Origin of the sequence: Zhihengliuella halotolerans (genome assembly GCF_004217565.1) — a bacterium.
GTDB classification, from domain to species: domain Bacteria; phylum Actinomycetota; class Actinomycetes; order Actinomycetales; family Micrococcaceae; genus Zhihengliuella; species Zhihengliuella halotolerans.
This window is the reverse complement of record NZ_SHLA01000001.1, coordinates 1,261,648-2,175,251: the sequence shown is the minus strand read 5'-3', so window position 1 is coordinate 2,175,251 and position 913,604 is coordinate 1,261,648. Positions and strand designations below refer to the sequence as shown.

Sequence of the window (913,604 nt, the reverse complement as noted above, 5' to 3'; positions counted from 1 at the left end):
GTCGAGGGGGTGGCCCACGCCCTGCGCCGGGGGTCGATGAACCGGGCCATCCCGGAGCGGTACCTGCTCTACCTGGACCTGTCGACGCCGACGCCGGTCGCGGCCATCGCCGTCGGCGACCTGGACGAGGCGACCCACGTCAGCTGGCACCTCTCGGGCGTCGGCATCCGTCCCGACACGGCGATGTGGGGGACCGTGCGGGAGGTGGGGCAGGTCGTGCTCGAGCAGCGCCGCGTCGGCGCCGAGCGCCCGGCCGGCATCGTCTGGCTCGGCTACACGCCCCCGGTCTTCGTCGAGGCGCTCTTCCCGGACCGGGCCCGCGCCGCCGTGCCGCGCTTCGCCGCGGATTTCCTGCAGTTGTTGACGTTTCGCCCCGACCGGCCGCACATCAGTTTCGAGGGCCACTCCTACGGCGCGGCGGTCGCCGCGCACGTGCTCGAGGCCATCGCCCAGCGGGACCGGCATCAGCGGCCCAGCCGGGCCGTCGTCGAACTGTCCCGGCTCGCGCGCGAGGAGCAGCTCGTCAAGGCCTTCATCATGATCGGGTCCCCGGGCATCCCCGCCCGGTTCGGCCGCGACCCGGGCCGACTCGGCATCGGCGAGGACTGCGTGTTCGACGCCGTCGCCCCGGACGATTGGATCGCCCGTTTCGGCCGACTCGTGGGCCGGGTCCTGCGCAACCGCAGTCCGTTCGGGCGCCGCCTGCCCGTCTCGGCCCTGCCCGAGCTGGGGCTGCTCCCCGTCACGGGCCACAACTCCTCGCACTTCGTGCCCGGACGCAGCCAGACGACCTACGGCTACCGCGACGCCGGCACGCGCAGCTTGCGCAACATCGCGCTCGTCACGACCGGGCAGGAACCCGTCTGAGAGCGGACCCGGCGGGTTAGGGTGGGGCGCATGCACAGCACCGATCTGACGCCCGCGACGTTCGGCCCTGCCGGCGACCGCTGGCTGTTGAAGTACGTCGTCGACCTGCCCGTGAGCCGCTGGGACGCGTGGATCGCCGTCACCACCCGCGACGGCCTCGGGGCCTGGTTCCCGGCGCGCGTGCTGGGGGAGTGGACCCCCGGGCGCGAGCTGACGTTCGCGTTCGATGACGACGACGAGCCGACCTACGGCGAGGTCGTCGACGTCGATTCCGGCCGTCAGCTCGCCTTCACGTGGGATACGGACTCGCTGCGCCTCTCCCTCGAGGAGTACGACGCCGGCACGCGCCTGACGTTCGCGGCCTCGATCGGGTCCCGGGGTCGGGGCGCCCGCGACGGGGCGGGGTGGCACGCCTGCCTGGCCGCCCTGCGTGAGTCCGTCGGCGGCTACGTCGAGGACGCCGACAAGGACACGGGCCGGCTCTTCGCCCTGTACGCCGAGCGCTTCGGCCCCGAGGCGTCCACGGAGCGGCCTCCGGCCCCGGAGTAGGCCCGTAGATCAGTCCCGGCGGATCGTCTCGTCCATCATCCGCGCGATGATGTCGTTCATGGCCAGCAGGCCGACCAGCTCGTTGCCGCGCACGACCACGAGTCGGTTCAGGTGCAGGCTCGTCATGAGCGCCGCCGCCTGGCGGACGGAGAGCTCCTCGCCCACGGTCACGGCCGGCTTCACGGCGGAGTCGTAGACGTTGAGCAGGTCCACGTCGCCCTCGTCGGCGACGATCGCGCGCAGCAGCTCGGTGAAGCTCAGCAGACCGTAGGAGTCGTGGGCGTTCTGGCGCTCGACGACGAGACTCTTGACGTTCCTCGCGCGCATCGTCGCGAGGGCCTCTCGGAGGGTCGCGTACGGGGAGACCGTGACGACGTCGGGGACCATGAGGTCCTGGACTTTGAGCACGGAATCCTCCTGTGCGGGCGGGGCGGGAGAGCCGGGCAGCGACGTTGCGTCGTCGTCGCGCCGCATGTACTCCTCGAACTTGACCAGCTGACGCGTTTCGATCCCCGTCAGGTGGTCCACGGGGACGTTGAAGGCCATGCCGTGCGAGTTGTCCCCGTCGCTGAGGACCTCGTGCAGGGCCTTGAGGATGGGCGTGGCTAGGTGCGTGCCGACCACCATGAGCAGCACCGATTGCGAGCCCTCGAAGGTGAGGCCGAAGAAGGTCTTCTTCAACTCCCCGCCGATGCCCTTGCCCGTCAGGATGGTGACCCCGGTGGCGCCGGCCCGCTGGGCGGTCTGGATGGCCTCGTCCTCGAGTTCGGGCGGAGTGATGACGACGACGGCGGTGAATTTCATGCGCGGTCCTTCCGCAGACGGGGAAACCTCTCCAAAATCAAGGTATACACCAGGACGGAGATGATCGGGAAGATCGAAGCGAAGGCGATGAGGCCGAAGCCGTCGATGAGGGGGTTCCTGCCCTCCACGGCACTCGCGAGGCCGATGCCGAGGGCGGTCACGAGGGGGACGGTGACCTCAGAGGTGGTCACGCCGCCGAGGTCGAACGCCAGCCCGGCGATGCCTTTGGGCGCCAGGGCGACGAGGACGATGACGACGGCGTAGGAGCCGAAGATGACGTAGTGCATGGGCGCGCCCACCAGGATGCGGTAGACCCCCAAGGTGATGCCGGCCGCCACACCGCCGGCGACGAGCAGCCGGATGACCGTCGCGCTCAGCGGGGTCGGCGAGACCTCGGCGGCCTGATCGGCGATCGCCACGAGCGCCGGTTCGGCCATGGTGGCGGCGAACCCGATGAGCAGCGCGAAGAGCAGGATCATCGTGTGCGAGTCGCGCTCGATCAACTGCTCGGCCATCTGCGTGCCTAGGGGGAAGAGCCCCAGCTTGAGGCCGACCACGAACGCGTAGAGGCCGACGAGCACCATGACGAACCCGACGGTGACCCGCAACGGGTGGGACAGCCGTCGTCGTAGTGCCACGTACTGGAAGAACAGGACGACGAGGACCAGCGGCAGCACGTTGCGGACCATCTCGCCGAGCCCGAAGAGGTGCTCGACGGGCCACGGGACGCCGCCGCCGGCCTGGGGCGCCGCGTCCGCGGGTGCGGGCCCCGCGGTGCCGAAGGTGTAGACCCACCAGCCGTAGAGCTGGACCCCGAGCATCGGCACCATGACGCACAGAGCCACCAGGCCGAACCCGTCGGAGAAGGGGCTGCGCCCGCGGATCGAGTTGGCCAGTCCGATCCCGATCGCCGCGATTAGGGGCACCGTCACGACATTGGTCGTGACGCCGCCGGAGTCGTAGGCCAGGCCGACGATCTCCTCCGGGGCGAGGAACGTGACCGCCAGGACAATCGAGTAGCCGACGATCAGGATGCGGTGGATGTGCCAGCCCCGGAGCACCCGGAGGATCCCGAGAATCAGGATCGATCCCACGGAGAGGGCCACGACCATGCGCAGGGCGAGGCCGTTGACCCGCCCGTCGCTGACGAGCTCGGCCTGCTCGGCCACCGCGATGAGCGCCGGCTCCGCGATCGATGCGGCGAACCCGATGGCGAATCCGAACGGGAGCAGGAGCCCCAGCTTGCCGCGCCGCGTGAACTGGTTGGCCAGGTTCTTGCCGACCGGGAAGACGCTCAGGTCCAGCCCTTGCAGGAAGAGCGCGATGCCGACGCCGACGATCAGCAGGCCGGCGGCCAGTTGGAACGGGTCCTCGGGCATCCGGCGGAAGACTGCCAGTTGGAAGAGCACCACGACGACGATGATGGGCAGCAGGTTCCGCAGCGCTTTGAGGAATTCGCGCGCGAAGTGGCCGAGGTGCTCCACGGAGAATCAGTTCCTCTCCTGCTGGGCCGACGAAGTGGTCCGTCCTCCAAGTTTCGGCTACGCGGGACGCGGAGTCCACCGTTGACAGACGCGAAAGAGCCCCGCGGCGTCCGTGGAGACGCGGCGGGGCTCTTCTGGTGCGGTGTTCGTCGGGCTACTGGCCCAGGTCCCGGCGCATCTGGTTGATGCGCTGCACGTTGATCTCGTGTGTTGTCACGTCCTCGCGAGTCCATGCGGTCACGCCCTGCAGTTCTGGCATGTCCGAGGCGACGAAGACGGGGTCCTCACCCCGTTTGGCCTGGGCGGCGTAGTGCTTGAGCAGCTTCATCGCGACCCCGCCGAGCGCGAAGATCGCGATCAGGTTGACGAGGGCCATGAGGCCCATGATGCCGTCGGCGAAGTTCCAGACGACGTTGACGGTCGCGAGTGCGCCGACCATCACGGCGGCCGTAGCGAGCGTCCGGTAGGCGACCATGACCGCCGGGCTCTTCGTCATGAAGGCGATGTTCGCCTCGCCGTAGTAGTAGTTTCCGATGATCGAGCTGAAGGCCAGAAGCAGGATGATGACGGCCAGCAGGATCGAGGACCAGGCGCCCAGCGACTCGGTCAGCGCGTTCTGCGTCAGGACGATGCCCTGGGCCTCGCCGACGGGGTCCGGGACGGCGACGAGGATGATGAACGCGGTGACCGAGCAGATGATGAAGGTGTCGAAGTAGACGCCGAGGGTCTGCACGAGCCCCTGCTTGGCGGGGTGGGTCACGGCGGCGGACGCGCCGGCGTTGGGGGCCGAGCCGAGGCCCGCCTCGTTGGAGAACATGCCGCGCTTGACGCCCTGCATGATCACGGCGCCGAGCCCGCCGCCGATGGCGGAGTTGAAGTTGAAGGCTTCGGAGAAGATCAGGCCGATCACGCGCGGCAGCTCGGAGATGTTCATGACGACGACGACGATGCCCAGCAGGATGTAGAGCAGCGCCATCGCCGGCACGAGCGCCTGGCTGACGTGGGCGATGCGGCGGATGCCGCCGAAGACCACCAGCGCGGTCATGACGGCGAGGACGACGGCGATCGTGATCATGAGCGACGGGTCGTCAGTGCCGGCGGCGCCGGTGACGGCCTGGGCGATCGTGTTCGCCTGCAGCGACGAGAAGGCGAGGGGGAAGCAGATGATCAGGATGATGGAGAAGATGATGCCGAGCCAGCGGGCGTTCAGGCCCTTCTGCATGTAGTAGGCGGGCCCGCCGACGTAGCCGTCGGGGCGCTTCTCCTTGTAGAGCTGGCCGAGGGTCGACTCGACGAAGCTCGAGGCGCCGCCGATGAAGGCCATGGTCCACATCCAGAAAATCGCTCCCGGCCCACCGATGGCGACCGCCGTGGCGACACCGGCGACGTTGCCGGTGCCCACGCGGGATGCCGCGGAGATGGTGAAGGCCTGGAAAGCCGAGATCGACTTGGGCTTTCCGTCGGGCCCGATCAGGGCCTTGTCGGAGAGCGTCTTGATCATGTTCGGGATCATGCGCAGCTGCACGGCACCACTGCGGATGGTGAAGTACAGGCCGACGAAAGCGACAACGGGAAGGAGGATCCACGACCAGAGCCAGCCGCCGGCGTCGGACAGCAAGCCCTCGAGGAATTCGTTCTGGAAAAGTTGCATGACGGCGAATATACCTCGGCGCTATGGGTTGGGACACACCAGCCTGTGACCGCGGACTACTTCCTCCGGTAGGTCAGGTCGTAGATGGACCGGCCGACTTTCAGCGCTTTGGTTTCGAAACTGGTCTGCACGCGGCCCTCGAAGCGCGGCGCCCAGCCGTCGTGCACGTTCTCGAACTGCTCGTCGGGATCGAGGACCTCGCGCATGTGTTCGGCGTATTCCTGCCAGTCCGTGGCCAGACGCCAGAGGCCGCCGGGTTTCAGTGCCCGTGCCACATGCGCGGCGAAACTTGGTTTCACCAGTCGTCGTTTGTGGTGTTTGGATTTGTGCCACGGATCGGGGAAGAAGACCTGGACCTCGTCGATGGAGCCGGGTGTGAGCAGGAACTCGAAAACCTCGGGTGCGTTCGCCTGGATCGTCCGGATATTCGTCAGGCCCAGCTTGCCCGCCCGGAGCATGAGCTGCGCGAGCCCGGGCGTGTAGACCTCGACCGCCAGGTAGTCGCGCTCGGGGTGCTCGGCTGCCTGCGCCACGAGAGCCTCGCCGAGCCCGGAACCGACCTCGACTGTCAGCGGTGCGAGGCGCCCGAAGACGGACTCCTGATCGAACTTTGCCTCGCGGTCGACGGAGGTGTCGGCGATATCGCGGGGCACCTCGTAGAGGTACTGGTCGGCGTACGCCTCCCACGCTCTTAGGCGGCGGCCTTGGAGGCGGGATCCGCGGCGCACGAAGGACACGGGTTCGGTGCGGTAGTAGCTGGGGTCGTCGACGGCGCGGCCGGAGGTGGGGCGCTTGCGATCTTCCGGAATGTTCATCCCTGACAGGTTACCGCGAGATCCGGGGGCGATCAGGGGAGTCCCCCATGGTGGTCGGCGAGACGCTGGGGCACAATGAGGATCATGAAGACCACTCTTTCTGCCGTCCTGAACGTGATCTGGTTGCTCTTCGGCGGGCTGTGGCTGGCCTTGGGCTACTTCGCCGCCGGCATCCTCTGCTGCCTTCTCATCGTGACGATCCCCTTCGGCATCGCGTCCTTCCGCATCGGCCTCTACGCGCTCTGGCCATTCGGCCGCACGATTGTCGACCGCGGCCCGAATGTCGGGTTCTTCTCCACGATCGGCAACGTCATCTGGATCATCGTGGCGGGCATCTGGATCGCGATCGGCCACGTCATCACTGCGATCCCGATGTTCATCTCGATCATCGGCATCCCGCTGGGCATTGCCAACCTCAAGCTCATCCCGGTTTCGCTCGTGCCCCTCGGCAAGGTCATCGTGCCCTCAGACGCCGTCCTCCCGACCTACCAGCGCGCGTAGCGGGGAAAGGTGTGAACGCCGTGAAACCGGCAGCGGTGAAACCGACCTCCATGACTTCGCTCGTGACGTGCCTCTGGTTCGACGGCGACGCCCGCCGGGCCGCCGAGTTCTATGCGTCTGTCTTCCCCGGCGCGAGCGTCGGCGACGCGATCGCGGGTGATGATGCCGGCGGTGAGCCGTTGACCGTCGACTTCGAGATCGGCGGCACCCGGTTCGTGGGGCTCAACGGCGGCGACCAGTTCACGTTCAACGAGGCGACCTCCTTCCAGGTCCTGTGCGAGACGCAGGAGGAGATCGACTACTACTGGGAGGCCCTGACCACCGGCGGCGAGCCGGGCCGCTGCGGCTGGCTCAAGGACCCGTTCGGCGTCTCGTGGCAGGTGGTGCCCCGCCGCCTGATCGAGCTGTTCGCCGACGAAGACCCTGACGTGCGCCGTCGCGTGACCGAGGCGTTCATGCCGATGAGCAAGCTGGACCTCGAGGCGATCGAGGCGGCGGCGACGGCGCGTTGACCGGGCGCGGCTGGCGGCGGGTGGCGAAGTGAGTTCCATGGCACAGGAATAGATCTTCCCCTGGCAAAGTTGAGTTAGGTAGACTCAAGTTTGAGTGGTTCGTCCTCCAGAGAAGAGAAAGGAAACGTGAGTGGACAACAAATTCACCACCCAGAGCCAGGAGGTGCTCTCCGCCGCCGGAATGAACGCCTCGACCGCAGGCAACCCGCAGATCGAACCGGCCCACCTGCTCAAGGCGCTCATGGACAAGCGCGATTCAGTGGCCGTCGCCCTCCTGAAGTCCATCGACGTCGACCCGGACATCGTCTCCACCAAGGCCAGCGCGGCCATCAAGGCGCTGCCGGCGTCGTCGGGCTCCTCCGTGGCCCAGGCGCAGTTCTCGCGCCAGCTGCTGCAGGTCGTTCAGGCGGCCCAGCAGGCCAGTGCCGAGGCGGGGGACTCCTACGTCTCGACCGAATTCCTGCTCATCGGCCTCGCCCTCGACTCCGGCGCGGCCGGGGACGCACTCCGGCAGGCCGGTGCGAGCGCCGAGGCCCTGCGCGCCGCGCTGCCGTCGATCCGCGGCGACCGCACCGTCGACAACCCGGATCCCGAAGCCACCTTCCAGGCCCTCGAGAAGTTCGGCACCGATCTGACGGCGATCGCCCGCTCAGGCAAGCTGGACCCGGTCATCGGCCGGGACACCGAAATCCGCCGAGTCGTCCAGGTGCTCTCGCGTCGGACCAAGAACAACCCCGTGCTCATCGGCGAACCCGGCGTCGGCAAGACCGCCGTCGTCGAGGGCCTCGCCCAGCGCATGGTCGCCGGTGACGTGCCCGAATCCCTGCGGGGCAAGACGCTCATCTCCCTGGACCTCGGTTCCATGGTGGCCGGCGCCAAGTATCGCGGCGAGTTCGAGGAGCGGCTCAAGGCCGTGCTCGAGGAGATCAAGAACTCCGATGGGCGCATCGTGACCTTCATCGACGAGCTGCACACCGTCGTCGGCGCGGGCGCCTCCGAGGGAGCGATGGACGCCGGCAACATGCTCAAGCCGATGCTCGCCCGCGGCGAGCTGCGTCTCATCGGCGCCACGACTCTCGACGAGTACCGCGAAAACGTCGAGAAGGATCCGGCCCTCGAGCGGCGCTTCCAGCAGGTCTACGTGGGGGAGCCGAGCGTCGAGGACACGGTCGGCATCCTGCGCGGGCTCAAGGAGCGCTACGAGGCCCACCACAAGGTCCAGATCGCCGACGCCGCGCTCGTTGCCGCTGCCACCCTGTCCAACCGCTACATCAGCGGCCGCCAGTTGCCGGACAAGGCCATCGACCTCGTCGACGAGGCGGCCTCGCGCCTGCGCATGGAGATCGATTCGGCGCCGGAGGAGATCGACGCGCTGCGCCGCGCCGTCGACCGACTGACCATGGAGGAGCTCGCGCTCGCCGATGAGACGGACCCGGCCTCCGTCGAACGGCTCGCGGCCCTGCGCTCCGACATGGCCGACAAGAAGGAGCAGCTGGATGCGCTCAACGCCCGCTGGGAGGCCGAGAAGGCCGGCCTGAACCGCGTCGGCGACCTCAAGGTCCGCCTCGACGAGCTGCGCAGCCAAGCCGAGAAGCTCCAGCGCGAGGGCGACCTCGAGAAGGCGTCGCGCATGCTCTACGGGGAGATCCCGGGGCTCGAGAAGCAGCTTGCCGAGGCCCAGGAGGCCGAGGCGGAGGCGGGCGATCGCGATCTCATGGTCTCCGAGGAGGTCACCGCGGAGGACATCGCCGAGGTCATCAGCGCGTGGACGGGCATCCCGGCCGGGCGCATGCTGCAGGGAGAATCGGCGAAGTTGCTCGCGATGGAGCAGTTCCTCGGCGAGCGGCTCATCGGCCAGTCCCAGGCCGTCGCCGCCGTCTCCGACGCCGTGCGCCGGGCTCGGGCCGGGATCTCGGATCCCGACCGGCCCACGGGCTCCTTCCTCTTCCTCGGCCCGACGGGCGTGGGCAAGACGGAGCTGGCCAAGGCGCTCGCCGACTTCCTCTTCGACGACGAGCGGGCGATGATCCGCATCGACATGTCGGAGTACTCCGAGAAGCACTCGGTCTCGCGGCTCGTCGGCGCGCCTCCCGGCTACGTCGGGTACGACGAGGGCGGCCAACTCACGGAGGCCGTGCGCCGCCGCCCGTACTCCGTGGTGCTTCTCGACGAGGTGGAGAAGGCCCACCCCGAGGTCTTCGACATCCTGCTGCAGGTGCTCGACGACGGCCGGCTCACCGACGGCCAGGGCCGGACCGTGGACTTCCGCAACGTCATCCTCGTGATGACGTCGAACCTCGGTTCGCAGTTCCTGGTCGACCAGACCATGGAAGACGCCGCCAAGCGCGAAGCCGTGATGAGCATCGTCAACACCTCGTTCAAGCCGGAGTTCCTGAACCGCCTCGACGAGGTCATCATGTTCGATCCGCTCTCGCTGGAGGAGCTGGGCTCGATTGTCGATTTGCAGGTCCGCGCACTCGGCGCGCGGCTGGCCGAGCGACGCCTGACGCTGGAGGTGAGCGAGAGGGCCCGCGAGTGGCTGGCGCTGAGCGGCTTCGACCCGGCGTACGGGGCGCGGCCCCTGCGCCGGCTCGTCCAGCGCGAGATCGGCGACCGGCTGGCCCGCGCCCTGCTCTCCGGCGGGATCGCGGACGGCGACGACGTCGCGGTCGACGTCGTGGACTCCGAAGGTCAGCCAACCGGCCTCAGCGTGGAGCGCGCTTAGCGATCCGCAGCGCGCGTGAGCCCGCCGCCCGGTCGTGCACCTGCGGCGGGCCCGCGCGGGTGGCTCAGGAGTCGGCGTCCTTCGACGTCTCGTCCTCGGACTCCTCGGGCAGGAGCGATCCAGTGACCGTTTCGTCGGCGGACGTCAGCGTCAGGAAGCAGGCGACGGAGCGGTCCCCGGACTCCCACGAGCCGCTCGTCGGCTGGCTGAACTGGTACTCCCACGAGTAGGACGTCAGCACGCCCGTCTCGAGTTTGATGTCTTTGCAGGCCTCGGTGGCCTTTTCGGTGGTTGCCGGCTGGCCGGGGTAGGGGATGTCCTGCTCGAGTTCGGCTGTGCCGATGAACTGGGCGTTGTGCGCGGTGGTGCACTCTACGATCGTCGCCGCTTCCAGCGGGCTCGTGAACTGGGTCAGGCAGTCGCCGACCTCGAAGGCCGAGGCCGGTGCACCCCTGGCGATGATCCCGTCGATGCCCGGCTCGGTGTTACGTACGACGTCGTCGTCGGCTTCCGGGGCGGGAGTGCCGCCACCGAGCTTGACCACCGCGTAGACCACGAGCAGGACGACGGCGGCGATGCCCACCAGCAACCAGACTCGGGAGGGGCGGCTGGGCTGTGTTTCGGCCGGCTTCGGAGGCTGGTAGGGGGAAGACTCCGGTTCACGGGTGGGTTCCACGTGGCTCCTGCTCAAGCGGTCGGGACTCGGGCGATGATATCTCTACCACCATAGACGGTGCGGATCGGCGTGCGTACGTGCGCCGGCCATGTCGGGATAGGTCACACGGCGACCGCGATCCCTCCCGAAACATGTTAACCTTGGAATACGAACGATCCAGTCACTTAATCCGGAGCCTCCCTCGTGACGGAGGGACCAACTCCGGGTCACTACCGCGAAGGGGGTCTCGCCATGGGGCGCGGCCGTCAGAAGGCAAAAGCAACACGGCAGGCCCGGGACATCAAGTACTACTCCCCGGCCACTGATTTGTCTGCCCTCCAACGCGAGCTCGGTACCACCGGCCAGGCGGCGGAGCAGCACGACGATCCCTTTGAATCGGAGTACGCGGACAAATACGCTGATGGCGACGATGAGGACGAGCGACGCTTCGGTTGAGCAGGTACTCGTGAACGGGGCCGGGAGTGGCGAAGACACCCCCGGTCACCGTCGTTTAAGCGGCGGCGGCCGGACGGCCGAGCTGGCCATCAACACGGCCCACAAGGCGGCCCTGCGCTCGATCGCCCGCGTCGTCGACGAGACCGCCGAACCACAGGACCCCGCTCGCGCCGAGGCCGGCATCTATGCGATGCTCGCGGCCCGCGACGTTCTCGTCATCACCGGTGCGGGAGTCTCGACGGACTCCGGCATCCCCGACTACCGCGGGCCCAACGGGTCGCTGAAGCGGCACCGCCCGATGACTTATCAGGAGTTCAAGCACGATCCCGCCGCGCGCCAGAGGTACTGGGCCCGGAGCTTCGTCGGCTGGCGGCACATGCACGCCGCCGAACCCAACCGCGGCCACTACCTGCTGGCGGAGTTCGAGCGGCACGGGTGGATCAGCGGCATCGTCACCCAGAACGTCGACGGACTGCACGCGGCCGCGGGCTCCGAGAACGTCATCCCGCTGCACGGGGACCTCTCCCTCGTGCGGTGCCTGAACTGCGGGGCCGTCGAGGCGCGCCCGGACCTCGATGCGCGGCTCCTGGCGGCCAACCCCGGCTACCTCGAGCGGATCGATCTCGACCCGTCCGCGGTGAATCCCGACGGCGACGTCAGCCTTGACGGCCGGCACGTGCGCGCCTTCACAATGGTCGGCTGCCTCACGTGCGGCAGCGTCGAGCTCAAGCCCGACGTCGTCTACTTCGGAGAGAACGTCCCGGCCGGGCGCAAGCGGGAGGTGGCCGACCTCGAAGCGGCCTCGCGCTCCGTTCTCGTCGTCGGCTCCTCGCTTGCCGTGATGAGCGGCTACAAGATCGTGCTGGATGCCGTGCGCGCGGGCAAACAAGTGGGCATCATCAATGGCGGCCCGAGCCGTGCCGACGCCAAAGCGGACTGGCGCTGGCGCGTCCGTGTCGGCGCCGCCCTGGAGCGCCTACACGAGGACCTACTCTAGGATTTCCCCGGACGACGGCCGCCGTCGTCCAGCAGATAAACCGCCAGGACCTCCCGGTACCGGCTGTCGCCCCCGGGGCGCATGTCCACCAGGGCCGCCTCGGCGACCTCGAAGCGCTCGCCTCGCCGCAGGCGCCCCGTCGTGTGACTGACGTGCGGCCGGTAGCCGTCGAGGACGTGCCGCGGCCCGGGCAGGCTGATAGCGGCGTCTGGGTCCTTCGTCTGCGCCGCATGCAGTTCCCCGTGCAGGATCGACAGCGTCTCGGCTTCCTCGAGGAGGGAGACCGGCACCTAGCCCCCGCGGCCGAACCGGGTTCCCGCGGCCAGCGGGCGGACGAAGACCACCACAACGTAGGAGCCCGTGGGCCCAGTGTGCCGCAGGTTCAACCCGCCGGAAAGACCGCGGGCCCGGCACCGTATCGGTGCCGGGCCCGTCCGGGGCGTTCGCGTCAGCCGGCGTAGGAGCCCTGCATGAGCACCGCGCCGCCGTCGACTCCCTTGGCGCCCTGGACGAAGTCCGTGCCGGCCGCTGCGGCGTCGTCTGTGGTCTTCGCGATCGACCCCATGACCCAGCTGGCCACGCCGCGCTCACCCAGGCGGGCGATGGCGGCGTCGGCGGCCGAGGCCTCGACGATCGCGATCATGCCGACGCCGAGGTTGAGGGTGCGCTCGAGGTCAGCCTGCGGGACGCCGCCGAGCTGAGAGACGAGACGGAAGATCGCCGGCAGCTCCCACGTGCTGCGGTCGACCGTGGCCATGAGGCCCTGCGGCAGTACGCGCGCGAGGTTCGCGGCCAGGCCGCCGCCGGTGACGTGGCTGAAGCCGTGCAGCGGGGCGACGCCGTCCTTGTTCAGGGCGTTCACGAGGTCGAGACAGTCGGCCGCGTAGACCTTGGTCGGCACGAGGAGCTCCTCGCCGAGCGTCTTGCCGAGCTCGGAGACCTCACGGTCCAGCGCCCAGCCGGCGTGGTTGATCACGCGGCGGACCAGGGAGTAGCCATTGGAGTGGATGCCGGAGGAGGCCATGGCGATGACGACGTCGCCCTCGCGCACGCGCTCCGGGCCGAGGACCGAGTCGGCCTCGACGACGCCCGTCGCCGCGCCGGCGACGTCGTACTCGTGTTCGCCCAGCAGGCCAGGGTGCTCGGCGGTCTCGCCGCCGACGAGCGCGGTGCCGGCGATGGAGCACGCCTCGGCGATGCCGCGGACGATGTCGGCGATGCGCTCCGGGACGACCTTGCCGCACGCGATGTAGTCGGTCATGAACAGCGGCTCGGCGCCGACGACGACGATGTCGTCGACGACCATGCCGACGAGGTCGTGGCCGATCGTGTGGTGGATGTCCATGGCCTGAGCGATCGCGACCTTGGTGCCGACGCCGTCGGTCGAGGTCGCCAGCAGCGGCTTCTTGTACGTCAGCAGGCGCGAGGCGTCGAAGAGGCCGGCGAAACCGCCGACGCCGCCGAGGACCGACGCGTTGTGGGTCGCCTTGACGGCGTCCTTCATGAGTTCGACGGCGCGGTCGCCCGCTTCGACGTCGACGCCTGCGGAGGCGTAGGTGATACCTGCGGACTTGCTCTCAGGGGCGCTCATGCGGCTTTCGGTTCCTTACGTCGGTGGGGTGTGGCGCGGCTCAGGCGTGGGTTTCGGCGGTGCGGTCGGCGTCCGTGAGGGTGGGCTCGAATTCGGCGTCGGGACCCGGGTCGCATCCGCCCTCGGGGCCAGCGGCGGGGTTCTCGAGCAGGTTCTTGCCGAGCCGGTCCGCGTGCGGCAGCTCGATCGGGTAGTCGCCCGTGAAGCAGGCCGTGCAGAGGCGTTCGCGCGGCTGCTCGGTGGCCTCGATCATGCCGTCTTCGGAGATGTAGGCGAGGGTATCGGCGCCGACGGACGCCGTGATCTCCTCAATCTTGGCCCCGTTCGCGATGAGCTCGGCGCGCGAGGCGAAGTCGATGCCGTAGAAGCACGGCCACTTGATGGGCGGCGAGGAGATCTTGACGTGGATCGCGGCCGCGCCGGCCTCGCGCAGCATCCGCACGATGGCCCGCTGCGTGTTGCCGCGGACGATCGAGTCGTCGACCACGATGACGCGCTTGCCCTTGATGATGGGCTCGAGGGCGTTGAGCTTGAGTTTGATGCCGAGCTGGCGCAGGGTCTGCGAGGGCTGGATGAAGGTGCGGCCCACGTAGGCGTTCTTGACGAAGCCGTGCGCGAAGGGGATGCCGGATTCCTCGGCGTAGCCGATCGCCGCGGGCGTGCCGGACTCGGGCACGGGGATGACGATGTCGGCCTCGGCGTCGTTCTCGCGGGCCAGCTGGCGGCCCATCTCGACGCGCGCCTCGTAGATTGAGCGGCCGTTGATCGACGCGTCCGGGCGGGCGAGGTAGACGTACTCGAAGACGCAGCCGGCCGGCTTGGCCTCGGCGAACCGGCGGGAGCGGACGCCGTCCTCGTCGATCGCGATGAGTTCGCCGGGCTCGATCTCGCGGATGAAGCTGGCGCCGACGGTCGCGAGGGCGGGCTGCTCGGACGCGACGACCCAGCCGCGGTCCAGACGGCCCAGGACCAGCGGGCGGACGCCCTGCGGGTCGCGAGCGGCGTACAGCGTGCCCTCGGTCATGAAGACGAAGCTGAACGCGCCCTTGAGCTTGGGCAGCAGCGCCATCGCGGTGGACTCGAGCGTCGCGCCCTCCTGGCCGCGCAGCAGCGCCGTCACGAGCGCGGTGTCGGTGGTGTTTCCCTGGGCGAGCTCGCCGCGCAGGTTATCGCCCTGCTCGGCGCGGACCATGTCCATCAGCTCGGCCGAGTTGATCAGGTTGCCGTTGTGGGCGAGGGCGACGGTGCCGGCGCTCGTCGCGCCGAGCGTCGGCTGCGCGTTCGCCCAGTGGCTGGCGCCGGTGGTGGAGTAGCGGCAGTGCCCGACGGCGATGTGGCCGCGCATCGCGTTCAGGGTGTTCTCGTCGAACACCTGCGAGACCAGACCCATGTCCTTGTAGACGTTGATCCGGTCGCCGTCGCTGGTGGCGATGCCCGCGGACTCCTGTCCGCGGTGCTGGATCGCGTACAGACCGTAGTAGGTCAGTTTCGCGACATCCTCGCCGGGTGCCCAGACTCCGAAGACGCCGCACTCGTCCTGCGGCCCCTTTTCGTCGGGGAGAAGATCATGATTGAGCATTCCATCGCCACGCGCCATAGAGCCCATTCTCTCATGTGCCGGAGGGTAGTCGATGAGCCGGATCACGGTGCGTGATGGACGTCTCTTAGGTCACTCAGTAGCTCCGTAAACTAGGCTTCGGGGCCGCGGTTTGCGTCGTCGTCGCTGATCTCCTCGGCCCGCACCGTCTTGGCCTTCTTCAGCAGCACCTTGTCGACCAGGAGATAGGCCAGCGCGGCCAGGAAGACGCCGACGAGGCCGAAGAACACCATGAGGAACCCCGCGACGGCGCCGCGCGTGAACTCGACGTGCGGCTCACCCGAGTACGCCGAGACGAGCGCGAGAACGATGCCGACCGCGGCGCCGGTGCCGATGAACGGCCAGAACTTGGGGGAGCGGCGGACCTCGACGTCGATCGAGGCGGGGCGGTTCTCATTCTCGTGCGAATCCATGTCCGGAATTCTACCGAAGATAGAAGATGTTCCGGTGCGGCCGCTGGCCGCTTCAGAAGAGCGGCAGCACGCCGGCCAGGTCCGCGCGGATGCCGGACGCCGAGACTTTCCCCGACTGCTTGGCGTCGTCCCAGCCCAGTCGCCCGGTCGCCATCGCGAGCCAAACGCCCGCCGGCATCTCGACGACGTTCGGCGGGGTCCCGCGCGTGTGCCGGGGCCCGGCGATGCACTGGGCGACGCCGAACGGCGGCACGCGCACCTCAACCGAGTCGCCCTCCGCAGCCTCGGAGAGCTCCTCGAGCGCGTAGCGCACGGCCGTCGCCAGGGTTTTGCGATCCAGCACGACGGCGTCGGCCGCCGCCAGCACCGTCTCGGCCGACGCCTCGGTGTCCGCGTCCAACGCGCGCAACCATGCGCGCACGGCGTCGGAGCCAGGCTCGGGTGCGATCCGCCGTCGTACTCCCATGGCGTCAGTCCAGCAGAGCCACGACGGGCGCGGCCAGCCGCACGCCGCCGACGGGCTCGCCGCCGCCGAGGACCGGGCGCATTGCGCGGCTGAGCACCGGGCCGAGCGCGCCCGCGGGCACGACTCCTGCGGCGGCCAGGAGCGTGAGCCCCACCAGGGTCGCGCCGCGACCGTTCCCGTCGAGCATCTTGACCGCGCACGCCGTGCCGTCGGGGGCGCCGAGGATGAGCACGCCCTCCGCGCCGAGTTTCGCGATGATCTCGAGGTCCTCCATCACGACCGTGTTCTCCTCGCCGTGGCCGTGCACGGCCCACGGGTAGTCGAGCATCGCGGTCGCGATGGTGGCCGCCCGCGCGTTGGCGGACTTGTCCGACGGCGCCGCGGCCAGCCGGCCGGTCGCCCGGGCGAGGCCGCGCAGCGAGATCGCGGGCGCCGGGGCGCCGCAGCCGTCGACCGCGACGTGCGCGACGGACTCGCCCGCGTACTCCTCGAGGATCTCGACGACGCGGAGCTGCAGCGGGTGCTCGGCGTCGAGGTAGGTCGCCAGGTCCCACCCGTTCTCCACGCACGCCCACAGGAACGCGGCGTGCTTGCCGGAGCAGTTGAAGGCGAGGCGGGACTTCTCGGCGGGAAGGGTCCGGCCGCCGATGGCCAGCTCGCCGCGGGTCAGAGCGGTGCGGGTTCCCCCGTGCTGCGGCCAGGCGGCGGGGCAGCGCAGGTCGTCCGCGGAGAGTCCGGCGGCCCGCAGCATGCCGTCGGCGACCTCCATGTGCTCGGCGCTGCCGACGTGGCTCGCGCACGCGAGGGCGACCTGTTCGCCGACGAGCGGCGCGCCGGCCTGCATCGAGGCGAGCGCCTGGAACGGCTTGAGCGAGGACCGCGGGAAGATCGGTGTGGTGGTGTCGCCGAGCTCGAGCACGACCTCGCCGGCGGGATCGACGACGACGGCCGAACCGAGGTGCCGGGATTCGACGAATCCGTTGCGGTCGACGACGGCCAGGTCGACAGCGTCGTCGGTGGTGAACGTTCCGGAGCGGGGAGTGGCTGACATGCTCCCCATTCTCCCCTACGCCGTCCGGCGCCGGCGTCATTCCGGGGCTGCGTCGGGGCCGGGTTCGGGGTGGCGCCCGTGTGGATGCCCGAGGGGCACGAGTCGTTATTATGCGTCGTGATCTCGCCTCTCGACAGCAGTGAGTGACGATTCGACGGGGCGGAACAGCTCTGAGCGACGAGTCGACGGGGCCGAGGAGCAGCTACTAACGACTGGATGGGGCGGGCCGCGGCGAGCGACGCTTCCGAGGGATGCCCGGAATCGTTGCCGTTCGGCGGCGAGCCGAGGAGCGCCCGGCGTCATCCGCGGGACCCGACTGCCGTGCGGTGCCGCATGGCCGGTAGGCTTGGGCCTCGTGAAGGTTCTGGTGATCGGCCCCGGAGGCCGCGAGCACGCTCTTGTCCGTTCCCTGCTAGCCGACCCGTACGTCAGCGAAGTCCACGCAGCCCCCGGCAACGCCGGCATGGCGCAGGACGTCGCGACGCACGCGGTCGACGCGCAGGACCCCGCCGCCGTCGTCGCACTCGCGAGGACGCTGGAGGCCGACCTCGTCGTGATCGGCCCGGAGGCGCCGCTCGCCGCGGGCGTCTCCGACGCCGTGCGGGAGGCCGGGTTCCCGGTCTTCGGGCCGTCGAAGGCGGCCGCCCAGTTGGAGGCGTCGAAGGCGTTCGCGAAGGACGTGATGGCCGAGGCCTCCGTCCCGACCGCGATGGCCCGCGTCGCGACCACTACTGCCGAGGCCGCCGATGCGCTCGACGCTTTCGGCGCCCCTTACGTCGTCAAGGACGACGGGCTCGCCGCCGGCAAGGGCGTCGTCGTCACTGAGGACCGCGCCGAGGCCCTCGCGCACGCTGAATCCTGCTTCGCCGCGGGCGGCACCGTGGTCATCGAGGAGTTCCTCGACGGCCCGGAGGTCTCGCTGTTCGTCATCTCCGACGGCAAGCACGCCGTCCCGCTCTCGCCCGCACAGGACTTCAAGCGCATTTTCGACGGCGATGAGGGCCCCAACACCGGCGGAATGGGCGCCTACACCCCGCTCGAGTGGCTGCCGGCCGGCTTCGTCGACGAGGTCATGGAACGCGTCGCGTACCCGACCATCCGCGAGATGGATCGCCGGGGCACCCCGTTCGCGGGCGTCCTCTACTGCGGCCTCGCCATGACGAGCCGCGGCCTGCGCGTCATCGAGTTCAACGCCCGCTTCGGCGACCCGGAGACCCAGCCGGTCCTGGCCCGACTGAAGACCCCGCTGGGCGGCGTCCTGCTCGCCGCCGCCAAGGGCGAGCTCGACGACGCCGAGCAGCTGCACTGGCGGCCCGAGACGGCCGTCGGCGTCGTCATGGCGTCGGCGAACTACCCCGATTCCCCGCGCAAGGGCGACGCGATCGGCGGGCTCGCCGCGGCCGCCGCGCTCGAGAACGTCTCCGTGCTGCACGCCGGCACCTCGACCAACGACGCCGGCGAGATCGTCACCTCCGGCGGCCGTGTGCTCGCCGTCGTCGGCCTCGGCACGGACCTCGCTGCCGCCCGCGCGACGGCGTACGACGGCGTCGCGCGCATCTCGTGGCAGGGCGCCCAGTTCCGCCGCGACATCGCGGAGAAGGCGGCACTCGGCCAAATCCGTGTTCCCGGTGTCGCGAAGGGCCGGCACGTGGCCGAGGCCTCCGCGGCGGGGGAGAACGCCTGATGGCCGGGTTCGAGACCGACGCGCCCGTCCTCGACGGCTGGAAGCACGTCTACTCGGGTAAGGTCCGCGATCTGTACGCGCCGGCAGACGAGTCCGTGACCGACCGTGTGCTCGTCGTCGCGAGCGACCGCATCAGCGCCTACGACTCCGTGCTCGCGAGCGAGATCCCCGACAAGGGCAAGGTCCTCACCCAGCTGAGCCTCTGGTGGTTCGAGCAGCTCGATGTCGCCAACCACGTGATCTCCACCGACGTTCCGGCCGAGGTCGCCGGGCGGGCGATGGTCTGCAAGCGCCTGGCGATGTACCCCATCGAGTGCATCGCCCGCGGCTACCTGACGGGCTCCGGCCTGGCGGAGTACCGGGCGTCGCAGACGGTGTGCTCCCTGCCGCTGCCCGCCGGGCTCGTGGACGGCTCCCGCCTGGAACCGGCGATCTTCACCCCGAGCGCCAAGGCCGAGGTGGGCGAGCACGACGAGAACATCACCTACGCGCAGACCGTCGAGCGGGTCGGCGCGGAGGTCTCCGCGGAGCTCAAGCGCCTGACGCTCGACGTCTACACGGCCGCGGAGGCCATCGCCCGCGACCGCGGCATTGTCTTGGCCGACACCAAGGTCGAGTTCGGGCTCGACCCGGCAACGGGGGCCATCACCCTCGGCGATGAGGTCCTGACCCCCGACTCCTCCCGTTTCTGGGATGCGGAGACCTACGCGCCGGGCCGCGCGCAGCCGTCGTTCGACAAGCAGTTCGTGCGCGACTGGCTGACGTCCGACGCCTCCGGCTGGGACAAGACCAGCGGCGTCGAGCCGCCCGAGCTGCCAGCTGAGATCGTCGAGAAGACCCGCGCCCGCTACATCGAGGCCTACGAGCGCCTCACGGGGCGGACCTTCACCGCGTAGCGCGGCACCGCCCCGTCAGCGTCAGCGCAGGGAGTCCTGCCACGCGTGGTGCAGGGCGGCGAAGCGACCGCCGGCGGCGATGAGCTCGGCGGGGCTGCCGTCCTCGACGACGCGGCCGTCGTGCACGACGAGCACGCGGTCGGCGATCTCCACGGTCGAGAGCCGGTGCGCGATGATCAAGGCGGTCCGCTCGCCGAGAAGCCGTTCGAGCGCCTGCTGGACGAGCCGCTCGCTCGGGATGTCGAGCGAGCTCGTGGCCTCGTCGAGGATCAGCACCGTCGGGTCCGCGAGGAACGCTCGCGCGAACGAGATCAGCTGGCGCTGGCCCGCCGAGACGCGGCCGCCGCGCTTGTTCACGTCCGTGTCGTACCCCTCGGGCAGGGACTCGATGAACTCGTGCGCCCCCACGGCGCGGGCCGCCAGCACGATCTCCTCCCGGCTCGCTTCCGGCTTGCCGAGCGCGATGTTGTCGGCGACCGACCCGGAGAACAGGAAGGCCTCCTGGGTCACCATGACGACCGCCCGGCGCAGGTCCTCCTGCGAGAGGTCGCGCAGGTCGACGCCGTCGAGTGTGAGCTCGCCCGCGCTGAGGTCGTAGAACCGGGCGATGAGCTTGGCGAGCGTCGACTTGCCGGCGCCCGTCTGCCCGACGACGGCGACGGTCTGCCCGGCCGGAATCGTGAGGTCGAATTCCTGCATGACCACCGGGCCGTCGCCGTAGCCGAAGACCGCGTTCTTGAACTCGACGGTGCCCTCGGCGGTTTCGAGCGGTTTCGGGTGGGCGGGTTCGACCACGGTCGCGCGCTCCTCGAGCAGCCCGGAGACCTTCTCGAGGGCCGCAGTCGCCGCCTGGAACGAGTTGTAGAACATGGCGATTGCCTCGATCGGCTGGAACACGCGCTTGGCCGTGAGCAGCAGCCCGACGAGCGAGCCGACGGCGAGCGAGCCCTCCAGCACCCGGAACCCGCCGACGAGCAGCACACCCGCAACGGTGAGGTTGCCGATGAGCATCAGGACGGGCTGCAGGACGCCGAAGAGGAAGATGCTGCGCAGCGTGTTGTCCCGGTACTCGTTCGCCACCCCCGTGTAGGTGGCGTCGCCCGCGGCCTCGCGGCGGAACGCCTTGACCGCGCGGATGCCGGTCATTGTCTCCACGAACGTCGTGATGACGCGGGCCGAGAAGACCCGGGACTCACGGTAGACGAGCTCGGAGCGCACCTGGTACCAGCGGAAGATGATCGCGATCGGGAGAGCGGCGCCGACGACCACGAGGGCCGTCTTCCAGTCCAGGATGAACATGCTGATCGCCGTGAAGAGGATGAACGCGACGCCGGAGACCAGCTGCGAGATGCCCTGGTCGAGCAGTTCGCGCAGGGTCTCCAAGTCGGAGGTCTGCCGGGAGATGACGCGTCCGGAGGTGTAGGTCTCGTGGAATTCGAGGCTCAGCAGCTGCGTGTGCCGGAAGACTCGCAGCCGCAGGTCCAGCAGCATCGCCTGACTCACGTTGGCCGCGGCGTAGGTGTAGACGCCGAGCAGCCCGCCCGCCACGATCGCGGTGACCACATAGGCGCCGCCGACGAACCCGAGCGCGGCCATGTCGCCGTCGATCACGCGCGGCAGCATCGAGTCGATCGACCACGCCACGAGCAGCGGCAGTGCCGCCCTCGCCGCGGCGGAGACGAGCACGAGCAGCGCCGTGAGGACCAGCCGGCCCTTGATCGGTCCGGCCAGGGTTTTCAGCAGGCGCAGGGAACGACGCCGGACGCGACGCCGGTCTCCCGCGTCCAGGTCGATGTTGTCTTCGCCCGCAACGCCGGTCAAGCCGCTCATGCCCGACCTCCTTCCGTCGTCGTTCCTTCGGTGTTTAGCACGTCCTCGACGCTGGGTGGTTCGTCGCCGGCGGCGATGACGTACCGGTAGTGCTCGCTGCGGGCGAGCAGTTCGGCGTGGGTGCCGACGTCGACGATTCTGCCGGCGTCCATGAGGGCGACCCGGTCGGCGAGCATGACGGTTGAGGGTCGGTGCGCGACGATGAGAGTACTCGTGCCCTCGAGCACGGTCCGCAGGCGGGCGGTCACGGCCTCCTCGGTGCGCACGTCCAGAGCCGAGAGCGGGTCGTCGAGCACCAGCAGGCGGGGCTTGGCGGCGATCGCCCGCGCGAGGGCGAGGCGCTGGCGTTGGCCGCCGGAGAGCGAGAGACCCTCCTCGCCGATGAGGGTGTCGACGCCGGCGGGCAGCTCGTGCACGAAGTGCGCCTGGGCGACCTCGAGCGCCTCCGCGAGCATCTCGTCCTCGCTCCGGCCCGGCTCCGGGCGCGCGCCGAGCAGGACGTTCTCCCGCACCGAGGAGGAGAACAGGATCGAATCCTCGAAGGCGACGGCGACGGCGGTGCGTAACGCTTCGACGTCGTACTCCCTGACGTCGAGGCCGTCGAGCTCGACGGAGCCGGACGTGGCCTCGTAGAGGCGTGGGATGAGGTGCATGAGTGTGGACTTGCCGCAGCCGGTGCCTCCGACGAGCGCCATGGTCTCGCCGGGGCGGACCTCGAGGTCCAGGCCGTCAATCACGTTCGCGTCGGCCGGCGCGTCCGGGTAGCCGAAGGACACGTCGCGCAGGACGAGGTGGCCGGTCGGGTCGGCCGGGACACGCGGGGACGGCGGGGAGGTGATGGTGACGGGGGAGTCGATGACCTCGTAGTGGCGGTCGAGCGCGGTCTTGGTGGTCAGGGTCATGCCGAGCAGCATGCCGATGCCCTCGACGTGTCCGGCGAGGAACGCGGCGGTCGCGAAGAACGCGGCGAGGTCGCCGACGAGGAGCTGCCCCTCCGCGGCGAGCCAGATGCCCGTGAAGAGGCCGATGCCGAGCGTGACTTCGGGCAGCGCGACGACGAGGGCCATGAACCCCGCGAGTGTGCGGGCTTTGTGGATCTCGGTCTCGCGGAGTTTCTGGGCCTGCGCGTGGAATCCGTCGAGTGCCTCGCGGCCGCGGCCGAACGCCTTGATCACGCGGATGCCGTGCACGGCCTCCTCCACCGTGGTGGCGAGGTCGCCGGCCTGGTCCTGACTCAGACGGCTGGCGTCCCGGAAGACCGTGCGGAACTTGAAAGCGCGGATCGTGATCGGGATGGCGCCGGCGAGATAGATCAAACCGAGGATCCAGCTCGAGCTGAACATGAAGGCGAGGCCCGCGATGACGGTCAGAGACGAGACGACCAGCATGATCGAGCCGAAGGCCAGCCAGCGGCGCAGGAGCGACAGGTCACCCATCGATCGGGACAGCAGCTGCCCGGAGCCCCAGCGGTCGTGAAAGGCCACGGGAAGCTGCTGCAGGTGTCGGAAAAGGTTCAGCCGGAGGTCGGTCTCGATTTCGGCCGTCGGGGAGATGACGAAGATGCGGCGGAGCCAGACCAGCAGGGCCTCGAAGATGCCGAGGAGCGCGACGATGCCGACGCCGAGCCAGACGGCCGAGGCGACGCCGTCGCCGTCGAGGACGGTGTTGACGAGCCAGCCCAGCACTCGGGGGATGGTGAGTGCGACCACGCTGGCCAGAAGCGCGCAGATCGAGCCGAGCACGAGCCGCGCCATGATGGGGCGCAGATGGGGGACAAGTCGACCAAAGGTCTCGGTCAGCGTTGTGGTCCGGGGGCGGGTTTGGTCGTTCTGTTGGTGGTGCACCAAGGGGACAGCCTCGATCGATGTGTCAGAAGTGGGCGGCTGGTACGATTGGGCGCAGCACGGGAGTGGTTGGGCTTGCCCAATTGGTTTCAGCCCCTAGTCTGCCACTTTCTGAAGTCTCTTCAGGGGATATTTCAGATATTACGACGTGAGATGTCGGCCAAAGGTGCGCGGCGCCGGGCGCTCCGGGTCGTTTCGCTCAGAACGCGTCTCCCGAGCCCCTGTCATCGTAGGCGTCCCTGGCGGCTTCGACGTCGGCGATGTGAGTCTCGGCCCACGTGCCGAGGGCGGTCAGGGGCTCGCGCAGGGTCTGTCCGAGTGGCGTCAGATCGTACTCGACCCGCGGGGGCATCTGGTCGTACGCGGTTCGGGAGACGATTCCGTCGCGTTCCAGATCGCGCAGCGTGTCTGCCAGAACCTTCCCGCTGATCCCGTCCACGGCCCGTCGGATCTCCCCGAAGCGCAGGCGCCCGTCACTGAGGGCGATCACGATCATGGCCGTCCACTTGTTGGCGATGCGCGCGAGCGAAGTGCGGGACGGGCAGGTAGAGACCATGACGTTCCATGCCGGCGAATCATCCATGAGGGGCTCCCGAAGTCGGTTACGTTGAGGTAACAGGTTACCAGTGGTTACTTTGAGAGTGTTCGTACCCGAGACTACAAAGGATGATTCGATGAATGAGCACACTCCGGCCGCCGTTGCCGCTGCCTACTTCGAGGCCCTCGCCAGCGGCGACGTGCCGACCGCGATGGCGCAGCTGAGCCCGCAGGTCGTCTGGCACCAGCCGGGCGCCAACCGTTTCTCCGGCGAGCATGCCGGCGTCGAGGGCGTGGGGGCTCTGCTGGGCGGGATGATGGAGGCGAGCAACGGTAGCTTTCAGCTGGCCGTGACCGGACCGGCCATGGTCAACGGCGAACTCGTCGCCGTACCCGTCCGTTTTAGCGGCACGAATGCGGACGCGTCGATGGACATGGCAGGTGTGGACCTGCTGACCGTCCGCGACGGAAAGATCGCAGCGGTGCACCTGTTCTCCGCCGACGGGGCCGCCGAGGACGCTTTCTGGGGGCGTGTCTAACGTCGAGCGGTGAGGCGCAGCAGGACCCCCTCCGGGCGGCAGGCGATGCGCACCGGGGCGAAGCGGGAGGTGCCGATGCCCGCGGAGACGTTGAGCGGGGTCGTGCGGCCTTCGTGTTCCCACACGGTCAGGCCGCGCGCACGCCACGTCGGCAGGTCGCAGTTGGAGACGAGCGCGCCATAGCCCGGGATGCAGACCTGTCCGCCGTGGGTATGGCCGGCGAAGATGATGTCAGCCCCGGCATCAGTGAATTCGTCGAGGACCCGCTGGTAGGGGGCGTGCGCGAGCGCGATCTTCACGTGCGGTGCGTCCGAGCTCGTCGCTGAGCCGCGGGGCCACCCGGCGAAGGCGTCGTATCCGAGGTGGGGGTCGTCGACACCCGTGAAATCGATCCGGAGCCGGCCGTGTGGCACTGACTGGCTGCGATTAGAGAGGTTGATCCACCCGGCCGCACCGAACAGTTGGTGCATGGTCTGCCAGTCCAGACCGACGCGCTCAGCGGGTTCCTTGTTCGACGAGGGGCCGGCGAAATACTTGAACGGGTTGGCCGGACGCGGGGCGAAATAGCAGTTCGAACCCGGGACGTAGACGCCGGGGAAGCGCAGGAGCGGATCCAACGCGTCGATGAGCGGGCCCACGGCCTCTTTGTGGCTGAGATTGTCGCCGGTATTGACCACGAGGTCGGGTTCCAATTCGGCGAGCGATCGCAGCCAGGCCGCCTTGGCGCGTTGGCCCGGGACCATGTGGATGTCCGAGAGGTGCAGCACCGTGATGTCCGGGACACCGGGCGGCAGAACGGGGACTGACTCATGACGGACGGTGAACTGGTTGCGCTCCCAGAGCCCGTAGCCGAGGGCCGCCGCTCCGGCGACTGCGACCGTACCGGCGACGGTCGCCCCGCGGCGCAGGCTGCGGATCAGTGCTTCTGCCATGTTCAGTTGATTCCCCGCGTCCTAGTCGTCGTTGTTGCCGTTCCCGTTACCGTTGCCGCCATTCCCGTTGTTGCCGTTGCCGGCACCGGGACCGCCGGGGGTGGTGTCCGTGTTCCCGGAGTTCGAGTCGCCGCTGTCCGAGGCGTCGCCCGAGTCGCCGCTGTCCGAGTTGTCACCCGAGTCTGCGCTGGAGTCGTCCCCGGAATCATCGCTGTCATCGTCATCGGAATCAGAACTCGGGGCCGGCTGCGGGGCGGGCCTCGAATCGGCCTGGCCGAACGCTGTGGCCTCGTAGTTCGGGATGACCTTGCTCATGTAGTCGAGCCAGAGCGGTGCGGCCCACGTCGACGAGTCCGGACTCGCGACGGTCTGGCCCTTGACGGTGATTCCGCGGAGGTCAACGCCGGGGCCGGTGTGGCTGCCGACCCAGGTCGCCGTCGAGATACCCGTCGTGTAGCCGACGAACCAGGTCGACGCGGCCTGGTTGCTCGTTCCGGTCTTGCCCGCAATGGGGGCGGAAATCGTGCCCTTGGCGACGCGCTGCGAGGCGATCTTGCTCAGGGTGCCGTTGAGGTTGCGCACGATGTCGGGGTCGATCGCGTTGCGGCACGCCGCGGCCGGCACCTTGTATTTGTTGCCGGCTGCGTCCTTGACCGAGACGAGCGCGCGCGGCTCGCAGAATTCGCCGTTGTTCGCGAAGGCAGCGAAGCCCGCGGCCTGGGAGAGCGGGGTCACGTCGGCCGTGCCGAGGACCATGGACGGGTTGGCCGGGTTGATGGCCTTGGGGGCGCCATCGTCGTCGCGGGCTGCCTGATCCACGATGCCGACGTCGTACGCGGCGTTGGAGATGTCGCACAGGTCGAGCCGGGCGGCCTGCGCGACGGTTGCCGTGTTGATGGACCAGTAGAGACCCTCGTCCACCGTCATACTTCGTTTGTAACCGTCAGTGAAGTTTTTCACGGGATAGCCGCCGAAGGCCCGAGTGGACCCGCCCGGCATACACGATGCCTTCCATTGGAATTCGGCCGAGTAGTTGTCGACGCTGGCGTCAATCCGGTCCCACATCTTGCGACCGGACTGGAGCCAGGCGATCGTCGTGAAAGGCTTCATCGTGGAGCCGCCCTGGAAGCCGTTCGAGCCGCCGTATTCGCGGGCCACGTTGAAGTTGTAGACGGTCTCCGCGCCGCTATCGCCCGGGCCGTATTCCTTGTTCTGGGCCATCGCGAGGATCTTGCCGGTGCCGGGCTCGACCGAGACGACGGCGCTGCCCAGGTCGGAGGGATCGTCGGCCGGGACGGCCTTGCGGGCGGCGGCGATAGCCTCCTTCTGAGCGTCCACGTCCAGCGTCGTCTTGATCTCCAGACCGCCGCGGAAGAGCAGGTTCTCGCGCGCCTCGACGGTCTCGCCGTAGGCCGGATCGGCGAGGATCTGGTGACGCACGTAGTCGCAGAAGTGCGGGGCGACGTTGGAGGCGATGCAGCCGGAGTTGGTCGACTTCGGCTTGAGCTGGATGTCAGTCGCGACAGCCTCGTCGTACTCCTCCTGCGTGATCGCCTGATTGCGCAGCATGGCCGCGAGCACGGTGTCGCGGCGCTTCTGCGTGAGCTCCGGGTTCTTCTCCGGGTTGTAGACGTTGGGGATCTGCACCATACCCGCGAGCATGGCCGCCTCGGGGATGTTCAGATCGGCGGCCGACTTGGAGAAGAACCGCTGCGCTGCGGCCTCGACGCCGTAGTTCCGGCCCGAGAAGAGCACGAGGTTCAGGTAGCCCTCGAGGATCTCGTCCTTGCTCATCTGCTTCTCGACGGCGATCGCCAGCTTCATCTCGCGGAGCTTGTCGCCGTAGTCCTTGGTGCCGGAGATCGTCAGCTCCTCCGCCGGAATGCCCGCGAGCACGCCGGAGTTGATGATCTGGTTGTTGACGTACTGCATCGTCAACGTGGAGGCGCCCTGCTCGCTGGAGGAGGTGAGGTTGGACGCGACCGCGCGGAGCGTGCCGCGCAGGTCGATGCCGCCGTGCTCGTAGAAGCGCTCGTCCTCGATGGAGACGATGGCGTCCTTCATGGGCTGGGAAATCTTGTCGATCGACACCGGCTTGCGGTTCTCGGAGTAGAACGTCGCGAGGGTCGTACCGTCGCTCGCGAGGATCTTCGACGGGACGGAGAGCGGATCCTGACGCAGTTCCTCCGGAAGTTCTTCGAAGAACTCGATGCTCGCGTTGGCACTGGAGCCCGCGAGGGAGGCGATCGGGACGAGCAAACCCGCCGCCAACACACCACAGATCGCGCTCACACCGAAGAAGGCAACAATTTTGCCGAGGGTGGTTGCGGTATCGAACAAAGGAGATTTACTACCGGCCATACCCATCAGTCTAACTGGAGCGACTACCCTTGCCGGTATGACCACTTGGGAATACACCATCACGCCACTGCCGCTGCACACCCCGAAGGACGTCCTGGACACGTGGGGCTCCGAGGGCTGGGAGCTCGTGTCCGTCACTCCGGCCCCCAACGGCACCGGGCATGTCGCGTACATGAAGCGCCCGAAGCAGTAACCCCTTTCCGACAAGGAGCAGTATGGAAAATCAGACGACGTCGAACTCCGTTTCGGCCATCGAGAACCGCCTGGCCGAGCTGGGACTGACGCTGCCCGAGGTGGCCCCGCCCGTCGCCGCGTATGTGCCGGCCGTCACGAGCGGGAACCACGCCTTCACCTCCGGCCAGCTGCCGTTCTTTAAAGGCGAACTCCCAGCCGTCGGAAAGGTTGGCGCCGACGTGACCCGGGAAGCCGCCAAGGAGATGGCAGCTACGTGCGTCCTGAACGCCCTGGCCGCAGTGAAGTCGGTCATCGGCGATCTGGACCGGATCACCAGGATCGTCAAGGTCGTGGGATTTGTCTCCTCCGATCCTTCCTTCACCGGCCAGCCGGGCGTCGTCAACGGGGCCTCCGAGCTGCTGGGCGAGATCTTCGGTGAGGCCGGCATCCACGCCCGCTCCGCCGTCGGCGTCGCTGTCCTGCCACTCGATTCTCCGGTCGAAGTTGAACTGGTCGCGGAATTCTCCTGACGGCCGCCGTCCAGTAGGCGGAGCGCGCACCCTCGGTGCGCGCTCCCTGGGCGCGCCCGCGACGGAAACGCTCAGCCGCCACTTCGAGCTGCCGCTGGACCAGCAGCCGGCCGCCGAGAACTGGGTGAACCACGGGGAGCGGACGCCGCGTGCTGCGCGTCGCGCCTCCTCCGTGGTGCTTTTGCGCGACGGCACCCACGGCGTCGAAACGTATCTCGGCTACCGGCGGGGCAACTCGCCGCTCGGCGCCATCGCCTTTCCGGGTGGCAGCGAGGAGCACGACGACGACGCGGCCGTCGCCTGGTTCGGGCCGACCCCGGGCCAGTGGGCACAGAAGCTCGGCATCCTGGACCACCGCGAGGCCCGTGCCCGAATCGTGTGCGCCGCCCGCGAGCTCTTCGAGGAGACCGGGGTGCTGCTCGCTGGCGCCGACGAGCTCTCGGTGCTCGAGAACTGCTCCAGCAGGGAGTGGATGGAGCTTCGCCAGGCGGTTGCCGAGCAGGACCTCTCCTTTGGCGAGCTGCTCAACGGCCGGGGCCTCGGTCTGCGCACCGATCTGCTGCGCCCGCTGGCCCGCTGGTTCAGCCCGGATTTCGCGCACCGGCGGTTCGACACGTGGTACTTCGCGGCGGCCATGCCCGTGCGGCAGCAGGCGAGCCTGCTCGACGGCAAGGGCACCTGGGCGGCGTGGAAGTCGGCGGCCGCCCTGCTGGAAGAGCGATCAACGACGGTCCTCGGCGACGAAGTGGCCCACCGGGACACTGTCGGAAAGACGCTGAGCCAGACGACGGTGCCGGCCGTTGAGGTCATCTTGGAGAAGATCGCCACGACGCGCGGAACGATCGCCTACCTGGCCCACCGGCGCGAGCTCAGGACGTTTCACCCGCAACTGGTCGACGCCGGCGGAGAGTTCGTCCTCGAGGTTTCCGTGAGCACGGCCAGCGAGGGCGGGATCTGCTGGCGCTCCAGATAGGACCGGGCACCACCGGATTGGCGAACCGGCCGGTGCTACTGCGCGGGCCACTCCACAACGAAACGGCCGCCCCACCCTGAAAGGTGGGGCGGCCGTCGTCGTACGGGCGGCTCGGCGCCTAGCGCGAGCGCTGGCGCAGGCGCTGGATGTCGAGGATCACGACGGCGCGCGCCTCGAGGCGCAGCCAGCCGCGCTGAACGAACTCGGCCAGGGCCTTGTTGACGGTCTCGCGGGAGGCCCCGACCAGCTGGGCCAGCTCCTCCTGCGTGAGCTCGTGGGCGACGAGGATTCCGTCGGTGGCCGGGCGGCCGAAACGGTCGGCGAGGTCCAGCAGCGCCTTGGCCACGCGGCCGGGAACGTCGGAGAAGACCAGGTCGGCCAGCGACTCGTTGGTGCGGCGCAGGCGGCGGGCGAGGGCCTGCAGCAGCTGGATCGACACCTCGGGGGAGGTCTCGATGACCTTGCGCAGGTTCTCGTGGCGCAGGCCGGCCAGTCGCGTCTCGGAGACCGCGGTGGCGGTGGCGTTGCGCGGGCTCGGATCGAACAGGGCCATCTCGCCGAAGAGCTCGCCGGGGCCGAGGACTGCCAGGAGGTTCTCACGGCCGTCCGGGGCGGTGCGGCCCAGCTTGATCTTGCCGGAAACGATGAAGTACAGCTGGTCGCCTTGGTCGCCCTCGCGGAAGACGGAGGCGCCGCGGGAGAGGTCGACCTCGGTCAGTTCGTCGGTAAGGGCTGAGAAAACGTCGTCGCCAAGCGTCTGGAAGAGCGGTGCGCGGCGAAGTACCTCGATGTCCATGGAATCTCCTGTCCAAAAAAATTGATAGCGCTACCGATCATTCTGCCGTACGGAAGGCCCTTGTGACGACTTCCACACGGCGAGCCCGTGTGACGTTGGTGTGAATTAAGCTCAGAGCACTCCCAGATTGGGTGCGTAAAATCGGGAACAATGATTTTCGGATTCAGCTGGCTCGACATCATTCTGGCCATCGTGCTGCTGTCGTTCCTCGTGTCGGGGTGGCGACAAGGCTTCTTCGTCACCCTCGGCCGTATCGTCGGCCTGATCGCCGGTGCCGTCGCGGCCTTCTATGCGGTGCCCGTGGTCTCCGGCTGGGTCCACAACGCCGGCTGGCGCCTGTTCTGGGTGGTTGCAGTCGCCGTCGTGCTCGTCATTCTCGGGCAGGGTATCGGCACGGCGTTGGGCTCCAGGATCCGTCTGTGGCTTAACTATCCGGCACTGAAGTCCTTCGATCGTCTGATGGGCGCGTTCGTGAATACTGCCGTCGCCGCCATCGTCGTCTCGGCGCTGTCCTTCTCCGTGGCCGCGATGGGTATCCCCGTCTTGTCACGGGCCCTCGCGGACTCGAAGGTCATCAGCACCATCCGTGAGTACACGCCCGAGCCCGTCGACGAGGCCCTGGCGAACGCCCGCTCAGCTGTCATGGGCGGGACGATCCCGGAACTCATCGACCCGTTCGCCCCGACCGAGAGCGACCCGGCGCCCGAGCCCGAACAGCTGCCCGGCGGTCCGGGGATCGATGCCGCGGCGGACTCCGTGGTGAAGGTCAGCGGCACCGCCTTCGAATGCGGTATGAACCAGACGGGAAGCGGGTTCGCGGCCGCCGAGGACCGCGTCATCACCAACGCGCACGTCGTCGCCGGGGTCACCGATCCTGTCGTGACGACTCGCGATGGCCGCGCACTGCCCGCGACCATCGCCCACTTCGATCCTGCGGCCGACCTTGCGGTGCTGGAGGTTCCAGGGCTCGGCCTGAGCCCGATCCCTGTCGGCCAGGACCTCGAGAAGGGGCGTGCCGGCGTGTTCATGGGGCACCCGGCCGGCGGTCCGTTCCGTGCACTGGGTGCCACCGTGCAGTCGGTCAAGGACGTTCCGGTCCAGAACATCTACGGCGGGGAGCCGTCGACGCTGAACATCTACCAGCTCGGTGCGGACATCGAGCAGGGAAATTCCGGCGGCCCGCTCGTCGACGAGGAAGGACGTCTGATCGGTGTCGTCTTCGCGAAGGCGCGCGGCGCTGACGAGGTCGGCTACGCGCTCACCCTCGAGGAGGTCGCACCGCTCGTCGACGCCGCCACGAGCTACGACGACGTCGTCTCATCCGGGGCCTGCAAGGCCGCCTGACCGCTCGGTCCGGGTGGTCGACTAGAGGGACCCCAGTGCGCTCAGGCCGAGGACGGCCAACGTGCCAAAGGCGGCGCCCCAGATGACAATTGAGATCGACTGCCAGATGATCACCTGGTTCTTCGCTGCTCCGACGCCGACCATGAGCATCGACGTGATCTGACTCGGAAGCACCCACTGTCCCAGCAGGCTCACCCCCGGAACGCCGTACCGGTTGAACAACCGCAGGAACTTCTGCTGCCCCTTGGACGGTTCGCGACGAGAACGCTCTGCGAGGCGGCGCTGGATGCCCGCGCCCAGGGTGACCAGCAGGAACATGCAGATCCAGTTGCCGACGATGGCCGCCGACACCGCGACCCACACGGGCAGCCCGACGAACACCCCGATGACTGCTCCCGCGTACGACTCGACAAACGGGATGGCGCCGGCCAGGACGATGACGCACGACTGCAGCCAGGCGGGCAGCGGCTCGGCCAGGTCTTGAAGCCAGTTGATGAGGTCCATGGTGTTCTCCTTGTCAGTTCATTTTTCGATCTGCAACAAGTCCACCAGCCTGACGCGGTGCCGCGTAGTGCCGCAGTGGCCCTGATCTGCCGGGAGGATCACATGCCAGCCCCCTGACATATGTCACTGCCCTACGCTGGAGCCATGACACTGCCGAGCACCATGAGCGAGCGCAACTCCCGGCGTGCCTTTCACACCTTCTGGTGGTGGACCTGGGCCTCGCTGATCTTCCTCTATGCCGTGATGTACTTCGTGACGTTCGCCCACTTGGTTATCGGCAACGAAGCCGCCGGTGACGGCACGGCCGTGCGCGTCTACGGCACGGTGCAGCTGGTTCTGCTGGTGGTCTCGGCGTTGACCACCTTCAAGACGTCATTGCGTTTCCGATCCGGTTGGCCCGACGACGGCCCTACCCCGTGGCACACCGTCGCCGCGGTGGGCGTAGCCCCGCTGCTGCTGGCCCTGAGCTCTTGGGGGAACGACGACGGCGGCCTCGCACCGCTTCTCCCGTTCTGGCTCGCGGTCTCCCACATCGCCGGCCTGCTTCCGAAGCCCGGCCGCTGGCGCCTCTTCTGGGCCGGGCTGGCGTTGGTCGTCGCGATCGCGGCGGTCTTTCGCATCCTGTACCCCGGCGCTGCCTGGTGGGTCGAACTGGAATCGACGCGGGGGACGTCGGACAGCCTCTTCGCCATCACCTACGGCATCCTCATCCCCGCGGTCGTCCTGGGGTCGGTCTGGTGGTGGGACGCGATCGTCCGGTTGCAGCGAGGCCGTGCAGCCGAACGGGAGCTGGCCGTGGCTCGCGAGCGGCTGCGCATCGCAGCGGATCTTCATGACATCCAGGGGCACCACCTGCAGGTCATCGCGCTCCAGGCCGAGCTGGCTGAACGCCTCGTGCAGCGCGACCCGGCGGGCGCGCTCGAGCAGATCGGCAAGGTCCGGCTGGCCGCGTCCGAGGCCATGGGGGAGACTCGGGCCGTCGTCAGCGGCTTGCGCCAGGTCGGCTTCGCGACCGAGGTGGAGAACGCGGCCGACGTGCTCGGCGCGGCCGGCATTGACTGCACGGTGCACGGTTGGGGCCACGAACTCACGGGCGCTCCGCGCGAGGCCCTCGGCTGGGTCATCCGCGAGGCCTCCACCAACATCCTGCGCCACGCCCAGGCCACTCGTGCCGAGCTGAAGCTCGTCGAGACCGGCGAGGACGTCACGCTCACGGTGACCAACGACGGCGTCGCGCCCCGAGCATCGGGGAACAGCGAGTCGGAGGCCGACGACATGGATTCGTCGGGCCTGCTGGGACTGCGCCGCCGCATCGAACAGCTGGGCGGCCGCTTCGAGGCGGGCGCCCGCGGGGACGAGTTCGTGGTCACGGCGACGGTCCCGGTCGAAGCGGTGGCCGCCAGAAGCGTCGAGTCGGCCGTCGGCCGCGGGGTGCAGGCATGATCCGGGTGCTCGTCGCGGATGACGAGGACCTCATCCGCGGGGCGCTCGTCGCACTCCTCGAGCTGGAGGAGGACCTCACCGTCGTCGCCAGCACCGGCGACGCCGAGGAGGCCGTCGAGCTGGCCGCGCAGCACCGCCCCGACGTGTGCGTCCTGGACCTGGAGATGCCGCCGACGGACGGCGTCGTCGCGGCGGCGGCGATCCACCGTCGAGTCCGGGCGCGCACGCTCATCGTGACCCGCCACGCCCGCCCAGGAGTTCTGCGCCGGGCCCTGCGCGAGGGGGTGAACGGGTTCGCACCGAAGTCGATGCCGGCCGAGCAGCTCGCCCAGGTCATCCGCGATGTCGCCCGCGGGAAGCGCTACGTCGACCCGGAGATCGCCGCGAGCGCCCTCACGGGGGAGAAATGCCCGCTCAGCGACCGCGAGCTCGACGTCCTGCGGGTCGGCCGCGACGGCGCCCGGATCTCGGTCATCGCGGCTCACCTGCATCTGGCGGAGGGCACCGTGCGAAATCACGTCTCGTCGATTCTGGCGAAGGTCGGGGTCGAGACTCGGCACGAGGCAGCGCGGATCGCGTGGGAGAACGGGTGGATCTGAGCCCCGCCGGGGACCGCACGGACTAAATCGACTGGCCGTCCTCAGGCCAGTGGCCGTCGGCCTCCCAGTGCAGTTGCGCGCCGTGCTGGTGCGTGTACGCCTGCGGCACCCCGTCGAGCGTCATGACGAACATGCCCGCCCGCTCGCGGGGGACCGCGACCTCGCCGTCGGTCGCTTCGCCCATGAAGAACCCCTCGTTGGCGATCCATCGGCAGTCGAGCGCCGTCACGAGCTCCACGAACGCGTGGCGCAGTTCCGGCGGCAGGTAGGACGTCACCGCCGAGTGGTAGACGACGGCGGTGTGCGCGTCCGGGACGGCGCCTACGAGGGCCTCGACGTTCTCGAGGAGGTCGCCGCGGATCAGCTTCACGGGCCCGCCCGGGTTGTCCTCGGGCAGGGCGGCGAGCACGTCGAGGCCGGCGCTCAGGCGTGCGAGGCGCTGTGTTTGCCCGGGCCAGACGAGGCACTTGAGCCAGCGGGCCGTCTCCGGGTCCGCCCCGTCGAGCGGGTTCAGGTCGACGCCGGTCCGCGAAGCGACCTCCGGCAGGCGGGTCGGCAGCGGCGGGTCTCCCGTCGTCGTGCACTCGAGGAGCGGCGCGCCCGCGGCGAGATTCTCCGCGCCGAGGACGCCACCGCCGTCGTACCGGTACGCGAAGCGGTCCGGCAGCAGGCACAGCCCGGCCGAGGGGCCGAGCTCGATGAGGGCGAGGGGTTTGCCCGACTCGGCGCGGATCTGCTCGAAGACGGGCAGCAGGGTGGCGCAGCGGGCGGGCTCGTTCGTCTGCGTCATGCGGACGGCGAGCTCGGCGGCGACGTCGTCCCAGCGCTCGCGCAGGAACGCCGCGAGGATCTCGAACCCGGCGTCCGGGCAGCCGAGGAAGCGCGCGACGGCGAAGACGAGGTTCGGCTGCTGCTTGCTCGGCGGCAGCGAGGCGATGAGCTCGATAAGGGTCTCGTCGGCCGCGACGCCGTGGGCCCAGTCGGCGTAGAGCGCCGAGTGCGACGGGAACCAGACGCGCGCGTACTGGGTGAACAGATGCGTCGTCGCCTCGCGGGCCCGCCGGTTCACGGTTACTCCTCTGTGAGCAGGTGCGCCAGCTGGGCGATCCCGAGCCGGTAGCCGTTGGTCCCGGCGCCGATCACGATCGAGCGGGCGACGGGGGAGATGAAGGAATGGTGGCGGAAGGCTTCACGCGCGTGCACGTTGGAGATGTGGACCTCGATCACGGGAAGCTCGATGCCGGAGACGGCGTCGGCGAGGGCGATCGACGTGTGGGTGTAGGCGCCCGGGTTGAAGACGACGCCGGCGTGTGTGCCGCGGGCGGCGTGCAGGGCGTCGACGAGCGTGCCCTCGTGGTTGGACTGGAGGAACTCGACCTCGAGCCCGTGACGGGCGGCCTCCTCGCGGCAGAGGGCCTCGACGTCGGCCAGGGTCTCGTGACCGTAGACCGCCGGCTCCCGCGTACCCAAGAGGTTGAGATTCGGGCCGTTCAGGATCAGGATCGTCTGCTCGCTCATGGGCCCATATAAGCACACGTCACAGCCCGGTGGGCAGTGGAGGGTGCGCAGCGCGGCCATGATGACGGGCCGGCTGGCGCGGCACCGGGCGCGGAAAAGGGGCCGCGACCGGCTATGGTCGCGGCCCCTTGGGAGCGGTCAGGAGCGCATGTCCTGGGCGATCCGAGTCATGACGCTCGGGTCCGCCAGCGTCGAGGCGTCACCGGCCTCGCGGCCCTCGGCGACGTCCTTGAGGAGACGGCGCATGATCTTGCCGGAGCGGGTCTTCGGCAGTTCCGGCACCACCAGGATGTGGCGCGGCTTGGCGATCGGGCCGATCTGTCTCCCGACGTGGTTGCGCAGTTCGGTCACGATGTCCTCGCCCTCCTCGGCGCCGCCGCGCAGGATCACGAAAGCGACCACGGCCTCGCCCGTCGTCGCATCCTTCGCCCCGACGACGGCGGCCTCGGCCACCTTCTCGTGCGCGACGAGCGAGGACTCGATCTCCGTGGTGGAGAGGCGGTGGCCGGAGACGTTCATGACGTCGTCGACGCGGCCGAGCAGCCACAGGTCCCCGTCCTCGTCGAACTTGGCGCCGTCGCCCGCGAAGTACATGCCGTCGAAACGCGACCAGTACGTCTCCTTGAAACGCTCCGGGTCGCCCCAGATGCCGCGCAGCATCGACGGCCACGGGTCGCGGATGACGAGGTACCCGCCCTCGCCGTCGCCCACGGACTCGCCCATCTCGTCGACGATGTCGATCGAGACGCCCGGTACGGCGACCTGGGCCGAGCCCGGCTTCGTGTGGGTCACCCCGGGCAGCGGGGCGATCATGTGCGAACCGGTCTCGGTCTGCCACCACGTGTCCACGATCGGGGCCGGGTGCTCCTTCTTCTCCCCGTTCTTGCCCGCGTTGGAGCCGATGACGTCGCGGTACCACATCCACGCCTCGGGGTTGATGGGCTCGCCGACGGTGCCGAGCACGCGCAGCGAGGAGAGGTCGTAGCCGTCCGGGATCTCCCGGCCCCACTTCATGCACGTGCGGATCGCGGTCGGTGCCGTGTAGAGGATCGAGACCTTGTACTTCTCGACGATCTCCCACCACCGGCCCTGGTGCGGGGAGTCCGGGGTGCCCTCGAACATGACCTGGGTGGCGCCGTTGATGAGCGGGGCGTAGGCGACGTAGGAGTGGCCGGTGACCCAGCCGACGTCGGCCGTGCACCAGAAGACGTCCGACTCGGGGTGCAGGTCGAAAGTGTCCTTGTGGGTGGCCGCGGACTGCACGAGGTAGCCGCCCGTGGTGTGCAGGATGCCCTTCGGCTTCCCCGTGGTGCCCGAGGTGTAGAGGATGAACAGCGGGTGCTCGGCGTCGTGGGCGATCGGGGTGTGCTCGCCGCTCGCGGTCGGCACGACGTCGTCCCACCACTTGTCCAGATCCGCGTTCCAGTCCGTGGGCTCGCCGTTGCGCTTGACGACGACGACGTGCTCGACGGTGTGCCCTGGCGTGGCGAGGGCCGCGTCGACGGCGGGTTTCAGGGAACTCGGCTTGCCGCGACGCCACGTGCCGTCGGCGGTCACGACGAGCTTCGCCTCGGCGTCGTCGATCCGCGAGCGCAGGGCGTCGGCGGAGAAACCGCCGAAGACGACGGAGTGCACGGCGCCGATGCGCGCGCAGGCCAGCATCGTGATCACGGCCTCGGGGATCATCGGGAGGTAGATGGCCACGCGGTCGCCCTTGGCCAGGCCGAGCGACTCGAAGGCGTTGGCGGCCTGCTTCACGGCGGTCGTCAGTTCGGCGTAGGTGTAGGAAGTGGAGTCCCCGGTCGCGCCTTCGAAATGGATCGCGACCCTCTCGCCGTTGCCGGCCTCGACGTGGCGGTCCAGCGCGTTGTACGCGGCGTTGACCTTGCCGCCGACGAACCACTTGGCCACCGGGGCGCCCGACCAGTCGAGGGTCTCGGCGAAGTCGGTGTCCCACGTGAGCACCTCGCGCGCCCGTTCGGCCCAATAGCCCAGCCGGTCGGCCTTCGCGCGCTCGTACCGGGAGGCGTCGGCGATGGCGGCCGCCGCGAATTCGGCGCTGGGGGCGAAGGCGCGCTCTTCATGCATCAGGTTGTCCAGCGTGGAGGTCGCATCAGTCACGACGGGTCCTTTCAGTCACAGGGATGCCGCTTCGGATCGGCTGTGTCTCAGGTTACACACCGTCGGGCCGCCGGTGTGCCGACCGTCACATCCGCAGCCGGTGGGTGGGGGCGATTCTGCGTTGAACGGTCCGGCGGCCTCGGGCGAGCGGGCCTCGCCCGATAAGCTCGTAGCCGAATCGCTGTCCACCACCGCAGGAGCCGCACGATGACCACGCCAGCCGGCACGCCCGACGAAACCCTGGCCGACGACGCCGTCCGCGTCGCCGGACCGTTCACGCTGCGCGAGGTCGTCGTCCTGATCGCCGCGGCGCTCATCCTCATCGGTTCGCTCATTCCGTTCGTGGCGGGCACGCGCATCGTCAACGCGTGGGTTTTCAGCCAGACGCAGTTCAACCAGGTCGTCTTCCTGCTCGGGCCGCTGCTCGTCGCGGCCGGGTTCGCGTGGCGCCGCCTCGCCGGCCGCACCCGCGTCGCGCTCTTCTCACTCACCCTCGACCAGTGGGGGTCAGTGCTCGGTTTGCTCGCCGCCGGCTACTACTTCTTCGCGGCCGTCACGAGCATGAGCTTCTCCTTCCTGCTGTGTTTCGTCGGCGCCCTCGCCCTCGTCGCGAGCACGACGACGGCGCACGTCGTCGGCGGGTTCGCCGCCGATTTCGTTCCGGGGGAGGGCTACCTGCTCGCCCGCGACGTCAAACCCTCGGCTCCGGCGGCCGTGGAGCCGGCCCCGGCCGCCCGCGGCGGCGAGACGCCCGCGCAGGCCCGCCCCGCCGTCGTCGTGCCCGAAGGGTCCGCGCCGGCGCGCGGGACCGGAACGGCCGCGGCTGACGCGGCCGTTCCGACTGACGAGGCGGTCCGGGGCGACGCTGCGCCCGGTCCCTTCTGGTTCGCGGTGCCGCACCCGCGCGAGGCCTTCGACGAGCAGACGGGGATGTGGGCGTTCACGGTCGAGCCCGGCGGTTGGGTCCTCGCACTCGCCGACCGCGGCGACACGTTCCTGATCCAGCACCCGGACGGACGCGTGGGTGTGCTGCGCGAGACCGACGGAATCGAGCGTGCCTGACGTGGCGCGCGAGGAGACCGCGCTGGGGCTCAAGCGCCGGGCCCGCAAGACCTACCGGCAGCTCGTCGAGGCGTACCCGTACGCGGTACCCGAGCTGGATTTCGCGGCCCCGTTCGAGCTGCTCGTGGCGACCGTGCTCTCCGCGCAGACCACCGACGTGCGCGTTAACGCGATCACGCCGGCGCTCTTCGCCCGGTTCCCGGATGCGCGCGCGATGGCGGCGGCACCGGTCGGCGAACTCGAGGAGCTGATCCGGGCGACCGGCTTCTTCCGGGCGAAGGCGGCGAACCTGCTCTCGCTGTCGCGGCAACTGGTCGAGCAGCACGACGGCGAGGTGCCGGGCCGGCTCGAGGCTCTGGTCGCGCTGCCCGGCGTGGGGCGCAAGACAGCGAACGTCGTGCTCGGCAACGCATTCGGTGTCCCCGGCATCACCGTGGACACCCACTTCGGGCGGCTCGCCCGCCGGTTCGGCTGGACGGAGGAGACGGACCCGGTCAAGGTCGAGCACGAGGTCGGCGCCCTCTTCGAGCGGCGCGACTGGACGATGCTCTCGCACGTCGTCGTCTTCCACGGGCGCCGCGTCTGCCACTCCCGCCGGCCCGCGTGCGGCGCCTGCCCGGTCGCGCACCTGTGCCCGTCGTTCGGCGAGGGGGAGCGCGAACCGGCGGCCGCACGCAAGCTGCTCAAGTACGAGCTCGCGCCGGGGCGCGAGGAACTGCACGAGTTGATGGTCGCCGGGCGCACTCGGCGCGAGCTGCGCGCCCTGGGCTACGGGCTGGACGCGTGATGGAGCGGCCGGGGCCGGAGACCGGGACGCTGCGGGGCGCCCGTGCCCAGCTGGAGGCGCTCGCCTCCGCACACGAGGTCCGGGGAGCGGGGCAAGCCGCGCCGCGGCGGCTGCCGGAGTCGTGGCGGTTCCGTCCGCTGGACCCGCAGACCGTCCAGCGCGCGGCCGTGCTGATCCTCTTCGGCCGGCTGGACGACCGACCCGCGGAGCACCCGCACGACGTCGTCCCCGAGGAGCTGGACGTGCTGTTCGTCCAGCGCGCCGACACCCTGCGCAAGCACGCCGGGCAAGTCGCCTTTCCGGGCGGGAAGATCGACCCGGAGGACGAGGGGCCGATCGCGGCGGCGTTGCGCGAGGCCGAGGAGGAGACGGGCCTGGACCCGGCCGGCGTGGACGTCCTGGGGGCGCTGCCGGAGACCGAGCTGCCGGTGAGCGATTTCCTGGTGACCCCGGTGCTGGGCTGGTGGGCGCGGCCCTCCCAGGTGTGCGTGGTGGACCCGACCGAGTCGGCGCACGTTTTTCGGGCGCCCGTCGCCGACTTGCTGGACCCCGCGAACCGAGTCAGCGCCGTCATCGTGCGCGACGGCGAGAAATTCACGTCGCCGGCGTTCCTCGTTCAGGACATGCTGATCTGGGGGTTCACCGGCATCGTCGTCTCACGGCTCTTCGACGAGCTCGGCTGGACCCTTGACTGGGACGAGACGCGCGAGCACCGCGTGCTCTGAGCCCTACTTGGCCTGGTCGTAGGTTTCGACGACGGCGACCGTCACTGGGGTCTCGACGAGGTCGGAGCGGAAGACGAGCTCCGTGGCGCGGGCCGCGGCCTCGTGCACGATCTTCACGACTTCGTCGACCTGTCCCTCGGGCACGTGCAGCATGACCTCGTCGTGCAGGAAGAAGACGATGCGCGAGCTCAGGTCCGGCAGCCGCCGCCGAATGCCCAGGCGCAGCTGGCCCAGCCAGCACAGGGCCCACTCCGCCGCCGTGCCCTGGACCACGAAGTTGCGGGTGAAGCGTCCCCGGCTCCTCGCGATCGAGTCCGCACGCGACTGGTCGGCCGGCGTCGCGTCCAGGGAGTTGGCCGCGCGGCGGGCGGCGACGAACGCGTCGTCCGGACCGGGGGAGCCGCGGCCGAGGAACGTGGAGACGCGGCGGCCGGCCTCGCCTTCGCGGGCCGCGTGCTCGATCAGCCCGACCGCCTGCGGGTAGGTCTTGGTCAGCTGCGGCATGAGCCGGCCGGCGTCGCCCGTGGTCTGCCCGTACATGGCGCCGAGCATGACGATTTTCGCGCTCGCCCGGTCGCCGCCGAACCCGCGGTTGGCGACGGCCTGGTAGAGGTCCTTGCCGGTGGAGGCGATCGCGAGCGCCTCGTCACGGCTCATCGCGGCGAGGATGCGCGGCTCGAGCTGGGCCGCGTCGGCGACCACGAGTCGGTGCCCGGGCTCCGCACGCACGGCCGAGCGGACGGTCGCCGGGATCTGCAGCGCCCCGCCGCCGCGCGCCGACCAGCGGCCCGTCACGACGCCACCCACCGAGTAGTCCGGCCAGAACTTGCCGTCGCGCACCCACGCTTCGAGCCACGCCCACCCGTTGGCAGTGAAGAGCCGGGAGAGTTTCTTGTAGCGCTCGAGCACTTCGAGCGCCGGGTGCTCGTGGTCGGAGAGCTCCCACTGGCTCGTGCTCGCGGCATCGACGCCGACCCGGTGCAGGGCGCGCAGCAGCTCCTGCGGGGAGTCCGGGTTCAGCTTCGGCGCCTGCAGTGCCGCCCGCAGTTCCTCGGCAACCCGTTCGAGCTTTGCGGGCCGATGCCCGTCCGCCGGCCGCGGCCCGAGCTGTTCCTCGAGCAGCGCCTGGTGCGCGCGGGTGCTCCAGGGCATGCCCGTCGCGCGGATCTCGGCGGCGATGAGCGCGCCCACGGACTCGGCCGCGAGCAGCAGCTCCAGCTTGCGGCCCGCCGTCGTGCCCGGAATGGCCGCGCGCTGGGCGGAGAAGTCGCGGCCGACGTCCTCGACTGCGGCGCCGCGCGGCGCCGGGGCCGCGAAGAGCGAGCCCTGAGCCGCGGGCTCCGGCCCGGCCGGGGCCGCCGCGTCGAGATCTCCGCCCGTGGCTGCGCCGCGGCCCGCCGCGTAGTCGCCGCCGGCGGTGGCCGGGGAGTTGCGCAGAATGTTCCGGCACAGGCCCAGGTCCCAGCACCGCTCGACCGTCATCCCGTCGGTGAGGAAGAGCGCGTACCAGTACCGGGTCGATTCCCAGACCCAGCGCAGGGCGCGGGCCTCGGCCCAGGTCACCAGATCGCCGATGTCCTCGTAGGAGAAAGTGAGCGGGCCGGCGAGCGGACGCAGGGACTCGTCGAGAATGAGCACAACGCCGACCGGCACCTCTTCGGCCGGCTCGCGGCCCTCGCGCAGTGACTCCTTCTGCGAGGGCTGCACAGAGCGCGGGTCCTCGCCGCGCAGGGCGTGCACGTCGAAGACGCCGGCCTCGCCTTCGGCGTGGGTGGCGACGAGGAGATAGCGCGGAACGGCGCCGTCGGGGAGGGACGAGGTCAGTGGCACGCCTTCATTGTGGCAGGCCCGGGCCCCGGATTGGCCCGGGACTCCCCGTCCACAGGCCGCGCGGCGCGTTCGCACTCTCCACAGCGGACCCTTGGCCGGTGGCGCGCGCCGAGACGGGCGCGAACAGTGGGGCCATGACAGATCGCCCCTTCGTTGCCACCAGACCGCCTCGGGCCTCCCGGCCGCCAGCCGGTTCCGCCCCGCCCCGACGACCGTCGGCCGCGCTCGTGACCGCCGACGAGCGGCTGATCGACCACGTGGCCCTCGTCGTGGCCGCGGCCGGAACCGAGTTGCGCATCGATTCCGGAGCAGGAGGCCGATTAGCCGGCGGCGACGCGCACGAACTCGTCCTGCTGGGGGCGGACCGCCTCGAGCAGCTCGACGGCGCTCCCGGACCGTTCCGGGGGGCGGGCGACGCGGTCCTCGTCGGGTGGGCCGGCGACCAGGAGAGATTGTGGCGGGCCGCAGCCGCCCATCCGGGCACGCGGGTCGCCGTGCTGCCCGACGCCTCGGCATGGCTCGGCGAGTTCCTGGGCGAACGCGGCCTGCGCGGCGGAGCGGGCACGGTGCTCGCCTTTGCGGGCGCGGTCGGCGGGGCAGGAACGACGACGGTGGCGCTGCTGGCGGCCTCGACCGCGGTGCGGTCCGGGCGCAGCACGCTGCTGATTGACGCGGACCCGGCGAGCGGCGGGATCGGCCATCGCCTCGGCATGGGCAGCCGCGGTCTCCGCCCGCCGGAGCCAGGCGGCGGCCACGGGCAGGCACGGGCTTCGGGCCTGGCGTGGGACGATATCGCCTCGGCCGACGGGCGGCTGCCGCCGCACCAGCTCGCCGACGTGCTGCCGTCGACCGGCGGGCTCTCGTTCCTGACCTGGTCCGCGGCCCGATCGCCGGAGTCGCCTGAACGCGCGGAGCCCGTCTCGGCGGGGGTCCTCTCCGAGGTCGTCGCGTCCGCACGGCAGGCTTACGACGTCGTCGTGCTCGACAGCGGCCGAGCCGGCCCCGGGCCGCTGGCCGGACACGCGTGGGGCGCGCCCGACGCGGCGGTCTGCGTCGTGCCCGGCGACCGGCCGTGGTCGCTGACCGCGCTGCCCACGGAGCTCGCGTGGCTGGCGCTCGTGACGGGGCGGCTGCCGAGCGGGCACGATGCCTTCACGGTCGCCGCGGAGGCGGGTATGCCGCTGCTGACGTACGTCCCGCCCCTGCGGACGATCCGCCGGGCATCAGCTGACGGGGCCGTCCTCGAGCTCGGGCGACACCGGGTGACAGCGCGGGCGATGGCGCCGGTCGCCGCACTCTGGGAGCGCGGTCGAGAACCCGAGGCGGCCGCATGAACCGCCGGGTGGACGAGCGCCTGCTCGAGACGGTGCGACTGCGCGCGATCGAGCAGGGCGGACGCGTCAGCGGCGCGGACGTCGCGGAGGCCGTGCGGGCCTCCGGCCTCGTCGTCGGCAGCGGCACCGCGACCCACGTCATCCGGATGCTGCAGGAGGAACTCACCGGACTCGGGCCGTTGCAGAGCCTGGCCGACGCTGACGGGGTCAGCGACGTGCTCGTCGACGGTGATGGCGCCGTCTGGGTCGAGGCCGACGGCGTGCTCTCCCGGGCCGAGTACACGTTCGCCTCGGCCGAGGACGTGCACCGGCTGGCCGTGCGGCTGCTGGGCAGCGGCGGGCAGCGGCTCGACGAGGCCGAGCCGTTCGGCGACGTCGGCGACTACCGCGTGCACGCGGTCTTGCCGCCGGTCGCAGCGCGCGGACCGGTGCTCTCCATCCGGGTCCGGCGCCGCCGGCGGCTCGGGCTCGAGGAGGTCCTCGGCGCCGGCAGCGGATGGTTCGACCTGCTGCGCACAGTGGTCGACAGCCGCCGCAATTTCCTCGTCAGCGGCGGGACGGGCAGCGGGAAGACCACGCTGCTCGCCGCCATGCTCGGGCAGGCCGGAGAGGCAGAGCGCCTCGTCGTCTGCGAGGATGCGCGCGAACTCGAACCCGAGCACCCGCACGTGATCAGCCTGCAGTGCCGCAACGGCAACGTCGAAGGGGCCGGCAGGGTCGGGCTCGCCGACCTCGTCCGCCAATCCCTGCGCATGCGACCGGACCGGCTGATCGTCGGCGAGTGCCGAGGCGCCGAGATCCGCGACTTCCTCGCCGCGATGAACACGGGCCACGACGGAGCCGGCGGGACCCTGCACGCGAGCTCGTGCGAGGCCGTGCCGGCCCGCTTGTGCGCGATGGGCGCCCTGGCCGGGATGAGCGGAGACGCCACGGCCCTGCAGGCGGCCGGAGCGATCGACTTTCTGATCCAGATGCGCCGACCGGGACGCGGCGCCGCGCGCCGCGGGCCCCAGACGCTCGCCGTGCTCGAGCTGGAACCGAACGGCGCGGGACACCGGATGGCCACCCGCATTGTGGCGCACGACGATGGCACCGGACCGCGCTTCGAGCCCTCTGCCGCCGCGCACGTCGCGGCGCTGGTTGCCGCGGGGATGCCCGAAGCCGTCGTCCGCTGGGCCCAGGACGGTGGGCCGGCGTGAGCGCACTTGCCATCGCCGCCGCGACGCTCGCGGCCGCCGCGGCCGCCTGGATCCTCGGCACTCACGGGCCCTCGCGGAATGCCTCCGTGTCGCGGGAACGGCCGCGCGTGCTGGCCCCCGGCCGGCGCACCCTGGCGCGGTGGCGGGAGACGGTACGGCCGGAGCCGGCCGACATCGAGGAGCACGCGCGGGCGCTGCGCCAACTGGCCGCCCTCTTCGACACCGGGCGCACCCCCGAGCGGACCTGGCACCAGCTCGGCCGCGCGTGGGCCGGCACCGGCATGCGAACGGTCTGGCAGGAGAACGCCGGTGAATCAGCTGAGACCGGATCGCGGGCCGCGCGCGACATTCGCGCCGCCGCCATCGCCGCGCAGACCTCCCACGGGGTCGGCCAGCGCACGTCAGCCGGGTTGGCGCTGCACGCTGAACACTCCGACTTCGGCTGGGTCTGGGAACGCGTGGTCTGGTGCCTCGAACTCTCGGAGCGCACCGGCGCCCCGCTGGCGGGCCTCCTCGAACGGGTCGCCGAGCAGCTCGAGGCCGAGCAGGACCTCGGACGAGCCCGGGCGACGGCGCTCGCCGGACCCCGCACGACGAACCGGATGCTCGCCCTGCTCCCCGCCTTCGGGCTGGCCCTGGCGATCCTGCTCGGCGCCGACCCCGTCGCCGTGCTGACTGGGCACCCGGCCGGACAGGCCGCGCTCGTCGCCGGCGTGGGGCTGTGGGCCGGACACTGGTGGTGGACGCGCCGGCTGTTGCGGGCCGCCGCCGGTCAGGAGCGCCCGTGACGGGGGCGTTCCTGGCAGGCGTGCTCGCCGCCGCGGCCCTCTGGGTCTTCCTGCCGTCCGGGCCGCGCGGCAACGCCGGACTCCGCCGGTCCGAGGGAGCGAGCGGCCCCGCCGCCTCGCGGGCCGGACCGCGGCGGGAATCGGCCGACGTCGCGCTCCTGCTCGAACTCAGCGCGAGCCTGCTCGCGGCAGGACAGCCGGTCCCGGGGGTGCTGACACACCTGGCCGAGACGGTCCCGGGCTGCGCGGACCTACGCCGCGTCGCTCGGGCGCTCGAGCTCTCGGTCCCCTGGGAACGAGCGTGGGAGGGTGCCCCCGTGCCCTTCCGGCCGCTGGCCCAGGCGCTCGGCTTCACTCACCGGTCCGGGGCAGCCGCGGCGACCCTGTTGCGCACCACCGCCGCCGAGCAGCGGCGCAGCGCGGTGCGCCGGGCCGAGAAGGAGGCCGCCGCGCTCGCCGTGCGGCTCGTCGTACCACTGGGGGTGTGCGCATTGCCGGCGTTCGTCTGCATCGGGATCGTGCCGCTCGTCGTGTCCCTGCTGCCGGACATGTAGACGCGGGCGCGGCCGACTCCCCGTCCACAACCAGCCAACCCGGGAGAGTTGTCCAGATCCCGCCCCGGGCCGGCCCGCCGGCGGCGCACGCGACCGATGCTGGAGGGGAGCCGTCAGCACGGCGGCTCACGCATCCACCAGGAAAGGACACACCATGAAACAGAATCGAATCCCGGCTGAAGCCGCCCCCGTGGTCCCGGACAACGTCGTCGCGTTGGCCGATCATCGGCCCCCGCAGGACGGAGCCGAGAACGACGCCGAGCGGTGGCGTGAGCGGCTGGCAGCCGAGGCGGGCATCGCGACCGCGGAGTTCGCGATCGTGACCTTCGCGGCGGTGGCGTTCGCCGGGCTGCTGGTCGCCATCCTCTCCAGCGGCGACGTCAGCGAGATGCTGATGGCCCTGGTTCGCAAGGCCCTGCAGGCCTGAGGCGGAGATGGTCAGGAACCGGCACAGGGGACCGTTGAGCGGACGGTGCCCCGGCGGGTCCGACACCGGCAGCAGCACGGCGGAGGTCGCGGTGCTGCTGCCGACCCTCGCGGTGCTGCTCGCCTTCGCACTCGGCGCCGGCGGGCTCGGGATCACCCAGATCCAGCTCGAGGAGGGAGCCCGGGCAGCGGCCCGCGAGCTGGCCCGTGGCGAGTCGGCGCCGTCCGCGTCCGCGGCCGCGCGCCGCCATGCCGGCGGCCAAGCCCGCATCACCGTGGAGCCCGGGGGCGAGTATTCGCGGGTCTCGATCGCCCGCGACGTGCGGATCCCGCTAATCGGCAGCCACGTCGTGACACTCAGCGCGGACGCCGAGGCCAGGACGGAGGCCGCCCGTGGGGGCTGAATGCTACCGCGGCGCCGGGGACCGCGGCGCTGGGAGCGTGCTCATGCTCGGTCTCTTCGCCGCGGTGCTCCTCGTCGCGGCGGCAGTGCTCACGCTCGGCTACGCGGCGGTGCACGCCGCGCGGGCAACCACCGCGGCCGATCTGGCGGCGCTCGCAGCCGCTGACACGGCCCGCGGGCTCGCTTCCGGTCGGCCGTGCGAGGTGGCCGCGGACGCCGCTGCCCGCAACGGTGCGCGGGTGAGCTCGTGCGCGCTCGGCGATGCGGAGGGGACCGTCGTCGACGTCTCCGTGGTCGTGCCGCTCGGGGCCGGACTCGGGTTGCTCGAAACTGCGGGCCTCGAGGCACGGGCCTCGGCGAGGGCCGGCCCGCCGCCGGCGCCGTGGCGGTAGGAGGATCAGCCCGCGTCGCGCAGCAGGCGTTCGAGCAGCCGCTCGGCCCCGGCCTTGGAGAGCGGGTTGTTCCTGTTCCCGCACTTCGGTGACTGAACGCATGACGGGCAGCCCGACTCGCACTCGCAGGAGCGGATCGCCTCGAGTGTCGCCGTCAGCCAGTCAGCCGCCTTCCGGTAGCCGCGCTCGACGAAACCGGCCCCGCCGGGGTGGCCGTCGTAGACGAAGATCGTGGGCGATTCCGTGTCGGCGTGGATCGCGGTCGAGACGCCGCCGATGTCCCAGCGGTCGCTCGACGCGACGAGCGGTAGCAGCCCGATCGCCGCGTGCTCGGCGGCGTGTAGGGCGCCCGGGATGTCGCCCGCGACGAGCCCCGCGGAGAGCATGTCGGCTTCCGAGATCGTGAACCAGACCGCCTTGGTGTGCAGGTCCCGCGGCTCGAGATCGAGCGGTTCCTCACCGAGAATCTCGTTGCTGGAGATGGATTTCCGCTGGAATCCGACGACCTGGGTCGTCACCCGCACGTCGCCGAAGTGCACCCGCACGCTGCCCCAGTCGCGGGTGAGCGTCTCCTCGAGGACCTCCACCGTCGTGAGGTCCCGCGCCTGCGTGTAGTAGTTCGGGTTCGCCCGCCGGACGAGGATGCAGTGGTCCTGCTCGTTGAGCTCCTCGACGACGTAGCTGGCGCCCTGGTGAACGTACACGGCATCGGGGTGCGCCTGGTAGTGGGTCTGCGGCGAGTCCATGCTCCCGAGCAGGGCTCCGGTCTCGAAGTCGATGATGCTCACGGGCCCGCCGCCGTCGGCGCGCAGGTTCACCATCGCCGCGGCCGACTCCGGGTGCGTCCAATACCAGCCCGAGGGTCGACGGCGGAGGTAGCCGCGCTCGACGAGCTGGTCCAGCAGCTTCTGGGCGGTCGGCCCGAAGAGCGCGACGTCCTCGGGCCGCAGCGGCTGCTCCGCGGCGGCCGCGCACAGATGCGGTCCCAGCACGTAGGGGTTCAGCGGGTCGAAGACGGTCGCCTCGACCGGCGTATCGAAGATCGCCTCCGGGTGGTGCACGAGGTAGGTGTCGAGCGGGTCGTCGCTCGCGACGAACACCGCGAGGGCGTCCTGGCCGGCCCGTCCCGCGCGGCCGATCTGCTGAAAGAACGAGGCCCGCGTCCCCGGCCAGCCGGCCACGAGTACCGCGTCCAGGCCGGAGACGTCGATGCCGAGTTCGAGGGCCGGAGTGGAGGCGATGCCGAGCAGCTCCCCGGCGCGCAGGCGGCGCTCGAGCTCCCGGCGCTCCGCGGGCAGATAGCCGGAGCGGTAGGCGGCAACCCGACCGCGCAGGCCGGGGTCCACCTCGTCGAGCATCGACTGCGTGATGGAGGAGATCGTCTCGGCGCCGCGGCGCGACTTGATGAACGAGATCGTGCGCACCTGCTCGCAGATCAGGTTCGCCATGAGGTCGCTCGTCTCGGCGATCGAGGTGCGTCGCCGCGGAGCGCCGTTCTCGCCGAATTTGTCGGTCAGCGGCGGCTCCCAGAGGGCGACGGTCTTCGCGCCGCGCGGGGAGAAGTCGTGCGTCACGGCGGTCGCGTCCGACCCGATGAGGCGGCTGAAGGACTCGTCGGGATCCGCGCTCGTCGCCGAAGCGCCGATGAAGGCGGGGTCCGCGCCGTAGTGTTCGCACACCCGCCGCAGCCTCCGCAGCAGGTTCGCCACGTGGGAACCGAAGACGCCGCGGTAGCTGTGGGCCTCGTCGATGACGACGAACGCGAGCCGCTTGAAGAACCGCGACCACCATGCGTGGTTGGGCAGGATCCCGTAGTGCAGCATGTCCGGGTTGGCCAGCACGAAGTTCGCGTGCTCCCGGATCCAGCGGCGCTCGGTCTGTTCGGTGTCGCCGTCGTAGGTCGACGCGCGCACCGCCGGCAGTCGCAGTGACGTGACGGCCTCCAGCTGGTCCGCGGCGAGCGCCTTCGTGGGCGCCAGGTAGAGCACGACGGCGCCGTCTCCGTTCGGGCTCGCCTCGCCGGCGGTGAGGATCCGGTTGACGGCGGGCAGCTGGTAGGCCAGCGACTTGCCGGAGGCGGTCCCCGTCGCGAGGATCACGTGCTCTCCGGCTTCGGCGGCCATCGCCGCCTGAACCTGGTGCAGCCACGGCTCGCGGATGCCGAGGCGTTCGTAGGCCGAGACGAGATCGGGGTGGGTCCAGGCCGGCCACGGCGCGTGCACGGCATCGGCGGCCTCGAGGATCCGGGTGTGCTGCAGCGACTCCGGGGCCTTCCCGTGCCCGAGGAGCGGGATCAGCGAACCGTGGCTGACCTGGAAGCCGGAGGCCGCCCGCCCGGAGGCGGCCGGCGGATGCTGATTGCTCAGTTCTGCGCGGCCTCCACCGTGACCACGTTTCCGAGCGTCGTCCAGCCCAGATACTTGTAGAGTTCCTGGCCGTCGACGGTCGCGATGAGCAGGCCCTCGGAGACGGCGTGCTCGAGCGCGAGCGCCGCCAGCGCCCGCATGACGAGGGAGCCGAGTCCGCGGCGGCGGAAGTCGGGGGAGGTGATGATGCGGTCGAAGACGGCGTAGTCGTCGACGACGGCGACGTGGCCGCTGGCGACGACGATGCTCGGGTCCTCCTCGAGGTGGACTGAGACATAGGCGTTCGTGCCGTCGCGCTCCGTCTGGATCACGAAGCCGTCCGGGCTGCGCGGGTCCTCGACGTCCTGCTCGTCCATGGCGGTGACCATCAGGACCTCGTCGGTCTGCTGGAGGGCGAGGCCGGCGGTCCGGGCGGCCTCGACGAACGCGACCGGGTCGTTCACGAAGGCGGTGAGCCGGCGGGCCGGGTGCTTCGACAGGGTGCCGGCGATCGCGACGAGCTCCTCGTTCGTCGGCTCGCAGACGACGTACTCCCAGTCGCCGATGGTGTCGTGGCGCAGGGCAGCATGGACGCGGCCTTCATGCCGGTTCTCGTAGCCACGGCCGGAGGACCAGCCGGTGACCCAAGTTCCGATCAGTTCATCGCTTGCGAAGGATCCCATGGGATGACCCTACCCCGAGTCTCGCCCGTGATGCAGGGTCGGTGGCCAACTGTTGCCCAACCGCAAAGCAACGTTAACGTCGCAGGTGAGCGCCGCCGTTGTGCTATCCGGACGGAGCCGACGTCGGCGGCGGGCGACCCGCTCCGGAGCGGGGAGAGAGGGCCACGTCGGGCACCCCGGCGGCACGGCCAGTACCCTTTAATGCGTGGCTTTGAACCGAATCGTCCTTTTCTACGCGTTTGCCCCTCTGCCGGACCCGGAGGCGGTCCGCCTGTGGCAGCGCTCGCTGCTCGAACAACACGGGCTCCGCGGGCGCATCATCGTCTCCGAGCACGGCATCAACGGGACCGCCGGCGGCGAGATCCGGGCGGTGAAGGCCTACGTGAAGGCGACCCGCGAATACCCGGCGTTCAAGAAGATGGACATCAAGTGGTCCGAGGGCTCCGCTGAGGATTTCCCGCGCATCTCCGTGAAGGCCCGCGCCGAGATCGTCTCCTTCGGCGCCCCCGACGAGCTCGAAGTCGACGCCGACGGCGTGGTCGGCGGCGGCACGCACCTGCGCCCGGAGGAAGTGCACGAACTGGTCGAGGCGAAGCGGGCCTCCGGCGAGGAGGTCGTCTTCTTCGACGGCCGCAACGCATTCGAGGCCCAGATCGGCAAATTCAAGAACGCCGTCGTGCCCGACGTCGAGTCCACTCACGACTTCATCGCGGAACTCGACTCCGGCAAGTACGACGATCTCAAGGACAAGCCGATCGTCACCTACTGCACCGGAGGCATCCGCTGCGAGGTGCTCTCCTCGCTCATGGTCAAGCGCGGCTTCCGCGAGGTCTACCAGCTGGCGGGCGGGATCGTGCGCTACGGCGAGAAGTACGGCGACGCCGGGCTCTGGGAGGGTTCGCTCTACGTCTTCGACAAGCGCATGCACCTGGAATTCACGCCCGATGCCGTCACGATCGGGCAGTGCGTCGGCTGCCACGCGCCGACGAACAAGTTCGAGAACTGCTCCAACCCGTCCTGCCGGAACCTGCGCCTCTTCTGCCCGACGTGCGCCGCCGACGACGCGCTGCGGCTGTGCACCGGTTGCGCCCCGGCAGCGCTCGAGGCCCGCGCGTGAGCGCCGTCGCGCCCGACGCCCCCGTCAGCGACGACCAGGCGCGTCTCGACGCGCTCGCCGCCGACCTGCGCGAGGCACGCTACTACTTCGACGACGTCACCTCCCTGCTGGGCGCGGAAGCGCATGGTGCGCTGGGCCGGGACCAGACGGTTCCGGCGCGGATCGCACTCGCCGCCGTCCGAGCCTCCGGCGCCGAGGGGCACGAGCGGTCGCTGGCCGTCGTCGTCGACCTGTTCCTGATCGGCGAGGCCGTGCCGTCCGAGGACGTCGACGCCGCCCTGCCGCGCACTGGTGCTGCGGGTCTGGCCGCGCTGGGATTGGCCGATCTGCCCGGGGGCAGCGCGATCGCCCGGGTCGACCTGCGCCCGCACGCCTCCGACGCCGACGCGGAGCTCTGGGTCGCCTCCGACCTCGGCTCGCACCGCCGTACCGGGGTGCTGCGCGCCGACCACGTCCTGGGCATCGGGCAGGCGTCGCTGACGCTCGCGCAGACCACGATCCGCCGGCCCGCGGCGCGCGCACTCGACCTCGGCACCGGCTGCGGCATCCAGACGTTCCACCTGCTCGCCCACGCCGAGCACGTCACGGCCACCGATGTCTCCGAACGGGCGCTGGCGTTCACCCGGTTCAACCTGCTGCTCAATCACGCCGCGCTCGGCATCGACCCGGCGAACCTCGGCGGGCGCGTCGATCTGCGCCGCGGCAGCCTGCTGGAGCCCGTCGCGTCCGAGCGGTTCGACCTGATCGTCTCCAACCCGCCATTCGTGATCACCCCGCGCGCACCGGGGGAGGGGGAGCGGTTCACGTACCGCGACGGCGGCCTCGCCGGCGACCGCCTCGTCGCCGACCTCGTCAGCGGGCTGCCGGGCCTGCTGACCCCGGGCGGCTCCGCCCAGCTGCTCGCGAACTGGGAGATCCGCGCGGAGGACGAGCAGTGGTTCGACCGCCCGGCGGCCTGGCTCGGGCGGGCAGCCGCGGCCGACGTCGACGCCGAGGCCTGGTTCATCCAGCGGGACGTGGAGTCGCCGCTGCAGTACGCCGAGGTCTGGCTGCGCGACGCAGCCGAGTCCCGCGATCCGGAGCACTACCGGCGCCGCTACGCCGACTACCTCGCCGACTTCGCCTCGCGCGACGTCGAGAGCATCGGCTTCGGCATGGTCTGGCTGCGCCGGCCTGCCGGGCACGACGACGGCGCCGACGTCGCGGCCCGCCCGGTGGGGCGCCGGTTCGAGAGTATCGAGCACCCGATCGAGCAGCCGCTCGGCCCGCACCTGGCGTCCGCGATCGCTGCGGCCGACTCACTGGCCGCAGCGGGCGCGCTGGGCGGAACCGAAGACGAGGCGGACGAGGCGCTCGGCCGGCTGCACGTGGTCGTCGCCGACGACGTGACCGAGGAGCGCCACCAGCGCCCCGGCGCCGAGCACCCGGGCGTGATCCTGTTGCGTCAGGGTGCCGGTCTGCGCCGGACGTCCCTGCTGAGCACGGCGGAGGCGGGGCTCGTCTCGGCGTGCGACGGCGAACTGAGCATCGGGCAGATCGTCTCGGCCATCGCCGCGCTGCTCGGTGAGGACGACCCGGAGCTGGAACCGACGCTGCTCGCCGGCGCGCGGCGACTTATTCTCGAAGGTTTTCTCACTCAAACTGTCCAGAGACGCTAAGGTTTCCGCTATGACCTATCACACGTGCAGCGTCGGACGGACCGGGATCGCGCGCCAAGCCGCGCGTCCCTCCTCCGGTGGCGACGTGAAAGCCACCCGGAAGGTGTCCCACCGTGCCTCGCATTAGGACTGACAACCCGGTCGTCATCAACGACCCGCAGGCGATCCGAGCCCTCGCGCACGAGGCGCGGCTCGAGGCGTTGGAGGAGCTCTTCGCGTCGCAGTCCAGCCGCACGGCCACGGAGCTGGCCTCGCGCTGCAAGCTGACGCCGAGCGCGATGAGCTACCACTTGCGCGCACTGGAGAAGTACGGCTACGTGGAACGTGCCGCCAGCGAGGGCGACGCGCGCGAGCGACGCTGGAAAGCGGCCGGTGACCGTCTGATCGTCGAGTCGTTCAACCAGACTCCATCCGCCAAGAGCGCCTTCCTTAACGTCCAGCTGGGCGCCTTCCGCGAGCGGCTCGCCGCCGAGATCGCCCGGCGCGAGGCCGAAGCGAAGTCCGGGATCGAGCCGCCCGCGGACCGCGCCCCCGTCCTGACCACCGGCATGGTCTTCCTCAACGACGAGAAGCGCCAGGAGTTCATGACGCGCGTCTACGACCTGATGAAGGAATACGAGGAGATGGCCGGCCCCGAGGAACGAAGCGTGGACGCCAAACGTGTGTACTACATGCTCTCCATCCTGCCGGAGTTCGACGAGGTGGAAGCGACCTCCGGAGAGCAGCCGTGGACGCGGCCCGGCTTGCCGAAGAGGTAGAAACCGCTAACCTAGTGCGAGTATGAGCGGGATTCGTGAAGTTCACGGGCCCCATCCGCTCGTCCCCGGCAGCTAATAGGAGTGTTGTGCCCGCCAAGGCGAAGGTAAAGACCGGCAAGAAGCTAGTCATCGTAGAGTCCCCGGCCAAGAGCAAGTCGATCGCCAAGTACTTGGGCGAGGGCTTCGTCGTGGACGCTTCCGTGGGACACATCCGTGATCTGCCGCAGCCCTCCGAGCTGCCCACCGAGCTGAAGAAGACGTCCGTCGGCAAGTTCGCCATCGACCTGGACAACGACTTCGAGCCGTACTACGTCGTGAATCCGGACAAGAAGAAGAAGGTGTCCGAGCTCAAGGCCGCGCTCAAGGACGCCGACGAGCTCTATCTCGCAACCGATGCCGATCGCGAAGGCGAAGCCATCGCGTGGCACCTGCTCGAGGTGCTCAAGCCCAAGGTCCCCGTGCACCGCATGGCCTTCACGGAGATCACCAAGGAGGGCATCGCCCGCGCCCTCGACAACATCCGCGAACTCGACACGGACCTCGTCGACGCGCAGGAGACGCGCCGTGTGCTCGACCGCCTCTACGGCTACGAGATCTCCCCGGTGCTCTGGCGCAAGATCGCCCGCGGGCTCTCGGCGGGCCGCGTGCAGTCGGTCGCGACCCGTCTCGTGGTGGAGCGCGAACGCGAGCGCATGGCGTTCCGCGCCGCCGGCTACTGGGACCTGACCGGTGAGTTCGCGACCGGCGCCGGCGAGGCCTTCAAGGCAAAGCTCTCCTCGGTCGACGGCGCCCGCGTGGCCACCGGCCGCGACTTCGACGACCGCGGTCAGCTCAAGGAGTCCCGCGGTGCCAAGGCGAGCGCCGGCGTCGTGCGCCTGGACGAGGAGGCCGCAACCTCGCTGGCCACCGGCCTCGCCGAGGCGGAGTTCGCCGTCTCCGGCGTCGAGACCAAGCCGTACACGCGCCGCCCGGCCGCCCCGTTCACGACGTCGACCCTGCAGCAGGAGGCCTCCCGCAAGCTGCGCTGGTCCTCGCGCAACACCATGCAGATCGCGCAGCGGCTGTACGAGAACGGCTACATAACGTATATGCGTACCGATTCGGTCGCGCTGTCGAACGAGGCCATCGGCGCCGCCCGGCGCCAGGCGAAGGAGCTCTACGGCGACGAGTTCGTGCCGGAGAAGCCCCGCTACTACAAGGGCAAGAGCGAGAACGCGCAGGAGGCCCACGAGGCCGTGCGCCCGGCCGGCGACTCGTTCCGCCGCCCCCGCGATGTGCGCAGCCAGCTCTCGGGGGACGAGTTCAAGCTCTACGAGCTGATCTGGAAGCGCACCGTCGCCTCGCAGATGGCCGACGCCAAGGGTTCGACCGCCTCGGTGCGCCTGATCGGCACCGCGACCGACGGCCGCGCCGCCGAGTTCGCGGCGTCCGGCACCGTCATCACCTTCCGCGGCTTCATGGCCGCCTACGAGGAGGGTAAGGACGTCTCCGAGGAGGAGAAGGAAGCGGCCGACGGCGAGCGCCGCCTGCCGCAGCTGGCCGAAGGCGACGCCCTGGGCGCCTCCGGAATCGAGGCCTCCGGGCACGAGACCACGCCGCCGGCGCGCTACACCGAGGCGTCGATCGTCGCCGAGCTGGAGGCCCGCGAGATCGGCCGCCCGTCGACGTTCGCGCCGACCATCACGACGATCATGGATCGCGGCTACGTGACCAAGCGCGGCAGCGCTCTGGTGCCGAGCTGGATCGCGTTCTCCGTGGTCCGCCTGCTCGAGGAGCACTTCGGCCAGTACGTGGACTACGGCTTCACGGCCCGGCTCGAGGACGATCTCGACGAGATCGCCAAGGGGCACAAGGGGCGCGGCGCCTGGCTGCAGCACTTCTACTTCGGCGACGCCGAGGTGCGTGGTCTGCGCGACGTCGTCGACAACCTCGGCGACATCGACGCGCGCGCCATCAACTCGGTCGAGATCGCCGAGGGCATCGTGCTGCGCGTGGGCAAGTTCGGCCCCTACCTGGAGAAGCCGGTCCCGGCCGATTCGCCGGAGGGCACTGCCCCGCAGCGCGTGAACGTGCCGGAGGATCTCGCACCCGACGAGTTGACCGCCGAGAAGGCCGTCGAGCTCATGGAGCAGCAGGGGCCGGAGGAGCGCGAGCTCGGCATCGACCCTGAATCGGGGCGCCCGATTGTGGCGAAGGACGGCCGCTACGGGCCCTACGTCACCGAGGTCGTCACGGAGATGACCGACGAGGAACTCGAGGCGATGCCGACCGAGTACTACAAGAACGGTAAGCCGAAGCCGAAGAAGAAGCCGGCCAAGGTCAAGCCGCGTACGGGCTCGCTGTTCAAGACCATGAGCGTCGAGACGGTTACCCTCGAGGAGGCCCTCAAGATCCTGTCGCTGCCGCGCGTGCTCGGCGCGGACGAGGAGGGCAAGGAGATCACCGTGCAGAACGGCCGCTTCGGCCCGTACCTGAAGAAGGGTACGGACTCCCGGTCGATCGAATCCGAGGAGCAGATCTTCACGATCACGCTCGAGGAGGCCAACGCGATCTACGCCCAGCCGAAGCAGCGCGGACGCCGCGCGGCCACCCCGCCCCTGGCGGAGTTCGGCGAGGACCCGACCTCGGGCAAGGCGATCGTCGTCAAGGACGGCCGCTTCGGCCCGTACATCACCGACGGCGAGACGAACATCACCGTCCCGCGGTCGTCGTCGGTGGAGGAGCTGACGCGCGAGAGTGCGATCGAGCTGCTCGCCGAGAAGCGCGCCAAGGGGCCGGTCAAGCGCGGCGCCAAGAAGGCGACGACGCCGGCCCGCAAGGCACCGGCCAAGAAGCCCGCGGCCAAGAAGAAATAGCCGGGAGGTAGAGCGTGCGCCTGGGAGTCCTGGACATCGGTTCCAACACCGTCCACCTGTTGCTGGTGGATGCTTACCCGGGCGCGCGCCCCGTCGCGTTCGCTTCGCACAAGCGGCCGCTCTCGCTCGTCGCGTACCTCGACGACGGCGGTGCGATCAACGAGGCCGGACAGCGCGAACTGCTCGACTTCGTCCTTGAGGCCAACGAGTTCGCCGTCAAGCACGGCGCGGTCGACATGCTGGCGTTCTGCACGTCCGCCATCCGCGAATCCGCCAACGGCGTCTCCGTGCTCGAGCGCGTCGCGACCGAGACCGGAGTGCACCTGACGGAACTGACGGGCGAACAAGAGGCCGGCATGACGTACTACGCCGTGCGGCGCTGGTTCGGCTGGCAGGCCAACAACATCCTCGAGCTCGACATCGGCGGCGGCTCGTTCGAAATGGCTGTCGGCACCGACGAGTTCCCCCGCATTGCCCGCTCGGTGCCGCTGGGCGCCGGCCGGCTGACAAGAGACTGGCTGCCGGAGGACCCGCCGTCGATCTCCGACATCAAGGCCCTGCGCAGCCACGTCCGCGAGACGCTGGCGGAACCGGCGGCCCAGATGCTCGCCTCGGGGAAGCCGGACCTCGTCGCCGCGACGTCCAAGACGTTCCGCTCCCTGGCACGCGTGACGGGAGCCGCTCCCTCGGGGGAGGGACCCTACGTCAAGCGCGTGCTGCGGCGCGAGGACCTGAAGCTCTGGATGAACCGGCTGGCCGCCATGACTCACGCCCAGCGCGCGGAACTCCCGGGTGTCTCGGCCCTCAGGGCCCCGCAGTTGCTCGCCGGCGCGATCGTCGCCCACGAGGCGATGACCGCGATGAAGGTCAAATCCCTCAAGATCTGCCCATGGGCCCTGCGCGAGGGCCTCATCCTGCGACGTTTCGATCACCTTTTGCTGGACAGCCCGGCACCCTACGGCGATACGGTGGGGGTGGGGCACGTTGAACTGCTCAAGCAGCAGCGACGCGAGCCCGGCGTCTCACCGTCGGCGGCGACACCGTCCGACGTCGGCCGGAGGGACGCGCACCAGTTGACCGCCTCCGACGGGAGCCCAGCATGACCGCCGTACCGCCCGTGGTTCTCTCCAGTGCATCCGTCTACCCGCTGAACGTGCACGACGCGTTCTCGGTCTCCCACGATCTTGGCTACGACGGCGTCGAAGTCATGGTGACCGGCAACAAGATCTCCCAGGACGGGCGTCAGCTGCTCTCCCTCGTCGAGCGTTACGACCAGCCGATTTATGCCATCCACGCACCGACCCTGCTGCTCACGCAGCAGGTCTGGGGCTCGGCGTGGAACAAGATGGAGCGCAGCGCGCAGCTGGCGCGCGAGGTCGGGTGCGACGTCGTCGTCGCGCACCCCCCGTTCCGCTGGCAGGGCACCTACGCGACGGGGTTCGCGGCCGGCGTCAAGCGCATCTACGAGGAAACCGGCGTGCGGATCGCCGTCGAGAACATGTACCCGTGGCGCGCCCGAGGCCGCGAGGCCAAGATGTACCTGCCGCACTGGAACCCGGTCCCGCAGCCCTACGACTTCGTCACGTGGGACTTCTCGCACGCAGCGATCGCGATGATGGATTCGCACCAGGCGTTCAAGGATCTGGGGGAGCGGCTCACCCACGTGCACCTGTGCGACGGTCTGGACAACGGCAAAGACGAACACCTCGTGCCCGGCCGCGGCACCCAGCCCGTCACCGAGGCGATGCACCACCTGCGCGACTCGAACTGGCAGGGCGTCGTCGCCGTCGAGGTCGCCACCCGCGGCGCCAAGGGCGCTGGCCGCCGTGAGGAGTGGTTGGCCGAGACTCTCGACTTCGCACGCACTCATCTGGCTCGGCGAAACGAGGAGCCGGCGCCGCCCGGAGGGGAACAGGCCGGGGCCCGGTAAACGCTCCCCGGCGCGGCTGGGATTCGGGAGAGTTCGTTGACACAATGGCCAGATGCCCGACAACAACACTGCACAGAACTCGACCGCTGACCTGAAACTCGCCTTCCTCGGCACCGGCTCCATGAACGGCGCGATCATGCGCGGGATCATCGCCTCCGGGCACGCACCGGAGCGCATCACCGCGACCGTTCGCACCCCCGCGAAGGCCGTGACCCTGGCGGAGGAGACCGGCGTCAACGCCCTGGCCACCGAGAACGACGCGAACGCGAACCTGACCGCCGTGGCGGATGCCGACGTCGTCTTCCTCGGCGTGAAGCCCGTCGGCATCCTGGACCTGTCCCGGGAGATCGCCGGCGCGCTCAAGCCGACCGCCGTCGTCGTCTCCGTGGCCGCCGGCATCACCGTCGCCGCGCTTGAAGCCGCCCTGAAGGACGGCCAGCCCGTGGTCCGCTCCATGCCCAACACGCCGCTGACGGTGGGCTTGGGCGCCGTAGGCCTCGCTGCTGGCGCGGGCGTGGACGAGCAGACGCTGGCCGACGTCGTGACGCTCTACGCGGGCGCGGGCGTCGTGAAGGTGGTGCCCGAGGACCTCATCGAGGCCGTCACCGCGGTTTCGGGCTCCGGCCCCGCCTACGTCTTCTACCTGGCCGAAGCCATGGCCGCCGCGGGCGAGAAGCTGGGACTCGACGCCGAAACCGCCCGCGAGCTGGCGTCGGCGACCGTCGCCGGGGCCGGGCGCATGCTCGCCGAGCCGGGGGCGGACCCGGCCCAGCTGCGCCGCAACGTGACCAGCCCCAACGGCACGACGGCGGCCGCGCTGGACAGCTTCGCAGCCTCGGGCCTGGAGGAGATGGTCTTCAAGGCCGAGACCGCATGCGTCGAGCGCTCCCGCGAGCTCACCCGCGACCTCAGCAGCTGACGTTCGGAGCCGGCCGAACGAGAGGAGCCCTGCAGCGACGACGTCCGTCGCGGCAGGGCTCCTCCTGGTTACGGGCGGGCCGCGAAGCGCTCGAGCAGGTCCACGTGCCCGGAGACGATGAGCACGTCACGGCGGCTCACCTTCGTGTCCGGCTGGGCGTAGGTGAAGTCCTCCCCGGGGCTCTTGACGCCGACGATCGTGACGCCGTACTTCGAGCGGACCTGGGATTCCCCGAGCGTGAAGCCCTGCGTCTCTTTCGGCGGGTACATCTTCACGATCGCGAAGCCGTCGTCGAACTCGATGAAGTCGAGCATGCGGCCGCCGACCAGGTGCGCGGCGCGGACACCCGCATCGGCCTCCGGATAGACGACGTGGTTGGCCCCGATGCGCGTGAGGATCTTGCCGTGCGCCGGGGTGATGGCCTTGACCCAGACGTGTTCGGTGCCGAGGTCCACGAGGTTGACGGTGATCAGCACCGAGGACTCGATGGAGGTGCCGACGCCGACGACGGCGGCGCTGAAGTCCTGCGCGCCGAGCTGACGGAGTGCGTCGATATCGGTCGCGTCGGCCTCGACCACGTGGGTCAGGATGCTGGAGTATTTCTGCACGAGAGCAGCGTTGCGCTCGATCGCGAGGACTTCGCGCCCCTGCTTGACGAGCTGCTCGGCCACGGCGGAGCCGAAGCGGCCCAGCCCGATGACGAGGACAGGTGCGTTGTGGTCGGTGCGATTCTCAGCCAATGATCGGCCTCTCCTCGGGGTAGTGGAAGCGCATGTCGCGCTGGCGCGTCGACAAGGCGGCGGCGAGGGTAATCGTACCCACGCGGCCCGCGAACATGAGCGCGATGAGCACGTATTTGCCGGCGGGTGGAAGCTCCGCGCTGAGCCCCACCGACAGCCCGCACGTCGCGAAGGCGGAGATCGTCTCGAACAGCACCCGGTCCAGGGGTTCGTCGCTCAGCCACAGCAGCAGCGCACAGCCGACGGCGACGAGCGTCGCGCCGAGCACGACAACGGAGAGGGCCACCCGCATCGCGCCGTCGGGGATGCGGCGGCCGAACGCGCGGATGTCGGAGTCTCCTCTGGCCTCGGCGGCCATGGCCAGGAAGAGGATGGCGATGGTCGTGACCTTGATGCCGCCTGCCGTCGAGACAGAGCCGCCGCCGGCGAACATGAGCGCGTCCGTGACGAGCATGGTCGAGGCGTTCATCTCATTCTGATCAATCAGGGAGAAACCACCCGAGCGGGTGTTGACCGAAGCGAAGAGCGCGTGCAGGACCTTGTCCCAGAAGCCGAGGTCCGCCATGGTCGCCTTGTTGTTCCATTCGAGGCCGCCGAGCACGACGGCACCGACGATCGTCAGCAGGAGGCTCACGACGACGGTGAGTTTCGCATGCAGCGACCACTTGGTGAAGTGGTGGCGGAACGCGAGCAGGACCATGAGCACCGGGAAGCCGAGGCTGCCGATGAAGACCCCGACCATGACGGGCACGACGATGAAGGGGTTGGCTTCGTATCCTGCGAGGCCTTCCGGATGCGAAACGAAGCCGCCGTTGTTGAACGAGGAGACCGCATAGAACGAGCCGTGGAACAGGGCATCGGAGATGTCCCCGTCGGCGATGTAGAAGGCCGGGATCAGTAGGACGGCGAGTGCCAGCTGGATGACCGTGGTCGTCGTGATGATGATCCGCAGCAGCGTGCCGACCTCGCCGAGGCGCCCCGTGGACTCCGCGGCCATGGCCTGCTGGGTCAACAGCTTTCCGCGCAGACCGAGGCGCCGGGAGACGGCCAGGGACAGGATCGAGGCGAGAGTGATCACGCCGAGCCCGCCGACGAACATCGCGATCATAATCACCACGAGCCCGAAGGAAGACCAGTGCTCGCCGGAGTTCACGGTGGTCAGGCCGGTCACGGTCACGGCGGAGGTGGCCGTGAAGAGAGCGTCGTGGATGGGGGTGACGGAGTTCCGCTCGGAGGAGACCGGCAGTGAGAGCACGCCGGTGAAGACGAGGATCACGAGGAACAACGCCGTGAGGAAGAGGCGCGAGGGCGATTCGGCCGCGACCGAGTCGACGGCGTCCCGGAGCCGGCTCAGGGTGCGCGCGGGCCACGAGATATGCGACGTGGGCGGCGGTGCGGGCATGCCCCCACCATAGTCCACGCGCGACGCGCGCGGACGGACCCGCACTGCGCGCCCGCGGGGCCGGCTGCGCGTCGACGTCGCCGGTCTTCGATAGCCTGAGACGGTGACGAGAATTAACGGAACGGTCCCGGCCGCGACGACGCTGACGTGGTGTGAGGACATGATGGAGTATCGCTTCAGCGCGACCCATCCCATGGACCCGCGGCGCCTCGACCTGACGGTGCGTCTGGCGGAGGCTCTCGAGGTCCTCGGGCGCGAACAGATCACGGTCGCCGAGCCACGGGTCGCGACGGACGAGCAGTTGCTCACGGTCCACGACGCCGACTACATCGCTGCGGTCAAAGCGGTCGGCGAGGACCCGACGACGCCGGACCCGGCGCGCGGCCTCGGCACCGAGGACAACCCCGCCTTCGCCGGCATGCACACTGCGAGCGCACGGCTGGCCGGCGGGTCGATCGCCGCGGCGGAGGCCGTCCTCGAGGGCAGTGCGCTGCACGGCGTGAACTTCGCCGGCGGCATGCACCACGCCGGGCGCGGCACGGCCGGCGGCTTCTGCATCTACAACGATGCCGCCCTCGCGATCCGCCGGCTGCTCGACGGCGGGGTGCGGCGCGTGCTCTACATCGACGTCGACGCACACCACGGTGACGGAGTCGAGCAGATCTTCTGGGACGACGACCGGGTCCTGACGCTCTCGCTGCATGAGTCGGGGACCTCCCTCTACCCGGGTACCGGGTTCCCGAACGAGATCGGCGGCGCCGCGGCACAGGGGCGGGCAGTGAACGTCGCGCTGCCGGCCGGTACGGGCGACTCCGGGTGGCTGCGCGCCTTCCACGCGGTCGTGCCGCAGCTGACGGCGGCGTTCGAGCCCGAGGTGATCGTCAGCCAGCACGGCTGCGACGGTCACGCCCGCGACGGGCTGACCAACCTCAGGCTCAGCGTCGACGGCCAGCGGCAGAACATGCTCGACGTCGCCCAGCTCGCAGATCAGCATGCCGAAGGACGCTGGGTGGCCCTCGGCGGTGGCGGGTACGACATCACCCACGTCGTGCCGCGCGCGTGGACACACCTGCTGGCGATCGCCTCCGGCCAGCCGGTTCCGTTGCTGACAGCGGTGCCGGCGTCCTGGCGCGACCACGTCCGGGAACGCTACGGCCTCGAGGCTCCGCGGCTCATGGGCGACGACGCCGATACATGGTGGCGTTCGTGGGAGGTCGGCTACGACCCCGCGGACGCCGTCGACCGCGCGATCATGGCCACCCGCAAGGAGGTGTTCCCGCTCTACGGCCTGGATCCCTGGTTCGACTGAGGCGGCACCGGCGCGTCGAAATGTTGCGCCAAAAAATGCCTGGCGGCGTATATGCGGATAGGGTGATGTACATGGTCTACGAGTCAGTCTTCCCCGTCCTCGCCGAGCCCACCCGCCGCCGCATCCTGGAGGAGCTCTCCGCGGGTGACCTCGCCGTGGGCCAGCTGGTCGAGAAGCTCGGCGTCAGCCAGCCGACGGTGTCGAAGCACTTGAAGGTCCTGCGCGACGCCGAGCTCGTCTCTACGCGCGCCGAGGGCCAGCGACGCTACTACCGCCTCGAGGCGGCCGACCTGGCCGCAGCGTCCGAGTGGTTCGCCCCGTTCGTCGCCCGAGCGACGCCGGAGCCCGCCCCCACTCGCCCGGCGGCCCTCCGGCCCGCGGCACCCGTGCAGCCCGACGCCCGGCCCCACCATCAGCCGGCCGCCAGGGAGACGCCAGCGGCCGCCGTCGTGCCCGCGAGCGCCGGCGCCGAGGACGGGACCGGTTCGAAGGAATTCGGTCGAACGGTCAACGCGACCGTCGAGCAGGTCGCCGACCGCGCCCAGATTCTCTTGGGTCGGCTGCCGAAGCCGAAGTTCGGGCGCCGCCGCTGAACGCGTCGACGGCTTTCGTGACGGGGCCGATTGGACGTCCGGCCCCGCGCATGTATCCTGAACGACATGAACACTCGTTGGTATGCGTATTTTGCGTCGGCTCTGGAGGGGCCCGCGGCTAACTAGCGCATCCAACTCACCTTCAGAGCCGAGAGGACCCGGGCACCAGCCCGAGGTCCTTTTCTCATTCCTCAGGCTCTGCTGGTGACACGGTAGGGCCGCTCACACCGAAAGGCCGACCATGACTGTCACCGAACGCGGCACCGCCACCGCAGAGGGCTCGTCCCACTCCACCAACAATGTGCGTGTGTCTCAGTTCTCCCCGCTGCCCACACCGGGCGAAATCCTCGCCGAAATGCCCGCAGGTGACGTCCTGGAGTACCGGATCGAGCGTGCCCGCCAGGAGATCCGCGCGATCCTCGACGGCGTCGACCGCCGCCTGCTCGTCGTCGTCGGCCCCTGCTCGATCCACGACGTCGACGCCGGCCGCGAGTACGCCGCACGGCTCGCCGAGCTCGCCGAGAAGCACCGCGAGCACCTGCTGATCGTCATGCGGACTTACTTCGAGAAGCCGCGCACGACCGTCGGCTGGAAGGGCCTGATCAACGACCCCGAACTCGACGGGTCCCACAACATCGCCGCCGGCCTGCGCGCGGCCCGGCAGTTCCTCCTCGACGTCGGCGAGCTCGGCCTGCCCACGGCCACCGAGTTCCTCGAGCCGATCAGCCCGCAGTACGTCGCGGACCTCGTCTCGTGGGGCGCCATCGGCGCCCGCACCACCGAGAGCCAGATCCACCGCCAGCTGGTCTCCGGCCTGTCGATGCCGGTCGGCTTCAAGAACGGGACCGACGGCGGCGTCCAGGTCGCGATCGACGCGTGCCAGGCCTCGGCCGCGCCGCAGGCCTTCCTCGGGATCGACGACGACGGCCGCGCCTCCCTCGTGGCGACTCGCGGCAACCAGGACGCCCACCTGATCCTGCGCGGCGGCTCGGACGGACCGAACTACTCGGAGCAGGCCGTGGGCGCCGCGTCCGCGAAGATGGCCGCCGCCGGAGCGAACCCCCGCGTCGTGGTCGACGCCTCGCACGCGAATTCCGGCAAGGACCACGAGCGCCAGAGCGTCGTGATCGGCGAGCTCGCCGAGCGCATCGCCGCCGGCGACACGGAGATCGCCGGACTCATGGCCGAGAGCTTCCTCGAGCCCGGTGCCCAGAAGTTCACGCCGGGCCAGGACGACGCGGCCGACCTGGTCAGAGGCCAGTCCATTACCGACAAGTGCATGGGCTGGGGGCCCACGGAAGACGCGCTGCAGCTGCTTGCGGACGCCGTAGCACGAGGCCGGTAGGGCCGGTCCCGGGGCGGCTTTCGGGCAATTCACAGCAGTGCAGGGGTTTCACTTTCTCCCCACGGGCCACTATTGTTCTATTCGAGGCGGCACGGGTTCGTGCGGCCCTGACGCTCCGAAGACCACCGGATGGCCGCACGCCGCGGCGGGCCGAAGCGCACGGAGCGGGACGAATGCAGTCAGGAGAGTTGTGACAATGGCGGAAGGCCAGAACTTCGCGGACGCTCGATTCATGACGGTGGCGGAGGTCGCCGACGTCATGCGCGTCTCAAAGATGACCGTCTACCGCCTGGTGCACTCCGCCGAATTGCCGGCCGTTCGCTTCGGCCGCTCCTACCGCGTTCCCGAAACCGCGGTGGAGGAATACCTGCGAAAGGCCCGCATCGACGGGACGTCGGCCACCGCTTGACGTCTCTCGGCTCGACCCCGGGAACAGGTGTGTCCGCGAGGACTCCTTTAAGCGGGTAATCTGTTAAGGAACGTTTGACGTCCGTTGGTTGCGCTCGTGTGCCTTCGGCCGGAACGCAATCAAGTGATAGTGAGGAATTTATGGGCTCCGTTATCAAGAAGCGCCGCAAGCGTATGGCGAAGAAGAAGCACCGCAAGCTGCTTCGCAAGACGCGTCACCAGCGCCGCAACAAGAAGTAAGCGGCTCGCGGCAGACGCCGCGTGTGCTCCTGCGGGGCGCGCATCCTCTTCTGGATGTGCGCCCCGCAGGCGTTTAAGGACGACGAAGCGGCTACCGCCGGCGGGCGAAGCGGCCCAGCGTCCGCCACGCGCCGTACGCGGCGCCTGAGGCCGTGAGCGCCTTGAGGCCCCAGATGGCCGCCCGGCGGCCGGCGCGATAGTCGTAGATCGGCCAATTCTGTTCGGCGGCGTGCCGGCGGAGCTTGGCATCCGGGTTGATGGCCACCGGGTGCCCGACGGCCTCGAGCAGGGGGATGTCGTTCGACGAGTCCGAGTACGCCCAGCACTGCCCGAGGTCGAGCCCCGTGTGCTCTGCGAGCTGGAAGACGGCCGCGGCCTTCGCCGGTCCGTGCAGGATGCTGCTGACGAGCCGCCCGGTGTAGAGGCCGTCGACCTTCTCGACCTCGGTGCCGAGCGCGCCCGTGAGCCCCAGACGCGTGGCCATGACCTCGGCGACCTCGGTGGGCGTCGCCGTGACGAGCCACACCTGCCGTCCCGAACGCAGGTGCTGCTCAGCGAGGGCGCGAGTGCCGGGCCAGATGCGGGAGGAGATGAACTCGTCGTAGACCTCATCGCCGATCTCCGTCATCAGGGATACCGATATGCCGCGGGCGATGCTCAGTGCGGAGTCCCGGACGGAGTGGATGTCGCCTATCGTCTCGCCGCGCAGCGTGAAGAAGAACTGTTTGATGGCGAAGGAGGCGGCCTGCCGGAGGCTGAACAGCCGTCGCCGGTAGGTGTTCCGGGCCACGGCGAAGAGGCTCGCGCCGCGCATCATCGTGTTGTCGACGTCGAAGAAGGCCGCGACGGAGTCCCCGGTGCCGTGGGATGGGGCGGGGGCGGCGGCACCGTGGCTCGGCTGGGGCATGTCGCCAGCTTAGTGGAACGGGGGCCGGGACGCGGGCCGGCATGTGAAACGCCTCACCGACTCACGCGGCGTTCGTGACTCGCGAGGGCAGCGGAAATACGGCCGACACGTCCGGGACGATACATTGGAGGCATGATTTCAGCCGACGGCGTGCACCGCGTGGAACTCGTCACGCGCCGGGGCTGCCACCTCTGCGAGGACGCCCGGAGGACGGTGGACGACGTCGTCACCCGCCTTGGGCTAACGTGGCGGGAGCTGAGCATCGACGACGACGCTCAGCTGCGCGCACGCTTCGCCGAAGAAGTTCCGGTCCTGATGATCGACGGCGTCCAGCGGGACTTCTGGGTGATCGATCCGGACCGCTTGGAAAGGCTGCTGAAACCGTGACAGACGCTGCTGAGACTGGGACCGACCGGCTCGACGACGACGCCGCGACCGGAGCGTTGCCCGACGCCGCAGCCACGGGCAGAGGCCTGCCCGAGGCCACGCTCGAGCGGCTGACCGTGTACCTCCGCGTGCTCAACGCCGCCGAAAGCGAGGGTACTCCGACGCTGTCCTCCGACGTGCTCGCTGGCGCGGCCGGCGTGAACTCGGCGATCCTGCGCAAGGACCTGTCCCTGCTCGGCGGGAGCTTCGGCCGTCGAGGCGTCGGCTACGACGTGCCGCGCCTCGCCGAACACCTCGCGACGACCTTGGGCCTGCGGGAGCGCTGGCGCGTGGCCATCGTCGGCGCCGGCAACCTCGGCCGCGCCCTCGCCGGCTACGCGGGCCTGCGGCACAACGGGTTCGAGTTGACCGCGATCTTCGACATGGACCCCGACGTCGTCGGGCGCACCATCAACGGGCTCGTCGTCCGCCCTGCGGAGTCGCTGGAGGCGGACATCGAGGCCGAGCAGGTGAACATGGCGGTGATGACGTTGCCGGGCACGGCCGCCCAGCGCGTGTGCGACCGGCTCGTCGCGGCCGGCGTGCGGAACATCCTGAACTTCGCGCCCGTGGTCCTGCAGGCCCCGGACGGGGTCAACATCCGCAAGGTCGACATGTCCCGCGAGCTGCAGATCCTCGCCTACTACGCGCACCAGGGGATCGGACACCAGGACGCGGTGCCCGCCGAGGACGTTGACGCGTAGCCGCGTACCCCACGGAAACGACGAAGGGGGCCGGTTCCGCTCGGAACCGGCCCCCACGGGCGCGACGGCGGCGGGTCAGCGCCGGCGCTTGGCCTCTTTGGTCGCCCGGATGTAGTCCGAGGAGGGGCGCATCCAGGCCAGCACGATGCCGGCGGCCCCGAGGAGGACCGTGACCGTGCTGAGGATGTCTCCGCCGAAGAGGCCGATCAGCGAAATCGCCGCCAGGACGGTACCCGTGATGCGGGCGCCGTTGCTGCCCTTGCGGATGAAAACGGCGATCAGCGCGTAGAGCAGCACGCCGATGGCCATGAAGACGACGGCAAGCGTCTTCGACATCTGCGCGAGGGCGGCCACTTCCATCCCGGCGACCTCGAACTGCTGGCGCAGTGTCGCGTCGGAATCGATGACTTCCTGGAGCATGCGTGTGAGCTCGTTGACCGGCGTGGCCATCATGATGATGCCGGTGAGCAGAGTGAGCGCGCCAGCGGCGAGGATCAGGCCGAAGGCGACCATGATCTGCTTGGGCGGAGCCCCCGGCGACCCGGCCGGCTGCATGCCGCCGGCCGGGGCCTGGTAGGGACTCTGTTGCGCGTAAGGGCTCGGTTGCCCGTAGCCCGAGGGGGTCCCGGCCTGGCCCGGCTGACCGTAGGCCCCCGGCGGGGGAGGCGGGTACTGACCGGGGGTGTGCCCGTAGGGCGTCGGATCGCCCGCGGGAGGCTGAGGCTGCTGCGGCTGCTGGCCTTGCGGCAGGCGCACGCCGTACCGCGGCGGCTCCTGGTCCTGCGGTCCGGGCTGGGCGCCCTCCTGCTGCGAGGGTTCGTTGTTCTCGGGCCGGTCCTGGCTCATGGCGCTCCTGTTCGATGGTCCTGCCCCCAGCCTATCCGGACCTGCGGGTCCGAGACGGAGTGTCGCAGCGAACGCGTCAGGGCGGATTCAGGCTTCGGACTTCACCAGCGAGAGGTCGAGGATGATCGTCACCTTGTCGCCGACCAGGACGCCACCGGCTTCGAGCGCGGCGTTCCACGTCAGGCCGAACTCCTTGCGGGAGATCTGCGTGGTCGCCTCGAACCCGGCGCGGGTCAAGCCGAAGGGGTCCACAGCGGTGCCCTGGAACTCGACTGCGAAGTCGACCGGGTGCGTCGTGCCGCGGATGGTCAGATCGCCGTGCAACGTGAATTCGCCGTCGGTGCCCTGCAGGTCTTTTCCGGTGAAGGTCATGGTCGGGAATTCCGTGGAGTTGAAGAAGTCTTCACCCTTCAGGTGTGCGTCGCGGTTCTCGTCGCGGGTGTCGACCGAGGCGGTCTGCACAACGGCCTCGAGGGTCGACTCGGCGACGGAGTCGGCGATCACGAGGGTCCCCTCCACGTCGCTGAAGCGGCCGCGGACCTTGCTGATGCCCGCGTGGCGGACGGAGAAGCCGATCTCCGAGTGCGAGTTGTCGATGGTCCAGGTTCCGGTGGTGAGTGCTGCGGGGATGGTTGCGGTGGTCATGAGTACTCCTGAGGGTTGTTCCGGGTGGTTGGTCGGTCGCAGGCGATGCGACCTTGATGCCAGCGTAATACATGCATTTGCATATAGCTACCCCTCGGGCGTGAAATTTCGTCATGTTCATCGAGGAGGGGACTGCTCGAAGCGGGCCCCTTCGATCCGACTGTTCGCTGGCGGCGAAAGGCTGTCGGCGTCGTCGTTTTCTACAAAACGTCGAAGTCAAGCGGTGGGTCCGCCCGCCGGCTCCTGCGGGCGTTCCGAAAGCGGGCTGTGACTGGCGGCGGGCGTTTAGGAGAGCACAGGAAGCAGTGAGAGAATCGGGGTCATGGCTCTTGCAACCGTTCACCTGATGCGTCACGGGGAAGTGCACAACCCGGATCGTGTCCTCTATGGCCGCCTGCCCGGCTACCACCTCTCGGAGCTCGGCTACGAGATGGCGGAGAGGGCAGCCGCCTATTTCACCGCCCGTCGCGAGAACGGGGCGAACATCGTCTCCGTCGCCGCATCGCCGCTGCTGCGCGCGCAGGAGACCGCCCGGCCGACGGCGCAGGCGCTGGGCCTGGAGATCGACGTGGAGCCGCGCATCGTCGAGGCCGGCAACCGTTTCGAGGGCATGTCGGACGTCAAGAAGCGGCTGCGCGATCCGCGCCTCTGGTCGCTGCTGGTCAATCCGATCCGGCCCTCGTGGGGCGAGCCCTACCGCGAGCAGGTCGCCCGCGTCATGGAGGCCGTCAGCGAACGCCGCGACCGCGCCGTCGAGCTGGGCGGCGACGGGGCCGAGGCGATCCTCGTGGCCCACCAGCTGCCGATCTGGGTCACTCGCCTCGCGGCCGAGCGCCGCCCGCTGGCGCACGACCCGCGCCGGCGCGAGTGCAGCCTGGCCTCCATTACGAGCCTAGACTTCGACGGCGACGAACTCGTCGCCGTCCGCTATGCCGAACCGTGTGCCGACCTGCTCGCGCAGGCGGCCAACCTGCCCGGCGCCTGACCCCCGACGTACAGCGAACACGACTGAGATGCTCAACTCCCACCTGTCACATTCAGCGGATGGCCGCTCCGGCCTGAACCGCCGCGCCCTGCTGCGCGCCGCCGTGCTCCTGACCGCTGCCGTCCCCCTGGCCGCGTGCGGGACCGAGAACGACCCGCTCTCCGACGGCGTCTCGAACAGCAACTTCATCGCCGGCGACGGCTCGGTGGAGGTCTACGACGAAGCCGAGCGCGGGGACCCCGTCCAGCTGACCGGCACGTTCTACGACGGCGAGTCGCTCGACTCCGCCGACTGGGTCGGCCAAGTGACCGTCCTGAACTTCTGGTACGCCGCGTGCGCTCCGTGCCGCGTCGAGGCGCCGCACCTGACGAAACTCGCCAACGAGTTCGACGACGCCGGTGCCGCCTTCTACGGCGTCAACGTGCGCGACCAGGAAGCCACCGCTGCGGCCTTCGAGCGCACCTACGAGATCCCGTACCCCTCCGCGCCCGACACGGACGGGTCGATCCTGCTGGGCCTCACGCAGTATGTGAACCCGCAGGCCGTCCCGACCACCCTCGTGCTCGACACCGAGGGCCGGGTCGCCGCTCGCGTCCTCGGCGTGGCGGAGGAGGGCACCCTGCGTGCCCTCATCGAGGACCGCATCAGCGAGGGCGCGTGAACCCCTTCGCCGAGATCGTCCAGGACGGGTCGCTGCTGCTGGCCATGCCGGTCGCGATCCTCGCCGGGCTCGTCTCCTTCCTCTCGCCGTGCGTCCTGCCGCTCGTGCCCGGCTACCTCGGGTACGTCACGGGGCTCACCGGGGCCGACCTGGCCGAGCAGAAGCGCGGCCGCATGGTCGCCGGGATCGGCTTGTTCGTGCTCGGCTTCACCGCGGTCTTCATGCTCGCCGGAGTCCTCTTCGCGCAGATCAGCATCTGGCTCCGCTTCGAGGGCGCGTGGGTCACGCAGGTGCTCGGCGGCGTCGTCATCCTGCTGGGGTTCGTGTTCATGGGCGGGATGAACATGTTCCAGCGCACCCGCAAGCTCGGCTACCGACCACCCGCGGGGTTGTGGGGGGCGCCCGTGCTCGGCTTCGTGTTCGGCCTCGGCTGGGCGCCGTGCATCGGCCCGACGCTGGCGGCCGTCCTCGCGATCAGCTCGGGGGCGAACCCCGACGTCGGCAAGGGGGCGGCGCTGACTTTCGCCTACTGCGTCGGGCTCGGGCTGCCGTTCATCCTGATCGCGCTCGGCCTGCGCCGCGGCATGGGCGCGCTCGCGTTCTTCCGCCGGCACAAGCGCGCCGTGTCCGTGTTCGGCGGTTCGATGCTGATCGTGCTCGGCGTCGTCATGGCCACCGGGCTGTGGGGGACATGGGTCGCCGAGCTCCAGAACTGGTTCGTCAACGACGTGAGGCTGCCGATCTGATGGCTGCAGAAGACAACGTACGCGAAGAGCGCGCCAACGAGGCGCAGGGCGCCGGGGGTTCGAAGCCCGGCAGGAACGCCCGCCGTGACGACGTCGCCGCGCCGGCGCTCGGCTTCACCGGCATGCTCCGATGGGGCTGGACCCAGCTGACCACGATGCGCACCGCGCTGTTCCTGCTCATGCTGCTCGCGGTCGCCGCCGTGCCCGGCTCGTTGTTCCCGCAGCGGGCCGCCAACGAGGCCGCGGTCACCGCCTACCTCGAGAACAACCCGACCTCCGGCGAGTGGCTCGACCGCTTCCAGCTCTTCGACGTCTACTCGTCCATCTGGTTCTCCGCGATCTACCTGCTGCTGTTCACCTCGCTTATCGGCTGCATCCTGCCGCGCACGAAGAAGCACGCCCAGGCGATGCGCACCCCGCCGCCGCGCACGCCGGTGCGGCTCTCGCGCCTGCCGGAACACGGCACGCTCCCCGTACGCCCCGCGGAGGGCGGGACGCACGACGACGGCGACACCCCGGCGTCGTACGAGGGGCGCAACGCCGCGATGCGCCGCGCCGCGGCCGTGCTCAAGAAGCGCGGCTACCGGGTCGAGGAACGCGCGGCCGGCGACGGGCAGCCGGTCGCCTCCGTGGGCGCCGAGCGCGGCTACCTGCGCGAGGTGGGCAACCTCGTCTTCCACGTCTCGCTGGTGGGCATCCTGGCCTCGGTCGCCGTGGGCGGCGCGCTCGGCTACAACGGGCAGCGGATCCTCGTGGAGGAGGAGTCCTTCGTCAACACGATGGTCTCCTACGATTCCTTCAGCTCCGGCACGGCCTTCAGCCGCGATTCGCTCTCCCCGTTCTCGATCGTGCTCGACGACTTCGAGGTCACCTACGATCGGGAGACGAAGAGCTCGTTCGGACAGCAGATCGGCTTCGACGCGACCGTGACCACGCGCGAACCGGGCGGCGAGGCGCAGCAGCAGAGCCTGCGCGTCAACCACCCGCTGCGCATCGGCGGCGCCTCCGTCTATCTCGTCGGCAATGGGTACGCGCCCGTGGTGACCGTGCGGGACGGCAACGGCGATGTCGCCTTCAGCGGGCCCATGCCGGCGGTGCCGCAGGACAGCGTGTTCACCTCGCTCATGGTGCTCAAGGTCCCGGACGCGCAGCCCGAGCAGCTCGGGTTCGTGGGCCTGTTCCTGCCGACCGCGGGCGAGGCCAACGGCGTCGGCATCTCGCTCGACCCGTCGCCGGCGCTGCCGCAGCTGCAGTTGAATTCCTACACCGGAGACCTCGGTCTCGACGACGGCGTCCCGCAGAACGTCTACGTGCTCGACACCGATGAGATGACCGAGCTCAACAGCCGTAATCTGGACGCGGGCGGGCTCGTCATCAACCCGGGGGACACGGCCGAGCTGCCCGATGGCAAGGGGTCGATCTCCTTCGACGGGCTGCAGCGCTATGTCGGCCTCGACATCCACCACGACCCGGCCAAGATCCCCGTGCTCGTCTTCGCCGCGCTCGCGCTCGGCGGCCTGGCCGTCTCGCTGTTCACGCCGCGGCGCCGCGTCTGGGTCAAGGTCGCGACCGCCGAGGGCGCGGGGCGACTTACCATGGAATACGGGTTGCTGGCGCGCGGCGAGGACCCGCGCCTGACGCACGAAGCCGCCGAAATCAGCCGCCAGCTCTCGGCCGCCGCGGCCGAAGACCGTCCGGGCGCGCCCGGCAAGGATCAGGAGTAGCAGATGTTGCCAACCATCAACGAGGAACTCGGGGCGTACAGCGACCTGTTCATGCTGCTCGCCGCGTTCGCCTACGCGGCCGCGCTCGTCGCGTTCGCCTGGGACATGGCGAAGTCCAACGCGACGATCCGCGCGCTCGAGGCGGATGTATTGGCCAGCGAGGCGAAGGAGCTAGCGAGCGTCGGCGCGGCGGGGTCCACCCCGTACGCCGCGTCGGCTCCCGGCGGCGACCGGCCGTCGTCGTACCAGCTCGTCGACGACTCGATGGACTACACGGCGGCCTCGGCGAAGCGGAACGTCGCCCGTGTCGCCGTCGTGCTCACGTGGCTCGCGGCCGTCGTGCACCTGGCCGCGGTGCTCACGCGCGCGGTGGCCGCCGGGCGTGTGCCGTGGGGGAACATGTACGAGTTCCTCTCGACCGGCGCGCTGTTCGTCGCGCTCGTCTACCTCGTGGTGCTGCTCAAGAAGGACCTGCGCTTCATGGGTGTCTTCGTGACGCTGCTCGTCACGGTCATGCTGTGCGCGGCGACGATGGGCTTCCCCACGCCGGTCGGCCACCTCGTGCCGGCGCTGCAGTCCTACTGGCTGATCATCCACGTCTCCATCGCCGTGCTCTCCTCGGCGCTCTTCACGATCACGTTCGTCGCCAACGTCATGCAGCTCATGCAGCATCGCCGCCAGACAACGCTCGAAGCCAACGGGCGCGACATCATGCCGTTCCTGCGGCTCGTGCCGAGCGCCGGCGCCCTCGAGAACCTGGCCTACCGGATCAACGCCGTCGCTTTTGTGCTGTGGACGTTCACGGTCATGGCCGGCGCGATCTGGGCCGAACACGCGTGGGGCCGCTACTGGGGCTGGGATCCCAAAGAGGTCTGGAGCTTCGTCATCTGGGTCGTCTACGCGGGCTACCTGCACGCGCGCGCTACCCGCGGCTGGACGGGCGTCCGTTCGGCCTGGCTGAGCATTGTCGGCTACGCGTGCCTCATCTTCAACTTCACGGTCGTGAACATCTACTTCGACGGCCTGCACTCCTACGCCGGAGTCTGAAGGCTGCACGGTGCGTGCTTGCCACGGGCACGCACCGCGTGTAGTTTTACCTTCGTTGGTCGCCGACCAGCATCCCCGCAACAGACGCGCGTCAGGAAAGGAAGCACCATGACCGGCATGAAGCATCGCCCCGCAACGGCTGACTTCCGCGCGCCACGCCTACTCGAGGCGGCGCAATTCGAACGCGCCTACCTGACGTTCGGCCTCGAGCGCTTTAACCAGCGCTCGGAGAAGAACAGCGGACACCCAAGGTTGTCGGTGCACTGAGGCGAGTTCCTCGCCTGCCCCGCAACCGTCGTCCGGTGCGGGGCTTTTTTCTTGCCTGAATTCCGCGTGACCTCGTCGACTGCAGCGACGAGCACGCGTTCTCGCTTTCGGCCCCGCACCGAAATCAACCGAAAGTGAAACCATGGAGAGGATCAACGGCCGGCTCGTCAACTGGGCGTCCATCTTGGACGCCAAGACGCGCGAGCAGGCCGAAACAACGTCACGCCTGCCCTTCGTCTTCCCGCACCTGGCGCTCATGCCGGACGCTCACCTGGGCAAGGGGGCGACCGTCGGGTCGGTGATTCCGACGCTGGGGGCCATCATCCCCGCAGCGGTCGGAGTGGACATCGGCTGCGGCATGATCGCTGTCAAGACCGGCTACCGGGGCGATCAGCTCCCGGCCGACCGCCGGCCCCTGCGCGAGGCCATCGAGCGGGCGATCCCGCTCTCTGCCGGGCACTACAACCGCAAGGTCGTGGACACGGCGCGCCCGCGGATCGAGGAGCTGACCCGGCTCGCTGCTGAGGCCGGCTTCGATCCGGCCGCCTACGCCGGCAATTGGGAGCTGCAGCTCGGTTCGCTGGGTTCGGGCAACCACTTCATCGAGGTCTGCCTCGACGAGGAGGATGCCGTCTGGCTGTTCCTGCACTCGGGCTCGCGCGGGGTCGGGAACAAGATCGCCCAGCGGCACATCAAGGTCGCCCAGCAGATCGCGAAGAAGTACTGGATCCAGCTCGAGGACCCCGACCTGGCCTACCTCGCCGAGGGAACCGACGAGTTCAACACGTACATCCGCGAGCTGCGCTGGGCGCAGCGGTTCGCCCTCCTCAACCGCGAGGAGATGATGGACCGCGTGATCCGCCAGTTCGGCGAGTGGGTCGGCGGCGACGTCGACGAGGTGGAGCGCATCAACTGCCACCACAACTTCACCGAGCGTGAGACGCACTTCGGCAAGTCGGTCTGGGTCTCCCGCAAGGGCGCCATCCGCGCCCGCGAAGGCGACCTCGGCCTGATCCCGGGGTCGATGGGGACGGCGTCGTACGTGGTCGAGGGCCGCGGCGACAAGGTGGCCCTCGAGTCCTCGCCACACGGCGCGGGGCGGGAGTACTCGCGTACGGCGGCGCGCAAGACCTTCACGATCGAACAGCTGCGCGCGGCGATGGAGGGCATCGAGTACCGCGACACGGACGCGTTCATCGACGAGATCCCCGGCGCCTACAAGCCGATCGATCAGGTCATGAGCGACGCCGAGTCCCTCGTGACGGTGCGGCACCGCCTGCGCCAGATCGTGAACGTCAAGGGTGACTGACACCGGGTACGACGACGGCGGCCCCTGAACGCGTGGGCGTTCGGGGGCCGCCGTCTCCCGGTTCCGGCCGGGACCGCTGCGTCAGTTGTTGCGCGGGTCCGTGGTGGGACCGCTCGGCGCCGGGCCGCTGCCGTCCTCGTCGTCGGGCTTGCCGTCGTCGTCCTTCTTGCCTTCGCGCTTCTTGAGTTCTTCCTCGCGCTTCTTCAGCTCGGCGTCCTTGGCCTGCTGCTCGCGCTCCCACTCGATGCGGCGCAGGAAGGCGGCGTCGTCGTCGGGCGCCGACGTCCGCGAAGAAGATCCCGGGGCGCGGTACTGTTCCGGCGCTTCGCCGGAGCGGGGCCGGCCGAGGAAGAACCACAGCAGGGCGCCGATGAGCGGAAGCAGCAGGATCGAGAGCACCCAGGCCGGTTTGGAGATGCTGCGCACCGAGTACGGGGGCGTGCGGAGGCAGTCGACCAGCGCGTAGATGATGACGAACAGCGCGATGATCGAGGCTGCGATTGCGAGGCGAATGACCATGTGTCCAGTTTAGTGGAGACGGGGCGACGCGCGGACCGCCGCCGAAGATCGGCGGGCTAGACTTGGCGCGTGCAGTTCTTGAAATTCACCCTCCTCCGCCTGGCCCTGTTCGCCGCCGTCTTCTGGCTCCTCTACTGGGGGATGCGCTGGAATCTGTGGGTCGCCGCAGGGATCGGCCTTGTGGTCGCGTTCGCGGTCAGCTACCTGTTCTTCAACCGGCTGCGTCTGGCCGCGTCCGCCGACCTCGCAGCTCGGTTCTCCGGAGCAGGCGGCCGGAAGAACGAGGTCGCCGACGACGACGCCGCCGCAGAGGATGCGGCCGCCGAGGCGGCCGAGCGCGAGGATCCGGAGCGCGGGCGCAGCTAACTGTTGCGCAGCACCACCGTGATGGCCATGCCGACGGCGAAGAGGCCCGCGTAGCCCAAATTGATCACGCCCGTCTGCTTGAGCACCGGGATGAGCGCGCCGCGCGCGGCGTTCTCCTCGTGGCCGGCGCGCATCATCGTCAGCGACGGTGCGATGCACAGCGGCGCGATGAGCGCGACCAGCATGAGCCACGGGTGCTCGGCGAGCAGCAGCAGCGGCAGCAGGAGCGCGGCCGCGAGCATCAGCACGTAGGTCGCGCGCGCCCACTCGTCGCCGAGCCGCACCGCGAGGGTCCGCTTCCCGGCCACCCGGTCGGTGGGGATGTCGCGGACATTGTTCGCCATGAGCAGCGCCGAGGCGATCAGGCCCGTCGAGATGGCCCCGACCCAGGCCGGAGCGGTCAGCTGCAGCACCTGCGTGAAGGTCGTGCCGAGCGTCGCGACGAGCCCGAAGAACAGGAACACGAAGATATCGCCCAGGCCCTGGTAGCCGTACGGGTTCTTCCCGCCCGTGTACCCCCACGCGGCAAAGACCGCTGCCGCGCCGACGAGCAGCAGCGGCCAGGCCTGCGAGACGACGACGAGCGCCGCACCCACCAGCGCGGCCAGACCGAAGCACGCGAAAGCCGCGTACTTCACGTGTTTCGGCTCGGCGAGCCCCGAGGCGGTCAGGCGCAGCGGGCCCACGCGGGCGTCGTCGGTGCCGCGGATCCCGTCGGAGTAGTCGTTGGAGTAGTTGACGCCGATCTGCAGCAGCAGCGCGACGGCGGCGGCCATGAGCGCGCGCACCCAGTGGAGGCTCTCGTCGACGTCGTAGGCCGCGGCCGTTCCGACGATGACGGGGGCCACCGCCATGGGCAGCGTGCGCAGCCGGGCGCCCTCGATCCACTGGCCTGGACTCGCCACGTCGTCTCCCTCGGGTCGGAATATCGTTGTGTCAGCGCCCCATTTTCCCTCCTCGGGGCCGCGGGGCGAAATCCGGGAGGCGCTGCGGCACCTCAGAACAGTGCGACGACGGCCCGGCGGTCCGGTTTGCCGTTCGCGAGCCGCGGCAGGGCCCCGACGCGGAGCCATCGCTTGGGCACGGCCGGGCCGCCGAGCTCGGCGCGCACGAGTCGCGCGAGCGACTCCGCATCGGCATCGCCCGTGTAGGCGCACGCGACGGCGGCGCCCCACTCCGGATCGGGGACCCCGACGACGATCGCGTCGCCGGCGTCCGGCACCGCTTCGAGGACCCGCTGCACCGCGGCGGCCGAAATTTTGACGCCCCCGGTGACGACGACGTCGTCGACCCTGCCCTCGACGCTGACCCGGCCGCCGTCGGACGGGTCGAAGGACCCGAGGTCGTCGGTGAGGAACCAGCGTTCGCCCGTCATGTCCGTGCTGAAGTGGGCGTTCGTGCGCTCGGGGTCGCCGATGTACCCGGCCGCGACCATCGGGCCGCCGAGCGAGAGCCGGCCGTTCTCGGCGCGCACCTGCACGCCGGGCAGCGGGACGCCGTCGTACACACAGCCGCCGCACGTCTCGCTCATGCCGTAGGTGAGGCGGATGGTGAGCCCGTGCTTGGCGGCCTCGGCGCGGACGGCGTCGGGCGTGCGGCCGCCGCCGACGAGGATCGCGTCGAACCGCTTCAGGACGGCCAGCGTGGCCTCGCTCGGGTCCGCCAGAAGGCGCTGCAGCTGAGTCGGAACGAGCGAGGTGAGCCGGACGCGGTCCGTCATCGCGGCGGCGGCCGCGGTGAATGCGTCGGCCGTGAAGGGCGTATCGACGTCGAGCCCCACGGGCGCCGTGCCCGCGAACAGGCTGCGCGTGAGCACGGAGACGCCGGCGACGTAGTGGGTCGGCAGTGCGAGCAGCCACTGGCCGTCGGCGCGCAGGTGCATTGCGGTGGCCTCGGCCGAGGCGGCGAGCGCCTCCACCGTGAGCGCGGTCCGCTTGGGCTCCCCGCTCGATCCGGACGTGCGGATCACGACGGCGGTGCCCGCCGGGGCGTCGTCGGGGTGTGTCACGATCGGGTCGCCGGCGATGCCGGAGTCGACGGGCTCGACGGGCGGGCCCTCGTCGAGGGCGTCGGCCAGCTTGGCGTACAGGGACTGCAGGGGAGCGGAGAGCACGGGGCCTCTAGAAGTAGTAGGGGTAGTCCGACCAGTCGGGGTCGCGCTTGGCGAGGAAGGCGTCGCGGCCCTCGACGGCCTCGTCGGTCATGTAGGCCATGCGGGTCGCCTCGCCGGCGAAGACCTGCTGGCCGGCCAGGCCGTCGTCGGCCAGGTTGAACGCGAACTTGAGCATCCGCAGCGCCTGCGGCGACTGGCGGGCGATGTCCGCGGCGTAGTCGAGGGCGACCTCCTCGAGCTTCTCGTGCTCCACGGCCTCGTTGACGGCGCCCATGGCGACCATCTCCTCGGCGGTGTAGGTCTTCGCGCGGAAGAAGATCTCGCGCGCGAACTTCTGCCCGACCTGGCGGGCCAGCAGGGCCGAGCCGTATCCGGCGTCGAACGATCCGACGGTCGCATCGGTCTGCTTGAACTTGCCGTGATCGCGCGAGGCGATCGTCAGGTCGGCAACGACGTGCAGCGAGTGTCCGCCGCCAGCGGCCCAGCCGTTGACGACGGCGATGACGACCTTCGGCATCGTGCGCATGAGCCGCTGCACCTCGAGGATGTGCAGGCGGCCGGCGCGGGCCGGGTCGATGGTCTCGGCCGACTCGCCGTCGGCGTACCGGTAGCCGTCGCGGCCGCGGATGCGCTGGTCGCCGCCGGAGCAGAAGCTGTGGCCCGCGTCCTTGGGGGAGGGGCCGTTGCCCGTGAGCAGCACGGTGGCGACGTTCGGGGTCATGCGCGCGTGGTCGAGGGCGCGGTAGAGCTCGTCCACGGTCTTCGGGCGGAATGCATTGCGAACCTCCGGGCGGTCGAACGCGATGCGGACCGTGGGCAGGTCCCGCACGACGGCGCCCGCATGATCCCGTTCCACCTGGCGGTGGTAGGTCATGTCCTCGAAATCGAAGCCCTCCACCACGCGCCACTGCGTGGGATCGAAACCGTCGGAGACCTTCTCGGGCAGTGCATTCGCTTCAGCATTCACGCTCCCGAGTCTATCGCTCGCGCGCTAGCGCGCCACGGCCGCGTGCGTCGGGTTTCGGCGCGGTCACGGACGCCGCTGGTTGTGAGTTGTGTCTCAGGCGGGAGGGCTCGGGTGGCGCGATCCCGGGCATCCGCCGTGGTGTTCCGTCTCACGGGGTGCTGCGACGTTCCCTACACTGGACTGTCGCGATCCGCGACCCCTGAGAATATTTTGGCTCTACCATCCCAAGGAGTCCGTGTGTCAACGAGCACTCGAGAGTCCGCGCCGCACGGCGCGGGCCAGAACGACGGCGGCAACGGAGCCGCCTCGAACCTGACGAGCGAGGGTTACCAGAAGTCGCTCTCCCGCCGCCACGTCCAGATGATCGCCATGGGCGGGGCGATCGGCGTCGGCCTCTTCATGGGCGCCGGCGGGCGCCTGGCGTCGACCGGCCCGGCCCTGGTCTTCTCCTATGCGCTCGCCGGGTTGATCGCCTATTTCCTCATGCGCGCCCTCGGCGAGCTGATCATGTACCGGCAGACCTCCGGTTCGTTCGTCAGCTACGCCGGTGAACTCTTCGGCCCCAAAGGGGCGTTCGTCTCCGGCTGGATGTATGTCTTGAACTGGGTCATGACCGGCATCGCCGAGCTCATCGCGGTCGGGCTGTACTTCCGGTTCTTCTTCCCGAACGTGCCCGTCGAGATCTCGGCACTCTGCGCCCTCGTGTTGCTCGTGGCAGTGAACCTCTTCAGCGCCAAGGCCTTCGGCGAGGTCGAGTTCTGGGCCTCCTTCCTCAAGGTCGCCGCGATCCTCATCTTCCTCGCGGTCGGCACGGCGCTCGTGATCATGAATGCCCAGGTCGGCGAGTCCCGGGCCTCCGTCGACAACCTCTTCGCCGCCGACGGCGGCATGTTCCCGGCGGGCTTCCTCGTCTCGATCCTCGTGCTCAACGCGGTCATCTTCGCCTACAACGGGGTCGAACTCGTCGGCATCACGGCCGGCGAGATGAAGAATGCCGAACGCGAGGTCCCGAAGGCGATCCGCGCCGTCGTCGTCCGCATCGTGGTCTTCTACATCGGCTCGGTGCTGCTGCTCGCGATGCTGCTGCCCTCGGACCAGTACAAGGCGGGCGAGAGCCCGTTCGTGACTGTCTTCGCGCAGCTGGGTATCGGCTGGATCGGCGACCTCATGAACTTCGTGGTGATCGTCGCCGCGCTGAGCTCGTGCAATTCGGGGCTGTATTCGCTCGGGCGCATCTTCCGCACCATGGCGAACAACGGCCACGCCCCGTCGTGGTTGACGCGGATGAGCGCCCGGCACGTGCCGTACGCGGCGATCCTCGCCGTCGGGGCGGTCTATCTGGTCGGCATCCTCGTCAACATCTGGCTGGGCGGCACCTATGCCTTCGACCTGGCCCTGAACACCGCCTCGATCGGCGTCCTGTTCACGTGGGCGACGATCTTCGCGTGCCAGATCATGCTGCGCCGGCAGAAGGGCCGGGTCTCGAAGCTGCCGATGGCCGGCTCCCCGTGGACCAGCTGGGCCGGCCTGATCTCGCTGACCGTGATCGCGTTCCTGATCAGCTTCGACAAGATGGTGGACCCGGAGACGGGGGAGGTGTTCCGGCTCGGGCTCTACACGATCTGCTGCGTTCCGGTGATCGCCGCTGCGCTCTGGATCGGCTGGCGCAAGGTCCGCCGCAACGCGACCGCCGCGGGTCTGGAGAACGAGCGGATCGACGCCTGAGTCGGGCCGCAGGGGAGGGGCCGCGCGCTCACGTGATGCAGAACTCGTTGCCCTCCGGGTCCGCGAGGGTGTGCCATGAGAACGGCCCCTGCGTTTCCGTGTAGAGGAACGTCGCGCCGCGCCCGACGAGCCGATCGCGAATCTCGTCGCCGAAGTGCAGGTCCAGATGCATCCGGTTCTTGCCCGCCTTCGGCTCGGGCACCAGCTGGAACAGCATCCGCCCCGGTCCGTCCGGCTCGCGGACGACTCCCATTTCCCGCCAGACGAGGGCGCCCCGGAAGACGCGGGTGTCCGCCTCGGTCGCGTGGCCGTCGGCGATCATCTGGCGGATGAAGGCCTCATCGGTGGGCTCGACCTCCCAGCCCAGGGTCTCGGCCCACCAGGCGGCGAGTTCGTGGGGGTCGGCGCTGTCGAGGACGAATTGGATCGTGGGTCTCATATCGACAAGGTAGGCCTGGAGCGACGCCGTGGCAAGGGGTTGGCGCCGACCGTCGCGTTGCGGCGGGAAAGTCCTGACGGTTGACCGGCGCCGTGACGAGTGACACTATTAGTGAACGAACGGTCAGTAAGTCACGCGCGGCCTGGCTCGATGGCGAGCGCCGCGGATGCCGAAGGAGCACTCATGGCAGAAGCATTTCTGGTGGGCGGCGCCCGCACCCCGGTCGGCCGGTACGGCGGGGCCCTGAGCTCCGTGCGCCCGGACGACCTGGCCGCGCTCACGGTGCGCGCCGCCGTCGAGCGCGCCGGGATCGACCCCGAGCTCGTCGACGAGGTGATCCTCGGCAACGCCAACGGGGCCGGCGAGGAGAACCGCAACGTCGCCCGCATGGCGTGGCTGCTCGCGGGGTTCCCCGACGCGGTCCCCGGGATCACGGTCAACCGGCTGTGCGCGTCCGGGATGTCCGCCATCACCATGGCCCAGCACATGATCGCCGCGGGCGCCGCGGACATCGTGGTCGCCGGCGGCGTCGAGTCGATGTCGCGCGCCCCGTGGGTCATGGAGAAGCCGACGACGGCGTTCGCCAAGCCCGGTGCGTCCTACGACACCTCGATCGGCTGGCGCTTCCCGAATCCGGCCTTCCTCTCCGGGGAGCTCTCCCGCGACGGCAAGGCCACCTACTCGATGCCGGAGACGGCCGAGGAGGTCGCCCGGGTCTTCGGCACGAGCCGCGAGGACTGCGACGCGTTCGCGGTGCGCTCCCACGAGCGGGCGATCGCGGCGATCGAGGCCGGCCGCTTCGCTGAGGAGATCGTCCCGGTCGAGGTGGCCGGCCGCAAGGGTGCCGTGACCGTGGTCGACACCGACGAGGGCCCGCGAGCCGGCACCACCGCGGAGGTTCTGGCCGGGCTGCGCCCCGTGGTCAAGGGTGGCGAGGTGGTCACCGCCGGCAACGCCTCCACCCTGAACGACGGCGCCTCCGCCGTCGTCGTGGCCTCCGAATCGGCGATCGAGCGGTACGGCCTCACCCCGCGGGCCCACGTCGTCGGCGGCGCCTCGGCGGGCTTGGCCCAGGAGATCATGGGCGTCGGCCCGGTCCCGGCCACCCGCAAGCTGATGCAGCGCACCGGGCGCAGCCTCGGCGAGCTGGCCGCCGTCGAACTCAACGAGGCGTTCGCCTCGCAGTCCCTCGCGTGCATGCGCGAGCTCGGGCTGGATGAGGGCATCGTGAATAACGACGGCGGCGCGATCGCCTTGGGCCACCCGCTCGGCTCCTCGGGCTCGCGCCTGGCCATCACGCTGCTCGGCCGGCTCGAACGCGAGGCCGCCCCCGGCGCCCTGGGCCTGGCGACGATGTGCGTCGGCGTCGGTCAGGGCTCGGCCCTGCTGTTGGAGCGGGTGTGACCATGACCGAGCCCCTGAATGATGCGCTGTTCACCACCCTGCTCCTGACCGAGACCGACGACCGGCTCGGGGTGCGGCTGCACCGCCCCGAGGTCCGCAACGCGATCGACCAGGCGATGGTCGACGAGCTGCACGCCGTGTGCGCCCACCTCGAATCGACCCCCAAGATTCTAATCCTGGCGGGCACGGCCTCGCAGCCGCCGAGCGAGGAGAACCCGAGGGGTGTGAAGGGGATCTTCGCCTCGGGCGCGGACATCGCCCAACTGCGCGAACGCCGCCGCGACGACGCGCTCGCGGGCATCAACTCCACGCTCTTCGACCGCATCGCCAAGCTCCCGATGCCCGTCATCGCCGCGCTCGACGGTTACGCGCTCGGCGGCGGGGCCGAGCTCGCCTACGCGGCCGACTTCCGCATCGGCACCCCGGAGTTGCGCATGGGCCAGCCGGAAACCGGCCTCGGCATCATGGCGGCCGCCGGTGCGACGTGGCGGCTCAAGGAGCTCATCGGCGAGCCGCTCGCCAAAGAGATCCTGCTGGCGGGCAAGATCCTCACGGGCGAGGACTGCCTGCGCGTCGGCTTGATCACCGACCTCGTCCCCGGCGACGAGCTGATCGACGCCGCGCGCGCACTCGCCGGACGCATCGGCGCCCAGGACCCGCTCGCCGTGCGGCTGACGAAGTCCGTTTTCCACGCCCCGCGCGAGGCGCACCCGATGATCGACACGCTGGCCCAGGGCATGCTCTTCGAATCCGAGGAGAAGTTCCGGCGCATGCAGGACTTCCTGGACCGCAAGAAGAAGTAGGAGCACCATGACCGAACAGCAGCTTCCCGCCCGCGTCGGCGTCCTCGGCGGCGGCCGCATGGGCGCGGGCATCGCCCACGCCTTCCTGATCAAGGGGGCCGACGTCGTCGTCGTTGAGCAGAACGACGACGCCGCCACCGCGGCGCGCGACCGCGTCGCCTCCGCCGTGGCCAAGTCCATCGAGCGCGGCCTGCCCGAGGGCGACCACCTGGACCGGCTGGCTGTCAGCACCGACTACGCCGCGTTCTCCGACCGTGAGCTCGTCGTCGAGGCCGTCCCCGAGGTCTGGGACCTGAAGGTCGCCTCGCTGCGCGCCGTCGAGCAGCACCTCGGCACCGACGCCGTGCTCGCTTCGAACACGTCGTCGATCTCCGTCTCCGCGCTGGCCGGCGAGCTCGAGCGCCCGGAGCATTTCCTGGGCCTGCACTTCTTCAATCCGGTGCCGGCCTCGACCCTGATCGAGGTGGTTGTCGGCGAGCGGACCGACCCCGCCCACGTCGAGGCGGCCCGCGGTTGGACCGGAGCGCTCGGCAAGACGCCCGTCGTCGTCAACGACGCCCCCGGGTTCGCGTCCTCGCGGCTGGGCGTGGCGATCGCGCTCGAGGCCATGCGGATGGTCGAGGAGGGCGTCGCGAGCGCCGAAGACATCGACAACGCGATGGTGCTCGGCTACAAGCACCCGACCGGACCGCTGAAGACCACCGATATCGTGGGCCTGGACGTGCGGCTCGGGATCGCCGAGTACCTGGAGTCCAAGCTCGGGGCGCGGTTCGCGCCGCCGCAGATCCTGCGAGACAAGGTGGCCGCCGGCGAGCTGGGCCGCAAATCGGGCAAGGGCTTCTTCGACTGGAGCTGACCCGGCGGCGCCGACCGACCCCGACCCCGACGCCACGTGAGTCGATGTTGGATTTGTGCCCCCGGAAGAGCAGTAAGTACTCATGGTTCACGGAGTGGGTGGCGTCTTGTAGCGTGGAGCGGAGTAGGCCGCGATCCGGAAGGCAATGGAAATGAGGAATTTCCTGCAAACAGCCGTCTTTGTTGTTGTGCTCCTCGCCGTCGCTGAGGCAGCTGTGTGGGTCCTTGAGGTGCCGCGTCTGTCTGCTTTGATCGTTGTGTTCGGACTCGGGTACGCCGCTAAAACGGGTGTGTTGGCATTACTGCGTCAACACGCTTCTCGCTCGCAAACGCCGGCGGAAGAGACCTCGGCAGGTCGCTAAGCTGGCGTCATGGATTTACTGACCACCCCTACGCTTTCCGGGGCCCTTGTCACCCTCGAGCCGCTCGCGGAACATCACCACGACGGGCTGGTAGCTGCAGCGAGCGACGGTGAGCTGTGGAACCTCTGGTACACCAGCGTGCCTCGCCCCGAAGAGATGGCGGCCGAGATCGAGTCCCGACTGGCCCGCCAGCGCAGCGGCGAGATGATGCCCTTCGTCGCAGTGGGTGCCGGCGGCCAGGTGTTGGGGATGACCACGTTCGCGAACATCGACCTCGAGTTGCCGCGCGTCGAGATCGGCTACACGTGGAACCGGGCGTCGGCCCACGGCACTGGCACCAACGGGGAGTCGAAGCTGCTGCTGCTGACGCACGCGTTCGAGGTCCTCGGCTGTCCCGCCGTGGAGTTCCGGACCCATTGGATGAACCACCAGTCGCGGCAGGCTATCGAGCGTCTCGGCGCCAAGCTCGACGGCGTGCTGCGCGCCCATAGGAGGACGGCCGACGGCGCGCTCCGCGACACGTGCGTCTACTCGATCGTTGCCTCCGAGTGGCCGCAGGTCAGGGCGCACTTGCGGCACCGGGTCGCGCGGTACGGCGCATGACGTCGCCCATCGCCCACTCGAGCCTGCCGTGGGACGGAGCCGTCAACGCCCACCACGTCGCCGGCCGGCTGTTCCGCATGGGCCGGCGTGAGTGGCTCACGGCCGCCGGGTGGCAGGACATGTACGACGACGGGGTCCGCGCCGTCGTCGACCTGCGCAACCCCGACGAGCGGGTCCGGCGTCCCACCGATCCCGAGGTTCCGGCCGAACTGCTGCCGGACATGCGCATCCTGTCCGCGCCGACTGAGGACCAGGGCAACGCCGAGTTCATGGCCCGGGTGGGCCGTTACCTGAGCGATCCGGCCTACTACGCGGTGAACGCCGAGATGTTCCCCGACAAGATCGCCGCGGCGTTCCGGGCGCTGGCGCAGGCGGGCGGACGCGGGGGCGGCGTCGTCGTGCACTGTTCGGCCGGCCGGGACCGGACGGGGCTCATCGTGAGCTTGGCCCTGAAACTGGCGGGACGCGAGGAACTCGTCGCGGACCAGTACGCGTCGGGGTTGCGCGGCATCAACGCGTGGCACGCGGTCAGCCCGATCAAGCACCCGTACGAGTCCCACGTACCGGAAGAGCAGCTCCGACAACTGCTCGGTGAGAAGCTCGAGCGTCTGCACACGTTCCTCGCCGCGACCGACGTCGAGGGACTGCTCCGCGCGCCGGGCGGGGACCGCGCCGCCGGGCTGAGCGACGCCGAAATTTTAGCGGTCGCGAACCTCCTCGACGCGTAACGGCGTCGGCGTTGCGCAGGGGCGGAGAGATGCGGACTCCGTGGTCGTTCAATCCAATGCGCAACGAGAAGTGGCGGTCCGAATTCGTTTCGGACCGCCACTCGTCATTGCGGAATTGCTAGGCGATCGGGTTTTCCAGCGTGCCCGCGTAGATGAGCCCGCCGGCCTGGTCTCCCAGGTCCAGCATCTGCTGGTTGTTCCGCAGCTGCAGCCGGTTCAGGCAGGAGAGGGAGAATCCGTCGGCGAAGAGGCCGAGCTCGTCGAAGTCCGCCGCGAGCTCAGGGTTCCGCTCCCGGTAGGCGCGCAGCCGCTCACGGACGACACCCCAGAACTCCTCCTCGGTGATCAGCCCCTCGCCCGCGAGCAGGGGCGCGAGGAACCGGAAGAAGCAGTCGAAGACGTCCGTGAAGATCGAGAAGACCCGCTCCTCGGCCGGTACGTCCACGCGGATGCGCTCGATGTCCTCGGGTAGCGGGGTCCTCGGCCCGATCACCGCGACCTCCTCCGCCAAATCCTTCATGAGCATCCGGTCCGGCAGGCCGTTGCGGGTGACCAGGATGATGTTCTCGCCGTGCGGCATGAACACGAGGTCGTAGCGGATGAGGAAGTGCACCAGCGGGACGAGGTACGCATCGAGGTAGCACTGCAGCCACGCCTCCGCGCCCACCCCCGACCGGCGGATCATGGCCGCGGCCAGCGAGTTGCCGTCCGCGTCGACGTGCAACAGGGACGCCATGGTGGCCAGCTGCTCGTCCTCGCCGATCCGCTCGGCCGGGGACTCGCGCCACAGCGCGGCCAGCATCTTTCGGTACGCGCTCGTCGCATCGGTTGCGGACTCGAAGAGCGGGCTCCGGTAGCCGACGGCGGCGACCTCCTTGAGTAGCTCCACGCGGCGCTCGTGCAGCTCGGCGTCGGAGGCCACGACTTCCTCGAGCCACTCGTTGATCGCCGGCGTCGACTCCATGTACTTCGCGCTCAGCCCGCGCAGGAACCCCATGTTCACCACCGACAAGGCGGTTTTCACGTACCACTTCTCCGGGCTGGTCCGGTTGAAGAACGTCCGGATCGACTGCTGCGGCTGGTACAGGTCATCCCCGGCGCCCAGGTGCACCATCTTCCGTGTTGCGACGTCCGGGGCGAAGGTCACCGCGAGCCGGTGCTCCCACTGCCACGGGTGCACCGGCAGGTACAGGTAGTCCGCCGGGTCGAGCCCGGTGCCCGCCAGCGCCGCGGCCAAGCGCGCGTCGAACGCGCCGAGCGTCCCGGTGCCGAGCTCGGCGGCCAGCAGGTCGCGGTGGGCCAGGCCCTGCACCGCGTCGTACCGCGCGCGGGAGGAGTGCAGCGCCACCCACTCGATCGCCACCGCGCTCCCGGTCTCCGGCGCGTAGTCCAGGTAGTCCTGGGCGCCGAGCCCGAGCCGGCCGTTGTTGGCAACGAAGCACGGGTGCCCCTCGGTCATCGCCGCCTCGATGCGCTGGAAGTCGACCATCGGTTCGCCGGTGCCGGCGGCGAGCTCGGCGGCCGAAGCGGTCGAATGCAGCTGCTTGTAGCAGTGGCTGGCGAGCGTCGAACCGAGCTCCTCGACGTACGTCGGAAGCTGCGCGTCGGAGATCCCCAGCACCGTCTGGAACTGGACGGCGAACTCCTGCGCGTCGACGCTCTGCGCCACCCCGCCAGCGGTGTGGGTGAGCGAGTCCGCGTCCACACGCCAATGGTTGAGCAGGTGCCGCGTCGCGGCGAAGGCGTATTCGTGCACGACGCCGTCGCGCCCGGTTCCGCGCAGCACGTACGTGCCGCCGTCCGTCGCCTCCGGCTCGAAGATGCGCTCGTGGGCGAATTCGCCGATCGCCTTCGCGACCACGTGGCGGTTGGCGGCGGCCCAGCGCACCGGGTCCAGATGCGCGGCAATCGTCGACGCGGCACCGGTGGCCCGGGCGAAGTCGTAGCGGTCGCAGAAGGACAGGAGCGCGCGCTTGGCCGGTTCGGATCCGAACGGCGGCAGGTCCACGCGGCCGAGGGGGCGGAACCCGACGCGGGAGTTCAGTGCGTGCACGGCCGTGTTCGCGGCGTCCGGCTCCACGACCACGCGCACCACGGACGGGTCCGAGAAGACGTGGGTCAGCGCCGCAGTCATGGCCGCCTCGCTGAAGCCGGGCACGGGGGACTCGGCTGCCGGCAGCAGCAGGTGCAGGCCGGCGTCGCCGTCGCGATGGGCGTACTGCCCGGCCAGCTGCGAGTGCGCCGGGTCGTAGACCTCGGCCAGGAACTGCGGGACACCGTCGCGTTCGGCGATCAGCGCGCGGTGGTGTGTCTCGGCGTCGAGGCGCTCGTACTCGGCGCGCACCTCAGCTTCGGTCGCTTCCGGCATGCCCCAGAATCGGGCGTGCTCGGTGGCGATCCAGGAATGCAGCAGGGCCGCGTCGGCCTGCGGTGCTACTGGACGGAAGGTGATCGACGGCGTCGTCGCGCGAGTGCCGGCGGTTGCGGTGGTCTCGGTGGTCAGGGTCATCGGGTGGCCTCCTGGCGGGGTGCGGCGCCGGTTTCGGCGGGCGCGGTGGCGGGTGCTGCGTCGTCGTACTGATGGGTGGTGCCGGCGGCGGGTTTCGATGAACCGAACTCCTGGTACGCGATGCGCTGCTCCACCGGATAGACCTCGCGGGAGGCGATCCGGTTGATGATCACGGAGTTGCGGTAGGCGCCCATGCCGAGGTCGGGGGCGGTGAAGCCGTGCGTGTGCAGCTCGGCGTTCTGGACCAGCACGTCGGAGTGGACGCCGATCGAGTACTCGCGGTCCACGTCGAACCGGCCGTCGGGCAGCCGGCGAATGCGGTCCTCGATGCCGGACAGGAAGCCGGGTTCGCGGTAGCCGTACCCGGTGGCGAGCACGGTGGTGTCGACGTCGAGGGCGTGCGCCCCGCCGTCGTCGTCGTTGTGGACGTTCAGGCGCAGCCCGTCGACGCGGGAGGTCAGCGTGTCGAGCGACGTGGCCGCCATGAGGCGCACGCGCCCGGGTGCGGACTCGACGTCGCGCATGTACATGAGCTCGTGGATGTGGTCGATCAGGTCGGCGTTGATGCCCTTGTAGAGGCCCTTCTGCGCCGCACCCAGAGCGTCGCGTCGGGACGTGGGCAGGCCATGGAAGTGGTCGATGTACTCGGGTGAGGTCATCTCGAGCGTGAGCTTGGTGTATTCGAGCGGGAAGAACCGCGGCGAGCGCGTCATCCAGACCAGCTCGCGCGGCTCACCCGTCTCCTCGTGTGGGGTGTCCACCCAAGTCTCCAGCAGGTCCGCGACGACCTCGGCGGCGGACTGGCCGCTGCCGACGACGGCGATCCGGTGCCGGTCGGCCAGCTGCGTGCGCCGGTGCGCGTACTCGCTCGTGTGGAAGGCGTCACCCGTGGCCAGCGCGACGGGGTCCACCGTGTCCGGGACCCACGGCTGCGTGCCCGTGCCGAGCACGAGGTTCAGCGCGCGGACCGTGCGTGCACCCGCAGGCGTCTGCACGGTGACCCGATAGGAGCCGTCTTCGTGGGTGACGTCCGTGACCGTGTGGCCGAAGCGCACCGAGTCCAGCCGGTGCGCTGCCCAGCGCAGGTAGTCGCTGTATTCGCGGCGCAGCGCATAGAAGTTCTCCCGGATGTAGAAGGGGTAGAGGCGGCCGGAGGCCTTGAGGTAGTTGAGGAAGCTGTGCTCGTTGCTCGGATCCGCGAGCGTGACGAGGTCCGCCATGAAGGGGACCTGCAGGTGCGTGCCGGGCAGCATCATGCCGGGGTGCCACGTGAAGTCGTCGGCGGCATCGAACACCGCCACGCGCAGGTCCGGGGCGCCGGTCGCGAGCGCGGCGAAGCCGAGGTTGAACGGGCCGGCGCCGATGCCGACCGCGTCGAACACCTGGCCGTCCGTCAGGTCGGTCGTGGGGGACGGGATCAACGTGCAGCCTCCTCGGTCAGGCGGGCGCCCGCGACGACGACGGCGGTCAGCACCGCTTCGAGGTCGGCGAGCGTGGCGCGGGGGTTCAGGAGCGTGAGTTTGAGGTGGCGGGCGCCGTCGACGGTCGTCGCCGCGACCATGGCCTCGCCCGAGGAGTAGAGGGAGGCGCGGATTTCGTCCTGCAGCGCGTTCAGAGCGATGGCGGCCCCGGGGGCGGCGTCGTCGTGCCCGGCGGGCACGAAGCGGAAGACGACGGTGCTCAACTGCGCCTCGGCGGCGAGTTCGAGCTCCGGGTGCGCGGCGACGAGGGAGGCCGCCGTGGCGGCGAGATCGATCAGCTCGTCGAAGAGCGCGCCGATCGCCTCGGCGCCCATCGACCGCAGCGAGACCCAGAGCTTGAGGGCGTCGAAGCGGCGCGTGGTCTGCAGCGACTTGTCGACCTGGTTCGGCACGGTGCCGGCCTGCCCGGCGGGGTTGAGGTATTCGGAGTAATGGGTGATGTGCCCGAAGTTCGCGCCGTCGGCGAGGAGCAGGGCGCTCGAGCCGATGGGCTGGAAGAAGGACTTGTGGTAGTCCACGGTGACCGAGTCGGCACCCTCGATGCCGGCGAGTCGGTCCCGGTGGCGGGAGATCAGGAGGCCGCAGCCGTACGCGGCGTCGACATGGAACCAGGCACCGTGCTCACCCGCGAGGGCGGAGCACGCGGCCAGCGGGTCGATGGCCCCGAAGTCGGTGGTGCCGGCGGTGGCGACGATCGCCATCGGGGTCAGGCCGGCGGCGGCGTCGGCGTCCACGGCGGAGCGCAGCGCAGCCGCGTCCATGCGGTGGGCGGAGTCGGTCGGGACGGCGACGACGGCGTCCTCGCCCATGCCGAGCAGGGTGGCGGCTTTGGAGATGCTGAAGTGCGAATCGGCCGAAGCGTAGATGCGCAGCCCGGCCAGGCGCTCGGGCAGCGAGCCCGTGCGGGACGCGACCGCGTGGTTGCGGGCGATGAGCATCGCCTGCAGGTTGGACTGCGTGCCGCCCGAGGTGAAGATGCCGTCGGCGTCCGTGCCGAGGCCGATGAGGTCCGCGGTCCAGCGCGTCAGGCGGCGCTCGATGAGGGTCGCGCCGGCCGACTGGTCCCACGTGTCCATCGAGGAGTTCACGCTGGTCACGAGTGCCTCGGCGGCGACGGCGGGGATCAGGACGGGGCAGTTCAGGTGCGCCTGGTAGCGCGGATGGTGGAAGTAGACGGCGTCCTTGAGATAGAGGTCCGCGGCCTCGGTGAGGGCGGCGTTGGTGCCGCCGAGCGGGGCCGAGAGGTCGACGGCGTCGATGCGCGCGCCGAGGGCCTCCGGCGTGGGGCCGGTCGAGGGGCCGCGGGCGCCGGCGACGGCCGAGGCCGCCAGCAGCGTCGCGGCACCGGATTCGGCGATGAACTGGTGCACGGTCTCACCGGCCAGCAGCTGGTTGGCGGCCGCCAGCGGGTGCTGCGGGACCGCGGAGGCGGCGGCCCCGAGGGGGACGCCGGTGCGGTCGGTGATGCTCACGGGGGTCATGGACTCTCCTGATGATTCGATCCCTGACAAGTACGGAGGCCGAGGCGGTGGTGGGCTGGGGGAGTCCGCCGAAACTTCGACCTTTAAGTAAGGCTTGCCTAATGCGATGACATTAAGCACATACAAGTGGTTCCTAATTCAAGTCCCCGCGCCCTCACGTGTCGGTCATCACGTCCGAGCGGGTCCGCGAGTACTGGTTGACAAAGCCCAATGGGATGGCGGAAACTGAGGTCCTCCCGTCGTCGAGCAAAGGCATTCCGTTGAAGACCGTGCGCACCCTCCGCTGAATCGCGCCGCACCCGCCGGCGCATCCATCTCTTCCCGGGAGCGCCCCATGTCTTCAACCCCCTCGTCAGTACGTCCTCGCATGCCGCGTCACGATTCGTCACGGGCATCCCTGCGGCTCGACCGCCTCGGTTTCGTCTGGCCCGACGGCCGCCGCATCTTCGACGAACTCACCGCCACGCTGACCGGCACCGTCGGCCTCGTCGGCCCCAACGGGACCGGCAAGTCCGTCCTGCTCAAGCTTGCCGCCTCGCGCCTCGCGCCGACCGAGGGCGGCCTTTCCGCGCCCGACGACGTCGCCTACCTCCCGCAGGAGACCACCCTGCGCACCGGCGACACGGTCGCCGATCTGCTCGGCATCGCCGGCCGGCTCGACGCCCTGCGCGGAGTGCTGGACGGCGGGCTCGAGGGCGACGAACTGCTGCGCGCCCTGGAGCTGGTCGGCGACGAGTGGGACCTCGAGGAGCGCAGCATCGCGCTCTTGGCCGAGTACGGGCTGCCCGTCGACGGGCCCGGGTTCCTCACCCGTAGCGTCGGGACGCTCTCCGGCGGGGAGGCGATGATCGTCGCGCTCGCCGGCGTCGAGCGCGCGGGTGCAGCCCTCACGCTCTGCGACGAGCCGACCAACAACCTCGACGCCGTCGCCCGCGCCCGGTTCTACTCCGCCGTCGAGCGCTGGGGTGCGGGCCGCGGCGACCGCACCCTGGTGGTGGCCAGCCACGACGTCGAGCTGCTGCGCCGCGTCGACGCCATCGCCGAGCTGCGCCCCGTCGGCGTGCGCTCGATGCTCGCCGAGCGGGCGGAACTGCGCACGTTCGGCGCTTCGGGGACGGCGGACGCGTGGGAGGTCTACCGTCAGGGCCTCGCGGCCGAGCGCGAGAGCGCCGAGCGGCGCGTGCGCGAGGCGGCCTCTCACCTTGCAACCGAGCGCCGGCAGCGAATCGAGGCGGAAACCAAGCTCGCCCGCAGCGCCCGCTCGGGCCGGGCCGCCGCCGACAGCATGCCCAAGATCCTCGCCAACGCGCGACGCAACCAGGCCGAGGCCACGGCCGGCCGGACCCGGACCATGATGGCGGGCAAGGAGGGGGCGGCCCGCGCAGACCTCGACGCCGCCCGGGAGGAGCTGCCGGCGGACATCGCGATCAGCATCGACCTGCCGGACACCTGCGTCCCGGCCGGGCGCACGGTCCTCGATCTTCCGCTCGCGAGCCTTGACCTGCCTCGCGACGCAGTAGTCGATCAGTCCCCCGTCGGCGGCGCAATCCTGCACCTGCGCGGGCCCGAACGCGTGCGCGTGACGGGGCGCAACGGGGCCGGCAAGTCGACGCTGCTCGCGCAAATTGCCGACGCCGCCGTCGTGCCGGTGGGCTGGTTGCGCCAGCGCCTCGGTGGCGGCGACGGCTGGGAGGGCCTCAACGACGACGCCAGCGTGCTCGCGAACGTTCGCTCCGTGCTGCCGGGCTCGACGGAGGCGGAGGTCAAGGCTCGACTGGCGCGCTTCCACTTCCGCGGTGCGCGTGTGGGCGAGGCGGTCGGACAGCTCTCGGGCGGGGAGCGCTTCCGGGTCGCGCTCGCGCGGATCCTGTTGGCGGACCCGGCTCCGCAGCTGCTCCTGCTCGACGAGCCGACCAACAACCTCGACCTCGACTCGGTGGACCAGCTGGTCTCCGCGCTCGAAGGCTTCGGCGGGGCGCTGGTTCTCGTCACGCACGACGACGAGTTTGCGCGCCGAGTCGGCCCGGGCACCGAGTGGCGCGTGGGTTAGTGCTCCGGGGTCGGCCCGAGGGAGGGGCCGGGGACCATTTCACAGGGGACGAGGGTGTGGGGGAGGGGCGAGTCCGGGGCGGTGATCCGGTCGATGATGGCGTCCACGCCGAGCCGGCCCAGCTCGACGGCGGGGGCGCGCATGAACGCCAGCTCCGGGTCTGACATCGTCGCGACGGTTTCCGAGGAGACGATCGAGAGCACCGAGAGGTCCTCGGGGACCCGGGCACCGGAGCGGCGCAGGCCCGTCATGAAGCCCGGGCTCGCCAGCTCGTTCATGATGATCACGGCGGTGGCGTCCGGGAAATCGGCGCGGAAGGTCTCGCCCACGAGGCGGCCCGCGCGCGGATTCTCGCGGCAGTCCACTAAGACCCCCGTCAGGCCCGACTGCGCCAGGGTGTCGTGGAAGGCGCGGCTTGCCCGCGCGATCGCGCCGTAGGCGTGCAGGGTCGTGGGGCCGGAGTGGTCGTAGATGAAGGCGATGTTCGTGTGGCCGAGGGTGACGATCTGCTCGACCGCTTGCACTACCGTCTGCTCGAAGTCGATGTCGACGAAGGGTAGGCCGGAGGGGTCCTGGGTGCGGCCGATCAGAGCGAAGGGCGTGCTCCCGCCGCGCAGGGCCTCGACGCGGGCGTCGTCGAGCTGGACCTCCATGAGCAGGACTCCGTCGATCAGGCCGCTGCGTGTGAGCTCTTCGATTTGCGCGGCCTCATTGGCGGCGGGCCAGAGGACGAGACTGAATCCGCGTTCGCTCGCGCGCTCGGCCGCACTCGTGAAGAAGCGGGTCGCCGTCGCATGCAATTGGCGCTGGAGCGCGGGATAGAGGAGCGCGATGATGTCCGTGCGGCCGCGGGCCAGGGCGCTCCCGGCCGGATTGCGGCGGTAGCCGAGTTCCGCCATGGCCGCCTCGACGCGCTCCCGCGTCGCCGCCGTGACGGGCTTCGTCTTGTTGAGGACGAAGGAAACGGTCGCGATGGAGACCTGGGCGTGCCGTGCGACGTCCTGCATGGTGGCCATGACGCCCTCCTTTTTCGGGTTCCACCTCATTATGCCTGCCGGTAAATCGCGGCGGGTGTTGACAATGTGAATCGCATCACTCCATACTCGACTCCAGACAAGTTAAGCGCTTAACCGGTGGGGTGTCAACGCGATCGAGCGGACACACCGCCGGGGGAGGAGAGGAACGGCATGACAGACGCGAAGAGTGCGCAGACGCTGCGCATCGGCCTGATCGGGTACTCGTTCATGGGCAGCATCCACGCGGCGGCCTGGCAGAGCGCCCCGAAATTCTTCGATCTTGCCGCCCGCCCCGAAATCGTCGCCGTCAGCGGCCGCGACGGGACGCGGGCCGGGGAGTTCGCGACCCGCTTCGGGATCGGGCGGGTCGAGACGGACTGGCGGCGGCTGGTCGAAGCGGACGACGTCGACGTGATCGATATCTGCGTGCCCGGCGACCTGCACGCGCCGATCGCGATCGCCGCGCTCGAGGCCGGCAAGCACGTACTGTGCGAGAAGCCGCTGGCCAACACTCCGGAGGAGGCCGCGGCGATGGTCGCGGCGGCCCGGGCGGCAGCCGATCGGGGCGTGAAGTCCATGGTCGGCTACAGCTACCGCGGCACGCCGGCGATCGCGTACGCCCGGCGCCTCGTTGAGGACGGGCGGCTCGGGCAGATCCGCCACATCCGGGCCCGCTACCTGCAGGACTGGATCGCGGACCCTGACTTCCCGCTCGTCTGGCGGCTCCAGCGCGAACGCGCCGGCTCGGGCGCCCTCGGCGACATCGGCGCCCACTTGGTTGACATGGCCGCCTTCGTCACCGGCCAGCACCTCGCCGAGGTCAGCGCCCTGACCGAGACGTTCGTGAAGCAACGCCCGCTGCCGGAGGCCTCAGGCGGCCTTGCCGCGACGGCCGGCGCGGGCAGCGGTGAGGTCACAGTCGACGACGCCGCGCTCTTCACGGGCCGGACTGACGGCGGCGCCCTCGCCTCCTTCGAGGCCACCCGCTTCGCCGCGGGACGCAAGAACGCGATCCAGTTCGAGGTCAACGGGTCCGCCGGATCCGTCTACTTCGACTTCGAGAACCTCAACGAGCTCTGGTTCCACGACCACACGCTGCCCGCCGCCGAGGCCGGTTTCCGCCGGATCCACGTGACCGAGCCCGACCACCCCTACGTCGACGCGTGGTGGCCGCCCGGGCACGGGCTCGGCTACGACCACGCGTTCGTGCACCAGGCCGTCGGCTTCGCCCGGGCGATCGCCGGAGGCCCCGCCGCCGCCCCTTCGTTCGGCGACGGCGACTACGTCCAGCGCGTCCTCGCTGCCGTCGAGGCCAGCGCCGCCGATGATTCCCGGCTGACGCCGGTCCCCGCCGCGGGCGCCTGAACCGCCCGCGCTGCGCACCTTCCCTCTGATGTACACACCCGACACAGGAGCACCCATGCAGAAGAACACCCCGCCCACCATCCGCCGGCGACTGCTGTCCGCGGCGGCGACCGCCGCCGTCGTACCGCTGGCCCTGACCGCCTGCGGCGGCGGATCCGGCACGGCCGGCTCCGACCCCGACACGCTCACCGTCCTGGACTACTACAACAACGAGCCGGACAAATCCCTGATGCAGGCGGCCATCGACGACTGCGGCGCCGAGATCGGCGTGAGCATCAAGCGCGAGACCGTGCCCGGGCAGGACCTCATCCAGAAGGTGCTGCAGCGTTCGTCCTCGCGCACGCTGCCCGACGTCCTCATGCTCGACAACCCGGACGTGCAGGAGATCGCCCAGTCCGGCGGGCTGACCCCGCTGAGCGACTACGGTCTCGACACCTCCGGATTCGCGCAGGGCATCCTCGACGCGGCCTCCTACGAGGGCGAGGTTTACGGGCTGGGCCCGGTCGTGAACACGCTCGGGCTGTTCTACAACGTGGACATGCTCGAAGAGGCCGGAATCGAGCCCCCGCAGACGTGGGACGAACTGAAGTCCGCGGCCGAGGCGCTCACGGAGGGGGACCGGTACGGGCTCTCCTTCTCCGCCGTCGCGACCTACGAGGGCTCGTGGCAGTTCCTGCCGTTCATGTGGTCCAACGGCGGTGACGAGACGGACCTGACGACGCCTCAGGTCGCCGAGGCGCTGGAGCTGTGGGTCGACCTGGTCGAGTCCGGCTCCGCGTCGGAGTCCGTCATGAACTGGTCCCAGGGGGACGCCAAGGATCAGTTCGCAGCCGGCAACGCCGCCATGACGATCAACGGCCCGTGGCAGATCCCCGCCCTGGAGGAGTCCGGCATCAACTACGATTCCGTGCAGGTTCCCGTCCCCAACGCCGGCGAGACCCCGATCGCACCGCTCGGCGGCGAGGTCTGGACCGTGCCGGCCACCGGGGACGAGGCCAAGCAGGCCAAGGCCGCCGAGTTCGTCGCTTGCATCTCCGGCGAGGAGAACCAGCTCGAGATCGCGAAGGCGACGTTCAAGGTGCCGACCCGCACGGACCTGATCGACGAGTACGTCGAGGAGGTCCCCTCGATGGAGGCGTTCGCCGAGCAGGTCCGCAACGCCCGCTCGCGCACCGGCCAGCTCGGCACCGAGTGGCCCGCCACGGCGACGGAGATCTACACCGCCATCCAGCTCGCGCTGACCGGCAAGGCCACAGCCGAGGAGGCTTTCGAACAGGCCGCGCAGGGCTGACCCCGTGAGTGAGACGCACACTCAGGTGAGAGCACATCCGGGAGCGCCGACCGCCGCGGCGACCGCCGGCGCGCCCGGCCCCGTCCGCCGCCGACGGCTGCGACGGGACGACGTCGTCAAGTTCATGTTCGTCGTCCCGGCCGCCGTCTACGTGGCCCTGTTCTTCGGCTACCCCGTCGTGAAGAACGTGGTCATGGGGTTCCAGGACTACACGACCGCGACGTTCTTCACCGGCGAGGCCCCCTGGGTCGGACTGACCAACTACGTCACAGCGATGAGCAGCCAGCTCTTCGTCCCGGCCCTGTGGAACACGGCCGTCTTCACTGTCGGATCGATCGCCGGGCAGTTCGCGATCGGGCTGGCCCTGGCCGTGTTCTTCCACCGCAAGTTCCCGCTCAGCGGGTTCATGCGGGCCGTGCTGCTGCTGCCGTGGCTCCTGCCGCTCATCGTCGCGAGCGCCACGTGGCGCTCGATCATGGAGCTCGACGGCGGCATCCTCAACCAGGCGCTGCGCGGCCTCGGCTTGGACGCCGTGCCCTGGCTGACCGACCCGGACCTGGCGCTGACCGCGGTGATCCTCGTGAACATCTGGGTCGGCATCCCGTTCAACGTCACGATCCTCTACGGGGGTTTGCAGGAGATTCCCGAGGAGCAGTACGAGGCCGCAGCGCTCGACGGCGCGACCGGCTGGAAGGCGTTCTGGCACATCACGCTGCCGAACCTGCGCGGCGTGATCTCGGTGGTGCTGATCCTCGGCGTGGTCTACACGCTCAAGGTCATCGACATCATCCTGGGCCTGACCAACGGCGGTCCCGCGAATGCCACCCAGACCATCGCCATCCGCTCCTACCAGTCGTCCTTCGTGGACTTCGAGTTCGGCGTCGGGGCCGCCTTCAGCAACGTTCTGATCGTCATCTCCCTCGTCTTCGCGCTCGTCTACCTCCGCAGCACGCGCCGGTCGGCCAACTAGAAAGGAGTACCGACATGACAACCCCCGTCGCACAACGCGCCGACTTCCGGCCCACGTCCCTGCGCTCCCGCAAGGATCTGCGCTACACGGTCCTCGGGGCCGTCTTCGTGGCGGTCATGCTGTTCCCCGTCTACTGGATGGTCAACGCGTCCCTGCAGCCCTCCGGGAACACCCTCAACGCCGACTTCTTCCCGCTCAACCCAAGCTTCGCCGGGTACGCGACCGCGATCGCCGATCAGGGGCCGAACCTGGTGACCTCGCTGATCGTCTCGCTCGGGTCCGTCGTCGTGTCCCTCGCGATCGCCACCCCGGCCGCCTACGCGCTGGCGCAGTTCCGCTACCGGTGGATCAACGTCGCCCTCCTGATCATCCTCATCGCGCAGATGATCCCGGGCATCGTCATCGCCAACGCCCTCTACGCCGCCTACAACACCCTCGGCCTGCTGAACACGACGCTCGGGCTCATCCTCGCCGACGCCTCGCACTCGATCCCGTTCGCGATCCTGATCCTGCGGGCCTTCATGCAGGGGCTGCCGCCGTCGATCCTCGAGGCCGCGCGCGTCGACGGCGCCGGGCACGTGCGGGCGTTCGTCTCGATCGCCCTGCCGGTCTCGCGCAACGCCGTCGTCACCGCCGCGCTGTTCGCGTTCCTGTTCGCGTGGAGCGACTTCCTCTTCGCGCTGACGCTGACGACAACGGACGAGCTGCGGCCCGTGACCCTCGGCATCTACCAGTATCTGGGCACGCAGGTCTCCAACTGGGGTGCCGTCATGGCCACGGCCGTGCTCTCCTCGCTGCCGGCGATCGTGCTGCTCCTGCTCGCTCAGAAGTTCATCGCGGCCGGTGCCACCGGGGGCGCCGTGAAATAGCGCCGCCGACTGCCGCACATCATACGAATTCCACGAAACGAGGTAACCACCATGAACGGAAACACCACACCCGAGCCCCCGATCGACGTCGTCGTCTGGGGCGAGAACCGGCACGAGCAGGTCCAGCAGAAGGTGCGCGACATCTACCCCGACGGCATGCACGCCACCATCAAGGAGGGGATCGAGGAGAACCTCGGGGCTCGCGCCCGCGTCCGCACCGTGACCCTCGACGATCCGGAGCACGGTCTGACGGAGGAGCTGCTCGCCGGCACCGACGTTCTCGTCTGGTGGGGGCACGCGGCCCACGGGGAGGTCGCCGACGAGATCGTCGAGCGCGTGCACCGCCACGTCCTGGCCGGGATGGGGCTGCTCGTCCTGCACTCGGGCCACTGGTCCAAGATCTTCACCAAGCTCATGGGCACCACGTGCACGCTGCGCTGGCGCTCCAAAGACGACCGCGAACTCGTCTGGACCGTCGACCCCACGCACCCGATCGCCCGCGGCATCCCGCACCCGTTCGTCATCCCCGCCCAGGAGATGTACGGCGAGCAGTTCGACGTCCCGGCCCCCGACGAGCTCGTGTTCCTCTCCACGTTCACCGGCGGCGAGGTTTTCCGATCGGGTATGACCTACCGCCGCGGTCACGGGCGGATCTTCTACTTCAGCCCGGGCGATCAGGACTACCCGGTCTACCACCAGGAGGAGGTGCGGAAGGTGATCTCCAACGGCGTCGAGTGGGCCAAGAGCCTGCGCACCGAACGCGAGACGCCGACGCTGTTGCGCTACGATGCGGAGGACTTCTACAACGGCCACGGCTACGAGGGGGCGATGGAGAATTGACCGCGTTCGCGACGATTCCCGGCGGAGCTCCGATCCGCGTCGTCCAGGTCGGCGCCGGCGGCATGGGGCGGAACTGGCTGGGCGCGATCACGGCGAACCCCGACGTCGAGCTCGTCGGCCTCGTCGACCTCGATCTGGACGCCGCCCGCGCGGCGCTCGATGCTCTCGCCGCCTCCGGCGTCCCCGGGACGCACGACGTCGTCATGGGCCGGTCGGTTGCTGACGTCGCCGCCCGCTCCGGCGCCCAGGCGGTCGTCAATGTGACGGTGCCCGTCGCCCACCGGCCGGTGAACGAGGAGGCCCTCTTCGCCGGGCTGCCCGTGCTCTGCGAGAAGCCGGCGGCGCCGACCGTCGCCGAGGCGCTCACGCAGGCCGCGTCCGCCGCCGTCGCCGGGCAGCTGCTCATGATCAGCCAGTCCCGCCGCTACTTCGCCGCCCTCGACGCCCTGGTGGCGCAGGTCGGGAGCCTGGGCGAGATCGGGACCGTGGACTGCTCGTTCTTCAAGGCGCCGCGCTTCGGCGGATTCCGCGAGGAGATGGACCACGTCCTGCTCGTCGACATGGCCATCCACCACTTCGACGCCGCCCGCCGGCTCATCGGCTCCGATCCCGTCGCCGTGTACTGCGAGGAGCACAACCCCGGCTGGTCCTGGTATCGCGGGGCCGCCAACGCGTCGGCGGTCTTCGAGTTCGCCTCCGGCGCCAGGTTCGTCTACGCCGGCAGCTGGTGCGCGCCGGGAGCGGAGACCAGCTGGAACGGGAGTTGGCGCGTGAGCGGCGAACGCGGCACGGCCCGCTGGGACGGAGACGGCGCGCCCGTGGCGCACCTGCCGCCGGCGCCAGTAGAAACCGCGGTGCTCGAGCCGCGGGCCGAGGAGACGGCCGGGGCGCTGGCCGAGTTCGTCGACTGCCTGCGCACGGGGCGCTCACCCGGGACGACGGCGGCCGCGAACGTTCGCAGCCTCGCGATGGTCGAGGCAGCGATCGCCTCGTCCGAGTCGGGGCACCGGGTGCTGATCGACGACGTCGTGGCGGTGTCCCTGGCTGCGGCCCGTGAGCGCGAGGAGCGGCCGGCGGTCCGGGCGGAGCTCGACGCTCTGGGAGCGGGCGCGTTCGCGGGCTGACGCCCGCGAAGGTCAGCCGACGAGGTTCGTCAGAGTTCCCGAGGGTGCGCCGAGCAGGCGCTCGGCGAGGCCGTTGAGGGCGCTCGTGCGCGTGGCGGGACGCCAGTGCACGAGCGCCTGCGCGTTGAGGCCGTCGATCATCCCCAGCAGGTGCCAGGCCGCCTCGTCGGGCGTCTCGACGGCGAACTCCCCGCTCGCGACACCGGCCGCGATCACCTCGGCGAGGGCCGCGTGCCAGGCGTCCATGACGTCGCGGACGCTGGCCGCGAGGCGTTCGTTGGTCCGGCCCAGGGTCCACGCCTCGACCCAGACGAGCGTGACGTCGTCGCGCGTGGAGTCGAAGACCGTGGCGAGCAGCTGGGCAAGGCGTCGGCTCGGCGTCGGCGCCGAGTCGAGGATCTCCCGGACCTCCTCGAGCTCGGCGCGCGTGATGCGCTCGAAGCACGTGGCGACCAGCTCGTCCATGCTCGAAACATAGTGCGCGACGAGGCCCGGAGCGACGGACGCGGCGGCCGCCACCGAGCGCAGCTTCACGGCGGAAAGCCCCTCGTCGCAGGCGATTTTGATGGCGGCGTCGACGATCTCGGCGGAGCGTTGGGCGGGTGGCTTGCGGCCGGTCGGCCGGCTGGTGGCTCTTGACATGATGAGTCCAGTGTAGTTAAGGTCACAGTCAGTTGTTGATCACATGATCAATAAGCGACCGACAGTCACGAGGACCTGACGCATGAGCAACGAACTACTGACGCAACCGCCCGAGGGGGTGCCCGCGGCCCCGGCAGCAACCCGGTCCCCGGCGGCGACCGCGGGCGGCGTCGGGCACGTCGAGACGCACGGGCTGGACTACATCGCCCCGTCCGAGCGCGGCGGCTCGCCCGTCTCCCTGTTCTGGATCTGGATGAGTGCGAACGTCCTCTACCTCTACTTCGTGATCGGCGGCGGCCTCGTCCTGCTCGGTCTCTCGGTTCTCGAGGCGCTCGCCGTCACGGTCGTCGGCAACCTGTGGTGGGCGGTCGTCGGCTGGCTGGCCGTCAGCGGCCCCGCCGCGGGCGCGCCCAGCGTCACGATCATGCGCGCCATGTACGGCATCCGCGGCAACCGCATCTTCGGCGGCGGGCTCGGCGTGCTCATCGGCCTCTTCTACGAGGTCATCAACATCGCCGTCGGCACCTTCGCGGCCCTGGCCCTGCTGCCGATGCTCGGCGTGCAGCTGACCGGGCCGGGTGAGTGGGTCGTCCTGATCGTGGTGGCCTTCCTGAGCTTCATCTTCAGCGTTTACGGCCACGGCACGATCATGGCCCTGGCCCCCTACTTCTCGGCCGCGCTCGCGGTCGCCTTCGTCGTCCTGGGCTTCTTCGTCCTCGGCGCCGCCGACTTCTCCTACACCGCTCCCGAGATGCCGGCCGGCGAACGCTGGGCGCTCATCGCCCTGGGCTACGCGATCGTCGCCTCCGGCCCGCTGTCCTGGGGCACCGGCGCCGACTACTCGCGCTACCTGCCGGCGAACACGCCGCGGCGCGGGGTCATCTGGTGGACCGCGCTCGGCGGCTTCATCCCGGCCGTCGTGATCGGTTCCCTCGGTGTCGTCGCGGCCACCGCGATCGACATGACGGACCCGCAGCGGACCATTTCCGAGATCGTCCCCGGCTGGTTCACCCCGATCTTCCTCTTCGTCGTCCTGCTCGGCACCATCACGAACAACGTGCTCGTGGCCTACTCGACCGGCCTCTACGCGCAGGGCCTGGGCCTGCGGCTCTCGCGCGCCACCACCGTCGTCGTGACGGGGCTGGCCGCGACGGCGATGGGCGCCTGGCTCGTCTTCGCCGCCCCCAGCTTCCTCGACACCCTGAACGCTGCGCTCGAGCTGAGCGTGAGCGTGCTCGGCCCGCTCGTGGCGATCTATGCCGTCGACATCCTCCTGCGCCGGAACCGGTACGACGGCGTCGCGCTCAACGACGAGTCCCGGGGAAGCGCGTTCTGGTACAGCCGCGGGTACTTCACTCCGGGTGTCGTCGCGATGGTCGTCGGCACGTCCGTCTCCCTGCTGCTCGTGAACTCGACCCTCTTCGTGGGTCCGATCGCCGCGGCCCTCGGCGGCGCCGACCTCTCCGCGCTCCTCGCCCCCGTGATCGGCGGCGGCGTCTACGCGATCCTCTGGCGCACCACCGCGCCCTACAAGAACCCCGCCCTCCGTCCCGACGCCACCGCGCCGGAGACCGACCGAATGGAGAACGCCGCATGAGCTGGCGCATGCCCGCAGAGACCGCCGACCACGAACGCACCTGGATGGCGTTCCCGCGGCCCGGAACCACCCTGGGAGACGACGCCGCCTCGGCCGAGGAGGCCTACGCCGCCTGGACCGCCGTGGCCCGTGCCGTCGCCGAGTTCGAACCCGTGACGATGGTCGTCGACCCGTGCGAGATGGACCGGGTGCGCAACCTGCTCGGCGGCGACGTCGAGCTGCTCGATGCCCCGCTGGACGAGTTCTGGATGCGCGACGTCGGCCCCACCTTCGTCGTCGACGACGAGCGCCCCGGCGTGCTCGGCGCCGTCGACTGGATCTTCAACGGTTGGGGCGCCCCGGAGTGGGCCGAGTGGGACAAGTCGGCGAAGATCGGCGCGTTCGTGGCCGAGGCCGCCGGCGCCGAGCGCGTGCCCTCCCTGCTCGTCAACGAGGGCGGTGCGATTCACGTCGACGGGGCCGGGACGGTCCTGATCACCGAGACCGTGCAGCTGGACCCGGGCCGCAATCCGTACGCGACGCGCGAACTCGTCGAGGCGGAGCTGGCCCGCACGATCGGCACGACCAAGACGATCTGGCTGCCCCGCGGGCTGACCCGCGACTACGAGGACTTCGGCACGCGCGGCCACGTCGACATGGTCGCCACGCTTCCTGAGCCGGGACGCCTGCTGCTGCACCACCAGACGAACCCGGAACACCCGGACTTCGAGGCCTCCCGCACCCTGCGCGAGTTCCTCTCCGGCCAGACCGATGCGGCCGGGAAACCGTTCGATATCGTGGACGTGCCGGCCCCGTCCCAATTGCGCGACGATGAGGGATTCGTCGACTGGTCGTACGTGAACCATCTGGTGGTCAACGGGGGCGTGATCGCCTGCGGATACGACGACGGACCCGCCGACGCGCGTGCAGCTGAGATCCTCGCCCACGCCTACCCAGGCCGCCGCGTCGTGACCGTGCCCATCCGCCCGGTGATCGACCGCGGCGGCGCTATCCACTGCATCACCCAGCAGCAGCCCCGCCTGACCGGCGTCGCGGCTTCCTAGAGGAGGGCACCATGAGCCACTATCCAGTCGTGGAGGCCACGATCGCCCGGCTGCGCGCGGACCTCGCCTCCGGCGCGGTCACCGCAGTCGAACTCGTCGCGGCGTACCTCGCACGCATCGACGCCTTCGATGCCTCGGGCCCGGAACTGAACGCCGTCGTCGTGCGCAACGACGAGGCGCTCGCCGAGGCCGCGGCCTCCGACGCGCGCCGCGCCCGCGGCGAGACGCTCGGCCCGCTGGACGGCATCCCGTACACCGCGAAGGACTCCTACATGGCGCGCGGCCTCACCGTCGCCTCGGGATCGCCGGCGTTCGAGCACCTCGTCGCGCAGCGCGACGCGTTCACGATCGGCCGGCTGCGCGCGGGCGGGGCGATCCTGCTGGGCCTGACCAACATGCCGCCCATGGCCAACGGCGGCATGCAGCGCGGCGTGTACGGCCGGGCCGAGAGCCCGTACAGCGCCGACTGGCTGACGAGCGCGTTTGGTTCCGGCTCGTCCAACGGCTCGGGCACCGCCACGGCGGCCAGCTTCGCGGCCTTCGGCCTGGGGGAGGAGACGTGGTCCTCGGGGCGGGCGCCGGCGTCGAACAACGCGTTGTGCGCCTACACTCCCTCCCGCGGGGTCATCTCCGTGCGCGGGAACTGGCCACTCGTGCCGACGATGGACGTCGTGGTGCCGCACACGCGCACGATGGCCGACCTGCTCGAGGTCCTCGACGTCATCGTCGCGGACGACGCCGAGAGGCGCGGCGACTTCTGGCGCGTGCAGCCGTGGGTCGAGATCCCGGCGGCCTCGGCCGTGCGGCCCGCCTCGTACCCCGTCCTCGCGGACGGTCCCGCCCCGCTGGCGGGCAAGACCATCGGCGTGCCCGCCATGTACATCAACCAGGACGACGACGCCGGCACCGGCCCGGCCTTCCGCGGCCTCGACGGTGTGCGCGGCATCGGCGGCTCCACCGGGCAGCGGATCGAGACCCGGGCGAGTGCAATCGACCTCTGGGAAGCCGCGCGCGCGGACCTAGAGGCGGCGGGCGCGACCGTCGTCGTCGTGGACTTCCCCGTGGTGACCAACTACGAGGGCGACCGGCCGGGGGCGCCGAACGTCGCGACGCGCGGGCTTGTGAGCCCCGAGTACCTGCGGCGCGAGATCGTCGACCTGTCCGTCTTCGGTTGGGACGACTTCCTGCGCGCGAACGGCGACCCGAACCTGAACCGCCTGGCCGACGTCGACGGGGAGCGAATCTTCCCGCACCCCGACGGGGCCCTGCCGGATCGGTACCACGGGTTCGACGACGACATCGCGTCCTACCCGGCGCACGCGGCTGAGCACCCGGTGACCGACGTGACGCAGATCCCCGAGCTGGAGGCGGGCGTGCGCGGGCTCGAGGAGACGCGCCGCGTCGACCTCGAGAAGTGGATGGACGCCCGCGGGCTCGACGCCGTCGTGTTCCCCGCCGTGGCCGACGTGGGCGCCGCGGACATGGACGTGAACCCTGCCTCCGCGGAGGCGGGCTGGCGCAACGGCGTCTGGGTCGCCAACGGCAACCTCGTCCCGCGGCACCTGGGTATCCCGACCGTGACCGTGCCGATGGGGACGATGGCGGACATCGGCATGCCGGTCGGGTTGACGTTCGCGGGTCGCGCCTACGACGACAACGCACTGCTGGCCCTGGCCGCCGCGTTCGAGGCGACGGGTCAGCGCCGCACGGTTCCGCCGCGCACGCCCGAGCTCGGCTGACACGCCTGCCGGCTGCCAACGCACAGCGAGCCCGGAAGCCATGACGGCTTCCGGGCTCGCGGTTCGTTCAGGCGCTGACGGTTGCCGAGAACACCTCGCGCCCGCCCACGAAGGTCGAGACGATGCGCGAGGTCAGCAGCGACTGCGGCCCGTCGGTGAACGGGTCCGCATCGAGGACCGCGAAGTCCGCGTGGTAGCCGGCGGCGATCATGCCGCGGTCGCCGCCGTCCCCGACGGAGATCGCCGCGTCGCGGGTCGCGTGGCCGATCGCGCTCGCGAGCGGCAGTGCCAGCTCGGGTTCGACGGGCTCGAAGGAGGCGTCGAGCGCCGAGTGGCGCGTCGTGGCGACGTACATGTTCCCCAGCGCGTCGTGCGGGGCGGTCGGGGCGTCGGTCGAGAACGCGAGCAGTGCGCCGGCGTCCTCGTATTCGCCCCACGCGAAGCCCCGGGCCGCGCGCTCCGCGCCGAGCATGGCGTCCCAGTTCGGCCGGACCGCCGCGTCGGTGTGCACCGGCTGCATCGACGCGGTGATCCCCAGGGCTGCCAGACGCTCGGCCGTGCCCTCGGCGGCGTATTCGAGGTGCTCGATCCGGTGGCGGCGCTCGCGGTCCCCGTTGGCGGCGACAGCGTCCTCGAGCGCGTCGATCGCGTTCGAGCTCGCCGCGTCGCCGATCGCGTGCACCGCGATCTGCAGTCCGAGCCGGTCGGCTTCGACGACGGCCGGCCGCAGCGCGTCGAGCGGCCAGATCGGATCGGCGTTCGACCCGTCCGTGTAGGGCGCGCCGAGCGAGGCGGTGCACGCGTCGATGACGCCGTCGGAGATGAACTTGACCCCGACCACGCGGAACGAGCCGCCGAAGTCGCGCCCCGCCAGCTCCGCCGCCCGCCGGATCTGGTTGTTGTTGCGTTCGGCGTCGCCGTGGTTGTCGATGAGCCAGTGCGCGGCCAGGCGCACGGGCAGGTCCCCGCCGTGCCGGGTGAGCGCGCGTTCGACGGCGGCCAGGTCGGACTCGCCGAACGCCATGTCGACGGCGCCGGTCACGCCGGCGGCGAGATAGGCGTCGAACGCCCGGTCCAGCGCCACGTCGCGGTCGGCGTCGGTCGTGTGGGTCTCGAGGTGTGGCCAGACGATCTGCGACGCGGCCGTCTCAAGCAGCAGGCCGGTCGCGCGCCCGTCGCCGTCGCGGACGATCCGCCCGCCGATCGGGTCCGGGGTCTCGTCGGTGATGCCGAGCTCGTCCAGCGCGGCGGTGTTGACCCAGCACGAGTGCAGGTCGTTGGCATCCAGGTAGACGGGCACGTCGGCGACGGCGTCGAGCATCGCCGCCGTCGGAGCGCCGCCGGGGACGGAGTCGAAGAGCCAGCCGCGGCCGAGGATCCGCGCAGCCTCGGGGTCTGCGGCGCGGGCGTCGGTGATGCGTTCCTGGATCTGCTCCAGGTTCCGGGCCGAGGTCAGCTCGACCTTCCCGAGCGCCTGGCCGGTCATCAGGAGGTGGGTGTGGGCGTCGATGAATCCGGGGACGACAACGCGGCCGCCGAGATTGACCGTCGCGGCGGCTGCGTCCGCCCGGGCTGCGGCGCCCTCCTCATCGCCGACGAAGACGAAGCGTCCGCCCTCGACGAGTGCGGCCTGGGCGCTGGGGCCGTCGGCGCCGGGTTCGGCGGTGAAGATCCGGGCGTTGCGGTAGAGGGTCTGGTCCATGGTGTCCTCGCGTTGTTCAGGAGGGGGAGCGCGCGGTGGCTACCCCAAAACTAATAGTATTAGTTACGAGTATGGCGCACCTCACCCCGAAAGGGAACCCGTGGAGCGGGGTTTGCGCTGGAAGGTTGCTGAGAATTGGACACCGGCTGCCGGTATCCGTTGCGGCGAGGGCGGCGCCGGGCATAACTTGGTCCCAGCGACGCCCGGTGCGGCGGCGCCCTTCTGTGGACCGAGCGCGGCCCCGCGGCCGCAAGGAGGCGGAGATTCAGATGCTGACTGGGGCGGATGCGAACGGACCGCACAAGTTCGTGCAGCTCTTCTTCGCGCTGGTCCTCCTGCTGATCCTCAGCGGTTGCGGGGTGAGCATCCCCGCGGACCCGGACGGCACCCTCGACTCGGTCCGCGGCGGGACGCTGCGCGTCGGTGCGGTGCCCAACGGGGAATTCGTCGAGGTCTCGGGGCCCGCCGGACCCCGCGGTGCGGTCGGCGAGGAGCAGGTCTCGGGGTCGGAGGTCGATCTGGTCCGCGGCTTCGCCGACGAGCTCGGCGCCGGAATCGAGTTCTACGTCGCCGGCGAGGAGGAACTCGTGAGGCGGTTCGACGACGGGAGCGTCCACCTGGTCATCGGCGGTCTGACGGACAAGACCCCCTGGGAATCCGACGCCGGCGTCACGCGACCCTATGCGGAACGAGTCCTCGGCGGCCAGAAGCGGAAGCTCGTCATGCTCGTGCCGCCAGGGGAGAACGCCTTCACCTCCGAACTCGAGCGCTTCCTCGACGCCAGCGCGGCAGGAGCCGCCCGATGAGAGCGATGACCGGCCAGCAGCACCAGCTCCCCGAAGACGTGCGCGACAAGCTGGCCCGCGCCGTCCGACTCGAGTGGATCACGCTGGGCTATCTGGTTGTCACGGTGACGCTCGTGACCATGGTCATGGGCAATTCGCAGGCCATGAAGACCGCCTGGGTGGAGGACCTGCTCTCCGCGGTCCCGCAGATCGCCTTCCTGAGCGCCCTGATGTACACCCGGCACCGCCGCAACCCGAAGCACCCCTACGGGTACCACCGGGCGACCGGCGTGGGGCACCTCGTCAGCGGCGTCACGCTGGCAGTCGTCGGCGCCATCATGGCCTACGAGTCCGCTTCGGGGCTCCTTAAAGCGGAGCATCCGGCAATCGGAACCGTCCAGCTGCTGGGCCACACGGTCTGGCTCGGCTGGCTCATGGTGGCCGTGATGGCTGTCATCGCCGCCCCGGCGGTGATCCTCGGCCGGCTCAAGGCGAAGGCGGCCGGCCCGCTGCACAACAAGCTCCTCTACGCGGATGCCGACATGGCCAAGGCCGACTGGACCACCAACGTCGCCTCCATCATCGGGGTCCTGGGCGTGGGCGTCGGCCTGTGGTGGCTGGACTACGCGGCGGCGCTCGCCATCTCCGCGGGCATCCTCAAGGACGGCGCCGTCAACACCCGCAACGCGGTCCTCGGCCTGCTCGACGCCCGCGCCACGACCTACGACAACCGCAAGCCGGACCCGATGATCGGGGAGATCGAAGCCGCGGTGGGGCAACTGCCGTGGGTGCGCGAGGCCGCGGCCCGCGTCCGGGACATGGGCATGGTCTTCCACATCGAGGTCTTCGTGGTGCCGCGGGGCGCGGTCGGCCTCGACCAGACGGAGGAGGCCCTGGCCAGCGTCGAGGAGACGGGCTGGAAGGCGCACGACGTCGTCGTCGTTCCGGTGCGCGAGCTGCCGGACTACCTTTTCGACGGAGCGGCGCGCGAAGAGTGATCCCGGCGCCAGCGGCTCAGCCCGCGGCGAGCCAGTCGAGCAGCTCGCCGGTGCCGAGGACCGGCTGGCGCAGCTCCCGGCTCAGGATCTCGAGCGACGCGCCGCAGCGCTCGGGATCCTCGGACCCGATCGCGTCGGACGCATAGGCGACGCGCAGGTTCTCCGCGAAGGCGTCCGCGCCCGTGCGGCTGATGCAGCTCTGCCCGGAGACCCCGGCGATCGCGATCCGGGTGCACCCGCCGATCCGCAGCCGCTGGGCCAGGTCCGTGCCGTGAAAGGCGCTGTCGCGGATCTTCACGAGCCGGTGCCCGTCACCCAGATCGAGCTCCTCCAGCGGTTCCGCCTGCGTGCTGCCGGCGAAGTTGAAGCCCTGATCGTCGTCCAGCATGCTCAGCGTCCACGTGGACTTGTCGCGGGCGTGCTCGGTCACGACGTGGAAGAGTGCGGCGCCGCGGTCCCGGGCGGCCGCGGCCAGGCGGTTCGACTCCCGCACCAGCGGCTCCCGGATCCGCGCGAGGCCCGGGTCCTCGAAGAACCCGTTCTGGAGGTCGATGAATACGACGGCGGCGCCCACTCGCTCTCCTCATCTCGCGTGCGGCCGTGCCCGGCTGGCGCGGACCTGACGAGACGGATTATTCCGTACGCCGGCCCGCGCCGGTAGCGTCACCGCCCGGAGCAGCGGAGGGCCGGTTCAGACGGTCGGCTGGGAGGTGAGTCGCGCGTCGTCGTCCCGGGTGTCGGCGGTGCCAGCGCTGTCGTCCCCGGTGCTGTTGTCACCTGCACCTTGTCCGGCGGCGGCGGCTTTCGCGCTGCGGCTGATGCGGCTGGAGAGCGCGGCGACGGCGGCCGTCGGGACGGCGAGCACGACGCTCACGAAGCCGAGCGTGATCGTGAATCCCTCCGGGCCGAGCGCGCCGAGGATCGCGGCGCCGATGACCGGCGTGAGGCTCGAACCGACGAGATAGGTGGCCAGGAGGGGGCCGGACCAGCGGCCGTCCGCCGAGAGGGCCGCGGCGACGGCGACGAAGTACATGAAGGACAGCGCGTAGACGGTATTCCAGGCGATGAAGACGACGATGAACGCGGTGGGGGTCTCGACGAATCCGGTGGCCGCTTTGAGGGCCCCGCCGACGAGCAGGAGCACCACGAGCGGGACGGCGCGGCCGAGGCGGTCGCCGATGACCATCAGGACGATCGAGCCCAGCAGGCCGCCCGCCGTCGCGCCGCTGAGTGCCAGACCCAGCCCGGCCGGGGTGAGGTCGGCCTGCATCTCGCCGACCGCGCCGGCCATCGCCCAGAGGGAGTCCTCGCCGACAGCCCAGAGGGTGAAGGTCACGAGCAGCACCAGGCCGGCGGTCAGGAGGCGGCGGTCGGCGGTCTTCGCTGAAGCGGGTGACGCCGGGCCCTGGCGCATGGGCACCGCCTCGGCGATGCCGGCGGCAGCCGAGGAGCCGATGGTCGGGGCTTTCGGAAGCCAGCGCGAGAGGGCGAGGCCGATGAGGCAGAACAGGGCCAGTGAGCCGAAGACGCTGATCGGCGCGATGCCGAGCACCGGGATCACGGCGAGGACGACCGTGATGATGCCGCGGTTCGCCAGCCCGTTGAAGCCGGCGATGCGATCGGGGTCGCGGAAGGCGGCGAACGCGGCACCCGAGGCGGCGACCGCGCAGCCGACCCCGGCCCCGCCGACGAGCAGACCGGCGATGATCACGGCCGGCGCAGGGACGAGAGCCGCCGTGCCGAAGGCCGCCAGTCCCAGCGCGAGGCCGCTCCGGGCGACGACGTGTCGGCGCGGTCCGGCGCACAGCGGGGCCACCGACAGCCCGACGACGGCGGTCAGCAGCAGTACGCCCGTCACGGTCCAGCCGGCGGCCAGGAATTCGAGCCCTGCCGCGTCCTCTAGGGCCGAGATCATGTAGGGCGAGAGGTTCACGCCCAGGTAGCCGGCGATGCCGATCAGGAAGGTCGCGGATGTGGTGCCCGGGCGCATCGGGAGGCGCGGGTCGGTCGTGGCGGTGCTCATGAGATCTCCGTAACTAATGCCGTTAGTTTTTACGAGTATGACGCACGTCACCGAAAATGAAAACCCCTTCTTTCGTGGCGTTGTCCGTCACACCGCACCGACCGGCGGGTAGCGTGGGAGGGCACGACGCGCAATCAGGGTCGTGGCGGGACGACAGGAGCAGGAGCATGGGCAGGCCGGTGCAGGCACGACTCTCACCCGAGGCGATCGCGGACGCCGCCGTGGCGCTCATCGACTCCGGCCATCCGTTCGGGCTCAATGCGGTGGCCCGACGTCTCGGCGTGAAACCGCCGTCGCTCTACAACCACGTCGACGGGATCGACGGCATCGTCGAACTCGTCCGCGGCCGCCTCGCGGCCCACTACCTGGTCGACGTCGACGAGGCCGACGAGGAGGTCGGGTGGGACGAGGTCGTCGAGGCGATGCTCCGGGCAGAGCGCCGCATGTACACCGAGCACCCGCACGTGCTCCCGCTCATCGCCACGAGCACCGTCCGCGACGAGGGTGTGATTCACGCCTACGACCTCAAAGCGACCCAGCTCGTGCGCGCCGGCTTCCCCGAGTCCGAGGTGCTCGTCGTCGTGCAGCTGCTCGACGCCTTCGCCCTCGGATCCGGGCTCGACTACGCGGCCCCGGACGCCGTCTGGGAGCCGTCGGGGCCCACGGTGACCCTCGGTCGCCTACTCGACGCCGGCCCGCGCGGCCGCGAGCGGAACGATCAGGCCTTCGAGATCGGACTCGGCATGCTCATGGCGGGGCTGCGCGAGCGGCTCGCCGCGCACACTGCGCACGCGTAGCTCGGCGTCGCCCCCTACCAGGCGTGGCCCAGGAGGTCGGCGAGGAGTTCGTCCGGGTCGGCCAGCGGCGCTGTCGCGGGCAGGCCGTGGGCTGAGAACCATGCGTGCACGTTCTGGCAGTCGCGTGCCAGCAGTTCAACGCCCTGCTGGTTTCCTGCCAGATCCACCAGCTGCGGCAGGTCGATGACCACCAGGCGCTCGCCGGCGACCAGCACGTTGTAGGGGGAGAGGTCGCCGTGCGCGAAGCCCATTCCGGCGAGTCGGCGCATCGCGTCGACGAGTTGCTCCCAGAGGTAGACGGCCAGCTCGGGGCCCGGGCGGATCTGATGCAGTCGCGGGGCTGCCGCCTCAGGTGAGCTCGGGTCGGCGATGAACTCCATGAGGATCTCCAGCCCGCTCCATTGGACTGGATAGGGAACCGGAACCCCGGCCTCGAAGGCCATGCGCAGGTAGTTCCATTCCGAGGCGGCCCACCGGCCGGCCTCGACGCTGCGTCCGTAGGTCGAGCCGGCCTTGAGTGCGCGGGCGTCGCGGGAGCGCTTGACGGCGCGGCCCTCGTTGTAGATCGCGGCCCGGCGGAAGTTGCGGTGCTTCGGGTCCCGGAAGCGTTTCGCCGCCAGCAGCGCCGACTGGCGCGGGGTGGCGCGCTCGAGCAAGAAGACGTCGGCCTCCTTGCCCGTCTTCAGGACGCCGAGTTCGGTGTCGATGGCGGCCGCGTCCTCGATGACGAAGTCGGGGTACGGCTCGGGGCCGCGCTGGAGTTTCTCGACATCGGGCCACGTGGAAAAGCGTTGGTCGGGTTCGAGCGCATCGTCGAGCATGTTCCAGCCGGCGGGCCGGTCGGGGAGGGTGCGTGAGTGAGTCATCCTGCTCAGTGCACCACGACTGATTGGCTTAAGTCAATGACTTTCATGGTGCGCACGATGCGCGGCACAGGTCGCGGGGCGGGTGCGAAGATTCGCATGAAAATGATGAAAACGTTTGCGCATTTAATGAAAACAGCGCCCAGCCGGTACCGCTGGTCGGGCGACACGAGTCCCCTAAATTAAGGGATCTCGGAGAATTTATAGACCTGTGAGGTGTGGACAAGATGTAGGTAAACGCTTACAGTCGTGTCTCAGGTCACATATCGTCAATGGTGTTGCGGTGGTGGCGTCGCCCTCCGGGACTGCCGGGCGGGCGGAGATCCAAGCAAGGGAGCTGAATCTATGAGTGAAGTTCAACTGTCCAGACGCGGGAAGGGCGGGCCGTCGCGCGGCCGGATGTTCAGGGCGCTGGCCGCCGCCGGAGCCGTCGGCGCGGTGGCGGCGGGGCTGCTCGGTGGCGGCGCGCCGGCGTCGGCCGCGACTCCGGACAACAACGGCCGCGGCGTCGTGTTGAATCTCTTCCAGTGGACGTGGGACTCGGTGGCGGCCGAATGTGCGTCGACGATCGGCGACGCGGGCTTCGGCTACGTCCAAGTCTCACCGCCCGCCGAGCACATCCAGGGCGACACGTGGTGGACCTCCTACCAGCCGGTGAGCTACCAGGTCGAGTCCAAGCTCGGCACGCGCGCCGAGTTCGCGAACATGGTCCAGACCTGCAACGGTGTCGGCGTCGAGGTCATCGCGGACGCGGTGATCAACCACACCACGGGAGCCGGGCAGTCGGGCTACGGCACGGCCGGGTCCTGGTATGCGGAGGACGACTTCCCCGACTACTCCGCCCAGGACTTCAACGACTGCCGTGAGAACATCAGCGACTACTCGGACCGCTGGGAGGTGCAGAACTGCCGGCTCGTCGGCTTGCAGGACCTGCGCACCTCGAGCGGATACGTGCAGCAGAAGATCGCCGACTACCTCGACGACCTGGTCTCCCTCGGCGTCGCGGGTTTCCGTATCGACGCCTCCAAGCACGTTCCCGCGGCGGACCTCGAGGCCATCAAGTCCCGCATGGTCAACTCCGACGTCTACTGGGTGCACGAGGTCATCGGCGCCGCCGGCGAACCCATCACCGAGGACGAGTACCTCGGCAGCGGCGACTCCCACGAGTTCGACTACGCCCGTCAGCTCGAGCACGACTTCGACGCCCGGATCGCGAACCTGCGCTACATCGGCGACAACAAGCTCCCCTCCGACCGGGCCGGCGTCTTCGTCTCCAACCATGACACCGAGCGCAACGGCGAATCGATGAGCTACCAGTGGGGCGCCAAGTACACGCTCGCGAACACGTTCATGCTCTCCTGGCCCTACGGATCCCCGACGGTCTACTCCGGCTACGAATTCTCCGACTTCGACTCCGGTGCGCCCGGTGCCACCGCCGCATCCGTTGACGACGCCGAGTGCGACTCCGGTGCCTGGACCTGCGAGCAGCGCTGGCACGAGATCCAGGGCATGGTCGGCTTCAACAACACGGTCGGCGACGCCGAGGTCACGCGCTGGTGGGACGACGGCGGCAACCACATCGCCTACGGCCGCGGCGACAAGGGATACGTCGCCATCAACAACAACGGCCACGAGGTCAGCCGGACCTACTCGAGCGACCTGCCCGCCGGCGACTACTGCGACGTCATCGCCTCCGGCGACTGCACCCAGACCGTGACCGTCGCCTCCGACGGCACCTTCACCGCGACCCTGCCCGCGTACGGTGCGCTCTCCCTGCACGTCGGCGCGCCTGCCGGGTCGACGCCCGTTCCCGGCGACGGGGACGATGACGAGGCCGGGGACGTGAGCGTCTCGGTGCGCGCCGAGACCACCTGGGGCCAGGACGTGCGCGTCGTCGGCAACCACGGCGCGCTCGGCAGCTGGGACCCGGCCGCCGGCGTCGTGCTCTCCGCCTCGGACTACCCGCGCTGGACCGGAACGGTGGACCTGCCGGCCGGGACCGCGTTCGAGTACAAGTACGTCAAGTACGACGACGGCACCGCGGTTTGGGAGTCCGGCGGCAACCGGGTGGCGACGGTCGGTCCCGACGGGTCGCTCGAGCTGAGCGACACCTGGCGCGACTGATCCGCCCCGAGGTGTGACGAGGCCGCGCCGGCCCCGGGAGGATCGGGGTCGGCGCGGCCTCGTCGCGCCCGGTGCGGGTGCGCGGAGGCTGGGCCGATCGTGTGATCCCTGCTACTCTGGGTGTTGATTACTGACCGATCGTTCAGGAAGGAATTGTCGCCGATGACAACCCAGACGGCCCACGAGGCGCCCCCCGCCGCCCGCCGAGCCCCGATCGTCCCCAGCTACGTGGAGGACGCGTGGTGGACCCCCTCGGACGACAGTCGCACCACCGACGTGCTCGACGCCAACACCGGTGAGCCGGTGGCCCGCTTCGGTTCGCAGGGCCTGGACCTGGCGGCCATGGTGGCGCACGCTCGCGGAACGGGCCAGGAGGAGCTCGGGAAGCTGACGCTGCACGAGCGGGCGCTCAAGCTCAAAGAGCTCGCGATGTTCCTCAACGAGCGCCGCCAGCAGCTCTATGAGGTCTCCTTCGGCACGGGCGCGACCAAGATCGACTCCATGGTCGACATCGACGGCGGCATCGGCGTGCTGTTCACCTTCAGCTCGAAGGGGCGCCGCGAGCTGCCGAACTCCAACGTCGTCCTCGACGGCCCCGCCGAGCCGCTGTCCAAGGACGGCTCCTTCGTCGGCACCCACGTCTACACGCGCATCCCGGGCGTCGCCGCCCAGATCAACGCGTTCAATTTCCCCGTCTGGGGCATGCTCGAGAAGTTCGCCCCGGCCTTCATCGCGGGCGTCCCGACGATCGTCAAGCCCGCAACCCCGACCGGCCACCTCACCGAGGCCTGCGTGCGCCTCATGGTCGACTCCGGCATCCTGCCCGCCGGCTCCCTCCAGCTCATCTCCGGTTCGGCCCGCGAGCTGCTGGACGTCATGGACTACCGCGACATGCTCTCCTTCACCGGCTCGGCGAGCACGGCCAACAGCCTGAAGTCCCACCCGAACGTGATCGACGGCGGCGTCCGCTTCACCGCCGAGACCGACTCGCTCAACGCTGCGATTCTGGGCCCGGACGCCGAGCCCGGCACCCCCGAGTTCGACGCGTTCGTCAAGGCGGTGGTCACGGAGATGACTGTCAAGGCCGGCCAGAAGTGCACGGCCATCCGCCGAACCATCGTCCCGAAGGGCCGCGAGCAGGCCGTCGTCGACGCGGTCTCGGCGCGCATCGCCCAGCGCGTCGTGGTCGGCGACCCGCGCGGAGAAGGAACCACGATGGGTGCCCTCGCCTCGCTCGACCAGCTCCGGGACGTGCGCGGCGCGGTCGAGGCCATGCTCGCCGCCGGCGGCGAACTCGCTTACGGGACCCTCGACGCCCCCGTCGTCCGCACCGCGGGTGGGGACGACGCCGTCGTGCCCGCCGGTGCCTTCATGTCGCCCCTGGTGCTGACGTGGGACGACGTCGACGCCGAGGCCGTGCACTCGCAGGAGGCCTTCGGCCCCGTGACGAGCGTCCTCGGCTACGAGGACGTGAACGACGCCGTCCGCCTCGCCGCTCGCGGCGCCGGCTCGCTCGTCGCGACCGTCTGCACCAACGACCCGGAGACGGCCCGCGCGCTGACGGTGGGCATCGCCGGTCACCACGGCCGCGTGCACATTCTCAACCGCGAGACCGCCCGTTCCTCGACGGGGCACGGCTCGCCCGTTCCGCACCTCGTGCACGGCGGCCCCGGTCGCGCCGGCGGCGGCGAGGAGCTCGGCGGCATCCGCTCCGTCAAGCACCACATGCAGCGCACGGCCCTGCAGGGCTCACCCAACCTACTCACCGCGGTGACCGGCGTCTGGCACGCGGGCGCCGACCGCGTGATCGCCGGCAGCGAGGCATTCGGCGCCGATCCTTCCAACACGCACCCGTTCCGCAAATCGCTCGCCGAGCTGCGCGTCGGCGACGCGTTCGCCTCCGACCTGCGCCGGGTGGACCTGGAGGACATCCTCGCCTTCGCCGAGACGACCGGGGATACCTTCTACGCGCACACCGACGCGAAGGCGGCCGAGGCCAACCCGTTCTTCCCCGGCCAGGTCGCGCACGGCTACCTGCTCGTCTCGTGGGCGGCCGGGCTGTTCGTCGAGCCGGCGCCGGGGCCCGTGCTCGCCAACTACGGGCTCGAGAACCTGCGGTTCATCACCCCGGTGGCCGCCGGCGACTCGGTGCGCGTGACGTTGACCGCGAAGAAGATCACCCCGCGTGTCACCGACGAATACGGTGAGGTCGCGTGGGACGCGGTCCTGCACAACCAGGACGGGGAGATCGTCGCGAACTACGACGTCCTGACCCTCGTCGAGAAGGAAGACACGACCTACAAGAACTGGGCCTGACCGACGAGTCGAGCGGCGCCGGGTCCCTTTGGGAACCGGCGCCGCTTTCGCAGTTTCAGGTGGAGATGAGACCCGGATCTCGCTAGGTTGGCTAGGGACCAGAGTTCTGACGACCGATATCTGAGGTGTCCAGCATGACTGCGCTGTCAAGATTGGCCAAGCGGTGGGGGCTGCAGACGAGCTCCTTCCTCTTCTTCGTTTCAGCCGGAATCGTCGTGGTCTTCGCGGCGCTCACCATTGCGTTCGTGGAGCCGATGGGTGACGCCTTCGGTGCCGCTTCCACCTGGCTGCTGACCAACCTCGGTTGGTTCTACATATTCGGTGTCTCGGTCTTTCTCCTCTTCCTGATCTATCTGGCGATCAGCCGCTGGGGGCGGGTCAGACTCAGCGAAGAGGACGAGGGGCCGGAGCACTCGGACAAGGCGTGGTTCGCCATGCTGTTCGCGGCCGGCATCGGAACGATCCTGATGTTCTGGGCGGTCGCGGAGCCGGTCAATCATTTTGCGAACCCGCCGCGGGCCGGCGTCGAGCCGTCGAGCATCGAAGCCGCGCAGGAGGCGATGGGTTTCACGCTCTACCACTTCGGTCTGCACACGTGGACGATCTTCACCCTCCCCGGTCTGGCCTTCGCGTACTTCATCCACAAGCGGCGCCTGCCGCCTCGGGTCAGCTCGATGTTCCAGCCGTTCCTCGGTGAGAAGATCCACGGGCCGATCGGGCGGGCCATCGACGTCATCGCGATCGTCGGCACGGTGCTGGGCGTGGCGGTCTCGATCGGTCTCGGTACGCTGCAGATCAACGCCGGCCTCTCCGACCTGCTGGGCATCAGCGAGTCGGCCGGCGCCCAGCTCATCATCATCGGCGTCGTCACGGGCGTGGCCATCCTATCGGTGGCGGCGGGCCTGAACCGGGGCATCAAGGTCCTGTCCAACACCAACATCCTGGTCGCGATCGGCCTGCTGCTGTTCGTCCTCATCACGGGCCCGACCCTGGTGATGATCAAGGGCACCGTCGAGAGCGCGGGCACGTACCTCTTCATGCTGCCGGAGCTCATGTTCTGGAACGACACCTTCCACGACACGGGCTGGCAGGGCAGCTGGACGGTCTTCTACTGGGCCTGGACCATCACCTGGTCGCCGTTCGTTGGCATCTTCATCGCCAAGATCTCCAAGGGCCGCACCATCCGGCAGTTCATCACCGGTGTGCTCGGCCTGCCCACGCTCTTCACGATCGTGTGGTTCGGCATCTTCGGCATGGGCGTGTTCGATATCGAGATGAACGGCGACGGCGGGCTGGTGGAGCGCGTCGTCGACCAAGGGGACATCCCCGGCGCGATGTTCGAGTTCCTGACGAACTTCCCGCTCGCCACGCTCACCTCGTTCGTGGGCATCGTCCTGGTGGCGGTCTTCTTCATCACCTCCATGGACTCGGCCGGCCTGGTTCTCGATACCATGACCAACGGTCACGAAGATCCGGCACCCACCAAGCAGCGCGTCTTCTGGACGTTCTCGGTGGGCCTGGTGGCCGCGGCCCTGCTGATCGCCTCCGGCGACGAGGGACTGTCGGTCCTGCAGGATTTCATCACCGTGGTCGGCTTGCCGTTCTTCGTGCTCGGCTTCCTGATGATGGCCAACATGCTCCGGGCGTTGAAGGAGGACGCCGGCGAGCTGCCTCCGCTGCGGACCCGCCGGTGGCTGCGCGTCCTGCCGCCGGAGGAGTGGCTGCGCCGCCGTCGTGCCGGAACCGTGGAGGACGCGGTGATGGTCCCCGAGCCTGTTCCGGGCACCGAACCCGAGTACTCGGACGACCCGGTCGAGTCGCCTGCGGACGCGGATGACGCGGGCATCGCGGATGAAGCGCCGGCCGGCACGGGCGGGCGGGGTGCCGCGGACGACAAGTGAGACGAGCCGGCCCCGGCACGACGGATCGTGCCGGGGCCGGCTGGTGTGTGTGGCGGCGGCCTAGTAGGCCTTGACGCGCTGCTCCACGATGATGTGGATCAGTGCGAAGGAGCCGTTCCTGCTGGCCTCGAGGGCGGCCTCCACGGCCGCCGGCACGTCGGCGTCGCGCTCGACGCGCACGCCGAAGCCGCCGAAAGCCTCCGCCATCTTGGCGAAGTCGGGATTCAGCAGCTGGGTGCCTGAGACGCGCTCGGGATAGTCGCGCTCCTGGTGCGTACGGATCGTGCCGTACTCCTGGTTGTCCATCACGACGACGAGCGGGGTCGCGCCGTACTGCGCGGCGGTGGCCAGCTCCTGGCCGTTCATCAGGAATTCGCCATCGCCGGCGATCGACACGATGGTCCGGCCCGGGTAGTTCAGCGACGCGGCCACGGCGGAGGGAATCGAATAGCCCATGGAGCCGTTGCGGGCCGAGAGCATCGACGCGTAGCCGTTGGTGGGGAAGTAGCGGTGCGCCCAGTTGGTGTGCTCGCCGGCGCCGAAGGTGACCATGGCGTCGTGCGGCAGCTTCGGGACGAGGTTGGCCATGAGGGTAGCCATGCGCGCCTGGCCCTCGCCCGGGGCCGCGTCCGGCAGCGCGGCGAACTTCTCCTGCTCGCCGCGCATGCGGCCCGTCCACTCCTTCCAGGACTCCTTGACGTCCAGATCCATGCGGACGAGGTCGCGCACGAACACGTCCGGCTTCGCGACGATCTGGTGGGAGACGGGGCCGGAACGACCGCGCAGCGACGGGTCGATCGTGACGAGGAAGTTCTTCTGGTCCCAGTTCTGCCGGATGTTGAAGCCGTCCGTGATCACGTCGCCGGGGACGGTGCCGACGAAGACCAGCAGGTCGGTCTCCTCGAGCAGGTCGTAGGTCGGTTTCGGGCGGCCGTAGCCGATCGGCCCCACGTAGGAGGGGGAGTCGAACGGGACCGTGCCTTCACACCGCCACTCGGCGGCGGCGGGGAGATGGTGGGACTCGAGCCACTTCGTGAACTCGGCCGCGCCCTCGTCGGTCCAGTCGTTTCCGCCGAAGATGAACAGCGGCTTCTCCGACTCCTTCAGGGCCTCGTTGAGGGACTTCCAGTCGGCGACGGTCATGCCGCCGTAGGCAACGGGGATCGGCGGGTGCAGCCGGGCCGGGACCTGCTTCTTGATGATGTCCTCCGGCAGCCCGACGACCACGGGACCGGGCCGGCCGGACACAGCGGCGAACATCGCCTCGGCGACGATCTCCGAGGCGCGCTCGGCGTGGTCGAGCACCATGACGCGTTTCGCGCCGGTGCCGAACCAGGCCTTCGGATCGAACTCCTGGAAGGCCTCTTTCTCGCGGTGCTCGTAGGGTATGAGGCCGACGAAGAGGACCAGCGGTGTGGAATCCTGCCACGCGGTGTGCAGCCCGACGTGGGCATTGGCGGCGCCGGGGCCGCGGGTGACCATGGCCACGCCGGGCACCTGGTGCATCTTGCCGTCGGCCTCGGCCATATAGGTGGCGCCGCCCTCGTGGCGGCAGACGACTGTGTCGATCTCCGAATTGTGCAGGCCGTCGAGAACGTCGAGGTAGCTCTCGCCCGGGACGACATAGGTGCGCTTGACGCCGTGGGCCTCGAGCGTGTCGACGATGACGTGACCGGCGGTCTTGGTCGGGGTGTCGACGGATCCGACCAGATCGGCCGGAAGCGTTTCAGTCATGGAGGTAGTGCCTTTCGCCATTGAAAGTCAGGGACCACTCCAAATTACCGCAAGAGGCTTGTCAGGGACGAAGCAGGGTGGTAGCTGTGACGAAAAGCAGGCCCCGCGCGCATCATGTGACGCGCGTGGGGCACAAAGCGCGCGGGCACGACGCCGTCGCCGGCACCGACCGGGGCGGGTCTCAGTCGCGGTAGGGGCTGGGCGGATAGGCGGCCGCCGAGCCGCCGTCGTCGTGCTGTGCAGCCGAGCCGGGCCCGCCCGGCTCGGCGCCGGAGCGGCGCAGCGCGCCCCACACGAAGAACCCGTAGCCGGCGACGAGCAGCTGCAGCACGAGCGTCAGGAGCGTGCCGAACGGGGGAGTGCCTGCGAAGAGGGTGGCGATGGATCCCGCCGAGCCAATGACGACGGCGATCCACGCGGCGCGCACGCCGTTCGCGATGCCCACGAACGCCGCCGTGACGACGGCCGTGGCCGCGTACGCGAGCCAGATGCGGCCCGTGGCCGCCCCGAACGCATAGCCGTTGAACAGGAACGGGCCCCACTGGGCGGCGGTGAGCAGGAGCGCGACAACGACGCCGGTGAGGACCCGGCCGGCCGTGAGCGGCGCGGGCGCGACGGCGCGCGTGAAGCGGCCGCGGAGATCGAACGAGCTGAAACGCCACAGGCCGTAGGCCGCGACCGCCAGGGCCGGGACCGCGAAGTACAGGCCTTCGTAGCCGAAGGAGAGCGCGAGCACGAGCGGGCCGGCGAAGACCGCGAGGATCTGCGCCCACCAACCGAGGTCGTTGCGGTGGGCCAGGAGCATGAGGGCGACAGCGGTCAGCAGGCTGCTGATCGCCGCCAGCGCGACCTGGGTTCCGGAGTCGGTGCCGAACGGCTGATTGAAAAGGGTACTGAAGAGCTCATCCACGACGAGTCATCCTACCGTCGAAGGCTGTGCGCTGCCGACGCGTCTACTTGCCGCGGGTGTGCAGGCCGTCGAGCATCATGCCGATGGCGTGCTCCTCGAGCGCCTCGGCGCTGACCGGGCCGTCCGGGCGGTACCACTCCACCAACGAGTTGATGGTGCCGAAGAGCAGGCGCGTGGTCGTGCGCGGGTCGATGTCCTCGCGCAGCGACCCTTCCTGCTGCGCCGCGACGACCAGGTCGGAGAGCCGGCGGTCCATCGCGCGGCGGCGCTCGAGCGCCGAACGTTCGACCTCGGTATTGCCGCGCAGGCGCAACAGCAGCGTGACGTACTGCTGGCGCTCGACGAGGACGCGGATCGTGCCGCGGAGGAAGAACTCGAGCCTCTCGCCAGCGCTGCCGGCGCGTGCGCGTTCGTCCTCGCCGACGGCCTCGAGCGGGGCCAGCGCGTGGTCGAGGGCGAGCCGGAGCAGGTCGCCCTTCGACGGCACGTGGTGATAGATCGCCGACTTGCTGATGCCGAGGTTCTCGGCCAGCGTCCCCATGGAGGTGGCGTCGTAGCCGTGCTTGTTGAAGACCTGCACCGCGATGTTCAGCACGGTCTCCTGATCGTAGCCGGGCCGGCCGCGGCGCGCGCCGTCGTTGTGGCCGGATTCAGTGTCGGTCGTCGTGGGCATGGTCTCTATTCTTTCACGCGGGTCCCGGTCTACTTCTCGCGCAGGTCGTGGATGCGCTTGAGCTTGCCGACTGATCGCGGCAGGGACTCCGGGTCGACGACGTCGATCCGGCACGTGGAGCCGACATGGATCTTGATGAGCTTCTGCAGTTCGGCTGCGGCGGCTGCGGCCCGATCGGAGCTGCAGTCGTCGCGGCGCTCGACCTTGACGGCCAGCTGGTCCATGCGCCCGGGGCGGGTGATCTCCAGCTGGAAGTGCGGGGAGAGGCCGTCGACCTTGAGGAGGAGCTCCTCGATCTGGGTCGGGAAGAGGTTCACACCGCGCAGGATGATCATGTCGTCGCTGCGGCCGGTGATGCGCCCCATCCGCCGGTGCGCCGGGCGGGCGGTGCCCGGCAGCAGGCGCGTCAGGTCGTGGGTGCGGTAGCGGATGATCGGGAGGGCCTGCTTGGTCAGGGACGTGAAGACCAGTTCGCCGTGTTCGCCGTCGCCGAGGACTCGCGTCTCGTCGAAGGCGTCGACGATCTCGGGCCGGAAGTGGTCCTCCCAGATATGGGAGCCGTCCTTGAACTCGTCGGACTCGCCGGCGACGCCGGGGCCCATGACCTCGGAGAGGCCGTAGATGTCGCAGGCGTCGAGGTCGAACATCTCCTCGAGCTCTCGGCGCATCTCGGCGGTCCACGGTTCGGCGCCGAGCACGGCCTTCTTCAGCGACGTCGCCCGCGGGTCGAGGCCGGCGCGCTGCATCGCGTCGCCGATCGTCAGCAGGTAGGTGGGCGTGCAGAGGATCGCGTCCGGGGCGAAGTCCTGGATGAGCGTGATCTGCTTTTCGGTCTGCCCGCCGGACATGGGGATGACGGTGGCACCAAGCTGTTCGGCGGCGGCGTGCGCGCCGAGCCCGCCGGTGAAGAGTCCGTAGCCGTACGCGTTGTGCACGCGCCAGCCGGGCTTGACACCCGAGAGGCGCAGGCAACGCGCACCGAGACGCGCCCAGTTCTCCAGGTCGCTCTTGGTGTATCCGACGACGGTGGCGCGACCCGTGGTGCCGGAGGACGCATGAATGCGGGCGACCTCCTCCCGCGGGACGGCGAACATGCCGAAGGGATAGGTCCGGCGCAGGTCCTCCTTCTCGGTGAAGGGGAACTTGGCCAGATCGGTGAGCTCCTTGAGATCCGACGGGTGCACGCCGGCGTCGTCGTACTTCTCCTTGTACAACGGGACGCGGTTGTACGCGTAGGCGAGGGTCTCCTGGAGTCGGGTCAGCTGGATCGACTCGATCTGATCCCGGCTCATCGTCTCTTCCGGATCCAGCGGGTTGGGCAGATCCGGGATGGTCTCGGCGGGTGCTTGCGTCATTGCTGCGTGCCTCGTCTCTCGCATGCGTGGTGGGTCGGGGGTTCAGCGTTTGGGGATGGTGCGGGAGCGGCCGCGGAATTCGGCGAGCAGCTCGTCTTCGCCGCCGGGTACCGACTGCAGGATCTGCACGTCGTAGAGGCCGCTGCGCCCGCTGGTGGCGCGGCGGTCGGCGATCGCGGTGAGGGTGCGGCCCGGGATGCCGGGGCGCAGGAAGTTCACGTCGACGCCGGAGGCGACGGTGATCGTGTCGGCGCTGCCGTGGTGCGGGTTGCACGCCAGGGCGAACGTGGTGTCGGCGAAAGCGAAGATCATTCCGCCGTGCGCGATGCCGAAGCCGTTGAGCATCTCCTCGCGCAGTTCCATGCTGGTTCTCGCGTGGCCGTCGTCGAGGTGGAGGACCTTCAGGCCCAGCCAGGCGGCGGTGCGGTCGTCGGCGAGGATCGGGTGGTCCAGTATGGGCCGGCCGTGCATGTCCTCGGTTGTGGCCTCTGCCATCAGCGGACCTCCCTAATTATTTACCGAACGATCATTAGGTAACACCGAAAGTGTGAGCTGCGTCAAGTATCGAGGCGGGTTGTGACGAATCTCCGGGGTCGACTCGAGGGGCTCGGAGGGAGGCGTGCATAGATTTGGCATACCAAACTGCGATAAGCTGTGCCTGTAAACAACTCGTCCCGGAGAGGGCTGGTCCCATGACATTGATTCTCACGGCCTCGTCGCTGCAGGCCGCGATCGACATGCCGTCAACCGTCGCGGCCATCGAGGGCGTCTTCGGCGCCATCGCGCGCGGGTCCGCCGCTCAGCCGACCCCGCTGGCGATGCAGGTCGCGCCCGCCGATTCCAATTTCCTCGTGATGTCCGGGGTGGCCGCGGCGGAGGAGCTGGCTTCCGTGAAGCTGCTGGCCGACGTGCCCTCGAACGCCGGGCGGGGGCTGCCCACGCAGCGATCGACGATCATGCTCAGCGACCACGTCACCGGCGAAACCCTGGCCATCCTCGACGGCCGCGTGCCGACGCGCATCCGCACGGCGGCGGCTAGCGCGGTGGCGAGCAGGCATCTGGCTCGCCCCGGTTCCCGGGTCCTGGGGCTGGTCGGCGCGGGGGCGCTCGCGGTGGCTCACGTCGAGGCCATGCTCTGCGTCCTGCCGATCGAGCGGATCGTCGTGTGGTCGCGCACGAGCGAACGCGTCCATGGGTTCCGCGACGCCGTCGCGCATCACGGGCTGCAGGTCGATGAGGCCAGCAGTGTCGAGGAGGTCTTCGCCGAGAGCGACGTCGTGTGCACTCTGACGCCCTCGGTCGAGCCGATCGTGCGCGGCGACTGGTTCCGCCCCGGACAGCACGTCAACGCCGTCGGCGCCCGCCCGCGGCCCGGGGAGCGGGAGATCGATTCCGCGGGCATGGCCCGCGCCCGGGTGGTCGTCGACCACCGGGGGACCGCCGAGGCGAAGTCCGGGGAGTATCTGCTGGCGCTCGCCGACGGCGCGATCTCGAGCACCGATATCGTCGGGGAGCTCGGGCAGGTCATCAACGGCGACGTCATCGGGCGCGTGAGCGATGACGACGTCACGCTCTTCAATTCGGTGGGCATCGGTCTTCAGGATCTTGCTGTCGGGCGCCTAGCCTACGACCGCGCCCGCGAGCTGGGGCTCGGATACGACGTCGACATGTCGAACTAGCGCCGGGGCGCCGATACCCTAGGATCTCGAGGAGCGACTCAACGCTTGAACGACGGGGAGATGGAGGGACTGTGGCGGCTGGAGCCGGATTCACGTCGGAGGCGGTGCGCGTCACCGAAAGGATTCGCAACGAGATTATCGACGGAGTACGCGCGCCGGGCAGCAAGCTCGTCGAGCGCGACCTCGCGTTGGAGCTCGGCGTCAGCCGGCTGCCCGTGCGCGAGGCCCTGCAGGCCCTCGTCGCCGAGGGCATCGTGACCCCTCGTCCGCGGAGCTGGGCCATCGTGCGCGAATTCACGGCTTCGGACATCGCCGATCTCATCGAGGTGCGCGCCTCGCTCGAGGTCCTGACGTTCAAGCTGGCGGCGCAGCGGCATACGCGCAGCGCGCTGGCCGAGCTGCGGGAGGCGCTCGACGACGAGGTCCGCTCGGCCGCTGCGGGCGAGGCGCGGGAGGCCCGCCGCGCTGGTGTGCGCTTCCACGAGATCGTGACGCGAATGGCCGGAAACGAACTGTTGCTCGAGGTGCAGGCGTCGCTCTCCGCTCGGATGCGCTGGCTCCTGTCGCAGCATGACGACCTCGAGGGTATCGCGCAGGAGCACGCGGAGCTCTACGAGGCGATCGCGAGCCGCAACGTCGGCGGCGTGGAACCGCTGGTTCTTGCACATCTCGAGACCAGCCGCGCCAATGCCGCGGAGGCGACGGGACACCGCCTGGCCTGACCGTGCGGCGGATTCTCCGGGTTCATCACGCACCGTTTTGGTATACAGTTTAGGCGTGCCTTGAACATCCGTCGGGAAGGAAGCCCCGTGCTCATCCGCAATGTCCGCCCTTGGGCGGCAGAAGCCACAGACGTCCATCTCGAGGGCGACAGGATTTCGGCGGTCGTCCCGCACGATCCGCAACGCGAGCCGGGCGCGAACGACGTCGACGGGCGGGGCCGCATCCTGATCCCCTCCTTCTCCGACGTGCACGTGCACCTCGATTCGACGCGCATCGGACTGCCCTTCCGCGAGCACACCGGCGGGCCGGGCGTGTGGGCCATGATGAGCAACGATCGGGCGAACTGGCGCGAAGCGGAGGTCGGGCTGAACGAGCGCGTGGCCGGCACTCTGGAGCGCATGATCGCCCGCGGGACCACGCGGGTCCGTTCCTTCGCGCAGGTCGACGTCGACTGCAGGCTCGAGAAGTACGAGGCCGTCGTCGCCGCCAAGGAGAAGTTCGCGGACGCGGCCGACGTCCAGATCATGGTCTTCCCGCAGGCCGGGATCCTGCGGGAACCGGGGACGGAGACGTATCTGGAGGCCGCGCTGCGGGCCGGCGCCGACGTCATGGGCGGGATCGACCCGTGCCAGCTCGACCGGGATCCGGCGCGCCACCTCGACATCGTGTTCGATCTGGCGGAGAAGTATCAGGTGGACGTCGACATCCACCTCCACGAGCTGGGCACGATGGGTGTCTTCTCCACTGAGCTGATCGCCGAGCGCACGCGCGCACTCGGCATGCAGGGCAAGGTGAACATCTCCCATGCCTTCGGGCTCGGCGGCGTCGACGAAGCGACGACGCGGCGGCTCATCGAGACCTTCGCGGAGCTCGACATCTCCTGGACCACGGTGGCGCCGAGCGTCACGGACCACCTGCCGATCGCCGCATCGACCGTGGCTGGCGTGCGGATCGGCCTCGGCGAGGACGGCCAGCGCGACTACTGGAGCCCCTACGGCAACTGCGACCTGCTCGACCGGACCTGGCAGCTGTCCTTCGTCAATGGCTTCCGCAAGGACGAGCTGATCGAGCACGCGCTGGCCATCGCGACGATCGGCGGTGCCTCGATCATGAGCCGCGACGTGCCGCGGCTGGCCTCCGTGGCGGATCGGCCCGGCCTCGCCGTCGGCGACCGCGCCGACCTGGTGCTGGTCGACGGCGAGACGATCGCCTCGACCGTCATGGACCGCGGCGCCGATCGCACCGTGATCCACGACGGCCGCGTCGTCGCCGACGGGCTGAAGGTCCTCTCCGTCGCGAAGAGTTACTGAGCCGCGCCTTCCTCAATCCGGACGGCCTCGCGCACCCCGTCCGCCGACGGGTAGACGCCGGGGAACAATTCCCCGGCGTCGCGCCCGCGGTAATCCCGCTCGGAGTACGCCGCGACCATCTGCTCGAAGAGCGCCTGCCCTTCGGCCCGCAGCGCCTCCAGGTCGATTCCCGGCAGTGCTCCGTCGACGACGACGGGGCGGCCGGCCACGTACGTGTCGGTGACGTTGCGGGCCGAACCGTTGAGCACGAGCGTGCGCAGGGGATCCTCGAGGGTTCCGTCCCGGAAGTCGGACAGGGAGGCGACCATCAGGTCGGCCTGGGCTCCGGGGGAGAGGCGGCCGAGGTCCTCGCGCCGGAGCGCCCGGGCACCGCCGAGCGTCGCGGCGTCGAAGAAATCGGAGATCTTGCCGGCGTCCAGCCGCTTTTCGGCCAGGCGGGCCAGGTGCGTCCCGACGTCGATGCCCTTGATGAGGTCTGGCGGGAAGGAGTCCGTGCCGAGGCACATGTTGACCCCCGCCGCTTTGAAGGCGTCGAACGACTTGAGCGCCGAGGAGTAGTGGAAGCTTGTCAGCGGGCAGTGGATGATGCTGACGTCCTTCCGGGCGAGAACGTCCAGGGGCGCACCGTCCTCGGTGGCGCCGGGTTCGAGCGCGTCGATGACGATGCCGTGCGGGATGAGGATGCGGGCGTCGAGGAGACCGGAGTCGACCAGCTGCTCCAGCGTGGTCCGGCCCGTGAGCCGGGTCAGGAAACCGTCCTCGGCGGGGGACTGGAGACAGTGCAGGCGCACCAGGGCGTCGCGTTCGACGGCGGCGCCCGCGGTGGAGCGCATGAGCTCGTCGGAGAGCGTCTCGATCCGGCACGGCAGGAGCACGCCGGTCACCAGCGGATGGTCGAGCTCCGCGGCGTAGTCGAGGTAGCGGAGGGCGTCCTCGAAACCCTTTCGCCCTTCCTCCTCGTCGAAGAGGATCACCCGCTGCCCGTCGTCGTCGGTGACATTGATGCCCGAGCGGTAGGCGGGTCCGAGGAATCCGCGCAGCCCGATGTCCAGGCTGGTCTCCGTCATGCCCTTCAGCTCGTCGAAGGTCTCGGCCCAGGAGCTGTGGATCTCCGAGGCGATCGGCATGTAGGTGGTCACACCGTGCAGCGCGAGCTGGGCCAGGGCGAACCTGCGCACTGTCTGCCGCTGTTCGGGCGTGAAGACGTCGCGCCGGCGGTTCTCGAAGTAGTCCCGCGACCACTGCAGCCCCGGGGCGGTCTCCGGTGTGGGCCACGAGTCGAAGATCATGTGGTCGATGTCGGTCAGGGCGTCGAGGTCGATCAGTCCGGGCGTGATCAGGCTCTGTCCGAAGTCGCGACGTTCGTCGACGGGACCGTCGTATCCGGTGCCGACATAGAGGACCACGTCGTCTTGCAGGACGATGTGTCCGTCGGTGACGAGCACGTGCTGCGTCCCATCGAACCCGAGGATGTACCGGGCCGTGAGTTGGGTGATCAAAGTTCCTCCAGAGCCGTAATTTTGTATGCCAAAGCTAGCAGTTGATGGGCGTGAACCGCGGGCGGCACCGTTGCCGAGCGCCGCTGGTGCTTGAAATTCCGAATCGCCGCCTTGTTCGTCGACGTGATCCAGCTTACAGTTAGGTATACCAAAACGGGAGTGCGGGCCTTCGGTCCGGCATCAGCGAGAGGCATGGCATGGAAAAGGAATCCACCACGGAGGTGGACGCGGCGTCTGTAGCCGCTGAACCGACCCGGACGCGATCGCGGCTGTTCACGCCGACCGCGCGGCAGTGGGGCTTGATGATCGTCCTCTCCACGGCGATCTGCGTGGTGGCGATCCTGCTCGGCACCCACAAGATCGAGGTGGGGAACGCGGCGATCGTGCTCATGCCGATCCTGTGGGCCGTCCTTCTGGGCGCCGTGATCGGCGTCCAGCGGCTGCGGCCGCTCTCGGGCGAGAGCCGTGCGGTCTCCTCGGTGCTGCTCGATGTCAGCATCGTCCTGTTCCTTGCTGCTCTGGGCGTCAACGTCGGACCGGCCCTTGTGGAGCTGACCGACATCGGGCCGGCCATCATCCTGCAGGAGGTCGGCCACATCTTCGGCACCGTGCTGCTCGCGCTGCCGGTTGCCGTCGGACTGGGCCTCGGACGAGTCGCGATCGGCGCCACCTGGGCGATCGACCGCGAGTCCTATCTGGCCTATGCCCTGCAGAAGTTCGGCGTGAAGTCGCCCATCTACCGCGGAGTGTTCTCCGTCTGGCTGCTCGGCAGCGTGTTCGGCGCCGTCTTCGTGTCGCTGCTGGCCGGCCTGCTGGGCGGTACCGGACTCTTCGATCCCCGTGCGCTGGCGCTCGGGCTCGGGCTCGGATCGGGCTCGATGATGATGGGCGGCGTCGCGGCGCTGTCGATCATCTACCCGGAGAGCGCGGGGGAGATCCTGGCGCTGGCCGCGCTGTCGAACCTGGTGACCAATCTCGTCGGCTTCTACGCGGGCGTCTTCCTGTCGCTTCCGCTGGCGCAGCGGCTCTACAAGTTCTGGTCGAAGGTCTTCCGCCGGGACGACGAGGGGCGCCGCCTGGGCGGGAAGAAGGCCGAAGCCGCCGAGCGGCGAGCCCGGGAGGTGGATGTTTCGGCCGTCGTCGTGGATCCGGAAGTGAGGATGAAACCCAGGACCTGGATCTTCGCGTTCGGCGTCACGCTGGCCGTCGGCCTGCTCCTGAACTTCGCCGGAACCAAGAGCATCCGTCCGGCCGACGTCGCCGGCATCCTGGTGCTCGGCGGCCTGACCGCGGTGGCGTTCCTCCTGGCCCGGAAGTTCCGTTCCGTGCCGCCGAGCGTCTGGGTGCTGGCCCTGGCGACGCTGGTCACGGCCCCGTTCATGCCGACGGCGCCGGCCGTCGTGGCGGTGACCGAGCATCTCGACGCGCTGTTCGTCGGCCTCGCGTCGATCGCCCTCCTGGGCCTGAACCTCGGTCGAGACGTCAAGGCGCTCAAGACTCTGAACTGGAAGATCGTCATCGTCGCGATGATGACGTTCTCCTCGACCTTCATCGCCGCCGTCCTCCTGGCGGAGATGGTCATCAACCTCTAGCCGGAGGATGAGGGGCGAAGGCCCGGCGACACCTGGCGGTGGCGCCGGGCCTTCGTTCTGCCGCGAGCCGTCACAGCCCGGCGTCGACCCGTCGGCGATACTTGTCGCATGGCGTGCCGAAACGGCCGCCGTCGACGACGAGGAGAACACGTGATCGACACTCCGCCGGTTTCGAACCGGCACCGGGCGCGCCGCAGGTGGATGATCGGGGCGGCCGCCGGCGCAGCGGCTCTCCTCGCGGCGGGCGCCGCCGTCGGCGTCGCCGGGTACCTCGGCGCCTTCCACACGATCACGGCTGCCGACTTGGTGACCTCCGATGCCCGGATCCATCCGGTTGAATCGACCGCGTCGCTGTGCGACGAATCGTTGCCCTGCGTTGAGGCGTGGCGGACCGACGTCGGCGATTACCTCCGTTTCGGCAGCGTGGGCGAGGCGGAGTATTGGGAGGTCCTGCTCGGCGACGACGGGCGGCGATGGAAGAACATCGTGCTGGATCTGCGCGCCGCCAGGCCCGGTTTCGAGGAGCAGCGCTACGCGATCGACGCCCTGTTCAGCTACCGCGACTGGAACTAGCTTCCCGCCCCAGCCTGAGGATGTACTCAGCCGCCGCCGCGATGGCGATCTCGAGGCCCCGGAGACTGCGGTCGGGGTCATCGCCGTGGCTCGCCGCGCGGGCCAGGGCCGGAACCTCGGCTCCGTCGGGGATCCACAGCGGGGTCGGCGCCATGGAGTCAAGGGCCGAACCCAGGACGAGGATGTCCAAGAACGTGAGGACGTCCACCTGGTCCTCCGTGGGGATCCCGGCCTCGTTCAGGAGCTCGAAAGCGGCGTTGTAGAGCTTGAGCGTCGTCTCATCGTCCACGGGCTTGCGTACCAGCAGCGAGAGCGCCTCGGGGAAGATCGCCATGGAGGCCCGGTAGGCGCGGACCCACTCGGCGAATCGGTCGCGCCAATCGCGATCGGTTGCCGCGAACGGCGCGAGGTCGATTCGTTCGTAAAGGACGGCGCGCATCAGGTCGATGATCTCGTTCTTGCCGCCCTTGACGTGGTGGTACAGCGAGGAGGCGTTGACTCCGAGCTGCTTCGCGATCCCGGGGATCGTGAAATCGCCTTGGCGCTCCACGAGCCCCAGAGCCGCCTCGGCGATGATTCGGGGCGAGAGGATGTTCTGAGCGGGACGCGGCATGTCGTCAGTATTTCAGACCGCGTCCCGCCACCTGCCGCAACCTTCTCAGAAGACGACCACGGTGCGGCCCCTGGCTCCCGCGCGCATCGCGTCGAACGCCCCGTTGACGCCGTCCAGGCCGACGCGGTGCGTGATCAGACGGTCCACGGGCAGTTTCCCGGCCAGATAGAGCGAGGCCAGGAGGGGGAAATCGCGTCGTGGGACCGTGGATCCGTAGTTGGACCCGATGAGGCGTTTGCCCTCTTCGGCCAACGCGAGCGCGTCGATGGCCACGGGCCGGTCCTCGGGGGGAAGCCCGACGACGACGCCGGTCCCGCCGCGGGCCAGCAGCTCCGGCATGCCGGCGATGGATTCCGGACGGCCGATGGCCTCGAACGCGTAGTCGGCGCCCCCGTCGGTCGCCTCCCTGATCTGGGCCGCCGCGTCGTCGCCGGCCCGCACGAGGTGGGTGGCTCCGAAGGAGGCCGCCAGTTCCAGCGCCTCGTCGGTCACGTCCACGGCGACGATCGGGTTCGCACCGGCGAGGCCCAGGGCCATGATGATGCTCAGCCCGACGCCGCCCGCGCCGATCACCACCGCTGCGCGGCCCGGTTCCACCCCGGCGTCGTTGACGACCGCGCCGAAACCAGTGGAGACGGAGCAGCCCAGCAGCGCCGCGATCTCGAACGGGACGCCGTCGGGCACGACCACCGCCGCTTGTTCCGGAACCACGGTGTATTCGCTCATTGATCCGACCGCCAGATAGGGGTAGACGGGTTCCCCGTCGCGGGTCATGGGGGAACTCCCGTCGGGCAGGAGGCAGGTTTCCGAGTGCGAACCCGTGCAGACCCACGTGCGTCCGGCCGCGCAGGCCCGGCATTTCATGCAGGGTGCGAACCACGCGAGAATCACATGGTCGCCGGCCCGCGCGGTCGTGACTCCATCGCCGACCGCGACGACGGTTCCGGCGCCCTCGTGGCCCATGACGGTGGGCGACGGCATCCGCCAGTCCCCGTCGAGCACGTGGCGGTCCGAACCGCAGACGCCCGACGCGCCCATGCGAACGAGGATCTCTCCGGGGCCCGGATCCTTGACGTCGACATCGACGAGGTCGAGGACGGGGGAGCCGACGTGCAGAGCGGCACGCGAGATGGTGGTCATGGAGTCTCCTGGGTGTTGGAAGGGAGCGTGGGGCGTCCCCGGTAGAGGAGGCGGAAGGCGATCAGGTAGAACGCAGCGGCGACGACGGCCGCCGGCAGTGTCGCCGTGATGACGGAGAACGCGGGAAGCGTCTCCAAGGTGATCGGGTTGTACAGCCAGAGGTAGAAAGCGGCGCCCACGACGACGGCCGCGATGCCCGCCCAGTTGACCCCTCCGGAGAAGGCGTAGAGACTTCCGCGGCCGGCCAGATGGAGCTCGCGCAGGTCGAGGCTCTGGCGACGGAGGACGAAGTAGTCGGCCAAGGCCACCCCGCAGATCGAGGTCAGGAACGCCCCGGAGAAGAGGACGAACGTCATGAATTGCTCGTACATGAACTGCGGGAAGAACGCCATGATCGCCGGCAGCACGAAGAAGGCGGCGGTCAGGTACTTCCATGGGATGCGCGCGAACAGCCGGCCCGACGACTGTCTCAGTGCGAGGACCGTCGAGTAGACGATCGAAGACATCGACGTGATGTTCGCGAACCCGATGAAGACGAGGATGGCCGCGCCCAGAACGGGACCGCCGAGCGGCACCATCCAGACGGTCGGGTCGGAATCGCCGATGGTCAGCGCGGCCGCGAGGCCGACGGCCTGGGCGATCAGCGTCGCGACGAGCAGGCCGCCGTAGGCCGGCCAGAGCGCGGCCTTGCGGTGCTTTGTCATGCGCGCCAGAGAGCCCATGACCGGGTACCAGGACACTCCCACCCCGACGTTGAACTCGACGGCGACCATGAAATTCAGGGTGTCGTCGTCGAACGGCGCCAGCGGGCCGGCGGAAGCGAGCGAATCCCAGCTGGTCGCGGAGACGAGGACGATCATCATCAGGACGGTGACCACGGCGAGACCGGGTGCGACGTACTTGTTGAGGCGGCCGATCGTCACGGGACCCCGGGAGAGGACGAACCACGCGATGGCGATCGCGGCCAGCGCACCGACGGTCACGAGCGGGCCGTACTGGTCCAGCTCGGTCCCTGCGGCGGCGCCGACGACCTGGCTCGTGGCCCGGCCCGCCATGACCGCGAGCAGCGAGGACCAGCCCATCTCGGTGATCAGGATGATCGTGAAGACGATCGCGCCCACCCCGACGATGCCGAAGGCGCCACGGAGCAGCGTGTACTGCTCCGAACCGTAGCGCTGCGAGGCCGGAACGGAAGCCAGCACCATGAAGCAGAGCCCGATGGCGTTGCCGATGAGCATCGCCGCGATGCCATCGGCGAACCCGACGAGCAGCGCTGTGGACCCGCCGACGAGGAAGGCCCAGGTTGCGATGGCCAGCGCGGTGTTGACCCAGGTGAAGTCCCATCCGGACCAGGTCCGTTCGGCGGAGAGGAGCGGGAAGGTCCCGATGGTCTTCTCGCGTTCGAGGTCGGCGGATACCCCTGGATTCTGGTCCACGCCGGTGCCCGGTCCGCTCACAGCGCCATCACCGCCACCCCGATGAGGCAGGCGGCGACGGTGACGCCGACGTACAGGGCCAGTTCGCGCGGCGTCAGGACGCCGCGGCCGTCGTGGGAGTTCTCAGCGGAGTCGATGATCTCGATGCGCCGCTCGAGCTCGACCGCAACGGGCCGCGGCGTGCCGCCGGCGACCATCCGGTCCACGAAATCCTTTCGTGGCTGACTTGTTGGCGACATGTCTGCGCTCCTTGTGTGTCATGCGTGCTGGGCCCGATGCCCACAAACCAAATCGCATTTGGTTTAATAGTGTTGCCTGTGATCGGGGTCTCGTCAAGAGGGGTCCGGCAGGCGTCACACGAGAGGAACCCGCCGCATGAGAAAAGTGCACGTAGCCGAAGAGAGCCCCGAGACGGGGGCATCGGTGTCCGTCGCCGTCGCCCAGGCGGAGGCCGTCGTCGGCGATATCGAAGCGAACTTGTCGACCCTCGCGGCGCTGATCGAGCGCGCGGCGGGCCAGGGCGCCGACGTCGTCGTCACCCCGGAGTTGTTCGCGACCGGCTACGATCCGGCGGGCGCGTGGCGCCACGACGGAGCGGCGATCCGCGACGCGATCGCGGGCCTCGCCCGGGCCTGCGGCATCGCGGTGATCGGGTCCACCATCGAGACGCGGCATGACGACGGCGGCCCGCGCCACTACATCGCGGCCTCCTTCTTCTCCGCGTCGGGCCGCGAGCTCGCCCGCAGTCTCAAGGCGCACCTGTTCGGAGCAGCGGAACGCGCGCACCTGGGGACGCTCGGCTACGGGTCCGTCTTCGAGTTCAACGGCCTCCGCTGCGCCATGGGAACCTGCTACGACGTGGAGTTCCCCGAATTCGTCCGGCACGGCGCGCGCGCCGGCGCCCAGCTGTTCCTCGTGCCCACTGCGGTCCCGGCCCTCCACCATCAGGAACCCGGGCGGGGCCCGGCCTGGAGCTACGACGCGACGCAGACATCGCTCCTGCAGGTCCCGGCGCGCGCACTGGAGAACGGTGTGGCCATCGCGTACGCGAACCACGCGGCGGCCGGGTTCACGGCGCACAGCTGCATCGCGACGCCGTACGGGCGCAACGCCGCCCTCATCGAGGCGGGCGAGGGTGTCGCCGTCGTGCGCGTCGACGCGGCGAGCATCGACGCGGCGCGGCGGCTGAACACCTACCTCGTCGATGTGGACCGGCCGGGGCTGCGGAACGAGTGAGGCCGGGCGCCCCGTCGCAACGGGGAGCGCCCGGCCTCAGCGCGGCGTGGAGGGTGCCGCGGCCCTAGACCTTTTCGGTTGCCCCCAGCGCGTCGAGGACGTAGGCGTAGTCCCACGCGCGGTCCTTCCAGCCCTCGTAGCGCCCGGAGGCTCCGCCGTGGCCGCCGTCCATCTCGATCTTCATGACAATCGGCTCCGTGCCGGTCGTGACCTCGCGCAGCTTCTGCACCCACTTGGCCGGCTCGACGTAGAGCACGCGCGTGTCGTTGAGGCTCGTGACGGCCGCGATCTTCGGGTACGGCACGGGGGCGATGTTCTGGTACGGGGTGTAGGACTTCATGTACTTGTACACGGTCGCGTCCTCGATCGGGTTGCCCCACTCCTCCCACTCGAGCGCGGACAGCGGGAGGTCCGGGTCGAGGATCGAGGTCAGCGCGTCGACGAACGGCACCTGCGCCACGATCGCCCGGTACAGCTGCGGGGCGAGGTTCGCGACGGCGCCCATGAGGAGCCCGCCCGCCGAACCGCCCATCGCGGCGACCCGGTCCGGCGCCGCCCATCCGGCCTTGACGATGTGCTCGGTCACCGCGATGAAGTCGGTGAACGAGTTCTTCTTCGCGAGCTTCTTGCCGTCGTCGTACCAGGACCGCCCCAGCTCGCCGCCGCCGCGCACGTGGGCGATCACGAAGACCACGCCGCGGTCCAGCACGGAGAGGCGCGGAATCCCGAAGGTCGGATCCATGCTCATCTCGTAGCTGCCGTACCCGTAGACGAGCGCCGGGCTGCTGCCGTCCGCGGCCACCGAGGCGTGGCGCATGATGGTGACGGGGATGCGCGTGCCGTCGGCCGCCGTCGCCCAGTCGCGCTCGGCGACGTAGTCGTCGGCGTTGTAGCCGTTGACCGGCGTCTCCTTGCGCAGGGTCAGCTCGCCCGTCGCGAGCTCGTAGTCGTAGATGCGCGGCGGCGTGAGGAACGAGGTGTACTCGACTCGCACGAGCGGGGATTCGAAGTCGGCACCGGCGAGCGAGGCGGTGTACAGCGCCTCGTCGAAAGCGGGCTCCACGGGTTCGCTCTGGGCCTCGGTGCCCAGACCGACGAGCGGGAGGATCTGCACGCGCTCGGTCGTGTCCCGGCGCAGCCCGACCAGCAGGTGGGTCGCCGTCACGGCCGTGCCCTCGATCTTGACGTCGTCGCGGTGGGCGAACACCGTGGCCCACTCCTGCTCGGCGAACGGCCGGGCGAACTCGGCGTCGGCGACGAGCGAGACCATGTTGTTCGGCGCCTTCTCGACGTGCGGGGTGCGGTTGCTCGTGACGACGTAGTGGCGGCGCCCGTCGATCGAGACGGGGTCCATTGAGTGCAGCACGCGCTCGTCGCGCGAGAGCAGCAGACGCGGCCGGGCGTCGGGGTCCGAGATGTCCAGGGTGTGGGACTCCGAGTATTCGGAGTTGCCCACGGAGATCAGTAGTTCCGTGCGGTCGGGGGAGAGGTCGAACCCGGTCCACATTCCCGCGTCCCCCTCTTCGAAGAGGACGACGTCGTCGATCGCCTCGGTGCCGAGGACGTGCACCTTGATCTGATGCGGGCGCCACGTGTCGTCGACGACCGTGTAGTACACGCGCTCGCCGTCCGGGGAGAAGGCCAGACCGTAGAAGACGCCCTCCACGGTGTCGGCGAGCAGCTCGCCCGTGCGCAGGTCCTTCACGCGGAGGGCGAAGCGCTCGTCCCCGGCGTTGTCAACGGCGTACGCGAGCAGGTTCCCGTCCTCGGAGACCGCCATGCCGCCGAGGGAGAAGAAGGGCTGGCCCTCGGCCTCGGCATTGCCGTCGAGCAGGACCTGCTCGCCGTCGATCGGCGTTCCGCTCTCGATCACGGGCGGGGTCCAGTCGGCACGCGCGTCACCTGTGTCGGCGGCCGCGACACGGCACTGGACGAAGTACTGCTTGCCCTCCTCGGTGCGGGTGAAGTACCACCAGCCGCGCTTCCGGGCAGGGACGGAGAGATCTGTCTCCTCGGTGCGGTTCTTGATCTCGGCGAAGATGGCGTCCCGCAGCGGCTGCTGGTGTTCGGTCGCGGCAGCGGCGTACGCGTTCTCGGCCTCGAGGTGCGCGACGACCTCGGCGTTGTCTTTCTCGCGCAGCCACTCGTAGTTGTCGACGAAGGTGTCGCCGTGGTGGGTGCGCTCGGTCGGCACCTTCTTGGCGCGCGGGGGAGTGGCGCCGGCGTGCGGCGTCGTCGTGGTGGCGACGGCCAGCTCGGCGTGGGACGGGCCGCGCTCGGCGGGGGAGCTGGCGGACAGCGTGGGTTCACTCATGGACCCATTCAACTGCAGACGCCCCGATTCCGCGCGGGTGCGCGCGCCGTGTTCGCCGATAGCGGCATGCCGTAACCCGTAGCGAGGCGGCGCGCAGCCCTCGGAGCCTTGTGCAATCGAAAGCGCGGGATCAGCGCAAGAAATACGCAAGAGCGGTGCCGCTCGAAGGTGGCCCTCATCACTTGCGACCGGTCGCCCGGGGCGCTTGCTCCAGTGAGTACGGGGATGTCGTGGATCGCCCGGTCGGATGGGATACCGGCAGGCTTTCTTGAGGTCGGTTACTGAACCGTAGATTCGCTCCATTCACCTACTACTTCAGAAAACAATGATTGGGGAGTCCGCATGGGGATGGAACGTCGAACAGTGGTCAAGGGCGCGGCATGGAGTCTGCCGGTCATCGCGGCGGCGGTAGCCGCACCGGCCGCGGCCGCGTCTGACGGGGGCGAGGCCGCGTGCGTGCCGACGCAGATGCATCTCGACTGGGCGCGCGACTACCGGCGGACCGGCGCGACGGCGGGGTCCGCCGCGGTGGGCGACGGCGGCACGCCGATCGCGCTGACCGTCACGCAGGCCGGCATCGGGGCGAATACGCGCACGGGCAACCAGGCGCGGACGGAGAACCTCAACCTGGCCGTGTCCTCCTTCGCCGTCGGCGGGACGGCGAGTGCCGGCCTGGCCATCCACCAGTCGCCGATCAGCAACTCGCGCAAGGCCGGGTCGACGTCGTCGGCCGCGCGCATCGCAGAGAACTCGCAGACGATCCGCTTCGATTTCAGTGAGCCGGTCGATCGGCTCTCGTTCCTGATCACCGACATCGATGCGGCCGCCTACGACTACTTCGACCGCGTCGTCATCGAATCGGGAGCCGCCTTCACGGCCTCCAGCGGCGGCGGCAGCATTGTCGCGGGATCTGGTACGACGACGGATCCGTTGCGCGCTGGCCGGATCGAGCCCGTCCCAGAGACCAGCGGGCGGGCCAATGCCACCGTCTCGTTCCTCGAGCCGGTGACCTCCTTCAGCCTCACCTACCAGAACGTCGAGTCGCGCTCGAACTCGCGCATCGACGGCGACCAGGCGATCTTCCTCTCGGCGCTGAGCTTTACCACCACCTGCTGAGACGGCGCCGGCCGGAGCTGCTCGGGCTCCGGTCGGGTGTGGTGTTGACCACTCGGGCGGGAACGCATATCCTGAACGAACGGTCAGTAAATAAATCCCGAGTGAGGTAATGATGGCTGAGCACCACACCAGGCAAGCGGCGGAGGGCAAAGGCGCCCACCTGTCGGCCGTGCCGTCCGAGGAAGAGCGCGCCGGGCAGGCGCGCTTCGACGAAATCATCGCCAAGGACTCGCGCATCGAGCCGCGGGACTGGATGCCGGAGGGTTACCGCAAGACCCTGACGCGGCAGATCTCCCAGCACGCGCACTCCGAGATCATCGGCATGCAGCCGGAGGCCAACTGGATCACGCGCGCTCCGAGCCTCAAGCGCAAGGCCATCCTCATGGCCAAAGTCCAGGACGAGGCCGGCCACGGGCTGTACCTCTACTCGGCCGCCGAGACGCTCGGCACCCCGCGCGACGAGCTCAACGACCAGCTGCTCTCCGGGCGGGCCAAGTACTCCTCGATCTTCAACTACCCGGCCCGCACCTGGGCCGACATGGGCGCGATCGGCTGGCTCGTCGACGGCGCCGCGATCGCCAACCAGGTGCCGCTGTGCCGCGCCTCCTACGGCCCGTACGGCCGCGCGATGGTGCGCGTCTGCAAGGAGGAGTCCTTCCACCAGCGCCAGGGCTTCGAGATCCTGCTCGAACTCGCGAACGGCACGGCCGAGCAGAAGCAGATGGCTCAAGACGCCGTGAACCGCTTCTACGAGCCCTCCCTCATGATGTTCGGACCACCCGACGGCGACTCGCCGAATTCGCAGCAGTCGATGGCGTGGAACATCAAGCGCTTCACCAACGACGACCTGCGCCAGCGTTTTGTGGGCATGATCGTCGAGCAGGTCAAGGTCCTCGGGCTCACCCTGCCGGACCCGGAGCTGCGCTTCGACGAGACCGCGGGCCAGTGGATTCACAAGGAACTGAACTGGGACGAGTTCAAGGCCGTGATCTCCGGCCACGGGCCGTGCAACGCCCAGCGCCTCGCGCGCCGCCGCGAGGCCCACGAGAACGGCGCCTGGGTGCGCGAGGCCGCCGCGGCGTACGCGGCCCGGCAGACCGAGAAGGTGGCGTGAAGTTGACTGAGAACACCAGCTGGCCCCTCTTCGAGGTCTTCGTGCGCTCCTCCCGCGGGCTCTCCCACGTGCACGCCGGATCGCTGCACGCACCCGACGCCGAGATGGCCGTGCGAAATGCGCGCGACCTGTACACGCGCCGCAACGAAGGCGTGTCCCTGTGGGTCGTGAAATCGGAGGACATCATCACCTCTGATCCCGACGCCAAAGACCAGTTCTTCGAGTCGCCCAAGGGCAAGGACTACCGCCACGCGACCTACTACACCAAGAGCGAAGGGGTGAAACACCTGTGAACGCCTCCAACACCCACATCACGGAGGGCATCGAGGACGACTTCGCCTCCTTCGGAGACATCACCGCCTCCGCCACCCGCGTCACTCCCGGCAACGCGCTGCGCCCGGAGGACATCGCCGTGGCCGGCGAGGGGCCGGCGTCGGACGCGGTGGCCGAGTACGCCCTGCAGCTGGGCGACGACGCCCTGATCCTCGCCCAGCGGCTCTCCTGGTGGATCTCGCGCGCCCCCGAGATCGAGGAGGACGTGGCCCTCGGCAACATCGCCCTCGACCAGCTCGGGCACGCCCGCTCGTTCCTGATCTACGCGGGCAAGCGCTTCGGCAAGACCGAGGATGAACTCGCCTACTGGCGTGAGGAGGACGAGTTCCGCTCGTGCCACCTGGTCGAACAGCCGAACGGCGATTTCGCCGTCACGATCGTCCGCCAGCTCCTTGTCGCCGTCTTCCAGAACCTGCTCTACACGGAGCTGACACGGTCTAGCGACGAGACCATCGCGGCCATCTGCGCGAAGGCCGTCAAGGAGGTCGACTACCACCGCGACCACGCCATCCAGTGGACCTTGCGCCTCGGCCGCGGCACCGAGGAGTCGGCGCGCCGCATGCGCGTCGCCCTCGCCGATCTCTGGCCGTACGTGGGCGAGCTGTTCGTCGACGAGCAGCTGCACGACGACGTCGGCACCGCCGGGGCGCGCCCCTCCACGCTGCGTGCGGCGTGGGACGAGGAGATCGCGGCCGTCCTCGCCGACGCCGGGCTCGACGTCCCGCAGGTGCCCGACGCGATGGCCCGCGGCCGCCACGGCGAGCACTCCGAACACCTGGGCTACCTGCTCGCCGAGATGCAGGTCCTCGCCCGCAAGCATCCCGGCGCGAGCTGGTAGAAGCGGAACGGAGCAGCCATGGCGCAACAGGCCGTTGACACCCAGCTGTGGGAGATCGCCGCGCAGGTGACCGACCCGGAGATCCCGGTCCTCTCGATCGAGGACCTGGGCATCCTCCGCGAGGTGCGCCGCGAAGGCGGCGACGCCGTCGTCGTCACCATCACGCCCACCTACTCGGGCTGCCCGGCGATGGGCACGATCCAGGTCGACCTCGAGCGCGCGTTCGCGGCGCACGGGTACACCGCGCGCGTCGAGCTCGTGCTCACGCCGGCCTGGAGCACTGACTGGATGACCGAGTCGGGCCAAGCCAAGCTCGAGGCCTACGGCATCGCCCCGCCCACCGGGAAAGGCCATGCAGGCCGCGTCACGCTGGGCCTGGCTGTGAAGTGCCCGCGCTGCCATTCGCTCGACACCAAGGAACTCTCCCGCTTCGGCTCGACCTCCTGCAAGGCGCTGTACCAGTGCCGGGAGTGTCTGGAGCCCTTCGACTACTTCAAGGTTCTGTCATGACTGAGACTGCAACAAGCCGCCGGCGCGCGGCGTTCCACACCCTCGACGTGGCCGAGGTCCGCCGGCTGACCGCGGACGCCATCGAGGTGACGTTCGCCGTTCCCGAGACGCTCGAGGGCGAGTTCGACTACCTTCCAGGCCAATACGTGGCGCTGCGCAAGCGCCTGCCCGACGCCGAGGGCAATGTGCAGGAGATCCGCCGCAGCTACTCGATCTGCGCCGAACCTAGGCCGGGCGAGATCCGGGTCGCGATCAAGCGCGACCTGGGCGGGGTCTTCTCCACGTGGGCCAACGAATCGCTGACCGCCGGCGAGAAGATCGACGTCATGAGCCCGACCGGCGCGTTCATCTCCAAACACCGGATGACCGGGCTGAACGATCCCGAGTCGATCGATACGGACATGGAGGACACCTTCGTCGCCGTCGCCGCCGGATCCGGCATCACCCCGGTGCTCGCGATCGCCCGCACCGTGCTCGCCGCGAACGAGAACACGCGCTTCGACCTGATCTACGCGAACCGGGCGGCGATGGACGTGATGTTCCTCGAGGAGCTCGCGGACCTGAAGGACCGCTACCCGTCGCGGTTCGCGCTGCATCACGTGCTCTCGCGGGAGCAGCGCATCTCGCCGCTGCTCTCGGGCCGCATCGACTCCGAGAAGCTCACCGCGCTGCTCGAGAACGTCATCCGCACCGATCAGGTCGACGAGTGGTTCCTGTGCGGGCCGTTCGAGCTCGTCCAACTGGTGCGCGACACGCTCGCAGGCAAGGGCGTGCCCGCGGATCGGGTGCGTTTCGAGCTGTTCACGACCGGCAAGCCGACCCGGCCGGAGGGCCACATCGGCCGCGCCGTCCAGGACGACGACGGTGAGAACTTCGAGATCGAGTTCCGTCTGGACGGTCTCTCGGGCGAGGTGAAATCGCCTGTCGCCGCGAACGAGACGATCCTCAACGCGGCCCTGCGCGTGCGCCCCGACGTGCCGTTCGCGTGCGCCGGCGGAGTCTGCGGCACGTGCCGCGCGAAGGTCACCGGCGGCGACGTCAAGATGGCCGAGAACTACGCGCTCGAAGAGGACGAGGTCGACGCCGGCTACGTGCTCACGTGCCAGACCCGCCCGACGAGCGAACGCGTCAGCGTCGACTTCGACGCCTGACGCCCGCCTCCGCGCACTGTCCGTCGTCGTCCTGCCGGCAACCACCCGAACCGCAACCCCCGCAGCCCCGTCCCGTAAACCCCGCAACCACTGGAGTCATCGTGATCGACCTGAACATCGCGGACGGCATCGCGACCGTCACGCTGAACGCACCCGAGAAGATGAACGCGCTCGACGTCGCGGCTCTCGCCGAGCTGTCCCAGGCGTACGACGACGCCGCCGCGGCTGCCGAACGCGGTGAGGTCAGGGCCCTGCTGCTCAAGGGGGAGGGGCGCGGCTTCTGCGCCGGTCGGGACATTTCCGGCGTCGTACCGGCTGATGACGATGTCATCGGCTACTTGGGGGGCACAGTGCAGCCGGTGCTGGAGAAGATGGCGGCGTTCCCGGCGCCGACGTTCGCGGCCGTGCAGGGCGCGTGCCTGGGTGTCGGGCTCGGGCTGGCGATCGCGACCGACGTCGTCTACGTCGCTGACAACGCCAAGATCGGCTCGCCGTTCGCGAATCTCGGCGCGACGCTCGACTCGGGTGGGCACTGGCTGTTTACCGAGCGACTGGGCGCCCACCGGACGCTGGATCTGATCTACACCGCGGAGCTGATGAGCGGCGAGCAGGCCGTGGCTCAGGGGCTGTTCAGCCGTTCCTTCGCCGCCGACGAGCTGTACGAGCGCACCGAGGAGATCGTCGCCCGCGTCGCCTCCGGTGCCACGGGAGCGTTCCGGGCCTCGAAGGAGCTCGTGGCGCAGATCCGCGACCAGCGGCTGGGGCTGTGGGCCTCGATGGCGAATGAGAATCAAGCCCAGGCCGACCTGTGCGACACGGCGGACTACGCCGAGGGTTTCGCGGCCTTCCAGGAGAAGCGGAAGCCGGCCTTCAAGGGCGAGTAGGGGGGCGATTCCAGCCAGGGAAAGCCCGCAGGATTGTCGGCGGAGGCACGCTCTACTGCCTCGGCAGAGTGGAGGCGACAGCGGATCGGAAGATCCTGCGGAAGCACACGTACCGACGAGTGCACCGGCACTGAGCAGCTTGATACCCACTGCGCCTCGAGGACTCGTTCCACGCCCGCCCATTCGTAGGGCTTCATACGTTCGAAGGTGCCCTTGTCGATCAGGTGCACCCAACCGGGTTGGAGTAGGTCCGTTCTCTGGTCGCTGCCGGAGAGAGACAAGAAGTAGTGGGGTGGTGTCCAGGCGCCTTCCGATTCGATGTGGACGCAGGAGTTGAGCATGCCGTTGGTCGAGGGGCCGCGCAGTGCGTAGCACATAGCCCATATCGCGTCGGAGGAGCCAAAGACTGCCCGGCGTTTACTGAATTCGTCTGGGCTTCTGTCCAGGGGCGCCCGGGGCTGCAACTCATCCAGGCCCCCACGCTGCGTGCCGTGCAAGAGAAAGCCGCCCCTCTCTGCCGCCCATTGCAGAACTTCCCAGAGCGGTTCATCGTGGCGGAGCAGGGCGCGGTCTCCCGTGCTGATGAAACGCTGCCAGCTCTCGGCGCGCGGCTGGGCTCGCCGTGGTGGCGCGGCCTCCAGCCAGGGTGGAATGCCGGGCTGGGCGCTACGAACGCTCACGTGGGGGTCTCCTCGTCGATGCCGGGACTGTCGTGGCAAAAAGAGAGTCCTGCGCTGTAGAACGGAGGATACCGCACCGTATCGGGGCCGTTCGTCGATTCTCTGACAGGTTGGACGCAGTCCGGTCTTCGATGGCGAGTAGAAGTACGTAGAAATCTTCCATCAACTATTCACACAGTCGAGCAGATCTTCTAAAATGGAGGTATGACTCAGCCGCAGGAGTTCAGGGTTCATCTCGGGGACACGGTCCTCGCGGTGAAGCCGGCTGCGTCCAGTGAGGCAGGCGCTCTCGTCGGCGCCCCGGCGCTCGAAGCGGCCCTCGAGGCACTGGGCCCGAAGGATCTGCTGCAGTTCGCCGAGCAGTTGCGTCGATTCGCCGAGGCGGCTGGTTTCCGGGCGGCAGCGGCACTGGAAGACGTGACGCGGAGCCGCATCTCTGCCGACCTCGAGGAACTCGGGCAGTCCTCCCCGGGGATGCGGACCTCTGTGGGGACCGGCCGTCTCGTCCACGATGCTCCGGAAGAGGTTGTGGCCCTGGAGATCGCGGCCGTGCGCGGCATCGCCCGGATGACGGCCGCCCGCGAGGTCGGGCGCGCTCGGACGCTCGTGGACGACCTGCCCGACGTGCTGAGCAGGATGGCCGCCGGCGGTCTGGGCCCCGCCCATGCGCGGTCCGTGGTGGACCTCGCCGACAAGATCGAGCCGGAACGCATCGCGGAGCAGGACACGGACGACCCGGCGGCATGCGAACAGCACGAGCGCCGGGTGGAGGCCAGTCGGCGCGAATGCCGCCGGCGCCGGCAGGCGTTCGGTGCCGACCTGCTCGAGCGTTCCAGCGGGAAGACTCCCGGTCAGCTCGAGCGATACGGCAAGCGACGGCTCGAGAAGGAGCTCGACGAGCCCTTCGCCCAGCGTCATCGCCGCGCGGCCGATCGCCGGTTCGTCGCCGTCGACGCCGACGAGGACGGCATGTGCTTCCTCAGCGCCTACATCCCGACCGTAGCGGCCGAGGCCATCGACCGGCGGCTGGCGGAGTTCGCGGCGGCGCAGAAGCACCGCGACGCCGTTGCCGGGGATGAAGACGAGCGCACTCTCGCCCAGGTCCGCGCCGACGCCTTCATCGACATCCTCCTCTCCGGCCCCGAGGCTGTCGGCCTGCAGAACGTCAAGCCCGAAGTGACAGTCACCGTTCCGTCGACCGTCTTCCCGGGATTGGCGGTTCTGGCCGACCAGGGCGGCTCGGCTCCGGGCCTCTTGGACGGCGAGTCGCTCGCCCCCGGGGCCGACCTGCCTGAGGCCGAGCGCTTCGGATCCTTCGGCCTCGATGAACTGGCGGCGATCCTGCCGCAGGCCAGCACGTGGACGCGGGTCGTCACGGATCCCTGGACCGGGGCGATCACCGCCTTCGACGCCGAGGCCTACCGCCCACCCCGGGCGCTGCGCCGCGCGCTCGCACTGCGCGACCGCACGTGCCGGGTCCCCGGGTGCGGACGCCGGGCCACCGCCTGCGAACCCGATCACGTGATCGAGCGCCAGGATGGCGGGAGGACGGAGCTGTCGAATCTTGTCTCGGTCTGCAAACGCTGCCACCGACTCAAGTCGTGGGGGCTCCTGACTTTCGACCTCCACCCCGACGGGACTCTCATCGCCGAGACCTGGTGGGGGACGCGGCGGAAGACTCTGCCCGATGCGCCCTGGGCGGCATGGCCCATGGACTCGCCGCCGCCCCGAAGCCGGGAAGCAGACACCGGGACGCCGACGGCGCAACTCTTCATACTCGAATCACCCATCGACCTCGGCAAGCCTGCGCCCGCCAGTCACCGGAGCAGTAAGGACGACGAGGAGTTCGCGGAGATCGTCGCTCGGCTCGAGCGAAGTCTCGTGTCGTTCATGGAGCCGTGCCCGTTCTAGCCGTCCTGGCAGCGTCGTGTCCCTGCGGCTGGGAGAGTAGGGTGCAATGCGCAGGGAGCCGAGAATTCCGCTCCCGGTGGGCGGAAGAGGGAGTGGAATGTGGACGAGTCCACCGCAGAGGAACTGACCGTGGGCCAGCTGGCCGAACGCAGCGGGCTAGCCATCTCCGCGCTGCACTTCTACGAGCGCAAAGGCCTGATCCACAGCCGTCGGACCTCGGGAAACCAGCGCCGATACCCGCGCTCGGTCCTCCGCCGGGTCGCCGTCGTCCGTGCCGCACAGCGTGCCGGCATCCCGTTGAGCACCGTCGCCGCGGCGCTCGCCCACCTGCCCCGCAACGGAGTACCCAGCAGGACGGACTGGCAGCGCATGTCGCAGGCCTGGCGCGACGAGATTGAGGACCGGATCATCCGCCTCGAGCACCTGCGCGACCGGCTCGATGGCTGCATCGGCTGCGGTTGCCTCTCGATGACGAGCTGCGCCATGGTCAACCCGCACGACCGGCTCGGGGAACAGGGTCCCGGAGCCCCGGCTCTTGACGTCTGACCACCACTCGCGACTGTGTGACGCATCACATTCGCCGAATGCGCCTTGACCTCAACCGAGGTTAAGGTTTTAGCGTCGATGGTGTCCGGGTAACACTCCGGACGCCGACCAACGAAAGAATCCGCATGACCGCACCCACCGCATCCGCAGCCGACTCGACGCTCCCGGGCGCCGAGCCGCAGCATCCGCTGCACGTGACCAACGAGCTCTTCCGGATCGCCTTCCGCCATCATCCCGCCGGCGTGGCCATTGTGACGGCCGCGAACCCGGATCCGGTCGGCATCACGGCCTCGTCGGTCGCCTCGGTTTCCGCGGACCCGCCTGCGCTCTCCTTCTCCGTCTCTGGCGGCCGGTCGGCCGGGCGGGTGGCGGAGGCGGACACCGTCGTCGTGCACCTGATGGACGCGGCGCACGTCGACACGGTCACCGCCTACGCCACCACCGGCACCGAGCGCTTCGCCGAGGGGACCTGGGAGCCGGCCGTGACGGGGGAGCCCGTACTCAAGGACGCCCCCTGGGCGCTGCGTTGCAAGGTGATCGAGCGGGTGCCGGTCGGCAGCTCCATCCTCGTGGCCGCGGAGGTCCTCGAGATCCTCCGCGGGGAGCACAGCGAGCCGCTGGTCTATCACAACCGGGCCTTCCACCGGCTGACAGAGACGTCATTGATTCAATCTCGTGACGCGGGCTGACTAGGCTGATATCGAAGGTCTGAATGTTGATTCAGAACGACGGCGCCGGCGCCCCCGGCGCTGTCACTCAAGTTGTGGGCGGCCCACCCGGGCACACCGGGGGTCGCCACGCCGCGGGCGCAGAAGCGGACGCGGATCAACGAAAGGAACGGGCATGACCGAGAAGTACACTCTCCCCGAGTTGAACTACGATTACGCGGCGCTGGAGCCGAGCATCTCCGCTCGGATCATGGAGCTGCACCGCTCGAAGCACCACGCCGCGTATGTCGCGGGTGCGAACACGGCTTTGGAGCAGATGGCCGAGGCGCGTGAGAAGGGCGAGTTCGGTGCGATTCCGAAGCTGTCCAAGGACCTCGCGTTCCACCTGGGTGGGCACACGAACCACTCGATCTTCTGGCAGAACCTCTCGCCCGAGGGTGGGGACAAGCCGGTGGGTGAGCTGGCGGCGGCGATCGATGACGCGTTCGGTTCGTTCGACGCGTTCCGTGGCCACTTCACGGCGGCGGCGATGAGCTTGCAGGGTTCGGGTTGGGCGTTGCTGTCCTTCGAGGGGCTGGGTGGGAACCTGGTCATCGAGCAGCTCTACGATCAGCAGGGCAATGTGCCGGTGGCGTCGACGCCGTTGTTGATGCTGGATATGTGGGAGCACGCGTTCTACCTGGACTACGTGAACGTGAAGGCGGACTACGTCAAGGCGTTCTGGAACATCGTGAACTGGGCGGATGTGTCGGCGCGGTTCGAGGCGGCTCGTGCTGGTGCCAAGACGCTGATCACTCCGGGCGCTTAGGCGTCTTCTCTCCTGGGTGTTCCGGTGGTTTCCGGGGTGCTGTGGGGGAGTGGGGAGGCGGTCGTGGACCGGGGGTGATGCCCCGGACCGCGACCGCCTTTCTCGTTTCAACATGGCCGAAGGGTGAAATGGTGGGTGAAATCGGGCGCCACAGGGGCCGAATGGAATCGTGAGCCTTCAACCATTTGCCAACATCATTGGAGCGCGTTCAATCGTGCCCCCGCCCGTTCACGGGTTCGGGGATCCGCACGGCGGAGTGGCTCAAGCAGGCCATACCCCCCTCTGAGTCGGTTTGTCCCACTCCGCCGTGCTCCCCCGGTCTTCTTCCGCCCCGCCGCTAGTAGCGGGTGTCGACGTCCTCGAAGACCAGGAAGGTCTGGGTGTCGAGCACCCCGGGCATGCTCTGCAGCTGATCAAAGATCACCTGGCGGAGCTCCGCGTTGTCGCGTCCGCGCACCAGCAAGATCACATCGAAGTTCCCTCCGACGAGGCCGATGTGATGAACCTGCTTGATCGCCGCGAGCCGCTCGCGCATCTCCCGCCACGAATGCTGGCGAAGCTTCAACGTCACGTAGGCCGACGCCGTCAGGCCAGCCTTTACCGGATCGATCACCGCCGTGTAGCGGGTGATGACCCCCTCGTCCTGCAGCCTGTTGATCCGTGAGTATGCGTGCGCCCGCGAAACGTGCGCCTTCTGCGCGATGGCGGTGACCGATTGCCGGCCGTCGCGCGCCAGCTCGGCCAGGATGCGCTCGTCGGTTGCGTCGAGTGCTACGGGGTGCGGCTGCATGGGTGTCCTCCAGAGTTTCTCGCCGCCGGCGGCGTTCGGCGGCTGGTGCAAGTCGTCTACGGCGCAGGGTGTAACGCCAATCACGGTGACGATCCGTCCACAAGAATACTCCGTTCGAATCCAATCCTCTGTTCTTGGACCGGAAACCGGATACGAAGTGATCGTCAGGGCGCATACTTGATCGCAAGAACGCCGTGCGGTGTGGCCTGCGTCATGTCCGCCGGCCGCACTGCACTCAGGCCAGCGAAGGAGATCACATGGGAACGCCACCGATCGGCGCCGACGCCCGCGAGGAGGACCGCGCCGCCTACCTGGACGAGACCGCCCGCAAGTTCGGCATCTCGGTCGAGGACTATTTGCTTCCGACGGACGGCTCCATCCGGATCCTCGACGAGACCGGGGCCCTTCGCCCGGTCGGCGAGCAGGGCACCGCACCCGGGCACGAGTACCCGCTGCCGGAGGCCGGCGACCTGCTCGAAGCGTATGAGGCGCTCGTCGTCGGCCGCCGGGTCAACGACCAGAACTCCGCGCTCGTGCGCCAGGGCCGGATGGCTGTATACCCGTCGAGCCACGGGCAGGAGGCCTGCCAGGTGGCCGCCGCGCTCTGCCTCGGCGCGGACGACTGGATGTTCCCGACCTACCGCGACTCCGTTGCCGTGATGACCAAGGGCATCGACCCCGTCGAGACCATGACGCTTTTCCGCGGTGACTGGCACGGCGGGTACGACCCCAAGAAGTACAAGGTCGGCATCCAGTCCACCCCGCTGACCACCCAGCTGCTGCACGGCGTCGGCGTCGCCCACGCCGCCAAGCTGCGCGGCGAGGACACGGTCGTCCTCGCGATGTGCGGCGACGGCGCCACGAGCGAGGGCGACTTCCACGAGGCCCTGAACTTCGCCGCCGTCTTCAAGCTGCCGGTGGTCTTCTTTGTGCAGAACAACCAGTACGCGATCTCGGTGCCGCTGGCCCACCAGACGGCCGCACCCTCGCTGGCCCACAAAGCGGTGGGCTACGGCATGGCCGGCGAGCGCGTCGACGGAAACGACCTCGTGGCGCTGCTGGCCGTGCTGCGCCGCGCCGTCCGCCTCGCCCGCGACGGCCACGGCCCGCTGCTCGTCGAGGCGCACACGTACCGCATGCAGGCGCACACCAACGCCGACGACGCGACCCGGTACCGCCAGGACGCCGAGGTCCAGGAGTGGCTCGCCAAGGATCCCGTCACCCGGATGCGCGCCTACCTGCGCAGCGAATCGGTGCTCGACGACGCCGGCGAGGCCCGGATCGCCGAGGCAGCCGAAGCGATGGCGACCCGGCTGCGGGACGGGCTCAATGAAGACGTCGCCCCGGACCCGGAGGATCTCTTCCGCTACGTCTTCACCGAACCCACCACCCAACTGCAGGAGCAGCGGGCCCGCCTCGTCGACGAGCTGGCCCGCGACGCCGCCACCGAGACGGAGGGAACCCGATGACCGTCACCACCTCTTCCGATGCCAACGGCAACGTCAGCGCGGCCACCGCCCGCGCGAGCGAGCGTGCCGCCGAGCACGCTGAGGCCGCGCAGCTGCAGCCGGTGACGTTCGCCAAGGCGCTGAACACCGCCCTCGCCGACGCGCTGGAGGCGAGCGACGACGTCGTCCTCTTCGGTGAGGACATCGGCACCCTCGGCGGCGTCTTCCGCATCACCGACGGGCTGACGGACCGCTTCGGCGAGCACCGCTGCTTCGACACTCCGCTGGCCGAGTCCGGCATCGCCGGCATGGCGGCGGGCATGGCGATGAACGGGATGCGCCCGGTCATCGAGATGCAGTTCGACGCGTTCGCCTACCCGGCGCTCGAGCAGATCTTCAGTCACATCGCCAAGATGCACAACCGCACGCGCGGCGGGCTGAAGATGCCGATCGTCATCCGCATCCCGTACGCCGGTGGCATCGGCGGCGTCGAGCACCACTGCGATTCGTCCGAGTCCTACTACGCCCACACTCCGGGCCTGAAGGTCTACGCGCCGGCGACGGTCGCGGATGCCTACCGCATGCTGCGCGAAGCCATCGATTCCGACGACCCCGTGGTCTTCTTCGAGCCGAAGAAGCTCTACTGGTCCAAGGATCGGCTCGACCTCGACGCCCTGCGGGCTTCGTACGACGACGGAGCGCCCGCCTCGCGCTCCGAGGGCAAGGCCGTGATCGCCCGCGAGGGCAGCGACGCGACGCTCGTGGCCTACGGGCCGTCGGTGCCGACTGCGCTTGCGGCTGCCGCGGCTGCAGCCGAGGAGGGGCGCAGCATCGAGGTCGTGGACCTGCGCACAATCGTCCCGCTCGACGACGCGACGATCACGGCGTCGGTGCGCAAGACCGGCCGCGCCGTCGTGGTGGCGGAGACTCCGGGCTTCGCGTCGGTCGCGAGCGAGCTCGTGGCCCGCATCCAGGAGCGCTGCTTCCACTCGCTGGCGGCCCCGGTGCTGCGCGTGACCGGATTCGACGTGCCGTTCCCGGCACCGAAGCTTGAGGAGTTCTTCCTGCCGAGCGTGGACCGGATCCTGGACGCCGTCGACGAACTGCAGTGGGAGGGATGAGCATGTCCGTCAAGACGTTTCTGCTGCCCGATCTGGGCGAAGGCCTGACCGAGGCCGAGCTGCTGAGCTGGCACGTCGCCGTCGGCGACACCGTGCGCGTGGACCAGCCGATCGCCGAGGTCGAGACCGCGAAGTCCGCCGTCGAGGTCCCGTGCCCGTTCGCCGGGGTCGTCCAGGAGCTCTTCGGTGCGCCCGGTGACACCCTCGACGTGGGCAAGCCCCTGATTTCCGTGCTGCCCGAAGGCGCCAGCTTGCGGGCGCCCGAGGCTCCGGATGAGGCGCCGGGGGCCGCGCAGTCCTATCGCGAGGAGGAGCGCGCCGGCGCGTCTCCGGCGGCGTCCGGCAGCGCTGGCGATCCGGAAGACGGGGCGGATTCCGGTTCCGGCAACGTCCTGATCGGATACGGCACCCCGGGCGGTTCCGGGTCTACGCGCCGCCGCCGCATGCCGAAGGTCTACCGCGAGGTGGTCGACCCGCGGTCGCTGCCACCCGGCGAGACGTCGGCCGCTCCCGCGCCCGCCGCCGAGCCGGGTCTCGCCCCGCGGGTCATCAACCCGATCGTGCGCCGCCTCGCCCGCCACCATGGCATCAGCGTCGCGTCCCTGCGGGGCTCGGGCGACGACGGGCTGATCCTGCGTTCCGACGTCGAGGCGGCCATCGCGGGTGCTGACGGCGTGAGCGCAGAGGACACGACGACGGAGCGCCCCGCCGTCGTGTCCGGACAAGCCGCAGTGCTGCCGGCTGCGGCAGGGGCGACCGACGCGCGGACCGGACTCGGCATCGCCGAGCGGATCCCGGTCAAGGGGGTGCGCAAGACGATCGCGGCCGCGATGACGCGCTCGCGCACCGAGATCCCCGAAGCGACAGTGTGGGTCGACGTCGACGCGACCGCGCTGCTCGAGCTGCGGGCCTCGCTCAAGTCGACGCCGGCCGGTGCACCCGGGCTGCTCGCGTTCATCGCGCGCTTCGTGGTCGCCGGCCTGGCCAAGTACCCGGAGCTCAACGCCCGGATCGAGGACGTCGACGGCGGGCAGGAGCTCGTCCGGTTCGACGGCGTGAATCTCGGCTTCGCCGCGCAGACCGACCGCGGGCTCGTGGTCCCGAGCGTCGAACGCGCCGACGCGCTCAGCGCCCGCGAGCTCGACACCCGCGTGCGCGAGCTGACCGCGAAGGCGCGCGAGGGCAAGTGCTCGCCGGCCGAGCTCACGCGGGGCACGTTCACGCTCAACAACTATGGGGTCTTCGGCGTGGACGGATCCGCGGCGATCATCAACTACCCGGAAGCCGCGATCCTCGGAGTCGGGCGGATCATCGAGAAGCCGTGGGTCGTCGGCGGCGAGCTGGCCGTCCGCCACGTCACCGAGTTGACTCTCGCCTTCGACCACCGCGTGTGCGACGGCGGCGTGGCCGGCGGCTTCCTCCGCTACGTGGCCGACGCGATCGAGAACCCGGGCTCAGTCCTGGCGGATCTCTAAGAATTCTCTGCTAGCCCGGTCGGCGTTGTCTTGACGCCGGCCGGGCTTTTCGCGCGCCTACCTCAAGGGCAGCGCAAGAAATTTTTTCCCGATTCGGACACATCGTCAGGCCCGAAACGACGCCGATCGGCCGGTTTTAGGAGCCTCGCGTCCCCCTTTGTGTCGATGCCGAATCGGCGGGATCGCCGTCGTGGTGCGGATCTGGGACGAGCAATCAGGTGTGATGTGCGTCACTATCGGCCGCGGCGCCGCGTGTCCACCCGGTGCAGACTGGGCGGTAACGTTAAGACACGTTGTGCGCGCCTAACTTGTATCGAACGCTACAGAATGTGCACAATAATGACACTCATAGGGACGCCGGGGGTCGCGACTCTTGAGGTACGAGAGACGCCGATTTCGTGTTCACGCGAAGTTGGTCGGCTCTTCACCCGCAGTCCTCGCAATTTCAGCAGCACGCGAGGCGATACCAAGAAGGGAACCACCCACCATGGCAGACCGCATCAAGCCATTCGCCATTCTCTCCCCGGACCGTGACCGCAAGGACGGCAAGCCGCGCCGCAACGTCGGGCGCCCCGCAGTGATCGACCCCGACGCGACGGCAGCCTGCGCGCTGCGCCTCTTCGACGAGTTCGGCTACGACGCCGTGACGATGGAGCAGGTTGCCAAGGCGGCCGGTATCGGCCGCAAGAGCCTCTACCGCTACTTCGCCTCGAAGGCCGATCTGGTCTGGGGCGGGAGCCTGCCCGTCGGGTCCAAGGCCACGGCCATGCTCGAAGGCAAGAAGGGCAAAGACGCCGAGGCGGCCTTCGAGACGCTGCGCGAGTACGCCCGCGTCGGCACCGAGGACCTCGATCCCGAGGTCACCCGCATCCGCCTTCGCCTGACCAACCAGCACCGCGAGCTGGCCGGCTACGGCTATGGCTTCCTGGCCGAGCGCGGCCGCATCATCTCCGAGTACCTCGAGCGTTCGGGCGTCGAGCAGCCCCGCGCCGCCTACCTCGGAGCGGCCGTCATCTCGGTCATCCACGCCGCGTGGGTGCTGTGGGCGCTCTCCGAGGACTCCGATCCGTCGCCGTACCTGGAAGACGCCATCGGCGTCGTCCTCTAACCGGGCGCCGGAGCCCGCGTGCAGGGTTTCGACCTGCAGCACATCGGCCGGGGACTCGCCTTCGCGCAGTCCCTGGCCGAACTGCGTTCAGCACTCGCCGCCCCGGCCTCCCGCGCAGTCGTCCAGGCACCTCCGGGTACTGGCAAGACCACGCTTGTGCCGCCGCTCGTCGCCGAGCTCGCCGCGGGCGACGGGTTCACCGGCAGGATCGTCGTTACGCAGCCCCGTCGGGTCGCCGCTCGCGCCGCGGCCCGCCGGCTGGCGCAGCTGACGGGAACGCGCGTCGGCGACCTCGCCGGCTACAGCGTCCGCGGCGAGTCCCGCACGGGCGCGGCGACGCGCATCGAATTCGTTACCGCCGGCATCCTGCTGCGCCGCTTGCTCGCCGATCCGGGCCTCGAGTCGGTCGCCGCCGTCGTGCTCGACGAGGTGCACGAGCGCGCCCTCGAGACCGACCTGCTGCTCGGCGTCCTCGCCGACGTGCACGCGCTACGCGGCGGCGGCGACGGCGACCTGCGGGTCGTCGCAATGTCCGCGACCGTCGACGCGCCGCGCTTCGCCTCCCTGCTGGGCCGGTACGACGACGGCGGCCCGGCCCCCGTGATCGACTCGCCCTCGGTGCTGCACCCGCTCGAGGTCCGCTGGGTGCCCATGCCGTCCGCGCCAGCGGCCCGGTCCACCCGCGGCGGTCCGTCGAACTCCTCGCACCGGCTCGACGAGCGCGGTGTGCGCCGCGAGTTTCTCGACCACGTCGCCGCGACGGCGGCCGACGCCCACGCGGCGGCCCTGGCCGCGGATCCGGGCGTCGACGCCCTCGTGTTCGTGCCCGGCGCCCGGGAGGTCTCCCACGTCGTCGCGGCGCTGGCCCGGCGGGCGCCCCGCACCGAGGTCTTGGCTTTGCACGGGCAGCTGCCGCCGGGTGAGCAGGACCGCGCCGTTGCCGGTCGGGTGCCGGGGGAGAAGCCGCGCATCGTCGTCTCGACCGCGCTGGCCGAGTCCTCGCTGACCGTGCCGGGCGTGCGCCTCGTGATCGACGCCGGCCTCTCGCGCGAGCCGCGGCGCGACGCCCGCGGCATGAGCGGGCTCGTCACCGTTTCGGCCTCCCGGGCCGCGTGCGAGCAGCGCGCCGGCCGCGCAGCTCGCCAGGGGCCCGGGGTGGTGGTGCGCTGTTTCGATGAGAAGACCTTCGCCGCCGCCCCCGCGTACATCACCCCCGAGATCCAGACCGCGGACCTGACGCAGACCGCGCTGACACTGGCTTGCTGGGGGTCGCCCGGAGGGAAGGACCTGCCGCTGCCCGACGCGCCGCCGGCTGCCGCGTTCGCCGACGCGGAGCTCGTCCTGCGCGGCCTCGGCGCCCTCGATGTTTCGGGCCATGCGACGGACGAGGGCCGCCGCCTGGCCTCGGTCCCGGCCGACCCGCGCCTGGCGCGCGCCCTGTTCGACGGCGCCGGCCGCGTCGGCCTGCGGGCCGCGGCGGAGGTCGTGGCCCTGCTCGCCGGGGACCTGCGCGCGTTCGGCATCACCGCCGCCGGCGGCGACCTGTCCCGGGCCCTCGCGTCGCTGCGCGGAGCGCGCGGCCCCGAGCGGGGGCGCTGGGACGACGAGGTGCGGCGGCTGCGCTCGCTCGCCGCCGACGTACAGGACTCCTCGGCGCGGACCGGAGAGGGGCGGGCGGCCGGCGAGGCGGAGACCGGATACGTGGCGGCACTGGCGAACCCGGAGTGGATCGCGCGCCGCGTCAGCGAGAACGAGTACCTGCTGGCGTCGGGCACGCGCGCGCAGCTGCCGGGCGGCAGCGCGCTCGGCGGGCACGAGTGGCTGGCTGCCGCCGAGGTCGCCCGCCAGGGCAGTCGGGCGCTGCTGCGGGCGGGCGCGCCGATCGGTGAGGACGTCGCGCTGGAAGCTGGCGCTCACTTGCTGACCGACCGGGTGGAGGCCCAGTTCGACGGCGGCCGCGTGCGGGCGCGGCGCGAGCGCCGGCTGGGCGCGATCCTGCTCGAGTCCACCCCCGTGAAGGCGACGCCGGAGCAGGCGCGGCCGGCGGTCGTCCGGGCGCTGCGGGTTGAGGGGCTCGGGTTCTCGGAGAAGGCCGAGGCGCTGCGCCGGCGGATGGGCCTGCTGCACCGCGTGCTCGGCGACCCGTGGCCGGACGTGGGTGAGGCCGTCCTGCTGGAGCGGATCGAGGAGTGGTTCGCCCCCGAGATCGAGAAGCTGGCCGCCGGGGCCGACGCGCACCGCATGGACCTCGCCGAGCCGCTGCGCCGGCTGCTGCCGTGGCCGGCGGCGGTCCGGTTCGACGAGCTCGCGCCGGAGCGGATGCGCGTGCCCAGCGGCAACACGGCGCGTGTGGAGTACCCGCCGGTCGACGACGCGACGGCCGGGGAGTCAGCCGGCGGCTCGAGCGCGGGTGCACCGGGCGCTGAGGCCGACGGCGGCGACCGGGTCGACGGAGGACAACGGCCCGCCGGCAACCGCCCCGTCGTCGCGGTGAAGCTGCAGGAGTGCTTCGGCTGGGCCGAGACCCCGGCGCTCGTCGACGGCCGCGTGCCCGTACTCTTCCACCTGCTCTCGCCGGCGGGACGGCCGCTCGCGGTTACGGGAGACCTGGCCTCGTTCTGGTCGGGGCCGTACGCGCAGGTGCGCGCGGAGATGCGCGGGCGCTACCCGAAGCACCCGTGGCCGGAGGATCCGTGGACGGCCCCGGCGACGGCGAAGACCAAGAACCGGATGTAGCCACAGTCGGGATCGCGCGGCGGCTCAGGCCTCTTGCAGCCGCAGCAGCCGGGCGTTGGCCTCGCTCCAGTGCTGGACCATCGTCGGGCCGCCGTGGCCGTCCTGTTCGTCGATGATGAGCGTGGACCCCGGCCACCTCCGGTGCACTTCCACGGCCGTGAGCGCGGGGCCGGAGACGTCGCGTCGCCCGTGGATGAGGATGCCCGGGATGTCGCGAAGCCGGTCCATGTGCTCGAGCAGCGGCGGGTCGGCGAAGCCGTCGTTGGACCAGTAGTGGGTCACCAGCCGGGCGAACGCGAGCCGGTACGCGTCGTCGTCCCAGCGCGGATCCCGCGTGAAGCCTCCGGCACCGATCGAGACGTGCACGTCCTCCCACTGGGCCCACTCCCGGGAGGCGGCGTCCCGTACCGCCGGGTCGGGTGAGTTCAGCAGGCGATCGTAGGCCTCGACCAGCCGGTCCCGGCCACGTCGGTACCCCGTGCCCGCCCGCTCCGCGTGGGTGGCGAACCGGTCCCACGCCTCGGGGAAGACGGCGCCCACGCCCTCCGTGATCCAGTCGACTTCTCGACGGCTCGTGGTGGTGACCGCGAACAGGACGACGCCGGCCACGCGGTCCGGGTGGGCCTGGGCGTAGGCGAGCGCGAGGGTCGACCCCCAGGAGACGCCGTTGACGACCCAGGATTCGACGCCGCGTGCTTCGCGCAGCGCCTCGATGTCGCGGATCAGGTGGGCGGTGGTGTTCGATTCGAGACTGGTCGCGGGGTCCGAGGCATGCGGGAGCGATCGGCCGCTGCCGCGCTGGTCGAAGCCGATGACGCGGGCGCGGGACAGGTCGAAGCGGTTGCGGTATCCGCTCTGGCCGCAGGTTCCGCCGGGCCCGCCGTGCAGGTACAGGGCGGGCGCGCCGGACTCCTCGCCCCACTCTTCCCAGTAGATCCGCTGCCCGTCGGCGGTGGGCAGCATGCCGTGCTCGCGCGGAGTTTCCTTCATGGCCTGGCTCCTCCGGCTCTACGCGTCGACCGGCTTCGCCGCGGGTACGGGCGCCACCGACTCGCGGTGGACCACCCGGCCGGCCAGCGTGTGCCGCACCGGTTCGGCCCCCGGGGCGGTGAGCCGCGTCAGCAGCGTCTCGGCCGCGAGCACGCCCATGTCGTAGGCCGGCTGCGAGATGACCGTGATGGGCGGGTCGACCAGGGAGGACCACGGCATGTCGTCGAACATCAGGAACGAGACGTCGTCGGGGACCCGCACCGCGTCGGCCCGCAGGGTCGTCAGGACTTCGAGCCCCACCATGCTGTCGGAGGCGATGAGGGCCGTCGGGGCGTTCTGGAGAGATGTGATTTCGCGGGTCGCGGCGTGGATCGCCTCCGGGGTTGAGAGGTTCAGGCGGATCCACGTCGGATCCACGTCGATCCCGGCAGCCGCGCAGGCCTCGACGATGCCCGCGAGCCGCTCGGCCACCGACGAGTTCGTCAGCTCGAGGTCGGGTGTGTAGCCGCCGGGGGCGTCCACCGCGGAGAGGAAGCCGATGCGCCGGTGGCCGGCGTCGATCAGCTCCGCAGTCGCCTGCCGCGCCAGTCCGCGCAGATCGACCTCGACCGAGTCGACGCCGAGGTGCGGGATGCTCCGGTCGAGGAAGACCATGGGCCGGCCCGAGTCGAGCGCGCCGACCAGATGGTCGACGTGCGCCGAACTCGCGGGCGAGACGACGAGGCCGTCGACGCGCTTGTCGAGCATGACGCGGACCGCGTCCTCCTCGACGTCGACGCGCTCGCCCGTGTTGGCGAGCACGACGTCGTAGCCCCGCCGCCGCAGCGTGTCGGAGAGCCCGCGCGTGGCCAGGCCGAAGAACGGGTTCTCCACGTCGCCGATGACGACCCCGATGGTCTGCGAGCGGCCCGTGTTCATGCTGCGGGCCAGCGCGTTGGGCCGGTAGTTGAGCTCCTCGGCCGCGGCGAGGACCTTCTGCCGCACGGGTTCGCTGACGGCCCCGTAGCCGCCGAGGGCGCGCGCGGCCTGCGCCTTGGAGACCTTGGCGGTCCGCGCGACGTCGGCGACCGTCGCCGGTCGCTGCCTGTTTGTATCGCTCATGAAAATTATTCTCCGACCCCTTGACTGCCGTCTTGGTTCGACTGTAGCTTATTTCACATCCCAATGAGACCGGACTCACTCAATATTTGCAAGGTTGAGACCGGACTCATCTCATCACGACAGATCGGATCGCACCGTGAAGTACAACCTCAAGACCCGCACGCTCGGCGCCGCCGGTGCCGCGGCCTTCGCGATCGCCGCGCTGGCCGGCTGCTCCACCTCCGGAGCGGAGGCCGAGGGCACGGCCGCGGAGAGCCCCTACACCCTGATCCAGCCCGACAGCATCCGCGTCGCCAGCATCGGCGACGCCAAGCCGTACACCTACACCGACGCCAGCGGCGAGTTCACCGGCTTCGACGTCGAGCTCTTCACCGACGTCGCCGGCCGCATCGGCATCGACGACGTGGTCTTCACCGGGCAGGACTTCGCCGCGATCCTGCCGGGCGTGGCCAACGGACAGTTCGACGTCGGCGCCGCCGCCATCGGCATCACCGCCGAGCGCGAGCAGACGGTCGACTTCACCGACGGCTACCTCGCCGGCTACCTCACCGTCCTGACGCCGGAGGACTCGGGCGTCGGCTCCGCCGATGAACTCGACGGCCGCCGGCTCGGCGTCGTGCAGGGATCGCTGCAGGAGGCCTACGCGGTCAAGAACTTCACCGAGACGGACATCGTCCGCTTCCCGGACAACAACACCGCGGTCAGCGGCATGAACAGCGGCTCCATCGACGCGCACTTCCTCGACTACGAGGCCGCCAAGGACTATATGGAGCAGTACGGCCACGTCTCGGCGGCCGACATCCCGTCCTTCGACGCCCCGGCCGGCTTCGCGGTCGCCAAGGGCAACGAGCAGCTGCGCGACGACCTGACGGCCGCCCTGCACGAGGCGATGGAGGACGGCACCTGGAAGGAGCTCTACGAGAAGTGGTTCCCGGGCTCGCCGATGCCGGACCAGTACCTGCCGAGCGCCGAACAGAGCGAAGCGGCGACCGACACGAACGCCGACGGATGATCTCCGCCCCCGGCGCCACGCCAGCCACCACTGAGAGGGAGTAACCGACGTGGATTTCCTAGACAACCTGTCCCGGACGTTCCTGGACTTCGAGGCCATGGCGGAGGTCTTCCCGCACCTGCTCACGACCGGCCTCGTCAACACGATCGTCCTGTCCATCGCCGCGACCGTGATCGGCATCGTGGCCGGCATGGTCCTGGCGGTCATGGGCATCTCGCCGCTGCGCTGGCTGCGGGCGCCGGCCCGCGTCTACACCGACATCTTCCGCGGCCTGCCCGAGATCCTGACGATCCTGCTCATCGGGCAGGGCTTCTACCGGATCAGCGCGGACGTCTTCGGCCCGTCGCCCTACCCGCTCGGCATCCTGGCCCTGAGCCTGATCTCGAGCGCCTACATCGGCGAGATCTTCCGCTCCGGCATCCAGAGCGTCGAGAAGGGCCAGCTCGAGGCCTGCCGGGCGCTCGGCATGAGCTACGGCAAGGCGATGGCGCTCGTGGTCATCCCGCAGGGCATCCGTCGCGTGCTGCCGGCCCTGGTCAACCAGTTCATCTCGATCGTCAAGGCGTCCTCGCTCGTGTACTTCCTGGGCCTCATGGTGGGTGAGCGCGAGCTCTTCCGCGTCGGCCAGGACGCGGCCGTGCTGACGGGCAACCTTTCGCCGCTCGTCCTCGCGGGCATGTTCTACCTGGTCATCACGGTGCCGCTGACGCACCTGGTCAACTTCTTCGACGACAGGTTCCGCAACGGCCGGCGCAAGCCCACCGGCCCGACCAGCGGGCTCAAGGAAGTCACCGAACTCGAGGGCAAGGCAACGACGGAGGCTGCACGATGAGCACGAGCGAAGCGAAGACGACGGCGGCCGGCGAGGTCGTGTACGAGGGGTCCAGCCTGGACCTGCAGGATCTGACGATCGCGTACGGCGAGGTCGAGGTCGTGCGCAACGTGTCCCTGTCGGTCCCACCCGGGACGACTACGTGCGTGATCGGCCCGTCCGGTTCGGGCAAGTCGACGCTGCTGCGCGGCATCAACCGGCTGCACGAGCCGAAGTCCGGGGACGTGCGCCTCGCCGGCCGCTCCGTCCTGAAGGACAAGCCGGACGACCTGCGCCTGCGCATCGGCATGGTCTTCCAGCACTTCAACCTCTTCCCGGACCACACCGCCCTGGAGAACGTGGCGCTCGCGCCGTGGCGGGTCAAAGGCCAGTCGAGGTCGGCGGCCCGCCGGCTCGCCGAGGACCGGCTGCGCGAGGTCGGCCTGGGCGAGCGCATGGACCACCGCCCGCGCGACCTCTCCGGCGGTCAACAGCAGCGCGTGGCCATCGCCCGGGCGCTCGCAATGCACCCGGAGGTCATGCTCTTCGATGAGGCGACGTCCGCCTTGGACCCGGAGCTCGTCAAGGGCGTGCTGCGGCTCATGGCCGAGCTCTGCGAGCGGGGGATGACCATGGTCGTCGTGACTCACGAGATGGGCTTCGCCCGGAAGGTCGCCGACCAGGTGGTCTTCATGGACGAGGGCGAGGTCGTGGAGGTCGGGCCGCCGGAGCAGATCTTCGACGACCCGCACTCCGACCGCCTGCGCACCTTCCTGTCCGAGGTGCTGTGATGGTGCACGTGATCAGGACGGCCGTCCTCGGCTTCGGGACCTCGGGCCGGATCTTCCACGCCCCGTTCCTCGCCGCCGACGACCGCTTCGAGGTCTCGGTGATCGCGACGCAGGATCCGGGCCGCGCCGAACAGGCCCGCAGCGAGCACCCCGGCGCTCGGATCGTGGCGACGGCGGCCGACGCCCTGGCCCTGGCCGCGGACCTCGACCTGGTGGTCGTCGGCACCCCTCCCGGGACCCACTTCGACCTCGCCTCCCGCGCGATCGACGCCGGCCTGCACGTCGTCGTCGACAAGCCGTTCGTCGTCCGCTCGGCCGACGGCGCCGAGCTCGTCCGCCGTGCCGAAGCCGCCGGTGTCGCCCTGACGGTCTTCCAGAACCGGCGCTGGGACGCCGACTTCCTGACGCTGAAGCGCCTGCTCGACGACGGCGAGCTCGGCGACCCGCTGGTCTTCGAGTCCCGCTTCGAATGGTGGAAGCCCGAGGGCATGAGGGACTGGAAGGGGCGGACCGACGTCGCCGACGGAGGCGGCATCCTCTACGACCTGGGCCCGCACCTGATCGATCAGGCGCTGCACCTGTTCGGGCCCGTCGAGTCCGTGCACGGGGAGGTGACCCGGCACCTGGCGACCACCGACGCGGACGCGGACGACGACGCCGTCGTGCTGCTGCGGCACGCGAACGGCGTGAGCAGCCGGCTGACCATGAACTCCGTCTCCGCGGCCGCGGGACCGCGCTTCCACGTGCTCGGCACCCGCGCCGCCTACACCAAGCACGGGCTCGACCGGCAGGAGCCGCAGCTGATCGCGGGGCTGCGGCCCGGTGACGACGAGCTGGGGCGCGAGCCCGGGGAGAACCACGGCGTGCTGACCACGCCCGAGGGGCCCGCGCGCATCGCACCGGAGCGCGGCGACTACGCCGGCTTCTACCGCCGGCTCGGCGACCACCTGTCCGGCGACGGGGCGGTACCCGTCGACCCGCGCGACGCGATCGCCGCACTCGAGATCATCGAACGAATCCACGGCCGGTGACGGCCGCTGTGAAAGGAAGAACCATGACCCGCAAGCTGAACACCGCCGTCGTCCTGGGCGGCGGCATCATCGGCGTCTCCGCCGCCACCCACCTGACCCGCCGCGGCGTGGCCGTGCGGCTCGTGACGGACGCGGATCCGGCCTCGGGGGCCTCGGGACGCTCGCTGTCCTGGCTGAACTCGGCCGGGGAGCGGTCCAAGCCGTACCACGACCTGCGCATGGCCGGCATCGACCGCTACCGGACGCTCTTCGCCGCCGACCCGAGCCGCGACTGGCTGCGGTTCGACGGCGCCCTGTTCTGGCCGTCGGCCGAAGAGCCGCGGGCCGCCGCCGACCGTCACGAGTACGAGTCCCGCCACGGCTACGACTCGCACCTCGTGACCCGCGAGTCCGTCGCAGCGCACACGGGCGACGTGGACGCGTCGGCGATGGCCGCCGACGGCGTCTTCAACCCCGGGGAGGGCTGGGTCTCGCTGCCGCATCTCATCGGGCACCTGCTCGAAGAGTTCGCCGCCGCCGGGGGAGAGCTGATCACCGGCGCCGGCGCGTGCGAGGTCGTCGTGAGCGACGGGCGGGCCGCCGGCGTGCGGACCGCCGCCGGAGAGGAGATCACGGGCGACGCCGTCGTGGTGGCGTGCGGTCCGCAGACGCCGGAGGTCGTCGCGCCGCTGGGCGTGCGCATTGCCGACGCCTCGCCGCTGTCGCTGGTCGCGATCTCCGAGCCGCTGGCCACGCCGGTCGCGACCGTCATGAACACTCCGCGCGCCGCGATCCGGCCGAATCCGGGCGGGACCGTCGCCGTCGACCACGACTGGTACGAGGAGTCGATCCGCGAGGTCGACGGCGGTTACGAGATCGACGAGGACGTTGTGGACGAGCTCATGGCCGAGGCCGCGAAGCTGCTCGACGGCGTCGAGTCCCTGCCGAAGGCCTCCTGGAAGATCGGCAAGAAGCCGATCCCCGGCGACGGCGAACCGGTCTTCGGCGAGCTCGAGGCGGTGCCGGGCTGCTACGCGGCGTTCACGCATTCGGGGGCCACGCTCGGCCTGCTCTCCGGCGAGCTCATCGCGTACGAGCTGACGACGGGCGCGAAGCACCCGATGTTGGAGACGTTCCGGCCGGAGCGCTTCGCCTGAGCGCCGCCTGATATCGAGGGCCCGGCCGGCTGTGCATCCCGTGTGAATACGGGTGTGCAGGCGGCCGGGCCCTTTACCGCGGCCTTGCCGAGTCGTACGCTCGAAGACACGCGGCAGCCGTGTGCGCGGCCGCTGACAGGAAGGTGGAATCATGCCGGTCATCAGCGTCGTCACGGACCTGGAAGCGCTGACGTACACGGTGACCGCCGAGTTCCCGGCGCCTCCGGAGCGGATCTGGCAGCTCTGGGCCGACCGCGAGCAGCTTGAGCGCTGGTGGGGGCCGCCGACGTGGCCCGCGACGTTCACCCGGCACGGCATCACCGCCGGCAGCGAGGTCCGCTACTTCATGACCGGGCCCAAGGGTGAGAGGGCCGCCGGCTGGTGGCGCATCCTCGAGGCCGGTCCGCCGCACGCCCTCGTCTTCGAGGACGGATTCTCCGGCGAGGACGGCGAGCCCTCCGGCGAACTCGGCAGCACCCGCAACACCGTCGCGATCGACGCGACCGAACTGCGGGCCGGGCGACCGGGCACGCGTATGCGCTTCGTGACCGCTTTCGAATCCCTCGATCAGTTCAACGAGCTCGCCGAGATGGGGCTCGAGGAGGGCCTCAGGGACTCGATCGCCCAGATCGATGGACTGCTCGACGGCGCCGCCTGACCCCGCCCCCTGACCGGACCCTGCCGGCCCCGTGAGTCCTGCCCCTGAGCGGTGCGTTCTGTCCTGCGGCGCGGGCGCGGCACCGATGCCGTGTTCAGGTTGGTGCGCGATACTTTTCCCACGGTAGGAAACAGATCGACGCGGAAGGGGTGGCTCGGCATGACGGTGGAGCAGTGGTCCGGAACCGGTACCGAACTCGCGGAGCGGATCAAGCTCAAACGCCCCCGTCACCTCGTGGTCATCTCCCGCGACAAGTACCGTCCCCACCTCTATCTCGACACCGACGAAGTCGCCCGCCAGGTCTCCGGCTCGGCCGACGTCGTGATCGTCGACAACGGCCGCACCACGTACGAGCTCGAGGAGGCGCTGCCGCCGGGCGACACCGTCTACGGCAACGCGGGCCGCGTCTACCCGGGCGATCTGCTGGGCCACTCCCACCGCTATCCGTCGGTCCCGATCCTCGCCGAGCGCGCGGACCTCGTCGCCCAGCGCACCCAGGACCTCATCAACCTGGTGCACGGCATGCCCAAGCTGCGCAGCGAGCACCAGCGCGCCGCGGCGGCCGCGGCCGAGGCGGCGGTCGCGGGCACCGTCGTCGGCGTGCACGACTCCGGCGAGGACGCCTTCGTGCTCCTCGAGAGCGGCGCGGTGACAAGCCTGCGCCACGACTCGCTGGTCCCCGGGGTCCGCCTCGACTGGTACGTGCCCGAGCAGATGCAGGTCTCCGGCACGCTCACATCCGCGGGCCTGAACCTGCGCTCGTCCCTGATCAAGCAGCAGATCATGGACGTCTACTCCTACGGCGACGTCGTACTCGCCCTCGTGAAGAAGGTGCGCGAGGACTACGCCTACCTCGAGCCGCTGCCCGGCGACAGCATCCGCGTCAGCCGCACCGACGTCACGAGCAACCCGCAAGACAGCCTGGCCGACTTCCTCACGGTCGGCGAAGTGGTCCCGGCCCGCCTCGTCTCCAAGAAGGGCAAGCAGCGCCTCGTCCTGCACGATGTCGACGAGGACGAACCCGTCCGCGAGGCGCCCGCGCTCATCACGGGCGGCCCGCCCTGGCTGGTCTACGGGCGCAACCTGGCGCCCAAGCACGACGACGGCGCGCACGCGGGCGCCGAGTCGGCCCCCGAGGCGCGGGGGGAGCACGAGGACGGTGCGGACGCCGCCGGCGAACTCCAGACGCCGGCCGCGCCCGCGGAGTCGATCGCGGCGGGTGCGGGAACCGCAGAAGCGCCGTCCGGCGTCGTGCAGCTGGCAGGCCTGGACGCCGAGCGGCTCGGCGAGCTCTCCGGCGCGGTGGGCGAGCTGCTGCGGGAGGTCGCGCCGCTCAAGGCGCTGCTGGCGGGGGCGCAGCGCGGGCTGCTCGGGCAGTCTGGCGGATCGGACGCCGGACTGCGGGAGCAGTTGCGCGAGCAGCGCGCGGAGATCGTCAAGCTGCGCGAAGAGGTCGACCGGCACAAGCAGCAGGTGCGCGACATCCGCCGCCGGGCCAAGGGTGCGAAGTCGCAGCCGTCGGGGCGGCGCGGGCTGCCCGTGGACGACTTCGCGACCGTGGAGGACGCGCTGCGCTTCGAGGTGTACGTCGAGTGGGTGAGCCGGGTGGACGCGGCGGAGAAGCCGCACTTCCCGCTGCCGGATCATTACGACGTCGGCGAGAAGTTCGTGGATTCGTTCATGGCGCTGCAGCCCGAGGCGCAGGGCAAGACGCTCAAGGCCCTCGTGGACATCCTCACGGGCCGCGCCCACAAGATCCCGAGCCGGCAGGTGCACGCCCTGCGCACGGGGGACGGCGGCGACGATCCGCAGATCGAGCGGGCGGACGGGGCCCGGTGCTTCCGCGCCTCGGTGGAGGTCAACGCGCCGTCGGCGCGGCGGGTGCACTATTGGAAGCTGCCCGACGGGACGATCGAGCTGCACGAGGTCGTGATCCACGACAAGACCACGGTGTGACATGGGAGCCGGCACGCTACGCGGGTGAAACAATCTCCTGCTACTTTGTCGAACTATGAGACTCACGGACCGCGAGCAGGAGAAGCTCATGATCGTCGTCGCCGCCGACCTGGCGCGACGGCGGCAGCAGCGGGGACTGAAACTGAACTACCCCGAGGCGGTCGCGATCATCACCTACGAGCTGGTCGAAGGCGCGCGCGACGGCCGGACCGTGGCCGAGCTGATGTCCTACGGCTCCACGATCCTCACCCGCGACGACGTCATGGAGGGGGTGCCCGAGATGATCCACGACGTCCAGGTCGAGGCGACCTTCCCCGACGGGACCAAGCTGGTCACCGTGCACGACCCGATCCGCTCCGCGGATGGGGGCCGGCTGTGATCCCGGGGGAGACGATCGTCGCCGACGGCGAGGTGACGCTGAACGCTGGGGCCGCGACCGTCGTCGTGCAGGTCACCAACACGGGCGACCGGCCCGTCCAAGTCGGCTCGCACTTCCACTTCTTCGAGGCCAACGCGGCGCTCGACTTCGATCGCGCCGCCGCCCGGGGCTTTCGGCTCGACATCCCCTCCGGCACGGCCGCCCGGTTCGAGCCCGGCGACCGGCGCGCGGTGCAGCTCGTCGCGATCGGCGGCCGCCGGGCCGTGTACGGGCTGCGGAATCTGACCGACGGGGCCATCGAAGGAGAACACGCGTGAGCAACCAGGTCTCCCGCCGGCAGTACGCCGAGCTCTACGGGCCCACGACGGGCGACAAGGTGCGCCTCGCCGACACCGAACTCTTCCTCGAGGTCGAGCGCGACCTGACCGTGTACGGCGAGGAGGTCGTGTTCGGCGGCGGCAAGACGATCCGCGACGGCATGGGGCACAACGGGCGGCTCACCCGGGACGAGGGGGTGCCGGACACCGTCATCACCAACGTGGTCATCGTCGACTACACGGGGGGCTACAAGGCCGACGTCGCCCTGCGCGACGGGCACATCGCCGCCATCGGCAAGGCCGGCAACCCCGACCTGCAGGACGGCGTCGACATCACGATCGGCGTCTCGACCGAGATCATCGCCGGAGAGCGCAAGATCCTCACCGCCGGCGGCATCGACTCCCACATCCACTTCATCTCTCCGGACCAGGTGCCGACGGCGCTCACGAGTGGGGTGACCACGATGATCGGCGGCGGCACGGGCCCGGCCGAGGGTTCGAAGGCCACGACCGTGACCCCGGGGCCGTGGCACATCGCGCGCATGCTGCAGGCGGCCGAGTCGCTGCCGGTGAACATCGGACTGCTCGGCAAGGGGCACGCGTCGGCGCTCGAGCCGCTCGCCGAGCAGATTCGCGCCGGCGCGATCGGGCTGAAGATCCACGAGGACTGGGGTGCGACGCACGCGGCGATCGACACGTCGCTGCGGGTCGCTGACGAGTACGACGTGCAGGTCGCGATCCACACGGACACGCTCAACGAGTGCGGGTTCGTCGAGGACACGATCGCCGCGATCGGTGACCGGGTCATCCACACATTCCACACCGAGGGGGCCGGCGGCGGGCACGCCCCGGACATCATCGCGATGGCCGGACTCCAGAACGTCCTGCCCTCGTCGACGAACCCGACGATCCCGTACACCCGGAACACCGCCGAGGAGCACCTGGACATGCTCATGGTGTGCCACCACCTGAGCCCGGACATCCCGGAGGACGTCGCGTTCGCGGACTCGCGCATCCGCCCGGAGACCATCGCGGCGGAGGACGTGCTGCACGACCTCGGCGTCTTCTCGATCATGTCCTCCGACTCCCAGGCCATGGGCCGGGTCGGAGAAGTCGTCTCGCGCACGTGGCAGCTCGCGGACGCGATGAAGCGCCGCCGCGGACCGATCGGGCCCGACGGGCCGGAAGAGGACGCGAACGATAACTTCCGCATCCGCCGCTACGTCGCGAAGTACACGATCAACCCGGCCCTGGCCCAGGGCATCGCGGACACGGTCGGCTCGATCGAGCCCGGCAAGTTCGCCGACCTGGTGCTGTGGGATCCGGCGTTCTTCGGCGTGAAGCCGGACCTGATCATCAAGGGCGGGCAGATCATCTCCTCCGTCATGGGGGACCCGAACGCGTCCATCCCGACCCCGCAGCCGCAGACGATGCGCCCGGCCTTCGCCGCCTACGGTTCCGCGCTGTCCGACGCCTGCATCACGTTCCTCTCGCGCGCGGCGGTCGACGCCGGCGTGCCGGAAGAGCTCGGTCTCAAGCGCCGGATCCGCGCCGTCTCGGGCTGCCGTGACGTGCGCAAGGCCGACCTGAAGCTCAACGACGCGACCCCGGAGATCACCGTGGACCCGCAGACCTACCGGGTCGAGGTCGACGGCGAGCACATGACGTGCGATCCGGTCGACGTCGTCCCCCTGGCCCAGCGCTACTTCCTCTTCTGACCCGTCACCACCCGCGAAACGAGCGAACCCACGATGATCGTCACCGAAGTCGTCTGCAACCTGCACGACGCCGACCCCGCCGAACGCGAGGCACTGGCCGGCCTCCACCACGAGAAGGTCACGCTCTCGAGCGCGGAGCTGACCAAGCGCGTCCAGCGCCTCGAGACCGACCACGGGCGCAGCTTCGGGCTGCGCCTGGCCGGAGGCAGCTCCGACCTGCGCGACGGTGACGTGCTGATCCGCGAGGAGGGCAACGTCGTCGTCGTGTCCGTCCTGCCCACCGACGTGCTCGTGATCGCGCCGCGCTCGGTTGCGGAGGCGCTCTTCGTGGCGCACTCGCTGGGCAACCGGCACCTGCAGGCGCAGTTCTTCGGTGCGGAGAGCGAGTACGCGGCCGAGGTCATGGTGGTCCAGTACGACCACACCGTCGTCACCTTCCTGGAGGACCACGGCGTCGCGTTCGCCCGCCAGGAGCGCGTCATGCCGGTCCCGTTCCGCCATGCCGAGCACACCCACTAGCACGACGGCGGGGCCCGCCAGGGTGCCCGCGACCGCCGACGCGGCGCTCGGCTTCCTGCTCCAGCTCGGCGACTCCGCGCTACCGACCGGGGCGTTCAGCCACTCCTTCGGCATGGAGTCCTACCTCGCCGACGAGCGCATCGCCGGGCCCGACGCCCTGCACGAGTGGCTGCTGGCCTACTTGGACACGCAGCTGACGTGCACGGAGGGCCTCGCCGTGCGCTGGGTCGCTGACGAGGAGAAGGACGCGCACGACGTCGACGCGCTGCTCGAGGCGGCGACCGCGCCCGCGCAGGTGCGCTTGGCGAGCCGTCGCATGGGCGCCCAGCTGGCCAAGCTCGCGCCCGAGCTGCTCGGCGCCGCCGGCGTCGTGCCGGAACCGCCGGGCGGGCGCTGGCCCGCGCACTACCCGGCGGTCTACGGGCTGCTGGGCGCGGCGGCGGGCGTGGCGACGCCGGCGCTCGTGCACACGTTCCTGATGGGCTCGATCGTCTCGCTCGTGCAGAACGCGGTGCGCGCCGTGCCGCTCGGGCAGTCGGCCGGGCAAAGGGTCATCACGGCGCTGCGCGCGCCGGCCGCCCGGGCCGCCGAGCGGGTCATGCTCCTCGACGAGGTCGACTTCGCGACGACGGCCCCCGGCCTCGAGATCGCGCAGATGCGGCACGAGCACCTGCGCGCCCGCATGTTCATGAGCTGACGGCCGGTCCCCACCGGGCTCAGGCCAGCCGGCGCAGCCTGGTGTACGGCGCGTACGGGAAGACGAGCTCGGTGAACGTCGCGACGCCGCCGGCCGCGTAGACCTCGACGACGCACGCGTCCACGACGATGCGCAGCTCGAGACTCCCGGCGGCTTTCGACGCGTCCGGGATCGGCGCGGTGTCCACCGAGGCGAAGTCCGCGTGGAAGACCTCAGCGGCGGAGCGCGTGCGGTCGCAGGAGAAGGTGCCGGCGTCGGCGTCGACGACGATGCGCAGGTCCTCGCCGGCGGGCCCGTCGGCGGCGTCGAGGACGAAGGTCGTCACCGACCCCGCGGACAGCGGCGCCGAGGCGTCGAAGACCAGCACGGCGGTGCCGTCGTCGTGCTGTGCGACGGCGTCGGCCGCGCCGCCGAGCGTGAGCCGCACGGCGTCGTCGGGCAGAACCGGGAGCTGCCGGAGCACGTGGCGGTCGCCGCGGGTGCGCGTCAGGCCGATCTCGCGCACGAGGGACATCGCCGAACGCCAGGGCGCGGTGGGTGTCTCGTTGGCGTAGTCCCAGTTGCTCGCCCAGCCGATCATGAGGCGGCGGCCGTCGGGGACGTTGGAGAAGGAGACGGCGGCGTAGTAGTCGCGCCCGAAGTCGAGCCAGTCATAGTCCGCCGGGTCGGTCGAATCCGTGAGCCGCTCGGCCGTGAAGCGCTCGCCGTCGAAGTCGCCGACGAAGTACTGGGTGCCGGAGCCGCCGGCGATCCCGCCCGGGTTCAGGCTCACGATGAGCACCCACCGGGTCTCGTCGGTCCCCTCGACGCGCAGCGGGAAGAGGTCCGGGCACTCCCAGACGCCGCCGACGGCATGGGCCGGTCCGAAGTCCGAGGCGCGCGTCCAGTCCTTCAGATCGGGTGAGGTGTAGACCGCGACGAGGTGTTCGGTCGCCTCGACGACGAGCATGACCCAGTGCCCGTCCTCGCCGCCATGCCAGAAGACCTTGGGGTCCCGGAACTCGGCCGAGCCGATGTCCAGGACGGGGTTGGCCGCGTAGCGGGTCCACGTGGCGCCGGCGTCGAGGCTGTAGGCCAGCGACTGGGTCTGCAGCGCCGGGCCGTCGGTCGCGACGCTCGTGTAGATCGCGACGAGAGCCGTCTCGCCGTCGCCCGCGAAGCCGGCCGTGTTGTGGTGGTCCACGACCGCGCTGCCGGAGAAGACCAGCTCGTCCTCGGTGCAGGGGATCGCGACGGGCTGCTCGGCCCACTCCACGAGGTCGGTGGACGTCGCGTGCCCCCAGGACATGTTCCCCCACGTGCTGCCGTGCGGGTTGTTCTGGAAGAAGAGGTGGTAGACGCCGTCGTGGAACAGCAGGCCGTTGGGGTCGTTGAACCACGTGTCGCACGCGGTGAAGTGGGCCCGCGGCCGCGGGGTTCCGGCGGCGGTGCGTTCGGCCGGGCGGTCGTCGGTCATCGTTCCTCCTGTGTGCTGCGTCATGTTCCCATCGTACGCCTAAATCGTGTCAGGTACACGTTCGGCCTCGTCACGTCACCCTGATCTGGGCGTCGGCTCGGCTATCGTTGCTGACGGTACGGCGCGCCTGCCGGGCAGGCGCACCGCGAGCGACCCACCGAGAGGACCCACATGAGCGACCCCGTCGTCATCGGCATCGGCGGCCCCGTCGGCGCCGGCAAGACCCAGCTCGTCGAGCGCATCACCCGCGCCATGAGCCACGAGGTCTCCATGGCCGCCATCACCAACGACATCTACACGATCGAGGACGCGAAGATCCTCGCGGCCTCCTCCGTGCTGCCGCTGGACCGGATCGTCGGCATCGAGACCGGCGGCTGCCCGCACACGGCCATCCGCGAGGACACGTCGATGAACGAGCAGGCCATCGAGGAGCTCAAGGCCAAACACCCGGACCTCGAGGTCATCTTCGTCGAGTCCGGCGGCGACAACCTCTCGGCGACGTTCAGCCCGGAGCTGGCGGACTTCTCGATCTACGTCATCGACGTCGCGCAGGGGGAGAAGATCCCGCGCAAGGCGGGCCAGGGCATGATCAAGTCCGACCTGTTCGTCGTGAACAAGACGGATCTGGCCCCGTACGTGGGCGCCGACCTGGGCGTCATGGAGGCCGATTCAAAGGTCTTCCGCGGGCAGAAGCCCTTCTGCTTCACCAACCTCAAGACGGACGAAGGCCTCGACGGCGTCCTGGAGTGGATCCGCCGCGACGTGCTCATGCTCGACCTGGCCTGAGCGTGGGCCTGCAGCGGGAGGCGCCCGAGCGCCTCACGGGTGAGCTGCGCGTCGCCGCCCACCGGGTCCCGGGCTCGGAACGCACGGAGATCGGCCGTCAGTACCACGCCGGCGCCCTGCGCATCCTGCGCCCGCACTACGCCGCCGGCTCCGGGCAGGCCGTCCTCACCGTGGTCAATCCCGGCGGCGGATTCCTCGGGGCGGACCGCTACGAGATCGAGTACGACGGCGGCCCCGGCTCGTCCGTTCTGCTCACCACCCAGTCGGCGACCAAGGTCTACCGGACGCCGCAGGGCCCGGCCTGCCAGGAGCAGCGCTTCACGCTCGCGCCGGGCGCGGTGCTCGAGTCCGTTCCGGACCCGGCGATCGCCTACCAGGACGCCTCGTTCGTGCAGGACACCGAGGTCGACCTCGCGGACGCGACGTCGCACTTCTTCGGCGCGGAGATCGTCACGCCCGGCTGGGCGGCCGACGGCACGTGCTTCCGCTACCGCGACGTCCGCCTGCGCACCACGGTCCGCTCGGGCGGCCGCCTGGTGCTGCTCGACAACCTGCTGCTGCGCCCGGCCGATGCGCACCTGACCGGCCTCGGCTGGCTCGAGGGCCGCACCCATTACGCATCCGTCGTCATCGCCGGGGCCGGGGCGGGGGAGGAGCTCCTGGCTCAGGTCCGCGCGATCTGCGCCGAATACGCGCACGACGACGCCCCCGGCGGCGCGGCGGCTACCACTCTGGCGGCCGGAACCCCGCGCGTGCTCGCCGGCTCCAGCCTCACGGCCGGTGCAGCGGACGCCGCCGCGGTGCTTGTGGTCCGGGCCCTCGCCGACGGCACGGACGTCCTCACCGAGTTGGTGCACCGCCTCGGCACGGCGGCCAGGCAGGCGCGCACGGGGACCCAGGCGGTGGGCTGGGACCTGCGCAAGTACTGAGGCCGCCGTCGTGCCCGTGGCGCCCGCGACGGCCGACCGAAACGTGATCGTCACAGGTGGGGCCTCGATTTCACGCGCCGGACACATCCGAGTGACCGGATCGGACACACGGGATCCGTAGATTCGTCGCCATGAGTTTGACGACGGACGAACACGATAAGAGCGGCGGCCTGACAGCGACCGCACCGCAGGCCCCCGGCACGAGCGAGACGATGGCGGCGGCCAAGGAGTCGCTGGAGGACTACACGCTGCGCTTCGCGCCGCGCTCCTACCGCAAGTGGACCCCGGCCGTGGTGGCCACGAGCGCGCTCGGCGGCATCGCCTACCTCGCCGACTTCTCGATCGGCGCGACGATCGGCATGGCGTACGGGACAGCCAGCGCCGTCGTCGGAATCCTCATCGCCGCGGTGATCATCTTCACCACGGGCCTGCCGCTGGCCTACTACGCGGCCCGCTACAACCTCGACCTGGACCTCATCACGCGCGGCTCCGGCTTCGGCTACTACGGGTCGATCGTCACCAACATCATCTTCGCGACCTTCACGTTCATCTTCTTCGCGCTCGAGGGCGCGATCATGGCCCAGGGGCTCGAGGTCGGGCTCGGCATCCCCAAGTGGATCGGGTACGCGGTCTCCACGCTGATCGTGATCCCGCTGGTCATCTACGGGATGAAGACCCTGGCCAAGCTGCAGGTGTGGACCACGCCGCTGTGGCTCGTGCTCATGGTCATCCCGATGGTCTACCTCGTGGCGCAGAACCCGGACTCCGTGGCGACGTTCTTCGCCTACACCGGCGAGTCCGGCACCGGGGGTGTCAGCTTCGCCTCGGCCATGCTCGCTGCGGGCGTGTGCCTCTCGCTCATGGCGCAGATCGCCGAGCAGATCGACTACCTGCGCTTCATGCCGCCGAAGACCCCGGAGAACTCCCGCAAGTGGTGGACCGCCGTGATCATGGGTGGGCCGGGCTGGGTCGTGTTCGGCGCGATCAAGCAGATCACGGGCCTGTTCATCGCGGTCTACCTGATCGCCACCATGACCCCGGGCGCGGACGTGAACGCCGCTGAGCCGGTCAACCAGTTCCTCGGCGTCTACCGGGAGATGATGCCGGGCTGGCTCGCGATGGCGCTCGCCGTGATCCTGGTGGTCATCTCGCAGATCAAGATCAACGTCACCAACGCGTACTCCGGCTCGCTGGCCTGGACCAACTCCTTCACCCGCGTCACCGGGCGCTACCCGGGGCGCATGGTGTTCGTCGTCGTGAATCTCGCGATCGCGCTGATCCTGATGGAGGCGAACATGTTTGACTTCCTCAACACGGTGCTCGGCTTCTACGCGAACTGCGCCATGGCCTGGGTCGTGACGGTCGCGGCCGACATCGCGATCAACAAGTACCTGCTCAAGCTCTCGCCCAAGGCCCCGGAGTTCCGGCGCGGCATGCTTTACGCGGTGAACCCGGTGGGCTTCGTCTCGATGATCACCTCGGCCGTGGTGTCGATCGCGATCTTCTTCGGGGTCTTCGGGACCGCGGTCCAGCCGTTCAGCCCGCTGTTCGCCGTGGGCCTGGCCCTGGTCCTGACCCCGGCCCTCGCGATCGCCACCCGCGGCAGGTACTACTTGCGCCGGGGCGACGACGGCATCGAGCTGCCGATGTACGACCAGCACGGCAACCCGGTCGACGACCGCCTCACGTGCTGCGTCACGGGCCTCGAGTTCGAGCGCCCAGACATGCTGGCCTCAGCTGTGCCGGGCCCGGACGGGGAGAAGCAGTACATCTCCTCCCTCGCGCTCGCCACGGACAAGACCGGTGTACACGTGCTCCCGGCCGACCCTCCCGTCCGGTGAGCGCCGTGGAGACGCCCGCCGCCCGGCGGGCCGGAACGATCAGGATGGCGGCCGCTGTCGTCCTCTTGAACATCATCGCGTGGGGGCTCTTCTTCGGGTTCGTCCTGCCGCACGACTACCTGGTCTCCGATCAGCGGGTCTTCGGCGTCGGGATCGCGGTGACCGCCTTCATGCTCGGCGCCCGGCACGCGTTCGACGCGGACCACATCGCGGCCATCGACAACACGACGCGCGCACTCATCCACCGGGGCCGCCCGCACGCGAGTACGGGCTTCTGGTTCGCGCTCGGCCACTCGACCGTGGTGGTCGCGGCGGTGGCCGGGCTGGGGCTCGGCTTCCACCTGCTGGCCGGGCAGCTCTCCGACGACGGGTCGGCGCTGAAGTCGGTCTCCGGCATCTGGGGCCCGGCCGTCGCCGGCACCTTCCTGGTCGTGATCGGCCTGATCAATCTGCAGGTGCTTGTCGACCTGATGCGCGCGCTGCGGCGCTGGCGCGACGGCGAGGGGACGCCGGGGGAGTACGAGGAGCACCTGCAGCGGCGCGGTCTCCTGGCGCGGCTCGTCGCGCCGCTGGCGGCCCGCGTGGACTCACCCGTCAAGCTGTACCCGCTCGGGCTGCTGTTCGGGCTCGGTCTCGACACGGCGGCGACGATCGGGCTGTTCGTGATCTCGGGCGGCGCCGCCGTCGCACTGCCCTGGCAGGCGATGATCGCGCTCCCGCTGCTCTTCACGGCGGGCATGGTGCTGTGCGATTCGGTGAACGGGGCGCTGATGGGCGGCGCCTACCGGTGGGCGGCGCGCGAGCCGCACCGCAAGGCGGCGTACAGCGTCGGGATCACCACGCTATCGGTGCTCGTGGCGTTCTGGGTCGGGGCTGTGGTGCTCTCCGGTCTGGCTTCCGAGGTACTAGGCCTCGATGGCGGCGCCATCGCGTGGCTGGGCTCGCTGGAGATGGAGAGCTTCGGCCTGGTCACGGCCGGTTTGTTCGTTCTGGCGTGGGCCGTCTCGTGGCTCGTCTGGCGGGCCGGCCGGGCAGCGCCGGCCCAGGTCTCGGCGTAGCCGAGTCCCGGAACGGAGCGTCTCGAACCAGGCCGCGGTCTGGAGGCCTCCTCGTGGGCTTGGCCCGCGTAGGGTCAGTGTCCGCGGAAGTCCTGCGGCTTCTTGGGGCCGCCGTCGTTCTCATTCGAGTCGTCGCCGGATTCGCCCGGCGGCTGTCCGGCCGAGTCGGTCGCGCGTCGTTCCTCCGCGGCCTGCTCCTGGGCGAGCTTCTGCTTCATTTCGGCTGCTTCTTGCCGGGCCTGGTCGGTCGCGTTCTCGCCGCGCCCGAACTTGTCCTGACCGGTCATTCCGTCGATTCCCATTGCTCCTGCTCCTCTCCCGCTTCGCAGGCCTGCCGACCACTTCGCGTTCAGTTCGCCGGCGTCGTTCTGAGCTGCCATATCGGAGCCCGCCATGGAAGCGTTGACTAGCGCTGACGATTTCCACGCTAACTTCCAGCGGGGCCCTTGGCCAGTGTTCCGGAGGCTCTCCCAGAAACCGCTCAGCTGGTGCCGCGGGGGAGAGGAAACGGTGCTGAAAAGCTCAACTGTTAGATAACGGCGGCTGGACCTTCCGTAAAGTGGAGCCGAGAAGAGACAGGCGCCGGGGGTTCATCCGGCGGACGAAGGGGAGTGGCTTGGGTAATTCAGTCGAGGCGTGGGTCTGGCCGGCCTACATCGGGATCCTCTTCGGATGTCTCGCCTTCGCGGCGGTCCTGATCCCGGTGGTGATCTACCAGTACCGCAGGTACGGCGGCTTCACGTGGCTGCGCTTCCTGGGCGCGGCCGCCGTCGCGATCTACGGAGCGGCGCTGATCGCCTACACGCTCCTGCCGCTGCCGGTCGCCTCCGATCTCATCTGCCCGCCCGGCACTACGGGCCTGCGCGGCATGCTCGCCCAGGCCCAGCTGACCCCGTTCCAGTTCCTGGACGATATCTCCCGCGGGACCGCCGGCATGTCTCTGCTCGAGCGGCTGAAGTCGTTCGTGGTCCTTCAGGTTGTCTTCAACGTGATCCTGTTCATCCCGTGGGGCGTGATCGCCCGCCGCTTCCTCGGGTGGGGCGTCGCCGGCGCCGTCTTCACGGGCATGCTCGCGACCGGCTTCATCGAGCTCACCCAGGTCACGGGCGTCTACGGCATCTACGACTGCGCCTACCGGGTCGGCGACGTCGACGACCTCATCGCCAACACCGCCGGCGCCCTCCTCGGCGCGCTCATCGCCCCGCTGCTGCTGTGGTTCATGCCCGAGCGCCGGCAGTACGAATCCCGCCGCCTCACCCCGCGTCCGCTCACGGTGTGGCGCCGCTGGTTCGGCATGGTGATCGATCTGGTCCTCTTCGGCGTCTTCGGCGGCGTGCTCTCGGTGCTCTACGGGGTGTTCCTCATCTGGACGGAGGTGCCCGAGTCGTCGTGGGTCGTCGCGCTCACCGGTTACGTGCTCCCGGCGCTGCTGGTGTTCTACCTCCCGGCGCTGGCCGGCACGGGCGGATCCCTGGGCCAGCGCGTGGTCTGGCTGGGCGTCACCGCCCGCGAGCCGGGCACAGGATCCCGGCACGACGACGGTGCCCCGCCTTCCGCTTTCCCCGTCGCCGGGGTCGGCCGGCGGCTGGTGCGGGCGAGCATCGTAGGCGGGCCGTACGCCGTGCTCACGATGATCGGCGAACTCTGGGAGAGCGACTTCGCCGGTCTGGCCAACGGAGCCACCGGCCTGCTGCTGTTCGTCGCGTTCGTGTCCGTGATGGCAACGTCGACGCGGCGCGGGCTCTCAGGGGTGCTCAGCGGGACCTACCTGGCGGATGTACGGCGGCGGTGACGCGGTTCCCGAGCATGGATAGGATCAATGCGTGGGCGACGCCGAGTATCGTGGACCCGGAGGACATCGTCGAAACGTAGGGAACAAGCGCGTGTCAGGAACTGCGTCCTGCTGCGGACCTTCCGCCCCCGCCGACCGGAAGAGTGACAATGGGTGACGATCACTGGACTTATCAAAGTATGCAGGCGGCCACCGACATTTAGGGATATACAGAATTTGCGACGGGCGCCGATCATCCGCTGGACCGGGACAGTACAATCGACCACCAGGCGCAATGTGCGTAGCTGAGTCGCATCCTGCTGGTACCGGCTCCGGACCCACAAAGAGAACAGGCCCGCGTCTCACCTAGCGAAGAGGACCTGTCGTGTTGCTTCTATGATTCGGGTGCTCTCGCAGACTCTCGAACCTCACAGCACAAACCCACGCCCGCATCCCTGGGCAGAGCAACCTTTTCCACAGGTCGCAGTGTTGAAGCAAGAGCAGCCTCACTTGATCGTATGATCGTGCGCATGAACTACGAACGCTTCGAAGGACCTGACGGGCTGGAAATCCGCGTCCCGATAGACGAGGGATACCGGACCTGCGCCGAGTGCGGCGGCGACTGCGACCCAGAGCCCACGGCTCTCGATGGGTTGGGAGTGCGTATCGCGTTCGTCTGCCCAGAGCACGGGGTGCATTCAATGGTCGACCCGTTCGAAGACAAGCGCTAACTGGCCGGGGCAAAACTACAGCCCCGGGAGTCCGAACCGAAGGGCTCGAATGGTCGCCGGGGCGTTACACGTTCAGGTTACGTGAGCCCCGGCCGCGGCTTCAAGCTCGCCCGTATGGGCAGGGATCGGCGCTGCGGCCTATCCGTCCTTTGTCAGACCGAGCCGCTCCCTCAGCCGGTGCGCCTCTGCCTCGATTTTCGCGAGCCGGGTCTTCGGCTTGGTTCGCTCCGTTTCCGCTCGCTTCTTCGACGCAACTCTCGCGCTGCCTCTCGGAACCAGCCAACCCACGCGTTGGTAGCCGGTGATGCGCCGCGCAAAGTGGCATGTATGGCACTTTGCACGGGCTCCGGTCGGGGATAGCGCGAGTCCAACATTCTCCGCATGTGATCGAGTTTCGGCCCCCTACTGGCCATGCTTCGTCGCCCAGAACGGACCAGAGAGCCTCGAATTCGCGCCGCAACACCGAGGCCCGTTCCTCGGAGACCAGTTCTGGCACGACCTCGGGACTCCAATCCACGTCGGTCAGGACGTTGTCGCACACATGACCGCAGGCCAGACGTACGCGCCAGAAGTCCGAGGAATGCGGCTCGGGTTGCCCTAGCGCGGCCCAGACCTCTGGGGTCGTGTCGTCGGGGCAATCCTCGGGATCAGCCTCGAAATGACTGACGCGTCGGTCCATCCAATCGACGATGTCGCGGTAGACCGTCTCGACGTCGCCGTGGTCGTTCGAGCACCAGAACTCGCCCAGGGGGGGGGGGGGGGGGGGGGGGGGGGGGGGGGGGACGTCTTCGGCGGTCGGGCAAGTCCACGGATAGGCATCAGGGAAAACGTACTTCCCGAGCGTGAAGAGTTCTCGGACACATCCGCACGCAAGCTGCACCATCCAGCAGTACACGTCCACCGCGTTCGGGACAAATAAGAACCAGAACTCCGGCTTGTATCGGCGTTCAGGGCCGCGACGGTCTCCTCGAACGCCTTCAACGCCTGCGTGCGGGGCCGCACCCGCCCAGGCTCGCGCATCAGGAGCGCAGCTGGCACGAAGGAGGGTTCGTCGTGATCCGTCCTGTTCACGATGCCGGCTCGGATCCATAGGCTTCAGGGGCGGCTCGACCTCCGTCACCATTGATCAGCGTCAGAAGCGAGACATCGAGTGCCGTCGCCGCGGCGACGGCTTCGTCGAGGCGAGGTGCCCGGGTCTGCTCCTCGAACCGACGGACGAGCGTGGGGTCGATCGGCCCGCCGAGGAGTACCGCGATTCGCAGCGAGAGCGCTTCGCGCTCGAATCCTGCTTGCAGTCGTTCCGCCCGGATGCGTTTGGCGAAGACGTCGCTGGGGGGAGGTGGTCCATGCCAGTACTCCTTGCGGTTGGGCGCCCAAAACAGGAGTGTCACGAACGTGGGAATGGTGCGCCGCAGGCCTCTATGAACGCATGGAGGCCATCGGCAGCCCTGTCATCGGTCGCAGGCGCGTAGTCCTCGGGTTCGAAGTACCCGGCTTGCACGTAGAGTCCACCGGCCTTCGTGGTCAACTGCGCCGGGGCGAGCGACTTGTCGTCCCACATAAGCTCGTTCCCGGACATCATTCCGGACATCGTCGTCTCTCTCATCATTCGATCGGAGTTCTCGCATGAGGCCTCACGGAAGCCAACGTTCGAGCCGGCGACGGTCAGCTCGACCATGACCCCGCACTCCTGGTGGACCGGGTACTAGGTGCCGTCCTCGATCGGCTCCGACTGAGCCTGCTTAGAGGAGGACGTGTCGTCGCAGCTGGCCTCGAACGCGTCGAGCAGGGTCGTGCTGGTGTCGGAGTCGTCGCTCACGTAGACCTTGTCGCCGATCGCGATCGACGTGTCGCTCTTGGTGACGGACTCGGTGCCGTCCGCTCGTTGCGGCGATCGCTGCCCGCGACGGTCCAGACGATCTTCGAAGCGTCCTCTGTGAACTCGCCGGTGCTGGTGACGTCGGCCTCCTCGTGGACGCCTTCGCACTCTTACTAGTGGCGCGTGAGAGTGTTGCTTTCGATCACGAGTTGGCCAAGGTCGGCGGTCCTGTTGACGTCCTGGGTGTAGTAGATGCCGTCGGCGCTGACAGAGCCGGTCAGTGCCAGGACGATGAAAGCGACTCCATGAGTGTGGAGCTATGCCGGCTCCTGTACCCGACCTGCGCGCGCTCGGCGTGGAGGTCGCGCGCCTCCGCCGCGAACGGGGTATGTCCATCGATCGCTTGGCGGAAACAGCTGGCATCCACCGGAAATCGATCATCGAATTCGAGGAGGGCAGGGACGCGGCCAAAATCAGTACTATTCACGGCATCGCGCATGCCCTCGGCGTCCCGCTGCCAGAGCTCGTCATGCCGGTGTGCGCTCGGCACCCAAAGTCGGTCGAGATGCCGACTCCACTCGTGGATCGCTGATTGCACCAGACCCTCGGACCAAACCGGGGCGCGACAATCATCGAACCGCGATGCTCGCCGCCGGCAGAATACGATTACCTCACAAGTTGACGATGAAGCGTCGTTGACGAGTCGGCTAGACAACGAAGCCTGAATTGCCGTGTCGCGCTTCCCGTCTCGGCAGGGCGAGCACAACCACGTCGAGAGGCCACGGGAATGGCGCGCACCATTTATCCTTCTCACGATGACTGTTATTAGCTGTAATAAATATTGTAAGTTGAAGAGATCTGCTAGTTTTGTTAGATGGCTACCGAGCAGGAAATTTGGTACGGACCACGTACGCTGACAAAGGTACGACAGGTGTGCATCCCTATCGAACTTCTACGCGCGCTGAAGCTCGACGTGGGTAGCGAGGTTCAGTTTGCACTAAGTGGTGACGGCCGTGAGATTCGCGTCCGACCCACGGGGCGCACCCGGTCTGAAGAGGACGAAAGTCGGTCTGGATGAACTCGGCAGGGGCGTCCCGCCGTATGTCGGTCGTTGTATGGTGAACGTGTCTCGCGCGATACGCGCCACCTCCACCGGACACTGCCCGATCGAGTGTCGTCCCCAAGATCCCACGGGGGCCAAATTATGATATGTACGAACGTCCGGCCTGACAGCTGGATCGAATCTGAAGGAGTGACGCGCATGTCCGACGGCCTGACCAGCATTGACCTCTTCGCGGGGTGCGGCGGGCTGTCCCTTGGCCTCCACCGCGCTGGGTGGACAGGAATCTTCGCCATTGAGCGTGATCCGATGGCATTCGACACCCTCCGTAGCAACCTCGTGGACGACGATGCCCCCTACCGGGCGTACGTGGACTGGCCCGAATGGGTCGACAAGACGCCGCACGACATCGACACGTTCGTCGGAGACCCCCAGATCGTCGAGCACTTGCGCGCCCTTCGCGGTAGCGTGACATTGGTCGCAGGTGGTCCGCCTTGCCAGGGATTCTCGGTAGGCGGCGCGCGCGACGGGGCGGACGAACGCAATCACCTTGTCCACCGACTGCTCGAGGTCGTTGACGCAGTGCGGCCCAAGATCGCGCTTATCGAGAACGTTGAAGGGATTACGCGGCCTTTTCGCTCCAGGCCCCGGGAGGGCGCGACAAGCTCGGTCGCAGAAGATGTCGTCGTCGCCTTCGAATCGCTTGGCTACACGGCCGCATTCGGCATCGCCAACGCGAGCCATTTTGGGGTACCCCAGACCCGTCGGCGCGCTGTCATCATCGGCGTGCGCGACGACCTCGGGGTCGAACCGTCCGATTTCTTCCGCCACCTGGAGAAGATTCAGGACCAGCACCTCATCGCCAACAAACTTCCGACGGATCGGCCTGTGACCGCAGCAGAGGCCCTCGGGGACCTCCACAGCGGCCAGGAGCGCATTCCTAGCCCCGACTCGCCGAAATTTGAGACCTCGGCCTATGTGGACGCCAAGAGCGAGTTCGCCAAGGCACTGCGACGCGGCATCCCGACCGGAGGACTGCCGGACTCTCACCGATACACCAAGCACGGCGAGCGAATCCTCGAATTATACGAGCGCGCGCACGGGACCCAGCCCAAAGGTCGGCTGTCGAAGGATTTTCTTCTCTCCATGGGCACCAAGAAGGACAAGAAAGTCCTGATCGACCCCGACGCTCCTGTCTCGACCATCACGACACACCCCGACGAATTCATCCATTACGCGGAGCCGAGAAATATCACAGTGCGCGAAATGGCACGACTGCAGTCGTTTCCAGACGACTTCCAGTTCAAGGGCCGCTATACGATTAACGGCCCTCGCCGAAAGTTCGACGTCGCGCGGTGCTCACAGGTCGGCAATGCTGTTCCGCCGCTGTTCGCCGAAGCGATCGGACGCGCCCTCAAGGAGATGTTGAGTGACTGACGACGCTGCCCTCGAGGAGGAGGCGCAGGGGTGGAACCTCACGGCAGTCGGCGCATTCCTCTCGGCCCGCTCTGAAACCGATGCGGAAACCGCATGGATCGAGGCCCTGCCAAGGCTCAGCGAGCATTTCACGCCCGATCTCTGGGGTTCCGGCACCAGCGTCAACCCGTACGGACAAGGCGCGCACAGCAATCTATATAACGTCGAGTGCCAACGAGACTTCCGTGACTGGCTGCAGTCGAACGGCGTCACGCCGGAAGAATACGCGCAGGCAGTGGGTCCTGTGCAGTACGTGAGCTTCCAGATGCACCTCCTGTCTCTGATGGACCGCGCCCGGAGCAACAAGGGCTGGCGCGTCCGCGTCATCGGTTTCCCTTCGCTCGGCGTAGTAGCGTGCGGGCTCGGCAGTCACTACCAGGGCACGCAGAACCACAATCAGATGGGTCGTGCGTCCCAGCTGATCAGGGCACGCGCTCTCGAGGTGCTCACTGGCTCGTCCAAGTCAGCTCTCGAAGCATGGCCATCCGCTAGCGCCGAAGACTGGGAGGAGCGAGGCCTCTTGGCAGAGCCCGTCCTCAGCATCGGCGACCTCAACATTTCGACCTACGACGAGGGCCGCGGCGCGAAGCTTAGAATGGTCCGCAACACCACCGTCAAAAAAGAGCTCGCGACGTTCTTCGCTATTAAGGGGATGACCGTCAACACTTTCCTAGAAGAAGGCGCTGAGCATCTGGACATCCTGCGGAGCATCGCCCTTGAGCTCGGACGCAAGGAGCCCTACGCGTGAGCAACCCATTTGCCGATACTGAGGCCTTCGAGGCGCTGCGCACCGCCGCGCTCGACGGAGACGAGGCTTTCGAACGGTACCGACGCCGGGAAGCTGCATCGGCGCGGCGTCAGGTCGCGCGCTTGGTTGAGCTACAGCTATCCGCGAGAATCGAGCGGATGGTTGAGGTGGCCATCGCCGCCTCGAGAGCGGTGCTCCTAGTCGGACCACCCGGGACAGGAAAGACCGAGATTCTCGAGCAGATCGTAGACCGTATCGACCGCGATCCAGCCCGATACGGCTTCACCACTGAAGGCATTGATGCCGCGTGGGTCACACCTGAGGAGGAGTGGACCTTCGAGAAGCTCGTGCTCGGCGAGACGGTAGAAGACGGTGAGATCCGGAGCGTGGAGGGAGACCTCCTGCAGGCTATCGCCAAGAACCAGTGGCTCGTGCTCGACGAAACCAATCGCGCCGATATGGACCGCGTCCTGGGCGGCGTCCTGACCTGGCTATCGGGCAAGAAAGTCCGAGTGGGCAGCCGAAGGGCTGCCGGCGAACCCATCGTCCCGGTCTACCTCGAGTGGACCGACCAAGCAGAGTGCCAAGTGCGGCTCCTCGACACCCCACCATCCGTTGAGTATGCAGCGGGAGCCGAATGGCGGCTTCTCGGCACGTACAACGCCGTGGACGCGCAGCGGGTGTTCAGAATGGGACAGGCCCTCAGCAGGCGTTTCAAGCACGTCCCGGTTCCGCCTGCCTCACCGCAGGACTTCGAGCGCATCATCGCCGGACACGTCTCGGACGAGGACCGACTCGAATGGTTCGTGGACCGCGTGACCCGTCTGTACGCCGCGCACCTTTCTGTGGAGGACGCGCAGATCGGTCCCGGTCTGTTGATCGACGTGCCAGCCTACGTCGAAAAGGGGCTTCAGATGGCGTCCTACGACCGACCGAGCGTCGAGGGGGACAACAGCTCTGCCCTGGCGGACGTCTCACCCACCGACGACAGCGAGGACGCGTTCATCGAAGAGCTGCTCGCCGAGGCCTACCTAGTTTCGGTCGGGAATCTCGTAGCCAAGTACGAACCGGATCTTCTGGATGAGCTCGGAATGAGTATCGCGAGATCCGAGTCCCTCACCCCCGCCAACTGGCTCTGGGTGAAGGAGAACTTGCACGCGATGCGGGCTTGACATGTCCGCCACGATGACGCTGACCGTCGACGAGGAGGGCCTCCGACGGGTCTTGTCGGAGTGGTCCGGAACCGGGAATCTCTACCGCGCTCTCGCCGCCACCTCTGAGGAGGTCGCACGCGATTGGACACCCCGGGACGTCGAAAGGAGAGCGATGCGGATTCTCCTACTCGAGTGCAGCCCATTGCTGCGAAGATGGCCGAAGTCTTCTAAAGCATGGATGGATCATTTGCCGACCATTTCGCAGCGACACCGCTTCTGGTCGGAAGTACCTCAGTCCCGGGTCGACTGGGCGAAGACACGTCGGCGCGGATGGCCGCCCGAGCACTTCGCGATTCGCAAGCGGCACCGTTCAACCGACCAGGTGACCCTTAGTGTGCTCGCCTGGACCCTAGGACGATTGAAGGGGGCATTCGAGGCTTCGCAGAGCCTGACGAAGTCGCACGCGACCGCTACGGAGGAACTCTCAAACGACGTGCAACGAATCATCAGCCACACGTTGCCGTTACTGAACTTGCTGGACGAATCTGACGAGGGCGTTCCTTCGCGGGACTCGATTCGTGCTGCACGGGGCGCAGGGTGGCCCTGGAACGCCGTCGCGGACGTTGCCGAAGTCTTCGTCGCGCTTGACCAAGGCGGCGCTGAAGCCCTCGCCCGACGGTTGCTGCGCCCCGACGGATTCCCCGAGTCACTCTTCCAACTGAGTGTACTAGGCGGCGTGCTGGTCGCCGCACACGAGCTCGGCGCTCAGTTAACGAGCTTGCGCCCTATCGGCCACATGACCGACGGGCCGGTGTACCAGATCCAGATGCCTGGGCAGGAGCCCTGGGACCTATGGTGCGAGGCCGCGCGTTGCTGGAAGGCATACGGTGTCGAAGACCATTACCGCGACATGGCAGCCGCCCTAACAACGAGCGAACGGGCCCCCTTTCAGGCCAGAAACATACGCCCCGACATCGTGCTGGCTCGTCCCAGCGACCGCGCACTCGTCTTCGAATGTAAGTACCCGGGCGAGAGCCTCGACTCCGGGTACGTGGCGCATGGCATGTATCAGGCCGCGTTCTACGGTCACCAACTCGTGCCGGCCTTCTCAGAGGTTGCTGGTTACTCTATCGGGCCTTCGGAACTCGTGCCAAAGCACGAGGAGCGAGTCGTCAATGGGATCGTCGTGGGGCTGACCAGCCCACGTTCTCTGCGGCACCTCGTGGCAAGAGCTATGCGCACCGAACAACTCGGGGCGTGATCTCCAGCGACGCAAGGGCGTCCTATGGTGGACTCGGATATTGGTCGTACCAATAAGCCTGATCGCGATCCCACTTTGACCGACCCGGCACCAGCAACGCGCGCGCCGAAGCGATCGACGGTTGCTTCGAACACCTCCGTGGGTCCGCGCCAGGCTTCCGAAACCTCTCCCACTACATCGCCCGCAGCGTCCTCGAAGTCGGAGGACACAGACCACGTCTACGCCCTTATTCATAATGAGCACCTATTTGACCGGCTCTCGGGTGAGACGTTCTTTGACTTGCTCTGGGAGCAATTTACTACCCCAGAGAGTTTTGGCTATTTCGTTCCTTTGGCCCGTGTCATCACAGTCGGTAGCAAGCGACCGAATAGATGACCAAACTTGCTTAGTCTCCTTGGCAATTTGCATGATCGTATCTGGCGATACTAAGTAGACGTTTCGATTGGCTGCGGGGACGGCGTCTGGCTTCACAGCCATTTTAGGGCTGATGATCACGCTGAAGCTTCCTTCTGGGTAGTTCTCGAGCTCTTCGTCATTGGCAACCATGTCGAGTTGAGTGTTTGTCTGGCGGACGTAGGTTGCACTGATAGATCCACCGGATAGTTGCTCGCTCTTTGCCTCCAGCGTGATCCACAATTGTGGCAGTAGCCAAACACTATCCGCCCTTGCACTACCTTCCGGTTTGAAGGTTCGCATTCCCAAGAACTTGCCCAATGCGGTAAGGCCACGTTCGTATTTGTCTGCGGCAGTCTGGCCAAGGTCAGCGATCATCTGCGTGAGCTGAGTCTGCAACTTGGTTGAGCGAATACCGGATGCCGCAAACGCGTGAACAGCGCCTACAGCCTCGTCGTCCCAGGCGTCGAGCGTCGGAATGGTTGTCTTGTTTCGCTGTATCTCCTTCAGCCACGTAGTTCCAAATGAGGAATTATGGGCGTAGTCGAGATATTCCTGAGCTTTTAACCCGGTTTCAGCACCTTCTGCAGCCGCTAACGCTAACCATGAGTGAGCAAGATAGGCCCACAGGGACCGATACGGAGTAAGCTCCGTGCCGTTCAGCCCAGCGTGTACCTCCATCGCAAGTTGTCCGGCGGCTTCCCACTGCTCGGCCCAAGCCTCGCGCCAAGCCATGACTTCCTTACGTGAGGAACTTGCCAAGGTGCCGGACTCCGCATACTGCCTGACCTCTGAATCTTCACGCCATTCGATGATCTGCGGCTCCGCCTGTTTCGCCCATTTGGCGTCCTGATTAAGTGCACTCTTTGTCAGGGCCAGGAGTATTGTCTCCGTGACGCTATCGCTCGTATGCAAACCGAACCGGATTTCCGCTTGGAGTTCCCTAGGCATCGATTCGATATTTTCGTCTCTGGAAAGAAAGCGTACCAACGCCTCATCTTGGACGACGACGACAGAATAATCTTTCGGGCCTCTCGTGCATCGTCCGAGCCCCTGAACAACGCGTGTTCGAATTCGTTCCTGGAGCACGCTCCTTGCACGGAGTTTCGTCTCGAAGAACCTATCTTGAAGATGGCTAGTGCCTGGAAGTCCGTGAATTAGCATCATCCGGCAGGTGTCATCTGCGAGATCCATACCGTCGTACCTGTTGGCCGCCAATAGGGTACCAGCCGTTGATTCAGCAAACTTCTTGAACTGCCGATCTTTTACACGGAAGATTTCATCCTCCGGAATATTCAGGGCTGTTGCGATCGCCTCGGTCGTTTCAGTGTCCTGACTCAAGACAAGACGTTTGTTGGCGAGATCAAGAATTTGTTTGGTCAGGGACTCGTGATCTTCGGGCAGGGCACCAGGAAGTTGGGCTGATTCCGCGAGGCTCGGAAAAACAAAGAATCTACGGCCGCTTCCTGCCTTCTCCCAGGCCTCCGGAACGCCGATCTTTTCGATTTTGGGCCGTCCGAAAGCACGCTCGAGTTCACCACCTCCACCGATCGTCGCCGATAGGTATATTCGCTGCACTGGATCCACGAAAGGATGATGGTCAAATGTGGGCGGAATCATCGGGCGTATGTACCATTGCGAATTATCGACGAAGAAAAGGCAAGATGAAAGATGTGGAACTACACGCCTAACGGCCCATTTTAGGTTGCCGTCCTGGGTAATCGCTTGCGACAGTACCTGAGCCAGAGAGGACTTATTTTTAGCGATGATCGATAATGGGAGCATGCGCACCTCAGGTTCGAATTCTTCATTCGCGTTCTTGTTTGTGAGACGTTCGATCATCAATGGGTCGAGGTCATCGCTAAGAGCATCGAAAATCTGCTGGTAAGCGTCGATCTTTTTCGGGATTCTGAGTGCCCAAGCTTCGGCTACATAGCCTTCTGCCGCGTGCGCATCGTCGAAAATGATCGATTGCGCGTCGGAAAATTTCGAATATTCATTAAAGATATGGCTATACGTGGTGATCGCCGTCGCTTGGCATCGCGTGTAGGCATTCAGGTCACCTCCAGCCCAAGCTGTGTTGCTCCCAATTAGAAGCACGGTGTTCAACCCCTGTGCTTCGGCGGATGCATGTACTTGCTCCGCCAATTGCTGCGTGGGGCATGCGAACAGGGTTCTGTGTGAGAGTGCTCGGCGTCGCCACTCCGAGATGAGGAGACCAACTAGCGTCTTGCCTGAACCTGTAGGTAGTTCCAACGCCACGTCAGTGTCGTTCTTGTGAACCTTAAAGTAGGTTCGCAGTTGATCAGCTTGGTGTGCCCATAGGACCGGCGCGCGGGTCGGAATCTTAGGTAATGATCCAAAGAGATCCTCTGGACTCGCGGGCGGACGCGACGGGCGCGTGCGTGTGGGAAACGATACTTCCTGGTGGGTCATCGTATAGCCCTTAACTGTGGTATTGACTACAGGTTGACTAACTCTTTGTCGCGCAAACCCCAAATTATGCGCCACCATGGTTAGCTTGCCAACAACGATACGTGCTTGGGTACGGAACTGCGCCCTTCGAAACTCGTGTTGTGTCCCCTTCCCAGTTGAATGGACATTCGAAGTCGACCTGAGGCGGACCTCGTTAGTGCCCCAGCGCGTTGAGGAGTTTACTGGCGTCGCTTGTGAGTGATGGTTCGGCGTTGATCTGCTCGGTCCCCGAGACCGATCATCACAGTTCGCAGGGGCTTGAGCGTGTTGATGAGCTTTTCTGGCTCACGCCCGAGGCGTCTTTCAGGTACCGCGCGACAGCGAGAGCGGAGAAAACGATCGCCAGGTGCGCTTCAACGGAATCTCCGGGGCCGGTAGATGTCCGTTGGGTGCGCAGATCAGTTATGAACATGCGTAAATATTGTTCTACGCGCCAGAGACCGTGGTAGCTGGCGATGACTTCGGCCGCGCTCATCTTCGTGGAGTCAATGTTGGTCCTGTAGTCGTTCCACTCGACGCGGTCGCTGGCCCGCTCGTCGCAGGCCTCGTCGAAGCGACGAGTCCCGGATTTCTCGGTGATGAAGCGAGCCTTCTTCGGGGGCCCGGTCGCCCTCGATGATCGAGATCGCCGGGACTGGACCACGGCACGGGTCGGTTCCTGCTCCGAGGTCATGCCGAGGTCCAGGGCCTGCTGCCCGGGTCGGAGTTTCTGGCGCCCGGAGTGCGTCAGTGCCTGCAGTTCGGCCTCGGTCCGAGCCGAACCAGGATACTCGAGAATCCACCGCGCGCTAGCGATGCTTCTCGACGATCTGTAGACGGTCGCCCCTGACGCGGTCTTCACTTTCGGCGGAAACGGGCTCGTCCTCTCAGAACATCCCGCAGACTAGTGCCCCAAAACTGTCGGATATGGGGCGCTGACTAGGAAAAAGCACTAGAGGGCCCGAGGGGCAGGTCAAGCGGTCCAACTCAGGTTTGAGATTGGTGACTAAGGGCGTACGCAAAGAAGGGCGGAGCTGGGGTGTGAGCAAGATGTCTCATGCCAGTCTTCCACCTCGGACACCATCAGGAACGGTAAGGCAGAGTTTTCAAGTCTGGCCCGGGGCTACGACAACCCGAAGAACGCCACCGCGAGGAGCGGGAGCAGGAACAGGAGCAGCAGGAGCCAGCCCAGCATCATGACCGCATTGAGGATGATGCCCCACGTGGCCACCGACTTGCCGGCTGGTTCCTTCATGAGGCCGATGATGCCCATGACCACGCCGACGATCGGCACGACAAACGTGAACCCGAGGGCCACGGGGCACAGCCCGAGGACCAGCGAGGTGATGCTCGCGCCCCGGGGCTCGGTCCGGATCACGACGGGCGGCTGCTGCGGATACGACATGTCCCCATGATAGATCCGACTAACACGGGCGGGGGAGCGGGGCCGCCGGTTAGTGTGGAGATGAGCGCCGCGGCGCAGACCTGACCTCTACGGGAGACGAGATACACGCCATGGAAATCATTCAGAACGTTTTCGTCGTCACGGGCGGCGGCAACGGGATCGGCCGCGAGGTCGTCCTGCAGCTGCTGGGCCGGAACTCGCGCGTCGCCGCAGTCGACCTCGACGCCGGCGCACTGGCCGAGACCGCCCGCCTGGCCAATGCGGGGGAACTGTTGAGCACCCACGCCATCGACATCACCGACCGCGAGGCCGTCGGCGCGCTGCCGGCCGCCGTCAAGGAGGCCCACGGAAAGGTCGACGGGCTCATCAACGTCGCCGGCATCATCCACGAGTTCACGCCGCTCTCCGAGCTCGGCTGCGAGGTCATCGAGCGTGTGATGAACGTGAACTTCTGGGGCACCGTCAACACCTCGCAGGCGTTCCTGCCGGAGCTTGAGTCCCGCCCGTACGCCGCGATCGTCAACGTGTCCAGCATGGGCGCACTGGTTCCGTTCCCGGGACAGAGCGCCTACGGGGCGTCGAAGGCAGCCGTGAAGCTGTTCACCGAGGGGCTGCGGGCCGAGCACCAGGGGACGAAGCTTGCCGTGACCGTGGTGTTCCCCGGCGCGATCTCCACGAACATCACGGCCAACTCCGGCGTCGAGATGCGCCCTGCGGCCGTGAAGCCTGTGACTGCGGTCAAGAAGGGCAAGAAACCCAAGAAGCACAAGGAGCCTACGCTCACGAGCCCCGAGGACGCCGCCGCGGAGATCGTCCGCGCTGTCGAGACCGGCAAGCCGCGCGTGCTGATCGGCAAGGACGCCGTCATGATGGACCGGCTCTCCCGGCGGCTGCCGGCCAAAGTCGTGACCATGGTCGCCAAGAAGATGGCCCGCTACTTCGAGTAGCGGGCCGCGGGGCAGGCCGGCTGCTCTGCGGGGCGGGTCGGCTGCTCGGCCGGGAGTTTGGTCCGGTAGGTCAAGTGTCCTGCGGGCTCGGGTATTGCACCAGGTTGGAGAAGACCACCGGTCCGTCGCCGTCGTTGCGGTAGCCGTGGGGCACGTCCGCCGGGTGCGTGGCTGCGTCGCCCTCGGTGAGCACGTACTCCTGATCGAGCACGCTCAGCGTCAGCTCGCCCGAGGCCACGTGCACCAGCTCGCGCGTCCCGCCCGGGTGCGGCTGCCCCAGATAGCCCTCGCCCGGGGCCATGCGAAACTCCCACAGCTCGGCCACGTTAGCGCCCGGAAGGGACCCGGCCAGGTGGGCCGAGCCGCCGTCGTTCCCCTGCCAGATGCGCGGTCCCTCGCCCGCGCGGATCACGCGGATCTGCTCGCGCGGCTCCGTCTCCACGAGCGCGACGAAAGAGACGCCCAGGGCGTCTCCGATCGAGGAAAGCACCGCGATCGACGGGTTCGCCTGCCCCTGCTCGATCGTGACCAGCGTGCGACGGCTGACGCCGGAGCGGTTCGCGAGGTCGTCGAGGGTCCACGCGCGTTTGTTGCGCAGCGAGCGCACGCGCTGGCCGATCAGAGCGGCGATGTCCTGGTTCTCGGTCACGTGATCCTCGTCGGTCGTGGGCAAGGGCGGGGTTCAGTCTATCCGGGGCGGACAAGGGAGGCCTTCCAGATGTGGGCGCGCCCCGCTACGTTGAGGACATGACCTATGCAAATGTCGGCCTGCTCGAGGCCACCCCCGGAAACCGCGACGCCCTCGTGGAGATCCTCACCCGCCCGTCCGCCGAGCTCGCCGACGCCGGCTGCCTGCTCTACGAGGTGGGGGTGAATGACGAAGACCCCGAGGCCGTGTTCGTGTCGGAGCTCTGGGTCAGCGCAGAGGCCCACGCCGCGTCCCTACAGCTGCCCGGGGTGCAGGCCTCCATCGCCGAGGCGAGGCCGATCCTGTCCGGGCGCATGGAGGGCATGCGCTTCGAGGTGGCGGGCTCGCCGCTGCGGGAGTAGGCGGCGTCCCATCGACATCAGCGCTCGTTGCGGCGATGTCTCACTCGGTGTTCAAGGGGACAAATACTCGTAAGCGAGCCTGTCGTCGACGCGCGCGATGTGGCTGTAGTCCTGATCGCAGGCGAGGACGGTGGCCTCGTTGAGGATGGCATACGAGGCGATGAGAATGTCGGTTGGGCCGGCTGCACGATGCAGTCCGTGAGACCAGAGCGCCTGCTGGATGCCCAGAACGAAATGTTCGTTCGGATGGTGCTCGAGTGGAAAGCCCAGCATGATCGCATCAACGTAACGCTCGTGTTGATCTGGCGGGGCGGAGTGGCAGAACTCCAGTACCTGGGGTGGGCAGGTGACGAACGCGTCCGATGGGCTGGCAACGATCGCGTTGACCCGGGCAAGAACACGAGGAACTTGCTGGGCCACTCGGGACCAGACTGAATTGTCGACCAGGTAGTCGGTCATGCTTCTACTGGGCGTCTCGGTGCTGGTCAGGCTGCCCGGGCTTGATCGTCGGTGCATGAAGGCCCGACGGGAGGTCGGCCAGCTGGCTGATGGCATCAACCATCTGCTGCTTGGACTTGTGCGCGATCAGGCGTCGGAGCGCTAGGTCGACCACCTCGCGATTGGAGCTTGCGCCGGTCAGGCTCCGGGCCTGCCGGAGCAGGTCGCCGGAAATGTCGATGCTTGTAATAGCCATGATGGGAACCTCCTCTATATAAACCATTGTATATCGACGGCCTGCGCGACGCGAGAGGCTGTGACGCCGCTCATGGTGATGCACTTCATGATGCAGTATGTTGCACGCTGCGATATCGTGGGTCGGTGACGAACTACCGCGATCTCTTCCGTACCCGGGGTGTGTTCCGCATCGTGGTCTCGCAGCTCATCGCGCGATTCCCGGCGGGCATGCTCTCCCTCGCCGCGCTCATCCACGTGCAGCGCCAGCACGACTCCTACGCCGCAGCAGGCCTCGTCCTCGCCGCGCTCGCGATCGGCCAGGCCATCGCCGGACCGCTGACGAGCCGCATCTTCGGCCGCTTCGGCATGTTCCGGGTCATCGGCGTCACCCTGACGATCGCCGCCCTCGCCACCGTCTCGCTCGCGATCCCCGGACTGTCCGTGCCGCTCTACGCGGTCATCGCGTTCATCGCCGGCGCCTCCACGCCGCCCATCCAACCGGCCGCGCGCTCGCTCTACCCCTCGCTCGTCGCCCCCAAGCAGCGCACCGCGCTCTTCGCGTTCGACGCCTCCGTCCAGGAGATCATCTGGATCTTCGGCCCGGTCATCGTCACGTTCCTCTCGCTCTCGATCCACAGCGCCCTCGGCATCCTCGCTGCTGCGGCCCTGCTGGTCACCGGCGGGATTTGGTTCCTGACCGCCCCGCAGGTTGTGCACGCCGTCTCTGGCGAGCCCACCGGGCGCCTCGGCTCCGTCCTGCGCTCGCACGCCCTGCTCATGGTCCTCGCGGTCGGGTTCGTCATCTCCGCGGCCACCGCCATGATGGAGGCCGCCGTCGTCGCGAACTTCGGCCACGGCGGCGTTCAGGCCGGCGTGATCCTCGCGGCCCTGTGCGCCTCGTCGCTTGCAGCCGGGTTCCTCGTCGGCCAGCGCCGGCTCACCCGCTGGTCGCTCGCCAAGCGCCTCGGCCTCGTCGGCGTCGGCCTGGCCCTGGCCTCGATGCAGACCGGCTTCTGGTGGGTCCTCGCCGCCGGCGTCATCGCCGGCGCGGGCATCGCCCCGGTCATCGCCGCCATCACGCACATGACGTCCACGGCGGTCGCCTCGTCCGACGTTGCCGAGGCCTTCGGCTGGAGCACGACGGCGCAGCTCGTTGGCATCGCCGGCGGCAGTTCCGCCGCGGGCGTCCTCATCGACGCCTACGGCGGGCAGGTGGCCCTCGCCGCTGCGGCCGCCGTAACCTTCGCGGGCGTCGGCATCGCGTCGTTCGTCGGCCGGGGCCAGCCGCCGTCGCGCCGCGCCCAGGAGGGCCCGACCCGTCCGATCCCGCGCGTCACGCCCGTCGGAGCGTAGCGCGGCCGATTCGCGGAGCCCGTCACTGTTCCCGGTCGCCCGGACGCGGTAGCGTCTGCGTATGGATGTCATTTTGATCCCCGGATTCTGGCTCGACGGCGCTTCCTGGAACCCGGTCACGCGCGATCTTGAAGCCGCCGGCCACCGCACACTCGCCATGACTCTGCCCGGGAAGGAGTCGCCGATCGCCAGCCGACACGGCATCGGCCTGCGCGACCACGTCAACGCCGTCGTGGACGTTCTGGACTCGATCGACGCGCCGGCCGTGCTCGTGGGGCACTCGGGCGGCGCCGCGATCATCCAGGCGGCCGCAGACGCTCGGCCGGGCCGCGTGGCGCACTTGATCTACGTCGACGCCGTGCCCCTGCCCGACGGGGGAGTCATCAACGACGAACTCCCCGCCGTCGGCTGTTCCATTCCGCTGCCGGGGTGGGAGGTGTTCGACGACGCCGACCTCACCGACCTGAGCGACGAGCTCCGCCAGGAGTTTCGGCGCATGGCCGTCCCGGAGCCGGCGCTCGTCGCCAGCGAGCCGCAATCCGTGCGCAACGACGCCCGCTTCGAGATCCCCGCCACCGTCATCGCGTGTGAGTTCTCCGCGGCCCAGATCCGATCCTGGATGGAGGCCGGGGCGCCGTTCACGAGCGAGCTCGCCCAGATCAAGGACCTGAGCATCAAAGAACTGCCCACGGGCCACTGGCCCCAACTGACCCGCCCGGCGGAGCTGGGGCGGCTGCTGGCCGACGTCGTCGGCTGACGGCTGCGGGTGTCGTTCGGCCGGGATCGCCGGCCGGACGCCTACGTCCGGGCGGCCTCGGTCAGGAACTCCGCGACGAGCGGCGCGAGCGACGCGCCGGCCTCCTCCGGCTCCCGTTTGAGGCCCTTGACGTTGAACGAGTGGTCACCGCCCTCGACCCACGTCAGCGCGGCCTTCCCCGGCTGCGCGTCCTCGAGCTTCGCGGCCACCTGCTCCATCAGGTCGACGCGCGCGAACGTGTCCCGCGTGCCCTCGACGAAGAGCTGCGGGATCCCGATGCCGTACAGGTGCCCATCGCGCAGCTTCTCCGGCTTGCCCGGCGGGTGCAACGGGTAGCCCAGGTGCACGAGTGCAGCCGCCTCCATACCCTCGGCCACCGCCACTGACGCCATGCGCGCCCCGAAGGACTTGCCGGCCGCCACGATGCGCGACGCCGTCGTGGCCTTCTCCTTCGCCGCGTACGCGAGGACCGAGTTCCACGTGCCGACCGCCAGCGGCGGGCGGTCCGGGAACTTCTTCCCGGCCTCCATGTAGGGGAAGTTGAAGCGCAGCACGGCGTATCCGAGCCCGGCCAGGGCCTCGGCGAACCCCGCCAGGAACGGGTGCGCCATGCCGGCCCCGGCGCCGTGGGCCAGCACGACGACGCCGCGCGGCTCGCCGTCCGCGGGCTCGGCCCAGAGGCCGCTCACCTCGGTCTCGACGAGGCCCTTCGGGGTCTCGGCGGCAACGGGGATGGACACGGGGATGCGCGTGATGCTCATGGGGGACATTCTGGCATCCGAACCGGTCCCGAATTGATGCGGTACAGGTCTTGAGCCCGGCGCGGGGCGGGTCTACGATCCGAAGTACCAGCAGGGGCGGGGCACGACGGACCGCCTCTGGAGGTTGGAACGGGAAGGAGAGGCCATGAGCACGCAGACCGAGAAGCAGGTGGGTGACCACCGGTTCGCCGATCACGACTTCGGCTCCGAGGACCTGGAACGCGAGCACCTCGACGAGCTCAAGCACCACGCTGAGGACGAGGAGCACCGCAAGGAAGCGGCCGCCAAGACCGGCTTCGACGAGATCCACGAGGACGACAACTAGCTGTTGTTGGCCAGGAGGTTGTTGACGGTGACAGCTCGGGTTGACCTTCGAGTTGGTTGAAGCTCCATGATGGTCGTGTGACTGATCCTGATTTGATGCCGATTGGTGCGTTCGCGAAACGCGTCGGACTGACAACGAGCGCCTTGCGGTTCTATGACGATGCTGACGTGCTCCGACCTGAACTGGTGGACCCGTTAACGAGTTACCGGTTCTATGGTGAGTCCCAAGTATTGCCTGCCTCGCAATTGCGTCAGCTTCGCGAGATCGGGATGCCGTTGTCGACTATCGGGCGCTTTTTCACCGTTTCTACTACTGAAGCTGCACTACTCATCGACCAGCAGATGGCGAAGGCCAGCGCAGAAGCCGCCTCAGTGCAACGGACGGCTGAGATGCTTAAGGCCTCCCTCGTAGCGGACCCCGGCATCGTGATCGGTGCGCTTTCGGGTCCGGTCATCGCGGCGGCGATCGACGAGGTCCTGGCATCGACTGTTCACGACCCGGAGGCCCCGGCCTTGGCGGGTATCCGTTTGGAAGCCGACCCCGGCTCAATCTCACTGACAACGACGGATCGGTATCGCCTAGCTACAAGAACGCTAGTACCTAGCAAGGCGTCTAGTGTTTCGTGGTCAGGGACACTGGTGGGCGAAGATGTCCAAGCGACGCTCTCCTGGCTGCGCCGAAGCCCCACGGTGACACTAGAAGTGAGCGAGCTGAGTTTTTACTTTCGCGCGGAGGATGGGGTCGCCCACTGCCGCCTGCACACCGAAATCTTCCCTGACTACAGGCTTCTTTTGGGCTCTTTACCTGAAGTGACTCATCGCCTCACTATCGAGAGGCGGCAGGTCCTTAAGGCTCTCGAGCACGCGCCGGCGACGATCGGACTGCGGATCTCGGGCGGCCGGTCCAGCTTGCTTTTGTCGGGTACGGATATGGCTCTCAATGGCACAGCGAAGGGTCTGGATGTGACGGTGTGGTTCGAGTTGACAACGTTATTTCCCGCGTTAAGGCATGCACTGGGCAACGACGTGCTGATTGATCTGCGTGGGACTTACCAGCCAGCCACCATCCGATCGGCCGACGATGGCGATCTCACCACACTCGTCATGCCCTGTCGAGCCGGTCTGCCCGATCGGACGACCCCAACGGCGTGAGGTGCAACTGTTCTACAAAACCATGCCCCGAAAAGACCTCAAGAATAGAACCGAACTCATGACAGAATCTGCCGCAACATCCGACCTGACAATGGAAGCAATTGGAAACGCAGCGGCTTTAGGCCGTCAAGGCGAGCAAGAGTCGGCCCGACGCAACCTGCTGGCGATCTGGCAGCAGATAGGCCCGGTGGGCGATCCGCTCCACCGGTGCACGCTCGCTCACTATATGGCTGACCTCCACCAAGAGCCGGCAGAAGCGCTCATCTGGGACATTCGCGCGCTTGATGCTGCCGATTCGTTGACCGATGATCGCGCCCAACAACACCATGCCAGCCTCCAGGTGGCCGGGTTCTACCCAAGTCTCTATCTCAACATTGCCGACAACCTACGCCGCCTGAGCGCGTTCGAAGTGGCCGCCAAATACATCATCAATGCCAAGCAGCACAGTTCTGCTTTGCCCGAAGGTCCCTATGGTGCGACCATCCTTGAGGCGATCTGCGAAGTCCATAGGGCCATCGACAACCGCGACACCGTCCGTCGAGACTCCGATCCCGGAGCGGCCGGGTGACCCCCAAGAACGCCCCGCTGACGCCGGAAGTCGCCACCGGCTCATTGCGTGTTGTCGCACCCGCTCGACTGCTCACGTCGCCGCCAAGAGGGGCATCTTGCGTGCGACCGCTGCGAAGTGGGTAAACCGGTATAAACAGCACGGAGACGGCGGCTCATCGACCCGAACGGCGAATCGAATCGGCAGCCGCAGACGGTCATCGCCCAACGTCCCGGCCACATGGTCCATATCGACGTGAAGAAAGCCGGCCGTATCCCTGACGGCGGAGGACGGTGCGTCCACGGGAAAATAGCTCCGAGGTAAAGGCGGTTGTGGGCACAAATACGCGAGGAGTCAAGACCGGCTACGTACTCCTGCACTTCCTCCTGCACTTCGCGATCGACGGCCACTCCAGGCTCGCCTACACCGAAGCCTGAGAAGACGAGAAGGCCGTCACGGGCGTCGGGTTCCTCGATCGCGCTAGAACCTGGTTCGCCGCAGATGGCATCACTCCGATCGAGCGGTGCCACCACATCCTCGCTGTCGAGTTGCTCTATGCCCACACCTGGCGCTCAGAAGACGAACGGACTGTCGCGCTCGGAGTCTGGAACCGGCACTTCAATTACCACTGACCGGACCGCGCGCGCCACGGAAAGCCACCCGCATCGGCGACGCCGTCGCGCCTCAACAATGTCCTGGCCTCCTACAACTAACCGCCGCCCCGACCGGGCGTCTCCGCCTGCCCAGCACGCGGTCGGCCGCCGGGTGGGGTTCTCGGTTGTCCGTCACCCGATTGCGATCACCACCAGTAGGTCGGGTAGCGAGGGCCGCCGACCCGCGAACGGAACCAGCCGGCGCCGGCGAGCACGAGCGAGGCCGCCGCAGCGCACAGGACGAAAGAGGCCTGGTCCGTGGTGGCCAGGCAGCCGATCACTGCGGTCGCGGCCGCCGGAGAATGCGCCGTCCGCGTCGCGGCCATGACGCCGAGGGCCAGCGCCCCGGCGATGGCCGCCGCCCACAGCGAGTGGCTGATCCAGCCCACGCCTACGCCGATCAGGGCCGAGAGAACCTGTCCGCCCACGACGTTCCGCGGCTGCGCCAAGGGCAGGTTCGGGGCGCCCGCCACGAGCGCCATGCTGGCTGCCATCGGCGGAATGAGCAGCTCGTGCCCGGTGAGCAGGCCCATGGCCACCAGGGTTCCGAGGGCTGCGGTCGAGGCGAGTACCGACGTGAAGATCTGCTGCCAGGGTGGGCGAGGCGGTGCACTGGGTCGGGATGTGGCAAGGGCGGGGGTGGACATGGAGCTCCTGACTCTTGGCTGGGGCTGTCGCTGGGAGAACGACCATTCTCCCGGTAGCGTCGAGCGTAGAGAATGAGTATTCTCTACGTCAAGACGCCGTTCGAGTTAACGGTGGGCCGGCAAGGCGAAGGGACTGGTCTGTGGAACTGGAAGCGGCGCGCGAGGTGCTCCTGGATGCGGCGGAGCGGGAGTTCTACGAGAAGGGCTATCAGGCGGTCTCCATGGCCGACCTGCGGGGCGCTTCCGGAGTCTCCCTGAAGCAGATTTACCGGAACTTTCCCGGCAAGGAGGCGCTGGTTGTCGCGATGCTCGACCGGCGCGACGACGCGTGGATGGGTGCCCTCTCTTCCCGGGTGGAGCTCGAGGTCGAACCCGCGGCCAGCGTGGGGGCGGTCTTTGACTGGCTGGGATGGTGGCTCTCCGGGGCCGGACATCGGGGGTGCGCATGGGTCAACGCCTACGGCGAGCTGGGTGCGCAGTCACCTGAGGTGACTGCGGCTGTCCGCCGGCACAAGGATCGGTTCCGCGGATACCTCGGCGAAATCGTCGGAGCCGCCGGCGGCGGCGAAGCCACGGCCCGGGCGGTGTTCCTGCTCGCCGAGGGGGCGATGGTCGCTGCCGGGATCGCGGGGTCGGTCGAGTGCGTCCCCGCCGCGAAAGAGGCCGCGCTGCGCCTGCTGGAACCCGTATGAGCTTCCGGGCCGGCGTGCCGGATGCACGCAGACGGCGCATGTCAGGGCCTAGAGTGGCCGTATGAGCGAAGAATTCCAGGCGAGCCAGTCCTCTCTCGAGCGCCCGGGCTCGGCCGCGACGCCGGCCGATTCGGACCGTCTGCCGCCCGTTGATCAGGGTGCGGCGCGCGCCATGTGGAACGAGTACGTGGCGGCGACCGCCGTCGTGCCGGAAGAGTCGAGCGACTACATCGCCGAGTGCTTCGGCGACTCACCTGCGCTCGCGGACGCGCTCCTGCACGCAGTCACCCACGGCGCGAAGCGGGCGACCTCGTCTCTGCTCGTCGAATACGTCGAGGAGGGTGAACCCCGCCCTGAAATCGGGGGCCACTGGGTCGTGTGCGACGGGTCCGGTGAGCCGGCGATCATCGTGCGGACCACCGAACTGATGCTCGCGGCTTTCGACGACGTCGATGCGGCCTTCGCACATGACGAGGGCGAGGACGATCGCAGCCTCGAATCCTGGCGCCGCGAGCACGAGAAGTTCTGGCGCCGCACGCGCGCCGCCGCCGGACACGACTGGCGGCCCGAAGACACGCTGCAGCCCGGCCAGGAACTCGTGCTCGAGCGCTTCGCCGTCGTCTGGCCGCCGGAGTTCGCCGATCGCGGCGCCGCAGCCTAGCTTCCGGCCGACCTAGCGGGCCGGCACCCAACCCATGCAGTAGTCCAGATTGGCGATGACCGTGCGCACGGCGGCGTCGGCGTCTCCCGCGGCGATCGCGTCGACGAGGTCGTCGTGGCCGGCGGTCAGGCAGCCGTCGAAGCCGTCCTCGAGCCGCTGGACCATCTTGGTCCCGTGGAAGACATCCCCGAAGCTGTCGTAGAGCTCGAACAGCAGCAGGTTCCCGGACGCCTCCGCGACCCGCAGGTGGAACGCCCAGTCAGCGGCCGACCACGCTTCGAAGTCCCGGGCGGCCCATGCCGCGCACCGCTGCTGCAGCAGGGAGCGCAGCTCCGAGACGACGGCGGCATCCGCCGCGCGGGCGGCGAGCCGCGCCGTCTGGGTGTCGAGCGCGAAGCGCGCCTGCAGCACGTCCTCGTCCGAATGCTCGCGGTAGACCCGCTGCGCCGTGCCGCTGATCTCGCTCGTGGCCCGGACGTACGTCCCGTCCCCGCGCAGCACCTCGAGCACGCCCGTGTGGGCCAGCGCCTTCACCGCCTCGCGCAGGGTGCCGCGGGAGACTCCGAACTCGGTGACGAGTTCGTGCTCCGGAGGGATGCGTTCGCCGACCGTCCAGCGCCCGGAGGCGACGGCGTCGCGCAGGCGGGAAACGACCTCGCCGGCCAGCGGCGGGCGTAGCGAGGATGTGCTCATTTGCTCTCCTCGACGACAGCGACCAGAGGGATCGGGGCGGTCGCAGGACGTGAGCGCCCGTAGTTGCTGATCCGGTAGCCGAGCACGAACTGCACCAGAGTGAGCGTCACCAGGATGATCAACGGGATCGTCCAGGACCCGAGCGCGCCCTGCAGCAGGCCGAGGCCGAACGGTCCGGCGGCCGCGATGAAGTAGCCCACGGACTGGGCGAGCGTGGAGAGCGCCGTCGTCTCGCTGGCGCTCTCGCCGCTGCGGCTGATCATGAGCATGAGCAGCGGGAACAGACCGAGGCCCAGCCCGGTCAGGATCGCCGGGACAACCGAGTACTCGACGGGCAGCACGAGCAGGGTCGTGAAGCCCGCGACGGAGCACGTGCAGGTGATGAGGAATGCCGAGCGCAGCAGGCGCGGCTTCGAGGCCATCCAGAGCATGAGCAGGACGGTGGGGATGCTGACCGCCTGCACGAGCCCCAGCATGAAACCGGCGGTGGCGGCGTCGAGCCCGCGGGAGATGAGCATGTGCGGCAGCCAGCTCAGCAGCGTGTAGACCAGCAGGGCCTGCACCGAGAAGAGGGACGTGAACAGCAGGCCCTTGCGGGTCGCGAGCATCGGCCACGGCGAGACGTGCGGCTGAGCCGGGCCGGCACCGCGGCGGCCCGCGAACGCCAGCGGGAGGAAGAGCACGAGCGCCAGCACCGCCGGGACCGCCCAGGCGGCCAGTCCCAGTGTGGGGGAGCCGAGGCGTTCGGCGATCGGCACGCTGAGTGCGGCCGCCGTCGTCGCACCGACCGACATCGTCACGCTGTAGGTCGCCGTCATGGACGCGGTCCGGTGCCGGTGGTACTCGCGAATGAACGCGGGCATCGTCACGTTGCACACGGCCAGGCCGGACATGCCGAGCACCGTCCCGGCGAGCACCAGCCACGTCGATTCGAACGCGCGCACCGCGAGCCCGAGCGTGAGCATGGTCAGCGCGAGCGCGAGCGCCCACTCGAGGCCGGTGCGCTTGACGAGCCACGCGGTCCCTGCCCCGGCGAAGGCGAAGCACAGCACGGGGATCGTGGGCAGCAGCGCGGCCACGAGCGTCCCGTAGCCCAGCATGACCTCCAGGTCATGGAAGAGGGGAGCTGCCGAGGCGATCGCGGCGCGCAGGTTCAGGCCGACCAGCACGACGGCGGTGATCGCCAGCAGCCCCGTCAGCCACCGCGGGCGGCGGGTCGTGCCACTGGTCGGCTCGACCGCGATCGTTGCGGCGCTGCCGGAAGCCGTCGGCCCGGGAGGTTGCTGCGTTGCCTCAGAAGTCATGCCTAAACATTAGACGTTTGATGTTTGAGGGCGCGAATTTCGTGATCGACGGCACCGCGGGGCGGGCGTCAGTCCTGTTCGCGGCGCCGGACGATTTCGTTGATCCACGCCGGGGCGAACGGCGACGTGCAGCCCGGCGGCGTCGGATAGTCCTTGAGGACGCCGAGGCGCTCCCCGATGTCCAGCGCGCGGGCCCGCTGCCGCTCGTGCTCGATGCCGATCTGGGCTAGGCAGGTGTTCATGGCCCACTGCAGGCGGGCGGGTGCCTCGCGCATCTCCGACTCGATGGTGTCCAGCAGGCCGGAAAGGTCGAGTCCGTCGGGGTCCTTCGCGACGCGCTCCGCGGTGAGTGCCCAGCCGGCGCTCGCGACCACCGGGTCCGCGTCGTCCGTCCAGGCCGTGCGCAGCTCCTCGGCGTGCGTGCTCTTCTTGACCACGTAGTTCACGAGCCAGTCGTGGACCTTGGGCGCCCGCGCCGCGCGCAGCATGGTGTCCAGCTCGTCGCGGGTGAACTCCTTGGGGCGGCAGATCAGCAGCGCCAGCAGGCGGGCCGCGGTGTCGTCGGTGGCCCACAGTTCGGTCGCGAGCGGCTGCTGCTTTTTCAGGCGCTTGGCGACGGCCCGCAGCTTCGTCAGATTGACCCCGTGGTCGTCGCCGCGCTTCTCGTTCGCCTCCCGCATCTTCGGGTCCGCGTGTCCGGCTAGTTCAGCCATGACCTCGTCGAGTTCCGTCTGTCCCATCTCGTCCTCCTCTGGCCAGTTTGCTGGTGCCAGCTTATGCCCGGACGCCGGGCGGCGTACGTGCGCTTTCCGCCGCAGTTGAAGCCGCCTGTGTTGATACTGAAAGCGCGCGGTCGAGTCCCTGAAAACGTTCGCCGTCCCATTGACGAGGGAACCGGAGGCCTGCCTACTCTGGGCCTACCGACGAGATCCGGAGGTGGGACATGCCGAAGGAAGAGCGGGACGATACCCCGCAGATCAAGGACGACGAACTCTACGAGGAGCTCCGCGACGACGGTGCCTCCAAGCAGAAGGCCGCACGCATCGCCAACGCGGCCGCCCGCGACGGCCGATCCGCCGTGGGGGAACGTGGAGGAGAGTCGGGAAGCTACGAGGACTGGACGGTCGAGGAGCTCAAGGATCGCGCCCGCGAAATCGGCGTGACCGGCTACTCGGACATGCGCAAGGACGATCTCATCGACGCGCTCCGCAACTCGTAGCGCTGTCGCCACACACGCCGAACCTCAACCGACGGAGGAAGCATGATGAGCACAGATCCTTACATCGAACCGGACGACGACGAGCCCGGCGCACCGCCGCTCGACGGACGCGACTCCCAGCCGGGAACCGGCGGATCCCAGGACGAGCCCTCCACGCTCGACGAGGAGGATCCGCTGCGAGACGCACTGGACCCGATCGACGGCGACCTGCTGCTGCCGCCGCCCATCCCGGACACCCCGCGACCGGACCCGGACGAACTGCCCGACGGTTCCGGCGAAGAAACAGCGCGCGGTGCCGAAGGACCCAACGACGAAGAGGAGCGATTCGATGCCGGATGAGACGACGACCGACCTCAACAACCCCGTCACCAAGTACCCGAAGCTCTCCCCTCCCCAGCAGGACCAGCCGGAACCCGGGCTCGACGCGAAGCTCGAGCCGCGGGCTGACCTCGGCGAGAAAAGCTACCAAGGTTCGGGCCGGCTGGCGGGACGAAAGGCCCTGATCACGGGCGGTGACTCAGGCATCGGCGCGGCGGTCGCCATCGCCTACGCCCGGGAAGGCGCCGACGTCGCCATCGCCTACCTCCCGGCCGAAGAAGAGGACGCCCGCCACGTCCTCGAGCAGATCGACGCTGCGGGTCGCACCGGGGTCGGACTCCCGGGCGACCTGCTGGATCTCGACTACCGGGGCCGGCTCGTGGACGATGCGGTCGAGGCCCTCGGGGGACTCGACATCCTCGTCAACAACGCAGGCAAGCAGATCTTCGCCGAGCAGTTGGAGGACCTCGACGACGACCAGGTCGAGCAGACCTTCCAGGTCAACATCATGGCGATGTTCACGCTCTCGCGCGCCGCGCTGAAGCACCTTCCGGCCGGCGGGGCCATCATCAACACGACGTCGATCCAGGCCTACGAGCCCTCGGCTCACCTGCTCGACTATGCGACGACCAAGGCGGCCATCAACGCCTTCACGAAGGGGCTGGCCGAGCAGCTCGGCCCGCGCGGCATCCGCGTGAACGCGGTCGCACCGGGGCCGATCTGGACGCCGCTCCAGGTCTCGGACGGGCAGCCGAAGGAGCGCTTGCCGACCTTCGGCCACGACGTCCCGCTCGGGCGGGCCGGGCAGCCGGCCGAGCTGGCGGCGGCCTACGTCTTCCTCGCGAGCGAGGACGCCAGCTACGTCCTGGGCGAGACCCTCAACGTGAACGGCGGCAAGGCGTCCCCGTAAGCCCTACCTCGCCCCCTCCCGCAGAAACAAGGGCCGTCCCCCACGTTGTCGATGCGTGGGAGGCGGCCCTTGGCGTGGCGGGGGATCAGCCCTGTTCGATGCGGACGAGGTTGCCGGCGGGGTCGCGAACGGCGCCGTCGCGCACGCCCCAGGGCTGATCGGCAGGTTCCTGCACGATTTCAGCGCCTGGCGTCTCGGCAATGCGAGTGAAGGTCTCCGCGAGGTCGTCGGATCGAAGGTGGATGCTTCCGAGCTCACCCTTGGCCAGGAGCGCGGCGATCGCGTCTCCACTCTCCTGCGACCGGCCGGCCCGCGGGTGAAAGAGGACCAGCTTGACGTCGGGCTGAGCCGCGGAGACGAGGGTGATGTAGCGGAAGCCGTCGTTCTCCACCTCGAACCCGATGTTCAGTCCCAGCGCGTCTCGGTAGAAGGCGAGGGCGGCGTCGGCGTCGTCTGCGTATACATGGACCTGACTCAATGAAATGTTCATGTTCTGAACGCTACGGGGCCTACCGCGTGGGCGCTTCTCCAGAACTGCTCGGTTTCCGCGGCGTCGAGTTCAGCGTCGGGAAGAGGGATAAGCGAGCGCCATCTCAACGAACCGTTTCAGTGGTTCACGTGGCAGGGGCTGGTCGACGTGAAGCAGGATGGCACGGTTCTTCGAGTACTGGAGTTCCGGATACAGACGGCGAAATGTGCTGATCAGGGAGGTCCCGCAGTGAACCAAGACGGCGATTTCGGATTCGCTGGGCGTGCCCAAACGTACGGCTGTGCCCTTGCCGGGCCTGAGGGCTGCGTAACTCGGCTGCCCCCACTTCACCGTCTCGGTCAGGCGATCACCATCCTCGAAGGTCGCCGCCGTGGCGAAGATGAGGGATCTCAACTCCAGCAGCACAGCGCGGGGAGCTTCCGAGTAGGAGTCGAAGATCGCGCGAATGTCCTCATCCATCGGAGGCGCGGCTGTCCTACTGTTCTTTTCTGGCACGTGCGGGCACCTCCAGTGGCAACCACATTTCTGTCTGGAGGTCATCGGGGGCCGTATCGCGCGGCAGATCGACGTAGCGCTCGATCACGGGTCGATCAGCCAGAGCATATCCACTGTGAGGGACCCAGCAGCCGAAGAGCCAGTCGTATTTCGCCGGCATATCGGCGTAGGTGCCGTGGTGGGGGAGAACGGCGTAAATTCCGCCGCCCAACGTGAATGGTTGGAGATCGGCGGCTCCCGGAGAGAGGGGATTCGGTGGCCCCACGAATTCCGGTGGGCGCCGGTAGCAGGCCAGTGACCGCAGGTCCTTTTCCGGTGTTCGACTCGGATCGCTGAAGAAGACACCGAAGAGCTCTTGGTCTTCAACCGCCATCCCGTGCGCCGCGTACCAGGCTTCGAGATCGCGAAACGCTTCGTCGATGCGAATGTAGGGGCCGCGATGAGCGACGGCGAAACACTCGATTTCCGGGGTGTGCCGGACGTCTACGGAGAATGCATGGGGGTCAAGGTTCATGCTGGCTCGTCTGAACGGCGCATGCGAGCCAATCTTCCGATAGCGAGCCGGAGGCATCCCGAAAGCGGATGTGAAGACCCGGGTGAACGAGGCGACGTTAGGGTATCCGCACGTTTGGGCGACCTCGGCAATTGGGGCGTCCGTATTCGCCAGTGCGAAGGCGGCGCGTTGCAGACGCAGGCGCTTGACGAATGAGGCGAGCGTCTCCCCGTAGGCTGCCGTGAAGACGCGGTGCCAGTGTTTGGGGGAAAGGCCCGCTACCTCCGCCAGACGGATGAGATCGAGTGGCTCGTCCAAGTGTTCGGCGACGTGGGTGACGACGGCGTCGAACCGCTCTTCGTAGTCAATCCATCCGCTTCTCTGCATGGCGCTAGTGACAGCTCCCTTCTCCATTGCGGGGCTCTCTGAGCCCGAGGTTGACGCTGGCTTCGCCGTCTTCCGTGTACACCTCGTATTCGCAGATGAACGTTTTCGCCGAGTCGTCGAAGGCCCAAGCCTGTTGCCAGGCCTCGACGATTCGAGTGCTGTCGTTTTCTGGTGCGTCGAATGCGGCACGTCGCGACGATGGAATCGAGAATAGTCCCCATCCGGGCGGGGCTGGTGAACCAGGATCCACCGAGACTCCGATGACGAAGGAAAACCAACCTTCGTTGTTGATGCCGGAGTTTTCGAGATTCGTGTAAACCGCGTAGACGTCCGCGGATATACGTCCGGGAATGCTGGCCATCAGGTCCGAGTCGATGACCTCTCGCCACAGGGCTGGGATGTCTTCAGCTGCTCGTTTGCCGTCAGTGCGGATGTGGCGGCCGAGGATCGTCAGCGGCGGATTGGTATGGATTCGCGGTTCGTCACTCATGAACCCACAGTAGATCGACACGACTTTGCAATTTGGGCTGCGCGCCGGGCTGCGAAGCAGGCCGGGCGGTTCGGTCCCACACGCCTATGCGGGGGAGGCAGGCTTCCGCGGACGCGAGATCGCCATGACCTGGCAGACCCGCAGGTCCTGCATAGCGGTATGGTCCCGGTCCCGGTAGGCGCTGGGGGATTCTCCGACGAGCTGGGTGAATTTCGAGGAGAACGAGCCGAGGCTCATCGCGCCGACGGCGAAGCACACGTCCGTGACGGACATGTCGCCGCGGCGGAGCAGTGCCTTGGCGCGCTCGATGCGTCGGGTCATCAGATACGAGTAGGGGGTCTCGCCGTAGGCCTCGCGGAAGCGGCGGCTGAAGTGGGCCGGGGACATGAACGCCGTTCTGGCGAGCGCTGGCACATCGAGGGGTTGCGCGAAGTCCCGGTCCATCCGATCCCGTGCGCGCCGCAGCCGCCTGAACTCGTCGAGGCGTTCCTCGGACATCGGAGTGGCCATGGGTTCATTATGTCCCCTCGGCGCCGTGGCGGCGAGGCCTGAATTCGCAGATAGACGCACGTCAGCGCCCCGCCGGTGGCGGGGCGCTGACGGACGGAACTGCGGGATTACTTCTTGAAGTGCTCGGTTGCCGACTTGGCGGCGTCGGAGATCTTCTCGCCCGCCTGCTTCAGGCCGGCCTCCGCCTGGTCCTTGAGGCCTTCGGCCTTCAGCTCGTCGTCGTTGGTGGCGTCGCCGGCGGACTCCTTGGCCTTGCCGGAGAGCTCCTGGGCCTTGTTCGAGATCTTGTCTGAGAACGACATGTCTTCCTCCTGTTGGTGGTTTTCCGGGTGGTCTTGTGGTCAGTCGCTGAGTTCGCCGGCGTCGTTCTCGAGGTGGCTGCGCATGAACCACTGGAAGAGCTCGAGCTTGCCGGTCTGGGCGATCAGCATGTCCTCGGTGATCGGGTCGATCTCCGCGACGACGCCAATAACGTCGCGCTGCGAGGAGATGACTCCGTTATAGACGTGGTCCAACGCGGCGAGGTGCTCCTGTGTACTGCCGCGTCCGACGTCGTAGTCATCCCATTCACGCGTGGCGACAAGGGCGCCCGGCAGCCCGTTCGGCGGGACGCCCAGGGTCGCCATGCGCTCGGCGATCTCGTCGACGAAGCCGCGGACGAGCTCGATCTGCGGGTCGAGCATCTCGTGCACCGAGATGAATCCGCGCCCGACGACGTTCCAGTGGGCGTGCTTGAGGGTGAGCTGCAGGTCGTTGAGGGTGTGCAGCCGCTCCTGCAGGGCGGCGCCGACGCGATGCCCGTCCTCGAGCGAAAGGCCCGGGACGGTGAAGCGGGAGTCGTTGGTTTCTGCCATCTGTACCCTCCTGATGCGTGACAAATGCTGACAACCGCCACGCTAGCGCCGCAGGCCGTGAGTGGCTAGTGGGCTGGGAGGATTCCCAGATTCTAGTCAGCCTCTGTTCACCTTCGCGGATTCGAGGACTAAAGTTCGCCGTATGACGGGACCGAAATCCCGCCGCGAATTCGGCGCGAGCGGGAGTTACGAGCGGGACGAGAGCGATGCCGAGCGGTTCGACAGGAACTGGATCGAGCTGCTCCAGGAGCTGCGCGTCATGCAGATGGGAACGCAGATCATGACCGCATTCCTCATGACGCTCCCGTTCCATTCGGCCTTCGGCGACCTGAGCGACTTCCAGGTCGTCGTCTACGTCGTGCTGCTGGTCTCGGCCGCGCTCGTGACCGGGCTGCTCATGGTGCCGGTGGCCATCCATCGTCGGTTCTTTCAGCGCCGGGTCAAGCAGCGCACCGTCCGCTACGGGCATCGCGTGGTGCGGATTTCGACCCTGGCGGTCGGGCTCGTCATCAGCCTCGCCGTGTTCTTCGTCGTCGATGTGGCGCTGCATCGCACGGCCGCCCTCTGGATCGGCGGCGGCGTGCTGCTTGCCGGCCTCTTCATGCTGCTCGTCCTGCCGATGATGCTGCGCCCCCGCTCCTAGCGGGGCGTGCACTGCCCCGGGAATATCCGATCCGCCTCCGCGGTTTTATATGCAAACGCATAAATCGACGGCGGCCCCGGCCGCCAAGAGAGGAGTCGGCCATGGGAGCCAGCAGCGCAGCCGCCAACACCAACGCAGCCGCCATCAGGAACATCGTCGTGGTCTCGGGCGGGCTGGGGGTCCCCTCGACGAGCCGCATGCTCGGCGACCGGATCGCCGAGGCCGCCGCGCAGTCGGTCGAAGCACTCGGCGGGAACGCGCGCGTCGACGTCGTCGAACTGCGCGAATACGCCGGCGACATCGCCAACGCCATGGTTTCGCGCTACGCGAGCCCGCGCCTCCAAGCCGCGATCGACGTGGTGACCGACGCCGACGCGCTCGTCGCCGTGAGCCCCGTCTTCACCGCGTCCGTCTCCGGGCTCTTCAAGTCCTTCCTGGACGTGCTCGATCCGAGCGCTCTGGCCGGCATGCCCGTCGTCCTGGCCGCCACGGGCGGCTCGGCCCGGCACTCGCTCGTGATCGACTACGCCCTGCGGCCCGTCTTCGCCTATCTCAAGGCCGACGTGATGCCCACCGGCGTCTTCGCCGCCCCCGGCGACTGGGGCGGGGAGGGTGAATCCGGGAACGACGGCGACGCACTCACCTCCCGCACCCGTCGCGCCGGGCGCGAGCTGGGGCTCGCGCTCACCGCCGGTGCGACCGGAGGCCCGGCAGGCGCGGTGCCCGGGGCGAACGTCGGCGCGAACAGCGCCGAAGCTGCGGGCATGACGTCGATGCCGTTCGAGGATCTGCTCGCGAGCATCAACGGCAACCGCGTTCGAGTCTGAGGCCCCGACGCCGGATGCCGCGGGATCGCTGGACCTGACAGGTCTCGCTCCCGGTCCTTGACGCGGGGCGACCGCGCGTTGACGCTGCGCGCAGCGGACGGCGGAGAACCCCCGGCGGCGGGCCGCCGTCGTCGTCGCGCGTTAGCATGGTCACATCGGAGCGGCCGGCCCCCAGGGGCGGGCCGCGACTGTGACAGCCCGCCGGACCCCGGCGGATTCGCGACGTGGCGGAAGGCGCATGCATGCTCAGTGACGAGACCATTACCGAGATCGCGGACGAACTCGTCGCGGCCGGGAAGAACCGGACACCGGTCAAGCGACTCACAGCCCGCTATCCGGAGATGACCATCGAGGACTCCTACCGCGTGCAGAACCTGTGGCGGAAGCGCAGCGAGGAGGACGGTCGCCGGCTCGCGGGCCGCAAGATCGGCCTGACCTCCCGCGCCATGCAGATGGCCACGGGCATCACCGAGCCCGACTACGGCATCATCTTCGACGACATGATCCACGAGACCGGCGTCGAGATCACATGGGCCGACTACACGCACCCGCGCGTCGAGGTCGAGCTCGCGTTCAAACTCGGCCGCGACATCACCGGCCCGAACGCCACGATCTTCGACGTCTTCGATGCGACCGACTACGTGGTGCCTGCCCTCGAGATCCTCGATTCCAGGATCGAGATGGAGGGGCGCACGATCGTCGACACCATCTCCGACAACGCGGCCATGGGCTCCATGGTCATCGGCGGCAACCCGGTGCGGCCGAACGACGTCGACCTGCGCTGGGTCTCCGCGATCCTGTTCAAGAACCAGATTGTCGAGGAGACGGGCGTCGGCGCCGGGGTGCTCAACCACCCGGCCTCCGGTGTGCACTGGCTCGCCAACAAGATCGCCCCGCACGGCGACGGGCTCAAGGCCGGCGAGATCATTCTGGCCGGTTCCTTCACGCGACCCATGTGGGTGCACGAGGGCGACACCGTGCTCGCCGACTACGGCCAGCTGGGGACGGTGGCATGTCGTTTCGTCTAGAGCCGCCGAAGTCCTTCAAGGATCTGTTCGCCGGTGAACCTTCCACCGGCCGTCCCGTCGCCGGGATGTTCGTGTGCTCCGGCGACGCCGGAGCGGCCGAGATCTGCGCAGGGTCCGGTCTCGACTACGTGCTCATCGACGCCGAGCACGGCCCCGTCAATCTCGAATCCGTCCTGGCTCAGCTGCGCGCGGTCGCCGGCTACGACTGCGTCTCGGTGGTCCGCGTCCCGTTCAACGACCCCGTGCTCATCAAGCAGTTCCTCGATCTGGGTGCCCAGTCCCTGATCGTGCCCATGGTCAACACGGCCGACGACGCCGCGGCCGCCGTCTCGGCCGTCCGCTATGCGCCCGCCGGCGTGCGCGGGGTCGGCTCCGCGCTGGCCCGCTCGGCCCGTTGGAACCGCGTGCCGGACTATCTGGCGCGCGCCGACGAGTTCATCACGCTGCTCGTGCAGATCGAGTCAGCCGAGGCCGTGGCCAACGCGGCCCAGATCGCCGCGGTGGACGGGATCGACGGCGTCTTCATCGGTCCGTCCGACCTCGCCGCGACGATGGACCTGCTCGGCCAGCAGGACCACCCCGACGTCGTCGCGGCGGTCAAGCGGACCATCGCCGACGTCAAGGCGGCGGGCAAGATCGTGGGAGTCAACGCGTTCGTCGAGTCGCAGGCGCGTGAGTACATCGCCTCCGGTGCCGACTTTGTGAACGTGGGGGCCGACGTCGCGATCCTGGCCCGCGGCTCCGAAGCCCTCGCCGCGAAGTACATCGGCGACGACTCCGGCACGGGGCCGGCCAGCTACTAGGCGGCCGGTAGTCGCAGAGGTGGACTGCCATGCCCGCTAGACGCGGGCGCCCGCCGTCGCGATCGCGGACCGGTAGTGCCCGAGCAGCTCGTCGCACAGTACGGGCCACGTCCGGCCCTGGACCGAGGCCCAGGCTGCCGACGCGAACGCCTGGCGCTTGGCGTCGTCGTACGCGAGGTCCGTGACGTGGCCGCGCAGGTCGGCGAGCCTCCCAGGCGCGTATAGCCAGCCGGTGCGGGAGTTGTCGACGAGGTCGAGCGGTCCGCCGCGGCCGACGGCGACGACCGGCACCGCGCAGGCCATGGCCTCCTGGATCGTCTGGCAGAAGGTCTCGGACTCGCCCGGGTGGACGAAGATGTCCAGACTCGCGACCATCTCGCCCAGCTCGTCGCCCCCGAGGAACCCGGCGAAGTACGCGCCCGGCAGCAACTCCTGGAGCTGCGCCTTGAGCGGTCCCGAGCCGACGATCACGAGGCGCGTGTCCGGCAGGTCGGCCAGTACCGCGAGGTCCTCCACCTGCTTCTCCGCGGCGAGGCGCCCGACGAACCCGATGAGGCGCTCGCCGTTCGGCGCCAGGCGGCGGCGTAGCTCGCCCGAACGCCGCGCCGGGGCGAAGCGCTCCGTGTCCACCCCGCGGCGCCACATCCGCAGCCGGGGGACCCCCGCGCTGGCCAGCTGGGCCATCGAGTAGCTGCTCGGCGTCAGGTTGATCGTCGAGGCCGCGTGCATTGTGCGCACGTGGTTCCAGAGCAGCTGTTCGAGCCATGGGGCGCCGTAGCGCTGGGCGTAGGCGGGGATCTCCGTCTGAAAGACCGAGACCGTCGGCAGCCCCAGCTGGTTCGCGGCCTGGATGGCCCGCCAGCCCAGCACGAATGGGCTGGCGACGTGCACGACGTCGGGAGAGACCCGCTCGAGCAGGCGGCGCACCCGGCTCACGGTGCCCGCGGCGACCCGCACGTTCGGGTAGCCGGAGAGCGGCAGCGCCGGCAGCGCGTGCACTTCGAAGCCCTCGACGACGGCGGGCGCCTGCTCGGCTGCCCAGGCGGGGCCGGCCCAGCTCGTCGCGGGGGCCACGACGACGGCCTCGTGACCCTCGCGGCGCAGGTGCCTCAGCAGCTGCAGCACGGAGTTGGTCACGCCATTCATGTGTGGAAGGAACGATTCTGCAATCACAGCGATCTTCACGCTTCAAGCGTCGCGCCCGCCGGTGGCGCGCGGGTGAACACCCCCGGAGGCGGCGGTGAACACTTCGCGAGCACATTACCGACCGTCTGGCCGGTCTGCCGTACGCTTGCTCGGGTGGACGCGATGATTTTGACGATGACGCTGGTGCTCGTGGTGGTCGGCGCCGTCGCCCAACGTGTCGCCGGGCTCGGCTTCGCGATGCTCGTGGCCCCATTCCTGGTGCTCCTGCTCGGCCCGCACCACGGCGTCTTCGTCGTCAACGTGTGCGGGATGATCTCGAGCCTGCTCATCATCCCGCGCGTCTGGCGCGACATCGACTGGTCCATGTTCCGCTGGCTGACCCCCGCCGCGCTCGCCGGCACGATCCCCGGCGCGCTCATCGCCGCCGCCCTGCCCGCCGGGCCGTTGTCCCTGGTCATCGGCGCGGTCGTGCTCGCCGCGCTCGTCCTGTCGCTGCTGCTCAGCCGGGCCGACGTCGTCGTGACCGGCAGGCCAGTGCGCGTGGCGGCAGGCGTGCTCTCCGGGTTGACCAACGCGATGGCGGGCGTCGGCGGCCCCGCCGTGAGCGCCTACGCGGTGCTCGCCCGCTGGCCCCAGCGGCCGTTCGCGGCGACACTGCAGCCGTTCTTCGCGGCCATGGGTGCCGCCGTCATCATCACCAAACTGATCCTCGATCCCACCCAGGCACCGGAGATCGGCTGGTGGGTGTGGGCGGCGATCACCGTGGCGATCGTCGCGGGCATCTTCGGCGGCGAGTGGGTGCAGCGCTACGTCTCCGACCGCAGCGCCCGCATCTTCGTCCTCTTCGTCGCGTTCGTCGGCGCGTTCACCGCGCTCGGCAAGGGCCTGGCCGACGTGCTCTGAACCGTCGTCGTGTGGTGCGCTTCGCCCGAGTCGTTCGGCCCCGCCGCGCACTGCAGGTGGCACGATTGGAGACGATGAACAAGCCGAGCCTGAACGAACGCGCGCGCACCGTCCTGCGCGAGGGCATCCCCATGCCCTTGTGGCTCCAGGGCGCCTTCGAGCTCCTCCAGAGCGCGATCATCTCCTCGCTGCTCGTCGTGATCCCGCTGGTCGCCGTCTGGTTCGCCGGCGGATTCGAGGACCTGAAGCTGGACGATCTCTTCCGGCTCTGCGGGCAGGCGTGGCTGCTCATGCACGGGGTCCCGCTGCATTTGAGCCTCGAGGACGACGGCGGTGCGGCCCTCGCCGGCACGCTCTCGCTCACGCCGCTCGGCCTGGCGCTCGTGCCGTTCCTGCTCTCGTGGCGGGCCGGACGGCGCATCGCCCGGGCCTCCTACGCAGACCAGCTCTGGCAGGGACTCGCAGGGGCGCTCGGCGCGTATGCGCTGTTCGGGCTCCTCGTGGGTTTCGTCGCTCCGACGGCGGAGGTCGCGATCGGATTGGCGAGCGCGGGCCTCATCCCGCTGGTCGTGGCCGGGGCCGGCGTCGTCATCGGGTGCCGGCGGGAGGCCGGCTCGTGGGCGCGGCTCGTCGGCGTGAACCTCGTGGACTGGATCGCCACCACCAGCCAGCACGCCCGGTGGGCCGGTTCCTACGCATGGGCCGTCGTCCGCGCCGGCGTACTCGGATACTTCGCCTCCCTGCTGTTCGCGTGCCTCGTGCTCGCGGCCAGCCTCGGCACGCGCTGGGCCGAGATGTCGAACGTCTACCAGCAGCTGAGCACGGGCGTGATCGGCGGCATCCTGCTCACGATCGGTCAGCTCGGCCTCATCCCCAACTTCGCCTTCTTCGCCCTCGCCTGGGTCAGCGGCGGCGGCTTCAGCCTGGGCGCCGGATCCACGCTGAGCACCCTCGAGACCACGGTCGGGCCGCTCCCCGCGGTGCCCCTGCTCGCCGCGCTGCCGACCGGCGACGTGCTCTCCTCTGCGTGGATGTTCATGGCACTGCCGGTCGTGGCTGGCTTCCTCGCCGGCTGGTGGTTCGTGCGCGAGGGCGAGGATCACCTCGACGACTGGTGCGCCCTGAAGGTGCCGTACCGGTGGCTCTCGCTCGCGATCTCGACGCTTCTGTTGGGCGCCTTCGTGGGAGCGGGGGCGGGCCTGCTGTCCATGGTTGGCAGCTGGATCTCGATGGGCTCGCTCGGGCTCGGACGCCTGACCGAGATCGGGCCGGACCTCTGGATGACCGCCGCGTTCCTGGGGGCCGAGGTCGCCGTCGGCACGATGCTGGGCACGCTTTCGGGCCCGCTGCTCGTCCCCGACCCGGTCTTGGACGACGACCACGGGCGCTCCTGACGCACGCCTCCGCGGCGTGCCACGATGGGCACGGACGACAACGCACACCGACGGGAGGGAGCCGGACATGCCGACCGAAGACCGCCGCGGGGCCTCCAGCACGCCGGGACGGGGCAACGGGGCGCAGGCCCTCGTCGAGTCGCGCGCGCTCATCGCCGGCGGGCTCGCGGCGCTGTTCGCGCTCGTCGTCGGGTTGGTCGGGTTCGAGGGCTACCGTCCGTCCCTGGCCGGGGACCGTTCCGTCGCCGTCTTCGCGGCGGTCACGTCCGGGATCGCCGCCGGCGCGGGCTTCGTGGCCGGCTACCTGCAGACGATCCGCGGCACGCACTCCTGGCTCTCGGCCCGGCCCCTGGCCCGGCAGATCGTGGACGGGGCGGCCCTCGTGGTGGTGCACGCGTCGATCGCCGTCATGTCTTCGCTCGTGGTCTTCCGCATTTTTCAGGACGCTTTCTTCGGCCTGACCGTGGACTCCTACGCTGGTGGCGTGATGCTGGCCATTGCCGCGGGCATCGCCGCGTACGCCTCCTACGATTCGGGCGCGCGGATCAATGCCTCGACCATCGCCCTGCTGCTGGCCGGCTTCATGGCCTCCGGCATGCTGGTGAGTATGCTCGCGGCGGAGAACCCGCTGTGGTGGCACATCATGTTCAGCGAGCTCGGCACCGGTACCGCGGGCCAGACCTCGTTCTGGACGTTCAACACCACGATCACGACCTCGGGCGTCATCCTCACGACGCTCTCCGCCTTCGTCACGCGCGACCTCAAACTCTGGGCCGACGCGCTCGACCGGCGTGACGAGGCCCTCGGCCGCGCCCGGCGCCGGTTCCTGCGCCCCCGGGCCGCGGTGGTTCGCTGGAGCCTCATCGGCATCGGGTTCTGCATGATGGGCATCGGGCTGGTCACGCTGCACGCCTCCGAACCGGTGCACACGTTCTTCGTGCGGCTGCTGACCGCGATCCTGCTCGTGCTGCTGCTGGGCATCCCGCTGTGGGCGCCCGGCTACCCGCGGGCGTTCTACGTGTTCACCTACGGCGCGGTCGTCCTGCTCGCCGGCGCCGCGTACCTGTGGTTCCCCCTGCGGTACTACAACCTCACCGCGCTCGAGCTCGCCGCCGCCGGCATCGTCTTCAGCTGGCTGGTGGTCTTCATCCGGAACACGACGGCGGTCACCGGCACCGCCGCCGCGCCCGGCCACGAGGAGACCCAGCCCGTGAACGGGGCGACCCCGCCCGAGCCGGCGTCGTAGCTCAGGCCAGCTCGAGGTCGTGCAGGTGGTGCGCGATGTCGTGCCAGGCGTAGCGGGAGAGCGTTTCGACGGTGAATTCGGAGCCGTTGCTACGCAGCCCCCGGCGGCCGATGTCCCGGGCCAGGACCGAGTCGAAGGCATCCGCGAGACCCCGCCCGGCCGAGGCCAGCTGGATCGCGACCGTGCGCGGATCCTGCTCGAGGTACCGGTCCTCGCGCGCCGTCGCATCCTGGTCCCAGTCCGGGAACGTCGGCACGTCCTCGCGCAGCATCAGGTCGAGGCGGTAGTGCATGATCCGGAAGACGTCCCGCACGTGGGCCGCGTACTCCAACGGCGACCAGGTGTTCGGCTCGGGCCGCGTGCGCAGCGCCGCGTCGTCGTCGGACGTGTCGATCAGCAGTTCGCGCCAGGCCGGCAGGCAGTCGCGGATCGCCGCGGCCACGTCCTGCGGAGACATCGCGGAGACGTCTGCACCGCACTCGGGGCAGGTCTCGGCGAGGACCCAGGTCCAGTCCTTGGAGTCCGGCACCCAGCCGGCGTTCTCGGCGGTGTTCTCTTCACGCGTGCTCATGGTGGAAGCGTAGCCCGATAAGCTGGTGCGCATGCGAATCGTGGCTTTAGTCTCCGGCACAGGATCCAACCTCCAGGCCGTCATCGACGCCGTCGCGGCGGGCCGCCTCGACATCGAGATCGCGGCCGTCGGAGCCGACCGGCCGGGAACGAAGGGGCTGGAGCGCTCCGCGGCCGCCGGCATCGAGACGTTCGAGGTGAACTTCAAGGATTACGCCGACCGCGGCGAGTGGAATCATGCGCTGACGGCCAAGTGCCTGTCCTACGAACCCGACTACGTGGTCTCCAGCGGTTTCATGCGCATCGTCGGCGAGGAGTTCATCGACGCTTTCGACGGCACCTACCTGAACACGCATCCGGCCCTGCTGCCGGCGTTCCCGGGCGCCCACGGCGTCCGCGACGCCCTCGCCTACGGCGTGAAGATCACCGGCTGCACGGTGCACATCGCCGACGCCGGCGTCGACACGGGCCCTATCCTCGCCCAGCGCGCTGTCGAGGTGCTCGAGGACGACACCGAGGACTCTCTGCACGAGCGGATCAAGGTCCAGGAACGGGAGCTCCTCATCGAGGTCCTGGCGGAGCTGGCTGCACGTAGGGCCTAGGCTCGCACGGCCGTCGTCTCGGGCGCGGCTACGGGCGCACTGCGGCGTAGAGGAGCATGTCGCGGCGGACGCCGCCGATCTTCTGGTAGCTGCGCAGCATGCCCTCGGCGGCGAATCCCGCCCGTTCCGCTGTCCTGATCGAGCCGATGTTCCAAGGCTCGATGTACAACGCGATCCGGTGCAGCTCCTCGATAGTCCAGGCGAAGCCCACGAGTGCAACGAGCGCGGCCGTGGCGTGGCCTTTGCCGCGGGCCGCGGGAGTGACGGCGTAGCCGGCGCTCGCCCGGCCCGCCGAGAGCTCCTTGAGCCACAGACCGCAATGGCCGACGGCCGTGCCCGTTGTGGACTCTGCGATGGTGAAGGAGAAGCCCGCATTGTCCACGTACCGCTGCTGCTGTCGGCGGACCCAGGCCAGCGCTTCCGCATCGTCCGCGGAAGGGGTCAGCGTGCCGATGGAGACGACGTAGGGGTCGGTCGAGAGCTCGCGGGCCATGGCGGCGTCGTCGTCGCGCACGGGGCGCAGCAGCACGGCGCCGCACGCGGGCGGCACCTCCGGCCAGGGCGGAAACGGCGGGGACGTCATGACCCCATTGTGCGGTGCGGCGAGACCGGCGGCAACGTAGCGTCGTTCGACGGGGCTGTCCGGCTCGCAAGCGCGAGTGGATGGCGATCAGTGCTTCCAAGGGCTCGGCCCTGGGCCTACGCTGGGTAGGACCGGACAACGAAAAGAGGCTGGACGCCATGCAGACTGTTCCGACTGAGGTCGATCCGCGCTCCTTTGTCGCGGACGTCGAACATCCCGTCCGGCGAGCGGATGCGGAGGTGCTGCTCGAACTCTTCGCCGACGTCACCGGCCAGGAGCCGGTGATGTGGGGGCCGAGCATCATCGGATTCGGCGCCTACCACTACCGCTACGCGTCGGGGCGCGAGGGGGACGCCCCCGCCGTCGGGTTCTCCCCACGGAAGTCCAACCTGGCGCTCTACGTCCTGATGCCGGGGGAGCGATGCGCGGGGTTCCTGGCCCGTCTCGGCAAGCACAAGCGGAGCGTGGCGTGCCTGTATGTGAACAAGCTGGCCGACATCGACATCGACGTGCTCCGCGAGCTCATGGCCGAAAGCTACCAGTACACGATGACCGTCATGCACCAGGAACCCGGCAGCGGCGGCGTGACGAGCCGGGCTCAGCCCCGCTGAGGCTGTCTACCCCATGCGGATCACGTTGCCGGTGACCCGCCGGCCCGCCTCCGAAACGAGGAACGCGGCCAGATCGCCGACCTCCTCCGGTGCGGCGACTGAGAAGAAGTTCCGGTCCGCGGCCACGGCCTCGCGGACCGTGTCGTTGACCCAGCCGGTGTCGGTCACTGGTGGGTGAATGGCGTTGGCGGTGACCCCGAACGCACTGAGCTCGAGGCTCGCCGCCAACGTGTAGTTGACGAGGGCCGCCTTCGCCGCCCCGTAGGAGACCTCGCCGGGGAAGCCCTTCTCCCCGCCGGAGGTGAGTGAGATGATGCGCCCCCAGTCGCCGCCGCGGGCCTGGAGGCGGGCAGCGAACTCGGCGATCATGAGGGCGCCGGCACGGGCGTCGACGGCGAACTGGCGGTCGTAGGTCTCCGCCGAGACCCGGTGCAGGAGACGGCCCGCCCAGTCGGCGTCGGCGTCGACGAACGTGTCCTGGAGCGACGCCGTCGCATTGTTCACGACGACGTCGACCCCGCCCCAGCGGGCCTCGGCGGCGTCGAAGAGACGCGGAATCGCCGCCGCATCACTCAGGTCGGCCTCGACGGCAGCGGCCTGCCCGCCGCGTTCATGGATGCGGGCGACGACGTCGTCCCCGTCGCTCGCGTGGAAGCGGCGCAGGGCCTCGGGCTCGTGCTCGGGCGCCTCCAGCCGCAGGTACGTGATCAGGACCGAGCACCCCTCGGCGGCGAGCCGCTCGGCGATGGCGGCCCCGATGCCGTGATTGGCCCCGGTGACGATGGCGACGCGGCCGGGCGCGGCCGTGCTCTGGTGCACGTGTTGCTCCTTCGGGGACGGCACGCGCCGTCGGATCCTCGCTGCTGCTGGCTGGTGGCTACTGAACGTCGGAATCGGGCGGGGCGATCCGGATCGACCGCTCGGCATCGACCGAGGCGACGCCCTCGATGCTGGCGAATGCGACGCGGCAGTCCCCGCCGGCGCTGCCGCAGACGATTCCGAGGGTCTTCAGGACGCGGTCGACTCGCAGCCCCGCTGATTCCAGCGCGGCCGTCACGTCGCCGATCTGCGCCCGGTACTTCTCCTCGACGGTGACGATCCATTCGACGTCACCGGGAGGCGTTCCCTCGTTCGTCTGCTCTTCGCCCACGGGGCCAGCGTACCGCCGCCGGCCCGGCGCGTGTAGGCCCCGGGGCGAAGCGTCAGGCGATACGCGGGCGTGGACCTGACGGATCGCCGTGGGGCAGCACGCGCTTGACGATGTCGGTCAGGCTGACCACTCCGATGAACCGGCCCTCTGAGAGCACGGCCACGAGTTGCTCGCTCTCGCGGCGAACCGCAGCCAGCGCCTCGTAGACCGGAGTGTCCGCGTCCAGCGTGAAGGCCGGACGGACCAGCTCGCGGACCGGGCGGTCCGCCGGTTCGAGCAGGGTGTCGCGCACGTGCAGCAGACCGGGCGCGCCGGAGCTGTCGCCGTCCACGAGGATCCGCATGTGCCCCGAGGTCGCGGCAGCGTCCTGCACGTCGGAGACGACGGCGGTGGCCGGCACCTTGGTCGGGCGTGCACCCGGCGCGATGAGGTCCGCGACTGTCAGGTCTTTGAGACTGATGACGTCGGCGAGGTGGCTGCCGAACTCCCGGTCGAGGGCGCCCGCCGAGGCGGACTGCTCGACAAGTTGGCGGATGGTCTCGATGTCCTGGCCGCCGACGGCGGCGCGCTCCACGGGCGTGACTCCGGTGGCGCGGACGAGCCGATTGGCGATGGCGTTCACCCAGAGCAGGAGCGGGCGCAGCGGCCAGATGAATCCGCGGGCCGGCAACCCGATGAGCTTCGCCGACGTTTCCGGGTGCGCGATGGCCCAGGACTTCGGCGCCATTTCGCCGACAACGAGGTGCAGGAAGGTGACCAGCAGCAAGGAGAGGCCGAACGCCGTGCCGTCGGCGAGCTGACCGGGCAGCCCCCAGGAGAGCAGGATGGGTCCGAGCCAGGCGTCGATGGCCGGTTTGGTGACGGCGCCGAGGGCGAACGTGCACGCGGTGATGCCGAGTTGGGCACCGGCGAGCATGATGGTCAGCTCGTTGACGCCGCGCAGGGCGGCACGAGCGGACCGGCTGGTCGGAGCCTCGGCTTCCAAACGGTGGTGCCGGGCGCTCAGGAGCGCGAACTCGATGATGACGAAGAAGGCGCTCAGGACGATGAGGGCCGTCGTCACCAGCGTGACGATCATAGGGCTGTTCATTCCTGTGCCTCGCTGCTCTGGGTCGACGACTCCTGGTTGTTCCGCCCGGTTGCGGATTCGTCGACTTCGACGAGCCGCGCTGACAGCCGGTCCGGCACATGGCGCGCCACGGAGAGAACGTCGACCTCCAGCGTGCGCCGGAGCGGGGTCTCCGAGACGAAGTCGCCGGGCTCCGGCTGAAGCTCGACGGACACCGTCGACCCGGGCACGGGCAGGCGGCCGACGACGGCGATCAGGAGGCCCGCAACCGTCTCGTAGTCGCCGACCGGTACGTCGTGCCCGATAGCCCGTTCGAGTTCGTCGATATGAACCTCACCGGTCAACTGCCATGAGCGTCGATCCGCGTCGGCCTCAATCGAGACGGCCGGGGAGACATCATGCTCATCGGTGATCTCCCCGACGAGCTCTTCCGCCAGATCCTCGACGGTCAGGACGCCCACGAAGCCGCCGTGCTCGTCGATGACGCACGCCAGTTCATTGCGGGAGTCGACCAGCTGGGCCAGTGCGTCCGGCAGCGACATCAAAGTCGGCAGCACGAGCGCGGGACGCATGAGGTCGCCGGCCGTGGTGCCGTCGTCGACAGAGGCCTGCAGGACGTCGTCCAGATGGACGACCCCGACCGGCTCGTCGTCGGCGATCACGGGGTACCGGGAGTGCGCATCCGCCATGAGGGCCTTGACCTCTGCGAGGGTCGTCTCCGGGGCCACGAGTCCCGTCTGGGCGCGGGGGATCATCGCATGCTCGATGTCGCGATCCGGGAAGTCGAGGATGCGGTCGATCAGGACGGAGAGCTCCTCCGGGAGGTCCCCGCTGTCCCGGGAATCGGCGATGATCTGCTCGAGGTCCTCGGCGGTGGCCGTGGTGTCGACGTCGTGCACCGGCTCGATGCGGAACAGCCGCAGGAGCGCATTCGCCGACCAGTCGAAGACCGTGATGAGCCAGCCGAACACGGTGAGGTAGACGAGTGTCGATCCGGCCAGACGACGGGCGAGGGGCTCCGGGTCCGCGATGGCCAGATTCTTCGGGTACAGCTCGCCGAAGATCATCTGCACGATCGTCGCGACGGCGAGTGCGAGGACGGTGCCGACGGAGATGCTGACGGCTGCCGGCACTCCGACCCCGCCGAGCAGTTCGCCGAGGGAGCGGCCGATGAGCGGCTCCGCGACGTAGCCGATCATCAGGCCAGTCACCGTGATGCCGAGCTGCGCGCCGGAGAGCATGAACGAGGTGCGCCGGGTGACCTTCAGGGCGCGTCCTGCGACCTTGTCACCGGAGGCCGCGCGGGAGGCCAGACGTGACCGGTCGACGGACATGTAGGCGAACTCCTGGGCCACGAAGTAGCCGTTCGCCGCGATGATCGCCGACATGACGACAACGCCGAGCAGGAGGATCAGGAGTGGTTCAAGCACCGCGTCTCACCCCCGATCGGGGAGGACGTGCGGACGAGTGGTGCGGTTCGGTGGTGCGAGTCGAGCTTCGACTATGACCCGGGTCGTCGGACGACCGGGGTGCGGCAGAGGATCTATCCACTGTCTTGTAATTCACGCTCCGTGATGTAGTTGTCGTGAACGATAGTATGCCACGGGCCGGGCGCAGCCCCTTGTCTCCGGAGCCTGCCCCCGGGAATTTCCCAGCTAGATTTCAGCTGGAGGAGGGCTGACGGACAGGCCCGAACCGACGTCGACCGAGGGCAGCTGGAGGCGTTCGGCCTCTTGCACGATCTCAGCCCAGAGCTCGCGACTGCGGAAACCCGTGGCCTCGGCGAGCAGTGCGGCGACGCCGGCGACGTGAGGGGTCGCCATCGAGGTGCCGCTGATGGTGTTGTAGCGCTGTTCGCCGGGCCAGGAGGAGTAGACGTCCACACCGGGGCCGGCGACGTCGACCTGCCCGCCGCGGCCCGGCAGCGTGCGGGCCGAGAACTCCGCGATGCCCAAGGAACTGTCGAGTGCTCCGACCGCCATCACGAACGGGCTGTTCGCCGGGGCACCGACGAAGCCCTCGTCGCCCGAGCTGCGGCGGGCGTTGTTCCCGGCGGCCGCGATGATGAGCGAGCCCTGCGCGAGCGCCGCCCGTCCGGCGGCGACATACGGCGGATGCACCTCGCGGACGTCGGCGCCGAGCGACATCGAGATGATGGCGCACTCGTTCTCGAGCGCCCACTCGATGCCGGAGAGGATGGAGGTATCGGAACCCGAACCGGAATTCCCCAGCACCTTGCCCGAGTAGATCTCCGCGCCCGGTGCGACGCCGTAGCCGCGCCCGCCGTCGAGTTCGCGGGGGCCGCACGCCGAACCGATGCAGTGGGTCCCGTGGCCGTGGCCGTCGCGAGCGTCCTCGCCCTCGATGAACGACTCGGCCGTCACGGTGCGCGAGGCGAAGTCGGGGTGGTCGAGGTCGAATCCCGTGTCCAGCACGGCGACGCGGATCCCCGCGCCCGTGTACCCGGACTCGACGGCACGGACCGCCTGCACGCCCCACGTCAGCCGCTCGGTGTCAGCGAACGACGCCGGCGCTGCCCCGCCTGTCTCCGGCGCGAGGGCGTGGTAGGTCAGCTCGGGGACGACACGCAGGCGACGATGCGATGCGAGGCTCTTGGCCTGGAAGGCGCCCAGCTTGCCCGATTCGCCGTCGACGACAGCGATGCCCAGGCGCGGGAAGTACGTGTCGGTGCCGAAGCCCTCGGCGCTCAGGAGCCCGGGCGCGTCCGAGGCGAGGGCGTCGACGTCGTCGGTATCGAAGACCACGACGAAGCGGTTCGAGGCGGCGGTGACGGAGTAGGACTGGTTCGGCTCGTACATTACTTCCTCCTGACTGGGGCGGCGGCCCCTGGCGGCTCTAGTGCAGAACCCTGCCTCTAGTCTCCGGCGCGAAGCGACTCATCCACAAGACCGAGGCGATGACCAGCACCGCCGCGATCAGGAACGAGTTCGCCAATCCGATCACGGGCCAGGCGGCCGCGAAGACCAGCGGGCCAACACCTGCGCCGACCCGGCTGAAAGTCGAGGCCCAACCGAAACCGGAACCGCGAAGATCCGTGGGGTAGAGCTCTGAGACGTAAGCGTAGAGAACGGGTATGGCAATTTGGATCACGAAGCCGAAGACGAGCAGCCAGATGACCGCCGCGCTCGGATTGCCGAGCGCGAACGACGTGATGATCAGGATGATCGCCGCCAGCGGACCGGAGACGCCGAGCAGCCACTTTCGCCCGACGCGCTCGACGAGCAGCGCCGAGACGACGACGCCGAGGAGCCCGACCCCCGCCATGCCGGCCGTGCTGAAGAAGGCGCGGATCTGACTCATGCCGGCGTCGGCGAGGATGGTCGGCATCCACGTCAGGGCGAGGTAGTAGACCAGCAGGACGGAGAAGAACAGGGACCAGGCCGCCGTCGTGATCTTCCAGTCGTAGCGCCAGACCTTGGCGAGCTGCTCGCCGACCGATCCGGCTGACAGGCGCGGCGCGTCGCGCGGATCCGGCAGGGTGTACGGCGTCTCCGCGGCACCGGTGCGCGCGACGAGGTCGTCGATGACCTTCGCCGCCCGCGCGCTCTGGCCCTGGCGGATCAGGTACATCGGAGACTCGGGGACCCCACGCCGGACCCAGAACACGAGCAGCGCCGGCAGGACCATGACCACGAGGATGAGCCGCCAGTTGTCGAACGTCGACTGGATCACGGCGGTGACGAAGAACGCGAGCGCGGCGCCGATCGGCCACCAGCCGTCCATGGCGGTCAGCACGCGGCCACGGGCCTTCGCCGGCGTGAACTCGCCGACGAGCGCGTAGTCGACCGGGATGCAGCCGCCGAGGCCGATGCCGGCGAGGAAGCGGAACAGCACGAAGAGCTCGAACGACGGCGACAGTGCGCCGGCCACGGTGAACACGGAGAAGATCAGCAGCGTCCACGCGAACGCGTTCTTCCGTCCGATCCGGTCCGCGATCGTCCCCCACGCGAAGGCGCCCACGGCCATGCCGATGAGGTTGGCCGTGCTCAGCAGCGCGGCCGTGCTGCGTTCGAGGCCCCACTCCTCGCTGACGAGGGGGATCAGGGCGCCGTTGAGTGTGACGTCCCAGGCATCGAACATGAAGCCCAGGCCGCCGATCAGGAAGATCTTTCCCTGCACGTTCCAGCGCCACGGCAGGTTCTGCACGACGGAGGCGCCCGTGGGCAGCTTGCGGTATTCGTTCGTCAACGAGGTTCCTTGATGTCACGGGTGAGCGCGCCGCAACCGCGGCACGCTCCTAGGCTATCGGCCCGGCGCGGTTCCCGTGAGAGCCGCGACACTGGCTATGCTGTGGCGCAGAGCACAGCAGACGACGACGTGCAGCTTGGGGGCCGTGTGCGCGTCGGACAGCAACCCAGGAAGGCACCTCCACCTGTGAGCAACGAATCGCACTCCGGCCGCACGCCGGCAACCCCGCCCCCGGCCGGCGGCTTCGCGCCCGCCTCCGAACTCGAGCCGCCCAAGAAGTGGAAGGTCGTCGGACCCGGGCTCGTCGTCGCCGCCACGGGCGTCGGCGCCGCGGACATGGTCGCCACGCTCGCCGCGGGCTCTCGTTACGGCTACGGCCTGCTGTGGGCCGTCGTCGTCGGCGTGATCCTGAAGATCGTCCTCGTCGAGGGCACGGCACGGTACTCCATCACGACCGGCAACACGATCCTCGAGGGCTGGCGCAAGCTGGGCCGCTGGCCGCTCTGGTATTTCGGTCCCTACATCGTGATCTGGGGCTTCGTGTACGGGGCGTCGGCCATGTCGTCGACGGCGCTGCCGCTGGCCGCGCTCTTCCCGGCCGTGCCGCTGTGGGTCTTCGCGATCGGCACCGCGCTGCTCGGCTTCGGGCTGGTCTGGATGAACCGGTACTCCGTCTTCGAGAAGATCACCGCGATCCTCGTCGGCATCATGTTCTTCACGATCGTCGGCCTGGCCGTGATCGCAACGCCCAACATCCCGGAGATGTTCACCGGCTTCGTCCCGCTGCTGCCCGAGGGCGGGATGCTCTACACGCTCGCGCTCGCCGGCGGCGTCGGCGGCACGATCACCCTGGCCGCGTACGGCTACTGGCTGCGGGAGAAGGGCTGGTACCAGCCGAAGTTCATGCGCGTGATGCGCCTGGACAACACGATGGCCTACGTCATGACGGGCATCTTCGTCCTCGCGATGATGATCGTCGGCGCCGAGGTCGTTCGCGCGGCCGGCGTCGCCGTATCCTCCGGTGACCAGGGGCTGCTGGACCTGACGAACGTGCTCGAGGTGGAGTACGGCGTCGTGATCTCCAAGGTCTTCCTCATCGGTTTCTTCGCGGCGGCGTTCTCCTCGATGCTCGGCGTCTGGAACGGCGTCTCGCTCATGTTCGCCGACTTCTGGGCCAACTTCCGCGGCAAAGGCTCGGACCACTCGGACGCCAAAGCCCACGGGAAGTACTTCCGCTTCTACCTGGTCTGGCTGACGTTCCCGCCGATGCTGCTGCTCATGCTCGGCAAGCCGATCGGACTCGTGCTCGCCTACGGCGTCATGGGTTCGCTGTTCATGCCGTTCCTCGCGATCACCCTGCTGCCGCTGCTCAACGGCACCCGGTGGGGGATCCCCGCCGAATGGCGGAACCGGTGGTACACCAACACGGCGCTGGTCATCACCGCCGTGCTGTTCGTCTGGCTGGGCCTCTACGAGCTGGTCTCCAGGGTGAGCGAGGTCTTCGCCGGCTGAGGTCGTTCCGGGGCCGGATAAGAATACTTTTCGGTTAATCTGGCCCAAATGAGTGTCAAGTCACACCGGACGGCGGTAATGTCTGGTTATGGAACTCGACTGGAATCTCCTCGAACGCGAGATCCGTTCCGCCGCGGTCAGGATTGCGCGGGAAGTGGTCTCGGAGCACCCCGGACAGACGTTCTACGGTCTGGCGCTGGAGGTCACCGCCACCGCGCCCGATGCCGCTGATGTCGCTGCTGACGAGCCGTTGCGGTTGCCCGTGCTCGCCCTCAACTCGGAGCAGGCGCTCGACCGCGACCTCAGCGACGAGGAGCGCCAGCTGCGGGCCTACGATCAGGAGCTGGCGGCCGGCATCGACACCGACCCGGTTGTCGCCGACCCGGTGGCCGATGCTGATGAGACGACGGACGAGGACGAGACTGACGCGGCGGGCGAACCCGTCGACGCCGAGGACACCGACCTGCTGAAGGTGGACGATCTCTCCGACGCGGAGGACGCGCGGGAAGCAGTGGAGGACGACGACGTCGTACTGGATCCGCTGGACGCTCCGGTGGAGGAGGGCGGCGGGTTCTACTCGCGGCGCTGGGATGCGAGCTCGTGGCACTGGTGCTCGATGGATCTCTTCGACGACGACCATGTCGAGGCCTGGAACGAGCGGCTGAACCAGGCCGCGGCCGAGCACGGCTGGGAGAACACCGTGCGGCAGTATTACCGCACGCTCATCGCCGCGGTGATCGGGGTGCGGCAGGAACTGGACCGCAAGCGGCTGCACCTGGTCGCCTTCGTCTCCGACGAGGACCACGCGGAGAAGCTCCTCCAGAAGTGCCTGACCGAGGAGCAGCTGCAGGAGCACTTCCCCGAGCTGATGAACCTCGACGCCGAAACCGTCGGGTAGCTTCGCCCGCGGGGTTCCCGCCGTGCGCGCCCCGGCCTATGGTGGAAACAAGGGCTGGAGGACCCGTGCACCGACCGGGTTCGCGACCGACCCCTCGCAGTGGGAGGTATCGCATCATGACGACTACCAGGACCAACACGACGACGCGCGCGGCCTTCCGCTGCGCGGCTCTGGTCGCGGCGGGCACGCTGTTTCTGGCCGGCTGCGGAAACGGCGCTGGCGGCGGCTACGGGGGAGGCACCGGGGCGGAGGAGACCACGCAGGCGCCCGACGACTCCATGGCGGCCGACGTCGACCTGTCCACGGCCGAGACGGACCTCGGTACCGTGGTCACCGACGGCGACGGGAACACGCTCTACTACTTCACCAACGACACCGCGGGCGCGGGCGAGAGCGCGTGCACCGGCGACTGTCTGACGGCGTGGCCCATCGCGGTCGCGACCGGTGCCGAGCCCGCCGTCGACGAGGCCATCACAGCTGAGGTCGGCACCATCGAATCGCCCGACGGCCAGCTCCACCTGACGCTCGGCGGCATGCCCCTCTACTACTTCGCGCAGGACGGGGCGCCCGGCGACGCCAACGGGCAGGGCGTGAACGACGTCTGGTACGTCGTGGCACCCGACGGGGAGATGATCACCGACGGCGAGTAAGACGCGTCACGTCTGGTCCCGCCGCGGAGGCAACACTTCTCGGCGGTGGTTGCCGCGCGGCTAGACTGAGGTGACCGACCCGAAGACACCTCAACGCAGGAGACATCTGTGAGCGAAACCGTCCTGGACCGCGTTCCCATTCGCCGGGCCCTGATTTCCGTCTACGACAAGACCGGGCTGGAGGAACTGGCGCAGGGGCTGCACGCCGCGGGGGTCAAGATCGTCTCCACGGGCTCGACCGCCTCGCGCATCGCCGCCGCGGGCGTTCCCGTCACGGAGGTCTCCGAGATCACCGGTTTCCCCGAGTGCCTGGACGGCCGCGTGAAGACCCTGCACCCGCGCGTGCACGCCGGCATCCTGGCCGACCGCCGCCTGGACGACCACGTGCGGCAGCTGGCCGATCTCGACGTCGAGCCGTTCGACCTCGTCGTGGTCAACCTGTACCCGTTCGTCGAGACCGTGAAGTCCGGCGCCGACCGCGACGCCGTCGTCGAGCAGATCGACATCGGCGGCCCCTCCATGGTGCGCGCGGCCGCGAAGAACCACCCGTCGGTGGGCATCGTCGTCGACCCGGCCAAGTACGGCGAGGTCGTCGAGGCCGCGGCCTCCGGCGGATTCGACCTGAAGACCCGCGCCCGGCTGGCCTCCCTCGCGTTCGCGCACACGGCGGCCTACGACACGGCGGTCGCCCGCTGGACCGCAGCTCAGTTCGGCGACGACGACGCCGACGAGGTCCCCGCCTTCCCGCCGTACGCCGGTCTGGCCCTCGAGCGCTCGGAGACCCTGCGCTACGGCGAGAACCCGCACCAAGCCGCCGCGCTCTACGTCGAGGACGGCGCCGAGCCCGGCATCGCCCAGGCCGAGCAGCTGCACGGCAAGGCCATGAGCTTCAACAACTTCGTCGACGCCGACGCCGCCGTGCGCGCCGCCTACGACTTCGCGGAGCCGGCCGTCGCCGTCGTCAAGCACGCCAACCCGTGCGGCGTCGCCGTGGCCTCGCCCGGCGCAGCCGACCCGATCGCCGACGCCCACGCCAAGGCTCACGCGACCGACCCGGTCTCCGCGTTCGGCGGCGTCATCGCCGCCAACCGCACCGTGACCCGGGGCATGGCCGAGGCCGTGAAGGGAATCTTCACCGAGGTCGTCGTGGCGCCGGGCTTCGAGCCGGAGGCCGTCGAGGTCCTCTCGGCCAAGAAGAACATCCGCCTTATCGAGCTGCCGGAGGGTTTCGCCCGCGACACCGTCGACTACAAGCAGGTCTCCGGCGGCATGCTGCTGCAGAAGCGCGACGAGATCGACGCCGAGGGCGACGCCCCCGAGAACTGGATTCTGGCCGCGGGCGACGCCGCCGACGAGGCGACGCTGGCGGACCTCGCGTTCGCGTGGCGCGCGGTGCGTGCGGCGAAGTCGAACGCGATCCTGCTCGCCGCCGACGGTGCCGCCGTCGGCATCGGCATGGGGCAGGTCAACCGCCTGGACTCGTGCCGGCTGGCCGTGGAGCGGGCGAACACGCTCGGCGTGGCCGTCGACTCCGGCGCTGACTCGGCCGGCGGGGCGGAGAACGTGGAGAGCGGCTCCGCACCGGAGCGCGCCCGCGGCGCCGTGGCCGCCTCCGACGCGTTCTTCCCGTTCGCCGACGGTCTGCAGATCCTGATCGACGCCGGCGTGAAGGCCGTCGTCCAGCCGGGCGGCTCCGTCCGCGACGAAGAGGTCGTCGAGGCCGCCAACGCGGCCGGCATCACGATGTACTTCACGAACGGCACGCGCCACTTCTTCCACTAGGAGGAGCTGCACGAGCAGTGCGACGGCGGGCGGCGACCTTCGGGGCGCCGCCCGCCGTCGTCTATCAGGCGCCGACCGCGGCGGTGAGTCCGCGCAGCGGGCTGTCCCCGGCCAGGAACGGGAGCCGGGCGGCCCCCTCGAGCGCGTTGGCCGCCGGTTCACGGATGTCGACGCCGGGCCAGCGCTCCCGCAGCCGTGCCGTGAGTCCGGCGTGGACCCATTGGCCGTGCAGGACGCCCCCGAGCAGGCAGACCGCGGGGGAATTCGACCCGGCCAGGCCCACGCGAGTCAGCCCCGTCTCGACGGAGCGGGCGAGCTCAGCGGCGGCATCGTCGCAGATCGCGGAGGCCACCTCGTCCGTGTCGGCAAGCCGAGCGACGTCGGCGGCGAAGGCGGCCGTTCGACTCACCCAGTGTGGGTCGGACTGCAGGGCGATGTAGGCGTGTTCCAGGTCCCCGAGGTCGGCCCGCACGATCTCTGCCAAGCCGGTCGCCGGGCCCCGGCCGTCGTAGGCGCGCATCACGGCGTCCAGGGCGCGGCGGCCGATCCAGTACCCGCTGCCGGCGTCGCCCATGCTGTGCCCCCACCCGTCGATCCGCGCGGTCTCCCGCGCACCGACGGCGAGCGTGACGACGCCGGTGCCGGCGGCGACGACGGCGCCCGGCGCGTCGCCGAGGGCCCCCGCGTACGACGTCACGGAGTCGTGCGCGACGTTGACCTGCGCGACGCCGAGCCCCCGGGTGGCGCCGAGGAGGTCGCGGGCCGTCCGGCCGCCGTCGGTGAGGCCGCTCAGCCCGGCCGAGACGACGCCGAGTGTTGCGCCGGTCTCCTCGACGACCTGCCGGACGACGTCGGCGACCTGGGCCGCGATGGGCCGGTCGGTCAGCAGCCCGGGAAACTGCAGGACGGGGCGCCCCGGGACCGGGGGACCGTCCAGCGTGCGCAATCGCGCACGAATCCCGCTCTGGCCTCCATCGATGGCAAGTGCAGCATGATCCACGGTGGCGCTCCTCGCTCGTCTGCCAGCCCCGATGACGGGGTGGCTCATCTCATCCAGACTATCGCCGCGCGCCCGGCGGGGACGAGGGCTGCGGGCCGGCGGGCGTCGTCGTACTGGGAAAGGGTGTGAAACCTGAAGATGGGATCGGGGGCACACTCGGGTAAATTGGGGGTGTTTGATGCAGCGTTCGACAAGGGCCTGCAGACCATGACACCCACAGACCCTGAGGGAGATGCCGCGCCAATGGCAAAGATTATCTACACCCACACCGACGAAGCGCCGATGCTGGCGACCTATTCGTTCCTGCCGATCGTTGAAGCGTTCACCTCGACCGCAGGTGTGGAGGTGGAGACTCGGGACATCTCGCTCTCGGGCCGCATCATCGCAGCATTCTCCGACTACCTCGCCGAGGACCAGCGCCAGCCCGACGCCCTGGCCGAGCTGGGCGACCTGGCGAAGACGCCGGAAGCGAACATCATCAAGCTGCCGAACATCTCCGCCTCGGTGCCGCAGCTCAAGGCCGCCGTCGCCGAGCTGCAGGCCGCCGGCTACGCGATCCCGGACTTCCCGGAGTCCCCGGCCTCCGACGAGGAGACGGACATCCGGGCCCGTTTCGACAAGATCAAGGGCTCCGCCGTGAACCCGGTGCTGCGCGAGGGCAACTCGGACCGCCGCGCGCCGCTGAGCGTGAAAAACTACGCCCGGAAGAACCCTCACCGCATGGGCGCGTGGTCGCCGGAGTCCAAGACCAACGTCGCCACGATGGGTGAGAACGACTTCGCCTCCAACGAGAAGTCCGTGGTCATCGAGGCCGAGGACGTGCTGTCGATCCAGCAGGTCCTCGCCGACGGCACGGTCAAGGTGCTCAAGAAGAAGCTTCCGGTCCAGGCCGGCGAGGTCGTCGACGGCACGGTCATGCGTGCTGCCGCCCTCGACGAGTTCTTGGCCGCGCAGATCGTCCGCGCCAAGGAGGAGGGCGTGCTCTTCTCCGCGCACCTGAAGGCCACCATGATGAAGGTGTCCGACCCAATCCTCTTCGGCCACATCGTCAAGGCTTTCTTCCCGGCGCTGTTCGCCAAGTACGGCGAGGACCTGGCCGCCGCGGGCCTGTCCGCGAACAACGGCCTGGCCTCGATCCTCAACGGGCTCGACGACGTCGCCGAGGACGTGCGCGAGGGCATCAAGGCCGAGATCGCCAAGGGCCTCGAGGAGGGCCCGGCGCTCGCCATGGTCGACTCCGACAAGGGCATCACCAACCTGCACGTGCCGTCCGACGTGATCGTCGACGCTTCGATGCCGGCCATGATCCGCACGTCCGGCCACATGTGGGGCCCGGACGGCGAGGAGGCCGACACCCTCGCCGTGCTGCCGGACTCGTCCTACGCGGGCGTCTACCAGGCCGTGATCGAGGACTGCCGCGCGAACGGCGCCTACGACCCGACGACGATGGGCACCGTCCCGAACGTCGGACTCATGGCGCAGAAGGCCGAGGAGTACGGCTCGCACGACAAGACGTTCGAGATCGCCGAGCCCGGTACGATCCAGATCCTCGACTCCAAGGGCGACGTCCTGATCGAGCACGAGGTCGCCGCCGGCGACATCTGGCGAGCCTGCCAGGCCAAGGACGCCCCGATCCGCGACTGGGTCCAGCTCGCCGTCCGCCGCTCGCGCGAGTCCGGCATGCCGGCCGTGTTCTGGCTCGACGAGAACCGCGCGCACGACGCCAAGCTCATCGCCAAGGCCAACGCCATCCTGGCCGAGGAGGACACCGAGGGCCTGGACATCCGCATCCTGAACCCGGTGGACGCCACCAAGTTCACGATCGAGCGCCTGCGCCGCGGCGAGGACACGATCTCCGTCACGGGCAACGTGCTGCGCGACTACCTGACGGACCTGTTCCCGATCCTCGAGCTCGGCACGTCCGCCAAGATGCTCTCGATCGTTCCGCTCATGGCCGGTGGCGGCCTCTTCGAGACGGGTGCCGGCGGCTCCGCGCCGAAGCACGTCCAGCAGCTCGTCGAGCAGAACTACCTGCGCTGGGACTCGCTCGGTGAGTTCTTCGCGCTCGTCCCGTCGCTGGAGAAGTACGCCGAGCAGGGAGATGCCCCGTCGGCGAAGGTGCTGGCCACCGCGCTCGACGCCGCGACCGCCACGTTCCTGCTCGAGAACCGCTCGCCGGGCCGCAAGCTGGGCACCATCGACAACCGCGGTTCGCACTTCTACCTGGCCATGTACTGGGCCCAGGAACTCGCGAACCAGACGGAGGACGCGGAACTCGCGAAGGTCTTCACCCCGATCGCCGAGGCCCTGACCTCCAACGAGGAGACCATCGTGGGTGAGCTCGCCGCGGTCCAGGGCCAGCCGGTCGACATCGGCGGCTACTACCGCCCGGACGACGCCAAGGCTGCTGCGGCCATGCGTCCGTCCGCCACGCTGAACTCCGTGCTCGACGCGCTGGCGAAGACCCCGGTCCTGTAACCGGATCCCGCCCGGCACGACGACGGCGCCCCGCCGTCCGCTTCACGCGGACGGCGGGGCGTCTCGCGTTGGCGGCCGAATCAGCCGGCCGGGCCACGGCCATGGGGTCGATACGGTCGCACGGTGCGGCCTCTCACCTGGGGTTCGTCTTAAGCCCCGGACGGTGGCGCGGAGGCGGCCAGGAGCTCCCGCGTGTACTCGTGCTGCGGGTCGGAGAAGACGCGCTCGGTCGCGCCGGATTCGACGACGCGGCCACCGCGCATGACCAGCAGCCGGTCGCTGACGTGCCGGATCACGGCCAGGTCGTGGGAGATGAAGAGGTAGCTCAGGCCGAGGTCCCGCTGGAGGTCGTCGAGCAGATCCAGGATCTGCGCCTGCACCGAGACATCGAGCGCGGAGACGGGCTCGTCGCACACGATGACCCGCGGTCCCGGCGCCAGGGCCCGCGCGATCGCGACGCGCTGGCGCTGACCGCCCGAGAGCGAACGCGGGTGCCGGGCCGCAGTACCGGCCTCCAAGCCCACCATGTCGAGCAGTTCCCCGATCCGACGCCGGTGGGCGCCCGCCCGGCGCGTCCGGCCGCCGGAGACGGCGTCGGCGAGCAGCGCGCCGACGGACATGCGCGGGTCGAAGGAGGAGAGCGGGTCCTGGTAGACCGCCCCGAGCTGCGGGCGGTGCGGCCGGCGGACCGACTCGGCCACGTCGCGTCCGTCGCCCCGGTCTCCGGCAAACGGCGTCCCGAAGAGGTCGACACCTCCCGCGTCTGGGGCGAGCAGCCCGAGCGCCATGCGCGCCGTCGTCGTCTTGCCCGATCCGGACTCGCCGACGATCCCGAGAGTGGTCCCGGCGGCGAGCGAGAACGAGACGTCGTCCACGGCCCGGAACGCGCGCGCCCGGCCCGCCGCATCGCGCGTCGTGAAGCTCTTGACGAGCCCCGTGGCCTCCAGCGCGGGAATCTCCGGGGCGGCAGTCCGGGCGGTGCCGGGAGGTGCCGCAGCGCCCGCGCGCGGGTCCGGGGTCGGGGGCTCGGCGCGCGCCGCCGTGCCGGGGCCAGCGTCGCCGTCCGCCGCGGAAACTGGGCCCAGCCGCGTGCCGCGGGGCTTTCCGGCGGGCACGGCCGCGAGCAGCATGCGCGTGTACTCGTGCCGTGGAGCGGCGAGGACCTGGGCGGTCGGCCCGGACTCGACGACCTTCCCGGCGCGCATCACGAGCACCCGATCGGCGACATGGGAGACGACGGCGAGGTCGTGGCTGATCAGCAACTGGCCCATGCCGGCCGATGCCGGCGGATCACCTGCCCGCAGATCCGTGAGCAGGTCCAGCACGCGGGCCGCGACGGTCGCGTCCAGAGCCGTGGTCGGCTCGTCGGCGATCAGCAGGCGCGGCGCGCCCGAGAGCGCCGCGGCGATGAGCGCGCGCTGGCGCATCCCGCCGGAGAGCTCACCTGGCCGCAGCGCTCCGACGTCCGCGCCGTCGGGTCCGTCGTCGGCGAGCCCGACGGCGGCGAGCAGCTCGCGCACGCGCTCCGCCCGCGCCGTGGGGGAGAGGCGTGTGTGCAGGCGCAGGGCGTCACCGATTTCGCGGGCGACGGGGCGCAGCGGGTCGAGCGAGGTCAGCGCGTCCTGCAGAACGAGCCCGAGCTCGCCGCCGCGCAGCCTCCGCCAACGGACCGCATCGGTGGACACGCGGCCGTCGCGGCCGCGCAGATCGTGCCCGGCGATGCGGAACTCCTCAGCGCTGACGCGCACCCGGGAGCCGCGGCCGCCGTCGGCCAGGCCGACCAGCGCGCGGGCGGTCACCGACTTGCCGGACCCGGACTCCCCGACGAGCGCGACGGACTCTCCGGGGTCGATGCGCAGGTCGAGGCCGGAGACGACGTCGTCGCCGCCGAAGGTGACGCTCAGCCCGCGCACGTCGACAAGCGGCTCGGCGGCGCTCACGCGGCGATCCCTTCCGCGCGCCGCTGCAACCAGCGTCCCAGAACGGTCGCGGACGCGGCGACCAGCACGATCGCGAGCCCAGGGAAGACCGTCATCCACCAGGCGACTGTCAGGTAGGTGCGCCCGGCCGAGAGCATGGCACCCCACTCGGGCGCAGGCGGTGGGGTGCCGAGCCCGAGGAAGCTCAGCGCCGACGCCCACACGACCGCCTGCCCGACCCCCAGAGTCGCCAGCACGGCTACGGGACCGAGCGCGTTCGGGAGCAGGTGCCGCAGCAGAATCCTTGTGCGCGAGCGTCCGAGCACGCGCGCGGCCTGCACCATCTCCGCATCGCGCAGCCGCACGACCTGGGCGCGGATGATGCGCGCGTACCCGGGCGCCGTCGACAGGCCGACCGCCACGACCGTCGTCGTCACGCCCGGGCCGGCGAACGCGATGAATACCAGCGCGAGCAGCAGCCCCGGCAGCGCGAAGAGCACCTCGAGCACGCGGGAGATCGACGCGTCGATCCACGCCGGATGCACGCGGCGCCCGCGCCGGCCCGCGGTGAGCCCGGCGGGCACCCCGAGCAGCAGCGCGAGCCCCAGCCCGACCCCGGTCGCGGCGACGCCGATCGTCAGCGAGTCGCGCGCCCCGTGCACGATCCGCGTGTAGACGTCCCGGCCCGACTCGTCCGTGCCGAACACGTGACCCGGCCCGGGCGCGCTGAACGCGGAGGCCGGGTCGATGCCGAGCGGGTCCAACGGGGCCAACCAGCCCGGCACCGCCACTGCGGCGGCGAGCAGCACGACGACGGCGGCCGCTACCAGCGCGGGCAGGGCGCCTGCCGCCGCGGACGCCCGGGCGAGCCCGACGGCGCCGGCGCGCACCACGGGCGAGGACGGCGCGCTCACGGGCGACCACCCGCGGGGGCTGGCTGGGGGGTGGAGGCGCGCAACGCCGTCGTGCGGGCGGATCCCGGGCGCGGGTCGACGAGGCGCTCGACGACGTCGGCCGCGGCCATGACCACGACGTAGGTCAACGCCGAGACGAGGACCACGCCCGTGACGAGCGGGATGTCGCGCACCGTGACGGCGGAGAGCAGGGTGCGGCCGAGGCCGCCGCGGGCGAACAGGGCCTCGACGACGACGGCGCCCGAGATCAGCGATCCCAGCGCCCAGCCGGAGAGCGAGATACCGGGCAGGGCCGCGTGCCGCAGTCCGTGGCGCAGGAGGACGTCAGCCTCGGACTCGCCGCGGGCCCGGGCGGCGAGGGCGAAGGGGCTGGCCAGCGCGGTCGCGAGGGATTCGCGCATGACCTGGCCGAGGAAGCCTGCGAGCGGGAGGGCGAGCGTCGCGACGGGCAGCACGAGCCCGGCGGCCGAGTCGGTGGCGACCGGCGGCAGCCAGCCGAGCCCCGTCGCGAAGACGAGGACCAGGATGCTGCCGAGCCAGAAGTGCGGTACCGCCGCGGCGAGGATCTCCAGTCCGGAGCCGAGCGCGTCAGCGAGGTGGGCCAAGCGCGGACCCGCCGCGAGGGCGGTGAAGAGGGCGGCCGCCACGGCGAGCACCCAGGCAAGAGCCCAGGCGAGAAACGCGAGGGTGAGCGTGCCCGGCAGCTGCTCGGCGACGACCTCGGCGACGGGTGCCTTGAGCGAATAGCTCGTGCCGAGGTCGCCGCTCGCCAGATTCGCGAGCATCGTCCCGTACTGCACGGGCAGCGGCTGGTCGAGACCGTATTCGGCGCGCGCGAGGGCGAACGCCTCGGGGCCGGCCTGCGACCCGGGGCCCCCGACGATCGCCTCGACCGGGTCCCCGGGCACCAGCCGGATGCCGATGAAAACGAGCGTGGCGACGGCCCAGAGGACGAACAGCCCTCCGGCCAGGCGAGTGAGCAGCCAGCGCAGATATCTCATGGGTCGTCTCGGCGGGCCCGGCGAAGGACCCGCCGGCGGGTCAGTCGGCCAGCCAGGCGTTGTGGAAGACCGGGGTGGCGACGGCCGTTGTCTCGCCGACCCCGTGCAGGCCGGCGCGGTAGAGGAAGTGGTTCTGCTGGTCGTAGAGCGGCAGGATGTAGTACCCCTCGAGCACCTTCGCCTGGACCTCCGCGTAGAGCGCGGCTCGCACCTCGGGGTCGTCGGCACTGGCGGCCTCCTCGAGGGCGGCGTCGATCGCCGCCTCACGGACCATCGCGTGGTTGGCGAAGTAGCCGGACGGGGCCGGCACGGTCGAATCCGAGTGGAAGAGGATCCGCAGCACGTCCGGACCGACCTTCGTGTACGGGGCGGAAACCAGGTCGTAGTCGTGTTCGCCGAGCGCGCCGTACCAGCTGCCCAGATCCAGCAGCTCGGTGGTGACCTCGATGCCGGACTCCTTGGCGGTGGCCTGCAGCTGCTCGAACAAGGACTGCTCGGCGGGCACCGACTGGTTGGTCGAGACGGGCAGGTGCACGCTCAGGCGCTCGCCGTCCTTGACCCGGTAGCCGGCGTCGTCGGTCTCTCTCCATCCGGCCTCGTCCAGCAGGCGAGCGGCCTCCTCGGGATCACGGGCGAACAGCGACTCGTCGGCGTAGCCCATGGGCTCGACCGAGGACAGCGGGGAGTAGGAGCGTTCGGCGCTGCCGAAGAACAGGGAGTCGTCGGCGGAGTCGACATCGACGGCGCGGACGAAGGCCTCGCGGACCCGGGCGTCGTCGAAGGGGGCTTTTGAGGAGTTCAGCTCGATCCGGTTGGAGGCTCCCGGACGGGGAGCGTCGAGGTGCTCGATGTCGGCGGACTCCGCAGCGGAGGCGATGGTATCGGGCTGGGCGTTGTCGATCATGTCGACGGTCCCGCCCTGCAGCGCCGAGTAGCGCGTCGCGGACTCGGGCACGAATCGCCACTCGATGCCCTCGAGGTAGGCGGCACCGGTATGCTCCGGATCGGCGGTGGCCGCGGGATTCGGGACGGTGTAGTTCTCGTTGCGGACCAGCGTCACAGCGTCCTGGCGCTGCCAGTCCTCGACGACGAAGGGCCCGGTGCCGATCGGGGCGGCGCAGTTCTCCTCCTGGCTGCGCTCCAGGCCAGCCGGCGACATCATCGCGTTCCAGGGCTGGGTGAAGGACTCGAAGAGCGCGGCGTCCGGTGCCGAGAGGTCCAGGCGCAGGGTGGCCGCGTCGACGACCTCCATGGACGCGACCTTCTGCATCGCGAGATAGCCCGTCGACGACGTGGTCGCCGGGTCGAGGACGTGCTCGATGTTGGCCTTGACGGCCTCGGCGTCGAAAGGCGCGCCGTCCGTGAACTCGATGCCGTCGCGCAGGTGCAGCGTGATGGTGGTGCCGTCGTCGGACACGTCCGCCCCTGACGCGAGCCAGGGCACGACCTCGCCGTCCTGGTCCTTCGTGTAGAGCGTCTCGAGGAACTGCGAGGCCAGCAGGGCCTGCGGGTAGTTGCCGCCGACGTGCGGGTCGAGGCAGTCCGGCTCCGCGTCGCCCGACGCGTAGACGAGCGTGCCGCCGGCGACGGGCTCGAGGGGTGCGGGTTCCGGTGCCCCTGCCGAGCAGGCGGAGAGGGCGAGAGCCGAGGCGAGGACGACGGCGGCGGACGCGGCAGCGCGCCTGCGGGACTTCTGCATGAGACCTGGTTTCCTTCACGTGATGCGAGTGGGCGCGAAAGGCCCCTTCAAGGGTAGTTCAACGCCCGAACGGCCCGATCCATGCCTCAGGGAGTGATCGAGGCCGTCACAAAAGCGTGGTCGTGTTCCTGCCGGAGCACCGCCGGTGCCAGAGTTGAGCCCATGCCCAACGAACAATCGAGCTCTCCCGTGTCCGCGGAGAGCACCTCACGACAGGATCGCGGCGCCCGAATCGCCGTGACCCTCTTCCCGCTGCTCATCATCGGCGGCGGCGCGCTCGCTCTGGCCGTGCCGACGCCGTTCGTCGACCTCGCGTTCTTGATCAACCCCCTGCTCATGGTCATCATGTTCGGCATGGGGCTGACTCTGTCCTTCCCGGACTTCGCAGTGGTCTTCCGCCACCCGCTGCCCGTCGCGCTCGGTGTGCTCGCGCAGTACGGCCTCATGCCCCTCATCGGCTGGGCGATCGCCGTGGCGCTGAACCTGGACCCGGCGCTTGCGGCCGGCGTGATCCTCGTCGGCTGCGCCCCGGGCGGCACGGCGTCGAACGTCGTCGCGTACCTCGGACGCGGCAACGTGGCGCTGTCGGTGGCGATGACGAGCGTCTCCACTCTGCTGGCGCCGCTACTGACCCCGTTGCTCACGCTCTGGCTGGCGGGGCAGTATCTGCCGGTCGAGGCCGGGTCCATGGCCTTCTCGATCGTCCAGATCGTGCTCATCCCCGTGCTCGGCGGGCTGCTGCTGCGCACGCTCTTCCCGCGCCTGGTCGAGGCCGCGCTGCCCGCGCTGCCGTGGGTCTCGGTCGCGGCGATCACGTTCGTGGTCGTCGTCGTGGTGGCCCGCAGCGCGGACGCGATCTTCGCGGCCGGCCTGCTGATCCTGCTGGCTGTCGTGCTGCACAACGCGGCCGGGCTGAGCCTGGGCTACGCCGTCGGACGCCTCTTCGGCCTGCCCGTCGCCTCGCGGCGGACGATGGCTGTCGAGGTCGGCATGCAGAACTCGGGCCTCGCCGCAGGCCTGGCCGGCCAGTACTTCGCCCCGGAGGCCGCGCTGCCGGGCGCGATCTTCTCCGTCTGGCACAACGTCTCTGGTGCGCTCGTGGCGGCCTTCTGGCGCCGCCGCTAGTATTCCCGACGCAGACGAAAGGCGTGCGACGACGGTTCCTGGAGCCGCGTCGCATGCTTTTCGTCTTGTACGCCGTCGAGAGTGGAGTCGCCCCGAGGACCTCGGGCTCGAACGTGGCTGCCGCAGCGCCGCTGCTACCGGATCAACAACCAGCCCATGGCCAGCTGCAGCGCAGTGGCGATGGGGATCATCAGTGGCAAGAAAGTTTCCCACGGGCTCCGGCGGAGTCGGCGCTTGGTGTCTCCGGCGGCAGCGTTCGGCAACGGGCCAGACAGCGGCGACTCGATCGGATCATCCGGGGAGTTTAGGCCGGTGCGCCCGAAGAAGCCCCACATCAATCCGCCGAGCATTGCCGCCGCCCCCAGCGTCAGAGCCCACATCGGCGGGAACTCCGCGACGACGTTGTCCCAGATCGCCGCGGCGAATACGAAGAGCCCCATGTTCAGCACCAAGGCGCCAAACGTCAGGACAGGGTGCCGAACGAGGAACCGCAGCACGGGCTGGGCCAGTAGAGCTACCGCGATGACCTCCACGGTCAGGGTCGCAGCGATGAGAGCCTCGCCGGATGTGAGATTGAAGAGGCTGCCGCGGCGCCAGTCGGTGAAGCTCCAGAGCAGCAGAAGCATGCCCAGGATCTGAACGAGGACGGGCGCGACGACGCGCACCATGACGATGGCAGTGTCCTCGACGGAGGGAAGCTTCAAGCTGCGGGCGTAGGTGACGGGATCACCGAACGTGTCTTCCGGCCGCTCGCCGCTCTCCGCACAATGTGAGTTGACCTCAGCGAGGGCATCTCCGATGCGGGTACCGTCGACGCCGCGTAGACGCAGTTCCAAGATCATGTCACCGGCCCACTTCGTCTCGACGTGGGGCGCGAACTGTTCCTCGAGCGACGTCGGCCGGGTGTGCAGTTTGTTCACTCTGGGGAGTCCCATCGTCATTCCTCTTCCGTGGTGTCGGTGCGGCCTCTGCCGGTGGCGATGAAGTGGCGAGTGAGATCCGCGAATTCCGCCCAGCGTTGCTCGCTGGATTTGAGCTCGGAGCGACCGTCGTCGGTCAGGACGTAGTACTTTCGGCCGGGCCCGGCCTCACCGGCACGCCACTCGGCGGTCACCCAGCCGGCTTCTTCTAGCCGCGTGAGCAAGGGGTACAGGGTGCCACCTTTCACAACACCCAGCCCGGACTCGGCCAGACGCTGGGCGATTGCGTACCCGTAGATGGGGCCGTCATCTAAGGTGCGGAGGACACACGTGCCTAGCACGCCGCGCATCCACTCACTCGGCCAGCGTTGTTCGGTGTCGGACATGACTAGATAGTAGCTCTAACTAGTACGGCTGTCTATATAGCAACGCGGGTCAACGAGAATCGCCGTATAGCCGGCGCCGAGGCCGATGTGGGAATCCTCGAGGGTGGGCATCTGGCGCCCGCGGGATGCCTACGTGGATCTCGGTGCGCCGAAGCCGTGGGAGTCAGGTCGCGGGCGACCTGTCGTTGGCGGTGCGCCCTTCACACGTCGATCACCTTGCGGCGACGCAGCGCGGGCACGAGCCCGGCCATCGCGAAGAGTGCGCCGACGGCGATGATGTAGCGGAAGTCGACGACGTCGATGACCGCCGCCGCGCAACCGGCGGCGAGGGTCTGCGTGCCGTTGGCGAAGACATTCGCGGCTGCCGCGCCGCGCCCCTGCAGGTGGTCGGGAAGCTGGAGTTGTCGGATCGTCGCCGCGGCGATGATGACCACGGTGATGCCGAAGGCGAAGGGGAGGATGCCCAGGATCGTCAGCCAGAGGACGCCCGTTGTCTGCGCGGCGTAGCCGAGGCCGAACGCGAACGCGCCGAAGCCGAGGGTGCGGGCGAACCCGAACCGGTTGAGGATCTTCGAGGCGTTCAGCCCCGCGATGATCGAGAAGGCGCCCTGCAACGCGACGGCGACGCTCAGCGCCTCCGGCGGCAGGCCCAGGCCGCGGTCGACAACGGCGAACGTCGTCGAATTCGTCATCCCTCCACCCACGCAGGCCAGCCCCATGATGACGGTCGCGATGCGGACGGCGGGGCGGGAGGTGATCGCCCCGAACCCGGCCAGCGTCTGGCGCATGAGCGAATCGCCCTCGTGCTCGCGCACCACCGGCCTGGGGGAGACGCGCAGCAGCAGCAGCGCGCCGAGGAGGAAGAAAATCGCGGTCGCGTAGACCACCGGGGCCATGCCCCACAGCCCGAAGACCGCGGCGCCGGCGAGCGGGGCGACGATCCGCAGGCCGTGGTCGACGCTCGCGAACATCCCGTTGGCCGGAGCCAGCAGGTGCGTCGGCATCAGGGACTTGAGCAGGCCCGACTGCGCGCTGGCGTTCACGAACCCGCACGTCGCGTATAGCGCCATGACGACGTAGACGATCCAGAGCCAGCCGCTCGGCTCGACGAACAGCAGCGCGAGCACCACCGCCGCGGTGAGCGTGTTGTTCGCGATCATGAGCCCGCGCCGCGGCACGCGGTCCGCCAGCAGTCCGATCCACGGCGAGAGGATCGCCGGCACGCCCATGACGAGGAAGACGCTCGCGGCGAGCGCGTCCGAGCCGGTCATGACCTTCATCCAGATCGCCGCCGTGATGTACAGGGCGGAGTCGCCGAGGTTGCTGACCGTCCAGGCTGCGAGCAGCCGGCGGTATCCGGGGTGGGCGAGCAGCTCGCGGTTTCCGCCGTGGGCGGGTCTGGACGACGGCGGCGCGTCCGTCGTCGTTTCCTCCGCGGTGGGCGCGGGAGTAGTCGGCTCGTTCATGAGCGTTCCTTGCGGCGGGCGTCGGCGACGTCGAGGGTGAGGGCGCCGAACAGGTGGACCCGGCGCGACCCCTCCGGACGGGAGCCGGGCTCCTGGCCGCGGCCGGCGAAGCGCTCGGCGAGGCCGAGGAGGACCTCGCGCACGTCGGCCATCTCCTCATCGGTCGCGTAGAAGGACGACGTCGTCACGACGTTGCGATTGCCGTCCTCGGTCGTGAAGGACGGCAGCTGGGCCATGAAGTCCTGCAGCCGCTCGGCCTCGCGGCGAATCGACAGAGCTCCCATGGCGGCGACGGCGTCCGCTCCGCCGGGTTCGTCCGGATCGATGGCCTGGGTGAAGGAGCCGTACACCTTCTTCCAGGGCTTCTCGCGGCCGGAGCGCTCGCCGGGCTCGATGAATCCGTGCTGCGCCAGGGAGCGCAGGTGGAACGAGCAGCTGGCGACGGACTCTCCGGTCGCCTCGGCGCATTCGGTGGCGGTGGCCTGCGTGACGGTGCCCAGGAAATCCAGTAGTGCCAGTCGCGTCGGGTGTGCGAGCGCGCGGATCTGGGTGGGGTCGGTGCTGACCTTCTCGCCGGGTTTCGGGGTGTAGTCGTCTGGTTCCATGGCGCCACTCTACCTACCTAAAGAAGTCTTTAGCAAGACTTCTTTAGGATTAGTTCGGCGCCGCAGGATGCCGCGCTACTGCTGCGTCGCGGAGCGGTGGGCAGCGGCCAGTTCCAGATAGGTCGCGGCGTTGGTGCCCAGACCGGCGACCTCCTCGTCGGTCAGCTCCCGCCGCACCTTGGCCGGCACGCCGGCGACGAGCGAGCGGGGCGGGACCTGCGTGCCCTCCAGCACCAGCGCTCCTGCGGCCACGAGCGACTGTTCACCGATGACGGCCCCGTTCATGACGGTCGCGCTCATGCCGATCAGGCAGCCGTTGCCGATCGTGCAGCCGTGGATCACGGCGGCGTGGCCCACGGAGACTCCTTCGCCCACCGTGCAGGGCACGCCGCGGTCGGCGTGCACCACCACGTTGTCCTGCAGGTTCGTCCCCGCCCCGATGCGGATCGCGTCCGAGTCGCCGCGCACGGAGACCCCGTAGAAGGCGCTGGCCCCGTCCGCGAGGACCACGTCACCGCTGAGCACGGCGGTCGGAGCGACGAACGCTCCCGCGTGGACGACGGGGCTCTTGCCATTGATTTCGATCAGGTGTGCCATGGCACTCAGACTACTGCCGCCGTCGTGCAGGTTCCGCGCGCGGAACTAGAATTGCCCGCATGCAATGCGACTACTACGACGCCGGCCGCTGCCGCTCCTGCTCCCTGATGGGTCAGGACCACGCGGAACAGGTCGCCGGCAAGGAGGCGCAGTGCCGCCACCTGCTCGCGGCGCACCCGGACATCGAGTGGCTCGAGCCGTTCGCCGGCGCCGAATCCGGCTTCCGAAACAAGGCCAAGATGGTCGTCTCGGGCACCACGCGCCACCCGCGCATTGGCATCCTCGACGCCGACGGCCACGGCATCGACCTGCGGCGCTGCGGCCTCATCACCCCCGGGATCGCCGAGGCGCTGCGCGTGCTCTCGAACCTGATCCGCGCGGCCCGCCTGACCCCGTACGACGTGCCGACCCGCACGGGCGAGTTGAAGTACCTGTTGGTGACCGAGGCGCCGTCGGGCGAGCTCATGGTGCGGTTCGTGCTGCGCAGCGAGGCCCTCGTCCCCGTCCTGCGCGAGCATCTGCCCGGGCTCATCGAACGCCTGCCGGCCCTGCGCGTGGCGAGCGCGAACCTGCAACCCGCGCACAAGGCGGTGCTCGAGGGCGAGACCGAGATCCCGCTGACCGCGCAGACGTCGCTGACGATGGAGGTCAACGGCATCGGCCTGCACCTGCTGCCGCGCAGCTTCTTCCAGACCAACACCGAGGTCGGCGCGGCGCTCTACCGGCAGGGCGCGGCGTGGGTCGACGAGGTGGGGCCCGCCAGTGTGTGGGACCTGTACTGCGGGGTCGGCGGCTTCGCGCTGCATCTCGCCGCGGGCGTGGGAAGAGCAGGGTACGACGACGGGGCGTCCCGCGCCGGCGCCCGCCCGGGGCGCCGCGTGAGGGGGATCGAACTCAGCGCAGAGGCCGTCGCGAGTGCCGAACTGACGCGCGACGAGCTCGGGCTGGACGGCGTCGAGTTCGCGGCCGGTGACGCCACGGCGTTCGCGCTGGGTGCGAAGCCGGAGGAACTGCCGGAGATGGTCGTCGTGAACCCGCCGAGGCGGGGGACCGGGGCGGAGCTGGCCGGATGGCTTGAGGCGTCGGGGATCCGGCACGTGCTCTACTCGAGCTGCAACGCGGTGACGCTGGCGAAGGACCTCGAGCTCATGCCCTCGCTGAAGCCGGTCAAGGCGCGCGTGATGGACATGTTCCCGCAATCGAACCACTATGAGGTCATCACTCTGCTCACGAGGGCGGCGTAGATCGGGGGAGTGTTGGCCATACGACGAGCTGGAAATTCGCGCCGGGCGGCGTGGGCTGGTCTGGCCGGGTTCTGTGTTGTCGCCGCGTACGCGCAGGTCGGCGTGCTGCAGTTGCTCGTGTGGGAGCCGCTGGCCGCGGCGCCGGGCGCCTCGCTCGACGAGATCCGGGCCGCCGTCGAGCAGGCGGGTGAGTCTCTGTACGAGCCGGTCGTCGTCGGCTGGGCCGTTATCGGGACGGTGCTGGCTGCCGCGGTCCTCGCCGGGGCGCTCGCGCGCCGCTTCTCGGCCCACCAGACGCTCGTGCTGCACCTCGCGCTGCTCGTGCTCGCGGCGCCGTCGTACCTCTTCGTGTCCTTCGGTCCGGGGATGGCGCTCGGCGACACCTTTGTCACGTCGGGCAGCTATCCCCCGTGGGGGACGCTCCTCTACTTCGTGAGCCTCGTCGCGTTCGCGGTGTTGGTGCCGGCCAGCATGTTGGCCGCGCGGCGCCCTCGTGCCTGACTAGTTGAAGACGACCGTCCGGGTGCCGTCGAGCAGGACGCGGTGCTGCGCGTGCCACTGGACGGCCGTGGCCAGAGTGCGGCCCTCGACGTCGCGTCCCAGGGCCACGAACTGCTGCGGCGTCTGCGCGTGGTTAACGCGGATGACCTCCTGCTCGATGATCGGGCCCTCGTCGAGGTCGGTCGTCACGTAGTGCGCGGTCGCGCCGATCAGCTTCACGCCGCGCGCGTGCGCCTGGTGGTACGGCTTGGCGCCCTTGAAGGACGGCAGGAACGAGTGGTGGATGTTGATCGCCCGCCCGTTCAGCTCGCGGCACAGGTCGTTGGAGAGAATCTGCATGTAGCGGGCCAGCACCACCACGTCGATCTGGTGCTCGGTCACGAGTTCCAGCAGGCGCGCCTCGGCGTCGGCCTTGTTGTCCTTCGTGACCGGCAGGTGGACGAACGGCACCCCGTAGAACTCGGCCATCGGGCGCAGGTCCGCGTGGTTGGAGACGATCAGCGGCACCTCGATCGAGAGCATGCCCGCACGCTGCTGGAACAGCAGGTCGTTGAGAGCGTGGCCCTCCTTGGAGCACATGATGAGCGTCCGCGCCGGGCGCTCGGCGTCGAACACGTCGAGCTGCATGCCGAAAGCCTGCGCGACAGGCTCGAGCGAACCCCACACCTCGGCCTGCGTCGCCTCGGTGGCGACGGCGACGCGCATGAAGAAGGTCCCCGTCTCCGGGGACTCGAACTGCTGCGACTCCGTGATGTTGCAGCCCGCCTGCAACAGTGCGCCGGAGACCGCGTACACGATGCCGGGCTGGTCTGTACAGGAGAGCGTCACGATGAAGTTTCGTGCCGCGGGTGCGGTAGCAGGGGTGTTCTCGCCAGTAGATGATTCGATGCTCACCCCCACAAGGGTAGTCGCCCCGTCGCCTCCGTGCGCGCGGCGGGTGGCAGTCGAGACGGAGAAGCGGGCCCACGCTGCGGCTCCGCCGGCTGTCATATGACACCGCTGTGACGCGAACGTGACGGGCACGAAATCGAGGCCGGATCCTCGGGCCCATCTCCGATAGAGTAGAACCGTCGCGACTGGCGTGAGGTGGATAACCACCAGGGAGCGGCACCATGAGACCTATCCGGACCGCGCGCCTGGGCCCAGGGTCGAGCAGGGGCCTGCCCGCCGAAGACGGTGGATGCGCTACCTGCTGCCCGTCCACGCCGAAATAGAACTGCCTTCTCGACAAGGAGCAAAGATTGAGCACTGACTCGAACGTGACCAACCGTTCCCTCGCTGAGCTGGACCCGGAGATCGCCGCGGTCCTCGAAGCCGAACTGGGACGCCAGCGCAACACCCTGGAGATGATCGCTTCCGAGAATTTCGCCCCGCGCGCCGTTCTCGAAGCGCAGGGCTCCGTGCTGACCAACAAGTACGCGGAAGGCTACCCGGGCCGTCGCTACTACGGCGGTTGCGAGCACGTCGACGTCGCCGAGAACCTGGCCCGCGACCGCGCCAAGGAGCTCTTCGGCGCCAAGTACGCCAACGTTCAGCCCCACTCGGGCGCTTCGGCGAACGCCGCCGTCCTGGCCGCGCTCATCGAGCCGGGCGACAAGATCCTCGGCCTCTCGCTCGCCCACGGCGGCCACCTGACTCACGGCATGAAGCTGAACTTCTCCGGAAAGCTCTACGAGGTCGCCGCCTACGAGGTCGACCCCGAGACCTTCACCGTCGACATGGACAAGCTGCGCGAGCAGGCCATCGCCGAGAAGCCCGATGTCATCATCGCCGGCTGGTCCGCGTACCCGCGCCAGCTCGATTTCGCGAAGTTCCGCGAGATCGCCGACGAGGTCGGCGCCAAGCTCTGGGTTGACATGGCGCACTTCGCCGGTCTGGTGGCGGCCGGGCTGCACCCGAGCCCGGTCCCGCACGCCGACATCGTCTCGTCGACCGTGCACAAGACCCTGGCCGGCCCGCGTTCCGGCCTGATCCTCACGAACGACCTCGAGCTGTACAAGAAGATCAACTCGAACGTCTTCCCGGGCCAGCAGGGCGGGCCCCTGATGCACGCGATCGCCGGCAAGGCCGTGGCCTTCAAGATCGCCGCCTCCGAGGAGTTCCGCGAGCGCCAGGAGCGCACCCTCGCCGGTGCTCGCGCCCTCGCCGAGCGCTTGAGCCAGGCCGATGTCGCCGAAGCCGGCGTCTCGGTCCTCACGGGCGGCACGGACGTGCACCTGGCCCTCGTCGACCTGCGCAATTCGGAGCTCGACGGCCAACAGGCCGAGGATCTTCTGCACGAGATCGGCATCACCGTGAACCGCAACGCGGTCCCGTTCGACCCCCGCCCGCCGATGGTGACCTCCGGTCTGCGCATCGGCACGCCGGCTCTGGCCACCCGCGGCTTCGGCGAGACGGAGTTCATCGAGGTGGCCGACATCATCGCCACCGCGCTCATCAACGGCCAGGCAGCGGACAAGGAGGCCCTGAAGGCACGCGTCGACGCGCTGGCCGAGGCCTTCCCGCTCTACCCGGGCCACGAGGAATGGTGAACGAGGCGGGCACCGGCGCGATGACTGCACAGAAACTCAACGGCAAGGCCGCTGCAGCGGCCATCAAGGACGAACTGGTCGAGCGCGTCGCCGCGCTCAAGGCCAAGGGCGTCACCCCGGGCATCGCCACGGTGCTCGTCGGCGCGGACCCGGCGTCGCAGCTCTACGTCGGCATGAAGCACAAGCAGTCCGAAGCGATCGGCATGAACTCGATCCAGCGCGAGCTGCCGGCCGACGCCACGCAGCAAGAGGTCGAGGCGCTGATCGATGAGCTCAACGCGGACGATTCCTGCCACGGGTACATCGTGCAGCTGCCACTGCCCAAGCACCTGGACACCGACGCGATCCTCGAGCGCATCGACCCGGCCAAGGACGCTGACGGCCTGCACCCGACCAACCTCGGGCGCCTGGTCCTCAACGTCAACGGACCGATCGACACCCCGCTGCCGTGCACGCCCCGCGGCGTGATCGAACTGCTCCAGCGCAACGACTACGATCTGGCCGGCAAGCACGTCGTGGTCGTCGGCCGCGGCGTGACGATCGGCCGCCCCATGGGTCTGCTGCTCGCGCGACGTTCGGTCAACGCCACCGTCACGCAGGTGCACACCGGCACGCCGGACATGGCGCCCTTCCTGCAGCAGGCGGATGTGATCGTGGCCGCCGCCGGCGTCAAGCACATCGTCAAGCCGGAGCACGTCAAGCCGGGCGCCGCAGTGCTCGACGTGGGCGTGACCCGCGAAGACGATCCGGAGACGGGCAAGCAGAAGATCTACGGCGACGTGCACCCGGGCGTGGCCGAGGTGGCGGGCTTCCTGTCGCCGAACCCCGGCGGCGTCGGCCCTATGACCGTCGCGCTGCTCATGACCAACGTCGTGGAGGCGGCCGAGCGCCAGGCCGGCCTGGCCTGACGGCGGTCCTTCCAGCACGACGACGTCCCCGCACCGAAAGCGTTCGGTGCGGGGACGTCGTCGTTGCGAGGGCGTCGACCGCGTGGAAAGGTGAAGGCATGGACGCTGACAACGACTCCCCACGGACGGACGCGCTGGTCCAACTCGCTGCACGGCACGGTCTGACGGTGCGCCCGGACGGGATGCGCGTCATCGAGGCCGGGCTCGATTACCAGGTCGCGCTCGCCACGGACGACGATGGTGACGGCTGGGTGCTGCGCGTGCCGCGGCGTGCCGATGTGGCGGCGAAGATCCAGGACGAGCGGCGCATCCTCGACTTTGCGGCCCCGCACCTCAGCGTCGCGATCCCGGATTGGCGGATTGCCACCGGGGAGCTCATCGCGTACCCGCTGCTGCCCGGAGAGCCGGGCCTGACCCTCGACGACGACGGCGCGCCCGTCATGCACTTCGACTCGGACGCGCCGGCCTACCTGCGGTCCTTCGGCCGGCTGCTCGCCGAGCTGCACACCGCGGACGTGGAGGAAGCGCGTGGTGCGGGCCTCGTCGTCGAGACGTCTGAGATCGTCCGCTCCGCCTGGCGTGACCGCTTCGACGCCGCAGTGGCCGAATTCGACGTCCCGACTGACGCCCGCGAACGCTGGGACCGGTGGATCGACGATGACTCGATGTGGCCCGAGGACATGCGGTTCAGCCACGGCGAGCTCTACCCGGCGCACCTTTTGCTCGGGGCCGACGCCGGGATCCTCGCGGTCCTCGACTGGACGACGGCCAAGGTCACCGACCCGGTGGCCGATTTCGCCCTGCAGCAGTCGTTGTCCACGCCGGAGGAGTTCGGCATCCTCCTGGACGCTTACCGGGAGGCCGGGGGAGCGGTGCCTGAACGGCTGGCCGAACGGGGAACGGCGCTGCTGTCGGCCAGCGCGCTCGCCTACGTCGAATTCGCGCTCCTGACGGGCGAGCAGCAACACCGCGAGGCTGCCCAGGCCTTCCTCGACGCCGGCTGAGCGAGCGCATCAGGCGAGGTTGCGTGGCCTGCGCAGGTATTCGGCGACCTGCGCGTTGAAGCCGAGGACCAGCCAGTAGCCGCTCACGAGCAGTGCCAGGCCCTCGACAGCGAGGGAGGCCACGGCGAGTCCGCCGGTGGCGAGCAACGGCGCGGAGGTGGTCAGGCTGAAGGCGTAGGTGATGATGGAGAGGACCGCGAACACCATGCCGAGGACACGCGCCCAGTTCCTGCGGTGATAGAGGCCCTTGATCACGAGCACATAGGCGGCAAGGCCGCCGACGGCGCTGCCGCCCGCGATGGCGAGCGCGACCGCCTGAGCCAACTGCACCGCCGTCTCGTCGGTGGGCGAACCGGCGGAATCGAGCTGTTCGCGCATCGTGTCCGCGTCCAGCGCACCGAGGACGCCCGCGGCCACGGCGATCATGAAGAGGAGCAGCGAGGCGATCGTGAGCCGCTTCAGCCGGGTGAACTCCGCCGGCTCGCCGCCGGCCGTCTGGCGCGCTTCCGGTGCCACGGGATGATCGCTCATCGGTGCGTGTCCTTCCGTTCTCCTTCCGGCGAGTCTTTCAGACGCGCGGGGTTCGGGCGTCAGCCTTGAGGACGATGTGGACGCGCCGATCACTCCAGCACGACGGCGTCCCCGCACCGAACGCGGTTCGGTGCGGGGACGCCGTCGTGCTGGATGTGCCGGTGGCCTAGGCCAGAGGGCTCGGCTTGCGCAGGTACTCGGCCACCTGCGAGCTGAAGGCGAGCACCAGCCAGTAGACGGTCACGAGGGCGGAGACGATGCCCAGGATCGTGGTGAAGACGGACGTGCTGGCGACGGTCGGCATGAGTCCGCTCGCGAAGAGGCCGATCAGGAAGCCGACCAGCGAGAGGATCGCAAAGATGATGCCGAGGACGCGTGCCCAGTTCTTGCGCTTGTAGAGGCCGATGATCACCAGCGCGTAGAGGCCCAGTCCGACGACGAGCGTGGCGATTGCGGTGCCGATCGCCACGCCCTGTGCGGCCTGGAGCATGGCGTCGTCGACGGTCGTTCCGGACATCTCCATCTGCTCACGTATGGCGCTGTTGTCCATCGCGGCCGGCAGGGAGACGAGTGTCGAGATCAGGTAAAGGGCCGCCGAAACGAGTGTCAGCTTCTTCAACATCGCGAACTTCGAGGGCTCGGGTGCGGCGGTTTCCTGGGGCTCGGGCGCCACGGGGTAGTTGCTCATGGGTTCTATTCCTTCCGTTTGTTCCGGTACTCTGCGGTTAGTATCGCAGATGGGCGCCCCTTGAGCGTCAGTCCTGAGGACGATATGCGTCAGGGCCGCTCGATGTGACGTCGGCGTCCGATTGGCTTGTATCAATCAGTGACTCGGCGTACGCTCGCTGTGTGTCCGAAACCACTCCTTCACTTCGCCCGTCGCCCGCCGGCTCCGCCACACAGCCGACCGAGGCCCCGCCCGTCGTGATCCGCGCCGAGAACCTGGTCAAGCGCTACGGCGACTTCACCGCCGTCGACGGCATCTCCTTCGAGGTGCCCGCGGGGGAATCGTTCGGCCTGCTCGGGCCCAACGGCGCCGGCAAGTCGACCACCATGCGGATGATCGGCGGCGTCTCGCAGCGCACCTCGGGCCACCTGGAGATCATGGGGCTCGATCCCGAGGAGCAGGGCCCTGTGGTCCGCGCCCACCTCGGCGTCGTCCCGCAGCAGGACAACCTGGACGAGGAGCTGCGGGTCCGCGACAACCTCATGGTTTACGGCCGCTACTTCGGGCTCTCACGCGCCTACCTGAAGCCGAAGATCGCCGAGCTGCTCGACTTCGCCCAGCTCGTCGACAAGGCGGATGCGCGCGTCGACGACCTCTCCGGCGGCATGAAGCGTCGCCTGACCATCGCCCGCTCCCTGGTGAACGAACCGAAGATCCTGCTGCTCGACGAGCCGACCACGGGTCTCGACCCGCAGGCCCGCCACGTGCTCTGGGACCGGCTCTTCCGGCTCAAAGAGCAGGGCGTGACCCTCGTGCTGACCACGCACCACATGGACGAGGCCGAGCAGCTGTGCGACCGCATCATCGTCGTCGACGCCGGCCGCATCATGGCCGAGGGCTCGCCGGCCGAGTTGATCCGCCGCTTCTCCACGCGCGAGGTCGTCGAGCTGCGCTTCGGCGCAGACCGCAACGCCGCCGTCGCACGCCGGATCGAGGATCTCGGCGAACGCGTCGAGGCCCTGCCGGACCGCGTCCTGGTCTACGCGCACGAGGGCGAGGCGGTGCTCGAGGCCGTCGCCGCGCGCGGACTGCACCCCGTGACCTCGCTCGTGCGCCGCAGCTCGCTGGAGGACGTCTTCCTCAAGCTGACGGGGAGGTCCCTCGTTGACTAGCACGACGACGGCGGCGGGATCGGCCCGCCCGGCGCCCCCGGCCGAGGTGCTCGCCCGTCGCAGCGCGATCTTCGGGGTCTGGTACTTCGCCGAGCACCAGCTGCTGGCCATGCGCAGTTACCTCTCGGTGATCATCGCCTACTCGATCGGCCATCCGCTGCTGTACCTCGTGGCGATGGGGGTCGGGCTCGCTTCCCTCGTCGACGCCAACGGCGGCGGAGATTTCGGCGGCGTGGACTACCTGGTCTTCATCGTCCCCGCGCTGCTGGCCTCGGGGGCGTTCATGGCGGCCTCGAACGAGTTCACCTGGCCCATCATGGACGGCTTCAAGTGGCACCGCCTCTACTACGGCCCTCTGGTGAGCTCCCTGCGGCCGTGGCAGATCGCGGCCGGACACACGCTCGCGGTGACCATCCGCCTCTTCTCCCAGTCGCTGGTCTACTACCTCATCGTGGCCGCCTTCGGCGCGGTCCCGAGCGGCTTCGGCATCCTCGGCGTGCTCACCGCGACGCTGGCCGGACTGGCCATCGGCACCCCGCTCATGGCCTACGCGGCGACCATTCGCGAGGAGAAGGCCCAGTTCGTCATGATCCAGCGCTTCGGCGTCATGCCGCTCATGCTTTTCTCCGGAACCTTCTTCCCGCTGACCAATCTGCCGATCTTCCTGCAGCCGATCGGCTGGCTCTCGCCGCTGTGGCACGCCAGCGAGATCGGGCGCGTCTTCAGCTACGGGTACGACGAGCCGCTCTGGCTCTCGACCGTGCACGTGGTCTACCTCGCCGCGCTCGCCGCCGGGGGACTGGCTCTGGCGTTCCGGACCTATCGGAAACGGTTGGTGGACTGAGATGGCGCAGCAGACGATCCTGCTTTCCCCCAGCCGCCGCCCCTTCGCCGGGCTCTACTCCGGGAACGTGCGCGCCGTCGTCGCCCGCGGACTGATGGCGCTGAAGACCAACAACTGGGCCGTCTTTGTCTCCGGGTTCGTAGAGCCGGTGCTCTTCCTGGCAGCCATGGGCATCGGGCTCGGGCCGCTCATCGGGGCGGTCGCAGGTCCCGGCGGCGCCGAGATGAGCTACGGCGCCTACATCGCGCCGGCCCTGCTCGCGGTCTCCGCGATGAACGGCGCCATCTACGACTCCACGAACAACGTGTTCTTCAAGCTGCGCTTTTCCAAGCTCTACCAGAACATGCTCTACACGTCGCTGGGGCCGCTCGACGTCGCGATCGGCGAGATCTACCTGGCCCTGCAGCGCGGATTCCTCTACGCAACCGGATTCATGATCGTCATGAGCTCGATGGGCCTGGTCACCACGCCGTGGGCCCTGCTGATGATCCCGGCGTCGGTGCTGGTGGCGTTCGGCTTCGCCGCCCTCGGGATGGGCATCGCGAGCTTCATGAAGCGTTTCCAGCATCTGGATTGGGTCAACTTCGCGCTGCTGCCGATGTTTCTCTTCTCAGCGACCCTGTACCCGCTGTCGGTGTACCCGGAGGGCATCCAGCTGTTCATCCAGGCGATGCCGCTCTGGCACGGGGTCGAGCTCATGCGCTCGCTCTCCGTCGGCTACTTCACGACGGCGATGCTCGGGCACGTGGCCTACTACGTGGTCATGATCGTCGTCGGCGTCGTCTTGACGACCGCCCGTCTGCGCAAGCTGTTCCTGACCTAGCCGGACGACGGCGTTCGGTCGCCGCGGCGCCACGGGTCAGGGTACGTTGTGTCGTATGAAGCGCCTCGTGATGTCACTGCCGCTGGCCGGCCTCCTGCTGCTGACCGCCTGTTCGCAGACGGGGCCGTCGGCACCGGTGGCGTCGAGCCCGACACCGAATCCTCCGGGCGCCGTCGGGCAAGCCACCGAGGAGGAGGTGGGCGCCGGCTGGGACGAGGTCCCGGACACGCCGATTCCCGACGAAGCCGACCTGAGCGACGCCGAGCGAGCGGAGTTCCTGCGCCTGCCGGCGACCGACGCCGCGGGCCCGGCGTCCTGCCGCCCGGAAGACCTGACCGGGCAGCTGCGGTATTGGGACGCGGCGCTGGGGCATCGGTTCGGTTCGATCCTGTTGCGCAACGACGCCGACACCGACTGCACGCTCTCCGGCTTTCCAGGTCTGGGGGCGCGCGGGGAGTGGGGCAACAAGTTCCACGTGGAAGCTGAGCAGGAGCTCTATCATCGGCCGAAGGAGCACCTCGCGCGGGACGTCGACGGCGAGGCGCCGCCTCCCGTGACGTTGGCGCCGGGGGAGATCGCCGAGGCCTACCTCGAATGGACCGGCGCCCTCGCCGGCTCGGGGTCCGAATGGGCGCAGACGCTCTACGTCCAGACCGATCGCGACGCGACGCCCGTCGCCGTTCCGATGGATCGGCAGGCGATCGTCGAGGATCCGCAGGACCCCATGGCGCCGGGGGAGCCCCTGTCGATCGACATCGGGATGTTCACGAAGCTGCGCGTCGGCGCGTTCGAGACACCAGACGAGCATGCGCTCCGGCTGGTGGGCGAGCACGAGCTCTTTCCGCCCGGAGACACTCCCTGACGCCGGCGCCGGATCAGTCGTCGCGCCCGCCGCAGGCCTTCTCAGCGCCGGCCGTCCGGAGTAGCGTGAAACCACGACCGGCGCGCGACGACCAGTAAGGAGCAGGCCATGATCGGTGCATGGGAATCGGTGGTGTTCGATTGCGAGGACCCGGAGGTGCTCGCATCATTCTACGAAGAGGTCCTCGGCATGGTGCGAGTCCAGACGGACCCCGACTGGATCACCATCGGCGACGGCCCGGACCGGCCGGCCATCGCGTTCCAGCGTGTCGACGTGTACGTCCCGCCCGAGTGGCCCGGCCACGTGCACCCGCAGCAGGCCCACCTGGACATCAAGGTCCGAGACCTGGATCTGGGGGAGGAGCAGGTGCTCAAGCTGGGGGCGACATCGATGAACGCCGGCAGCGAGAGCTTCCGGGTCTACCTCGACCCGCAGCGACACCCGTTCTGCCTCGTCAAGTGGTGATCGCCGGGTCTGTCCCCGGGGCGGTGCCCGAAATCGGTGCGGTGACCGACCGTGCGACGATGACGAAGACGGCCAGCGCGGCGACGACGACGGCCAGACCGACCAGCGTGCTGCCGGTCAGGGCCAGCGCCAGGTAGCCGAGCGTCGCGCATGCCGTCGCGCTGAGAACGTACGGCAGCTGGGTGACCACGTGCGTGATGACGTTGCAGCCCGAGCCGGTGGCCGAGAGGATTGTCGTGTCGGAGATCGGGGAGGCGTGGTCGCCGGCGACGGCTCCGGCCAGCACGGCGCCGAGAACCGGCAGCAGGAAGGCCGGCTCGTCCATGCTGTTGATGATGCCGCCGGCGATCGGAAGCAGCAGGCCGAACGAGCCCCACGAGGTGCCGGTCGCGAAGGACATCGCGGCGGCGACGAGGAAGACGACCGGCACGAGGCCGGCGGCCGAGAGGCTCGAGGCCTCGACGAGCTGTCCGAGGTAGTCGCCGGTGCCGACTTGGGAGATGAGGTCGCCCAGCATCCAGGCGGGAAGCAGGATGGCGATCGCCGGCAGCATCGACTTGATGCCCTCGACCCAGCCGCGGCCGAACGTCGAGACCACGAACTCCGGATTCCTCCGCGTGTTCCGCAGGTAGTAGTAGACCGCGGAGGCGAGGCCGAGCGCGCCGCCGAAGATGAGCGCGGCACTGGCGTCCGTGGCCGCGAGGATGTCGATGACATTCCAGGATCCGGAAGCGCGCTGGCCGGTCCAGACGATGCCGGCGAACACGCCGACCACCAGTAGGGCGAACGGCACGAAGAGCGCCCGGAGCGCCCCCGGGCAGTGCACCGGGAGATCATCGGAGAGGTGGCCGGGGACGGTCGCCGCCGGGTCGAAGACGTGGCCGTCGGTGATCGCCCGGCGCTCTTCGGTCCGCATCGCGCCGAGATCGATCCGGAAGAAGATCACGAGCCAGACCATCAGCGCCGCGGCGATCGCGTAGAAGTTGGCCACCGCGGCCCCGAGGAACGCCTGCACGCTGCTCAGCGACAACGTCGACGCCGCCAGGATCGGAGCGAGGATGCCCATGATGTAGGCGCCCCAGCTGGAAAACGGCGACAGTACGGAGACCGGCGCCGACGTCGAATCGATGATGTACGCCAGCTTGGCGCGCGAGACGCGGTGCTGGTCGGTCACCGGCCGCGAGATCTGGCCGACGGCGAGTGCGTTGAAGTAGTCGTCGATGAAGATGACGACACCCAGGACGGCGGGCAGAACCATCGATCCCGGCCGTGCGCGGATGCGCCGCAGCGCCCAGGCGGCGAACGCCGTCGTGCCGCCGGACATCAGCACGAACGCGGCGATGACGCCGAGCAGCAGCAGGAACACCAGAATGTAGACGGACCAGGTGTTCACCGCGCCGTCGGCCCAGAAGATCGCGGCGAACGAGCGCCACACCGCGCCCAGGGCGTCGAGCGGGTTGAGATCGTGGACCAGCAGGGCCGCGGCGACGACGCCAGCGCCCAGGCTGATCAGCACCCGCTTGGTGATGATCACGAGCGTGAGCGCCAGCACCGGCGGGACCAGCGTCAGGAGGGGGTACGACGTCGTCAGGTCGGTCATGGCGCTTTTCCTTCTGAGTCGTCCGCGTAGATTCGGCCCGAACGAGGGCCGCTGCGCTGCCGGGGCCGGCACCTGAGATTAGCAGAGCGACGTGAATCGGTGTCCCGGTTGGACGAGTCGCACCGTGTTCGCCTGCGGCCCAACCGGAGGGATACGCCGCCAGGGTTTGAGACAATGGGGGCATGCAAACTCTTCCCGGCGGATCGGCCGCGACCAACGCGGCTGGAAAGAACAGGACCATGCAGGAACGCAAGCTCACCATCAAAGCCAGCACGCTCGCCCTCGCGGTCATGGTGACGGTGTTCCTCGTGGCTGTCGTCTTCGCCGCCAACCAGAACGATGTGATCGGCTGGCTCGTCGTCATCATCTCCCTGGGCTGGCTGCTGCTCTCGGCGTTCCTCGTCTTCGGAATCTCCCGCGGGGCCAAGAAGGTTCACGAGCAGGTGGCGGGCGTGCGTGCCGACATGGCCAAGCAGGGTGGCGGGTCGACCACCGTGGTCGACGAGTCGACCAAGGCGCGCGACATGAAGCTGGACCACTCGTTCAAGATCGTCGAGGTGCAGGTCGGCGTCGTCAAGGAGTACCTGGACCAGGACGGTGACGAGGCTCGCGGCATGGTCGATCGCGCCCTCGAAACCATCGAGATCACCGCGCACAACGCCCGGGGAATGATGAAGGACGGCAAGGGTTCGAAGGCTGGGGACGGCGAGCCGATCTCCGGCGACATCGTGGACTAGTCCACGTTGCGGAACCGGTAATGTGGTCCAGGTGAGTGACGTCGAAACCGCTGAAACCGTGAAGTACTCCGCCAAGCCCGCCGGCGCCCTGCGTGTGGCGTCCGTGAACGTCAACGGAATCCGGGCCGCCTACAAGAAGGGCATGGCCGATTGGCTCGTCGACCGCGACGTCGACGTGCTGAACCTGCAGGAGGTCCGCGCCCCCGACGCGATCGTCCGCGAGCTGATCGGCGAAGGCTGGCACGTCGTGCACGCCGAGGCCTCGGCCAAGGGGCGCGCCGGCGTCGCGGTCGCCTCCCGGGACGAGCCCGTGGCGGTGCGCGAGCACATCGGCGAGGTCTACTTCGCTGATGCAGGTCGCTGGGTGGAGGCCGACTTCCAGATCGGCGGCGAGACGCTGACCGTCGCGAGTGCGTACGTGAACTCCGGTGAGCTCGGGACGCAGAAGCAGGACGACAAGTACAAGTTCCTCGAGGCCATGATCGTGCGGCTGCCGCAGCTGAAGGCCGCGAGCGACCACGTGCTCGTCACCGGCGACCTCAACGTGTGCCACACGCCGCGGGACATCAAGAACTGGAAGCCGAACCACAACAAGCGGGCCGGCGTCATGGACGAGGAGATCGCCTACTTCGACCGCTTCTTCGGCGAGGAGATCGGCTTCAAGGACGTGGCCCGTGAACTCGCCGGCGACGTCGACGGACCCTACAGCTGGTGGTCTTACCGCGGCCAGGCGTTCGACAACAACGCGGGTTGGCGCATCGACTACCACATGGCGACGCCGGGCCTGCTGGCCAAGGCAGGCAACGCCGTCGTCGACCGCGCCCCGAGCTACGACACGCGCTTCTCCGACCACGCCCCCGTGGTCGTCGATTACCAGTTCTAAGCCACGCACCGAGGAAACCATGACCGCTGAAGCGACCAGCACCCACCGTCCCCGCGTCCTGTCCGGGATGCAGCCCTCCGCCGAGTCCCTGCACCTGGGCAACTACCTGGGCGCCCTCGTGAACTGGGTCAAGGCGCAGGACGACTACGACGCGTTCTTCTTCGTCCCGGACATGCACGCGATCACCGCCCCGCACGATCCGGCCGCGCTGCGCGAACGCACCCGCCGGACCGCGGCGCAGTACATCGCCGGCGGCATCGACGTCGAGAAGAACACGCTCTTCGTCCAGTCGCACGTGCCGGAGCACGCCCAGCTGGCCTGGGTCCTGAACTGCATCACCGGGTTCGGCGAGGCCTCGCGCATGACGCAGTTCAAGGACAAGTCGGCCAAGGGCGGCGTGGAGAACGCCGGCGTCGGCCTGTTCACCTACCCGATGCTCATGGCCGCGGACATCCTGATGTACCAGCCGCACGGCGTCCCGGTCGGTGACGACCAGCGCCAGCACGTCGAGCTGGCCCGCACGCTGGCCAACCGGTTCAACCACCGCTTTGGCGAGACCTTCCGCGTGCCGGAGGCGTTCATCCCGGGCGAGGGCGCGCGTATCTACGACCTGCAGAACCCGACGAAGAAGATGTCCAAGTCGGCCGAGAGCCCCAACGGCCTGATCAACGTCCTGGACCCCTCCAAGACGATCGCCAAGCGCATCAAATCGGCCGTGACCGACGACGAGACGGTCGTCGCCTACGACCGCGAGAAGAAGCCGGGCGTCTCCAATCTGCTTGACATCCTGGCCGCGGTGACCGGCCGTAGCGTCGAGCAGATCGTGCCCGAGTACGAGGGCAAGATGTATGGGCACCTCAAGGTCGACGTCGCCGACGCGGTCGTGGCCGAGGTCGAGCCGGTGCGCGAGCGCACGTTCGAGCTGCTGGACGACCCGGCGGAGCTCGACCGCCTGCTCGCCGTCGGTGCCTCGAAGGCGCGGGCCGTCGCGGCGCAGACCCTCGACGACGTGTACCGCAACGTCGGCTTCCTCCAGCTCGGCAAGGACGCGGCTGCCGTCGTCAGCCGCGCCGGTGCGGCCACCGCCTGACCCACAAGGGAAGCCGGAATCACTATGCTGGCTGATATGGAGCAACGCGACGAGCGAACCGGGCACGGGGGATCCCGGTTCAGTCTGGGCATCGTGATTTCGCTGCCGCCTGCGCTGGGTCGGCGCATCGGCAGGTTGCGGTCCGGCTTCGGCGACCCGTTCGCCGATTTCGAATCGCCCCACATCACCCTCGTCTCGGGGGCCGCTCGCGGGCCGTGGTCCGAGGCGCGCCGGCACGCGCAGCGGGTCGCTGCAGCCGCCGACGCGTTCACGGTCCGGCTGCACGGCACCGCTAGCTTCCGCCCAGCGAGCGAGGTCGTCTACCTCAAGATCGCGCAAGGGGCCGAGGCGTGCCGAGCGCTGCACGCGCAGCTCTGCGACGGCCCGCTGGAACACCAGGTCGCGTTCGATTACCACCCGCACCTGACCGTTGCGCACGACGCGCCGGCGGAGGGAATGGAGCGTGCCCTGCACGAGCTGGCGGATTTCGACGTCGAATTCCTCGTCGACCGCATCGGGCTCTTCACGACAGACCACGACGGATACTGGACGCTAACCGAGGAGCTGGCTCTTGGCACGGACGGACGCGAACTCTAAGAAGTCGATGAGCACGGCACGGGCCTCCTCCGCCGAGATCGAGGCCCTGGACCGGGCACATCTGCGCCGCGAGGCCCTGAGCAAACGCACCGACGTCGGCCGGGCCAGGCGCGAAGGGCGGCCCCTCGTCAAGCGCGTGCTGGCCGTGGTGATGTGGCTGCTGGCCGAGCTCAACGCCCTCCGGCCGATGCGGGTCTGGACCGTCTACAGCAAGCGCCACGGGCCGCTCATGGCCGCGGGCGCCTCCTACCGCATGTTCTTCTCCATCGCGGCGCTGCTCGTAGCGGGCTTCTCGATCTTCGGCATCATCGCCTCGGGCAACAAGGAGCTCCAGGACACGATCATCAACACCGTCGCCGAGAGCACGCCGGGGCTGATCGACACCGGGGACTGCGGCCGCGACAGCTGTGGCCTGGCGAAGCCGGAGGAGCTTTTCCGCAGCCAGCGCGGGTTCGGGTGGGCGCTCGTGATCTCCACCGCCGCCATGCTGGTGACCTCTCTGGGGTGGATCAACGGCCTGCGCGAGGGCATGCGCGGCGTCTCCGGGCTGGCCCCCGTGGCGATGAACCCCGTCGTCGCCAAGGCGCGGGATCTCGGCGTCCTGCTGGTCCTCGGCATCGCGCTCGTGCTCACCAGCGGTCTCGGCTTCGTGGCCGGCGCGGCCCTGGACTGGATTATCGAGCTGCTGAACATCGCTTCCTCGTTCGGCCAGATCGTGACCCGTGTGACGCCGCTGTTCGTCATGCTGCTTCTGGACATGCTCGTCGCCGTGATCCTCTTCCGGTTCGCGTCCTCGATCGAGATGCCGCGGCGTGCCCTGCTGGAGGCCTCGCTCTTCGCGGGACTCGGCTCGACGGTGCTGCGGTACTTCTCCTCCGAACTCCTCGGCAGCGCGGGCAGGAACCCGCTGCTCGCCTCCTACGCGGTGATCCTGGGCCTCTTCATCTGGTTCTTCCTGCTCAGCCAGGTCTTTCTCATCGCCACCTCGTGGGGAGCGGTGCGCTCCGTGGATATCGAGGCGGAACGGGCTGCGAACGGCGGAGCGCGGGCGCTGAGCCTGCGCCAGCAGGCGCAGCTGCGCAAGTCCCAGTCGTCCCCGTCGACGGCCGACGAAGGGTGGAGCGGCTAGCTGTCGAAACCGTGGCCGAGCAGGTCAGACGCGGCATCGACCAGCAGCGCCAGCATGTCGTCGCCCGTGAGGCCGTAGGTTTCATTGGCTGCCTGCAGTGCCAGCCCGTCGACGAGCGCGAGCAGCAGCTGGGCCTGACGGTCAGCGGGCCGGGTGGCCCGGACGAGCCCCGCGGCGTGCGCCTCCTCGAGCACGTCCAGGAAGAAACGGCGCCACACCTCGAGCGCCGTGTTGATCTCCTGTCGCAGAAGCGCGTCGCGGCGCGCCGCCGCGTATAGCTCGAGCCAGAACGACCAGGCCTCCGCGAAGGGGCGCTCGCCATGAACAGCGAAGACCAGTAAGCGCCGGATCCGCTCCATCGGGCCGGTTTCCGCCCGGGAAATCGCGAGCCACTCCTGCTCCGACTCGTGGATGCGCTGCCGGGCGGCGGCGACGATCAGCTCCGAGCGCGTGCCGAAGTGGTGCTGGATCATGCCGACGCTGCAGCCGCTGGCCTTCGATACCGCGGACAGTGTGCAGCCCGCCTCCCCGGAGCCGGCGATGACCTGCGCCGCCGCCTCGAGGATCGTGCGGCGCCGGGTGTCGATCTGGGTGGCGGAAACCGCGTACCGGCGGCGCCCGTCGTCGTCCGGGCCCGGCATCAGCGCCGGGTCCCCGCGAGGACGCTGCCGTAGCGTTCGAGTGCGCGGCCGAGGCGGCGCGCGCCCTCCTCCAGCTGCAGCGGGGCTTCCAGCGAGTAGGCGAGCCGGAGCCGCCGGGATCCGGTGCCGTCCGCGTAGAAGGAAGCGCCCGGGACGAAGACCACGTGTTCGTCGACGGCGTTCTCGAGCAGGTCCACGGCGCTCCAGCCTTCGGGGAGGGTCACCCAGCTGAAGAAGCCGCCGGCGGGGCGTGTGAGCTCGGCGCCGGCTGGCAACAGCGGCGAGAGCGTGTCGTTGAGCGCCCGCGCGCGGAGAGCGTATTCGGCGGCGGCGCCGGCGACGCCCTCGCGCCATCCGCCGCGGGTGACGAAGGTGCGGGCCAGGTCCTGGCTCAGCACGGACGCGCAGATGACGTTCGCCTCGCTGGCCAGCTGCAGGGGGCGGCGCAGCCAGGTCGGGGCGGAGGCCCAGCCGACCCGCAGGCCGGGAGCAATGATCTTCGAGAAGGAACCCAGGTAGATCACGAGCTCCGGATCGAAGGAGTGCAGCGGCGGCACCTGCCGCTCTTCGAAGCGCAGCAGCCCGTAGGGGTTGTCCTCGATGATGGGCACCCCGGCTTCCCGGCAGATCTCGACGATCTCCGGCCGGCGCTCGGCGGCCAGAGAGATGCCCGTCGGGTTGTGGAAGTTCGGGATCGTGTACAGGGCGCGCGGGGCCCGGCCCTGCCGGGTGAGCTCGTCGATCCGTTCGCGCAGGGCGTCAGGGCGCAGGCCGTCGTCGTCCATGTCGACGTGCTCGACGCGCACGCCGGCGCCGCCGAAGACCCCGAGGGCGCCGACGTAGGTCGGGCCCTCGGCGAGGATCGTGTCGCCACGGGTGAAGAGCAGTTTGGTGATCAGATCCAGCGCCATCTGCGATCCGGCGGTGACCTGGACCGAGTCGGCGGGCGCGGTCACCGCCTCGGCAGCCATGAGCTCGACGATCGCCTCGCGCAGCCCGGAGAGACCCGTGCCGGAGCCGTACTGGAGCACCTCGTCTCCGTGGTCCGTGATGGCGCGGGCAGCGGCCTCGGCCATCCAGCGCGTATCGCTGAGGCGGAGATCGGGGTTGCCGCCGGCCAACGAGATCATGCCGGGTTGCATCGACAGCTCCCAGACGTCGCGGACTGGAGAGGGCAGGTATCCGACGGCGGCGTCGGACAGGAACAAGTGGGACACCGGAGGTCTCCTTGAGGTCGGGGCCGTCGAGAACGGCCCACGGGTGGGGACCACAGCATAAGTTGCTTGTATTGAAATTATCAACAGGCTGTCACGGGGTTTCCCTTCAGGCCATCTGCCGGTAGTAGTCCTCCTTGACCAGCTCGAGGTGCTGCCACGCCGTCAGGCGCAGGACGCCCGGGAGTGCGCGCAGGGTGTCGAGGCGTCCCAGCAGGTCGCTCGACGTGGCGGCCGCGATCGTGGCGACGACGTCGAACGACCCGATGCATTCTGCGGCGAACTCGATCGCCGGATCCTCCTGCAGGGCGCGAAGGACATCGGAAGAGTCCGCCCCGAGCGTGATGCCCAACCCCATCGAGAGCTGGCGGCCCAGCGCGCCGCGGGTCTCCACGGCGCTGATGGTGACGATTCCCGTGGCGAGCAGCCGCTGCACTCGTGCGCGTACCGCCGGCGCGGACAGGCTGACCGCACGGGCCAGCGAGGTGTAGCTCGCGCGGCCATCGCGCTGCAGCAGCTCGACGAGGTGCCGGTCGATCGCGTCGGTGCCGGAGACGCCGTCGTACCGGGGGATGAAGAGCCCCTTGAGGATTCCGGTGTAGCGCTGGGTGCGCACCTCGGTCACGCCGGGGGTCGAGCGGACGCGGTGCAGGGCGGCGCCGAGCGCCTCGTTCGAGTCCACGCGGACCTCGAGCACGATGTCGTGCAATCCGCCGACGCAGGAGACGAGCACTGCCTCCTCGATGCCGGCGAGGGCCCGGGCGACGGGCCGCGCCGCGCGGTCGATGGCGATGGAGAGGTGGGCGATGACCGTCTGCCCGACGAACGCCGGGTCGTAGGCGGCGAGAACGCGGACGGTGCCGCCCCCGGTCAGCGCGCGCAGGCGATCGGAGACGAGGGAGCGTGGCGCGTCGAGTTCTGCGGCCAGCTGCTGGATGGTAGCCCGGCCGTCGCGCTGGAGAGCGCGGATCAGGCGGGCATCGAGTGAGGTGTCACGCTCCGAAATCATCCGAAAAACCCCGTTCTGCTTCGCTCGGAAGAGAAGCAATAGGCAGCGGAGGCCAAATGGCCCAGTTCTGCATCGATTATTCGTCGATGTGAAACAGAAAGAAAGTCCCGGGCGTGGTTGGACGTATTATGCGTGTTGTGGGCTGTGTCACGCGCTCCTATGGTTGTCGCACAGCCCCGGCCGAACGGGGCGGTCCCCTTGAGGAGAATGCAATGGATGCGAACCCCAGAACGAAGTCCGGATTCGATCACCGGCAGGCGCGCCGGGCCGGCACCGCCGCGTTCGTCGGTACGGCGATCGAGTGGTACGACTTCTACATCTACGCTACGGCTGCGGCACTCGTCTTCGGGCCGCTCTTCTTCCCCGAATCCGATCGGATGGTCGGGATCGCGGCGGCCTTCGCGACCTACGCCGTCGGCTTCTTCGTCCGGCCCCTCGGCGCGATCATCTTCGGACACATCGGAGACCGCTTCGGGCGCCGCCCGTCGCTGGTCATCACCCTGCTCGCGATGGGTCTGGCCACCGTCCTGGTGGGCGTGCTGCCGACGTACGACCAAGTTGGCGTGTGGGCGCCGGTGCTCCTCCTGGCGCTGCGCGTGGTGCAGGGCCTGGCTGTCGGGGGTGAGTGGGGCGGCGCCGTGCTCATGGCCGTGGAACACGCCCCGGAGAAGCACAAGACCTTCTACGGCGGCTTCCCGCAGCTCGGCAACTCGGCCGGCGCGCTGGCCGCGACCGGCACCTTCTCGGTGCTGTCCGTACAGGGCGACGACTTTCTGATCGACGGCGGCTGGCGGATCCCGTTCCTGCTCTCGATGCCGCTGATCCTGCTCGGCTTCTGGGTGCGCTACCGGCTCGAGGAGTCGCCGGTCTTCGACCAGTCGCGCGACGACCAGCCGCAGCAGCTCCCACTGACGTACGCGCTCAAGACCAACTGGCATCCAATGCTGCTCGGCATCGGCATGGCGGGCGTCTCCACGGGCGGGTACTACATCGTCACGTCCTTTGCGACGGCGTACGCGACCGACCCCGCTGTGGGACTGAGCGAGACGCTCGTGCTGAACGCGCTGGCTGCGGCGGCTTTCGTAGAATTCGTGACCACCCTGGCCATCGCCTGGCTCGGCGACCGGTACGGACGCAAGCGGGTCGTCATGATCGGGGTCCTCGGCTCGGGAGCGCTGATCGTCCCGCAGTTCCTGACGCTCGGCGGCGGCTCGGTGTGGGCGATCTTCGCGGCCTTCATCGCCATGCGGCTTGCCATGACCGCCACCTACGCCCCGGTCGCCACCGTGATGGCGCAGATGTTCCGGCCGCAGGCCCGCTACACGAGCATGTCCCTCTCCAACGGCATCGCCGCTGCCATCTGGGGCGGCCTCGGCCCGGTGACGGCGACCTGGCTGTACGTCCAGACCGGCACGATCTGGTCCGTCATCGTCCTCTTCCTCGGGATGGTCGCCGTCTCCGCGGTTTGCCTGCACCTGGCACCGCAGCACATCGACCCCGCCCCCGACGCCGGAGAGCGCCGGGACGCGAACGACGAGTCCGCCGAACTCGGCGTCTGACCTCACACCCACCACACCTACCCCCACCGGAGGAACTTGTGAGAAAGCTCCGCACGTTCGAATCGTCGCCAGTCGACTATGTGCCGCAGTTGGTTCGCGCCGCGACGATCCACACGATGGATCCCGGCCGCCCCCGCGCCACCGCGATGCTGATCCATGCCGGCCGCCTCCTCGCCGTGGGGGACGCGACCGACTGCTACGCGGCCGCCACCGGCCTCGGGCTGCCCGCGCCGACCGAGCAGGACCTGGGCGACGCCGTCGTCGTGCCGGGATTCGTCGACGCGCACGCCCACCCGCTGATGTACGGCCAGCTCAAGACCTGGGTGGACTGCGGCCCGGGCCGGGCCGCGTCGATCCCCGAGATCATCGAGTTGCTGCGCGAACGCGCTGCCGAGACTCCCAACGGGCTGCCGGTGCGCGGCTACGGCTACGAGCACGTGAATCTGGCCGAGGGCCGGCACCCGACCCGCCACGAGCTGGATCAGGTGGCGACCGACCGGGAGGTCTACCTGATGAACGCGTCTGGACACGGCGGCGTCGTCAACTCCTTCACATTCGAGCTGCACGGCGTCACTGATCAGACCCCGAACCCCGCCGGCGGCGAGTACTTCCGCGATGAGCACGGGCAACTGACGGGCGAGCTCTCCGACGCGGCCTGCAACATCCTCACCGGGATCGAGGGGGTCAAGGTCGGCCACCACGGGCCCAACTTCCATCTGGCGGACGCACCCGAGGAGCACCTGCGCCAGCTGCGCATCGCACAGGAATCGTTCCTGGCCGGCGGCGTGACGACGATCGGCGACTGCCAGGTCTCCCGCCGCGAGTTCGACATGTACCTGCGATTGGCCGAAGAGAATCAGCTCAAGGTCCGGGTCAACATGTACCTGCTTTCCCATCTGCTCGACGAGGCCGCGGACATGGGCCTGCACGGCCAGTTCGGCAACGCCTTCCTGAGCTTCGCCGGGTTCAAGTTCTACGCCGACGGGACCCTCGGCGGCTGGACCGCCTATTTCCCGGACGGGTACGTGGGCGACCCGTGCCGCACCGGGCAGCTCTATCACGACCCCGCCGACTACGCCGACCTGATCTCCAAGGCCCACGGGCTGGGCCTACAGACCGCGACCCACGCGCAATCGCCGACGGCGCTCGAGATGGTGATCGGAGCGATCGAGCGCGCCCAGGGCGAGCGGCCCGACGCCGACGCTCGGCACCGGATCGAGCACTGCGGCCTGCCGACCCCGGAGCAGATCCGGCGGATGTCCGCCGCGGGGATCCTGCCGGTCAATCAGCCGCAGCACTACTACAACTGGGGCGAGGGCGTGAAGGACGCCGTTGGCACGCCGGGGGAGCGGTTCAATCCGCTGGGCGAGTTCGTGGATGCCGGGGTGCCCGTGACCATCAGTTCCGACGCGCCTGTCGCCGAGCCGCTCCCGCTCGAGGCCATGCAGGCCGCCGTGACCCGCGTGACCCGCAACGGCCACCGGCTCGGTCCCGACGGCCTGCGCATCACCGCGCGGCAGGCGCTCGAGGCGCACACGATCAACGCGGCCCGCGCGCTCGGCCGCGAGGACGATCTGGGCTCGCTGAGCCCCGGCAAGCGCGCGGACTTCGCGGTGCTTGCCGCCGACCCGCTCGCGGCCGACCCGGAACTCATGTCCCAGATACCGGTCCGACAGACGTGGGTCGACGGGGTGCGCCGCTTCGCCGCGGACCCCACACCCAGCACGACGACGAAGGAGGCACAGCATGTCTGAGCAGCAGCAGGAGGCGACCGGGGTGATGGACCTGCCGGCCGGCGTCGTGCGCGAGAACGTGGGGCTCGACGTGCTCACGCTCCTGCGGGACTACGGGGTGGACACGATCTTCGGCATCCCCGGCACCCACAACCTCGAGTTCTACCGGCACCTGGAGCCGCTTGGCTTCCGGGCGGTCACCGCCCGCCACGAACAGGGTGCCGGCTACGCCGCCGACGGCTGGGCCCAGCAGACGGGTCTGCCGGGCGTCGTGATCACGACGAGCGGCCCGGGGCTGCTCAACGCGCTCTCCGCCGCCGGCACCGCCTACTGCGAATCGCGTCCGCTCATCCTGCTGTCGCCGGGCGTGCCGCAGGGCCAGGAGTTCGCGGACAAGGGTGCGCTGCACGAGACCAAGGACGCGACGGGGGCCGCCGGGGCGATCGTCGAGTGGTCGCGCCGCGTGACCAACGGGGCGGAGGCGGTGCAGGGAATCCACGACGCGTTCGAGCTCTTCCGGCACGGCCGCCCACGCCCTGTGCACCTCGAGATACCACTCGACGTGCTGGAGGGGCCGTCACGCGTTCCGAACGGCGATCTGGTCGCGCGCCCGCCGCGCCCGCCGCGGGCCGCCGAGCCCGCGAAAGTGCACGACGCCGTTGCCGCCCTGCGTGGTGCCCGGAACCCGGCGATCCTGGCCGGAGGCGGGGCGCTACGCGCCGGTGCCGATGTCACCCGCCTCGCCGAGGCGCTGCAGGCGCCCGTCGTGACCACGCTGAACGGGAAGGCGGCGATCCCGGAGACGCATGCGCTCTCCCTCGGGTCCGACGTCCGGCTTCAGGCCGCCCAGCACCTGCTGGAACGGGCTGACGTGCTGCTGATCCTGGGCTCGAAGGTCGGCGAGGCCGAGCTGTGGTTCCGGGAGCTGGAGCCGGGCGGCACCGTGATCCGAGTGGACATCCTCGAGACACAGCTGGAGAAGAACACCCGGTGCGACATCGGTCTCGTCGGCGACAGCGCCGCCGTCGTACCGCAACTGCTGGCGGGGCTGGAGGGCCACGAGCCCGGCCCGGCGCCCGCGCTGGGTGGGCTGCGGGCAGAGCTGCGGGAGACTGCTCGGGCCCTGTCGCCCGAGTTCGCGGCGCTCGCCGGCCAGGTGGCCGCTGCGGTTCCGGCCGACGCGATCATCGGCGGCGACTCCTCGCAGGTCACCTACTTGGGCACGGCGAGTTTCGTGCCGCAGCAACGGCCGCATTCCTTCTTGTACACGCCCGCCTACGCGACGCTCGGGTACGGGCTGCCCGCCTCCATCGGCGCGAAGATCGCCGCGCCCGAGCGGCCGGTGGTGTGTGTCATCGGCGACGGTGCACTCATGTTCGCTGTTCAGGAGCTCGCGACGGCTGTCGAACAGCGGCTGGACCTGGTCCTGGTGTGCGTCGACAACGGTGGTTACGGCGAGATCCGCGCGAACGAGACCGACCGCGGGATCGCGCCGGTCGGAGTGGACCTGGTGCAGCCGGATTGGGTGGCGCTGGCCGGTGCTTTCGGCGGGCGCGGCGTGCGCATTTCGCGCGCGGACGAACTTGCACCCGAGATCGAGGCCGCAATCGCCGGGGGCGGGGTGCGGATGATCCACGCGCCGGCAGAACTCTTCGCCGTCTGAGACGGAGCGCGGGCCGGGCGGCGGCGGTTACTCCGAGGCTGCGAAGTACTGCTCGGCCCACGCCGCGATCATGTTCGCGGCCCGCTGGCCGTGCACGCGCTGGGTGAGCAGGTGGTCGGCGCCGTCGAGGGAGAAGAACGATTTGGGGTGCTTGACCTTGACGAAGATCTTGCCCGCGTTCTCGAGGCCGACGGTGTTGTCGGTCGGGGCGTGGATCACCATGAGCGGGGCGCGCAGGCTGGCGATCGAGGCGGTCAGGTCGTGGGCCTGGACGTCCTGGATGAAGGCCCGCGTGATCTCGAGCCGGCGCGGGCCCAGCTTGAGTTCGGCGCTACCGGAGGACTCGATCTCCTCCATCAGGTGCTCGAAGTTGTGGATCACGTGCCCGGGGTCGAACGGGGCGCCGATCGTGGCGACCGCGTTCGGCTGGATCTCCCGGGCCGCCGCGATGACGGCGGCCCCTCCCATCGAGTGCCCGACGAGCAATTCCGGCTCGTGGCCGAGATCGCGCAGCGCCTGCGCGGCCCGGACGGTGTCCTGCACTTTGAGGCTGAACGAGGTGTCGGCGAAGTCGCCCTCGGATTCGCCGAGCCCCAGGTTGTCGAAACGCAGCATGCCGATCCCGTGCTGGGCCAACCCGCGGCAGACCCGGGCCGTCGCCAGCGAATCCTTCCCGAGCGTGAAGCCGTGGGACATGATGCCCCAGCCTTTGACGGGGCCCACGGGCTCGTCGATCGCGGCGGTCAGTGTCGCGCCGGACGCGCTGGTGAAGGTGATTTTTTCGCTTGCCACGCACACAGTCTAGGTCTCCGGCGGGTGGGGAGCCCAAACGACGACGGCGGGGCCGGCGGACTCGCGATGAGTCCGCCGGCCCCGCCGGTACTTCAGCGGCTCCGGGCTAGATGGAGCGGGCCAGGACGGCCTGCTTGACCTCGGCGATGGCCTTGGTCACCTGGATGCCGCGCGGGCACGCCTCGGTGCAGTTGAAGGTGGTGCGGCAGCGCCACACGCCTTCCTTGTCGTTGAGGATCTCCAGGCGCATGTCGCCGGCGTCGTCGCGGCTGTCGAAGATGAAGCGGTGCGCGTTCACGATCGCAGCCGGGCCGAAGTACTGCCCGTCGGTCCAGAACACCGGGCACGAGGACGTGCACGCAGCGCAGAGGATGCACTTGGTCGTGTCGTCGTAGCGCTCACGGTCCTCAGGGGACTGGTAGCGCTCGCCCGAGGGTTCGTGGCCCTTGGAGACGAGGAACGGCATGATCTCGCGGTAGGACTGGAAGAACGGCTCCATGTCCACGATCAGGTCCTTCTCGACCGGCAGGCCCTTGATGGCCTCGACCGTGATCGGCTTGTCCGTGTCCAGGTCCTTGAGCAGGGTCTTGCAGGCGAGGCGGTTGCGGCCGTTGATGCGCATGGCGTCGGATCCGCAGATGCCGTGGGCGCAGGAGCGACGGAAGGAGAGCGAGCCGTCGTGCTCCCACTTGACCTTGTGCAGGGCGTCGAGCACGCGGTCCGTGCCGAACATCGTCAGCTGGAAGTCCTCCCACTCGGCCTCCTCGGAGACCTCGGGGTTGTACCGACGGACGCGCAGCGTGATGTCGAACTGGGGGATCTCGCCGCCGCCAGCGCTGGCCGCGAGGTCGATCTTGGATGCTGGTTCTGCTGCTTCAGTGGTCATTAGTACTTACGCTCCATCGGCTGGTAACGGGTGAAGGTGACCGGCTTGGTGTCGAAGCGCAGGCCCTTAATGCCCTGCATCTCAGCGGTCTCGTCCTTGTACACCATCGAGTGCTTCATGAACTTCTCGTCGTCTCGATCCGGGAAGTCCTCGCGGAAGTGACCGCCGCGCGATTCCTCGCGCCCCAGAGCGGACACGGACATGACCTCGGCGAGGTCGAGCAGGAAGCCGAGCTCCACTGCCTCGAGTAGATCCAGGTTGAAGCGCTTGCCCTTGTCCTGGATGCTGATGTTCTTGTAACGCGCGCGCAGGTCCTCGATGTCCTGGACGGCCTTCTTGATGGTCTCTCCGGTGCGGAAGACCTGCATGTTGGCGTCCATCGTGTCCTGCAGGTCCTTGCGGATCGCGGCGATGCGCTCGGTGCCGTTGCCCTGGCGGACGGTCTCGAGGAGGGCCTCGGTGTCGCCCAGCGGGTTCTCCGGGATCTCGACGAACTCGGCGGTCTTCGCGTACTCGGCCGCGTAGATGCCGGCGCGCTTGCCGAACACGTTGATGTCCAGCAGCGAGTTCGTGCCCAGGCGGTTGGAGCCGTGCACCGAAACGCAGGCCACCTCGCCAGCGGCATACAGGCCGGGCACCGTGGTGTCGTTGTCCTGAAGGACTTCACCCTGGATGTTGGTCGGGATGCCGCCCATGACGTAGTGGGCCGTCGGGAAGACGGGGACCGGCTCGGTGTACGGCTCGACGCCGAGGTAGGTGCGCGCGAACTCGGTGATGTCCGGGAGCTTGGCGTCGATGTGCGCCGGCTCCAGGTGCGTCAGGTCGAGCAGGACGTAGTCCTTCTCCGGGCCGCAGCCGCGACCCTCGCGGACCTCGTTGGCCATCGAGCGGGCGACGATGTCGCGCGGCGCGAGGTCCTTGATGGTCGGGGCGTAGCGCTCCATGAAGCGCTCGCCCTCGGAGTTGCGCAGGATGCCGCCTTCGCCGCGGGCCGCCTCGGAGAGGAGGATGCCGAGGCCGGCGAGGCCGGTCGGGTGGAACTGCACGAACTCCATGTCCTCGAGCGGGATGCCGCGGCGCAGGGCGATGCCCATGCCGTCGCCCGTGAGGGTGTGGGCGTTCGACGTCGTCTTGAAGACCTTGCCGGCGCCGCCGGAGGCGAAGACGACGGACTTGGCCTGGAAGACGTGCAGTTCGCCGGTCGCCAGGTCGTAGGACACGACGCCGGCCACACGCTTCTGCAGGTAGGTCGAACCATCCTCGCGGGTGGCCTCTTCCTCGACGGTGAGCAGGTCGAGTGCGTAGTACTCGTTGTAGAACTCGACGTTGTGCTTGACGCAGTTCTGGTAGAGGGTCTGCAGGATCATGTGACCCGTGCGGTCGGCTGCGTAGCACGCGCGGCGCACCGGAGCCTTGCCGTGGTCGCGGGTGTGGCCGCCGAAGCGGCGCTGGTCGATCTTGCCCTCGGGCGTGCGGTTGAACGGCAGACCCATCTTCTCCAGGTCGAGCACCGCGTCGATGGCCTCCTTGGCCATGACCTCTGCTGCGTCCTGGTCGACGAGGTAGTCCCCGCCCTTGATGGTGTCGAACGTGTGCCACTCCCAGTTGTCTTCCTCGACATTGGCGAGTGCAGCGCACATGCCGCCCTGCGCGGCGCCCGTGTGGGAACGCGTGGGGTAAAGCTTGGTGAGTACCGCCGTGCGCGCGCGCTGGCCGGATTCGATGGCCGCGCGCATGCCGGCGCCGCCGGCGCCGACGATGACGACGTCGTACTTGTGTACCTGCATACCGGTTGCTCTCTCTTTTCTAAAAGCTGGTTCGGCCGGAGGCCGGGATTACTTGCAGACCTCGAGCGGGGAGCCCGGAATGCACGGGTCGAACGTGAAGATCACCAGGGTGCCCAGCACGATGATGACGATCGTCGAGAAGTACAGGACGGCCTTCAGCCAGAAGCGGGTGCGGTCCTTGTCGGCGTAGTCGTTGATGATCGTGCGGACGCCGTTGGTGCCGTGCAGCATGGCCAGCCAGAGCATGGCGAGGTCCCAGAACTGCCAGACGGGGTTGGCCCATTTGCCGGCGACGAAGCCGAAGTCGATGGCGTGGATGCCGTCGCCCATGAGGAGGTTGGTGATCAGGTGGCCGAAGATCAGGACGATCAGGAAGAGGCCGGAGATGCGCATGAAGAGCCACGCGAGCATCTCGAAGTTGCCCTTCTTGCCGGGGACCCGGTTGTACTTCTTGTCGATCCGGCCGGAACGAGGAGGAACGAATTCTGTCGTCGTCGACATGGCTTAGTGACCTCCGAGCGCGAGGGTGAGGTGGCGGATGCTGAATCCGATGGTCGCGACCGCCCAGACGATGAGGACGCCCCAGAGCAGCTGGCGGTGGAACTTGGGCCCCTGCTTCCAGAAGTCGACGAGGATCAGGCGCAGGCCGTTGAAGGCGTGGAACAGGATGGCTGCGACGAGAGCGGTCTCGCCGAAGGCCATGAGCGGGTTCTGGTACGTGCCGATGACTGCGTCATAGGCGCCCGGGGACACTCGCACGAGGGAGGTGTCCAGGACGTGTACCAAGAGGAAGAAAAAAATGACAACACCGGTAATCCGATGCCCGACCCAGGACCACATGCCTTCGCGGCCGCGGTAGAGGGTGCCTGACGAAGTCTTCGACACTGAAATAACCTCCATGCATCGCAGGGCGCTTGTGCGGCTTCCGCACAAAGAATTAACGCCGGTGCGTGAGCGTTCTTGCCCCGATCTTAGTGCACGAACATAATCCCCCTCATCCATTCCCGCACGGCATGTGACGAGGCTCACGCCGATGCGGGGGAACCCGCGGTAATCCGCGGATCTTCAGGGCAATTCCGCAACAAAAGCATGTGCTAAATAGCGGCCAGCCTGCACCGAAAACGAAACTGCGTCGTTTAGCCTTTTAGGCATGGCCACTGACATTCTTGATCGTTTCTACGGCGTTATTCCCGCAGGCGGGGTCGGCACCCGACTCTGGCCGCTCTCCCGCGCTGCGGCACCGAAGTTCCTGCACGACCTCACCGGCAGCGGCAGCACGCTGATCCGCGCCACCTACGACCGGCTCACCCCGCTGGCGGGGGAGCGGATCATGGTCGTGACCGGTACGGCGCACCGCGGCGCCGTCTGCGAGCAGCTCCCCGAGCTGGGCGAGAACAACCTGCTGCTCGAGAGCGAGCCCAAGGATTCCGCTGCCGCCATCGGCCTCGCCGCGGCCATCCTGCACCGCCGAGACCCGGAGACGATCATGGGATCGTTCGCGGCGGATCAGGTCGTGGGCCCGCTCGAGGTCTTCCTCGAGGCCGTACGCGAGGCCGTGTACACCGCGGCGAGCGGGAAGATCGTCACGATCGGGATCCGGCCGACCCTTCCCGCCACGGGTTTCGGCTACATCCGGGCGGGCGCGCGGCTGAACATCGCGGGGGCTCCGAGCGCAACGGAAGTCGCCGAATTCGTCGAGAAGCCCAGTGAGGACGTCGCCCGCTCCTACCTCGCCAGTGGCGACTACCTCTGGAACGCGGGAATGTTCGTCGCCCCGACCGCCCTGATGCTCTCGCATCTCGAGCTCAACCAGCCGGAGCTGTACGCGGGGCTATGCGAAATCGCCGACGCGTGGGACACGGACGAACGCGACGCCGTCGTCGAGCGCGTCTGGCCGACGCTGCCGAAGATCGCCATCGACTACGCGGTCGCCGAGCCGGCAGCCGCCGCGGGCGACGTCGCCATGGTGCCCGGGGTCTTCACGTGGGACGACGTCGGCGACTTCGCCGCGATCGGGCGCCTCAACCCGGCGAGCGAGAACAGCGACCTCACGGTCCTCGGCGAGGGCGCGCGGGTCTACTCGGATCAGGCCTCGGGCGTCGTCGTCTCCGATTCCAAGCGCGTGATCGCGCTGATCGGCATCGACGACGTCGTCATCGTCGACACCCCTGACGCCCTGCTCGTGACGACCAGGGACCACGCCCAGCAGGTCAAGCAGGCCGTCGAGGCGCTCAAGGCCTCCGGCGAGGTCGACGTCCTCTGATGCAACCCGCACATGGCGGGCCGGCGAAATCAAAAGCGGCCCGCCGCCGTCGTACGTATTAAGGTGTGGACTGTGAATGGCTCAGGCGAGAACGCAACCAAGCATCCGGAAGGCGCGCCCGGCCGCGCCCTGACCACCGCGGGCGTGCCCGCGGTTGGCCCGTGGGTGGACCCGCTCCTCGAGGACCTCGTCGCCTTCCGGCGCGACGTGCATGCGAACCCGGAGCTCTCATTCCAGGAGCACCGCACCACGGAGAGGGTCGTCGACATCCTCACCGATGCGGGCCTTGACCCGCAGCGGCTCGAGGGGACGGGCGCGTGGGTCGACGTCGGGGACGGCCCGGTCGCGCTCGGCTTGCGGGCCGACATCGACGCGCTTCCCGTCGTCGAGGAGACGGGGCTCGACTACGCCTCGGTTACCCGGGGCGTGTGCCACGCGTGCGGCCACGATATTCACACGACCGTCGCGCTCGGCGTCGCGCTCACGCTGAAGAAGATGCACGACGCCGGCAAGCTCGCCTCCCGCGTGCGCGTGATCTTCCAGCCCGCGGAAGAGCGGATGCCGGGTGGCGCCCTGGCCGTGATCGAGCAGGGTGTGCTCGACGACGTCCCGCGCGTGCTGGCGCTGCACTGCGACCCGCGCATCGACGCCGGCACGATCGGCACCCGCATCGGCGCCATCACTTCCGCCGCCGACACCATCAAGCTCGAGCTCACCGGGCGCGGCGGGCACACCTCGCGCCCGCACCTGACTGAGGACCTCGTGTTCGCGCTCTCCAAGGTCGCCGTCGACGTGCCGGCCGTCTTGAACCGCCGCGTCGACGTGCGCAGCGGCGTCTCGGTCGTGTGGGGGCAAATCAGCGGCGGGTCTGCACCCAACGCCATCCCCTCCGCCGGGTATCTGGCCGGCACGATGCGCTGCCTTGACGCCGAGGCGTGGGAAGCCGCCGGCGACATGCTCGACGACGTCGTTCAGCAGGTGGCCCAGCCGTTCGGCGTCGACGTCAAACTCGAGCACTTGCGCGGCGTGCCACCGGTCATGAACGCCCCCGCGGAGACCGAACTCATCGAATCAGCCGCGCGCGCCGAGATCGGCGCCCACGCGATCGTCCTGACGCCGCAGTCCATGGGAGGCGAGGACTTCGCCTGGATGACGCAGAAGGTCCCGGGGGCGATGCTTCGCCTCGGCACACGCACGCCCGGCGGCGAGACCTACGACCTGCACCGCGGCGACTACGCCCCGGACGAGCGGGCGATCGGCATCGGCGTGCGGGTCATGGCGGCTGCAGCCGTGCGCGCCGCGCTCGAGGCCGCGACCGGGCGGCTCGCGGAGTAGGGCGGATTTCGCGCCGTCGGTGGCCCCGCCCGGAGAATCCTCTCGTCGGGGTACGAGCTGGCGCGGGCCCCGTTGGCGCACTGACGCGCAGGTCAGCGCCGGAACCGCCAACTCCGCTACTGCCCGGGCGGGCGGCAGGGCTACTCCGGGGTATTGCATGCAACTGTCATTCATGGTTGTATAACAAGTCACAGCGAAGAGTGGTGCACATCACCAACATCGGATCGCCCGTTTTCCGCGGCGATAGGCTGACAGGACGCACGCAAGGGCGTTACTCTTTGTTACATTCACCACCTTCGGTGGGGACGCATCCGCAGCCCCTGCCGGGTCTCCCGCCGACTCGCACCGGTGTCCCGAGACCCGTTCCGGAAGGTGGTCATGAGGGGCTAGTTCAACGGAGGAACATTGAAGAATTCACTGCGTATCAAGAGGTCCACTGGCGTCGCCGCCGCCGTTCTCGGCGTCTCCGCGCTGGTCCTGTCGGCCTGTGGCGCCGCACCCGAGGAGGGCAACGGGGGCGACGTCGAGCCGATCGACTACACCGCGTGCATGGTCTCCGATGAAGGCGGCTTCGACGACGGTTCGTTCAACCAGGCGTCCCACGAGGGCCTCACCCGGGCCAAGGACGAGCTCGGCGTCGAGACCCGCGAGGCGGAGTCGAACGCCTCGACCGACATGGGCCCGAACATCGACCAGATGGTCGACGCCGGCTGCAACATGATCATCACGGCCGGCTTCATGTTCGAGGATCTACCGCTCAATGCTGCGGAAGCCAACCCGGAGACCAAGTTCGCGGTCGTGGACTACGGCTACGAAACGGTCCCGGAGAACATGCGCACCCTGAACTACAACACGGCTGAGGCAGCCTACCTGGCCGGCTATGTTGCGGCCGCTTACTCGAAGTCCGGCAAGGTCGGAACCTTCGGCGGTGCCGAGATCAGCACGGTGACCGACTTCATGTTCGGCTTCGAGAATGGCGTCGAACGCTACAACGAGGACAACGACGCCGACGTCGAGGTCGAGGGTGTGGACACCTTCGTCGGCGACTTCTCGAACACCGTCAAGGCCAAGCAGATCTCGGAGAACTTCCTGCAGTCCGGCGTGGACGTGCTGATGCCCGTCGCCGGTCCGCTGGGCCAGACCGCGGTCGATGCCGTGAACGAGTCGGCCAGCGAAGACGACGCCGTCGTCTGGGTCGACACCGACGGCCACGAGTACGCCAACGGCGGCGACACCGCGGTGCTGACCTCCGTCATGAAGAACATGGGCCTGACCGTGTTCGAGTCCATCGAGCAGGACGTCAACGAGGAGTTCGCCTCCGAGGCGTACGTCGGCACCTTGGAGAACGAGGGCGTCGGCATCGCCCCGTTCTACGACTTCGAGGCCGACCTGCCCGACGGCCTGCAGGGCGAGCTCGACGCGCTGCGCGCGGAGATCATCGCCGGCGAGGTCGACCCGCTCGACTGATCCACCGTCCGGACGACGGCGTGCGGCCGGGGGCGAATGGATCGCCCCCGGCCGCACGCACGTCTCGGCGGCGGCAACTCACACAGGCCATGGCAACAACGCTCGGGAAGACCCCATGAAACTGGAACTCAAAGGCATCACGAAGGCCTTCGGCGACTTCGTAGCCAACGACGGCATCGACCTGGTCGTCGACGAGGGCAAAGTGCACACCCTCCTCGGCGAGAACGGCGCCGGCAAATCGACACTGATGAACGTGCTCTACGGGCTCTACGAGCCGACCGCCGGCGAGATCCTCGTCAACGGCGCCCCGGTGCACTTCCGCGGCCCCGGGGACGCGATGGCCGCGGGTATCGGCATGGTGCACCAGCACTTCATGCTCGTTCCGGTGTTCACGGTCGCCGAGAACGTCGCCCTCGGCGACGAACGGACCAAAGCGGCCGGCATCCTCGATCTCGACAAGACCCGCCAGGCGATCCGCGAGATCTCGGAGAAGTACGGATTCCACGTCGACCCGGACGCGCTCGTCGAAGAGCTGCCCGTCGGCGTCCAGCAGCGCGTCGAGATCATCAAGGCGCTCGTCCGCAAGGCCGACCTGCTCATCCTCGACGAGCCGACGGCGGTGCTCACGCCGAAGGAGACCGACGAGCTGATGGACATCATCCGCCAGCTCAAGGCCGACGGCACCTCGATCATCTTCATCTCGCACAAGCTGCGCGAGGTCAAGGCCATCTCCGACGACATCACGGTGATCCGCCGCGGCAAGGTCGTCGGCAACGCGGACCCGACCGCCGACGCCATGGAACTGGCCTCGCTCATGGTCGGCCGCGCCGTGGACCTCTCGCTCGGCCGCCAGCACTCGGACGGCAGCGACGTCGCCCTCGAGATCCGCGATCTGACCGTCATCGACGACCTCGGCGTCCCGACCCTCGACCATGTCTCGCTCGACGTGAAGAGGGGCGAGATCCTCGCCGTCGCCGGCGTCCAGGGCAACGGCCAGACCGAACTCGTCGAGGCCATCATGGGCCTGACCGAGCGCACCACGGGCTCCATCCGCCTCGACGGACGCGAACTGCTCGGCCGCTCAACGAAGGAGATCATCAACTCCGGGGTGGGCTACGTGCCCGAGGACCGCAGCACCGACGGCGTGATCGGCGACTTCACCATCGCCGACAATCTCGTGCTCAACCGCTACGACCGCGCCCCGGTCGCCAAGGGCGGTTCCCTGCAGCCGAAGTTCATCGCCGAGAACGCCGACGCAAAGATCGAGGAGTTCGACATCCGGACCCAGTCGGCGATGCACACGGCCAGCCAACTCTCCGGCGGAAACCAGCAGAAGGTCGTCCTGGCCCGCGAGTTCTCTCGCGATCTGAGTCTCTTCATCGCGGCGCAGCCCACGCGCGGCGTCGACGTCGGCTCGATCGAGTTCCTGCACCGGCGCATCCTCGCCGAGCGCGACAAGGACGTGCCCGTCGTCGTGGTCTCGACCGAGCTCGACGAGGTTGCCGAGCTCGGCGACCGGATCGCCGTGCTCTTCCACGGCAAGGTCATGGGCCTGGTCCCCGGCAACACCAGCCGCGACGTGCTGGGCCTGATGATGGCCGGCTCGACGGCCGAGGAGGCCTTCGCGGAGGCCGAAGCGGCCAACCTGGCCACGAAAGAAGACGACGAGCCGCAGCTGCCCGGAGGCATCGCATGAGTTCCACCACCCCATCTCTGACCGACCGGTTGCGTCGGTCCAACGCGTTCATCTCCGTGCTGGCGATCTTCGCCTCGTTCGTCGTCGGCGGCATCCTCATCGCCATCACCGACGAGAAGACGGCGTCGTCCGCGTCCTACTTCTTCGCCCGCCCGCTCGACACGCTCGCCGCCGCGTGGGACGCGGCCGCGAGCTCCTACGCGGCCATGTTCCGGGGAGCGGTCTTCAACTACGACGCCGGCACGTTCGCGGCGATGATCAAGCCGCTGACCGAGACCCTCACCTACGCGACCCCGCTGCTGACGGCGTCGCTTGGTGTGGCCGTCGCGTTCCGCGCGGGCCTGTTCAACATCGGCGCGCAGGGCCAGATCATCCTTGGCGCGATCTTCGCGACGTGGATCGGCTTCACGCTCGACCTCGCCTGGCCCGTGCACTTGCTGATCGTCGTCATCGGCTCCATTCTCGGCGGCGCGCTCTGGGGCGGGATCGTCGGCTGGATCAAAGCGCGAACGGGCGCGCACGAGGTGATCCTGACGATCATGCTCAACTACGTGGCGCTGAATCTCGTCGGCTACCTGCTGAGCACCCCGGCGCTCCAGCGGCCCGGCTCGACGAACCCGGTCAGCCCGCGCATGCATGAATCCGCGATGTACCCGGAGCTGCTCGGGCCGGACTTCCGCCTGCACGCCGGATTCCTCGTCGCTCTGGCCGCCACGGCGTTCGTCTGGTGGCTCATGAACCGCTCGACGCTCGGCTTCGAGATCAAGGCGGTCGGCTCCAACCACCACGCCGCGCGCACCGCCGGCATCAACACGTTCAAGGTCACCGTGCTGGCCATGGTCATCGCGGGTGCCATGGCCGGCCTCGCCGGTGCCGCGCAGGTCAACGGCACCGAGCGCTTCCTCACCGAGTCGGTGGCGGCGTCCATCGGTTTCGACGCAATCACGGTTGCGCTGCTCGGCCGCTCCAATCCGATCGGCGTGTTCTTCGCGTCGCTGCTCTTCGGCGCTTTCCGCGCCGGAGGCGGTGCGATGCAGATCGCGACCGGTACGCCGATCGACATCGTCCTCGTCGTGCAGTCTCTGATCGTGCTCTTCATCGCGGCGCCGCCGCTCGTGCGCTCGATGTTCGGGCTCGGACAGCGGAAACGGAAGAAACCGAAAGCGCCCGTTGCGGTCGCCGCCACCACCGGAGGAGGAGAGAAGTGAGTACTGCAACCGCCTCCGCGACCGGCGCGGTCCACGTCATGAACAAGCGGGCCCTCGCCCTCTACGGGCTCGGCGCCGCCGTCGCCCTCGTGCTCTTCGGCTTCCTGTCTCCGGGCGGGACGGCTTCGTTCCGCCTCTCCTCGGCAGGCGACGCGGTCCAGCTGCCGCTGCTGACCCTTCCGGTCACCGCGACCGGGTGGCTCATCGCGATCCTGCTCGTCGCCGGCGCGGCCTACGCGTTCTGGAGCGAGAAGACGGCCCGACGACTGGCCGGATGGGTTCCCGCGATCTTCGCGCTCCTGTTCGTGATCGGAATCCTCGTCTGGCTCGTCGGTTCCTCCCGGGCCTCGGCCATCTCCCTGCTGTCGCTGCTCACTGGCTCGCTCGCCCTTGCGCTGCCGATGGTCTACGGATCGCTCGGCGGCGTGCTGGCAGAGCGCTCCGGCGTCGTGAACATCGCGATCGAGGGCCAGCTGCTCCTCGGCGCTTTCGCCGCGGCCCTGGGCGGTTCGCTTTCCGGCTCGGTGGTCGGGGCGATGGTCTCCGCGGCGCTCGGCGGCGTCGTCGTCTCCAGCCTGCTGACGCTGTTCGCGGTGAAATACCGTGTGAATCAGATCATCGTCGGCGTCGTGCTCAACGTGCTCGTCTCCGGCCTCACCGGCTTCCTCTTCGGAACCCTCCTCTCAAGCAACCGGGCCCTCAACTCGCCGCCGCGCCTGTCCTCGTTCGCGATCCCGGGCCTGAGCGAGATCCCCATTCTGGGGCCGCTGCTGTTCAACCAGACGATCCTCGGCTACTTGATGTTCGTCGCCGTCGGCGTGTTGTGGTTCGGCCTCTACAAGACCCGCTGGGGCCTGCGCGTGCGCGCCGTCGGCGAGCACCCCAAGGCGGCTGACACCGTCGGCATCAACGTGAACCGCACCCGCGTGATCAACGTGCTCATCGGCGGTGCCGTCGCGGGACTCGGCGGCAGCTTCTACACGCTCGTCTCCGTCTCGCAGTTCTCGCGCGACATGACGGCCGGCACCGGCTTCATCGCCCTCGCCGCGCTGATCTTCGGGCGCTGGAATCCGATCGGGGCGTTCTTCGCCTCGCTGCTCTTCGGCTTCGCGACGAACCTCCAATACGTGCTCAGCCAGGCCGGCACCGACGTGCCGAGCCAGTTCCTGGCGATGTTGCCCTACGTCATCACGATCTTCGCTGTCGCGGGGCTCGTGGGGGCCTCGCGAGCTCCGGCGGCGTCCGGCCAACCGTATGTGAAGGATTAGCCCGTGGAAACCGAGACGATGACCGACGCCGATTGGGGGCGCCTCCAGGAGGCCGCCGTCGACGCGATGCGCAGGGCCTATGCGCCCTACTCGAAGTTCCCCGTCGGAGCGGCCGCGCTGACCGACGACGGGCGCCTCATCAGCGGCTGCAACGTCGAGAACGCGGCCTACGGCGTCGTCCTCTGCGCGGAGTGCACGATGATCGGGCAGCTGCACATGACGGGCGGCGGCCGACTGCGCGCGTTCTACTGCGTCGGCGGCGACGGCGCGGTCCTGATGCCGTGCGGCCGGTGCCGGCAGCTGCTCTTCGAGCACCGCGCGCCGGGCATGGAGCTGATGACCGTCAGCGGGATCAAGACCATGGACCAGGTCCTGCCGGACGCGTTCGGCCCGGACGATCTCGTCGAGTACTGACCCACCGAAAGGCACATCATGAGCAACGAAGCGTTCGACGCCGTCGACATTATCCGCACGAAGCGCGACCGCGGGACCCTGTCGGAAGCGCAGATCGACTGGACCATCGACGCCTACACGCGCGGCGTGATCGCCGACGAGCAGATGTCGGCGCTGAACATGGCGATCCTGCTCAACGGCATGGACCGGGCGGAGATCGCCCGCTGGACCGCCGCCATGATCGCCTCGGGTGAGCGCATGGACTTCTCGTCCCTGCGCACGCCCGCCGGGGCGGTGAAGCCCACGGCCGACAAGCACTCGACCGGCGGCGTCGGCGACAAGATCACGCTGCCGCTCGCCCCGCTCGTCGCCGTGTTCGGCGTCGCCGTCCCGCAGCTCTCCGGCCGCGGCCTCGGCCACACCGGTGGCACGCTCGACAAGTTGGAATCCATCCCCGGCTGGCGTGCGGGTCTGTCCAACGACGAGATGCTCACCCAGCTGCAGGACGTCGGCGCCGTCATCTGCGCGGCCGGCTCCGGGCTCGCGCCCGCGGACAAGAAGCTCTACGCGCTGCGCGACGTGACCGGCACGGTGGAGGCGATCCCGCTCATCGCCTCCTCGATCATGAGCAAGAAGATCGCCGAAGGCACCGGAGCGCTCGTGCTCGACGTGAAGGTCGGCTCCGGCGCCTTCATGAAGGACGAGGCCTCCGCGCGCGAGCTGGCCGAGACGATGGTCGCGCTCGGCACCGACGCGGGTGTGAAGACCGTCGCGCTGATGACGAACATGCGCACCCCGCTGGGGCTGACGGCCGGCAACGCGATCGAGGTCGAGGAGTCTGTCGAGGTCCTCGCCGGCGGCGGGCCCGCCGACGTCGTCGAGCTCACCGTCCGCCTCGCCGAGGAGATGCTCGCCGCTGCGGGCGTGCACGACGCCGACCCCGCTGCCGCGCTCGCGGACGGCCGCGCGATGGACGTGTGGAACGCGATGATCGCCGCCCAGGGCGGGGACCCGCGTGCCGCGCTGCCCGTCGCCAAGGAGTCCGAGGTGCTCTACGCCCCGGCCGACGGCGTGCTGGCCGAACTCGACGCGCTGCAGGTCGGAGTCGCGGCCTGGCGGCTCGGAGCCGGGCGCGCCCGCAAGGAGGACGTGGTCCAGGCGGGGGCGGGCGTGAGGATGCACGCCAAGCCGGGCGACGTCGTCCGCCGCGGTCAGCCGCTCATGACCCTGCTGACCGACACCCCGGAGAAGTTCGACCGGGCCAAGGAGGCGCTGGAGGGCGCCGCCGTGATCGTCCCCGAGGGCGACCGGCCCGACCAGCGGCTGATCATCGACCGCATCGCCTGATCTGCACCTGGGGGATGACCCGGGCTCGCCCCTGAATCCTTCCTGAGGGGGAACCGAAAGCGGCCGTGACGCGTCAGAATAGAGGAGAGGCGCCGCCCGCATCGGGCGCAGGCGCTGTAGGACACAGGCGAGTAGCAAAGGGGCACGCGTGCTCGAGGTGATCAACGACGCGATCATGGCCGCGTCCGGGGAATGGTGGGTCCTCGGCGTCGTCTTCCTCTTCTGCGGGATCGACGCCTTCTTCCCGATCGTTCCCAGCGAGTCGCTGCTCGTCGGGCTCGCCAGCGTCGCCGTGACGGCGGGAACGCAGGACCTCGTGCTGCTCGCCGTTCTCGGCGGCGTCGGGGCCTTCATCGGCGATCAGGTGGCCTACCGGATGGGAGCCGCCATCGGCGTCGACAGGGTCCGCTGGATGCGGGGGCCGCGCGCGCGGAAGGTGCTCGCCTTCGCGCGGAGGGAGCTCGTGGTTCGCGGGGCACTGCTCATCTTCACCGCGCGGTTCATCCCGCTGGGCCGCACGGCGGTGAACTTCACGGCCGGGGCGACGAAATACCCGTGGCGCCGGTTCGCGATGCTCGATGCGATCGCCTGCACCGTCTGGGCTGCGTACTCGGTGGCGATCGGCGCACTCGCCGGTCGCTGGTTCGAGGAGCACAAGCTGGTCGCCGTCGTCGTGTCCGTGCTGGTCGCCTTCGTGATCGGCTACCTCATCGACCGGATCATCTACGCGCTGCTGCGGCGCCGTCAGGTCCGTCGCCTGGCCCACGGCCCGGCACCCGACGGGGTCGAGTCCTGACCCGCGACCGTCAGGTCTGCTTGAGGGTCAAGTGCCCCGCGCGGGCGGGGACCACGCACTTGGAGAGGTAGAAACCGGCGTTTCCGCGCGCCACGGTCTGCGTCAGGACGAGCACCGGGTCGTCGGCGGCCAGGGCGAGCGGCTCGGCCCGTGTCGCCCCTACTGGCGCCGCCGAGATCTCGCACGTCCCGCGTCCGAAGCCCGGTCCCAAGGCTCGGATGAGCCGCGCCAGCAGGGTGGATTCAGACTCGGTCTCGGTTGTCGCAGCGATGATCGCCTCGGGTCCCTCGACTGATGAGAGGGCGACGTGCTCCTGCAGATGCGCGACCGGTTCTCCGGCGCGGGCGAGCACGGATTCGAACAGGATCGACGCCGCGCCGTTGGCGAGGCCGATCCGCTGGGAGACGAAGTCGGACGCGGGCTGGTGGGCGATCGTCTGGGAGACGAGCTCCGCGGGCCGGCCCTCGTGGGAGAAAACGTCCTCGTAGGGGTGGACGCGTTCGATGCCGATGCGGGGCAGCGAGGGGGAGACGAACCGTCCGACGCCGCGGCGGGCGCGCACCAGGCCGTCTTCCTCGAGCAGCATGAGGGCCTCGCGGACGACGGTCCGGGAGACGCTCATCAGCTGGCCGAGTTCGCTTTCCGTCGGCAGGAGTGCCCCCGGCGCCAGCTGGCCGTCGCGGATCGCCTCGGAGATGCGCGAGTAGGCGGCGACACGCAAGGGCACCCCAGGGGTCGCTTGGACGGGCTGCGCCCAGGGGAAGTCGCCGGGAGAGTACATGCCACCTCGAGTCGTCGAATGTTGGTGCGGTCACATTCAGTCTAGGTGAGGAGGACCGAGAAGTCCGGTCACGGCATTGCACTTAGTTGTCATTCATGGTTGTATAACAACTCACACGCAAGAGTGTTGGACATCACCTCACGAAGGAGTGGAGAGCCGTGCCAGAACCAGTGACCGCGCAGAGTGCAGACCGGGGAGCCGTCGCCGCAGCGCGCGCCGCGGCGACTGGAACCGAGAACGGTGCCGGCAGCGGCGGACGCCGGGCCACCGCCGTCCTCGTGGCCGTCCTGCTGCTGGGGGTCGTTTCCTTCCAGCTGAACGCGTCCATGGTGACGCCGGCGCTTCCCGATATCGCCCGGCACTTCGGCGTCGGCCCCGAATCCGTCGCCCCGGTGCAGTCCCTCTTCTTCCTCGCCGGCGCGATCTCGGGCCCGCTGATGGGCCGCTGGAGCGACTTCATCGGCCGGCGCACGGCGCTGCTGCTGGTCATCGGCGTCATGTCGCTGGGCACCGTGCTCTGCCTGCTGGCCCCGACGCTGCCGGTCCTCGTCGCCGGGCGTTTCCTCCAGGGCTTCTCGAGCGCGATCTTCGGGCTGAGCTATATCGTCATGCAGGAGAACCTGTCCCGCGCCGCCTTCGGCACCTCGGTGGGCGTCCTGGCCTCCATCAACGGCGGGGTCGCCGGCTTCGACGGCTACCTGGGCGGTTTGATGACGGAGGCCTTCGGGTTCCGCTCGATCTTCTGGGTCATCCTCGCTCTGGCCGTCGTCGCGGCGGTCGCCATCGTCCGCGTCGTGCCCGCCAAGCACGCCCAGGCCTCCACAGGACGTATGGACTGGTGGGGCGCGGCGCTGCTCTCCGCTTTCCTCATCGCCCTCACGTACTTCGTTAACAGCGGTTCCGAATCCGGCTGGGGCTCGCCGAAGGCTCTCACTCTGCTCGCGGTCACCGGTGCCGCGTTCGCCGCCTTCGTCTTCGTCGAGAAGCGCCGGAGCAGCCCCCTGATCGCCGTGCACCACTTGCGTTCCCGTCCCGTGTGGACCGTCGTCGCCTGCACGGTCCTGACACTGGCGGGCATCTTCGCGACCATGAACTTCACGATCGTGGTCCTCAGCCAGGACTCCGACTACGGGTTCGGGCTCGAGCCGTCAACGGCCGCGCTCCTGTACCTCACGCCGGCGGCCCTGATCGGCGTCTTCGCCGCGCCCTTCGCCGGCTGGCTGACCGCTCGCATCGGATGGATCACGACCCTGCGCATCGGTTCCGGCGCCACGTTGCTGGCCGCCGCGTCGGCCGCGTTCTTCGTGGAGGACCGCTGGCTTGTCCTCGCAGCAGTCGCCGCCCTGGGCATCACCTACAACGGGTTCTTCCTCACGGCCATCAACGGGCTCTCGGCGCTCCTGTCGCCGAAGGAGGCGCCCGGAACGCTGCCCGGGATCAACGGCGCCTCGTTCGGCATCGGGGCGAGCCTCGGCGTCGTCCTCGTCGCCCCGACCGTGGCTCGCGCCGCCGACGGCGGCTACGGACCCGCGCTCTGGATCTCCGTGAGCATCGCCGCCCTCGCTTTCGTCGTGGCCCTGCTGGTGCCGAAGCCGGCCGCCGCCTAATACCCTCCCTGTGAAAGGACCCGACATGGACACCCTCCCCGTCTACCTCGACTGCGACACGGGCATCGACGACGCCCTCGCCCTCGCTTACCTCATGGCCCAGCCGGAGGCCGACGTGCGCGGCATCGGCACCGTCAGCGGCAACACCGACTCCGGCACGGCCGCGCGCAACACGCTGGACCTCCTCGCCCTGCTGGGGCACGACGACGTCCCCGTCGCCGTCGGCGAGCATGACTTCTTGGCTGCCCCCTACGCGGGAGGCGCCCCCCACGTGCACGGCGCCAACGGCATCGGCGGGGTGCAGCTCGCGCCGGCCGATCGTCAGGTCGAGGCCGAGAGCGCCGCGGAGATGCTCGTCTCGCTCGCCCGCGCCTCCGCCGGCACGCTGCGCGTGATCGCCATCGGGCCCTTGACGAACCTCGCGCGCGCTCTCGAACTCGAACCGCGCCTGCCCGGGATGGTCCATTCAGTCACCGTCATGGGCGGCGCGGCGCTGGCCCCGGGCAATGTCACCGCCGTCGCCGAAGCCAACATCGCCAACGATCCCGAGGCCGCCCACGCCGTGCTGACCGCCGGCTGGCCCGTGAACCTCGTCCCCCTCGACGTCACCATGGCGCACCTCTTGGAGGAGCCGCACCGGCAGCGGCTCGCGGAGTCCGAGCGGCCCGCGGCCCAGGTGCTCGCCTCGATGCTCGGGCATTACTTCGAGTTCTACCGGGACATCTTCGGCCGCGGCTGTTCGGCCATGCACGATCCGCTCGCCGTCGCAATCGCCTTGGGCAGCGTCGTCGCGGAGTCCGCCCCGCGGGTGCCCGTCGTCGTCGACACGAGTGACGGGCCAGGCCGCGGGCAGACGGTGTGCGACCTGCGTGGCAAGTACCGCGGATACGAGGACCGCCGCGGGGCGACGTGCAGGGTCGTCCTGCGGGTCGACGCGGACTTCTGCGAGCACCTCACCCTGTCCCTGACCGAGCCGGCGACGTCGGCACCTTCGCCCGCCGCGGCGTGAGCTCGCGGCCGGGTCGCGGGGTCCCCGTGCGACCCGGCCCACCCCTACACTTGGAGTTGTGACCAACGAGATGATCCACACCGTGTACTCGCCCGAATTCGACTTCCGAACCCTCCCCAAGGTCTCGCTGCACGACCACCTCGACGGTGGACTGCGACCTGCCACGATCATCGAACTGGCCGCCGAGATCGGCCACGAACTGCCCGCCACCGAGGCGGAGGAGCTCGGCCGCTGGTTCTTCGAGTCCGCGGATTCCGGTTCCCTCGAGCGCTACCTCGAGACGTTCGACCACACCGTCGCCGTCATGCAGACACGCGAGGCCCTGACCCGCGTCGCCCGCGAGTTCGTCGAGGACCTCGTCGCAGACGGCGTGATCTACGGCGAGGTGCGCTGGGCACCGGAGCAGCACCTGCGCGAGGGGCTCAGCCTGGACGACGCCGTGGAGGCGGTGCAGGCCGGGCTCGAGGCCGGCATGGCCGACGCCGAGTCTGCTGGCACTCCGATCCAGGTCGGCCAGATCATCACGGCGATGCGTCACGCCGAGCGCAGCACCGAGATTGCCCAGCTGGCCCTGCGCCACCGCTCCCGCGGCGTCGTCGGCTTCGACATCGCCGGCGCGGAGAACGGCTTCCCGCCCTCCCGCCACGCCGAGGCCTTCACGCTCCTCGCCGAGAACATGTTCCCGGCCACGGTGCACGCGGGCGAGGCCGCCGGCCTCGACTCCATCCGCGAGGCCCTCGTCACCGGCCACGCGACCCGGCTCGGCCACGGTGTGCGCGTCGCCGAGGATATCGAGATCGAGTTCGGGGGAGTAGACGACGACGGCGAACCAGTCGACGAGTCCACCGGTCTGGTTTCGCTGGGTCCGGTGGCGAACTGGGTGCGCGACCGCGGTATCGCGCTCGAGGTCTGCCCGTCCTCCAATCTGCAGACCGGCGCGATCGCCGAGTTCGGCGACAGCATCGAATCGCACCCGATCGACCTGCTGTACCAGACGGGTTTCAACGTCACGATCAACACCGACAACCGCCTCATGTCCGGCGTCGGGCTCTCGGACGAGTTCGAGCTGCTCGTGGAGGCCTTCGACTACGACCTCGACGACTTCCTCGAGCTGACGCTCAACGCCGCCGAGGCCGCGTTCCTTCCGCTCGAGGAGCGCGAGGTGCTCGTCGACTACGTGAACCAGGCCTACGCTGCGCTCGGGGCCGGCGACGACGAGGATGCGGACGACGAGTAGCCTCCCCGCCATGGCCCAGCAGCCGGGAGCCGTCGAGCGGCTCGTGCAGATCATCGCCGAGTTGCGCCAGCATTGCGTCTGGACGCGGGCGCTGACGCACGAGTCGCTCGTCGAGTACCTCGTCGAGGAGAGCTACGAACTCGTCGAGGCCATCGAGGAGCGGCACCCGGACGATGAACTTCGCGGCGAGCTCGGCGACGTCCTGTATCAGGTGGTGCTGCACTCCGCCATCGCCGCCGAGCGCGGGTCCTTCACGATGGAGGGCGTCGTGAACACGCTGAGCGAGAAACTCATCCGCCGCAACCGGCACGTCTTCGCCGCCGACGGTTCGCTGCTGGGGGACTACCCCGACTCCATCGAGGAGATCATCGCCTCCTGGGACGCGGCCAAGCGGGCCGAACGCCCGGAGCGGAGGGACCCGTTCGCGTCGCTGCCGCGGCACCTGCCTGCGCTGACGCTCGCCGACAAGACGCTCGGGCGGGCCGGACGCGCCGGCGCGGACGACGCCGTCGTACCCGCGGTCGGCGGGGGAGCGGCGGGTGCCGACGCGCCCGGAAGTGTTACCCCGTCGACGGAGGCGGAACTGGGCGAGCAGCTGCTGCGGACCGTGGATCTGGCTAGGCGAAACGGCTGGGACGCGGAGCGCGCGTTGCGCGGCGCCGTCGCACGCTTTACCGAGGACGTCACACGCGCGCTAGGCTAGGTGATGTGGCCCACCGGTGTGCCCAGTGTTTCGGCCAAATACAACCTGTTTGAGGAGTTCCTTCCATGGCCCTGATTGATGCCATCCACGCCCGCGAGATTCTCGATTCCCGCGGAAACCCGACCGTCGAGGTCGAGGTCCTGCTCTCCGACGGTTCCCTCGGACGGGCCGCCGTGCCCTCCGGCGCCTCCACCGGCGAGTACGAGGCCGTCGAACTGCGCGACGGCGACAAGGGACGCTACCTGGGCAAGGGCGTGCAGAAGGCCGTCGACGTCGTCATCGACGACATCCAGCCGGCCCTGATCGGCATGGACGCGACCGACCAGCGCGCCATCGACCAGACGATGATCGATCTGGACGGCACCCCGAACAAGGCCAAGCTGGGCGCCAACGCCATCCTGGGCGTTTCACTCGCCGTCGCGAACGCCGGCGCTGAGGCCTCCAACCTCCCGCTCTACAAGTACCTGGGCGGCCCGAACGCCCACGTGCTGCCGGTCCCGCTCATGAACATCCTCAACGGCGGCTCGCACGCCGACTCCGACGTCGATATTCAGGAGTTCATGATCGCGCCGATCGGCGCGGCCACGTTCTCCGAGGGCCTGCGCTGGGGCGTCGAGGTCTACCACTCGCTGAAGTCCGTGCTCAAGGAGCAGGGCCTGGCCACCGGCCTCGGCGACGAGGGCGGCTTCGCCCCGAACCTGCCGAGCAACCGTGCGGCCCTCGAGCTCATCGTCGAGGCGATCAAGAAGGCCGGTTACACCCCGGGTGAGCAGATCGCCCTGGCCCTGGACGTCGCCTCCTCCGAATTCTTCGAGGACGGCGCCTACCAGTTCGAGGGCAAGGCCCTCTCGGCGCAGGAGATGAGCGACTACTACGGCCAGCTCGTGGCCGACTTCCCGCTGGTCTCCATCGAGGATCCGCTGGACGAGAACGACTGGGACGGCTGGAAGACCCTCACCGACGACATCGGCGACAAGGTCCAGCTCGTCGGCGATGACCTGTTCGTGACCAACCCGGAGCGCCTGGGCGACGGCATCGGCCGCGGCACGGCCAACTCCCTGCTCGTGAAGGTGAACCAGATCGGTTCGCTGACCGAGACCCTGGACGCCGTGACCATGGCCCAGCGCGCCCAGTACACGACGATCACCTCGCACCGCTCCGGCGAGACCGAGGACACCACGATCGCCGACATCGCCGTGGCCACCAACGCCGGGCAGATCAAGACCGGCGCGCCGGCCCGCTCCGAGCGCGTCGCGAAGTACAACCAGCTTCTGCGCATCGAGGAGGAGCTCGGCGACGCGGCGGCCTACGCCGGTCGCGAGGCCTTCCCGCGTTTCAACGGCTAGCAGCCGGTCTCAACGCGTAAAGTCTAAGGGGAGTCGTCCGTTGGGGCGGCTCCCCTCAGGCGTCCCCGGAGCAGGGCGGCTGCCCGAGGCATAGTCGAAGTGTCCCCTACTGTTGCCGAGTCCCGTCAGGAGCCAGCCGTGTCGACCCGCCGCCCGAACATGCCGCGCGTGAACCGCGATGCGCAGCGTGCCGCCGAGCGCCGGGCGGCCGAGGAGCGGGCGGCCGAGGCGCGCGCCGCGGAGCGAGAGGCAGCCGAGGAGCGGGCCCGGCGGGAGTCCGCGAAGAAGAAGCCTGCCAGTGCGGCCCGCGGCGGCGCCAAGGTCGTCAAGCTCCCCAAGTCCCAGGCCCGGCTGCGCGAGCGCGCCGCGCTCTCCGACGGGATCCGCTCCGGCGGTCCGCGCTCTGGAGGTGAACCGCCAACGGCCCGCGACAACGTCGACCCGGTGCCGATGCGCAGCTTCTCCGGCCGGCTGATCGCGCTCGCGGTCGTCCTGGCTGCTGTCACGATCATGCTGCTGCCGACCGTCGGGGTCTACATGGACCAGCGCGAGGAGCTCCAGGAGCTGCGGGCCAACATCGCGCAGCTCGAGGAGGAGCAGGACGGGCTCGAGACACTCATCGCGCGTTGGGAGGACCCGGCCTACATACGTCAGCAGGCGCGCGAGCGGATAAACTTGGTGATGCCCGGCGAACGCAAGTACATGGTCGTCGGGGAACCGGCACCCGAGGAGTCCCCGCTGCCGGAGAACGCCAGCCCGTCCGAGGTGCGCACCGATCTGCCGTGGGTCGACGCGCTGTGGGACTCCGTCAAGCGGGCGGCAACCGACTAAAGACGACCTTCCAGAAGGAGACCCGTGCCCGAGACGCCCGGAAACGGCGGTCAGCCGACCGAACGCCACGAGACCCTCGACGCCGAACAGCGCGTGCCGACCGAGCAGGATCTGGACACGCTGAGCCGGCAGTTGGGGCGCCCCGTGCGCGACGTCGTCGAAATCGGGGCCCGCTGCGTGTGCGGGAACCCGCTCGTCGCGACGACGGCCCCGCGGCTGAGCTCGGGCATCCCTTTCCCGACGACGTTCTATCTGTCCCACCCGGTGATCACCTCCGCGGTGTCCCGGCTGGAGGCGGCCGGCCTCATGGCCGAGATGAGCGAGCGGCTCGAAGGTGACGAACAGCTGGCGGCGGCCTACCGCGCCGCCCACGAGGACTATCTCGCCGCACGCGACGCCATCGGCGCACGCACCGGCGTGGGCGAGGTCCCGGAGATCGCCGGGGTCAGCGCCGGCGGCATGCCCAGCCGCGTGAAGTGCCTGCACGTGCTGGTGGGGCACTCGCTCGCCGCCGGCCCCGGCGTGAACCCGCTCGGGGACGAGGCCATCGCCGGCATCGCCGAGTGGTGGACTGCAGATCGCTGCTATTGCGGCGGCGCCTGGCCGACCACGGGCGAGGCTCCGAACCGCGATCGGAGCCGCCACGTCAAGACCCAGGAGCAGCAGGACGTGGAGGCGAAGAAGCGCGACCGGGCCGAGGCGCGCCGCCGTCGTGCCGAACAGGAGCAGGAAGACTCCGGGGCCGAGTAGACTCCGGACCGAAGCGAATCCGCGCCGCCCGGGTCCCGGACCGGCCGAACCGACCAGGAGGTCACCCATGCGCGTCGCCGCCATCGACTGCGGAACGAACTCCATCCGTCTGCTCATCGCCGACGTGATCCACGACGACGGCGTCGCCCGCCTCGAGGACGTGGCGCGCGAGATGCGCGTCGTGCGACTCGGCCAGGGCGTCGACGCGACGGGCCGGTTCGACGATTCGGCGCTCGAGCGGACGTTCGCGGCTCTCGACGAATACCAGGAGCTGATGACGCGGCACGATGTGCCGGCGACCGCTGTGCGTTTCGTCGCCACGAGCGCGACCCGCGACGCCGAGAACCGCCAGGAGTTCATCGACGGCGTGCGCGAGCGCATCGGTGTGGAACCCGAAGTCGTCACGGGTGACGACGAGGCCGGGTTGAGCTTCGCCGGCGCCGTTTCGGTGCACCCGCCCCGGGCCGGCGAGCAGGTGCTCGTCGTCGACCTCGGCGGCGGCTCCACCGAGTTCGTTCTCGGCGACGAAAAGGGCGTCTCCGCCGCCCGCAGCATCGACATGGGCTGCGTCCGGTTCACCGAGCGGTTCCTGCACGGGGACCCGCCCACCGACGAGGAGATCGCCGCGGCCGAGAGCGAGGTCGCCCGCTTCATCATCGAGGTCCAGCGGGACGTCGACCTCACGCGCGTGGACCGCCTGATCGGCGTTGCCGGCACCATCACGACCATCACGGCGCACGCGCTCGACCTGGACGAATACGTCCCCGAGGAGATCGACGGCGCCGCGCTGCCGCTGGGCGTCGTCGCGGCGGCGGCCACCGAGCTCCTGGAGCTGCCGCGCGAGCGACGGGCCGCTCTTCCCTTCATGCACCCGGGGCGGGTCGACGTCATCGGCGCCGGCGCGTTGATCTGGCGGTCGGTCGTGCGTCACCTCGCGACCGCGACTGGCGGCCGGGTCGTCGCGGCCGCGACGAGCGAACACGATATTCTCGACGGGATCGCTTTGAGTGTCCCCGTCGTCGCGCAGTAGCCGCGCCGGCCGGCGGACCACCCGCCGAGCCGCACCTGTGAGGAGTATGGATGGCCCAGCACGCCGCCCGATCGAGTCGGGGCATGCGCCGCCCCCTGGGCGCGCTTGCCGTCCTGGCCGTCGCCGCCGGTACGGTCCTGATCGGCCCGCCGGCGAACGCCGCTCATCCGCGTGACAGCCAGTACTGGCTCGAGGACTACGGCATCGAGGAGGCCTGGAAGACCAGTCGCGGCGAGGGCGTGAAGGTCGCCGTCATCGACACCGGGGTCGACGATTCGCACCCCGACCTCCGGGGTGCCGTCGTGGGCGGCACCGACTCCTCGGGCGCCGGGTCGTCCGACGGAACCGAGGCGATCGGCCCGCTGCCCGAGCACGGCACGCTCGTCGCCACCATGCTCGCCGGGCGCGGGAACAACGAGACCGAGATCAAGCGGGCCGAGGCCGACGCCGAACGGCAGGACATCGCCTACAAACGCGCCAAGAAGAAGGCCGAGGAGGAGGACGAGGACCCGCCGGAGAAGCCTGAGCCCATCGAGATCCCCGAACCGGGCCCCGGCGACGACGGCATCATCGGTGTCGCACCCAAGGCCGAGCTACTCACGGCCTCGGTGTGGCTCGGCGCCGAGAACCCCGCGGGGGTGGGGATCGAGGAGCAGATCCCGAACGCGGTGCGCTGGGCCGTCGACCAGGGTGCCGACGTCATCAACCTCTCGATGGGGTCGACGAGCACCTCCTGGCCCCAGTCATGGGATGAAGCGTTCCTGTACGCCGAGGAGCACGACGTCGTCGTGGTCGCCGCGGCCGGAAACCGTGCCGGCGGCATGACGCAGGTCGGCGCCCCCGCGACCATCCCCGGCGTGCTGACCGTGGCGGGTGTGGATCGCGAGCGCGAGGCCAGCTGGGACGCCTCGACGCAGGGCATCACGATCGGAGTCTCGGCCCCCGCTGACCCGCTTGTGGGCGGGCTGCCGGGCGGCGGCTACGCGGGTTGGTCGGGCTCCTCCGGGGCCGCGCCGCTCGTGGCCGGCGTCGCGGCACTGATCCGCTCCGCCGAGCCCGACCTGCCCGCCGCCGACGTCATCAACCGGATCCTCGCGACCGCCGACGACGCGGGGGACCCGGGTTTCGACAACATCTACGGGTACGGGATCCTCGACGCCGAGGCCGCGTTGACCACCGACGTCCCGCCCGTGGAGTCCAATCCGCTCGGCACGATCGCCGAGTGGATTCGCGTACATCGCCGCGCGGACACGGACCCCAGTACGGAGCCCGCGGCACCCGACCAGGAAGCTACCTCCAGCATCGACCCCGTCGATGCTCCGCGTGCCGCAGCCCCGCCCGAACGGGGAGAAGTGCTGGCGCCTGCGCTGCTGTTCGGGTTCGGTGCGCTGGCGCTGTTCGTCGTCGCCTTCGGCGGCGCCCGAATGGCGCGGACCCGCCGGCTGCTGCAGGCGCAGCGGGTCAGCGAGGGCACGATCGCGGATGCGGAATGGAAGGTGGGGCGGGGGCACGACCCTTTCGATGATCTGCCCGAGAAGATCAAGTGAGGCCCGGCCCCGTCGCCTCGTGAACTTTTTCACCCAGCCCAAGTGAATGTTTTCACAAAAGGCCGAAACCGCGCTATGCTGGACGTATGCCTAACACTCACCAGCTTTCCGACCGTCCGCGCATCCTCGTCGTTGGCGGTGGCTACGTCGGTCTCTACGTGGCGAAGAAACTGCAGAAGAAGGTCAAGGCCCACGGCGGCATCGTGACCGTTGTCGACCCGCTGCCGTACATGACCTACCAGCCGTTCCTGCCGGAGGTCGCCGGCGGGCAGATCGAGCCGCGCCACGCGATCGTCTCCCACCGCACCCACCTGGGCGACGCCGAGCTCGTCACCGGCCGCGTCACGGCCGTCGATCACGATAACCGCAAGGCCGTCGTCGTGCCGACCGAGGGCGAGCCCTTCGAGCTCGAGTACCAGGACGTCGTCATGGCCGCAGGCGCCGTGACCCGCACCTTCCCGATCCCGGGCCTCGCCGAGAGCGGCATCGGCCTGAAGACGATCGAAGAGGCCGTCGCGCTGCGCAACCAGGTCCTCGAGCGCGTCGAGACCGCATCGATGCTGCCGGCCGGTCCGGAGCGCGAGAGCGCGCTGACGTTCGTCGTCGTCGGCGGCGGGTTCGCCGGCATCGAGGCCATCACCGAGATCGAGGACATGGTCCGCAAGGCCGTCTCCAAGAACGACCGCGTCGAGCAGGACGAGATCCGCTTCAAGCTGGTCGAGGCCATGGGCCGCATCATGCCTGAGGTCACCGCCGAGCAGGCCGAATGGGTCGTGGACCACATGCGCTCCCGCGGCATCGAGGTCCTGCTGAACACCTCGCTCGCCAAGGCCGAGAACGGCAAGCTGGAACTGACCGACATGACGGACAAGTCCTCCGCCGGCACCTTCGGCGCGGACACGCTCATCTGGACCGCCGGCGTCATGGCGAACCCGATGGTTCGCTCGACTGACTTCGTCGTCGAGCAGCGCGGCCGCCTGGTGACCGGGCAGGACCTGCGCCTGACGAACGAGGACCGCACCGAGGTCATCGAGGGCGCCTGGGCTGCCGGCGACATCTCCGCCGTCCCGGATGTGACCGGCGGCCTGCCGGACGGGACCTGCGTTCCGAACGCCCAGCACGCCGTCCGCCAGGCGAAGCTGCTCGCGAACAACATCTACGCGCACCGCTATGGCGTCGGCCGCATCAAGAAGTACGTGCACAAGAACCTCGGCGCCGTCGCGGGCTTCGGCTCCTGGAAGGGTGTCGCCAAGGTCATGGGCATCAAGCTGAAGGGCGCACCGGCCTGGATCGCCCACCGCGGCTACCACGGCCTGGCCATGCCGACGTTCGAGCGCAAGTTCCGCGTCGTCGGCGGCTGGTTCCTGTCCCTCTTCTTCAACCGCGACACCACGCAGATCTCCGATCTGCAGGATCCGCGCGGCGCGTTCGTCGAGGCTGCGACGCCGAAGCCGAAGCCGGAGGCCAAGAAGGACGACGCCAAGGCCGAGGCGCCGAAGGCCGAGGCGAAGAGCTCGACCGCCGAGGCCGCCGACAAGGCCGAGGTCGCCGCCTGATCCGAGTACAATAGCGAGGCGCCCCCATAGCCCAATTGGCAGAGGCAGGAGACTTAAAATCTCTGTGTTGTGGGTTCGAGTCCCACTGGGGGTACGCCGCGAACAACGCATTCCCGAATCAGCCCCGCGAACCGGTCACGCCGGCCCGCGGGGCTTTTTCGTGTCCGCGCACCGATTCGGCTCTGGGCGCAGCTCGACACCGGGAACCTGAGATGTCTGCCACCCGTTGAACCGGTAGGCTGAGATGCAAGAACAACTATCGAGGAGCACACTCATGGCACTTGGGGGAAACCCGGTCTTCAGTTCGCGGAACTTCCGTGAGCAGACGGGAGGCGGCGTGGCCGCCGGCCCGCGTTCGTCGCAGGACATGAGCGCCGACCAGCTGCGCGATCTCTACAGCCAGCCGTCCGCGTCCCCGGCCCAGACCGGCCGCATGACCTACGGCGACGTCATCAACAAGACGATTCTCTGCTTCGTCGGCATCCTGGCCGGCGCCGTCGTCGGCTGGCAGCTGCCGGGCCTGATGCTCATCGGCCTCATCGTGGGTCTGGTCCTGGGTCTGGTGAACAGCTTCAAGAAGGAGCCGTCACCGGCCCTCATCATGCTCTACGCGGTCGCGGAGGGCCTCTTCCTCGGCGGGCTCACGGGCGTGCTCAACGCGCAGTTCCCGGGCATCGCCACCCAGGCGCTGGCGGCCACCCTCTCGGTGTTCGCCGTGACGCTGGTGCTCTACCGCTCGGGCAAGTACCGCGCGACGCCGAAGATGACCCGGATCTTCATGATCGCGATGGGTGCCTACCTGGTGTTCTCGCTCGTGAACCTCGGCCTCATGATGTTCGGCGCGATCGAGGGCATGTTCGGCATGCGCGATGGCGTCCTCGGCCTCGTCATCGGCGCCCTCGCCGTGCTGCTGGCCACCTATGCGCTGGTGCTCGACTTCACCTCGATCCAGCAGGGTGTCGAAAACGGCGCGCCCGCCAAGTACTCGTGGTCGGCGGCCTTCGGTCTGACCGTGACCATGGTCTGGCTCTACGTCGAGATCCTGCGCATCATCGCGATCCTGCGCGGCGACGACTAGTCCCAACATCAGTACGACGACGGCGCCCCGACGCGTCCGTGTTCCCCCGCCGCCAGGCGCAGGGAAACCGGCGTCGGGGCGCCGTCGTGTTTCCCGGACCGTTCGACACCGTGCGCGCCGTGGCCAGCGAACATGCGTCAATCTGACCAGCCGCGACCCGAAGGTGTCACGCATTCCGCGCGTTTCACGTTTGAGCGCTAACGTGGTGCCATGACCGCGCGCGAGTATTCACCCAGTAGCATGTACGCACCCTCGACTCCATCGGGCGCCTGCATCTCCGGCGAGCAGTTCTCCATCCGGCGCGGGGGAGCGGAGGCCACCATCGCGGCCCTCGCCGGCGCCCTGCGCGTCTACCGCCGTGAGGGCGTCGACCTTGTCGAGAGCTTCGACGCGGAGTCGACTCCGCCGTTCGCCTCCGGCATCCTCCTCGCGCCCTGGCCGAATCGCGTGGCCGGCGCCGTCTGGGATCTCGACGGCGCGCCCCAGCAGCTCGACGTCACCGAGGCCGCCACCGGAAATGCGATCCACGGCCTACTGCGCAACACCGGCTACCGCGCTCTCGCCCATGAGACCCACGCGGTGACGCTCGCTGCGGAGATCTTCCCGCAGCACGGCTACGGCTACCGTCTGACGCACACCGCGCGCTACGAACTCGACGCCGACGGCCACCTCTCTGTCACCCAGCGTCTGGCGCACCACGCCTCTCTCGGCGGCGGCCCGGCCCCCGCGGCCCTCGGGGCCCACCCCTTCCTGCGCGTCGGCGACGTGCCGACGGACGATCTGCGCCTGACGACCTCCGCCACCACCTTCCTACCGGTCGACGCGGCGATGATCCCGGTCGGCGTCGAGGACGCCGCCGGCGACATGGACTTCCGCGCCGGCCGCACGCTCGGCGGCTTCCGGACGGACACCGCCTTCAGTGGACTCGAGCTCGACGACGACGGCCGATACCACCACCGCCTCGACGCCCCCGACGGCCGGGGAGTCGAGCTCTGGGCCGACGCCACATGCCCGTATGTGCATATCTTCGTGACCGACAAGTTCCCGGGCCGGGAGGCCGCCATCGCGATCGAGCCGATGACCGCCCCGGCCAACACCTTCAACACCGGTGAGGGGCTGACCTGGCTCGCTCCCGGCGAGGAGCTCGTCGCACGTTGGGGAATCACCTCGTGGCTGTAGCGCCCGAACCGGGCGCCCCGCCGCGCCGCGACTCCGCCGACTACGTGTCCTTCGGTGTGCGCATCGCCGCGTCCTGGGCATGGCGCGTGGCCGTCGTCGTCGGCACTACCGGCCTTCTCGTCTGGATGCTGGGCCACCTCTCCTTACTGGTCGTCCCGCTGATGATCGCGGCTCTTCTCTCGGGGCTGCTCAGTCCGATCGTCTCGCGCCTGCGCCGGTTGCGGGTGCCCGTCGGCATCGCCGTCGGGATCACGCTGCTGGGTTTCCTCGGCCTCGTCACGGCGCTCGTGACGATCGTCAGCCGGACGATGGCCCGCGGGTTCGAGCCGCTCTGGCAGCAGGCTGTCGCCGGGCTCGAAACGGTCGAGGAGTGGATCTTCACCGGGCCCCTGCAGTTCTCCAACGACGACATGGCCGACCTGACCAACGAGACCCTCGAGCAGCTGCGCAACAACAGCTCCGAGATCCTCTCCGAGGCGCTGTCCTGGGGTTCGACGCTTGGCCACATCGTGGCCGGAATCCTGCTGGCGCTCTTCGCGCTCATCTTCTTCCTGCTCGAGGGGCAGCGGATCTGGGCGTTCATCGTCCGCCTGCTGCCCGCTGATGCGCGGCGACCCGTCGACGGCGCCGGGCGCCGCGGCTGGAAGAGCCTCGTGAACTACGTGCGCGTCCAGCTCTTCGTCGCGTTCGTGGACGCCGTCGGCATCGGCCTCGGCGCGGTCATCCTCGGGGTACCGCTCGCCGTGCCTCTTGGAGTGCTGGTGTTCCTCGGCTCCTTCATTCCGATCCTCGGCGCTCTCGTCACCGGTACCGTCGCCGTGCTTCTCGCGCTCGTGGCCAACGGCTGGGTCAATGCCCTGATCATGCTGATCGTCGTTCTCGCGGTACAGCAGGCCGAGTCGCACATCCTGCAGCCGCTTGTGATGGGCAAAGCCGTCAGCCTGCACCCTCTGGCCGTCGTGCTCGCGGTGACCGGCGGAACTCTGCTCGCCGGTATCGCCGGGGCGCTCTTCGCCGTCCCGCTGCTGGCGATCGCGAACGCCGTCATCAAGTATCTCGCAGACCGCGGCTGGGAGCGCGACCCCGTGTTACCGCCCGCGGCGACGGGACCACCCGTCGATCCTGCGCCAGCGGCCGGCGCACCGCCGGCGTCGGACGCCGCGTACGCGTCGTCGTCGTCCGTCGACGACTGGCCGGCCCCCGCGGACCTGGACGGCGAGGAGCCGTCCGTCGCACAAGAGACCAGCAGCAGAAGTCCGAGTGAGAGGCACGGAGCATGAGCCCCACCGACACCCAGAAAGTTCAGATGAGCACCCACGAAGCACTACCCGTGTCCCTGTCCGACGTCGAATCCGCCGCCGAACTGCTCTCCGGCGTCGTGGATCGGACGCCGGTCCAGCATTCGAGAGCCCTCGGCCTGCTGAGCGATTCCGAAGTGTTCCTCAAATGCGAGAACCTGCAGCGGGCTGGCTCGTTTAAGGTCCGCGGTGCGTATGTGCGTATGGCGCGCCTTTCCGCGGCCGAGAAGGCCCGCGGCGTCGTCGCGGCCTCGGCCGGAAACCACGCGCAGGGCGTCGCCCAGGCGGCACGCGCCCTCGGCATCAAGGCGCGGATCTACATGCCGCTCGGTGTCGCCCTGCCCAAGCTCACCGCGACCAAGGACCACGGGGCGGAGGTCATCCTGCACGGCCACAACGTCGACGAGGCGTTGGCCGAGGCCAAGCGCTATGCCGACTCGAGCGGCGCTGTGTTCGTGCACCCTTTCGACAACCCGGACATCATCGCCGGTCAGGGCACGATCGGCCTCGAGCTGCTCGAGCAGCTGCCGGACGTCGACACCGTGGTCATGGGGGTCGGGGGCGGCGGACTGCTCGCCGGCGTGGCCACGGCGATCAAGGAGAAGGCGCGGGAGCTGGGTCGGGAGATCCGGGTCGTGGGCGTGCAGGCCGAAAACGCGGCCGCGTACCCGCCCTCGCTCGCGGCCGACGCGCTCGTCCCGCTCGAGAAGGTCTCCACGATCGCCGACGGCATCGCCGTGGGCACGCCGGGCCAGCTGCCCTTCCAGATCATCAAGGAGCTGGTCGACGACGTCGTCACGGTCTCCGAGGACTCGCTCGCCCAGGCGCTCGTCTTCCTGCTCGAGCGCTCGAAGCTCGTCGTCGAGCCGGCCGGCGCCGTCGGCGTCGCCGCGATCCTCGAAGGCAAGCTGGCCGAGGCCGGCATCGACTCCAAGAAGACCGCCGTGATCCTCTCAGGCGGCAACATCGACCCGCTGCTCATGCTCAAGGTCATCCAGCGCGGCCTGTCAGTGGCCGGCCGCTACCTGACGGTCCGGATGATGCTCGACGACCGGGCCGGCGAGCTGGCGACGATCTCCCGCGTCATCGCGGAGTCGGACGCCAACGTGACCCGCGTCGACCACACCCGCATCGGCGGCTCGCTGTCGATGGGGGACGTCGCCATCACGATCGACATGGAGACCAAGGGGCACGTGCACTCGGAGACGGTGTTGAACAACCTCCGGGCCGAGGGCTTCCAGCCGGTCATCGTCAAGCTCTAGCGGGGGAGCGGCAGCACCAACGACGACGGGGCGGTCACCTGCGAAAGGTGACCGCCCCGTCGTCGTGTCGCGCGTCAGGCGTCCTGTGAGGCCTTAGCGCTCCGTCGGTGCGCAGCGAATGCCGTCGCGGCGGCCGCGACGAAGAGCGTGAAGCCTGCGAGCCAGCAGATGCCGGCGAAGTTCGCGAGCGGACCCGCGCTCGGCAGGATCACGAGCACGCCGAGGAGCAGCAGCACGAACGGTGGGCCGATGAAATGTGGAGAGGGCTTCTGAGTCATGCGCGCCTTGCGTTGGCTGTGGTGGGCTGCGATTCGCCGCATTCCCTGGGCGGATACGACGGGGCGGCCACCTGAAAAGGTGACCGCCCCGTCGTCATTGGTGCTGGGGTGCGCGGAGGCTAGCCCGTGAAGGGCTTGGCAGCGAGGATCTCGACCTCGATCTTGCGGCCGTTGGGCGCCTGGTAGGAGAGCTTGTCGCCGATCTTCTTGCCGTGCACTGCGGCGCCGATCGGGGACTTCTCGCTGTAGACCTCGAGGTCCGTGTCTCCAGCCACCTCGCGACTGCCGAGCAGGAAGGTGGTCTTCTCGCCGGCGATGATCGCCTCGACGAGCGTGCCGGGTTCGACGGTGCCGTCGTTCGCCGGCGACTCGCCGACGTGCGCCTTCTCGAGCAGGTCCTTCAGGTACAGGATGCGCCCCTCGGCCTTGGACTGCTCCTCGCGGGCCGCGTGGTAGCCGCCGTTCTCCTTGAGGTCGCCTTCGGAACGCGCCTGCTCGATGCGGTCCACGATCTCCTGGCGGCCCGGACCCTGCAGGTGCTCGAGCTCAGCGCTGAGGCGGTCGAAAGCCTCCTGGGTGAGCCACACTGCGGCTTCGTTGTTCGTAGACACGTGTCTCTCCTTGGTATGTCATGGATCACGGAAAATATCCGTGAGTCATTCGAAGTATCTTAGCGAGATACGGGGAAAGTCCCAAAGAACGCGGCGTCACCGTGTCGGAAACGGGCAAAACGTGCGTCGGCCGTCCGCTGTGGTTACAGTCCGCAGTCCTCCGCGGCGCTTTGCTCGCTACAGCGACCAGCAATCGCCAACGTTACCCGAGACGCCGAGGTATTCCGTGCGCACTTCCACGGTGCGCCGCGTGGATTCGCGTCCGTTCTCGCCGCTGGCCTCGAGCGTCACCGTTTTCCATCCGACGACGGCGTACGTATCGTCCAGCACCTGCACCCCGCACTGCACGACGTCGGCCGCGTTCTTCTCGACGTGGAAGGTCACCTGGGCACTGGTCTCGGACTCGATCTGGAACGCGACGTCGTCGTAGTTGATCTGGTGGGTGTTGGCGATGCCGGCGTAGGCCGCCAGCCCGACGCCGACCACGAGAGCGCCCGCACCCAGCCCGATTTTCAGGCGCCGGCCCAGGGGCCGCTTGGGGGCGCCATAGCGATTGGCTAGGCTGGGAGCAGGATCGGTGGATCCGGCCCCGGCGGGCGCGGTCGTCGCGTTTTCGGAGGATCGGGAAGTCATCGGCACCAGTTTACGTTGTCGGAGGGTAGGAGGGTGTCGCGCGAGCCGCGCGTCACCCGGCGACGCCGACGGCGTACAGACGAACATGGTTTGAGGGAGACGCACGCGCGTGGACAATTCTCGGAAAATCCCAGTCCCAGACTCGACGGGGCTTCGGCTCCTTGCGGTGCATGCGCACCCGGACGACGAGTCGAGCAAGGGAGCGGCCACGATGGCCGCCTACCTCGCCGCGGGAGCCCGCGTTATGGTGGCTTCATGCACCGGCGGCGAGCGCGGCGACATCCTGAACGCGGCCGTCGGCGAACTAGCGCACGCCCACCGCGATCTGCCCGGCGTCCGGCGCATGGAGATGGCGGAGGCGGCGGCCGCGATCGGCGTGGAGCACCGGTGGATCGGCTACGTCGACTCGGGCCTGCCCGAGGGCGAGCCCCTGCCCCCGCTGCCGCCGGGGTGCTTCGCGTTGCAGCCCGTCGAGCGGGCCGCGGCGCCCCTGGTGAAGCTGATCCGCGAGTTCAAGCCGCAGGTCATGACGACTTACGACGAGAACGGCGGCTACCCGCACCCGGACCACATCCAGTGCCACAACGTGTCCGTCTTCGCCTTCGAGGCCGCGGCCGACCCGGAGTTCCGTCCCGAGCTGGGCGAGCCGTGGAGCGTGGCGAAGCTCTACTACGACCGCGGCTTCTCACCCGATCGATTCCTGACCCTGCACCGCGGCATGCTCGACGCCGGGATGGAATCGCCCTACGCCGAGCGGGTGAAGTTCCTCGAGGAGAATCCCGATCACGAGCTGTTCAGCTGGGTGAAGAGCCACCCGACGACGACGAAGGTGTACGCCGGGGAGTTCTTCGACACGCGGGATACCGCGCTACGGTCCCACCGCACCCAGATCGACCCCGACGGGTTCTTCTTCGCCGTTCCCAACGAGGTTGCCGGCCTGCACTACCCGTGGGAGGACTTCACGCTGGCCCGGAGCCGCGTTCCGGGCTACGAGCTCGCCGACGATGCGCCGGAGTCGGACCTCTTCGAGGGACTGCGCTGACCGGAACCACTTCGACGTGAAGTAGAACTGCGGGCGTAGAATGGTGTGGGGCCTCGCGACGTCGGCCCCGCACCGCGCCCTGTAGAGAAAGTGTGAGCAATTCCGTGAACTTCATGCTGGTCCTGGCCTCGGCCGATCCGTCCCTGATGGAGGCGCCCACCGGGGACGCCGCCCGTTCCATCGGCCCGGGCTTCGTCGGGTTCGTCGCGACGGCCTTCATGGTCGTCGCCGTCATCTTCCTGATCCGCGACATGGTGCGCCGCATCCGCCGCGTCCGGTACCAGGGCGAAGCCGAGCAGCGCCAGAGCGACCTTATGGACAAGGGCAAGGCGTACGGGCAGTACGACCCCGAGGCGGAGAAAGCTGCCGGCACCGACGCGGAGGCCAACGGCGAGCAGGGGCAGCCCCCGCGTTCCTGACGCTCCGATTGTGGCTCTGCCGCGCCGGCGGCGTGGGTGCCACAATGGCCGCATGACGAATCGACTAGCGGACGCGCATTCGGCCTACCTGCTCCAGCATGCGCATCAGGGAGTCGACTGGTGGCAGTACGGGTCGGACGCGTTCGCCGAGGCCGACCGCCGCGACGTGCCCGTCTTCCTCTCCATCGGCTACGCAGCCTGCCACTGGTGCCACGTCATGTCCGCCGAAAGCTTCGACGATGCGACGATCGCCGACTACCTCAACCGGAACTTCGTCGCGGTCAAGGTCGACCGCGAGGAGCACCCCGACGTCGACGCCGTCTACATGGCGGCCACGCAGACCCTCACCGGCCAAGGCGGCTGGCCCATGAGCGTCTTCGCGCTGCCCGACGGTCGCACCTTCCACGCCGGCACCTACTTCCCGCCCGCACCGCGTCACGGCCTGCCGTCCTTCGGGCAGGTTCTCGCCGGCGTGAACGAGGCCTGGAGTCAGCGCCGCACCTCCGTCGAGGAGCAGGCCGGCCACCTCGCCGCGCATCTCGGCGACATGGCCGACGCCCAGCGCGACCTCCTCGGCCTCTCGACCCTGCACGACGCCGCCCCGGGAGCGCTCGAACCCGTGCACGCCGCCGTGCTCGCTCGGCTCGCAGCCGACGAGGACACCACCGGCGGGTTCGGGCCGGCTCCCAAGTTCCCGCCGTCGTCGACTCTCGACTACCTGCTCGAGCTCGCCTCCGCGGGAGAGCATCCCGAAGCTCTGGAACTCGCCGGTCGCACGTTCGAGGCGATGGCCGCCGGAGCCCTCGTCGACCACGTCGGCGGCGGCTTCGCCCGCTACTGCGTCGACGCCGCCTGGCGCGTGCCGCACTTCGAGAAGATGCTCTACGACAACGCCCAGTTGCTGCGCCATGCCGCCCGGTTCGCCGCACTCTCCGACGACCCCGACCAGCGGGATCTCGGCGCCCGGCTCGCACGCGGCACCGCGGGCTGGATGCGCCGCGAACTACTGCTCACGGACGCGGACGGGCGCGCGGCCGGCCTGGCCTCCTCGCTCGACGCCGACACCGTGATGGACGACGGCACCCACATCGAGGGCGCCACCTACCTCTTCAGCCGGGCTGAGCTACGCGAGGCCGGAACGCGCTGTGACGTCTGGGAGACGCTCGAACCGCTGCTCGCCGGCCGCTCACCCGAGGAGCCCGCGGCCCCCGCGGGCCGCGTCGACGCCCCCGGGTACGACGACGTCCCGGTCACCGTGGCCTTCGAGCGTGTCCCCGACGCCGCGCAGTGGCGGGCGTGGGACGCCGTCGTGCCGACGCTGCGTCAGGTGCGGGCAGGGCAGGCCCAGCCGCGGCGGGACGAGAAGGTCGTCGCCGGCTGGAACGGGCTCGCCGTGCGAGCGCTGGCCGAAGCCGGGCTGCTGCTCGAGGAGCCGGAGATGTTGGACCTCGCCGCGCGGTTGGGTGAGTACCTGTGGCGCGAGCACTTCAGCGCCGAAGACGCCGCACTGGCCCGGCTCGCCTACCGCCCCGGCGGCGGCCTGCTCGAGGACTATGCGGGAGTCGCGCTCGGCTTCCAGGCGCTCGCGACGGTTGCGGGGCACGTGCCGCGGCAGGGCGCCAGCGCGGATGTCTCGGGCGGGGCGGATCTGGAGGCCGGTACCGCGCCGGGCGAGTGGGTGCGGCGCGCTGGTGAGGTGCTGGCCGCGGCTGAGGGTCGGTTCGGGCTGGCCGCCGGCGGGGAGGCGCGGGACGCCCCGAAGACTGAGCTGCTCTCAGCGGCCCGCGGTGGCCGGGCCCCGATGGAGGGACTGGATTCAGCGACGCCGAGCGCGCTCGCGCTGTACGCCACGGCCCTGCTGAACCAGGGCGGGTTCGAAGCGGAGCCCGCGAAGGTCGGGCGCGCGGGCGAGCTCGTCGACCACGTGCGGCGCGTGGGCGCCAAGGCCCCGGCGCAGTTCGGAACGGCACTCGCGGCCGCCGTCCGCGTAGAGCGGGATGCGAGCCTGGCCGTCGCCGGCGGCACCGACGCCGAGCGGGCGGCGTGCCTTCGTCTCGCCGTGCGGGGCGGGGCGATCGCGCTCGAGGCGGACGCCGACGTCGTACCCGAGACGCGGGACGCACCCGCGCTGGCGCGGGGCAAGACGCCCGGCGCCGACGGAGGCCTCCGCGCCTATCTGTGCCGCTCACACGTGTGCGCGGCGCCCGTGGGCGACGCGGCCGCGCTGGAGGCGGCTATGTGCCGACGACCGCGATCATGATCGCGATGTAGTGGCAGACGAAGCCGCCGACCGTGAACGCGTGGAAGAGCTCGTGGAAGCCGAACCACTCGAGATGCAGGTTGGGGCGCTTGAGCGCGTAGATGATGGCGCCCGCGATGTAGGCGGCGCCGCCGACGCAGACGAGCACGGCGGCCGGGACCGACGCGGCGAAGAAGTCGCCGATGAAGATCAGGGACGCCAGCCCGAGCAGGATGTAGACCGGCACGTAGAGCCAGCGCGGCGCATGCGTGAAGAACAGTCGGAACGCAATGCCGGCCAGCGCGCCCGACCAGACGCCGGCGAGCAGCCAGGTCGCCTTGTCCTGGGGCAGCAGGAAGGCCGCCAGCGGCGTGTAGCTGCCGGCGATGATGAGCATGATGTTGGTGTGGTCCAGCCGTTTCAGGACCAGCCTGACCTTCGGCGACCAGTTGCCGCGGTGGTAGACCGCTGAGACGGAGAACAGCAGCAGGCCCGTGAGGGCGTAGATCGAGGTTGTGGCCTTGCCGAGAGTACCCGGGGCGAGGGCGATGAGCACGATGCCGGCGGCGAGCGCGATCGGGACCATGGCCGCGTGGATCCAGCCGCGCAGACGTGGCTTGAACTCGTCGAGGTTGCTCCGCTGGATCTTCAGCCGGTTGCGGAGCCGGCGGGCGGACGCCGTGCTCAGCGGTCGGCCGGAAGGGGCGCTGTTCTGCATGGATCGAGCCTAACTTACTATTCGGTAACAATCTGTGGTGCGCGTCTCGATCAGGGCGTGACGCGGTTCGGGTCCCCGGAGGCGGTAGCGTATGAGGGTGCACCACGGGCGCGAGGTGACGGAAGGGGGCGCCGTGAAACTGCCGACGGTCCTCTACCGTTACTACGAACGACGGCTGACGAAGTTCCTCACCCGCGAGCTCCCTGCCGACAAGCTGCCCGCTCATATCGGGATGATGGTCGACGGCAACCGCCGATGGGCCAAGCTTGCGGGGGCGCCAACGTCGCACGGACACCAGGCCGGAGCCGACAACATCCTGCAGTTCCTGGACTGGTGCGACGATCTTGGCATACGCAACGTCACGCTGTACATGCTCTCGACTGACAACATGAAGCGCTCGACCGCGGAGCTCGAGACGCTGGTCTCGATCATCGCGAACCTGCTGGACCGGCTGGGGGAGAACCCGAGCCGCCGGGTCCACCCCGTCGGCGCGCTCGAGCTGCTGCCCGACTACCTCGCCGACAAGCTGTGCGACCTCGCGGACCGCACGCACGGGGCGGGCGGGCTCGTCGTGAACATGGCGGTCGGCTACGGCGGGCGCCGGGAGATCGTCGACGCGATCAGGGAGCACGTGCGCACCGAGGCGGCTGCGGGGCGCAGCGCCGAGGAGATCGCCGACGCGCTCGTGATCGACGACATCTCCCGCTACCTCTACACCCGCGGCCAGCCGGATCCGGATCTGGTCATCCGCACCTCAGGCGAGCAGCGCCTCTCCGGCTTCATGACGTGGCAGAGCGCCTACAGCGAGTTCTACTTCTGCGAGGCCCTCTGGCCCGACTTCCGCAAGGTCGACTTCCTGCGGGCCCTGCGCGACTACGCGCGCCGCCAACGCCGCTTCGGCTCCTGAAGACCGTGGGCGTCGTCGGGCGTTTACGCGGAATTCACGGCGGAAACAGCGGAAAACCCTAGGCAAATTACAACCATGGGATTAGCGTGGGCGTCAGGACGGTAAAACGCCGCCCCACCGGAAACGCCACCTGAAAGAGCCCGATCATCTGCATCTTGCTCAGCACTCCAGGGAGGCCGGTCCCGGCCTCACGGCCGCCCGGCGAACCCGAACCAAGCCGCCGGAGGCCTCGCGCCCTCGGCGGGCGAGAGATGGGGAGTGACTGTGGCTGCAGAGACTGAAACCACCAACGAGCGCACGATGCCGGATGGGGAAGTCCGGGATCAGGGCGCGTCGGATCCGATGACCGGGCCGCTCGCGGCCGCGGCCGAGGCCGCCTCGGTCGCCGAACGCCAGAGCGTCGGCACCAAGTCGTACGTGCTCGATACGTCGGTCATGATTTCCGATCCGAAAGCGCTACTGCGCTTCGCCGAACACGAGGTGATCGTCCCGATCGTGGTCATCGCGGAGCTCGAGAAGAAGCGGCACGACGGCGAGATCGGCTACTTCGCCCGGCAGGCGCTGCGGCTGCTCGACGAGATGCGCGTGAGCTCCGGCGGTCTCGACAAGCCGATCGACCTGCCCGGCGGCGGGTCCCTGCGCGTCGAGCTCAACCACGTCTCGACCGAGGTGCTGCCCGTTGGTTTCCGCGGCACCGACAACGACTCGCGTATCCTCGCCGTCGCCAAGAACTTCGCCGACGAGGGCCGCGACGTCACGGTCGTCTCCAAGGACCTGCCGATGCGCGTGAAGGCCTCGGCCATGGGTCTGCAGGCCGACGAGTACCGCAACGAGCTCGTCGCCGACTCCGGCTGGACCGGTACCGCAGACGTCTCCGTCGTGGACGACGACGTGAACGACCTCTACAGCGGGGAGGCCGTGCACATCGCCGAAGCCGCCGTCATGCCGACCAACACGGGTCTGGTCCTGCAATCCAGCCGCGGCTCGGCGCTCGGCCGGGTCGGCGACGACGGCCTGACCCGGCTCGTGCGCGGGGACCGGGAGGTCTTCGGCGTGCACGGACGCTCCGCGGAGCAGCGCCTGGCCATCGACCTGCTCATGGACCCGACGGTCGGGATCGTCTCCCTCGGCGGCCGCGCCGGTACCGGCAAGTCGGCCCTCGCGCTTTGCGCCGGCCTCGAGGCGGTGCTCGAGCGGCGCGAGCACAAGAAGATCGTGGTCTTCCGCCCGCTCTACGCGGTCGGCGGCCAGGAGCTCGGCTACCTGCCCGGCTCCGAGAACGAGAAGATGAACCCCTGGGCGCAGGCGGTCTTCGACACGCTCGGCGCGCTCGTGAGCCCGAACGTCATGGAGGAGGTCATGGAACGCGGCATCCTCGAGGTGCTGCCGCTGACCCACATCCGCGGGCGCTCGCTGCACGACTCGTTCGTCATCGTCGACGAGGCCCAGTCGCTCGAGAAGAACGTGCTGCTGACGGTCATGAGCCGCATCGGCCAGAACTCGAAGATCGTGCTCACGCACGACGTCGCCCAGCGCGACAACCTCCGGGTGGGACGGCACGACGGCGTCGCCGCCGTCGTCGAGACGCTCAAGGGGCACCCGCTCTTCGGGCACATCACGCTCACCCGGTCCGAGCGTTCGCCGATCGCAGCGCTCGTCACCGAGCTGCTCGAGGGTCCGCCGGCCTGACGTTCCGCGCCTGCCCGGCCGCGTGGTCAGGGCAGGCGCAGGAACGCGGCGACGGAATCGTGGCCTGAGACCCCGAGCTCCCAGTCGGGGCGCCGAAAGGTCTCCGGGCTCACGTGCACGTACTGCACGTCTTCGACCTGGTCGCCCCACAGCTCGCGGCGCACCCCGTTCGGGGTGTAGCCGAGGGAGCGGGAGACGCCGAGCGAGGCCTCGTTCCAGGCCGCCGCCTCGGACCCGGCCGCCGTCGCCCCGAGATAGTCGAACGCGTAGGCCAGCCCTGCCGCGCGCATCTCCTTGCCGAGCCCGGCGCCCTGCGCGGAAGAGCGCAGCCAGGAGCCGGTGCCGACGCAGCGCAACGCCCGGAAGCCGGTGGCCGTGATGTCCTGAACGCCGACGAAGGTGCCCTCCGCCCAGACCCCGAGGGGCAGCGTCCACGCGTCCGGGTCGGTTGCTGCGCGGGTGCGCCACACGTGTACGGCCGTGTTGGTCGGCAGCTCGGTGGCGGTCGCCGACGTCCAGGGGAAGGAGAACGGATTGCGCTCGGGCGGGTGGATACCGGAGAGAGCGGCCTCGATCATCGCTTCGAGATCTTCATCGCGGATGACCCGCAGGCGCAGCCGCGGTGTCCTCAGCTCCAGGTCGAAGAGCGGCCAGTGCCCCGTCACCACTCGCCGACCACCCACGGGATGTGGTCTCGTACGTCCGTCAGATCCACCGAGTGCTCGACGAACAGGTCGTCGAGCATGTACTCGTCGACGGCGTGGATGCTCAGCGAATGCCCCGCGCCCGCACTCTCGCCGTCGAGCACCTCGGCCTCGACGCAGACGCTCGTCGCTGCGTCGATGCGCACGCGGGTGCGCGGGGCAGGAGTGCCCAGCCCGATCAGCGGCTGGCCCGCGTGCGCCGGTTCGAAGGATCGGTTCGGAGTGAGGACGGCCTCCATCGCGGGGCGCCCGGCGTGCGTGACCGAGGCCAACCCGTGCAACTCGACGACGTTCTCGAACGCGGTATCGACCGGCACGTCGGAGTTGCCGGCCAGCTCCACGGGGTCAAGCATCGCCGCCCAGCGCCCGTTGCCGAAGACCGGGTCGCCGTACTTGGCCTCGGGGCGGCGCTGCACGAGCCCCTCGTCGTCGTAGACGGGTGCCACGAGACGAGGCGGCAGGAGCCAGGGCGAGCGAGAGCCCGTGACGTAGAAGGCGTCCTTGGAGTCGTTGATGCGCGTCGTGCTGAACAGCAGCCGGGCGTCGTCGGACTCGACGCGCAGGGCATCCGGGCGGCGCAGCCACGCGTTCACCCGGGGGACCGGCACGACGTCGTCGGCCCCCGCGTGCGGGGCACGCCATTCGACGCTGAAGCGCAGCGACTCCCAGCGCCACGGCGAGGAGCGGCAGAGGCGGCGGAACCGCGTGGCGTCGCCGCCCGGGACGTTCACGTCGTCCAGAGCATTCGGGGTAGCGGCATCGGGGGACATATCCACAGCCTAAACCTTCGCGCCGGTGACGTCACCGGTGGTGCAGTAGCGTGATGGGTATGGTCTCCGTGTTCTCCGCGTACGCGTCCAGCATCCTGTCCCTGTGGCTGCTGGCGCTCGCCGTCGTCGTCTTCGTCTTCCTCGGCACGCGCTTGGCGATCATCGACGCCCGCACCCACCGGCTGCCCAACCGGATCGTGGGTCCCTGGTACCTGGTGGCTGCCGCGTTGATGGGTTCGGCAGCCCTGTTCGCCGGCCAGGGCTCCGACGCGTGGCGGATGCTCGCCGGCGGGGCGATCCTCTTCGGCGTGTACCTGGTGCTGCACTTGATCCAGCCGAAGGGCATGGGCATGGGAGACGTGAAGCTGGCCGGCGTGCTCGGCATGCACCTCGGCCTGGCCAGTTGGCAGCACCTGCTGCTCGGCACGTTCGCGTCGTTCCTGCTCGGCGGCCTCTACGCGATGGTGCTCGTCCTGACGAAGAAGGCGAACCTGAAGTCGTCCATCCCGTTCGGCCCGTTCATGATCGTCGGCACCGCGGCAGCCCTGCTCGTCGGGTAGGCGTCAGGCGTCGGCGCTAGTCGTCTGCGGTCGGGCGGGCACGAGGTGCAGCGCCTCGACGAGCGGTGCGAGCTCCGGGACTTCCTGCGCGCGCGCGAGCGTGGCCTCCAGGACGGCGTCGTGCGTCGGACGCGCCGCCGCGAGCAGCTCCCGGCCTGCGCCGGTGAGTTCCGTGTAGATGCCTCGGCGGTCGTCCGCGCAGAGGATGCGCGTCAGGAGGTTCCGGTTCTCGAGGCGGGTCACGAGGCGCGTCGTCGCGCTGCTCGAGAGTGCCGCTGCGCGGGCCAGCTGGCTCATACGCATGTGCCAGCCGTCCTGGCGGCTCAGAGCGTCGAGGACCGTGAACTCGACGACCGACAACGAGTGGCTGGACTGCAGGCACTTCTCGAGGTCCGTCTCGATCAGGGCGTGCAGGGCCGTCAGCCGGCGCCAGCCTCGGGAACGGATCTCCACGGCGTCGTCGGCGATCGACATTCGGCTGCCTCCTCGTGGCGTGCGGCCTCGGATCCCGGAGTGGGCGAGGTGGTCGTCACACAATACCACCTTGCGCCGATATAAGGCGTGTGCAACTATTTATTTGCACACGCAATCATTGCATGCGCTGGTTATCACCGCAGGTCGCCAGTTTCTCGCTCATCATCCAGAAGGGGATTTTTCATGCCCGCAGCACTCATCGCGCTCGCGCTCGGCGGTTTCGGCATCGGCCTGACCGAGTTCGTCATCATGGGGCTCCTGCCCAACGTGGCCCGTGATTTCGAGGTCACCGAGACCCAGGCCGGATACCTCATCTCGGGTTACGCTCTCGCCGTCGCCATCGGTGCCATCGCCGTCACACTGGCTCTGACCCGCGTCAACCGCAAAGTCGCACTCCTGGTGCTGCTCGTCCTCTTCATCGCCGGCAACGTGCTCTGCGCTGTGGCCCCGACCTACGACGCGATGATGGTCGGGCGCATCGTGGCTGCGCTCTGCCACGGGGCCTTCTTCGGGATCGGCGCCGTGGTCGCGACCACGCTGGTGCCGGCCGCCAAGCGGGCCGGGGCCATCGCGATCATGTTCGCCGGTCTGACCATCGCCAACGTTCTCGGCGTGCCTTTCGGGACGTTCCTGGGCCAGGCCGCAGGCTGGCGCTCGACGTTCTGGGTGATCTCCGCCATCGGCGTGCTCGCCTTCGCCGGCATCTTGCTTCTCATTCCCTCGATCCGGGCCGAAGCGTCGGGCAACCCGCTGCGCGAATTCCGGATCTTCAGCCGCCGCCAGGTGTGGCTGTCCATGGCGGTGACCGTTCTGGGCTACGGCGGCATGTTCGGGGCCTTCAGCTACATCGCCTACACGCTGACCGGTGTCTCGGGGTTCTCGGAAGCGGCCGTCCCGTGGCTGCTCGTCGTCTTCGGCGGAGGGCTGTTCGTCGGCAACTTCGTCGGCGGGTGGGCAGCTGACCGCCACCTGGGCAGGACGCTGCTCGTGGTCCTGGCCGCACTGCCCGTGATCCTGGTGGTTTTCGCGCTGACGGCGCAGAACCAGCTGGCGACGGTGGTCGCGCTCGTCGTCATGGGCGGCTTCGGATTCGCCACCGTGCCCGCGCTGCAGATGCGCATCATGAACCACGCGGACGACGCGCCGACGCTCGCCTCGGGTGCCAACATTGGAGCGTTCAATATCGGCAACGCGCTCGGTGCCTGGGCCGGAGGCCTGACCATCGCGTGGGGCCTGGGATACACATCGCCGCTCTGGGCGGGCGCCGCGGTCGGCGCGGTCGGCCTGGCTGTCTTCGTCGTCGCGGCCACGGCCCGCGGCGGCGAGTTCGATCGGCGCCAGCTGGCCGAGAACTTCACGGCCGCGGCGTAGCCGGAGCTCGTGGCGCCTGAGCGGCCGGGCCGCGCCGGTATCGCCCCGGTGTTGCTACGCGTCCGGTCCGGTCATCGTGGTGACGTCGAGGGCCTCGTCGAGCTGCTGCTCGGTGAGCTCGCCGCGCTCGACGTAGCCGAGGGCGATCGTCGCCCCCCGGACGGTGAGCGACTCGGCGACCGCCTTCTTCGCGATCTCCGCCGCGTTCTCATAGCCGATGAGCTTGTTCAGCGGCGTGACGATGGACGGGCTCGCCTCGGCGAGGAAACGCGCCCGCTCCTCGTTGGCCTTCAGCCCGTCGATCATCCGGTCGGCCATGAGCCGCGCGGTGTTCGTCAGCAGGCGGACCGATTCGAGCAGGTTCGCCGCCATCACCGGGATGCCGACATTCAGCTCGAAGGCGCCGTTGGTCGAGGACAGTGCGATCGTGGTGTCGTTGCCGATGACCTGGGCGGCGACCTGGATGGCGGCCTCGCTGATGACCGGGTTGACCTTGCCCGGCATGATGGAGCTGCCGGGCTGCAAGTCGGGGATCGCGATCTCGCCGAGGCCCGTGTTCGGCCCCGAACCCATCCAGCGCAGGTCGTTGTTGATCTTGATGAACGAGTAGGCGATCGTGCGCAGCTGCCCCGAAGCCTCGATGAGGCCGTCGCGGTTGGCCTGGGCCTCGAAGTGGTTGCGTGCCTCGGTGATCGGCAGGGACGTGTCTTCGGCGAGCAGCGCGATGGCCTTGGCCGCGAACCCGGGCGGGGTGTTGATTCCCGTGCCGACGGCCGTGCCGCCGAGCGGGACCTCCGCGACGCGCGGCAGCGCAGACTCGATGCGCTCGATGCCGTAGCGGACCTGGGCCGCGTAGCCGCCGAACTCCTGGCCCAGCGTCACCGGGGTCGCGTCCATGAGGTGGGTGCGCCCGGACTTCACGACGGACGCGAACTCCTCCGCCTTGCGCTCGAGCGAGGCCGCGAGGTGGGCGAGGGCCGGGATGAGATCGGCGGTCAGGGCGCTTGTCGCGGCGACATGCACCGACGTCGGGAACACGTCGTTCGAAGACTGCGACGCGTTCACGTGGTCGTTCGGGTGCACGGTCTTGGTGCTGCCGTGGTTGAGCAGATGGCGGGTCGCCAGCTCGGCGAGGACCTCGTTGGTGTTCATATTCGACGACGTGCCGGAGCCGGTCTGGAAGACGTCGATGGGGAAGTGCTCGTCGAACTCGCCGGACGCGACCCGGTCGGCGGCGGCGATGATGGCGTCGGCGACGTCGCGGTCGACGACCCCGAGAGCGGCGTTGGCGCCGGCCGCGGCCTTCTTCACGCGCGCGAGGGCCTCGATGTGTTTGCGTTCGAGCCGCTTGCCGGAGATGGGGAAGTTCTCCACGGCGCGCTGCGTCTGCGCTTTGTAGAGCGCATCCGCGGGCACGCGGACTTCACCCATGGTGTCGTGTTCGATCCGGTACTTTTCACTCGTCGTCATTCTCACCACGTTAGACCCGTCGCCGCCTCGCCGACTAGGGGCTGGGCCATAGTCGGGCGTGACGAACGCGACGGAAAGAGGACGTGGAGCTCAGACGCTGCCGTGCTGGCAGACCAGCTCGGCCTTGCCCTCGGCCAAGCGGTAGGTCACGCCTGCGATCGCGGTGCGGCCCTCCTGAACCGCCTCGCTGAGGCTCCGGGACATCTCCAGCAGCCGGGTGGAGGTCTGCTTCACGTGCTCGACAACCGTGCTGTTGACGTCCTTGACATCCTGGCGGCGGGCGGCGACGACGCTGGGGGTGATGCGCTCGACGAGGTTGCGGATGTATCCCGGTGGCATGTCGCCGGTTCGGTAGGCGTCGATTGCGGCCGTCACGGCCCCGCAAGAGTCGTGGCCCAGGATGACGATGAGCGGAACGTTGAGGACGTCGACCGAGTATTCGAGCGATCCCAGAACCGCCGGATCGATCACCTGGCCGGCGGTGCGGACCACGAAGACGTCGCCGAGCCCGACGTCGAAGATGATCTCGGCGGCGAGTCGGGAGTCGGAACAGCCGAAGATGACGGCGAACGGGTTCTGGGCGTCGACGAGTTCGTCGCGGCGCGCGGCGTTCTGGTTGGGGTGGGCGGTCTCGCCAACGACGAAACGGGCATTGCCCTCCTGCAGCAGTTTCCAAGCCTCGGCAGGGGTCAGCGCGGAATTCTTGACTTCAGACATGACTCACAGGCTAGCGGCAGTCACGGCCGGGCCGTGAGTTCTGTGACCGGCAGCTACTCCGCGAGGACGGCCAAAGCGGCGGCCTCGAGGGTCTCGGGACCGGAATCGCTGGCGAGCAGGACCGTGGTCCCGTCCACGGTACCCACGAGCGTGACGTGCGGGGCACCGTCGTCGTCGCGCACCGAGCGCTCCTCCCACACCGCCCCGCCGATGCGGCGCTCGCCGGTGACCGGCGCGGACTCGGCGTGTTGGGCGATCCAGGTCGGGTTCGCCGCGTCGGTCTGCTTGAGCCAGACGAAGCCCTCCTCGTCCGTCACATAGCCGACCTCCCAGTAGGCGACCCCGTCCGCGCCGCCGGACTGCCAGCGCGCGAAGTTCGGGTACCAGCCGGCCGGGACGGCCGCGTCAAGCGGCGTGAAGCTGGCGGACTGGCCCGCCTGCGCGGCGATGCCGGAGACGTCCACGTCGGGATCGTAATTGTTTTCCTGGTTGAACGGGTTCATGAACATCACGGGGATCACCACCGCGAGGGTGAGCAGCACCGAGATCACCATGCCCTTGAGGGACTGGTTGGCGCGCTTGGCCTGGGATTCGGTCAGGATCGGCTTGGGGAGTTGTTCGTCGCTCACTTAACTATTGTGACGGATGCCCGCGCCCGGAGGCGACGCGGGGCCGTACTCGATATGATCGATGGCGCGGGGAGCGCCCGCGAATACATCTCAAGGACGAGGACCGTAGTGACTGAAGACACGAATTTCGCCCAATTGTCCCCACGACTCTCTCTCGGCGACGCCGAGCCGGACCGCAACCTCGCACTCGAACTGGTGCGCGTGACCGAGGCGGCGGCCATCGCCTCGAGCCCGTGGGTGGGTCTCGGGGACAAGAACGCGGCCGACGGCGCCGCGGTCGACGCGATGCGGTCGCTGCTCTCGACGGTGAACTTCAACGGCGTCGTCGTCATCGGCGAGGGTGAGAAAGACGAAGCCCCGATGCTGTTCAACGGCGAGCACGTGGGCAACGGCGGCGGACCCGAGGTCGACGTCGCCGTCGATCCCGTCGACGGCACCCGGCTGACCGCCCTCGGCATCAACAACGCGATCTCCGTGCTGGCCGTCGCCGAGCGCGGGGCGATGTTCGACCCGTCGGCGGTGTTTTACATGGACAAGCTCGTCACGGGGCCCGAGGCGGCCGACATGGTGGACCTGCGCCTGCCCGTGAAGCAGAACCTGCACCTCATCGCGAAGGCCAAGAACAAGCCGATCAGCCAGGTCACCGTGTGCGTGCTGGACCGCCCGCGCCACCAGAAGCTCATCGAGGACATCCGCGCCGCGGGCGCTCGCACCAAGATGATCCTCGACGGGGACGTCGCGGGCGCCATCGCCGCGACCCGCGAGGACACGGGCGTCGACGCCCTGATGGGGGTCGGCGGCACGCCGGAGGGCATCGTCTCCGCGTGCGCGATCCGCGCGCTCGGCGGCGTCATCCAGGGCCGGCTCTGGCCGCAGGACGACGACGAGAAGCAGCACGCGATCGACGCCGGCCACGACCTGGACCGCGTGTTGACGACGACCGATCTGGTCACGAGCGACAACTGCTACTTCGCGGCGACCGGCATCACCGACGGCGACCTGCTGCGCGGCGTGCGCTACAAGAACAGCACCATCCGCACGCAGTCGATCGTGATGCGCTCGAAGTCCGGCACCATCCGCTTCGTGGACGGCGAGCACCAGTCGAAGAAGTGGGAGCCTTACACCCGCTGAGGCGGGCGACTACTGCACGCGCGGCGGCAGGGTTACGGCGTAGGCTGTAGCGCTGCCGCCGTCGTCGTCTCCGGGGGTGGCGCGGGCGCTCTGCGCCAGGCGCGCGACGACGGGGGCCGCCGTCGCGGGCAGGAAAACGGATTCGCCGCGGGAGACGAGGACGTCGCCGGTCGGCGCGTCCAGCACGAGCGCGCCAGAGGTTACGAGCACGACAGCGGGGCCGCGCTGATCGACGGGCACGTCGGAGCCGGCGCGCACCTCGAGGACCTGCAGCTCGAACTCCTCGAATCCGGGCCGGTAGATGCGCTGGCCGAACTCCGTTTCGTTGGGCTCCACGAACGGGACCGGCAGCGGCCGGAAGTCGACCGTGGCCAGCAGCTCGCCCACATCGACGTGTTTGGGCGTGAGCCCGCCGCGCAGCACGTTGTCCGAGCTGGCCATGACCTCGATGCCGAGCCCGCGCAGGTACGCGTGCACGTTGCCGGCCGGCAGCGCGATCGCCTGCCCGGGGGAGAGGGTGACATGGTTCAGCAGCAGCGAGATCAGCACCCCCGGATCGCCCGGGTAGTGCCCGTTGAGGGCGTCGAGCTCGGCCAGCCCGGGATCGATCCGAGCCCCGTCGGCCCGCAGGCGTTCGACGGCGGCCGGCGCCTGGGCGACGAGGTCCAGGACCGGCGGCGAGACCTCGCGCGTCCGCCCGCCCAGAAGGGCGGTGAAGGCGCCGGGGAGGTCGCCGGCGCCGAGCAGGGCGCCGATCTGCTCCGCGGCCTCGCGGGCCGACTCGGAGAGGGCGCCGGAGTCTGCGAGCTGCGCGAAGAGGCCCGCCGCGACCCGCGGCTCGCGGAATCCGCAGAGCGCGGTGAACTCCGTGAGAGCCAGCAGCATTTCCGGCTTGTGGTTGTCGTCCTTGTAATTGCTGTCCGGGTGCTCCGCTGCTAGCCCGGCGGCCTGCTGGGCGGCGAAGCCGGCGCGGGCGCGCTCCAGGGTCGGGTGCACCTGCAGGGACAGAGGAGCGGCGGCCGCGAGCACCTTGGCCAGGAACGGCAGACGCCCGTACCGGGCGCCGGCCTCGTCGCCGAGGTGCGCGACGGGGTCGGCGGCGATGACTTCGTCGAGGCGCACGGCGCCGTCGTGCTGTTCGGCGGTCGGACCCAGTACGAGCGACGGGGCGCCGGGGTGCGCCCCGATCCACAATTCGGCCTCCGGTCCGCCCGAGGGCGCGCGCCCCAGCAGTGAAGCGATGAGGTCCGTGGAGCCCCACGCGTAATCGCGGACGGTGTTCTCTAGGTGGTACACGGCGGCTCCTGGGAGGTGATCCTCGCGGTGGGGAGTGCGGTCAGGTCGTGCATTCGTCGTTGTCGCCGGCGATCAGCTCCAACAGGCCGGTCTGCCCGGTCTGCTCGAGGTAGATCAGGTAGTCCTCGGTGATGGGTGAGCCATCCGGCTGAGCCGTCGGAGCCTCCGATCCCCAGCCCGCGATGTCGTCCTGCTTGTCCGTCGCCTCGGTGGACCCGGCCGTGTCTCCGGCGTCGGAGCTTTCGCCACCGGTGCCACCGTCGCCGCCGTCCTCGTCGGAACCGCTCGCACCGTCATCCGACGAGTCCTCGCTCGGCTCGGGCTTCTCCTGCGGTGTCGGCTCGGGGGCGTCGCCGGAAGCCGTGAGCAGGATCTCGTCCACGCGCTCCTCGATCAGGCCGAAGTCCGGGTAGGTCGAGAACCTGTCCGAGCTCGTCCCGAAGTCCGGCGCGCCAAGGGTGAGGCGCTCCATCGGGCTGTCGCGGGCTTTGTCGGCCAGATTCAGGAAGCTGCCGAGCTGGTCCTGAGGGATGTTGGTCTCCACGAGATTTTCGCCGGCGGACATGATGTCCCCGAATCGGGTCAGGACCGTCTGCGGGTTGAACTGCTTGATCATGGCCTGCTGCAGGCACTGCTGCCGGCGGATGCGGTGGTAGTCGGTCGTGAAGTAGCGGGACCGGGCGAACCAGAGGGCCTCGGCCCCGTCCATCTTCAGTTCCCCGGGTTCGAACCAGCGCGTGCGCACGTACATGTCATCGCGCTGCGGGCCGCGGAAGGGAACCCAACCGCCGGATTGAACCGTGACGCCGCCCATGGCGTCGATGAACGTCTCGAAACCGGCCATGTCCACGAGGACGTAGCCCTGGACCTCGACGCCGGTGATGCCTTCCGCCGCGTCCATCATCGCCTCGGCGCCCGCGTTGGAGCCCTCCGGGTAGACGTCGGCGTAGCTCTGCTCCACGACCGGGTAGAGGGCGTTGAGGATGCACTCGTTGCCGCAGTCGAAGCCGGTGGGGAAGACGTCCGCGAGCGGGGAGCCCGCGGGGAAGGGCGCGTTCTGGAAATTGCGGGGGAAGGAGATGATCGCGGTCTTGCCGGTCTTCGCATCGACGCTGAAGAGCATCATCGTGTCGGGGCGCAGGCCCTCGCGGTTGGCCCCGGCATCGCCGCCCATGACCAGGATGTTGTAGCGGCCGTCGGCGGGCTCCATCTCGGGTCCGGAGGCGAAGACGTTCTTGATCGTGTCGCGGCCCGTGTTGAGCATGAACGAACCGTAGCCGAGCGCGCCCGCCGTGCAGACGAGGGCCAGCACGGTGGCGCCGACGAGGATCCCGCGCGCGCCCGGGGCGAGCAGGGTGGGCCGGATGATCGCGATCGTGTTGATGAAGAGCAGTACCCACCCGATGGCCAGCAGGAGCAGGAGGATCGCGAGGGTGAGCTGCGCCGAAGGCCGGGCCAGCAACGAGATCAGGATGGCCCGGTCGAACACGTAGACGGCGACCGTGAGGATCAGCAGGGTCCAGCACGTCAGTGTGACAACGAGGGCGCGGCGGCCGATGCGCCGGTTGCCGGCGACCACCTGCGCGCCGCCGGGTACGAAGATCGTTAGGAGCAGGAGGAAAAACGCCCGCTTGGTGCGGACGGGAGCTGGCGCCTGCTCGGGATTCCGGACCGGGTCGGTGAGCCGGCCGCCGGGGTTCGAGGGGTTCTGATTCGTCGAAGGCTGCATGGGGTCTCGGCTAGCGCCCGTCGCCCGCCCGCTGCTCGGCGATGCTCGCGCGCAGCGCGGCGCCCTTGTCGGCGGCCACCTGGCGCAGCCCGGCGGCGAAGTCGACGAGGTCCGAGCGGAGGGCGGCCGCCTCCTCGCCCGCGCCGGAGGCCAGGATCCGCGCCGCGAGCAGCCCCGCGTTGCGCGCGCCGTTGATCGAGACGGTCGCCACCGGGACACCCGCGGGCATCTGGACGATCGAGAGCAGGGAATCCATGCCGTCGAGGGTCTTCAGCTGGACGGGCACGCCGATGACGGGCAGCGGAGTCACGGAGGCCAGCATGCCGGGCAGGTGGGCGGCTCCGCCGGCGCCGGCGATGATCACGCGCAGTCCCCGCTCGTGAGCGGTCTTGCCGTAGCTGATCATGTCCTCGGGCATGCGGTGCGCGGAGACGACGTCGGCCTCGTAAGGGATGCCCAGCTCGTCGAGGGCTTCGGCGGCCAGACGCATCGTCGGCCAGTCGGAGTCCGATCCCATGACGACGCCGACCAGTGGCTGCGTGGTGCTCATGCTCATTCCTTCGTTCTTGGACCGGCCGTGGTGATGGTGACCGGTGGACGGGGGTGGCGGGCGCTTACTGCCCGTCTCGGATGAGGGCGGCGACGCGGTTCGCGCGCTCCCGCACGGAGGCGACGCTCTCGCCGGGCTCGGCGACGACGTTGATGTGCCCGATCTTACGGCCCGGCCGCACGGACTTGCCGTAGGCGTGGATCTTGGCGCGCGGTTCGGCGGCCAGGGCCGCCTGATACATCGAGTAGAGGTCCTCGTTGGCGCCGCCGAGGTAGTTCTTCATCACGGTGCGCCCACCCAGGGGACGCGTGTCGCCCAGCGGCAGATCCAGCACGGCGCGCAGGTGCTGCTCGAACTGGCCGGTCACACAGCCGTCCATCGACCAGTGGCCGGTGTTGTGCGGCCGCATCGCGAGCTCGTTGATCACGAATCCGGCGCCGTGGCCGGGCGTTTCGAAGAGCTCAGCGGCCATCGCGCCGGTGACGCCGAACTCGCGGGCGATCGTCAGCGCCGCTTCGCGGGCGGCCTCTTCGACGGCCGGGTCGAGCTCGGCCGCCGGGGCGATCACCTCGTCGCAGACGCCGTCGACCTGAATCGTGTGCACGACGGGCCAGGCGCGGGCCTCTCCGCCCGGGGTGCGGGCCACCATGGCGGAGAGCTCGCGAGAGAAATCGACCTTTTCCTCGGCGAGCAGGGCGTCGAAGCGGCCAGCGTCGAACCAGTCGGCGCACGCTTGGGCGGCAACGTGGTCCTCCACGATGCGCACTCCCTTGCCGTCGTAGCCGCCGCGCGGGGTCTTCAGCACGACGGGCCAACCCGCCTCGTCCCCGAACGCCACGAGCTCGGCGACGGAGGCGACGGCCGCCCAGCGCGGGTTCGGCAGCCCGAGGGCCTCGATCGCACGGCGCATGACCAGCTTGTCCTGGGCGTGGACGAGCGCGCTCGGCCGCGGCTGGACGTTCACGCCCTCGTCGATCAGGGTCTGCAGGTGCTCGTTCGGCACGTGCTCGTGGTCGAAGGTGACCACGTCCTTGCCGCGGGCGAAAGCGCGCAGGGTCTCGAGGTCCGTGTAGTCACCCACGGGCGCGGAGGACACCGCCTTCACCGCGGACACGTCCGGGCCTTCGGCCAGAACGTGCAGATCGAAACCAAGATGGACAGCTTGGGGGGCCATCATTCGGGCCAGCTGTCCGCCACCAACAACGCCAATCACAGGAAAACTCACCCGCCCAGCCTACCGAAGCCGGCCGCCGCTGCCCGCCCGGTGACGGAAGACACCGGTCATTTCGGCTGTATTCACAGAAAACGCGCAGCGGGCACACCTAGACTGATCGCTAACGTGCCCTCCGGCCGGGTCCGGCGTCTCACCGCCGCGCCCGGGTCCCGGCGGGGCGATCGAACGCGTGGAGGAATATGTTCAGGGGACTCATCGAGCGTGTCCAAGGACTCGTCTCAATGCTCTGGCGCGAGGTCATGAAGTTCGGAACGGTCGGTGCCGCCGCCTTCGTGGTGGACAGCAGCATCTACTTCTGGCTGATGTCAGGTCACATGGCCGGGTCCGAGGTCAAGGCGAAGATCGTCGCCGGCGTCGTCGCGACCTTCTTCTCCTGGGGCGCGAACCGCTACTGGACGTTCCGGCACCGCCGCCAGGCCAACATCGCCCGCGAGCTGGTGATGTTCCTGATCATGAACGCGATCGGGCTCGGGATCGCCGCCGCGTGCGTGTGGGTGACCAAGTACATGCTGCACCTGACGGACACGACCAGCCTCTTCATCGCCGGCAGCGTGGTGGGCCTGATTCTGGGCACGATCTTCCGTTTCTTCGCCTACCGCTTCTGGGTCTTCACCGCCGAGTTGGACGCGGAACCCGAGTTCGCCCACGATCACGAGCTGCTCCACCCGAACGAGCGCGACGCCGTCGCAGCGGACGCCCCCGCGCCGGGCCCGCGCGCGTGAGCCCCGTTCACTCCGGCTAGATCCTCCGCACGGCCCGTTCCTGCGCGAGCAGCGCCTCGCGCGCCTCGACGCCGCGACCGAACAGGACCAGCGCGTCACCGCGGCCGAACTGCACGACGGCGGCACGAAGGGCCGCGCCCAGCGCCGGCTCGTCCGCCTCGTGGTCATCAGCGACGAAGGCAGCCGTTCCGCCGTCCCCGCCTGCGGGCGCAACGAGCTCGCCGAAGGTCAGCGTGCCGAGGGCGGTCGTCAGCGCCCCGGCGCCGGCGGCGACCGATTCCGGGAAGGCGACGTCGCCGAAGCTCCGCACCTCCGCCGCGTAGTCGAGAGCTCCAGACGGCAACTCGGCACCGAAATTCAGGGCCAGCGAGCCGAGCGCGACGGCCAAGATCTCGTCGGCCTCGACCGTCTCCGGCGCGTCCGTGACGACGAGGTCGGCACCCAGGTCGGCGGCTCCCTCCGCGTCGGAGATGACGACGCGAGCGCCCAGCTGCCAGGCCGCGAACGCCAGCGCCAGAGTCTTCCAGTGCGCGGGCGCGGCGAACGCGACGCACGTCCCCGGGCCGGCGTCGTACTCCTCGGAGAGGAGGTTGGCGGATTTGGCGACCCAATTGTCGAACACGCGGCCAGAGAGCTCGACGCGCTCGCCCGACGGCCCGTGCCAGATGAGCAGGGGAGAGGGGCTCGCTCGCAGCGGAGCCAGGATCGACTCGATACCGTGTAACGATCCGTTCTGAGACGACATTGGCAAACTCCTCGTGATGCTGTGAAAACCCTGAGAATCCGCGGAAGTAGAGTCTTCCGTGGTCTGACGGGGATTTCGCCCGGCGTGGCGTGCGACGACACGCGGTGGATTGGTCTATAAAATCACCTGCCCGCTTGACGGAAGGTGAGTTACACAAGTGTAATTAGTCCCGTGGAACACTCATGAGCTTCCCTCATACGTTCTCACGAGATGACTCGCACTCGAGTTGAGAGCCAAGGCGCTGATCGCGCTGGTGGCGGAATACGAGAAGCAAGTACAGCCGAACAGCAAGTCGAAGGGCTCAACAATGGGGACACCAGAACGCATTCACGAGCACAATACGAGCCAGGCCCAGGCCTCGAAGCACTACGGCTCCCGAGGGGTGCCCGCCGATTGGTTCCTCGATCCGGCCGACGACGCGGCTGCCGAACGCTTCCGTGAGGCTTCGGATCTCAAGCTCGAGGATCAGGCGACCGCCTTCCTCGCCGCGCACGAGAGCGCCGAGGGCGAACCCGCCGTCGAACCGGCGGAGGGCCTCGTCGCACCAGTGCGCGAACTGCCGGCCGAGAAGGAGGCCGAGGGCGCGCCGGAGCGCGGCCTGTGGCTGAACCTCCTCGGATACGAGGAGGATGAGGGCGAACTCGGCTGGCAGACCGAAGCCCTCTGCGCCCAGACCGATCCCGAGGCGTTCTTCCCGGAGAAGGGCGGCTCGACCCGCGACGCCAAGAAGGTCTGCGGGGCGTGCAACGTGCGTTCCGAGTGCCTCGAATACGCGCTGTCCAACGACGAGCGCTTCGGCATCTGGGGCGGGCTCTCCGAGCGCGAGCGCCGCCGGCTGCGGAAGCGAGCGGTCTAATTTACGAGCACCTCCGCGTCACCGCCGTCGTTGCAACGCGCGACGGTGCCGCCTTCCTGCCCCGCACGTTGGAGGCTCTGACGGGTCAGTCCCGCCCGGTCGACCGTTTCATCGGCGTCGACGCCGCCTCCCGCGACGAGTCCGCCGACTTGCTGCGCGCCCACCTGCCCGCCGACGCGACGATCGTTTCGACGACCGCGCACGGTTTCGGGCACTCCGTCGCCGCCGGCCTCGCCGCCGGACCCGAACCGACCGGAGCGCCCGAGGCGGAGTGGATCTGGCTGATCCACGACGACTCCGCGCCCGCCACGGACGCCCTCGAGAAGCTCCTGGACGCCGTCGAGGCGAGCCCATCGGTGACGATCGCCGGCTGCAAGCAGCTCGACGCCGACCGTCCGCGCCACCTGCTCGACGTCGGCCTCTCCATGAGCCGTGCCGGCGAACGCCTGACCATGATCGAGGCCGAAGAGCTCGACCAGGGCCAGCACGACCGCCGCTCCGACACCTTCGCCGTCAACTCCGCCGGCCTCCTCATCCGCCGCGACGTCTGGTCCGCGCTCGGCGGGTTCGACCGCGCCCTGCCCGGCGTCGGCGACGATCTCGACCTGTGCTGGCGCAACCGCCTCGCCGGCCACCGCGTCGTCGTGGTGCCGCAGGCGCGGATGTACCACGTCTCCGACGCCGTCAAGCAGCTGACCGGGCCCTTCGCCGCCCGCCGTTCGCAGGTCTACCTGCGCCTCAAACACGCGCCGCTGCCACTGGTCCCGTTCATCGCACTCTTCGCCGTACTCGGTGGGCTCGGCCGCTTCCTGTCGGGCCTCGTCACGAAGGACCCGGGCCACGGCGTCGGCCAGCTCGGCGCGTCCCTGCTGGCCGTCCTGCGGCCCGTCAGGCTGATCGCTTCCCGTCGCTCGGCCGCGCGGACCAGGAAGCAGCGCCGCTCCGCGGTCGCCTCCCTGATGACCCGGCGGCGCGATGTGCGCGAGCACCACCGTCACCTGCTCGCCGGCCACGAACTTGAGTCCGCACCCGGTGAACCGAACGCGGCCAGCGAAGCCTCCAATCCTTCCGGCGACGACCGCGACGACTTCGCCGAACTCGTCACCGCCAGCCGTACGAGTGCTGCCGTCAGTGCGCTGGTCGCGGTCCTCGTCACGGCCGGGCTCTCGCTCGTCGGCCTGCGCCACCTCATCGGCGCGCAAGCCCTCACCGAGGGATCGATGCTTCCGCTCTCCGCCCGGCTCGGCGACATCTGGGACAACGCGACCGATTGGTGGCAGGCCACGGGAAGCGGCATGCCGGGCGCGCCCGACCCCTTCGACTACGTACTGACCCTTATCGGCGCGGCCGGCGGCGCGGCCCCGAACGTGGCCGTCACCGTCTTCGTGCTCGCCGCGATGCCGCTGTCCGCGCTCTTCGCGTGGCTCGCGCTCAGCGCTGTGACCGGCTCGCGCGGCATTCGCCTCTTCGGCGCCGTCGCCTACGCCCTCGCGCCCACCCTTCAGGTGGCGCTGGGCAGCGGCCGCCTCGGCGCCGTCGTCGTGCACGTGCTGGCCCCGCTCGTCGCGCTCGGCGTGATCCGCAGCATCGGCGGTGCCCGCCGCCGCGGCCTCGTCACGCTCGACGACGACGACGCGCGGTCCGCCCGTCGCCCGGGCGTCGCCGGAACCATGTCGTGGACGGCCGCGGCCGGGGCCGGACTGGCGTTCGCACTCGTCGTCGCCGCCGCGCCCGCGCTCCTGCTGCCCACCATCCTCGCGATCGCCGTCGTCGGGGTGGCCGCCGGCCGGCGCGCCAAGAGCCTCTGGTGGATTCCGGTGCCGGCGCTCGCCATGGTGGCGGGTCTGGCCGTCTCCGCGTTCACGAACCTGCGGGTGCTTCTCGCCGACCCGGGTGTGCCGCAGGCATTCCACGCCGCGCCGTCCTGGCAGCAGCTGCTCGGTTTCCCCGTGAATCTGGATACCTCCGTGCCGCCGGCAGGGCTCGCCGCCCTGCCCGAGGGCGTGCCCTGGCTCGTCGTCGCCGCGGTTCTCGTCGCACTGCCCGCGCTCGCCTTCACGGTCGTCGGCGCGCTGGGCCCGGACCGTGCCGGCTGGACCGCACGCGGCGCGCTGGCCGCCGTCGTGCTGCTGCTCGTCGGCTCGGTCGGCTCCCAGCTGATCGCCACAAGCATCGACTCAGGCCGGGCGGTGACCCCGTTCACCGGGCCGTTCGTCTCCGGCATCGTCCTCGCATTGCTCCTGGCTGCGGCCGTGGGGGCGGGACGCCTGCGCTTCGGCGAGGCGCCGGGCCTGCGTGCCCAGGCACGCGAGGGCCGGGCCGCGCGCACCTGGGCCGGAATCGCGGCCGCCTTCGCTGCGGTCTCCGTCCTCATCGCCGGTGCGGGATTCCTCGCCGGCGGCGCTGGATACGGCGCCGAGCCGCAGCTGACCGCGACCACGCCGCGCAGCCTGCCCGCGACGGCCGCCGATCGCGGGCGGAGCGCATCGGAGTCCCGGACGCTCGTCGTCACCCAGGGCGAGGGCGGCGTCGTGCAGACGTCTCTCGCCTCGGGTGCGGGTTCGACCCTCGACTCCGTCTCCGCGGTCGCCGAGGCCGACGGCTACTTCGGCCCCGTCCTGCAGGCGGAGCGCAAGCAGGACGATGATGCGACGACCGTCCTGCGCGGCACCGTCGCTTCGATCGTCTCGGGGCAGGCGATTGACCCGCGCGCCGACCTCAGTGCGCTGGGTGTCGACTACGTCGTCCTCACCAACGTCGACTCCTCCGGAGACTACGTCGCGTCCCAGATCGACGTCGTCCCGGGCCTGGCCTCGGTCGGCCGGACCGACGCCGGCTGGCTCTGGCGCGTCGACCCCGTCCAGGCCGGCGGATCCGAGGAGTCTGGCGACTTCACGGCCCGCGTTCGCGTCGTCGGCTCCAATCTCCAGACCGAGCACCTGGTCGCTTCCGACCGGGCTCGGGTGTTGAACCAGGACGTGCCCGCGGGCTCCGAAGGGCGCCGCGTCGTCCTGGCCGAGCGCGCCGCCACGGGCTGGTCGGCGACCTACGACGGGCGCCCGTTGCGAGCCACGACCCTCGGCTGGGCCCAGGCCTTCGAGTTGCCGGCCGAGGCCGGTCGCTTGAACATCCAGTACTCCAACCCGTGGGCGATGCCCGTGCTGGCGGTGCAGGGCCTGGTTCTGCTCATCGCCTTGCTACTCGTCCTTCCGGTTCGGGCCCGCCGCCGGGCCGCCCTCGTGCAGCCGCGCTGGCGCACGAGCGACCACGTCTCCGATGAGCCGGACGCGGAGCCGGACGACGATGCGGAAGCGGACGAGCATCTCGCCGCAGACGCCGAGCCGGCGGTACCGGCGTCGACGACGAAGGAGCAGCGATGACGGAGAAACCAGAGCCGACGACCGGCCGGGCCGCCCAGCGCGGCACCGGGGCGGTCGAGAGCCGACGCGCCCGCCGGGCCCGCCGCCGCCGGATGCGGAAGATCCTCGCCGGCTCCGTCGGAGCTCTGCTCGTGCTCGGCACAGGTGGGGGAGTCGCGGCCGCCGGGTTCGTCGGACTGCCGACCGCGGCCCACGACCTCGGCATCACGCAGTCCGAGGTGCCGGCCGGCGAGGCCGTCTTCTCGTGCCCGCCGGTCCCCCGCATTGTGGAGGGAAGCACGGCGGAGGGCACCGACCCGGAGTTCGCTGCTGAATCGGATTCGGCCGAGTCCTCCCTGCGCGCCCTCGTGGTCAGCGACGCCGCCGAGCGGCTGCCCGGCAGTGCCGTCATGACGCTGGAGGGCGAGAGCATCGAGCGGCTCGCCCCGCAGCTGGATGAGGCCGAGGCAGCCGAGGCATCGGGGGCGAGCGCCGAGGGCTACAGCGGCCAGAAGGCCTCCGTTCAGGACAACGTGCGCGAAGCCGGATGGGCAGTCCTGCGCGCGCAGCCGTTGGGCGGCCTCAAGTCGTTGGCAGGGCAATCCCGGACCTACCGCGCGGACGACGGCGATCTGGCCGGATTCGCCTCCTCCTCCTGCCGGTCGCCGTCGAACGACGCGTGGATCACCGGCGCGTCCACCGAAGTCGGCCGTACCGCGCTGCTGATGCTCGCCAACCCCTCGGCCTCCGCGGCAACCGTCGATCTCGACGTCGTCGGCTCCACCGGCCGCGCCGATGCGGGCAACCTCCGCGGCATCGTGCTCGGGCCGGGCCAGACCAAGAACATCGTCCTCGCCGGCTTCATCGCCGAGGACCCGGCGGTCAGCGTGCGCGTGCGTTCCACGGGCGCACCCGTGAACGCGGTCGTTCAGCAGTCGGTCCTGCGTGGCCTCACCCCCGGCGGCGTGGAATACCTCGAGCCGGGCGAGACCGGAGGCACCTCGCAGGTCGTGCCCGGCGTCGTCGTCCAGAACGAGTCGAACACCCCGGAACCCACGGGTGACCTCGCCGACGCCCGGCCGGAGCTGCAGATCACCAACCCCGGTTCACGGGACGCCGAGGTCAACGTGCGGATCTTCCGCACGAGCGGCGAAGTCGACGTGCCCGGCGGCGCGACGGTGGAGGCGCCCGCGGATTCCGTGATGACCATCCCGTTGGACGAGCTCGAGGAGGGAACCTACACGGTGGCCCTGCAGTCGAGCGAGACGGTTGTCGCCGGGGCACGCTCGGTCCGCGGCACCGAGGACAGCGGTCTTGACTTCGCCTGGGCGGCTTCGGCCACACGGTTGGGCAACCAGCACGTGCTCGCCGTGCCGCGCTCTGCCCGCACGCATCTCGTGTTCGGGTCGGCCGGCGGCGCGTCCCAGGTGACGATCCGCCCGATCATGGCCGACGGCGGGATCGGCCGGGCCGAAACGATCGAGCTCGACGGCGCCGCGACGGAGCTGTTCGACGTGCGGGACCTGGACCCCGAGCCGGTCGCCTTGCTGATCGATGCGGCGGGCGAGGCGGTGTACGGCGCGCAGCGCGTGCAGGCCAGGAACAACGGCATCTCGACCCCGTCGATTCCGCGGGCCAGCGAGGGCCAGCGGAGCATCGCCGTGGATGTGACGCGCTAGGGACCGCGCAGGTGGCTGCGGCCGTACGTAGAATCGACCTGCTCCGGGCTGAGGTTCAGCAGTTCGGCGACCAGCTCGATCACCACGTCGTGGACAAGTTCCGGCAGTTCCGCCGGCGACGGTGACAGTTCCTCGATCGGCCGCCGAAAGAGCACGACCTGCTGCTGTCCGGCCACGGAGCGCTGACCTTCCGGCGTGGAGATCGACTGCGGACCGACCCGGAGGCTGCGTCCCAGCGGCGTCGCCTCGCCGCGCGCCGTCGCCCGGTCCAGCCCGGGTTTGTCGGGCGCGAAGGCGACCATGAACTGGATCGAAGCGATCCGGGTACCATGCAGTTGCTCGAGCCGCATGCTGGACTCGGCGACGAGGTCCTCGAACCGGTCCTGCCGCGTCCGCGCACCGGGCAGTGAGAGTGGCATCATCGGCCCGCGCATGCCGCGGCCGTGCCGGTTGCGGCGGCGCTGATGGAACCCGCGCCCGCCCGAGGGGCGGTGCTCGGGGCCGGAATCGAACGTGAATGAACCCATGTTCCGAGCCTATCCCGCCGGCCGTGCCGCTCCAGCGTTCCGCGCCGGGTTGCGGGTAGGGTGGGGGCTCGTGGGATCAAATCGTCTGTGTTCGCGTTCGGGCTGCCAACAGTCGGCCATCGCTACTTTGACGTACGTGTACGCCGATTCCACGGCGGTGCTCGGCCCGCTGGCCACGTACGCGGAGCCGCACTGTTACGACCTCTGCGCCGTCCACGCCGGCCGGCTCACGGTGCCGCGTGGCTGGAACGTGCTCCGCCTCGACATCCCCGACGCCCCGCGTCTGGCCTCCGATGACCTCTCCGCCCTCGCCGATGCCGTCAGTGAACGTGGCGAGGCGCCGGCCAGCGAGGTCGACGCCGTCCGGACGACGGGGTCGGCCGGCGCCGACGGCGAGGACCGCCGAGCAGCCGACCAGCAGTTGACACCGCCGGCTGGCTCCGGCGTCGATTCCACGCCGCAGCCCGGAACGAAGCCGCGGCTGCGCATGCTGCACGACCCCAGTCAGTAACGGTTGCGCCGCGCGGCGGTCCCTCGGTCGTCGTGGCCGCGTCAGCGCATAGACTGGGACCATGGCCCATCTTTCTGCTGATCTGCTCAAGATCCTGCGCTGCCCTGTCACCGGGTCCGCACTCGAACGCCGCGGCGACGAGCTGGTCTCGACGCGGACAGACGACGACGGCGAACGCGTCGTCTATCCCGTGCGCGACGGAATCCCCGTCCTCCTGCCGCCGACTGCGGCGTAGACCCGCCGGCGCTCCGGGCGAGCTCAGCCGGAGAAGAGCGAGGCGGAGTCCGTGCGCTGATCGACCGCCTCACCCTGTCATGTCGACCCGGCCGTGACCCTGACGTCGCCTGCTCGCTCGAGTTCATCGAAGCGCACCGCGTCCGCCATCGTCACGGCGCCGCGTAGTTGCAGTTCCACGAGACGTTCTGCGGCGATGGCCGCGAGCCGGCCGGTGGCCCCGGATTGACCCTCGCCTGTGGCGGTGAGCATCGACGTCGATCCCCGTCTAGCTGCCGTGACGCTCCAGGCCCGCCCCCCGAGATGCGGGGCGTGGCGGAGCAGCGGAGCCAGGGCGGGGACGGCGCCGACGAGTCGCAGTGCAGCTGTCGCGATTCTGCTGTCGAGTGCGAGCCAGCTGCGGACTTCGATTCCGAGCGGGCGCCCGATGAGCAGGTCATCGGGGAAATCGGCCCGCAGGTGCTCGCGCAGCGTCCCGTCGGGAGTCCGGAAGCTCCGTCGCTGGCGGAGGTTGGCGACCGGAGCAGACTCTGGCGCGGCGTACACGTTGTTGCCCGCAAGGCGCGCAGTCCACTCCACGGCTGCAGGGCCGTGGGATTCGCCTGCGCCGAGCACGATCGTCACGTCGATCTCCTCTCCGGGCTGCGGGTGGAGGGCGCGGACGAGCACGGTACTGAGCCCGGGCGCGATGCCGGCACCAAGCAGGGCCGCGCCTCCTTCCGGAACGCCTGCGGCGAGTCGTTCGAGGTGGGACGCGGTTGCGGAGACGTCCACGAGCGGCGTCGCGCCCACGGCCGCCTGCACGGCGGCGGATTCGATACCGCTCGCGTCGAGGACCACGTCGACTCGAGCTGCCTCACGTCGCAGCCGCGCAAGTCCCGTCGAAGTCGTCGCGTCGATCGCGATACCGTCCTCCGGGGCGGACCGGCCGGCGCCGACGACGTCATGCCCGACGCGTCGCAGCGCGACCGCTGCGGCGGATCCGACTGCGCCTCGCGCCCCGAGCACGAGCGCCCTCATCTGTCCGACTCCGACGTCACGCTGCTCGAGCGAGCCACGCCAGCAGTCCGTAGCGGCGCCGGGCGCGCCGAGCCTGAAGCGGCATGCGCCCAGGGGAAGAACACTGTCCGCGTGACCACGGCTTGCAAGAAGAAAGGACGCACCGAAACTCCAAACGTCTGGTTGGGAATCCCACGGTAAGGGCGACAGTCGAAAATTGCAACTAAACGGTTGGACTCGTTAGGCTGAGCTCATGCCATGGGACACGGAGGCAACCCGCCGCAAGCTCCTGGACGCGGCGACCGCGCAGTTCGCCCGAGTGGGCCTGGCCGGTGCCCGCGTCGACTCGATCGCTCGCGAAGCAGGAGTCAACAAGGAGCGCATCTACCAGTACTTCGGCGACAAGAGCGGGCTCTTCGCCGCCGTGCTGGCTACTGAGGTCGAGCACCTGCTCGAGGGGATCTCCGTGGCGGGAAACGGTGCGAGCGCGCTGGGCCACGTCGCCGGCGCCCTGCACGACAGGGTCGCAATGCGCCCGCATCTCGCCCGCCTCCTGGCCTGGGAGAGCCTTGAACTCTCCGAGCCCGTATCCGCCGAGAGTCGCGCTGAAGGGTGTGCTGCCATGGTCACCGCTCTCGCTGACGCGCTTCCGCACCACGATCGCGCGCACGCCGGCGAGCTTCTGTTGAGCCTCATCTCGCTAGTTCTCGCCGATCGCTGTCTGCCTCACGTCACAGCACTCGTAGCGCCGGGCAGCACCACCTCTTCGCGGCGGGCGGCCGTCGTCGCACAGGCTCGCGCCCTGGCGGCGACCGGAAGCTGAGCTGCTCATCCCGGCGGACCTGCCTCGCGCCACCCGCGGGTCATTCGTCGTCCCGGACGCCCCTGCGGTCTAGGGTGGGAAGGGACGTATGCCACGAAAGGAACTGCATGAGCGAGAAGGCGAAGAGCGGAAACACGAGCGAGGCGGCCACCGAGCCGATCGCGCGCCCGACGGGCCCTCGTGCCGAGGACGCTCCGAAAAGCACGGAGTCGACGAACACCGCCGCCTTGCCGCTGACCGAGAGCCGTCGTGGACGCCGCTCCGCCGACTCCGCCCAGGATGCGACCGACACCGGGGAACGCAAGACGGTGGGAGCGAGCGCACCGGCACCGGCCGACATGCTCGACGCGGCCGCCGCGGAGCCGCGCCGCGAGGCCGGATCGGCGACGAAGATTCTGCGTTCCGCTGAGGCGGCCGCCGCCCGCGCGACTCCCGAGCCCGTCGCCGTGCCGGCGGCGGACCCCGCCGACAGCAAGCGTCGCGGAGACGCGCGCGAGGCCGCGCTGCGTGCCAAACCGCTCGGGCCGCGCATCGTGCAGACCCTGCTCGCGATCGTCTACCCGTTCCTGCTGCTCATCGGCGCGCTCAAGGCCGTCGCCAGCCCCTGGTTCCTGTGGCTCGAGTACCACCGCCCCGGCTTCCCCGCGGACGAGTACGGCTGGGATACCGCCCAGCGCCTGACCTACGGATCGTACGGGGTCGACTACCTCAGCAACGCGGCAGGGGCCGGGTTCCTGGGCGGCCTCACGGCGGCCGATGGTTCCCCGCTCATGACGGAGTCCGAGGTCGCGCACATGGCGGACGTGAAGGCCGTGATCGCCACAAGCTTCGCCACCGGATTCGTCCTGCTGGTTGCTGCCGTGCTCATGGCCGGGTTCCTGATGAAGCGCTATCCGGGCGGAGTGCGCCGGGCGCTGTTCGCCGGCGCGGTCGGCACGCTGGTCGTCGCGGGGGCCCTCGCCGCACTGGCTGTCATCAACTGGAATGCCTTCTTCACCGGGGTGCACGCCCTGTTCTTCGCCGACGGGACCTGGACGTTCCAGTACTCCGACACGCTGCTGCGGCTCTATCCGGAGCAGTTCTGGATCGACGCGGGCGTCGCCGTCGGCGCGCTGGTGCTCCTCGCCGTCGTCGTGACCCTCATCGCGACGTGGCCGACGCGCGCTCGCCGCGACCGCGCGCGCTTCACGCTGAACGGGCGCCGCGTCGCCTGAGCCCGGTCCGCTCCCAGCTGCGCGAACGCCCCGTGGAAAGACGTCCTTGTCCTGAAGTCATTCGGACGTTTTTCCACGGGGCGTACGCCGGGTCGGCCGGTCAGCGGCGGTAGAGGTCCTCGATCGCCTCGGCGCAGGTCTCGATCACGGCGGTGCGCTTGAGCTTCATCGACGGCGTCAGGTGGCCGGACTCCTCGGTGAACTCGTGCTCCACGATCGTGAACTTCTTGACGCCCTCGGCGTGCGAGACCGTCTTGTTCGCGGCGTCGACCGCCGACTGGATCTCGGAGAGGACCTCGGGATTCTCCGCGGCGGAACCGAGGTCGATGCCGCGGGCCGCGGCCCACTTCGGCAGCTCCTGCCGGTCGAGGCTGATCAGGGCGCCGATGAACGGGCGCTGATCGCCGACGACGACCGCCGTCTCGACGAGGCGGGACGCGCGGATCAGCTCCTCGAGCGGCCCCGGGGAGACGTTCTTGCCGCCCGCGGTGACGATCAACTCCTTCTTCCGGCCCGTGATCGAGAGGAACCCGTCCGCGTCCAGCTCGCCCAGGTCCCCGGTCGCGAAGTACCCGTCCTCGGTGAACGCGGCCGCAGTCGCCTCGTCGTTGTCCTGGTATCCGGCGAAAATGCCGACGCCGCGCAGCAGCACCTCGGAATCCTCGGCGATCCGCACCGTCGTGCCCGGGATCGGGATGCCCACGCTGCCGACTCGCGCGGAGCCGACCTGGTTCACGGTCGCCGGCGCGGTGGATTCGGTCAGGCCGTAGCCCTCGAGCAGCTGGATGCCCGCCCCGCGGAAGAAATGTGCGAGGTCGTCATTCAGAGCGCCGGCCCCGGAGATCGCGTAGCGGGCCCGCCCGCCAAGCACGGCGCGCAGCTTCGGGTAGAGGATCCTATCGAACAGGGCGTGCTGAGCGCGCACGGCGAGCGGCAGCTTTGCGCCGGTGCCGCGGGCCGCGGCGTCGCGGTGCTTCGAGACCGCAATCGCGACCTGCTCGGCCCGGGCGAAGATCCGACCCTTGCCGGCGGCCTCGGCCTTGGCGAGGGCGCCGGAACGGATCTTCTCGAAGATACGGGGCACCGCGAGCAGGAACGTCGGCCGGAAGCTCGCCATGTCGCCCATGAGCTCGGAGACGTCCGGGCCGTGGGCGACGGTCGTGCCGGAGTGCACGCAGCACTGCTGCACGGCACGGGCCAGCACGTGGGCGAGCGGCAGGAACATCAGGGTGCGCGAGCCCTCGTGCACGACCTCGCGCATGTGGGGGACGAGATTCACGGCGACGCCCGCGAAGTTGCCGTGGGTCATGCGGCAGCCCTTGGCGCGGCCCGTCGTGCCGGACGTGTAGACCAGGGTCGCGACGTCGTCGTACCCGGCGGAGGTCCGGGCCGCCTCCAGCTCCGTGTCGCTGACGGCCGAGCGCGCGCCGGCCGCGAGCAGCAGCGCGAGGTCGCTGCCCGCTGTCAGGCCGACGGAGACGACGCCGCCCGTGGCCTCGCCGGCCGCGGCGCCTCCCGCGACGCTGTGCGCCTCGTCGAAACAGTAGATCTCGACGTCCTCGCCGAGCTGCGCGACGGCGGCCTCGACGATCGCGGCGCGTTCGGCGGACTCGGCGAAGACGTGGCGGGCGCCGGAGTCCCGCAGGATCCACTCCACCTGGTAGGCGGAGCTCGTCTCGTACACGGGCACGCTGACCGCGCCGGCGAACCAGATCGCCTGCTCGACGAGCGCCCACTCGAAGCGGGTCCGGGACATGATCGCGACCCGCGCCCCCGGGGCCACGCCGAGGTCGATCAAGGCCTTGGCGAGGCGGCGGACGAGCGCCACGTACTCGGGTGTGGCGATCTCGACCCACTGGCCGGAGCCGTCCTTCGCGGCGTAGATCGCCGACGCGGAGTCGGGGTCGGCGTTCTCGCGGTTCAGCCGGTCGATGAGGAGCTGGGTCGTGTTGTAGGACTTGGGCAGTTCGACGAGCAGGTCGGTCCGAGCTTCGCGCACGTTTCTCTCCTGATGAGGCGGCAGTCGGGCAACAGTCTAGCCAGAGCGCTGGTGCGAGCCGCTCACCTCCCGGGCCGAATTATCCCCAGCTGGGCAGCCACACCCGCAGATGCCATGCTTCGTAGCTGATCGTCTGGCCCGTCCAGACCGGCCAGAAGAACGCGGAGAGCGCGATGGCCAGAGCCATGAACACCCCGACGACGGCGATCCCGGCGCGACGGCGTTCGGCCGCCTCCGCGGTGGCCGCGTCGTCGTGCGGGCTCGCTTCGGCGACCGCCGGGAGCCTGCCCAGCGGCGGGCCCGTCGGCGTGCCCGGCAGCAGGGGTGGCCCCGCGGCGCGTGCGGGTCCGAGTGCGAGGCCGAGCGCGTAGGCCAGGGCGAGCATCATGAACGGGTGGAAGGAGATCGTGTAGAAGAAGAACATCGTGCGCTCGGGATAGAACCACCACGGCACGAACCCGGCGGCGACGCCGGCGAGGATCGCCCCGGCGCGCCAGTCGCGGGCGCCGGCCCAGTAGAACGCGACGACGAGCAGGGCGAGCGCGGCCGACCACCAGATCAGCGGGTTCGGCAGGTCCGTCACGACGCGGCTGCACGTCTCGAACGCGCAGCCCTCGGCGGCGGTGGGGGAGTCGTAGTGGTAGAGGACCGGGCGCCCGGCGAAGAGCCAGGTCTCGGGGCCGGACTCCCACGAGTGATCGGAGCCGAGGCCGCGGTGGAAGCCGTAGGCGCTGCGGTGGTATTCGGCGAGCGAGCGCAGCGCGTCCGGCACGAGCGGCCACGCCTGCTCGGGGTTCTTTTCCGCCCACTGCCGGTGGTAGCCGCCAGCAGTGCGCAGCCAGCCCGTCCACGTGGTCAGGTAGGTCACGGCCGCGGCCGGGATCATGGTGAAGAACGCCGGGATCCCGTCGCGCAGCAGCCCCGAGACGCCCCAATGCCGGATGCCGGCGGCGCGGCGGGCTCCCACGTCCCACAAGACCGTCATGAGGCCGAACACGGCGACGAAGGCGAGCGCCGACCACTTGGTGCCGACCGCCGCGCCGAGGAGCACCCCGGCGAGGATCCGCCACGGCCGCCACGCGTTCCACGGCCCGTAGAGCAGTTGTCCCGCCCGGCGACCGTGGTCGGCGGCCGCGGCGGCCGCGGCGACCTTCGCGGCGAGGCGCCGGCGGCCGTCGTCGCGGTCGAGGAGCAGCACGTAGAACGCGGCGAGGCAGAAGAGCATCGTGAAGACGTCCAGCAGGGCCGTGCGCGACATGACGAGGTGGTGGCCGTCGACGGCGGTGAGCAGCGCCGCGATGCCGCCGAGCAGGATCGAACCGAGCAGCTTCCGGCCCACGAGGTAGACGAGCAGGACCGACAGCGTGCCCGCGACGGCGGGGGCGAACCGCCAGCCGAGCCCGTTGTCGGCGCCGAACGCGAGCATGCCGAGCCCGATCAGCCACTTGCCCAAGGGAGGGTGCACCACGTAGGAGCGTTCCTCGAGCGGCTGCGGGTTCCCGGCGAGGAACGCCTCGTCGGCTCCCTCGTCGGGCCACTGCCGCTCGTAGCCGGACTGCAGCAGCGTGAAGGCGTCCTTGACGTAATAGGTCTCGTCGAAGATCAGGTCGTGCGGGGCGGACAGATTCACGAGTCGAAGCCAGGCGGCCAGGGCTGTGATCAGCGCGGGCACGAGCCAGAAAGCGTGGCGGGTGGCGAAGGCCGACACCCGGGCCAGCGGGGCCGCGGACGGTACCGCGGACCAGGGCGGGGCGGTGCGGCCGAGCAGCCGCTCGCGCAGCGGGGTCCGGCTCGTAGCGGCCTCGGGCGACTGGATCCATCGGGTCACCTGGCCACTCTATCGGCCGCGGCCCCCGGGGGAGCTGACGTGACACGTTAGCGGTAGGCTGGCCCGGTGGCACAGCGCAGCAGTGAAGAGACCCCAGAGAACTCATCCACCCCGACCGCACCGGGGGGCGGAGCACTCGCCGAGTTGGTGCCCGGGAGCGGGACGATCGTGCTCGCCGCGACCCCGATCGGCAACCTCTCTGACGCCTCGCCGCGGCTCATCGAGCTGATGCGCACGGCCCACGTGGTCGCCGCGGAGGACACTCGGCGCCTGCTGCACCTGGCCAACGCGCTCGGCGTGCGCATCCCGGGGCGGATCGTCAGCTACCACGAGCACAACGAGGCCTCCCGGATCGCCGAGCTGCTCGAGACCGTGCAGGCCGGTGCGACCTTGCTCGTCGTCTCCGACGCGGGCATGCCGGCCGTCTCCGACCCGGGTTTCCGGCTCGTCGAGGCCGCCGTCGCCGCCGATGTCGCGGTGACCGCAGTGCCCGGCCCGTCCGCCGTGCTGACCGCGCTCTCGCTTTCGGGTCTGCCGACCGACCGTTTCACATTCGAGGGTTTCCTGCCCCGCAAGACGGGGGACCGCGCCGCCCGCCTCGCGGATCTGGCCGACGAGCGCCGCACGATGGTCTTCTTTGAGGCGCCGCACCGGCTCGCGGCCATGCTGCGCGCGCTCGCCGAGGCCTTCGGTTCCTCGCGGCAGGCCGCCGTCGCCCGCGAGCTGACCAAGATGCACGAGGAGGTCCGGCGCGGCCCGCTCGACGCGCTCGTCGTCTGGGCGGAGGAGGGCGTGCGCGGTGAGATCGCCGTCGTCGTCTCCGGGAAGACAGAGGCGGATGCCGAGGACGACGTCGACCATGTGGCCGCTGTCCAGGCGATGATGGATTCGGGCGTGCGGCTCAAGGATGCCGTCGCCGCCGTCGCCGAGCGGGACCGCATCTCGAAGCGGGAGCTCTACGCCGCCGTCGTCGCCGCCCGCCAATAAGTCACGAAGCGGCGCGCATCGTACTCCGATTTTCTCCGCCCGCGCCCGTCGCCTAGATTTGGCGAGAGTTGTCAATGCATCGATACACGGGAGTTAAACAATGACGATTACGCCCGAACGCGAAGCCGAGCTGCTCGCTTCCGTCCCGACCGGCCTGCTGATCGACGGCGAGTGGCGCGACGCCTCTGACGGCGGCACCTTCGACGTGCACGACCCGGCCACCGGGAAGGTGCTCGCGACCCTGGCCTCGGCGACGAGCGAGGACGCCCTCGCGGCCCTCGACGCGGCCGACGCCGCCCAGGGGCAGTGGGCGCTGACGCCGGCCCGTGAGCGCTCCAACATCCTGCGCCGTGCCTTCGACCTCATCAATGAGCGCGCCGAGGACTTCGCGCTGCTCATGACGCTGGAAATGGGCAAGCCGCTGGCCGAGGCCCGCGGTGAGGTGACGTACGGCAACGAGTTCCTGCGCTGGTTCTCCGAGGAGGCCGTGCGGGACTACGGGCGCTACCTGACCACGCCCGAGGGCAAGAACAAGATCCTCGTGCAGAACAAGCCGGTCGGACCGTGCCTGCTCATCACCCCTTGGAACTTCCCGCTCGCGATGGCCACGCGCAAGGTGGGCCCCGCGATCGCTGCCGGTTGCACCATGGTGCTCAAGCCCGCCAAGCTGACCCCGCTGACGAGCCAGCTGTTCGCGGCGACGCTGCTCGAGGCGGGCCTACCGGCGGGCGTGCTCAACGTCGTCTCGGGCAAGAGCGCCTCCTCGATCTCCGGTCCCGTCATGGCCGACCCGCGACTGCGCAAAGTCTCCTTCACCGGGTCGACGCCGGTCGGCAAGCGCCTGCTCAAGGACGCCGCCGACAACGTGCTGCGCACCTCGATGGAGCTCGGCGGCAACGCCCCGTTCCTCGTGTTCGACGACGCGGACCTGGACAAGGCCGTCGAGGGCGCCATGGCCGCCAAGATGCGCAACATGGGTGAGGCGTGCACCGCAGCGAACCGGTTCCTGGTCCAGGACACCGTCGCTGAGGAATTCACCCGCAAGTTCGCCGAGGCCATGTCCAGCCTGACGCCGGGCCGCGGCACCGAGGAGGCCTCCACGGTGGGCCCGCTCATCGACTCCGGCGCGCGCGACGACGTGCACGCACTGGTCTCCGACGCCGTCGCGGCCGGGGCCGTGGCGGTGACCGGCGGTGAGCCGCTGGCCGGCGACGGCTACTTCTACGCCCCCACTGTGCTCGGCGGCGTGCCCAACGACGCGGAGATCCTGCGCGAGGAGATCTTCGGCCCGGTCGCCCCCGTGACGACCTTCTCCACCGAGGAGGAGGCGATCGCGCTGGCGAACGCGAGCGAGTACGGCCTGGCGTCGTACCTGTTCACCTCCGACTACGCGCGCATGTTCCGCGTCGCTGAGCAGATCGAGTTCGGCATGGTCGGCTTCAACGCGGGCGTCATCTCCAACGCGGCGGCTCCCTTCGGCGGCGTCAAGCAGTCGGGCCTAGGCCGCGAGGGCGGCTCCGAGGGTATCGCCGAGTACAGCACCGTGCAGTACATCGGCATCGCCGACCCGTACGCGAAGTAGCCGGTGCGCGCCGGCGGGCGGGCCTGGCTAGGATGGATCGCGTGTCTGATTCGCGCGTGACCCCTGGTTCGACCCCGCCCGCCTTCGTGTCCCCGGAACCGCCGGGGAGCGACGACGTCTCGGCGGGACTCTCCGCGCAAGAGGCCGAACGTCTGGCCGCCCAGGAGGCCCGGCGTCGTCGTCGTTCCGAATATCCCCCGGCACCCGAGCCGCTGCCCGTGCCGGTGCCGGACAACCACACCCACCTGGATGCGCGCGCCTACCGGATCGACGTGTCCGTCGCGGATGCCCTCGACACGGCGAACGCCGTCGGCGTCCCGGGCGTCGTGCAGGTCGGCTGCGATGTGGAGTCCTCGCGGTTCGCCGTCGAGGCCGCGGCCGCCGATCCGCGTGTGCTCGCCGCGGTCGCGATCCACCCGAACGACGCCGCGCCGCTCGCCGAGGCTGGCGGGCTGGATGCGGCGATCGCCGAGATCGACGCCCTGGCCGCCCACGAGCGCGTGCGCGCGGTGGGGGAGACGGGCCTGGACTATTTCCGCACCGGGGAAGAGGGGCACGGCGCCCAGCGCGCATCGTTCGAGGCGCACCTGGACATCGCCGTGCGGCGGGGCAAGGCCGTGCAGATCCACGACCGCGACGCGCACCACGACGTCGTCGAGGTTCTCCGTGCCGCACCGCGGCTGCCCGAGCACGTGGTCTTCCACTGCTTCTCGGGGGACGCGGAGCTGGCGCGAATCTGCAACGACAACGGCTGGTACATGTCATTCGCCGGCACCGTGACGTTCAAGAACTCGACGGGGCTGCACGCCGCGCTCGCCATCGCCGACCCGGAGCTGGTCCTGGTCGAGACGGACGCGCCGTACCTGACGCCTCACCCGTACCGTGGCCGGCCCAATGCCGCCTACATGATCCCCTACACGGTCCGGTTCATGGCCGAGCACCTCGGGCGCGACCTCGCGGAGCTCTGCTCGGTCCTTGCCGGCAACACCCGCCGCGTCTACGGGGAGTTCTAGGACGGCACGGAGTCGGCGACGACCCCGGCCAGTGCCGAGATGTACTCGGCGCCCGTGGTCGGACCCGCCGCGATGGAACCGTCGGGGGCCACGAGCAGGGCCGACGGTGTGTAACGGACGCCGAGCAGCTGCTGGATGGCCAGGCTCTCGTCCTCGAGGACCAGGTCGGCGACCTCGGGGTGCTCGGTGGCGAACCGTTCCGGTTCACGGGAGACGAGGAGGCGCACAGCCACCCGGTCGCCGAACGCCGCGCGCCAGTCGTCGAGCTCGGCGAGGACCTCGTCGCACGCGCGGCAGGACGGGCGCATGAGGATCAGCAGGGTCGCCCGCCCCTCGAGCGCCTGGCGCAGGCCGCGCAGCGCCTCGGACCCGGCGGGGCGGACCATGACCTTCGGCAGGGGCACTCCGGTCAGGTCCTCGGGCTGCGCCTCGTCCAACGATGCCGGCGCCGGGCGTTCGCTGAGCAGGTGTCGCACGGGGGCGGGAGCCGTTTCCTGCACCTCGGCCGGGGTGCCCACGCCGATTGCGCCGTCGTTTCCGCCGCGTGCGGACCCCGGGCGCCCTGCGGCCAGCCGCCACGCGAACGGCACCGCCGCGGCCACGACGACGGCGGCGAACCACCACCAGTCACCCGCGCCAAAGGCCAGCAGGTCGGAGGGCACCGAGCGGCCGGTGGCCGCGAAGACCACGGCGCCGGCACCCAGGGCGACGAGCCCGACGTTCCGGACCAGGTCCCAACGAGTGGCCGGCCCGCGGCCGAACCGGCCGAAGCACGCGCACTCCTGCGGTTCGCCGGCGCGGAGCACCGCCGCGACGAGCCACGTGTAGAAGAGGCAGAGCGCGAGTGCGGCCACGGCGGCGACGAGTCCCATCGGCCACGGCGCAAGGAGCCCGACGGCCACGAGGATTTCGCCCCACGGGTGCAGCCGGCGCACCCACGCGTTGTTGACGAGCGCAGGCACTCCAGGGCCCTCTAACCTAGCGCCCGTTACCTTTTCTTGAGATTCCGTCGTGACCTTCGCCACGCCCGCGACAGTGAAAACGAGGGCCAGGGCAAGTGGAGCGATGACTAGTGCGAACGTCGACATGAGGACCATTGTCGCACTGCGGGTCCCGCGACCGTCGAGGGTGTCCCGCGCGCGACGCCGGCCGTTTGCTGTTTGTGACTTGATAACGAAACGGTTACGGTAGAAGAGAATAAACCGGGATCGGGGAAGGTTTCGGGCATGCCGCCCTCGTGTGCGGCACCAGCATCACTCGCATTGACCATCGGTGGTTTGGACGTTCCGTTCGTACGTCCAACCGTGCATTCTGCCGCCGTGCTCCCCGTGCCTGGACGGCAGAACAGTAGGGATACTCATGAAGAACGCTTTTCGGAACCGCTGGGTGAAGGTCGCGGCCCAGGCCGTGGTCCTCGCCGCACTGATCGTCGGCGTCGTCTCCTATGTCGGAGCCTCCAAGACCCTCGCCGTGACCGTCGACGGTGAAACCCAGTCGGTCACGACCTTCGGCAGCACCGTCTCCGACGCCCTGGCCGCCTCGGACATCGAGGTCGCGGACCGCGATGAGGTCACGCCCGCTCTCGACGCCGCCATCGAGGACGGCACCGAGATCTCCGTCAACCGCCACAAGAGCGTCGAGCTCGTCGTGGACGGCGAGCAGCGCACTGTTGGCACGACCGGCGTGACCGTCGCCGACGTCTTGGCCCAGCTCGGCCTTGAGAAGGACGCCGATGTCTCCGAAGGCATCGACATGGAGCTCGCCTCGCTGAGCTCCGCCATCGAGATCCAGACCCCGAAGGACATTACGTTCGTCGTCGGCGGCGAGGACGAGAAGTTCACGACGACGGCCACGACCGTCGAAGAGGCACTCGCCGAGGCCGAGGTCCAGGTCGGTGACGACGACATCGTCGGCCCCAAGGACCTCAGCACCGAGGTCCGCGACGGCATGAAGATCCGCGTCATCCGCGTGAGCACCGAGACCCGCTCCGAGACGAAGGCCATCGCCCACGAGGTCAAGAAGGTCAACGACTCCTCGATCGACAAGGGCGAGACCAAGGTCGAGACCAAGGGTAAGAACGGTGAGCGCGAGTTGACCCACGAGGTCGTCCTGCACAACGGCGAGGTCGAGTCGTCCAAGCTCGTCGCCGACGAGGTCGTCACCGAGCCCGTCACGGAGGTCGTCAAGGTCGGCACCCGGGTCGAGGAGAAGGCCGCCACCTCGAGCTCCTCGTCCTCGAGCTCCAGCTCGTCCTCCGGCGGCGGCACGACGGCGTCGGGCCCGAACTCGGGTACGTGGGCCGCACTGGCCAAGTGCGAGTCCGGCGGCAACTGGTCGATCAACACGGGCAACGGCTACTACGGCGGCCTGCAGTTCAGCGCCTCCAGCTGGGCGGCCGTGGGCGGCACGCAGTACGCGCCGCTGCCGCACCAGGCCACCCCGTCGCAGCAGATCGCGGCAGCTGAGCGCCTCCGCGCCAACGGCGGCTGGGGCCACTGGCCCTCCTGCTCCGCGAAGCTCGGCCTGCGCTAGGCAGCCGGACCGGCCCAGCGCCGGGCAGCGAACATGCGACCCCGCGTGCGGATCCTCCTCAGGGATGATCCGCACGCGGGGTTTCCGCGTCCCGGGGGTGTCGCGCTGCGCCGCGCTGGCGGGTGTGATGGACGCTCGAGGGTAACCAACGGCGGGAGAAGACATGAAGAAGACGGTGTGGGCGCTCGTGATCGTGGCGGTGCTGCTGATGGCGGCGGTCTATCCGGCCTCGGCGATGCTCCTCCACGGACGCGCTGAGAACTTGTGCGCGGCATCGCCGCCGGGGGAGGAATGGGGTGATTCATCGCAGGTGGACTTCGCGCCGAACCCGCTTCCCAATTTTCGGTGTCGAGTCGAGTTCGCGGACGGGCGAACGCACGAATACCGCATGGGGTGGATTCCCACCTATCGGCCGGGGCCGTCGGGCGCCGGCGACGATGCACGAACGCCGACCGCCTGGGAGGGAATGGGGCCGCCACCGGGGTGACGAACTAGGATAGACCCCGTGACTTCTGATGCAGCCCAGCCCGCCTCCAGTGCGCCGGCCCCGCTTCTCGGCGCGACCGAGATCCGCCGCCTGGCAGACGAACTCGACGTACGACCGACGAAGACTCTCGGCCAGAACTTCGTGATCGACGGGAACACCATCCGCCGCATCGTCGCCGCCGCCGACATCTCGCCTGACGAGATCGTGCTCGAGGTCGGCCCCGGCCTCGGTTCCCTGACGCTCGGGCTGCTCGACGCCGCCGCGCGCGTCGTCGCCGTCGAAATCGACCCCAAGTTGGCAGCGCGGCTGCCCCGGACCATCGAGGAGTTCCGCCCGGAGAAGGCGGCGTCCCTCGACGTCGTGCTCTCCGACGCGATGCGCGTCAGAGAGCTGCCGCACGCGCCGACCGCCCTGGTCGCGAACCTGCCCTACAACGTGGCGGTGCCCGTGGTGCTGCACCTGTTCGAGCACTTCCCGTCGCTGCGGCACGGTCTCGTCATGGTGCAGGACGAAGTCGCCGACCGGCTCGCCGCGAAGCCGGGCTCGAAGATCTACGGCGTGCCGAGCGTGAAGTCCACCTGGTACGCCGACATGCGCAAGGCCGGCGTCGTCGGCAAGAACGTCTTCTGGCCGGCGCCGAAGATTAACTCCGGCCTCGTCGGGTTCTCCCGCCACGAACCACCCGTGACGCCGGCCAGCCGCGAGCAGGTCTTCGCGGCCATCGACGCGGCCTTCGCCCAACGCCGCAAGACCCTGCGCGCCGCGTTGGCCGGCTGGGCCGGCAGCGCCGCGGCCGCCGAGACCGCGCTGCGCGCCGCTGGGGTGGACCCGCAGGCCCGCGGCGAGAAGCTCAGCGTCGAGGAGTTCGCCGCCATCGCTGCCCACCACCCGGACCTCGCCGGCGACGCCGCGTCGGGACCGGGCGCATGAAGTCTTCGGTGACGGCCCGCGCCCCGGGCAAGATCAACGTCTTCTTCCGCGCCGGGCCGCCGCGGCCGGACGGCTACCACGACGTCGCCAGCCTCTACCTGGCGGTCAGCCTCTACGAGGACGTCACCGCCACGGTGCGCGACGACGACGGCGTCACCGTGCGGCTCTCCGCCGACTCGACGGCCGTGCGGGATCCCGAGGACTTCCCGCTCGACGCCGACAACCTCGTGGTGCGGGCGGCGAAGCTCCTGGCCCGGCACACCGGAGCGGGCACCGGCGTGGACCTCGAGGTGACCAAGCGCGTCCCGATCGCCGGCGGCATGGGCGGCGGCTCCGCCGACGCGGCCGCGGCGCTCGTGGCGTGCAACGCGCTGTGGGGCACCGGTCTGACCCGCGAGCAGCTGTGCGAGCTCGGCTCGGAGCTCGGCGCGGACGTGCCGTTCGCGATCACCGGCGGCGCCGCCGTCGGCCTCGGCATCGGCGACGAGCTCTCGCCGCTGCTGCTGCGCGACCGCAGCGACTGGGTCGTGCTGCCGGCGAGCTACGGGCTCTCGACCCCGGCCGTGTTCAAGCAGCTCGACGCCCTGCGCGCCGACGAGGACGTCCCGACGCCCACCGAGGTGGATGCCGACGTCGTGCTGGCGCTCGTCTCCGGGGACCACGAGCGGCTGCCGGGCCTCATGCACAACGACCTCGCCCCCGCCGCCGTGAACCTCGCCCCCGAACTGGGGCAGGTGATCGAGGAGTCCCTGCGCGCCGGTGCGCTCGCCGCGATCGTCTCCGGGTCCGGCCCGACGACGGCGCTGCTCGCAGCGGACGCGCACCACGCCGCCGAGCTGGCGCTGCAGTTGCAGGACGAGCCCGGACTCGCCGCGCATGCCGTGCACGGCCCCGTGCCGGGGGCGCAGATCATCTAACGCGGCGCCGTCGCAGCAGACAGAGAAGAATCAACAGCAGATCTAAGGACAGAATGGCTCACTTGCTCGGCGCGCAGGACCTGCGCGTCTCCTTCGGAACCCGCACCGTGCTCGACGGCGTCAGCCTCGGGGTGGACGACGGCGACCGGATCGGCATGGTCGGCCGCAACGGCGACGGCAAATCCACGCTGATGCGCCTGCTCGCGCTCGAGCAGACCCCCGACGAGGGGCGCGTCACCCAGCGCGGCGGCCTCCGGGTCGGCTACCTGCACCAGTCGGACGTGCTCGACGGCGACCTGCCCGTCGGCGAGGCGATCGTCGGGGACGCCGCTGACCACGAGTGGGCGTCGAACCCGCGCGTGCGCGAGGTCATGGGCGGGCTCGTCGAGGAGGTTGACTGGCACGCGCGCGTCTCCTCGCTCTCGGGCGGGCAGCGCCGCCGCGTCGCGCTCGCGAAGCTGCTCATCGCCGACCACGACGTCGTCATGCTCGACGAGCCCACCAACCACCTCGACGTCGAGGGCGTCGCATGGCTGGCCCGGCACCTGAAGTCCCGCTGGCGCGCGAACCAGGGCGGGCTGCTGCTCGTGACGCACGACCGCTGGTTCCTCGACGAGGTCTGCACGCGCACGTGGGAGGTGCACGACGGCGTCGTCGACCCGTTCGACGGCGGCTACGCCGCGTACACGCTGGCCCGCGTCGAGCGCGACCGCACGGCCGCCGTCGTCGAGCAGAAGCGCCAGCAGCTGGCGAAGAAGGAGCTCGCGTGGCTGCGCCGTGGCGCCCCGGCCCGCACGGCGAAGCCGAAGTTCCGGATCGACGCCGCGAACGCGCTCATCAACGACGTGCCCGAGCCGCGCGACACCGTGGCGCTCGCGAAAATGGCCACCGCGCGCCTGGGCAAGGACGTGATCGACCTCGAGGACGTGTCCCTGTCCTTCGGGGAGAGCACGCCTCTCTTCGACGACGTCACCCTGCGCCTGGCACCCGGTGAGCGCGTCGGCATCGTCGGCGTGAACGGCGCCGGCAAGTCCACCCTGCTGCGCCTGCTCGACGGGCAGATCGAGCCGACGGGCGGGAAGATCAAGCGCGGCAAGACGGTGCGCACGGCCGTGCTGACGCAGGAAGTCACTGAGCTCGAGCCGCTCGCGGAGAAACGCGTGATCGAGGTGATCAACGAGGAGAAGACCCGGTTCGAGGTCGGCGGCAAGGAGATCTCGGCGGGTCAGCTCGTCGAGCAGCTCGGCTTCACCCAGCAGAAGCAGTGGACCAAGATCAAGGAGCTCTCCGGCGGCGAGCGCCGGCGCCTGCAGCTGCTGCGACTGCTCATCGGCGAGCCGAACGTGCTCATGCTCGACGAGCCGACCAACGATCTCGACACCGACACGCTTGCCGCCGTCGAGGACCTGCTCGACGGCTGGCCGGGCACGCTCGTGGTCGTCAGCCACGACCGCTACCTGCTCGAGCGCGCGACCGACCACCAGCTGGCGCTGCTCGGCGACGGCAAGATCCGGTTCCTGCCCGGCGGCGTGGAGCAGTACCTCGAGCTGCGCGAGGCCGGCGACACCGCCGCCCAGCGGGCGGCCTCGGGCACGAATTCGCCCGCCGCCGGTGAGCAAGCGGGCCAGGCGTCGTCGTCCGGCTACAGCGAGGCGGAGAAGCGCGAGGCGCGCAAGAGCGCGAACCGGCTCGAGAAGCAGATGGCCAAGCTGGACGCGCGCGCCGCGGAGCTGGAGCAGAAGATGGCCGCTGCCTCCGCGGCGATGCGCTTCGACGAGCTGACCGCCCTCACGTCCGAGCTCGGCGGCGTCAAGGACTCCCACGACGAGCTCGAGACCGAGTGGCTCGAGGCCGCGGAGATCGCCGAGGGCTGATCTCCGCGGCCGTCGGGATCAGCGGGCCAGCCGTACGACGGCGGTTCCGCCGGCCCCCAGCTGCAGCGTCCCGCCCGTTGCGGCGCCCGTGAGCAGGTCGACGCCGTCGACCGGGACCTCCGCGTCCGCGTCGGAGTGGTTGACGAGCGTGAGGTAGTCGCCCGCCTCCCCGCTGCGGGCGACCGCTTCGACGCCCTCGGGCAGGCCGGCGGGGGCGAGGCCGGCGTCCGCGTAGACGTCGCCCATGACGGTCTCGAGAGCGTCGGCGTCGAGCCGGGTCGAAACGTACCAACCGGTGCCCCGGCCGTGCTCGTTCCGCGTGATCGCCGGCTTCCCGGTCCCGGGGCCCTCGGCATAGGTCCCCCGTACGGCGGCGCTCGTGATCCGGAGGTCGTCGGCCCATTCGTCGGCGTCGAGGCGGTGGGAGGTGCCGTCGCCGGCGGCGTAGTCCACGGCCGCGCTCGAACCGGTGCGCAGCGGCAGGAACTCCTCGACGTCGCAGCCGAGCACCTCGCGCAGCGGGGCCATGAACCCGCCGGCGTGCACGGCGTCGTGCTCGTCCACGATGCCCGAGAAGTAGGAGACGACGAGCGTACCGCCGCCGGCGACGTACCGCGTGAGGTTCGCCGCGTCGTCGTTCCGGAGCAGGTACTGCGAGGCCGCGACGACCAGTTTGTAGCCGGAGAGGTCGGCGCCGGGCAGTGCGAAGTCGACCGTGATCCCGTCGCGCCAGAGGCGCTCGTAGAAGGCGCGGATGCGCTCGCGCGGGTCGAGATCCTGGACGGGGCGCCACTCGAGCGACTGCGCCCAGAACGATTCGAAGTCCCAGAGGATCGCGACGTCGGCCCGGACCCGGGACCCGCGGGACTCGGCCAGGCGGCCCAGCGAAGCGCCGAGCTGCACGACCTCCCGCCAGACGCGCGAGTCGGTTCCAGCGTGCGGGACCATCGCGGAGTGGAACTTCTCCGCGCCGGAGCGGGAGGCCCGCCACTGGAAGAACATGATGGCGTCGGCACCGCGGCCGAAGTGGGCGAGCGAGTTCCGAGCCATCTCGCCCGGGCGCTTGGCGATGTTGCGCGGTTGCCAGTTCACGGCCGAGGTCGAGTGCTCGAGCAGCATCCACGGCCTGCCGCCGCCGACGGAGCGGGAGAGGTCCGCGGCGATGGCCAGCCCGATGTGCGCCTCGGGGTCCGCGGCCGTGAGGTAGTGGTCGTCGGAGACGACATCGACCTCCCTTGCCCAGGCCCACAGGTCGGTCGTGAACTCCTGATTGGCCATGAAGTTCGTCGTGACTGGTTTGTCCGAGTGCGCCCGGATGGCGTCGCGCTCGGCGATGAAACACGCCCGCAGCTGGTGGTCGCTGAACCGCTTGAAGTCCAGGCGCTGGGCGGGGTTCACCGTGGTCGGCGCGGCGGCGGGGGCGCCCACGTGTTCCCAGTTGCTGTAGTGCTGGCCCCAGAAGGCCGTGCCCCACGCCTCGTTGAGGCCCTCGAGGCTGCCGTAGCGCTCGCGCAGCCAGTCGCGGAACGCGGCCACCGCATGCGGCGAGTAGTCTTCGGCCACCGGGACGCCGTATTCGTTGTGCACGTGCCACATCAGCACCGCCGGGTGGTCCCCGTAGCGCTCGGCGAGGGCCGAGGCGATCCGCACGACGGCGTCGCGGTACGCCGGTGCCGAGTGCGAAACCATGCCGCGTGAGCCGAAGCCGAGGACCTCGCCGTCGCGGTCGACGACGCGCGCGTCCGGGTGCGCGGCGAAGAACCAGGCGGGCGGGGAGGCCGTGGGGGTGGCGAGGTCGACAGCGATGCCGTTCTCGTGCAGTAGGTCGATGACGGTGTCCAGCCATTCGAAGTCGAAGACCCCCTCCTCCGTCTCGAGCAGCGCCCACGAGAAGATACCGATGCTCACCAGGTTCACGCCGGCGTCCTGCATGAGCCGCACGTCCTCGTGCCACGTCTCGCGCGGCCACTGCTCAGGGTTGTAGTCGCCTCCGTAGGCGATGTGCTCCAGGGCGGGCCAGGGGGATCGGTCGTTCATGAGGGCGCTCCTTCGTGAGTGTGGGGGATGGCAGGAGGTTCGCCCGGCTGGCACCACCTGTGACCGGTCACAGGCTAACGCAGGTCGGCTGGTAATGTACATCCCCATGGAACCTTCGAGCCGAACGGCCCGGCCGACGATCAGGGACGTCGCCGCCGCGGCAGGCGTCTCGCGGGGGACGGTTTCGAGGGTCATCAACGGCGGCCACTGGGTCTCACCCGAGGCACGCCGACTCGTGGAAGACGCGATTGCGGAGACCGGATACACCGTCAATCAACACGCGCGCAGCCTCGCGACCGGGCGGGCGAACTCCCTCGCCTTCCTCGTAACCGAGCCCCAGCACCTCCTCTTCGAGGACCCGACGTACTCGCTCCTGCTGCGGGGCGCCACGCAGGCGCTCGCGGAGCGCGGCATGACGCTCGTGCTGCTCATGGCCGGCACCGAGGGCGAACGTCGCACGACATTGGAGTACTTGCGCGCCGGTCACGTCGACGGCGTCCTGTTGATCTCCTCCCATGCCTCCGATCTCTACATCGGTGAACTCGCGGAGGCGGGCGTTCCCGCTGTCTGCAGCGGCCTTCCTGCCGGTCCTGCCGCAGGCGCCCCGGCCGTCTCCATCGACGAGGACGCTGCTACTCGGGCCATGGTGCGGCACCTGCGCGGGCGCGGCCGGCAGCGCATTGCGCATCTGGCCGGACCCGCGGACACCCCGGGCGGGCGGCTCCGGCATGAAGCTTTTCAGGACGAATTGGGGGAGGGGTACGACGCCCGGCTCGTCGAGGCGGGTGACTTCGGGCGCGCCTCAGGCGCGGCGGCCATGGAGCGGCTCCTGGCCGGCGGTGCGGACTTCGACGCGGTCTTCGCGGCTTCGGATGCCATGGCGGCGGGGGCGGTGTCCGTCCTGCGGCGCGAGGGGCTTCGCGTGCCGGACGACGTCGGGGTCGCCGGCTTCGACGATTCCGGACTGGCAGAGGCTCACGACCCTCCCTTGACGACCATCCGCCAGCCCTGGGAAGAGATCAGCCGGGAGATGGTCGCGTTGCTGCTCGAGGCGGTCAACGGAGCCCCGGCCCGGCAGGTCATGCTCCCGACCACGCTGGTGCAGCGCGCAAGCACCTGAGGGCATGACGCTGACTCCCGGCCGCCTGGCCGCGACGGCCAACGTTGGAACTTCCAATACACTGGGTTCCAGTCACCGTTGGGGGGAGAGCAGATGGTCAAGGCGCCTGAGCGCAGTGTTAGACGTGCCGCACTGGTTTACACGGCTGATCACGTCCAATTCGATGGTCAGACGTACCCGTCCAACGGCGAAGGCAACTTTGGCATCGTCGCTCCGAGGCAACGTGCCTGGGGTGCGACTGCGGACCGGATGGAGATCGGCGCAAGCGTCGTGCAGCGGATCAGTGTCCGCGCCGGGCAAGGGACACTGGTTCCCGGTACGCGTCAGGCGGAGCTCCTGACTCTGGGCCTCGTCGAGGAAGGGTCTCTGGAACTGAGCCGGGAGGGTGGAACCTCATTCACCGCATCTGCGGGTGATGTCTTCCTCTACCGGACCACCGAGCGCTACGACGTGGTCTGGAACGAGGATGTCGTGCTCCTGACCGCGGGCGTCCCGCTCGACGTCATCGACGAGTTCGGTATGGACCATGGCGTCGTCGATGGGCCTGTCGGGGCCGAAACCGGTCTGCTTGAGCCGACGCTGCGATTCCTTGGCGCGGCTGCGGACTTGGACGAAGGCGTGACGGCGCTGGACGCCTATTTCGTTGAGAAGCTGATTCAGGAGATGTTTGGTGCCTTGCTGCTCACGAGCCGTGGGCTGCGGGACGCCGTCGAGCGGGACGCGCCGGGACTGTACGACCGTGCCGTCGCGCTGATCACCGCTCGTCGCGCGGAATGCGACCTCACGCCGGAACGGATCGCCGGCGAGTTGAACGTGTCACTGCGCCACCTCCAGCGCGAATTCTCGCGGCACTCGACGTCGGTCGCCGCCACACTGCGCAGGCTACGCGTCGAGCAGGCGATCCACCTGCTGGCCGACCCGCGCTACGACGTGCTGGCAGTGCCGGATATCGCCTTCCACTCCGGCTTCGCCTCGCCACAGTTGCTTCGACGGGCGCTTGCAGCCCACGGTTGGGGGTCGCCGCTCGACATCCGTTCCAAGCGCCGCAAACACGCCGGCCTCGCGACATAGAGGACACTTTGCGCCATTAATGCTTCCTTATGCGCCAAGTGATTCCCCTCCCACTAGGGGAGAGGGTCGGCGTGAGTTTACCTGTACGAGGTGGCATCTTGCGTTTTCGTTGAGGTTTGCTCATGGAGACCTCCGCGCGAGGCCTGCTGCCCTCACATGTACATATTTCAAGGGGAGGCTTTTGATGGAAGAGAACAACAAAGCACAGGGTATCGGTCGGCGCGGTATCGTCAAGGGAGCGGCCTGGTCCGTTCCGGTGATCGCTGCGGCTGTCTCGGCGCCGATGGCGGCGGCCTCGGTCGTCGAGGCATGGGACGTGCGCGTCGTAGGCAACCCGGGTGTCCTGAACCTCGTTGCACAAGGGTTCGACGTCTTCAACGACGGCACGACCGAGGTGCCGGCCGGAACCCAGTTCCAGCTGAGCACCACGGGCATCTCACTGGATGTGCTCGGGTCGGACGGCCTGCTCGGGATCCTGGACGGTACGGTCTTCGGCATCGTCGAGATCGGCGACCAGAACAACGCGACGATCCAGCTCGACGAGCCGATCGTCGCCGGTGGCAGTGCCCGCATCAGCTTCGGTCTGCTCAGTGTCAACGTTGCTGCGTCGTTCACGCTGACCCTGCTGTCCACCGAGCCGGAAGGCGCGGTCGCGTCGAACAACTCGGACTCGTTCAGCTGCACGCTCATCTTCTGCTCCTAGTCGTTGAGGTGGTGCGCGCGGCGCATCTGCGTGAAGGCCGGCGCTGCGTGCGCTGGCCTTCACGCCATTAACGAGGAAGGATTCACCCAATGAGCGTTCCTGCAGCGGCCAGCGCCGCAATCCCGACGAGCCCACCCGGCCGGATCCCTGCCCTCGACCTAGCCCGCGGCATCGCCATCCTGGGCATGTTCTTCGCCCACGCGGCCCCTGTGGCGGCCGAGAGCCCGCTGGCCCTCAAAGCCCTCGCCGCAGGCGCTCAGGTGACGGCGCCCCTGTTCGTCATGCTCGCCGGGGTCTCCATCGGCCTGATGTCCGGAGGGGCGACTCCTGTTTCCCGTGGGCGGCGGGCGGGCACCATCGCCCAGTTGGCCCGTCGCGCGGGAGCGCTCATCCTGATCGGTCTTGTGCTCTGGCAGTTGAACTCGCGCATCGCAATCGTCATCGACTACATCGGCATCACGACGTTGCTGCTCCTGCTCGTGCTCTTCCTGCCGCGTCTCTGGCTGGTCGCAGTGGCGGCGGCCGCCGTCGTCGCCTCACCGATGCTGCACGAGTGGTCTCTAGCGAGCGGCCTCGCAGCCGAGGCGGCTGCCAACCCGGTGACCGCGAAAATCGTCTCGTGGCTGTTCGCGGGCCCGAGTTACTGGGCGCCGATGTTCCTCTTCTTCGCGCTGAGCGGCCTGATCCTCGCGCGATCTGATGTTCGCCGCCCGGCCACCGCTCGCTGGTGCATGCTCAGTGGGCCAGGCCTTGCCTTGCTGGGCGCCGCCTGTGCCGTCCTGACCGCCGACTCGGCCCACCCCGGTTCCAATTCGACGGCGGGAAATCTGGTCGCGATCGGTTGCGCGACTTCCGTCATCGGGTTCCTCCTGTGGATCTACCGACGCCAGGTGGGAGGATATCTGCCGCGAATGCTGGGTCCCGTCGAGGCTGCCGGGCGCATGCCACTGACGATCTACACGCTGCAGGTCTTCCTCTTTGCCGGGTTCGGGCGCCTTTTCGATGTGACCAATTCCTGGCCGTTCCTCATCGGCATCACGATTGTGAGCCTGGTCGGCGCTTGGGCGTGGATGCGCTTCGTCGCTTCTCAGGGGCCGCTTGAGCGTGTGGTGTCGTGGGCTTCGGGCCGATCGAAGTCCACTCGGCAGTTGGCGCGTTTGTAGACTCTGGGATCGTCGACTCCGGCTGAGATTTTCGGCACGATCGACTGTGAGCGACACCATACGCGACACAAATGAGGCATTTCGTGCCTACTATCGAGTAGTCGGATGCTCAGGTTGTTTTCAGTCTTCTAATAGGGAGAGGCGGGAACAAACCCGCAGACTCTATAGAGGGGGACAGCGTGCATCAGCACAATGCAAAGAATGATGGGATCGATCGGCGTACAGTCGCCAAGGGGGCGGCCTGGAGCCTTCCCGTGCTCGCCGCGGCCGTTGCCGCGCCGCACGCAGCAGCATCCGTCGAGCCGCCGGTTTGCCCGGAGTGCTTCACTGCGGGTATCGGTGCGGCCTTCACGGCGCAGTCGATTGTCCTGGGCAATACGGGAACGTTGACGATCGCCACCGTGCTCAACGTCAGCACGGAAACGTGTGCGGACCTGAGCCTCTTCCAGCCGGCGTACACGGCGGTCATGACCAGCGCCACGCTCACCATGACGGACGGATCGGTGCACACGTCGGCTCTCGGGCTCGGAACGGGCGTCGGCTCGTTCGGTGCGATCAGTGCGTTCAACTACAACGGCGTCTTCACCGGTATCAATTACCCGAACGATGCCATCCCGCCCTACGGTCCCACGGCGCCGGCACGTTTGTGCGTCGATTTCGAGATGATCGTTGTCGGCCTTCCGAGCCTGCTCGAGCTTCGCTGCCCGGTCTCGATCTGCTGGGACGTGACCGGCATGGTCTCGCTGGGCACGGTCATCCTCGGTGCTGGCACGGTCAACCACACCGGTGTCATGGCCGCCGGCTAAACGGCTTCATGCTCGAGTCGGGGCGCTCCTCGGCCAGACCTGATCTAGGTCGGCCAGGAGCGCCCTGATTTTTTCTGCTCCGACGACGGGCTCGATGGCGAACTTGGCGTCGTGGCCGATCAGGATGGCCGCCGGATACTGCTCCAACCCGATGAGGCGGGTGTTGGTTCGCGCGCTGTCGAGCAGCACGTCGCGCGGCTCGAGCGTGGGCGGGACGTTGCGTGCGATCTCGTTCTCGTTGACCACGAAATGTACGGGCCGCGCGGCAGGATCAGTTGACCTCCAGGCGAGGGCAGACTCCATGGCCAGCTGACTTTCCGCGTGCGAAGCCTGGACGAATACGAGAAGGATAGCGCCGGACCGTGCTGTACGGGCGAGTGGAAACAGAGAACCCTCCAGTGTCCTCAGTCCAAGTTCGCCCGCGTGGCGGACGACGTCGACTTTGTTTCCGGCGCTTTCGTAGGTGTCGCTGGTGGTCGCGCGCACGCCAAACCACACGATCGCGGCCAGTGCGACGACGGCGAGGGCGGACAACCAGCCGTGGCTCCATGGAAGCGCCCCGCTGCCGGTCACTGAAGTGACCAACGCGAGCCCCGAACCGGCCGTGAGGGCCTGATTGCGGCGAATAGTGTGGACCGACATCTTCGAGACGCTCTTGCCGAAGCAGTTGCAGCTGGCCTGTTCCTTGCGCGCGACCGCTGCGGAAACCATCCACCAGAAGCAGGCGAAGACTGCCGTGCTGGTGACAAGAGCAGCCGTGAACCACCATCCGGGGGCAAGGAGCAGAGCCAGCGCCAGGAGAGTCTCGCCTACGGGCAACGCCATCGCGAGCCACCGGTGCCGTAAGACGGGAGGCAGACGGAACGCCTCGAACGATTCCAGGGTCGCTTGGGGGGATCGAAACTTTGCTTGAGCCGCGAAAAGCAGGACTGCTGCCAGGAGTGCCGCAGTGCCGGCAGATATGGCAGCGAGTGCTATGGAGTTCATATCGTCGATAATACGGGCACAGGAGGCGCGTTGGCCTCCGCGTCTCGCGCATATGGCAGAATGGATGATCGTGTTCCGTGGTAGTACCGCGGATGCGGTCCGCCTTGGTGTAACGGCAGCACGCCGGCCTTTGGAGCCGTGCAGTCTAGGTTCGAATCCTAGGGGCGGAACACAGTGCGCGGATGAACAACCGATAGACTGAGCCGGCCCGGTCGCTGAGACCAGGCCTACGCAGTCGACCGCAGGGAGTAGAACTTGAGCGTGGAAGCCAACGCACCGGCCGCCGTCATCGTCTTGGCAGCAGGTGCCGGTACCCGGATGAAGTCCGCCAAGCCGAAAATCCTGCACGAGATCGGCGGCAAGTCCATGGTTGGCCACGCCATCGCCGCAGCCCGCAGCATCGCTCCAGAGCGCCTCGTCGCCGTCGTCCGCCACGAGCGCGACCGCGTCGTCGAGCACCTCCTGCGCATCGAGCCGGACCTGACGATCGCCGACCAGGACGACGTCCCCGGTACCGGCCGCGCCGTCCAGCAGGGACTTGAAGCCCTGCCCGAAGACCTCGAGGGCACCGTCGTCGTCACCTACGGGGACGTCCCGCTCCTCACCGGCGAACTGCTCGGCGAGCTCGTCGCCGCGCACCAGTCCGACGCCAATGCCGTCACGGTCCTCACTGCCCGCCTCGAGGACCCCACCGGGTACGGCCGCATCATCCGCGACGACGACGGCTCCGTCGCCGGGATCGTCGAGCACAAGGACGCGAGCGACGAACAGCGCGGAATCGACGAGGTGAACTCCGGCATCTACGCCTTCGACGCCGATGTGCTCCGCTCGGCACTCGGACAGGTCACGGTCGACAACGCCCAGGGCGAGATGTATCTCACCGACGTGCTTTCGATCGCCCGCGCCGGCGGAGGCCGCGTGGCCGCCGTCGTCACTGACGACGCCTGGCAGGTGGAAGGCGCCAACGACCGCGTCCAGCTCGCCGCGCTCGGCAAGGAGATGAACCGCCGGGTGTGCGTCAAGTGGATGCGCTCCGGCGTGACCATCGTCGATCCCGACAGCACCTGGATCGACGTCGATGTGGCCCTGAGCTCCGACGTCACCCTCAAGCCCGGCACGCAGCTCCACGGTTCGACGGCGGTCGGCACCGACGCCGTCATCGGTCCCGACACGACCCTCACCAACGTCCAGGTCGGCCGCGGCGCGAGCGTCAAGCGCTCGGACGTCACTGACTCGACGATCGGTGCGGGCGCCAGTGTCGGCCCGTTCGCCTACGTGCGCCCCAAGACCGAGCTCGGGGAGGCCGGCAAGATCGGCGCGTTCTACGAGACGAAGAACGCCAAGATCGGCAAGGGCTCCAAGCTCAGCCACCTGGGTTACTCCGGTGACTCCATCATCGGGGAGTACAGCAACATCGGCTGCGGCAACATCACCGCGAACTATGACGGCGAGACGAAGCACCAGACGGTCATCGGCTCGCACGTTCGCACCGCGTCGAACACCGTCTTCGTCGCCCCCGTGACCGTCGGCGACGGCGCGTACACCGGCGCCGGGGCCATCGTTCGAAAGAACGTCCCGGCCGGTGCCCTGGCACTCTCCATCGCTCCTCAGCGCAATTCCGAAGGCTGGACGCAGGTCAAGCGCCCGGGCACAGACTCCGCCGCAGCCGCGACGGCCGCCCTCGGCGCCACGGATGCGGTCGGCTCCTAAAACCCCTCTCAAGCATCCACCACTTACCCCAGGAAGAGGCCCCATGACGGAACTGCGCCGCCCCGATGACAAGAAGATGGTCGTGGCATCAGGCCGAGCCCACCCAGAGCTCGCCGAGGAGGTCGCGAAGGAACTGGGCATCGACCTCCTCCCGATGAGCGCGTACGACTTCGCCAATGGCGAGATCTACGTGCGCTCCGGGGAATCGGTCCGCGGCAAGGACGTGTTCCTGCTCCAGTCGCACCCCGCGCCGCTGAACAACTGGCTCGTGGAGCAGCTCATCATGATCGACTCGATGAAGCGCGCCTCGGCCCGCCGCATCACAGTCGTCTCCCCGTTCTACCCCTACGCCCGCCAGGACAAGAAGGGGCGCGGCCGCGAGCCGATCTCGGCCCGGCTGATCGCCGACATGTACAAGACGGCCGGCGCGGACCGCGTGATCAGCGTGGACCTGCACACCGCGCAGATCCAGGGCTTCTTCGACGGGCCCGTCGATCACCTGGTCGCGATCCCGCTGCTGGCCGACTACATCCGCGGCCGCGTCGGTTCCGACAACGTCACGGTCGTCTCGCCCGACACCGGCCGCGTGCGCGTCGCTGAGCAGTGGGCGGACCGCCTCGGTGGAGTCCCGCTGGCGTTCGTGCACAAGTCCCGCGACCTGACCGTCCCGAACCAGGCCGTGTCCAAGACCGTCGTCGGCGACATCAAGGACCGCACCTGCGTCCTGATCGACGACATGATCGACACCGGAGGAACCATCTCCGGTGCCGTCCGCGTTCTCAAGGACGCCGGCGCGAAGGACGTCATTATCGCGGCCACGCACGCCGTGTTCTCGGATCCGGCTGCCCAGCGCCTGTCGGAGTCCGGGGCGCGGGAGGTCGTCGTGACCAACACGCTGCCGATCCCGTCCTCCAAGCGGTTCAATAAGCTGACCGTCCTCTCGATCGCCCCGCTGCTGGCCCGGGCGATCAAGGAGGTCTTCGAGGACGGTTCCATCACGAGTCTCTTCGACGGCGCGAACTAGGCGCCGGACCGCCGCTTCGCCCCGAGGGGCGCCACCCGTTCGGTGGCGCCCTTCAGCGCATTATCGGGCGCCTGCGTGCCGATATGCTGGTGGGGTGGTCACACTCCTCACCGTCTGCACCGGCAACATCTGTCGCTCCCCGTTCGCGCACCTCTGGCTCGGCAACCGCCTCGACGAGATTGCCCCCGGGGCATTCACCGTGGCGAGCGCTGGAACGATGGGCCTGAGCGGCCGTCCCATGGACGAACGCAGCGCCGCGCGCCTCGCCGCCACCGGCGTGCCCGAGGGGGCGTATGCGGCGGGAACCTTCGCTGCGCGCCGGCTCGGTGATGCCGACGTGGCCGGCGCCGACGTCGTGCTGGCGCTCTCCCGAGAACACCGCGACGCGGTTATCCAGATGAGCCCGCGCATGCTCAAGCGGGCCTACACGGTACGCGAATTCGCCCGCCTCCTCACTCGCGTGTACGCCGAGGCCGGCGACGTGATCCCCGGCGGTGCGGCACCCGATCAGGTCGCGGTGCGCTGGAAGACGCTCATCAAGTACGCGACGCTCTTTCGTTCGGGCGCGAGCGCGCCGGGCGAGGAGGACGACGTCGTCGACCCCTACCGCTGCGAGGACGGCGTCTACGACGAGATGGTCGAGCAGCTGCTGCCGGCCCTGGAGACGATCGTCGAGCTTGAGCGGGTCGCGAGCACTCGCTCGTAACCCCCGCACAGAAGAAGGCGGCCAGTCGATTTCTCGACTGGCCGCCTTTTCGTTTGTCTGGGGACGTCTCTAGCGGACGTCTTCTCGGGGGCGGCGGGCGTGCCGGACCGGCTGGCCCGCGCCGATGGCCTGCGCGAACTCGTCGTCCGCGACGGGCACGTCCGGGGTCGGGGCCGGAGCCGGAGCGGACTTCTTCTTGCCCTTCGCGGCCTTCTCTTCCGAACTCGTGTAGTAGTAGTACTTCCCGTAGTACCCGTACTGCGCCGAATCCGCGCCCGTGGTCGGCACCTGGTTGAGGATCGTACCCAGAATGTGGGCGCCGACCCGTGTCAGGTTGCTAGTGGACTTCTCCAGCTCGTCGACGGTCGTGTGGCCGGCCTTGATCGTGATCAGGGCGCCGTCCGCGGCCTTCGCCAGGATCGCGGCGTCGGTGACGGGCAGCAGCGGCGGCGCGTCGACCAGCACGATGGCATCGCGCGAGAGTTCCGCGAGCAGATTCTTCATGGCCTTCGAGCCGAGCAGTTCCGACGGGTTCGGCGGGATGCGACCGGCGGCCAGCAGCTCCAGGGCAGGCGCGTCGGTGTAGGGCATCAGCACGTCGTCGAGATCTGCGGCCCCAGAGAGCACGTCGGTGAGGCCGGCGCCGGCGGGCAGGTGGAACAGGTCCGTCAGGACCGGGCGGCGCAGGTCGGCGTCGATGAGCACTGTTCGGCGGCCCGTGGCCGCGATGGCGACGGCAAGATTCGCCGAGATCGACGACTTGCCTTCACCCGGGACCGAAGAGGTGACGACGATGACGCGCGGCGGGTTGTCGACGTCCATGTAGGACAGATTGGTGCGCAGTTCGCGCAGGGCCTCGGCGAAGGCATGCGCGGCACGGTCGCTCGTCTTGGCGTTGCCGGACTCGACAACCTGGCGACCGCTTGAAAGCCGATTGTCGGCCGGGATGGTTCCGACGACGGCCTGGCCCGTGCGTTCCACCGCCTCGACGGAGCGGATCCGCCGGTCCAGGTGCTGGCGGATGAGCGCGTAGCCGAGCCCGAAGGCGAGGCCGGCGACGCCGCCGACGGCGAGGGCCAGCTTGGTGTTGGGGGAGATTGGCGATTCCGGCAGCGCCGCCCGGCCGAGGGGGACGATGCGCACTAGCGACGGAACGGCTTCGTCCTCGAAGCCGGCTGATTCGATCTTCTCGACCTCGTCGGCCAGCACCTCGACCCAGGCGTTTGCGATCTCTTGAGCTTCAGAGGGATCCGTGGAACGAGCGCTGACGCGGATCTCGGCCGTGTCGGAGGGTACCTGGACCGTGACGTCATTGAGCAGTTGGTTTTCCGCTGTGGTGAGCTCGAGCTCCTCCTTGACGGCGGCTGCGACCGGGCGCGTACTCGCGATGGACGAGTACGACGTGGCCTTGGACTTTGCGAGGTTGTCGCCGGCGGAGGCGAGCCCGACGTTCTCCGCCCCGCCGGTCGTCACGAGGCCGGAGGACGAGGCCTGGTAGATCTTCGGCTGCGTCAGAGTCCATGCGAATGCGAGGAGTACGGCTGCGAGCAGGATGGCGAGGATGCCGCGCCAGTAGCTGCGCACCACGGAGAAATAGTGGCGCAGGTCCGGGCCGGCCGTCGTCTCGACGTCTTGTGTATCCAATATGTCAGTCCCTCGGAAGAAAGCGCTCGTACTGGTTGTCGCGCGGCGAGGGACCCGCTATCCCCCCGGACCGGCCACGGCCCAATACGCGCAACGGAGTGAGCGTGCTAAAGCGTGTCTTGGTGATGAGTCTAGTCGTTGTGGGAAACGCCGGAGATCAAGTGGCGTCCGGCGAGTTCGTCGAGGAAGGCACAGACCTGCCCGAAAATGGCCTCAGGTGCGACGTCGTAACGTGCCGCAAGTCGTTCGACGAGGGCCTCGGTGGTGCCCCCGGCTGCGACCTCTTCCCAGACGGCAGCACCTGTTCCGGCGAGGATGAGTGGGACCTCCTGCCCGGGGCCGAGGGGCAGGACGGCGTAGCGCCCCTCATCCGGCGAGGGGACCTCGGCGACGTTCTCGGACCGGGACCACACGGTTCTGCGTTCCATGGCGGCGGCAGTCATGTCCCCATCCTAGGGGAGGCGGGGGGGCCGCGCCCGCTCCGGGCGAGGGGAGCCTCGTGTCCGTTCGAGGCCGGCACCGCTGGTAGGATGGTGCGGAATGCCCAGGCGAGGGAGCGGAACCACCCGGTACCGCTCCGTGATCGACGAGGTTAGAGGCCGCACTTGTGTGCCGGCCCCAGAATTTCGAAGGCGTCACCGCGCAGTCAGAGCTACGACAGGCTCCGCGCGGGCTCGACGCAACTGATCGGCACCCGGGCGTGAGTACACACCACGCACAGATGGAGTCACCCATGACTGATCAGATTCAGCTCCCCGTAGAGGTCCGCACCGAGTTCGGCAAGGGCTACGCCCGCCGTGCGCGCGCCAACGGCCAGGTCCCCGCGGTCATCTACGGCCACGGCACCGACCCGATCCACGTCCTGCTGCCGGCTCAGGAGGCCTCCCTGGCCCTGCGTCACAGCAACGTCCTGCTGGACCTCGACGTCGAGGGCAAGTCCCACCTGGTCCTGACCAAGGATGTCCAGCGCGAGGCCATCCGCGGCTTCCTGATGCACATCGACCTCCAGGTCGTCCGCAAGGGCGAGAAGGTTTCCGTGGACGTCAACGTCCACGTCGAGGGCGAGATCGCCGCCGGCGGCCTGCTCGACCAGGAACTGTTCTCGGTGAACATCGAGGCCGAGGCAACGCACCTGCCCGACTTCGTCACCTTGAACGTCGAGGGCAAGGAAGTTGGCGACATCATGCACGCCTCCGACCTCATCCTGCCCGAGGGCACCGAGCTGCAGATCGACGCCGACGCCGTCGTCGCGACCGTGCACGCGCCGCGCGCCGAGACCGCTGCTTCGGCCGACGAGGCCGCCGAGGGTGGAACCACCGCGTCCGCCACCGAGGCCAAGTCCGCCGAGTAAGACTCCGCTTCATAGATGTCTCAGGACACCTGGTTGGTAGCCGGGCTCGGGAACCCCGGGCCCGGCTACGCCAATAACCGGCACAATATCGGCCAGCACGTCGCCGACGAGTTGGCGGTCCGGATCGGCGCCAACTTCAAGACCCACAAGGCCCGCGCGCAGGTCGCCGAAGGGCGCCTCGCGATCGGCGGTCCCCGGGTCGTCGTGGCCAAACCCATGACGTTCATGAACCTCACCGGCGGTCCCGTGTCCGCGCTGAGCAAGTTCTATTCGATCCCGCCGGCGAACATCGTCGCCGTGCATGACGAGATCGACATCGACTTCAACACGGTCAAGCTCAAGCTCGGTGGCAGCGAGGGCGGCCACAACGGGCTACGGGACATGTCCAAGGCCCTCGGCACCAAGAACTACGTGCGCGTGCGCGTCGGCGTCGGCCGCCCGCCCGGGCGAATGGACGCTGCCGCCTTCGTTCTCAAGGACTTCAACGCGGCCGAGCGCAAGGAACTGCCCTTCCTCATCGACGACGCCGCCGACGCCGTCGAGCTGCTCATCGGCTCCGGACTCGAGGCCGCACAGGCGCGCTACTCGGGCCGCTAGCGCGTCCCGGTGCATCCCCGCGGTCTCCGGGTTAGGGTCGACTCACGTGTCAGCGGCACCCACAAGTGGGATGATAAGGGCACAAGTTTGTAGCGAAATTAGTTTTCGACCGAAGGACAGGCCCGTGGCCGCAGCACAGAACGTTTCCGAGGCGTCCTCCTCCCTCGACGCCGGCACGCAGCACGCCGAATCCCTCGACGCGCCGGAGGTCGCGCGCCTGCGCGCCGACTTCCCCATCCTGGCCACGCAGGTCGGCGGACAGCCGCTGGTCTACCTTGATTCGGGTGCCACCAGCCAGAACCCGCGTTGCGTGATGGAAGCGGAACAGCAGTTCTACGAGCAGTTCAACGCGGCCGTGCACCGCGGAGCACACACGCTCGCCGTCGAGGCGACGGACCACTTCGAGGCGGCACGCGCCGCCGTCGCACGCTTCGTCGGCGCCGCCGAGGACGAGATCGTCTGGACCTCGAACGCCACCGAGGCGCTGAACCTGATCACCTACGCGTTCTCCAACGCGTCCATCGGGCGCGGAGGGCCGGACGCTGAGCGCTTCCGCCTCGGCCCCGGCGACGAGATCGTCGTGACCGAGCTCGAGCACCACGCGAACCTCATCCCCTGGCAGGAGCTCGCCTTCCGCACCGGCGCCGACCTCAGGTACATTCCGGTCGACGCCACGGGTGCCCTGCGCATGGATCTCGCGCCGGAGATCATCACCCACCGGACGCGCATTGTCGCATTCACCCACGTCTCCAACGTGCTCGGCACGATCACCGACGTCGCGGCGCTCGTCGCGCTGGCCCGCGAGGCCGGCGCGTTCACGGTCCTCGACGGATGCCAATCCGTGCCGCACCTGCCTGTGGACGTCAAGGCCCTGGGCGTCGACTTCATGGCCTTCTCCGGGCACAAGATGCTCGGTCCCACGGGCATCGGCGCGCTCTACGGGCGCCGCGAGCTGCTCAACGCGATGCCCCCGTTCCTGACGGGCGGGTCCATGATCACGACCGTCACGATGGAACGGGCAGAGTTCCTCCCGGCCCCCAACCGGTTCGAAGCCGGCACTCAGCGTATCTCGCAGGCCGTCGGCCTAGCCGCCGCCGTCGGCTACCTCGAGGAGGTCGGCATGGGCCGCATCGCCGGATGGGAGGAGCACCTCGGCGCGCGCATGGCCGAGGGGCTCGCCGGCATCCCCGGCATTCGCCTGCTCGGGCCCGACGGACTCGCGCGCATCGGCACCGCCACGTTCGACGTGGAGGGGGTGCACCCGCACGACGTCGGCCAATTCCTCGACTCCCGCGGCGTCGCCGTCCGCGTGGGTCACCACTGCGCCCAGCCGCTGCACCGGGCGCTCGGCGTGACGGCCACGACGCGTGCGAGCACCTACCTGTACAACACTGAGCAGGACGTCGACGCGATGCTGAGCGCCGTCGCCGACGTCCGTGGATTCTTCGGAGCGAACGCATGAGCGGCCTCGAGCAGCTGTACCAGCAGATCATCCTCGACCACGCCAAGCGCCGCGTCGGCGACGGGTTGCAGGAACCGGCGACGGAGGGCGGCCGGAGCGGAGAATCCCACCAGCACAACCCGATCTGCGGCGATCAGATCCGGCTGCGGGTCGAACTCGACGGCCGGCGCATCGCCACTGTCTCCTGGGAGGGTAACGGCTGCTCCATCTCGATGGCTTCCGCGTCCGTCCTCACCGAACTCGCCGAGGGCCTCGAACAGGATGAGCTGCTCGAGCTGATCGACGTCTTCCGCGAGCTGATGCGCTCGCGCGGCAGCATCGAGGCCGACGAAGAGGTGCTCGGCGATGCCGCGGCCTTCGCCGGGGTCGCGAAGTTCCCGGCCCGCGTGAAGTGCGCAATGCTCGCCTGGGTCGCGGCCGAGAACGCTCTGCTCGCGGCCGCGTAGGGACGATGATGGGAGAACAGGAAGAGCCTCGGGTGCCGGCCGCCGACGCAGAGGCGCCCCAGGAGTCAGCCGCAACGAAGCGCCGCTGGCCCGCCGGCGTGGGGTTCGCCCTGAACGTGCTCGTCGCACTGCTCGTCGTTTCCCTGGTACAGGGCTTCGTGGTCAAGGTCTTCAACGTCCCGAGCGGCTCCATGGAGCAGACGCTCGGCGTCGGGGATCGGATCCTCGTGAACCGTCTCGCCTACGGGGGAGCGGATCCGGAACCGGGCGACGTCGTCGTGTTCGCCGCCGCCGGCGACTGGGAACCGGCCGCCGCGCCGAAAGGGCCGCTGCGCCGGGCCGCCGAGTTTTTTGGCGATCTGACCGGCATCGGCCCCGCGAGCCACCACTACCTTGTCAAGCGCGTCGTCGGAACCTCAGGGGACACGGTCGAGTGCTGCGACGATGCCGGCAGCGTCCTGCTCGAGGGTGAACCGCTCGATGAGCCTTACATCCACAACGACTACCCGTTCGAGCCGGGTGTCCAGGATTGCACGAGTGACGTGCGCTCCCTGCGCTGTTTCGGCCCCCTCGAGGTGCCGGAGGGCTCCTTGCTCGTGCTCGGGGACCACCGCTCGAACTCTGCAGATTCCGTCATCGGCTGCCGCGGCCGCGATCCCGGCGATGGGGAATGCCTGCGTGCCGTCGACGCGGACACGGTTGTCGGCCGGGTTGTGCTGAAGATCTGGCCCTTGGGACGCGACGGGCTCGACTAGTCGACCGCGCGACTGGTCTCGAGTAGGCCGTGAGCGACCATGTCCGCCACGTGCGCCTCCAGCAGCTCTCCCGCTCGCGGGTGCTCGCCGGCCGCCGCGACAACGGCTGCCAGCAGGTCGTCGGCCGTCTGCCACGCTGCCGCGGCCTCCCAGAGAATCGGCCCTAGGCCGTGCAGGACTGCCAGCTCTTCGCCGCAGAGGACGGCAACGGCGTCGTCTTCGGCCTCGGTGATCCGCACGGCGTCGGCGGGGACGATCCTCCGGTACTGCAGCGTTCCGGGCACCGGCGGCGCGTCGCTGCGGGTGAGATCCACCGGTTCCCACCCGCCGCCGGCGACAGTCGGGGCAGCGGCCAGAAGCTCGCTCGTCAGCTCGGCGAGCTGCGCCGACTCGCCGTACTCCAGTCGCAGGGCCCCGCCGCACGCGTCCAGCGTCCGGCACAGCTGGACCAGGCCGCGGTCGAGCCAGGCGAGGCCGGAGGTCTGCGGGCTCAGGTGCTCCAGAGCCTCTGCCAGAGGCATGGGCTGCGCGACGGCGGAAGCGCGACCGGGCTGGCGGTCAAGGACGGCGACCCGGCTGAGCGTGGCCCCCTCGACTGCGGGCAGCAGTCCGAGCTCGTCTGGCGCGGCCTGATCCTTAGGGCGCAGCCCGGACTCCGGCAGGAGCGAGAGCGGTTTGGGGAACGGGCGGACGGTCCGGGTCTCGTCGACGGCGACCGTCTCATCGGTGAGATAGGCGAACGATCGTCCCAGGGTGCGCGTCGCCGTCGTCTTGCCCGTGCCGCTCTCGGCAACGAGCGCAATGGCGCGCCGGGTGACGGGATCCGCGAGGGCCGCCGCGTGAAACATCAGCAGCTCGCCGCGGCCGGACTCGATCGCGCGGCTCGTCGCCGTGTAGACGAGCTCTTCGTGGAAGTTGGCCCAGGCCTGCTGGGGTCGGCGCACGAGTGAACCCTTGCGGTCCCGGGCGTCGATGGCGTCGACGGGCAGTAGCCGGGCGTCGCAACGCGACCACGCGGCCGCCAAGAGCGCCGCCTCGGAGGGAGAGAGGTCCGTCGCCGTGATCCGGCCGCCTAGGACGCGGGCGGTGAAGGCGAGTGGCGCGGCCGGGGCCGTGCCGGAGTCCGCGCTAATTGCGCGCGTCCAGCCACGCTTTGGCCGCGCCGGCCTGCAGGTTCAGGGCCTTGCCGAGGTACGGCTCGGCGGCAGAAGCGATCTTGCCGCCCATGAACGGGATGCTGGAGGTGACCTTTCCGTCCAGTTCGACGACGGTCTCCCCGCCGCGCGCGACGAGCTTCTGCGTGGCCTTGACGTCCACGGGGGCGCCGGCGACGTCGATCGTGATGGTGGCCGTGCGGCTGCCGTCGGCGGCCGGGGCTGACCAGGATTCGCGCTGGGTGACCGTCATGGTGGCGCCGACGAACTTGCGGGCCAGGTCGGGCAGGCGGTCCGTCGGTACGGCGCGCACGACCTTCAGGTCGAAGGCGCCGGTCACCGGGCCCGTGACCTCGAAATCCGTCAGACGACCGCCGGCCTTGGCGCTGACCTCCTGCACGAACTCGCGATCGGCAAAGACCGACGCCACGGCGTCGGCGGGGTAGGGCAGGGTGGTGCTGGCATTCAGGGCCACGAGGCGCTCCTTCGGTCGTTGCGGCGGGCGGGGGCCGCCGGAGCGGATGCATCCCGGCCGCCCGGGTCACTGTCCCCATGCTATGCGAGCGGACGCCGGATTCCGGCACGCGGGACCGTGGCGCGGTAGGCTGGGAGGGCTTCCCCGGTATCGCCGCAGCAGTGCGGGTGCGACTCGTCGTCCCCGCCGGCCGACGATCACCGGGTTTTCGTGTTGCGCAACCTGGCACCTGTGAAAGGCAAAACCCATGTCCCTGTCCGGTCTCCGCGCCGCGCTGTCCGCCGACTCCACGTACGCCAGGATCCGGCAGTATGCGTCGCGCCCCTTCGACTCCCGCAGCCAGAACCTCGAGGTCTCCGCGCCCACAGGCCTGCGCGCCGCGGTCGTCGCCGAGGCCGTCGACGGGCTGGCCGCCGGAGGAGCGGGCGGGGCCGACGCCGTCGTGCTGGCCGTCACGGCCACCGGCCGCGAGACAGAGGACCTCGCCGCCGCGCTGGAGGCCTACCTGCCGGCGGCGTCCATCGCGCAGTTCCCGTCCTGGGAGACGCTGCCGCACGAGCGCCTCTCGCCGCGTTCCGACACGGTCGGCCGGCGGCTCAACGTGCTGCGCCGGCTGGCCCACCCAGACGGCGGCCTCAAGGTCGTCGTCGCCCCGATCCGCGCCGTCGTGCAGCCCCTCGTCGACGGCCTCGGCGACCTCGAACCCGTGCACCTGGCGGTGGGGGAGGACCGGGAGTTCTCCGCCGTCGTGAAGGCCCTGGCCGAGGCCGCGTACTCGCGCGTCGACATGGTGACCCAGCGCGGAGAGTTCGCCGTCCGCGGCGGCATCCTCGACGTCTTCCCGCCCACCGAGGACCACCCGTTGCGCATCGAGTTCTTCGGCGACGAGGTCGAGCAGATGCGCTGGTTCTCGATCGCGGACCAGCGCTCGCTTGACGCCGCCGACGGTGGTGCCCCGAGTGCGCTCTACGCGCCGCCGTGCCGCGAACTGCTCATCACGCCCGATGTCATGTCACGCGCGGCCCGGCTCAAGGAGGCGATGCCGGCGGCCGCCGACATGCTCGAGAAGATCGCCGGCGGCGTCGCCGTCGAGGGCATGGAATCGCTCGCACCCGTGCTCGCCGAGCGCCTCGTCCCGTTCGTGGGACAGCTCCCGGCCAACTCGATCGCTGTCGTGATGGAGCCGGAGCGTGTGCGCTCGCGCGCCCACGACCTCGTTGCGACCAACGAGGAGTTCCTCGCCGCGGCGTGGTCGACGGCGTCCGACGGCGGCAGCGCGCCCGTCGACCTTTCGCAGGCCGCCGGGGTGGCCGAGGCCCTCGACGCGGGCGGCTTCGCCGACCTCGCCGACACGCTGGAGACCGCGCTCAAAGCGGAGGTCTCCTGGTGGGCGATGACCTCGCTCGAGCGGGACGAGGACGTGGTGCTCGACATCGACTCCCTCGCCGTGAACGCCCGCGAGCCGCGCGGCTACCGCGGCGACGTCGCCGAGATGATGGAGTTCATCGGCTCCCGCATCCGGGACGACTGGCGCATCGTCGTCGCCACCGACGGCCCGGGGCCGGCCCAGCGCCTCGCCGAGCTGTTTCACGACGCCGACATCCCGTGCCACCGCGTCGATTCCCTCGAGGCGGAGCCGACGCCCGGGCTCATCGAGATCACGACGGCAGTCGCCGGGCGCGGGTTCGTCTTCGACGGGCTGCGCCTCGGGCTGCTGACGGAGGCGGACCTGCTCGGCCGCTCGAGCGCCTACGCCCACGGCAAGAAGGGCCGCAAGCTGGCCGCCAAGCGGCGCAACGCCGTCGACCCCCTGCAGCTGACCGAGGGCGACTTCGTCGTGCACGAGCAGCACGGCATCGCGCGCTTCGTCGAGCTGATCCAGCGCAAGGTCGGCGGCGCACAGGCGGCCATGCGCGAGTACCTCGTGCTCGAGTACGCGCCGTCGAAGCGCGGCGCCCCGGGGGACCGGCTGTTCGTCCCGACCGACCAGCTGGACCAGGTCACCCGCTACGTCGGCGGCGAGGCGCCGGCGCTGTCGAAGATGGGCGGATCCGACTGGTCCAACACCAAGTCCAAGGCCCGGCGCGCGGTTAAGGAGATCGCCTCCGAGCTGATCCGCCTCTACTCGGCGCGCATGGCCAGCCGCGGTCACGCCTACGCGGCCGACACCCCTTGGCAGGGTGAACTCGAGGCCGCCTTCCCCTACACCGAGACCCCCGACCAGCTGACGACGATCAATGAGGTCAAGGAGGACATGGAGAAGTCGATCCCCATGGACCGACTCGTCTCCGGCGACGTCGGCTTCGGCAAGACGGAGATTGCCGTGCGCGCCGCCTTCAAGGCGGTTCAGGACGGCAAACAGGTCGCCGTGCTCGTCCCGACGACGCTGCTCGCCCGCCAGCACCACGAGACGTTCACCGAGCGCTTCGCCGGATTCCCCGTACGTGTCGAGGCGCTCTCGCGCTTCCAGACGCCCAAGGAGTCCAAAGCGATCCTCGCGGGGCTCGTCGACGGGACGGTCGACGTCGTCGTGGGCACGCACCGACTGCTGAGCGCGACGGTCGAATTCAAGGACCTCGGCTTGGTGATCGTCGACGAGGAGCAGCGCTTCGGCGTGGAGCACAAAGAGGCGCTCAAGCACATGCGTACCAACGTCGACGTGCTCGCGATGTCCGCGACGCCGATCCCGCGCACCCTCGAGATGAGCCTGACCGGGATCCGCGAGACGTCGACGCTGGCGACCCCGCCGGAGGAGCGGCACCCGGTGCTGACGTACGTCGGCGCCTACACCGACCGGCAGGTCACCGCCGCGATCCGCCGCGAGCTGATGCGCGAGGGGCAGGTCTTCTTCGTGCACAACCGCGTCTCGTCCATCGACTCCGTGGCGGCGAAGCTGCGAGAGCTCGTCCCGGAGGCCCGGGTCGAGGTCGCGCACGGCAAGATGAGCGAGGCACAACTCGAGCGCATCATCGTCGACTTCTGGGAGCGGAAGTTCGACGTGCTGGTCTCGACGACGATCATCGAAACCGGCCTCGACATCTCGAACGCGAATACGCTCATCGTGGACCGGGCCGACGCCTACGGCCTGAGCCAGCTGCACCAGCTGCGCGGCCGCGTGGGCCGTGGGCGCGAGCGCGCCTACGCCTACTTCCTCTGGAATGCCGAGAAGCCCCTCGGCGAGGTGGCGCTGGAGCGGCTCAAGGCTGTCGCAGCGCACAACGAACTCGGCTCGGGCTTCCAGCTGGCAATGAAAGACCTGGAGATCCGCGGCGCGGGCAACCTGCTCGGCGGCGAGCAGTCCGGCCACATCGCCGGGGTGGGCTTCGACCTGTACCTCCGGCTCGTCGGCGAGGCCGTCGCGGACTTCCGCGGCGACGCCGAGGAGAAGCCGGTGGAGATGAAGATCGAGCTGCCCGTGAACGCGCACCTGCCGCATGATTATGTTCCCGGCGAGCGGCTGCGGCTCGAGGCGTATCGAAAGCTCGCCGCCGCGATCGACGGCGACTCGATCGATGCCGTCGTCGAGGAGCTCAAGGACCGCTACGGCGAGCCGCCCGCCGCGGCGCAGAACCTGATTGCGGTGGCCAGGTTCCGGGTCAGGGCCCGGGCGGCCGGCCTGACCGACGTCGCCAGCCAGGGCAATTTCGTCAAGTTCGCCCCGGCCGACCTGCCCGAGTCCAAGCAGATGCGCATGGCGCGGATGTACAAGGGTGCTCAGGTCAAGCCGGCGCTGAACAACGCCGTGCTGCTCCCGAAGCCCAAGACCGCGCCGGTCGGCGGCCGGGATCTCGCCGACGGGGAGATCCTCGACTGGGCCACCCAGGTGCTTGCCGCCCTCTTCGAGGGCTGACACGCCCCGTGTCCGTCCGCGCCGGACGGCTCCGGCGGACTAACCTGAAAATGCAGGAGCGGCGTGTTCTTCGGGCCACGCCACGGCGTGCGGAAGAGGGGAGTGCGATGGTTCCGAAACGTGTCCGGTGCTTCGTCGCGGCGGCGGTCCTCGCCCTCGCCCTGAGCGGGTGCGGGCTCTCCGGTATGGGGGCCGATGAGCCCGCGGCCGGCCCATCGTCGACGCCTGAAACGGAGCCCCCGCCTGCTTCCGAACCGGCGCCCGACTCCGAGGAGAAGGCGCTCGAGACGGCACGACTCCAGGTGGCTCAGTACGACTACGCGGCCGCCCTCGAGACCGTGGAGGGACTGGAGGGCGAGATGGCCGAGGCCGTGCGCGCCGACGTGAAGGAGCAGCAGGGCCGGGCGCGCGAGTGGCCGGACAACGCGACCGTGCCGCACTTGTTCTTCCACTCACTGATCGTCGACCCCGAGCGCGCCTTCGCCCCCGGCCCCAGCGCGCAGGGTTATGACGATTACATGGTTACACTCGACGAGTTCGAGGCTGTGCTCGCCTCTCTCTACGAGCGCGGCTACGTCCTCGTCGACCCGCACGACCTCGCCACGATGCGGGACGGGGTCATGACGGCAAACCCGATCCTGTTGCCCGAGGGCAAGAAGCCTCTCGTCCTGTCCCAGGACGATGTCAACTACTACGAGTACATGACCGGCGACGGGTTCGCGACCGACCTGGCGCTCGACGACGACGGTGCCGTCACCAGCACGTACATCGACGCCGACGGCGAGGTGCATCGGGGCGCTTACGATCTGCCCACCGTCGTCGACGCCTTCGTCGCCGAGCATCCCGACTTCTCCTACCGCGGCAGCAAAGGCGTCCTCGCGGTCACCGGATACAACGGCGTGCTCGGATACCGGAGCAGTGCGACCGAGTACGGCACCGGCGCGGCCACACGGAAGGCCCGGGCCGAGGCGAAGAAGGTCGCGACGGCGCTCAAGGATTCCGGCTGGATGTTCGCGTCCCACACGTGGGGGCACCTCGGCATGACGGACGCGTCGATGGCGCGCATCACCCGCGACGCGGAGCGCTGGGACGCGGAGGTGCGGCCGATTATCGGAGACACCGACCTGCTGATCTACCCGTTCGGGGCCGACATCAGCGGTGTGCCGGCCTATTCCGGGGCGAAGTACCGGTACCTCAAGTCGCTCGGCTTCGACTACTTCTTCGGCGTCGACGCCACGAGAACTCACTGGGTCCAGCAAACCGACGACTACCTGAGGCAGGCGCGCATCAACGTCGACGGCCTGACGTTGCGGGCGGAGCTCGAGGGCAAGCGCGACGTCCTCGGCGCTTTCTTCGACGTCGAGGACGTCTACGACTCGGCTCGTCCGGACTAGTCGACCGTCTCGACGCCGTCCTTGCCGCCCCATTCCGAGAGGAACTCCTCGCGGGTGAGGTTCTCGAGGTCGCGTCGCACCAAGGCGAGCAGACCCTCGGCCTCGTCGATATTGTTGCCGGTCACGCGCAGGACTTCGGCGTCGTTGTCGATGCGTCGGACGACGACGGTCGCGCCCAGCGCGTCCGAGCCGTCCCCGCCGAGGAACGCGTCGGCGATGCCCGCGAACCAGCGGCCGGCCGCCTTGAAGGGACCGTCGGTGGCCTGTTCGTAGCCGGCGTCGTAATTCTCGGACGCGTGGTGCTCCTCAGGCTGTGCGGACGATGTCACAATGTTCCCCTTCCTCACACGGACCCGGGTTCGCGGGCCTGCCTCCAGTCTATGGCCGGAACGGGGAAAGGGGGAGCGTGTTAACGCCGAAGGGGCCCGCGATGTCAATCGCGGACCCCAAAGTCAGACATTGTTTCTAGGCGGTGCCGTTGTCGTGCTTGGAGACCTTCGACGCCGCTTCGCGGACCTTCTCGGCGACTTGAGGAGACTTCTCCTTGACGTAGGAGGCGACCTGCGGGGCCTTCTCCTCGACGGCGGACGTCACGCGCGAGACCTGCTCCTGCGTGCGTGGATCGTCCCACAGCTCGGAGGCCTTGTCTCGGATGGCCTCGTACTTCTCGCGACCTGCCCGTGCGCCCAGCACGTACCCCAGGGCGGCGCCGGCAAGAAAGGTCAGAATGCGCATGGTGGCCTCCTAAAGACCTAGCGGGTCAACGGCGCGAACTGCAACCGTGTCGCCCCTACAGTAGGCACACCTGATGTGCCGGGCGCAACAGAAGACGCGTTAGCGCTGTTCCTGCTGCTCGGCCTTGATCTCGGAGCGACCCATGATGCCCTGCGGGATCAGGAAGGCGGCCGTGGCCAGGACCAGGCAGGCGATGCCCGGGAGCCAGGCGTTCTCCAGCGTCCAGAAGCTCAGGGAGTAGAGGGACCCGAGGAACAACGCGAACATCACCACGAATGCGGCGACGTTCGAACCGTGGTTTCCCTGGCCCGAGTAGGCCTTGTTCTTGCCGTCCGAGTACACTGTCACGCTCCTTGTATGGCCCGACCCCGTCCATCCGGGTGGGCGCCGACCTGTGCGGTCGCCTAGTAGGCGGCCGAAGATTGTTCGCCCTCTACAATAGCAACTCCGGAGCTCGCCCCGAGCCGCGTTGCGCCGGCCTCGATGAACGCCTGCGCGTCCTCGAGCGACCGGACGCCGCCGGAGGCCTTGACGCCGAGATCCGGGCCGACCGTCTCGCGCATGAGCCGCACGTCCTCGACCGTCGCGCCGCCGCCGCCGAATCCGGTCGACGTCTTGACGAAATCGGCGCCGGCCGCCACCGAAGCCCGGCAGGCCAGGACCTTCGCCTCGTCCGTGAGCATGGCGGTCTCGATGATGACCTTGAGGATCGCGCCGCCGGCGTGCACGGCCTCGGCGACCGCGCGGATGTCGGCGACCAGCGCTTCCTCGTCGCCGCGCTTCGCGGCGGCGATGTCGATCACCATGTCGATCTCGTCGGCGCCGGCCTTGATGGCCTCCGCCGCCTCGAAGGCCTTGACGGAGGTCAGGGTGGCGCCGAACGGGAAGCCGATCACGGAGCAGGTCAGGACGTCTGAGCCGCTCAGCGCGCGCGCCACCGCGGGCACCCACACGGGGTTCACGCAGACGGATTTGAAGCGGTACTCTTTGGCCTCGGCGGCCACCTTCAGGACGTCCTCTTCAGTCGCGTCCTGCTTCAGGAGCGTGTGGTCGATGTAGCTGGCGATGTTCGTCATGGTTCCTTTCAAAGGGGTTCGTGGCCGGGGCTCACGCGTTGAGCGCTGCGGCAATATCGTTCTTCACGGCGGCGAGCCGTTCGCCGGCCCGCTCGCGGGCGGCGGGCAGGTCGGGCACGGAGGCGACCGGTTCCACCACTTCGAGGTAGGCCTTGAGCTTGGGTTCCGTCCCGGACGGGCGCACGATCACGCGCGAGTCGTCCCCGCTGACATACAGCAGCGCGTCGGTCGGCGGCAGGTCCCCACCCGTGCCCAGGTCCTGCGCCCGGGTGATCGGGGATCCGGCCAGCGACGACGGCGGCGCCGCGCGCAGGCGCGCCATCATCTCTCCGAGCCGGGCCAGGGAGTCGACGCGGACCGAGAGCTGGTCGGTCGCGAAGAGGCCGTGCTCGACGGCGAGCTCGTCCAGCCGCTGCGGAAGCGACCCGCCGGAGGCCTTGAGCGAGGCGGCCAGGTCGGCGAGCACGAGCGCGGCGGACATCCCGTCCTTGTCGCGCGCCAGGTCCGGGGCGACGCAGTAGCCGAGCGCCTCCTCGTACCCGAAGGTCAGGCGCGGGACTCGGGAGATCCACTTGAACCCGGTCAGTGTCTCGTGATGCTCGATCCCGTGCGCTGCTGCGATACGGCCGAGCAGGCGCGAGGAGACGATCGAGTTCGCGAACACCGGCGCTGCTGCGCCGTCGTCGTTGCCCGCGGCGAGGCCAGAGGCGATGCCCGAGGCGACGTGCGAGCCGAGCAGCGCACCGACCTCGTCCCCGCGCAGCATCCGCCACCCGGAGCCCGGGACGTCAACCGCGGCGGCGCAGCGGTCGGCGTCCGGGTCGTTGGCGATCACGAGGTCGGCGCCCACGCGCTCCGCGGTCGCGAGAGCCAGGTCCATGGCCCCCGGCTCCTCCGGGTTCGGGAAGGCGACCGTCGGGAAGTCCGGGTCTGGTTCGGCCTGCTCGATCACGGGGGTGACGTGGGAGAATCCGGCACGGTCGAAGACACCCAGCATCGTCGCGGAGCCGACGCCGTGCAGCGACGTGAGCACGATACTCGTCGCCGAACGCTCGGCGCGGTTGGCCTCGGTGGCGGGGGAGAGGGCGACGACGGCGCCCGCGTACTCGTCGGCGATCGACTCCGGCAGCACCGTCCATCCGTCGTCCGCGAGCTGGATGGCCGCCAGCGGGCCGTCGTAGTCGATCTTCGCGGCGATCGCCGCGTCGGCGGGTGCGACGATCTGCGCGCCGCGGCCGGCGTCGTCGACCGCGCGCCCGCCGAGGTAGACCTTGTAGCCGTTGTCCCGGGGCGGATTGTGGCTCGCGGTGACCATCACGCCCGCTTCGGCGTCGAGCGCTCGGACCGCGTAAGCCAGCACGGGCGTGGGCAGGGCCGAGGGCAGCAGGAACGCGTCGATCCCCGCGGCGGTGAAGATCGCCGCGGTCTCCTCGGCGAAGACGTCCGAGTTGTGCCGAGCGTCGTAGCCGATCACGGCGCGCGGGGCGTAGGCGCCGGCGGCAATGCCGAGCAGGTGCGCGGCCAGTCCGGCCGCGGTGCGGCGGACAACAACCCGGTTCATGCGGTTCGGCCCGGCACCGAGTTCGGCGCGCAGGCCGGCGGTGCCGAAGGCGAGGGTCGTGGCAAAGCGGGACGTCAGGTCTGCCCGGGCGGCGGCGTCGCCGGCCTCGGCGGCCTCGAGCACCCGGGCGAGATCTGCCGCCGTCGTGCTGTCAGGGTCTTCCCCGATCCAGCGGCGGGCTTCGGCGACCAGATCCACGGGCGGGTAGGTGCGGGCGTCGTTGGAGGCGCTCATGTCCGCCCCTAGGCTCGCTCGACGATGCTGGCCAGCAGCTTCGAGATCCGCGGCCCGGCTGCCTGCCCCGCCTCGAGGACCTCTTCGTGGCTGAGCGGTGCGTCGCTGATGCCCGCGGCGAGGTTGGTCACGAGCGAGATGCCGAAGACCTCCAGGCCGGCGTGGCGCGCGGCGATGGCCTCGAGGGCCGTCGACATGCCGACGAGGTCGGCGCCGATGGCCTTCGCGTAGCGGACCTCGGCCGGGGTCTCGTAGTGCGGGCCCGTGAACTGGGCGTACACGCCCTCGTCGAGGCTCGGGTCGACCTCGCGGGCGATCGCGCGCAGCCGCGGAGAGTAGAGGTCCGTCAGGTCCACGAACGTGGCACCCTCGAGGGGGGACGACGCGGTGAGGTTGATGTGGTCGCTGATGAGGACGGGAGTCCCGGGGGCCCAGGCCGGGTTCAGCCCGCCGCAGCCATTGGTCAGCACGAGACTCGCGCAGCCGGCGGCTGCGGCCGTGCGGACGCCGTGCACGACGGCGCGCACGCCGCGGCCCTCGTAGTAGTGGGTGCGCGCGCCGAGGATGAGCAGCCGCTTGCCGTCGCCGGTCAGGATCGAGCGGATGGTCCCGACGTGGCCGACGACCGCCGGTGCATGGAACCCGGGCAGGGTCGAAGCGTCGAGGGTGTGGGTCGTCTCGCCTAGCAGGTCGGCCGCGCCGCCCCAGCCGGAGCCCAGGACGAGGGCGATGTCATGCGATTCGACGCCGGTCTGCTCGGCGATGGCGGCCGCGGCGCGGGCCGCGAGGTCAAAGGGGTCCTCAAGATTTTCACTCACGAGCCCTAACCTACCCGCAATGAGGGGCTTCGGCACGTGGGCTCGGGACAGGAAATGTGCCGCTTTTCACCTCGATCGGCGTGCAACCGGGGCGGCTCTGGGGGAGAATGGCCGCGTGACCTCATCGCATACTCTGATCAACACCCGCCTCGTCATCCTCGGCGGCGGCCCCGGCGGCTACGAGGCCGCCATGGTGGCCGCGCAGCTCGGTGCCAACGTGACCGTCGTCGAGCGCCAGGGCATGGGCGGCTCCGCGGTTCTGACCGACGTCGTTCCCTCCAAGACCCTGATCGCGACCGCGGACGCCATGCGCCGCGTCGGCACCGCCGTCGACTTCGGCGTGCGGGTCGGGGCCGACGAGGCGACGGCGGATCTCGGCCTCGTCAACGAGCGGCTGCTCAGTCTGGCCCGCAGCCAGTCCGACGACATCCACGCCGGGCTCGAGCGCGCCGGCGTGAAGGTTCTGCCGGGCGCCGGCCGCCTGCTCGACAACCGCACGGTTGAGGTCACCGCGGACGACGGCGGAGTCCAGACCATTGAGGCCGACGCCCTCCTGCTGGCCGTGGGCGCGCACCCCCGGGAGCTGCCGACGGCCAAACCGGACGGCGAGCGGATCTTCAACTGGACGCAGATCTACCACCTGCAGGAGATCCCGGAGCATCTGATCGTGGTCGGTTCGGGTGTCACGGGTGCCGAGTTCGCCTCCGCCTACAACCTGCTCGGCACCAAGGTCACCCTGGTCTCCTCGCGCGACCGCGTCCTCCCCGGCGAGGACGCCGACGCGGCGAACGTGCTCGAGACCGCGTTCGAGCGCAACGGCATCACGGTGAAATCCCGCGTGCGTGCCGAGGCGGTGGACCGCGACGGAGACGTCGTCAAGGTGACCCTGTCCTCCGGTGAGGTCCTCGAGGGCAGCCACTGCCTCGTCGCCGTCGGCGGCATCCCGAACACGGCCGACATCGGTCTCGAAGAGGCCGGCGTGCAACTCACCGACGCGGGCCACATTAAGGTCGACGGCGTCTCCCGCACGACCGCGCCGAACGTCTACGCCGCCGGTGACTGCACGGGCGTCTTCGCCCTGGCCTCGGTCGCGGCCATGCAGGGACGCATCGCGATGGCGCACCTGCTCGGCGACGCCGTGAAGCCGCTCAAACTCACTGAGGTCTCGGCCAACATCTTCACCTCCCCGGAGATCGCCACCGTCGGCGTCTCCGAGCAGGAAGTCGCCGAGGGCAAGTATCAGGCCGACATCATCAAGCTGAACCTGGCGACCAACGCCCGCGCGAAGATGATGAACGTGCAGGAGGGCTTCGTGAAGATCCTCGCGCGCAAGGGCTCGGGCACGGTCATCGGTGGCGTCGTCGTCGCACCGCGAGCCTCCGAGCTGATTTTCCCGATCGGCCTCGCCGTGCGCAAGCGCCTGCACGTGGACGATCTCGCTGAGACGTTCACCGTCTACCCGTCGCTGGCCGGATCGATTTCCGAGGCGGGACGCCGCCTTCACGTGCACCTTTAGAGGGTGCACCCCCTGGCGCCGCGTTGCGTCCGGGGGCCGCAGCGGCCCGTCCACCCACGCCGGGTGGGCGGGCCGTCGTCATGCCCGGCGGTGTGACGCAGGACACGGCGCGTCGCCGCGGGGTGTCCACTATGTGGATGTACGGTCCAGAATGTGGCATTAGTTGCCTAGGATATTGGTCCTGATCGCCGCAGAAGCATTCACTGCACCACGAGAGAAGGAAATACCGTGTCAGCACCAGTCGCTAACGTGCCGAAGCAAAACACGCGCGGCCGCGTTATCTTCGCCAGCTTGATCGGCACAACGATCGAGTTCTACGACTTCTACATCTACGCCACCGCGTCCGTTTTGGTCTTTCCTGCGCTCTTCTTCCCGGACGCCACCGAGATCAACGCGATCCTCAGCGCGTTCGCGATCTTCGGCGTCGCCTTCGTTGCGCGCCCTCTCGGCTCCATCGTCTTCGGTCACTTCGGTGACAAGATCGGGCGCAAGGGGACCCTCGTGGCCTCGCTGCTGACGATGGGCATCGCGACGTTCCTCATCGGTTTCCTGCCGGCGGCGCAGGGCAGCTTCGTGATTCTCGCACCCATCATGCTCGTGATCTTGCGCTTCGCCCAGGGCCTCGCGCTCGGCGGCGAGTGGTCCGGCGCGGCGTTGCTCGCCACCGAGAACGCGCCGAAGGGCAAACGCGCGATCTACGGCACGTTCCCGCAGTTGGGCGCCCCGCTCGGCTTCATCATCGCGAACCTCATGTTCGTCGGCCTGCAGCTGGGTCTGACTCCGGAGCAGTTCCAGGACTGGGGCTGGCGCGTTCCGTTCGTCCTCTCGGCGGTCATGGTCGCCGTGGGGCTCTACGTTCGCTTGAAGCTCGTCGAGTCGGTGTCCTTCACCAACGTCGTGGAGCAGAAGAAGGTCGCGAAGTCGCCGTTGGCCACCACGTTCAAGCACCACTGGCGCCCGGTCGTCGCCGGCACGTTCATCATGGTTGCGACCTACGTGCTCTTCTACCTGATGACGTCGTTCACGCTCACCTACGGCACGGCCAAGACGACGGAGCAGGCTGCAGCCGCTGCTGCCGAGGCCGGCGAACCGTTCGACGCGGCGGCATTCGTGCCGGGCCTGGGCATCGAACGACCGCTCTTCCTGACCATGTTGATCATCGGTGTCGTCTTCTTCGGTATCTTCACCTTGGTCTCCGGCCCGCTCGCGGAGAAGTTCGGCCGACGCAAGTTCCTCCTCCTCGTCACCACGAGCATCCTGGTGTTCGGCGGTGCATGGCCGCTCTTCTTCGGCCCGGGTACCGCCGCGGCCATGGCCGGCCTTGTCATCGGCTTCACGCTGATGGGCCTCACTTTCGGCCCGATGGCGGCGATCCTGCCCGAGCTCTTCCCGGCCAACGTCCGCTACACGGGTTCGGCCGTCGCCTACAACCTCGCGTCCGTGATCGGCGCGGCCCCGGCCTCGTTCGTCGCGATCGCGCTGTGGCAGGCGGGCGGCGGAAACACCGTCCTGGTCGGCGTCTACCTGGGCATCGGCGCCATCGCCACGCTCATCGCGCTCTGGCTGACCCGCGAGACGCGCGACGTGGACTACGACAACAACGTCGCCTAGCTCGACCCCGCGTCGCGTCTCACCGCCGACGGCGGAGGGTCCAGTACGACGAGACGCGCACGCGGCGGTCCTCGAGCCCCCAGCCCGCCACGGTCCGGGCCATCGCCTTGCACGCCCCGCGCTCGGCGTGGATCATCACCGAGCCGCCTTTGGGCGGACGATTCAGGTCGGAGAGTGCGTCGGCAAGCAGGTCGGTGGTGCCGGGAGCAGCGCCGTTGCGGTGCAGCCAACGTATTTCCAGACCGGGCGGGTGCCGAAGGTCCAGCTCGCCGTCCGCCCCGGCGGCCTCCAGCAGGGCGACGCCGCGGGCGCCGACCGGCAGCGACTCCAGAGCCGAGCTGACGGCCGGCAGCCCGGCCTCGTCGGCGGCGAAGACGTGGAACGCCGATCGAGGATCGGGCGTGAATTTGCCCTTGGCCGGTGAGATGACCAACGCGGTGCCGGGTTCGGCCGCCTGGGCCCAGGCCGAGCCCGCGCCCCCGCCGTGCACTGCGAAGTCGATGGCCAGCTCTTCGGCGTGGAGGTCGACCCACCGAACCGTGTAGGAACGGGTGCGCGGCATCTGCTCCCGCGGCAGCTGCCGGCGCAGCTCCTTCATGTCGTACGGCGGCTCCAGCCCCATCTGTGGATCCGCGACATAGACCTTGACGTACTGGTCGGTGTGACGGTGGGGGCGGAATCCGGACAGGTCCGGGGCGCCGGCGACGACCCGGACCATACACGGGCCGAGCCGCTCCACGCGCTTCACGCGCAGGATGTGCTGTCCCAGCTTCCGCGCTCGCTGCAGCGCGTCGCCCGACGGCGGCGGACCGTCGTCGGACGAGCGATCCGTCACGGACCCGGCCTCGGCGGCGCTGCACATCATCTCCTGCGCCACGAGGCGTGCCGCGGCGGAGGCGGTCTTCTCCGCGGCCGCCGAGAGCTCCTTCGACCGGCCGCGACCGGCCGCCCCCGCGCGCTTCAGTGCCTTTTCGGCCGTCTTGCGACCGGCCTTGGCCCCGGCGCGCTCGGCCTGCCGCAGCACGTCCAGGAGCAGCCGTTCGCTGCCGGTCGACGACGAGTGCCGCTTGTCCTTCTTGCGCTTGGACACCGCCGCACCTGCTCTCGATTCGTCGTTCGGAGCGTCTCGCTCCGTACCCCTGAGTGTGCTCGCTTCGGTGCGGGCGGGCAATGGGGCGGCGTTGGCTACTGCTTGAGCCAGGCGGTCGTCGCGCCCGGCAGGCTGCGTCCGTCGAGCTCGGCGCTGGCGACGAGCACGTCGCCGTCGGGCAGTTCGACGTCGTCGCCGCCGAAGTTGGTGATGCTGACCCAGCCGTTGGGACGGCGGAAGGCGAGCACGTCCTCGCGGCCGGTCTCGATCCATTCGAGGGATTCGCCGGCCTGCAGCTCGCGCCGGAGCCCGAGCGCGGCGCGGTAGAGCTCGAGCGTGGAGCCGGCCGCTCCGTCCTGAGACTGCTCCGAGTGGTCGGCGAACCACTCCGGCTGCGGGAGGTGCGCGTCGGAGTCGCCGAAACCGAACGACGTTCCAGAACTGGTCCAGGGGATCGGGACCCGGCAGCCGTCGCGGCCGAGGCCGTCGTATTCCGCGCCGCGGAAGAACGACGGATCCTGCCGTCGATCGGCCGGGATGGCGGCGACCTCGTGCAGACCGAGTTCCTCCCCCTGGTACAGGTATGAGCTGCCGGGCAGCGCGAGCATGAGCAGGGTGGCCGCGCGCGCCCGACGCACGCCGCCTGCGCGATCGAGCTCATCTTCCGGGCCGCCGGCCGCGACCCACTCGACGCCCTGCTTGACCTTGCGCCCGTTCAGCGGCGGCAGGCCGTAGCGCGTCGCATGGCGCGTTACGTCGTGGTTTGAGAAGACCCATGTGGACGACGAACCGGTGTTGCGCGACTGCTCGAGGTTCTCGGTGATGATGCGGTGGAACTGGGGCCCGCTGAAGTCGGCCTGCAGTAGGTCGAAGTTGAAGGCCTGGCCGAGGCCCTCGGGCGATGCGTATTTCGCCCGGCGCGCCGGCGAGTCCACCCAAGCCTCGGCGACGGCGGTGCGCGGTGGGTCGTACTCGTTGAAGACTCTGCGCCAGTCGGCGTAGATCTCGTGCACCTCGTCACGATCGGCGAGCGGGTAGTCGCCGGAATCGCGGTCCATCGAATCCAGCTCCGCCTTGCTCGGCAGCACCTCGGGCAGGTCCTTGACGAGCAGGTTGGCGACGTCCACGCGGAAGCCGTCGACCCCGCGGTCAGACCAGAAACGCAGCGTCTTCAGGAAATCGGCCCGCACCTCGGGGTTATCCCAATTCCAGTCGGGCTGCTCGGGAGTGAACAGGTGCAGATACCACTGCCCGTCCTCGACTCGTGACCAGGCCGGCCCGCCGAACGCTGCCGTCCAGTCCGACGGCGGGAGGTCGCCGTTTTCGCCGAGCCCGTCGCGGAAGATGTAGCGGTCGCGCTCGGGCGAGCCCTTCGGGGCGGCGAGTGCCCGCTTGAACCACTCGTGGCGGTCGGAGGAGTGGTTGGGGACGATGTCGACGATAACTTTGATGCCGGCGGCATGCAGGGCCGCGGTCATCTCATCGAAGTCGGCGAGCGTGCCGATCTTGGGGTCGACCTCGCGGTAGTCGTCGACGTCGTAGCCCCCGTCGGCCAGAGCCGAGGGGTAGAACGGGCTGAGCCAGACGGCGTCGACACCCAGTGCGGACAGGTACGGGACCTTGGAGGTGATGCCTTTGAGGTCGCCGATGCCGTCGCCGTTGGCGTCGGCGAAGCTGCGCGGGTAGATCTGGTAGACGGCGGCCTGGCGCCACCAGTCGGGGTCGTCCATGCGGTCGACGACGTCGCCCGCGGGCAGGCTCGAGGTCAGATCGGTGCTCATGGGAGTGTCCTTCGGATCAGAGTTTTCGGATGTGTCGCGAACGAGGGCCCGCCGGTACGGACGGCGAGCCCTCGCTGCTTTGCGGGCCCGAGGCGGACCCTGGTTCTGCGCTGCGGATCAGGACTTCACGGCGCCTTGGGTGACCCCGGAGAGGACCCAGCGCTGAGTGAAGATGAAGACGATGATCGCCGGGGCCATCGCCATCAGATAGGAGGCGAACGAGATGTGGTAGTTGCTGCTGAACTGGCTTTGGAAGAGCTGGTTCACCACGGGCAGCGTCTGCATTGCCGGATCGGAGATGATCATCGACGGCATCATGAAGTCATTCCAGGAGAACAGGAACGCGAAGATGCCCACGGTGGCGGCCATCGGCGAGAGCACCGGGAAGATGACCTTCCAGAACGTCTGCCACGTCGTCGCACCGTCGATGCGGGCCGCTTCCTCCAACTCGTGCGGCATGCCGCGCAGGAACGTGGTCAGCAGGAGGACGTTGAAGCCCAGCATGAACATGATGTGCAGGATGCCGACGCCGAGTGGCGTATCCAGGCCGACGAAACCGCTGAGCTTGATCTGCGAGAGCGCGAGGACCGGGAACGGCAGGAACATGGCCGCCAGGACGTAGAAGAACGCGAACTTGAAGAACTTGCGCTCCCAGTTGGCGTGGATCGCGTAGGCGGCCATGCTGCTGATCAGCACGGCGCCGGCGACGGCGATCGCCGAGACGAAGACCGAGGTCATGAAGGTGACCGGGAAGTTGGTCATCCGCCAAGCCTCGATGAAGCCCTCGATGCTGAGCGGGCTCGGCAGGGAGAACGCCTTGCCCTCGACGGCCTGGGCGCCGGTCTTGAAGGCCATGGACACCGTGACGAACAGCGGGACCAGCACGGCCAGGGTGCACACAGCCAGCACGATCGTCAGCGGCAGGTTGAACTTGTCCTTGCCGAGCCGCGCCTTGGAGCGGTTGGTGGGGACCTTTCGGGTGGTCCCGATCGAATCGATGCTTGAGGTCGACATGGTCACTGGTCCTTTCGGCGCATCAGGCGCAGCTGCACGACGGCGATGGCCAGGGTGATGAGGAAGAAGATCGTGGCGGTAGCCATCTGGTAGGCGTAGTCGCCGGTTTCGAAGCCGGAGAAGATCGTCATGGCCACCGATCGCGTCGAGGTGCCGGGACCGCCGTCGGTCAGGCCGATGATGATGTCGTACGCGTTGAGGAACCCCTTGAACGTGAGGATGACGTTGATGACGATGTAGCTCGCCATGAGGGGGATGGTGATCATCTTCATCTGCTTCCACGGGCCGGCGCCGTCGAGGGCCGAGGCCTCGTAGAGGTCGCCCGGGATGGCCAGGAGGCCGGCGATGTAGATCAGCATGGCGCCGGGAACGGCCTGCCACGCGGTGACGATCACGATGGACAGCCAAGCCAGGTTGGGATTGGCGAGGATGCTGTCCTCGAGCGGGCCGAAGCCGACCGCCTGCGCCGCCGTCGGAAGCGTTTTGGCGAAGAGGAACTGGAAGACGAACGCGATGATGATGGGCGAGACAACCATCGGGATCACGAAGATCGCCCGCATGGGCACGCGGGCCCGGATCTGGGCGGTCAATCCCACGGCGAGCAGGAACGCGATGAGGTTCGTCGCGATGACGGTCACCGCCGAGAACCAGATGGTGAACCAGAAGGACGCCATGATCGCCGGGTCGGTGAACATGAGCTCGTAGTTCGCCAGCCCCACGAAGTCCCACTCGCCGTAGCCTACCGAGTTGGTGAAGCTGAAGAAGATGCCCATGACCGCTGGAAGCGCGATGCACAGCGTGAACGCGATCAGCGTGGGCAGGAGGAAGAACAGGTGGGTCTTGTCGGGCCGGCGCTTCGGGGTCGGCCTCAGCCCGGCCGGCGGGGTGGCCGCCGGCGCTTCAGGTGAAGTGAGGGACATGATGCTCCTAGGGTGATCCGCCGGTTAGGCGCGCTTGGCCAGACGTGCCCAGTCGGCGTCGAGCGTGGCGAGCATGCGCTCGAGGCTGGCTCCGTAGACGAGGTCCTGGCTGTAGTTGTAGAAGGGGATGGTGGTCGGGATGCCCTGGGACACGCCCTGGTAGACCGCGCCGCGGTCGACGTACGGCTGCATCTGAAGAATGCGCTCGTCGGTGACGGGCGGCGCGTCGGTGCGCACGCCGAAGCCCAGAGCGTGTTCGTTGTAGGGATCCTGGATCTCCGGTCGAGCGAGGAATCGGAGCAGCTCGCGGGCCTCGTCCTTGCGGTTCGAACCCTCGGGGATCCAGAGGGCGAGGTCGAGGTTGACACGGACCTTGTTGTCGGCCGGGTCCTCCGTCATCGGCAGCGGGAAGGTGCCGACCTGCGCGTCCGGATTGATCTTCTGCACCTCGACGAGCGCCCAGGGCCCCTGGAAGTACATGGCGGCCTCGCCGTTCGCGAAGGCGTTGTTGCCGTCGCCGTAGTTCCGGCCCCTCGCGTCGCGCTGGTGGTACGGCAGCAGGGTGAGCATCTTCTCGAGCGGTTCGCGGAGGACCTTGCTGAAGGAGACCTCGGAATCGGGCCCGACATCCGGGCCGATTTCTCGCAGCTGCTGGAAAAGACCGATCACGTCGACCATGCCGCCGACGGTGTAGTCCACGAGGCCCTGGACGATGGTCCAGTTGTCCGCCCACGTGCCGTAGATCGGCGTGACGCCCGCGTCCTGGAACGTCTCGCAGGCGGCGATGAACTCGCTGTGAGTCGTTGGAACCTCGACGCCGTGCTCGTCGAAGATCTCCTTGTTGTAGATCACGGCCGCAGACATCATCGAATAGGGCAGCACCGAGAGCCGGCCCGGATACGAGGGGTAGAGTGCCATCTGCTCCTTCACGGAGTCGGTGATCGTCGCGGCCTCGGGCAGATCCGAGAGGTCGCTGAGCTCTCCGCGTTCCTGGAAGCGCGCCATCTCGTAGTTGTAGAGCTGCAGAGCGAGGTCCGGCGGAGAGGCCCGCACGAACTGCCCGTTGAGGGTGGCCTCGCTGGTGTCGTGGATCGGCCGGATGTCTGGGAATTCGGCGTGGAATTCCGCGAGCAAGTCCTGGATGTACGGGATGACTTCGCGTTTGGTCTGGTAAAAGCGGATCGCGGTCGCGTCGCCGCCGCCTCCGGAACACCCGGCGAGGGTGAGTCCGGCGAGCCCTGCGGCACCGGCGAGAAGACTCCGCCGCGAAACCGTCGATGGTGGGAATGAACCCATGCTCGTCTCCTTGGGGTCGAGTCCGATGAGAGGTAGATCGTCACAAGGTGTAGTGATGTGCACCACACCGTATCGGGCATAAATTTAGCATGTAAATATAAGTGCGTCTATAATTACAATGTGCATGACGTCACAGAACTCCAATCCTCGGACCCGAACCGGTGGAAGCGGGCCGCCGCCGCCCCGGATGGTTCGTTCGTAGCGCCCCATGCGCGCGCTGAGACCTCCTTCGGGCGAGAGCAGCAGAACGACGAACCGGTCTCTCCGCGCACGCTGAACGCGCGGAGACTGCTCACGTTCGCCTGGCCGGGGCAGCCGCTCACGGCTACGGAATTCATGGAGGGTACGGGTCTGACCCGTGCCACTGTGCTGTCGGTCTGCCGCGACCTCGCCGCGGCCGGGTGGTTCGAGGAAGTCGCGGACGCGCGGGCCGCAGGCAACTACGCCAAGGGCCGCCCCGCGCTGCGCTACGTGTTCCGGCCGGATGCCGCCTACGTCATCGCGTGCGACGCGGACGAGGACGATTTCACGGTGGTGGTCACCGACTTGCACGGCGTGGAGCTCGTGCGGATCCACCGGAACATCGGGGCCACCCGGACGGCGGATACGCGGCGCCAGCTCCTCCTCGACCTCGTCGACGAGGCATTGAGCCTCGCGGACGTGGCACCGGAGCGTGTCTCCGCGATCGTCATCGCCGTACCCGCGCCCGTAGACCCGGACGGGGAGTCGCCCGCGGACGAGGATGAGAACTACTGGAACAAGGTCAACCCCGGATTCATCTCACTTTTCGATGGCCGCGGGTGGGAGGTCCTCGTCGACAACGACGCGAATCTGGCGGCGCTCTGCGAAGCCGCAGAAGGTGCCGGCGTCGGCGTACGATCCTTCGCGACCCTGCTCTCCGCGGAGCGGTTCGGGGCGGGAATCGTCGTCGACGGAAGGCTCTTGCGCGGCAAGCACGGGGGAGTCGGCGAGATGAGGGTCCTCGACATGGTCGTCGGCGTCGAAGCGCCGCACGGCCTCCTGCGGCGCGTGCGCTGGGAGATCCGCCAACTCGCCGAGGCGGGCGAACTCGCGGGCGAACTCGCCGCTCTGCCGCCAGCTGAACGGGGAGCAGAGGCCGTCTTCAGTGCGGCTGAGCGTGGCGACGCCACGGCCCTGCGCATCGTCGACGCGCTCGCGGGGAGGCTCGCCCCGGTGGTTCAACTTCTCTCGGGGCTGCTGGACTTGGATCGGATCATCGTGGCTGGTTCGATCGCGGCCTCCGCCGAACCGGTCCTGCGGCGGACCCGCGAGATCATGGGCAAGGGGTCCCTGCTCGGGTGGGCGGACCTCGTCGCGTCGACGCACGGTTCGGACGTGGTCCTTCGCGGCGCGGTGTCCTCGGCGATCGCCCTCGTGCGCGAGCGAGCGCTGTTGAGCGAAGCCGCCTCGGCCGTCTCAGCCGGATGAGACGACGACGGCGTCGCCCCCGCGCTGGGGCGACGCCGTCGTCGTGCCGGGACCGTCCGGGTCAGTCGGCGATCGTCGCGATCGCTGCGCCCGCGTTGACCGTTTCGCCCACGGCGGCGGTCAGCCCCTCGATGGTGCCGGCCTTGTGCGCGGTGAGTGGCTGCTCCATCTTCATCGCTTCGAGGACGACGATCAGATCGCCCTCGGCTACCGTATCGCCGTCCTGCGCTGCGACCTTGACGATCGTGCCCTGCATCGGCGAGGTCAACGCGTCACCGGAGACGGCCGCCGTCGCTCCGCCGCGGGAGGAGCGCTTGCGCTTGGCTTTCCCGGCCTTCGCCGGGGCTGCGGCGGCACCGAGTCCGGCCGGCAGGACGACCTCGAGGCGCTTGCCTCCGACCTCGACCGTGATGGACTGGCGCTCGCCGTCGTCTTCGGCGGCCGGTGCGGAGTCGGCGGCGGAGAACGGGGCGATGCTGTTCTCGAATTCGGTCTCGATCCAGCGCGTGTGCACGCGGAACGGGGCCTCGGTGGGGACGAACGCGTCGTCGGACATGACGGCGCGGTGGAACGGCAGGACCGTGGGCATGCCCTCGATCGTCATCTCGGCCAGAGCGCGTCGGGCGCGCTGAGCGGCCTGCTCGCGGGTCGAGCCGGTGACGATGAGTTTGGCGATCATCGAATCGAAGTTGCCGGAGACGGACTCGCCCTCCTCAACGCCGGAATCCACTCGCACACCTGGGCCTGTGGGCAGCTTGAGGGCGGTGATGGTGCCGGGGGCCGGCATGAAGTTGCGTCCGGCGTCTTCGCCGTTGATGCGGAACTCGAAGGAGTGGCCGCGGATCTCCGGGTCCGTGTAACCGAGCGCCTCTCCGCGCGCGAGGCGGAACTGCTCGCGGACGAGGTCGATGCCGGTGACCTCCTCGGAGACCGGGTGCTCGACCTGAAGGCGGGTGTTGACCTCGAGGAAGGAGATGACGCCGTCCTGACCCACGAGGAACTCGCACGTACCGGCTCCGACGTAGCCGGCCTCGACGAGGATGGCCTTCGATGCCGCGTAGAGGCGCTCGTTCTGCTCGTCCGTCAGGAACGGCGCGGGCGCCTCCTCAACGAGCTTCTGGTTGCGGCGCTGCAGGGAGCAGTCGCGGGTGGAGACGACGACGACGTTGCCGTGGGCGTCTGCCAGGCACTGGGTTTCGACGTGGCGCGGGGCGTCGAGGAAGCGCTCGATGAAGCACTCGCCGCGCCCGAACGCCGCGGTGGCCTCGCGAACAGCCGACTCGTAGAGTTCGCCGATGTCCGCGCGGTCGCGTGCGACCTTGATACCGCGGCCGCCGCCGCCGTACGCGGCCTTGATGGCTAGGGGCAGGCCGTGCTCGTCGGCGAAGGCGACGACTTCCTCGGTGCTCTCGACAGGGTCCTTCGTGCCGGGGACCAGAGGGGCGCCGACCTTCTCCGCGATGTGGCGGGCCTGAACCTTGTCGCCGAGCTGGGAGATGGCCTGCGGGGGCGGGCCGATCCACGTCAGGCCGGCGTCGATGACGCGCTGGGCGAACTGGGCGTTCTCGGAGAGGAAGCCGTACCCGGGGTGGATCGCGTCGGCGCCGGAGGATGCCGCGGCGTCGAGGATCTTGTCCATCACGAGGTAGGAGTCCGCAGCGGTGCTTCCACCGAGGGCGTAGGCCTCGTCGGCGAGGCGGACGTGCAGGGCGTCGCGGTCCGGATCGGCGTACACGGCGACGGAGGCGATGCCCTCGTCGCGAGCGGCGCGGATCACGCGGACGGCGATTTCGCCGCGGTTGGCGATGAGGACCTTGGTCAGCTTGGCCATGGTGTGTGCGGTCTCCTTCTCTTGAACACGAAGGAGCCTACCGGCAATTGTGGGGTATCAACGCATCAAACCGATGTTTTCCGCGTGCCGCCCGTCCATATTTGTAGGTTTTCTACAATCGCGCGGTGCGTGGCACTCTCCGTCCACTGGACGCGCTGACGGGCGGAGTTCTCCACGGGGTGCTGGCGCGCCGTGCAACCGTCGGTGGACAGGCTGCAGGATCGGTTCCCATGGACTTTCCGCTCATCTCCACCCGGCTCCTGGGCGACGACGGCGCCGCGACGCTTCGGGCCTACCATCGGGGAGAGCTTCTGCGGCTCCGCCGCAGTGGCCCGTTCGCTTCCCGGGCACGTCCTCATGCTGCGCACGGCCGCTTCGGAGCGAGCTGGCGCAGGTTCCGCTGGACGGGAAGTTCCAGCCTCGTGGATTCGGCGTACGTCACCGGTACCTTCCTCCTCCGCGGGTGCACGGGCTGCGGGAGGGGTCTCCATCTCGGACTTCGTCGACACCGTGGCCCAATGCGCCGGGTACCTTCCGTTCGATGAGGCGGTCATCATCCTGGATGCGGCGTTCGCCGGCCGCGCCAGATGCTCAACGGACAGGGCGTCGGTGATCGCCCGGGTTCCGCACGTCGTCGAACGCCGCAAGGCGAGACGGGCCCGGAGAGCCATCGACTTCGCCGACGGGTCGTCCGAATCCGCCGGGGAATCCCTCAGCCGCGTCCTGATCGACCGATTGGGCTTCGTCGCTCCGTGCACTCAGTACAGGGTGCAGGACGGCGGCAAGTACATCGCCCGGACCGACTTCGGCTGGCCCGAGTCGGGGGTGGTCGGTGAGTTCGATGGCGCGATCGAGTACGGCCGCTTGGCGGCGGCGGCCGGTCGCGACGGTGGTTCTGTGCTAATGGACGAGAAGGTGCGGGAGGACCGAATCCGGCGTACGGGCACGCGCGTTGCCCGGTGGATCTGGAGGGATCTACTGGATCCGGTGCGGCTCGAGGAGATCCTGGTCCAGGCAGGACAGAGCCTGTGCAGGGGCCGGTCCTCTGGCCCGGAGCGGTGGTCAGGACCAGAGGTCAGTAATCGTCAGACCCATCGGATCCAGGAGGTCCCGCAGCGTCGAGACGGAGAGCCCCACCACCGCGTGCGGATCGCCCTCGACGCGTTCGATGAACGCCGCCCCGCGACCGTCGATCGTGAATGCACCCGCACAGTGCAGCGGCTCGCCGGTCGCCACGTACGCGGCGATCTCCTCGTCGCTCGGCCGGCCGAACGTCACCGCGGCGGAAGCCACCGCGCCGACGGTCACGCCGGTGCCGGCGTCCTCGCCCGATTCATCGTCCGTCGCACGGTCGTCGATCAGCCAGTGCCCCGTGTGCAGCACACCGGTGCGCCCGCGCATCGCGCGCCAACGCTCGACGGCGACCTCCTCGGTGTACGGCTTGCCGTAGGGGACGCCGTCGAGCTCGAAGACCGAGTCGCACCCCAGCACGACCGCCCCGTCCGCGTCGCCGCCAGCGGCGACGGCCTCGGCTTTCGCGCGGGCCAGCAGCAGGGCCGTGTCGGCGGGGGAGAGGTCGCCGAAACGCTGCTCGGCGTCGGCCACTGCGGCGGTCTCGTCGACGTCGGAGACGAGCGCCTCGAACGCGATTCCGGCGTCGCGCAGGATCCGCGCCCTCCCCGGCGACTTGGAGGCGAGCACGAGCAGCGGAAGTTCGGCGGTGGCGGGCACGGGGGCGGAGTTCTCGGTCATGCCACCACCGTATACGTCCGCGGCCCCTCGCCGGCGCGGGCAGCGGGCACGACGCCGGCGCTACACCCGCGTGCCGGTCGCCGGCAACTCGCTCGTGGCCGGGGAGGTCGGGCTGTTTGCGTAGAACTCGCCGTCCGGGCCGAAGGCGTCGTCCAGGCCGAGAGCGTCGTCGGCGTCGGGAACCTCGGCCCGCGCGGTCTGCAGCTTGGCCCCCTCCACGTCGACGTCCGGCAGGACCTTCTCCAACCAGCGCGGCAGGTACCACGCGTGCCGGCCCAGCAGGTGCATGACAGCCGGGGTGAGCGTCATCCGGACCACGAACGCGTCGAACAGCACGCCGAACGCCAGTGAGAAACCGATCGCCCGGATCATCGTCATGTGGCTGAAGATGAACCCCGCGAAGACGCTCGTCATGATCAGCGCCGCAGCGGTCACCACCGGGGCCGCGTGCCGGAAACCGGATGTCACCGCCTCGCGCGCGTCCTGGCCGTGGGCGAAGGCCTCGCGCATTCCGGAGACGAGGAACACCTGGTAGTCCATGGCCAGGCCGAACAGGATGCCGGTCAGCAGGATGGGCAGGAAGCTCATGATCGGCCCCGGCGAGGCGACGCCGAAGATCTCGCCGAGCCAGCCCCACTGGTAGACGGCCACCGTGGCGCCGAAGGCGGCGAACAGCGAGAGTAGGAAACCGGCTGTCGCGAGCAGGGGCACGACGACGGAGCGGAAGACCAGCAGGAGCAGGATCAGTGACAGCCCGACGACGATGCCCAGGTAGAGCGGCAGTGCCTCGGCGAGCTTCTCGGAGACGTCGATCTGGCCCACGACCTGCCCGGTGAGGGCGACCTCGGAGCCCGTGGCCTCGGCGATCGCGCCCTTCTCGGCGCGCAGTTCGTGCACGAGTTCCTCGGTCTGCTCGTCGGAGGGGCCGGCTGCGGGGATGATCTGGACGATGCCCACGGTGTTCGCCTCGTTCGTGGAGACCGGGACGGCCGCGACGACGCCGTCGATGTCCCGCAAGTAGTCGGCGACGTCGAGATTCGCCTCCAGCGCGCCGTCCTCGTCGAGTGCGGCGCCGTCGTCCGTTCGCGGCAGGTCGACGACGGCCAGGAGCGGCCCGTTGTAGCCGGCGCCGAAGCGCTCCGCCACCTCGTCGTGGGCCGTCCGTGCACTGGAACCGACGGGCTCGGCGCTGCCGTCCGGCAGGGCCGTGCGCAGTTCCAGCGCCGGCAGCGCGATGAGGCCGAGCACGGCGACGGAGACGATCGTCGTGAGCCACGGTCGGCGGGTAGCGAGGGCGCCCCAGCCGCGCTTCGTCGTCGTACCCTGCGCGTCGCCTCCGGCCGACGCGCCGGGGTGCGGTGCGGCCGCCGACTCCCGGGCTGCCGCGGCGCGGGCGCGGGCCTTTTTGGACAGCAGCCGCTGACCGAGTGCTCCGAGGATCGCCGGGGTCAGGGTGAGGGCCATGACGACGGCGACTGCCACTGTCAACGCCGCCGAGAGGCCGAGAATCGAGAGGAACGGCAGTCCCGGGACCACGAGGGCGGCCAGCGCGATGACGACGGTCAGCCCGGCGAAGACGACGGCGTTGCCGCTGGTCCCCGTCGCGCGGCCGATCGACTCCTCCAGTTCCATCCCGTCGAGGAGCTGACGGCGGTGGCGGTGCACGATGAACAGCGAGTAGTCGATGCCGACCGCGAGGCCGAGCATGAGCGCCAGCGCGGGCGTGATCGACGCCATCTCGATCACGCTCGACAACGCCAACGTGGACCCGACGCCGACTGCGACGCCGAGCACCGCGACGATGAGCGGCAGGCCCGCCGCGACGATGGTTCCCAGCATGACGAACAAGACGATCGCGGCGATCGCGATGCCGATGATCTCCGCGGCGCCGAAGACCTCGCTGATATCCTGGATGATCTCCTTCGAGTACTCGACGTCGACACCGGCGGTCCCGACCGAGTCTGCGACGCGCTGGATCTCCTCACGCTCCGCCGGGGTCAGGGCGTCGGTCGAACCGACGAACTGGATGGCGGCGGCCGCCGTCGTCCCGTCCGCCGAGACAAAACGCAGGCCCTCGCTCGACGCCGCCTGGCGGGTTCCGAGGCTGATCTGTGCTTCGGCGTCGGCGAGTTCGGCTTCGCCGTCCGCGAGTTCGGCTTCCGCCTCCGGGATCTTCGCGGCCTCGGCGTCGAGTGTCGCCTCGGCCTCGGTCAGGCGCTCCTCGTTGGCGGCGATCTCCGCTTCGCCGGCTTCGATCTGCGCCTGTCCTTCGGCAAACTGGCGCTCGCCGGCGGCCAGCTTCGCCTCGCCGTCGGCGAGTTGTGCGGCCGCGGCGTCGAGCTCCGCTTGGCCCGCGGTGAGTTGCGCGGAGGCGGCGTCGAGTTCCTTCTGGCCGTCTGCGATCTCCGCCTTCGCGGCGTCGAGTTGACGCTTGGCGCCGGCGAGTTCTTTCTCGCCAGCGGTCAGTTCCTTCTGCTTCGCTTCCAGCGCGGCGCGACCCGAGGCCAGCTCGGCTTGGCCCGCGTCCAACTGCGCGCCCGTCGCCGTCAACTGCTCGACGGCGGCGCGGCCCTCGTCGATCTGCGCTTGTGCCGCGGCGACCTCCGCATCCGACATCTCGCCGGACTCCGCGGCGGCGTCCAGTTGCGCCTGACCGGCGTCGAGCGCCTTCGTCGTGTCCGCGAGGGTGCTCACACCGAACTGTGAAGTCAGTCGGGCGACGCCGGTCTCATACTGCTCGCGGCCGGCGTCGAGCTCGGACTGGCCGTCCGCGAGATCCCGCTCGGCGGCGGCGATCTGCTGCGCGCCGGCCTCGGCCTGCTGGACGCCGGTTCGGTACTCGGCGAGACCGTTCTGGTAGTCGGCGCGGCCCTTCTCGAGCTGCTGCTTTCCGGCCTGGTATTCGGCGCGGCCGTCCGCGAGCTTCGCCTGGCCGGCCTCGTATTCGGCGCGGCCGTCGGCCAACTGGGCGCGGGCCTGCTCGAGTTCGGGGCGCGAGGCCTCCAGCTCGGCGCGCCCGACGTCGAGTTCGCTCTGGCCGGCCTCCAGCTGTTTCCACCCGTCGGCCACTTCAGTGCGTCCGTCTTCGAGCTGCTGCTTGCCATCGGCGAGCTGCTGCTTTCCGTCCTCGAGCTCGGCGCGGCCCTCCTCGAGCTGCGTGCGGCCCTCGTCCAGGTCGGCCAGGGCATCGTCGAGCTGCTGCTGCGTCTCGAAGGGATCGCGGGCCTCGCGGACCGGATCGAGCTGCTCGAGCTCGCCGAGGGCCGCGGCGACCGCACTCCTCTGCGCCTCGGTGAACGGCTGACCGTCCTCGGTCTGGAAGACGATCGTGCCGGTCCCGCCGGCGGCCTCGGGCAGTTCCTCCTTTAGCCGATCCAGGGTCTGCTGCGTTTCGGTGCCCGGAATCGAGAACTGGTTGGTCAAGGTGCCCATGAACAAGCCGGCGCACAGGGCGACGATCGTGAGCACGGCCGCCCACGCGGCGATGAACCACCAGCGTCGGCGGAAAGCGGCCCGGCCGAGCCGGTAGAGGAAGGAAGCCAAAGTGAATGCCTTTCGGGGCGTGAGGAGGGCGGGCAGCCGTCAGAGGCAGGTGGAGCGCAGCGCCGGGAAGCCGTCGCGGAGCTGGGTGAGGGCCTCGATCACGGTCGCCTGGAGGCGTTCGAGCGAGGGACGTCCGAGGCTGCGCGCGAGGCCGCCCTCGGCACTGTGGTCGCCGAGCTCGCTGCCCCAGTGCGCAAAGGCTGCGCGGCCGGCGCCGACGAGCGCTTGCGCGAACGTCGAGGCGGCGAGCGGCGGTACGTCGGCGTCGTCCTCCCGGAGGAATTCGACGATGCGCTCGGCGCACGTGTTCCACGACTCCAGTTGGAGCCGGGCCAGCTGCGGATTCGACTCGGCCAGCAGGAAGAGCTCAGCTACGGGGCGTAGAGCGTCGGCGCTGATCGCGTCCCGGATGGCGCGGACGGCTGCTTCGGCGACGGGGGTGTCCTCGGGGAGGGTGCCGAGGTTCTCGACCGCGAGGTCGAGAAAGTTGTCCATCGGCACGTTGAGGGCGGCCTCGATGGATCCGAAGTAGTTGAAGAAGGTTCTGCGCGAGACGCCGGCCGCATCTGCCAGGCGGTCCGCGGTGATCGGTTCGTCCGGATTCGCGCGCAGGATGTCGACGGCGGCGGTGACGATCGCGCGGCGGGTCGCGGCCTTGTTCTGCTCGCGGCGGGAGACGGGGCCGGCTCCCGGGGAGTCGTCCGGCAGGACCGGCGGGGCAGGTGAGAGATTGCGTCGAGTCGTCATCACATCATTACACTACGTGCAACTTTGCACACTGTGCAAATTAGTGCGGTTCGGCGTGCGGGTGCTCCGGAGACGACGCCGGCCGGCACCCTCGTCGCGAGGATGCCGGCCGGTGCCGGACGCTGGGCCGCCGCTGCGGGCGGCAGGATCAGCTGCGGGTGTCGACGAGTTCCTTGTCGTCGTCCGCGCTCCCCGTCTCTGAGGCGGCGGCCTCGGGGGTCTCGCTGTCCTCGTCCGCGAAGGGGTCGAGCGGGTTGGCAGCGTTGTACTTGTCCTCGTCGAGGATTCCTTCGCGCTTGGCGACGAGGGTGGGCACGAGGATCTGCCCGGCGACGTTGACCGCGGTGCGGCCCATGTCGAGGATCGGGTCCACGGCGAGCAGCAGGGCTACACCCTCGAGCGGTAGACCGACGGTGGTCAGCGTGAGTGTCAGCATGACCGTGGCGCCAGTCGTGCCCGCCGTGGCGGCGGAACCGACGACGGAGACCAAGACGATCAGCAGGTAGTGGATGAGGCTCAGGTCGACGTTGAAGAACTGGGCCACGAAGATCGCGGAGATCGCCGGGTAGATGGCCGCGCAGCCGTCCATCTTCGTCGTCGCGCCCAGCGGGACCGCGAAGGATGCGTAGCCGCTGGGGACGCCGAGGTTCCGCTCGGTGACGCGCTGGCTCAGCGGCAGCGTGCCGATCGAGGAGCGCGAGACGAAGGCCAGCTGGATGGCGGGCCAGGCGCCGGCGAAGTACTTCCGGAAGGAGAGCCCGTTGATCTTCAGCAGGACCGGGTAGACGAGGAAGAGTACGAGGGCAAGGCCGACGTAGATGGCCGCGGTGTACTTGCCGAGGGCGCCGATGGTGTCCCAGCCGTACGTCGCGGTCGCGTTGCCGAGCAGGCCGATGGTGCCAATGGGGGCCAGACGGATGATCCACCAGAGGACCTTCTGGATGATGGCCAGGACGGAACGGGAGAAGCTCAGGAACGGTTCGGCCGCGGAGCCGAGCTTCAGGACTGCGATGCCGACGGCGATCGCGATCACGATGATTTGCAGGACGTTGAAGTTGACCCGAGTCGAGACGGAACCGTCGTCCGCCGAATAGTTCGCCGAGACGTCCAGCCCGAGGAAGTTAGACGGGATCAGACCCTGGAGGAAGCCGAGCCAGCTGCCCGTGCTCCCGTCGTACCCGGCGGGCGTCTCCTGGCCCGTGCCCACGCCCGGTTGGAAGACGGTGCCCAGCGTGATGCCGATGACGACGGCGATCAGTGCCGTGATCGCGAACCACAGCAGGGTCTTCCACGCCAGCCGGGCGGCGTTGGAGACCTGCGCGAGGTTCGCGATCGAGGCGATGATCGCGAAGAAGATCAGCGGGATGACGGCCGTACGCAGCAGCGACACGTAGGACGAGCCGATGATCTGCAGGGTCTGGCCCAGTGCGTTCGGGTCGTCGGTGGTGCTGCCGGTCGCCTTGGCGACGAGCCCGAGGGCGACGCCGACGAACAGAGCGGCGATGACCTGGGGCCCGAAGGCCGTCATCCAGCGGGGCAGGCGGGGTTTCGTCGAGGTGGAAGTCTGAGTGCTCACCCGGCGACAATAGGTGACGGGGTCTATTGCCGCGAAGCGATTGTGGCGCAGTGTGACATCCGGGTGCTCCGGGTCACTCCAGCAGGGCGCGGCGCAGCGTGTCTAGGCCGACGGAGCCGACCGCGAGGGCGTCGGTGTGGAAGGCCCGCAGGTCGAATTTCTCACCCTCGCGCTGTTCGCGGGAGCTGCGGATCTCCTCCCAGAGGCGCTGACCGATCTTGTACGACGGCGCCTGACCGGGCCACCCGAGGTAGCGGGTGAACTCGAACTTGAGCTGGCCTTCGGAGAGGTCCAGGTGCTGGGACAGGAAGTCGAAGCCGACCTCCGGGTCCCAGGTCTGCCCCGGGGCGCCCGCGCCCATGAGGTCGGCGTCCCAATCTTCGGGCATCGCCAGTTCGAGGTGGACGCCGATGTCGAAGACGACGCGCGCCGCGCGCATCCGCTGCATGTCGAGCATTCCGAGGTAGTCGCCCGGATCGTCGAGGAAACCGAGCTGGTGCATGAGCCGCTCCGCGTACAGGGCCCAACCCTCGGCGTGGCCGGAGGTGAAGCAGAGATGGCGGCGCCAGGGGTTGAGGGTGTCCTTCAGGCGCGTCGCCGTGGCGATCTGCAGGTGGTGGCCGGGCACGCCCTCGTGGTAGACCGTCGTCGTCTCCGCCCACGTGGTGAAGCTGTCCTCACCCGCGGGCACGGACCACCACATGCGGCCGGGGCGCGAGAAGTCGTCGGAGGGGCCGGTGTAGTAGACGCCGCCTTCCTGCGTCGGGGCGATCTTGCACTCGAGCCGGTCCATGGGGGCGGGGATCTCGAAGTGCACGTCCTTCATGGCGGCGAGCGCGGCGTCGGAGCGTGCCTGCATCCAGTCCCGCAGCGCATCCGTGCCGTGCAACTGGCGCTTTGGGTCAGCGTTGAGGATCGCTTTGGCCTCGGCGATCGAGGCGCCGGGGCGGATCTGCTCGGCGGCGCGGCGCTGCTCGGCGATGATCCGCTCGAGTTCGCCGATGCCCCACGCGTAGGTCTCCTCGAGATCGACGGCGGCCCCGAGGAAGCGGCGGGACTTGAGCGCGTACAGCTCGCGGCCGACGGCGTCCTTGACTGGGGCGGCATCGAGAAGCTCGACCTCGAGGAAATCGGCGAACGACCCGTAGGCTTCTGCGGCGATACGCGCGTTCGTGGTCAGGTCGACCTGCAGCTCGGCCGGCAACTCGCCGTCGGCTACCTGCGCGTTCTGGGCGAGCTGCTCGAAGTAGCCGTCCTCGGCGGCGTACTCGCGCGTCTGCTCGATGACGATCTCGACCTGACGCCGCGCGGAGACGAGGCCGGCGTCGCGGCTGGTCTGCAGCGACTGCGTGTAGCCGGCCAGCGCGGCCGGGACGTTCGCCAGCCGACCGCTGATGTGTTCCCAGTCTGAGGCCGTCACCGTCGGCATCAGGTCGAAGATGCTGCGGATCTCCTGAGCGGGTGAGGCGATGTTGTTCAGTTCCGTGATGCCCGTGGCGTGGATCTCCAGCTCGAGTCCGAGGCGCTCGCGCATCGCGTCGAGGGTGACAGCGTCGATCTCATCGGCGGGTTCGAGGTCCGCCAAGGAGTCCAGCACGGCACGGGCGGCTTCGGCCTGGGCCTCGCGTCCGGCGGGGGAGTAGTCGCCGTACTCCCTCTCGCCTCCCGGGATGCCGAGGATGGTGGCCAGGTCCGGGTTCAGGGCCAGGGTTCGCTGGTAGTACGCGTCGGCCACGGCATCGATGGGTGTGGGCGCGCGGCGGGCTTCGGCCTCGATTGTGCTCTGGGTCATGCCGCCACCATATCGTGAACGGACCATTGAATAAATGCAGGATCTCCCGCGGCGGCTCTCGGCGGGGCGTTACCGAGAGCCTGTTCAGGAGCGGCCGCTGCGCCAGGCCCCCGGCATCGAGACCATGCGGCGGTTGTGCCGCACGCGGTCCCGGATCGTGTCCTTGCGGGTGCGACGGCCCGGGCGCTCGACGGCCTCGATCCCGCGCAGGGACAGGACGACGGCGGTCAGCGCCGCGAGCTCCTCGGGCGTCGGATTGCCGCGGGTGACCTCGAGCGCGGGTGCCCCGGCAGCTGCGCCGGCCGGGGCCGGCGTCGTGCCCTCTAGGCGGTTGTCGATGCTCATGGCGCTCCTTACAGCGGGATGTTTCCGTGCTTCTTGGCCGGAATGGACGCGTGCTTGTCGCGCAACGCGCGCAGGCCACGGACGATCTGCAGGCGGGTGTCGCTCGGGGCGATCACGGCGTCGATGTAGCCGAGCTCGGCGGCCTGGTAGGGGTTGAGCAGTTCGGCTTCGTAGCCCTCGATGATCTCGGTGCGCCGGGACTCGACGTCGCCGCCCTCGGCCTCGACCTTCGCCAGGTCGCGCCGGTAGAGGATGTTGACCGCGCCCTGGGCGCCCATGACGCCGATCTGGGCCGTGGGCCACGCGATGTTGATGTCGGCGCCGAGCTTCTTCGAGCCCATGACGATGTACGCGCCGCCGTAGGCCTTGCGGGTGATCACGGTCAGCTTCGGCACGGTCGCCTCGGCGTACGCGTAGAGCAGCTTGGCGCCGCGGCGGATGATTCCCTGGAACTCCTGGTCCTTGCCGGGCAGGAACCCCGGCACGTCGACCAGTGTGAGGATCGGGATGCCGAACGCGTCGCAGTTGCGCACGAAGCGTGCCGCCTTCTCGCTCGCAGAGATATCCAGGGTGCCGGCGAACTGCATCGGCTGGTTGGCGACGATGCCGATCGAGCGGCCCTCGACGCGGGCGTAGCCGATGATGACGTTGGGTGCGTAGAGCGACTGCATCTCGAGGAACTCGCCGTCGTCGACGATGTGCTCGATGACGGTCCGCATGTCATACGGCTGGTTGGCCGAGTCCGGGATGAGCGCGTCGAGAGTGAGGTCGTCGGCGGTGAGCTCGAGTTCCTCGTCGAAATCGACGTGCGGAGCCTCGGCGAGGTTGTTCGACGGGAGGTAATCGAGCAGCTCGCGTACGAACTCGAAAGCGTCGGTCTCGTCGGAGGCGAGGTAGCTGGCAGTGCCCGTGGTGGCGTTGTGCTGGCGCGCGCCGCCGAGGGTCTCCATGTCCACGTCTTCGCCGGTGACGGTCTTGATGACGTCCGGGCCGGTGATGAACATGTGGCTGGTCTTGTCGACCATGATCACGTAGTCGGTCAGGGCGGGGGAGTAGGCCGCGCCGCCGGCGCACGGGCCCATGATCACGGAGATCTGGGGGATCACGCCCGAAGCGTGCACGTTGTTCCGGAAGATGTCCGCGAACATCGCGAGCGACGCGACGCCTTCCTGGATGCGTGCGCCGCCGCCGTCGTTGATGCCGACGATGGGGCAGCCGTTGCGCAAGGCGAATTCCTGGACTTTGACGATCTTCTCGCCGTTGACCTTGCTCAGGGAACCGCCGTAGACAGTGAAGTCCTGGGCGTAGACGGCGACGAGGCGGCCGTCGACGGTGCCGTAGCCGGAGACGAGGCCGTCGCCGAGGGGGCGCTTCTTCTCCATGCCGAAGGCCGTGGTCCGGTGCACGGCCAAGGCATCGAACTCGACGAAGGAGTCCGTGTCGAGGAGCATCTCGATGCGCTCGCGGGCGGTGTTCTTGCCTCGGGCGTGCTGCTTCTCGACGGCCTCCGGGCCGGACGGCAGCAGGGACTGGGCCTGCCGGCGGCGGAACTCGGCGATCTTGCCCGCGGTAGTGCTCAGGTCGATCGCATCCGCTGCGGCCATGGTCTCGGCGTCGCTCATCCTTCGAAGGCTCCTTAGGTTGTCCAGCGGTTGGCGTCGGGCGGACTTCGTGGCTGTAGGAATGGCACAACACCAGCATCCGCTCAGGCAAGTCTAATGAGACGATACCCGGACGCGACTGTAGGAAGCCTACAAAAACGGCCCCAAAGTTCGCGGCGCGGCCCGTGGCGCCACCGTCAGTCCGATGCTACTGGCGGGTAACAATTGGGCGTGATCTGCGTTACGCTGGCTGTCATGACGCAGAACACCCCGCAGAATCTCGCCGGCCGAACCCTGCTGATGAGCGGTGGCAGCCGCGGCATCGGCCTCGCCATCGCGCTCGCCGCAGCTCGCCGCGGCGCCAACGTCGCCCTGCTCGCAAAGACGTCGGAGCCGCACCCGAAGCTCGACGGCACCGTCCACACGGCCGCCGCCGAGGTGGACGCCGCCGGCGGCCGCGGGCTCGCCGTCGTCGGGGACGTGCGCAACGACGACGACGTCGCCCGCGCCGTGGAGGCGACCGTCGCGGCATTCGGCGGCATCGACATCGTCGTCAACAACGCGTCCGCGATCGACCTGTCGAAGACCGACGCGGTCGACATGAAGCGCTTTGACCTCATGCAGGACATCAACGTCCGCGGTACGTTCCTGCTCTCCAAACTCGCGCTGCCGCACCTGCGCGAGTCCGCGGCCGCGGGGCGCAACCCGCACATCCTCACCCTCTCACCGCCCATCGCGAGCGGTCCCGGGGGCACGCTCGAGCCGGCTTGGGCCGGGGAACACCTGGCCTACACCATGGCCAAGTACGGCATGAGCATGACGACCCTCGGGCTCGCGGAGGAACTGCGCGGCGACGGCGTGGGTGTGAACTCGCTCTGGCCGGCGACACTGATCGACACGGCCGCCATCCGGGCGCTGCCCGGCGGCGAGCAGATGGTCCAGTCCGCGCGCACCCCCGAGATCGTGGCCGACGCCGCGGTCGAGGTGCTCTCCCGCCCGGGGCGCGAATGCACCGGGAACTTCTTCACCGACGAGGCCGTCCTGGCCGAGGCCGGCGTCGAGGACCTCAGCGGGTACAGCGCCGGCACGGGCCGCCTGATTCCGGACATCTTCCTCTAGCATCCGCCGCGGGTTCCGGCGGGCCGCCCAAACCGGGGCACGCGCCAGTAGGGTGGGATTATGAGCACGCCACAGCAGACGCCACCCGGCCCGGCCCGCCCGCCGTTGGAGGCCGGGCGGCTCGACGCCCTGCGATCCCCGGCCGGCCCTTATGCGGCGATCACGGTCGTCGAGGAGACCGGGTCCACGAACGCCGATCTCGCGGTGGTGGCGAACGCCTCCGCCGACCTGACGGTCCTGGCCACCAGCCATCAGAGTGCCGGAAAGGGGCGCCTCGGTCGCGGGTGGACGGCCCCGCCGCGCAGTTCGCTGGCGGTCTCCATTCTCTTCAAGCCGGACCGTCTCCCGGCCGAAGCCTACGGCTGGCTGTCGATGCTGTGCGCGCGGGCCCTGGTCGAGGCGCTGGAGGCCCGGGGCGTGCGCGCCGCCGTGAAGTGGCCCAACGACGTTCTCGTCGCCCCGCGCGATCGCGACGACGGCCGCTGGCGGAAGGTCGCCGGCATTCTGGCGCAGCTCGTACCCGCCGCCGCCGGCCGCGTACCGGCCGTCATCGTCGGGACCGGCATCAACATCGATCTCACGAACGAGGAGCTGCCGGTGCCCACCGCGACAAGCCTCGCGCACTCCGGGTACGACGTTGGCGGCACTGACATCCTCACTGGTTACCTCGAGCGTGTGGCGGCACGGTACGGCCGCCTCGTCGCCGGCGGCGGCGACGCCCGCGCGCTCGGCGAGCTGCGCGGACTGGTTGCGGAGTCCATGGCGACCCTCGGCGCCGTCGTGCGGGCCGAACTGCCGGACGGGCGCACGCTCGAGGGCACTGCCACGGCGCTCGAGGCCGACGGCGGCCTCACGCTGACCGGTGCCGGCGGCGAGGGGCACACGGTCCACGCGGCCGACGTCGTGCACCTGCGCAGGGCCGACGGCGGCTACGCCTGAGCCGCAGCCCGGGATCGCCGAGCCGCCCTGACTAGACTGGATGGTGGCAGGATCGGGACACAGGGAGAGGCGGGCAACGCGTGCGAATCAAGCTCGGCGAAGCGGAGCGGGTCATTGTCAAGACCCGCCAGCACCGCCGCGTCCTCACGCGGCCCGCGTGTCTGCTCCTCCTCCTCGTGGCGGCCACCGGGTTCGGGGCCGGTTGGCTGGGTCGGGACGGCCTGCCCGAGTGGCTCGAGGACATCTTGCCGATCGTCTATCCGTCCCTGCTCGGCCTCTGCGCCCTGCTGATCCTCGTCTGGAGCGTGGTTCCCTACGCCCGGTGGGCGCGCACGTGGTACTACCTCACCAACCGGCGCGTCCTCATCCGCACCGGCGTCGGCGCCCGCTCGCTGCGGGAACTTCCGCTCGTGCTGATTCGTGAACTCATCGTCAGACAGACCATGATGCAGCGCTCCGTGGGGGCGGGGCATCTGGTGATGATCACGGCCGACGGAGAGACGATCCTGGAAAACGCGCCCGGAGTTCACAAGTTGCGTGAGCTCGTCCTCGACGCAATCGAGGAGCTGCCTCGAAGCGTCATGTTCGATGGTGTAGAACTAGAGACTGAACAACAGATGGATTGGGCGGCGCCGGAAGGCCGGACGCCGGATGGGAAGCCGCATGTCTGAGAACCGCGAACACGACGAGGCTCGCGGGCACCCTCGGACGCCGGAACCGGCCATGGCCGCGACCCCTGTCGAGCCGGAGTCCCCGCGCGAGGGTGCCGAGTCCGAGCCAGCGACGCGTGAGCTGCCCGCGATCGACGTCGAGCTCAAGTTCCCCGACCACTCCCGGTACGCGGCCGGTACCGCCCCGGACTTCGATGACTCCTACAAGATCGCAGACGTCCCGTTCTCCGCCCACGACCTGCCGACGGATCCGGGGCCCATCACGCGCGCCCTTCCGCTCGTGGAGGCCATCAAGCGCCAGCAGGTCAAGGCGTCCACGAAGAACCTCGAGTCCCGCCTCATCGGCGGCGAGCGCACCATGAAGCGCCGCGATGTGGCCGCCCAGGCCGGCATCTCCCTGCACAGCGCCCGGAAACTCTGGCGTGCGCTCGGCTTCCCCAACCACGGGGACGAGGACGTTGCGTTCACGCAGAAGGACCTGGACGCACTGCTGACGATCATCGACAACGTCCGCTCCGAGCGCCTCACCGAGGAGGCCGCCATCTCCGTGACGAGGTCCATCGGGCAGATGACCGATCGCATGGTCGTCTGGCAGATCGAGGCGCTCGTCGAGGACATGATCCAGAATCAGGGGATGAGCGACCCCGAGGCCCGTCGCACCATGGTCGAGCTGCTGCCTGACCTCATCGCACCGCTTGAGGAACTGCTCGTCTACTCCTGGCGGCGGAACCTCAACGCGGCCGTCCACCGGCTCGGCGCGCGCTCACAGGCCGGCGCCGTCTCCACCGGGGACGACGACGACGCTCCACTGCCGCTCGCCCGCGCGGTCGGGTTCGCCGACCTCGTCTCCTACACTTCGCTCTCGCGCCGCATGAACGAGCGCACGCTGGCCCAGCTCGTCCAGCGCTTCGAGAACAAGTCTGCGGAGATCATCTCCGTCGGCGGCGGTCGCCTGGTCAAGACCATCGGCGACGAGGTCCTGTTCATCGCCGAGACGCCGCAGGCCGGAGCCCAGATCGCTCTGACGCTCGCCCAGGAACTCAACGCCGACGACGCACTGCCCGAGGCCCGCGTGTCCGTCGTGTGGGGGCGCGTTCTCTCTCGCCTCGGGGACATCTACGGCCCGACGGTTAATCTGGCCGCACGGCTGACCTCCCTGGCCGAACCGGGGCAGATCCTCACTGACGCGCTGACAGCGGCGACGCTCAAGGGCGATGTCCGCTTCATCCTCTCCGAGCTTGAGAGCACTCCGGTGCGCGGATTCGGGGACATCACCCCGTTCGATCTCGCCCATGGCGAGGGCGGGTCCCTCATCATCGACTGAGCTCCGCCGTGGTGCCGCCGGTGTCTAAAACCCTTAGTCAGGTCCTAGGACTCACATGGGGAGAACTCCCCATGGCAAAGGATTTCACTTTGTCCATAGAATAGGGTTGGTTCGGCCTCTCCGTTCGGGGGAGCGATGCGTGGTTGGACCGCGACTTCCGTGACCACGAGCTAAGGAAAAAACACCCATGGCGAAGGCCCCTCGAGCGGGATGGCCCACGGCCTTGAAGAGCACAGGCTTCAAGGCGACGGCCGTCTCAGCCGCCGCGGCGCTCGCCGTCACCGGTGCCATCCTCTACCCCGGCTTCGAAACGGCCGATGTGGAGCTCAACGACGGCGGCGTCTGGGTCGTGAACCAAGCCGAAGGCAAGATCGGCCACATCAACTACCAGTCGCGCGTGATCGACGGCGGCGTGGTCACCCCGCTGTCGAGCTACGACCTGGTCCAGAACGCCGAGAGCGTCTTCGTCCGCAACCTCGAGCAGGCCTCGCTCACGACGATCGACCCCGCCATGGTTCAGTTCGCCGGCGACAACAACCTCCCCGCGAACTCGTCCTTCTCCTTCGGCACCTCCGTCGTCGCGGTCACCGACGACAAACACGGCACCGTGCAGGCGGCCGGTGTCGAGAATCTCTCCGATTTCTCCGGCGACGTCGCCGAGCCACTTGTCGATTCCAAGGGTGACGTGGACGCCGTCGTCGGGGTCGACGACACGGTCTGGACCGTCGATTACGACGCCGGCGTGCTGGCGAGTTTCGCGTTCGACGATTCCGGCGAGGTACAACCTCAGGACGAGATCGAGATCGCAGATCTGAAGCAGCTGGCCGAGCCGCAGCTAACCGCGGTGGGGGAGACCGGAGTCGTCTTCGACGCCGCCTCCGGCGACGTGTTCACCTCGGAGGGCAAACGGGCCAGCGTCGAGAACCCGGCCAACGCCCGTCTCCAGGCGCCCGGGCCGAAGAACGACGGCGTCGCGATCGCCCTCGACAATTCGCTGGCCACCGTGGGTCTGAACGGGCGCGACGTCAACTACGAGCAGCTCGACACGGCCGGCACGCCCATCGAGCCTGTGCGAGTGGGCTCCTGCACCTATGCCGCCTGGCAGACGAGCGGCCAGTACCTGCGCTACTGCGACGACTCGGGGCAGAACCAGAACGTGCTGGTGCCCGAGATGCCCGAGGGGGCCGAACTGGTCTTCCGCGTCAACCGCGACGTGGTGGTCCTCAACGACATCGCCTCCGGCCAAGTGTGGCTGACGAACGAGGGCATGGAGATCGTGAGCAACTGGAGCGATCTGGAGCCGCCCGCGGGCGAGGGTGAGGCCAAGGAGGAGGAGACCAAGGAGATCACCGACGCGATCGAGCTGCCGAATCGCACCGAGGAGAACCAGACTCCCATCGCCGAGGACGACACGTTCAGCGTGCGGCCCGGCCGCACCACGATGCTGCCCGTGCTCTACAACGATGTGGACCCGGACGGCGACCTCCTCACGGCCGAGGTCGAGGGCTCCGGCCCGTCGATCGGCGACCTGCAGCCCGTGCACAACGGAACCGGCTTCCAGGTGGTCGTCCCCGAGGACGCCTCAGGAGCTGCGACCTTCGTCTATACGGCCTCCGACGGCCGCGGCGGATCCGATTCGGCAACCGTGCGTCTGAATGTCGTCGGCGAGGACGCGAACGAGCCTCCTGAGCAGGAGCGGGTCACCGTTCTGCGTGTTCAGCAGGGCGAATCGGTGAGCCAGAACCTGCTGACCGACTGGACGGATCCCGAGGGAGACGACCTGCAGCTGCTCGGCGGTACGAGCGAGGGCGACGATGTCATCCGCGTGCGTCCGGACGGATCGCTGACCTTCCAGGACGATGGCAAACGCGTCGGTCAGAAGGAGATCGCGGTCCAGGTCTCCGACGGCCGCGAGAGCACCAAGGGTCGCGTCCTCGTCGAGGTGCTCGCCGAGTCGACCATCCCGCCCATCACCGCGACCGACCACGTCGTCGGGCACGTCGGCGAGTCGATCACCTTCGAGCCACTGGCCAACGACACCGACCCCTCCGGGGAAGGGCTGCGTCTCGCCAACGTCGACGACGTCTCAGGCCTCGAAATGAAGACGAATACGGAGACCGGAGCCGTGACCGTCACGGGTGAGCGTGCGGGCACCTACTACGCCAAGTACGTCGCGACGAACGGTCCCGCCAGCGCGCCGGGTCTCGTGCGCATCGATATCAACGAGCCCGACGACGCGGAACAGCGGCCCATCGCCGTGCGCGATGTCGCGCTGCTCCCGGCCGGCCAGGACGTCCTCGTCGACGTGCTCGGCAACGACACGGACCCGTCGGGCGGCGTGCTCGTCGTGACCGCCGCCGAGAACGATCCCGAGGCACCGTTCTCCACGAGCGTGGAGCGGAACACCTTTGTGCGCATCACGGACGTGCGCGGACTGACAGACCCGACCACGATCAGCTACACGGTGGCGAACGGCAACGGGGAGTCGACCGGCGAGATCCGCATCGTCCCGATCCCGGCCCCGCCGCGCATGGATCCGCCCCAGGCCAACCCGGATTCCGTCGTCGTGCGCGAACACGACGTGGCGACCGTCAAGGTCCTCGAGAACGACATCCACCCCAACGGCGGCGAGCTCACGCTGCTGCCCGAGCTCGAGGAGACCGACGACCTCGGCGAGGGCTCGCTGATCTCGGTCGCCGACGACGTCGTCCGATTCCGCGCCGGCGACTTTGGCGGCAAGGCGCGCCAGGTGTCGGCGGTCTACAAGGTGGCCGGACCGGACGGCCAGGAGACGAGCGCGACGGTGACGTTCAACGTCAAGCCCGCCGCAGGCGAGGCCGACCTGGAGAGCAACACGCCGCCGAACCCCGTGCCTGTCGAGGGGCGCGTCTTCGCCGGCAGCAGCACCAACGTGCAGGTGCCCTTGGAGGCCATCGACCCGGACGGCGACTCGGTCTCGCTCGTCCAGTTCGGCTCGTCGCCGAAGTACGGAACGGCCAAGATCCGCGGCGCGTCTATCGACTACACGGCCAACAGGGACGCGAGCGGGACGGACGAGTTCACCTACGTCGTCGAGGACCGCCTCGGCGCCCGGTCGACGGCCACGGTCAAGATCGGCATCGCGCCGTTGTCCGAGGCCAACAACCCGCCAGTGGCGGTCAACGACTTAATCACCGTGCGTCCGGACCGGCCGGTAGCAGTGGACGTGATGGCCAACGACACCGACCCGGACGGGGACCCCCTGGCACTGATGCGCGAGCTGGGGTCGGAGGAGAACGAGACCGATGCCGAGGTCGTCGACGGCCGCGTCGTGCTGATGTCGCCGCCCGACGACGGGACGACGTCGGTCCGCTACTCCATCACTGACGGGCGCGGCGGCACGGCCTCCGCAACCCTGACCGTGAAGTCGGACCCCGAGGCCAAACTGCTGGCGCCGATCGCCCGCGACGACAGGGTCTCGCTCGAGGAGATCATCGACGTCGACGAAGTCACGGTCGACATCCTCCGCAACGACGAAGACCCGGACGGGAGCGTGTCCGAGCTCGAGGTGCACCTTCCGGACGACCCGGACACGGCATCCGTGAACGAAGACGGCATGGTCGTCCAGATCGGGAGCGCCCCGCAGGTCATCGCCTACACGCTGACCGATCCGGATGGACTGACGTCGACCGCGTTCGTGCACGTCCCGGGCACGGGAGAGGCCCGGCCGATCCTGCGCAGCGACGTCCAGCTCGAGGTCACGGCAGGGGAGACGCTGTCGATCGATCTCGAAGAGATCGTCCTCGTGCGCGACGGCCGCAGCCCGCGGTTGACGACGGAAGACAGCGTGAGCTCGATGCCGGAGAACGACGGGGCGCTCGTGAAATCCGCTACCGAGCTCACCTTCAAAGCCGGCCGTTCCTTCTCAGGCTCTGCGTCGGTGACGTTCGAGGTAACGGACGGTTCGGGCCCTGACGACGATCGTGGCCTCACCTCCACGCTGACGGTCCCGATCAACGTCCTGCCGAGCCCGGGCAACGATCCGGACGAGGAGCGGGAAGGCCAGGGGCCGGAGGGCGACCCCGAGGAAGACGAAGAGCAGTCGGATCCGGAGAACTTCCCGCCGACGCTCCAGGCAAACTCGATCTCCGTCGGGCAGGGCGAGGGGCCGGCCATCATGGACCTCCGGATGGCTGCCAACGACCGGAACGACGAGGACGTGCCGAACCTCAAGTTCGCCCTCGGCGCGGTCGAGGTGGCGGGCGTCGAAGCCGCCATCGTCGATGGGTACAACCTGCGCCTCGTCGCCCCCGCCGACACGCCGAAGGGCACTCGCGGCACAGTGACGGTTTCCGTCAGCGACGGCGTGAACCCGCCGGTTTCGGCCGCCATGACGGTCACGGTGACGGGTTCGACGCGCGAACTGCCGGTCGCTGTCGCCGACAACGTGCCGGAGGCGGCGCAGGGCCAGACGGAGATCGTCGACGCGCTCGCGAACGACCACAACCCGTACCAGGGTGAGGGCGACCTGCGGCTGATCAGCGCCCGCCCCCTCGAGAACACCGGCACCGCCGAGGTGCGCGGCAACAAGGTGGCGATCACGCCGAGGAGCGACTTCGTCGGCACCATGCGCGTCGAATACGTGATCGGGGACGTGACGGAGGACCCGCAGCGCAACGTCTCCGGCACGATCACCTTGAACGTCAAGGGCGCGCCGGCGGCGCCGAACCTGCCGCGCGTCGAGTCCACGGGGGATCGCAAGGCGGTCCTGACCTGGGACCCGCCCGCGAATAACGGGTCCGCCATCACGCACTACACGGTCACCGGCGGCGGGCACAGCCAGCAGTGCGAGACGACGACGTGCACCATCACGCCGTTGACCAACGATCAGACCTACAACTTCACGGTCACCGCCTCGAACGCCATCGGCGAATCGCCGAAATCGCCGGAATCTGCGGATGCGCGCCCCGACGTCGAACCAGAGCAGCCGGCGGCGCCCACGGGCAAAGACGGCGATCAGAAGGCGACGTTCAACTGGACCGCTCCCGTGAGCCGAGGCTCGGCGATCCAGAGCTACACGCTCGAGATCTCCCCCGCCCCGGCGAACGGTGTCGCCCAGATCACGGGCATCACGGGCACCTCCTACACGTGGGAGGGGCTCAAGAACGGGACGGCCTATCAGGTTCGGGTGCGCGCCGTGAACAAGGCGGCCAAGCCGTCGCAGTGGAGCACCTACTCGGCCGCGGTCACGCCGGCCGGCGTCCCGTTCAAGCCCGATGCGCCGACGGCGGTCCGCAAGGATTCAGCGGTCGACGGCGGCGTCGTCGACGTGTCCTGGCGGGCGCCCGGCGCCAACGGTGCTCCCCTCCAGACGTACACCGTGCGCGTGTTCGAGGGCAGTTCGCTGGTCAGGACGATCAGCGACATCCCCGCCAACCGTTCGAACCAGACGGTCACGGGGCTGAACACCAGCAAGTCCTACCGGTTCAGCGTCACCGCCCGCAACCGGGTCGGTGCTTCTGATCAGAGCGCGCAATCGGCCGCGGTCACCCCCTACGGCCGGCCCACGACGATCGGCAAGGTCACCGCGAAGGCGACCGGGGCCAACCGGATGGTCGAGCTCAACTTCACGGCGCCGGGCGCTAACGGGTCTCCGATCACCGGCTACCAGTACTCGGCCGACGGCGGCGCTTGGAAGGGCTTCGGCGGGCCGGGCGCGGTCATCGACACCGGGTCCAACGGCGACCCGCACACGTGGCGGGTTCGCGCCGTGAACGCGGCGGGACCGGCGAATCCGAGCGCCCCGAGCAACAGCACGAGCGCTTACGGGCCGCTGCGGGACAACCCGCAGATCTCGGCTTCCCACGGCAACGACTGGATCAAGTTCACGTGGAACACCGGCGCCGGCACCTACAACGGTCGCAAGGTCACCCAGACGGTCACGATCGGCGGCAACCAGACCCCGAACGACGGCGCCCAGACCGTGAACGGCCTCGGGTACTCCACCTCGCGCACCATCAAGATCGTTGCGACGGATACCGAGGGGCAGAGGAAAACGTGGTCCAAGACGGAGAAGACCAATCCCAAGCCGCAGCGCAAGGTTTCGCTCTCCAAGGGAGACCTGAACAATTCCTACACCGGCTGCAATTCGCGGTGCTACACGTTCCACGTGCGGATCGAGAACTTCAATCCGGGCACGTACCGGGTCGACTGCTACAACCAGAACGGGAAGTTCAACGGCTACCCGCACACCATGACCGCCGGGAACGACGGCCGTGGGTTCAAGAACGTCCAGTGCGTGAACCAGGAAGGCTACGCGATGCCCGTGTACGCCATCGTGGACGGCACCAGATCCAACGACGCGCGCTGGTGAGTCCGTCGCGCCACGATATTCCGGGAAGGCCCCGCAGCGCCGCCATGAATCACGACTCCAAGGAGAACACCGAATGACGATGACCAACGAGCAGGCCGGCTGGTTCTCCGAGACTTTCGCAAAGCTGGTGGCCAACGTCGGCAAGTCCGTGCTCGGCAAGGAGGACGCTGTCCGCCTCGTGCTGACCGCGATGCTCGCCGAGGGCCACGTCCTCCTCGAGGACGCCCCCGGCACGGGCAAGACGATGCTGGCCCGGTCGCTCGCGGCCACCGTTAAGGGCACCAACTCGCGCATCCAGTTCACCCCGGACCTGCTGCCCTCCGACGTCACGGGCATCACGATCTACGACCAGAAGACCCAGAAGTTCGAGTTCCACCGCGGACCGATCTTCGCGAACCTGGTCCTGGCCGACGAGATCAACCGCGCCTCTCCGAAGACCCAGTCGGCCCTGCTCGAGGTCATGGAAGAGGGGCGCGTGACGGTCGACGGCGTGACCTACCCCCAGCAGCGCCCGTTCATGGTCATCGCGACCCAGAACCCCATCGAGCAGGCCGGAACCTACCGCCTGCCCGAGGCGCAGCTGGACCGCTTCCTCATCAAGACGTCCATCGGCTACCCGAACCGGGCCGCCACGGTCGAGCTGCTCTCGGGTGCCACGCAGAAGGACCGCTCGGCCGCGCTCAAGCCCGTCATCACCACGGAGGCCATCGCCGACATGGCGGACCTGGCCTCGACGACGCACGTCGATGACGCCGTCCTGAACTACGTGGCGCAGCTCTGCGAGGGCACGCGCGAGGCCGACGAGACCCGGCTCGGCGTCTCCGTCCGCGGCGCGCTCGCGATGGTCCGCGCGGCCAAGGTGTGGGCCGCGTCGGAGGGTCGGAACTACGTCTTGCCCGACGACGTCAAGGAACTTGCACCGTTCGTCTGGACCCACCGCCTCGTCCTGGATCCGGAGGCCGAGTTCACCGGCGCGACGTCCGAGCAGGTCATCTCCGCCGTCGTGCGCTCGGTTCCGGCACCCACGCAGCGCGGCACCGCCGCACCCGCCCCGCAACCCGAGCCCGCGGCGGTCACCACGACCGGCTCACACGCCGACGAACGCTACGCCTCGGACCGCGTGGGCGCGACCGCCGACGACGCGGCGACCGTCGCGAAGCGTCGTGATGCGGGCTCCGCATGAGCCCTCGGGCCACCCGTCGCGCACGCCGCGCTGACCCGGAGTCCGGGCGCGGGCAGGCGCTGCGGCGCACCGCCGGCCGATCGGCGACCGCCGTGGGCGAGTCCCTCGCGATCGCCCGCGAGTACGCCCGCCCGCTGGTGGAGCGGCTGCGCGTCCTCGGCGACCGGTTCTTCGAGCCGGCGGGCCGCCTCGTCTCGCCGCTCGGATTCGTGGTGGCGGGCACCGCGCTCCTCTTGTGGCTGCTCGGCGCGATCTTCGGCTGGCAGGAGGCCCTCCTCGGGGCGTTCATGGCGGCCCTGCTGCTGGTCATCGCCGTCGCCTTCGTCCTCGGGCGCACCGACTACGACGTGCGCCTCGAACTCAATCGCACCCGGGTGGCCGTGGGCGACCGCGCGGTCGGCGCGATGGTCGTCAAGAACGTCTCCAAGCGCGCGTCCTTCGGCGCGACGATGGAGCTGCCCGTCGGCGCCGCCGTGGCCGCGTTCCGCGTCCCGCGCCTCCAGCCGGACGCCGAGCACGAGGACCTCTTCACGATCCCGACCCGCCGTCGTGCCGTGCTGGCCGTCGGCCCGGTCCGCTCGGTCCGTCAGGACCCGTTCGGGCTGCTGCGCCGCCAGGTGAGCTGGACCGACGAGTACGAGCTCTTCGTGCACCCCCAGACGACGGCGCTCGATGGTTCCAGTGCCGGCTTCATCCGCGACCTCGAGGGCATGCCGACGCGCGACCTGTCGAACTCCGACGTCTCCTTCCACGCGCTGCGGGACTACGAGGCCGGCGACGACCGCCGCCACATCCACTGGAAGTCCTCTGCCCGGACCGGTCAGCTCATGGTCCGCCAGTTCGAGGAGACCCGCCGCTCCCACCTGGCCGTCGCGCTGTCCCTCAACCTCGCCGAGTACGGCGAAGCCGAGGCGGACGCCGCTGACGACTTCGAGGTAGCCGTCTCGGCGGCGGCCTCGATCGGCCTGCAGGCGACCTTCGAGCAGCGCAAGCTCTCCGTCCTGACCCAGACGGGCCCGGTACGCACCGACACCGGCCGCAACATGATGGACGGGCTCACTCGCGTCGAGGGACGTCCGACGCCGCGGCACACCGTCGTTGACCTCGTCCGGACCGCTGCCGACCAGGTGCCGAACGCGTCCGTGGTCTTCATCATCACGGGTGCGGGCACCACGGCCCGCCAGCTGCGCGAGGCCAGCATGCACGTCCCGCTCGGTGTCCGCGCCATCGCGATCCGCTGCGGTCACGGCCTGACCGCGGCCCGCGCGAACATCGGCGACTTGACCGTCCTGACGCTCGGCAGCCTCGACGAGCTGGGCCTGATGCTCCGGAGGGCCGCAGCGTGAGAGAGAAACTACCCCTGTGGCGTTACGGGCTCGACGCCGGATGTCTCGGCCTCGCCCTGTTCCTGGGCGCGCTGGGCCTCTGGGACGCCTACGGCGGCAGCGCCCACTACCTGCTCGCTTCGATCGGCGGGATCGTCGCCGGACTCGGGCTGGCCTGGGCGAACGTCCGGTTCCGGCTGGGCGTGTGGCGGACGATGGCCATCTTCGCCGCCCTGTACCTCGTGCTCGGGACGCCGTTGGCGACCCCGCGGGAGACGCTCTACGGCGTGGTCCCCACCGTCGAGTCGCTGCGCACCCTGCTGGCCGGCGTCGTCATGTCCTGGAAGGACATGCTCACCGTCTCGCCGCCCGTCGGCGCGTTCGGGGGCGTGCTCATCGTCGCGTTCCTGACCACCCTGCTCACGGGTCTCGTCGCGGGCCTGACCGCGTGGCGGCTGCGTTCCCCGTTCTTCACGCTGCTGCCGCTGCTGGTGATGTTCGTCGTCGGCATCGTCTTCGGCACCCGCGACGTCCCCCTGCCGCTGCTGCGCGGCGGCGTCTTCATCGCGGTGCTCGTCGGCTGGCTCGCCTGGCGGCGCTACATCGCCCGCACGGTCAAGGACGGGTTCCGCTCGCTCAACCACGCCGAGGAGGACGCCCGCGGCGTGCGCGACGGACTCGTGCGGCGGGTGGCGATCGGCGCCGTCGTGCTGCTCGCCGCTAGCGGCGCGACGGCGGCCGCCGCCCCGCTGATCAGCCCGCAGACCCCGCGCCAGGTGTTGCGGGAGGCGATCGAACCGCCCGTGGACCTCTACAGCTACCCGAGCCCGCTGATGAGCTTCCGCAAGTACGTCAAGACCATGGCGGACGAGACCCTGCTGAGCGTCAAGGGCCTGCCCGAGGGTGAGCGCATCCGCCTGGCCGCCCTCGACTCCTACAACGGCATGGTCTTCAACGTGGACCCCAAGTCGGGCGGCAATTTCGCCCCGGTGGGCGATTCCTCCGACATCCGCGCCACCGGCTCCGACACCCGCCGCACCACGGGCGAGCTCGAGATCAGCATCGGCGCGTACGACGGCGTCTGGCTGCCCGCGGGCGGCCGGCTCACCGGCGTCGAGGTCGCGGGGGCGCGGCAGGACGCGCTCGGGCGCTCGCTGTTCTACAGCGACGAGGCCGAGACCGCGCTGAGCGCGACGGGCCTGGACGCGGGCGACACCTACACCGCGCACGTCCAATTCCCCGTCAAGCTGGCCGACGAGGAGCTGGCCGAGGCGGAGTTCGCGCAGCTGCGCATGCCCACGCTCGCCAACGTGCCCCCGCTGGCGGCGGCCAAGGCCGTCGAGTTCATCGGGTCCGCCCAAGGCTCGCTGGACCGCGCCCGCAGCCTCGAGACCATCCTGAGCACCAGCGGCTACTTCTCCAACGGCGCCGAGGGCCAGGTGCCGTCACTGTCGGGCCACGGCGCGGGACGCATCACGAGTCTGCTCGACGCCGACGACCTGATCGGCGACGACGAGCAGTACGCGGCCGCGATGGCGCTCATGGCCCGCGAGCAGGGTATCCCCGCACGCGTGGTCATGGGGTTCTACCCGGAGGAATACGACCCGGAGAAAGCCATCGACCTCACCGGCTCCGACGTGCACGCCTGGGTCGAGATCGCCTTCGAGGGAGTCGGCTGGGTAGCGTTCGACCCGACGCCCGACGACGACGAGCAGCCGACACCGCCCGAGCAGGAGCCGAAGTCCGTCCCCCAGCCGCAGGTGCTGCAGCCGCCGCCTCCCGCGCAGGAGGAGCCGGACCTGCCCCCGGAGACCGCGCCGGAGCCGCAGGAGACCGAAGAGGAGCAGCAGACCTTCTGGGAGCTGTGGGGGCCGCTCATCATCACGGTCGTCCTCTCACTCGGCTCGATCCTGCTCCTTCTGGCGCCGTTCCTGCTGATCCTCGCACTCAAGCTGCGCCGCCGCCGTCGTCGTTCCCAGCTGGGCACGACGGGAGACCGCGTCAGCGGCGGCTGGCAGGAGGTGCTCAGCCAGGCGACCGACTACGGGATCGTCTCCCGTGCCGGGGCCACCAGGCGGGAGAACGCCCGCAGGCTCGTCGACGGGTTCCCGGATGCGGGGCTCTCCGCGATGGCGCTCGCCGACACCGCAGACCGTTCCACGTTCTCGACGCACGAACCGAGCGAGCAGGAGGTGGCAGACTATTGGGCGGCCGTCGACGAGCAGGCGGAGGCCATGAAGTCGTCGGCGACGTTCTGGGGGCGGCTGCGGGCCAAGTACTCGCCGCGCTCGCTCACGCACGACCTCGCGGGGGTGATGGCGGTCAAGAACGCGGCCCGGGAGCCCGGGGAGCGTGGCGGAATCGTCGCGAAAATGGCGGCCGGACGTAAACGTCCTAGCGGGAACGCGGTCGCCATCCGTAAAGTAAACGCAACACCACCAAAGGAGTAACCAGTGGCCAAAGTAATGAACCTGGTCAATGCCTCAGCGGGAAAGAGGCTGGCCGCCTGGCTGCTGGACATGGTCCCTCTCGCGATCCTCGGCGCCGTTTTCGGCGCCGTTCTGGGCCCGCGCCTCGTGCAGGCGGCGACCGCTCCAGAGATCCTCTCGCAGATCGCGGGGACGTATGCGCTGTTCGGTCTGATCGCCCTGGGCTACACCGTCTTCCTCTGGTGGTGGGAGACGACGCAGGGCAAGACCCTCGGCAATCTCGTGCTCAAGCTGCGCACCTCCAACGAGGACGGCTTCGCGCCGGGGTGGGGCCGCGTCATCGTTCGACGGCTGCTCATCGGCGTCGCCGGCGTCGTGCCCGTCATCGGCCCGGTCCTCATGGTCGTCTCCAACCTGTGGGACGCCAATCACCAGCGTCAGGGCTGGCACGACAAGGTGGCCCGCACTCTCGTCATGGACGTCGGCGTCGGTCGCGACCCGCTGACGACGGGCGGCCTGTTCGGGCCGGAGGCCTTCGCCCCGACCCACCTGCCGGCCGCTCCGGTCGCGCAGGCGACCCAGCACGAGTCCGATGCGGCCTTCACCGGCGTCATCAACGCCGTGCCGGGGCAGCCGGAGGCCCGGCAGCTTGCGCCTTCCGCACCCGCGCGTACCGAGCAGGCACCGCCCGCTCCGGCGGAGCCGCCGCGCCCGGCCGCTACCGAGCCGCCAGCCGCGCCGGTGGCCTCGGCTGCTGCCGCGGACCCGGCGCCCGCCGTCGAGCCCGCCGTGGAGCCCGCCGTCGAGCCCGCCGCGTCAGAGCCCGCCGAGGGGCACCCCGATGACGAGCTCGGCCACACACAGTTCCGGGAGGTCGCCGCGACGAAGGCGCGCCTCGTGTTCGACGACGGCCAGACGCACGTCCTGGCCGAGTCGCTGTTGATCGGCCGCAACCCCTCCGCCGTCGACGGGGAGAGCGTGGACGACCTGCTCAGCCTCGCGGACATCGGCCGGTCCGTGTCGAAGACCCACCTGCTGGTGCAGGCCAGCACGAGTGGTATCTGGGTGACCGATCGCAATTCGACCAACGGCTCGTCGGTGACGGACGCCGCAGGAATCAGCCGCGATCTGGTCGCGGGCCAGCCGACGCAGGCGAGCATGGGAGAGACTGTCTACATGGGTGACCGCTACTTCAAGGTTGAGCGCGCGTGAGCGCCGGCTCGCCGGAAACCACAGTGACCATCAAACGCGGCCAGGCGACCGACCGCGGACTGCGGCGTGAGCTCAACGAGGACGCTTTCCTGGCCACTGATTCGCTCTTCGCGGTGGCGGACGGCATGGGCGGGCACGAAGCGGGGGAGGTCGCCAGCCGCGTCTGCGTCGAGACCCTCGCTGAAGGCTACGAGCAGGCCGGCGGCCAGCTGAACGCCGAGCAGATCCAGCAGCTCATGCGCACCGCCGACAACGCGATCCGCGCCGCGGCTGCCGAACGCGCGGGCACGACCCTGACGGGAGCGGCTGTCGTCTACCAGGAGGGCACACCCTACTGGCTCGTCTTCAATGTTGGGGACTCGCGCACCTACCGCCTCGCCGGCGGGGAACTCGAGCAGGTCACGGTGGACCACTCCGAGGTGCAGTTGATGATGGACCGCGGGGAGATCTCCGCCAAGGAGGCCGTCTGGCACCCCCGCCGGCACGTCATCACGCGCGCCCTGGGCACCGGTGATGACAGCCGCGCCGACTTCTGGCTGCTGCCGATCAACCACGGCGACCGCCTCCTGATCTGCTCCGACGGGCTCAGCGGCGAACTGCGCGACGAGACGATGAAGGAGATCATCGATCGCTTCGCCGAGCCGCAGGAGGCCGTCGACGCGCTCGTCCAGGCCGCCCTGCGCACGGGCGGCCGCGACAACATCACCGTGATCGTCGCCGACGCCGTCAGCGGCCACATCGACGACGACATGGCCGACACGATGCCGCGACCGGACGCGGCGGATGAAGGCGAGACCGAACCCGTCGCCGCTGCCGGTCGGGACACGACGGAGGAGAGGAAGCCATGACCGGCCTGCGATACGTCCCGGGCGACTGGCTCGCGCTGGTCCGTCCCGAACACGTGGTGCTGCTCCCGGGCGACACTCCCGGTGAAGACGTAGCTCGCCTATGGGACGAGAGCGGTGGGGCGGCGACCGTCGAGTCGCTTCTCTCGAGCATCCTCGGTGCGGCGAACATGCAGATCGGCTCGCTGCCGTCGTTCGCGATCGTCTCCCGCGAGGCGGCCCCGCATGTCGTGGTGCGCGGCGCCGTCGTCTTCTCCGCGACAGGCACGGAGGGCCCCGAGCGGGCGAGCGGCGAGGGCGTGGCGACGTGGCAGGAGCGCCGCTTCCAGCCTGCGGACGCCTGGCACGTGAGCGCCACCGGCGGGCCGGCCGCCAGCGACGGCTGGCTGCCCATCGGCGAGGGGATCGTGCGAGCGGACGGACTGCGCTGCGGTTCCGCTGAACCCCGGGAATCGGGTACGACGACGGCGGAGGCCGCCGCAGCAGCGCCCGCCGAACCGGCGCCGGCGCCCGAGGCGACGCCTGACCCGGAGCCCATCGTGGCGCCGGCGTCCGAGCAGCCATCAACTCTGGCTGCGGCTCCCGGGCCTGGACCGGAGTCCGAACCGGAAGTCACGGTGGCGTCGCCAGAGTCAGAGCCAGAAGTGGAACCTGAGCCGCAACCCGAGCCGACGCGTAGGCCCGAGGTGCCAGAGCCGGAGGCGCCAGAGCCGGAGGCGTCCGTGGCCGCGGCGCCCGAGCACGACCATGGGCGCGAGGCCGACTCGATCTCCCTCGAGCAGATTTCGCTGGCCGGCGAGTTGCTGGGGCGGCGCGAAGACGAGACCGGAACCGACGATGTGTCGGCCCCTGTGGTCCGCCCCTCGGTCGAGGACGCCGACGACGCCGACACGATCCTCGTTTCGCGCCCTGCTTCCCAGGCGCCCCCCGCGGTGCCGTCTGCGCCTGAGCCGGCGCCGGTTCAGGCTGAGAGCGCCGACGAACCCGGCATGATCGATTCGGTTCCGTGGCGGACCAACACGCGCGGCGCCCCGGATGCGCCACCCGTCCCGCCGATCCCGCCGTCGCAGCCGGCCCCGCCCGTAGTGCCGGGAAGCAGCGATGGGGCACCCGCCGCCGACGGCGACCACGACGGTCACACCGTCATGCGCAGCAACCTGCCGCAGACCGAAGCGGAGCCGGCCCCGGCGACCGCCGGAGAACCCGACGATGCTCTGACCCTGACGAGCCACAACACGACGACGGCTGCGGGCACCGCCGAGTTCGTCCTGGGCCGCGCGTGCGCCGAGGGGCACGCGAACCCGCCGACGTCGTCGTCCTGCACGGTGTGCGGGGCCGCGCTGACGGGCGACGCCCACCAGGTGATCCGGCCCGCGCTGGGCCGGATGATCGTCGCCGACGGCGGCGGCCAGCGGGAGTCGGAACACGAGCTGACGCGGTCCGTCGTGCTCGGGCGCCAGCCGAGCGCCCGCGGCTTCACCGGCGACCGGCAGCCGCGCCTGATGCAAGTCTCGAGTCCGAGCGGCGACATCTCCCGCTCGCACCTGCAGGTCCGGGTGGACGGCTGGCACGTCGAGCTCGTGGACCTCGGCGCGACCAACGGAACCGTCCTGATCCGGCCAGGCCAGGCCCCGCGCCGGCTCGGAAAATCGGAGTCCGTCCTGCTGCTCAGCGGCGACGTCGCCGACCTGGGCGACGGCGTGAGCCTGCGCTTCGAGGACCTGCCGTGAGTTCCAAACGTCCGCCGGCGCCAGCCCCTGAGATCCCCGGGTTCAGCTACCTGAATCCGCTGGGTTCGGGCGGGTTCTCCGACGTCTATCTGTATGAGCAGGACCGGCCCCGCCGCCGGGTCGCGGTCAAGGTGCTGCTCGCCGACGTCACGGGCGCGGACGCCCGCCGCCGCTTCGAATCCGAGGCGAACCTCATGGCGCAGCTCTCCAGCCATCCCTACATCGTCACGATCTACCAGGCCGACATCACTGACGACGGCCGCTCCTACCTAGCGATGGAGTACTGCTCGCGGCCCGGCCTCGACGCCCGCTACCGCCGTGGCACGCTCGGCGTGGACGAAGCCCTCGCGCTCGGCGTGCAGGTCTGCTCGGCCGTCGAGACGGCCCACCGCGCCGGCATCGTGCACCGGGACATCAAGCCCGCCAACGTGCTCACCACGGACTACAACCGGCCCGCCCTGACGGACTTCGGCATCTCCGGCGCCACCGGCGAGGCCGCGGACGACGCCGGCCTGTCGATCCCGTGGTCCGCCCCCGAGGCGTTCGCCGGCGGCAACCCAGACGGCGTCCGCATGGACGTGTACTCCCTCGGGGCGACCGTCTACACGCTGCTCGCCGGCCACTCGCCGTTCGTGCGCCGCGGCGGAGACAACACGCAGAGCAAGCTCATCCACCGCATCACCAACTCGCGGCTCGAGCCACTGTCCCGGCAGGACGTGCCCGCCTCGCTGAACCAGACGCTCGCGGTGTCGATGTCCAAGTCGCCGACGTCCCGTTTTGGTTCCGCCGCCGAGCTCGCCCGCGCGTTCCAGCGCATCCAGTCCGAGCTCGGGCTCGCCGTCACCCCGTTCGAGGTGCTCGACGACGCTGCTGGAGAGTCCGACCACGGCCAGGACGACGACGGCGATGCCACTCGCGTGCGCAGCGTCCAGTCCATCGACGGTGCGCAGGCGCCCGGGCCCGTCTTCGGGACGGCCCCGGGGCGGAGCCCCGAGAGCCCGGCTGCGCCCGCCGCGCACGCAACCGGTGCCGTGCGCACCGAGTCGGCGGCGCCGCCGTCGTCCGCTGCCCAGGCTCGGCCCGACCAGCATCTCGGGGGTCTCGCTCCGGCGGGGGCGCCGGCAGACGACGGCAGCGTCGAGCGCCAGCGGTTCCCGAAGGCGCTCGTGGCCGTGGTGATCGCGCTCGTGGTCGTCGTCGGCGTGGCCATCTCGATGAGTCTGCTCTCGCAGGCGGAGCAGAACCCGCGTGAAGCCACGCCGTCGCTCGGCGGCGGCGCGGACCCGGCGGATCCGATCGTGGGCGGCACGGTGCCGAAGGTCGAGGAGTTCAGGCACTCGACCGAGGGGGAGAACGTCACGTTCACATGGAAGAACCCGGAGCCGATGGACGGGGACTTCTACCAGTGGGCGAGCATCACGGCCACCGAGACCGGCGAGGTGCAGCGGTCCGACGCGGCCAGCGCAACCACGCCGCGGCGAGACGGTGCCGAGACGTGCATCGAGGTCAAGCTCGTGCGCGAGAGCGGGGGAGTGTCCGATCCGGCTCGCTCCTGCACGGGCGACGAGCAGGGAACGGAGGACTGAACCGATGGCGGATGACGTGCACGTGGAGTTCTGCGGGGAGTGGTTCCCGGTGGCCGAGGACGAGGTCTTCGAGATCGGCCGCGAGGGCCATCTGGAGGTCGACGACAACCCGTACCTGCACCGCAAGTTCCTCACGATCGCCCGCTACGACGGGATCTGGTGGCTCTCCAATGTCGGCAAGCGGCTGACCGCGACGATCTCCGACAAGACCGGGGGACTGCAGGCCTGGCTCTCGCCCGGGTCGCGGCTGCCGCTCGTGTTCAGCCAGACGTCCGTGGTGTTCACCGCTGGCCCGACGACCTACGAGGTCGGTGTGCACGTGGCCCAGCCCGCGTTCCGGCAGGAGTGGAGCGCGGACGATCCCGACGGCGCCACCACGATCGGGCCGGTGACGTTGACGGTGTCGCAGCGCGCCCTCGTCGTCGCTCTCGCCGAACCGATGCTGCGCCGCGACGGCACGGGCCTGAGCTCGATCCCCTCGAGCGCGAAGGCGGCGGAGCGGTTGGGCTGGCCCATCACGAAGTTCAACCGCAAGCTCGACAATGTGTGCGACAAGCTCGACAAGGCCGGTATCGCGGGGTTGCGCGGCGGCGCCGGGAAGCTGGCGACCAACCGCAAGGCCCGGCTCGTCGAGCACGCCGTCGGTTCCCACCTGGTCACTCACGCGGACCTCGCGATGCTGGACACCACAGTCGCCGCCGACGACTGAATCGGAGGTGATGAGGCAGGATGGTAGGCGTGAACGAATCACTGCGCACCGAATACGAACAACTGGCTGACGACGTGCGGCGGTACCGCTTCGCGTACTACAACGAGGACGCCCCCCTCGTCTCCGACGCCGAATTCGACCGCCTCTTCAGCCGCCTCGAGGAGATCGAGGCGCTGCACCCCGAGCTCGTCGCGAACGATTCGCCCACCCAGGAAGTCGGCGGCGAGGTTTCGTCCGCCTTCGCCCCCGTGCAGCACCTGAGCCGCATGTACTCGCTCGAGGACGTCTTCAGCACCTCGGAGCTCAGCGCCTGGATCGAGCGCGCGAGCGCCAATGCAGCGACGCAGGCCTCGCACGAGAAGCTGCGCTGGTTGTGCGAGGTCAAGATCGACGGGCTGGCCGTGAATCTGCTCTACCGCGACGGGAAGCTGGTCCGGGCCGCGACCCGCGGTGACGGCACCACCGGCGAGGACGTCACCCACAACGTGCTCACCATCGGGTCCATCCCGACGGAGCTTGCCGGCTCCGGGTGGCCCGCCGAGGTCGAGGTCCGCGGCGAGATCTTCATCAGCTCCGCCGAGTTCGCGGCCTTCAACGAGTCCCTCATTGCCGACGGCAAAGCGCCCCTGGCCAACCCGCGCAACGCTGCCGCCGGTTCCTTGCGCCAGAAGGACCCCGCCGAGACGGCCAAGCGCCCGTTGAGCATGTTCGTGCACGGCATCGGGGTTCGCGAGGGCCTCGTCGCCACGAGCCAGCACGAGACCTACGACCTGCTGGCCGCCTGGGGACTCCCGGTCTCGCCTTACTCCGAGCTCCTTGCGACCGAGGACGACATCCTCGACTACATCGAACGCTTCGGCGCCGCCCGTCACGACCTGCTGCACGAGATCGACGGGATCGTCGTCAAGGCGGACTCGTTCGCGATCCAGCGGGCGCTGGGCTACACCTCGCGCGTGCCCCGCTGGGCCGCCGCCTTCAAGTACCCGCCGGAAGAGGTGCACACGCGCCTGCTTGACATCAAGGTCGACGTCGGCCGCACCGGGCGCGTCACCCCCTACGCCGTGATGGAGCCGGTACTCGTCGCCGGGTCGACCGTCTCGCGGGCGACGCTGCACAACCAGGACGTCGTGAAGGCGAAGAACGTCAAGATCGGCGACACCGTGATCCTCCGCAAGGCCGGCGACGTCATCCCTGAGGTCCTCGGTCCAGTGCTGCCGCTGCGCGAGGGCCGCGAGGAGGAATTGCGCGACTTCGTCATGCCGACCGAGTGCCCGGCGTGCGGCACACCCCTTAGGCCGGCGAAGGAGGGCGACGTCGACATCCGCTGCCCCAACGCCGAGACGTGCCCCGCCCAGCTGACCCAGCGCGTCGCCCACCTCGCCGGTCGCGGGGCCTTCGATATCGAGGCCCTCGGCGACGAGGCCGCGCAGGCCCTCACCGCCGGCCCCGGCCCGGATCCGGGTGAGAACGACGGCGAGGTTCGCCCCTCCGACGCCGGCGTCATCACCAACGAGGCCCAGATCTTCGATCTGGCCGAGGGCAACGACGACGAGACGCTGCGCGCGGCCCTCGCCGACGTGAAGGTGTGGCGCGAGAAGCGCTCGAAGGGGGAAGGCACGGGCGTCTGGGAACTTGTCCCGTACTTCTACACGAAGGGCACCAAGGCCAAGCCCTCCGGTCCGAGCAAGAACACGCTGAACCTGTTCCGCGAGTTGGAGAAGGCCAAGACCCAGCCGCTGTGGCGCGTGCTCGTCGCGCTCTCCATCCGCCACGTCGGCCCGACCGCCTCCCGCGCACTGGCCACTCGGTACGGCTCGATGGCAGCCATCGAAGCGGCGGTCGCCGCAGAAACGGCCCGCGAGGATCTCGCCGAAATCGACGGCGTGGGCTCCATCATCGCCAACGCCCTCGTCGACTGGTTCAACGTGGATTGGCACCGGAACATCGTCGAACGCTGGCGCGCGGCCGGCGTGAGCATGGAGGATGAACAGGACGAATCCGTTTCCAAGACGCTCGAATCGCTGACCGTCGTCGTCACCGGGACCCTGCCGAACTTCAGCCGTGACGAGGCCAAGGAGGCCATCATCGTCCGCGGCGGCAAGGCCTCCGGGTCGGTCTCCAAGAAGACGTCGTACGTCGTCGCCGGCGAGGCCGCCGGTTCCAAACTCGACAAGGCCCTGTCGCTCGGTGTGTCGGTCGTGGGCGAGGAGGGCTTCCGGGCCCTGCTGGCCGGCGGCCCCGAGGCCGTGGGCGAAGAACTGCTGATCACCGATGATGGGAGTGCCGAATGAGCACCGCAGCTGAGACCGATTTCCTGGCCCTGACCCGCAGGGCTGCCGAGGCCGGCGCCGCCGTCCTGGCGGAGCGGGCCGGGCGCCCCGCGACGGACACCAAGTCCGAAGGCGGTGACTGGGTCACCGACTTCGATCGACGCGCCGAGGACGCCGTGCGCGAGGTCATCACGGCGGCGCGGCCGCACGACGTCATCACCGGCGAGGAATACGGCCGAACCGAGCCGGAGCACCCGTCCGGCACCGAGTGGTCGATCGACCCGCTCGACGGCACCACGAACTTCGTCCGCGGCATCGTCTACTACGCCACGTCCGTGGCCGTGCGCGACGACGACGGCACGTGGCTGGCCGGCGCCGTCGTCGCGCCCGCGCTCGGCGTCGCGTACTACGCCGCGCGCGGCGAGGGGGCCTGGCGCGTGGACGCCTCGGGTGAGCACGTGAAGCTCACGGGGCCGGACCCCGACACCGACGGCCCGCTCATCGGCTCGGGCTTCGGCTACTCGCCGCGCCGCCACGTCGGCCAGGTCGCGGCTCTCGGCGCCCTGATGCCCGGGTTCGCGAACATGCGCCGGCTGGGCTCCGCCGCGCTGGACGTCTGCCTCGTGGCGGACGGCACGCTCGACGCCTACGCCGAATACGGAACGCACCTGCACGACTGGTCCGCGGCGATGATCATCGCCGAGGAGGCCGGAGTGCCGGTCCTGCGGCCGGAGACGTACCCGGGCTGGGCGGCGGCCGGCTTCATCAACTTCGATCGCGTCAAGGCCCAGCACGTCGGCGACTGAGGTCCGCGCGGAACCGGCCGCCGAATCCTCGACTGATCTACACGTCCGTGTTGAATAGACCTTGATTCCTCATTCGCATGAGCGTATCCTCAGTAATCCATACAATCGTGAAGATTAGTGAGGTGAATGCGGTGAAATTACGTCACAGCCGCTCTGATCTACAGCAGCGTGTAGATCAGTACGGCGCGCTGGCCGGAGTCGTCGCGTCTCGCCGCGACGAGTTGAGCCTGCGGCAGGACGAACTCGCGGACCTTGCCGGATGCTCCGTCGGCTTCATCCACGCGCTCGAGCGCGGCAAGCCGACAGTCCAACTGGGCAAGGTGCTGGACGTCCTGGGCGTTCTCGGCGTTCATCTCTCCCTCGCTTCGGGGGCCGCAACGTCGGTGGCCATCGAGCCGGAACTGCGCGCCCGACTCGACCAGAAGCCGCAGTGATGGCGGCCGATCTGTCCGACCTCGTCACGATCGATCGGGCCGACGTCTACAAGTCCGGGCGGCTCGCGGCACAGCTGACGCGGTCGGCCGGCGGAGTCGAATTCGAGTACACCGACGCGTGGCTCGCCGGTCCGGCGGCGCCTGTTGCCACCACGCTTCCGACGACGGGCGGTGCGGTCTTCACCACGGGTGGAGCTGTGCCGGCCTACTTCGCCGGACTCCTGCCCGAGGGGCGCCGCCTCGGAGCCCTGCGCAGAGCGGTCAAGACCAGCGCCGACGACGAACTCAGCCTCCTGCTCGCAGTGGGGACGGACCCCGTCGGCGACGTGCAGGTGGTTCCGGCCGGGACGAACCCGGCGCGTGTTCCGGCTCGAGTGTCGGTGGAGGACGGGAACTTCTCCGCGACCCGCTTCGCAGAGATCCTCGGCGCGTACGAGATCGACATCGACAAGGTGGCTCTGCCGGGCGTGCAGGACAAGGCGAGCCTCAAGATGCTCTCCCTTCCCGTTCGTGGCGCGACGAGCGAGTACATTCTGAAGCTCGACCCACCCGAGTATCCGCGCATCGTGGAAAACGAGGCGTTCTTCCTCGCCGCCGCACGCGCCAGCCGCATCCACGCTGTGCAGGCGGACGTCGTCGTCGACGCGGACGGGGTGCGCGGGCTCGCCGTCGAACGCTTCGATCGCGGCGTCCGCGAGGGCGTAGTGCAGACGTACGCCGTCGAGGATGGATGCCAGGTGCTCGGCCTGCACCCTGAGGCGAAGTACCGGGTGAGCACTGAGGAGGTCGTCTCCGCGCTGGCCGGGGCCTGCGAGGCCCCCGTGCCGGCAGCGCTGGAGCTGTTCCGCCAGGTCGTCTTCGCGTACGTCTCGGGCAACGGCGACGCGCACGCGAAGAATTTCTCCGTCGTCGCGGGTCCGGACGGCCGCTTTCGGCCCGCCCCCGCCTACGATCTGCCGTGCACGTACCTCTACGGCGACACCACGATGGCGATGAGCGTAGACGGCGAACGATCCGGCGACCTGCCCAGGAGGCGTTTCCTGGCGCTCGCCGAGGCGGTCGGAGTGCGCGCCCCCGCGGCCGCACGGGTCATCGACGCGACAGTGCGCGCGGCCGGGCCGTGGCTGGAGTCGCTGGAGGCGCTGCCCTTCGACGCCCGGAAGATCCACAAGCTCCGGCGCTTCGTCCGCAACCGGCTCCAGCTGCTGGCAGACTGAGACCATGGCGACGATCCACCGGACCACGATGAACCCGACCAAGCTCGAGCTGCTCGAGGCGTGGCTGCCCGGGCAGCCGTTCTACGCCGGCGCCGGCACGCCGCGGCTGGAAAAGAACGCGGGCTTCCGGCTCGACGACCCCGCCGGGGAGGTCGGCATCGAGTTCGTGATCGTCACCGACGTCTCCGGCCCCGAACCAGTGGTCTATCACGTGCCGCAGACCTACCGGGCGGAGCCGCTCGAGGGCGCCGAAGCTGCGCTCGTCGGCACGAGCGAACACGGCGTCCTCGGGACACGGTACATCTACGACGGCGCCGCCGATCCCGTCTGGCGCGACGTCGTGCGCGAGCTGTTCGGCGGCACGCAGCAGCCGCAGGCGCAGTCGGTTCCAGAGACGGCGGAACCCGGAGTCCGGGTGGCCGGAGCCGGTGCCGACGCGCAGCACGTCGAAATCGTGCGACGGCCTGTGCCCGGCGACCCGGCGGACCACGCGGACGCCGGCGCCTTCGTCGTCGGTTTCTGGTTCGCGGGCGGCACCCGCGTGACCGGGACCCTGCTGCGCGCGGCGGTGGCCTGAACCACACTCCTCATCCCCAGGGCTGAGGAGCCGGTGCGACGATTCAGCCGCGGGGGCGACGCGGCGGGGTGGGGCCGCGCGCCAGACTTGGAACATGACCAAACTTCTCTCCGTGCGAGGCCTCGGGCACACCTACCCCGGAGCTCACGCGCCAGCCCTGCACGACGTCAACCTCGACATCACTCGCGGCGAGTCCGTCGCCATCATGGGGGCCTCCGGCTCCGGAAAGTCCACGCTCCTGCACGCGCTCGCCGGGATCATCGCGCCCAGCGCCGGCCACGTGCTGCTGGACGCTTCGACCGGCCCTGTGCAGGTCGACACGCTTGACGACGAACAGCGGGCCAAGCTGCGCCGCGAGGAGCTCGGCTTCGTCTTCCAGCAGGGGCTGCTGCTCAGCGAACTGACCGCCCTCGAGAACGTGGCCGTCGCGCTCATGCTCTCCGGCACGCCCCGCCGTGAGGCGGAGGCGCGCGCCGCCGGATGGCTGGGTGACCTCGGCCTCGCCGGCCTCGAGAACCGCCGGCTCGGCGAGCTCTCGGGCGGGCAGGTCCAGCGTGTGGCCATCGCCCGCGCCCACGTCACCGGCGCGCAGCTGATCTTCGCCGACGAGCCCACCGGCGCCCTGGACTCCGCGACCTCGAACGAGGTCCTGGACCTGCTGCTGGCGTCCGTCGCCCAGGGGCGCACCCTCGTCGTCGTCACCCACGACCCCGACGTCGCCGCGCGGTGCCGCCGGGTGCTGACACTGCGCGATGGCGCGGTCGTCTCCGACGTCGCGGCGGCCGCCTCGTGAGCTCGATGACGACGGCGCTGCGACTGGCCCCGCTGCTGCGTTCCGGGGGTGCGCGACGCCGGGACGCCGCCTCGCTGCTCCCGGTGGCGTCCTTCGCGGTGGTCACGGCCCTGTTGCTGCTCGTGATCGCCGGCGCGCGCGTGTTCTTCTCGTGGGACGACGAGCTGGCCGGGCTCTACCAGGTCCTCGCGGTCATCGCGCTCGCGCTGCTCGTCGTCCCGCTCGCCTCGGTTGGCGCGTCCGCCGCCCGCATGGCCGCCCGCCGGCGCGACGACCGGCTCTCCTCGCTGCGCCTGCTCGGCGCGTCCCGCGGCACACTCGCGGCCCTGACCCTGATCGAGGCGGTAGCCCTCGCCGCCGGAGGCGCGCTCGGCGGCATCGGACTCTACGCCGCGTCCGCCCCGCTGGTCGGCCTGCTGACGTTCCGCGGCGAGGCCCTCGGCGCCGGCATGTGGATGCCGTGGTGGTGGGCGCCGCTCATCGCCGCCGGCGTCGTCGTGCTCGGTGCGCTGAGCGCGCTCGCCGGCCTGCGTGCGGTCAACGTGACCCCGCTGGGCGTGCGCACGCGTCAGCGTCCGGCCGCGTCGCCGTGGCGCCGGCTGCTGGTCGGGCTGGGCGTCGTCGTGCTGGCCGCGGTGCTCGCGCAAGCGGTGCCGAGTTTCGGCCAGGTCGGCGGGATCGTCGCGATGACGCTCGCCGTCGGCGTGGCCTTCGGGGCCGGGCTGCTCGCGCTGGACCTCATCGGGCCGTGGGTTCTGCGCGTCTCGGCGAACATCAAGCACCGGCGGGCGAAGGACGTGCGCTCGCTGATCGCCGCGCGGACCGTGCTCGAGGACCCGAAGGCCGTGTGGCGGCAGGTCGGCGGCGTCGCAGTGACGAGCTTCGTGGGCGTGTTCGCCGCTGCCGGGCTCGCCTTTGCGCAGATCACGGCTTCCGATGACATGCCCGCAGCCGAGCAGTTCCTGATGGTCGACATCTCCACCGGCGTGCTCGTGACGCTGGCCGGATCCTTCCTCATGGTCGCGTGCTCGATGGGCCTGAACCAGGCCGCGGCCACGTTGGACCGCGCCCCGGTGCTGGTGTCGATGGACCGGCTCGGCATGCCGCGGAAAACCATGAACGCGGCGACCGCGCAGGCGATGATGAGCGCCGTGTGGGTCGTCTCCGGCGGATCCGCGCTCTGTGCGGTGCTGCTGCTCGCCCCGCTGCTCGGCATCGCTCTGTTCGTCCAGCCGCTCGCCCTCGTGACCGTCGCGGCCGTGTTCGCCGCCGGATTCCTGCTCGTGCGCGGCGCCCTGTTCCTGGCCGCCCGTCTGGTCCCGGGAATTCTGGCCCGCCCGGAGCGCGTGCTGTAGGGCTTGGGTAGGGTGGAGGCATGCGCCGCCTCTTCGCCAACGCCTGGCTCCTGACCGTTCTCGTGATCGTCCTCGCGGCCGTCGTCCTGGCCCGCGCGTTCGCCGGCCCCACCGTCGATGCGGTCGCCGTTCTCTTCAGCGTCGCGCTCCTGATCTTCGCGGGCTTCACGGGCATTTCGATGCTCGCCGGCTCGCAGCCGGACGCGGGCGTCGACGCGCACCTGGAGAACGGGGGAGTGGTGGTGTTCTGGCGTCCGGGCTGCACGTTCTGCCTGCGCTTGATGTGGACGCTGCGCACCCGCCTCGACGACGTCTACTGGGTCAACATCTGGAAGGACGACGACGCCGCGGCCCGCGTGCGCGCGCTGAACAAGGGCAACGAGACCGTGCCCACGCTGCTCACCGATTCCGAGACGTTCGTCGCGACCGACCGGCAGCGCGCCCTCGCCGTCGTGCAGGAACGCGCCGGACGGTCCTGACGCGGAACGAGACGGAACGTCGTCGTACGGGAACGCCGCCCGGCCGCGTGCGGCGGGGTGCCGGCGCTGGAATAGAATGAAACGCGAACCAATGACCCAACCACTGTGGGAGCTACATGTCTGCCATCAGCCGTGAGGACGTAGTCCACCTGGCAAGGCTTGCGCACATCGAGATGAACGATGCCGAACTGGACAAGATGACCGGCGAACTCGCCGTGATCGTCGACTCCATCGCGGCCGTGAGCGAAGCCGCCGGAGACGATGTCCCGGCCACCAGCCACCCGATCCCGCTGACGAACGTCCTGCGCGAGGACGTGGTCGGCAAGACGCTGACGCCCGAGCAGGCGCTGGCCAACGCACCGGACGCGGACGAGAACCGCTTCAAGGTCCCGGCGATTCTGGATGGGGAGTAGACCATGAGCGAGATCATCAAGCTGTCCGCCGCCGCGCTCGCTGAGAAGCTGCGCGCCGGCGAGGTCACGTCCGTCGAGGCCGTGCAGGCGCACCTCGACCGCATCGCCGCCGTCGACGGAGGAGAACGCGGCGTGCACGCTTTCCTGCACGTCAACGCCGAGGAGGCGCTCGCCGTGGCCGCCGAGGTCGACGCGATCCGCGCGGCCGGCGGCGCCGAGGCCGAGGCCCTGCACCCGATGGCCGGCGTGCCGATCGCGGTCAAGGACCTCATCGTTACCGTGGGGCAGCCGACCACGGCCGCCTCGAAGATGCTCGAAGGCTGGATGAGCCCGTACGACGCGACCGTGATCGAGAAGGTCCGTGCCGCGAAGCTGCCGATGCTCGGCAAGACCAACCTCGACGAGTTCGCGATGGGCTCCTCGACCGAGCACTCCGCGTACGGCAACACCCGCAACCCGTGGGACCTGGACCGCATCCCGGGCGGCTCCGGCGGCGGGTCGGCCGCGGCCGTCGCCGCATTCGAGGCGCCGCTGGCCCTCGGCACCGACACCGGCGGGTCCATCCGCCAGCCCGGCGCCGTCACCGGCACCGTCGGCGTGAAGCCGACCTACGGTTCGGTCTCGCGCTACGGCGCGATCGCCATGGCGTCCTCGCTCGACCAGATCGGCCCCGTCACCCGGACCGTGCTGGACTCGGCGATCCTGCACGAGCTGATCGGCGGCCACGACGAGCGCGACTCCACCTCGCTGACGGACCCGGTTCCGTCGCTCGTCGAGGCGGCGAAGCTCGGCGCGACCGGCGACCTGACCGGCGTGCGCGTCGGCGTCATCAAGGAGCTCACGGGCGAGGGCTACGAGGCCGGCGTCCAGGCGCGCTTCGACGAGTCCCTCGCGCTGCTCGCCGAGGCCGGCGCCGAGATCGTCGAGGTGCACTGCCCGAACTTCAAGTACGCGCTCGGCGCCTACTACCTGATCATGCCGAGTGAGGTGTCCTCGAACCTCGCCAAGTTCGACGGCGTCCGCTACGGCCAGCGCGTCCTCCCCGAGGAGGGACCGCTGACGATCGAGCGCGTCATGGGCTCGACCCGCGCCGCCGGCTTCGGCGACGAGGTCAAGCGCCGCATCATCCTGGGCACCTACGCCCTCTCGGCCGGCTACTACGACGCCTACTACGGCTCGGCGCAGAAGGTCCGCACCCTGGTCCAGCGCGACTTCGCGGCCGCGTTCGAGCAGGCCGACGTGCTGGTCTCGCCGACGAGCCCGAACGTCGCGTTCGAGTTCGGCTCCAAGTCCGACGACCCGCTGGCGATGTACCTCAACGACGTCGCCACCATCCCGGCCAACCTCGCCGGCGTCCCGGGCATCTCCGTGCCGGGCGGCCTCTCCGAGGGGCTGCCGGTGGGCATCCAGTTCCTGGCCCCGGCCCGCGAGGACGCCCGCGTCTACCGTGCCGGAGCCGCCCTCGAGAAGCTGCTCGAGGACAAATGGGGCGGAGCATTGATCGACCAGGCGCCCGAGCTGGCCGCCGCTATCGAGGAGGGTGCTGCACGATGAGCGCTGCAACCGAGACCCTGGTGGACTTCGACGAGGCGCTGGAGACCTATGACCCGGTCCTGGGCTTCGAGGTCCACGTCGAGCTGAACACCAAGACCAAGATGTTCTCCTCGGCCCCCAACGCGTTCGGCGACGAGCCCAACACCAACGTCAACGAGGTCGACCTCGGCCTGCCGGGCGTGCTGCCGGTGGTCAACAAGGCCGGCGTCGAATACGCGATCATGATCGGCCTCGCGCTGAACTGCAAGATTGCCGAGACGTGCGGATTCGCCCGAAAGAACTACTTCTACCCGGACACCCCGAAGAACTTCCAGACCTCGCAGTACGACGATCCGATCGCCTACGACGGCTACATCGACATCGAGCTCGAGGACGGCGAGGTCTTCCGCGTGGAGATCGAACGCGCCCACATGGAGGAGGACGCCGGCAAGCTGACCCACATGGGCGGCGCGGCCGGACGCATCCAGGGCGCGGACTTCTCGCTGGTCGACTACAACCGCGCGGGCGTGCCTCTCGTCGAGATCGTCACCAAGCCGGTCGTCGGTGCGGGCAAGCGCGCACCGGAGCTGGCCAAGGCGTACGTCGCGGCCATCCGCGAGATCGTCAAGAACCTCGGCGTCTCCGACGCGCGCATGGAGCGCGGCAACGTCCGCTGCGACGCCAACGTCTCCCTCATGCCGAAGGGCGCGGACAAGTTCGGCACGCGCACCGAGACCAAGAACGTGAACTCACTGCGCGCCGTAGACCACGCCGTGCGCTTCGAGATCTCCCGCCAGGCGGGAGTCCTGAACGCGGGCGACACGGTGACGCAGGAAACCCGTCACTGGCACGAGGACACGCGCACGACGACGTCGGGCCGCCCGAAGTCCGACGCCGACGACTACCGCTACTTCCCGGAGCCGGACCTCGTCCCGATCGTCACGAGTGCGGCCTGGATCGAGGAGCTGCGCTCGCGTCTGCCGGAGCCGCCGGCCGAGCGCCGCAAGCGCCTGCAGGCCGAGTGGGGTTACGCCGACGCGGAGTTCCGCGACGTCGTCAACGCCGGTTTGATGGACGCCATCGAGGAGACCATTGCCGCCGGTGCGTCGGCCGCCGTCGCCCGCAAGTGGTGGATGGGCGAGATCTCGCGCCTGGCCAAGAACGCCGACGTCGAGCCGACCGAGCTGGGTGCAACCCCGGCGACGATCATCGAGCTGAACTCGCTGATCGAGGCCAAGAAGATCAACGACAAGATCGCCCGCCAGGTGCTCGAGTTCGTGATCGCCGGCGAGGGCACACCGACCGAGATCGTCGAGGCGCGCGGCCTCGCCGTCGTGAACGACGATTCGGCCCTCGGCGCGGCGATCGACGACGCCATGGCCCAGATGCCCGGCGTGGTCGAGAAGATCAAGGGCGGCAAGCTGCAGGCCGTCGGCGCCCTGATCGGGCCGGTCATGAAGGCCACCCGCGGGCAGGCCGACGCCGGCCGCGTGCGCGAGCTCGTGCTGGAGAAGCTCGGCATCGAGGGCTGACCGTCCCGCCGGCCAACCGGCGGTAACGCCCCGTGAGTAGAAGTCGTTCGAAGCATCTCGAAGCGACCTCCGCTCACGGGGCGTTGCGCATTCTCCGCCCCCGGGGCCGGGTTCAGGAGGCGATGACTCCGTCGAGGAGGCCCTTCCACTTCTTGCGGCCGTCGTCGGCCTCCCAACCTGAAGCGGGCCCTGCGCCGCTCCGTGCGATCGTTAGCGAATCGCTGTCGCCTGCGGCGGAGAAGTGGGAGACAATGAGCACATGGGATACGGCCCGGAGACTCGCAAGCACGCCCGGTCGCGGTGGATCGTGGCCGTGTACGTCGCGGTCGCGATCTTCGTAGTGGGCGCCCTGGTCGCCGTCGTGATGTCGTTCGCGGCGCAGCGTTCGCCGGAACCAGACCCGACCGACACGCCCCCGCCGACCGGCGACGTCACGCCGGTGACTCCGCCGAGCGAGACCTCAGAACCCGGCGAACCGAGCCCCGTGCCGACCAGCGGTCCGATCGACCCGGGTGGACCCCTCGACAACCAGGATCCGCACCCGGCGGACTGGGCGAACGAGACCCAGATCCGCGTGTACACGTTCGGCAGCTCGAGCTGCCCGGCCCGGCTGGACCGCGTCGAGGTCGTCGCCGCGGACGAGATCACGGTGCACTTCGACGGATCCTACGGCAACCAGGTCTGCACGATGGACTACGTCGGCAAGGAGCACATCGTCGACGTGCCGGAGGAAGCGAGCGGGCGCCCGCTCATGGTCCGCGTCCTCGTCGAGCAATAGGCCGCCGCTGCGGGTCCTGGAGCCAGTAGGCTGAACGGATGAGTCTCCCGCCCGCCGACGTCGACATCACCGACGAACTCGTCGCACTGCTGCTCGCGAGCCAGCACCCCGACTTGGAACAGCTGCCGCGTGCGCGGGCGGCCACCGGGTGGGACAACGTGGTCTACCGCCTGGGTGACGACTTCGCGATGCGTCTGCCGCGCCGGCTCTCGGCCGTCGAGCTGCTGCGGCACGAGGTCGAACACCTGCCCGCGCTTGCACCGAACCTGCCGCTGCCCGTGCCCGCCGTCGTACGTACCGGGCACCCTGGCTACGGGTACCCCTATGAGTGGGCGATCGTCCCGTGGTATCCGGGTACGAGCGCGGCCCTCGCTGCTCCCGCCGAGCGCGACGGATACGCGGTCGAACTGGCCGTCTTCCTCGCCGCGATGCACGTCGAGGCTCCGGACGACGCGCCGTCGAGCATCTTCCGCGGGACCGACCTCGCGCTGCGCCAGGCCGCCGTCGGACACCGACTGGCGGAGTTCGGTGCCGGTCTCTTCGCGCCGGCGGCGAGCGAGGGTTTCGCCCCGGGAACCGTCGACGTGCTGCGCAGCGTCGTCGCCGACGGCGTCTCCGCGGCCACCCATACAGGCCCGCCGCGGTGGCTGCACGGGGACCCGCACCCGCACAACGTCGTCTTTGGTCCGGACGGCAGGCTGGCTGCCGTCGTCGATTTCGGCGACCTGACCAGCGGCGACCCGGCCGGGGACCTCGGCATGGTCTGGCTGCACTTCACTCCGGCGGGTCGCGCCGCGTTCCAGGAGGCGTACGACGACGGCGCGTCCGTCCCGCCCGGCACCGCGGAGGCGCTGTGGCGCCGGGCTCGCGGCTGGGCGGTGCATTACGGGCTGATCGCGATCATGCACGACCCCGCCGAGCCGCTGCACGAGGTGGGTCGCCATGCACTCGCGACGCTGCTCGAAGAAGGGCTCAGTCCCTCCGTAGGCGTTCGTGTGCGAATGAATTGAAGGTAGGAAACAATGTGAGCGCAGAATCAATTTATCGCTATCTGGACAACGATTCCCCCGGGCTACTCTATTGTCCGGACGCGAAACTAGATCTCAGTCTGTTGGCTGGACTGGGTCCAGTGAAGAGAATTGTGGCGGAATTTGCCCGCGTTTCCGGTTTTCCTACCGACGTCGACTGGGGCACTCTGGAGAGACTTTGCGTGCGATGGGATCCACGTTGGTCGGTCGCTTTGGCAGGTCGAAAGCTGACTCAAGTCGAGATATCCGGCGCCGATCAGGCAGTTCTGTCAGCTCTAGGCCGTCGATTCGGCGACGATGAACTAGGCGGTGCAATTTATCTTGACAAATATAGGGCACAACCTGGCGATGCTTGGTTCCCTGCGGATTTCGAAGCGCAGCGGGTTCAACTCTCTAATACCAAGTCAGTTGATTTTTCATCAGCGTCAAATTTTGGTCACATCCACCATTTGGAGCTCGAAAAGATCTCGTCTGTTAGGGGCCTTTCACATCTGAGTCGATGCGGGCGAATCGATCGAATCTCTATTATCGATAGCTACGTCGAAGATGCCGATTATTTCTGGGAAATTCAGGCAGGCATTATTTCGCTAGAAATGCGGCAAAAAAGTCGTTCCGAATGGTTCTTGGAGAGCTGGAAGAGGCGACCGGCAGATTGGAAAGAGCGTGTTCGATTTGACGGTCTATTGGCAAAAAAACTGTACCCTGATTGGGTTGACCTCGATATATGGTCGGAGGTCTACGATTACGTTCCGAAGGTTGACCCCAATGAGAACCCATTCGAAGGAGTACTCGACGAGGTGGGCGCTTATTTCGAGGCAGAGATTCAGGAGGCTGTGGCCCCAACTACAACGAATTATGAGACTGTTGAATCTTCGCTGATGTCGGCCCCGACAGCCGGACTCGTTGCGGAGAGTTCAGCCGTGAAGGCAGTGTTGGAGACGGAATTCTGGGCGGTCGTCCAGGCGGCCCGCGATGTGGCCGGCGGAGATGTCGAGCAGCAGGTGGAAGCTCTGCGGGCGTCTCTGGGTCAGTTAGCCCCGGAGCGGATCGCCGGATTCGAGCAGATGTTCCTGTCGCTTCACCACAAGCTCTATGACTGGGGGCTCAGGGGGGTGGCGTACCTTCTGCAGGGTGGATGCAGTGATGACGGGTTCGTGGATGTCCGATCCTGGATCATCGGTCAAGGCCGCGACTTCTACGAACGGTGTCTAGCTGATCCGCGGGCGCTGGCCTCCGGTGCGCTGGAGCATCCCGAGGGGATCGGCGACGCCGAGCTCCTGGCCTATGTCGCCGATGAGGCCTACGAGGAGACCACTGGGCGCGATATGCACGAGGACTACCCGGACTTGGGCGGAGTCTTCGACGTCGACGAGCCTACCGGCGAGCCCTGGAAGGACGACGAGGAACTGGAAGCACGCTTCCCGGGCATCGAGATGCTTGATTGGTAGCCGTTTGCTGAGAATGCAGGTTTGAAACGGTGCGGTCGGTCCGGCTGAGGCGGATCAGTGTGGGGACAGTGGAATGGTTTGGCTGCACTTCACGCCAGCCGGCCGCGCCGCGTTTCGGGAGGCGTACGACGCCGCCGCTGCCGTCCCGCCGGCGAACACGGAGGCGCTATGGGGCCGGGCGCGGGGACGGTGGTTCGAGGTGGTGACGCCGGACAGCTTCGGCGAAGTCGGCGATGGCCAGCTCCGACGCGCCGGGCCGGATCAGTACTGTCCGGCCACGAGGTCCGCCATCAGGCCCCGAAACGCATCGGCGGCTTTGCGCGAGTTTTGCCCTAGCCGCGCTCGCGGGGATATAACCGTTTGAACGGCCTGGCGCACTGCGGGTGCCGGGGAGAGCGCCAGTCGACCATAGTGGGGTAGAAGTGGAAGTGCGGTCCAAAGCAGTCCAGCAACCACCAGTCCGGCGCGTGAATCAACTGCACGGCCTGAACGTCTCGGCGGTCCTGACGGAGATCTTCCGGCAGGAGGGGATCTCCCGCAAAGAGGTCGCCGACAGAGTTGGCATCAGCCCGGCGTCGGTGACGAGCATCGCCTCCCGTCTCCTGGACGCCAAGCTGATCAAGGAAGCCGAGAGGGTGACCGCGGGCCAGGGCAGGCCCAAGGTGCCGCTCGCGGTGGACCACAAGTCCACGCTGATCTTGGGCATCCACCTCGGCCCGCGCACCACGGGAGTCGTGCTCACCGGTTTGAACGGTGCCGAGATCGCCTCCGTCCTCGTGCCACACCCGGGGATGGCCGCGGAAGCCGCCTTCGATCTCATCGTCGCGGCCGCGGACGGCCTCATCGCCGAGCACGCCGCGGACCGCCCGATTCTGGGAACGGGACTGGCAACCGGCGGCATCGTCGATTCCGACTTGGGGATCATCATCGACAACCCCGGCGCCGGTTGGAAGGAAGTTCCGGCCCTGGACCTCTTGGGCGGGCGATTGCCCGGCCCGCTTTTCCTCGACAACAACGCCCGGGCGGCGGCCCAGTCGGAGCTCCTCTACGGTCATGGGACCGTGGACAACGACTTCGTGCTCATCGTCGTCTCGGCAGACCTGGGTGCCGTGCTGGTCGACGAGGGCAGGATCAGGTCGGGCGCCCACCAACGTGCCGGTTACATCTCCCACCTCCGCGTCACTGAAGATCCTGTCGAGTGCGATTGCGGTCGCACGGGCTGCCTGAAGGCGGTGGCTACGGACGACGCGGTCGTCGGCTTCTGCCGCGCCGCCGGCCTCCCGGTGCGGCAGTTCGACGACGTCGAGGCGCTGGTGGACGCGGGAGACTCCCGGGCGGTCGCGATCGTGCGGGAACGAAACCGTTCGGTCGCCCGCGCCGTCGCCGACATGCTGGATCTCCTCGACCCGGCCCTCGTGGTCATCGCCGGGACCCCGGCCGAGCGCCCCGAGATGCTGGCGCAGATCCGTGACGACGCCTGTCTGGTCGCCCAGTGCGGCGATGCCGCGGCCGAGCGGATCGTCTTCTCCAGCGACCATGCCCTCTCGCTGTCGCTCTTCGCCGCCAGCCTGGTCGTCAGCGAGGTGCTGCGCACCCCGCTGCTGTTCATGGGCGAAACCGCTGTGGAGTAGTCGGCTCCGGGGTCCAGCGGGGCCGGCCTATGCCTTGACGTCGGTCCGGACCGGACCACAGTAATCCGCCTTCGGGTGTTGACAGGACTGCTGTGCCTTGTTTACTTTAGAACTTGAAATAAAGATGTGGTGTACCACACACTCGTCCGCTGCGGTGCTGCAGCCGGACCCGACCCAGGAAGAGGAACTCTGTGAAACGACCACGGAAATTGGCGGCTGCGGCAACAGTGGTGTTGCTGACGGCGACCGGATGCGCGTCGGCGGCCGATGAGGGCAGCTCGGAGGGCGGTGTTGCCGAGCTCAGCTTCATGGCGACAGAGCCGAAGAGCATCGTCCCGCAGAAGGACATCGGCAGTCAGATCGGCATGGCGCTCTGCGCCAACCTGATGGAAGTCAATGTCGAGACGCAGGAACTGGAGCCGCTGGCCGCCGAATCGGTCACCAGCGAAGACGCCCAGACTTGGGACATCACGCTTCGTGACGGCTGGACCTTCCACGACGGCACGGCCGTCACCGCGGACTCCTTCGCCTCGGCGTGGAACGCGACAGCCACCGGCTCCAACGCCTGGCAGGGCAACGGAACGTTCGTCGCCTTCGAGGGCTACGACGAACTGAACCCGAGCGACGGTTCCGCTCCCGCGACTGAGACGCTCTCCGGCGTCGAGGTGGTCGACGACACCCACCTGACGGTCACGCTCAACGCGCCCAACGCCGACTTCCCGAAGCTGCTGAGCACGAACCCGACCTGCCCGCTGCCGGCTTCGGCTTTCGAGGACCCCGCGGCCTACGACGAGGCTCCGGTCTCCAATGGGCCCTACAAGTTCGCCTCCTGGGACCACAACCAGCAGATCGTGTTGGAGAAGTGGGAAGACTTCCAGGGGGACCCGGGCTTCAGCGGTGGCGCTGACCGGCTCGTGGGCAAGATCTACACCTCGATCGATCCGGCCTACACGGACATGACGGCCGGCAACCTCGACATGATCCGCAACGTGCCCGCGCCCATGGTCGAGAAAGCGTCCAGCCAGCTCGGCGAGGAGGCGCTCTTTGAGGTGCAGACGGCGTCGAAACAGCAAACGCTACAGATCCCGGACTACATCGAAGAGCTCAAGAGCCCGGATCTGCGCAAGGCGATCTCGATGTCCATCGATCGCGAGGCCATCGCCACGTCACTGCTGAAGGGTCACTCCACTCCGTCCGATTCGCTGGTCCCGCCGTCCCTCGCTTCCTACCGCGAGGGTGCCTGCGATGCCTGCACCTTCGACCCGGAGGAAGCCAAGAAACTCCTCGAATCCGCTGGCGGTTTCGATGGGACCCTCGTGATCGAGAGCAACTCGGCCTCGGAGCAGCAGCTCGTGCAAGCCGTGGCCACGCAGATCCAGGACAACCTCGGCATCAAGGTCAAGCTCAGCCCGAAGCTCGGCACCGAGCTTTCCGAGCGCCGCAACAACCAGGAACTCGAGGGCGCACTGTTCGGCCTCTGGGGCTGGGCCTACATGTCGCCGGATCAGTACCTGAGCCAGTACGAGACGGGCGGTGACGGAAACGTCGCCACCGGCTACTCGAACGAGAAGGTCGACGCCCTGATGGAGCAGGCGCGCGGCGAGCAGGATGAACAGGCATCCGCGGACCTCTACGCCGAGGCTGAGGCACTGGTCATCCAGGATCTGCCGGCCATCCCGCTGTTCATTCCGACCGACTATGGCCTCCGGTCCGAGTGCGCGGAACTCAATGACGTACAGGGCGACCTGCAGTACTACCGCGCGGGCTACGCCTGCTAGCACCCCCGGTACTGCGTGCAGGCCCGACCCCTCATCCGGGTCGGGCCTGCACGCCCCGATTCGATAACTGTTAGGTGGAGTAATGCTGGGTTACAGCGTTCGGCGCGTCCTGCAGATGATCCCGGTGCTGATCGGTGCCACGTTCATCATCTACGCACTGACGTTCCTGATGCCGGGAGATCCGGTGGCGGCCCTGACCGGTGAACGGCCGCTGCCCGAGAGCACGGTCGCGCAGATCCGTCGGGCGTACCATCTGGATGATCCTTTTCTGGTGCAGTATGGGCACTACATTTTCGGGCTGTTCCGCGGCGACTTCGGGATCGACTTCTTCGGGCGCCCCGTCCTGGGGCTCATTTTGGAGCGGCTGCCTACGACTTTCGCACTCGCACTGACCGCCTGGGTCCTCAAGCTCTTCATCGGCCTCGTGATCGGCGTGTACGGTGGGCTGCGCCATGGCCGCGCCGGCGACCACTTTGCTCTGGTGTTCACTGTGGTCTTCATGGGCATCCCGGGATTCGTCATCGCGCTCGGTGCGCAGACGTACTTCGGCGTGCATCTCGGCTGGGTGGACCCGGCCGGCACGCGGGCCGGTTGGCCCATAGCTTTCATTCTTCCCGCGCTCGTCATGGCGATCGAGGCAGCGGCCGGCCTGGCCCGGTTGACGCGCACGTCACTTGTTGACGTCCTCCGCGCCGAGTATCTGCGCACTGCGCGGGCCAAGGGGCTCTCCCCGCAGCGGGTCGTCTGGGGCCACGCTCTGCGTAACGCCATGATCCCGGTGGTGACGTACCTGGGCTTGTCGCTGGCCGGCATGCTCGGCGGCGCGGTCATCATCGAGGCGATCTTCAACATCCCCGGGATCGGCGGCCTGCTCGTGAGCTCGATTAACAACAAGGAAGGCACCGTCGTCGTGGGCATCGCCACGATGCTCGTGCTGGTCTACCTGGTCTTCAACCTCCTCGTGGACCTGACGTACGGAATCATCGACCCGAGGGTGAGGCTATGAGCAACGCACAACCCATGATGTCCGAGGCTGCGGAGACCGACGGCCCGCCCGTCTCGACGCGCCTCGCGCACAAGCGCCGTTGGTGGCTGCGCCCGCGCTTCGTGATCTCCGGTTCGATCGTCGCCCTGATGATGCTGATGGCCGCCTTCCCGCAGCTCTTCGCGGGGTTCGGTTCGGACCCGGCGGCCGGCTGCGACATCCTGAAGTCCAATCAGCCTCCCAGCGCGGACCACCCGTTCGGTGTCGATATTCAGGGCTGCGACTACTACACGAACGTCATCTTCGGGGCGCGCGCGTCGATTCTCGTGGGAATCGTGGTGTCGCTGATCGCGTTCGTGATCGCCGCGATCGTCGGATCGGTGGCCGGGTACTTCGGCGGCTGGGTCGATGCTGTCATCTCCCGCGTGTGCGACATGGCCTTCGGCCTGCCGTTCATCCTGGCGGCGATCGTCGTCCTGCAGCTCTTCAGCGAGCGCAACGTGTGGACGGTGATCTTCGCGCTGGCGCTCTTCAGCTGGCCCGGCGGCGTGCGCTTCATGCGCTCGGCCGTCATGGAGGTTCGCAACCGCGAGTACATCCAGGCCACCCGGCTGCTGGGCGGTTCCAACATGCGGATCATTCGCAAGCACGTCGTCCCCAACGCCATTACCCCCTTGCTGGTCCTGCAGACCTTGGGTGTCGGCGGCATGATCTCGGCCGAAGCGGGGCTGACGTTCATCGGTATCGGGCTCACCCCGCCGTCGGTCTCCTGGGGTCTCCAGCTGGCCTCGGCGCGCGAGTACATCGACGCCGCACCGCACCTGCTGATCTTCCCGGCGATCTTCCTGACCATCACCGTGCTCGGCTTTGTCCTCTTCGGTGAGGCCCTGCGCGACGAGTTCGACCCGAAGGGCAAATGATGACGAACTCACTAATCGCAGACGGTCCGGCCGCAGAGCCGCTGCTGCAGATCAGGAACCTGCGCGTTGAATTCTCCACGTCGCAGGGCACGGCGACGGCGATCAACGGCGTCGACTTCGACGTCGACCGCGGGCAGAGCCTCGGGATTCTCGGCGAGTCCGGATCGGGCAAGTCCGTCACGGCCCGCGCGGTCATGGGCATCCTGGATACCCCGCCCGCGCGCGTCGTCGACGGTACCATCGCGCTGGCCGGCGAGGACCTACTGACGGTGACCGACAAGCGGCGCCGGCAGCTGCTCGGGTCGAAGATCTCGATGGTCTTCCAAGACGCCCTCAGCGCCCTGAACCCGGTTCACCCGGTGGGCCGCCAGATCGGCGAGCTCTTTCGCGTGCACCGCGGGATGAGCCGCAGGGACGCCAAGCGCGCGGCGATCGAGATGATGGACCGGGTCCGAATCCCGGCGGCGGCCAGCCGCGTGAACGACTACCCGCACCAGTTCTCCGGCGGCATGCGCCAGCGCATCGTGATCGCGATGGCGCTCGCGCTCGAACCGGACCTGCTGATCGCGGACGAGCCGACGACGGCGCTCGACGTCACCGTCCAAGCGCAGATCCTCGGCCTGCTCTCCGAGCTGCAGCGCGAGAACAACATGGGGCTGATCCTCATCACCCACGACATCTCCGTCGTCCGCGAGGTCACGGACCGCGTGGCCGTGATGTACGCCGGACGCATCGTGGAGACCGGACCGACGGGCAGCGTTCTCGGCGCCCCGCGGCATCCGTACACGCGGGGCCTCGCGGACTCCGTCGCTTCCAACGAATTCAAGGGCCGGCCCCTGCCGGCGATCGAAGGCAGCCCGCCCGACCTCCTGCACCCTCCGGCCGGCTGCTCCTTCGCCAGCCGCTGCGCCTACGCCGACGCGACGTGCCAGGTGACCCCTCCGGTCCTCGAACCGGTTGGTTCCACTAGCCACGCCGCCTGTTTCCACCCTTTGGAGGTGAACGACCATGCCGCACGACGCAGCTAAACCGATTCTCGAACTACGGGGCGTCCGACAGCACTACCCGGTCACCCGGGCCCTCCCGATCGGGCCCCGCAAGAGGGTCAAGGCCCTGGACGGGGTCGACCTGCAGCTGTACGCCGGGGAAACCCTCGGCGTCATCGGGGAAAGCGGCTGCGGCAAGTCCACGCTGGCGCGCATCATGAGCGGGCTCGAGAAGCCGAGCGAGGGCAGCGTGCTGTTCGACGGCGTCGACATCAACAGCCTGCGCGGCGCCGAGCGGACCGAGATGCGCCGCAACATTCAGCTGATTTTCCAGGATCCCTTCGCCTCGCTGGATCCGCGGATGACGATCGAGCAGATCCTCACCGAGCCGTTCGAGATCCATCCCGACGTCGTGCCCCGCGCCCAGCGGCGGGCCAAGATCGCGGAGTTGATGGAGCTCGTCGGACTCAACCCCGACCACCTGCAGCGCTACCCCCCACAATTTTTCCGGCGGGCAGCAGCAGCGTATCGGGATCGCCCGTGGCATCGCCCTCAATCCGAGGGTTCTGATCTGCGACGAGGCTGTCTCCGCGCTCGACGTCTCGGTCCGGGCGCAGGTGGTCAACCTGCTCGACACGTTGCAACGGGAGATGGGGCTCGGCTACCTGTTCATCGCCCACGACCTGCAGATCGTGCGCCACATCTCCGACCGTGTCGCCACGATGTATTTGGGCCGCGTGGTCGAGTCGGGCCGCTACGACCAGGTGTACGAGAACACGGCTCACCCCTACACACAGGCGCTGCTCTCCGCAGCCCCAGAGCTGCGCGGTCAGGGATCCGACCGGCGCCTGATCCTGCTGCAGGGTGACCCGCCGTCACCCGTCGATCCGCCGTCGGGCTGCCGTTTTCACACGCGCTGCCCGATCGCCCGGCCTGAATGCGCCGCGAGCGAGCCGGCTCTCGTCGAGGAGGCCGGTGAGCAGGAAGTCCGCTGCTTCTTCCCGGGCCCGCTCGACCCCCAGCACAACTAGCTCGAATGAAGCACGACACAACAGGTTTGGAGAGTTACGTATGGACATCAAGGTTGGAATCGTCGGTTTCGGTCTGCGTTCGTCATTGCACCGCTATATCCACCGCCCCGGGGCGGGCAGCGTCGTATCGGCCGTCTGTGATACCAGCGAACGCGGCCGTGCGGACGCCGCTGAGAAGCTCCCCGAGGCGCTGGTGACCGGCGACCTCGACGAGCTACTCGCCTCCGGCATCGAGGCCGTGCTGGTCCTCACTCCTGACCACACGCACCGGGAGGTCGTCACCCGCACCCTGAACGCCGGTATCCCGACCTTCTGCGAGAAGCCACTCGACATCACCGTCGAGGGAGCTGACGAGATCCTGGAAACCGCCTACCGTACCGGCACCCGGCTCTACGTCGGGCACAACATGCGCCACATGCCGGCGATCCGCCAGATGCGGGAGATCATCGAGTCCGGGGCCATCGGCGACGTCAAGGCCGTGTGGTGCCGCCACTTCGTCGGCAACGGCGGCGACTACTACTTCAAGGACTGGCACGCCGAGCGGCGCTACAGCAATAGCCTGTTGCTGCAGAAGGGCGCCCACGACATCGACGTTATCCACTGGCTGGCCGGCGGATACACCACAAGTGTCTCCGGACTGGGCGAGCTCAGCGTGTACGGGGATGTTTCCGATCGCCGGGACAACTCCGACCGGCGGATGGGTGAGTGGTTCTCCGCAGACAACTGGCCCGGAAGCGATCAGCGGGAGCTGAACCCCGTGATCGACGTCGAGGACGTGTCGATGGTGCAGATGCGCCTTGGCAACGGGGTCCTCGCGTCCTACCAGCAGTGCCACTTCACTCCCGACTACTGGCGCAACTACACCGTCATCGGTTCCGCAGGCCGAATCGAGAACTTCGGGGATGGCCCCGGCGACTTCATCCACGTCTGGAATACGCGGACGACCAGCGGCTTCAATGAGCCGGATCTTCGGGTTGAGATTGCCGGCGACGCCGAGGGCCACGGTGGTGCGGACCCCCTGTTGATCGCTGAGTTCCTCAAATTCGCGACCGAAGGCGGGTTCACTCAGACGTCCCCGCTGGCTGCCCGTGCCGCCGTCGCGGTTGGGGATCTGGGCGCGCGTTCGCTGCGTTCCGGCGGTGGGGCGCTGGACGTCCCGGAGCTGCCGGCCGACGTCGTGCGCTACTTCGAGGATGCGCAGCAGCGCGTCGTGGTCTAACCCGCCGCGTCCGACGGCGGTGCGGCGGCGACGATGCGCCGCACCGTCTCGCGGATGGCCTCGACGACGTCGCGGATCGAGCTTCGGTGCAGATGCTCTGCGCGGACCAGCAGGTCGATCTGGCGGCCCGCCGTGAGGCCGCGGATCGGCCGGAGCGTCACGGTCTCCGGGATGGCATGGCGGGTCGTGTAGCGCGGGAGGATGCCCAAGCAGCCGCCCGCCTGCACCAGAGCGGCCACGGTGGCGTAGTCGTTGACGCGATGACGCACGGTCGGCGCCTGGCCCGCCGTGGCCGCAATCGTCTGCAGCACGTCGTCCGGGGAGTAGCCGGACCGCGAGACGACCCAGGGCTCGGCGATGACCTGGTCCGCATCGAGGCTTTCGCACCGCGCCAGCTCGTGGTCGGTGCGGAGTGCGATATCCAGGGGCTCGAAGGCCAGCGGGACGACAGCCACCTGGCCCTCGGGCCAGGGGCTGGTGTGCCGCATGCGGTGCGCCAGAACGAGGTCGTACCTGGCAGCCAGCGCGGGAAACTGCTGCTGAGAGACGTCCTCGTCGAAGAAATGCAGTTCGGGCAGGTCGCGCTCCGTCTGCGTGAGCAGGGGAGCAAAGACGGTCTGCCCGATTGAGTGGAATCCTGCGACGCGCACGGGGTTCGTGCGCGCGGCGCTGCCGTCCGAGATATCGCCGCGGGCTCGGGCCAGCACCGCCGCGATCTCCGCGCTGGCGTCGGCGAGAATCCTGCCCTCGCTGGTCAGCACCAGCGCGCGGCCCTCCTTCCGGGTCAGTGGGACGTCGACGGAGCGCTGCAACTGCGTCAGGTGCTGGGAGATGGCAGACGGCGAGACGAACTTCTCGCGCGCAACGGCGTTTACGGAGCCGAGGTCCCCCAGCTCGCGGAGGAGCTGGAGCTGATGAAGTTCCATGAAGTGAATACTAAAGCATTGCCTGAGGAGATGGCAGGATTTCTAATGTGTTGATCCTGTGGCACCACTGCGACACTTGAATCGACATCGTGACGAGACGCGCAACAACCACGCGCTCGAGTGAGGACTGAAGCCAGAATGAAAGCACTGTACAAGTCCGGACCCCATGCCGGCTTCGAGTTCGTCGACCGGCCCGAGCCGGTCACCGGCGCGCATGACGTCAAGATCCGCGTGATGACCACCGGCATCTGCGGCACCGACCTGCACATCCAGGCGTACGACGACGCCGCGGCCGCCATGATCGCTGCCCCCATGATCCCCGGGCACGAGTTCTACGGCGAGGTCGTCGAGGTCGGCGACCTGACCACGCACGTCGCAGTCGGCGACCGCGTCTCCGGCGAGGGCCACGTGGTGTGCGGGATGTGCCGCAACTGCCGCGCCGGTCGCCGGCAGATGTGCATCAATACCTCCTCGGTGGGCGTCCAGCGCGACGGCGCGTTCGCCGAGTACGTCGTGATCCCGGAGACCAACGTCTGGGTGCACAAGTCCGACGCCGTCACCCCGGAACTCGGTGCCATCTTCGACCCGTTCGGCAACGCCGTGCACACCGCGCTGTCCTTCCCGATCGTCGGCGAGGACGTCCTGATCACGGGCGCCGGGCCGATCGGGCTCATGGCGATCGGCGTCGCCAAGCACGCCGGCGCGCGCCGGGTGGTCATCACCGACGTCTCCGAGCCGCGTCTGGAGCTCGCCCGCGCCGCCGGCGCGGACCTCGCGATCAACGTCGCGAACACTCGCATCGCCGCCGCGCAGCGCGAGCTCGGGCTCGTCGAGGGCTTCGACGTCGGGCTCGAGATCTCCGGGCACCCGTCCGCGCTGCCGGAGATGATCGACAACATGAACCACGGCGGCCAGATCGCGATGCTGGGCCTGCCGAGCGACTCGATCGATATCGACTGGGGCAAGGTCGTCACCCACATGCTCACGCTCAAGGGCATCTACGGGCGCGAGATGTACGAGACCTGGTACGCCATGAGCGCGATGCTCGACTCCAACCCGCGCCTGCGCGCGTCGATCGCCGGCGTCGTGACCGACGTCGTGCCGGCCGCCGAGTGGGAGCGCGGATTCGCGATCGCCCGCGACGGGCTCAGCGGCAAGGTCGTGCTCGACTGGCGCGACATCTGACCCCCGACACCCTCCGAACTGCAGCGAAGGAAACATGTACACGGATCTGAAGGACCAGCTCGCCGCCGAACTCGCAGAGATCGAGACGGCCGGGCTCTACAAACACGAACGCCACATCGACTCGCCCCAGTCCGCCCGCATCAAGGCCGGGCCGCTGGGCGGGGCAGCGGCCGACGTCGTGAACTTCTGCGCCAATAACTACCTAGGCCTGGCCGACGACCCGCGGATCATCGACGCCGCCAAGCGCGCCCTCGATACGCGCGGCTTCGGCATGGCCTCGGTGCGCTTCATCTGCGGGGCGCAGGACGCGCACTTCGAGCTCGAGGCGAAGGTCTCCGCGTTCCTCGGCACCGAGGACACCATCCTCTTCTCCAGCTGCTTCGACGCGAACGGCGGCGTCTTCGAGTCGCTGTTCGGCCCAGCCGACGCGATCATCTCCGACGCGCTGAACCACGCCTCGATCATCGACGGCATCCGTCTTTCCAAGGCCGCGCGCTTCCGCTACGCGAACCAGGACCTCGCCGACCTCGAGGCCCAGCTGCAGGCTGCAGCGGAGATGAACGACGGCGCCGGTCCCCGCCGGTCGGTGATCGTCACCGACGGCGTGTTCTCGATGGACGGCTACCTGGCCCCGCTCGAGGGGATCTGCGACCTCGCCGAGAAATACGGCGCGCTCGTCATGGTCGACGACTCGCACGCCGTCGGGTTCATGGGGGAGACCGGCGCCGGCACCCCGGAGCACGCCGGCGTCTCCGACCGTGTAGACATCTTTACGGGCACGTTCGGCAAGGCCCTCGGCGGGGCGTCCGGAGGCTACGTCTCCGGTCGCGGCGAGATCGTGGCGATGCTGCGCCAGAAGGCCCGCCCGTACCTGTTCTCGAACTCCCTGGCCCCGTCGATCGTGGCCGCGACGATGACGGCGCTGGACCTCGTGGCGGAGTCCGGCGAGCTGCGCGCACGTCTGTTCGAGAACGCCGCCTACTTCCGCTCGGAGATGAGTGCAGCCGGCTTCGAGCTGCTCGACGGCGAGCACGCGATCGTACCCGTGATGTTCGGCGACGCCGTCGTGGCCTCGAAGATCGCCGCGGAGATGCTCGAGCGCGGCATCTTCGTCACCGCGTTCAGCTTCCCCGTGGTCCCACGGGACACCGCGCGCATCCGGGTGCAGCTCTCCGCCGCGCACAGCCGCGAGGACATCGACGCGGCCGTGGCCGCGTTCGTCGCCTCCCGTGCGGCGGTGTTTGGCGTTTAGTGCCGAGGTGGCGACGGTGCGCACGTCCCGTGTGGGTGGGGCGCCGTCGTCGTTTCGCGAGGTTCGAGGGTGCTAGGCATGGGCGCGTCGGGGATCAGCGCCCACTTAAGTTCGAGTCAGCAGTCCGAATAGCCGGGGTCGTCTTCGGGACGCTGCGAGATCGCCGTCCCGCACATGATGCTCCGGTTCTCGATTTTAAGGCGGTACGGCCTGCCCTTCGCTGTGTAGTTGATGCCGAATCTGGTGATGTCTGCACCTTCGGGGCCGGCTTCCATCACCAAAATCAGTTCAGTGAAATCGTTCTTTGCGCCGCCGTCGAGCTCCTCGCACGGCTGGTCGATGTGGTATCCGGTGAGATCATGAACGAAAGTTGTGGCGTCGGTAGAAAGTTCTTCGTCCTCCCAGGGCTTGCCGAGCAGTCCGACGAATGGCGACGGCCCGTCAGATTCACCCTGATAGACGCGAAGCGCTGGGACGACGCCCACGGGCTTGGGATCTGCGGTCTCCCAGTCGACGCTCGTCAGCTGGATTTCATAGTTCATGTCCGTGGTGCACAAGAGACTTGCTCCGAAAGATCCGGTCCAATAATCACCGGCGTTCTTCGGTTTATCCATAGCAAACCACCCGCCGCTCGTAGCGTGTAGGGGGCCATCTTCGTTCGGACCGCAGCCAGTGAGGGCCAGAGATGCGATGAGCGCTGACGAGAGAACGAATGCGCGTGCGCGAGGATTCAAGGTCGTCCTCCTGGAGGGCGGGGCGATGCTTCTCGCTGGTGTGTACGAGTAACAGATTGAACCTATGTGCGAGCTGAACTTCTGGTCAAGGTCTTTATCTGTACCATTGCCATATTTATACTTCACGAAAATCGGAGGAGAGATGAAGGGGCAGGTACTGGCCGCGCCGCGCCGGCCGTCGCCGCTAGGCGGCCGGCGCCCGCAACGCGAGGAACTCGCCCAGTTCGCCACGGATGACCCGGACGTTCTCGACGACATCCTGCCCGCTGATTCCGCGGACCTGCGCCTGCTGATCGTCGGCATCAACCCGGGCCTGTGGACCGCCGCCGTGAATGCGCCGTTTGCGCGTCCGGGAAACCGCTTCTGGCCGTCGCTCCACCGCGCGGGTCTGACGGATCATGTCGTCGACGCCTCGCGGGGGCTCTCGGACGACGACGAGGCCCAGCTGCTGGGGCGCGGAATCGGTCTGACCAACCTGGTCGGGCGAGCGACCGTCCGGGCCGACGAGCTGACGCGCGAGGAGCTGCGCGCGGCGGGCGCTCGCCTGGTGGAGCGCGTTGTGCAGTTGCGGCCGCGCGTCGTGGCGATCGCCGGTATCACGGCGTTCCGCACCGCGTTCGGGCAGCCGAAGACCAAGCTGGGGCGTCAGGACACATCGACGATTCCCGGATGGCCCTCCGACGTCGTGCTCTGGGTCGTGCCGCAGCCTAGCGGACTGAACGCCCACGAGAACATCGACTCGCTCGCGGACAAATGGTGCCACGTGTGGGAGGACGTTGGGTTTCCGGAACCGTAGGCGTCGGCCGTGGCCGCGAAAGCCGGAGCAGCCGTCAGCCGTCTAGTGCCGAAGCATCAAAGATCGCGGGCTCGTATCCGTGCGCCTCGCCCTCGACGATCCTCACCTCGAAGTTCGTGGTCGCCAGAAGCGCCTTGAGCGCTGCTGCCGCCTCGCGGTCTGCGAACGTCTGCTCGCCCTCCTCAGCGGTCACCTCGAGCACCCCGTTGAACTGGTCGCCTTCTACGTGGTGGGCGTCGTCTGTAGCTGCACTCAGGCAATCCAGCGCGCGTGAGGTCTCATGATGGATCTCGTCCTCGGTCCAGCCAATGTTCTCATCGATGCCGACGGGCACTGGGGATTCGTCGAGGAGTGCCCGGATCTCCGGCGTCACGGCACCGGCGAAGCCAACGGAGACGCTGCCGGACTCAGGATTCTGGCGGAAGAAGGCCACCGAGTCAGGATGTTCGACCTCGAGCGCCGAGGCAAGGTTGATCGCCGCTTTGTTCAGCGACATGTCCGCGTGCGCTTCGGCCAGCGTCAGCCCCTCCTGCTCCGCCCAGACGATGGTGTCCTGCAGAGAGGCCGCAGCGACGCCGTGCACCGAGGCGCCGAGCGACCCGCCGCGCGCTGCCGCACTGGCATCGACCTCACGTTCCGCGAAATCCAGGGGCGAAAGGCCGGCGGCCGCAGCCGCAGCATTGAGCTCGTCCAGGGATTCGTAGGGAAGGACGGTCTTGTTCGCAGGGCGGGGGACCGGGGTGTAACGGGAGAGCCCGGGGTTCGAACAGAAGGCGGAGACCTCCGCGCCGTCGGCCTTCTCGGCCGGCGCCATGGCCAGCGCGGCGGCCGGTACGAGCGCGGCAGCCGCGAGGCTGATCGCGGCGCCTGCTGCGAGCGCTGGTTTGATCTTCATCTGGCCGTTGCCTCCTGCGTTTCGGGGTCGATATCCGAGAGCCTACCGTCGTTCCACGGGTCGGGGACAGTCGTCGACGGGTGCTCGGCGGATTCGAGACCGAAAGGTGATGCCCAGCAGGGTCGGCCATCATGGGGCAGCGAAAAGTCTTGACAGCGTATTTACAACGTTGCAATATCGGGTTGGCGAGTGATGTGCATCACGTCGATGTCGACGGTGTTGCTGAACTCCCCGCCGCCGTCGCCGGCCGTCCGGTCGGTGGCCATCGAGACCCGAAAGGCTCACCTGTTCGCATGGAAAACGCCGAGAGTTCGACGAAGAATCCCGCACGCTCCTCGCTTCGCCCGCCCGCACGGCGCACCGTGCTGCGCGCCGCGGCCGCCGGTGCCGCCGGCCTCGCGCTGGCGGCGGTGCCCGGCACCCGGTTCCTCGGGGCAGCCCCAGCTGCTGAAGCTGCCACGTACCCGGGGCCGGGGCACGTGACCGGCTCCACGATCGTGCACGACCCCGAGGTCACGAAGTCCCGCGGCGGGAACTACCTGCTGGCCCACACCGGTGACGACCGGACGGGCGTGACGATCGGGCTGAAAACCTCGAGCGACCGCACGCACTGGGCCGACGCCGGGCAGGCGTTCCCGGGCGGCGCGCCCTGGACCCACGAGTACACCGGCGGCGGCTCCTCGCTCTGGGCGCCCGATCTGACCTTCGCGAACAACCGCTACTACCTCTACTACTCCGCCTCAAGCTTCGGCTCCAACCACTCGGGCATCTTCCTGGCCACGAGCGACACCGGCGCCCAGGGATCGTGGACGCACCGAGGACTGGTGGTCTCCTCCACCACGAGCGACGACTACAACGCGATCGACCCGAACATCGTGATCGACCAGCAGGGACGCTGGTGGATGTCCTTCGGTTCCTTCTGGTCCGGCCTGAAGATGATCCGCATCGACCCGGGCACCGGCCTGCGCACCGGCAGCGACTGGATCCACCTCGCCGGCCGGGGCGGCGGCCCGATCGAGGCGCCCACGATCCACTACCGGAACGGCTACTACTACCTCTTCGCCTCGTTCGACTCCTGCTGCAATGGCGCCGCCAGCACCTACCGGGTCGTCGTCGGCCGTTCCACGAACGTGGTTGGCCCGTACGTCGACCGGAACGGGGTGCGCATGGTCGACGGCGGCGGAACCGAGATCCTCGCCGGCCACGGATCGGTGCACGGTCCGGGCCACCAGGCCGTACTAGCCGACAACGACGCCGACGTGTTCTTCTACCACTACTACCAAGACGACGGCACGCCCCGGCTCGGCATCAACCTGCTCGCGTACGACGGCGGCTGGCCCCGCCTGTACTGACGCGCGGCCGGTGCCGCGCGCCAGGTTCAGAGGTCGTCTCGCTGGGCGCGGAGGGCCCGCCGGCTGGGCAGCGGCTGGCCCGCTGCGATGAGGTCGATCAGGCCGGTCTCGGGTTCGCGTTCCGCGGCCGGCCGCCGGCGCTCCTTGCGGGCCTCGAACAGCCGGTAGAACACCGGGACGAGGATCAGCGTCAGCGCCGTCGAGGACACGAGGCCGCCGATGACGACGATCGCCAGGTCGCGGGAGATGAACCCGCTCGATCCGGTCACCCCGAGCGCCATCGGCAGCAGTGCGCAGATCGTCGCCAGGGCCGTCATCAGGATCGGCCGCAGGCGCTGCCGGGCGCCGTTCTCGACCGCCTCAGCGAGCGGCTGCCCGTCGCGCCGGTACTGGTTGACGAGGTCGATCAGCACGATCGCGTTGGTGACCACGATGCCGATGAGCATCAGCATGCCGATGAGGGAGGCCACCGCGAGCGGGCGGCCCGTGAGCAGCATCAGCAGGATCGCGCCGGTGGCGGCGAACGGCACCGAGATGAGCAGGATGAGTGGCTGCATGAGTGACTTGAAGGTTGCCACGAGCAGGATGTAGACGATCGCGATCGCCGCGAGCATGGCCAGTCCCAGTTGCTGGAACGAGTCCGCCTGCTGAGCGGAGGCCCCGCCGATCTCGTAGTCGACGTCGGCGGGAATGTCCGCGGTCTCCAGGCGCTCGGAGACGGCCGCCGTCACCGCACCGAGCTGGCCCTCCGCAGGTGTCAGCGAGACGGTCGCGACGCGCTCGGTACCGGAGCGGGTGATCGCATCCTGCACGTCGACGGTCTCGATGTCGGCGAGGTCGTCGAGCGGCACCGGCCCGGCCGCCGTCGGAATCGGCAGCTCACGCAGTTCGGCGGCGGAGTCGTACGAGTCGCCACCGGCCACGAAGACTGAGAGGTTGCGGTCGTCGATGCGCAGCTCTCCGATCGAACGCTCGTTGCCCGCCGCCGCGACGAGCGAGGCGACTTGCAGCTCCGTCAGGCCGGCTTCGGCAGCGGCCGCGCGGTCCACTCGGACCTCGAGGGAGGGCTGCACGGCCGCCAGGTCGGAACTCGGCGCGTCCGCGTCCGGGGTGCCGTCCAGGGCGGCGAGTACGGCGTCGGACGCTTCGGCGAGGGCCTCGCCGTCAGACGACGTCAGCTCGACGTCGACCGTCGTGGCGCCGACGGACGCACTCTCGCCGAAGCTGATCCGCTCGGCCGCGTCGAGCCCAGAGACCGAGGCCTCGAGCGTCTCGCGGATCTCGGCCTGGTCGCGGGCGGCATCGGTCGTGACCATGAACAGGCCCGTCGAAGCGTCGCGGCTGAAGCCGTCGCCGCCGACCGTGAGGAGCACGGATTCGACGCCGTCCACGCCGAGCAGGGCGTCCTCGGTGTCCGCCGCGTCCCGCGAGATTGCCTCGAGCGAAGCGGAAGCGTCGAAGTCCTGGTTGACCATGACGGAGTTCGAGCCCGTGCTGCCCAGGAAGTCCACCTTCAGGGCCGGGACCATGGCGCCCGTGCCGACGAGGATCGCGACCGCCGCGATCAGGGTGATCACGGGGTGGCGCTGGGTGCGGCGCAGCAGCGGAACGTACGCGCGCTGCAGCTTCGATCCGGTCTCCTTCGCCTCGGCCTCCCGGCGGACCGCGTCGGCGTCGACGTCCCCGGCGGGGGCCTTCATGAACCAGTAGGCGAGCACCGGCACGATCGTCAGCGCGACGAGCAGCGAGGAGAGCATCGCGATCGTCACGGTCAGGGAGAACGGCCGGAACAGCTCGCCGACGGCGTCGGAAACGAAGACGATCGGCAGGAACACGACGACGGTCGCGAGCGTCGAGGACGTGATGGCCCCGGCGACCTCGCGCACCGCGGTGAACACCGCGGCCGACTTGCGCTCCCCGTAGGAGAGGTGCCGCTTGATGTTCTCGATGACCACAATCGAGTCGTCGACGACGCGCCCGACCGAGATCGTCAGCGCGCCGAGCGTGAGCATGTTCAGCGTGTAGCCGCTCACGTGCAGGCCGGCGAACGTCACGAGCACGGAGAGCGGGATCGAGATCGCGGTGACGATTGTCGCCCGCAGGGAGAAGAGGAAGAGCAGGATCACGACGACGGCGAAGAGCAGACCCAGCGCGCCCTCGATGGCCAGGTGCCGAATCGACTCCTCGACGAACGGCGCCTGGTCGAAGATGACCGTGGCCTCCGCCTCGGCGCCTAGGCCGGCCTCGAGGGCAGCTGTCGCCTCCGGCACGGCCTCGGAGATCGCGTGGGAGAGCCGCACGACGTCGGCGTCGGGCGTCTTGGTGATCGTGACCGAGACGCTGGGTTCTCCGTTGGTGCGAGTGATGGAGGAGGCGTCCTCGGTGGCGACGGCCACGTCCGCGACGTCGTCGATCGTGAGGACGGGGGCCGGCTCCGGTGGCGCTTGCGGTGCTTCCGGATCCAGCGGGTCCTGAGGTGCGGCGGCCGGCGGAGCGGTCGGCACGAGCGGCAGTTCGCGCAGCGCCTCGAGCGTCTCGACGGCCTGGCCGGCGGTCACCGACACGTTCTCGTCGTCGATGAGCAGCGACCCGGCCGGCAGCCGCTGCCCGTTGGCCTCAAGCGCGTCGGCGAACGCCTGCGAGGTCAGCCCGGCGGCGGCCAGAGCGTCGTCGTCGGGCGTGATGGTGATGCGCTCCGTCGCCCCGCCGGCGACGGAGACCTCGCGGACACCGTCGATCCGCGCGATTTCCGGGACGAACGCATCGCGCAGACCGCTCGAAAGGTCCTCGGCCGCGGCCGGGGAGGAGACGGTCAGCATGACGGCCGGGATGTCGGCGACCGACCCGGCCATCAGCTGCGGCTCCGTCCCCTCCGGGAGCTCGTCGGAGACCGAGTCGATCGCCTTGCGCAGGTCGGCCTCGACCCGCGCCTGGTCCTCGCCGTACGCCGAGGCGACCGTGATCATCGCCAACGACGGCGAGGACGTGCTCGTGACAGACTCGACACCGGAGATGTTCTCGAATGCGCCCGCGAGCGGCTGGGCAATACGTTCATCCACGACCTCCGAGCTGGCGCCCGGGGCCGTGGTCATGATCGTGGTCTGTCCGAACTCAATGTCCGGGATGAGCTCCTGCTTCAAGGAGGCCATCGAGTACAGGCCGCCGGCGGCGATCACGAGGGTCAGCAGCGCCACCACTGCACGGTTCTTCAGGCTCAGACGTGCGAGAAACTGCAACGGAGTCGTCTTCCGGTCGAGGATACGGGGACGTTCACCAGGTGAACTACCACTGAGTATATCCGCGACCGCGTGCCGGAAGGCCTATGGTCAGATCAACGGCGAGGCCGCCGCCGAGTTCGCGGCCGCGAGCAGCGTGCCGTCGTCGACGAGTAGGCGGACCGCCTCGATCTCCGGGGCCAGGTAGCGGTCCGTGCCGGGGCCCTCGACGACCTCGCGGATCGCGGCGCGCACGGCGGTGATGACGGGGGAGGACTGGCCCGAGGCGAGGCCGCCGTCGCGCATGTCGAGGGCGCGGGCGCTCGTGAGCAGCTCGATCGCGAGCACGCGCGTCAGGCCGTCGACGCTGCGGCGCAGCTTCAGGCCGGCCGCCCAGCCCATCGACACGTGGTCCTCCTGCATGGCCGAGCTCGGGATCGAGTCGACGGAGGCCGGGTTCGCGAGGCGCTTGAGCTCCGAGACGATGCCGGCCTGCGTGTACTGGGCGATCATGTGGCCCGAGTCGACACCCGGGTCGTCGGCGAGGAACGCGTTGAGGCCGTGGCTGCGGGCCTTATCGAGGAAGCGGTCGGTGCGGCGCTCGGAGATCGAGGCCAGATCCGCCGTCGCGATCGCGAGGAAGTCGAGCACGTAGCCGACGGGGGCGCCGTGGAAGTTGCCGTTGGACTCGACGCGGCCGTCCGTCGTCACGACGGGGTTGTCGACGGCGGAGGCCAGCTCGTAGCCGGCGACCGACTCGGCGTGGTCCAGCGTGGCGCGCACCGCGCCGTGAACCTGCGGAGCACAGCGCAGCGAGTACGCATCCTGCACGCGGGTGAACGCGTGAGCGCCGTCCTTCTGCGCCTGGATCAGCGGCGAGCCGGTCAGCACCGCGCGCATGTTGGCGGCCGAGGCGAGCTGCCCGGGCTGCGGGCGCAGGGCGTGCAGGTCCTCGGCGAAGACGCTGTCGGTGCCGAGCAGGCCCTCGACGCTCATCGCGGCGGCCAGGTCGGCCGTCGAGACGAGGCGATGCAGGTCGGAGGCGGCCAGTAGCAGCATGCCGAGCATGCCGTCGGTGCCGTTGATGAGGGCCAGGCCCTCCTTCTCGGCCAAGACGACGGGGGTGATGCCGGCCGCGGCGAGCGCGTCGGCGGCGTCGACGAGCTCGCCGTTCGCGGTGCGGACCTTGCCCTCGCCCATGACCGCGAGCGCGCAGTGCGAAAGCGGGGCGAGGTCACCCGAGCAGCCGAGCGAACCGTATTCGCCGACGACCGGAGTGATCCCGGCGTTCAGGACGGCGGCGTAGGCCTCGGCGACCTCGGGGCGAACACCCGTGCGGCCCGTCGCCATGGTGTGCAGGCGGTTGAGCATGAGGCCGCGCACGATCTCGCGGTCGACCTCGGCGCCGGACGAGGCGGCGTGGGAGCGGATCAGGGAGCGCTGCAGCTGGGCGCGCAGCTCGGACGGGATCTGCTTGGTCGCCAGCGCTCCGAAGCCGGTGGAGACGCCGTAGTGCGGGCGGGTGTCGTGCGCGAGGTCGTCGATGACTTGGCGCGATTCCCGCATGGCGGCCGCGGATTCGGCGGAGATGCTCACGTGCGCGCCGTGGCGGGCGACCGCGACGACGTCCTCGGGGGAGAGCGCTGCGGGGGTGAGCGGGATCGTGGTGGTCATGGGAGTCCTTCCGGGTGGGGCGATGACTTCGGGGTCTTGCCAATCGGTGCAATTCACGTTTCAATAAGTGAAACGTAGATTTCGTCCGGTGGCAAGACCGGAGGGCCTCTGCGGACGAAAACTTCGGAAGAATCAAGGAGGGATCATGGCCGAATCGGGAACCCGCACCGTCGACCGGGCGCTCGCGCTGCTCGGCGCCGTGTGCGATTCCGGCAGCCTCAGCCTCGCGGAGGCCGCCCGCGAGACCGGGCTCTCGGCCTCCACGGCCCTGCGCCTGCTGCGCACGCTCGAGGCCAGCGGCTTCGTCCGCAAGGAGGACGACGCCGGTTACCGGCCCGGGATGCGCATCGTCCAGCTGGGCGCCCAGGCGCTCAGCCACGAATCGCTCGTCTCCCTCGCCGCCGAACCGCTGCGCCGGCTCGTGGCGATGACGGGCGAGTCGGCGTACCTGAGCGTCCCGGCCGCCGGCGGCACCGCGCAAGAGCACAGCATCTACATCGCGGTCGAGGAGGGCACCCACTCGGTCCGCCACGCCTCGTGGGTCGGGCGCAGCATCCCGCTGGAGGGGACCGCCGTCGGCACCGTCCTGCGCGGGGGTACCCCGGAAGCCGGGTACGTCGTCGTCGACCGTGGCGTCGAAAAGGACGTCACGGCGATCGCCGCGCCCGTCACGGTCGGCACGGCCGGCGACGAGCGCGTCGTCGCCGCGCTCTCCGTCGTCGTCCCCACCTACCGCATCACCGAAGAGATCACCGCCTCGATCGGCGCCCGTGTGGCGCTCGAGGCCGCACACCTACTCACGACAGAACAGACCCCGGCCAGCGCCGCTGACGCCGCGACCAAGGAGAGAACCACATGAGCACCTTCACCCAGCACGACCCGTCCCGCAGCATCCGCGCGGCGCGCGGCACCGAGATCACCGCCAAGTCCTGGCAGACCGAGGCCCCGCTGCGCATGCTGATGAACAACCTCGATCCCGAGGTCGCCGAGCGTCCCGAGGACCTCGTGGTCTACGGCGGCACCGGCCGTGCCGCCCGCTCGTGGGAGGCGTACGACGCCATCACGCGCACGCTCGAGAACCTCGAGGACAACGAGACCCTGCTCGTGCAGTCCGGCAAGCCCGTCGGCGTCTTCACGACCAACAAGTGGGCCCCGCGCGTGCTCATCGCCAACTCCAACCTCGTCGGCGACTGGGCGAACTGGCCCGAGTTCCGCAAGCTCGAGGCCGAGGAGCTCATGATGTACGGCCAGATGACCGCCGGGTCCTGGATCTACATCGGCACCCAGGGCATCCTGCAGGGCACCTACGAGACCTTCGCCGCCGTCGGCCGCAAGCTCCAGGCAGAGGGCCGCCTCGCCGCGGGCGCCGAGAACGAGGGCCCTCTCGCCGGCACGCTGACCCTCACGGGCGGCTGCGGCGGCATGGGCGGCGCCCAGCCGCTCGCCGTGACCCTGAACGACGGCGCGTGCCTCATCGTCGACGTCGACGAGACCCGGCTGCGCCGCCGCGCCTCCAAGCGCTACCTCGACGAGGTCGAGACCGACCTCGACACGGCCATCGCCAAGGTCAACCAGGCCAAGGCCGAGCGCCGCGGCTGGTCCGTGGGCTACGTCGGCAACGCCGCCGAGGTCTTCGGCGAACTCCTGCGTCGCCACAACGCAGGCGAGCTGACGATCGACGTCGTCACCGACCAGACCTCCGCGCACGACCCGCTGTCCTACTTGCCCGAGGGCACCTCCGTGGAGCAGTGGCACGCCGCGGCCGCCGCCGACCCGGAGGACTTCACGCTCAAGGCCCAGGCCTCGATGGCCAAGCAGGTGCGCGCCATGGTCGAGTTCCAGGACGCCGGCGCCGAGGTCTTCGACTACGGCAACTCCATCCGCGACGAGGCCCGCACGGGCGGCTACGACCGCGCCTTCGAATTCCCCGGCTTCGTCCCGGCGTACATCCGCCCGCTCTTCTGCGAGGGCCTCGGCCCGTTCCGCTGGGTGGCCCTCTCCGGCGACCCGGAGGACATCCGCGTGACCGATGAGGCGCTCAAGGAGCTCTTCCCGGAGAACGCCCACCTGCACAAGTGGCTCGACGCCGCCGCTGAGCGCGTCGAGTTCGAGGGCCTGCCGGCGCGCATCTGCTGGCTCGGCTACGGCGACCGTGCCAAGGCCGGCCTGCTCTTCAACCGGCTCGTCGCCGAGGGCAAGGTCTCCGCTCCGATCGTGATCGGCCGCGACCACCTCGACTCCGGCTCCGTCGCGAGCCCGTACCGCGAGACCGAGGCCATGGCCGACGGCTCCGACGCGATCGCCGACTGGCCGCTTCTCAACGCCCTGACGGCAGCGTCCTCCGGCGCGACCTGGGTCTCGATCCACCACGGCGGCGGCGTAGGCATCGGCCGCTCGATCCACGCCGGTCAGGTCTCCGTGGCCGACGGCACCGAGCTCGCCGCGGCTAAGCTCGAGGCGCTGCTGACCAACGACCCGGGCATGGGCGTCATCCGTCACGTCGACGCTGGCTACGACCGCGCCCACGAGGTCGCCGCCGAGCGCGGCGTCCGCATCCCGATGGCGGAGTAGGAGGGTCCCATGGAACAGCCACGCCGGACGACGACGTCCGCACCCGCCGCCACGCGCGGACTCTGGCGCTTCTTCCTCTACAGCGCCATCGGCCTCTTCATGTTCTTCGTCCCCGTCACCATCGGGGAGAAGAACACGATCCCGCTCGACCACCTCGTCACCCTCGCGGCGACGCTGCTCGGCGGCGCCGTGAAGTACGTCGCGCTGGCCCTGATCGCCGCGGGCACCGTGTACCCGTTCGCGACAGGGCGCTGGCGGGAGTCCGGCACCAAGCGCGTGTTCGCCTTCCTGAACATCGCCGGCCTGGCCGCGGGCGTTGCGCTCGTCTTCGGCGTCGGTCCGGCGTGGCTGTTCGAACCGGACCTCGGACCGTTCCTGTTCGAGAAGCTCGTGATCCCGGTCGGGCTCATCGTCCCGATCGGGGCCGTGTTCCTGGCCCTGCTGGTCGGGTACGGGCTCATGGAGTTCGTCGGCGTGATACTCCAGCCCGTCATGCGCCCGCTGTGGCGCACGCCCGGGCGCTCGGCGATCGACGCCGTCGCCTCCTTCGTGGGCAGCTACTCCCTGGGCCTGCTGATCACCAACCGGGTCTACCAGTCCGGGCGCTACACGGCGCGGGACGCGGCGATCATCGCCACCGGCTTCTCGACCGTCTCGGTGACGTTCATGCTGATCGTCGCCAAGACCCTGGAGCTCATGCACCTCTGGCTGCCGTACTTCTTCCTGACGTTCGCCGTCACGTTCGCGGTCACCGCGATCACGGTCCGGATCCCGCCGCTGAGCCGCATCCCCGACGAGACCTTCGAGGGCGTCGAGGCGAAGCCGGAGCGGAAGGTCACCGGCAGCCGTCTCGCGGCGGCCTGGTCGGAGGCACGCGGCGTCCTCGCCCAGGCCCCGAGCCTCGGCCGCAACGTCTGGAGCAACTTCAAGGACGGCGTGCTGATGGCGATGGCGATCCTGCCTTCGATCCTCTCGGTCGGCCTGCTCGGACTCGTCCTGGCCCGCTACACGCCCGTCTTCGACTGGCTCGGGTACGTGTTCTTCCCGATCACGTGGGCGCTGCAGCTGCCGGACCCGATGCTCGCGGCCAAGGCCTCGGCCGTCGGCATCGCCGAAATGTTCCTGCCGGCGACCGTCGTGGCCGGGCATCCGTCCGAGCTGCTGCGCCTGGTCATCGGCGTCGTCTGCGTCTCCGCGATCATCTTCTTCTCCGCGCTCGTGCCCTGCATCCTGGCCACGCGCATCCCGATCAAGCTGTGGCAGCTCGTGGTCGTCTGGGCCCAGCGTGTGGCCCTGACCCTGATCATCGCCACGCCCCTCGCCTACCTCATCGTCGGAAGGTCATGACATGACAGAAGCCCTCATCGGCGAGGCCCCGCGCCTCGCCGCCGTCAACTCCCTCATGGCGGCGATTGCCGACACCGGCCGCGACGCCCGCCGCGGCGGCTACTCGCGCCCCGTCTACTCGTCCGCCGAGCTCGAGCTGCGCGAGTGGTTCGTCGCCGAAGCCACCTCCCGCGGCCTCGCCGTCGAGCGCGACGCCAACGGTGTCATCTGGGCCTGGTGGGACTTGCCCGCCGGGCACGACGCCGCCGCCGACGGTGCCGATCCCCGCGCCGGCGCGCTGGTCACCGGCTCCCACCTCGACTCGGTGCCGGGCGGCGGGCCCTTCGACGGCCCCCTCGGTGTCGCCTCCGCCCTCGCCGCGTTCGACGTGCTTGCCGCCCGCGAGGCCGCCGGCACGCTGGCCCGGCGCCGCGCCTTCGCGATCGCCGTCTTCCCCGAGGAGGAAGGGTCGGCGTTCGGCGTCGCCTGCCTGGGCTCGCGCCTCATCACGGGCGCGATCGACCCGGTGCGCGCCCTGAACCTCAAGGACGAGCGCGGGACGACGTTCGCCGAGGCCTCCCGCGCGATCGGGCTCGACCCGGACGCGATGGGCCGCGACGAGCTCGCGCTCTCCCGCATCGGCGACTTCGTCGAGCTGCACGTGGAGCAGGGCCGCGGCCTGAACACTGAGGAGTACACGGACGCGGCCGGGCGCGGGCCCGCCGTCGCCGTCGCCTCCTCGATCCTCGGCCACGGCCGCTGGCGCCTGTCCTTCACCGGCCAGGGCAACCACGCCGGCACCACGCTCATGACCGACCGCGCCGACCCGATGATCGCCGCATCGCAGGCCGTGCTCGCGATCCGCAGCACCGGTGCCGCGCAGCCGGGGGCCCGTGCGACGGTCGGCCGGCTGGAGCCGGTCCCCGGCGGCACCAACGTGATCGCCTCCCGCGTGGACCTCTGGATGGACGTCCGTCACGCGGACGACGCCGTCACCGCCGCATTGGTGACGCAGATCCACGAGCAGGCCCAGCGCATCGCCGCGCTCGAGGGGTGCAGCGTGGAGCTGACCGAGGAGTCGCTCTCGGCCACCGTGCACTTCGACGCCTCGCTCACGCGCGCCCTGGCCGCCTCCACGGCGCGCACGATCCCGGGCGCCCCGGCGCTGGCCACCGGCGCCGGGCACGACGCCGGCGTCCTCGCCGCCGAGGTGCCCACCGGCATGCTCTTCGTACGCAACCCCTCGGGCATCAGCCACTCGCCCGAGGAGTACGTCGAGGACGACGACGCCACCGCCGGCACCGCCGCCCTCGCCGACGCGCTGGAGGATCTCCTGTGAGCGCCCCGACCGTCGTCGTGCCCGGGCCGATCAACGCGCACTCGCACGCCTTCCACCGGATCCTGCGCGGCCGCACCCACGAGGGCGCGGCCGGGGGAGCCGGCGACTTCTGGACGTGGCGCGAGCAGATGTACGCGGCCGCCGAGTCCCTGGACCCCGAGGGCTACGAGCAGCTGGCCACCGCGCTGTTCGCCGAGATGGTTGTCACCGGATGGACCGCCGTCGGCGAATTCCACTACCTGCACCACGCTCCGGGCGGGACGCCGTATCCCGACCACGACATGGAGCGCGCGCTCGCCCGGGCTGCGCGGAGCGCCGGCATCCGGCTCGTGCTGCTCGACACGTGCTACCTCTCCGGCGGCCTCGACGCCGAAGGCCGCCAGCTCGAGCTCAACGAGACGCAGCGCCGCTTCAGCGACGGCGACGCCGCCGGGTGGCTCGCCCGGCACGAGTCCCTGCGCGCCGCGCTCGCCGAGGAGGACGCCGGAACCGGCCTGATCACGCTCGGCGCGGCGATCCACTCGGTTCGCGCGGTCCCGCCGGGCGAGTTCGGCGTCATCGCGGCCGGCCTGCCCGCGCACGAGCCGCTGCACGTGCACCTCTCCGAGCAGCCCGCCGAGAACGCCGCGTGCCTCGCCGCGCACGGGACCACGCCCGCCGGCCTGCTCGAGCGCCACGGGTTGCTGACTCCGCGGCTCTCGGCGGTGCACGCGACCCACCTGACGGAGGCCGACGTCGCCGCCCTCGGCACGGCCGGCTGCGCGATCGTCATGTGCCCGACCACGGAGGCGGACCTCGCAGATGGGATCGGGCCGGCCCGCGAGCTCGCCGACGCCGGCGCCGTCATCGCGCTCGGCACTGACCAGCACGCCGTCGTCGATCCGTATCTGGAGATGCGCGCGCTCGAGCACGGCGAACGCCTGCGCACCGGCATCCGCGGCCGGTTCTCCCCGGCGGAGATCGCCGCGGCCGCCCGCGCCGGAGGTCTCGCCAGCCTCGGGCTGGGGGCGAACGACGACGTCGTGCGAGTGCGCGCCGACAGCCTGCGCACCACCGGGACCCGCGCGCCGCAGCTGCCCCTGACCGCAACGGCCGCCGACGTCGCCTCGGTGACGATCGCCGGCGTCGAGGTCGCCCGGGACGGCGTGCACACCCGCCTCGGCGACCCGGCCGAGCTCTACGCCCGTTTCCTGACCGACCACCCGGAGTTCTCATGAGTCTCTTGATCACCAACATTGGCGAACTGACCACCCAGGACGCCGAGCGACGCGTCCTGACCGACGCGGCCGTCGTCGTCGAGGACGGGCGTTTCGCCTGGATCGGCGCCGCCGCCGACGCCCCGGCCGCGGACGACGTGCACGACGCCGGCTCCCGTGCCGGGCTGCCCGGCTGGGTCGACTCGCACACCCACCTGCTGTTCGCCGGCGACCGTTCGGCCGAGTTCGAGGCCCGCATGGCCGGCGAGGCGTACGCCGCCGGCGGCATCTCCGTGACGATGGAGGCAACGCGCGCCGCCGACGACTATGAGCTGACGCGCTTGCTGCTCGGCCGTGTCGCCGAGGCCGCCGCGGGCGGGACCACGTACCTGGAGACGAAGACCGGCTACGGGCTCAGCGTGGAGGAGGAGCGCCGGCACGCGCGCATCGCCTCGTCCGTCGTCGACCAGGTCACCTACCTCGGCGCGCACCTCGTTCCGCCGGGTGCCGTCGCGGACGAGTACACCGAGCTCGTCTGCACCGAGATGCTCGACGCTGTGCGCCCGTACGCCCAGTTCGCGGACGTCTTCTGCGAGCGGGGGGCCTTCGACGAGGACCAGTCCCGACGCGTGCTGACGGCGTGCCGAGACGCCGGGCTGGGCCTGCGCGTGCACGGCAACCAGCTCGGCCCGGGCCCGGGCGTGCGGCTGGCCGTCGAGTTCGGGGCGGCGAGCGTCGACCACGTCAACTATCTGGAGCCGGCCGACGTCGAGCTGCTCGCCGGGACCTGGTCCGGGTGGGACGTCGCGAGCGCGACCGGCACGCCCGGCGTCGTGGCCACATGCCTGCCGGCGTGCGACCTCTCGACGCGGCAGCCGCTCGCGCCCGGCCGCGAGCTGCTCGACGCCGGCGTCGAGATCGCCCTCGCCTCCAACTGCAACCCGGGCACGAGTTACACCACGTCCATGGCCTACTGCGTCGGCACCGCCGTGCTGCAAATGGGATTGAGTGTGACCGAGGCCGTGCGCGCGGCGACGTACGGCGGGGCGCTCGCGCTCGGCGTGCAGGACACCGTCGGCAGCATCGAAGTCGGCAAGCGCGCCGACCTGCAGCTGCTCAACGCCCCCGCGGCCGCGCATTTGGCCTACCGGCCGGGCATGCCGCTCACGCAGGCCGTGTTCCGCGCCGGCGAACGGGTGGACGGGCGCGGCTGACCCGCGGCGGCCAGCAGGAAGTGCGAGTTACCCCGTTTTCAGGCCTCGCCTGCTCCGACGACAAGCTTCAGGCATTGTCGATCGGGGCAAGTGCGCGGCCACAACGGGGTGAGTCGCACCGGGCCGGACGGTCAGGCGTCCTGGAACGTGACGACGGCGAAGAATCCGCGCCCGGAGACCGCCGTGTCCGAGGAGTTGGAGCCGACGACGACGTCCAGCTCGGCGAGCTCGTCGTCAGCGCCATCGGCGGATAGCCGTCCGTGACCGGAGAGCAGCATGCCGTACTGGTCGTCGACGAGCGGCAGCGGGCGCTTCTTGGAGAGCTCGAGGATCAGGACGAAGACCTCGGTGCCGGGCCCGGCGAAGGCGTTGAGGGCGACCACCGGGCCGGTCGGCAGGACCGCCGACGTGGCCGCGCCGCCGTCGTACGTGAACGGCCGGTACTGCTCGAGCGCGTGCTCGCGGCCGTCGATCTCCAGCAGCAGCAGGTCGCCCTCGATGACGGTCTGGACGCGAGTGTAGCCGGCGAAGGAGGAGAACTCGCCGGGCTGGTCGACGAGGGCGAGGCTCAGTCGGCGGCCGTCAGCGGCCAGGATTTCCCGGGTCTTACCGCGGCCGTTGCGCCACGGCGAGACGGGGAGGTCGGCGGTGCGGATGACGTGCTGCGGTGACTCTGCCATGTGTCCAGACTACGGCCTGTGTCACACTGTCGCGGCGTTGGAAACTCGCGGAGCGGCCGTGGTAGACATGAGCCATGGCTACCATCACCCTTAAGGGCTCCGAAATCCAGACCGTCGGCGAGCTCCCCGCAGTGGGCAGCGCCGCCCCCGCCTTCACGCTGACCGGCACCGATCTGTCGGACGTGAACCTCTCCGACTTCGCCGGCAAGCGCGTGGTCCTGAACATCTTCCCGAGCGTCGACACCGGAACGTGCGCCGCCAGCGTGCGCGAATTCAACAAGCGCGCGGCCGAGCTGGAGAACACCGCCGTCGTGTGCCTCTCCGCCGACCTTCCGTTCGCCCAGGCCCGCTTCTGCGGCGCCGAAGGCATCGAGAACGTCGTCACCGGCTCGACCTTCCGCTCGACCTTCGGCGATGACTACGGCGTGAAGTTCGAGACCGGCCCGCTGGCCGGGCTCAAGTCCCGCGCCGTCGTCGTCCTCGACGCCGAACACAACGTGATCTACACCGAGCAGGTCGCAGAGACCACCGAAGAGCCGAACTACGAGGCCGCGATCTCCGCCCTCTCCTAAACCAATGGGCCGCCGCGCCCGACCCGGTACAACGAGGCCCCCGACGTCACGACGACGGCGGGGGCCTCGCCGTGCGCCCGGTCTCGGACGATGGCGCGCCGCTAGATCGCCGCGGCTGCCGTCTCGAGACGCGGCACCGCCCGGCGCATGAGTTTCGGCCAGTCCGGGTCGTCGCCGCGCAGGCTCGCGTTGAAGACAGTCTCGAGGAGCATCGCCCCGTCCCAGATCCTCGCCCGGCGCGCCTCGCCGGCGTCGACCGCGAGTTCGCCGACGAGTTCCCGCCCGTGCCACGCCGCGAGGTACGCGACGTTGAGCGCCGGGTCCCACGCCGCGGCCAGATCCCAGTCGAGGATCCCGGCGATCTGCCCGCCGACCCAGTGAACGTTGTGCCCGGCCAGGTCCCCGTGCACGAGGGAATCGCGCAGCTCCGCGAACTCCCGCAGGGCAGCGAGCACCCGGGCCGCGTCCACGACGGGCGCCGCCCCGGTCGCCTCGTCCGGCGCATGCTCGCGCAGCGCGTCGAGCGTCGCGGCGATCTTCGGTTCCGTCCACGGCCCCCGGTAGGCGAACGGCGGTGCCAGCAGGTGCCGGATCGGCGCGACGTCGACGTCCGCCAGCGCCTCGAGGATCGACCGTAGGGCGGCCGGGTCGCCGGTGTGCGGTTCGTGCGCTGCACCGGGAATGTACTCCTGCACGACGGCGGCCGGCACCTCCCAGCCCGGCAGCCCGCCGGCGTCGTACTCGGTAGCGCAGGCGTCCGGTGCGCGCCAGACGCCGCTGAGCGAGCGCGGGACGGCGAACGGCACCTGCGGAGCGAGCGCATCGACGAGCGCGGTGCGGCGGGCCATCTCCGCTGCCTGTGCCGCGTCGCGGGCCATGCGCAGCACGGCGGCGCCCTCGGCGATCAGCACGAGATGAAACTGGCCGCCCTCGGCCACGCGCCCGCCGCGCCAGTCGGGCCCGGGGTGCAGGTGCTCGGCGAGGGCGATCTCGTTCTCATAGGGCGCGCGCATACCATCGATCCTATGAGCCGGACCGCGAACCTCGAACCACTACACGCCCCCGCCCGCGCCGAGCGGGTGCGGCTGTGGGTGGAGATCGCGCTGGTGCTCGGGCTCTCGCTCGGCAAGTCCGCCGTCTACTCCGTGGTCAGCCTGCTCGACAAGCTCACGCGCGCCCCGCTGGGGGAGCAGACCACCAGCATGAACGGCTCGCTCAGCCGGCGCCCCGGGTTCGACCTGACGTACCAGCTGCTCGACGTCTCCTTCGCGCTCGTGCCCGTCGCCCTGGCCCTGTATCTGCTGTTCGCGCTCACGGGGCGCAACCCGTTCGCGCTGCTCGGGTTCGGCGTGCGCCGGCCGAATCGTTCGGCGGGCGCGAGCATCGGGTTCGACGTCGGAACGGGCTTCGCGCTGTTCCTCGCCATGGGCGTGGGCACACTCGGGGTGTACTCGGCCGGCCGGGCGCTGGGGGTGACCACGGCGATCGTGCCGGCGAACCTCGACGAGCACTGGTGGACGATCCCGGTGCTGCTGCTCTCCGCGATCCGGCACGGCGTCCTCGAGGAGGTCATCGTCGTCGGCTTCCTGTTCCACCATCTGCGCCGGCTCGGCTGGGGGCGCGGGGCGTGGGGGCCGTGGAGCATCATCCTGGCCTCGGCGCTGCTGCGGGGCAGCTATCACCTCTACCAGGGCATCGGGCCATTCCTCGGGAACGTGGCGATGGGCATCGTGTTCGGCTGGTTCTACCGGCGCGGCGTCGAGCGCGGGCAGCCGCGGGTCATGCCGCTCGTCGTCGCCCACACACTGCTCGACGCCGCGGGTTTCGTCGGGTACGCCCTGCTCGGCAGCGCGATCGGCATCGGCACCTGACATCCCGCGGGTGCCGCCGTGCCGCGGACGCGGAAGCCCCCGGCACGAGTGATCGTGCCGGGGGCCACGGGGGACTGTGCGCGGGTGACTACAGGGTCACGAGGCCGTGCGGGGTCATGAAGGAGACCGACATGATGCCGGGGGTCCCGTTGGGAGCCTGCCAGTCGACCGTGACGTCACCCAGCGGAGACTTCTCCGGCTGGCCCAGCCACTCGGCGACGCGGTCCTTGGAACCGGCGATCGAGATCTGGGCGATCTGTCCCGCCGGGGCGTCGAGGGCCTTCGACGGGTGCAGGTCCGCGGAGCTCTCGTCCCACTGGATCATGTAGGGAACCTGCGGGTCGGCGATCAGGCCCTTGATGCCGATCTGCTGCCAGGTCAGCTCCTGTCCGTCCGGGAACTTCCGGTTGCCGGGAACGCGGTCGCGCCCGAGCCGTCGTTCGAACGGCGCCAGGTCGTCGACGGCGACGACCCAGCCCATCCAACCGCCGCCGACCTCGGAGCGGGCGCGCACGGCCTGTCCGAAAGGCGCCTTGTTGCTCGCCGGGTGGTCCAGCACCTCGACGACCTCGAGGTACTGGTTGTGCTGCATCGGGAAAATGACATTCCTGGTGCCGAACCGTGGGTGGACTCCGCCCTTCACGGATTCGAGGCCCAGTGTTTCGGCGATCCGATCGGCCGTGGCCGTCAGTCCGTCTTGTCCGCAAGCGTATGAAACGTGGTCCAACCTCATCATGTGCTCATGATGGCACTTTGTGAGATCCGTCTCGACTTAGGCAGCCCTAAGTTGGCGTCTGGGCGCGCGCATGAGACGTCATGAAACGGGAATGCCGGGGCAGAGTTGCGGAGCGGCGCGGCTTCGCCGACACTGGATGGACAAGGTCATGAGTGCCAGCGCGAAACCCCGGTTTGCTGGCCGGCAACCCTCCACTCGCGGTGGGGTGCCCCGGGTGAAGACCTGGCTCGTCGCCAACCGGTGTCGGGCAAGCGCGGGAACGCCTCCCGAAGACCAGCCCCAGTACGGGCCGGGTGGGCCGACCCCATGTTCTAGAGGGGACAGTCTCCATGACTACATCCAACGCATCTTGGTCGTTCGAAACCCGCCAGATCCACTCGGGCCAGACTCCGGATCCGGCAACGGGCGCGCGGGCGCTGCCGATCTACCAGACCACCTCGTTCGTCTTCCCGAGCGCCGAGAGTGCCGCGGCCAGGTTCGCGCTCGCCGAGCTCGAGCCGATCTACACGCGCATCGGGAATCCGACCACGGACGCGGTGGAAGCGCGCATCGCGGATCTCGAGGGCGGCGTCGGCGCGCTGCTGCTCTCCTCGGGGCAGGCGGCCACGACGTTCGCGCTGCTCAACGTGGCCGAGGCGGGAGACCACATCGTCGCCAGCCCGAGCCTCTACGGGGGCACGCAGAACCTGTTCAAGCACACGCTCAAGCGCCTCGGAATCGAGGTCACGTTCGTGGCCGATCCGGACGACCTCGAGCAGTGGCGCGCGGCCGTGCAGGAGAACACCAAGGCGTTCTTCGGCGAGGTCGTCTCCAACCCGCGCCAGGACGTGCTCGACATTGAGGGCATCGCGTCCGTGGCTCACGCGGCCGGCGTTCCGCTCCTCGTCGACAACACGCTCGCCACGCCGTACCTGATCCGCCCGCTCGAATGGGGCGCCGACGTCGTCATCCACTCGGCGACCAAGTACCTCGGCGGGCACGGCACTGCCATCGCGGGCGTCATTGTCGACGGTGGCACGTTCGACTACGCGCAGCACCCCGAGCGCTTCGCGACCTTCAACACCCCGGACGAGTCCTACAACGGACTGGTGTACGCCCGCGACCTCGGCGTCGGAAGCGCCCTCGGGGCGAACCTCGCGTACATCCTCAAGGCGCGCGTCCAGCTGCTTCGAGACCTCGGCTCCGCGGTCTCCCCGTTCAACGCGTTCCTCATCGCGCAGGGCCTGGAGACGCTCAGCCTGCGCGTCGAGCGCCACGTCGCCAACGCGCAGACCGTCGCCGAATGGCTCGAGAGCCGCGACGACGTCGTGAGGGTCGCCTACGCGGGCCTGACCTCCAGCCCCTGGTTCGAGCGCGGACGCAAGTACGGGCCGCGCGGGACGGGCTCCGTCGTCGCCTTCGAACTGGCCGGTGGCGCCGTGGCCGGCCAGGCTTTCGTCGACGGGCTCACCCTGCACTCGCACGTCGCCAACATCGGCGACGTCCGTTCACTGGTGATCCACCCGGCCTCCACGACGCACGCGCAGTTGAGCGAAGAGGAGCAGCGGGCCGCCGGGGTCAGCCCGGGACTGGTGCGGCTCGCCGTGGGCATTGAACACATCGACGACATCCTCGCCGACCTGGAGACCGGGTTCGAGGCTGTCGAGGCGGCAATCGGCCGGCAGGCTGCGGTGTCCTGACCGCCATGGACCGCAACGTCCCGAAGGCCCGATGGGGGCGGCAGGAACCATCGGCTCGCACAGGTGAACAACGAGAAACACGAGTGGTGAAGTGAGTAGCGACGTCGACACGATCATGCAGGCAGCCGGCGTGCCCAAGCGTGCCGGGGCAGGGGAGCGGCCGCTGGACGCGGACGGAGTGCTGCGCGTACTGCGCACGGGCGAGTTCGCGTTCGAGACCGGCGGGACGCTTCCCGGCGTCGATATCGCCTACGAGACGTGGGGGACGCTCGACGCGGACGCCGCCAACGCGGTGCTGCTGCTGCACGCCCTGACCGGAGACACCCACGTCGCCCGTGGAATCAGCGACGAGCCCGGATGGTGGGACGGGTTCGTCGGCCCCGGTCGGACCATCGACACGGACAAATACTTCGTCGTGGCCCCCGGCATGGTCGGCGGTTGCAACGGCACGACCGGTCCCGGCAGCGCCGCGCCGGACGGCCGCGCATGGGGTTCGCGGTTCCCGTTCACGACGATCCGCGACTCGGTCCGGCTCGAGGAGCGACTGGCCGACGCGCTCGGCGTCGACGCCTGGCACACCGTGATCGGCGGCTCGATGGGAGGCGCCCGCGCCCTCGAATGGGCGGCGACACTGCCCGGGCGCGTGCGGCGCTGCGTGCCGATCGCCGCGACGGCTGCCTCGACCGCCGAGCAGATCGCCTTCGCCCAGATTCAGACGCAGGCGATCCGGCTGGATCCGGACTTCGCCGGCGGCGACTACTACCGCGCGCCGGCGGCCGGCCCGGGCGAGGCGACGGGATTCGGCGAGGGGCCCGTCGCCGGGCTCGGGATCGCGCGTCGGATGGCCCACATCACCTACCGGTCGGACGTCGAATTCGACGCCCGCTTCGGCCGTGAGCCCCAGTGCGACGAGCAGCCCTTGGGCAGCCCGTCGCTCGACCGCGGCCGCTACCAGGTGGAGAGCTACCTGGACTACCAGGCGGCCAAACTCGTCGGGCGGTTCGACGCGAACTCCTATCTCGTGATCACAGAAGCGCTCATGAGCCACGACGTCGGGCGCGGCCGCGGCGGCGTCGAGGCCGCGCTCGGCGCGCTCGAAGGCATCGAGTTCTTCGTCGCCGCCGTCGACAGCGACCGCCTCTACTGGCCCGCGCAGGCCGAGGCCATGGCCGCGCACGTGCCGAATCGACCGAACGTCGAGTACATCCGCACCCCGGTCGGTCACGACGGGTTCCTCACCGACGTCGAACAGCTCTCCGCGGCGCTGAAGCGGACGATCTTCGCCGACTGAGCGGCACGGGTGTCGCGCTCGCCGGGGCGGGCGCCCGCCGATGGTTCAATGGGTTCCATGACGAGTGTATGGAAGCCTGAAGTCGTGTGGAGCAGGCCTGAAGAGGAGCGCGCGGGGACGCCGCTCATCGTGCTGTTCCACGGATACATGTCCCACGAGCGCGACCTGATCGGTCTCGCCCCGATGCTGCCGCCCGAATTCACGTTGGCGTCGGTCCGTGCCCCGCACGCGATCGGGCCCGGCTTCGCGTGGTTCGGCCTCGCGTCCGACCTGTCCTACTCGACGCCGGAGGCGGTCGGTGCCGCGGCTGACGTCGTCGGGTGGCTCGACACGGTCAAAGATCAGTTCACCTCGGTGACGCTGCTCGGCTTCTCGATGGGCATGGCGATGGCCACCTCCGTGGCGCGCCACCGCCCGACTGAGATCGCCGCCGTCGTCGGCCTCTCGGGTTTCGCTGTGGAGGGTGAGAACGACTTCTTCCATGACGACGCCGTCGCATCCGCCGGCCTGCCCCTCTTCTGGGGGCGGGGCGACGCGGACCCCGTCATCACCGAGGCGAAGATCGACTTCACGAACCGGTGGGCCAACGCGAAGACGAAGTTGACGAAGATGAAATACGCGAACTTGGCGCACAGCATCAACCCGACCGAGATGGGGCACGTCTGCGAATTCCTGCGGCAGACGATCCCGCTGGCGGCCGTCGAGGCCTAGCGCCCGGTGGCCCTAGGCCAGCTCGGAGGACACCGCGATCGTGCTCTCATCGAGCGTGACGGTGTCGCCGTGGCGGACCTGGCGGCCGCGGCGCGTTTCGGTCTCGCCGTTGACCAGCACGTGCCCCTCCTCGATCAGGGTCTTGGCCTCGATCCCGTCCTCGACGAGATTTGCGAGCTTGAGCAGCTGGCCGAGGCGGATGGATTCGTCGCGGATGGAGATGGTCTCAGGGGCGGTGTCCGTCATGGTTATACAGTGTAGGCGGGCCGAATGACCGACGCCCGGTCGCGCTGCCGCCGGGCAACGCGTTCGCCGCATGGCGTCGGCGGCTCAGACTCGAGGAAGAGGACGAATGACACCCGCTGCCCGCGCAACCGACCGGTCCGCACTTCCGCTGCCGATCGGTCTGCTCATGGCGCTCATCGCCGGCTGCGGCATGCCGCTGCAGGGGCGCGTCAACGGGGCCCTCGGCGACGAGATCGGCAGCGGCGTCGGCGCCGCCGTCGTCTCCTTCGGCGTCGGCCTGGCCCTGCTGAGCGTGGCGATCCTCGCGCTGCCTGTCGGCCGTCGCGGCCTGCGGGCGATGCCGGGCCACGTGCGCGCCGGCAACTTCCCCTGGTGGTACATGCTCGCCGGCGGTTTCGGTGCGTTCTTCGTTGTCAGCCAGGGCCTCGTGGTGACCTTCCTCGGTCTCGCGCTCTTCACGGTCGCCAACGTGGCCGGACAGATCGGCTCCGGCCTGGTCGTGGACAGGATCGGCTTCGGCCCCGGCGGCCCCCGCCCCGTCAGCACGGAGCGGTTCGTCGGCGCGCTGCTCGCGCTCGCCGGCGTCCTCTGGGTCGTCTGGCCCACGCTCGCGGAGCGCGGAGTGGGATTCGCCGTCGTCGGCCCGATGCTCATGCCGTTCGTCGCGGGCCTGCTCATGGGTTTCCAGCAGGCCATGAACGGGGTGCAGACCCGCCACTACGGGAACCCGCTGCCGGCGACCTTCTTCAATTTCCTGGTCGGCACCGTCGCCCTGATTCTCACGTATCTGATCATGCTGCCGTTCGCGGGCCCGGCCGGTGCGCTCCCGGGCGTCTGGTGGATGTATCTCGGCGGCCCGCTCGGCATCCTCTTCATCGGCGCCGGCGCCGTGCTGGTGCGCTTCCTCGGGGTGCTCGTGACGAGCCTCGGCCTGATCGCCGGTCAGCTGCTCGGGTCCCTCGCCATCGACGCGATCGCGCCCGTTCCCGGCTCGACCGTGAGCGCATCGACGGTGCTGGGGACGCTCGTGGCGCTGGCCGCCGTCGTCATCGCCTCGGCGCCGGGCCGCGGGCTGCGCTTCCGCTGAGGCCAACGGGGTGCGTTTCCGCTAGGGTGTACTCGGTATTTGTCCCCCATGGCGGACCGCAACCAGCGGCCGCGCCACCAGGAGTAGTTCATGGCACCGCAGTCCAAACTCGATCAGGTCATCTCCCTCGCCAAGCGGCGCGGCTTCGTCTTCCAGGCCGGTGAGATCTACGGCGGTTCCCGCTCCGCGTGGGACTACGGACCCCTGGGCACGGAGCTGAAGGAGAACATCAAGCGCGAATGGTGGCAGACCTTCGTCCGCGGACGCGAGGACATGGTCGGGCTGGACTCCTCGATCATCCTGCCCAAGGCCGTCTGGGAGGCTTCGGGCCACGTCGCGACCTTCACGGACCCGCTCGTCGAGTCGCTGCACACCCACAAGCGCTACCGTGCTGACCACCTCCTGGAGGCCTACGAGCGCAAGCACGGGCGTCCGCCGGAGAACGGCCTCGCGGACGTCCGGGACCCGGAGACCGGCCAGGAGGGCAAGTGGACGGAACCGCAGCAGTTCTCCGGCCTGCTCAAGACCTTCCTCGGCCCCGTGGACAACGAGGAGGGGCTGCACTTCATGCGCCCCGAGACGGCCCAGGGCATCTTCGTAAACTTCCTCAACGTGGTCCAGGCCTCCCGGAAGAAGCCGCCTTTCGGCATCGGCCAGATCGGCAAGGCCTTCCGCAACGAGATCACCCCCGGCAACTTCATCTTCCGCACCCGCGAGTTCGAGCAGATGGAGATCGAGTTCTTCACCGCACCGGAGGACGCGCACCGCTTCTTCACCGAGTGGGTCGAGGACTGCTGGAACTGGTTCGTAGACCTGGGCCTCAATCCGGAGAACATGCGGCGGTTCGACGTCCCCGAGGACGAGCGCGCCCACTATTCCGCCGGCACGATCGACTTCGAGTACAAGTTCGGCTTCACCGGCAACGAGTGGGGCGAACTGATGGGCGTCGCCAACCGCACCGACTTCGACCTCTCGAGCCACACCAAGGGTTCGGGCACCAAGATGCAGTACTTCGATCAGGCCTCCGGCGAGCGGTACACGCCGTATGTGATCGAGCCGTCCTTCGGCCTGACCCGTTCCATGATGGCGTTCCTCGTCGACGCCTACACCGAGGACGAGGCCCCCAACACCAAGGGCGGGGTGGACAAGCGCACCGTCCTCAAGCTGGATCCGCGCCTGGCCCCGGTCAAGGCCGCCGTCCTGCCGCTGTCGAAGAAGGACGATCTGGCCCCGACCGCCAAGAGCCTGGCCGCCGACCTGCGCAAGCGCTGGAACATCGACTTCGACGACGCCGGTGCGATCGGCCGCCGTTACCGCCGCCAGGACGAGATCGGCACCCCGTTCTGCATCACCGTGGACTTCGACACGCTCGAGGACCAGGCCGTGACGATCCGCGAGCGCGACACGATGAGCCAGGAACGAGTGCCGCTCGAGAACGTCCAGTCCTACCTCGCCGCCCGCCTGCTGGGGGCCTGATCATGACCGAGCAGCCCGGACTTCACCACCTGACCTACCGCCCGTGGCGCGAGGGCGACGACCTGGCGCTGCTGCAGGTGTGGGGCGACCCGGCCACGCCGCAGGCCCACGTCGACCGCACGATGCTGCGCGCCAGCCACGACGACCCGTGGGCGCGGACCGTCGTCGCCGAGGACCAGGGGGTGCCGATCGCCGCGGCGACCGTGTTCGAGTCCTCGCTGCACCCGGACCGGCTCTGGTTCTACGTCGAGGTCGCCCGCGACCACCGGCGCCAGGGGATCGCGACCGAGCTTCTGCGGCAGTTGCGCCGCGAGGGCGCGCCCTCGGGCGTCGCCGCGCTGAAGTCCCGTTACACGGATGAGGGGAACGACGCCGGCGCCTCCGCCGGGTTCGCGGCCTCCGTCGGCCAGTCGCAGATCATGCGCTCGCGCGCTGTCGTCGTCGAGCCGGGCGGCATGAAGCTGCCCGAGTTCACCGACGACGGGCTCACCCTCGAGGAGTCGGCCACCGGCTCCGTCGAGCTGACCCGCCTGGTCACCGAGTTCTACAACTCGGTGCACGAGTGGGACCGTGCGGACATGACGCTCGGCCGCGCGCAGACCATGCTGCTCTCGGAGGCGACCGGCGCCAAAGGTTCGGTCGTGCTGCGCGACAAGCCCAAGGCCAAGGGCGGGAAGATCCTCTCCTTCGCGATCAGCTACGAGCCGGACCGGCTCGACGCGCCGGCCGATGTCCTCATCGGCTGGGACCCGGAGCTCGAGAAGTCCGCGGCCGAGCATGCGGTCTTCGGCCTCATCGCGATGCTCGCGCACCAGTACCCGGTCAAGATCGAGGTCGACGACGCCATGACCGCCCTGCGCGAGGTCGTCGACGGGCTGATCGCCGCCGGCCAGGCGACGGTCGTGACCACCACGCACATCGTCTCGACCGACTAGAAAACCGAAGGGGGCGCGGTGGGCCACGGCCACAGCCACGACGACGTACGTATCGCCGACCCGGTCCGCCGGCGGCGGGCACGGACAATCCTGTCCGCCATCCTGCTGCCGCTGGCGCTGCTGACCATCGTCGGCACCTGGTTCCTGTGGCCGACCGGCGGGGGAGCCGAGCGCGTCCAGCTCGATGACCCCTACTCGGCGGCCGCGGGAGTGGACTTCGTTTCCGGCACGGTCCGCCAGGTCATCAACGAGACCTGCCCGTCTTCGGGCGATCTCGAAGACGCCGGCGGGCAGGCGCAGAAGTGCGACGTCGCCTACGTCGAGCCCAACGCCGGCGGCAGCCCCGTCCCGGTCGAGGTCCCGCCCGAGATCCTGGCCGCGACGGGCGTCGAGCCCGGCGATCAGGTTCGCTACCTCGACCTCACCAACGCTGTCACGGGGTCGGCGGCCACCTATATCTTCGTCGACTTCGTGCGCACGGCGCCGATCCTGCTGCTCTCGGCGCTGTACGCGTTCGTCGTCGTGCTGGTGGCCCGGTGGCGCGGCTTCCGCGCGCTGCTCGGGCTGATCGGCGCGTACTTCGTGCTCTCGAAGTTCATGATCCCGGCCCTCGTCGAGGGCAAGCCCGCCCTGCTCGTCGGCCTCGTCGGGTCGGCACTGATCATGATCGCCGTGCTCTATTTCGCGCACGGCTTCACCGCGAGGACGACGACGGCGCTGCTGGGCACGATCTTCGGTCTCGCCGTGACCACGGCGTTGGCGGCGTGGGCGACCGGCGCCGTGCACCTGACGGGGGTGGGGGACGACGCCAAGTACACCCTCGTGAACCAGGTGCCCGAGCTCTCCCTGTCCGGGATCATCCTGTGCGGGTTGCTCATTGCAGGCCTCGGCGTCCTCAACGACGTCACGATCACGCAGTCGTCGGCGGTCTGGGAACTCGCCGAGTCCAACCCGCGGCGCTCGGCGAAGGACCTCTTCACCGCCGCGATGCGCATCGGCCGCGACCACATCGCCTCCACTGTCTACACGATCGCGTTCGCCTACGCGGGCGCCGTGCTGCCGATGCTGATCCTCGTGACCCTCTACGACCGGGCCCTGCTGGACACCTTCACCTCCGGCGAGCTCGTGGAAGAGGTCGTCCGCACGCTCGTCGGCTCGATCGGCCTCGTTCTCGCCATCCCCGTGACCACCGCGATCGCCGTCGCCGTCGTCAAAGCCGTCGGTACGGGCGGGACGCCGACGGCCCGCGGCAACATTCGGCCCGTCTCCGGCCCTGTGGCGCCGGACGAGCTCGCGGCCGTCCTCGCCGCCCCCGAGGCGGAGGAACCGGAGGCCGGTCCCCGCCGTCGTGGGCGCCGCGCCGCGCCCGGAGCCGAGCCGGACGCCTGAACCCGCCCCGATTTGCACGGACTTGCGATAATAGATCGGTGACCGTGACAGCTTCCGCCCCTCGCAACCAGCACGACGCCGCCGCACCCCCGGCGGCGCCCGCCTCCGGTGCGCCCGCGCACGCCGGCTCGAGCACCAAGCTCGAGCTGCCGCCGCTCAAGCTGGGAAACCTCACCGTCGACGTTCCCGTCGTTCTCGCGCCGATGGCGGGCATCACCAACAAGGCCTTCCGCCGCCTCTGCCGCGAGTACGGCGGCGGGCTGTACGTGGCCGAGATGGTCACGAGCCGCGCGCTCGTCGAACGCAACGAGAAGTCGATGCGCATCATCTCCCACGACGAGGACGAGGAGGTGCGCTCCGTCCAGCTCTACGGCGTCGACCCGAAGACCGTCGGCGCGGCCGTGCGCCTGCTCGTCGAGGAGGACCGCGCCGATCACATCGACCTGAACTTCGGCTGCCCCGTGCCCAAGGTGACGCGCAAGGGCGGCGGCTCCGCGCTGCCGTGGAAGACCGGGCTGTTCGAGTCCATCATCCGCGCAGCGACGACGGAGGCCGCCAAGGGGGAGATCCCGCTGACGATCAAGATGCGCAAGGGCGTGACCGAGGACCACTTGACGTTCCTCGATGCCGGCCGCATCGCCCGCGACTACGGAGTCGCCGCGGTGACCCTGCACGGGCGCACCACGGGCCAGTTCTACTCGGGCCAGGCCGACTGGTCCGCCATCAAGGAGCTGCGCGAGGCCCTGCCCGACGTTCCCGTACTCGGCAACGGCGACATCTGGACCGCGGAGGACGCCGTCCGCATGGTCCGCGAGACGGGAGTCGACGGCGTCGTCGTCGGCCGCGGATGCCAGGGCCGGCCGTGGCTCTTCGGCGACCTGCAGGCCGCGTTCGACGGCCGCGACACCCGGTTCACTCCGACCCTGACCGAGGTGGGGGAGACGTTCTACCGCCACGCCGAGCTGCTCATCGACTACTTCGGCAACGAGGAACAGGCACTGCGGGATATCCGCAAGCACGTCGCCTGGTACTTCAAGGGCTACATGGTCGGCGGCGAGCTGCGCGCGGCGATGGCCACCGTCGGCACGCTCGAGCAGCTGCGCCACTTGCTCGACCAGCTCAACCCCGAGGCTGGGTACCCGGGCGCCGACGCCGAGGGCCCGCGCGGCCGCGCCGGCTCACCTAAGCGCCCCGCGTTGCCCGACGGCTGGCTGGACTCGCGCGAACTCAATGCCGAGCACCAGGCCATGATCGCCGCGGCGGAATCGGACGTGTCCGGTGGCTGAGGGCAACGGGATGCGTGCCGTGCCCGGCTACGAGGCCTACGACCACGAGCGCTGGGTGCCGGAGCCGCCGAAGAAGTCCTATCGGACGAGCTTCGAGCGCGACCGGGCCCGCGTGCTGCACTCCTCGGCCCTGCGCCGGCTCGGGGCGAAGACGCAGGTCGTTGCCCCGTACTCCGACGACTTCGTGCGCACCCGGCTCACGCACTCGCTCGAGGTCGCCCAGGTCGGCCGCGAGCTGGGCGCGACGCTCGGTTGCGACCCCGACGTCGTCGACACCGCCTGCCTCTCCCACGACCTCGGCCACCCGCCCTTCGGGCACAACGGCGAGAAGGCCCTCGACGCGCTCTCGGCCTCCATCGGCGGGTTCGAGGGCAACGCCCAGACCCTGCGCCTGCTCACCCGGCTCGAGACGAAGACCTTCCGACACAACGGAGGATCGGCCGGCCTGAACCTGACCCGCGCTTCGCTCGACGCGGCCTGCAAGTACCCGTGGACGCGCCCGGACGCCCCCGTCAAGAACGGCAAGCAGACCAAGAAGTTCGGCGTCTACGCCGAGGACCTGCCCATCTTTGAGTGGCTGCGCTCGGGGAGCGGGGACACGGGCGCGCGCCCCGGACCCGGGCAGACGTGCATGGAGGCGCAGGTCATGGACCTGGCCGACGACATCTCCTACTCGGTGCACGACGTCGAGGACGCGATCGTCGCTGGCCGATTCCAGCTGCGCTGGATGCAGGACCCGGACCACCGCGGGCGCGTCATCGAGTACACGCGCCGCTGGTACCTTCCGGGAGTCGACGACGCCACGATCAGCGCCGCCCTCGGGCGCCTGGAGGCCACCGAGGAGTGGGTGCCCGCGGCGAACGGATCCCGGCGCTCCATGGCCGCGCTGAAGGACATGACCAGCCAGTTCATCGGCCGGTTCTGCTCCGCCGCGATCGAGGCCACGCGGGCCGAGTTCGGTCGGGACCCGCTGACCCGTTTCAACGGGCGGCTCATCGTGCCCGAGGAGACGGACCACGAGATCGCCGCGATGAAGGGCCTCGCGACGGCCTACGTGATGACCAGCGACGAACGGCAGCCGATCTATCAGCGCCAGCGGGAGATCATCGGGGACCTCGTCGACCTGCTCACCGAGACCGGTGATCAGTACCTCGAGCCGATGTTCGCCGCCGACTGGCACGATGCCCGGGACGACGGCGGCCGGCTGCGCGCCGTCATCGACCAGGTCGCCTCACTCACGGACGCGTCGGCGATCGAATGGCACCGCACCCTCGTGCAGGGTGAGCCGTTCCGTAACGAGCTCTTCTAGCGGAGCCGTCCGCCCGCAGCGGAGGCTGTGGAAAACGTCAGGTCCGGCCTCCTGCGGGCAGTATCCTGTAAGGCATGGCCGGCCTGATTAAACGCGAAGACATCGACGAGGTCCGGGCGCGGACCAACATCAAGGACGTCGTCGAGGGCTACGTCACGCTCCGCTCGGCCGGCGTCGGATCGTACAAGGGGCTCTGCCCCTTCCACGACGAGCGCAGCCCCTCCTTCCACGTGCGGCCGCAGGTCGGGTCGTTCCACTGCTTCGGCTGCGGCGAGTCGGGCGACGTCATCTCCTTCATCCAGAAGATGGACCACACGACTTTCACCGAGACCGTCGAGCAGCTCGCCGCGAAACTCGGCTACGAGCTGCGCTACGAGGACGGCGGGCACGGCCCGAGCCGGCAGGAAGTCGGCCGCCGCCAGCGGCTGCTCGACGCGCACAAGCTCGCCGAGGAGTATTTCCGCCACCAGCTCGGCAGCCCGGAAGCCTCCATCGCCCGGCAGTTCCTGACCGGGCGCGGGTTCGACCAGGCCGCAGCCGAGCAATTCGGCGTCGGCTACGCGCCCCAGGGGTGGGACCACCTTCTGAAACACCTGCGCAGCAAGGGGTTCAACGACGAGGAGCTCACCCACACGGGCATGTTCTCGGAGGGGCAGCGCGGCATCTACGACCGCTTCCGCGGCCGCCTGATCTGGCCGATCCGCGACCTCACGGGCGCGACGATCGGATTCGGCGCGCGCAAACTGCACGAGGACGACAAAGGGCCGAAGTACCTGAACACGCCCGAGACCCAGCTCTACAAGAAGTCCCAGGTCCTCTACGGGGTGGACCTCGCCAAACGCGAGATCACCAGGAACCGCCAGTTGATCGTCGTCGAGGGGTACACGGACGTCATGGCGTGCCACCTCTCCGGCGTGGGCACCGCCGTCGCCACGTGCGGCACCGCCTTCGGCGCGGACCACATCAAGATCGCCCGCCGGCTCCTGCAGGACGACGGTACCGGCGGTGAGGTCGTTTTCACCTTCGACGGCGACGCAGCCGGGCAGAAGGCCGCGTTGCGCGCCTTCGAAGAGGACCAGCGCTTCATCGCGCAGACCTACGTCGCCGTCGAGCCGAGCGGGGCCGACCCGTGCGACCTGCGCCAGCAGCGCGGGCCGGAGGCCGTCCGCGAGCTGATCGCGGCGAAGCGCCCTTTGTTCGAGTTCGCCATCAAGGCGGGCCTGAAGAATCACGACCTGAACACCGTCGAGGGCCGCGTCCAGGCCCTGCGCGCCTCCGCGCCGATCGTCGCCGAGATCCGCGATGCCGCGATGCGCCCCGCCTACACGCGCGAGCTCGCCGGTTGGCTCGGTATGGACATGGATGACGTGAATCGCGCCGTCTCCTCGGCCGGGCGGCGGTCGCGGCAGGGCGGCGGTCGCGGTTCTGAGCGCGGCGGCGACGCGACGTCGTCGCACGGATCCGGCCAGCACGCTCAGGCGGGTGGTGTCGGCCAGGAGGCTGGCGCTCAGCCGGCCTTCGAGCTGCCCGACCCGCGGGACCCGGTGACGCGGATGGAGCGCGAATCGCTCGAGGTCGTGCTGCAGCAGCCGGCGATGCTTACGCCCGAACAGTGGCAGGCGTTCTATGAAGCGCGGTTCCTGGCCCCGGCCCACGCGGCGATCCATGCGGCGATCCGTGCCGCCGGCGCCTCGGGGGTGTCGCCGTCGCGCTGGGTGGAGGCCGTGCGCCAGGAGGTCCCGGACCCGCTGCGCTCGCTCGTCTCGGAGCTGGCTGTGCGCCCGTTGCCGGCGCACTCCGATGAGGCGCTGGCCCGGTACTGCCGGGACATCATGAACCGGCTCTTCGAGCTGCAGATCACCCACCTCAAGGCGGAGCTCATCGGCCGGCTGCAACGCATGGAGCCGTCCGCGGACCCGGAGGAGTTCCAGCGCATCAACCGGGAGCTGATGGAACTGGAGATTCGCCGCCGGTCGCTGCGCGAGGAGTGATTGGGGCCCGGCGCGGGGCGGTGCGAGAGGGAGCCCGACCCGATTTTCGGATTCCGTCGATCGTGTTGTAGAGTTGTACGCGTTGCTTTCCCCCGTAGCTCAATTGGCAGAGCATTCGACTGTTAATCGAAGGGTTACTGGTTCGAGTCCAGTCGGGGGAGCTCATATTCCCGGTCTCACCTAGTGAGGCCGGGATTTTTCATGCCCACGGGCCGGAGTGTGCGGCGAGCGGTGCGTGGACGGGCGCGCTGCGGCCGGTTTCGCCTCTGGAGCTCGGCGCGTTTGCGCTTCGACACGGATCAGGGAACCCTGATTTTCGGTTCCGGGTTTTCCCCTGCTAAAGTTGTGGACGCTTCTTTCCCCCGTAGCTCAATTGGCAGAGCATTCGACTGTTAATCGAAGGGTTACTGGTTCGAGTCCAGTCGGGGGAGCGGACACGGCCGGGCCCCGCGCATAAATAGCGCGGGGACCCGGCCTCTTTCATTTGGTAGCTTTGTCTAGGACAACGGCCTTAGAAGGGCCGCAGTGACGACGGAGGAAGCAATTCATGTCAGGAACCGAGACAGGACGTCGGGGAGCTTCGCCGATCAGCGTGATCAAAGACCTGGGCCGTCTGGTGCCCAAGCAGATCAACGATGAGATTCAGCTCGCGCTGCGCCAGCTCAAGGCCAAGGGCATTAACGTGGGAGTCGCGGCCGGGCTGGCCGTCGCCGCGCTGTTCTTCCTGTCCGTCATGGGCATCTCGCTCCTCGTCGCCGGCATCATGGGCCTGGCTGAGGTCATGCCGGCATGGCTCGCCGCCCTCGTCGTCGCCGCCTTCTTCCTGCTGCTGATCCTGATCCTCGTCGCGATCGCTATCCCCAAGGTAAAGAAGGCCATGCCGCTCGTGCCGGAGGACGCCCTGCGTGGCGTCAAACACGATCTCGGGATCCTCAAGGAAGGCAGCGCGTTCGACGTGAGCACCCTCGACAAGCCCGAGGTCTCCAAGGAGGAGAAGGAGCGGCTGAAGGCGGAGAAGGAAGCCGAGAAGGAGAAGAAGCAGGCCGAGAAGGAAGACCTCAGCTACGCCGATCTCAAGGCCCGCTCCGAGGCTCGACGCGCGCACCTGGCCGAGCTGCGCGACCGGCTCGGCAAGCAGGCCAGCAGCGCGGAGAAGACCGCCGAAAAGGCGTACGGTCTCAAGGAGCGGCTGCAGAAGTTCCGCCCGGGATCTGGCGGAACCGAACAGAAGTAGCGGGAACCGGTTAGGGGGAAAAGTGCGGTTCATCGGGGCGGGTACGCGGGATGATTTCGAGTATCGCCTACTCACGACGTTCTGGACGGCGCCCAACATCATCACCGTCTCGAGGTTCTGTCTAGTCCCCGTCTTCGTCTGGTTGGTCGCCGAATCCGAGTTCGCGTGGGCGACCGCCGTACTGGCCTTCCTCGGTTCCACGGATTGGATCGACGGCTATGTCGCCCGCCGCTTCGACCAGATGTCCACGGTGGGAGCCTGGTTGGACCCCGTGGCGGACCGGATCTCGCTGTTCGTCGTCGCGATCACCTTCGTCGTCGCGGGCATCGCTCCCTCTTGGCTGGTCTACTCGATCCTGATCCCGGACATCGTCCTGATCCTGACCGCTCTCATCCTCTTCCGGGGCAGCCCCGAGCTGCCTGTGAGCGTGATCGGCAAGGTCCGGACGGCGATCCTGCTGCTCGGCGCGCCGCTGCTTCTGCTCGGCCAGGTCGAGTCGATCAAGAACCCCGTGTTCGACGGCGTCGCCACCCTCGTGCTGGCGTTCGGCTGCGCGCTGCACATCGTGGCGGCCGTCGGGTACTTCGTCGCCGCCATCCGCAAGTGGCGGCGCGAACGCGACGGGGACGGCGCCGTCCCGGCTGGCGGCCCATGGTCTGGCTAGCCGTCTGCTGTGCGGTCATCGCGGCGTTCTTCCTCGCGTTCGGCGCCCAGCGGCAGGGCGTGGCCGTCCGCTCCACGACCGGTGGCCTCAATCTCGGCTACCGGGGCATCCTCCGCCTGCTGGCCAACCCGCGCTGGGTGCTCGGGTTGGCGCTCATGGGCGTCGGCATCGTTTTGAACGTGTACGCGCTGGCCTCGGCCCCGTTGACCGTCGTCCAGCCGATCGGGGCGATCGCACTCGTCATCACCACCGTCGTGCACGCCCGCGAGGTCGGCATCCGGCTCAACCGACCGACCTTCCTCGCGATCATCGCGTGCGTCGGCGGCAGCATCGGGTTCGTGCTGCTGGCGATCCAGGTCACCGACCCGCACCCGACGATCAGCGCCCGCGAGGAGCTGATCACCGTCCTGCTGCTCGCGGTGGCGGTCGCGGTCTTCGGCTCCATCGCCGTCGCCCTGCGCCACCGGCCCAACGCCTTCTTCTACATCATGGGGGCGGGCGTCCTCTTCGGGTTCGTCGCGGTGCTCGTGCGGACCCTCGCGATCGGTCTGATCCAGTCGCAAGGCCGTTTCTTTGCCAACGTCTCCTGGCTCGTCGTCGTCGCGGTCGTCGTCGCCTGTCTGCTCGGCAGCTATTTCGTTCAGAACGCCTATTCGTGTGGTCCGCCCGACCTCGTGATCGCCGGTCTGACCGTGATCGATCCCATGGTCGGGATCGCGATCGGGATCGCCGTCTTACGTGAGCTACGACCCGATGTCCCCGCCGTCGTGGCGATGTCCATGGCGGGGTTCGCCGCCATTGCTATCGTGGGCGTCATCGCGCTTTCACGACATCATCCAGACGCGCATCATCGCCGCGCTGAGATACCCAACCCCAAGGAGTCTTGACCACCGTGACCGGTGAAAAACCCCTGAAAATCCTGATCGCCGCAGATACATACCCCCCGGACGTGAACGGGGCCGCGGTCTTCTGCTACCGATTGGCGACGGCGATGCTCGCCAGGGGCCACGAAGTGCACATCGTCGCGGCGCGGAACTGCTCCGGGCCCAGCCGCGTCGACGTCCAGGAGGAGGCCACGGTCCACCGGATCGCCTCCCACAGCGTCCCGACCCACGAGACGCTGCGGGTCTGCCTTCCCTGGCGCGCCTCGCGTGATCTCGCACGGATCCTCGATGAGGTCCGCCCCGACGTCGTTCACGTCCAGTGCCATTACATGATCGGGCAGGCCGCCGTGAATCAGGCACGCAAGCGCGGCATCCGGCTCGTCGCCACGAACCACTTCATGCCCGAGAACCTGGACCCGTTCCTGCCGTTCCCGAAGTGGTTCAAGCGCGTCGTCGCGAAGAACTCGTGGCGCGACATGGGCAAGATCATGGGTAAGGCGGACGTCGTCACGACGCCAACGCCTCTGGCCGCCGACGCCATGCGCCGCTACGCCGGGCTCGACCGGATCCTGCCGCTGTCCAACGGCATCGATTCCGCACACTACGAACAGGCACCCGGCGAGCAGGTCGAACGGAGGGACCACCCGACGGTGCTCTTCGTCGGACGCCTGGCCGTCGAGAAGAACATCGACATCCTGATCGACGCCCTCGCGTTGACCAACACGACGCCGGAGCCCCACTTGGAGGTGATCGGCGGCGGTGAGCAACGGCAGCCGCTCGAGGAGCGCGCGGCAGCCGCCGGAGTCGGGGACCGCGTGCACTTCCGTGGGCACGTCGACGACGCCCAGCTGCGCAGCGCCTATCTCGCCGCCGACGTCTTCTGCCAGCCCGGCACCGCCGAATTGCAGTCGCTGGTGACGCTCGAGGCGCTCTCGGCGTCGCGTCCGGTCGTCCTCGCTGACGCGATGGCGTTGCCGCACCTTGTCGACGACGGGGTCAACGGCTACCTCTTCACGCCGGGTGACGCCGCGGACCTCGCGGAAAAGCTGGACCGGATTCTGGCCCTGGACGAGGAGGGGAGCCGGCGTATGGGCGCGGCGGGTCACGACAAGGCCGCCAAGCACAGCCAGGACAAGACGATGGATACCTTCGAGGCGATCTACCGCGGCGCCGACCCCACGACGGTCGCCAGCTGAAACCCGGCCGGTCGCCGCAGCCGCGACGCGCGGGCAGGGAACCGATAGTAGGATGGGTTCGCTGCCCGGGCGGCAGCGGTTCGGGGCGATAGCTCAGTTGGTCAGAGCAGAGGACTCATAATCCTTTGGTCGTGGGTTCAAGCCCCACTCGCCCTACCGAGGCTCGCTCCGGCGTGCGCGTCCGCGCGACGCACCCGCCGGGGCCGGCCCGTTCACCGTGGCGGCGGCCGGGCCTCCTGGCCCCGGCCGCCGCCGTAACGCGAAAGGCACCGATGGCAGAAAGCTCGCAGGCGCCCGCCCTGCACATCGCGGTCTTCGCCGACCAGCACCCCGGAACGCTCGGCGGCATGCAGACCTCAGTCCTGCTGCAGCAGCGCTTCCTCGAACGGCTCGGCCACCGTGTCACGATCGTCGCTCCCGCCCGGCGCCGCCTCGGACACGAAGAACAGCCCGCGATGCCGTCTGTGATCGAGCTGCCGGGGGTACCGCTCGGGCCGGGCGAATACTCCCTCAGCGTGCCGACCCGCCGGCTCGACGCCCGACTGGACCGCGCCCTCGACGGCTGGCCGCCGGTCGACGTCGTGCATATCCAGGCCGATTTCTGGGGCGCCGTCATCGGCTACCGATTCGCCCAGCGCCACGGGACACCCGTCGTCCACACGATGCACAACCGGCTAGACGTCGGGCTGGCGGCCACTGTGCCGCTGCCGTGGCTCGTCCAGCGCGGCTTCGGTCTGGCCCAGCACCGGCTGATGCGTTTGCAGGGTCCCGTGCCGAAGGACGCCTGGACGTACCTGCGTGGATTCACCGATGCCGCCGCGGCGGTCACGGCGCCGTCCACGCACTTCGCCTCGCTCCTCGAGGAGCACAACGTCTTCGACGACATCGACGTCGTCCCCACGGGCCTCGACGACGACATCGCCCGCGACTTGATCGCCTCCCCGCCGGCACGGGGCGAGCACGACGACCGCATTCGGCTCGTCTGGACGGGCCGGTTCAGCCCCGAAAAGCGCCTCATCCCGTTCCTCGAGGCGGTCCTCGCCTCGAAGCAGGGTGTCGATGTGCATGTCTTCGGCGACGGAGCACAGCGCGCGAAGGCCGAATCGCTGGTCGCCCGCCACCTGCCCATGAGTGCCAGCCGCGCCGGCGGTCCGCGATTCGTGTTCCGCGGCAAGGTCACCTACGAGCAGATGCTCGCCGAACTGGCAGCCGCGGATGCGCTCGTCCAGACGTCCATCGGGTTCGAGACCCAGGGCATGACGGTGTTCGAGGCGGCGGCCCTGGGCACCCCGACGATCCTCAGCGACCACCGGATCGCCGCGGATCTTCCCGGTGGCAGTTACTGGCTGACCCCGGACGACACGGTGGCCGGCCTCGCCGGCGCCATCTCCGGCGCCGTGGCCCAGATCGGGGCCGGTCGGCGCTGGCGGGCCACCGGCGCCGACCAGCTGATGCAGAGCCGGCAGACCTCGAAGATGATGGAGGTCTACCGCCGCGTCACCCGTCCGGAAGGGGCCAGAGGATCGACGGTCGCAGGTCCCTGACGGTCGGCAGCGGGTCGATGTAGACCCCGTCGAGTCGCAACCCCCAGTGGAGGCAGCCCGCGCCGCAGTGCCCGCCCGCGGCAACGGTGCCGACGATCTCGCCTCCGGACACGGCGTCTCCGACCTGCGCGTGAGCCCGGACCGGTTCGAGGCTGGTGCGCAGCCCGTTGCCGTGGTCGATGCTGAGGACCGGGCGGTCGACGACGACTCCGACGAAGGCGACCGTGCCCGCGGCGGGGGAGCGGACCTCCACTCCGCGGTCCACGACCAGGTCGGCGCCACGGTGCCCGGGCCCCCAGACCGACTCCGGCTCCTCGAAACCGCGCGCGACGCGCGGCGGTGAGGCAGCGTCCCCGACCGGCCACTCCCAGTCGGCCGCCGGGGGCGAGTCGCCGCGAGAGACGTCCGCGGTCGCTGAAGGGACCGAGATCAACACGGCGAGCATGGCCGTCAGCGCGGCGACTGCCGGCGCGCGGCGGTATCTCCGGTGCGATGGTGCGTGGTTCATGGCACGAGCGTGCCACGGCGGCGTCACCCGGGCGCGGCGTCGTCGTACGGTGTGGACGAGGTGACTCGAACGGCAGCCTGTGGACGTCGGGTCGGGGCCGAGGTCGGGGTCCACGCTGTAGTACACTGGTGCGTGCAGTCGTCTGCCTCGATGCGTCCTGCCGTGCCTTCCGGGTGCGGAGGTCAGCTGAGGTGCGGCCGATTGACTTCGCGTACAGCGTTTTCACGTCCGGCCCGGTTCTTGGAACCCGGGCAACGTGAACCGCGCATTCAGCGGTCCGGCTCGTCCGGTCAGGATGCGGGGGCCGAGAAGCGGCCTGTGCCAGGGGCGCCACCCACGAGGGGTGGACAGCCATCAACCCGAAAAACAAGGGCAGTTACCGCGGCCTCGCGAAGGCCGGTCCGCCACTGCCGGAAGGAGTGACGACATGCCAGTCGTTACCATGCGCCAGCTGCTCGACAGCGGCGTTCACTTTGGCCACCAGACCCGTCGCTGGAACCCGAAGATGAAGCGTTTCATCTTCACCGAGCGCAACGGCATCTACATCATCGACCTGCAGCAGTCGCTGGCCTACATCGACAACGCCTACGAGTTCGTCAAGCAGACGGTGGCCCACGGCGGCTCCGTCCTGTTCGTCGGCACGAAGAAGCAGGCGCAGGAAGCGATCGCCGAGCAGGCGAACCGCGTGAACCAGCCCTACGTCAACCAGCGCTGGCTGGGCGGCATGCTCACCAACTTCCAGACCGTTGCCAAGCGTGTGCAGCGTATGAAGGAACTGGAAGAGATCAACTTCGAGGACGTCGCCGGCTCCGGTCACACCAAGAAGGAACTGCTGCTGCTCAAGCGCGAGCTGACCAAGCTGCAGTCCAACCTCGGTGGTATCCGCAACCTGACGAAGACCCCGTCGCTGCTGTGGATCGTCGACACCAAGAAGGAGCACCTCGCCGTTGACGAGGCGCAGAAGCTCGGTATCCCGATCGTCGCGATCCTCGACACCAACTGCGACCCGGACGACGTCGCATACCCGATCCCGGGTAACGACGACGCCATCCGCTCCGTCAACCTCCTGACCCGCGTGGTTGCCGACGCCGTTGCCGAGGGCCTCATCGCCCGCAACAACAAGGCTTCGGGCAACACCGAGGCGCCGGCCGAGCCGCTGGCCGAGTGGGAGCGCGAGCTGCTCGAGGGCAAGCAGGCCGAAGAGGCCGCCGCTGCCGAGGCAACGGAGGCTCCGGCCGCAGAGGCGACTGAGGCTCCGGCCGAGACGGCCGCTGAGGACGCCAAGGCACCCGCCGAGGACGCCAAGTAATCACATGATGTAGAAGAGCCGGCGGGGTCAACAGCCCCGCCGGCTCTTCACAGACCGGGCCCGTAAGGGCCCAGCTGCGTAGATTCTTCGACAAACCACAACGAATGGGGTTGTACATGGCTAACTACACCGCCGCTGACATCAAGGCCCTCCGCGAGCGCACCGGCGCCGGCATGATGGACGTCAAGAAGGCCCTCGACGAGGCCGACGGCAACGCCGACAAGGCGATGGAACTCATCCGCATCAAGGGCCTCAAGGGCGCCACCAAGCGCGAAGGCCGTTCGACGGCCGAGGGCCTCGTGACCGCCACGGTCGTCGACGGCACCGTCGGCGTCATGGTCGAGGTCAACTGCGAGACCGATTTCGTCGCCAAGTCCGACAAGTTCATCGCGCTCGCGGCCACCGTCCTGGACGCCGCCGTTGCATCCGGCGCCACCGATGCCGAGGCCCTGCAGGCCGCGGACGTCGACGGCAAGCCGCTGAGCGAATGGATCATCGGCGAGGCTGCCGCTCTGGGCGAGAAGATCGTGGTCCGCCGCGTTTCCCGCATCGAGGGCGCACTGGTGGACGCCTACCTGCACAAGACGTCCAAGGACCTGCCGGCTCAGGTCGGCGTCCTGGTTGCCGTCGACGGCACCGGCGAGGCCGCGGGGACGGCGGCGCACGACGTCGCCGTGCACGCTGCCGCAATGGCTCCGACGTTCCTGACGCGTGACGAGGTCCCGGCCGAGACGGTCGAGAACGAGCGCCGTGTGGCCGAGGAGACCGCCAAGGCCGAGGGCAAGCCCGAAGCCGCCATGGTCAAGATCGTCGAAGGCCGTCTGACCGGTTTCTTCAAGGAGATCGTCTTGACGGACCAGGCGTTCGCCAAGGACACCAAGAAGACCGTCGGCAAGGTCCTCGAAGAGGCCGGCGTTGCTGCTACCGCCTTCGCGCGTTTCCGCGTAGGCTCCTAAGCAAGCAGCTGGCGGACGGCACAACCGCCCGCCCGCACGTACGGTAGAGGGGGTGGCCACCAATCAGGTGGCCACCCCTTTTCCCTGCCCCGTGCCGTGCACGGGGCGAAGACAGACAACGACGGCGCACACCATCGACGATGGCGAGCGGACAAGGGAGGTCCCATTGGACAAGGCCACAGCGGAACAGGTCGGCACCGACGAGACCACGGCACACGGCGGCGGCAAGCGCCGACGCGTCCTGCTCAAACTCTCCGGCGAAGTGTTCGGGGGCGGCAAGCTCGGCGTCGATCCCGAGACTGTGCAGGCCATCGCGGAGCAGATCGCACAGACGGTCGGCACCGTCGAGACGGCCATCGTCGTCGGCGGCGGCAACTTCTTCCGCGGCGCCGAGCTCTCGCAGTCCGGCATGGACCGCTCTCGTGCTGACTACATGGGCATGCTCGGGACCGTGATGAACTGCCTGGCGCTCCAGGACTTCCTCGAGCAGGCCGGCGTCGACACCCGGGTCCAGTCGGCCATTTCGATGGCCCAGGTCGCCGAGGCCTACATTCCGCGCCGGGCGATCCGGCACCTGGAGAAGGACCGCGTCGTGATCTTCGGTGCAGGTGCCGGCCTGCCCTACTTCTCGACCGACACCGTCGCCGCGCAGCGCGCCCTCGAGGTCCGCGCCGACGAGGTCCTCATGGCCAAGAGCGGCGTCGACGGCGTTTACAGCGCCGACCCCAAGAAGGACCCCTCAGCCGTCAAGCTCGACCAGCTCACCTACGACGAGGCGCTGCTGAAGAACATCCGCGTCATGGACCAGACCGCGATGACGATGTGCAAAGACAACAGCCTGGCCATGCGGGTCTTCGGCATGGAGGGCGAAGGCAACGTGACCGGCGCGCTCCTCGGCGAACCGCTGGGCACACGCGTCACGGTCTAGCGGCCACCTGACATAGGATAAAAACGAGTCCAGCCACCGATCCGGCCTGTCCTCCCGTGGCAGGCGATGACAAGGAGTACTGACGTGATTGATGAGACCCTGACAGACGCCACCGACAAGATGGAGCGCACCGTGGAGGCGGCGAAGGAGGACTTCTCCTCGATCCGCACCGGCCGCGCCAACCCCAGCCTCTACGCCAAGGTCATGGTCGACTACTACGGCTCGATGACCCCGCTGCAGCAGCTGGCCTCGTTCGCGGTCACCGACGCGCGCACGATCCTCATCACGCCGTACGACGTCTCCGCGCTGCGCGCGATCGAGAAGGCGCTCTCCGACTCCGAGATCGGCGCCAACCCGTCCAACGACGGCAAAGCCATCCGAGTGGTCCTGCCGGAGCTGACGGCGGAGCGCCGCAAGGAATACGTCAAGGTCGTGCGCGGCAAGGGCGAGGACGCGAAGGTCGCCCTGCGCAACCACCGCCGTAAGGCCAAGGACGCCATCGACAAGCTCGTCAAGGACGGCGAGGTCGGTGAGGACGACGGCAACCGCGGCGAGAAGGAACTGGACGCGCTGACCAAGAAGTACGTCGACACCGTCGACGAGCTGCTCAAGCGCAAGGAAGCCGAGCTGCTGGAGGTCTAATGACGACCCCCGCGGAGCCGGCCTCGCGACGTTCCCGGCGAGCGGAACGTACGAAGCCATCGCGGGCCGGGAGGAACCTCCCGGCCGCGATCGCGGTCGGCGTCATCCTCCTCGCCGCAGTACTGGCGGGGCTCTTCTTCTTCCCCGTCGCGTTCGTCGCGACGGTCGCCGTTTTCGGCGTCTTCGGCTGCTGGGAAGTCGCCCGGGCGTTGAGTGTCGCCGACGTCGACGTGCCCATCGTCCCGTTGGCGGCCGGCTCCGTCGCCCTGCCCTTCGCCGCGCACTACGGCGGACCGGAGGCGCTCGGTTTCGCACTGGCCGGCGCTGTCGTCCTCATCGTGCTCTGGCGTGTCATTGAGGGCGGACGCGGCGTCATCCGTTCGATCACAGCCTCCACGGGCGTCTTCCTGTGGGTTCCGTTCCTGATGAGCTTCGCTGTCCTGCTCTTCGCGCGGGAGAAGGGCCACTTCATGGTGGCCACGATGCTTCTGCTCGTCGTTGCGAACGACACTTTCGGATATCTCATCGGGGCGTTCTTCGGCAAGCACCCCATGGCGCCGAAGATCAGCCCGAAGAAGTCCTGGGAGGGTTTCGCCGGCTCCGTGGGCGGAGCGATCCTCGTCGCCATCGGCGCGGCGGTCTTCCTGCTGGACGTGCCCTGGTGGGTCGGCGTCCCCCTGGCCGTGGCGACGGTCGCCGCGGCGACCGCCGGGGATCTGGCCGAGTCGATGGTCAAGCGCGAACTCGGCATCAAGGACATGAGCAACCTGCTGCCCGGGCACGGAGGCGTCATGGACCGTCTCGATTCGATCGTCTTCGCCGCGCCGGCGGCGTATCTGATGGCTGTGGTGCTGACGTCGGCGATGGGCCGAACCTAGCCGGATCGGCACGCGGACGAGCCGCCCGGACAGGCGCGAAAGTCGGTACTATAGTCGTGAGGGGATCCGGGCGGCGCCCGCTGCGGAACCACAGCAAGACATCGAGTACCAGAATCGGTACCAACCGGAGCTTAGAGGGACAATTCGTGAGCCAGCCAGACATGCGTCAAGCCGCCCTGCCGTTCGAGACGGTGGCGGCCAACGAGTACGGATACAGCATCGAGCAGGTCGATGAGTTTCTGGCGCGCGCTCGCGGTACGTTCAACGGGACCGGGGCCGACGACGAGATCGTCACGAGCCACCTCGTTCGCCGCACCGCGTTCGACCCCCAGAAGGGCGGCTACGATGCCCGCACCGTCGACTCGGCACTCGATCGACTCGAGGACGTCTTCGCCAAGCGTGAGCGCGAGGCCCTCGTCGAGGCCGAGGGCGAGGAGGCCTGGCTGCAGCAGGTCGGGCGCCTCTCCACGATCCTGCGCGGCCGTCTGCACCGCCAGCCCGGCGAGCGATTCCGCCGACCGTCGCGCCGGAACGTCGCCAGCTACAACGTCGAAGACGTGGACGCCCTGTGCGACCAGCTCGCCGACTACTTCGAGAAAGACGTCCCGTTGAGCGTCGACTCCGTCCGCCGCGCCACCTTCCGCGAGGCGCAGGGCCAGGACGGCTACGAGGAGAGCCAGGTCGACGCGTTCCTCGACCGCGTCGTCGAGCTCATGGCATCGATCGACTAGTAGCGCCGCTCATAGAGCTCCTCCGGCACGTGTAGCTGGGCCATCACCTTTCGTGCGCGCCGCGCCTGCGTGCCGGCTTTGCCGCTTTCGGAACGCTCGCACGCCCGCTCCCAGCGCGAGACCGCGACGGTCACCGTGAACGCCAACGGGACTGTCAGCGCCGCCGGGTGCTCGCAGACCCGTGCGACGACGTCGGGCAGCTGCAGCGTGCTCGCCGCCAGCAGAGCGCCGCCGCAGGTCAGCGCCCCCGTGAGCATCCCCGCGACGGCGCCGCGTGCGGTGAGTCCGCGCCACCAGATCCCGAGCAGCAGCAGCGGGCAGATCGTCGAGGCCGTGAACGCGAAGACCGAGCCGATTGCGCCGGCCAACGCGAAACTGCGGGTGGCCAGGGCCAGCAGCAGCGGCACGAGGCAGGCCAGAAGGGTCGCGATCCGGAATCCGCGCACCGTGCCCTTGAAGAGATCCTGGCTGATGACACCGGCGAGCGAGACGACCAGTCCCGACGTCGTCGAGAGAAACGCTGCGAAGGCCCCGCCGATGACCAACGCAGAGAGCAGATCCCCGGCCAACCCGCCCACGACCGCGCCCGGCAGCAGCAGCACGGTCGCGTCGGCGTTGCCGCCCGAGGCCAGGTCCGGCAGGTAGGTCCGGCCCAGCACGCCGAGGATCGTCGGAAAGACATAGAAGAGCGAGAGCAGGCCCAGCACGATCGCGGTCGTGCGTCGCGCGCTCGGCCCGTCCGGATTGGTGTAGAAGCGAACGAGCACGTGCGGCAGGCCCAGGGTGCCGAAGAGCAGGGCCACGATGAGCGAAATCGTCTGGAACAGGCTCAGCTGACCGCCGCTGAGGGCCGACGAGCCCGGCTCCGAGCCGTCGGCGGGCAGCGCGTCGAACGCGGCCCCGCCGGCGGTCGCGGACTCGCCCATCAGTCCCAGGTGGATGAGCAGGAAGATCGTCGGTACCGCCAGGGCGAGCAGCTTCAGCCAGTACTGGAAAGCCTGGACGAAGGTGATGGAGCGCATGCCGCCCGCCAGTACCGTCACGCAGACAATGCACATGACCGAGACGGCGCCCACCCAGGAGGGCAACGGCGTCGTCGTCCTCAGAGTCAGGGCCGCGCCGTGCAGCTGCGGAACGATGTACATCCAGCCGACCACGACGACGAGGCCGCTCGTCACGAGCCGCGGCATCCGCCCGCCGAGGCGGATCTGCGCGAAGTCCGGGAGCGTGTAGGCCCCGGAGCGGCGCAGCGGGGCGGCGACGAAGAGAAGCAGCATCAGGTAGCCGGCCGTGTAGCCGATCGGGAACCACAACCCGTCCTGACCGGAGACCACGATGAGGCCGGCGACGCCCAGGAAACTCGCCGCGGAGAGGTACTCGCCGCCGATCGCCGACGCGTTCCACCAGGGTTTCACGGTGCGCGAGGCGACGTAGAAGTCACTCGTGGTGCGGGAGAGGCGCAGACCGTTGAAGGCGATGAGAACGGTGGCGGCGGTGACGACGGCGATCGCGGCGAGTGCGGCGGAGGACTGCACGGATCACCGCCCGGCCAGGTCGCGGTACCGCTGTTCGTTGCGCTCGGAGGCGCGGTTGTACAGCGCCGCGCCCACCCAGATGAGCGGGTACACGCCGACGCCGAGGAGCAGCCACGGCAGCGGGATCGTGGCCACGCGCATGGCGTGGATCTGCGGCCAGAACGTCACCATGACGGCCAGAAGGACCAGCACGACGACGAAGCCGACGGCCACCGAGAGCGCTAGGCGGAGCTGGGACCTCACGAGCGAGCGCACGTAGAAGTCCTCCGGTGTGCCGGCGGGGACGGGGGAGATCGGGGGCGGGGCGGCGTCCCGCGGTGCGGTGACGCGCACGCGTTCGGGGCGCGCATCCATCAGAGCGGCCTCACGCGGTGGGACTCGAGGCGCTCACGCAGGTTCGGCAGGGCGCGTCGGCTGACGGGCAGTTCCACGTCGCCGATCACGACGGCGGCCCGCCCGGGCTGCAGGCGGACCCGGCCGATGTGGTCCATCGCCACGAGGCAGCTGCGGTGGATGCGCACGAACCCGGCCTCGGACCACTGCTGTTCCAGATCGCCGAGGGGCACGCGGATGAGGTAGCTCGCGTCCTTCGTGTGCAGTCGGGCGTAGTCGCCCTGGGCCAGGACGTGGGTGATGTCGTCACGGCGGATCATCCGGGTCACCCCGCCCTGATCGACCGTGACGAGCTCCGGGGCCTCGGCCGCGTCCTCGACGGCTTCGCAGATCCGGCGCACCGATTCGGCCAGGCGGGCGGGCCGGATGGGCTTGAGGATGTAGTCCACGGCGGCCAGTTCGAAGGCCTCGAGCGCCTGGGCCTCGTCCGCGGTCACGAAGACGACGGCCGGCGGGCGCGTGAAGCGGGAGATGACGCGGGCGATGTCCAACCCGGTGAGGGCCGGCATGTGGATGTCGAGGAAGAGCGCGTCGACGTCGAACTCGTCGAGGGCCTTGAGCGCCTGGGCGCCGGAGGAGGCCCGATGGATCTTGCCGATGCGCGGGTCCTTGGCGAGCAGGAACGCGAGCTCCTCGACCGCCGGCGGCTCGTCATCGGCGACGACTACGTTGATCATGGCTCAAGTCTAGGGGTGCGGAATTTGGGCAGCCGCACGGTGATCAGGGTTCCGGCGCCGGGGGCGGTGTCGACGACGAGGCCGTGTTCCGGCCCGTAGAGCTGGCGCAGCCGCACGTCCACGTTGCGCAGCCCTACATGCTCGCCGTCGGGGCGGACCCCGAGCAGGTCGCGCAGGTGCTCCGGGTCCATGCCGACGCCGTCGTCCTCGATGGTGATGACAGCGTGTTGGCCGTCGTCAGCGGCGGTGATCGTGATGAGGCCGCCGTCGGGCCGCCCCTCGAGGCCGTGGCGCACGGCGTTCTCGACGAGCGGCTGCAGGCTCAGGAAGGGGATGACGGTGCCGAGGACCTCGGGCGCGATCTCGAGGCTGACGCGGATCCGGTCCCCGAAGCGGGCCTTCTCGAGCAGGAGGTAGCGGTCGATCGCCTGCAGCTCCTCGGCCAGGGTCGTGAACTCCCCGTGGCGGCGGAAGGTGTAGCGGGTGAAGTCGGCGAATTCGACGACGAGCTCGCGGGCCCGCTCCGGGTCCGTGTTGATGAACGAGGCGATCGCACCGAGCGAGTTGTAGATGAAATGCGGACTGATCTGCGCGCGCAGGGCCTTCACCTCGGCCTCGGCGAGACGGGCGCGGGACTCGTCGAGTTCGGCGAGGCCGACGTGCGCCGCAACCCAGGCGGCGACCTCGCTGCCGGCGCGCACGAGCCCGGAGTCCGCCTTGGCGGCGAAGGCGATGACGGTGCCCATGGTCCGGTCCTGGACGACGACGGGCGAGCACACCGCGTCCCAGTCGCGCCCGTGGACGACCTGGGTGCGCCCCGCCGTGATCGTCTGCGACGCAAGAGCGAGCACGTCGACGTCCGGCAGGGCGCCGTCGGCGGCGAGCACCGCCGTCGTATTCGTGACCGCGAGCCCGCGGCACCCGAGCAGTTCCCGCAGGTGGCGGCTCGCGCGGGAGGCTCCCTCCTCCTCGAGCCCGTTGGCCAGGTGCGGCGCGGCGAGCGAGACGGTGTGCAGCGTCTGGAACGTGGCGCGGTCGGCATCCGTGCCGAGGTCGCGCTGGGCGTGGAACACCCGCATCCCGACGTAGACGACGACGGCGGCCGCGGCGACGATGATCGAAACGATCAGCGTGGTCTCGAGGGCGGGCGACATCATGAGCACCAGCGTACCGAGCGCCGGCGCGGGGCCCGGGCGTCGGCGCCGCTCACCGGCCGCAGCGACCGTTCGGCGCAACGTGGCGACCGCTCGTCCGTCGCCGGGCGGGGGAGGGACCACAGCGTGTCTCGAATGCGTCACAGTGATGGGGATCACACCGCGCCCCCGACCGGGGCTAGCGCAGAAAAGTAGGAGGAATCCATGGGTATCCAACCCACCCCGGGCGAGGTCCGGGAGCCGGAAGCGGACGCCGGGCTCGACACCGTCGACTTCCGCGAGACCCAGTCTTCGGAGAAGTTCCAGCGGCTGCGCCGCACGCACCGCAGCTTCGTCTTCCCGATGGCCGTCATCTTCATCGTCTGGTACTTCGTCTACGTGCTGCTGGCGGCATTCGCACCCGAGTTCATGGCGATCTCGGTCGCGGGCAACGTCAACGTCGGCATCGTGCTGGGTCTGCTCCAGTTCGTCTCCACCTTCGGCATCACCGCGGCGTACGTCTCGTTCGCCAACCGCCGCCTCGATCCGCAGGCCGCGGCCATCCGCGCCGATCTCGAAGGAGACGCCGAATGATGACAACGCAACTCGCCCCGCTCGCCGCGACGGCCGGACAAAGCTCGGTCGGCAACCCCTGGGTGAACATCACGATCTTCGGCCTCTTCGTGGCCGTCACCCTCGTCGTCGTGCTGCGCGCGTCGAAGAACAACAAGACCGCCGCCGACTACTACGCCGGCGGGCGCTCCTTCTCGGGCGGCCAGAACGGCACCGCCATCGCCGGCGACTACCTCTCTGCCGCCTCGTTCCTAGGTATCGTCGGGGCCATCGCCATCAACGGCTACGACGGCTTCCTGTATTCCATCGGCTTCCTCGTCGCCTGGCTGGTCGCGCTGCTGCTCGTCGCCGAACTGTTGCGCAACACCGGCAAGTTCACGATGGCCGACGTGCTCTCCTTCCGCCTGCGGCAGAAGCCGGTCCGCATCGCCGCGGCCATCACGACCCTCGCCGTCTGCCTGTTCTACCTGCTTGCGCAGATGGCCGGCGCCGGCGGGCTCGTCTCCCTGCTGCTGGGCATCGACGACCGGATGGGCCAATCGCTCGTCATCGTCGTGGTCGGCGCCCTGATGATCATGTACGTGCTCATCGGCGGGATGAAGGGCACCACCTGGGTGCAGATCATCAAGGCCTGCCTGCTGATCGCGGGTGCGTTCATCATGACGGTCTGGGTTCTGGGCATGTACGGGTTCAACCTCTCCGCGCTCATGGGCGACGCCGTGGCCGCGGCCGGCGGAAACGAGGACCTGCTCAAGCCCGGGCTGAAGTACGGCGAGAACATCACGACCAAGATGGACTTCATCTCGCTGGCCCTTGCGCTCGTCCTGGGCACGGCCGGCCTGCCGCACGTGCTCATGCGCTTCTACACCGTCCCGACGGCGAAGGAGGCCCGTCGCTCGGTGGTCTGGGCGATCTGGCTCATCGGCGCGTTTTACCTCTTCACGCTGGTCCTCGGCTACGGCGCCGGCGCTCTGCTCGGCCCGGACCGGATCCTCGAGGCCCCGGGCGGCGTCAACTCCGCGGCGCCGCTGCTGGCGTTCGAGCTCGGCGGGTCGCTGCTGCTGGGCGTGATCGCGGCCGTGGCGTTCGCGACGATCCTCGCCGTGGTCGCCGGTCTGACGATCACGGCGGCGGCGTCGTTCTCCCACGACGTCTACGCCAACGTCATCGCTAAGGGCAAGACCACGCCCGAGCAGGAGGTCAAGGTCGCTCGGCGCACCGTCGTCGTGATCGGCGTCCTCTCGATCCTGGGCGGCATCGGCGCGCAGGGGCAGAACGTGGCGTTCCTCGTCGCGCTAGCCTTCGCGGTCGCCGCCTCGGCGAACCTGCCGACGATCCTCTACTCGCTCTTCTGGCGTCGCTTCACGACCCGCGGGGCTGTGTGGTCGATGTACGGCGGCCTCGGCTCGGCACTTGTGCTGATCATCTTCTCGCCCGTCATGTCCGGCGCGGAGAGTTCGATGATCCCGAGCGCAGACTTCGCGCTCTTCCCGCTCTCCAACCCGGGCCTCGTCTCGATCCCGCTGGCGTTCCTGCTCGGCTGGCTCGGCTCGAAGCTCGACACGGACGGGGAGGACCCGCGCGTCCAGGCGGAGATGGAGGTCCGCTCGCTCACTGGCGTCGGCGCCGAGAAGGCGGTCGACCACTAACGCCCACGTCAGGGACCCCAAGAGCCGGTGCCCGGCGCGAGAAATCGTGCCGGGCACCGGCTTTTGCGTGCCCAGGCCTGCCCCGGGGACGACGATGGCGTTGCCGCGCCGCGCGCGGTCGTTGCCGCATCCGCCGACTGTGAGTATCGTCACAGGTAGGTGTGGTGACCAGCCACATCGTTCGCACACCGGTGCCGGCCACAAGCTCGGGCTCCGATGCGGCGGACAGCGCTGATGCATAGGGAGACATCATGTCCCGAGAAGATCTATTGACCATGGCGGACACCGCCTCCTCCGAACCGATTCAACTCGTGGCGCCGGACGGCACGCGCCACCGGCACGCGGCCTTCGACGCGATGCTCGCGGACGTCAATGACGACGCCGTTGCGGACCTCTACGTCGACATGGTGGCCGTGCGCCGCATCGACACCGAGGCCACGGCCCTGCAACGTCAGGGCGAACTGGCCCTCTGGCCCCCGCTCCTCGGCCAGGAAGCCGCGCAGGTCGGCTCCGCCCGGGCCCTGCGCGAGGACGACTTCGTCTTCACCTCTTACCGCGAAAACGGCGTCGCCTATTGCCGCGGCGTCGACCTCGACGACCTGCTCACGGTCTGGCGCGGCAACGCGTCCAGCGGGTGGGACCCGTACGGCATCAACATGGCCACGCCGCAGATCATCATCGGTGCGCAGACGCTGCACGCGACCGGGTACGCCATGGGTGTGAAGTTTGACGGCGGCACCCAGGCGTCCGTGGCGTACTTCGGCGACGGTGCGATCACGCAGGGCGACGTGAACGAGGCCCTCGCGTTCGCCGCGAGCTACCAAGCCCCCGTCGTCTTCTTCTGCCAGAACAACCAGTGGGCGATCTCCGAGCCCGTGGGGCTGCAGACGCGCGTGCCGATCGCCCAGCGTGCCGACGGGTTCGGCATCGAGCACCTGCGCATCGACGGCAACGACGTCCTCGCGACGATGGCTGCGACGCGCATGGCCCTGGAGCGCGCCCGAGCCGGAGACGGTCCGACGTTCATCGAGGCCGTGACCTACCGGATGGGCCCGCACACGACGGCGGACGACCCGACCCGGTACCGCGACGCCGCTGAACTGGAGGAGTGGAAGGAGAAGGATCCGATCACGCGGATCGAGGCGTACCTGCATACGCGCGGAATGGCCGTCGACGGCTTCCGTGAGGCCGCCCAGCACCGCGCGGACGACGTCGCCGAGAAACTCCGCCACGGGATCACCACGATGGCCGACCCCGAGTGGCAGGCCGTCTTCGAGAACGTGTACGCCGAGGACCACTCCTGGCTGGAGCGACAGCGCGAGCAGTACGGCCGCTATCAGGACCTCTTCTCCTCCGATGCGGAAGGGAAAGCATGATGGACACCCAGACCACCGCAACCGGCACGCTCACACTGGGCAAGGCCATCAACCGCGGGCTGCACCACGCGCTGGCGGCCGACGACAAGGTCCTGGTCATGGGGGAGGACGTCGGCACGCTCGGCGGCGTCTTCCGTGTTACGGACGGGCTCCAGCAGGAGTTCGGCCCGGAGCGCGTGATCGACTCGCCGCTGGCCGAGTCGGGCATCGTGGGAACCGCCGTCGGCCTGGCCTACCGCGGGTTCCGCCCCGTCGTCGAGATCCAGTTCGACGGCTTTGTGTACCCGGCCTTCGACCAGATCGTCAGCCAGGTCGCGAAGCTGCGATACCGCACCCGGGGCCGCGTGAGCATGCCGCTGACGATCCGCATCCCGTTCGGCGGCGGCATCGGCTCGCCCGAACACCACTCGGAGTCGCCGGAGGCGTACTTTGCGCACACCGCCGGCCTGCGCGTCGTCTCGCCGTCGAACCCGCAGGATGCGCACGTGATGATCCGGCAGGCCATCGCGTGTGACGATCCCGTGATCTATTTCGAGCCGAAGCGCCGGTACCACGAGAAGGGTGAGGTCGACGAGGGTGTCGACCTGGCTGAGCTGCCGCTGGGCGCGGCGAACGTCGTCGTCCCCGGGACTGACGTCACGCTCGTGACGTACGGGCCGCTCGTGAAGACCGCGGTCGACGTCGCGGCCGCTGCGGGGGACGAGGGCATCTCGGTGGAGGTGATCGACCTGCGCTCGCTCTCGCCCATCGACTTCGCTCCAGTGGAGGCCTCGGTCCGCAAGACGGGCCGCGTGGTGATCACGCACGAGGCCGGCCAGTTCGGGGGCTTGGGCGCCGAGATCGCGGCGAGTCTGACGGAGCGCTGCTTCTATCATCTCGAGCAGCCTCCAGTACGCGTGACCGGATTCGATATCCCGTATCCGCCATCGAAGTTGGAAGAGCATCACCTGCCTGACCTGGACCGGATCCTGGACGGGATCGACCGCGTCATGGAACGCCCGAACTCGCTGTCCGGGGGTGCAGGATGCTGAAGGTTTTCAATCTTCCGGACCTGGGCGAGGGCCTGACGGAGTCCGAGGTGTTGGCGTGGAAGGTCGCCGAGGGGGAGACGGTCGCGCTGAATCAGGTGATCGCCGACGTCGAGACGGCCAAGGCGGTCGTCGAGATCCCGAGCCCCTACGCGGGCACCGTCGCGAAGATCTATGCCGAGCCGGGAACGGTGGTCGAGGTCGGCAAGCCGATCATCGCGATCGAGGTCGAGGGCGCCGCCCCGGCCGGGAAAGACGCCCCGTCCGGCGGCGCCAACGCCAGTACGACGCCGATCCGCGAACCGAATCTGGTCGGCTACGGGGCCGCGGTGGAGACCGGGGCCCGGCCGACGCGTCGCCGTCGTACGGCTGTGCCCGCCGCCGGCGCCCAGGCGCCGAGCGGCGCGGCGCCAGCCGCCGTCGCGGAGCCGGCCGCTGATCAGTCGGCTGACCAGCCCGCACGGCCCGCCGAGCGTCCGCGCTCGACGCCCCCGGTGCGCAAGCTGGCCCGCGATCTCGGGATCGACCTCGAGAGGCTCGTGGGGAGTGGGCCCGACGGGCTGATCACGCGCGATGACGTGCGGGCCGCCGGCTCCGCGGCGAGCGCGCCGGAGGCCGAGCCGGCCACCGCCGTGGCGGCCCCCGGCCAGGAGCGGGTGCGGATCTCCGGCGTGCAGAAGGCGATGGCAGCGGCCATGGTCGACAGCGCTTTCACGGCGCCGCACGCGACCGAGTTCCTGACGGTAGATGTCACCGAGAGCATGGAACTGCTGGAGCGGTTGCGCCGATCGCGCGAGTTCGAGGGTCTCAAGCTGACCCCGTTGACGCTCGTGGCCAAAGCGGCCTGCCTGTGGCTGGGGCGGACCCCGGAGCTCAATTCCATGTGGGACGGCGCGGCGGGGGAGATCGTCCGCTTCGCGGACGTGAATCTCGGCATCGCCGCGGCGACGCCGCGCGGACTGCTGGTCCCGAACATCAAGGCGGCGAACCGGATGGACCTGGCCGAGCTCGCGCGCCAGATGCGCGGTCTCGTCGAACGGGCTCGGGACGGCAAGACCTCGCCGCAGGAACTCGCGGCCGGAACCTTCTCGATCACCAACATCGGGGTCTTCGGCATCGACGCCGGCACCCCGATCATCAACCCCGGCGAGGCCGGGATCCTGGCGATGGGCCAGGTGCGGTCGCAGCCCTGGGAGTACCGGGGCGAGGTCGCCCTCCGACAGGTGATGACGCTCAGCCTGAGTTTCGACCACCGGCTGGTCGACGGGGCCCAGGCATCGCGATTCCTGGCCGGAATCGCGGGGATCCTGCGGGATCCGGCATCGCTTATCACGCTTGTGTGATTTGCATCAAACGTTTCGAAGTCATAAATTGTCTGTTTCAGGCCCATGATCTGGCCCACACCTGCCCGCGGGCGGGTGTAGGCTCCGGGGGTTGAAACGCTGAGTTTCAGCGAGGGGGCGAAAGGCCTGCTTCACAACCGCCGGCCGTCGTCTCACCAATTGTCAAGGAGTTATTGAATGCGCATGAACCGCGTCTTGAAGGGCGTCGCCGTGACCTCGGCGCTCGCCCTCGCACTCACCGCCTGCGGCGGATCCGGTGACGGCGGCGGCGCCGCTGCCGATGGTGTCGTCACTGCACACAACACCGAGCCGGAGAACGGCCTCATCCCGACGAGTACCAGCGAGGTGGGCGGCGGCCGCGTCGTCGACCTGATCTACGCCGGTCTCTACTCCTACGCGCAGGACGGCAGCCTGCAGGAGGAACTCGCCGAGTCCGTCGAGTCCGAGGACAACGTCACGTGGACGGTCAAGCTCAAGGAGGGCCAGACGTTCTCGGACGGCTCTCCGGTGACGGCTTCCTCATTCGTGGACGCCTGGAACTACGGCGCTGATTCCGACAACGCGCAGAAAGCTTCCTACTTCTTCAACACGATCAAGGGCTTCAAGGATTCCGACGAAGAGGGCGCCGACGAGCTTTCCGGGCTGACCGTGGTCGATGAGACAACCTTCACTGTCGAGCTGATGGGGCCGGAGTCCGATTTCCCGCTGCGCCTCGGCTACTCAGCGTACAAGCCGCTGCCGGAGGTCGCGTTCGAGGACATGGCCGCGTTCGGCGAGCAGCCCGTCACGAACGGGCCGTACATCCTTGCGGAGGACGGCTGGCAGCACAACGTCGAGATGGAGCTGGTCCCTAACGAGGACTACGAGGGACCGCGTGCGCCGAAGAACAACGGCATCACGTTCACAATCTACGAGAACTACGAGTCTGGCTACCAGGATCTGGTCAGTGGACACCTAGACGTGATGGACCAGATGCCGCCGAACGCGCTGGATACCTACGAGGACGACCTGGAAGGCCGCGCTTCGTCGCGCGCCTACGCCGGCAACGCCAACATGGTGATCCCGGGCTACCTCAAGGAGTTTGAGGGCGAGCCGGGCAAGCTCCGGCGCCAGGCGATCTCTATGGCGATCGACCGTCAGGCGATCATCGACACCGTGTTCAAGGGCACCAAGGAGGTGGCCAAGGAATTCACCGCGCCCGTTCTCGACGGCTACAGCGAGGACATCCCCGGCAGCGAGGTCCTCGAATACGATCCGAAGAAAGCCAAGGAACTTTGGGACGAAGCCGATGCGATTTCGCCGTGGCCCGAGGGCAAGGTGCTGAAGTACACCTCGAACGTCGACGGTGCCGGCAACCGCGAGTACATCGAGGCCATCACTAATCAGCTGCGCAACAACCTGGAGATCGAGGCCGAGCTCGACGCGATCTCCACGTTCCAGGAGATGCGCCAGATCGTCAGCGAGGACGGCCTCGAGGGAATCTCTCGTGCCGGTTGGCAGGCCGACTACCCGTCGCTATACAACTTCCTCGGCCCGCTCTTCGGCACGGGGGCCTCGTCGAACGACGGCCGCTACTCGTCGGAGGAGTTCGACGCCAAGCTGCAGGAAGGCCTGCAGGCCGACAGTGTCGAGGAGGGCGCGCAGTTCTTCAACGAGGCGCAGGAGATCCTCTTCGAGGACCTGCCGGCCCTTCCGCTCTGGTACCAGGCCAACCAGGCCGGCTGGAGCGCTGACGTGACCAATGTGGAGCAGGGCTGGGACGGCGTTCCGTTGTACTACAACATCGAGACGGTCGAGTAGAACGAACCGCAGGAAACATCACTCCTGTTCTTCAGGGTGCGGGCGGCGGAGGGGAATCCTCTTCGCCGCCCTCGCCACGTCCTAAGGAAATCTTCACATGCTGATCTACATGCTCAAGAGACTCCTGCAGATGGTTCCGGTCTTCATCGGCGCCACGCTGCTGGTGTACTTCCTGGTCTTCTCCATGTCAGGCGACCCGATCGCCGCACTCTCCGGCGGCAAGCCGATGTCTCCGGCCGTCGAGGCGCAACTGCGCGCCCAGTACAACCTGGACCAGCCGTTCTGGATCCAGTACGGCATCTACCTCAAAAACCTCCTCACCCTCGACATGGGCGTGACCTTCTCTGGCCGCGAGGTATCCGACGTCATCGGCCAGGCCTTCCCGGTCACCGCCCGGCTCGCCGTCCTGGCGCTCGGCATCGAGGCCGTCTTTGGTGTGGCCTTCGGCGTCATCGCGGGATTGCGCAAAGGCAAGTTCTTCGACTCGACCGTCCTGGTCTTCTCGCTGATCGTCATCGCCGTACCGACCTTCGTTCTCGGCTACGTCCTACAGTTCGTCTTCGGCATGAAACTCCAGTGGGTCCGACCGACAGTCGGCGCCGGTGCGGGATGGGGGGACCTTATTCTGCCCGCCGTAGTGCTCGGCCTCGTCTCCTTCGCCTACGTCCTTCGACTGACCCGCACGTCGATTTCCGAGAATATCTCGGCGGACTACGTGCGCACCGCGAGCGCCAAGGGCCTGAGCCGGACGCGCGTCATCGTCGTGCACGTGATGCGCAACTCCCTGATCCCCGTGGTGACCTTCCTCGGCGCCGATCTGGGAATGCTCATGGGCGGCGCGATTGTCACCGAGGGCGTGTTCAACGTCCCGGGCATCGGCCGTCTGCTCTTCGACGCGATCGGCAAGGGCGAGACAGCGACGACCGTAGCAGTCGTCAGCATCCTCGTCCTCGTCTTCGTCATCGCCAACCTGGTCGTCGATATGATCTACGCCCTGCTCGACCCGAGGATCCGTTATGCCTGAGAACACTGACAACACTGTCGCGAACACGGCGGCTGCCGGCGACGTGAAGCGCACTGGCAAGGTCTCCAAGCGCCGCATCGAGCACTTTGTGGCTCCGCTCGACGAGACCCCGCTGCAGGCCGTCGATACGGTCAATCAGACCACCGAGCCGCTGAGCTTCTGGGCCGAGGCGTGGCGGAACCTGCGCAGACAGCCGCTGTTCATCATCTCTACGGTGCTGATTCTTCTGGTCGTCCTCGTCGCGGCGTTCCCTCAGCTGTTCGCCTCCGCCGACCCGCGGTACTGCCTGCTTGAGGACGCCGGAGCCGGCCCACGTGCCGGTCACCCGTTCGGATTCACCGCCCTGGGCTGTGACATCTATGCCCGGGTGATCTTCGGTGCGCAGGCTTCGGTGCTGGTCGGCCTCTTCACGACGATCGGCGTCGTCGTTATCGGGGGCGTCTTTGGCGCCTTGGCCGGCTACTACGGCGGCTGGCTGGATGCGATTCTCGCGCGATTGGGCGACATATTCTTCGCGCTGCCGTTGATCCTCGGCGCGATCGTCATCATGCAGCTTCCCGCTTTTCGCGATAATCGTACGGAGTGGACGGTCATCTTGACGCTCGTTATTTTCGGCTGGCCGCAGGTCGCCCGCATCACGCGCGGCGCCGTGATAGAGGCCAAGGGCGCTGACTACGTCACGGCGGCGCGGTCCCTCGGCGTCTCGAGGTTCGGTGCCCTGGTGCGCCACGTACTGCCGAACTCGCTGGCGCCTATCATCGTCGTCGCCTCGATCTCGCTGGGCACATACATCGTCGCCGAGGCCACGCTGTCCTTCTTGGGCATCGGCCTACCCGCCAACGTCATGAGCTGGGGCAACGACATCAACGCGGCGCAGACCCACGTCCGCGCGGACCCGCAGATGTTGTTCTGGCCGGCGCTGGGCCTGTCGATCACGGTGCTCAGCTTCATCATGCTGGGCGACGCTCTGCGCGACGCCCTGGACCCGAAGTCGCGGAAGGCCTAGCCACATGGAAAACCAGAACAGCAACGAGCAGCCGCTGCTCGACATGCGGGATGTGGAGATCACGTTCAACACGGCGAACGGCCCCGTGACGGCCGTCCGCGGCGCCAACCTCTCGGTCATGCCGGGGGAGTCCGTCGCGATCGTCGGCGAGTCCGGCTCGGGCAAGTCCACGATCGCCCTCGCCGCGATGGGCCTGTTGGCCAAGAACGGCAAGGTCACTGGCGGGCAGATCCTGTTCGACGGCAAGGACTACGCCGGGGCCAGCGACAAGGAGTTCCGCCACATCCGTGGCAACCAGATCGGTATGGTTCCGCAGGATCCGATGTCCAACCTGAACCCGGTCTGGAAGATCGGCTTCCAGGTCAAGGAGACGCTGAAGGCCAACGGGCTCGGCGGCGGGGACATGAACAAGAAGGTGACCGAAGCCCTCGAAAACGCGGGCCTGCCGGACGCGGAGCGTCGCGCGAAGCAGTACCCGCATGAGTTCTCGGGCGGCATGCGCCAGCGCGCGCTGATCTCGATCGGGCTCTCCTGCCGTCCGCGCCTGCTCGTCGCGGACGAGCCGACGTCGGCCCTCGACGTGACCGTGCAGCGCCAGATCCTGGACCATCTCGACAACATGACGGCCGAGCTCGGGACCGCGGTCCTGTTCATAACCCACGACCTCGGTCTCGCCGCCGAACGCGCGGAGAAGGTCGTCGTCATGTACAAGGGGCAGGTCGTCGAGTCCGGCCCCGCGCTCGAGCTCCTGCGCAACCCGCAGCACCCGTACACGAAGCGACTGATCGACTCGGCGCCGTCACTGTCCTCTCACCGGATGGCGAACGCGGAGGCCGCACAGAAGTCGGCGTCCAGCACTGACAACGTGCTGGAGATCAAGAACCTGACCAAGGTCTTCAAGATCCGTGAGAAGGGTTTGAAGAAGTCCGACTTCACGGCGGTCGACGACGTTTCGTTCAACGTCAAGCGCGGCACGACGACGGCGGTCGTCGGCGAGTCGGGCTCGGGCAAGTCGACCGTGGCGAAGATGGTGCTGAACCTGCTCGAACCAACGAGTGGGTCCATTCGCTTCGACGGCCAGGACATGGGCAGGCTCAGCGAGAAGGAGCTCTTCCGGTTCCGCCGCCGGGTTCAGCCGATCTTCCAGGACCCGTACGGGTCGCTGGATCCGATGTACAGCATTTTCCGCACCATCGAGCAGCCGCTGAAGATCCACGGTATCGGCAACGCCAAGTCGCGGCAGAACAGGGTCAAGGAGCTGCTCGAGCACGTCTCGATGCCGGCCTCGACGATGCACCGCTTCCCGAACGAGCTCTCGGGTGGGCAGCGTCAGCGCATCGCCATCGCGCGCGCTCTGGCGCTCGAGCCGGAGGTCATCATCTGCGATGAGGCCGTGTCCGCGCTCGACGTGCTGGTGCAGGCCCAGGTGCTGGAGCTGCTGAACAAGCTCCAATCCGAGCTCGGGTTGAGCTACTTGTTCATCACCCACGACCTCGCGGTGGTCCGCCAGATCGCCGACGAAGTGGTGGTCATGAAGAACGGCCAACTCGTCGAATCCGGACGGACCGACGACATCTTCGCGAACCCGAAGACGCAGTACACCGCGGACCTGCTTGACGCCATCCCCGGCGGCCAGCTGCTGGTCTAGAAATACTCCCTCGACGAGGGACGAGACGCGGCTGCGGCCGACCACACCACGTGGTCGGCCGCAGCCGCTTCTGCGTGTCCGGCCAGTGCCCTCGCCGGGCCAGGTGACCCGCGGTGAGCCATCACAGCGGCATGTGATGCTTGACACCCCTGCGTCGGCGGCGGTACCTTTATGCCTGAACCTGACACGTGTTAGGAAGGGACCATGAAACAACAGACCGGCGGACTGACCGCCACAAATCTCACCCGGCGCGGCCTGCTGACGCTGGGTGGCCTCGGGCTGGCGGGGGTGACGATCGGATCGTGGCCGCGGCTGACCGGCTCCGACATCCCGGGCCGGCACGCCGACGGGCTGACCATCGCGATCCTCGGCAACAGCGCCGACGCAGAGGGGCGCCGGGGGCTCGCAGAGGAGTTCCACCGTGAATTCCCGGAGATCAAGATCCACATCCAGGCGATCCAAGGCGCCGACTGGAAAGACTTCTTCGCGAAGATCCTCACCATGGTCGCGGCAGGCAACCCGCCGGACATCGTCTACGTCGCGACCGAGGGAGCCCAGCTGTTCGCCGACAAGCTCGCCGAACCGTTGGACCACTTCATCCGCCGCGACGCCGAGGAACTGCGGGAGTACTTCGACGACGTGCACCCGAGCCTCGTCGAGGCATACATGTACCAGGGCAGCCTCTTCCAGCTGCCGATCGACTGGAACGCCGCCGACATGTACCTGAACACGTCGACGCTGCAGGAAGCGGGCATGGACCGTCCTGCCGACGACTGGACGCAAGACGATTTCACCGAGATGCTCCGGGCCATGAAGAAGTCCCAGGGGCCCGGGTTCACACCGTTCTACTGGACCAATCGCCTCTTCGGCGGCATCGTGCCGTGGCTCTACAACAACGACACGTCGTTCCTGACCGAACGCAAGGCGCCGGGCGGCGACTGGCTGTGGGACGGGTTCTACCCGGACGATCCGGCGCGCTCCACGCGCGGCGGCGGCTTCATCTGGGACGGCTCCAACGCCCTCGACGAGCGCGTCTTCGAATCCTTCGACTACATGCGCGAGCTCGTCGCCGAGGGTCTGGGCGTCCGTCCCGAGGGCGGCGGCGGAACCTCGCTCGTCGGGCTCTTCTCGAGCGGTCGCGTCGGTGCGACGCCAGCCGGTGGCTACTGGGCCCAGGGCCTGCACGAGGCCGGCATGGCGGAGGACGGCTTCGACGTCCAGTTCTTCCCGAAGAACCGCACCCAGCGCCACCAGTTCGGCACGGCCGGCTACGCCATCATGCGCACCACGGAGAACAAGGACGCGGCCTGGGAATGGGTGAAGTTCGCGGCCCGGCGCGAGTCCATGGAGATGGCCATGCCGTCGCCGACGACGACGCCGACCCGCCGGTCGATGGTCAACGAGTCGTTCTACGCGCAGACCGGCCCCAAGAACTGGCAGGTCTTCTACGAGACCCTCGACCGGTTCCCGACCTCGGCGCCGATCCCCGCTCCACCGGAGCAGGCCGCCGTCGAGAACGCATTGATCAAGAATGTCACCAACGCGGTGAGCGGCTCCTCGCGGCAAACGCGCTCCGCCCTGGCGAGCCTGGACCGCGACCTCAATCTAGTCCTTAGGAGCGGTCGATGAGCGACACTACTACCGACCCGGTCGGTTCCCGGGCGACCGGCGCCCCCGATGCGCGGACCCGGCGAATTCCCGCATCACGGAGCAAGCCGAAGAAGAACCTGTTCGCCGGGGTGCTGCTCGCGCCGACGCTGATCGGCATGGGCATCTTCACGATCGTGCCGATCATCGGCTCGCTCGTGCTGGCCTTCTTCCGCTGGGACATCATCTCCCGGCCGGAGTTCGTCGGCCTCGCCAACTTCGCCGACATCGCACTGGATCCGACGGTGCGCGTTAGTTTCCTGAACACGATCGTGTTCGTGGTCATCGCGGTGACCCTGCAGCTGGGCATCGCCCTGGTACTGGCCAGCATGATCCAGGAGCGGCTGCCGGACTGGCTCCGGGTCTTCTTCCGGTCCACGTTCTTCTTCCCGCTGGTGCTCTCCGCAGCATCGGTCTCGATCTTCATGGGCTACCTGTTCAACGAGCAGTTCGGCGTTGTGAACTGGCTCATCGGCCTCGTCGGCTTGGCCCCGGTGCCATGGCTGACGACGCCGGCCGGTGCGGCCGCCGTCGTCATCATCGTTTACGTATGGCAGAACTTCGGCTTCTCCTTCCTGCTGTTCGTCGGCGGCCTCGGGAACATTCCCAAGGAGGTCTACGAGGCGGCGGAGCTGGACGGCGCCTCGGGATTCAAGAAGTTCATCAACGTCACCATGCCGCTGCTGAGTCCCACGACCCTGGTGGCCTCCGTCATGGCCGTGATCACCGCGCTGCAGGTCTTCGACCAGCCGTATGTACTGACCCGCGGCGGCCCGGGCGACTCGACGCGCAGCGCCGTGATGGTGGTCTTCGAGTCCGCGTTCGAGCAACTCGAGTTCGGTCGCGCCTCCGCGATCGGCCTGGTCCTGATGCTGCTGATCATGGCCGTCACCTACGTGCAGTTCCAGCTCAGCCGCCGATTCGTCTTCTACCAGTGAGGCACCCATGACTACTCAACTCGACACGAAAGCCAAGCAGCCGTTGCGCCGCAAAGTCCGCAGGCCCGTCACGGGCGCGTACATCGGGCGCCTCGCGGTACTCCTGGTGGCGGCGGTCCTGACCCTCGGACCCGTGATGTGGACGCTGTCCACCTCGCTGCGCCTGCCGTCGGAATCCTTCAACCTCCCACCCCGGTTCATCCCCTGGGACCCGGACTTCACCTCGTATTCGGAGGTGTTCGCGCAGATCGACATGATCCGGCTGGTCGTGAACTCGGCTCTCATGACCGGATTCATCGCGGCCGGCCAGATGATCACGGCCGCCATGGCGGGATACGCGTTCGCCCGGTTGAAGTTCAAGGGCAACAAGCTCCTCTTCGGCCTCGTCCTGGCCACCATGATGATCCCCGTGCAGGTCACGATCGTGCCCGTGTTCATGATCATCCGCGGTATGGGTCTGGCGGACACGCTGCTCGCGCTCATCATCCCCGCGATCCCGACTGCGTTCGGCACGTTCCTGATGCGCCAGTACTTCATGGGGGTCCCTGCGGAGCTCGCGGAGGCCGCAGAGATCGACGGCGCCAGCCAGTGGCGGATCTTCCGGTCCGTGTACCTGCCGCTGGCGACGCCCGGTATGGCGATCGTCGGCATCCTCGCCTTCAACTACCACTGGAACGAGTTCTTCCGGCCGCTCATCCTCACCATCTCCGAGGAGAACTTCACCCTGCCGCTCGGACTCGTGTCCCTGCAGGGGAACATGGGCACCGGCAGCATCTCGGTGGTGCTCGCCGGCGTGATCCTCTCGATGCTCCCGGCCGTCGTTGTCTTCTTCTTCGGCCAGCGCAGCCTGCGGGCTGGATTGACCGCCGGCGTCGGCAAGTAGCCCGGAGATCATGTCTGACAAGAACAGGGAAAACCACGTGAGCGAACAGACGATCACCAGGCCTGCTCACTCATCCGGCGGGCAGGCCGGTACGGACCGGCTACGGCCGAGAATCCACCCCCGCCCACGGCGCGGCTGGCTCAACGATCCGAACGGTCTCCTGCACTACGAGGGTCGCTACCACGTCTTCTGCCAGTACAACCCGGACTCGGCGCGCCACCACCGCATCAACTGGGCCCACCTGAGCTCGCCGGACCTGGTGCGGTGGACTGAGCACCCGGTCGCGATCGCCCCGGACCGGGACGGGCCGGACGCGTTCGGATGCTGGTCCGGCGTCGCGACGCTCGACGACGGGGTGCCGACGCTCGTCTACACCGGAGTGCAGCAGGAGGGCGGCGCTTCGAGCGTCGTGCTCGCGCGCAGCGGGGACGCCGACCTCGACACGTGGAGCAAGCTGGACGATCGCGGCGCCGTGCGCACCGCGACGGGCATGCCGGAGGGCGAGGGTGTCACCGACGTCCGCGACCCCTTCCTGTTCACCCACCACGGGCACCGGTACGCCCTCCAGGGCGCCGGCTCGCCGGACGGCGATCCGGCCGTGCTCCTGTACGACGCCGAGGACCTCGACGACTGGCGCTTCCTCGGCCGGCTGCTGGACGCGCAGAATGTTCGCGCCGTGGATCTCGCTCCGGCGGAGATCTGGGAGTGCCCGCAGCTCGTGCAGGTCGACGGGCGCTGGGTCATGCTGCTCTCGCAGTGGCGCTGGGTCGACGGGAAGCACCTGCTCTCGGGAGTCTCCTACCTCGTCGGCGAACTGGTCGACGACTCCGGTGCCCTGCCTTTCAGGTTCGAGGTCGCCAGCGGCGGAGTCGCCGATACCGGCCCCGACTTCTACGCGCCCCAAGTGCTGGCGGGCGGGGAACACGGCGCTGGAGCCGGCCCGCTGCTGTGGGGATGGTCCTGGGAGGGCCGCGACGAAGTTCTCGCCGACGAGGCGGGGTGGGCCGGCGTGCTGACCCTGCCGCGCCGGCTCCGGCTCGAGGGCGAGAGGCTCGTCGTCGAACCGGCCGCGGAGTTGGAGGCGCTCCGCGCGTCCTGCACGCGTCTCGGCGGGGGAGTCCTGCATGAACTGGGCGACCTGACCGAAGTGGTCGTGGAGCCCAGCGGGACTGACGTCGAAGTGGTCCTCGTGACCATCGAGGGCGAGGATTGCGGCAGGGTGGAAACCGTGCTCCGGCTGTCCGCCGCGGCGGGGTTGCGCGTCTTCATCGACCACAGCGTCGTCGAGGCGTTCTGCGGGGACGCCGTCGCGCACACGGTGCGCGCCTACCCGGCAGCGGAGCAGCGGTGGGCCGTGCGCGCCGGGGAGGGCACTGTCGTCGAGGCCTGGGAGCTGGACGCGATGGACGTCAACTACCGGTCAGAGTAGCCCGTCGCCTCTGCGCGCCACATCAGGCTGCGCGAGAGGTCCGCGGCGCGGTCGAGGCCCGCGCGACGAGGGGGCATTGCAACAACGTCGTCGCGGCCTCGTCGGTGGGGGCGCCTTCGAGCTCGTCGATGACGCGCCGAGCCGCCTCACGTCCCATGGCCTCGTGCGGCAGCGACATGGTCGTGATGCCGGGAACGGTGGCGTCGGCGAGGTGGCGCTGGTCGTCGTATCCCATGACCGAGACGTCGCCCGGCACCGAGATACCGTGGGCGCCCGCATAGAGCAGCACCCCGACCGCGACGCGGTCGCACGCGCAGAAGATGGCGTCCGGCCACTGGTCGGTCGGGCGCTCGAAGATCCGCTCAGCCCCCCGGTAGCCGTCGCTGATGTCCCACTCTCCGGCGTGCAGCTCGGCGCCGGGGAGCCCGGCCGAGGCGAGTGCCGCCTGGAGGCCGGCGATGCGCGCGGGAGCGGCGTCGACGTCGTCGTCCCCGCCGACCCAGGCGATCCGCCGGTGCCCGAGGCCGATCAGATGCTCGGCGGCCTCCCGACCCCCGCGGATCTCGTCGGGGATGATCGAGGGGAACGAGTCCAGACGGTCCCGGCAGTTGGCCAGGATCCCAGGCTGGAGCCGCAGGCCGTCCGGGACGTCGACGGTGCGCAGCCGCTGGGTCGCCAGGAGCAGGCCATCGACGCGGCGGCGACGCAACTCGTCGATGAACGACGACGGGTCCGCGTTGGGCGCGCCGGCGTCGGCGATGACGGTCAGGTAGCCACGCTCGGAGGCGGCTTTCGACGCGCCGGCGAGCATGCGCCCGGCGAACGGGCTGGAGGCCGCCTCATCGGTGACGATGCCAATCATCTGCGAGCGCTGCCGGCGCAGGCCCGAGGCGATCGGATTCGGCGTGTACTCGAGTTCCGCGGCGGCGCTGCGGATCCGCTCCTGCATATCGGGCGCGACGTTGCCGTCGGCGTTCCCGTTCATGACCATGGAGACGGCGCTGCGGGAGGCGCCCGCGCGTTTGGCCACGTCCTGGGCGGTGGGGCGACGTTGCGACATGGCGGGGCTCGCTCTAGGAGAGCTCCATGATGTATTCCTTGACGACGGCGGCGCGCGCGTTGGCGAAGCCCTCGGCCTCGCCGACGATCTGGAAGCCGCGGCGCTCGAGCACCTTCTGCGAGCCGATGTTGTCGGTGACGACGCGGGCCCGGATCGGCCGCTCGGCGAACTCCGCCAGGAAGGCGTCCACGGCGCTCGTGGTCACGCCGCGGCTCCAGTACGCCTTGTCGGTCCAGAAGCTGATCTCCTGGTAGCCGTCGTTCGGGTAGGCCATCACGGAGCCGACGACGCGGCCGTCGTGCTCGATGGTGCGCACGGTGACATCGGGGTCCGCGAGCATCGACGACCAGTGGTGGTCGAAGACGCCGCGATCAGAAGGGTTCTTGGCGGTAAAACCTGCCATGATGTTGGCCTCGGAGTCCTGCTGGTGCTCAAAAAACCAGTCGAGATCCGCTGGCTCCACGGGGCGTAGGTTCACGGCGTTCCTCTTTCTCTGTTCGGTGCCCTGGATGCGCGGCACCTGTTCAGGGGCATAGCTCTGTGCCGGGCATCCCGCGCGACACGTTCTGTTCTCTAGCGTACCGGTGCGGACAGCGCTGCCCATGCCATCGCGACGAGACGTGACCTCTGCGTCGCGGCGTCCTCCTTCGTGTTGGAGTGCGGAGTGGAGTTCAGCAGTCCGAAGACCGCCTGCGCGCGCTGCCGGGCCCCGTCGGAGCTCTCCTCCGGGTGCAACCGCTGCAACTGCGCGGTCCAGACCGCGATGTAGTCGCGCTGCAGGCGACGGACCTCACCCGCGCTGGAATCGTCGAGATTGCCCAGGTCGCGGTCCTGGACCCGGATGACGTCGGCGTTCGAGAGGGCGAAGTCGGCTTGGAACGCAACCAGGCGCTGGAGGACGACGTCGGGTGCGGGCCCATCGCTGGCGACCAACGTGCCGCCGTCGAGCAGCGACCGGCTGACGCCCAGCAGCAGGTCGGCGAGCACTGCCTGCTTGTTCGCGAAATGCCGGTAGACGGCCGGTCCGCTCACGCCGCATGCGGCCCCGAGGTCCTCGATCGATACGCCGCGATAGCCGTGGCTGGCGAACAGGCGCGCGGCAGCGCCGAGGTAGGCGGCGCGACGCTCCTCTTTGGACTGGCGCCGCTCGCCGGTGGTCTCGGTCTCGGGCAGCGGGGATTCGGTCATATCTGGTCCTGTACTGATGGTGGATTCACATCCTATGTGCCCTGCCTCACGGAAAGGCTGGACACGTGTAGTTAATCAACACTAACCTGTGAGGTAGTTAGTGACCCTTAACTGTGAAGGTTGTCGATGGAGACCCTGCCCACGCACGTCGACCCCGCCTCTGCCGCGTTCGCGGCCAACGAGGCCGGGCAGCGCGCGCTTGCCGCGGAACTGCGCGAGCGCCTCGCCCGCGCCGCCCGCGGCGGCCCGGAGAAGTCGCGGGAGCGCCATCTGGCCCGCGGCAAGCTGCTGCCCCGCGACCGCGTTGACGGCTTGCTCGACGACGGCTCACCCTTCCTTGAGGTCGCCCCGCTCGCCGCGGAGGACATGTACGACGGCGAGGCCCCGGCCGCCGGGGTCATCGCCGGCATCGGCCTCGTGCACGGCCGCCACGTCATGGTGGTCTGCAACGATGCGACCGTCAAGGGCGGCACGTACCTGCCGGTCACGGTCAAGAAGCACTTGCGGGCCCAGGAGATCGCCCGCGAGAACCGCCTGCCGTGCGTCTACCTCGTCGACTCCGGCGGCGCGTTCCTGCCGAAGCAGGACGAGGTCTTCCCGGACCGCGATCACTTCGGGCGCATCTTCTACAACCAGGCGCAGCTCTCCGCAGCAAAGATCCCGCAGATCGCGGCCGTGCTCGGTTCATGCACGGCCGGCGGCGCCTACGTGCCGGCCATGAGCGACGAGACGGTCATCGTGCGCAATCAGGGCACGATCTTCCTCGGCGGCCCGCCGCTCGTGAAGGCGGCGACCGGCGAGGTCGTCACGGCCGAGGAGCTAGGCGGCGGCGACGTGCACGCCAAGACGAGCGGCGTCGTCGACCATCTCGCAGAGAGCGACGCGCACGCCCTGCAGATCGTGCGGGACATCATCGAGACGCTCCCGCCGCCCGCGGAGCCGGCGTGGGACGTGCGCCCAGGTGCCGACCCGGAGGTGGACCCGGGCCAGATCTACGGGGCGGTGCCCGTCGACGTGAACGCCGGCTACGACGTGCACGAGGTCATCGCCCGAATCGTCGACGCGAGCGGCTTCCACGAGTTCAAGGCCGCCTACGGGGCGAGCCTCGTGACGGGTTTCGCCCGCATCCACGGCCACCCCGTCGGCATCGTCGCGAACAACGGGATCCTCTTCGCCGAATCGGCGCAGAAGGGCGCCCACTTCATCGAGCTGTGCGACCAGCGCGGCATCCCGCTCGTGTTCCTGCAGAACATCTCCGGGTTCATGGTTGGCCGCGACTACGAGGCCGGCGGCATCGCCAAGCACGGGGCCAAGATGGTCACCGCAGTCGCCACGTGCCGCGTCCCGAAGCTGACGGTCGTGATCGGCGGCTCGTTCGGCGCGGGCAACTACTCGATGTGCGGGCGCGCCTACTCGCCCCGCTTCCTCTGGATGTGGCCCGCCGCGCGCATCTCCGTCATGGGCGGAAACCAGGCCTCCAGCGTGCTCGCCACGGTCCGGCGCGACGGCCTCGAGGCCCGGGGCGAGACGTGGAGCGCGGAGGCCGAGGAGGACTTCAAGCGACCCATCCGCGACCAATACGAGGCGCAGGGCAACCCGTACTACTCCACCGCCAGGCTGTGGGACGACGGCATCATCGACCCGGGCGACACCCGCAGGGTCCTCGGCCTCGCCCTCGACGTCTGCTCCCGCCAGCCGCTGCCGGACACCGGCTTCGGCGTCTTCCGGATGTAGGGGATGAGCATGACCGAACTCTTCGACACCGTCCTGGTCGCCAACCGCGGCGAGATCGCCGTGCGCGTCATCCGCACGCTGAAGCGCCTGGGCATCCGCGCCGTCGCCGTCTACGCGCCCGACGACGCCGACGCCCTGCACGTGCACCTGGCCGACGAAGCCGTTGCGCTCGGCGACGCCGGGCACGCGGGTGCGACCGAGACCTACCTGGACATCGACGCCGTGGTCGGCGCGTGCCGCCGCAGCGGCGCGCAGGCCGTGCACCCCGGCTACGGTTTCCTCTCCGAGAACGTCGACTTCGCCCGCGCCCTCGAGGCCGCCGATATCGCGTTCATCGGCCCGCCCAGCGAGGCGATCAACCTCATGGGCGACAAGATTCGCTCCAAGAACCACGTGGGCGAGCACGGGGTGCCGGTGGTCCCCGGGATCGCCGAGCCGGGCCTGAGCGACGCGGAGCTGATCGACGCGGCCGCGTCGATAGGGTTCCCGCTGCTCATCAAGCCCTCCGCCGGAGGAGGAGGCAAAGGCATGGGCGCTGTCGAATCTCCAGAGCAGTTGCCCGAGGCGCTGGCGTCGGCGCGGCGCACGGCCGCAAGCGCCTTCGGCGACGACACGCTCTTCCTGGAGCGGCTCGTGACCCGCCCCCGCCACATCGAGGTTCAGGTCCTTGCTGACGCGCACGGGAGAACGGTCCACCTCGCCGAGCGCGAGTGCTCGCTGCAGCGCCGCCACCAGAAGGTGATCGAAGAGGCCCCGGCGCCCCTGCTTGAGTCCCTGGCCCGCGGGCCGCAGATCCGGGCCGACCTCGGGGCCGCCGCCGTGCGTGCTGCAGAATCCGTGGGATACCGCGGCGCCGGAACGGTCGAGTTCCTCGTCTCCGACGACGCGCCGGACGAGTTCTTCTTCATGGAAATGAACACGCGGCTGCAGGTCGAACACCCCGTGACGGAGGAGATCGTGCGGGTCCGCGACAGGCGGCTGGACCTCGTGGAGCAGCAGATCCGGATCGCCGCCGGGCAAGAACTCGACTTCGCGCAGGACGAGGTCGAGCTCTCCGGCCACGCGGTCGAGGCCCGGGTCTACGCGGAGGACCCCGCCGCCGGCTTCCTGCCCTCCAGCGGGTTCGCGTTCCGGGTCGAGTTGCCCATCGGTGACGGGGTGCGCGTCGATTCCGCGCTCGAGGGCTCGGGATCCGTCAGCCCTACCTTCGACCCGATGATCGCCAAGGTCATCGCCCACGGGGCCGACCGCTCCGAGGCGCTCGCACGGCTCGACGCCGCGCTCGCCGACTCCGTCATCCTGGGCGTCGCGACCAACCTCGAGTACCTGCGCTTCCTGCTCGCGGACGACGACGTCGTTGCCGGCCGCCTCGATACGAACCTGATCGAGCGGCGGGGTCCATTCGCCTCTCGGGAACTGACGGCGTCCGAGCGCGACTTCGCGGTCGCGGCGCTGGAGCGCCTTCAGCGAACGGCAGCCGGCGCGGACGGCGAGGAACCGGCGCCCGCGCCCTGGGAGGCCGGCGACGGCTGGCGCCTGGGTGAGCACCGTCGTCGTACCGTCCACCTCGACGTCGACGGCGAGACGTTCAGCGTCGGCGTCGGATCCGATGGATCCGGCCCGCACCTCGACGGCGGGATGCACGAGGTGCGGCTGGTCGACGGGGACGGCGGGCGCGCCGTCGTCGCGCGGGACCCGGGCGGGGGAGCGTGGTTCGCCGCGGGCGGCCGAGCCGCACCCGTGCGGTTGCTGGGCCGGCGCGAGAAGCTGCACCGCGACCTGGCCCTGCTCGAGCGAGAGGTCGCCGGCGGCGACCCCGACGTGAAGGCACCGATGCCCGGAGCCGTCGTCTCCGCCTCGGTCGTGACCGGCGACCGGGTCGAGCCCGGGCAGCCGCTGCTGAGCATCGAGGCGATGAAGATGGAGCACCCGCTGCTGGCGGGCATCGCCGGCACCGTCACCGTGCACGTCGGCGTCGGCGACCAGGTGACCAAAGACCAGATACTGGCGAGCGTCGCCCCTGACGCCGCCCATGACGAACCAACGACTGGCGAAGGAGCCTGAACCATGCCGAACTTTGAACTGGAAGAGGAATACCAGGACCTCGTCGACACCGTGCGCGACTTCGCCGACGAGGTCATTGCCCCGGTCTCCGCGAAGCACGACGAGGAGCACAGTTTCCCCTACGAGATCGTCGCCCAGATGGGGCAGATGGGCCTCTTCGGCCTGCCGTTCCCCGAGGAGCACGGCGGGATGGGCGGCGACTACTTCGCGCTCTCCCTCGCGCTCGAGGAGATCGCCCGGGTCGACCAGTCCTGCGCGATCACGCTGGAGGCCGGCGTGTCCCTCGGCGCCATGCCGATCTACCGGTTCGGTACGGACGAGCAGAAGGCCAAGTGGCTGCCCAAGCTCGCCTCCGGCGAGGCGCTCGCCGGATTCGGCCTGACCGAGTCCGGGGCCGGGTCGGACGCGTCGGGCACGCGCACGACCGCCAAGCTGGAGAACGGCGAGTGGGTCATCAACGGCACCAAGGAGTTCATCACCAACTCCGGTACCGACATCACCCAGCACGTGACCGTGACCGCCGTGACCGGGACCAGCGAGCGCGAGGACGGGAGCGTCAAGAAGGAGATCTCCACGATCATCGTCCCCACCGATGCGGAGGGGTTCACTGCCGAGCCCGCCTACAACAAGGTCGGCTGGAATGCTTCCGATACGCACCCGCTGACGCTCAAGAACGTGCGCGTGCCCGAAGAGAACCTGCTCGGCGTCCGCGGCCGAGGCTACGCGAACTTCCTCTCCATCCTCGACGAGGGCCGCATCGCGATCGCGGCCCTGGCCACGGGGGCCGCGCAGGGTTGTGTCGACGAGTCCGTGCGCTACGCCAAGGAGCGCGAGCAGTTCGGGCGGAACATCGGCTCCAACCAGGCGATCGCGTTCAAGATCGCCCGCATGCAGACCCGCGCCCACACCGCCCGGCTCGCCTACTACAAGGCCGCCTCCAACATGCTGGCCGGCAAGCCCTTCAAGACGGAGGCCGCCATCGCCAAGCTCGTTGCCGGTGAGGCGGCCATGGACAACGCCCGCGACGCGACCCAGGTGTTCGGCGGGTACGGGTTCATGAACGAGTTCCTCGTCTCCCGCCACTACCGGGACTCCAAGATCCTCGAGATCGGCGAGGGCACGACAGAGGTCCAGCTCATGCTCATCGCCCGCGAGCTGGGGCTGTAGGCATGGGTGAGCAAACCGGGGCCCGGCGGTTCGAACAGCGCGGACGCTACCTCGACGAGCTCGAGGCCGGGGACGTGTACGTGCACAGCCCCGGCCGCACGATGACCGAGACCGACAACGTCCTGTTCACCACGATGACGATGAACACCCAGGCCCTGCACCTCGACGCCGCCTGGAGCGCCAAGCAGCCCCTCGGGGCCCGCCTCGTGAACTCGATGTTCACGCTCGCCACCCTCGTCGGCCAGTCGGTCGCCCAGGTCACCCAGGGCACGATCGTCGCCCAACTCGGCCTGAGCGACATCCGGTTCCCGGCGCCCCTCTTCCACGGCGACACGCTCTACACCGAGACGGAGATCGTCGAGGTGCGCCCGTCGTCGTCCCGTCCCGGGCAGGGCGTGGTCACGATGCGGCACACTGGCCGCAACCAGGACGGCACCGTCGTCGCGGAGGCCACGAGATCCTGTCTGATGTGGGAACGCGCCGCGCACGAGAAGGCGCTCGCCGGCGAGGTGCTGGCATGAGCGAGAGCTTCGGGCTCGGCCCGGCGATCCTGTTCTGCCCGGCGGACCGGCCCGAGCGGTACGCAAAGGCGCTCGAGCGGGCCGACGCCGTGATCGTCGACCTCGAGGACGCGGTGCTGCCGGACGCGCGGGCAGAAGCTCGCGCGCATGTCGTGGCCGCGGCCCTCGACCCCGAGCGGACCGTCCTGCGCGTGAACCCGGCTGGCACCGCCGACTTCGCCGCCGACATGAGTGCGCTCGAGACCTCCGGCCTGCGCTACGTCATGCTCGCCAAGACCGAGGCTCCCGACCAGGTCCGCGCGCTCGCCGGCTACCGTGTGATCGCCCTGGTCGAGACGGCGCTCGGCGTCGTCAACGCCGCCGCTATCGCCGCCGAGGAGAACGTCGTCGCCCTCATGTGGGGTGCCGAGGACCTCGTCGCCTCGCTCGGCGGGACGGCCAGCCGGTACGACGGCGGGGCGACGCCGGGTGCGTACCGTTCCGTGCCGGCGCAGGCCCGGGCGCAGGTCCGGCTCGCGGCGGGTGCGTTCGGGAAAGCGACGATCGACGCCGTCTACCTCGACGTGCGTGACCATGCGGGCCTCGCTGTCGAGGTCGAGGACGCCGTCGCGCAGGGCTTCGCCGCGACGGCGTGCATCCACCCCGGCCAGGCCGAGGTGATCCGCGCAGGCTACCGGCCGAGCATCGAGGAGATCGAGTGGGCCCGCGCCTTGCTGAGTGAGGCCGCGGAGAGCGCGGGTGCGTTCGTCTTCCGCGGGCAAATGGTCGACGAGGTGGTGCTGAAAAAGGCGAGGCTCATCATCGAGCGAGGGGCTTGACCAAATATAAATTGTGCGCAACTAAGTTGTGCGCTATGTTTAAAGCATGCCCGAAACCCCGGCCCGTGACCCGCTCTCCCTGGACGCGCAGCTCTGCTTCCCCGTGTATGCCTCGCAGCAGCGGATCGCAGCCGCCTACCGCGAGCTGCTGGCCCCGCTGTCGCTGACCTACCCGCAGTACCTTGTGCTGCTGGTCCTCTGGGAGTCAGACGGTGTCCTCGTGTCAGAGATCGGCGACCGCCTGCACCTGGACAGCGGGACCCTGTCGCCGCTGCTCAAGCGCATGGCCGCGGCCGGGCTCGTCGAGCGGCGCCGTGACGACGCCGACGAGCGCCGGGTCCGCATCCACCTCACCGAGGCTGGTGCCGCGCTGCGCCAACGGGCCGCGGGCATCCCGGCCGAACTCTTCGGCCGGCTCGGCCTCACGATCGACGAAGCCGAGCGATTGCGCGGCCTGCTCGCCAAGCTGTGCTCCTGACGCCCCGGCGTCACCACCCGAAAGGAAACCGCATGAACCCCCTCTACACTGCAGAAGCCCTCGCCGTCGGTGCCGGCCGCGACGGCCGCGTCACCACCCCCGACGGCCGGGTCGATCTCGACCTCGCCGTGCCCGCCGCGATGGGCGGATCCGGCAACGGCTCCAACCCGGAGCAGCTCTTCGCCGCCGGATATTCGGCCTGCTTCCACAGCGCACTGGCCCTCGCCGCACGCGAGCGCAAAGTCAAGATCGACGGGTCCAGCGTCGGCGCGCGCGTGCAGATCGGCAGCAACGACGACGGCGGCTTCGGTCTGGCCGTCACGCTGGAGGTCGTGATTCCCGACGTCGAGCCGGCACTGGCCCGTGAGCTCGCCGACCGCGCGCACGAGGTCTGCCCCTACTCCAACGCGACGCGCGGGAACATCGAGGTGGACGTTCAGGTCGGCGACGACTGACCCGATCCGCGCCGACCTGTGAGAACTCACAGGTCGGCGCGCGAGCCCGTGATGTGACACGGGGGCGCGGGTTTGGCAGATTGGGGTTGACTGACCTGAATCATGTGAAAGGACACCCGTGAAATCCCTAATAGGCGCCTTGGTTGGCTCCGTTCTCGCCGTGGTTGGCGGCGCTGAAGCGTACCTTGCCGTCGCCCCTCGTTTGCAGATGGCCGCGAGCATGGGGGAGATCCACCCGATCCCCGCACTGCTGATCCTCGGCGGGATCCCAGCGGTGGCTCTCGTTATCGCCGCCATTGCGCTCTACGCCGGCGGTCGCCCGAGCCGCTTGGCCGGATTTGTCGGCCTGCTCTCGACGATCCTGTGCGTGCTGTCCTACTACCTGACCAGCCCGCAGATCGGCTTCGAGCGCTTCAGCTACCATGCCACCGTCGTCGTCGGACTGGTCGTCGCCTACGGCTGGGCGATCGCCGTCGGGAGCGGCCGCGCCACCGGTGCGGCCAAACGAACCGCGTTGAGTGAGGACTCGGCGGCCTGAGCGCGTCTGGAAGAATGGCTCGGGTGAGTGAATCAACCTTCGCCTTCCCCCTGGACAGTCTCGAGGGCGCCAGCCCGCGCCGCGTCACCCTGATCGGATCGACCGGCTCCATCGGCACGCAGGGGCTTGAGGTCATCGCCGCCGCCCCCGACCGCTTCGAGGTCGCCGCGCTCTCCGGTGGCGCCAATATCGACCTCCTCGCCCGACAAGCGGTCGCGACCCGCGCCGAGGCCGTCGGCGCCGCCGCCGGGACCCTCGAGACCCTGGCGGACGCGATCGAATCCGCGGCTTCCGCAGCGGGCGTCGCGACCGCCGGGGCGGGCGGGTACCGCCCGGAGCTCTTCGCCGGGCCCGACGCCGCCGCGGCCATTGCCGGGTGGCCGGGCGCCGACGTCGTGCTGAACGGGATCACCGGATCCATCGGCCTGGCGCCGACCCTGGCCGCGCTGCGCGCCGGACACCTGCTGGCCCTCGCCAACAAGGAGTCGCTCATCGTCGGCGGCGCCCTGGTGAAGGACTGCGCCGCGCCCGGGCAGATCGTGCCCGTCGATTCCGAGCACTCCGCCCTCGCTCAGGCCCTGCGCTCCGGCGGCGCCGGGGAGGTGGCCCGGCTCATCGTGACCGCCTCCGGCGGCCCATTCCGCGGGCGCACCCGCGCCGAACTCGCGGCCGTCACGCCCGAGCAGGCGCTCGCCCACCCGACGTGGGACATGGGGCGGGTGGTCACCACGAACTCCGCGACGATGGTCAACAAGGCTCTCGAGGTCATCGAGGCCCACCTGCTCTTCGACGTCCCGCTCGAACGGATCGAGTCGGTGGTGCATCCGCAGTCCGTGATCCACTCCATGGTCGAGTTCGTCGACGGGTCGATCCTGGCGCAGGCCTCCCCGCCGGACATGAAACTGCCCATCGCGCTCGGGATCGGCTGGCCGCATCGAGTACCCGCCGCCGCGCGCCCCGTCGACTTCACCGCCGCCGCGGCCTGGACCTTCGAACCCCTCGACGAGGACACCTTCGGCGCGATCCGGCTCGCCAAGCAGGCCGCCTCCGCCTCCGACACCCACATGGCCGTCTACAACGCGGCGAACGAGGAGGCCGTCGAGGCCTTCCACGAACGCCGCATCGGCTTCCTCGACATCGTCGACACCGTCGACGCCGTGGTGGGGGAGTACGACGCCGCGGCGACGGCGGGCGCCGAGCTCACCGTGGAGGCCGTGCTCGCCGCCGAAGAATGGGCACGAAAAGCGGCCCGCGTTCGTTTGGGAGTGTTGTGAGCATTCTGTTGTTTGTTGCGGGCGTGTTGATCGTCCTGATCGGTATCGCGGTCTCCATCGCGCTGCACGAGGTCGGCCACCTCGTGCCGGCCAAGCTGTTCGGCGTGCGCGCCCCGCAGTACATGATCGGTTTCGGCCCGACGCTCTGGTCGAAGAAAAAGGGCGAGACCGAGTACGGCATCAAGGCCATTCCGCTCGGCGGCTACGTCGCCATGATCGGCATGTATCCGCCCGCGAAGGGCAAGGGCGACGTCGGGGCCACCGACCTCGGCGCCTCCGCGGCCGCGACGACCCGGCCGACGACCACGGGCGTCTTCCAGCAGCTGGCGGATGACGCGCGCCGCGCTTCGGCCGAGCAGTTGCAGCCCGGCGACGAGAACCGCATGTTCTACCAGCTGCCCGTCTACAAGCGCATCATCATCATGCTCGGCGGACCGCTCATGAACCTGATCATCGCTTTCGTGCTGCTCGCGATCCTCATCAGTGGCGTAGGCACCTACCAGAACACGGTCCGGCTCTCCGAGGTGCACCAGTGCGTGGTGCCCGCGGGCGAGCAGACCGAGCGGGCCGAGGCCGGCGACGTCTCCTGTGCGAGCGGCGACCCCGAGGCCCCGGCCTACGCGGCTGGCCTCCTGCCGGGCGACACGATCACCGAGTACGACGGCGTCGCAGTCGCCGAGTGGGACTGGATGCGGCTGACCGAGCTGATCCGCGCAACCGCCGGGGAAACCGTTCCGGTGACGTACGAGCGCGACGGTCAGACGCGCACCACGAGCATCACGCCGATGCTGACCGAGCGCCCCGAGCTCGACGCGATCGGCCGACCCGCCACGGGCGCCGACGGCGAGGTCAAGATGATCGAGGTCGGATTCGTCGGCATGGGCCCCGAGCAGCGGCTCATGACCCTGCCGATCACCGAGGTCCCGGGCAAGGTGGGCGAGAACATCAAGGCCGTGGCCGACGTCGTGCTGGACCTGCCGGCGCGCATGGTCGCGGTGGGCCGGGCCGCGTTCACGGATGCTCCGCGCGACGTGAACGGGCCGATCTCCGTCGTCGGCGTCGGCCGCATCGCCGGAGAGGTGTCGGCGATGGAGGAGATCCCGCTCCAGGATCGGGCGTCGACCCTCGTCGGGCTGATCGCCAGCCTGAACATCGCCCTCTTCGTCTTCAATCTGATCCCGCTGCTGCCGCTCGACGGCGGGCACGTCGCCGGTGCGCTCTGGGAGACGCTCCGGCGCGGCGTCGCGAAGCTCTTCAAGCGCAAGGATCCCGGGCCCGTGGATATCGCGAAGCTGCTCCCGGTGACCTACGTGGTCGCCGGGCTCCTGCTGACGATGGGCGTGCTGTTGATCTACGCGGACATCGTCAAGCCTGTCCAGCTCTTCTAACGCGCGCTCGCGGTCGATTCCTGCGGGTAGGTGAGACCGACCTGGGCGCGGATCTCATCGAGCGTGCCCATGATCTCGACGGTCTCGTCGATCTTCAGCTCCTCGCCCGCGAGGTCGCCGCTGGCGACGAAACGCTCGGCGGCCAGCGCCTGAAACTGCATGCCCCGCCCGTCGACCTCGGAGACGTACTGTTCGACGACGGCGCCATCGGGTCCGTAGTGGGTGAAGCTCGTGGGCGCGAACCAGATCGGATCGATCTCGATGCGCCCTGCGGTGCCGATAATCGAGGCGCGGTTGGGGCCGGCCGAACGGATCGAGGAGAGCGTCGTCGACACCGCGCCGGAGGCGTGCGTGAAAACCGTGGCGATCTCCGTGTCAGCCCCGGTATCGCCGAGTCGAGCGGACGCCTTGATCGTTTCCGGGCGGCCCAGGATGTCCCACGCGAACGAGACCGGGTAGACGCCCACGTCGAGCAGGGCGCCGCCGCCGAGGGACAGCGCGTTGAGCCGGTGCTCCGGGTCCGTCGGCAGCGACTGTGTGTGGTCCGTGGTGAGTGCCCTGATCTCGCCCAGCCCGCCGGCGTCGATGATCTGGTGAATGCGGATCATGTGGGGCAGGTAGCGCGTCCACATGGCCTCCAGCAGAAGCAGCCCGCGGGCGCGGGCGGTCTCGCGCAGGATGATTGCCTCCCGCTGATTGAGCGTGAACGGCTTCTCCACGAGGACGTGTTTGCCGTGTTCGAGGGCGAGCAGCGCGTTCTCGAAGTGCCATGGGTGCGGCGTGCCGACGTAGATGATGTCAACGCCGTCGTCGGCGGCGAGCTCCGCGTACGAGGCGTGCGCCCGCGGGATCGAGTGCTCGGCGGCGAACTCCTCCGCGGCGCCGGCGGAGCGTGAGCCGACGGCGGCCAGAGTCAGTCCGGCGGTCCGTGCGTCGCGTGCGAACATTCCCGAGATCCCGCCCGTGGCGAGGATCCCCCAGCGCAAAGAGGTCATGGGCGCGAATATATCACCGGCCTCCGCGGAGAGGGCCGGGTATCGCCCGCGCCAGCCGCGACTTATGATGGATCGATGACATAAGTCTGCCCCGGTGCCAGCCGACGGCGGACGGCGAGTGCGGTCGAAGACATGAGGTGTGGGGCGATGGCGGCAACGGAGCGGCGCAACTTCGGGATCTACGGGCCCGGAGACCTCTTTCAGCTGCTGCGGGACGGACGCCCGCGCACCCGGGCCGAACTCGTCGAGGCCACCGGCTTGGCGCGGACGACCGTCGCGTCCCGGATCGACGCGCTGCTGGCGTCGGGCCTGATCGGCCCCGCCGGAGAGGCGGCATCCTCCGGCGGGCGGCCGCCCGCGCGCTTCGTCTTCCGCGCCGAATCGCGGCTGATTCTCGCCGCCGATGTCGGCGGAGGGCATGCCAAGGTCGCGCTGGCCGACCTCGGAGGGAACATCTTGGCCCGGCACGCCGAATCCCGGCGCGTGAGCGACGGGCCCGAACTGATGCTCGGCTGGATCATCGAGACCGCCCTGGCCCTGCTGAGTGAGATCGGCCGCCGGGAGGACGAGCTCTCCGCGGTCGGCATCGGGCTGCCCGGGCCCGTCGAGTTCTCCAGTGGCCGGCCGAACAACCCGCCCATTATGCCCGGCTGGGACGGCTTCGACGTGCCCGGATGGTTCGCGACCCGATGGCCTGTTCCGGTCCTCGTCGACAACGACGTCAACGTGATGGCGCTCGGCGAGGTCTATGAACACTGGCATGAGTCGCAGGACGTGCTGTTCATCAAGATGGCGACCGGCATCGGCGCGGGGGTCATCTGCAGCGGCCGGCTCGAGCGGGGTTCCGAAGGGATCAGCGGCGACATCGGCCACGTCAAGGTGGCAGGCGACGAGATCGAGTGCCGCTGCGGAAACCGGGGTTGCCTGGAGGCGGTCGCCGCCGGTCCGGCGCTGGCTGCGGGGCTCCGCGCCGCGGGTCACGAGGCCGTGCGGACCTCCGCCGACGTGGTCGACCTCGCCGCCTCGGGCGATCTCGCGGCGATCCACGCCCTTCGCCAAGCGGGGCGCGACGTCGGTGAGGTGCTGGCGATGTGCGTCAACCTGCTCAACCCCTCCGTCGTCGTCTTCGGCGGTGCCCTGGCCCGGGCGGGGGACCAGCTCCTGGCCGGGGCGCGGGAGGTCGTCTACCGCCGGAGCCAGCCTTTGGCAACCCGTCGCCTGCGCATCGAGCCCTCACGGGCCGGCGCCGACGCGGGAATTCTCGGTGCCAGCCGGCTCGCGATCGACCACCTTCTCTCACCGCAGGTCATCGAGGACGATATCGCCGCCGGGCAGCCCGCCGGATAGCCTGCCATGCGCCGGGCCGGCGCAACCATTGACTCTCGTCGGCGTGCTGTGTCACGATACTTTTATCGGACACGCTACAAAAGTCTAGTGTGAGTGGTCATAAGTGACATGCCGGCCCTGCCCGGAGTCTCCGTCCGCCGACTCCTCAGCAGTCGGCGCAGCAACTACCAGGAAGGTTCCACCTTTTGAGCTCGGACAGCACCGCCCCCCTCAACGTCGGCGTCGTCGGCATCGGCTGGGCAGGTCAACAGCACCTCGCGGCCTACAAGAACAACCCGGACGTCCGCGTCGCCGCCCTGGCGGGGCAGGAGCCGGAGATGCTCGCGCAGCTCGAGGCGGAGTTCTCGATCCCCGCCACCTTCCAGAACTGGGAGGACATGCTCGCCTCCGCTGACCTAGACGCCGTGAGCATCGCTGTTCCCACGTTCCTGCATGAGCCCATCGCCGTCGCGGCCCTGGAGCAGGGCATCCACGTGCTCAGCGAGAAGCCGATCGCCCGCAATACCGCGGAGGGCCAGCGCATGGTCGACGCCGCGCGCAAGGCGGGACGCGTCCTCGACGTCGCGTTCAACCACCGCCGGCGCGGGGACATCAAGGCTCTCGGCGGGATCATCGACGGCGGGGAGCTCGGCCGGCCGTACTACGCCAAGGCCGCGTGGTTGCGACGTCGGGGCATCCCGACCCTGGGCAGCTGGTTCACCAACCCGGAGCTCGCCGGCGGCGGACCGCTGATCGACATCGGGGTGCACGTGCTGGACTACGCCCTGCACCTGCTCGGTGAACCCGGGGTCATCTCGGTGAGTGCCTCGACCTTCTCCGAACTCGGGCCGCGCGGGCTCGGCGGTGGCATGCGCTACAACGCGAGCGGGACGAGCCACAAGTACGACGTCGAGGACTTCTCCTCGGCCTTCCTGCGCCTGGACAACGGGGCGACCCTGGTTATCGAAGCCGGCTGGGCCAGCTACCGGGCGGCGGAGGACGAGATCAACTTCACCGTCCTCGGCACCGAGGGCGGCGCCGAGCTGCGTGTCGTCGGCAACCCCAGCCCGGAGATCGGCGAGATCCGTGTGTTCAAAGACCAGGACGAGGACGTCGCCGACTACGAACTCGCCGCGAACCCCGGCGGCGCGCACCAGGAGGTCGTGGATGACTTCGTGCGCATCGTCCTCGCGGGCGAGGAGGAATGGGCCAAGCATGACGGCTCCATTGCGCTGAACCGCGCTCGGATCATCGACGCCTGCTACGAATCCGCCCGCGATCAGAAGGAAGTGCGACTGGCATGAGCAAGCCCCTGCGGATTCTGGTCTGGAATGAAGGCGTGCACGAAGCGCGCAACACTCCTGAACACATCAACGACATCTACCCCGACGGCATGCACGGTGCCATCGCCGAGGGCCTGCGCGCCCTGCTGCCGGACGCCGAGGTGTCCACGGCGACGCTGGCCTCGGACGACGAGCACGGGTTGAGCGAGGCGGTGCTGGCGGAGACGGACGTTCTGCTCTGGTGGGGGCACATCGCCCACGACGAGGTGCGCGACGACGTCGTCGAACGCGTCCAGCGCCACGTGCACGGCGGCATGGGCCTGCTCGTGCTGCACTCGGGGCACTTCTCCAAGATCTTCATCCGGCTGCTCGGCACGACGTGCTCGCTCAAGTGGCGCAACGAAGGCGAGCGGGAGCTGGTCTGGAACGTCAAGCCGTCCCACCCGATCACGGAGGGGGTGCCGCAGCCGATCGTCATCGACGAGCAGGAGATGTACGGCGAGTTCTTCGACATCCCCGACCCCGACGACCTGATTTTCGTCAGCTCGTTCGCAGGTGGCGAGATCTTCCGCTCCGGCGTGACGTTCACTCGCGGCGCGGGCCGGATCTTCTACTTCAGCCCCGGCGACCAGGATTACCCGGTCTACTACCACGACGACGTCCGGCGGGTCCTCGCCAACGGCGTGCAGTGGGCGGCCCAGCCGGGACGGGTCCGCGCGCAGCCGGAGGTCTCCAACCCCGCGCGCGGCTGGTTCGAGGGGTAGGGGTATGAGCGGGAACTCCGTGAAGAGCGTGCGCGTCGGGATCATCGGCGGTGGGTTCATGGCCCGGACGCACGCGGCCGCGGCGCGCGCCGCCGGCGCCCACGTGGCCGCCGTGGCGTCGTCGTCCCCCGAACGCACCCGGCAGGCGGCGGCCGCCTTCGGCGTCGACCCGGCCGAGAGCGTGCGGCAGCTGATCGAGGCGGTCGACGTCGTGCACATCACCTCCCCGAACGCGCTGCACGCCGAGCACGCACTGGCCGCGCTCGAGGCCGGCAAGCACGTCGTGTGCGAGAAGCCGTTGGCCACGGACCCGGCGACGGCGGCCGAGCTGGCTGCGGCCGCCGAGGAGGCCGGCGTCGTGGCTACCGTGCCGTTCGTCTACCGGTTCCACCCCATGGCGCGGCAGGCCCGCGCGCACGCCGCCGCGAGCGGACTGGGGCGGCTGCTCACGGTGCGCGGCGCCTACCTGCAGGACTGGATGCTGGACCCGCAGGAGACCAACTGGCGGGTCGATGCGGCCGCAGGAGGCCCGTCCCGGGCCTTCGGCGACATCGGCTCGCATCTGGTGGACCTGACCGAGTTCATTGCGGGGGAGCGGATCGTCCGCCTGAACGCGGCGACCTCCCGGGCCTTCGCCGAGCGGGACAGCACGGCAGTGGAGACCGAGGACGCGGCGGTGCTCACGGTCGAGACGGCCTCCGGGGCCGTCGGCAGCCTCATGGTCTCCCAGGTCAACGCCGGGCGGAAGAACGCGTTGACCCTCGAGCTCGCCGGCACGGACTCGTCCGTCGAGTTCGTGCAGGAGCGGCCGGACGAACTCTGGATCGGCGGGGCCTCATCCTCCCGCATCCTCTCCCGCGACGCGGCCGTGCTGGCCCCCGACGCGGCTCGGCTGTGCACGGTGCCGGCCGGGCATCCGATGGGCTACGTGGACGCGTTCGCGGCGTTCGCTCGGGACACCTACGCGGCGATCGCCGGCGACGCCCCGGACGGGCTGCCGACGTTCGACGACGGCGCGCGCGCCAACCGGCTCACCGCGGCCGTGCTCGATTCCGCGGCGAGCGGGGTTTGGGTGGACACCAGGGACTAGCCGCGGCGCCGTCGTGGCGTCTTCCGAACAGTCGATCAACGAGAAAGACAACTCTGAACGAGGAGATCATGACCAACGCATCCCATCCCGTGACACTGTTCACCGGCCAGTGGGCCGACATGCCCTTCGAGGAGGTCGCCCGCCGCGCCGCCGAGTGGGGCTACGACGGGCTCGAGATCGCCGCCTCCGGCGACCACCTGGACCTCAAGCGCGCCGACGAGGACGACGCCTACGCCACGTCCCGTCTGGAGATCCTCGAGAAGTACGGTCTGAAGGTCTGGGCGATCTCCAATCACCTGGGCGGCCAGGCGGTATGCGATGACCCGATCGATTTCCGCCACGAGGCGATCCTGCGCGACTACGTGTGGGGCGACGGCGACGCCGAGGGCGTGCGGGCCCGAGCCGCCGAGGATATGAAGCGCTCGGCCAGGGTCGCGCGCAAGCTGGGCGCCGACGTCGTCGTGGGGTTCACGGGTTCGAAGATCTGGCAGTACGTGGCGATGTTCCCGCCAGTGCCGGCCGAGGTGATCGATGCCGGCTACCAGGATTTCGCGGACCGCTGGAACCCGATCATGGACGTGTTCGACGACGAAGGGGTGAAATTCGCGCTCGAGGTGCACCCGTCGGAGATCGCCTACGACCACTGGACCACCGTGAACACGCTCGAGGCCATCGGACACCGCGAAGCGTTCGGGTTGAACTGGGACCCGAGCCACATGTTCTGGCAGGGCATCGACCCGGTCGGTTTCATCACCGACTTCGCCGACCGGATCTACCACGTGGACTGCAAGGACACCCGAGTGCGCCCGCACACCGGGCGCAGCGGCATCCTGGGCTCCCACCTGCCGTGGGGCGACCCGCGTCGGCGCTGGGACTTCGTCTCGACCGGGCACGGGGACATCCCGTGGGAGGACGCGTTCCGCGCGCTCGGACACATCGGGTACGAGGGGCCGATCTCGATCGAATGGGAGGACGCCGGCATGGACCGGCTGCACGGCGCGGCCGAGGCCGTCGGCCGGATCCGGAACCTGCTCTGGAAGCGGCCGGAGGCCTCGTTCGACGCGGCCTTCTCCAACCAGTAGGCCCGCCCGCAACGCCCCGTGACGCATCGCCACCCTGGGCGGCGCGTCACGGGGCGCTCTCGCGTGTCCGGGGCGGCGTCAGGGGAGGTCTGCCGCCATGGCCTCGATGCTGGACGGCCGCAGGGCGTGGTGGGCCGCGAGCATGCTGGCCCCGCGCAGCCCCGCGTTGTCCTTGGCCCGCGACGGCCGGATCTCGAGGTATTGCGTCGCCAGCGGCATCGTTCGTTGATACACGACCTCGCGGACCCCTGCCAGCAGGTGTTCACCGGCCGCGGCCATCCGGCCGCCGACGGCGATGACGGACGGGTTGAGAAAGCTGATACTCGCGGCGAGAACCTCCCCGAGGTCGCGGCCGGCCTGACGAACGGCGTGAATGGCCGGCATGCTGCCGGCGTCGACGAGGCGGACGACGTCGTTGCTCGTCGCGGCGTCGAGACCTTGGGCGCGCAGCGCAGCCGCCACTGGGGGTCCGGCCGCGAGGGCTTCGAGACAGCCCTCGTTCCCGCAGTGGCAGAAGACCCCGTCGCCGCGGCGGATCCGCACGTGGCCGATGTCGCCCGCGGTGCCCTGGGCACCGCGCTGAAGCTGGCCGCCGGAGACGATGCCGGCGCCGATACCTGTGGCGACCTTGACGAAGAGGAAGTGTTCCGGGGGCTGTTCCAGCCGGCCGTATTCGCCGAGGGCCATGAGGTTCACGTCGTTGTCGACCAGGACGGCGGCGTCCAGATGGCGCCGGAACCAGGCCGGAACGTCGAACCTGTCCCACCCCGGCATGATCGGAGGCTTCGACGGGCGACCCGTTTCGAAGTGGACGGGCCCCGGCACTCCGACCCCGATGGCGATGACGTCGGCGCGGGCGCGCCCGATCTCGCCCAGCAGCCCGTCAGCGAGGCGTAGCGCCGCGGCAAGGACCGGCTCCGGGCCGTCCGCGATGTCGATGCGTGCCTGCTCGCGCGCGAGCTGGCGCCCGGTCAGGTCCGTGAGGGCGGCGCGCAGGTGGCTCGCCCCGAGGTCCACGGCGAGAATCAGCCGCGCTTCCGGGATGAGCGCCACGCGTCGCGGCGGCCGCCCTCCGGTCGATGCGCCGGCCGCGGCGGGGCCGACGAGGCCCAGCGCGGCGAGGGTGTCCAGCCGGTCCCCGACCGTGGAACGGGCCATTCCGGTCAGGGCGGCCAGCTCCGTCCGGCTGCGGGGGACCCCGTCCCGGAGCAGCTGCAGGACGTCGCTCGCGCCCGCTCTCAGGGGGGCGCTTTGGAGCGCGTCGACGGTGGTCCGGTCTGGCATGGATCCAAGTCAACCACAGTGATGTGCGGCTGCCTCCGACGCTTATGAAAAGTTTCGACAGACTTCTGTTGACCTCCGCCAAAAGTCGGCTTACGCTTCAATGTGTCGGCGCTCACACGAGTGTCGGCCCACCACACTTCCACAGGAGACATGCATGACGTCCAGCACGCTGTCCGTTCAGCTCTACACCGTTCGGGACCACGTCGCCGCCGATCTTCCGCAGACCCTCGAACGCCTGGCTCGGATCGGGTTCACGCGCGTCGAACCGTATGACTTCGTGGCCCGGGCCGATGAGCTCGCCCGGTCGCTGACGGAGCACGGCTTGACCGCCCCGACCGCCCACGCGCCGCTGCTCTCCACGGATCAGGACGCGGTCCTCACGGCGGCGAAGCGCCTCGGCATCGAGACCGTCATCGACCCGTACATCCCCGCCGAGTTCTGGCAGGACGCGGCGTCCGTCCGCGAGACCGCCGAGAAGCTCAACGCCGCCGCGAAGAAGGCGGCCGAATACGGCATCCGCGTCGGCTACCACAACCACGACTGGGAGATCTCGAGCCGAATCGAGGGTGTGACCGCACTCGAGTACCTGGCCGCACACCTCGATCCCGAGGTTGTCCTCGAGGTCGACACGTACTGGGCCGCCGTCGGCGGCGAGGACGTTCTCGCACTTCTCCAGCGGCTCGGCAACCGCGTGGTGGCTCTGCACGTCAAGGACGGTCCGCGCTCCAAAAACAACAAGGAACAGGTGGCGGTCGGAAGCGGCTCCATGCCTGTCGACGAGATCATCGCGGCGACCGACGGTCTGCTGCACGTTGTCGAACTCGACGATTTCAACGGGGAGATCTTCGACGCTGTCGCCGACAGCCACGCCTACCTGACCAAGTGAGACCCCACCGAGAGGAACAGAACGTCGTGACAACTCAGATCAAGCGAACGGGTGTCGGCGTCGTCGGCGCCGGTACCATCAGCGACCAGTACTTGGAGAACCTGACCGTTTTCCCCGACCTCGAGGTGCTGTTCATCGCGGACCTCGACACGGCCCGGGCGGCCGCGCAGGCCGAGAAGTGGGGTGTCGCCGCGTCGGGGACGTACGAGGAGCTGCTGGAGCGCGACGACGTTGAGATCGTCGTCAACCTGACGATCCCCGCCGTGCACGTCGAGGTGGCGCTGAAGGCCGTCGAAGCCGGAAAGCACGTGTGGGGCGAGAAGCCGTACGCGCTGGATCTAGAGTCCGGCCGGGTGCTGCTGGAGGCCGCGGAGGCGAAGGGCGTGCGCGTCGCCGTCGCACCGGACACATTCCTCGGTGCCGGCATCCAGACCGGACTGCGCCAGATCGCGTCCGGCGCCATCGGCGCCCCGATGACCGCGCTCGCGCTCTTCCAGGCACCCGGGCCCGAGGCCTGGCACCCGAGCCCCGAGTTCCTGTTCGCCCGCGGCGCGGGTCCGCTCTTCGACCTCGGCCCGTACTACTTGACGACGCTCGTCCAGATCTTCGGGCCCGTCTCCCGCGTGGCAGCCATCGGCTCACGCTCTCGCGAGACCCGCGTGATCGGTTCCGGGCCCAAGGCCGGAACGGAGTTCCCCGTCGAGGTGCCGACGCACGTCAGCGCGCTCCTGAGCTTTGCCTCCGGGGCGAGCGCCCAGTGCGTCTTCAGCTTCGACTCGAAGCTCGTGCGGATGGGCTTCGTCGAGATCGCGGGCACCGAAGGCACCGTGGCACTCCCGGATCCCAACAACTTCGACGGCGACACTGTCGTGCACACCGGAGGCGAGGAGCCCGTCGTCGTACCGGCCGAGGGCTCGACCTACACGCGCGGCACCGGAGTGCTCGAGCTCGCCCAGGCGATCCGCGAGGGCCGGCGCGAACGCGTGCCAGGAGAACTCGCCTTCCACGTGCTCGACGTCATGGTCTGTCTGGCTGAGGCCGCCGACACGGGCGGATTTGTCGAGGTGACCTCCACGGTCGAGCCATCGGCTCCGTTGGATCCGACGTGGGACCCGGCACAGCAAACCGTGGGCGCGGCGCAGCCCGCGCAGTAGTTCAGCAGCAGCCCAGCACCAACATCATTCGACACTCAACGACGAGGAAGAGAAGCACCATGAAGACATTCAAGAAACTGGCAGCGGCCGCGGCAATCGGCGCGCTCGGATTGAGTCTGGCCGCCTGCGGCGGTTCCGACGACGGCGCGGTCGAGGGCGAGGTGGGTGGCACGATCAAGTACTGGGCGACCAACCAGGGAACCTCCGTCTCCCACGACGAGGAAGTCCTCGCCGAGTCGATCGAACGCTTCACCGAGGAGACCGGCGTCGAGGTGGATCTTGAAGTCATCCCGTGGAGCGACCTCTACAACCGGATTCTTACGGCCGTCTCCAGTGGCGAAGGCCCCGACGTCCTGAACATCGGCAACACGTGGGCGGTCTCGCTCCAGTCCTCCGGCGCGTTCATGCCGTGGGAGGGCGAGGCGCTCGAAGCGATCGGCGGCGAGGAGCGTTTCGTCGGTTCCAGCTGGGCCACTGGCGGTGCCGAGGGCGAGGCCCCGACGTCGGTTCCGCTCTACGCACTCAGCTACTCGCTCTACTACAACACCGAGATGTTCGCCGATGCCGGCATCGACGCGCCACCGGCCACCTGGGAGGAGTTCGTCGACGTCGCCCAGCAGCTGACCCTGGACACGGACGACGACGGCGAGACCGACCAGTGGGGCGTCTCCCTCGCGGGCTCGAGCATCTCGAACAACTCGCACGCGGCGTTCATCCGCGGCCTGCAGCACGGCGGCGAGCTCTACGACGCGGAAGGCAATCCCGACTTCGGCAACGACGGCGTCGTCGCCGGCGTCAACGAGTGGATCCAGCTGATGGGGGAGAACGGCGTTGTCTCGCCGTCGAACGCGGAGCTCGTCAACGGCGTCGAGATGGTCGAGGAGTTCGCCGCCGGCAACGCGGCCATGTTCTTCGATCAGGCCCCGGGCAAGGTGCTCTCGGCCCGTGACATGGAGGACTACCAGGCGGCTCCCGTGCCGATGGTGACCGGGGACGCCACTGGGCTCGAGGGCACGCAGAGCCATGTGGCCGGCATCAACATCTCGATCTTCGAGAACTCGGACAACAAGGCGTCCGCACTCGAGTTCGTCAAGCACCTCACGAGCGACGAGGAGCAGGTCTACCTGAACTCCGAGTACTCGTCGCTGCCGGCCATCACGTCGGCCTACGACGACGAGGCGTTCCAGTCCGAGGAGATCCAGCTCAAGAAGGAGATCCTCGCGGATCACGCCCAGCCGATGCCGCTCTACCCGAGCGAGGGACAGATGGAAACCCTCGTGGGCACGGCCGTCAAGGATCTCTTCGCGCGGGTCGCACAGGGACAGGACGTCACCGAAGAAGACGTGCGCAAGGCCCTCGAGAACGCCAGCTCGCAGATGACGGCCGCCGGATAACGGCGAACGATCCGCGAAGGAGTCTCGGATGACCACCACTGAAACCCCCGGGCGGGGCACCGACACCCCTGTCCGGGGCGCCGCCCCCGTCCACGTCGACCACAAGCACTTGCGCAACCGGGGTGTGAGCAAGCGCGACCGCTGGTTCCCGTACGCGCTCGTCGCCCCGGCGTCGATCATGGAGCTGCTTGTCCACATCGTCCCGATGCTCCTGGGCCTGTGGATCGCCATGATCTCGCTGAACCAGCTGAGCATCGGCAACTGGACCCGGGCGCCCTTCGTCGGCATCCAGAACTTCATCACCGGGTTGGACCCGGCGGGCGCCATCGGCAGCCAGTTCTACGGGGCGCTGGGGCGGACGTTCTTGTTCACCGTGATCGTCGTCGCCCTGGCCTGGAGCATGGGGATGTTCGCCGCGGTGCTGCTGACCTCCAAGGTCCGGGGGCGGGCTTTCCTGCGCACGCTGTTCCTCGTGCCGTTCGCTCTGCCGAGCTACGTGGGAATCATCGCGTGGGCCTTCATGTTCAATCAGCGCGACGGCGTGATCAACCGGATCCTGGTGGACGACCTAGGCCTGCTCAGCGAGCGGCCGTTCTGGCTCCTCGGTGGCAACGCCTTCTGGGTCACCGTGATCGTGACGGTCTGGCAGTTCTGGCCGTTCGCGTTCCTGATGCTGCTCGCCGCGCTGCAGAACATTCCGCTGGAGGTCTACGAGGCTGCGGCGATGGACGGGGCGAGCTTGTGGAAGCAGTTCACCACGATCACCCTGCCGATGATCAGCCACGCCAACACGGTCCTGCTGCTGGTGCTCTCATTGTGGATCTTCAACCAGTTCAACGTCCCGTACGTCCTTTTCGGTCCCGCCTCTCCGCCAGAGGCGACGTTGATCTCGCCGCTCATCTACGAGCAGTCCTTCAACAACTGGAACTTCGGCGTCGGCGGCGCGATGAGCGTGCTGCTCCTGGTGGCCCTGCTCGTGGCCTCCGCCTTCTACATCCGCCTAGTCATGCCGAAGGGGAAGTCGATCGATGCTTGAAACACGCGGATTCCGCATCCTCCGGGCCTTCGGCCTGACGTTCCTCTCCGCCGTCGTGCTGCTGCCGCTCTACGTCATCTTCGTCACGAGCGTGAAGCCGCTCTCCGACGTGCGCGGCCTCTTCACCTGGTGGCCGTCCGACTTCACCATCCAGCCCTATGTGGATATCTGGACGACGGTGCCGCTGGCCGACTATTTCGTCAACAGCGTCATCGTCGTGGTGACCGCCACGGCCTTCTCCGTGGTCCTGGCCATCATGGCGGCCTATGCGCTCTCGAGATTCGAGTTCCGCGGGGCGCGGACGTTCTCGCTCGTGGTCCTCTCGACGCAGATGTTCCCGGGCATCCTGTTCCTGCTGCCGTTGTTCCTGATCTTCACCCAGATCCAGCGGAGCATCGGGCTGCAGCTCAACGGGTCCTACCTGGGGCTCATCCTGACCTATATGACGTTCTCGCTGCCGTTCGCCATCTGGATGCTCGCGGGATTCTTCGCCTCCATCCCGAAGGCGCTGGAGGAGGCCGCGATGATCGACGGCCTGGGGCGCATCGGCGCGCTGATCAAGGTCGTGTTGCCCGTCGCCCGGCCCGGGATCATCGCCGTCGCGGTCTACAGCTTCATCACGGCCTGGGGCGAAGTCCTCTTCGCCTCCGTGATGACGAACGCCGAGACCCGGACACTGGCGATCGGGCTGCGCTCCTACGCGTCGCAAACGGACGTCTACTGGAACCAGTTGATGGCCGCCTCCGTGGTCGTCTCGCTTCCCGTTCTCATCGGGTTCATCCTGGTGCAGAAGCACCTGGTGGCGGGCCTCTCGGCCGGTTCGGTCAAGTGACCCGGAGCGAGGCAGCAGTCCTCGTCGCGTTGGCGGCGGCTTTCCCGGTGGCGTGCTCGCGCGCCCTTGCTGCAGGCCGGCCGCGGTTCGTCGTCGCCGACGCGGGCTTCTCGAATCCTTCGGGACCCTCCGACGGAACGTAGACTGTCCGCCATGAGTCTATTTTCCGTCGAATACGTCTACGCCCCGGAGACCGAGGAGGCCCGCGCACAGCACCGCGCTGCGCACCGCGAACTGCTGGGTTCGCTGACGGACCCAGAGAACGTGAAACTCGTCGCATCAGGCCCTTACCTCGACGGTTCGGGTGCCCTGCTGATCTTCGCCGCCGCCGGCGAGGAGGCCGTCAACGACGTGCTCAAGCGCGATCCGTTCGTCTCCGAGGGCCTGGTCGCCAACGCCAAGGTGACCGAATGGGACCCCGTGACCGGCGAGCTGTCCGGCTATTCCTCCTGACTGCTGACCACCAGGACCGCGTCCGCCACGAGCTGAATGGTGGTCACGGTCCTCACACTCCCACCTGCGCCTGCCCGACGGGCGCGTAGGATGGAAAAGGAGCGGAAGTCCGCCACGCCGTCGTGAGCGGATGGCCGGGCCCGCACACGATTATTCGTTTACGTCACAGGAGGATCCGTGACCGCCGTCAGCCTCGGCATGCCGTCTGCCCCGCCGCCCGTTCTCGCGCCGCGGCGCAAGACCCGCCAATTCAATGTCGGCAGCGTTGGAGTCGGATCGGATTCTCCGGTCAGCGTCCAGTCGATGACGACGACGAAAACGCACGACATCAACGCCACGCTCCAGCAGATCGCCGAATTGACGGCTTCGGGCTGCGACATCGTGCGTGTCGCCTGCCCGACCGACAAGGACGCCGAGGCGCTGCCGATCATCGCGATGAAGTCGCAGATCCCGGTGATCGCGGACATTCACTTCCAGCCCAAGTACGTGTACGCGGCGATCGAGGCCGGCTGCGGCGCGGTCCGCGTGAACCCGGGCAACATCCGCCGGTTCGACGACCAGGTCAAGGAGATCGCGGCTGCCGCGAAGGACCACGGGACCTCGATCCGCATCGGCGTCAACGCCGGCTCGCTGGATCCCCGCCTGCTGCAGAAGTACGGGAAGGCCACGCCGGAGGCGCTCGTCGAGTCGGCCATCTGGGAGGCCTCCCTGTTCGAGGAGCACGGCTTCCACGACTTCAAGATCTCCGTCAAGCACAACGACCCGGTGATCATGGTCCGCGCCTACGAGCTCCTGGCCGAGTCCGGCGACTGGCCGCTGCACCTCGGCGTGACCGAGGCCGGCCCCGCCTTCCAGGGCACGATCAAGTCGGCGACCGCCTTCGGTGCGCTGCTGTCACAGGGCATCGGCGACACGATCCGCGTCTCCCTCTCGGCCCCGCCGGCCGAGGAAGTCAAGGTCGGCAACCAGATCCTGGAGTCGCTCAATCTGCGCCCGCGCAAGCTCGAGATCGTCTCCTGCCCCTCGTGCGGCCGTGCCCAGGTCGACGTGTACACACTGGCCGACGAGGTCACCGCGGGGCTCGAAGGCATGGAGGTCCCGCTGCGCGTGGCCGTCATGGGCTGCGTCGTCAACGGGCCCGGCGAGGCCCGCGACGCCGACCTCGGCGTCGCCTCTGGTAACGGCAAGGGGCAGATCTTCGTCAAGGGCGAGGTCATCAAGACGGTTCCCGAGGACCAGATCGTCGAGACCCTGATCGAAGAGGCGAACCGCCTCGCCGCAGAAATGGAACCGGTCGAGGGTGGCGCCCCCTCAGTCAACGTCTCTTAGGGCGCCGGGACGATTCGTCCAGCCGGGGGACCGGCTCACCCGGGCCGTGCGTGTCCTCACCAGCGAGGACACCGCGGACCTGGAGGGGCTGGTCGCGCGGGACCCCGTCGCGCACATCTTCGTGCGCGCTCAGCTTGACGCCCACGGCAGCGCGGCACCCGCAGGCGGGCCGCTGGTCCTCGGCTACTACGACGACGGCGAGCTCACCAGCGCGTGCTGGGTCGGGATGAACATCGTCCCGCTGACCTCGACACCCATTCAGGCCAAGCGGTTCGGCGAGGCGGCCCTCCGGCTGGGCCGACGCTACTCGTCCGTCTTCGGGCCGGCCGAGGCGGTCCGGGGCATTTGGGATGTGCTGCGTTTCGGCTCCCAGGCCGCCTTCGACATCCGGCCCAGTCAGCCGCTGCTCGCCACCGGCGTCCCACCGCGGATTGCGCCCGTCGCCACCGTGCGCCCTGCGATCCCCGCGGAGTACGACGTCGTCCTGCCGGCTTGCGCCGCCATGTTCCAGGAGGAACTGGGCTACTCGCCGTTCGGCGGCGGCGGCTTCCAGTACCGGCAGCGCGTGCTGAACCTGATCGAGCGGGGGCAGTCGCTCGTCGACATCTCGCCCCAGGGCCCGATCATCTTCAAAGCGGACCTCGGCACGGTGACCCGTCAGGTCTCGCAGATCCAAGGAGTGTGGCTGGCGCCCGAACACCGGGGGCGGGGCCTCGCAGCCGGCTACATGTCCGCCGTGGTGCACCACGCGCTGACGGTTGCACCGGTCGCCAGTCTCTACGTGAACGACTTCAACGCCCCGGCCATCGCCGCCTACGAGCGCGTGGGCTTCGAGCGAGTCGGCGAGTACTCGACCGTCCTGTTCTGAGGCGCCGGCCGGCTGACTGGAACGGGCACGGATTGTCGGGCCGAGTGCGTCAGCGGCCGCGTAGCTTGAAGGAGAGACAGGGAGGCCGACGTGCAGCAGTGGAATCAGGCGATCGAGATGATCGAGGCGAACCTCGCCACGGACATCGACGTCGCGGATATCGCCAGGGCCGCGGCCACGAGCGAATACCATTTCCGCCGCATGTTCTCGACGCTGGCGGGCATGCCGCTCTCCGAGTACGTCCGCCGCCGGCGGATGACAGTTGCCGCGGCGGAGCTGATCCGCGGCTGCGGCGTCTTGGAGACGGCCGTCAAGTACGGCTACACCTCCGCTGAGGCGTTCAACCGCGCATTCAAGGTTGTTCACGGGGTCAGTCCCGTCGCCGCCCGGACACCCGGAACGCACTTGGCTTCCCAGTCTCGTCTCTCATTTCATCTACGAGTAGAAGGGACGACTCCCATGAAGCACCGGATCGTCGACTTGCCCGCATTCACACTGGCTGGGCACTCCAAGAGTGTGCCCGTGATCCATTCGGGGCCCAACCCCCACATCATCGACTTCGAACGGTCGATCACCGCGGAGATGCGACAGCGCATCGCCGACCTCAACGACGTCGAACCGGCCGGCTTGTTCTCCGTCACGGCCAATGGTGACCCCGAGGGTCGGGAGGGGACCGACGTCGACTACTGGCGGGCCGCGGCGACCTCGAAGCCGGTGCCGGACGACCTGGAGTCGCTGGATATTCCGGCCGGACGGTGGGTCGTCTTCGCATCGGCGGGCGCGATGCCGGAAGCTGCGCAGCGGCTCTGGGCGGACGCCGCCGCCGAGTGGTTCCCGGCGAATCCGTACCGCTGGGCTCCCGGGCCGCAGCTGCTGTCGGTGGACTTGGCGCCGGGCGGCGCGAAGGGCGACGCCGTCCTCTGGATTCCGATCGAGGACGAGACGGGCGCCGTGTAGTTCGCTGCGGCGTCGTGCCTGCACCGGCGTGCAGGACGGACCCGGCTCCTCGTGGTCGGCAGCCGTCAGCGCTGGACGATGACCGTGTCGCCGTTGTCCTGCGTTTCTGTGAGCCGACCGCTGGCCCGGGCGGCTTCGCGCGCCCCGACGTGCACCGCGGTCAGGGCCCGGTAGACGCCCACGAGGAGCAGGATCAGACCGACGAGCGCGCCGATGGTGGAGGTGAATCCTAGGAAGCTGACGGCGTCCGGGTCCATGTAGGCGAGTTCTCCCGAGCTGAACGCGGAGAAAAGCGGCAGGGAAGCCAGCGGGGAGAGGGTAAGCAGCACGATTCCCCAGATCACGAACGCCGCGCTCGGCTTGAGCGTGTCGTGGGTGGGCCGGGGAGTTTCGTCGTCGGTCGCGTCCTGGCTGGTCGGCGGGTGCGTCTGGCTGCTCATCGGGGTCCCCTCGGTTCGACGGCCGGCTGCAAGCGGGCCGATACAGCGTATCTCTGGGGTCAGCCTACTTGAGCAGGGCGGCGGAGCGTGAGCATCAGCAGCCCTCCGGCGATCAGGCCCCAGAACGCCGAGCCGATCCCGCCGATCGTCGTGCCCGAGGCCACCACCAGAAACGTCCCGAGGGCGACGAGGCGGTGGTCGGCGCGTTCGAACGCGGTGCCCACCGCGTTGATCATGGCCGTCATCAGGGCCAACCCGGCGGCCGCCTGGATGAGCGGCTCGGGAGCCGTCTCGACGAGCAGCGTGGCCAGCGGCGCTGCGAGACCGAGCAGGACGTACGTGATCCCGCCCGTGAACGCCGCGATCCAGCGGTGCTCGCGCTCCTCGCCGGCCTCCGGCCCGGCCATGATGGCCGCCGAGAGTGCGGCCAGGTTCATCGTCGGCGCGCCGGCCAACGCGCCGAGCCCGCTCGCGATGCCGGTGGAGAGCAGCACCGGCTGGGCCACCGGTTTCCGGTAGCCGAACGTCGTGAGCACCGCGAAGCCCGGGATGTTCTGTCCCGCCATGGTCACGATGTACAGGGGCACGCCGAGGGCGACGATCACGGCCGCATCCCACTGGGGAACCACGAGCTCGAGGTGCGGCCACGCGAGGGGCGCGGACGCCGTCGTCGTGCGCGCATACAGAGCGACGGCGACCGCCGTGGCGACCATCGCCGCCGGCACGGCGGCGCGCGGCGCGAACCGCTGCGCGACGAGCCAGACGACGACGATCGGCAGCGCGTAGGCGGGCAGCTCGACCGACGCCGTCACCGGCGCCAGGCAGATCGGGAAGAGGATGCCGGCGAGCATCGCCGCGGCGATCGACGGCGGGATCCGGTTGACGAGGTTCCCGAGGGCCGGCCAGCAGCCGGTGACGACGATGAGCGCGGCGCACACGATGAAGGCCCCGACGGCGGCTCCGAAGTCGTCGGTCACGCCGCCGGCGGTCACGAGAAGTGCGGCGCCCGGCGTCGACCACGCGAAAGACATCGGGGTGCGCAGGCGCCAGCTGAGCAGGATGGCGAGGGCCCCATTGGCCAGGCACACCATGAGCAGGGCTGACGAGAGTTGGGACGCGCTCGCGCCCACTGCCGACAGGCCTGCGAGCACGATCGCGAAGGACGAGGCGAAGCCCGTGATCGCGCCCATGAGACCCGCGGTGATCGGTTGGGAAAGGCTGGAAATCGTGCGCACAAGGATTTACCCTAGCGGCGGCTTGAGGATGGCGTGAAAAACCGCGAAATGACGCTAGAGTGGGAGGCCTGCATACCGCCACGCGCGGGAGCGAGGCCTCAACTGAAAGAACGTCGATCGGATCGCTAGTGGCACTTCGCCTTTCCAACCTGTTTCTGCGCACGCTTCGGGACAACCCCGCGGACGCGGAGGTCGCAAGTCACCAGTTGCTCATGCGCGCCGGTTTCATCCGCCGCGCCGCCCCCGGAATCTACACGTGGCTGCCGATGGGCCTGAAGGTCCTGGCCAAGGTCGAAGCGATCGTGCGCGACGAGATGAACGCGATCGGCGGTCAGGAAGTCTCCTTCCCGTCGCTGCTGCCGCGCGAACCGTATGAGCAGACCGGGCGCTGGGACGAGTACGGCGAGGGCCTCTTCCGCCTGAAGGACCGCAAAGACGCGGACTACCTGCTCGCGCCCACGCACGAGGAGATGTTCACGCTCCTGGTCAAGGACCTGTACAACTCGTACAAGGACCTGCCGGTGTACCTCTACCAGATCCAGAACAAGTACCGTGACGAGGCCCGCCCGCGCGCCGGCCTGCTGCGCGGCCGCGAGTTCGTCATGAAGGACTCCTACTCCTTCACGGTCGACGACGAGGGCCTCGAGGAGGCGTACCAGAAGCATCGCGCCGCCTACCTGAAGATCTTCGCCCGCCTCGGCCTCGAGGTCGTCCCGGTCGCCGCGACGGCCGGCGCGATGGGCGGGTCGACGTCGGAGGAGTTCCTGCACCCGACGCCGATCGGCGAGGACACCTTCGTCCGTTCGAACGGCGGCTACGCCGCCAACGTCGAGGCCGTCACGACCGTGGTCCCCGAAGAGATCTCGTACGACGACGCCCCGCCGTTCCAGGTGCGCCACACCCCGGACACCCCGACGATCGCCACCCTGGTCGCGGCTGCGAACGAGCTTGCTCCGCGCGAAGACCGCGAATGGACCGCCGCCGACACCCTGAAAAACGTCGTGCTCACGATTGTGCACCCCTCCGGTCAGCGCGAAGTCGTCGTCGTGGGCGTTCCCGGCGACCGCGCCGTCGACCTCAAGCGCGTGCAGGCCAACATCGGCGCGCTGATGGAGATCGGCGGCGAGGTCGCCGTCGAGCAGGCCACCGACGAGGACCTGCGCTCGCACCCGCTGCTCGTCAAAGGCTACGTGGGCCCGGGCCTTGGGCTGGATCACCAGGTCCTCGGGACCGAAGCGGCCACCGGACTGACGTTCTTCGTCGACCCGCGCGTCGTCTCCGGCACCACCTGGATCACCGGGGCCAATGTCAGCGGCCAGCACGTCTTCGGTCTCGTGGCCGGGCGCGACTTCGGCTGGGACGGCACCATCGAGGCCGTCGAGGTCCGCGCAGGCGACGAGGCTCCCGACGGGTCCGGCCCGCTCGAGACCGCCCGCGGCATCGAGCTCGGCCACATCTTCCAGCTCGGACGCAAGTACGCCGAGTCCCTGCATCTGCGGGTCCTCGACGCCAACGGCAAGCAGGCCACGGTCACGATGGGCTCCTACGGCATCGGTGTCACGCGCGCCGTCGCGGCCATCGCGGAGCGCTACCACGACGAGAAGGGCCTCGTCTGGCCGCGCAACGTGGCCCCGGCCGACGTGCACGTCATGGTGACCGGCAAGGGCGAGGAGCTCATCGCCGGGGCGGAGAAGCTCGTCGCAGACCTCGAGGCGCGCGGCGTCGAGGTCCTCTTCGATGACCGGCCCAAGGTCTCGGCGGGCGTGAAGTTCGGCGACGCCGAGCTGATCGGCGTCCCCACCGTCGTCGTCGTCGGCCGTGGCTACGCCGAGGGCGTCGTCGAGGTCAAGGACCGCGCGTCGGGCGAGCGCGAGAACATCGCCGTCGACGAGGCTGCCGACTACGTCGTCTCCGCCGTCCGCGGCTGACCCGCGGGCCGGGGGGTTTCCGTGGAGCTTTTCACCGGCGACGGGTACGCCTGGCTGACAGGGTCCGGCCTGGTGGGTATCCAGGCCGGAACTCTCGTCTTGATCATCGTCGTCGGCTTCGCGGCCGGATGGGTTGACGCCGTCGTCGGCGGGGGCGGCCTGATCCAGCTCCCGGCCCTGTTGCTGGTCCCGGGTGTCACGCCCGTGCAGGCGCTTGCGACGAACAAGTTGGGATCTATCTTCGGCACGACGACGAGCAGCATCACCTACTATCGGCGCGTGCACCCGGACCTGCGGACCGGAGTCCCGATGGCGCTCGTCGCCCTCGCGGGAAGTTTCGGCGGCGCCATCGTGGCCACCCTTCTGCCGCCCGAGGTCTTCAAGCCGATCATTGTCGCCGCGCTTGTCGCCGTGGCGATCTTCACCGCCGTCAAGCCGACCGTGGGGGAGCTGACGAAGCTGCGCCACACCGGTGCTCGGCACCACGCCGTGGCCGCGACGATCGGACTCGTCATCGGGTTCTACGACGGCATGATCGGGCCGGGAACCGGTTCGTTCCTCATCATCGCCATGGTCGTGTTCCTCGGCTACAACTTCCTCGAGTCCTCCGCGAAGGCGAAGCTCGTGAACATGGCGACGAATCTCGGCGCCCTCGCGTTCTTCCTGCCGACCGGGCACCTGCTCTGGGGGCTCGGCCTCGCGCTGGGCCTGGCCAACATGGTCGGTGGGTACACCGGCGCGCGCATGGCGATCAGCAAGGGCAGCCGGTTCATCCGGGTCGTCTTCCTGATCGTCGTTGCGGCGCTCATCGCGCGCTTGGGGTACGACGTCGTCAGCGATGCCCTCGCTGCCTGAATGCTCCCGTAGCGGTCGGGTCTGCGACGGGCAGTCCCGGTTTGGTTCTTATCGCGGCGCCCAACTTGGGGTTATTCTGCGCGTCGCGGGGGTGGGAGGATCGGAGGAAGGAACGTGGCCAGATGGTCACCAATCCGCCCGGCGGAGCGGCCCCGGGGCGCCCGGGTGATCACGCTCGAGTTCAGGCACCCCGGAGCGTAGTAGACGCTTCCACTGGAGCTTGACCCCACTCTTAAAGACTCGAAGTTTTATTCGATAATACGGTCCCCGCTCTTCCACTTCTCGAACTATACTTCTATAATCGTGGTATGGCTATCACGCACCCGTTCGAGTCGTCGGCGTCGCCCGCAGGGGCGACGGACCGGCTGCGTGCGGCGGCGGCCCTGCTGGCCGGGCTGGGGGATGAGGTCGGCTCAAGCACCGATGAGGACCTGCTCGAGCAGACCCGGGCCACCGAGGAGCTCGGCCGCCTCGTGGACGCGTTGCGGGTCAGGAACGCCGGGGAGGTCGAGGCCCGCTCCAGCAAGGATTACGGGGCGGATCGGCTATCCTCCCGGCGCGGGTGCCGGACCGGGATCGAGTTGCTCGAACGCCTCACTGGCGCCCCGGCGCCGGTGCTGCGCCGCCGGGCGGTACTCGACAGCCGGACCCGGGCCTCAGCCTCGTTGACCGGCCAGCCGCTGCCCGCGGAGTTCCCGGCCGTGGGCGAGGCCCTGCGGGCCGGGGCGCTCGGTGTCGAGGCGGCCGAGCTCGTCACGGGCATGCTGCACCGGGTCGGGCCCCGGGCGGATGCTGCCGATGCTGCTGCCGCGGAGGTCGCGCTCGTGGACGCCGTGACCGGCGTCGCCGCAGGCAACGGCGCGGACGACGGTACGGCCGATGCCGCTGCAGAGGAGACCGGCACGGGCGGCGCGGATGACCCTGCAGACGGTGCCGGCACTGGCTCTGGCGACAACTCCGGCCGCGGGCCGGGGGTGACGTTCGCCGAGGTGCGGGTTCAGGCGCAGGTGTGGGAGGCGTTCCTGAACCAGGATGGTCCGGGTCCGGATGCGCAGCAGGCGTGCCGGTCTCGTTCTCTGACGTTGGGGCCGGCCCGTGACGGGTTGGTGCCGGTGCGCGGGCAGTTGCTGCCCGAGATCGCCGCTCAGCTGACCCGGTTGCTCGACGCGTACCTCAACCCTGCCGTGCACACCATCGACACCACGGAGGCCACCGCCACGGCCAGCGGCAGCGGCGAGCACAACGGCGAAGCCGGTGCGGTGGAAGCGACGGATGAGCGGACGCCGGCGCAGAGGCGTCATGATGTGCTCGCGGCGATCCTCGGTGCCGCGGCCCGGAGCGAGCAGTCGCCGGCGTTGGGTGGTGACGCGGCGATGCTGTTGGTGCATGTCGAGGCGGCGGATCTGGTGGATCCGGCGGGTGTCGCGACGGTGGACGGGATCGATGTTCCAGTGCCGGTCGGTGTTGCGCATCAGGCGGCGTGTGCGGGAGCGGTGCAGAAGGTCGTTTTCGACAGTACCGGCCGGGTCGTGGGGCTCGGGTCGAAGGAGCGGGCGTTCACGAAGCATCAGCGCAAGGCGATCACGGCCCGTGATGGCGGGTGCGTGATTCCGGGGTGCACGATCCCGGCGTCGTGGTGCGAGGTGCATCATGTGCTGCCATGGGCGCAGGACGGTCCGACTCATACGGACAACGGGTGTTTGCTGTGTTTCTGGCATCACCGGCATCTGGAGGAGTCGGGGTGGCAGATTCAGATGCGTTCCGGGGTGCCGTGGGTGCGGGCTCCCGGCTGGGATGATCCGTCCGGGGTGTTCCGGCCGGCGCCGAGTGTGCTCACACGGCGTAGTCGGCATCGTCGGCCCGGACTGGCCGGGGCAGCCGGTGGTGGGATCCGCCCGGGTCCGGACTCCGACGCGGACCAGAGTGCGGTTCCGGGGCTGACTCCGAATGGCAGTGCTGGAGTGTGTCCGGGTACGGCGGCAGGCGAAGAGGCCGGCGGGCGGCCGTGGGAACGGGCGGTCGGCAGTCGGCGCGGTGCCGGTGGGATTGAGAGCGAAGAGGAGTTCGCTGCCCGGTGGGACGCGACCGCGGCGCCGGCTCCGGGGGAGTCCGAGGAGGAGCGCCGTGCCGGGTGGAGTGCCCGGAACGACCCGCCCCCGTGGGACGACGACGAAGACCCGAGGACTGCCGACGAAGACTAGAGCACTGCCGACGGCGACGCTGAGTGCGCCGATGACGAGTCGGTCGAAGACGCATCGGCAGATACGAACGCCGACTCCACCGGACTCGACAGCGATGGCAACCGAAACGGCCCCGGCGAAAGCGGTGGGCCAGCGGCCTGGATGCGGGGAGACTGAGTTGCCGGGAGGCGACGGCGTTACTGCGCGGCGGTGGCGGCGAGCTCGAACCAGTCGTCGCCAGCGACAAGGTGGACCGCGTCGAAGGAGCGAGCGATGAGAGCGGGGCGGGCGTCCGGGTCTGCGGCTGCCGCGGCGTCGCGGAGCGCGAGTGCCAGCTCGGATTCCGCCTCGCCGAGAGCGGTCGTGAGATCGTCGTCGGCGGGGGTCGGGTACGCGCTTTCGCGCATCGCCGAGCACTCGTTCGGCAGCAGGTCGGCCAGCTGGTCGCCGAGTCGGGCCCTCTCGTCCGCCTCGGCCCACCACCGGGCAGGGTCGTCCTCGTCGTCCGGTGCCTCCTGCGGGCGGGGCGCGTCGCGGCGCACCGCGGCGTATTCGTACAGGTAGGCGAGCCGGTAGGCGGTCCGGGCCGCGGCCGCGACCGCTTCGCACCGTTCGGCGGTCACAACCACTCCCTCCGGCCCGGTCGCCGTGAGAAGGTCCTCGTGGATTGCCGCGGCCGCATCTGGATCGAGTCGCGCGAGCGCTTCGAGCTGCTCCATTCCGACGGCAACCAGAGTGCGCACGCGCTCGGCCGGGACAGTCGGGCCCGCGGCGTCAGCGGCCTCGGGATCCACTTCGACGGTCAGGGCGAGCCCGAGCGTCGCCCGTGCGGCGTCGTCCAGCCGCTCGGACAGAGACTCCAGATCCGTGGCCGGCGTGATCGGCGCCGGGGCCGCCTCGACCTCGGGGATCCAGTCGAAGTAAGGTTCCACGCGCTCGGGGGGCCCGACGAGGGCGGGGTGTGCCTCAAGGGCCCGTACGACGTCGTCCGGCGCGTCGGCACCCACCGTCGCCACGGATTCCGCGAGGGCCGCCACGTGTTCTTCGACACTCGGCGGGGCGGGTGCGTCCCCCTTGCGGGCCGCGCCGGTGACCGCCGTCGTGCCGAGGGCTAGGACGATCCCGCACAGCAGGAGGACGACGACGAACTGCCGCGTGCTGCGTACGAAACGACGCCAGAGCGGGGGGCGTCGGTGGCGACGGTGGCGAGTGTCCCTGGCGTGCTGATTCATTGCCATGATCTTCCCATGAGCGTGGCGGCGGGTACCGGTTCGACGCGTCGCGGACCGATTCACGGACCGTTTCCGAAAGAAGGCTACGAGCGGTCGCGGAAGAAAATGGTTAGTCTGGTCTGCACAACATCGAATATGTGGGAGGAACAATGACCGGCAAGCCGGTAGATGCCCAAGCGGAGGCCCAACGACTCACGGAGTACCTGAGGCCCGCAGTCGCCTCCCACGATCTGCTCCTCGAAGAAGTCGAGATCCGCTACTCCGGCAAGCAGCCCACCGTGCACGTGGTCGTGGACCACGCGGAGGGCACCGAGAGCGTCGACCTCGACACCATCGCCGCCGTGTCCCAGTCCGTTTCGACGGCACTGGACGCCGACCCGAACGATTCGGGAGCCCCCTACGATCTCGAGGTCTCGTCCTTCGGTGTGAGCCGCCCGCTGACCGAGCCGCGTCACTGGCGCCGCAACCTCGGGCGCAAAGTCACGGCCAACCTCTCCGGCGAGGAGAACGTCACCGGTCGCCTCACGGAGGTCGGCGAGGCCGGCGTCGTGCTGGTTCCGGACGTGCCGGTGAAAAAGGGCATGAAGCCCAAGACCGGCGACCCGGTCGAGCTGTCGTTCGAGCAGATCCGCCGCGGCAAGGTGGAAGTGGAATTCAACCGGCCAGACCATGGTCCGGACATCGTCGACACGATCGTTGACAGTAACGAAGAGGAGGCCTGAGATGGACATCGACATGAGTGCGCTGCGCCTCTTGGTCAGCGAGCGTGGAATCTCGCTCGAGAAAGTCATCCCGACTATGGAGCAGGCCCTGCTGGCGGCTTACCACAAGACGCAGGGCGCCTTCACGGCCGCCCGCGCCGAAGTGGACGAGAAGTCCGGGCATGTGACGATCTGGGCGAAGGAGATCGAGAAGGACGGGACCGTCGTCGGCGAGTTCGACGACACTCCGGAGGGCTTCGGTCGCGTCGCCGCGTCGACGGCGCGCCAGGTCATCATGCAGCGCCTGCGCGACGCTGAAGACGACCAGATCCTCGGCCGTTTCAAGGGCCGCGAGGGGCAGCTCGTCTCCGGCCAGATCCAGCAGGGCAACAAGCCCCACATGGTTCAGGTCGACCTCGGTGAGATCGAGGCGCTGCTGCCGCCGCCCGAGCAGGTGCCGGGGGAGACCTATCCGCACGGCGGGCGCCTGCGCGCCTACGTCACCTCGGTCGCCAAGGGCACCAAGGGTCCGTCTGTGACCCTTTCGCGCACGCACCCGAACCTCGTGCGGGCCCTCTTCGAACTCGAGGTCCCGGAGATCGCGGACGGCTCCGTGGAGATCATCGCGCTGGCCCGTGAGGCCGGCCACCGGACCAAGATGGCCGTGCGTGCCACGAAGGCTGGCATCAACGCGAAGGGCGCCTGCATCGGCGAGATGGGCACCCGCGTCCGCGCGGTCATGAACGACCTCAACGACGAGAAGATCGACATCGTGGACTTCAGCGACGACCCGGCGACCTTCATCGCCTCCGCGCTCTCGCCGTCGAAGGTGTCTTCCGTCACCATCGTCGACGAGTCGGTGCGCCAGGCGCGCGTCGTCGTGCCCGACTACCAGCTCTCGCTCGCGATCGGCAAGGAGGGGCAGAACGCCCGTCTGGCCGCGAAACTCACCGGCTGGCGCATCGACATCATCTCCGACGCGAAAGCAGCGGGCGCGCAGGCCGAGGCCTGACGTCCTCGCGCCGACGCCCCCGTCGCCGCCCGTGCCCGGAACGCGCTCGGGCGTGGGGAGGCGCGCGGGAGGGCGCGGAAGCGCTAGACTGGTATGTGGTTTGCCCTCTCTACGCGTCCCGAGACGCGTTCTGCGGGGCGGACAGGGCAGGTCAAAACGACGCGCCGGCGGCACCCAGGTGACCGCGGCGGGGTCGGCATTCGGAGGATGGAGCGTCACGTGAGCGAGGTCGAAGGCCCGCAGCGGACGTGCATCGGATGCAGGCAGGTAGACGATCAGTCCTCGCTGCTGCGTTGGGCGTTGACCCAGGACGACGACGGAAAGTCTGTCGTCCCGGATCCACGACGACGCAAGTCCGGGCGTGGTGCATGGATGCACCCGCGGCCGGAGTGCGCCGCCACGGTCGTCCGGAAACGGGCATTCTCCCGGGCTTTTCGAGCCCAGGTCCGCATGCCCGCCGACGAGACGATCTCAGCGGCCATCGACGCGTTCACGGCTCGTGAACGCGCCGACGTAACCGTTCAACCTGAAAGCGGGTCAGAAATCTGATGGAAACCCGATGAGTGGCAAGCGATGAGCGCCTAGCTATGAAGCAAAAGTTATGCGCCGCAGCAGGTGTGCCGTCATTTGGCGCGCACCGCAGACGTAAGAACATGACGGTTCACTCCTAGCAACTTTAACGTGCGAGGGGCGGACCGAGACAGGAGAAATGTGGCCAAGGTCCGCGTACACGAGCTCGCGAAAGAGCTCGGAATTCCTTCCAAGGAAGCCCTCTCGAAGTTGCAGGAAATGGGCGAATTCGTTCGTTCTGCCTCCTCGACCATCGAGCCCCCCGTAGTCAAGAAGCTACGCAGCGCCTACCCGAACGCGGGTGGCGCAGCAGCGGAGAAGTCGGCTAAGCCGGCTGGCACCGCCGCACCCAAGCCCTCGACAGGCATCAAGCCGGGCCCCAAGCCCGCACCGAAGCCGTCCGCGAAGGCGGAGGCCCCCGCGCCTGCGCCGGAGGAATCCAAGCCGGCAGCACCGGCACCGGCTCCGTCCGAGGCCCGCGAGGCCTCGAAGCCGGCCCCCAGCGGCGACGCAGCGCGTCCGGGAGCGCCCAAGCCCGGTGCCCCGAAGCCCGGCGCACCCAAGCCGGGCGCACCGCGTCCGGGCAACAACCCTTTCTCCTCGCAGCAGGGCATGCGCTCGCGCGACGGCGGCGGTCGTCCCGGTGGAGGCCGCAGCGGCGGCCCGCGTCCGGGCAACAATCCGTTCTCGTCGCAGCAGGGCATGCGCTCGCGTGACGGCGGCGGTCGTCCCGGTGGCAACCGTCCGGCCGGCGCCCAGGGCGCACCGCGCCCAGGTGGCGCAGCAGGCGCCGGCGGTCCGCGTCCGGGCGCTCCGCGTCCGGGTGGCGCACCGGGAGCGGGCGGTCCGCGTCCGGCAGCTCCGCGTCCGGGCGGAACCGGCGGAGCGGGCGGAGGCCGTCCGAACCCGAACATGATGCCTCAGCAGCGTCCGGCACCGGCTCCCGGCGGAGGCGGTCGCCCCGGCGGCGGCGGCCGTCCGGGTGGCGGAGGACCGGGTCGTCCGGGCGGCGCGCCCGGCGGTGGTCCCGGCGGCTTCCGTGGCGGTGGCCGTGGTCGCGGCGGAACGGCCGGTGCCTTCGGCAAGGGCGGTTCGCGCGGCAAGCAGCGCAAGTCGAAGCGCGCGAAGCGTCAGGAATTCGAGCAGCAGAACGAGCGCAACTTCGGCGGCGTCACCGTCCCGAAGGGCGACGGCAACACTGTCGTCCGTCTGCGCCGCGGCGCCTCGGTTGCCGACTTCGCTGAGAAGATCAACGCCAACCCGGCGGCCCTCGTCACGGTCCTGATGACCCTCGGCGAGATGGCGACGGCCACGCAGTCCCTCGACGAGGCGACCTTCGAGTTGCTCGGCGCGGAACTGGGCTACAAGGTTCAGGTCGTCTCCCCGGAGGACGAGGAGCGCGAGCTGCTCGAGGCGTTCGACATCGACATCGATGGCGAGCTCGACGCCGAGACCGAAGAGATGCTTGAGGCTCGTCCTCCGGTGGTCACGGTCATGGGTCACGTCGACCACGGTAAGACGCGCTTGCTGGATGCGATCCGTAAGACGAACGTGCTCGAAGGCGAAGCCGGCGGCATCACCCAGCACATCGGTGCGTACCAGGTGCACACCGAGCACGAGGGTGAAGACCGCGCAATCACGTTCATCGATACTCCCGGTCACGAGGCCTTCACGGCCATGCGCGCCCGTGGTGCCAAGGTCACGGACATCGCCGTGCTCGTGGTCGCCGCGGACGACGGCGTGATGCCGCAGACGATCGAGGCGCTCAACCACGCCCTCGCGGCCAACGTGCCGGTTGTCGTCGCGGTCAACAAGATCGATAAAGAGGGTGCGAACCCGGACAAGGTCAAGGGCCAGCTGGCCGAGTACGGACTGGTGCCGGAGGAGTACGGCGGCGAGACCATGTTCATGCCGGTCTCGGCGCTCCGTCGCGACGGCATCGATGAACTCCTCGAAGCCGTGCTGCTGACGGCCGACGCCGCGCTGGACCTGCGCGCCAACCCGGACAAGAACGCTCGCGGTATCGCGATCGAGGCCAACCTGGACAAGGGTCGCGGCGCCGTCGCGACCGTCCTGGTGCAGTCCGGTACCCTCGCGGTCGGTGACACGATCGTCGCGGGCCACGGCCACGGCCGCGTGCGTGCGATGTTCAACGAGAACGGCGAAGCTCTCGACGTGGCGCTGCCGTCCCGTCCCGTCCAGGTGCTGGGTCTGTCGACGGTGCCCCGCGCCGGCGACACGTTCCTCGTCACCGAGGACGAGCGCACGGCTCGCCAGATCGCCGAGAAGCGCGAGGCAGCGGACCGCAACGCCGCACTGGCCAAGCGCCGCAAGCGCATCACGCTCGAGGACTTCGACCAGGCTGTGGCCGAGGGCAAGATCGACACCCTCAACCTCATCCTCAAGGGTGACGTTTCCGGTGCGGTCGAGGCGCTCGAGGACTCGCTGCTCAAGATCGACGTGGGCGACGACGTCCAGCTGCGCGTGATTCACCGCGGCGTGGGTGCCATCACCCAGAACGACGTCAACCTCGCGACGGTCGACGACGCGATCATCATCGGCTTCAACGTCCGCCCGGCGGAGCGCGTGCAGGAGCTGGCCGACAAGGAGGGCGTCGACATGCGCTTCTACTCGGTCATCTACGCGGCGCTCGACGATATCGAGAACGCCCTCAAGGGCATGCTCAAGCCGGAGTACGAGGAAGTCCAGCTCGGAACGGCCGAAGTCCGCGAGGTCTTCCGCTCGTCCAAGTGGGGCAACATCGCCGGTTCGATCGTGCGCTCGGGCATCATCCGGCGCAACACCAAGGCGCGCCTCGTGCGCGACGGCAAGGTTGTGGCGGACAAGCTGACCATCGACTCGCTCAAGCGATTCAAGGACGACGCCACCGAGGTCCGCACGGACTACGAGTGCGGTATCGGCCTCGGCTCCTTCAACGACATCAAGGAAGGCGACATGATCGAGACCTTCGAGATGCAGGAGAAGCCGCGCGTCTGATCGACGCGCACTCACGATGACGGCGGGCACCGACAGCAGGGTGCCCGCCGTCGTCGGCTCAACTGATACGTTCTACTCAGCTTCAGAATTCCAAGGAGGCCACCATGGCTGATCAGGCACGCGCAGCCCGTCTGGCGCAGCGCATCAAAGTCGTCGTCGCTCAGGCGCTCGGCCGTGTCGTCAAGGACCCGCGCGTCGAGGCCGTCACCGTCACCGACGCCCGCGTCACGTCCGACCTGCAGCAGGCCACCGTGTACTACACGGTCTTCGGCGACGAGACGGCCAAGGAGGACGCCGCCCGCGCCCTCGAGAAGGCACGGGGCGTGCTCCGCAAGGAGGTCGGACGCAACCTGACGATCCGGCTGACCCCGACGCTCGAGTTCGTCCCCGACGAGGTTCCCGTGAACGCCTCGCACCTGGAGGACGTCCTGCGCAAGGCCAAGGCGCGCGACGCCGAGGTGGCCGCACTCGCCGAGGGCGCCGCCTTCGCTGGCGACGCCGACCCCTACAAGAAGGCCGTTGACGAAGACGACCTCGACGCGGACCTCGACGAGGACTTCGACGAGGAGCCCACGGAGGAACCGCGGGCGTGACGGGCAAGCGCGAGAGCACCGGCGGTAACGCGCGGGTGACGAACACCGCGTCCGGCCTCGTCGTTGTGGACAAGCCCAAGGGCTGGACGAGCCACGACGTCGTCGGCCGGATGCGGCGTCTCGCCGGCACCCGGAAGGTGGGCCACGCCGGGACGCTGGACCCCATGGCGACGGGCGTGCTCGTCGTCGGCGTGAACAAGGCGACCCGCCTGCTGACCTACATCGTCGGCGTGGACAAGACCTATGAGGCGACGATCCGGCTCGGCCAGAGCACGATCACCGATGACGCCGAGGGGGAGCTCGTGCAGCAGCGCATCGCCGCGGCCGTGACTCCCGAGTCCGTCGCGGACGCCGTCGCGAAGCTCACCGGCGACATCATGCAAGTCCCTTCGGCGGTCAGCGCCATCAAGGTCGGAGGCGAGCGCTCCTACGCGCGCGTGCGCAAGGGCGAAAACGTCGAGCTCGAGGCGCGGCCGGTGACGGTCGGCCGATTCGACGTGCACGACGTCCGCCGGCTGCAGGGCGGGAAGATCATCGACGTTGACGTTACCGTCGAGTGCTCCTCCGGCACCTATATCCGCGCCCTCGCCCGCGATCTCGGCGAGGACCTCGGCGTCGGAGGACATCTGACCGCCCTGCGGCGCACCCTGGTGGGCCCCTACGGCCTCGATGTGGCACGCACGATCGAGGAGTTGAGTGAAGAGTTCGGGATGGTCGACCTCGACACCGCGGCCCGCGCGCTCTTCCCGAACCGCCGACTCACGGAGCACGAAGCCGCAGAGCTGTCCTTCGGACGCCGGATCGAGCCCAACGAGACCGACGCGATCGTCGCGGCCGTTGCCCCGGACGGCACCGTCGTCGCGCTCCTGAAAAACAAGGGCGAGGCGGCTCGGCCCGAGATCGTCTTCGCCGCCTCCTGACCGCCGGCTCCTAGCACCCCACCCGACGCACGTCCTCGAAAGAGAGCTGAACCCGAAACCGTGATCGCCTCAGGATTCTTCATCGCGGGCGCCCTCGTGTGCCTGGCCTCGGTCGTGATCTCCGTGATCGCGACGATCTTCCGCAACCACCCGGACGACGTCGCGATCCTGTCCGTCGCCGCCGTCGAACTCTTCCTGATCGTCTATTCGATCGCCGCCGCCGCCCGGCAGCTGGGGGGAGAGGCGCTCGTCGGCGAGGCCTGGGAGTTCTGGGGCTACGTCTTCACAGCTCTCATCGTCCCCGTCGCTGCCTTCTGGTGGGCCGTCACCGACAAGACCCGGTGGTCTAATCTGGTCCTCGCAGCCGTCGGCGCGACGGTCTTCGTCATGCTCGTGCGGATGGAGCAGATCTGGCAGGGAGGGGTGTTCGCATGAACCAGCGACAGACCGGACTCGGGCGCATCGTCATCGCCGTCTACGGAGTCTTCGCCCTCTCAGCATCCGCGCGGGCCGGCTACCAGATCGCCACGGACTTCGACGCCGCACCCGTCGCGTACCTGCTCTCGGCGCTGGCCGCCGTCGTCTACATCGTGGCGACTTTCGCCCTCGCCTCGAAGAAGAAGGGCAGCTGGGCGCTGTCCACGGCCGCCGTCGCTTTCGAGCTCGTCGGCGTGCTCGTGGTCGGTACGCTCAGCTTCGCGGTGCCCCAGCTCTTCGCCCACCCGGCTGTCTGGTCGCACTTCGGCGACGGCTACGGCTACATCCCATTGCTGCTGCCGATCATCGGGTTGTGGTGGCTGTTCCGGCACCGCCCGGTCCCCGCTGAGCCCGTACTCGGCGGGGCGGAGAAGCCGCAGGCCTGAGCCCGCGCCCCGGTCGGGTTCCGGCCATACTAGAGTCGGTGGCAGCCCAAGCGGCCACCGCAGAGCTTCGCAATCGAAGGAGAAACGTGCAGCACTGGACTGGCATCGACGCCGTACCAGCCGGGTTCGGACCCGCCGTCGTGACCATCGGTAACTTCGACGGTGTGCACCGCGGGCACCAGGCCGTCCTGCAGCAGCTGGTCGACGAGGGCCGCGGTCGCGGCGCCAGCTCGGTCGCCATCACTTTCGATCCGCACCCGCGTCAGGTTCACGCGCCGGAAAGCGGCATGCACCTCATTACGGGCCTGACCGATCGGGTCCAGCTCATCGCCGAGTCCGGCCTCGACGCACTCCTGACGATCAACTACACCCTCGATTTCGCCCGGTCGACGGCCGAGGAGTTCGTCCGCCGCATCATCGTGGAGAAGCTCAAGGCGTGTGCCGTCGTCATCGGGCATGACGTGCGCTTCGGCGCCGGCAACCACGGCGACTTCGAGACCATGGTCGAGCTCGGTCGGCGCTACGGGTTCGACGTCGTCGGCATCGACGACGTCGGCCACGACCGCCGCTGGTCCTCCACCTGGATCCGCGAGGCGCTGCACGCCGGCGACGTCTCGACCGCCGCCGAAGTGCTCGGCCGCCCGCACCGCATGCGCGGAGAGGTCGTGCACGGCGCCGCGCGCGGCCGCGAACTCGGCTTCCCGACCGCGAACCTCTCACCCGAGTCCACGGGCATCATCCCGGCCGACGGCGTCTACGCCGGCTGGCTCGTCGACGCCGCCGGCACCCGCTGGCCCTCGGCGATCTCGGTCGGCACCAACCCCACGTTCGTGGGCGTCTCCCGCCAGGTCGAGTCCCACGTCATCGACCGCCCCGACGAGAGCGTCGAGGATTTCGATCTGTACGGGCAGCAGGTCGTCGTCGAGTTTGTCGAGCGGCTGCGCCCGATGGTCGCCTACAACGGGGTCGAATCGCTCATCACCCAAATGAACGACGACGTCGCGAAGGCCCGCACGATCCTCACCGCTGACGCGTCCGCCGCTTAGCGCGATCATGAGCGTCCCGGACCGTCCGATCCCGAATCTGCCCGCGCGGGCACCGAGCGTCCGCCCCGAACACGGCGAGGCCTTCGACGCAGGCGCCGCGCACTACGACCGCGTCCGTCCCGGGTACCCGGACGCCGCGGTCGACTTCCTGCTCGCCGGGCGGACGGGGGCGCCCGCCGCCGGGCTCGACGTTGTCGAGGTGGGTGCGGGCACGGGGATCCTCACCGCCCAGCTCATCGCGCGCGGCGCGGTCGTGACCGCGGTCGACCCCTCTGCCGGCATGTTGGAAGCCCTCGGCGCCAAGCTGCCGGCCGTCCGGCGCGTGCGCGCCGGCGCGGAGGCGACGGGACTTCCCGCGGCGAGCTGCGACGTCGTCGTGTGCGCCCAGGCGTGGCACTGGGTGGATCCCACGGCCGCTACCGCCGAGGCCCTGAGGCTGCTTCGCCCGACGGCGGGGGAGCGGCGCCCCGGCCTCGGGCTCGTCTGGAATCAGCTCGACGTGACGGTGCCGTGGGTGCACCGGCTGGCGCGCATCATGCACGCCGGCGACGTGCACCGGCCCGAGTTTGAGCCGGCCAAGGGCGAGGGGCTCGGCGTGTGGGATCGGCACGAGGAGCACTGGACGCAGTCCGTGACTGCCGAGTTCCTGATCGAGCTGGCCAAGTCGCGGGCCTACTACCTGCGGTCGCCGGAGGGCACTCGGGCCAAGGTCGTCGCGAACCTCGAATGGTACCTCTACGAGCATCTCGGATTCGATACCGGGCAGGAGCTCGAGCTGCCGTACTTCACGCACGCGTGGCGGGCTGAGCCGACGACGTAGGGCCGGGTACCGGACATCGGTGATAGACTGATCGTTGGTGCCCGCTGCAGTCCGCGGTGGAGGGCGCCGGCGCCCCGGCGCCTCTACCTGTTCGCGGTACAACTCATAGGAGTTCATTGTGGCCCTCGACGCCGCCGTCAAGACCCAGATCATGACCGAGTTTGCAACCCACGAGGGCGACACCGGTTCGCCCGAGGTTCAGATCGCCGTCATGACCCGTCGCATCTCGGACCTGACCGAGCACCTCAAGGAGCACAAGCACGACCACCACACCCGCCGCGGCCTCATGGCCCTGGTCGGTCGCCGTCGTCGCATGCTGACCTACCTGAAGCGCGTTGAGATCGAGCGTTACCGCTCGCTCATCGAGCGTCTCGGACTCCGCAAGTAAGGCCCTAGGCCCGCTTGCTCGGTGCGACACGGAGGCGGTGTTCCGGTCTGGATGTTTTCCAGCCCGGGGTGCCGCCTTTAGTCTGTACTCGGGGCCTGCTGGCCCCGGATAACTGAATACACGTTTACATCACATCTGGAGCGCAGCCCGAGCATTTGGCATTCGCGGTCCTCGGTAGTGGTCTACGGGGTCGTCCAGCGAGAGCCGGACGGACGCCGTGGGCCTCGATCGAAGACCGGGTGCAGCGGTCACCACGGGCACCGCAGTCGCGGTGCACGGCTGGTGGCATGAATGCGTCGGCCGACGCTCCGTCCCAACAGAGATGGAGAAGACATTTTGTCTGAACTTCAATTCGCCGAGGCCGTTATCGACAACGGCCGCTACGGCACCCGCACGATCCGTTTCGAGACGGGCCGCATGGCCAAGCAGGCCGCAGGCTCCGTCTACGTCCTCATCGACGAAGACACGTCGATGCTCTCGGCGACGACCGCCGGCAAGAAGCCGCGCGAAGGCTTCGACTTCTTCCCGCTGACCGTGGACGTCGAGGAGCGCATGTACGCTGCCGGCCGCATCCCGGGCAGCTTTTTCCGCCGTGAGGGCCGCCCCTCGACGGAGGCCATCCTGGCCTGCCGCCTCATGGACCGCCCGCTGCGCCCGACCTTCGTCAAGGGCCTGCGCAACGAGGTCCAGGTCGTCGTCACGGTCCTGTCCATCAACCCGGACGACCTGTACGACGTCGTCGCCATCAACGCCTCGTCGATGTCGACCCAGCTCTCGGGCCTGCCGTTCTCCGGCCCCATCGGCGGCGTCCGCGTCGCCCTGGTCGACGACGGCGCCGGCGCCCAGTGGGTCGCCTTCCCGAAGCACAGCCAGCTCGAGGACGCCGTGTTCTCCATGGTCGTCGCCGGCCGCCAGACCGCGGACGACATCGCCATCATGATGATCGAGGCCGAGGCCACGGACAACTCCTGGAACCTCATCAAGGAGCGCGGTGCTACCGCCCCGACCGAAGAGGTCGTGGCCGAGGGCATCGAGGCAGCCAAGCCGTTCATCAAGGTCCTGTGCGAGGCGCAGGCCGACCTGGCCGCCCGCGCCGCGAAGCCGACCGTCGAGTTCCCGGTCTTCCGCGACTACGAGGACGACGTCTACGCCGCCGTCGAGTCCGCCGCGACTGCCAAGCTGACCGAGATCTTCTCGATCGCCGACAAGCAGGAGCGCGACAACGCCTCCGGCGCCTTCCGCGATGAGGTCGTGGAAGAGCTCGCCGGCGAGGGCAAGACGTTCGAGGGCCGCGCCGGAGAGGTCGCCAAGGCCTTCGGCGCCGTCACCAAGCACGTCGTCCGCCAGCGCATCCTCACCGAGCAGGTCCGCATCGACGGCCGTGGCCTGACGGACATCCGCCAGCTCACCGCTGAGGTCGAGGTCCTGCCGCGCGTGCACGGTTCCGCCATCTTCGAGCGCGGCGAGACCCAGATCATGGGTGTGACCACGCTGAACATGCTCAAGCTGGAGCAGCAGATCGACTCGCTGTCCCCGGTGAAGACCAAGCGCTACATGCACAACTACAACTTCCCGCCGTACTCGACCGGTGAGACCGGCCGCGTCGGTTCGCCGAAGCGCCGCGAGATCGGCCACGGCGCCCTCGCCGAGCGCGCCGTCGTGCCGGTGCTGCCGTCCCGCGAGGAGTTCCCGTACGCGATCCGCCAGGTCTCCGAGGCCCTCGGCTCCAACGGCTCGACCTCCATGGGCTCTGTCTGCGCATCGACCCTGTCGCTGCTCAACGCCGGCGTCCCGCTGAAGGCACCGGTTGCCGGCATCGCCATGGGCCTGGTCTCCGACCAGGTCGACGGCGAGACCCGCTACGCCGCGATGACCGACATCCTCGGTGCCGAAGACGCCATGGGCGACATGGACTTCAAGGTCGCCGGCACCTCCGAGTTCGTCACCGCGATCCAGCTCGACACCAAGCTCGACGGCATCCCCGCCTCGGTCCTGGCCGCCGCGCTGAAGCAGGCCCGCGAAGCACGCCTCCACATCCTCGACGTCCTGAACGCCGCGATCGACGCGCCGGACGAGATGAGCGAGTTCGCACCGCGCATCATCTCCGTGAAGATCCCGGTAGACAAGATCGGCGAGGTCATCGGCCCGAAGGGCAAGATGATCAACCAGATCCAGGAGGACACCGGCGCCGACATCTCGATCGAGGACGACGGCACCGTGCTCATCGGCGCGACGAGCGGCGAGTCCGCCGACGCCGCCCGCTCCGCCATCAACGCCATCGCGAACCCGCAGATTCCCGAGGTGGGCGAGCGTTACCTGGGCACCGTCGTCAAGCTGACGACGTTCGGCGCGTTCGTCTCGCTGATGCCGGGCAAGGACGGCCTGCTGCACATCTCCGAGCTGCGCAAGCTCGCCGGCGGCAAGCGCGTCGACGACGTCGAGGACGTCGTCTCCGTGGGGCAGAAGCTCCAGGTCGAGCTGACCAAGGTCGACGACCGCGGCAAGCTCTCGCTGACCCCCGTGGTCGCCGAGGACGCGGCGGACGAGTCCGCCGAGGCCGCGGAGTAGGACAGCCCGACCCATGCCTTTGGTTCCCCTCGACGGGTCCGACTCCGCCATCCTGGCCGGGGAGGCCGGCGGCGCCGCAGTGCGCCGCTCGGTCCTCCCCGGCGGGGTGCGGGTGCTGACTGAATCAATGCCATCTCAGCGGTCGGCGACGATCGGCTTCTGGGTCGGCGTCGGTTCGCGTGACGAGTCGCCGGGAACCTTCGGGTCGACGCACTTCCTTGAACACCTGCTGTTCAAGGGCACACAGCGCCGCGACGCGATGGACATCGCCTCCGCCTTCGACGAGGTCGGGGGCGAGTCCAACGCGGCGACGGCCAAAGAGAGCACGTGCTACTACGCCCGTGTCCTCGACACCGACCTTCCGTTGGCGATCGACGTGATCGCCGACATGGTCACCTCCGCCGTGCTCGATCCCGACGAACTCGAGCAGGAACGCGGCGTCATCCTCGAAGAGCTCGCGATGGACAACGACGACCCGGCCGACGTCGCGCACGAGCGCTTCGTCGCCGCCGTCCTCGGTGAGCATCCGCTCGGCCGCCCCATCGGCGGCACACCCGAGGAGATCAACGGCATCACGCGCGAGGCCGTGCTCGAGCACTACCGCCGCTATTACACGCCGGCCGAGATCGTGGTCACCGCCGCCGGCTCGCTCGACCACGACGACGTCTGCGCGCGCGTGCTCGCCGCCCTGCAGGCCGCCGGCTGGGTACTGCCCGACGACGCCCGTCCGGTCGAGCGGCGGGCCCATGCCCCGGCCGTGATCGAAGGCCAGCACAGGGTGGACGTCGTCCGCCGGCCCGTCGAGCAGGCGCACATCGTCATGGGGTGCCCCGGCATCATCGCCACCGACGAGCGACGGCAGATCATGAGCGTCCTCAACGCCGTCCTCGGCGGCGGCATGTCCTCCCGGCTCTTCCAGGAGGTCCGCGAGAAGCGCGGTCTCGCCTACTCCACCTATTCTTTCTCCGCCGCGTACTCCGACGCCGGCTACTTCGGCATGTACGCCGGCTGCTCACCCGCCAAAGCCGGCCAGGTCATCGACCTCATGGGTCACGAACTCGAGAAGCTGGCCGCCGACGGGATCACCGAGGCCGAGCTGAAGAAGGCCGTCGGCCAGCTTTCCGGCGGCCTCGTGCTGGCACTCGAAGACCCGGGTTCCCGGATGTCGCGGCTCGGCCGCGCAGAGCTCGTCACGGGGCACTTCCAAGACATCGACACGACGCTCGAGAAGATCCGCGCGGTCAGCGCCGAGGACGTCAGGCGGCTCGCGGCGGACCTGGCCGGCCGCCGGCGCACGGTGACGGTCGTGGGCCCGTTCGACGACGCCGAGCAACTGGGTCTCGGGCGCGATTGACGCGCTGAGGCTCCGCCGGAGCTCCAGTCCGGCCCGATGCGCTCGAGTGGCGGTTCAGCCGCCGGCGAAGGGCGGCAGCACGTCGACGACGTCGCCGTCGGCCAGGGTGCGCGCCGGGTCCCGTTCGGAGACCTCGTTGACGAGGAACGTCGAACGGGACAGAACGCGCTCGAGTGAGGGAGCCCGGCCCAGCTGCCCGGGCTCCGGGGCAGCGGCCGGGTGCAGCGCGGCGAGGCGCTCTATCACCGCGGCGAGCGTGGGGGATGGGAGGCTGGACGCGTCGAGTTTCTCCTCGGTGCGCCCGGCGGCGGCCGCGGCCGCGGCGAAGTAGCGGATCAGCACGTTCTACAGGTTCCTGCCTCTAGCCGCCGATGGCGCTCATCGAACGGTCGGGTTGTACGAAGTCCTCGTCGCCGAGGCCGGTGTGGTCCATTCCGTGGGCGCGCGGCTTGCCCCACATGGCCTCGCGCCAGCGGTTCGCGATGTCTTCGTCGCTCGCGTCGGAGCGGAGCAGGTCCAGCAGGTCCGTCTCGGTGCGGGAGAACAGACACGCCATGATCCGGCCCTCGGCCGTGATGCGGGTGCGTCGGCAGTCGGTGCAGAACGGCTCGGTCACGGAGGCGATGATGCCGACCGTGCCCTCGATGCTCTCCGTGCTCTCAGCGCGGGCGACCTGGAAGCGTTCCGCCGGGGCGCCGTTGCGTTCCCGCGGATCGGAGGAGAGGACGAAGCCGCCGGCCGCCAGAGACTCGCGGATCTCGGCTGAGGTGACCATGTTCTCCTTGCGCCAGCCGTGGTCCGCGTCGAGGGGCATCTGCTCGATGAAGCGCAGCTCGTAGCCGCGCTTGAGCGCCCAGTCGAGCAGCTGGGGGGCTTCGTGGTCGTTCACGCCGCGCATCAGCACGGCGTTGATCTTGATCGGCGTCAGCCCGGCAGCGTGGGCTGCGGCGACGCCGTCGAGGGTCGCGTCCAGCTGGTCGCGGCGCGCGAGTTCCTTGAACGTCGACGCGTGCAGCGTGTCGAGCGAGACGTTGATTCGGCTCAGCCCGGCCGCGGCGAGCGCCTCGGCCTTCTTCTCGAGCCCGACGGCGTTCGTCGTCAGCGAGATCGGCAGGTCCGGGTGGTCTTCGCGGATGCCGGCGACGATGTCGACGAGGTCGACGCGCACGAGCGGCTCGCCGCCCGTGAGCCGGAGCTCGCGCACGCCGAGGTCGCGCACGCCGATCATGACGATCCGGCGCACCTCGGCGGCGGTCATGAGCTTCGACTTGGGCAGCCAGGCCATGCCGTCGGCCGGCATGCAGTACGTGCAGCGCAGGTTGCACTTGTCGATCAGCGAGATCCGCAGGTCGGTGGCGACGCGTCCGAAGCGGTCGACGAGGCCGCGCTGCCCGTCGGCGGGCGCGGGCGGCGGGCCGGCGGGGGCGTCCCCGGGGGCCGGATCGAGGCGCGCGTCGGCGGGGTCCACGGCCCGGATGGGCAGCGAACGGCGTGCCGGAGGACCAGAAGCGTTCATCTACCCAGCGTAGCCGCCGTGGGGCGAGATGTGTATGCCGTTTGTCGCGTCAGATGACGCCGGTTGTGGAGGCGGACCCGTGGCGCCCCGGGACGCGGCCTGACGGTGACGCTAAACTCGCCGGTATGCACAACACCCCCTGGCCGCGCCGGCTGCGCGTCACGCGTGCCGCGGCGGCGCTGGCCGGCGCCGGGGCGCTGGCTCTGGCCGCGACCGGATGCGCGGCCGGCGAGGCGCACCTCGTGTTCGCGGCGCCGTCGTCGTTCGCGGACGTCGCCCCGAAGCTCGCGGACGCGTACGCCGCCGAGCACGAGGGCACCCGCCCGACGATCACCCTGGGATCCTCCGCCCAGCTCGTGCAGCAGGCCAACGCGGGAACCGCCCCCGACGTGCTCGTGACCGCCGACGAGCGGGCGCCCGAGGCGCTGACCGACCCCGGCGACTACGAGCACCTCGGCGTGGTGGCCGCCAACACGCTCGTCCTCGTCACCGGCGACGCGGCGCGCGCACACGACGACGTCGCCGCCTGGCTGCCCGCCGCGCGCGTCGCCCTGTGCGCGCCGGACGTCCCGTGCGGGCGCGCGGCCGATGCCTGGCTGCGCGAGAGCGGGCTGGAGTCCGCGGTCGCTGACGCGTCCCTCGAGGCGAACGTGCGCCAGGTACTCTCCAAGGTCTCGAGCGGGCAGGCCGACGCCGGATTCGTCTACGCGACCGACGCCGCCGCAGACCCGTCCCTGACGGCGATCCCGCTGGAGGCCGAGGCCAACCGGTACCCGGTGCTCGTGGGCGAGTCGGACGCGGCCCGGGACTTCGGGTCCTGGCTGCTGGGCGATGAGGCGCAGGAGATCCTCACCGACGCCGGATTCGAGCCCGGGGGCGGCCGGTGAGCGGGTCCGAGGCACCCTCGCCGCGGCTCGTGGCCGCGATCACGCCCGGCTGGCTGTGGGTCCCCGCGCTGGTCGCGGTCGCCGTGCTCGCCGGCCCGGTCATCGCTCTGACCCTGGCGACCGACCCGGCCCGGCTGGCCGGCGCACTGAGTGCGCCCGGGGCGCGCGATGCCGTCGTGCTGTCCCTGGCGACGTCCGGTCTCTCGACCCTGCTCTGCCTCGTCCTCGGGCTGCCGCTGGCCGTGCTGTTGCACCGGATGCGCGGGCCCGGCTGGAGGGCGGTGGTGCTGGCGGTGCTGCGGATCATTCTCATCGTCCCGCTCGTGCTCTCCCCGGTCGTGTCGGGTCTGGCGCTCCTGTACCTCTGGGGGCGGCAGGGACTGCTCGGCGGGGCGCTCGAGGCGATGGGCCTGCCCGTCGCCTACACGCCGGCCGCCGTCGTGCTGGTGCAGGTCTTCGTCGCGCTGCCGTTCCTGACGGTTGCCGCACTCTCGAGCCTCGAGGGGGTCGACGGCGACCTCGAACTCGCCGCCGCCAACTCCGGGGCCTCCGCCACCCAGATCCTGCGGCACGTGACCTTCCCGCTCGCCGCGCCCGGCATCGTGCTCGGTGCGCTCCTGGCCTTCGCCCGGGCCCTCGGCGAGTACGGGGCGACGATCACGTTCGCCGGGTCCGTCGCCGGCGCCACCCGCACCATTCCGCTGCAGATCGAGCTCGCTTTCAACTCCGCGGATCCCGAGGCGGCCCTCGGCCTCGCGCTCGCGCTCATCGGCTTCTACCTCTTCGTCATCGCCGCGGCCGGGCTCGCCTACGTCCTGCTGCGCCGCGGACGCGAAGACCGGCGCGCGGGGCGCGACGCCTAGGATGAACACATGAGCCGTTTCCGCCGCAGCGTCGCCGAGCACGCAGCAGTCGTCGCGGACCTGCTGCGCGAGGTCCCCGTCCCCACCGGGGAGCTCGCGCTCGCCGACGCGCTGGGCCGGGTGATCGCCGCCGACGTCGTCGCCCCGATCCCGCTGCCCGTCTTCGACAACTCGCAAATGGACGGCTACGCGGTGCGGGCCGCCGACCTGACCGGCGCGGCGCTGCCGATCGCCCGCCCGATCCCGGCGGGCGCGGCGGGGGCCCCGCTCGTACCGGGTACGTGCGCGCCCATCATGACCGGGGCCCCCGTCCCGGCCTGGGCGGACACGATCGTGCCCATCGAAGCGGCCGTGCCCGACGCCTTCCCGCCCTTCGTCACCGACCGCACCCGCCCGCACGACGACGACGCGCGGGTCACGCTGCCGGTAGCGGCCGAGGTGACGCCCGGTGCGTTCGTCCGCCGGGCCGGTTCCGATATTGCGGCCGGCGCGGTCGCGCTGCGCGCCGGCGACCGGGTCGGCCCCCGCCACGCGGGGCTCGCGGCCGCGCTCGGGATCACCGGCCTGCCGGTGCTCACGGCCCCGACCGCGCTGCTCATCGCCACGGGTGACGAGGTCGTGGCCCCCGGCGGCGAGCTCGGGCCCGGGCAGATCTTCGACGCGAACACCACGCTGCTCGCCGCCTCCCTCGCCGAAGCCGGCTGGGCATCCGAGACGCTCACCGTCGACACCGACGAGCCGAAGGACTTCGCCGCCGCGCTGCGGGCCGCCGTCGTGCGCTGCGCACCGGCCCTGGTCCTGACCAGCGGCGGGATCAGCGCGGGCGCCTACGAAGTCGTCAAGCTCGCCCTGGGCGCGGCGGAGCACGACGTCGAGTTCGGCTCCGTGGCGATGCAGCCGGGCGGGCCGCAAGGGGCCGGCCTGCTCGATATCGACGACCGGGCGATCCCACTCCTGGCCTTCCCCGGCAACCCCGTGAGCACGTTCGTGAGCTTCGAGATGTTCCTGCGCCCCGCCCTCGTCGAGCGGTTCGGGGCACGGGCGCGCACGAGCACGACTGCCCGGCTCGCGGCGGCTGCCGACAGCCCGGCCGGGCGCCTGCAGGTGCGCCGCGCCCGCCTGGGGGTCGACGGCGTCGTCGAACTGATCGGCGGGGCCGGATCCCATCTGCTGGGACCGCTCGCCGAGGCCAACGCCCTCGTACTGATCGACCCCGAGACCACGCGCGCCGAGCCCGGCGCGAGACTGCGAACCATCCTGATCGGAGAGATTCAATGACCACCGACGCACACCCCCAACACCCGGCGCCGGCCGGCCTGACCCACGTGCGGGCCGACGGCACCGCCCACATGGTCGACGTGTCCGATAAGCCGGAGACGACCCGCGCCGCCACGGCGCAGGCGCTCGTGCGCACCCGCGCCGACGTCGTCGCGATGCTCGCGGACGGCTCGCTGCCCAAGGGCGACGCCCTCGCCGTCGCCCGGGTCGCCGGCATCATGGCCGCCAAGAAGACACCCGAACTCGTGCCGCTCTGCCACCCGCTCCCGATCTCGAAGGTCACGGTCGACTTCACCCCCGGTTTCGCGGGCGACGACGCCGTCATCGCCGTGGAGGCCATGGTCAAGACCCGCGGCGTGACCGGCGTCGAGATGGAGGCGCTGACGGCTGCGAGCGTCGCCGCGCTCACGGTGTACGACATGATCAAGGCCGTCGACAAGCACGCCGTCATCGAATCGACGCGCGTGCTGGCCAAGTCCGGCGGCAAGTCCGGGGACTGGGAGGTGCCCGCATGAGCGGGTGCGAGCCGCAACCGGTGCGCAAGGCCGGCGTCCTCATCGCGTCCACGCGCGCGGCCACGGGTGTCTACGACGACGAGACCGGGCCCGTGCTGCGCGACTGGCTCGACGACCACGGCTTCGACGTCGTCAACCCCGTCGTCGTGCCGGACGGCGCGCCCGTCGCCTCGGGACTCAAGGCGCTGCTGGCACTGCGCCCGCGGGTCATCTTCACGAGCGGGGGGACTGGCCTCAGCCCGGACGACGCGACGCCGGAGATGACGCTGCCGCTGCTGGACCGGGAGGTCCCGGGCGTCATGGAGGCGATCCGCGCCGCCGGCCGCGAGCACACGCCGTACGCGGCGCTCTCGCGCGGCTTCGCCGGGGTGGCCGGCCAGACGTTCATCGTGAACCTGCCGGGCTCCCCGCGCGGCGTCATGGACGCGCTGAGCGTGCTGGCCCCGCTGATCGACCACCTCTGCGAGCAGCTGGAGGGCGGCCATGGGCACTGAGAACATGCAGGCCGGCGTCGTCGTGTTCGCGGGCGTGAGCAGCGAGCCCATCGACCAGGCGAGTGCCTGGGACGCCGTGGAGACCGAGGCGACGGGCGCCGTCGTCACGTTCGGCGGGATCGTGCGCAACCACGACGGCGGCCGGGCCGTCACGCGCCTGAACTACAGCGGGCACCCCACCGTGGACGCGCGCATCGCCGAGCTCGCCGCGCAGGTCGCGGCCGAGCACCCGGGCACGCGCCTCTGGGTCGCGCACCGGGTCGGCGAGCTCGCGATCGGCGACTCGGCGCTCGTCGCCGCGGCCGCGAGTGCCCACCGCGGGCAGGCGTTCGAGGCGTGCCGCGCGCTCGTGGAGGCCGTCAAGTACGGGGCGCCCATCTGGAAGGAGCAGTTCTTCGCCGACGGGGACACCGAATGGGTCGGGATCGACGACCAGCGATAGCCTAGGGGCATGACCAACAGCATCGCCGTCGCCGTCCTGGGCGCCAACGGACGCATGGGCTCCGAAGCCGTGCGCGCCGTCGAGGCCGCCGAAGACATGGAACTCGTGGCCGCCCTCACCCGCAACGACCCCCTCGAGCAGGTGCTCGCCGCCGGCGCCACGCACATCGTGGACCTGACCGTGCCGGACAGCACCGAGGCCAACGTTCGCTTCGCCGTCGAGAACGGGCTGCACGCCGTTGTCGGGACCACCGGCTGGACCGATGCCCGCCGTGCCGACCTGACGGAACTGCTGGCCGGCGCGGAGGGCACGGGCGTGCTAATCGCCCCGAACTTCGCGCTCGGTTCGGTGCTGGCCAGCGCGTTCGCCGCGCGGGCCGCCAAGTACTTCGAGTCCGTCGAGATCATCGAGCTGCACCACCCGAACAAGGTGGATGCGCCGTCGGGCACCGCCGTGCGCACGGCCGAACTGATCGCCGCCGAGCGCGCCGCAGCCGGCCTCCCGGCCAGCCCGGACGCCACCGAGACCTCGTTGGCCGGGGCCCGCGGGGCCGACGTCGACGGCGTGCGCGTGCACGCGGTCCGCCTGCGCGGCCTGGTGGCACACCAAGAGGTGCTGCTCGGCAGCGAGGGGGAGCAGCTGACCCTGCGCCACGACTCGTTCGACCGGGCCTCGTTCATGCCCGGCGTTCTGCTCGGACTGCGCCAAGTCGGCGAGCGCCCGGGGCTGACCTACGGCCTCGATGGCTACCTGGACCTGGGCGCCTGAGGGGCCGGCGGCGGACATCGTGAAAACCAAGTTCTGGGTCGGGGGCATCCTCGCCCTCTTCGTGTTCTACCTCTGGGCCTCCTTCGGCAGCGCCTGGCGCTTCCTGACCGCGGAGGAGCCGATCGCCAAGGCCATCGGCGCCGCCGCGCTCGTGCTCCCGCTGATCGGCGTCTGGATCCTCATCACCGAGCTGCTCTTCGGTGCGCGCTCGCAGCGCATGGCGCGCATCCTCGAGAAGGAGGGGCTGCTGCCCGAGGACGACCTGCCCCGGACGCCGTCCGGGCGCATCGTCAAGGAGGCCGCCGACGAGGCCTTCGTCGCGTACCGGGTGGAGGCGGAAGCGAATCCCGAGTCGTGGCGCAGCCTGCACCGACTCGCCCTCGCCTACGACGCCGCCGGCGACCGCCGCAACGCGCGCACGGTCATGAAGCGCGCCATCGCCCGCTTCGTGCAGGAGACACCCCGGGCCTAGCGGCGTCGCGAAATCCGGCCCCGGCCGCCGCTGCGGTGCCGCCGGGGCCGCTGGTAGAGTCTGGCCGATGCAGAGCGAGCAGCACCCCCGCGTCCGCCCCGGCGCGACGCCGGCGGGCATCCCCGAGGCGCCGAGCGACGGGTTCGTCCGCGTCCGCGGCGCCCGGGAGAACAACCTGAACGACGTCGATGTCGACGTGCCGCGCGACGCGGTCGTCGCGTTCACCGGAGTCTCGGGATCGGGCAAGTCCTCGCTGGCCTTCGGGACGATCTACGCCGAGGCCCAGCGCCGCTACTTCGAATCCGTCGCCCCGTATGCGCGGCGGCTCATCCAGCAGGGGCACAACCCCAAGGTCGAGCACATCGGCGGGCTGCCCCCGGCCGTCGCCCTGCAGCAGCGCCGGTCGACGGCGACGGCACGGTCGACGGTCGGAACCGTCACTGCGCTGTCCAACTCGCTGCGCATGCTCCTCTCGCGCGCCGGAACCTACCCCGAGGGCGCCGAGCCGCTGGACTCGGACCTGTTCTCGCCCAACACCGCGGCCGGGGCCTGCCCCGCGTGCCACGGCCTGGGCGAGGCGCACACCGTGGATGTGGAAGCGCTCGTGCCCGACGATTCCCTGAGCATCCGGGACGGCGCGATCGCCGCCTGGCCGGGCGCGTGGCAGGGCAAGAGCCTGCGGGACATGCTGATCCACCTGGGTTACGACGTCGACGCGCCCTGGCGGGAGCTGCCGGAGGGCGATCGGACGTGGATCCTGCTCACCGAGGAACGGCCCGTCGTCGACGTCGTCCCCCTGCGCGAACACAACGCGCGGCCCTACAAAGGCACGTTCATCAGCGCCCGCAGCCACATCCTGCGCGTTCTGGCCGAGTCCAAGAGCGAGCCCGCGCGCAAACGTGCCCTGTCGTTCATGCGGACCGGTCCCTGCCCGGGCTGCGACGGCACCGGGCTCACCCGCGCGGCGCTGGCCGTGACCTTCGCGGGGCGAAACATCGCCCAGCTCGGCGCGCTGCCGCTGACCGACCTGGCCGCCGTCCTGCGGCCCACGACCGAGCTGACCGATCCCGAGTCGGCGACGCGGCGGCACAGCTCGGGTGAGGCCAACGAGGTCGCCGTCGCCATCACGCGGGACCTCTGTTCACGGGTCGACGTGCTGCTGGAGCTGGGCCTGGGCTACCTGGGGCTGGGCCGGGGCACCACCACGCTCTCGCCCGGGGAGCTGCAGCGGCTGCGCATCGCCACGCAGCTGCGCTCCGGGCTCTTCGGCGTCGTCTACGTGCTGGACGAGCCCTCGGCCGGCCTGCACCCGGCCGACGCCGAGCCGCTGCTCGCGCTCCTGGGCGAGCTGAAGTCCTCCGGGAACTCGGTCTTCGTCGTCGAACACAACCTCGACATCGTCCGCGCCGCAGACTGGGTCGTGGACGTCGGACCCGACGCGGGGCAGGCGGGCGGCCGGGTGCTCTACAGCGGGCCCGTCGCCGGTCTCGCGGAGGTGACCGCCTCGGCGACACGCCCGTTCCTGTTCCCGGGGGCGAAGGCATCGGCCGGGCACGACGACGTCCGGCGCCGGGAACCGCGCGGCTGGCTCGGGCTCGCGGGCATCACGCGCCACAACCTGCGCGATCTCGACGTCTCCTTCCCGCTCGGCGTGCTGACCGCCGTGACGGGCGTGTCCGGGTCCGGTAAGTCGACTCTGGTCGGCGATGTGCTCGCCGGCGTCGTCGGGGACCACATGCACGCCCCGGGGCAGGAGGCGGTCTCCCGCGGGGGAGCGCGGGTCAGTGGCGGGGAGCAGCTGGACCGGGTCGTGACCGTGGACCAGAAGCCCATCGGGCGCACGCCGCGGTCCAACCTAGCTACCTACACCGGCCTGTTCGACGCCGTCCGGAAGGAGTTCGCGGCGCTGCCCGACGCCGTCGCGCGCGGGTTCGGGCCGGGCCGGTTCTCCTTCAACGTCGCCGGCGGGCGCTGCGAGACGTGCCAGGGGGAGGGCTTCGTCGCCGTCGAACTCGTCTTCCTGCCGGGCAGCTACGGCCCGTGCCCCGACTGCGGGGGCTCGCGGTTCGAACCCGAGACGCTCGAGGTCGCCTACCGCGGCCGCAGCATCGCCGACGTCCTCAGCCTCTCCGTGGATGACGCCGCCGATTTCCTGGCCGACATCCCCGCCGCCGCGCGCAGCCTGCGGACCCTGCGCCAGGTCGGGCTCGGCTACCTCCGGCTCGGTCAGCCCGCCACCGAGCTCTCGGGTGGGGAAGCGCAGCGCATCAAGCTCGCCAGCGAGTTGCAGCGCGTGCGCCGGGGCCGCACGCTCTACGTCCTGGACGAGCCCACCACGGGCCTGCACCCGGCCGACGTCGAGGTGCTCATGGCGCAGTTGCACCGGCTCGTCGACGGCGGAGACACCGTCGTCGTGGTCGAGCACGACATGGACGTTGTCGCCGTCGCAGACTGGGTCATCGACCTCGGCCCGGCCGGCGGCGACGCGGGCGGCACGATCGTCGCGGCGGGGCCGCCGTGCGCCGTCGCGGAAGCCGCCGCGAGCCGGACGGCACCCTACCTGGCGCGCCGGCTCCGGGCGAACACCGGGGTGCCTACGCCTTGACCCCGAGCCGCCCGGCTCCCGACGCGGCACGGTGCACGAGCGCCTCGAGCGGGCCGCGGACGCCGAAGAAGCGCACCGCGACGCCGGCGAGCAGGCACCCCGCCGCGAACCACGTGTAGAGCTCGAGCCGGGGCATCGCAGTGGTGACGTCGCTGAACACGTTGAGGGCGATCAGATGCGCCACGTACAGGGTCAGCGTGATCGACCCCGCGCCCGCCAACGGCCACAGCAGCGCCTCGCCGTAGCGGCCGAGCAGGGCGGTCAGGCCCAGGGCCGCCAACTGGCAGGTGCCGAGCGTCGCGAGCGCGGCGCCGCTGACGTGCAGGACGTCCAGCGGGGCCGAGGTGTGCGGCGCGGCGAGGGCGAACCACCACGGCGACTCGACGACGGGCCCGAAGTAGTAGCCCGTCTCCAGAGCGAGCGCGAACCGGGCGTCGTCGAGCCCGGCCGCCGCGGTGAGCGCGGACGCGGCGCCCGGGAGCGCCAGCAGCCACCGGCTGGCCGCTTCGGCAGCGACGGCGAGTCCCGCGCCGCCGACGGCCAGCGCGAGCGCGAGCGGCGGTCGCGACAAGTCCAGCCGCCCGGCCCAGAGGCCCACGAGCAGGAAACCCACCCAGACGATCACGGGGTAGTAGCCGGTCGCGAGCAGGTCCGCGGCCAGAGTGGCCGGGCGGGCGAGATCGGTGAAGACGGGCGAGCCGCCGACGTCGTACGGGGAGATGCGGGCGGCGAGGAACGGCACCGCCGCGTACAACACGATCGGGGAGAGCACGAGCCAGCCCGCCGCCCATGCGGCGAGCGTGCGCGGCCGGGCCCCCAGGAACGGGACGGCCGCCAGGAAGAGCAGGCCGTAGTGGGTGAGGATGACGGCGACGTTCGTGTCGAGCATGCCGCACGCGAGGCCGATCCCGGCCACGATCACCGCTCGGACGACGACGGCGCGGCGGGCGCCGGCCAGCGAGCCCGTGGCGCGCGCACCGCCGGTCGCGAGGGCCAGACCGACGCCTGCCAGTATCGCGAAGAGCGCGGAGGCGCGGCCCGCGAACCATTCGGCCGCCCACGTGGGCGCGTAACCCCCGGTAGCATCCTGCGCGGCGAGCGGCACGATGTGGGTGGCCATCATGCCCAGCAGCGCGAGGCCGCGGGCCGCGTCGACCCCGGCGATGCGGGGTTTGCCGGTGCGGCGCAGAAGACTCATGGGCACCAGCCTAGGGTGTGCCGGGGCGACGACGCGGGCGGCCAGCCTGTAACGTAAGAGGCATGTCTGAGAACGTCGCGAACACGCCCACGTACGATTACCCGTTCGGCACGCTGTCGGTCGCCATGGTGACTCCGTTCACCGCCGAGGGCGAGGTCGACTACGCCGCGGCGGCCGCCCTCGCCAACAAGCTCGTCGACGACGGCTGCGACGCACTGCTCGTCACCGGCACGACCGGCGAGACGTCCACCCTGACGGACGAAGAGAACCTGGGCATGTTCAAGTGCGTCGTCGACGCCGTCGGTGACCGCGCCAAGGTCTTCGCCGGTTCGACGACGAACGACACCCGCCACTCGCTGCACCTGACGGCCGAGGCCGCGAAGCTCGGCGTCGACGGCATCCTCGTGACCGCCCCCTACTACAACAAGCCGAGCCAGGCCGGTGTACGCAAGCACATCGAGACGATCGCCGACTCGGTGGACCTGCCCGTCATGGTCTACGACATCCCGGGGCGCGCCGGTATCGCCATCGCGACCGAGACGCTCATCGAGCTGGCCGCGCACCCCAACATCGTCGCTCTCAAGGACGCCAAGGCGGACTACCAGGAGACCACCCGCGTGCTCGCCAACACGGACCTGCACGTCTACTCGGGCGACGACGGCCTGACGATGCCCCTCATGGCGGCCGGCGCCGTCGGCGTCGTGTCCGTGACGGCCCACATCGCGACCCGCACGTTCCGCGAACTCGTCGACGCGATGCACGCCGGCGACCTCGAGACCGCACGCGCCAAGCACTTCGAGATCGACCCGCTGCAGCGGGCGGTCATGACGCACGTCCAGGGAGTCGTCGCGGCCAAGACCATCCTGCACTGGCAGGGCGTCCTGCCGGACCCGACCGTCCGTCTGCCGCTCGTCGCGGCGTCGGAAGAGGAGCTCGCCCCGATCCGGGCGGACCTCGCGGAGGCCGGCTGGGATCTCTAGAAGGACGACCCGCATGAGCGAATTCCCAGCAGCCCTCGCCGACGAGGCGCGCACGAATGAACCGCCCGCACTCGCGGCCGGGACCCTGCGCGTTGTTCCGCTCGGCGGCATCGGCGAGATCGGCCGCAACATGACGGTCTTCGAGCTCGACGGCAAGCTGCTCATCGTCGACTGCGGTGTGCTCTTCCCCGAGGAGTCGCAGCCGGGCGTCGACCTGATCCTGCCGGACTTTTCGTACATCCGCGAGCGGCTCGACGACGTCGTCGGCCTCGTGCTGACCCACGGCCACGAGGACCACATCGGGGCCGTGCCGTATCTGCTGCGCCTGCGGCACGACATCCCGGTCATCGGGTCCCGGCTGACGCTCGCGTTCGTGGAGGCCAAGCTGGCCGAGCACCGGATCACACCGAATGCGCACGTCGTCGCCGAGGGGCAGAACGCATCGTTCGGCCCCTTCGACTGCGAGTTTGTGGCGGTCAACCACTCGATCCCGGACGCGCTCGCGGTCTTCCTCCGCACGAGTGCCGGGACGGTCCTGCACACGGGCGATTTCAAGATGGACCAGCTGCCGCTGGACGGGCGCATCACGGACCTGCGGGCCTTCGCGCGGCTCGGCGAGGAGGGCGTGGACCTGTTCCTCTCGGACTCGACCAACGCCGACGTCCCGGGCTTCACGACCGCCGAGAAGGAAATCGGGCCCGTGCTCGACCGGTACTTCGCCTCGGCCAAGAAGCGCATCATCGTCGCCTCGTTCTCCTCCCACGTCCACCGCGTGCAGCAGGTGCTCGACGCCGCTGCCGCGCACGGTCGCAAGGTCGCGTTCGTCGGGCGGTCGATGGTGCGGAACATGGGTATCGCCGCGAAGCTGGGCTACCTCGACGTGCCCGAGGGCATCCTCGTGGACCTCAAACGGATCGCCGACGTGCCCGAGGACCGGCTCGTGCTCATGTCCACGGGCTCCCAAGGGGAACCGATGGCCGCGCTCTCGCGCATGGCCAACGGCGAGCATGCCGTCCGCGTCGGCCCGGGCGACATGGTGGTCCTGGCCTCGTCCCTGATCCCGGGCAACGAGAACGCCGTCTTCCGCGTCATCAACGGGCTCATGCGGCTCGGGGCGGAGGTCGTCCACAAGGGCAACGCCCGCGTGCACGTCTCCGGCCACGCATCGGCCGGCGAACTGCTCTACTGCTACAACATCGTCCGGCCCAAGAACGTCATGCCGGTCCACGGCGAGACCCGGCACCTCATCGCCAACGGTCTCCTCGCCGAACAGACCGGCGTTCCCGCCGAACGCGTGCTGCTCACCGAGGACGGCGCCGTCGTCGACCTGCGCGACGGCATCGCCGAGCAGGTCGGCCGGGTCGAGTGCGGGTACGTCTACGTCGACGGCTCGCAGGTGGGGCTCGTGACCGACGACGACCTCAAGGACCGCCGCATGCTGGGGGAGGAGGGCTTCGTCTCGGTGATCTCCGTGGTCAACCGCCAGGACGGGACCATTGTCTCCGGCCCCGACATCCACGTCCGCGGCGTCGCCGAGGACGACGACGTCTTCGAAGACATCAAGCCCAAGATCGCCGCCGCCCTCGAGGAGGCGGTCCGGAACAATCCGACGCACACGACGCATCAGCTCCAGCAGGTCGTCCGCCGCGTGATCGGCTCGTGGGTGGGCCGCAGGCTGCGCCGCCGACCGATGATCGTGCCCGTCGTCCTCGAGGTCTGAGGCCCGTGTTCCGGCGCCCGGACGCCGTGTAAATCCGGGCCGGGACGGGCCTGACGCGGTACGGTGGGCCTTATGGCGACCCGTACTTCATCCACCCGGACTGGTTCGTCGACTAAGCGCACGCCCGCTCGCAATACCTCCGCGAACGGCAGCAAGAAGTCGACGAAGCCCGCTCCCGCCGCGCCCGAGCACGACCTGGCGTGGCCCCTGCGCGCTGTCCGCGGCGCGTGGATGGGCATCGGCCGAGTGGTCGGCGGAGCTTTCCGCCAGATCGGCAGCAAGGTTCGCCCGGAGATGGAGGATCGCCGCGACGGCACCGGGCTCTTCCTCGTCGTCGTCGCCCTCGTGGTCGCCTCTGTCGAGTGGTGGGGCCTGCGCGACGTCGGCTGGTACGGCACCGTGGTCCACAACGTCGTCGCCGGCTCGATCGGCTACATGGGTGTGCTGCTCCCGCTGCTGCTCCTGATCGGCGCGTTCCGCCTCTTCCGCTACCCGGAACAGGACGCCGTGAACAACCGTGTCGGCATCGGTTTCGCCGTCGGCATCGCAGGCGGCGCCGGGCTCGCCCACACGATCGCCGGAATCCCCACGGTGGCGGACGCCGTCGAGCAGCTCTGGGCCGGCGGCGGCATCCTCGGTTTCCTGCTCACCTCGCCGTTGGCGGGCCTCGTCTCGCGATGGGGCGCCCTGGTTGTCATGGTGCTGCTCGTGATGCTTTCGCTCATGATCACGACGGCGACCCCGCTCAAACGCATCCCCACGCGCATCCGGACCGGCTATCGCTGGCTGCTGGGCCAGGACGACGACACCTATGCCGGCCCGCGCAGCGATCACGACCAGTCCTACCTCTACGAGGAAGACAAGAAGAAGCCTCGCCGGCCGCGGAAGAGCCTTTTCAGCAAGAAGAAGGACGACGACGCCCACGACGCCGGTGGGCACGTCACCGACGGGGCGTACGAGAGCGCGGTCATCGCCGAAGCCGAGAAGACGCGCAGCCTCGAGCGGACCGCCCCCATCGACCCGGCCGAGGACTACCACGCGGGTGCTGGAACGCCAGACGACGAGGAACCGGCCGTACCTCCCGGCGTGCGCCGGCCGACGGCCGCCGAGAAGGCCATGGCCCGGGTCAAGGAGCGGGTCGGCCTCGGCGAGACCCCGTCCGCCCCGTCCGCCGCGAGCGGCGTCGAACCCGTGACCGAGGCGCTCGACGCCGCGGCCCTGCAGGAGGCGATGGCGGAGCACGACGGCGCCGCCGGCCCGAACGCTACGCAGGTGTTGCCGCGCGCGGGCGCGCCCCTGCCGCCCATCCCGCAGCGCACCGAGCAACTGCAACTGGCCGGCGACGTGACCTACACGCTGCCGCAGTCGGACTACCTGCCGGCCGGGCCGCCGTCGAAGGACCGTTCGGAGGCGAACGACGCCGTCGTCGCCGCCCTGACGCAGACGATGCAGCAGTTCAAGGTCGACGCCCAGGTGACCGGGTTCAGCCGCGGCCCGACGGTGACGCGGTATGAGATCGAGCTCTCGCCGGGCACCAAGGTGGAGAAGGTCACGGCCCTGTCCAAGAACATCTCCTACGCGGTCGCGTCTTCCGACGTGCGCATCCTCTCGCCCATCCCGGGAAAGAGCGCGATCGGCATCGAGATCCCGAACGCCGACAAGGAGGTCGTGGTCCTCGGCGACGTCCTGCGCTCCAACGCGGCGCGCAAGACGGAGCACCCGATGGTCATGGGCGTCGGCAAGGACGTCGAGGGCGGATTCGTCGTCGCCAACCTGGCGAAGATGCCGCACATGCTCGTCGCCGGCGCGACGGGCGCGGGTAAGTCGTCGTTCGTGAACTCCATGATCACGTCGATCCTCATGCGCGCCACGCCCGACGAGGTGCGCATGGTCATGGTCGACCCGAAGCGCGTGGAGCTCACCGCCTACGAGGGTGTGCCGCACCTGATCACGCCTATCATCACCAGCCCGAAGAAGGCCGCCGAGGCCCTGCAATGGGTTGTGAAGGAGATGGACACCCGCTATGACGACCTGGCGAACTTCGGGTTCAAGCACATCGACGACTTCAACAAGGCGGTTCGCGCCGGCAAGGTGACGCCGCCGGCCGGGAGCCAGCGCGTGCTGAAGCCGTACCCGTACCTGTTGGTGATCGTCGACGAGCTCGCCGACCTCATGATGGTCGCCCCGCGCGACGTCGAGGACTCGATCGTGCGCATCACCCAGCTCGCCCGCGCCGCCGGTATCCACCTCGTGCTCGCGACACAGCGTCCGTCGGTTGACGTCGTGACGGGCCTGATCAAGGCGAATGTCCCCTCGCGGATGGCGTTCGCGACGAGCTCCGTCACGGACTCCCGCGTCGTGCTCGACCAGCCGGGCGCCGAGAAGCTGCTCGGCCAGGGTGACGCGCTCTTCCTGCCCATGGGCGCTTCGAAGCCGATGCGCGTCCAGGGCGCGTGGGTGACGGAGTCCGAGATTCACCGCGTCGTCGAACACGTCAAGGGCCAGCTCTCGGCGGTCTACCGCGAGGACGTCGCCGTCGAGGCCCCGAAGAAGCAGATCGACGAGGACATCGGAGACGACCTGGAGGTCCTGCTGCAGGCCACCGAGCTGGTCGTCACAACCCAGTTCGGTTCGACGTCGATGTTGCAGCGCAAGCTCCGCGTCGGTTTCGCGAAGGCGGGGCGGCTCATGGACCTGCTCGAGTCGCGCGGCGTCGTCGGCGCCTCCGAGGGTTCCAAGGCCCGCGACGTCCTCGTCAAGCCGGACGACCTGCCCCAGGTGCTCGCCGCGATGAAGGGCGAGGGGTCGGCGGCGACTGCGGAGGCCACGCCGACCCAGGCTGCGCTCGTCGAAAACGCGAAGGCCAACCACGAGCAGCCGCAGCAGGAATACGGCAGCGCTCAGGAGTACTCCAATGACGTACTGGCCGACCAGGAGGCCGCGCTTCCCGAAGCCGTCGACTACTACGATGGCGACGACGACAACGGATCCGACGACGCGTGGCACCTGACGGGCAGGTAGCCTTGAGGCGTGACTAGTCCTGAAGACAAACCGGTCCCCACGCTGAACATTGCCAACGTCCTGACGACGTTGCGGATCGTCATGGTCCCGTTCTTCGTCTGGCTGTACGTGCTCGACGTGGAGGGTGGCGAGCCGCAGTACGGGGGCTGGCGCTGGGCCGCTGTCGCGGTGTTCGCGCTCGCGATGTACACGGACAAACTCGACGGCGACATCGCGCGGAGCCGCGGGCTCATCACCGACTTCGGCAAGATCGCGGATCCGATCGCTGACAAGCTGCTGACCGGCGCCGCGCTGGTGTTGTTCTCCCTCTACGGCGAACTCTCGTGGTGGGCCACGGGCATCATCCTCGTCCGCGAATGGGGGATCACTCTGATGCGGTTCGTCGTCATCCGCTACGGCGTCATGCCGGCGTCGAAGGGCGGCAAGCTCAAGACCGTCACCCAGGCGCTCGGCATCTTCCTGCTGCTGCTGCCGATCGTCGCGACCATCGGCTGGCTGAACGCCGTCGCGCTCGTAGTCATGTGGTTCGCCGTGGCGCTGACCTTGTACACGGGCATCGTCTACATCGTCGACGCGGTCCGCCTGCGCACGCAGGGACGGCAGGCGTAGCCATCATGGATCACCTGAGCCCGGCGGCCGTCGTCGCGGCCGCTACTGCGCACGGTGTGACCATCGCGACCGCCGAATCGCTGACGGCGGGACTCGTCGCCGCAGCCATCGCGGACGCGCCCGGCGCTTCCGCAGTGCTGCGCGGGGGCATCGTGTCCTACCACAGTGACGTCAAGGCGTCTCTGCTGGGCGTGGACCCGGCCCTGCTCGACGCCCGGGGCAGCGTCGATCCGGACGTGGCACGGGCGATGGCGACCGGAGCTCGGCGCGCCTGTGGGGCGACGATCGGCGTGTCGACGACGGGTGTCGCGGGTCCCGACCCGCACGATGGCCAGCCGGTCGGGCGAGTATATGTCGCCTGGGAGAGCCCGTGGGGCGCGGGAGTGGACGAACTCGATTTTCACGGGACTCGGGGCGAGATCCGCCGTGCCGCGTGCGAGGCGGCGCTGGCCGCCGTCGCACTCGCCCTGCGCGGAGCCGGCGAGTGGCCCGGTGTTTCCTAGTTTTTCCACAACTTCGCTCGAAGAGTGGTGACTTGTGCCTCACTCTGGATAGGGTGAAGGGGACCGGGAACAAAACGGCACGATGGCCCGTTGGATAACATGTAGGGCTTTCGGAAGCAGAAGCCCCGGTTTTCTCCGTCGATCATCGGCGGTGAATTGGACTAAGGAGAACGGCTATACCCATGGTCAAGCAACCCGTCACCATCAACGGCGTCGTCCGTTGGCGGGACGTGGGCACGGCAGATGATGAACGTCGAGACCACAAGGAGCGCACAATGGTTGTCCTACGCCACGAGATCGGCGAAGTCCTGCGTGACGTTCGCCAGCGCCAGGGGCGCACCCTGCGCGAGGTGTCGCACAACGCGCGCGTCTCGCTCGGATACCTTTCCGAGGTCGAACGCGGTCAGAAGGAAGCGTCATCCGAGCTCCTCTCCTCGATCTGCACGGCGCTCGACGTTCCGTTGTCCCTGATGTTGCGCGAGGTCAGCGACCGAGTCGCCCTCGCCGAAGGCGTCGGCGTGCCTGACACCGTCCCCAGCGAACTGACGCACGAATACGGCCGCGCACTGGCCGCCGAGTGGCGGCCGGGCGACTCCAGCCAGCCCGTCGCAAACCAGCACTGACGACTTAAACCACGACGCCCCTCCCGCCATGAGGTGGGAGGGGCGTCGTGCGTGCGGGGGTCTACAGCGTCTCGTCGCGCTGGTAGGCCTCGTTGAGGCGTCCGAGCAGGCCCGCCAGCCGGGTCAGGTCCGCGTCGTCCCAGTCGCCGAGCAGCCCGTGGAACACCTGGCGCCGGGCGAGCTGCGCCTCCCTGAGCTGATCCGCGCCGTTGGGCGTGAGTGTCAGCGTCTGTGCGCGGCCGTCGGTGGGGTCGGACTGCTTCTCCACGACACCGAGTCGTTCGAGCATTGCCACCTGCCGGCTCACGGTCGGCTTGCCGACGCCGATCTCCGCGGCCAGGTCGGTCAGGCGCAGTGAGCCGTGGCGCTGCAACGCGCGGAGGAGCCCGTAGGCCCCGGGCTCCATCTCGGGGTGGACCCGGCGCGCGACCCGGTTGCCGATGGCTCGGGAGCGGCGGAAGAGCAGGCTCAGCTGTTCCTCCATGTCGATGATCGCCTGTTCGCGGTCGTCGTCGGCGTTCTCGGGGGATGGAGTCATGAAAACATCCTAGGCGCTTCGGCGCGCGCGAGGCCGGTTCGCGTCCCGCCGGGGCAGCCGTGGCAGAATGAGCGCGTGCGATTGAGTGACTTCTGGCGGCTGATGGAAGACGAATTCGGGTCCGGCTACGCCCACGTGCTGGCCGATGACCTGGTCCTGACGGATCTCGGTGGGCGGACGGCCAGCAGCGCCCTGGCCGCGGGCGAACGCCCGAAACGGGTCTGGTTGTCGATCTGCGAGGCCCAGGACGTCCCGGAAGCGCGTCGGCTGGGCCGGGATATCAAGCCGCGGGCGTAGTCGTTCGAATTTCGACCGGACACGCCGAGTTCGAGTTCGAAGATCTGTTCGTACTCGGGTAGAGTGGGCGACAGGCAACTTCCCATCCACATGTGTTGTCCTGATCCACAATCACCGCTTGGCAACCCAAAATGCGGGAGCCGGGCCATAGCGTGAACTCGAACGGACGACAGGCCGCACGCGGCCACTACGACTTAGAGGTGAAACATGGCTGCACCAATGGACCGCGAGAAGGCTCTGGAAACGGCGCTCGCGCAGATCGACAAGCAGTACGGCAAGGGATCCGTCATGCGTCTCGGTGACGACACGCGTGCGCCGATCGAGACGATCTCGACGAGCTCGATCGCTCTCGACATAGCCCTCGGTATCGGCGGGCTGCCACGCGGCCGCGTCGTCGAGATCTACGGCCCGGAGTCCTCCGGTAAGACGACGGTCGCGCTGCACGCCGTCGCCAGCGCCCAGCGCAATGGCGGAATCGCTGCGTTCATCGATGCCGAGCACGCGCTCGACCCCGAGTACGCCAAGAAGCTGGGCGTCGACACCGACGCCCTGCTGGTCTCCCAGCCGGACACCGGAGAGCAGGCGCTGGAGATCATGGACATGCTGGTGGGCTCCGGCTCGCTCGACGTCATCGTCATCGACTCCGTGGCCGCGCTCGTGCCGCGTGCGGAAATCGAGGGTGAGATGGGTGACAGCCACGTCGGCCTGCAGGCCCGCCTGATGAGCCAGGCATTGCGCAAGATCACCGGTCGTCTTTCGCAGACGAAGACGACTGCGATCTTCATCAACCAGCTGCGTGAGAAGATCGGCGTCTTCTTCGGCAGCCCGGAGACCACGACCGGCGGCAAGGCGCTGAAGTTCTACGCGTCCGTCCGCATCGACGTCCGCCGCATCGAGACGCTCAAGGAAGGCACGAACCCGGTCGGCAACCGCACCCGCGCCAAGATTGTCAAGAACAAGATGGCGCCGCCGTTCAAGCAGGCCGAATTCGACATCCTCTACGGCATCGGCATCTCCCGCGAGGGCGGACTCATCGACATGGGTGTCGAGCACGGTCTCGTGAAGAAGTCCGGCGCCTGGTTCACCTACGACGGCGACCAGCTCGGCCAGGGCAAGGAGAACGCCCGGCGCTTCCTGCGCGATAACCCGGACCTCGCCAACGAAATCGAGCGTCGCCTCCGCGAGAAGCTCGGTGTGGATCCCGTCACGGAGGAAGAAGACGGGGCCACCCTGCGGGCCGTCGGGGACGACGGCTAGGAACCGAACGACGAACGCGGCGGCGCCCTCAAGGGGGCGCCGTTGCTGAATCCGAGGCATGGTGAACAGAGCAGATGACTGGGCCGGTCTGACGGACGCCGGCGACGGCACCGGCGCGGCGGCGGGTCGAGGAAAGTCGAGCCGGGACGGCTCGCGTAGAAAACCGCGCGCCGCCTCCGGGGCGCGCCGCGGCACCGACGCAGCCCCGCCACAGCGACGTCGCTCGGGCGACGCCCCGTCGGCGCTGACGCCCGACGCGGAAGCGTGGCTCGCTTCCGCCGGGCCGCCGCCGGACTGGGCGCAGGACATCGTGGCGGCCACACCCGGGCCGGTCGCGACGGAGGACCGCCCGCGCTCCTCCGGTCCGGAACGCGCTTCGACTCGTGCTGCCGTACCGTTCGAGGCGGACGCCGCCACACCGGAGACCGTCCCCGACGAAGACCCGGGCGAATACCTGGAATCCGGTGCGGACGAGTCGTCCGGACGCCGGAAGCGGCCCTCGGGCAGGAACCGGAAGGAACCCCGGGAGGCTGGCCCGCCCGCGCACCCCGAGGAGGAAGCCCGGGCCATCATCCTGCGCCAGCTCACGGGCTCGGCCAAGAGCCGTCAGCAACTCGCTGACAAGCTCGCGGAACGGGAGATTCCCGATGCCGTTGCCGGGCAGGTCTTGGACCGCTTCGAGGAACTCGGCCTGATCAACGACCGCGAATTCGCGCTCATGTGGGTCCGGAGCCGGGCCGGGACCCGACGTCTGGCCGCGTCGGCGCTACGCCGCGAGCTGGTGCAGAAGGGTATCGACGACGAGTTCATCGTGGAGGCCCTCGAGCAGGTTACCGAGGACGACGAGCGCCGAGCCGCTCGCGAACTGGTCGACAAGAAATTGCGCAGTCAGGGCTCGGCGGACTTGAACGACCGGCTCCAGCGCGACAAAGTCATCCGGCGGCTGGTCTCGATGCTCGCACGGAAGGGCTACGGCGGCGGCGTCGCGTTCGGCGTCGTCAACGAGGCCATCCGCGAGGCCCGCGAGGAGTGATCTTGGCTCCGGCGGGGACGGCGATTTGCCAGGATTCGATACCCTAGGGAGGTGAGTTTGACAACCCCCCAGCCTCAGCCAGCGCCCGCAGCCGACGACCGTACCTACGAGGTGCGCACGTTCGGCTGCCAGATGAACGTGCACGACTCCGAGCGTCTCTCCGGACTGCTCGAAGCGGCCGGCCTGACCAAATCGGGGCCCGAGACGAGCACGGCGGACGTGGTCGTCTTCAACACGTGCGCGGTCCGCGAGAACGCGGACAACAAGCTCTACGGAAACCTCGGGATCCTGGCCCCCATCAAGGAGAAACGCCCCGATATGCAGATCGCGGTCGGCGGCTGCCTCGCCCAGAAGGACCGCGAGACGATCCTCGCGAAGGCGCCCTGGGTCGACGTCGTCTTCGGCACCCACAACGTCGGCTCGCTGCCCACGCTGCTCGAGCGGGCCAGGCACAACAACGAGGCCCAGCTCGAGATCCTCGAGTCCCTCGACGTGTTTCCCTCGACCCTCCCGACGAAGCGCGACAACGTGTACGCCGGATGGGTCTCCATCTCGGTCGGCTGCAACAACACGTGCACGTTCTGCATCGTCCCGGCCCTGCGCGGCAAGGAGCGTGACCGCCGCCCAGGCGACATCCTCGCCGAGGTGCAGGCGCTCGTCGACGACGGGGCGATCGAGGTGACGTTGCTCGGGCAGAACGTGAACTCCTACGGTGTCGAGTTCGGCGACCGGTTCGCCTTCGGGAAGCTGTTGCGCGCGTGCGGCGAGATCGACGGGCTCGAACGCGTCCGGTTCACCAGTCCGCACCCCGCGGCTTTCACCGACGACGTCATCGACGCGATGGCGGAGACCCCCAACGCCATGCCGCAGCTGCACATGCCGCTGCAGTCCGGATCCGACAAGGTGCTCAAGGACATGCGCCGGTCCTACCGCTCCAAGAAGTTCCTCGGAATCCTCGACAAGGTCCGCGAGCGGATCCCGCACGCCGCCATCACCACGGACATCATCGTCGGCTTCCCCGGCGAGACCGAGGAGGACTTCCAAGCCACGCTCGACGTCGTCGAGGCTTCGCGCTTCTCCAGCGCCTTCACCTTCCAGTATTCCAAGCGCCCGGGCACGCCCGCGGCCGAACTGGCCGACCAGCTGCCCAAAGCGGTGGTGCAGGAGCGCTACGAGCGGCTTGTCGCGCTGCAGGACCGGATCAGCGCGGAGGAAAACCGCAAGCAGGTCGGACGCCAGGTGCACGTCATGGTGACGGCCGGGTCCGGACGCAAGTCCGAAGAAACCGGCCGGCTCTCCGGGCGGGCCGAGGACCAGCGGCTCGTGCACTTCTCCGTCCCGGAGGGCGGTCAGACGCCCCGGCCGGGCGACGTCGTCACGGTGCCGGTGACCGCGGCGGCCCCGTTCCACCTGCTGGCCGACCCGGCCGGCGTCGAATCCTACGCCCTGCGCCGGACGCGTGCCGGTGACGCGTGGGACCGCTCGCAGGCGGAATCCTGCGGTGTGCCCGCCCAGCCGGCTGCAGCGGGCGGCCGGGGAGTCAGCCTGGGCATGCCGTCCATCGGTGTACGGTCCTAGCACCGTGCCCGGACACCCCGTGCCGGGCGGGCAGCTGCCCGTGATCGCCGTCGTCGGACCGACCGGGACCGGGAAGTCGGACCTCGCCGTATCGCTGGCGGAGCGGTTCGACGGGGAGATCGTCAACGCCGACGCCCTGCAGTTCTACCGGGGAATGGACATCGGCACCGCCAAGATGCCACTCGCGGAACGCCGCGGCGTCCCGCACCACCTGCTCGACATTCTCGACCTGCGCCAGGAGGCCGCGGTGGCCACGTTCCAGCGGCAAGCCCGCGACGCCGTCGATGCGATCCGTGGGCGAGGCCGGCTGCCCATTCTGGTCGGGGGGTCGGGGCTCTACGTCCGGGCGGCCCTCGATCGGCTCGATTTCCCGCCCACCGACACCGCGGTCCGGGCACGGCTCGAGCACGAGGCTGCCAGCGGGCTCGCTCCGCTCAAGGCCCGGCTGGCGCAGGTCGACCCTGCCTCAGCGGAACGCCTCGGCGACGAGCGCCGCATCGTGCGCGCGCTGGAGGTCTTCGAGCTGACCGGCCGGCCCTTCAGCTCCTTCATGCCGCGCCGCGAGTACGTCACGGACGCGGTTCAGATCGGCCTGAACATGGAGCGCAGCCGACTGCACGAGCGTCTGCGCGCACGTGTCGCGACGATGTCGGAGGCCGGCCTGCTCGCCGAGGTCCGTCGGCTCGCGGACGAGGGGCTGCGCGAGGGGCGGACCGCCTCGCGGGCTATCGGCTATCGCGAGTACCTCGACGTTCTCGATGGTCACTGCGACGAATCCGCGGCGATCGAACGCACGATCGTCGCGACACGGAAATTCGCCCGCCGCCAGATCACGTGGTTCGGGGCGGACCCCCGGGTGACGTGGCTCGATGCGCTCGATACCGAGATCGGGGCCCAGGCGGGCGACGTCGTCGTGCGTGGCATGGCCGGCCGCGCGTGACGGAACAAATCCAACGGACCCACGGTTAGGGTTAAACCATGAGCACTCACCCAGTGGACGCACTCACCACCCTCCTCGCCGTACCGTTCGCCAAAGGGCACGGGACGGGGAACGACTTCGTTCTGATTGCCGACCCCGCGGGCGAGTACGCGATCTCGGCTGAGCAGGTCGCCGCCCTGTGCGATCGCCACCACGGGATCGGCGGCGACGGCTTGATTCGCGCCGTGCGCACGCGCGACGTCGACGGCGCCGAAGAACTGCACACCGCCCACCCGGAGGCCGAGTGGTTCATGGACTACCGCAACGGCGACGGATCCATCGCGGAAATGTGCGGCAACGGGGTCCGCGTGTTCGTTCACTTCCTCATCGACCAGGGGCTCGTGGCCCTCGACGCAGGGGAGAGCCTCGCCATCGGCACCCGCGGGGGGCTTAAACGGGTCACCGTCTCCGAGAACGGCTACGCCGTCGATATGGGCGCGTGGCGCTTCACCTTCCCAGACCAAGCCGAGGAGCGGGCGCTCGATTCGCTCGTCGAGACGCCCGGCATCGACGCGGCCCGGCCCGCACTGAGCGTAGACATGGGCAACCCGCATACGGTGGTCGCGCTCCAGCAGCGCCAGGAGCTGGCGGCAGCCGAGCTGCATACCGTGCCGACGGTGGATCCGAAGCCGGGGAACGGGACCAACGTCGAGTACGTCGTGCCCGCCGAGCCCCTCGTCGAGGATGGCATCGGGCGCATCGCGATGCGCGTGCACGAGCGCGGAGTGGGCGAGACCCGGTCCTGCGGCACGGGAGCGTGCGCCGCGGTCATCGCGACCCGACACTGGGCCGGGGGCGTGGCCGCCGACGCCTGGGACGTCGAGGTGCCCGGCGGGGTCGTTCGCGTCCGCTTCAGCGACCGGGGCGACGGCGTCGAGCACGTCGAACTCTCGGGCCCGGCGGAGATCGTCGCCCACGGACGGATCGGTTAGTCGGCGCGCTGGACCTTCAGGACGCGGAATGACTTGGCGGTGGACTCGCGAACGGTCGTGAGGTCGTCCGGGAGCTCGCGGTTGAGCCAGGTCAGCAGCGAGTCCGCGCCGAGGTTCTTCTGGACGACGAGCCACGCGGTTCCACCGGGGGCGAGCCGGGGCAGCCACGTCAGCAGCAGCTCGTGCAGGGCCTGTTTGCCGATGCGGATCGGCGGGTTGGACCAGATGGTGTCGAACGCGACGTCTGCGGCAATGGTTTCCGGCCGGCCCGCGACGACATTCGTCAGCCCCAGTGCTGCCGCGTTGTCCCGGGTCAGAGCGATCGAGCGTTCATTGACATCCACCGCATGGACGGTGGCGTCGGGCGAGGCCAGGCCCAAGGTCAGGGCGATGGGCCCCCAGCCGCAGCCGAGGTCGAGCAGGTGCCCTGAAGATGACGGGGCGGGGACGCCGGCGAGCAGGACCGCGGTGCCCTTGTCGAGGCCGTCGGGGCTGAAGATCCCTCCGGCTGTTTCGACTCGGCGCTCGGAGCCCGCGAGCTCGACCGTGATGGTCCTGCGCTGTTCCGGAGTTGCCGGCTGCGCGCTGAAGTAATGCTCTGAACCCATGGAAGAACCTTAAGCGCTGGCCGCGAACCGCGCGAATCACGAAAGTGATAGAGTTTTCCCTATGACTCTGATCATTCTCTGACTGCGCCCGCGGCATCGCGCGCTGAAACGGCGCCCCCAGCACGCTCCTGCCCGTGTTGCGGCCCGTCGCGTCCGCCGAACCGCAGTAGCCACAGCCCTGACGACGTCACGTCGTCGAGTCATCCCACCTCAGGTTCTCGCCATCCATAGCCGCCTGATCGCGCCGAGCGGAACGCGGCCGCGCGCTGCCATCCCAAAAGAGGGGCGCGGGCGACTATCCTTGAGGTACCAGTCTTTGCAAAGGAACTATGACCCAGCACCATAAAAACCACCCCGGTGACGATTCTTCTCGCGACGAGGCGACGACGCCGGCAGCGCAGGCGGCCGACGCCGAGATCCAGTCCGTGATCGAACGGATCCTCGCAGCGGAGGCGGCGGGCGGTACGTCGCCCGCGGCGGATTCCGAACGGCCCATCACGGGCCGGGCCCGGGAACTCTCCGACGGGATCGAGCACGGCACCTACGACGGCGAGCAGCAGGACCTCGCCGACCGTAGAGCGCTGCGACGGGTCTCCGGCCTGTCGACGGAGCTCGAGGACGTCACCGAGGTCGAGTACCGCCAGCTGCGGCTCGAACGCGTCGTTCTCGCCGGAATCTGGAGTGATGGCACGGCCGAGGACGCGGAGAACTCGCTGCGCGAGTTGGCCGCCCTGGCCGAGACCGCCGGTTCCGAGGTTCTCGACGGACTGATCCAGCGCCGGCTCAAGCCGGACCCCGGCACGTTTCTGGGCTCCGGCAAGGCGGAAGAGCTGCGCGACATCGTCGCAGCAACCGGCGCGGACACGGTCGTTGTGGACTCCGAATTGGCCCCGTCGCAGCGACGCGCGCTGGAGGACATCGTCAAGGTCAAGGTCATCGACCGCACGGCGCTGATCCTCGACATCTTCGCCCAGCATGCCAAGAGTCGCGAGGGAAAGGCGCAGGTCGAACTGGCTCAGCTCGAATACCTGATGCCGCGCCTGCGTGGCTGGGGTGAGTCCCTGTCGCGTCAGGCCGGTGGACGCGTTGGCGCCGCCGGCGGCGGCATCGGTTCGCGCGGACCGGGCGAGACGAAGATCGAGCTCGACCGCCGTCGCATTCGCAGTCGGATGTCGAAGCTGCGGCGCGAGATTGCGGCCATGAAACCAGCGCGTGAGGCGAAGCGCGCAAACCGCAAGCGCAACACCGTCCCGTCCGTCGCTATCGCGGGCTATACGAACGCGGGCAAGTCGTCGTTGTTGAACCGCCTGACGAACGCCGGTGTGCTCGTCGAGAACGCATTGTTTGCGACTCTGGACCCGACGATTCGCAAGGCGGAGACGCCGGATGGCGTCGGGTTCACGATCGCTGACACGGTCGGCTTTGTGCGCTCGCTGCCCACCCAGCTGGTCGAGGCGTTCAGGTCGACCCTCGAAGAAGTTGCCGACGCCGATCTGATCCTGCATGTGGTCGATGTCTCGCACCCCGACCCAGAGGGGCAGATCCGCGCTGTACGCGAGGTCCTGCGAGACGTCGACGCGACGGAGATCCCGGAGATCATCGTCCTGAACAAGGCCGACGCCGCGGATCCGTTCGTCATCGAACGCCTGCGCCAGCGCGAGCCGCGCACTGCTGTCGTGTCCGCCCGCACTGGGGACGGGATCGCCGAGCTGGTCGACCTGGTCTCTGCGGCCATCCCGCGTCCTGACGTGCTGATGGACATCCTCGTGCCGTACCAGCGCGGGGACGTCGTCAGCCGGTTGCACGGAAACGACGCCGAGATCCTGGCGACCGAGCACGTCGCGAACGGCACGCGCATGCGTGTGAAGGTGCGCGAGTCCCTGAGCCCGGAACTCGAGGAGTTCCGGGTGGAGGGCGACGACGAGACACCGCAGGATGCCTGAGGTCAGGGAGGTCCTCGACCTGCTCGACACGGCCGTGAAACGTATGGGCGGGACCAGCCGGGCCGGGCAGCAGGAGATGGCCAAACACGTCGCCGAGTCGCTCGGTACCGGCCGGCACCTGTTGGTGCAGGCCGGGACGGGCACCGGCAAGTCACTTGCCTACTTGATTCCCGCGTTGGCCCACGCGGTGAATTCGGACAAGCCCGTTGTCGTCTCCACTGCGACGCTGGCCCTGCAGGCACAGATCGTCAGCCGCGACGTGCCCCGGCTCCTGGAGCACCTCGCAGACGAGCTCCCACGCCCGATGGACGTGGCGATCGCCAAGGGCCGAGGCAACTACGTCTGCAAGTACAAGCTCGGGGGCGGCTACCCGGACGACGACGAGGGGGCGCTGTTCTCGCTCACGGAGGACGGTGCCTCGAGGCAGCAGGCATCAGGGCCAACGTCCCCCCTGGGGCGAGACGTCGTCCGCGTCCGCGAGTGGGCCGAGGAAACGCCGACGGGTGATCGCGACGACCTGCGCCCCGGCGTCAGCGACCTGGCGTGGCGCCAGGTCTCCGTCAGCGCCCGTGACTGCCTCGGCGCCCAGAAATGCCCGATGGCCGAAGAGTGCTTCAGCGAGATGGCGCGCGCCCGGGCCGCCGAATCCGACGTCGTCATCACCAACCACGCGATGCTTGCCGTCTCGGCGTTCGAGGGGCTCGCTGTCTTGCCGGACTTCGACACGGTCATCATCGACGAGGCGCACGAACTTCAGGATCGGGTGACCGGATCGGTGACGCGCGATCTTTCGGGCAGCATGGTCCTCACTGCGGCCAGCGCCGCGCGCAAGCACTGCCGCGTGAACGTCGACCAGCTCACGCAGGCCGCGAAAGCGCTCGACAAGGCGCTCACCGGGGTACCCGCCGGCCTTATGCCCAAGGGTCTGAACGAGGCGCAGGCGGTAGCGGTCGGGGAGGTCGCGGACGCGGCGCGGGTCGCGATGTCCGACTCGAAGCCCGAACCGAACGAGCCCGTTGACGGGGCGCGCCAGATGGCACGCTCGCAGCTGTCCTACCTCGTGGAGATGGGCGACCGGCTCCAGGAGTCGACCGACCAGCGCGAGGTCGTCTGGGCGTCCCGCCCGGGCAGCTTCGTGCCGGGTCAGGGCTACGTGCAACCGGACGATTCAACCCCGGCCACGCTGTACGTCGCCCCGCTCTCCGTCGCGGGCAAACTCCGCGAGGGCCTCTTCGACGGGCGGACGGTCGTGCTGACTTCGGCGACCCTCGCCATCGGCGCGGCGTTCGAGCACGTGGCCGGGGACCTCGGCCTGCTCGGCGACGGTGCACCGTCCTGGGAGGGAATCGATGTCGGCAGCCCGTTCGACTACCCGAGGCAGGGGATGCTCTACGTCGCCAAGCACCTGCCCAAGCCGGGAAGGCAGGTCTCCGCAGAGGCACTCGACGAGATCGCCGACCTGATCCACGCCTCCGGTGGTGGCGCCCTGGTGCTGTTCTCCTCGAAGCGTGCGGCCGAAGATGCGGCCGAGGCCCTGCGGCCGCGGCTGAATGAGACGATCCTCTGCCAAGGCGAGTCGGGCATGAGTGCGTTGGTCGAGCAGTTCTCGGAGGAACCGGACACCTGCCTTTTCGGAACCATGACCCTGTGGCAAGGCGTGGATGTCCCGGGTCCTTCCTGCCGGCTGGTCATCATCGACCGCATCCCCTTTCCGCGGCCCGATGATCCGCTGTCGACGGCGCGCAGCCGGGACGTGGCCCAGCGCGGGGGCAACGGTTTCATGTCCGTGGCGGCCAGCCACGCTGCCGTGCGGCTCGCGCAGGGCGCGGGACGGCTAGTGCGGTCGACCACGGACCGCGGTGTCGTCGCCATTCTGGACTCGCGACTCGCAACCGAGCGCTACGGCGGATTCTTGCGGGCATCCCTGCCGGCAATGTGGCCCACTGTCGACAAGACGACGGTCACCGGGGCGCTCAAGCGCCTCGCCGAGCACAACTGATCCGCCACGAAAAGAGGAGGGCGCCTACCCCGCGGGGTAGGCGCCCTCCTCTTTTCGTCGCCGCAGGCGACTCTAGATTGAACGCATCACCGAGACGACCTTGCCCATGACGGTGGCCGAGTCGCCGAGAATAGGCTCGTACTGCCGGTTCTGCGGCAGCAGCCAGGTGTGCCCGTCCCGCTGACGGAACGTTTTCACGGTCGCCTCGTCGTCGAGGAGCGCCGCTACGATGTCGCCGTTCTCTGCGTCGCTTTGTTGGCGGACGACGACGAAGTCGCCGTCGCAGATGGCGGCTTCGACCATGGAATCGCCGCTGACCTTGAGCATGAAGAGTTCACCCTGACCGACGAGCTGACGGGGGAGCGGCATCATGTCCTCGACGGTCTGGTCCGCAAGAATCGGGCCCCCTGCGGCAATGCGGCCGACGAGCGGGACCATCGCAGTGTCGGCGGCGCTCGTGAGTTCGGCTACTGGCCGGCCGCTCACCGTCTTCATGTCGTCTGTCGCCGAGTGCGCATTCTCATCCGACAGCGTCAGCGGCTTGAGGATTTCCATCGCCCGCGGACGGCGGGGGTCGCGCCGAATGTAACCGAGCTTCTCGAGCTGAATGAGTTGATGCGTCACGCTCGAGAGGCTCGCGAGGCCGACGGTGTCGCCGATCTCCCGCATCGACGGCGGGTAGCCGTGAGCTGCGATCGACCGCTGGATCATTTCCAGGATCTTGCGCTGGCGCAGCGTCAGACTCTTGCGCTGGCGGCGCGGTTTGGGGGACTCACTCGAGGCCATGGCCACACATCCTTGCTACCCGTTCGGACACCCCGGCTGACTCGAACCCAAAATGCGGGTGCCGGCTGGTGAAGTGACTCCTACGAACCACCTGCTTCAACCATAGACGATTTTCGACCCAGCTTCAAAGATTTATTCGAAGGTGTCTCGACAAGCATCGCTCAAGGATGCTAGACATGGACATGCAAGCTTCGAAGTCCTGTTCTAGTTCGAACTTCGATCGTGATGCGGAGCTTCGAATTCGAGGTTTCACCCGGCAGAGGATGCGGGACGGGAACCATTGTACGAGAAAGAAAGGCAAGACCTTGGCACATATCTCACTCGCGCCAGACCCCTCCTTCGCCTCTACGGCCCAGCTTTCCGCGCCCCGGACCCGTCCGGGAAAACTACGCCTGACGCAGCGCGGACGTTTCGTTCTCATCGGGCTTCCGCTGATGCTGGGCGCCGCGCTCCTCGTCCTGCTCGTAGGTCTTTTGAACTCGCCGGCCAACGCGGCCGGCAGCCTCGAAGTGGCCGCGCCCGAGGTGGAGGCGGTCACGGTGTTGAGCGGTGACAGCCTCTGGGGTCTGGCGCAGGAGTTCGCTCCGGCTCGCGATCCGCGCATCGTGATCTCGGAGATCGTGGAACTGAACGGGCTGGAGAAGCAAGTTGTCGAGGTCGGGCAAGAGGTCTTCGTCCCTGTCGGTTGACGGGCGAACGTGGTCATTTTAAGACTCCCGCCGGTCCGGCATTCTGAACTCGGGCAGCATCAGAACTAAGCTGGATCGGTGAGTGATGTTCTAGAGAGACTGTCGAAGCTCCCACTGCGAGAGAACCTGCGGGGCCTGCAACCCTACGGTGCACCCCAGCTGGATGTCCCCATACAACTGAACGTCAACGAGAACACGCATCCGCTCCCGGAAGCGGTCAGCCGGGCCATCGCGGACGAGGTCTTCGCCGCCGCGCAACGGCTGAACCGGTACCCGGACCGAGAGTTCGTCGAGCTGAGGTCCCGCCTTGCGGACTATCTCGGCCACGACGTGAACGCGGACCAGGTCTGGGCTGCGAATGGATCCAACGAAGTCCTCCAACAGATCCTGCAGGCGTTCGGCGGACCGGGCCGGAGCCTGCTGAGCTTTCCGCCCACGTACTCGATGTATCCGCTGCTCGCCAGCGGTACCGACACGACCTACATCGCCGGCGCGCGGGCCGACGACTTCCAATTGACCGCTGAGTCCGCGGCAGCCCAGGTTCGCGCACACCGGCCGAACATCGTTTTCCTGTGCTCCCCGAATAATCCGACCGGGACCGCACTGGGCCAGGATGTCGTCACCGCGGTCTACGATGCGGGTCAGGAATCGCAGGCCATCGTGGTCGTCGACGAGGCCTACGCCGAGTTCCGCCACGCGGGAACGCCGTCAGCCCTGGAACTTCTCCCGGGACGGGAGCGGCTGATCGTGAGCCGGACGATGAGCAAGGCTTTCTCCCTGGCCGGCGCCCGTTTGGGCTACCTGGCGGCTGCTGAAGAAGTGACGGCCGCCCTGCGGCTCGTCCGCCTGCCCTATCACCTGTCGGCCGTGACCCAGGCGACCGCCAACGCGGCGCTCAAGCACGTCGGCGCGCTCCTGGCCAACGTGGAGGACATCAAGATCCAGCGCGACCGGATCGTTGACGAGCTGACCAGGATGGGGCTCACTCCGGCCGCGAGTGACTCCAACTTCGTATTCTTCGGGGGGCTCGAGTCCCCGTCCACGGTCTGGTCGGGCCTTGTTGCCAAGGGAATCCTCGTCAGGGACGTCGGGATCCCCGGGCACCTGCGTGTCACAGCCGGAACCGAGGCCGAGACTGGCGCCTTCCTCCGCGAGCTCGAGGCTCTGCTCGAGCAGGACCGCGCCGGGCGCTGATCGCCCGCGCACGGACCGCGCGTTCGGCTGCCGCCGGATCGCTAAACTAGACCTGCAGCCCACCAGCTGCCGCCCCCATCGTCGAAGGACTAGAGAATGCCCGCAGAACTGCTTTCGGGTCGTCGTGCCCGTATGGAACGGAAGACCAGCGAGTCCTCCGTCTCCGTCGAACTCGACCTCGACGGCACCGGAGTCGCGAAGATCAACACGACGGTGCCGTTCTACGACCACATGCTGACCGCACTCGCGCGCCACTCGATGATCGATATCACCGTCGAGGCCTTCGGCGACACGCACATCGACGTCCACCACACTGTCGAGGACGTGGCCATCACCCTCGGCGAGGTCCTCCGCGTCGCGCTCGGTAACAAGGCCGGAATCCGGCGGTTCGGGCAGGCCACCGTCCCCCTTGACGAGGCCCTGGCCCACGCCGTCGTCGATGTGTCCGGCCGTCCCTACCTCGTCCACGACGGAGAGCCGGCCGGTCAGGAATACCATCTGATCGGAGGCCACTTCACGGGCTCGCTCACGCGTCACGTCTTCGAGGCCCTGACGCTGCACGCCCAGATCTGCCTGCACATGCGCGTTCTCGGCGGACGGGACCCCCATCACATCGTCGAGGCGCAGTTCAAGGCGCTGGCCCGTGCCCTGCGCGAGGCCGTCGAGCCAGATGCTCGCCTGGGCGGGGAGATCCCCTCCACGAAGGGCGCGCTCTAGATGGCGGCGCCGAAGGTCACCGTCCTCGACTACGGATCAGGCAACGTCCGCTCAGCCGTGCGCGCTCTGGAGCGGGTCGGAGCGCAGGTCACGCTGACACGCGACCCCAAGCTGGTGGCCGAGGCAGATGGTCTCGTCGTGCCGGGCGTCGGCGCTTTCGCCGCCGTGATGGCGGCGTTGAAGGACGTCGGCGCGGTCCAGCAGATCGGACGGCGTGTCGCGGGCGGACGGCCCGTACTGGGCATCTGCGTCGGGCACCAGGTCTTTTTCGAAGAGGGGGTCGAACACGGCGTCCGCACCCAGGGCATCGGGGAGTGGCCGGGCACCGTCGAACGACTCGACGCGCCGGTGGTGCCGCACATGGGGTGGAACACGGTCGACGCTGCCGAGGGCAGCGTCCTCTTCGAGGGGCTGCGCGACGAGCGCTTCTACTTTGTGCACTCGTACGGGGTGCAGAAGTGGGAGTTCGAGGTGCTGCAGCCGCGGATGAAGCCGCCGATGGTCACCTGGTCGACGCACGGCAAGCCCTTCATTGCCGCCGTCGAGAACGGGCCCCTCTCCGCCCTGCAATTCCACCCCGAGAAATCCGGCGACGCCGGAGCCCAACTCCTCCGCAACTGGCTGGGCACTCTCTGATGTGGTCCATTCTCCTCATGGCGCTGGGCGGCCTCCTCGCCGGCGGCGCCATCTCCCTGCGCCGGCAGAAGGCCCACAAATCCTGGATCGTCGTTCTCTGGGTACTCGCGGGCCTGTCCTTGCTGGCGGCCTACATGCTGACGCTGCGCTAATCCATCCCCTCCCCACCGAAGGAACTCTCATGAGCACAGACATTCTCGAACTGCTTCCCGCTGTCGACGTCGCCGACGGTCAGGCCGTCCGCCTGGTCCAGGGTGAGGCGGGCAGCGAGACCGGCTACGGCGACCCGCTCGAAGCGGCGATGGCGTGGCAGGAAGCCGGCGCCGAGTGGATCCACCTCGTGGACCTGGACGCGGCATTCGGTCGGGGAGAGAACACGGAGATCCTCCGTCGCGTGGCCGATGAAATGTCGATCAAGGTCGAGCTTTCGGGCGGAATTCGCGACAACGAGTCACTCGAGCGCGCGCTGGAGTTCGGTGCCACCCGCGTGAATCTCGGCACGGCTGCACTGGAGAACCCGGAGTGGACGGCCGAGGTGATCGCCCGCCATGGGGACCAGATCGCCGTCGGGCTCGACGTGCGCGGCACGACCCTCGCCGCGCGCGGATGGACGAAGGAGGGCGGCAATCTCTGGGACGTGCTCGCACGCCTGGAGGACGCCGGGTGCGCCCGCTACGTCGTGACTGACGTGACGAAGGACGGGACGCTCCGGGGCCCCAACGTCGAGCTGCTCAAGGAGCTGTGCGGTCGCACGGAGAAGCCCGTCGTCGCCTCCGGCGGCATCTCCAGCCTCGACGACCTCCGGGTGCTGCGCGAGCTCGTGCCGCTCGGCGTTGAGGGAGCGATCATGGGCAAGGCCCTCTATGCCGGCAAGTTCACACTGCCAGAGGCCCTCGACGTCGCCGGCCGCCGCTAGGAATCCATGACGCACGACGACGCGGCCGACCGCCCGCAGCCGGCGTCACCGGAGGCCCACGGCAGTGGGGCCGGTGGCGCCAGAGACTTGCCGGGGCACATCGCCGCCGCACTTCAGCGGGCCGGTGGTGCGGCCGATTCCGCAGGACAGTCGTGGGAGGGGCGCGACCTCTCGGGCGAGGGGAACCCGCTGCACGATTTCGACCAGGACGATGGTCTCGCAGATCCCGGATTCACGGCGGCTCTTGACAGGCTCCGCCGCAAAAGCGGCTCGGAGGAGGACGTCGTCGCTGCGCTCGCGACGGCGCGCGTCTTCGTGCCCGTGGTTGCCGCGCTGGCCGAGGGCGGCCTCGGCGAGCACGGCTTCACGGAGGACAAGGAAGCCGACATGGCTCTGGTCACCATCAAGGCACCCGACGGACGCAGCGCCCTGCCGATCTTCACCTCCGTGGCGGCTTTGCAGGGGTGGCATCCGGAGGCCCGCCCGGTTGCGGTCTACGCTCCGCGTGCTGCCCTGTCGGCGGTGCAGGAGGATTCGCAGTTGCTCGTGGTCGATCCCGGGGCGGAAACGACTTTCGTCGTTCGACGGCCCGCGATGTGGGCGCTCGCGCAGCAGCGCCCCTGGACGCCCAGTTACCGGGACGAGTCCCTTGTCGAGCTGCTCAGGGAGCTCTCGGTTGGCGAGCCGATCGTGCGCCGGCTGGCGTTGTCCGCCGGCAGCGGCGTCGCGTGCCGAGACCGGGCCGGCGGCGTCGTGCCGGGCGGGGGGCACGGGCCGGAACTGCGGCTCACCATCACGTTCGCTCGCGAGACCGACCCTGCGCAGGCCCAGGCCGCCGTCGGACGACTGCAGAAAACGCTGTCCACGACCAAGGAGTTCGCGGAGGCCGTCGACTCCCTGGAGATGCGGTTGGCTTCCGAAGCGTAGCCGGGCACGGAAAAGCCCGTGGGGAGCCGCCGGCGGCGGCTCCCCACGGGCGCAAGTCTGTCGGAGCGGTTGCTGCTACGAGACCGGGCCGGTGAACTTCTCGCCCGGGCCCTTGCCCGGAGCGTCCTGGATGATCGACGCCTCACGGAAGGCGAGCTGCAGGGAACGCAGGCCATCGCGCAACGGGGCCGCGTGCTGGCTGCCGATCTCTGGCGCGCCGGCCGTGATCAGGCCCGCCAGTGCGGTGATCAGCTTGCGGGCTTCGTCCAGATCCTTCAGTTCCTCGGCGTCGGGGCCCGCGGCGAGGCCGCACTTCACGGCGGCGGCACTCATGAGGTGGACAGCCGCCGTCGTGATGACCTCGACGGCGGGGACTTCGGCGATATCGCGGACCGCGGTCTCCTCCGTCATGGAGTAGTGCTGCGACTCGGCTGCCGGATTGGTTTCGGAGGTGCTCATACTGCTAAGCTTGTCACAGACCGACTTGAATCATGCATTCGGTGCGGCGTGACGTGTGTCAATTAACGTGACCAACGCGTAGCGCGGAAGGTATGATTCAGGCTTGCAAGTGGAGGCCAAACTCCCACCCGCTGTAGCCGATACAGGCTGCCGGGTCATTCGGGGACATTCGCTCAGGCGGTATGTCCGTCGGCTCCGACAGGGGCCGCATCGAATTTCTGGCCTTCGCCTGCCTCGCAGACGGGGGCCTTTTCCGTATGCGGGTGGTGATCCGTACAAGTACTAGCAGGAGCGACACATCAGCGATCCACGCATTAACGAACGAATCCGCGTCCCAGAGGTGCGGTTGGTTGGACCCAACGGCGAACAGGTCGGCGTTGTCCCGACCGAAGACGCCCTGCGTCTTGCAGGCGAAGCAGATCTGGACCTCGTAGAGGTTGCCCCGAATGCCAAGCCGCCGGTGTGCAAGTTGATGGACTTCGGCAAGTTCAAGTACGAGGCTGCGGTCAAGGCGCGCGAGTCCCGTAAGAACCAGACCAATACGGTTCTCAAGGAAGTTCGCTTCCGCCTGAAGATCGACACGCACGACTACGAGACCAAGACCGGTCACGCGCTCCGATTCCTCGGCGCGGGTGACAAGGTCAAGGCCATCATCCAGTTCCGCGGCCGTGAACAGCAACGTCCCGAGCTGGGTATCCGCCTCCTCAACAAGTTCGCTGAGGACGTGGCCGAGGTCGGTATCGTCGAATCGACCCCGCGCATCGACGGCCGCAACATGGTGATGGTCATCGGTCCGGTGAAGACGAAGGCGGAGGCGAAAGCCGACGCGCGTCGAGCCCAGAAGGACCAGACCCGCACGCGCGGCAACAAGCAGCGAGTCGACACCGAGGGTAACGAAGCTGAGCTCAACCAGACGCTCGCGGACAATCTGTCCGATGAGGCGAAGGCGAAGCTCGAGCAGGCCAAGGGCTCCGAAGACTAGCCCGACCGGCTGGGAGTCCAGCCGGGCCAATCGTGTTCCGACACGATGCACGAACAGTTTCACTCTGAGCGGCCGGTCCGCTCGCAGAGTGCGCAGACCCTGGAGGCATCCACCTCGGATGCCCGAGAAGATCCCCGGCCCATGGGTACGGGAGCACGTAAGGAGAACGGCGGACATGCCGAAGTTCAAGACTCACAGTGGCGCCAAGAAGCGTTTCAAGCTCACCGGTAGCGGCAAGCTCAAGCGCCAGCAGGCCAACCGCCGCCACTATCTGGAGCACAAGTCCTCGCGGCTGACCCGCCGTCTGGCGAGCGACCAGCTGGTTGCCAAGGCCGACGTCAAGACCATCAAGCGGATGCTGGGCCTCTAAGCCTCCCGCTGAGGCGATCTGACGAATTAACACCGTCCCCGGGCCGGCCGACGCCGTAGACACGGGGACACAACATGAAGGAGTACACACGTGGCACGTGTGAAGCGGGCGGTCAACGCCCACAAGAAGCGCCGGGTCGTTCTCGAGCGCGCCAAGGGTTACCGCGGTCAGCGTTCGCGTCTCTACCGCAAGGCCAAGGAGCAGTTGCTCCACTCGTTCGTCTACAGCTACGGCGACCGTCGTAAGCGCAAGGGCGACTTCCGTCGCCTGTGGATCCAGCGCATCAACGCTGCTTCCCGTGCGAACGGACTGACCTACAACCGTCTGATCCAGGGCCTGAAGGCCGCTGAGGTCGAGGTCGACCGCCGCATGCTCGCCGAGCTGGCCGTCTCCGACGCCAACGCTTTCGCGACGCTGGTCAAGGTCGCCAAGGACGCGCTTCCGGCCGATGTGAACGCTCCGGCCGCCAAGACCGCAGCTGCCCCGGCCGCCAAGGCTCCGAAGGCCGCCGCCAAGGCCGCTCCGGCCGCCGAGGCCCCCGCCGCCGACGGCGCCGTCAAGGCCGTCGAGGGTGAAGAGGCCCCGGAGGGCTTCGTCATCAAGGGCAACCAGTCGAAGAAGTACCACGTCCCGGGCTCGACCTGGTACGACCAGACCACTCCTGAGTGGTGGTTCGCTTCGATCGAGGCCGCCAAGGCCGCCGGCTTCGAGCCGGCTGGTGGCGAGGCTCGCCAGCAGATCAAGTAGCAGGCTTTCGCCTGTTCGCCCTCTTCGAGGGCGGCGCAGGGGACGGGATCTCAAAGATCCCGTCCCCTTTTTGCGTCCGACCCGGAAACCCCAACGCGCCCTCCCCAGCCAGACGAGGATAAAGTCGTGCACATGAGAGAAGCCCCCACGGATCAGCCGATCATGGCCAACCCGCGGGCCGAGCGCGTCAGGGACGTCGCCCGGCTCGCCACCCGCAGCGGTCGCAACAAGTCCGGACTCTTCCTCGCGGAGGGTCCCCAAGCCGTGCGCGAAGCGATCCGTCTTCACGCCGAGCGAATCCGGGAGGGGCGCGACGGCATCGTGCAGTGGATCTTTGCCAGTCCCGTTGCCGCCGAGCGGCACCCCGAGCTGGTCGCCGGGGTCGACGGTTGCGAGGTCCGGCTCGCCGAGCCGGCCGTCATCGCGGCGATGGCCGATACCGTGACACCGCAGGGGATCATCGCGGTGTGTCGCCAGACGATCGTCTCCCTGCCGGACATCATCGCGGCGCGCCCCCGGCTGGTCGCCGTGTTGTGCCGGGTCCAGGACCCGGGAAACGCTGGCACCATCCTGCGGGCTGCGGACGCGGCGGGGGCCGACGCCGTCGTTACGACGAGCGGAAGCGTCGACCTCTTCAACCCCAAGGCCGTGCGTTCAACGGTGGGGTCGATCTTCCACCTGCCGCTCGCCGTTGGGGTCGACTTCGCGGAACTCGTGGAGGGACTGCGGGCTGCGGGCATCGGGATCATTGCGGCCGACGGCTACGGAGACGCCGACCTCGACGAGCTGCAGGACGCGGCGGCGGCTCACCGGCTCCACAACAGGGCGGGGGAGCAACCGCTCCTCGGACAGCCGAGCGCATGGCTCTTCGGGAACGAGGCGGCCGGGCTCGACGAATCGGAGCTCGCAGCGGCGGACCAGCGCGTGGCGGTGCCGCTGTACGGGGTGGCCGAGTCGCTCAACGTCGGCACCGCCGCCACCGTCTGCCTGTACGCGTCGGCCCGCGCCCAAAAGCGAAATCCCGCACTGGCGGACTAAGCTGGCTCGGGGCGCGGCCTGTCTGCCCGTCCGATGAACTAGAGGTCCCAGGGAAAGGAACGACCGTGGCAGCTTCCGGCGGAACCAAGGCGGTGGTCGCGGCGCTGATCGCGAACCTCACCATCGCGGTCTTCAAATTCATCGGCTGGGCGTTGACACAGTCGTCGTCGATGTTGGCCGAGGCCATCCACTCCGTGGCCGATTCGGGCAATCAGGTGCTGCTCCTCGTGGGTGGCAAGGCAGCCAAGAAGCAGGCCAGCCCGGAGCATCCGTTCGGCTACGGCCGTGAACGGTACGTCTACGCCTTCATCGTCTCGATTGTGCTCTTCACAGTCGGCGGGCTCTTCGCGCTCTACGAGGCGTGGCACAAGTTCCAGGACCCGCACGGCATCGAGGGACGCTGGTGGTGGGTGCCCGTGGCGGTCCTCGTCGGCGCGATCATCGCGGAGTCGTTCTCCTTCCGCACGGCCGTCATCGAGTCGAACCACGTGCGCGGCAAGAAGAGCTGGGTCCAGTTCGTCCGGCGCGCGAAGTCGCCGGAACTGCCGGTCATCCTCCTCGAAGATCTCGGAGCGCTGCTCGGGCTGGTCTTCGCCCTCACCGGCGTCGTGCTGACGCTGCTCACCGGTGACGGCATGTGGGACGCGGCCGGCACGGCGTGCATCGGGCTGCTGCTCGTCGTCATCGCGGTCGTCCTGGCCATCGAGACCCGTTCCCTCCTGCTGGGCGAGTCGGCGACGAAGGAGCACGTCGCCGAGATCGAGGCCGCCATCACCGCCGACGGCACCCGCATCGTCCACCTCAAGACCCTGCACCTGGGCCCGGAGGAGTTGCTCGTCGCCGCGAAGATCTCTGTCGATCGCGATGCGACGGGCGAGGGGATCGCCGCCGTCATCGACGGGGCGGAGGAGCGCATCCGCGCGGCCGTGCCGATCGCGCGGGTCATCTACCTCGAACCGGACGTTCCTCGCAGCGGACACGACGACGTCGAACGGGTCGCCGGGACGGGCACGGCGTGAGCGCGCCCGAGCGCGGACTGATTCAGATCGTCGGCGCGGCGATCGTCGACGATCTTGAACGCCCGCGCCAGCTGCTGGCCGCTCGGCGGACCAGGCCCGCCCAGTTCGCCCGACTGTGGGAATTCCCCGGCGGCAAGGTGGATCCAGGGGAGGGATGCGAGGCGGCACTCCTGCGGGAGCTCGACGAGGAACTGGGCGTGAAGGCCACCCTCGGGGCCGAGGTTCCAGGGGAGACGAGCCAGGGCTGGAAGCTCGCCGGCCCCGCCGCGATGCGGGTCTGGTTCGCCCGCATCGACCGCGGATTCCCGCTGCCGATCGAGGACCACGACCTGCTGCGCTGGGTGCCCCTCGACGGGGCGGCCGGGGCGCTCGAATGGATTCCGGCCGACCTGCCGATCGTCGAGGCGGTCTCCAGCGCCGCTAGATACTAGAAGAGAGAGCCCTGGGCCGGCTCTACGCCGCTCGGCGGGTGCGGAGCGTGGGCGTCGGACGTGGCGTGCTCGGGCCGGCGCAGCGCCCATGGATCCGGCTCGAAGCCGTGCCCCCGGCGAAGCTCGCCGACCTGCTGCCCGAGCCACAGCCGATATTCCTTGGACGCGACCGCGCCGCGGCGGTAGAGATCCTGATACCTGGGCACCAGGTGCGGATGATTCCGAGCCAGCCAGGCCATGTACCACTCCCGCGCCCCTGGGCGCAGGTGCAGCGGGCCGGCGGTCAGGCTGGTCGCCCCCGCGCCGCGCACCCGCGAGAAGAGCGCGCTCAGAGCTTCCTCGGAGTCGCTGAGCCACGGCAGGATCGGCATGGCCATCACGGAGCATTCGATACCGGAGGCGGCGAGCCGCTCGAGCAGGCGGAACCGGGCCGTGGGGGAGGGGGTGCCCGGCTCGATGCTCTCGCTGAGCGCGTCGTTGGTCATCGCGATCGACAGGCCGACGCCGACCGGCACGCGGGCGGCGGCCCAGGCCAGGAGGTCGGCGTCGCGAGCGAGCAGGGTGCCCTTCGTCAGGATCGAGAACGGAGTGCCGGAGTCGGCGAGGGCGCGGATGATCTCCGGCATCAGCCCATAGCGCCCCTCGGCGCGCTGGTACGGGTCGGTATTGGTCCCGAGGGCGACGTGCTCGCGCTTCCACCGGGGCCGGCCCAGCTCCGCCCGCAGCACTTCGGCGACGTTGCGCTTGACGACGACTTGCGAATCGAAGTCCTGACCGTAGTCGAAGTCCAGGTAGGTGTGGGTCTTGCGCGCGAAGCAGTAGATGCACGCGTGGGTGCAGCCGCGGTAGGGGTTGATCGTCCACGAGAAGGGCATCTCGGATCCGGACGGAACCTTGTTCAGCGCGCTCTTGGCGACGACCTCGTGGAAGACGATGCCGTCGAACTCCGGCGTGCGCACCGAGCGCATCAGCCCCGGCAGGTCGAGGAGGGGCTCAGCGGAGTGCGGATGCGGGGCACCGGCCTGTGGCGCGACGGACTTGTCCGCCCCGTCAGCACGGGTCTTGGGGGACACCCGGCCGGTGCCCGCATCCGGCTGTCCGACCGGGGGCCGGATCAGCTGAGCTTCCCATCTCACGCATCCAGTAGAACATGACTTCGAAGCAATTGTCCAGACCGCTGCGGAATTCGAATCATCCGGTGGCGTTAGGATGGCTCTGATGATCCTTCTGACAGGCTTCGAACCCTTCGGCGGCGCCGCTGAGAATCCCTCGATCGACGCGGCCCGGCTCGCTGCGCGCGAGCTCCGCGACGCCGGTGGGGATGCCGTCGCCGTCGAGCTGCCGTGCGTGTTCGGCCGCGGTCCCGGCACGGCCGGGGGAGCGCTGGCGGCCGCGCTGTCGGAGCATCGCCCCGACGTCGTCGTCGCCGCAGGGCTGGCCGGGAACCGCGGCCGCCTCTCGCTCGAGCGAGTCGCCATCAACCTGGTGGACGCGCGGATCCCCGACAACGCGGGAGGGCAGCCGGTCGACGCCCCCGTGCGCGCGCAGGCCCCCGCCGCCTATTTCACGAGTCTGCCGGTCAAGCGCGCGCGGGCCCGGCTCGAGGCGGCCGGGCTGGAGGCGGAGATCTCACAGACCGCCGGCACGTACGTGTGCAACGCCGTCTTCTTTGAACTGATGCACCTGCTCGCCGGATCTCCCGGGGTCCGCGCGGGATTCGTGCACGTCCCTCCGTCCGGCGGGCAGTGGACGGTGCCGCGCATCGGGGCCGGGCTTGCCGTCGTCGCGCGCTGCGCCGCCGAGGCGGGCGGTGGCCACGACGACGCCGTCACCGCGGGCGCCGAGTCCTAGACCCGAGTGCCGCCCCGGCGGCGCCGAGGGTGCGCAGGGCCGCGGCGATCCTTGGCGCCACCGGGCGCGGCGGGCGCTCTAGATAGCCGCCGAGTCCTAGGCCGGCCCGGCGCTCGAAGACGTTTCGCGAGGCGGGGTCGCCCGTGCGTGCGAGCGACCAGCCGGCCGCCGCGAAGTACAGCGGGAGGAACGGCAGGCCGAGGCAGAGCGCATACTGCGTAGCGTGCGTCGACTCGTGGGCCATGAGCTCCGGAAGCTTCTCGGGCCGTCCGAGCCGCGGCCGCAGGAAGACGACGGAGCCGATCGTGAAGGCGCCCGCGGCGGGCAGCCGCCAGCGGTAGCTGGTCGCAACCAGCACATGGCCCGCGAACGGTTCCGTCCGGCACCCGGCCGCCGCGGCGAGCAGGAGGCCGGCCGGGGTCGAGAGGTTGACCCAGTTCGCCGTGCTGCGGATCGCCGCCCAGTCCATGCCGCCAGCATACTGCCGCACGCGAGGGCGGGCACGGGGTGCGCGCCGGGCAAGGGATCTGAACTAGACTTGGGTCCGATTGACTGCACCCGAATCACACTGAAAAGGGCCGTATCCACCCATGTCTGACGCAACGTCGGCGCTGTCCGACGCCCCAGAGACCGAGCTAGGCGTGAACGAGCCGGAGACTCCGGCCGTCCCGCACCCCACCGACGAGGCCGCCGTGTCGGCCGCCGTCGAGGCCGCCCTCGCCGCCTTCGCCGCCGCCGGCGATCTGGCTGAGCTCAAGGTCGCCCGCCTGGCCCACACGAGCGACAAGTCCCCGCTGGCCCTGGCCAATCGGCAGATCGGGCAGCTCGACAAGACCGAGAAGGCGGCCGCCGGCAAGATCGTCGGCGCAGCCCGCGGTCGTGTGAACAAGGCGCTCGCCGCGCGCACGGCCGTACTCGAGGAGGAGGAGGCCGCCCGCATCCTCGTTGAGGAGACCGTCGACGTCACGGCCGCACCGCGCCGCCGTCGCATCGGCGCCCGCCACCCGCTCTCGATCCTGCAGGACCGGGTCTCCGACGTGTTCGTCGGCATGGGTTGGGAGATCGCCGAGGGTCCAGAAGTCGAGTCCGAGTGGTTCAACTTCGACGCTTTGAACTTCAAACCGGACCACCCGGCCCGCGAAATGCAGGACACGTTCTTCGTCGAGCCGGCGGAGGCGCACCTGGTCCTGCGCACCCACACGTCACCCGTCCAGGTGCGCTCCCTGCTCGAGCGCGATCTGCCGGTCTACGTGCTGTGCCCGGGCCGGACGTTCCGTACCGACGAGCTGGACGCGACCCACACGCCCGTGTTCCACCAGTTCGAAGGACTCGCCGTCGACAAGGGCCTGACCATGGCCGATCTGCGCGGCACGCTCGAACACTTCGCACGGCAGATGTTCGGGGCCGAGGCCCAGATCCGCCTGCGCCCGAATTTCTTCCCGTTCACCGAGCCGAGCGCCGAACTGGACATCTGGCACCCGGGTGCCAAGGGCGGCCCGAGCTGGATCGAGTGGGGTGGCTGCGGCATGATCAACCCGAACGTGCTGCGCGCCGCCGGCATCGACCCGGAGGAGTACTCCGGCTTCGCATTCGGCATGGGTGTCGAACGCACCCTGATGTTCCGCAACGACGTCGACGACATGCGCGACATGATCGAAGGCGACGTCCGCTTCAGCCAGCACTTCGGGATGGAGATCTAAGACATGCGTATTCCACTCTCATGGCTGCGCGAGTATGCGCAGGTACCGGCCGACGCTACGGCCGAAGACATTATGGCCGACCTGGTGAAGGTCGGACTCGAGGAGGAGGACGTTCACCGCCCCTCTGATGAGCTCACGGGCCCGATCGTCGTCGGGCAGGTCCTCTCCCTGGAGAAGGAGCCGCAGAAGAACGGCAAGACCATCAACTGGTGCCAGGTTCGCGTCGTGCCCGAGGGACAGCCCCAGACCCTCACCGGTGACGGCATCGATCCCTCCGGCGTGCAGGGCATCGTCTGCGGCGCCCACAACTTCGAGGTCGGGGACAAGGTCGTTGTGACCCTGCCCGGCGCCGTGCTGCCCGGAGACTTCCGCATCAGCCCGCGCAAGACCTACGGACACGTCTCCGCCGGCATGATCGCCTCCGTGCGCGAGCTCGGGCTCGGCGAGGACCACGAGGGCATCATGGTGCTCTCCGACTTCGGCCTGGACGCCGAACTCGGCGCTGACGTGTTCGAGCTCTTCGGCCTGAGCGACGAGGCCGCCGAGATCAACGTGACCCCGGACCGCGGCTACTGCTTCTCGATCCGCGGCGTCGCCCGCGAGTACGCGCTGTCCACCGGCACCGAGTTCGTCGACCCGGTCTCGCGCATCACCGTCGCCGATCCTGCAGGCCAGGACTATCCGGTCCGGCTCGAGGATCAGGCCCCGATCGACGGCGTTCCCGGCTGCGATCGCTTCGTCGCGCGCACGGTCCGCGGCGTCGACGCCACGCGCCCGACCCCGCAGTGGATGGCCTCGCGCCTGCGGCTGGCCGGCATGCGCTCGATCTCGCTCGTCGTGGACATCTCCAACTACGTCATGCTCGAGCTCGGCCAGCCACTGCACTTCTACGACGCCGCGAAGCTGCGCGGGCCGATCGTCGTGCGCCGCGCCAACCCGGGCGAGAAGCTCACGACCCTCGACGAGAAGGTGCGCGAGCTCTCCACTGAGGACCTGCTCATCACGGACGACCGCGGCCCCATCGGCCTCGCCGGCGTCATGGGCGGCGCCGAGACCGAGGTCGGCTCGGACACGAGTGACGTCGTCATCGAGTCGGCGCACTTCGACGCCGTCTCGATGGGCCGCACGCGCCGCCGCCACCGCCTGCCCTCCGAGGCGTCCAAGCGCAACGAGCGCGGAGTGGACTTCGCGCTCGCCGACGTCGCCGCGCAGCGGGCCGTCGACCTGCTCGTCGAGCTCGCCGGAGGCACGACCGAGCCCACAGCGACCGATGTCCGTGAGGACCCGGCCGCCGTCGTCATCGATCTGCCGGAGGGCTTCGCCTCCCAGCTCATCGGAGTCGACTACACGCGCGAGCAGGAGCTCGCCGCGCTCGCCGGAGTCGGCGCGGACGTCGAGGAGTACGACGGCGGCCTGCGCGTCACGCCCCCGACGTGGCGTCCGGACCTGGCCATCAAGGAGGACCTTGTCGAGGAGATCGCCCGGCTGGTCGGCTACGACCAGATCCCGGCGACCCTGCCCGTCGCGCCCCCGGGCCGCGGCCTCACCCGCGCCCAGCAGCTGCGCCGCCGGGTGCTGCAGGGACTCGCCGACGCCGGGCTGACCGAGGTGCTTTGCTACCCGTTCGTCTCGACCGCGCAGAACAACCGGTTCGGCACGCCGGCCGAGGGCGAAGAGGTCGCGGCCGTGAAGCTCGCGAACCCGATCTCCTCTGAGTTCGGCTACCTGCGCCGGTCGCTGCTGCCGGGCCTGCTCGACGCGGCCCGCCGCAACCACGGTCGCGGCTTCCGCGATCTGGCCCTGTACGAGGCGGGGCTCGTCTTCGAGCCGGGTGAGCAAGTCGGTTCGGCCGTGCTGCCCCCGCTGGGCGCGAAGCCGGCCGACGAGGTGCTCGAGGAGCTCTACGCCGGCATCCCGGGCCAGCCGTGGCACGTCGGCGGCGTCCTGCTCGGGCACGAGGCTCCGGCCGCCGCCGGGTACGCCCCGCGCGCGTGGGAGTGGTCCGACGCGCTGGACGTGGCGCGCTCCGTGGGTGACCTGCTCGGCGTCGACCTCGAGGTTGCCCAGGGGGCGCACCAGGCCTTCCATCCGGGCCGCACCGCGGTCCTGTCGCTGCGATCGGGTGAGGTCGTCGGCTACGCCGGCGAGCTGCACCCGAAGCTGCTCGCCGAGCAGGACCTGCCCGAGCGGGCCGCCGCCTTCGAGTTGAACCTCGAGGAGATCATGGCCGCTGCGGCGGACGTGGTCGTCTCCAAGCCGATCTCGACGTTCCCGGTCTCGACCCAGGACGTCGCGCTCGTCGTCGACGGCGGCACCGTCGCCTCGGACGTGCTCGAGACCCTGCGGGAGGGCGCCGGCGAGCTGCTCGAGGAGGTCGCGCTGTTCGACGTCTACTCGGGCGCCGGCATCGAGGAGGGAAAGAAGTCGCTGGCCTTCGGCCTGCGCTTCCGCGCCGCCGACCGCACCCTGACGGCGGACGAGGCCTCCGAGTCGCGCGCCGCCGCGGTGGCCCTGGCCGCCGAGCGGCACGGGGCCGTGCAGCGCTAGGCGAGACGTCGTCGTCGTAGGACGACGTCACGCGCCACCCGGGGGCGGCGAGCACGAGCTCGCCGCCCCCGGCGTTTTAACGCCGCGGGTCAGCCCCGGCCGGCGGCGATCGAACCGATGCCCGCCGCGAGCAGTCCCGCCGTGAGGATGACCGCGCCCACGGGGATCAGGAGGGATGCGCGGTTGGGTTTGGCCGGGTCCCGGCCCAGGACGCCGAGGAAGAAGCCGGCGGGCATGAGAATCGCCGCGGTGGGTATCCCCGATCGGGCCAGCCAGAGGGCCCAGGACGGCAGGTCGGCGCTGTCGGTGTAGGGCAGGACGGCCAGGGCGAGGACGAGCAGGACGGCGGCATGGGCGTGGCCGGCGCGGTACCAGCTCTTCTGGAGGCCGTTGGTCGGGTGACCGCCAGTCGTGACGCGGATCAGGAACGCGCCGCCGGCCTCGACGGTGATCAGGGCCAGCATCAGGATGCCGGCCAGCGTGAGGGTTGCGGGTTCCATCGTGTTGCCTTCCGTGCGGGGACGATCGGGAGTATTGTGGATAGCTCTGCTATCCACAATAGATAGTGTTGGTATCCACGGCAAGGGGTGCGGATGAGGATCTCGGAACTTGTTGAAACGACGGGGGTGCCGTTGGCGACGGTGAAGTACTACCTGCGGGAGGGCCTGCTGCCGTCCGGCCGGCCGGTCGGCGCCAAGCTGTCGGACTACGGCGAGGACCACGTGCGGCGCCTCGCGCTCGTGCGCGCACTGCGGGACACGGCAGGGCTGCCGCTGGCCAGTGTGCGCACCATCGTCGCCTTGATCGACGCGCCGGAGGGCGACCTCGTCGCCTCGCTGGGACGCGCGATCGCCGCGCTGCCGCCGACCGTCGACCCGGCCGGGTCCGGCCCCTATCCGCGGGCCGCAGGCGTCGCCCGCGAGATCGGGGCGAACATCGACCCGGACTCCACGGCCATGGCGCAGCTCGAGGACGCGTTGGAAGCCGCGGAATCGGTCGGGCTCGGCATCAGCGACGAACGCGCCCGCGTCTATGCGCGGCACGTGCGAGCCATCGCGGAGTTCGACGTCGCAGCCGTCCCCACGGGCGATCGCGGCGCCGCCATCGAGTATTCCGTGCTCGGCACGGCGATCTACGAACCGGTCATCGCGGCTATGCGCCGGCTCGCGCACCAGCACGTCGCGCGCGCCGCCGGCGCGGACGGCGCCGGACGCTAACCTGGGAACATGAGCGAACTCGAGACCCCCGCCGTCGCCGCCGCCCGCGCGGCCGGCATCGACTTCACGACCACCCGGCACGGCCGCGTGGGCAGTCTGGAGGAGGCCGCCGCGGCCCGCGGTGTCGAACCCCGCGACCTGATCAAGACCCTCGTCGTGCGCCGCGCCGCCGACGAGCATCTGCTCGTGCTCGTCGGCGGCGACCGCAGGTTCTCCTGGCCCAAGCTGCGGGCGGAGCTCGGCACCAACCGGCTCTCGATGCCGGACGCGGCCGAAGCGCAGCGCGTGACCGGTTACGAGCGCGGCACGATTACCCCGTTCGGCACCGTGCGCCCGCTCGAGGTCGTCGCCGACGCGAACATCGCCGGGCGCACGATCTCGCTCGGCGCCGGAGCGCACGGCGCGGGCCTGACGGTCGCCGCCGACGACGTCGTGCGGCTCTTCGGCGCGAGACTGGCCGACATCTCCGACACCGCCTAGCGGCTCAGAACTCCTGGCCCTCGCCGACGACGGCGGCCGCCGGGCCGACGATGAGCGGGTCCGGAAACCCGACCAGTTCCCGGTCTTTGCCCGCGTAGTCGAAGAGGCTGAGCACGTAGCGCATCGCGTTCAGCCGCGCCCGCTTCTTGTCGTTCGATCGCACCACGGTCCAGGGCGCCCACGCCGTGTCCGTCTGCTGGAACATCTCCTCCTTGGCCCGCGTGTAGGCGTCCCACTTGTCCAGCGATGCCAAATCCATGGGGGAGAGCTTCCACTGCCGCACGGGATCGATCTGGCGGATCGTGAACCGGGTGAGCTGCTCCGCGCGCGAGACGGAGAACCAGAACTTCACCAGATCGATCCCGTCGTCGACGAGCAGCTTCTCGAAGGCCGGGGCGTGGGCGACGAAACGGTCGTGCTCGGCCTCCGTGCAGAAACCCATGACGCGCTCGACGCCGGCCCGGTTGTACCAGGAGCGGTCGAACATCACGATGTCCCCGGCCGCCGGGAAGTGCTGGACGTAGCGCTGGAAGTACCACTGCGTGGACTCGCGCTCGGTCGGCTTCTCGAGCGCCACGACGTGCGCGCCGCGCGGGTTCAGGTGCTCGGCGAAGCGCTTGATGGTTCCGCCCTTGCCGGCGGCATCCCGCCCCTCGAAAACGATCACGAGTCGCCGCCCCGTCGCCTTGATCCACTTCTGGAGTTTCAGCAGTTCGATCTGCAGGGCGCGCTTCTCGGTCTCGTACGTCTGCCTCTCCAGCCGCGCGTCGTAGGGGTAGTCCTCGCGCCACGTCTCGACGGGAGAGCCGTCCGCGCGGAGCAGGACGGGGTCGTCATCGTCGTCGTCGAGGACGGTGTAGCCGTGCAGCGCCGGGTCGATGAGCAGCTGATCTTCTCGCATGAGTGCAAGACTAGGGGTGCACCGTGAACAACCGGTGAAGCGGGGGAGGACCCCGATTGACCCCGAGGAGGCACGTGCCGCACCCGCCCGTCACGCTCATCGCCGTCCCGTACTCGTTCGCCGGGCAGCTGCCCGAGGCGTGGCTCACGCCCGCCGAACGCGAGCGCGCTGCGGCGTACGACGACGGCGTTCCCCGCCGTCGTTTTCTCGCCGGCCGGCTCGGCGTGCGTTTCGCCGTGGCCGCGCACCTGGGCGTCCGCGAGGTCATGCGTGACCCCGGCCGGGTCGTCCTTTCCGGGCAGTGCCCGAAGTGCGGCAGCGCGGCACACGGCCGGCCCGAGGCCGCCGTCGATGGTGAGAAGCTTGCGCTCAGCCTGAGTTACTCGCGCGGCGACGTCCCGGGTGGCGCCCCGGGGGAGAGCGGGTGGCTGCTCGTCGCGACGGGGCCGGCGGAATCGGAGCTAGGCGTCGACGTCTGCGCGCCCATCGACGAGTGGATCGGGATCTTCGACGCGCGCCAGGAGCAGACGCTGCGGCTGCTGCCCGAGAAGCTGCGCGCCCGTGAGGCCGCGCGCCGGTGGGCCGTGATCGAGGCCCGCGGCAAGGCCAGCGGACACGGGATCGTGCCCGGCCCGAGCCACGCGGGCTCCGCGGCCGACGCCGAGCCCGCGCGGCTCGCCGGCCAACTCGACCCCGCCCCGGGCACGGTCGGGGAATGGGCCGGTGCGCTGTCAGCGCTCGGCGTGAAGATCGTGGTGGCCGGCACGGAGGCCGAGAGCGCCGCGCTTCCGCAGCTGCGCGCCGCCGTCGTGATGCAGGCGCCTACGCGCGGCTGACCGGGAACGGCGGCAGCGCGGTGGCGAACAGCCATGGGCGCATCAGTTCCTCGGCGCCGTCCGCGTGACCGGCGGCCTGATCCACGTGCGCGATGAAGCGCGGGTAGTCAACGTGGCCGTGCCGGTTCGCCTGCGTCCAGGCGCGCAGCATCGCGAAGAACGCGGTGTCCCCGAGCCATCGCCGCACAGCGTGCACGGTCAGCGCCCCGCGCTTGTAGACGCGGTCGTCGAACATGTTCGCCGCACCGGGCTCGCCGACCCGAACGTCCTGCGGCTTCTTCGCCAGTCCCGCGTAGGCGGCGCGGGCGCGCTCGTCGACCGTGCCCTGCCCCGCGGCCTCGGACCACAGCCACTCGGCGTAGCACGCGAAGCCCTCGTGCATCCAGATGTCCTGCAGCCTCGCGGCGGTCAGCGAGTTGCCGAACCACTGGTGGGAGAGCTCGTGGGCGATGAGCCGCTGCTGCTCCCAGCCGGGTGCCAGATGGTTGCGCCCGAAGATCGAGAGCCCGTGAGCCTCGAGCGGGATCTCGAGCTCGTCCTCCGTCACGACCGCCGCGTACGCGTCAAACGGGTACGGCCCGAACGCCTCGCTGAACGTCGCGATCATCCGCGGCTGGTCGGCGAACGCCGCCTCCGCCTTCGCCTTCAGCTCGGCCGGCGCCAGCAGGATCTGCGCGGGCAAGACGACGGCGGCCGCGTGCCGGCCGCCGATGCCGGCGCCGTCTGCGGGGATGACCCAGCGCTCGTAGCGGCCGATCTGCAGGGTCGCCAGATAGGTCGCCATGGGCTCGCGCACCTCGTACACCCAGCGCTCCCGGCTGGCTTTGCGCGTGTGGTCGACGAGCTCGCCGTTGCACACGGCGCGGTAGTCGGCGTCCGTCGCGACGGCGATCCGGTACGTCGCCTTCTGGCTGGGGTGGTCGTTGCAGGGGAACCAGGTGGCCGCCCCGTTGGGCTGGCCGGCGACGAGCACGCCGTCGTCGAGTTCCTCCCAGCCGACTTCGCCCCAGACCCCGGCGCGCGGGCTCGGGCTGCCGGCGTAGCGGATCGCCGCGGTGAAGCGCTCGCCGGCCGGCACGCGGGTGGCCGGCGAGACCACCAGGCGGTCCCCGCGCATCTTGAAGGCGGCCTTCTTGCCGTTCACGGAGACCTTGAGGACCTTGAGCCCGGCAAGGTCGAACTCGATCTTCGCCAGCGCGCGCGCCGACGTCGCGGTGATGGTCGCGGTGCCCGCGAGGTGGTTGCCGCCGAGCTTGCACTCGAGGTCCAGATCGTAGTGCTCGACCCGGTAGCCGTCGCTGCCGTTCTCGGGCAGATAGGGGTCCGGCAAGACGGGGGCTGTCGGCGTGCTCATAGGAGTCAACCCTACGTGTTCACGGGCACGAGTGGCTCGTCGGCGCCGTCGTCGTGCACGATGACGGCGGGCGCGGGCCGCTGCCACGGGGTGACCGGGTTACCCATCCACGAGGTCGAGCCCATGATGTCCTCGCCGCGCATGACGAGCGAGACCGGGCCCACCGTGGCGCCGTCGCCGATCGAGGCCGCCGGCAGGATCACGCCGTTGGGACCGAGCGTGGCGCCGCGGCCCAGCACGACGGAGTCGATGGCCATGACCCGGTCGTGGAAGAGGTGCGTCTGGACGACGCAGCCGCGGTTGACGGTTGAAGAGTCGCCAAGGCGCACGAGGTCGGCCTCGGGCAGCCAGTAGCTCTCGCACCAGACGCCGTGGCCGATACGGGCGCCGAGGCCGCGCAGGAACCAGACGAGGGCAGGAGTGCCGGAGGCGGCGCGCGCGAACCACGGCGCGCAGACCATCTCGACGAACGTGTCGACGACCTCGTTGCGCCAGATGAACGACGTCCACAGCGCGTGCCGGCCCGCGCGGATCGGGCCGACGAGCACCCACTTGGCGACGATGGAGACGACGGCGGCGACGGCCCCGGCCGCGAGCATGACCGCCCCGCTGACCGCGCCGGCAGCCACCGGCCCCCACGCGCTGGAGAGCCAGTCGAGGCCCGCGAGCACGCCGGCGGCGATGCCCACGGTCACCACGACCGGGACGAATCGGCAGAGCTCCCACGCGGCGCGGGCGACCTTGAGTCGTCGCGGAGGCAGGAACGTGCGCGACTCGTCGAGGTCCTGTTCGACGCGGCGCAGCCTCACGGGCGGGCTGCCGAGCCACGACGACCCGGCTTTGGCCTTGGGGGGCGTCGCCGAGAGGACCGCGACGAGCCCGCGCTTGGGCACGCGGCGGCCGGCGGCGGCGATGCCGGAGTTGCCGAGGAACGCCCGCTTGCCGATCTTGGCCGGGCCCACGTGCATCCACCCGCCGCCGAGCTCGTAGGAGGCCACCATGGTGTCGTCGGCGAGGAACGCGCCGGAGGCGATCGTCGTCATCTTCGGCACGAGCAGGACGGTCGACGCCTCGACGTTCCGGCCGACCTTGGCCCCGAGGAGGCGGAGCCAGACGGGTGTGAAGAGCGACGCATAGAGGGGGAAGAGCAGGTCGCGGGCCACGTCGAGCAGGCGCTCGGTGGCCCAGACCTGCCAGCCGATCCGGCTGCGCACGGGGTGCCACCCGGCGCGCAGACCGATCCCGAGGGCCCGCACCGCGAGCGCGATCAGCACGGCGGTGCCGAGGAACCAGGCGAGGGCGACGGCGGGCACGACGGCGGCCAGCGCCAGCCAGTCGCCGGACAGCGAATCGCCGCCGCGCAGCATCCAGGCCCCGAGCAGGGCCGCGCCCAGGACCGAGACCCAGGGCACGAGCGCGAGCGCGGCCGAGGCGGCCCCGAAGCCGATGGTCGCGAGCGCGCCGCCGGAGGGCTTGGACTCGGGCCAGGCGGGTTTGGCCTTGCCGGTGCGCTTGGCGGGCGAGCCCGCGTAGGTCGAGTCGGGGCGTGTGGCGCCGACGACGGCGGATCCGGAGCGCACCTCGGTGCCGGCACCGACCCGGGCGCCGGGCAGGAGGGTCGAGCGGGCCCCGACGCTCGCGCGGGCGCCGATCACGATGGCGCCGACGTGCACGTCGTCGCCATCGATCCAGTAGCCGGAGAGGTCCACCTCCGGCTCGACACTTGCGCCTCTGCCGACGGTGAGCATGCCGGTGATCGGGGGCACCGAGTGCAGGGTCGCGTCGCGCCCGACCTTCGCCCCGAGCGCCCGCGCGTACAGGGGCACCCACGGGGCGCTCATGAGGGAGACCGGGTCGATCAGGTCGGCGACGTGCTGGGCCAGCCAGAGGCGCAGGTGCACGCTGCCCGAACGCGGGTAGACGCCGGGAGTGAGCCCGCGCAGTAGCGCCCGTGCCGCGACGACGGAGAGGCCCATGCGCCCGAGCGGGCTCACGAAGACCAGCCACAGCGCTGCGAGGGCCCACCAGTCGACCGTGACGGGGGACGTGAAGATCCCCAGGGCGCCTGCGATGCCGTTGCCGATGAGCAGGTACGTCAGCCAGCGCAGGCCGACGAGCACGAACAGCGGGATGCCGAGGAGCGTCTGGACGACCTGGGCGTTCCGGCTGGTCCGGGCCACAGTGCGCTGCGGGGCGTCGTCGTCGGCGGTGCCCTCGCCGAGTGACTCGAGCAGGGCTCCGAGCCGCGGGTGTTGGTAGAGGTCGCCGACGGTGACCGACGGGTACCGCACACGCAGGCGGGAGACGAGCTGCGCGGCGGTCAGCGAGCCGCCGCCGGCGGCGAAGAAGTCTGCATCGAGGCTGGCCGGCTCGGCGCCGAGCACAGCCGTCCAGGAGTCGACGATGAACCGGGCGTCCGCGCTCAGATCCGGCAGCCCGTCGTCGTCGTTCACGTTCAGCTGCGCGAGCGGCCACGGCAGCGCGTTCCGGTCCACCTTGCCGCTCGTCTTGGTCGGCAGGGACTCGACGACGGCCAGGCGCGGGATCAGCGCGGCCGGCAGTTCGACGGCGAGGCGCTCGCGGGCCGCGACCAGGTCGTGGTCCGCGGGCGCGGCCAGGTATCCGATGAGCAGCTGGTTCCCGGCCGCCGTCGTCTTGACCGCGGCGGCCGCCCCGGCGACGCCGGGCAGGGCCTGCAGCGCGGCGTCGATCTCGCCGAGCTCGATCCGCCGCCCGCCGAGTTTGACCTGCTCGTCGGCGCGGCCGACGAAGATCAGCCCGGCCGGGTCGTTGACGACGAGGTCGCCGGAGCGGTAGGCGCGCTCCCAGCCGAGCGTGGGCATCGGCGCGTACTTCTCGGCGTCCTTCGCCGGGTCGAGGTAGCGGGCCAGGCCGACGCCGCCGATGATGAGCTCGCCCGTCTCGCCGTCGCCCACTGGGATTCCCGCGGCGTCGACGACCGCGAGATCCCACCCGTCGAGGGGCAGGCCGATGCGCACGGGGTCGGTGCCGTCCATGAGCGCGCCGCACGCGACGACGGTCGCCTCCGTGGGCCCGTAGGTGTTCCAGAGCTCGCGCTCGGGTGTCGAAAGGCGCGCGGCGAGTTCGGGCGGGCAGGCCTCGCCGCCGAAGATCAGCAGCCGAACGTTCTCGAGCGCCTCGGCGGGCCAGATCGCTGCGAGCGTCGGCACGGTCGAGACGGCGGTGATCCCGCGCGAGGTCAGCCACGGCCCCAGGTCGACTCCGGAGCGCACGAGGGCGCGCGGGGCGGGGACGAGGCACGCGCCGTGGCGCCACGCGAGCCACATCTCCTCGCATGAGGCGTCGAACGCGACCGAGAGGCCGGCGAGCACGCGGTCGCCCGGGCCGAGCGGCTCGTCTTGCAGGAACATGCGGGCCTCGGCATCGACGAAGGCGGCCGCGGAGCGCTGCGAGACCGCCACGCCCTTCGGGGTGCCGGTCGAGCCGGAGGTGAAGATGATCCACGCGTCGTCGCCGGCAGCGGCGGCCCGCGGAGAGGGGAAGGGGGCCGGCCGGTCCTTGGAGACGACGTCGTCGCCGCCGCCGCGCAGGATTCCCGCGACCTGCGCCTCGGTGAAGACGAGGCGGGCCCGCTCGTCCGGGTCGTCGGCGTCGACCGGAACGTAGGCCGCCCCGAGCGTCAGGGTCGCCAGGATTGAAATGTAGAGCTCGCGGGTGCCCGAGGGGATCCGGACGCCGACCCGGTCGCCAGCCCCGAGTCCCGCCTGGTGCAGCTCGAGGGCCTTGCGGCGGACCTCTTCGGCAAGCTCGGCATAGGTCAGGGCGGTGTCGCCGTCGTCGAGGGCGAGCGCGTCGGGCCAGCGCTCGACGGAGCGCTGGAAGATCTCGACGAGCGTGCGCGCCTCGGGCGCGGCGTCGGCGCGGGGAAACTGGCAGGGGTGAACAGGGGTCTCGGAAGACATGGGTGCTTTCTGCAGGACGCCGCCGGGCGGCGCGAGAGGCTGCTGGTCGCCGCCGATGCTATGCGATCGAGGTGACGCGGACGTGTCCAGCAGGTGGGTGAAGAGGTTAAGGGATGAGCAGAAGCTTGCCGATCGTCGCGCGGGACTCCAGATCGGCGTGCGCGCGGCCGGCCTCGGCGAGCGGGTACGAGGCCCCGACGCGGATGTCCAGCTGCCCGCTCGCGACGAGCCCGTAGATCTCGCCGGCCCGCCACGAACGCTCCGCGGGCGTGAGCAGGAAATCGCCGAGCTTCGGCCGGGTCACGGTGAGCGAGCCGCCCGCGTTGAGGCGCTGCAGGTCGACGGGCGGCACCTGTCCGGAGGCGCCGCCGAAGAGCACGAGCGTGCCGCGCGTGCGCAGCGCGGCGAGCGAGACGTCGAACGTGTCGCGGCCGATGCCGTCGTAGACCACGTCGACCCCGCGCCCGCCGGTGACCTTCTCCACCGTGGCTGCGACGTCGTCGTACCCGACGACGTGGTCCGCTCCGGACTCGGCGGCCAGCGCCGCCTTCTCCGGCGTGGAGGTGGTCGTGATGACGGTGGCGCCGCGCAGCTTGAGCAGCTGCGTGAGAATGCCGCCGACGCCGCCGGCGCCCGCATAGGTCAGGACCACGTCGCCTTCGGCGACGTCGTAGCTCGAGTTCACGAGGTAGTGGGCGGTGAAGCCCTGCAGGGGGACGGCCGCCGCGACGAGGTCGGACACTCCGTCCGGCACGCGCACGGCCCGTTCGGCGTCGAGCAGCATCACGGAGGCGTACGTCGCCGCGCCCTCGGCGGTCGCGACCCGGTCGCCGACGGCGAAGTCCGTCACGCCCTCGCCGACGGCCGAGACGACGCCGGCCGCCTCGGAGCCGGGCACGAACGGGTACGGGACCGGGTAGACCCCGGCGCGCTGGTAGGTCTCGATGAAGTTCACGCCGGCGGCGGCGACGTCGACCACGAGTTGGCCCGGGCCGGGGCGTGGCGCCTCGATCTCCGCGGTCTCGAGGACCTCGGGTCCGCCGGCCTCGCGGGCCTGAACAACGTACGGCATGGTGATGCTCCATTCGGTGCGCGGGGACGTGGAGATCCCCACTTTACTGAGGGGATACGTCGACCGCGGCACGGCGTGACACAGGGGACGACATCTATGAATAATTATTAGCAATCATGCATAGTTGTGACTATGCTGGGCGCATGACGATTTCAGTGGCCGTGTCAGGGGCGAGCGGGTACGCGGGCGGCGAGGTCCTGCGCCTGCTGGCCCGGCATCCCGAAGTGCAGATCGGGGCGATCACCGCCCACAGCAATGCCGGAGCGCGGCTCGGGTCGCTGCAGCCGCACCTCTTCGCGCTCGCCGACCGCGAGCTCGTCGACACCACGCCCGAGAACCTCGCCGGGCACGACGTCGTCTTCCTCGCGCTGCCGCACGGCGCCAGCGGCGCCATCGCCGCCGAACTGCCCGGCGACGTCCTCGTGATCGACGCCGGCGCCGACCACCGCCTCGCCTCCTCCGAGGCGTGGGAGGAGTTCTACGGCGGCGACCACGCCGGCACGTGGCCGTACGGCCTGCCCGAGCTGCCCGGCGCGCGCGCCGAGCTCGCCACCGCCCGCCGCATCGCCGTGCCCGGCTGCTACCCGACGAGCGCTCAGCTAGCGCTCGTGCCCGGCTTCGCCGCCGGCGTCCTGGAGCCCGACGACGTCGTGATCGTCGCCGCCTCCGGCACCTCGGGCGCGGGCAAGTCGCTCAAGCCGCACCTGCTCGGCTCCGAGGTCATGGGCGGCATGAGCCCCTACGGCGTCGGCGGCGTGCACCGCCACACCCCCGAGATGGAGCAGGGTTTCTCCCGCGCCGCGGGCGCGCCCGTGACGGTCTCCTTCACTCCGACGCTCGCGCCCATGTCCCGCGGCATCCTCACGACGGCCACGGCCCGTGTGAAGCCGGGCGTGACCGCGGAGCAGCTGCGCGCCGTCTGGGAGGACGCGTACGCGGACGAGGCGTTCGTGCACGTGCTGCCCGAGGGCCAGTGGCCGCAGACGAAGGCCGTGCTCGGAACCAACCACGCCGCCCTGCAGCTCGCCCTCGATCCGCGCACGGGCCGGCTGATCGTGGTCGCCGCGATCGACAATCTGACCAAGGGGACGGCCGGCGGCGCCGTGCAGTCCATGAACATCGCGCTGGGATTCGACGAGATGACCGGCCTGAGCTTCGAAGGGACGGCCCCGTGATGAGCCAGTCACCCAGCACCTCCACCGCGGATTCCGGCCCGTTCGGGGTCACCGCCCCGGCCGGCTTCCGGGCGGCCGGCGTACCCGCCGGCCTGAAGTCGACGGGCGCGCGCGACGTCGCCGTCGTCGTCAACGACGGCCCGAAGAAGGCGGCCGCGGCCGTCTTCACGTCCAACCGTGTCGCCGCCGCGCCCGTGCACTGGTCGCGCCAGGTCGTCTCCGACGGCCGCGCCGACGTCGTCGTGCTCAACTCCGGCGGCGCCAATGCGTGCACCGGCCCGGAGGGCTTCGGCAACACGCACCGCACGGCCGAGCACGTCGCCGACGCGCTCGGGGTCAGTGCCGCCGACACGATCGTCTGCTCGACCGGCCTGATCGGCGTACAGCTGCCCATGGACAAGCTGATTCCGGGCGTCGACGCGGCGGTCGCCGCCCTCGGCGCGGGCGGCGAGAACGACGGCGGCGCCGCAGCCGCCGCGGCCATCATGACCACCGACTCGGTCTCCAAGCAGTCCGGCTTCGCCGGCACCGGCTACAGCATCGGCGCCATGGCCAAGGGAGCCGGCATGCTCGCACCCGGGCTCGCGACGATGCTCGTCGTGATCACCACCGACGCCGACGTCGAACCGGCCGCGTTGGACGCCGCCCTGCGCGAGGCGACCCGCGTGAGCTTCGACCGCACCGATTCGGACGGCTGCATGTCGACCAACGACACGGTCGTCCTGATGGCGTCGGGCGCGTCCGGCACGGCTCCGGAGCCGGCCGAGTTCTCTGCCGGGTTGACCGCGGTCTGCACGGACTTGGCGAAGCAGCTCATCACCGACGCCGAGGGCGCCGGCCACGACATCGCGATCCGCACATTCAACGCCGCCTCCGAGGCCGACGCCGAGCTCGTCGGCCGCGCGGTCGCCCGCTCGAACCTGTTCAAGACCGCGATCTTCGGCCAGGACCCGAACTGGGGCCGCATCCTCTCCGCGGTCGGCACGACGTCGGCCGCGTTCGAGCCGGACCGGCTCAACGTCACGATCAACGGTGTCACGGTGTGCCGTGGCGGCGGGGTCGGCGACGACCGCGACCTCGTCGACCTGACCGGGCGCGACGTGAGCGTCGAGATCGACCTTGATGCCGGAGCCGCCGAGGCGACGATCTGGACCAACGACCTCACGCACGAGTACGTGCACGAGAACTCGGCCTACAGCAGTTAAGGACACCATGGAAGCTCCTTCCCCCCACCAGCACCAGACGGCGCAGCGCAAGGCCGAGGCGCTCATCGAGGCCCTGCCGTGGATCCAGCGCTTCGCCGGGACCACGATGGTGATCAAATACGGCGGCAACGCGATGGTCAACGAGGACCTGCGCCGGGCCTTCGCCGAGGACATCGTCTTCCTGCACCACGCGGGCATCCACCCCGTCGTCGTGCACGGCGGCGGCCCGCAGATCAGCCGCATGCTCGACAAGCTCGGCATCGAGTCCGAGTTCCGCGGCGGGCTGCGCGTGACGACCCCGGAGGCGATGGACATCGTCCGGATGGTCCTGACCGGTCAGGTCCAGCGCGAGCTCGTCGGCCTGATCAACTCGCACGGACGCTACGCCGTCGGCCTCTCCGGCGAGGACGGCGCGCTGCTGCGCGCGGCCCGCACGGGCACGGTCGTCGACGGCCAGGAGGTCGACCTCGGACTGGTCGGCGAGGTCACCGGCGTCGAGCCGGAGCAGATCGAGGACCTGATCGCCGCCGGGCGCATCCCGGTCATCTCCTCAATCGCCCCCGAGTTCGTCGGCTCCGAGCCGACCGGCGCGGTGCTCAACGTCAACGCGGACACCGCGGCGGCCTCGCTCGCCGCCGAGCTCGGCGCCTCCCGCTTCGTCGTGCTCACCGACGTCGAGGGGCTCTACTCGAACTGGCCCGATCAGACCTCCCTCATCTCGTCGTTGACCGCCTCCGAGCTGCGCGGCCTGCTGCCCAAGCTGGAGTCCGGCATGATCCCCAAGATGGAGGCCTGCCTGGCCGCCGTCGACGCGGGCGTCGGCCGGGCGGCGATCGTCGACGGTCGGCAGCCGCACTCGATGCTGCTCGAGGTCTTCACGACCGCCGGCATCGGCACGCAGGTCGTCCCCGACACGGAGGTGCTCCCATGACGGCCGATCCGCAGGCCGGGGTGCCTGCCGAGCTCACGCAACTGACCGGTATCGACGGCTCGCACGCGGCGGAGACGACGGCGGGCGACGAACTGCTCGCCCGGTATAGCGACTCGCTCATGGGCGTCTTCGGCACGCCGCAGCGCGTGCTCGTCCGCGGCTCCGGCGCGCTCGTGTGGGACGCCGACGGCAAGGAGTACCTGGACCTGCTCGCCGGCATCGCCGTCAACGCGCTCGGCCACGCCCACCCCTTGCTGACCTCGGTGGTCACGAGCCAGCTCGCGACTCTCGGGCACGTCTCCAACTTCTTCACGACCCCGACCCAGATCGCGCTGGCCGAGAAGCTGCTCCGCATCGCGGCGGCCCCGGCCGGATCCAAGGTCTTCTTCGCGAACTCGGGTGCCGAGGCCAACGAGGCCGCCTTTAAGCTCGCCCGCCGCAACGCCGGCACCCCCGAGCGCCCGCGGAACCGCATCATCGCGCTCGAGGACGCGTTCCACGGCCGCACGATGGGCGCCCTGGCGCTGACCTGGAAGCAGGCCTACCGGGCCCCGTTCGAGCCGCTGCCGGGCGGCGTCGAGTGGGTCCCGGCCGGCGACGTGGAGGCGCTGCGCGCCGCCGTGGACGACACCGTGGCCGCCGTCTTCATCGAGCCCGTCCAGGGCGAGGCGGGCGTGCGCGGGCACGACGACGGCTACCTTGCCGCCGCGCGGGAAATCACCCGCGACGCCGGTGCCCTGCTCGTCTTCGACGAGGTCCAGACAGGCGTCGGGCGCACCGGCGAGTGGTTCGCCTCCCAGACGGGCACGCCCGTCGTGCCCGACGCGATGACGCTCGCCAAGGGCCTCGGCGGGGGCTTCCCGATCGGCGCGCTGATCACGTTCGGCGAGGCGACGTCGTCGTACCTGTCGGCCGGCCAGCACGGCACGACCTTCGGCGGCAACCCGGCAGCCACCGCCGCCGCCCTGGCGACCCTGCACACGATTGAGACGCAGGGCCTGCTCGAACACACCCGCCGCGTCGGCGCCTTCGCGGCCGAGACCCTCGCCGGACTGGACTTCGTGACCGAGGTGCGCCAGTTCGGACTGCTGATCGGCGTCGACCTTGACGCCGATGTCGCCCCTGCGATGGTCCGGTGCGCCCTCGACGCCGGGTTCATCGTCAACGCGCCGGGCCCGCGCACGCTGCGCCTGGCCCCGCCCCTGATCATCACCGAGGAGCAGATCGCGGCGTTCGTCGCCGCCCTGCCCGGCATCCACGACGCGGCTCTGAAGGAGAACGCATGAGCACCCTGAGGCACTTCCTCGCCGACACCGACATCACCCGCGACGAGCAGGCCGAGATTCTCGACCTGGCGCTGGCCATGAAGGCCGACCGCTTCGCCTACCGGCCCCTGGAGGGCCCGCAGACGGTCGCCGTCTTCTTCGACAAGACCTCGACCCGCACCCGCGTCTCCTTCGCCGCCGGCGTCGCCGACCTCGGCGGCAACGCGCTCATCGTGAACCCGGGGGAGTCCCAGCTCGGCCACAAGGAGTCGATCGCCGACTCGGCCAAGGTGCTCTCGCGCATGGTTTCGACCATCGTGTGGCGCACGTACGCCCAGGCCGGCCTCGAGGAGATGGCCGCGAACGCGTCCGTGCCCGTGATCAACGCGCTCTCCGACGACTACCACCCGTGCCAGCTGCTCGCCGACCTGCTCACCGTGCGCGAGCACAAGGGCGAGCTGGCTGGACTGACGATGACCTACCTCGGCGACGCGGCCAACAACATGGCCGCGTCCTACCTGCTCGCCGGCGTCACCGCCGGCATGCATGTGCGCCTCGCCGGCCCCGAGGGCTACCTGCCGAACGACGACGTCGTCGCCGCCGGTCGTGCCCGCGCCGCGCAGACCGGTGGTTCCGTCACGATCACGACCGATGCCGCCGCTGCCGTCGCGGGCGCCGACGTCGTCGCCACGGACACGTGGATCTCCATGGGACAGGAGGACGAGAAGGAGGAGCGCCTCGCCCTCTTCGGCGACTATGCGCTGACCGGCGAGCTGCTCGCGGGGGCGTCCGAGTCCGCCGTCGTGCTGCACTGCCTGCCGGCCTACCGCGGCTTCGAGATCGCCGCGGACGTCATCGACGGCCCGCAGTCCGTCGTCTGGGACGAGGCGGAGAACCGCTTGCACGCCCAGAAGGCGCTCATGGCGTGGCTCCTGGTCCGTTCCGGTCTGGCCCCTGCCGAGGCGGCCGATCCGCAGGTGGTGAAGGTGCAGCGATGAGCACCGCCGCCCAGCCGACGACCAAGATCGCCCGCCAACAGCGGATCCGGTCGATCCTGGCGGTCGCGACCGTCCGCTCCCAGTCCGAACTCGCCGACCTGCTCGCCGCCGAGGGGCTGCAGGTCACCCAGGCGACTCTGTCACGGGACCTCGTGGAGCTCGGCGCTATCCGCGTCCGCGCCGAGGACGGCGGGCTGGTCTACGCGGTGCGCGCCGAGGGCGGGGACCGGACTCCGCAGACGGGCGTGAAGAAGGAGGTGCTCGACGCGCGGCTGGGGAAGCTGTGTTCCGAGCTGCTCGTCACGGCGGAGGCGAGCGCCAACATCGTCGTGCTTCGGACCCCTCCGGGCGCGGCCAACTTCCTGGCCCTGGCGATCGACCACTCGATCATCCCCGACGTGCTCGGCTCGATCGCCGGGGACGACACGGTCATGCTCGTCACGCGCGACCCGGCCGGCGGCGAGGATGTCGCCGCCCGCTTCCTCGCGCTGGCCGATCAGGGCTGAGGACAAACCCCGCGTTGCGGGCTATGCATAACTATGTACACTAGTGAATAAAGTTTCCGACCGCGCCACGGGCGCCGAGCGAAAGTAGGGGCGATGACCGAGCAGAACGGCAGCATCAAGGCAGCAGGAACCAACGAGGGTTCCCTCTGGGGCGGGCGCTTCGCCGGTGGCCCGGCGGACGCGCTCGCGGCGCTGAGCAAGTCGACCCACTTCGATTGGCGCCTGGCCAAGTACGACATCGCCGGGTCGCGCGCCCACGCCCGCGTCCTGCACTCGGTCGAGCTCCTGAGCGACGAGGAACTCGCGGGCATGATCGCCGCGCTCGACCAGCTGGAGGCCGACGTCGTCTCGGGCGCATACGTGCCAGCCCAGAGCGACGAGGACGTGCACGGCTCGCTCGAGCGCGGGCTGATCGAACGCGCCGGACCCGCCCTCGGCGGCAAACTGCGCGCCGGCCGTTCGCGCAACGACCAGATCGCCACGATGGGCCGGATGTTCATCCGCGACCACTCGCGCATCATCGCCCGCGGCGTGCTCGCCGTGATCGACGCGTTGATCGCCCAGGCTGAGGCACACCCCTACGCGCCGATGCCCGGGCGCACGCACCTGCAGCACGCCCAGCCGGTGCTGCTGTCCCACCACCTCCTGGCGCACGCCTGGGCCATGCTGCGCGACGTGCAGCGCCTGACCGACCTGGACCGCCGCGCCGCCGTCTCGCCGTACGGCTCGGGCGCCCTGGCCGGTTCTTCGCTGGGGCTGGACCCCAACGCCGTCGCCGACGAGCTCGGCTTCGACTCCGCCGTCTGGAACTCGATCGACGGCACCGCCTCACGCGACATCTTCGCCGAATTCACGTGGGTCGCCTCCATGATCGGCGTCGACCTCTCACGGATCTCTGAGGAGATCATCTTCTGGGCCACCAAAGAGGCCTCCTTCGTCACGCTCGACGATGCGTACTCGACGGGATCGTCGATCATGCCGCAGAAGAAGAACCCGGACGTCGCCGAGCTCGCCCGCGGCAAGTCCGGACGCCTCATCGGCGACCACACCGGGTTGCTCTCGACGCTCAAGGGCCTGCCTCTGGCCTACAACCGCGACCTGCAGGAGGACAAGGAGCCGGTCTTCGACGCGGCAGACACCCTCGAGCTGCTGCTTCCGGCCGTCTCCGGGATGGTCGCGACTTTGAAGTTCAACACCGCGCGCATGGCCGATTTGGCGCCGCAGGGCTTCGCGCTCGCCACCGACATCGCCGAATGGCTCGTCCGTCAGGGGGTCCCGTTCCGCGACGCGCACGAGCTCTCCGGCGCGGCGGTCAAGGTCGCCGAGACCCGCGGCGTCGAGTTGTGGGACCTCACGGACGAGGAATACGCCGCGATCTCTCCCGAGCTGACGCCGGACGTTCGCACGGTCCTCTCAACGGAGGGCTCGCTGAACTCCCGCAGCTCGCAGGGCGGAACCGGACCCACTGCGGTGGCCGAGCAGCTCGCCGCCCTCAAGGAGCAGGCGCAGCCGCTGCGCGTCTATGCAGCCGATAGCTGATCGTCACCCGCGCGACACCTCGGAGCCGGTAAAGTAGACGGGTGAATCAGCGACAAGAACCCATTTCCGACCTGCTCGACCGGCTCTCCGAGGTCGTCCCGGATTATCCGAAGCCCGGCATCTCCTTCAAGGATCTGACCCCGGTCTTCGCCGACGCGGCCGGACTGAAGCGGATCGTGGACGAGGTCGTCGCGCCCTTCGCCGGCGAGTTCGACGTCATCGCGGGTCTGGAGGCCCGCGGCTTCGTGCTCGCGGCGGCCGGCGCCTACGCGACCGGCACGGGGATGGTGACAGTGCGCAAGGCCGGCAAGCTGCCGCGGGCCGTGTTCACGGAGGAGTACCTGCTCGAATACGGCACGGCCGCCCTCGAGCTCCACACGGACGACGTCGCCCCCGGCACGCGCGTCCTGATCCTCGACGACGTGCTCGCCACGGGCGGCACCGTCGGCAGCGCGGTGAAGCTCATCGAGCGTGCGGGGGCGCACGTCGCGGGTGTCGGTGTCATCCTCGAACTCGAGGAGCTCGGCGGCCGGAAGCAGCTCGAGCCCCATCACGTCCATTCGTTGCAGCTCGTATAGCTTCTGCGCGTAGACTAGTCAGTCCACTTTCCGGCCGTGCACGCGATCGCGTCGCGCCGGACGCCAGCAGCTAGGAGACCACATGGTTGACGTGCCGACCTCGGCCAGCGAGCCGACCACTGCCGAACCCGGCCGTGTCGAGCTGGAGAACGAACGCGAGTACGTGGACGCGTTGTACACGCGCCTCGACGAGCTGCGGGAAGAGAAGACCGAGCAGCTGGCGAAGGTCCGCCGCATGGGCGCGATCGGCTCCCTGCAGAACCAGTCCGAACGCGACGCGTACGCGACGATGCACGAGGACCGCCTCGCCCAGCTCAACGCCGTCGAAGAGCGCCTGGTCTTCGGCCGGCTTGATCTCGACGGTGCCGCCGTCGGCGCCACGACCGTCGAAACCGAGGATGACGACGACGGTGTGGGCGCCACCCGCTACATCGGCCGTATCGGCCTGACCGACGGCGAGCAGCGCCGCCTGCTCATCGACTGGCGCGCTCCGGAGGCCGGGGCCTTCTACCAGGCGACGGCGTTCGAGCGGCTCGGCGTGCGCCGGCGTCGCCACCTGATCCTGCGCGGGCGCCACGTCGCGTCGCTCGAGGACGACGTGCTCGACGAGACGCTGTTGGACGAAGTGGAGGTGCACCAGGGCGAGGGTGCGCTGCTGGCGGCCCTGACCCAGCGCCGCACCGGCCGGATGGGGGACATCGTCTCGACCATCCAGGCCGAGCAGGACCGCATCATCCGCACGGACATGGCAGGCGTCGTCGTCGTGCAGGGCGGGCCCGGCACGGGCAAGACCGCGGTGGCGCTGCACCGCGCCGCCTACCTCCTCTACGAGCACCGGGAGCGGCTCAAGTCGGCCGGCGTGCTCCTCGTCGGGCCGTCGCACGCGTTCATGCGCTACATCGAGCGCGTGCTGCCGTCCCTCGGCGAGACGGGCGTGGTCATGTCGAGCCTCGGTGAGCTCATGCCGGGCATCGACGCCGGGGAAGAACTCTCGCACGACGTCGCCAGGATCAAGGGCGATTTGCGCATGGCGCAGGCCGTCAAGCGCGCGGTCGCCAACCGGCAGCGGCTGTTGGCCGAGGACCGGCGTGTCGTCGTCGAGGGCACCAACCTGACCCTGACCTGCAAACAGGTCAAACGGGCACGCGACAAGGCCCGCAGTACGGGCAAGCCGCACAACGAGGCCCGGGCGACATTCGTGAAGATTCTCGTGCGCGAGCTGGCCGAGCAGCTTCAGGAGCAGCTTGAGGAGTCGTCGGGTGGCGGAAACAAAGCGGACCGGGCGTATCTCGTGGAGGACGTGCGCTCCTCCGAGGACGTGCGGATCGCGTTGAATCTCTGCTGGCTTCCGGTCACCCCGCAGCGGCTCGTGAGCGAGCTGCTGTCCAACCCGGAGCACCTGGTGGCGGCCGCGCCGCACCTAAGCGCACAGGAGACGCTCGCGCTGCTGCGCCCGGCGGATGCCGCATGGACCGAGTCGGATGTGCCTCTGCTCGACGAGGCGGCCGAGCTGCTGGGCGAGCTCGACCCGAGTGCAGGCCGGGCCGAGGCCCAGGCGGCGGCGCAGCGCAAGCGCGACCTGGAGCTGGCGGAGAAGTCGGTGCAGTCCACGGACGAGATGCTGGCCGAGTACGGCCAGGACGGGCTCGTCACGGCGGAGGAGATTCTCGACTTCAACGAGGAGCAGGGCCCGAGCTACACCGCGGCCGAACGTGCCATGTCGGACCGCACGTGGGCGTACGGCCACGTCGTCGTCGACGAGGCCCAGGAGCTCTCACCGATGCAGTGGCGCCTGCTGATGCGCCGGTGCCCCATGAAGTCGTTCACCGTCGTCGGCGACATCGCCCAGGCATCGTCCGCCACGAGCACGACGAGCTGGTCTTCCGCGCTCGCCCCGTTCGTCGGAGACCGCTTCCAGCTGGAAGAGCTGACGGTCAACTACCGCACGCCGACGCAGATCGCCGAGGCCGCCGCCCGCGTCGCGCAGCGGGCCGGCCTGACGGTGTCGACCCCGAAGGCCGTTCGCGAGGGCGCCTGGCCACCGATCGTGGACCACGTGCAGGGTTCCGTCGTGGATGCTTTGCGTCGCGTCTTGCCGGAGGAGGTCGAAGCCTCCGACGGCGGGCTGACGGCCGTCATCGCCCCGCGCGACCTTCTCGACGCGGTGCGCGCCGTCGCCGTCGAACTCTTCGGCCGCCGCGTCGGCACCGGCTCCGGTGGCGTCGAGCAGGACATCGTGGTCACGACGGCCCGCGAGGCCAAAGGCCTCGAGTTCGACGTCGTCGTGCTCGTGGAGCCCGAGGCGCTGATCGCCGAAGCCGGGGGAGGACTCGGTGACCTCTACGTCGCCATGACGCGAGCGACGCAACGCCTGCGTGTTCTGGCAGCGGGCACGGTGCCCGACGGGCTCGAGGGCTGAGCAGCGCCAGCGGCGGGGCGCGGTACGGGACGGCTGACGTCCGGTACCGCGCCCCTGTCTTGTTTGCGGGCCGGTTTCCGGTCGAGCGGCACGGGACTGCTAAGTTAAACGCGTGTCACCGAGAGTAGAGAACGCCGCATTGGCGCAGCAGAAGAACGATCCGACCTTCGAGAACACCTGGCAGGAGCTCAAATGGCGTGGCGTGGTCCACGTGTCCACGGACGAGGCCGCCCTCGAGGAACTGCTGGCCGGTGACCCCATCACGTATTACGTGGGCTTCGACCCCACGGCGCCGTCGTTGCACCTGGGGCACCTCGTGCAGTTGCTCAACATGCGCCGCCTGCAGCTCGCCGGGCACAAGCCTCTGGGCCTCGTCGGTGGATCCACCGGTTTGATCGGCGACCCGCGCCAGACGGCGGAGCGCGTGCTGAACACCAAGGAAGTCGTCGCCGAGTGGGTTGAGAAGCTCCAAGGGCAGGTGGGTAACTACCTGTCCTTCCACGGGGGCAACGCCGCGCGGATGGTCAACAACTTGGACTGGACCGCTCCGCTGTCCGCCATCGACTTCCTGCGCGAGATCGGCAAGCACTTCCGTGTGGGCACCATGATCAAGAAGGAGATCGTCTCCGCGCGCCTGAACTCCGACGAGGGCATCAGTTACACGGAATTCAGCTACCAGATCCTGCAGGGCTTGGATTTCCTGCAGCTCTTCCGCGACTACGACTGCGTCCTGCAGACCGGCGGCTCCGACCAGTGGGGCAACCTGACCTCCGGCACAGAGCTCGTGCGGAAGGTCGAGGGCAAGTCCGTGCACGCGTTCGGTACGCCCTTGATCACTAACGCCGACGGGACGAAGTTCGGCAAGAGCGAGGGCAACGCCATCTGGCTCGACGCCGAGATGTGCTCGCCGTACTCCTTCTACCAGTTTTGGCTCAACACGGCCGACGCCGACGTTGCCAGCCGCCTCAAGGTCTTCACCTTCCTCTCCCGCGCGGAGATCGAAGAGCTCGAGTCCGTCACCGCGGAGCGGCCGTTCGCCCGCGAGGCGCAGAATCGACTGGCGTACGAGGTCACCTCCCTGGTGCACGGGGTCGAGGCTACGGAGAAGGTCGTCGCCGCCTCCCAGGCGCTGTTCGGCAAGGGAGACATCACGGAGTTGGACGTGGACACGTTGCGTGCTGCCACGGCCGAGCTGCCGAACGTCAGGGTGGCGGGGGAGCACACGATTGTGGACCTGCTCGTCGAATCAGCGCTCGTGCAGTCCAAGACCGAGGCGCGCCGAGCAGTCGGCGATGGCGGCGCCTACGTGAACGGGCAGAAGATCACCGATCCGGAAACCGTCATCGGTGCCGACCATGTGATGCACGGCCGGTACGTCCTGCTGCGTCGTGGCAAGAAGAGCCAAGCGATGATCGAAATCGCCAGCTAGCAGCAGCCACACGGCACGGCATGAAGGCGTCGGACGCGAATTCCCGAGATCACGGGAGCAGCGCCCGACGCCTTCTGTGTTGGAGGGGAGCTTGGCGGCCGCCGGGACGCCTACAGAATGCGCTGCATCCGCGTGATTCCGGGGTTCTCCATCGCCGCTGGCGTCGCGACACGCCCGGGCGTACAGGCCGTTTTGCGCAGTGGCGGGAACCTGTGTAAAGTATTTCGAGTCGTCGCGACGAGGACAGCGGAGATCGAAGAGATCACCGGCTGGGAATCATTGTTAGACGGCGGCTTTCCTTTCATTGTTCTTCCGGTTTCCTGCCGGGGTGTTTTAGCGCCCGGGAGTTGGTTTCCGAAAGGGGAATTGAATCCGGGAACGGCCGGGCGGATCACGCAGAGCGGATTTGCACGGCGGGAACGGATGAGGTAAGCTGGATAAGTTGCCGCGAATTGAGCGGATCGGCCGGAAAGAGGCTGGTTGGTGAAGCGTGTGTGTCTGTTGTTTGAGAACTCAATAGTGTGCCAAGTTTGTTGATACCAAATTTTATTTGGTGAATGGCTGTCCGGTTCGCACCCCCGTGTGGGCTTGGATGGCAATTTGCCAGGATTTTTGAACTGCGACGCGGGTCTTGTTTTCCCTTGATTCGTTGTCGTGTTTCGTATGTTTTTTACGGAGAGTTTGATCCTGGCTCAGGATGAACGCTGGCGGCGTGCTTAACACATGCAAGTCGAACGATGAAGCCCAGCTTGCTGGGTGGATTAGTGGCGAACGGGTGAGTAACACGTGAGTAACCTGCCCTCGACTCCAGGATAAGCCCGGGAAACTGGGTCTAATACTGGATATTCAATTTCTACCGCATGGTGGTTTTTGGAAAGGATTCTGGTCGAGGAGGGACTCGCGGCCTATCAGCTTGTTGGTGAGGTAATGGCTCACCAAGGCGACGACGGGTAGCCGGCCTGAGAGGGTGACCGGCCACACTGGGACTGAGACACGGCCCAGACTCCTACGGGAGGCAGCAGTGGGGAATATTGCACAATGGGCGAAAGCCTGATGCAGCGACGCCGCGTGAGGGATGACGGCCTTCGGGTTGTAAACCTCTTTCAGTAGGGAAGAAGCGAAAGTGACGGTACCTGCAGAAGAAGCGCCGGCTAACTACGTGCCAGCAGCCGCGGTAATACGTAGGGCGCAAGCGTTATCCGGAATTATTGGGCGTAAAGAGCTCGTAGGCGGTTTGTCGCGTCTGCCGTGAAAGTCCGGGGCTTAACTCCGGATCTGCGGTGGGTACGGGCAGACTAGAGTGCTGTAGGGGAGACTGGAATTCCTGGTGTAGCGGTGAAATGCGCAGATATCAGGAGGAACACCGATGGCGAAGGCAGGTCTCTGGGCAGTAACTGACGCTGAGGAGCGAAAGCATGGGGAGCGAACAGGATTAGATACCCTGGTAGTCCATGCCGTAAACGTTGGGCACTAGATGTGGGGGACATTCCACGTTTTCCGCGTCGTAGCTAACGCATTAAGTGCCCCGCCTGGGGAGTACGGCCGCAAGGCTAAAACTCAAAGGAATTGACGGGGGCCCGCACAAGCGGCGGAGCATGCGGATTAATTCGATGCAACGCGAAGAACCTTACCAAGGCTTGACATGGACCGGATCGGGCTAGAAATAGTCTTTCCCTTCGGGGCTGGTTCACAGGTGGTGCATGGTTGTCGTCAGCTCGTGTCGTGAGATGTTGGGTTAAGTCCCGCAACGAGCGCAACCCTCGTTCTATGTTGCCAGCACGTGATGGTGGGGACTCATAGGAGACTGCCGGGGTCAACTCGGAGGAAGGTGGGGACGACGTCAAATCATCATGCCCCTTATGTCTTGGGCTTCACGCATGCTACAATGGCCGGTACAATGGGTTGCGATACTGTGAGGTGGAGCTAATCCCAAAAAGCCGGTCTCAGTTCGGATTGGGGTCTGCAACTCGACCCCATGAAGTCGGAGTCGCTAGTAATCGCAGATCAGCAACGCTGCGGTGAATACGTTCCCGGGCCTTGTACACACCGCCCGTCAAGTCACGAAAGTTGGTAACACCCGAAGCTGGTGGCCTAACCCCTTGTGGGAAGGAGCTGTCGAAGGTGGGACCGGCGATTGGGACTAAGTCGTAACAAGGTAGCCGTACCGGAAGGTGCGGCTGGATCACCTCCTTTCTAAGGAGCAACTAGCATTCATGCCGGCATCCTCAGTGGTGTTTGGTGTGGTGTTCAGTGTTTGCCCGTTGCCAGCCCGGATGTGGTTGGGCGGGTGCTCAAGGGTGGAATATCAACGAATTATCGCCGCTTACTGGTGGCTGGTTGGTTCTCTAGTACGCTCTGGTCTTCGGATCGGGGTTGGAACGGTGCCGGCTGGTTGACGGTGGTGGTGTTTGGCACACTGTTGGGCCCTGAAGCAACAGGCCCTGGGGTACTGGTTCGCACCTTTTGGTGTGGGCTGGTGTCTTGGTGGACTGCTTGTTTTTTCCTTGCCTGGCCTAAGCATGCTGGTTCTACCGGGTTTTCCTGGTGGTGGGTGTGTGGTGGGGGTGAAGGGGTTGTTGTTTGGGAACTGCATAGTGGACGCGAGCATCTTGTATGCACGCATTTTTCCTCCTTCGGGGGGTGGGTGCGTGTTGCAATTTCTTTGATCTCAAAAAAACCTTTCATGGTTTTTCTTGATATAGATATAAAGCTCATTGCTTGACTGTTTGTGGTCAAGTTTACAAGGGCGCATGGTGGATGCCTTGGCATCGGGAGCCGAAGAAGGACGTGGGAATCTGCGATAAGCCTGGTGGAGTCGATAACCGGACGTTGAGACCAGGATTTCCGAATGGGGAAACCCCGTACAGTGTCATGCTGTGCGACTCGCATCTGAACACATAGGGTGCGTAGAGGTAACGCGGGGAAGTGAAACATCTCAGTACCCGTAGGAAGAGAAAACAACAGTGATTCCGTGAGTAGTGGCGAGCGAAAGCGGATGGGGCTAAACCGATTCATGTGTGATAGCCGGCGGGCGTTGCATGGTCGGGGTTGTGGGAGCATCAAGTATCCGTTCTGCCGGACGGGTGTGGTGAGGTGTAGACGTATAGGCGAATCGGTTTGAATGCCGAATCAGAGAGGGTGAAAATCCCGTAGCCGTAATGCGTACTGCCGCCATTTTGGTGCCACCCGAGTAGCACGGGGCCCGAGAAATCCCGTGTGAATCTGCCAGGACCACCTGGTAAGCCTGAATACTACCCGATGACCGATAGCGGATAAGTACCGTGAGGGAATGGTGAAAAGTACCCCGGGAGGGGAGTGAAATAGTACCTGAAACCATGCGCTTACAATCCGTCGGAGCCGAGACTGCGGTCTGGTGACGGCGTGCCTTTTGAAGAATGAGCCTGCGAGTTAGTGCTGTGTCGCGAGGTTAACCCGTGTGGGGAAGCCGTAGCGAAAGCGAGTCTGAATAGGGCGTTTGAGTGGCACGGTCTAGACCCGAAGCGAAGTGATCTACCCATGGCCAGGTTGAAGCGACGGTAAGACGTCGTGGAGGACCGAACCCACTTCAGTTGAAAATGGAGGGGATGAGCTGTGGGTAGGGGTGAAAGGCCAATCAAACTTCGTGATAGCTGGTTCTCCCCGAAATGCATTTAGGTGCAGCGTTACGTGTTTCTTGCCGGAGGTAGAGCTACTGGATGGCCGATGGGCCCCAACAGGTTACTGACGTCAGCCAAACTCCGAATGCCGGCAAGTGAGAGCGTAGCAGTGAGACAGTGGGGGATAAGCTTCATTGTCGAGAGGGAAACAGCCCAGAATGCCGACTAAGGCCCCTAAGCGTGTGCTAAGTGGGAAAGGATGTGGAGTTGCTGAGACAACCAGGAGGTTGGCTTAGAAGCAGCCACCCTTGAAAGAGTGCGTAATAGCTCACTGGTCAAGTGATTCCGCGCCGATAATGTAGCGGGGCTCAAGTACACCGCCGAAGTCGCATCATTCAGTCATACACATTAGCCTTCGTGGTTCAGTGGACTGGATGGGTAGGGGAGCGTCGTGTAGCGAGTGAAGCCGCGGTGGAAACCAGTGGTGGACGCTACACGAGTGAGAATGCAGGCATGAGTAGCGAATGACGGGTGAGAAACCCGTCCGCCGAATGATCAAGGGTTCCAGGGTCAAGCTAATCTGCCCTGGGTGAGTCGGGACCTAAGGCGAGGCCGACAGGCGTAGTCGATGGACAACGGGTTGATATTCCCGTACCAGTGAAGAACCGTCCCTACTGAACCGGTGATGCTAACCACCTCAAGCACCATAGACTGCCCTTCGGGGCGGCGTTGGTGGGCGACGTGGGACCCGAACCGGGGAAGTCAGCGTATTAACAGGTGTGACGCAGGAAGGTAGCCGGGCCAGGCAATGGAATCGTCCTGGTCCAAGGGTGTAGGCCGTCTCGTAGGCAAATCCGCGAGGCATTCAGGCTGAGACCCGACAGGCGCCCACGTAAGTGGGTGATCCGGTGATCCTATGCTGCCAAGAAAAGCATCGGCGCGAGGTTCTAACTGCCCGTACCCCAAACCGACACAGGTGATCAGGTAGAGAATACTAAGGCGATCGAGAGAATCATGGTTAAGGAACTCGGCAAAATGCCCCCGTAACTTCGGGAGAAGGGGGGCCTGCCTCGTGACCGCCACTTGCTGGCGTGAGCGGGTGTGGGCCGCAGAGACCAGGGGGAAGCGACTGTTTACTAAAAACACAGGTCCATGCGAAGTCGCAAGACGATGTATATGGACTGACTCCTGCCCGGTGCTGGAAGGTTAAGAGGAGCTGTCAACACTTCGGTGTGAAGCGGTGAATTTAAGCCCCAGTAAACGGCGGTGGTAACTATAACCATCCTAAGGTAGCGAAATTCCTTGTCGGGTAAGTTCCGACCTGCACGAATGGAGTAACGACTTCCCCGCTGTCTCAACCATGAACTCGGCGAAATTGCAGTACGAGTAAAGATGCTCGTTACGCGCAGCAGGACGGAAAGACCCCGAGACCTTTACTATAGTTTGGTATTGGTGTTCGGTGCGGCTTGTGTAGGATAGGTGGGAGACTGTGAAGCGGGCACGCTAGTGTTCGTGGAGTCATCGTTGAAATACCACTCTGGCCGTACCGGATTCCTAACTTCGGACCATGATCTGGTCCAGGGACAGTGCCTGATGGGTAGTTTAACTGGGGCGGTTGCCTCCTAAAGAGTAACGGAGGCGCCCAAAGGTTCCCTCAGCCTGGTTGGCAATCAGGTGTCGAGTGTAAGTGCACAAGGGAGCTTGACTGTGAGAGCGACAGCTCGAGCAGGGACGAAAGTCGGGACTAGTGATCCGGCGGCACCTCGTGGAAGGGCCGTCGCTCAACGGATAAAAGGTACCTCGGGGATAACAGGCTGATCTTGCCCAAGAGTCCATATCGACGGCATGGTTTGGCACCTCGATGTCGGCTCGTCGCATCCTGGGGCTGGAGTCGGTCCCAAGGGTTGGGCTGTTCGCCCATTAAAGCGGTACGCGAGCTGGGTTTAGAACGTCGTGAGACAGTTCGGTCCCTATCCGCTGCGCGCGCAGGAAATTTGAGGAGATCTGTCCTTAGTACGAGAGGACCGGGACGGACGAACCACTGGTATGTCAGTTGTACCGCCAGGTGCACCGCTGATTAGCTACGTTCGGAAGGGATAACCGCTGAAAGCATCTAAGCGGGAAGCCCACTTCGAGATGAGATTTCCATACACTTTTTGTGTGAGAGGCCCCCAGCTAGACCACTGGGTTGATAGGCGGGACGTGGAAGCGAGGACTAAAGACTCGTGAAGCCGACCCGTACTAATAGGCCGACAACTTACACCACAAACACCACCACCCACGCTTCAATTGTGGGAGTTCTGGTGGCATGATTGCTACGCGTCCACTATGCGGTACCGAAACAACAACTTTTGTTTCGATGTAACCGAATAACCGCCATGTGCCCGTCCCCTTGTGGGTGGGTGGGTGGCACCACGATGAAAGATCGTGGCCCAGGTTTTCCCCCGACAACATGCCTTCGTGTGTGTGACTGGTGGGTGCTAGGGTTACGGCGGTCATAGCGTGGGGGAAACGCCCGGTCCCATACCGAACCCGGAAGCTAAGACCCACTGCGCCGATGGTACTGCACTCGGGAGGGTGTGGGAGAGTAGGTCACCGCCGGACACTCATTGATAAGCGAGGGCCGGAACAACTGCGATGTTGTTCCGGTCCTTGTTTCGTTAACAGGAAAGTTCGTCTTCGTGAGTAGGGCAACAGCTCACGCGCGCTCCTGGCGACGAGAGTCTCGGCAGTCTCGTCTAGAATTGTCTGAGTCGAAGAATTCATGACTGGTCGGCGCGGCCAGGAACCCGGGGGAGACGCCCGCAGAGAGGAACGGCCAACGTGGCTGAAGACCGTCGCAATTCCGGCGCTGAGCGCCCGAACCAATCGAACCGTTCCGGCGGTGGCGAGGGGAAGTCGTACCGGCAGGGTTCGTCCCCGTCGGGTGCGTCCCACCGTGGCGGCAAGCGCCCGCCGTTCAAGGGCGCCGGACAGCGCAGCGACCAGGGTTTCCGTCGGGACGACCGCGAGGACCGCGGCGGCCGCGCATCCTCGGGACGCGATCAGCAAGATCGCCCGGCCAAGGGCGACTGGGCTCAGGGCGAAAAGAAATACGGCGAGAAAAAATTCGGCGACAAGAAGTTTGGCGACAAAAAGTTCGGCCCCAAGAAATTCGATGCCAAGGGCCCCCGTGACAACCGCCGGGGCCTCGATGCTCAACGCAGCGGCCGCCCCGATGATCGCCGTGACGAGCGGGATGCTGCTCGCGTGCACAACCCCGGCGATCTGCGCAGCTCGAACCGTCCCGACCGCCCGCGTTCCCCGGACATCGATGATGACGTCACCGGTAAGGAATTGGATCGGGCCGCGCGCGCCGAACTCCGCTACCTGCAGGAGCCGAACGGGACTTGGGTGTCCAAGCACCTCGTCATGGCCGGGCGCCTCGTAGACCTGGATCCGGAAACCTCCTACCAGCACGCGCTGGCGGCCAGCCGCCGCGGAGGGCGCATCGCCGTCGTGCGCGAAGCTGTCGGCCTGACCGCGTATGCGGCAGGACACTTCGCCGACGCGCTGCGCGAATTCCGCACGTTCCGCCGCATCAGCGGATCCAACGTGCACCTGCCCATGATGGCCGACTGCGAGCGTGCGCTCGGCCGCCCGGAGAAGGCGCTCGAGATTGCTCGCTCCGACGACGCGCAGAAGCTGGACAACCCGCTCAAGGTAGAGATGGCCATCATCGCCTCGGGCGCTCAGGCCGATCTAGGAAACCTCGAGGCGGCTCTCGCCGAACTCGAGATCCCGCAGCTCGACCGCAACCGCGCCTACTCCTTCAGCCCGCGCCTCTTCGCCGTCTACGCGGAGGCGCTGACGGACCTCGGACGCGATGAGGAAGCACGCGAGTGGACCGGCCGGATCGCCGTGGCAGAGAAGGCCCTGGGCGTCGGTGAATTCGCCGACCCGGAAATCGTCGACTTCGATGATGAGGAGGATGAACCGGTCCGCAAGCCGCGCGTCAAGGACGTCCTCGAGGAGCCGCAGACCGTGGGGGCGCCCCAGGAGTCGGTCGGCGTCGACGAGGAGGACGCGTTGACCGTCGTCGAGCCTTCCGACGCGTCGGATGCCGAGGCCGCTGAAGCGGATGCCGCCGTCGAGGCCGACGAAACCGGCTTTGAGGTCGAGGCAGAGCAGGCCGAGCCAACGAACGGCGAGGAGCGCTAGAGCGTGTTGATTGGTGACTACGACGCCGTCCTGTCCGATCTCGACGGCGTCGTTTACGCCGGAGCCGGCGCGATCGACGGTGCCGTCGAGTCGTTGGATGCCCTCGCCGGACACGGCGTGGCCCTCGGCTACATCACCAACAACGCCTCGCGTTCGCCGGCCGCCGTCGCCGAGCACCTGCGCGAGCTCGGCGCCCCCGCCACGGCCGAGACGGTCTTCGGCTCCGCCGACGCGGGCGCTGAGCTGCTCGCCGGGCACATCGACGCCGGGGCCAACGTCCTGGTGACGGGCAGCGACTACCTGCGCGAATGCGTGACCCGCCTCGGGTTCCACGTTGTGGGCTCGCACGAGGAAGAGCCAGCGGCCGTCGTCCAGGGTTTTCACCCGGCGCTCGGCTGGGCAGACCTCGCCGAGGCGGCCTACGCCGTCAGCCGCGGCGCCTTCTGGGTGGCCACCAACACCGACATGACCATCCCTCGGGCTGAGGGCATCGCGCCGGGCAACGGGTCGCTGGTCCAGGCCGTTGCGAACGCGACCGGTAGTGAACCGGTCGTCGCCGGGAAGCCGCAGGCCCACCTCTTCGAGCGGGCCGCCCGCGAGCTCGGTGCGACACGGCCGCTCGTCGTGGGAGACCGGCTCGACACCGACATCCTCGGCGGCAATCGCGCCGGGTTCGACACGGCCGCCGTCCTCACCGGCATCGACACCACGCGCTCCATCATCTCCGCCGTCCCGGACGAGCGGCCAGTTTTCCTGCTGGGGAGCCTCACCGGGCTCTACGAGCCTTACCCCGCGGTGGAAATCACGGAGGATGACGACATCGCGCGCGCCACGTGCGGGGCTGCGTCGGCGCGCGCAGACGACGACGGCGTCAGGCTCAGCGACGAGGGGCTCGACGCTTGGCGGGCCGCCTGCGCGGCGTGGTGGGCCAGACATCCAGGCTCCGCCCGGACGCCCCGCATAGACTTCCAAGACTGAACCGTCCCGGCTCCCGGGAGCGAACGTCGCAGAGAGAGGACCTCACGGATGAGCAGCGAAGCCGCAACCCCAGACGCCGGGACCTCGGCCCAGTTTCCACACCTTCAGCGGAGCATCGACGTTTCCGGTGCCGATTGGCCCGAGCGGCTGGAGCCCACGGGGGAGCCTGAGATCGACGCCGCCCTCGACGTTCTCGCCGGCGTGCCGTCAAGTGCCCTCGACGGGCACATTGCGGTCTTCGAGAACGTGCACTCCCTGCTGCGCGAGTCTCTTGAGGCAAGCGAGCACCTCGCGACTGCGGACGCTCTGCCGGAGAACGACGCGTGAGTGGTGACGACCCGAGGGGTGCGGCCGGCCGTCTCGACCAGGAACTCGTGCGGCGCGGATTGGCCCGTTCGCGAACCCATGCCGGATCGCTGATCAACGAGGGGCGCGTCCGGGTCGCGGGTCGGATCTCGCCGAAGGCTTCGACCAGGATCATGTCCACCGATGCGGTCGTCGTCGCCGCCGCGGAGGGTGACGAATACGTCAGCCGCGCCGGCCACAAGCTGGCGGGCGCCTTGGATCGCTTCCCGGAACTCAAGGTCGCGGGCCTGCGTTGTCTGGATGCAGGGGCCTCGACGGGAGGATTCACCGATGTCCTGCTCCGCCGCGGAGCAGCCGAGGTCGTGGCCGTCGACGTCGGCCACGACCAGATGGTTGCGGAGCTGCGCGCGGATCGGCGGGTACACGTTCACGAAGGGCTCAATGTCCGCTACCTGGACATGTCGGAGCTCGGCGGCGTGGTTTCGCTCGTCGTCGCGGACCTTTCCTTCATCTCCCTGCGGCTGGTCATGCGCCCGCTGGCGCAGGCGACCGCGGTCGGCGGCGACCTGATGCTGATGGTCAAACCTCAATTCGAGGTCGGGCGGGAGGCGCTGGGTCGGACCGGCGTCGTCGGCTCCCGCGTACAGCGCCGACGCGCCGTCGCAGACGTCTTGGGCTCGGCGAACGAGGCGGGGCTGGAATGCCTGGGACTGGCACGCAGCCCGCTGCCGGGACAGGATGGGAACGTGGAATTCTTCCTCTGGCTGCGCCGGGCGGCGACTGACCATCCACATTTTGCGGGCAACGACACGTTGCTTGATTCTGTTGACTACTCTTGAGGTGGAACCGCCGGCCCAGCCTCTTGGCCGGTCGGCGAAGAACTGACGGAAGGAACGTATGCGACGGATCCTGGTCCTGGCCCACACCGGCCGGGCCGACGCCCTCCGAGCGGCGTTCGACACGTGCGTGAGCTTGCGCGACGCGGGCCTCATCCCCGTCATGCAGCGCGAAGACCTCGCCAACCTGCGCAGTGCCATACCCGTTTTCGTTCCTGAGGTCGAGATCCTGGGCGAAGAGGCGTCTCTCGTTGACGTCGACCTCGCCGTCGTGCTCGGCGGTGACGGGACCGTCCTGCGATCCGCCGAACTCGTGCGCGGCACCGACGTCCCATTGCTCGGCGTCAACCTCGGGCACGTCGGCTTTCTCGCCGAGAGCGAACGCAGCGACCTGAACCAGACCGTGCAGTGGGTCGTCGAGCGGGACTACATCGTCGAGGAGCGCATGGCCCTCGACGTGACCGTCTGGTTCGGCAACCGGCGCGTCGCAACGACCTGGGCGCTGAACGAGGCCGCCGTCGAGAAGGCGGACCGGGAACGCATGATCGAAGTGGTCATGGAGGTCGACGGGCGTCCGATCAGCACGTTCGGGTGCGACGGGATGGTCATGGCGACACCGACCGGTTCGACCGCCTACGCGTTCTCCGCCGGGGGGCCCGTCGTCTGGCCCGAGGTAGAGGCCCTCATCATGGCGCCGATCAGCGCACATGCCCTCTTCGCCAAGCCGCTCGTGGTGGCGCCGAGTTCGAAGATGGCCGTCGAGGTCTTGTCACGGACCGACGCCCAGGGGGTGCTGTGGTGCGATGGCCGGCGCACCATCCAGTTGCCGCCCGGCTCACGGGTCGAGGTGACACGCTCGAAGATCCCCGTCCGCCTCGCCCGCGTCAACCAGACCCCGTTCAGCGAACGGCTCGTCCGCAAATTCGAGCTGCCCACGCGGGGTTGGCGCGGCCCCGTCCAACACCCCGAGCAGGACCCCGTTTCCAGCGCGCTTCCCATCGTCGCCAACGGTATCGAGGTCGTGGAGCCACGCAATCTGGAGCCACGCCCAGAAACGAAGGGACATCCATGATCGAAGAAATCCGCATCAGCGACCTCGGCGTCATCGGGCAGGCCACGCTGCCGCTCGGCGCCGGGTTGACGGTCGTGACCGGAGAGACCGGCGCAGGAAAGACGATGGTCATCACGGCGCTCGGGCTGCTGCTGGGCAACCGCGCGGACGCCGCGGCGGTCCGCCACGGCGCCAAGCAGGCGGTCGCCGAGGCAAGCCTGCGCCTGCCCAAGTCGAGCACGGTGCTCACCCGGGCGGAGGAGGCCGGCGCCCTGATCGAATACGACGACGACGGCGGTGACTTGATCGTCGCCCGTTTCCTCAGTGCCGCAGGGCGCAGCAAAGCAGCGGTCGGCGGGCGGGCGGCGCCGGTCGGGCTGCTCGCCGAACTCGGCACCGACCTCGTCGCCGTGCACGGGCAGAGCGATCAGCTGCGCCTCACGGGCGTCGCGGCCCAGCGCAACGCGCTCGACAAGTTCGCGGGCCCCGAGCTGCAGACCGTCTTCGAGAAGTACGGGGCGGCCTACGCGAGGTATCGGGCCGTGCTCGCCGAGGTCGATGAACTCCTCGGCGCCTCCCGCGAACGCCTGCGCGAGGCCGAGAGCCTGCAGATCGCGCTCGAGGAGATCGACGGTGTCGACCCGCAGCCGGGGGAGGACGAAGAGCTGAAGTCCGAGGCGACGAAGCTCGCGAACCTCGAGGGGCTGCGCACCGCCGCAGTGACCGCGCACGCGGCCCTGGCCGGCAGCGAGTACAGCGAGGAGTACAACGCGACGGCGCTCATCGAGGAGGCCAAGCGGCAGCTCGAGGGCGTCCAGGAAGACGACGCCGAGCTGAAGACGCTCGCGGAGCGGATCGCCGAGGTCGGATATCTCGTTGCCGACATCGCGACCGAGGTCGCCGGCTACGGCGTCGGTCTCGATGCCGAGGGCCCCGAACGCCTCGCCGAGATCGAAGCGCGCCGAGCGGACCTGGGCAAGCTCATTCGGAAGTACGCCCCGACCGTCGACGAGGTCCTGGCCTGGGCCGAGACAAGCCGGAACCGGCTGATGGAACTCCAGGACGACTCGGGTCGCATCGACGCGCTCACCGAGGAGCGGGCCCGGCTCGAGGCGGAGCTGAACGAACTGGCGGCGGAACTGACGGAGCGTCGGACACGGGCCGCCGCGGCCCTGGACGAGCGAGTCACCGCCGAACTCGCCGCCCTGGCCATGCCCGACGCGAGGTTCAGCACGGAGATCCGTGCCCTGAACGAACCGGGCCGCTACGGCCGCGACGAGATCCACATGCTGCTCCAGCCCCACACGGGCAGCGCCCCGCGCCCGCTCGGCAAGGGCGCCTCGGGTGGTGAACTCTCGCGCGTGATGCTCGCGATCGAGGTCGTCCTCGCCGCGGTCGACCCGGTGCCCACCTTCGTCTTCGACGAGGTCGACGCTGGTGTCGGCGGCAAGGCCGCCGTCGAGATCGGGAACCGCCTCGCCATGCTGGCTCGCCACGTGCAGGTCATCGTCGTGACACACTTGCCCCAGGTGGCCGCTTACGCGGACCGCCACATCCGCGTGATTAAGAACTCAGGCGCGGCGGCGGAAGCGACGGGCGGAGTCACCCAGAGCGACGTCGTCCTCCTGGACGAGAACCAGCGGGTCAAGGAGCTGGCCCGTATGCTTGCGGGTCAGGAGGAGTCGGACACGGCCCAGGCGCACGCGGAAGAACTCCTCACAGATGCACAGCAAACCGTTTCGGCGTTGGGATAAGGCGGACCCCATCAGCGCTGGTAGATCGATCGGTCAATGTCCGAAATCCGCAGAAGGTGATAGGCTCGAACCCCGTGGTGCAGCGAATTTTTTCCCGTGAGTCCCGGTCCGAAACTACAAAGCAGATCTTCGTCACCGGTGGTGTGGCGTCGTCGCTTGGAAAAGGGCTGACGGCTTCCAGCCTCGGTCATCTTCTCCGAGCCCGTGGCCTGTCGGTCACGATGCAGAAGCTCGATCCGTACCTGAACGTCGATCCAGGTACGATGAACCCCTTCCAGCACGGCGAGGTCTTCGTGACCGACGACGGCGCAGAGACCGACCTCGACATCGGTCACTACGAGCGCTTCCTCGACGAAAACCTCACCGGCATGGCCAACGTGACGACCGGACAGGTCTACTCGACCGTCATCGAGAAGGAACGCCGCGGCGACTATCTCGGCGACACCGTCCAGGTCATCCCGCACATCACCGACGAGATCAAGCGCCGTATGCGGCTGCCGTCCGAAGGGCCCGATGCCCCGGACGTGATCATCACCGAGATCGGTGGCACCGTCGGCGATATCGAATCCCAGCCGTTCCTCGAAGCCGCCCGCCAGGTCCGACAGGACGTGGGACGGGGCAACGTCTTCTTCGTGCACGTCTCGCTTGTCCCGTACATCGGGCCGTCGCAGGAGCTCAAGACCAAGCCGACTCAGCACTCGGTCGCGGCACTGCGCTCGATCGGCATCCAGCCGGAGGGCCTCGTGATCCGCTCGGACCGCGAGATCCCGGCAGAGATGCGCGAGAAGCTGGCGCGCACGTGCGACGTCGACCCGGAGGCAGTGATCAACTGCGCGGACGCCCCGAGCATCTACGACATCCCGGTGATCATCCACGAGCAGGGACTGGACGCGTACATCGTGCAGTCGCTGGGCCTGAAGTTCAAGGACGTCGACTGGTCGCAGTGGAATCGTCTGCTCGAAGCGGTGCACAACCCCAAGCACCACGTCGAGATCGCTCTCGTCGGCAAGTACATCGACCTGCCGGACGCCTATCTCTCCGTGACCGAGGCGCTGCGCGCCGGCGGCTTCGCGAACGAGGCCAAGGTCAACATCCGTTGGGTGCCCTCCGACGACTGCCAGACGCCCGAAGGCGCCAAGCAGGCGCTGGCCGGGGCGGACGCGATCTGTGTGCCCGGCGGATTCGGAATCCGCGGTCTCGAGGGCAAGCTGGGCGCGCTGAAGTTCGCCCGCGAGAACAAGCTCCCGACCCTGGGCCTGTGCCTCGGCCTGCAGTCGATGGTGATCGAATATGCCCGAAACGTGGCGGGCCTCGAGGGGGCCTCGTCAACCGAGTTCGAGCCGGAGACGCAGAACCCGGTCATCGCGACGATGGCCGAGCAGCTGGACATCGTCGACGGCAAGGGCGACCTGGGCGGCACGATGCGTCTGGGCCTCTACGAGGCCAAGCTGGCTGAGGGCTCTGTGGTCGCCGCGGCCTACGGGCGGAACGACGTCTCCGAGCGCCACCGCCACCGCTACGAGGTCAACAACGCCTACCGGGACCAGCTCGAGGAGAAGGGCCTGGTCTTCTCCGGGACCTCCCCGGACGGCGGCTTGGTGGAGTTCGTCGAGCTCCCGCGCGAGGTGCACCCGTACTATGTCTCGACGCAGGCGCACCCGGAGCTCAGCTCCCGCCCCACGCGCCCGCACCCGCTGTTCGCCAACTTGGTGAAGGCGGCCATCGCGCACCAGGCAGCGGGGAAGTAGGCGACATGACGCAGGACGACGGCGGGGACCGCAGCGACGGGGTCGGCGACCTCATCGGCGCGTATCCGCCGTCGTCCAGCGAGCGTGTCTTCTCAGGCCACATCTGGGACGTCGTACGGGAGACCTTCGACTTCCCCAACAACGACGAGCCGCTCACACGCGACTTCATCGACCACCCGGGGGCCGTCAGCATGGTCGTCCTCGACGACGACATGCGGGTCCTTCTGCTGCGCCAGTACCGGCACCCGGTCGGCATGCGGCTCTGGGAGATCCCGGCCGGACTCTTGGACGTCGAAGGCGAGCCGCCGGTCGACGCGGCTGCGCGGGAACTCGCCGAAGAGGCGGACCTCGTGGCCGAGACGTGGCACGTGCTCACCGACATCTTCAATTCCCCCGGTTCCTCCACCGAAGCGCAGCGCGTCTTCCTCGCGCGCGGCCTGAGCGCGGTGCCCGAGCACGAACGGCACCAACGCACCGGGGAGGAAGCCGACCTCGAGACGGCCTGGGTGCCCCTAGACGACGCCGTCGCGGCGGTCCTCGGCGGGCGGATCCACAACCCGTCGGCGGCCGTCGGCATCCTCGCTGCGCACGCCGCGGCGGCCAGCGGCTTCTCGACCCTGCGGGACGCGAACGTCGCCTGGGACGAGCACCCGCGACTGCGCCCATGAGCGCGGCCACTGCTGCGCTCGACCGCCAGGTGGCCGACTACTTCCAACACCTGACGGTCGAACGGGGCATGGCGCGCAACACCGTCGCGGCCTACCGGCGCGACATCGACCGGTACGTCCGCTTCCTCGCGAGCCAGGGCATCGGCCACGCGGCCGAGGTGACCCCCGTGCTGCTGTCCAGATTCGCCCAGGACGTGCGCGACGGCGCCGACGGGGGCGCGCCGCTGAACGCGCGCTCAGCCGCGCGCTGCATCGTCGCTGTCCGCGGGCTGCACAAATTCTGGGCCCTCGAGTCCGTCACCGTCGAGAACACCGCGGCCGACCTCCGGCCGCCGGCGACGGGCTCGCGCCTGCCGAAAGCCCTCAGCGTCGCCGACGTGCTCTCCGTGCTCGGTGCCGTGCCGGCCGATACTCCTGCGGGGCTGCGCGACCGCGCCCTGCTCGAGTTCCTCTACGCGACTGGCGCGCGCATCAGCGAGGCCGTCGGCCTCGACGTCGACGACCTGCACACCGTGGTGCGGGGCGCCGCTGACGCCGCGGCGGCCGCACCGGCCGCGGACGACGCCGGCCCGGCGGTCGTCCGGCTCTTCGGCAAGGGATCCAAGGAGCGGATCGTGCCGGTCGGCTCTTACGCCACGGAAGCGCTCGAGGCCTACCTCATCCGCGCCCGCCCGCTGCTCGTCGCCAAGGGCAAAGGCACGCCCGGGCTCTTCCTGAACCAGCGCGGCGGCCGGCTCTCCCGGCAGTCGGCCTGGTCGATCCTCAAGGCTGCCGCCGGTCGGGCGGGTGTGCCGGGCGACGTCTCCCCGCATACGCTGCGCCACTCCTTCGCAACCCATCTGCTCGAGGGCGGCGCCGATGTGCGTGTCGTCCAGGAGCTGCTGGGCCACTCCTCCGTGACGACGACGCAGGTCTACACGATGGTCACCGCCGACACCCTGCGCGAGGTCTACGCCGCCGCGCACCCGCGGGCGCTGTGAGCGGGGCCGGGCCGACCGACGTCGTGCTGTGCGCGGTGATCCGTCAGGACGACGACGGCGCGCCCACCGTCCTGCTCGGCGTCAAGAAGCGCGGCTTCGCGACAGGCAAGACGGTGCTGCCCGGCGGGAAGGTCGAGGCCGGCGAGAGTGGCGCGCAGGCTGCGGCGCGGGAGCTGCACGAGGAGACGGGGCTGAGGGTCGCGCCGGGTGAGCTCTCGCTCGCGGCCACTATCCAGTTCGTCTTCCCGGCGCAGCCCGCGGCAGACATGAGCTGCCGCGTGTACCGGGTGGCGGGGCGTGCCGCCGAGGCGTCCGGAGCCGCCCACGACACCGACGAACTCGCCGTGGCCTGGCACCGGGCCGACGACCTGCCGCTCGCTGACACCTGGCAGGACGCCGCCCGCTGGCTCCCGGAGGTGATCGCGTCGCCGGCGAGCCCGCTGCAGGTGCGGGTCGAACTCGCCGACGACAACGAGACCGTGGCGGACTACCGCACGGGGACTTAGAGCGAGCGCTCGGCCGGGCCGTTGTAGGCGGAGAGCGGGCGGATCAACGCGTTGGCGCCGCGCTGCTCCATGACGTGCGCTGTCCAGCCGGTGATGCGGGAGGCGATGAACAGGGGCGTGAACATCTCCGTGTCGAAGCCCATGAGGTGGTACGTCGGGCCCGCCGGGTAGTCCAGGTTCGGCTTGATGCCCTTGGCCTCCTCCATCGCCTGCTCGAGGCCGTCGTAGAGGCCCATCAGCTCACCCCGGCCGTAGTGATCCACCATGGCCTCCAGTGCAGCCTTCATCGTCGGCACGCGGGAGTCGCCGTTCTTGTACACGCGGTGGCCGAAGCCCATGACCTTCTTCTTCTCGGAGAGCGCGCGTTCCATCCACTCCTTGGCGCGGGCCGCGGCCTCCTCTCGGCTCTCCTCGGCACGGATGCCGATCTCATCAAAGGTGTGCATGACAGCTTCGTTGGCGCCGCCGTGCAGCGGGCCTTTGAGCGCGCCGATGGCACCCGTGACCGCCGAGTGCAGGTCCGCCAGCGTGGACGTGATGACGCGGGCGGTGAACGTCGAGGCGTTGAACGAGTGCTCCGCGTACAGCACCATCGAGACGCGGAACGCGTCGACGACGGCCGGTTCGAGGTGGGCGGCGTCCCCGAAGGTCATCCAGAGGAAGTTCTGGGCGTAGTCCAGGTCGTCGCGGGGCTCGATTAAGTCCTGATTCCGGCGCCGGCGCTGGTCGTACGCGACGACGGCGGGGAACTGCGCGAACAGCGATTTCGCCTTCTGGAGTTCGGCCGCCGGCGAGGAGTCCTCGGCAAGATCGTGGCGGGCCCCCAGCACGGAGACCGCGGTGCGGCCCACGTCCATCGGGTGGCAGGTCGTGGGCAGGAGGTCGATGGCGGCCTTCACCTCAGGTTCGAGCGCCCGGTTCGAGCGTTCGAAGGCGACGAAATCGTCCAGCTCCGCGGCCGTGGGCAGTTCGCCGGTCCACAGCAGCAGGGCCACCTCCTCGAAGGACTTCTCCGCGGCCAGCTGCTGCACCGGATAGCCCCGGTAGAGCAGGGAGTTGGTTTCCGGATTCACCTTGGAGACCGCGGTGTGGTCGACGACCACGCCGGCGAGGCCCTTTTTGATCTCAGTCGATTCACTCATGCTGTCCCTTTCCCTGGGGTTTGCGCGCGGGTGCGGTGGCTAGGCATCAGTTGGGCCTGGCACCGTGAAATTGAAAACACCTGCGTCGAACGTGTTGTACGACCCATAGTCCACCAGTTCGTAGAGCCGCGCACGGGTCAGCATCGATTCGACCGCGGGCTCCTGGGTGCCCTCGGTCCGGATCGTGTCCAGTACGCGCTCGGCCGCGCCCATCGCGCTGCGCAGCAGGGTGACCGGGTAGATGATCATCGCGACGCCGGCGCCGGCCAGCTGGTCGCGTGTGAACAGTTCGGACTTGCCGAATTCGGTCATGTTGGCGAGCACCGGAACGTCGACCGCGTTGCAGACCGCCTCGAACTCGCGCAGGTCCTTCATCGCCTCCGGGAAGATGGCGTCGGCACCGGCGTCGACGAGCGCCTTGGCGCGGTCGACGGCGGCGTCGAGCCCCTCCACGGCGCGCACGTCGGTGCGGGCCATGATCAGGAAGTTCGCATCGCGCCGGGCCTCGGCAGCGGCCGCGACGCGCTTGAGCGCGGTGGGCAGGTCGACGACGTTCTTCCCGTCAAGGTGCCCGCAGCGCTTGGGATTGAACTGGTCCTCGATGTGGCAGCCGGCCAGGCCGGCGTTCTCGAGCTCCTGCAAGGTCCGGGCCACATTCATCGGCTCGCCGAAGCCGGTGTCGGCGTCGACGATCGCGGGCAGGTCCGTCATGCGGGCGATCTGCCCGGCGCGGGTGGCGACCTCGCTCAGGGTCGTCAGTCCGATATCCGGCAGCCCCAAGTCGTTGGCGAGGACCGCGCCCGAGATGTAGACGCCGTCGTACGCCTTCTCCTCGATGAGTCGCGCCGAGAGCGGATTGAACGCGCCGGGAAACTGCCGGGCGGCGCCCGGGACGAGCAGCTCGCGCAGCAGTCGGCGCTTGGCCTCGGGAGTGGTCTTCGAGTACAGCATCAGAAGAGTCCCTTCGGGCCGTAGGAGAGATCGACGACGCCATCGGCGGCGATGATGTTGAGCGCGTCGAGCTCCCCGGCCCCGAGCGACTCGAGGCCTTCGGCTGCGGCGAGGAAGCGGTCCTGCTCGTCGCGATCGACGACGCCCTCGGCGAGGGTGCGGAACTTCGCCACGTACTGCTCGCGGGCGAAGGGCCGGGCACCGAGCGGGTGGGCGTCGGCGACAGCGATCTCGTCGCGGATGATGGTGCCGTCGGCCAGTGTGATCTCGACCGATCCGCCGAACGCCTTCTCGGAGATGTCGAGCGAGTGGTAGCGGCGCGTCCACTCGTGGTCCTCCTCGGTGGAGACCTTGTGCCAGAGTTCCACGGTATCGGGCCGGCCGGCGCGCTCGGGAGCGAAGGAATCGACGTGATGCCACGCGCCGTCCTGCAGGGCGACGGTGAAGATGTACGGGATGGAGTGATCGAGGGTCTCGCGGGAAGCGGTCGGGGAGTACTTCTGCGGGTCGTTGGCGCCGGAGCCGATGACGAAGTGCGTGTGGTGGCTCGTGCGGATCAGCACGCGCTGCACCTTCGCCGGGTCGGTCGCCTCGGGGTGGTCGCGGTGCAGCTTGCGGGCCAGGTCGATCCACGCCTGCGCCTGGTACTCGGCCGAGTGCTCCTTGGTGTAGGTGTCGAGGATCGCGCGCTTGGGCTCGCCCGGTCCCGGCAGCGGCACCTCGTAGGCGGCGGTGGGGCCGTCGAGCATCCACGCGATGACGCCGTCCTCGCCCTCGTAGATCGGCACGGGCGAGGTCTGCCCGCGCATCGCCCGGTCGACGGCCTCGAGCGCCATCTTTCCCGCGAACGCAGGGGCGTGGGCCTTCCACGTGGAGATTTCGCCCTTGCGCGACTGCCGGCTCGCCGTCGTCGTGTGCAGGCCCTGGCCGACGGCCTGGAAGATCGTCTCGACGTCGAGGCCGAGCAAGGTGCCGAGGCCGGCTGCCGCCGAGGGGCCGAGGTGGGCGACGTGGTCGATCTTGTGCTTGTGCAGGCAGATCGCCTTGACCAGGTCCACCTGGATCTCGTATCCGGTGGCGATGCCGCGCATCAGGTCGGCGCCCGAGGCGCCCACGTGCTGGGCCGCGGCGAGCAGCGGCGGGATGTTGTCACCCGGGTGGGAGTAGTCGGCGGCCAAGAACGTGTCGTGGTAGTCCAGCTCGCGCACGGCGACGCCGTTGGCCCAGGCGGCCCACTCGGCGGAGACGCGCTTCTCGATTCCGAAGACCGTGGCGCCGGCCCCGCCCGAGGAGGGGGCGTGCGCCAGGGCCTGTGCGCGGGCGGCGATGATCGGCGCCCGGTTCAGGGAGGCGAGAGCTACCGCGGCGTTGTCGATGATCCTGTTGATGATCATCGCGGCCGCGTCGGAGTCGACGGCCACGGGGTCCGCGGCCACGGTCGCGATCCGGTACGCGAGCTGCTCCTCGCGGGGAAGGTTCTCGTCGCTCTTGTAGACGCGGACGGGGTGGGTGATCATGCGCTGGTCCTTTCGTCGCCCGCGCGCAGCCGGCCGGCGGCGTGCGAGGTGATGCTGTTGAAGCTGTTGAAGAGGTGGACGTGGGTCGCCGAGGCGGCCATGACGGGGTCGCCGGAGGCGATGGCGCTGGCGATGGTCGCGTGCTCGTGGGCGGCGTCGCGCAGCCGTTCCGGGTCGTCGTGGGCGAGGCGGCGCACGCGCGCCAGGTGGCCGCGCAGCTGGCGCAGACCCTGGCTGAGGTAGACGTTGCCGGCGGCGGAGTCGGTCGCGGCCTCCAGCTCGGCGGCCAGAGCGTAGGTCGTGGACGACGACGGCGCCCCGGCCTCCGCGTGCGGCTCGCCGCCGCGCGCGGTGCCCGTCAGACGGGCCGCGAGGTCCTCGAAGGCCACCCGCAGTTCTGGCGAGGCGGCGACCGCGCGGGCCGCCGCGGAGGCTGCCGTCGATTCGAGAGCGCGACGCATCTCGAAGAGGTCCTCGAGGTTCTCGAGCGAGACGGGGGCGACGACCGTCCCGCGCCCGCGGTGCTGGAGCGCCAGCCCGTCGGAGACGAGGCGGGCGAGGGCCTCGCGCAACGGGGTGCGGGAGACCCCGAGCCGCTCCGACTGTTCGACCTCGCCGAGCGCGGCGCCCGGCGGCAGGCGCCAGGCGAGGATGTCCTCCCGGAGGGCGTTGTAGGCCCGATCGCTGGCTCGCATGCCGTCAGTGTATACATGGAGGGCGGACTTTGGGGAGTATCAGGGGTGAAGTTCGCTCAGATCCTTCACTTTGTATACATCAGCCGTTCCAGAGGTATTCGTACTCAGGCCGTCCGCGGGTGCCGTGGCGTGGCTGCCGCGTGACGCGCTGCGCGGCCGCAAGGTGCTCGAGATACCGCCGGGCGGTCACTCGGGACATGCTCAGCGCCTCCGCGACCTCAGCGGCACTGAGCGGCTCGGACGCCGCCTCGAGGTGGGTGCTGATCTGACGCAGGGTCTCGGTGATGAGGCCCTTGGGCAGCGCGACCGCGGTGTGCGGGCGCAGCGCCGCGAAGGCGTTGTCGATCGAGTCCTGCGTGGCTGAGGAACCGGACGTGGTCGGGCCCAGCGTGCTGTGGAACTGCCGGAAACCCTCCAGCTTCGCGCGGAACGAGGCGAACGAGAACGGCTTGATGAGGTACTGGGTCACGCCCGCGGAGACGGCCGTCCGGACGACAGCGAGATCGCGCACGGCCGTGATCGCGATGATGTCGACCGTCCAGCCGCGACCGCGGATCCGGCGCGCGACGTCCAGGCCGTGCAGGTCCGGCAGGTTCATGTCCAGCAGGATGAGGTCCACGCGCTCGCCGGCGGCGTGCAGATCCTCCAACAGGCTCAGCGCCTCGCGGCCCGACCCGGCCCGGCCGACGGCGCGGAAGCCCTCGACCCGGCCCACGAAGTCCGCGTGGGCCGCGGCCGTGATCGGCTCGTCGTCGACGATCACCACGTTCCACGCCCCAGACTGTGCGTCCGTGTTCATGCCTCGTCCCTCCCCGCCTCGGGAGTCGACTCCGACGGCACGGCCGCCAGAGGCAGCGTCACGGTGAAGATGGCGCCGCCGTCGTTCTCGATCTCGAGCGTCCCGCCGAGCCGGCGCACGGAGGCCCGCACGAGCGCGAGGCCCAGCCCGCGCGGCTCGCCGGACTTCGACGACACCCCGAAGCGCAGGAACTGCTCGATGAGTTCCGGGTCGATGCCGTCACCGGAATCGGCGACGGTGATCGTCAGCGCGTCCCCGGAGGACACGAAGTCCGCCCAGACCCGGCGTTCGCCGGTCGCGGCGGCGTCGAAGGCGTTGTCGAGCAGGTTCCCCGTGATCGTCACAAGGTCCCGGGCGTCGACGGCGCCGTCAGCCAGAGTTCCCGACGCGCTGAGCGTGAGCTCGATGCCGCGTTCATGGGCTTCGGAGGCCTTGCCGACGAGCAGCGCCGAGAGGAAGGGTTCATCGATGCGTCGCACGACGTCGTCCGTGAGTTCCTGCGCCGACTGCCGGTCCTCGATCGCGAACGCGAGCGCCTCGTCGGTGCGTCCGAGCTCGATCAGGACCGCGACCGTGTGCAGGCGGTTGGCATGTTCGTGGGTCTGCGCGCGCAGGGCGTTCGTCAGGGTCCGCATGGTCTCCAGTTCGCCCGTGATGGACTGGATCTGCGTGTGGTCCTGCACCGTCGTCACCGTGCCGCCGCCGTCGGAAGGATGCTGCGAGGCGACGAGGATGCGGTCGTCGGCGACGTGCACCTCGTCCTCGGCGCGCCGCCCGCTCGTGAACAACTCGCGCACCGTCGGCGGCAGGTAGTGCGCGAAGTCGTGCCGGCCCCGCGCATCGGCGGGCAGACGGGGAAGGCCGAGCAGGTCGGCGGCACGATCGTTGTAGAGGACGAGTCGCCCGCCGGCGTCGCCGAGCAGCAGCCCTTCGCGCAGAGAGTGCAGCGCCGAGTTGTAGTAGGTGAAGCGCCGGCGCAGCTCCACCGGGCCCAAGCCCATCGTGGTCCGGCTCAGGTAGCGGCTCGCGAGGTAGGAGCCGAGGGCGCCGAGCGCGATGGCGACCGCGGCGACGAACACGATCGCGGGGATGTCCGAGGCGGCCGCCACGCTGATCGACTCGAGTGTCACGCCCACGGCGACGAGTGCGACGACGGTGCCGCCGTCGTCGTGCACCGGGGCGATGGCCCGCACCGACGGGCCGAGCGTGCCGACGTGCTCCTCGACGTGCACGCTTCCGCCCAGCGCCCGCTCGCGGGTGCCCTGGTAGGTGCCGCCGATCTCCCGCGGGTCCGGGTGCGTCAGCCGGGTGCCGTCCGGTTCCATGATGGTCACGAAGTCGATGTCGGCGCTGGCCATGACGTCGAAGGCGTACGGCTGCAGTGCGGCGGAGGCGTCCGCGGAACCGGCGGACGAGGCGACGAACGGGTCGTGCGCGAGGGTCGCGGCCACGCTGTACGCGCGGGCGGCGGCGCCCTCATGGATCTGATCCGCGGTGTGCCGGTAGCCGATCACGCCGAGGGCGACCGAGAGCACCGTGACGAGCATGAGCTGCCAGACGAAAAGCCGGGTTGCCAGGCTCATTCGGTCCCACCTCCTTGTGGATGCGTTGTGTTCAGTATGGGCGCAACCGCAGGGCGAAATCACGGGCGAGTCGAACCCCTGCATTCTATGAGGTCTCTGATGATCGCGCAGGGGTTCAACCCTCCAGCTCTACTTCAAGGTCAAGGCTCGCCGGGGGAGCATTAGTCGACGGTTGCACGCCGGGCGGGGTTAGCCTTGAAGCGACAACAGGAACCAATCGACGAGAAGAGTGGTTGATACCGTGAGTGAGGTTCAGGGGAGTACCCGCGCCCGCACCGCCGGCTTGCTGAAGGAGCCGCCCGCGACGGGGCCGACGGGGCGACCCCTCACGGAGTTCCCCGAGCCGGAAGCGCTCGCCGAGCACGGACCGGCGCGCATCATCGCGATGGTGAACCAGAAGGGCGGCGTCGGCAAGACGACGTCCACGATCAACCTGGCTGCGGCGCTCGCCGAGTACGGGCGGAAGGTCCTGCTCGTGGACTTCGACCCGCAGGGCGCGCTGTCGGCCGGCTTCGGTATCCAGCCGCACGACCTCGACGTGACTGTCTACAACGTGCTGATGGACCGCAACACCGAGGTTGCCGACGCCCTCATCGCCACGGATGTCCCCGGCGTCGATCTGCTGCCCGCGAACATCGACCTCTCGGCTGCCGAAGTGCAGCTCGTCAACGAGGTCGCCCGCGAGCAGGTGCTCGCGATGTCGCTGCGCAAGGTGGCTGACGACTACGACGTCATCCTCATCGACTGCCAGCCCTCGCTCGGGCTGCTGACCGTGAACGCGCTGACCGCGGCGCACGGGGTCATCATCCCGCTGACCGCGGAGTTCTTCGCCCTGCGCGCGGTGGCGCTGCTCGTCGAGACGATTGAGAAGGTCCAGGACCGGCTGAACCCGAACCTGACGATCGACGGCGTTCTCGCGACGATGTACGACGCCCGTACCCTGCACGGGCGCGAGGTGCTCGGGCGCCTGCTCGAGGCCTTCGGTGACCGCGTCTTCGAGACCGTGATCAAGCGCACCATCAAGTTCGCCGACGCCAACGTGGCGGCCGAGCCCATCACGAGCTACGCGGCCAACCACCCGGGCGCTGAGGCCTACCGCACCCTCGCCCGGGAACTCATCTCGCGCGGCGGCGCGCCGTAGCCCGAACACCGCGTCGGGACGAGGCCGTGAGCGCGAGCGTCGAGGAGCAGACCGGAGGGCCGGCGGAGCCGTCCGCAGGTTTCGCCGTGAGTCTCGAGCACTTCTCCGGGCCTTTCGAAGTGCTGCTCAATCTCATCGGGAAGCGCCAGCTCGACATCACCGAGATTGCGCTGGCCGCCGTCACCGACGAGTTCATCGCGTACATCCGCGAGCTGCGCGGCCGCGTCGGCCACCAGGCGTTGGACGAGACCACGCAGTTCCTCGTCGTCGCGGCCACGCTGCTCGACCTCAAGGCGGCCCGACTGCTGCCCTCCGGCGAGGTCGAGTCGGAAGAGGACATCGCGCTGCTCGAGGCCCGAGATCTGCTCTTCGCCCGGCTGCTGCAGTACAAGGCGTTCAAGGCCGTGGCAGCCGAGCTGCGCGAGCGGTTCGATGCCGAGGGCGGCCGCTTCGCGCGTCAGGTCGGGCTCGAACCCCAGTTCGCGGCCCTGCTGCCCGAGCTGCTCTGGAAGACGAGTGTCGAGGACTTCGCCGCGATCGCGGAGAAGGCGCTCGCGCCCCGGCCCGTGCCCGCGACGGAGGTCGGCCTCGAGCACCTGCACGCGCCCGCCGTGAGCGTGCGCGAACAGGCGGCGATCATCGCCGATCGGCTGCAGGCCGAGGGCCGGTTGACTTTCTCGGAGCTCGCCCGCGACGCGGACTCGACGCTCGTCGTCGTCGCGCGCTTTCTGGCCCTGCTGGAGATGTATCGTGACAAGGTCGTGGACTTCGATCAGGCGGACCCGCTGGGGGACCTGGGCGTGGCCTGGTCCGAGGCCGGCGCCGGCTGGAGCGCGGAGCAGTTGCAGGAAGAATACGACGACGCCCCCGATCGGGTGGACGCGAGCGAGGAGACGGCATGAGCGAACACCCTGTCACGGCCCCCGACGTGGACGATCTGCCCGGCGGTCTGCAGGCCGGCGTCGAAGCGATCCTCATGGTCGTCGACGAGCCGGTGACCGCGGCCCGCCTGGCCTCGGTGCTGGGCGCGGACGGGGCCGACGTCGTCGCCGCGTTGGAGCGCATCCGGAACTCGTTGGAGGGCCGCGGGTACGAGCTGCGCGAGGTCGCCGGCGGGTGGCGCTTCTTCTCGCGACGTGATTTTGCTCCCTTCGTCTCCCGCTTCGTCATCGACGGGCAGACGGCCCGGCTCACTCAGGCCGCGCTGGAAACGCTCTCCGTCGTCGCGTACCGGCAGCCCGTCGCCCGGGGCCGGATCGCCGCGATCCGCGGAGTGAACGTAGACTCTGTCATGCGGACCCTGGCCACGCGCGGATTGATCGAGGAGGCGGACACCGACCCGGAGACGGGAGCGGTGCTGTATCAGACGACGTCGTACTTTCTGGAAAGATTGGGGTTGGGCAGCATCTCCGAGCTGCCCCGGCTCTCGCCGCACCTTCCGGGAATCGAGGAACTCGACGCCCTGGACCCGAACCCCTAGGAGAGCTGTCGCCCACCGGTGGCGGCGCTGACACGCTTCAACGTAAGGACACACCATCATGCAGTCTCCGTCAGGCGGCTCCGGCCGCGGTAAGAAGAACACCCCCGGGCCCCGGTCCGGGAAGACGGGCGCCGACAAGGGCGGCAAGAGCGGTGCGGGCCAGGCGGGTCAGGGCGGTTCGAAGCAGGGCAAGAAGACCGGTGGCAAGCCCGGCCAGCCGTCCAAGGCGTTCGCCCGGGAGCGCTACGGCCGCCAGCTGGGCGCGCTGAAAGCGCCGGGCAAGAAGCCCAAGGGCGCTTCGATGCGCGAGACCAAGCAGGCTAACCCGGGTGGCGACAGCGACGGAGTGCGCCTGCAGAAGGTCATGGCCAACGCCGGGGTCGCGTCGCGCCGCGTCTGCGAGGAGCTGATCGCCGAAGGCCGCGTCGAGGTCAACGGTGAGCCCGTGACCGAGCTGGGCATGCGCGTTGACCCGACGCGGGACACGATCCACGTCGACGGCATGCGCGTCCAGCTCAACGAGACGCTCAAGTACTACGTCTTCAACAAGCCCCGCGGCGTCGTCTCCACGATGGAGGACCCGGAGGGGCGCAAGTGCATCTCCGACTTCGTCAAGAACAAGAACGAGCGCCTCTTCCACGTCGGCCGGCTCGACGTGAACACCGAGGGCCTGCTGGTGCTCACGAACGACGGCGAGCTCGCCAACCGCCTGACCCACCCGTCCTACGAGGTGCCGAAGAAGTACCTCGTCCAGGTCGCGGGCCCGCTGCCGCACGGCGTCGGGGCCGAGATGAAGAAGGGTGTGCGGCTCGAGGACGGCTTCGCCAACGTCGACTCCTTCAAGCTCGTGGATTCCGCGCCCGGCAAGGTCCTGATCGAGGTCGTGCTCCACTCCGGTCGCAACCGGGTTGTCCGCCGCCTCTTCGACGCGGTCGGGTTCCCCGTCAAGCGCCTCGTGCGCCTTGAGATGGGCCCGCTGCGCCTGGGTGACCAGAAGCAGGGCGTCGTCCGCCAGTTGGGGCCGCAGGAGGTCGGGCACCTGCTCGCCTCCGTCGACATGTAACCTCCGCTCGAGGCGCTCTACACGGCGCCGACGAATAGGAGGACCGGCGGAGGGATCCGCCCGTGCGAAAGGGAAGAGTGTGGGTGGTGCACACCACGTGAGCGGGCCCGTCCTGGTGCTCGGCACCGGTCTGCTCGGCGCGAGCATCGGTCTCGGCCTGAGCCGGCTCGGCGTCGACGTCCGGTTGTCGGACCCGTCGCCGACGGCGCAGCTCGTGGCCCAGGACATCGGGGCCGGCCGCGTGCTCGCCCCCGGCGACGCACTGGAGCCCCAGCTGGTCGTCGTCGCCGCGCCGCCGGACGTCGCGGCCGCCGTCGTCGCCGATGCCCTGCGCGTCTATGCGGGCGCGACGGTCATCGACATCGCCTCGGTCAAGGCGAGCATCCTGCGGTCCCTGCAGGACGACGTCGCCGCCGGTCGCCTGGGCGCGGAACAGCTGCGGCGCTACGTCGGCACGCACCCCATGGCCGGCCGGGAGAAGTCCGGGCCGGCTGCCGCCCGCGGCGAGCTGTTCACGGCGATGCCGTGGGTCGTCTGCGCCCATGAGACCTCGGATCCGGCCGCAGTGCGCGTCGCCGGCGACGTCGCGATCGACCTCGGGGCGACGGTTGTGCGGCTCGACGCCGCGGAACACGACGCCGCCGTCGCGCTGGTCTCGCACTTCCCGCAGATCGCCTCCTCGCTTCTGGCCTCGCGGCTCATGAACGCGCCCGCGCACGCCCTCGCCCTGGCCGGCAACGGGCTGCGGGATACGACGCGGATCGCCGCGTCCGACCCGAAGCTGTGGATCCAGATCCTCAGCCACAACGCCCCCGAGCTCGTCACGATCCTGCACGGGCTGCGCGAGGACCTGAACCGCCTCATCGCGACGCTCGAGGCCCCGGACGCGGAGGGCGCGCACCTCGATCTGGCCGAGCTCATGAGTCAGGGCAACGCCGGCCAGGCGCGGATCCCCGGCAAGCACGGGGCGCCGCCGCAGGCCTTCGCGGTCGTCACCGTGATCGTGGACGACCGGCCGGGGCAGATCGCCGAGCTGCTCACCGCCGTCGGCGAGGCCGGCATCAACCTCGAGGACCTGCGCATGGAGCACTCCTCCGGCCACCAGGTCGGGCTCGTGGAGATGTCGGTGCTGCCGGGCCGCAGCGCCGAACTCACAGAATTCTTGACTCAACGAAAGTGGAAGGTGATCCAGTGATCTCACAGTCCCGGCTCGTCGTGGCCATCGACGGCCCGTCCGGTTCCGGCAAGTCCTCCGTCGCGAAGGAGGCCGCCCGCCGGCTCGGCGCCGCCTACTTGGACACCGGTGCGATGTACCGGGCGGTGACGTGGCACTGCCTCGACGCCGGTACCGACCTCACCGACGCGCACGCCGTCGCGCAGGCCGTGAAGGACGCCGAGCTGGAGATCAGCACCGACCCCGGGATCGAGCGCGTCCTGATCCACGGCATCGACGTGACCGCCGCGATCCGCGAGCAGTACGTCTCCGAGGCGGTCTCCGCCGTCGCGACGAACCTCGAGGCCCGCGCGGAACTCGTGCGTCGTCAGCGCGCGGTGATCGGGGAGCACGAGCGGGTCGTCGCCGAGGGGCGCGACATCACCACCGTGGTGGCCCCCGACGCGCAGACCAGGATCCTGCTGACGGCGTCAGAGGAGGCGCGGATGCGCCGGCGCGGCCTCCAGCTGGGCAAGGTCGAGGCGGCCGCGCTGCGCCGTCAGGTCGTCGATCGGGACGCCAAGGACTCCACCGTGTCCAATTTCACGACGGCCACGGATGGCGTGCAGACGCTGGATTCGTCGGATCTGGACTTCGAGCAGACCGTTCAGGCGGTGCTCTCGTTAGTCGAGGCGGGGTCCTCTCGACTAGACTAGAGCGATTGACCACGGCCTGACCACGATGAAGGAACGAGTGACGATGACCGAATCTGCCTACCAGGGTGACGGCGAAGAGTACCTGCCCACGGGAGACGACCACGTCGCGGAGCGTTTCGCGGAGATCTCCGACGAGGACGCCGAGGCGCGCGTCGCCTCGCTCCGCGCCGGGCTGGGCGACTACGACCTCGACGAGGAGGACGCGGCCCTGCTCGCCGCCGAGGGCGACGACTTCTTCGATGACGAAGACGGCGACGTGCCGCCCGTCGTCGCGATCATCGGGCGTCCGAACGTGGGCAAGTCGACCCTGGTCAACCGCATCATCGGGCGCCGAGAGGCCGTCGTCGAGGACGTCCCCGGCGTGACCCGCGACCGTGTCGCCTACCAGGCCGAGTGGATGGGCCGGGACTTCACGCTCGTCGACACCGGCGGCTGGGAGCACGACGCCAAGGGCATCCACGCCCGCGTGGCCGAGCAGGCCGAGATCGCCGCCGACATCGCTGATGCAGTGATCTTCGTCGTCGACGCGATGGTGGGCGCCACGGCGACCGACGAGGCCGTCGTCAAGATGCTGCGCCGGATCAAGAAGCCCGTCTACCTCGTGGCCAACAAGATCGACGACTTCAACCAGGAAGCAGAGTCGCACGCGCTGTGGAGCCTCGGCTTCGGGCAGCCGTACCCGGTCTCAGCCCTGCACGGGCGCGGCACTGCGGACCTGCTCGACGACCTGATGAAGAAGCTGCCCGAGCACTCCGCTTTCGGCGGTCTCGTCCCGCGCGGCGGCCCGCGCCGCGTGGCGCTCATCGGCCGTCCGAACGTCGGCAAGTCCTCGCTGCTGAACAAGCTGGCCGGATCCGAGCGCGTCGTCGTCGATGATTTCGCGGGCACGACCCGCGACCCGGTGGATGAGCTCGTCGAGCTCGGCGGTCGTACGTGGCGCTTCGTCGACACGGCGGGCATCCGCCGCCGCCAGCACATGGCGCACGGCTCCGATTACTACGCGTCCCTGCGCACGCAGAGCGCGCTCGACAAGGCCGAGGTCGCCGTCGTGCTCCTCGCCGTCGACGAGGTGCTCAGCGAGCAGGACGTGCGCATCCTGCAGATGACGATCGACTCGGGCCGCGCGCTCGTGCTCGCGTTCAACAAGTGGGACATGCTCGACGACGAACGCCGTTACTACCTCGAGCGCGAGATCGACCGCGACCTGGCACACGTCGAGTGGGCTCCGCGCGTCAACATGTCGGCCAAGACGGGCTGGCACAAGGACAAGCTCGTGCCCGCGCTGGATACCGCCCTCGAGTCGTGGGACACCCGCATCCCTACCGGCAAGCTCAACGCCTTCCTGGGTGAGCTCGTGGCCGCGCACCCGCACCCGGTGCGGGGCGGCAAACAGCCGCGAATCCTGTTCGCGACGCAGGCCTCGGCCCGCCCGCCGCGCTTTGTGCTCTTCACGACCGGTTTCCTCGACCCCGGCTACCGCCGTTTCATCACGCGCCGACTGCGCGAGACGTTCGGCTTCCCGGGCACGCCGATCGAGATCGCCATGCGCGTGCGCGAGAAGCGCAGCCGCAAGAAGTAGTCGATCCGACACGCACAAGACGTCCTCGTGGCACGATCACCCCGGAAAGTGGGGTAGAGTGTTCGAGGAGCTTTTCGCAGACGGTACCCCGGCTCGATCCGGGGAGAACGCTGCGAAAACTTCGGGCTGTGGCGCAGCTTGGTAGCGCACATCACTGGGGGTGATGGGGTCGCAGGTTCAAATCCTGTCAGCCCGACGTTCGAGCCCCGGCGAGTATTTACTCGCCGGGGCTTTTTCGTGCCCGGACGCGCCGACGACGGCCATTGCTCAAGCCGTCTGTCGGGAACCGTATCGGGCGACGCAGACCACGGGCCTTACGAGCCCTCGAGCTCGCGGCGGATGTCGTCGAGATTGCGGTCGGCCTGTTCGAGCAGGGCGGCCGTGAGCGCGAAGCGGCGGTTGATCTCCGGGACGGGCGGATCGCTCTGGGGCTTGTAGCGGAAATCGTGCTCGACCTCCGCCCAGACGTGTTCGAGCATCGTGCGGATCTGCACCTCGACCGCGATGCCCGCCGGGAACGCCGAGAAGGCCCCCTGCCCCCGAGTGAGGCCCACGAACTGCACGCTGCGGTAGCCGAAGCTCTCGTGGCCGAGCAGGTCGCCCTTGTCGATGTAGGACTCTTCGACCACATCGAAGAGGCGGCGGGTCATCCGCTCGACCTGGGCCAGGTCGCTGCGGAAGAACGCCATGATGCGCACACCCACGGTGTCCAGTACGGGCTTCGAAGGTTCCCGGCGGGCCTTGGTCTCGAATGATCCGCGCTTTTTCACGCGCGCCTCCACGCGAAAGTAGGAGACGCCCCACTGGCGCAAATGCAGGGGGATCTCGCGTTCGAGTTCGTCGCGGAGTGCGCGGTACTCCACGAGGTTGCGGTCGTAGGTCCGCAGCGCGTCTTTGACTTTGGCTTCGGTGTCCATGCCATCAGGGTAAGTGCTGAGGCGGATCCGACAGCGTCAATTTTCACTGACTGAAATCGTTTTCAGAAAATATGTGCTGATTAACAAGGCTATTTTCATGAGCGATGTGTAAATAGTGGAATCGCTTGCCGAGCTTCAATGGACTAGCTAGTGTGGTCTGAGTCACTCGCGCCGTGTCCCGGTGCGCCATCACACCCGCAAGACATCGGAGCATCGGCTTGAGGAAAATCAGCGGCCAGACCGGCACGTCCATCCGCCCGGAGAAGTCGCCCACGCGACCGCGCAGCAGGCGCCGCTGGGCGTTCGCGCTTGCACCCGCCGTCGCGCTGGGGGCTCTCGGCACAGGCGTGGGGGCGCCCGCCGGCGCCGAGGAGCGCACGGTGACGCTTGTCGGCTCGCTGCAGGATGAGCTGGGCTGCGCTGAGGACTGGCAGCCCGCATGCGAGGCCACCGAACTGGACTCGACGTCCGAGGCCGGGGTCTACAGCGCCGAGCTGACGCTGCCCGCGGGCGCCTACGAGTACAAGGTCGCGCTCGACGGGTCCTGGGACGAGGCGTACGGGCTCGACGGCGGGGAGGAGAACATCCCGCTGACCATTGCGGGGGAGACCACTCTGCGGTTCACGTACGACGACGCCACCCACCGCACCTCCCTCGTGCCCCTGGGCCTGCGCCAGGGGTACGCCGAGGACGACGCCGCGCTCGCCGCCGCCCCGGTCCGGCAGCCGGGCTCCGCCGAACAGTTCTACTTCGTCATGACCGATCGCTTCGCCAACGGCGACCCGGACAACGACGACGCCGGCCTCGGCAGCGACCGGCTCGAGAGCGGGTTCGACCCCGCGGACAAGGGCTTCTTCCACGGCGGCGACATCGCCGGCCTGCACTCGAAGCTCGACTACATCGAGGGCCTGGGCACCAGCGCGATCTGGCTCACGCCGAGCTTCAAGAACCAGCCCGTCCAGGGAGCCGGGGAGGACGCGAGTGCCGGCTACCACGGTTACTGGGTCACCGACTTCACTCAGATCGACCCGCACCTGGGCACCAACGAGGAACTGTCGGCGCTGATCGCCGACGCCCACGAGCGCGACATCAAGGTCTACTTCGACATCATCACCAATCACACCGCCGACATCATCGACTACGAGGAGGGGGTCTACGACTACGTCGACCAGGCGACGAGCCCCTACCGCGACGCCGACGGCAACCCGTTCGACCCGGGCGACTACGCCGGCACGGGAACATTCCCGGAGCTGGACGCGGCCACGTCCTTCCCGTACACGCCGACGGCCCGCGACGCCGACGTCAAGGTCCCCGAATGGCTCAATGACGTCACGCTCTACCACAACCGGGGCGACTCGACGTGGGAGGGCGAGTCCGTCACGCACGGCGACTTCGTCGGTCTCGACGACCTGATGACCGAGCACCCCGACGTCGTCGACGGTTTCGTCGACGTCTACCAGGACTGGGTGGACCTGGGCATCGACGGGTTCCGCATCGACACCGCTAAACACGTGAACTTCGAGTTCTGGGAGCAGTGGAGCCGGGAAGTCCTGGACTACGCCCACGCGAACGGGCGGGACGAGTTCTTCATGTTCGGCGAGGTCTACGACGCTGACCCGAAGAAACTCTCGCCGTACGTGCGGGACTCCGACATGAACTCGGTGCTCGACTTCACCTTCCAGTCAGCTGCCTCAGGCTATGCGGGCGGCAACTCGGCCAAGGCGCTCGCGAACCTCTACGCCGGCGACGACTACTACACCACGCCCGGCTCGTCGGCGAGCGCGCTTCCGACGTTCCTCGGGAACCACGACATGGGCCGCATCGGGCACTTCCTGCAGAACCAGGGCGACGCGCTCAAACGTGACGAATTGGCGCACGAGCTGATGTTCCTCACCCGCGGGCAGCCGGTGGTCTACTACGGCGATGAGCAGGGCTTCGCCGGGGCCGGCGGCGACAAGGACGCCCGGCAGTCCCTCTTCGCGACGGAGGTCGCCGAGTACCGGGACCAGCCTCTGATCACCGGGGAGAACGCCGGCTCCGTCGACCGCTTCGACACCGACGCCCGGCTGTACGCGCACATCGAGAAGCTGTCCGCGTTGCGGTCGGCTCATCCGGCGCTCACGGATGGCGCTCAGGTCGAGCTGTTCGCGCAGGACGGTCCGGGCGTGTACGCGCTATCGCGCGTCGCCCGGGACGAGAAGACCGAATACGTCGTGGCCCTGAATAACGCGGCCACCGAGCAGAGCGTCGACGTGCAGACTCTGACCGCCGACGCCGAGTACACCCCCGTCTACGGGACCGAATCGGCCCTGGCGACCGACGGCACCGGACAAGCGAGTCTGACCGTGCCGGCGCTCTCCGCCGTCGTCCTCAAAGCCGACCGGAAGGTCGACGCCCCGGAACTCGAACTCGACCTCGCGGCGCCCGCGCCGGGGGCAGGGCTCGAGGGTCTCGCCGCCGTCTCGGCCGAACTGGGCGCGGCCGCCTGGGCGGAGACCAGCTTCGCCTGGCGCGTGGCCGGGGCCGACGACTGGGCTCCGCTCGGGGTCGCCGAGGACACCACACCGCGCGTCTTCCACGACGTCGGCGATCTCGCCGAAGGTACGCTCGTCGAATACCGCGCGGTGGCGACCAACGCGGACGGCGAGCGCTACGCCGCCTCCACGTACGCCTCCGTCGGCAACGACGTCTCCGGAAACAATCCTGCCGAGGGCCCGGCGACCGACATCGACATGGTGACCGTGCCCGGCAGCCACAACTCGGAGATGAACTGCGCCGGCGACTGGGATCCCGCGTGCGAGTCCGCGCGCCTCGCGGAGGCCAGCGCCGGCGTCTACGCTGCAGCATTCGACATCCCCGCCGGCGACTACGAGTACAAAGCGGCCATCAACGGCAGCTGGGATGTCAACTACGGGGCCAACGGCGTCGCCGGCGGAGCCAACCTCCGGTACGCGCACGACGGCGGCGACGTGAACTTCTACTTCGACCCGCGCAACAACATCGTCCAGTCCGACGCCGACGGTCCCATCGTCACGCTTCCGGGATCCCTGCAGGACGAGCTCGGCTGCGAGTCCGACTGGGCGCCGGAGTGCCTCGGCACGCTCATGCACGACGGCGACGGAGACGGCGTCTACGAGTTCACGACTGACGCCCTGCCGGCCGGATCCTATGAGGTCAAGGTCGCCCACGGCCTCTCGTGGGATGAGAACTACGGGGTGGACGGCGTCCCCGGCGGCGAGAACTACGCTTTCTCCGCGACCGCCGGCGAACCCGTGTCCTTCCGGTACACCCTGGACACCAACACGCTCGAGGTCGCGGCCGCCGAACAGGGAGCGGCCGGCGTCGGCGAGGCGCGAGCCCACTGGATCGATGCGGAGACGCTCGCCGTTCCAGCCGACCTCGGCACAGGGGAGCGGTACGCTCTCTACGCAGCGGCGGACGCCGGGCTCGAGATCGACGGCGACACCGTCCACGGCGCCGAACCGGTGGAGCTCGCCACGGTCGACGGCGGGTTGAGCGAGTCCCAGCGCGAGGCCTTCCCGCACCTGGCGGACCACCGCGCGCTGCGCGTCGAGCTCGCGCGCGACGACGTCGCCGCGGCCCTGCGCTCCCAGCTCGCCCTGGCCCGGTACGACGACGAGGGCGCGTTGACGGCCTACACGGGCATCCAGGCGCCCGGAGCGATCGACGACCTGTACGCGGACGCGCTCGCCGGCGTCGAGCTCGGCGCCGTCTTCACGGGCAAACGCCCGTCCTTCCGGTTGTGGGCACCGACGGCCCAGACCGCCACGCTGCTCGTCTTGGGTGATGGCGGCGACCCCGCCCGGCACAAGGCCGACTACGACGCCGCGAGCGGCGTCTGGGAGGTCAGGGGCAAGCCGCAGATGTACGGTTCCCGCTATCAGTGGGAGGTCCGGGTCTTCGTGCCCGAGACCGGAACGTTCGAGACCAACATCGTCACCGACCCCTATTCGGTCGCCCTGACCACCAACTCGACCCATTCGGTGGCCGTCAGCCTCGAGAACCCGCACCACCAGCCCAAGCAGTGGCGCACGTCCCGTGCCGAGCCGATCGAGAACGACGTGGACCGCGCCATCTACGAGCTGCACGTCCGCGACTTCTCGATCGGGGACACGAGTCTCGACGAGGACCTGCGCGGAACGTACGGGGCGTTCGCTGCCGAGAGCGACGGCACAGCCCATCTGAAGAAGCTCGCCGACGCCGGCCTCTCCACGGTCCACCTGCTGCCCAGCTTCGACATCGCGACCATCGAAGAGGACCGCGACCAGCAAGCGGTGCCGGACTGCGACCTGGAGTCCTTCGGCCCGGCCTCGAGCGAGCAGCAGGCCTGCATCGCGGCGATCGCCAGCGGCGACGGCTTCAACTGGGGGTACGACCCGTACCACTTCATGGCGCCCGAAGGCTCCTACGCGGCGGACCCGCACGGGGCCGGCCGCGTCGAAGAGTTCCGCACCATGGTCGGCTCATTGCACTCGATGGGGCTCGAGGTCGTGCTCGACCAGGTCTTCAACCACACCGCAGCTTCCGGCCAGGCAGAGAAGAGCGTGCTCGATCGGATTGTCCCCGGCTACTACCACCGGCTCGATGCAGCCGGGAAGGTCGAGACGTCGACGTGCTGCCAGAACATCGCCACCGAACACGCCGCCGCCGAGAAACTCATGGTTGACGCTGTTCTCCTCTGGGCGAAGGGGTACAAGGTTGACGGCTTCCGCTTCGACCTGATGGGCCACCACTCCCGCGCCAACATGGAGGCCGTCCGGGCCGCGCTCGATGAGCTCACTCTCGATGACGACGGCGTCGACGGCAGGTCGGTCTACCTGTACGGCGAAGGTTGGAACTTCGGCGAGGTCGCCGACAACACCCGCTTCCAGCAGGCCACGCAGGGACAGCTGGACGGAACCGGCATCGGCACGTTCAACGACCGGCTGCGCGACGCGGTGCACGGCGGCAGCCCCGTCGACTCCTCGTCGACGTTCAGACAGGGATTCGGCACCGGACTCGGCACGGACCCCAACGGGTACGACGTCAACGGCACCGACGCCCAAGCCCTGGCCGACCTCGGACACGAAGCCGACCTGGTCCGCCTCGGCCTGGCGGGCAACCTCGGCGACTTCGAGCTGTTCACCTCCGACGGCGAGATCCGACGCGGCGACGAGATCGACTACCGCGGGTCCCCGGCCGGGTACGCGTCAGAACCGGGGGAGGTGGTGAACTACGTGGACGCCCACGACAACGAGACCCTCTACGACCTCACCGTGTTCAAGCTCCCGCGGGAGACCACCATGGCCGACCGTGCGCGCATGAACACGCTCGCCCAGGCAACCGTGATGTACTCCCAGGCCGTCCCCTTCTGGCACGCCGGCACCGAGCTGCTGCGCTCGAAGTCCCTGGACCGCAACAGCTACGACTCCGGCGACTGGTTCAACCGCATCGACTGGACCGGGCAGCAGAACACGTTCGGCTCCGGTCTGCCGCCTGCGGCCGACAATGAGGAGAAGTGGGACTCGATGGCGCCCCTGCTCGAAGATCCGGCGCTCAAGCCCGATGCCGACGCGATGGCGGCCGCCGAGGCCGCCGCGCTCGATCTGCTGCGCACCCGCGAGGAAGTCGGCCTGCTGCGGCTGGGCTCCGCTGACCTCATCCGCGAGAAGGTCTCCTTCCCGCTGAGCGGGCCCGACGCGACGCCGGGCATCGTCCTCATGCATGTCGACGACCTCCTCGGCCCGGACACCGACCCCAGCTTGGCCGGAGCGCTGGTCGCCTTCAACGCCTCCCCAGAGGAGAGCGCCCAGAGAGTCGACGCGCTCGCCGGGCGCGAGTACGAACTCGCCCAGGCGCTCGCCGACGGGGCGGACGACGTCGTCAGGTCGACGACGTGGGACGCGGAGACCGGAACGCTCACCATCCCGGCGCGCACCGCCGTCGTCCTGGTTGAGCAGCAGGGACCCGCCGAGTCCGAGGTCGTACCGGATCCAGCCCCGTCGGCCGACCCGGCCGGGCAGGGCGGGGCAGAGGAGGGGCCGGCGGCATCTCTCGAACCTGTCGCGCACACCGGCGAGCAGAGCACCGCCGGACCGGGGCACCTCGCGGACACGGGGGCACCCGGGTGGTTGATCGCGCTGGGCGCGGCCGGAGCCCTGCTCCTGCTCGCCGGTGCGGGCCTTTCGGCATACCACGCGGCACGGCGCAGCAAGGGCTGAACCGCCGTTGAGTCGCAGCCGGGTTCGCGCCGCGGCAGGGATCCAGTAGATTCGACTCGACGTGAGCCGAGCCACAGGAGACCGAGATGACGGAAGCGGCAGCCGCCGAACGCACGCGGGAAGAGGACGCCGTCGCGCGCCTGACCGGGAAGGTCCAGGTGCGCGACGGCGTCGTTGCCGGGCGCCACGGCGAGATCCCGATCCGCACGTACAATCCCGCCGGGCGCGCCTTCGGCAACGCCGGGCGCGCCTTCGGCAACGCCGGGAGCGCACTCGTCTGGGCGCACGGCGGCGCCTTTTGCCATGGCGGGCTGGATCAGCTCGAGTCGCACGCGGTGGCCGCCGCAGTGGCCTCCCGCGGTAACGACGTCGTCGCGATCGATTACCGACTCGCCCCCGAGTGGGAGGGTGGTGACGCGGCGAGCCCGGACGCCGTGCGCTACCCGATACCCGTCGACGACGTCGTCGACGCCTACCGCCACGTGCGCAACGAGCTCGGGCGCCCGGTGGCGATCGGCGGGGCGAGTGCTGGCGCGTGCCTCGCCGCGGCAGCCACGTGGTCCATGCTGCGCGGCAGTGGGCCGGCCCCGAACGGGCTCGCGCTCGTCTACCCGACAGTCCACGCGGCCTTGCCGCCCATTCCGGAGGACCTCCGCGCTGCGCTGCTCGGCCCGTGGGCCGAGGGCCAGTTCACGGCAACGCGAGTGCACCTGATGAATCGCAACTACGCTGGCGGAGACGCGGCCCTCGGTGAGGCCTACGCGTTCCCGGGCGGGCACGACCTCGCCGGATTCCCGCGCACGCTTGTGCTCGACGCCGATCACGACGCGCTTCGCGCTTCCGGCGCGGCCTTCGCCGACGAACTGCGGGCTGCGGGGACCGGCGTACGTTATGAAGTCGTTGCCGGAACGAGGCATGGATTCATGAACCGGCCGGCAGAGCAGGCGTTCGGGCAGGGCATCGACCACCTCGCGTCCTGGCTGTCGGACTAGCCCGCTGTCGCTGGATCGAGGGGGACCTGCGAGCCCAACGCCTGGCGGCGGCTTTGAAATTCACGCTTTTTCTCAGGATGTGGCGTGCACGAAGTGATAACGACATGATTAACTTGGGATAGGCTTGAAGAAGCAAACCCGGCAGTCGACGCGGAGCAGTGTAGCCGCGTTGAGCTGAGGTTTTACAGCGTGATTGAGGAGGAGACGCCATGGGTGGTCACGAGGATCTGGGCGAGTCGACACAGACGCCGGCGGAGCGGGCGACTGAGACGACCAACATCAGTCTGCCGCCAGCACCGGAGGCCCCCGCGGTCGCTCACACCCTGTCGACCGAGGAACGCGAGGCCGTTGCGGCACTTCCCGGTGGATCCGCTCTGCTCATCGCGCACGATGGACCCAACCGCGGCGCGCGTTTCCTGCTCGACGAGGAAGTCACGACCGCCGGCCGTCACCCGGAGGCCGACATTTTCCTCGACGACGTCACCGTCTCGCGCCGGCACGCGGAGTTCCGCCGCACGGAGTCGGGCTTCGACGTCGCGGACGCCGGAAGCCTGAACGGGACCTACGTCAACCACGACCGCGTCGACGCCGTTGCGTTGCGCACGGGCGCTGAGGTGAGGATCGGAAAGTTCCGACTCACCTTCTATGCAGGCGCGCAGGCCTCCTAGGGACTACAGGACTTTCCACGTTGGTTTCATCCGCAAACGCACGCCGGCAAACCACCGCCGGTGAGCCGGTGCGCCCGCAGGTGCTCAATATTGGCGAGGTGCTCTCAGAGCTCTCGGACGATTTCCCGCAGATCACCGCGTCCAAGATCCGCTTCCTCGAGGAAAAGGGCCTCATCACCCCGCAGCGGACCGCTGCCGGCTATCGCAAGTACACTCCCGGCGATATCGACCGGCTGCGCTTCATCCTGGCCCTCCAACGAGACCAGTACCTGCCGCTGAAGGTCATCAAGGACTATCTCGATGCGGTCGATCGAGGCGAGCGCCCCGAGCAGTTGCCCGGCGGGCTCAAACTCGCCCCCCGCAGCGTGAGTGAGCAGCTCGCCCAGGAGCTCTCCGGCCACACCCGCGATCTGACGCGCTCCGAGCTCATCGGGGGCAGCGGGGCCAGTGACGAGCTCGTCGAGGAGCTGTTGGCGTTCGGCCTGATCGAATCCGACGGAGACCGATTCAATGAGCACAGCGCCCGCGTCGTCGCCTCCGCAGTGAAGCTGGCAGGCTTCGGCATCGAGCCGCGGCACCTGCGGGCCTTCCGGACGGCTGCCGATCGCGAACTGGGGCTCGTCGAGCGTGCCATTGCGCCCGTGAGCTCTCGCAAGACCGTGTCGTCGCGCGCCCACGCCGCGGAAACAGCCCGCGAGATCAGTGACGCGTGCCTCGCGCTGCACACCGCCCTCGTACAGGGTGCCATTTCGAAGCTGGATCACTAGTCTTGTAGTACCGGCACGACTCGTTCCGGGTCCGGGCCGGCGGCAATGGCCGCTGGCGGACTGCAGGGAGGCACGCATGATGGACATCGACGTTGTAGGGGTACGTATCGAGTTGCCCTCGAACCAGCCGCTGATCCTCCTGAAGGAACACGACGGCGAGCGGCACCTGCCCATTTGGATCGGCGCGCCGGAGGCATCCGCGATCGCCATGAGTCTGCAGGGGATCACGACCCCGCGGCCGATGACTCACGATCTGATGGTCGGAATCATTCAGGCAGCGGGGCAGGAGGTCTCGGAGGTCAAGATCGTCGACGTCCAAGATGCCGTCTTCTATGCCCGCATCGTGCTGTCCAATGGTGCGGAAGTGGATTCGCGGGCGTCCGACGCGGTTGCGTTGGCCCTGCGTACCGGGGCTCCGCTGCGTTGCGCGGAACAAGTCGTCGAGGAAGCTGGCGTGTTGGTCTCCGGCGACGAGTCGGGGGAGCCCAGCGAGCAGAACGAGGAGCAGGTACGGGAGTTCCGGGAGTTTCTGGCGGACATCGAACCAGAGGACTTCGACAAGTGATGGGCGGCCGCGACACGCCCTCAAGTTAAACTTGAAGGTCATTGACCGGACCCCCCTCGCCCCGTAGCGTCGGAGCTAAGGTTCTCATTGCCTCGCGCGGCGAATCGTCGGCACAATGGATGGAGGCGTCCTTTGTGCCGGTGTTGCACGAGCACTTCCCCACGGGGAGCCATGACAAGGAGGGTTCACGTGAGTCCGACAAGCGATCACCGCGCCGAGCCGGGCAGCCATGCTGCCACGGCCGCCAGGCATGCCCAGGGCTTGCTGTTCACGGAGGACCTCCCGGTTCTCGACGAAGATGCGGGCTACCGTGGCCCGATCGTCTGCAAGGCGGCAGGAATCACCTACCGCCAGCTGGACTATTGGGCCCGCACCGGCCTCGTGGAACCCGCGGTACGCGGTGCGCACGGCTCAGGCAGCCAGCGCCTCTACAGTTTCCGTGACATTCTCGTGCTCAAGGTCGTCAAGCGTCTACTCGACACGGGCGTGTCACTTCAGCAGATCCGCACCGCCGTGGGCCATCTCCGTGAGCGTGGCGTCGAGGATCTCGCCCAGATCACCCTCATGTCCGACGGCGCCTCCGTCTACGAGTGCACGTCCGCAGACGAGGTCATCGATCTGGTCCAGGGCGGCCAGGGTGTCTTCGGCATCGCCGTCGGCCGCGTCTGGCGCGAGGTGGAGGGCAGCCTCTCCGAGCTGCCGAGCGAGCACGCCGCCGCGGAGGAGAGTTTTCCCGAAGACGAGCTGAGCCGTCGCCGCGCAGCTAAGAAAGCGACCGCCAGCTAGCCGCTGCACTCCATCAGACACAACGCGACGCCGGCGCCCGATCGGGTGCCGGCGTCGTCGTGTTCTGTTGGTCTCGCGGGCGGCGAGCCGCGTCCTCGGAGGGCCTAGGGCGCCGATGTGCGAACGCGCGAGCGCTTGGCCGCGCCCGACGTTCCGCTGAGGCCCTTGAGCAATTGGTCGAAGTGCGTGGCCGTGGTCCGCGCGGATTCGCCGGGCCACTGGTGCACAGAGTATGCGGCGCCCTGAATCTGCTGCCAGTCGGCCTGATCCGGAAGGACCGGGGTCAACAGCTGGGAGCCGAACATGCGCCGCATCTCGGAAAGCCGGAAGCGCTGTTCCGTCGACGTGTCGCGGAAGCGGTTGGCGACCACGTTGATGGAGTTGAGTCCCGTGTTGAATTCGTTGCGGAACATGTCGAGTGCACGCATCGTGCGCTCGGTTCCTGCGACGGAGAAGAGGCTCGGCTCGGCGACGAGAACCGCCTGATGGCTGGCCGTCCACGCCATGCGGGTCAGCCCGTTGAGCGAGGGCGGGCAGTCGATGAGTACGAGCTGGTACTTCGACGTCTTCTCGAGCAGGGACTTCAGCCGCCGCAGATCGCGGTTGCGCAGGTCCGGGCGGTCATACACGGTGCCGAAGGCCCCGCCGACGGCCACGTCGAGCACTGCACCCTGTGCGGTCTTGCCGCGTTGGGTCCACGGGCTCACGGCCGCGTGCGCTTCCAGATCGCCGCGGCGGCCTGCCTTGATCTGCCGGCCGACCTCCTGCTGGGGGTCGGACAGAGCGACGCCGAGGCCGGTGCTGGCGTCGGCATGGGGGTCCAGATCCACGACGAGAGTCGGAGTGCCGGCGGCCAACGCCGCAGACGCCAGACCCAATGTTACGGACGTCTTCCCGACCCCGCCTTTGAGACTGCTGATGCTCACAACCTGCACGGAACCGACCACGTCCCCTTCTGTGTCTTGACTTCCGCAACGTACCCGGTCAATCATACGGGGCTTTGCCCGGCAGACCCCAACGCCACCCTGAAAGGAGGCGGGGAGTAGTCCGGAGACGAAAGATTGCCCCACGTGGGATGGGTCACGGTAGCCTTGACGAAGTCGTGGACACGAAGACGTGTCCGGGTGCGAGGCGCGTCGATGACCCCGGCCCCTCGGGTCCTGCCCCCGTTGATTTCAGGAGCATCATGTTCAAGAAGGTATTGGTTGCCAATCGTGGCGAGATCGCGATCCGTGGTTTTCGGGCCGCGGTGGAGCTGGGCGCGAAGACGGTCGCGGTGTACCCGTACGAGGATCGTGGCTCGATTCATCGTCAGAAGGCGGACGAGTCGTACCAGATCGGTGTCGAGGGGCACCCGGTGCGGGCGTATCTCGACGTCGACGAGGTGATCCGGGTCGCGCGCGAGTCGGGGGCGGACGCGATCTATCCGGGCTACGGGTTCCTGTCGGAGAATCCGGAGTTGGCGCGGGCGGCGGCGGACGCGGGCATCGCTTTCGTGGGGCCCACTTCTGATGTGTTGAAGCTGGCCGGGAACAAGGTCGAGGCGTTGCGGGCTGCCCGGCGGGCGGGGATCCCGGTGTTGGAGTCTTCGGAGCCGAGCGATGATGTCGAGTATCTGGTCGCGGAGGCGGACCGGATCGGCTTCCCCATCTTCGTGAAGGCTGTTGCCGGTGGTGGCGGGCGTGGCATGCGGCGGGTCGATGTGCGTGAGGACTTCGTGGAGTCCTTGGGGGCGGCGATGCGCGAGGCCGGGACCGCGTTCGGCGACTCGACAGTGTTCCTGGAGCAGGCAGTGCTGCGTCCGCGTCATATCGAGGTGCAGATCCTGGCCGATGGCGAAGGCAACGTGGTTCACCTCTTCGAGCGGGATTGTTCGCTGCAGCGCCGGCACCAGAAGGTCATCGAGATCGCTCCGGCGCCGAACCTGGACGAGGACATCCGCCAGGCCCTGTACGCGGACGCGGTGAAGTTCGCCAAGGCGCTGAACTACCAGAACGCGGGCACCGTGGAGTTCCTCGTGGACACGGTCGGCGAGCGGGCCGGGCAGCACGTGTTCATCGAGATGAACCCGCGCATCCAGGTCGAGCACACGGTCACCGAGGAGATTACCGACGTCGACCTCGTGTCCTCGCAGATGCGCATCGCCGCCGGCGAGACGCTGGAGCAGATCGGCATCCGCCAGGAGGACCTTCGCATCCGCGGCGCGGCCATGCAGTGCCGCATCACCACCGAGGACCCGGCCAATGGCTTCCGCCCGGACGTTGGCACGATCAGTGTGTACCGTTCTGCCGGCGGCTCCGGCGTCCGGCTCGACGGCGGCACCGTCTTTACCGGCGCCGAAGTCTCCCCGCACTTCGACTCGATGCTGGTCAAGCTCACCTGCCGCGGCCGCGACTACGAGATGGCCGTCCGGCGTGCCCGCCGCGCACTGGCCGAGTTCCGCATCCGCGGCGTTGCGACGAACATCCCGTTCCTGATGAACGTGCTGGACGACCCGCAGTTCGTCGCCGGAGACGTCGCCACCGACTTCATCGATGCGCGGCCGGACCTGCTGGTAGGGAACCGGTCGCAGGACCGCGGCACCAAGGCGCTGACCTACCTGGCCGAGGTCACGGTCAACAAGCCGCACGGCGAGCGGATCGACGGCATCGATCCCCGCCAGAAACTTCCGCGATTCCCCGGGGACAAGTCCGAGCAGCCCGAGCGCAGCCCGTTCGACGGACCGGCCGGCGCCGTTCCTCCCGCCGGCTGGCGGCAGGTGCTCCTGGAGAGGGGCCCGGAGGGCTTCGCCGCTCACCTGCGCTCCGCCGGCGCCGTCGCGGTGACCGATACGACCTTCCGCGACGCCCACCAGTCCCTGCTGGCCACCCGCGTGCGCACCCGCGACCTGCTCGCCGCCGCACCCGCTATGGCGCACACGCTGCCGGGGCTGTTCTCCATGGAGGTCTGGGGCGGGGCGACCTACGACGTCGCACTGCGCTTCCTGGGTGAAGACCCGTGGCGCCGGCTCGAGCTGCTGCGGGCCGAACTGCCGAATATCCCGCTGCAGATGCTCTTGCGCGGTCGGAATACGGTCGGGTACACGCCGTACCCCACCGAGGTCACGGATGCATTCGTGGCCGAGGCCGCGGCCACCGGCATCGACATCTTCCGGATCTTCGATGCCTTGAACGACGTCAGCCAGATGGCCCCGGCCATCGCCGCCGTCCGCAAGACGGGCACTGCCGTGGCGGAGGTCGCCCTCTGCTACACGGGCAACCTCACGGACCCGGACGAGAAGCTGTACACGCTGGACTACTACCTGTCGCTGGCCCGGCAGATCGTCGACGCCGGAGCCCACATCCTCGCGATCAAGGACATGGCCGGGCTGTTGCGGCCCGCGGCTGCCCGCCAGCTGGTCTCGGCGCTTCGCGCCGAGTTCGACCTGCCCGTGCACCTGCACACCCACGACACCGCCGGCGGACAGCTGGCCACCATCATGGCGGCGATCGACGCCGGCGTGGACGCGGTGGATACCGCCGTCGCCTCGATGGCCGGCACCACCAGCCAGGTCTCGATGTCAGCGCTCGTCGCCGCGCTCGAGCACACCGAGCGGGACACCGGACTGGACCTGGGCGCCGCCGCGGCCATGGAGCCGTACTGGGAGGCGGTGCGCGCTATGTACGCGCCGTTCGAGTCCGGCCTCGCAGGCCCCACCGGGCGTGTCTACCGGCACGAGATCCCCGGCGGTCAGCTCTCGAACCTGCGCCAGCAGGCGATCGCGTTGGGGTTGGGGGAGCGGTTCGAGGCCATCGAGGACATGTACACGGCCGCGAACGCGATTCTGGGCCGCTTGGTGAAGGTCACCCCGTCCTCGAAGGTCGTTGGCGACCTCGCTCTGCAGCTCGTCGGCGCCGGCGTCGACCCGGCCGAGTTCGAGGCGAACCCGCAGGCCTACGACATCCCCGAATCCGTCATCGGGTTCCTCTCCGGTGAACTTGGAGACCCGCCCGGAGGCTGGCCGGAGCCGTTCCGCTCCAAGGCCCTGCAGGGCCGGAACATCAAGGTCCGCCTCGAAGAGCTCGAGCCCGAGGACTCGCAGGCGCTCCGGGCCGACTCGGCCGCGCGCCGGTCGACTCTGAACCGGCTCCTCTTCCCGGGCCCGAGCCGTGACTTCGAGACCCTCCGCGCCCAGTACGGGGACGTGTCCGTCCTCGGCACCAGAGACTACCTGTACGGGCTGACGCCGGCGGCTGAGCATGTGATCAGTCTCGGCAAGGGCGTGCGCCTGCTCGTCACCCTGCAGGCGATCGGCGAGCCTGATGAGAAGGGCATGCGCACGGTGATGTGCACGCTCAATGGGCAGATGCGGCAGATCACGGTGCGGGACCGGAATGTCGAGTCGACGGTGAAGGTTGCGGAGAAGGCCGATCCGGCTGATCCCGGGCATGTTCCGGCACCGTTTGCCGGTGCTGTGACGGCGACGGTTGCCGTCGGGGATGTGGTCGAGGCCGGCGGGACGGTCGCGACGATCGAGGCGATGAAGATGGAAGCGGCGATCACGTCCCCGGTCGCGGGGACGGTGTCTCGGGTCGCAATCAACGGGACGGCCCCGGTGGATGGTGGTGATCTTCTGATCGTGATCGACCCGGCTTGATCACACCCGCACCACGGCGCGGCACGGTCCGCAGCGCACGCCCGCCGGGCCGGTTCCTTCCACGGGGCCGGCCCGGCGGGCGTTAGCGTCCGTGGGTTAGGGTGTGTGCTGAGCGACTAGCCGATCAGGCAGTGATCCCACGAGCGAGAGGGCGACATGAGCGAGAAGTCGCAGAATCAGCGGTCCGACGAAGAGCCGGAGGAGTCGGGACAGGCGGAGGCCTCCGGCGAAATCGACGAAACGACCGCGGCCGGGGTCGTGGCACCGCGGACCGGGCGGCAGGAGGACGCCGACACCGTCGTGGGGCCCGGCCCGGCAGGACACGCTCCGATGGATGCGATGAATTTCCGCACGCCGGAGGAGGCTGCCGGTGATGCGACTCGGTTCCCGGCACGTGATGCCCTCGGGGAACCTTCTGGCTTGGATGATAGTGCCGACGCCGACGAGCCGGTCGAAAACGGGCATGCCACGGGCGCTGGCGGCTCTGCAACGCCGGAACCCGCGGCGGCGCTTACCGCCGACCGACTTCTCGCACCGCGCGACCGTGCGCCAGCCGCGGGGTGGCGACGATGGCTCTATCAGGCGACTCTCGGTCGGGTGAACGTCGGGGACTCCGACGCGGTACGCCTGCGACGGCTTCGCGAGAACGCCATCAAGGCTCAGCTGAGCGGCGGGACCAAGTACGTGACCGTGCTCTCCCGCAAGGGTGGCGTTGGTAAGACGACGGCGACGACGCTGCTGGGCATGGCTCTGGCCGAGGTGCGAGAGGACCGGATCGCGGCACTCGACGCGAACCCGGATCGCGGCACGCTCAGCGACCGTTCGCCAGGACAGGCGATCTTCACGGCACGCCAGCTCGTTCAGAATCGATACCTCGTCGATTCTTTCGCCAAGATCTCGCAGTACGCGGCCCGGCAGGGGTCCCGCCTGCACGTGCTGGCCTCTGATACGGACCCGCACGTCGCCGAGGCCTTTGACGATTCCGACTATCGTGCGGTCACCGAACTGATGGGAAAGTTCTACTCGATCGTGCTCACGGACTCCGGCACCGGAATGGTGCATTCGGTCATGCAGGGCTCGCTGGAGAAGTCGGACATGGTCGTCCTGGTCTCGGGCGCGAGCGTGGACGAGGCGCGGCTGGCCTCCGAGACCCTGTCGTGGCTCGAAGCGCACGGACGGCAGGATCTTGCGCGCAACGCGATCGTCGTGATCAACCAGTCCGCAGGACTTGCCCGCGGAGTCGACGTCGACGAGATCGAGGCCCACTTCGCGAGCCGGGTCGACTCGGTGGTGCGCCTCCCGTACGACCCGCACTTGGCGGAGGGATCCGAGGTCTCCCTGGAGCGGTTGCGTCCGACCACCCGCGAGGCCGTCATGGAGCTGGCCGCGCTCGTCGTCGACGAACTGCGCGACGCCCGCTGACAGGGCGCCGCGCAGGAGGGGGGCTACGAGGAGTAGATGTCGTCGATGACGTCCGCGTAGTCCGTGATGACCTTGGCGCGCTTGATCTTCATCGAGGGTGTCAGGTGTCCGGACTCCTCTGTGAAGTCGGACGGCACGATCCGGAACTGCTTGATCGCCTCGGCCTTCGAGACCTGTTCATTGGCCTGCGCCACGATCCGCTCGATCTCTTCGTGCAGTTGCGGGAGCTTGGCAGCCTCAGCGACGCCCACGGATCCCAGATCGTGACGCTGGAGCCAGCCGGGCAGCGCTTCTTCGTCGATCGTGACCAGCGCCGAGATGAACGGTTTCTGGTCCCCGATGACGACGCACTGGGAGACGATCGCGTGGGAGCGGATCCTGTCCTCGAGCTGGGCCGGGATGACGTTCTTGCCGCCGGCGGTCACGAGGATCTCCTTCTTGCGCCCCGTGATCCGCAAGCAGCCGTCGTCGTCCAGCTGCCCGATATCTCCGGTGTGGAACCATCCGTCGCGGATCGCCTCGGCCGTCAGATCGTCGCGCTTGTAATACCCGCGCATGACGCACACGCCCTTGGCGAGGATCTCGCCGTCGTCGGCGATTTTCACGGAGTTGCCTGGAAGCGGCGCCCCGACCGTGCCGACCTTGATGAGGTCCGGCGTGTTCACCGTGATCGGGGCTGTGGTCTCCGTCAGGCCGTAGCCCTCGAGGATCGTTACGCCGAGGCCGCGGAAGAAGTGTCCGAGTCGTTCACCGAGCGGCGCGCCGCCCGAGACGGCGTGGGTGACCTTGCCGCCCATGGCCGCGCGGATCTTGCTGTAGAGCAGCTTGTCGAACAGCTTGTGCTTGAGGTCGAGCAGCAGGCCCGGCCCGCCGTTCTCCTGTGCCCGGGACCAGGCAATCGCCGTGTCGGCGGCCGCATGAAAGATCTTGCCCTTTCCTGCGTCCTCGGCCTTGAGCATCGAGTTGTTGTACACCTTCTCGAAGACCCGCGGCACGGCCAGGAGATACGTCGGTGCGAAGCTCTGCAGATCGGGCAGCAAGTTCTTGACGTCCGGCGTATGCCCGACCCTCGTGCCGGCGGCCACGGCCAGTACGGAGATGAACCGGGCGAAGACGTGAGCCAGCGGTAGGAACATGAGGGTCGAGGACCCCGGGTACACCACCGATTTCAGGGAGGCGACCCCGTTCGCGGAGAGCTCGACGAAGTTGGAGTGGGTCAGCTCGCAACCCTTCGGGCGACCGGTTGTGCCCGAGGTGTAGATGATCGTGGCCAGCGAGTCGAGCCCGAGCGAGGCGCGCCGGGCCTCGAGGTCTTCGTCGGAGACTCCGGCACCAGCCTCGCGCAGCGCATCGAGTCCATCGTTCTCGAGCTGCCAGACGTGTTCGACCGGGAGCTGCTCCTGCTGCGCGGCCTGCCGGACGATGTTCTCGTGGCGTCCGGACTCGACGAACGCGGCCGCGGCCTCGGAATCACCGAGGATCCAGGCGACTTGCGAGGGCGAGGACGTTTCGTAGACGGGTACCGAAACGCAACCGGCGAACCAGATCGCGAAATCGACGAGCACCCATTCGTAACGCGTGCGGGACATGATGCCGATGCGCGCGCCCGGTACGATGCCCGAGGCGATCAAGCCCTTGGCTACCTTGCGAACGTCGGCACCGAAGTCCCGCGCGGTGATGTCGCGCCAGGCGTCGTTCTCCGTGGGCACGGAGAAGAGGGCCAGATTCTCGGGGCTCTCCTCCTGGCGGAGGACGAAGTCGGTGATGTTGGTGTCCGAGGGGCTGACGATCAGTGGGGCAACGCTCTTCTCGCGCACGGGACCCTCCCTAGTGAGTTGTCTTGGTGTTGATGATACGCCACGGTCGTGGCGTACATCACAGTGCTACTGAATAGTAACAAGTTTCGCGGCTGATCAGTCGCGAAGCGCCGCAGCGGCATCGAAAAATCTCAGCGTTTCGGAGAAGATGCGCTCGTCGTCGTGGTCGAGCGTTGCGACGTGGAAGCTCTTCTCCAGGCGTACGATGTGTCGCTGGCTCGGGGGCGTGCCCAGTCGGCGCTGCAGAACGGCCACGCTTGTCTCGGGGACCACGTGGTCGATCGCGGAGCGGAACACGATCGTCGGCGCGGTCACCTGCGGCAGGGTCGCGGTCGTCTGCCGCATGAGCCGCCCCAGCTGGTCTACGGCGGCCATCGGCGTTCGCGCGTAGGCCTGCTCATCCTGCCCGGGCCGTGCGATGTCATTGGCGATAGCGGCGACCGACCGGATGCCCAGCTTGAGGGCGCGGGCGGCGTGTGCGGTCGGGTTCGCGAACGTGAGCGCAGGGTTCACCAGTGCCAGCCCCGCCGGCGAACGGCGGGCAGCAAGATCGAGGGCCAGCGCGCCGCCCATCGACAGGCCGCAGACGTAGACCCGGTCGTGGTTGCGTTGGAGCTCGTCGAACGCGGTCCTGACGGCGGCTCGCCAGGCCGACCACGGAGTGCGTGCGAGATCGGGCCAACTCGTGCAGTGCCCGGGCAGTACGGGCAGGCTCACCGCGTATCCGGCGTCGAGCAGGAACTCGGCCCACGGTCGCATGCTCGCGGGGGAGGAGGTGAAGCCGTGGATGACGAGGGCGGCGACCCCGGGCCGCTTTCCGGAAGTCGGGCGGGCCATGACGGGTGCGGTCAGCGAGGCGGGCAGGTGCGAGAGACGCGGAGGCGGGACGCCGTCGTCGTCCGTCGCCCGGGGCTGGATCGGGTTCGATGATGCGCTCATGGGACTCCTGAGAGAGAAGCGAATCGGACGCGGGGAGCACCCGCGGCTGGGTTGTGCCTAAAGTAGAGCCTAGACGACTGCCGCTCGTCATCCGGCCTGCGCCGGACCGGGCGCCACGCGAACAACTGGCGGAAGGCGAACCCCGTGTTCTATTGGGTGATGAAGCGGCTCTTTATCGGACCGTTGGTGAAGATGCTGTTCCGGCCGTGGGTGAAGGGGCTCGACAACGTGCCGGCCGAAGGCGGGGCCATCCTGGCCAGCAACCATCTCTCCGTCTCGGACTCGGTGTTCCTCCCGGTCGAAGTGGAACGGCCTGTCGTGTTTCTGGCCAAGAGCGACTACTTCACGGGGCGCGGATTGAAGGGCAAGGTCACCGCGGCGTTCTTCCGCATGACGAATCAGCTGCCCATGGACCGTTCGGGTGGCAAGGCGTCCGAGCAGTCGCTCGGCGCAGGGGAGAAGACGCTCCTCGACGGAAATCTCCTCGGCATCTACCCCGAGGGCACCCGCAGCCCGGACGGCCGGCTCTACCGGGGTAAACTCGGGGTCGCGAAGCTGGCTCTGGCGACCGGCGTGCCCGTGATTCCCATCGCGATGATCGGCACGGACAAGGTTCAGCCGATCGGCAAGACGGTGCCGAACATCCGGCGCGTCGGCATGATCATCGGCGAACCGCTGGATTTCTCGCGCTACGCGGGCCTCGAAGACGACCGCTTTGTGCAGCGCTCGGTGACGGACGAGATCATGTACGCGATCATGCGCCTGTCGGGGCAGGAGTATGCGGACGTCTACGCCACCACGGTCAAGAATCAGCTTGCGGCCGAGCGCAAGGCGGCAGCGGCGAAGGCCGCGCGGGTCGACCGCGGCGGTGCGGACGCGGCCTGAACCGCGTGTGGTGCCCATATTACGGACCGAAGTACGGGCCGGGCCCGGTTGGGTTCTACTCTGGTAGTTGTGAGCGAGACTGGAACCGAATCCGCGCCGTTGACGGCGCCTGTCCCTGGCCCTGCGACTGACCCCGGGCTCGACGCCTGGCGCGAGCTGCCGATCAAACAGCAGCCGAGCTGGAGCGGCACCGACGAGCATCGGCGTGCCGTCGACGAGCTGGCATCTTTGCCGCCACTGGTCTTTGCCGGAGAGGTCGACATTCTCCGCGAACGCCTGGCCGAGGCGGCGAAGGGCCGCGCCTTCCTGCTGCAGGGAGGTGACTGCGCCGAGACCTTCGAAGGAGCGACCGCCGACCGGATCAGTGCCCGCGTCAAGACGATCCTGCAGATGTCCGTGGTGCTGACCTACGGCGCCTCGATGCCCGTGATCAAGATGGGGCGCATGGCCGGGCAGTTCGCCAAGCCGCGCTCCTCCGACATGGAGACTCGCGATGGCGTGACGCTGCCGGCCTTCCGCGGCGAGATCGTCAACGGCTACGACTTCACCGAGGAGTCCCGCCGGCATGACCCGGCACGCATGGTGCAGGCGTACCACACATCGGCCTCGACCCTGAATCTGATTCGGGCGTTCACGCAGGGCGGCTTCGCCGACCTGCGCGCCGTGCACCAGTGGAACCAGGGCTTCCGCGCCAACCCGGCCTACAAGCAGTACGAGTCCCTCGCTGCGGAGATTGACCGCGCGGTGCGCTTCATGGAGGCGTGCGGTGCCGACTTCGAGGCGCTCAAGCGGACCGAGTTCTTTGCCGCGCACGAGGCCTTGCTGCTCGACTACGAGCGCCCGCTGACACGCACGGACTCTCGCACGGGCCAGCCCTACGACACCTCCGGCCACTTCCTGTGGATCGGTGAGCGGACCCGCGAACTGGACGGGGCGCACGTTGATTTCCTCTCGCGCGTGCGCAACCCGATCGGCGTCAAGCTCGGCCCGACGACGACCCCGGACGACGCTCTCGCTCTGATCGACAAGCTGGACCCCACCCGCGAGCCGGGCCGCTTGACCTTCATCTCCCGCATGGGCGCGCAGAACATCCGCGAGAAGCTGCCGAACCTCGTCGAGAAGGTCACCGCCTCCGGCGCGGAGGTCGTCTGGGTGACGGACCCGATGCACGGCAACACGGTCACGAGCGCCAACGGTTACAAGACCCGCCGGTTCGACGACGTCATGGACGAGGTCCGCGGATTCTTCGAAGTCCACGACAGCCTCGGGACGGTCGCCGGCGGCCTGCACGTGGAGATGACGGGCGACGACGTCGCCGAGTGCCTCGGCGGAGCCGACCCGATCCGTGAGGAGCAGTTCGACGACCTCTACGAGTCGCTCTGCGATCCACGCCTCAACCACCGGCAGTCCCTCGAGATGGCCTTCCTCGTCTCGGGCGCGTTGGCCGCCCGCGGTCCGCGCGGCTGACAGCGAACCATTCCGTACGACGGCGTCCGGCGCCCCGCTGTGGGGCGCCGGACGCCGTCGTTGTAGGGTGCAACCATGTATCTCGACGTGGACTACCTCACACCGATGCTGCAGGTCTCCGTGGCGATACTGTTCGTGCTGGCCGCGCTGCCGCTGTGCCTGCACGCCCTGGCCCGGTGGATCCGATTCCGTCGCGAGGCCGAGGGGCGCCGCACCTACGCGCTCCGCAGCAGCATCCGGATCGAGGCCGTCGTCGGCGGCGCTCTCGTCGCGGCGACGGTGGTCTTCGCCGGGTTCGGGCTGGCTGGCCTGACGACGGCCGGGGAGAACCTTCAGCGCAACATCCACCGGGCTTACCCGGACGTCGAAACGATCGAGTCCTACGCCTGGAACGGTTCGGCAGCCGTCGTCGACGTCGTGATGACCACGGGCGAGCGGCACGTTTCGCGGCAGGTGACGATCCTCGCCGACGGCCGGCCCCTGCTGGACCTGCCGCAGGACGACGCCGAGGACTGATCAGACCACAGTTATCGTGATCGTCGAACCTTCGGCCGCGCTGCCGTCTGCGGGGTCCTGGTCGCGCACGGTGCCGAAGTAGCCGCCGAGGATCTTCTCGACTTCGACGTCGAACCCCAGCTCCTTCAGCTCGGCCTCGGCAGTGCTGGCCTGCTGGCCGACGAAGTTCGGGACGTCGATCATCCGCGGGCCCTTGGAGACGATGTACGAAACCGTGCCGCCGCGCTCCAGCTTGCCCTTCGCGGGATCCTGGGAGATGACGTGGCCCTTCGGCACGGAGGTGCTGAACTCTTCGCCGTCCGTCGCACCCGCGAGCCCGGCGGCCGTCAGCAGTCGATCGGCCGCGTCTCGTGTTTCGCCCGTGACGTCGGGTACGTCGACCGGGGCCGGGCCGAGTGAGACGACGAAGGAGACCTCGGTGCCGCGGCGTACCTGTTCGTCGGCCGCAGGTTCTTGGTCCAGCACTTCCCCAGCGGCAATCGACTCATCGTGGGACTCTTCGACCTTGCCTGTAACCAGTTCGGCGCGACTGATGGCGTTCTCGGCGTCGTCCTGCGTCCGCCCGCGGATATTGGGGACGGCAAAGAGCTCCGGACCGCGGGAAACGATGAGCTCGACGTCCTGGTAGCGGCGGATCGCGTTGTTCGCGGGTGGGTTCGTGCCTACGACCAGGCCTTCGTCGAGCTTGTCGTCGTAGACGTCGGAACGCGCCGAATCGACGCCGAGGGCGGTCAGCTCTGCCGCCGCCTCCGCGGCCGGCCGGCCTTGGAGGACGGGAACGGTGACCTGAGCGCCGGGGCCCATGCCGAAGAACCAGCCAGCCGTGCCAAGCACAGCCGCCAGTACGAGCACCAGCACCGCCCACAGCCATGCGCGCCGCCGCGGGTGCGACTCTAGAGTCTCCAGGGGGATCTGGGCCTGTTTCTTCCACTGTTTCCGCTCGCGCTTGGCGGTTCGCCGGGCCGCGCGGGCCGAGGGTGCTGCCGTCGTGACCTCTTCGGGCGCCGAAGCAGGGGAGGGAACGTCCAACGCGCGGGTTGCATCTTTGTGGGCCGGGATCACCGTGGTTGCGTCGCTTCGCGCGGCAATGACCTCGGTGGCGCCGCTCTCCGCCACTGGAGGGCCGACGACAACGGTGTCCGCGGCGGAAGTTCCGGTCCCCAGGTCGAGCTGCGCGTCGGTCAAGGAACTGGCGATGTGCCGGAGTTCGCCCAGAAGCGCGCCGGCGTCGTGCGGACGGTTCTCGGGATTCTTCGCGGTGCACCACTCGACTAGCTCGTCGAGGTCGGTGGCTAGGCCCGGGACGACCGTGGAAGGGGCGGGCACAGCCTCGTTGACGTGTTTGAATGCGACGTTGATGGGCAGCTCGGCAGTGAACGGCTGCCGCCCGGTGAGGAGCTCGAACAACATGATGCCGACAGCGTAGATGTCGCTTCGCTCGTCAGCTGGCTCGCCCGTGACCAGCTCGGGGGAGATGTAGGCGACGGTGCCCACGAGCGTGCCCGAGGAGGTGTTGTTGCTCGCGGCGCGGGCCAGACCGAAGTCCGCCACCTTGACGCGCCCGTCCTTGGTCAGAAGCACGTTCTCCGGCTTCATGTCGCGGTGGACCAGACCGGCGTCGTGCGCGGCGGAGAGACCTTCCACCACGGCGTCCATGAGTTTCAGCGTGTGCCGCGGGGCGAGTCGACCATGTTCGCGCAGTACGTGGCGCAGGGTCTGTCCGCGCACGTACTCCATCACCAGGTAGGCGTTCTCGCCGTCGATTCCCTGATCGAGCACGTTCACCACGTGCGGGTGCGAGAGTTTGGCCGCGTTGATGGCCTCGTCCTCGAAGCGCTCGACAGTCTTCGGGTCCTGGGCCAGATGCGGGTACAGGATTTTAAGGGCGACCTCCCGGTGAAGTCGCTGGTCAGTGGCCAGATACACGGTGGACATGCCGCCGCGGGCCAGACGGGAGTCCACCCGGTACCGGCCATCGATCGTTGCCCCGAAAAGGGGGTCGCTTCCCTGTGCTGCCACCATCCGATCGTAGCGACTCGGTGCAGGATTCCTGCGGATCAACGCGGTGGCGCGGTAGGGCGGGGGAGGTGGAAACAGCGACGGCGGGTCGCCCCGGAGAGTGGGGCGGCCCGCCGTCGTCGGCCGGTTCTGTTAGGAAGCGCGCCGGGCGCGTGCTGCGCGGCGCTTGAGGGCGCGGCGCTCGTCTTCGCTCATGCCGCCCCAGACGCCGGCATCCTGGCCACTCTCGATGGCCCACTGCAGGCAGGTGTCGATCACCTCGCACGTGCGGCACACGCTCTTGGCCTCTTCAATCTGGAGCAAGGCCGGGCCCGTGTTCCCGACGGGGAAGAAAAGCTCCGGGTCCTTTTCCAGGCAGGCCGCGCGACTACGCCAATCCATGCTTGATGATGCTCCTTGGTGTGGGGTGAAGTATGAGGTCAGAATCCTGCAGGCGGTCGCCCGAGCGGTTCCGAGGTGCGGCGAACGTATTTGAGCACAAAAGGCCGTATCCGTAGGCTGCCAATCAAGATTGTCACGTTACGGATACGTAAACAAGGGTCTAACAAGAGAAAATGGCGCGTGACGATGAGGTCTTCATCACAACCATGGCATAGGGTGCCCGCCCGGCGGAAGGGCTGCCGTGACCGCATCGTCGGGTCGGTAGGGTATTTGCATGACCGAATCCTTTGACGCCGAGAATCGGGAGGGCCACGGCCCTCGAGTGCGCCCTGCGGCCGTGGTTGTCGTGGTGGCCATCGTCCTCCTCGAGGCGCTGGCCGTTCTGGGGGTTGCCGTTGCGCATGCTGCGCAGCTCGGCCAGCCCGGCCCCGTGGGTCTGCCCGGGAGGCTGTTCCTCCTGCTGGTCATGCTTGGCGCGGCCGCCTGGCAGGTGTGGGTCGGGTTGAGCTTCGCCCGTGGCCGGGCCTGGACGAGGGCGGCGATCGTGGTGTGGCAGGTCTTTCAGATCATCCTTGCCGTGCCCATGGTTAATCCAGGCAATTCCACGACGACGACGGTGTTCGGCTGGGCGTTGCTCGTGCCCGCGGCGGTGGGGATCCTGCTGGTGTTCAGTGGCGCGACGATGCGGCACCTGGCTGCTACCGAAAAGCTCGGTCGCACATAGCGTCCGCGGTCCACTCGCCGAGGCGGGCTGGCCTCGGGGCGGTCGTCCACAGGCCGCATGCGTGACGGACGGCTCACGATTTTCGCCAGTGCGGGGCGCCGATCTCGCATTTGCCGTGCCGGCCGACCGGGCGGCGCCTGTCCGGCAGGTGTTTCGGGCCTGAGGATGGCCCGGTCAGGATTCCGTCATCTGGCCTTCCGGGCGCGCTTAGCTCCGCTCGGCGCGGGTGAGGCAGTACTCGTTCTGGCGCCCTCCCGCGATGGGATCGCCCGCTGTTGGCGGGGCTGCGAATGACGAAAGTTATCCACAATTCCTCAGATGCGGTTGGTATTGCCACCTCATGCTGGATAGCCTCTGTTATGCCTAATTGGTTGTTATTTCCACATGGGCTGACACGGAGCGCCAGCCGATCTGAAGGGAAGTCTCGCGGTGGACGGAGTTCGAATTGTCGAGGAGGAAGTCCGCGAAGTCATTCGGCTGCGCGGATTAGATCCCGCGCGTGAGAGCAATGAGGTCCGTCGCATCGTTTACGAAGCGGTGCGGGACTACGACGAACGATCGATGCGCGGCACGTTGCCGCAGCTCGGGGCACTCGACGAAGTCAACCGTGAGGTGTTCGACGCGGTTGCTGGCTTCGGCCCGCTGCAGCCACTTCTGGACGACCCGACTATCGAGGAAATCTGGATCAACAGCCCGACTCAGGTCTTCTGCGCGCGTGGCGGTACGAGTGAGCTGACGTCCATCCGGTTGTCGGACGAGCAGGTCGAGACGCTCGTCGAGCGGATGCTCAAGCCTTCCGGGCGGCGGTTGGACCTGTCTTCACCGTTCGTCGATGCTGCGCTCCCTGACGGTTCGCGCCTGCACGTCGTGATTCCCGACATCACCCGCCGGCACTGGTCGGTCAACATTCGAAAGTTCGTTGCTCGGGCCCAGCGCATCGACCAACTCGTCGACCTCGGGTCTCTGACCCCCTCGGCGGCTCAGTACCTGCAGGCCGCCATCTCGAGCGGCATGAACGTGCTCGTCTCCGGCGCGACGCAGGCCGGCAAGACCACGATGCTCAACTGCCTCACGTCCGCCATTGGCGTGCGCGAACGTGTTGTCACCATCGAGGAGATCTTTGAACTCCAGGTGAACCGCCGCGACGTCGTCGCGATGCAGTGCCGGCAGGCCAACCTCGAAGGCGGGGGCGAAATCACCATGCGCCGCCTCGTCAAGGAGGCTCTGCGCATGCGTCCCGACCGCGTCATCATCGGTGAGGTCCGCGAGGCGGAATCGCTGGACATGCTGATCGCGATGAACGCCGGTCTCCCCGCGATGGCCAGCATCCACGCGAACAGCGCGCGCGACGCCATCACCAAGATCTGCACTCTTCCGCTGCTGGCCGGCGAGAACATTTCGGCACAGTTCGTCGTGCCGACCGTCGCGACCAGCATCGACCTCGTCGTCCACTGCGAGCGTACGGCCGGTGGCCATCGACAGGTCTCCGAGATCGTCAAACTCGGACAGCGCGTGGAGAACGGCGTGATCGAAACCTCGCAGCTCTTCCACCGGGTCGGCGGGGAACTTGTCGTCAACAACAATGCGGAGCTGGCGCATGACAAGCTCGAGCGGGCCGGTGTCGACGTCGCCGGACTGGTGGAGGTCCTGGCGTGAGCCTCCTGCTCGGCCTCACGCTCGGCATGGGATTCTTCCTCGTCTGGCGTTCGGCGTGGGTGGTCCCCGAGGCGGCTGCCCGGGTGCGTGCGTCGAGCCGCGTCGAGCGGCTCATCCTGCGCTCCGGAATCCAGAATCTTTCCCAGCGCGGATTCATCACCGCAACGGCGATCTGCGGCGTTGTCTGCGCGTTCATCGTCCTGCTCGCGACGACCTCGCCGATTATGGCGGTCCTCTTCGGTTCCTTCGGTTCGGCGATTCCGTGGGCGGTGCTTCGCTGGCGCGCCGGAAAGCGCGCGGCGGCCCTGCGCGAGCAATGGCCCGAGGTCGTCGACCATCTGCGGTCGGCCATCCGCGCCGGCCTGCCGCTGCCGGATGCGCTCGCGCAACTCAGTACGCAGGGGCCCGCAGATCTGCAGCCACACTTTCGAGAATTCGCCCTCGACTATCGGGCCAGCGGCCGGTTCAACGACGCTGCGGAGCGCTTGCGCTACCGGCTCGCCGATCCGGTCGCTGACAAGATCATTACCGCCCTGCGCATCACCCGCGAGGTCGGCGGTTCCGACCTGGGGCAGATGCTGTCCACCTTGAGCAGCTTCCTGCGTGAGAGTGCGCGTACCCGCGGCGAGCTCGAAGCGCGGCAGTCCTGGACCGTCAACGCCGCCCGCTTGGCCGTCGGCGCACCGTGGGCCATCCTCCTGCTGCTCTCCATGCAACCTCAGGCCGTTGCCGCATACTCTTCGTGGACGGGTGTCGGCGTCCTGCTCGGCGGCCTGGTCGTCTCCCTGATCTGCTACCGCGTCATGCTGCGCATCGGGTCCCTGCCGGAAGAAGAGCGGGTGATCAAATGAGCCAGATCCTGACGTGGTCGCTCGCTGTCGGCTGTGCGCTCGGGGCCGGCCTCTGGCTGGTCTTCGTCCGCATGCCGGCAATGCGCGTCGTCACCTTCGCGGACCGGGTCGCCCCGCAGCTGCGGTCGAACGTGGCCAGGTCCCGGCTGCTCGGGGGAGGGGAGCCACGGGAGGCGGCACTCGGGCCGATCAGTACCCTCTTCGGCCCCGTTCTCGGGGACATCACGGCGTGGGTCAACAGGATCAACCCGGTCAGCGGCAATTTGCAGGCGCGTTTACGCAAGGCGGGGCTGCGGATGACGACGACGGAGTTCCGAGCGTCTCAGCTCGGCTGGGCCGGCTTCGGTCTACTGCTCTCGCTTACCTGGGCTGTGTTCGGCACCGTCGCCGGGCAGACGCACTGGTTCGTGGCGACGATCTTGGTCGTCGTCGCGACCGTCTCGGGATACTTGCTGCGTGAGTGGTATCTCGGGGAGCAGATCCAGCGCCGGAGCCGGCGGATCCTCAGCCAGTTCCCCAGCGTGGCGGAGCTGCTCGCGCTCGCTGTCGCCGCAGGAGAGAGTACGACGGGCGCGGTCGAGCGCATTTCGCGCATCGTGGAGGGCGACCTGGCGGACGAATTTCAGCTCACCCTGGCCGACCTGCGGTCCGGGACGCCGTTGACAACCGCGCTCAACCGGATGTCCGACCGGGTCGAGCTTTCAGCGATGACGCGATTTGTTGACGCGTTGACCGTGGCGGTCGAACGCGGGACGCCGATCGCCGAAGTCGTCCGTGCCCAAGCCCAGGACGTCCGTGACGCGGCGAAGCGCGAACTGATGGAGACGGCCGGCAAGAAGGAGATCGGGATGCTGGCTCCCGTCGTCTTCGGGGTCCTTCCCTTGACCATCGTGTTCGCTGTCTACCCGGGCTTGTCCCTGATCGACCTCAACCTCTAGACCAAGCAAGCATCACACCCACCAGGAGATAAACCATGAAGAACCTCATCAAACAGGGCGGCCTCGGCCACGCAGTCCTCATTGCCTCGATGACCTTCGTCCTCGTTTTGACCGAGCGCGTCCGCCGCGAAGAACGCGGTGACGTCCCGGGATGGGTCATGATCACGCTCATGACGCGTACCTAATCTCACCCGCGCTCGCCGAAGGCCGGCGGCTCCTCCCACAGCCCGGCCACCAGCACTTCGGCGACGGGCCTGCCTGGCCGCACCAGCACTGGATGGATCAGTCGTGAGAGCATGTCCCGCCGCACCTCTACCGGCAGCACGTCCCAATCCCGCAGCAGATCCGGGACCAGCTGCTCCGCTGGCCGGGAGACGGTGACCCGCACAGCCCGCAGCGCCGTCTCGGCCTCCTTGAACTCCGCATCCGTGCTCGCCTTCAACCGCTCGTACACCTCACGCGACACCTCGTCGTCCATGTACCGCGTCGTGAGGTTGTCGAGCCGGTTCTCCAGCTTGATCATCCGCCGCGCCAACACCGCCTCACTCGGCCCCGCGCTCGCCGTCCGGGTCGGGCGCTTGACCGTGCCGGCCGCCGTGGTGATCTCCGCCTGCACCTCCTGCAGCCAGCCCAGGACGGCCACCTCGACTACGGGAGCCGTGACGTACCCGCCCGAGTGTGATCGCTTCTCCGCCGCTGCCTTGCACCGGTACTTCGGCTTGCGTGCCGACCCGAAGAGGCCCGCGTGCATCGTCGACCCGCACTCGCACCGGATCAACCCCGACAGCAGGTACGGGGACTTCTCACCACGCCGACGCGTCCGACGCGTCTCACGCCGTGCCAGATACTCCTGGAACATCTCCTCGCTGATCACCGGCTCATGCACGCCCTTCACGCGCTCGCCGTGACGGGTGAAGTAGCCGGCGCCGAAGCCGGTGTCGAGCATGCGGCGGATGGTGCGTGCGGACCAGAGGCCGTCGGCGCTGACGCCGTACCCGGTGGCCGGGCGGGTGGGGCCCTCGTTGGCCCAGGCGACGAGGCTGTAGACGGACTGACCGGCGTTGTAGCGGGCGTACATCTCCGCAAGGACGGGGCCGGTGACGGGGTCGGGGATGAAACCGTCCTCCTTGGTGTACTGGTAGCCGAAGCGCGGCTTTCCGTTGGCGGGCCGGCCGGAGCGGACGCGGCGCTCGTGGGCTTCTTTCCAGACGTCGCCGATTCGCTCGGACTCGAAGGCCGCGAACTCGGTCAACATGCCGCGGGCGAGCCGGCCGGTCGAAGTGGAGACGTCGAGGGGCTCGGTGGCGGACTCGATGCGGCCGCCGGCGGTCTCGACCTTGTCGGCGGCCACTGCCCAGTCAAGACGCGATCGGGAGAGGCGCGACCACTTCCAGAGGACGATGACGTCGACGGTCCCGTCCGCGACCATCGACATGACGCGCTGGACGGCCGGCCGGTTCCAGGTGCGACCGCTGATGCCGGGGTCGGATTCCACGCCGACGACCTCGTAGCCGCTCTTCGCGGCGTAATCGCGCCCTGCGGTCTCTTGGAGCTCGAGGCTGATTGATTCCTCACGGAAGGTGGATTGACGCAGGTAGAGGACCGCACGCGGCTTCTGGCGCTTGTTCTGTTGCGGGGTGGTCACGTTGGACTCCGGTGGCGTGGGCTGACTTATGAATCGGCGGGAGGCTCGCTCGGCGCGTCGAAGAAGTCGGCGGGTACGGTGTCGGCGAGGACCGTGATCTTCTGCAGGACGTGCTGTTGCTGTCCTTGGACTCCACCGCGGTGGATGATCTGGATTTCAGCCTGCACGAACTTCTTGTATGCGGCGGCAGAGTCCATGATCAGTTGCTTCGGCAAGCGGCCCTTGATGTACGTCCCGTCGGCTTTCCTGAGGTCGAACACGTCGCGGACATCACTGCCCGTCACCCACTCGCCTTCGACGATGAGTGGTTCCTCTTCAAGGCCCAGTGTCTTGATCGTGCTCTTCAGGTACTGGGCGTCTTGTGTGCGGACCGTGACGGGTGTTGACGTCGGGGTGCGATCGCTGATTTCGATGGTCGCCCCGAGTTCGATGCACCGTTCGGCGAACCGGCGCATGGCTGCGGTGGCCTGGTATCCGATGTCGACGAGGGCGTTCTCGAGTTCGAGGTCGTCGCCCGGCTCATGGTCGACGGTCGCGCGAAGGACGGAGAGGACCTCGTCGATCGTGGAAGCCGTCGGCGCGGGGGTCTGGTCGTCGATGATCGGGTGCGCCGTCTGCCCGTCTATCGGGCGGTGGGAGGGCTCGCGTTCTTCGACGGCAGTGGCGGGCGGGCAGACGAGTTCCATCACGACGGAGCCCGCGGTGGCGGGCACAACCCAGAGGCCGAGCTTCTCGCGGATGTTGTCGGTGATCGTCTTGTACGGCTCCGCCAGATTGCGGTTGACGAGAGCGACGACAGCGTCGTTCAACGCCACCATGGCTTTGAGTATCTGGTTCGCGGGGCCCGCATGGCCCTGAATCGCGCCGTGTTCGAAGTGCGCGCGGAAGCCTTTTTGCACTTCGAGCGTGGCCCCTTGGACCTCGTCACGGAGTGCTTCGAGGCTGGTCCGGTTGGCTTGGGTCATCCAGTCGTCATCGGCGCTCGGCCGGTACTGCTCGAGGACGTCTTCGACATCGCGAAGGAATCCGGCGAGTCCGGTTCCGTAGCTACTCATCGATGATCACCTCCAGGCAACCTTTCGAGGGCGTCCCGGCCCCTTGGCGCTCGAGCTGCCACCAGTTCTTCCAGTAGCGCTCGGCTTCGAGGCCGAGATTGTGGTTCGGATGGGATGTGGGGATCTGCACGAATCCGTAGACGTCCAAGCCTACTGTGCGTTCAAGCCAGGGGACAGGCGTTGTCTTGTAGCGGTCTCGAGGTGAGACCCAGCAGGACGTCACGGTGTTGAGGATCTCGGGGATGGGTTTGGAGAGGCTTCCGTCCACGATGGGAGAGCAGTCGATGTCTCGCGGGTACATCTTGTCAGATGTGAAGCTGCCGTCAACGAGGACTCGCTCGACATGCAGTCCGAGATCTCGCATGAGCTTGACGTAGTCGAGAAGGTCCTTGGCGAGTTGCGCGCGATGGTTCTCGTCTGGCCGATTCGTAACGAGGTGTGCGATCACGGCTGACATGCCGACGACGTGCACGCCCACAGGTGGCACGCGTCGCCCGTCGGCACCCATGACCAGATCCGGCATTGGCCCCCCAACAGTTACCGGCATTACTCGGCTGGCCTCCGCTCCTGGTCCTTCCTCGATTGACGGATGATCGCCTCGGCGTCATCTGCGGCAGAGGTCGTCTTCGTCTCCCGGTACTCCTGCCATGTCGGATCCATTAGTGGACCCGTCTTCTGTTCCTGGCCAGCGTGGTTGCTACCCACCGCCGCCTGTTGGTCGTGTGGAGGTTCTTCTGTCCGTGGGTCTTTTGCATGGCGTGCCTCGCTGGCTAGCTGGACCAGCTCCTGGACGACCGACTTGACCGCATCGCGGGCCGAGTCCGGGAGCTCTGACGCGCCGGCGACGATGATCGCGCTGTCATTGTCGTCGCCAACGGTGAGTCCGAGCGAACGTGCGGCAGCTCGAAGCAGCGTCTCGATCGAGTGGCCTGTTCCGCGTGAGAGACCGCGGAGCGAATCGGGGTCCGGGAAGTTCTTGAGGACTCCAGTGGCGTACTGGTTGAGGCGTTGCGGGCTTGGCTTGCCGCCGCACAGCTTCGAGAGCGAGTCGTACGACAGCGGCTTGGTGTCGCGCTGACGGGCGGCCTCGATGAGGTCTGCGAGCGTTCGTTCGGTCATCACGTCCCTAGCGTCGCTGGATGGTTCCATGCGTGTCCATTCAACGATCTTAGGCACTGCCTAAGGGTGCAGGCGAACGACACCGGCGAATTTGCCTAACAAGAAGTTTCGGAAAATCCTCGTGCCGCACAGTCATCCCGCGCAATCCGCCGTCAACGCCTTGCCAAGTTGCCTAACAATGGTTTACGTTCTATCTAGCAGCACTTGACGAATACCGCCTAAGGGGGATTAGATGAACCAGCAAGCACGGACCATGACCCGGACTCAGCGAAGGAGGTGGCCAACTGGAATGCGAATGCGCCTCGTAGCGCGAGACTCACTTGAGGCTCGAATGGAACGGAAAGGCTGGTCCAATCGACGACTGGCAAAGTACGCCGAATGCGCACCGGGAACGATTGACAACCTGCTCTGCGGACGCACCCAGTCCCTCAATAAGGGGCGCACTGCGGAACTCATCTGCGAGGCACTCGACGTCCCCCTGGATGTCTACTTTGTGCCCGAAATATCAAGCAACACGAGTGAGAACGTCAAGCGTGCCGGGTAGCGCGGCGCTCGCCGTTTGCAAATGAAAATGCCCCCAGCCGGTGCAACGGCTGGAGGCGTGATTTCGGAAGGGAAATCAATGCCAAGTCTACAGAACAAGGAGCCGGCCGCGATGGTTGGTGCTGTCATGACGCGGGAGGACTGCATCCGCTCGGCGGCCGGCGTGTACGCGGCCTGGCTGTCCACGAGCGCGGCGGCCGAAGCGATCGCCGCGGCCAAGACGAACCAGGAGGCAGCCTGATGCGTGTCGAGTTCAGATGCGAGCACTGCGACTACGCGACGGGGATCTTTGGCACGACCGACGCCGAGGTGGACGACCTGACCGACTACTACGACTGGTGCGACGAGGTCGACGCCCACGAACGCGAGTGCCAGAAGCGGGTCGAGGCCGAGGCAGCCGCCCGGCGGGAGCGTGACGCGGCGCCGGTGGCGGACCATGTCGTGGACTACGTCGCGCAGGCGACCGCGCTGCTTGCCCGGGCGGATCGTGCTGAGGCCACTCGTCAGCCGATGCTCGCGGCCACGTACCGGAAGGCCGCTGAGACGCGGATCCTCCGGGCCCGGATCTCGCTGCGGCACCGCCAACTCGAGGAGGCGGCGCCGGTCTGGTGTCGGCAGGTCGCGCTGAAGGGGCCCGAGGCCTTGGTCCTGGCCGTGGCCGACGAGCTGCGCGTGGACGACGCCCTGGCCGAGATGGGGCAGCCGCCGATCGGCGCTGTGCTGTCGGCACGGTGGAAGGCGGTCGCGTGATGGCCCGCCGCCCGTACAAGACGTACGCGACGCTCTGGCTGAAGCTGCGCCTGGCAGACGCCCAGGGCCACAAGTACCGGCAGACGTGGATCTCCGTTGGCTTCCGCGATGACCAGCACCTCCGCAAGCTGGTCGAGGCCGCGGCGCTGGGCCTCTGGCCGGGGAAGCGGGTCCACGTGGACGTGACGACGCTGCGTCAGCCGCGAGGGGCGACGATCACGCTCGCGGGCCAGGACGAGCCGTGTGCGTGGTTCGGGCTGAACCCGGAGCCGCCGGCGGCCGCGGATGCGCCGTCTCTGTTCGAGGCCGGTGGTGCCCGATGATGCGGCCAGCCCCCGCAGTCGCGGCCCACCGGCGCCGCGCCCTGGTCTGGGCGCCGCTGGTGGTAACTCTCGGCGCGATCTACCTGATGACTTTCCACCTGATGAACGGCGCGACGGTGCTCGCGGCCGGCCTGATGCTGGCCGCCGCACTTGGCGCGGTCCTCGACGACGGGAGCAAGAACGAATGAGTGATCTAGCGAAGCGACTCCGAATGATGGAGGACGACCTGAAATCGCAGTCGGAGACGGTTCGGCTTTTGCGGGTGCCGGTGACCGAGGCGGAGTTCCTCGGCAACGTGAGCCCGCTGCAGGACGCCGTGACACGGGCACTCGTGGCCACGGCGGACATCGACTCCGCGCTTACTCGGCATGTGGACGTCGCGGATTCAGAGTTGGCGGCGCTGCTCGAGCGGCAAGACCTCGCCGGGCAGGCGGCGGCGGATATGCGCCTCGCGGCCGAGGCGCAGATCGAGAAGGCCCGGGCAGGACTGGCGGATGGGGCGCCGGCGATGGAGGTCGCCGCCGTCATCGCGGCGGCGTTCACGTCGCTGGTCGAGGCGCACACGTACGAGCAGGCGGCCGCGCACGAGCGGACCCGCGAGCACACCAGAACGAACGACAAGGGGGAATCCCATGATGAAGCTTGAGACCATCCAGATCGAGAAGATCCGACCGAACGCGGCGAACATCAGGACGGTCGCGGACGATGACCACATCGAGCGCCTGGCCGGCGATATCAAGACGATGGGCGTGCAGAACCCGCTCCGTGTCTACCCGGACCCGGACGTGGACGGCGACTACCGCTTGCAGGATGGGCACCGCCGGCGCCTAGCCGCGATCCGCGCCAACTTGTCGGAGGTGCCGTGCGTCGTCGTCGACGAGCCGCAGACGCACGAGCTCGGCGATCTCGACGTCATGATGACGACCGGTCGGAATCACAAGCTCCTGACTGTCGCTGAGGAAGCGCAGGCGTTCCAGACGATGCTGGACCTCGGCCGCAGTGAGTCCACGATCGGCAAGAAGTTCAAGCAGCCGCGATCGGCAGTGTTGGCGAAGGCCCGGGTGACGAAGGCGCCGGAGGACATTCAGAAGAAGTACGCGACGGGGCAGTTGTCGATCGATGCGCTGATCGAGCTGCAGAAGGTCGAGGACGCCGGCGATCCCGAGGTCACGGCCCAGGTGCACGAGTCCTTGGGTGGTGCCCGGTGGGCTCTGGATCGGGACGGCATGATCCGCCTGATCGGGTCCGCACGCGGGACGGTCGCTAAGCGACGTGAAGTGCAGCAGCTCGAGGCGGTCGGCGCGAAGCAGGGAAAGTACGACATCGCCTACGACGGCAGGCACAAGCAGGTGACGGACGAGCTCTCGGACGAGGAGCACGCAGCAGCCGGTCACAAGTTCTTGGTTCACGACGCCGGGCTCGAAGGCGGCGAGGTGGAGACAAAATGGTTCGCGCCGACGTCGACACCGAAGGTCGCCCTGACGGAGGCGGAGAAGGCTCGCAAGGAGCTGCTGCGGGCGCTGCGTGGGCAGCTCCCGGTCTCGGCGGAGGTGAGACACCGCCACTACATCGACCGTGTCCAGGATCGGCAGGCCGGCGGCTATCCGGCGGACTTGGACATGCTGCGTCGGCTGCTCGAGCGCGAGGTCTATTCGGTGCCGGACGAGATCCTCGTCGAGGTCACGGGGATCCCGAAGGGGTTCGAAGGTGACTACTACGGGCACGCGAAGGAGTGGAACGCGTGGCGTGACCGACTGGAGAAGAAGATCCAGAAGTTCTCGTGGCAGCAGCTCGTCCGGCTCGCGACGCTCGGTGAGTACTGGGACGCCGCCGAGAAGCCGCTGGCGAAGCCGGAGGGTTGGCAGATCCGGGGCGAGCGTGCGCACATGCGCCGCATTTGGCAGGAGAACGTGGCGGCCTGGTTCGGGCACGAGTGGGACTCGGTCGAACAGCAGGCGATGGGCGTGCGGGAGCCGGAGACCGAGCCCGCGAGCGACGCCGACGGAGGCGAGGACGAGGCGGCGGACGATGACGCCGCGTAGTTCCCAAGCAGCCCCGAGCGTTCAGGCGCAGGCGTCCTCGATGCTCGAGGTACCCGAAATGCTCCGGGACGCGGCGTGCGCGGGCATGGACCCGGACCTGGCGGACGAGATGTTTTTCCCGGGTTCGAACTGGGATCCGAACCGGTACGACATGGCCCGGCGCCGCTGTGAATCGTGTCCAGTCCGTGAGGCGTGCCTCGAGCATGCTCTCGCAGGCGAGCGTGGGGCCGCATCGAACCGGGCGGGAATGTTCGGCGGGAAGACTCCGGAGGAGCGGGCGAACATCCATCGGCGAAGGCGTGCAGCCGAGCGGAAGGCGTCATGACCGCGGACGTGTACGAGATGTTGTGGCCGATCACGGGTGAGGACCGCCGGACACCTCCGGCGTTGGGCGAGTTGCCACCGCTCCTCCAGGAGGGGATGCCGGCGCTCGTCGTCGCACTGGACGAGGCCGGACTGGTCCCGCAGGCCCCGCCCGAGGCTGTCGTCGTCGAGACCTCCCGGCACCCTTGGACGGCTGCGGCCCCCGAGTTCGCCGGGTGCCCGTACGCGCTCCGGATGCGAGTCCCGGTCGCGCGGCGCCGACGACCGTAAACCACCGCCCCGGCCGTCGGCCGGGGCACCACGGCCCGTATAGGCAAGCCACGCCAGCCACACGATCAGTCTTCCCCCAACTGCTGATTGTTCGGCCGGGCGGCACTCGGTTCGAATCCGGGACGGGCCCCTCAGAAGAAGACCAACCACCGAAGGAGTACACCGTGACGAGAAGACAGCCGATCGGACCGGACTGCCGGGACGGCAAGCACCAGGGGTGCGCCGGGCAGGCGCTCGACGAGCAGGCCGACGTGGTCGTCGCCTGCGCCTGCTGCCAGACTCACGCCGAGGATGCGGCGCCCAAGATCGAAGTGTGGGAAACCGAAGTCCCGGACTTCGTCATCTTCGGTACGCACGACCGCACTGCTGCGCTGGAGGCGGCGCGCACGTTCTACACGGACGTCGCAGGCGTTGAGGTGCCAGAGGACCTCGACGAGATCGTCGGCGACGCCGTCGCATACTGGGCCGACCCAGCAGTGAAGGACGAAGAGCTTTGGCCGGACGAGTCGGTCAGCAAGGATCCCGTCGCCGGCTGGACGCCATTCCTGGTGGTGGGGCTATGAGCGCCATCGCCCTGCAGATCATCGAAGCCAACCACGCCGAAGGCGTGTTCTGGGCCCTCGACGGCGTCCTGTTCCAGGCGGCAGAGGAGTGCCAAGCCGCTATGTCGGGCATCCGTCCGGAGCCGCACGACTCCGAAGCCGATCGGCACTACTTCGTGGACGTCCTCGACGAAGACGACAGCCCCCTCAGAGAGATCGCGATCAGCCAGGCGACCGCCGAGCACCTCGCCGGCCGCACCGTCGGCCAGCAGCGCAAGGCCGCCAAGAACCGCGAGCGTGCCCGAAAAGCCCGCCTGGCGCCGAAGCCGACGAAGGGGCGGGTGAGCCTTCTCAGCATCGGCGCGGACGAGTACGACATCGCTGATGACGAGTTGTTTGTCGGCATCAGCGTCCCTCGGGTCGAGGCCGCCGACCTCCGACTCGGGAGCACAGTGGTCCTGCACCGTGGCGGTGATGCGCTGTGAGCACCAGAGTCACCCAGCGTGACCATTACCTGCAGGAGGCCAACGAGGCCGCCGGTCAGGCCATCGCCCGGGCACTCGGCCACGACTGGAACCGGCTCTCTGTCAGCACCCAAGCAGAGCTCGCGCTCGCCGGTCGGGCGGCCGTCGACGCCGCGTCGCCCTGGCTCGAGCTGACCGTCCTCAAGAAGTGGCTGGGGAAGGTCGGCGCCGCGCCGGCGGTCCGGGACTGGATGGAGCGGGAGATCAATCTCCTGATGCGCCACCTGCGCGCGGCGGCGGGGCCGCGCGGATGAGCGCCGACGACGACCCGTGGAAGTGCCAGAGCTGCGGCCAGACCTATGTCGTCCAGTCGCTGGCACGTCATTGCGAGCAGAAACACAACAACGAGAGAGGGGAGGGGACGCGTGCCGTTCTTCATGGTCGACGACCAGCTCCACGTGAATCGCAAGGCGACGATGCTGGCCGAGGAGGCGCTGGAGAATGACCTCCTGGGCATCGGCGCGATGGGGCTGTGGACCATGGCCGGCAGCGTGTGCCAGGCCGCACTCACGGACGGTCTGATCTCCGAGCGCCAGCTGGTGAAGATCCTGCTCAACAAGGATGCAGTCGATCTCCTGGCCGGCAAGCTCGTCGAGGTCGGTCTCTGGCACGGGTCCGGGCATGACTGCGAGTCGTGCCCGTCCGTGGCGGCCGGCAGCTTCCTGTTCCACGACTGGTTTTCCCTTGGCTACGATCGCGGAGCCGACGTGCGGCTCGCTCGAGACAAGCGGAAAGAACTCAAGGACGCGAAGCTGATCGCCGCCGTCTGGGCGCGGGACTGCACGGACGCACCGAACGCAACCCGGGCCCGATGCCGGTACTGCGGCACCGAGGTCAAGCGGGCCACGCAGAAGGGCGACCGCCGCCCCGAGCTGGATCATGTGGACCCGACGAAAGCCGTCGGCCCCTCGAACGTCGTGATCGCCTGTGCAACGTGCAACCGCCAGAAGGGCAGAAGAACCCCAGAGCAGGCCGGATTCACGCTGAGACCGGCTCCGGAGCGTGCCACCGCACGCGCAACGGTCGAGCGACCAGCACCCGAGGGTGCTGGCACCGCTCCCGTCGCGCCGAGCGAGCACGACGCCGTCGAGCCGCAGCAGGACCCCGCCGCCAGGTTCAATGCCCGGGTGGACGCGAAACCGGCCCGAAGACCGGTCCCGCCGGCGGAGGAACGGAACGAAAATCCGATCGAACTCGATAATGCGGACCGATCGGATCCGATATCGGAGGAGAAAGCTGTCCACGGGCGTACGCACGCGGGCACGCGGGCTGGCAGGGCAGGGCAGGGTACTGAAGGGTTAACAAGTGGGTCACCAGCGGGCCAGCCCCGCTCGATCCCTCAGCCCTCCAGCAAGAGCCGGCGCCGTGGGAAGCGGGGAAAGAAAGCCGACCCCGTGAGTACTGGGCCTGAGACGGGAACTGATGCGGGTGCTGCACCCGAGGTCTCGACCGGAGGACGGTTCGGATCCCCGTGGCACGGGTGGAGTGGTAGGCCCTCGTCGGTCACGGAGACGACGTGTCCGGATCACGGTCTGGAGATGCCCTGCCGGAAGTGCCAGGACACCAGCGAATCGGGTGGTCATCGTGCCTGAGTGCCGATGGCCGAGCGACTGCAACTGCACCGGCTGCGTGAACCGGTGGGTCGACGAGCGAGAGCAGCGGGAGGGATCGGAAGATGAACAGTGAACCGGTGGATTACCCGGAGATGTGCGGGATCCATGCAGAAGGCGACGTGTGGGTGGCGGCCGCTGACCGGTCGAACCTGTGCACGCCGTGCCGGGAGCAGTTGGCGGACAGCCTCCGAGCGATCGACGAGGCGTGGCCGAGGGTGCTCGACGCGCTGCAGCGTGGTCGAAGCGGCGGGGGCTCGGAGCGGATGGGCAGCACCGAGGTGCACGCGCCGTTGCCGATCAATGCCGGGGCCTCCGATGCGATGCGCCTGGCGCGGGAAGCGGTGTGGTCGGCGGTGCACCAGTTGGTCATGGATCGACCCGGGGCACGGGTGCCGGAGGACCAGTCGACGCCGGCGTTGGCCGGGTGGCTGGCTCGGTGGCATGTTGAGTACCTGGCCGGTCATCCGAACGGGTCGTGGACGGTGGAGTGGTACACGGAGATCCAGCGGGCGGCCGACGCGGTCGAGGCGGCGGCCGTCGACGGGGTCGTCGAGGTCGAGACCCAGATGCAATGCGGCCACCGGGAGTCGGTCGGGTCGACGGGCGCCGAGCGGGGCGCGGTCCGGTGCACTGGCGTGGTCACGGTCGTCGACCGCCCCGGGGTCGGGCAGGTCGCCGTCTGCAGTCGGGACCCTCAGCACGCGGTTCCGGCGGACGCCTGGTTCAAGGCCATGCGCTCGGCCAGACCGCAGCGCCGCGGCGCCAGACCCCGGGGCCTCGCAGGGTCACCCGGACGGCCTTGACATAGTCAGATAGATTATGTGGTGAAGTGGCATTCGTGTCATCAGCGAAGGCCCCAACCGATTCGGTTGGGGCCTTTGTCATGTCCGGAACTGCTTCTAGCCGAGGAGTGATGACAATGAGCGCGTAGGGGAATCACTGGATGGTGACCGACCGCGAGCCGCAAAGCACCCGCTGATCGAAGGAGGCCCGACCATGGAGGGCGTATCGGTTCCAGCGTGGAGTGGCCGAGCCGCTTCCAGAGCGCTCGACCAGGTGCGCGCCGGTGGCCGTGCCCGGCGCACGCCGTGCGTGATCTGCAGGCAGCCGATCGACTACTCGCTGCGCTATCCGCACCCGCAGTCGTGCAGCGTCCAGCACTTGAAGTCGCGGCGGGACTTCCCGCAGCTCACGTGGGAACCGTCGAACTGGGCGCCTGCTCACCTGGACTGCAACAAGGCGGAGGGTCCGCGCGAGCGGCCCGGCCTCGGTGTGGTGGGGCAGTGGTGACCCGGCGGGTTGTCTTGCTGTGCGGGCCGGCCGGGGCGGGCAAGACCACGGCGGCCCGGGCCTCTGGCCTGAGGGTCTTCGACCGGGACGATCCGGACTGGTCGACCGATGCGGAGTTCAATGAGGCGATCGCATCCCTCCGCGAGGAGCGTGACACGCAGGCTGTGGTGATCCGGGCGGGTGCGACGTCGTCGGCACGGGCCAAGACGCGGCGGCTCATCGGAGCCACTGAGGTCTACGTGGTCCTTCAACCCCGAGAGGTCCTCGCCCGTCGCATCCACCACCGAGGCCGTGCCGACGCCCGACACACGTTAGCCGCGCTGAACGCCTGGTTCCGGTCCTTCGATCGCGACGACGGCGTCGAACTCTTCACCGGATGGGCCGACGACACCGTCGCGCTCGGCGTGATCGGCACCGTCTGGTAGCCGACCGGCCCGGGGGAGGGGCCCCAATAAAATGTAGCTTATGCGGTTTGGAGGGGGTCGTCGCCGGGAGCTGCCTCTCCCCCCGGGGAGTCTCTCTTGAACCCCCGAAAATCCGCGAGTTGGCGGGGAAAATGGACCCATCAAGGAGGCCTGATGAACGGGAATCGAGCACCCGGCGCCCTGTGCGAGGTCATCATCTGCGTCGATCGGCGCGACGGGGCCGCGTGGGCGCAGACCTTGATCGCGCCGCCGGGGACGAAGTACGTCTACGTCACGCCGAGATCGCCGGATGGCGTCCGCGGGAGGCGTGCCCGAGCCGTTCACGTCACGGAGCGGATGCGGGATCATCCGCGCCTGGCCAAACTCAAGGAGGGCTGCGCCCCGGCGCTCGTGGTCGGGTCGTCCGATGCATGATCGTCCGGCGATCCGCCAGCTGCACCTGGCCGGCGGATCGATTCGAGGCATCGCCCGGGACCGGGCAGCATCTCGCAACGCGGTCCGCCGGGCGCTCACCGCTGGCGCGCAGGAGACCTACTGGCGGCCGTCCGCGGCTGAGGAGGCGGAGCCGGCCGTCCGCGACGTGCTCGCCGACTACCCGAACATGACCGTCTCCGACATCGCGCTGATGGTCGATTGGCGGCATTCCCGCCGGCACCTCTCCGACCTGGTCGCGCGCCTGCGCCCGGAGTTCGAGCACCGAACCGTGCTCGACGCGCGACCGCTCGCTGGTATCCGGCAGGGCAGTCTAGGCGCCTGCCGGACCGTCAGAGCTGGTCCCCTGAGCGCACCGAAGTTGACCAACGTGAGGGAGGCATCGCATGGCGGCTAACGCGAAGAAGGCGCCTCCCGTGCACGATCCGCCCTCAGAGATGCCGGAGGCCGTCCGCGCCGTCTGGGAAGAGTTCGTCGAGACGAACGAGCTCCCGGAACGGATCGACCGCGCAGCCCTGGAAGCCTTCTGCACCCTGGTCGCCCGCATGCGAGAAGCACGGACCCGCGTCGAGGACGAGGGCATGGTCGTCCAGGACTCGCGCGGCAAGGTCGTCCCGCACCCGGCACTCGCCGTCGAACGCGAGCTCGCGGAAGACGTGAGGAAGTGGGGCGACCGGTTCGCGCCGATGGTCCGCCCGCGCCGCCGGTCCGGCTACATGGTCGACGCGACAACGGAAGCCGTGAAGAACGCCGACCACCTCGCGGACAAGAAGCAGTTCGCCGGCGCGATCGCCGCCGCGAAAACACTCGCCTGGCTGATCGACGAGGCCCAGCGAGACAGCGCGGCGGCACTGCAGCGCGCCGGCCGGGACCTGATCCCGAACTACGTCAAAGCGTGCACGGAACTGCAGATCACCCCAGCGTCCGTGCCGGCGGCGGCCGCGGCGAAGGACTCGGGAGGTAGCACAGGTGGCAGCAAGCTCCGTGTCCTCCGAAGCAACGCGACAGGCGCGCGGTCGGGCTAAGACCGGGGCGACCGGCGCACGGGCGCGCCGTCCGCGCCGCTTCGGTTCGGAAAAGCCGCGCGTCTTCACGCCGCCGCTGCGCCCGCTCGAGCCGCGCTCGCCGTCGACGGAGTCGCGGACCCTCGGCTACCAGGTCATCGATTTCTCGGAGCAGGTCCTTGGTATCACCTTGTACCCGTGGCAGAAGTGGCTGCTGGTGCACATGCTGGAGCTGCTGCCCGAGGGCGGGATGCGGTTCCGTACCGTCGTTGTCCTCGTGGCCCGGCAGAACGGTAAGTCCACGCTCTCTCAGGTGCTCGCGCTGTGGTTCATGGCGGTGTGGGGCTGGCCCCTGGTACTCGGCACTGCACAGGATCTGGAGACAGCGGAGGAGGTCTGGCAGGGCGCCGTCGATCTGGCGGAGGAGGATCCGGAACTCGCCTCGATGATCAAGCGGGTCGTCAAGGTCAACGGCAAGAAAGCCCTCGAACTGGCGGACAATTCCGGGGATAAGGAAAAGGTCACCCGGTACAAGGTCAAGGCCGCGAACCGGAAGGCCGGCCGTGGGTTCACCGGGAACCTGATCATGCTCGACGAGCTGCGCGAGCATCAGAACTGGGACGCCTGGGGCGCGATCACGAAGACGACGATGGCTCAGGCCGAGGCGCTCGTCTTCGCCCTCTCGAACGCCGGCGATGTGACCAGCATCGTTCTGCGCTATCTGCGGAAGATGGCGCACGAGGCGATCGGCGACCCGGACGGGATCTGCGCCCAGGATGAAGCCCTGGGGCAGCTACATGCCGAGGCCGTTCAGGCCAGCGACAACCCGGACGAGGAAGACGCCGACTTCGACGAACTCGATGACATGGAGCAGGACGAAGAGACTCTCGGCCTGTTCGAGTGGTCGGCGCTGCCGGGCTGCTCGAAGTGGGACCGGGACCAGTGGGCGATAGCGAACCCGTCCCTCAACTGGAACCCGGGCTTCACCGAGCGCACGATCGCGGCGGCCTGCAAGACGGATCCCGAGTGGGTGTTCCGCACGGAGTGCCTCTGCCAGTGGTCCGATGGCGTCCTCGACGGGCCTTTCCCACCGGGCACTTGGGAGAAGGGGCAGAACAAGCCGGTTCCCGGGCCGGACGGCCTGCCGATGCAGGCGGATGAGGACCGGATCGTCACGTCGGTCATGGTCGGGCTGGGCCAGTCCGGTGACCGCGAGATGGTGTACGTCGCCTTCGCCGGCCGCCGCGCTGATGGTGTCGACCAGGTCGAGATCGCCGCCGGCCGCCGCGGGTACGACTGGCTGGCCGACTGGCTGATGGAGCCACGTCGCCGGAAGCGCATCGTCGCGATCACTGGACAGTCGAAAGGCGCGCCGGTCTCACCGCTGCTCGATCACCTCGAGTACCTGTCGTCGAACCCGGAAGAGGACTTCGACATTCCGGTCGTCCGGTGGGAGGGCAGCGACCTGACGGCGGGGTGGGCCGGCGTCGACGACGCGGTCCGCGACACCAAGGTCAGGCATCAGCCACAGCCGGTCCTGGACATCGCCGCGACGACTGCGGTGCTGAAGGTCTTCGGCGGGGGAGCCAAGCTGCCCGACCAGAAGGCATCGCCGGCGGACATCGCCTCGCTGATGGCGTTCACCGCCGCCCACTGGTTGCTGCACCGTCCGCTCGAGCGGAAGCCGCCACCGCCGCCACCGCCGCCGGTGGCGGTCGACTCCAGGGGTGAGCACGCCGCCCACGCGCCGGAGTACGACGACAACCCCGCCCACTGGGCGTTCTAACTGAAGGAGGCTCCGCATGGCCGCACCGACGACCGAGACCGGCTACGCGGAGGAGTCCACCTGGTGGGGCCTCGCAGAGACGGAGGAGACCCCGGAGCTGCAATGGCCCAGGAACGTCCAGGTCTACGACCGGATGCGCCGGCAGGACGCGCAGGTCATCTCCGTGCTGCGCGCGGTCATGCTGCCGATCCGCCGCACCACGTGGAGGATCGACGCCAACGGGGCACGCCCCGAGGTCGCCGCCCGTGTCGCGGAGGATCTCGGCCTGCCGCTGGTCGGCAGCGACGAGCCGTACCGGCCTCGGCGCTCCCGAGACCGGTTCTCGTGGCCCGACCATCTGCGCCTGGCGCTGCTCATGCTGCCCTTCGGGCACTCGTTCTTCGAACAGGTCTACCGCATCGACGACACCGGGCATGCCCGGCTGCGGAAGCTCGCCTGGCGGCCGCAGCGGACCCTGTCCCGAATCGATGTCGCCTCCGACGGCGGACTGCTCGCGATCGAGCAGCACGGGATCACCGGCAAGACGACACCGCGGATCGGCGTCGACCGGCTCGTCGCCTACGTGAACGAGCGCGAGGGCGGGAACTGGCTCGGCCAGTCGCTGCTCCGGCCCGCCTACAAGTACTGGATCCTCAAGGACCGGATGCTCCGGGTCCAGGCGCAGGCAGTCGACCGCAACGGCCTCGGCGTCCCGGTCTACACGGCGTCCGAACCGCCGGAGGGCTTGGACCCCACGAAGCGGGAGAAGCGCGAGCAGGACGAGATGGACGCCGGCCTAAAGATCGCCCAGGGCTTCCGCTCCGGGAACAGCGCCGGCGCCGCGATCCCGAACGGCGCGAAGCTCGCGCTTCTCGGCGTCGAGGGCACCCTGCCGGACGCGAGCAAACCGATCAGCTACTACGACGAGCAGATCGCCCGCGCGGTTCTTGCCCACTTCCTGAACCTGGGCAGCGAGACCGGGTCGTGGGCGCTCGGGTCGACCTTCGCCGATTTCTTCACCCTCTCCCTGCAGACAGTGGCTCTGCAGGTCGCCGACGTGGCGACTCAGCACATCGTCGAGGACCTGGTGGATCTGAACTGGGGTGTCGACGAACCCGCTCCGAAGATCGTCTTCGACGAGATCGGATCCCGCCACCCGGCGACCGCCGAAGCGATCCGCGCCCTGGTCGAGTGTGGGGCGCTAACCGTCGACGACAAACTCGAGGAGCACGTGCGTGCGACCTACGGGCTGCCCGATGCCGACGCCGATACCGCCCGCGAATACAAGCCGACGACCGGCACCGAGAAGGAGCGACCATGAGCACGAAGACAGCACCGGGGCCGGCGGCTGCCGCGCCGCGGCAGTGGTACCGGATGGAGACCGACACGGAGAAGCGTTCCGCGGAGATCTTCATCTACGAGCAGATTGGCGGCTGGTTCGGCATCAGCGCGCAGGAATTCGCACGCGAGCTCGCCGCCCTCGACGTCGACGACATCGACCTGCGGGTCAACTCCCCGGGCGGGTCGGTGTACGACGGCGTCGCGATCATGAACGCGATCCGCCGGCACCCGGCCAATGTCACGGCCACCGTCGATGGGATCGCGGCCAGTGCGGCCAGCTTCCTGATCATGGCCGCCGACGAGATCGTGATGGGCCGTGGCGCGGAGTTGATGATTCACGACGCCTGGACCATCGCCATGGGCAACGCCGACGAGCTCGCCAAGGACGTCGCCAATCTGAACCGCCTCTCCGACTCGATCGCCGCACTGTACTCGGAGCGTGCCGGAGGGACAGGCGAGCAGTGGCGCACGGCCATGAAGGCCGAGACCTGGTACTCCGCTGCAGAGGCTGTGGAAGCCGGACTCGCGGACCGGGTAGACGGCAGCGTGGAAGCGGACGCCGACGCCTCGGCGTTCTCCGACGTCGTCCGCTTCGCCCACGCCGGCCGCCGGGAGGCGCCGGCCCCGTGGATGCCTGCTGCGGCCCACGCCCGCCACCTCGATCCGGCCCGGATCGACGCGCTTCTCGGGCACTTGCCTGGGAACGACCACCAGACCCCTCCGGTCGAGCCGGAGGCCACCAACCAGATCGCACCGAAAGGACACACCGACATGCCTGATCTGACCACTGGGATCCGTAACCGGCTCGGCATCAACGCCGACGCGGAACTCACCGATGAAGACATCCTCGCCGCTCTCGACGAGGCCCTCGACGAAGTCGCCGACCCCGCCCCGGCTGCAACGCAGACGCCGCAGGCGCCGGGCACGGTCGTGCTGGATGAAACCCAGTACGCCGAGCTCACGAAGAACGCCAAGGCTGGCGCGGAGGCCCGCGCCCGCCAGCAGCGCGAGGACCGTGCGGCCCTCGTCAACGCGGCCGTCAACGACGGCCGCATCCCGCCGTCCCGCCGCGACCACTGGGACGGGCTGCTCGCTGCCGACCCGGGCGCGAAGGACGTCCTGGCGAAGCTCGCCAAGGGCACTGTCCCGCTCGAGTCCGCCGGCTACACGGGCGGCGTCGACCAGGCATCCGACGAGGACGTGCTCTACAGCAAGTTCTACAAGACCACGGAGGAGAAGTAGTCATGGCTCAGCACGTACCCATGTTCGGCCCGACCACGAACGTCACCTGCACGGCTTCGGACGACGTCGTCGGCGGCAAGATCGTCGAGATCACCGGCGACCGAACGGTCGCCCACGCGGGCGCTGACTCGGCGGCCACGCTCGGCGTCGCGGGCTTCGACGCCGCCACCGGCGACAACGTCACCGTGTACGCCGGAGGCGTGCAGCCCCTGACCGCTGCCGAAGCAGTCGCCGCCGGCGCCCCGGTCTACGCCGGCGCCGCTGGCGATGCTGCGGCCACCGGTACCAACCCCATCGGCACCGCCCTGACGGCCGCCGCGACCGCCGGCGACCTGTTCCAGGTCCGCCTCACCCGATAGGAGACACATCGTGAGCTACACGTACCCGGCCCCGCCGGCGACGGTCACCCAGGACGGGCAGGCCGTCGAGATCCACCAGTTCCTTAAGTCCCCGACGCTGATCGCCCGCCGCCTTCGTGACCTGACGGCCCAGAAGTTCATCGCGGACTACCTGCTCTCCGGCCGTTTCAAGGCGCAGGGCGGGTCCATCCTCTACGAGAACGGCGAGTCGCTCTTCGCCGCGGATGATCCCGAGGCAGTGGCACCGGGCGCGGACTACCCGACCACGGTCATGACTTCCGGCGAGCTGCAGGCCGCGAAGACCGTCAAGTGGGGCCGTGACTCCATCGTCACCGACGAGGCGATCTCCCGCCTGCTGATGAACCCCGTCGAGCGCGGACTCCTCAAGCTGGCGAACACCACCATCCGCCACGTCGATTCCGTCGCCCTCGGCGTCATTGCGTCGAAGGTCACCCAGACCTTCGACTGCACCAACGCCGGTGACGGCAACACCGGGGCCTGGACCTCGGCTGAGGCCGTCATCGCGGGCACTCTGGCGGCGAAGGCCAAGGTCGAAGAGGAGAACGTCGGCGAGGGCTACGACCTCAACGTCGTCGTCCTCAAGCCCACCCAGTACGCCCTGGTCATGTCGAAGCTCCTGGCCGACGGCGTGCTGCCGCGCGAGTCCTCGAACCCGATCAACTCGGGCGAGTTCCCGAACTACCTCGGGCTCACCTGGACCACGACCGCGCACACCCCGGTCACGAATCCGCTGCTCGTCGACAACACGCAGCTCGGCGGCATGGCAGACGAGGACATCAAGTCCCCGGGCTACAGCCGCATCGGCGGCGTCGGCCTCGAGACGAAGTCCATCCGCGACGAGGACAACGACCGCTGGAAGATCCGCGCTCGCCGTGTGACGGTGCCGGTCGTGACCGAGCCGAACGCGGCCATCGAGATCGTCAACACCGGGATTGGAGGCTGATCATGGCCGCAAAGGTCGAGTACGTGCACGTGGTCAAGGCTGCGGCTGTGGTGGTCACGGTCGGTGGCGCGGACCGGTACCTGTACCGGAAAGCGGTTCTGCCGGAGGGTGTCCCGGAGGGCGAGGTCAAGCGCCTGGTGGCGGGCAAGCTCGTCGAGAAGCGCCGCAAGCAGCAGAAGCCGGAGACTACCGGGGGCGCCCCGGCAGCCGGCACCGCCGGCGACCCGGCCGGCAACGGCGGCTCCTCGACGCCCGCGGGCGACGGCGGGTCGCAGAGCACCAGCTCGGGCGACTGAGCTCGACGTGTAGAGGAGAGGGGGCGCCATGGCGACCGACCCGTTAGCAACGAAAGCCCAACTGGCGGAAGCATGGCGGCCCCTCACCTCCACCGAGCAGACACGCGCCGACTACTGGCTGGCGGCGGCCTCCCGTGAGGTGCGCCGCCGCTGGCCGGACGTCGACGACCGGCTCGCCGCCGGAGACCTCAAGGAGCTCGACGTCTCGGACGTCGTGATCAGCCTGGTCCTGCCGATCATGCAGACCGTCGACAACGACGGCGCCCGCTCGTGGTCCGTGGCCTCGGGCACCGAGCAGCGGTCCGTGAACATGGGCTCCGGCGGCAGCGGCGAGCGGTTCGACTTCGAGGACTGGATGCTCGAGGTGTTCCTCCGGCAGGCCGCCCCGCTGCCGGCCGGAGCGTTCCCGCTGCCGATCTGCTACGACCACCTCTTCGAGTCGAAGGAGCGCTACCTGTGAACTCGGAACTGCATCAGCAGGAATTGAGCGTCGAGCAGGTCGACTACGGGCCGCCCGGGGCGGACGGCGTCGCAGCCGAGACGGTGACCGTGCTCGGCCCGTTCTTCGGTTACAACGTCCAGCCCCACAGTGTCGCCGAGTCGACGAGCGGGAAGCGCGTCGTCACGGAGAAGCTCCAGATCTCCGGCCCGCTCCTGCTGCAGGCGGGCGAGGGCGATCGGATCATCTGGCAGGGGAACAAGTACCGCATCGAGGCCAAACCCCGGCACTACCAGTCCGGGATCCTCGACCACACCGAGATGATCGTCGTCGAATCGAAGGGATGACACATGCGCAACCACCAGGACAAAGCCCGGCGGGCTGAAGACGCCCGTCGCCTCGGCCTCGCCGCCACACGGGCCGCGACTCCCTCCGCGCCACCGGAGCCGCCGGCCCCGTCTGCGGACGAGTCCGCACCGGCCCCGCCTGCCGCTGTGGTGGTCCCGGCGGACCAGCCGGAGCGGAAGGCCCGACGGAAAACCGCCGCCGGGGACTGATCCGGCAGAGAGGGGTAGCTGATGTCTGGCATGAGGAAACCGCTCTCGGTGAAGAAGCTCAACGCGGCGATGGACACACCGGCGGTCCGGGCCGCTGCGCGGGCGAAGGCCGAACGCATCCTGCCGCGTGCGCGGGCCATTGCTCTAACGGCCGGCGCCACGGCGTTCGCCGAACAGCTCAAGATCGCCGAGGGCGTCCGCAGTGGCGGAAAGTCTCCGTCCGGCCTCGAGCGTTCGTACGCGCGAGTGGTCGCCGATATGCCGGACAAGCTGCGCTCGCGGGACTTCAACGCGAAGCTAACGCGCCGACAGATCCTCCGGAGGGCCTCGAATGCCTGAGCTCCGGACCGACTACCCGCACGTCGAGCAGGAGCTCGGCGCATGGCTGACGGCGGACACTGGGCGCCGCGTGTACACGACCACGCCGCCGACGCTCGAGGAGCACCTGCCGGCGTACAAAGCCGTCGTCGTCGGAGGACGGGATGGGCGCAGCATCGACCGTGCCCCGCTCGTCGAAGTCGAGGCCTTCGCGTCAACCAGGTCCGGGGCATGGGACGCGGCCCGGGACGCAGACCGGTCGCTCCGGCGCCTGGCCGCCTCCGGCACCTCGAACTGGTACGTCGACGACGTCGAATGCGTCTTCCAACCGGCCGTCGACGACTACGAGAACCCCGACGTCGTCAAGATCACTGCAACCTACGCACTCACCGTCCGGCCGATCCGGGCCTGACTCAACCTCTGGCAGCCGCGCGGTTGCCCCTCCGAAAGGACTGAACCATGCCCGATGTGGCTTCCATTCTCGAAACCGACGAGCTCAACGTCCGCAAGTGGGGAACGCAGCTGCTCTTCCTGCAGTCCCGGGCCGCGGCCCCGCCCACCATGTTCTTCGGCGAGTCCGACCACCTGCCGATCCTCCCGCCCGGAGCGCTGCAGCTCGGATTCGTCACGACCGACGGCGTCGGCCAGGAGGACTCGATCTCGAACGAGAACACCTCCATGCTCCAGTCCCTGGAGCCGGTCCGCTCGGACATCACTGGGGTGGACAAGTCCCTCACGGTGGCGTTCGGCGAGGACAACGCATACGTGCAGGCGCTCTGGCACGGCGTCCCGTTCGAGGAGTTCCCGACCGGCAAGCACGCGCCGTGGCTCTTCGACGACGGCGAGATCACCGACTACCCGGAGTACCGGCTCGGCTGCATCATGCAGGACGGCGTCGGCGAACAGGCCCGCTACCGGTACGAGTACGGGTACCGGGTCAAGGTCACCGCCAAGACCGGGCGCACGATGAACCGCACGGACGCCGAGTCCTACGGGTTCACGTTCGGCCTCTACAAGGACAAGTCCGTCGGGAAGTCCTTCACGCGCACCCAGAACGGCCCGTACTACTTCCGTGACGCGATCGCCGTCGCGGATCTGGACGCAGGTGCGATCACGGACATCGCAGTCCTGGACGGCGGTGGCGGCTACGACGTCGCCCCGTCGGTGGCCATCACCGGCGACGGCACCGGCGCTGCTGCGACGGCCACGGTCTCCGGCGGCCAGGTCACCGCGGTCACGGTCGACACGGCTGGTACGGACTACACGACGGCCGAGATCTCGTTCACGCGCAACTAGCGCGCGGACGGCACGACGGGGCGGGCACTGGTGTTGTGGGGAAGCCCACCGGTGCCCGCCCTCATTCGCTTCCCCAGCTTCCCCCGTCAGAGAGGACCCACCATGGCAAAGAAGACCCCGCGCGCCCGCGTAATCCGTTTCGATCAGTTCGAGCAGCAGCTCGAGGAGACCGGCATCGGCAACCTGCAGGAGGTGCAGCTCTCCAAGGACGAGAGCATCTGGATTCGGCTGAACATCGGCTTCGACCAGGACGACCTCGACGAATTCCAGCGTCGGCTCCGAGACTGCGACGAAAGCCGCGACGCCGCCCTCGTGATCCTGGACTACAAGGACGGCGTGACGGCCGAGGAGCAGCTCGAGAAGTTCGAGAATCACGGCGGCACTCCTGACAAACTCGCGGCGCTCTTCGCGTCCGCCACCGCCCAGAAGCAGGAGGACCTGGGGAAAATCAGGCCCCGGAGGTCCTAGCCCTCATCGGGGCCGCCCCGGAAGCCTACGAGGCGGCCCTGATGCAGACCTACCCGGGAAGGGACCCGCTCGCCGAAGCACTCGCCGGCGAGATTACGGTCCGCAAGTTCCGAGTGATGCTCGAGCACCTTCCGCCGGCCAACCCTGTCGCTCGTGAGCTCGACAGTGCGTGGAGCCAGTCTGAGTGGCTGCTCTGGCACATAGACAGCCGGGTCGCCTCGCTGCACGCGGCGTTCTCCAGCGCGCTCCGCGCGAAGGGCGCTGCGCCGGTCGAGCCGAAGTTCCTGGATACACCCAAGTCCAGGGCGGATCCGGCGCAGAAGGCGCGCATCGAGCAGAAGCACGAAGCGGAACGGGCGGATCTGATGTCCGTCCTCGCCCGCCCCGACCCGCGGTAATCGCGGTCGCGTCCCCGCATGGATTGGAGGTCGGCCCGTGGCTGACGAAGTATGGCTCGACGTCCTCCCGTCCATGCGGGGTTTTGGGGCCGAGTTGCTGAAGGGCAGCACGAAGGCCGCGAAGAACGCCGGCGGTAAAGCCGGCCAGGAGTGGGGCAAGGCCTTCGGCGGCGGCACCTCGGGCGCGTCCGACGGGATCGTGGACGAGCTCGAGAAGGCCGAGAAGTCGGCGGACGGCTTCCGCCGCAAGATGGTGGGCGAGGTTTCTAAGGCCCGCCAGACGCAGCGTCGCGCGGCCGCCGACCTGCTGACCGCGGAGCAGCGCCTCACCGACCAGGTGCAGAAGTACGGCGAGGAGTCCTCCCAAGCCCGTGCAGCAACCCTGAAGCTCGAGAACGCGCGCGACAAGGCCACGGCTGCAGACGAGAAGTTCACGACGGCTGAGAAGGCGCTGGAAGAAGCGCACAAGGGCCACAAGACTGCGGTCGACAAGCTCGAGCGCGCCCAGAGCGGCCTCAACGACGAAGTCAAAGAGGCGCCGGGCCTGTGGGGCAAACTCTCCGGTGGGCTCGGCAAGGCCGGCGACAAGATGAAGGGCTTCGCTACATCGACCGGCGGGGTCGTGACTCAACTCGCCGGAGCGGTCGGCGGCGCCGCCCTGTTCGGCGAGTCGTTCTCGGCGGCTCTGGGTAACGAGGCCGGACTAGACAAGCTCAACGCGCGGCTGGCGGCCACGCCGGAACAGGCAGCTGTGTACGGAGACGCCGCGGGCAGTCTCTATGCCGGGGCGTGGGGCGACTCGATGGGCGACGTGACCAATGCCGTCGACTCCGTCGTGTCGTCGATGGGCGGCATGCGCGACGCGTCTCAGGCGGATATCGAGCGCATCACCGCGAACGCACTCGACCTCGCAACAGCCTTCGAGGTCGACGTTGCAGAGTCAACGGCGACGGCCGGCATCCTCATGAAGACCGGGCTCGCCGCGGATGCCGACCAGGCGATGGACCTCATCGCGGGGTCGATGACGAAGGTACCCGCCCACATGCGCGGCGAAATTCTCCCGGTCATGAGCGAATACTCGAAGCACTTCGAAGCGCTCGGCATCGACGGTGAGACCGCGATGGGCATGATCGTGGCCTCCTCCGGAGACGGTGCGATCGGCATGGACAAGATGGGCGATTCGCTCAAGGAGTTCACGATCCGCGCGACCGACATGTCGAAGGCGACCTCGGGCACCTACGAGTCCCTCGGCCTCAACACGGAGGAGATGACCAACAAGCTCCTGGCCGGCGGGGAAACCGCCGAGGGCGCCATGGCTCAGATCGTGCACGCGCTGCAGGGCGTCGAAGACCCGGGCGAGCAGGCGGCCGCCGCGATCTCCCTTTTCGGGACACCGCTCGAGGACCTCGGGACGGACAAGATCCCGGAATTCCTCGGGATGATCGACCCGATGGGCGACGCCTTCGCCTCCACAGAAGGCGCCGCAGCAACCCTCGGCGACACCCTGAACGACAACACATCGACGAGCTTGGAGACCGTGAAGCGGTCCTTCGGGCAGATACTCACGGACGGCATCCAGCCGCTTCTCGGGCCCCTGCAGGGATTCGCCGAGTGGGCGATGGAGACGCCCGGCGTGCTCGAGGCGGCCGCCGTCGCGGTCGGCATCCTGTCGCTGGCTGTGCTCGGTTTGACGATCGCTGCGTCCCCGTGGCTGATCTGGGGTGTGGCGGCCGCGGCAGTGATCGGCGGGATCATCCTCGCGGTCAACAACTGGGGCTCGATCATGTCGTGGTTCGGCGACATCTGGGGCAGCGTCACCGGCTGGGTCGTGGCGAAGTGGGAGGCCGCGGCGAAGGCCGTGACCGGCTGGTGGAACAGTGAAATCCAGCCGACCCTCGACGTCGTGGGGCTGGCCTTCAAGCTGCTCTATCAGACCTACGTGAAGCCCGCCCTCGACTGGGTCATGGACAAGTGGCAGAACGTGTCCAAGAGCCTCCGCCGGGTCTACGACAACGTCATAAAGCCAGTCTTCGACACCTTCGGCAGCCTGATCAAGGGCGACCTGCCCGGCGCCTTCGAGAACGGCGTGAAGGCCATCAAGGGATTCTGGAACGAGCTGCGCAACGTCGCCGCCGTCCCCGTGAACTTCGTGATCGACACCGTCTACAACCAGGGCATCCGCAAGACGATCAACTCGGCCGCCGACGCCATCGGCCTGGGCGAGAAGATCAACCTGCCCTACATGAAGAAGATCCCCAAGTTCGCCAAGGGCGGCCTCGCCCAGCCCGGCTGGGCACTCGTCGGCGAGGAAGGCCCCGAGCTCGTCAACTTCGACCAGCCCGGCCGCGTCTACACCGCCTCGCAGACACAGAACGCCCTCGGCCTCAGCGACAAAGGCCTCGAAGCCGCCGCCGGCTCCCACCCATCGGAAGCACTGCTCCCGATGGGCGGATGGTGGGGCGACATCAAGGCCGGCGCCGCGAAAGCCTGGGACTCAGCCACCAGCTGGGTCCGAGGCGGACTCGCCACCGCCGCCGGATGGGTCCTCAACCCCATCAAGACCGGACTCACCTCGGCGCTCGCCGGACAGGGCACGTGGGGCGACATGGCCTCCGGCGCCGCCGGGAAGAGCATCGACGGCGTCCTCGACTGGATCCGCGGCAAGGACTCGGAAGCCGACGCGAACGGGACCGCCGTCTACAACGGCGCGCTCGGCGCATTCCACCGCCCCTCCAACGGGCCCGTCACCTCCAAGTACGGGCCCCGCTGGGGCGGCTTCCACACCGGCATCGACATCGCCGGCGGAGGCCCCACCTACGCCGCCCTACCGGGCGTCGTGCAGCGGGTCGGATGGAACGCCGTCGCCGGCAAGACCGGCATCGGTATCTACCTCAACCACGGCCCCGACCTCTGGACCTACTACGGCCACAACCCCGTAGGTGGCCCAAAAGTCGGCGTCGGCGACCACGTCAAGGCCGGACAGCACATCGGCTACCAGGGCGCCACCGGCAACGTCACCGGCACCCACGTGCACTTCGAAGTGCACAAGGGCCGCGTCAACGGCGTCGTCAACCCCGACCAGTACCTCTACGACAAGGGCGGCTACCTCCAGCCAGGAGTAACCCCCGTCCTCAACGCCACCGGCAAACCCGAGCCCGTCCTCACTGAGGCCCAGTGGCAGGACATGCACGCGCTCGCCGAGTCGGTGCGGGCACGTGGCGAAGGGGGCGACATCGTGATCCAGGTGATGCTCGGCGACAAGGTCATCGAGGAATTCCGGGTCGCGGCGCGGCAGGAGATAGGCAAGGTATTCAATCCGCGTCGTGCGCGGCAGATGACGGGAGGCTGATCCGTGGCTGTTTCGTGGGGATCCAAGGTCGAGACCAGCACCAACGGGATGAGGTTGGGTTACGAGTTCAGCCAGTCGCCGTCGTCGGTGGGCACGGGCACGTCGTCGGTCGACGTGACGGTGGACGTGTGGATCTGGACGAAAGGCCCGGTCTCAGACTCGTCGAACACCCTCACGATCGGCGGGGACTACAGCTTCTCGGGTGCGGTCTCGGTGTCGACGTCCTCGACGTCGCCCTGGTCCAGCTCGAACAAAAAGAAGCTGAAGACCCTCACGATCAGCCGGTCGACGTCGTACTCGTCTACGGTGACGACGACGGTGAACGCATCGCTGACGGGCATCAACGCGGTCTCGGGCACGGCGAGCGTATCGGGCTCGCATGTGACGAAGAAGCGGCCGATCAGCCCGCCGGACTCTCCCACGGGTGCGGCCCTGGCGTACGTGTCGGACACACAGCTGGACGGGTCGTGGAATCTGCCGACGGCGACGTCCGGGAAGCCGCGAGACCGGGTCCGCATCCAGGTGTGGGATCTGGTTTCGGGGTCGTACTCGACGGCGTACGTCGGCGGGCCGTCCCGGACGAGCTACACGTACAACTCGGCCGAGGCGGACAATCGATACCGGCTGCGGGTCCGGGCCGAGAACGACGCCGGCAGCTCCGACTGGGCGTATTCGGGCTACGTACCGACCCGGCCGGCGCCGGCGGCCGACCTGGTCGCCGTGCGCTCGGGCACGGACATCTCGGTCACATGGGACATCGTCGCCCGATACAACACGGGTTTGAAGTTCGCGCACAGCGAGGACGGCGGGGCCTGGAACTACGATCTGGCGACGCTGGCGGCGGACACGACGTCGTACACGCATGTCGGGCCCGATCCAGCCAAGACGCACCAGTACGCGGTCGCAATGACCGCGGACGGTCGGCAGTCGGAGTGGGCGTACTCGGCCGTCGTGCAGTTGCTCACCAACCCGCTGGCTCCTACGCCGACCGCTCCGCTGGATGCGTTCGACGGGGCGTCGGTGATGGCCTTCTATTGGGTGCACAACCCCGTCGACGGCACGGCGCAGACTGCGTACGAGATCCAGTACCGGGTCGACGGCGGAGACTGGACGAGCACCGGCAAGCTGGCCGGCAGCTCGTTCTCGCACGAGTTCGCGGGTGGGACGTTCGCGAACGGCGCGACGCTTGAGTGGCAGGTCCGCACGTGGGGCGAGTACGCGACCGAACCGTCGGAGTCGCCCTGGTCTGAGACGGTGCTGCTCGAGGTCTCGTCGACGCCGACCGTAAACCTGACGACGCCAGCGGATGCTGCCGTCGTCGAGACGTCCTCGCTGACGGCCGCCTGGTCGTATGGGGACGCCGAGGCCAGCAGCCAGACCGGGTGGGCCGTGGTGCTCTACAGCGCGGCCGACGCCGCCCTGGAGACGCTGCAGGGTACGGACGACGCGGCCTCGGCGGTGTTCGAGACGTACTTGAAGGACGGCGCCTCGTACTCGGTGGGCGTGGCTGTCCGGGATGGGGCGGGCCTCTGGTCCGCCGAGGATCGGAACTACTTCACGGTCGACTACGCGGAGCCGCCGGCACCCGCGGTGACCGCGAACTTCGACGTGGACACCGGGGCGATGATGATCACCATCGACACCCCGGACGCCGTCGCGCCGGCCCCGGAAGCCGAGTACGTGGACCTATACCGGGCGATCGACGACGGCCCCTGGACGCTGATCGCGACCAACCTGCCGAAGACGACGGCGCTGACGGACTACATTCCGGCCCTGGTCGGGGTGAACCACTATCGCGCGGTCTCGGTGTCGGCGCTGCCGTCGACGGCGGAGTCACTGGTCGTGCAGGTCGTCGTCGATGCCGGCGAGGGTTGGTGCTACCTCAACGCGGGCCCGGGTTTTTCCGTGGTGGCCCGGGTCCGGGCGAACGCGAAACGGTCTCGGTCCTTCAGCCGGGAGAAAGTCCTGCACGAATTCGCTGGACGGACGCACCCGGTCGAGTTCGCCGGCGAGCACCGCCGGCACACGGGCAGTCTCGCGGTCCGGGTCAGCCCGAACCCGGACGGCGGCGCCACCCTGACTCAACTGCGGCGCGTCGTCGACCTTCCGGCCCCGGTCTGCTACCGCGACCCGCTCGGCGAGCGGATCTTCGTGTCGTTGCAGGAGCTCGCCGACAGCAGCGAGCGGATCGTCACGGACGCCAACTTCTCGTGGACGGAGGTCAGCCACCATGAGTAGTCCGCTTTTCTGGGGCGGCAACCTGCCGGAGACCTTCGTCCCGGACCCGCTGCTGACGCACCGGTCGGAGCGAGTTGAGTGGCGGGTCTTGGACCTCGACGAGATCCAGCGCGGCACCCTCGACGGCGTCGGCGACGCCTCCCTCGACTGGTCCGTGCACAACACGATTCGCACCGGCGGCGAGCTCGCCTACACGGGCGAGCCCGTCGACTGGCTGCAGACGCGACTGAAGCCGGTCCGGGTCCTGACCCTGCACGACGGCAGCGAGCAGGATTACCCGCTGGGCGTGTACCTGCCGGAGACGCCGGCGACGTCGTACGGGGTGGCACGCAGCCAGTCGGTCGCCCTGTACGACAAGCTGAGCATCCTCAACGCCGACGCCGTGCTGGAGACGTTCTCGGCGGCGAAGGGCGCCCCGGTGGTCGACGTCGTCCGCGACCTGGTCGCGTCCTCGGGCGCGAATCCGGCGGACGTGATCATCGAGGAGACCTCGGAGGTGCTGCCGTCCCAGCTGGTCTGGGAGGCCGGGACGTCCGTCCTGCGCATCGTCAACGACCTGTTGGCAGCGGTGAATTTCTTCTCGCTCTGGTGCGACGTGCACGGCAAGTACCGGGCATCGCCGTACGTGCGGCCCGCGGACAGACCGGAGGCATTCGAGTTCGTCGACAACAAATGGTCGATCCTGAGCCCGGGGATGGAGCACGAAGAGGACTTCTTCAAGGTCCCGAACCGCGTGCTTTGCATCGCCAGTACGGATGGCGAAGCACCGGCGCTGACGTCGACGGTCACGAACGAGGATCCGTCCGACCCGCTGTCGTTCCCGTCCCGTGGCCGGTGGGTCACGCACGTGGAGGAGAACGTCGAGGCCACCAGCCAGGAGGTCCTAGACGGCATCGCCGAGCGCCGCATGACCGAGCTCTCGAACGTCACGTCCACGTTCCAGGTGTCGTTCGCGTTCGTGCCCGTGAATCTGAACTCGCGGATCCGGGTGCGGCGGCAGACGCGCGGCATCGACGCGACCTGCGTAATCCAGAAGATGAGTATCGACCTGAAAACGGGCGGGCTGATCCAGGCGACGGTGCGGGAGGTGAGGGACTGATGGCGAGTCCAGATCCGCTCGAGCTGCTGCTCTCGGCGGACCCGCCGCAGCGGCAGACGTACCGATGGGGAACGGTCACCACGGCCAGCCCGGTCGAGGTCCGCCTAGACGGGGACCCGGAGGGCGCGGAGATCCGGCCAACCAGTCTCGTCGCGGTCGCGGATGGTGACCGGGCGTACATCCAGATCATCGGCCGGCAGGCCGTCCTCATGGGCATCAGAAAGTAAGGAGCCACGATGGCTTTCTCCACGTTCGACGCGTTTGTCGTCGTTGACCCCCGTACCCTCGCCCCGGTCGCCGGGGTCGCCGGCACCATCGCCGACGCCGCCACCGGGAGCTCGATCCAGGTCTACGACATGAATGAGAACCCGGTCCCGGTGCTCGCCTCGAATTCAAAGGGGTACGTCGGCAGCTTCAAGACGCAGGGGACCGTACGCAGAATCGAAGCAAAATTCGGAGACTACGCCCTCGTCAAGACGTCTGCTGAAGCGATAGCAGAGGCCGCGGCGCTCGGCGACCGGGTATCCGTGCTGGAGAACCCGCAGGAGCTCGCGAACGGTTCCGACCTGAACACGGTGCAGGTCAACGGGTGGCGCTTCTCTCGGTCGGTCTCGAATACCGCGACCATGACCAATCGTCCGCCCGATGCGGCAGACAGCCCGTTCCAGGTAGAGGTCTCCACGGCGACGGTGGGCAACTACGTCCACACAGTGCAGACGTATTACACATACTCCGAGTCGTTCGAACGCCGGGTCTGGGAGCGCAACACGGTCAACGCGCTGGGCACTGGCTGGTCGGACTGGCGGCGTATGGACAACCCGGCGGCGATGCTGTCCGGCGCGGCGAACCCGATGCTGCTGCAAGACTTCACGCGTCGCCGGGGCCCGGTCCACACCAACGGGCGGGCTGCAGTCGCCTACCGGTTCGATCACGGACTGGCGAACTACCGGGACGAGATCAAGCCGCTCTTCGACGCTCGCTGGTGGAAGCACTCGCAGGCGCTGAACTCGAATCAGTGGGGTTACGCCGAGATGGGCGGAGTGACCCCCGCGCAGGTCGACGGTTGGGTGCAGGAGGGGCTCCTGGAGATCTGGCACCACGCCGAGAACCACAGCGATGCGACCACTGTGTCTCTCCTCGAGCAGCGGATCGTCGAATCGCTGGAAACGCTGCGCTCGCAGATCCCCTCAGCGGTCATCGACGGCTTCGCTCCTCCTGGCGTCGGCGGTTCCAGCTACCTCGGATTCAACGGCGGCAACAGCGCCGAGGCGTTCTTCGAGACCGTCGCCGGGCGGCTCATCCTCGAGCACCACGCTGTCTCATCGGGCTACATCCCGGACACTGCCTACCACCGCCCTCTGGACGGGGTAGTCCGACACGGCATGGGGCACCTCACGGCGGACAGCCTGAGCGCCGCCACCTTGAACGACCGCGTCGACATCGCCATTGCCAACGGCGAGGGTATCCAAATCATGCTCCACCCGTCGCAGATCAACCTCACGGGCAAGATCACGACGGCCGAGTTCGAAGCGCACCTGAACTACGTGCAACAGAAGGTCGACGAGGGGGTTCTGGTCGTCCTCTCGCCGTATGAGCTGGTGCTGGCGAACCGCCGGAACATGGAGATGATCCAGCTGGGGGACGTGGACCTCAACACGCTGCTGGTCCCTGGCGACTATTTCCAGCCCGCTTCGGTGAATGCTGGGGGTGGAAACAACTACCCCGAAGGTCGAGCCGGCGACGTCATGGTCAGGTCTAACAGCACCGGGTCGAACGTCACGCAGAAGTACCACTCGTACGGGTCGACGAACCGGGTCTGGCACCGAACCTACTACTCCGGGACGTGGTATCCGTGGCAGTCGGGGGATCCGCAGTTCGACGAGACGGCCGGGCGAAAGATCACGGTGCGGGACCCGATCAACGGGCGCGAGCAGCTCATCCACTATGACTCCGGGTGGCGGGACGTGTCAGGTCTCCTCACGAACGGGTGGACGGTCGGCACCGACTTCCGCATCCGGCGCGAGGGCTACACGGTCACGCTTCGCATTCACAACCTGAACGGGTCTGCAGCCAGCACCTCGGCTGTCTGGCAGCTTCCGAGCGGTTTCCGCCCACAGGGGACGACGGAGGTCTTCCTCCGCTCCGACGAGGCGGGCACCGTGATGAAGCTGATGACGATCCGGTGGGATGGGGCGATCTTCATGAGCACCGGCACCGTCACCACGAACAACGGGGCGACCGAGGTTTCCTTCGCGACGACTGCCGCCGCGCCGTCGACCCTGCCGGGTACCGCCATCGGCACCATCCCCTACCAGTAAGGAGAAGCCGTGGACTTGACCACGCTCACCGACGAAGGATTGTCGGACCATCTGAACGCGGTGCTCGCGGAGCAGGAACGGCGAGCCGCGCTCGTCCAGATCCCCGAGCAGATCACCGAACTGCACGCGCGATTCGTCGCCTGCGGGGGCGACCCCGCCGACCTGCCGTAACCTCCAGCACCCCAGAAAGGCCCCCGCGCTCCGCAGGGGCCTTTCTCTTCCCATCACTCACACCGTAGGAGGCCGTGTGGATTTACCCCCAACAGCGCTCGCCGATGCTCCGGGCTGGCTCGAGCTACTAGCCCCGCTCTACGCCCCGCTGGCGACCTTGGTTATCGGGGTGCTCTCGGTCGTCGGTGTGATCTACGGGCACCATGTGCTTAAGGACAAGGCCGCCGCCGAGGACAAGCTCGCCCGGGAGAAGCTCGCGGCCGAGCGGGCCGCGCTCGACCAGGAGCGGCAGAACGCCGTTGCGGCCGCGCGGGAGAAGCTGATCGAGGAGCTGCGATCTGATCGGGCACACCTCGATCAGCAGCTCGCGGCGCAGCGGCGCGAGCACAACGACCAGATTGACAAGCTCAACAACCGTGTGACCGGCTTCTACGCGGACAAGCACGCGTCGCGCCGGCACATCGCCCAGCTAGAGAAACACATCTGGGACGGCAAGGCCCCACCGCCTCCGTCCCCACCGGACGGGTACGTCCCCTGACCCGCCACCACATCAAGCCCTGAGCCGTCCCGGCCGGGGCTTTTCTTATGCCCAGGAGGCAGACATGAGCAGCACCGGATTCATCCTGCTCGACACCCCGAATAAGAACACCCCGCAGTGCCGCAAGACGCGACGCAATAATGCCAAGCCGACCGGGACCTGCGTGGTGCACACCGCAGAAAACTTCATCGACCTCATTGGTGAGGACTCTGGCGCGGAGACCGTTGCGAAGTTCATCGCCACCCGGACCGGATACGGCTCCTACCACTTCCTCTGCGATTCCGACTCCCTGGTCTTCATGGCGCCGGCGTCTTACGAGACGTGGCACGACACCGCCACCAACAACTTCTCGTACGGCGGCAGCATGGCCGTCCGCGCGGGGGAGTGGCACCGCATCCCCGAGGACCGCCGCGAGCGCATCGTCAAGAACTGTGCGGCCGGCTTCGCGTCCTACGCCCGATGGCTCAAAGAAACGTACGGGATCACGATCCCGGCGAAACGCATCACCCGCGCCCAAGCTCACCGCGGCGAGCCCGGCTTCCTCGGCCACGGCGACTCCGACCCCGGCCGCCGTAGCGACCCCGGCGCCGCCTTCGACTGGAAGCTCTTCCTCGAAGAGTTCGCGCGCCTTACCAACAGCAAGGACGCCGTCGACCCCGCCGGCGCCACCCCCACCCGAAAGGACTGGTTCGACATGGTCAGCAAATCCGAAATGAGCGAACTGCTCGACGAGCGGCTCGAAGCGTTCGCCGCCCGCAAGCCACAGATGAAAGGCAAGGCCGCGGAGGTCTTCGGCCAGCACCACAACTCGCGCGACGACGTCCTCAGCTACGGAGGCCTCGCGTGGGACCAGACTCGTGGGCTCCGCGACCTGATCCGAGAACTCGACGCCGGCACTTCCGCCCAAGAAATCGCGGACCTCATCGTCGAGCGCACCGACTCGGTCAAGGCCGAAGCCATCGTCGACGCCATCGCCGAGCGCCTGAAGTAGAGAGGACCTTCACCATGCTCACCAGTATCCTGCGAACGGTCATCCCCACCCTCTGGGGTGGTCTTATCACCTGGCTGGTCGGCGCATTGCCGGTCCTCGCCCCGCTCAAAGCCGATCTGCTCGAGTACGGGGACCTGCTGGTGCCGGTCCTTGCGTCGATCATCATCGGCACCTGGTACGCGCTTTGGCGATGGGCCGAGCCCCGTCTACCTGCATGGCTGGTTCGGATTCTGCTCGGCTCTGCCCGCTCGCCAAGCTACGACGGCGCCCTTCCCTCGGGAAGCGACCTATCTTCCCTGCGAACCGGAGAGACCGTCTATCGTCGAGGGCGCGGGCTTAGCAATAGCCCAGTAGTGAGAGAGCACGAGGGGCGCGACTAATCAAGTCGTTTCGGGAGCAGGCTCCCGCCCAGGTGCAGAACTCCAGTCAGGTTCGGTAGATTCCATCACTCTGATCATGATGTGTTCTGACCAGGCCTCTTCTCCGTCGATATTGAGGCTGACGAACCCTTCAGCGTCATCGTCGGTTCCGATATCAAAGACGAAGGTAGGGGACCAGCTCTCCACGCCCGAGGGGGCCCAGTGCGCAGAAACCGTGCGAGAGACAGTTGCAGTCATGGAGGGGTCACACGCGTGCGAGAATCGCCATGGGGTGCCATGAGTTTGACGCACGGACAGGTTCACAGTCCGCTCTAAGTCGACCTCGTGTGGGAACCACTCGACCTGAGCCGACAGAGTGTAGCGGAGGCTGCCGGATCCCTTGACGAGGCCCAAGATCTGGCAGGGCATTTTATATGTCTGATCAGAGACCAACGGACCTTCTTGGCCCACTGACTGTGCAAGCACGGCCGACCTGACATGGTCAGCGGCCGTCAGGGCATGCTCACGCAGCCATTCCGCGACTTTGGTCTCGTCAAAGTCTTCTTCGTCTTGGCGAACCGCTGTTGCAAGGGAAAGGGCCTCTCGCGCCACAACGGGTGTCTCGCGCAATCCAACACCATTGAGTTTCAGGAATAGATCGGTGGCGGCCCAGGCGGTGCGCTTGTTCCCGTTGTGGAAATGTTGGGTAGAAGCGAGCCCGTGAAAGTACAACGCAGCCCGATCAAACAGATCTAGCGGAGGATCGACGTCTGGGGGAACGTTTGCGGGACGGGCTGCACACGATTTGACTCCATCCAGGTCTCGCACCCCGGCCCCAGGCCCACCAAAACGCAAGTTCAGGCTTTCGAGGGCTTGAGCCGGGAGGTACCTGATGGTCACTGCCTTGCCAGGCGCTCAAACAACGGGGCCCAGCCGTCGGCTTCGGTTTCCGCGAGGGCCATGAGCGCGCGCTCGTCCACATACTCGACACCGTCGTCGCCGATATAAGTCGGCGCATTTGCGTAGTCGAGAGGACTCTCCGTGGTGTGCGCTGTAGTGGTCATGTCCGCAGGATAGCAAGCTTGTCTGTGAGCTGATAGGGAAGTGTCACAACTAATTCGCAACCGGACGCATCCGCATAGCGACGACGTCAACAGGCCGACGCCCAATCTCCCAGCGCCGCGGCTGGGTGACGACCGCGGCAACGCCGGACCCTCGGAGCCTGCAGCACCCCGAGGGCCTGGCACACGTACAAGCGCCCCACGATCTTCGGATCGTGGGGCGCTTTCACACTTTAAGTTCCGGGTGCGTGTTGCTGTCGGAGGACTATCGAACTGGTGTGACGGCAATCGCCTTCTGACTCGAGCACTGGGTGCTGATCACGCCGCGGATCGCATCGCGTTCCGCCAAGGTCACCCAGAGCCCGTACTGAGCTTTGATTGCCGTCTGCCGGGTGACGTAGTCGCAGCGTGCGGTCTTGTTTGGGGGCAGCCAGGTCGCTGCGTCCGAGTCGCCCTTGGCGGAGTTCGCCGGACCGTCGACGGCAAGCAAGTTGATGGGGTCGTTGGCGAAGTGAAGGCGGTGCGTTTCGGTCATCTGTTGAGCGCCCTTTTGCCAGGAATCGGAGAGCGCGACGACGTGGTCGATGTGGACGGCGTTGCTGGTGCCGACACCGTAGACGAAGTCGATCGTTTCGCCCGTGTAGGGATCGTCGAGCGTTCCTGCTCGTACGCCCTTATCCGGGCATCCGGTGGTGCTACCGAGGGTGATGTTGTAGAGGTCGCGGCGGAGGATGTCGTCGCGGGTGCGGCATCCGTTGCCGTCGACGTCATGCCAGGCCGGTCCGAACTCGTCGCGGTCGTATCCGGTCTTTGGGGCACGTCCCTTGACTTCGAGGCTGTCCAGTTGGGTGAGGACGGATTGGTTTGCCTTTGGCAGATCGTCGTTGATTCCGCTGCGGCTGCACAGCAGCAGGTCGTAGACGTTCTCGGAGAGCGCGGCCGGTCCGCCGGCAAGAGTTACCTTATTGACGCTGCTGAGGTTGATTGCGTTGCCGGTGCTGTTCGGGAGGCAATCGGGCTTGGACAGGTAGAGGGAGGCACGATTGGAGCCTGCAACTGCAGCGGCGGTAAGCGCGTCGGGGTAATTTGCTCCGGTGGCCAAATAGATCCACGACGAGTTGTAGTAGCTTGGCAGTCGGTTCAGCGCGACGTTGGTTTCGTAGCGGTTCTTGCCAGCTACGCGGTGCGGAATGATGTTTTCGTTCCGGAGGTGCGTGGTGATGTCGTTGCTAACGGCTGCCGTCCCGCCGGCGACGTAAACGTACGAGGTCTGCAGGCTTTTCAGCGTGCTTACGGTCTCGGCTGGGATAGTTGAGGCAGTGCCCTTGACGAGTAGGACTGGTGCGTCCCTGGTGGCAGCTACGGCGGACGCGGAGAGTGCGTCGGGAAAATCTGTGCCTGTGGCGATGAATGCCCGTGTGGCGTATCCGAAGTTGGTCTGGACGATTTTGTTCGCGGTCTCGTATCGATTCTCGCCGGCCAGACGCGTAACTTGATCTGAGTGCTTTCCGGCCTGTCGGGCGACTTCCTCCGAGACTGCGGCGGGGCCACCGACGATGACGATTTCTGTGGGGTTGAGCCGCTCGATCTCAGTGGCCGTTGTCGAGTCCAGACGATCCGTCCTGGTCAGCAGGAGCGGAGCTTCGTGACGTGCGGCTGCTGGCGCGGCGACGAGCGCGTCAGCGTAGTTCTGGCCGGTGGCCAGATAAACGATTTCGGCGCCAGCCGGGTACTGCTGCTCTGACGCTTGGACGGCCGTCTCATACCGCGTCTCGCCGGCGATGCGCTCGAAATCAACGCCGGCCGCAGACGCTGGTACAGCTCCGGTGATTAGGCCTGTAAGCACGCCCGCAGATACCAATAGGGCACTAGCTTTTCTTCCCCAACTATTTCTCATGCGTGTCACCCTACCCAGATCGATCGCATATCAGTGCTCAGTTTCTAGAGTTTGACTTCGCTGGGGCGGGAAGTGTCTTAGATAGCCCGAAAGACCAATGGATTCGTGCTGTCCCAAGGCGAGCGAACGCCACCACATAACTAGCTACTAGAATGCTGTGCCATGATCTTCCGTGACCAGCAGCCGCCGCTCGAGTACGGGCCCCGGCGCCGGTACTTGGCATGCCTGGTGTGCACGAGCCCGATTGAGGGCGGCGCCGAGCCGGTGTGTTCGGATGCGTGCTGGGTCGCGGTCCGCAAGCACGTCGCTGTGGACGCCCTGCCGGACGGGCTGAATCGAGACGAACAACTTGAATTGCTGATCGGGGCTGGCCGGCGGCTGGCGTGGGTGAGTGCCTGGTATGGGCTGTCGCCGGGGACGGTGAAGAACATTGTCCGCGGTGTCGAACGGCCGAGTCCGCGTGACCGCGAGGCGGGGGAGGGGTGGCTCGACAAGCCGGCGCCGGGTCGTCGGCCGAAGCGCAGGGTGCGGAAGGCCGCGTCGGCTCGCAAGCGCGTGCAGTGCGTCGTGTGCGCGGAGGACGTCGACTCTGATGGGGGAGTGACGGGGACTGTCCGGCCGGTCTGCTCTGACCGGTGCGCGGCCGTCCTGCGGGACCGGCTCGGCATCGACGAGCTGCCACCGGACGCCACCCGAGATGAGGCCATTGTCGCGCTCGTTGCCGCCGGCCGGACCCGGCGTGACGTCGCCGCCTGGTTCAGCCTCAGCCTCTCCCGAATTAACATGCTCGTCCACGCGGACCCCGCCGCCCGGACTGGTGCCCGCGGTGACACCGGTGGCGCCGCTCAGTCCCGCCGACGAGGCTGGCTCGACCGGTAGACCGCCGCCCGGGGCCGAATCGGCCCCGGAATCTCGCGGTGTGAATAGGCATCTCTCATATTCGTCGACTGCAAGAGAACAACACCCCAATTTGCGGTGTAGCTCCAAATATTTCGGGTATGGCGTCTCGCGTTAGTCTGTCGAATGCGGTACCGTCCTTCGTGTCACGCATCACACCGTGCGAGGCTGGAACCTATCAGAGGGGACCTGAGCATGCAGGTTGTTAGACCAGACGAGGGGCAAATAAAGAGTAGGCGGGCACGCCGAGTGATCATGAGGGGTGTCCGACTTTCAGCCATCGCCGGAATCTCAGCGGGCCTGACGTTGACTACCGTCGGGGCTGCGGCCCCTCCTGGCGAGCGTGAGCTCTTCTCAAGTGAGACGGAGAAGACCGTTGACGCGAGTCAAACGCTGGTCCGGGGCCAGTTGAAGGACGCCTCCGGCAAACGAGTCGATAACGGGACGGTGACCGTTTATGCGTTCCCAGACGACATCGATGTTGCTGTCGGAGAATCGTTTGACTTGATTGAGATCGGGACCGCCGAAGTCGATTCCGACGGCAGCTACCGTGTCGAACCGAACTTTAAGGCCTTGCCGTCGCAGGCGGGGAAATCGCGGAACGCGCAAGACGGGCCCAGGCCTGTGAACATCAGCATCGTCGGGGCCTCCGCCGAAGGTTCCACAACGACGGCCAGTACCGTCTGGGTGGAATCAGATCTCAAGAGTGGGCACTTCGTTGCTGAGGATTTGTCACCAGGTGCGGTGCAAACGCGAACCTCGAACCTCGGAGGTGATACGGACTCCGGTGACGGTGCGGAGTTCAACCTGCAGCTTGATGCGGAATCTGCGGCCCAAGAGGCGACTCGTGCTACGACGACCACTTCCAGTATCCCGAGCAACTGTGGGGTTATGTACACGAACGTCGAGCCTGTCACGGTCGGGCAAACTTCATCGACCACGAACTATGGTTTTGCCCAGAAGTTGACGTTCGAGTCGGGCGCGACGAGCACGATGGGCGTAGCTCTTTCTTACACGGGCAAGCACGGGTCGTTCTCCCGCAGTGGCACCCACACCACTGGTAGCGGGTCGTCGACGACCTTCCCGTCTCGAAAGACAACGGGGTCCTCGTACCTGCGGACAACCTACAGGTATGGGGTGCTCCGCTGCATCTACCAAAGCAGCGGAACAACAAGTAGATACGAATATCGACCGCTCTCGCATTCCGGCGGTGCGACGACTGCTTCGGCGAGTACGCCCTACGCTCCTTCCGGCTATTGCCGCACGTATGTGCCCGGGTCGAAGTTCACTCAGTGGACTTCGAGCGCATCGACGTTCTCTGTTGGAGCGAAAACCTCGGGGGCGATTGGAATCGACCTTTCGTCGCGTTCCGGCTATACGTCGAAGACCAAGATGGATCACTCGTTCTGGTCAGCCAGTCGAAAGGTCTGCGGAACCAAGGGCGATCCCGGTGCCTACCCAGGTCTTCTGGTGGTCAAGAAGTGAGATCTGGAACGACACGCGCAGTGGCCGCTGCCGCGATCGTGACTCTGTTGAGCGGATGCTCATCATGGGACAGCGCGGTCCTGGACGTGCCAGAAGGTGGATCCGGCATGGACTCTTGTGGGCCGGCTGACGAAGCTGGTGAGGTCATGTACGGAGTTGAGGTGGTTGCGAACCAATCCGAGTCGACTTCCGTCGAGGTACTTGACGTCAAGCCGGTTGACGCTAGGAACATTGAGATCGTTGAGTGGTCGATCGGCGACGCATACGACGATGAACCCCGTGGAGGGATTCAGTTCGCGGAGGACTTCCCCGACGGCCTTGGCGGTGAGACGATCATCGACCCACAGCAGACAGGTCTCATTGAGACAATTCTCGTTCTACAAGACACGTCGATGCCCGGATCCATTTCCGGATTCACGCTGACTTACTCGGATGAAGGCGAGTCGAGTGAAAGCAGCGTCTCGACGAACGGGACGTTCGAATTGAAGCCCTACCCGACCAACTGTCTCTAGTAGTCGCGCTTTCTCTGGGGCTGAGCTGGCATCTGTTGCCGGCTCAGCCCCATTGTTATGCCCGGGGGCGGGACGGCGAGCTGAAACCTCAGCCGAATTCAATGGGTGCGAATAGGCACCACTCATGCTGATGTCCGCCGTGCTGGTGGCGGCACTTCTGGCCATCGCCGGGCCGCGACTGAGCGAGCTCTTCGAGCAGGCAATCAACCGCGTTTCCGGTCTCGGCTAGAGACGCGGAACCAACCGAACATGACGACCTTCGACGAGGGCGAGGAGCAGGTGTACCAGACACGGCACAGCCGCGCCCGGGCAACTGGCGAGTCCGGAGCAGCCGTTGCTGAATTCGTCATGGTCGTAGCGCTCCTGACAGCCGTCTTCGTCTCGGTGCTCCAGCTCGCGCTTGTTCTGCACGTGCGTAATACCCTCATGGACGCCGCCGCCGCTGGAGCGCGCTACGGCGCACTGGCGGACCGCACGGCCGATGACGGAGCCCAGCGCGCCCGGTCGATCGTCTCCGAATCGCTCTCGCCGAGCTTCGCCAAGAACGTCTCGGCGCAGACGTTTCGGGTCGCCGACGCCCAAGGCGTTCGGATCGTGATCGAAACCGGCTTCCCGTTGATGGGGTTCCTGCCCGTGGCCGGCGACCTGACGGTCAGCGGCGAGGCACTCGGTTATGACTGAGTCGCGGAGCATTCGTCCGGTTGGGCAAACGCGGCCGGTGTCCGTCGTGGCGCGGCTGAAGTCCCTCGGCAACCGCGTCCGTCGTGCCGTGGCCTCCGAGGAGTCCGGGTCGGCCGTCATCGAGTTCGTCATGCTCGGGGTCGTGCTCCTGGTCCCGCTGGTCTACCTGATTCTTGCGGCCGGGCAGATTCAGGCCGCCAGCTATGCGGCAGTCGGCGCTGCCGATCACGCCGCCCATGCCTTCGCCAATGCTCCGGACGAGTCCAGCGGGGCCGCCCGGGCACGGGACGCCGCGACGAGAGCCAGCCAGAACATGGGGATTTCCCCCGGCGCGACCGAATTCGAATACTCGTGTGCGCCCGGCTGCATGCAGCACGACGGGACGGTGACCGTCGTCGTGACCGTCTCCATCGAGCTGCCCCTCATGCCGCCGGGAGTCGACGCTGCGGTCGGGTCGGTCAACGCGGACTCGACGCGCCTTTTCGGGGGGCTGTGATGACGACACCCGGCCTCCGAAACCGGCCCCGCCTCGGGAGACTGAAGGACGAGGACGGGCAGTCGATGATCTTGATCATCGGCTATGTCGTCATCGCCCTGCTCGCCATCAGTGCGATGCTGGCGGCGACCGGCGTCAACCTCGAGGCCCGTCGGCTGCAGTCCGTTGCCGACGGTGTGGCCGACGCGGCCGCAAACGGGGCGTCCTTCGGCGAGAACGCGGGCGTTGGATTGACTGACAGCTCCGTCCGGGCGCGCAGTGAGACTCATCTGGGCCGGACGAACGCCCATGCTCGCTTCCAGTCGCTGAGCCTCGCCGGAGCTTGGGCGGCCGCGGACGGCGGAACCGCCTATGTGGTCCTCGAAGCGCGGGTCGACCCGCCGATCGTCGGCTGGTTCGTCCCTAGCGGCATACCGATCCGGGTCGAATCCGACGCGCGTTCCGCCATGAATCAATGACGTAGGCTTGGTGCACCATGGCTACAACTGATTTTTCCGAAGACATCCGCGCCCTCCGCGCGACGTACGCCTCCATCGAAGCGGTCAGTGACATCGAGGGGATCCGCGCCGACGTCGCGGACCTGTCCGAACAGGCCGGCGCACCGGACCTCTGGGACGACCCGGCGGAGGCGCAGAAGGTCACCTCCCGGCTCTCCCACCGGCAGGCCGAGCTCAAGCGTCTCGAGAGCATCGCCTCGCGCATTGAGGACCTCGAAGTCATGGTCGAGCTGGCAGCTGACGAGGACGACGCCGATATGCTTGCCGACGCCGATCGGGAGCTCGTCAGCCTGCACAAGGCGTTGCAGGACCTCGAGGTCATCACGCTGCTTTCCGGTGAGTACGACGAGCGCTCCGCCGTCGTCACCATCCGCTCCGGTGCCGGTGGCGACGACGCCACGGACTTCGCCGAGATGCTGCTCCGGATGTACCTCCGCTGGGCGGAACGTCAGGGCTACGCCACCAAGGTCATGGACACGTCCTACGCGGAAGGCGCGGGTATCAAGTCGGCCACGTTCGAGGTCGAGGCGCCCTACGCCTACGGGACCCTCTCCGTTGAGGCCGGCACCCACCGGCTCGCCCGGATCAGCCCGTTCGGCTCGGCCGACAAACGGCAGACGAGCTTCGCCGCCGTCGAGGTCATCCCGCTGATGGAGGAGGCGCAGGAGGTCGAGATCCCGGAGAACGACATCCGGATCGACGTCTTCCGCTCCTCGGGCCCTGGCGGACAGTCAGTCAACACGACCGACTCCGCCGTGCGCCTGACGCACTTGCCGACGGGCATCGTCGTCTCGATGCAGAATGAGAAGTCGCAGATCCAGAACCGAGCGGCGGCCATGCGCGTGCTGCAGACGCGCCTGCTGCTGCTGCAGCGCGAGGAAGCGGCGGCGAAGAAGAAGGAACTCGCCGGCAACATGACGGCGAGCTGGGGCGATCAGATTCGTTCGTATTTCCTCTACGGCCAGCAGTTGGTCAAGGACCTGCGCACCGGTCACGAGGAGACGCAGCCGGACGCAGTCTTCGATGGCGCTATTTCGGGCTTCATTGACGCCGGAATTCGGTGGCGCGCGGGACAGCGTTCGCAAGCGCGGTAGGGTTGGCGCCCTTCGGCGATGTTAGTGAGCCTTAACATCGTGCTCGATTGTGGCTAGGATCGAAGCGACGCGGCAACGAGGCCGTATTTCTGATTCGTGCTGGAGGGTCGATGGCAATCGATAAAACGGTCGCAACCGCTGCGGAGGCGGTGGCCGATATCCCGGATGGTGCCTCGCTAGCCGTCGGCGGATTCGGGCTGTCGGGGAACCCGATCGCTCTGATCGAAGCACTGCTTGCCCAGGGCGCCGGCGACTTGTCGGTGGTCTCCAATAATTGCGGCGTGGACGGATGGGGGCTCGGTGTCCTGCTCGAGGCCGGGCGCATCCGCAAAATGACGTCGTCGTACGTCGGCGAGAACAAGGAATTCGCACGCCGCTACCTCGGCGGCGAGCTGGAGCTCGAACTCACGCCCCAGGGGACTCTTGCCGAGAAGCTGCGCGCCGGCGGATCGGGCATCGCCGCCTTCTATACGCGCTCCGGCGTCGGGACTCAGGTCGCCGAAGGAGGCCTGCCGCAGAAGTACGACGCCGAGGGGAACGTCCTGCAGGCCTCGGCACCCAAGGAGGTCCGCCCGTTCGCGCCTGGTGGAGTGGAGAACGAGTACGTCCTCGAGGAGTCGATTGTCACCGACTTCGCGTTGGTCCACGCGCTCCGCGGCGACCGCCACGGCAATCTCGTCTTCAACAAGGCGGCCCGCCAGTTCGGGCCCCCAGCCGCAATGGCCGGCAAGGTCTGCATCGCCCAGGTCGAGGAGCTCGTCGAACCCGGCGCGATCGACCCGGATCAGGTTCACCTGCCCGGCGTCTACGTGCACCGCATCATCGAGGTGGGCAGCGACATCGAGAAACGCATCGAGAAGCGTACCGTCCGATCCGCTGAGTCCGCGTAAGAGGAGAATCCCATGGCACTGACACGCGAACAGATGGCTCGACGCGCCGCTGCGGAGCTGGCGGACGGCGACTACGTCAATCTTGGCATCGGGTTGCCCACGCTCGTGCCCAACTATGTTCCCGACGACGTGACCGTCGTCCTGCAATCCGAGAACGGGATCCTCGGCGTGGGCCCGTACCCCCTCGAGGAAGACGTCGATCCGGACCTCATCAATGCCGGCAAGGAGACGGTCACCGTCAACGCCGGGGCCAGCTACTTCGATTCGGCGACCAGCTTCGGGATGATCCGCGGGGGCAAGATCAACGCCGCGATCCTCGGCGCGATGCAGGTCTCCGCGGCCGGAGACCTTGCCAACTGGATGATCCCGGGAAAGATGGTCAAGGGGCCGGGAGGCGCGATGGACCTCGTGCACGGAGCCGAGCGGGTCATCATCCTGATGGAGCATGTTGCCAAGTCGGGAGACCCGAAGATCCTGGAGTCGTGCACGCTGCCGTTGACGGGCAGGGCGGTTGTGGACCGCATCATCACCGACCTGGCCGTGATCGACGTGACCGAACGGGGTCTGCTCCTCATCGAGACCGCCCCCGGTGTTTCGACCGACGATGTCGTCGCTGCGACCGGGGCCACCCTGACCGTCGCCCCGGGGGCGTAGGCGCGAACGACGGCGCCGGTCGGGACACTTTGACCCCTGTGGCGCCGTCGTGCCGTCCTCCGCGACGCGCGAACCTGGCGCGCCATAACGGGCAGGTAACGACACGCGGCTGCCCTTGCCGTGGCTGCCGCCTGCGGACCGCTACAGTGCAAGTGCCGGTGCTGTAACTTCCCCCAGCAAAAGTCCCGCGCGCGTAACCAAAACCGGTGGTTGGCGTGGGCAGAACCGTCATGATCAGATTCGAAAACGTCACCAAGGTGTACGACCAGAAGTCGCGCCCTGCCCTGGACGGTGTTGACCTTGAGATCGACAGGGGAGACTTCGCGTTCCTCGTCGGCCCATCCGGTTCGGGCAAATCGACGTTCCTCCGGCTCGTGCTGCGCGAAGAGCAGGCGACGACCGGCGAGGTGCACGTGGCGGGCAAGAACGTAGCCCGCATTCCGTCTTGGCGCGTTCCTAAGCTGCGCCGCGGGATCGGCGTGGTGTTTCAGGACTTCAGGCTGCTGCCGAACAAAGACGTCTTCGGCAACGTGGCTTTCGCGATGCAGGTGATCGGCCAGGGGCGCCACGTCATTCGGGAGACGGTCCCCGAGGTGATCAAGCTCGTCGGGCTCGAGGGCAAGGAGCGCCGCATGCCGCACGAGCTCTCCGGCGGAGAGCAGCAGCGTGTGGCCATCGCCCGCGCGATCGTGAACAAGCCGGGCATCCTGCTGGCAGACGAGCCCACCGGCAACCTCGATCCGGCCACGAGCGTGGGCATCATGAACGTGCTCGACAAGATCAATCAGAACGGCACGACGGTCCTCATGGCAACGCACGACGACGACATCGTCAACAGCATGCGCCGCCGGGTCGTCGAACTCGCCGAGGGCCGGATCGTCCGCGACGAGACGGGTGGCGAATACACGGCTATGATCCCCGTCGTCAACGCTGACGGTACTCGGGAGCTCAGGCCGGCCGCCGAGGTCCGGACGAGTTCCTCCGCAGGAACCCAGGCAATCGCACCCTTCGATTCCGAGGAGGACGAGCTGTGAGACTCGCATTCATCCTGAGCGAGATCGGATCCGGCTTGCGCCGGAATCTCTCGATGGTCATCTCCGTCATCCTCGTGACTTTCGTGTCGCTCTCGTTCATCGGCGGCGCGGCCCTGTTGCAGATGCAGATCAATCAGATGAAGGACTACTGGTACGACAAGGTCCAGGTCTCGATCTTCCTCTGCGCCGATAATTCGGGGGCGCAGACCTGCGCGGCGGGCGCGATCACCGACGAGCAGCGATCCGATATCGAGTCGATGATGGATTCGCCCGCCGTCGCTCCCTATGTCGACAGCTATCAGCACGAGACACAGGCCGAGGCGCTCACGCACTTCCAGGACCAGTTCGAGAACTCGCCGATCGTCGACACGGTCACCGCGGATCAGTTGCCGGAGTCTTTCCGCGTCCGGCTCGTGGACCCGGAGAAGTATGAGGTCATCAATGAACTCTTCTCGTCGATGGAGGGCGTCGACGTCGTGGTCGATCAACGTGAACTGTTGGAGCAGATCTTCTCCATCATGAACGTCGCTTCGCTCGTCTCGCTCGGTATCGCGGGCGTGATGATTGTCTGCGCAGTGCTTCTGGTCGCGACAACCATCAGGCTCTCCGCCTTCAGCCGGCGGCGAGAAACGGGCATCATGCGCCTCGTCGGGGCGTCCAAGCTGGTGATCCAGCTGCCCTTCGTCCTCGAGGGAGTCATCGCGGCCGTTATCGGAGCGTTGCTCGCCAGTGGCGCTTTGTGGGCTGTCGCGAGATACTTCATCGAAGGGCACTTGGCCCAGCAGTATCCGGGGACCGCATTCATCGCGAGTTCTCAGGTCTGGGTGATCGCGCCGGGGCTAGTAATTCTCGGTGCCGTACTCGCGGGTATCGCGTCAATGTTAACGTTGAGGCGTTACCTTAAGGTTTGACGTATCGATCCGATAACGGTTCACTTGAAGTGAAGCGGCCGCTCAGCGGGCGCTCCACCTACTGGAAGGAAAGTCCTTGGCAGAGCAAAAAGGCTGTGTATGGCCCCGCGCCGTCTTGAGCGGCGCGCTCGCAGCCGCTCTCGCGCTCGGGCTGGGAGCAGCCGGCGCTGTGGCGGACGAACTCGACGATCTCAAGCAACAGATCGAGGAGCAGGGCCAGCAGAAGGACAAGATCGAGGGAAAGATCGACGGCCTCGAGACGGATCTGGAGTTCCTGGACAAGGACATCCAGGAGACCGCCGCCAAGTTGCAGAGCCACCAGGCCAAATTGCCGGCGGCTCGCCAGGCGTTGGCCGAGGCTGAGGGGCGCGTGCAGAGCGCCGCCCAGGAGGTGGCCTCGCTTGGCGAGCGCGTCGCTGCTGCTGAGCAGACCCGTGACGACCTCAACCGGGATCTCGAGCAAGATCAGGAGAAGATCGACGAGACGCGGGAGATGATCGGCCAGATCGCGACGCAGGCCTACAAACGCGGTGGCGTCTCGAGCAACCTGAGCCTCATGCTCGACGCCGGCGAGAAGGGCAACCTCGCAGACGGGCTCGATCTCGCGGGGCAGGCGCTGCGGAGCCAGAACGCCGTCCTCAACGACCTCAGCCAGAAGGCCGCCACGGAGCGAAACGCGCAAGCCAGGCTCGAAGCTGTCGAGGAAGAAATCCGCGAACTCAAGGTCGAAGCGGAAGCGGCGCTCGCCCGCGAACAATCCGCGCGAGACGAAGCGGCGGCCAGGAAGCGCGAAGTCGACGAGCTCATCGGTCAGGCTGAGAGTCTGAGTCGCGAGCTCGAGGCGAAGAGACCAGAGATCAAGAGCCAGATCGCCGCGCACGAACAGGAACAGAAGCAGGTCATCTCCGACATCGCTGAGCGGCAGGAAGAGCTCAAGCGCGAGGTCGAGGAGCGCCGTCTTAAAGCAGAGGCGGAGGCCAAGCGGAAGGCCGAAGAGGCGCGCAAGGCGCGCGAAGCGGCCGAACGCGAGCGGGCCAATCAGGAGAAGCAGCGCAAGGCGGCCGAAGCCGAACGTGCAGCGGCGTCAGCCAAGCGCACGGCCGACCGCGAGAACGGGTCGAGCCGGCCGAGCGGATCCAACAGCTCGGGCAACTCGGGTGGCTCCAGCAGCTCGGGCAGTAGTAGCGCCTGGGGACTGCAGAACCCCGCAGCAGCCGGTGCCTACATCACCTCTGGATTCGGTTGGCGTCCGACGCCGGCCGGAACCATCGACTACGGCGGCGCCGGCGGCTACCTGCACGCCGGAATCGACTACGGCTTCGGCGGCGCGTGCGGGCGCCCGATCTATGCTGCGGCCGGGGGCGAAGTGTGGTTCTCGGGCTGGGGCGGAAGCTCCGGCAACAAGGTCACGGTCAGCCATGGAGTCGTGCGCGGGAACGCGCTGGCGACGAACTACCACCATATGTCCTCGATCGCCGTTCGCAACGGACAGCAGGTCTCCAAGGGGCAGGTCGTCGGCTATGTCGGCACGACCGGAAACTCGACCGGTTGCCACCTGCACTTCGAGACGATTCTGAACGGCCAAGCCGTCAACCCGCTGGGTCTGCTCTGACTCTACCCGTAGTCCCCGTAGCGTAGGATGGAGGTTCTGCCGTCCGGAGCTCGATGCTGAAAGGGGAGGTGCCGTGGCCAAGAAATCAACCGCCAAAGATCCGGCGAATCACGTCATAGCGTCCAACCGCAAGGCGCGCCATGACTTCACCCTGCTGGATACTTTCGAGGCGGGCATGGTCCTCACCGGGACCGAGGTCAAGTCGCTGCGCGAAGGGAAGGCCTCCCTGGTCGATGGATTCGCGCAGTTCTACGGCGACGAACTCTTCATCGAGCAGATCTACATCCCCGAGTACCTCAACGGGTCGTGGACCAACCACACGGCGCGGCGCCGGCGCAAGCTGCTGCTGCACCGGCAGGAACTGACGAAGATCCAGCGGGAACTCCAGGACAGCGGCAACACTATCGTCCCGCTACAGCTGTACTTCAAAAGCGGCCGCGTGAAGATCGAAATATCGGTCGCACGGGGCAAGCGCGAGTTCGATAAGCGGCACACGCTGCGAGAGAAGCAGGACAACCGAGAAGCGCTGCGCGCGATGCGCGAGCGCAATCGGCGCAGTGCCTAGGGAATGAAATCGTGCTGATAGTGCGTTAGACTGAGTACTTCCGGAGTTCAGGCTTCGGGATCGTGGCGGGTGACCGTCATTGGCAACAAAATACGGGGATGATCGGTTTCGACGATGTGAGTCGCGTCAGGAGAAGCGGGCCGAGGATGCAGAGTTATCTCGAAAACGCCCTCTGCAAACCAATAAGTGCCGATTCTAAGCGCACTGACTTCGCTCTCGCTGCCTAAGCAGCCAGACAGTCCGTCAGCCAGGGTATGCTATCGCCCCTGAGCCTGGCGTCGATTAGATAGCCACTGCTGAGCACATTCGTCGCTGATGTGCTCGGGACTTTTAGGCGACTGTGCCCAGGGATGCAAGCCGCTCGTCTGCGAGACGGCTTATGGGGCAGAGAAATCCCACAGCAGACTGCGCCCGGAGAAGACCAGGCAACACCTCATCGGACGCGGGTTCAATTCCCGCCATCTCCACGAACAACCCGCCCAGGCAATGCGCCTGGGCGGGTTTTTTGTTGCCCGGATCGCCGCGGCAGGTCGCGGTTGGGCGGGAGACAACGTCGTCCGGCGCCCCGGCGACGCCAGGTTGCCGCTACTCGCCGGGCACATGCATAGAATGTAACGACGAGGCCGTCGAACATCGTCCGAGGAAGGACCGCTTTTCGTATGACCAAGACCGTCAACGCGCTCGCATTCCTGCTCGAAGTCGCCCTGATCGGCGCGATCGTGATGTGTGCGATGGCGGTATGGGACCTCGAACCGGTCACAGCACTGGCCGTTGCGGGGCTTCCCGCGGCGATCCTGACGGCCGTATTCCTCACGTCGACCTCCAAGTTCCGGCTGCGCTGGCCACTACGTCCCCTGCTCGCGCATATGCTTTTCGTTGCTGGCGCGGCCGCGCTGATCGGACTGGGGCATCTTACCTTCGGGTGGATCTTCCTAGCACTGGCCCTGGTCAGCGTTGGGCTGACGTGGCGCCTGCGCGCCACGCTGAACGCGCCCGCGAAGAAGCAACGCGGTGCACAAGAAGACGGCGGCGCTGGGGCAACGATTCCGCAGCCGAGCGGACGTCGGGCTGCCCGGTAGCACTCCGGCCCGGGGCAGAGCGTGGGTCTCTACCCGGACAGAAGTGTGAACGTGAGCCACCCGAGGGCGGCCGCGGCATACCCGAGAACCAGATTGACCGCGACGTTGAGTCCGGCCCAGCCGTAGCGCCCCGCGAGCCACTCCCTCATCGTCGCGACGCCGAACGAGCTGTAGGTGCTGAGTCCTCCGCAGAGCCCGACAGCCAAGACGATCTGGACGTCGTGTCGCAAGCCCGAGGTCAGTGTCGCAGCCATGACCGCGCCCAGAACGAGTGAGCCGGCGACGTTGGCGCACAACGTCCCCAGCGGAACGGGCGTCGGCTGGGGACGGTTGAGAGCTAGATCCAGCCAGACGCGCACGACGGCGCCCGCGGCGCCGGCCACCCCGACAGCCAAGGCGAGCAACAGGGCGGTCATGGCCCCTCCGTTCCGTCGGATTTCCTATCTCGTGCGAGCTCCGGGCGCGAAGCGAGCTCGATCTTGCGGCCGATGAGCAGGCCGATTCCTGCCGCGGCGCAGGCCGACAGCGCAGTCAGCATCGTGTAGAGGAACAGCAGCCACACATCGCCGGCTCCGGAGAGCGTCGCGATCGGCAGCACGACGGCGACAGCCGAGAACGTCGTAAACGAGCCGAGGAAGCCGCCTGCGACCGCCAGCCGCACGGTACCCGTTCCAGATGCATGCAGGCGTCCGGCGGTCTCCCACCAGCCGGTGAGAGTTCCCAGCGCGAGGCATCCGAGGATGTTCGCGGTGAACGTGCCCCAGGGCAGCGAGGCGGCACCGGACGCGAGCGGCCCGTTGGAGCCATCGAACGCGAGGAAGAGCCCGTAGCGCAGCAGGGTGCCCGCGAAGCCGGCGGCCGCGACTGCGCCGAGGGCGCGCAGCGGGAAGAGGGTGGTGCGCTCGGCCGTTCCGCTCACCCGTCAGCCCTGACTGCGGTCGGTGCGACCCAGATGGCGGCGGCGTCGTCGTCCGTGAGGCCGTGTCTGCGTGTGTCCAGCGTTGCGCCGGGAACGATGCCCTTGGCCGCGCAGGTGCGCAGCAGGGACGGGTCGACGTCGCTGATGCGCACGACGACGGCGGCGGCCTCCGGGGCGCGGTCCAACCTCGTCGCGTCGGGAATCCGCGACTCCCCATCGGCGGTCGGGATCGGGTCGCCGTGGGGGTCGTTGACGGGGTGGCCCAGCAGGGCGTCGATGCGGTTGATGAACCGCTCCGAGACCGTGTGTTCGAGGACCTCCGCCTCGTCGTGTATCTCGTCCCAGGCGTAGCCGAGCTGGTCAACGAGGAACGTCTCGATGAGTCGGTGGCGGCGGACGATCTTCAGGGCCACCTCCCGGCCCGCATCGGTGAGACTCACCGAGCCGTAGGGAGGGTGGTTGAGGAGACCGCGCGAGACGAGCTTGGCCACCATCGTCGTCGCGGATGCGGGGGAGACTCCGAGCTTGGCTGCGAGCCGGCCGGTGGTGATCTTCTGCTGATCCCACTCGCGGAGCCCGTAGACGACTTTGAGGTAGTTCTCCTCGCTCGGGCTGAACTCGGCCTCCGGCGCGTGCGTGCCGGGCGCCATCAGGCCGCCCTCCGGTGCCGTGCACGGGCGATCATGCCCTGCTCTGGCGCGGCGACGTAGGTGACGGCGAAGAACAGGGCCTGCGCGAGGACGATGGCGGCGCTGGCGGACACATCCAGATAATAGCTGACGTATAGACCGAGTACTGCTGACGCGATGCCGAGCCCGGCGGAGACCAGCAGCATCCGACCGAAGCTGCGCGTCCAGAGAAACGCGGTCGCCCCCGGGATGATCAACATGGCGACGACGAGGATGATGCCCATGGCCTGCAGGCTCGTGACCACCGTCAGGGCGAGGAGCCCGAGAAGCAGAAAATTCAGGGCGCGAGTGTTGATGCCGAGTGCGTGGGCGTGCACCTTGTCGAAGGCGAGCAGCATGAGGTCCTTGCGCAGGTACAGGAGGATCCCGAGAGTGATGACGGCCAGGACACATACCTGGACGAGGTCCGGTGTCGTGACGCCGAGGACGTTGCCGAAGAGGATGTGCCCGAGGTCGACGTCGCTGGGCGTCTTCGAGACGATGGCCAATCCCAGCGCAAACAGGGTGGTGAAAACCACGCCGATCGCGGTGTCTGATTTCAACGCGGTCGTGTTGCGCAGCCCTCCGATGAGGAAGACGGCGCCGAGCCCGAAGACGAGGGCTCCGGCGGCGAAGGGGACGCCGATCAAGTACGAGACGGCGACCCCGGGCAGGACGGCGTGCGAGATGGCGTCACCCATGAGTGCCCACCCCATCAGCACGAGCCAGCATGACAGGACGGAGCAGACGAGTGCGGCCGCTAAGGCGACCGTGAGCGCGTTGCTCATGAAGCCGTAGGCGAAGGGCTCGGTGAGTGCGTTCAGAATGTTCATGCTTCCTCCTGCCGGGGACCGCCGAATGCCTGGGCGAGGTTCGCATCTGTGAGGACGTCGGCGGGTGTTCCGGAGGCGAGGACGCTGTGATGGAGCAGCACTGCCTGGGTGCAGAACGTGGGCACGCCCGCAAGGTCGTGTGTCGACATCAGGATCGTCCGGCCCTCAGCCGTCAGGGACGTCAGCAACTTCATGATGAGCTTCTCCGACGTCACGTCGACCCCAGCAAACGGCTCGTCCAGCAGCATTAGCTCGGCGCCCTGAGCGATGCCGCGGGCGACGAACGCGCGCTTCTTCTGCCCGCCGGAGAGCTGGCCGATCTGGCGCTTGGCGAGCCCTGCGAGATCGACGCGGTCGAGGGCTTCGTCGACAGCGGCCCGGTCGGCCGGGGAGGGCCGTCGGGAGCGCCCCATGTAGCCGTAGCGGCCCATCAGGACGACATCGCGCACACTGACGGGGAAGGTCCAGTCGACGTCCTCGGCTTGGGGAACGTAGGTGATCAGACCCTCCTTCCGGGCCCGTGCCTGGCCGTGTCCGAAGAGGCTGATCTCGCCCCGGTTGGGGTTCACAAGGCCCATCAGCGCCTTGAAAAGCGTGGACTTGCCGCTGCCGTTCACGCCGACCAGGCCGCAAAGCCTGCCCGCTTCGACATCGAAATCGACGCCATCCAGCGCTTTGACGGGCCCGTAGGACACCGTCAAGTCGCGAACGCGGATGACGCTCATTCGTCGTCCTCCGCCGCCCCGTCGCCGAGTCCTGCCGAGATCAGGTCTAGGTCGTAGGCGATCAGGGAGAGGAAGTCTGGCACCGGGCCGTCCGCGTCCGAGAGCGAATCCACGTAGAGCGGACCGAGGAGTTCGGCCTCAGTGGCAGCGGCGACCTGCTTCTGGGCGCCGTCGTTGACGGTGGACTCGCAGAAGACCGCCGGCACGTTGTTGTCCTTGACGAACTCGATCTGGGAGCGGATCTGCTGTGGCGTCCCCTCGACATCGGAGTTCACCGGCCACAGCGAGTGTTCCTGCAGCCCGAGATCGCGCGCAAGGTAGGAGAACGCACCCTCGCACGTGACCAGGGCGGCCCCGTCGGCGGGAAGTTCGGAGGCGGTCCGTTCGGCCAGGGCGTCCAGTTCGTCCTTGAAGTCCTCGCCGTTGGCCGCGAAGTAGTCGGCGTCTTCGGGGCTCAGGTCGCTGAGGGCGGCGACGGCGTTGTCGACGTAGATCTTGGCGGCCGTCGGCGACATCCAGGCATGCGGGTTCGGGCGCCCGGAGTACTCGCCGGAGGCGATGTCGATCGGCTCGACGCCGTCGGAAAGGACGACGTGGGGCACGTCGACGTCCGCGACGAAGCGCTCGAACCACCGTTCGAGGCCGAGTCCGTTGTCCATGACGAGGTCGGCCTCGTGCACGCGGACCAGATCAGACGGGGTCGGCTCGTAGCCGTGGATCTCCACGCCCGTCTTGGTCAAAGACACGACGTCGGCGCGGTCGCCGGCGACCTGGCCGACCAGATCGGCGATCACGCTGAACGTCGTCAGGACGACGGGGCGTTCCTGGTCCCCGGTCGCCGCTGGTGCGTCTGCGGGCGCGCTGCAGCCGCTGAGCGCGAATCCGAGGGCCAGCGTGGTCGCGACCGCAGCGGTGCGCAGAGAACGGAGCCCGTGAACACTTCGAGCCGAGGTGGGGTACGTCGCGGCTTCGGCGCGGGCGCGTCCTCGGGCCGGCACTGAATCAAGATTTTTAGCCATGCCTAAATATTGCCCTTTTGCGGCCCAAGACACAATCCGGCGGTATTGGAAACGACGTCGGCCCGTCACGATGACGACATCGTGACGGGCCGATCGAGTGGCCAGGGGGTGGCGGTCAGTGCCCGTTGAGGACGCTGAGGGTCTCGTCGTGCAGCAGGGAATTGGTGGCGAGTGCGTTGCCTCCGAAGCAGCCGTCCTCACCATCCAAGGAGGTGAAGCGCCCGCCGGCTTCCTGAACGATCGGGACGAGCGCGGCCATGTCGTGCAGGCCCAGCTCGGGCTCGGTCGCGATGTCGACGGATCCCTCGGCCAGCAGGCAGTAGGACCAGAAATCGCCGTAGGCGCGGGTGCGCCAGACCTTGTCGTGCAGGTCGAGCATTCCGTCGAGCTGGCCGCGCTCCTTCCAACCGGTGAGGCTGGAGTAGGACATGGAGGCATCGGCCAGGCTGCCGACCCGGGAGACGCTCAGGCGCGAGGCCCGGGACATGGACTTTCCGGCGTAGGCGCCCATGTCCTCGGCTGCCCACCAGCGCCGGCCCAGCGCGGGCGCGGAGACCAGGCCGACCACAGGGCGCCCCTCGTCCACGAGGGCGATCAGCGTTGCCCACACGGGCACGCCGCGAACGAAGTTCTTCGTCCCATCGATCGGGTCGATGATCCACCGACGGGGACCATGGCCCGTGCTCCCGAACTCCTCGCCGAGGATGGCGTCGCGTGGGCGCGAGCGGCGGAGCTGGCCACGGATGGCCTCCTCGGCAGAACGATCCGCGTCGGTGACCGGCGTGAGGTCGGGCTTGGTGTCGATGGCCAGATCGAGCGCTTTGAAGCGCCCCATGGTCAGCGAATCGACGGAATCGGCCATGACGTGGGCCAGGCGCAGGTCGTCGTTGTAAGTCATCACGTCGGTGGTCATACTTTCCAACCTACCGCAGCGCTAGTGCGAACCGAGTTCTTTGGCCTCTACCTCGTCCTCCGCGCCGAGCAGGCGACGGAAAGAAGACAACCGGTCCGACCCGGAATCCCCGGCCCGTCCCGATTCGACCCACGAGTCGAGCCCGCAGTCCGGTTCCCCGGCCCGGTGCGTGCATCCGCGGGAACAGTCGTCGGCGCCAGGGGCGATGTCTGGGAACGCACCCAGGATGTTGTCGGCTTCCACGAGGGCCAGGCCGAAAGAACGGATGCCGGGCGTGTCGATGATCCAGGTCCCAGACGCGGCCTCCTCGATCCTGAGAGCGAGCGCGGACGACGACGTGTGGCGCCCGCGCCCGGTCACCGTATTGACGCCGCCTGTGGCCCGCTGGGCTCCGGTCAAGGCGTTCACGAGCGTCGACTTGCCGACGCCGGAGTGACCGATGACCGCGCTGACCTTGCCGTCGAGCAACTCGTGCAGTTGAGTCAGTGCCGCCGAGTCGAGCCGGGCGGATTCTCCGTCGGCGGAGCGCGCGTCGGTGCCGCTGGCGGCGTCGCTTGCGCTCCGGCTGATCACGACGTCGAGGTCGACGTGCGCATAGTTCGCCAAGAGGTCTCGCGGCTCCTTCACATCGGCCTTGGTGACGCACAGGATGGGGTGGATGCCGGCGTCGTACGCGGCGACGAGGGCGCGATCGATGAAACCCGTGCGCGGCTCGGGGTTGGCGGCAGCCACGACGATGACGAGCTGGTCCGCGTTGGCTACGACGACTCGTTCGACGGGATCGGTATCGTCGGCGCTCCGGCGCAGGAGGGTGTGCCGATCCTCGATGCGCACGAGACGAGCCAGTGTGTCAGGCTTGCCCGTCGTGTCGCCGACGAGACCGACGAAATCGCCGGGAACAACTGGTTTGCGGTTCAGTTCTCTGGCCCGCGCGGCGATGACGAGTCGTTCCTCCGGAGTTCCCTCATCGACGATCGCCGTGTATCGGCCACGATCGACGGTGACGATACGTCCTTTGACCGCGTCGCTGTGCTTCGGACGCTCCTTGGTGCGTGGTCGTGATCCACGCTTGCTCGGACGGATGCGGACGTCGGACTCGTCCCAGTCGTAGCTATCCCTGGCCATCGGGAGCCCCGGCCGAGTCCACCATCCGCTGCCAGAGTTCGGGGAACTCGGGCATCGTCTTGCTGGTCGTGCCGATATCCTCGACCTCCACGCCGGGTACTGAGAGGCCGAGTACAGCCCCGAACGTGGCCATGCGGTGGTCCGCGTAGCTGTCGACGACGCCACCGTGCAGCGGCAGCGGACGGATGATGATGCCGTCGGCGGTCTCTTCGGCGTCACCGCCGAGACGCTTGATCTCCGAGACGAGGGCCTCCAGACGATTCGTCTCGTGGCCGCGCAGGTGCGCGATGCCGCTGAGCCGCGATTCGCCCTCGGCGAGAGCACAGATGGCGGCGACGGTCGGGGCGAGTTCGGAGGAGTCGGCGAGGTCGATGCCGTCGATCCGCCCCGGTCCGGTGACGGTCAGGGTGCCGTCGGCGAGGTCGACGCGCCCGCCCATCCGTGGCAGGATCTCCCGCCACAGGTCGCCGACCTGGGTTGTCTCGGCCGGCCAGTCGGGGATGCGCACGGTGCCGCCGGTCGCCATGGCTGCGGCGAGGAAAGGCCCCGCGTTGGAGAGGTCCTGCTCGACCAGTACGTCGAAGGCGCGGACGGGCCCGGGCGAGACGGTCCACTCGGTGGGGCCGGTCGTCTCCACTTGGACGCCGACCTCGCGCAGGACGGAGACCGTCATATTGATGTGGTCGAGGCTGGGCACGCTCTCGCCGCTGTGCTCGAGGACGAGGCCGCCCGGCAGGCGGCAGCCGACCAGGAGCAGTGCCGAGACGAACTGCGAGGATTTGCTGGCGTCGATGCGCACGCGTGCCGGGGCCGTGGAGTTCTCCGGAGCCGCAGCGTCGCCGGGGGCGACGATGAACGGCAGGGCGCCCCGGCCGTCGTCGTTCACAGTGAAGCCCAGCTGGCGCAGCGCGTCGACGACGGTGTCCATCGGGCGCACGCGAGCGTGCGGATCGCCGTCGAAACGCGTCGGGCGTCCAGTGAGCGCGGCGACCGGCGGTACGAACCGCATGACCGTTCCGGCGAGGCCGCAGTCGATGTCGACCGTCCCAGGACCGGCTTGAGCGCTCGGTTCGAGGGGGGTGACACGCAGGTCAGGTCCGAAGGCTCCGGTTCCATCGACGGCCTCGATGCGGGCGCCGAGCGCCTCGAGTGCCGCGATCATCAGCGCCGAGTCGCGGGAGTGCAGAGGGTGGCGCAGGAGCGAGGGACCGTCCGCGATGGCGGCGAGGACGAGATAGCGGTTGGTCAGGGACTTCGACCCCGGGACGCGGACGGTGGCATCGACGGGGGAGGAGGCGTAGGGTGCCGGCCAGATCGGGGCAGCTGCGGGTTCGGTGGCGGTCATGCGATCAGCGTCCGAGCACGCCCTCGGCGGACTTCGCCGCGTCCTCGGCCGTGCGTTTCACCGCGCGTGTGACGTCCTTGTTCGTGCGCGCCAGTTGCTTGCGGGCCTCGCGGCTCAGGTGCTGCGCGCGCCAAGCGAGAGACGGCTGGCCGGCGGTGTCTACGCTGGCCAGGAGCACGCCGCCGGCGAGGGAGGCGGACTTCAGCTTCTCTCCGAGAGTGGAGTCGGCGTAGTCATCGGCCGCAGCGACGAGGGAGGACAGCACCAGCGTGGCGGCGGAGAAACGAGGTGCCTTGCCGACGGCGAAGAGGACGCCGGCGGCGACCTGGGTGCCACCGATCGCGCGGGCGATCAGCTCCGGGCGTTCCGCGACGACGGCGGCCTGAGGGAACTTCTCAGCGATCCGATCGAGCGTACGGCGCAACCGGTCAGCGGTCTGTCGCGGCTTCGTCAGCCGTTCGACACCGGTCCAGACGTAGCTGGACGCAAGCAGGGGACGGGCGATCAAACGGACTGCGGACATTCTTCCTCCAACGCTTAAGCCGACATGTCAGTCTCTAGTCTTACATTTTTGTCGCCTGCGCGGGCGAACGCCCCGCCCCGCCTGCGCCCGGCCCGCGGGAATACGCAGCCGCAGGGACTCGTTGAAACTGACGAGTGGCAATTGGAGAGGGAGGTGGGCCGTGGGCGGTAGTGCCAGCGCGGTCGCGGAACGTCCGGCGTGCGTAGACTGGACCGTGATGACCGATTCAAACAACCGCACGGAAACCGTCGATGCGGAGGCGGAGACGACCGACGAGCGGCGCGCTCGATTCGAGCGCGACGCGCTGCAGTACGTCGACCAGCTGTATTCGGCCGCGTTGCGCATGGCGAGGAATCCCAGCGATGCCGAGGATCTCGTGCAGGAGGCGTACGCGAAGGCCTACTCCGCGTTCCACCAGTACAAACCGGGGACGAACCTCAAGGCATGGCTGTACCGCATCCTGACCAACACGTACATCAACCTCTACCGCAAGCGGCAGCGGGAACCGCAACGGGCCAGCACCGACACCGTCGAGGACTGGCAGATGGTCGAAGCCGCCGAGCACACGTCGTCGGGCCTGCGGTCCGCGGAAGCCGAGGCGCTGGATCATCTGCCCGACTCCGACGTGAAGACGGCTCTGGCCTCGATCCCGGAGGAGTTCCGTCTCGCGGTCTATTTTGCCGACGTCGAAGGCTACTCCTACAAGGAGGTCGCCGGGATCCTCGGCATCCCCATGGGAACGGTGATGTCCCGGCTCCACCGCGGACGGAAGCAGCTCCGCGAGCTCCTGGCGGACTACGCCGCCGATCGGGGCATCGCAAACAAGCGCGCTGAACGCGGGTCAGCGGCAAAGAAGCAGGAGAAGAAGTAATGGGCGACTGCCAGTCGCTGGGCAACTGCGACGATTCGCGGATCGCCCGGCTCTACGAGTATCTCGACGGGGCGCTCTCGGTCGAGGACATCAACGACGTCAAGAACCACCTCGAGCACTGCGACGAGTGCGCCCAGGAGTACGACCTGGAGTGCATCATCCGTTCGGTGGTGAAGCGGTCCTGCAGCGAGCAGGCACCGGACGCACTGAAGTCGAAGATCATGACGCGGATCAGCGAGATCCGTGTCGAGATCCGGCACGGCTAGCGCGCTCCGCATTAAACACCGGAGGCCGGCACCCGAGTGGGTGCCGGCCTCCATTGCTCCGCATGGAGCGCGTCGCTTAGCTGTTGGGGCGCTTGCCGTGGTTGGCGCCGCCGCGCTTGCGATCTTTACGCTTGCGTGCACGCTTGCTGCTCATGGTGACTCCTTTATTGGTTCGTCAAAGGATGAATCATCCCCAAAGGACTGCATACCAGTGTCCCACATCCGCCGCCCCGGTCCTAACCGGCGGTGGGCTCCGCGACATTAAGCCATTGGTACCAACCACGGTGCAGGACAAGCCAGGCGATGAGCCCGTGCCCGGCCTGTCCGGGAGCACCGTTGTTCGCGGCGAGATCGCTTCGCCATTGCTCGTGGTGCTGGAGGGGAGAGAACGTGTCGACGTAGGCGTGGTGACGTCGGCTCGTCACGTCCGCGAACGCGTTGGAGAGTTCACCCAGACGCGCATTGCGCTGCGTATCCAGGCCCGGAGGCGGTCCCACGACAAGTGCCTTGATGCTGTTCTGGGACGCAGCATCGAGGATGTTGGCCAGATTCAGCCGGCTGCGCGCCGTGGACAGATCTTCGTCGAGGTCGGCATCGGAGAGGGAGATGACGACGCGGTTCTCGGCCGTCTCGGAGAATCGCGGTGCGGCTTCGGTGAACCACCGCTGAGCAAGGGCCTCCGTGCCCTCCCGCGGCGCGGCGAGCTGGAAGCTCTGCAACGTCACGTCGGGGCTCTGCGTCCGGGCGAGAACGCGACCGAACCAGCCCAAGGCGCGTGGATCTCCGTGACCGGCCAAGAGTTCATCTCCGACGGCCACCAAGCGAATAGTGCGTTGTTCCACGAGGGTCCTTTCTGCTGGCAGTTGTTCAACCCTAACAAGGGTCCTCTTAAACGACAGGGGCGGACACCAACGTGTCCGCCCCCGTGCTCATGTGCGATCAGTCTCGGTTGAAGACCTGCTGCAGCAGTGTCGCCTGCTCACCGTCGTGTCGCTTGTGCGAACCCGTTGCGGTCGACGCCGACGCCGGCCGCGCGGCCAGACGAACCGGGCGGTCCAGCTCCTGCGGGAGGTTCAGCCCGATGAACGGCCACGGGCCCTGGTTGGCTGGCTCATCCTGCGCCCACACGACGTCCGCGTTCGGGTACTTCGCGAGCTCAGCGCGGATCTCCTCGACAGGCAGCGGGTAGAGCTGCTCGACCCGGACGATCGCCGTCTTCGCATCGTCGGCCTTCTTCCGCGCCGCAGCCAGGTCGTAGTAGAGCCGGCCGGAAACGAGCACGACCCGGTCGACGTCCGAAGCCGTGAGCGAGCCGGCGTCCGGGATCACCGTCTGGAACGAGCCCTGCGTGAAGTCCTCGACAGGCGACGCCGCCGCCTTGAGGCGCAGGAGCTGCTTCGGCGTGAAGATCACCAGCGGCTTGCGCGGGCGGCTGTACGCCTGACGGCGCAGCAGGTGGAAGTGGTTCGCCCCTGTGGACGGGTTCGCCACGACGATGTTGTTCTCGGCGCACATCTGCAGGAAGCGCTCGATGCGAGCGGAGGAGTGGTCCGGGCCCTGTCCCTCGTAGCCGTGCGGGAGCATCAGCACAACGGAGGAGCGCTGACCCCACTTCTGCTCAGCGGAGGAGATGAACTCGTCGATCACGGTCTGGGCGCCGTTGACGAAGTCGCCGAACTGAGCTTCCCAGAGGACGAGAGCGTCAGGGCGCTCGACCGAATAACCGTACTCAAAGCCCATCGCCGCGTATTCGCTCAGGAGCGAGTCGTAGATCCAGATCTTCGACTGGTCGTCCGAGAGGTGCTGCAGCGGCATCCACTCGTCGCCGTTGTTGCGGTCGTGGAAGACCGCATGGCGCTGGACGAACGTGCCGCGGCGCGAGTCCTGGCCGGCGAGGCGGACCGGTACGCCCTCCATCGAGAGCGAGCCGAACGCGGCGATCTCCGCGAAGCCCCAGTCGATGCCGCCCTCGGTGGACATCTTGGCACGGCGGTCCAGCAGCGCCTTGAGCTTCGGGTGGACCGTGAAGTTCTCCGGGATCTCCGTGTGGGCCCGGCCGATGTGCTCAAGCGTCTCGGCGGAGATCGCCGTCGTCGTCGGCGTGTTGACGTCGTCGCCGAGTTGCGCGGTCGGGAGCTCGAGGTCGTTGACCGTGCCGTCCGAGCTGATCGCCGGGATCGGCGAGGTCTGGGCGGCGTGCGTCTCGGCGAAGACCCGCTCGAGACGGTCCTGATAGTCGCGCAGGGCCTGGTCGGCTTCTTCCTGCGTGATGTCGCCACGACCGACGAGAGCCTCGGTGTAGAGCTTGCGGGTGGAGCGCTTCGCCTCGATGAGGTTGTACATCATCGGCTGCGTCATCGAGGGATCGTCCCCCTCGTTGTGGCCACGGCGGCGGTAGCACACCATGTCGATGACGACGTCCTTGTTGAACTTCTCGCGGTACTTGAACGCGAACTGGGCCACGCGGACGACGGCTTCCGGGTCGTCGCCGTTGACGTGGAACACCGGTGCCTGGATCATCTTCGCGACGTCGGTCGAGTAGACCGAGGAACGCGACGCGGTCGGCGCTGTCGTGAATCCAACCTGGTTGTTGACGACCACGTGGATCGTTCCGCCGGTCCGGTATCCGCGCAGTTGCGAGAGGTTGAGGGTCTCGGCCACGACGCCCTGGCCGGCGAACGCTGCATCGCCGTGCACCAGGATCGGCAGGACCGAGAAGCCCTCCGGGCCGCGATCAAGACGGTCCTGCTTGGCGCGGGCGATGCCCTCGAGCACCGGATCGACCGCTTCGAGGTGCGACGGGTTGGCCGCGAGGTAGACCTTGGTCTCGTTACCCTGATCGGAGACGTACTTGCCCTCCGTGCCGAGGTGGTACTTCACGTCGCCCGAGCCCTGAACGGAGCGGGGGTCCTGCGTGCCCTCGAACTCGCGGAAGACCTGCGCGTAGGTCTTGCCGGCGATGTTGGTCAACACATTGAGGCGACCGCGGTGGGCCATGCCGATGGTGACCTCGTCGAGACGCGCGTCAGCGGCATCGGAGATGATGGCGTCGAGCAGCGGGATCAAGGACTCGCCGCCCTCCAAGGAGAACCGCTTCTGTCCGACGAACTTGGTCTGCAGGAACGTCTCGAACGCTTCGGCGGAGTTCAGTTTGCTGAGGACGCGCAGCTGTTCTTCACGGGTCGGCTTCGAGTACTCGTGCTCCAGCTCGGACTGGAACCACTCGCGCTCCTGGGGGTCCTGGATGTGCATGTACTCGATGCCGGTGGTGCGGCAGTACGTATCGCGGAGGACGCCGAGGATCTTGCGCAGCGGCAGTCGCTGCTTGCCGCCGAAGCCGCCGGTGACCCACTCGCGGTCCAGGTCCCAGAGCGTCAGGCCGTAGGTCTGGATGTCGAGGTCCGGGTGGCGACGCTGGACGTACTCCAGGGGGTTGGTGTCGGCCATGAGGTGCCCACGGACGCGGTACGCGTGGATGAGCTGCTGGATGCGGGCGATCTTGTTGACTTCGAGGTCGACGTCGACCTGGTTGTCGACAACCCACCGCACCGGCTCGTACGGGATGCGCAGGGCCTCGAAGATCTCGTCGTAGAACCCCTGTTCGCCCAGGAGCAGCTGCTCGACGATGCGCAGGAACTCGCCAGAGCCGGCACCCTGGATCACGCGGTGGTCGTAGGTCGAGGTCAGCGTGATGATCTTGCCCACGCCGAGGCGCGCGATCGTCTTCTCGCTGGCGCCGCGGTACTCGGCCGGGTACTCGAGCGCGCCGACGCCGACGATGGTCGCCTGTCCCTTGGACAGCCGTGGAACGGAGTGGACGGTGCCGATGCCGCCCGGGTTGGTCAGCGAGACCGTGGTGCCCGCGTAGTCGTCCGCGGTCAGCTTGTTGCCGCGGGCCCGGCGGATCAGGTCCTCGTAGGAGTTCCAGAAGTCCGAGAAGTTCATCGTCTCGGCCTTCTTGATATTCGGCACGGCCAGCATGCGCGAGCCGTCCGGCTTCGGCAGGTCGATCGCGATGCCGAAGTTCACGTGGGCCGGCTGCACGGCGGCGGGCTTGCCGTCGACGACGTCGTAGGTCACGTTCTGCGACGGGAAGAGGCTGAGGGCACGCACGACGGCGTAGCCGATCAGGTGCGTGAACGAGACCTTGCCGCCGCGGGCGCGGGCCAGGTGGTTGTTGATGACAACACGGTTGTCGATCAGGGCCTTCGCTGCGACGGCGCGAACGGTCGTCGCCGTCGGGACGGTGAGCGAAGCCTCCATGTTGGTGGCGATGGCCTTGGCCGGGCCTCGCAACGGCTTGACGATGTCTTCCTCGGTCGACGCCTCGCCGTTCTGGGACTTGGGCAATTCGGCCGGGATCGGCGCAGCCTTCGGGGCCGGCTTCTGCTTGGTCTTATCGGGGGAGGGGTCGGCGGGGATGCGTTCCTGACCGGAGCCGGTCGAGGACTCGCTCGAGGAACCGGCCGTGGTCCCGGTCGTGTCGACGACGCGGGCGTGCGTGGCGGAACGCGGTGCGCCCGCCGGGGCGGCCGCGGCACCGTTGTCGGCGGGGCTCTCCGCCGAGGTGGCGGCCGGGGCTGCGCTGCCGTTGTCTTCGAAGGACTCGAAGACATCCCACCACTTCTTGTCGACGGAGTTCTTGTCTCGACGGTACTGCTGGTACAGCTCGTCAACGAGCCACTCATTACCGCCGAATTCTTCTGTCAGCCGGTGATGCGGTTGATCTGGCACGTGTATACGCCTCTTCCTTGAATTGCCTCGCCGCGTTGTACCGCGCGGAGCAGGCCGCGTGGTATCAGTCTTAGACCTCGGGCCAGTCTAGTGACATTTCGCGTCTCGTTGCGAATCAATCCGGGTGCATGTCGTCACCCTGCAGAGCCGCCGCGAGGAGCGGGCGAAACGGGACGCGTACCCGATTCTGCGCCCCGTTGAGTAGACTGGGAATCCTTATGGACAGTCACTCTCTGAGCCGGCCTGCCGTGCGCATCCACTGCGCGGCTACTGGTGCCGGCAAAACCCTTGAATCTGCATCCGACAACGCTTCGACCCAGCTCTCCGCTTGCGCGGAGCCGGCCAGTGCGGAGCCTTCTAGACCGGCCGTGACGACACGCCGGATGCCGACCTCCCGAGTGGGTTGTTGAATGGAGTGGATCTTCCTCGCCATCGGCCTGTTCCTCATCCTCGGCACCGGGTTCTTCGTCGCCGTCGAGTTCTCGCTGGTGGCTCTGGATCAGACCACCGTCCGCGCCGCGATCAACGCCGGCGACAAGGGGGCCCGCCCCTTGCTGAGGTGCCTCCGGTCCCTGTCGACGCAACTCTCCTCCTGCCAGCTGGGGATCACCCTCACCACGTTGTTGACCGGCTACGTCATGGAGCCGTCGGTCGGCCGCCTGCTGACGCCGGTGTTCGAGTCCTGGGGGCTCGGCAACGCGTCGGCGCCGGTCTCGCTGATCGTGGCGATGGTTCTCGCGACCCTGCTGTCGATGCTGATCGGCGAGCTCGTCCCGAAGAATCTGGCGATTGCCAAGGCGTTCGCCGTCGGGCGCGCGCTCGCGCGACCGCAGCTTGTCTTCACGGCCGTCTTCAGGCCGGCGATCACGGTCCTCAACGGCTTCTCCAACCGAGTGCTGAACCTCGTGGGATTGGAAGCCAAAGAGGAACTCTCCAGCGCCCGCAATCCGGAGGAGCTGGCATCGCTCGTCCGCCGTTCAGCGGAACTGGGTACGCTCGACCGGGAGACGGCTAACTTCCTGTCGCGTTCGCTGCGCTTCGCGGAACGTTCGGCCGCCGACGTCATGACTCCGCGTATTCGCATGGAATCGGTACGCTCCGACGACCCGCTGACGTCGATTATCACGGCGGCCCGGCGAACGGGTCACTCACGCTTCCCGGTCATCGGCGATTCCCCGGACGACGTCCTAGGCGTCTGCCACGTGAAGAAGGCCGTGGCGGTCCCGCGCGAGAAGCGCGAGGGCCTCGTCGCGGCGACGATCATGTCCGACATCATCTCGGTCCCGGAAACCGTTCACCTGGACTCGTTGCTCTCCGATCTTCGCGAGGCGAATCTGCAGGTGGCGATGGTGCTCGACGAATACGGCGGTACGGCCGGGATGGTCACCCTCGAGGACCTTGTCGAAGAAATCGTCGGCGAGGTCGCCGACGAACACGATCGGACGAAGCCGGGCGTCCTGCAGGCCGCCACCGGTGACTGGTACTTCCCAGGTCTGCTCCGCCCCGACGAGATCGGCGACCTGATCGTCGGGCTCAGCGTGCCCGACGACGCGGCCTACGAGACCGTCGGGGGATACATCATGAGCGAACTGGGCAGGATCCCAACCGCCGGCGACACGGTCTTGACCGCGCACGGAGAGCTCGTCGTCGTACGAATGGACGGCCGGCGCGTCGAACGGCTGCGGTACGTTCCCGCCCGGGCCACGGACGACGAAGGAGGTGCGGAATGAGTGACTGGATGGGAATCGTCTGGCTCGTCGTCCTGCTGATCGGCAACGCCTTCTTCGTCGGGGCGGAGTTCGCCGTCATGACCGCACGACGGAGTCAGATCGAGCCGAAGGCCGACGCCGGCAAGGCATCCGCGCGCACGGCCCTGTACGCGATGGAACACGTCTCGCTGATGCTGGCTGTCTGCCAACTGGGCATCACCGTGTGTTCGCTGCTGATCCTCAACATCGCCGAACCGGCCATCCACCACCTGATCGGCGAGCCCCTTCACATGCTGGGGGTTCCGGCTGGCATCGCCGGACCGGCGTCGTTCATCTTCGCGCTGCTGGTCGTGACCTTCCTGCATGTGACGTTCGGCGAAATGGTCCCGAAGAACATCTCCGTCTCGGTTGCCGACCGGTCGGTTATGCTGCTCGCGCCGCCGCTGGTCGCGCTGTCGAAGCTGGTCTACCCCGTGGTGGTCAGCCTCAACTGGCTGGCCAACCACGTGCTGCGGGCCATGCGAGTCGAGCCCAAGGACGAGGTGACCTCGAGCTTCACCCTGGAGGAGGTTCAGAACATCGTTGCGGAGTCCCGGAAGGAGGGTCTCGTCGATGACGAGTCGGGCATCATCTCAGGTGCCCTCGAATTCTCGGAGTACACGGCGGGGACGCTGATGGTGCCTCTGGACGAGCTCGTCAGCCTGCCGCCGTCGACGAGCCCGAACGAATTCGAGCGCGCCGTCGGCCGGACCGGATTCTCCCGTTTCGTCATGCAGGACGAGGACCAGGCGCTGGCCGGGTACCTGCACCTCAAGGACGTCATGAGTATCCCGCCGCACCGCGCCGACGACCCGATCCCGGTGACCCGACTGCGCACGCTGGCGAACCTGGCGGCCGACACTGAGGTCGAAGACGCGCTTTCGGTCATGCAGCGTACGGGTTCCCACCTTGCGCGCGTGATCGACGCCGAGGGCGCGACGCGCGGGATCCTCTTCCTCGAGGATGTCATCGAGGTCCTGGTGGGTGAGATCCGCGATGCGACACAGCAGCAGGGGCTGCGCCGACGCAACGGGCAGGGCAACGCGGGGTCCGCGGTCACCCCCGCGTAATGCAAACGATTCGCATTTTGGGTAGAGTGGGGGTGCGCAGCGTTGCGCCCCCACTCTTCTTTTAACACCCTGGCTTCTGCCGGGTGGCGTTCTCTTCGAAAGGTTGGCCTCCTGTGGCTCGTCATTTCACCCGTTTCGGACTCGCCCCGGCCGTTGTCGTCGGCGCTCTCGTTCTGAGCAGCTGCGGCAGTCCTGCCGACACCGAGCCTGACGCGGCCGAGGACAGCGTCACGACCGTGGTCGCCTCGACGAGCGTCTACGGTGACGTCGCGGCGAGGATCGGTGGCGACGAGGTCGAGGTCGAGTCCATCATCTCGACGACGGCGCAGGACCCGCACTCCTACGAGGCGACCGCGCAGGACAAGCTGTCGGTCTCGAAGGCCGATCTCGTCGTGGGCAACGGCGGCGGCTACGACTTCTTCCTCGAGCAGCTGGTGGGCGACCTCGACCTCGACGACGATTTCGTCATCTACGCGGTCGACTCGTTCGAGGAGTCACACGAAGACCACGAGGACCACGCGGACGATGCCGACGATCACGATCACGCGGATGATCATGACGACCACGCCGACGAGCACGAAGGCCACGAGCACGGCGACTTCAACGAGCACGTCTGGTACGACCTGCACACCGTGAGCGAGCTCGCCCACGAGATCGCCGAGAGCCTCGAGGAACTCGACCCGGAGAATGGCGCGCTCTACCTCGAGCGCTACGAGGAGTTCGCCGCCGAGCTCGATGACCTGGCGCAGCGTCAGGCCGGCCTGGCCGACGGTGAAACCTACGCCATGACCGAACCCGTGCCGTACTACCTCCTGCAGGAAGCCGGACTCGAGAACGTCACGCCGTCCGGATACAGCGAGGCGATCGAGCACGGCGACGACGTCGCGCCGTTGATCCAGAAGGAACTGGTGGATCTGTTGGAAGCCGGTGACGTCGTCGTGCTGGCCTACAACCCGCAGACCGAGAGCCCGCAGACGGAGGCCGCGCGCCGCGCTGCCGAAAATGCGGGCGTGGCCGTGGTCGAGTTCACCGAGACGCTGCCCGAGGGCGAGGACTATGCTGGCTGGATGTCTGCGAACATCTCGGCCTTGGAGGAAGCACTTGACCGCTAGCTCAACCGTCACGCCGGCTGTACGCCTGCGGAACGCGAGCATGGCCTTCGGCGACCGCGTCCTGTGGGACGGGCTCGACCTCGAAGTGGCTCCCGGCGAATTTCTCGCCGTTCTGGGCCCGAACGGCTCCGGGAAGTCGACGTTCCTGAAAGTGCTGCTGGGTCTTGCCGAGCTTTCCGGCGGAAGCGTCGAGGTCGGCGGGATGCCGGTCACGTCCGGTTCCCGCCGGATCGGCACGATCCCGCAGCAGAAGGCGTTTCCGGAGGACACGCCGCTTCGGGCGCGCGACCTCGTCGCCCTCGGCGTCGACGGGCATCGGTGGGGAGTGCGGATGTTCGGGCGCAAGAAGCTGGGCGAACGGGTCGACGAATTGCTCGAGAAGGTCGGCGCGACCCACTACGCCGATCAGCCTCTGGGCATCCTCTCCGGCGGGGAGCAACAGCGGTTGCGGGCGGCACAGGCGCTCGCGGACGAGCCCGACCTGCTCCTCTGCGATGAGCCGCTGCTCTCCTTGGATCTGCACCACCAGCGCGCCGTGTCCTCGCTCATCCACCGGCAGGCGTGCGATCACGGGGCTGCCGTCATCTTCGTGACCCACGAGATCAATCCGATCCTGCAGAACGTCGACCGCGTCCTCTACCTGGCCGGCGGGCGCTTCCACATCGGCACAGTCGACGAGGTCATGACGAGCGAAGTGCTCTCCGACCTCTACGGCAGCCCGATCGAGGTCTTCCGCACCAACGGCCGCATCGTTGTGGTTGGCGTGCCGGAATCCGTGGCGCACCCGCACGGGTCGGACCACGCGGACGCATTGCGAGTGGGGGAGTAGATGGACGCCACCGAACTGTTCTCGACGATCTTCAGCTTCGAGAACTACGCGGAGCTGCTGCCACTGGTTTCCAATTCGATCATCGCCGGCGCGCTGCTGGGCCTCGTCGGAGGCCTCATCGGCGTGTTCGTGATGATGCGCGACATGGCCTTCGCCGTGCACGGCATCGCCGAGCTCAGCTTCGCCGGCGCCGCCTTCGCGCTTCTGATCGGGGCCAACGTCGTCGGCGGCTCGATCGTGGGATCGATTCTGGCCTCTCTGGTCTTGGGACTCATGGGTTCCCGCGCCAAAGATCGCAATTCCATCATCGGCGTTATGATGCCGTTCGGTCTGGGCCTGGGGATCCTGTTCCTCGCCCTCTACCAGGGGCGCAGCGCGAATAAATTCGGCCTGCTGACGGGTCAGATCGTCGCTGTCGACGACGTGCAGCTCGGTCTGCTGGCCGTCTGCTCGGTGGTCGTGATCGTCGGACTGGCGCTGATCTGGCGGCCCCTGACCTTCGTGAGTGTCGACCCCGCCGTGGCTGCCGCGCGCGGCGTGCCGGCCGGCTGGCTGTCCGCCGCGTTCATGGTGTTGTTGGGCCTTGCGGTGGCGCTGTCGATCCAGATCGTCGGGGCGCTGCTGGTCCTCAGCTTGCTCATCACTCCGGCCGCCGCAGCACTGAAGGTGAGTGCGCGACCGGTCGTGACCGTGCTGCTCTCGGTGTCATTCGCGATGGTTTCCGTCGTGGGCGGGATCATGGTGGCCCTCGCGGGGCGCCTGCCGATCAGCCCCTACGTCACGACGATTTCGTTCCTGATCTACGTCATCTGCCGCGTGATCGCGTGGCAGCGCTCGCGGGTCCGGCACCACCGCGAGACCGCCGGGGTGGCCGCGGCGAACTAGTCGGCGTCGGCTGCGGCCGAACATTCGGCGCAGAGGCCGAAGATCTCGATCGTGTGCCCAGGCTGCGTGAAGCCGTGCTGGGCGGCTACCTGGCGCGTCCAGTCCTCGATCGAGGGGGCTTCGATCTCCACCGCCGTGCCGCAGCTCCGGCAGACGATGTGGTGGTGATGCTCAGCGGCCTCGCATTGGCGGTACACGGACTCGCCGTCGTTCGAGCGCAGGACATCCACGACGCCGTCGTCCGCCATCGACTGCAGGATGCGGTAGACCGTCGCGAGGGAGACCTTCTGGCCACGTTCGTGAAGCCAGCGGTACAGTTCCTGGGCGCTGACGAAATCCGTCAGCTCTTCGAGAGCGCCGCTGACGGCCATGCGCTGTTTCGTCACGCGAGGGGCTGCCTCGCGTTGGGTGCCGGAATCGGCAGCCGTGCTGTTCATCTAGGCGGACTCCTGAGCAGCTATCGGTTGAGAACTTCTCCAGCCTACCAGCGCGACCCGCGGCTCATCCGCCCAGTCGCCACGTGCCCGTGGCGAGGAATTCCTCGATCACGCCGGTGTACGGCGCGGGGTCGATGCACTGAGCGGCGAGCCAGTGCGCGTCCCGGTGGCTGCGGCCGTAGCGATCCCCGTTGTCGCACAGCAGGGTGACGACGCTGCCGCGCTCGCCTCTGGCGAGCATGCCCGCGATCAGCTGCCACGTGAGCCAGAGATTCGTTCCCGTAGAGGGGCCGCCGCTGAGCCCGCCCCAGTCGAGCAGATGGCGCATGGCGGCGATCGACGCGCCGTCCGGGACGCGCGTGACCTGGTCGATGACTGACGGCACGAAGCTCGGTTCGGGGCGGGCTCGACCGATGCCTTCGATCCGGCTGGGGGAGCCGACGACGGCGGCCGGGTCCCCGCCGTCGTGCCACGCCTGCCACGCGGGCAGGAAGGCGGATCCCTCCGGGTCGCCGACGGCGAGCCGGGTGTCGAAACGGTGGTAGCGCACGTAGCGGCCGATCGTCGCGCTGGTGCCGCCCGTGCCCGCTCCGACCACGACCCACGCGGGCACCGGGTGCGGCTCCGCGGCGAGCTGCTCGAAGATCGACTCGGCGATGTTGTTGTTCCCGCGCCAGTCGGTGGCGCGCTCGGCGTAGGTGAACTGATCCATGTAGTGCCCGCCGCTCTCGCGGGCGATGCGTTCGGCCACTGCGTAGACCGTGCCCGGGTCGGCGACGAGCTCGCACGTTCCGCCGAACCGCTCGATCAGCTCGATCTTCTCGGCGCTCGTGCTGGCCGCCATGACCGCCACGAAGTCCAGGCCGAGCAGCTGCGCGTAGTACGCCTCTGAAACGGCGGTGCTGCCGCTGGAGGCCTCCACGATCGTGGTGCCCTCGGTGATCCAGCCGTTGACCAGCCCGTACAGGAAGAGCGAGCGGGCGAGCCGGTGCTTGAGGCTGCCGGTGCGATGCGTCGACTCGTCCTTGAGGTACAGGTCGATGCCCCACTCGGCGGGCAGGCTCAGGCGGTGCAGGTGGGTGTCGGCGCTGCGTGTGGCGTCGGCCTCGATGCGCCGCACGGCGTCGTCGACCCACGTGCGATCGGAAGCTGGGCGTCGGGATGCTGTGTTCACCCGTCTAGCTTAGGATGCGAGACATGAGTTCTCTGTTTTCGAAGATCATCGCCGGTGAGATCCCGGGCCGATTCGTCTGGAGCGACGCCGACGTCGTCGCGTTCCTCGACGTTCGCCCGCAGACGGACGGGCACGTGCTGGTCGTCCCGCGCGCGGAGACCGACAAGTGGACGGAGGCCGAACCCGACCTGTACGCGAAGGTCACGGCCGTCGCTCAGAAGATCGGCGCGGCTCAGGTCCGCGAGTTCGGCTCGGCGCGCGCCGGCACCACCATCATGGGCTTCGAGGTCCCGCACCTGCACGTGCACGTGTGGCCTGTGAACTCGATGCGCGACTACGACTTCACGAGCCCGGGCGGCAACGCCGAACCGGAGGCGCTCGATGCGGCCGCTGCGCGACTGCGCGCGGCCCTGCGCGCCGACGGTCACGCGGACGCGGTGCCCGCGGACTGATCCTATTCGACGCCGGAGACTCATACCCGCTGGGTGAGTCGCCGGCGTCGTGCCCGGTGGGCCTACTTGGCCCGCGCTTCGCGCAGGCCCGTGCGGATCCGCTTCTCCGACACGGAATGCGCGGTGCCCAGCTCCTGCGCGAAGAGGCTCACGCGCAGTTCCTCGATCATCCACTTGATCGCCGCGAGCTTCGGCGGCGTGCGCGCGCCGGAGGGCAGGGCGTCTAGCGCGGCGTCGTAGTCGTCCTCGATCGCCTGAACCGCGAGCATGTTCTGGTTGTCGCGGGTCACGGCGCCGGCCTCGAGCTTGTCGAGCCGGACCTCGATCGCCTGCACGTAGCGCGGCAGATGGGCCAGCTGGGCGTAGCCGGTGCCCGCGACGAACCCTGGATAGACGAGCTGCTCGAGCTGCGCCCGGATGTCGGAGAGCGGATGCATGAGCGCGAGCGAAGACGCCTTCTTGATCCGCTGATTCACCCGCCGCGCGGAGGAGAGGACCTTCTCCACGATCGCGGTCACTGAGAAGACGGTGTCGATCAGCTCGGCGCGCACGTGCTGGTAGAGCTTCTCGAATTCGTCACGCGTGAACGGGAGCTGCTCCGGTACCAGCTTGTCCACCGCGGCCTGCGCGCAGTCCGCGATCAGCGTCTCCACCGACCCGTGCGGGTTCTGCGTGAAGACGAGCTTCTCCTTGTTGTTGAGGTGGTCCGTCACGTACCGGGTCGGCGACGGGACCTTGAGCATAAGCAGCCGGATGACGCCCGTGCGGTGGGCGGCGAGCTGCTCGGACTCGTTGCGGTAGACGGTCAGCGTCGCGTCCGCCCCGGTGTCGACGAGGGCCGGGTAGCCCGTGATGGTCTGCCCGGCGACCTGGCTGCTCACCTTGCGCTCGATCGTTCCCGACGCACCGAGGGACTCCGTCCAGTCGGTGACGTGCGTGGCTTCCCATCGACTCGAGGACGACGACGGCGGCGCCGTCTTCTTCCCGCGGGCGCGCTGCGGGTCAGGGCGCACCCCCTTCTTGCCGGCCGGCTTCCCCGGGCCGGGCGCGGGCGCGCCGGCGAGCGAAGCAAGGGCGTCGCCGTCGGCGCCGAGCGACTCGGCCAGGGCCTTGCGGTTCGCGCCGGCCAGCGTGTCCTGCAGGTGTTCGAGGTCCCGGCTTTCGCCGAGGATCTTGGCACGCGCGTCGACGACTTCGAACGTCGGCCGGAGGTAGGCCGGGACCGCGCTCCAGTCCCACGAGCCGGGCGGGATGACGAAGCCGCGGATCCGGCGCAGCGCCAGCTCGAGCGAGGCCTCCAGATCGTCGGACTCCGGGTCGAAGTCTGCCGCGAGCGCGGCGACCGCCTGCGCGGCGACGTCGGGGGCCGGGACGAAGTTCTTCCGGATCTGTTTCGGCAGCGACTTGATCAGTGCGGTGACGAGTTCGACGCGCAGCCCGGGGATCTGCCAGCGGAAGCGCGCCGGATCCAGCTGGTTCAGGAACAGGATCGGAACCCGGATGGTGATGCCGTCCTGCTCCCGGCCGCGCGGATCCGCGCCCGCGCTGCCGCGGGACGTCGTTGCCTGGGAAGGATTGAACTCGTAGGTCAGGTCCAGCTCGAGGCCGCCGTGGCGCCACGTGCGCGGGTAGGCCGACTCGTCGACCTCCTCCGCATCGACGGCGAGGACCGCCTCCGGGTCGAAGTCGAGCAGCGTCGGATTCTCGTGCCGGGCCTGCTTCCACCAGCGGTCGAAGTGCCGTTCGGTCGTCACGTCCGCGCCGACGCGCTGGTCGTAGAAGTCGAAGAGGTCCTCGTCGGAGATCCGCAGGTCTCGGCGGCGCATGCGCGACTCGAGCTCTTCGACCTCGGCGAGCAGCTTCCGGTTGCGGTGGAAGAACTGGTGCCGGGTGCGCCAGTCGCCCTCGACGAGCGCGTGGCGGATGAACAGCTCCCGCGCCAGCGGCTTGTCGACGCGCCCGAACTGGATGCGGCGCTGAGCGATGATCGGCACCCCGAAGAGGGTGACCTTCTCGTAGCCCATGACCGAACCCTGCTTGCTGGACCAGTGCGGCTCCGAGTAGCTGCGCTTGACGAGGTCTGCGGCGACGTCCTCAACCCACTCGGGCTTGAAGACGGCGGCCGTCCGGGCCCAGAGCCGGGACGTCTCGACGAGCTCCGCCGCCATGACCCAGTCGTGGTTCTTCTTGAACAGGGCGGACCCGGGGAAGACGGCGAAACGCGTGCCGCGGGCGCCCGCGTACTCCCGCTTGCGGTCGTCCCAGAGACCGATGTGGCTGAGCAGCCCGGCGAGCAGCGACTGGTGGATCGGTTCCTCGTTGCCGGCCGGGTCGACCGGGCCGGGCGTGAGCGTGATTTCCAGGGGTCTGGCGAGCTGGCGCAGTTGCGCGAAGAGGTCCTGCCACTCCCGCACTCGCATGTAGTTGATGAACTCCTTCTTGCAGAGCCTGCGGAAGGCCGAGGAGGAGAGCTCCTTCTGCTGTTCCTGCAGGTACTTCCAGAGCAGCAGGAAGGAGGAGAAGTCGGACCTCTCGTCCTTGAAACGGGAGTGCATCTCGGCGGCCCTGGCGCGGTTTCCCGTCTCCTCGCTGGGGCGCTCGCGCGGGTCCTGGATCGTCAGGGCCGCGGCGAGGATCATGACCTCCTTGGCGACGCCGCGCCGGCCGGCCTCGATGATCATCCGGCCGAGCCGGACGTCCAGCGGAAGCTGGGCGAGCTGGCGGCCGACCTTCGTGACCCGGACCTCCTTGCCGGCTGTGACTGCGCCGAGCTCGCGCAGGAGCGTGACGCCGTCGTTCACGGCCTTGGCGTCCGGCGCCTCGGCGAACGGGAACTTCGCGACGTCGGCGGGGGAGGAGACGACGCCCATCGACGCCATCTGCAGGATTACGGCGGCGAGGTTGGTGCGCAGGATCTCCGGGTCAGTGAATTCCGGGCGGGAGGCGAAGTCCTCCTCCGAGTAGAGGCGGATCGCGATGCCGTCCGAGACGCGGCCGCAGCGGCCCGAACGCTGGTTGGCGCTCGCCTGCGAAATGCGCTCGATCGGCAGCCGCTGCACCTTGGTGCGGTGCGAGTAGCGGGAGATGCGGGCGGTGCCGGCGTCGATCACGTACTTGATCCCGGGCACGGTCAGCGAGGTCTCGGCGACGTTGGTGGCCAGGACGATGCGGCGGCGCGTCCCGCGCGAGAACACCCGGTGCTGCTCCGCCATGGAGAGCCGTCCGAAGAGCGGCAGCACCTCGGTGCCGGCGAGCCGGCGGGATGCGCCGACTTTCGCACGCAGCGCATCGGCGGCGTCCCGGATCTCGCGCTCACCCGAGAGGAAGACCAGGATGTCGCCGGGCGCCTCGGCGGCCAGCTCGTCGACGGCGTCGCCGATCGCGTCGATGGGGTCGCGGTCGTCTTCGCGTTCGTGGGATTCGAGTTCGTCGGCGTCGAGCGCGTCCGCGGCGTTCAGCGGCCGGTAGCGGATCTCCACCGGGTACGTGCGCCCCGAGACCTCGATGATCGGCGCCGGTTCGACGACGCCGCCCGCTTCGCGTCCGAAGTGCTGGGCGAACCGCTCGGGGTCGATCGTCGCCGAGGTGATGACGAGTTTGAGATCCGGGCGCTGGGGGAGCAGCTGCTTGAGGTAGCCGAGCAGGAAGTCGATGTTCAGGCTGCGCTCGTGTGCCTCGTCGATGATGATCGCGTCGTAGCGCTTGAGCAGCCTGTCGTGCTGGATCTCCGCCAGCAGGATGCCGTCGGTCATGACCTTGATGCGGGTCGAGCGCGAGGCCTCCGACGTGAAGCGGACCTGGTAGCCGATCTCCTCGCCGAGCTTCACCCCGGTCTCCTCGGCCAGACGCTCGGCGACGGAGCGGGCGGCGATGCGCCGCGGCTGGGTGTGCCCGATGAGCCCGCGCTTCTTCGCCGGCAGCCCTGCCGCGTGGCGTGCGTCGCGCTCGCCTTCGAGAATTTCGTGCACCATCTTCGGGAGCTGCGTGGTCTTGCCGGATCCGGTCTCGCCGGCGATCACCACCACCTGGTTCTCGCGGATCGCCGTCGTGATGTCGTCCCGGCGGGTGCTGACGGGCAGGAACTCGGGATAAGTCAAGGTGAGAGCCATGGTTCGGCCAGTCTATCGGCGTGCGGGTCCGGTTCTCACGTTGGACCGGCACGACGACGGCGCCCGTCCTCGGGCTCGCGGGAGTGCGCCCCTGCGTCGAAAGGGCGGGGCGCGTCAAATTTTCGTATCGTCCAGCGCGGATTGCCGATCTGCCGCCCCGGGATGGACGGAAATCGAGAGCAGGTCAATGTTTGGATTCAATCTGGTCACAATCGTGAGTAGGTGCGCCATATCCGTCCATTCTCTCTGGGGCTGGGGATAAAAAGTGATGTTGTTCACAGGTAAGATGCGTAGGTACCCATGAGGGAGACCACAACCGCCTAGGGCGTGATTCCCACGAGGTCGACGACGACCTCGACACCGGTTGAGGGGCCCGCTAGGCCCCGACTCGAAAGGATCGCCATGAAACTCGCACCAACCATGAAGCTCACCGCCGCTCTGGCGGCGTCCGCTCTCGCCCTGACCGCCTGCGGCGGCGCGGACGGCGCGGACGACGAGATCAAGATCGGCATCAGCCAGTTCGTCTCCCACGATTCTCTCGATGCGGTCGCGGAGGGGTTCAAGGCCGGCATGGAGGAAGCCGGCTATGACGACGTCGTCTACGACGAGCAGAACCCGCAGGCCGACATGGCGACCAACACGGCGATCGCCGGACAGTTCGCCGCGGACGCGGACCTCGACCTGGTGCTGGCCATCGCCACGCCGTCGGCGCAGGCGGTCGCCCAGGCCGTGACCGACACGCCCGTCCTCTTCTCCGCGATCACCGACCCGGTCGAGGCGAAGCTCGTCGAGTCCTTGGAGGCCCCCGGAGGCAACGTCACGGGCACGAGCGACAAGAACCCCGTCAAGGAGCAGCTTGAGCTGCTCAAGCAGCTCTCCCCGGACGCCGAGTCCGTCGGCATCGTCTACTCGTCCGGCGAGATCAACTCCCAGGTCCAGGTCGAATGGGCCAAGGAGGCCGGCGAGGAACTCGGGCTGACCATCGAGGAGACCGCGATCTCGGCCTCCTCGGAGGTCCAGCAGGCCGCCGCCGGTCTGGACGTCGACGCGTTCTACGTGCCCACCGACAACCAGGTGGTTTCGGCACTGGCCGGCCTGCTTCAGGTGGCAGAAGACAAATCGGCACCGGTCATTTCGGCTGACGGTGCATCCGTCGAAAAGGGTGCGGTCGCAACCTACGGCATCAACTACGAGAAGCTCGGCGAGCAGACCGCGGCCATGGCCGCCCGTATCCTCAGCGGCGACGCGGAGCCGGCCACGATGCCGGTCGAGACCCTGACCGAGGTCGAGCTCTACATCAACACCGAGTCGGCCGACAAGCTCGGGATCGAGATCCCTCAGGACCTGCTCGACGCCGCCGCAGAGGTCTACGAGAAGATCGAGGAGCCTGAGGAAGCGGAAGGCGACGAGTAAGTCGACGCGCGGCGCGTAGCGCCGTCGTCGTCCGCACAGCACGTTCACCAGCTGCGCCACACCGCAGCACGAAAGACAACACAAGGATCCACCCATGATCACAGCTGTTGAGCTGGGCCTGATCTACGCGATCATGGCCCTCGGGGTCTACCTGACCTTCCGCATCCTCGACTTCCCCGACCTGACCGTCGACGGCTCGTTCACCACGGGCGCCGCGACGGCCTCCATCCTGATCGTCAACGGGACCAACCCGCTGGTCGCAACCGTGTGCGCCTTCTTCGCCGGCGCCGCAGCGGGCGTGATCACCGGCCTGCTGCACACCAAGGGCAACATCGACGGCCTGCTGGCCGGCATCCTGACGATGATCGCCCTCTATTCCATCAACCTGCGCATCATGGGCAAGGCGAACGTCCCGCTGCTCGGCGAGGACACCCTTCTCTCACCGTTACGCGCGAACGGGTGGCTCGGATCGTGGATCTCGGTCGGGCTGCTGTTGCTCGGCTGCCTCATCGCCGTGGCGATCATCGTCTGGTTCCTGCACACGGACGTCGGCATGGCGATGCGGGCGACGGGTGACAACCCGGAGATGATCCGCTCCTTCGGGGTGAGCACCGACAACCAGAAGATCCTGGGCCTCGCGCTCTCCAACGGTCTGGTCGCGTTCTCCGGGGCGCTGATCGCGCAGTTCCAGGGCTACGCCGACATCGGCATGGGCATCGGCATCATCCTGATTGGGCTCGCCTCGGTCATCGTCGGCCAGGCCATCTTCTCTCAGCGGTTCATCTGGCTGGCGGCCCTCGCCGTCGTCTTCGGCGCTGTGCTCTACCGACTCGTGATCCAGTTCGCGCTCGGTGCCGGCCTGGAGGTCAACGACATGAAGCTGATCTCCGCCGTGCTGGTGGTGCTGGCGCTGATCCTGCCGCAGGTGCGGGCGTTCCGGAAGCTGGGGGCGCGGATCCAGATCACGTCCCGGGGGACGACCAAAGCCGTCGAGCCGGATGCAGAGGAGAAGCAGAATGCTTGAGATCACCAGCCTGAACAAGACGTTCTTCCCGGGCACCGTGAACGAGCGCAAGGCCCTGCGCGACATCAACCTCACGCTCGACTCGGGTGAGTTCGTCACCGTGATCGGTTCCAACGGCGCGGGCAAGTCCACCGTGCTGAACATGGTCGCAGGCAAGCTGCACCCGGACACGGGCAAGGTGCGCATCGACGGCGCGGACGTCACCAGGCTCGCAGACTACAGGCGGGCCAAGTACCTCGGCCGCGTCTTCCAGGACCCGATGGCCGGGACCGCGCCCTCGATGTCGATCGAAGAGAACCTGGCCCTCGCCCTGGGACGCGGCCAGGTCCGCGCGCTCGGGCTCGGCGTCACGGGGAAGAAGCGCGAGCGGTTCGTCGAGGAGCTCGCGAGCCTGGAGCTCGGGCTCGAGGATCGGCTCAAGACCAAGGTCGGGCTGCTCTCCGGCGGTCAGCGGCAGGCGCTCAGCCTGCTCATGGCGACGCTCACGGGGCCGAAGATCCTGTTGCTCGACGAGCACACGGCCGCCCTCGATCCGCAGCGGGCGGCGCTCGTGACCCGGCTGACCCGGGAGATCGTCGAGCGCCATCGGCTCACGACGCTCATGGTCACTCACAACATGGAGCAGGCGCTGGCCCTCGGCACGCGCCTGATCATGATGCACGACGGCCAGATCATCCTGGATCTGTCGCAGGCGGAGAAGGAGAAGATGACCGTCAAGGGTCTGCTCGGCGAGTTCGAGAAGATCAAGGGCGCACAGCTCGACGACCGCACGATGCTGCAGTAGCGGCAACGGCGGGAGGACGAGAACGCGAGGGGCGGAACCGGTGGCGGTTCCACCCCTCGCGTCGTCCCGCCGTGTGCAGGTCAGCTAGTCGTGATCCGCGGCGGTGACTCCCAGCGCTGCGGCGTGTTCGCTGACGATGCGCGCCAGATCGATGTCGCGGCTCGTGATTCCGCCGACGTCGTGGCTGGACAAGGTGACGGAGACCTCGGGGTAGGTGAGGGTGATATCGGGGTGGTGGTTCGCCTGCTCGGCGGAGCCGCCGATGCGATTGACGAGCTCAAGGCCGGTCACGAAGCTTTTGGTCTGGAATCGTGCCGCGATGGTCTCGCCATCCTGGCGCCACCCGGTGAGTGCGGCCTCGAAGATCTCGGACGGGGACAGCGTGCGTTTCGGATCAGTCATGCTGCCATGATGGACCCGGAGGCGCCGCGCGGGCTACCCCTCTCGGCCGGTAAGAGACAGGAAAACCCCCGGGCCGATGGCCCGGGGGTTTCATTGTGCCCTCGAAAGGATTCGAACCTTCGACCTTCCGTTCCGGAGACGGACGCTCTATCCCCTGAGCTACGAGGGCCTGTCCACCGAAACGGCAACCCGCTGATGGACCTTGAAGAGCTTAGCAGCATTCGCGCCCGAGCGTGGAACCGACGGTCCGGCGCGTTGCTGCCATCGCGGCACAACCCGGGCGCCGATGCGCCGGGCGGGGTCTCGGGCCGTTATCCTTGATGGGTGACTCCAGAACAGCTTTCCGACGCCATTTCCCATGCCCTTGCCGAGGCCGTTTCCGCCGGTGAATTCACGGTGGACCTGCCGGAGACGGTCAGGGTCGACCGACCCAAGAGCCGGGACCACGGCGACTGGGCCACGAATGTCGCCCTGCAGCTGGCGAAGAAGGCCGGGATGAACCCTCGGGAGTTCGCACAGGCGCTGCAGAGCCGCCTCCTCGAGGTCGACGGGATCGCCGGCGTCGAGATCGCCGGCCCCGGCTTCCTGAACATCACCCTGGACGCGGCCTCGGCCGGGCAGCTCGCGCAGAAGATCGTCGAGTCCGGCGCCGAGTACGGGACCAACGATTCACTAGCTGGCCACGTCGTGAACCTCGAGTTCGTCTCCGCCAACCCGACGGGGCCGCTGCACATCGGCCACACCCGCTGGGCCGCGCTCGGCGATTCGATCGGACGCATTCTGCGTGCCGCCGGCGCCGACATCACCCGTGAGTACTACATCAACGACGCCGGCAATCAGATGAACGTCTTCGCGCAGTCGGTCTACAACCGCCTGCACGGGCTGCCCGTGCCCGAGGGCGGGTACCCGGGCGAGTACGTGCGCGAACTGGCCGACGCTGTCGCCGCGGAGCGCGCCGACGTCCGCGAGCTCGACGAGGAGACGGCGCTGCCCGTCATCCGCGACCTCGCCTACAAGGCCCAGCTCGCCGACATCAAGGAGACGCTGAGCGATTTCGGCGTCGAGTTTGACGTCTACTTCTCCGAGGCCGAGCTGCACGACTCAGGCGCAGTCGGGGCGGCGGTCGAGCGCCTGCGCGAGCAGGGCCACGTCGACGACGAGGGCGGCGCCGTCTGGCTGCGCACCACGGACTTCGGCGACGACAAGGACCGCGTGATGATCCGCGCGAACGGCGAGCCGACGTACTTCGCCGCCGACGCCGCATACTACCTGTCGAAGAAGGACCGCGGTTTCGCAGAGAAGATCTACCTGCTCGGCGCCGACCACCACGGCTACGTGAACCGCCTCAAGGCGATCGCGGCGTGCGCGGGCGACGACCCGAAGAAGAACATCGAGATCCTCATCGGACAGCTCATCTCGGTCAACGGCGCCAAGCTGTCCAAGCGCGCCGGCAACATCATCGAGCTGCGCGATCTCATCGACTGGCTCGGCGCCGACGCGCTGCGCTACTCTCTCGCGCGCTTCCCGGCCGATTCGCCGATCGCGATCGACCCCGAGCTGCTGCAGCAGAAGACGAACGACAACCCGGTCTTCTACGTGCAGTACGCCCACGCCCGCTCGTGCGCGGCGGCCCGCAACGCCGCCGAGAAGGGCGTGGACCGCTCCGGGTTCGACGCGTCGCTGCTCACGCACGAGACCGAGAACGACCTGCTCGCCCTGCTCGCGCAGTACCCGAACCAGATCGCAGGGGCGGCGGAGTTCCGCGAACCGCACCGCATCGCCCGCTACCTTGAGACGCTGGCCGGCGCCTACCACCGCTGGTACGGCGCGTGCCGCGTCGCCCCGCTGGCCGGCGAGGACGTGACCGACACCAACCGCACGCGCCTGTGGCTCAACGACGCCACCACGCAGGTGCTCGCCAACGGCCTCGAGCTGCTTGGCGTGAGCGCACCGGAGAGGATGTAACGCATGCCCGCTTCCCACCTGGCGCCTGAGTGGCTGAGCTTCCCCGCCGACGCGGACGCGCTGCGCGAGCCGCTGTGGCCCGCTGGCGTCGTCCGGAACGACGACGGCGAGGTCACGGTCCACGGCATCACCGCGTCGGCGCTGGCGGCCGAGTACGGCACGCCGCTGTACGTCGTCGACGAGGATGACTTCCGGTCCCGCGCCGCCGCGTTCCGCGACGCCTTCAACGCAGCCTTCGCCGACCTGGCCGGCGGCGTCGACGTCTACTACGCCGGCAAGGCGTTCCTCACGGTCGACGTCGCCCGCTGGGTCACCGAGGAGGGGCTGCGGCTCGACACGTGCTCCGGGGGCGAGCTGGCCGTCGCGCGTCGTGCGGGGGTGCCGGCGGCGAACCTGAGTCTGCATGGCAACAACAAGTCGGTTGCCGAGATTGGGACGGCGCTGACCATGGGGCTCGGCCGGATCGTCGTTGACAGTCTCGATGAGCTCGAGCGTGTCGGCAGCGTCGCCGAGGACCTCGGGGTCGACGCCAACGTCATGCTGCGCCTGACCCCGGGCGTGCACGCTTCCACTCACGAGTTCATCGCCACCGCCCACGAGGACCAGAAGTTCGGTCTCTCTATGGTCGCGGACGGCGACGGCGCCTCCCCGGCCGAGCGGGCCGTCGCCTTCGCGTTGGGCCATCCGCGGGTGAACCTGCTCGGCGTGCACGCGCACATCGGCTCGCAGATCTTCGAGGCCTCCGGCTTCGCGGTCGCTGCGCGGAAGCTGCTCGCGTTCGCGGCCGCCGTCGAGGCCGAGCACGGCGTCGCGATGCCCGAGATGGACCTCGGTGGCGGCTACGGCATCGCCTACACCGAGACCGACACCCCGCGCCCGCCGGCCGAACTCGCCGACGCGATGGCCGCCGTCGTACGCGAGACCGTGGCGGAGCTCGGCATCGCGTGCCCGCGGATCTCGATCGAGCCGGGCCGGGCGATTTCTGGCCCGGCCGGGTTCACGCTGTACGAGGCCGGCGTCCAGAAGACGGTCGCCGTCGAGTCGGGGGAGTCGACCCTGCCGCGGCGCTACGTCTCCGTCGACGGCGGCATGAGCGACAACGCCCGCCCGGTGCTCTACGAAGCCGACTACACGGCCGTCCGCGCGAATCGTGTGACGGACTCTGACGCAATTATTTCCCGCGTGGTTGGCAAGCACTGCGAGTCCGGTGACATAGTCGTCCGAGACGTTTACCTTCCGGAGGATGTCGCCGCGGGCGATCTGCTCGCCGTTCCCGCTACGGGCGCCTACTGCTGGGCGCTGTCGAGCAACTACAACTATCTGGCCCGTCCGGCCGTGGTCGCCGTGCGTGGGGGAGCGTCGCGGCTCATGGTCCGGCGGGAGACCGAAGACGACTTACTGGCCCGCGACATGGGAGCTTAGGGACTTAACTGATGACTTTGAAGGTTGCGCTGCTCGGCTGTGGAAACGTTGGATCGCAGGTAGCGCGCATCCTGCTCGACGAGTCGGAGGAGCTCGCGGCGCGCATCGGCGTTCCGCTCGAGCTCACCGGTATCGCCGTGCGGAATGTCGATGCGCCGCGCGAGGGGAACCTGCCGCGCGAACTGTTCACCACCGACGCCGAGGCACTCATCGACGGTGCCGACGTCGTCGTGGAGCTGATGGGCGGACTGGAGCCCGCCGGGACGTTGATCCAGCGCGCCCTCCGCCGGGGCGCATCGGTCGTCACCGGCAACAAGGCGCTGCTCGCCGCGCGCCTGCCCGAGCTGACCGGGGCCGCGCGCGACGGCGGCGCCGAGCTGCTCTACGAGGCCGCCGTCGCGGGCGCGATCCCGATCCTGCGCCCGATCCGCGAGTCGCTCGCCGGCGACCACATCACCAAGGTCCTCGGCATCGTCAACGGCACCACGAATTTCATCCTGGACGCGATGGACACCCACGGCTCCCAGTTCGACGACGTCCTCGCCGAGGCCCAGCGCCTCGGCTACGCGGAGGCGGACCCGACCGCCGACGTCGCCGGGCACGACGCCGCCGCGAAGGCCGCGCTGCTCGCCTCCCTTGCGTTCCACACGACGTTCGATCTCGAGAACGTGCACTGCGAGGGCATCACCGAGATCTCGGCCGACGACGTCGCCGGCGCTGCCGAGTCCGGCATGGTCATCAAGCTGCTCGCGATCGCAGAGCGCACGACTGACGCCGAGGGCAACGAGGGCGTGAACGTCCGCGTGCACCCGACCTTGCTCTCCCGCGAGCACCCGCTGGCCGCCGTCCGCGGCGCGTTCAACGCGGTCTTCGTCGAGGCGGAGAACGCCGGCGAGCTCATGTTCTACGGTCAGGGCGCCGGCGGCGCGCCGACCGCGTCGGCCGTCATGGGCGACGTCGTCTCCCTCGCCCGTGGCCTCTCCGCCGGGGCCGGCGGCGGCGGAGAGGCGCAGCCGCGCCCGACGCGCGCACTGGGCATCGAGGAGTCGACGACGCGCTACAGCATCAGCCTCGAGGTCACTGATGAGACGGGTGTGCTGGCGGAGATCGCCGGCATCTTTGCCCGCCACGGGGTCTCCATCGAGACGATGCGGCAGACCGTCACGGCCGACGAGAACGGCGGCCACGCCCGCTTGCGGTTCATCACCCACTCCGGCCGCGAGGCCGCCCTGGCCTCGACTGTGGCCGAGATCGAACAGTTGCCCGTCGTCGAGACGGTCTCTTCCGTTGTGCGAGTCGAAGGAAAGTAAATGGCACATCAGTGGCGCGGCGTCATCCGCGAATACGCAGACCGCCTCCCGGTCACCGAATCCACCCGCGTGATCACGCTCGGCGAGGGCGGCACGCCGCTCGTCCACGCCCCGGCGCTCTCCGCGCACACGGGCAACGAGGTCTACCTCAAGGTCGAGGGCATGAACCCGACCGGCTCCTTCAAGGACCGCGGCATGACCATGGCCATCACCGCGGCCGTCGAGGCCGGGGCCAAGGCCGTCGTGTGCGCCTCGACGGGCAACACGTCCGCGTCGGCCGCAGCCTATGCCGCACAGGCGGGCCTCACGTGCGCCGTGCTGGTGCCGGACGGCAAGATCTCGATCGGCAAGCTGAGCCAGGCCGTCGCGCATGGCGCGGAGATCCTGCAGGTCGACGGCAACTTCGACAACTGCCTGGACGTCGCACGCAAGCTCAGCGAGGCCTACCCGGTGTTCCTCGTGAACTCGGTCAACCCTGCGCGCATCGAGGGGCAGAAGACGGGCGCCTTCGAGGTCGTGGACTTCCTCGGCGACGCTCCGGACTACCACATGCTGCCGGTCGGCAACGCGGGCAACATCACCGCGTACTGGAAGGGCTACAAGGAGTACGCGGCGCCCTTCACGACGAACACGGGTGAGGAGCTGGCCGCGGTCTCCACCAAGACTCCGACGATGTGGGGCTTCCAGGCCGACGGCGCGGCCCCCATCGTCAAGGGCCACCCGATCACCGAGCCCGAAACGATCGCCACGGCGATCCGCATCGGCAACCCCGCCTCGTGGGAGCAGGCGGAGACCGCGCGCGACGAGTCCGGCGGGCTCATCGACTCGGTCACGGACGAGGAGATCCTCGCCGCGCACCGCTGGCTGTCCTCGAAGGAGGGTGTCTTCGTGGAACCCGGTTCGGCGGCCGGCGTCGCCGGGCTGCTCAAGCACCACGCTGCGGGCGACGCCCCCGAGGGCAAGACGATCGTCATCACGGTCACCGGCCACGGCCTCAAGGACCCGCAGTGGGCCACGCAGGGGCTCGACGGCGGCTCCGTGGTCGAGCCGACCAAGGTCGCCTTCGACGTCGTCGCGGTCGCGGACGCACTCGGCCTGAACTGACGCGAATGGAAGACACCTCGACGCGTATGAGCGCCCAGACCGACGTCCCCACAGCCCGCATCACGGCAGGCCGGCAGGCCACGGTGACGGTCCCGGCCACGAGCGCCAACCTCGGCCCCGGCTTCGACTGCATGGGCCTGGCACTGGGGCTGCAGGACACCCTGATTGTGCGGACTGTGCCGGGGACCGGGGTGCGCGTGAGCGTCACGGGGGAGGGCGCCGCGGTCCTCCCGACCGACGCGTCGCACCTGGTCGCGCGCACGATCCTCGACCGCTGGGCGGAACTGGGCGTCGAGCCCGCCGGCCTCGAGATCGAGGCGACCAACCGCATCCCGCACGGTCGCGGGCTCGGCTCCTCGGCGGCCGCGATCGTCTCCGCCCTCGCCGCCGCCGACGCGCTGCTGCCAGCCGAGGCGGCGGGGCGCGCCGGCGGGCGCGACGGGCTGTTCGAGGCGGCTGCGCTGCTCGAAGGGCACCCCGACAACGTGGCCCCCGCCGTCTACGGGGGGCTCACGCTCTCCTACGAGACGGCCGCCGCCACCCTCATCGATGCCGGCGAACCGCACCGCCCCTCCACGATGCACACGGTGTCGCTGGCGCTGCACGACGACGTCGTCCCCGTCGTCGCGATTCCCGACGTGGAGCTGTCGACCAAGGCCGCCCGCGGTCTGCTGCCGGAGTCGGTGCCGCACGCGGACGCTGCGGCGAACGCGGCGCGCGCCGGGCTGCTGGTCACGGCGCTGACGCGTGAACCCTCGCTGCTGCACATCGGCACGGAGGATTTCCTGCACCAGAACTACCGTTTCGCCGCGATGGCCGAGTCGGCCACTCTGATCCGCGGCCTGCGCGCCCAGGGCTACGCCGCGGTCGTCTCCGGTGCCGGTCCCTCGGTGCTCGTGCTCGCGCGCGGTGTCGACGAAGCGAAGGACATCGCGGCCGCCATCGAGGGCGGCGCCGAAGAGTTCGGGCCGTGGCGCGTTGAGATTCCGGGCCTTGACGCATCTGGTGCTATGGTGGAAGTGCACTAGTTGCCGGATGATGCCGGCCCTGCCCCGATTTTGGATCGTTCTTTGATCCCCGTGGCCTGGTGCGACTCTCACCGTGCCTCCCGCACTTCACGATCTTTCCTGTGCAGCTGTGGCGGCCGGAACTCAGTGAGTCATCAGCGCCGCTACCGGCGCGTTCTCGACAAAAGTTGGCCGACGTATCTGACGCGTCGTCGACGAGAAAACATTTCGCGGGCCCATCTACTTTCGGCCCGCCCGACGAGGGAGAAGGAACCTTCGTGACAGAAACCACGAGCCTCGAAGCAGGCGTGGATACCAAGACATCTGCCCCACAGAACGCCGGCTTGGCCGGTCTGAAACTCGCGCAACTCCAGGCGCTGGCCTCCCAGCTGGGAATCACGGGCGGCTCCAGGATGCGCAAGTCGGATCTGGTGGAGGCGATCTCCAAGCACCAGCGCGGCGGTTCCGTCGCGGATCGCGGCAACGAGAAGGCGGCGCCGAAGAAGGACGCCGCAACCGAGCAGCCGACCGCCGCAGCGGACGATGCTCCCGCCGAAGCACCGAAGAAGAAGCGCCCCTCGCGCTCCAGCGCCGCCAAGCAGGAGGCCGTCGAGGCGCCCGCTGAGGCGAAGCAGGACGCACCCGCCGAGGAAGCGGCCGAGGCTCCGGCCCGCACCCGCGGCCGTCGCGGCTCCCGCAAGGCCACCGACGCGAGCGTCGAGGCCAAGAACGACGGCGCACCCGCTGAGAAGCCGGCCGCCGACAAGCCGGCCGAAGAGGCGCCCGCGGACAACGAGTCCGAGGGCCGCGGCCGCAACCGTTCGCGCCGCGGCGGACGCCGCAACGAGGGCGCCGAGAACGAGGGCGAGCAGGCCGAGCAGAAGCAGGCTGAGCCGAAGCAGGACGAGCAGTCCGAGCAGAACGACGGCGACCGGCAGGAGCGCTCGGGCCGCAACCGCCGCGGCCGCAACCGCCGCAACAACCAGAACGAGGACGCTCAGAACGCCGGCGACAACGAGCCGGCTGAGAAGCGCGAGGTCGCGAACCGCGACGACAGCGATGGCGCCGGGCGCAATCGCCGCGACCGCGATCGCAACCGCCGCGACCGCGACCGCGAGCGGGGGGACCGCGACCGCGATCGTGGCCGCAACCGCAACGAGCGCCGCCGCGGGCGCGGGCGCAACCAGCCCGAGGTCGACGAGACCGAGCTGACCGAGGACGACGTGCTGCTGCCCGTGGCCGGCATCCTGGACGTGCTCGAGAACTACGCGTTCCTGCGCACCTCCGGCTACCTGCCCGGCCCCAACGACGTCTACCTGTCGCTCAACCAGGTCAAGAAGCACAACCTGCGCAAGGGCGACGCCGTCGTCGGTGCGATCCGCGCACCCCGCGAGGGCGAGAACACCGGCGGCAGCGTCCGCCAGAAGTTCAACGCTCTGGTCAAGCTCACGAGCGTGAACGGCAAGACGCTCGAGGAGAACGCGAGCCGCGTCGAGTTCAACAAGCTCGTGCCGCTCTACCCGCAGGAGCGCTTGCGCCTCGAGACCGACCCGAAGAAGGTCGGACCCCGCGTCATCGACCTCGTCGCACCCATCGGCAAGGGCCAGCGCGGCCTGATCGTTTCCCCGCCCAAGGCGGGCAAGACGCTCATCCTGCAGTCCATCGCCCAGGCGATCACGACGAACAACCCGGAAGTGCACCTGATGATGGTGCTCGTGGACGAGCGTCCCGAGGAAGTCACCGACATGCAGCGCACGGTCAAGGGTGAGGTCATCGCCTCGACCTTCGACCGCCCGGCCGACGACCACACCACGGTCGCTGAACTGGCCATCGAGCGGGCCAAGCGCCTCGTGGAAATGGGTATGGACGTCGTCGTGTTGCTCGACTCCATGACCCGCCTAGGCCGCGCCTACAACCTGGCCGCTCCGGCGTCGGGACGCATCCTCTCCGGTGGTGTGGACTCGGCTGCTCTGTACCCGCCGAAGCGCTTCTTCGGTGCCGCTCGCAACATCGAGAACGGTGGCTCGCTGACGATCTTGGCCACCGCGCTCGTCGAGACCGGTTCCAAGATGGACGAGGTCATCTTCGAGGAGTTCAAGGGCACCGGCAACATGGAGCTCCGCCTGTCCCGCAAGCTTGCGGACAAGCGTATCTTCCCGGCCGTTGACGTCAACGAGTCCGGCACACGCCGCGAGGAGAACCTGCTCTCCAAGGACGAGGTCCGGATCATGTGGCGCCTGCGTCGCGTCCTCTCCGGCCTCGACACGCAGCAGGCTCTCGAGGTCCTCACCTCGAAGATCCGCGATACGCAGTCCAACGCTGAGTTCCTGATGACGGTCTCCAAGACCACGCTGGGATCCAAGTCCGACGACTAGCTGCGTCAAACGCCCGGGGTCGGTCCCGTCCACAGCGATGCTGTGGGCGGGACCGACCCCGGGCGTTCTGCGATTAATCGGACCCGCCCGGGTCCGCACAGACTGAATACACTGAGACACACGTGGGCGCGTCCGGCGCCCCGCCTCGGGCAAGCGGAAAGAAGTGAACGATGTTTGAGTCCGTCCAGGGCCTGCTAGACGAATACCAGGAGCTGCAGCGCGAGCTCTCCGACCCGGCCGTGTACGCGGACCAGGCGCGGGCGCGCAAATTGGGGCGCCGCAGCGCGCAGCTGGGCGGCATCGTCGACGCGCACAAACGATGGAAGCAGATCACCGAGGACCTCGAGGCGGCTCGGACCATGGCGGACGAGGATCCCGAGTTCGCCGAGGAGGCCCAGGAGCTCGAGGCCGCCCTGCCCGCGGCCGAGGAGAAGCTCCGCCGACTGCTCATCCCGCGCGACGAGAACGACGCGCGCGACATCATCCTCGAGGTCAAGGGCGGCGAGGGCGGCGACGAGGCCGCGCTCTTCGCCGGCGACCTGCTGCGCATGTACACGCGCTACGCGGAGTCCAAGGGCTGGAAGACCGAGCTCATCTCCTACACCGAGTCCGACCTGGGCGGCTACAAGGACGCCCAGATGGCGATCAAGGGCAAGTCGAACGATCCGGCGGAGGGCGTCTACGCGCACCTGAAGTTCGAAGGCGGTGTGCACCGCGTCCAGCGGGTTCCCGTCACGGAGTCCCAGGGCCGCATCCACACCTCGGCCGCCGGCGTGCTCGTGCTGCCGGAGGTCGACGAGCCCGAAGAGATCGACATCCACCAGAACGACCTCAAGATCGACGTCTACCGTTCCTCGGGTCCGGGCGGCCAGTCGGTGAACACGACCGACTCGGCCGTGCGCATCACGCACCTGCCGACCGGCATCGTGGTCGCGATGCAGAACGAGAAGTCCCAGATCCAGAACCGCGAGGCCGCGATGCGCGTGCTTCGCTCGCGCCTGCTGGCGCACCAGCAGCAGCAGATCGACGCCGAGAATTCGGCCGTGCGCGCCTCGCAGATCCGCACGATGGACCGGTCCGAGCGGATCCGGACCTACAACTACCCCGAGAACCGTATCGCCGATCACCGGACGGGCTACAAGGCGTACAACCTCGACCACGTGCTGAACGGCGACCTCGATCCGGTCATCACCTCCTGCATCGAGATGGACGAGGCCGAGCGCCTCGCCGCCCTCGGCGAGAACAACGAGAAGTAGAAGAGTGGGTACGACGGCGGAACTCGCCTCCGCGCTGCGCGCCGCCTCCGCTGTGCTCGCCGAGGCAGGCGTGCCCAGCCCGCGTGTCGACGCTGAGCTGCTCGCGGCCCACCTGCTCGGCGTCAGCCGCGGCCGCGTCGGAGCGCTGGCTCTCGCCGGTGCCCCCGCGCCGGCCGGGCTCGACGAACTTGTTGCCGAGCGCGCCCGCCGTATTCCGCTGCAGCACCTCACCGGGGTAGCGCACTTCCGCCACCTCGACCTGGCCGTCGGCCCGGGGGTCTTCGTCCCGCGCCCCGAGACCGAGACGCTCGCGCAGCTCGGTATCGACGCGGCGCGAGCCGCAGTTGCCGCGACCGGCGGCGCCACCGTCGTCGACCTCGGTACGGGATCGGGCGCGGTCGCCGCCGCGATCGCCTCGGAAGTACCAGCCGCCGTCGTGCACGCCGTCGAACTGAGTGAGCACGCCGCTGCCTGGGCCGAGCGAAACCTGACCCCGCTCGGCGTCGAGCTGCGCGTCGGGGACCTGCGAACGGCCTTCGAGGATCTCGACGGGCGAGTCGACGTCGTCGTCTCCAACCCGCCCTACATTCCTGCTGACGCCGTTCCCAACGAGCCCGAAGTGCGCGACCACGATCCCGAACTCGCGCTGTACGGCGGGGGAGCCGACGGGATGGAGCTGCCGCGCGCGGTCGAAGCGACCGCGCGGCGGCTGCTGTCCGCCGGCGGCTACGTCGCGCTGGAGCATGCCGAGGTGCAGGAGCGGGCGATGCAAGCCCTCTTCGAACGCACCGGTGCCTGGGCGGACGTGGCCGGGCACCGCGACCTGACCGACCGCGCGCGCTGCACGTCCGCGCGTCGGGCCGGATAGACTCCGTCGGCGACTTGCGCCGATAACTGCGAACCCCATGGAAGAATGACACCCGTGACATCACGTTTTGATTGCCAGGATGCCGCGGACCGCGAAGCTGGTCTCGAGGCCGCGAAGATCGCCCTCTCCGAGAAGCAATGCATCGTCCTGCCGACGGACACCGTGTACGGGATCGGCGCCGACGCGTTCTCCCCGCAGGCCGTGGCGACGCTGCTCGCCGCGAAGGGCCGCGGGCGCAGCATGCCACCGCCCGTCTTGATCCCGCGCCCCGAAACGCTCGACGGGTTGGCCTCGTCCGTGCCCGACAGCGCCCGCGCGCTGGCCGAACGCTTCTGGCCCGGCGCCCTGACCCTGATCCTGCAGGCGCAGCCCTCGCTGTCGTGGGACCTGGGCGAAACGAAGGGCACCGTCGCGTTGCGCATGCCGGACGATGAGATCGCCCTCGCGCTGCTGCGCGAGGCCGGCCCGCTGGCCGTGTCCTCAGCCAACCGCACCGGGCAGGTCGCCGCAACCAACGCCGACGACGCCGAGAACCAGCTCGGCGAAGTCGTGGCCGTGTATCTGGCGGACGGAGAACGCCCCCGGGACGGCGAGGCGCTCCCCTCGACGATTGTCGACTTCACCGCGGCGACGCCCGCCGTCGTCAGACAGGGCGCCATCGCTCTGGAGACCCTGCGTCAGGTGGTGCCCGAGCTGCTCGCCGAAGGCGAGGAGGCTACGGTGGCCGAGGCGGCGGAGCCGACGGAGACCGCGGCCGACGAGTCCGAGCAGTCCTAGCCCTCGATGCGCCTGTACCTACTCCTCATCGCCCTCACCTTCGCGACGTCGTTCCTGCTGACGCCGCTGGTGCGTCGCGTCGGGCTGCGGGTTGGGCCGGCCGAGCTGCGCGATCGGGACGTTCACACGGCGCCGATCCCGAAGCTCGGGGGCGTGGCGATGATCGTCGCTGTCCTGCTGGGAGTGGCCGTGGCCTCAAGAGTGGACTTTCTCTCCGGCTCGTTCCGCGACCCCGGGCCTGCACTGGCTGTGGTCGCAGGAGCGCTCCTGGCCCTTGTGATCGGTGTGGCAGACGACCTCTGGGACCTGCGCTGGTATTTCAAGCTAGCCGGGCAGACCCTCATAGGGTTCGTGATCGCTGCCGGCGGCGTGCGGCTGGAGGCGATGCCGGTCGGATGGATCGGCATCCCATCGGAGTCGGTGCAGATCGCCCTGACGGTGTTCCTGATCGTGCTCACGATGAACGCGATCAACTTCGTCGACGGCCTCGACGGGCTGGCCGCTGGAGTCGGAGCCATCGGGGCGATGGCCTTCTTCGTCTACTGCTATTGGCTCGCCCGCACCATCAGCCAGTACGACAACTCGAACTTCTCGGCGATGCTCATGGCAATCCTGCTGGGAGCGTGCCTCGGCTTCCTGCCGCACAATTTCAATCCCGCCAAGATCTTCATGGGCGAATCCGGCGTCATGATCATCGGTCTGCTGATGTCCGTCGCCGCGATCATGGTGACGGGCGATGTCGGAGCGCAGGAGGGCTACCGTTTCCGCAACATCCCGGCCTACATGCCGATTCTCCTTCCGGTCGCGGTGATCATGCTGCCGTTGCTGGATCTAGCGCTCGCGGTCATCCGGCGCACCGCCAACGGGCGCTCCCCGTTCTCCGCGGACCGCGGCCACCTGCACCACATCCTGGTCGACGGCGGCTACACGCAGCGTCAGGCGGTGCTCGTCCTCTATCTCTGGTCCGCAATCGTGGCCTTCGGATCCGTGGCGTTCATCTTCAAAGAGTTCGACTGGCGGATCATCGTCGGCATCAACCTGCTTGCAGCGCTCGGCGCCGCGCTCCTGACGATGTGGCCGTGGCTCCGCCGCAGCCTCGCCGCGTGGAAGAAGAGGCGCGGCGCGTAGCGGACAGCGCTCTACGTAATGTAGAATTTACGGCGGTGTCCAATGCGGACCCATTCACTCATTCCGCCAGCACAGCATCGACGGGACCTTCATGAGCGCGAACGGCACAGGAGAGGCACGGCCTCGACGTGTTGCGGGGGAGACCCCGCAGCCCTGGCTTCGCATTCTGCGCTCCTGCAGCCTGGTCTCCCTCGCACTTGTGGTCGCAGGCGGCGTCGCAGCGGGCCTGATATCGGGCCTGCCGGCTGTCGCCAGTGTCGCCTCCGCGATTCTGCTCGTCCTAGTGTTCTTCGGTATCACGCTACTCATCGGGCACTACGTCGGCCTGCGCAACCCGCGGGCCGCACTGGGCGCCTTCATGCTCGGCTACATTGTCAAAGTCGTCGGGTTCGGCGCCGTGGTGTTCCTCGTGGGCACGCCGGCGTGGGTCGACGGGGCGTGGTTCGTCGGCGCAGCCGTTGCGGCGGTCATCGCCTGGCAGGCGACCGAATTGATCGTCTTCTCGAGACTTCGTTTCCAGTTGTACGACGACGAACCCGTCTCCGACGCCGCCCGAGAGCGGGGTGCCCGTGGAGCAGCATAAGAAGGTCTATCGCGAGCCGACTAACGGTTCGTGGACCCGCGAGTTCATCAACTACATTGTCGGCGGGATGCTCGCCTTCGGTTTGATAGGCTGGGGTTTGGATTTCCTCTTGCCAACCCGCTGGATCTGGCTTGCCGGGGTCGCCATCGGCGCTATTGCGGGTGGCCTGCTGGCGAACGCACACCGAACTGCTTACCGGCGGCGCCAGAGTGAATGAATACCGGGCAATAGGCCCACACAACTTAGAGACTTATGGGACGCCGCCCCGCGCGGACGACCACATGCCCAAAGACGGACACTGCAGAGAGGAAACGCGTTGATCCCGCTTGCGCTTCCGGCGGCCACCAATGAATCCGAGGGATTCATTGCCCCGACGATTGATGACTTGCACCTTCCGGAGATTCTTCCGTGGGGAGCACACTATGGCGAGGGCTTCGGCAAGCAGATGCTGCTGGTGCTGCTCTCGGTTGCACTGATCTCCTGGTTCCTGGTCGCGGCCTCGCGCCGTCGCCAGATGGTCCCAGGGAAATTCCAGTTCCTCGGGGAGTACAGCTACAACTTCGTCCGCAATAGCGTCGGCAAGGACCTGATCGGCGAGAAGGACTTCAAGCCCTTCGTCCCGGTTCTGGTTTCGCTCTTCTTCTTCATCCTGGTGAACAACCTGTTCGGCTCGATTCCGTTCCTGCAGTTGCCGACCACGTCGCATGTGGGAACGGCCTACGCGCTGGCCGGATTCGTGTACATCATGTGGATCGCTCTCGGCATCCGGACCCACGGCATCGGCTACTTCAAGGTAGCGGTCGTTCCCTCGGGCGTTCCGAAGGCCTTCATCGTTCCGGTCGTCATCATCGAGATCGTGTCGACATTCCTGGTCCGCCCGCTGACGCACTCGTTGCGACTTTTCGCGACGATGCTCGCGGGCCACATGATCATCGCCCTCGCAGCGTCGGGTTCGGCCTTCCTGCTGACCCAGACCTCGGGAGCCATGCCGGTGCTCGGCGTGCTGACCATGGCCGGCGGTGTCGGGATGTACCTGTTCGAGATCTTCATCCAGGTACTGCAGGCTTACGTCTTCGTCCTGCTGACCGCGGTGTACATCCAGGGCTCGATCTCCGAGGCCCACTAAATAGCTGTCCCTCTTCGCGGGGGTCGACATTAACGCAATCAACCTGCCGGATCGGAAGTTCCGAGACGGCATCGTGAAAGGAAAACAATGGAAATCTCCGGCAACCTCAATGCGATCGGTTACGGCCTCTCTGCCATCGGCGGCGGTATCGGCGTTGGACTTGTCTTCGCTGCATTCATCAACGGCGTTGCCCGTCAGCCGGAAGCCCAGCGCGTCCTGCAGCCGCTGGCATTCATGGGCCTGGCCTTCACCGAGGCGCTCGCCATCCTCGGTCTCGTGTTCGCCTTCGTCTGGAACTAATCTCGGGCTGAACATGCCCAGAGTCAATCCATACGCTCTTCAGAAAGACGGGTGAAAGATGAACGAGGCAGTTATTCTCGCTGCTGAGGGTGCGAACCCGCTGGTGCCAAACTGGTGGGAAATCCTTGTCACGGTCCTGGGCTTCGCAGTGCTGCTCTTCATTGTGACCAAGTTCGTTGTTCCTGCGTTTGAAAAGACGTACGAAGAGCGTTCGCAGGCCATCGAGGGCGGCATCGCCAAGGCGGAAGCCGCACAGGCCGAAGCCAATGCAGCTCTCGAGGAATACAAGAAGCAACTGGTTGACGCTCGTACCGAGGCCAACCGGATCCGCGAGGAAGCACGCGCCGAGGGCGCGCAGATCCTGGCGGAACTGAAGGAGAAGGCGGCCTCGGAATCGGCCCGCATCTCCGAGCAGGCCCACGTGCAGATCGAGGCCGAGCGGTCCGCCGCCGTCGCTTCCCTGCGCAACGAGGTCGGCACGCTGGCCACCGAACTGGCCGGCAAGATCGTGGGCGAGTCCCTCGCCGATGACGATCGCTCGGCACGCGTGGTCGACCGCTTCCTGGCCGACCTCGACTCCCAGCAGAGTGCAGGTGCATCGAACTAATGGCAGGCGTATCGAGCGAGTCATTGGCAGCGGCCCTCGAGCAGTTGGAGCCTCGGCTCACGACCGCTGAGCTCCCGCTGGCCGAGGAACTCTTTGTCATCCTGGGCCTGCTGGACGGCAACGCCGGCCTGCGCCGCGCCCTGACTGATCCTGCACGCGACGGTAAGGACAAGGCCGCGCTGCTGTCGCGGCTGGTCACGGGCAAGGTATCCGCAGCTGCGGAGGCCACCGCGGCCGACCTGGCCGCTGCACGCTGGCGCTCGGCACGCGACATCGGGGACGCGCTGGAAGTTCTGGCCGGAACGACCGCAGTTGCTGTGGCGGAACGCCAGGGCGGCACGGCCGGTCTGGACGCGCTCGAAGAACAGCTCTTCGAGTTCTGCCAGATCGTCGGATCGAGCCACGAGTTGCAGCGCGCGCTGGACGAGCCGCAGGCGTCCGCGGAGTCGAAGACTTCGCTGGCGTTCAGGCTCGTTCCCAATGCAGGCGAGGCCGCCAAGCTCCTGATCCGCCAGGCCGTCACGGCCCCGCGTGGTCTGAAGCCGGCCGAGCTGGTCAATAGCTTCATTGAACTGGTCGCCAAGCGACAGCAGCGGTGGATTGCGCACGTCAGCGTCACCCGTCCGTTGACGGCGGAGCAGTCCAATCGATTGCAGACCGGTCTCAACAACCTCTACGGCCGTGAGCTGACGCTGAACGTCAGCATCGAGCCGGACCTCATCGGCGGCATCCGCGTGGTTGTCGGAGACGAGATCCTCGACGGTTCCACGGTCTCGCGCCTCAGCGAGCTGCGCCGCAGGCTGGCCAGCTGAGAAGCTTGACGCTTCGCAGCTGCCACAACACAGACTGAATCAAACACAGTCATCGTTGAAGATCCACACGATGACAGACACACAGGAGAGCAGGGACTGCAGATGGCCGATTTGACCATCAACGCCGATGACGTCCGCAATGCCTTGACCGATTTCGCGGCGTCCTACGAACCGGGCACCGCAGATCGCGTCGAGGTTGGCCGCGTCACCACGGCAAGTGACGGCATCGCCAAGGTGGAGGGTCTTCCCTCCGTCATGGCAAACGAACTTCTTGAATTCGACAACGGCGTTCTGGGCCTGGCCCAGAACCTCGACACCCGTGAGATCGGCGTCGTCATTCTCGGCGACTTCACGGGCATCGAGGAAGGCCAGGAGGTCAAGCGCACCGGACAGATCCTGTCCGTACCGGTGGGCGACAACTTCCTCGGTCGCGTCGTGGACCCGCTGGGCAACCCGATCGACGACCTCGGCGAGATCGAAGCCGAAGGCCGCCGCGCCCTCGAGCTCCAGGCTCCGGGCGTCACGCAGCGGAAGTCGGTCCACGAGCCGCTTCAGACCGGCATCAAGGCCATCGACGCCATGATCCCGATCGGCCGCGGCCAGCGTCAGCTGATCATCGGCGACCGCCAGACCGGCAAGACCGCCATCGCCGTCGATGCCATCCTGAACCAGCGGGAAAACTGGGCCTCGGGCGACGTCAACAAGCAGGTGCGCTGCATCTACGTGGCCGTCGGCCAGAAGGCATCGACCATCGCCGCAGTCCGCCAGACGCTGGAAGATCAGGGCGCGCTGGAGTACACCACGATCGTGGCCTCCCCGGCGTCCGACCCGGCCGGCTTCAAGTACCTTGCCCCCTACGCCGGCTCGGCCATCGGCCAGCACTGGATGTACGGCGGCAAGCACGTCCTGGTGATCTTCGATGACCTCTCGAAGCAGGCCGAGGCCTACCGCGCCGTGTCCCTGCTGCTCCGCCGTCCGCCGGGACGCGAAGCCTACCCGGGCGACGTGTTCTACCTGCACTCCCGCCTCCTCGAGCGTTGTGCCAAGCTCTCCGACGAGCTCGGCGCGGGCTCGATGACTGGTCTGCCGATCATCGAGACCAAGGCCAACGACGTGTCGGCCTACATCCCGACCAACGTCATCTCGATCACCGACGGTCAGATCTTCCTGCAGTCGGATCTCTTCAACGCCAACCAGCGTCCCGCCGTCGACGTGGGCATCTCGGTGTCCCGCGTTGGTGGTGCCGCACAGGTCAAGTCGATGAAGAAGGTCTCCGGTACCCTCAAGCTCGAGCTTGCCCAGTACCGCGACATGCAGGCCTTCGCAATGTTCGCTTCGGACCTGGATGCTGCCTCCAAGCAGCAGCTGACCCGTGGCGCTCGCCTGATGGAGCTGCTCAAGCAGGGCCAGTACCAGCCGTTCCCGGTTGAAGATCAGGTCGTCTCCGTCTGGGCCGGCACCAACGGCCACCTGGACGACGTTCCGGTCGAGGACGTGCGCCGCTTCGAGACGGACTTCCTCGAGTACCTGCGTCACCGCACCCAGATCCTCACCACGCTGGCCCAGACCGGCAAGATCGAGGACTCCACTGTCGACGCTCTGAAGACGGCAGTCGCCGACTTCAAGCAGGGCTTCTTCGGCGAGGGCGACGACAAGTTCGTCGGCCCGGGCCACGAGGAGCACGACGCGATCGAAGAAGACGCCGTCGGCCAGGAACAGATCGTCAAGCAGAAGCGCTGACATCTCCGCGGAATGGGCGGGTGGGCTGAGGCCCACCCGCCCGTACCGAGGATAAGGAAAGGAAAAACATGGGAGCCCAGATTCGGGTCTACCGCCAGAAGATCGCATCGACGCAGTCGATGGGCAAGATTTTCAAGGCGATGGAACTGATCGCCACTTCCCGTATCGGCAAGGCTCGCAGCCGTATGACTGCGTCCCTGCCGTACGCGAACGCGATCACCCGTGCTGTTTCTGCCGCCGCGTCCCAGTCCGAGGTGGACCACCCGCTGACGACCGAACCTGAGCAGGTTCGTCGTTCAGCGGTACTGATCCTCGCCTCCGACCGTGGTCTCGCCGGAGCCTACTCCGCCAGCGTTCTGAAGCAGGCGGAGGGCCTAACTGAACTCCTCCGCGAAGAAGGCAAAGAAGTCAAGTACTACCTGGTCGGCCGCAAGGCCCTGGCGTACTACGACTTCCGCGGACGCGAGTATGCCAAGGCCTGGACCGGGGGCACGGACAACCCGGAGTTCGAAACCGCACGTGAGATCGGCGCAGCGCTGCTTGAGGACTTCGCCACCGACTACGCAGAGGGTGGTGTGGACGAGATCCACGTCGTCTACACGCGCTTCCAGTCGATGGTCGTCCAGGAGCCCAACGTCATCCGACTGCTTCCGCTGGAAGTAGTGGAGGGCGACGAGCCCACAGACAGCTCGGAGCTGCTGCCGCTGTACGAGTACGAGCCAGAGCCAGAACAGGTGCTTGACGCTCTGCTGCCGCGCTACATCGAGTCCCGGATCTTTGCCGCCATGCTGCAGGCGGCTGCTTCGGAGCTCGCCGCACGCCAGCGGGCGATGAAGGCTGCCGGTGACAACGCCTCCGAGCTAGTGAAGAAGTACACGCGACTTCGGAACAACGCGCGCCAGGCCGAGATCACGCAGGAGCTGACCGAGATCGTGGGCGGTGCGGACGCACTGAACGCGTCCTAACCAGCCGATCAACACGTTATCCACGCGATACACTCAAGCGAAGTGAGAGACATGACTGCCCAACTGAACGAGCAGGGAACCGCCGCCGCGGGTGCCGGGGCCACCGGCCGCATCGCGCGCGTCATCGGTCCGGTCGTCGACGTCGAATTCCCGGCCGACGCCCTTCCCGAAATCTACAACGCACTGAGCGCCCAGGTCACCCTCAACGGCGTGACCCGTACGCTGACCTTCGAGACGAGCCAGCACCTCGGTGACAACCTGGTTCGCGCGATCTCGCTGCAGGCCACCGACGGTGTCGTCCGCGGCACGGTCGTCCAGGACCTCGGCTCCCCGATCACCGTCCCCGTGGGCGACGGCGTCAAGGGCCACATCTTCAACGTCCTGGGTGAGCCCCTGGACGTCGACGCCTCGGAGATCCAGGCGACCGAGCGCTGGTCGATCCACCGCCCGGCTCCGAAGTTCGCCGACCTCGAGGGCGCGACCGAGATGCTGGAGACCGGCATCAAGTCCATCGACCTCCTGACCCCCTACATCAAGGGTGGAAAGATCGGCCTCTTCGGCGGCGCAGGCGTCGGCAAGACGGTCCTGATCCAGGAAATGATCACCCGTGTTGCCCGCAACTTCGGTGGCACCTCGGTGTTCGCCGGCGTTGGCGAGCGCACCCGTGAAGGTAACGACCTGTGGGTCGAAATGGACGAGGCGAACGTTCTGAAGGACACCGCCTTGGTGTTCGGCCAGATGGATGAGCCGCCGGGAACGCGTCTGCGCGTGGCCCTGTCGGCACTGACGATGGCGGAATACTTCCGCGATGTGCAGAACCAGGACGTTCTGCTCTTCATCGACAACATCTTCCGCTTCACGCAGGCCGGCTCCGAGGTTTCGACGCTGCTGGGCCGCATGCCGTCGGCCGTGGGCTACCAGCCCAACCTGGCCGACGAGATGGGTCTGCTCCAGGAGCGCATCACGTCCACCAAGGGCCACTCGATCACGTCGATGCAGGCCATCTACGTGCCCGCCGATGACTACACCGACCCGGCCCCGGCGACGACCTTCGCGCACCTCGATGCAACCACGGAACTCTCGCGTGCGATCGCGTCGCGTGGTCTCTACCCGGCTATCGACCCGCTGACCTCGACGTCGCGCATCCTCGACCCGCAGTACGTCGGCCAGACGCACTACGATGTCGCGGTTCGCGTCAAGCAGATCCTCCAGAAGAACAAGGAACTGCAGGACATCATTGCGATCCTCGGCGTTGACGAGCTCTCGGAAGAGGACAAGGTGACGGTCGCACGTGCGCGCCGCATCGAGCAGTTCCTCTCGCAGAACACCTACACCGCCAAGCAGTTCACCGGCGTTGAGGGCTCGACCGTATCGCTGAAGGACACGATCGAGGGCTTCCAGGCCATCTGCGACGGCGAGATGGATCACATCGCCGAGCAGGCGTTCTACAACGTCGGCGGTCTCGACGACGTTGAGCGCCAGTGGGCCGAGATCCAGGAATCGACCAAGTAGTCATGGCCGAACTGGACGTAGAGATCGTCGCAGCGGATCACTTCGTGTGGTCCGGTGCTGCGACCCTGGTCAAAGCACGTACGAGCGACGGCGACATCGGCGTGATGCCGGGTCACACGCCCGTGCTTGCAGTGATGGTGCCTGGCATGCTGGAGATCACGCCCGTCTCGGGTTCCAAGATCCTGGTCGATGCAGAAGGTGGTTTCTTCTCCGTCGACAACAACAGGGTTGTGATCGTGGCAGACAACGCCAAGCTCCAGGACGCCGCCACGGCAGGAAACTGATAGTCCTACCTTGAGCGACGTCGGCATTCTACTCATCGTTGTGGCCATCATGGTGGTCGTGATGATGTGTGGTGCCTTCGGACTCCGCCGGTATCAGCTCCGCAGTGCCCTGGGCACATTCGACGCCTCCGTCAGCCACGCCTCCGGGCGTTGGCGGGCGGGGGTTTGTCGTTATGCGGACCGTGAACTCGAGTTCATGTCCTTGTTCTCGCTGTCTCCGATTCCACGTCACCGGTACCTGCGCAGCTCGCTGCGCCTCGACGGCTGGCGTGAGCCCCAAGGACAGGACGCCAAGCGCCTGCCCGCAGGATGGGTGATCGCATGTCTGCGGTACGAAGGCGATGACATCGAATTGGCGATGAACTACGGCGCGTACACCGGGCTGAGCTCATGGCTCGAGGCCGGGCCTGTGGTGGGCGTGGGGACCTGGCGATAGCCGGATCTGCTGCGAATCCACCACCGGGGGTGAAACGAAACGAGGCGGGTGCCCAGACCTGATGGTCTGGGCACCCGCCTCGTTGTGTCGGTGATGCGGTACTAGAGCGCGGTCACGCCGGTGGCCTGGGGGCCCTTGGCGCCCTGGCCGACCTCGAACTCAACGCGCTGATTCTCTTCCAACGTACGGAAGCCGGACGTCTGGATCTCCGAGTAGTGGACGAAGACGTCGCTCTCCGCTCCATCGGGCGTGATGAAGCCGAAGCCCTTCTCCGCGTTGAACCACTTGACGGTTCCCTGAGCCATTCATTCCTCCTGCTGAGTACTTCTCTTGTCGAACTTTCTATCAAATGGCTGGGGGAGTCGAGGACTAGGGTCCTCCGGGGAGGGCCCAGGGTGCTTCGTACCCGCAACCTGCTTTGCGGGTTTGGATATCACCAACACAAAGTTGAGTTCAGCATCACACATTCGAGCGGCCCGATCAATGCTTTCCGGGCAACATTGCGTGAATTCGCTACGCCGCCGCGTTTACGGGCTGACCTGAGCGGAAGGCCGCGAGCAGTTGGAGATTGTCGTCCGTGACGAGGATGTCAGCCCGAAATCCGGCATGCAGTGCCCCGACCTCGTCCTCCAAGCCGAGGATCGCCGCTGGCACAGTTGTGGCCGCCGTCAGAGCACGTGCGAGCGAGACGCCGGCATCGACGCATGCCTTGACGCAGTCCAGCAAGGTTGCGCTGCCGCCGGCAATCCTGCCGTCGTCCGTCCTGAGGACGGCGTTGGCGAGCCGTGCTCGCTGGCCGCCCAGCCGGTAGTCGCCGTCGGGCATCGCCGTGGCCGCAGTGGCGTCGGTGACCAGGGCGAGTGCTGAGGCGGGCATCGTCGCGAAGAGCATCCGCAGCGTCTGGGGATGCAGGTGGTGACCATCGCCGATGATTTCCAAGACGGCGCGTCCGAGCGCTGCTGCCTCGAGACTCGCGCCAACCGGACCGGGGGCGCGGTGATGCCACGGCGCCATGCCATTGAATACGTGGGTGATCGTGGGCGTTTCGGTGTATCCGTCGAAGCCGGCTGATTCGAGTTCTTCGAGAACCAGAGCAAGAGAGGCCACCGTCTGTTCCGCTGTCGCACCAGTGTGTCCGAGGGACGGGATGACCCCGTGCGAGACGAGCTGTTCGATGAGGGCGTCGGCGCCCGGGAGCTCGGGGGCGTAGGTCATGGTCCGCAGCGCACCCTGACAGGCGGCGACGAGCTCCTCGACGAAATCCGGATCCGGATCGCGCAGGGCCTCCGACGATTGGGCGCCGTTCTGGACCTTGGAGAGGAAAGGACCCTCGGCGTGGATCCCGGCGATCAGCCCTTCAGCGACGAGCGGTCCCAGCCGCTCCGCAGCGGCCAGCATTTCCTCTTCCGCCGCCGCCATCAGCGAAGCGAGCAGCGTCGTCGTGCCCGCTTCATAGTGGCGGCCGAGCGCCTCTCGGATCTGCTGCTCACCGGCTGTCGAGAAGTCGACACCGAAGCCGCCGTGGCAGTGCAGGTCGATCAGGCCGGGCATGATCAGCGCGTCATCGGCGAGCGGGACGAGCGGAAACGAGTCGTGATCGTCCCGTTCGGCAAACACCGCTGCGGGACCCGCGAACTCGATCCTGTCCCCGTCGACGGCGACGACGGCACCGGGGAGCTTGTCGCCCTCGGTCAGGAGCGTGCCGGCCAGGGCGAATCGCTGGCTCTGGACATCATTCCGCGAGGATAGCGGGACGGAGTTCTCATCGTTGCCGACCATGGCCCCATCCTAGGCGGTCAGGGCCGCAACTAGAACAGGCGCGACGCCGAGTCGTCGACGCCGCGCATGGCGTCGTAGTCGAGAACCAGGCACTGGATGCCACGGTCCTCGGCGAGGGTCCTCGCCTGGGGTTTGATCTGCTGCGCAGCGAAGACTCCGCGGACCGGGGCGAGGCGCGGGTCGCGGTTCATGAGCTCGAGGTAGCGGGTGAGCTGTTCGACGCCGTCGATGTCGCCGCGGCGCTTGAGTTCGACCGCGACGGTGGCCCCTGCGGCGTCGCGCGCGAGGATATCGACGGGACCGATGGCCGTCATGTATTCGCGGCGTACCAGCGTGTACCCGGCGCCAAGGGTTTCGATCTGCTCAGCGAGGAGTCGCTGCAGGTCTGCCTCGACGCCGTCCTTGATCAGGCCGGGATCGAGGCCGAGTTCATGATTGGAATCGTGCAATGTCTCGTAGATGCGGACGATCAGGCGGTCATCGCTCTTCTGATGGGCGACGTGCCAGACGGACTCGACGCCGGCCTGGCGGTCGGTCTCATCTGGGATGGTGTCCCGCATGACAGCCGGGGGTGACATCCAGTTCAGCGGCTTGTAGGAGCCGCCGTCGGAATGAACAAGGACAGAACCGTCGGCTTTGACCATGAGGAGGCGGGTGGCGAGCGGCAGGTGCGCACGGAGGCGACCTTCGTAGTCCACAGAGCAACGAGCAATAACTAAACGCACAAGAGACCACTCTAGCGACTCGGGGAGGCCGCGGTTTAACGCAGATGGCGCCGGACGGCAGAATGGAGTCATGCCACGTTCCAATCGACCACGTCGTGCCTCCGCCGGGAAGCGCCCCAATAAGTGGACGCAGGCAGCTGACGGCCCCAGTGTCGAGGGGATGGGCTTGGCCGCCCCCTCGCGTGAATCCGCCCGCGACGGGCAGTGGCACGTCCGGCGAATTTCCGGCTCCCGCGCGGAGAAGCACTACGTCTGCCCGGGCTGCCATCTTGAGATTCCTCCGGGCGTGGAGCACGTCGTCGCGTGGCGCGCGGACGACTGGATGGGCGACCAGGTGTCGGCCGCGGCCCGTAGGCACTGGCATTCTCACTGCTGGAGGACGAGAATCGGCAAGTAGAGGCGACGACGCGAAAGGGGAACACGGCATGCGACGAAGATCACCGTGGACAGTTTTCTCAGTTCGGGAACCCCGAAGAGTAATCAATTCGTTATCATTGAGGGTATCGCCGAGGGTGAAGTCTGCCGTCGGGCCGATGCCGATTTTTGTTCCCATCCGATAGGTGAGTAAGTACGTGCGAATCTTGACAGCCATCGTGGCGATAGTCCTCGGTGCCGCAGCGCTCGTCGCCGGCATTGGCCAGAAGACCTTCTGGGCACCGTCCGAGACGGTGACCGCGGCGATACCAGGCTCCGTTGAGGCTGCCCCGCTGACCGTCATCGAATCCGGCGTCAATGACGTCAACGAGGATCCGATCGAGATCACGATTAAGGGCGACGGGGAGTTCCTGCTTGCCCTCGGTCGTAGTTCCGATGTCGACGCCTGGGTTGGCGACGCCTCCGTCAACCGTGTGACCGAGGTGGATACCGAGGAACGGGTCCTCAAGACGGTCCACGAGGGCAGCGAGGACGAGGTGCCGAACCCGGAGAACTCCGATCTGTGGGTCGCCAAGGACACCGTCGACGGCGAGACCGTATACACCTGGACGGAGCCGGCAGAGGGTGAGTGGTCATTGCTCGTCGCTGCCGACGGTTCGGATCCGGCACCGACGGATATCAGCGTCGAGTGGCCCAACAACGCCACCACACCATTCGCTCTGGGACTGATCATCATCGGCGCCCTCCTCGTACTCTTCGGTCTGCTCCGCCTGGTGTGGCCGTCGAAGAAGACGGGCAACGGTGCGCGAGCGGCGAACGACGACACCCGGGAAGTCCCGCAGGTCAAGGGGTCGAACAGGGGCGTCGCCAAGCGTCTGACGGCCGTTGGCGCCATGGTCGCGCTGACGTTCTCCGGTGTGACAGCCGCCCATGCCACGGAGGAATCTGAACCGAGCGACGCTTCGGCGAGTGCTGATGCCCCAGAGGATACCGATGGGGACAGTGATGCATATCCGGTCCTGCTGGAAATGCAGCTGGAACGCATCCTCTCAGGAGTCTCGCGCGCAATCGAGGCCGGCGATGAGGATCTTGACGCCGGTCTCTTGGAAGCGCGCTTGGGTGGGGACGCACTTTCGGACCGCCGTTCCAACTACAAGCAGATCTCAGATGAAGTCGACGGTGTGAAGCTTCTGGAGCCGGTCGTAGCGGGACCGGTGCGTACGTCAGCCGTAACGACGACGACCGACTGGCCGCGTACGGTCCTAGCAGTGACGGGGGAGGAATCCCCGCGTATTCTCACGCTGACGCAGAAGGATCCTCGGTCCAACTACAAGCTCACGCAGAACGTCGAGATGCTCGCGGGCACGTCGTTCCCAGGCATCGTCATCGGCGATACGAGCATTCGGACGCTTGACCTCTCGGACGGGTCCGGACTGCAGACGGATCCAGCGGATGCGACCGTGCAACTACGCCGATTCCTCAACAATCCCGAGGTATCGGAGAAGGACATGTTCGCGGAAAGTCAGTACATCGAGGCGGTGCACAAAGCGCAGAACGAGGCGAAGAAGGAAGCCGAAGACGAGGCCACGGTCGAGTACAAGCGCTTCATCGACGAGGACAGCATTCATGCAGTCAGCACGCCGGACGGTGGCGCACTGGTGACGCTGTCGATCGAGTCCGTGATGATCACCGCGCCGCGTGAAGAAGGCGCAACGGTGACGTGGGGTAAGAACAAGAAGCATGTGGACCTTGCCGGAGCCGACGAGACGACCGGTACCGCGAACTTCTCTTACGCCGAGTCTTTCGCCCTCTACATTCCTGCTGCCGGATCTGACGATAAGATTCAGGTGATCGCAGCTGACAGCGAGCTGCAGAAAATCGACATCGACGAGTAAGGAAACCCTTTCCAGCGTATGAGCACCGAGAACGAGCCGAGGCCGGCCTCCACGCGAGGGGCCATCGACCTGTCCGCACTGTCAACGCCCGAAGCCGCCCAGAGCGCAGGGGAGGGCGGCGCGACCTGGACCAAACGCATCACCCAAGCCGATTTCCAAGCGGTGGTGGAGCAATCCGCGACTGCTCCGATTCTGGTGTCGTTGGGGGCTGCGTCGGCGGCGCCGTCCGTCGAGCTGGACGCCCTTGTCGGTCGAGTCGTGGACTCCTATGGGGGACGCTTCGGTCTCGTTCTGGTCGATGCCCAGCAGGAGGCGGCCATCGCGCAGGCCTTCCGGGTCCAACAGATCCCGGCAGTGGTTGCGCTGGTCAAGGGACAGCCCGTTCCCTTGTTCCAAGGGACCGCAGCAGAAGAGCAGATCCGCTCGCTGCTTGACGAGCTGCTCCAGCTGGCTGCGCAACACGACGTGACCGGAACGCTGCCGCCCTTCGGCGGTCAGGTTGAAGAACCTGAGTTGCCGCCACTCCACCAGGAAGCACTAGACGCGATCACGGCCGGTGACTACGCGGCCGCGGCAACTGCCTACCGGAAGGCGTTGGCTGAGAAGCCCAACGATCACGACGCCGAGGCCGGCCTGGCCAACGTGGAGCTGCTGGGCCGCGTGCAGGACAAGGAGTTGAGCGAGATCCGGAGTGCGGCTGCGGCCGCGCCGGATGATCTTCAAGCCCAACTGGATGTTGCCGATGTCGACGTTGCTGGAGGGCACGTTGATGATGCTTTCAATCGACTGGTCGTGTTTATCGGCCGGAACGCCGGCGACGAGCGGGAGGCGGCGCGCACCCGACTCGTCGATCTCTTCAAGATTATCGGCACGCAAGATGAACGTGTCGTTTCGGCGAGGCAGAAGCTGGCTCGAGTCTTGTTCTAGAGGCCGGCCGAGCTGCTTTGCGTGTAGCGGCCGTTTCGTGCGCTTCGGCGTACGGGGCGGCCGCTTTCGCATGTCTAGCTTCGGCTATCAGCGTCGCGTGCCTGCCGTGTCACAGGTTCCTACCCTGCTCAATCGGGCGCGTAGGACACGCTCGGTCCTGTGAGTGGTTCTGAGGTTCGTCCTGCGTGTGGGGTCCAGACGGGCCCGCGCCGGTGCGACGCGGGGAGTCATCGCTATAGCGGACGGTCAGGCGGCTTGGTGGTTTCCGCCGGTCGGTGCTGGCGGGTCAGGCGGTTCGTCCCCGCCGCTGCCACCCCCGCTGCCGCCGGCCCCGCTACTGCCAGGACCGGGTCCGTGCACGCTTTGCGCGTTTCGGTTGGGCGTGGTCTTACCGGCGTGGGCGGCGAGGATCCTGGCCCGTTGCCGGGTGTGGGAGGTCGCGGCGGGTACGAAGGTTCCGCCCGGGTCCAGCCAGGGCGGAGCCTTGACCTGCACCACGCCGTTTCGCATCTGGATGTCCCAGCCGGACTTCTCGAGGCTGTGGTGATGGTGCCAGCAGAGCAGGACCCCGTTCTCGATCGTGGTCTTCCCACCCCGAGCCCAGGGACTCACGTGGTGGACTTCGCACCAGGCGGCCCGGATCGTGCAGTTCGGGATCACGCATCCGCCGTCTCGGGCCGCGATCGCCCGGCGTTGGTGCCCCGTGAAGGTGCGTTCCTTCGCGCCGAGGCCGATGATGCGGCCGTTGGTGTCGAACACGACTTTCTGCACGGCCCCGGTGCACGCGGTGCGGTGGGCGATCCGCGACGAGACCGGCACATCGATGCCCTCGAGCTGGGCGTAGCCCTGCGGATCCAGCAGGTCAGCAGCGTTGACGTGCACTAGCAGGGTGGCGGTGTCACCGCCGAGGTGTGGGGTCTCTTCGCAGCGGGACGCGGCTTGGACCACGGTCATGAGGATGTCGTGGCGCTTCTGCGCCGCGGTGCGCCCATCCAGCACCGGAGCCGTGGCGGTTGCAGCAGTGGTTGCGGTGTCAGTGTTCGAGCTAGGGCCAGCCGTCTCGGGGTCGGCCGTCTCGGGGCCGGTGCCGGTAGTGCGGGCGGCGGGGTTCGAGTGGGCGTCGAAGACGCGCTGCAGGTGCGCGGCGACTTCGGGCAGCAGCCACCCGGTCAACGGCACGAGCCCGTCCTTGGGTGAACCGAGCGTGAGCGAGCGTTTGCTGTGCGCCCGCTCCTCGGCCGGGTCCGGGCCGTCCTCATCCAGGCAGGCACCCCACTGGTGGGCGAGCTTGAGCATCTGCGGGTAGCTCAACGCCAACCCCTCATCCGGGACCACCGCATCCGCAGGATCGCCTGCCAGGTTATCTGGGTTAGTGGGGCCCTCTAAGTCGGCGAGATTATCAGGAGTATTCGCGGTGCTGTCCTGTTCAGCCTGGGCCTGCCGGAGCAGCCGGGCCGCCAGGGCGCCGGTGGCCGCGTCCACGAGTTCCGCCTCGGCCTCGGCCAGCATCGCCGGGTCCGCACGCCGGGCGACCTTGTTCAACATCCCCGTCACCAGGGCCGCGGTCTCCGGATCAATCAGGCCCTGATGCAGGGCGGCGGCCACGTGCGGGAACTTCGGCTCCACCGGCGCACCGCTCACGCTGAACGCGGGGCGGGTGTCGGTGTCCAGGGCGATCCGCTTCTTGAGCTGCCCGTACGACAACCGGGTGAGGCGCTGGAGCAACTCGACCTCGGTTCGGCACCCCAACCGCGCCGAGAGTCGGTCCTCACCCAACGATTTCTCCGACCGCACCGCGACCTCACCAGCATTCCGGATTCGGAACGCGTCCAGGTGCCGGCCGGCGGATTCTGCTGCGCGGGTGCCCAGGATCAGTGCCTCGTCATCCTGTCCGGCGATGGCATCCGGGGCGCCGGCAAGGACCACGGCAGCCACACGCGCCCGGTCCGCCGGCGAGAGACCGGCGTACGTCTCGGGGTCCAACAGGAGGGCTGCTTCCATGAACTAATCCTAGTACAAGACTTCGAAAGATGGAAGGGGTAGGAGCACTATTTAGAACGATCCAGATCCATTTCTACCTTATTTCACGCGAGCTGAGGTTCGAGAGTGTTCGAGTGAGTCGCGTGCGGCTACTGAATCGATAGCACCTGCGGTGTTGGTCAAATCAACCCCAGGTGCTGGCGCCGATGCGGTCCTGCCGCTTATCGTCGGGCGGCATTGGATCGTCGTCAGGTTGTAGTGATCGCTGAGTGGCTGATCAGCCTTCGGGATGACGTCAGTTAACGGCCCTAGTTGCTACATTGGCCGCATGAGTAATCTTCAGGACGAATCTGCGGGCGTTCCAGCACCGGCCATCGTCGTCCGTGGTCTGGGCAAGCGCTACGGTGACAAAGTCGCGGTCAATGATATCGATCTGGAGGTTCCCGCCGGATCCTTCTACGGACTTGTAGGGCCCAATGGTGCCGGCAAGACGACCACGCTGTCTATGGCTACGGGACTTCTGCGGCCCGACGGCGGTTCCGTGTGGGTGCACGGCGTCGACGTCTGGCGCGAGCCGCTGAAGGCGAAGTCGATGCTGGGAGTGCTGGCCGACGGGGTCCGGCTCTTCGACAGGCTGACCGGCCGGCAGCTCGTGACCTATTCCGGTCGCCTGCGCGGCATGGACCCGGAGATGGTCGCCGAGAGGACGGAAGACCTGCTGCGCGTGCTGGACCTCGAGGACGCCGGCTCCAAGCTCGTCGTCGACTACTCCGCGGGCATGACCAAGAAGATCGCGCTGGCTACGGCGCTGATCCACTCACCGAAGGTGCTCGTCCTGGATGAGCCCTTCGAGGCGGTGGACCCCGTCTCCGCGGCCAATATTCGCTCAATCCTCGCGGACTACGTGGGCCGCGGCGGCACGGTGATCGTTTCCAGCCACGTCATGGATCTCGTGCAGCGGATGTGCACGCACGTCGCCGTCATCGCGGATGGGAATGTTCTGGCCGCGGGAACGGTCGACGAGGTCCGTGGCACGGAGAGCCTCGAAGACCGTTTCGTCAATCTTGTCGGCGGCCGCGCCGAGGCCGGGGGACTTCAGTGGTTGCAGAGCTGATCCGTCTCAAAGCCCGCCTGCTGGCCAACGGATTCCGGCGCAGCCCCTGGCAGCTCGTCGGCGTGTTGATCGGTGCGGCCTACGCGCTGTTCATCGCCGTCATGCTCATCGTGGGCATGTTCGGTCTCGGCTCGCAGGACCCCGGCCTGATCCGGACGGTCCTCGTTTGCTCGGTCTCCGTCGTCGTTCTGGCCTGGGCCATCGTCCCGGTCCTGCTCTCGGGTGCGGACGCGACGCTGGACCCGGCGAAATTCGCGACCTTCCCCGTGCCGCGGCGCGACTTGACGACCGGCCTGCTGCTCAGCGGGTTCGTCGGCACGCCGGGCGCCGTGACCCTCGTCCTTTTCGTGGCGATCGCACTGTCCTGGCGGCAGTCACCCGCAGCGGCTTTCGTCGCCGTCGTCGCGGGAGTGCTGGCGGCACTCTTCTGCCTCGCCCTCGCGAGATTGACGACGACGGCGGCGCTCGCGCTCACCTCGAAGCGCCGGTTCCGCGAAATCGCCACGATCCTGATCTTCATCCCGCTCGTCGCGCTCGGGCCGATCCTGGGCGGGTTGCAGGCGGGCGTTACGGCGATCTTCGACCTCCTGCCAACCGTGGCCGGCGTCCTCGCATGGACCCCGCTGGGCGTCTTCGCGGCGCTGCCCGCGGACGCGCTTCAGGGCGAGTGGGGGATCTTCGCACTGCGGCTGCTGGTAGCTCTCGCATCGCTGGCAGTGGTCGTCTGGGCGTGGTCCGCGATGCTCATGCGGTCGCTGCAGAACCCCGTCCAGTCCTCCGGCGGTTCCAAGGGCTCCGAGGGCCTCGGCTTGTTGCGTCTGTTCCCTGCGACGCCGTGGGGCGCCATCGCCGGCCGCTGCTTGACCTACTGGTTCAAGGACCCGCGCTACGCGGCCGGAATCGTGATCGTGCCGCTGCTGCCGTTCATCCTGTGGTATGCGTCGAGCCAATCGCCGACGCCCTATCTGCTCTACGCAGCGGCCCCGCTGATGGCAGTGATGATGGGCTTCTCCATCTCTGCGGACGTCTCCTACGACTCCACGGCCTTCTCCCTGCACGTGACGACGGCGGTCCGCGGGGTGCACGATCGCGCCGGGCGTGCGCTGGCGTGCGGCGCGCTTGCACTGCCCCTCGTTCTCGCCGCCGCGATCATCCCACCGGTGGCGCTCGGCCGCCCGGGCGACGTCGTCGCGCTCGTCGGCGTGACACTGGGTGGGCTGCTCTCGGCGCTGGGTGTCGCGTCGGTCGCCTCGGCGCGCTGGACGTACGCCGTCGTGCAGCCGGGGGACAACCCGTTCAAGTCTCCGCCCGGTGCCGGCGCGCGCGCGGCCATCACGCAGCTGGTGACGATGTTCGTCGCGTTCCTTCTGATGGCGCCCGAGATCGCGCTGGTCATTACCTACTTCGTGACGGAGCGGATGCTCTTCGCGTGGCTTGCGCTCGGTGTCGGCCTCGTCGTGGGCACGGTCCTGCTGATTGTGGGGATCCGTGTGGGCGGGCGCTGGTTCGACAACCGGATGCCGGAACTCATGGAAGCGGTGACGCTGAATAAGTAAGTCGCGGTTGCTAGACTGGAGCGCATGAGCTTGCCTTCCAACTCCGTCGAAAACGATCCCCGCCACGACCAGGGCGGCGGCACCGCCACGATCGAGCGCGAGGAGACGCGACAGCTCATCGAGCCCGGGGACTCGGAGCGTTTCGCCCACTACGTGCGGAAAGAGAAGATCATGGAGTCCGCCATCACCGGCGAACCGGTGATCGCGCTCTGCGGCAAAGTGTGGACCCCGGGTCGCGACCCGCAGAAGTTCCCCGTCTGCCCGGATTGCAAGAAGATCTACGAGGGCTTCAAGCCCGGCGACGACTCTTAAACGTCCCCAGGTCCGCCGACACGGAGGTTCTGGCGCTTTACCGCGCCCGCACCGCTGAAGAGGAGCGGACCGCACGGCGTCGGCCACGTTGACACCGCCGTCGTACCATCGCAGTAATTTGCAGTCTGACCAGGGGATAAAACGTGACTGATGCCCTCTTTTCCGTGGGCGAAACCATGCCGCCCGCCTACCCGGACCGGGCGGCCCGGGGCGCGGCGCCCAAACTGCGCCAGTGGCAGCAGGAGGCGCTCGAGCTCTACTTCTCGCGTGGCCCGCAGGACTTCCTGGCGGTCGCCACGCCCGGCGCCGGTAAGACGACGTTCGCCCTGCGCGTGGCACGGATGCTGGTGGACGCCGGCGTCGTCAACCGCATCACCGTGGTGGCCCCGACCGACCACCTGAAACGGCAGTGGGCCGACGCGGCGGCCCGGATCGGGATCTCGCTCGACCCCAACTTCAAGAACTCCGACGGCCGGCACGGCGCGGGGTACATCGGTGTCGCCGTCACCTACGCGCAGGTCGCGTCGAAGCCGCTGCTGCACCGCGCGAAGACCGAGGCGGCCCGGACCCTCGTCATCCTCGACGAGATCCACCACGGCGGCGACGACTTGAGCTGGGGTGACGGAATCCGCGAGGCCTTCGAGCCTGCAACGCGCCGCCTGGCGCTGACCGGTACGCCGTTCCGCTCGGACACCTCGCCGATCCCGTTCGTGCAGTACGAGGAGGACGCCGAGGGCATCCGCCGCTCGAAGGCCGACTACACCTACGGCTACGGTGAGGCGCTCAAGGACAACGTCGTGCGCCCCGTGGTCTTCATGGCGTACTCCGGCCAGATGCGCTGGCGTACCAGCGCGGGCGAGGAGATGGAGGCGAACCTCGGCGAGGGTTTCACGAAGGACATCACCGCGCACGCGTGGCGGACCGCACTGAACCCCGAGGGCGAATGGATCCCCGCCGTGCTCGCGGCGGCCGACCGCCGGTTGACCGAGGTCCGGCGCACCATTCCGGATGCCGGCGGCCTCGTCATCGCCAGCGACCACGAGAGTGCCCGCGCCTACGCGGCGCAGCTGGAGAAGATTACCGGCGAGAAGGCCACCGTGATCCTCTCCGACGATCCCAAGGCGTCGAGCAGGATCGAGGAATTCTCCGAGGACGGCTCCCGCTGGATGGTCGCGGTGCGTATGGTTTCCGAAGGCGTCGACGTCCCGCGTCTGGCCGTCGGCGTCTACGCGACGAGCACCTCCACACCGCTGTTCTTCGCGCAGGCCGTCGGCCGTTTCGTGCGCTCCCGCAAGCGCGGCGAGGTCGCCAGCGTTTTCCTGCCCTCCGTCCCGCTGCTCATGGCGCTCGCCAACGAGATGGAGATTGAGCGGGATCACGCCCTCGACCGTCCGGAGAAGCACGTCGACGACCCGGACTTCATCCCGGAGGAGGGGCTCCTCGACGAGGCCAACCGCGAGGAGAAGGCCTCCAACGAACTGAACAAGCAGAAGTTCGAGGCGCTCGATTCCAACGCGTCGTTCGACCGCGTGCTCTTCGACGGCGGTGAGTTCGGGATGGGCGGCCAGATCGGTTCCGAGGAGGAGCAGGACTTCCTCGGCATCCCGGGCCTGCTCGACGCCGACCAGGTGGGCGCGCTGCTGCGCCAGCGCCAGCAGGAGCAGGTCACCCGCCGCCGCGATCGGGGCGTACCGGCGAACGAGCACGTCGTCGACCACCGCCAGCTCATGGATCTGCGCCAAGAACTGGCCAAGAACGTTTCCGCGTGGGCGGCGCGCACCGGCACGGCCCACGGGTCGATCCACAACAAGCTGCGCGAGGTCTGCGGCGGTCCGCCCGTTGCGCAGGCCAGCGCCGAGCAGTTGCAGACCCGCATCAAGCGCCTGCAGGGTTGGTTCGTCGGGCGGAAGTAGGCCTTAGCCGGCGTGGATCTCGACGCCCGCGGAGCGCAGCTCGCTGAGCACGTCGGCGACATTCTCCGGGTGCACGGCTGCCGTCAAGTGGGGGACGACGGCGGTGCGCAGCCCCGCGCGGATGGCGTCGAGCGCCGTGGCGCGCACGCAGTAGTCGGTCGCGATGCCGACGACCCGCACCTCGGTGACACCGCGCTCGGCGAGCCACTCGGCGAGAGGAGGCATGGCGCCCTCACCCGCGGCGCCGGCCGCGCCGCCGTCGTCCTGGCCGTTGCCGGGCGCGAGCCGCCCCTCGAAACCGGAATACGCGGCGGTGTACTCGCCTTTGCGGAAGATCGCCGCGAGTCGGTCGCGGATCGGGTCGAGGCCCTCGTGCAGGGCGGAGCCGGGATCGCCGGCCACGCAGTGCACGGGCCACGAGTCCACGAAGTCCGGGGAATCGGAGAAGTGGTCTCCGGGCTCGATGTGCCAGTCTTGGGTCGCCACGACGAAGTCGTAGTCGCCGGCGGCGACGTGCTCGGCGATGCCTGCGGCGGCCCGGCTGCCGCCGTCGACGCCGAGAGCGCCTCCCTCGCAGAAGTCGTTCTGCACATCGACGATGATGAGTGCGTCGGCCACGGTTGTTCCTCTCGACGTTGGTCTGTCGTCAGCCTAGTGCGGACGGTCCCCGAATGGGGGAATCAGGCAGTGATGAATTCGGTCGCGATGACCGGCTCTCCCCGCTGCATCTTGCGCGCGATACCGGGCAGTTCGCCGATGCTGGCCGTGTGCCGTTCGGTCGCCTTCCGGACGCCTGCGGCTCCGGTGTAGGCGGTGTCGACGCGGCCGGCTTCGACGAGCTGGACCATGAGGTCGCGGTCGTTCTCGTCCGCCGATGGGCGCCGGCCGATGCCGACGAGTTCGGCGGTCGCGCGCGACCGGCCGTCCAGCTGGCGCACGGCCTGTTTGCGACCGCCGACGCTGGTCTTGTTCTTTGCGGCCTTGGCGACGTCGACGTATTCGCCGGCGTCGTTCTGGCGGCTCACGAGCTTGTAGACCATCGACGCCGTGGGCGCGCCCGAACCGGTCACCAGGGAGGTGCCGACGCCGTAGGCGTCGACGGGTGCGGCCTGCAGTGAGGCGATCGCGTGCTCGTCGAGGTCGCTCGTGACCATGATCCGGGTGTTGTGGTTCCCCAGATCGTCGAGCATGCCGCGCACCCAGCGCGCCTGGTCGACGAGGTCGCCCGAGTCGAGCCGTACGGCACCCAGCTCTGGGCCGGCCACCTCGACGGCGGTGTGTACGCCCGCCGCGACGTCGTAGGTGTCGACCAGCAGGGTGGTCCCGCGGCCGAGCGAGGCGACTTGGGCCTCGAAGGCGGCACGCTCGGAGTCGTGCAGGAGCGTGAACGAGTGTGCGGCCGTGCCGACCGTTTTGAGCCCGTAGCGGAATCCCGCCTCGAGATTGGAAGTGGCCTCGAAGCCAGCGATGACGGCGGCCCGGGCCGCGGCGACGGCGGATTCCTCGTGGGTCCGGCGCGATCCCATTTCCACGCACGGTCGGCCGTGCGCGGCTGCGACCATGCGCGACGCCGCAGAGGCGATCGCGGAGTCGTGGTTGAGCACGGAGAGGATGAAGGTCTCGAGCACGCACGCCTCGGCGAACGTGGATTCGACGACGAGGATGGGGGAGTTGGGGAAGTAGAGCTCGCCCTCGGGGTAGCCGTAGATATCGCCCGTGAACTCGAAGTCGCGCAGGTAGTCGATCGTCTCGTCGTTGACGATGCGCTGATCGGAGAGGTAGTCGAGCTGCTCGGTCTCGAACCGGAAGTTTGCCAGGCCCTCGAGCACCCGGCCCGTTCCGGCCACGACGCCGTAGCGGCGCCCCTCGGGCAGCCGGCGTGCGAAGGCCTCGAAGACCGATTTTCGGTGGGCCGCGCCCGAGCGCAGCGACGCCTGGAGCATGGTCAGCTCGTACTGGTCCGTGAAAAGCGCTGTGGGCTGCTGCGGCATGGAAAGCTCCTGTGGTTCGGCACTCGTCGGGGCGGTCGAGGCGCGCCCGGGAATCCACTCTACTCATCGCCGGCGCCAGGGCGCGCTCCACCCGCGCCGCCGGGGTGAAGGACGCGGAGAGAAGAACTAGACTGGAATAATGCCCATGATGAGTCCTGAGACCGTCGATCGCACTGAAGCCGAGGCCCAGACCGCCGAGGCGACGGAGCTCGATGTCCCTTACGTCCTGATCGTCTGGAACGACCCCGTGAACCTGATGAGCTACGTCAGCTACGTCTTCCGCAGCTACTTCGGGTATCCGAAGGGCAAAGCCGACGAGCTGATGATGCAGGTGCACAACGCGGGCAAGGCCGTTGTGGCGACGGGCTCGCGGGAGAAGATCGAGGCCGACGTGTCGGCGATGCACGAATTCGGTCTCTGGGCCACGCTCAAGCGGGCGGACGAAGTCTGATGGCGCGTGCATTCAGGAACTCCCCGCGGGGGATCGTCGGCCAACTAGAGCGTACCGAGCGGGATCTGCTGCGCAACCTGTTCGACGACGTCGTCATCATGCTCGAGCCCGACGACGACGCCGGCGCGCCGGTCGACGATGCGCCCGGGAAGCGGCCCGCCCCCGAGGAGTCCCCTGCCTCCGCCCAGGATGCCGCCGCCCAGGCCGCTGACGGCGAATCGGAGCAGGAACTGGCGCCCGAGCGCGATCCGCTCTGGGCGCTGACGGGCCTGTCGCCGGAGGACTTCGGTGACGGGGAGACGCCCGCGCCGGACCCGCCGTCGGACCCGGCCGTGCTTCGCCTGCTGCCGGACGCCGTGCGCGACGACCCGGAGGCGTCGGCGGCGTTCCGCGCGATGACGGAGCGCGGGCTGCGGCAATCGAAGGTCGCGGCGTTGCGCGCGGCGACGATGGTGCTGGAGTCCGCGCACATCGCGCTCGACGAGGCGGCCGCCCAGCGGTTCGCAGCCGCCCTCAACGACGTCCGGCTGGTTCTCGCCGAACGCCTCGACATCCGGACGGACGCCGACTCGGAGCGCGTGCACGGCGTCGACGACTGGGCCGATGCCGAGTCGATCGACGACTACCTCGCCCTGGTGTACAACTTCGTCAGCTGGGTGCAGGAGAGCCTGATGCAGGCCCTGCTCGAGACCCTCGATTAGGCGCGGGGCAATGCCCGTCATCACGCCGCCGTCGGATATTCTGATTCATCATGGCAGTTGAATCATTCGCCGAACGGCCCGTCTCCACCGTCGAACGGGAGCTGCGCGCGTCGGCGCCCATCGGGATCTTCGATTCGGGCGTGGGCGGGCTGACCGTCTCGCGGGCCGTGATCGATCAGCTGCCCGGGGAATCCACCCTCTACGTCGGCGATACGGCGCGCAGCCCGTACGGGCCGCTGCCCATCGCCGAGGTCCGGGCCAATGCTCTCGGGATCATGGACGAGCTCGTTGATTCCGGTGTGAAGCTGCTCGTCATCGCGTGCAACTCGGCCTCCGCCGCCGTCCTCCGCGACGCGCGCGAACGCTACACCGCCCGCTACGGGATCCCCGTCGTCGAGGTCATCCAGCCGGCGGTGCGCCGCGCCGTCGCCGCCACCCGCAACGGGCGCATCGGCGTCATCGGCACGGCCGCGACCGTCGGCTCCCGGGCCTACGAGGACGCCTTCGCGGCCGCACCGCAGCTGGAGATCACCTCGGCCGCGTGCCCGCGTTTCGTCGAATTCGTCGAGCGCGGGATCACGACCGGCGACGAATTGCTCGCGACGGCGGAGGAGTACCTGGCCCCGCTCAAGACGGCCGACGTCGACACCCTCGTGCTCGGCTGCACGCATTACCCGCTGCTCACGGGCGTGCTCTCCTACGTCATGGGGGACCGGGTCACGCTCGTCTCCTCAGCCGAGGAGACCGCAAAAGACGTCTACTCGGCCCTGGTGCGCTCGGGTCTCTCCCGCGTCGAAGAAGCAGCGCCGAGTCATCATTTCATCGCGACCGGCGACGCGGGTACGTTTGAGGCGTTGGCGCGACGGTTCCTCGGGCCCGAGGTCCTGGGCGTCGAGCACGTGGAGCATGTCGCGGCGAGGTACCCGACGGGGTCGATAGCCAAGGTGACTCCTGAAATGATCGAACGGGCGTCGGTAGGAAGAGGATCATGAAACTGACCATCATCGGCTGCACGGGGTCGTTCCCCGGGCCCGGATCGCCTGCGTCCTGCTATCTCGTGAGCGCGTTCGACGGCGAACGCGACTGGCAGATCCTGCTCGACCTCGGGTCCGGCGCCGTCGGAGTGCTGCAGCGCTATACGGACTTGCGCGACCTCGACGGAGTGCTCATCACGCACCTGCACCCCGACCACTTCATGGACCTGTGCGGCATGCATGTCGCGATCCGCTGGGACCCGAAGAAGTGGGGCCGCGACCGGATGCTCGTCTGGGGTCCGGAGGCGACCGAGAACCGGATCGGCACCGCGTACGGCCTGGCCCCGGAGGACCCCGAGGGCATGCACAAGGATTTCGACTTCCAGCCGTGGAAGGCGCTCGAACCGATCGAGATCGGCCCGTTCCGGATCACGCCCTACCCGGTGCGCCACCCGATCGAGGAGGCGTACGCCCTGCGGGTGGAGGCCACCGAACCCGTAGCCGACGGGTCGATGATGACGTCGGTACTCACGTATTCCGGGGACACCGACTCGTGCGACGGGCTCGTCGAGGCCGCGCGCGGCGCCGACATCTTCCTCTGCGAGGCCGCGTTCGAAGAGGGCCGCGACGACCACATCGAGGGCGTGCACCTCACCGGCAAGCGGGCCGGCGAAGCCGCCACCGCGGCCGGGGTGCACCGCCTGCTGCTCACGCACATCCCGGTCTGGACGGACATCAACACCGTGGTCAACGAGGCCAGCGAGGTGTACGACGGCGGCATCGCGGTCGCGGTCTCGGGCGTCACCTACGGCGTCTGGTCCGGTAATCGCCTCGGCGACCCGAAGGCCATGCCGACGGCCCCGGTCGCGCTGATCCGCGCAGACCCCAAACAACGCACATGGCCGGGCCGGCCGGGCCGCTGATCCTTTCCGCGGGTTCGGGCACCTAGACTGGTGCGTATGATTTCCTCCCCGCAGACTTCCACCGGTTCCAGCGTGCCCGCCACCGCCGTCGTCCGAGAGGACGGCCGGGCGTGCGATCAGCTCCGTCCGATCACCATCACGCGCGCCTGGTCGGCGCAGGCCGAGGGCTCGGCCCTCATCGAATTCGGCAACACGAGGGTGCTCTGCACGGCGTCGCTGACCGAGGGCGTCCCGCGCTGGCTCAAGGGCGAGGGCAAGGGCTGGGTCACCGCCGAATACGCGATGCTGCCGCGCGCAACCAACACCCGCAGCTCGCGCGAGTCCGTGAAGGGCAAGATCGGCGGCCGCACGCACGAGATCTCCCGCCTGATCGGCCGCTCGCTGCGCTCCATCATCGACACCAAAGCCCTCGGCGAGAACACGATCGTGCTGGACTGCGACGTGCTCCAGGCCGACGGCGGCACCCGGACCGCGGCGATCACCGGCGCTTTCGTCGCGCTGGCCGAGGCGGTCAAGTGGGCGCGCGAGCAGGGCCTGATCAAGAAGAACGCCCAGGTGCTCACGGACACCGTCTCCGCTGTGTCGGTCGGTATCATCGACGGCACGCCGATGCTCGACCTGCCCTACGTGGAGGACGTGCGCGCCGAGACCGACATGAACGTCGTCGTCACGGGATCCGGGGACTTCGTCGAGGTCCAGGGCACCGCCGAGGGGGCGCCCTTCAAGCGGGAGGAGCTCGACGCCCTGCTGGACTTGGCGCTGCTGGGCACCGCGGAGCTGACCCGCATTCAGCGCGAGGTGCTCGAGGCCAGCGCGTGAGCGGGCCCCGGCTGGTACTCGCGACTCACAACCAGGGCAAGGTCCGGGAGCTGCGCGAGCTGTTGCGCGGCCAGGTCGAGGGGCTCGACGTCGACACGCAGGTCGTCGACGCCGCGGCGGTGGGGGCACCGGACGTCGTCGAGGACGGCGTGACGTTCGAGGAGAATTCGCTGTTGAAGGCAAGAGCCGTCGCAGAAGCGACGGGCCTGCTGGCGATTGCCGACGACTCCGGCCTGTCGGTCGACGTCATGGGCGGGGCGCCGGGCATCTTCTCGGCGCGCTGGGCCGGACGCCACGGCGACGACGTGGCCAACCTCGAGCTCCTGCTGGCGCAGGTCGCCGACATCGGCGACGGGCACCGGGGAGCGGCGTTCGTGTGCGCGGCCGCGCTGGCGGACCCCGGCGGGGCGACCGCGGTGCGCGTCGGGCGTCTCGAGGGCACACTGCTGCGCGAGCCGCGTGGTGCCGGTGGGTTCGGCTACGACCCGATCTTGCAGCCGGCCGGGCAGACACGCAGCTGCGCGGAGCTCGAGCCGGCGGAGAAGAACGCCATCAGCCACCGGGGCCAGGCGTTCCGCGCCCTGCTGCCGGAGGTCGTCGCGGCGCTGTCGCGCTGACGCCTCCTCCGCCGGGCCTCCCGGCGGCTCACCGACGAACGGATCTTGATGAAGCAGACGATGACGGCCGCGGGTACGCCGGATTCCGGCACGTGGATCGGCGACCTCGCCGACTGGGCGGTCGGGCTGATGGACTCGATCGGTGCGCCCGGGGCCGCCCTCGCCATCGCGTTGGAGAACCTGTTCCCGCCGCTGCCGAGCGAGCTCATCCTCCCGTTGGCGGGCTTCGCCGCCAGTCGCGGATCCTTCAGCCTCGCCGAGGCGCTGATCTGGACGACGCTCGGCTCCGGCGCGGGTGCTTTCCTCCTCTATCTCGTGGGACGGCTGCTCGGCCGGGAGCGGACGCGGCGTATCATCCACTCGCTGCCGCTGGTCTCGATCGACGACGTCGACAGGGTCGAGGCCTGGTTCGACCGCCACGGGACCAAGACGGTGTTCTTCGGCCGGATGGTGCCGATCTTCCGCTCGCTCGTCTCCGTCCCCGCCGGGATCACCGGGATGCACCCCGGAGTCTTCCTCGGATTGACGCTGGCGGGGAGTGCGATCTGGAACTCGGTGTTCGTGCTGGCGGGCTACTGGCTTGGCGAACAGTGGCACGTCGTCGAGGAATACGCCGGCGTCCTGCAGAAGGTCGTGATCGCGGTCGTACTCGGCGCCGTCGTCGTGTGGCTGGCCCGGCGGGTCCGGGCCCGTCGAGCCGTCCAGCAGCAGTCCACTTCCGACCGATGAAAGATTGCGCACGATGAGTTACGACTTCACCGCCATTGACTTCGAAACGGCCAACGGCTTCCGCGGATCGCCGTGCAGTGTCGGGGTGATCAAGGTGCGCGCCGGCGAGATCGTCGACGAGCGGCTCTGGATGATGCGGCCGCCAGAGGGCTTCGATCATTTCGATCCGCGCAACGTCCAGATCCACGGCGTCACGCCCGAGATGGTCGCCGCGGCGCCCCGGTTCGGGGAGATCTTCGCGGAGATGAACGCGATGATCGGCGGGGATCTCGTGGTTGCGCACAACGCCGCGTTCGACCTCGGCGTGATCCGCTCGGCCCTCGAGGTCTCGGGGCTGGACGCGCCCGGGTACCGGCACGCCTGCACCGTGATCCTCTCGCGCCGCAGCTACAACCTGGCCTCCTACTCGCTGCCGTTCGTCGCCGAGGCGGCGGGCACGCCGCTGCGGAACCACCACGATGCCCTTGAGGACGCGCGAGCGTGCGCCGGGGTCATGATCGACATCGGCCGGATCCACGGTGTGGAACGGCCGGAGGAGCTGGAGGTGCGCCTCGGCGCCGGCTTCAGCGCGGCGGCACCGTACCGCATCGGGGACCCGCTCTCCCGCGCCACCCAAGACGCGCAGAACTGGAAGGCCAGCGGCGCGATGGTGCCCAAGCAGCCCGAGTGGGCCGTCTGGCCGCAGGAGGGCAGTAACCCGGCGCCGAACCCCGACGCCGACCCGTCGCACCCGCTCTTCGGCGAGAACGTCGTCTTCACCGGCAACCTCGGCATCAGCCGGCAGGACGCGAAGAACCGGGCGGCCGACGCGGGCGCGTCCACCGCGAGCCGCGTGACCCGCAAGACCACGGTGCTCGTCGTCGGCGACGGCTTCGTCGCGAGCGACCTCACCTCCGGCCGGCTGACGTCCAAGGCCCGCGACGTGCTCAAGAAGCGCGAGAACGGCCAGCGCATCGAAGTCGTCGCCGAGGGCGAGTTCCTGCAGATGGTCGGCGGCGCCTGGCCCGCAACCGTCTGAGGCCAGGGTCGTGCGCTCAGGCCGCGAACACGAGGCGGCGCCAGCGCTCCGCGGCCGCGAGTACGACGGCGGCGCCCGGCCGCCGCTCCCAGCCGTCGCCGAGCGCTGCGGTTCCGTGAACGGCACCGCACAGCGCGGCCGCCAGCATCCGTTCGTCCCCGGCGGTGTGCGAGCTGGCCGCGTCCGCGGCCGAGGAGTGCCCCGCAGCCGCCGACACGGCCGTGCGGAGCCGGGCGCCCGTCCCGTCCTCGGGGGCTTGCTCGCCGAGCTCGCGCAGCGCCCCGAGCGGGTCGGGGGCCGCAAGCATCTCGAACACGGCCGGGCCGAGGACGGCGGCCGCGTCGAACGCGCTCCGCGGGGCCACGAGTGCCGCGGCGTCGACCGCGAGTTTGCGCCGGGTACCGGGCGTGACGTGCGGGAGCAGGCCCGGCACGGTGGCGCACAACAACGCCCAGCCGGCGGCGCCGTCGTCGTGCTGGGGGCGCTGCGGCGTGCCCATGTCGACGCGCGAGATCACGGTCAGGAGGGCGGGGTCCGCGCCGTCGGCCGTCGGACGCAGAGCGGCCAGCTCGTCGTCGATCATCCGGGTGAGCGGTTCGGGGGCACCGGGCGGGAAGGCCCCGGTCACCGTGCGGTGCCAGCGCAGCGCGGCGAGCCACATGCAGGCGGCCTCGTCGCTACCGACGCCGTCGTTGGCCCACTCGACCGCCTCGAGCAGCCCGTCCGCGAGGTACAGGGGGAGCAAGGCGTGCGGATCGAGCCCGTCCGCGGGTCCGACGACGGCGGGTGCGGCCAGCAGCGCCGTTGCTCGGTCCATGAACTGGTCGGGATCGAGGCTGGGGGAAACGGAGGAAGTCACCGCACCATTCTACGTATGCCGGCACCGGGAGAGCGTCGCGCTGACCTATTCCGGAAGCGGTGCGGCATAGGCTGAAGTCATGAAGATCCTGCACACCTCGGACTGGCACCTGGGCCGGTCGTTCCACGGCGCCGGGCTCGAATCCGCCCAGCGAAGGTTCCTCGACGAGCTCATCGCGTGCGTCGAGGGGGACGGGATCGACCTCGTGCTGGTCTCCGGCGACGTCTACGACCGTGCGATGCCCGGTGTGGACGTGGTGAGCCTTTTCGATGAGGCGCTGGTGCGGATCCGTGCCGCCGGCGCACAGGTGGTCGTTACGAGCGGCAACCACGACTCGGCGATTCGGCTGGGTTTCGGCGCGCGGCTCATGGAAGTCTCCGGGGTGCACGTCCGCACGGCGGTCGCGGCGGCGGCGGACCCGGTCGTGTTCGACGGCGGCGATCACCACGTGGCGGTCTACCCGGTCCCGTACCTGGAACCGCGCATGGTGCGCGACGAGCTGGGCGTCGAAGAGCCCGGGCACCCGGCGGTCGTGCGCGCCGTCCTCGAGCGGCTCCGCGCGGACCTGGCACGGCGGCGGGCGGAGGCCGCGGAGCCGGTGCTCGCCGTCGTGATGGCCCACGTCTTCGCGGCGGGCGCCGAACCGAGCGAGAGCGAACGGGACCTGAGCATCGGCGGCGTCGACAAGGTGCCGGTCTCCTACTTCGAGGACTTCGACTACGCGGCGCTCGGGCACCTGCACGGACGGCAGCGCCTCGCCGAGAACGTGCGCTACTCTGGCTCGCCCGTCGCCTACTCCTTCTCCGAGGCGCAGCACCGCAAGGGTGCGTGGCTCATCGAGACGGGCGCGGAGGGGATTCTCGGCGTCGAGGCGAGGGACTGGACTCCAGAACGCTCTCTCGCGACGCTGCGCGGGGACCTCGAGGACCTGCTGTCGGACGCGTCCCATGCCGCCGCGGAGAGCGCCTACTGCCAGGTGACGTTGACTGACGCGGAGCGTCCCGCTCGGGCTCTCGAGCGCATCCGCGGCCGTTTCCCCCACCTGCTCGTGCTCCGTTTCGAGCCGCGGGACCGGCAGGAGCAGGACGCCTCCTACGCGGAGCGTCTCCGCAGGGCGCAGAGCCCGATCCAGGTGACGGGGGACTTCGTCGACCACGTGCGCAGGCGCGGGCTGGCGGACGACGAGCGTGCCGTCATGGAGTCCGCGTTCGCGGCCGTACACGAGGGCAAGGGTGACGCATGAGGATCCACCGACTGCGGCTGCAGGCTTTCGGGCCGTTCAAGGGCACCGAGACCATCGATTTCGACGCCTTGTCGGCGGCGGGACTCTTCCTGCTCAACGGCGAGACCGGTGCTGGCAAGACGAGTGTGCTCGACGGGATCTGCTTCGCGCTCTACGGCACCCTTCCCGGGGCACGCGAGGGGGTGCGGACCATCCGCAGCGCCCACGCCGACGAGGAGACGGTGCCCGAGGCAGTCTGCGAGTTCTGCGTGCGGGAACGCCGGTTCGAGGTCACCCGTTCGCCCGCGTGGGATCGGCCGAAGCGCCGCGGCACCGGCACGACTCAGGAGAAGGCGCAGAGCCGACTGCGCGAGCTTGTCGACGGCCAGTGGGTGGTCAAGTCCACGCGCAATGATGAGGTCGGCGCCGAGATCGCCGACATTCTCGGCATGGGTCGGGCGCAGTTCACCCGGGTCGCGATGCTGCCGCAGGGGGAGTTCGCGGCGTTCCTGCGCGCCCCCGACAAGGAACGTCAGGCCCTGCTCGAGAGCCTCTTCGACGTCTCCGACTACCGCGGGGTCGAGTCGCACCTCGCCGAGCGCCGTCGCCGCCTGGCCGCGGCGGCCCGCGAGGCGGAGCTCGAACACGAGCACCTGTTCAGTGATCTCGCCGACGACGCGACGACCCACCTCGGGGCGCTGACGCCTGCTGAGTCGCCCGCAGGAGGTGGCGCCGACGGCGAGGGGCCGGGAGAAGAAGCCGAGCCCGCCGGTGACGAGCAGCTGATCAGCCTCGTCGCCGGGCGCCTCGCAGAAGCGCGGGCGGGCCTGAACCTGGCCCTCGCCTCCGCCCAGGAGGAGTACCGCCGGCTGATCTCAGCCGCCGAGATCATCGAGCGGCGGCGCAGCGACGCAGCCGCCCTCGACGACGCCGAGCGGGCACAGGCGGAACACGACGGGCGGCGCGCTGCCGTCGACGATGCCCGGACGATGCTGGACGCGGATGCCCGGGCCGCCCGCGTCACCGCCGCCGCGGCGCGCCGGGACACGGCGGCGGAGCATCTCGCGGCGTGCCGGCGCGGGCACGCGGAGGCGCGCGGGAAGGCGGAATCGCTGGAGGACGCCGCCGACCTCCTCGCGGCGGCCGGTGCGGACGACGGGCCCCTCGAGAAGTCGTTCCTTGCGCGGGCGACCAAGGCGCTCACCGTCGCCGAATCGTTGCTGCCACGGGAGCGGGAACTCGCGGATCGGCGCGAGCGACTCAAGGCCACGGAGGACGAGACCGAATCCATTGCGGCGAACCTGTTGCAGGCCGGCCAGCGGGTCGAGGCGCTCGATGTCGAGGAAGCGCGGGCGCGCGCGGAGATGGCCGAGCACGCGCCCACCGCCGCCGAACGCGCGCAGCGCACGGCCGCCGTCGACGAGGCCCGACGCGCGGTCGAGGCCGTGACAGCGCGGGACGGGTTCCGTGCCGAGCACGATGCTGCCGTCGGCGCCTGGACACGGGCCGAGCGAGAACACGCCGCCGCGAGAACAGAGCACGCCGGCCTCGTGGCCGCCCGTCTGGCGAACTCCGCCGCGGCACTCGCCGCCGAACTCGTCGCGGGCGAGGCGTGCGCCGTGTGCGGATCGCCCGACCACCCCGATCCGGCCACCGCCTCCGGCGCCGATGCGGTGACCGACGAGCAGATCGCGGCCGCCGAGGGCCGCGTCCAGGAACGGCAGCACCGGGCGGAAGAGGCTGCGCGGGCCAAAAGCGATGCCGAAGCGCGCATGCAGCGGCTCGCGGCCCTCGCGCATGAGGCGAGCGCGGCGGACGTGGCGGCCGCGTTGGATGCGGCGAAGACGCGCGCGGAGGCCGCCGGCACGGCCGCGGAGGCGCTGCAGGCAGCTGAACAGCGCATCGAACAGCTCATGACCGAGCGAGAGGCCCTGACCGCAGAGATCGGCCGGGCACGCGAGGAGCAGTCGGCGCTCGCGTCGAGGCGCCTCGAACTCAACGAGCGCATCGCCGGAGACGCACGCGTCATCGAAGAGGCCGCCGCGCCCGCGGCCACACTCGCCGCACGCGTCGAACAGCTCAGCCGCGTCGTCCACGCGGCTGCGATCTGGGAGCAAGCCCTCTCGCGCGTCGGCGAGGCCGAGCGCGACGATGCCCGCGCCGGCAGCGAGCTCGACGCGTCGCTGGCCGAGAACGGATTCGAGACGGTAGAGGAGGCCCGGGCGGGAAGGCTGGCTGAAGGCCGCCGGGGCGAACTCAGCGCCCGCGTCGAGGCCTTCGACGCGGCGGCGATCCGGCTGGCGACCCTCGCCGAGAGCGAGCAGCTCGTCCGCGCGCGCTGGGATCGGACAGACGGTCACGCCGTGCCCGCAGAGGACGAGGCCGCGGCCGCCCGTCGTCGGGCCGAGGAGGCGGAGCAGACGGTGACCGACGTCGTCGCCCGGCAGGGCAGCCTGGACGGCTACGCGCGGCGTTTCGAGGGCCAGCGCGACCGTCTGCGCGCCCTCAACGAGCGCCAGGGCCCGCTGCTGGCCGAGTACGAGCTGGTCAAAGGCCTCGCCGATCTGGCGGCAGGAGCCGGGGAGAACACGTTCAAGATGCCGCTGAGCACGTACGTCCTGGCCGCGAGGCTGGAAGCCGTCGCGGCCGCCGCGAACGAACGCCTGGTCGAGATGACGGCGGGGCGCTTCGCGCTCGCGCACGACGACGCCGCCTCCGGTCGGGGCAAAGGCGGGCTCGGCATCAAGGTCCGTGACGAGTGGACCGGTGCCGAGCGCGAACCGGGGTCGCTCTCCGGCGGCGAGTCCTTCATGGCCTCCCTCGCTCTGGCCCTCGGGCTCGCCGACGTCGTCCAGGCCGAATCGGGCGGCATCGACATGGAGACGCTCTTCGTTGACGAGGGCTTCGGCAGTCTCGATCCCGCAACCCTGGAAAAGGTCATGTCCGCCCTCGACGGCTTGCGCACGAGCGGCCGCGTCGTCGGCCTCGTGAGCCACGTGCAGGAGCTCAAGGAGCAGATCGCCGCCCAGCTCGTCGTGCACAAGACCCGGGAGGGATCGACGACCACGCTCGAACTCGACTCCTGCGGCGTATAGCCCAGCTATCCTCGACACGCCGGAAAAACCAGGTAAACTTTATCCGGTACAGGGTTGGGCGTACCGGGATGGCTGGGACGGTGCGCATGTCGCGAAGGACATGAGTCACTTTGTCGCACCCCGTCACCGGCGCGTCCGCGCCCGTCGAACCACCCATCCCGGAACCCGCCGCGCCGAAGCCTCAGGGCCGCGTTCCGTTCTCCTCGTTGGCCGGCCTGACCGGCCGGGCCTACCTCCCGCTGGCCTTCGTCGCCCGCCTCCCGCTCGCGTTCCTTTCCATCGGCGCCCTGACACTCGTCGCGGCGGCGACGGGCTCGTATGCCGCCGGCGGCCTGGCCGCCGCCGCGACCGGCATCGGGCAGGCAATCGGCGGCCCGCTGTCCGGGTACCTGATTGATCGCACTTCCCAGCGGGCCGTGCTCGTGCCCGTGGCCATCGCCCACGCGATCCTCATCGTCGCCGTCGTCTGGCTGGTTCTCGGTGCCGATCCCGCGACCGGCGTTCTACTCGTCACGACCTTCCTCGCCGGGCTGACGTGCCCCCAGGTCGGGTCGATGTCCCGTGTGCGCTGGCAGAACCTCACCTCCGTGCGGCCCCGCGGGCGCCGCGAATTGGAATCGGCGCTGAGTCTCGAGTCGATGGTGGACGAGCTCACTTTCGTCCTCGGGCCGGCGCTCGTCGGCCTCTTCGCTTCGCTCTTCGCTCCCTGGCTGCCCTTGATCATCGCCGCGGTCCTGACCGCCGTGATGGTCCCGCTCTTCGCACTCCACTGGACGGAGCGGGCAGCCGAACGCGCGCACCTCATGGTCCGGGCGCGCACGAGCGGCCAGTCGCGCCAGGGCGCGTGGACGCCGCTGCGTATCGCGGGCGTGGGCGCCGCCGTCGCCGGAATGATCGGCATGGGCGGGCTCTTCGGGACGATCTCGGCGAGCTCTGTGGCGTTCGCCGGGGAGGCCGGCCAGGCCAGCGCCGGCGGTCTCTTCTACGCGGCCATGGGCCTCGCGTCGGGCGCAACCGCACTGTCGGTCTCCGCCTGGCCGAGCGTCTGGGGGCAGTCCAAGCGCTGGTTCGTGTGCGCCCTGCTGGTGGTCCCCGCGGTGTTGCTGCTGCACGCCGTCGACTCCGTGCCGTGGATGATCGCGGTGGTCTTCATCATCGGTCTGCCGATCGGCCCCGTGCTGGTGACGGTGTACACGATCGGCAGCGAAGCGTCCCCGCGCGGGCGGCTCGGGACCGTGATGACGCTGCTGGCCAGCGGCGTGGTCGTCGGCGTCTCCGCCGGCAACGCCGCTGCCGGCACCGTCGCCGACGCCGGGGGCAGCTCCGCGGCGTTCGGCACGGTGGCCGTCGCCGCCGTCGTGCTGTTCGCTGCTTCGGTCGTCAGCGCCCTGGTGCGGCGCCGAGGGCGCGCTCGATAGCGCGCGCAGCACGCACCATCCGCTCGCCGAGATCGGCCGTCGCCGCCGGAGGCGTCGCGGTCGGGTACACCATCGCGACCGCGGCGGGCAGCTGGTTCGGTACCCGGATGGGCGCGGCCACGGCCGAGACGCCCGGGATCACCTCGTCGCGGCTGACGGCGTAGCCGAGGCTGCGCGCTTCAGCCGCCGCCGCCCGGTAGGGTTCCTCCGGCATGCGCTCCACCCAGGCCTCGGGGGTCAGTGCGGACTGGATGGCGATGCCGGGCGCGCCTAGGTTGAAGGCGTGGCGGGAACCGGGCCGTTGGATGACCGCGGCTGTACCGTGCCGAGGTTCCACGGTGACCAGGGTGAAGCAGTCGCGCTGGTCCCAGACCGCGATGAAGGCGCTCGCGCCGTGCTCGTTCGCTACCTCCGCCAGCTCGGGCAGGGCAGCGGATTGGAGGTCCTGCTGCACGCCGCGGGCGAGGGCGACGAGCCCGGGGGCCAGCTGCACGCGTCCGCTCGCGTCGCGCATGACGAGCAGGTGGGATTCGAGCGTGCGCAGGATGCGGTAGGCGATCGAGCGGTGTACGCCCAGTTGCGCCGAAAGTTCGGCGATCGTCAACGGCCCCGGCGACTCGGCCAGGACCTCGAGCATACGGATGCCGCGCGAGAGGGTCTGCGACGCCGGTTTGGCGCCCGAATCCTTTGGCGCAGGCTCCTCGGCGGATTCAGTTGGCACGCTCGCTCCTCGTGTTGCTCGTCACGGTCGTGAGCCTAGCATCCGTGCTCGCTGACCGAACGCCGCGTTCCGATTGTGAACGAGTCGGGACAAGCGCCGCCGGATGCGGCATGCTGGCCGTATGAGCTCCCACCCGTACCGCGCCCTCTGCCTCGTTCTCGCGCTCGCAGCCTCCGCTTCGCTGGCCGCGTGCGCCCCCGGCGGCGCGGGAGCGCCTCTCGAGGAGCGGATCCTCGGCCAATGGGGTGACGACGACGGGGCCTCGCCCTGGCTGCGCTTCGACGCCGACGGCACGCTCACCGGCTCGGACGGGTGCAACCGGATGGGCGGGTCGTGGAAAGTCGAGGACGGGCGCGTGCAGACGCCGGGCGTGTTCAGCACGAAGATGTGGTGCGAGGACTACACCGAATGGATGGGGGATCTGGCCTCGCTGGAGGTAGACGGGGATGATCTGATCGCCTTCGACGCCGACGGCGAGCGCCTCGGCACCCTCAGCCGTTCGTGAACCCGGGCCCGCCGGGACCGTCGAGCAGGTCGTGCACCCACGCGTCGGAGACCTGGTCGAAGTGCTCGTAGGCGGCGCCGACGGCTCCGAAGTTCGCAGGCCGGTGCGGGCAGACGAGGCGGTCAACCGCGGCTTCGAGTTCCGCGCACGTCGACGGCGGGCCGACGGGCAGTGCCGCGACGAGCCGCGCCGGTGCGGACCGGGCGAGCACGTCGAGCGCGGCGCGCAGGGTAGCGCCGGTCGCGAGGCCGTCGTCGGCGACAACGACCGTGCGCCCGGCGACGTCGGGCACGCGCCCGGCGAGGTAGTCGCGGTGGCGGCGTTCGAGCTCGGCACGTTCCGCCTGCTCGACCTCGCGCAGGGCGCGCCGGGGTGCGCACCGCGCGGCGCCCGATCTGATCGCCTCGGAACGGAAGGCAGCCCGCTGCCGGCCGTGCGCGGCGAGCGCGCCGAAGGCGACCTCCGGCTGCCCGGGCACCCCGAGCTTGCGCACCACGAGCGCATCCCATTCCAAGCCGAGTCGGTGGGCGATTCCGGCGGCGACGGGCACGCCGCCGCGGGCGAGGCCCAGGACGATCGCCTGCGGGTCGTCAGCGAGGTCGTGGAGGGCGCCGGCGAGCGCCTCCGCGGCCGCGTCGCGGTCCGCGTAGGGTGGCCGTCCGGTGCCCTCGTTCATGCCACCAGTGTGCCCGGCCTCCTGCGTTCCGGCTAGGTCCTGCGGGAACTCGAGGGGCCGCGCCCGGCGCGTTGACGGCCTGATGACGGGCGGCGAATGCTCGTGTAATATCGCTCACACCAAATAACTGTACGATCGTTCGGTAAAGCGAAATGCTCCGTCCGGTCGGTGGATCGAACAACGGAGTTCCCATGCCTACTGGAAGCGCAGTGCATCACGAATCGAATCCGCGGGAGGAGAGGCGGGTACTGGCGGGCACTCTCGTTGGCACCACCATCGAGTGGTACGACTTCTTCATCTACGCGCAAGCGGCAGGCCTCGTTCTGGCTCCACTGTTCTTCGCCCCGCTGGGGCCTACGGGGGCTCAGCTCGCGGCGTGGGCGTCGCTCGGCATCTCCTTCCTCTTCCGTCCGCTCGGCGCCATCGTCGCCGGCCACCTCGGAGACAAACTCGGGCGCAAGAAGATTCTCGTCACGACCCTGATCCTGATGGGTTTGGCCACGACGCTGATCGGCGTGCTTCCGACCCACGCGCAGATCGGCATCGGCGCGACCTTGATGCTGATCTTCCTGCGCGTCCTGCAGGGATTCTCCGCCGGCGGCGAATGGGGCGGGGCCGCCCTCATGTCGGTCGAGCACGCGCCGGTCGAGAAGCGCGGCTTCTTCGGCGCGTACCCGCAGATCGGCGTGCCCTGCGGCATGATCCTGGCCACGGGCACGATGTGGGTGCTCACCACGGTGATCGGCGAGGAGGCCTTCGTCGAGTGGGGCTGGCGGCTGCCGTTCCTGTTCTCGATTGTCCTGATCGTCGTCGGTTACCTGATTCGCCGGGCCGTGGAGGAGTCCCCGATCTTCCTCGAGATGCAGCAGCGCAAGAGGGAGTCGTCGGCGCCGCTGGGTATCCTGTTCCGGAACAACTTCAAAGAGGTCGCCCTCTGCGCTTTGATCTTCATCGCCAACAACGCGGCCGGCTACCTGCTCATCGCCTACTTCGCCACGTACGCCACCCGTGAGCTGGGGATGAGCCGGCCCCCGGTGCTGCTGGCAACGACGTTGGCCTCGTTCGGGTGGCTGGCCTTCACGATGTACGGGGGAATCCTCTCGGACCGGATCGGCCGCATCCGGACCTTCCAGATCGGGTACGGGCTCCTGGGCCTCTGGGCGATCCCAATGTGGTTCCTGATCGACACGGCCAACATCTACCTGTACTTCGTCGCGCTGTTCCTCCTGACCGTCGGGCTGGGCCTGTCCTACGGTCCGCAGTCGGCGTTGTACGCCGAGATGTTCCCGGTGGAGGTGCGGTATTCGGGCGTCTCGATCGGCTACGCGTTCGGTGCGATTCTCGGCGGGGCGTTCGCTCCGCTGATCGCAGAGTCGGTGCTCGGCGCGACCGGGAACTCGTGGATGATCGGTGTCTACGTTCTGGGCATCGCGCTGATCTCGCTGATCGCCGTCTCATTCGTCAAGGAGACCAAGGGGCGCAATCTCCACGTCGAGGACGTTCACTCGTCGTCGTAGGCGCAGAACTCCCGGGGTGGGGCCCTGACGAGTCCGGGGCACGACCGGCGCAAAGGTGCGGCACCGCCGACTCGATGCGCCGGCGGTGCCGCACCCTTTGTGAGCGTTACCGGCTCAGACTTGGTTGCCGAGCTTGAAGCCCTTCGACGCCTCGCCTCGATAGGTGCCGGTCTCGTCCTTCTCGCGGGTGTAGGAGAAGCCGTCGGCGCCGACGGTCACGGCCATCTCGGAGTCATCGGTGCGCTCGATGACCTGCTGCGGGTTGCCGTCCAGATCCAGCACCAGGGACGCCTCCGTGTACCAGGACGGGACCACCGGGTTGCCCCACCAGTCGCGGCGCTGGTTGTCGTGCACGTCCCACGTGATGACGGGGTTGTCGGGGTCACCCGTGTAGTAGTCCTGCGTGTAGATCTCGATGCGGTGGTCGTCGGGATCGAGGATGTACAGGTAGAACGCGTTGGAGACGCCGTGGCGGCCGGGGCCGCGCTCGATCCGGTCGGACAGGCGCAGCGCGCCCATCTTGTCGCAGATCTGGATGATGTTGTGCTTCTCGTGGGTGGAGAAGGCCACGTGGTGCATGCGCGGGCCGTTGCCGCCCGTGAGCGCGGTGTCGTGCACGGTGCCCTTGCGGTGCATCCACGCCGCATAGGTCGTCCCGGCCTCGTCCTTGATGTCCTCGGTGACGCGGAATCCCAGGTCCTCGAGGTACTTGCGGCCGCGCGGAACATCCGGGGTGACCTGGTTGAAATGGTCCAGGCGCACCAGCTCGCCGGCCGAGTAGATGTCGTAGCGCATGTGCAGGCGCTCAACGTGCTCGACCTCGTGGAAGAACTCGTAGGGGAAGCCGAGCGGGTCCTCGACGCGGACGGAGTCGCCGATGCCGCGCACGAACCCGTCCGCGCGGCGTTCGGTGCGGCAGCCCAGCTCCTGGTAGTAGGCCTCGGCGCGGTCCACATCTTCGGGCGTGCGCACGCGGTAGGCGAACGCCTTCGCCGCGGCGACCGGACCCTTGGTCAAGACGAGGTTGTGGTGGATGAACTCCTCGAAGGAGCGCAGGTAGATCTGCGTGTCGTCCTCGTGCGTGACGTGCAGGCCCAGCAGGTCGACGTAGAAGTCGCGGGAGGCCGCCAGGTCGGTGACGACCAGCTCCATGTAGGCGCAGCGCAGGATGTCCGGGGCGGGCGCTTCCGGCTTGGGGATCTCGTTGGTGGTGTTTTCGCTCATGATCTTCTCCTGGGAGGTTCTCAGTACGACGGCGGCACGCGTCGGCGGGGGCCGCCGTCGTTTCGGTGGGTGGGGCGGGGGCGGGTCAGGCCTTGCCGAAGACGGGGTTGTGAACCTCGCCGAGGTTGATGTGCACGGCCTGCTGGTCGGTGTAGAAGTCGATCGAACGGTAACCGCCCTCGTGGCCGAGGCCCGAGGCCTTGACGCCGCCGAAGGGCGTGCGCAGGTCGCGGACGTTGTTGGAGTTCAGCCACACCATGCCGGCCTCGACGTTCTGGGCGAAGTTGTGTGAGCGCTTGAGATCGTTGGTCCAGATGTAGGCGGCCAGCCCGTAGCGGGTGTTGTTGGCGAGCTCGAGCGCCTCCTCATCGGTGTCGAACGGGGTGATCGAGACGACGGGGCCGAAGATCTCCTCCTGGAAGATGCGTGCATCGGGGGAGACATCGGCGAAGACCGTGGGCTCGACGAAGTTGCCCTCCGGGAAGGCTTCCGGCCGGCGGCCGCCGGCGGTCAGGCGGGCTTCGGTCTTGCCGATCTCGATGTAGGACATGACCTTCTCGAAGTGCTCGGGGTGCACGAGAGCGCCGACCTCGGTCGCCTCGTCGCTCGGCAGGCCGACCCGCACGCGGGCGGCTTGGGCGGAGTAGCGATCGACGAACTCGTTGTAGATGCTGCGTTCGACGAGGATGCGCGAGCCGGCGGTGCAGCGCTCGCCGTTGAGGGAGAAGACGCCGAAGATCGTGGCGTCGATCGCGGCGTCGAGGTCGGCGTCCGCGAAGACGACGGCGGGCGACTTGCCGCCGAGCTCCATCGACAGGCCCTTGAGGTACGGGGCGGAGTTGGCGAAGATGATCTGCCCGGTGCGGGACTCACCCGTGAAGGAGATCAGCGGCACGTCGGGGTGCTTGACGAGCGAGTCGCCGGCGTAGCCCTCCTCGCCGTAGCCGTGCACGATGTTGAAGACGCCCGCTGGCAGGCCGGCCTCCTCGAAGATCTCCGGCCACAGGGAGGCGGAGAGCGGCGTGAACTCCGCGGGCTTGAGCACGACGGTGTTGCCGGTCGCGAGCGCGGGCCCCAGCTTCCAGGACTCGAGCATGAACGGGGTGTTCCAGGGGGTGATGAGGCCTGCGACGCCGATGGGCTTGCGGTTGACGTAGTTCGCCTGGCGGCCGGGGACCTTGAACGCGTCGTCGTGCTGGGCGACGATCAGGTCCGCGAAGAAGCGGAAGTTCTCCGCCGCGCGGTGGGCCTGACCGAGGGCCTGCTTGATCGGCAGGCCGGTGTCGAAGCACTCCAGCTCGGCGAGATCGCGGCCGCGGGATTCGACGATGTCGGCGATGCGGTGCAGCACCCGGGAGCGCTCGCGCGGGAGCAGGGACGGCCAGGGGCCGTTCTCGAAGGCGTCCTTGGCGGCGGCGACGGCGGCGGCGACGTCTGCGACCTTGCCGGAGGCGGCCTGGATGTAGGGCTCGTTGGTGACGGGGTCCAGGACGTCGAAGGTGTCGCCGTCGATGGAGTCGACGTGCTGGCCACCGATGTAGTGCCGGATGCGATCCGGCAGGTTCTCGGGGAGGTTGTGCTGGCTCATGAGAGTCCTCTCGTCGTTGAAGAAGGGTTTGGTGTCAGTGCCGGGCGGTGATGGGCGCCGTCAGGGTCGACGGCGGCAGGCCCGCCGCGGCGAGGTAGGCGTTCAGGGTGTTGGTGCGGTGCTCGCGTGCCGCCGATTCGACGGCACTCGCGGCGGCACCCGAGTCGAGCAGGTCCAGGAGCGCGTCGTGTTCGGCGACGGAGTCCCGGGCGCGGTGCGGGACGGTGGTGAACGTCGTCGGGCGCATGGCCCGCATTCGCCGCCAGCCGCGGTGCACGAGGTCGAGGATGTGCGGGTTCGGGCACGCGCCGTAGAGCAGTTCGTGGAAGTCGTTGTTCAGGCGCGTGAACCGCTGCGGGTCGAAGTTATCCAGGCACGCCTGCATCTGACGGTTCAGGGTTCGGGCCCGCGCGAGCGCGTCGGCGCCGATCAGCGGGGCGGCCAAGGCCGTCGCGGCGCCTTCGAGGACGGCGAGGGTCTGCATGGTGTGCAGGTACAGGGTCGCGTCCACGTGGGCGACGGTTGCGCCGATGTTGCGTTCGAAGGTCACGAGCCCCTCGGCCTCGAGCCGGCGGATCGCCTCGCGGACGGGCACGACGCTGCAGTCGAGCTCGGCCGCGAGGGAGGAGAGCACGAGCCGGTAGCCGGGGGAGTACGCGCCCGAGGTGATCTTCTCCTGCAGCAGCTCGTAGGCCCGCTCGGACTTAGAGGGTGCCAAGGTCCGCTCCCGCTTCGACCCACGCGTGGTACTTCTCGAGCCACTGCTTGTTCATCGGGAAGAGGCCGTCGATCTTGTTGCCCTTCTGCACATGGGCGAACACAAACGCGTCGCGGCGCTCCTGCTCGACGGTCTCGTCGGCGATTTCGGCGGCCAGCGCCGGCGGAATCACGAGGATGCCGTCGGCGTCGGCGACGATGATGTCGCCGGGCTGCACGGTGGTGCCGCCGCAGCCGATCGTCTCGTCGACGCTCCAGGGCACGTGTTTGCGGCCGAGCACGGCCGGGTGGGCGCCGTTGTGGAAGAGGGGGATGTCGAGTTCGGCGACGGCGGAGAGGTCGCGTACGCCGCCGTCGGTGATGATCGCCTCGGCTCCGGCGACCTGGCTGCGCAGCGCGAGGATGTCGCCGAGCGTGGCTGACCCGGTCTCGCCGCGGGCCTCCATGACCAGGATTTCGCCCGGGGCGAGTGAATCCATGACCCGCTTCTGCGCGTTGTAGCCGCCGCCGTGCGTCTTGAAGAGGTCCTCGCGGTTGGGCACGTAGCGCAGGGTGCGCGCGACGCCGATGACCTTGCGAGTGCCCTTGGTGGCGTTGAGGCCCTCGATGGCGACGTTGTTCAGGCCCCGCTTGCGCAGAGCGCCGGAGATCGTCGCCGTGGCGACGGAGAGCAGCTTCTCGCGGACCGCCGCGGTCAGCGCTGCGGCGCCCGTGAGAGGGGCGTCGACGCCGGCGGCGTCCGCCGTGCCGAACGCGTCGATGCGGTCTGCGTCGGTCACCTTGGTCGGGTTGCCGAACGCGGCGAATCCCTCGGCGCCCGCGGTGACGGTCGTGGCGAGGCGGCCCGTCGAGCGGGAGGAGGCGACGTCGTCGACCTGTACCTCCACCACATCGCCGGGGACGACGACGGAGGAACCGGCGGGGGTGCCGGTGAGGATCACATCCCCCGGGTGCAGGGTCATCTGCTGAGAGAGGTCCGCGACGATCAGGCCGAAGTCGAAGATCAGATCTTCGGTCGTCGCGTCCTGGGCGATCTCGCCGTTGACCCACGTGCGCAGGCGCAGGTTGCGCGGGTCGACGTCGGCGGCGGGCAGCAGAGCCGGGCCGAGCGGGGTGAACCCGTCGCCCGACTTCGAGCGCACATTCGAGCCCTTGTCGGCGTGCTTGATGTCGTAGAGGCCGAGGTCGTTGCTCGCGGTGACCCAGCCGACGTGATTCCAGCCGGCCTCGGGGCTCACGCGGCGCGCGGCGGTGCCGATGACGAGCGCGATCTCGCCCTCGAACGCAAGCAGCTCGGTTCCGGCGGGGCGCTCGACCGTGCCGCCGGAGGTCGCCAAGGAGGAGGTGGCCTTCATGAAGTAGGACGGGAACGCGGGTGTCCGGCCGCGCTGCTCCGCCCGCGATCGGTAGGCCAGGTGGACGGCGATGACCTTGCCGACGCGCTCGCAGAACGCCGCGTCGACGACGGCTCCGTTGCCTTCAGGTGTGGTGGTCACAGACCCTCCCGGTGTCGTGTATGAAATCGTATACGATCAGTGTGGTGCGTGTCACCGGGAATGTCAAGACCCTCCGGCGCGCTGCGGCACCGGAGGGTCGTGGGGTCCTACTCGGCGGCGAGGAACTCCGTCGCGGCCCGCTTGAAGCCGCGCGCCGTCACCGCGTTGGCGTGCGTGCGCCCCGGCAGCACGACGAGGTCCGCCGCCTGTCCGCCCGCCTCGCGCACCAGTCGCAGCAGCTCGGTGCTCGTCGCGGCCAGTTCGTCCTGGTCGCCGGCGACGGCGAGCGTGGGAGTGGTCGGCACGGCGCTCGCCGGGTCGTAGCGTTGGCGCTGGATGCCGGCGATGAATCCCAGGGCCGTCGCCAAGCCGTCGGCGCGGCCGAGCACCTGCTCGCCGGCACGGGCGGCGCCCAGGAGCTGGTCGGAGAGTGCGTCGGCCATCGCCTCGGCCGGATCTGCAGGGTCGAGCACCCGCCGGGCCTCGTCCGTGTCGAAGTCCGCGAGCGGGTCGACGGCGGCGGCGCCGCCGAGCACGAGGCGGCGCACGAGCGCGGGGTGCCGACCGGCCAGCTCCCAGCCCAGACGCGCGCCGAGCGAGTAGCCGATCACGTCGGCGGTGCCGCCGTGTGCCTCGACGACGGCGGCGATCGCCTCCACCAGGTCCGCCGGCGCCCAGTCGTCGGCGGCCGCGGTGTCGCCGTGCCCGGGCAGCTCGACGGCGACGACGCGCCGGCCGGCCTCCGTCAGGTGCCGGAGCCACCCGGTGGATTCCCAGTTGGCGCGGATCGACGAGGCGAACCCGTGGATCAGGAGCACGGGCACGCCGGCGTCGTCCTCACCGAACGTCTCGACGCGGATCAGGTCCGTTCTGGTCATCGTTCCTCCCTCAGTCATCGAGGTCCACGTTCAGGCGCACCCGCCGCTTCGGCTTCTCGTCCTTGGGGACGGTGCCGATGATCCCGGCGGTGTCGTCGGGGACCTCGAACACGACGAGCGTTTCGCCCACCTCGATCGTCTCACCGGGCGCCCCGTGCGTGCGCACCACGACGCCGGTCTGCGGGCTCGGCAGCTCGAGCGAGCTCTTCGTGGTCTCGACCTCGACGAGCGGCTGGTTTCGCTCGACGTGCTCGCCGACCTCGACGAGCCACTCGAGAATCGTGGCCTCGATGAGGCCCTCACCGAGGTCGGGCAGGGGGAAAGACAGTTCAGCCACGGCGGTACTCCAATACGCGCTGGATCCCATAGAGGATGCGGTCGATGTTCGGGATGTATTCGTTCTCCAGGCTCCCGGAGGGGAACGGGACGTCGAAGCCCGTCACGCGCTCCACGGGGGCCTTCAGCGTGCCGAAGCAGCGCTCGGTGATCAGTTGGGCCACCTCGGCGCCCAAGCCGGCGGTCTTCGGGGCCTCGTGCACGACGACGGCGCGGCGCGTCTTGGCGATCGACGCCGCCAGTCCGTCCGCGTCGATGGGGGAGAGCCAGCGCAGGTCCAGGACCTCGACGTCGAGCCCGTCCTCGGCCGCGGCCTCCGCCGCCTGCAGGCAGCGGGTGACCATGGCGCCCCACGCGACGAGGGTCAGGTGCCGGCCCTCGCGGGCCACGTCCACGCCCTCGAGGTTCCCCGGCTCGTCGAAGTCGACCTCGCCCTTCTGCCAGTACCGCGACTTCGGCTCCATGTAGACCACGGGGTCCGGGCGGGATGCGGCGTGACGGAGCAGGTGGTACGCCTGGTGCGGGCTGGAGGGTGAGACGACTTTGAGGCCGGCCACGTGCGCGAACAGCCACTCAAGCGACTCCGAATGCAGCTCGGGGGACTGGATGCCGCCGAAGCTGGGCATGCGCAGCGTGATCGGCATCGGCAGCGCCCCGCGGGTGCGGAAGTTCATCCGGGCGATCTGGGTGACGAGCTGGTTGATGGCGGGGTAGACGAACCCGTCGAACTGGACCTCGGGAATCGGGTGGTAGCCCGCCATCGCGAGTCCGACCGACATACCCAGGATGCCGGACTCGGCGAGCGGGGTGTCGAAGACGCGGTCGGCGCCGAACTCGGCCTGCAGCCCGTCCGTGACGCGGAAGACGCCGCCGAGGACGCCCACGTCCTCGCCGAGCACCACGGCGCGCGGGTCGGCGGCCAGCGCGTCGTGCAGCGCGGCGTTGATGGCCTGATTCATCGACAGGCTCGTGCGGCCCGTGCGCGCGGCACCGGACTCGGGCGCGTGGGCAGGTGGTGCAGCAACGGCATTAGACATGGTCGGATTCCTCTCGCCACGCGGCGGCCTGCTCCCGCAGGGACACCGGCATCTCCTGATACACGTACTCGAACATCTCGGCCCCCGGTCGCGGGCCCTGGGCCTGCACGTCCGCCCGGACGCGCTCCTCGAGCGCCTCCGCCGCGGACTGCACGTCGGCCACGTCCGCAGTCGAGAACGCGCCGCGGGACAGCAGCCGCTCGCGCGCTACATCGAGCGGGTCGGGGCCGCCGTCGTTGCGCTCCTCCTCGAGGCTGCGGTAGCGCCCCGGGTCGTCCGACGTCGAGTGCGGGCCGCGCCGGTAGGTCATCGCCTCGACGACGACGGGGCCAGCACCCGAACGGGCGTGCGCCACGGCCGCCCGCGTCGCCTGCACGACCTCCTCGATGTCGTTACCGTCCACGCGTACGGCGGCGATGCCGTAACCGGCCCCGCGTGCGGCCACCGAACCACCGGAGACCTGGCGCTCCGTCGGCACGGAGATGGCCCACCCGTTGTTCTGCACGAAGAACACTGTGGGGGTCTCGAAGACGCCCGCGAAGTTCATCGCCTCATGCACGTCGCCCTGCGAGGTCGCCCCGTCGCCCAGGAAGACCAGCGCGACCGGGAGGTCGAGTGGTGCATCGGCGTCGGCCGCCAGCGCGTCCAGCCGCTGGCCGTGCCCCCAGCCCACCGCGTGCAGCGCGGAACCGCCGATCACCGTCTGGATCGGCGTCACCCGCGTGGCGCGGGCGTCGTACATGCCGCCATTCCACGTCGCCTTGTGCGTGGCCATGTACTCACCCATGTCCACGCCGGCGGCCAGTGCGGCCCCCATCTCGCGGTACGTCGGGAAGAGGAAGTCCCGGGACATGTCCAGCGCGGCAACGGCGCCGACCTGCGCCGCCTCCTGGCCGCGCATCGGCGCGTAGCCGGGGACGATGCCCTGGCGCTGCCATGCGATCGCCGACGTGTCCAGGTGCCTCACCTGCGTCATCTGGGAATAGAGGCGCACCAGCTCGGCATCCGCCAAGGGAGTGCGCTCGAAGGCCAAAGAAGTCATGAATGTGACGGTAGACACCCGCAGGCTGCTAGGCAAGGTGCATCATATACTCTAGGCAAACTGCACTGATTGTCGAGCATAACCGCCCACAACGTAGACAAACTGCTAGGAGATTCATGGACACCCTCGACGCGCGCATCGTCGGCCTCTTCTCGGGCGACCAGAAGATGTCGGTCCTCGAAGCCTCCCGTCTGCTCTCCGTCGCGCGCGCCACCGTCCAGGCCCGCCTCGACAAGCTCCAATCCACGGGCGCCATCACCGGGTGGGGGCCGCAGCTGGACCCCGCGGGCGTCGGCTACCCCGTGCGGGCCTACTGCTCGCTCGCCATCCATCAGGACGTCGGACACGACGGCGTCGCCGCGGCGCTCGCCGGCATCCCTGAGGTGCTCGAGCTGCATACCGTCTCCGGCGAGTTCGACCTCCTGGCGTGCGTCGTCGCGCGGTCGAACGCCGATCTGCAGCGCGTGCTCGACGCCGTGCTGGCCACGGGCACGGTCGTGCGCTCGTCGTCGTCCGTTGTCCTGAACACGCCCATCGGCTCGCGCATGCTTCCGCTCGTGGAGGCGGCGGCCGCCCGGAATGAGTTATAGTCGTTCTGACATTAACTACTCCGGCGGCGGGGAGCCATGGAATTCCTGAACGTATCCGAGCGGGCGGCGATCAGCCCGGAGATCGCGGTGTCCACCGTGATCTTCTCGCTTCGCCGCGCCCCGGGCGCGGCCGACGACACGCCGCCGCGGCTCTGGATCCCGCTCGTGCGCCGCACCCGCCAGCCCTACCGCGGCCAGTGGGCCCTGCCCGGCGGACCGCTCGGCGCGCAGCAGTCGCTGGCCGCGGCCGCCGCGGAGAATCTCCGCACGACGACGGGCCTGGTGCCCCGCTACCTCGAGCAGCTCTACGCGTTCGGAGGCCTCGACCGTTCCCCGGCCCGGCGCGTCGTCTCGATCGTCTACTGGGCGCTCGTGCGCGGGGCAGATTCGAACGACGACGGGCCCGACGCGGGTGCGCCGCATTCGGAACTCATCGAGGATCCGAACGTCGCGTGGTTCCCCGTCGACTCCGACGAGGTGCGCGCGCAACTGGCGTTCGACCACGTCGAGATCGTCGAATACGCGCTCTGGAGGCTGCGCAACAAGGTCACCTACGGCAAGGTCGCCCACCGGCTGCTCGGTGACCGCTTCACACTCGCCCAGGTCCGTGAGGTCTACGAGGTCGTCCTCGGCACGCGGCTCGACCCGGCGAACTTCCGCCGCCAGCTCTTGAGCTCGCCGGGCCTCGCCGAAACGGGCGAGCACCTGCACGGCGTCAAGCACCGGCCCCCGAAGCTGTATCGCTTCGAAGACCCCGTCGACACACCCCCGAGCCCCGCCGCGCACGGCGCGGCCACCGCGTCCCTCCAGGAAGGTTCCCTCACATGACAAGCGTCCAGGTCAAGATCCAGAGCTTCGATCCGGCCCGCCCGGCCCCCGGCTCGGCGACCTCGCCGGTCGCCGCCTCCTGCACGCCTGAGCTCGCGGTGTCGCCGTGGAACTTCGATGCCGGCGCGCCCGCCTACGGGCCCGGCTCGTCGATGGAGGACGTCGCCCCGGCGGAGACGCCGCGCCAGGGCGTGATCCCCGAGGAGTACCGGCTGGCCGACGACGCCGAACTGCACGAGCGCATCTGCCACGCCAAGGAGCGCCTCGGCAACGACCTCGTGGTGCTCGGGCACTTCTACCAGCGCGACGAGGTGATCGAGCACGCGGATTTCGTCGGCGACTCGTTCCAACTCGCCAACGCGGCCCTGACTCGCCAGGATGCCAAATACATCGTCTTCTGCGGCGTGCACTTCATGGCCGAGACCGCCGACATCCTCTCCCGCGACGACCAGGCGGTCGTCCTGCCGAACCTGGCCGCGGGCTGCTCGATGGCCGACATGGCCGACTCCTCGAGCGTCGAGGAGTGCTGGGAGCAGCTCATGGAGCTCTACGCCGACGAGGTCGACGACGGCCGCGCCGCCGTCGTGCCCGTCACCTACATGAACTCCTCCGCCGCGCTCAAGTCCTTCGTCGGCCGCAACGGGGGGATCGTGTGCACGTCCTCGAACGCGGCGACCGTGCTGGAGTGGGCGTTCGAGCGCGGCCGCCGCGTTCTGTTCTTCCCCGACCAGCACCTCGGGCGCAACACCGCCAAGGCGATGGGCGTGCCGCTGGAGGCCATGCCGATGTGGAACCCGCGCCTGCCGCTCGGCGGCAACGACGAGCAGGCCCTGCACGCGGCGCAGGTCATCCTCTGGCACGGATTCTGCTCGGTTCACAAGCGCTTCACGGTCGAGCAGATCGACGACGCCCGCGCCCGGTACCCCGAGGCGAACGTGATCGTGCACCCGGAGAGCCCCATGGAGGTCGTCGACGCGGCCGACTCCTCCGGGTCCACCGACTTCATCCGCAAGGCCGTCGCGGCGGCCACCGAGCCGAGCGTCTTCGCGATCGGCACGGAGATCAACATGGTCAACCGCCTCGCCGACGAGTACCCGCAGCACACGATCTTCTGCCTCGACCCCGTGATCTGCCCGTGCTCCACGATGTACCGCATCCACCCGGGCTACCTCGCCTGGGTGCTCGAGGAACTCGTCGCCGGCCGCATCGTCAACCGGATCACCGTCGACGCGGCGACGACCGAGCACGCGAAGACCGCACTCCAGCGCATGCTCGACGCGAAGCCATGACCACCGACGCGCGCCGGGTGATCGTCGTCGGCTCCGGCATCGCCGGGCTCTACGCCGCGCTCGCGGCCGCCGAACGCTCCGGACCCGCGGACGAGCCGGCGGTCACGCTGCTGACCAAGGACCGGTTGCGGGATTCGAACACGTGGTACGCCCAAGGCGGGATCGCCGCGGTCACCCCCGACTCGGCGGCCACCGGCGATTCCGTCGCCTCCCACGTGGCCGACACGCTCGCCGCGGGCGCGCACGCCGGGGATCCGGCCGCCGTCGAACTGTTGTGCCGCGACGCGTGGGAGCACGTCGAGCGGGTCGTCGCCGCCGGGGCGGATTTCGACCGCGGCCCGGACGGTTTCGCTCTCGGGCTCGAGGGGGCGCACACCCACGCCCGGATCCTGCACCACGGCGGCGACGCGACCGGGGCCGGCATCGCCTCCGCGCTGATCCGCGCGTGCCGCGCCGCCGAGGCGGACGGGCGGCTGCGCATCCGCGAGGGCGCCTTCGTCACGGACCTGCTCCAGCACGACGACGGCGCGGTCGCCGGCGTGCGCCTGCTGCCGTCCGGCGCGGGGGAGACCGCTGACGAGCTGGCCGGGGACGCCGTCGTGCTGGCCACCGGAGGGATCGGTCGGATCTTCGAGTTCACGACGAACCCGGCCGGGGCGACCGGGGACGGGGCGGCTCTCGCGGATCGCGCCGGCGCCCGGCTCGCGGACGTCGAGTTCGTCCAGTTCCACCCGACCCTGCTCGACGCGGCTGCCGTCCGCGCGGTGGCCGGCGAGGGCCCGGCGCCGACGCTCATGATCTCCGAGGCCGTCCGCGGCGAGGGCGCGGTGCTGCTCGACGGGAACGGGCGGCGGTTCATGCCGGGCATCGACCCGCGGGCCGAGCTCGCGCCGCGCGACGTCGTGGCCCGCGCCATCCACGCGGCGCGCCGGGCGACCGGGGCCGTGCACCTGGACGCGCGTCACCTCGAGCGCGAGCGGGGCGCCGGGTTCCTGGCCCGTCGCTTCCCGGGCATCTACGCAGGCCTGGGTGCTGTCGGGCTGGATCCGGCCCGCGAGACGATCCCCGTGGCCGAGGCCCAGCACTACTGGATGGGCGGGATCGCAACCGACACGAGCGGACGCACGAGCCTGCCCGGGCTCTACGCCGTCGGGGAGGTCGCCTGCACGGGTGTGCACGGGGCGAATCGCCTCGCCTCGAACTCCCTGCTCGAGGGCCTCGTCTTCTCCTGGCGCGCCGTCGACGCGATCCTCGCGGGCCCCGGGCGGCCGGCCGGCGCGACCACGGTGTCTCGGCATGGGTCCGACCGCGCCTCTGCCTCCCGCCGCGTCTCGGCCCTGGCGGATGTCAGCACCGCCGGGCTCGGAGCGCGCTTGCGCCGGCTCGCAGCCCGCGATCTCGCCGTCGTGCGTGACGGGCGCGGCCTGCGCGCCGCCGCCGTCGCGACCGCGAACATTGCCGCCGAGGCCGAACGCCGCCTGGGCTCCCAGCCCGCGTCGCGCGAGACGCACGAACTCGCCAACGGCGCCCTAATCGCGCACCGCATCGCGTGCGCGGCGTTGGACCGGGAGCGCTCCCTCGGCGCCCACTTCCGCAGCGATGCCCGCACGGGCGCCGCCCGCACCACCGATACGAGAGACGAGACGGAAGAAGCCCATGCACCAGAGCACTTCGCAGCCGCCCGCCACTAGCCGCGCCGCGGCCCACCCGGGGCCACGCCCGGTGCCGGCCGCCGTCGTCGACCGGATCGTCGCCGCGGCCCTCGCCGAGGACGCGCCCGGCGGTGACATCACCGCGGACACGCTCATCGCCCCCGGCACGACGGCGGTCGGCCGGGTCGTCGCCCGCGAGGCCGGAGTGTGCGCGGGGCTGGCCGCCTTCGCCGCCAGCATGCGCCTCGCCGGCGACGGCGTGGACGTCACCGCGCACCTCGCGGACGGCGACCGGTTCGCCGCCGGCGACGCGCTCGTCACGGTGACCGGGCCGGCGCGCGCCGTGCTGACCGGCGAACGCGTCGGGCTGAACCTCCTGCAGCGGCTCAGCGGCATCGCCACGGCGACGGCTGCCATGGTCGCCGCGGCCGGGGGCGCGATGTCGGCCAACGGGCACCCGGTGCGCATCGCCGACACCCGCAAGACGACGCCCGGGCTGCGGGTGCTCGAGCGCTACGCCGTGCGCTGCGGCGGCGGTCACAATCACCGCGACAACCTCAGCGAGGCCGTCATGGCCAAGGACAACCACCTCGCCCTGCTCGGTGAGGGCGCGGAGCTGACGCGAGAGCTGCGAGCAGCCCGCGAACGGCTCGGGCACACTGTGCACTTCGAGGTCGAGATCGACCGGCTGGACCAGCTCGAAGCAGTCGTCGCCGCAGGCGTCGACACCGTCATGCTCGACAACTTCACGCTCGAGGACCTCGCCGAGGGTGTGCGCAGGATCGGGCGGCGCTGCCTCGTGGAGGCCTCGGGCAATGTCGGGCTCACCACGGTCGCCGGCATCGCCGCGACCGGCGTCGACGTCATCTCCTCCGGCGCTCTCACGCACAGCGTGCGCGCCCTCGACCTCGGCCTCGACTTCGAGACCGCGAACGACGGCGGCGCAGCGTGATCTACATGGACGCCGCGGCGACGGCCCCGACCCGGCAGGACATCCTGCAGACGGTCTGGCCGCTGCTCACGAACGACTTCGGCAACCCGTCGAGCCGGCACGAGCTGGGCACCTCCGCGGCGCGCGCCCTCGTCTTCGCGCGCACCACGGCGGCGGGCGCGCTGGGCGTGCGGGAGAACGACGTCGTCTTCACCTCCGGGGGGACGGAGTCCAACAACCTCGCCCTCAAGGGGCTGGCCCTGGCCGCGCCGCGCGGGCGGCACCTGGTGATCAGCGCCGTCGAGCACTCTTCGGTGCGCGCGGCCGCCGGCTACCTGCGCGAGCACCACGGGTTCGAGCTGAGCGTCGTCGGCGTGGATGCCCACGGACGCGTCGACCCCGAGGACGTGCGGGCCGTGCTGCGCCCCGACACCACGCTCGTGTCCGTCATGGCGGTGAACAACGAGGTCGGAACCGTTCAACCCGTCGCGCAGATCGCCGCCGCGGCCCGGGGTGCCGGCGCGCTCGTGCACACCGACGCCGTGCAGGCCGCCGGCTGGATCGACGTCGCCGCACTCGCCGAAGACGTGGACGCCCTCACCGTGTCCGGGCACAAGATCGGCGGCATGAAGGGTGCCGGCCTCCTGATGGTCCGGGCGCGCCTGCCCCTGGCCGAGCAGCTCAGCGGTGGCGGGCAGGAGCGTGGCCGCCGCAGCGGCACCGAGAACGTCGCCGGTGCGGTGGCCACGGCGCTCGCGCTGAAGCACGCGGTCGCGGCTGTTCGAGATGACGATGACGGTCGGGCGGGATACGGCGCCTACCTGCGTGACGCCGTCGTGCGAGCCCTGGGGGAGCGAGCCGTGCCCACGGGCCACCCGGACGATCGCGTGCCCGGGATCGTCTCGTTCTGCTTCCCCGGCACGTCGGGTGAGGCCGTGCTGCTCGAACTCGAGCGGCGCGGGGTGCAGTGCTCGTCGGGATCCGCGTGCCATGCCGGCAGCGACGAGCCCTCACCCGTGCTGCTTGCGATGGGCTACGCGCCGGACGTGGCGCTGACGTCTGTGCGCCTGAGCTTCACGCGTGAGGTCAAGGAAGCGGAGGTCACGCAGACGGCGCGCGCGATCGTCGCCGCTGTGCGGGCGGTGGGCCCGGGCCAGTAGTCGCCGGAAGGTTCAGCAGGACTGGACGGAGTCGCTGAGGGCCTGTGTGAGCCGCTTGAGCTCGGCGAGTTCGTCCGGGGTGAGCCCGCCGGCCATGACCTCGTGGATGTGCCTCACGTGAGCGCGGCCGATCCGGCGCTGCAGCTCGGCCCCCTCCTCCGTGAGGGTGATCAGCACGGCGCGCGCGTCCGAGGGGTCCGCGATCCGGGCGACGAGACCCCGCTCGACGAGCCGGTCGATCATCCGGGAGAGGCTCGGCTGGCTCAGCAGCAGGTGCTCGTTGAGGTCGCCCAGACGCAGCCCGCAGTCGGGTGCCCGCTTGAGGTTGAAGAGCACGTCGTACTCGCGCATGTTCAGCTCGCGGAACTCGGACAGCGCCTGCAGCCGGCGCATGATGGTCACCTGGCAGCGGAACAGGGATTCCCAGGCCTGCGCGGTCTCGCTGACCGACGGGAGGTTGTTGTTCTCAGCCACGGTTCTCCGCCTCCACTGCGTTGGACTTGATCTGGGCCGGCTTGGCGCCGGCCTGCCGAGCCGCGAGCAGCGACGCGTGGGTCGGGGAGTCGGGATGGTCAGCGGGCTTCCGCCTCGCGTATTCGGCCCGCAGCTCCGGCAACACGTACTCGCCAAACATGTCCAGCTGGTTCAACACCGTCTTCAGCGGCAGCCCGGCGTGATCGACGAGGAAGAGCTGGCGGTGGTAGTCGCCGAAGTACTCCTGGAAGGAGAGGGTCTTCTCGATGACCTCCTGCGGACTGCCGACCGTCAGCGGCGTCTGCGCGGTGAAGTCCTCGAGCGAGGGGCCGTGGCCGTAGACAGGCGCGTTGTCGAAGTACGGACGGAACTCGCGGACGGCGTCCTGGGACTTCCCGGCCAGGTAGAACTGGCCGCCGAGACCCACGAACGCCTGGTCCGCGCGGCCGTGTCCGTAGTGTTCGAACCGCTCGCGATAGAGGCCGATGAGCTGCTGGTAGTGCTCCTTGGGCCAGAAGATGTTGTTGGCGAAGAACCCGTCGCCGTAGTAGGCGGCGATCTCGGCGACCTGCGGAGTGCGGATGGAACCGTGCCAGACGAAGGGCGCGACGCCGTCGAGCGGGCGCGGGGTCGACGTGAAGTTCTGCAGCGCGGTGCGGTGCTTGCCCTGCCAGGAGACGACGTCTTCGTCCCAGAGCCGGTGGAGCAAGTGCACGTTCTCGACGGTGAGCTCGACGGAGTCCTGCATGTTCTTGCCGAACCACGGGTAGACCGGCGCGGTGTTGCCGCGGCCGAGGACGAGGTCGACGCGGCCGTCGGCGAGGTGCTGGAGCATCGCGAAGTCCTCGGCGATCTTCACGGGATCGTTGGTCGTGATCAGCGTGGTCGCCGTGGAGAGGATGATGCGCTCGGTCTGAGCGGCGATGTGCGCGAGTGTCGTGGTCGGCGACGAGGAGAAGAAGGGCGGATTGTGGTGTTCGCCGAGCGCGAAGACGTCCATGCCGATCTCTTCGACCTTCTTCGCGATCGCCACCGAGGCCTTGATGCGTTCGTGCTCGGACGGCGTCGTGCCGTCTGTCGGGTCGGTGGTGATGTCGCTGACGCTGAAGACGCCGATCTGCATGGTGTGCTCCTTAGACTCGAGGTTCTGCCTCCAGTATGCCAGATTTACATGCATTTGCATACATTGGCCAGATGGCCTCTCCCTGGCCGCATGTCGGCGGGTCAAGAACGAGCCAAGGCCCGGCAGATTTCTGCCGGGCCTTGGCGGGCGTGGTGCGGCCCGGGATCGTCAGGAACCGAGCTCGAGCGCCTTGTCTGTCGACGCGGTGACCTCCGCGAGGAGCTCTGGATTCTCGTTGAGCCGGCGGCCGAAACTCGGGATGATCTCCGTGAGCTTGGACTCCCAGCCGTGGAATCGGGTCGGGAAGCAGCGGCGCAGGACTTCGACCATGATCGGCGCGGCCGTGGAAGCGCCGGGGGAGGCTCCGAGCAGGCCGGAGATCGTGCCGTCGGCGCTCGTGATGACCTCGGTGCCGAACTGGAGCACACCGCCCTTCTTGGGGTCCTTCTTGATGACCTGGACGCGCTGTCCGGCAGTGATGAGCTCCCACTCGGCGCCGTCTGCGCCAGGGTAGTACTCGCGCAGGGCCTCGTCCTTCTTGGCCCGGGACTTGAGCACCTCCGTGATGAGGTACTTGGTCAGCCCCATGTTGTCCTTGCCGACCGCCAGCATCGGGATGATGTTGGACGCGCGGATCGACAGCGGCAGATCCAAGTACGATCCGGTCTTGAGGAAGTTGGACGTGAAGCCCGCGTAGGGCCCGAACATCAGGGAGCGCTTGCCGTCTACGAAGCGCGTGTCGAGGTGGGGCACGGACATGGGCGGGGCGCCCACGGAGGCCTGACCGTAGACCTTGGCGTGGTGGCGATCGATGGTCGCCTCGTTGGTGTTGCGCAGGAACTGGCCGGAGACCGGGAAGCCGCCGAACCCCTTGATTTCATCGATGCCGGCCGACTGCAGCAGGCCCAGCGCGCCGCCGCCGGCACCGACGAACACGAACTTCGCGTTGACCTTGCGCTTCTCGCCGGTCGCGTTGTTCTTGACTGTGATCTGCCAGCCGTCGCCGTTGCGGGCCAGCCGCAGCACCTTGTGGCCGAAGTTCAGGTCGACGCCGGAGCCGCCGAGGTAGGTCGTCAGCTGTCGCGTCAGGGCGCCGAAATCGACGTCGGTGCCCGAGGTGAACCGCGAGGCTGCCACGCGCTGGGACTCGTCGCGGCCTTCGGCGACGAGTGGTGCCCACTCGTGGATCGTCTCCAGGCTTTCGGTGTGCTCGATGTTCTCGAAGAGGGGCTGCGAGCGCAGGGCCTCGTAGCGGGTGCGCAGGTAGTCGGAGTGCGCATCGCCGATGACGAAGCTCATGTGCGGCAGCGGGTTGATGAAGGACTTGGCCGGGCCGATCAGGCCGCGGTCGACCATGTAGGCGTAGAACTGACGGGAGACCTGGAACTGCTCGTTGATGCCCACAGCCTTGGCCGGGTTGACCGATCCGTCCTTGCCGGCAGGTGTGTAGTTGAGCTCGCACAGTGCGGAGTGCCCGGTTCCGGCGTTGTTCCACGGTCCGGAGGATTCCAGTCCGGCCTCGTCAAGGTTCTCGAACAGGCTGATATCCCAGTCGGGTTCGATCTGCTTGATGAGGGTGCCGAGTGTGGCCGACATGATGCCGCCGCCGATGAGGGCGACATCGATGTTCTGGGTGGCGGTTGTGGCAGGCACAGGCAGTCTCCGTCGAAAGGCGTGGTTTTAACGACAGATTAGCGCGTGGACGTCAGCGCGCCGAAATCGGCCGCTGGGCGCCGGGTCAGGTTGTGAGCATCCTCACGCGGTCCAGCGGCTCGTCCAGGACGGGGCTGACCGGGTAGGAGGTGACGTCGGTCGAGACGGTCAGGGCGGAGATCGGGAACGCGAGCGGCAGCGCGGGCAGGTCGCGGGCGATGACCTCGCTGATGGCCTGGTAGGCGGCGGCGCGCTCCGGCGTGTCCGGCATCGATCGCGCGGCCGCGACATGGGTGCGCAGGTTCGCCGCGTCGTATCCGAATTGCGTCTTTGCTTCCGCGAAGATCGAACTCAGGAAGTGATCCGGATCGCGGTAGGAGCCGGTCCAACCGAGCAGGTGGAAGCCTGCGTACTCGCCACCGAAGACCGCTTCGAGGTAATCGTCACCCCACTCCAGCGGCACCGGTTCGATCTTGAAGCCGGCTTTGGTCAGCTGGGCGGCGATCTCCGCGTAGGTGCGTTCGGGCAGCGGCAGGTAGCCACGAGTGACGTTGAGCGGGTACAGGAAGGGGATCGGCTCGCCGTCGTACCCGGCCTCCTCGAGCAGGCGTTCCGCCTCGTCGACGTCGTAGCCGTAGTAGGTGGCAGGCGCCTCGATGCCGAGGCTCGGCGGCAGGAAGGCCCTGGCCTCGGCGGTGCCGGCGATGAACCGGTCGTCGATGACCTGAGACCGCTGGATCGCGTGGGAGGCCGCCTGGCGGACCGGCAGCGAGGACAGCGGGCCTTCCGACTGGTTCATGCCGAGGTAGAGGACCGAGAAGGGGTCCCGCTGCAGGATCTGCTGGCCGCTGCGGACGAGCTCGCGCATCTCGGCGGTCGTCACGGCATCGAAACCGTCCACGGAACCGGCGAGCATCGAGCGCAGCCGCGACGCCCCGTCCCGCAGGACCGTGAACTCGATGCGGTCGACCGCTTCGGGGCGCTTCCGCCAGTGCCCGGTGTAGCGTTCGAGCGTATGGACCCCGTCCTCGGCGCCGACGTACCGGTACGGCCCGGTTCCGATTGGTGCCTCGGGGGTCGAAGCGGGCGCGGCGATCGCCAGGCCGGGCAGCGTCAGCGCCTGCACGAGCCCCGTCAGTGGGGCGTTGAGTTCGAGCACGAACGTTGCCTGGTCCGCTGCCGTGCAGGAAGCGAAGTAGCTCTCGCCCTCGCGGACGGCCTCGGGCACGTCGGGCAGCCCGTCGAGGGCGTTCTGCATGTGCTCGTCGAGCTCCGGCTCGTCCGTATCTTCGGACGGCGTCGTCGTTTCCGTCTCCCGATGATGAAAGACCGCCTTGAACGCGAGCGCGTCCGGAGTGGAAGGGTTGTCGGTCCGGCGCGCCCAGCGCTCGAAGTTCCGCACGACGACGTCGGCGGTCAGTTCCGTTCCGTCGTGGAAGGTGACCCCGGGGCGGAGCGTGAAGGTGTACGTGAGGCCGTCTGCGGACGCTTCCCAGTCGGTGGCGAGGGCCGGCTGCGGCGCCCCGTTGTCCGGGTCGGTGCGCATCAGACCCTCGAAGATCTGCCGCGTGAGGCGGTGCGAGTCGGCGTCGATCACCAGCGACGGGTCGAGGGAGCGTGGCGCCGAGGGGGTGCCGAGGCGGAACGCGACCGGACCTGCCGGGGACGGCGACGGTGTGGCCGACGGCGCGGGCGTCGTCGTCGTTCCGCACCCGGAGAGCCCGAGCAGGGCGGCGGAGCCGAGGCCCGCGCCGAGACCGAGCAGAGAACGCCGAGAGAGATACCCGCCGTGGCCGTCAGCCGGTCCGGGGGAGTGCTCGTTGCCGGGATTCACCGCTCGGTCTCCTTGCTGCCTCGTGACGAGTGCCTGTTGTGGTCGCCGCCGGAACCGGCGGGTTCCGATACTGAAAACCGACCGGCGCGAAGCCGGTCGGTGATCGTGGTGCGAGCGGGGGGACTTGAACCCCCACGTCCGAAGACACTGGAACCTAAATCCAGCGCGTCTGCCAATTTCGCCACGCTCGCTGAGCGGACCGCTTACGGCACGGGGCCGGAAGCGGACCAAACCAGTGTAGCCGACCCGCCTCGGCGGCGGGGTCAGCAGGGGTTAGTCGAGTCCCAGATCGCGACGCAGTTTCGCAACGTGACCTGTGGCGCGCACGTTGTACTGGGCGAGCTCGACCTTGCCGTCCTCGTCGACGACGATCGTGGAGCGGATCAGGCCTTCGTAGACGCGGCCGTAGTTCTTCTTCTCGCCCCAGGCGCCGTAGGCCTCGGCGACCGCGTGGTCCTCATCGGAGAGCAGGGGGAACGTCAGCGATTCGTTCGCGACGAAGGTCTCCAGCTTGGCGACCTTGTCGGGGGAGATGCCGAGAACCTGGTATCCGGCGCCGGCCAGGGATGCGATGTTGTCGCGGAAGTCGCAGGCCTGAGTTGTGCAGCCAGGAGTGGAAGCCGCCGGGTAGAAGTAGACGATGACCTTGCGGCCGCGCAGGCCGGAGAGCAAGACCTGCTCGCCGCCGGCCGAGGTCAGCTCGAAGTCGGGGGCGGTGGTGCCGGGGGTCAGGCGTTCTGCCATGAGAGATCCTCCTCGATTCGGTTAAACTAAAAGGAGGTCAGCCGCGCGGCTGACCTCCTTTTCCTGGTGCACCCCCCGGGACTTGAACCCGGAACCTACTGATTAAGAGTCAGTTGCTCTGCCAATTGAGCTAGAGGTGCATCATGCTCTGCGGCGGCTCTTTTCGGTGCCTGCCGCGTTCGCAACGAGATAAAACAATACATGCCCTGATCAGGCCGTGCAAATCGAAACCACTCTTTGAGGTGCACTTCACACTTGTAGGCCTCAGGCAGGCTTGGTCGGTGGTTCTGATCGCGCCCGCGCGCGTACGTGCACGCGCGCGGACGGATGTTAAGGCTAGGGGCAGGTGCGGCGACCTGGAACCCGCGCCGATCAGGCCGAGGAGGCGGAGGCCAGCTCGTCAACGCGCGTCATGAACTCGTCCATGAACCCCACGAAGTCCTCGGCGTCGATTTCCTGCTCGAGCAGAGTTCGCGTCCCGCCGTCCGGGGAGACTGAGGGTGGAACCTCGATGCTCGGGTGGGTCGCGACCTCGAAGCGGAAGACGCGACCGGTGCTCGTGCCGACCTCGAAGCCGCCATCGCGGACCTCGGCGAGGTGGGAGAGGTTGGTCAGGTTGATCGAGACTGCGGCGTCGCGCGGGGTGAGGGTCGCGGGGTTGACCGGTGCGATGACGAGTTCGAGTGGCTGCCGTCGAAATCCGACGATGAAGCATCCGCTCCCGCCCGCGTTGCCCGTCGCATAGACCAGGTTGTAGCTGCCGAAGTTGGGAATCTGATCGTCGAACGCACGATGAAGGTGCGCCTTCAGTGCCGCATCGTTCAGATTGCCATCAGTTTCGTAAGCCATGCGACCAGTCTATGGGCGGGGACTGACAGATCGCTGGACATCGTTACGCGACGTAGTCACGGGTTCACGTTTCAGTTTGTGACGGGCCTAGAATCGCGGCTATGACGCAGGACTCCACACCAGACATCAAGCCACGCAGCCGCGCCGTCACCGACGGCATCCATGCCGCCCCGGCCCGCGGAATGCTCCGCGCCGTCGGCATGGGCGACGACGATTTCGCCAAGCCGCAGATTGGCATCGCCAGTTCGTGGAACGAAATCACCCCCTGCAACCTCTCGCTCAACCGCCTGGCCCAGGGCGCCAAGGAAGGCGTGCACGCCGGCGGCGGCTACCCGATGCAGTTCGGGACGATCTCCGTCTCCGACGGTATCTCCATGGGCCACGAGGGGATGCACTTCTCGCTCGTCTCCCGAGAGGTCATCGCGGACTCCGTCGAGACCGTCATGATGGCCGAACGCCTCGACGGCTCCGTTCTCCTGGCCGGCTGCGACAAGTCGCTGCCGGGCATGCTCATGGCCGCCGCGCGACTGAACCTCTCGTCCGTCTTCCTCTACGCGGGAACGATCATGCCCGGCTTCGCCCGCATGTCGGACGGCTCGGAGCGCGAGGTCACCCTCATCGACGCTTTCGAGGCCGTGGGCGCCTGCGCCGCCGGCACCATGAGCGAGGCCGACCTCGACGCGATCGAGCGCGCGATCTGCCCGGGCGAGGGTGCGTGCGGCGGCATGTATACCGCCAACACGATGGCCTCGATCGGCGAGGCCCTTGGCATGTCCCTGCCGGGCTCGGCCGCCCCGCCCTCGGCCGACCGCCGCCGCGACATGTTCGCGCACAAGTCCGGCGAGGCCGTCGTCGAGATGCTACGCAAGGGCATCCGCGCCCGCGACATCCTGACCAAGGAGGCGTTCGAGAACGCGATCGCCGTCACCATGGCCTTCGGCGGCTCCACCAACGCCGTGCTGCACCTGCTCGCGATCGCGCGCGAGGCAGAGGTCGAGCTGACCCTCGACGACTTCAACCGCATCGGCGACAAGGTCCCGCACTTGGCCGACATGAAGCCGTTCGGCAAGCACGTCATGTTCGATCTGGACCGGATCGGCGGCGTGCCCGTCATCATGAAGGCACTGCTCGACGCCGGCCTGCTGCACGGCGACTGTCTCACCGTCACGGGTAAGACCGTCGCGGAGAACCTCGCCGACATCGCTCCGCCGGACGTCGACGGCAAGATCCTGCGCCACATGGACAACCCGCTGCACAAGACGGGCGGCGTGACCGTCCTGCACGGTTCGCTGGCCCCGGAGGGTGCCGTCGTGAAGTCGGCCGGCTTCGACGCCGACGTCTTCGAGGGCACCGCCCGCGTGTTCGAGCGCGAGCAGGGTGCGCTCGACGCGCTGGACCAGGGCGAGATCAAGGCCGGCGACGTCGTCGTCATCCGCTACGAGGGCCCGAAGGGCGGGCCGGGCATGCGCGAGATGCTCGCCATCACGGGCGCCATCAAGGGTGCGGGCCTCGGCAAGGACGTGCTCCTGCTCACCGACGGTCGCTTCTCTGGCGGCACCACGGGCCTGTGCATCGGGCACGTGGCCCCGGAGGCCGTCGACGGCGGCCCGATCGCGTTCGTCCGCAACGGCGACACGATCCGCGTCGACATCGCCGCGCGCTCCTTCGACCTCCTGGTCGACCCGGCGGAGCTCGAGGCGCGCAAGGAGGGCTGGGAGCCGCTCCCGGCCCGCTTCACCAAGGGCGTGCTCGCGAAGTACACCAAGCTGGTCAAGTCGGCCAGCGTCGGCGCCTACTGCGGCTGATTCACGACCGTGTACGACGACGGAGGGTGGCCGCGCGGGCCGTGGCACCTTCCGTTGTCGTCGTGTAGTGTCCAAAGAGTGAAAGCAATGTCCAAATAGTGAGACGGTAGGCTGGGCTCGTTGACACCCGTCGTGGGGACGGGAAAACTGAGTGGCATGCAGAACATCATCACCGTCCTACGAGTTACCAAGCGCGTGGCCTGATCCGAAACACGGACAGCCCCTTGGTTGGACAGGTAACGCGCTAATCCCCACTGAAGCCGCACTCGGCCAGAGGGGTTTTTTTATGCGCGAAAGAAAGAGAAGAGAAGGAAGAATCCATGACTAACGGAACCGACATCAGCCCAGCGCTGGTGGCCAAGGCTGCAAGTCGCGCCAAGGATGCTGCTCCTGTCTCTTCCGCGGTGGAGGGCAACGGACCCGTGCAGGGTCCGAACAACAAAGTAGCCCCCACGGAGATGACTGGCTCACAAGCCATCGTCCGCTCACTGGAAGAACTGGGCGTCAAAGACGTCTTCGGGTTGCCGGGCGGGGCCATCCTCCCCACCTACGACCCACTGATGGATTCGAGCGTGCTCAACCACGTACTCGTCCGTCATGAGCAGGGCGCCGGCCACGCCGCCCAGGGCTACGCCATGGTGACCGGGGAGGTGGGCGTCTGCATCGCGACGTCCGGACCCGGCGCCACCAACCTCGTCACCGCCATCGCCGACGCCCACATGGACTCGGTGCCGATGGTCGCGATCACCGGTCAGGTCAACAGTGCCGTGATCGGTTCGGACGCGTTCCAGGAGGCGGACATCGTCGGCATCACCATGCCGATCACCAAGCACTCCTTCCTGGTCGCCAACCCGGATGACATCCCGCGCGTGCTGGCCGAGGCGTTCTACCTCGCCGGCTCGGGCCGTCCCGGGCCCGTGCTCGTGGACATCACCAAGGACGCGCAGCAGGGGGCGACGACGTTCTCGTGGCCGCCGCGCATCGACCTGCCCGGCTACCGGATCGTGACTCGCGGCCACGCGAAGCAGCTGCGCGAGGCCGCCAAGCTCATCGCGGCAGCCAAGCGCCCGGTGTTCTACGTGGGCGGCGGCGTCATCAAGGCGCACGCCTCGCACGAACTCATCGAACTGGCCGAGTACGTCGGCGCGCCCGTCGCGACGACGCTCATGGCGCGGGGCGCCTTCCCGGACTCGCACGAACAGCACGTGGGCATGCCGGGCATGCACGGTTCCGTCTCGGCGGTGACCGCCCTGCAGCAGTCCGACCTGCTGATCACGCTCGGCGCGCGCTTCGACGACCGCGTCACCGGCGTGCTCTCGACGTTCGCCCCGAACGCCAAGGTCATCCACGCGGACATCGACCCGGCGGAGATCTCCAAGAACCGAGCGGCCGACGTGCCGATCGTGGGCGATCTCAAGGAGATCATCCCCGAGCTGCTCGAGACCTACCGGGCCCAGCTCGGCGAGTCCGGGAAGCCGGACATGACCTCGTGGTGGGCGACCCTGAACCGGCTGCGCGACACCTATCCGATGGGCTTCACTGAGCCGCACGACGGCCTCGCTGCACCCCAGCAGGTCATCCAGCGCATCGGCGAGATGACCGGGCCGGAGGGCGTGTACGTCGCCGGCGTCGGTCAGCACCAGATGTGGGCGGCGCAGTTCGTCAAATACGAGCGGCCGCACCAGTGGCTGAACTCCGGCGGGCTCGGCACGATGGGCTACTCCGTTCCGGCGGCCATGGGCGCCAAGGTCGGCAATCCCGACCGGGTGGTCTGGGCCATCGACGGCGACGGCTGTTTCCAGATGACCAACCAGGAGCTGGCCACCTGCGTGATCAACAAGATCCCGATCAAGGTCGCCATCATCAACAACTCCTCCCTCGGCATGGTCCGGCAGTGGCAGACCCTCTTCTACGAGGGCCGCTACTCCAACACCGATCTGAACACGGGCCACGGCACCGTTCGGGTGCCGGACTTCGTGAAGCTCGCCGAGGCGTACGGCGCCGTCGGGCTGCGCTGCGAGAGCGCGGAGGACATCGACGCGACGATCCAGCAGGCACTTGAGATCAACGACCGCCCCGTCGTCGTCGACTTCGTCGTCAGCCGGGACTCCATGGTCTGGCCGATGGTGCCGGCCGGCGTCAGCAACGACGCGATCCAGATCGCGCGCAACATGACTCCCGACTGGGAGCAGGAGGACTAGACATGGCACGCCACACGCTTTCCGTGCTGGTCGAGGACGTCCCGGGCGTCCTGACCCGCGTGGCCGGGCTCTTCGCCCGCCGCTCTTTCAACATCGACTCGCTCGCGGTGGGACCCACCGAGCACAAGGGCATCTCCCGTGTGACCGTCGTCGTCGATGCCGAAGGCGACCTGCTCGAGCAGGTCACCAAGCAGCTGAACAAGCTGATCAATGTTCTCAAGATCGTCGAACTGACCCCTGAATCCTCCGTGCAGCGAGACCACATCCTGGTCAAGGTCCGCGCGGACGCCGTGACCCGGCTGCAGGTGACCCAGGCGGCCGACCTCTTCCGCGCCTCGGTGGTGGACGTGTCCACCGACTCCCTCGTCATCGAGGCCACCGGCACCGTCGAGAAGCTGCAGGCGCTGCTCAGCGTCCTGGAGCCCTTCGGCGTCAAGGAGATCGTGCAATCCGGCACGCTCGCCATTGGCCGCGGCGCCAAATCCATGTCGGACCGCGCCTTGCGCTCCGTCTCCGCATAAAACTTTCCAGATCAGTCCTACCCAAGGAGTAAAAGTGACCGAAGTGTATTACGACGACGATGCCGACCTGTCGATCATCCAGGGCAAGAAGGTGGCCGTCATCGGCTACGGCTCGCAGGGCCACGCCCACTCGCTGAACCTGCGCGACTCCGGCGTCGACGTCCGCGTCGGCCTCAAGGAGGGCTCGAAGTCCCGCGCCAAGGCCGAAGAGGAGGGCCTGACCGTCGGTACCGCCGCCGAGGTCTCGGCCTGGGCCGACGTCGTCGTGATCCTGGCCCCCGACCAGAGCCAGCGCGACCTCTACAAGAACGACGTCGAGTCGAACCTCGTCGAGGGCAACACCCTCGTCTTCGGCCACGGCTTCAACGTCCGCTTCGGCTACATCGAGGCCCCGGCCGGCGTCGACGTCATCCTCGTCGCCCCGAAGGCCCCGGGCCACACCGTGCGCCGCGAGTTCGTTGCCGGCCGCGGCATCCCGGACATCATCGCCGTGGAGCAGGACGCCTCCGGCTCCGCCTGGGACCTGGCGAAGTCCTACGCCAAGGGCATCGGCGGCACCCGCGCCGGCGTCATCAAGACCACGTTCACCGAGGAGACCGAGACGGATCTCTTCGGCGAGCAGGCCGTGCTCTGCGGCGGCGTCTCCCACCTGGTCCAGGCCGGTTTCGAGACCCTGACCGAGGCCGGCTACCAGCCGGAGATCGCCTACTTCGAGGTGCTGCACGAGCTCAAGCTCATCGTGGACCTGATGTGGGAGGGCGGCATCGCCAAGCAGCGCTGGTCCGTCTCCGACACCGCCGAGTACGGCGACTACGTCTCCGGCCCGCGCGTCGTGACGCCGGAGGTCAAGGATTCGATGAAGGCGATCCTCGCCGACATCCAGTCCGGAGCCTTCGCCAAGCGCTTCATCGACGACCAGGACAACGGCGCGAAGGAGTTCAAGGAGCTGCGCGAAAAGGAAGCCGGTCACCCGATCGAGGCCACCGGCAAGGCCCTGCGTTCGCACTTCTCGTGGAGCCAGCAGGACGATGACTACACCGAGGGCAGCGCCGCTCGCTAAAGCTTCGTCTGAACAGCCCGGTTTCGTTATGAAACCGGGCTGTTTTGCGTCTCCGGCCGGCTCTAGAATTGACGTATGAACCGCCGTGCGGAGTTGGGGAATCGACGTTCGAGGCGGTCCGCCCGAACAGTCGGACCGCTGATCGCCGGCGTCTCGGCGCTGGCCCTGGCGTTGGCCGCGGTGATCGCCCCGGCCGGCGAAGCTCAAGCCGCCTACTCGACTCCCTCCGAATTCGTCCTGAAGGGGGCGGGCTGGGGACACGGCGTCGGCATGAGCCAGTACGGGGCCAGGGGCCAGGGCTTGGACGGCCGAACGGCCAAACAGATCCTCGAGCACTATTACGCGCCCGCAACGGTCGTGAACACCGACCGCTACGCGTCCAACAGCTTGCGCGTGCAGCTGCACCACGTGCGTTCGACGACGGTCACGCCCAACAACGGTCGGCTGCGCGTCTCGGTCGACGGGGGAGCCAAGCGGGAGACGAGCAACGCGATCCGGCTCGAGTACACAGGGGGCGACGTCGTCGTCAGCGGCGGCGTGAGCCTGCGCGGCAAAGACGTCAACATCCAGTGGCAGAACACCAGGTATTGGACCAGCGGCACGGCAAACACGACCGTGTCCGTCTCCGGAGCCGACGCCGGTGGCACCGGCATCTACCGGCACGGGCGGCTGCGCGTGACGCCGCTGGAGAGCAAGGCGAACGTCGTCAACGTGCTGCGCGTGAACGACGAGTACCTGTACGGGCTTGCCGAGATGCCGTCGCTGTGGCCGGCGGCGACGCTGCAGTCGCAGGTGATCGCCGGGCGGACCTACGCCATGCGCAACATGGCTTCGATCAAGCCGGAGTGCGCCTGCCATGTCTACGACGAGGTGAAGTCGCAGAAGTTCTCCGGATGGAAGAAGGAGAGCGAAGGGCCCGGCGGGGAGTACGGGGCGAAGTGGAAGGCCGCCGTCGACGCGACCCACACGCGCTCGGGCGGAGTGCCCGTATCGGCCCGCGTTATCCATTACGGCGGCGGGCTCATCGACGCCCTCTACTTCTCATCGTCCGGAGGGATGACTAGAGACGCGTCGTCGGTCTGGGCCAATTCGGTGCCCTACTTGAAGTCGCGCTCGGACCCGTGGTCGCAACGCTCCTACGTTGGGAACCCGAACAGCTCGTGGACCGAGAGGGTTTCGCAATCGGCGATGTCGAAGGCCTTCGGGCTGAAGAACGTGAAAACGGTCGCTCTGTCCTGGGGAGCCGACAAGGCCGTCTCGACGGCGACGGCGACCTCGGTCGACGGCGTCAAGCGCTCGATGAGCGGAACGCAGCTGCGCAGCGCGCTCGGCATCAAGAGCGCGTGGGTCTTCGAAGCGACGGCCGTGGCCAAGTGGTACGGCGTTGACCGGCTCTCCGGCGACGACCGGTACCGGACCGCCGTCGAAGCCTCGAAGCATTCCTTCCCCTCTGGCGCGGACACGGTGTACGTCGCCACGGGATCCGCTTACGCGGACGCGCTTGTCGCGGCACCGGCGGCAACGCGCGACGGCGGCCCGCTGCTGTTGACGAAGAAGACCTACGTGCCCGGAGTGGTCCGAAGCGAGATCGACCGGCTCGGACCGCGGCGGATCGTCGTGGTGGGCGGCGTGGACGCGGTTTCGACCAAGGTTGAGCAGGATCTGCGCGCTCTGGCCCCGACCACCCGGCGCGGAGGTGCCGACCGCTACGAAACTGCCGTCGCGATCTCCGAAGCGGCTTTCGGATCCGCGAATCGCGCGTACGTCGCGACGGGCCGCGACTTCCCGGATGCGCTCTCCGCCTCATCGGTCGCCGCGGCCCAGGGGAGGCCGGTGTTCCTCGTCGACGGGACGGCGTCGAAGGTGCGCGTGTCGACGCTGCAGGCGCTCGACCGCATGGGGGTCGACCACACCATTGTGGCCGGAGGCCCGGTGGTCGTCTCCTCGGGGATCATGTCCTCGCTCGCGCCCTATGACCCGGTACGTCGGTACGGTGCAGACCGCTACGCGACGAACCGCAGCCTCAACCGCGACGGCACCCCGGGTTACGACACGGGCCGGTGGATCTACCTGGCGACCGGTGGGGCCTTCCCTGACGCTCTCGCCGGAGCAGCCGTCGCCGGTACGCGAGGATCGGCGCTGTACCTGAGCAAGACCGGGTGCATCCCGCAGGCGACGCTGACCAAGATGGACTCGCAGAGCGCCAACCGCGTGTTCCTGCTCGGCGGAACCGCGGCGCTCACGGGCGACGTCGCGCGGCTCAAGGCCTGCTGAGCATCAGAGGCAGGGCTCGAGTCGTGCGACGGCCGAGGAGATCACGGCTGAGCCGCCGACGAGGGTCGCGCTGCGGACCGACGACTCGAAGATGTCCGAACGCATCTGCAACGGCACGCAACGCGGCCGGGCGAGGTAGAGCGGGGAGCCTTTGGCCGCCGCGAGGGCGGCTCCCGAGAGGGCGTCAGGAAAGTCGCCTCCGGTTGCGAAGAACACCTGCGTCGACTTCGGCAGCAGGTACTTGTTCAGCAGGCGGCTCGTCGCGTAGCGGTCCGCCCCGGCGACGCGCCACGGAGCGTAGGCCGCGAGCGAGCTCTCGACTCCGGGGGAGATGACGGCCGTGCCGCCGGCGAGCACGACCTTGGACACACCCAGATCCTCGAGGGCGGCGTCGGTGGCAGGGCTGATCGCCGAGCGGCTGCCCCGGGCCAGGAGCACGGGGGCGTCGTGGTACGCGGCGACGGCCGAGGCCGAGAGCGCGTCCGGGTAGTTCTCGCCCGTGGCGATGTAGGCGCGGGCTGTCGAGGAGAAAGCTCCCCGGGCGACGTTCCGGGCGGTGTTGTAGCGGGTCTCCCCGCCGCGACGGACCACGGACGGCACGACCTTCCCGATCTGGTCCGCGGCGGACGCGGAAACCGCGGCTGTGCCGCCGACGATGACGGCGCGGCGCGGGCTCAGCCGCTTGATCTCCTGCAGCACGTTCCCGGGCACGTATCCGGGCTTGGTCAACAACAGGGCGGCGTCCGCGTGGGCCGCCGCCGGGGCCGCGACGAGCGCGTCGGCGAAGTCGCCGCCCGTGGCGATGTACACGGTGTCGGCACCGTATGGGTGGGAGCGCTGGGAGGCGGCGATCGCCGTCGTGTAGCGCGTGTCCCCGGCGACACGCGAGGCACCGATCGTGTGGCCGGCGACCTCGTACCGCATGTGTTCACGGGCGCCGTGACGGATGTCGCCGAGTCTGCTGTACAGGTTGTGCCCGGGGCACTCCGTGTATCCGACATCGCGGTGCCCCAAGACGCGCGGAAGCGTGACCTTTTCGCCCGCGTCGAAGCGGCCGCCTCCGCCGGCGGTCAGCGTGACGAAGTCCGTGGGGTCGTAGCCCCAGTAGGCGGCCTGCCAGCCGGCGAGTTTGGAGAGGGAGGAGAGCGCGTCCGCCTGCGGAGCGGCCTGCGAGTAGTTTCCCATGAGGGAGATGCCGAAGGTGTCGCCGTTCCAGCCGGCGGCGTGCGTGGCGATGCGCGCAGGTGCGACGCCGCCGCCGCGGCCCTCGTAGATGTTGCCGAAGCGGTCCACGAGCATGTGGTAGCCGATGTCGCACCAGGTCGGGTCCAGCCCCATGTGGAACTGCTGGATACTGCGCAGCAAGGATGGCACCTGGGCAGCCGCATACGAGTTGGCGCCCGCGGTGTGGTGGATGATCGTGGCGTGCTTGCGCTTCGCGTTGCCGAGGTCGCACACGGGCGGGGCCGCTCCCCAGGACTCGCGGGGGATCACCTCGTTCAGCACGCTGTCGGCGGTGCTCGAGTACATCTCCGCTGGTCCGTCCTGCGTGATCGCCCGGTCGACGTCCGTCACGGGGGACGAGAGGGCCTCGACGTCGAGGGCGTCGGAGCCGACGCCATCGGCCGTAGGCCGGATCTCGATCCGTGCGGCGTCGACGACGGCGACCGGCTCCGCGGTGAAGGTCTCGCCGTCGCCGGAAACATGAGGATCGTCCGGCAGGGGCTCCCATCCGGACCAGGCGCCGCCGGAGAGCGACCGGTACTCTGCGTGCGGGTCGTCTCCGGACCAGGAGACGGAGATGACGACGGGCTCTTCCGGGACAGCCGCAAGCGACACCACGTCCTGTGATGTCTGCCCCGTGAGTCTTGTCAGCGTCGCTTCGGGGTTGTCCGGCCCCTCGGGGATCTGTGGCACCTGCGCAGATGCACTCTCGGGTGGCGATTCCGCCTCCGCGTCCGGTAGCGCGTGCGCGGCGCCAGCAGTGGTCGAGAGGATCAGGGCCAGGGCGGTGGCCCCGGCGACGAGCGGGCGAGTGGGCAGTGGCATGGCTTCGGGGCTTCCCGTGGAGGGCTGGGCGGCGGGCGCGCGAGGTACTTCCTCTGGTTCAGAGGGTGGCACCGGTGCCAGCATAGGCCACCGATCAAAAGGGGACTAGAGTATCGCTGGCTGATAGGTCGGTGGTGGACCTCACAGGCGGCCGTAGATGTCGGCCGTTTGACGGGCTTTGCAGCTCGGCGGAGGTCTCCCGGTGTAATAGTGCGGGGCAGGTTCGGCTCAGTTGTTGCCGCCCGGATAACCTTGGTGCGGACGCGCTCTGCCGTCCTGTCTGCATCCAACCAAAGCGAAGGTGCCACCGAAGTGTCAGAAACCAAGCCCGTCGTCTTGCTCGCCGAAGAGCTCTCGCCCGCGACCGTCGATGCCCTCGGCCCGGATTTCGAGATCCGCACGGCCAACGGCGCAGACCGTGCAGAGCTCCTTCCCGCGATCGCTGACGTCGACGCAATCCTGGTTCGCTCCGCTACGAAGGTCGACGCGGAGGCCATTGCCGCCGCCAAGAACCTCAAGGTCATCGCCCGCGCCGGCGTCGGCCTCGACAACGTCGACATCAAGGCCGCAACGCAGGCCGGAGTGATGGTCGTGAACGCGCCGACGTCAAACGTCATCTCCGCCGCGGAGCTGACGGTCGGCCACATCGTCTCCCTGGCCCGCCGCATCCCGGCCGCCAGTGCCTCGCTCAAGGCCGGCGAGTGGAGGCGCTCGAAGTACGCAGGTGTCGAGCTGTACGAGAAGACAGCCGGCATCATCGGTCTCGGCCGCATCGGCGCGCTCGTCGCGGCTCGGTTGCAGGGCTTCGGCATGAACATCGTCGCTTTCGACCCCTACGTCACGGCCGCCCGCGCCCAGCAGCTGGGCGTGCAGCTGGTCGAACTCGACGAGCTGCTGGCCTCCAGCGACTTCATCACGATCCACATGCCGAAGACGCCGGAGACGGTCGGCATGCTCGGCGCCGAGGCCTTCGCCAAGATGAAGGAGACCGCCTACGTCGTCAACGTCGCCCGCGGCGGCCTCGTCGAGGAGTCCGACCTCTACACCGCGCTGAAGGACGGGCAGATCGCCGGCGCAGGCATCGACGTCTTCTCGACCGAGCCGAGCACCGACCTGCCGTTCTTCGAGCTCGAGAACGTCGTCGTCACCCCGCACCTCGGCGCCTCGACCGAAGAGGCCCAGGAGAAGGCCGGCGTCTCCGTGGCCAAGTCCGTGCGCCTGGCCCTCGGCGGCGAACTTGTACCGGACGCGGTCAACGTCGCCGGCGGCGTGATCGACGAGAAGGTCCGCCCGGGTATCCCGCTGATCGAGAACCTCGGCCGCATCTTCACCGCGCTGACCACCGACTCGCTCGTCAGTCTTGACATCGAGGTCGCCGGCGAGATCGCCGCCTTGGATGTTAAGGCCCTCGAGCTGGCCGCGCTCAAGGGCATCTTCACCGACGTCGTCTCCGAACAGGTCTCCTACGTGAACGCGCCGGTCCTCGCCGAGCAGCGCGGCGTCGCCTCCCGCCTGATCACCACTGCCGACTCCCCGGAGTACCGCAACCAGCTCAACCTGCGCGGCTCCACGAGCGACGGAACGCAGCTCTCGGTCTCCGGCACGCTGACGGGTCCGAAGCAGGTCGAGAAGCTCGTCGGCATCGACGGCTACGAGATCGAGATCCCGATCGCCGAGCACCTCGTCGTGCTGCGCTACCAGGACCGCCCGGGCGTCGTCGGCGCCTTGGGTGCCATCCTGGGCGAGCGCGACGTGAACATCGTCGGCATGCAGGTCGCCCCGAGCGACAGCGACGCCGAGGCACTGGCCGTGCTCACGGTCGACAACGCGCTCTCCGAAGGCGTCCTTGACGCCATCCGCGACGCCGTCGGCGCGACGTTCGCGCGCGAGGTCAACCTGACCTGAAGCGTCGTGCGATAGAGCAGCTCATCGAGCGCCCAGCCGGCACGTGCGGCTGGGCGCTCGGTCGTTTCGCAGGCTGGGGGCGCCGGCTGATCGGCGGGGCGCGCGAACTTTGTACCGAGGGTTGTCTCTGGGGTGCTATCTTTTCCCTATCATCCGATTTCGCCGCGTCGTTTCGAGAGAACCGCGGCTCTTCTCCTGGGGGAAATCATGGGTCTGTCCCGTCGTCTGTCTGCGGCCGTTGCGGCCGCTTCGCTCGTTGCTGTCGCTCCTGCGCTGCCCGCCGCTGCAAGTACTCCGGTGGGCGCGAGCGCACAGGCCTCCGGGCACGACCTCGTGGTCGACCGGGTCGCCGGGGCTGATCGAATGGCCACCGCAGTGGAGATCTCGAAGACCTATTTCCCCGACGGGGCCGACGTCGTCTACCTGGCGACCTCCAAAGAGTTCGCCGACGCGCTCGTGGCCGGACCGGCCGCGGCGGTCGAAGGCGGCCCGGTCCTCCTCACGCGTGCCGGAGAGCTCGACGCCCGGGTCGCTGCCGAGATCACCCGGCTCGATCCGGACAAGGTGGTTCTGGTGGGACGCGAGGGCGCCCTCAGCAATACCGTCGAGCAGCAGGTCGGCGCCGCGACCACCGGGAAGGTGGAGCGCATCGGCGGCGAGAACCGCTATGAAACGGCCCGCCAGCTGGTACTTTCCGTCTTTGGCGAAGCGCCGGTGGCGTTCGTGGCTACGGGTCGCAACTTCCCGGACGCCCTGTCCGCCGCGGGCGCCGCGGGATACGAAGGCGCCCCCGTCGTCCTCGTCCCGGGAGAGAAGCGCAAGCCGGACAGCCGCACCCGCGCCCTGCTCGATCAGCTCGGGACCGAGGAGACGGTCGTGGTGGGCGGCCCCGCAGCCGTCTCGGACGGTTTCATCTACGGGCTGCTCGACGACGGCTACGACGTCTACCAGTACGACGGAGACGACCGCTACGAGACCAACGAGTTCGCGACCTACGAGATCGCCCTGGAGGCGGAGACCGCGTTCATCGCGACCGGTCGAGATTTCCCGGACGCTCTGGCCGGTGCGGCCGTGGCGGCGGCGCAGGGCGCTCCCGTGTTCCTCTCCAAGCCGACCTGTATCCCGCGCGGTATCGCGGAGAATATCGACGAGGCGGAGTACCTCGAGCGGATCACCCTGTTGGGCGGCGCGAAGGTCCTCGGCCCGGGTGTGGAGTCGCTGACCACCTGCTGATCTTGCGGGGAGTCACGGGCGCCGCCGACACCGGTTCGCGGCCCCGAATACGGTAGATTTCTGTAGGTGACTTCTACCGAGCAGACCCCCTTCTACATCACCACCGCGATCTCGTACCCGAACGGCGTGCCGCACATCGGGCACGCCTACGAGGTCATCGCCACGGACGCGATGGCGCGTTTCAAGCGCCTCGACGGGTACGACGTGTTCTTCATGACCGGCACGGACGAGCACGGCCAGAAGATGCTGCAGACCGCCGAGAAACAGGGCGTGTCGCCGCGGGAGCTCGCGCAGCGCAACTCGGACTCCTTCCAGCAGATGAACGACGAGCTCGGGATCAGCTACGACCGCTTCATCCGCACCACGGACCCGGACCACACCGACGCCGCTCAGGAGATCTGGCGCCGGATGGAGGCGAACGGCGACATCTACCTGGACAAGTACGCCGGCTGGTACTCCGTGCGCGACGAGGCGTACTACCAGGAAGATGACACCGAGCTGCGCGAGGATGGCGTCCGGTACTCCAAGGAGACCGATACGCCGGTGACGTGGACGGAGGAGGAGTCCTACTTCTTCCGGCTGTCCGCTTTTCAGGACAAGCTCCTCGAGCACTACCGCAATGCTCCGGACTTCGGCGCGCCGCGCTCGCGCTTCAACGAGGTCATCCGCTTCGTCGAGCGCGGCCTCGAGGACTTGTCGATCTCCCGCACCACCTTCGACTGGGGTGTCCCGGTCCCGGGCAACGACAAGCACGTCATGTACGTGTGGGTCGATGCCCTGACCAACTACCTGACGGGCGTCGGCTTCCCGGATGTGCAGTCCGCGAGCTTCAAGAAGTACTGGCCGGCGGACGTGCACGTGATCGGCAAGGACATCTCCCGATTCCACGCGATTTACTGGCCGGCGTTCCTCATGTCCGCCGGGCTGGAGCTGCCGGGACGCGTCATGATCCACGGTTTCCTGCACAACAACGGCGTGAAGATGTCCAAGTCGCTGGGCAACGTGATCGCGCCGGCGGAGTTCGTCGACCAGTACGGTCTCGATGCGATCCGCTACTTCTTCCTGCGGGAGGTGCCGTTCGGTGCCGACGGCTCTTACAGCCACGACGCGATCGTCGGCCGCATGAACGCCGACCTATCCAATAATCTGGGCAACCTGGCGCAGCGATCGCTGTCGATGGTCAAGAAGAACTGCGGTTCGCGCGTCCCCCCGCCCGGCGAGTTCACCGCCGAGGACCGGGCGATCCTCGACGCCGCTGCAGCCCTGCTGTCGACCGTGCGCGACCACTACGAGCGCCAGGAGTTCAGCCGCGCGCTCGAGGCGATCTGGACCGTGCTCGGGGACGCCAACGCGTACTTCGCCGATCAGGCGCCGTGGGTCCTGCGCAAGACGGACGAGCCGCGCATGCGCACGGTGCTCTACGTGACGCTCGAGGTTGTGCGTCGGGTGGCGCTCCTGGTCCAGCCGGTCATGCCGGATGCCGCGAGCCGCCTGCTCGATGCCCTCGGCCAGGCCGACGGCGCGGCCCGCGTCTTCACCGCGTTCGACGAGGCACTCGAAGCCGACGCAGAGCTTCCCGCACCGGAGCCGATCTTCCCGCGCTACGAGGTGCCGGCGGAGGTGTAGAGGCCCCAGCACGACGACGGCGCAGCTCGCGTTTGTCACAACGGCGGCCCGTCCCGGGCTGCTCCAGGATCCGCAAGGATCGTGGGGCAACCGGGGCGGGCCGCCGTCGTATGAGCCGGTCCCTACTCGCTGGCCAGGCCCTCCACGGGGGAGAGACGGGCCGCTCGGCGGCCCGGGACCACCGAGGCGAGCCACGCGGCGAGCACCGCGATGGCCAGGACCGCGACCAGTTGCAGCCACGGGATCGAGACGACCGTCGCGGCCATCGTGCCGAGGGCCGACTGGACGCCGAGCACGCCGTAGACCGACCCCAGCACGATGCCCAGGACGGCGGCCGTGACGCCGACGAGGACGGACTCCAGCGAGAGCATCGACCGGAGTTGGCGGGCGCGCAGGCCGAGGGCCCGCAGCAGCGAGTTCTCGCGGGTGCGCTCGAGCACGGACAGGCTCAGCGTATTGGCGACGCCGATAACAGCGATGAGGACGGCGACCGCAAGGAGCCCAATCACGACCATGAGCAGGCCGTCGATGATCTGCGTGAAGAGGCCCTTCTCCATCAGGCCTCCGCTGACCGAGTACTCCTCGACGCCAAGCGCCGCCGCGATGTCTGCGCGCATCTCGAGCGCCGCGGCCGGATCGACGCCGGGTTCGGCCTTGATCCACAGGGCCGCCGGATAGTCGGGGGCCTTGCCGCCGAGCGTCGCTGCCGTCTCCGTGGTGACGAAGGGCGGCACCGCGATGCTCTGGCTGATGATAGAGGTCAGCGTCGTCGTGCCGTCTTTGGTCGGAACGACGAGGTCGTCCTTGACGTACTGGGGCACCGTCACCTCACCTGTGCCCGGGACGAGAGACGGGTCGTTCAGGATGGAGGCCAGCTCGTCCGCGCCGGCGGAGAAGACCGTCATGCCGGACTCTTCGCTTGCGGCGGGCGTCGCGAGGACTACGGACTCGACGCCGTCGAGGGTCGCGACGGTGGCGACCGAATCCGCGTCCAGTTCGACGCCGGCCATGCTTCCGTCGACGGTAGCGTCGACGAGGAACTCCCCGGCGAGGCGGGAGTCGAACGTCGCCTTCGCAGTCTGCGCACCGGTCATCATCATCGTCACGAGAGTGACGCCGATCAGCAGCGCGGTAGCCGTCGCAGCGGTGCGTGAGGGATTGCGCACCGCGTTGAGGGAGGCCAGACGGGCCGGAACCGTGCGGCCGGTCAGGCGGCCGATGCCCGCGATCGCCGGGAGGACGAACAGGGGTGCGAGCAGGAGCAGGCCGATGAAGGAGACGAGGCCACCGGCGAAGCCGACGACGAGCTGCCCCTGCGCCGCGCCGAGCCCGAGCACGGCGCCGCCAAGGAGGGTCAGGACCGCGCCGAAGACGATGCGCACACGGCCGAGGCGCTGAGTCTCGGTGGTTGCGTCTGAGGGCCGCATGGCCTCGAGCGGTGCGACCCGGGTGGCTTTGCGTGCCGGCCACCAGGCAGCGGCGAGGGTCAGCAGCGTGCCGACGACAGTCGTGATGACGACAGCCTCCACCGGGACGGCCAGGGTTACGAATCCGGCGGCCGGGAACGTCTGCGCGAAGGCGACGAGGCCCGTCATGATCAGCGTTGCCAGTCCGACGCCCAGCAGGGAGGAGACGAAGCCGACGATCGCCGCCTCGACGAGGACCGAGCGGTTCAGCTGGCCCCGCGAGGCGCCGATCGTGCGCAGCAGCGCGAGTTCGCGGATGCGCTGGGCTAGCAGCACGGAGAACGTGTTGACCACGACGAGGCCTGTCACGACCAGGGCGACGAGCACGAAGACCATGAGGATGAGCGTGATGGCCTGGTTGCCGCCGGTCATCTGGTCGACCTCGGCCAGGACCTGCGCCTCGGCGGTCTGCACGGAGATGGGGCCCGCGTCGGAGTCGGCGAGGGCGGCCGAGACATCGGCGGCGACGGCCTCTGGGTCGGCGCCCGGATCCAGCTTGAGGTGGAGCGCGGTGACCTGGGACAGCTGCTCGTTGGTCAGCGTCGCGTCCAGCAGGTGGGGCAGGCCGTAGATCTGCATGTTGGCGGCCGTCATCGGGTTCATGCTCGGTTCGGCCAGGCCGGAGACGGTCACGGTGACCGGCTTGGGGCTTGCCTCGGTGAGCAGCTCGATGGAGTCGCCGACGGCGATGCCCGCGTCGGCGGCGGAGTCTGCGTCGACGAGCACCTGCGTGTTGCCGGAGGGGAGCTCACCCGCGGTGAGCGCGGGTGGGGTCCACGGATCGTCGGGCAGTGCCGTGAGGCCCGCGGAGACTGTCTTCTCCCCGGTCGCGGCGCGGACCGAATCGACGTCGTAGGCCCGGACGGACTGGACCCCCGGGACGCCGGCCGCCTGACGAGAATCGCGGTGGGTGAGGATGCCGGTGGCGTCGTCGCCGGTGAAGTTGCCCCAGTCGACGGCCGCGACGAGGTCGGCGTCCCGGTACGATTCGCCGATGCTGCGCTCGAGCGAGGCGGTCGTGCTGGCGTTGACCATGAGGGTCGCGGCGAGGAACGCGGTGCCGATGAGTACGGCGAGCACGACCGCGATGAGGCGTCTGGCGTAGGTTCGGATGTTCGCGAGTGCGAGGGTCAGCATCTCAGGCACCGGCCCCCGTGGCGAGGGGTGCGGCCCCGGAGATCTCCGCGAGGGCGCGGGTCACCGAGGCGGCGGTGGGGTCATCGAGCGCCCCGACGATGTCGCCATCGCGCATGAGGATCACCTGGTCGGCGTAGCTCGCGGCTACGGGATCGTGCGTGACCATGATGATGGTCTGCCCGAGGTCGCGCGCCGAATCCTGAAGGAGCCGCAGTACTTCTGCGCCGGTCTGGGAGTCGAGGTTGCCTGTCGGCTCGTCGCCGAAGACGACGTCCGGTCGCGTCAGCAGTGCGCGGGCGACAGCCACGCGCTGCTGCTGACCGCCCGAGAGCTGGTGCGGTTTGTGCGCCAGGCGCGGCGCCAGGCCGAGGGAGGCGACGACGCGGTCGAACCAGTCGCGGTCGACGCTCCGGCCGGCAAGCTGCAGCGGTAGCAGCATGTTCTGCTCTGCGGTCAGCGTCGGGACGAGGTTGAAGGACTGGAAGACGAATCCGACTTTGTCGCGGCGCAGGGTCGTCAGGCCCGCGTCGTCGAGGCCGGATATCTCCTGCCCGCCGACGAAGATCTGCCCGCCGGAGGACGAATCGAGTCCCGCGAGGCAGTGCATGAGGGTGGATTTGCCGGAACCGGACGGGCCCATGATGGCCGTGAAGCGCCCGGTCGGGAAGTCGATGTCGATGTTGCGCAGTGCCTCGACCTGGGTCTCGCCGTGTCCGTAGACCTTGCGCAGGCCGCGTGCCGAGACTGCGACGGGGATGTTTGCAGCGGAGTTCTCATTCATACCCCTCACGCTATGAATTTCCTGTGCCCCGCCACATCGACCTCCGGGCGCGAAATAGTCGCCGGCGGCTCATCCCGTGGGATGAGACTATGGCTGCATGGACTCATCCCCGCACCTGCTCCGGCGCCGGCTGATGCCTCTCGCCGGGGGCCTCGCGTCCCTCTCGTTGGTGCTGGCCGGCTGCTCGGCGCCGGCGCCCGCCCCGCAGGAATCCGAGGCCCCGTCCGCGACGGCTTCGCCGACACCGGAGGTGCCCGACGTCGCGACGGGTGACATGCCGCGGGAGCTCGCGGAATTGATCGTCGGCTGGTACCAGGGCGCCGACGTGCCCACCGGCGGACGCCTCGACTCGGCGGTGAGTTCACGGACGACGTCGTCGGGCTCCTTGACGGTCGAGGCGGAGCTCGGGACCTGGAACGGGGAAGAGATCGCGGTTCTGACCTCTGGAGACGACGTGAGTCTGGCCGTCGCCGTCGAGGGGGACGCGGAGGAGCCGCCGGTGTGGACGATCGTCGGCGGGTGGTGGCCCAGCCAGGGCATCGACATGCCCGCCCTCGGCGAGGGCGCCCGGCACATCCTGTTCGTTGGCGCCGACGCGCGCGAGAAGGAAGGAGAGCTGATCACGTCGACGCGGGCCGACGCTCTGCAGGTCGTCGGCGTCGACGGCATGGGCGGCGGCGGCATCGTGGGCATCCCGCGGGACCTGTGGGTTCCGCTGGCCGGCGGCGGCGAGGCGAAGATCAACGCGGCGCTGGTCTTCGGCGGACCCGAGGGGCAGCAGCAGGCGGTGACGAACGCGAGCGAGATCGAACTCGACGGCTACGTCCTGACCGGTTTCCTGGGGTTCCAGAGCATCGTCGAGGACTCCGGTGGGCTTTCGCTGGACGCGCCCGTCCGGGTCAAGGACGTGCCGGCTGGTGACGTGGTGCTGAACCCGGTCGACGCGCTGATGTACGTGCGGGAACGCAAGACCCTGCCGGGCGGGGACTTCGACCGCAGCTTCCACCAGGGCGTGGCACTGCTGGGGTTCGGTGCCCGGGCGCTGCTCGACGGGCCGGGCGCGCTGGCGCGGTCGCTGGCCGTCGTCGACCCGCATGTGCACACGAACGTCTCCGCCGAGGACATGCTGACGTTCGCCGCGTGGCTCTACCGTGCGGACTTGTCGAAAGTCGGGCACGCGGTGCCGCCGGCGCCGTTCGGCACCAGCAGCGACGGCCAGTCCATCCTCGTCAACGACGACGGTGTGCAGGCCGTGTTCGACGACTTCGCCGACGGCCGCCTCGACGATTGATTGTCCGCGGTCAGGGGGCGACAACTCCGGTGCTGTAGGCGATGACGACGGCCTGGACGCGGTCTCGGGCGTTGAGTTTGGACAGGACGCGGCGCACATGCGACTTGACTGTCGCCTCCGAGAGGAACAGCTGCCCTGCGATCTCCGGGTTCGAGGCGCCCTGGGCCATGAGTTCGAAGACCTCCCGCTCGCGCGCCGTCAACGATGCGACGGCGCGGTGGTCGGGGGATTCGGCCTGCAGATCGGCGCGCAGCATCGGGGCCACGTGGTTGAGGAGTCGACGCGTCGTCGAGGGGGCGATGACGGCGTCGCCGCGGTGGACGGTGCGAATGGCCTCGAGCAGTTCCTCGGGCGGCGCGTCTTTGAGGAGGAATCCGCTGGCGCCGGCGTGGATGGCCGCGAGGGCGTACTCGTCCAGGTCGAAGGTCGTGAGCACCACGATGCGGGGGCCCTGTTCGCCCGTCCCGGCTGCTTCGGCATCGGCGGCGCCCGCGGCAGCGTCGAGAATCCGCTGGGTCGCTTCGATGCCGTCGATGTCCGGCATGCGGATGTCCATGAGGATCACGTCGGCGCGCGCCACCACGGGGGAGGCCAGCGCCTCGCGGCCAGTCCCCGCTTCGGCGACGACCTCGAGGTCGGGCTGGGAGTTGATGAGCATCCGGAACCCGCTGCGGACGAGGGTCTGGTCGTCGACGAGCGCGACCCGGATGGGGGCGGTTGGTGCGTTCATGCATCCTCCGAAACTGGAATGAAGAGCGAGACGGCGAAGCCTCCGCGTGGCAGTGGCGCCGCGGTCATCGTGCCGCCGTAGAGACTAACGCGTTCGCGCATGCCCGGCAGGCCGAGGCGCGAGCCTTCGCCGGAACTGTCGGCTTGCGATCCGCGGCCGTTGTCCGTGACGGCGACGTGGATGCCATCGGGCGCCCAGCGCACGTCGACGCGCGCCGCGGCCGCGGGTCCCGCATGTTTGAGGACGTTCGTGAGGGCCTCCTGGACGGCGCGGTAGACGACGAGTTCGGCACCCTGCGGCAGCCGGTTCGTCCGTGTCCCGTGCACGAACAACTCGACTGGTTGACCGGTGGCGGAGACGGTCTCCACGAGTTCGGACAGGTCGGCGACGCTGGGCTGCGGCCGGTACGCGGCATCGCCGTCGTTGCGCAGGACCCCGAGGAGTCGACGCATCTCCCGCAGCGACTCGCGCCCGGTGGCGGCGATCGTCTCGAGGGCCTGCCGCGCCGTATCGGGGGACTGCGCGGCGGCGTAGCGCCCGCCATCGGCCTGGGCGATCATGACGGAGAGGGAGTGGGCGACGACGTCGTGCATGTCCCGGGCGATGCGCGCCCGCTCGTCGGCGGCCGCGGCGGCACGCTCGGCCGCCTGCTCCTTCTCGAGGCGGGCGGTGCGTTCTTCGAGGGCGTGCACGTTGAGTCGGCGGGTCCGGGCGAGGTCGCCCGAGGTCCAGACGACCAGGATGCCGAGCATGATGACGAGTGCGTTGAAGATCATGTAGCCGGCGTCGAAGTACCCGCCGACGGCCCCGAACGAGACCGTCGAGAGGATCGCGCCGAGCAGGGCGAGCGCGAGCCCGGTCGTGGACTCCCAGCGCCGCCCGTATTTCGCAAGCGTGAAGACCACGATGGGTACGGCCACGATGGACGGCAGGTACGTGGGCAGGAGTGCCAGGTGCAGGAGGCAGGCGAGGATGATGAGGCCTGCCGACAGGGTGACCTTGGTGCGACGCCAGGCGAGCGGCAGGAGCTCGAGCGAGGTGATGACGAAGACGAGGAGCGCCTGACTCGGGCTGACGGCGGAACCGATGACGACGGTCAGGCCGCCGCAGAAGAGCCAGAGCGCAACCGCGGTGACGGTGTCGACATGCGCGGGGTGGTCGCGGAGCCATTGATCCGCGCTGCGATGCCATGCCATGGCATCCATCCTAGGTGCAGTGACGAATTGCGCAGTACCGACTGCCTCAAGGGCCCGAAGCGCTCCCGTAGTCTGGTCTGGAGAGTTGATGACGGCGCGGACAAGCGCATTGAATTGGAGGATCGCATGCGGTTGAGCCGTCGGCATATCTTATCGGGTCTTCTCGGCATGAGCGCCGGCGCGTTGGTCGACGTTCGTGTTCTTCCAGCGGCCGCCGATACGTCATCTAGTGCGTTGGAAATTCGTCCCTATTTGCAGGAACAGAAGGCGACGGGTTTCTTGGCGCAACGAGAATTTCCCGTTTCTGCGGTGACTCCCTCAACATTCCAGGTAGTAAAAACTTCGTTATCGGACAAAACGGTGGTTGTGGGCTGTAGTGGGCTGGTTCGCCAAGTGCAGTTTTTCGATGGATACTCCGGTGACGCGATCAGTATGATCGACGAGGTAACGCCAGCGCAGCGCGGCGTCCAGGAGATTGCACACATCGCAGACGATGAGTTCCTCGCCGTATCGGCGAGCGGATGCCATACCTTCACTCTGCAGGGTGACGTCAGCGTCTGGCCCGATTCCGAGACGTGGTTCGATGACGCCTACGAACCGCAGAGCGGGCGCGATGGGTTCGTCTGGGTGGGGACCTACGGTCCCGGAGGCGCTGCCAAGATCCTTCGTTTGGATACCAGCACGCGCAGTGTTGATCACTCCGAGCCCTTCGGGCGAGACGTTGACTATGTACGGCGGTTGGCCATCAGTTCGCGACGTGTGTGGGGTGGCACGGGTAGCGTCAACCCGCGACTGGTCGCCGTGGATCGTGACACGCTCAAGACGGTGGTGGACGTCCCTCTGCCACAGGCCCGAGGTCACGGCACGGTGTACTGGATTCGCGCATGGGACGATGTCGTGGCCGCGGGATATCGCGGGGAAGACGGGAAGAACCGAACGGCGATCTACGATATTGCGTCGGAGCAGTTCACTATCCTGACAGAATCTGCGTACTACGCGTTGTTCGAAAGAGTTGGAGATTCATTTTTCTTCTACGATTCCCGAGGTTTAGTCGGGTTCCAACGTTCAAACATGAAAACTAGGGTGATCCAAGCGAAGGAAGGTTCCCTGGTGTTTCCCGTGTGGGCAGATCTCGAAGGGGATCGGTTGTTGGACCAGCTCACAGCGCTCTACACCACCGCAGATGAGAGCCGCTATATCCTCCGTACTGACCATTTGGTGGGGCATCCGTTGTTTGGGATCGAGACGGAGGTGACGCTGGAGACGACCGCGCAGAAGATCCAAACAATATTTGCGGACTCATTGGGGCGTGTCTATGCGGCCGGTTATCTCGGAGAATCGATGGCTATCATGCACGCGAATCTGGACGAATCGGAAGAGGTCTCCCATGGAGATGCGATCCGCCAAGTCGAATCGATTATTGAACTGGATGACGAGATCATCGTCGCGTCCTATCCCGGAGCTCGCATAGCACGATTGGATAAGACGACGCTCGAACTGATCAGCACGACCGTGCTCGAGCCGAAGTATGGGCAGTCCCGTCCCTTCGCCATGACGGCAGACGCCGGTTCCGTGTATGTCGCCTCGGTGCCTTCTCAGGGGCTGCAGGGCGGTGGTGTTGTTAAGCTGAATCGCTCGGATGGCAGTGTCGAATCCGCTTGGGAGCACGTTGTCCACGATCAATCGGTCGTAGGCATCGCCTTGTATGGGGCGAAGCTGGTTGTCACGACGTCCCAGAGAAACGCGTACGGAGCCGAGTTCTCCTCAAGGCCCGCGCGCGTCCTCCTCATAGATTTCCGAACTCGTGAAATTGAGTGGGAAATCGAGGTGCCGGAGGTAGGCGAGATTAACTCGCCCATAGTCCTCGGCACCATCATCTATGCCTCCCATGCCAATGGATTGGTGCAGATCGAGGGACGGACTGGCAAACATGTGCGCACGTTCCGCCTTCATGGCTCCAGGACTTCAAGGGGGTACCGGACGACGCGTATTGCCTACCATCGACCGTCGAAATCCATGATCCACTGCAGTGGTGGTCAGGTGACTGCCGTGCATATTCAATCAAGACACGCCACCCGGCTGGCCGAAGGTGGCTACTCGTACCCCATCGTCAGCCCGCTGGGTGACGTCTTTGCTATCCGTGACGGGACGACTGTCGTCAAGCTGCATCGACCTAGCTTCTAGAGCTTGTTCATATGCTGAGACGAACTGCTCAGGATGCGGACCGTTTGCCTAGGCTTGGATGCATGAGCACCCGCAGCATCGATCTAGCAGTCATCCCGGGCGACGGCATCGGCCCGGAAGTCGTCACCGAGGCCGTCAAGGTCCTCCGCCGCGTCGCCGAAGGCGCCGGAGTCGACCTTCAGCTGACCGAGTACGACCTCGGCGCCAACCACTGGCTGGAGACCGGCGAAGTCCTCAATGAGGACACGCTGGCCGCGATTCGCCAGCACGAGGTCATCCTCTTCGGTGCGGTCGGCGCGGCACCGGGGGACACCCGGATCCCCTCGGGCCTGATCGAGCGCGAACTGCTGCTCAAATTGCGCTTCACCTTGGACCACTTCGTGAACCTGCGTCCGTCCAAGCTGTACTCTGGCGTTCCCAGCCCCCTCGCCAACCCGGGTGACATCGACTTCGTCGTCGTCCGCGAGGGGACAGAGGGCCCCTACGTCGGCAACGGCGGCGCATTGCGCGTGGGCACCCCGCACGAGATCGCGACCGAGGTCTCCGTCAACACGGCTCACGGCGTCGAGCGCGTCGTGCGCGACGCGTTCTCCCGTGCCTCCCGCCGCGAGCGCAAGAAGGTCACGCTCGTGCACAAGCACAACGTACTCGTGCACGCGGGACACCTGTGGCGCCGCACGGTCGAGGCCGTGGCCGCCGAGTTCCCGGACGTCAGTCACGACTACATGCACGTCGACGCCGCGACGATCTTCATGACCACGGACCCGGCACGGTTCGATGTGATCGTCACCGATAACCTCTTCGGCGACATCCTCACGGACCTGGCCGGGGCCATCACGGGCGGCATCGGCCTCGCCGCGAGCGGCAACATCAACATGGACCGCACCGAGCCAAGCATGTTCGAACCCGTGCACGGTTCCGCGCCGGATATCGCGGGGCAGCAGAAGGCCGATCCTACGGCCGCCATCCTGTCCGTCGCCCTGCTGCTCGAGCACGTGGGTCTGCCCGACGCCGCCCGCGCCGTCGAGCGCGCCGTCGAGGAGGACATCACCAGCCGCGCCGAGCTCACGGACGTGCGCACGACGGTGGAAATCGGCGATGCGATTGTGTCGCTCGTGGCCTAAGCTGGCCTCAGGGCAAGCGCCGCACCGCTGCGGCGCGGGCCCGACTGCCTAAGTCATTCAAGAGAAAGCGCCGCCAGCACCATGGAATTCTCCCAGCAGCTCTCAACCACCCCCAAGAGCGACGAGGAGCGCGCCGCCGTACTCGCCAACCCGGGATTCGGCGACCACTTCACCGACCACACCGCGGTGATCGACTGGAATTGGACCCACGACGGCGGCCGCTGGTCGAACGCGCGCATCGAGCCATACGGCCCGATCGCCCTCGACCCCGCCGCATCCGTCCTGCACTACGGTCAGGAGATCTTCGAAGGTCTCAAGGCCTACCGGCATGCGGACGGAACCGTCTGGTCCTTCCGTCCCGAGGCCAACGCGGATCGCTTCAACAAGTCGGCACAGCGCCTGGCGCTGCCGGAGCTGCCCGTCGAGGCGTTTGTCGAATCGCTGAAGGAGATCGTCAAGGCTGATCGCTCCTGGGTCCCCACGGGCGACGGCGAGGCGCTCTACCTGCGTCCGTTCATGATCGCCACCGAGGCCTTCCTCGGCGTGCGTCCAGCGCGCGAAGTTTCCTACCGGGTCATCGCCTCGCCGGCGGGAAACTACTTCGGTGGCGAGCTGAAGCCCGTCAACATCTGGCTCTCGACCAAGTACGCGCGCGCCGGCCGCGGCGGCACGGGCGAGGCAAAGTGCGGCGGCAACTACGCCGCGTCGCTAGCCGCCCAGCTCGAGGCGGAGGAGAATGGGTGCCAGCAGGTGCTTTTCCTCGACCCGTTCAACGACGACGCCGTCGAGGAGCTCGGCGGCATGAACGTGTTTTTCGTGTTCGACGACGGACGAGTTGTGACCCCGACACTCAACGGAACCATCCTGCACGGCGTGACGCGCAAATCGGTCATCCAACTGCTCAAGGACCGCGGACTCACCGTCGAGGAGCGCAAGTTCACCCTCGACGAGTGGCGCCGCACGGCCGCGAACGGCACCTTGCGCGAGGTCTTCGCGTGCGGCACCGCGGCCGTGATCACCCCGATCGGTCAGCTGAAGACCGCCGAAGGCGACATCGCCTCGCCCGCACTGGCTGCCGATTCCGTGACCCTGGGCATCCGCGAGGAACTGCTGGGCATCCAGACGGGCGCAGTCGCCGACAAGCACGGCTGGCTCACCCGACTCGCTTGAGTCATCCCCGACTTCTGAGACTGCGGCCGGCGCGACAGCGTCGGCCGCAGTTCTGTTTTGGCCGCGACAAGTAAGGTAGAACCTATGCGAATTGCACGTTTTGTAGTTGACGGAGACCCCCAGTACGGCGTCGTGAAGGGCGAGGAGATCGTCGGCATCGCCGGCGACCCCTTCTACCAGGGGGTGCAGCCCACCGGCACCAAGCACGCGCTCGACGACGTCCGGCTCGTTGCCCCGATCATTCCGCGATCGAAGATCGTCTGCTTCGGCCGCACCTATGCGGATCACGCCGCGGAGCTCGGTAACGAGGTCCCGGCCTCGCCGCTGATGTTCCTGAAGCCGAATACGGCCATCGCCGGCCCGGGTGACCCGGTGACGCTGCCGAGCTTCTCTGACGAGATCTCCTTTGAGGCCGAACTGGCCGTCGTGATCGGACGGATCTGCAAGGACGTCCCGGCGGAGAAGGTCGCCGACGTCGTCTTCGGCTACACCTGCGCCAACGACTTGACGGCCCGCGACGTCCAGAAGACCGACCTGCAGTGGGGACGGGCCAAAGGCTGGGACGGTTCTTGTCCGATCGGTCCGTGGATCGAGACGGAGTTCGACCCGGAGAGCGTCTCCGTCGTCGGCCGGCTCGACGGCGAGACCGTCCAGGACGGGAACACCTCCGACATGGTCTGGTCCGTGGCCGACCTCGTCTCGTTCGCGTCTCAAGCGTTCACGCTCCTGCCCGGCGACGTGATCCTCACGGGCACTCCCGCCGGCGTCGGACTGCTGCGCGAGGGCCAGCGGTTCGAAGTTGAGATCGAGGGCATCGGCACCCTGCTGAACCACTTCCGCCGGTAGACTGATCCGCCTGAGGAACCCCGTCCACTGATGTACTCCCGCCAGGCCGAGCGCCGCTCCGAAAGCTAGGAATGAACTCCACGAACCCCGACACCACCACGTCCAGCACGCACGACTCGGACGTGGACCTGGCTTCGTACAGCTATCGTGCCTTGCCACAACGGCGCGGTACCGACAGCATTGAGGCAGTCGAAGCTTTCCTTACTGGAGGGTCGATCCGCGCGCCCCGGTTCGGGGACATCGACTACGACGACGGGGCGGTGTGGCAGGCCGTCGGGGACCGCACTCATGATCGCTTCCTCCACGGATTCCTCTTTCTCGCCGACTGGACCGAGGCCTTGGAAGAGGGCGACGAGCGTGCTGGTGTTGCCGTTCTCGACTTGATCGATCGGTGGGTCGGGCAGAACGGGTTCGACCCCGCGGCGTCCCCGCACCCCCTGGCCTACCACGACGAGACCACGGCTCAACGGTTGATGCACTGGCTGCTGGTCGAACGGAACCTGAGTCGAAGTGACAACGGGCTGGACTTGTCGGTTCTTCGGGCCGCCATCGACAACACCGCGTCCGTTCTCCTCCGGGATGACTTTCATGCTGGCTGGAACAACCACGGCATGTTTCAAGATCTCGCGCTGCGCCACTATTCCGAAATGGCACGGTGGAACGAGGAGAGTCACCTCGTCGAGTTCCGGTCGACAGCGTTGGAACGGCTCCACGGCTATTTCTCAACGTGCTTCACGGTTGACGGCGTTCATGTGGAGAATTCGCCGACGTACCACCAGATGATTTGTCGTTTCCTGACGGAACACGTCGCGTACCTGCACCTGCGCGGCATCACAGACTCCCAGCTAGATGACATCCTCGAGAAAGCATCCGTGTACGCCACGCACGTCGTGACCCCTGCTGGGACGCACCCGCTGCTCAGTGACTCGGTCAGCCGGTCACTACTCGCCACCGCAGGCAAACTTTTCGATAGCTCTAACTACGATTTCGCTGTGACGCAGGGGCGGAAGGGCACGGTACCCAAGGACGTGACGCTGCTGCTGCCGGAGTCCGGGTATGCCATTCATCGGTCCCGCTGGGCCGATAGGGAGGCAACGTGGGTCATGCTGACGGCGGCCTACAACTCCAACTATCACAAACACTCGGACGATCTCTCGCTCGTCGTTCACGGGGCCGGGCAGCCGCTGGTGAGCGAGGCAGGGCCGTACGGATACAACTACTCGGATCCAATGACGGTCTACGGGTTCAGCCAGTTCGCCCACAACAACATCGTGCTGGATCGTAAGAGCGTCCGCCGCGTCGATGACTACGCTGACACCGTCCGATTCATCCACGCCGAGAAGACAGCCCACGGTTTCGATGTCACGGCTGAGACGGGACGCCTGACCGGGGGTACCCACCGCCGCGAGGTCTCCGTAGCCACTGGCGAGCAGGCTGATGTCATCCGCGTCGTGGATACAGTTGAGGGGGAGCGAGATGACCACACGTGGGAGATGTTCTGGAACCTCGCCCCAAACCTTCTCGTGGTGCCACACGGCCAGGGATTCGAGGCTTTCCGTGACGGTGTGAAGGTCTTGGACGCGTTCTTTGAGGCTGATGTGCCCACCCAGGTCAGCGTGCATCGAGGTGAGACGAAGCCACGGGTCCTGGGTTGGGCTTTCCCGGAGTTCGGTGAAGCCGAGCCTGCAAGCGTCGTCCGAGTCTCCTTCAAAGCTCGTTGCGCCCGTGTCGCGTCGCGTTTCGCGGTCCGCGGTGACTTCAACTATGCCGATCTGGCGTTGGTGGAGGGAAAGAACCAGTGGCGCCGCGCCGGAGGCGAACCACAACTGAACTACCTCCTGGATCTCCAGGAGGGTCCATCCCCAGCGCCACTCGTCGTCGTCTTCTCCGCGATCAGCCCTCTCGGTCGCTTCACCTATAACTACCGCAGTTCGTTGCAGGATCTTCCCGTCAATGTCCTGTACATTCTCGACGACTTCGGTGACCAAGGCTGCTACTACCTCTCGGACCACGGTTCACGTGCCATTGCGCACTCCGTGCAGGCCCTGATCGGAAAGGTCGTCGACGACCTTCAAATTGGGCGCGAGCACGTCTATTTTGCGGGGAGCTCCAAGGGAGGAGCGGCAGCCCTTTACCACGGTATCGAATTTGCCGGCGGCGGCATCGTCGTGGGTGCACCCCAAACGCGCATCGGGTCATTCCTGGAGAAACCGCATCCGAATGTCTTGAAGTTCATGACGGGCGGGACCGGCCAGGTAGCCGTCGCCGAGTTGGACGCGATCCTATTTGAGCAGGTACAGCGGCAATCGACCATTCCTCGGGTCGATCTGTTGGTCGGCGACGCTGATCACCACTATCGCAATCACGTCCTGCCCTGGGTACGTCACGCTGAAGAGGCCGGGCACACCATCGGCTTAGAGGTCGTGCCAGGGACGCCGCATTCGGATGTCGGCCCCGTGTTCAAGAATTTCCTTCGGTCCAAGATCACCGCCCTTGCCGCGCGTGTTGGTGCGCCGCATGGCTCGACTGCATCCGCAGCGGCGTCCGGACTCTCATCTGGTACCAGCTCCTTACCGCAGGCGCAGCCGTCAGGCGCCGCTCCGTGGATCAACCTCTCGGTTGCGGCAGGATCTTCCACGTTGCGGCTCAGCGTCAGCGGCGCGGAGGAACTCCAAGTGTCTCTCAAGTTGTATCGTGCCAACGAAGTCGTCGACACGATCGAATATGGGGATCGGCGGGATTTCTCGTGGGATTCCCTCGAGGCCGGCCGGTATCGCGCGCGTGTCTACTATCGGGAACGCGGTGGTGAGGCACAAGCGGTCACCAGCTCTTGGTGCGAGGTCGCCTGACGTGACGCGTCATCAGACGAATTCCGATCAATCCGGCGCGTCCACCCGTGTAGTCCGCGGTGGAGGCGGCAAGCGTGTTTCGTGGCGAAGTTTTGGCGGAATTAGTCGTGTCAGCATCGTGCTTGCGGTCCTCTTTGGCGTCTGCGCTCGCGTAGCACACGTCACCGGTGCGCCACCAGTCCTCGCTGGCGTGTGCATCGTCCTCGCGGTCGGTTTCGCGATCGCGGCGTTCGTCACCTTGCTTCTGGGGCTGATGCGACGTCGGTAGGTGAACGGCCGCTCCTACGTCGACCACTGCGCGTGGGGCTAGAATCGAGGCATCATGACTAGTGCCACGACATTGCCGACAGTGACCGACGAAACCCCCGTTCGCGTGCGATTCTGCCCGTCGCCGACAGGAACCCCGCACGTGGGTCTGATTCGCACCGCCCTATTCAACTGGGCGTACGCCCGCCACACGGGCGGCAAGATGATCTTCCGCATCGAAGACACCGACGCGCAGCGCGACTCCGAGGAAAGCTACCAGCAGCTCCTCGACGCCCTCGACTGGCTGGGCATCACCTGGGACGAGGGCGTCAACGTCGGCGGCCCGCACGAGCCGTACCGCCAGTCGCAGCGCTCCGACATCTACCAGGACGTCATCGCCAAGCTCAAGGAGCGCGGGCACGTCTACGAGTCGTTCTCCACTCCGGAAGAGGTCGAGGAGCGCCACAAGGCTGCCGGCCGCGACCCGAAGCTCGGCTACGACAACTTCGACCGCACCCTGACCGCCGAACAGGTCGAGGCCTTCCGCGCAGAGGGCCGCGAGCCGGTACTGCGCCTGCGCATGCCCGACGACGACATCACGTTCACCGACCTCGTCCGCGGGGAGATCACGTTCAAGGGCGGCACGACGCCGGACTTCGTCGTGGTTCGCGGCAACGGCAAGCCGTTGTACACGCTGGTCAACCCGGTCGACGACGCCCTCATGGGGATCACGCACGTGCTGCGCGGTGAGGACCTGTTGTCCTCGACGCCGCGCCAGATTGCGCTGTACCGCGCCCTGATCGAGATCGGCGTCGCACAGTACATGCCGCTCTTCGGACACCTGCCGTACGTGATGGGGCAGGGCAACAAGAAGCTCTCGAAGCGCGATCCCGAGTCGAGCCTGTTCCTCCACCGCGATCGCGGGTTCATCCCCGAGGGCCTGCTCAACTACCTGGCGCTGCTCGGCTGGAGCCTGTCTGCGGATGAAGACATTTTCAGTCGCGAGCAGCTCATCGAAGCCTTCGACGTGACCGACGTTCTCGCGAACCCGGCGCGCTTCGACCTGAAGAAGGCCGAAGCCATCAACGGCACTCACGTGCGCATGCTCGCGGCGGACGATTTCCGCGACCGCCTGGTGCCCTACTTCCAGGCCGCCGGTCTGATCGGGGAGGAGCCGAGCGAGCGCGAAGCCGAGATCCTCACCGAGGTGGCCCCGCTGGTTCAGGAGCGCATCACGCTACTGGGGGAGGCGCCGGACATGACCGGCTTCCTCTTCACTGCGGACGAGGACGTCGTCGTCGCTGATGACGCGCTCAAGGGCATGCCGGAGAACCTCGCGGAGGTCGTCGCGAAAGCGACCACGGCGCTCGAGGCCCTGGAGCAGTGGGACAAGGACTCGATTGAGAGTGCCCTGCGCGTCGCGCTGATCGACGATCTCGGCCTCAAGCCGCGTAAGGCCTTCGGACCCGTGCGCGCGGCGATCTCCGGTCGCCGCATCTCGCCCCCGCTGTTCGAGTCGATGGTCATCCTCGGCCGGGAGTCCTCGTTGAAGCGCATGGCGTCCTTCGCAGCTCAGGTGCCGGTCGCCTAGTTCCTCTGTGAGGAGGAACACGCCTCGACGGCTGGGCTCCGATTTTGGTTTTCTCAGACAGTGCGTGTAGAGTATTTACTCGTGCTGAGGCGCTGGTTTGGCCGCTCGAAAGGGCAGCTGACCAGTCGTTGAGGTAACCATGGGGTATGGTGTAATTGGCAACACAGCGGTTTCTGGTACCGTCGTTCTAGGTTCGAGTCCTGGTACCCCAGCGAAGAAGTAGGGAGTTCTACTCCGTCTTCTTTCTCGTGGAAGGTGAGCAGTCATCTTCCATAGCGTTCGGCCCCATCGTATAGCGGCCTAGTACTCCGCCCTCTCACGGCGGCAACGCGGGTTCGAATCCCGCTGGGGTCACGAACGCAAGCAGTTGATAGCTGTTCCCGAGGAACATCTTGATGTTTACGCACGGTTCAGCATCTTGTGCTTGTGTCGCCAAGGGCCCCATCGTATAGCGGCCTAGTACTCCGCCCTCTCACGGCGGCAACGCGGGTTCGAATCCCGCTGGGGTCACCCTTGCAGTCCCGGAAGTCGTCAGACTTCCGGGACTTTCTTCTTCTGCGTGCCGGATCCTTTGCAGCGGTGCGGACGAAGAATGAATACGAAGCTCCATGTAGGATGATGCGGACCTGTTGACCCACCGTCTGGGAGACCTGTGGACTACTCACTGGCAGTGACTGATCATTTCTTTCTCACGCTGCGGATCGATGACCTCGCCGGGCTGCGAGCTGTTCATTTCCTCAAAAACGGAACGATCGTCCACAAGACGGCCTACAGCCGTGAATCCGAGTGGCGGTACCCGATGTCTCACAATGGCGATTATTCGTGCGTGATCTTCACGAGGTTACCTGATGGCAGCGTCGAGCGGACCAAGACGCGCAGTCTCAGATTCGCGGCAGCGACGCCGGTTCCGGCCGCACCCAAGAACGAAGAGTTCGCTGTCGTCGGTGTAAACACCGTCACGGGAATCGCCCTGGAAGTGCTTGCGGATTCTAAGAACATCGTCGAGGTCATTGACCCGACACGTACATTGTGTGGGACGGCCTTCGGACTGCCCATCACGCACGCACCACGCTCTGGCGTCCTGACGATTGGCCATGAGAACTATCGGGCGGCCGTGGAACTGGACTTCCCATACCGCCTGTCGAGCGCTGACGACAACATCCTGACAAGAGCCCTGTGCCGCAATAGCGCCATCGACATCTACCGGATGGCCAGAAGCTTCTATCTGCGGGGACTCTTAGAAGGCGCGAATTTCCTCCAGAACTACATCCTGGTCAAGTTCAATTCGAGGATCCCCTACAAAGCGGTCATCGGCGCGGGCACGCGATTAGGCGTCGGAGGAATCTCGGCCGTTGTCCATCCCGACGCCCGGATCGGAGAAAACTGTGTGATCGGACAGCAGGTGACGATCGGCTCGAGAGGTAAACCCGGTGACCTCCCCGTCATCGGAGACAACGTCTTCATCGGGCCCGGCTCGATGTGCCTTGGTGGCAAAATCGGCGACAACGTGACTGTTGGCGCAGGCTCTGTCGTGTTGGACGACGTACCACCGAACGTGGTCGTTGCCGGCGTGCCCGCTAAGGTCATCAGGCATAAAGAGTGATCGTCCGCCTACGTCGTCGGCGCGGGGCCGAACGTAGAACCTACGCGGCGTACTCGCTTCCGATCTCCTCTGCGATCGAGAGCAAAGTAGTCTGGCCTGACTGGATCTCCGCAATGAGGGAAGCGATGAGATCGCCGTCCGGCGCGCCGTGGCCGTCGGCGAAGTCCGCCACCACGACCGCGTGATCGTCCCCGTGGGAGAAGATTTCACCTCCGGACGATGCGCTGCTCCGCTGCCACGAACTTGCCTTCAGCCACGGGTCGAGGTGGTTCTCACGGTGCCAATCCGTCCGGTTCTGCAGGTAGAGGACGCCGCGGGCCGAAGTGACGGCGTCTGCGCCGCGCAACGCGATCTGCGCTCGATCGCCGATCCGAACGGCGACATCGGATTTCCATGTTTCCGTGCTCACGAACCCGGCGGCGAAACCGTGCACGCGGCGAACGTACGTCCGGACGGGACCCGGGTGGTAGTCAAGGATGCTCGTCTGGGGATTCCAGACCAAGGCAGTCGCTGACTCGGAGAGAACTTCTGCCAGTTGGAGAGCTGCGTAACCTGCACCGGACCCTCCAACGAGGAGGAGCGGTTTGCCAGCACGGGAGGCGATGCTGCGTAGAACGTGCGCAAGATCGTCTTGGAAGCCTCCGTCGATCCTGCCCGTGTACCACGCCAGATTGACGCTCGGATCGGTTTCCAGGCCGGGGTCAGCGACAGCAACCACGGGCATGTCGAGTTTTCCGGCGATGCCGAGCCCGCTGAAAAACGGACCTTGCTTGTCAGTGCGTCCGGTCACGGCGCCGGCGAGAAACACGAGCACATGTGAATGACCGTCGGCTGACAGTGGATTGCCGCGCAGCAAGAGGTCCAGAGCGTATCCGCTCGGCAGGTCGGTGGTGTGGATCCCGTCCTCGAGAAGGGGTGATTCCCTGAAAGCGGCAGGCGAGGGCCAGCGGTAGTGCGGCATCTTCCACTGGTCGTAGTTGCGGGAGGTGGAAGTAGTCGCCATGAAGGGTGCCCTTTCGATCTGTGCGGTCGGCCGAGCCGCAGAGTCAGTCTATAAGGGGCGTCGTTGGCTTCATGCACGTCGCGCCCACGCCTAACGAGCGAAGCTGAAGTTATGGCCCAGCCTGACGGATCAGAATAGGGGACTGCTGCCCGCGCTGTGATTGTGCTGCAGTAGACTGTCAAAATGGGTTCAGTCTTCCTGTACGGCGGATGCGTTATTCGCGACGCCTACGAATTCATTAAAAAAGATATCGATCTGAGCGGGTATGTGGCGCGTCAATCACTCATCAGTGCGACAACTCGCCCAACAGAAGTAGTGACGAGTGTTTCCTTGAGTTCCCGCTTCCAGTCGAGAATGGTCAATGGTGATTTGGCGTCTAACTTATTGCCCACCATCATTGATGTGGCGCAGCAGACGGACCTCATCGTCATGGACTGCCATGTTGAACGATTGGGAGTGCTCAAACTACCGGACCAGAGTTTCTGTACGCCGTCAGGGGAGCTACAACGGTCGAAAGCCCTGCAGGCACTTGCCGCCCGACCGCATCACATCCGGACGGCAACGGATATGCACGCCGGGCTCTGGAGAACCGCGGCAACACGATTCGTGCGCAGGCTGGAACGGTATGGTCTTAAAGACAAACTGGTTGTGGTGAATGCGCCCTGGGCAGCGAGCGATTCGGAGGGAGTCCCCTTCGGGCTCTACGGGGGACGCCCCGTTACAGATGTCAGCGACTATATTTCGTCGTTGACGGGCTTTCTCCGAGAGAAGGGTGTCAAGACACTGGACATGCCCGCGGAAATCGCCACTGCGCCCACGGGACACCGCTGGCAGCGCGCTCCGTTCCACTTCGGGGAAGAAGCAATGACTTGGGTTGCGGATGCGATGCTCGGGGAGCTCCAAACGAGGACCTAGTTCGGGGAGTCAGTGGACATCGAGTTCCTGTCTTGCGCCTCACCCGAGCGAATCTACGGCAGGATGGAAGACGTGAACGCTTTAGATGCCGCGCATGTCACCGTCGCAGTGGAGACACTGACCGCGGTCGAGCGCCGACTTGTGGAAGCTCGCTTCCCTTTGGAGACCGGCAGCCGCACCTCCGGCGAAACTGCCAAGGCGCGAGCTCTGGGGCAGCTGCGCGACCACGTCCTTCCCCGGTACCGGAGCCTGGACGCGCCACTGTTGATCGTCGTCGGCGGCTCCACAGGTGCCGGCAAGTCGACGCTGGTCAACGCGCTGGTGGGACATCCCGTGACCCGCGCCGGGGCCATCCGTCCCACGACGCGCCAGCCGATCCTCCTCCACCACTCGGACGAGGCTGCCTGGTTCGAACCAAACCGGATCCTGCCCGAGCTCGAGCGGACCACCGGGCGCCGGAGTTCTGACGCTGACCATGCCGACGGCGGGCAGCAGGACTCGCCGTCCGCAGCGCAGAGGAAGGCGCTCGCGGCTTCAATCGTCCTATTGGGGGACGACTCCATTCCACGGGGTCTGGCATTGCTTGACGCACCGGATGTCGACTCGATCGCCGAGGAGAATCGGCAGCTCGCGGGGCAACTTCTGGCGGCTGCCGACCTCTGGCTATTCGTCACCACGGCCAATCGCTACGCCGACGCCGTCCCATGGGAGCTGTTGGACGACGCCGCCGCGCGCGACATCGCCGTCGGCGTCGTGCTGGACCGCGTGCCGGGAGAGGCTGCCGACGAGGTCTCCGCCCACCTGCGGTCAATGCTGGCCGCTCGGGGCCTGGACGATGCCCGCCTCTTCATCGTCGAGGAGGCCCGTCTCGACGCCAACGGTATGTTGCCGCCGACCGCGGTGGCGGACGTGCGGTCCTGGCTGACCGATCTCGGCTCCGACGCCGCTGCACGTTCTGCAGTCGCGCGCAGGACCCTCGCCGGCGCCGTCGAACAGGTTGCGGGACTCTCCGAGCAGGTGCTGGCAGCTGAGGCCGAGCAGCTGGACGAAGCGCGGCACCTGACCGAGATCGTCCAGGGCACTTTCGAACGGGCTTCTACGGAGGTCGCCGAGGCTTCTCAGGACGGTACCCTGCTGCGGGGCGAGGTTCTGGCCAGATGGCAGGATTTTGTCGGGACGGGGGAGTTCTTCCGCTCACTCGAGACCACCGTGGGGCGCGTTCGCGACCGCATCGGAGCGTTCTTCACGGGCAAGCCCGTTCCGGTGAAGACAGTCGAGGAAGCCATCGAGACCGGCCTCCACGCGGTGATCGTCGACTCGGCAGCGAAAGCAGTCGAATCGGCTCACCGCAGCTGGCGATCCACGCCGGCCGGGCGCGCACTTCTTCAAGGGGCAGACGCCGGCAGGCTCCCGTCGGACTTCTCCGAACGGACCGCTGCCGAGGTACGCGCGTGGCAGGGCGATCTCATGGAGCTCATCCGCACTGAGGGCCAGGGCAAGAGGTTCACGGCGCGAATGGTGTCGTTCGGCGTCAACGGTGTCGCCGTCGCGCTGATGATCGTCGTCTTCGCCTCTACTGCCGGTCTGTCGGGCCTGGAAATTGGCATCGCCGGCGGTTCCGCGGTGGTCGGACAGAAGCTCCTCGAGGCGATCTTCGGAGAAGAGGCAGTTCGCCGGCTCGCGACAAAGGCACGCACTCTCTTGGATGACCGAGTCGAACAGCTACTGGCCGGCGAGAGCGCACGATTCGTGGAGTTGCTCGCCGGTGTACGCGCGGGTTCCGAGGTGGAGGAACTGCGGACCGCCGTCGCAAAGGCCAGGGTCCTGGTCGCGACCGGGCGTGCAGGAAGCCAGCGAAAGGAGCGCCGCAACGATGCCTAAGGGGAGGAAAACGACGGAGGCTTCGGCGGGCGAGTTGGACTCCCGACTGGAGAGCCTCGAGCAGGCGGTCGAGGCCGGACAGGGCAGGGTCGACGGTGCGGCCGTGAAGCGCGGTCGAGCAGTGCTCGAGCGCGCTTCGCTGCGACGGAAGCTGTCGGCGGACCACACGGTTGTCGGATTCTTCGGCGCGACAGGTTCGGGCAAGAGTTCCCTGTTCAACGCGATGGTCGGAGTGGAACTGGCTAGGACGGCGGCGACCCGCCCAACGACAAGCCAGGCGCTCGCAGCTGTCTACGAGCACCCCGGCGCTCAGGCCGCTGACGCTGATGAACTCTTGGACTGGCTCGAGGTACGGGACCGACACACCATCGAAGATGCACACGAAACGGAGACCCCGCGACGTGGGGGCCTCGGGCGCTGGTGGCGTGGCGAGGCTGCTCCGCCTGCCGGGGGACTGATCCTCTTGGATCTGCCGGATTTCGACTCGACGGCACGAGAGCACCGCGAAGTGGTGCAGCGGATGGCTGGTCAGGTCGACGTGCTCGTGTTCGTGCTGGACCCGCAGAAGTACGCGGACGCCGTCGTCCACCAGGACTTCCTGAGCGCTCTCGCGACTCACGACGCCGTGATGCTGGTGGTTTTGAATCAGGTGGACCGGCTGTCGGAAAGCGAAGTCCAGCCGGTGCTGTCCTCCCTGTCGTCGATCCTCGAGAACGATGGGATTCGACACCAGCAGGCTCGGGCGGTCTCCGCCGTGACGGGTCAGGGCATCGATGAACTCCGGTCCGATATTCGCGCGATCGTGGATCGCCGCAGTGCGGCTCAGCAACGCCTTCTCGCGGACGTGCGGCAGTCGGCGGAAGAACTCGCAGCGCAGGCGGCCGCCGACGAACTACCGCAGCCAGGCCGGCGCGAACGCGACGTGCTCGCAGAGAGCCTGGGGAACGCGATCGGCATCGAGACCGTCGTGCGCGCGGTGAAGCGCTCGTACCGACTCGACGCCACGGCCTTCACGGGCTGGCCCCTGACCAAATGGATGGCCAAGTTGCGCCCGGATCCGCTGCGTCGCCTCAACCTCAAGTCGGCGGAGGCCAATCCAGAGGTCAATCGGACCTCTCTCCCTGCACTTGGCGCCGCACAGCGCGCCATGGCCGACGGGGCGGTGCGCCGCTTCACGGAGGATGCTGGTCGCGGTGCCCCTGACGCGTGGCGCGACGCCATCCGTGACGCCGGTATCGCAGACCGCGAAGAACTGACTCAGCACCTCGATCGCGCAGTGGGCGGTACGGACCTCAATGCGTCCGCGAAGTCCAGGTGGTGGTATCCCGTGGCTATTGTGCAGTGGGCAGCCCTGGCGGTGGCACTGGCAGGCGCTCTCTGGCTCCTTGGTCTCGCTGCGGTGTCCTATCTTCAATTCGAGCTGCCGCCGACGCCACGCGTCGAGGGGTTCCCGGTACCGACGCTGCTGGTGGTAGCGGGCTTGCTCGCGGGTGTTGTCCTTGCGCTGGCCTCGGCGGCGATCGCCCGGGCAGGGGCTGCGCTCAGGGGGCGCAGTGTGCGACGCCGGCTCCAGTCCTCCGTGGCGCTTGTGTCCGAAACGAGGGTGGTTGAGCCGGTGAGCAGGGAAATCGACCGGTGCAACACCTTTCGAAGGGCAGTCGCGATCGCTGGACGGGGGGACTCGAAGTGAGCGGCGGATTCACTGAGAACGAGCTGATCGAAACGCTCCTGGCCGGGTACCGCTCCGCGGCGCCGCTGCTCGGGCCGGGCGACGACGCCGGGATCCTGGCCGTCCCGGATGGTCGTCTGGTCACTTCCATCGACACGATCACGGAGGACCAGGATTTTCGCCGGGTCTGGCCCAGCGGTTATCGGACCACGGGATACGACGTCGGCTGGAAGTCCGTCGCGCAGAACCTCTCCGACATCAACGCGATGGGCGCGCGTCCCACCGGCCTCGTGACGAGCCTGAGCCTGCCCGAAGACATCGACCTCGACTGGGTTGCCTCCTTCGCTCAAGGCGTCACCGAGGCCCTCGAGCAGTTGGGGGCGCACGACTGCGCCATCGTCGGCGGCGATGTCGGACGCGGGAGCGAGATCTCCGTGACGACGACGACATTCGGCAGCCTGGATGGGGGAGACCCGGTTCTGCGGTCGGGTGCCCGGCCCGGTGATGTGCTGGCGGTCTGCGGCACTCTCGGATTGGCGGCGGCCGGCGTCGATGTGCTCGAGCACGCTCTACCCGAAAGTGAAGTTTCCGAACTGCGATTGGGCGAACTTCCCCGGGACTGGTCGGAATCCGTGCGTTCCGCCGTCGTCGGTCAGTTGCGCCCGAAGCCACCCATCGGTTCCGGTCCGGAGGCACGCGCGCTCGGAGTTCACGCGATGTTGGACTTGTCGGATGGGCTCGTCCGTGATGCTGAACGCATGGCTAAGGCTTCCGAGGTCAGTGTCCAGCTTGACCCGGACCTCGTCGGATCTCAAGGGGCCGGTCTGGAGCAGCCGGCGCGGCTGATCGGTGGGGAGCTGCACCGGTGGGTCTACGCCGGGGGAGAGGACTTCGCATTGCTCGGCGCGTTCGACGCGTCAGCGGACCTTCCTATGAGATGGGTTCAGGTAGGCAGCGTCACTGCAGGTGATCCTTCGCTGAACATCGGCGAGGAGACCGCGGGAGATTGGCTGACTCGGCAGAGTGGCCAGGCTTCAGGTGGCTGGGACCCGTTTTGTTGATTTCGGTGGAAACCTGACGTATGGAAAACCAGTGCGGAAGCGACCTGTCTAGCTTCGGGCTTGACGCCGACAAGGCTGGTTCCCGAGGGGACGCGACTCCCGTCTATGAAGGGTGAACGGTGTCCTGCTGTCGTTAAGCGACAGCGCCGCGAATGGCATCACCGAAGTGACTATAGGCCTTCTCCGTGTAGTGGAAAGGCGCGAGGCCCCATTGGTGGTTTTCGTCAGCGAAGGCCGACTCCGTACTGAGACGTACGACGGGGTGCCCTTCGGACTCCAGCCACTGGTAGTACCGCTCGAATGCGGTGTTGAACCAATCGACGGGTCGCCCGCGGTACGTGTCGAGCTTGGCATGAGTCGCTCCGCCTCCAGTGCGCCTGGCCCAGGCCGGGGCGAGAATGAGATAGGGCACCCCGCTGGCACCGATCCTCTCAAGGACCTGTTTGGCAGACCGCGCCCAAAGGTCGAAGTAATCGTCGGAACCGAAATCCACCGGGGTTAGCAGTGACGACTGCTGGCTCCTGAGGCCGCTCTGCTCGAGCTCCCACGACTGAGTCAGATATGCCATGTTCGGGCATTGAAGGACACCCGTTCGTTCAGCGAGCAGGTCCAAAACCACGACGTCCGTCGTCGCCGATTTCTCGGCGAAGATCTGGAGAGCATTGCCAGCAATGTCGCGTTCCAGGCATTTGCGCTGAAACGCTGACTTCAGGTCGATCTCGCCCTCGACTTCAGCCTGACCATGAGTCGCGCTGATCCAACTCTGACGGGCTATATAGTCGCTGATCGCCCAATCGGAGCTGAGCTTGGAGTACGTATCGCGGGCGACGCACCCGCCCCAGATGAAGAGATTCGGCAATGTCTTCCCTATCTCCTACGAGTTCGTAGGATTACTTGAAAGTTGGAGGGCTGCGCCCTTGGATGGAGCATTAGGACCGCCCAACCCTATCAAGTCCGACTGGGTGCCAACCGGGTTTCAGTCGGCCCGGGCCGGCCTCTCGGGCCGCAAGTTTTGAGGTGTGTGACACATTCGCTTTCGCGACCCAACAGTGCGGCACGCCGGGAAGCCCCGGAGGGCCGGTGCTGGGTTAGCTCAATGTGAGAGACTCATACGAGTATGCGAGGCCGATGGCCTGCGCCTGAGTTGGGGTACTTGTTGGGCAGTCACGAATACGAAGGAATATCCCATACGGCATGCTGAGCTACCGAGAAGCGTTAGTCAATCTCTTCGACAGTCCCCAGAAGCCCACCTATGGTCGGGAGTGGGACACCAGTAAACCAACGATCGCAGTCGTCCTCGACGAATTCTCGACACAGTGTTTCAGTGGTGTTGCCAATATCGTCCCGATTGGATTGCAAGATATCGAGAAAGCTCTCGATTACTTCAAACCCGATCTTCTTCTCTGCGAGTCTGCGTGGAGCGGTAACAATTTCACCTGGCGTTACCGGTTCGCGCGTACTTCGGGGCCTGACAGCAAGGTCGAAGAACTCGTGAGTGCGGCAAAGGAGAGGGGCATCCCTTCGGCCTTTTGGAACAAAGAGGATCCTCCTCACTTCGACGAGTTCAAAGAGACGGCAGCCCTCTTCGATTTTATCTTCACGACCGAAGCAAGCGTCGTACCACGATACAGAGCACTTACCGGGCGGGACAACATCTCCGTCCTTCCGTTTGCGGCGGCGCCGGACATCCACAGCCCTCGGCGCGTGGAAGGGTACCGGTCCGGCCAGGTTGCCTTCGCCGGCCAGTACTTCGTGCACAAATTCCCTGAACGCCGCGCTCAAATGGACTATTTGTTCCCCGCGGCCAGTGAGTTCAACTTCGATATATTTTCGCGAGAGCAGGGGGGTGACCCAAACTACCGCTTCCCCGAACGATACGAGGAGAAGATCAAAGGGTCACTGCCATACCACGAGATGGTCCTCGCGTACCGTCGATACAAGCTCTTCCTGAACGTAAACTCCGTCCCGCAGAGCGAGTCGATGTGCGCCCGCCGGATCTTCGAGTTGAGCGCATGCAAGACACTCGTATTGTCGAGCCCCTCCAACGCTATCTCCCGCTTCTACGCTGATGGAGAGGTTCTCCAGGCATCGGATCAGAAGGAAGCCGTCGAGCTCATCGGCTCGGCTGTCAACGATCAGACGTTCTTCGAACGTACGGCCCATCGAGCTTGGCGGGTGACGATGCGCCGCCACACCTATGACGATCGACTGAAGTACATCTTGGCGGTCGTGACCCGGGACCAGGACCAAGCCTCGACCAGCGAAGGTCACGCCGACTACGATTCGTCGGGACCGTTGCAGTTCTCCTATGTCGCTTGCCTCGATATTGGGAACGATCAGGATGTCGAACCCCTGTTAGCTGAGATAGAAGCCCAGTCTGTCCGCCCATCCGGCGTCCACATCTGTTCGTCGCAGGGCGGATGGGAAGCTACGCGGGCAGCCGAGCGGCTGGTCGCCGGGCACGGTTGGCCCCTGGCGGATCGTGATCGGATGGACGAGGTGTTCTCCGTTTCCTTTTCGACTGCTATGTCCTACGCCCCGGCGTACGCGGAGGATCTGTACCTTGCGGCCCGCCAACAGCCCGAGGCATTCGTGGGGAAGACCGAACTCCACGACGGGACGGCCGTTCCCGGGCGGCCCACGGAATCCTCTTCTCGTGAACTGCTCCGGGGTACGATCGCCGCGCGCCGTCTCGGTGACCTCCTCTCCCTGTACGGGCCGCTCTCTGACGATGACGGCGCCATCGAGCTGCCGGTCGACGGTTACGCTGCCGACAAATTCAACTGCATCCCTCGCGGGTCCCGGCTTCTCGATGACGAAGATTGGAAGATCTGACCAGTGAAATTCATGCTCTTCGATGGAATTCTCGAGACCCATCTTGCGTCATCGCTGGAACGCGCGCTCCGCGCCAGGGGGCACGACGTAATCAATACGGGGAAACTTGGCCACGGGTTCAAATTCCTGACGGACCCCCTCCAGCTGGCCCCAATCGAGGCCGCCATCGACCAGGCGATCGCCGAGCGTCCGGACATCGTCTTCGTTTTCCGGCCAGCCAGTCTTCCATTTGCGCAGTTGTGGAGGTTGAGGAAGTCAGGCGCCAGAATCGTGGCCTGGCTGTCTGACGATCCGGTTCTCTGGAAGCTCTCCTACGGACCCGTGATCGACCACTACGATCTTGTCCTGCACTGCGGCAATGCGACCGTTCTGGACTTTTACGAACAGCAGCACGGGCGCCCGACGGGGATCAACTTCCCCTTCTGGACGGACGGGGTCAGCTTTCCCTACGTCTACGGCAGCAAGGAGCCGGAGAGCGACGTCATGTTCCTGGGGAATGTGCATGATCAAGTTCGGCGCGATCGGTATTTCCGTCTGTCGGGGATGGACTTGGATTTGAGGATCCACGGCAACGTCGGTTCGGACTACAACAACGTCTGGGGCGGATACCTCGACGCGGACGCCGAGGTCGCGGACGCGGGTGCCAGGACACGTCTGGCCATCAACATCCCGCAGTACTTCCGCGACCATCACGGCCTGGAAACCTGGTTCGACGGCCTAGACAAGCTCGGGTTCTTCGAATACCCGAGTCGGGTCATTCAGTATGCAGCCATGGGCATTCCGCTCATATCCTTCGTGCCCGAGGGGTCCACTCTGGACACCTTCCCCGAGATCTACTGTGTCAACGACTCCGCACAGGCCGAGGCCACGGCCAGGCAACTTTTGGAAGGCGGCGGGCTTTCAGAGCTCAGCCTGGCGATGTGGCGTCGCTTCGCCAGTCACTTCTCGGCGGGATCGCGAGTACTGGCTCTCGAGCACGTACTGGCTAATGACGACTGGCGATCGCTTGATGCCGTGCAGCGGACGCGAATGTTCACGGAATTTGATGGCACGGAGATCGAACGGAACACCAGCGGCGTCGCGGCCGACGCGCCGGAACAGCCCCCGGCTGTCGGGAGTGTCCCCACGAGGACTTCGCGAAGCATCAAGGCAGAGGAGGCCGACGAGCAGGTCCGAAACGCTGTGCAAGCGCACTTCGACAGCCTCCCCGTCGCGGAGGGGCCATTGAACATCGCCTTGATCGGCACAGGGTGGGGCGATCATGTATCGACTCTGAACACCACGCTGCGTGGTCTTCGCAACATGGGGCATCATGTCGATCCCGTGAATCCGTACAACTTCCGCGACTTCATCTCCAAGGATCCTTTCGGCGAGTATTCGGGAGTCGTGGACGTCGTCGGGCTCCGTGAACATTTTCAGCACCGGACCGACGTCTTCCTGTTCGTCGGCGGCTACTACCTGCCTGAGGTGACTGGAACGCGCATGCTCCGTGAGGACCATGGTGTCAAGGTTCTCGCGATCGGGCTCGAAGGACAGGACTTCACTCTGCGCGACTCCCGCCTCGTGTCGATCGTCGACAAGGCCGGATTCGTGAACCAGTTGACGCCGCAGAAGTTCGCCGCACACGGGCTGGAAAACGTAGCCCACTATCCTGACGGCTTCGACAGGAGTTATGTCCGGCTGCTGCTGCTCCAGAAGAGCCGACACCGGCGACTAGGAATCTTTGCTCAACGGGAAGCGCATTTCGGCCTCCATCGACGGCTCCTTGACGAATTCCGCGGCATCGAGAGTGCGAGGTTCGCCGCCGACGTCGAGGGGACCGAGCGTCGCGGTCTGGCTAATGTGTCCCGAGTGGCCAACAGCCTCCTCAGCATTGTTCTGCCCGACATGAGCCGGAAGGGGCCGCTGCCCAACAGGCTGCTCGGGCATGCCATGATTGCGGGGAGCCTGCCCGTGCTCACCCGCGGTATCGCACCGACGGTTATCAGTAATCCTGGGGAGGACAGTATCCTGATCGCGCATCCGGGCGAGTTGCGCCTGAAGCTGCGACGGCTGCTTTCCGACGGCGACGCGCTGGATCGCCTGCGTCTCAACTCGGTGTCGTACGCAGCAGCGAATCTGGCGGTCGAGGAGAATCTAGTCGAGATGCTCGCCCAGGAAGGCGCCCAAGTCCGATGAGGCGACTGATTCGTGAATCTCATGCGTTTTACAAGCTGACCGAGTACATGATCGATGACGTCGCCGATGTCCGCATCGATGACTCCGCGGCGATCTACCATCTCGCCATCGGCGATGGCATGATTCTAAGTTTCGTGCTGAGGGCCGGAGGAGAACAAAACGACGTGCTGCGCGTGGCGCTGCACGGCGCGCGTACAGCCAAAGTGAAGCTGCCGTACTTCCTCCGGGTCAGTTCGAGCCTTCAGGACTCCTACCCTTTCATCGCGTTTTCGGATCCGACGCTCGGACTGGATGAGGGCAACCTTCTATCCTGGTATCTCGGCACTCCGGGTATCGACGTCGACGATTGGATGGAAAAGGTCGTGCGCTACGTTGCGTCGGCGACGGGTGCCTCCGGTGTGGTCTTTGAAGGGTCGTCGGGCGGTGGGTACACTTCGCTACGTTTATCGGCACGATTCGTGGCGTCGGTCGCGCTCTGCTTCAGCCCGCAGACCGACACGTTCCGGTACCTCGGCGGCGTGTTCGTCGAGCGCGTTGTTCGGAACCTCTTCCTCGGTTGTTCGGAGCGGGAGCTAAAAGCGCGGTACCCCGGACGATTCTCTGTCACAGACCTCTACGGGGAGCGTATGCACCGAGGCAATCTCGTCACCTACGCCCAGAACGACGGAGACGCTGAACACCTTCGAGATCACCTCGCTCCTTTCCTCGAGGCAATCGGATACGATCACGCATCTGGCGAGAGCAATCTAGAGAACTTCCGGCTCGTACGAGAACATATCGCTGAAGGCCACGGCCCACACCCATTGAAACGATGGAACGAACTCTTCGAGGACAGCGTTGCCTGGCTCCGACGACACATTGCACGAACCAGCCCGCTCCCCCCGGGGGCAGAGCCGATGTTTACCTCGGAGGCCGAAGAAGCTGCGCCTGAAGCCTCGAAACGGGAACTTGTCGTCGAATCCGGCACCGAGGCGGCATCTGGGGTGTCTCTTGCCGCTGACGGGAGGCTTGCGTTGAATGTCCGGCCCCCGAGGGGTGACGGAGGACGGTCGGAGACGCTCGTCGTCTACTTCCATTCCGTCGTCGACCCGGTAGCCCATCCCTACCCGTACGTGGACTCGCCGCTGCGCAGCGAGCGGCTGAACGAGTGGAGCGTGGTTGTTCCCGATCCCACACTTGCGTTGGACACCACCCTTCGACTCGGCTGGTATCTCGGAGGCGAGTCGTGGGACCCACTGCCTGATCTTGAAGCTGCCCTGTCCGGTGCGGCCGACCGTGTCGGGGCTCGGCGGATCCTGCTCGTCGCGCCCTCTACCGCTGCTCTGATCGCGAGCCGGCTTGTCGGCTGCTCGAGTCGATACCTCGGTCTTTTCCTTGCCCCGGTCTTCGCCCTATCAGTGGAAGGCTCTGCAGCCACATTCGTTCGCCGGGCGCTGGCTACCGCTTTCCCATCGGTCCGCAGTATCGAAGACGTGGCGCGGAGCGACAGCCGTCCAATCTGGAAGACGTTGGACGCGGAACGTGTGCGCGTCTTCGTCAATCCCGAGTCCCCCGAATGGAAAACCAGAGGGCATCACCACTTCGCGCTGATCAATCAGGACAGAGGTGGGTCATTGTTGGCTGCCGAGGTTCGTGAAGGTTTGTTCGCCGGACACCAGACGGCAGCCCAACCGAACCAGGTGGAAAGCATCCTCGAGGAGTGGCTCAATGATTGAAACGATCAGAAGTTCGACTGGGGAGCGACCGTCTACGGCCTACTCGGAAATTCCACTGCGGGGGAGCGTTCTGGTTGGTGACTTTTCGGACGAGTTCTCAATGGAGAGGATTTTTTTGGATGGTCTCATGGACCATTCAGGAGCAGTAGCATTCGTGTCCGATTCTTCAGTGACGAGCTGTTTGGACGAAGCCGAGGGGGCGGCCGTCGGACGCGTTGATTGCGTTGATCTCGCATCGCTCAGCTCGTTCTCTGCTGTCGTCTGGGTGGTGGCTGGGTGGACCGCTCGTAAACTAAACATGCTTGAAGCGGCCGCAGCTGCCCTGTCCCTTCACGTCGTTGACTTGTCCGTGATGCCGGATCTGGAACGCCAGCGACGACTTCAGGCCGCGGGCGCCGAAGTGCATACGGTGCATGCCACCGACGTGCCGTTGTCACACCACCTGTCCGATGTCTTGCAGGGAACGACTCGGCGTCCGAAGCCCGGTATTGCATTCGTAACGGCGGAGTGGATTTCGGCGAGGCACGACACCCTCGTATCGCAGTGGAACGAAACTTTCGGTCTAGCGTCTCCATTGGAACGGGTGATCAATCCGACGACGTCTGAGTTCGTCGAACTCATCAGTCGCGGCGCGAGGCTGGCCATGCCGGAGCCTGTTCGGGAACGGCCGCGAGGCTGGCAACTGCTAGTGCGCATCGCGGATGCCGCCGGTGTGCCGGTCGACGTGGGCGTTTCAGCTTTCAGCGGCGGACAGGGTGGTCATCAGGCCCCTTCGGAGTCGAATGTTGCGCGCGGCACTGGTTCGCCCGAGGCGGAACGCCGCTTCGTGGTGCTGTGCGGATGGTTTGGAGCTGACAACCTTGGCGACGAGCTGATTCTTGAGCAGACTCTCGACGTCATCACCCAGATCCGGCCGGATCTCGTCCCGTTGGTAATCAGTGTCGACCCGGCCAGAACCTTGCGCCGCCACGGTGTCCCAGCGTTGACGCGGGGTCGCTTTGACGAACTACATGCCGCGCTCGGACGGTCTGCCGGCTTGGTCTACTGCGGCGGGGGACTGTTCCAAGATTACGACTTCGCGGAACAAGGAGGGGTGCGCGGACTGGTCATGGGCGCTAGGGGATCCATTAACGGTTACGGATCTTATGCACGTCTCGCACGTTCTCTCGGCGTGCCCGTTTATTTCTATGCCCAGGGTGTCGGTCCTCTGCGCACACAAGGTGCCCGGAGTGCCTTCCGCGAGGCGATCTCTTCTGCCGCGTCCTTTTCGGTCCGAGACAGGCACTCGGCGCGGGAGTGGGCAGCAGCGACAGGCGGAGGCGGAGCCGAGGTTGTCGCAGACCCGGTCTTCGCGGCAGTGGCAAGGATTCCATCTGCTGGATTCGCCGAGAACGGCGGCATAGCAGTCAATCTCCGCCCCTGGCCCTTTGCTGCCGACGTCAATGTTCGTCAACTGCTCGTCGAGGCGTGCTCGCATGCCAGCACGATCGGTACGTTTGTGCGAGGCGTGCCGGTCTCGACCGAGGACTTCGACTACCTGAACCGGTTGAAGTCGGAGCTGGCTGATGTGGGATATCACGGAGTCGAGGGCCTTGAAATTGTTGCTCCGGTGACGACTCGTGATGGTCTTCGCAGCGCTTTGGATGGTGTCGGGACGGCAATCGGGATGCGATTGCACTTCTGCATGATTTCAATGATGCTCGGCGTCCCGACGACGGGCGTCGCCTACGATCCGAAGGTCTCCTCTGTCTTTGCGGAGTTGTCGCCGGACTCTGTAGTCCCAGTAGCCGAACTAGACTCGGTTGATGCTCGGCGCAACCTCTTCGAGGCGCGGGCGTGCACGCAACGAGCGGACACGATCCGGGCGAAAGCTGCCGGCAGGGGTGATCAGGCCCGCCGCGAAATGGAAGAGTTCTGGCGCTTCGTCGGCAGGCAAACTGGCGGCCAGGGACTGGCAGCCGCTGACAGTTGAAGCCTCCCCATCGGCGGAGGGACCAGGGTTGATCAACCTAGCAGCTGGTTGCTCGAAGTCTGGCGGAGTGCGCCGCTCAGTTGGGCAGCCGTAGCCACTACGGCCTCGGCGTGGATCTTGCCCGGCTGTCGTGTCAGACGTTCGATCGGGCCCGAGATTGATACGGCCGCGATGACCCGATTATTGGGGCCGCGTACGGGGGCCGAAACGGAGGCGACGCCGGGTTCGCGTTCACCTAGCGACTGCGCCCACCCGCGACGCCGGACCCCGGCAAGAATGGTTGGCGTGAATCGTGCACCCTGCAGCCCATCCAGGAGCCGCTGGTGGTCCTCCCAGGCCAGAAGTACTTGTGCTGCCGAACCGGCCCTCATGGACAGTTGGGTTCCGATGGGGATCGTGTCGCGGAGCCCAACAGGGCGTTCGGCACTAGCTACGCACACTCGGTTGTCTCCCTGACGACGGAACACTTGTGAGCTCTCTCCCGTCTGGTCACGGAGCTGGACGAGGAGCGGGCCTGCCGCCGCGATCAGGCGGTCTTCACCTGCCGCCGACGCCAGCTCCACCAGGCGGCTCCCCAAAACGAAGCGTCCGTGGATATCCTTGCCCAGAAGTCGATGATGGACCAGCGCCTGTGCCAAGCGGTGCACTGTTGGCCGCGACAACCCTGTTGCTGCCACCAGCTGTGCCAGGCTGGTCGGCCCCGCTTCCAATGCGTCCAACACCATGGCTGCCTTGTCCAGCACGCCGACTCCACTCGATCCGTCCATGCTTTGATATTAGCGTCTCAGCATTTGAGATGCACGTCGAAAAACTAGCGCGGTTGCGGGGGCGGTGCTTGAGTTGTTCTATCAGCACTACCTGACGGAGGAAAGCATGGGCGATCAGCAGACTGGCCTGACGCTGGCGGAGAAGGTTTGGAACGCGCACGTTGTCAAGAAGGGCGAAGGCGATGGCGCAGGTCGCAAGCCGGACCTCGTTTACATCGATCTTCATCTCGTCCATGAGGTCACTTCGCCGCAGGCGTTCGAGGGGCTCCGGTTGGCCGGTCGGCCGCTCCGCCGTCCGGATCTGACCATCGCGACGGAGGACCACAACACTCCGACTCTGGACATCGACAAGCCGATTGCCGATCCGACGAGCCGCAAGCAGATCGAGACCCTACGTGCGAACTGCAAAGAATTCGGAGTCCGGTTGCACCCCTTGGGCGACGCGGAACAGGGAATCGTGCACGTCGTGGGGCCACAGCTGGGCCTCACGCAGCCCGGCATGACCGTGGTCTGCGGTGACTCCCACACGTCGACCCATGGTGCATTCGGCGCCCTCGCCATGGGCATCGGCACCTCGGAGGTCGAACACGTGATGGCGACGCAGACCCTGTCTCTAAAGCCGTTCAAGACGATGGCCGTCAATGTTGAGGGAAGCCTCAAGCCGGGAGTGACCTCCAAGGACATCATCTTGGCCGTGATCGCCAAGATCGGCACAGGCGGCGGGCAGGGGTACGTGCTCGAGTACCGCGGGTCCGCCATCGAGCAGTTGTCGATGGATGCCCGGATGACGATTTGCAACATGTCCATTGAGGCCGGCGCCCGTGCCGGCATGATCGCGCCCGACCAGATCACCTTCGATTATGTGCAGGGCCGCCCGCACGCTCCTACAGGCGAGGACTGGGACGCCGCCGTCGAGTACTGGAGGACGTTGCGCACGGATGACGACGCGACGTTCGACGCAGAGGTCTCGATCGATGCCGACGATCTGGAGCCCTTCGTGACGTGGGGGACCAACCCGGGCCAGGGCGTGTCGCTTTCGGATTCCGTGCCGAATCCGGAGGACTTCGGCGACGAGAACGAGAAGCTCTCCGCCCAGCGTGCTCTCGAGTACATGGACCTGAAGGCCGGGACGCCGATGAAGGAAGTCAGGGTGGATACGGTCTTCCTCGGCTCCTGCACCAATTCGCGCATGGAGGACCTGCGGGCCGCGGCTGAGATCATCCGGGGACGCACGAAGGACCCGGACGTGCGGATGATCGTGGTACCAGGCTCAGCCAGGGTTCGTCTCGAGGCGGAAGCCGAAGGCCTGGACAAGGTCTTCGAGGACTTCGGGGCCGAATGGCGATTTGCCGGCTGCTCCATGTGTCTGGGTATGAACCCGGACCAGCTCGAGCCCGGTGAGCGCTGTGCGTCCACGTCGAACCGCAACTTCGAAGGACGCCAGGGCAAGGGGGGACGGACTCACCTTGTTTCGCCACTCGTGGCCGCGGCCACCGCAGTGCGAGGCACCCTGAGTTCGCCGTCCGATCTTGAGGAAGAGTCCGCTGCCGCCGCAGCGGCCTAAGGAGACAGCATGGAACAGATCATTCGCCACACCGGCATCGGCGTGCCGATGCGTCAAAGCAACATCGACACGGACCAGATTATCCCTGCGGTCTATCTCAAACGGATCACGCGTACCGGCTTCGAAGATGCTCTCTTTGCAGCCTGGCGGCGGAACGACGATTTCATCCTGAACAAGGAGCCGTTCAACCGGGGGTCCGTGCTTGTGGCCGGCCCCGATTTCGGGACGGGATCGTCACGAGAGCATGCTGTGTGGGCGCTGAAGGACTTCGGTTTCAGGGTTGTACTCTCGTCCCGATTCGCGGATATCTTCCGCGGCAATTCGGGCAAGCAGGGCCTCGTGGCAGGCCAGATGCAGCCGGAGGACATCGAACTGCTCTGGAAAGAGCTGGAGAACAACCCCGGCACCGAGGTGAGCGTCGACCTCGCGACGCGTCAGGTGACCTGTGGCGCCATCACTGCCGACTTCGAAATTGATGACTACACGCGATGGCGCCTGATGGAAGGGCTGGACGACATTGCGCTAACGCTCCAGTCCGAGGGCTCCATCACCGAGTACGAGGCATCGCGACCGGCTTTCAAGCCGACTACGCTCCCAGCGAAGTCCTAAGAGTCGCGGAGCGCGCAACAAGCGGCCCCCGCCCTTCAGGGTGGTGTTCAACGGAGCTTGAGCACCTCTTGAGGGGGCGGGGGCCGTTCGTGTGGTGCCCGGGAAACAGGGCTGTCAGTTGTATGCTTGCGGGGAGCTCCCGGTGATGTCCGGGCACCCAACGAACACGAGGTTTTCATTCATGGGCAAAGTCCTGACTATTCATGGCGGCGTACCACTCAAGGGCACCGTCAACGTCAGGGGCGCCAAGAATCTGGTGCCGAAAGCCATGGTCGCGGCACTTCTGGGCGATAGCCCGTCGTTGCTGCGCAACGTGCCTGAGATTCGCGACGTCGAGATCGTCACGAGTCTGCTCCAGATCCACGGAGTGACGGTGGCGAAAGACCCGGAGACGGGCGACCTGACGCTCGACCCTCGCGGTGCCACTCGCGCACCGTCGAAGGAAATCGACACCCACGCGGGCGATTCGCGTATTCCGATCCTTTTCTGCGGCCCCCTGATTCACAGCATCGGCGAAGCCTTCATCCCGGACCTGGGCGGGTGTCGGATCGGCGACCGTCCGATCGACTTCCACCTGAACGTCCTGCGGGCCTTCGGTGCCGTCGTGGACAAGCGAGTTGACGGGATCGCCATCAGCGCGCCGCATGGACTCAAGGGCGCGAAGCTGGAGCTGCCGTTCCCGTCGGTCGGCGCCACGGAACAGGTCCTCCTCTCCGCGGTGCGTGCCGAAGGGATCACGGAACTTAAGAACGCCGCCGTCGAGCCGGAGATCATGGATCTCATCGCGATTCTGCAGAAGATGGGCGCCATCATCCAGGTGCAGACCGACCGCGTCATCCGCATCGAGGGTGTTCCGACCCTCACCAGCTACAACCACAAGGCCGTACCGGACCGCAACGAGGCCGCCTCCTGGGCATCGGCCGCTCTGGTCACCAAGGGCGACATCTTCGTCGCCGGGGCCAAGCAGTCCGACCTGACGGCATTCTTGAACACCTACCGCAAGATCGGGGGAGCGTTCGATGTTCACGACGACGGCATCCGCTTCTACCACCCGGGCGGTGAGCTGAAGCCGCTCGTCCTCGAGACAGACGTGCACCCGGGCTTCATGACGGACTGGCAGCAGCCGCTCGTCGTCGCGCTCACCCAGTCGACCGGCGTGTCGATCGTCCACGAGACCGTCTACGAGAATCGCTTCGGATTCACCGAGGCCTTGATCCGTATGGGTGCGACGATTCAGTTGCACCGCGAGTGCCTCGGCTCCGTTCCGTGCCGCTTCGGCCAGCGAAACTTCCAGCACTCGGCCGTCATCACCGGTCCGTCGACCCTGGTCGGCCGCGACATCGACATTCCGGATCTGCGCGGCGGATTCTCCCACCTCATCGCGGCACTGGCTGCAGAGGGCACAAGCAACGTGACCGGCATCGAACTCATCGACCGCGGCTACGAACGCTTCCTCGACAAGCTCAAGGGGCTCGGCGCCAGCGTCGAGATCAGCGAGCGAGGTTAACGACTCTTGCCTGAGACTCTAGGTGCCCGCTGCACATTCGGGTTCATGGCAGGACTGGCCCGCCCCGTGCTCAATCTGCTGATCAGCAAGAGCTGGGAGCGATTCGATCGTCTGCCTGAGTCCGGATTCATTGCCTGCCCGAACCATTCGACGGAGATTGATCCGTTGATCGTGGGGCACGCGATGTACGGAGCAGGGCGACTGCCGCGGTACATGGCCAAGGAATCGCTGTTCCGGATCCCGATCGCGGGATGGTTCCTGACCAAGACTCGGCAGATCCCCGTCGCCCGAAGCAGCAGGGGTGCGAAGGAGTCGCTGGAGTTGGCCGGGCAGATCCTGAACGAAGGCTCTGTGGCCATCGTCTATCCCGAGGGCACCTTGACCCGGGATCCTGACATGTGGCCCATGAAGGGCCGGACCGGCGCGGCCCGCCTCGCCCTCCAAACGGGGGCTCCCGTCGTCCCTATCGCCCACTGGGGTGCGCAGGAGCTGCTCCCGCGTTACGGCAACCGACTCCACGTCTTCCCGCGCAAGCGCGTGCGCGTCGTCGCCGGCAACCCGGTCGACCTGTCCGATCTTCAGGGCACGCCCATGACAAAGGCGGTTCTCGTGGAGGCAACCGACCGGATCATGAAAGCCATCGCTGATCTCGTCGGAGAGCTTCGCGGCGAGACCCCACCGGCGACGCTGTGGGATCCGGCAGCCCACGGGCAGACCTTGTCCGGACGAAACTACGAACAAGAGGACGCGGGGCACAACGGGCAGGCACCCGAACAGGGACGGGCGGATCCATCGGAGCAATCGGGAGAACAGCGATGACAACTCCTACGAAAATGGCGGTCGTCGGCGCAGGCAGCTGGGGCACGACATTCGCCAAAGTCGCCGCCGACGCTGCGGAGCGGAACGCCGACGACGGGACCATCTGCCTCTGGGCACGGCGCGAAGCCGTCGCTGCCGAGATCAACGATTCGCACACCAACAGCCAGTATCTGGACAAGATCCGACTGTCGCAGCGCATCAGCGCCACGAGCGACCTTCGGGAGGCACTATCGGATGCCAACGTCGTCGTCCTTGCCGTCCCTGCGCAGACCTTGCGAGCCCAGCTGCACGAAATCCGCGACGATATCGCTCCGGGTGCCGTCGTCATTTCGTTGATGAAGGGCCTCGAGCGAGGTAGTGACGCTCGGATGAGCGAGGTCATCGGAGACGAACTCGGGATCGAACCGGCGCAGATCGTCGTCGTGTCCGGGCCCAATCTCGCCATGGAGATCGCCCGCGAGGAGCCCACCGCATCGGTGGTCGCCTGTGCCGATGAGGAAGTCGCCACTCGAATTGCGACTCTGATCAGCGCCCCCTATTTCCGCCCCTACACGAACGCGGACGTTGTTGGCGTCGAGATCGGCGGCATCGTCAAGAACGTCATCGCCCTCGCTGTCGGCATCTGCGACGGCCTGGGCATGGGCGACAACACCAAGGCCTCCGTGATTACGCGGGGGTTGGCCGAGACGACGCGTCTCGCGATCGCCCTGGGCGGCCAGCTGGAGACCATGGCCGGCTTGGCTGGTCTCGGAGACCTGGTCGCCACGTGTTCCTCGCCGTTGTCCCGCAACCGAACCGCGGGCCGTCTGCTGGGAGAGAATCTCAGTGCGACCGAGGTGGGCGAGGCGATGACTCAGACGGCGGAGGGGATGAAGTCGGCCCATGCCGTGCTCGATCTGGCCCGACGCAACGACGTAGAGATGCCGATTGCCGAGGCCGTGGTGGGCGTGCTGGATGGGCGACTCACCATCGAAGGGATGGCGCGCCAACTGCTGGGCCGCGATCTGAAGTCCGAAACGAACATCAGCCGAGAAAGCGACTAGTATGCCAGCCAGCCCCCGCCCGCGCGTCCTCCTCCTCTTCGGCGGCCGCTCGTCCGAACACTCCGTCTCCTGCGTGACCGCTGCCAGCGTCATGAAGGCGATCGATCGGCAGAAGTACGACGTCATCCCCGTGGGAATCACCAAGACCGGGCAGTGGACCCTCGTCGATTCGGACCCGGGGGAGTGGACCCTGGCGTCCGGTCGCCGCCCCGAAGTGGAGGCCGGTGCCAGTCAGCTGCACCTGACAGACGGCGAAGCGGGCGACGAGATCAGCGTCGCGAAGGAATCGCGGCTGATATCCGGTGCCAACGGAGAAATCAAAGATCTTGGACGGGTCGACGTCGTTTTCCCCCTGCTTCACGGACCCTTCGGCGAGGACGGGACTCTGCAGGGCATGCTCGAGCTCGCAGATCTGCCCTATGTCGGCGCCGGAGTGGCGTCCAGTGCGATCGGCATGGACAAGCACTACATGAAGGTCGTCTTCGAAGCGGCCGGGTTCCAGATCGGGCCCTACGCCGTGATCACGGATAAGCAGTGGCGTCGCGATCCCGCAGCGGCACTGGAAGGGGCCAACGGCCTCGAGCTGCCGCTCTTCGTCAAGCCGGCCCGCGCAGGGTCGTCGATGGGGATCACCCGCGTCGACGATCGGGAGCAGCTGCGAGAGGCTGTCGAGGCCGCCCGGGAACACGATCCGAAGGTCGTCATCGAGCAGGGGATCATTGGGCGCGAGATCGAATGCGGCGTGCTCGAAGGCCGTGGAGAACAGCTGCCCCGTGCTTCCTTCCCGGGAGAGATCTCCGTCTCCAATGAGGGGCACACCTTCTACGATTTCGAAGCGAAGTACGTCGACGACAGCGCTGCACTGAGCTGCCCGGCCGACCTGCCTGAAGAGGCTCAGCAGGCCATCCGCCGCCTGGCTGTCGCCGCGTTCGACGCCGTCGGAGCAGAAGGGCTGGCCCGCGTTGACTTCTTCTACACATCCGAAGGCCAGTGGGTTATCAACGAAATCAACACGATGCCCGGCTTCACGCCCAACAGCATGTATCCGCAGATGTGGGCGAAGACGGGCATCGAGTACTCTGAACTGATCGACGAGCTGATCGCCCTGGCATTGGAGCGCCCGCTGGGGCTGCGCTAGCTGTTTACGCCTCCCATCAGCGCCGGAGTCAGGGGAGGTTCGCCTCCTGCTGGGTCGAGAGACATTCAGCCTGTGATTCGACGGCCTGGACAGCGGAAGCCAGTTCTGGCAGGACATTACTGGACGGAACCTGGGTTGGATCGAACAGCACCTCCGTGGCCGGTTCCCGACCGTACGTCGTCAAGGTCCATGCGTCTTCGCCCTCGCGGGCAATCCAGTCGACGCCGTTCGCCGTCACGCACGGATCGGTTGTCACGGAGCTTGGACTTTCGACCCCGCACCTGAGGACCACGGCCGCTGGATCGCCCCAAACCGCGGTCGCCTGACTGTTGGTGTCGCGTCGTTCGAAGCCGGAGACCTCGTCAGGGAGAATGACCATTGTTCGGGCGCATGAGGGATGATTGGCACCACGTGCGGGATCGACATCAACTACAGACGAGCAGGCAGACAGCAGGACAAGTCCCGCCGTTGATGCGATCGCTAGTATCAAACCGGTGTATCGTTGGCGGGCTGACGTTTTAGCGACCCTGCCAGGAAAGCTGAAGGAAAGCACCCTAGGATTCTATACGGCTCGCGTGAATGTGTGTCCCTTTTGAGGCGACGCAGGCCGCGCGGGCGAACTGCAGATGAAGGAGTGGAACATGGCCGGTGTTGACGGCATGGGGGATGGGTACACGGACGAGCCGAGGCCGCGCAAAAAGCGGACCGGGGTCGTGGCGCTCATTGCCGTACTGCTTGTGGTGTTGATCGCCGCAGGTGTTGCTGTGGGCTACTTGTTCAGTCTCAAGAATAGTTTCGACCAGAAGTCTCAGTCGATCGAGTCCGCCTTTCCGACGTCCGACCGTCCGGATCGGTCGGCGGAGAGCGCCGATGCGATCAACTACCTCGTGATCGGATCCGACAGTCGCGGCGGCAGCGGTGAGACTGAAGACCTGCCGCGTGTGCCCAACGGCGGTCGCGCTGACACGATGATGCTCGTCAATATTCCCGGGGACCGCGAGAGTATCAACGTCATGTCGATCATGCGCGACACCTGGGTCGAAATCCCCGGCCGCGGCGAACACAAGATCAACGCGGCCCTCGCCTTCGGCGGGGTCCCGCTGCTGGTCGAAACCATCGAATCCGTCGTCGACGTGCCCATCGACCACGTGGCGATTATCGATTTCGAGGGATTCAAGGCCCTGACCGAGTCCCTCGGCGGCGTCGAGGTGAATAACCCTCGGGCATTCACGGTTCACGGTGGTGGGCAGTCCTACACATACGAGTCCGGTCCTATCACTCTCGAAGGGGACAAAGCACTGCGATTCGTGCGCGAACGTAAGCAGTTCGCCGACGGGGACTACACCCGCGTCGCCAACCAGCAGCTGTTCCTAAAGGCGGTGATGGCGCAGTTTCTGACCCGAGAGACGCTCACGGACCCCGGCAAAATTTCGAATATCGTCGACGACTTCTCACCCTTCGTCTCGGTCGATGACGAGGTGGACGCCTTCGGCCTCGGCAAGCTCGGCGTGAGCCTGCGCAACGTGAGATCCTCAGATGTTCACACGTTCACGCTCCCCAACCAGGGGACCGGTCGCTCGGCCGACGGCCAGTCGATCGTGATCCATGATCCGGCGACCACGCAGGCGATTTCGGAAGCCATGCAGAAGGACACATTGACGTCCTACATCGAGAACCACGGGCTTGAGAACTAGCGTCAACGGTTTCAGGTAGGTGGTCTATGTGGCCGCTGCAGGATATTCTCAACGAGGCGCGCTGGAGTTCAAGCGTGCGTTACTCTCACCGGAAGGCAGAACTTCACTCGTGATTTCAGGCGATCGAGGTCGAGGGACCCCGGGCCGAAGCGAGGCGCGTCCATGAAGGGACTCCTGGCCAAGCGTCATACGCTCCGCCGTCACTGGAGGGAAGATCCAGTTGCGTTCGTTGAGCGTCTGTGGCGCCGCCGTTCCTCGCCAGTCGCAGAACGCGGGTTGCGAATCCTGGATGCTGGTCTGGGCGCAGTGCCGTCCTTGACGGCGTCCTCGATGGCTGCACTGCTTATCGGCGATTCCGACGAGATCAATTTCCGGCTACGATCAGCGTTGGCACGCGGACCACGGGGGAACCGTGCCCGAAGTCTCGCCAATATCGCCTTGGCCGCTGACCTGCCGCAGGTGGCCGCTGTCTTCGCTGCCAGAATGGATGACGCCGACGGCATGGAGGTCACCCGGGCGAAGCTCGACTTCTATAACGGGCATACAAGTTCCGCGATACATCGGCTGGATCCATCAAGTGCACGCCAGGGCCGCCTCCGTGACCGATATGAAGCGGAGCGCGACGTTTTCGGCGAGTGGGTTCCCCGCGTGGGTTCCGTTGAAGGGTACGAGCCGCAGGAGCAGGTCGTTCTGCATCTCCTAACAAATTCACTGCCGTACACGACCAGCGGATACACGCAGCGTTCCCACTCAATGCTTCGTGCGCAGGCCGATGAGGGGTGGCAGGTTCATGCCGTGACGCGGCTGGGCTACCCCGAGTCCCTGGGCTTCTCCCACGCACCCAAACGCCAGCGGATCGACGACGTCGTGTACCACCGATTGCTGGTCCGCGGCACCATCCCGAACCTGCGTGAGCGTCTCCAGCTCGAGGCGGATCGCCTGCTCGAGCTCGTGTTGAAGGTACGTCCCGCCGTTCTGCATACGACAACTCATTTCGTCAACGGGCTCGTAGTGCGCGCGGTCGCGAAGGCGGTGGGGATCCCCTGGGTCTATGAGGTACGCGGTCAGCTCTCGGACACCTGGGCGTCTAAGCGGGGCCCTGAAGCGTCCAACTCTGAGCGGTATCAACACTTCAATCTTCGCGAAGGCGAGGTCATGAGGGACGCGGATCTCGTCCTCACGCTCGGGACATCGATGCGACAGCGGATTGAAGCGCAAGGTGTTCCCTTGGGTCGTATCCGACTTACACCCAACGCTGTCGGCAGCGCGTTTTTGGAGACTCCGCAGCCTTCTCGCGAGGTCAAACCCCGGCTGGGGCTCGACCCCGGAAAGGTCCACATCGGTACGGTCTCGTCTCTTGTGGGCTACGAGGGTATCGATGATCTTTTGACGGCGTATTCGATCCTGAAGGATCGAGGCGTGGACGTCGAGCTCGTCATCGTCGGCAGCGGCAGCTCGTTGAAGTCGCTGCGCGTTCACGCGGCTCAGATAGGGCTTGATCCGGAACGGATCTTCGTCGGTCGTGTACCTGTCGCGGAAGCGGTTCGCTACCACCGAGCTTTGGACATCTTCGTAGTTCCTCGAAAGGATTTCGCAGTCACGCGCTCCGTGACACCACTGAAACCCGTCGAAGCGATGGCCTCTTGCCGGCCCGTAATTGCCTCCGATCTTCCCGCGCTTCGCGAGATGGTCGAACACGGAAAGACGGGCTACTGTGTTCCGGCAGAAGATCCCGAAGCATTGGCTGACGCAATCGAGAGCCTTGTTGAGGATTCTGCCCTACGCGAGAGGATGGGGTTCAGTGGCCGTGAATTCGTCCTAGCAACGAGAACATGGAAACGAAACGCCGAGATCAGTTTGGAAATCTACGATGGGTTGACCCGCGCGAAGGAGGCACGATGAATTCAGTGAACAATGACGTGCCAAATGGAGCACAGGGGCCAATTCTCGTCGATGTCACGGGGATGGAGGTCCGCGGAGGACGACTGGAGTTCGTTGACTACTGGCTTCGAGTCTGGGATGCGCGAAGCTACATGTTCCACGAAGCCCGGTCCAAGGTCGATGATGCCGGGAAGCGTCTCTACCTGGGAAACTTGTGGCTGATCATCAATCCCATTCTCGACGGAGCTATTTATTTCCTGGTATTCGGCGTCATCCTGAATCTTGACAAGGGTATCGACAACTTTCTTGCGTTCCTTCTGATCGGTGTTTTCTTTTTCAAGCTGACATCCAGATCGGTCAGCGCATCTGCGGCATCGATCATGAACCGGAGAAGAAAGGCCTCGGGCGCCGCGTTGCCCGCGCTCGCGGAACCGCTGACGGTGAACGTGCGGACGTGGCTGACGGGTTTCCCAAGCTATTTGGTCATGCTCGTGATGATTTTCGCGATCTCTCCGCCGAAGGAGATCAGTCTCATCGCCTTGCTTGTGGTTCCAATCATTGTGCTTCAGGTGCTCGTGACAGCCGGCGTCTCCGTGCTCGCGGCCCACTTCGTGGGCATCATCCCGGACCTGCAGAACGTGCTTCAGGTGGCCACGCGAGCGTGGATGTTCGGTTCCGGCGTCATGTTCTCTGCCGAACGGTTCCTCGGCATCAGTCCCATCATCGATTTCCTTGTGCATTGGAATCCCATGCACTGGGTACTCGAGTACTCGCGATCGGCTCTCATCTACAACGAGGTGCCCACAGGCGACGGGTGGTACGTGATAGCTCTGTGGGCACTCGTGCCTCTCATCGTTGGATCCTGGCTGATCTGGATGCGCGGAGACAACTATGCAACGACGGGGCGTTGAGATGACGCCTCCGGCTCGAGTGCGGCCCACACTCCTCCTACACGGTGTCAGCGCGGAGCGTAGCCAAGGGCGCGGCAAGAAGGCCTTCACGGCTGTCATTAATGACCTGACCTTCCTGGCTGAAGCCGGAGAAGCGGTCGGCTTCCTCGGCAGTCGCCGGGATGGGGCCGCGCTGATCGCGGAGGTGATTACCGGGAACAGCGTTCCGACAGATGGCAAGATTTACGTTGACGGAGAGCCGGTGGTTCTCGACGCAGCCGGATCGTACGACGCGGAAGAATCGTTGCGATTCAACATGGTGCGTTTCGCAACCGCGAATCGCATGAGTGGGCAACGGGTAACCAGCGCCGTCGCTACCGTCGCGGCTGAAGCGCAAATCGGTGACGAGACTCTCGACGAACTGGTCCAGAACATAGATCAGGAAGTCGTAGATCGCATCCGATTTTACCTCGCTCTCGTCACCGGTACTCGGATTTTGGTGATCGACGAGGCCGAGACTCTGGTCGAATTGCTGGCAAACGACGGTGAGCAAAGGAAGCTGGAGGCGTTCCATCGGCGGGGCGGCACGCTCATCGTCGTGAGCCACGAGATTCGTCATCTACTGCAATTGACGAACCGCATCTGCTGGATCCACGATGGGCGCGTCATCATGGATGACGAGCCGGCGACTGTCAAACGATGGCGGACGCAGTTGACAACGGCCGAACGCAAAGGGGAATCGAAGCGGGCCGTCCAGCTTCTGCGGCGCTTCCAGAAGGGCTACATCCCGCCGGTCTTGTCGGTGCGTGGGGGTGCCCGCCGACGGGTATCGTGAAGTCAACCCGGCCGTCAGTTCCTGCTAGCTTCCACGATCATTCGCGCCGTTAGTGGCGGTGATCTCACAAACAGATTTCTACCTTCGACAATACAGAGAGAAAAATGGGCATCGACCAGTCTCCTCCCAGCTCGCCTCTCGATCGTGCGCGAGCATTTCGACTCACCCAGGACGTCGAATCGTCCGTCGATGAATTCTTGCGTTTGCGCGCGATTGAAGCATCTCTCAGCCAGCGTGTTCGGAAAGTTGAACACGAAATCCAACAGGCGAACGCCGACCGCGCCAGGCTGAAGCGGGAACTGAGCAAAGTCAAGCAGCGCAATGAGCGACTGCAGGAGTTGTATGACAATCAAACCGCCCGGGTAGAGAAGTTCAAGGCGGCCTATGAACGTCTACGCGATGACCCGGCCGTGAGAATGTCAAAGGTGCTTGCGCGTCCGCAGGCCGCTTTCGCGAGAGTTCGGGATGTGGCCCGAAAGACCGCTTCGAACGCATCGGAGAGCCAGCGGTCTATGGCAGCACCGGTCTCGGCGGGGCCGAACGCCACGACGGTCTCCTCGTCGAACTCTGCGCCGGTTAGGCCGGCCGTAGCTGCGCATCCTGACGAGGTCACGCGAAAGTCGTTGTTGGCCGCTGCACGCCAAGCGTTCTTTGTTCGTGGTGCGGTGATCGAGGCTCGTGACCTCTTGATGAGAATGCAGGAAGAGGACCTTCCAGACGGCCCCGCATTCACCTTGACGGATCGCGACCGGTCCTTCATGGGTCAGGTCTACGGATTTGCTCGGTTCGTCGGGCAGTTGCCGTTCATTCCGCCTCGCAGTGCCACCCCGGGGTATCAGCCCATCCATCAGCGGCTTATGTACTGTGCCCACAGCACCGGTGAGTTCAATTCGAACGGGTACTCGACGCGGACGTCGGGATTGGTCAACGGCCTCGCTGCGAACGGTGAGGATGTGTTCGTAGCTGCACGGCCTGGGTACCCCTGGGACAGTAAGACGACTGGGCCGTCACTCAAGCCGAAGCGTTCGAGTCGCGGCCACAACGGTGTCCAGCACATCTACAATCCGGGGCCAAATCTCGCCCGCACGCCGTTGGACGTCTACCTGCATCAGGCCGCAGACATCTACGTCCGTGAGGCCATGCTCAACCGCCCGGCCCTGATTCACAGCGCGTCGAACTACTTCACAGCGCTGCCCGCCCTGTTGGCGGCCCGCCGCCTCGGCGTACCCTTCGTCTACGAAGTCCGCGGACTCTGGGAGATCACGGAAGCGGCGTCGAAGGGAACAGGCTGGACCGAGACAGAAAAGTTCGGCATCGCCCGCGATCTCGAGGCCCTCGTGGCTCGTGAAGCGGACCAAGTGTTGGCCATCACCGAAGAAGTCCGGGACGAACTCATCCGTCGAGGTGTTTCGACGGACCGGATCCAGCTGGTGCCCAACGCGGCCGATCCCGCTAAATTCGTTCCCGTTTCCCGGGATCGTTGGCTCGCATCGAAACTCGGCATTCAGCCCGAGCACTTCGTTATCGGCTACGCCGGCAGCATGGTGCCTTACGAGGGTCTTGACGTCCTCGTGGACGCCTTCGCGAAATTTGCGGCCGACAACGACGAAGCGCGGCTCCTGCTTGTCGGCGATGGAGCCTCGTTCGAGTCGCTCAAGGGTCAAGTGCGGGATCTGGGACTGTCTGAGAAAGTGCTCTTCACCGGACGGGTCGAATCGGACGAAATCCCCAGGTACCTCAGCCTCTTCGATGTCGCCCCGTGCCCGCGCATCAGCAACCTGGTCACCGAAATGGTCTCCCCGCTCAAGCCACTCGAGGCCATGGCCGCGGGAATTGCCGTGGTCGGATCCGACGTGGCCCCGCTCAAGCATCTCCTGGGCGAGGATGGAAGACGAGGGCTTCTTTTCGAGGCTGGAAACGCCGAGGCCTTGGCAGAGAAACTGGCGGAGTTGTTCGAGGATGAGTCGCTGCGCGCGGACATCGGCCGAACCGCGCGCTGGTGGGCTGTACACGAGCGGTCCTGGACGGCCGTAGCCGAGAGAGTGGCAGCAGCGCACGAGCCGCTGCTCGCCGCCGTCGAGACGGGGGCCACCGAGCACGGCCGCGAGTCCGACGGAGACCGACCGTTGTCGACGATGCGCGTCGGTATCATCGCCGACGAATTCACCACCACGAGTCTCGACGCTGAGTGCACGCTGATCCGGATGGATCGCGAAAGTTGGCAACAGCAGCTGGACGCTGAGCCGATTGACGCGCTGCTCGTTGAATCCGCCTGGGAGGGCAACGGCGGGCAGTGGCGCCGGGGTGTGGGTTTCTACTCCGACGAGGAATTCGAATCCTTGGCATCGCTCCTCGCCGCATGCGGCGACCGTGGGATTCCCACCATCTTCTGGAACAAGGAGGACCCGGTCCACATCGGCCGATTCGTGCGGACTGCGGGCCACTTCGATCACGTCTTCACGACGGACGCCGACTGTATTCCGCGTTACGCCGCTGAACCCGGTCAGCGAGCGAAGTCCATCGCGGCTCTGCCGTTCTTCGCCCAGCCGCTCCTGCACAACCCGACTCCGAGCCAACGGGAGTACGCGCATTCTGTTGCTTACGGCGGCTCCTACTACGGGGACCGCTATCCGGACCGTTCCAAGGAACTCGCCCGCATCCTGGGCGAAGTCGCCGAGCACGGCCTGACGATCTACGACCGTCAGGTCAACCACCCCGGAAGCCCCTATCAGTTCCCCGGATCGCTGTCCAAGTACGTGCGAGGCGGGCTCTCCTACCCGGAGATGGTCGAGGCCTACAAGGCTCACCCCGTACATGTGAACGTCAACTCGGTTGCGAAGTCGCCGACCATGTTTTCGCGTCGTGTCATGGAATTGGCGGCCTGTGGCACGCCCGTCATCACCGGTTCCGGCATGGGCGTGCCGACGTTTTTCGCGCCGCATCTCCCATTGGCCACCAGCCCAGAGGCCGCCGGGCTCCTCGCGAATTACTGGCTCAAGAACGAAGCCGGTCGCAATCACGACGCCTGGACTCTTCACCGGCTCGTCTACCGGGCGCACCTCGCCGGCCACCGGCTGGCCCTTATGCTGCGCACGGCAGGAATCCCCGTCTCCGCCCCGGTGTTGAACGACTACGCGCTCACCGTCGACGACGCCTCGTCATCCACCGCCTCGGCCGTGCTCCGCCAGACGCACCGGCCAGCTGCCGTCGTCGTGCCGGAAGACGCAGACCGGAGCGGAGCGGCGGTGCTCGAGGGCGCGGGGATCCAGGTGGTCACTGACGTGCCCGACGGCGTGCCGGCCGCCGGCTTCGGGGCGTACCTGAACGATGAGCTGCTCGGCGAGGACCTCAGCCGCGGCGCGTGGTTGAGCGCGGTCGCACAACAGGACGGGGCCGGCACGGTCCAGGTCAGTGATTCAGACCTCGACAGGCCGGGGCTCGCGCTCCTGAACGAAGGCTCCGCTCGATCAGACCGCCCGTGGCTCGGCGCCGCGCCCGTAGAGGGGGAGGCCGTGGCATTACTGCGGCGCGCGTTGGCCGTCCCACGTCTCGAAGAGGTCGAGGGCCCAGAGAGTGACCACGATGAGGTGGACGGTCCGCGCACCGTGCTCATCGCCGGCCACGACCTGAAATTCGCGGGTCAGCTGATCGATCGCCTGCGCGGACGTGGCCACACGATCCTCATCGACGAGTGGCAGGACCACGGCAAGCACGACCCGGAAACCAGCTACGGCCTGCTCGAGCAGGCCGACGTCGTCTTCTGCGAATGGTCGCTCGGCAACGCGGAGTGGTACGCGAAGAACGTCAAGAAGCGGCAGCGCCTGGTTGCGCGCTTCCACTCGCAGGAACTGTTCACGCCGTACCCGGAGCGCACCCAGTTGGGCCGGATCGATCAGACGGTCTTCGTTGGGCGGCTCGTGGAGCAGATGGCCACGACCCGCTACAACTACGCC

General features: G+C 68.6%; 841 protein-coding genes, 12 tRNA genes, 3 rRNA genes, 1 other RNA gene, 3 pseudogenes and 2 riboswitches (2 of these 862 only partly in view). Of the genes and pseudogenes, 595 read left to right on the top strand and 265 right to left on the bottom strand.

The window, feature by feature from the left end:
* Positions 1-867, top strand: partial view of an alpha/beta hydrolase gene (locus tag EV380_RS09900; RefSeq protein WP_130451014.1) — the 3' portion only. The gene continues 102 nt to the left of window position 1, outside the view; only the last 867 of its 969 coding nucleotides appear in the window; its start codon lies off the left edge, out of view; it ends in the stop codon at positions 865-867.
* A 30-nt stretch (positions 868-897) separates the two neighbouring features.
* Positions 898-1,416 (top strand): SRPBCC domain-containing protein, encoded by a 519-nt coding sequence (locus tag EV380_RS09895; protein WP_130451013.1) that lies wholly within the window; start codon positions 898-900, stop codon positions 1,414-1,416.
* 9 nt (positions 1,417-1,425) lie between these two features.
* On the opposite strand, the gene EV380_RS16870 is transcribed toward EV380_RS09895, so the two are convergent.
* From EV380_RS16870 to trmB, 4 genes are all read right to left on the bottom strand, one after another.
* Positions 1,426-2,220, bottom strand: a complete 795-nt coding sequence (locus EV380_RS16870; protein WP_242607572.1) for a CBS domain-containing protein — start codon at positions 2,218-2,220, stop codon at positions 1,426-1,428.
* Positions 2,217-3,704 (bottom strand): DUF1538 domain-containing protein, encoded by a 1,488-nt coding sequence (locus EV380_RS09880; RefSeq protein WP_130451012.1) that lies wholly within the window; start codon positions 3,702-3,704, stop codon positions 2,217-2,219. The genes EV380_RS16870 and EV380_RS09880 overlap by 4 nt, the downstream gene beginning before the upstream one ends.
* Before the next feature lie 154 nt (positions 3,705-3,858).
* The gene (locus tag EV380_RS09875) at positions 3,859-5,355 is read right to left on the bottom strand and encodes an alanine/glycine:cation symporter family protein (protein ID WP_102159067.1); all 1,497 of its coding nucleotides are present in this window, start codon (positions 5,353-5,355) and stop codon (positions 3,859-3,861) included.
* A 56-nt stretch (positions 5,356-5,411) separates the two neighbouring features.
* The gene (trmB, locus tag EV380_RS09870; protein ID WP_102159068.1) at positions 5,412-6,170 is read right to left on the bottom strand and encodes a tRNA (guanosine(46)-N7)-methyltransferase TrmB; all 759 of its coding nucleotides are present in this window, start codon (positions 6,168-6,170) and stop codon (positions 5,412-5,414) included.
* An 84-nt stretch (positions 6,171-6,254) separates the two neighbouring features.
* On the opposite strand from trmB, the gene EV380_RS09865 reads away from it, so the two are divergent.
* From EV380_RS09865 to clpB, 3 genes are all read left to right on the top strand, one after another.
* Complete coding sequence (locus tag EV380_RS09865; RefSeq protein WP_130451011.1) at positions 6,255-6,671, top strand: YccF domain-containing protein; 417 nt, start codon at positions 6,255-6,257, stop codon at positions 6,669-6,671.
* Positions 6,672-6,721: 50 nt separating this feature from the next.
* Positions 6,722-7,183 carry a VOC family protein gene (locus EV380_RS09860; protein ID WP_130451010.1) on the top strand — a complete coding sequence of 154 codons (462 nt, stop codon included), beginning with the start codon at positions 6,722-6,724 and terminating at the stop codon, positions 7,181-7,183.
* 130 nt (positions 7,184-7,313) lie between these two features.
* Positions 7,314-9,908, top strand: coding sequence for an ATP-dependent chaperone ClpB (gene clpB / locus EV380_RS09855; protein ID WP_130451009.1), 2,595 nt, complete (start codon positions 7,314-7,316; stop codon positions 9,906-9,908).
* Between the two features lie 64 nt (positions 9,909-9,972).
* On the opposite strand, the gene EV380_RS09850 is transcribed toward clpB, so the two are convergent.
* Complete coding sequence (locus EV380_RS09850; protein WP_165391931.1) at positions 9,973-10,584, bottom strand: septum formation family protein; 612 nt, start codon at positions 10,582-10,584, stop codon at positions 9,973-9,975.
* 231 nt (positions 10,585-10,815) lie between these two features.
* On the opposite strand from EV380_RS09850, the gene EV380_RS09845 reads away from it, so the two are divergent.
* Positions 10,816-11,019, top strand: a complete 204-nt coding sequence (locus EV380_RS09845) for a DUF3073 domain-containing protein (RefSeq protein WP_102159072.1) — start codon at positions 10,816-10,818, stop codon at positions 11,017-11,019.
* Positions 10,985-12,016, top strand: a complete 1,032-nt coding sequence (locus EV380_RS09840) for a Sir2 family NAD-dependent protein deacetylase (RefSeq protein WP_242607571.1) — start codon at positions 10,985-10,987, stop codon at positions 12,014-12,016. The genes EV380_RS09845 and EV380_RS09840 overlap by 35 nt, the downstream gene beginning before the upstream one ends.
* Here the strand turns inward: EV380_RS09840 and EV380_RS09835 are convergent.
* From EV380_RS09835 to EV380_RS09810, 6 genes are all read right to left on the bottom strand, one after another.
* Positions 12,013-12,306: a hypothetical protein gene (locus EV380_RS09835; protein ID WP_130451007.1), complete on the bottom strand. Its 294-nt coding sequence runs from the start codon at positions 12,304-12,306 to the stop codon at positions 12,013-12,015. The genes EV380_RS09840 and EV380_RS09835 overlap by 4 nt on opposite strands.
* 158 nt (positions 12,307-12,464) lie before the next feature.
* Positions 12,465-13,607, bottom strand: coding sequence for a phosphoribosylformylglycinamidine cyclo-ligase (gene purM, locus EV380_RS09830; RefSeq protein WP_130451006.1), 1,143 nt, complete (start codon positions 13,605-13,607; stop codon positions 12,465-12,467).
* Positions 13,608-13,647: 40 nt separating this feature from the next.
* A complete protein-coding gene (gene purF / locus EV380_RS09825; RefSeq protein ID WP_130451005.1) occupies positions 13,648-15,204 on the bottom strand; it encodes an amidophosphoribosyltransferase in 1,557 nt (518 codons plus the stop codon).
* A gap of 92 nt (positions 15,205-15,296) precedes the next feature.
* On the bottom strand, positions 15,297-15,617 hold the full coding sequence (locus EV380_RS09820; RefSeq protein WP_102159076.1) for a hypothetical protein: 321 nt from the start codon (positions 15,615-15,617) through the stop codon (positions 15,297-15,299).
* A gap of 52 nt (positions 15,618-15,669) precedes the next feature.
* Positions 15,670-16,083: a sterol carrier family protein gene (locus EV380_RS09815; protein ID WP_130451004.1), complete on the bottom strand. Its 414-nt coding sequence runs from the start codon at positions 16,081-16,083 to the stop codon at positions 15,670-15,672.
* A 4-nt stretch (positions 16,084-16,087) separates the two neighbouring features.
* On the bottom strand, positions 16,088-17,134 hold the full coding sequence (locus tag EV380_RS09810) for an asparaginase (RefSeq protein WP_130451003.1): 1,047 nt from the start codon (positions 17,132-17,134) through the stop codon (positions 16,088-16,090).
* A 355-nt stretch (positions 17,135-17,489) separates the two neighbouring features.
* Here EV380_RS09810 and purD point away from each other — a divergent pair, with 355 nt between their 5' ends.
* Complete coding sequence (gene purD, locus EV380_RS09805) at positions 17,490-18,818, top strand: phosphoribosylamine--glycine ligase (protein WP_130451002.1); 1,329 nt, start codon at positions 17,490-17,492, stop codon at positions 18,816-18,818.
* Positions 18,818-19,714 (top strand): phosphoribosylaminoimidazolesuccinocarboxamide synthase, encoded by an 897-nt coding sequence (locus EV380_RS09800; protein WP_130451001.1) that lies wholly within the window; start codon positions 18,818-18,820, stop codon positions 19,712-19,714. The genes purD and EV380_RS09800 overlap by 1 nt, the downstream gene beginning before the upstream one ends.
* Before the next feature lie 21 nt (positions 19,715-19,735).
* Here EV380_RS09800 and EV380_RS09795 read toward each other — a convergent pair whose 3' ends face one another.
* The 3 genes from EV380_RS09795 to EV380_RS09785 all read right to left on the bottom strand — a co-directional run bounded on the left by EV380_RS09795 (position 19,736) and on the right by EV380_RS09785 (position 23,971).
* Positions 19,736-21,544 (bottom strand): ABC transporter ATP-binding protein, encoded by a 1,809-nt coding sequence (locus tag EV380_RS09795; RefSeq protein ID WP_130451000.1) that lies wholly within the window; start codon positions 21,542-21,544, stop codon positions 19,736-19,738.
* Positions 21,541-23,388: an ABC transporter ATP-binding protein gene (locus tag EV380_RS09790; protein ID WP_423219046.1), complete on the bottom strand. Its 1,848-nt coding sequence runs from the start codon at positions 23,386-23,388 to the stop codon at positions 21,541-21,543. The genes EV380_RS09795 and EV380_RS09790 overlap by 4 nt, the downstream gene beginning before the upstream one ends.
* 199 nt (positions 23,389-23,587) lie before the next feature.
* Positions 23,588-23,971 (bottom strand): winged helix-turn-helix transcriptional regulator, encoded by a 384-nt coding sequence (locus EV380_RS09785; protein WP_130450999.1) that lies wholly within the window; start codon positions 23,969-23,971, stop codon positions 23,588-23,590.
* 91 nt (positions 23,972-24,062) lie between these two features.
* On the opposite strand from EV380_RS09785, the gene EV380_RS09780 reads away from it, so the two are divergent.
* The gene (locus EV380_RS09780) at positions 24,063-24,464 is read left to right on the top strand and encodes a nuclear transport factor 2 family protein (protein WP_130450998.1); all 402 of its coding nucleotides are present in this window, start codon (positions 24,063-24,065) and stop codon (positions 24,462-24,464) included.
* Here EV380_RS09780 and EV380_RS09775 read toward each other — a convergent pair.
* The gene (locus EV380_RS09775; protein WP_207219385.1) at positions 24,461-25,396 is read right to left on the bottom strand and encodes a metallophosphoesterase; all 936 of its coding nucleotides are present in this window, start codon (positions 25,394-25,396) and stop codon (positions 24,461-24,463) included. The two genes, EV380_RS09780 and EV380_RS09775, sit on opposite strands and share 4 nt — an antisense overlap.
* Before the next feature lie 21 nt (positions 25,397-25,417).
* A complete protein-coding gene (locus EV380_RS09770; RefSeq protein ID WP_130450996.1) occupies positions 25,418-27,757 on the bottom strand; it encodes a transglycosylase domain-containing protein in 2,340 nt (779 codons plus the stop codon).
* A 37-nt stretch (positions 27,758-27,794) separates the two neighbouring features.
* Here EV380_RS09770 and sp36 point away from each other — a divergent pair, with 37 nt between their 5' ends.
* From sp36 to EV380_RS09760, 3 genes are read left to right on the top strand one after another with little or no spacing between them, the layout of a single operon-like run.
* Entirely contained in the window at positions 27,795-27,950 is a 156-nt protein-coding gene (gene sp36 / locus EV380_RS16615) for a Sp36 family protein (protein ID WP_165391930.1), read from the top strand.
* 22 nt (positions 27,951-27,972) lie between these two features.
* On the top strand, positions 27,973-28,461 hold the full coding sequence (locus EV380_RS09765) for a RidA family protein (protein WP_130450995.1): 489 nt from the start codon (positions 27,973-27,975) through the stop codon (positions 28,459-28,461).
* Between the two features lie 46 nt (positions 28,462-28,507).
* Complete coding sequence (locus EV380_RS09760) at positions 28,508-29,434, top strand: NUDIX hydrolase (RefSeq protein WP_130452172.1); 927 nt, start codon at positions 28,508-28,510, stop codon at positions 29,432-29,434.
* A gap of 118 nt (positions 29,435-29,552) precedes the next feature.
* Here EV380_RS09760 and EV380_RS09755 read toward each other — a convergent pair whose 3' ends face one another.
* Positions 29,553-30,230, bottom strand: coding sequence for a Crp/Fnr family transcriptional regulator (locus EV380_RS09755; protein WP_102157366.1), 678 nt, complete (start codon positions 30,228-30,230; stop codon positions 29,553-29,555).
* A 150-nt stretch (positions 30,231-30,380) separates the two neighbouring features.
* Here EV380_RS09755 and EV380_RS09750 point away from each other — a divergent pair, with 150 nt between their 5' ends.
* A complete protein-coding gene (locus EV380_RS09750) occupies positions 30,381-31,574 on the top strand; it encodes a MarP family serine protease (protein ID WP_102157365.1) in 1,194 nt (397 codons plus the stop codon).
* Positions 31,575-31,595: 21 nt separating this feature from the next.
* Here the strand turns inward: EV380_RS09750 and EV380_RS09745 are convergent, their stop codons facing one another.
* Entirely contained in the window at positions 31,596-32,078 is a 483-nt protein-coding gene (locus tag EV380_RS09745; RefSeq protein ID WP_130450994.1) for a hypothetical protein, read from the bottom strand.
* 144 nt (positions 32,079-32,222) lie between these two features.
* Between EV380_RS09745 and EV380_RS09740 the strand changes: the two genes are divergently transcribed.
* Together EV380_RS09740 and EV380_RS09735 are read left to right on the top strand one after the other, a co-directional pair.
* On the top strand, positions 32,223-33,521 hold the full coding sequence (locus EV380_RS09740) for a sensor histidine kinase (protein WP_165391929.1): 1,299 nt from the start codon (positions 32,223-32,225) through the stop codon (positions 33,519-33,521).
* The gene (locus tag EV380_RS09735) at positions 33,518-34,120 is read left to right on the top strand and encodes a response regulator transcription factor (RefSeq protein ID WP_102157362.1); all 603 of its coding nucleotides are present in this window, start codon (positions 33,518-33,520) and stop codon (positions 34,118-34,120) included. The genes EV380_RS09740 and EV380_RS09735 overlap by 4 nt, the downstream gene beginning before the upstream one ends.
* 22 nt (positions 34,121-34,142) lie before the next feature.
* Here EV380_RS09735 and EV380_RS09730 read toward each other — a convergent pair whose 3' ends face one another.
* The 3 genes from EV380_RS09730 to acs all read right to left on the bottom strand — a co-directional run bounded on the left by EV380_RS09730 (position 34,143) and on the right by acs (position 37,726).
* Positions 34,143-35,189, bottom strand: a complete 1,047-nt coding sequence (locus EV380_RS09730; protein ID WP_207219383.1) for a DUF2332 domain-containing protein — start codon at positions 35,187-35,189, stop codon at positions 34,143-34,145.
* 2 nt (positions 35,190-35,191) lie between these two features.
* Positions 35,192-35,638 (bottom strand): type II 3-dehydroquinate dehydratase, encoded by a 447-nt coding sequence (gene aroQ / locus EV380_RS09725; protein ID WP_130450992.1) that lies wholly within the window; start codon positions 35,636-35,638, stop codon positions 35,192-35,194.
* Between the two features lie 138 nt (positions 35,639-35,776).
* Positions 35,777-37,726 carry an acetate--CoA ligase gene (acs, locus tag EV380_RS09720; RefSeq protein ID WP_130452170.1) on the bottom strand — a complete coding sequence of 650 codons (1,950 nt, stop codon included), beginning with the start codon at positions 37,724-37,726 and terminating at the stop codon, positions 35,777-35,779.
* 240 nt (positions 37,727-37,966) lie between these two features.
* Between acs and EV380_RS09715 the strand changes: the two genes are divergently transcribed.
* The 3 genes from EV380_RS09715 to EV380_RS09705 are packed head-to-tail and all read left to right on the top strand — an operon-like array spanning position 37,967 to position 40,333.
* Complete coding sequence (locus EV380_RS09715; protein WP_130450991.1) at positions 37,967-38,821, top strand: hypothetical protein; 855 nt, start codon at positions 37,967-37,969, stop codon at positions 38,819-38,821.
* A gap of 1 nt (position 38,822) precedes the next feature.
* Positions 38,823-39,608 (top strand): endonuclease III, encoded by a 786-nt coding sequence (gene nth / locus EV380_RS09710; protein WP_130452169.1) that lies wholly within the window; start codon positions 38,823-38,825, stop codon positions 39,606-39,608.
* Positions 39,608-40,333 (top strand): NUDIX hydrolase, encoded by a 726-nt coding sequence (locus EV380_RS09705; protein WP_130452168.1) that lies wholly within the window; start codon positions 39,608-39,610, stop codon positions 40,331-40,333. The genes nth and EV380_RS09705 overlap by 1 nt, the downstream gene beginning before the upstream one ends.
* 3 nt (positions 40,334-40,336) lie before the next feature.
* On the opposite strand, the gene EV380_RS09700 is transcribed toward EV380_RS09705, so the two are convergent.
* Positions 40,337-42,163, bottom strand: a complete 1,827-nt coding sequence (locus tag EV380_RS09700) for a bifunctional 3'-5' exonuclease/DNA polymerase (protein WP_165391928.1) — start codon at positions 42,161-42,163, stop codon at positions 40,337-40,339.
* A 134-nt stretch (positions 42,164-42,297) separates the two neighbouring features.
* Between EV380_RS09700 and ssd the strand changes: the two genes are divergently transcribed.
* From ssd to EV380_RS09670, 7 genes are all read left to right on the top strand, one after another.
* Complete coding sequence (gene ssd / locus EV380_RS09695) at positions 42,298-43,497, top strand: septum site-determining protein Ssd (RefSeq protein WP_130450989.1); 1,200 nt, start codon at positions 42,298-42,300, stop codon at positions 43,495-43,497.
* The gene (locus EV380_RS09690; RefSeq protein ID WP_130450988.1) at positions 43,494-44,696 is read left to right on the top strand and encodes a TadA family conjugal transfer-associated ATPase; all 1,203 of its coding nucleotides are present in this window, start codon (positions 43,494-43,496) and stop codon (positions 44,694-44,696) included. The genes ssd and EV380_RS09690 overlap by 4 nt, the downstream gene beginning before the upstream one ends.
* Positions 44,693-45,484: a type II secretion system F family protein gene (locus EV380_RS16610; protein WP_165391927.1), complete on the top strand. Its 792-nt coding sequence runs from the start codon at positions 44,693-44,695 to the stop codon at positions 45,482-45,484. Before EV380_RS09690 ends, EV380_RS16610 begins: the two co-directional genes overlap by 4 nt.
* A complete protein-coding gene (locus EV380_RS16605; RefSeq protein WP_165391926.1) occupies positions 45,481-46,038 on the top strand; it encodes a type II secretion system F family protein in 558 nt (185 codons plus the stop codon). The genes EV380_RS16610 and EV380_RS16605 overlap by 4 nt, the downstream gene beginning before the upstream one ends.
* A gap of 154 nt (positions 46,039-46,192) precedes the next feature.
* Positions 46,193-46,465, top strand: a complete 273-nt coding sequence (locus EV380_RS09680; RefSeq protein ID WP_102157355.1) for a DUF4244 domain-containing protein — start codon at positions 46,193-46,195, stop codon at positions 46,463-46,465.
* Positions 46,466-46,499: 34 nt separating this feature from the next.
* On the top strand, positions 46,500-46,868 hold the full coding sequence (locus EV380_RS09675; RefSeq protein ID WP_130450986.1) for a TadE family type IV pilus minor pilin: 369 nt from the start codon (positions 46,500-46,502) through the stop codon (positions 46,866-46,868).
* The gene (locus EV380_RS09670; protein WP_242607569.1) at positions 46,858-47,259 is read left to right on the top strand and encodes an Rv3654c family TadE-like protein; all 402 of its coding nucleotides are present in this window, start codon (positions 46,858-46,860) and stop codon (positions 47,257-47,259) included. Before EV380_RS09675 ends, EV380_RS09670 begins: the two co-directional genes overlap by 11 nt.
* Before the next feature lie 5 nt (positions 47,260-47,264).
* On the opposite strand, the gene EV380_RS09665 is transcribed toward EV380_RS09670, so the two are convergent.
* Positions 47,265-49,556 (bottom strand): DEAD/DEAH box helicase, encoded by a 2,292-nt coding sequence (locus EV380_RS09665; protein WP_242607729.1) that lies wholly within the window; start codon positions 49,554-49,556, stop codon positions 47,265-47,267.
* A gap of 65 nt (positions 49,557-49,621) precedes the next feature.
* Entirely contained in the window at positions 49,622-50,287 is a 666-nt protein-coding gene (locus EV380_RS09660) for a GNAT family N-acetyltransferase (RefSeq protein WP_130450983.1), read from the bottom strand.
* A 205-nt stretch (positions 50,288-50,492) separates the two neighbouring features.
* Here EV380_RS09660 and trhO point away from each other — a divergent pair, with 205 nt between their 5' ends.
* From trhO to proC, 7 genes are all read left to right on the top strand, one after another.
* Positions 50,493-51,404, top strand: coding sequence for an oxygen-dependent tRNA uridine(34) hydroxylase TrhO (gene trhO, locus EV380_RS09655; RefSeq protein WP_130450982.1), 912 nt, complete (start codon positions 50,493-50,495; stop codon positions 51,402-51,404).
* Positions 51,401-53,062 carry a DUF7059 domain-containing protein gene (locus EV380_RS09650; RefSeq protein ID WP_130450981.1) on the top strand — a complete coding sequence of 554 codons (1,662 nt, stop codon included), beginning with the start codon at positions 51,401-51,403 and terminating at the stop codon, positions 53,060-53,062. Before trhO ends, EV380_RS09650 begins: the two co-directional genes overlap by 4 nt.
* Positions 53,063-53,175: 113 nt before the next feature.
* Complete coding sequence (locus EV380_RS09645) at positions 53,176-53,820, top strand: winged helix-turn-helix domain-containing protein (protein ID WP_102157349.1); 645 nt, start codon at positions 53,176-53,178, stop codon at positions 53,818-53,820.
* Positions 53,821-53,906: 86 nt separating this feature from the next.
* Entirely contained in the window at positions 53,907-56,675 is a 2,769-nt protein-coding gene (topA, locus tag EV380_RS09640) for a type I DNA topoisomerase (RefSeq protein ID WP_130450980.1), read from the top strand.
* A gap of 14 nt (positions 56,676-56,689) precedes the next feature.
* A complete protein-coding gene (locus tag EV380_RS09635) occupies positions 56,690-57,778 on the top strand; it encodes a Ppx/GppA phosphatase family protein (protein WP_130450979.1) in 1,089 nt (362 codons plus the stop codon).
* Positions 57,775-58,605, top strand: coding sequence for a sugar phosphate isomerase/epimerase family protein (locus tag EV380_RS09630; protein ID WP_130450978.1), 831 nt, complete (start codon positions 57,775-57,777; stop codon positions 58,603-58,605). Before EV380_RS09635 ends, EV380_RS09630 begins: the two co-directional genes overlap by 4 nt.
* Before the next feature lie 52 nt (positions 58,606-58,657).
* Positions 58,658-59,524 carry a pyrroline-5-carboxylate reductase gene (gene proC / locus EV380_RS09625; RefSeq protein WP_130450977.1) on the top strand — a complete coding sequence of 289 codons (867 nt, stop codon included), beginning with the start codon at positions 58,658-58,660 and terminating at the stop codon, positions 59,522-59,524.
* Between the two features lie 68 nt (positions 59,525-59,592).
* Here proC and EV380_RS09620 read toward each other — a convergent pair whose 3' ends face one another.
* Together EV380_RS09620 and EV380_RS09615 are read right to left on the bottom strand one after the other, a co-directional pair.
* Positions 59,593-60,264 carry a potassium channel family protein gene (locus tag EV380_RS09620; RefSeq protein WP_130450976.1) on the bottom strand — a complete coding sequence of 224 codons (672 nt, stop codon included), beginning with the start codon at positions 60,262-60,264 and terminating at the stop codon, positions 59,593-59,595.
* Positions 60,257-61,666, bottom strand: a complete 1,410-nt coding sequence (locus EV380_RS09615) for a TrkH family potassium uptake protein (RefSeq protein ID WP_130450975.1) — start codon at positions 61,664-61,666, stop codon at positions 60,257-60,259. The genes EV380_RS09620 and EV380_RS09615 overlap by 8 nt, the downstream gene beginning before the upstream one ends.
* Positions 61,667-61,826: 160 nt before the next feature.
* Between EV380_RS09615 and EV380_RS09610 the strand changes: the two genes are divergently transcribed.
* From EV380_RS09610 to EV380_RS09590, 5 genes are all read left to right on the top strand, one after another.
* Entirely contained in the window at positions 61,827-62,975 is a 1,149-nt protein-coding gene (locus EV380_RS09610; RefSeq protein WP_130452167.1) for an acetoin utilization protein AcuC, read from the top strand.
* Positions 62,976-63,046: 71 nt separating this feature from the next.
* Positions 63,047-63,568 carry an ArsR/SmtB family transcription factor gene (locus tag EV380_RS09605; protein WP_130450974.1) on the top strand — a complete coding sequence of 174 codons (522 nt, stop codon included), beginning with the start codon at positions 63,047-63,049 and terminating at the stop codon, positions 63,566-63,568.
* 241 nt (positions 63,569-63,809) lie between these two features.
* Positions 63,810-64,913, top strand: coding sequence for a 3-deoxy-7-phosphoheptulonate synthase (locus EV380_RS09600; protein WP_130450973.1), 1,104 nt, complete (start codon positions 63,810-63,812; stop codon positions 64,911-64,913).
* A gap of 196 nt (positions 64,914-65,109) precedes the next feature.
* Positions 65,110-65,322 carry a helix-turn-helix domain-containing protein gene (locus EV380_RS09595; RefSeq protein ID WP_102157341.1) on the top strand — a complete coding sequence of 71 codons (213 nt, stop codon included), beginning with the start codon at positions 65,110-65,112 and terminating at the stop codon, positions 65,320-65,322.
* A gap of 140 nt (positions 65,323-65,462) precedes the next feature.
* Positions 65,463-65,561, top strand: coding sequence for a 30S ribosomal protein bS22 (locus EV380_RS09590; RefSeq protein ID WP_003792170.1), 99 nt, complete (start codon positions 65,463-65,465; stop codon positions 65,559-65,561).
* Positions 65,562-65,652: 91 nt separating this feature from the next.
* On the opposite strand, the gene EV380_RS09585 is transcribed toward EV380_RS09590, so the two are convergent.
* Positions 65,653-66,468, bottom strand: a complete 816-nt coding sequence (locus EV380_RS09585) for an HAD family hydrolase (RefSeq protein ID WP_130450972.1) — start codon at positions 66,466-66,468, stop codon at positions 65,653-65,655.
* 132 nt (positions 66,469-66,600) lie between these two features.
* Between EV380_RS09585 and EV380_RS09580 the strand changes: the two genes are divergently transcribed.
* Both EV380_RS09580 and EV380_RS09575 read left to right on the top strand, forming a co-directional pair.
* Positions 66,601-66,855: a glutaredoxin family protein gene (locus EV380_RS09580; RefSeq protein ID WP_102157339.1), complete on the top strand. Its 255-nt coding sequence runs from the start codon at positions 66,601-66,603 to the stop codon at positions 66,853-66,855.
* Positions 66,852-67,598 (top strand): redox-sensing transcriptional repressor Rex, encoded by a 747-nt coding sequence (locus EV380_RS09575; RefSeq protein ID WP_242607568.1) that lies wholly within the window; start codon positions 66,852-66,854, stop codon positions 67,596-67,598. The genes EV380_RS09580 and EV380_RS09575 overlap by 4 nt, the downstream gene beginning before the upstream one ends.
* Before the next feature lie 75 nt (positions 67,599-67,673).
* Here EV380_RS09575 and EV380_RS09570 read toward each other — a convergent pair whose 3' ends face one another.
* Entirely contained in the window at positions 67,674-68,444 is a 771-nt protein-coding gene (locus EV380_RS09570; RefSeq protein ID WP_130450971.1) for a hypothetical protein, read from the bottom strand.
* 87 nt (positions 68,445-68,531) lie between these two features.
* Positions 68,532-69,089 carry a YceI family protein gene (locus tag EV380_RS09565; protein ID WP_130450970.1) on the bottom strand — a complete coding sequence of 186 codons (558 nt, stop codon included), beginning with the start codon at positions 69,087-69,089 and terminating at the stop codon, positions 68,532-68,534.
* A gap of 322 nt (positions 69,090-69,411) precedes the next feature.
* On the opposite strand from EV380_RS09565, the gene EV380_RS09560 reads away from it, so the two are divergent.
* The 7 genes from EV380_RS09560 to EV380_RS09535 all read left to right on the top strand — a co-directional run bounded on the left by EV380_RS09560 (position 69,412) and on the right by EV380_RS09535 (position 75,828).
* The gene (locus EV380_RS09560; RefSeq protein WP_130450969.1) at positions 69,412-70,074 is read left to right on the top strand and encodes a histidine phosphatase family protein; all 663 of its coding nucleotides are present in this window, start codon (positions 69,412-69,414) and stop codon (positions 70,072-70,074) included.
* Positions 70,075-70,102: 28 nt separating this feature from the next.
* The gene (locus EV380_RS09555; RefSeq protein WP_130450968.1) at positions 70,103-70,735 is read left to right on the top strand and encodes a TlpA family protein disulfide reductase; all 633 of its coding nucleotides are present in this window, start codon (positions 70,103-70,105) and stop codon (positions 70,733-70,735) included.
* Between the two features lie 44 nt (positions 70,736-70,779).
* Positions 70,780-71,481, top strand: coding sequence for a cytochrome c biogenesis CcdA family protein (locus EV380_RS09550; protein ID WP_102157370.1), 702 nt, complete (start codon positions 70,780-70,782; stop codon positions 71,479-71,481).
* On the top strand, positions 71,481-73,205 hold the full coding sequence (gene resB, locus EV380_RS09545) for a cytochrome c biogenesis protein ResB (protein WP_130450967.1): 1,725 nt from the start codon (positions 71,481-71,483) through the stop codon (positions 73,203-73,205). Before EV380_RS09550 ends, resB begins: the two co-directional genes overlap by 1 nt.
* Before the next feature lie 3 nt (positions 73,206-73,208).
* Positions 73,209-74,252, top strand: coding sequence for a c-type cytochrome biogenesis protein CcsB (gene ccsB / locus EV380_RS09540; protein ID WP_207219381.1), 1,044 nt, complete (start codon positions 73,209-73,211; stop codon positions 74,250-74,252).
* 108 nt (positions 74,253-74,360) lie between these two features.
* Complete coding sequence (locus tag EV380_RS16600; protein ID WP_165391925.1) at positions 74,361-74,519, top strand: hypothetical protein; 159 nt, start codon at positions 74,361-74,363, stop codon at positions 74,517-74,519.
* Between the two features lie 142 nt (positions 74,520-74,661).
* Positions 74,662-75,828: an RtcB family protein gene (locus EV380_RS09535; protein WP_130450966.1), complete on the top strand. Its 1,167-nt coding sequence runs from the start codon at positions 74,662-74,664 to the stop codon at positions 75,826-75,828.
* A gap of 81 nt (positions 75,829-75,909) precedes the next feature.
* Here the strand turns inward: EV380_RS09535 and EV380_RS09530 are convergent, their stop codons facing one another.
* On the bottom strand, positions 75,910-76,347 hold the full coding sequence (locus EV380_RS09530; RefSeq protein ID WP_130450965.1) for a PLDc N-terminal domain-containing protein: 438 nt from the start codon (positions 76,345-76,347) through the stop codon (positions 75,910-75,912).
* Between the two features lie 69 nt (positions 76,348-76,416).
* On the opposite strand from EV380_RS09530, the gene EV380_RS09525 reads away from it, so the two are divergent.
* Positions 76,417-76,713, top strand: a complete 297-nt coding sequence (locus EV380_RS09525; RefSeq protein WP_130450964.1) for a DUF4229 domain-containing protein — start codon at positions 76,417-76,419, stop codon at positions 76,711-76,713.
* On the opposite strand, the gene EV380_RS09520 is transcribed toward EV380_RS09525, so the two are convergent.
* From EV380_RS09520 to EV380_RS09510, 3 genes are all read right to left on the bottom strand, one after another.
* Positions 76,710-77,618, bottom strand: coding sequence for a 1,4-dihydroxy-2-naphthoate polyprenyltransferase (locus EV380_RS09520; RefSeq protein WP_130450963.1), 909 nt, complete (start codon positions 77,616-77,618; stop codon positions 76,710-76,712). The two genes, EV380_RS09525 and EV380_RS09520, sit on opposite strands and share 4 nt — an antisense overlap.
* Before the next feature lie 92 nt (positions 77,619-77,710).
* The gene (locus tag EV380_RS09515) at positions 77,711-78,826 is read right to left on the bottom strand and encodes an AMP-binding protein (RefSeq protein WP_130450962.1); all 1,116 of its coding nucleotides are present in this window, start codon (positions 78,824-78,826) and stop codon (positions 77,711-77,713) included.
* Between the two features lie 7 nt (positions 78,827-78,833).
* A complete protein-coding gene (locus tag EV380_RS09510) occupies positions 78,834-79,793 on the bottom strand; it encodes a 1,4-dihydroxy-2-naphthoyl-CoA synthase (protein ID WP_130450961.1) in 960 nt (319 codons plus the stop codon).
* A gap of 312 nt (positions 79,794-80,105) precedes the next feature.
* On the opposite strand from EV380_RS09510, the gene EV380_RS09505 reads away from it, so the two are divergent.
* Positions 80,106-81,518, top strand: coding sequence for an amino acid permease (locus EV380_RS09505; protein ID WP_242607727.1), 1,413 nt, complete (start codon positions 80,106-80,108; stop codon positions 81,516-81,518).
* Between the two features lie 28 nt (positions 81,519-81,546).
* Here the strand turns inward: EV380_RS09505 and EV380_RS09500 are convergent, their stop codons facing one another.
* Positions 81,547-81,957, bottom strand: coding sequence for a VOC family protein (locus EV380_RS09500; protein ID WP_130450960.1), 411 nt, complete (start codon positions 81,955-81,957; stop codon positions 81,547-81,549).
* Positions 81,958-82,140: 183 nt separating this feature from the next.
* Between EV380_RS09500 and EV380_RS09495 the strand changes: the two genes are divergently transcribed.
* The 5 genes from EV380_RS09495 (at position 82,141) to EV380_RS09475 (ending at position 86,712) form a co-directional block, all read left to right on the top strand.
* Positions 82,141-83,361 carry an acetyl-CoA C-acyltransferase gene (locus EV380_RS09495; protein WP_130450959.1) on the top strand — a complete coding sequence of 407 codons (1,221 nt, stop codon included), beginning with the start codon at positions 82,141-82,143 and terminating at the stop codon, positions 83,359-83,361.
* Between the two features lie 2 nt (positions 83,362-83,363).
* Positions 83,364-84,164, top strand: a complete 801-nt coding sequence (locus tag EV380_RS09490; RefSeq protein WP_130450958.1) for an enoyl-CoA hydratase/isomerase family protein — start codon at positions 83,364-83,366, stop codon at positions 84,162-84,164.
* 7 nt (positions 84,165-84,171) lie between these two features.
* Positions 84,172-85,020, top strand: a complete 849-nt coding sequence (locus EV380_RS09485; RefSeq protein ID WP_130450957.1) for a 3-hydroxyacyl-CoA dehydrogenase family protein — start codon at positions 84,172-84,174, stop codon at positions 85,018-85,020.
* A 370-nt stretch (positions 85,021-85,390) separates the two neighbouring features.
* Complete coding sequence (locus EV380_RS09480; protein ID WP_130450956.1) at positions 85,391-85,984, top strand: GNAT family N-acetyltransferase; 594 nt, start codon at positions 85,391-85,393, stop codon at positions 85,982-85,984.
* Entirely contained in the window at positions 85,981-86,712 is a 732-nt protein-coding gene (locus EV380_RS09475; protein WP_130450955.1) for a tyrosine-protein phosphatase, read from the top strand. The genes EV380_RS09480 and EV380_RS09475 overlap by 4 nt, the downstream gene beginning before the upstream one ends.
* 118 nt (positions 86,713-86,830) lie before the next feature.
* On the opposite strand, the gene EV380_RS09470 is transcribed toward EV380_RS09475, so the two are convergent.
* The 3 genes from EV380_RS09470 to EV380_RS09460 are packed head-to-tail and all read right to left on the bottom strand — an operon-like array spanning position 86,831 to position 92,183.
* Positions 86,831-89,221, bottom strand: coding sequence for a GNAT family N-acetyltransferase (locus tag EV380_RS09470; protein ID WP_130450954.1), 2,391 nt, complete (start codon positions 89,219-89,221; stop codon positions 86,831-86,833).
* Complete coding sequence (locus EV380_RS09465; protein WP_242607567.1) at positions 89,218-90,642, bottom strand: lysine N(6)-hydroxylase/L-ornithine N(5)-oxygenase family protein; 1,425 nt, start codon at positions 90,640-90,642, stop codon at positions 89,218-89,220. Before EV380_RS09465 ends, EV380_RS09470 begins: the two co-directional genes overlap by 4 nt.
* Positions 90,639-92,183, bottom strand: coding sequence for a pyridoxal phosphate-dependent decarboxylase family protein (locus EV380_RS09460; RefSeq protein WP_130450953.1), 1,545 nt, complete (start codon positions 92,181-92,183; stop codon positions 90,639-90,641). The genes EV380_RS09465 and EV380_RS09460 overlap by 4 nt, the downstream gene beginning before the upstream one ends.
* A gap of 367 nt (positions 92,184-92,550) precedes the next feature.
* On the opposite strand from EV380_RS09460, the gene EV380_RS09455 reads away from it, so the two are divergent.
* A complete protein-coding gene (locus EV380_RS09455) occupies positions 92,551-94,233 on the top strand; it encodes an ATP-binding cassette domain-containing protein (protein WP_130450952.1) in 1,683 nt (560 codons plus the stop codon).
* On the opposite strand, the gene EV380_RS09450 is transcribed toward EV380_RS09455, so the two are convergent.
* A complete protein-coding gene (locus EV380_RS09450) occupies positions 94,230-95,249 on the bottom strand; it encodes a LacI family DNA-binding transcriptional regulator (protein ID WP_165391924.1) in 1,020 nt (339 codons plus the stop codon). The two genes, EV380_RS09455 and EV380_RS09450, sit on opposite strands and share 4 nt — an antisense overlap.
* Before the next feature lie 171 nt (positions 95,250-95,420).
* Here EV380_RS09450 and EV380_RS09445 point away from each other — a divergent pair, with 171 nt between their 5' ends.
* The 6 genes from EV380_RS09445 to EV380_RS09420 are packed head-to-tail and all read left to right on the top strand — an operon-like array spanning position 95,421 to position 101,708.
* A complete protein-coding gene (locus EV380_RS09445; RefSeq protein WP_130450950.1) occupies positions 95,421-96,614 on the top strand; it encodes a Gfo/Idh/MocA family protein in 1,194 nt (397 codons plus the stop codon).
* Between the two features lie 55 nt (positions 96,615-96,669).
* Positions 96,670-97,905, top strand: a complete 1,236-nt coding sequence (locus EV380_RS09440; RefSeq protein WP_102157310.1) for a sugar ABC transporter substrate-binding protein — start codon at positions 96,670-96,672, stop codon at positions 97,903-97,905.
* 25 nt (positions 97,906-97,930) lie between these two features.
* Positions 97,931-98,875: a carbohydrate ABC transporter permease gene (locus EV380_RS09435; protein WP_423219023.1), complete on the top strand. Its 945-nt coding sequence runs from the start codon at positions 97,931-97,933 to the stop codon at positions 98,873-98,875.
* A gap of 14 nt (positions 98,876-98,889) precedes the next feature.
* Positions 98,890-99,744 carry a carbohydrate ABC transporter permease gene (locus EV380_RS09430; protein ID WP_102157309.1) on the top strand — a complete coding sequence of 285 codons (855 nt, stop codon included), beginning with the start codon at positions 98,890-98,892 and terminating at the stop codon, positions 99,742-99,744.
* A gap of 51 nt (positions 99,745-99,795) precedes the next feature.
* Positions 99,796-100,584 (top strand): ThuA domain-containing protein, encoded by a 789-nt coding sequence (locus EV380_RS09425; protein ID WP_130450949.1) that lies wholly within the window; start codon positions 99,796-99,798, stop codon positions 100,582-100,584.
* On the top strand, positions 100,581-101,708 hold the full coding sequence (locus EV380_RS09420) for a Gfo/Idh/MocA family protein (protein ID WP_242607566.1): 1,128 nt from the start codon (positions 100,581-100,583) through the stop codon (positions 101,706-101,708). The genes EV380_RS09425 and EV380_RS09420 overlap by 4 nt, the downstream gene beginning before the upstream one ends.
* Positions 101,709-101,720: 12 nt before the next feature.
* On the opposite strand, the gene EV380_RS09415 is transcribed toward EV380_RS09420, so the two are convergent.
* Positions 101,721-102,350 (bottom strand): TetR/AcrR family transcriptional regulator, encoded by a 630-nt coding sequence (locus tag EV380_RS09415; RefSeq protein ID WP_130450948.1) that lies wholly within the window; start codon positions 102,348-102,350, stop codon positions 101,721-101,723.
* Between the two features lie 82 nt (positions 102,351-102,432).
* Here EV380_RS09415 and EV380_RS09410 point away from each other — a divergent pair, with 82 nt between their 5' ends.
* From EV380_RS09410 to EV380_RS09400, 3 genes are read left to right on the top strand one after another with little or no spacing between them, the layout of a single operon-like run.
* A complete protein-coding gene (locus tag EV380_RS09410; protein ID WP_130450947.1) occupies positions 102,433-103,947 on the top strand; it encodes a purine-cytosine permease family protein in 1,515 nt (504 codons plus the stop codon).
* Positions 103,944-104,990 carry an agmatine deiminase family protein gene (locus EV380_RS09405; RefSeq protein WP_130450946.1) on the top strand — a complete coding sequence of 349 codons (1,047 nt, stop codon included), beginning with the start codon at positions 103,944-103,946 and terminating at the stop codon, positions 104,988-104,990. Before EV380_RS09410 ends, EV380_RS09405 begins: the two co-directional genes overlap by 4 nt.
* Positions 104,991-105,001: 11 nt before the next feature.
* The gene (locus EV380_RS09400) at positions 105,002-106,729 is read left to right on the top strand and encodes an amidase (RefSeq protein WP_130450945.1); all 1,728 of its coding nucleotides are present in this window, start codon (positions 105,002-105,004) and stop codon (positions 106,727-106,729) included.
* A gap of 67 nt (positions 106,730-106,796) precedes the next feature.
* Here EV380_RS09400 and EV380_RS09395 read toward each other — a convergent pair whose 3' ends face one another.
* Entirely contained in the window at positions 106,797-108,431 is a 1,635-nt protein-coding gene (locus EV380_RS09395) for an amidohydrolase (RefSeq protein ID WP_130450940.1), read from the bottom strand.
* A 269-nt stretch (positions 108,432-108,700) separates the two neighbouring features.
* Here EV380_RS09395 and EV380_RS09390 point away from each other — a divergent pair, with 269 nt between their 5' ends.
* Entirely contained in the window at positions 108,701-109,237 is a 537-nt protein-coding gene (locus tag EV380_RS09390) for a transporter substrate-binding domain-containing protein (RefSeq protein WP_130450938.1), read from the top strand.
* Positions 109,234-110,214, top strand: coding sequence for a cation diffusion facilitator family transporter (locus tag EV380_RS09385; RefSeq protein ID WP_130450936.1), 981 nt, complete (start codon positions 109,234-109,236; stop codon positions 110,212-110,214). Before EV380_RS09390 ends, EV380_RS09385 begins: the two co-directional genes overlap by 4 nt.
* A gap of 16 nt (positions 110,215-110,230) precedes the next feature.
* Here the strand turns inward: EV380_RS09385 and EV380_RS09380 are convergent, their stop codons facing one another.
* Both EV380_RS09380 and EV380_RS09375 read right to left on the bottom strand, forming a co-directional pair.
* Positions 110,231-110,788, bottom strand: coding sequence for a cysteine hydrolase family protein (locus EV380_RS09380; protein ID WP_130450934.1), 558 nt, complete (start codon positions 110,786-110,788; stop codon positions 110,231-110,233).
* 117 nt (positions 110,789-110,905) lie between these two features.
* Positions 110,906-112,237: an MFS transporter gene (locus EV380_RS09375; protein ID WP_130450932.1), complete on the bottom strand. Its 1,332-nt coding sequence runs from the start codon at positions 112,235-112,237 to the stop codon at positions 110,906-110,908.
* 167 nt (positions 112,238-112,404) lie between these two features.
* On the opposite strand from EV380_RS09375, the gene EV380_RS09370 reads away from it, so the two are divergent.
* The gene (locus tag EV380_RS09370) at positions 112,405-113,034 is read left to right on the top strand and encodes a TetR/AcrR family transcriptional regulator (protein ID WP_165391923.1); all 630 of its coding nucleotides are present in this window, start codon (positions 112,405-112,407) and stop codon (positions 113,032-113,034) included.
* Between the two features lie 14 nt (positions 113,035-113,048).
* Here the strand turns inward: EV380_RS09370 and EV380_RS09365 are convergent, their stop codons facing one another.
* Entirely contained in the window at positions 113,049-113,900 is an 852-nt protein-coding gene (locus EV380_RS09365) for a serine protein kinase RIO (protein WP_130450928.1), read from the bottom strand.
* 342 nt (positions 113,901-114,242) lie between these two features.
* Between EV380_RS09365 and EV380_RS09360 the strand changes: the two genes are divergently transcribed.
* From EV380_RS09360 to EV380_RS09350, 3 genes are all read left to right on the top strand, one after another.
* Positions 114,243-116,021, top strand: coding sequence for a carbohydrate-binding module family 20 domain-containing protein (locus EV380_RS09360; RefSeq protein ID WP_242607565.1), 1,779 nt, complete (start codon positions 114,243-114,245; stop codon positions 116,019-116,021).
* 162 nt (positions 116,022-116,183) lie between these two features.
* Positions 116,184-118,337, top strand: coding sequence for a phenylacetic acid degradation bifunctional protein PaaZ (gene paaZ / locus EV380_RS09355; protein ID WP_130450926.1), 2,154 nt, complete (start codon positions 116,184-116,186; stop codon positions 118,335-118,337).
* A 134-nt stretch (positions 118,338-118,471) separates the two neighbouring features.
* Positions 118,472-120,238, top strand: a complete 1,767-nt coding sequence (locus EV380_RS09350) for a BCCT family transporter (RefSeq protein ID WP_130450924.1) — start codon at positions 118,472-118,474, stop codon at positions 120,236-120,238.
* A gap of 60 nt (positions 120,239-120,298) precedes the next feature.
* Here EV380_RS09350 and EV380_RS09345 read toward each other — a convergent pair whose 3' ends face one another.
* The 5 genes from EV380_RS09345 to paaI form a co-directional block, all read right to left on the bottom strand.
* On the bottom strand, positions 120,299-121,972 hold the full coding sequence (locus EV380_RS09345; protein WP_130450922.1) for a thiamine pyrophosphate-dependent enzyme: 1,674 nt from the start codon (positions 121,970-121,972) through the stop codon (positions 120,299-120,301).
* 181 nt (positions 121,973-122,153) lie between these two features.
* A complete protein-coding gene (locus EV380_RS09340) occupies positions 122,154-122,882 on the bottom strand; it encodes a nicotinamide mononucleotide transporter (RefSeq protein ID WP_130450920.1) in 729 nt (242 codons plus the stop codon).
* Between the two features lie 43 nt (positions 122,883-122,925).
* A complete protein-coding gene (locus EV380_RS09335) occupies positions 122,926-123,555 on the bottom strand; it encodes a TetR/AcrR family transcriptional regulator (RefSeq protein ID WP_102159110.1) in 630 nt (209 codons plus the stop codon).
* Between the two features lie 29 nt (positions 123,556-123,584).
* On the bottom strand, positions 123,585-124,910 hold the full coding sequence (locus EV380_RS09330) for a phenylacetate--CoA ligase family protein (RefSeq protein WP_130450918.1): 1,326 nt from the start codon (positions 124,908-124,910) through the stop codon (positions 123,585-123,587).
* 42 nt (positions 124,911-124,952) lie between these two features.
* A complete protein-coding gene (gene paaI / locus EV380_RS09325) occupies positions 124,953-125,405 on the bottom strand; it encodes a hydroxyphenylacetyl-CoA thioesterase PaaI (protein ID WP_130450916.1) in 453 nt (150 codons plus the stop codon).
* A 197-nt stretch (positions 125,406-125,602) separates the two neighbouring features.
* Between paaI and EV380_RS09320 the strand changes: the two genes are divergently transcribed.
* The 3 genes from EV380_RS09320 to EV380_RS09310 all read left to right on the top strand — a co-directional run bounded on the left by EV380_RS09320 (position 125,603) and on the right by EV380_RS09310 (position 128,622).
* Positions 125,603-126,589, top strand: coding sequence for an ornithine cyclodeaminase family protein (locus EV380_RS09320; protein WP_130450915.1), 987 nt, complete (start codon positions 125,603-125,605; stop codon positions 126,587-126,589).
* 71 nt (positions 126,590-126,660) lie between these two features.
* Complete coding sequence (locus tag EV380_RS09315; RefSeq protein ID WP_130450913.1) at positions 126,661-127,311, top strand: GntR family transcriptional regulator; 651 nt, start codon at positions 126,661-126,663, stop codon at positions 127,309-127,311.
* An 87-nt stretch (positions 127,312-127,398) separates the two neighbouring features.
* The gene (locus tag EV380_RS09310) at positions 127,399-128,622 is read left to right on the top strand and encodes an amidohydrolase family protein (protein ID WP_130450911.1); all 1,224 of its coding nucleotides are present in this window, start codon (positions 127,399-127,401) and stop codon (positions 128,620-128,622) included.
* On the opposite strand, the gene EV380_RS09305 is transcribed toward EV380_RS09310, so the two are convergent.
* The gene (locus EV380_RS09305; RefSeq protein ID WP_102157738.1) at positions 128,616-130,121 is read right to left on the bottom strand and encodes a chlorohydrolase family protein; all 1,506 of its coding nucleotides are present in this window, start codon (positions 130,119-130,121) and stop codon (positions 128,616-128,618) included. The two genes, EV380_RS09310 and EV380_RS09305, sit on opposite strands and share 7 nt — an antisense overlap.
* 197 nt (positions 130,122-130,318) lie before the next feature.
* Here EV380_RS09305 and EV380_RS09300 point away from each other — a divergent pair, with 197 nt between their 5' ends.
* A complete protein-coding gene (locus tag EV380_RS09300) occupies positions 130,319-131,713 on the top strand; it encodes a DUF3100 domain-containing protein (protein WP_242607564.1) in 1,395 nt (464 codons plus the stop codon).
* Positions 131,714-131,863: 150 nt separating this feature from the next.
* Positions 131,864-132,286, top strand: a complete 423-nt coding sequence (locus EV380_RS09295; RefSeq protein ID WP_130450909.1) for a hypothetical protein — start codon at positions 131,864-131,866, stop codon at positions 132,284-132,286.
* Here the strand turns inward: EV380_RS09295 and EV380_RS09290 are convergent.
* The 4 genes from EV380_RS09290 to EV380_RS09275 are packed head-to-tail and all read right to left on the bottom strand — an operon-like array spanning position 132,264 to position 135,714.
* The gene (locus tag EV380_RS09290) at positions 132,264-132,899 is read right to left on the bottom strand and encodes a TetR/AcrR family transcriptional regulator (RefSeq protein ID WP_130450907.1); all 636 of its coding nucleotides are present in this window, start codon (positions 132,897-132,899) and stop codon (positions 132,264-132,266) included. The two genes, EV380_RS09295 and EV380_RS09290, sit on opposite strands and share 23 nt — an antisense overlap.
* 45 nt (positions 132,900-132,944) lie before the next feature.
* On the bottom strand, positions 132,945-134,039 hold the full coding sequence (locus tag EV380_RS09285) for an alcohol dehydrogenase catalytic domain-containing protein (protein ID WP_130450905.1): 1,095 nt from the start codon (positions 134,037-134,039) through the stop codon (positions 132,945-132,947).
* Entirely contained in the window at positions 134,036-135,475 is a 1,440-nt protein-coding gene (locus tag EV380_RS09280) for a purine-cytosine permease family protein (protein WP_242607563.1), read from the bottom strand. Before EV380_RS09280 ends, EV380_RS09285 begins: the two co-directional genes overlap by 4 nt.
* Before the next feature lie 17 nt (positions 135,476-135,492).
* Positions 135,493-135,714, bottom strand: a complete 222-nt coding sequence (locus tag EV380_RS09275) for a hypothetical protein (protein ID WP_130450901.1) — start codon at positions 135,712-135,714, stop codon at positions 135,493-135,495.
* Between the two features lie 136 nt (positions 135,715-135,850).
* On the opposite strand from EV380_RS09275, the gene EV380_RS09270 reads away from it, so the two are divergent.
* Positions 135,851-136,711: a nitrilase-related carbon-nitrogen hydrolase gene (locus tag EV380_RS09270; RefSeq protein WP_130450899.1), complete on the top strand. Its 861-nt coding sequence runs from the start codon at positions 135,851-135,853 to the stop codon at positions 136,709-136,711.
* Between the two features lie 64 nt (positions 136,712-136,775).
* On the opposite strand, the gene EV380_RS09265 is transcribed toward EV380_RS09270, so the two are convergent.
* Positions 136,776-139,025 carry a S9 family peptidase gene (locus EV380_RS09265; RefSeq protein WP_130450897.1) on the bottom strand — a complete coding sequence of 750 codons (2,250 nt, stop codon included), beginning with the start codon at positions 139,023-139,025 and terminating at the stop codon, positions 136,776-136,778.
* Between the two features lie 348 nt (positions 139,026-139,373).
* Between EV380_RS09265 and EV380_RS09260 the strand changes: the two genes are divergently transcribed.
* The 7 genes from EV380_RS09260 (at position 139,374) to EV380_RS09230 (ending at position 144,971) form a co-directional block, all read left to right on the top strand.
* Positions 139,374-140,141, top strand: a complete 768-nt coding sequence (locus EV380_RS09260; protein WP_130450895.1) for a hypothetical protein — start codon at positions 139,374-139,376, stop codon at positions 140,139-140,141.
* A 112-nt stretch (positions 140,142-140,253) separates the two neighbouring features.
* Positions 140,254-141,255, top strand: coding sequence for a 1,2-phenylacetyl-CoA epoxidase subunit PaaA (paaA, locus tag EV380_RS09255; protein ID WP_102157755.1), 1,002 nt, complete (start codon positions 140,254-140,256; stop codon positions 141,253-141,255).
* Positions 141,252-141,548 (top strand): 1,2-phenylacetyl-CoA epoxidase subunit PaaB, encoded by a 297-nt coding sequence (gene paaB, locus EV380_RS09250; protein WP_423219022.1) that lies wholly within the window; start codon positions 141,252-141,254, stop codon positions 141,546-141,548. The genes paaA and paaB overlap by 4 nt, the downstream gene beginning before the upstream one ends.
* Positions 141,545-142,426 carry a 1,2-phenylacetyl-CoA epoxidase subunit PaaC gene (gene paaC, locus EV380_RS09245; protein WP_130450893.1) on the top strand — a complete coding sequence of 294 codons (882 nt, stop codon included), beginning with the start codon at positions 141,545-141,547 and terminating at the stop codon, positions 142,424-142,426. The genes paaB and paaC overlap by 4 nt, the downstream gene beginning before the upstream one ends.
* Positions 142,427-142,444: 18 nt before the next feature.
* Positions 142,445-142,936: a 1,2-phenylacetyl-CoA epoxidase subunit PaaD gene (paaD, locus tag EV380_RS09240; RefSeq protein ID WP_130450891.1), complete on the top strand. Its 492-nt coding sequence runs from the start codon at positions 142,445-142,447 to the stop codon at positions 142,934-142,936.
* The gene (paaE, locus tag EV380_RS09235; RefSeq protein ID WP_130450889.1) at positions 142,933-144,087 is read left to right on the top strand and encodes a 1,2-phenylacetyl-CoA epoxidase subunit PaaE; all 1,155 of its coding nucleotides are present in this window, start codon (positions 142,933-142,935) and stop codon (positions 144,085-144,087) included. The genes paaD and paaE overlap by 4 nt, the downstream gene beginning before the upstream one ends.
* Positions 144,088-144,188: 101 nt before the next feature.
* Entirely contained in the window at positions 144,189-144,971 is a 783-nt protein-coding gene (locus tag EV380_RS09230) for an enoyl-CoA hydratase/isomerase family protein (RefSeq protein ID WP_130450887.1), read from the top strand.
* Here EV380_RS09230 and EV380_RS09225 read toward each other — a convergent pair.
* Entirely contained in the window at positions 144,911-145,651 is a 741-nt protein-coding gene (locus EV380_RS09225; RefSeq protein ID WP_130450885.1) for a hypothetical protein, read from the bottom strand. The genes EV380_RS09230 and EV380_RS09225 overlap by 61 nt on opposite strands.
* Positions 145,652-145,855: 204 nt before the next feature.
* Between EV380_RS09225 and EV380_RS09220 the strand changes: the two genes are divergently transcribed.
* The 4 genes from EV380_RS09220 (at position 145,856) to EV380_RS09205 (ending at position 149,584) form a co-directional block, all read left to right on the top strand.
* Complete coding sequence (locus tag EV380_RS09220; protein ID WP_130450883.1) at positions 145,856-147,562, top strand: HNH endonuclease signature motif containing protein; 1,707 nt, start codon at positions 145,856-145,858, stop codon at positions 147,560-147,562.
* A 99-nt stretch (positions 147,563-147,661) separates the two neighbouring features.
* Positions 147,662-148,108, top strand: a complete 447-nt coding sequence (soxR, locus tag EV380_RS09215) for a redox-sensitive transcriptional activator SoxR (RefSeq protein ID WP_130450881.1) — start codon at positions 147,662-147,664, stop codon at positions 148,106-148,108.
* Between the two features lie 125 nt (positions 148,109-148,233).
* Positions 148,234-148,797 (top strand): flavin reductase family protein, encoded by a 564-nt coding sequence (locus EV380_RS09210; protein ID WP_102157753.1) that lies wholly within the window; start codon positions 148,234-148,236, stop codon positions 148,795-148,797.
* A gap of 154 nt (positions 148,798-148,951) precedes the next feature.
* Entirely contained in the window at positions 148,952-149,584 is a 633-nt protein-coding gene (locus tag EV380_RS09205; RefSeq protein ID WP_130450879.1) for a superoxide dismutase, read from the top strand.
* Positions 149,585-149,921: 337 nt separating this feature from the next.
* Here the strand turns inward: EV380_RS09205 and EV380_RS09200 are convergent, their stop codons facing one another.
* Positions 149,922-150,374 (bottom strand): Lrp/AsnC family transcriptional regulator, encoded by a 453-nt coding sequence (locus EV380_RS09200; RefSeq protein WP_130450877.1) that lies wholly within the window; start codon positions 150,372-150,374, stop codon positions 149,922-149,924.
* A 257-nt stretch (positions 150,375-150,631) separates the two neighbouring features.
* Here EV380_RS09200 and pdhA (EV380_RS09195) point away from each other — a divergent pair, with 257 nt between their 5' ends.
* The 5 genes from pdhA (EV380_RS09195) (at position 150,632) to hrpB (ending at position 158,262) form a co-directional block, all read left to right on the top strand.
* Positions 150,632-151,843 (top strand): pyruvate dehydrogenase (acetyl-transferring) E1 component subunit alpha, encoded by a 1,212-nt coding sequence (gene pdhA / locus EV380_RS09195; protein WP_130450875.1) that lies wholly within the window; start codon positions 150,632-150,634, stop codon positions 151,841-151,843.
* Positions 151,840-152,943 carry an alpha-ketoacid dehydrogenase subunit beta gene (locus EV380_RS09190; protein ID WP_102158034.1) on the top strand — a complete coding sequence of 368 codons (1,104 nt, stop codon included), beginning with the start codon at positions 151,840-151,842 and terminating at the stop codon, positions 152,941-152,943. The genes pdhA (EV380_RS09195) and EV380_RS09190 overlap by 4 nt, the downstream gene beginning before the upstream one ends.
* A 2-nt stretch (positions 152,944-152,945) precedes the next feature.
* Complete coding sequence (locus EV380_RS09185; protein WP_130450873.1) at positions 152,946-154,418, top strand: dihydrolipoamide acetyltransferase family protein; 1,473 nt, start codon at positions 152,946-152,948, stop codon at positions 154,416-154,418.
* Between the two features lie 487 nt (positions 154,419-154,905).
* Positions 154,906-155,526 (top strand): TetR family transcriptional regulator, encoded by a 621-nt coding sequence (locus EV380_RS09180; protein WP_102158036.1) that lies wholly within the window; start codon positions 154,906-154,908, stop codon positions 155,524-155,526.
* An 18-nt stretch (positions 155,527-155,544) separates the two neighbouring features.
* A complete protein-coding gene (gene hrpB / locus EV380_RS09175; protein WP_130450871.1) occupies positions 155,545-158,262 on the top strand; it encodes an ATP-dependent helicase HrpB in 2,718 nt (905 codons plus the stop codon).
* A gap of 24 nt (positions 158,263-158,286) precedes the next feature.
* On the opposite strand, the gene EV380_RS09170 is transcribed toward hrpB, so the two are convergent.
* Both EV380_RS09170 and EV380_RS09165 read right to left on the bottom strand, forming a co-directional pair.
* The gene (locus tag EV380_RS09170) at positions 158,287-159,252 is read right to left on the bottom strand and encodes an alpha/beta fold hydrolase (protein WP_242607562.1); all 966 of its coding nucleotides are present in this window, start codon (positions 159,250-159,252) and stop codon (positions 158,287-158,289) included.
* 18 nt (positions 159,253-159,270) lie between these two features.
* The gene (locus EV380_RS09165) at positions 159,271-160,353 is read right to left on the bottom strand and encodes a LacI family DNA-binding transcriptional regulator (RefSeq protein ID WP_130450869.1); all 1,083 of its coding nucleotides are present in this window, start codon (positions 160,351-160,353) and stop codon (positions 159,271-159,273) included.
* A gap of 136 nt (positions 160,354-160,489) precedes the next feature.
* Here EV380_RS09165 and EV380_RS09160 point away from each other — a divergent pair, with 136 nt between their 5' ends.
* From EV380_RS09160 to EV380_RS09105, 12 genes are all read left to right on the top strand, one after another.
* On the top strand, positions 160,490-161,365 hold the full coding sequence (locus EV380_RS09160) for an ABC transporter substrate-binding protein (protein ID WP_102158039.1): 876 nt from the start codon (positions 160,490-160,492) through the stop codon (positions 161,363-161,365).
* Between the two features lie 97 nt (positions 161,366-161,462).
* Positions 161,463-162,197: an amino acid ABC transporter permease gene (locus EV380_RS09155; RefSeq protein ID WP_423219045.1), complete on the top strand. Its 735-nt coding sequence runs from the start codon at positions 161,463-161,465 to the stop codon at positions 162,195-162,197.
* Positions 162,194-162,967 (top strand): amino acid ABC transporter ATP-binding protein, encoded by a 774-nt coding sequence (locus EV380_RS09150; RefSeq protein ID WP_130450865.1) that lies wholly within the window; start codon positions 162,194-162,196, stop codon positions 162,965-162,967. The genes EV380_RS09155 and EV380_RS09150 overlap by 4 nt, the downstream gene beginning before the upstream one ends.
* Entirely contained in the window at positions 162,967-163,998 is a 1,032-nt protein-coding gene (locus EV380_RS09145) for a Gfo/Idh/MocA family protein (protein WP_130450863.1), read from the top strand. Before EV380_RS09150 ends, EV380_RS09145 begins: the two co-directional genes overlap by 1 nt.
* Positions 163,999-164,021: 23 nt before the next feature.
* Positions 164,022-165,134 (top strand): NAD(P)/FAD-dependent oxidoreductase, encoded by a 1,113-nt coding sequence (locus tag EV380_RS09140; RefSeq protein ID WP_130450861.1) that lies wholly within the window; start codon positions 164,022-164,024, stop codon positions 165,132-165,134.
* Positions 165,135-165,285: 151 nt separating this feature from the next.
* On the top strand, positions 165,286-165,792 hold the full coding sequence (locus tag EV380_RS09135) for an SRPBCC family protein (protein WP_130450859.1): 507 nt from the start codon (positions 165,286-165,288) through the stop codon (positions 165,790-165,792).
* 159 nt (positions 165,793-165,951) lie between these two features.
* Positions 165,952-167,748, top strand: a complete 1,797-nt coding sequence (locus EV380_RS09130; RefSeq protein WP_130450857.1) for a S1 domain-containing protein — start codon at positions 165,952-165,954, stop codon at positions 167,746-167,748.
* A gap of 55 nt (positions 167,749-167,803) precedes the next feature.
* A complete protein-coding gene (locus tag EV380_RS09125; RefSeq protein WP_102158046.1) occupies positions 167,804-168,127 on the top strand; it encodes an urease subunit gamma in 324 nt (107 codons plus the stop codon).
* Complete coding sequence (locus EV380_RS09120; protein ID WP_102158047.1) at positions 168,124-168,444, top strand: urease subunit beta; 321 nt, start codon at positions 168,124-168,126, stop codon at positions 168,442-168,444. Before EV380_RS09125 ends, EV380_RS09120 begins: the two co-directional genes overlap by 4 nt.
* Positions 168,441-170,162 (top strand): urease subunit alpha, encoded by a 1,722-nt coding sequence (gene ureC, locus EV380_RS09115; protein WP_130450855.1) that lies wholly within the window; start codon positions 168,441-168,443, stop codon positions 170,160-170,162. Before EV380_RS09120 ends, ureC begins: the two co-directional genes overlap by 4 nt.
* Before the next feature lie 33 nt (positions 170,163-170,195).
* Complete coding sequence (gene ureE / locus EV380_RS09110; RefSeq protein ID WP_130450853.1) at positions 170,196-170,681, top strand: urease accessory protein UreE; 486 nt, start codon at positions 170,196-170,198, stop codon at positions 170,679-170,681.
* Positions 170,662-171,378, top strand: a complete 717-nt coding sequence (locus EV380_RS09105) for an urease accessory protein UreF (RefSeq protein ID WP_130450851.1) — start codon at positions 170,662-170,664, stop codon at positions 171,376-171,378. Before ureE ends, EV380_RS09105 begins: the two co-directional genes overlap by 20 nt.
* 19 nt (positions 171,379-171,397) lie before the next feature.
* Here the strand turns inward: EV380_RS09105 and EV380_RS09100 are convergent, their stop codons facing one another.
* Entirely contained in the window at positions 171,398-172,858 is a 1,461-nt protein-coding gene (locus tag EV380_RS09100; protein WP_242607561.1) for a glycoside hydrolase family 32 protein, read from the bottom strand.
* 147 nt (positions 172,859-173,005) lie between these two features.
* Between EV380_RS09100 and ureG the strand changes: the two genes are divergently transcribed.
* The 4 genes from ureG (at position 173,006) to EV380_RS09080 (ending at position 177,448) form a co-directional block, all read left to right on the top strand.
* On the top strand, positions 173,006-173,620 hold the full coding sequence (gene ureG / locus EV380_RS09095; protein ID WP_130450849.1) for an urease accessory protein UreG: 615 nt from the start codon (positions 173,006-173,008) through the stop codon (positions 173,618-173,620).
* Between the two features lie 2 nt (positions 173,621-173,622).
* Positions 173,623-174,549 (top strand): urease accessory protein UreD, encoded by a 927-nt coding sequence (locus tag EV380_RS09090; RefSeq protein ID WP_165391922.1) that lies wholly within the window; start codon positions 173,623-173,625, stop codon positions 174,547-174,549.
* A gap of 131 nt (positions 174,550-174,680) precedes the next feature.
* Positions 174,681-176,390, top strand: coding sequence for a purine-cytosine permease family protein (locus EV380_RS09085; protein WP_130450847.1), 1,710 nt, complete (start codon positions 174,681-174,683; stop codon positions 176,388-176,390).
* A 5-nt stretch (positions 176,391-176,395) separates the two neighbouring features.
* Entirely contained in the window at positions 176,396-177,448 is a 1,053-nt protein-coding gene (locus tag EV380_RS09080; protein WP_207219377.1) for a HoxN/HupN/NixA family nickel/cobalt transporter, read from the top strand.
* Positions 177,449-177,522: 74 nt separating this feature from the next.
* Here EV380_RS09080 and EV380_RS09075 read toward each other — a convergent pair whose 3' ends face one another.
* Positions 177,523-177,750 carry a hypothetical protein gene (locus EV380_RS09075; protein WP_130450845.1) on the bottom strand — a complete coding sequence of 76 codons (228 nt, stop codon included), beginning with the start codon at positions 177,748-177,750 and terminating at the stop codon, positions 177,523-177,525.
* 314 nt (positions 177,751-178,064) lie between these two features.
* Here EV380_RS09075 and EV380_RS09070 point away from each other — a divergent pair, with 314 nt between their 5' ends.
* Positions 178,065-179,240: a VanZ family protein gene (locus EV380_RS09070; protein ID WP_130450843.1), complete on the top strand. Its 1,176-nt coding sequence runs from the start codon at positions 178,065-178,067 to the stop codon at positions 179,238-179,240.
* A gap of 509 nt (positions 179,241-179,749) precedes the next feature.
* The gene (locus EV380_RS09065; protein WP_130450841.1) at positions 179,750-179,950 is read left to right on the top strand and encodes a hypothetical protein; all 201 of its coding nucleotides are present in this window, start codon (positions 179,750-179,752) and stop codon (positions 179,948-179,950) included.
* 1,067 nt (positions 179,951-181,017) lie between these two features.
* Here EV380_RS09065 and EV380_RS09060 read toward each other — a convergent pair.
* A complete protein-coding gene (locus tag EV380_RS09060; protein ID WP_130450839.1) occupies positions 181,018-181,341 on the bottom strand; it encodes a helix-turn-helix domain-containing protein in 324 nt (107 codons plus the stop codon).
* Complete coding sequence (locus tag EV380_RS09055) at positions 181,338-181,628, bottom strand: hypothetical protein (protein WP_130450837.1); 291 nt, start codon at positions 181,626-181,628, stop codon at positions 181,338-181,340. The genes EV380_RS09060 and EV380_RS09055 overlap by 4 nt, the downstream gene beginning before the upstream one ends.
* 460 nt (positions 181,629-182,088) lie before the next feature.
* Here EV380_RS09055 and EV380_RS09050 point away from each other — a divergent pair, with 460 nt between their 5' ends.
* The 6 genes and pseudogenes from EV380_RS09050 to EV380_RS09025 all read left to right on the top strand — a co-directional run.
* Positions 182,089-182,361: a helix-turn-helix domain-containing protein gene (locus EV380_RS09050; RefSeq protein WP_130450835.1), complete on the top strand. Its 273-nt coding sequence runs from the start codon at positions 182,089-182,091 to the stop codon at positions 182,359-182,361.
* 669 nt (positions 182,362-183,030) lie between these two features.
* Positions 183,031-184,266, top strand: coding sequence for a DNA cytosine methyltransferase (locus EV380_RS09045; protein ID WP_130450833.1), 1,236 nt, complete (start codon positions 183,031-183,033; stop codon positions 184,264-184,266).
* Positions 184,259-185,053 carry a hypothetical protein gene (locus EV380_RS09040; RefSeq protein WP_130450831.1) on the top strand — a complete coding sequence of 265 codons (795 nt, stop codon included), beginning with the start codon at positions 184,259-184,261 and terminating at the stop codon, positions 185,051-185,053. Before EV380_RS09045 ends, EV380_RS09040 begins: the two co-directional genes overlap by 8 nt.
* Complete coding sequence (locus EV380_RS09035) at positions 185,050-186,225, top strand: AAA family ATPase (protein WP_130450829.1); 1,176 nt, start codon at positions 185,050-185,052, stop codon at positions 186,223-186,225. Before EV380_RS09040 ends, EV380_RS09035 begins: the two co-directional genes overlap by 4 nt.
* 154 nt (positions 186,226-186,379) lie before the next feature.
* Positions 186,380-187,468 carry a hypothetical protein gene (locus EV380_RS09030; protein WP_130450827.1) on the top strand — a complete coding sequence of 363 codons (1,089 nt, stop codon included), beginning with the start codon at positions 186,380-186,382 and terminating at the stop codon, positions 187,466-187,468.
* Positions 187,469-187,536: 68 nt separating this feature from the next.
* Positions 187,537-187,704, top strand: a pseudogene (locus EV380_RS09025) (ISL3 family transposase); the annotation flags it as partial.
* Positions 187,705-187,711: 7 nt separating this feature from the next.
* Here the strand turns inward: EV380_RS09025 and EV380_RS09020 are convergent.
* The 3 genes from EV380_RS09020 to EV380_RS09010 all read right to left on the bottom strand — a co-directional run bounded on the left by EV380_RS09020 (position 187,712) and on the right by EV380_RS09010 (position 191,720).
* Positions 187,712-190,297 (bottom strand): DEAD/DEAH box helicase, encoded by a 2,586-nt coding sequence (locus tag EV380_RS09020; RefSeq protein ID WP_165391921.1) that lies wholly within the window; start codon positions 190,295-190,297, stop codon positions 187,712-187,714.
* A gap of 280 nt (positions 190,298-190,577) precedes the next feature.
* Complete coding sequence (locus EV380_RS09015; protein ID WP_130450823.1) at positions 190,578-191,009, bottom strand: transposase; 432 nt, start codon at positions 191,007-191,009, stop codon at positions 190,578-190,580.
* 429 nt (positions 191,010-191,438) lie between these two features.
* The gene (locus tag EV380_RS09010) at positions 191,439-191,720 is read right to left on the bottom strand and encodes a hypothetical protein (RefSeq protein ID WP_130450821.1); all 282 of its coding nucleotides are present in this window, start codon (positions 191,718-191,720) and stop codon (positions 191,439-191,441) included.
* Positions 191,721-191,830: 110 nt separating this feature from the next.
* Between EV380_RS09010 and EV380_RS09005 the strand changes: the two genes are divergently transcribed.
* Positions 191,831-192,667, top strand: a complete 837-nt coding sequence (locus EV380_RS09005) for an SDR family NAD(P)-dependent oxidoreductase (protein WP_130450819.1) — start codon at positions 191,831-191,833, stop codon at positions 192,665-192,667.
* Positions 192,668-192,737: 70 nt separating this feature from the next.
* Here the strand turns inward: EV380_RS09005 and EV380_RS09000 are convergent, their stop codons facing one another.
* Positions 192,738-193,316 (bottom strand): helix-turn-helix domain-containing protein, encoded by a 579-nt coding sequence (locus EV380_RS09000; protein WP_207219375.1) that lies wholly within the window; start codon positions 193,314-193,316, stop codon positions 192,738-192,740.
* 98 nt (positions 193,317-193,414) lie between these two features.
* Here EV380_RS09000 and EV380_RS08995 point away from each other — a divergent pair, with 98 nt between their 5' ends.
* Complete coding sequence (locus EV380_RS08995; protein ID WP_130450817.1) at positions 193,415-193,717, top strand: putative quinol monooxygenase; 303 nt, start codon at positions 193,415-193,417, stop codon at positions 193,715-193,717.
* A gap of 51 nt (positions 193,718-193,768) precedes the next feature.
* Here the strand turns inward: EV380_RS08995 and EV380_RS08990 are convergent, their stop codons facing one another.
* A complete protein-coding gene (locus EV380_RS08990) occupies positions 193,769-194,176 on the bottom strand; it encodes a PIN domain-containing protein (protein ID WP_130450815.1) in 408 nt (135 codons plus the stop codon).
* Positions 194,177-194,180: 4 nt separating this feature from the next.
* Entirely contained in the window at positions 194,181-194,411 is a 231-nt protein-coding gene (locus EV380_RS08985; RefSeq protein ID WP_130450813.1) for a type II toxin-antitoxin system VapB family antitoxin, read from the bottom strand.
* A 125-nt stretch (positions 194,412-194,536) separates the two neighbouring features.
* Here EV380_RS08985 and EV380_RS08980 point away from each other — a divergent pair, with 125 nt between their 5' ends.
* Both EV380_RS08980 and EV380_RS08975 read left to right on the top strand, forming a co-directional pair.
* A complete protein-coding gene (locus EV380_RS08980) occupies positions 194,537-195,745 on the top strand; it encodes an MFS transporter (protein ID WP_130450811.1) in 1,209 nt (402 codons plus the stop codon).
* A gap of 61 nt (positions 195,746-195,806) precedes the next feature.
* Complete coding sequence (locus tag EV380_RS08975; RefSeq protein WP_130450809.1) at positions 195,807-196,502, top strand: alpha/beta fold hydrolase; 696 nt, start codon at positions 195,807-195,809, stop codon at positions 196,500-196,502.
* Between the two features lie 41 nt (positions 196,503-196,543).
* Here the strand turns inward: EV380_RS08975 and EV380_RS08970 are convergent, their stop codons facing one another.
* On the bottom strand, positions 196,544-197,263 hold the full coding sequence (locus EV380_RS08970; RefSeq protein WP_130450807.1) for an alpha/beta hydrolase family protein: 720 nt from the start codon (positions 197,261-197,263) through the stop codon (positions 196,544-196,546).
* A 145-nt stretch (positions 197,264-197,408) separates the two neighbouring features.
* Here EV380_RS08970 and EV380_RS08965 point away from each other — a divergent pair, with 145 nt between their 5' ends.
* The 4 genes and pseudogenes from EV380_RS08965 to EV380_RS08950 all read left to right on the top strand — a co-directional run bounded on the left by EV380_RS08965 (position 197,409) and on the right by EV380_RS08950 (position 199,999).
* Positions 197,409-197,588, top strand: coding sequence for a hypothetical protein (locus tag EV380_RS08965; protein ID WP_130450805.1), 180 nt, complete (start codon positions 197,409-197,411; stop codon positions 197,586-197,588).
* A 77-nt stretch (positions 197,589-197,665) separates the two neighbouring features.
* On the top strand, positions 197,666-198,739 hold the full coding sequence (locus tag EV380_RS08960; protein WP_130450803.1) for a DNA polymerase III subunit beta family protein: 1,074 nt from the start codon (positions 197,666-197,668) through the stop codon (positions 198,737-198,739).
* Positions 198,740-198,797: 58 nt separating this feature from the next.
* Positions 198,798-199,307 carry a hypothetical protein gene (locus EV380_RS08955; RefSeq protein WP_130450801.1) on the top strand — a complete coding sequence of 170 codons (510 nt, stop codon included), beginning with the start codon at positions 198,798-198,800 and terminating at the stop codon, positions 199,305-199,307.
* Positions 199,304-199,999 (top strand): annotated as a pseudogene (locus tag EV380_RS08950) (transposase family protein). The gene EV380_RS08955 and the pseudogene EV380_RS08950 overlap by 4 nt, the downstream one beginning before the upstream one ends.
* Before the next feature lie 86 nt (positions 200,000-200,085).
* Here the strand turns inward: EV380_RS08950 and EV380_RS08945 are convergent.
* The gene (locus EV380_RS08945; RefSeq protein ID WP_130450799.1) at positions 200,086-200,586 is read right to left on the bottom strand and encodes an HPP family protein; all 501 of its coding nucleotides are present in this window, start codon (positions 200,584-200,586) and stop codon (positions 200,086-200,088) included.
* 140 nt (positions 200,587-200,726) lie between these two features.
* Here EV380_RS08945 and EV380_RS08940 point away from each other — a divergent pair, with 140 nt between their 5' ends.
* Positions 200,727-201,278 (top strand): TetR/AcrR family transcriptional regulator, encoded by a 552-nt coding sequence (locus EV380_RS08940; RefSeq protein WP_130450797.1) that lies wholly within the window; start codon positions 200,727-200,729, stop codon positions 201,276-201,278.
* 61 nt (positions 201,279-201,339) lie between these two features.
* Positions 201,340-201,939: an ASCH domain-containing protein gene (locus EV380_RS08935; protein WP_130450795.1), complete on the top strand. Its 600-nt coding sequence runs from the start codon at positions 201,340-201,342 to the stop codon at positions 201,937-201,939.
* 12 nt (positions 201,940-201,951) lie between these two features.
* Here the strand turns inward: EV380_RS08935 and EV380_RS08930 are convergent, their stop codons facing one another.
* The 3 genes from EV380_RS08930 to EV380_RS08920 all read right to left on the bottom strand — a co-directional run bounded on the left by EV380_RS08930 (position 201,952) and on the right by EV380_RS08920 (position 204,676).
* Positions 201,952-202,632, bottom strand: a complete 681-nt coding sequence (locus tag EV380_RS08930; protein WP_130450793.1) for a FadR/GntR family transcriptional regulator — start codon at positions 202,630-202,632, stop codon at positions 201,952-201,954.
* A complete protein-coding gene (locus EV380_RS08925; protein WP_130450791.1) occupies positions 202,629-203,936 on the bottom strand; it encodes an MFS transporter in 1,308 nt (435 codons plus the stop codon). Before EV380_RS08925 ends, EV380_RS08930 begins: the two co-directional genes overlap by 4 nt.
* 68 nt (positions 203,937-204,004) lie before the next feature.
* Positions 204,005-204,676, bottom strand: a complete 672-nt coding sequence (locus EV380_RS08920) for a DNA alkylation repair protein (protein ID WP_130450789.1) — start codon at positions 204,674-204,676, stop codon at positions 204,005-204,007.
* 203 nt (positions 204,677-204,879) lie between these two features.
* On the opposite strand from EV380_RS08920, the gene EV380_RS08915 reads away from it, so the two are divergent.
* From EV380_RS08915 to EV380_RS08905, 3 genes are read left to right on the top strand one after another with little or no spacing between them, the layout of a single operon-like run.
* A complete protein-coding gene (locus EV380_RS08915; protein ID WP_102158076.1) occupies positions 204,880-205,155 on the top strand; it encodes a DUF7218 family protein in 276 nt (91 codons plus the stop codon).
* 45 nt (positions 205,156-205,200) lie between these two features.
* The gene (locus tag EV380_RS08910) at positions 205,201-205,494 is read left to right on the top strand and encodes a hypothetical protein (protein ID WP_130450787.1); all 294 of its coding nucleotides are present in this window, start codon (positions 205,201-205,203) and stop codon (positions 205,492-205,494) included.
* Entirely contained in the window at positions 205,484-206,383 is a 900-nt protein-coding gene (locus EV380_RS08905; RefSeq protein ID WP_130450785.1) for an SDR family oxidoreductase, read from the top strand. The genes EV380_RS08910 and EV380_RS08905 overlap by 11 nt, the downstream gene beginning before the upstream one ends.
* Before the next feature lie 85 nt (positions 206,384-206,468).
* On the opposite strand, the gene EV380_RS08900 is transcribed toward EV380_RS08905, so the two are convergent.
* The 7 genes from EV380_RS08900 to EV380_RS08870 all read right to left on the bottom strand — a co-directional run bounded on the left by EV380_RS08900 (position 206,469) and on the right by EV380_RS08870 (position 210,102).
* Complete coding sequence (locus EV380_RS08900; protein ID WP_130450783.1) at positions 206,469-206,873, bottom strand: VOC family protein; 405 nt, start codon at positions 206,871-206,873, stop codon at positions 206,469-206,471.
* A 69-nt stretch (positions 206,874-206,942) separates the two neighbouring features.
* Positions 206,943-207,368, bottom strand: coding sequence for a DUF1801 domain-containing protein (locus tag EV380_RS08895; protein ID WP_146008952.1), 426 nt, complete (start codon positions 207,366-207,368; stop codon positions 206,943-206,945).
* Entirely contained in the window at positions 207,349-208,248 is a 900-nt protein-coding gene (locus EV380_RS08890) for an AraC family transcriptional regulator (protein ID WP_165391920.1), read from the bottom strand. The genes EV380_RS08895 and EV380_RS08890 overlap by 20 nt, the downstream gene beginning before the upstream one ends.
* 4 nt (positions 208,249-208,252) lie before the next feature.
* Entirely contained in the window at positions 208,253-208,738 is a 486-nt protein-coding gene (locus tag EV380_RS08885; protein ID WP_130450777.1) for a GyrI-like domain-containing protein, read from the bottom strand.
* Positions 208,739-208,822: 84 nt separating this feature from the next.
* Entirely contained in the window at positions 208,823-209,248 is a 426-nt protein-coding gene (locus EV380_RS08880) for a helix-turn-helix transcriptional regulator (RefSeq protein ID WP_207219373.1), read from the bottom strand.
* 107 nt (positions 209,249-209,355) lie between these two features.
* The gene (locus tag EV380_RS08875) at positions 209,356-209,550 is read right to left on the bottom strand and encodes a CsbD family protein (RefSeq protein ID WP_102158082.1); all 195 of its coding nucleotides are present in this window, start codon (positions 209,548-209,550) and stop codon (positions 209,356-209,358) included.
* Positions 209,551-209,589: 39 nt separating this feature from the next.
* The gene (locus EV380_RS08870; RefSeq protein ID WP_102158083.1) at positions 209,590-210,102 is read right to left on the bottom strand and encodes a Dps family protein; all 513 of its coding nucleotides are present in this window, start codon (positions 210,100-210,102) and stop codon (positions 209,590-209,592) included.
* A 142-nt stretch (positions 210,103-210,244) separates the two neighbouring features.
* On the opposite strand from EV380_RS08870, the gene EV380_RS08865 reads away from it, so the two are divergent.
* The 4 genes from EV380_RS08865 (at position 210,245) to EV380_RS08850 (ending at position 213,403) form a co-directional block, all read left to right on the top strand.
* Complete coding sequence (locus EV380_RS08865; RefSeq protein ID WP_219717553.1) at positions 210,245-210,745, top strand: DUF6328 family protein; 501 nt, start codon at positions 210,245-210,247, stop codon at positions 210,743-210,745.
* A 101-nt stretch (positions 210,746-210,846) separates the two neighbouring features.
* Entirely contained in the window at positions 210,847-211,572 is a 726-nt protein-coding gene (locus EV380_RS08860; protein ID WP_130450775.1) for an FMN reductase, read from the top strand.
* A 242-nt stretch (positions 211,573-211,814) separates the two neighbouring features.
* A complete protein-coding gene (gene hpaH, locus EV380_RS08855) occupies positions 211,815-212,600 on the top strand; it encodes a 2-oxo-hept-4-ene-1,7-dioate hydratase (RefSeq protein ID WP_130450773.1) in 786 nt (261 codons plus the stop codon).
* Complete coding sequence (locus tag EV380_RS08850; RefSeq protein ID WP_130450771.1) at positions 212,585-213,403, top strand: HpcH/HpaI aldolase family protein; 819 nt, start codon at positions 212,585-212,587, stop codon at positions 213,401-213,403. Before hpaH ends, EV380_RS08850 begins: the two co-directional genes overlap by 16 nt.
* Before the next feature lie 36 nt (positions 213,404-213,439).
* Here EV380_RS08850 and EV380_RS08845 read toward each other — a convergent pair whose 3' ends face one another.
* Entirely contained in the window at positions 213,440-214,588 is a 1,149-nt protein-coding gene (locus tag EV380_RS08845) for a glycosyltransferase family 4 protein (protein ID WP_130450769.1), read from the bottom strand.
* A gap of 123 nt (positions 214,589-214,711) precedes the next feature.
* Here EV380_RS08845 and EV380_RS08840 point away from each other — a divergent pair, with 123 nt between their 5' ends.
* The 3 genes from EV380_RS08840 (at position 214,712) to EV380_RS08830 (ending at position 218,092) form a co-directional block, all read left to right on the top strand.
* A complete protein-coding gene (locus EV380_RS08840) occupies positions 214,712-215,452 on the top strand; it encodes a sulfite exporter TauE/SafE family protein (RefSeq protein ID WP_242607725.1) in 741 nt (246 codons plus the stop codon).
* A 74-nt stretch (positions 215,453-215,526) separates the two neighbouring features.
* A complete protein-coding gene (locus tag EV380_RS08835) occupies positions 215,527-216,846 on the top strand; it encodes a cell division protein PerM (RefSeq protein ID WP_102158106.1) in 1,320 nt (439 codons plus the stop codon).
* 67 nt (positions 216,847-216,913) lie between these two features.
* Entirely contained in the window at positions 216,914-218,092 is a 1,179-nt protein-coding gene (locus EV380_RS08830) for a hypothetical protein (RefSeq protein WP_130450767.1), read from the top strand.
* A gap of 1 nt (position 218,093) precedes the next feature.
* Here EV380_RS08830 and EV380_RS08825 read toward each other — a convergent pair whose 3' ends face one another.
* Positions 218,094-218,663, bottom strand: a complete 570-nt coding sequence (locus EV380_RS08825) for a DinB family protein (RefSeq protein WP_102158107.1) — start codon at positions 218,661-218,663, stop codon at positions 218,094-218,096.
* A 31-nt stretch (positions 218,664-218,694) separates the two neighbouring features.
* On the opposite strand from EV380_RS08825, the gene purN reads away from it, so the two are divergent.
* A complete protein-coding gene (purN, locus tag EV380_RS08820; protein ID WP_130450765.1) occupies positions 218,695-219,264 on the top strand; it encodes a phosphoribosylglycinamide formyltransferase in 570 nt (189 codons plus the stop codon).
* A gap of 28 nt (positions 219,265-219,292) precedes the next feature.
* Here the strand turns inward: purN and EV380_RS08815 are convergent, their stop codons facing one another.
* A complete protein-coding gene (locus tag EV380_RS08815) occupies positions 219,293-219,847 on the bottom strand; it encodes a GNAT family N-acetyltransferase (RefSeq protein ID WP_130450763.1) in 555 nt (184 codons plus the stop codon).
* Positions 219,848-220,005: 158 nt separating this feature from the next.
* Between EV380_RS08815 and EV380_RS08810 the strand changes: the two genes are divergently transcribed.
* Complete coding sequence (locus EV380_RS08810; RefSeq protein ID WP_341272766.1) at positions 220,006-220,458, top strand: DUF1801 domain-containing protein; 453 nt, start codon at positions 220,006-220,008, stop codon at positions 220,456-220,458.
* A 6-nt stretch (positions 220,459-220,464) separates the two neighbouring features.
* Here EV380_RS08810 and EV380_RS08805 read toward each other — a convergent pair whose 3' ends face one another.
* The 6 genes from EV380_RS08805 to EV380_RS08780 form a co-directional block, all read right to left on the bottom strand.
* Positions 220,465-221,277, bottom strand: coding sequence for an SDR family NAD(P)-dependent oxidoreductase (locus tag EV380_RS08805; protein WP_207219371.1), 813 nt, complete (start codon positions 221,275-221,277; stop codon positions 220,465-220,467).
* A 58-nt stretch (positions 221,278-221,335) separates the two neighbouring features.
* Positions 221,336-221,608 carry a ketohydroxyglutarate aldolase gene (locus tag EV380_RS08800; protein ID WP_130450758.1) on the bottom strand — a complete coding sequence of 91 codons (273 nt, stop codon included), beginning with the start codon at positions 221,606-221,608 and terminating at the stop codon, positions 221,336-221,338.
* 52 nt (positions 221,609-221,660) lie between these two features.
* Positions 221,661-222,698 carry a CNNM domain-containing protein gene (locus EV380_RS08795; protein ID WP_102158093.1) on the bottom strand — a complete coding sequence of 346 codons (1,038 nt, stop codon included), beginning with the start codon at positions 222,696-222,698 and terminating at the stop codon, positions 221,661-221,663.
* Complete coding sequence (locus EV380_RS08790) at positions 222,695-224,107, bottom strand: hemolysin family protein (RefSeq protein WP_130450756.1); 1,413 nt, start codon at positions 224,105-224,107, stop codon at positions 222,695-222,697. The genes EV380_RS08795 and EV380_RS08790 overlap by 4 nt, the downstream gene beginning before the upstream one ends.
* Before the next feature lie 225 nt (positions 224,108-224,332).
* Entirely contained in the window at positions 224,333-225,496 is a 1,164-nt protein-coding gene (locus EV380_RS08785) for a S8 family serine peptidase (RefSeq protein WP_130450754.1), read from the bottom strand.
* A gap of 37 nt (positions 225,497-225,533) precedes the next feature.
* Positions 225,534-226,886: an MFS transporter gene (locus EV380_RS08780; RefSeq protein WP_242607560.1), complete on the bottom strand. Its 1,353-nt coding sequence runs from the start codon at positions 226,884-226,886 to the stop codon at positions 225,534-225,536.
* A 186-nt stretch (positions 226,887-227,072) separates the two neighbouring features.
* Between EV380_RS08780 and EV380_RS08775 the strand changes: the two genes are divergently transcribed.
* The 4 genes from EV380_RS08775 to purH all read left to right on the top strand — a co-directional run bounded on the left by EV380_RS08775 (position 227,073) and on the right by purH (position 231,728).
* Complete coding sequence (locus tag EV380_RS08775) at positions 227,073-228,398, top strand: Nramp family divalent metal transporter (RefSeq protein WP_242607559.1); 1,326 nt, start codon at positions 227,073-227,075, stop codon at positions 228,396-228,398.
* 88 nt (positions 228,399-228,486) lie between these two features.
* Positions 228,487-229,296: a hypothetical protein gene (locus tag EV380_RS08770; protein WP_130450752.1), complete on the top strand. Its 810-nt coding sequence runs from the start codon at positions 228,487-228,489 to the stop codon at positions 229,294-229,296.
* 116 nt (positions 229,297-229,412) lie between these two features.
* The gene (locus EV380_RS08765; protein WP_130450750.1) at positions 229,413-229,946 is read left to right on the top strand and encodes a COG4315 family predicted lipoprotein; all 534 of its coding nucleotides are present in this window, start codon (positions 229,413-229,415) and stop codon (positions 229,944-229,946) included.
* A 108-nt stretch (positions 229,947-230,054) separates the two neighbouring features.
* A complete protein-coding gene (purH, locus tag EV380_RS08760; RefSeq protein ID WP_130450748.1) occupies positions 230,055-231,728 on the top strand; it encodes a bifunctional phosphoribosylaminoimidazolecarboxamide formyltransferase/IMP cyclohydrolase in 1,674 nt (557 codons plus the stop codon).
* A 64-nt stretch (positions 231,729-231,792) separates the two neighbouring features.
* Here the strand turns inward: purH and EV380_RS08755 are convergent, their stop codons facing one another.
* A complete protein-coding gene (locus tag EV380_RS08755; protein ID WP_165391919.1) occupies positions 231,793-232,728 on the bottom strand; it encodes an N-acetylglucosamine kinase in 936 nt (311 codons plus the stop codon).
* Between the two features lie 243 nt (positions 232,729-232,971).
* On the opposite strand from EV380_RS08755, the gene EV380_RS08750 reads away from it, so the two are divergent.
* Positions 232,972-235,206 carry an NADP-dependent isocitrate dehydrogenase gene (locus EV380_RS08750; protein WP_130450744.1) on the top strand — a complete coding sequence of 745 codons (2,235 nt, stop codon included), beginning with the start codon at positions 232,972-232,974 and terminating at the stop codon, positions 235,204-235,206.
* Positions 235,207-235,355: 149 nt separating this feature from the next.
* Here EV380_RS08750 and EV380_RS08745 read toward each other — a convergent pair whose 3' ends face one another.
* From EV380_RS08745 to EV380_RS08730, 4 genes are read right to left on the bottom strand one after another with little or no spacing between them, the layout of a single operon-like run.
* On the bottom strand, positions 235,356-237,146 hold the full coding sequence (locus EV380_RS08745; protein WP_130450742.1) for a dipeptide ABC transporter ATP-binding protein: 1,791 nt from the start codon (positions 237,144-237,146) through the stop codon (positions 235,356-235,358).
* A complete protein-coding gene (locus EV380_RS08740; RefSeq protein ID WP_242607558.1) occupies positions 237,143-238,039 on the bottom strand; it encodes an ABC transporter permease in 897 nt (298 codons plus the stop codon). The genes EV380_RS08745 and EV380_RS08740 overlap by 4 nt, the downstream gene beginning before the upstream one ends.
* Positions 238,036-239,040, bottom strand: a complete 1,005-nt coding sequence (locus tag EV380_RS08735; RefSeq protein WP_130450740.1) for an ABC transporter permease — start codon at positions 239,038-239,040, stop codon at positions 238,036-238,038. Before EV380_RS08735 ends, EV380_RS08740 begins: the two co-directional genes overlap by 4 nt.
* Before the next feature lie 40 nt (positions 239,041-239,080).
* Entirely contained in the window at positions 239,081-240,739 is a 1,659-nt protein-coding gene (locus tag EV380_RS08730; protein ID WP_130450738.1) for an ABC transporter substrate-binding protein, read from the bottom strand.
* Between the two features lie 162 nt (positions 240,740-240,901).
* Here EV380_RS08730 and EV380_RS08725 point away from each other — a divergent pair, with 162 nt between their 5' ends.
* On the top strand, positions 240,902-241,864 hold the full coding sequence (locus EV380_RS08725) for a bile acid:sodium symporter family protein (RefSeq protein WP_102158183.1): 963 nt from the start codon (positions 240,902-240,904) through the stop codon (positions 241,862-241,864).
* A gap of 134 nt (positions 241,865-241,998) precedes the next feature.
* Here the strand turns inward: EV380_RS08725 and EV380_RS08720 are convergent, their stop codons facing one another.
* From EV380_RS08720 to EV380_RS08700, 5 genes are all read right to left on the bottom strand, one after another.
* Complete coding sequence (locus EV380_RS08720; protein ID WP_130450736.1) at positions 241,999-242,799, bottom strand: hypothetical protein; 801 nt, start codon at positions 242,797-242,799, stop codon at positions 241,999-242,001.
* Positions 242,800-242,801: 2 nt separating this feature from the next.
* Entirely contained in the window at positions 242,802-243,170 is a 369-nt protein-coding gene (locus EV380_RS08715) for a PadR family transcriptional regulator (RefSeq protein ID WP_102158181.1), read from the bottom strand.
* A 200-nt stretch (positions 243,171-243,370) separates the two neighbouring features.
* Positions 243,371-244,636, bottom strand: a complete 1,266-nt coding sequence (locus EV380_RS08710) for an MFS transporter (RefSeq protein ID WP_130450734.1) — start codon at positions 244,634-244,636, stop codon at positions 243,371-243,373.
* Positions 244,633-245,241: a winged helix-turn-helix domain-containing protein gene (locus EV380_RS08705; protein WP_130450732.1), complete on the bottom strand. Its 609-nt coding sequence runs from the start codon at positions 245,239-245,241 to the stop codon at positions 244,633-244,635. Before EV380_RS08705 ends, EV380_RS08710 begins: the two co-directional genes overlap by 4 nt.
* A gap of 75 nt (positions 245,242-245,316) precedes the next feature.
* On the bottom strand, positions 245,317-245,838 hold the full coding sequence (locus EV380_RS08700; protein ID WP_130450730.1) for a gamma carbonic anhydrase family protein: 522 nt from the start codon (positions 245,836-245,838) through the stop codon (positions 245,317-245,319).
* A 59-nt stretch (positions 245,839-245,897) separates the two neighbouring features.
* On the opposite strand from EV380_RS08700, the gene rlmC reads away from it, so the two are divergent.
* Both rlmC and EV380_RS08690 read left to right on the top strand, forming a co-directional pair.
* The gene (gene rlmC, locus EV380_RS08695; protein ID WP_130450728.1) at positions 245,898-247,082 is read left to right on the top strand and encodes a 23S rRNA (uracil(747)-C(5))-methyltransferase RlmC; all 1,185 of its coding nucleotides are present in this window, start codon (positions 245,898-245,900) and stop codon (positions 247,080-247,082) included.
* 12 nt (positions 247,083-247,094) lie between these two features.
* On the top strand, positions 247,095-247,583 hold the full coding sequence (locus EV380_RS08690; protein WP_130450726.1) for a hypothetical protein: 489 nt from the start codon (positions 247,095-247,097) through the stop codon (positions 247,581-247,583).
* Here EV380_RS08690 and purU read toward each other — a convergent pair whose 3' ends face one another.
* Positions 247,584-248,477 carry a formyltetrahydrofolate deformylase gene (gene purU, locus EV380_RS08685; protein WP_242607557.1) on the bottom strand — a complete coding sequence of 298 codons (894 nt, stop codon included), beginning with the start codon at positions 248,475-248,477 and terminating at the stop codon, positions 247,584-247,586. It abuts the gene before it with no gap.
* 168 nt (positions 248,478-248,645) lie between these two features.
* Positions 248,646-248,732, top strand: a riboswitch (ZMP/ZTP riboswitch).
* 92 nt (positions 248,733-248,824) lie between these two features.
* Here purU and glyA point away from each other — a divergent pair.
* The 3 genes from glyA (at position 248,825) to EV380_RS08670 (ending at position 252,026) form a co-directional block, all read left to right on the top strand.
* The gene (gene glyA, locus EV380_RS08680; RefSeq protein WP_130450722.1) at positions 248,825-250,114 is read left to right on the top strand and encodes a serine hydroxymethyltransferase; all 1,290 of its coding nucleotides are present in this window, start codon (positions 248,825-248,827) and stop codon (positions 250,112-250,114) included.
* 20 nt (positions 250,115-250,134) lie between these two features.
* On the top strand, positions 250,135-251,022 hold the full coding sequence (locus EV380_RS08675; RefSeq protein ID WP_130450720.1) for a bifunctional methylenetetrahydrofolate dehydrogenase/methenyltetrahydrofolate cyclohydrolase: 888 nt from the start codon (positions 250,135-250,137) through the stop codon (positions 251,020-251,022).
* A gap of 98 nt (positions 251,023-251,120) precedes the next feature.
* On the top strand, positions 251,121-252,026 hold the full coding sequence (locus EV380_RS08670; protein WP_130450718.1) for a macrolide 2'-phosphotransferase: 906 nt from the start codon (positions 251,121-251,123) through the stop codon (positions 252,024-252,026).
* Between the two features lie 9 nt (positions 252,027-252,035).
* Here the strand turns inward: EV380_RS08670 and EV380_RS08665 are convergent, their stop codons facing one another.
* The gene (locus EV380_RS08665; protein WP_130450716.1) at positions 252,036-252,557 is read right to left on the bottom strand and encodes a hypothetical protein; all 522 of its coding nucleotides are present in this window, start codon (positions 252,555-252,557) and stop codon (positions 252,036-252,038) included.
* Positions 252,558-252,723: 166 nt separating this feature from the next.
* Entirely contained in the window at positions 252,724-253,245 is a 522-nt protein-coding gene (locus EV380_RS08660; protein WP_130450714.1) for a hypothetical protein, read from the bottom strand.
* Positions 253,246-253,481: 236 nt separating this feature from the next.
* Between EV380_RS08660 and EV380_RS08655 the strand changes: the two genes are divergently transcribed.
* From EV380_RS08655 to EV380_RS08635, 5 genes are all read left to right on the top strand, one after another.
* A complete protein-coding gene (locus EV380_RS08655; protein WP_242607723.1) occupies positions 253,482-254,396 on the top strand; it encodes an ABC transporter ATP-binding protein in 915 nt (304 codons plus the stop codon).
* On the top strand, positions 254,389-255,240 hold the full coding sequence (locus EV380_RS08650; protein WP_242607556.1) for an ABC transporter permease: 852 nt from the start codon (positions 254,389-254,391) through the stop codon (positions 255,238-255,240). The genes EV380_RS08655 and EV380_RS08650 overlap by 8 nt, the downstream gene beginning before the upstream one ends.
* A 1-nt stretch (position 255,241) precedes the next feature.
* On the top strand, positions 255,242-256,063 hold the full coding sequence (locus EV380_RS08645) for an ABC transporter permease (RefSeq protein WP_130450710.1): 822 nt from the start codon (positions 255,242-255,244) through the stop codon (positions 256,061-256,063).
* A gap of 55 nt (positions 256,064-256,118) precedes the next feature.
* Entirely contained in the window at positions 256,119-256,925 is an 807-nt protein-coding gene (locus EV380_RS08640) for a DUF4232 domain-containing protein (RefSeq protein WP_130450708.1), read from the top strand.
* A gap of 108 nt (positions 256,926-257,033) precedes the next feature.
* Positions 257,034-257,390 (top strand): VOC family protein, encoded by a 357-nt coding sequence (locus tag EV380_RS08635; RefSeq protein ID WP_102160728.1) that lies wholly within the window; start codon positions 257,034-257,036, stop codon positions 257,388-257,390.
* On the opposite strand, the gene EV380_RS08630 is transcribed toward EV380_RS08635, so the two are convergent.
* Entirely contained in the window at positions 257,380-258,990 is a 1,611-nt protein-coding gene (locus tag EV380_RS08630; RefSeq protein ID WP_242607555.1) for a Na+/H+ antiporter NhaC family protein, read from the bottom strand. The genes EV380_RS08635 and EV380_RS08630 overlap by 11 nt on opposite strands.
* Before the next feature lie 182 nt (positions 258,991-259,172).
* On the opposite strand from EV380_RS08630, the gene EV380_RS08625 reads away from it, so the two are divergent.
* The 5 genes from EV380_RS08625 (at position 259,173) to EV380_RS08605 (ending at position 263,426) form a co-directional block, all read left to right on the top strand.
* Entirely contained in the window at positions 259,173-259,727 is a 555-nt protein-coding gene (locus tag EV380_RS08625) for a hypothetical protein (RefSeq protein WP_242607554.1), read from the top strand.
* Between the two features lie 142 nt (positions 259,728-259,869).
* The gene (locus EV380_RS08620) at positions 259,870-260,610 is read left to right on the top strand and encodes an exodeoxyribonuclease III (RefSeq protein ID WP_242607722.1); all 741 of its coding nucleotides are present in this window, start codon (positions 259,870-259,872) and stop codon (positions 260,608-260,610) included.
* Between the two features lie 19 nt (positions 260,611-260,629).
* Positions 260,630-261,700 carry a tryptophan--tRNA ligase gene (gene trpS / locus EV380_RS08615; protein ID WP_130450706.1) on the top strand — a complete coding sequence of 357 codons (1,071 nt, stop codon included), beginning with the start codon at positions 260,630-260,632 and terminating at the stop codon, positions 261,698-261,700.
* 36 nt (positions 261,701-261,736) lie between these two features.
* Positions 261,737-262,297, top strand: a complete 561-nt coding sequence (locus EV380_RS08610) for a 2'-5' RNA ligase family protein (protein ID WP_165391918.1) — start codon at positions 261,737-261,739, stop codon at positions 262,295-262,297.
* A 7-nt stretch (positions 262,298-262,304) separates the two neighbouring features.
* Entirely contained in the window at positions 262,305-263,426 is a 1,122-nt protein-coding gene (locus EV380_RS08605) for a YihY/virulence factor BrkB family protein (RefSeq protein ID WP_130450702.1), read from the top strand.
* Here EV380_RS08605 and EV380_RS08600 read toward each other — a convergent pair.
* From EV380_RS08600 to EV380_RS08590, 3 genes are all read right to left on the bottom strand, one after another.
* Entirely contained in the window at positions 263,423-264,067 is a 645-nt protein-coding gene (locus EV380_RS08600; protein WP_130450700.1) for a TetR/AcrR family transcriptional regulator, read from the bottom strand. The two genes, EV380_RS08605 and EV380_RS08600, sit on opposite strands and share 4 nt — an antisense overlap.
* On the bottom strand, positions 264,067-265,284 hold the full coding sequence (locus EV380_RS08595; RefSeq protein ID WP_242607553.1) for an aminotransferase-like domain-containing protein: 1,218 nt from the start codon (positions 265,282-265,284) through the stop codon (positions 264,067-264,069). The genes EV380_RS08600 and EV380_RS08595 overlap by 1 nt, the downstream gene beginning before the upstream one ends.
* A gap of 106 nt (positions 265,285-265,390) precedes the next feature.
* A complete protein-coding gene (locus EV380_RS08590; protein ID WP_130450698.1) occupies positions 265,391-266,290 on the bottom strand; it encodes an Lrp/AsnC family transcriptional regulator in 900 nt (299 codons plus the stop codon).
* A 212-nt stretch (positions 266,291-266,502) separates the two neighbouring features.
* Here EV380_RS08590 and EV380_RS08585 point away from each other — a divergent pair, with 212 nt between their 5' ends.
* Genes EV380_RS08585 through EV380_RS08575 form a run of 3 tightly spaced genes read left to right on the top strand, consistent with a single transcriptional unit; the run spans position 266,503 to position 271,245 of the window.
* A complete protein-coding gene (locus EV380_RS08585) occupies positions 266,503-267,849 on the top strand; it encodes an MFS transporter (protein WP_130450696.1) in 1,347 nt (448 codons plus the stop codon).
* Between the two features lie 38 nt (positions 267,850-267,887).
* The gene (locus EV380_RS08580) at positions 267,888-269,603 is read left to right on the top strand and encodes an amidohydrolase (protein ID WP_242607552.1); all 1,716 of its coding nucleotides are present in this window, start codon (positions 267,888-267,890) and stop codon (positions 269,601-269,603) included.
* Complete coding sequence (locus EV380_RS08575; protein ID WP_242607551.1) at positions 269,596-271,245, top strand: thiamine pyrophosphate-binding protein; 1,650 nt, start codon at positions 269,596-269,598, stop codon at positions 271,243-271,245. The genes EV380_RS08580 and EV380_RS08575 overlap by 8 nt, the downstream gene beginning before the upstream one ends.
* Positions 271,246-271,272: 27 nt before the next feature.
* Here the strand turns inward: EV380_RS08575 and EV380_RS08570 are convergent, their stop codons facing one another.
* The 5 genes from EV380_RS08570 to sdhC form a co-directional block, all read right to left on the bottom strand.
* Entirely contained in the window at positions 271,273-272,037 is a 765-nt protein-coding gene (locus EV380_RS08570) for an alpha/beta hydrolase family protein (protein ID WP_242607550.1), read from the bottom strand.
* A gap of 106 nt (positions 272,038-272,143) precedes the next feature.
* Entirely contained in the window at positions 272,144-272,923 is a 780-nt protein-coding gene (locus EV380_RS08565) for a succinate dehydrogenase iron-sulfur subunit (protein ID WP_102161375.1), read from the bottom strand.
* Complete coding sequence (gene sdhA, locus EV380_RS08560; protein ID WP_102161377.1) at positions 272,923-274,710, bottom strand: succinate dehydrogenase flavoprotein subunit; 1,788 nt, start codon at positions 274,708-274,710, stop codon at positions 272,923-272,925. The genes EV380_RS08565 and sdhA overlap by 1 nt, the downstream gene beginning before the upstream one ends.
* A gap of 48 nt (positions 274,711-274,758) precedes the next feature.
* The gene (locus EV380_RS08555) at positions 274,759-275,211 is read right to left on the bottom strand and encodes a succinate dehydrogenase hydrophobic membrane anchor subunit (protein ID WP_102161379.1); all 453 of its coding nucleotides are present in this window, start codon (positions 275,209-275,211) and stop codon (positions 274,759-274,761) included.
* A gap of 3 nt (positions 275,212-275,214) precedes the next feature.
* On the bottom strand, positions 275,215-275,610 hold the full coding sequence (gene sdhC / locus EV380_RS08550; RefSeq protein ID WP_102161381.1) for a succinate dehydrogenase, cytochrome b556 subunit: 396 nt from the start codon (positions 275,608-275,610) through the stop codon (positions 275,215-275,217).
* A gap of 250 nt (positions 275,611-275,860) precedes the next feature.
* Here sdhC and EV380_RS08545 point away from each other — a divergent pair, with 250 nt between their 5' ends.
* From EV380_RS08545 to EV380_RS08505, 9 genes are all read left to right on the top strand, one after another.
* Complete coding sequence (locus EV380_RS08545) at positions 275,861-276,973, top strand: mannose-1-phosphate guanylyltransferase (RefSeq protein WP_102161383.1); 1,113 nt, start codon at positions 275,861-275,863, stop codon at positions 276,971-276,973.
* A 72-nt stretch (positions 276,974-277,045) separates the two neighbouring features.
* The gene (locus EV380_RS08540) at positions 277,046-278,308 is read left to right on the top strand and encodes an amidohydrolase (RefSeq protein ID WP_423219020.1); all 1,263 of its coding nucleotides are present in this window, start codon (positions 277,046-277,048) and stop codon (positions 278,306-278,308) included.
* Positions 278,309-278,713: 405 nt separating this feature from the next.
* Positions 278,714-279,775, top strand: a complete 1,062-nt coding sequence (locus tag EV380_RS08535) for a BMP family lipoprotein (protein WP_242607549.1) — start codon at positions 278,714-278,716, stop codon at positions 279,773-279,775.
* Positions 279,776-279,890: 115 nt separating this feature from the next.
* A complete protein-coding gene (locus tag EV380_RS08530) occupies positions 279,891-281,471 on the top strand; it encodes an ABC transporter ATP-binding protein (protein ID WP_130450692.1) in 1,581 nt (526 codons plus the stop codon).
* Complete coding sequence (locus tag EV380_RS08525) at positions 281,468-282,679, top strand: ABC transporter permease (RefSeq protein ID WP_130450690.1); 1,212 nt, start codon at positions 281,468-281,470, stop codon at positions 282,677-282,679. The genes EV380_RS08530 and EV380_RS08525 overlap by 4 nt, the downstream gene beginning before the upstream one ends.
* 38 nt (positions 282,680-282,717) lie before the next feature.
* Positions 282,718-283,947 carry an ABC transporter permease gene (locus EV380_RS08520; protein WP_130452144.1) on the top strand — a complete coding sequence of 410 codons (1,230 nt, stop codon included), beginning with the start codon at positions 282,718-282,720 and terminating at the stop codon, positions 283,945-283,947.
* A gap of 18 nt (positions 283,948-283,965) precedes the next feature.
* Complete coding sequence (locus tag EV380_RS08515; RefSeq protein WP_130452143.1) at positions 283,966-284,361, top strand: cytidine deaminase; 396 nt, start codon at positions 283,966-283,968, stop codon at positions 284,359-284,361.
* Positions 284,362-284,379: 18 nt separating this feature from the next.
* The gene (locus EV380_RS08510; protein WP_102161391.1) at positions 284,380-285,687 is read left to right on the top strand and encodes a thymidine phosphorylase; all 1,308 of its coding nucleotides are present in this window, start codon (positions 284,380-284,382) and stop codon (positions 285,685-285,687) included.
* Positions 285,688-285,835: 148 nt separating this feature from the next.
* Complete coding sequence (locus EV380_RS08505) at positions 285,836-286,483, top strand: DedA family protein (protein ID WP_242607548.1); 648 nt, start codon at positions 285,836-285,838, stop codon at positions 286,481-286,483.
* A 10-nt stretch (positions 286,484-286,493) separates the two neighbouring features.
* Here EV380_RS08505 and EV380_RS08500 read toward each other — a convergent pair whose 3' ends face one another.
* Positions 286,494-287,264 carry a GntR family transcriptional regulator gene (locus EV380_RS08500; protein ID WP_102161393.1) on the bottom strand — a complete coding sequence of 257 codons (771 nt, stop codon included), beginning with the start codon at positions 287,262-287,264 and terminating at the stop codon, positions 286,494-286,496.
* Between the two features lie 158 nt (positions 287,265-287,422).
* Here EV380_RS08500 and EV380_RS08495 point away from each other — a divergent pair, with 158 nt between their 5' ends.
* The 15 genes from EV380_RS08495 (at position 287,423) to ilvA (ending at position 303,697) form a co-directional block, all read left to right on the top strand.
* A complete protein-coding gene (locus EV380_RS08495; protein ID WP_130450688.1) occupies positions 287,423-288,871 on the top strand; it encodes an MFS transporter in 1,449 nt (482 codons plus the stop codon).
* A 25-nt stretch (positions 288,872-288,896) separates the two neighbouring features.
* A complete protein-coding gene (locus EV380_RS08490; protein ID WP_102161397.1) occupies positions 288,897-289,880 on the top strand; it encodes a nucleoside hydrolase in 984 nt (327 codons plus the stop codon).
* 70 nt (positions 289,881-289,950) lie between these two features.
* Positions 289,951-291,117 carry an adenosine deaminase gene (locus EV380_RS08485; RefSeq protein ID WP_130452142.1) on the top strand — a complete coding sequence of 389 codons (1,167 nt, stop codon included), beginning with the start codon at positions 289,951-289,953 and terminating at the stop codon, positions 291,115-291,117.
* A gap of 10 nt (positions 291,118-291,127) precedes the next feature.
* Positions 291,128-291,820 carry a MazG nucleotide pyrophosphohydrolase domain-containing protein gene (locus EV380_RS08480; protein ID WP_130450686.1) on the top strand — a complete coding sequence of 231 codons (693 nt, stop codon included), beginning with the start codon at positions 291,128-291,130 and terminating at the stop codon, positions 291,818-291,820.
* Between the two features lie 65 nt (positions 291,821-291,885).
* Positions 291,886-293,166 (top strand): phosphopyruvate hydratase, encoded by a 1,281-nt coding sequence (gene eno / locus EV380_RS08475; protein WP_102161403.1) that lies wholly within the window; start codon positions 291,886-291,888, stop codon positions 293,164-293,166.
* A gap of 138 nt (positions 293,167-293,304) precedes the next feature.
* Positions 293,305-293,997: an FtsB family cell division protein gene (locus EV380_RS08470; RefSeq protein ID WP_130450684.1), complete on the top strand. Its 693-nt coding sequence runs from the start codon at positions 293,305-293,307 to the stop codon at positions 293,995-293,997.
* 93 nt (positions 293,998-294,090) lie between these two features.
* Positions 294,091-294,747, top strand: coding sequence for a DUF501 domain-containing protein (locus tag EV380_RS08465; protein ID WP_242607720.1), 657 nt, complete (start codon positions 294,091-294,093; stop codon positions 294,745-294,747).
* 67 nt (positions 294,748-294,814) lie between these two features.
* Positions 294,815-295,777 carry a Ppx/GppA phosphatase family protein gene (locus tag EV380_RS08460; protein WP_130450680.1) on the top strand — a complete coding sequence of 321 codons (963 nt, stop codon included), beginning with the start codon at positions 294,815-294,817 and terminating at the stop codon, positions 295,775-295,777.
* A 50-nt stretch (positions 295,778-295,827) separates the two neighbouring features.
* Positions 295,828-297,324 carry a S8 family serine peptidase gene (locus EV380_RS08455; protein ID WP_130450678.1) on the top strand — a complete coding sequence of 499 codons (1,497 nt, stop codon included), beginning with the start codon at positions 295,828-295,830 and terminating at the stop codon, positions 297,322-297,324.
* Positions 297,325-297,410: 86 nt separating this feature from the next.
* A complete protein-coding gene (locus tag EV380_RS08450) occupies positions 297,411-298,880 on the top strand; it encodes an NAD(P)/FAD-dependent oxidoreductase (RefSeq protein ID WP_130450676.1) in 1,470 nt (489 codons plus the stop codon).
* 20 nt (positions 298,881-298,900) lie between these two features.
* Positions 298,901-298,974, top strand: a tRNA-Leu gene (locus tag EV380_RS08445).
* A gap of 180 nt (positions 298,975-299,154) precedes the next feature.
* Positions 299,155-299,958, top strand: a complete 804-nt coding sequence (locus EV380_RS08440; protein WP_130450674.1) for a Bax inhibitor-1/YccA family protein — start codon at positions 299,155-299,157, stop codon at positions 299,956-299,958.
* Between the two features lie 210 nt (positions 299,959-300,168).
* Positions 300,169-301,137, top strand: coding sequence for an aldose 1-epimerase family protein (locus EV380_RS08435; protein ID WP_242607547.1), 969 nt, complete (start codon positions 300,169-300,171; stop codon positions 301,135-301,137).
* Positions 301,128-302,417, top strand: coding sequence for an AI-2E family transporter (locus EV380_RS08430; RefSeq protein WP_242607546.1), 1,290 nt, complete (start codon positions 301,128-301,130; stop codon positions 302,415-302,417). Before EV380_RS08435 ends, EV380_RS08430 begins: the two co-directional genes overlap by 10 nt.
* Before the next feature lie 26 nt (positions 302,418-302,443).
* Positions 302,444-303,697 carry a threonine ammonia-lyase gene (ilvA, locus tag EV380_RS08425; RefSeq protein WP_130450670.1) on the top strand — a complete coding sequence of 418 codons (1,254 nt, stop codon included), beginning with the start codon at positions 302,444-302,446 and terminating at the stop codon, positions 303,695-303,697.
* A 74-nt stretch (positions 303,698-303,771) separates the two neighbouring features.
* Here ilvA and EV380_RS08420 read toward each other — a convergent pair whose 3' ends face one another.
* From EV380_RS08420 to EV380_RS08410, 3 genes are all read right to left on the bottom strand, one after another.
* Positions 303,772-303,975: a hypothetical protein gene (locus EV380_RS08420; protein WP_130450668.1), complete on the bottom strand. Its 204-nt coding sequence runs from the start codon at positions 303,973-303,975 to the stop codon at positions 303,772-303,774.
* 119 nt (positions 303,976-304,094) lie between these two features.
* A complete protein-coding gene (gene greA, locus EV380_RS08415; RefSeq protein WP_102161421.1) occupies positions 304,095-304,586 on the bottom strand; it encodes a transcription elongation factor GreA in 492 nt (163 codons plus the stop codon).
* A 177-nt stretch (positions 304,587-304,763) separates the two neighbouring features.
* Positions 304,764-305,219: a DUF4307 domain-containing protein gene (locus EV380_RS08410; RefSeq protein ID WP_165391917.1), complete on the bottom strand. Its 456-nt coding sequence runs from the start codon at positions 305,217-305,219 to the stop codon at positions 304,764-304,766.
* A gap of 211 nt (positions 305,220-305,430) precedes the next feature.
* On the opposite strand from EV380_RS08410, the gene mca reads away from it, so the two are divergent.
* From mca to EV380_RS08395, 3 genes are all read left to right on the top strand, one after another.
* Positions 305,431-306,261: a mycothiol conjugate amidase Mca gene (gene mca / locus EV380_RS08405; protein ID WP_242607719.1), complete on the top strand. Its 831-nt coding sequence runs from the start codon at positions 305,431-305,433 to the stop codon at positions 306,259-306,261.
* Positions 306,262-306,353: 92 nt separating this feature from the next.
* Positions 306,354-306,680 carry a hypothetical protein gene (locus EV380_RS08400; protein WP_130450664.1) on the top strand — a complete coding sequence of 109 codons (327 nt, stop codon included), beginning with the start codon at positions 306,354-306,356 and terminating at the stop codon, positions 306,678-306,680.
* Positions 306,681-306,732: 52 nt separating this feature from the next.
* A complete protein-coding gene (locus EV380_RS08395; RefSeq protein ID WP_130450662.1) occupies positions 306,733-308,940 on the top strand; it encodes a thioredoxin domain-containing protein in 2,208 nt (735 codons plus the stop codon).
* Here EV380_RS08395 and trhA read toward each other — a convergent pair.
* Positions 308,915-309,637 (bottom strand): PAQR family membrane homeostasis protein TrhA, encoded by a 723-nt coding sequence (trhA, locus tag EV380_RS08390; RefSeq protein ID WP_130450660.1) that lies wholly within the window; start codon positions 309,635-309,637, stop codon positions 308,915-308,917. The genes EV380_RS08395 and trhA overlap by 26 nt on opposite strands.
* A 133-nt stretch (positions 309,638-309,770) precedes the next feature.
* On the opposite strand from trhA, the gene EV380_RS08385 reads away from it, so the two are divergent.
* A complete protein-coding gene (locus tag EV380_RS08385) occupies positions 309,771-310,544 on the top strand; it encodes an isoprenyl transferase (protein ID WP_102161432.1) in 774 nt (257 codons plus the stop codon).
* Positions 310,545-310,886: 342 nt separating this feature from the next.
* Entirely contained in the window at positions 310,887-312,233 is a 1,347-nt protein-coding gene (locus EV380_RS08380) for an RNA 5'-3' helicase PhoH2 (RefSeq protein WP_242607718.1), read from the top strand.
* A 26-nt stretch (positions 312,234-312,259) separates the two neighbouring features.
* Here the strand turns inward: EV380_RS08380 and EV380_RS08375 are convergent, their stop codons facing one another.
* Both EV380_RS08375 and EV380_RS08370 read right to left on the bottom strand, forming a co-directional pair.
* The gene (locus EV380_RS08375; protein ID WP_242607545.1) at positions 312,260-312,916 is read right to left on the bottom strand and encodes a GNAT family N-acetyltransferase; all 657 of its coding nucleotides are present in this window, start codon (positions 312,914-312,916) and stop codon (positions 312,260-312,262) included.
* Positions 312,895-313,707 (bottom strand): hypothetical protein, encoded by an 813-nt coding sequence (locus EV380_RS08370; protein WP_130450658.1) that lies wholly within the window; start codon positions 313,705-313,707, stop codon positions 312,895-312,897. The genes EV380_RS08375 and EV380_RS08370 overlap by 22 nt, the downstream gene beginning before the upstream one ends.
* 59 nt (positions 313,708-313,766) lie before the next feature.
* On the opposite strand from EV380_RS08370, the gene EV380_RS08365 reads away from it, so the two are divergent.
* Positions 313,767-314,267: a prepilin peptidase gene (locus tag EV380_RS08365; protein WP_130450656.1), complete on the top strand. Its 501-nt coding sequence runs from the start codon at positions 313,767-313,769 to the stop codon at positions 314,265-314,267.
* 3 nt (positions 314,268-314,270) lie between these two features.
* Here EV380_RS08365 and EV380_RS08360 read toward each other — a convergent pair whose 3' ends face one another.
* Positions 314,271-314,741, bottom strand: a complete 471-nt coding sequence (locus tag EV380_RS08360) for a MarR family winged helix-turn-helix transcriptional regulator (RefSeq protein WP_102161438.1) — start codon at positions 314,739-314,741, stop codon at positions 314,271-314,273.
* Positions 314,742-314,924: 183 nt separating this feature from the next.
* On the opposite strand from EV380_RS08360, the gene EV380_RS08355 reads away from it, so the two are divergent.
* Positions 314,925-316,112: an MFS transporter gene (locus EV380_RS08355; protein WP_130450654.1), complete on the top strand. Its 1,188-nt coding sequence runs from the start codon at positions 314,925-314,927 to the stop codon at positions 316,110-316,112.
* Positions 316,113-316,166: 54 nt separating this feature from the next.
* On the opposite strand, the gene EV380_RS08350 is transcribed toward EV380_RS08355, so the two are convergent.
* From EV380_RS08350 to EV380_RS08340, 3 genes are all read right to left on the bottom strand, one after another.
* The gene (locus EV380_RS08350) at positions 316,167-317,582 is read right to left on the bottom strand and encodes a class II fumarate hydratase (RefSeq protein ID WP_130450652.1); all 1,416 of its coding nucleotides are present in this window, start codon (positions 317,580-317,582) and stop codon (positions 316,167-316,169) included.
* A gap of 90 nt (positions 317,583-317,672) precedes the next feature.
* Positions 317,673-318,299: a carbonic anhydrase gene (locus EV380_RS08345; protein WP_102161445.1), complete on the bottom strand. Its 627-nt coding sequence runs from the start codon at positions 318,297-318,299 to the stop codon at positions 317,673-317,675.
* 53 nt (positions 318,300-318,352) lie between these two features.
* A complete protein-coding gene (locus EV380_RS08340) occupies positions 318,353-318,928 on the bottom strand; it encodes a DUF4245 domain-containing protein (protein WP_130450650.1) in 576 nt (191 codons plus the stop codon).
* A 108-nt stretch (positions 318,929-319,036) separates the two neighbouring features.
* Between EV380_RS08340 and glpX the strand changes: the two genes are divergently transcribed.
* Positions 319,037-320,059 (top strand): class II fructose-bisphosphatase, encoded by a 1,023-nt coding sequence (gene glpX / locus EV380_RS08335; RefSeq protein WP_373278174.1) that lies wholly within the window; start codon positions 319,037-319,039, stop codon positions 320,057-320,059.
* Between the two features lie 9 nt (positions 320,060-320,068).
* On the opposite strand, the gene manA is transcribed toward glpX, so the two are convergent.
* From manA to EV380_RS08315, 4 genes are read right to left on the bottom strand one after another with little or no spacing between them, the layout of a single operon-like run.
* Positions 320,069-321,355 carry a mannose-6-phosphate isomerase, class I gene (gene manA, locus EV380_RS08330; RefSeq protein WP_130450646.1) on the bottom strand — a complete coding sequence of 429 codons (1,287 nt, stop codon included), beginning with the start codon at positions 321,353-321,355 and terminating at the stop codon, positions 320,069-320,071.
* 40 nt (positions 321,356-321,395) lie between these two features.
* Positions 321,396-323,084: an LCP family protein gene (locus EV380_RS08325; protein WP_130450644.1), complete on the bottom strand. Its 1,689-nt coding sequence runs from the start codon at positions 323,082-323,084 to the stop codon at positions 321,396-321,398.
* Positions 323,085-323,094: 10 nt separating this feature from the next.
* Positions 323,095-323,640 carry a 5-(carboxyamino)imidazole ribonucleotide mutase gene (purE, locus tag EV380_RS08320; RefSeq protein WP_102161454.1) on the bottom strand — a complete coding sequence of 182 codons (546 nt, stop codon included), beginning with the start codon at positions 323,638-323,640 and terminating at the stop codon, positions 323,095-323,097.
* Between the two features lie 58 nt (positions 323,641-323,698).
* Positions 323,699-324,859: a 5-(carboxyamino)imidazole ribonucleotide synthase gene (locus EV380_RS08315; RefSeq protein ID WP_130450642.1), complete on the bottom strand. Its 1,161-nt coding sequence runs from the start codon at positions 324,857-324,859 to the stop codon at positions 323,699-323,701.
* A gap of 188 nt (positions 324,860-325,047) precedes the next feature.
* On the opposite strand from EV380_RS08315, the gene EV380_RS08310 reads away from it, so the two are divergent.
* Positions 325,048-325,590 carry a GtrA family protein gene (locus EV380_RS08310; RefSeq protein ID WP_130450640.1) on the top strand — a complete coding sequence of 181 codons (543 nt, stop codon included), beginning with the start codon at positions 325,048-325,050 and terminating at the stop codon, positions 325,588-325,590.
* 16 nt (positions 325,591-325,606) lie between these two features.
* Here the strand turns inward: EV380_RS08310 and EV380_RS08305 are convergent, their stop codons facing one another.
* Positions 325,607-326,335 carry a TIGR03089 family protein gene (locus EV380_RS08305; RefSeq protein ID WP_130450638.1) on the bottom strand — a complete coding sequence of 243 codons (729 nt, stop codon included), beginning with the start codon at positions 326,333-326,335 and terminating at the stop codon, positions 325,607-325,609.
* Between the two features lie 307 nt (positions 326,336-326,642).
* Between EV380_RS08305 and EV380_RS16865 the strand changes: the two genes are divergently transcribed.
* From EV380_RS16865 to EV380_RS08290, 3 genes are read left to right on the top strand one after another with little or no spacing between them, the layout of a single operon-like run.
* Positions 326,643-327,191: a WhiB family transcriptional regulator gene (locus EV380_RS16865; RefSeq protein WP_102161462.1), complete on the top strand. Its 549-nt coding sequence runs from the start codon at positions 326,643-326,645 to the stop codon at positions 327,189-327,191.
* Positions 327,077-330,571 carry a glycosyltransferase gene (locus EV380_RS08295; RefSeq protein ID WP_341272765.1) on the top strand — a complete coding sequence of 1,165 codons (3,495 nt, stop codon included), beginning with the start codon at positions 327,077-327,079 and terminating at the stop codon, positions 330,569-330,571. The genes EV380_RS16865 and EV380_RS08295 overlap by 115 nt, the downstream gene beginning before the upstream one ends.
* Positions 330,568-332,229, top strand: coding sequence for a DUF5719 family protein (locus EV380_RS08290; RefSeq protein ID WP_130450634.1), 1,662 nt, complete (start codon positions 330,568-330,570; stop codon positions 332,227-332,229). Before EV380_RS08295 ends, EV380_RS08290 begins: the two co-directional genes overlap by 4 nt.
* Here EV380_RS08290 and EV380_RS08285 read toward each other — a convergent pair.
* A complete protein-coding gene (locus tag EV380_RS08285; protein ID WP_130450632.1) occupies positions 332,226-332,756 on the bottom strand; it encodes a metallopeptidase family protein in 531 nt (176 codons plus the stop codon). The genes EV380_RS08290 and EV380_RS08285 overlap by 4 nt on opposite strands.
* Positions 332,757-332,826: 70 nt before the next feature.
* Between EV380_RS08285 and EV380_RS08280 the strand changes: the two genes are divergently transcribed.
* Both EV380_RS08280 and EV380_RS16595 read left to right on the top strand, forming a co-directional pair.
* Positions 332,827-333,267, top strand: a complete 441-nt coding sequence (locus EV380_RS08280) for a DUF3499 domain-containing protein (protein ID WP_130450630.1) — start codon at positions 332,827-332,829, stop codon at positions 333,265-333,267.
* 61 nt (positions 333,268-333,328) lie between these two features.
* A complete protein-coding gene (locus EV380_RS16595) occupies positions 333,329-333,502 on the top strand; it encodes a Trm112 family protein (protein ID WP_165391915.1) in 174 nt (57 codons plus the stop codon).
* A 77-nt stretch (positions 333,503-333,579) separates the two neighbouring features.
* On the opposite strand, the gene EV380_RS08275 is transcribed toward EV380_RS16595, so the two are convergent.
* A complete protein-coding gene (locus EV380_RS08275) occupies positions 333,580-334,509 on the bottom strand; it encodes a hypothetical protein (protein ID WP_207219367.1) in 930 nt (309 codons plus the stop codon).
* Between the two features lie 244 nt (positions 334,510-334,753).
* On the opposite strand from EV380_RS08275, the gene EV380_RS08270 reads away from it, so the two are divergent.
* Positions 334,754-335,323, top strand: a complete 570-nt coding sequence (locus EV380_RS08270; RefSeq protein WP_130450626.1) for a TetR/AcrR family transcriptional regulator — start codon at positions 334,754-334,756, stop codon at positions 335,321-335,323.
* A 107-nt stretch (positions 335,324-335,430) separates the two neighbouring features.
* Complete coding sequence (locus tag EV380_RS08265) at positions 335,431-336,537, top strand: DUF1461 domain-containing protein (RefSeq protein ID WP_130450624.1); 1,107 nt, start codon at positions 335,431-335,433, stop codon at positions 336,535-336,537.
* A gap of 100 nt (positions 336,538-336,637) precedes the next feature.
* Here the strand turns inward: EV380_RS08265 and EV380_RS08260 are convergent, their stop codons facing one another.
* Positions 336,638-338,536, bottom strand: a complete 1,899-nt coding sequence (locus EV380_RS08260; RefSeq protein ID WP_130450622.1) for an AMP-dependent synthetase/ligase — start codon at positions 338,534-338,536, stop codon at positions 336,638-336,640.
* Positions 338,537-338,615: 79 nt separating this feature from the next.
* On the bottom strand, positions 338,616-340,364 hold the full coding sequence (locus EV380_RS08255) for a dolichyl-phosphate-mannose--protein mannosyltransferase (RefSeq protein ID WP_242607544.1): 1,749 nt from the start codon (positions 340,362-340,364) through the stop codon (positions 338,616-338,618).
* A 144-nt stretch (positions 340,365-340,508) separates the two neighbouring features.
* Between EV380_RS08255 and rsmI the strand changes: the two genes are divergently transcribed.
* The 3 genes from rsmI to EV380_RS08240 all read left to right on the top strand — a co-directional run bounded on the left by rsmI (position 340,509) and on the right by EV380_RS08240 (position 343,946).
* Positions 340,509-341,351 (top strand): 16S rRNA (cytidine(1402)-2'-O)-methyltransferase, encoded by an 843-nt coding sequence (rsmI, locus tag EV380_RS08250; protein ID WP_130452136.1) that lies wholly within the window; start codon positions 340,509-340,511, stop codon positions 341,349-341,351.
* Positions 341,352-341,451: 100 nt separating this feature from the next.
* Positions 341,452-342,933, top strand: coding sequence for an NAD-dependent succinate-semialdehyde dehydrogenase (locus EV380_RS08245; protein ID WP_130450620.1), 1,482 nt, complete (start codon positions 341,452-341,454; stop codon positions 342,931-342,933).
* 152 nt (positions 342,934-343,085) lie between these two features.
* Complete coding sequence (locus tag EV380_RS08240; protein ID WP_242607717.1) at positions 343,086-343,946, top strand: TatD family hydrolase; 861 nt, start codon at positions 343,086-343,088, stop codon at positions 343,944-343,946.
* Here the strand turns inward: EV380_RS08240 and EV380_RS08235 are convergent.
* Positions 343,943-345,034 carry a TlpA family protein disulfide reductase gene (locus EV380_RS08235; RefSeq protein ID WP_165391914.1) on the bottom strand — a complete coding sequence of 364 codons (1,092 nt, stop codon included), beginning with the start codon at positions 345,032-345,034 and terminating at the stop codon, positions 343,943-343,945. The genes EV380_RS08240 and EV380_RS08235 overlap by 4 nt on opposite strands.
* Before the next feature lie 271 nt (positions 345,035-345,305).
* Here EV380_RS08235 and EV380_RS08230 point away from each other — a divergent pair, with 271 nt between their 5' ends.
* From EV380_RS08230 to EV380_RS08210, 5 genes are all read left to right on the top strand, one after another.
* Positions 345,306-346,478, top strand: coding sequence for a resuscitation-promoting factor (locus EV380_RS08230; RefSeq protein WP_130450614.1), 1,173 nt, complete (start codon positions 345,306-345,308; stop codon positions 346,476-346,478).
* 163 nt (positions 346,479-346,641) lie between these two features.
* Positions 346,642-346,965 carry a hypothetical protein gene (locus EV380_RS08225; protein WP_130450612.1) on the top strand — a complete coding sequence of 108 codons (324 nt, stop codon included), beginning with the start codon at positions 346,642-346,644 and terminating at the stop codon, positions 346,963-346,965.
* An 18-nt stretch (positions 346,966-346,983) separates the two neighbouring features.
* Positions 346,984-347,895 (top strand): 16S rRNA (adenine(1518)-N(6)/adenine(1519)-N(6))-dimethyltransferase RsmA, encoded by a 912-nt coding sequence (rsmA, locus tag EV380_RS08220; protein ID WP_130450610.1) that lies wholly within the window; start codon positions 346,984-346,986, stop codon positions 347,893-347,895.
* A complete protein-coding gene (locus tag EV380_RS08215; protein WP_130450608.1) occupies positions 347,892-348,812 on the top strand; it encodes a 4-(cytidine 5'-diphospho)-2-C-methyl-D-erythritol kinase in 921 nt (306 codons plus the stop codon). Before rsmA ends, EV380_RS08215 begins: the two co-directional genes overlap by 4 nt.
* Positions 348,813-348,865: 53 nt before the next feature.
* Entirely contained in the window at positions 348,866-350,686 is a 1,821-nt protein-coding gene (locus EV380_RS08210; RefSeq protein WP_130450606.1) for an ABC-F family ATP-binding cassette domain-containing protein, read from the top strand.
* A gap of 18 nt (positions 350,687-350,704) precedes the next feature.
* Here EV380_RS08210 and EV380_RS08205 read toward each other — a convergent pair whose 3' ends face one another.
* Positions 350,705-352,723, bottom strand: coding sequence for a beta-galactosidase (locus EV380_RS08205; protein WP_130450604.1), 2,019 nt, complete (start codon positions 352,721-352,723; stop codon positions 350,705-350,707).
* 106 nt (positions 352,724-352,829) lie between these two features.
* Here EV380_RS08205 and EV380_RS08200 point away from each other — a divergent pair, with 106 nt between their 5' ends.
* The 5 genes from EV380_RS08200 (at position 352,830) to EV380_RS08180 (ending at position 357,586) form a co-directional block, all read left to right on the top strand.
* A complete protein-coding gene (locus EV380_RS08200; RefSeq protein WP_102159163.1) occupies positions 352,830-353,843 on the top strand; it encodes a LacI family DNA-binding transcriptional regulator in 1,014 nt (337 codons plus the stop codon).
* Between the two features lie 249 nt (positions 353,844-354,092).
* Positions 354,093-354,914 carry a helix-turn-helix domain-containing protein gene (locus EV380_RS08195; protein ID WP_165391913.1) on the top strand — a complete coding sequence of 274 codons (822 nt, stop codon included), beginning with the start codon at positions 354,093-354,095 and terminating at the stop codon, positions 354,912-354,914.
* 184 nt (positions 354,915-355,098) lie between these two features.
* Positions 355,099-355,617: a hypothetical protein gene (locus tag EV380_RS08190; protein ID WP_102159155.1), complete on the top strand. Its 519-nt coding sequence runs from the start codon at positions 355,099-355,101 to the stop codon at positions 355,615-355,617.
* 89 nt (positions 355,618-355,706) lie between these two features.
* Positions 355,707-356,780: an acyltransferase family protein gene (locus EV380_RS08185; RefSeq protein ID WP_102159154.1), complete on the top strand. Its 1,074-nt coding sequence runs from the start codon at positions 355,707-355,709 to the stop codon at positions 356,778-356,780.
* A gap of 179 nt (positions 356,781-356,959) precedes the next feature.
* On the top strand, positions 356,960-357,586 hold the full coding sequence (locus EV380_RS08180; protein ID WP_102159153.1) for a hypothetical protein: 627 nt from the start codon (positions 356,960-356,962) through the stop codon (positions 357,584-357,586).
* Positions 357,587-357,592: 6 nt separating this feature from the next.
* Here the strand turns inward: EV380_RS08180 and EV380_RS08175 are convergent, their stop codons facing one another.
* A complete protein-coding gene (locus tag EV380_RS08175; protein ID WP_130450600.1) occupies positions 357,593-358,573 on the bottom strand; it encodes a MauE/DoxX family redox-associated membrane protein in 981 nt (326 codons plus the stop codon).
* Between the two features lie 98 nt (positions 358,574-358,671).
* On the opposite strand from EV380_RS08175, the gene EV380_RS08170 reads away from it, so the two are divergent.
* The 4 genes from EV380_RS08170 to EV380_RS08155 all read left to right on the top strand — a co-directional run bounded on the left by EV380_RS08170 (position 358,672) and on the right by EV380_RS08155 (position 362,013).
* Positions 358,672-358,743 (top strand) — tRNA-Gln (locus tag EV380_RS08170).
* Between the two features lie 85 nt (positions 358,744-358,828).
* Positions 358,829-360,283: a bifunctional UDP-N-acetylglucosamine diphosphorylase/glucosamine-1-phosphate N-acetyltransferase GlmU gene (gene glmU, locus EV380_RS08165; RefSeq protein ID WP_130450598.1), complete on the top strand. Its 1,455-nt coding sequence runs from the start codon at positions 358,829-358,831 to the stop codon at positions 360,281-360,283.
* Between the two features lie 43 nt (positions 360,284-360,326).
* On the top strand, positions 360,327-361,307 hold the full coding sequence (locus tag EV380_RS08160; protein WP_102159150.1) for a ribose-phosphate diphosphokinase: 981 nt from the start codon (positions 360,327-360,329) through the stop codon (positions 361,305-361,307).
* Positions 361,308-361,401: 94 nt separating this feature from the next.
* Positions 361,402-362,013, top strand: coding sequence for an arsenate reductase/protein-tyrosine-phosphatase family protein (locus EV380_RS08155; protein ID WP_130450595.1), 612 nt, complete (start codon positions 361,402-361,404; stop codon positions 362,011-362,013).
* 69 nt (positions 362,014-362,082) lie between these two features.
* Here the strand turns inward: EV380_RS08155 and EV380_RS08150 are convergent, their stop codons facing one another.
* Positions 362,083-363,657, bottom strand: coding sequence for a tyrosine-protein kinase domain-containing protein (locus EV380_RS08150; RefSeq protein ID WP_102159148.1), 1,575 nt, complete (start codon positions 363,655-363,657; stop codon positions 362,083-362,085).
* Positions 363,658-363,788: 131 nt separating this feature from the next.
* Positions 363,789-364,100 (bottom strand): PqqD family protein, encoded by a 312-nt coding sequence (locus EV380_RS08145; RefSeq protein ID WP_102159147.1) that lies wholly within the window; start codon positions 364,098-364,100, stop codon positions 363,789-363,791.
* A gap of 290 nt (positions 364,101-364,390) precedes the next feature.
* Here EV380_RS08145 and EV380_RS08140 point away from each other — a divergent pair, with 290 nt between their 5' ends.
* The 5 genes from EV380_RS08140 (at position 364,391) to lepB (ending at position 368,268) form a co-directional block, all read left to right on the top strand.
* Entirely contained in the window at positions 364,391-365,008 is a 618-nt protein-coding gene (locus tag EV380_RS08140; protein WP_102159146.1) for a 50S ribosomal protein L25/general stress protein Ctc, read from the top strand.
* Positions 365,009-365,023: 15 nt separating this feature from the next.
* Positions 365,024-365,605: an aminoacyl-tRNA hydrolase gene (pth, locus tag EV380_RS08135; RefSeq protein WP_102159145.1), complete on the top strand. Its 582-nt coding sequence runs from the start codon at positions 365,024-365,026 to the stop codon at positions 365,603-365,605.
* A gap of 217 nt (positions 365,606-365,822) precedes the next feature.
* Complete coding sequence (locus EV380_RS08130; RefSeq protein ID WP_242607715.1) at positions 365,823-367,067, top strand: SufS family cysteine desulfurase; 1,245 nt, start codon at positions 365,823-365,825, stop codon at positions 367,065-367,067.
* A complete protein-coding gene (gene sufU, locus EV380_RS08125; RefSeq protein ID WP_102159143.1) occupies positions 367,064-367,513 on the top strand; it encodes a Fe-S cluster assembly sulfur transfer protein SufU in 450 nt (149 codons plus the stop codon). The genes EV380_RS08130 and sufU overlap by 4 nt, the downstream gene beginning before the upstream one ends.
* An 8-nt stretch (positions 367,514-367,521) precedes the next feature.
* Complete coding sequence (lepB, locus tag EV380_RS08120; protein ID WP_102159162.1) at positions 367,522-368,268, top strand: signal peptidase I; 747 nt, start codon at positions 367,522-367,524, stop codon at positions 368,266-368,268.
* Here lepB and EV380_RS08115 read toward each other — a convergent pair.
* Together EV380_RS08115 and EV380_RS08110 are read right to left on the bottom strand one after the other, a co-directional pair.
* Positions 368,265-369,293, bottom strand: a complete 1,029-nt coding sequence (locus EV380_RS08115) for a hypothetical protein (RefSeq protein WP_102159142.1) — start codon at positions 369,291-369,293, stop codon at positions 368,265-368,267. The genes lepB and EV380_RS08115 overlap by 4 nt on opposite strands.
* Positions 369,294-369,396: 103 nt before the next feature.
* Complete coding sequence (locus EV380_RS08110) at positions 369,397-369,897, bottom strand: DUF2505 domain-containing protein (protein WP_102159141.1); 501 nt, start codon at positions 369,895-369,897, stop codon at positions 369,397-369,399.
* A 247-nt stretch (positions 369,898-370,144) separates the two neighbouring features.
* Between EV380_RS08110 and mfd the strand changes: the two genes are divergently transcribed.
* Both mfd and EV380_RS08100 read left to right on the top strand, forming a co-directional pair.
* Positions 370,145-373,747, top strand: coding sequence for a transcription-repair coupling factor (gene mfd, locus EV380_RS08105; protein WP_130450591.1), 3,603 nt, complete (start codon positions 370,145-370,147; stop codon positions 373,745-373,747).
* A gap of 107 nt (positions 373,748-373,854) precedes the next feature.
* Positions 373,855-375,141: a polysaccharide deacetylase family protein gene (locus EV380_RS08100; RefSeq protein WP_130450589.1), complete on the top strand. Its 1,287-nt coding sequence runs from the start codon at positions 373,855-373,857 to the stop codon at positions 375,139-375,141.
* Here EV380_RS08100 and EV380_RS08095 read toward each other — a convergent pair.
* The 6 genes from EV380_RS08095 to EV380_RS08070 form a co-directional block, all read right to left on the bottom strand.
* Positions 375,138-375,470 (bottom strand): hypothetical protein, encoded by a 333-nt coding sequence (locus EV380_RS08095; RefSeq protein WP_102159138.1) that lies wholly within the window; start codon positions 375,468-375,470, stop codon positions 375,138-375,140. The two genes, EV380_RS08100 and EV380_RS08095, sit on opposite strands and share 4 nt — an antisense overlap.
* A gap of 136 nt (positions 375,471-375,606) precedes the next feature.
* The gene (locus tag EV380_RS08090) at positions 375,607-375,876 is read right to left on the bottom strand and encodes a YtxH domain-containing protein (protein WP_102159137.1); all 270 of its coding nucleotides are present in this window, start codon (positions 375,874-375,876) and stop codon (positions 375,607-375,609) included.
* A 99-nt stretch (positions 375,877-375,975) separates the two neighbouring features.
* Complete coding sequence (locus EV380_RS08085; protein WP_308409794.1) at positions 375,976-376,224, bottom strand: hypothetical protein; 249 nt, start codon at positions 376,222-376,224, stop codon at positions 375,976-375,978.
* Between the two features lie 56 nt (positions 376,225-376,280).
* On the bottom strand, positions 376,281-376,952 hold the full coding sequence (deoC, locus tag EV380_RS08080) for a deoxyribose-phosphate aldolase (protein WP_130450587.1): 672 nt from the start codon (positions 376,950-376,952) through the stop codon (positions 376,281-376,283).
* Positions 376,953-376,983: 31 nt separating this feature from the next.
* Positions 376,984-378,747, bottom strand: a complete 1,764-nt coding sequence (locus EV380_RS08075) for a phospho-sugar mutase (protein WP_130450585.1) — start codon at positions 378,745-378,747, stop codon at positions 376,984-376,986.
* Between the two features lie 8 nt (positions 378,748-378,755).
* A complete protein-coding gene (locus tag EV380_RS08070; protein ID WP_130450583.1) occupies positions 378,756-379,565 on the bottom strand; it encodes a purine-nucleoside phosphorylase in 810 nt (269 codons plus the stop codon).
* 115 nt (positions 379,566-379,680) lie between these two features.
* On the opposite strand from EV380_RS08070, the gene EV380_RS08065 reads away from it, so the two are divergent.
* On the top strand, positions 379,681-381,081 hold the full coding sequence (locus tag EV380_RS08065; RefSeq protein ID WP_278030542.1) for an NAD(P)H-quinone dehydrogenase: 1,401 nt from the start codon (positions 379,681-379,683) through the stop codon (positions 381,079-381,081).
* 228 nt (positions 381,082-381,309) lie between these two features.
* Entirely contained in the window at positions 381,310-382,692 is a 1,383-nt protein-coding gene (locus tag EV380_RS08060; RefSeq protein ID WP_102159131.1) for an MFS transporter, read from the top strand.
* Between the two features lie 19 nt (positions 382,693-382,711).
* Here the strand turns inward: EV380_RS08060 and EV380_RS08055 are convergent, their stop codons facing one another.
* The 5 genes from EV380_RS08055 to EV380_RS08035 form a co-directional block, all read right to left on the bottom strand.
* Positions 382,712-383,782 carry a siderophore-interacting protein gene (locus EV380_RS08055; RefSeq protein WP_130450579.1) on the bottom strand — a complete coding sequence of 357 codons (1,071 nt, stop codon included), beginning with the start codon at positions 383,780-383,782 and terminating at the stop codon, positions 382,712-382,714.
* A 95-nt stretch (positions 383,783-383,877) separates the two neighbouring features.
* Complete coding sequence (locus EV380_RS08050) at positions 383,878-385,563, bottom strand: glycoside hydrolase family 13 protein (protein WP_130450577.1); 1,686 nt, start codon at positions 385,561-385,563, stop codon at positions 383,878-383,880.
* A gap of 117 nt (positions 385,564-385,680) precedes the next feature.
* Positions 385,681-386,577 (bottom strand): carbohydrate ABC transporter permease, encoded by an 897-nt coding sequence (locus tag EV380_RS08045; RefSeq protein ID WP_102159128.1) that lies wholly within the window; start codon positions 386,575-386,577, stop codon positions 385,681-385,683.
* A 2-nt stretch (positions 386,578-386,579) separates the two neighbouring features.
* Positions 386,580-387,497, bottom strand: a complete 918-nt coding sequence (locus EV380_RS08040) for a carbohydrate ABC transporter permease (RefSeq protein WP_130450575.1) — start codon at positions 387,495-387,497, stop codon at positions 386,580-386,582.
* Positions 387,498-387,521: 24 nt separating this feature from the next.
* Positions 387,522-388,793, bottom strand: coding sequence for an ABC transporter substrate-binding protein (locus tag EV380_RS08035; RefSeq protein ID WP_130450573.1), 1,272 nt, complete (start codon positions 388,791-388,793; stop codon positions 387,522-387,524).
* Between the two features lie 120 nt (positions 388,794-388,913).
* Here EV380_RS08035 and EV380_RS08030 point away from each other — a divergent pair, with 120 nt between their 5' ends.
* A complete protein-coding gene (locus EV380_RS08030; protein ID WP_130450571.1) occupies positions 388,914-390,242 on the top strand; it encodes an ROK family protein in 1,329 nt (442 codons plus the stop codon).
* Positions 390,243-390,303: 61 nt separating this feature from the next.
* On the opposite strand, the gene EV380_RS08025 is transcribed toward EV380_RS08030, so the two are convergent.
* From EV380_RS08025 to EV380_RS07990, 8 genes are all read right to left on the bottom strand, one after another.
* Positions 390,304-392,073, bottom strand: a complete 1,770-nt coding sequence (locus tag EV380_RS08025) for an acetyl/propionyl/methylcrotonyl-CoA carboxylase subunit alpha (RefSeq protein ID WP_130450569.1) — start codon at positions 392,071-392,073, stop codon at positions 390,304-390,306.
* A 1,062-nt stretch (positions 392,074-393,135) separates the two neighbouring features.
* The gene (locus EV380_RS08020; protein WP_130450567.1) at positions 393,136-393,825 is read right to left on the bottom strand and encodes a Maf family protein; all 690 of its coding nucleotides are present in this window, start codon (positions 393,823-393,825) and stop codon (positions 393,136-393,138) included.
* Between the two features lie 60 nt (positions 393,826-393,885).
* Positions 393,886-397,368: an MMPL family transporter gene (locus EV380_RS08015; protein WP_130450565.1), complete on the bottom strand. Its 3,483-nt coding sequence runs from the start codon at positions 397,366-397,368 to the stop codon at positions 393,886-393,888.
* Positions 397,369-397,407: 39 nt separating this feature from the next.
* The gene (locus EV380_RS08010; RefSeq protein WP_130450563.1) at positions 397,408-398,115 is read right to left on the bottom strand and encodes a TetR/AcrR family transcriptional regulator; all 708 of its coding nucleotides are present in this window, start codon (positions 398,113-398,115) and stop codon (positions 397,408-397,410) included.
* Between the two features lie 148 nt (positions 398,116-398,263).
* A complete protein-coding gene (locus EV380_RS08005; RefSeq protein ID WP_130450561.1) occupies positions 398,264-399,691 on the bottom strand; it encodes a dicarboxylate/amino acid:cation symporter in 1,428 nt (475 codons plus the stop codon).
* A 73-nt stretch (positions 399,692-399,764) separates the two neighbouring features.
* Entirely contained in the window at positions 399,765-401,483 is a 1,719-nt protein-coding gene (locus EV380_RS08000; protein ID WP_130450559.1) for a DUF885 domain-containing protein, read from the bottom strand.
* An 84-nt stretch (positions 401,484-401,567) separates the two neighbouring features.
* Entirely contained in the window at positions 401,568-401,828 is a 261-nt protein-coding gene (locus tag EV380_RS07995) for an acyl-CoA carboxylase subunit epsilon (RefSeq protein WP_130450557.1), read from the bottom strand.
* Between the two features lie 8 nt (positions 401,829-401,836).
* A complete protein-coding gene (locus tag EV380_RS07990; protein ID WP_242607543.1) occupies positions 401,837-403,450 on the bottom strand; it encodes an acyl-CoA carboxylase subunit beta in 1,614 nt (537 codons plus the stop codon).
* 234 nt (positions 403,451-403,684) lie between these two features.
* Between EV380_RS07990 and EV380_RS07985 the strand changes: the two genes are divergently transcribed.
* The 35 genes and pseudogenes from EV380_RS07985 to EV380_RS07820 all read left to right on the top strand — a co-directional run bounded on the left by EV380_RS07985 (position 403,685) and on the right by EV380_RS07820 (position 448,066).
* Positions 403,685-404,548, top strand: a complete 864-nt coding sequence (locus EV380_RS07985; RefSeq protein ID WP_130450555.1) for an SDR family oxidoreductase — start codon at positions 403,685-403,687, stop codon at positions 404,546-404,548.
* A gap of 60 nt (positions 404,549-404,608) precedes the next feature.
* Positions 404,609-405,487 carry a biotin--[acetyl-CoA-carboxylase] ligase gene (locus EV380_RS07980; RefSeq protein WP_130450553.1) on the top strand — a complete coding sequence of 293 codons (879 nt, stop codon included), beginning with the start codon at positions 404,609-404,611 and terminating at the stop codon, positions 405,485-405,487.
* An 80-nt stretch (positions 405,488-405,567) separates the two neighbouring features.
* Complete coding sequence (locus EV380_RS07975; protein ID WP_130450551.1) at positions 405,568-406,158, top strand: PH domain-containing protein; 591 nt, start codon at positions 405,568-405,570, stop codon at positions 406,156-406,158.
* Entirely contained in the window at positions 406,151-407,482 is a 1,332-nt protein-coding gene (locus EV380_RS07970; protein ID WP_242607542.1) for an adenylate/guanylate cyclase domain-containing protein, read from the top strand. Before EV380_RS07975 ends, EV380_RS07970 begins: the two co-directional genes overlap by 8 nt.
* A gap of 187 nt (positions 407,483-407,669) precedes the next feature.
* Positions 407,670-413,834, top strand: a complete 6,165-nt coding sequence (locus EV380_RS07965) for an Ig-like domain-containing protein (protein WP_130450549.1) — start codon at positions 407,670-407,672, stop codon at positions 413,832-413,834.
* 73 nt (positions 413,835-413,907) lie between these two features.
* Positions 413,908-415,017 (top strand): AAA family ATPase, encoded by a 1,110-nt coding sequence (locus EV380_RS07960; RefSeq protein WP_130450547.1) that lies wholly within the window; start codon positions 413,908-413,910, stop codon positions 415,015-415,017.
* The gene (locus EV380_RS07955; protein ID WP_130450545.1) at positions 415,014-416,363 is read left to right on the top strand and encodes a DUF58 domain-containing protein; all 1,350 of its coding nucleotides are present in this window, start codon (positions 415,014-415,016) and stop codon (positions 416,361-416,363) included. The genes EV380_RS07960 and EV380_RS07955 overlap by 4 nt, the downstream gene beginning before the upstream one ends.
* On the top strand, positions 416,360-418,792 hold the full coding sequence (locus EV380_RS07950; RefSeq protein ID WP_130450543.1) for a transglutaminase domain-containing protein: 2,433 nt from the start codon (positions 416,360-416,362) through the stop codon (positions 418,790-418,792). Before EV380_RS07955 ends, EV380_RS07950 begins: the two co-directional genes overlap by 4 nt.
* 3 nt (positions 418,793-418,795) lie before the next feature.
* A complete protein-coding gene (locus EV380_RS07945) occupies positions 418,796-419,983 on the top strand; it encodes an RDD family protein (RefSeq protein ID WP_130450541.1) in 1,188 nt (395 codons plus the stop codon).
* A complete protein-coding gene (locus tag EV380_RS07940; protein ID WP_130450539.1) occupies positions 419,980-420,831 on the top strand; it encodes a PP2C family protein-serine/threonine phosphatase in 852 nt (283 codons plus the stop codon). Before EV380_RS07945 ends, EV380_RS07940 begins: the two co-directional genes overlap by 4 nt.
* Positions 420,828-422,558: an FHA domain-containing protein gene (locus tag EV380_RS07935; protein ID WP_130450537.1), complete on the top strand. Its 1,731-nt coding sequence runs from the start codon at positions 420,828-420,830 to the stop codon at positions 422,556-422,558. Before EV380_RS07940 ends, EV380_RS07935 begins: the two co-directional genes overlap by 4 nt.
* The gene (locus EV380_RS07930) at positions 422,555-424,144 is read left to right on the top strand and encodes a serine/threonine-protein kinase (protein WP_130450535.1); all 1,590 of its coding nucleotides are present in this window, start codon (positions 422,555-422,557) and stop codon (positions 424,142-424,144) included. Before EV380_RS07935 ends, EV380_RS07930 begins: the two co-directional genes overlap by 4 nt.
* Before the next feature lie 4 nt (positions 424,145-424,148).
* A complete protein-coding gene (locus tag EV380_RS07925; RefSeq protein ID WP_130450533.1) occupies positions 424,149-424,853 on the top strand; it encodes a hypothetical protein in 705 nt (234 codons plus the stop codon).
* A gap of 20 nt (positions 424,854-424,873) precedes the next feature.
* Positions 424,874-427,144, top strand: a complete 2,271-nt coding sequence (gene ligA, locus EV380_RS07920) for an NAD-dependent DNA ligase LigA (protein WP_130450531.1) — start codon at positions 424,874-424,876, stop codon at positions 427,142-427,144.
* Positions 427,141-427,929: an inositol monophosphatase family protein gene (locus tag EV380_RS07915; protein WP_102157729.1), complete on the top strand. Its 789-nt coding sequence runs from the start codon at positions 427,141-427,143 to the stop codon at positions 427,927-427,929. The genes ligA and EV380_RS07915 overlap by 4 nt, the downstream gene beginning before the upstream one ends.
* A gap of 131 nt (positions 427,930-428,060) precedes the next feature.
* Positions 428,061-428,363, top strand: coding sequence for a helix-turn-helix domain-containing protein (locus EV380_RS07910; RefSeq protein WP_207219363.1), 303 nt, complete (start codon positions 428,061-428,063; stop codon positions 428,361-428,363).
* The gene (locus tag EV380_RS07905) at positions 428,363-429,580 is read left to right on the top strand and encodes a type II toxin-antitoxin system HipA family toxin (RefSeq protein ID WP_165391912.1); all 1,218 of its coding nucleotides are present in this window, start codon (positions 428,363-428,365) and stop codon (positions 429,578-429,580) included. The genes EV380_RS07910 and EV380_RS07905 overlap by 1 nt, the downstream gene beginning before the upstream one ends.
* A gap of 4 nt (positions 429,581-429,584) precedes the next feature.
* On the top strand, positions 429,585-430,157 hold the full coding sequence (locus tag EV380_RS07900; RefSeq protein ID WP_130450527.1) for a maltokinase N-terminal cap-like domain-containing protein: 573 nt from the start codon (positions 429,585-429,587) through the stop codon (positions 430,155-430,157).
* A 94-nt stretch (positions 430,158-430,251) separates the two neighbouring features.
* Entirely contained in the window at positions 430,252-430,950 is a 699-nt protein-coding gene (locus EV380_RS07895; protein WP_130450525.1) for an ABC transporter ATP-binding protein, read from the top strand.
* A gap of 5 nt (positions 430,951-430,955) precedes the next feature.
* A complete protein-coding gene (locus EV380_RS07890) occupies positions 430,956-432,305 on the top strand; it encodes an FtsX-like permease family protein (protein WP_130452134.1) in 1,350 nt (449 codons plus the stop codon).
* A gap of 20 nt (positions 432,306-432,325) precedes the next feature.
* The gene (locus tag EV380_RS07885) at positions 432,326-432,784 is read left to right on the top strand and encodes a glutaredoxin domain-containing protein (protein ID WP_242607540.1); all 459 of its coding nucleotides are present in this window, start codon (positions 432,326-432,328) and stop codon (positions 432,782-432,784) included.
* A gap of 116 nt (positions 432,785-432,900) precedes the next feature.
* The gene (gene gatC, locus EV380_RS07880) at positions 432,901-433,197 is read left to right on the top strand and encodes an Asp-tRNA(Asn)/Glu-tRNA(Gln) amidotransferase subunit GatC (RefSeq protein WP_102157552.1); all 297 of its coding nucleotides are present in this window, start codon (positions 432,901-432,903) and stop codon (positions 433,195-433,197) included.
* A 3-nt stretch (positions 433,198-433,200) separates the two neighbouring features.
* Positions 433,201-434,751, top strand: coding sequence for an Asp-tRNA(Asn)/Glu-tRNA(Gln) amidotransferase subunit GatA (gene gatA, locus EV380_RS07875; RefSeq protein ID WP_102157553.1), 1,551 nt, complete (start codon positions 433,201-433,203; stop codon positions 434,749-434,751).
* Entirely contained in the window at positions 434,748-436,262 is a 1,515-nt protein-coding gene (gene gatB, locus EV380_RS07870; RefSeq protein ID WP_130450523.1) for an Asp-tRNA(Asn)/Glu-tRNA(Gln) amidotransferase subunit GatB, read from the top strand. Before gatA ends, gatB begins: the two co-directional genes overlap by 4 nt.
* Before the next feature lie 259 nt (positions 436,263-436,521).
* The gene (locus EV380_RS07865) at positions 436,522-437,040 is read left to right on the top strand and encodes a hypothetical protein (protein ID WP_130450521.1); all 519 of its coding nucleotides are present in this window, start codon (positions 436,522-436,524) and stop codon (positions 437,038-437,040) included.
* A gap of 38 nt (positions 437,041-437,078) precedes the next feature.
* Positions 437,079-438,050 carry an aminoglycoside phosphotransferase family protein gene (locus EV380_RS07860; protein ID WP_130450519.1) on the top strand — a complete coding sequence of 324 codons (972 nt, stop codon included), beginning with the start codon at positions 437,079-437,081 and terminating at the stop codon, positions 438,048-438,050.
* A gap of 14 nt (positions 438,051-438,064) precedes the next feature.
* Complete coding sequence (locus tag EV380_RS07855; protein ID WP_130450517.1) at positions 438,065-439,516, top strand: DUF4240 domain-containing protein; 1,452 nt, start codon at positions 438,065-438,067, stop codon at positions 439,514-439,516.
* Between the two features lie 467 nt (positions 439,517-439,983).
* On the top strand, positions 439,984-441,147 hold the full coding sequence (locus EV380_RS07850; protein ID WP_130450515.1) for an ROK family transcriptional regulator: 1,164 nt from the start codon (positions 439,984-439,986) through the stop codon (positions 441,145-441,147).
* 191 nt (positions 441,148-441,338) lie between these two features.
* Positions 441,339-442,925, top strand: a complete 1,587-nt coding sequence (locus tag EV380_RS07845; RefSeq protein ID WP_130450513.1) for a peptide ABC transporter substrate-binding protein — start codon at positions 441,339-441,341, stop codon at positions 442,923-442,925.
* 82 nt (positions 442,926-443,007) lie between these two features.
* Positions 443,008-443,931: an ABC transporter permease gene (locus EV380_RS07840; protein ID WP_130450511.1), complete on the top strand. Its 924-nt coding sequence runs from the start codon at positions 443,008-443,010 to the stop codon at positions 443,929-443,931.
* Entirely contained in the window at positions 443,928-444,830 is a 903-nt protein-coding gene (locus EV380_RS07835; RefSeq protein WP_242607539.1) for an ABC transporter permease, read from the top strand. Before EV380_RS07840 ends, EV380_RS07835 begins: the two co-directional genes overlap by 4 nt.
* Positions 444,830-445,858, top strand: coding sequence for an ABC transporter ATP-binding protein (locus tag EV380_RS07830; protein WP_207219361.1), 1,029 nt, complete (start codon positions 444,830-444,832; stop codon positions 445,856-445,858). The genes EV380_RS07835 and EV380_RS07830 overlap by 1 nt, the downstream gene beginning before the upstream one ends.
* Positions 445,839-446,237: pseudogene (locus EV380_RS16990) on the top strand (ATP-binding cassette domain-containing protein); the annotation flags it as partial. The gene EV380_RS07830 and the pseudogene EV380_RS16990, both read left to right, overlap by 20 nt.
* Positions 446,238-446,433: 196 nt before the next feature.
* Positions 446,434-446,847, top strand: a complete 414-nt coding sequence (locus EV380_RS16985; RefSeq protein ID WP_341272764.1) for an oligopeptide/dipeptide ABC transporter ATP-binding protein — start codon at positions 446,434-446,436, stop codon at positions 446,845-446,847.
* Positions 446,848-446,887: 40 nt separating this feature from the next.
* Positions 446,888-448,066, top strand: a complete 1,179-nt coding sequence (locus EV380_RS07820; protein ID WP_130450507.1) for a Gfo/Idh/MocA family protein — start codon at positions 446,888-446,890, stop codon at positions 448,064-448,066.
* Here EV380_RS07820 and EV380_RS07815 read toward each other — a convergent pair.
* On the bottom strand, positions 448,063-448,992 hold the full coding sequence (locus EV380_RS07815; RefSeq protein ID WP_102157564.1) for a LysR family transcriptional regulator: 930 nt from the start codon (positions 448,990-448,992) through the stop codon (positions 448,063-448,065). The genes EV380_RS07820 and EV380_RS07815 overlap by 4 nt on opposite strands.
* A gap of 138 nt (positions 448,993-449,130) precedes the next feature.
* Between EV380_RS07815 and tdh the strand changes: the two genes are divergently transcribed.
* Together tdh and EV380_RS07805 are read left to right on the top strand one after the other, a co-directional pair.
* Positions 449,131-450,177: an L-threonine 3-dehydrogenase gene (tdh, locus tag EV380_RS07810; RefSeq protein ID WP_130450505.1), complete on the top strand. Its 1,047-nt coding sequence runs from the start codon at positions 449,131-449,133 to the stop codon at positions 450,175-450,177.
* A 34-nt stretch (positions 450,178-450,211) separates the two neighbouring features.
* On the top strand, positions 450,212-451,429 hold the full coding sequence (locus tag EV380_RS07805) for a glycine C-acetyltransferase (protein WP_130450503.1): 1,218 nt from the start codon (positions 450,212-450,214) through the stop codon (positions 451,427-451,429).
* Between the two features lie 116 nt (positions 451,430-451,545).
* On the opposite strand, the gene EV380_RS07800 is transcribed toward EV380_RS07805, so the two are convergent.
* Entirely contained in the window at positions 451,546-452,043 is a 498-nt protein-coding gene (locus EV380_RS07800; protein WP_130450501.1) for a hypothetical protein, read from the bottom strand.
* 262 nt (positions 452,044-452,305) lie between these two features.
* Between EV380_RS07800 and EV380_RS07795 the strand changes: the two genes are divergently transcribed.
* Positions 452,306-452,959 carry a mismatch-specific DNA-glycosylase gene (locus EV380_RS07795; protein WP_130450499.1) on the top strand — a complete coding sequence of 218 codons (654 nt, stop codon included), beginning with the start codon at positions 452,306-452,308 and terminating at the stop codon, positions 452,957-452,959.
* Between the two features lie 34 nt (positions 452,960-452,993).
* Here EV380_RS07795 and EV380_RS07790 read toward each other — a convergent pair whose 3' ends face one another.
* Entirely contained in the window at positions 452,994-453,854 is an 861-nt protein-coding gene (locus EV380_RS07790) for a hypothetical protein (protein ID WP_130450497.1), read from the bottom strand.
* A 293-nt stretch (positions 453,855-454,147) separates the two neighbouring features.
* Here EV380_RS07790 and EV380_RS07785 point away from each other — a divergent pair, with 293 nt between their 5' ends.
* Positions 454,148-455,206 (top strand): arabinan endo-1,5-alpha-L-arabinosidase, encoded by a 1,059-nt coding sequence (locus EV380_RS07785; protein WP_130450495.1) that lies wholly within the window; start codon positions 454,148-454,150, stop codon positions 455,204-455,206.
* A 26-nt stretch (positions 455,207-455,232) separates the two neighbouring features.
* Here the strand turns inward: EV380_RS07785 and EV380_RS07780 are convergent, their stop codons facing one another.
* Positions 455,233-458,442: an efflux RND transporter permease subunit gene (locus tag EV380_RS07780; RefSeq protein WP_165391910.1), complete on the bottom strand. Its 3,210-nt coding sequence runs from the start codon at positions 458,440-458,442 to the stop codon at positions 455,233-455,235.
* A gap of 90 nt (positions 458,443-458,532) precedes the next feature.
* A complete protein-coding gene (hutH, locus tag EV380_RS07775; RefSeq protein WP_130450491.1) occupies positions 458,533-460,095 on the bottom strand; it encodes a histidine ammonia-lyase in 1,563 nt (520 codons plus the stop codon).
* 145 nt (positions 460,096-460,240) lie between these two features.
* On the opposite strand from hutH, the gene EV380_RS07770 reads away from it, so the two are divergent.
* From EV380_RS07770 to hutI, 6 genes are read left to right on the top strand one after another with little or no spacing between them, the layout of a single operon-like run.
* Positions 460,241-460,954 carry an IclR family transcriptional regulator gene (locus EV380_RS07770; RefSeq protein WP_130450489.1) on the top strand — a complete coding sequence of 238 codons (714 nt, stop codon included), beginning with the start codon at positions 460,241-460,243 and terminating at the stop codon, positions 460,952-460,954.
* Complete coding sequence (locus tag EV380_RS07765; protein WP_130450487.1) at positions 460,951-462,666, top strand: urocanate hydratase; 1,716 nt, start codon at positions 460,951-460,953, stop codon at positions 462,664-462,666. The genes EV380_RS07770 and EV380_RS07765 overlap by 4 nt, the downstream gene beginning before the upstream one ends.
* A 9-nt stretch (positions 462,667-462,675) precedes the next feature.
* Positions 462,676-464,013: a YjiH family protein gene (locus EV380_RS07760; protein ID WP_130450485.1), complete on the top strand. Its 1,338-nt coding sequence runs from the start codon at positions 462,676-462,678 to the stop codon at positions 464,011-464,013.
* Between the two features lies 1 nt (position 464,014).
* The gene (locus EV380_RS07755; RefSeq protein ID WP_130450483.1) at positions 464,015-465,331 is read left to right on the top strand and encodes an allantoate amidohydrolase; all 1,317 of its coding nucleotides are present in this window, start codon (positions 464,015-464,017) and stop codon (positions 465,329-465,331) included.
* Positions 465,328-466,548 (top strand): formimidoylglutamate deiminase, encoded by a 1,221-nt coding sequence (locus EV380_RS07750; protein WP_130450481.1) that lies wholly within the window; start codon positions 465,328-465,330, stop codon positions 466,546-466,548. The genes EV380_RS07755 and EV380_RS07750 overlap by 4 nt, the downstream gene beginning before the upstream one ends.
* Positions 466,545-467,741, top strand: a complete 1,197-nt coding sequence (gene hutI / locus EV380_RS07745; protein ID WP_130450479.1) for an imidazolonepropionase — start codon at positions 466,545-466,547, stop codon at positions 467,739-467,741. The genes EV380_RS07750 and hutI overlap by 4 nt, the downstream gene beginning before the upstream one ends.
* Positions 467,742-467,872: 131 nt before the next feature.
* On the opposite strand, the gene EV380_RS07740 is transcribed toward hutI, so the two are convergent.
* Entirely contained in the window at positions 467,873-468,421 is a 549-nt protein-coding gene (locus tag EV380_RS07740; protein WP_130450477.1) for a HutD/Ves family protein, read from the bottom strand.
* Between the two features lie 74 nt (positions 468,422-468,495).
* Between EV380_RS07740 and tpx the strand changes: the two genes are divergently transcribed.
* Positions 468,496-468,993 carry a thiol peroxidase gene (gene tpx / locus EV380_RS07735; RefSeq protein WP_130450475.1) on the top strand — a complete coding sequence of 166 codons (498 nt, stop codon included), beginning with the start codon at positions 468,496-468,498 and terminating at the stop codon, positions 468,991-468,993.
* A gap of 101 nt (positions 468,994-469,094) precedes the next feature.
* Here the strand turns inward: tpx and EV380_RS07730 are convergent, their stop codons facing one another.
* Positions 469,095-470,006, bottom strand: coding sequence for a phosphotransferase family protein (locus EV380_RS07730; protein WP_130450473.1), 912 nt, complete (start codon positions 470,004-470,006; stop codon positions 469,095-469,097).
* A gap of 12 nt (positions 470,007-470,018) precedes the next feature.
* Here EV380_RS07730 and EV380_RS07725 point away from each other — a divergent pair, with 12 nt between their 5' ends.
* Positions 470,019-470,864 (top strand): CPBP family intramembrane glutamic endopeptidase, encoded by an 846-nt coding sequence (locus EV380_RS07725; RefSeq protein WP_130450471.1) that lies wholly within the window; start codon positions 470,019-470,021, stop codon positions 470,862-470,864.
* 88 nt (positions 470,865-470,952) lie between these two features.
* On the opposite strand, the gene EV380_RS07720 is transcribed toward EV380_RS07725, so the two are convergent.
* On the bottom strand, positions 470,953-471,600 hold the full coding sequence (locus EV380_RS07720) for a VOC family protein (protein WP_130450469.1): 648 nt from the start codon (positions 471,598-471,600) through the stop codon (positions 470,953-470,955).
* Between the two features lie 144 nt (positions 471,601-471,744).
* Positions 471,745-471,860, top strand: a riboswitch (SAM riboswitch).
* 69 nt (positions 471,861-471,929) lie between these two features.
* On the opposite strand from EV380_RS07720, the gene EV380_RS07715 reads away from it, so the two are divergent.
* The 3 genes from EV380_RS07715 (at position 471,930) to EV380_RS07705 (ending at position 475,281) form a co-directional block, all read left to right on the top strand.
* Entirely contained in the window at positions 471,930-473,279 is a 1,350-nt protein-coding gene (locus EV380_RS07715) for a bifunctional o-acetylhomoserine/o-acetylserine sulfhydrylase (protein WP_130450467.1), read from the top strand.
* A gap of 115 nt (positions 473,280-473,394) precedes the next feature.
* Positions 473,395-474,570 carry a homoserine O-acetyltransferase MetX gene (gene metX / locus EV380_RS07710; protein ID WP_130452131.1) on the top strand — a complete coding sequence of 392 codons (1,176 nt, stop codon included), beginning with the start codon at positions 473,395-473,397 and terminating at the stop codon, positions 474,568-474,570.
* Positions 474,571-474,627: 57 nt separating this feature from the next.
* Positions 474,628-475,281, top strand: coding sequence for an alpha/beta hydrolase (locus tag EV380_RS07705; RefSeq protein WP_130450465.1), 654 nt, complete (start codon positions 474,628-474,630; stop codon positions 475,279-475,281).
* Between the two features lie 12 nt (positions 475,282-475,293).
* Here EV380_RS07705 and EV380_RS07700 read toward each other — a convergent pair whose 3' ends face one another.
* Positions 475,294-475,527, bottom strand: a complete 234-nt coding sequence (locus EV380_RS07700; RefSeq protein ID WP_102157585.1) for an RNA-binding S4 domain-containing protein — start codon at positions 475,525-475,527, stop codon at positions 475,294-475,296.
* A gap of 106 nt (positions 475,528-475,633) precedes the next feature.
* Here EV380_RS07700 and EV380_RS07695 point away from each other — a divergent pair, with 106 nt between their 5' ends.
* The 15 genes from EV380_RS07695 (at position 475,634) to EV380_RS07625 (ending at position 490,522) form a co-directional block, all read left to right on the top strand.
* A complete protein-coding gene (locus tag EV380_RS07695; protein ID WP_130450463.1) occupies positions 475,634-476,614 on the top strand; it encodes a DMT family transporter in 981 nt (326 codons plus the stop codon).
* Between the two features lie 90 nt (positions 476,615-476,704).
* Entirely contained in the window at positions 476,705-478,090 is a 1,386-nt protein-coding gene (locus EV380_RS07690) for a glycine--tRNA ligase (protein WP_130450461.1), read from the top strand.
* A gap of 2 nt (positions 478,091-478,092) precedes the next feature.
* Positions 478,093-479,025 (top strand): GNAT family N-acetyltransferase, encoded by a 933-nt coding sequence (locus tag EV380_RS07685; RefSeq protein ID WP_102157588.1) that lies wholly within the window; start codon positions 478,093-478,095, stop codon positions 479,023-479,025.
* Between the two features lie 18 nt (positions 479,026-479,043).
* On the top strand, positions 479,044-480,414 hold the full coding sequence (locus tag EV380_RS07680; protein ID WP_242607537.1) for a YibE/F family protein: 1,371 nt from the start codon (positions 479,044-479,046) through the stop codon (positions 480,412-480,414).
* Between the two features lie 38 nt (positions 480,415-480,452).
* Positions 480,453-481,700, top strand: a complete 1,248-nt coding sequence (gene dusB, locus EV380_RS07675) for a tRNA dihydrouridine synthase DusB (RefSeq protein ID WP_373278138.1) — start codon at positions 480,453-480,455, stop codon at positions 481,698-481,700.
* Positions 481,701-481,710: 10 nt separating this feature from the next.
* Positions 481,711-483,009, top strand: a complete 1,299-nt coding sequence (locus tag EV380_RS07670; protein ID WP_130452129.1) for a deoxyguanosinetriphosphate triphosphohydrolase — start codon at positions 481,711-481,713, stop codon at positions 483,007-483,009.
* Between the two features lie 74 nt (positions 483,010-483,083).
* Positions 483,084-485,000, top strand: a complete 1,917-nt coding sequence (dnaG, locus tag EV380_RS07665; protein WP_130450459.1) for a DNA primase — start codon at positions 483,084-483,086, stop codon at positions 484,998-485,000.
* Positions 485,001-485,088: 88 nt separating this feature from the next.
* Positions 485,089-485,161 (top strand) — tRNA-Asn (locus EV380_RS07660).
* A gap of 197 nt (positions 485,162-485,358) precedes the next feature.
* A tRNA-Asn gene (locus EV380_RS07655) sits at positions 485,359-485,431 on the top strand.
* 116 nt (positions 485,432-485,547) lie between these two features.
* Positions 485,548-486,234 carry a phage holin family protein gene (locus EV380_RS07650; RefSeq protein WP_102157595.1) on the top strand — a complete coding sequence of 229 codons (687 nt, stop codon included), beginning with the start codon at positions 485,548-485,550 and terminating at the stop codon, positions 486,232-486,234.
* A 22-nt stretch (positions 486,235-486,256) separates the two neighbouring features.
* On the top strand, positions 486,257-486,898 hold the full coding sequence (locus tag EV380_RS07645) for a CDP-alcohol phosphatidyltransferase family protein (protein ID WP_130450457.1): 642 nt from the start codon (positions 486,257-486,259) through the stop codon (positions 486,896-486,898).
* A complete protein-coding gene (locus EV380_RS07640) occupies positions 486,886-487,785 on the top strand; it encodes a DMT family transporter (protein ID WP_102157597.1) in 900 nt (299 codons plus the stop codon). The genes EV380_RS07645 and EV380_RS07640 overlap by 13 nt, the downstream gene beginning before the upstream one ends.
* A complete protein-coding gene (locus EV380_RS07635) occupies positions 487,782-488,978 on the top strand; it encodes a glycosyltransferase (RefSeq protein WP_130450455.1) in 1,197 nt (398 codons plus the stop codon). Before EV380_RS07640 ends, EV380_RS07635 begins: the two co-directional genes overlap by 4 nt.
* A gap of 82 nt (positions 488,979-489,060) precedes the next feature.
* Positions 489,061-489,134 (top strand) — tRNA-Ile (locus EV380_RS07630).
* A gap of 116 nt (positions 489,135-489,250) precedes the next feature.
* Positions 489,251-490,522 (top strand): glycosyltransferase family 4 protein, encoded by a 1,272-nt coding sequence (locus EV380_RS07625; protein WP_130450453.1) that lies wholly within the window; start codon positions 489,251-489,253, stop codon positions 490,520-490,522.
* Here the strand turns inward: EV380_RS07625 and EV380_RS07620 are convergent.
* A complete protein-coding gene (locus tag EV380_RS07620; RefSeq protein WP_130450451.1) occupies positions 490,476-491,030 on the bottom strand; it encodes a murein hydrolase activator EnvC family protein in 555 nt (184 codons plus the stop codon). The two genes, EV380_RS07625 and EV380_RS07620, sit on opposite strands and share 47 nt — an antisense overlap.
* Positions 491,031-491,457: 427 nt before the next feature.
* Between EV380_RS07620 and rpsB the strand changes: the two genes are divergently transcribed.
* From rpsB to EV380_RS07590, 6 genes are all read left to right on the top strand, one after another.
* Complete coding sequence (gene rpsB, locus EV380_RS07615; RefSeq protein ID WP_102159499.1) at positions 491,458-492,339, top strand: 30S ribosomal protein S2; 882 nt, start codon at positions 491,458-491,460, stop codon at positions 492,337-492,339.
* A 116-nt stretch (positions 492,340-492,455) separates the two neighbouring features.
* Entirely contained in the window at positions 492,456-493,295 is an 840-nt protein-coding gene (gene tsf / locus EV380_RS07610; protein WP_102159500.1) for a translation elongation factor Ts, read from the top strand.
* 241 nt (positions 493,296-493,536) lie between these two features.
* Positions 493,537-494,223, top strand: coding sequence for a UMP kinase (gene pyrH / locus EV380_RS07605; protein ID WP_242607712.1), 687 nt, complete (start codon positions 493,537-493,539; stop codon positions 494,221-494,223).
* Between the two features lie 84 nt (positions 494,224-494,307).
* Positions 494,308-494,865 carry a ribosome recycling factor gene (gene frr, locus EV380_RS07600; protein ID WP_102159502.1) on the top strand — a complete coding sequence of 186 codons (558 nt, stop codon included), beginning with the start codon at positions 494,308-494,310 and terminating at the stop codon, positions 494,863-494,865.
* On the top strand, positions 494,865-495,743 hold the full coding sequence (locus tag EV380_RS07595; protein ID WP_130450447.1) for a phosphatidate cytidylyltransferase: 879 nt from the start codon (positions 494,865-494,867) through the stop codon (positions 495,741-495,743). Before frr ends, EV380_RS07595 begins: the two co-directional genes overlap by 1 nt.
* 161 nt (positions 495,744-495,904) lie before the next feature.
* The gene (locus EV380_RS07590; RefSeq protein WP_130452128.1) at positions 495,905-496,474 is read left to right on the top strand and encodes a DivIVA domain-containing protein; all 570 of its coding nucleotides are present in this window, start codon (positions 495,905-495,907) and stop codon (positions 496,472-496,474) included.
* Here the strand turns inward: EV380_RS07590 and EV380_RS07585 are convergent.
* The 4 genes from EV380_RS07585 to EV380_RS07570 are packed head-to-tail and all read right to left on the bottom strand — an operon-like array spanning position 496,471 to position 500,236.
* A complete protein-coding gene (locus tag EV380_RS07585) occupies positions 496,471-498,009 on the bottom strand; it encodes a sodium/solute symporter (RefSeq protein WP_130450445.1) in 1,539 nt (512 codons plus the stop codon). The genes EV380_RS07590 and EV380_RS07585 overlap by 4 nt on opposite strands.
* 3 nt (positions 498,010-498,012) lie before the next feature.
* Positions 498,013-498,363, bottom strand: a complete 351-nt coding sequence (locus EV380_RS07580) for a hypothetical protein (protein WP_242607536.1) — start codon at positions 498,361-498,363, stop codon at positions 498,013-498,015.
* The gene (locus EV380_RS07575; protein WP_130450443.1) at positions 498,363-499,079 is read right to left on the bottom strand and encodes a LytR/AlgR family response regulator transcription factor; all 717 of its coding nucleotides are present in this window, start codon (positions 499,077-499,079) and stop codon (positions 498,363-498,365) included. Before EV380_RS07575 ends, EV380_RS07580 begins: the two co-directional genes overlap by 1 nt.
* Positions 499,076-500,236 carry a sensor histidine kinase gene (locus EV380_RS07570; RefSeq protein WP_130450441.1) on the bottom strand — a complete coding sequence of 387 codons (1,161 nt, stop codon included), beginning with the start codon at positions 500,234-500,236 and terminating at the stop codon, positions 499,076-499,078. The genes EV380_RS07575 and EV380_RS07570 overlap by 4 nt, the downstream gene beginning before the upstream one ends.
* 201 nt (positions 500,237-500,437) lie before the next feature.
* On the opposite strand from EV380_RS07570, the gene EV380_RS07565 reads away from it, so the two are divergent.
* From EV380_RS07565 to EV380_RS07505, 13 genes are all read left to right on the top strand, one after another.
* Positions 500,438-500,806 carry a DUF485 domain-containing protein gene (locus EV380_RS07565; protein WP_130450439.1) on the top strand — a complete coding sequence of 123 codons (369 nt, stop codon included), beginning with the start codon at positions 500,438-500,440 and terminating at the stop codon, positions 500,804-500,806.
* Positions 500,803-502,434: a solute symporter family protein gene (locus EV380_RS07560; RefSeq protein ID WP_207219359.1), complete on the top strand. Its 1,632-nt coding sequence runs from the start codon at positions 500,803-500,805 to the stop codon at positions 502,432-502,434. Before EV380_RS07565 ends, EV380_RS07560 begins: the two co-directional genes overlap by 4 nt.
* Positions 502,435-502,685: 251 nt before the next feature.
* On the top strand, positions 502,686-503,810 hold the full coding sequence (gene pdhA / locus EV380_RS07555; protein WP_130450437.1) for a pyruvate dehydrogenase (acetyl-transferring) E1 component subunit alpha: 1,125 nt from the start codon (positions 502,686-502,688) through the stop codon (positions 503,808-503,810).
* The gene (locus tag EV380_RS07550) at positions 503,810-504,841 is read left to right on the top strand and encodes an alpha-ketoacid dehydrogenase subunit beta (RefSeq protein WP_130450435.1); all 1,032 of its coding nucleotides are present in this window, start codon (positions 503,810-503,812) and stop codon (positions 504,839-504,841) included. The genes pdhA (EV380_RS07555) and EV380_RS07550 overlap by 1 nt, the downstream gene beginning before the upstream one ends.
* Positions 504,835-506,181 carry a dihydrolipoamide acetyltransferase family protein gene (locus tag EV380_RS07545; RefSeq protein ID WP_130450433.1) on the top strand — a complete coding sequence of 449 codons (1,347 nt, stop codon included), beginning with the start codon at positions 504,835-504,837 and terminating at the stop codon, positions 506,179-506,181. Before EV380_RS07550 ends, EV380_RS07545 begins: the two co-directional genes overlap by 7 nt.
* A 177-nt stretch (positions 506,182-506,358) precedes the next feature.
* Complete coding sequence (locus tag EV380_RS07540; protein ID WP_130450431.1) at positions 506,359-507,981, top strand: peptide ABC transporter substrate-binding protein; 1,623 nt, start codon at positions 506,359-506,361, stop codon at positions 507,979-507,981.
* Between the two features lie 97 nt (positions 507,982-508,078).
* Positions 508,079-509,005: an ABC transporter permease gene (locus tag EV380_RS07535; protein ID WP_130450429.1), complete on the top strand. Its 927-nt coding sequence runs from the start codon at positions 508,079-508,081 to the stop codon at positions 509,003-509,005.
* Positions 508,998-510,011, top strand: coding sequence for an ABC transporter permease (locus tag EV380_RS07530; protein ID WP_130450427.1), 1,014 nt, complete (start codon positions 508,998-509,000; stop codon positions 510,009-510,011). The genes EV380_RS07535 and EV380_RS07530 overlap by 8 nt, the downstream gene beginning before the upstream one ends.
* Before the next feature lie 4 nt (positions 510,012-510,015).
* Positions 510,016-511,659, top strand: a complete 1,644-nt coding sequence (locus tag EV380_RS07525; protein ID WP_130450425.1) for an ABC transporter ATP-binding protein — start codon at positions 510,016-510,018, stop codon at positions 511,657-511,659.
* A gap of 204 nt (positions 511,660-511,863) precedes the next feature.
* The gene (locus tag EV380_RS07520) at positions 511,864-513,288 is read left to right on the top strand and encodes an extracellular solute-binding protein (RefSeq protein ID WP_130450423.1); all 1,425 of its coding nucleotides are present in this window, start codon (positions 511,864-511,866) and stop codon (positions 513,286-513,288) included.
* Positions 513,285-514,244: a carbohydrate ABC transporter permease gene (locus EV380_RS07515; protein ID WP_130450421.1), complete on the top strand. Its 960-nt coding sequence runs from the start codon at positions 513,285-513,287 to the stop codon at positions 514,242-514,244. The genes EV380_RS07520 and EV380_RS07515 overlap by 4 nt, the downstream gene beginning before the upstream one ends.
* A 7-nt stretch (positions 514,245-514,251) precedes the next feature.
* Positions 514,252-515,127 (top strand): carbohydrate ABC transporter permease, encoded by an 876-nt coding sequence (locus tag EV380_RS07510; protein WP_130450419.1) that lies wholly within the window; start codon positions 514,252-514,254, stop codon positions 515,125-515,127.
* Between the two features lie 37 nt (positions 515,128-515,164).
* Positions 515,165-516,556 (top strand): glycoside hydrolase family 32 protein, encoded by a 1,392-nt coding sequence (locus tag EV380_RS07505; protein WP_165391909.1) that lies wholly within the window; start codon positions 515,165-515,167, stop codon positions 516,554-516,556.
* A gap of 22 nt (positions 516,557-516,578) precedes the next feature.
* Here EV380_RS07505 and EV380_RS07500 read toward each other — a convergent pair whose 3' ends face one another.
* The 3 genes from EV380_RS07500 to EV380_RS07490 form a co-directional block, all read right to left on the bottom strand.
* The gene (locus tag EV380_RS07500) at positions 516,579-517,616 is read right to left on the bottom strand and encodes a LacI family DNA-binding transcriptional regulator (protein WP_130450415.1); all 1,038 of its coding nucleotides are present in this window, start codon (positions 517,614-517,616) and stop codon (positions 516,579-516,581) included.
* A gap of 13 nt (positions 517,617-517,629) precedes the next feature.
* Complete coding sequence (locus EV380_RS07495) at positions 517,630-518,094, bottom strand: GNAT family N-acetyltransferase (RefSeq protein WP_242607535.1); 465 nt, start codon at positions 518,092-518,094, stop codon at positions 517,630-517,632.
* Positions 518,095-518,189: 95 nt separating this feature from the next.
* On the bottom strand, positions 518,190-518,804 hold the full coding sequence (locus EV380_RS07490) for a TetR/AcrR family transcriptional regulator (protein WP_130450413.1): 615 nt from the start codon (positions 518,802-518,804) through the stop codon (positions 518,190-518,192).
* Between the two features lie 126 nt (positions 518,805-518,930).
* Here EV380_RS07490 and EV380_RS07485 point away from each other — a divergent pair, with 126 nt between their 5' ends.
* From EV380_RS07485 to EV380_RS07440, 10 genes are all read left to right on the top strand, one after another.
* Positions 518,931-520,538 carry a carboxyl transferase domain-containing protein gene (locus EV380_RS07485; RefSeq protein ID WP_130450411.1) on the top strand — a complete coding sequence of 536 codons (1,608 nt, stop codon included), beginning with the start codon at positions 518,931-518,933 and terminating at the stop codon, positions 520,536-520,538.
* A 3-nt stretch (positions 520,539-520,541) separates the two neighbouring features.
* Complete coding sequence (locus EV380_RS07480; protein WP_130450409.1) at positions 520,542-522,602, top strand: ATP-binding protein; 2,061 nt, start codon at positions 520,542-520,544, stop codon at positions 522,600-522,602.
* Positions 522,603-522,605: 3 nt separating this feature from the next.
* Positions 522,606-523,769, top strand: a complete 1,164-nt coding sequence (locus tag EV380_RS07475) for an acyl-CoA dehydrogenase family protein (RefSeq protein ID WP_102158552.1) — start codon at positions 522,606-522,608, stop codon at positions 523,767-523,769.
* A 2-nt stretch (positions 523,770-523,771) separates the two neighbouring features.
* The gene (locus tag EV380_RS07470) at positions 523,772-524,290 is read left to right on the top strand and encodes a MaoC family dehydratase (protein ID WP_130450408.1); all 519 of its coding nucleotides are present in this window, start codon (positions 523,772-523,774) and stop codon (positions 524,288-524,290) included.
* The gene (locus EV380_RS07465; protein WP_130450406.1) at positions 524,287-525,108 is read left to right on the top strand and encodes an HpcH/HpaI aldolase/citrate lyase family protein; all 822 of its coding nucleotides are present in this window, start codon (positions 524,287-524,289) and stop codon (positions 525,106-525,108) included. Before EV380_RS07470 ends, EV380_RS07465 begins: the two co-directional genes overlap by 4 nt.
* A gap of 46 nt (positions 525,109-525,154) precedes the next feature.
* Positions 525,155-525,586 (top strand): MarR family winged helix-turn-helix transcriptional regulator, encoded by a 432-nt coding sequence (locus EV380_RS07460; RefSeq protein ID WP_102158549.1) that lies wholly within the window; start codon positions 525,155-525,157, stop codon positions 525,584-525,586.
* 32 nt (positions 525,587-525,618) lie between these two features.
* Positions 525,619-526,041 carry an organic hydroperoxide resistance protein gene (locus EV380_RS07455; protein WP_130450404.1) on the top strand — a complete coding sequence of 141 codons (423 nt, stop codon included), beginning with the start codon at positions 525,619-525,621 and terminating at the stop codon, positions 526,039-526,041.
* Between the two features lie 118 nt (positions 526,042-526,159).
* Positions 526,160-526,579 (top strand): hypothetical protein, encoded by a 420-nt coding sequence (locus EV380_RS07450; protein ID WP_130450402.1) that lies wholly within the window; start codon positions 526,160-526,162, stop codon positions 526,577-526,579.
* 14 nt (positions 526,580-526,593) lie between these two features.
* On the top strand, positions 526,594-527,853 hold the full coding sequence (gene dxr / locus EV380_RS07445; RefSeq protein WP_130450400.1) for a 1-deoxy-D-xylulose-5-phosphate reductoisomerase: 1,260 nt from the start codon (positions 526,594-526,596) through the stop codon (positions 527,851-527,853).
* Positions 527,811-529,241: a M50 family metallopeptidase gene (locus tag EV380_RS07440; protein ID WP_130450398.1), complete on the top strand. Its 1,431-nt coding sequence runs from the start codon at positions 527,811-527,813 to the stop codon at positions 529,239-529,241. Before dxr ends, EV380_RS07440 begins: the two co-directional genes overlap by 43 nt.
* Here EV380_RS07440 and EV380_RS07435 read toward each other — a convergent pair.
* On the bottom strand, positions 529,238-530,236 hold the full coding sequence (locus EV380_RS07435) for a Gfo/Idh/MocA family protein (protein WP_130450396.1): 999 nt from the start codon (positions 530,234-530,236) through the stop codon (positions 529,238-529,240). The two genes, EV380_RS07440 and EV380_RS07435, sit on opposite strands and share 4 nt — an antisense overlap.
* A gap of 147 nt (positions 530,237-530,383) precedes the next feature.
* Between EV380_RS07435 and EV380_RS07430 the strand changes: the two genes are divergently transcribed.
* The 5 genes from EV380_RS07430 (at position 530,384) to EV380_RS07410 (ending at position 535,781) form a co-directional block, all read left to right on the top strand.
* Positions 530,384-531,583: an ROK family transcriptional regulator gene (locus EV380_RS07430; protein WP_242607534.1), complete on the top strand. Its 1,200-nt coding sequence runs from the start codon at positions 530,384-530,386 to the stop codon at positions 531,581-531,583.
* Between the two features lie 185 nt (positions 531,584-531,768).
* Positions 531,769-532,866: a Gfo/Idh/MocA family protein gene (locus tag EV380_RS07425; protein ID WP_130450392.1), complete on the top strand. Its 1,098-nt coding sequence runs from the start codon at positions 531,769-531,771 to the stop codon at positions 532,864-532,866.
* On the top strand, positions 532,863-533,609 hold the full coding sequence (locus EV380_RS07420) for a ThuA domain-containing protein (protein ID WP_102158541.1): 747 nt from the start codon (positions 532,863-532,865) through the stop codon (positions 533,607-533,609). Before EV380_RS07425 ends, EV380_RS07420 begins: the two co-directional genes overlap by 4 nt.
* 4 nt (positions 533,610-533,613) lie before the next feature.
* Complete coding sequence (locus EV380_RS07415; protein WP_130450390.1) at positions 533,614-534,699, top strand: Gfo/Idh/MocA family protein; 1,086 nt, start codon at positions 533,614-533,616, stop codon at positions 534,697-534,699.
* Between the two features lie 68 nt (positions 534,700-534,767).
* Positions 534,768-535,781, top strand: coding sequence for a sugar phosphate isomerase/epimerase family protein (locus tag EV380_RS07410; RefSeq protein ID WP_165391908.1), 1,014 nt, complete (start codon positions 534,768-534,770; stop codon positions 535,779-535,781).
* A gap of 78 nt (positions 535,782-535,859) precedes the next feature.
* Here the strand turns inward: EV380_RS07410 and EV380_RS07405 are convergent, their stop codons facing one another.
* Complete coding sequence (locus tag EV380_RS07405; protein ID WP_102158539.1) at positions 535,860-537,065, bottom strand: ROK family transcriptional regulator; 1,206 nt, start codon at positions 537,063-537,065, stop codon at positions 535,860-535,862.
* 154 nt (positions 537,066-537,219) lie between these two features.
* Here EV380_RS07405 and EV380_RS07400 point away from each other — a divergent pair, with 154 nt between their 5' ends.
* The 9 genes from EV380_RS07400 to EV380_RS07360 all read left to right on the top strand — a co-directional run bounded on the left by EV380_RS07400 (position 537,220) and on the right by EV380_RS07360 (position 545,974).
* Complete coding sequence (locus EV380_RS07400; protein WP_130450388.1) at positions 537,220-537,951, top strand: sugar phosphate isomerase/epimerase family protein; 732 nt, start codon at positions 537,220-537,222, stop codon at positions 537,949-537,951.
* A 26-nt stretch (positions 537,952-537,977) separates the two neighbouring features.
* On the top strand, positions 537,978-539,105 hold the full coding sequence (locus EV380_RS07395; protein ID WP_102158537.1) for a Gfo/Idh/MocA family protein: 1,128 nt from the start codon (positions 537,978-537,980) through the stop codon (positions 539,103-539,105).
* A 59-nt stretch (positions 539,106-539,164) separates the two neighbouring features.
* On the top strand, positions 539,165-540,499 hold the full coding sequence (locus tag EV380_RS07390; protein ID WP_130450386.1) for an ABC transporter substrate-binding protein: 1,335 nt from the start codon (positions 539,165-539,167) through the stop codon (positions 540,497-540,499).
* 28 nt (positions 540,500-540,527) lie between these two features.
* A complete protein-coding gene (locus EV380_RS07385; RefSeq protein WP_130450384.1) occupies positions 540,528-541,535 on the top strand; it encodes a carbohydrate ABC transporter permease in 1,008 nt (335 codons plus the stop codon).
* Positions 541,528-542,367 carry a carbohydrate ABC transporter permease gene (locus EV380_RS07380; protein ID WP_130450382.1) on the top strand — a complete coding sequence of 280 codons (840 nt, stop codon included), beginning with the start codon at positions 541,528-541,530 and terminating at the stop codon, positions 542,365-542,367. Before EV380_RS07385 ends, EV380_RS07380 begins: the two co-directional genes overlap by 8 nt.
* Positions 542,368-542,520: 153 nt before the next feature.
* Positions 542,521-542,820 carry a YciI family protein gene (locus tag EV380_RS07375; RefSeq protein WP_130450380.1) on the top strand — a complete coding sequence of 100 codons (300 nt, stop codon included), beginning with the start codon at positions 542,521-542,523 and terminating at the stop codon, positions 542,818-542,820.
* A gap of 177 nt (positions 542,821-542,997) precedes the next feature.
* Positions 542,998-544,149, top strand: coding sequence for a flavodoxin-dependent (E)-4-hydroxy-3-methylbut-2-enyl-diphosphate synthase (ispG, locus tag EV380_RS07370; RefSeq protein ID WP_102158532.1), 1,152 nt, complete (start codon positions 542,998-543,000; stop codon positions 544,147-544,149).
* A gap of 46 nt (positions 544,150-544,195) precedes the next feature.
* Positions 544,196-545,017 (top strand): GNAT family N-acetyltransferase, encoded by an 822-nt coding sequence (locus tag EV380_RS07365; RefSeq protein ID WP_102158531.1) that lies wholly within the window; start codon positions 544,196-544,198, stop codon positions 545,015-545,017.
* Between the two features lie 90 nt (positions 545,018-545,107).
* Positions 545,108-545,974, top strand: coding sequence for an AraC family transcriptional regulator (locus EV380_RS07360; RefSeq protein WP_130450378.1), 867 nt, complete (start codon positions 545,108-545,110; stop codon positions 545,972-545,974).
* Between the two features lie 65 nt (positions 545,975-546,039).
* Here the strand turns inward: EV380_RS07360 and EV380_RS07355 are convergent, their stop codons facing one another.
* Positions 546,040-546,414 (bottom strand): hypothetical protein, encoded by a 375-nt coding sequence (locus EV380_RS07355; protein WP_130450376.1) that lies wholly within the window; start codon positions 546,412-546,414, stop codon positions 546,040-546,042.
* A 59-nt stretch (positions 546,415-546,473) separates the two neighbouring features.
* Positions 546,474-547,649, bottom strand: coding sequence for a benzoate/H(+) symporter BenE family transporter (locus EV380_RS07350; protein WP_242607533.1), 1,176 nt, complete (start codon positions 547,647-547,649; stop codon positions 546,474-546,476).
* Positions 547,650-547,777: 128 nt separating this feature from the next.
* Here EV380_RS07350 and EV380_RS07345 point away from each other — a divergent pair, with 128 nt between their 5' ends.
* The 3 genes from EV380_RS07345 (at position 547,778) to EV380_RS07335 (ending at position 552,633) form a co-directional block, all read left to right on the top strand.
* Complete coding sequence (locus EV380_RS07345; RefSeq protein WP_130450374.1) at positions 547,778-549,577, top strand: proline--tRNA ligase; 1,800 nt, start codon at positions 547,778-547,780, stop codon at positions 549,575-549,577.
* Positions 549,578-549,631: 54 nt separating this feature from the next.
* On the top strand, positions 549,632-550,432 hold the full coding sequence (locus EV380_RS07340) for a TSUP family transporter (protein ID WP_423219044.1): 801 nt from the start codon (positions 549,632-549,634) through the stop codon (positions 550,430-550,432).
* Between the two features lie 308 nt (positions 550,433-550,740).
* Positions 550,741-552,633: an HNH endonuclease signature motif containing protein gene (locus EV380_RS07335; RefSeq protein ID WP_130450372.1), complete on the top strand. Its 1,893-nt coding sequence runs from the start codon at positions 550,741-550,743 to the stop codon at positions 552,631-552,633.
* 176 nt (positions 552,634-552,809) lie between these two features.
* Here the strand turns inward: EV380_RS07335 and EV380_RS07330 are convergent, their stop codons facing one another.
* Complete coding sequence (locus tag EV380_RS07330; RefSeq protein WP_130450370.1) at positions 552,810-553,844, bottom strand: hypothetical protein; 1,035 nt, start codon at positions 553,842-553,844, stop codon at positions 552,810-552,812.
* Positions 553,845-553,993: 149 nt separating this feature from the next.
* Between EV380_RS07330 and rimP the strand changes: the two genes are divergently transcribed.
* The 13 genes from rimP (at position 553,994) to EV380_RS07265 (ending at position 567,676) form a co-directional block, all read left to right on the top strand.
* Positions 553,994-554,566, top strand: coding sequence for a ribosome maturation factor RimP (rimP, locus tag EV380_RS07325; protein ID WP_130450368.1), 573 nt, complete (start codon positions 553,994-553,996; stop codon positions 554,564-554,566).
* Position 554,567: 1 nt separating this feature from the next.
* Positions 554,568-555,557 carry a transcription termination factor NusA gene (gene nusA / locus EV380_RS07320; protein ID WP_102158523.1) on the top strand — a complete coding sequence of 330 codons (990 nt, stop codon included), beginning with the start codon at positions 554,568-554,570 and terminating at the stop codon, positions 555,555-555,557.
* A 219-nt stretch (positions 555,558-555,776) separates the two neighbouring features.
* Entirely contained in the window at positions 555,777-556,106 is a 330-nt protein-coding gene (locus EV380_RS07315; RefSeq protein ID WP_242607532.1) for a YlxR family protein, read from the top strand.
* A gap of 162 nt (positions 556,107-556,268) precedes the next feature.
* Entirely contained in the window at positions 556,269-559,124 is a 2,856-nt protein-coding gene (infB, locus tag EV380_RS07310; RefSeq protein WP_130450364.1) for a translation initiation factor IF-2, read from the top strand.
* A 104-nt stretch (positions 559,125-559,228) separates the two neighbouring features.
* Complete coding sequence (gene rbfA / locus EV380_RS07305) at positions 559,229-559,717, top strand: 30S ribosome-binding factor RbfA (RefSeq protein WP_102161054.1); 489 nt, start codon at positions 559,229-559,231, stop codon at positions 559,715-559,717.
* Positions 559,714-560,637 (top strand): tRNA pseudouridine(55) synthase TruB, encoded by a 924-nt coding sequence (gene truB, locus EV380_RS07300; protein WP_242607531.1) that lies wholly within the window; start codon positions 559,714-559,716, stop codon positions 560,635-560,637. Before rbfA ends, truB begins: the two co-directional genes overlap by 4 nt.
* 60 nt (positions 560,638-560,697) lie before the next feature.
* Positions 560,698-561,072, top strand: a complete 375-nt coding sequence (locus tag EV380_RS07295; RefSeq protein ID WP_130450362.1) for a hypothetical protein — start codon at positions 560,698-560,700, stop codon at positions 561,070-561,072.
* A complete protein-coding gene (locus EV380_RS07290) occupies positions 561,069-561,500 on the top strand; it encodes a hypothetical protein (RefSeq protein ID WP_130450360.1) in 432 nt (143 codons plus the stop codon). Before EV380_RS07295 ends, EV380_RS07290 begins: the two co-directional genes overlap by 4 nt.
* A gap of 86 nt (positions 561,501-561,586) precedes the next feature.
* Positions 561,587-562,546 carry a bifunctional riboflavin kinase/FAD synthetase gene (locus EV380_RS07285; protein WP_130450358.1) on the top strand — a complete coding sequence of 320 codons (960 nt, stop codon included), beginning with the start codon at positions 561,587-561,589 and terminating at the stop codon, positions 562,544-562,546.
* Between the two features lie 7 nt (positions 562,547-562,553).
* Positions 562,554-563,366 carry a class I SAM-dependent methyltransferase gene (locus tag EV380_RS07280; protein WP_130450356.1) on the top strand — a complete coding sequence of 271 codons (813 nt, stop codon included), beginning with the start codon at positions 562,554-562,556 and terminating at the stop codon, positions 563,364-563,366.
* Positions 563,367-563,484: 118 nt separating this feature from the next.
* Positions 563,485-563,754, top strand: coding sequence for a 30S ribosomal protein S15 (gene rpsO, locus EV380_RS07275; protein WP_102161045.1), 270 nt, complete (start codon positions 563,485-563,487; stop codon positions 563,752-563,754).
* Positions 563,755-564,090: 336 nt separating this feature from the next.
* Positions 564,091-566,322 (top strand): polyribonucleotide nucleotidyltransferase, encoded by a 2,232-nt coding sequence (locus tag EV380_RS07270; RefSeq protein WP_242607530.1) that lies wholly within the window; start codon positions 564,091-564,093, stop codon positions 566,320-566,322.
* Positions 566,323-566,335: 13 nt separating this feature from the next.
* Positions 566,336-567,676: a M16 family metallopeptidase gene (locus EV380_RS07265; protein ID WP_130450352.1), complete on the top strand. Its 1,341-nt coding sequence runs from the start codon at positions 566,336-566,338 to the stop codon at positions 567,674-567,676.
* Positions 567,677-567,730: 54 nt separating this feature from the next.
* Here the strand turns inward: EV380_RS07265 and EV380_RS07260 are convergent, their stop codons facing one another.
* Both EV380_RS07260 and moaA read right to left on the bottom strand, forming a co-directional pair.
* Positions 567,731-568,018, bottom strand: a complete 288-nt coding sequence (locus EV380_RS07260; RefSeq protein ID WP_130450350.1) for a MoaD/ThiS family protein — start codon at positions 568,016-568,018, stop codon at positions 567,731-567,733.
* 19 nt (positions 568,019-568,037) lie between these two features.
* Entirely contained in the window at positions 568,038-569,192 is a 1,155-nt protein-coding gene (gene moaA, locus EV380_RS07255; protein ID WP_130450348.1) for a GTP 3',8-cyclase MoaA, read from the bottom strand.
* Positions 569,193-569,317: 125 nt separating this feature from the next.
* On the opposite strand from moaA, the gene modA reads away from it, so the two are divergent.
* From modA to EV380_RS07210, 9 genes are all read left to right on the top strand, one after another.
* Positions 569,318-570,079, top strand: coding sequence for a molybdate ABC transporter substrate-binding protein (modA, locus tag EV380_RS07250; RefSeq protein ID WP_165391907.1), 762 nt, complete (start codon positions 569,318-569,320; stop codon positions 570,077-570,079).
* The gene (locus EV380_RS07245) at positions 570,076-570,942 is read left to right on the top strand and encodes a molybdate ABC transporter permease subunit (RefSeq protein WP_207219357.1); all 867 of its coding nucleotides are present in this window, start codon (positions 570,076-570,078) and stop codon (positions 570,940-570,942) included. Before modA ends, EV380_RS07245 begins: the two co-directional genes overlap by 4 nt.
* A gap of 9 nt (positions 570,943-570,951) precedes the next feature.
* Positions 570,952-572,220: a molybdopterin molybdotransferase MoeA gene (locus EV380_RS07240; protein WP_130450344.1), complete on the top strand. Its 1,269-nt coding sequence runs from the start codon at positions 570,952-570,954 to the stop codon at positions 572,218-572,220.
* Positions 572,217-572,735, top strand: coding sequence for a cyclic pyranopterin monophosphate synthase MoaC (gene moaC / locus EV380_RS07235; protein ID WP_130450342.1), 519 nt, complete (start codon positions 572,217-572,219; stop codon positions 572,733-572,735). Before EV380_RS07240 ends, moaC begins: the two co-directional genes overlap by 4 nt.
* Positions 572,732-573,229, top strand: a complete 498-nt coding sequence (locus tag EV380_RS07230) for a MogA/MoaB family molybdenum cofactor biosynthesis protein (protein WP_102158115.1) — start codon at positions 572,732-572,734, stop codon at positions 573,227-573,229. Before moaC ends, EV380_RS07230 begins: the two co-directional genes overlap by 4 nt.
* Positions 573,219-573,671, top strand: a complete 453-nt coding sequence (locus EV380_RS07225) for a molybdenum cofactor biosynthesis protein MoaE (RefSeq protein ID WP_130450340.1) — start codon at positions 573,219-573,221, stop codon at positions 573,669-573,671. Before EV380_RS07230 ends, EV380_RS07225 begins: the two co-directional genes overlap by 11 nt.
* 9 nt (positions 573,672-573,680) lie before the next feature.
* Positions 573,681-574,439: a 4-hydroxy-tetrahydrodipicolinate reductase gene (gene dapB, locus EV380_RS07220; RefSeq protein WP_130450338.1), complete on the top strand. Its 759-nt coding sequence runs from the start codon at positions 573,681-573,683 to the stop codon at positions 574,437-574,439.
* Positions 574,414-574,911 carry a hypothetical protein gene (locus EV380_RS07215; RefSeq protein ID WP_102158118.1) on the top strand — a complete coding sequence of 166 codons (498 nt, stop codon included), beginning with the start codon at positions 574,414-574,416 and terminating at the stop codon, positions 574,909-574,911. The genes dapB and EV380_RS07215 overlap by 26 nt, the downstream gene beginning before the upstream one ends.
* Positions 574,912-574,978: 67 nt before the next feature.
* Positions 574,979-577,516: an excinuclease ABC subunit UvrA gene (locus EV380_RS07210; RefSeq protein ID WP_165391906.1), complete on the top strand. Its 2,538-nt coding sequence runs from the start codon at positions 574,979-574,981 to the stop codon at positions 577,514-577,516.
* On the opposite strand, the gene EV380_RS07205 is transcribed toward EV380_RS07210, so the two are convergent.
* A complete protein-coding gene (locus EV380_RS07205; protein WP_130450336.1) occupies positions 577,506-578,714 on the bottom strand; it encodes a heparan-alpha-glucosaminide N-acetyltransferase domain-containing protein in 1,209 nt (402 codons plus the stop codon). The two genes, EV380_RS07210 and EV380_RS07205, sit on opposite strands and share 11 nt — an antisense overlap.
* A gap of 62 nt (positions 578,715-578,776) precedes the next feature.
* On the opposite strand from EV380_RS07205, the gene dapA reads away from it, so the two are divergent.
* From dapA to EV380_RS07175, 6 genes are all read left to right on the top strand, one after another.
* A complete protein-coding gene (gene dapA, locus EV380_RS07200) occupies positions 578,777-579,694 on the top strand; it encodes a 4-hydroxy-tetrahydrodipicolinate synthase (RefSeq protein WP_102158121.1) in 918 nt (305 codons plus the stop codon).
* 13 nt (positions 579,695-579,707) lie between these two features.
* Positions 579,708-581,414, top strand: a complete 1,707-nt coding sequence (locus tag EV380_RS07195; protein ID WP_130450334.1) for a ribonuclease J — start codon at positions 579,708-579,710, stop codon at positions 581,412-581,414.
* Between the two features lie 72 nt (positions 581,415-581,486).
* Positions 581,487-584,435: a DNA translocase FtsK gene (locus EV380_RS07190; protein ID WP_130450332.1), complete on the top strand. Its 2,949-nt coding sequence runs from the start codon at positions 581,487-581,489 to the stop codon at positions 584,433-584,435.
* 9 nt (positions 584,436-584,444) lie between these two features.
* On the top strand, positions 584,445-585,044 hold the full coding sequence (gene pgsA, locus EV380_RS07185) for a CDP-diacylglycerol--glycerol-3-phosphate 3-phosphatidyltransferase (RefSeq protein ID WP_130450330.1): 600 nt from the start codon (positions 584,445-584,447) through the stop codon (positions 585,042-585,044).
* A 5-nt stretch (positions 585,045-585,049) separates the two neighbouring features.
* Positions 585,050-585,547, top strand: a complete 498-nt coding sequence (locus EV380_RS07180) for a CinA family protein (protein ID WP_130450328.1) — start codon at positions 585,050-585,052, stop codon at positions 585,545-585,547.
* Positions 585,548-585,729: 182 nt separating this feature from the next.
* Positions 585,730-586,170, top strand: coding sequence for a helix-turn-helix domain-containing protein (locus tag EV380_RS07175; protein WP_278030540.1), 441 nt, complete (start codon positions 585,730-585,732; stop codon positions 586,168-586,170).
* A gap of 61 nt (positions 586,171-586,231) precedes the next feature.
* Here the strand turns inward: EV380_RS07175 and EV380_RS07170 are convergent, their stop codons facing one another.
* Positions 586,232-586,708 carry a MarR family winged helix-turn-helix transcriptional regulator gene (locus EV380_RS07170; protein WP_102158126.1) on the bottom strand — a complete coding sequence of 159 codons (477 nt, stop codon included), beginning with the start codon at positions 586,706-586,708 and terminating at the stop codon, positions 586,232-586,234.
* Between the two features lie 75 nt (positions 586,709-586,783).
* On the opposite strand from EV380_RS07170, the gene EV380_RS07165 reads away from it, so the two are divergent.
* From EV380_RS07165 to dapF, 6 genes are all read left to right on the top strand, one after another.
* Entirely contained in the window at positions 586,784-587,005 is a 222-nt protein-coding gene (locus tag EV380_RS07165) for a DUF3046 domain-containing protein (protein WP_130450326.1), read from the top strand.
* Between the two features lie 207 nt (positions 587,006-587,212).
* Positions 587,213-588,262: a recombinase RecA gene (gene recA / locus EV380_RS07160; RefSeq protein WP_130450324.1), complete on the top strand. Its 1,050-nt coding sequence runs from the start codon at positions 587,213-587,215 to the stop codon at positions 588,260-588,262.
* A gap of 58 nt (positions 588,263-588,320) precedes the next feature.
* A complete protein-coding gene (locus tag EV380_RS16980; RefSeq protein ID WP_130450322.1) occupies positions 588,321-589,295 on the top strand; it encodes a regulatory protein RecX in 975 nt (324 codons plus the stop codon).
* 51 nt (positions 589,296-589,346) lie between these two features.
* Positions 589,347-590,873, top strand: coding sequence for a tRNA (N6-isopentenyl adenosine(37)-C2)-methylthiotransferase MiaB (miaB, locus tag EV380_RS07150; protein ID WP_130450320.1), 1,527 nt, complete (start codon positions 589,347-589,349; stop codon positions 590,871-590,873).
* Positions 590,874-590,877: 4 nt separating this feature from the next.
* A complete protein-coding gene (miaA, locus tag EV380_RS07145) occupies positions 590,878-591,813 on the top strand; it encodes a tRNA (adenosine(37)-N6)-dimethylallyltransferase MiaA (RefSeq protein ID WP_242607529.1) in 936 nt (311 codons plus the stop codon).
* 38 nt (positions 591,814-591,851) lie between these two features.
* On the top strand, positions 591,852-592,784 hold the full coding sequence (dapF, locus tag EV380_RS07140; protein WP_102158132.1) for a diaminopimelate epimerase: 933 nt from the start codon (positions 591,852-591,854) through the stop codon (positions 592,782-592,784).
* Here the strand turns inward: dapF and EV380_RS07135 are convergent.
* On the bottom strand, positions 592,781-593,392 hold the full coding sequence (locus tag EV380_RS07135) for a class I SAM-dependent methyltransferase (protein WP_130450318.1): 612 nt from the start codon (positions 593,390-593,392) through the stop codon (positions 592,781-592,783). The genes dapF and EV380_RS07135 overlap by 4 nt on opposite strands.
* 329 nt (positions 593,393-593,721) lie before the next feature.
* Here EV380_RS07135 and hflX point away from each other — a divergent pair, with 329 nt between their 5' ends.
* Positions 593,722-595,335, top strand: coding sequence for a GTPase HflX (hflX, locus tag EV380_RS07130; RefSeq protein ID WP_102158134.1), 1,614 nt, complete (start codon positions 593,722-593,724; stop codon positions 595,333-595,335).
* Complete coding sequence (locus EV380_RS07125) at positions 595,328-597,334, top strand: ATP-dependent DNA helicase (RefSeq protein ID WP_102158135.1); 2,007 nt, start codon at positions 595,328-595,330, stop codon at positions 597,332-597,334. The genes hflX and EV380_RS07125 overlap by 8 nt, the downstream gene beginning before the upstream one ends.
* 72 nt (positions 597,335-597,406) lie before the next feature.
* On the opposite strand, the gene lexA is transcribed toward EV380_RS07125, so the two are convergent.
* Positions 597,407-598,120, bottom strand: a complete 714-nt coding sequence (lexA, locus tag EV380_RS07120; protein WP_130450316.1) for a transcriptional repressor LexA — start codon at positions 598,118-598,120, stop codon at positions 597,407-597,409.
* A gap of 176 nt (positions 598,121-598,296) precedes the next feature.
* Here lexA and EV380_RS07115 point away from each other — a divergent pair, with 176 nt between their 5' ends.
* The 7 genes from EV380_RS07115 (at position 598,297) to EV380_RS07090 (ending at position 603,199) form a co-directional block, all read left to right on the top strand.
* The gene (locus tag EV380_RS07115; RefSeq protein WP_242607528.1) at positions 598,297-598,809 is read left to right on the top strand and encodes a LysM peptidoglycan-binding domain-containing protein; all 513 of its coding nucleotides are present in this window, start codon (positions 598,297-598,299) and stop codon (positions 598,807-598,809) included.
* 78 nt (positions 598,810-598,887) lie between these two features.
* Positions 598,888-600,003, top strand: a complete 1,116-nt coding sequence (locus EV380_RS07110; RefSeq protein WP_130450314.1) for a histidinol-phosphate transaminase — start codon at positions 598,888-598,890, stop codon at positions 600,001-600,003.
* Between the two features lie 96 nt (positions 600,004-600,099).
* Positions 600,100-600,720, top strand: a complete 621-nt coding sequence (gene hisB / locus EV380_RS07105; RefSeq protein WP_102158138.1) for an imidazoleglycerol-phosphate dehydratase HisB — start codon at positions 600,100-600,102, stop codon at positions 600,718-600,720.
* Positions 600,721-601,356 carry an imidazole glycerol phosphate synthase subunit HisH gene (hisH, locus tag EV380_RS07100; protein ID WP_102158139.1) on the top strand — a complete coding sequence of 212 codons (636 nt, stop codon included), beginning with the start codon at positions 600,721-600,723 and terminating at the stop codon, positions 601,354-601,356.
* Positions 601,356-601,508, top strand: a complete 153-nt coding sequence (locus EV380_RS16590) for a hypothetical protein (RefSeq protein ID WP_165391905.1) — start codon at positions 601,356-601,358, stop codon at positions 601,506-601,508. Before hisH ends, EV380_RS16590 begins: the two co-directional genes overlap by 1 nt.
* A gap of 29 nt (positions 601,509-601,537) precedes the next feature.
* Entirely contained in the window at positions 601,538-602,272 is a 735-nt protein-coding gene (gene priA, locus EV380_RS07095) for a bifunctional 1-(5-phosphoribosyl)-5-((5-phosphoribosylamino)methylideneamino)imidazole-4-carboxamide isomerase/phosphoribosylanthranilate isomerase PriA (RefSeq protein ID WP_102158140.1), read from the top strand.
* A gap of 6 nt (positions 602,273-602,278) precedes the next feature.
* Positions 602,279-603,199: an SseB family protein gene (locus EV380_RS07090; protein WP_102158141.1), complete on the top strand. Its 921-nt coding sequence runs from the start codon at positions 602,279-602,281 to the stop codon at positions 603,197-603,199.
* Positions 603,200-603,274: 75 nt separating this feature from the next.
* On the opposite strand, the gene EV380_RS07085 is transcribed toward EV380_RS07090, so the two are convergent.
* Positions 603,275-603,658, bottom strand: coding sequence for a DUF1844 domain-containing protein (locus EV380_RS07085; protein ID WP_102158142.1), 384 nt, complete (start codon positions 603,656-603,658; stop codon positions 603,275-603,277).
* Positions 603,659-603,998: 340 nt separating this feature from the next.
* On the opposite strand from EV380_RS07085, the gene infC reads away from it, so the two are divergent.
* From infC to EV380_RS07055, 6 genes are all read left to right on the top strand, one after another.
* Complete coding sequence (infC, locus tag EV380_RS07080) at positions 603,999-604,640, top strand: translation initiation factor IF-3 (protein ID WP_242607527.1); 642 nt, start codon at positions 603,999-604,001, stop codon at positions 604,638-604,640.
* Positions 604,641-604,815: 175 nt separating this feature from the next.
* On the top strand, positions 604,816-605,010 hold the full coding sequence (gene rpmI, locus EV380_RS07075; protein WP_102158144.1) for a 50S ribosomal protein L35: 195 nt from the start codon (positions 604,816-604,818) through the stop codon (positions 605,008-605,010).
* 90 nt (positions 605,011-605,100) lie between these two features.
* Positions 605,101-605,757 (top strand): 50S ribosomal protein L20, sunset domain variant, encoded by a 657-nt coding sequence (gene rplT / locus EV380_RS07070; protein WP_102158145.1) that lies wholly within the window; start codon positions 605,101-605,103, stop codon positions 605,755-605,757.
* Positions 605,758-605,889: 132 nt separating this feature from the next.
* On the top strand, positions 605,890-606,795 hold the full coding sequence (locus EV380_RS07065; protein WP_130450312.1) for a TrmH family RNA methyltransferase: 906 nt from the start codon (positions 605,890-605,892) through the stop codon (positions 606,793-606,795).
* Positions 606,796-606,860: 65 nt separating this feature from the next.
* Positions 606,861-607,814: a cation diffusion facilitator family transporter gene (locus EV380_RS07060; protein WP_130450310.1), complete on the top strand. Its 954-nt coding sequence runs from the start codon at positions 606,861-606,863 to the stop codon at positions 607,812-607,814.
* On the top strand, positions 607,811-608,245 hold the full coding sequence (locus EV380_RS07055; RefSeq protein ID WP_130450308.1) for an NUDIX domain-containing protein: 435 nt from the start codon (positions 607,811-607,813) through the stop codon (positions 608,243-608,245). The genes EV380_RS07060 and EV380_RS07055 overlap by 4 nt, the downstream gene beginning before the upstream one ends.
* Here EV380_RS07055 and EV380_RS07050 read toward each other — a convergent pair.
* Positions 608,242-609,381 carry an Rv2578c family radical SAM protein gene (locus EV380_RS07050; protein ID WP_207219355.1) on the bottom strand — a complete coding sequence of 380 codons (1,140 nt, stop codon included), beginning with the start codon at positions 609,379-609,381 and terminating at the stop codon, positions 608,242-608,244. The genes EV380_RS07055 and EV380_RS07050 overlap by 4 nt on opposite strands.
* Before the next feature lie 82 nt (positions 609,382-609,463).
* On the opposite strand from EV380_RS07050, the gene EV380_RS07045 reads away from it, so the two are divergent.
* Positions 609,464-610,096 (top strand): pyroglutamyl-peptidase I, encoded by a 633-nt coding sequence (locus EV380_RS07045; protein WP_130450306.1) that lies wholly within the window; start codon positions 609,464-609,466, stop codon positions 610,094-610,096.
* Here EV380_RS07045 and EV380_RS07040 read toward each other — a convergent pair.
* The gene (locus EV380_RS07040) at positions 610,074-610,565 is read right to left on the bottom strand and encodes a hypothetical protein (RefSeq protein ID WP_207219353.1); all 492 of its coding nucleotides are present in this window, start codon (positions 610,563-610,565) and stop codon (positions 610,074-610,076) included. The two genes, EV380_RS07045 and EV380_RS07040, sit on opposite strands and share 23 nt — an antisense overlap.
* A 121-nt stretch (positions 610,566-610,686) precedes the next feature.
* Between EV380_RS07040 and pheS the strand changes: the two genes are divergently transcribed.
* Both pheS and pheT read left to right on the top strand, forming a co-directional pair.
* On the top strand, positions 610,687-611,796 hold the full coding sequence (gene pheS, locus EV380_RS07035; protein ID WP_130450304.1) for a phenylalanine--tRNA ligase subunit alpha: 1,110 nt from the start codon (positions 610,687-610,689) through the stop codon (positions 611,794-611,796).
* 3 nt (positions 611,797-611,799) lie between these two features.
* Positions 611,800-614,343, top strand: coding sequence for a phenylalanine--tRNA ligase subunit beta (gene pheT / locus EV380_RS07030; RefSeq protein WP_130450302.1), 2,544 nt, complete (start codon positions 611,800-611,802; stop codon positions 614,341-614,343).
* Between the two features lie 89 nt (positions 614,344-614,432).
* Here the strand turns inward: pheT and EV380_RS07025 are convergent, their stop codons facing one another.
* Positions 614,433-614,843: a hypothetical protein gene (locus EV380_RS07025; protein ID WP_102158151.1), complete on the bottom strand. Its 411-nt coding sequence runs from the start codon at positions 614,841-614,843 to the stop codon at positions 614,433-614,435.
* Between the two features lie 93 nt (positions 614,844-614,936).
* Here EV380_RS07025 and EV380_RS07020 point away from each other — a divergent pair, with 93 nt between their 5' ends.
* The gene (locus EV380_RS07020; RefSeq protein WP_130450301.1) at positions 614,937-615,560 is read left to right on the top strand and encodes a MerR family transcriptional regulator; all 624 of its coding nucleotides are present in this window, start codon (positions 614,937-614,939) and stop codon (positions 615,558-615,560) included.
* Between the two features lie 9 nt (positions 615,561-615,569).
* Positions 615,570-616,040, top strand: coding sequence for an aminoacyl-tRNA deacylase (locus EV380_RS07015; RefSeq protein WP_130450299.1), 471 nt, complete (start codon positions 615,570-615,572; stop codon positions 616,038-616,040).
* Positions 616,041-616,044: 4 nt separating this feature from the next.
* Here EV380_RS07015 and ppk2 read toward each other — a convergent pair whose 3' ends face one another.
* Positions 616,045-616,941, bottom strand: coding sequence for a polyphosphate kinase 2 (gene ppk2, locus EV380_RS07010; protein WP_102158154.1), 897 nt, complete (start codon positions 616,939-616,941; stop codon positions 616,045-616,047).
* A gap of 74 nt (positions 616,942-617,015) precedes the next feature.
* Between ppk2 and EV380_RS07005 the strand changes: the two genes are divergently transcribed.
* Positions 617,016-617,777 (top strand): 4'-phosphopantetheinyl transferase family protein, encoded by a 762-nt coding sequence (locus EV380_RS07005; protein ID WP_130450297.1) that lies wholly within the window; start codon positions 617,016-617,018, stop codon positions 617,775-617,777.
* On the opposite strand, the gene EV380_RS07000 is transcribed toward EV380_RS07005, so the two are convergent.
* The 3 genes from EV380_RS07000 to EV380_RS06990 all read right to left on the bottom strand — a co-directional run bounded on the left by EV380_RS07000 (position 617,764) and on the right by EV380_RS06990 (position 624,147).
* A complete protein-coding gene (locus tag EV380_RS07000) occupies positions 617,764-619,131 on the bottom strand; it encodes a M1 family metallopeptidase (protein WP_130450295.1) in 1,368 nt (455 codons plus the stop codon). The two genes, EV380_RS07005 and EV380_RS07000, sit on opposite strands and share 14 nt — an antisense overlap.
* Positions 619,132-619,142: 11 nt before the next feature.
* Positions 619,143-623,075, bottom strand: coding sequence for a Pls/PosA family non-ribosomal peptide synthetase (locus tag EV380_RS06995; RefSeq protein WP_130450293.1), 3,933 nt, complete (start codon positions 623,073-623,075; stop codon positions 619,143-619,145).
* Between the two features lie 106 nt (positions 623,076-623,181).
* On the bottom strand, positions 623,182-624,147 hold the full coding sequence (locus tag EV380_RS06990; protein ID WP_130450292.1) for a quinone oxidoreductase family protein: 966 nt from the start codon (positions 624,145-624,147) through the stop codon (positions 623,182-623,184).
* Positions 624,148-624,290: 143 nt separating this feature from the next.
* Between EV380_RS06990 and argC the strand changes: the two genes are divergently transcribed.
* From argC to EV380_RS06875, 23 genes are all read left to right on the top strand, one after another.
* Positions 624,291-625,322, top strand: a complete 1,032-nt coding sequence (argC, locus tag EV380_RS06985) for an N-acetyl-gamma-glutamyl-phosphate reductase (protein WP_130450290.1) — start codon at positions 624,291-624,293, stop codon at positions 625,320-625,322.
* Positions 625,322-626,527 (top strand): bifunctional glutamate N-acetyltransferase/amino-acid acetyltransferase ArgJ, encoded by a 1,206-nt coding sequence (argJ, locus tag EV380_RS06980; protein ID WP_102158160.1) that lies wholly within the window; start codon positions 625,322-625,324, stop codon positions 626,525-626,527. Before argC ends, argJ begins: the two co-directional genes overlap by 1 nt.
* A 7-nt stretch (positions 626,528-626,534) precedes the next feature.
* Positions 626,535-627,458 (top strand): acetylglutamate kinase, encoded by a 924-nt coding sequence (argB, locus tag EV380_RS06975; RefSeq protein ID WP_102158161.1) that lies wholly within the window; start codon positions 626,535-626,537, stop codon positions 627,456-627,458.
* On the top strand, positions 627,455-628,744 hold the full coding sequence (locus EV380_RS06970; RefSeq protein WP_130450288.1) for an acetylornithine transaminase: 1,290 nt from the start codon (positions 627,455-627,457) through the stop codon (positions 628,742-628,744). The genes argB and EV380_RS06970 overlap by 4 nt, the downstream gene beginning before the upstream one ends.
* Positions 628,741-629,721, top strand: a complete 981-nt coding sequence (argF, locus tag EV380_RS06965) for an ornithine carbamoyltransferase (RefSeq protein WP_130450287.1) — start codon at positions 628,741-628,743, stop codon at positions 629,719-629,721. Before EV380_RS06970 ends, argF begins: the two co-directional genes overlap by 4 nt.
* Entirely contained in the window at positions 629,718-630,227 is a 510-nt protein-coding gene (locus EV380_RS06960) for an arginine repressor (protein WP_102158164.1), read from the top strand. Before argF ends, EV380_RS06960 begins: the two co-directional genes overlap by 4 nt.
* Before the next feature lie 93 nt (positions 630,228-630,320).
* Positions 630,321-631,766: an argininosuccinate lyase gene (argH, locus tag EV380_RS06955; protein ID WP_130450285.1), complete on the top strand. Its 1,446-nt coding sequence runs from the start codon at positions 630,321-630,323 to the stop codon at positions 631,764-631,766.
* A gap of 41 nt (positions 631,767-631,807) precedes the next feature.
* On the top strand, positions 631,808-632,344 hold the full coding sequence (locus tag EV380_RS06950; protein ID WP_102158166.1) for an adenine phosphoribosyltransferase: 537 nt from the start codon (positions 631,808-631,810) through the stop codon (positions 632,342-632,344).
* A gap of 82 nt (positions 632,345-632,426) precedes the next feature.
* Positions 632,427-634,763: a HelD family protein gene (locus tag EV380_RS06945; RefSeq protein WP_130450283.1), complete on the top strand. Its 2,337-nt coding sequence runs from the start codon at positions 632,427-632,429 to the stop codon at positions 634,761-634,763.
* A 112-nt stretch (positions 634,764-634,875) separates the two neighbouring features.
* Positions 634,876-636,192, top strand: a complete 1,317-nt coding sequence (gene tyrS / locus EV380_RS06940; protein ID WP_130450281.1) for a tyrosine--tRNA ligase — start codon at positions 634,876-634,878, stop codon at positions 636,190-636,192.
* A gap of 669 nt (positions 636,193-636,861) precedes the next feature.
* Positions 636,862-638,385, top strand: a 16S ribosomal RNA gene (locus tag EV380_RS06935).
* A 537-nt stretch (positions 638,386-638,922) separates the two neighbouring features.
* Positions 638,923-642,054: ribosomal RNA gene (locus EV380_RS06930) — 23S ribosomal RNA — on the top strand.
* Positions 642,055-642,275: 221 nt separating this feature from the next.
* Positions 642,276-642,392: ribosomal RNA gene (rrf, locus tag EV380_RS06925) — 5S ribosomal RNA — on the top strand.
* Together the 16S, 23S and 5S rRNA genes form the textbook arrangement of a ribosomal RNA operon.
* 219 nt (positions 642,393-642,611) lie before the next feature.
* Complete coding sequence (locus EV380_RS06920) at positions 642,612-643,988, top strand: tetratricopeptide repeat protein (RefSeq protein WP_130450279.1); 1,377 nt, start codon at positions 642,612-642,614, stop codon at positions 643,986-643,988.
* A 3-nt stretch (positions 643,989-643,991) separates the two neighbouring features.
* On the top strand, positions 643,992-644,966 hold the full coding sequence (locus tag EV380_RS06915; RefSeq protein WP_130450277.1) for an HAD-IIA family hydrolase: 975 nt from the start codon (positions 643,992-643,994) through the stop codon (positions 644,964-644,966).
* Between the two features lie 48 nt (positions 644,967-645,014).
* Positions 645,015-645,293 carry a hypothetical protein gene (locus EV380_RS16750; RefSeq protein WP_207219351.1) on the top strand — a complete coding sequence of 93 codons (279 nt, stop codon included), beginning with the start codon at positions 645,015-645,017 and terminating at the stop codon, positions 645,291-645,293.
* Positions 645,290-646,111: a TlyA family RNA methyltransferase gene (locus EV380_RS06905; protein WP_130450275.1), complete on the top strand. Its 822-nt coding sequence runs from the start codon at positions 645,290-645,292 to the stop codon at positions 646,109-646,111. The genes EV380_RS16750 and EV380_RS06905 overlap by 4 nt, the downstream gene beginning before the upstream one ends.
* A gap of 58 nt (positions 646,112-646,169) precedes the next feature.
* Complete coding sequence (locus EV380_RS06900) at positions 646,170-647,180, top strand: NAD kinase (protein WP_130450273.1); 1,011 nt, start codon at positions 646,170-646,172, stop codon at positions 647,178-647,180.
* Positions 647,177-648,913, top strand: a complete 1,737-nt coding sequence (recN, locus tag EV380_RS06895) for a DNA repair protein RecN (RefSeq protein ID WP_130450271.1) — start codon at positions 647,177-647,179, stop codon at positions 648,911-648,913. Before EV380_RS06900 ends, recN begins: the two co-directional genes overlap by 4 nt.
* Positions 648,914-648,969: 56 nt before the next feature.
* Entirely contained in the window at positions 648,970-650,661 is a 1,692-nt protein-coding gene (locus EV380_RS06890; RefSeq protein ID WP_130450269.1) for a CTP synthase, read from the top strand.
* Between the two features lie 5 nt (positions 650,662-650,666).
* The gene (locus tag EV380_RS06885; protein ID WP_130450267.1) at positions 650,667-651,329 is read left to right on the top strand and encodes an NUDIX domain-containing protein; all 663 of its coding nucleotides are present in this window, start codon (positions 650,667-650,669) and stop codon (positions 651,327-651,329) included.
* Complete coding sequence (locus EV380_RS06880) at positions 651,326-652,309, top strand: site-specific tyrosine recombinase XerD (RefSeq protein WP_130450265.1); 984 nt, start codon at positions 651,326-651,328, stop codon at positions 652,307-652,309. The genes EV380_RS06885 and EV380_RS06880 overlap by 4 nt, the downstream gene beginning before the upstream one ends.
* Positions 652,306-652,815 (top strand): 8-oxo-dGTP diphosphatase, encoded by a 510-nt coding sequence (locus EV380_RS06875; RefSeq protein ID WP_130450263.1) that lies wholly within the window; start codon positions 652,306-652,308, stop codon positions 652,813-652,815. The genes EV380_RS06880 and EV380_RS06875 overlap by 4 nt, the downstream gene beginning before the upstream one ends.
* Here EV380_RS06875 and EV380_RS06870 read toward each other — a convergent pair.
* The 6 genes from EV380_RS06870 to EV380_RS06845 form a co-directional block, all read right to left on the bottom strand.
* Positions 652,812-653,957: a bifunctional 2-methylcitrate synthase/citrate synthase gene (locus EV380_RS06870; protein ID WP_130450261.1), complete on the bottom strand. Its 1,146-nt coding sequence runs from the start codon at positions 653,955-653,957 to the stop codon at positions 652,812-652,814. The two genes, EV380_RS06875 and EV380_RS06870, sit on opposite strands and share 4 nt — an antisense overlap.
* Before the next feature lie 39 nt (positions 653,958-653,996).
* Positions 653,997-654,908 (bottom strand): methylisocitrate lyase, encoded by a 912-nt coding sequence (gene prpB, locus EV380_RS06865; RefSeq protein ID WP_130450259.1) that lies wholly within the window; start codon positions 654,906-654,908, stop codon positions 653,997-653,999.
* The gene (locus EV380_RS06860; protein WP_130450257.1) at positions 654,908-656,425 is read right to left on the bottom strand and encodes an MmgE/PrpD family protein; all 1,518 of its coding nucleotides are present in this window, start codon (positions 656,423-656,425) and stop codon (positions 654,908-654,910) included. The genes prpB and EV380_RS06860 overlap by 1 nt, the downstream gene beginning before the upstream one ends.
* Complete coding sequence (locus tag EV380_RS06855) at positions 656,422-657,120, bottom strand: GntR family transcriptional regulator (RefSeq protein ID WP_130450255.1); 699 nt, start codon at positions 657,118-657,120, stop codon at positions 656,422-656,424. Before EV380_RS06855 ends, EV380_RS06860 begins: the two co-directional genes overlap by 4 nt.
* A gap of 79 nt (positions 657,121-657,199) precedes the next feature.
* Complete coding sequence (locus EV380_RS06850; RefSeq protein ID WP_130450253.1) at positions 657,200-657,919, bottom strand: response regulator; 720 nt, start codon at positions 657,917-657,919, stop codon at positions 657,200-657,202.
* Positions 657,916-659,502 carry a sensor histidine kinase gene (locus EV380_RS06845; protein ID WP_130450251.1) on the bottom strand — a complete coding sequence of 529 codons (1,587 nt, stop codon included), beginning with the start codon at positions 659,500-659,502 and terminating at the stop codon, positions 657,916-657,918. The genes EV380_RS06850 and EV380_RS06845 overlap by 4 nt, the downstream gene beginning before the upstream one ends.
* Before the next feature lie 241 nt (positions 659,503-659,743).
* Between EV380_RS06845 and EV380_RS06840 the strand changes: the two genes are divergently transcribed.
* The 8 genes from EV380_RS06840 (at position 659,744) to EV380_RS06805 (ending at position 666,830) form a co-directional block, all read left to right on the top strand.
* A complete protein-coding gene (locus EV380_RS06840; protein ID WP_102157772.1) occupies positions 659,744-660,643 on the top strand; it encodes a ParA family protein in 900 nt (299 codons plus the stop codon).
* 26 nt (positions 660,644-660,669) lie between these two features.
* On the top strand, positions 660,670-661,545 hold the full coding sequence (locus tag EV380_RS06835; RefSeq protein ID WP_130450249.1) for a segregation and condensation protein A: 876 nt from the start codon (positions 660,670-660,672) through the stop codon (positions 661,543-661,545).
* Positions 661,542-662,123 carry an SMC-Scp complex subunit ScpB gene (gene scpB, locus EV380_RS06830; RefSeq protein ID WP_130450247.1) on the top strand — a complete coding sequence of 194 codons (582 nt, stop codon included), beginning with the start codon at positions 661,542-661,544 and terminating at the stop codon, positions 662,121-662,123. The genes EV380_RS06835 and scpB overlap by 4 nt, the downstream gene beginning before the upstream one ends.
* 58 nt (positions 662,124-662,181) lie before the next feature.
* Positions 662,182-663,186 (top strand): pseudouridine synthase, encoded by a 1,005-nt coding sequence (locus EV380_RS06825; RefSeq protein WP_102157775.1) that lies wholly within the window; start codon positions 662,182-662,184, stop codon positions 663,184-663,186.
* Between the two features lie 79 nt (positions 663,187-663,265).
* Positions 663,266-664,381 carry a prephenate dehydrogenase gene (locus EV380_RS06820; RefSeq protein WP_423219019.1) on the top strand — a complete coding sequence of 372 codons (1,116 nt, stop codon included), beginning with the start codon at positions 663,266-663,268 and terminating at the stop codon, positions 664,379-664,381.
* Complete coding sequence (gene cmk / locus EV380_RS06815) at positions 664,381-665,055, top strand: (d)CMP kinase (protein ID WP_130452116.1); 675 nt, start codon at positions 664,381-664,383, stop codon at positions 665,053-665,055. The genes EV380_RS06820 and cmk overlap by 1 nt, the downstream gene beginning before the upstream one ends.
* 43 nt (positions 665,056-665,098) lie before the next feature.
* Positions 665,099-666,634 carry a ribosome biogenesis GTPase Der gene (gene der / locus EV380_RS06810; RefSeq protein WP_102157841.1) on the top strand — a complete coding sequence of 512 codons (1,536 nt, stop codon included), beginning with the start codon at positions 665,099-665,101 and terminating at the stop codon, positions 666,632-666,634.
* 122 nt (positions 666,635-666,756) lie between these two features.
* Positions 666,757-666,830, top strand: a tRNA-Pro gene (locus tag EV380_RS06805).
* A 118-nt stretch (positions 666,831-666,948) separates the two neighbouring features.
* On the opposite strand, the gene EV380_RS06800 is transcribed toward EV380_RS06805, so the two are convergent.
* The gene (locus EV380_RS06800; RefSeq protein WP_130450244.1) at positions 666,949-667,551 is read right to left on the bottom strand and encodes a GTP pyrophosphokinase; all 603 of its coding nucleotides are present in this window, start codon (positions 667,549-667,551) and stop codon (positions 666,949-666,951) included.
* Positions 667,552-667,778: 227 nt separating this feature from the next.
* On the opposite strand from EV380_RS06800, the gene pulA reads away from it, so the two are divergent.
* The 6 genes from pulA to EV380_RS06770 all read left to right on the top strand — a co-directional run bounded on the left by pulA (position 667,779) and on the right by EV380_RS06770 (position 677,550).
* Positions 667,779-673,772, top strand: coding sequence for a pullulanase-type alpha-1,6-glucosidase (gene pulA / locus EV380_RS06795; RefSeq protein ID WP_423219043.1), 5,994 nt, complete (start codon positions 667,779-667,781; stop codon positions 673,770-673,772).
* A gap of 86 nt (positions 673,773-673,858) precedes the next feature.
* Positions 673,859-674,764, top strand: a complete 906-nt coding sequence (locus EV380_RS06790; protein ID WP_130450242.1) for an alpha/beta hydrolase fold domain-containing protein — start codon at positions 673,859-673,861, stop codon at positions 674,762-674,764.
* Positions 674,765-674,973: 209 nt separating this feature from the next.
* Positions 674,974-675,432, top strand: a complete 459-nt coding sequence (locus tag EV380_RS06785) for an FHA domain-containing protein (RefSeq protein ID WP_102157779.1) — start codon at positions 674,974-674,976, stop codon at positions 675,430-675,432.
* 20 nt (positions 675,433-675,452) lie between these two features.
* Positions 675,453-676,199, top strand: a complete 747-nt coding sequence (gene ftsR / locus EV380_RS06780; protein ID WP_130450240.1) for a transcriptional regulator FtsR — start codon at positions 675,453-675,455, stop codon at positions 676,197-676,199.
* 76 nt (positions 676,200-676,275) lie between these two features.
* Positions 676,276-676,764 (top strand): bifunctional nuclease family protein, encoded by a 489-nt coding sequence (locus EV380_RS06775; protein ID WP_102157781.1) that lies wholly within the window; start codon positions 676,276-676,278, stop codon positions 676,762-676,764.
* Positions 676,765-676,953: 189 nt separating this feature from the next.
* Positions 676,954-677,550 (top strand): MerR family transcriptional regulator, encoded by a 597-nt coding sequence (locus tag EV380_RS06770; protein ID WP_102157782.1) that lies wholly within the window; start codon positions 676,954-676,956, stop codon positions 677,548-677,550.
* 104 nt (positions 677,551-677,654) lie between these two features.
* On the opposite strand, the gene EV380_RS06765 is transcribed toward EV380_RS06770, so the two are convergent.
* On the bottom strand, positions 677,655-678,485 hold the full coding sequence (locus tag EV380_RS06765; RefSeq protein WP_130452114.1) for a ParA family protein: 831 nt from the start codon (positions 678,483-678,485) through the stop codon (positions 677,655-677,657).
* A gap of 251 nt (positions 678,486-678,736) precedes the next feature.
* On the opposite strand from EV380_RS06765, the gene EV380_RS06760 reads away from it, so the two are divergent.
* Positions 678,737-682,186 carry a pyruvate carboxylase gene (locus EV380_RS06760; protein ID WP_130450238.1) on the top strand — a complete coding sequence of 1,150 codons (3,450 nt, stop codon included), beginning with the start codon at positions 678,737-678,739 and terminating at the stop codon, positions 682,184-682,186.
* A 156-nt stretch (positions 682,187-682,342) separates the two neighbouring features.
* On the top strand, positions 682,343-683,608 hold the full coding sequence (locus EV380_RS06755) for a MinD/ParA family ATP-binding protein (RefSeq protein ID WP_130450236.1): 1,266 nt from the start codon (positions 682,343-682,345) through the stop codon (positions 683,606-683,608).
* 23 nt (positions 683,609-683,631) lie between these two features.
* Here the strand turns inward: EV380_RS06755 and EV380_RS06750 are convergent, their stop codons facing one another.
* On the bottom strand, positions 683,632-685,425 hold the full coding sequence (locus EV380_RS06750; protein WP_130450234.1) for an AMP-dependent synthetase/ligase: 1,794 nt from the start codon (positions 685,423-685,425) through the stop codon (positions 683,632-683,634).
* A gap of 96 nt (positions 685,426-685,521) precedes the next feature.
* Complete coding sequence (locus tag EV380_RS06745; protein WP_242607525.1) at positions 685,522-686,364, bottom strand: alpha/beta hydrolase; 843 nt, start codon at positions 686,362-686,364, stop codon at positions 685,522-685,524.
* Positions 686,365-686,508: 144 nt separating this feature from the next.
* Between EV380_RS06745 and EV380_RS06740 the strand changes: the two genes are divergently transcribed.
* The 3 genes from EV380_RS06740 (at position 686,509) to EV380_RS06730 (ending at position 689,232) form a co-directional block, all read left to right on the top strand.
* The gene (locus EV380_RS06740; RefSeq protein WP_102157845.1) at positions 686,509-687,249 is read left to right on the top strand and encodes a lysophospholipid acyltransferase family protein; all 741 of its coding nucleotides are present in this window, start codon (positions 686,509-686,511) and stop codon (positions 687,247-687,249) included.
* Positions 687,250-687,318: 69 nt separating this feature from the next.
* The gene (locus EV380_RS06735; protein WP_180967256.1) at positions 687,319-688,716 is read left to right on the top strand and encodes a class II 3-deoxy-7-phosphoheptulonate synthase; all 1,398 of its coding nucleotides are present in this window, start codon (positions 687,319-687,321) and stop codon (positions 688,714-688,716) included.
* A gap of 75 nt (positions 688,717-688,791) precedes the next feature.
* Positions 688,792-689,232, top strand: a complete 441-nt coding sequence (locus EV380_RS06730; RefSeq protein WP_130450233.1) for a hypothetical protein — start codon at positions 688,792-688,794, stop codon at positions 689,230-689,232.
* On the opposite strand, the gene pknB is transcribed toward EV380_RS06730, so the two are convergent.
* On the bottom strand, positions 689,233-691,254 hold the full coding sequence (pknB, locus tag EV380_RS06725) for a Stk1 family PASTA domain-containing Ser/Thr kinase (RefSeq protein ID WP_130450231.1): 2,022 nt from the start codon (positions 691,252-691,254) through the stop codon (positions 689,233-689,235).
* Positions 691,255-691,383: 129 nt separating this feature from the next.
* Entirely contained in the window at positions 691,384-691,632 is a 249-nt protein-coding gene (locus EV380_RS06720) for a WhiB family transcriptional regulator (RefSeq protein WP_102157788.1), read from the bottom strand.
* Positions 691,633-691,906: 274 nt separating this feature from the next.
* Here EV380_RS06720 and EV380_RS06715 point away from each other — a divergent pair, with 274 nt between their 5' ends.
* From EV380_RS06715 to EV380_RS16585, 5 genes are all read left to right on the top strand, one after another.
* Positions 691,907-692,356 (top strand): hypothetical protein, encoded by a 450-nt coding sequence (locus EV380_RS06715; protein ID WP_130450229.1) that lies wholly within the window; start codon positions 691,907-691,909, stop codon positions 692,354-692,356.
* Positions 692,357-692,785: 429 nt separating this feature from the next.
* Positions 692,786-694,012 (top strand): TadA family conjugal transfer-associated ATPase, encoded by a 1,227-nt coding sequence (locus EV380_RS06710; RefSeq protein ID WP_130450227.1) that lies wholly within the window; start codon positions 692,786-692,788, stop codon positions 694,010-694,012.
* The gene (locus EV380_RS06705) at positions 694,009-694,863 is read left to right on the top strand and encodes a type II secretion system F family protein (RefSeq protein ID WP_102157791.1); all 855 of its coding nucleotides are present in this window, start codon (positions 694,009-694,011) and stop codon (positions 694,861-694,863) included. The genes EV380_RS06710 and EV380_RS06705 overlap by 4 nt, the downstream gene beginning before the upstream one ends.
* Positions 694,860-695,801 carry a type II secretion system F family protein gene (locus tag EV380_RS06700; protein WP_130450225.1) on the top strand — a complete coding sequence of 314 codons (942 nt, stop codon included), beginning with the start codon at positions 694,860-694,862 and terminating at the stop codon, positions 695,799-695,801. Before EV380_RS06705 ends, EV380_RS06700 begins: the two co-directional genes overlap by 4 nt.
* A 35-nt stretch (positions 695,802-695,836) precedes the next feature.
* Complete coding sequence (locus EV380_RS16585) at positions 695,837-695,986, top strand: hypothetical protein (protein WP_165391904.1); 150 nt, start codon at positions 695,837-695,839, stop codon at positions 695,984-695,986.
* A 2-nt stretch (positions 695,987-695,988) separates the two neighbouring features.
* Here the strand turns inward: EV380_RS16585 and EV380_RS06695 are convergent, their stop codons facing one another.
* The 4 genes from EV380_RS06695 to EV380_RS06680 are packed head-to-tail and all read right to left on the bottom strand — an operon-like array spanning position 695,989 to position 699,677.
* Positions 695,989-697,446 carry a recombinase family protein gene (locus EV380_RS06695; RefSeq protein ID WP_130450223.1) on the bottom strand — a complete coding sequence of 486 codons (1,458 nt, stop codon included), beginning with the start codon at positions 697,444-697,446 and terminating at the stop codon, positions 695,989-695,991.
* 26 nt (positions 697,447-697,472) lie between these two features.
* The gene (locus EV380_RS06690) at positions 697,473-698,501 is read right to left on the bottom strand and encodes a hypothetical protein (protein WP_130450221.1); all 1,029 of its coding nucleotides are present in this window, start codon (positions 698,499-698,501) and stop codon (positions 697,473-697,475) included.
* On the bottom strand, positions 698,494-699,024 hold the full coding sequence (locus EV380_RS06685; protein ID WP_130450219.1) for a DUF6932 family protein: 531 nt from the start codon (positions 699,022-699,024) through the stop codon (positions 698,494-698,496). Before EV380_RS06685 ends, EV380_RS06690 begins: the two co-directional genes overlap by 8 nt.
* Before the next feature lie 23 nt (positions 699,025-699,047).
* A complete protein-coding gene (locus tag EV380_RS06680; protein ID WP_130450217.1) occupies positions 699,048-699,677 on the bottom strand; it encodes a hypothetical protein in 630 nt (209 codons plus the stop codon).
* Positions 699,678-699,951: 274 nt separating this feature from the next.
* Between EV380_RS06680 and EV380_RS16745 the strand changes: the two genes are divergently transcribed.
* The 34 genes from EV380_RS16745 to EV380_RS06525 all read left to right on the top strand — a co-directional run bounded on the left by EV380_RS16745 (position 699,952) and on the right by EV380_RS06525 (position 722,494).
* The gene (locus tag EV380_RS16745; protein ID WP_207219347.1) at positions 699,952-700,164 is read left to right on the top strand and encodes a helix-turn-helix domain-containing protein; all 213 of its coding nucleotides are present in this window, start codon (positions 699,952-699,954) and stop codon (positions 700,162-700,164) included.
* A gap of 78 nt (positions 700,165-700,242) precedes the next feature.
* Positions 700,243-700,404, top strand: coding sequence for a hypothetical protein (locus tag EV380_RS16580; protein WP_165391903.1), 162 nt, complete (start codon positions 700,243-700,245; stop codon positions 700,402-700,404).
* The gene (locus EV380_RS06675) at positions 700,404-700,913 is read left to right on the top strand and encodes a hypothetical protein (protein WP_130450215.1); all 510 of its coding nucleotides are present in this window, start codon (positions 700,404-700,406) and stop codon (positions 700,911-700,913) included. The genes EV380_RS16580 and EV380_RS06675 overlap by 1 nt, the downstream gene beginning before the upstream one ends.
* The gene (locus tag EV380_RS06670) at positions 700,910-701,236 is read left to right on the top strand and encodes a hypothetical protein (RefSeq protein ID WP_130450213.1); all 327 of its coding nucleotides are present in this window, start codon (positions 700,910-700,912) and stop codon (positions 701,234-701,236) included. The genes EV380_RS06675 and EV380_RS06670 overlap by 4 nt, the downstream gene beginning before the upstream one ends.
* A complete protein-coding gene (locus EV380_RS06665; protein WP_130450210.1) occupies positions 701,233-701,424 on the top strand; it encodes a hypothetical protein in 192 nt (63 codons plus the stop codon). Before EV380_RS06670 ends, EV380_RS06665 begins: the two co-directional genes overlap by 4 nt.
* Positions 701,421-701,882 (top strand): hypothetical protein, encoded by a 462-nt coding sequence (locus EV380_RS16575; RefSeq protein ID WP_165391902.1) that lies wholly within the window; start codon positions 701,421-701,423, stop codon positions 701,880-701,882. Before EV380_RS06665 ends, EV380_RS16575 begins: the two co-directional genes overlap by 4 nt.
* The gene (locus EV380_RS06660; RefSeq protein WP_165391901.1) at positions 701,869-703,278 is read left to right on the top strand and encodes a ParB/RepB/Spo0J family partition protein; all 1,410 of its coding nucleotides are present in this window, start codon (positions 701,869-701,871) and stop codon (positions 703,276-703,278) included. The genes EV380_RS16575 and EV380_RS06660 overlap by 14 nt, the downstream gene beginning before the upstream one ends.
* A complete protein-coding gene (locus tag EV380_RS17025; protein ID WP_130450206.1) occupies positions 703,265-703,603 on the top strand; it encodes a WhiB family transcriptional regulator in 339 nt (112 codons plus the stop codon). The genes EV380_RS06660 and EV380_RS17025 overlap by 14 nt, the downstream gene beginning before the upstream one ends.
* Positions 703,600-703,872, top strand: a complete 273-nt coding sequence (locus tag EV380_RS06650; protein ID WP_130450204.1) for a hypothetical protein — start codon at positions 703,600-703,602, stop codon at positions 703,870-703,872. Before EV380_RS17025 ends, EV380_RS06650 begins: the two co-directional genes overlap by 4 nt.
* Positions 703,873-704,036: 164 nt before the next feature.
* Positions 704,037-704,435 (top strand): hypothetical protein, encoded by a 399-nt coding sequence (locus EV380_RS06645; RefSeq protein WP_130450202.1) that lies wholly within the window; start codon positions 704,037-704,039, stop codon positions 704,433-704,435.
* Complete coding sequence (locus EV380_RS06640) at positions 704,432-704,899, top strand: hypothetical protein (protein WP_130450200.1); 468 nt, start codon at positions 704,432-704,434, stop codon at positions 704,897-704,899. Before EV380_RS06645 ends, EV380_RS06640 begins: the two co-directional genes overlap by 4 nt.
* Positions 704,896-705,192: a hypothetical protein gene (locus EV380_RS06635; protein ID WP_130450198.1), complete on the top strand. Its 297-nt coding sequence runs from the start codon at positions 704,896-704,898 to the stop codon at positions 705,190-705,192. Before EV380_RS06640 ends, EV380_RS06635 begins: the two co-directional genes overlap by 4 nt.
* 111 nt (positions 705,193-705,303) lie before the next feature.
* Complete coding sequence (locus EV380_RS06630; protein WP_207219345.1) at positions 705,304-706,530, top strand: HNH endonuclease; 1,227 nt, start codon at positions 705,304-705,306, stop codon at positions 706,528-706,530.
* A gap of 83 nt (positions 706,531-706,613) precedes the next feature.
* Complete coding sequence (locus tag EV380_RS06625; protein ID WP_130450196.1) at positions 706,614-707,354, top strand: hypothetical protein; 741 nt, start codon at positions 706,614-706,616, stop codon at positions 707,352-707,354.
* Between the two features lie 193 nt (positions 707,355-707,547).
* Entirely contained in the window at positions 707,548-707,841 is a 294-nt protein-coding gene (locus EV380_RS06620; protein WP_130450194.1) for an HNH endonuclease, read from the top strand.
* Positions 707,838-708,266, top strand: a complete 429-nt coding sequence (locus EV380_RS06615; protein WP_130450192.1) for an ATP-binding protein — start codon at positions 707,838-707,840, stop codon at positions 708,264-708,266. Before EV380_RS06620 ends, EV380_RS06615 begins: the two co-directional genes overlap by 4 nt.
* A 153-nt stretch (positions 708,267-708,419) precedes the next feature.
* A complete protein-coding gene (locus EV380_RS06610) occupies positions 708,420-708,680 on the top strand; it encodes a hypothetical protein (protein WP_130450190.1) in 261 nt (86 codons plus the stop codon).
* Positions 708,673-709,095 carry a hypothetical protein gene (locus tag EV380_RS06605; RefSeq protein WP_130450188.1) on the top strand — a complete coding sequence of 141 codons (423 nt, stop codon included), beginning with the start codon at positions 708,673-708,675 and terminating at the stop codon, positions 709,093-709,095. The genes EV380_RS06610 and EV380_RS06605 overlap by 8 nt, the downstream gene beginning before the upstream one ends.
* A complete protein-coding gene (locus tag EV380_RS06600) occupies positions 709,085-709,723 on the top strand; it encodes a terminase small subunit (RefSeq protein WP_130450186.1) in 639 nt (212 codons plus the stop codon). Before EV380_RS06605 ends, EV380_RS06600 begins: the two co-directional genes overlap by 11 nt.
* Entirely contained in the window at positions 709,668-711,488 is a 1,821-nt protein-coding gene (locus tag EV380_RS06595; RefSeq protein WP_130450184.1) for a terminase, read from the top strand. Before EV380_RS06600 ends, EV380_RS06595 begins: the two co-directional genes overlap by 56 nt.
* A 16-nt stretch (positions 711,489-711,504) precedes the next feature.
* Positions 711,505-712,788 (top strand): phage portal protein family protein, encoded by a 1,284-nt coding sequence (locus tag EV380_RS06590; RefSeq protein WP_130450182.1) that lies wholly within the window; start codon positions 711,505-711,507, stop codon positions 712,786-712,788.
* Positions 712,785-714,050 carry a head maturation protease, ClpP-related gene (locus tag EV380_RS06585; RefSeq protein ID WP_130450180.1) on the top strand — a complete coding sequence of 422 codons (1,266 nt, stop codon included), beginning with the start codon at positions 712,785-712,787 and terminating at the stop codon, positions 714,048-714,050. The genes EV380_RS06590 and EV380_RS06585 overlap by 4 nt, the downstream gene beginning before the upstream one ends.
* Before the next feature lie 2 nt (positions 714,051-714,052).
* The gene (locus tag EV380_RS06580; RefSeq protein ID WP_130450178.1) at positions 714,053-714,409 is read left to right on the top strand and encodes a capsid cement protein; all 357 of its coding nucleotides are present in this window, start codon (positions 714,053-714,055) and stop codon (positions 714,407-714,409) included.
* Positions 714,410-714,419: 10 nt separating this feature from the next.
* Positions 714,420-715,373, top strand: coding sequence for a phage major capsid protein (locus EV380_RS06575; protein WP_130450176.1), 954 nt, complete (start codon positions 714,420-714,422; stop codon positions 715,371-715,373).
* A gap of 2 nt (positions 715,374-715,375) precedes the next feature.
* Complete coding sequence (locus tag EV380_RS06570; RefSeq protein ID WP_130450174.1) at positions 715,376-715,669, top strand: hypothetical protein; 294 nt, start codon at positions 715,376-715,378, stop codon at positions 715,667-715,669.
* Positions 715,670-715,697: 28 nt separating this feature from the next.
* A complete protein-coding gene (locus EV380_RS06565) occupies positions 715,698-716,129 on the top strand; it encodes a hypothetical protein (RefSeq protein ID WP_130450172.1) in 432 nt (143 codons plus the stop codon).
* Positions 716,126-716,455, top strand: a complete 330-nt coding sequence (locus EV380_RS06560) for a hypothetical protein (protein WP_130450170.1) — start codon at positions 716,126-716,128, stop codon at positions 716,453-716,455. Before EV380_RS06565 ends, EV380_RS06560 begins: the two co-directional genes overlap by 4 nt.
* Positions 716,456-716,458: 3 nt before the next feature.
* Positions 716,459-716,665: a hypothetical protein gene (locus EV380_RS06555; RefSeq protein WP_130450168.1), complete on the top strand. Its 207-nt coding sequence runs from the start codon at positions 716,459-716,461 to the stop codon at positions 716,663-716,665.
* Positions 716,666-716,686: 21 nt separating this feature from the next.
* Positions 716,687-717,004 carry a hypothetical protein gene (locus EV380_RS06550; protein ID WP_130450166.1) on the top strand — a complete coding sequence of 106 codons (318 nt, stop codon included), beginning with the start codon at positions 716,687-716,689 and terminating at the stop codon, positions 717,002-717,004.
* Positions 716,997-717,395: a hypothetical protein gene (locus EV380_RS06545; protein ID WP_130450164.1), complete on the top strand. Its 399-nt coding sequence runs from the start codon at positions 716,997-716,999 to the stop codon at positions 717,393-717,395. Before EV380_RS06550 ends, EV380_RS06545 begins: the two co-directional genes overlap by 8 nt.
* 47 nt (positions 717,396-717,442) lie before the next feature.
* Complete coding sequence (locus tag EV380_RS06540; protein WP_130450162.1) at positions 717,443-718,279, top strand: hypothetical protein; 837 nt, start codon at positions 717,443-717,445, stop codon at positions 718,277-718,279.
* Positions 718,280-718,381: 102 nt separating this feature from the next.
* Positions 718,382-718,747, top strand: coding sequence for a hypothetical protein (locus tag EV380_RS06535; RefSeq protein ID WP_130450160.1), 366 nt, complete (start codon positions 718,382-718,384; stop codon positions 718,745-718,747).
* Positions 718,748-718,788: 41 nt separating this feature from the next.
* Positions 718,789-719,145 (top strand): hypothetical protein, encoded by a 357-nt coding sequence (locus tag EV380_RS06530; protein ID WP_130450158.1) that lies wholly within the window; start codon positions 718,789-718,791, stop codon positions 719,143-719,145.
* Positions 719,146-719,182: 37 nt separating this feature from the next.
* Complete coding sequence (locus tag EV380_RS06525; protein ID WP_130450156.1) at positions 719,183-722,494, top strand: phage tail tape measure protein; 3,312 nt, start codon at positions 719,183-719,185, stop codon at positions 722,492-722,494.
* Positions 722,495-722,682: 188 nt separating this feature from the next.
* Here the strand turns inward: EV380_RS06525 and EV380_RS06520 are convergent, their stop codons facing one another.
* Positions 722,683-722,916: a hypothetical protein gene (locus EV380_RS06520; RefSeq protein WP_130450154.1), complete on the bottom strand. Its 234-nt coding sequence runs from the start codon at positions 722,914-722,916 to the stop codon at positions 722,683-722,685.
* A 19-nt stretch (positions 722,917-722,935) separates the two neighbouring features.
* On the opposite strand from EV380_RS06520, the gene EV380_RS16570 reads away from it, so the two are divergent.
* The 8 genes from EV380_RS16570 to EV380_RS06485 all read left to right on the top strand — a co-directional run bounded on the left by EV380_RS16570 (position 722,936) and on the right by EV380_RS06485 (position 730,229).
* Positions 722,936-724,732 carry a glycoside hydrolase family 78 protein gene (locus EV380_RS16570; protein WP_165391900.1) on the top strand — a complete coding sequence of 599 codons (1,797 nt, stop codon included), beginning with the start codon at positions 722,936-722,938 and terminating at the stop codon, positions 724,730-724,732.
* A complete protein-coding gene (locus tag EV380_RS06510) occupies positions 724,725-725,831 on the top strand; it encodes a hypothetical protein (protein WP_130450152.1) in 1,107 nt (368 codons plus the stop codon). The genes EV380_RS16570 and EV380_RS06510 overlap by 8 nt, the downstream gene beginning before the upstream one ends.
* Positions 725,831-726,058: a hypothetical protein gene (locus EV380_RS06505; RefSeq protein WP_130450150.1), complete on the top strand. Its 228-nt coding sequence runs from the start codon at positions 725,831-725,833 to the stop codon at positions 726,056-726,058. Before EV380_RS06510 ends, EV380_RS06505 begins: the two co-directional genes overlap by 1 nt.
* A gap of 9 nt (positions 726,059-726,067) precedes the next feature.
* The gene (locus tag EV380_RS06500) at positions 726,068-728,149 is read left to right on the top strand and encodes a pyocin knob domain-containing protein (protein ID WP_130450148.1); all 2,082 of its coding nucleotides are present in this window, start codon (positions 726,068-726,070) and stop codon (positions 728,147-728,149) included.
* A 9-nt stretch (positions 728,150-728,158) separates the two neighbouring features.
* The gene (locus EV380_RS16565) at positions 728,159-728,320 is read left to right on the top strand and encodes a hypothetical protein (protein ID WP_165391899.1); all 162 of its coding nucleotides are present in this window, start codon (positions 728,159-728,161) and stop codon (positions 728,318-728,320) included.
* Between the two features lie 76 nt (positions 728,321-728,396).
* Positions 728,397-728,858, top strand: coding sequence for a hypothetical protein (locus EV380_RS06495; protein ID WP_130450146.1), 462 nt, complete (start codon positions 728,397-728,399; stop codon positions 728,856-728,858).
* A gap of 64 nt (positions 728,859-728,922) precedes the next feature.
* Positions 728,923-729,849: an N-acetylmuramoyl-L-alanine amidase gene (locus EV380_RS06490; RefSeq protein ID WP_130450144.1), complete on the top strand. Its 927-nt coding sequence runs from the start codon at positions 728,923-728,925 to the stop codon at positions 729,847-729,849.
* A gap of 14 nt (positions 729,850-729,863) precedes the next feature.
* The gene (locus EV380_RS06485) at positions 729,864-730,229 is read left to right on the top strand and encodes a hypothetical protein (RefSeq protein WP_207219337.1); all 366 of its coding nucleotides are present in this window, start codon (positions 729,864-729,866) and stop codon (positions 730,227-730,229) included.
* Here EV380_RS06485 and EV380_RS17020 read toward each other — a convergent pair whose 3' ends face one another.
* The 3 genes from EV380_RS17020 to EV380_RS06475 all read right to left on the bottom strand — a co-directional run bounded on the left by EV380_RS17020 (position 730,230) and on the right by EV380_RS06475 (position 733,115).
* Entirely contained in the window at positions 730,230-731,036 is an 807-nt protein-coding gene (locus tag EV380_RS17020; RefSeq protein WP_165391898.1) for a type II toxin-antitoxin system death-on-curing family toxin, read from the bottom strand.
* 68 nt (positions 731,037-731,104) lie between these two features.
* Positions 731,105-731,272, bottom strand: coding sequence for a hypothetical protein (locus EV380_RS16560; protein WP_165391897.1), 168 nt, complete (start codon positions 731,270-731,272; stop codon positions 731,105-731,107).
* 262 nt (positions 731,273-731,534) lie between these two features.
* On the bottom strand, positions 731,535-733,115 hold the full coding sequence (locus EV380_RS06475) for a cell wall-binding repeat-containing protein (protein WP_165391896.1): 1,581 nt from the start codon (positions 733,113-733,115) through the stop codon (positions 731,535-731,537).
* A 213-nt stretch (positions 733,116-733,328) separates the two neighbouring features.
* Here EV380_RS06475 and EV380_RS06470 point away from each other — a divergent pair, with 213 nt between their 5' ends.
* The 15 genes from EV380_RS06470 to EV380_RS06400 all read left to right on the top strand — a co-directional run bounded on the left by EV380_RS06470 (position 733,329) and on the right by EV380_RS06400 (position 745,573).
* Complete coding sequence (locus EV380_RS06470) at positions 733,329-734,045, top strand: hypothetical protein (protein ID WP_130450138.1); 717 nt, start codon at positions 733,329-733,331, stop codon at positions 734,043-734,045.
* Between the two features lie 213 nt (positions 734,046-734,258).
* Positions 734,259-735,548 (top strand): hypothetical protein, encoded by a 1,290-nt coding sequence (locus tag EV380_RS06465; RefSeq protein ID WP_130450136.1) that lies wholly within the window; start codon positions 734,259-734,261, stop codon positions 735,546-735,548.
* A 107-nt stretch (positions 735,549-735,655) separates the two neighbouring features.
* The gene (locus EV380_RS06460; RefSeq protein ID WP_130450134.1) at positions 735,656-736,060 is read left to right on the top strand and encodes a hypothetical protein; all 405 of its coding nucleotides are present in this window, start codon (positions 735,656-735,658) and stop codon (positions 736,058-736,060) included.
* A gap of 249 nt (positions 736,061-736,309) precedes the next feature.
* A complete protein-coding gene (locus EV380_RS06455; protein WP_130450132.1) occupies positions 736,310-736,741 on the top strand; it encodes a TadE family protein in 432 nt (143 codons plus the stop codon).
* The gene (locus EV380_RS06450; protein WP_130450130.1) at positions 736,734-737,237 is read left to right on the top strand and encodes a hypothetical protein; all 504 of its coding nucleotides are present in this window, start codon (positions 736,734-736,736) and stop codon (positions 737,235-737,237) included. Before EV380_RS06455 ends, EV380_RS06450 begins: the two co-directional genes overlap by 8 nt.
* 65 nt (positions 737,238-737,302) lie before the next feature.
* Positions 737,303-737,695 carry a hypothetical protein gene (locus EV380_RS06445; protein WP_102157795.1) on the top strand — a complete coding sequence of 131 codons (393 nt, stop codon included), beginning with the start codon at positions 737,303-737,305 and terminating at the stop codon, positions 737,693-737,695.
* Positions 737,696-737,712: 17 nt separating this feature from the next.
* The gene (gene prfB / locus EV380_RS06440; RefSeq protein ID WP_102157796.1) at positions 737,713-738,828 is read left to right on the top strand and encodes a peptide chain release factor 2; all 1,116 of its coding nucleotides are present in this window, start codon (positions 737,713-737,715) and stop codon (positions 738,826-738,828) included.
* A 110-nt stretch (positions 738,829-738,938) separates the two neighbouring features.
* On the top strand, positions 738,939-739,718 hold the full coding sequence (locus tag EV380_RS06435; RefSeq protein WP_130450128.1) for a CoA transferase subunit A: 780 nt from the start codon (positions 738,939-738,941) through the stop codon (positions 739,716-739,718).
* A gap of 12 nt (positions 739,719-739,730) precedes the next feature.
* Positions 739,731-740,372 (top strand): 3-oxoacid CoA-transferase subunit B, encoded by a 642-nt coding sequence (locus EV380_RS06430; RefSeq protein WP_207219335.1) that lies wholly within the window; start codon positions 739,731-739,733, stop codon positions 740,370-740,372.
* Between the two features lie 230 nt (positions 740,373-740,602).
* Positions 740,603-741,406, top strand: coding sequence for a cell division ATP-binding protein FtsE (gene ftsE, locus EV380_RS06425; protein ID WP_102157798.1), 804 nt, complete (start codon positions 740,603-740,605; stop codon positions 741,404-741,406).
* Complete coding sequence (ftsX, locus tag EV380_RS06420) at positions 741,403-742,317, top strand: permease-like cell division protein FtsX (RefSeq protein ID WP_102157799.1); 915 nt, start codon at positions 741,403-741,405, stop codon at positions 742,315-742,317. The genes ftsE and ftsX overlap by 4 nt, the downstream gene beginning before the upstream one ends.
* 76 nt (positions 742,318-742,393) lie before the next feature.
* Positions 742,394-743,929, top strand: coding sequence for a M23 family metallopeptidase (locus EV380_RS06415; RefSeq protein WP_102157800.1), 1,536 nt, complete (start codon positions 742,394-742,396; stop codon positions 743,927-743,929).
* Between the two features lie 73 nt (positions 743,930-744,002).
* The gene (gene smpB, locus EV380_RS06410) at positions 744,003-744,494 is read left to right on the top strand and encodes an SsrA-binding protein SmpB (protein WP_102157801.1); all 492 of its coding nucleotides are present in this window, start codon (positions 744,003-744,005) and stop codon (positions 744,492-744,494) included.
* A 94-nt stretch (positions 744,495-744,588) separates the two neighbouring features.
* Positions 744,589-744,964: a transfer-messenger RNA gene (gene ssrA, locus EV380_RS06405) on the top strand.
* A 189-nt stretch (positions 744,965-745,153) separates the two neighbouring features.
* Positions 745,154-745,573: a YrdB family protein gene (locus EV380_RS06400; protein ID WP_130450126.1), complete on the top strand. Its 420-nt coding sequence runs from the start codon at positions 745,154-745,156 to the stop codon at positions 745,571-745,573.
* A 29-nt stretch (positions 745,574-745,602) separates the two neighbouring features.
* Here EV380_RS06400 and crcB read toward each other — a convergent pair whose 3' ends face one another.
* The 10 genes from crcB to EV380_RS06350 form a co-directional block, all read right to left on the bottom strand.
* Entirely contained in the window at positions 745,603-745,989 is a 387-nt protein-coding gene (crcB, locus tag EV380_RS06395; RefSeq protein WP_130450124.1) for a fluoride efflux transporter CrcB, read from the bottom strand.
* Entirely contained in the window at positions 745,986-746,492 is a 507-nt protein-coding gene (locus EV380_RS06390) for a fluoride efflux transporter FluC (RefSeq protein WP_130450122.1), read from the bottom strand. The genes crcB and EV380_RS06390 overlap by 4 nt, the downstream gene beginning before the upstream one ends.
* A complete protein-coding gene (locus EV380_RS06385) occupies positions 746,489-747,142 on the bottom strand; it encodes a metal-dependent transcriptional regulator (protein WP_130450120.1) in 654 nt (217 codons plus the stop codon). Before EV380_RS06385 ends, EV380_RS06390 begins: the two co-directional genes overlap by 4 nt.
* Positions 747,142-747,993 carry a metal ABC transporter permease gene (locus EV380_RS06380; protein ID WP_130450118.1) on the bottom strand — a complete coding sequence of 284 codons (852 nt, stop codon included), beginning with the start codon at positions 747,991-747,993 and terminating at the stop codon, positions 747,142-747,144. Before EV380_RS06380 ends, EV380_RS06385 begins: the two co-directional genes overlap by 1 nt.
* Complete coding sequence (locus tag EV380_RS06375) at positions 747,990-748,718, bottom strand: metal ABC transporter ATP-binding protein (RefSeq protein WP_130450116.1); 729 nt, start codon at positions 748,716-748,718, stop codon at positions 747,990-747,992. The genes EV380_RS06380 and EV380_RS06375 overlap by 4 nt, the downstream gene beginning before the upstream one ends.
* A complete protein-coding gene (locus EV380_RS06370) occupies positions 748,715-749,737 on the bottom strand; it encodes a metal ABC transporter solute-binding protein, Zn/Mn family (protein WP_207219334.1) in 1,023 nt (340 codons plus the stop codon). Before EV380_RS06370 ends, EV380_RS06375 begins: the two co-directional genes overlap by 4 nt.
* Before the next feature lie 115 nt (positions 749,738-749,852).
* A complete protein-coding gene (gene hisN, locus EV380_RS06365) occupies positions 749,853-750,650 on the bottom strand; it encodes a histidinol-phosphatase (RefSeq protein WP_102157818.1) in 798 nt (265 codons plus the stop codon).
* Positions 750,651-750,671: 21 nt separating this feature from the next.
* Positions 750,672-751,775 carry a ribosome small subunit-dependent GTPase A gene (gene rsgA, locus EV380_RS06360; RefSeq protein WP_102157819.1) on the bottom strand — a complete coding sequence of 368 codons (1,104 nt, stop codon included), beginning with the start codon at positions 751,773-751,775 and terminating at the stop codon, positions 750,672-750,674.
* Complete coding sequence (gene aroA, locus EV380_RS06355) at positions 751,762-753,120, bottom strand: 3-phosphoshikimate 1-carboxyvinyltransferase (protein WP_130450114.1); 1,359 nt, start codon at positions 753,118-753,120, stop codon at positions 751,762-751,764. The genes rsgA and aroA overlap by 14 nt, the downstream gene beginning before the upstream one ends.
* A gap of 4 nt (positions 753,121-753,124) precedes the next feature.
* A complete protein-coding gene (locus EV380_RS06350; protein WP_102157821.1) occupies positions 753,125-753,643 on the bottom strand; it encodes a DoxX family protein in 519 nt (172 codons plus the stop codon).
* A gap of 217 nt (positions 753,644-753,860) precedes the next feature.
* On the opposite strand from EV380_RS06350, the gene EV380_RS06345 reads away from it, so the two are divergent.
* Together EV380_RS06345 and rsrA are read left to right on the top strand one after the other, a co-directional pair.
* Complete coding sequence (locus EV380_RS06345) at positions 753,861-754,514, top strand: sigma-70 family RNA polymerase sigma factor (RefSeq protein WP_130450112.1); 654 nt, start codon at positions 753,861-753,863, stop codon at positions 754,512-754,514.
* Complete coding sequence (gene rsrA / locus EV380_RS06340) at positions 754,514-754,780, top strand: mycothiol system anti-sigma-R factor (RefSeq protein WP_130450110.1); 267 nt, start codon at positions 754,514-754,516, stop codon at positions 754,778-754,780. Before EV380_RS06345 ends, rsrA begins: the two co-directional genes overlap by 1 nt.
* Positions 754,781-754,856: 76 nt before the next feature.
* Here rsrA and EV380_RS17015 read toward each other — a convergent pair whose 3' ends face one another.
* The 3 genes from EV380_RS17015 to EV380_RS06330 form a co-directional block, all read right to left on the bottom strand.
* Positions 754,857-754,934, bottom strand: a complete 78-nt coding sequence (locus EV380_RS17015) for a 50S ribosomal protein bL37 (protein WP_373278143.1) — start codon at positions 754,932-754,934, stop codon at positions 754,857-754,859.
* Between the two features lie 82 nt (positions 754,935-755,016).
* A complete protein-coding gene (locus EV380_RS06335) occupies positions 755,017-755,622 on the bottom strand; it encodes a GDSL-type esterase/lipase family protein (RefSeq protein ID WP_130450108.1) in 606 nt (201 codons plus the stop codon).
* A 97-nt stretch (positions 755,623-755,719) separates the two neighbouring features.
* Complete coding sequence (locus EV380_RS06330; protein WP_102157825.1) at positions 755,720-759,514, bottom strand: multifunctional oxoglutarate decarboxylase/oxoglutarate dehydrogenase thiamine pyrophosphate-binding subunit/dihydrolipoyllysine-residue succinyltransferase subunit; 3,795 nt, start codon at positions 759,512-759,514, stop codon at positions 755,720-755,722.
* Positions 759,515-759,924: 410 nt separating this feature from the next.
* Here EV380_RS06330 and EV380_RS06325 point away from each other — a divergent pair, with 410 nt between their 5' ends.
* From EV380_RS06325 to EV380_RS06305, 5 genes are all read left to right on the top strand, one after another.
* On the top strand, positions 759,925-761,244 hold the full coding sequence (locus tag EV380_RS06325) for a hemolysin family protein (protein ID WP_130450106.1): 1,320 nt from the start codon (positions 759,925-759,927) through the stop codon (positions 761,242-761,244).
* Positions 761,241-762,332, top strand: a complete 1,092-nt coding sequence (locus EV380_RS06320) for a hemolysin family protein (protein ID WP_102157827.1) — start codon at positions 761,241-761,243, stop codon at positions 762,330-762,332. Before EV380_RS06325 ends, EV380_RS06320 begins: the two co-directional genes overlap by 4 nt.
* 113 nt (positions 762,333-762,445) lie before the next feature.
* The gene (locus tag EV380_RS06315; RefSeq protein WP_130450104.1) at positions 762,446-763,444 is read left to right on the top strand and encodes a metal ABC transporter solute-binding protein, Zn/Mn family; all 999 of its coding nucleotides are present in this window, start codon (positions 762,446-762,448) and stop codon (positions 763,442-763,444) included.
* A gap of 40 nt (positions 763,445-763,484) precedes the next feature.
* Positions 763,485-764,273 (top strand): metal ABC transporter ATP-binding protein, encoded by a 789-nt coding sequence (locus EV380_RS06310; RefSeq protein WP_242607702.1) that lies wholly within the window; start codon positions 763,485-763,487, stop codon positions 764,271-764,273.
* The gene (locus EV380_RS06305; protein ID WP_130450102.1) at positions 764,274-765,158 is read left to right on the top strand and encodes a metal ABC transporter permease; all 885 of its coding nucleotides are present in this window, start codon (positions 764,274-764,276) and stop codon (positions 765,156-765,158) included.
* On the opposite strand, the gene EV380_RS06300 is transcribed toward EV380_RS06305, so the two are convergent.
* Both EV380_RS06300 and EV380_RS06295 read right to left on the bottom strand, forming a co-directional pair.
* Entirely contained in the window at positions 765,155-765,595 is a 441-nt protein-coding gene (locus tag EV380_RS06300; RefSeq protein WP_130450100.1) for a Fur family transcriptional regulator, read from the bottom strand. The genes EV380_RS06305 and EV380_RS06300 overlap by 4 nt on opposite strands.
* Before the next feature lie 64 nt (positions 765,596-765,659).
* On the bottom strand, positions 765,660-766,769 hold the full coding sequence (locus EV380_RS06295) for a PLP-dependent cysteine synthase family protein (RefSeq protein ID WP_130450098.1): 1,110 nt from the start codon (positions 766,767-766,769) through the stop codon (positions 765,660-765,662).
* Positions 766,770-766,792: 23 nt separating this feature from the next.
* Between EV380_RS06295 and EV380_RS06290 the strand changes: the two genes are divergently transcribed.
* Entirely contained in the window at positions 766,793-767,221 is a 429-nt protein-coding gene (locus tag EV380_RS06290; protein ID WP_102157833.1) for an HIT family protein, read from the top strand.
* A 62-nt stretch (positions 767,222-767,283) separates the two neighbouring features.
* On the opposite strand, the gene hrpA is transcribed toward EV380_RS06290, so the two are convergent.
* Positions 767,284-771,330: an ATP-dependent RNA helicase HrpA gene (gene hrpA / locus EV380_RS06285; RefSeq protein WP_130450096.1), complete on the bottom strand. Its 4,047-nt coding sequence runs from the start codon at positions 771,328-771,330 to the stop codon at positions 767,284-767,286.
* Positions 771,331-771,732: 402 nt separating this feature from the next.
* On the opposite strand from hrpA, the gene EV380_RS06280 reads away from it, so the two are divergent.
* The 3 genes from EV380_RS06280 to EV380_RS06270 all read left to right on the top strand — a co-directional run bounded on the left by EV380_RS06280 (position 771,733) and on the right by EV380_RS06270 (position 774,551).
* Positions 771,733-772,743 (top strand): ABC transporter substrate-binding protein, encoded by a 1,011-nt coding sequence (locus EV380_RS06280; RefSeq protein WP_130450094.1) that lies wholly within the window; start codon positions 771,733-771,735, stop codon positions 772,741-772,743.
* A 94-nt stretch (positions 772,744-772,837) separates the two neighbouring features.
* Positions 772,838-773,767, top strand: coding sequence for an ABC transporter permease (locus EV380_RS06275; RefSeq protein ID WP_130450092.1), 930 nt, complete (start codon positions 772,838-772,840; stop codon positions 773,765-773,767).
* Positions 773,760-774,551 (top strand): ABC transporter ATP-binding protein, encoded by a 792-nt coding sequence (locus EV380_RS06270; protein WP_130450090.1) that lies wholly within the window; start codon positions 773,760-773,762, stop codon positions 774,549-774,551. Before EV380_RS06275 ends, EV380_RS06270 begins: the two co-directional genes overlap by 8 nt.
* Positions 774,552-774,635: 84 nt before the next feature.
* On the opposite strand, the gene EV380_RS06265 is transcribed toward EV380_RS06270, so the two are convergent.
* Both EV380_RS06265 and EV380_RS06260 read right to left on the bottom strand, forming a co-directional pair.
* Positions 774,636-774,953, bottom strand: coding sequence for a 4a-hydroxytetrahydrobiopterin dehydratase (locus EV380_RS06265; protein ID WP_130450088.1), 318 nt, complete (start codon positions 774,951-774,953; stop codon positions 774,636-774,638).
* Positions 774,954-775,049: 96 nt separating this feature from the next.
* Positions 775,050-775,122: transfer RNA gene (locus tag EV380_RS06260), tRNA-Arg, on the bottom strand.
* A gap of 155 nt (positions 775,123-775,277) precedes the next feature.
* On the opposite strand from EV380_RS06260, the gene argS reads away from it, so the two are divergent.
* From argS to EV380_RS06155, 21 genes are all read left to right on the top strand, one after another.
* Positions 775,278-776,918 (top strand): arginine--tRNA ligase, encoded by a 1,641-nt coding sequence (argS, locus tag EV380_RS06255; RefSeq protein WP_130450086.1) that lies wholly within the window; start codon positions 775,278-775,280, stop codon positions 776,916-776,918.
* Positions 776,919-776,921: 3 nt separating this feature from the next.
* Positions 776,922-778,340 (top strand): diaminopimelate decarboxylase, encoded by a 1,419-nt coding sequence (lysA, locus tag EV380_RS06250; protein ID WP_130450084.1) that lies wholly within the window; start codon positions 776,922-776,924, stop codon positions 778,338-778,340.
* A gap of 11 nt (positions 778,341-778,351) precedes the next feature.
* A complete protein-coding gene (locus tag EV380_RS06245; RefSeq protein WP_130450082.1) occupies positions 778,352-779,650 on the top strand; it encodes a homoserine dehydrogenase in 1,299 nt (432 codons plus the stop codon).
* Complete coding sequence (gene thrC, locus EV380_RS06240) at positions 779,651-780,754, top strand: threonine synthase (protein ID WP_130450080.1); 1,104 nt, start codon at positions 779,651-779,653, stop codon at positions 780,752-780,754.
* 5 nt (positions 780,755-780,759) lie between these two features.
* The gene (gene thrB / locus EV380_RS06235) at positions 780,760-781,782 is read left to right on the top strand and encodes a homoserine kinase (RefSeq protein ID WP_242607524.1); all 1,023 of its coding nucleotides are present in this window, start codon (positions 780,760-780,762) and stop codon (positions 781,780-781,782) included.
* Between the two features lie 257 nt (positions 781,783-782,039).
* Positions 782,040-784,136 (top strand): transcription termination factor Rho, encoded by a 2,097-nt coding sequence (gene rho, locus EV380_RS06230; RefSeq protein WP_130450078.1) that lies wholly within the window; start codon positions 782,040-782,042, stop codon positions 784,134-784,136.
* A gap of 170 nt (positions 784,137-784,306) precedes the next feature.
* On the top strand, positions 784,307-785,392 hold the full coding sequence (prfA, locus tag EV380_RS06225) for a peptide chain release factor 1 (protein WP_102159837.1): 1,086 nt from the start codon (positions 784,307-784,309) through the stop codon (positions 785,390-785,392).
* A 4-nt stretch (positions 785,393-785,396) separates the two neighbouring features.
* A complete protein-coding gene (gene prmC / locus EV380_RS06220) occupies positions 785,397-786,260 on the top strand; it encodes a peptide chain release factor N(5)-glutamine methyltransferase (protein ID WP_130450076.1) in 864 nt (287 codons plus the stop codon).
* A gap of 45 nt (positions 786,261-786,305) precedes the next feature.
* Positions 786,306-787,037 carry an L-threonylcarbamoyladenylate synthase gene (locus EV380_RS06215; RefSeq protein ID WP_130450074.1) on the top strand — a complete coding sequence of 244 codons (732 nt, stop codon included), beginning with the start codon at positions 786,306-786,308 and terminating at the stop codon, positions 787,035-787,037.
* A 6-nt stretch (positions 787,038-787,043) separates the two neighbouring features.
* Positions 787,044-788,165: an MraY family glycosyltransferase gene (locus EV380_RS06210; protein ID WP_130450072.1), complete on the top strand. Its 1,122-nt coding sequence runs from the start codon at positions 787,044-787,046 to the stop codon at positions 788,163-788,165.
* Between the two features lie 91 nt (positions 788,166-788,256).
* Positions 788,257-788,748 carry a hypothetical protein gene (locus EV380_RS06205; protein WP_130450071.1) on the top strand — a complete coding sequence of 164 codons (492 nt, stop codon included), beginning with the start codon at positions 788,257-788,259 and terminating at the stop codon, positions 788,746-788,748.
* Positions 788,735-788,965, top strand: a complete 231-nt coding sequence (locus EV380_RS06200; RefSeq protein ID WP_130450069.1) for an AtpZ/AtpI family protein — start codon at positions 788,735-788,737, stop codon at positions 788,963-788,965. Before EV380_RS06205 ends, EV380_RS06200 begins: the two co-directional genes overlap by 14 nt.
* 99 nt (positions 788,966-789,064) lie before the next feature.
* Positions 789,065-789,874, top strand: coding sequence for a F0F1 ATP synthase subunit A (gene atpB / locus EV380_RS06195; RefSeq protein WP_102159849.1), 810 nt, complete (start codon positions 789,065-789,067; stop codon positions 789,872-789,874).
* 87 nt (positions 789,875-789,961) lie between these two features.
* A complete protein-coding gene (gene atpE / locus EV380_RS06190) occupies positions 789,962-790,174 on the top strand; it encodes an ATP synthase F0 subunit C (RefSeq protein ID WP_102159851.1) in 213 nt (70 codons plus the stop codon).
* A gap of 58 nt (positions 790,175-790,232) precedes the next feature.
* Positions 790,233-790,781, top strand: a complete 549-nt coding sequence (locus tag EV380_RS06185) for a F0F1 ATP synthase subunit B (protein ID WP_102159853.1) — start codon at positions 790,233-790,235, stop codon at positions 790,779-790,781.
* Positions 790,781-791,593 carry a F0F1 ATP synthase subunit delta gene (locus tag EV380_RS06180; RefSeq protein ID WP_130450067.1) on the top strand — a complete coding sequence of 271 codons (813 nt, stop codon included), beginning with the start codon at positions 790,781-790,783 and terminating at the stop codon, positions 791,591-791,593. The genes EV380_RS06185 and EV380_RS06180 overlap by 1 nt, the downstream gene beginning before the upstream one ends.
* A 102-nt stretch (positions 791,594-791,695) precedes the next feature.
* The gene (atpA, locus tag EV380_RS06175) at positions 791,696-793,333 is read left to right on the top strand and encodes a F0F1 ATP synthase subunit alpha (RefSeq protein ID WP_130450065.1); all 1,638 of its coding nucleotides are present in this window, start codon (positions 791,696-791,698) and stop codon (positions 793,331-793,333) included.
* Between the two features lie 68 nt (positions 793,334-793,401).
* A complete protein-coding gene (locus tag EV380_RS06170; RefSeq protein WP_102159859.1) occupies positions 793,402-794,298 on the top strand; it encodes a F0F1 ATP synthase subunit gamma in 897 nt (298 codons plus the stop codon).
* A gap of 51 nt (positions 794,299-794,349) precedes the next feature.
* Complete coding sequence (gene atpD, locus EV380_RS06165) at positions 794,350-795,810, top strand: F0F1 ATP synthase subunit beta (protein ID WP_102159860.1); 1,461 nt, start codon at positions 794,350-794,352, stop codon at positions 795,808-795,810.
* A gap of 2 nt (positions 795,811-795,812) precedes the next feature.
* On the top strand, positions 795,813-796,094 hold the full coding sequence (locus tag EV380_RS06160) for a F0F1 ATP synthase subunit epsilon (RefSeq protein WP_102159863.1): 282 nt from the start codon (positions 795,813-795,815) through the stop codon (positions 796,092-796,094).
* Between the two features lie 49 nt (positions 796,095-796,143).
* Positions 796,144-796,530, top strand: a complete 387-nt coding sequence (locus EV380_RS06155) for a DUF2550 domain-containing protein (RefSeq protein WP_130452108.1) — start codon at positions 796,144-796,146, stop codon at positions 796,528-796,530.
* A gap of 101 nt (positions 796,531-796,631) precedes the next feature.
* Here the strand turns inward: EV380_RS06155 and EV380_RS06150 are convergent, their stop codons facing one another.
* From EV380_RS06150 to nucS, 3 genes are all read right to left on the bottom strand, one after another.
* Complete coding sequence (locus EV380_RS06150) at positions 796,632-796,835, bottom strand: cold-shock protein (protein ID WP_102159867.1); 204 nt, start codon at positions 796,833-796,835, stop codon at positions 796,632-796,634.
* A 208-nt stretch (positions 796,836-797,043) separates the two neighbouring features.
* Positions 797,044-798,309 (bottom strand): N-acetylglucosamine-6-phosphate deacetylase, encoded by a 1,266-nt coding sequence (locus EV380_RS06145; protein WP_130450063.1) that lies wholly within the window; start codon positions 798,307-798,309, stop codon positions 797,044-797,046.
* Between the two features lie 29 nt (positions 798,310-798,338).
* Positions 798,339-799,034: an endonuclease NucS gene (gene nucS, locus EV380_RS06140; protein ID WP_130450061.1), complete on the bottom strand. Its 696-nt coding sequence runs from the start codon at positions 799,032-799,034 to the stop codon at positions 798,339-798,341.
* Positions 799,035-799,104: 70 nt separating this feature from the next.
* On the opposite strand from nucS, the gene EV380_RS06135 reads away from it, so the two are divergent.
* The 3 genes from EV380_RS06135 (at position 799,105) to EV380_RS06125 (ending at position 802,231) form a co-directional block, all read left to right on the top strand.
* Positions 799,105-799,431 (top strand): hypothetical protein, encoded by a 327-nt coding sequence (locus EV380_RS06135; protein WP_102159873.1) that lies wholly within the window; start codon positions 799,105-799,107, stop codon positions 799,429-799,431.
* A 175-nt stretch (positions 799,432-799,606) separates the two neighbouring features.
* On the top strand, positions 799,607-801,304 hold the full coding sequence (locus EV380_RS06130) for a hypothetical protein (RefSeq protein WP_130450059.1): 1,698 nt from the start codon (positions 799,607-799,609) through the stop codon (positions 801,302-801,304).
* Positions 801,305-801,322: 18 nt separating this feature from the next.
* On the top strand, positions 801,323-802,231 hold the full coding sequence (locus tag EV380_RS06125) for a tetratricopeptide repeat protein (RefSeq protein ID WP_130450057.1): 909 nt from the start codon (positions 801,323-801,325) through the stop codon (positions 802,229-802,231).
* Between the two features lie 246 nt (positions 802,232-802,477).
* Here the strand turns inward: EV380_RS06125 and EV380_RS06120 are convergent, their stop codons facing one another.
* A complete protein-coding gene (locus EV380_RS06120; protein WP_130450055.1) occupies positions 802,478-804,232 on the bottom strand; it encodes an HNH endonuclease signature motif containing protein in 1,755 nt (584 codons plus the stop codon).
* Between the two features lie 307 nt (positions 804,233-804,539).
* Between EV380_RS06120 and EV380_RS06115 the strand changes: the two genes are divergently transcribed.
* The 4 genes from EV380_RS06115 (at position 804,540) to EV380_RS06100 (ending at position 809,106) form a co-directional block, all read left to right on the top strand.
* Positions 804,540-805,325, top strand: coding sequence for an ABC transporter ATP-binding protein (locus tag EV380_RS06115; protein ID WP_207219331.1), 786 nt, complete (start codon positions 804,540-804,542; stop codon positions 805,323-805,325).
* Positions 805,310-806,881 (top strand): transporter, encoded by a 1,572-nt coding sequence (locus EV380_RS06110; protein WP_130450051.1) that lies wholly within the window; start codon positions 805,310-805,312, stop codon positions 806,879-806,881. The genes EV380_RS06115 and EV380_RS06110 overlap by 16 nt, the downstream gene beginning before the upstream one ends.
* A gap of 24 nt (positions 806,882-806,905) precedes the next feature.
* Positions 806,906-807,193, top strand: coding sequence for a DUF3039 domain-containing protein (locus EV380_RS06105; protein WP_102160864.1), 288 nt, complete (start codon positions 806,906-806,908; stop codon positions 807,191-807,193).
* A gap of 143 nt (positions 807,194-807,336) precedes the next feature.
* Complete coding sequence (locus tag EV380_RS06100) at positions 807,337-809,106, top strand: DEAD/DEAH box helicase (protein WP_130450050.1); 1,770 nt, start codon at positions 807,337-807,339, stop codon at positions 809,104-809,106.
* A 3-nt stretch (positions 809,107-809,109) separates the two neighbouring features.
* Here the strand turns inward: EV380_RS06100 and EV380_RS06095 are convergent, their stop codons facing one another.
* Positions 809,110-809,724, bottom strand: coding sequence for an isochorismatase family protein (locus EV380_RS06095; RefSeq protein ID WP_102160860.1), 615 nt, complete (start codon positions 809,722-809,724; stop codon positions 809,110-809,112).
* A 62-nt stretch (positions 809,725-809,786) separates the two neighbouring features.
* On the bottom strand, positions 809,787-811,097 hold the full coding sequence (locus EV380_RS06090; protein WP_130450049.1) for a nicotinate phosphoribosyltransferase: 1,311 nt from the start codon (positions 811,095-811,097) through the stop codon (positions 809,787-809,789).
* Positions 811,098-811,242: 145 nt separating this feature from the next.
* Here EV380_RS06090 and clpS point away from each other — a divergent pair, with 145 nt between their 5' ends.
* The 8 genes from clpS to EV380_RS06050 are packed head-to-tail and all read left to right on the top strand — an operon-like array spanning position 811,243 to position 817,329.
* Positions 811,243-811,548 carry an ATP-dependent Clp protease adapter ClpS gene (gene clpS / locus EV380_RS06085; RefSeq protein ID WP_130450048.1) on the top strand — a complete coding sequence of 102 codons (306 nt, stop codon included), beginning with the start codon at positions 811,243-811,245 and terminating at the stop codon, positions 811,546-811,548.
* A complete protein-coding gene (locus EV380_RS06080; protein ID WP_130450047.1) occupies positions 811,548-812,249 on the top strand; it encodes a DUF2017 family protein in 702 nt (233 codons plus the stop codon). Before clpS ends, EV380_RS06080 begins: the two co-directional genes overlap by 1 nt.
* A gap of 50 nt (positions 812,250-812,299) precedes the next feature.
* Positions 812,300-813,241 (top strand): glutamate racemase, encoded by a 942-nt coding sequence (murI, locus tag EV380_RS06075; protein ID WP_102160851.1) that lies wholly within the window; start codon positions 812,300-812,302, stop codon positions 813,239-813,241.
* Entirely contained in the window at positions 813,238-814,146 is a 909-nt protein-coding gene (locus EV380_RS06070; protein WP_102160848.1) for an MBL fold metallo-hydrolase, read from the top strand. Before murI ends, EV380_RS06070 begins: the two co-directional genes overlap by 4 nt.
* A 36-nt stretch (positions 814,147-814,182) precedes the next feature.
* A complete protein-coding gene (rph, locus tag EV380_RS06065; RefSeq protein ID WP_102160847.1) occupies positions 814,183-814,965 on the top strand; it encodes a ribonuclease PH in 783 nt (260 codons plus the stop codon).
* Positions 814,962-815,582 (top strand): RdgB/HAM1 family non-canonical purine NTP pyrophosphatase, encoded by a 621-nt coding sequence (gene rdgB / locus EV380_RS06060; RefSeq protein WP_102160845.1) that lies wholly within the window; start codon positions 814,962-814,964, stop codon positions 815,580-815,582. Before rph ends, rdgB begins: the two co-directional genes overlap by 4 nt.
* A 48-nt stretch (positions 815,583-815,630) precedes the next feature.
* Positions 815,631-816,311: a DedA family protein gene (locus EV380_RS06055; protein WP_242607522.1), complete on the top strand. Its 681-nt coding sequence runs from the start codon at positions 815,631-815,633 to the stop codon at positions 816,309-816,311.
* Between the two features lie 13 nt (positions 816,312-816,324).
* On the top strand, positions 816,325-817,329 hold the full coding sequence (locus tag EV380_RS06050; protein WP_102160842.1) for a 3'-5' exonuclease: 1,005 nt from the start codon (positions 816,325-816,327) through the stop codon (positions 817,327-817,329).
* 16 nt (positions 817,330-817,345) lie between these two features.
* Here the strand turns inward: EV380_RS06050 and EV380_RS06045 are convergent, their stop codons facing one another.
* Entirely contained in the window at positions 817,346-818,188 is an 843-nt protein-coding gene (locus EV380_RS06045; protein WP_130450046.1) for a hypothetical protein, read from the bottom strand.
* Between the two features lie 79 nt (positions 818,189-818,267).
* On the opposite strand from EV380_RS06045, the gene EV380_RS06040 reads away from it, so the two are divergent.
* From EV380_RS06040 to EV380_RS06030, 3 genes are all read left to right on the top strand, one after another.
* Complete coding sequence (locus tag EV380_RS06040; protein ID WP_130450044.1) at positions 818,268-819,431, top strand: exonuclease SbcCD subunit D; 1,164 nt, start codon at positions 818,268-818,270, stop codon at positions 819,429-819,431.
* Entirely contained in the window at positions 819,428-822,505 is a 3,078-nt protein-coding gene (locus EV380_RS06035) for an AAA family ATPase (RefSeq protein ID WP_130450042.1), read from the top strand. The genes EV380_RS06040 and EV380_RS06035 overlap by 4 nt, the downstream gene beginning before the upstream one ends.
* A 110-nt stretch (positions 822,506-822,615) precedes the next feature.
* Positions 822,616-823,923 (top strand): MFS transporter, encoded by a 1,308-nt coding sequence (locus EV380_RS06030; RefSeq protein ID WP_242607521.1) that lies wholly within the window; start codon positions 822,616-822,618, stop codon positions 823,921-823,923.
* Here EV380_RS06030 and EV380_RS06025 read toward each other — a convergent pair.
* Positions 823,886-824,644, bottom strand: coding sequence for an IclR family transcriptional regulator (locus tag EV380_RS06025; protein ID WP_278030539.1), 759 nt, complete (start codon positions 824,642-824,644; stop codon positions 823,886-823,888). The genes EV380_RS06030 and EV380_RS06025 overlap by 38 nt on opposite strands.
* A 121-nt stretch (positions 824,645-824,765) precedes the next feature.
* On the opposite strand from EV380_RS06025, the gene EV380_RS06020 reads away from it, so the two are divergent.
* Positions 824,766-825,149: an META domain-containing protein gene (locus EV380_RS06020; RefSeq protein WP_165391895.1), complete on the top strand. Its 384-nt coding sequence runs from the start codon at positions 824,766-824,768 to the stop codon at positions 825,147-825,149.
* Here EV380_RS06020 and EV380_RS06015 read toward each other — a convergent pair.
* Positions 825,136-825,825 carry a phosphoribosyltransferase gene (locus tag EV380_RS06015; protein ID WP_130450038.1) on the bottom strand — a complete coding sequence of 230 codons (690 nt, stop codon included), beginning with the start codon at positions 825,823-825,825 and terminating at the stop codon, positions 825,136-825,138. The genes EV380_RS06020 and EV380_RS06015 overlap by 14 nt on opposite strands.
* 191 nt (positions 825,826-826,016) lie before the next feature.
* Between EV380_RS06015 and EV380_RS06010 the strand changes: the two genes are divergently transcribed.
* Positions 826,017-827,342 carry an MFS transporter gene (locus tag EV380_RS06010; protein ID WP_130450036.1) on the top strand — a complete coding sequence of 442 codons (1,326 nt, stop codon included), beginning with the start codon at positions 826,017-826,019 and terminating at the stop codon, positions 827,340-827,342.
* A 114-nt stretch (positions 827,343-827,456) separates the two neighbouring features.
* On the opposite strand, the gene hpaD is transcribed toward EV380_RS06010, so the two are convergent.
* From hpaD to EV380_RS05970, 8 genes are all read right to left on the bottom strand, one after another.
* Complete coding sequence (hpaD, locus tag EV380_RS06005) at positions 827,457-828,566, bottom strand: 3,4-dihydroxyphenylacetate 2,3-dioxygenase (protein WP_130450034.1); 1,110 nt, start codon at positions 828,564-828,566, stop codon at positions 827,457-827,459.
* A gap of 85 nt (positions 828,567-828,651) precedes the next feature.
* Positions 828,652-830,154 (bottom strand): 5-carboxymethyl-2-hydroxymuconate semialdehyde dehydrogenase, encoded by a 1,503-nt coding sequence (gene hpaE, locus EV380_RS06000; RefSeq protein WP_130450032.1) that lies wholly within the window; start codon positions 830,152-830,154, stop codon positions 828,652-828,654.
* 34 nt (positions 830,155-830,188) lie between these two features.
* On the bottom strand, positions 830,189-830,872 hold the full coding sequence (locus tag EV380_RS05995) for a GntR family transcriptional regulator (protein WP_130450030.1): 684 nt from the start codon (positions 830,870-830,872) through the stop codon (positions 830,189-830,191).
* The gene (locus tag EV380_RS05990; protein WP_130450028.1) at positions 830,859-832,367 is read right to left on the bottom strand and encodes a fumarylacetoacetate hydrolase family protein; all 1,509 of its coding nucleotides are present in this window, start codon (positions 832,365-832,367) and stop codon (positions 830,859-830,861) included. The genes EV380_RS05995 and EV380_RS05990 overlap by 14 nt, the downstream gene beginning before the upstream one ends.
* Positions 832,368-832,474: 107 nt before the next feature.
* Positions 832,475-833,245, bottom strand: a complete 771-nt coding sequence (locus EV380_RS05985; protein WP_165391894.1) for an alpha/beta fold hydrolase — start codon at positions 833,243-833,245, stop codon at positions 832,475-832,477.
* 10 nt (positions 833,246-833,255) lie between these two features.
* A complete protein-coding gene (locus EV380_RS05980) occupies positions 833,256-833,582 on the bottom strand; it encodes a biotin/lipoyl-containing protein (protein ID WP_130450024.1) in 327 nt (108 codons plus the stop codon).
* A complete protein-coding gene (locus EV380_RS05975) occupies positions 833,575-834,618 on the bottom strand; it encodes an alpha-ketoacid dehydrogenase subunit beta (protein ID WP_102160814.1) in 1,044 nt (347 codons plus the stop codon). Before EV380_RS05975 ends, EV380_RS05980 begins: the two co-directional genes overlap by 8 nt.
* Positions 834,611-835,660, bottom strand: coding sequence for a thiamine pyrophosphate-dependent enzyme (locus tag EV380_RS05970; protein WP_130450022.1), 1,050 nt, complete (start codon positions 835,658-835,660; stop codon positions 834,611-834,613). Before EV380_RS05970 ends, EV380_RS05975 begins: the two co-directional genes overlap by 8 nt.
* Positions 835,661-835,776: 116 nt before the next feature.
* Here EV380_RS05970 and EV380_RS05965 point away from each other — a divergent pair, with 116 nt between their 5' ends.
* From EV380_RS05965 to EV380_RS05940, 6 genes are read left to right on the top strand one after another with little or no spacing between them, the layout of a single operon-like run.
* The gene (locus EV380_RS05965) at positions 835,777-836,250 is read left to right on the top strand and encodes an Lrp/AsnC family transcriptional regulator (protein ID WP_102160813.1); all 474 of its coding nucleotides are present in this window, start codon (positions 835,777-835,779) and stop codon (positions 836,248-836,250) included.
* A gap of 36 nt (positions 836,251-836,286) precedes the next feature.
* Positions 836,287-837,078 (top strand): NUDIX hydrolase, encoded by a 792-nt coding sequence (locus EV380_RS05960; RefSeq protein ID WP_242607520.1) that lies wholly within the window; start codon positions 836,287-836,289, stop codon positions 837,076-837,078.
* Positions 837,075-838,367 (top strand): quinolinate synthase NadA, encoded by a 1,293-nt coding sequence (gene nadA / locus EV380_RS05955; protein ID WP_130450020.1) that lies wholly within the window; start codon positions 837,075-837,077, stop codon positions 838,365-838,367. The genes EV380_RS05960 and nadA overlap by 4 nt, the downstream gene beginning before the upstream one ends.
* On the top strand, positions 838,364-840,058 hold the full coding sequence (nadB, locus tag EV380_RS05950) for an L-aspartate oxidase (RefSeq protein ID WP_130450018.1): 1,695 nt from the start codon (positions 838,364-838,366) through the stop codon (positions 840,056-840,058). The genes nadA and nadB overlap by 4 nt, the downstream gene beginning before the upstream one ends.
* A complete protein-coding gene (nadC, locus tag EV380_RS05945) occupies positions 840,024-840,971 on the top strand; it encodes a carboxylating nicotinate-nucleotide diphosphorylase (protein ID WP_130450016.1) in 948 nt (315 codons plus the stop codon). The genes nadB and nadC overlap by 35 nt, the downstream gene beginning before the upstream one ends.
* On the top strand, positions 840,968-842,110 hold the full coding sequence (locus tag EV380_RS05940; protein WP_130450014.1) for a cysteine desulfurase family protein: 1,143 nt from the start codon (positions 840,968-840,970) through the stop codon (positions 842,108-842,110). The genes nadC and EV380_RS05940 overlap by 4 nt, the downstream gene beginning before the upstream one ends.
* 12 nt (positions 842,111-842,122) lie before the next feature.
* Here EV380_RS05940 and EV380_RS05935 read toward each other — a convergent pair whose 3' ends face one another.
* From EV380_RS05935 to EV380_RS05900, 8 genes are all read right to left on the bottom strand, one after another.
* Positions 842,123-842,584 carry a MarR family winged helix-turn-helix transcriptional regulator gene (locus EV380_RS05935; RefSeq protein WP_242607519.1) on the bottom strand — a complete coding sequence of 154 codons (462 nt, stop codon included), beginning with the start codon at positions 842,582-842,584 and terminating at the stop codon, positions 842,123-842,125.
* On the bottom strand, positions 842,577-843,707 hold the full coding sequence (locus EV380_RS05930) for an LLM class flavin-dependent oxidoreductase (RefSeq protein ID WP_130450012.1): 1,131 nt from the start codon (positions 843,705-843,707) through the stop codon (positions 842,577-842,579). Before EV380_RS05930 ends, EV380_RS05935 begins: the two co-directional genes overlap by 8 nt.
* 168 nt (positions 843,708-843,875) lie before the next feature.
* Complete coding sequence (locus tag EV380_RS05925) at positions 843,876-845,366, bottom strand: malate:quinone oxidoreductase (RefSeq protein WP_130450010.1); 1,491 nt, start codon at positions 845,364-845,366, stop codon at positions 843,876-843,878.
* A 79-nt stretch (positions 845,367-845,445) separates the two neighbouring features.
* On the bottom strand, positions 845,446-847,194 hold the full coding sequence (locus EV380_RS05920) for an ABC transporter substrate-binding protein (protein ID WP_130450007.1): 1,749 nt from the start codon (positions 847,192-847,194) through the stop codon (positions 845,446-845,448).
* A 106-nt stretch (positions 847,195-847,300) separates the two neighbouring features.
* Positions 847,301-847,385: transfer RNA gene (locus EV380_RS05915), tRNA-Leu, on the bottom strand.
* An 82-nt stretch (positions 847,386-847,467) separates the two neighbouring features.
* Positions 847,468-847,938 carry a thioredoxin-dependent thiol peroxidase gene (bcp, locus tag EV380_RS05910; protein ID WP_130450005.1) on the bottom strand — a complete coding sequence of 157 codons (471 nt, stop codon included), beginning with the start codon at positions 847,936-847,938 and terminating at the stop codon, positions 847,468-847,470.
* A gap of 64 nt (positions 847,939-848,002) precedes the next feature.
* Positions 848,003-848,078 (bottom strand) — tRNA-Lys (locus EV380_RS05905).
* 232 nt (positions 848,079-848,310) lie between these two features.
* Positions 848,311-848,787, bottom strand: coding sequence for a hypothetical protein (locus EV380_RS05900; RefSeq protein WP_102160795.1), 477 nt, complete (start codon positions 848,785-848,787; stop codon positions 848,311-848,313).
* Between the two features lie 101 nt (positions 848,788-848,888).
* Here EV380_RS05900 and ilvD point away from each other — a divergent pair, with 101 nt between their 5' ends.
* The 5 genes from ilvD to EV380_RS05875 all read left to right on the top strand — a co-directional run bounded on the left by ilvD (position 848,889) and on the right by EV380_RS05875 (position 856,648).
* Positions 848,889-850,592 carry a dihydroxy-acid dehydratase gene (gene ilvD / locus EV380_RS05895; protein ID WP_130450003.1) on the top strand — a complete coding sequence of 568 codons (1,704 nt, stop codon included), beginning with the start codon at positions 848,889-848,891 and terminating at the stop codon, positions 850,590-850,592.
* Between the two features lie 320 nt (positions 850,593-850,912).
* Entirely contained in the window at positions 850,913-852,793 is a 1,881-nt protein-coding gene (locus EV380_RS05890) for an acetolactate synthase large subunit (RefSeq protein WP_130450001.1), read from the top strand.
* A gap of 2 nt (positions 852,794-852,795) precedes the next feature.
* Complete coding sequence (gene ilvN / locus EV380_RS05885; protein ID WP_102160790.1) at positions 852,796-853,314, top strand: acetolactate synthase small subunit; 519 nt, start codon at positions 852,796-852,798, stop codon at positions 853,312-853,314.
* Between the two features lie 34 nt (positions 853,315-853,348).
* Positions 853,349-854,374, top strand: a complete 1,026-nt coding sequence (gene ilvC / locus EV380_RS05880; protein WP_130449999.1) for a ketol-acid reductoisomerase — start codon at positions 853,349-853,351, stop codon at positions 854,372-854,374.
* 75 nt (positions 854,375-854,449) lie between these two features.
* Entirely contained in the window at positions 854,450-856,648 is a 2,199-nt protein-coding gene (locus EV380_RS05875; protein ID WP_130449997.1) for a cell wall-binding repeat-containing protein, read from the top strand.
* A 3-nt stretch (positions 856,649-856,651) separates the two neighbouring features.
* Here the strand turns inward: EV380_RS05875 and EV380_RS05870 are convergent, their stop codons facing one another.
* Positions 856,652-858,697 carry a cell wall-binding repeat-containing protein gene (locus EV380_RS05870; protein ID WP_165391893.1) on the bottom strand — a complete coding sequence of 682 codons (2,046 nt, stop codon included), beginning with the start codon at positions 858,695-858,697 and terminating at the stop codon, positions 856,652-856,654.
* Between the two features lie 312 nt (positions 858,698-859,009).
* Between EV380_RS05870 and serA the strand changes: the two genes are divergently transcribed.
* The 3 genes from serA to metG all read left to right on the top strand — a co-directional run bounded on the left by serA (position 859,010) and on the right by metG (position 863,461).
* Positions 859,010-860,602, top strand: coding sequence for a phosphoglycerate dehydrogenase (serA, locus tag EV380_RS05865; RefSeq protein WP_130449993.1), 1,593 nt, complete (start codon positions 859,010-859,012; stop codon positions 860,600-860,602).
* 207 nt (positions 860,603-860,809) lie between these two features.
* Entirely contained in the window at positions 860,810-861,835 is a 1,026-nt protein-coding gene (locus EV380_RS05860) for a cell wall-binding repeat-containing protein (protein WP_130449991.1), read from the top strand.
* Between the two features lie 66 nt (positions 861,836-861,901).
* Positions 861,902-863,461 carry a methionine--tRNA ligase gene (metG, locus tag EV380_RS05855; protein WP_130449989.1) on the top strand — a complete coding sequence of 520 codons (1,560 nt, stop codon included), beginning with the start codon at positions 861,902-861,904 and terminating at the stop codon, positions 863,459-863,461.
* Between the two features lie 122 nt (positions 863,462-863,583).
* On the opposite strand, the gene EV380_RS05850 is transcribed toward metG, so the two are convergent.
* Both EV380_RS05850 and EV380_RS05845 read right to left on the bottom strand, forming a co-directional pair.
* A complete protein-coding gene (locus EV380_RS05850) occupies positions 863,584-866,064 on the bottom strand; it encodes an ABC transporter permease (RefSeq protein WP_130449987.1) in 2,481 nt (826 codons plus the stop codon).
* A gap of 1 nt (position 866,065) precedes the next feature.
* A complete protein-coding gene (locus EV380_RS05845) occupies positions 866,066-866,845 on the bottom strand; it encodes an ABC transporter ATP-binding protein (RefSeq protein ID WP_130449985.1) in 780 nt (259 codons plus the stop codon).
* A gap of 97 nt (positions 866,846-866,942) precedes the next feature.
* On the opposite strand from EV380_RS05845, the gene EV380_RS05840 reads away from it, so the two are divergent.
* On the top strand, positions 866,943-868,136 hold the full coding sequence (locus EV380_RS05840) for an LCP family protein (RefSeq protein WP_130449983.1): 1,194 nt from the start codon (positions 866,943-866,945) through the stop codon (positions 868,134-868,136).
* Between the two features lie 10 nt (positions 868,137-868,146).
* Here EV380_RS05840 and EV380_RS05835 read toward each other — a convergent pair whose 3' ends face one another.
* Positions 868,147-868,866 carry a response regulator gene (locus EV380_RS05835; protein ID WP_102158959.1) on the bottom strand — a complete coding sequence of 240 codons (720 nt, stop codon included), beginning with the start codon at positions 868,864-868,866 and terminating at the stop codon, positions 868,147-868,149.
* Positions 868,863-870,062 (bottom strand): sensor histidine kinase, encoded by a 1,200-nt coding sequence (locus EV380_RS05830; RefSeq protein ID WP_165391892.1) that lies wholly within the window; start codon positions 870,060-870,062, stop codon positions 868,863-868,865. The genes EV380_RS05835 and EV380_RS05830 overlap by 4 nt, the downstream gene beginning before the upstream one ends.
* 27 nt (positions 870,063-870,089) lie before the next feature.
* Between EV380_RS05830 and EV380_RS05825 the strand changes: the two genes are divergently transcribed.
* From EV380_RS05825 to EV380_RS16955, 10 genes are all read left to right on the top strand, one after another.
* Positions 870,090-872,246 carry a hypothetical protein gene (locus EV380_RS05825; RefSeq protein WP_165391891.1) on the top strand — a complete coding sequence of 719 codons (2,157 nt, stop codon included), beginning with the start codon at positions 870,090-870,092 and terminating at the stop codon, positions 872,244-872,246.
* 62 nt (positions 872,247-872,308) lie between these two features.
* Complete coding sequence (locus EV380_RS05820; RefSeq protein WP_130449977.1) at positions 872,309-873,370, top strand: 3-isopropylmalate dehydrogenase; 1,062 nt, start codon at positions 872,309-872,311, stop codon at positions 873,368-873,370.
* An 81-nt stretch (positions 873,371-873,451) separates the two neighbouring features.
* Positions 873,452-874,540 (top strand): branched-chain amino acid aminotransferase, encoded by a 1,089-nt coding sequence (locus tag EV380_RS05815; protein WP_130449966.1) that lies wholly within the window; start codon positions 873,452-873,454, stop codon positions 874,538-874,540.
* Positions 874,541-874,624: 84 nt separating this feature from the next.
* Entirely contained in the window at positions 874,625-875,386 is a 762-nt protein-coding gene (locus EV380_RS05810) for a fumarylacetoacetate hydrolase family protein (protein WP_130449964.1), read from the top strand.
* Between the two features lie 71 nt (positions 875,387-875,457).
* Complete coding sequence (locus EV380_RS05805) at positions 875,458-878,235, top strand: heparinase II/III domain-containing protein (RefSeq protein ID WP_130449962.1); 2,778 nt, start codon at positions 875,458-875,460, stop codon at positions 878,233-878,235.
* Between the two features lie 322 nt (positions 878,236-878,557).
* Positions 878,558-880,072, top strand: a complete 1,515-nt coding sequence (gltX, locus tag EV380_RS05800; RefSeq protein WP_130449960.1) for a glutamate--tRNA ligase — start codon at positions 878,558-878,560, stop codon at positions 880,070-880,072.
* A gap of 140 nt (positions 880,073-880,212) precedes the next feature.
* Positions 880,213-880,284 (top strand) — tRNA-Gln (locus EV380_RS05795).
* Positions 880,285-880,353: 69 nt separating this feature from the next.
* Positions 880,354-880,426 (top strand) — tRNA-Glu (locus EV380_RS05790).
* Between the two features lie 83 nt (positions 880,427-880,509).
* A tRNA-Glu gene (locus EV380_RS05785) sits at positions 880,510-880,582 on the top strand.
* Positions 880,583-880,724: 142 nt separating this feature from the next.
* Complete coding sequence (locus tag EV380_RS16955) at positions 880,725-881,675, top strand: serine O-acetyltransferase (protein ID WP_130449958.1); 951 nt, start codon at positions 880,725-880,727, stop codon at positions 881,673-881,675.
* A gap of 40 nt (positions 881,676-881,715) precedes the next feature.
* On the opposite strand, the gene EV380_RS05775 is transcribed toward EV380_RS16955, so the two are convergent.
* On the bottom strand, positions 881,716-882,678 hold the full coding sequence (locus EV380_RS05775) for a hypothetical protein (protein WP_130449956.1): 963 nt from the start codon (positions 882,676-882,678) through the stop codon (positions 881,716-881,718).
* Between the two features lie 183 nt (positions 882,679-882,861).
* Between EV380_RS05775 and EV380_RS05770 the strand changes: the two genes are divergently transcribed.
* From EV380_RS05770 to thiL, 4 genes are all read left to right on the top strand, one after another.
* Positions 882,862-883,593: a DUF6270 domain-containing protein gene (locus tag EV380_RS05770; RefSeq protein ID WP_130449954.1), complete on the top strand. Its 732-nt coding sequence runs from the start codon at positions 882,862-882,864 to the stop codon at positions 883,591-883,593.
* A 63-nt stretch (positions 883,594-883,656) separates the two neighbouring features.
* A complete protein-coding gene (locus tag EV380_RS05765) occupies positions 883,657-885,474 on the top strand; it encodes a dynamin family protein (protein ID WP_130449952.1) in 1,818 nt (605 codons plus the stop codon).
* Positions 885,434-887,164 carry a dynamin family protein gene (locus EV380_RS05760; protein WP_341272759.1) on the top strand — a complete coding sequence of 577 codons (1,731 nt, stop codon included), beginning with the start codon at positions 885,434-885,436 and terminating at the stop codon, positions 887,162-887,164. Before EV380_RS05765 ends, EV380_RS05760 begins: the two co-directional genes overlap by 41 nt.
* Complete coding sequence (gene thiL / locus EV380_RS05755) at positions 887,161-888,204, top strand: thiamine-phosphate kinase (protein WP_165391890.1); 1,044 nt, start codon at positions 887,161-887,163, stop codon at positions 888,202-888,204. Before EV380_RS05760 ends, thiL begins: the two co-directional genes overlap by 4 nt.
* 133 nt (positions 888,205-888,337) lie before the next feature.
* On the opposite strand, the gene EV380_RS05750 is transcribed toward thiL, so the two are convergent.
* Positions 888,338-889,063: a DUF6270 domain-containing protein gene (locus EV380_RS05750; RefSeq protein WP_130449948.1), complete on the bottom strand. Its 726-nt coding sequence runs from the start codon at positions 889,061-889,063 to the stop codon at positions 888,338-888,340.
* Positions 889,064-889,398: 335 nt separating this feature from the next.
* Between EV380_RS05750 and EV380_RS05745 the strand changes: the two genes are divergently transcribed.
* The 4 genes from EV380_RS05745 to EV380_RS05730 are packed head-to-tail and all read left to right on the top strand — an operon-like array spanning position 889,399 to position 896,904.
* Entirely contained in the window at positions 889,399-891,039 is a 1,641-nt protein-coding gene (locus tag EV380_RS05745) for a CgeB family protein (protein WP_130449946.1), read from the top strand.
* A gap of 3 nt (positions 891,040-891,042) precedes the next feature.
* Positions 891,043-893,217, top strand: a complete 2,175-nt coding sequence (locus EV380_RS05740; protein WP_130449944.1) for a CgeB family protein — start codon at positions 891,043-891,045, stop codon at positions 893,215-893,217.
* The gene (locus tag EV380_RS05735) at positions 893,214-894,932 is read left to right on the top strand and encodes a hypothetical protein (protein ID WP_130449942.1); all 1,719 of its coding nucleotides are present in this window, start codon (positions 893,214-893,216) and stop codon (positions 894,930-894,932) included. Before EV380_RS05740 ends, EV380_RS05735 begins: the two co-directional genes overlap by 4 nt.
* Positions 894,925-896,904: a polysaccharide pyruvyl transferase family protein gene (locus tag EV380_RS05730; RefSeq protein ID WP_130449940.1), complete on the top strand. Its 1,980-nt coding sequence runs from the start codon at positions 894,925-894,927 to the stop codon at positions 896,902-896,904. Before EV380_RS05735 ends, EV380_RS05730 begins: the two co-directional genes overlap by 8 nt.
* Before the next feature lie 32 nt (positions 896,905-896,936).
* Here the strand turns inward: EV380_RS05730 and EV380_RS05725 are convergent, their stop codons facing one another.
* Positions 896,937-897,671 (bottom strand): IclR family transcriptional regulator, encoded by a 735-nt coding sequence (locus EV380_RS05725; protein ID WP_130449938.1) that lies wholly within the window; start codon positions 897,669-897,671, stop codon positions 896,937-896,939.
* Between the two features lie 106 nt (positions 897,672-897,777).
* Here EV380_RS05725 and leuC point away from each other — a divergent pair, with 106 nt between their 5' ends.
* The 6 genes from leuC (at position 897,778) to EV380_RS05695 (ending at position 904,351) form a co-directional block, all read left to right on the top strand.
* Positions 897,778-899,235 (top strand): 3-isopropylmalate dehydratase large subunit, encoded by a 1,458-nt coding sequence (leuC, locus tag EV380_RS05720; protein ID WP_130449936.1) that lies wholly within the window; start codon positions 897,778-897,780, stop codon positions 899,233-899,235.
* Positions 899,236-899,244: 9 nt separating this feature from the next.
* Positions 899,245-899,844: a 3-isopropylmalate dehydratase small subunit gene (leuD, locus tag EV380_RS05715; protein ID WP_130449934.1), complete on the top strand. Its 600-nt coding sequence runs from the start codon at positions 899,245-899,247 to the stop codon at positions 899,842-899,844.
* Between the two features lie 181 nt (positions 899,845-900,025).
* Complete coding sequence (gene murA / locus EV380_RS05710; RefSeq protein WP_102158980.1) at positions 900,026-901,351, top strand: UDP-N-acetylglucosamine 1-carboxyvinyltransferase; 1,326 nt, start codon at positions 900,026-900,028, stop codon at positions 901,349-901,351.
* 45 nt (positions 901,352-901,396) lie between these two features.
* On the top strand, positions 901,397-902,170 hold the full coding sequence (locus EV380_RS05705) for a lysophospholipid acyltransferase family protein (RefSeq protein WP_207219329.1): 774 nt from the start codon (positions 901,397-901,399) through the stop codon (positions 902,168-902,170).
* Between the two features lie 14 nt (positions 902,171-902,184).
* A complete protein-coding gene (locus tag EV380_RS05700; protein ID WP_242607518.1) occupies positions 902,185-903,213 on the top strand; it encodes an NAD(P)H-dependent glycerol-3-phosphate dehydrogenase in 1,029 nt (342 codons plus the stop codon).
* 1 nt (position 903,214) lies between these two features.
* The gene (locus EV380_RS05695; RefSeq protein ID WP_130449928.1) at positions 903,215-904,351 is read left to right on the top strand and encodes a D-alanine--D-alanine ligase family protein; all 1,137 of its coding nucleotides are present in this window, start codon (positions 903,215-903,217) and stop codon (positions 904,349-904,351) included.
* Between the two features lie 28 nt (positions 904,352-904,379).
* Here EV380_RS05695 and EV380_RS05690 read toward each other — a convergent pair whose 3' ends face one another.
* Positions 904,380-904,904, bottom strand: a complete 525-nt coding sequence (locus EV380_RS05690) for a DUF3515 domain-containing protein (RefSeq protein WP_278030537.1) — start codon at positions 904,902-904,904, stop codon at positions 904,380-904,382.
* 88 nt (positions 904,905-904,992) lie between these two features.
* Between EV380_RS05690 and EV380_RS05685 the strand changes: the two genes are divergently transcribed.
* The 5 genes from EV380_RS05685 to EV380_RS05665 all read left to right on the top strand — a co-directional run.
* Positions 904,993-906,045: an LCP family protein gene (locus EV380_RS05685; RefSeq protein ID WP_242607517.1), complete on the top strand. Its 1,053-nt coding sequence runs from the start codon at positions 904,993-904,995 to the stop codon at positions 906,043-906,045.
* 162 nt (positions 906,046-906,207) lie between these two features.
* Positions 906,208-907,947, top strand: a complete 1,740-nt coding sequence (locus tag EV380_RS05680; protein ID WP_130449926.1) for a glycosyltransferase family 4 protein — start codon at positions 906,208-906,210, stop codon at positions 907,945-907,947.
* Positions 907,944-908,837 (top strand): ABC transporter permease, encoded by an 894-nt coding sequence (locus EV380_RS05675; protein ID WP_165391889.1) that lies wholly within the window; start codon positions 907,944-907,946, stop codon positions 908,835-908,837. Before EV380_RS05680 ends, EV380_RS05675 begins: the two co-directional genes overlap by 4 nt.
* Complete coding sequence (locus EV380_RS05670; RefSeq protein ID WP_130449922.1) at positions 908,818-909,651, top strand: ABC transporter ATP-binding protein; 834 nt, start codon at positions 908,818-908,820, stop codon at positions 909,649-909,651. Before EV380_RS05675 ends, EV380_RS05670 begins: the two co-directional genes overlap by 20 nt.
* 104 nt (positions 909,652-909,755) lie before the next feature.
* Positions 909,756-913,604, top strand: the 5' portion of a protein-coding gene (locus tag EV380_RS05665; RefSeq protein WP_130449920.1) for a glycosyltransferase. 636 nt of this gene lie beyond the right edge of the window; 3,849 of the gene's 4,485 nt are visible here — the first part of the coding sequence; it begins with the start codon at positions 909,756-909,758; its stop codon lies off the right edge, out of view.

Excerpts from the sequence above, each read along its gene's own strand:
- EV380_RS09895 (WP_130451013.1), top strand. The coding sequence starts at position 898 with ATGCACAGCACCGATCTGACGCCCGCGACGTTCGGCCCTGCCGGCGAC.
- EV380_RS16870 (WP_242607572.1), bottom strand. The coding sequence starts at position 2,220 with ATGAAATTCACCGCCGTCGTCGTCATCACTCCGCCCGAACTCGAGGAC.
- EV380_RS09875 (WP_102159067.1), bottom strand. The coding sequence starts at position 5,355 with ATGCAACTTTTCCAGAACGAATTCCTCGAGGGCTTGCTGTCCGACGCC.
- trmB (WP_102159068.1), bottom strand. The coding sequence starts at position 6,170 with ATGAACATTCCGGAAGATCGCAAGCGCCCCACCTCCGGCCGCGCCGTC.
- EV380_RS09865 (WP_130451011.1), top strand. The coding sequence starts at position 6,255 with ATGAAGACCACTCTTTCTGCCGTCCTGAACGTGATCTGGTTGCTCTTC.
- EV380_RS09860 (WP_130451010.1), top strand. The coding sequence starts at position 6,722 with ATGACTTCGCTCGTGACGTGCCTCTGGTTCGACGGCGACGCCCGCCGG.
- EV380_RS09845 (WP_102159072.1), top strand. The coding sequence starts at position 10,816 with ATGGGGCGCGGCCGTCAGAAGGCAAAAGCAACACGGCAGGCCCGGGAC.
- EV380_RS09840 (WP_242607571.1), top strand. The coding sequence starts at position 10,985 with ATGGCGACGATGAGGACGAGCGACGCTTCGGTTGAGCAGGTACTCGTG.
- purM (WP_130451006.1), bottom strand. The coding sequence starts at position 13,607 with ATGAGCGCCCCTGAGAGCAAGTCCGCAGGTATCACCTACGCCTCCGCA.
- purF (WP_130451005.1), bottom strand. The coding sequence starts at position 15,204 with ATGGCGCGTGGCGATGGAATGCTCAATCATGATCTTCTCCCCGACGAA.
- EV380_RS09820 (WP_102159076.1), bottom strand. The coding sequence starts at position 15,617 with ATGGATTCGCACGAGAATGAGAACCGCCCCGCCTCGATCGACGTCGAG.
- EV380_RS09815 (WP_130451004.1), bottom strand. The coding sequence starts at position 16,083 with ATGGGAGTACGACGGCGGATCGCACCCGAGCCTGGCTCCGACGCCGTG.
- EV380_RS09810 (WP_130451003.1), bottom strand. The coding sequence starts at position 17,134 with ATGTCAGCCACTCCCCGCTCCGGAACGTTCACCACCGACGACGCTGTC.
- EV380_RS09800 (WP_130451001.1), top strand. The coding sequence starts at position 18,818 with ATGGCCGGGTTCGAGACCGACGCGCCCGTCCTCGACGGCTGGAAGCAC.
- EV380_RS09795 (WP_130451000.1), bottom strand. The coding sequence starts at position 21,544 with ATGAGCGGCTTGACCGGCGTTGCGGGCGAAGACAACATCGACCTGGAC.
- EV380_RS09785 (WP_130450999.1), bottom strand. The coding sequence starts at position 23,971 with ATGGATGATTCGCCGGCATGGAACGTCATGGTCTCTACCTGCCCGTCC.
- EV380_RS09780 (WP_130450998.1), top strand. The coding sequence starts at position 24,063 with ATGAATGAGCACACTCCGGCCGCCGTTGCCGCTGCCTACTTCGAGGCC.
- EV380_RS09775 (WP_207219385.1), bottom strand. The coding sequence starts at position 25,396 with ATGGCAGAAGCACTGATCCGCAGCCTGCGCCGCGGGGCGACCGTCGCC.
- EV380_RS09770 (WP_130450996.1), bottom strand. The coding sequence starts at position 27,757 with ATGGCCGGTAGTAAATCTCCTTTGTTCGATACCGCAACCACCCTCGGC.
- sp36 (WP_165391930.1), top strand. The coding sequence starts at position 27,795 with ATGACCACTTGGGAATACACCATCACGCCACTGCCGCTGCACACCCCG.
- EV380_RS09765 (WP_130450995.1), top strand. The coding sequence starts at position 27,973 with ATGGAAAATCAGACGACGTCGAACTCCGTTTCGGCCATCGAGAACCGC.
- EV380_RS09755 (WP_102157366.1), bottom strand. The coding sequence starts at position 30,230 with ATGGACATCGAGGTACTTCGCCGCGCACCGCTCTTCCAGACGCTTGGC.
- EV380_RS09750 (WP_102157365.1), top strand. The coding sequence starts at position 30,381 with ATGATTTTCGGATTCAGCTGGCTCGACATCATTCTGGCCATCGTGCTG.
- EV380_RS09745 (WP_130450994.1), bottom strand. The coding sequence starts at position 32,078 with ATGGACCTCATCAACTGGCTTCAAGACCTGGCCGAGCCGCTGCCCGCC.
- EV380_RS09740 (WP_165391929.1), top strand. The coding sequence starts at position 32,223 with ATGACACTGCCGAGCACCATGAGCGAGCGCAACTCCCGGCGTGCCTTT.
- EV380_RS09735 (WP_102157362.1), top strand. The coding sequence starts at position 33,518 with ATGATCCGGGTGCTCGTCGCGGATGACGAGGACCTCATCCGCGGGGCG.
- aroQ (WP_130450992.1), bottom strand. The coding sequence starts at position 35,638 with ATGAGCGAGCAGACGATCCTGATCCTGAACGGCCCGAATCTCAACCTC.
- acs (WP_130452170.1), bottom strand. The coding sequence starts at position 37,726 with ATGCATGAAGAGCGCGCCTTCGCCCCCAGCGCCGAATTCGCGGCGGCC.
- EV380_RS09715 (WP_130450991.1), top strand. The coding sequence starts at position 37,967 with ATGACCACGCCAGCCGGCACGCCCGACGAAACCCTGGCCGACGACGCC.
- EV380_RS09705 (WP_130452168.1), top strand. The coding sequence starts at position 39,608 with ATGGAGCGGCCGGGGCCGGAGACCGGGACGCTGCGGGGCGCCCGTGCC.
- ssd (WP_130450989.1), top strand. The coding sequence starts at position 42,298 with ATGACAGATCGCCCCTTCGTTGCCACCAGACCGCCTCGGGCCTCCCGG.
- EV380_RS09690 (WP_130450988.1), top strand. The coding sequence starts at position 43,494 with ATGAACCGCCGGGTGGACGAGCGCCTGCTCGAGACGGTGCGACTGCGC.
- EV380_RS09680 (WP_102157355.1), top strand. The coding sequence starts at position 46,193 with ATGAAACAGAATCGAATCCCGGCTGAAGCCGCCCCCGTGGTCCCGGAC.
- EV380_RS09660 (WP_130450983.1), bottom strand. The coding sequence starts at position 50,287 with ATGGGATCCTTCGCAAGCGATGAACTGATCGGAACTTGGGTCACCGGC.
- EV380_RS09630 (WP_130450978.1), top strand. The coding sequence starts at position 57,775 with ATGACCGCCGTACCGCCCGTGGTTCTCTCCAGTGCATCCGTCTACCCG.
- proC (WP_130450977.1), top strand. The coding sequence starts at position 58,658 with ATGCCCGACAACAACACTGCACAGAACTCGACCGCTGACCTGAAACTC.
- EV380_RS09615 (WP_130450975.1), bottom strand. The coding sequence starts at position 61,666 with ATGCCCGCACCGCCGCCCACGTCGCATATCTCGTGGCCCGCGCGCACC.
- EV380_RS09610 (WP_130452167.1), top strand. The coding sequence starts at position 61,827 with ATGATGGAGTATCGCTTCAGCGCGACCCATCCCATGGACCCGCGGCGC.
- EV380_RS09605 (WP_130450974.1), top strand. The coding sequence starts at position 63,047 with ATGGTCTACGAGTCAGTCTTCCCCGTCCTCGCCGAGCCCACCCGCCGC.
- EV380_RS09600 (WP_130450973.1), top strand. The coding sequence starts at position 63,810 with ATGACTGTCACCGAACGCGGCACCGCCACCGCAGAGGGCTCGTCCCAC.
- EV380_RS09595 (WP_102157341.1), top strand. The coding sequence starts at position 65,110 with ATGGCGGAAGGCCAGAACTTCGCGGACGCTCGATTCATGACGGTGGCG.
- EV380_RS09590 (WP_003792170.1), top strand. The coding sequence starts at position 65,463 with ATGGGCTCCGTTATCAAGAAGCGCCGCAAGCGTATGGCGAAGAAGAAG.
- EV380_RS09585 (WP_130450972.1), bottom strand. The coding sequence starts at position 66,468 with ATGCCCCAGCCGAGCCACGGTGCCGCCGCCCCCGCCCCATCCCACGGC.
- EV380_RS09580 (WP_102157339.1), top strand. The coding sequence starts at position 66,601 with ATGATTTCAGCCGACGGCGTGCACCGCGTGGAACTCGTCACGCGCCGG.
- EV380_RS09570 (WP_130450971.1), bottom strand. The coding sequence starts at position 68,444 with ATGAGCCAGGACCGGCCCGAGAACAACGAACCCTCGCAGCAGGAGGGC.
- EV380_RS09565 (WP_130450970.1), bottom strand. The coding sequence starts at position 69,089 with ATGACCACCGCAACCATCCCCGCAGCACTCACCACCGGAACCTGGACC.
- EV380_RS09560 (WP_130450969.1), top strand. The coding sequence starts at position 69,412 with ATGGCTCTTGCAACCGTTCACCTGATGCGTCACGGGGAAGTGCACAAC.
- EV380_RS09555 (WP_130450968.1), top strand. The coding sequence starts at position 70,103 with ATGCTCAACTCCCACCTGTCACATTCAGCGGATGGCCGCTCCGGCCTG.
- EV380_RS09550 (WP_102157370.1), top strand. The coding sequence starts at position 70,780 with ATGCCGGTCGCGATCCTCGCCGGGCTCGTCTCCTTCCTCTCGCCGTGC.
- resB (WP_130450967.1), top strand. The coding sequence starts at position 71,481 with ATGGCTGCAGAAGACAACGTACGCGAAGAGCGCGCCAACGAGGCGCAG.
- ccsB (WP_207219381.1), top strand. The coding sequence starts at position 73,209 with ATGTTGCCAACCATCAACGAGGAACTCGGGGCGTACAGCGACCTGTTC.
- EV380_RS16600 (WP_165391925.1), top strand. The coding sequence starts at position 74,361 with ATGACCGGCATGAAGCATCGCCCCGCAACGGCTGACTTCCGCGCGCCA.
- EV380_RS09535 (WP_130450966.1), top strand. The coding sequence starts at position 74,662 with ATGGAGAGGATCAACGGCCGGCTCGTCAACTGGGCGTCCATCTTGGAC.
- EV380_RS09530 (WP_130450965.1), bottom strand. The coding sequence starts at position 76,347 with ATGGTCATTCGCCTCGCAATCGCAGCCTCGATCATCGCGCTGTTCGTC.
- EV380_RS09500 (WP_130450960.1), bottom strand. The coding sequence starts at position 81,957 with ATGAGACCCACGATCCAATTCGTCCTCGACAGCGCCGACCCCCACGAA.
- EV380_RS09495 (WP_130450959.1), top strand. The coding sequence starts at position 82,141 with ATGGCAGAAGCATTTCTGGTGGGCGGCGCCCGCACCCCGGTCGGCCGG.
- EV380_RS09490 (WP_130450958.1), top strand. The coding sequence starts at position 83,364 with ATGACCGAGCCCCTGAATGATGCGCTGTTCACCACCCTGCTCCTGACC.
- EV380_RS09485 (WP_130450957.1), top strand. The coding sequence starts at position 84,172 with ATGACCGAACAGCAGCTTCCCGCCCGCGTCGGCGTCCTCGGCGGCGGC.
- EV380_RS09480 (WP_130450956.1), top strand. The coding sequence starts at position 85,391 with ATGGATTTACTGACCACCCCTACGCTTTCCGGGGCCCTTGTCACCCTC.
- EV380_RS09475 (WP_130450955.1), top strand. The coding sequence starts at position 85,981 with ATGACGTCGCCCATCGCCCACTCGAGCCTGCCGTGGGACGGAGCCGTC.
- EV380_RS09470 (WP_130450954.1), bottom strand. The coding sequence starts at position 89,221 with ATGACCCTGACCACCGAGACCACCGCAACCGCCGGCACTCGCGCGACG.
- EV380_RS09460 (WP_130450953.1), bottom strand. The coding sequence starts at position 92,183 with ATGACCCCCGTGAGCATCACCGACCGCACCGGCGTCCCCCTCGGGGCC.
- EV380_RS09455 (WP_130450952.1), top strand. The coding sequence starts at position 92,551 with ATGCCGCGTCACGATTCGTCACGGGCATCCCTGCGGCTCGACCGCCTC.
- EV380_RS09450 (WP_165391924.1), bottom strand. The coding sequence starts at position 95,249 with ATGGCCACCATGCAGGACGTCGCACGGCACGCCCAGGTCTCCATCGCG.
- EV380_RS09445 (WP_130450950.1), top strand. The coding sequence starts at position 95,421 with ATGACAGACGCGAAGAGTGCGCAGACGCTGCGCATCGGCCTGATCGGG.
- EV380_RS09440 (WP_102157310.1), top strand. The coding sequence starts at position 96,670 with ATGCAGAAGAACACCCCGCCCACCATCCGCCGGCGACTGCTGTCCGCG.
- EV380_RS09430 (WP_102157309.1), top strand. The coding sequence starts at position 98,890 with ATGACAACCCCCGTCGCACAACGCGCCGACTTCCGGCCCACGTCCCTG.
- EV380_RS09425 (WP_130450949.1), top strand. The coding sequence starts at position 99,796 with ATGAACGGAAACACCACACCCGAGCCCCCGATCGACGTCGTCGTCTGG.
- EV380_RS09415 (WP_130450948.1), bottom strand. The coding sequence starts at position 102,350 with ATGTCAAGAGCCACCAGCCGGCCGACCGGCCGCAAGCCACCCGCCCAA.
- EV380_RS09410 (WP_130450947.1), top strand. The coding sequence starts at position 102,433 with ATGAGCAACGAACTACTGACGCAACCGCCCGAGGGGGTGCCCGCGGCC.
- EV380_RS09405 (WP_130450946.1), top strand. The coding sequence starts at position 103,944 with ATGAGCTGGCGCATGCCCGCAGAGACCGCCGACCACGAACGCACCTGG.
- EV380_RS09400 (WP_130450945.1), top strand. The coding sequence starts at position 105,002 with ATGAGCCACTATCCAGTCGTGGAGGCCACGATCGCCCGGCTGCGCGCG.
- EV380_RS09395 (WP_130450940.1), bottom strand. The coding sequence starts at position 108,431 with ATGGACCAGACCCTCTACCGCAACGCCCGGATCTTCACCGCCGAACCC.
- EV380_RS09390 (WP_130450938.1), top strand. The coding sequence starts at position 108,701 with ATGCTGACTGGGGCGGATGCGAACGGACCGCACAAGTTCGTGCAGCTC.
- EV380_RS09385 (WP_130450936.1), top strand. The coding sequence starts at position 109,234 with ATGAGAGCGATGACCGGCCAGCAGCACCAGCTCCCCGAAGACGTGCGC.
- EV380_RS09375 (WP_130450932.1), bottom strand. The coding sequence starts at position 112,237 with ATGAGCACCGCCACGACCGACCCGCGCCTCCCGATGCGCCCGGGCACC.
- EV380_RS09370 (WP_165391923.1), top strand. The coding sequence starts at position 112,405 with ATGGGCAGGCCGGTGCAGGCACGACTCTCACCCGAGGCGATCGCGGAC.
- EV380_RS09365 (WP_130450928.1), bottom strand. The coding sequence starts at position 113,900 with ATGACTCACTCACGCACCCTCCCCGACCGGCCCGCCGGCTGGAACATG.
- EV380_RS09360 (WP_242607565.1), top strand. The coding sequence starts at position 114,243 with ATGAGTGAAGTTCAACTGTCCAGACGCGGGAAGGGCGGGCCGTCGCGC.
- paaZ (WP_130450926.1), top strand. The coding sequence starts at position 116,184 with ATGACAACCCAGACGGCCCACGAGGCGCCCCCCGCCGCCCGCCGAGCC.
- EV380_RS09350 (WP_130450924.1), top strand. The coding sequence starts at position 118,472 with ATGACTGCGCTGTCAAGATTGGCCAAGCGGTGGGGGCTGCAGACGAGC.
- EV380_RS09345 (WP_130450922.1), bottom strand. The coding sequence starts at position 121,972 with ATGACTGAAACGCTTCCGGCCGATCTGGTCGGATCCGTCGACACCCCG.
- EV380_RS09335 (WP_102159110.1), bottom strand. The coding sequence starts at position 123,555 with ATGCCCACGACGACCGACACTGAATCCGGCCACAACGACGGCGCGCGC.
- EV380_RS09330 (WP_130450918.1), bottom strand. The coding sequence starts at position 124,910 with ATGACGCAAGCACCCGCCGAGACCATCCCGGATCTGCCCAACCCGCTG.
- paaI (WP_130450916.1), bottom strand. The coding sequence starts at position 125,405 with ATGGCAGAGGCCACAACCGAGGACATGCACGGCCGGCCCATACTGGAC.
- EV380_RS09320 (WP_130450915.1), top strand. The coding sequence starts at position 125,603 with ATGACATTGATTCTCACGGCCTCGTCGCTGCAGGCCGCGATCGACATG.
- EV380_RS09300 (WP_242607564.1), top strand. The coding sequence starts at position 130,319 with ATGGAAAAGGAATCCACCACGGAGGTGGACGCGGCGTCTGTAGCCGCT.
- EV380_RS09290 (WP_130450907.1), bottom strand. The coding sequence starts at position 132,899 with ATGCCGCGTCCCGCTCAGAACATCCTCTCGCCCCGAATCATCGCCGAG.
- EV380_RS09285 (WP_130450905.1), bottom strand. The coding sequence starts at position 134,039 with ATGACCACCATCTCGCGTGCCGCTCTGCACGTCGGCTCCCCCGTCCTC.
- EV380_RS09275 (WP_130450901.1), bottom strand. The coding sequence starts at position 135,714 with ATGTCGCCAACAAGTCAGCCACGAAAGGATTTCGTGGACCGGATGGTC.
- EV380_RS09270 (WP_130450899.1), top strand. The coding sequence starts at position 135,851 with ATGAGAAAAGTGCACGTAGCCGAAGAGAGCCCCGAGACGGGGGCATCG.
- EV380_RS09265 (WP_130450897.1), bottom strand. The coding sequence starts at position 139,025 with ATGAGTGAACCCACGCTGTCCGCCAGCTCCCCCGCCGAGCGCGGCCCG.
- EV380_RS09260 (WP_130450895.1), top strand. The coding sequence starts at position 139,374 with ATGGAACGTCGAACAGTGGTCAAGGGCGCGGCATGGAGTCTGCCGGTC.
- paaA (WP_102157755.1), top strand. The coding sequence starts at position 140,254 with ATGGCTGAGCACCACACCAGGCAAGCGGCGGAGGGCAAAGGCGCCCAC.
- paaD (WP_130450891.1), top strand. The coding sequence starts at position 142,445 with ATGGCGCAACAGGCCGTTGACACCCAGCTGTGGGAGATCGCCGCGCAG.
- paaE (WP_130450889.1), top strand. The coding sequence starts at position 142,933 with ATGACTGAGACTGCAACAAGCCGCCGGCGCGCGGCGTTCCACACCCTC.
- EV380_RS09220 (WP_130450883.1), top strand. The coding sequence starts at position 145,856 with ATGACTCAGCCGCAGGAGTTCAGGGTTCATCTCGGGGACACGGTCCTC.
- EV380_RS09210 (WP_102157753.1), top strand. The coding sequence starts at position 148,234 with ATGACCGCACCCACCGCATCCGCAGCCGACTCGACGCTCCCGGGCGCC.
- EV380_RS09205 (WP_130450879.1), top strand. The coding sequence starts at position 148,952 with ATGACCGAGAAGTACACTCTCCCCGAGTTGAACTACGATTACGCGGCG.
- EV380_RS09200 (WP_130450877.1), bottom strand. The coding sequence starts at position 150,374 with ATGCAGCCGCACCCCGTAGCACTCGACGCAACCGACGAGCGCATCCTG.
- pdhA (WP_130450875.1), top strand. The coding sequence starts at position 150,632 with ATGGGAACGCCACCGATCGGCGCCGACGCCCGCGAGGAGGACCGCGCC.
- EV380_RS09190 (WP_102158034.1), top strand. The coding sequence starts at position 151,840 with ATGACCGTCACCACCTCTTCCGATGCCAACGGCAACGTCAGCGCGGCC.
- EV380_RS09185 (WP_130450873.1), top strand. The coding sequence starts at position 152,946 with ATGTCCGTCAAGACGTTTCTGCTGCCCGATCTGGGCGAAGGCCTGACC.
- EV380_RS09180 (WP_102158036.1), top strand. The coding sequence starts at position 154,906 with ATGGCAGACCGCATCAAGCCATTCGCCATTCTCTCCCCGGACCGTGAC.
- EV380_RS09170 (WP_242607562.1), bottom strand. The coding sequence starts at position 159,252 with ATGAAGGAAACTCCGCGCGAGCACGGCATGCTGCCCACCGCCGACGGG.
- EV380_RS09165 (WP_130450869.1), bottom strand. The coding sequence starts at position 160,353 with ATGAGCGATACAAACAGGCAGCGACCGGCGACGGTCGCCGACGTCGCG.
- EV380_RS09155 (WP_423219045.1), top strand. The coding sequence starts at position 161,463 with ATGGCGGAGGTCTTCCCGCACCTGCTCACGACCGGCCTCGTCAACACG.
- EV380_RS09150 (WP_130450865.1), top strand. The coding sequence starts at position 162,194 with ATGAGCACGAGCGAAGCGAAGACGACGGCGGCCGGCGAGGTCGTGTAC.
- EV380_RS09145 (WP_130450863.1), top strand. The coding sequence starts at position 162,967 with ATGGTGCACGTGATCAGGACGGCCGTCCTCGGCTTCGGGACCTCGGGC.
- EV380_RS09140 (WP_130450861.1), top strand. The coding sequence starts at position 164,022 with ATGACCCGCAAGCTGAACACCGCCGTCGTCCTGGGCGGCGGCATCATC.
- EV380_RS09135 (WP_130450859.1), top strand. The coding sequence starts at position 165,286 with ATGCCGGTCATCAGCGTCGTCACGGACCTGGAAGCGCTGACGTACACG.
- EV380_RS09130 (WP_130450857.1), top strand. The coding sequence starts at position 165,952 with ATGACGGTGGAGCAGTGGTCCGGAACCGGTACCGAACTCGCGGAGCGG.
- EV380_RS09125 (WP_102158046.1), top strand. The coding sequence starts at position 167,804 with ATGAGACTCACGGACCGCGAGCAGGAGAAGCTCATGATCGTCGTCGCC.
- ureE (WP_130450853.1), top strand. The coding sequence starts at position 170,196 with ATGATCGTCACCGAAGTCGTCTGCAACCTGCACGACGCCGACCCCGCC.
- EV380_RS09105 (WP_130450851.1), top strand. The coding sequence starts at position 170,662 with ATGCCGAGCACACCCACTAGCACGACGGCGGGGCCCGCCAGGGTGCCC.
- EV380_RS09100 (WP_242607561.1), bottom strand. The coding sequence starts at position 172,858 with ATGACGCAGCACACAGGAGGAACGATGACCGACGACCGCCCGGCCGAA.
- ureG (WP_130450849.1), top strand. The coding sequence starts at position 173,006 with ATGAGCGACCCCGTCGTCATCGGCATCGGCGGCCCCGTCGGCGCCGGC.
- EV380_RS09085 (WP_130450847.1), top strand. The coding sequence starts at position 174,681 with ATGAGTTTGACGACGGACGAACACGATAAGAGCGGCGGCCTGACAGCG.
- EV380_RS09075 (WP_130450845.1), bottom strand. The coding sequence starts at position 177,750 with ATGGGAATCGACGGAATGACCGGTCAGGACAAGTTCGGGCGCGGCGAG.
- EV380_RS09065 (WP_130450841.1), top strand. The coding sequence starts at position 179,750 with ATGAACTACGAACGCTTCGAAGGACCTGACGGGCTGGAAATCCGCGTC.
- EV380_RS09055 (WP_130450837.1), bottom strand. The coding sequence starts at position 181,628 with ATGGTCGAGCTGACCGTCGCCGGCTCGAACGTTGGCTTCCGTGAGGCC.
- EV380_RS09050 (WP_130450835.1), top strand. The coding sequence starts at position 182,089 with ATGCCGGCTCCTGTACCCGACCTGCGCGCGCTCGGCGTGGAGGTCGCG.
- EV380_RS09045 (WP_130450833.1), top strand. The coding sequence starts at position 183,031 with ATGTCCGACGGCCTGACCAGCATTGACCTCTTCGCGGGGTGCGGCGGG.
- EV380_RS09030 (WP_130450827.1), top strand. The coding sequence starts at position 186,380 with ATGCGGATTCTCCTACTCGAGTGCAGCCCATTGCTGCGAAGATGGCCG.
- EV380_RS09020 (WP_165391921.1), bottom strand. The coding sequence starts at position 190,297 with ATGACCCACCAGGAAGTATCGTTTCCCACACGCACGCGCCCGTCGCGT.
- EV380_RS09015 (WP_130450823.1), bottom strand. The coding sequence starts at position 191,009 with ATGACCTCGGAGCAGGAACCGACCCGTGCCGTGGTCCAGTCCCGGCGA.
- EV380_RS09010 (WP_130450821.1), bottom strand. The coding sequence starts at position 191,720 with ATGTCGTATCCGCAGCAGCCGCCCGTCGTGATCCGGACCGAGCCCCGG.
- EV380_RS09005 (WP_130450819.1), top strand. The coding sequence starts at position 191,831 with ATGGAAATCATTCAGAACGTTTTCGTCGTCACGGGCGGCGGCAACGGG.
- EV380_RS08995 (WP_130450817.1), top strand. The coding sequence starts at position 193,415 with ATGACCTATGCAAATGTCGGCCTGCTCGAGGCCACCCCCGGAAACCGC.
- EV380_RS08990 (WP_130450815.1), bottom strand. The coding sequence starts at position 194,176 with ATGACCGACTACCTGGTCGACAATTCAGTCTGGTCCCGAGTGGCCCAG.
- EV380_RS08985 (WP_130450813.1), bottom strand. The coding sequence starts at position 194,411 with ATGGCTATTACAAGCATCGACATTTCCGGCGACCTGCTCCGGCAGGCC.
- EV380_RS08975 (WP_130450809.1), top strand. The coding sequence starts at position 195,807 with ATGGATGTCATTTTGATCCCCGGATTCTGGCTCGACGGCGCTTCCTGG.
- EV380_RS08970 (WP_130450807.1), bottom strand. The coding sequence starts at position 197,263 with ATGAGCATCACGCGCATCCCCGTGTCCATCCCCGTTGCCGCCGAGACC.
- EV380_RS08965 (WP_130450805.1), top strand. The coding sequence starts at position 197,409 with ATGAGCACGCAGACCGAGAAGCAGGTGGGTGACCACCGGTTCGCCGAT.
- EV380_RS08955 (WP_130450801.1), top strand. The coding sequence starts at position 198,798 with ATGACAGAATCTGCCGCAACATCCGACCTGACAATGGAAGCAATTGGA.
- EV380_RS08945 (WP_130450799.1), bottom strand. The coding sequence starts at position 200,586 with ATGTCCACCCCCGCCCTTGCCACATCCCGACCCAGTGCACCGCCTCGC.
- EV380_RS08935 (WP_130450795.1), top strand. The coding sequence starts at position 201,340 with ATGAGCGAAGAATTCCAGGCGAGCCAGTCCTCTCTCGAGCGCCCGGGC.
- EV380_RS08930 (WP_130450793.1), bottom strand. The coding sequence starts at position 202,632 with ATGAGCACATCCTCGCTACGCCCGCCGCTGGCCGGCGAGGTCGTTTCC.
- EV380_RS08925 (WP_130450791.1), bottom strand. The coding sequence starts at position 203,936 with ATGACTTCTGAGGCAACGCAGCAACCTCCCGGGCCGACGGCTTCCGGC.
- EV380_RS08920 (WP_130450789.1), bottom strand. The coding sequence starts at position 204,676 with ATGGGACAGACGGAACTCGACGAGGTCATGGCTGAACTAGCCGGACAC.
- EV380_RS08915 (WP_102158076.1), top strand. The coding sequence starts at position 204,880 with ATGCCGAAGGAAGAGCGGGACGATACCCCGCAGATCAAGGACGACGAA.
- EV380_RS08910 (WP_130450787.1), top strand. The coding sequence starts at position 205,201 with ATGAGCACAGATCCTTACATCGAACCGGACGACGACGAGCCCGGCGCA.
- EV380_RS08905 (WP_130450785.1), top strand. The coding sequence starts at position 205,484 with ATGCCGGATGAGACGACGACCGACCTCAACAACCCCGTCACCAAGTAC.
- EV380_RS08900 (WP_130450783.1), bottom strand. The coding sequence starts at position 206,873 with ATGAACATTTCATTGAGTCAGGTCCATGTATACGCAGACGACGCCGAC.
- EV380_RS08890 (WP_165391920.1), bottom strand. The coding sequence starts at position 208,248 with ATGCAGAGAAGCGGATGGATTGACTACGAAGAGCGGTTCGACGCCGTC.
- EV380_RS08885 (WP_130450777.1), bottom strand. The coding sequence starts at position 208,738 with ATGAGTGACGAACCGCGAATCCATACCAATCCGCCGCTGACGATCCTC.
- EV380_RS08880 (WP_207219373.1), bottom strand. The coding sequence starts at position 209,248 with ATGGCCACTCCGATGTCCGAGGAACGCCTCGACGAGTTCAGGCGGCTG.
- EV380_RS08875 (WP_102158082.1), bottom strand. The coding sequence starts at position 209,550 with ATGTCGTTCTCAGACAAGATCTCGAACAAGGCCCAGGAGCTCTCCGGC.
- EV380_RS08870 (WP_102158083.1), bottom strand. The coding sequence starts at position 210,102 with ATGGCAGAAACCAACGACTCCCGCTTCACCGTCCCGGGCCTTTCGCTC.
- EV380_RS08865 (WP_219717553.1), top strand. The coding sequence starts at position 210,245 with ATGACGGGACCGAAATCCCGCCGCGAATTCGGCGCGAGCGGGAGTTAC.
- EV380_RS08860 (WP_130450775.1), top strand. The coding sequence starts at position 210,847 with ATGGGAGCCAGCAGCGCAGCCGCCAACACCAACGCAGCCGCCATCAGG.
- hpaH (WP_130450773.1), top strand. The coding sequence starts at position 211,815 with ATGCTCAGTGACGAGACCATTACCGAGATCGCGGACGAACTCGTCGCG.
- EV380_RS08850 (WP_130450771.1), top strand. The coding sequence starts at position 212,585 with ATGTCGTTTCGTCTAGAGCCGCCGAAGTCCTTCAAGGATCTGTTCGCC.
- EV380_RS08840 (WP_242607725.1), top strand. The coding sequence starts at position 214,712 with ATGATTTTGACGATGACGCTGGTGCTCGTGGTGGTCGGCGCCGTCGCC.
- EV380_RS08835 (WP_102158106.1), top strand. The coding sequence starts at position 215,527 with ATGAACAAGCCGAGCCTGAACGAACGCGCGCGCACCGTCCTGCGCGAG.
- EV380_RS08830 (WP_130450767.1), top strand. The coding sequence starts at position 216,914 with ATGCCGACCGAAGACCGCCGCGGGGCCTCCAGCACGCCGGGACGGGGC.
- EV380_RS08825 (WP_102158107.1), bottom strand. The coding sequence starts at position 218,663 with ATGAGCACGCGTGAAGAGAACACCGCCGAGAACGCCGGCTGGGTGCCG.
- purN (WP_130450765.1), top strand. The coding sequence starts at position 218,695 with ATGCGAATCGTGGCTTTAGTCTCCGGCACAGGATCCAACCTCCAGGCC.
- EV380_RS08815 (WP_130450763.1), bottom strand. The coding sequence starts at position 219,847 with ATGACGTCCCCGCCGTTTCCGCCCTGGCCGGAGGTGCCGCCCGCGTGC.
- EV380_RS08810 (WP_341272766.1), top strand. The coding sequence starts at position 220,006 with ATGCAGACTGTTCCGACTGAGGTCGATCCGCGCTCCTTTGTCGCGGAC.
- EV380_RS08795 (WP_102158093.1), bottom strand. The coding sequence starts at position 222,698 with ATGAACAGCCCTATGATCGTCACGCTGGTGACGACGGCCCTCATCGTC.
- EV380_RS08785 (WP_130450754.1), bottom strand. The coding sequence starts at position 225,496 with ATGTACGAGCCGAACCAGTCCTACTCCGTCACCGCCGCCTCGAACCGC.
- EV380_RS08770 (WP_130450752.1), top strand. The coding sequence starts at position 228,487 with ATGGAACTCGACTGGAATCTCCTCGAACGCGAGATCCGTTCCGCCGCG.
- EV380_RS08765 (WP_130450750.1), top strand. The coding sequence starts at position 229,413 with ATGACGACTACCAGGACCAACACGACGACGCGCGCGGCCTTCCGCTGC.
- EV380_RS08750 (WP_130450744.1), top strand. The coding sequence starts at position 232,972 with ATGGCAAAGATTATCTACACCCACACCGACGAAGCGCCGATGCTGGCG.
- EV380_RS08735 (WP_130450740.1), bottom strand. The coding sequence starts at position 239,040 with ATGAGATATCTGCGCTGGCTGCTCACTCGCCTGGCCGGAGGGCTGTTC.
- EV380_RS08730 (WP_130450738.1), bottom strand. The coding sequence starts at position 240,739 with ATGCAGAAGTCCCGCAGGCGCGCTGCCGCGTCCGCCGCCGTCGTCCTC.
- EV380_RS08725 (WP_102158183.1), top strand. The coding sequence starts at position 240,902 with ATGCCCAACGAACAATCGAGCTCTCCCGTGTCCGCGGAGAGCACCTCA.
- EV380_RS08720 (WP_130450736.1), bottom strand. The coding sequence starts at position 242,799 with ATGGGACTCCCCAGAGTGAACAAACTGCACACCCGGCCGACGTCGCTC.
- EV380_RS08715 (WP_102158181.1), bottom strand. The coding sequence starts at position 243,170 with ATGTCCGACACCGAACAACGCTGGCCGAGTGAGTGGATGCGCGGCGTG.
- EV380_RS08710 (WP_130450734.1), bottom strand. The coding sequence starts at position 244,636 with ATGAACGAGCCGACTACTCCCGCGCCCACCGCGGAGGAAACGACGACG.
- EV380_RS08705 (WP_130450732.1), bottom strand. The coding sequence starts at position 245,241 with ATGGAACCAGACGACTACACCCCGAAACCCGGCGAGAAGGTCAGCACC.
- EV380_RS08700 (WP_130450730.1), bottom strand. The coding sequence starts at position 245,838 with ATGGCACACCTGATCGAAATCAATGGCAAGAGCCCCGTCGTCCACGCG.
- rlmC (WP_130450728.1), top strand. The coding sequence starts at position 245,898 with ATGCAATGCGACTACTACGACGCCGGCCGCTGCCGCTCCTGCTCCCTG.
- EV380_RS08675 (WP_130450720.1), top strand. The coding sequence starts at position 250,135 with ATGACTGCACAGAAACTCAACGGCAAGGCCGCTGCAGCGGCCATCAAG.
- EV380_RS08670 (WP_130450718.1), top strand. The coding sequence starts at position 251,121 with ATGGACGCTGACAACGACTCCCCACGGACGGACGCGCTGGTCCAACTC.
- EV380_RS08665 (WP_130450716.1), bottom strand. The coding sequence starts at position 252,557 with ATGAGCGATCATCCCGTGGCACCGGAAGCGCGCCAGACGGCCGGCGGC.
- EV380_RS08660 (WP_130450714.1), bottom strand. The coding sequence starts at position 253,245 with ATGAGCAACTACCCCGTGGCGCCCGAGCCCCAGGAAACCGCCGCACCC.
- EV380_RS08645 (WP_130450710.1), top strand. The coding sequence starts at position 255,242 with ATGGCGCAGCAGACGATCCTGCTTTCCCCCAGCCGCCGCCCCTTCGCC.
- EV380_RS08640 (WP_130450708.1), top strand. The coding sequence starts at position 256,119 with ATGAAGCGCCTCGTGATGTCACTGCCGCTGGCCGGCCTCCTGCTGCTG.
- EV380_RS08635 (WP_102160728.1), top strand. The coding sequence starts at position 257,034 with ATGATCGGTGCATGGGAATCGGTGGTGTTCGATTGCGAGGACCCGGAG.
- EV380_RS08630 (WP_242607555.1), bottom strand. The coding sequence starts at position 258,990 with ATGACCGACCTGACGACGTCGTACCCCCTCCTGACGCTGGTCCCGCCG.
- EV380_RS08625 (WP_242607554.1), top strand. The coding sequence starts at position 259,173 with ATGCAAACTCTTCCCGGCGGATCGGCCGCGACCAACGCGGCTGGAAAG.
- EV380_RS08620 (WP_242607722.1), top strand. The coding sequence starts at position 259,870 with ATGGCCGATTGGCTCGTCGACCGCGACGTCGACGTGCTGAACCTGCAG.
- trpS (WP_130450706.1), top strand. The coding sequence starts at position 260,630 with ATGACCGCTGAAGCGACCAGCACCCACCGTCCCCGCGTCCTGTCCGGG.
- EV380_RS08610 (WP_165391918.1), top strand. The coding sequence starts at position 261,737 with ATGGAGCAACGCGACGAGCGAACCGGGCACGGGGGATCCCGGTTCAGT.
- EV380_RS08605 (WP_130450702.1), top strand. The coding sequence starts at position 262,305 with ATGAGCACGGCACGGGCCTCCTCCGCCGAGATCGAGGCCCTGGACCGG.
- EV380_RS08600 (WP_130450700.1), bottom strand. The coding sequence starts at position 264,067 with ATGCCGGGCCCGGACGACGACGGGCGCCGCCGGTACGCGGTTTCCGCC.
- EV380_RS08590 (WP_130450698.1), bottom strand. The coding sequence starts at position 266,290 with ATGATTTCGGAGCGTGACACCTCACTCGATGCCCGCCTGATCCGCGCT.
- EV380_RS08585 (WP_130450696.1), top strand. The coding sequence starts at position 266,503 with ATGGATGCGAACCCCAGAACGAAGTCCGGATTCGATCACCGGCAGGCG.
- EV380_RS08575 (WP_242607551.1), top strand. The coding sequence starts at position 269,596 with ATGTCTGAGCAGCAGCAGGAGGCGACCGGGGTGATGGACCTGCCGGCC.
- EV380_RS08565 (WP_102161375.1), bottom strand. The coding sequence starts at position 272,923 with ATGACCACTGAAGCAGCAGAACCAGCATCCAAGATCGACCTCGCGGCC.
- sdhA (WP_102161377.1), bottom strand. The coding sequence starts at position 274,710 with ATGCAGGTACACAAGTACGACGTCGTCATCGTCGGCGCCGGCGGCGCC.
- EV380_RS08555 (WP_102161379.1), bottom strand. The coding sequence starts at position 275,211 with ATGTCGACGACGACAGAATTCGTTCCTCCTCGTTCCGGCCGGATCGAC.
- sdhC (WP_102161381.1), bottom strand. The coding sequence starts at position 275,610 with ATGGAGGTTATTTCAGTGTCGAAGACTTCGTCAGGCACCCTCTACCGC.
- EV380_RS08545 (WP_102161383.1), top strand. The coding sequence starts at position 275,861 with ATGGCCACTGACATTCTTGATCGTTTCTACGGCGTTATTCCCGCAGGC.
- EV380_RS08530 (WP_130450692.1), top strand. The coding sequence starts at position 279,891 with ATGAAACTGGAACTCAAAGGCATCACGAAGGCCTTCGGCGACTTCGTA.
- EV380_RS08525 (WP_130450690.1), top strand. The coding sequence starts at position 281,468 with ATGAGTTCCACCACCCCATCTCTGACCGACCGGTTGCGTCGGTCCAAC.
- EV380_RS08520 (WP_130452144.1), top strand. The coding sequence starts at position 282,718 with ATGAACAAGCGGGCCCTCGCCCTCTACGGGCTCGGCGCCGCCGTCGCC.
- EV380_RS08515 (WP_130452143.1), top strand. The coding sequence starts at position 283,966 with ATGACCGACGCCGATTGGGGGCGCCTCCAGGAGGCCGCCGTCGACGCG.
- EV380_RS08510 (WP_102161391.1), top strand. The coding sequence starts at position 284,380 with ATGAGCAACGAAGCGTTCGACGCCGTCGACATTATCCGCACGAAGCGC.
- EV380_RS08500 (WP_102161393.1), bottom strand. The coding sequence starts at position 287,264 with ATGTACTCTCCCGGCGACTTCCCCTGGGCGCAGCCCGTCCAAGCGACC.
- EV380_RS08490 (WP_102161397.1), top strand. The coding sequence starts at position 288,897 with ATGGACACCCTCCCCGTCTACCTCGACTGCGACACGGGCATCGACGAC.
- EV380_RS08485 (WP_130452142.1), top strand. The coding sequence starts at position 289,951 with ATGATCCACACCGTGTACTCGCCCGAATTCGACTTCCGAACCCTCCCC.
- EV380_RS08480 (WP_130450686.1), top strand. The coding sequence starts at position 291,128 with ATGGCCCAGCAGCCGGGAGCCGTCGAGCGGCTCGTGCAGATCATCGCC.
- eno (WP_102161403.1), top strand. The coding sequence starts at position 291,886 with ATGGCCCTGATTGATGCCATCCACGCCCGCGAGATTCTCGATTCCCGC.
- EV380_RS08460 (WP_130450680.1), top strand. The coding sequence starts at position 294,815 with ATGCGCGTCGCCGCCATCGACTGCGGAACGAACTCCATCCGTCTGCTC.
- EV380_RS08455 (WP_130450678.1), top strand. The coding sequence starts at position 295,828 with ATGGCCCAGCACGCCGCCCGATCGAGTCGGGGCATGCGCCGCCCCCTG.
- EV380_RS08450 (WP_130450676.1), top strand. The coding sequence starts at position 297,411 with ATGCCTAACACTCACCAGCTTTCCGACCGTCCGCGCATCCTCGTCGTT.
- EV380_RS08440 (WP_130450674.1), top strand. The coding sequence starts at position 299,155 with ATGGCACTTGGGGGAAACCCGGTCTTCAGTTCGCGGAACTTCCGTGAG.
- EV380_RS08435 (WP_242607547.1), top strand. The coding sequence starts at position 300,169 with ATGACCGCGCGCGAGTATTCACCCAGTAGCATGTACGCACCCTCGACT.
- ilvA (WP_130450670.1), top strand. The coding sequence starts at position 302,444 with ATGAGCACCCACGAAGCACTACCCGTGTCCCTGTCCGACGTCGAATCC.
- EV380_RS08420 (WP_130450668.1), bottom strand. The coding sequence starts at position 303,975 with ATGACTCAGAAGCCCTCTCCACATTTCATCGGCCCACCGTTCGTGCTG.
- EV380_RS08410 (WP_165391917.1), bottom strand. The coding sequence starts at position 305,219 with ATGACTTCCCGATCCTCCGAAAACGCGACGACCGCGCCCGCCGGGGCC.
- mca (WP_242607719.1), top strand. The coding sequence starts at position 305,431 with ATGGCCGCCTACCTCGCCGCGGGAGCCCGCGTTATGGTGGCTTCATGC.
- EV380_RS08395 (WP_130450662.1), top strand. The coding sequence starts at position 306,733 with ATGACGAATCGACTAGCGGACGCGCATTCGGCCTACCTGCTCCAGCAT.
- trhA (WP_130450660.1), bottom strand. The coding sequence starts at position 309,637 with ATGCAGAACAGCGCCCCTTCCGGCCGACCGCTGAGCACGGCGTCCGCC.
- EV380_RS08380 (WP_242607718.1), top strand. The coding sequence starts at position 310,887 with ATGACCGGGCCGCTCGCGGCCGCGGCCGAGGCCGCCTCGGTCGCCGAA.
- EV380_RS08370 (WP_130450658.1), bottom strand. The coding sequence starts at position 313,707 with ATGTCCCCCGATGCCGCTACCCCGAATGCTCTGGACGACGTGAACGTC.
- EV380_RS08365 (WP_130450656.1), top strand. The coding sequence starts at position 313,767 with ATGGTCTCCGTGTTCTCCGCGTACGCGTCCAGCATCCTGTCCCTGTGG.
- EV380_RS08360 (WP_102161438.1), bottom strand. The coding sequence starts at position 314,741 with ATGTCGATCGCCGACGACGCCGTGGAGATCCGTTCCCGAGGCTGGCGC.
- EV380_RS08355 (WP_130450654.1), top strand. The coding sequence starts at position 314,925 with ATGCCCGCAGCACTCATCGCGCTCGCGCTCGGCGGTTTCGGCATCGGC.
- EV380_RS08350 (WP_130450652.1), bottom strand. The coding sequence starts at position 317,582 with ATGACGACGAGTGAAAAGTACCGGATCGAACACGACACCATGGGTGAA.
- EV380_RS08345 (WP_102161445.1), bottom strand. The coding sequence starts at position 318,299 with ATGTCTGAAGTCAAGAATTCCGCGCTGACCCCTGCCGAGGCTTGGAAA.
- EV380_RS08325 (WP_130450644.1), bottom strand. The coding sequence starts at position 323,084 with ATGCAGCCTTCGACGAATCAGAACCCCTCGAACCCCGGCGGCCGGCTC.
- purE (WP_102161454.1), bottom strand. The coding sequence starts at position 323,640 with ATGAGCATGAGCACCACGCAGCCACTGGTCGGCGTCGTCATGGGATCG.
- EV380_RS08310 (WP_130450640.1), top strand. The coding sequence starts at position 325,048 with ATGTTCAGGGGACTCATCGAGCGTGTCCAAGGACTCGTCTCAATGCTC.
- EV380_RS08305 (WP_130450638.1), bottom strand. The coding sequence starts at position 326,335 with ATGTCGTCTCAGAACGGATCGTTACACGGTATCGAGTCGATCCTGGCT.
- EV380_RS16865 (WP_102161462.1), top strand. The coding sequence starts at position 326,643 with ATGGGGACACCAGAACGCATTCACGAGCACAATACGAGCCAGGCCCAG.
- EV380_RS08290 (WP_130450634.1), top strand. The coding sequence starts at position 330,568 with ATGACGGAGAAACCAGAGCCGACGACCGGCCGGGCCGCCCAGCGCGGC.
- EV380_RS08285 (WP_130450632.1), bottom strand. The coding sequence starts at position 332,756 with ATGGGTTCATTCACGTTCGATTCCGGCCCCGAGCACCGCCCCTCGGGC.
- EV380_RS16595 (WP_165391915.1), top strand. The coding sequence starts at position 333,329 with ATGGCCCATCTTTCTGCTGATCTGCTCAAGATCCTGCGCTGCCCTGTC.
- EV380_RS08270 (WP_130450626.1), top strand. The coding sequence starts at position 334,754 with ATGCCATGGGACACGGAGGCAACCCGCCGCAAGCTCCTGGACGCGGCG.
- EV380_RS08265 (WP_130450624.1), top strand. The coding sequence starts at position 335,431 with ATGAGCGAGAAGGCGAAGAGCGGAAACACGAGCGAGGCGGCCACCGAG.
- EV380_RS08245 (WP_130450620.1), top strand. The coding sequence starts at position 341,452 with ATGACGATTACGCCCGAACGCGAAGCCGAGCTGCTCGCTTCCGTCCCG.
- EV380_RS08235 (WP_165391914.1), bottom strand. The coding sequence starts at position 345,034 with ATGTCGACGTTCGCACTAGTCATCGCTCCACTTGCCCTGGCCCTCGTT.
- EV380_RS08230 (WP_130450614.1), top strand. The coding sequence starts at position 345,306 with ATGAAGAACGCTTTTCGGAACCGCTGGGTGAAGGTCGCGGCCCAGGCC.
- EV380_RS08225 (WP_130450612.1), top strand. The coding sequence starts at position 346,642 with ATGAAGAAGACGGTGTGGGCGCTCGTGATCGTGGCGGTGCTGCTGATG.
- EV380_RS08215 (WP_130450608.1), top strand. The coding sequence starts at position 347,892 with ATGAAGTCTTCGGTGACGGCCCGCGCCCCGGGCAAGATCAACGTCTTC.
- EV380_RS08210 (WP_130450606.1), top strand. The coding sequence starts at position 348,866 with ATGGCTCACTTGCTCGGCGCGCAGGACCTGCGCGTCTCCTTCGGAACC.
- EV380_RS08205 (WP_130450604.1), bottom strand. The coding sequence starts at position 352,723 with ATGAACGACCGATCCCCCTGGCCCGCCCTGGAGCACATCGCCTACGGA.
- EV380_RS08200 (WP_102159163.1), top strand. The coding sequence starts at position 352,830 with ATGGAACCTTCGAGCCGAACGGCCCGGCCGACGATCAGGGACGTCGCC.
- EV380_RS08195 (WP_165391913.1), top strand. The coding sequence starts at position 354,093 with ATGGAGATCGGCGCAAGCGTCGTGCAGCGGATCAGTGTCCGCGCCGGG.
- EV380_RS08190 (WP_102159155.1), top strand. The coding sequence starts at position 355,099 with ATGGAAGAGAACAACAAAGCACAGGGTATCGGTCGGCGCGGTATCGTC.
- EV380_RS08185 (WP_102159154.1), top strand. The coding sequence starts at position 355,707 with ATGAGCGTTCCTGCAGCGGCCAGCGCCGCAATCCCGACGAGCCCACCC.
- EV380_RS08175 (WP_130450600.1), bottom strand. The coding sequence starts at position 358,573 with ATGAACTCCATAGCACTCGCTGCCATATCTGCCGGCACTGCGGCACTC.
- EV380_RS08160 (WP_102159150.1), top strand. The coding sequence starts at position 360,327 with ATGACGGAACTGCGCCGCCCCGATGACAAGAAGATGGTCGTGGCATCA.
- EV380_RS08145 (WP_102159147.1), bottom strand. The coding sequence starts at position 364,100 with ATGACTGCCGCCGCCATGGAACGCAGAACCGTGTGGTCCCGGTCCGAG.
- EV380_RS08140 (WP_102159146.1), top strand. The coding sequence starts at position 364,391 with ATGACTGATCAGATTCAGCTCCCCGTAGAGGTCCGCACCGAGTTCGGC.
- pth (WP_102159145.1), top strand. The coding sequence starts at position 365,024 with ATGTCTCAGGACACCTGGTTGGTAGCCGGGCTCGGGAACCCCGGGCCC.
- sufU (WP_102159143.1), top strand. The coding sequence starts at position 367,064 with ATGAGCGGCCTCGAGCAGCTGTACCAGCAGATCATCCTCGACCACGCC.
- lepB (WP_102159162.1), top strand. The coding sequence starts at position 367,522 with ATGGGAGAACAGGAAGAGCCTCGGGTGCCGGCCGCCGACGCAGAGGCG.
- mfd (WP_130450591.1), top strand. The coding sequence starts at position 370,145 with ATGTCCCTGTCCGGTCTCCGCGCCGCGCTGTCCGCCGACTCCACGTAC.
- EV380_RS08100 (WP_130450589.1), top strand. The coding sequence starts at position 373,855 with ATGGTTCCGAAACGTGTCCGGTGCTTCGTCGCGGCGGCGGTCCTCGCC.
- EV380_RS08090 (WP_102159137.1), bottom strand. The coding sequence starts at position 375,876 with ATGCGCATTCTGACCTTTCTTGCCGGCGCCGCCCTGGGGTACGTGCTG.
- deoC (WP_130450587.1), bottom strand. The coding sequence starts at position 376,952 with ATGACGAACATCGCCAGCTACATCGACCACACGCTCCTGAAGCAGGAC.
- EV380_RS08075 (WP_130450585.1), bottom strand. The coding sequence starts at position 378,747 with ATGAGCGCCTCCAACGACGCCCGCACCTACCCGCCCGTGGATCTGGTC.
- EV380_RS08050 (WP_130450577.1), bottom strand. The coding sequence starts at position 385,563 with ATGAGCACCGATCTGACCTCGAGCCTGCCCGCGGGCGACGTCGTCGAC.
- EV380_RS08045 (WP_102159128.1), bottom strand. The coding sequence starts at position 386,577 with ATGTCGACCTCAAGCATCGATTCGATCGGGACCACCCGAAAGGTCCCC.
- EV380_RS08040 (WP_130450575.1), bottom strand. The coding sequence starts at position 387,497 with ATGTCCCTCACTTCACCTGAAGCGCCGGCGGCCACCCCGCCGGCCGGG.
- EV380_RS08035 (WP_130450573.1), bottom strand. The coding sequence starts at position 388,793 with ATGGGTTCATTCCCACCATCGACGGTTTCGCGGCGGAGTCTTCTCGCC.
- EV380_RS08025 (WP_130450569.1), bottom strand. The coding sequence starts at position 392,073 with ATGGCCAAGCTGACCAAGGTCCTCATCGCCAACCGCGGCGAAATCGCC.
- EV380_RS08020 (WP_130450567.1), bottom strand. The coding sequence starts at position 393,825 with ATGACCGAGAACTCCGCCCCCGTGCCCGCCACCGCCGAACTTCCGCTG.
- EV380_RS08010 (WP_130450563.1), bottom strand. The coding sequence starts at position 398,115 with ATGACGACTCGACGCAATCTCTCACCTGCCCCGCCGGTCCTGCCGGAC.
- EV380_RS08000 (WP_130450559.1), bottom strand. The coding sequence starts at position 401,483 with ATGACCCAGAGCACAATCGAGGCCGAAGCCCGCCGCGCGCCCACACCC.
- EV380_RS07995 (WP_130450557.1), bottom strand. The coding sequence starts at position 401,828 with ATGAGCATCGACAACCGCCTAGAGGGCACGACGCCGGCCCCGGCCGGC.
- EV380_RS07990 (WP_242607543.1), bottom strand. The coding sequence starts at position 403,450 with ATGAGCGACGCCGAGACCATGGCCGCAGCGGATGCGATCGACCTGAGC.
- EV380_RS07985 (WP_130450555.1), top strand. The coding sequence starts at position 403,685 with ATGACGCAGAACACCCCGCAGAATCTCGCCGGCCGAACCCTGCTGATG.
- EV380_RS07980 (WP_130450553.1), top strand. The coding sequence starts at position 404,609 with ATGAGCACGCCACAGCAGACGCCACCCGGCCCGGCCCGCCCGCCGTTG.
- EV380_RS07970 (WP_242607542.1), top strand. The coding sequence starts at position 406,151 with ATGTCTGAGAACCGCGAACACGACGAGGCTCGCGGGCACCCTCGGACG.
- EV380_RS07965 (WP_130450549.1), top strand. The coding sequence starts at position 407,670 with ATGGCGAAGGCCCCTCGAGCGGGATGGCCCACGGCCTTGAAGAGCACA.
- EV380_RS07960 (WP_130450547.1), top strand. The coding sequence starts at position 413,908 with ATGACGATGACCAACGAGCAGGCCGGCTGGTTCTCCGAGACTTTCGCA.
- EV380_RS07955 (WP_130450545.1), top strand. The coding sequence starts at position 415,014 with ATGAGCCCTCGGGCCACCCGTCGCGCACGCCGCGCTGACCCGGAGTCC.
- EV380_RS07935 (WP_130450537.1), top strand. The coding sequence starts at position 420,828 with ATGACCGGCCTGCGATACGTCCCGGGCGACTGGCTCGCGCTGGTCCGT.
- EV380_RS07925 (WP_130450533.1), top strand. The coding sequence starts at position 424,149 with ATGGCGGATGACGTGCACGTGGAGTTCTGCGGGGAGTGGTTCCCGGTG.
- ligA (WP_130450531.1), top strand. The coding sequence starts at position 424,874 with ATGGTAGGCGTGAACGAATCACTGCGCACCGAATACGAACAACTGGCT.
- EV380_RS07915 (WP_102157729.1), top strand. The coding sequence starts at position 427,141 with ATGAGCACCGCAGCTGAGACCGATTTCCTGGCCCTGACCCGCAGGGCT.
- EV380_RS07905 (WP_165391912.1), top strand. The coding sequence starts at position 428,363 with ATGGCGGCCGATCTGTCCGACCTCGTCACGATCGATCGGGCCGACGTC.
- EV380_RS07900 (WP_130450527.1), top strand. The coding sequence starts at position 429,585 with ATGGCGACGATCCACCGGACCACGATGAACCCGACCAAGCTCGAGCTG.
- EV380_RS07895 (WP_130450525.1), top strand. The coding sequence starts at position 430,252 with ATGACCAAACTTCTCTCCGTGCGAGGCCTCGGGCACACCTACCCCGGA.
- EV380_RS07890 (WP_130452134.1), top strand. The coding sequence starts at position 430,956 with ATGACGACGGCGCTGCGACTGGCCCCGCTGCTGCGTTCCGGGGGTGCG.
- EV380_RS07885 (WP_242607540.1), top strand. The coding sequence starts at position 432,326 with ATGCGCCGCCTCTTCGCCAACGCCTGGCTCCTGACCGTTCTCGTGATC.
- gatC (WP_102157552.1), top strand. The coding sequence starts at position 432,901 with ATGTCTGCCATCAGCCGTGAGGACGTAGTCCACCTGGCAAGGCTTGCG.
- gatA (WP_102157553.1), top strand. The coding sequence starts at position 433,201 with ATGAGCGAGATCATCAAGCTGTCCGCCGCCGCGCTCGCTGAGAAGCTG.
- gatB (WP_130450523.1), top strand. The coding sequence starts at position 434,748 with ATGAGCGCTGCAACCGAGACCCTGGTGGACTTCGACGAGGCGCTGGAG.
- EV380_RS07865 (WP_130450521.1), top strand. The coding sequence starts at position 436,522 with ATGGGATACGGCCCGGAGACTCGCAAGCACGCCCGGTCGCGGTGGATC.
- EV380_RS07860 (WP_130450519.1), top strand. The coding sequence starts at position 437,079 with ATGAGTCTCCCGCCCGCCGACGTCGACATCACCGACGAACTCGTCGCA.
- EV380_RS07840 (WP_130450511.1), top strand. The coding sequence starts at position 443,008 with ATGCTGGGTTACAGCGTTCGGCGCGTCCTGCAGATGATCCCGGTGCTG.
- EV380_RS07835 (WP_242607539.1), top strand. The coding sequence starts at position 443,928 with ATGAGCAACGCACAACCCATGATGTCCGAGGCTGCGGAGACCGACGGC.
- EV380_RS07830 (WP_207219361.1), top strand. The coding sequence starts at position 444,830 with ATGACGAACTCACTAATCGCAGACGGTCCGGCCGCAGAGCCGCTGCTG.
- EV380_RS07820 (WP_130450507.1), top strand. The coding sequence starts at position 446,888 with ATGGACATCAAGGTTGGAATCGTCGGTTTCGGTCTGCGTTCGTCATTG.
- EV380_RS07815 (WP_102157564.1), bottom strand. The coding sequence starts at position 448,992 with ATGGAACTTCATCAGCTCCAGCTCCTCCGCGAGCTGGGGGACCTCGGC.
- tdh (WP_130450505.1), top strand. The coding sequence starts at position 449,131 with ATGAAAGCACTGTACAAGTCCGGACCCCATGCCGGCTTCGAGTTCGTC.
- EV380_RS07805 (WP_130450503.1), top strand. The coding sequence starts at position 450,212 with ATGTACACGGATCTGAAGGACCAGCTCGCCGCCGAACTCGCAGAGATC.
- EV380_RS07800 (WP_130450501.1), bottom strand. The coding sequence starts at position 452,043 with ATGGATAAACCGAAGAACGCCGGTGATTATTGGACCGGATCTTTCGGA.
- EV380_RS07795 (WP_130450499.1), top strand. The coding sequence starts at position 452,306 with ATGAAGGGGCAGGTACTGGCCGCGCCGCGCCGGCCGTCGCCGCTAGGC.
- EV380_RS07790 (WP_130450497.1), bottom strand. The coding sequence starts at position 453,854 with ATGAAGATCAAACCAGCGCTCGCAGCAGGCGCCGCGATCAGCCTCGCG.
- EV380_RS07785 (WP_130450495.1), top strand. The coding sequence starts at position 454,148 with ATGGAAAACGCCGAGAGTTCGACGAAGAATCCCGCACGCTCCTCGCTT.
- hutH (WP_130450491.1), bottom strand. The coding sequence starts at position 460,095 with ATGACCACCACGATCCCGCTCACCCCCGCAGCGCTCTCCCCCGAGGAC.
- EV380_RS07770 (WP_130450489.1), top strand. The coding sequence starts at position 460,241 with ATGGCCGAATCGGGAACCCGCACCGTCGACCGGGCGCTCGCGCTGCTC.
- EV380_RS07765 (WP_130450487.1), top strand. The coding sequence starts at position 460,951 with ATGAGCACCTTCACCCAGCACGACCCGTCCCGCAGCATCCGCGCGGCG.
- EV380_RS07760 (WP_130450485.1), top strand. The coding sequence starts at position 462,676 with ATGGAACAGCCACGCCGGACGACGACGTCCGCACCCGCCGCCACGCGC.
- EV380_RS07755 (WP_130450483.1), top strand. The coding sequence starts at position 464,015 with ATGACAGAAGCCCTCATCGGCGAGGCCCCGCGCCTCGCCGCCGTCAAC.
- hutI (WP_130450479.1), top strand. The coding sequence starts at position 466,545 with ATGAGTCTCTTGATCACCAACATTGGCGAACTGACCACCCAGGACGCC.
- EV380_RS07740 (WP_130450477.1), bottom strand. The coding sequence starts at position 468,421 with ATGGCAGAGTCACCGCAGCACGTCATCCGCACCGCCGACCTCCCCGTC.
- tpx (WP_130450475.1), top strand. The coding sequence starts at position 468,496 with ATGGCTACCATCACCCTTAAGGGCTCCGAAATCCAGACCGTCGGCGAG.
- EV380_RS07730 (WP_130450473.1), bottom strand. The coding sequence starts at position 470,006 with ATGCGCGCGCCCTATGAGAACGAGATCGCCCTCGCCGAGCACCTGCAC.
- EV380_RS07725 (WP_130450471.1), top strand. The coding sequence starts at position 470,019 with ATGAGCCGGACCGCGAACCTCGAACCACTACACGCCCCCGCCCGCGCC.
- EV380_RS07720 (WP_130450469.1), bottom strand. The coding sequence starts at position 471,600 with ATGATGAGGTTGGACCACGTTTCATACGCTTGCGGACAAGACGGACTG.
- EV380_RS07715 (WP_130450467.1), top strand. The coding sequence starts at position 471,930 with ATGACTACATCCAACGCATCTTGGTCGTTCGAAACCCGCCAGATCCAC.
- metX (WP_130452131.1), top strand. The coding sequence starts at position 473,395 with ATGCAGGCAGCCGGCGTGCCCAAGCGTGCCGGGGCAGGGGAGCGGCCG.
- EV380_RS07705 (WP_130450465.1), top strand. The coding sequence starts at position 474,628 with ATGACGAGTGTATGGAAGCCTGAAGTCGTGTGGAGCAGGCCTGAAGAG.
- EV380_RS07700 (WP_102157585.1), bottom strand. The coding sequence starts at position 475,527 with ATGACGGACACCGCCCCTGAGACCATCTCCATCCGCGACGAATCCATC.
- EV380_RS07695 (WP_130450463.1), top strand. The coding sequence starts at position 475,634 with ATGACACCCGCTGCCCGCGCAACCGACCGGTCCGCACTTCCGCTGCCG.
- EV380_RS07690 (WP_130450461.1), top strand. The coding sequence starts at position 476,705 with ATGGCACCGCAGTCCAAACTCGATCAGGTCATCTCCCTCGCCAAGCGG.
- EV380_RS07685 (WP_102157588.1), top strand. The coding sequence starts at position 478,093 with ATGACCGAGCAGCCCGGACTTCACCACCTGACCTACCGCCCGTGGCGC.
- EV380_RS07670 (WP_130452129.1), top strand. The coding sequence starts at position 481,711 with ATGCGTGCCGTGCCCGGCTACGAGGCCTACGACCACGAGCGCTGGGTG.
- dnaG (WP_130450459.1), top strand. The coding sequence starts at position 483,084 with ATGGCCGGCCTGATTAAACGCGAAGACATCGACGAGGTCCGGGCGCGG.
- EV380_RS07650 (WP_102157595.1), top strand. The coding sequence starts at position 485,548 with ATGTCAGGAACCGAGACAGGACGTCGGGGAGCTTCGCCGATCAGCGTG.
- EV380_RS07640 (WP_102157597.1), top strand. The coding sequence starts at position 486,886 with ATGGTCTGGCTAGCCGTCTGCTGTGCGGTCATCGCGGCGTTCTTCCTC.
- EV380_RS07625 (WP_130450453.1), top strand. The coding sequence starts at position 489,251 with ATGGCAGAAAGCTCGCAGGCGCCCGCCCTGCACATCGCGGTCTTCGCC.
- EV380_RS07620 (WP_130450451.1), bottom strand. The coding sequence starts at position 491,030 with ATGAACCACGCACCATCGCACCGGAGATACCGCCGCGCGCCGGCAGTC.
- rpsB (WP_102159499.1), top strand. The coding sequence starts at position 491,458 with ATGCCAGTCGTTACCATGCGCCAGCTGCTCGACAGCGGCGTTCACTTT.
- tsf (WP_102159500.1), top strand. The coding sequence starts at position 492,456 with ATGGCTAACTACACCGCCGCTGACATCAAGGCCCTCCGCGAGCGCACC.
- EV380_RS07595 (WP_130450447.1), top strand. The coding sequence starts at position 494,865 with ATGACGACCCCCGCGGAGCCGGCCTCGCGACGTTCCCGGCGAGCGGAA.
- EV380_RS07590 (WP_130452128.1), top strand. The coding sequence starts at position 495,905 with ATGCGTCAAGCCGCCCTGCCGTTCGAGACGGTGGCGGCCAACGAGTAC.
- EV380_RS07580 (WP_242607536.1), bottom strand. The coding sequence starts at position 498,363 with ATGGATGCGCGCCCCGAACGCGTGCGCGTCACCGCACCGCGGGACGCC.
- EV380_RS07575 (WP_130450443.1), bottom strand. The coding sequence starts at position 499,079 with ATGATCAACGTAGTCGTCGCCGATGACGAGCCGCCGGCGGTCGAGGAG.
- EV380_RS07570 (WP_130450441.1), bottom strand. The coding sequence starts at position 500,236 with ATGATGTCGCCCGCCCTCGAGACCACGCTGATCGTTTCGATCATCGTC.
- EV380_RS07565 (WP_130450439.1), top strand. The coding sequence starts at position 500,438 with ATGGGTATCCAACCCACCCCGGGCGAGGTCCGGGAGCCGGAAGCGGAC.
- EV380_RS07560 (WP_207219359.1), top strand. The coding sequence starts at position 500,803 with ATGATGACAACGCAACTCGCCCCGCTCGCCGCGACGGCCGGACAAAGC.
- pdhA (WP_130450437.1), top strand. The coding sequence starts at position 502,686 with ATGTCCCGAGAAGATCTATTGACCATGGCGGACACCGCCTCCTCCGAA.
- EV380_RS07550 (WP_130450435.1), top strand. The coding sequence starts at position 503,810 with ATGGACACCCAGACCACCGCAACCGGCACGCTCACACTGGGCAAGGCC.
- EV380_RS07545 (WP_130450433.1), top strand. The coding sequence starts at position 504,835 with ATGCTGAAGGTTTTCAATCTTCCGGACCTGGGCGAGGGCCTGACGGAG.
- EV380_RS07540 (WP_130450431.1), top strand. The coding sequence starts at position 506,359 with ATGCGCATGAACCGCGTCTTGAAGGGCGTCGCCGTGACCTCGGCGCTC.
- EV380_RS07535 (WP_130450429.1), top strand. The coding sequence starts at position 508,079 with ATGCTGATCTACATGCTCAAGAGACTCCTGCAGATGGTTCCGGTCTTC.
- EV380_RS07530 (WP_130450427.1), top strand. The coding sequence starts at position 508,998 with ATGCCTGAGAACACTGACAACACTGTCGCGAACACGGCGGCTGCCGGC.
- EV380_RS07525 (WP_130450425.1), top strand. The coding sequence starts at position 510,016 with ATGGAAAACCAGAACAGCAACGAGCAGCCGCTGCTCGACATGCGGGAT.
- EV380_RS07520 (WP_130450423.1), top strand. The coding sequence starts at position 511,864 with ATGAAACAACAGACCGGCGGACTGACCGCCACAAATCTCACCCGGCGC.
- EV380_RS07515 (WP_130450421.1), top strand. The coding sequence starts at position 513,285 with ATGAGCGACACTACTACCGACCCGGTCGGTTCCCGGGCGACCGGCGCC.
- EV380_RS07510 (WP_130450419.1), top strand. The coding sequence starts at position 514,252 with ATGACTACTCAACTCGACACGAAAGCCAAGCAGCCGTTGCGCCGCAAA.
- EV380_RS07500 (WP_130450415.1), bottom strand. The coding sequence starts at position 517,616 with ATGTCGCAACGTCGCCCCACCGCCCAGGACGTGGCCAAACGCGCGGGC.
- EV380_RS07490 (WP_130450413.1), bottom strand. The coding sequence starts at position 518,804 with ATGACCGAATCCCCGCTGCCCGAGACCGAGACCACCGGCGAGCGGCGC.
- EV380_RS07485 (WP_130450411.1), top strand. The coding sequence starts at position 518,931 with ATGGAGACCCTGCCCACGCACGTCGACCCCGCCTCTGCCGCGTTCGCG.
- EV380_RS07480 (WP_130450409.1), top strand. The coding sequence starts at position 520,542 with ATGAGCATGACCGAACTCTTCGACACCGTCCTGGTCGCCAACCGCGGC.
- EV380_RS07475 (WP_102158552.1), top strand. The coding sequence starts at position 522,606 with ATGCCGAACTTTGAACTGGAAGAGGAATACCAGGACCTCGTCGACACC.
- EV380_RS07470 (WP_130450408.1), top strand. The coding sequence starts at position 523,772 with ATGGGTGAGCAAACCGGGGCCCGGCGGTTCGAACAGCGCGGACGCTAC.
- EV380_RS07465 (WP_130450406.1), top strand. The coding sequence starts at position 524,287 with ATGAGCGAGAGCTTCGGGCTCGGCCCGGCGATCCTGTTCTGCCCGGCG.
- EV380_RS07460 (WP_102158549.1), top strand. The coding sequence starts at position 525,155 with ATGCCCGAAACCCCGGCCCGTGACCCGCTCTCCCTGGACGCGCAGCTC.
- EV380_RS07455 (WP_130450404.1), top strand. The coding sequence starts at position 525,619 with ATGAACCCCCTCTACACTGCAGAAGCCCTCGCCGTCGGTGCCGGCCGC.
- dxr (WP_130450400.1), top strand. The coding sequence starts at position 526,594 with ATGGCTCGGGTGAGTGAATCAACCTTCGCCTTCCCCCTGGACAGTCTC.
- EV380_RS07440 (WP_130450398.1), top strand. The coding sequence starts at position 527,811 with ATGGGCACGAAAAGCGGCCCGCGTTCGTTTGGGAGTGTTGTGAGCATT.
- EV380_RS07435 (WP_130450396.1), bottom strand. The coding sequence starts at position 530,236 with ATGACCTCTTTGCGCTGGGGGATCCTCGCCACGGGCGGGATCTCGGGA.
- EV380_RS07430 (WP_242607534.1), top strand. The coding sequence starts at position 530,384 with ATGGCGGCAACGGAGCGGCGCAACTTCGGGATCTACGGGCCCGGAGAC.
- EV380_RS07420 (WP_102158541.1), top strand. The coding sequence starts at position 532,863 with ATGAGCAAGCCCCTGCGGATTCTGGTCTGGAATGAAGGCGTGCACGAA.
- EV380_RS07415 (WP_130450390.1), top strand. The coding sequence starts at position 533,614 with ATGAGCGGGAACTCCGTGAAGAGCGTGCGCGTCGGGATCATCGGCGGT.
- EV380_RS07410 (WP_165391908.1), top strand. The coding sequence starts at position 534,768 with ATGACCAACGCATCCCATCCCGTGACACTGTTCACCGGCCAGTGGGCC.
- EV380_RS07405 (WP_102158539.1), bottom strand. The coding sequence starts at position 537,065 with ATGCCAGACCGGACCACCGTCGACGCGCTCCAAAGCGCCCCCCTGAGA.
- EV380_RS07400 (WP_130450388.1), top strand. The coding sequence starts at position 537,220 with ATGACGTCCAGCACGCTGTCCGTTCAGCTCTACACCGTTCGGGACCAC.
- EV380_RS07390 (WP_130450386.1), top strand. The coding sequence starts at position 539,165 with ATGAAGACATTCAAGAAACTGGCAGCGGCCGCGGCAATCGGCGCGCTC.
- EV380_RS07385 (WP_130450384.1), top strand. The coding sequence starts at position 540,528 with ATGACCACCACTGAAACCCCCGGGCGGGGCACCGACACCCCTGTCCGG.
- EV380_RS07380 (WP_130450382.1), top strand. The coding sequence starts at position 541,528 with ATGCTTGAAACACGCGGATTCCGCATCCTCCGGGCCTTCGGCCTGACG.
- EV380_RS07375 (WP_130450380.1), top strand. The coding sequence starts at position 542,521 with ATGAGTCTATTTTCCGTCGAATACGTCTACGCCCCGGAGACCGAGGAG.
- EV380_RS07355 (WP_130450376.1), bottom strand. The coding sequence starts at position 546,414 with ATGAGCAGCCAGACGCACCCGCCGACCAGCCAGGACGCGACCGACGAC.
- EV380_RS07335 (WP_130450372.1), top strand. The coding sequence starts at position 550,741 with ATGGCTATCACGCACCCGTTCGAGTCGTCGGCGTCGCCCGCAGGGGCG.
- EV380_RS07330 (WP_130450370.1), bottom strand. The coding sequence starts at position 553,844 with ATGAATCAGCACGCCAGGGACACTCGCCACCGTCGCCACCGACGCCCC.
- rimP (WP_130450368.1), top strand. The coding sequence starts at position 553,994 with ATGACCGGCAAGCCGGTAGATGCCCAAGCGGAGGCCCAACGACTCACG.
- nusA (WP_102158523.1), top strand. The coding sequence starts at position 554,568 with ATGGACATCGACATGAGTGCGCTGCGCCTCTTGGTCAGCGAGCGTGGA.
- rbfA (WP_102161054.1), top strand. The coding sequence starts at position 559,229 with ATGGCTGATCAGGCACGCGCAGCCCGTCTGGCGCAGCGCATCAAAGTC.
- EV380_RS07290 (WP_130450360.1), top strand. The coding sequence starts at position 561,069 with ATGAACCAGCGACAGACCGGACTCGGGCGCATCGTCATCGCCGTCTAC.
- EV380_RS07280 (WP_130450356.1), top strand. The coding sequence starts at position 562,554 with ATGAGCGTCCCGGACCGTCCGATCCCGAATCTGCCCGCGCGGGCACCG.
- EV380_RS07265 (WP_130450352.1), top strand. The coding sequence starts at position 566,336 with ATGCCTTTGGTTCCCCTCGACGGGTCCGACTCCGCCATCCTGGCCGGG.
- moaA (WP_130450348.1), bottom strand. The coding sequence starts at position 569,192 with ATGAACGCTTCTGGTCCTCCGGCACGCCGTTCGCTGCCCATCCGGGCC.
- modA (WP_165391907.1), top strand. The coding sequence starts at position 569,318 with ATGCACAACACCCCCTGGCCGCGCCGGCTGCGCGTCACGCGTGCCGCG.
- EV380_RS07240 (WP_130450344.1), top strand. The coding sequence starts at position 570,952 with ATGAGCCGTTTCCGCCGCAGCGTCGCCGAGCACGCAGCAGTCGTCGCG.
- moaC (WP_130450342.1), top strand. The coding sequence starts at position 572,217 with ATGACCACCGACGCACACCCCCAACACCCGGCGCCGGCCGGCCTGACC.
- EV380_RS07230 (WP_102158115.1), top strand. The coding sequence starts at position 572,732 with ATGAGCGGGTGCGAGCCGCAACCGGTGCGCAAGGCCGGCGTCCTCATC.
- EV380_RS07225 (WP_130450340.1), top strand. The coding sequence starts at position 573,219 with ATGGGCACTGAGAACATGCAGGCCGGCGTCGTCGTGTTCGCGGGCGTG.
- dapB (WP_130450338.1), top strand. The coding sequence starts at position 573,681 with ATGACCAACAGCATCGCCGTCGCCGTCCTGGGCGCCAACGGACGCATG.
- EV380_RS07215 (WP_102158118.1), top strand. The coding sequence starts at position 574,414 with ATGGCTACCTGGACCTGGGCGCCTGAGGGGCCGGCGGCGGACATCGTG.
- EV380_RS07210 (WP_165391906.1), top strand. The coding sequence starts at position 574,979 with ATGCAGAGCGAGCAGCACCCCCGCGTCCGCCCCGGCGCGACGCCGGCG.
- EV380_RS07205 (WP_130450336.1), bottom strand. The coding sequence starts at position 578,714 with ATGAGTCTTCTGCGCCGCACCGGCAAACCCCGCATCGCCGGGGTCGAC.
- dapA (WP_102158121.1), top strand. The coding sequence starts at position 578,777 with ATGTCTGAGAACGTCGCGAACACGCCCACGTACGATTACCCGTTCGGC.
- EV380_RS07195 (WP_130450334.1), top strand. The coding sequence starts at position 579,708 with ATGAGCGAATTCCCAGCAGCCCTCGCCGACGAGGCGCGCACGAATGAA.
- EV380_RS07190 (WP_130450332.1), top strand. The coding sequence starts at position 581,487 with ATGGCGACCCGTACTTCATCCACCCGGACTGGTTCGTCGACTAAGCGC.
- EV380_RS07180 (WP_130450328.1), top strand. The coding sequence starts at position 585,050 with ATGGATCACCTGAGCCCGGCGGCCGTCGTCGCGGCCGCTACTGCGCAC.
- EV380_RS07175 (WP_278030540.1), top strand. The coding sequence starts at position 585,730 with ATGGTCAAGCAACCCGTCACCATCAACGGCGTCGTCCGTTGGCGGGAC.
- EV380_RS07170 (WP_102158126.1), bottom strand. The coding sequence starts at position 586,708 with ATGACTCCATCCCCCGAGAACGCCGACGACGACCGCGAACAGGCGATC.
- recA (WP_130450324.1), top strand. The coding sequence starts at position 587,213 with ATGGCTGCACCAATGGACCGCGAGAAGGCTCTGGAAACGGCGCTCGCG.
- EV380_RS16980 (WP_130450322.1), top strand. The coding sequence starts at position 588,321 with ATGGTGAACAGAGCAGATGACTGGGCCGGTCTGACGGACGCCGGCGAC.
- dapF (WP_102158132.1), top strand. The coding sequence starts at position 591,852 with ATGAGCACTCACCCAGTGGACGCACTCACCACCCTCCTCGCCGTACCG.
- EV380_RS07135 (WP_130450318.1), bottom strand. The coding sequence starts at position 593,392 with ATGGGTTCAGAGCATTACTTCAGCGCGCAGCCGGCAACTCCGGAACAG.
- hflX (WP_102158134.1), top strand. The coding sequence starts at position 593,722 with ATGACCCAGCACCATAAAAACCACCCCGGTGACGATTCTTCTCGCGAC.
- EV380_RS07125 (WP_102158135.1), top strand. The coding sequence starts at position 595,328 with ATGCCTGAGGTCAGGGAGGTCCTCGACCTGCTCGACACGGCCGTGAAA.
- lexA (WP_130450316.1), bottom strand. The coding sequence starts at position 598,120 with ATGGCCTCGAGTGAGTCCCCCAAACCGCGCCGCCAGCGCAAGAGTCTG.
- EV380_RS07115 (WP_242607528.1), top strand. The coding sequence starts at position 598,297 with ATGGACATGCAAGCTTCGAAGTCCTGTTCTAGTTCGAACTTCGATCGT.
- hisB (WP_102158138.1), top strand. The coding sequence starts at position 600,100 with ATGCCCGCAGAACTGCTTTCGGGTCGTCGTGCCCGTATGGAACGGAAG.
- hisH (WP_102158139.1), top strand. The coding sequence starts at position 600,721 with ATGGCGGCGCCGAAGGTCACCGTCCTCGACTACGGATCAGGCAACGTC.
- EV380_RS16590 (WP_165391905.1), top strand. The coding sequence starts at position 601,356 with ATGTGGTCCATTCTCCTCATGGCGCTGGGCGGCCTCCTCGCCGGCGGC.
- priA (WP_102158140.1), top strand. The coding sequence starts at position 601,538 with ATGAGCACAGACATTCTCGAACTGCTTCCCGCTGTCGACGTCGCCGAC.
- EV380_RS07090 (WP_102158141.1), top strand. The coding sequence starts at position 602,279 with ATGACGCACGACGACGCGGCCGACCGCCCGCAGCCGGCGTCACCGGAG.
- EV380_RS07085 (WP_102158142.1), bottom strand. The coding sequence starts at position 603,658 with ATGAGCACCTCCGAAACCAATCCGGCAGCCGAGTCGCAGCACTACTCC.
- rpmI (WP_102158144.1), top strand. The coding sequence starts at position 604,816 with ATGCCGAAGTTCAAGACTCACAGTGGCGCCAAGAAGCGTTTCAAGCTC.
- EV380_RS07065 (WP_130450312.1), top strand. The coding sequence starts at position 605,890 with ATGAGAGAAGCCCCCACGGATCAGCCGATCATGGCCAACCCGCGGGCC.
- EV380_RS07045 (WP_130450306.1), top strand. The coding sequence starts at position 609,464 with ATGATCCTTCTGACAGGCTTCGAACCCTTCGGCGGCGCCGCTGAGAAT.
- EV380_RS07040 (WP_207219353.1), bottom strand. The coding sequence starts at position 610,565 with ATGGACTGGGCGGCGATCCGCAGCACGGCGAACTGGGTCAACCTCTCG.
- pheS (WP_130450304.1), top strand. The coding sequence starts at position 610,687 with ATGTCTGACGCAACGTCGGCGCTGTCCGACGCCCCAGAGACCGAGCTA.
- pheT (WP_130450302.1), top strand. The coding sequence starts at position 611,800 with ATGCGTATTCCACTCTCATGGCTGCGCGAGTATGCGCAGGTACCGGCC.
- EV380_RS07025 (WP_102158151.1), bottom strand. The coding sequence starts at position 614,843 with ATGGAACCCGCAACCCTCACGCTGGCCGGCATCCTGATGCTGGCCCTG.
- EV380_RS07020 (WP_130450301.1), top strand. The coding sequence starts at position 614,937 with ATGAGGATCTCGGAACTTGTTGAAACGACGGGGGTGCCGTTGGCGACG.
- EV380_RS07015 (WP_130450299.1), top strand. The coding sequence starts at position 615,570 with ATGAGCGAACTCGAGACCCCCGCCGTCGCCGCCGCCCGCGCGGCCGGC.
- ppk2 (WP_102158154.1), bottom strand. The coding sequence starts at position 616,941 with ATGCGAGAAGATCAGCTGCTCATCGACCCGGCGCTGCACGGCTACACC.
- EV380_RS07000 (WP_130450295.1), bottom strand. The coding sequence starts at position 619,131 with ATGAGCACGCCGACAGCCCCCGTCTTGCCGGACCCCTATCTGCCCGAG.
- EV380_RS06995 (WP_130450293.1), bottom strand. The coding sequence starts at position 623,075 with ATGTCTTCCGAGACCCCTGTTCACCCCTGCCAGTTTCCCCGCGCCGAC.
- EV380_RS06990 (WP_130450292.1), bottom strand. The coding sequence starts at position 624,147 with ATGCCGTACGTTGTTCAGGCCCGCGAGGCCGGCGGACCCGAGGTCCTC.
- argC (WP_130450290.1), top strand. The coding sequence starts at position 624,291 with ATGACGATTTCAGTGGCCGTGTCAGGGGCGAGCGGGTACGCGGGCGGC.
- argJ (WP_102158160.1), top strand. The coding sequence starts at position 625,322 with ATGAGCCAGTCACCCAGCACCTCCACCGCGGATTCCGGCCCGTTCGGG.
- argB (WP_102158161.1), top strand. The coding sequence starts at position 626,535 with ATGGAAGCTCCTTCCCCCCACCAGCACCAGACGGCGCAGCGCAAGGCC.
- EV380_RS06970 (WP_130450288.1), top strand. The coding sequence starts at position 627,455 with ATGACGGCCGATCCGCAGGCCGGGGTGCCTGCCGAGCTCACGCAACTG.
- argF (WP_130450287.1), top strand. The coding sequence starts at position 628,741 with ATGAGCACCCTGAGGCACTTCCTCGCCGACACCGACATCACCCGCGAC.
- EV380_RS06960 (WP_102158164.1), top strand. The coding sequence starts at position 629,718 with ATGAGCACCGCCGCCCAGCCGACGACCAAGATCGCCCGCCAACAGCGG.
- argH (WP_130450285.1), top strand. The coding sequence starts at position 630,321 with ATGACCGAGCAGAACGGCAGCATCAAGGCAGCAGGAACCAACGAGGGT.
- EV380_RS06945 (WP_130450283.1), top strand. The coding sequence starts at position 632,427 with ATGGTTGACGTGCCGACCTCGGCCAGCGAGCCGACCACTGCCGAACCC.
- EV380_RS16750 (WP_207219351.1), top strand. The coding sequence starts at position 645,015 with ATGAGCAGCGAAGCCGCAACCCCAGACGCCGGGACCTCGGCCCAGTTT.
- EV380_RS06900 (WP_130450273.1), top strand. The coding sequence starts at position 646,170 with ATGCGACGGATCCTGGTCCTGGCCCACACCGGCCGGGCCGACGCCCTC.
- recN (WP_130450271.1), top strand. The coding sequence starts at position 647,177 with ATGATCGAAGAAATCCGCATCAGCGACCTCGGCGTCATCGGGCAGGCC.
- EV380_RS06885 (WP_130450267.1), top strand. The coding sequence starts at position 650,667 with ATGACGCAGGACGACGGCGGGGACCGCAGCGACGGGGTCGGCGACCTC.
- EV380_RS06880 (WP_130450265.1), top strand. The coding sequence starts at position 651,326 with ATGAGCGCGGCCACTGCTGCGCTCGACCGCCAGGTGGCCGACTACTTC.
- EV380_RS06870 (WP_130450261.1), bottom strand. The coding sequence starts at position 653,957 with ATGAGTGAATCGACTGAGATCAAAAAGGGCCTCGCCGGCGTGGTCGTC.
- prpB (WP_130450259.1), bottom strand. The coding sequence starts at position 654,908 with ATGCTGTACTCGAAGACCACTCCCGAGGCCAAGCGCCGACTGCTGCGC.
- EV380_RS06860 (WP_130450257.1), bottom strand. The coding sequence starts at position 656,425 with ATGATCACCCACCCCGTCCGCGTCTACAAGAGCGACGAGAACCTTCCC.
- EV380_RS06855 (WP_130450255.1), bottom strand. The coding sequence starts at position 657,120 with ATGCGAGCCAGCGATCGGGCCTACAACGCCCTCCGGGAGGACATCCTC.
- EV380_RS06850 (WP_130450253.1), bottom strand. The coding sequence starts at position 657,919 with ATGAACACGGACGCACAGTCTGGGGCGTGGAACGTGGTGATCGTCGAC.
- EV380_RS06845 (WP_130450251.1), bottom strand. The coding sequence starts at position 659,502 with ATGAGCCTGGCAACCCGGCTTTTCGTCTGGCAGCTCATGCTCGTCACG.
- scpB (WP_130450247.1), top strand. The coding sequence starts at position 661,542 with ATGAGCGAACACCCTGTCACGGCCCCCGACGTGGACGATCTGCCCGGC.
- EV380_RS06825 (WP_102157775.1), top strand. The coding sequence starts at position 662,182 with ATGCAGTCTCCGTCAGGCGGCTCCGGCCGCGGTAAGAAGAACACCCCC.
- der (WP_102157841.1), top strand. The coding sequence starts at position 665,099 with ATGACCGAATCTGCCTACCAGGGTGACGGCGAAGAGTACCTGCCCACG.
- EV380_RS06800 (WP_130450244.1), bottom strand. The coding sequence starts at position 667,551 with ATGGACACCGAAGCCAAAGTCAAAGACGCGCTGCGGACCTACGACCGC.
- EV380_RS06790 (WP_130450242.1), top strand. The coding sequence starts at position 673,859 with ATGACGGAAGCGGCAGCCGCCGAACGCACGCGGGAAGAGGACGCCGTC.
- EV380_RS06785 (WP_102157779.1), top strand. The coding sequence starts at position 674,974 with ATGGGTGGTCACGAGGATCTGGGCGAGTCGACACAGACGCCGGCGGAG.
- EV380_RS06775 (WP_102157781.1), top strand. The coding sequence starts at position 676,276 with ATGATGGACATCGACGTTGTAGGGGTACGTATCGAGTTGCCCTCGAAC.
- EV380_RS06760 (WP_130450238.1), top strand. The coding sequence starts at position 678,737 with ATGTTCAAGAAGGTATTGGTTGCCAATCGTGGCGAGATCGCGATCCGT.
- EV380_RS06755 (WP_130450236.1), top strand. The coding sequence starts at position 682,343 with ATGAGCGAGAAGTCGCAGAATCAGCGGTCCGACGAAGAGCCGGAGGAG.
- EV380_RS06745 (WP_242607525.1), bottom strand. The coding sequence starts at position 686,364 with ATGAGCGCATCATCGAACCCGATCCAGCCCCGGGCGACGGACGACGAC.
- EV380_RS06730 (WP_130450233.1), top strand. The coding sequence starts at position 688,792 with ATGTATCTCGACGTGGACTACCTCACACCGATGCTGCAGGTCTCCGTG.
- pknB (WP_130450231.1), bottom strand. The coding sequence starts at position 691,254 with ATGGTGGCAGCACAGGGAAGCGACCCCCTTTTCGGGGCAACGATCGAT.
- EV380_RS06720 (WP_102157788.1), bottom strand. The coding sequence starts at position 691,632 with ATGGATTGGCGTAGTCGCGCGGCCTGCCTGGAAAAGGACCCGGAGCTT.
- EV380_RS06715 (WP_130450229.1), top strand. The coding sequence starts at position 691,907 with ATGACCGAATCCTTTGACGCCGAGAATCGGGAGGGCCACGGCCCTCGA.
- EV380_RS06700 (WP_130450225.1), top strand. The coding sequence starts at position 694,860 with ATGAGCCAGATCCTGACGTGGTCGCTCGCTGTCGGCTGTGCGCTCGGG.
- EV380_RS16585 (WP_165391904.1), top strand. The coding sequence starts at position 695,837 with ATGAAGAACCTCATCAAACAGGGCGGCCTCGGCCACGCAGTCCTCATT.
- EV380_RS06690 (WP_130450221.1), bottom strand. The coding sequence starts at position 698,501 with ATGAGTAGCTACGGAACCGGACTCGCCGGATTCCTTCGCGATGTCGAA.
- EV380_RS06685 (WP_130450219.1), bottom strand. The coding sequence starts at position 699,024 with ATGCCGGATCTGGTCATGGGTGCCGACGGGCGACGCGTGCCACCTGTG.
- EV380_RS16745 (WP_207219347.1), top strand. The coding sequence starts at position 699,952 with ATGGAACGGAAAGGCTGGTCCAATCGACGACTGGCAAAGTACGCCGAA.
- EV380_RS16580 (WP_165391903.1), top strand. The coding sequence starts at position 700,243 with ATGCCAAGTCTACAGAACAAGGAGCCGGCCGCGATGGTTGGTGCTGTC.
- EV380_RS06675 (WP_130450215.1), top strand. The coding sequence starts at position 700,404 with ATGCGTGTCGAGTTCAGATGCGAGCACTGCGACTACGCGACGGGGATC.
- EV380_RS06665 (WP_130450210.1), top strand. The coding sequence starts at position 701,233 with ATGATGCGGCCAGCCCCCGCAGTCGCGGCCCACCGGCGCCGCGCCCTG.
- EV380_RS16575 (WP_165391902.1), top strand. The coding sequence starts at position 701,421 with ATGAGTGATCTAGCGAAGCGACTCCGAATGATGGAGGACGACCTGAAA.
- EV380_RS06660 (WP_165391901.1), top strand. The coding sequence starts at position 701,869 with ATGATGAAGCTTGAGACCATCCAGATCGAGAAGATCCGACCGAACGCG.
- EV380_RS17025 (WP_130450206.1), top strand. The coding sequence starts at position 703,265 with ATGACGCCGCGTAGTTCCCAAGCAGCCCCGAGCGTTCAGGCGCAGGCG.
- EV380_RS06650 (WP_130450204.1), top strand. The coding sequence starts at position 703,600 with ATGACCGCGGACGTGTACGAGATGTTGTGGCCGATCACGGGTGAGGAC.
- EV380_RS06640 (WP_130450200.1), top strand. The coding sequence starts at position 704,432 with ATGAGCGCCATCGCCCTGCAGATCATCGAAGCCAACCACGCCGAAGGC.
- EV380_RS06625 (WP_130450196.1), top strand. The coding sequence starts at position 706,614 with ATGAACAGTGAACCGGTGGATTACCCGGAGATGTGCGGGATCCATGCA.
- EV380_RS06620 (WP_130450194.1), top strand. The coding sequence starts at position 707,548 with ATGGAGGGCGTATCGGTTCCAGCGTGGAGTGGCCGAGCCGCTTCCAGA.
- EV380_RS06610 (WP_130450190.1), top strand. The coding sequence starts at position 708,420 with ATGAACGGGAATCGAGCACCCGGCGCCCTGTGCGAGGTCATCATCTGC.
- EV380_RS06605 (WP_130450188.1), top strand. The coding sequence starts at position 708,673 with ATGCATGATCGTCCGGCGATCCGCCAGCTGCACCTGGCCGGCGGATCG.
- EV380_RS06600 (WP_130450186.1), top strand. The coding sequence starts at position 709,085 with ATGGCGGCTAACGCGAAGAAGGCGCCTCCCGTGCACGATCCGCCCTCA.
- EV380_RS06590 (WP_130450182.1), top strand. The coding sequence starts at position 711,505 with ATGGCCGCACCGACGACCGAGACCGGCTACGCGGAGGAGTCCACCTGG.
- EV380_RS06585 (WP_130450180.1), top strand. The coding sequence starts at position 712,785 with ATGAGCACGAAGACAGCACCGGGGCCGGCGGCTGCCGCGCCGCGGCAG.
- EV380_RS06580 (WP_130450178.1), top strand. The coding sequence starts at position 714,053 with ATGGCTCAGCACGTACCCATGTTCGGCCCGACCACGAACGTCACCTGC.
- EV380_RS06570 (WP_130450174.1), top strand. The coding sequence starts at position 715,376 with ATGGCCGCAAAGGTCGAGTACGTGCACGTGGTCAAGGCTGCGGCTGTG.
- EV380_RS06565 (WP_130450172.1), top strand. The coding sequence starts at position 715,698 with ATGGCGACCGACCCGTTAGCAACGAAAGCCCAACTGGCGGAAGCATGG.
- EV380_RS06555 (WP_130450168.1), top strand. The coding sequence starts at position 716,459 with ATGCGCAACCACCAGGACAAAGCCCGGCGGGCTGAAGACGCCCGTCGC.
- EV380_RS06550 (WP_130450166.1), top strand. The coding sequence starts at position 716,687 with ATGTCTGGCATGAGGAAACCGCTCTCGGTGAAGAAGCTCAACGCGGCG.
- EV380_RS06545 (WP_130450164.1), top strand. The coding sequence starts at position 716,997 with ATGCCTGAGCTCCGGACCGACTACCCGCACGTCGAGCAGGAGCTCGGC.
- EV380_RS06540 (WP_130450162.1), top strand. The coding sequence starts at position 717,443 with ATGCCCGATGTGGCTTCCATTCTCGAAACCGACGAGCTCAACGTCCGC.
- EV380_RS06535 (WP_130450160.1), top strand. The coding sequence starts at position 718,382 with ATGGCAAAGAAGACCCCGCGCGCCCGCGTAATCCGTTTCGATCAGTTC.
- EV380_RS06530 (WP_130450158.1), top strand. The coding sequence starts at position 718,789 with ATGCAGACCTACCCGGGAAGGGACCCGCTCGCCGAAGCACTCGCCGGC.
- EV380_RS06510 (WP_130450152.1), top strand. The coding sequence starts at position 724,725 with ATGAGTAGTCCGCTTTTCTGGGGCGGCAACCTGCCGGAGACCTTCGTC.
- EV380_RS06505 (WP_130450150.1), top strand. The coding sequence starts at position 725,831 with ATGGCGAGTCCAGATCCGCTCGAGCTGCTGCTCTCGGCGGACCCGCCG.
- EV380_RS06500 (WP_130450148.1), top strand. The coding sequence starts at position 726,068 with ATGGCTTTCTCCACGTTCGACGCGTTTGTCGTCGTTGACCCCCGTACC.
- EV380_RS06490 (WP_130450144.1), top strand. The coding sequence starts at position 728,923 with ATGAGCAGCACCGGATTCATCCTGCTCGACACCCCGAATAAGAACACC.
- EV380_RS06485 (WP_207219337.1), top strand. The coding sequence starts at position 729,864 with ATGCTCACCAGTATCCTGCGAACGGTCATCCCCACCCTCTGGGGTGGT.
- EV380_RS16560 (WP_165391897.1), bottom strand. The coding sequence starts at position 731,272 with ATGACCACTACAGCGCACACCACGGAGAGTCCTCTCGACTACGCAAAT.
- EV380_RS06470 (WP_130450138.1), top strand. The coding sequence starts at position 733,329 with ATGATCTTCCGTGACCAGCAGCCGCCGCTCGAGTACGGGCCCCGGCGC.
- EV380_RS06465 (WP_130450136.1), top strand. The coding sequence starts at position 734,259 with ATGCAGGTTGTTAGACCAGACGAGGGGCAAATAAAGAGTAGGCGGGCA.
- EV380_RS06460 (WP_130450134.1), top strand. The coding sequence starts at position 735,656 with ATGGACTCTTGTGGGCCGGCTGACGAAGCTGGTGAGGTCATGTACGGA.
- EV380_RS06455 (WP_130450132.1), top strand. The coding sequence starts at position 736,310 with ATGACGACCTTCGACGAGGGCGAGGAGCAGGTGTACCAGACACGGCAC.
- EV380_RS06450 (WP_130450130.1), top strand. The coding sequence starts at position 736,734 with ATGACTGAGTCGCGGAGCATTCGTCCGGTTGGGCAAACGCGGCCGGTG.
- EV380_RS06445 (WP_102157795.1), top strand. The coding sequence starts at position 737,303 with ATGATCTTGATCATCGGCTATGTCGTCATCGCCCTGCTCGCCATCAGT.
- prfB (WP_102157796.1), top strand. The coding sequence starts at position 737,713 with ATGGCTACAACTGATTTTTCCGAAGACATCCGCGCCCTCCGCGCGACG.
- EV380_RS06435 (WP_130450128.1), top strand. The coding sequence starts at position 738,939 with ATGGCAATCGATAAAACGGTCGCAACCGCTGCGGAGGCGGTGGCCGAT.
- EV380_RS06430 (WP_207219335.1), top strand. The coding sequence starts at position 739,731 with ATGGCACTGACACGCGAACAGATGGCTCGACGCGCCGCTGCGGAGCTG.
- ftsE (WP_102157798.1), top strand. The coding sequence starts at position 740,603 with ATGATCAGATTCGAAAACGTCACCAAGGTGTACGACCAGAAGTCGCGC.
- EV380_RS06400 (WP_130450126.1), top strand. The coding sequence starts at position 745,154 with ATGACCAAGACCGTCAACGCGCTCGCATTCCTGCTCGAAGTCGCCCTG.
- crcB (WP_130450124.1), bottom strand. The coding sequence starts at position 745,989 with ATGACCGCCCTGTTGCTCGCCTTGGCTGTCGGGGTGGCCGGCGCCGCG.
- EV380_RS06385 (WP_130450120.1), bottom strand. The coding sequence starts at position 747,142 with ATGGCGCCCGGCACGCACGCGCCGGAGGCCGAGTTCAGCCCGAGCGAG.
- EV380_RS06380 (WP_130450118.1), bottom strand. The coding sequence starts at position 747,993 with ATGAACATTCTGAACGCACTCACCGAGCCCTTCGCCTACGGCTTCATG.
- EV380_RS06375 (WP_130450116.1), bottom strand. The coding sequence starts at position 748,718 with ATGAGCGTCATCCGCGTTCGCGACTTGACGGTGTCCTACGGGCCCGTC.
- EV380_RS06370 (WP_207219334.1), bottom strand. The coding sequence starts at position 749,737 with ATGGCTAAAAATCTTGATTCAGTGCCGGCCCGAGGACGCGCCCGCGCC.
- hisN (WP_102157818.1), bottom strand. The coding sequence starts at position 750,650 with ATGACCACCGACGTGATGACTTACAACGACGACCTGCGCCTGGCCCAC.
- rsgA (WP_102157819.1), bottom strand. The coding sequence starts at position 751,775 with ATGGCCAGGGATAGCTACGACTGGGACGAGTCCGACGTCCGCATCCGT.
- aroA (WP_130450114.1), bottom strand. The coding sequence starts at position 753,120 with ATGACCGCCACCGAACCCGCAGCTGCCCCGATCTGGCCGGCACCCTAC.
- EV380_RS06350 (WP_102157821.1), bottom strand. The coding sequence starts at position 753,643 with ATGTCCGCAGTCCGTTTGATCGCCCGTCCCCTGCTTGCGTCCAGCTAC.
- EV380_RS06345 (WP_130450112.1), top strand. The coding sequence starts at position 753,861 with ATGACCGATTCAAACAACCGCACGGAAACCGTCGATGCGGAGGCGGAG.
- rsrA (WP_130450110.1), top strand. The coding sequence starts at position 754,514 with ATGGGCGACTGCCAGTCGCTGGGCAACTGCGACGATTCGCGGATCGCC.
- EV380_RS17015 (WP_373278143.1), bottom strand. The coding sequence starts at position 754,934 with ATGAGCAGCAAGCGTGCACGCAAGCGTAAAGATCGCAAGCGCGGCGGC.
- EV380_RS06325 (WP_130450106.1), top strand. The coding sequence starts at position 759,925 with ATGGAGTGGATCTTCCTCGCCATCGGCCTGTTCCTCATCCTCGGCACC.
- EV380_RS06320 (WP_102157827.1), top strand. The coding sequence starts at position 761,241 with ATGAGTGACTGGATGGGAATCGTCTGGCTCGTCGTCCTGCTGATCGGC.
- EV380_RS06310 (WP_242607702.1), top strand. The coding sequence starts at position 763,485 with ATGGCCTTCGGCGACCGCGTCCTGTGGGACGGGCTCGACCTCGAAGTG.
- EV380_RS06305 (WP_130450102.1), top strand. The coding sequence starts at position 764,274 with ATGGACGCCACCGAACTGTTCTCGACGATCTTCAGCTTCGAGAACTAC.
- EV380_RS06300 (WP_130450100.1), bottom strand. The coding sequence starts at position 765,595 with ATGAACAGCACGGCTGCCGATTCCGGCACCCAACGCGAGGCAGCCCCT.
- EV380_RS06290 (WP_102157833.1), top strand. The coding sequence starts at position 766,793 with ATGAGTTCTCTGTTTTCGAAGATCATCGCCGGTGAGATCCCGGGCCGA.
- hrpA (WP_130450096.1), bottom strand. The coding sequence starts at position 771,330 with ATGGCTCTCACCTTGACTTATCCCGAGTTCCTGCCCGTCAGCACCCGC.
- EV380_RS06280 (WP_130450094.1), top strand. The coding sequence starts at position 771,733 with ATGAAACTCGCACCAACCATGAAGCTCACCGCCGCTCTGGCGGCGTCC.
- EV380_RS06275 (WP_130450092.1), top strand. The coding sequence starts at position 772,838 with ATGATCACAGCTGTTGAGCTGGGCCTGATCTACGCGATCATGGCCCTC.
- EV380_RS06270 (WP_130450090.1), top strand. The coding sequence starts at position 773,760 with ATGCTTGAGATCACCAGCCTGAACAAGACGTTCTTCCCGGGCACCGTG.
- EV380_RS06265 (WP_130450088.1), bottom strand. The coding sequence starts at position 774,953 with ATGACTGATCCGAAACGCACGCTGTCCCCGTCCGAGATCTTCGAGGCC.
- lysA (WP_130450084.1), top strand. The coding sequence starts at position 776,922 with ATGCCCGCTTCCCACCTGGCGCCTGAGTGGCTGAGCTTCCCCGCCGAC.
- EV380_RS06245 (WP_130450082.1), top strand. The coding sequence starts at position 778,352 with ATGACTTTGAAGGTTGCGCTGCTCGGCTGTGGAAACGTTGGATCGCAG.
- thrC (WP_130450080.1), top strand. The coding sequence starts at position 779,651 with ATGGCACATCAGTGGCGCGGCGTCATCCGCGAATACGCAGACCGCCTC.
- thrB (WP_242607524.1), top strand. The coding sequence starts at position 780,760 with ATGGAAGACACCTCGACGCGTATGAGCGCCCAGACCGACGTCCCCACA.
- prfA (WP_102159837.1), top strand. The coding sequence starts at position 784,307 with ATGTTTGAGTCCGTCCAGGGCCTGCTAGACGAATACCAGGAGCTGCAG.
- EV380_RS06215 (WP_130450074.1), top strand. The coding sequence starts at position 786,306 with ATGACACCCGTGACATCACGTTTTGATTGCCAGGATGCCGCGGACCGC.
- EV380_RS06210 (WP_130450072.1), top strand. The coding sequence starts at position 787,044 with ATGCGCCTGTACCTACTCCTCATCGCCCTCACCTTCGCGACGTCGTTC.
- EV380_RS06205 (WP_130450071.1), top strand. The coding sequence starts at position 788,257 with ATGAGCGCGAACGGCACAGGAGAGGCACGGCCTCGACGTGTTGCGGGG.
- atpE (WP_102159851.1), top strand. The coding sequence starts at position 789,962 with ATGGAAATCTCCGGCAACCTCAATGCGATCGGTTACGGCCTCTCTGCC.
- EV380_RS06185 (WP_102159853.1), top strand. The coding sequence starts at position 790,233 with ATGAACGAGGCAGTTATTCTCGCTGCTGAGGGTGCGAACCCGCTGGTG.
- EV380_RS06180 (WP_130450067.1), top strand. The coding sequence starts at position 790,781 with ATGGCAGGCGTATCGAGCGAGTCATTGGCAGCGGCCCTCGAGCAGTTG.
- atpA (WP_130450065.1), top strand. The coding sequence starts at position 791,696 with ATGGCCGATTTGACCATCAACGCCGATGACGTCCGCAATGCCTTGACC.
- EV380_RS06170 (WP_102159859.1), top strand. The coding sequence starts at position 793,402 with ATGGGAGCCCAGATTCGGGTCTACCGCCAGAAGATCGCATCGACGCAG.
- atpD (WP_102159860.1), top strand. The coding sequence starts at position 794,350 with ATGACTGCCCAACTGAACGAGCAGGGAACCGCCGCCGCGGGTGCCGGG.
- EV380_RS06160 (WP_102159863.1), top strand. The coding sequence starts at position 795,813 with ATGGCCGAACTGGACGTAGAGATCGTCGCAGCGGATCACTTCGTGTGG.
- EV380_RS06155 (WP_130452108.1), top strand. The coding sequence starts at position 796,144 with ATGGTGGTCGTGATGATGTGTGGTGCCTTCGGACTCCGCCGGTATCAG.
- EV380_RS06150 (WP_102159867.1), bottom strand. The coding sequence starts at position 796,835 with ATGGCTCAGGGAACCGTCAAGTGGTTCAACGCGGAGAAGGGCTTCGGC.
- EV380_RS06145 (WP_130450063.1), bottom strand. The coding sequence starts at position 798,309 with ATGGTCGGCAACGATGAGAACTCCGTCCCGCTATCCTCGCGGAATGAT.
- EV380_RS06135 (WP_102159873.1), top strand. The coding sequence starts at position 799,105 with ATGCCACGTTCCAATCGACCACGTCGTGCCTCCGCCGGGAAGCGCCCC.
- EV380_RS06125 (WP_130450057.1), top strand. The coding sequence starts at position 801,323 with ATGAGCACCGAGAACGAGCCGAGGCCGGCCTCCACGCGAGGGGCCATC.
- EV380_RS06120 (WP_130450055.1), bottom strand. The coding sequence starts at position 804,232 with ATGGAAGCAGCCCTCCTGTTGGACCCCGAGACGTACGCCGGTCTCTCG.
- EV380_RS06115 (WP_207219331.1), top strand. The coding sequence starts at position 804,540 with ATGAGTAATCTTCAGGACGAATCTGCGGGCGTTCCAGCACCGGCCATC.
- EV380_RS06105 (WP_102160864.1), top strand. The coding sequence starts at position 806,906 with ATGAGCTTGCCTTCCAACTCCGTCGAAAACGATCCCCGCCACGACCAG.
- EV380_RS06090 (WP_130450049.1), bottom strand. The coding sequence starts at position 811,097 with ATGCCGCAGCAGCCCACAGCGCTTTTCACGGACCAGTACGAGCTGACC.
- clpS (WP_130450048.1), top strand. The coding sequence starts at position 811,243 with ATGATGAGTCCTGAGACCGTCGATCGCACTGAAGCCGAGGCCCAGACC.
- EV380_RS06080 (WP_130450047.1), top strand. The coding sequence starts at position 811,548 with ATGGCGCGTGCATTCAGGAACTCCCCGCGGGGGATCGTCGGCCAACTA.
- murI (WP_102160851.1), top strand. The coding sequence starts at position 812,300 with ATGGCAGTTGAATCATTCGCCGAACGGCCCGTCTCCACCGTCGAACGG.
- EV380_RS06070 (WP_102160848.1), top strand. The coding sequence starts at position 813,238 with ATGAAACTGACCATCATCGGCTGCACGGGGTCGTTCCCCGGGCCCGGA.
- rph (WP_102160847.1), top strand. The coding sequence starts at position 814,183 with ATGATTTCCTCCCCGCAGACTTCCACCGGTTCCAGCGTGCCCGCCACC.
- EV380_RS06055 (WP_242607522.1), top strand. The coding sequence starts at position 815,631 with ATGAAGCAGACGATGACGGCCGCGGGTACGCCGGATTCCGGCACGTGG.
- EV380_RS06050 (WP_102160842.1), top strand. The coding sequence starts at position 816,325 with ATGAGTTACGACTTCACCGCCATTGACTTCGAAACGGCCAACGGCTTC.
- EV380_RS06040 (WP_130450044.1), top strand. The coding sequence starts at position 818,268 with ATGAAGATCCTGCACACCTCGGACTGGCACCTGGGCCGGTCGTTCCAC.
- EV380_RS06035 (WP_130450042.1), top strand. The coding sequence starts at position 819,428 with ATGAGGATCCACCGACTGCGGCTGCAGGCTTTCGGGCCGTTCAAGGGC.
- EV380_RS06020 (WP_165391895.1), top strand. The coding sequence starts at position 824,766 with ATGAGCTCCCACCCGTACCGCGCCCTCTGCCTCGTTCTCGCGCTCGCA.
- EV380_RS06015 (WP_130450038.1), bottom strand. The coding sequence starts at position 825,825 with ATGAACGAGGGCACCGGACGGCCACCCTACGCGGACCGCGACGCGGCC.
- EV380_RS06010 (WP_130450036.1), top strand. The coding sequence starts at position 826,017 with ATGCCTACTGGAAGCGCAGTGCATCACGAATCGAATCCGCGGGAGGAG.
- hpaD (WP_130450034.1), bottom strand. The coding sequence starts at position 828,566 with ATGAGCGAAAACACCACCAACGAGATCCCCAAGCCGGAAGCGCCCGCC.
- hpaE (WP_130450032.1), bottom strand. The coding sequence starts at position 830,154 with ATGAGCCAGCACAACCTCCCCGAGAACCTGCCGGATCGCATCCGGCAC.
- EV380_RS05985 (WP_165391894.1), bottom strand. The coding sequence starts at position 833,245 with ATGACCAGAACGGACCTGATCCGCGTCGAGACGTTCGGTGAGGACGAC.
- EV380_RS05975 (WP_102160814.1), bottom strand. The coding sequence starts at position 834,618 with ATGTCTAATGCCGTTGCTGCACCACCTGCCCACGCGCCCGAGTCCGGT.
- EV380_RS05970 (WP_130450022.1), bottom strand. The coding sequence starts at position 835,660 with ATGACTTCTTTGGCCTTCGAGCGCACTCCCTTGGCGGATGCCGAGCTG.
- EV380_RS05965 (WP_102160813.1), top strand. The coding sequence starts at position 835,777 with ATGGACACCCTCGACGCGCGCATCGTCGGCCTCTTCTCGGGCGACCAG.
- EV380_RS05960 (WP_242607520.1), top strand. The coding sequence starts at position 836,287 with ATGGAATTCCTGAACGTATCCGAGCGGGCGGCGATCAGCCCGGAGATC.
- nadA (WP_130450020.1), top strand. The coding sequence starts at position 837,075 with ATGACAAGCGTCCAGGTCAAGATCCAGAGCTTCGATCCGGCCCGCCCG.
- nadB (WP_130450018.1), top strand. The coding sequence starts at position 838,364 with ATGACCACCGACGCGCGCCGGGTGATCGTCGTCGGCTCCGGCATCGCC.
- nadC (WP_130450016.1), top strand. The coding sequence starts at position 840,024 with ATGCACCAGAGCACTTCGCAGCCGCCCGCCACTAGCCGCGCCGCGGCC.
- EV380_RS05930 (WP_130450012.1), bottom strand. The coding sequence starts at position 843,707 with ATGCAGATCGGCGTCTTCAGCGTCAGCGACATCACCACCGACCCGACA.
- bcp (WP_130450005.1), bottom strand. The coding sequence starts at position 847,938 with ATGGCAGAACGCCTGACCCCCGGCACCACCGCCCCCGACTTCGAGCTG.
- EV380_RS05900 (WP_102160795.1), bottom strand. The coding sequence starts at position 848,787 with ATGGCTTACGAAACTGATGGCAATCTGAACGATGCGGCACTGAAGGCG.
- ilvD (WP_130450003.1), top strand. The coding sequence starts at position 848,889 with ATGACGCAGGACTCCACACCAGACATCAAGCCACGCAGCCGCGCCGTC.
- EV380_RS05890 (WP_130450001.1), top strand. The coding sequence starts at position 850,913 with ATGACTAACGGAACCGACATCAGCCCAGCGCTGGTGGCCAAGGCTGCA.
- ilvN (WP_102160790.1), top strand. The coding sequence starts at position 852,796 with ATGGCACGCCACACGCTTTCCGTGCTGGTCGAGGACGTCCCGGGCGTC.
- EV380_RS05875 (WP_130449997.1), top strand. The coding sequence starts at position 854,450 with ATGAACCGCCGTGCGGAGTTGGGGAATCGACGTTCGAGGCGGTCCGCC.
- EV380_RS05870 (WP_165391893.1), bottom strand. The coding sequence starts at position 858,697 with ATGCCACTGCCCACTCGCCCGCTCGTCGCCGGGGCCACCGCCCTGGCC.
- EV380_RS05860 (WP_130449991.1), top strand. The coding sequence starts at position 860,810 with ATGGGTCTGTCCCGTCGTCTGTCTGCGGCCGTTGCGGCCGCTTCGCTC.
- EV380_RS05850 (WP_130449987.1), bottom strand. The coding sequence starts at position 866,064 with ATGCTGACCCTCGCACTCGCGAACATCCGAACCTACGCCAGACGCCTC.
- EV380_RS05845 (WP_130449985.1), bottom strand. The coding sequence starts at position 866,845 with ATGAATGAGAACTCCGCTGCAAACATCCCCGTCGCAGTCTCGGCACGC.
- EV380_RS05840 (WP_130449983.1), top strand. The coding sequence starts at position 866,943 with ATGGACTCATCCCCGCACCTGCTCCGGCGCCGGCTGATGCCTCTCGCC.
- EV380_RS05835 (WP_102158959.1), bottom strand. The coding sequence starts at position 868,866 with ATGAACGCACCAACCGCCCCCATCCGGGTCGCGCTCGTCGACGACCAG.
- EV380_RS05830 (WP_165391892.1), bottom strand. The coding sequence starts at position 870,062 with ATGGCATGGCATCGCAGCGCGGATCAATGGCTCCGCGACCACCCCGCG.
- EV380_RS05820 (WP_130449977.1), top strand. The coding sequence starts at position 872,309 with ATGAGCACCCGCAGCATCGATCTAGCAGTCATCCCGGGCGACGGCATC.
- EV380_RS05815 (WP_130449966.1), top strand. The coding sequence starts at position 873,452 with ATGGAATTCTCCCAGCAGCTCTCAACCACCCCCAAGAGCGACGAGGAG.
- EV380_RS05810 (WP_130449964.1), top strand. The coding sequence starts at position 874,625 with ATGCGAATTGCACGTTTTGTAGTTGACGGAGACCCCCAGTACGGCGTC.
- EV380_RS05805 (WP_130449962.1), top strand. The coding sequence starts at position 875,458 with ATGAACTCCACGAACCCCGACACCACCACGTCCAGCACGCACGACTCG.
- gltX (WP_130449960.1), top strand. The coding sequence starts at position 878,558 with ATGACTAGTGCCACGACATTGCCGACAGTGACCGACGAAACCCCCGTT.
- EV380_RS05775 (WP_130449956.1), bottom strand. The coding sequence starts at position 882,678 with ATGGCGACTACTTCCACCTCCCGCAACTACGACCAGTGGAAGATGCCG.
- EV380_RS05770 (WP_130449954.1), top strand. The coding sequence starts at position 882,862 with ATGGGTTCAGTCTTCCTGTACGGCGGATGCGTTATTCGCGACGCCTAC.
- EV380_RS05765 (WP_130449952.1), top strand. The coding sequence starts at position 883,657 with ATGGAAGACGTGAACGCTTTAGATGCCGCGCATGTCACCGTCGCAGTG.
- EV380_RS05745 (WP_130449946.1), top strand. The coding sequence starts at position 889,399 with ATGCTGAGCTACCGAGAAGCGTTAGTCAATCTCTTCGACAGTCCCCAG.
- EV380_RS05735 (WP_130449942.1), top strand. The coding sequence starts at position 893,214 with ATGAGGCGACTGATTCGTGAATCTCATGCGTTTTACAAGCTGACCGAG.
- EV380_RS05730 (WP_130449940.1), top strand. The coding sequence starts at position 894,925 with ATGATTGAAACGATCAGAAGTTCGACTGGGGAGCGACCGTCTACGGCC.
- EV380_RS05725 (WP_130449938.1), bottom strand. The coding sequence starts at position 897,671 with ATGGACGGATCGAGTGGAGTCGGCGTGCTGGACAAGGCAGCCATGGTG.
- leuC (WP_130449936.1), top strand. The coding sequence starts at position 897,778 with ATGGGCGATCAGCAGACTGGCCTGACGCTGGCGGAGAAGGTTTGGAAC.
- leuD (WP_130449934.1), top strand. The coding sequence starts at position 899,245 with ATGGAACAGATCATTCGCCACACCGGCATCGGCGTGCCGATGCGTCAA.
- murA (WP_102158980.1), top strand. The coding sequence starts at position 900,026 with ATGGGCAAAGTCCTGACTATTCATGGCGGCGTACCACTCAAGGGCACC.
- EV380_RS05705 (WP_207219329.1), top strand. The coding sequence starts at position 901,397 with ATGGCAGGACTGGCCCGCCCCGTGCTCAATCTGCTGATCAGCAAGAGC.
- EV380_RS05700 (WP_242607518.1), top strand. The coding sequence starts at position 902,185 with ATGGCGGTCGTCGGCGCAGGCAGCTGGGGCACGACATTCGCCAAAGTC.
- EV380_RS05695 (WP_130449928.1), top strand. The coding sequence starts at position 903,215 with ATGCCAGCCAGCCCCCGCCCGCGCGTCCTCCTCCTCTTCGGCGGCCGC.
- EV380_RS05685 (WP_242607517.1), top strand. The coding sequence starts at position 904,993 with ATGGCCGGTGTTGACGGCATGGGGGATGGGTACACGGACGAGCCGAGG.
- EV380_RS05680 (WP_130449926.1), top strand. The coding sequence starts at position 906,208 with ATGAAGGGACTCCTGGCCAAGCGTCATACGCTCCGCCGTCACTGGAGG.
- EV380_RS05675 (WP_165391889.1), top strand. The coding sequence starts at position 907,944 with ATGAATTCAGTGAACAATGACGTGCCAAATGGAGCACAGGGGCCAATT.
- EV380_RS05670 (WP_130449922.1), top strand. The coding sequence starts at position 908,818 with ATGCAACGACGGGGCGTTGAGATGACGCCTCCGGCTCGAGTGCGGCCC.